This window comes from Yersinia intermedia (genome assembly GCF_900635455.1).
GTDB lineage: Bacteria > Pseudomonadota > Gammaproteobacteria > Enterobacterales > Enterobacteriaceae > Yersinia > Yersinia intermedia.
In genome coordinates, this window is record NZ_LR134116.1 from 57,672 (window position 1) to 980,417 (window position 922,746).

Here is a 922,746-nt window from a genome sequence, read left to right on the forward strand (position 1 = left end):
ACTGTATACTTTCGCGCCATATTGCTGGGCCAGCGCGATGGTTTCATCTTCACTGCCTGAATCCAATACCACTATTTCATCAGCCCAACTCACCGATGCCAGGCAATCCGCTAGCAATGAGGCTTCATTCTTGGCAATCATCACCACTGACAGGCGTTTTCTTGCACTCATTTAGTGGCTCCGTTGTGGCAGATAAGGCTCCAACAAGTGTAATAACCGTTGTAGTGCACCCTGGTTTTCATGCAACACGTCAACTGCATGGCGGCCATAATAAAGGCGGCAATCTTCATCCGTGAGTAGCACGGTGATTTCTTTTACCAGCGATAGGGTATCCGTCACGGTGATCAACCCTTCAGCCTGTTCCAGCTTGGCACAGATGTCTTTAAAGTTAAATGTATGTGGCCCCATCAGCACAGGGATGGCATGGGCTGCTGCTTCAAGCGGATTATGACCACCACGCTCAACCAAGCTTCCACCGACAAAAGCCAGATCGGCAATGCCATATAACAGCATCAGTTCACCCATGGTATCGCCAATCACAACCTGTGTACTGCCAGAAGGAATTTCCCCCTTGCTACGTAAGGTGTAACTCAGCCCAGCTTTCTCCGTCAGTTCAACCGCTTTCGGGAAGCGTTCGGGGTGGCGAGGAACCAAAATCAGCAATAATGTCGGGAAGTGTTGCAGTAATTGGTGATGAGCTTCCAACAAAATGGCTTCTTCCCCATCATGGGTACTGGTTGCAATCCACACTGGGCGATGCGGCGCCCATTGGCGGCGTAATGTTACAGCTCTGGCTGCTAATTCAGGGGTGACGGAAATATCAAACTTTAGGCTGCCCGTTACCGTCAACTGAGAGCGTTTGAGGCCCAGTTCAATGAACCGGTCACCATCTTCTTGATTTTGTGCGGCAATCAGCGTGATACGTTGCAGCATATTACGGATAAAGCTACCGATTTTCTTATAGCCAGCGGCAGAACGGGCAGAAAGGCGGGCATTGGCAATCACCAGCGGGATTTTGCGGTGATGCAGTGCATTAATAAGGTTCGGCCACAATTCTGTTTCCATGATAATGACCAGCTTAGGATTGACCTGATCAAGAAAGCGGTTCACAGAGCCGGGGAGGTCGTAAGGCAGATAAACGTGGTGAACATCTTTACCAAACGCAGATTGGACACGCTCAGAACCCGTCGGTGTCATCGTGGTCACGGTAATGGGCAATGATGGGTAGCGGTGACGCAATGCTCTGACTAAAGGGATCGCGGCCAGTGTTTCACCGACTGAAACTGAATGCAGCATGATACCGCCAGCGACAACTTTACCGGCACAAAAACCATAACGTTCACCCCAGCGCTTGCGATAAGCGGGGGCTTTACGGCTACGTAACAGCAACCGCAGCCAGATCAAAGGTTGAATAAGGTAGAGTAGTACCTGATATAAACGCAGCAACATTCTATCAATTTCATTTATATGGATTATTAAGAATAATACCATATTTGAGCAAGAAAGGCTCTTTTCAACTGGGTCAGCCCGATAGCCAGAGCAGGGCCAGTCTATTCATAAAAAAGAATATAATTTTTAACAATTTTCAGTAATTGAGCAGCGATAAAATTGATTTTACCTACTCTCAAGTGAGAGTAATTATCATTATTGTTTTTAGTCGTGAATGGTGTAGCCGTAGATATCATTAGGTTATATTTTAATGATATTTTTATCTAGGAATGCGCTTCTTTTTAGCGATATATCTCAGTTTCTTACCGGCTTTACTTTGATAGAAGAGAATTTAGCAATTAATGGCGTAAGCAGAGGAATTGGTGAGTGGCTATTAGGTGGATATCAGCGAGTGACTTACTTAATTATTTAAATAATCAATTAGGGATTCTTAACAATTAGATGCCGAAGTTAATTGAAGCGCTGTATTAGCCGCCATCCTTTGTTAGATAATATGCGAGAAAGATAATCAGATAACCCACAACAATCAACTCTGATAATTACCAGAGTCGATTGTTATTACATGATAAATATCGGCAGGTAGAATTCCTGGCACGAATAAATCACTGGAAACAAACAATAGGCGCTTATGAAATCAGTGCTTCCAATCGTGCCATAATAGTTTCAGCCGTAATTGTATCCATACTTTTTTGTTCGGAAATCACCGCAATCTGGTTTTTCCCATAACCGCCAATTAACCCAGGGTCGGTAGGGCCGAATAGAGTAATATTCGGGCGATCCAACGCTGCGGTTAGGTGGCTGAGGCCGGTATCAACGGAAACAACAGCTTTTGCGCCAGCCAGAACCTCTGCTACCTGCTGGAGACTGAGTTTAGGCAAGACCTCGACATGCGGGAAATGCTCCGCTAATCGTAAAGCACGTTGATACTCATGTTCCGCCCCCCACGGTAACTTGATTTTTAAACCGGTGGGGGCAACCAGCTCGATCAATTGCAGCCAATGGCTTTCAGGCCAGTGCTTGTTGTCTCTGGTCGTTGCGTGCAGAAAAACCAAATACTGACCAGCATCGCCAGGTAACTGGTTTAAAAAGCGCTGCGCGATAGCATAGTCGCCATAACTGTCTGGTTTATCATAACCCAGACTTTTGGCAAACAGTTGGCGTATGCGCTCAACCGCATGTTGTTTGGTGTCAATTTCATGGCGGCAGTTATAAAACCAACTGGCAAATGGCTCACGGGCACTTTTGCAATCCGGGCCATGCCTAACCCCTTTGGCAATACGGGTAATCAGCGCGGCACTTTTAATTAGCCCCTGAGCATCGATCACCAAATCATAATGGCGTTGCTGCACAACACGTTTAAAATCGCAGCGTTCCTGCCGGGTATCACTACCAAACCAATTTTTACGCCAACGGCGGATGGCCACCGGAATCACTTTATCCACTGCCGGATGCCAACTTGGGATCTGACTAAATCCTTCCTCTACTACCCAATCAAAGCGAATATCTGGAAGGGCATTCATCGCATCGGTCAGTGCGGGCAACGTGTGTAAAACGTCGCCCATCGAAGAGGTTTTAACGATTAATACATGCATTAATCGGCCTCACTGACAGAGTTTTGGCAAGCGGATAATTGTTTCTCAAGGGCCGCCATCACTTGTTCTGGCTGGATATCAATCAAACTCTGATGATAGCCCTGCACGCTATCGCCTTTGCGCACTTTGTGATAGCCGGTAATTAGGCGAATGACAGTGGCTTTATCAGACAGTGGTGGGGTGAAGTCCGGGCTACTTGGGCCATATAAGGCCACTAATGGTTTATTTAATGCGGCAGCAACATGCATTAAACCGGAGTCATTACTGACTACCGCGCTACAGGCCGCAATCAATACCACCGCTTGCTCCAGCGATGTTTGCCCTGCCAGATTGAGGCAATATTCGCGGGAGTTCTCGCCCAAAGTCTGGCGGATCTCTTCGCCGGCTTCACTATCTTTAGCTGAACCTAATAAAACGACTTGATAGCCAGCATCAATCAGTTTTTGTGCCAGAGTGGCATAGTGATAATGCGGCCAGCGTTTTGCCGGGCCAAACTCAGCTCCTGGGCAGAAACCTACGATTGGCCGGTTATCTGTCAAATTGAATGACGCGGTAATCTCGGCAATTTCTTCATCCCGAACCTGCAATCGCGGCCATAGCAAAGGTTGCGGTAAATCATCGGCTGAGTGGATTTTTTCTTTATCATAGGCCAGTGCAACATAGCGCTGAACCATCATAGGGAAGGCTTGTTTATCCAGAATACGCATATCATTGAGCAAGAAGTAGCGCATTTCGCCACGCCAGCCAATACGTTGCTTAATCCCTGAAAAATAAGGTATCAGGGCGGATTTAAACGAGTTTGGCAGCACATAGGCGCGATCATAGCCGGTTTCACGTAAGGCTAAACCCAAGCGACGACGTTCATCAAAAGCAAAAGCCCCGTGCCCTAAGGGCATTGGGATTGCATGACGCACTTCTGGCATTCTGGCCAAAAGCGGACGGCACCACGCGGGTGCCATCACATCAATATCTGCTGCCGGATATTCGGCCTTCAGGGTACGGTAAAGACTTTGCGACATCATCATATCGCCAACCCAAGAAGGGCCGATGACCAGTATTTTCATACCGTTTATCAATTCCTTGCAGCAAGTAATTTAGACTGAGCGATTGAGCCAGGCCAGATATTCTTTGACGCCTTCAGCGACTGTTTTGAACGGCTTGTCGTAACCAGCAGCACGCAGCTTGGTGAGGTCAGCTTGGGTGTATGCCTGATAACGGCCTTTCAACTTTTCAGGGAATTCAATGTATTCCACTGGCCCACTATGGTGGAAGTCTACTACGGCATCGGCAACAGCCTGGAAAGATTCTGCGCGCCCGGTACCACAGTTGAAAATGCCGGAAACATTGTTTTGCCAGAACCACAGGTTAACGTCAGCCACATCACCCACATAGATGAAATCGCGTTTGAAGTTTTCACTGCCGGAGAAGAGTTTAGGATTCTCACCTGCGTTGATCTGGTTATTCAAGTGGAAGGCAACGCTTGCCATGCTACCTTTGTGGCCTTCACGTGGACCATAAACGTTGAAATAACGGAAACCACAAATCTGCGAATCAGCTTGCGGCAGAATCTCGCGCACATACTGATCAAACAAGAATTTGGAATAACCATAAACGTTGAGTGGTTGTTCGTACTGGCGATCTTCGATGAAATTATCGGTACGCCCGCCATACGTGGCAGCAGAAGAGGCATATAAGAACGGAATGCCGCGATCCAGACAGAAGTGCAGGATATCTTTAGAGTATTGATAGTTGTTATCCATCATGTACTTGCCATCCCACTCGGTGGTGGAAGAACAGGCACCCTCGTGGAAAATGGCTTCGATCTCACCCATATCATCACCGGCAACAATGCTGGCAACAAAATCTTCTTTATCCATGTAATCAGCGATATCCAGATCAACCAAATTGACGAATTTAGTGCCGTCTTTCAGGTTATCAACAACCAGAATATCTTTATAACCGATATTATTCAGTGCCTTAACGATGTTGCTGCCAATGAAACCGGCGCCGCCAGTGACGATAATCATCAGGTTCACCCTTGCTAATCTTCTTGGTCGGGCACAATGCCCCACACTCTAGTTGGCGTTATCATAACATTTCATAGGATAGCGCACAGCCGCAAGGGGCTTAATCTCACGGTTTCTATGCGGCTTTAGGATTGTTCGCCGTGATATGTGCTGCATTTTTTATAATATAAGACAAGGTTCCTCGTCAGCTCGCTCACTAATCAGTAAAATGTACTGTGAAATTGCCCATCCTGGAGATAACTGAATGTCCCTGCCATTTAATCGACACCCTTTTTATCAGCAATTAGAAGAACAACTCATAACTACCCGTGCTGAAGGGTTGTATAAAAACGAGCGCATTATCACCTCCGCCCAGCAAGCAGATATTGCTGTAGCTGATGGAAGCCACGTAATTAATTTCTGCGCCAATAACTATTTGGGCTTGGCCAACCATCCAAGGCTTATCGCAGCCGCTAAGCAAGGCATGGATACTCATGGCTTTGGTATGGCGTCGGTTCGTTTTATTTGTGGTACGCAAGACACGCATAAAGAGCTGGAGCAGAAGCTGGCCAGTTTCCTCGGTATGGAAGATGCCATTCTTTACTCTTCTTGCTTTGATGCTAACGGCGGTCTGTTTGAAACCCTGCTCGGGCCAGAAGATGCCATTATTTCTGATGCGCTGAATCATGCCTCGATCATTGATGGTGTACGGTTATGTAAAGCCAAGCGCTACCGTTATGCCAATAACGATATGAGCGAACTGGAAGTCCAACTCAAACAAGCCAAAGCAGATGGCGCGCGTCATATTATGATTGCCACTGACGGCGTGTTCTCAATGGATGGTGTCATTGCCAACCTGAAAGGTGTTTGCGATCTGGCTGATGAGTATCAGGCATTAGTGATGGTCGATGACTCCCATGCCGTGGGCTTTGTGGGTGCTAATGGCCGTGGTACTCATGAATACTGCGAAGTAATGGATCGCGTTGATATTATCACCGGTACTTTGGGTAAAGCACTGGGTGGGGCGTCAGGCGGCTATACCGCGGGTCGTAAAGAAGTGGTTGAGTGGTTGCGCCAGCGTTCACGGCCTTATTTGTTCTCAAACTCGCTGGCTCCGGCAATCGTTGCCGCCTCAATTGAAGTGTTATCGCTCCTGGAAGACGGTGCTGAACTGCGTGACCATTTATGGGCGAACGCGCGTTTATTCCGCGAGAAAATGAGTGCCGCCGGATTCACATTGGCTGGCGCTGATCATGCAATTATTCCGGTCATGCTGGGTGAAGCCAAGCTGGCACAGGAGTTTGCCAATGCCTTGCTGAAAGAAGGTATTTACGTCACCGGCTTCTTCTATCCGGTGGTGCCAAAAGGTCAGGCTCGTATTCGTACCCAAATGTCGGCTGATCATACGACAGAGCAAGTCGAGCGGGCTATTGAAGCCTTTGTGCGTATTGGCAAACAACTTAACGTTATTGCGTAAGGAATGTTCATGAAAGCATTGTCTAAACTGAAGGCCGAAGAAGGTATCTGGATGACCGATGTGCCACCACCAGAGTTGGGGCACAACGATATCATGATCAAAATTCGCAAAACCGCTATCTGTGGTACCGATGTGCATATTTATAATTGGGATGAATGGTCGCAAAAAACGATCCCCGTCCCAATGGTGGTCGGCCACGAATATGTTGGTGAAGTTGTCGCCATTGGTCAGGAAGTGAAAGGCTTTAGTATTGGTGATCGGGTGTCTGGCGAGGGGCATATTACCTGCGGTCATTGCCGTAACTGCCGCGGTGGTCGCACTCATCTGTGCCGTAATACTGTGGGGGTTGGGGTCAACCGCCCTGGTTCTTTCGCCGAGTATTTGGTCATTCCTGCCTTCAATGCGTTCAAAATTCCAGACAATATTTCTGATGAGTTAGCCGCTATTTTTGACCCCTTCGGCAATGCGGTGCATACCGCGTTATCCTTTGATTTAGTGGGTGAAGATGTCCTGGTTTCCGGTGCTGGCCCGATTGGTATCATGGCTGCTGCCGTGTGTAAGCATGTAGGCGCTCGCCATGTTGTAATCACTGATGTGAATGAATATCGCCTGGATCTGGCGCGTAAAATGGGTGTAACCCGTGCCGTTAACGTTAGTAAAGAGAATCTGACGGATGTAATGGCTGAACTGGGCATGACTGAAGGGTTTGATGTGGGTCTGGAAATGTCAGGTGCGCCACCGGCGTTCCGTTCATTACTTAACTCCATGAATCATGGTGGGCGTATTGCAATGCTGGGGATACCTCCCTCTGATATGTCAATCGACTGGAATCAGGTGATCTTCAAAGGGCTGTTTATCAAAGGGATATATGGCCGTGAAATGTTTGAAACCTGGTACAAAATGGCAGCACTCATTCAATCTGGTCTGGATTTAACCCCGATCATCACTCATCGCTTCTCTATTGATGAGTTCCAGCAAGGGTTTGATGCGATGCGTTCGGGTAAGTCGGGTAAGGTGGTTTTAAGCTGGGACTAAAATATTCCCTTCGGCCTTGACGTTGCAGGGGTGTTGGCTGCGCGCACTAACCCGAATCACTTACTTATGTAAGCTCATCGGGATGAGTTTGCTGGCCGCCTACCTGCACCTCCAATGACTTTGGGAATTCCCTTCGGCCTTGACGTTGCAGGATTGAGAGCGGGGCAGTCAGATGATGATTGCCCCGTTTTATTAAGGTTTATCCGCTTTAGGCTTATCGCCGTCTTGGCTATTTGTTTTTGGTTTATCCACCGGAATAACTGGCGCTACTGGCGGGAAGTATTGCTGCCAATGCCGCTGAACAAAAATCACCGCAGGGCTTTGCATCAAGCTCTCACCTATGATGCTAAACATCCTGTCTGCGTAGATTTTCTCTGCTACATAGCTCTCTTTCGCTTTGCATTGCTTGATAGCTTTCAGGCGCTCGCCTTGGGTTGAACTAGGTAGTTTTGTTTTACCCGATAACATACCGCCACTGTTGTTTTGCGTATTGTTTTGTATTGGCTCATTGAGCAGTGCACTCGGCCGGACTAATACGATATCAGCAGGTAACTGAGGCAACATTTGTTGCAGTACTTTAATGGTGGCCGGATGGGGGTGCCCAATAGCAATAGCTGAACCATTACGGCGGGCCAATTCTACCGCACGGTTAAACTGTTGGCGGATCGCCGCTTCATTTTGTGAGTCATCCAAAAAGACTTTGCGCTTAATGACTTTAACATGAGTCCCCTCTGCGGCCCGGCCCGCCTGACTATTACCGATGGTCACGCTATCGAGGAAATAGAGCTGATAGTGGTCCAGCTCCTGCATCACTTTCTGCATGCCGGAGAAACTGGAGGTCATCGCGCTGCCCATATGGTTATTCATGCCCTTGGCATAGGGGACATTATTCACCGCCTGGCGCATGATGCGCTGGATCTCTTCGCTGCTCATTGATGGCTGTAATGTATCGCGCTCCAGCGGTTGTTTGCTTAGGGGAGCCATCGGCAAATGAATCAGAATTTCACGCCCTTGATTATGGGCTTTGATAGCCATCTCTCTGGCATAAGGCGCATTCGGCAGGATAGCCACTGAAATAGGCAATGGCATCTGTAAAATCTTGTTTTCGTTCTGGGGGCGATAACCAAAGTCATCAATCACAATAGAAAGTTTGCCCGCCTGTGCGGCGTTAGCGATGAGTAGGGCGCTTACAATGATAAATCGGCGTGTGTTGAAATAGTGCAATACAAGTTCCCTAACGTTGTTCGCTATCGTCCTAACCAAGGTTGTGGGTTAACTGCTTGTCCTTGACGGCGGATTTCGAAATAGAGTGATGGTTCACCCTGGCCGCCACTGGTACCCACAAGGGCGATCGGTTGGCCAGCTTTCACCTGAGCACCCACATTGACCAGTGCACTCTGGTTGTAGCCATACAAACTCATATCCCCTTTACCATGTTCGATAACCACGACCAAACCATAGCCTTGCAGCCAGTCAGCCAGTAAGACACGGCCATCGGCGATCGCTTTCACTTCACTGCCTTCTGGTGCGGAGATAACCATGCCTTTCCAGCGTAGTTCACCTTGTAAAGCTTCACCGAAACGGTGAGTGACATTACCACGGACCGGCCAGACAGCTTGCCCATCTGGGCGACCAAGGCCACCAGTGCGCGCCATTAATGAGCGCTCACTTTCACTTGGCTTATAGCTGGAACCGGTTTTCTTGGCTTGTTGTTCTTTAACTTTTATCTGTTCGCGTACCCGAGCGGCTTCTTTGGCCTCTCGTTCGGCGCGAGCTTTCGCTTCTCGTTCTGCTTTGGCAATTTGATCACGTAAGCGGGTTTCGTTCAGTTTTAACTCAGCCAGGCCTTGCTGATCTTTTTCCAGTGAGGCTTCCAGCGAGGTCAGGGTTTTCTTGCGGGCGGTACGCGCTTGTTCCAGTTTTTGCTGCTGAGTTTTCTGCTCATTCAATACAGTTTTTTGCTGGTTTTGCTTTTGCTCCAGCGTTTGTTTCTCGGCAGAGAGATGGGTACGAGTCTGTTTCAGCTCTTCAATGGATTGCTGCCGTGCTTCATTGAGGTAACTGAAATAAGCCAGAATACGCTCACTGCGCTGGCTCTCTTCGCCACTCAAAATAAGCTGTAAACCACTGTGCTGGCCTTGTTTAAAGGCGGCATCAAGTTGTTTAGACAGAATATTTTGTTGCTGGGATTGTTTGCTCTCGAGTTTCTCAATTGAGGAGGTGAGACGGGAAATTTCTTGGTCCAACTCAGTCAGGGTACCTTGGGTGTCACGCAGGCTGCGGCTGGCCTGAGCAATGGTATTTTCCTGTTGCTTCAACTGATCCAGCAATGAACTGCGTTGCTGCTTTTGTTGCTGAACACTTTTTTCTTTTTCGGCAATATCCTGCTGAATGGTCTTCAACTGGTCTTTGCTCTGTGCGGTTTTTGCTGTAGCGGGGGCATCTGCTGCCGTGCCGGATAATGGCAATAGCAATACGCCAGCGCAAAAAACGCTGGCGTACAGTGCTGACCACGGGCGACGCACCAACTGACCTGACAGCCGAGAAACTGTATCTCGGCTGGTGGTGATGGCCTCTTCCGTAACCATTAATTTTGCAAATGACGCTTTTTCCTTCATAACGAAGGATTATTCCACGATGAACAGCGGCTTACCAGTCATCTCTTGCGGGATTTCCATTTCCATCAGTGACAGCATGGTTGGCGCGATATCTGAAAGTTTGCCGCCTTCAACCGCTTTAACCCCTTTATTGCCGACATAAATCAATGGTACAGGCAGGCTGGTATGGGCTGTATGGGCCTGACCGGTTGCCGGGTCGCGCATCTGCTCAGCGTTGCCGTGGTCGGCGGTGATAAGCAATTGTCCATCGGCGGCTTTTACGGCAGCAACCACTTGTTCAATACAATTATCCAGTGTTTCTACTGCTTTCACGGCAGCATCGTAATCACCGGTATGACCAACCATATCGCCGTTCGGATAGTTACAAATTATCACATCATATTTGCCACTGCCGATAGCGCCGACCAATTTCTCAGTCAGTTCTGCTGAACTCATTTCCGGTTGCAGGTCATAAGTGGCCACTTTCGGTGAGTTGATCAGGATACGGTCTTCGCCTTTAAATGGTTCTTCAACGCCGCCGTTATAGAAGAAAGTGACGTGAGCATACTTTTCAGTTTCGGAAATGCGTAACTGTGTTTTGTCATGCTTCATCAGCCACTCACCGAAGGTATTCTGTAGTGATGCTGGTGGGTAAGCGCAGGCCACTTTAATATCCGCTGCATATTCAGTCAGCATGACGAAATCGCCGAAGTTAACCACTTTATCCCGTTTGAAACCGTCAAAATCGGCGTTAACAAAGGTACGGGTGATTTGACGTGCGCGGTCAGCACGGAAGTTCATGAAGATCAGCGCGTCGCCATCGTTCATAGCTGCATCGGCTTCACCCGCTGCTTGAATCACGGTTGGTCTGACAAATTCATCGTTTTCATCACGGGCATAGGCTGCTTGCAGACCTGCGACGGCGTTATCAACGGTAAACTCGCCTTTTGCCTGAGTCAGCAAATCGTAGGCCAGTTGTACGCGATCCCAGCGGTTATCGCGGTCCATCGCATAGTAACGACCAATAATAGAAGCGATGCGGCCTTTGCCCAGTGCGGCAAATTTATCAGTGAATCGTTTCAGTGAAGACTCAGCACTGCGCGGCGGGGTGTCACGTCCATCGAGGAATGCGTGCAGATAAATCGCTGTCGCACCGCGTTTGGCGGCCAGTTCAACCATGGCCAGAATGTGGTCTTCGTGGCTGTGCACGCCACCGGCAGATAACAGACCCATAATGTGGACCGCTTTACCTGCTTTAACCGCTTTATCAATCGCTGCTGTTAGGGTTGAGTTAGTGAAGAAGTCGCCGTCTTTGATCTCTTTGTCGAGGCGGGTCAAGTCCTGATAGACAATGCGACCGGCACCCAGGTTGACGTGGCCCACTTCAGAGTTACCCATTTGCCCGTCAGGCAGGCCAACATCCAGACCGGAAGCGGCGATTAAAGTATGAGGCTGTTGCTGCCATAAACGGTCCATAACCGGCGTTTTAGCATTCAGAATGGCATTATCCTGCTGTTCTTCGCGGTGACCGTAGCCATCAAGAATAGTCAGTACCAGTGGTTTTTTAGTGCTCGACATTGCATAACCTCTTTCTTATAAGTCCAAGTGTCAAATAGCGGTGAACATCAAACGATGTGCGCGGCTATGTACACTCGGCTATTTATATTAACGTATTTACACCGCCAGAACGAAGGCGGTAATTTACTACAAAACCGGTTAAAAATAGCCCAAAGAGATCAACATTGGCGTGGGGTTTTGCGTAATTGTCATCATTTAGACGACAAAACTTTCCGAAATGGCTCGCAGTTTCTGCAATAGCACTTGCATATTGGCTGTATTTGCCGCAACGCGCAGGTATACTCTGTGACCTTGAATATTATCCCCTAACTAACGGGAGTTTTTACCCCCATGTTGCAAGAAATTATGCAATTCATTAGCCAGCATCCGGTTTTGAGTCTGGCCTGGGTGGCGTTGTTCGTCGCCGTAATTTTCACCAGCTTTAAGACCTCTCTCTCTAAAGTGAAAGAGATCACCCGTGGTGAAGCGACGCGTCTGATTAACAAAGAAGATGCGGTTGTGGTTGATATCCGCACACGTGATGATTATCGCAAAGGCCATATCGCCAGTTCTATTAATTTGCTGCCAAGCGACATTAAAAACGGTAATTTGGCTGAATTGGAAAAACACAAAGCACAACCTATCATTGTGGTTTGTGCTACTGGTACAACCTCTCGTGCTTCGGCTGAACTGCTGAACAAAGCGGGCTTTGAACGCGTATTTACCTTGAAAGAAGGTATCTCCGGCTGGAGTGGCGAGAATCTACCACTGGCGCGCGGCAAGTAATCATATTGCCTGCGTTTTAGTGATATGAGTATTGAGCTGTACCCGTATTTGTTATAAAAATTCGCTATATCAATAAATTATAATGTTAACTGAGGTGTATCCATGGCGAAAATTGAGATTTATACCAAAGCAACCTGCCCGTTCTGCCATCGTGCCAAAGCACTGCTGAACAACAAAGGTGCTGCTTTCCATGAAATCGCAATTGACAGTGATCCGGCCAAACGCGAAGAGATGATTGCTCGCAGCGGGCGGACGACCGTGCCTCAGGTATTTATTGATGGGCAGCATATCGGTGGCTGTGATGATTTACACGCCCTGGATGCGCGCGGTGGGCTTGATCCGCTGCTTTAACTCGTCAGTGGGTCCCATCAATTTGATGGACAGAGCCCACGGCGGCAGTGCTATTTAATACAGACGTCTAACTTAGGGTATTTATACACATGTCCGAACAAAACAACACAGAGATGGCTTTCCAGATCCAGCGTATCTACACTAAAGATATCTCTTTCGAAGCGCCAAATGCCCCGCAGGTTTTCCAGCAGGATTGGCAACCAGAAGTTAAACTTGATCTTGATACTGCTTCTAGTCAACTGGCTGAAGATGTGTATGAAGTGGTACTGCGAGTGACGGTAACCGCCTCTTTGGGTGAAGAAACTGCATTCCTGTGCGAAGTTCAACAGGGTGGCATCTTCTCCATCGCGGGTATCGATGGTACCCAGTTGGCGCATTGCTTAGGTGCGTACTGCCCGAACATTTTGTTCCCGTATGCTCGCGAATGCATCACCAGCCTGGTTTCTCGCGGTACTTTCCCACAGCTTAATTTGGCACCGGTTAACTTTGATGCCCTGTTCATGAACTATCTGCAACAGCAGGCTGACGGCGAAGGTGCTGAACAACGTCAGGATGCCTGATGAACACCATCAATGCTTCAATGACTGTAATCGGTGCCGGATCTTACGGCACCGCATTAGCCATTACGCTGGCGCGTAATGGCCATCAAGTCGTGTTATGGGGCCATGACCCTAAGCATATTCAGGTTTTACAACGTGATCGTTGTAACCAAGCTTTCCTACCCGATGTTCCTTTCCCTGATACCTTATTACTGGAAACCGATCTGGCCCGTGCGCTGGCAGCCAGCCGCGATGTGTTAGTCGTGGTACCTAGCCATGTCTTTGGCGCGGTATTGCATCAGTTGAAACCGCATTTACGCAAGGATGCACGTATCGTCTGGGCCACCAAAGGGCTTGAGGCCGAAACTGGCCGCTTGCTGGCGGATGTGGCGCGCGAAGTGCTGGGTGAAACTATCCCGCTGGCGGTGGTGTCTGGCCCAACCTTTGCTAAAGAGTTGGCCGCAGGGTTACCGACGGCAATTGCGCTGGCATCGACCGATGTGCAATTTAGCGAAGACCTGCAACAGTTATTGCACTGTGGCAAAAGCTTCCGGGTTTACAGTAATGCTGATTTTATCGGGGTGCAGCTTGGCGGTGCGGTGAAAAACGTGATTGCGATTGGTGCCGGGATGTCCGATGGCATTGGCTTTGGCGCGAACGCCCGTACTGCACTGATAACCCGTGGTTTGGCCGAAATGACGCGGCTGGGTTCTGCATTAGGTGCCGACCCTTCCACCTTTATGGGCATGGCAGGCTTGGGCGATTTGGTGCTAACCTGCACAGATAATCAATCTCGTAACCGCCGGTTTGGTATTATGCTGGGCCAAGGGTTAGGCGTACAAGAAGCGCAGGACAAGATTGGTCAGGTGGTTGAAGGTTACCGCAATACCAAAGAAGTTCTGGCATTAGCACAGCGCCATGGTGTTGAAATGCCGATAACTGAACAGATCTATCAAGTGCTCTATTGTCACAAAAATGCCCGTGAAGCGGCATTGACCTTATTGGGTCGGACCAAAAAAGATGAGAAAAGCGGCATTTGATCGGTTAAGCGGGTTTGGCGGAATAAAATAATAACTACATACCTAACATCATTGGTGTTGCCGCTAACATTGCTGTGGCTCCAATGAATAAGGGTATCGTTGCCTTGGTCGTTCCCTCGGGCAATTTTTATGGGCAGGAGTAGGTAATGTCGTCAGAAGAGTTAGAACTGGTCTGGAGTAGCATTAAATCAGAAGCAAGAGCACTGGCTGAGTGTGAACCCATGCTGGCGAGCTTTTTTCACGCGACATTATTGAAGCATGAGAATTTAGGCAGTGCCCTGAGTTATATTCTCGCGAATAAACTGGCTAATCCGATCATGCCTGCTATTGCCATCCGTGAAGTGGTTGAAGATGCCTATCGTGCAGATGCTCAGATGATAGTCTCGGCAGCGCGGGATATTCTGGCGGTGCGGCTGCGTGACCCGGCTGTTGATAAATACTCTACGCCACTGCTGTATCTCAAAGGTTTTCACGCCTTACAGGCTTATCGTATCGGTCATTGGTTGTGGGCGCAGGATCGTAAAGCGCTCGCCATTTACCTTCAAAATCAAGTCTCTGTTGCTTTTGGTGTCGATATCCACCCTGCGGCGACCATTGGCTGCGGCATCATGTTGGACCACGCTACCGGTATTGTTATTGGCGAAACGGCAGTGGTTGAGAATGATGTATCGATCCTGCAATCGGTTACCCTGGGGGGGACCGGTAAAACCAGCGGCGATCGTCATCCGAAGATCCGTGAAGGTGTGATGATTGGGGCTGGGGCAAAAATTTTGGGGAATATCGAGGTTGGACGCGGTGCGAAAATTGGCGCCGGGTCAGTTGTGTTGCAGGCGGTTCCCGCTCATACCACTGCCGCAGGGGTACCTGCTCGCATCGTTGGTAAACCCGAAAGCGATAAGCCATCATTGGACATGGACCAGCATTTCAATGGGATTACCCATGGGTTTGAGTACGGCGACGGCATCTGATCATCTCCTTCGTACTTGAAGCTGTAGCGGTGTTAACTGCTCTTACTCACCCGAATCACTGACTTATGTCAGCTCATCGGGATGAGTTCGTTTGCTGCCTGGCTACAATTCCAATTACTTTGGATATACACCTTTCTATTGGGTTGCTAGCTGATCACCGGCACATTTTGGCTAAAACAACGGCTCTTTCAGTAACGCACCCGGATAACCTAATTGCCGCCAGGCTTCATACACCACCACTGACACCGCGTTTGACAGATTCATACTACGGCTATCAGCTTGCATCGGAATCCTGATTTTCTGTTGAGCAGGTAACGCATCCAAAACACTGGCGGGCAAACCACGGGTTTCAGGGCCAAACAACAGGTAATCATCAGCTTGATAGCTTACCGCACTGTGGGCTGGCGTCCCTTTGGTGGTTAGTGCAAATAATCGGGCAGGCTGCGCACTGTCGAGATTTTCACAATCTAAAAAGGCCTGATAATCATGGTGATGCTTAATACTGGCAAACTCATGATAATCAAGGCCTGCTCGGCGTAAGCGTTTGTCATCCCAGGTGAAACCTAAAGGTTTAATCAGATGGAGCTGGCAGCCGGTATTCGCACATAACCGGATGATATTACCGGTATTGGGCGGAATTTCGGGTTCAAATAAAACGATATTAAGCATATGTCCCCCAATAATGAGGGGCGCAGGATATCAGAAACCTCCCCTCTATGCAGCGGTTGCTAATGTCAGTAGCGCGTACAATAATTTAAAAGCAAGCAGCGGAGAGTGTAAGCAGTGGCTGTTTTATATGCTGATTAACACAGTCACTATCAACGGGGTATTTATCATGATCCGTGCGAAAGATACATTCTGGGATGCGATCGTTAATCGGGACAAAACAGCCGATGGTCAGTTCGTTTATGCGGTGAAAACGACTGGTGTTTATTGTCGCCCCTCTTGCCCGTCCCGTCAGGCTAAAGCAGAGAATATTGAATTTTTTGCCGATAATCATGCGGCTGAACAGGCCGGTTATCGGCCCTGTAAACGATGCCAGCCCACTGAATTACCCCTGTCACAGCAGCATGCAGCCAAAATCAGTCGGGCATGCCGCTTAATTGAGCAGGCCGAGACGCCACTTAAGCTTGATGAGTTGGCGGCGCAGGTGAATCTTAGTGCTTTTCATTTCCATCGTTTATTTAAAGCCATTACCGGGTTGACCCCTAAGGCATATGCCAGTGCAACGCGCAGTGCGCGTATTCGTACACAATTAGCGGGGCAAGGTTCGGTAACTGACGCTATCTTTGACGCCGGTTATAACTCTAATGGCCGATTTTATGAGCAATCGAATCAGTTGTTGGGGATGACTCCGACCCGCTATCGCAGTGGCGGGCGTGATACTACGCTGCATTTTGCCGTCGGAGAAAGCTCTCTCGGTGCGATTCTGATGGCGAAAAGTAAGCTGGGTATTTGTGCCATCTTGCTGGGCGACTCCCCAGCGCTGCTGGTGCAGCAGTTACAGGATAAGTTTCCACAGGCAGAGTTAATTGGCGGCGATACTGAGTTTGAGCAATGGTTCGCGCAGGTGGTGGGGTTGGTTGAGGCTCCTAAACTCGGGCTAGATTTGCCGCTGGATATTCAGGGTACCGCTTTTCAGCAGCGGGTGTGGCAGGCACTGCGGGAAATTCCAGTAGGTGAGACGACCAGTTATGCTGATATCGCCGCCAGAATAGGTTCACCCAAAGCGGTGCGTGCGGTAGCCGGTGCCTGTGCTGCCAATATGCTGGCGGTTGCTATTCCTTGTCACCGGGTTATTCGCCAGGATGGCACGTTGTCAGGCTATCGTTGGGGTGTTGAGCGCAAAAAGCAGTTGCTGGAAAAAGAGGGGCAGGGAGAAGAGGTCAGCAAACCGTGATAGCGGAGATCTGCCCGATCCCAGATGATCGGGCAGAGGTACGATAGATTAAGACTTAAGTGGATGCAGCGGCAACCACAGTATCAAGCGCAAGCCACCTAATGGGCTGTCTTCAGCCCGCACCCATCCGCGATGCTGATTGACGGCTGTTTCGACAATAGCCAATCCCAAACCCGTCCCGCCCGATTCCCGATCCCGTGCTTCATCAGTGCGGTAGAACGGCCGGAATATTTGTTCACGGTCTTCCGGGCTAACACCGGGGCCATCATCATCGACAGTGATAGTAATACCCTGATTATCAGAGCTGAATGCCACCGCAATGTGATGATGAGAGTAACGCAGTGCATTACGCACGATATTCTCTAGCGCGCTATCAAGTGCTGCTGGATTGCCAAATAAGGTCCATGGCCCAGGAGGTGCGGTGATTTCCAGCGTTTTGCCCATTTGGTCTGCTTCAAACTGGGCATTTTCCAGCACGTCAGACCATAAATCATTCGCTTTGATAGGTTCGCGATGTAGCTCGTTTTTATGTTGGCTACGGGATAACACCAGTAAATCATTGATCATGCTATCCAGTCGCTGTGCTTCCATTTCGATACGTTCCAGCTCTTTCCCCTCACCATGGCGGCGTCGCATCAACGCAGTCGCCAGTTGCAGGCGGGTAAGTGGCGTGCGCAACTCATGGGAGATATCAGAAATCAGCCGTTGTTGTGCCACAACCATTCTATCGAGTGCACTGATCATCTGATTAAAACTGGCACCGGTGGCCAAAAATTCTTGTGGCCCGGACTCCAGCTCAGGGTGCTGTTTCAGATTGCCCCGCGCCACATCATCGGCGGCATTCTTCAACTTACGTGCTGGTTTTGCCAGACTCCAAGCCAGCCATAGCAACAGTGGCGCACTGATAAGCATGGTGACAATCAATAGCAGCAGCGGGCGGTCAAACATCAAATTGATGAAATCAGATTGCGGGCTACTGGCCGGGCGTATTAGATAGAGCTGATAGTTATCTTCACCATCGCGGATAGAGAAGGGGCCGACCATCTCGACACGGCCATATTTCTTCTTTTTCGGCTGATCTGAGTTATCAGACTGGCCGATAAAATTACGGACAATTTGCATTTCGTGACGTTGAGCGCCAATGACACGGCCCTCAGTGGTGACTAACACGAGATGTTGGCCCGGTGGTGCCCATTTTTCGATGGCGCGATAAAGCCTGCGCCACCACATCAGGTCATTGGCGGGGTCGCTGGCCAGTTCAGCTTCGATATGTTGCTCCAGCATCGTTCCCTGGCGCTGTTCGCTGTCGAGCAAGGCAGTCATTTGACGCGAATCGAGCTTCGGCACCATCAATACCAGCATTAATACCAGTGCTAAAGTGAACCAAAAAATAGCAAAAATTCGCGTCGTTAAACTGTTAATCATGTTTCCGATACCATCAGATATCCGCGACCACGCAGAGTTTTAAACCAAGGTAACCCGTCTTTGCGATCCGGCAACTTACGGCGGAGGTTTGAAATATGCATATCAATAGCACGATCAAACGGTGTTAATCGTTTCCCCAGCACTTCCTGGCTGAGATGCTCCCGCGATACAACCTGACCGAGATGCTGAGCCAGCAGGTAGAGTAAGGTAAATTCAGTACCGGTCAATTCCAGCGATTGGCCTTCAAACGTGGCCTCTTGGCGGCCTGGGTTCAATTGCAGGCAATCAACGTCCAGTGTTGGTGCACCTTGATCGACATTTTGCTGTTGTTCGCTCCAGTTCGAGCGGCGCAAAATGGCCCGGATGCGCGCCACTAGCTCACGGTCATTAAACGGTTTTGCCAGATAATCATCAGCACCCAGCTCAAGGCCAAGCACCCGATCCAATTCACTGCCACGGGCAGTTAGCATAATGACAGGGGTTTGGTGATGTTGACGCAACTCTTTCAACGTTTCGATACCATTCTTACGTGGCATCATAATATCGAGCAATAACAAGTCTATAGAGTTATCCAACAGGTTTAACGCCTGCTCGCCATCATAGGCAACAACAACATTAAAACCTTCCATTTCCAGTAATTCTTTCAACAGCGACGTCAATTCACGATCATCATCAACTAATAGGATTTTATGCATGATTATTTCTCCTCTTGACGCAAAATACGTTAACAATTGCCGGTATTCCATGACTTTACTTAGCTTTACATGCACTGACCCCAGTTTTACATGCGCTGACGCTTGTTTGCAGCAGAAACGATAGACTGCTTCACATTGAATTGCATAGCAGCAAATCGCTTAGCAGATAGAACCCAGGAGTTAATGATGCGCAAAGTAACTAAAGTAACAACGTTAATCATGGCGTCAATGTTAGTTCTAGGCTCTCAAGCCGCCTTCGCCGCCGATAAGACCGGGGCCACTGATGATTGGTGCCACGGTGATGGTACGATGATGAACAAGAAAGACGGTCGTGGTCACCATAACATGTTTGACGGCGTCAATCTGACCGAACAGCAGCGTCAGCAAATGCGTGACCTGATGCGCCAGTCTCGCCAAGGGCAGCCACGCCTTGATATGGCGGACAGAGACGCAATGCACAAGCTGGTTACCGCCGATAAATTCGATGAAGCTGCGGTAAGAGCGCAAGCTGAGAAAATGTCCAAAGACCAAGTTGAGCGCCAGGTCGAAATGGCCAAAGTCCGTAACCAAATGTTTAACTTGCTCACACCAGAGCAAAAAGCTGTCTTGAACCAAAAGCACCAGCAGCGCATTGAGAAAATGCAGCAGGCGCCAGCAGCACAACCCTCTTCTGCCCAGAAGTAAGTAGTACCCTGTAATACCCTGTTTTCCTTGCCATAGACACCATCCCTGTCTTTCGCCCTCCATGATGGAGGGCTTTTTTTTGTCTCTAAAAATTTATCTAGTAAAAACAGCTTGTTGTAAAACGTACAACGTTCAGTAACGCTTTAAAGTTCTGCTAATGTGGACAGTTTGTGGGCGCTCTTATGCTACTAATTCACCCTTTAATGGATTGAGTATAATGGCGTTTTGCAGATAATCTGGTGATAGATGGGTGTAAATCATGGTTTGCTGGATGTTGGCGTGTCCAAGTATCTGCTGTAGCACCTTAGTATTTGATATATCCGCAGTGACCTGCCCCGTTGATTATACGGAGAGGATAAAATGATAATTCAGGCTTAATGATTTGGCTCCCCACGTCAATAGTATTAAAGACGAGAAAGAACCAACTATCAGCTTTACCGATTTGGTATATGGAAAATAAAGGTACCACCCAAAGCGGCTGCATAACGGCTTAAGGTCGCCAAATTAGGTACGCTCTTACCATTTTCCATACGGCTAATATTTTGTTTCTGTGTTCCAATTTTTTGGGCGACATCTTGTTGAGTAAGATGTAATGCTTTACGTGCATCTTTTAGCTGTGTCATCAGTGCCTTGCGGATCTGAATTTCGTTATAAGCTTCCAGAGTTGCCTTATCTTCTAAAAGCAGTGCCTTAGCTTCAGAAAATGGGATGATATCGAGGTCATTATCAGACATTTTTCAGTCTCCGTTTAATATCTTTCATTCGTTGATTAGCTAATTCAAGGGATAGTTTGGGTGTTTTTTGACTTTTCTTATGCAGAACATGAACAACGTAAAATTGCTTTCCGACTGTGAAAAAGAAAAACCCCCTAGCTATCCCCTCCTGAGCACTGACTCTTAATTCCTTTAGTCCGTTGCCTACATCTCGGACTTTCGGTTCTTTCAAATCTGTGCCTACTTGTTCTAGTTCCTCTATGGCTTCAACCATTTCGGCTTTGAGGCCCGCAGGAAGTTTAGATAACTCTTTTAGTGCCACTTTTATAATGTTTGCTGAAAACATACTACTCATCCATGAGAGCCATAGAAATAATTCTATCACGCAAATCAAAAGTCATCTACTTAGATGACTTTTCCGGTTTGTCGTTCCATCACCCACACATCTCTCCTAACATGCTATCCGTGCCCATTGGTGGCAAACTGGTTGAAACACTGGCGCGAATTTTGAGGGGGAAAATGACCACGGCCAAATATCTCGACATGAGCTGCAACGCCGGGCAGACCATTACCTATGCTGACTATATCGGGCAGTCCATTGCCGACATTTTGATTACACCAGTCGGTTCGCGGGTTATGTGCCCGTCTTATGGCGCTGGTGCTTGAGGTGATTAACATGTTTCATTGCCCACTCTGTTGAGAATCAGCCCATGCCCGTTCCAGTCGCTACCTGAGTGAGAACACTAAGGAGCGGTATCACCAGTGCCAAAATATAAATTGCGGCCATACATTCAAGACCATGGAGACATTCGAAAGCTCAATTATGCGGCCCGGCGAAGTGATTCCGGCGATACCCCACCCAGAGCGGAGCGGCCAACAAAACCTTTGGATGTAGCTGTAACGAGAAAACCCCAAAATTTGGGGCTTTTTTCGATGTGGTCAATGTGTGGACATTGAGTGAAATAAATTCTTTTATTTCATATTGATAAGGATGAGGGGATATCACCATCCCTCTCTTTCGCCCTCCATGATGGAGGGCTTTTTTTATTCCACTTCCGTATACTCATAATCCTAAAATATCATTTAGGATAAGTTATGGATCCGCAATATGCGCGGCTGGTTAAAGCTGCCGCGCTCTGTGCTACAGGGCTGGCATCAACCTTACTGATTATTAAAATTTTTGCCTGGTGGCATACCGGGTCGGTAAGTGTGTTGGCGGCATTAGTTGACTCTTTGATGGATCTGGCCGCTTCTCTGACAAATCTTTTTGTGGTGCGTTACTCTCTGCAACCCGCCGATGAAGAACACACCTTTGGTCATGGCAAGGCTGAGTCACTGGCCGCACTGGCGCAAAGTATGTTTATTTCCGGCTCGGCGCTATTCCTATTCCTGACCGGTTTCCAGCATTTGGTGTCGCCAGAGCCATTGCAAGATCCGGGTATAGGGATCTGGGTAACCTTAGTGGCGTTATGCAGTACACTGATATTAGTCACTTTTCAGCGTTGGGTGGTACGAAAAACCCATAGCCAGGCCATTCGCGCTGATATGTTGCACTATCAATCTGACGTCATGATGAATGGTGCTATTCTTATTGCATTGGCATTAAGTTGGTATGGTTTTCACTGGGCTGATGCGTTGTTTGCATTGGGTATCGGTGTTTATATTCTCTATAGTGCGTTACGTATGGGGTATGAAGCGGTTCAAGCCTTGCTGGATCGAGCATTGCCTGATAACGAGCGCCAGCAGATTATTGATATTGTGATGTCATGGCCGGGTGTGATTGGCGCTCATGACCTGCGTACCCGCCAATCGGGGCCGACACGCTTTATTCAACTTCACCTTGAAATGGAAGATATGATGCCCTTGATGGAAGCTCACATCTTAGCTGAGCAAGTTGAGCGAGCATTGTTGCACCGTTTCCCCGGTGCCGATGTGCTTATCCATCAAGATCCCTGCTCCGTGGTGCCAAAAGAGCGCCATGCGCATTGGGAGTTATAATTCCTTCATTAACGACAGGTAAACTGTGGTTACATTATGGTTCTGTGTTGAAGAAAATACCGCCAGATGGCATGACTTGAATCAATTCAGCTTGGTGTTTTTGCTATAATATCCGATATTAATCGTATAAAGCTGAATTTCTGTACGGCGTCTATGTGCAAGAAAAAATCAGCAAATAAAGAATTTTAAAAATCGCATCTACAAGTTTAGAGGTAGTCATGGTCAAAAAAATCGGTGTACTAACAAGCGGCGGTGACGCGCCAGGTATGAACGCAGCCATTCGTGGGGTCGTTCGTGCAGCTTTGTCAGCAGGGTTAGAAGTTTACGGTATTGAAGATGGCTACCTGGGCTTGTATGAAAACCGTATGAGAGAACTGGACCGCTATAGCGTGTCAGATATGATTAACCGTGGTGGCACCTTCCTGGGTTCAGCGCGTTTCCCTGAGTTCCGTGATCCAGAAAAACGTAAAGTCGCCCTGAAGAACATGAAAGACCGTGGTATCGATGGCCTGGTGGTTATCGGTGGTGACGGTTCTTATGCCGGTGCCGACTTGCTGACTAAAGAAGGTGGTATTCACTGTGTTGGTTTACCGGGCACCATCGATAACGATGTGGCAGGTACTGACTATACCATCGGTTTCTTCACTGCATTGGGGACTGTGGTTGAAGCGATTGACCGCCTGCGTGATACCTCTTCTTCGCACCAGCGTATTTCTATCGTTGAAGTGATGGGCCGTTATTGCGGTGACCTGACATTGGCGGCTGCCATTGCTGGTGGTTGTGAGTTTATTGCTATCCCTGAAGTCGAATTCAAACGTGATGATTTAGTTGCTGAAATCAAAGCGGGCATCGCGAAAGGTAAAAAACACGCTATCGTTGCCATCACGGAAAAACTGGATGATATCGACGAACTGGCTAAATATATTGAGAAAGAAACGGGCCGTGAAACCCGTGGTACCGTATTGGGCCACATTCAGCGCGGTGGTGCACCAGTAGCTTATGACCGTATTCTGGCTTCCCGTATGGGTGCTTATGCTGTCGACTTGCTGTTGGAAGACCGCGACTATACGCAAGGTGGCTTCTGCGTTGGCGTACAAAACGAGAAAATGGTGCATGAACTTATCTCTGTTTGTATTGCGCCAGAGAACAAGAAAAGTAAATTTAAAGAAGATTGGTACGACACAGCTAAAAAATTGTTCTAAAACAATCTATTGTCCGATAAGAAAGCCTCCGTTTACCGGGGGCTTTTTGCATTTAACTGCTTGTATATTTCATATTGGTATAATCAAAACTTTTTTATTCTTTAATTGCGCGGGAAGTTTCTGGCACGCTCAGTATCAGGTCAACCAATTTAGTTGATTACAATTTAGGTTAATAACTATTTAATTAATAATAATATTTATGGGAGCGGGTCAATGCGTAAATGGGGTGTAGGTCTATCATTACTGCTGCTGGCATCAGGTGCCATGGCAAAAGATATCCAACTGCTGAATGTGTCATATGATCCGACGCGTGAGTTCTATCAGGAATATAACCAGGCATTCAGTAAGCATTGGCAACAAAAAACCGGTGATAAAGTGACGGTGCGTCAATCACATGGCGGTTCCGGTAAGCAGGCGACCTCGGTTATTAATGGCATTGAAGCTGATGTTGTGACATTAGCACTGGCTTATGACGTCGATGCTATTGCTGAGCGTGGTCGTATTGATAAAAACTGGATTAAGCGCCTGCCGGATAACTCCGCACCCTATACCTCAACTATCGTGTTCCTGGTGCGTAAAGGGAACCCGAAACAGATTCATGACTGGTCAGATTTAGTGAAACCAGGAATTTCTGTCATTACACCTAATCCGAAAACCTCCGGTGGCGCGCGTTGGAACTATCTGGCGGCGTGGGGTTATGCGCTAGAGCACAATAATAACAGCCAGGCCAAAGCGCAGGAATTCGTTAAAACGCTGTATAAGAATGTGGAAGTATTGGACTCAGGCGCGCGTGGTGCCACGAATACCTTTGTTGAACGCGGTATTGGCGATGTGCTGATTGCGTGGGAAAACGAAGCTCTGTTGGCGGTTAATGAAGTAGGTAAAGACAAGTTTGATATCATCACGCCAAGCGTATCAATTTTGGCTGAACCGACGGTATCTGTAGTGGATAAAGTGGTCGATAAGCGTGGAACCCGTGAAGTGGCCGATGCTTACTTAACATACCTCTATTCGCCAGAAGGCCAGACGATTGCTGCCAAGAATTACTATCGCCCACGGGATCCGGCAGTGGCGGCTAAATTCGCCAGCGAGTTCCCGAAATTGAAGTTGTTTACTATCGATGAAGTGTTCGGTGGTTGGACAAAGGCACAACAAACACATTTCGCCACTGGCGGCGTCTTTGACGAAATAAGTAAGCGTTAATTTATATACCCTGTGTATTTGAAACTTCAGGGTTGTTAGCGGTGTTGGTTGCTCAGCTTATCCTTGGATCTGGCCGCTGCAAGCGAATGACTTTGGGTATGGTAGTACCGAAACAAAAAAACCGGGGCTGTTTACGTCACCCCGGTTTTTTATTACGTTCAAAAAAGCTTAAAAGCTAAATCAGGCTTTTTTAGCTTTTGCTGCTGCTTTCACGATAACCGCGAAAGCATCTGCTTTCAGTGATGCACCACCAACCAGTGCGCCATCGATATCAGGCTGGGTGAACAGCTCTGCTGCGTTTTTATCGTTAACAGAACCGCCGTACTGGATGATAACTTGTGCTGCAACTGCGGCATCTTGTTTGGCGATATGGTCACGGATGAATTTATGAACTGCCTGAGCCTGTGCCGGAGTGGCTGATTTGCCAGTACCGATTGCCCAAATTGGTTCATAAGCAATAACTGCGCCTTCGAACGCTTTTACGCCCAAAGTAGTCAGCACGGCATCCAGTTGCTTGGCACAGACAGATTCAGTTTGGCCCGCTTCGTTTTCTGCTTCGGATTCACCGATACATAACACAGGGATCAGACCGGCTTCTTTCAGAACGCCAAATTTCTTCGCGATGAATTCATCACTTTCTTTGTGATAAGTACGGCGCTCAGAGTGACCGATGATGATGTACTGTGCACCGACATCTTTCAGCATGTCAGCAGAGGTTTCACCGGTAAATGCGCCGGACAGGTTCACATCAACATTCTGTGCACCCAGAGCAATACGGCTACCTGCCAACTCATGCTTAGCTTGATTCAGATAGATAGTCGGTGGGGCAATAGCAACACCACAACCGTCAACGGTGCTCAGTTCTTTACGCAGGCCAGCGATAAGCTCTTTGACCATGTTAGTGCTACCGTTCAGCTTCCAGTTACCCATAACTAATGGATGACGCATGTTTCTTCCTCCAACAAGGGGACGCGAGGGTCAATAATAATGACTGCCCGACAGGCAGTTTACCTGTCCAACAGTATAGAGATGATTGGGGGCAATGGCTTTGCTTTTCGTCATTAATTGCGGCAAGACTATGCTTCAGATAGTGATAGCTTAATCGGTTCAACAGCGAAAGTTAGCCCTTTTTCACCGTTGTCCGCTACTACATAGCGAATTGCGCCAACCGGATGGGCATAGAAAGGCAAACCTTTACCTTGCGCCAACAGTTGCTGCACATTATCAAGGCTTTGTTGGCGCGTGAGTGTGGGCTCAAACTGGCGCATCAGGGCCGCCATATAATTGACCGCCACCAGCCGGGCCGCTTTCTCTTCACCGCCTTTTATCGGCAAATAGGTAATTTGTAAGGTTTTAATCTTACCGGTCCCTTTCTCCAGCGCGGTGGAAGCATAGAGGTTCTCATTAATCTTACTGGCCGCCCGAGTCAGCGGGGGCAGATCATCTTTGATGGTAATAGCATGAAACTCACTGAGAGGCAGCGTTGGATTCGCGCGGTTATAACTTTCACGGAATTTGACCAGTGTTAAATCAAAGGTTGGTGCACCTGAAAGTAGATAAGGCGCAGTCGGCTGAGTCTCTTCTGTGGGCTGACCACTGTCGTCTGCGGGGTCGGCATGAGCGCGGCTAACTGTTGCTATTAGCAGCAGCATTGCCAGTATTGCGACTCTCTCTTTTCTCATGACTTAGGCCGTCGTTAGAAGTGTGTGTAGGGGATTAAAGCGGTAATTGAGGGTGATTGTCAAAATTCACTGCAAAGATTATAGGTTAGTTGCAGCATTGGGTTACTCTATCGAGTCTAGATCAACTGTAAATTATATCAGGTAAATGGATCGGGTTATTGATGACAATACAGCAGTGGTGTTTCTCGTTTAAAGGCCGTATCGGGCGGCGGGACTTTTGGATCTGGATTGGTTTGTGGCTGTTGGCAATGCTGGTTATCTTTACGCTGGCAGGAAAGGATTGGTTGCCAATTCAGACTGCGGCTTTTGCGATTGTTTTCTTGCTGTGGCCAACGGCGGCAGTGGTGGTTAAGCGGTTGCATGACCGTAATAAAGCGGGTTGGTGGGCATTTTTGGTGGTACTGGCCTGGATGCTGATGGCCGGTAACTGGCAGATGTTGGCACCGCTCTGGCAGTGGGGCGTCGGGCGTTTCATCCCCACGCTTATTATTGTCATGATGTTTATCGATTGCGGTGCGTTCCTCGGTACCGAGGGGGATAATCGTTTTGGCCCCGAAGCGGTGCCCGTGAAATATTTAGCGGAGAAAGTGCGGTAACACCAGCACCTTGCTATCTAAAGTGAACCAAGGGAAATATGCCAACCCTTGGTTCACTGTTTATTACCAATATTGCTCGCTGGTCATATGCCCCGGTTTACGGCGCAGATGTTTGCGCATCTCGCGCTGCTCTTTCAGCAATTGTTGAGTATCTCGCACCATCTGCGGGTTACCGCAGAGCATCACATGGCTGTCTTGAGCATCAATTTTCAGGCCGACAGCTGCTTCCAGTGAGCCGTTCTCAATCAATGCTGGCACTCTGCCTGTTAGTGAACCGGGTGATTCCTCACGGCTCACAACGGTTTGGATTTGCAACTTGCCGTTGTAACGCTGCTCAAGTTGTTGCATTAGCGGCAGATAACTGAGATCACGGGCGAAACGTGCCGCATGAACCAACACCAAATTTTTGAAGCGCTCTAAATCACGCCCTTCCTGTAAAATTGACAGATAGGGGCCAATTGCGGTGCCAGTAGCCAGCATCCATAAGGTATCGCAATCGGGGATCTCTTCTAGCACAAAGAAGCCCGCCGCTTGCTTAGTCACCATCACTTCGCCACCCACCGCCAGTTGGTCAAGCCGTGGGCTGAGTTTCCCCTCTGGCACGGTGACCAGATAGAACTCCAGATTGTCGTCACTTGGCGCATTAACGTAGGAATAAGCCCGCTGTACCCGCTCGCCGTTGATATCTAATGCCAGCTTGGCAAATTGACCGGCGGTAAAGGGATCAATTGGCGCATGGACCCGAATACTAAACAAAGAGTCTGTCCAGTGTTCGATGTGAGTAATCTTGCCACTAACCCATTCAGCCATAATTCTTTTCCCGTCATATGCTTATCTGAAGTGATGCCTAAAGCGATGGCGATATTTTAGAGCATTTGGTTGAAAAACATTATCGATAAAATGTTATGCCGTTCGTCCTTGGACCTCTGTCATCATTCTGAAAATGGCACTGGGCTATGACTTCTACTGGTATTATCATCGCGTCCCCCCCTTGTCTTGCAGGAACTGCCGTTTCATCCAAATTGATAGGGGGTATCATATTACTATCTCAGGTCAAAAACTCATCCAATTACCACCTTTCATTCGATAACGGCTAATGAATTTTATCGGTACTGGCGTTATGAAAGTGGCCTCGACGGTACGTGCTGGTAACATGGCAACAAAATTAGACGTATCCACCGAATGACCGTCAAGCAGCAATCGCGGCGCACTGACTTTGGGGCCGGTTCTAACCGATTGAGTGCCGATCACCTCAGCGGTAATGTTTTGCTGACGCAGGCCTGGAATTTTAACTTCATAAAAATAGCTGCGGGTGTCAGCATAGCCGCCTGAATCGAGATCGGTACCAAAGGAAATATAATCAGGATTGCCTTGACGTACATGCGCCTGGGAATGCCCAGCGGCGTCTTCACCAAAGGCTTTTTTAAATCGCGTAAGCACGTCTTTCGAGGAATCACCGCTTCTGGGGTGGAATCCACCCGCTTTTCTGATGGCCTCCGGTGAACGATCGTCACCGCGATAAAACGTCATCAGATCCTCAGAAGCCCATGTTCTGGCCGCAGCTGGGCTACCACGGCCTGATAAGCCTTTTTCCAGAATATTAGCAGTTCGTGTTCTCAGCCCCGATGTGGCGCGGGAGATACCTTTATAAACGCCACGGCCCACGCCTCCTGCCAGCCCGGAAATCCCTGTTCCCAGTGATATCCATCCCAATACTGAGGATGCTTCGGGATTACTATCGGAAATAGCGTTGCTCGCAATAGATATTACATCTGAAACAACGCTCATCGAGCCAACCACCAGTGATATTGCTGAAGCTGAGCTGATTGCTGTCATCACGCTGCCAGCGGCAATTATTGATGCACCGGCGCTAAATATAGCTGCCAATAATCCCAGAGAGCCCAACACGATCCCAGCAATGGCGCTTCCGCTCAGATGACCGCTTGGATCTAGGCGATTAATAGGATCTCCTGCGCAGTAAGCATATGGATTAATGCCGCCAACGCCAAACGGGCTGAGGCTATCCGGGCAGTTGAATCGCATTAGTAAAGGGTTGTAGGCACGATAACCGTTACCTAAATGGTAGCTTCCACTAACCGGATCGAGGCGTTCGCCATTAAACCCCGGTAACGGGGAAGGCGTGTAGCCATAGCCGTAGGGTGACCAAGTGTTGAGAGTACCGCTGCTGTTAGCTACCTCTCGTGACCAGAGCAAATTATCATGGTTATCGGTGGCCGTCAGGGTAAGATGGCTGACCTCTTTTACCCCCAGACAGGCATGACCCAGTTTAATCAATCGATTATTACTTGCCTGATACGTTATGACTTCGTTGGCTAACTCATTTCCTTGGTAATACAACACTCGCTTATCACCATCACTGACGTTCTGGGCCACCAGTCGGTTCAGTGCATCGTAACTGTAGCTACCGCCTGCGATATTCTCTCCGTTTATGCCAATAAGACGACCGGTTACGTCGTAGGTGAGCGTGCGACCCGATTCATCTTTAATCATGCGCCCATTGGCATCATAGTCGAGGGCAATACTGGCGGGATAATTAGGATGCGTATGAGTTATTGAGGTTAATTGTGTGGGATCGTCATCATTGAGATATTGGTACACTACGCTGTCGGTAGTGCCATCGGAGAAAGTGGTTTCCAGGTAGGTCAGATTATTCAGAGCATCATAAGCGTAGCGTTGTGCAGATAGCATCATGCCATTAGGCGCGGGTGGCAGGTTGCTTCCGGTCGCGACATAGCTGATCAAACGATTACGTTTATCATAGCCGTAATTTTCAGCGCAAATGGTGATATTATTGTGTTTGGTGATACGAGTAGCCAACTGATCGTTTGCCAGCCATGTTTGTAATATGATGATTTCTATGCCTTTGCTATCAGTCACCTTACGGGATATTTCCCGGCCAAAATCATCGTGAGCTAGCTGAGTTTTCAGGCTGTTCTGCGTTGTTCCATCGGTAATCAGCAAGCTGGCAAGGTAGCCTAACGGGTTATAACTTAGCCGTGCGTTCAGATCATCATCCGCAACTTCAATTATTCTGCCGTCAGTATTTCGGTTATAGCGGGTTTGTGCGCCGGTGATATCGGTAAAAGTGGTGTTGCTACCACGCAGCGTCCAGTGATAATGACTGGCTCGGGGGGAATCTTGGCGATGGATCACTGTTTCGGTTTTCAAACTGCCGGAAGGGTGCCAGGAAAATTGAGTATCGACACTGTCAGTTTCTTTGGCGTCCAACTGCCGCCCACTAATAGGGTCATAGCTAAACTCTTGGGTGACACCGTTTGCGTTGAGAGATTGCACCGAATTATTCAGTTCGGGAATGTAAGATAGATTAATCACTTCCTTCTCAGGGGTGATGATACTGAACGGAACGGGTGATGCTTCCTGATAGCGATAGGACGTAGTTCGGCCACAGCTGGAGCTTTCGATCAGCCGCCCCAGGCTATCAAAATTCTGAGTGCCTAGTAGCCAATGCTGGGTTTTTCCTGCTGAATTCTTACCCGTAAGGGTGAGTGAGGCGACACAATTGCCCTTTAAATAGCCGGGGTAAGTGCGGGTTACTATGCTGCCGTCTGCTGTAGTTTGGCTGACTAGCCGGTCGTAAGCATCATAGGTATGCAAAGTGACATGCCCAAGTTCATCTTCTTCTCGGCATAAGCGGCCCAGTCCATCGTAAGCATAATGGCACACTCCCTGTGGCTTTCCGGCAGTGTCAATACGGGTCGTGCTCAGAGGGCGTAGATTGATATCGTATTGAATTTTGCTGCTACCACTGTCGATCTCACGGTTATTGTTGTTACCACTCTGGTGGAGAGTTTGGGTAAGCTGAATAGGGTCATTCACTTGCCAACGCGTAATGCCGTCGCTGCCTGCGGCTTTAGTTATTTCCCCCCAATTATCATAAGTATGAGCCGAGTTAATGGCATATTGTTCAGGCCGCTGATTTTTCGCTATCCACCAGTCACTGCTTTTCTCTGCGGTGATTTCATTTAACAGGTTATAGCTATAAGACTGAATTTCATACCAAGAAGGTGTCTCTCCCGCATTCGACTGCTGTTGGCGTAATGTGCGACCCAGACCATCAAAATAGGTGCGAAGCTTATTACCTGCGGCATCTGTTTCAGTAGTGGAAAGCTTCCCTTCGCCATCGCTCAGGTAGTCCCAACGGGTCGTATTTTCATAGCGGGTGCCAGGGCAGGTAACTCTGGAGGTAAGACGGCCCATTTCATCGTATTGATAATGCGTAGTAATACCTTGAGCATCGGTTTTTGCATACAACAGCCCAGTATAAGCGGAGTGAGTGTGAGTTACCGTACTGGTTACACCGTCAGAGCCGATAAATTTTGCTATTTGAGTTAATAAACCACTTTGTATTTGAGTCGTAAAATGCTGAGTGCTGGTGAATTGCTTGCCGCTATCTGACAGCTCATACATGTCCTCGTTAATGGCAATAATTCGGCCAAACTCGGCGTCATTAGCGTCACTTATTGACATTAGGTTCTGTTGCGACAACAACTGGTCGTCGCGATAAAAGAATTTCTTCTCTTGCACCACATACGGAGTATTGCCGAGTCTTTGGTAGGTAAAACGGCAGGTCCGGATTGGCGTGGTATAAGCAGATTCGGCAGGGATGAGTTTTTGTTGTTTCATAAATCGCACAAAACCGTTGGGTTCCGCTGGGCAGTTTTCCTCCCCCTGGCTGGCGTACCAACAGGTCACTACCACCGAACCATCAGGATTTTCTTCCTTCGTTGGGTTGCCCCAGAGATCAAATTCAGTTTTCGTTATTTCAACGCGGCGTTGTTCGGTTGCTGGTTTGCTGGTATCAAGAAACGTCGTTGTGGTTTGTTTGGGGAGCTGAAATTGTGCGGGCTGTTGGTCAAAAGAGATGCCTTTTTTGGCATAATACTCAGTTTCTACGGTACATGAACAGCCGCCCTGTTGGGTGCTTTCCCGCGTAATGAGATGGAAATTATTGTATCTACGGGTAATAACAATATTGTGCTTATCACCGAGTTGAGTTTCCGTTGATCCATATTGGTAATCCGTCAGGATCCGATAAGCATTATCGCTATTTGGTAAGAAATTCACGCCACTGGCAAAGCCTAAATAGTTCGTGTTGGTATATTCGTAGAGAGTGACCAACTTTTGCTGCCCAGTTCCGGGGGTGATAGTGTGTCTGACGGCGGCAGGCAACGCGGGCACGGCATTCTCAGGAAAGCGCATCAAGTGATTTTGGTAATCAACGTTTTCAATTAAGCCGGATGGATAAGTCACCTGTTCAATATAACCCTCGTCAGTATAGGCCATAACCCATTGATACTTATTATTAACTAAGGTTATCTTTTGCAATCGTTTGTTGAACAACTGAAATTGTAGCGTGCGCTGTTCCTGCGTCCCTGAAAAAATAGTAATTTCAGGGAATATCGCATCGTTGTAATTTATTTTAAGTAATTCTCTATTGGCATCTCGGATGCTGGCTAACCGCTTGAAACCTTTAAATATCCAGTGAAAATGAACTTCATGCCCTAACGGAGAAATTACTGAAATAACATTTTTAATATTTTGACCTGAATTCCTGCCTTCTAATATTTCGACCACACCTGATTTATAAGTAATAATATAGTTATCATTATTACGCTCGAATGTAAAAGAGCTTAGTTTTTTTTGCTCAATTTCTACGCCGTTAGCACTTTCATAAATATGGTATTTATCACCTGTTGATAAATACAAAACTTTATTTAGTGCATCATACTGTGAGAATGAAAATGAAAACCCCATGCCAAGACCAATGTTATTACTATCAAGCATATTATAATGTAGTGATACATCTATTTCCGGCCCTAAATTGTTATTAGCCACCACACTGGCAATAGGAAAAGAAAATGAATATAAACCGGTTCTCGGGTCAACGCCGCCTAAGGCTGCGCTGATGAAATTACCACTCTGAGTGAAATAGTTAGCCACTTGAGTCATATAAATGACCTCCGTTGAGTTTTTTTAATATTGAAATAAAAGTAGCCCAGTCGGTAAAACTGAAACTACTTTTAATAATAAATCACGGTTAAGCAATGGGATGAATGCAAGGTGAACTAAGCCAAGACATGGAAGGATATGTTCTGGTCGCCATTAGATTTTACGTCAATATCAGCTCTGTTACCGTATTGGTCATGTAAGAAGAAATGCAGAGATTTAGACCAATCGTTATAAGACCATAGCGCACCGTACCATAGGCGATAAGACCAGAAACAGATGCCGCGTTCCTCATGATTTTTCGAGGTAACGCTAATGGTCCAGGAGTTCGACACTGGAAATTTGGCAGTATAGTTAGCTGAGCTAATATCAATTGAGCTATCAGTTGAGGTAGAACAACCTTTATAGTTGCCTTGCTGTCTATAATAGAACCAGTATCTCTGATCACATAAAGCATCATGGGTAATGGTATTATCTGTCGATTTAAATCGGACGTAATACTTTCTCAATATACTGTTATAGCCGTCAACACGGTTTTCTTGTTTAGTCAAAATGTCCAAGTCATTATCAGTGAATATTCTCGCTGGGAGAATTCTCATTGATATATAGTCAGGTATTGCATTGTTATTATTGTTTATTTGTGCCGTTGTATACTCTATTTGGGTCCCAGTGTTGGGATCGTTAATGAAAACCTGAACATATACTCTGAGTGGGGACTCTGAAACTTTAGGAACAGATAAATAGAAGTGACAAGGGTTGCCGGGATTGTCTCGTGATATTTGTTTTAGAACAGGATAAACATATTTCCCCGCCACTTTTGACTTGGTTAATATACTGCTGGGAATAGGCGTATTTTTATAATCAACGAGATTAATATGGTCGTATATTTCATCGCTGGATAAAAATACTGGGTTATTATCTTTATCTCTGGCTTCAATAATTATATCTACGGGTATTTGATTATTACCATTGGCATAGATAGAAGTCGATTTCTCACCATTGGAAATATAAATACTTAATTTATATATACTTGCTATATTATTCCAGTTAGACATATATTACCTCTTTAGGTTGAGATTTCACCCGTCGGCTTTATTAGCCATTAGTGGTGCAAATAAATCTTATATTTATGGTTTGGCTTATTCAATAGATGATTTTAAATCCTATTACTCATAATATGATGTTATTGTATGAAAAATAATTTAATAAAAAAAGAGTATCAGTAAATATAAAACTCGCTGAATGATACCGTGGGGATGCTAATTGGTGTGGATTATTCTGTGAGATCTTTATAGTACTTTTTAGTCACATTTTTATTCAGAACTCTATTAATAAAATTGCTAATTTTGAGATCCTCTCAGGAAACGGAAATTATTGTGCGTTTAGATTATTATTTAACCACTACTGATACGCCACAGATTTATTTAGCGTCAATTATTACCGCTTTTAAATTATCTCTCTCTCCATGTATTGCCCATTACTCACGATTGCCGCATAAATGCCTTACCGCGCTGGAGCAGCTTAATATAACGATCTGTTTCTGTTCAAAAAACAGGCTTATCGTACAATTATTTTCCAATATTTAAACACATCTCTTCTCAATCAAGGTTCATCTGGACAGTTTACTTTACGGTAACGGTGTTTTTATCTGCCAGTTGGCTATTTGGCAATATGTCATGCTGGCTCGCTATAATTTCTAGATTTGTTAGCTTATGCGCCAATAGTGAGGTGTGTCACTTTTTCAATATCGGTGTGGCACGTAGTCCGGCTAATAGATTAGTTAAGACAATGAGAAAAATAGAGAATTTCCACCTGCTGGTTATGTTGATTCTACTGGTTGCTGTTGGTCAGATGGCGCAAACCATCTATGTGCCTGTTATCTCAGATATCGCCCGTGATTTATCGGTTCGCACCGGTATAGTACAGCGCGTGATGGCAGCGTATTTGTTGACCTATGGTTTTTCACAATTGATTTATGGCCCGCTATCAGACCGAGTTGGCCGTCGTCCGGTGATTCTGGCCGGTATGATGATATTCATGTTGGGGGCGCTTGGCGCCTGGCTGGCAGATAGCCTGACCATGTTGGTCGCTGCCAGCGCTTTGCAGGGGATGGGGACGGGTGTTGCGGGTGTGATGGCGCGTACCATGCCACGGGATTTGTATGCGGGTACGGCGCTACGCTACGCCAACAGTATGTTGAATATGGGTATTTTAGTTAGCCCATTGATGGCACCGGTTATCGGCGGAGTGCTGGCCAGTTTATTTGGCTGGCGCGCTTGTTATGCGTTCCTGCTATTTCTGTGCGGTGGGGTGGCGTTTTGTATGTTCCGCTGGTTACCAGAAACTCGGCCACAACAAACTGAAAAGCGGCGAATGTTAGCCAGCTTCCGCCTGTTACTCTCTGATCGCGCCTTTAGCTGTTATTTAATCATGTTGATTGGGGCTTTGGCCGGGATTGCCGTATTTGAAGCCAGTGCCGGTGTGTTGATGGGGGGAGTGCTAGGGCTGAGCGGTATGATGGTCAGTGTTCTGTTTATTCTGCCGATCCCCGCCGCATTTTTCGGTGCATGGTACGCCGGGCGAGAGAGTAAAACCTTTCACAGCCTGATGTGGCATTCGGTTATCAGTTGCCTGCTGGCTGGGTTGATGATGTGGATCCCTGGTTGGTTTGGCATCATGAATATCTGGACGTTGGTAATACCAGCAGCATTGTTCTTCTTTGGGGCTGGGATGCTGTTCCCGCTGGCTACCACGGGTGCTATGGAGCCGTTCCCTTATCTGGCTGGTGCAGCAGGTGCGTTAGTGGGGGGATTGCAGAATGTGGGGTCAGGATTGGCAACCTGGTTATCCGCTATGCTGCCACAAACGGGGCAATTTAGTTTGGGGCTGCTGATGTTTGCCATGGCAATTTTGATTTTGCTGTGCTGGTGGCCGTTATCTCATCGAATGCAACCACAAGAGCATCATGCTTAATGAGGTTGATAAAAACGGGTACCGGTTTAATGCGATACCCGTTTTATGCTCTGATAAAAGAGAGCTAGAAAAGGTTCATTGGGTGGCTTACAACAAGAACTCATGTAATGCTGGATCTTTGCGATCGAGGAAATGAGTCGAACGGATGCGGCGGATAGTGCGGGATTTGCCCCGGATCAGCAGTGTCTCGGTGGTCGCCATGTTCCCTTTACGATAAATCCCTTCCAGTAAGTCGCCTTTGGTAATACCGGTTGCAGAGAAAATCACATTGTCATTACGGGCCATATCGCCCAATAACAGCACGTTACCTGCTTCAATCCCCATGGCTTTGCAACGCATCAGTTCTTGTTCACCAATACGGCGGTTATCTTCGTTATCGCCCTTAACGTGATGGCGTGGCAACAAGCGGCCTTGCATATCGCCATCCAATGCACGGATCACCGCAGCAGAAATGACGCCCTCAGGCGCACCACCGATGCAGTACATCACATCGACTTCGCTTTCTGGCATGCAGGTCAAAATGGATGCTGCGACGTCGCCATCTGGAATGGCGAACACTTTCACCCCAAGTTGCTGCATTTCAGCGATGATACCGTCATGGCGCGGTTTGGCTAGTGTGATAACGGTTAGCTCGGTCAGTGGCTTATTGAGTTTGATGGCGATATTGCGCAGATTAACTTCCAGCGGTAGGTTAAGGTCGATAGCCCCTTTGGCTCCTGGCCCCACCACCAGCTTTTCCATGTACATATCCGGCGCATGTAAAAATGTACCTTTATCTCCCACCGCCAGCACTGCCAGCGCATTCGCTTGGCCCATGGCTGTCATCCGGGTGCCTTCAATCGGGTCCACTGCGATATCAACTGCATCACCCTGACCGGTCCCCACGTTTTCGCCGATATACAGCATCGGGGCTTCATCGATTTCACCCTCACCGATAACAATCTGCCCATCAATATCGACCTGATTGAGCATAATGCGCATGGCATGTACGGCAGCACCGTCAGCGGCATTCTTATCGCCCCGACCCAGCCACTTATAGCCTGCCAGCGCGGCGGCTTCAGTAACTCGGGAAAACTCGATGGCTAGTTCACGTTTCATGGTTAGACCTGTATCCCCGTCATACGTCAAGCTGCATGTGCGTTGGCTATGCTCGTTACTCGGCCCGTCCGAGGCCGCTGCAAGCAGATTTGTCACCCCAGTCACCTGCTTAATGTAAGCGCCTGTGGCTTTTCTCGCCTGCCGCTTTCCTGCAACTCGAATTATTTAGGGTAATAAAAGAAGAATGTAAGCAGGAATTCTACCACCTTTGCGAAGTAAAGCCGTAAGGGTGTCTTTTGGCTGGATGAGATTTTTCACAATAAAAAGGCACCATCAGGGATGATGGTGCCTATGGTTTACAAACAACAGTGTAAAACAAGCGGGCTGTTATTCTTCGTGCTCTTCCCATGCCTGAGCACGCGCCACAGCTTTCTTCCAGCCACGGTAACGGACATCACGTTCGGTGGTTTCAATCCCCGGACGGAATTCGCGCTCAATCGTTGCTTTGCTCTTCACTTCATCCAGATCAGTCCAGAAGCCAGTCGCAAGGCCTGCCAGGAACGCAGCGCCGAGAGCGGTACTTTCACGAACGGCAGGGCGCTCAACACGGGTGCCCAGAATATCGGCCTGGAACTGCATCAGGAAGTTATTCGCCACCGCACCACCGTCCACACGCAGTGATTTCAGGCGTTCCCCGGCATCTGCCTGCATCGCATCCAGTACATCACGCGTCTGGTAAGCGATCGATTCAAGTGTTGCACGGATAATATGGTTGCTATTAACACCACGTGTCAGACCAAAGATAGCACCACGGGCATACGGGTCCCAATAAGGGGCACCAAGGCCGGTGAAGGCTGGCACTACGTATACGCCGTTGCTGTCTTTCACTTTAGTTGCGAAATATTCGGAGTCGGTAGCATCGCTAATCAGTTTCAGCTCATCGCGTAACCACTGGATAGATGCACCGCCAATAAATACCGCGCCTTCCAGTGCATAGTTAACTTCACCTCGTGGGCCACAGGCAATCGTAGTGAGCAGGCCATGGGTAGACTGAACGGCTTCTGTACCGGTATTCATCAACAGGAAACAGCCGGTTCCGTAGGTGTTTTTCGCCATGCCCGGTTGTACACAAAGCTGGCCGAACAAGGCCGCTTGCTGATCACCGGCAATACCCGCGATAGGAATACGGGTTCCGCCTTTACCACCAATGTTAGTTTGGCCATAAATTTCTGAGGATGGACGGACTTCAGGCAGCATAGCGCGCGGAATATTCAGCGCTTTCAGCATGCGTTCATCCCACTCTTTAGTGCGGATATTAAACATCATGGTACGTGATGCGTTAGTGTAATCCGTAACGTGTACGCGGCCTTGGGTCATGTTCCACACCAGCCAAGTATCTACCGTACCAAACAGTAACTCACCGCGTTCAGCACGCTCACGGGCACCCTCGACGTTATCAAGGATCCATTTCACTTTGGTGCCGGAGAAGTAAGGGTCGACTACCAAGCCAGTGTTGTAACGGATGTACTCTTCCAGCCCTTCTTTTTTCAGTTTTTCGCAGATATCAGCAGTACGGCGGCATTGCCAAACAATGGCGTTATACACTGGTTTCCCAGTCGCTTTATCCCAAACAATGGTCGTTTCACGTTGGTTGGTAATACCGATACCGGCGATTTCATCAGAACTGATACCGGCTTTCGCTAACACTTCAACCAGTGTTGAGCTTTGCGTAGCCCAGATTTCCATTGGGTCATGCTCAACCCAACCGGCTTTCGGGTAAATTTGAGTGAATTCGCGCTGAGAAACACTCACGATATTGGCATCATGATCCAGCACCACGGCTCTGGAACTGGTAGTTCCCTGATCAAGCGCGACAATGTATTTTTTTTGAGTAGTATTTTCAGTTGTCATAGTTAGCCTACTTTTAAGTTGCCGTAAATCTATTGGGTAGTATCTATTATTTATGCTTTACGTTCTGTGGTCGTTACCGTGGTTTCTTCATCATCAACCACACACACATCGCACGGTAAATGGCGGCCAATCAGGGCGCGATAACCGAAAGCACCGAGTAATGCACCAACGATAGGCCCGAAGATAGGGACCAGGAAGTAAGGAATATCACGCCCGCCAGTGAAGGCAATTTCGCCCCAACCTGCCAGATAAGCAAATGCCTTTGGACCAAAGTCACGCGCCGGATTCAATGCAAACCCAGTCAATGGGCCCATGGATGCACCGATAACGGCAATCAAGATACCAATCAGTAGAGGTGCCAGTGGGCCGCGTGGAATACCGTTACCGTCATCGGTCAGGGCCAGAATCAAGCACATCAAAATGGCAGTAATCACGGTTTCAACCAGGAAGGCCTGGAACACAGAAATATGTGGATTCGGGTAAGTGGAGAAGATTCCGGCCAGATTCAGGCTCTCGGCGCTACCGCGAACAATATGTTGCGTTTGTTCTAAATCGACAAACAAGTTGTAATAGAGGCCGTACACTAAAGCGGCAGCGCAAAATGCTCCAGCAATCTGCGCCACAATGTAAGGGATAACTTTACGGCGATCGAAACAAGCGAATAACCACAATGCAATGGTTACGGCCGGATTAAGATGTGCACCTGAGATTGCGGCTGTTAAGTAGATTGCCATGGCAACACCCAGGCCCCAAATGATACTGATTTCCCACTGCCCAAAACTGGCCCCAGCCAACTTCAATGCAGCAACGCAGCCTACACCAAAAAAGATTAGCAGACCGGTACCGAGAAATTCAGCGATACACTGGCCTTTCAACGTCGAACTAGCGGTTTGGCTCATAATAGATGTCCTACAGACAGAGATTTATAGGGTTTTCTTATTTTTGCCCTTCGAACAGCGAAGGGAGTGATGTAAATTTATCGTTAACGAGCACAAACGAGAAATAGCGAAATCAAAATGTGTGTGGTGCGTCATAAAAATGAGCGATTTCGCGTTATTCACGGCTGTTAAGGGACTTTGAAAGTGTGACCAGACCAGCGGTTTCACAACCAGTTGTTAAAGGCATGTATAACATTACAGAATGGGTAATAGCGGTTTTTCGGTTTTTGCTGATAGTTACTGACACGAAATTGCTACAGAGTGTGGTTTGTACCGGTATGGCGCTAGACAGGGGGGGGCTGGCTACATACAATCGGTTTATCAAGAGCATCGTTTTTATTAAGCTGCGTTGCCTTTGCGAAGGAACGCGTTAGAACATAGCGCTTGTTACATTAGTTTAATGGATATATAGCGCGATAAGTATTCACAGCAGTTTCATCTGCCGAGTGTTAGCTCTGTAGATACGGTTACTTAGTTAATACGGCGACGTCGGCTAAGAATGATGACTGCGACCAAAAGATGTACGCCTTGCTACCATAAGGGGACCGAAGAATGTCATTTGAAGTATTTGAGAAATTGGAAGTTAAAGTTCAGCAGGCGATTGATACCATCACTTTGCTACAGATGGAAATTGAAGAGCTGAAAGAGAAAAATAACACCCTGTCCCAAGAAGTTCAGGATGCTGCTGGTGGCCGTGAAGCCTTAGTGCGCGAAAATGAGCAGCTAAAGCAAGAGCAGCATGTTTGGCAGGATCGCCTGCGGGCACTGTTGGGAAAGATGGAAGAAGTCTAAGTATTGACTGGCTTAACGCAACTGTAATCGGTTGTTGATGGCCCTGAGTCACGTAGCTACTTCAAATGCTAAGTAGTAAAAAGGGCGATATCAGTATCGCCCTTTTTTGCGAGGATCAGCGGAATGTCATTCAATATCCAGCGGCTCTTCTGACAAGATAATTCCAGTGTTATCTGCGTACAAATGGTCACCTGAGAAGAACGTTACACCGCCAAAATTCACACGGATGTCGCTCTCACCAATGCCTTCATCTGCCGCACCTACCGGAATGGCGGCCATAGCCTGAATACCGATATCTAACTCCGCGAGATCGTCAACCTGACGCACGGCACCGTAAACCACAATGCCTTCCCACTCGTTTTTCAATGCCAATTCGGCTAGCTCAGCATCGATTAATGCACGGCGCACTGAGCCACCGCCATCAACGACCAGAACACGGCCTAGACCATTTTCTTCAAGCTGGTCGAACAACAAGCCATTATCTTCGAAACATTTTACAGTAGTAATCTTGCCACCAAATGAAGTGCGCCCACCAAAATTGGAGAACAGTGGTTCTACCACATTTACCTCTTCATGATAGATGTCACAGAGTTCGGAAGTATCATATTTCATAGGATTAACGTCTGGTTGCGGCTGGGAGATTAAGTATATCTCTTTCTGGCTACTGTTGGCAAAATCATCAATTGTTAAATTTATCCGGGCTGACCTTTATGGCGCATGGCCCGGATAGGGTTTGAATAACAAACGGCGGGGATTAACTGAATACCAAACCGACAGCAAACAGAACGTTGGTCAGCAGTGCGGCTTTAACCATATGCTCAAGCATTGGGCGCATACCCGCAGCAGTAGGCTCACGCAGTACAAACAGTGCATGTTTGACCAGTAACGGAACGGCCAGAATAAAGATCCAACCGGCCCAGCTATGTAAATTCTGAAGTGTGAATAATGTCAGACACAAAATTGCTGCCGCGATTAATGCCGCATGATAATAACGTGCGACTACTGGCCCCAAACGCACTGCTAAAGTATTTTTGCCATTAGCTGCGTCGTTTTCAATATCGCGCAAATTATTAATATTCAAAACGGCCGTTGCCAGCAAACCGCAGGCCGTGGCGGGTAACATCACGATAGTGTCAAAGTGCCCAGCCTGAAGGTAGTAAGTCCCCGCGACACTCAGCCAACCGAAGAAGACCAATACTGAAATATCACCCAGCCCCATATAACCGTAGGGTTTGCTACCGACGGTATAGGTAATGGCTGCCATAATTGCCATTAACCCAAGTAATAAAAAGCCTAAAACATCGCTGGGTTTTTCACAGGCGACGGCGATGAGCGCAATACCGGAAACAATCGTCAGAATAACGGTGATAATCAGCGCCACTTTCATCTGCTGGCGGGTAATCATCCCTTTTTGCATCCCGCGTAATGGCCCGATACGCTCTTCAGTATCACTGCCCTTGATGGCATCACCGTAATCATTAGCCAGATTAGATAGAATTTGTAGCAGGCCGGCAGTTAATAAGGCGAGGAGTGCTACGGCAGGTTTAAAGCTATCGAGCCAGACAGCAAGGGCTGAACCGGTAACGATAGAGGCAAAGGCCAGCGGCAGGGTTCGTGGTCGCAGGCTTTCCAGCCAAGCCTGGGTCTGGCTGGTGTTGGTTGATAGGCTCATGTTTCGCTTCATTTTATTATATTAGGAGTCTGGTCCGCCCACATCGGCGTGTTAAACGCATTATGTCTGTCAAAAAATAAAACAACAGTGGGAGGCGATGCCTCCCACTCGATATTGTCCTGGCGGACCATTTTATCCAGCATAAGCCTATAAAGCGAATTATAGGATAAAACGACTCAGATCTTCGTCTGCGACCAGTTCATCAAGATGCTTACCAACATATTCAGCATCAATAGTGATGGATTGACCATTACTTTCGCTAGCGTCATAGGAGATATCTTCCATCAAACGCTCCAGTACGGTATGCAAACGGCGTGCACCGATATTTTCGGTACGCTCGTTAACCTGCCATGCTGCCTCAGCAATTTTGCGAATACCTTCAGGGGTAAACGCAACGGTAACACCTTCCGTTGCCATCAGCGCTTTGTACTGCTCGGTTAACGAGGCACTTGGCTCAGTCAGAATACGCTCGAAATCATCGGTGGTTAGCGCCTGCAGTTCAACGCGGATTGGCAAGCGACCTTGCAATTCCGGGATAAGATCTGACGGGCTGGACACCTGGAATGCGCCGGAAGCAATAAACAAGATATGGTCAGTTTTTACCATGCCGTGTTTAGTTGATACGGTGCAACCTTCTACCAATGGCAGCAAGTCACGCTGCACCCCTTCACGGGACACATCCGGGCCTGACGTCTGGCCGCGTTTACAGATTTTATCGATCTCATCGATAAACACGATCCCGTGTTGCTCAACAGCATCAATCGCCTGCTGTTTCAGCTCTTCTGGATTGACCAGTTTTGCGCCTTCTTCCTCAATCAGCAGTTTGAATGCGTCTTTGATTTTGACTTTACGCGGTTTTTGTTTTTGGCCGGCGATGTTCTGGAACATAGACTGTAACTGGTTAGTCATCTCTTCCATGCCAGGAGGTGCCATAATTTCAACCCCCATCGGCGAAGCGGCCAAATCGATTTCAATCTCTTTGTCGTCCAGTTGCCCTTCACGCAATTTCTTGCGGAAAGCCTGACGGGTGGCGGATGGTTCTTGTGTTTCATCCGGCTGGCCCCAGTTATTCTTGGCCGGTGGAATCAACACGTCCAAAATGCGTTCTTCGGCTAATTCTTCAGCCCGGTAACGCATTTTCTCAATTGATTGATGACGCACCATTTTCACAGCCGCATCGGTCAGATCGCGGATAATAGAATCCACTTCCTTACCAACATAGCCCACTTCGGTGAACTTAGTCGCTTCAACTTTGATAAATGGCGCATTGGCCAATTTTGCCAGGCGGCGGGCAATTTCAGTTTTACCCACACCCGTTGGGCCGATCATCAGAATGTTTTTAGGGGTAACTTCGTGGCGCAACTCTTCATTGAGCTGCATACGACGCCAGCGGTTACGCAGGGCAATTGCCACCGCACGTTTAGCTTTATCCTGGCCGATGATATAGCTATCAAGTTCGCTGACGATTTCGCGTGGGGTCATTTCAGACATGTCACTCTATCCTTACGCTTTATACGTTAATTCTTCGATGGTTTGGAAGCGGTTGGTATAGATACAGATATCCCCCGCAATGCTCAGAGATTTCTCAACGATATCTTTGGCACTTAATTCAGTATTGTCTAACAGCGCGCGCGCAGCAGATTGGGCATAAGGCCCACCGGAACCGATAGCAATCAGATCATCTTCTGGTTGAACCACATCGCCGTTGCCGGTAATGATGAGTGATGCTGTTTCATCCGCAACAGCCAGTAGTGCTTCAAGCTTGCGTAACATACGATCAGTACGCCAGTCTTTGGCTAACTCAACAGCCGCTTTAGTCAGGTGGCCTTGATGCATCTCCAGTTTACGCTCAAACAGCTCAAACAGCGTAAAGGCATCAGCAGTACCGCCCGCAAAGCCCGCAATAACTTTATTGTTATAAAGCCGGCGTACTTTTTTGGCATTACCCTTCATTACGGTATTACCCAGAGTGACCTGGCCATCACCACCAATAACGACATGACCATTACGACGTACACTTACAATTGTTGTCACGAGCGGACCCTCGTTGCAGACTGAATGAGTCCCCGTACTGCCTGTCAAAAAACAGCACGGGGTATATTGAGATTATAAATGGGGGAGGATTACGACTTTTCAACCCCCAACAGCGAGGGGAATGCATCCTGATTGACCAGCGCCTTTCAAACGTTGCAAGGTAGTATCAGCGGCTGCCTTGGTACTGTAAGGGCCAAGAACCACTCGATTCCAACCGCCACCGCTGGTAATGCGGCTTTCGATCCCGCCAAATGCCAATTGGGCGCGGATAGATTCGGCCTGATCGATGGCTTTGAATGAGCCACACTGCACCATCCAACGTTGTGCCTTCTCTTTTTCTTTTTCCGGTTTTGGCTGCGTAACTGCCGGTGTTACCTGAGCCGCCACTTGTGGTGCACGCTGTGGTGTTGCCACAGGTGATTGTACCTGCGTTTGTTGCTGTACCGGTGCGGTGGTCTGGCGCGGTGGCGTTAATGGCTGCTGTTGCAGGGGCGTGACCGGTGGTTTGATGGTCACAGCAGAGCGTGGCACCGGCATCCCTTGGTTATACGGTACCTCTGACAACTGTGTTGGTTGCTGGCGCATATCTGCCTGCATCTGCTCAAGCAGTTGGCGCTGCTCATTCGTCAGTTGTGTCTGGGAATTAACCTCACCACCGGCAGAAGGCTCTGTTGGTGTCGGTACGCCAATCTGGCGATTTTCCAGCTCTTTAATATAGCGCCAGCGCTCTTCCGGTTTGGGCGGTAACCCATTGCCGGTACGAGGATCATGGCTGGGTAATAACGGAAGCTCACCCGGCTTATTGTGGGTGATGAAATAGAGGCCACCAACAAATACCACTAACAGCGCGACGGCCAGCGCCACCACGGTTTTAGATATTGCTGGAGCACTGCGTTTTTTCCGGCTGGTGCTTTTGCGCCGCGCTCCTGCGCGCCCTCGGCTTACATAATCTCTTTGTGCCACTATCGTTTCGCTGCGTCTTGATGATGGAATAAGTCCGTCATGTTACTGAACCCCTGAATATTTGCCTAGCGTTTAGGCGCAGCAGTACTTTCCCTGACAATTAACTCGGTGTCTAACAAGCGGGAGCCACTTTGTACTGAATGCCCTTGTAGCTGTTCAAGTAATAGTAACATGGCTTGCTGGCCAATTTGATAACGCGGTTGAGCCACGGTGGTCAATGGGGGATCACAATACTGTGACAACTTCAGGTCGTCAAAGCCTACCAGCGAGACATCCTGCGGGATGTTTAGCCCCATTCTCTTTGCCTGCCACATCGCCCCTATCGCCATCACATCATTGTGACAAAATATTGCTGTTGGGGGATGAGGCAATGCCATCAGCACCGCAAAGGTTTCTGCGCCCGCTTCATAGCTAAAGTCCCCGCGCATAATATAGTCACTGTCGACGGCGATACCATTACGACGTAGTGCCTGAATATAACCCTGTAGCCGATAGTGGCTCAGCGGCAAACTCTCCGGCCCGGCAACACAGGCAATGCGCTGGTGCCCCAATTCATGCAGATAATTAACTGCTTCATAGGCGGCGGTCAGGTTATCGATATGTACCGTCGGCAGTTCCAGTTCAGGTGCAAACTCGTTTGCCATCACCATCGGTGGCAAATTACGCTGCTCTTCTTTGCTGGCATCAAAAGGCAGATTGGAACCTAACAACAACATGCCATCAATTTGCTTGGTAATTATCAGATTAACAAAGCTACGCTCTTGCTGGGTTTGTTGCGCGCAATCGCCAATCAATATCAGATAACCTTGCTGGGCTGCCGCGTACTCAATCCCTTGAATGATATCAGCAAAAAACGGGTCACTGATATCCGGTACAATAACCAGAATTGTGCGCGATTCATTCCGTTTAATATTACGAGATAAAGCATGAGGAGAATAACCCACCGCCAGAACAGCTTGTTCCACTTTTTGCCGGGTTACTGTTGAAACCTTTTCCGGGTTCATCAGTGCGCGTGACACCGTTGCAGTTGAAACACCCGCCATTTCGGCAACGTCTTTCATGGTAGCCATCGTGAATTCTTTCTTATGTTCCAACGCCTTTCTCCTTGCTCTGGCTCCGAGCCAGCACTGATGCTTAATGCAGGCTTTCCGTCATTCTATACAGATAGTGAGGGTAATTTGTTACCTAATTTGCATAAAAAGTGTGACATAAGTAGGTTTTTTCGCACTGGCTCGCAGAAAGCGGGGTAATCGATTGCCTTGTGGCACAGATCAAACAATAAATTACCTAAATAAAAGGATATTACCCAAAGTCATCGGCGTTACAGCCAGACAGCAAGCAAGTGGCAAATCAGTCGGGAACCGATTTGAATAGCATTTATGCCTGCCTGTAGCGAGCCTTAAGCATTAAGGGAAATTAACTGTCTATTGGATCGACATCTAGCGTCCACTTCACTTTACGGGCCTGCGGCAATGTATTGATTAGCGGCTGAGAGGTTTTAATCAGCCGTTGTAGCAATTGCCGTGACGGGTGCTGTAACAGCAATTGCCAACGGAAGCGCCCACTGCGTTTAGCCTGCAATGCGGGCACTGGCCCCATAATCCACAGCGCATCATCTTTGAGTGGGCTGGCTTCCAGCAAATTACGTAACTGTTGCAGGAACAGCGCGGATTGCTGGTTATCGTGATCTTCACTGCGCACGATGATATGGCTGGTATAAGGCGGTAAAAATACGCTTTTACGTTCCGCCAGCGCTTGTTTGGCAAACGCATCGTAGCCCTGTTGCAGCAAAATTTGCAGCAGTGGGTGTTCGGGGTGGTGCGTTTGTAAAATAACTTCCCCCTGCTTGCCCGCGCGCCCGGCCCGGCCTGAAACTTGTGTATAAAGCTGTGCGAACCGTTCTGCTGAGCGGAAATCCGCCGAGAATAGTGCGCCATCGACATCCAGTAAGGCCACCAGCGTAACATCAGGGAAGTGATGCCCTTTAGCCAGCATCTGGGTGCCAATCAAGATGCGCGCCCCCCCTTGATGGACATCAGCCAAATGTTGTTCCAACGAGCCTTTGCGGCTGGTGGTATCGCGGTCAATTCGAGTGATGGGGGTATCCGGGAACAGGGGAGCGAGTTCGTTCTCTAACTGCTCTGTGCCAACACCGACAGAAACCAGATGAGTTGAACCGCATTTGGGGCATTGCTGAGGCACCGGGCGCTGGCTGTCGCAGTGGTGGCAGCGCAACTGACGGTGATTTTGATGCAAGGTGTAATAGTGGTCACAGCGCTGGCATTCAGCAATCCAGCCACACTCATGGCACAGCAGGGCAGGGGCATAGCCACGGCGGTTCAGGAACAAAATCACCTGATTATCGGCCTGCAAATGGGTTTTCATCCGTTTTAGCAGTGGCTGAGAGAGGCCAACTTTAAGCGGCAAGCCTTTTAAATCGAGCAAATGCTGTACGGCGGGTTTGGCGTTGCCCGCCCGTTTAGACAGCGTTAACTGGCGATATTTACTCATTTGCACATTGTGCAGGGTCTCTAGCGCCGGGGTCGCGGTACCCATCACGATCGGAATGCCTTCTTCACGGGCGCGGAATACCGCTAAATCTCTGGCATGATAACGCCAGCCCTCTTGCTGCTTATAGGAACTGTCGTGTTCTTCATCGATAATAATAACCCCAAGGCGGGAAAACGGTGTAAACAGTGCCGAGCGGGTACCAATAACAATGGCGGCTTCGCCGTTACGTGCTCGCAGCCAAACGGACAACCGCTCGCTGTCATTTAAACCTGAATGGAGCACCTCAACGGGAGCGTTAAACCGTTCGCGAAAACGGGCGATAGTTTGCGGCGTCAGGCCTATCTCAGGGACTAAAACTAACGCCTGACGGCCTTGTGCCAGAATATTTTCCAGCACGCTCAGATAAACTTCCGTTTTACCTGAGCCGGTCACCCCAGCCAGCAGCCAGGCAGCAAACTGAGTGTCTTCACTGCGAATCGCCCCAACGGCGGTTGCCTGCTCGGTATTCAGCCGCAAGCGCTCACCCAGAACGGCGAAACCGTTGCGCCAATCGGTGGTCGCAACTTCCTGCGCCCGCAGATCAATTAACCCTTTACTGCGTAATGCCTGCAATGCGCTTTCGGTGAGTGCCATTTCATTAACTTGATGGCGGTAGACCGGTTTTTGTAATAATGCGGCCAGCGCCTGTTGCTGCTTCGGCGCGCGTTTTAAGCTTTCCGGCGGCGTGGCTCGCCCTTGTTCAGTTGCGAACCACTGCCACAATGGTGCTGATTGCGCGGGCTTCCCTTGGCGTAACAGAATCGGCAGGGCATGGAATAGCACTTCACCTATCGGGTAGTGATAATACTCGGTGGCCCAGCAGAGAATGCGCCACAGGCTAGGTGGAAATAAGCTGCGGTCATCCAGAACGTCATCAATGGCTTTAAGCTGTTCAAGGGGGAAGGCGCTGGTATCACTGATACCCACCACAATTCCGATGGCTTTGCGTTTACCAAATGGCACACTGACGCGAGCACCGACCACCGGGCAGGCCATGGCGCTGTCTAAACGGTAATCAAAGCTACGGGCCAGTGGTACGGGTAATGCCACTTGAACAACGGACATGTGTTTTCATCCTGATAACTAAAATTGGTCTAAATAAGTACAATTGGCCTATACCCTAAATAATTCGAGTTGCAGGAAGGCGGCAAGCGAGAAAAGTCCGATGAGCTTACATGAGTAAGTGATTCGGGTTATTGAGCACAACCAACGCACATGCAACTTGAAGTATGACGGGTATAAATAAAGATTGAACAGTTTACACTGAGTGCTTCACAATGTGCGGATTCGATTGCGCGGTTTGGTCAAATTCTGTATGATTCGCCGCCTTTGATATAATTCGATATCAAATCCTGTTAACAACCGTTGCTTAGTTTATCAGCGGCTGTTCGTTAACAATCAAATTGTTATTTATCAATCGTGTGGTGTCTGGCGGAACAGGGCTGGATAGCGACACGGCCTAAATATAGAGGTTTTCCATGAAACAAGGTATCCACCCTAAATACGATTTAGTTACTGCTTCTTGCTCTTGCGGTAACGTTATTAAGATCAACTCTACTGTTGGTCATGACCTGAATCTGGACGTGTGCGGCGAATGCCACCCGTTCTACACTGGCAAGCAGCGTGATGTTGCTACCGGTGGCCGTGTTGACCGCTTCAACAAGCGTTTCAGCGTGCCGGGTGCTAAGAAGTAATTATTGCCCGTCAGATGAAAAAGGCACCTTCGGGTGCCTTTTTCATTTCTACATTTCAGGTTCACTATGACTAATGAACCGAGTGGTAGTTGGGGATCAGTATTCCCAGGTATCGGGGTCAACACCCAATTCACGCATTAAAATTTTTGCGGCTTCCGGGATTTCATCGCTGCGTTCTTTCCGCAGGTCTTCGTCATTCGGCAGCGGCTGACCAGTAAATGCATGCAAAAAAGCCTCACACAACAATTCACTGTTGGTGGCGTGGCGCAGGTTATTCACCTGGCGACGGGTCCGTTCATCGGTGAGGATTTTCAATACCTTCAGCGGAATGGATACCGTAATTTTTTTGACCTGTTCGCTTTTCTTGCCGTGTTCAGCGTAAGGGCTGACATACTCGCCGTTCCACTCAGCCATGGGACACCTTAAATTTGTCGGAAAAATACAAAATTCTGAAAACCGGCTAATTATGCCCGATCTCCGCTGTTCTCACTAAATAAATGTCGATTTTACTAGAGCAACATCACCCATTTAATCATTTTGCTACTTATTGATAGCCGTTACCTTTCGATACGGTCTTTGCGGTTAAACAAAACACCACCGAAAACTCACTGACATCATTAAGATAGTTAAAGCCTCTACAATTTTAGCGGTTATTATTCCATTGCTCAATCTATACGCAAAGAAGTTTAGATGTCCAGATGTATTGACGTCCGTAATTTGTGCGTCTAATCTGGCGTAACATTTTCTCGATAACCGGCTGGTGGAAATCCATATGACGCGTAAACAGGCAACAATAGCAGTCCGTAGCGGGTTGAACGATGACGAGCAATACGGCTGCGTTGTCCCCCCGATTCATCTCTCCAGTACCTATAATTTTCTCGATTTTAATCAGCCACGGACTCACGACTATTCACGTCGCGGTAATCCGACACGCGATGTAGTACAGCGTGCACTGGCGGAACTGGAAGGTGGCGCGGGTGCAGTCATGACCAGCAGCGGGATGTCGGCGATTCATTTAGTTTGCACTACATTTCTAAAACCGGGTGACTTATTGGTTGCCCCACATGATTGTTACGGCGGCAGTTACCGTTTATTCGATAGCCTGAGCAAGCGTGGTGCCTATCGGGTGCTGTTTGTCGATCAGGGTGATGAAGCGGCACTGAGCCGAGCCTTGGCTGAAAAACCCAAGCTTATATTGATTGAAACCCCAAGTAATCCGCTGCTACGGGTGGTAGACATTGCGGCTATCTGCAAGGCGGCACACGCGGCAGGTGCTCTCACTGTTTGTGATAACACTTTCCTTAGTCCAGCCTTGCAGCAGCCACTCTCTTTAGGGGCGGATCTGGTGGTTCACTCCTGTACCAAATACCTGAATGGTCACTCTGATGTGGTCGCGGGTGCGGTAATTGCCAAAGATCCTGAACTGGCGGTTGAGCTGGCATGGTGGGCGAATAATATCGGTGTGACCGGTGCGGCATTTGATAGCTACCTGTTATTACGCGGTTTGCGCACATTATCGCCACGTATGGCTCAACAGCAACGTAACGCAGATGACATTGTCCGTTATTTACAGCAGCAGCCTTTAGTGAAAAAGCTGTATCATCCTTCTCTGCCACAACATCCCGGCCACGAAATTGCCTGCCGTCAGCAGTCTGGTTTTGGTGCGATGCTCAGTTTTGAGTTTGATGGCGATGAACAGCGACTGCGCCGCTTCCTCTCTGCTCTTGAGTTATTTACTCTGGCGGAGTCTTTGGGCGGTGTAGAAAGCCTGATTTCCCATGCCGCGACCATGACCCATGCCGGTATGGCACCTGAAGCACGCATTGCCGCAGGTATTACTGACAGCTTGTTGCGTATTTCCGTGGGTATTGAAGACAGCGAAGATTTGATTGCCGATTTGGAAAATGCTTTCCAGTTGGCGGGAACGAGGTAAGCATGAATGCAACAGCGGTAGCAGCGGCGGTGACCGGCCGTCAACTGCATAAGTTTGGTGGTAGTAGCCTTGCGGATGTGAAGTGTTACCTGCGGGTGGCCAATATTATGGCCAATTACAGTCACCCCGGTGATCTGATGGTGGTGTCTGCGGCAGGTAGTACCACTAACCAACTGATTAGCTGGTTGAAACTGAGCCAAAGTGATCGTCTCTCTGCTCATCAGGTGCAACAGAATTTACGTCGTTATCAACATGATCTGATCAGTGGCTTATTGCCGCCAGAAGTGGCCGAACCGCTGATCAGTGAGTTTATCCGTGATTTAGAGCGCCTGGCTGGTCTGCTGGATAGCAAAGTAGATGATGCAATTTATGCCGAAGTCGTGGGCCATGGCGAGATTTGGTCTGCCCGCTTGATGGCGGCGGTCTTGAACAAGCTGGATATGAACGCCACCTGGCTGGATGCCCGCAGTTTCCTGCGTGCAGAGCGTGCGGCGCAACCACAAATCGATGAAGGCCGCTCTTACCCGTTGTTGCAACAATTAATGGCCCAGCATCCGCATCAGCGTTTGGTGGTCACAGGGTTTATCTCGCGCAGTAATTCCGGTGAAACCGTGCTGCTGGGGCGTAACGGCAGTGACTACTCGGCGACACAAGTCGGGGCGCTGGCGGGTGTCGAGCGCGTGACCATCTGGAGTGACGTTGCTGGGGTATACAGTGCAGACCCGCGCAAAGTAAAAGATGCTTGCCTGTTACCGTTATTGCGGTTGGATGAAGCCAGTGAACTGGCACGTCTGGCGGCACCAGTACTGCATACCCGCACGCTACAGCCAGTTTCAGGCAGTGATATCGATTTACAACTGCGTTGTAGCTATCAGCCAGAGCAAGGTTCAACCCGTATCGAGCGTGTATTGGCGTCAGGGTCGGGGGCGAAAATTGTCACCAGCCATGATGACGTCTGCCTGATCGAATTGCAGATTGCCAGTCATCACGATTTTTCGCTGGCTCAAAAAGAGATTGATTTGCTGCTTAAACGTGCGCAAATCAAACCGCTAGCTACCGGTATTCACCCTGACCGCAATCTGTTGCAACTCTGCTATACCTCCGAAGTGGTTAACAGTGCACTAAGAGTGCTGGAAGATGCCACGCTGCCTGGGAAATTATCCCTGCGCGAAGGGCTGGCCTTGGTTGCACTGGTGGGCGCGGGGGTGTGCAAAAACCCACTGCACAGCCATCGTTTCTACCAACAGCTAAAAGATCAGCCGGTTGAGTTCATCTGGCAGGCAGAAGATGGGATCAGTATGGTGGCGGTTTTGCGCCTTGGGCCGACCGAACACTTGATTCAGGGCTTGCACCAGTCACTGTTCCGCGCAGAAAAACGTATTGGTCTGATGCTGTTTGGCAAAGGTAATATTGGCGCTCGCTGGCTGGAACTGTTCGCCCGCGAGCAGAAGAATATCTCGGCGCGCAGTGGTTTCGAGTTTGTGCTGGCAGGTGTGGTGGATAGCCGCCGCAGCCTGTTAAGTTACGATGGGCTGGATGCCAGTCGGACCTTGGCATTTTATGATGACGAAGCCAAAGAGCAGGATGAGGAATCGCTGTTCTTATGGATGCGAGCACACCCGTTTGATGATTTGGTGGTGCTGGATGTGACCGCCAGTGAATCGCTGGCAGAGCAATATCTGGATTTTGCCAGCTACGGTTTCCACGTGATCAGTGCGAACAAATTGGCTGGCGCATCCAGCAGCAATAACTATCGCCAAATTCGCGATGCTTTTGCCAAAACAGGCCGCCACTGGCTATATAACGCCACGGTGGGGGCGGGGTTACCGGTTAACCACACGGTGCGTGACCTGCGTGATAGTGGCGACAGTATTCTGGCGATCAGCGGTATCTTCTCTGGCACGTTGTCGTGGTTATTCCTGCAATTTGACGGCACGGTGCCCTTTACCGAGTTAGTCGATCAAGCCTGGCAACAAGGTCTGACCGAGCCAGACCCGCGGGTGGATCTTTCCGGCCAGGATGTGATGCGTAAACTGGTGATTTTGGCCCGTGAAGCAGGTTATGACATTGAACCCAATCAGGTACGGGTAGAATCACTGGTTCCGGCTGGTGCTGATGTGGGTTCCGTGGATCAGTTCTTTGAAAATGGCGAAGCATTGAATCAGCAAATGATCCAGCGCTTAGAAGCCGCAAATGAGATGGGGTTGGTGTTACGTTACGTGGCACGCTTTGATGCTAATGGTAAGGCTCGTGTGGGCGTTGAAGCGGTACGTGCTGACCATCCGCTGGCCTCGTTGCTGCCGTGCGATAACGTCTTTGCCATTGAGAGCCGTTGGTATCGCGATAATCCACTGGTTATTCGTGGCCCAGGTGCCGGGCGTGATGTTACTGCCGGTGCCATTCAGTCTGATTTAAACCGCCTGTCTCAATTGCTGTAATTTGCATTAATTCGCCTCTTCTGCTTAAGCGGAGGAGGCGAAATTACCTCTTTAACCCATTCCCTCTTTAACACCGCTCCCCAATAACGCCTATTGCTGGCAGAGAGTAAGCGAACGTGGCGAACCCTCGTAACTTCAGGGGTTAAAGGTCTACATGAATTTTCCGCGTATTGCGTGTGAAGATTAATCATCGTCCTAAACTTATTTAAAAGTTGACTCTTTAGCCAACTTCCGTCATTTTCTATTTAGCCGTCTAAACGTATAGACGCTCATGATGAGCGGTAACAAATAACATAAGTCGTTATAACGACAATGGAGTGACAGGGTATGAGTTTTTTCCACGCCAACCAGCGGGAAGCGCTGAATCAAAGTCTGGCAGAATTGCAGGGTCAGATTAATGTTTCTTTTGAGTTTTTCCCGCCGCGTACCAGCGAGATGGAAGAGACTTTGTGGAACTCAATCGACCGTCTGAGCACCCTGAAACCCAAGTTTGTTTCGGTCACTTATGGCGCGAACTCCGGCGAGCGCGATCGTACTCATAGCATCATTAAAGGGATAAAAGAGCGCACTGGCCTTGAAGCTGCACCGCATCTGACCTGCATTGATGCTTCACCGACTCAGTTACGTGATATTGCCACCGATTACTGGAACAGCGGTATCCGCCACATTGTTGCTCTGCGAGGGGATTTGCCACCGAATAGTGGTAAGCCAGAAATGTACGCATCTGATTTGGTGACCTTGCTGAAAGACGTAGGGGATTTTGATATCTCGGTTGCGGCTTATCCAGAAGTTCATCCTGAAGCCAAAAGCGCGCAGGCTGATCTGATCAACCTCAAGCGCAAGATTGATGCAGGCGCTAACCGGGCGATTACCCAGTTCTTCTTTGATGTTGAGAGTTATCTGCGTTTCCGCGATCGCTGTGTGGCCACCGGCATTGACGTTGAAATCGTACCGGGCATTTTACCGGTATCCAACTTTAAACAGCTTCAGCGCTTTGCCACTATGACCAACGTGCGGGTACCACACTGGATGAGCAGTATTTTCGAAGGGCTGGATGACGACCCTGAGACGCGCAAAATGGTGGGTGCTTCAGTGGCGATGGATATGGTGAAGATTTTAAGCCGTGAAGGGGTAAAGGATTTCCATTTCTATACCTTGAATCGGGCAGAGTTGAGTTATGCGATTTGCCATACCCTTGGGGTGAGACCGTAAGTTGTTAAAGGGGCGCAGGCCCCTTTTCATCATAATCATCAAGCAAACAAAAGATAATCAGGGGAATCGCTTCCCCCAAAATCAATGGCTAACCTGTATTGCGCATCCCCGCAGCAACACCGGCAATCGTCACCATCAACGCCTGCTCAACACGGGCATCTGGGTGCTCATGCTGGCGCGAACGGTGCAACAGCTCAGCTTGCAGCACGTTCAGTGGGTCGGTATACACATTACGCAATGCGATTGACTCTGCAATCCACGGCAAATCAGCCATTAAGTGATCATCGTTGGCGATAGCCAGCACCACTTTAATATCCGCTGCTAGCTGGTCGCGTAATTGCTGACCCAATGGCCACAGTGATTTATCCACCAAACGTTGGTCGTAATACTCTGCCAGCCACAAATCAGCTTTGGCGAACACCATTTCCAGCATCCCGATACGGGTAGAGAAGAATGGCCAGTCACGACACATCGTGGCTAATGCTTCTTTCTTCCCGGCATCGATCGCTTTTTGCAAACCGGCACCCGCACCCAGCCAGGCAGGTAGCATCAGGCGGTTTTGTGTCCAGGCGAAAATCCACGGAATGGCGCGCAGACTCTCCACTCCGCCGTCCGCGCGGCGTTTGGCTGGGCGTGAACCCAATGGCAATTTGCCTAATTCCAGCTCTGGCGTAGCCGCGCGGAAGTAAGGGACAAACTCAGGGTTTTCACGCACATAGCCGCGATACATATCACAGGATGCGTCCGACAGCAGATCCATCACCTCAATCCACTCTTCCTTCGGTTCCGGTGGTGGCAGTAAATTAGCTTCCAGAATCGCACCAGCATAGAGTGCCAGGCTGCTAATAGTGACTTCCGGCAGACCGAATTTAAAGCGGATCATCTCGCCTTGTTCCGTGACGCGCAAGCCACCTTTTAAGCTACCCGGAGGCTGAGAGAGCAGGGCTGCATGTGCAGGGGCACCGCCACGTCCGATAGAACCGCCACGACCGTGGAACAAGGTCAGGGAGATACCGGCTTTCTCGCAGGTTTTGATCAACGCATCTTGCGCCCGATATTGCGCCCAGGATGCAGCCATCACGCCAGCATCTTTTGCTGAGTCGGAATAGCCAATCATTACCATTTGCTTGCCTTGGATCAGGCCGCGATACCAGTCGATATTTAGCAACTGGGTCATTACTTCGTCGGCATTGTTCAGGTCATCAAGGGTTTCGAACAATGGCGCAACGGGCAGAGTGAATGGGCAACCCGCTTCTTTCAGCAGCAAATGCACTGCCAGCACGTCTGATGGCACTTTAGCCATGGAGATAACGTAAGCGGCGATGGAGCCTTGTGGTGCTTCAGCAATCACCCGGCACGTTTCCAGCACTTCTTGTGTATCAGCGCTCGGTTCCCATTTTAGCGGAACCAGTGGGCGCTTGGAGTTCAGTTCGCGCACCAGGAAGGCTTGTTTGTCCGCCTCAGACCAGCTTTCATAATCGCCAAGGCCCAGATAACGAGTCAGTTCAGCAATGGCATTGGTGTGGCGGGTGCTTTCCTGGCGCACATCGATACGCACCAATGGCACACCGAAGCAGCGCACACGGCGCAGGGTATCCAGCAGTTGGCCGTTAGCAATGATCTCCATACCACAGGCTTTCAGAGACTGATAACAGGCGTAAAGCGGATCCCACAGTTGGTCATTACTGACCAGCAAATCAGTCGGCGGCAAGACACGCTCACCTTTCAAACGGCCTTCCAGATAAGCCTGAGTATTGGTCAACTGGGTACGGACGCGTTTCATTAATTCGCGGTAAGGTTCGACCACCTCTTCGCCACCGGCCAGTTCACGCAGTTCCGGGGTGCATTCCGACATCGAAAGCTCTGACACCAGCACCTGAATATCGCGCAGGAACAGGTCGGTGGCTTTCCAACGGCTGAGTAACAGCACATGGCGGGTAATTTCGGCGGTCACGTTCGGGTTACCGTCACGGTCACCGCCCATCCAAGAGGTAAAGCGGATTGGCACGGCTTCTACTGGCAAGCGGTAATCGAGCGAGTTTTGTAACTGCTCGTTAAACTCACGCAGAAATGCGGGCACACCTTCCCACAGGCTGTTTTCAACCACGGCAAAGCCCCATTTGGCTTCATCGACTGGGGAAGGGCGTATTTTACGAATTTCGTCAGTATGCCATGATTGTGCGACTAACTGGCGCAAACGACGCATGATCTTGTTGCGTTCGTAATCGGCTAAGTCATTGTGATCCAACTGGCTCAGGCAGGTATTCACTTCCACCAGTTTATGGATCAGGGTGCGGCGGGTGATTTCGGTTGGATGAGCGGTTAACACCAACTCAATGGATAACTCATCAACCGCGCTGCGCATATCTTTCTCGCTCAGCTTTTTATCTTTTAAGCGCGTGAAAAGCTGAGCCAGCGCTTCTGGGTTACTTGCGGCTTCACCGTGTGGTGAAATACTGTGATATTGCTCTGCCGTATTCGTCAGATTGAGGAATTGGCTAAAAGCACGGGCTACTGGCAGCAGCTCGTCGTTGGACAGATTTTGCAGCGTGGTCAGCAGTTCCTGACGGCTTGCTTCATTACCAGCACGCGAAGATTTGGATAATTTACGGATGGTTTCTACTTTTTCAAGGATGTGTTCACCAAGCGCTTCTTTGATGGTGTCCCCGAGTAGCGTACCGAGCATACTGACGTTACTTCGCATTGCGGAATATTGTTCGTTCATATGACCCCTGACCCATATCCCCTTCGCCATTGACGCCGCAGGGTTGCTAGCTGCGCTCACTCACCCGAATCACTGACTGGTGTCAGCTCATCGGGATTAATGAGCCTCAAAGAGGCTCACCCTGCGGGCTAGCATAAATGCTGTTCAAATCGGTCATCAACCGATTTGTCTTTCACTTGCTGCCTACCTGCAACGCCAATGACTTTGGGTATAAACTTTTATGGTTTCTTTTTGTAAATTAATTTCACCCAAAAGGCCGAGATGGACAATTCCACTCGCCACGTTCAATTCCATACTCCAATTGACACTATTTTTAGCAAAAAAACATCAATTTTAGGGATATTGCTGAAATTTAATTACCAAGGTCAGGTTATCAGTCTTCCTAATAGGCAAAATTGATCGCCTACCCCATAAGAGGTAATTACTGCTGGCAGAAATGGTCAACCAACTGACCAATCAGCTCGCGGGTTGGCTCGATAAAGGCCACATCGATAAATTCATCTGGCTGATGGGCCTGATCGATCGAGCCGGGTCCCAGCACCAAGGTTGGGCACACTTGCTGGATAAACGGCGCTTCGGTGCAGTAGTTCACCACCGCAGTACGCTCACCCAATAATTTCTCGATAACCCCTACCATATGGTGATCGGTTGGGCATTCATAGCCTGGGATCGGCGGATGCAGTTCGTCAATGCTCAAACGGCCCGGCCAGCGTTGACTTACCGGAGCCAGCGCTTCGGTCATCAACCCGTTCAGATCACTTAATGTCAGGCCTGGCAACGGGCGGATATCCATATGCAATTCACAGCAAGCACAGATACGGTTTGCCGCATCACCGCCGTTAATATGACCAAAATTCATGGTGGGATACGGAATGGTAAACGCCGGATTGTGATAACGCTCTTGCAACCTGGTGCGCAGCTTCATCAATTCAGTGATAGATTCATGCATTAAATCAATGGCATTAACCCCACGAGCTGGATCGCTAGAGTGCCCGGACTGGCCGGTAATACGAATAGCATTGGAAATATGCCCTTTGTGCGCCCGCACCGGTTGCAGCGAGGTTGGCTCACCGATAATGGCAAAGTCTGGGCGCAACTGGCTGGAGGCGGCAAAATAGCGCGCGCCCGCCATGGTAGTTTCTTCATCGGCGGTCGCCAGAATATACAGTGGCTTGCTCAGTTTGCTGGCATCGATATCGCGCACCGCATCCAGAATAAAAGCAAAAAAGCCTTTCATGTCGGCGGTACCTAAACCATACAACTTATTGTCATGTTCGGTCAGGGTGAACGGGTCACGGGTCCAACGCCCTTCATCAAAAGGCACCGTATCGGTATGGCCCGCCAGCAATAATCCACCATTGCCTTTTCCGATGTTTTTTTCACCAATAGAGGCAAGCAGATTAAATTTGTGGCGTGTATCGGGCACGGGTTGGATCTCGACGCGAAAACCCAAGTCTACAAACCATCCGGCCAACAAGTTGATTAACGCCTCATTACTTTGATCGAGAGCGCTATCGGTTGCGCTGATCGATGGCGTCGCGATTAACGCCCGATACAGCTCAATAAATGGAGGTAATTTCATCTTCACTGTTGACAGCCTTTGGTTAGGATAGTATCAATATTCATGCAGTAATTATGAATAAAAATACATTAAGCTTGAGCGTAAGGGAACCGAAAAACACCCTTAAATTTACGAAAATGTCAACGCTCAATCACGAGGGGAACAGCAAAACCTTGCTGAAAACCCAAATACCGGTTTTGACTACTTATGTCTTTATACCGAATTACATTTTTGTACCCAAAGGACTTGGCGTTGCAGGTAGGCAGCAAGTGAGTAATGAGCACTGCTGCAACGTCAAGTACGAAGGGTAAGGTGAACTGAACCCATGTTGAATACGCTAATTGTTGGTGCCAGTGGTTATGCCGGAGCCGAGCTTACGGCTTACCTGAGTCGTCACCCACATATGAACATAACCGGTTTAACGGTTTCAGCGCAAAGTGCAGATGCAGGAAAATTACTTTCTGACCTGCATCCGCAGCTAAAAGGCATTATTGATCTCCCGCTGCAACCCTTGGTGGATGTGGCTCAGGCGGCAAAAGGGGTTGATGTTGTGTTCCTCGCTACCGCCCATGAGGTCAGTCATGATTTAGCGCCACAATTTTTAGCTGCCGGTTGTGTCGTATTCGATCTCTCCGGTGCGTTTCGGGTGAAAGATGCGGCGTTTTACCGCCAGTATTATGGTTTTGAACATAAACATCCCGACTGGCTGGATAAAGCCGTTTATGGGCTAGCTGAATGGCAGGCAGAAGAGATTAAGCAGGCACAGTTGATCGCCGTTCCTGGCTGCTATCCAACCGCATCACAATTAGCGCTTAAGCCGTTGGTTGATAATAAATTATTGAATGAAGCACAGTGGCCGGTGATTAATGCAGTCAGTGGCGTCAGCGGCGCAGGGCGTAAGGCCAGTATCGGCAACAGTTTCTGTGAAGTCAGTTTGCAGCCATACGGCTTGTTCAATCATCGTCATCACCCAGAAATTGTAGCTCACCTTGGCACACCCGTTATTTTTACCCCCCACTTGGGTAATTTCGCCCGCGGTATTCTGGCGACCATTACCTGCCGCCTGAACGCGGGTGTGACGGCGCAAGATATTGCTGACGCGTATCACCATGCTTATCAGGATAAACCGCTGGTGCGGTTGTATCAGCACGGTGTTCCCGCGTTGAAAGCGGTGGTTGGTTTGCCTTTCTGCGATATCGGTTTCTCAGTGCAAGGCGAACATTTAATTATTGTCGCCACTGAAGATAACCTACTAAAAGGTGCGGCAGCTCAGGCTGTGCAATGCATGAATATACGTTTTGGTTTTACAGAAACCGAGTCTCTGTTGTGGGGCAAGGTAAGTCACTAGCCGAAATAACTGGTTGCGGTCATACGAACCAATTGCGTTCATGCCCGCAGACCTATGAATTTTTACCCGATTAAATAAGGCGCAAAAAAATGAATCCGTTAGTCATTAAATTAGGTGGCGTATTGCTCGACAGCGAAGAAGCGCTGGAACGCCTGTTTACTGCATTGGTGACTTATCGCGAGAAGCATGAGCGCCCGCTAGTGATTATGCACGGTGGCGGTTGTCTGGTTGACGATCTGATGAAAAAACTCGCTTTGCCGGTAGTGAAGAAAAACGGCTTGCGTGTCACCCCTGCTGACCAGATTGATATTATTACCGGCGCACTGGCAGGCACCGCTAACAAAACCCTGCTGGCTTGGGCGGTAAAACATAACATTAATGCTGTTGGCTTGTGTTTGGGCGATGGCGGAACCGTATCGGTAACGCTACTGGATGCCGAATTGGGGCATGTGGGTAACGCTCAACCGGGTTCACCTGCGTTAGTGCAAACCTTGCTGGCTGCGGATTACATGCCCATTATCAGTTCCATTGGTATTACTGCCGACGGCCAACTGATGAATGTGAATGCCGATCAGGCGGCCACCGCGTTAGCCGCCACCCTTGGGGCTGATTTGATTTTACTGTCTGATGTTAGCGGTATTCTGGATGGCAAAGGCCAACGGATTGCTGAAATGACGGCGCAAAAGGCCGAGCAACTCATTGCTCAGGGCATCATTACCGATGGTATGGTAGTTAAAGTGAATGCAGCGCTGGATGCAGCACGCTCATTAGGCCGCCCGGTAGATATTGCCAGTTGGCGTCATGCGGATCAGTTACCGGCACTGTTTAATGGTGAGCCAATTGGCACGCGTATTCTGGCCTAAATACCCTTCTTATTTGAAGTTGCAGCGGTGTTAGCGGCTCTTACTCACCCGAATCACTGGCTTGAGTCAGCTCAACGGGATTTGTGCGTTTGCTGCCTTGCTGCCACTCCAACTACTTTGGGTATATTATGAGTTTTTATTCTGAAACTAGGGAAGAAAGATTATGGCATTGTGGGGCGGGCGGTTTAGTCAGGCGGCAGATCAGCGTTTCAAGCAATTCAACGATTCACTGCGGTTTGATTACCGGCTAGCGGAGCAGGATATTACCGGTTCTGTTGCCTGGTCAAAAGCACTGGTGACGGTTGGGGTATTAACGGCTACCGAACAGCAACAACTGGAGCAGGCACTTGATGCATTGCTGGCAGAAGTGCAGGCTGATCCACAGGCTATTTTGCACAGTGATGCCGAAGATATTCACAGTTGGGTTGAAACCAAACTGATTGATAAAGTGGGTGATTTAGGCAAAAAACTGCATACCGGCCGTAGCCGTAATGATCAGGTAGCGACCGATCTGAAATTGTGGTGCAAGTTCCAGATCACTGAATTACAAACTGCGGTGAAGCAGTTGCAGCAGGCGTTGGTTGCCACAGCCGAAGCGAATCAGGATGCGGTGATGCCGGGTTATACCCACTTGCAACGTGCGCAACCAGTGACTTTTGCTCACTGGTGCCTGGCATATGCAGAAATGCTGTCTCGTGACCAAAGCCGCCTGCAAGATACCCTGACGCGCTTGGATGTTAGCCCGTTAGGCAGTGGCGCATTGGCAGGTACTGCCTATGCCATCGATCGCGAACAACTGGCTGGCTGGTTAGGCTTTGCCTCTGCCACTCGCAACAGCCTCGACAGTGTTTCAGACCGCGACCACGTCTTAGAACTACTGTCTGATGCCAGCATCGGCATGGTGCATTTATCTCGTTTTGCTGAGGATCTGATCTTCTTCAATAGCGGCGAAGCGGCTTTCGTTGATTTATCCGATCGCGTGACCTCCGGTTCTTCGCTGATGCCACAGAAGAAAAACCCAGATGCGTTGGAATTAATTCGCGGTAAATGTGGCCGGGTACAGGGTGCATTGACCGGAATGATGATGACGCTGAAAGGCTTGCCTCTTGCCTATAACAAAGACATGCAGGAAGACAAAGAAGGGCTGTTTGATGCGCTGGATACCTGGCTCGACTGCCTGCATATGGCGGCACTGGTGTTAGACGGTATTCAGGTAAAACGCCCACGTTGTAAAGAGGCGGCAGAACAGGGTTACGCTAACGCCACTGAGCTGGCTGATTATCTGGTCGCCAAAGGCGTACCCTTCCGTGAAGCGCACCATATTGTTGGTGAAGCCGTCGTTGAAGCTATTCGTCAGGGCAAAGCGCTGGAAGCATTATCACTGCTTGATTTGCAGAAGTTCAGCGCGGTGATTGGCGATGATGTCTATCCTATTCTGGCATTGCAATCTTGCCTGGATAAACGTGTTGCTAAAGGTGGCGTTTCGCCACAGCAGGTGGCTTCTGCTATTGCAGAAGCGAAAGCACGCCTAATTTAATTAGTTAGCTATTAATATTGATAATGGGCCGCTTTATAGTGGCCCATTTTACATTTAAAAGTATTAGAAATAAATTTCATGTTGCTTTTCATACTGTTTTATTTTAATTAGCGTTACACCAATAATTATTTTTACTTATTTTACGCATACGATAAAGCCAATATTTTCAGCCTAATAAGATTTTAATTTTAATATTCAGTTGAGTTTATACCTCTTAATGATTATAATAATCATTATCAACCAGTGGCGTTGTAGTGAAACCTCTACTAAGATTAAAAATAGAGACATATAATTCAAAATAGCCGAAAACCTATTTTATTCCTGCATTACCTGATCCATTAATAAAGTGGCTGGGCTGCTATTAGATTTAATTCTTTATGATTTTTCTATTTTGAAAAAGGTAAGTCATATCGTTAATGGATAATGACTTTTCTTTGTTCAAGCCTCTCTGGTTGCCCGGCATTAGCTTTATTGCTGGTCATTATTACGTCTGCTATTCAATAACTAAATAGTTAACAGGTTAATTATATTCATATCGTAAGGATGAGATCTAATAAATGGACAATATAGTGAGAGATAAAAGAAAAATAATAACCTCAATGAATAAAATTGCCCTTGGTATATTTATAGCTCTGGCAACAGCGCAAGGCTATTCTGGCAAAGTTCGTGCGGAGGCAACGGTAACCCCTTCGGCTGAAAATGATATGGTATTGGATAAACTAAAAATAGAAGGTGTAAATAATTCCCAGGACGGTGACTGGGTATATGATGAGTTGCACTCCGTCAGTGAAATCTCCCGCGAACAACTGGATAATCGCCCTGCCCGCCATGCGGCAGATATATTGGAACAAACTCCCGGTGTCTATTCCAGCGTCAGCCAGCAAGACCCCGCGCTTTCCGTGAATATCCGTGGCATCCAAGACTACGGCCGCGTCAATATGAATATTGACGGCATGCGGCAAAACTTTATGAAAAGTGGCCATGGTCAGCGCCATGGTGTGATGTATATCGATCCAGAAATATTGAGTAGTGTTGTGATTGAAAAGGGGGCCACCAGCGGTATGGGTGGTGCTGGCGTCATTGGTGGGGTTGCCACCTTTAATACGGTCAATGCCAGTGATTTCCTCGAACCGGGCAAAGAACTGGGGGGGCAAATACGTGCCATGACCGGTGATAACGGCACTCAGTTTATTGGTGGTGGTATTCTGGCGCTGGGTAATGAATATGGTGATCTATTAATTGCTGCCAGTGAGCGCAATCTAAAAGATTATTGGCCCGGCAATAAAGGGGATATTGGTGCTCTTCGTTTTGGCAGAGAAGCCGCCCCACTTTTAGGCAGAGAAATTACAAATAACAAAGTTGAATTTGCCAACTATAAAATGAGCTCACAGCTCGCTAAACTGGGCTGGAATCTGCCCGCCGACCAACGGCTGGTACTCAGCTATTTGCAAACGCAAATAAATAGCCCCAATGCCAGTATGTTAACGCAGATTGTCGATAAGTCAGATCCCTACCGTAGAGATAGAATGGGCTGGAAAAAGAGCAGCGTAAGTGATGTGCTGAACCGTAATATAGGGTTGGATTATAGCCTCAAGCCTGAACATATTGCCTGGCTGGATGTGGCGACTAAAATCTATTACGTTGATACCAATGATGAAACCGATACCCTGTGTTCTGATGCCGTTTTTTGTAAAAAGTTTTGGACTCAAACCCGTTTGAACACCCGTGGTTTACAACTGCAAAATACCAATTACTTTACCTTCGCCGACCACCATCAATTACAAGTCAAATATGGCCTCGAGTGGTTTAGTGACCGCTCCACCGGCAACTCAACTCAAGAAACAATGCTGGGTGTCACCCCACCCGGCAAGCGCACCATGACCAGCACCTTTGCCCAGTTGAATTACGAACATGCAGACTGGCTGCGGCTGGAAGGTGGCCTGCGTTATGATCAATTTCGCTTAAAGGGTAATACCTGGATGCAGAGCAAATCTTTCCTTGGCAACTATTCCCGTGAAAACCCATGCAACACAAAGATACATGAGCAACATCTCGCTGAAAACAGGCGGTGCTCCTATAATCACACGGTCAAAATGACCTGGGATGTGGATCGCCGTGAACAACAGCTTTCACCCACCTTGGCTATCGGTATCAAACCTGGTGTGCAGTGGCTGGAGTTTTTTGGTAATTACGGCAAATCCTGGCGGCCACCGGCGATTACCGAAGTGCTGGCGACCGGCAGTGCACATGGTCACGGCTGGATTTTGCCCAATCCGTTCCTGGCCGCAGAGCATTCTAAAGCCTGGGAAGCGGGCATTAATATTCAACACAGTAATCTGTTTAGTGAACAAGACCGCCTGGTGGCCAAAATGGCCTACTTTGATACCCGCGTCAGCAATTATATTAATCTTGAATTATCCAAGACCAAACCACTACTAGGTTCCGGTTCCTTTGCAAATGCTACCTACATTAATAATTTATTGGCAGCCCGTTTTCGTGGTCTGGAATATCAATTAAGCTATGACATGGGTTTTTTTTATACCAGTTTAAATTATACCAGAATGATTGGTGTTAATAACTTTTGTTCTAAAAGGGCTTGGTTAGGTGGAGCGCAAACCTTTACATCTAATAAGGATGGTATTTATCCTCTCGAAAATGATAAAACAAACAATATGATTGATTGCTTGGCGGGGAATAACTTATTTGGTTCTTCTGCTTATTTGCCCGGTGATCGTGGCAGTTTAACTTTAGGTGGAAGATTATTTGATAAAAAGCTGGATCTCGGCACCATTATTCGCTATAACAAAGGACATCAAGACGCATCGGTTGTTAATAGCTACGGCCACGCTAATACCGCTTATGTTGCGGATTGGCCGAAATATACCTTATTTGATCTTTATGCTAGTTATAAGGTAACTAATAATTTAACTTTGCGTAGTACAATAGAAAATATAACTAATCGCGCTTATATAGTCAGTTATGGTGATTCACTTTCTTTTGCGCCAAATCGTGGTCGAACTATTCAGGGCGGTTTTGAATATAAATTTTAGTTATCAATGTTAAATATGAAACCTTAAATAAACATACTAAATATGAATTTAAAATCTTCAGATGGAATAATAACTTCGTCTGTAGTCACACTGACTCAGTGATGAGTCATATAATGGTTGTTAACAATAAGGAAATTTATCATGACAGTAACCATAAAATATCAAAGCCAATTCAGTAACGACACTCTAACCTCTTATACTCAGCAGTGGGCTACCACTCATGGTGATATAAAAGACACGCAGGCACCAGGCTATGCCAAGGACGTTGGCCAATTTTCTGGCGGGGGGTGGTTTAGTGGTACCCAATATTCAATTGGCAGCTCTCATAGTGGTGCTAGTACTGCAATGATCGTAGAGGGTGATTTGAACTATAATATTGCCCACCATACCTTCTACGGGAAAATGGCAAACTTGGAGTTGGGTGAATACTTGAAAGATAACTCAGATATCACTGCTAAAGAGCTTGACCAAGTGCAAGTGAAATTGAGTGGCATAGATCTGACCGGTGAATTTGACCCTACCAAAACAATAGTAGAAAACCATCAAGGGGATATGCATAAAGCCACTTACGGTTTGATGAGAGGCAATGCAGAACCATTGTTGGAAATCCTCTCCGCTAAGGGTATTGATGTGAATACCCCACTGAAGGATATGCCAATCGCCAGCCAATTTGACGTTATGGCGTCAGATGCACCAATGATTGATACCGTTGGTGTGATTGAAAGCAGCGATATGTTGTTAGCCGCTTAATAAATAGAATCACTGGGAAAGGATTTTCTGGTTGATTCTCGCTGCTGTGTAATATTGTCAGTCTATTTTTAACAAGTGTAATTGCGCCACCGCCGTACTCTGGTATATCTGGCTTTTTCTTGGCTGCGGCGGTGGTTCATATTGATATTTAAACTATTATATAACTATTATATTCAGATAAGTTTATTGGTCTGTTTGTAGAACAATATAATTTAATAATGAATATATTGTTAATTAAAAGGATTTTAATATGACAGTGATTATCAAGTATCATGAAGAATTTAAAAATGAAACTATTTCTTCTTATACCTACTGGTGGGCCAATGATTTTGGTGATATAGCCGATATAGCCCAGGAATCGAGAGACGCAGGATATGGTATTTACTCGGCTGGCCCAAATCCACCCACCGTTGGTTTAAAAATTGCGATTCAAAATAACTCTCCTCAAAGTAAAGCCGCAATAGTGATGGAGTCTAAGGGAGTGCATGCGGCGATGGTTATGGAGGCTAACGGAGTTAATTTATCCGAAATATCCCCCATCATTCCCGGTGACAAAGAAAGTCTGCAATTTGGTGCGCATTTAATCCCTATTCCTGATATTAACCTGGAGGATCCGCAGTTTCATCAACTTCAACTCCAGCAAGTACAATTGGAATTCAGCGGGTTAGATATTTCAGATGATATGGATATCTCTTTTTTAGAAGCTCATTATGCAATGCTCATAGATAATAACTATCCAAGTGATATGAATCTTGGTGTATATGGCCTACTGAGAGGGGATAATTCTGCCATACTGAAAATCCTCACATCAAAAGGCATTGATGTAAACACGCCGCTCAAAGACTTGGCGGTTGCCAGTCAGTTTGACGTTATTATTGAAGCGCCAGTTATTGACACTGTGGCTGATAGTAGTGAACTATTATTAGCCGTTTAACATTTAACAATGTTAGGTTTCGTATATTAACTTTAAAATCATTTGAGTGAATTAAATAATTTACTCGGTGGTAAAGGTGTCTCAATGATGAGATATGGTATAATTTAAAATTAATAGGTATCATTATGACAGTGACTATTAAGTACCAAGAACACTTTAAAAATGAAACTATTTCTTCCTATGCTCACCAGTGGGCTAAGGCGTATGATGACTTTGTTAATATATCCAACATTCATGAGAACTATACTTTTTCTGGCGCTACTGATATGAACAATAATAGAATCGCGCTAGCTGAGTTTCAAAACCCTGATGGGCCAGTCGCGCTAATTATTAGTGGCACTCTATGGGGGGATAATGGCCTCATTGAGAGGGGGAATTATATCCAATCTTTAGCGTTTGGTAACTCGTTTATTCCTAATACAGATAATACCTCTAATACAGGTAACACTCCAACCCCAAAGCAGCTTGATCAAGTACAGTTGAGCGTAGAGGGTTTAAACATTGACGGTGACTTTTATTATTCAGTATGTTCATTGTCTAGAGCGATGCATGCAGCGCCAGGAAAACCTTACCAAGGTGGCGAGGGTGAAGGCGTATACAATTTGTTGAGAGGTAATGCTGTCCCAATGTTGGAACTCCTCCAGGCGCAAGGTATCGATATAAACACACCACTCAAAGATATGGCACTTGCCAGTCAGTTTGACGTTATTACTGATTCGCCAATCATTGATACTGTGGGCGTAACAGAAGGCGGCGAAGCATTATTGGCCGTGTAATAAAGGCAGCTCACAAATGATTTTCTGGTTGGATAAATAATACTACCGCCATATCTTTTGGTTTGCTTTTTCATACTTATATCGGCGGTAGTTAATATTTTTGCTTTGCTGAAAATAACTTCCTCCCGAAAAATAATTTTTCCTGATGAATATATTACTTTAATCTAATATCAGCCGCAGAATTTTTTACGAAAAATATAAATTCTGTATGGAAATGGATGCCATGGAATCAAGCAAGAACGCCAGCTCTTCGTCGGTATCGCCAACAATTCTTTCAGTACTGGCCCATCATAAAAAAAGCCTCTGGGGCATAGGGTTATTTACCGCAGTAATTAATCTGCTGATGTTGGCACCCACAATCTACATGCTACAAGTTTATGATCGTGTTCTCGCTTCAGCAAATACCATGACGCTATTAATGCTGACAATTCTGGTGTTGGGCATATTTGCCTTTATTGGGCTATTAGAATGGATTCGCAGTGCGGTAGTTATCCGGCTGGGGACACGTATTGATATGCAGCTTAATCAGCGAGTATTTAATGCCGCTTTTGCCTCCCAACTTATGGGCCATAAAACGCCAGCGGCTCAGGCGTTAAATGATCTAACTTCTCTGCGTCAGTTTGCTACCGGTAATGCGCTGTTTGCCTTTTTTGATGCACCGTGGTTCCCATTCTATTTGCTGGTAATTTTTCTCCTTCATCCTTGGTTGGGGGCGCTGGCAGCAGCCGGTGCTTGCATGTTGATATTTCTAGCTTGGCTCAATCATTGGATATGTAAAAAACCACTAAAAGAAGCCTCAATAACCACAGTTCAAGCAACACAGCAAGCTAATGCGAATTTGCGCAATGCTGATGCCATTCAAGCCATGGGGATGTTAAAAGCCCTACGTGAACGCTGGCTGAGGCAGCACTCACAATTTCTCTATCAGCAGAATGTTGCCAGCGATAAAAGTAGCCGCGTGACAGCCTTATCCAAATCTAGCCGTCAGGCGTTGCAGTCAACGATGTTGGGGCTAGGTGCGTTGTTGGTTATAGAGGGTGCTATTACCGCCGGGGTGATGATTGCTGGCTCTATCTTGGTTGGCCGTGTGTTAGGGCCAATTGATCAAGTAATTGCAGTTTGGAAACAATGGAGTCACACGCGGCTTGCTTACCAACGTCTGTCTGATCTATTGGCACAATACCCTCAACCCACTACCGGTATGGTTTTGCCGCCTCCGCAGGGCAAATTAAGCGTGAAACAACTGACAGTTTGCAAACCGGGAACACATATACCGGTATTGCAATCCATCAACTTTGAACTGCAACCCGGTGATGTTCTTGGTGTTTTGGGGCCGTCAGGCAGTGGCAAATCTACTCTGGCGAAGCTGTTGGTCGCAAGTCAATCTGCATTCAGTGGTTCGGTTCGTCTGGATAGTGCAGACCTTTCTCAGTGGGATAAAAACCATTTAGGGACATTCATCGGTTATCTACCCCAGGATATTCAGCTATTTCGCGGTTCAATTGCTGAGAATATTGCGCGTTTTGGGCCGGTTGATAATGAAAAAGTTATCGCTGCCGCACAATTAGCCGACGTACACGACTTGATTCTGCATCTGCCGCAAGGTTATGACTCTCAACTAGGGGATGAAGGCGAGGGGTTATCTGGTGGCCAGCGGCAGCGAATTGCATTAGCGCGAGCCGTATACGGTGTACCACGGCTTATCGTATTAGATGAGCCAAATGCCAGTTTAGATAAAGAAGGTGAGAAAGCCTTATTGGCAGGCATCAGCCAGTTAAAACGGCAGGGCAGCACAATTGTGATGGTTACCCATAAACCAGAACTGCTATCGGGCAGCGATTACTTATTGTTTTTGAACAATGGGCAAATGGAATTGTTTGATCGCACCCAAAGCATATTGAAAATCAAGGATAACGCGGCAGTTGAATCTGAGAGCAAACCATTTAACACACGTAATGGTTGGGGTAGCGGTGTGTCATACGGTGTTGCGCCCATTCGTACTGCATCACAAAAATGAAGCCCATGGAGGGAGATAAAAAGATGCTACTTGAATCAAGCCGTTTGCCAGTTACTGATGAAAGCCATCAGCAGCAAAACCGATTACGGCCCCAGATAAACAGTGGCTACTATCTAAGCCTCGGTGGGTTACTTGTTATCGGTGGTTTTATTGGCTTTTTACTTTGGGCCGGGCTGGCGCCGCTGGATAAAGGAATTGCGGTTATGGGGCAGGTTGTAGTTGCTGAAAATCGCAAAGTTATTCAGCCCCTGCAAGGGGGGCGTATCCAACAGTTACATATTGCTGAAGGGGACGAAGTAACCGTAGGGCAATTATTAATCACCATGGATGACTCGGTGATTCGTAGCCAGCGGGATAGTCTACAAAATCAATATATAAGTGCTTTGGCGCAGGAAGCCCGTTTAACCGCCGAGCAGGACGGTGTGGACGAAATTACTTTCCCCCAAACATTATTCCTGAACCCAGCCCAACCTTTGGTTGAACGCAATATTATCTTGCAACAACAACTTTTCCATCACCGTCGCCAGGCTCAATTGAGTGAGATTGCTCGGCTATCTGCGCAAATTACTCGTCATCAAGACCGGTTGAATGGCTTGCAGGCGATGCGACGTAACAATCAGCGCCAATCTGACTTATTCCAGCGCCAGTTACAAAGTATTCAATTGCTGGCGAGAAATGGTCATGTTGCCAAAAATCAGTTACTGGATATGGAGCGTCAGGCGATTTCACTGCATGCGCGGGTGGAGCAGGATACCAGCGACATTGAAGAGGCTCATAAACTGATCGATGAAACCAAGCAGCATATTTCACAACGGCACGAACAGTATAAAAGTGAGAATCGCGAGCAATTAGCGAAAGCGCAGCAAAATACCCAAGAGCTGAAACAGCGTTTGAACATAGCGGAATATGAGTTGGATAATACTCGGATATATGCTCCGGTCAGTGGTGCAATTATTGCTCTGGCACAGCATACGGTGGGGGGAGTGGTAAGTAGTGGGCAAACATTAATGGAGTTGGTCCCTCGTGGGCAACCGTTATTAGTTGAAGCCCAGTTACCGGTAGAGCTAATTGATAAAGCCAAGGCTGGCTTACCCGTCGATCTCAATTTTTCTGCTTTTAATCAGAGTAATACCCCTAAGTTATACGGAACTGTATTACATGTCGGAGCTGACCGCATACAGCATCCGCAAACCTTACAGCCTTATTATCCTTTAACCGTCGCGATTGATATGTCTAATACGGAGTTAGCCATCCGGCCCGGTATGTCTGTTGATGTATTTATTCGAACGGGAGAAAGGTCATTGCTCAATTATCTGTTTAAACCGCTAGCGGACCGCCTGCATGTAGCATTTGCCGAAGAATAAAATTTTGGCAAGTTACTTGGAGTAACTTATTTGAAATAAAGGAATATAGTGATTTAATTCATGAAGATAAGACGGAATAACAACAGCATTCTTCTTTGGTGGGGGAGTGCTATGCTTGCCAGCAGTACCCATATGTATCTGCTCTGGTTGCTGAGTACGGAGTCTGTACTTGTTAAACATCCTGATGACGCCCCAGCGGCAGTGATGCTTACCTTGTCGGCAGAAACGCAGTTCACCCAAAACGTGGAGCAAAATCCGGTGGTGGGAATACAACAGACTTTTAACGAGCCGGAGGTTGAACAACAGGAAGCTCAACCAGAAGACGTGAGTAATTTGCTGACAGCACCTGAACAACCTAATGCTGTACTGCTAGTTGAGAAAGAGTTGGAAATCACTGAAGAAGAACCAGTGAAAATAAAACGTCCACAACAACAAGTAATGAAACCGCGTAAACCTGTCATTGAGGAAACACCAGAAAACCGCAATAAGCCCTCTCCGCCAGCAGCCGTAGCCAGCACAACACTCTCTGGCGAGAGCCATCAAATTGCTGCCGCAGCAAATAGTGATTCCTTGCATAAACAAAAGGTTAAAATGAATTGGCGAAGCCGCTTGCAAGGGCATCTGGTGGAGTTTAAACGCTATCCACCCAGAGCCAGAAAACAGCGACAACAAGGTATCGCCACTATCCGTTTTGTGGTCAATAAAGATGGGCATGTTCTATCTGCTCAGCTTATAAAAAGCAGCGGGGCTGCTATTTTAGATCATGAAGCACTGGCACTTATTAAACGTGCTCAGCCATTACCCAAGCCACCTACTGAGTTGTTATTGCATGGGCAGATAACATTAGCTCTGCCCATTAGTTTTGATTTAAAAAATAAAAGCCAGTGATAGTAGTTATGAGCCAGCAATCTATAGAGTGAGTTATTTGACCAAACAGAGGGGGTAAATTTTACCCCTGTCTAATCTTATTCAGACAGCCAACCGAGCGCACAGATAACGGTTTAGGCTAACCCCTTCTTCCGAGGCATTAATTGCCAGACGCCGGTGTTGCTCTGGCGGTAAGCGAAGAACCAATTTCCCGCTATAGTGCTTTTCTGCCAAAGGTTGTGGCGGTGTTTCACCATTAGCCTGTATATCGCGCAGAATATCGGCAACCAACGCAGTTATCCCTGCCAGGGCTTCGACACGTTCCTTTGCAAGCCATGACAAACTGGGGAATTCTGCACATAAACCAACAAACTCATCATCTTCTGCTGACCAGGTAATTCGGTACGTATAGTGTTCGATGTTAACCATTATCCATTTCCTTGAGTTTAGCCAACGCAGCAATAACTTGTTTTACCTGATAAAACTTGGCCATTCCGCTGCTGTCCTTTTGAATGTTGATCCGAGGATCCCCTTGCCAGGGAGTACCATAAACATGATGGCTACTGGAGTAATGCCTGGGAAAGCCAAAGTAAAAATTACAGATTTTGACGAGTTCGCGGAATTTAACCCCTGCGGGGTTAGCTGTAATCTGAGCAACCCGACTGTCCATGTCTTTCATTGTGTCTCCATTTTAGTATCATTATTGGTATCAAATCAATAGTGGTAGGCCACATAAGTGCCGTTTTAAAACGATTACAATTGAACAAACAGTGGGCATTACGGCTTCACATGCCAAGTAAGATGATTCAATTCATGGAAGCAGTGCGCAAAAATAAGGAATAAAAAAGCCGGGCATAAAGCCCGGCATGGGAAAACAGAGAGCATCGGCGAGTAAAATTAGTCGCCTGGGCAGCGTAGGCAGCGTTCAGCCTCATCGGTGCCCAATCTTAACTTGGACTGCAAATCACGCAGAGCGGTACGTAAGCCTTCTTCAATAACTGGGTGATAAAACGGCATATCCAGCATTTGATTGATGGTCATCTGCTGTTGATGTGCCCAAGCCAATAGATGTGCGATATGTTCAGCACTCGGCCCTATCATCTCAGCACCCAAGAACCGGCCAGTGCCCTGCTCGCCATAAACGCGCAAAATACCTTTATTTTTCAGCATCACTCGCGAGCGACCCTGATTTTCAAAAGAGACTTCACCGATGTCAAAACAACCGCATGCACTAAATTTTTGTGACAACTCACGGAAGGTCGAGCCTACCATCGCAATTTGTGGGTCAGAAAAAACGACCGAAATAGGGCTACGACGTAAGCCGGGGACCACTTCGGGGAAGCCCCCAGCGTTCACCCCAGCGATGCGGGCCTGATCGCTGGCCTCATGCAGTAACGGCAATTGGTTACTTGCATCACCAGCGATAAAAATATGTGGCACGCTAGTTTGCATCGTGAGTCGATCAGCTTGTGGTACACCGCGCGCATCAAGAGCGAGGGACGTATTTTCCAGCCCCAGTTTATCTACATTAGGGCGGCGACCAGTGGCTGCTAAAACATAATCAACCATGATCTCTTGCAGTTTGCCGGTGTTATCCAGATAGCGGATAAAGACTTTATCCCCCTCACGCTGCATGACTTCAACTTTCACGTCAGGATCAAGATAGAACTCTTCACTCAACGTTTTCGCTGCGTAATTACGTACAATGCTGTCAGTCAGTGGGCCGACACTACCACCGACACCGAACATTTTTACCTGAACACCCAGCCGATGCAGTGCCTGACCAAGTTCCAGACCAATAACGCCTGGCCCGAATACCGCGACAGATTCGGGTAGGTCATCCCAGCTAAACACATCATCATTAACTATCAGTCGGTCACCCAGCTCATTCCAGGCGGTGGGCCAGGTTGGGCGGGAGCCAGTCGCAATCACGATACGCTGCGCAACAATACGAGTATGATCATCAACTTGTAGCGTATTGTCATCAAGAAAACGGGCATAGCCTTGAATTTTATCGGCGGCTGGAATGTTATCTACGCCTTCCAGCACAAAACCAACAAACCGGTCGCGCTCACGTTTAACACGACTCATCACTTCACGGCCATTAATCAGAATGTCACCTTGCGGATGAATACCAAATCTAGGCGCTTTTTCAATATGGTGTACGGCTTCTGCCGCTGCAATCAACAGTTTGGATGGCATGCAACCGACGCGAGCACAGGTGGTACCGTATTCGCCACCTTCAATCATCACCACACTTGGCGTTGACAGTTTGGCTGCGCGATAAGCGCCAAGTCCGGCCGTGCCGCCGCCAATTACGGCGACATCAACGTTTAAGGTTTTCATGTCTGCTCCTAACAGAAAAAAGGGTAGGCCGAAGCCTACCAAGTATACCCTTCGTATTTGAAGCCGCAGGGTTGTTAGCTACATTTGTTACTCAGCCCATCCTGGGGCATCGCCTCTGCGTGCAGCGTTCAAACCTGCTCCCGGCAGATTTGTCCCCCGAATCACTTACTGGTCTTGACCTTAAAAATAAGTAAGCTCATTGGGGTGAGTTCACATGCCGCCTACCTGCAACTCCAATGACTTTGGGTATTCACATTATCTTCATTCTATTAATGTTATTAAGCTGATAAGTAATTTTCTAAATCATCACTGCCACCAATGTGGCGGCCACCGATAAATACTTGTGGTACGGTTCCACGGCCAGTGATTGCACGCAAACTAACGGTTGTCGCATCTTTACCTAGCACGATCTCTTCATACTGAATCCCGCGTTCTTGCAGCATTTGTTTCGCTTTGGCACAGAATGGGCAGCCCGGTTTGGTAAAGACAGACACCGATTCCTGTACTTTAAAGTCAGGTGCCAGATATTTCAGCATGGTATCTGCATCAGACACTTCAAACGGGTCGCCCGGCTTATTTGGCTCCACAAACATTTTCTCAACCACACCGTTACGCACCAGCATGGAGTAACGCCATGAACGTGGACCGAAGCCCAGATCGGCTTTCTCAACCAGCATGTTCATACCTTTGGTGAATTCGCCGTTACCGTCTGGAACGAAAGTAATGTTTTCAGCATGTTGATCAGCTTTCCAGGCATTCATCACGAAAGTGTCGTTGACTGATACGCACAGAATGCTATCAACACCGTGCTGTTTAAACACACCTGCCAGTTCGTTATAACGTGGCAGATGGCTGGAAGAACAAGTCGGGGTAAACGCACCCGGTAGTGAAAATACAATCACTGTTTTATTGCTGAATAAATCGTCGGTAGTTACGTCAACCCACTGATCACCCTGACGGGTATGGAAAGTCACTTGTGGGATTTTTTTACCTTCTTGGCTAGTAAACATCAGTAACTCCTTAATTAAAAAATGAAATATTAAAATTTGTCTGTGTGTCTCTTGGTTGGGGCACATTATTCATTTTATCGCTTGATAGATCTAATCACTGGTTGCTATCTTATCTATCGTCAATGGCTATCATAAAGCGGAGCACAGATGAATATTCGTGATTTAGAATACTTAGTGGCGCTGGCTGAGTTCAGGCATTTCCGGCGTGCCGCCGACTCTTGCCATGTCAGCCAACCCACATTAAGCGGCCAGATTCGTAAGCTGGAAGATGAGTTGGGTGTGATGTTGCTGGAGCGCACTAGCCGTAAGGTCTTGTTTACCCAGGCTGGGTTGTTGTTGGTGGAGCAAGCCAGAACGGTATTGCGAGAAGTGAAGGTACTGAAAGAGATGGCCAGCTTGCAGGGCGAAAGTATGTCCGGCCCGCTGCATATCGGCCTTATTCCTACCGTCGGGCCTTACTTGCTGCCGCAAATCATTCCTATGTTGCATAAGACATTCCCGAAACTGGAAATGTATCTGCATGAAGCACAAACCCAGAATCTTTTGGCTCAGTTGGACAGTGGTAAGCTGGACTGCGCCATTCTGGCGTTGGTCAAAGAGACCGAAGCTTTTATCGAAGTTCCGCTATTTGATGAGCCGATGAACCTGGCTATTTATGCCGATCATCCATGGGCAGATCGTGACAGAGTGCAAATGCATGAGCTGGCGGGTGAGAAATTATTAATGTTGGAAGATGGTCACTGCCTACGCGATCAGGCCATGGGCTTTTGTTTCCAGGCCGGTGCAGAAGAAGACACTCATTTCCGCGCTACCAGTTTGGAAACCCTGCGTAATATGGTGGCTGCGGGGAGTGGTATAACTTTGCTGCCGTCGCTGGCGGTGCCGAATGAGCGTAAGCGTGATGGTGTATGCTATCTGGAGTGCTACAAACCGGTGCCTAAACGCACCGTCGCGTTGGTGTACCGCCCCGGTTCCCCACTGCGTGGCCGCTATGAGCAACTGGCCGAGGCGATACGTGAACACATGCAACCGCGCATGAGCTCAGAAGTTACAAACGAAAAGCTAGAACAGGCGGTTTAAACCGTTGAGCGCTGCCACACGATAGGCTTCAGCCATAGTCGGATAGTTGAAGGTCGTATTAACGAAATATTCGATAGTATTACCTTCTCCTTTCTGTTCCATAATCGCCTGCCCGATGTGGATAATTTCCGCTGCGCGTTCGCCGAAGCAATGAATACCGAGGATCTGCTTGGTTTCCCGATGGAATAGGATTTTTAAGCTACCAGTATTCATCCCGACGATTTGCGCGCGCGCCAGATGTTTAAACTGCGCGCGGCCAACCTCGTAGGGCACCTTCATCGCGGTTAGGTCTTGCTCGGTTTTACCAACAGAACTGATTTCCGGGATTGTATAAATACCTGTCGGAATATCTTCAATCAAATGAACGTTGGCTTCACCTTTGATCATCGCTTGTGCCGCGATACGCCCCTGATCATAGGCCGCAGAGGCCAGGCTCGGATAACCAATCACATCACCCACCGCATATACATGGGGCAGCGCTGTCTGGTACATGCTATTGACCTTCAGCAGACCACGGCTATCAGCTTCCAGACCAATATTTTCCAACCCTAAACCGCTGGTATTACCGGTACGCCCATTGGCATACAACAAGCAGTCTGCCTTGACCTTTTTACCTGACTTCAGATGCACAATAACACCGTCAAGAGTCCCCTCAATTTGCTCAAACTCTTCGTTGTGACGGATAACGACACCGTTATTCCAGAAGTGGTAAGAGAGGGCATCTGACATTTCCTGATCAAGGAAGGCCAGTAGACGGTCGCGGGTATTGATTAAATCAACTTTGACGCTCAAACCACGGAAGATTGAAGCATATTCACAACCAATAACACCTGCGCCATAGATAATGACGTGTTGGGGTTCATGGCTGAGCTGTAAAATGGTATCGCTGTCGTAAATACGTTCATGACTAAAATCAACATTCGCCGGGCGGTAGGGGCGTGAACCTGTTGCAATCACAATATTATCAGCGCGGAGTGTATCGTTGGTGCCATCGGCATAGCGCACATTGATAGTGTTGGCATCAATAAAACTGGCATCGCCTGAGAACATATGGCAGTGGTTGCGATCGTAAAAGCCCTGGCGCATACGTGTCTGTTGATTAATAACACGGTCAGCATGGTTTAAAATATCAGCGAAAGAAGAACTGATGGTTCGGGCATTGTCGCTGTAGAGTGGATTTTGGTTGAATTCGATAATACGGCTAACGGCGTGGCGCAAAGCTTTGGAAGGGATAGTGCCCCAATGGGTACATCCACCGCCCACATTATTATACCGTTCAATTACGGCAACACGGGCACCTTGCTTGACCAACCCCATAGCGGCACCTTCACCGCCAGGACCCGAGCCAATAACAATGGCATCAAAATGGAAGTGCTGTTGCATGTAGGAGAGACCTATTCTTATACAAAATTACAACGATACATTAACATCAACCCAACCAGATACCCAATAAATTTCAAGGTACAGCCAACACATCTGTAAATTGAAAGATGGCAGGCATAAGCCAATCAACCATGGGTAAATCACCGTGATGTGTGTTGTAAAGCGGCAATTCTGTATTGGGATGATACGTTTGTATAACGGTTGTTACTATAAAGTTTGGTATATTGTTGACTATATATCTTAGATTGAGAATTTGGATATCCCTTGGGCACGATTATGGGCGTCAGAGCACAACAAAAAGAGCGGACTCGTCGTTCCCTTATCGAAGCGGCGTTCAGCCAATTGAGTGCTGAGCGGAGTTTTGCCAGCCTTAGCTTGCGGGAAGTCTCTCGCGAAGCTGGTATCGCACCGACTTCTTTTTACCGGCATTTCCGCGATGTCGACGAACTTGGCCTGACAATGGTCGATGAAAGCGGTCTGATGTTGCGTCAACTGATGCGTCAGGCACGCCAGCGGATTGCCAAGGGCGGCAGTGTTATCCGTACCTCAGTATCTACATTTATGGAATTTATCGGTAATAACCCGAATGCGTTTCGTCTATTGCTGCGGGAGCGCTCCGGCACGTCTGCCGCATTTCGTGCAGCAGTTGCACGTGAAATTCAGCATTTTATTGCCGAGCTGGCAGATTACCTCGAACTGGAAAATCACATGCCACGTAGCTTCACTGAAGCTCAGGCTGAGGCCATGGTCACAATTGTCTTCAGTGCCGGTGCTGAAGTGCTGGACGTAGATATTGAACAACGGCGACAGTTAGAGGAGCGCTTGGTCTTACAATTGCGGATGATCTCCAAGGGCGCTTATTATTGGTATCGTCGCGAGCAGGAAAAACTCGCTGTATCTCGCACTTAATAAGGTAAGGAAAAATGATGGAACAGTCTCGCCGTGAAATCGGCACCCTGCTGCTGGCGTTGATTACTGGCCTGGCAATAAATGGTTCATTTAATACATTATTCAGCGCGTTTGTGCCTTTTTCAGTTTTTCCGCTGCTAACATTGGTATTGGCTGTATATTGTTTACATCAGCGCTACCTCAATTTTGCCATGCCGCATGGCTTGCCAGTGCTGGCCTCTGCATGTTTCCTGCTCGGGATTTTGTTGTATAGCGCGATTGTGCGGGTTGAGCATCCGGCCATTGGTTCTAATTTCGTTCCTTCTATTCTCAGTGTCGTGTTGGTGTTCTGGATCTTGTTTAAACTAAAAGCACGTAAGTCGGTGCAATCAGAATCTGAGCCAGATAATTCGGATAACCAGCAGCCGCAATAACCTGAAAATGGCATGTTTTAAAACGACATATTTTAAAACGCAAAAGGGCAACATCACGTTGCCCTTTTGCTTATCTATTGCCTGTCAGCCGCGCTTTTCTAGTAATACCCCACACTCCATATGATGGGTGTAGGGGAACTGATCAAATAGAGCTAAGCGGCTGATTTTATGTGTCTGTTGTAACTGTTCCAGATTGGCGCACAGCGTTTCAGGGTTACAGGAGATATAAAGGATACGCGGATAACCTTGTACCAGCTTGACCGTCTCGTCATCCAGCCCGCTGCGCGGGGGATCGACAAAAATGGTCTCACAGTTATAACTGCTCAGGTCAATCCCCTTCAAACGGTTAAACTCGCGCACACCTAGCATTGCTTGGGTAAACTCTTCAGCCGACATGCGGATAATTTGCACGTTATCGATATTATTTGCCGCGATATTGTATTGCGCTGCCGCCACTGAGGGTTTAGCGATTTCTGTTGCCAACACGCGTGCAAAATTGCGTGCTAGCGCCAACGAGAAGTTACCATTACCGCAGTACAACTCCAATAAATCGCCACTGGCGTTCTTAGTGGTATCAATTGCCCATTCCAGCATATGGATATTCACCGCCGCATTCGGTTGGGTGAAACTATTCTCCACCTGACGATAAATCATTTCACGCCCGGCAACCGGCAATACTTCATCGATATAGTCATGATCCAACATAATTTTGGTTTTTGCCGCGCGCCCGATCAATTGCAAGTCGAAGCCTTGCGCTCGCAACTGATCACGTAATTCCAGCGCTTTCTGCTGCCACTCTTCATCTAATTGACGGTGATACAGCAAAGAAGCGATCAGTTTACCGCTTAGGGTAGATAAGTAATCAATCTGGAACAGTTTACGCCGCAAAATTGGTTCGGCTCTAATGGCTGTCATCAACGCGCTCATTAGACGATTGATCAACAAACTCGCCACCGGGAACTGTTCAACCCGGATACGCTGCTTAGTCTGCTGGTCAAACATGATGTGGTACAAGTCATCTTCATCGTGCCAAACGCGAAACTCTGCTCTCATGCGGTAATGTTCGGCAGGAGAACGGAATATTTCCGCAGCAGGTGCCTGAAACGGCGACATCATCGCCTGAAGACGGGCAGATTTTTCCGCCAGTTGTTGGTCGTAGCTGTCTGTCGGCAGGATGTCGGGAGTCATGATTCTTCTCGTCTGGCCATTATAAAAGAGGGTTACTGCTGCGGATTGTAGGGAAAGTGGGAGTGATGTCCAGTTTTGTTGTGTTTATTCACTATAACGAGGATGGAAGTCTAGACATCTATTTTACTTGATCGTAGCATTGCGATCCGGCCTCATGCTGTTACTTAAACACCTAAGAGTTAAAAGGGAATCCGGTGTAAATCCGGAGCTGACGCGCAGCGGTAAGGGGAAGTTACGGCGATAGGTTTCAACCAGACACTGTCCGCAAGGGCGGGAAGTCATCGCCAGCTCTATTTCACGGTATTAATTCATTTAAGTAATGAATAAGGCGTGACATCAGAGATCCCAAGCCCGAAGACCTGCCGGTATTACGTCGCAATATGCGTGGTCGTCGCGAACTATCGGCCATGGCACTGCGGCATCCGCCAATTGAGTTTGGATGCTTGTATTCATGACAATAAAAAAATATACGCTGCTCACAGCCCTTTCTGTGACAGCATTTTCTGGATGGGCCCAGGACAGCACCACAACAAGTAATGATGACATGGTGGTTACCGCCAATCGATTCCCCCAACCCATATCTTCTATCTTGGCTCCGGTTGATGTTGTTACTCGTAATGATATTGATCGCTGGCAATCAACTAACCTGAATGATGTTATGCGCCGCTTGCCTGGTGTGAACATTGCACAAACTGGTGGGCCTGGCCAACAGAGTTCCTTGTTTATCCGAGGTACAGATGCCAGGCATGTTTTAGTTCTGGTTGATGGTGTTCGTCTGAATCAGTCGGGTATCAGCGGTTCTTCTGATCTCAGCCAAATCCCTGTCTCTTTAGTACAGCGTATTGAATATATTCGTGGACCACGTTCTGCGGTATATGGTTCAGATGCTATCGGTGGGGTAGTAAACATCATTACTGTGCGTGAAGCCTTGGGTAGCACACTCACCGCAGGCGTGGGTTCGAATGGTTACCAGAACTACGGTGGTTCAACTCAGCAAAAACTGGGTGATAGCACCACGGTGACGTTGGCAGGAAATTACGATTACAGTAAAGGTTATGACATTGTTGCTGCTGGTAATACTGGCATGGCAAGCCAGCCGGATCGTGACGGATACATGGGGAAAATGCTGTGGGCAGGTGTTAATCATGATTTCAATAATCAATTCAGTGGCTTTGCGCGTGCTTACGGTTTCGATAACCGTAGTGACTATGATGGCAGTTATTATCCCGGTTCAGCATTATTAGATACCCGCCAGCTATCAAGCCGTACTTATGACACTGGGTTACGTTTTAAAAATGGAATTTATGCGTCTCAACTGATCGCAAGTTATAACCGCACTAAAGACTATAACTATGATCCATTGTTTGGTCGGCATGATGTATCCGCCTCTTTAGATGATGCAGAGCAATACAATTTACAATGGGGTAATACGCTGCAAGTCGGTAAAGGCGAGGTTAGTGCGGGGGCTGATTGGCAGGAGCAAACAACCAAACGCAAAGCGATGAATGCAACCAATTCTGATGAATACACATTGCGCAACACGGGTATTTATCTGACAGGGCAGCAACAGATCAATGATGTCACTTTAGAAGGCTCAGCGCGCAGTGACGATAATTCGCAATTTGGTTGGCACTCCACCTGGCAGACCAGCGCTGGCTGGGAGTTTATTGATGGCTATCGTTTGATCGGTTCTTACGGTACGGCCTATAAGGCTCCCAATTTAATGCAGCTTTATAGCGCCTATGGCGGTAACACGAACCTGAAACCAGAAGAAAGCAAACAATGGGAAGGCGGGCTTGAAGGCTTAACCGGGCCAGTAACTTGGCGCTTATCCACTTATCGTAATGATATTGAAGAACTTATAGACTATGACAGTAGTAGTAACCGTTACTACAATGTGAGTAAAGCGGTGATAAAAGGTGTGGAATGGACGGGAGCTTTCGACACCGGGCCGTTATCTCACCAAGTTACGTTAGAATATCTTGATCCTCGCGATGCTGAAACCAATCAAATTCTGGTGCGCCGCGCTAAGCAACAGGTTAAATACCAACTTGATTGGCAGGTGGCCGAGTTAGATTGGTCGGTAACATATCAATATCTTGGTCAGCGTTATGACAATACATTCGATCCAACCACTTTTGCACCAAGCTCAGTAAAATTGGGAGGGATTAGCCTTTGGGATCTAGCTGTTTCATATCCGGTCACCTCTCATCTCACAGTTCGTGGTAGAATTGCCAACCTGTTTGATAAAGATTATGAGACGGTTTATGGCTATAAAACCGCTGGACGAGAGTATTACCTCACCGGAAGCTATAACTTCTAAGGTTGATACTGCCCCTCGCCCGACAGCACTGATTTTTGACTCAGGTGTTGGCGGGCTATCTGTCTATCAAGAGATTCGGCAGTTGCTGCCGGATCTCCACTATATATATGCTTTCGATAATGTCGCTTTCCCTTATGGGGAGAAGTCCGGCGAGTTTATCATTGAACGCGTACTGGAAATTGTCACTGCGGTGCAGCAGCGTCATCCGCTGGCAATCGTCGTCATTGCCTGTAACACGGCCAGCACAGTTGTGCTTCCTGCTTTACGTGAGCGCTTCGCATTCCCTGTGGTTGGGGTTGTTCCCGCTATCAAACCGGCGGTGCGATTAACCCGCAATGGTGTTGTTGGCTTATTGGCTACCCGTGGCACCGTGCATGCTTCTTATACCCGGGATTTGATTGAGCGCTTTGCCACTGATTGCAAAATTGAATTGCTGGGTTCATCTGAGCTGGTGGAACTGGCAGAGTCCAAGTTGCATGGCGGTGCTGTACCTATCGAAACCTTAAAGAAAATCCTCCATCCATGGTTGGCGATGCGTGAGCCGCCGGACACCATTGTATTGGGGTGCACTCATTTCCCTCTATTAGTAGAAGAGTTGGCGCAAGTGTTGCCTGAAGGTACCCGTATGGTCGATTCCGGTGCAGCAATAGCTCGTCGCACTGCCTGGCTCATCTCTTCTCAAGAAAATGTAGTTTCTTCTCAGGAAGATAATATTGCTTACTGCATGGCGTTGAATGCAGATACTGACGTTTTATTGCCCGTTTTGCAGAGTTATGGCTTCCCGGTGCTGCAAAAACTGCCAATTTAAAGGTGTTTTGACTAAAGATTCAGCGGTTGAAAAGTTTTTTCAAATTAGGGGTTGCAGGCTGTCAGGAACTCCCTATAATGCGCCTCCACTGACCGGGAACAACGAAACACACTTCGCCGGGTCAGGAAGCGAAAAGAATGATTTTGACTTCGAAAGAAACGAAAGAAACTCTTGACTCTTCAGCGGGAAAGCGTATTATCTGCCTCCCGCGTTACCGTAAGATTCGCCGAAAGGCAAACGGGTAACGAACGCTCTTTAACAATTTATCAGACAATCTGTGTGGGCACTCGCAAGACGATATCGAAGCCTGTTTCGGCAGGCAGATGAAATATCAAAGTCTTGAAGAGTGACCAAAGCAGTACACATTTGAACTTCGGTTCGAATGCATATTTGCAGAAAGTAATCTTTGAGCATCGCTATGTTAACTCATAGCAAATCAAACAAATCTTAAATTGAAGAGTTTGATCATGGCTCAGATTGAACGCTGGCGGCAGGCCTAACACATGCAAGTCGAGCGGCAGCGGGAAGTAGTTTACTACTTTGCCGGCGAGCGGCGGACGGGTGAGTAATGTCTGGGAAACTGCCTGATGGAGGGGGATAACTACTGGAAACGGTAGCTAATACCGCATGACCTCGCAAGAGCAAAGTGGGGGACCTTCGGGCCTCACGCCATCGGATGTGCCCAGATGGGATTAGCTAGTAGGTGGGGTAATGGCTCACCTAGGCGACGATCCCTAGCTGGTCTGAGAGGATGACCAGCCACACTGGAACTGAGACACGGTCCAGACTCCTACGGGAGGCAGCAGTGGGGAATATTGCACAATGGGCGCAAGCCTGATGCAGCCATGCCGCGTGTGTGAAGAAGGCCTTCGGGTTGTAAAGCACTTTCAGCGAGGAGGAAGGCAGTCGTGTTAATAGCACGATTGATTGACGTTACTCGCAGAAGAAGCACCGGCTAACTCCGTGCCAGCAGCCGCGGTAATACGGAGGGTGCAAGCGTTAATCGGAATTACTGGGCGTAAAGCGCACGCAGGCGGTTTGTTAAGTCAGATGTGAAATCCCCGCGCTTAACGTGGGAACTGCATTTGAAACTGGCAAGCTAGAGTCTTGTAGAGGGGGGTAGAATTCCAGGTGTAGCGGTGAAATGCGTAGAGATCTGGAGGAATACCGGTGGCGAAGGCGGCCCCCTGGACAAAGACTGACGCTCAGGTGCGAAAGCGTGGGGAGCAAACAGGATTAGATACCCTGGTAGTCCACGCTGTAAACGATGTCGACTTGGAGGTTGTGCCCTTGAGGCGTGGCTTCCGGAGCTAACGCGTTAAGTCGACCGCCTGGGGAGTACGGCCGCAAGGTTAAAACTCAAATGAATTGACGGGGGCCCGCACAAGCGGTGGAGCATGTGGTTTAATTCGATGCAACGCGAAGAACCTTACCTACTCTTGACATCCACAGAACTTAGCAGAGATGCTTCGGTGCCTTCGGGAACTGTGAGACAGGTGCTGCATGGCTGTCGTCAGCTCGTGTTGTGAAATGTTGGGTTAAGTCCCGCAACGAGCGCAACCCTTATCCTTTGTTGCCAGCACGTAATGGTGGGAACTCAAGGGAGACTGCCGGTGACAAACCGGAGGAAGGTGGGGATGACGTCAAGTCATCATGGCCCTTACGAGTAGGGCTACACACGTGCTACAATGGCAGATACAAAGTGAAGCGAACTCGCGAGAGCAAGCGGACCACATAAAGTCTGTCGTAGTCCGGATTGGAGTCTGCAACTCGACTCCATGAAGTCGGAATCGCTAGTAATCGTAGATCAGAATGCTACGGTGAATACGTTCCCGGGCCTTGTACACACCGCCCGTCACACCATGGGAGTGGGTTGCAAAAGAAGTAGGTAGCTTAACCTTCGGGAGGGCGCTTACCACTTTGTGATTCATGACTGGGGTGAAGTCGTAACAAGGTAACCGTAGGGGAACCTGCGGTTGGATCACCTCCTTACCTAACGATACGCATTGCGCAGTGTCCACACAGATTGTCTGATAGAAAGTAACGAGCAAATAAGGCCGGGCTGAGAGATTAGTCGGGCTTTAGTACCTTGTTGGGTCTGTAGCTCAGGTGGTTAGAGCGCACCCCTGATAAGGGTGAGGTCGGTGGTTCAAGTCCACTCAGACCCACCAACTCATCCTCATACTGCGTTACAGACACATTCGTTTATCCCCATAAACGTCGCGTGACTGCGCCTTGTCTGAGAATGAGTTATGCCGATAAGGTATTTTGCTTTTTATATGGGGCTATAGCTCAGCTGGGAGAGCGCCTGCCTTGCACGCAGGAGGTCAGCGGTTCGATCCCGCTTAGCTCCACCATATAAAAAAACTATTTCAAAACGTACTGCGGTCGTAAGGCACAGTGTGTTGTGAAATATTGCTCTTTAACAATCTGGAACAAGCTGAAAATTGAAACAATACAGCTGAAACTTATCTCTCCGTAGAATGACTGAGATAAGGATTAACCTGTATTAGAGTCTCTCAAATAATCGCAATGCCAATGTGTTTATCATTGTTGCAGTGTGAGCGAGAAGACACTCAGCCAGGCGTACAGCGCACAGCAACCGGAGTGAACTCAACGTTCATGAAGATTGCGCGCACTGCACAACACAGCAGAGTGTGTTCACAGCCACACCAATAACGAAAAAACATCTTTGGGTTGTGAGGTTAAGCGACTAAGCGTACACGGTGGATGCCTAGGCAGTCAGAGGCGATGAAGGGCGTGCTAATCTGCGAAAAGCGTCGGTAAGCTGATATGAAGCGTTACAACCGACGATACCCGAATGGGGAAACCCAGTGCAATTCGTTGCACTATTGCATGGTGAATACATAGCCATGCAAGGCGAACCGGGGGAACTGAAACATCTAAGTACCCCGAGGAAAAGAAATCAACCGAGATTCCCCCAGTAGCGGCGAGCGAACGGGGAAGAGCCCAGAGTCTGAATCAGTTTGTGTGCTAGTGGAAGCGTCTGGAAAGTCGCACGGTACAGGGTGATAGTCCCGTACACAAAAGCACACTTGCTGTGAACTCGATGAGTAGGGCGGGACACGTGACATCCTGTCTGAATATGGGGGGACCATCCTCCAAGGCTAAATACTCCTGACTGACCGATAGTGAACCAGTACCGTGAGGGAAAGGCGAAAAGAACCCCGGCGAGGGGAGTGAAATAGAACCTGAAACCGTGTACGTACAAGCAGTGGGAGCACCTTCGTGGTGTGACTGCGTACCTTTTGTATAATGGGTCAGCGACTTATATTTTGTAGCAAGGTTAACCGAATAGGGGAGCCGTAGGGAAACCGAGTCTTAACTGGGCGTCTAGTTGCAAGGTATAGACCCGAAACCCGGTGATCTAGCCATGGGCAGGTTGAAGGTTGGGTAACACTAACTGGAGGACCGAACCGACTAATGTTGAAAAATTAGCGGATGACTTGTGGCTGGGGGTGAAAGGCCAATCAAACCGGGAGATAGCTGGTTCTCCCCGAAAGCTATTTAGGTAGCGCCTCGTGAACTCATCTTCGGGGGTAGAGCACTGTTTCGGCTAGGGGGCCACCCCGGCTTACCAAACCGATGCAAACTCCGAATACCGAAGAATGTTATCACGGGAGACACACGGCGGGTGCTAACGTCCGTCGTGAAGAGGGAAACAACCCAGACCGCCAGCTAAGGTCCCAAAGTCATGGTTAAGTGGGAAACGATGTGGGAAGGCATAGACAGCCAGGATGTTGGCTTAGAAGCAGCCATCATTTAAAGAAAGCGTAATAGCTCACTGGTCGAGTCGGCCTGCGCGGAAGATGTAACGGGGCTAAACCATGCACCGAAGCTGCGGCAGCGACGCTTAGGCGTTGTTGGGTAGGGGAGCGTTCTGTAAGCCGTTGAAGGTGACCTGTGAGGGTTGCTGGAGGTATCAGAAGTGCGAATGCTGACATAAGTAACGATAATGCGGGTGAAAAGCCCGCACGCCGGAAGACCAAGGGTTCCTGTCCAACGTTAATCGGGGCAGGGTGAGTCGACCCCTAAGGCGAGGCTGAAAAGCGTAGTCGATGGGAAACAGGTTAATATTCCTGTACTTGGTGTTACTGCGAAGGGGGGACGGAGAAGGCTAGGCTAGCCGGGCGACGGTTGTCCCGGTTTAAGCATGTAGGCGGAGTGACTTGGTAAATCCGGTTGCTTATCAACGCTGAGGTGTGATGACGAGCCACTACGGTGGTGAAGTAGTTGATGCCAAGCTTCCAGGAAAAGCCTCTAAGCATCAGGTAACATTAAATCGTACCCCAAACCGACACAGGTGGTCAGGTAGAGAATACTCAGGCGCTTGAGAGAACTCGGGTGAAGGAACTAGGCAAAATGGTGCCGTAACTTCGGGAGAAGGCACGCTGGCATTAGGTAAAGAGACTTGCTCTCGGCGCCGAAGCCAGTCGCAGATACCAGCTGGCTGCAACTGTTTAATAAAAACACAGCACTGTGCAAACACGAAAGTGGACGTATACGGTGTGACGCCTGCCCGGTGCTGGAAGGTTAATTGATGGGGTCAGCCGCAAGGCGAAGCTCTTGATCGAAGCCCCAGTAAACGGCGGCCGTAACTATAACGGTCCTAAGGTAGCGAAATTCCTTGTCGGGTAAGTTCCGACCTGCACGAATGGCGTAATGATGGCCAGGCTGTCTCCACCCGAGACTCAGTGAAATTGAACTCGCTGTGAAGATGCAGTGTACCCGCGGCAAGACGGAAAGACCCCGTGAACCTTTACTATAGCTTGACACTGAACATTGAGCCTTGATGTGTAGGATAGGTGGGAGGCATCGAAGTGTGGACGCCAGTCTGCATGGAGCCAACCTTGAAATACCACCCTTTAATGTTTGATGTTCTAACTCGGCCCCGTGATCCGGGGTGAGGACAGTGTCTGGTGGGTAGTTTGACTGGGGCGGTCTCCTCCCAAAGAGTAACGGAGGAGCACGAAGGTTAGCTAATCACGGTCGGACATCGTGAGGTTAGTGCAAAGGCATAAGCTAGCTTGACTGCGAGAGTGACGGCTCGAGCAGGTACGAAAGTAGGTCTTAGTGATCCGGTGGTTCTGAATGGAAGGGCCATCGCTCAACGGATAAAAGGTACTCCGGGGATAACAGGCTGATACCGCCCAAGAGTTCATATCGACGGCGGTGTTTGGCACCTCGATGTCGGCTCATCACATCCTGGGGCTGAAGTAGGTCCCAAGGGTATGGCTGTTCGCCATTTAAAGTGGTACGCGAGCTGGGTTTAGAACGTCGTGAGACAGTTCGGTCCCTATCTGCCGTGGGCGTTGGAAGATTGAGAGGGGCTGCTCCTAGTACGAGAGGACCGGAGTGGACGAATCACTGGTGTTCGGGTTGTCATGCCAATGGCATTGCCCGGTAGCTAAATTCGGAAGAGATAACCGCTGAAAGCATCTAAGCGGGAAACTTGCCTCGAGATGAGTCTTCCCTGGGGCTTTAAGCCCCCTGAAGGAACGTTAAAGACTATGACGTTGATAGGCTGGGTGTGTAAGTGCAGCGATGTATTGAGCTAACCAGTACTAATGATCCGTGAGGCTTAACCTTACAACACCAAAGGTGTTTTGTGTTTGAGAGAGAATGATATTTTCAGCGACGTTCCGAGATTGGGCTGGCTGGCTGTGTGAAGAATTGCATAGCGGGTTAGTTTAGACAGAATTTGCCTGGCGGCCTTAGCGCGGTGGTCCCACCTGATCCCATGCCGAACTCAGAAGTGAAACGCCGTAGCGCCGATGGTAGTGTGGGGTCTCCCCATGCGAGAGTAGGACACTGCCAGGCATCAAACACGAGTTATCAGAGTGACATCTGGTAACTGACAAAATCGCGTAGAGCGGTTTTGCACAGCGCGGAGCGCTGGCCCTGTAAGGGTAAGTATCGGGAAGATACACGTAAAAGAATCGGTGGAGCGGTAGTTCAGTTGGTTAGAATACCTGCCTGTCACGCAGGGGGTCGCGGGTTCGAGCCCCGTCCGTTCCGCCACTTATTTAAATTATGCCTGCTTATCTTAGCAGGCATAATGTTAAGCGTAATCTAGGGGCGTAGCTCAGTTGGTAGAGCACCGGTCTCCAAAACCGGGTGTCGCGAGTTCGAGTCTCTCCGCCCCTGCCATATAAATAACCCTTCGCGAAAGCGAGGGGTTTTTTTATGTCAAAAAACCGTGAATTGTATATTTATCATACTTCTTTGGTGTAGTTATTCTTATATCTTGACGCCTGTTCTGGTCACTATTCCTATATATTTCCCTCATACACTCAATCCATTCTACCAATTCCAAAAAGATCTTTTTGTTCGAGCGATACTTTGCCATTAACAATATTTACTTTTTATAACCGACAAAATTTCAAAAGGTAACGTTCCCAATGCATACCTATTTAGCTGAATTTATGTACAAAACGATTGTAATTCTGTGGTGTGACGTTGCTCATTATTACTTTCACAAAATGTACTAAAACTAATTAACATTTCAGCTATCAGGAAGCTCACCTTAAAAAACATCATATTCTTGTAGAACAACATAATTTGCATATTGGCCGAAGCTCAGGGCAGTAAATGACCTGAATGATTATCTTAACTGTTCTTTGGAATGGTAATGAGTCAGCGGCTCGACGATGACAAGTGAGGAGAGAAATATGTACAGACGTTTACTGTTAGCAGCAGCTATAACAGCGGCAATGTGTAGTGCAGCCCAAGCGGCTCCGTTAGTCGTGGGTTTTTCTCAAATTGGTTCAGAGTCCGGTTGGCGCTCTGCGGAAACTAAGGTTTCTAAACAAGAAGCGGAAAAGCGCGGTATCACATTAAAAATTGCAGATGCTCAACAAAAACAAGAGAACCAAATTAAAGCCGTGAGATCGTTTATTGCTCAAGGTGTTGATGCCATTTTTATCGCGCCAGTGGTCGCAACGGGTTGGACTCCAGTATTGCAGGAAGCTAAAGAAGCTAAAATCCCCGTATTCCTGCTTGACCGTATGATAGAGGTGAATGACCCCTCTTTGTACACAGCAGCAGTGGCTTCAGACAGCGTGTATGAAGGTAAGGTCGCAGGTGAATGGTTGCTGAAAGATGTTGCAGGCAAACCTTGTAACGTTGTTGAACTACAAGGCACCGTTGGTTCAAGTGTGGCTATTAACCGCAAAAAAGGTTTCGCTGACGGGATCGCATCGGCACCTAACGTAAAAATAATTCGCTCTCAGTCCGGGGATTTCACACGGAGTAAAGGCAAAGAAGTGATGGAGAGCTTCATTAAGGCGGAGCAAAACGGTAAGAACATTTGTGCTGTCTATGCACATAACGATGATATGGCGATAGGCGCCATTCAAGCCATTAAAGAAGCCGGTTTGAAGCCGGGTTCAGAGATTAAGATTGTATCCATCGATGGTGTTCCTGATATTTTCAAAGCGATGAGTAGCGGAGAGGCTAATGCTACTGTTGAATTAACACCGAATATGGCAGGCCCTGCTTTCGATGCATTAATTGCGTTGAAGAAAGATGGCACCCAACCCCCTAAATTTATCCAAACAGAATCCCGTCTGTTACAGCCTGATACGGCTAAACAGGAATATGAATCTAAGAAGAGTCTTGGCTATTGATTCAAATGGCGGGGGCTTGCCCCGCCTACTTTCGTCACCTGTATTTGGGCAATATCTGAGTCGTTTTTGAACGTGGGTACATCTGATGGAAACACTGCTAGAAGTTCGTGGTTTGTCAGTTGAATTTCCTGGTGTTAAGGCATTGGACTCTGTGGATTTTTCTCTGCTTCGCGGTGAAGTTGTCGCATTGTTAGGAGAGAACGGAGCCGGAAAATCGACGTTAATAAAAGCATTAACCGGGGTCTATAAGCGGGCTGCCGGTGAAGTTTATTTAGATGGCAAGGCCATTTGCCCCATTGATACTGCTGATGCCCAAAAATTGGGTATTGGTACTGTTTATCAAGAGGTCAACTTGCTGCCCAATATATCTGTCGCAGCAAATCTATTTATTGGTCGTGAGCCATTACGTTGGGGGCTGATTGACCATCGCACGATGAATCTACAAGCAGAAAAACTGCTAACGGGCTATGGCCTTACATTAGATGTGCAGCAACCGTTAGCTAACTTTTCTATTGCAATACAACAGATTGTCGCCATTGCTCGCGCGGTCGATCTATCAGCAAAAGTACTTATTCTGGATGAGCCAACGGCAAGTTTAGATGCTAAAGAAGTCAGTATGTTGCTGGATATTTTACGTCAGTTACGAGACCAAGGTATCGGTATGGTATTCGTGACGCATTTCCTCGATCAGGTTTATCGGATCAGCGATCGTATTACTGTTTTACGCAATGGCAAACTTGTTGGCACTAAAACAACCGCAGAACTTCCCCGTATTGAATTGGTTCAGATGATGTTAGGCCATAGTTTTGATGAGCAATTATTGAAGCGTGGTGAACACAATATTACCGCAAGCAGCCCACTGGTTGAGTTTAAAAACTATGGCCGGCGGGGGGTTGTAGAGAATTTTGATTTGGCTGTTTCTCCTGGTGAAATTGTCGGACTTGCTGGGTTATTGGGGTCTGGGCGCACCGAGACCGCGCAACTAATTTTCGGTGTCACGACGGCGGATACTGGTGAGGCCAAAATACAAGGCAAGCCGGTTAAGATCCGAACACCACGCGCGGCATCAAAATTCGGTTTTGGCTATTGCCCCGAAGATCGCAAAACTGACGGTATTGTCGGTGCGGCCACAGTTCGTGAGAACATTATTCTAGCCTTACAGGCTCAGCGTGGGTGGTTAAGGCCACTTTCAATGCGGGAACAAACGCAAATTGCTGAGCAATTCATTCAGCAGCTTGGTATTCGTACTCCCGGCCCCGAGCAACAAATTCAGTATCTCTCTGGTGGAAATCAGCAAAAAGTATTATTAGCTCGCTGGCTTGCCACAAAGCCCCGATTTTTGATTTTAGATGAGCCAACACGCGGTATCGACGTGGGTGCCCATGCTGAAATTATTCGGTTGATAGAGAAACTGTGCGATGAAGGGCTGGCACTGTTAATTATCTCTTCCGAATTAGAGGAATTGGCAGGTTATGCCGATCGCGTCATTGTTCTGCGTGACCGTCGACATATTGCACAACTCGGTCACGATGAGATTTCCGTTCCTGCCATCATGCAGGCGATCGCGGTGCAATAAGGAGTTACTTCATGGTTAATAGGAGCCTATCAATGCCGCAACGACCGCGCAAAGTTAAATGGGTTTTGCCGAAAGGTGCCACTCAATTTGGTGCTCTGGCGGTCATTTTATTGATTGATAGTTTAGTCGCCCCGCACTTTTTCTCGATCCATATTCAGGACGGGCGGTTGTTTGGCAGTGTAATCGATATTCTAAATCGGGGTGCTCCCGTCGCTTTACTGGCATTAGGTATGACACTGGTCATTGCTACTGGCGGCATTGATTTATCGGTCGGTGCGGTGATGGCAATAGCAGGTGCAACGGCGGCCACACTGACCAGTGCCGGATACCCTTTGCCAACGGTATTAGTCGCCGCCCTTACGGTTGGCGCGCTATGTGGTTTATGGAACGGCTTCTTAGTGGCGGTATTACAAATCCAGCCTATTGTGGCCACCTTAATGTTAATGGTGGCAGGGCGGGGGATAGCCCAGCTTATTACTGAGGGGCAGATTGTTACATTTGATACGGGTGGCTTGGCGAAGTTGGGTAGCAGTACGCTGATGTATTTGCCGATGTCAGTGGTCATCGCATTGAGTATGTTGATTATTGTGTGGCTACTGACGCGAAAAACAGCACTGGGATTATTCATTGAGTCAGTTGGTATCAACTTACGATCAGCACGTAATGCGGGAGTGAGTACTCGTTTGGTGCTGATTGCCGTGTATATGATTTGTGGTATCTGTGCGGCGGTGGCGGGCATTATTGTGACCGCAGATATTCGTGGTGCTGATGCTAACAATGCTGGTTTATGGTTGGAACTGGATGCAATTTTGGCGGTAGTCATTGGTGGCGCATCTTTAATGGGGGGGCGGTTTAATCTTTTGCTTTCGGTTATTGGTGCTTTGATTATTCAAGGAATGAATACAGGGATCTTGCTTTCAGGCTATCAGCCAGAGTTTAACCTGGTCCTTAAAGCCATTGTGGTATTAGCCGTCTTGGTTGTGCAGTCACCAATGATTTCATTTAGCCACATCTTCAAGAGGCGAAAATAATGTTAAAGCGCAATATTCCTTTGCTGATTACTATCGCCGTTTTTATTCTGGGATATGCTTTTTGTCTCAGTCAGTTCCCCAGTTTTTCTTCCACCCGAGTGTGGTGTGATTTACTGACGGATAATGCTTTTCTGGGCATTGTCGCCGTAGGGATGACTTTCGTTATTCTATCGGGCGGTATCGACTTATCTGTTGGATCGGTAATCGCGTTTACGGGGGTGTTATTAGCTAAGTTAATCGGAACTTATGGTATTCACCCAATGTATGCTTTTGCCATTGTATTGGTTATGGGAGCAATGTTTGGTGCATTGATGGGATGGATCATTGATTCCCTGAAACTCCCTGCGTTTATCATTACGCTGGCTGGGATGTTCTTCGTCCGTGGAATGAGTTTTATTGTCTCTGAAGAGTCGATACCCATTAATCACCCGCTTTATGCCACATTGGCGAATTATGCCTGGAAAGTCCCCGGTGGTGGGCGATTCACATTATTGGCCTTCATCATGCTAATGGTTGTGGCATTTGGCATTCTGTTGGCTCATCGGACCCGTTTTGGCCATAACGTTTATGCCATTGGCGGTAACAGCGTTTCTGCTGGGTTGATGGGTGTTCCCGTCAGGCAAACGACGATTAAAATTTATATGCTATCGAGCACATTAGCTGCGCTATCGGGAATTGTTTTCTCACTCTACACCTCTGCTGGCTATGCATTGGCAGCCAGTGGTGTTGAGCTAGATGCCATTGCCGCAGTCGTTATCGGTGGCACACTACTCACTGGCGGTATTGGAACTGTTTTCGGCACGTTGTTTGGCGTTTTGATTCAGGGCTTGATACAGAGCTACATTACCTTCGATGGTACACTCAGCTCATGGTGGACCAAGATTGTCATTGGTATTTTATTATTCAGCTTTATTGCGATTCAGAAGGCGATGGGTGCTTTTTATCTGAACCGGCGTGCACGTCCTCAGTCACCGCCACTTAATCCTGTATAGCGCTCTGAGCAGCGTTATTCATAGGTGTTTTTAATAGTTGCCGAATCAATACTTGCTGGTCACTGTTTTGCAACCAAACGGCATACAGTGGCCGCACAACAGCTGGCATGTCCGCATTCATGGCCAATTGAGGGTACTCCTTTTGCCAGTGTTCGGGCAGAAAGGCACAGCCGCCAGTGGTTTCCAATAATTGCCGGGTTAAATGTGCCGATGTGGTCGTTAGCACTGGCATTTGCATGCTCTCCAGCAATCTATTCTCTTGTTGATGAAAATCAGCGCCCCACTCAAGCTTGATGTAAGGAGCCTCATTTGCATTTTTATGCTCGGCGTCTGACTCAGTTTCTTTCGATAAATCAATCGGCTCAAACGAAAACAGTCGCAGCGAAAAGTGCCCCAGGAGCAGGCTGGACAGTTCATCCATTTTAGGCGGTTCAGTCGTTATCAATAAATCCAGTTGCCGTTCGTGCAACTGTTTCACCAGCGAGTGTCGCAGCGCAATCCGCGCCTCAAGGCGCAATGCCTCTCGTTGTTTATATAATTGTTGCAACCACGGAGTGAGGTATGCCTCCCACAGTGAAGCGGTTGCACCAATGGATAACTCGGTATGTTGTAGTGAGTGAGCGACCTCTTTTTTGGCGAGTTGCCAGGTACTCATCAGCGATTCTGCATAAGGCACCAAGCGTTCCCCTGCCGGTGTCAGACGAATATTATTGCGATGACGAGTGAATAAATTTGCACCTAATTGATTTTCCAACTGACGGATACGAAAACTTACCGCCGACTGTGTTAAGTACAAAGATTCAGCAGCGCGACCAAAGTGGCGAGTTCTACTGACCTCCAAAAAGGTTTTCAGTAATTCGGTATCCAAACCCATCTCCAATTTTTTTTGTCGTTAAGATTTAAATGTTTTGTTTTACACGCTGTCAAGCCTATCTAATACTCCGCGCCATAAACAGCACGACCATGAGAGAATTAGGAGCGTGTCAGATGGCGGATAGCTTCATCACGACCAATCGTTTTTTTGATAATAAACATTATCCTCGCGGGTTCTCGCGTCACGGCGATTTCACCATTAAAGAGGCGCAATTACTAGAGCGCCATGGTTACGCCTTTAACGAACTCGATCTCGGGAAACGCCAGCCTGTAACGGAAGAAGAACAGTTATTTGTTGCTGTTTGTCGCGGCGAACGTGAACCTGTCAGTGCCGAGGAGAAAGTCTGGTCCAAATATGTGACCCGAACTCGTCGCCCTAAACGCTTCCATACCCTGTCAGGCGGTAAGCCGCAGATGGATGCGGTGGAAGATTATACCGATAGCGACGATTAATCCCCTCTTATCCTTCGTCCTTGAAATTGCAGGGGTGTTAGCGGCGCGCTCTTACCCGAATCACTTACTTAAGTAAGTGATTCGGGATACGTTTGCTAGCGGCCTACCTGTGATCCCAATGACTTTGGATATCAGATAGGTGTTTGATAATAGGGTTTTTTACTCCCCTATTTACATCAAGCTTTTGTGTAACTGCAACAGCAGCCGGTCCATACAACGATAGCTCAGTGCTTCCGAAAGGTGATTTCTTTGGATGCTATTTTCCTGAGCGAGATCGGCAATGCTCCGCGCTACTTTTAGAATATGGTGCCAGGCGCGTACCGACAAACCCAGTGTCAGCAGGACTTGCTCTAGAAAGGCCGCATTCTCAGGGGTGAGGGAGCAATATTCTGCAACTTCCTGGCTATTAAGCTGAGAATTTATCTTCCCTGCTCGATCCAATTGCCTCTGTCTTGCCTGCAATACTCGTAACCTGACAGTTTCACTGCTTTCCCCTTGATGCCTCTGGGCCCCCAGCATACCTGATGGCAGTAATGGCACCTCTATCGACAAATCAAACCTGTCCAGAAACGGCCCCGACAATTTTGCCAGATAGCGCAGAATCTGTTGTGGCGGTGTACGGTTATGGACCCCCTGATAATGACCGCTGGGGCTGGGGTTCATTGCGGCGATAAGTTGCACTTTGGCAGGAAAGCACACTTTTGCCGCTGCACGAGAAATGATAATTTCGCCTGACTCCAGTGGTTCGCGCAAAGAATCCAGCACCCGACGTTCAAATTCAGGTAATTCATCGAGGAAGAGTACACCATTGTGCGCCAGCGAAATCTCACCGGGGCGAGGAATGGAACCTCCGCCAATCAGTGCTGCCATCGACGCGCTGTGGTGGGGCGCGCGAAAAGCCCGGCAGCGCCATTGGGCGGGGAGATCGTTACTGTGCAGTAGGCCATTAATGGCAGCGGCCTCTAATGCCTCTTGATCCGTCAACGGTGGCAGTAATCCGGTTAACCGATTTGCCAGCATCGTTTTGCCCGTTCCTGGTGGCCCGAGTAATAGCAGGTTATGCCCACCCGCCGCAGTAATCTCTAAAGCGCGTTTAGCCTGTGGCTGCCCGATGATATCTTGCAGGTCGAGGCTGTTATCCCATGATGGTGTAGATTCAAGGAGCTGGCCTTGAGCGAGGGTGTTTTCACCCTGCAAAAAACCACATACAGCTAATAAGTGGTCGGCAACCCGGCTGTTACCTTGTGGTATTAAACCTATCTCATGACGGTTGGCGGTTGGCAGGATTAATTGCCGCTGCACTTGGCTGCTGGCGAGTGCTGCCGGAATTGCGCCGCTAACACGCCTTAACGCCCCTGACAGGGCTAACTCACCCAAGAACTCATAGTGGGTTAATTTATCCGCAGGAATCTGTTCTGACGCAGCCAGTATCGCTAAGGCAATAGGGAGGTCATAGCGGCCGCCTTCTTTAGGCAGGTCTGCTGGTGCCAGACTAACGGTGATCCGCTTCGCTGGAAAAGTGAAGCCACTGTTGATTAATGCGCTCCGAACTCTATCTCGAGCCTCTTTTACGGTGGTTTCCGGTAATCCGACCAAAATTAATCCGGGGAGCCCATTGCTGATATGAACTTCTACTGTAACCGGTGGGGCCTGAATGCCTAATGTGGCGCGGGTATGAATGGTTGCCAGTGACATGCTGCTTTCCTTTGCCGTGATGTGTCCTTGGTGCCGCTGTGATGTTTATCTATCTGCCGGGCTGAGATGCGATATAGCCGCGGCAGTGTGCCCGAGGTCTTTTTTGAGTTCAGCGAAAAAGTATTGATTTGCGAACGCTCGCGAGAAATTTCGCTGCAAGGGAAGTATCAAAATTAAAAATTGCGATATGGCACGCAAAAAAAGGCCAAACCACTGATGTGGGTATTACTGATTGATAAATAATATATTTATGTCATATCGTGTAGCGGCTCACAGAATAATAATTTAAATAAATATTGTCAGATAACCAATAACTGTGATAACTCTGTAGGTATTCGTTCGACATTGACAGATGAACAACCTAATTATGAAAGCGATTTTCCAAGTGATTAACCTAGTCCTAATTAGCGTGGTGGTGATTATTATCCCACCGTGCGGGGCTGCACTTGGACGAATAAAGGCATAAAAATCAAGCCTTAATCTCAAGAGAACCCCCGCACCGAAAGGTCCGGGGGTTTTTTTATTGGTACGTTAAAGACGCGAGGAACATAAAATGCACAACAGAATAAAATCCTGTGCCTCCCGCAAAAGGTCGGGGAAATAACTATGAATGGTGCTCAGTGGGTGGTTCAAGCGTTGCGTGCGCAGGGTGTTGATACGGTATTCGGCTATCCGGGTGGGGCAATAATGCCTGTCTACGATGCTTTGTATGATGGTGGTGTTGAGCATTTGCTCTGCCGCCATGAGCAAGGCGCTGCGATTGCCGCCATTGGCTATGCTCGTGCAACCGGTAAAGTCGGGGTGTGTATTGCCACTTCCGGCCCTGGAGCCACTAATCTGATCACCGGTTTGGCTGATGCATTGCTGGATTCGGTGCCGGTCATTGCTATCACCGGTCAGGTGGGGTCCGCGTTAATCGGCACCGATGCTTTTCAGGAAATTGATGTACTGGGCTTGTCACTTGCCTGTACTAAACACAGCTTTTTGGTTGAATCATTAGAGGCGTTGCCCGGTATCATGGCGGAGGCGTTTGCCATTGCGACCAGTGGCCGCCCTGGGCCGGTTTTAATTGATATTCCGAAGGATATTCAATTAGCTGTGGGTGATTTAACCCCGCACCTGATGCCGGTTGAAGAGCATCCTGTTGATTCTGCCGCCGAGTTACAACAAGCCTGGGATATGCTGGCAACCGCGCAAAAACCGATGTTGTATGTCGGGGGTGGGGTTGGCATGGCACAGGCCGTTCCTGCTTTACGTGCTTTTATCGAGACAACGGATATTCCTGCGGTTGCCACTCTGAAGGGCTTAGGTGCACCGGATACTCATCACCCGTGCTATCTGGGTATGTTGGGGATGCATGGCACTAAAGCCGCAAACTTTGCGGTGCAGGATTGCGATTTACTGATAGCGGTTGGCGCGCGGTTTGATGATCGTGTCACCGGTAAGCTGAATACATTCGCCGCAAAAGCAAAAGTTATCCATATGGATATCGACCCGGCTGAATTGGGTAAATTGCGTCAGGCACATGTCGCGTTGCAGGGCGATTTGAAAGTATTGCTGCCCGCATTACAGCAACCGCTGAATATTCAGCCTTGGCGTGATGAGGTCATGGCATTGAAACAACTGCATAGCTGGCGCTATGACCATCCTGGTCAGGCCATTTATGCCCCGTTGTTACTGAAACAGATATCTGAGCGTAAAGCACCGCAAACGGTGGTGACTACCGACGTGGGCCAGCACCAGATGTGGACGGCGCAGCATATGAACTTTACCCGCCCCGAAAATTTCATCACATCCAGCGGCTTGGGCACGATGGGGTTTGGTGTGCCAGCCGCCGTCGGTGCTCAGATGGCCCGCCCTGATGACATGGTTATCTGTGTCTCCGGTGACGGTTCGTTTATGATGAATGTTCAGGAGTTGGGCACGATAAAACGAAAACAGTTACCGCTGAAAATCGTATTATTGGATAACCAGCGATTGGGTATGGTTCGACAGTGGCAGCAACTGTTTTTTGATGGACGTTATAGCGAAACTAATCTTTCTGATAACCCCGATTTTATCACGCTGGCCAGTGCGTTTAATATCCCCGGCCAACGTATCACCCGCAAAGACCAAGTCGACGCCGCTCTGGATGCGCTGTTTAACAGCGAAGGCCCTTATCTGCTCCAGGTTTCCATCGACGAACTCGAAAACGTTTGGCCGTTAGTGCCGCCAGGCGCAGGTAATGAAACCATGCTGGAGAAAATCTCATGATGCACCATCAATCCTCTATCCAACATCAAATCTCTATCCAAGCCCGCTTCCGCCCTGAGATGTTAGAGCGTGTATTGCGGGTTGTGCGGCACCGTGGCTTCCAGGTTTGTGCTATGAATATGTCGCCAATGATTAATGCCGAGAATGTTAATATTGAATTGACCGTTGCCAGCGGGCGACCTGTCGATTTACTGTCTTCTCAGTTAAGTAAGCTTATGGATGTCGCCTGCGTCGAGATCCTACAACCTAATACATTACAGATACGCGCCTGATGCGCCACAAGGAAAGAAAAGAATGACGAAGAAAGCTGATTTTATTTGGTTTAACGGTGAAATGGTTCCGTGGGCAGAGGCTAAAGTTCACGTGATGTCTCACGCGTTACACTACGGCACGTCAGTCTTCGAAGGTGTCCGTTGCTATGACTCCCACAAAGGGCCAGTAGTTTTCCGTCACCGCGAACATATGCAGCGTTTACATGACTCAGCCAAAATTTATCGTATGCCGGTTTCCCAAACCGTTGATGAGCTGATGGAAGCCTGCCGTGCGACATTGCGTAAAAACAATCTGACCAGCGCGTATATCCGCCCGTTAGTGTTTATTGGTGATGTCGGGATGGGTGTGAACCCGCCAGATGGCTATAAAACAGATGTGATCATCGCTGCGTTCCCATGGGGTGCTTATCTGGGTGCAGAAGCGTTGGAGCAAGGTATTGATGCCATGGTGTCCTCATGGAACCGTGTGGCACCTAATACCATCCCGACCGCCGCGAAAGCGGGCGGTAACTACCTCTCGTCCTTGCTGGTGGGCAGCGAAGCGCGCCGTCACGGCTATCAGGAAGGGATTGCGCTGGATGTTCATGGCTACTTGTCTGAAGGTGCTGGTGAAAACCTGTTTGAAGTAAAAGATGGCATTCTGTTCACACCGCCATTTACCTCGTCAGCCCTGCCGGGTATCACCCGTGATGCAATTATCAAACTGGCGAAAGACATGGGTCTGGAAGTCCGTGAGCAAGTGTTGTCACGTGAATCTCTCTATTTGGCTGACGAAGTGTTTATGTCCGGTACTGCGGCAGAAATTACGCCAGTGCGCAGCGTGGATGGTATTCAGGTCGGTATTGGTAAACGTGGGCCAATTACTGGCAAAATTCAACAAGCGTTCTTTGGCCTGTTCACCGGTGAAACCGAGGACAAGTGGGGCTGGCTGGATCCAATCAATCAATAAAAACTGGCAGACAGAATCAGCAGGTGGTTCGTTCGCCACCTGCTTTTGACACCACAAATGTGCACCATACTCAGTTTGCAACACATTACATTTACAACAACTAGCTGATTTGCAATATAAAATCTGGAGTAAAGAGACAATGCCTAAGTACCGTTCCCATACCACCACTCATGGCCGCAATATGGCTGGCGCTCGTGCACTGTGGCGCGCTACCGGTATGACCGATGATGACTTCGGCAAACCGATTATTGCAGTGGTTAACTCATTTACCCAGTTTGTACCGGGCCACGTTCATTTGCGCGACTTAGGCAAGCTGGTAGCGGAGCAAATTGAAGCGTCTGGCGGCGTGGCTAAAGAGTTCAACACTATTGCGGTGGATGATGGGATCGCGATGGGCCACGGCGGCATGCTCTATTCACTGCCTTCACGTGAATTGATTGCCGACTCCGTAGAGTACATGGTTAACGCCCATTGCGCGGATGCCATGGTGTGTATCTCTAACTGCGACAAAATTACCCCAGGGATGCTGATGGCGTCTCTGCGTTTGAATATTCCGGTGATCTTTGTGTCCGGTGGCCCGATGGAAGCGGGTAAGACCAAACTGTCCGATAAAATCATCAAACTGGATCTGGTGGATGCCATGATTCAGGGCGCAAATCCGAATGTCAGTGATGCCGACAGTGAGCAGATTGAACGCTCTGCCTGCCCAACCTGTGGTTCCTGCTCGGGGATGTTTACTGCCAACTCGATGAACTGCCTGAATGAGGCGCTGGGTCTGGCGCTGCCAGGTAACGGCTCACTGTTGGCGACCCATGCCGACCGTAAGCAACTGTTCCTCGATGCCGGTAAGCACATTGTTGCGCTGACTAAACGTTATTACGAACAGGATGATGTTAGTGCCTTGCCGCGCAGCATCGCGAACAAAGCTGCATTTGAAAATGCCATGACGCTGGATATCGCCATGGGCGGCTCGACCAACACCGTACTGCACTTACTGGCCGCAGCACAGGAAGGGGATGTTGATTTCGATATTAGCGATATTGACCGTTTATCTCGCCAGGTGCCTCATTTGTGTAAAGTTGCGCCGAGCACGCAGAAATACTATATGGAAGACGTGCACCGTGCGGGTGGGGTCATGGGTATTTTAGGCGAACTGGATCGTGCAGGCTTGCTTAACCGCGAGGTGCGTAATGTGTTGGGGCTGAATCTGACCGATACGCTGGAAACCTATGACGTGATGCTGACCCGCGACGAAGGTGTCAAACAGATGTACGCCGCAGGCCCGGCGGGTATTCGTACCACGAAAGCCTTCTCGCAGGATTGCCGCTTCCCATCACTGGATACTGACCGCGAAGAGGGCTGTATCCGTACTCGTGAACATGCTTACAGCCAAGACGGTGGTTTAGCTGTGCTGTACGGCAATATCGCTGCGAACGGTTGTATCGTTAAAACCGCCGGTGTGGATAAAGAGAGCCTGACCTTCCGTGGCCCGGCCAAAGTGTATGAGAGCCAGGATGACGCAGTAGAGGCTATTCTCGGCGGTAAAGTTGTGGCGGGTGACGTGGTGGTTATCCGTTATGAAGGGCCAAAAGGCGGGCCGGGAATGCAGGAAATGCTCTATCCAACCACCTATTTGAAATCCATGGGATTAGGCAAGAGTTGTGCTTTGTTGACTGATGGCCGTTTCTCCGGCGGGACGTCTGGTTTGTCGATTGGTCATGTTTCACCAGAAGCGGCCAGTGGCGGCCTGATTGGTCTGGTGCAGGATGGCGATTTCATTGATATCGATATCCCGAACCGTGGCATTGTGTTGGATGTGAGCGAATCTGAGCTGACAGCTCGTCGTGAAACTGAAGAGGCCCGTGGCGATGCAGCCTGGTCACCTAAAGCTCGCGAACGTCAGGTTTCTTATGCACTGCGCGCTTATGCTCTGCTGGCAACCAGCGCCGATAAAGGTGCTGTGCGCGATAAAAGTAAGCTGGGAGGCTAAAACCCATGGCGGTATCACAACCCTTATCTGCTGCCCCTTGTGGGGCAGAATATCTGCGGGCGATATTGCGCGCGCCGGTATATGAGGTGGCGCAAGTCACTCCGTTGCAAGTGATGGATAAAATCTCCTCCCGCTTGGGCAATACTATTTTGGTTAAACGTGAAGACCGCCAGCCAGTACACAGCTTTAAGCTGCGTGGTGCTTATGCGATGCTGGCGGGTCTGACAGAAGAACAGAAAGCCTGTGGTGTGATAACCGCCTCTGCCGGTAATCATGCGCAAGGTGTCGCGCTTTCAGCCAGTAAGTTGGGTATCAAAGCACTTATCGTGATGCCGGTAGCAACCGCTGACATCAAAGTAGACGCGGTGCGCGGTTTTGGTGGTGAGGTGCTGCTGTTCGGTGCCAATTTCGATGAAGCCAAAGGCAAAGCTATCGAGTTGTCCCAGCAACAGGGGTATACCTTTGTGCCGCCGTTTGACCATCCGGCTGTTATCGCCGGGCAGGGGACGCTGGCGATGGAGTTGCTCCAGCAAGACGCACACCTTGATCGGATTTTTGTCCCGGTCGGTGGCGGTGGGCTGGTGGCTGGTGTGGCGGTGCTTATCAAGCAACTGATGCCGCAGATTAAAGTGATCGGGGTTGAAGCAGAAGATTCAGCCTGCTTACGTGCCGCACTGGATGCGGGCAAGCCGGTTGATCTAGCCCGTGTTGGGTTGTTCGCTGAAGGTGTCGCCGTCAAGCGCATTGGTGATGAACCGTTCCGCCTGTGCCAGGAGTATTTGGACGAAGTGATCACCGTCGACAGTGATGCTATCTGTGCGGCAGTAAAAGATTTATTTGAGGATGTGCGTGCCATCGCCGAACCTTCTGGTGCTTTGGCGCTGGCGGGCCTGAAAAAGTATGTCCAGCAGCATAATATCAAAGGTGAACGTCTGGCCCATGTGCTGTCCGGTGCTAACGTGAACTTCCACGGCCTGCGCTATGTGTCAGAACGTTGTGAGCTGGGCGAGCAGCGCGAAGCTTTGCTGGCCGTCACTATCCCTGAGAAAAAAGGCAGTTTTCTGCGTTTCTGCGAGTTGCTGGGAGGGCGTTCAGTCACCGAGTTTAACTACCGTTATGCTGATGCCGACAATGCCTGCATTTTCGTAGGGGTACGTTTGACGCGCGGCTATGCCGAGCGGGCAGAGATATTGGCGGAGCTACAGGCAAAAGATTATCAGGTGGTGGATCTATCTGATGACGAGATGGCCAAGCTGCATGTGCGTTATATGGTGGGGGGCCGTCCTTCGAAGCCATTACGTGAGCGGCTGTACAGCTTTGAATTCCCTGAATCACCGGGCGCATTGCTGAAGTTCTTGCATACCCTGGGTACGCACTGGAACATTTCTTTGTTCCACTATCGTAGCCATGGCACTGATTTTGGCCGGGTATTGGCAGGGTTTGAGTTGTCAGATTCTGAGCCGCAATTTGAAGAGCACCTGGCCGCACTGGGCTATGATTGCCATGATGAAACTAACAACCCGGCGTTTAAGTTCTTTTTAGCGGGTTAAGTTTGGGCTGGATTAAGTGGCAGTGAATACCTATCAATAGTAATAAAACTCAGTGCTAATAAGTGCTGAGTTTTTTATTTCTACTTAGTTATATTTAATCTTCTTATATATTCTCAAAAATAAGCATTCCAAATGAAATTCAGTATTAGTGCAGCGTAATATCATCTGTGGATTTATTAATTGAGATGAATAATATCGCAGTTAATAACCATGTTGTTGAATGATTATTTTTCATGGTTTGAATAATATATGGAGTTTTTATATGAGTGAAACATTAGCATCAATTAAGGCATCAATTAAATCATCGGCACCTGACTACATTCCACCAACACAGCTAAGCCGTCGTTCAGACCCACTGCAATACTCAATAGAATCGTACTCAGGGGCGCGTGTGAGTAAGACGATTGAAACAACACATAATAGAGATAAGGTAGTTAGAGAGGTTGTAACAACAGAACGAATTGGCCCTGCGAATAATAAGATTATCAATATAAGAACCTATGATGCAACTACCAATACGATAAATAAGGCTATCGAGCACTTTGATTCTAACAATAATATGACTAAGAGGGTGGTTAAAAGCTTTAGCTATGATCCGGTTAAAAAAGCAGTTCAATTGGGGGAAACCGTGGTAGTAAAGCAAAGTTTCGATGCTAAAAATAATATAACGCACCGCGCTGAACAGAAATTTAATGCTGCTGGTAAAATCACTTATAACGTGATTGATACCTATCCCAACGTAAACATTACCAACAATTTGCGCAGCGATATCTGCCAACTGACAAATTCAATAAACAGTTTCCCTACCAAAGAGAGCACTCCTGTTCCTGTGGAGGCGACTATTGGTAATCATTTAAATCTGGGGCTGAGGAATCTTGTTCCCGCCATGAATTACGCTTCTCGATTGTAAACTACAGCAATCCCCAAAATGCTTCGATCAACGGCTCATTGAGCCGTTTTTTGGGTACACAAACCCCCAACTCAAATGGCTCGACCAACGAAATATCATCCAGCAAGGAAATACGGTTGCGCACCGGTTCCGGGCTGTTATCCACCACCACCGATGGGATCAGTGCCACACCGCAGCCCAATGCTACCATTGATACAATCGCTTCATGGCCGGAAACCGTAGCATAAATCAATGGGTTACTGATGCGTTGACGGCGGAACCACAAATCAATGCGTTTTCGTGATGGGCCATGCTCAGGCAAAATAAAGGGGACCGTGGCCCAATCGGGCTGTTCCACCGAGACCTGTGAACGTACTGCACAAGGCAGTGCTGGTGCAATCAGAACCAGTGGAATTTCGCCAATCTGGGTAAAGGCAATGCTGGTGGGGAGCACTTCAGGGCGACCCGCAATACCGAGATCAGCCTCATTCGATTGCACTTTATCCACCGCATCGGCGGCATCACCGGTAGTGAGTTTGATTTCAACCAACGGATGGCGTGCGCGAAAGCGATCCAGAATGGGGGGCAAATGGCTATAGGCGGCGGTGACCGAACAAAATAGTCGCAGTTCACCACTGAGCGATGGCCCGTGCTGACCTAATGCATGGCGCAGTTGCTGGTACTGTAGCAATGTCTGTTGAGCAAAAGCCTTGAGCTGTGTACCGGCATCGGTCAGTTGCACCGTGCGGTTGTCACGTAAAAACAGGGGCTGTCCGAGCGTTTCTTCCAGCCGCTGGATCTGGCGCGACAGGGTGGATGGACTGACGTGTGTCGCTTTAGCCGTGCGGCCAAAGTGGCGGCTTTCAGCCAAATGCAGAAACAATTTCAGGTCACGTAAATCCATAACAGACAGCCTCTGAGGTGAGAAGAGCTATTGTATTGCATAAGAAATAAACTGTATTGCAGAATCTGCAACGTCACATTGTTAATATATCAATTTCAGCAATGTGTTTCCTGTCATATAGTAAATCCAAGATAATCCCCGGCCCAGACAGGGGATGTGAAAAACAGCAACACACAACATTAGCTACACAAACACAATATTCGTTTGCAGTAACCAAAATAAATAGCTGCACCCACAAAACAGAACCCGAACGGAGTAATACCATGGCTAACTATTTCAACACATTGAACCTGCGTCAGCAGTTGGCGCAATTAGGTAAGTGTCGCTTTATGGCACGTGACGAATTTGCCGATGAAGCAAGCTACCTGAAAGGTAAAAAAGTGGTGATCGTCGGCTGTGGCGCACAAGGCTTGAACCAAGGCTTGAACATGCGTGATTCTGGCCTTGACGTGGCTTACGCTCTGCGTAAAGAAGCGATTGCTGAGAAGCGTGCTTCATGGCGCAAAGCGACCGAAAATGGCTTTAAAGTAGGTACTTACGAAGATTTGATCCCACAGGCTGATTTGGTGGTTAACCTGACACCAGACAAACAGCACTCCGCAGTGGTTCAAGCGGTTCAGCCACTGATGAAAGATGGCGCGGCACTGGGTTACTCTCATGGCTTCAACATCGTTGAAGTGGGTGAGCAAGTTCGTAAAGATATCACTGTGGTGATGGTAGCGCCGAAATGCCCTGGTACTGAAGTTCGTGAAGAATACAAACGTGGTTTTGGTGTGCCGACACTGATCGCGGTTCACCCGGAAAACGATCCAAAAGGCGAAGGCATGGCGATTGCCAAGGCTTGGGCGGCAGCAACCGGTGGTCATCGTGCTGGTGTGTTGGAGTCTTCTTTCGTTGCGGAAGTAAAATCTGACCTGATGGGTGAGCAGACTATCCTGTGTGGTATGTTGCAGGCCGGTTCGTTGCTGTGTTTCGATAAACTGGTTTCTGAAGGTACTGACGCGGCTTATGCCGAGAAATTGATTCAGTTCGGTTGGGAAACCATTACCGAAGCGCTGAAACAAGGCGGGATTACGCTGATGATGGACCGTCTGTCCAATCCGGCTAAACTGCGTGCTTATGCGCTGTCTGAACAGTTGAAAGAAATCATGGCTCCGCTGTTCCAAAAGCATATGGATGACATCATTTCTGGTGCTTTCTCTAGCGGCATGATGGCTGACTGGGCGCAAGACGATGTTAAATTGCTGAACTGGCGTGAAGAGACCGGCAGAACAGCATTCGAGAATGCGCCACAATTCGATGGCAAAATCTCAGAGCAAGAATACTTTGACCACGGTGTACTGATGATTGCTATGGTGAAAGCAGGCGTTGAGCTGGCATTCGAAACCATGGTTGATTCCGGTATCATTGAAGAATCTGCGTATTATGAATCTCTGCATGAGCTGCCATTGATCGCCAATACCATCGCTCGTAAGCGCTTATATGAAATGAACGTGGTTATTTCTGATACGGCTGAATATGGTAACTACCTGTTCGCTAACGCAGCGGTTCCATTGCTGAAAGGCAAATTCATGGATTCACTGCAAGCAGGGGATTTGGGTAAGAGCGTTGCCGGTACTGCGGTTGATAACGCGCAATTGCGTGATGTGAATGAAGCCATTCGTAACCACCCAATTGAAGCCGTAGGCCACAAACTGCGTGGCTATATGACCGATATGAAACGTATCGCAGTTGCGGGCTAAGTCCCTTTTGTCTTTGACGCCGCTGCGTTGTTAGCGGCGTTTAACTCTGCGTGAAACAGGCCGCTGCCATTAAATAATGGCAGCGGCTTTTTTTTATCTCAGATTTAGTACATTTCTCGAATACAAAAATTTATTAAATTAATACTATCACGGCCCGAAAAAAATCCAGTAAGGTGTTAATCGTGGTTTAACACATCGCAGATAAATGCAGTATTAAACGCTATCAATCACAATATTATTATGAAGGTAATCACGCACCTCGCTAATTAGCGAGGTGTTTTTATTTGAGGGTCTGGCAAAGCTGAATAATAAAAAATAATGGCATTTAAATAATGTTAAGGGGGTGAGAAAAGACAAATAGATTTAGCAGTAAATATTCTCGTTAATTATAAAAGTTTAAATAAGGAAATAAAGTATGGGAAAAGGACACAGTAATATAATGGGGCATGGTAGGCATGGCCCAACCGGGGGCAGAAACCCCAACAGTGGCAGGGGATGGGGAGTATCACAAACACCTTATGGCCCTCTTCGCCACTACAGCCCGAGTCTATTTGATGGCCGTGGCCCAACCAGTGGCGGAAACCCCAACAGTGGCATGGGATGGGGAGTATCACAAACACCCTACGGCCCTCTTCGCCACTACAGCCCGAGTCTATTTGATGGCAACGATAATCTGGCACAAAGGCCAGAGCTACAAGTAGCAATAGTCCCTGGTGTTGCCGTTCCCCTATCACTGGTTGCTGGTGAATGGGGGTTTACGCTGCTTAAACCAAAGGTAGTTGCTGCGGCACTTGATCTGGCTCTTACGCGGATGGCGATGTTTGCCGTGGATGCGGCACCTTATGCCGGGCGGTTCGCCGGGGTTGTTGGCATGTTGCTGGCACCCTCTGAAATCGCGAAAGATGATATGTCAGTGATCCGGCGTACCGTTGTCACGCTGCCTGCCGACAAGATCACGACCATGCCACTTGCACAGTTACCTACGCAGCCTGCGGTAGTGGCAGATGTCCGGTTGCATGATGTGGTACAGGATGGCGTGCAGAAAATCGCTATAGTGAAATCCAAACATGTGCCGATTGCGGTGCCAGTGGTGCAGGCGAAACCCACTGATCGGACAGGGGTATTTACCGCTCAGATCCTCAATGGCATGCCACCTATCCACATCCATGTTGATACGAGTTCCTCCCCTCCCACGGCAATGCAACCAAGCGGTATTAGTGAGGTGAGGGATAGCCCAGTAACACCGGTATTTTCTCCACTGGGGAGCCACAGCCATGACGCGATTGTCTACTTCCCCGTAGAAACGAATACCGACCCGGTCTATATCTCGGTCACGACTGTATTGACGCCAGAGCAGATTACGCAGGTGGAGGCGGAAAATCGGCAAAAACAAGCACAATGGGATGCCAATTATCCGGTTGAAGCGGCGGAATACCAGTTAAGCCAGGCGAATGACGCTTTGGCCCAGGAGCAGAATAATATTGTACCCTATCAGGCGGCACTGGATGAGCTTAAGGGGACCTGGGAAGGGCGTCTTTTAGACGATCCTGATCGATACCCTTTTAGAGATGAAATCGAAGAATTCATCTCTATATCGAGTAGCTCTAGATACCGTTTTATGTTCGACATTGAGATAAAGAACCGCCAGGAGCTGGAGAATCTATTAAATATTGGCGGTGAAGCCTTTGATCCCTTCCCTGATGGCATGAGTCCAGAAGAGATGGAATACTATGGATATCATGCTGGGTTGCTCATGCAGGCGTTAACGATTGGGCATTATGATCTGTTGCGTAAACACCTGTTGGCTTATCAGGCTAATATTAACACGGCTCAGTTGGCTTTAGATTCTATTCAACACCAATTAGATATGGCTATAAATGCCGTCAATAACGCTGAGCAGCATTTAACTCAGGTTAGAGCTAATGTTGAGAATGTATCTTTGACGGCAGAAACCGCAGAATGGTTGCGACCTGCTGAGTTTGAGCAATGGAATGCCGAAGTAACAGAACGGTGGCGACTTAAGGATGAGCAGCGGGCAATAGAGATAGCTGAATGGCAACAGCGCGTTGAGCGTGAGCGACTGGCGGCACAAGCGGCAGACGGCTTTGCTAAACAGCAAATAGCTATTCGTAACAATAGCTTTTCTTTACCCGCTCATCCGAAAGGAAGTACCCATACGCCTGGTTTTGCCGGGGTAGGAATGGGGACGATTGCCTTAAGTTCCCCGGTAGCCAGAGGATTTAGCGCCACGTTACGGACAGCATTGGCGAGATTCAGTACGATTGCTCCCACCTTGTTAGCTAGACCAATAGCAATGACTGTTGGTTCTGGTTTCTACCCAACCAAGGTAGGAGGGCCAGATAAACCTGCACTTGTGGGTAGTTTCCCGCTTAGCGAAATGGGGTTACCCCCTGCAACACCGCTACCGCAGCAAGGTGAAATTGATCTTCCTGTCAGAATGCTGATGACGGGTCAGGATGATTGGACGGATGTTTATGCAGTAAAAACCGGTGCCGCAAATATTGCCGCTAAGGTAAAGGTTACCACTGCCCAATTTGATCAATCAAAAGGTGTTTATACTTTTACCACCGACAGTCAGCCGCCACGCACCTTTATTTTTACGCCAGCACAACCGCCCGGCATGGATATCAGCTCGGTATTGCCACAACCGCCCAGTGCACCGGTTGTTCCGTCGCATACTGGGGCTGATATCACCTTCCTGGCTACCAAGCCGAGCTTAATATTTCTGGCTCTGGAAGAGGGTGATTTCCACGATTACATCATTTGGTTCCCGGCAGCGTCGGGGCTGGAACCGGTGTATATTTATCTTAAAACGCCACGGGATGAGCCGGGTGAAGTAACCGGTCGTGGGCAGCAAGTTGCAGGCGTTTGGTTGGCAGAGGCGGGTAAGGGGCTGGGAGCACCCATCCCAGTACAGATTGCCGATAAATTACGTGGCAGGAAGTTCAGTAGTTTTGGTGAGTTTCGTAGGGCTTTATGGTTGGAAATATCTAAAGATCCAACTTTATCGGAACAGTTTAAATCTGGTAATTTAGGGAATATTAAGAATGGCAAGGCTCCATCGCCTAGAGAAAGTGAGCAAGTCGGTGGTCGGGTAAAACATGAACTGCATCATGTGAAACCTATCAGTAAAGGTGGTGCCGTTTACGATATTGATAATATTAGAGTGTTAACGCCTAAGAGGCATATAAAAATTCATAAAGAGGTGAAGTAATATGGAAGGAAACACTATATCTGATTACACGGAATCTGAGTTTTTAGAGTTCGTAAAAAAACTGTTCAATGTGGAAAATACATCTGAAGAAGACGATATTCAAAACCTTCTTAAATTTAAAAGACTATGTGAGCATCCTGCCGGGTCTGATCTTATCTACTACCCAGAAGCTCATCAGGATGATAGTCCTGAAGGTGTCGTGAGTGAAATAAAAAAATGGCGAGCCGAAAATGGCAAGCCTGGATTCAAAGAGTAACTTATATCGTTAAGTAAAAATATAGGCCGCTTTTCTGGCGGGTTATATTTTATTAATTAGTTAATAAAATATAAACACTCATTTATTATATCATTTGGTCCTCAGATTATTAGTGGCTGGGAGCTCCCATCCCAGTACAGATTGCCGATAAATTACGTGGCAGGACGTTCAGTAGTTTTGATGAATTAGAGGATAATAAGCTGATGATCGAGCGGCTGGAGCGAATCTTGATGGGGGAACTCACGGCCACTGATATTGATAAACGCTTTTATACTCATGAAATCAGAGAGCTAGAACGATATCGTGCGCTAGGGGTGCCGGATGGTGTTAATGATAAATCTGTTTGGAATGACGCTCATACCGCAACTCTGGAGGACTATAAGGTTAATGAAAAAAAAGAGCCTTTATATACGCCAGAAGCTGAGGATGCATATATAAAAGCAGAGTTAAAAATATTTAGGAGATAAATAATGTCAAATATGGAAAAAATAATTAAAAATGAAACAGTCGAAGATGTTCTATTAGCCTTCACTCCTAATACAGCATATCAAGGTATTGATCGAATGTATGTGAAATATCATTTTGATGTGGTAGCTAACCGAGAGCTTTTATTTACATATCAGAGGTTAATAAAAGAAGGTAAGTTGGCTGAAGATGATAAAGGGCATACACTCAAAGGTCCCAACTGGAAAGAACCGAAATTCGTAACCGACAAAAAATACGATGCGGAATAATGTTCAACATTACTAAAAATTTATTGTAATTAATAATCAGTGAACAAGGATGTTACTGGTTGTTTTTTATGATTACTGATTATGATATTAATGTGAATATATTTATGATATGAATTGTGGGGCTAAAATTACGACTAATTTGGTTTGATAAAAACTGATGTGTTAGTTGGCATGAGATTTTATAAGGATTTTGGGGGTGATGATACTATCATCGAGATATTAGAGCTTCCTTTGGATGATACGATGAATTACGGGGGTGAAGTAGCATAGAACTGGATGATATCTATTCAACCACATTTTAAAAATATCATTACAATAGATAAGTATAAGTACTTTATTAATTAGTTGCTGAAATATAAATACTCTATTTATTACATCATTTGGTTCCCGGCAGCGTCGGGGCTGGAACCGGTGTATATTTATCTAAGTAAATCTAAAGAGTCGTATTCTCATGGTTTCAAACATTACCCACCCAAGAATATGAAGTGGGACGATATTGTTAACTCGACTAAATCAGGTCCGGCAAAATTCAAACAAGGTGTTAATATCCCTGAAGTTGATCAAGAAGTTTGGTTGACAGGGATTTCAGTAACTAATGGTCAATCTTGGAAAGTTAAGGAATTTAGAGATGTTCAAGGTGCATATAAAGGAAAGGAAACTTGCTGGGTAGTAACTAAAGAATCGGGGGGTGTTATTCACTCTCATCCAATTGGTGAAGCCGAATCCAGGAGATTAATAAAATGAACAAAGAATTAAAATTATTTGATGACGTATTATATATAAGTAATGCTGAATATATATATAACGATCTGCATTCTATTCAAAAAGATGATAGGTTGTCAGATGTTATTGACCTTCTTGATGAGGATCTACTACAGATAAAATATCTGAATGGCTCTATTGTTGATGTTGGTTGGTATCCCTCTTTTGACGAGAGTGGTTATTTTAAAGTTATGTCTATTAGACATGATGACTGGGAGAATCCCATTTACTCCAGCACTTTAGGATTTAGCCTTAACCAGTTGTTGGAAGAAATCAAAATGGCCATATCAAAAATTTAACTATTGGCCACTTGGTTTCCAAAATTATAATATAGGCCGCCTTTCTGGCGGTTTATATTTTATTAATTAGTTAATAAAAACATAAACACTCATTTATTATATCATTTGGTCCTCAGATTATTAGTAGCTGGGAGCACCCATCCCAGTACAGATTGCCGATAAATTACGTGGCAGGAAGTTCAGTAGTTTTGATAGATTTAGGGCAGCGTTTTGGCAGGAGGTTGCGAATGATCCTGAGCTATCTGGGCAGTTCTCACCTTTAAACCAGAATAGAATGAAACGTGGTTATGCTCCATATCCAATACCAACTGAGCAAGTAGGAGGAAGAGAGAAATTTGAGCTTCATCATATTAAATTTATTCGTGATGATGGTGCAGTTTATGACATTGAAAATATAAGGGTAATGACACCAAAACGACATGTAAATATTCACTCAAAGAATGGAGGCGAGTAATGGAATTAAAAAATAGTATAAGTGAATATACTGAGTTGGAATTTTTAGTTTTTTTAAAAAATTTTGGCCGTAGATGTTTCAGAGAAGGAACATGATGCTCTTATTCATCATTTTGTAATGCTCACTGAGCATCCTCACGGGAATGGATTGCTATTTTATCCCGATTCAGACGTTGATAATAGTCCCGAAGGTATTCTTGAATTCATTAAAAAATGGCGGGCCGAAAATGGCAAACCTGGATTCAAAGAGTAACTTATATAGCTAAATAATAATATAACCCACATTGTCGGCGGTTTATATTGGGTTGATTTATTATTATATAAATGATGTGTGAATTATGTGATGTAACTTTAAAATAATTAAGGTGAGGATGTGTTGACTTTTCTTTCAAAAATACCTATTCATCTCATGGGCGGGGAAATTAATTAAATTAATGCTATCTCGGCCCGAAAAAAATCTTGTAAGGTGTTGATCGTGGTTTAACACACCACAGATAAATCCTTCAAGTTGCAGGCGCGTTGGTTGGATGAGGGCATCCGTTATGTAAGTTTATTGGGGCGTTCTCATTTATCGCCTGCCTGAATATTGAAATCTATTAGAATAGCATCTGTTTTCAATCTTATTAATAGATATACCTCACTGGTTGGTTAAGTCTGTTTTCGCGAGTATTGTGAGGCGATATTAGTTAAATAAAAAGGTATTTAAATATAAAAGGAGATAGGTAATGAGTAACATTCAAACTGTGTTGGCGCGCTGGGGAGTATGGGCCAGAGAAAATATTCATCTGGATTATCCCCATATTGCCAATGGTTTTAAGGGCATGGTAATGAGAAATAAACCGGCTGAGTCATGTTGCGATAATGACGGATTGGTTATTGATAAAACAATAGGGAATTTACAGCGAGCCTCGCGAGAAAAAGAACTGGAACTGATCCTGCGACATTATGTGTATGGGCAATCTAAAGCCTCTATTGCCCGATTGAAAAAATGTAATGAGCGGGAAATTAGGCGTCAATTACAACTGGCTGAAAGTTTTATTGAAGGCGGTATCGTACAATCAGATGCCGCACTGGAAATGCATATGGAGTGATTTCTATAGTTTCTAAATATAATGAGGTTTAATAGAATAGAGGATTAAATAATGGATTATAGCATTGGTGTGTAGGACTCAATACGAAGTGAAGTAGAGTAAGAATAAGGTGTGCGGCTGTCCATGGTAACCCGAAACCAGAATATAAACTGTCTTTGCGGCAGTTTATATTCATTAAGGTTTTTATTTTAAATTGTTGCTAAATGCCTTTCGGTTACCTAAATCATCAATTAGGACAAAATTGACGGTCTTGCTGCCAGCGGGGGGAAAACGATTGAGTGGAAAATCAAGCTTGGAAAAAGGAGCAACCATATCTGGCAAGCTTTCAGTTGAGCCTAATGTTAATGAAGCTAATGATGCATAATAAGGCGTCGGGTTATCAACTCGAATCAGGGCGGTATCGCCTTTTGTCTCAAGGGTAAAGGTTAACGCTTTACCTAAGGTATCGCCTGGGGCTTGTAAGCTTTTAGGGCGGTAAAATACTTTGTATTGCATGCGTAGGGCCAGTGTGACGAGAGATTCGTCCTCCGTTTTAGGCGTTGCCTTTGGCGGGATTTCGTAAACATTGAGCCAAAATGCAGATTCCCTATCTACAGGTAATTTACTGGCGCCCGATAAGATTAATCGCAGGCTGCGTTGTGCCTGTGGTTGTAACCGAAATAGCGGGGGCAACACTAATACCGGTGAAATAGATTTCTCTGGAGTTGCCGCTAAATCACCGTCATCCACCCAAACCTGTACCGCCACCGGGTAGCTATTGCTGTTAACCAGTTGCAGCGATTCTTCCGTATTACCCTCGCTGAAGATAACGCGTGTCCTTTCTGCAACTACGCTTGCTGTGGCGGGCAGACTACAGGCCATTATGAGTAATAGAAGCCAGCCGCTCATCTTACTATTTACACGTTTCAACATCACATTATTGGACACGTATAACCACTTGCGCATGCGCATTTACTGCTCCTGCTGTCACAGTTTGCCCGCTGATTTTAGTTAACTCAGCCCGAAAACTCTCAGTGTAACTGTTGCCACCACTCACCGCGCCGGTTAATTCTTGTGCACCCTGGAAGATGCCATACCAACCGCCATTGTTACCCGATAGCGTTACATTCTTTGATAACAGATAAATTGGGGCATTGTTCCGGTAGATACGAATTCCAACGCCGCTCGCTGTGCCTGGAGAGCCATAACTATCTGATACCAAATGGCTAATCCCTCCACTGCCATTCATTAAACCCAAGGCTTGCGCTTTGGCGGCATTTGCTGCTGGCACCAGGAAACCCATGGCTACCGTGCCAGAAGTGACACCAGATGTCACGCCGGTCTGGCATTGAAAATCTACTCTAAATTCAGCCGAAGTGGTGCCACCACTGTTCAGTTCTGCCACAGAAATTCTCGGTAATACTACTGTTGGGGTAAAATTGGTTACCGCACAAATCGTGGTGCGCCGGAACGTGACATAATTGTACAACCCAATAGAGGCAGGCCACATTGCATACCAGCCGGGCCAGTTTGATACTGAGTCCGTTCCTTCAATAGGGCCACTAATCCCTGGCCCTTTAAACGCGATATAAGCATTTGGTTGGGTATAGGCATACAGGTAAGAGGCTGCGCTGTTAGTGCCAGCACGGGCATAATCAATGCGAAACAGTTCGGTATACAGATTACTGAAATTTTTGGCTTTGACTAAAATACGGCCACTGCTGTCTTTATCCAGCCCGGTTAAGCGCCGCCCTTTCCATAAGCGGGAGTAATACTCGCCTGTTGATAGGTTTGTAAGCCTGATGACAACATTACGTACATACGTAGCAAAGCCGGAGGGAACATTACCGGCAATGGTGCCGTCTTCATTTTTACCACCAAAGTCATTATCCCCGTTAGTGGCATACATCTCGAAGAGTTGATCAACGTCGGCTGCATCACAGCGAAATAGCACCCGATTAGGGTCATAACCGGTATTCAGGGCAAAGGTGGTGAAGTCAGAGGTACCTGCGGCCAATAACGTACCGTCAGGTTGAAAATTCGCCGCCGTGCTAAGGTCTATAATGCCCGGCAAACCGAGTGAGCCATTATTATAATCCAGAGAGCCCGCCCAGTCGCTTGCCGTACCATCGCCAGCGCCAAGCTGACTTTGTACCGTAATCCGGGTACAGGTTGACCATGCTGAGGTGCTGCATAACCCTATAAATAATATCATTCCAGCCACAATACGCTGGCGGCGGTGACAGGCAGTGGCTGTTGACCGTGATAGTTCGCAAGATATTAACTGCTCTGTTGTTCTTAACATTATTTTTCTCATAATTGTTAACGGTGGCAACTGCCTGTTATATGAATAATATCCTGCTCAGTATCCTGACCATCAAAAGTATAAGGTAATTCACACTGCTCACTGCTGCTCTCACCCCAGCGCACATAAAGTAAGCCTTTGTCGTCTTTTACACGCACGTAGATCTGATTCCCTTGACCTACCATCCCGACAATTTCATTTTTGCTGTTATAAACATCGGCACCCAGTGGTAACCCTCCGCCGTCATTGGTTTGGGTTTGAATTAACACTGCATAGCCTTTCAGAGTATCGAATTTGACTTTTACTGCGGCCCCGGCATAAGGAACGACGCGGCCTTGATTCTCTTTCAGTTCAGTATTGCGATTAATACCTTTAGTATCCAAACCAACGGTATTGTAATTATAGGGTGTTAACGCAGGCACCAAGGCAAATCCGTTATTATCAATCCTCGCCCCTTGTGCATTTCGTACTGTTGCCCCTTGAGCACCATCCGCTTCAATTAAACCGAAGGTCTCGCCCAAATAAGGCCCGAGTGTCACACCTTTACTATGAATTACTGCGGCCCCACGAGCACCAACACCATATTGGGTGTAATTACTACCACGGGAATAGCTGCCATTGACGGTCGCATTAGGGAATTGTTTTTGCACATTCGCCCCCCAGTTATTTGAACTACCACTGATATTGCTGTCGTCATAGCCGGCATTCACTGAATAGTTAAAGCTGTTTCGTTCACCAGCGGTACCTGATAATGACGTCTGATAGCTATTACCACTTTTTGGATTACGGCTAGCAGACATCGATAAATATTGATTTTTATTGCCAATATTGAGTGGGATAGACACAGTTAGCGTCGCAATATTTTCAGTATTCCCGTAGCGCGTTGTCGTCTGATTCGTCGTATCGTCATCCCAATTATATTGGGTTGAGGTATAAACAGTGCGCTGACGGCTAATGGCAAGGTTGTAACTGATATCTTGGTAGCTATTTGAGTAGCTTAGCTGTAACTGCGTATCTCGTTGCGTATCATTATAATAATCACTGGTCGACGCTGATGCAGAGAGTTGACCATAATTGCCCAACGTCTGGTTAATTGAGGTCGTAAACTGGCTGCGTTGTTTATAGGTTGTTGAATCCCATGTCCCGCCATTTTTTTGCGTTGAGCGCACACCAAAAACGTCATTTAAATCGCGATATCCTTTGGTTGAATAGCGATATCCGGCCAATGAAAATGTGGTCCCGGTTTGATTAAATGTCTGGCTATAGGTTGCTTGCATCCGCCAGCCATTCTGCGTGTCATCATTTTCAACTTTCGCATGAGAGTAGGTAGTATTGAGGCCAAAAGCCCCAATGGGGGTACCCAATACGCCACCGACAAGGAGTGCCGTATAGTCTTGCGCTAAACGAAGGCCACTGTTCGCTGTCAACTGATTGGTAAGGCCGCGCTCATAGGTGAAGTCAGTGAAATAGTTATCAATATTGGTGAAATCACGAGATTCCCCGACCACTGCATTATAGCGGCTAACACCTGGACGCATGGAGTCTGGTACGGCACTGAATGGCACGGTGAATGTTGAACGGCTACCATTTGCCTCAATAACCTCAACATTGAGGTCACCCTGACTGGTGGTGCTGTATAAATCGTTAATAACAAAGGGGCCGGGTGCAACGGTGGTTTCATAAATTTCGCGCCCATTCTGGCTCACAACCACCCGCGCATTAGTGTTGGCAACACCACGGACTTCAGGAGCAAAACCACGCATTGACTCAGGCCACATGCGCTGGTCAGTTGCCATTTTAATACCACGGAACGACATGGTGCCAAATAACGTACTGTCGGTGAAGGTTTCGCCCAGCGTTAATTGACTATCCAATTGAGGGATAGGGCGCTGGACATAAGTACGAATATTATTCCATTGGGTATCGCTGCCATTATTATTATTGGCATAGCGCACGTTTGATTGTTGGCGTAATTGCCATAACCCGAGATTGAGGCCACTTTTTAGGCCAACAAACCCGTAATCAGAGGTGCTGTTTTGCTGAGACTGCGTCTCGCTGCGATAAAAGTTGGAACTGTAGTTAATGAATGCGAGCTTTTCGCCTTCCTGCCATTCACTTTGCTCGATATAACCTCTGGGCCGGTTTTGCAACAAAGCTTGTGGAATCGACAATTCTAGACGAAGTTTGGCTTGGTCAAAGTTAAAAGAGGCACCTTTTACCCGCTCAGCCAGTGGCTTGCATTGTTCTGTAGACGAAGCAGCCGTATCCGAGGGGGCGGCTTCTGTTTTGAGCGTATTAGGTTCTTTGGTTGCAGTACTGTCTTTGCCAGTAAGAACAACGCCAGCCGCAGTTAAGAATTCATCACTCAGGCAGGGGTAAACCTCTGATGAGTCAGCGTTCTTTACAAATTCAATGGCAGTGCGTTTAAACGGTTTGTTATTAACCAAGACATCGACAGCATCGTAATTCCCGGCGGTGACCGAATTCTCTTTATTGAGTTGATTCAAACCGGAGGCAAAATTTGTCCCTAAGAAGAGAGACTCATCGAACTCGAGGTTTTTTGGTTCTTCCTGAGCCAAAGCCGTATCAACATGTAAGATTAAAGCAATACATAGTGTTAATGCTTTCTTACGTCCAGAGAATTTTTTTTTTCACAGAAGCGCGTGCAAGCCTCATAGATCTTCCTTTACCGGAAAGGCTGCGACTAAATACGATAACTACCGGTATCTTGCCCGCCGAAATCATTCACTATCAGAAAATTAACAATAGCATTAGAAGGTACAGATGAGTTTGGGATAACCCATTCTGCTTGAGACATCGGTGAGATCATCTCGGATTTCATTTTAAGTTTTTTACCCCCGCCAACAACTTCACCGCTGGCAATGGTGGCATAGAACCCAGTTGGATTTTTCCCAGTTACAACAACATCTTTACCCCGTTGACGCACACTAAAAGTCAGTGCACTGGAGACCTGGTCAACGCTACCCGTAATACTTTCAGGGCGATAAAATATTTTAATGCGGTTACGCATCAACACTAACATTTTATTGCTTTTTTCTGCTTTATTGACGGGTGGTACCTGTAAAAAATTAAGATAGAACACAGATTCTTTATTTGTTGGCAGGCCGCTACCGGTATATTTCAGACGCAATGTTTGTCCCGCATTGGCTTCCATGCGAAAGAACGGTGGCGTGACGATAAAGGGTGCTCTGCCTGTTTCCGGTGTTGATTGAGCATCACCACTGTCTAACCAGACCTGGACAGCATTGGGAAAGTTATCTTTATTTGTTAATTGTATGCTGTGCTCTTTTTCGCCCGCCGAATATATAATTCGACTACCTGTCATGATTACACTGGCTTTGGCAGAAGAGATACCCATAAAAATTAATAAAGCGATGACCAGATAACGATAACTGTAGCTATGCATGTTAACCATCATGGGAATATCCTCTGAATAAAACTGGCCGAGTAGTTATCTTTTTGGTTCTTGGCGCTGCTGAATACGCATGGGGTAACTTTATCCGAATCACTCACAGTGAAGATCATCGGGATTAATGAGCCTCATTGAGGCTCACCCTGCGGGCTGGCATAAATGCTATTCAAAAAGGTCTGCGACCGATTTGTCATTTACTTTGCCTGATTACAGCGCCAATTACTTAAAGTATATCCTATTCGGCAAAACAGGTATTACAGGTAAGAAACTGCATATTGTACCGATGCGATTACAGAACCAGCGCCTGCTTGTCCGGTTGCATAGTATTGAACTGCAAAATCATGCTCTGCTGCTGTATCACCAGCCTTTAACACTATGCCATCTTGCGCCACACCACTATTCAGATCGATACCCGAAGTTGTTGTTGCGTCTTTCAGTAATTGCAGCTCAACGTTTCCTGCTGTGCCGGTATTTTTTAAGTTGCCGGAAGCTGTAACTTGGTTAGCGACGAAAACAGTTTTAACATCAATATCAGTAGGGCCAGGTGCACAACCAGATACACCCAGTGTAAAGGTCGTTTTACCTGCTGTTTTCCCTGAAGCATCTAAATCGCTGCTGGATACAGTTGGCAGCAATACCATTGGGTTTGCATCAACGCCATTGACTGTAACAGAGCAGGTTTGTGCCGTGACTTCCCCTTGGAAAGTAATCGTATTATTACTTGCTGCCATTGCAACAGTTGTGGATGCAGAGAATAACGCCATAGCCAAAGTTAACTTGTTCATTTAAAACTCCAATACAATAATTAAATGTGGGTGAGTATTCATTCATATTTAAATCTGAATGAATACTTAACTTAATAAATATGAAGTGGGTTAACGACTATATGTACGAATGTTATTCGGGTATACTTGTCAGCTTCCACGTTCTTTCATTTAAGTAAGTTGGTGGTAATTATTCCGCCACGTCGTTACTTGATGAGGGAGATAATATAGAAAGCTGTCTTGACTTCACATAAGATAAACGAACCAATTTGTGTGGGAATGTTCCTACAAGAGTAGGATACCAATATTTTTTCTATTAACTAATTGTATTTTAAGTGATTTTTCATTTATTTAAAATGTGTTAATGAGATCTTTCTTGTTGTTTTTATTGGAATGGCTGGTTTTTGTTGTTTTTTGGTGTGTGAAAATGATTTTTAAATATAATTACACGTGGTCTTTTGTAAGGTTTAGTAGGGTATTTTTATAGAAAGAAGAGATAAAATCATGAGGGCATATTATATCCATGATGTTTTTATATTATATAACATGGGGATTATGTCTGATGATAACCGCTGGAATGAAAAGAAATTATTGCGCCGCCGTGCAGGTGGCGCATGACTAAATTAGTTACGATATAACACTTTAATGATGTGATATCCAAACTGAGTCTTAACGGGTCCATAAGGCTGTAGCAGCTCGCAGCTAAATACTGCTTTATCGAATGCAGGAACCATGTCCCCTTTATTGAACTCGCCCAGATCGCCGCCGTTACGTTTTGACGGGCAGTTAGAGAACTTTTTCGCTAACTCTTGGAAATTTGCGCCGTTATTCAACTGTGCCAGAATATCGTTTGCCTGCTTTTCATCATCAACCAAAATGTGCAGCGCAGAAGCTTTGTTTGCCATAGTAACAATCACCACTAAGTTATTTAGACTACATAGTTATTTGAACGAAGGTTATCTTCAATAGGTCTTGAAGCGCGCCAGTGTAGCGTATTTTGGCCATGATGGGGCGACTGCTGCGTGCGTTTTACCAATCAAAAACCACAGGTGGTTTTTTTTCGCTGGCCGCTTTCTGCTACAATCCTGTTCCCCCCGTTAACCCACAGAGCTTCCGAGTGCCATGCGATTAAATCCCAGCCAACAACAAGCCGTCGAATTCGTCACTGGACCCTGCCTGGTGTTAGCCGGTGCGGGATCGGGCAAAACCAGAGTTATTACTAACAAGATTGCCCATTTGATCCGCCAGTGTGGTTATCAACCGAAACATATTGCGGCGGTGACCTTTACCAATAAAGCGGCACGTGAAATGAAAGAACGTGTGGCTCAGACGCTGGGGCGAAAAGAAGCACGTGGTTTGATGATCGCTACTTTTCATACTCTGGGATTGGAAATCATCAAAAAAGAGTATGTCGCGCTGGGGATGAAATCCAACTTCTCGCTGTTTGATGCACAGGACCAACTGGGGCTATTGAAAGATCTGACCCACAAGTGGTTGGAAGACGATAAAACGTTACTGCAACAATTGATATCCCAGATCTCTAACTGGAAGAATGATCTGTTAGATCCAGCAGGCGCGGCAGCTCAGGCACGATCTGAACGTGATAAATTGTTTGTGCATTGCTACGGCTTATATGACGCTCATTTGAAAGCCTGCAATGTGTTGGATTTCGACGACCTTATCACCCTGCCGACACTACTGTTGCAAAACAATCTGGACGTGCGCGAACGCTGGCAAAATCGCCTGCGATACCTGCTGGTCGATGAATACCAAGATACTAATACCAGCCAATATCAAATGGTTAAATTATTGGTGGGCAACCGGGCGCGTTTTACCGTGGTCGGTGATGATGACCAATCTATCTATTCATGGCGCGGGGCGCGGCCACAGAATTTAGTCTTATTGAATGAAGACTTCCCGCAGCTACAGGTGATCAAGCTGGAGCAAAATTACCGCTCTTCAGGGCGTATTCTGAAAGCTGCGAATATTCTGATTGCCAATAACCCGCATGTTTTTGAAAAGAGACTCTTTTCTGAGTTGGGCTATGGCGATGAGCTGAAAGTGATCACTGCCAATAACGAAGATCATGAGGCGGAAAGAGTGATCGGTGAGCTTATCGCCCATCACTTTGTCAAAAAGACCCAATACAGCGACTATGCCATTTTATATCGCGGTAACCATCAGTCGCGATTGTTCGAAAAGCTGCTGATGCAAAACCGTATCCCTTATCGTATCTCTGGGGGGGATTCATTTTTCTCGCGGCCAGAGATCAAAGACCTACTGGCGTATTTGCGGGTATTGACCAATCAGGATGATGACAGCGCATTTTTACGTATTGTGAATACACCAAAGCGCGAGATAGGTTCAACGACCGTTCAAAAACTGGGGGAATGGGCCAACTTACGGAATAAAAGCCTGTTTCGTGCCAGTTTTGATTTGGGGTTAAGTGAGCATCTGAAAGGCCGTGGCCTGGAGTCATTGCAGCGTTTCACGCACTGGATGGATAGCATTATTCGGCTGGTCGAACGCGAGCCCGTGGCGGCAGTGCGGGATCTAATCCACGGCATCGATTATGAAAGTTGGTTGTTCGAAACCTCTCCCAGCCCAAAAGCCGCAGAAATGCGGATGAAGAACGTTAATCTTTTATTCAGTTGGATGACTGAAATGCTGGAAGGCTCAGAGCTGAATGAGCCGGTGACGCTGACTCAGGTTGTGACACGTTTTACTCTGCGTGACATGATGGATCGGGGGGAAAGTGATGAAGAAGTGGATCAAGTGCAATTAATGACCTTGCATGCTTCCAAAGGGCTGGAGTTTCCTTATGTGTTTTTGGTTGGCATGGAAGAGGGCTTGCTGCCGCACCAAAGCAGTATCGACGAAGATAATGTAGATGAAGAGCGGCGCTTGGCGTATGTGGGTATCACCCGCGCCCAGCGTGAGTTGTTCTTTACCTTATGCAAAGAGCGGCGGCAGTATGGTGAGCTGATTCGGCCGGAACCCAGTCGCTTTCTGATGGAGTTACCGCAAGACGACTTGAAATGGGAAGATGAGCGCAAAGCCGTTAGCCCAGAAGAGCGGATGCAGAAAGGCCAGAGTCATCTGGCCAATATTCGTGCACAATTAGCGAATGCGAAGAAACAATAGTGTAAGTAAAAAAGAGTCGCGCAAGCGAAAACAGTAACGGGCAGTGTATTGGTCTGCCCGTTTCTGACCCGCTAAGGCGTTACTGGTTTGCCATCGACAGTCACGTTTTTCACGTCGCTGAAGTGCCAAGGGGTATCACCCCGTAACTCAGTAAAGACCACGTTATTAAATTCGCTGTCACGTAAATCACTGATAGCGGTTGGGTTTACCCGTTTTAATTGCACATTGTTGACGTGTACCAAACGGTGCCAGGCTTGGTTTGCCGTGTCGCCTTTGATTTCAATCACGGCGTTTTTGCCGGTCGTATTATCTAATGTCACATTGTTTACTGTGAAATCATAGAATTGAGCCGGTATTTTGGCCGGTGGATAGTCGATATTGGCATTACTGTCGGCATAATCCAGCGTCATCACTACTGCCTGTTTGGCCAAATCGCGCATGGCATTATTACGGAATGTCACGTTGCGGGCACCGCCACCAATGGTGCTGGTGCTCTTGGCTCGCAGGCCAATATCAGTAAGATACATCACGTTATTTTCCGCCAGAATATCCTCAATCCAGGCACCGGTATGGCTACCGGTGACAATGGCACCATGCCCCATACGGAAATAGTTATTAAACAGCCATGCACCTTTCATCGGTTCTTGCTGTTGCGCTTTCTCCCCAGTACCGGCAGCAAAATTGATGCAGTCGTCGCCAGTATCAAAGAAGTTATTAAATACCATTACGTTCTGACTATTACCAAACTCGATACCATCACCGTTGTTCGCATCATAAGTTTGATGAATTAAACCGTTGGCGACCACGTTATGGTTTTCCAGGTTCATGATGCCGTGGAATGCGGGGTTACGTACGGTAAAGCCTGCCAGATAGACGTTTTCTACGCCACGTAATGTCATCAGGCTAGAGCGACGTTGACCATAGGCATTTTTCAAATCCATACCATCAGCAACGGCCTTCTCAACCTGATTCTTAGCCAGAATGCCATCTTCATGCACTTTGCTGTTTTTACTCGCCACATATTGCGGCAATGGATGGCCTAGCTCATCGGTAATTTCAGCCGTTTTTGCTCGCTGCCAGCCATTACCGTCAATCACCCCTGAACCGGTAATACGGATGTTGCGAAAAGTTCCCGGCGCACTTTTATGTGGGTCAATGGCATTGATCAGTGAGGCCGGGCGTTCAATTGTGGAATAAGGATATAAAAGGTAGCCCGCAGGATAATCATCAGGGTTTTCTGAGCCTAATAATGTTGCACCCGCCTGCAGGTTGAGGGTCATATCACTTTTTAACCACAACGCGCCACTTTTGAAGATACCCGCAGGGATTTCAACCCGACAGCCCGGTTTGCAACTATCAATCGCCTGTTGAATAGCCTTGGTATTCAGTGTATTGCCATCATTAACTGCGCCAAAATCGCGTACATTAACGATTTGTGGTTTGGCGCTGGTTTTTGCCGTAACAAGATTGCTGGCAGCAGATAACGAGCCATCAGCATATTGGGCTTTTACCGTGAATTGATAGCGAGTATTGGGTTTCAGACCCTCTACTGTGAAGTTTTGTAGCACAATCTTATGCTGGAAATTATCTTTATCATTAGCATAAAAGTGATCGATATAGGGCTTGGCGGGCGAGAATTTATTATTGTTATCACTGGCTTTGCCCAGCAACTTTCCAGCAGAATAAACTTGATAATCAACAATTTTACCGGTGTTTTCAGGTGCTTTCCATACCAATACAATACTGCTCTCATCATAAGCCAGCGTAGGAACTTGTAGCTGTTGAGGGGCATCGTGGTGGTTTGTTTTAGCGGCAATTGCTGTTGGGGCACTGGCTATCAGACTGGACATTATTACCAACATCGCCAGGCTATGTGGATGTTGAATCTGTGCTCGCATTGTTACCTCTTTCAAAAAAGAAACGTTGTTTTATAAAAATACACACAATGTTTCTTTTTTAAGCTGAGGATGATCACAATCTGATTGTTTTGTAGCGATTTCAGTGTGAAGGGCGGTGGGAGAGGGCGACCAGGGCCACCCAATAACAAAGAATTTAATTAAGTTCTTCTAATGACAGCGGCCATTGGACATAACTCTGCCAATGACTTTCCTGTTCCAGCGCTTCTGCTCGATAAGGGTGCTGTTGTAGCCAGCCATGGGGTAGCAGCACATAAAGAGCCTCGCCCTTGGCCCGTAGCCTGACGGCTGGCAAAGTATCATCCCGCCGGCGGCTGGAGAAGATAATCGCCAGACGCAGTATCCGGCACAGATGCTGTGCCATATCTACCGGCAACGCATTCTGCTGATTCAATAGGGATAAATCGAGAGTATCACTCTGATTTTGCAATAATGCGGACAGTAATAGCTTTTGCGCGGGGGTAAAACCGGGTAAGTCCAGATTGCGGATCAGATAAGCAGCATGTTGGGGAGCGCGTTTAAAATCGACACTTAGGCCAATTTCATGAATCAAACAGGCATTTTGCAATAACTCCCGACATCGGTTATCGAGATGCCACTCTTTTTCTACTTGTAGTAAAAAATTATCGGCCAACTTGCTCACGCGCTTAGCTTGTTCGATATCGAGTAAATAGCGGCGCTGCAAATTTCGTACTGTCCGGCTACGAATATCCAGTTCGACCGGTAAATGGAGCATGCCATAGACCAGCCCTTCGCGCAGCGCACCGCCAGCCAGTGTCATACTGTCAATTGCCAGCTCCTGGAATATCGCAATCAAGATAGACAAACCACTTGGGAAAACCAGTGCCCGTTCGAGCGTGAGACCGGGGATCTCCAGTTCTTCCAACTTGCCGCACTGAATCGCTCTTTGCTTGAGTTGCTGCAATTTGGTCAGCGTGATCAGTTCATCCATGCCCTGAGCAACCATAATTTCTTGTAGAGCCTGAACCGTGCCAGAGGCACCGACGCAGATTTGCCAACCATGGTCACGAAAACGTTTCGCGACCGGTTTGATCATCTCACGTGCTGCCAGTTCAGCCCGTTCAAAATTGTCTTTTGCCAGATTGCGATCGCTAAAATAACGTTCCAGCCAGGTGACACAACCCATTGATAAACTAACCAGAATGTTCGCTTGAGCACCATTGCCGGTGACCAGTTCGGTGCTACCACCGCCGATATCCACCACCAGGCGTTGCTCAGGCCCGCCGGTGGTATGTGCTACACCGTGATAAATCAGACGAGCTTCTTCTTCGCCACTGATAACCTGAATCGGACAACCAAGAATGTCGGTTGCAGTTTGCAGGAACTCTTCAGCATTCGAGGCCAAACGCAGGGTTGCAGTTGCAACCACCCGGATCTGGTCCAAAGGAATGTCCTGCAAACGTTCTGAAAAAAGTTTCAGACATTGCCAGCCGCGTTCCATCGCTTCTTGTGATAAATGGTTTTGGTTATCCAGACCAGCCGCCAGGCGGACTTTCCGCTTGATGCGGGCCAACGTCTGGATACTGCCTGCCACCTCACGTACTACCAACATATGGAAACTGTTGGAGCCAAGATCGATGGCAGCATAAAGTGAGGTGGAACTTAGCATCATTTATCAGCTCGGTCGCTTACGGTTATTCCGTGGTGCACCACTGCGACGTGGGGCAGAGTTACGGCGTGGGCCATTACCGGTACGGGTACGGGCCAGACGTTTTGGCGCCGGCAAATCAGTTAATAACGCATCGCTATTATATTTGCTTACCGGAATGCTATGACCGGTGTAGGTCTCAATAGCCGGTAAGTTTAACGCGTACTCTTCACATGCCAGGCTGATGGAATGACCGCTTTCGCCAGCACGACCGGTACGGCCAATGCGGTGAACATAGTCTTCACAGTCGTCAGGCAGGTCATAGTTGAACACATGGGTTACCAGTGGAATGTGCAGACCACGGGCGGCAACATCGGTAGCAACCAGAATATCCAAATCACCTTTAGTGAAATCTTCCAGAATACGCAGGCGTTTTTTCTGTGCCACATCACCGGTCAGTAAACCAACACGATGACCATCAGCAGCCAAATGGCCCCAGATCTCTTCACAACGATGTTTGGTATTGGCAAAAATAATGCAGCGATCTGGCCACTCTTCTTCAATCAACGTCTGAAGCAGACGCATTTTTTCTTCATTTGAAGGGTAGAACAGCTCTTCCTGAATGCGGTGGCCGGTTTTTTGTAACGGTTCCACTTCAACATATTCGGCGTTATTCATTTGCTCGAATGCCAATTCACGTACCCGGTACGATAGCGTGGCAGAGAACAGCATATTTAAACGCTTATCAACGGAAGGCATACGGCGGAACAGCCAGCGGATATCTTTAATAAAGCCCAGATCGTACATCCGATCTGCTTCATCAAGAACCACAACCTGAATCGCACCGAGGTTAATATAATTTTGTTTCGCGTAGTCGATTAAACGGCCAGTAGTACCGATCAGAATGTCGACGCCACTTTCCAGCACTTTAAGCTGTTTATCGTAGCCGTCACCACCATAAGCCAAGCCTAATTTCAGGCCAGTCATCTGAGAAAGTGACTCTGCATCGGAGTGAATTTGTACTGCTAATTCACGCGTTGGTGCCATAATCAATGCGCGTGGTTGATTAGTCTGGCGACCCTCTTCTGCGGGGTGAGAAAGCAAATAATGGAAAGTAGACGCTAAGAATGCCAGCGTCTTGCCGGTACCTGTTTGCGCCTGACCCGCTACATCACGCCCAGAGAGGGTGAGTGGCAATGCTAACGCCTGGATCGGCGTACAATTATGAAACCCTTTGTTTTCAAGGGCTTCAATAACTAGCGGGTGCAGGGCGAAGTCGGAAAACTTCAGTTCGGTCAAGTGTGTTTTGCTCATAGTGTGGTAGAATATCAGCTAACTATTGCTTTACGAAAGCGTATCCGGTGAAATAAAGTCATCCTATTGTTGGTTAATGCTACACCAACGAGGTAGACACAATCCTTTGGAGTAGAACATGAGCGATAAAATTATTCACCTGAGTGACGACAGCTTCGACACTGACGTGCTAAAAGCCAGCGGCCTGGTTCTGGTCGATTTCTGGGCTGAATGGTGTGGTCCGTGCAAGATGATTGCTCCGATTTTGGATGAAATTGCTGAAGAGTACGAAGGCAGACTGACCATCACTAAATTAAATATTGATGACAATCAGGGCACGGCACCAAAATACGGTATCCGTGGTATCCCTACATTGTTGTTATTCCGTGATGGTGAAGTAGTGGCCACCAAAGTGGGTGCCTTGTCTAAAGGTCAGCTCAAAGCATTCTTGGATGCAAATCTGTAAGTGGTCTTTGCCGTCAATGATGAAAGTCATTGGCGTTACAGCATTTATGCCTGCCCGCAGGCTGAACCTCAAGGATGAGGCTCATTCACCCAATGAGCTGGCGCAGGTCAGTTATTCGGGTCAGAAGAGCCACTAGCATAGCTGCGGCTCCAAGGCTGTAGGGTATGTTTAGCGGCAGTTGTGATTTCTCACACTGACCGCTAGACGCCTGCAAAGAAGCGTGTTAAGTTTACTCCACTGCATATAGAACATTCCTGTGTATCGTGTCCGGGTTTATAGCATCTAGCTTATTCTTTAGTATCTAATTTACTCTTTAGCATCTAATAAATAGTCTGTAGCACCTAAATAGTTTGAATCTAAAGCATTACTCTATGTCGAAACAATGTGTGTTGAGAATGATTATGAACTCAATCAGTTTTTTGACAGTCTAACGGTTTTACAAATCAGTCTAAGGCACCTTCAATCTTTTGACCGTTGTGTCGCGCAAATCTCGCGTAAGTCATTACTTGCGTAGTTTGTTCAAGACCGGTGATTGAATGTCCCATTAAACAGGCACGGATGACGCTGCCATACCATTCACGACCATAGTTCGAGACATACCCCGAGTTTAAGAACCCACCATTATGAATCTTACCGAATTAAAGAACACGCCGGTTTCTGATCTGATAACACTTGGCGAAAATATGGGGCTGGAAAACCTGGCCCGGATGCGTAAACAAGACATTATTTTCTCTATTCTTAAGCAGCACGCGAAAAGTGGAGAAGATATCTTCGGTGACGGTGTATTGGAGATATTGCAGGATGGATTTGGTTTCCTCCGCTCTGCAGACAGCTCCTACCTCGCCGGCCCCGACGACATCTATGTATCCCCAAGCCAAATTCGCCGTTTCAACCTTCGCACTGGTGATACCGTTGCCGGTAAGATTCGTCCGCCGAAAGAAGGTGAGCGTTATTTTGCATTGTTAAAAGTTAACGAAGTTAACTACGACAAACCGGAAAACGCCCGTAACAAAATCCTGTTCGAAAACTTAACCCCATTACATGCCAACTCTCGTCTGCGCATGGAACGTGGTAATGGTTCGACGGAAGATTTAACTGCTCGCGTACTTGATTTGGCCTCGCCAATCGGTCGCGGCCAACGTGGTCTGATTGTGGCACCGCCTAAAGCGGGTAAAACCATGCTGTTGCAGAACATCGCTACCAGCATTGCTTACAATCACCCTGACTGCGTGTTGATGGTATTACTGATTGACGAACGTCCTGAAGAAGTGACTGAGATGCAACGTCTGGTTAAGGGTGAAGTTATCGCTTCTACTTTTGATGAACCCGCATCCCGTCACGTTCAGGTAGCTGAAATGGTTATCGAGAAAGCGAAACGTCTGGTTGAGCATAAAAAAGACGTTATCATCTTGCTGGATTCCATTACTCGCTTGGCCCGCGCATACAACACCGTGGTACCTGCTTCAGGCAAAGTATTGACGGGGGGTGTGGATGCTAACGCCTTACATCGTCCTAAGCGTTTCTTTGGTGCTGCACGTAATGTTGAAGAGGGCGGTAGCCTGACTATCATTGCTACGGCGTTGGTTGATACCGGTTCTAAAATGGATGAAGTTATCTATGAAGAATTTAAAGGTACCGGCAACATGGAACTGCATTTATCGCGCAAAATTGCCGAAAAACGTGTGTTCCCAGCCATTGATTTCAACCGCTCTGGTACACGTAAAGAAGAGTTGCTGACCACCACTGAAGAGCTGCAAAAAATGTGGATATTGCGCCGTATTCTTCATCCAATGGGTGAAATCGATGCGATGGAGTTCCTCATCAGTAAACTGGCAACAGCGAAAACTAACGATCAGTTCTTCGATAACATGAGACGTTCGTAAGTCTAGTAAAATCAGTCAAAACGCCACGCACAGTCGTGGCGTTTTTTGCTTTTGGAATATACGATAGTTGAGTTTGTTAACCATTAAGTTGATAGGCACTCCATAACCTATGCCTATTTTGGTAGCTATTCTCATTACCAACGAGAAAATAGCAAAAAATAGAGTTGGGAATAACAAGCAAGGCTGTCATCATATTCAGAAATAGCTGAAAGCGTGGGGAAGGCATGGCATGCGCCGAGCCACATGCTAAGCTGTCGTATCATTTTGCAGAGAGCGGTTAAACGTGAACTTACTCACTATGAGTACTGAAATCTTTATTATCTTCCTGTTTTCTTTGGCATTTTTATTTGTTGCTCGCAAAGTTGCCAAGAAAATTGGACTCGTTGATAAACCTAATTATCGTAAACGCCATCAAGGGTTGATTCCACTGGTGGGCGGAATATCCGTGTTTGCGGGTATTTGTTTTACTTTTCTGATTACCAACCAGCAGATCCCTCATTTCCGACTTTATCTCGGTTGCGCCGGTTTATTGGTGTTCATTGGTGCTTTAGATGATCGCTTTGATATCAGCGTAAAAATCCGTGCCTTTGTTCAGGCATTGGTGGGTATCGCCATGATGGTTGTCGCGGGGCTGTATTTGCGTAGCCTGGGGCATGCTTTTGGTCCGTGGGAAATGTCATTAGGGCCATTTGGCTATGTCGTCACACTGTTCGCGGTGTGGGCGGCAATAAATGCCTTCAATATGGTGGATGGTATTGATGGTTTACTGGGGGGGCTATCTTGTGTCTCTTTCGGTGCCTTGGGGATCCTGCTTTATCAAAGTGGGCAGATGGCATTGGCCTTATGGTGCTTCGCCATGATAGCCGCTATCTTGCCTTATATTTTGCTAAACCTTGGGTTATTAGGGCGTCGCTATAAAGTCTTTATGGGCGATGCGGGCAGTACGCTGATTGGCTTCACCGCTATTTGGATGTTGCTGCAAACCACACAAGGGAATGCCCACCCGATAAACCCGGTTACTGCATTATGGATTATTGCCATTCCATTGATGGATATGATTGCCATCATGTACCGCCGTTTGCGTAAAGGAATGAGTCCTTTCTCACCAGACCGGCAACATATCCATCACTTGATTATGCGTGCTGGTTTTACCTCTCGGCAGGCTTTTGTCTTAATTACCCTGGCAGCAGCATTGTTAGCGGCGATTGGTGTTATCGGCGAAAGGCTAACATTTGTCCCAGAATGGGTAATGTTGGCATTATTCTTGCTTGCATTTCTGTTGTATGGCTACTGCATTAAACGAGCATGGCGCGTGGCGCGTTTTATCAAACGTATGAAGCGTCGGATGCGTCGTGCATCGCAAAATAAGCATGAATCTTAACCAGAGGCTTTTAGGCAGTGATGAAACCAGAATCTATGTCGACTGATAAAACAGGATCTACCAATAATGAGCCTACTGTGGATAACGAATTAGATATCCGCAGCCTGTTCCGTACTCTTTGGCGCGGTAAGCTGTGGATTATCGGTATGGCAATTCTTTTGGCCGCAATCGCGTTGGGTGTTTCCTATCTGGTGAAACAACAATGGAGTGCGGCAGCCATTACTGACCGGCCAACCGTCAATAATTTGGGTGGTTATTATTCTCAGCAGCAGTTTTTACGGAATCTGGATACTCGTATCAATAGTGGTGTTGCCAGTGAACAACCGGGGATCGCTGACGAAGCTTATGGTGAATTCATTACCCAGCTCGCGGCTTACGATACCCGTCGTGATTTTTGGCTGCAAAGTGATTACTACAAACAGCGCCTGGAAGGTGATGCCAAGGCTGATGCCGCATTACTGGATGAGCTGGTAAATAATATTGTTTTCACTCCACGTGATGACAAAAAAATGCTGAATGACAGCATCAAATTGACCGCAGAAACGGCCAGTGATGCCAATAAATTGCTCCGTGGCTATATTGATTTTGCCAGTCAACGTGCTGCCAGCCATTTGAACGATGAGATTCAAGGGGCATGGGCTGCTCGTACTCAATCGATGAAAGCACAAGTTAAACGCCAGGAAGCGGTCGCTCAAGCGGTGTTCGATCGTGAGGTGACTGCGGTTAAACAAGCATTAAAAGTTGCCGGTCAGCAAGGGATTAACCGTAATCAAACGGATACGCCGGCTGAGCAGTTACCGGATTCTAAGATGTTTATGTTGGGTAAACCGATGCTTGAAGCCCGTTTGGAAACATTACAGGCTACTGGACCAAGTTTTGATATTGATTATGATCAGAACCGCGCCATGCTGGCAACATTGAACGTCGGTCCAACGTTGGATAAAACGTTCCAGACATACCGCTACTTACGTACACCAGAAGATCCAGTTACCCGTGATAGTCCGCGCCGTGTTTTCCTGCTGATTATGTGGGGTGCGATTGGCGCACTGGTTGGGGCTGGCGTAGTGTTAGTTCGTCGCACCAGTATACAAGCGTAATTCATTGGCGTAGCCGTCAGGCAACACGGCCGATACAGCGGCGCCAGGTAAAAAGAGTATAAATTGTTAATGGGCGCATTGTGCGCCCAACTTGCAGGCGTTGTCTGCGGCTAACTGACCTTAAAGAGATTCACTGTGAAAGTGTTGACTGTTTTTGGCACCCGGCCTGAAGCCATTAAAATGGCTCCTCTGGTGCATGCTTTGGCTAAGGATGAGGCCTTTGAGTCAAGAGTTTGCGTGACGGCCCAACATCGCGAGATGTTGGATCAAGTGTTGCGCTTATTTGAGATTCAACCGGACTATGATTTGAATATCATGAAACCGGGACAGGGATTGACGGAAATAACTTGCCGTATTTTGGAAGGGTTAAAACCTGTTCTAGCGGAATTTAAGCCAGACGTTATTCTGGTTCATGGCGATACAACCACAACGCTATCAACCAGCCTTGCTGCGTTCTATCACCGCATTCCTGTCGGCCACGTCGAGGCGGGGTTGCGCACAGGGAATCTCTATTCGCCGTGGCCGGAAGAGGCCAACCGTCAACTGACGGGGCATCTTGCTATGTACCATTTCGCGCCGACTGAGAATTCTCGCCAAAACCTACTCCGTGAAATGGTGCCGGAAAATCGAATTTTTGTTACCGGTAATACGGTGATCGATGCACTGTTCTGGGTGCGGGATCGGGTGATGAATAACCCAGAGTTACGCTCCAGCCTGGCGCAACGCTACCCGTTCCTCGATACCAGTAAGAAGATGATTTTGGTCACGGGCCACCGTCGTGAGAGCTTTGGTGGTGGTTTTGAGCGGATTTGCAGCGCATTAGCTGAAATTGCCCTCAAGCACCCCGAGGTGCAGGTGGTTTATCCGGTGCATCTCAACCCTAATGTCAGTGAGCCGGTCAATCGTATCTTGAAGGGTATTGATAATATCATTCTGATTGACCCGCAAGATTACTTACCTTTCGTTTATCTGATGAACCACGCTTATCTGATCCTGACCGATTCAGGCGGTATTCAGGAAGAAGCGCCTTCATTAGGTAAGCCGGTACTGGTGATGCGCGATACCACCGAACGCCCGGAAGCAGTCGATTCCGGTACGGTTCTGCTGGTTGGCACTAATATTAATAAAATTGTCGATGCTGTGACCCGTTTGCTCACTGATGAGGCTGCCTATCATCAAATGACGCGGGCGCATAATCCTTACGGTGACGGGCATGCCTGTCAACGCATCCTTGAAGCTTTAAAGAATCATCAGGTGACGCTATGAGTTTTGAAACTATTTCTGTTATCGGTCTTGGGTACATTGGTTTGCCAACTGCTGCTGCTTTCGCGTCGCGCAAGAAGAAAGTGATTGGTGTTGATGTGAACGCCCATGCTGTTGAAACCATTAATCGCGGTGCTATCCATATTGTGGAACCGGATTTAGACAAAGTGGTGAAGATTGCCGTTGAAGGGGGTTACCTGCATGCGGTGACCAAACCGCTGGCAGCCGATGCGTTTCTTATTGCCGTACCGACACCGTTTAAAGGCGATCACGAGCCGGATATGGTTTATGTTGAATCAGCCGCCAAATCTATCGCCCCAGTATTGAAAAAAGGTGATCTGGTCATTCTGGAATCCACCTCTCCAGTCGGTGCGACGGAACAAATGGCCCAATGGCTGGCTGAAGAGCGCCCCGATCTGAGCTTCCCACAGCAAGCCGGTGAAGATGCTGATATCAACATCGCTTACTGCCCTGAACGTGTCTTACCTGGTCAGGTCATGGTCGAACTGATTCAGAATGACCGCGTTATCGGTGGCATGACGCCGAAATGCTCTGCCCGCGCCAGCGAGTTATATAAAATTTTCCTGGAAGGCGAATGTGTGGTGACTAACTCCCGCACCGCTGAGATGTGTAAGCTGACTGAAAACAGCTTCCGTGACGTTAACATTGCTTTTGCCAATGAGTTGTCACTGATTTGTGATGAGCAGGGCATCAATGTGTGGGAACTGATTCGCCTGGCGAACCGTCATCCACGCGTGAATATTTTGCAGCCAGGTCCAGGTGTGGGCGGTCATTGTATCGCGGTTGATCCGTGGTTTATCGTTTCACAGAATCCACAATTGGCACGCTTGATCCACACGGCACGTTTGGTGAATGACGGCAAACCATTGTGGGTGGTAGATCGAGTTAAAGCCGCCGTTGCTGATTGTTTGGCTGCTACCAATAAGCGCGCCTCTGAAGTGAAAATTGCCTGCTTTGGCTTGGCATTTAAACCCAATATTGATGACCTGCGTGAAAGCCCGGCGGTCGAGATTGCTCATTTGATCGCGGAATGGCATGCCGGTGAAACATTGGTAGTTGAACCTAATGTTGAGCAACTGCCAAAATCATTGGCAGGGCACGTGACGTTGAAAGATACCGCCACTGCCTTGCAGCAAGCGGATGTGCTGGTGATGTTGGTTGATCACCGCCAGTTCAAAGCGATTAAACCTGAAGATGTGAAGCAATCGTGGATTGTTGACACCAAAGGAGTATGGCGTTGAGACGTATTCTAGTCACAGGCGGGGCCGGTTTTATCGGCTCTGCGGTGGTAAGACATATTATCGATGGCACTTCAGACAGCGTAGTGGTGGTGGATAAGCTCACCTATGCCGGTAATCTGGAGTCACTGGCTGTTGTCGCCCACAGCGAACGTTATGCGTTTGAGCAGGTGGATATCTGTGATCGCGCTGAACTGGATCGGGTTTTTGCGCACTATCAGCCGGATATGGTGATGCATCTGGCGGCAGAAAGTCATGTGGATCGCTCTATTGATGGGCCAGCGGCTTTTATCGAAACTAACGTGGTGGGCACATACACCCTGTTAGAGGCGGCGCGTCATTACTGGCAGCAACTGAGTGCTGAGGCGAAGCAGGCGTTTCGCTTCCACCATATCTCGACCGATGAGGTATATGGCGATCTGCACGGTACTGATGATCTGTTTACCGAAACCACACCTTATGCGCCAAGCAGCCCCTATTCAGCGTCTAAGGCGTCCAGTGACCATTTAGTTCGTGCCTGGTTGCGGACTTATGGTTTACCAACGCTGGTAACTAATTGCTCAAATAACTATGGGCCATATCATTTCCCTGAGAAGTTGATACCGCTGGTTATTCTGAATGCGCTGGCGGGTAAACCGTTACCGGTGTATGGCAATGGCGCACAGGTACGCGACTGGTTGTATGTCGAAGACCACGCGCGGGCCTTGTATCAGGTGGTTACCGAAGGTGCCGTGGGTGAGACATACAATATTGGCGGCCATAATGAGCGCAAAAATATTGAAGTGGTTGAAACCCTTTGTACACTTTTGGATGAACTTGTCCCAGCCAAACCGGCCGGCATTGAGCATTACCGTGACCTGATCACCTATGTCAAAGACCGTCCAGGGCACGATATGCGCTATGCCATTGATGCTGGCAAGATTGAGCGTGAATTAGGCTGGCGGCCACAGGAAACCTTCGAAAGTGGCATCCGCAAAACCCTGTTGTGGTATTTGAATAATGAATCGTGGTGGCGTCGAGTTCAGGATGGTTCTTACGCCGGTGAGCGTTTGGGTTTAAGCGACTGACGATAGGTTCGTAGTCTATTAATCGCTGGGATGACGTCATCCAGTAGTTTGCATGATGTCTTTCCTGTGTCTAACGTCTGCCTGATGGTTTCAGGAGATGGTATGTTTCAGGAGATCGTATGAAAGGCATAATTCTGGCTGGTGGTTCCGGTACCCGTTTGCACCCCATCACCCGTGGCGTCTCTAAGCAACTGCTTCCCGTCTATGATAAACCGATGATTTACTATCCGCTGTCAGTGCTGATGCTGGCAGGGATCCGTGACATTCTGATTATTTCTACTCCAGAAGATTTGCCGTCATTTCAGCGCTTACTGGGCAATGGCGATGAGTTTGGTATTCATCTGAGTTATGCCGCACAACCGAGTCCAGACGGGTTGGCACAGGCATTTATTATCGGTGAGGAATTTATTGGCGATGAACCTTGCTGCCTGGTTCTCGGTGATAATATCTTCTTTGGTCAAAGCTTTAGCCCGAAACTGAAAGCGGTTACGGCACGTCAGCACGGTGCGACAGTCTTTGGTTATCAGGTGATGGATCCAGAGCGTTTTGGTGTGGTGGAGTTTGACGACAATTTCCGCGCGCTGTCTATCGAAGAGAAGCCAAGTCAGCCTAAATCCAATTGGGCAGTGACTGGGCTTTATTTCTACGATAATCAAGTGGTTGAATTTGCCAAGCAGGTTAAGCCTTCCTCCCGTGGTGAGCTGGAAATCACCAGTATCAACCAGATGTATATGGAGCGTGGTGAGTTAACCGTTGAGCTATTAGGCCGTGGTTTTGCCTGGTTAGACACCGGTACGCATGACAGCCTGATTGAAGCCAGTACCTTTGTACAAACCGTTGAAAAACGCCAAGGTTTCAAAATTGCCTGTCTGGAAGAGATCGCCTGGCGCAATGGTTGGCTAGACGACGACGGCGTCAGGCGTGCAGCGGCTGCGCTGGCCAAAACCGGTTACGGCAAATATTTATTGGATCTGTTACATGCCCGTCCACGCCAGTATTGAGCCTTTGGCCTGGGAAAGTGAATTTTTCCAGCGCCACAGTGCAAAACTGATTTTCTCCGACTCAGCCCCGCAGCTTAATCCGGCTGAGTTGGGCGCTTTTACACTAACCCAAGCTAAAGTACCTACCCATCGCCTTGATCTCATCGATTCTCTTGGTCAACTCGATTTTCATCTGGTTGAAGGAGAAGTTGATCTCTCGTTAGCCATTGATGTGAACAAGGTGATTGGCACGGAAAATGCTTCATCTGAGGCCGATGTCACTGCATCCAAGTTCCAGGTTGCAACGGCGGCGGATATCCCGCAATTGCGCAGTGTTGCCGCCAATGCTTTTGCATTAAGTCGTTTCCGTGCGCCGTGGTATGACCCGCAGGACAGCGGGCGATTTTATGCATTGTGGGCAGAAAAAGCCGTCTTGGGTACGTTCGACCATCAATGTTTATTGGTGACAGATACGTTGGGCCAGCCCGCAGGGTTCGTGACGCTACGAGACTTGCAAGATGGCAGTGCACGTATTGGTTTGTTGGCGGTATTCCCAGAGGCACAGGGTAAAGGCGTTGGTTCATCGTTAATGTCGGCGGCAAAGCAGTGGTGCCAGAGTCATGGGTTACAGCGGTTACGGGTGGCCACACAGATGAGCAATATTGCTGCTTTACGTCTTTATATTCGTAGTGGTGCTGTTATTGAGAGCACCGCGTATTGGTTATGCAGGGGATGAGATGATTCCATTTAACGCTCCACCAGTAGTAGGCACCGAACTCGGTTATATGCAGGCCGCGATGGCTAGCGGTAAATTATGCGGTGATGGTGGGTTTACCCGTCGCTGCCAGCAGTGGATGGAGCAGCGTTTCGGGTGCCCGAAAGTATTACTGACGCCTTCATGCACCGCCTCACTGGAAATGGCTGCGTTGTTGCTGGATATCAAACCCGGCGACGAAGTGATCATGCCGAGCTTTACCTTTGTTTCTACCGCGAATGCTTTCGTGCTGCGTGGGGCAAAAATGGTGTTTGTTGATATCCGCCCGGATACCATGAACATCGATGAAACCAAGATTGAAGCCGCGATTACCGATAAAACCAAAGTTATTGTGCCAGTCCATTATGCGGGTGTTGCCTGCGAGATGGATACCATTATGGCGTTGGCGAAAAAGCATAATTTGTTTGTGGTAGAAGATGCCGCTCAGGGTGTGATGTCCACTTACAAAGGTAAAGCATTGGGGACTATTGGTCATATTGGCTGCTTTAGTTTCCATGAAACCAAGAATTACACGGCTGGCGGTGAAGGTGGCGCAACGCTCATTAATGACCCGTTACTGATAGATCGCGCTGAAATCATTCGCGAAAAAGGTACCAACCGTAGCCAGTTTTTCCGTGGACAGGTCGATAAATATACCTGGCGAGATATCGGCTCCAGCTATCTGATGTCTGACTTACAGGCTGCTTATCTGTGGGGCCAGTTGGAAGCCGCAGAACAGATTAACGAACGCCGTTTGGCGCTGTGGCACACCTATTATAATGCCTTCAAACCGCTGGCTGATGCCGGGCGCATTGATTTGCCGGTGATCCCTGGTGATGTGGTGCAAAATGCGCATATGTTTTATATCAAACTGCGCGATATTGACGATCGTTCTAATTTTATCAGCTACTTAAAAGAAGCTGAGATCATGGCCGTATTCCATTACATTCCGTTGCATGGTTGCCCGGCAGGTGAGGCATTTGGCCGTATGGCGGGTGAAGACCGCTTTACCACCAAAGAGAGTGAGCGTCTGGTTCGCTTGCCCATCTTCTTTAACTTGACTGATGTGAATCAGAAAACGGTCATTAATACTATTCTGAGTTTCTTCGCCTGATATGTCTCTGGCAAAAGCATCGATTTGGACTGCTGGCTCTACGCTGATTAAAATCGGCGTAGGGTTGTTAGTGGTTAAGCTGCTGGCGGTGACCTTTGGTCCCAGCGGCGTTGGGCAGGCGGGTAACTTTCGCCAGCTAATTACGGTATTAGGCGTGCTCTCCGGCGCGGGTATCTTTAACGGTATTACCAAGTATGTTGCTGAATATCATCAGCAACCTGAGCGTTTACGTGCAGTGCTGGGCACCTCTTCGACGATCGTTTTGGGGTTCTCCACTCTGCTGGCATTAATTTTCCTGCTGGCAGCCAAACCCGTCAGTTTTGCGTTATTCGGTCATGGGGATTACCAGAATGTGGTGCGCGCAGTGGCGCTTATCCAGATGGGTATTGCCTACGCCAACCTGTTTCTGGCGATCCTCAAAGGCTATCGCGACGCCATGGGCAATGCGCTGGCGGTGATAGGTGGCAGCCTGATTGGTGTCGTGGCGTATTATATTTGCTTTCGTATTGGCGGCTACTCCGGCGCATTAGTGGGGTTGGCATTAGTCCCTGCGCTGGTGGTGATACCTGCGGCTGCTATGCTGATTCGCCGCAAGACTATTCCCCTAAGTTATCTTAAACTTAGCTGGGATAAGGCGTTAGCCAGCCATTTAGGTAAGTTTACCATCATGGCACTGATTACCTCAGTGACCTTGCCAGTAGCCTATGTGATGATGCGTAACTTGCTGGCAGACCATTATGGTTGGGATGCCGTTGGGATCTGGCAAGGGGTAAGCAGTATTTCAGATGCTTATCTACAATTTATTACGGCCTCATTTACGGTTTACCTGTTACCTACACTCTCAAGGCTCAAAGCGAAAGCGGATATCTCTCGTGAAATCCTGCGCTCACTGAAGTTTGTCTTACCGGCAGTGGCAACCGCCAGTTTGATGGTATGGTTGTTGCGTGATTTTGCTATCTGGCTGCTGTTCTCGCATCAATTTACCGCGATGCGTGACCTGTTTGCCTGGCAGTTGGTAGGCGATGTGTTGAAAGTCGGGTCGTATGTGTTTGGCTATCTGGTGATTGCCAAAGCCTCTTTGCGCTTTTACATTCTCACAGAAGTGAGCCAGTTCTTACTGTTGACCGGGTTTGCCCATTGGTTAATTCCAATGAATGGTTCTTTAGGCGCAGCACAGGCCTATATGGCAACTTATATCGTCTATTTTGCGCTCTGTAGCTGCGTATTCATTATGTATCGTAGACATTCATCACCGTAGACACTCTTTACAGTAGAAAAAAATGACAACCCTGATTCATGTACTGGGATCTGATATCCCGCACCATAATCTGACTGTGCTGCGCTTCTTTAATGACGTGTTGGCAACGCGCGTGCCGGCAGAACAGGTGCGGCATTTTATGGTCGCGGCAAAAGAGACAGCACCTTTTTCGTCATTCCCTCAGTTGGATATCGAAACGCACAGCAATAAGAAAGCGTTGGCAGAGGCGGTTATCGCCCGTGCACAAGCTGATCGCAGCACGCGCTTCTTCTGGCATGGTCAATTTAATGCCACCCTGTGGCTGGCCCTATTGAGTGGTAAAATCAAACCACGGCAGGTTTACTGGCATATCTGGGGCGCTGATTTATATGAAGATGCCAAAAGCTGGAAGTTTCGCTTGTTTTACCTGCTACGGCGTATTGCTCAAGGGCGGGTTGGTCATGTTTTTGCCACTCGTGGTGATTTAATCCATTTTCAGCAGCGTCATCCTCGGGTACCTGCATCGTTGCTTTATTTCCCAACCCGTATGGACCCAGCATTGACGGGGGTTAACATCGAAAAGCCCTTAGCTGGCCCGATGACCATTTTGGTGGGGAACTCTGGTGATTCCACTAACCGCCATATCGAGGCGTTGCAGGCCATTCATCAGCAATTTGGCCCTGATGCTCGGGTTATTTTGCCTATGGGGTATCCGGCTAATAATGAGCTGTATATCGAGCAGGTCAGGCAGGCTGGGCTGGCACTGTTTGCCGCAGAAAATCTGCGTATCCTGACAGAACAGATCCCCTTCGATGATTATCTGAATATTCTACGTGAATGCGATTTAGGCTATTTTATTTTTAATCGTCAGCAAGGCATCGGCACCTTATGTTTATTAACGCAATTTGGTGTGCCTTTTGTCTTGAGCCGCAAAAACCCTTTCTGGCAAGACTTGGCTGAACAGCATATTCCTGTGCTTTTCTATGGCGACTCATTGGATGAAGCGTTGATCCGTGAGGCGCAGCGCCAATTAGCCGGGTTGGATAAGCAATCAATCGCTTTCTTTAACCCGAATTATATCGAGGGTTGGCAACAAGCATTGGCGCTGGCCGCAGGAGAACATCCATGACGCTGGGGCAATTTGGCGGTCTTTTCTGCGTCTATCTGATGGCAGTCATTTTTATCCTGACATTAACCTATCAGGAGTTTCGGCGAGTTCGTTTTAACTTCAATGTACTGTTTTCAATGCTCTACCTGCTGACTTTCTATTTTGGCTTCCCACTGACGTGTATGCTGGTGTTTCAGTTTGGGGTAGAGGTGGTGCCGGTTGAGTACTTACTGTATGCCATGCTGTCGGCTACGGCTTTTTATGGCATTTATTATGTAAGTTACAAAACACGCCTGACTAAGCCACGCAGCCAGCCACGGGCGCCGATATTCACCATGAATCGGGTAGAAACCAATCTGACCTGGATACTGCTGGCACTGGTGGCTATTGGCACTGTTGGCATCTTCTTTATGCAAAATGGCTTCCTGCTGTTTAAGCTCGATTCCTACAGCAAAATATTCTCCAGTGATGTTTCGGGTGTGGCACTGAAGCGCTTTTTCTACTTCTTCATCCCGGCGATGTTGGTGGTCTATTTCCTCAAGCAGGATATGCGCGCCTGGTTTTTCTTCCTGGCAAGCACCGTGGCGTTTGGTATCCTGACTTATGTCATCGTTGGCGGCACCCGCGCTAATATCATTATCGCGTTCTCATTATTCCTGTTTATCGGTATCGTTCGCGGTTGGATAACCCTGTGGATGTTGGCTGCGGCAGGTGTCTTTGGGATTGTTGGTATGTTCTGGCTGGCCCTGAAACGGTATGGTTTGGATGTGAACGGTGCAGAGGCGTTTTATACTTTCCTCTACCTGACTCGGGATACCTTCTCGCCGTGGGAAAACCTAGGGCTGCTGCTACAAAACTACGACAAAATAGATTTCCAAGGACTGGCACCGATTATTCGTGATTTTTATGTCTTTATTCCCAGTTCGCTTTGGCCGGAGCGCCCAGACTTGGTACTTAATACCGCCAATTACTTTACTTGGGATGTGCTGGATAATCACTCCGGGCTGGCTATTTCCCCAACCTTGATCGGTTCTCTGGTGGTGATGGGCGGGGTGCTGTTTATCCCACTGGGTGCCATCGTGGTGGGACTAATCATTAAATGGTTCGATTGGCTCTACGAGCAAGGCAAAGCGGAAAGCAACCGCTACAAAGCCGCAATTCTGCAAAGTTTCTGTTTTGGTGCGGTATTTAACATCATTGTATTGGCTCGGGAAGGATTAGATTCCTTTGTGTCACGGGTGGTGTTTTTCTGCGTAATTTTTGGTGTTTGTCTGGTACTGGCAAAATTGTTGTATTGGTTGTTCGATACTGCGGGTTTGATAACGCAACAGTTACAGCGTCGGGTTAACAAGCCGAAGCGTTCATCCACTCCTGAAACGGGCAGCCAACTGTAAGGATTGTAATGGAACCGAATACTGTTATTCCAAAATATAATGTCCGTGGTTTCGAGATTTGGGGCTTTCGTGATATGGCCCAAACGCTGGATCATTTGCTAAGCAGTGGCCCGGTGAAGACCGGGACGTTGGTGGCAATGAACGCAGAGAAACTGCTCAAAGCCGAAGACGATGTGGCGCTGCGTGAGTTGATCACCGAGGCTGAATATCTGTATGCCGACGGTATCAGTATGGTGCGCGCGATCCGTCGTAAATACCCGCAAGCGAAGCTGTCACGGGTAGCAGGTGCGGATTTGTGGGAAGCACTAATGCAGCGCGCCGGGCAGCAAGGGACGCCGGTCTTTTTGGTGGGAGGCAAACCTGACGTGTTGGCTGAAACTGAAGCTAAATTACGTGCGCAGTGGAATGTGAATCTGGTGGGTAGTCAGGATGGTTATTTCACCACAGAGCAGCGCGAAGCCCTGTTTGCGAGAATAGCAGCCAGTGGTGCGGCGATAGTGACTGTCGCCATGGGATCGCCTAAACAGGAAATGTTTATGCGCGACTGCCGTAAGTTCTATCCCGACGCACTGTATATGGGCGTTGGTGGCACCTATGACGTCTTTACCGGCCACGTCAAACGTGCGCCTAAGATATGGCAGAACATGGGGCTGGAGTGGCTTTATCGCCTGCTGGCGCAGCCAAGTCGTATTCGGCGTCAGTTCAAGCTGCTGAAGTTCGTTGGCTATTATTACAGTGGCCGTTTGTAATATTGTCTTTTGAGCAGGGTTTAACCAACCCTGCTGTTATAAAACCCCTCCCATTTATTCCTCCCATCAATATCATTACGCCTTAATTCCATTATGAAATCGATTTTTTAATTTTTATTCCATAAAGTTTTAGTTTCGGGTTTGCTAATCTGGCCCAGATACGGAAGGATACGGGCCGGTTACGGTTATGTGTTCATAATCGCTTTTATAATGGGCGGTTTCCCTATTCGTTAACTTGCATAAATTAAAGTAGTCATCATTAGGCTGAACACATTGGTGCAGCCATTAGATTTTTTTTTGTGAAAAACGTCTATTTTTAATAAAAACAATAGATTAATTAATAAAAACAACCGGGAAAGCCGGAGCAGACACATCATCAGCTCACAGAGGATATATGGCAGACAACGAAGAGAAAAAAGGGTTACACCGAGGGCTGGAAGCCCGGCATATCGAACTGATAGCGTTAGGCGGGACGATTGGCGTCGGGTTGTTTATGGGGTCAGCCAGTACCCTGAAATGGGCCGGGCCTTCGGTATTGCTGGCATATATCATTGCTGGCTTATTTGTATTTTTTATTATGCGGGCAATGGGCGAAATGCTTTATCTGGAGCCGGTTGCCGGCTCTTTTGCCGTCTATGCCCATAAGTATCTTAGCCCCTATTTCGGCTATCTAACGGCTTGGGGCTATTGGTTTATGTGGATAGCGGTGGGGATATCAGAAATTACCGCGATTGGCGTATACGTTCAGTTTTGGTTCCCTGAAATCCCACAATGGTTACCTGCGATTGCCGGGGTGGCCATAGTGGCACTGGCTAATCTGGCGGCGGTCAGATTATATGGTGAGCTGGAGTTCTGGTTCGCGATGATCAAGGTTACCACCATCATTGTGATGATTCTGGTGGGCTTGGGGGTTATCTTCTTCGGTTTTGGTAATCACGGCCAGGCGATTGGTTTTGATAACCTGACGGCCCATGGCGGCTTTTTTGCCGGTGGTTGGAAAGGGTTCATGTTTGCTTTGTGTATTGTGGTGGCATCCTATCAGGGTGTTGAACTGGTGGGTATTACCGCTGGTGAAGCTAAAAACCCACAAGTGACGCTAAAGCGAGCGATTAATAACATTTTATGGCGCATTCTGATTTTCTATGTTGGCGCAATATTTGTCATTGTCACTATCTTCCCGTGGAACGGTATTGGCACGGAGGGCAGTCCGTTTGTCCTGACATTCGCCAAGATAGGGATAACGGCTGCGGCCGGTATTATTAACTTCGTGGTGCTGACTGCGGCACTGTCTGGTTGTAACAGCGGTATGTATAGCGGCGGGCGTATGTTGTATGCGCTGGCGAAGAATCGCCAGTTACCCGCCTGCCTGACGAAGTTGTCGGCCAGCGGCGTACCGGTTTACTGTATTGCGGTGACGATTCTGTGTTTGCTGGTGGGTTCAAGTCTTAATTATATTATTCCGAATCCACAACAGGTATTTGTCTATGTTTACAGCGCTAGTGTATTACCGGGTATGGTGCCGTGGTTTGTGGTCCTCGTTAGCCAATTGCGTTTCCGCCAGGTACATAAAGAAGCGATAAAGCAGCATCCGTTTAAATCCATCATGTTCCCGTATGTAAACTATCTCACGATCGCTTTCTTGATATGTGTGTTGGTTGGGATGGGGATTAACCCTGATACCCGCTTATCGTTGTTAGTGGGGGTAATTTTCCTGGGATTGGTGTCGGCATGTTATTTCGGGCTGAGAATGCATAAACACAACGTTGCTGAAACATCTCCAAAGTAATTGGCGTTGCAGGTCGGCTGCTTGTAGTGGCGACACCCATGGATGGGCCGAGTCACTCATGTAGCTAACCCGCTGCGGTTTTAAGAGCGAAGGAGATGAAACGCCTATAAAACCAGCGAACAAGGCGAGGTAAGGGCTATCAATGGCTAACTTTTGCGGCAGAGTGTGCAAAGCGTAAGCAAACACACCATTTCTTCTAAAAAAGCACTAGACAGCCAAGTATTAAAACCGTAGTATCCTCACCCGCAACGGCGCTAAGCGCCCGTAGCTCAGCTGGATAGAGCGCTGCCCTCCGGAGGCAGAGGTCTCAGGTTCGAATCCTGTCGGGCGCACCATTAATTTTGTGTGCAAGAGCTGCGGTGGTAAGATTGCCGCGTACGACGATGTAAGCTGTAAAGAAGTTATGGTGGCTATAGCTCAGTTGGTAGAGCCCTGGATTGTGATTCCAGTTGTCGTGGGTTCGAGCCCCATTAGCCACCCCAAATTTTGTGGAACATGCGATGGTGGCGGAATTGGTAGACGCGCTAGCTTCAGGTGTTAGTGTCCTTACGGACGTGAGGGTTCAAGTCCCTCCCTTCGCACCACACAAACATGTAGATATTTATTAATATTTACATGGACATAGGTCGAGAGACCATGTAGAGTAAACAGTAAGAAATCGGCGAGTAGCGCAGCTTGGTAGCGCAACTGGTTTGGGACCAGTGGGTCGGAGGTTCGAATCCTCTCTCGCCGACCAATTTCAGAAGAAACCCCGCAATGCGGGGTTTTTTTTCGTCGGTATAATATTGATTCCCCACTATACCCCTCTCTTCTCACCCCGTTGTATTGACAGTCGCCAATCCAGCCTCGCAGTCCGGCTTTCTGACATCAGAACCTTTGTTGGTACCCTTTGATCAAATTAGCCCGATAGAGTGACCAGACTGGTGATTTGTCAGGTAAAGATGAGGTGTTGGCTTTTTGCGACAAAAGGCAGCGGCTTTGTCTCCAAACAGAGACATATAACATCATGATAAACATAAAGAAAAACAATGATGAGTTATAGCGTCGTTTTGTAGCGACAGATCACTTAGGCGGTATTGGTATCGCTATGGCCGGTACGTCGTATCGCATCATCTATTTGGATGATAATAAAATTATTATTTATCAGTTAATTAAAAATTTATTCGCGGGTAATTAAATGAAATGGCTATCGGTTAGAGGAGTTGGCACGCTAAGTGCAATATCTACCCTGTAGATGCTCATCTCATTTATTATGATAGCGTGGTGTTATAGCCAACTTAGCTTCATAAACCCAGAGATGATGCAGAGCCGATTTTAGGGTGCCTATTGTCCATGTAAACGATGTCGAATATCTTCATCACATACCGGGCATAACGTTGAGTGAGGCGCCGACATTGTTGTCTGTAGACCTGAAAATTTTAGACGCTTGCCTTTCCGGCAAGCGTTTTTTTTTGCATACCCTTCGTACTTGAAGCCGCAGGGTTGTTAGCTGCACACACTTACCCGAATCACTTACCTGAGTAAGCTCATCGGGATGCGTTTGCTGGCTGCCTACCTGCAACTCCAATTACTTTGGGTATTCTTTGCTACTTGAAGCCGCAGGGTTGTTAGCTGCACTAGTTACTCGGCCCATCCGTGGGCCTCGCCTCGTTGAGGCCGCTGCAAGCAGCGTTCAACTCTGCTCCCGACAGATTTGTCCCCGAATCAGAAGCAAAAAAAAGGCCCCGTAGGAGCCTTTAGATGACTAATGAAGCTGAACCAAGGGGAAACGTGCCGTTGGGATCGTAGCGACGTAAGTCGCCGGAGTGCCCCTAGGTACGGTCGCCCCTTGGCTCACAGATTGACTTGCATACCATCAAAGTGATTCGCCATTCTGCCGCAAGGTCAACAGTAGCCCCTCACGACGCGCCTGCGCTGCATCTTCAGGGCGATGCAGTTTATCTAGCGCATCAGCTAACCATGCATAATCATAGCCGTCTGGGCGCTGCTCAAGCGCTGCTTTAAAGGCTTCATAGGCTTTCTCCCATTCGCCGTGTTTCAGCATGAGTTGCCCCAGGGTGCTATTAAGTAGCGGGGTCGCACCATGTTGCTTGATGTGCTGGCGCAATGCTTTCTCCAGCGGTTCTGGGTTACCTGATTTTAAGCGTGGGATCAGGAGGACTAAACGTTCATCATACTGACGCTTCAGACCGTCCAGAATGATTTGCTGGGCGACATCATGATCGTCACACTCAATTAGATGTTCTGCCAGTGCAACTTGCAGTGGGATCTCATTGCGGACTTTACGGCTTTGATCTTTCCACCAGCGTTTCAGACCGTCACTGCCTTCTTCCGCCATACATTGATTCATCATGCCGATATAAGCTTGCTGCTCCAATGCGGCGATTTCTTCTGGCGTATGGACCTGCACTTTGCCCATCGCAGGTAAAATTTCCAGCAATGAACTGTAAGCACCGGTACGCAGGAAAGCCTGTTCAGCCAGACGCAGCACTTCTGGGTGACGTGGTGCTTGATCCAATAAACGATCCACGCCATGACGTGCCGCATGAGCGTGACCCTGCGCCAATTGAATGCGCACTCGGGTAATATCTACCGGCAACTGATCTGTATCAGCAACTTCTGCTGCTCGTTCCAGATATTGATTGGTACGGAATTCATCGCCACGCTGTTGGGCAGCTTCCGCAGCCAGCAGGTAGTTCACCATGGGTTGTTCAGCATGATCGGCATTGCGGGTGAGCAACTTTTCAACCTGCTTGAAATCCCCTTCAGCCAGTTTGATCAACGCAGCCTTGGTTTGCTTACGAGCGCGGGTACGTTTGCGGCCCATAAACCAACCACGGGTACGGGCACCGGTGCGGAAAATACGGCGCAGTATCCATTCAATGATAAGGAATGCGACCAATACCAATACCAACATAATCACCAGACCGGTCACGCTGGTCTCAACATTATAATTGTCGGTTTGAATCAAAACATAGCCTTGGTGCCCTGCTAACATAGGGCCAAGGACGATCCCTACGGTTAGGATGAGGAATAACAGTAAAACGCGTAGCATACTTATTCCTCCTGAGCGGCAACTGGCGGTTGTGCCAGTAAGTTACGAACCCGGGTTTGCATCAATTTTTCCAGCATTGGCTGGCTCTTCAATTGATCAGGTACGTCCATTGAGATTGACTGCTGACTCAGGCTCTCTAACTCATCCAGAAAAGCCTTGGTGCTTGGATCATTCACATCAAAATAAGCGCGAACCCAAGTGGAGATAGTCTCCAGAGACTGTTTATACACTTCGTCTTGATGGCGGGGGACTGCCTGCGCGGCGACCAGCAAGCGGGAACGGATATTCTCGCGTAAATAAACATCCTGATTCGGTGCCAGCAGAGGCTCCGCACTACTATCACGGCGGCGGATAGTAATAAAATCAGACATAAAGCTGTGCCAGCTTTTGGTCAGATTCTGACGCCATTCAGCTAATGAACTAGACAGCTCATCGCTATCGGCATCCATCGGTGAGTCATCGGTATTGTTATCAGCCAAACGCAGATTATCTACCTGATTCGACAGTTGATTCAACTTGAGGATAATGCCGTCAAAATCCACCTGACTTACCGCCGACAGAGTACTGATATCTTCGGTGAGTGCGCGGCGTACGTCGATAAGACTTGGGTCATTCATGTCAGCCAGACTGGCATCGGCACTTTTCAGTAAAGTTGCTGCGGTGGCGACATCCTGATCACTCCACAGTTTGCGGCCGGCCATTTTCACCAGAAAATCTGCCTGTGCCAGTAACCATGTTTTGGCATCGCTACCCGAAATAGTGGCGACTTTTTCCTGTAACTCATTCAGTTGGCGGATCAGCGAGGTCTGCTGGCGGTCTGCTGCTTCCAGCGCCTTGCCTTGCTGTTGCAATAATGATTCGAGCTGCTGTTTTTCCTGCAATTGGCTCTGTTTTAATTCAGCTAACTGTTCTTGCAGCGCGATATTCGCCACATCTTGTAACTGAGCCTGCTGCTGTCCGTGATAATAAAGCCCGGCACCCAGCGCGATAGCCAATGCAATAGCAATGGCACCCAGAATTGGGCCGGTTCGTTTCTCCCGGCGGCCTTCAGGTTCTGGCTGTTGGTGCCTCTCAACCGCAGTGGTTGTCTCTTCCACTGGTGCGGATGGGGTATTTTGTTCCGTCATATTGGGCATCCCATAGTCAGGTTTCAGGTTTATTGAAAGTCTTGTAGCGCGCGGATCAGCGCGTCATTATCCGCATTTTCTGCCACCCGGATATTACTCCAGCCCATTTGGGCGGCCAGGGTAGCTAAACGCTCACTCACTACAACCAGGCGGCAGCGTAGCAGCCAGGAAGAACGATAGTAATCAGGAACTAAAGTATAGATCTGTTGTAACATTTCGCCGCTGGTCACTACCAAAATATCGACCCCTGCACGTTGCCAATGCGCACTTTGCTCACTGCCATCGTAAAAGATGGGGCTACGTTGATAACATTCGCAGTAGGTAACTATGGCTCCCCGCTGTGCAAGGCTTTCGCCTAACAGCTCCCGCCCGCCATTGCCGCGCAATAACAGTGCCTTTTTACCGGACAGTTTTTGCAGGTCTGGCAATGATAACAGCATCTCGCTGGTCTCCCCCATGGGAGGGAAAGTGACATGCAAACGGCTGGCAGTATGCAATGCCAATGCGGTAGTACGGCCAATAGCATAATAAGATAACTGTGCAGGCCATAACAGGTTATTTCTTTTTAACAGCGGGTTAGCATAGCGGATGGCGTTCTGCGATAACGCAAACACCAGGTCGCCAGCTTGCATATCCTGGAGCAATGCCGGCAGTTTAGGCAGGTCATATCCCGGAGAAAAATCAATTAATGGCGCATGATAGGCAACCCTGCCCAGCGCACGCAGGCGGCTGACTAGCTGTTCTCCAGCAGGAGATGGGCGGGTAACCAAAATGGTCATCGTGGTGGGTTATCCTGATAAACGGCGGCCAGAATTGCACGCGCACCGCGTGATAATAACTCATCGGCCAGCTCAATCCCCATTTGTTCTGCATTCTCCGCCGGCCCTCGGCGCTCACCGCGAATGATCTCACTGCCATCCGGCGCACCCACTAACCCACGCAACCACAAGGTGTTGCCTTCCAACTCAGCATAGCTGCCGATCGGCACCTGACACCCCCCCTCAAGACGCGTGTTCATAGCCCGCTCCGCACACACCCGCAGTTCGGTTACACGATGATTGAGTGGTGCCAGCAGTTGGCGGGTAAAATCGTCATCCAGACGGCATTCAATGCCGACAGCGCCCTGGCCGACTGCCGGTAACGACTCCTCAGCGGGCATGGCATAGCGGATCCGCGATGCCAACCCAAGGCGATTAAGGCCCGCAACCGCCAGTATGATCGCGTGGTAGTCACCGTTATCAAGCTTGGCAAGGCGAGTACCCACATTACCCCGCAGGTCGCGGATAATCAGGTCCGGGCGACGCTCGCGTAATTGGCACTGGCGGCGCAGGCTGGAGGTGCCGACAATGCTGCCCGCAGGCAAATCATCAATATGAGCAAAATGTGGGGATACAAAGGCATCACGCGGATCATCGCGTTCGCAAATAGTCACCAGGCCCAAGCCCTCAGGGAAGGCGACTGGCACATCTTTCATGGAGTGTACGGCGATATCCGCCCGTCCGTCCAGCAGTGCTAGCTCTAACTCTTTGACGAACAAGCCTTTACCACCGACTTTTGCCAGTGGGGTATCCAGAATAATGTCCCCACGGGTAACCATCGGGACCAATTCGACCTGTAAGCCGGGGTGATTGGCTTGCAGTAAATGTTGAACATAATGTGCTTGCCATAAGGCGAGCGGGCTTTGTCGCGTGGCAATTCGAATAATTTTGTCTAACATTGCTTGTTACCGTTTTATATTTTGCGGCCCATCCTATCATTGACCAGTGAATGCTGTCAGTGCGGTAGCCACATGAAAACGACGGATAAGAGCACAATAAAGCAGCTATTGTAACAAATACATGGCGGGATAACTTCTCCCTTAGCGCCTACTTTGATGTCATGGTGTCGCTACCCGTCAACCTAACTGTAAATGTCGCCTAAGAAAGGGATGTATAGACATTACAATTGTAGGGATAGCTTTACGGTCAATCGGCAAGGTGTTAGATTGATCACGTTTCCAGCAATAATTCGTCAACTGTTATTCAAACAAAATGTCTTCAAACAAAATGTTTTTTGGTCAGTTCAACAAAAAGTACATTTTTCGCTGAAAGTCAAAAAAAGCAATAAACGAATCTGGGACGCGGGTTTTTTTTCTAAGCACCGGAACAATTCTAAGCACCGGAACAATCAGGCGAGACGTCTTGTACCTCTACATCGAGACACTGAAACAGCGACTGGATGCGATCAACCAATTACGAGTCGATCGCGCCTTGGCGGCAATGGGGCCAACCTTCCAAAAGGTCTACAGTCTGCTACCGACCCTACTACATTGTCATCACCCACTGATGCCGGGGTACCTTGATGGTAACGTTCCCCATGGCGTCTGCCTTTTTACGCCCAATGAAACGCAACAGGATTACCTGTCTGAGGTTGAAGCCAAGTGGGGCGAACCTTTGCAACAGAGTGTCGGCGGCGAACTGCCGATTACCGGCGTCTATTCTATGGGTAGCACTTCCTCTATTGGGCAATGCCATACTTCAGATCTTGATGTTTGGGTATGCCATCAGGCCTGGCTTGATTCTGAAGAGCGTAACCGCTTGCAACAAAAATGCAGTCTGCTGGAAAAATGGGCTGCATCAATGGGTGTTGAAGTCAGCTTCTTCCTGATAGATGAAAACCGTTTCCGCCATAATGCCAGTGGCAGCTTGGGGGGCGAAGATTGCGGTTCCACCCAACACATATTATTGCTGGATGAGTTTTACCGCAGCGCGGTTCGTCTGGCAGGGAAACGTATTCTGTGGAATATGGTTCCGGTGGAAGAAGAAAATAATTATGACGATTACGTACTGTCGCTCTATGCACAGGGCGTATTAACACCGAATGAGTGGCTGGATTTGGGCGGTTTGAGCACCCTGTCAGCCGAAGAGTATTTCGGTGCCAGTTTGTGGCAACTGTATAAAAGTATCGATTCACCCTATAAGGCCGTGCTGAAAACCTTATTGCTGGAAGCGTATTCGTGGGAATACCCCAATTCTCAATTGCTGGCAATGGAGATCAAACAGCGCCTGCATGCCGGTGAGATTGTGGCCTTCGGTCTTGATGCTTATTGCATGATGCTTGATCGCGTCACTCGCTATCTAACCCAAATAAATGACACCACCCGCCTGAATTTGGTGCGGCGTTGTTTCTATCTGAAAGTGTGTGAAAAACTGTCCCGTAGCTCGGCAAGTGTCGGCTGGCGGCGTGAGATCCTCAGCCAACTGGTCAGTGAATGGGGCTGGAGCGACGAGAGTCTGGCGGTGCTGGATAACCGTGCTAACTGGAAGATTGAGCGGGTACGTGAAGCGCATAACGAGCTGCTGGATGCGATGATGCAGAGTTATCGCAATTTGATCCGCTTTGCACGGCGCAACAACCTGAGTGTCAGTGCCAGCCCGCAGGATATCGGGGTTCTGACCCGTAAACTGTACGCGGCATTTGAAGCTTTACCCGGCAAAGTAACACTGGTAAACCCACAAATTTCACCGGATTTATCGGAAGAACATCTGACTTTCATTCATGTTCCGGCAGGCCGTGCTAACCGCGCGGGTTGGTACTTATATAATCAAGCGCCCTCTATGGACGCGATTGTAAGTCACCAACCGCTGGAATATAACCGTTACCTGAACAAACTGGTGTCCTGGGCCTATTTCAACGGGCTATTGACCAGCAAAACCCGGCTACATATTAAAAGCGCCAATCTGTGCGATACGGTGAAATTGCAAGAATTGGTGACGGATATCTCTCACCACTTCCCGTTACGCCTGCCTGCGCCCACACCTAAGGCACTGTATAGCCCGTGTGAGATTCGCCATTTGGCGATTATTGTCAATTTAGAGCATGACCCGACCGCGGCTTTCCGCAATCAGGTGGTGCATTTTGATTTCCGTAAACTGGATGTATTCAGTTTTGGCGAGCAGCAACAGTGCCTGGTGGGCAGTATCGATTTGCTGTACCGCAACTCCTGGAATGAAGTGCGAACCTTGCATTTCAGCGGTGAGCAAGCGGTGTTGGAAGCATTGAAAACCATCTTAGGCAAAATGCATCAGGATGCGGCTCCACCGGAGTCAGTGGATGTCTTCTGTTACAGCCAACATTTACGTGGTTTGATTCGTACCCGCATTCAGCAGTTGGTTTCCGAGTGTATTGAGTTGCGTTTATCCAGTACCCGCCAGGAACCGGGCCGTTTTAAAGCGGTACGGGTTTCCGGTCAGACCTGGGGTTTGTTCTTTGAACGCCTGAGTGTTTCAGTACAAAAGTTGGAAAATGCTGTCGAATTTTACGGTGCGATTTCTAATAACAAACTGCATGGGTTATCGATTCAGGTGGAAACTGATCAAATTCATCTGCCGCCAGTGGTAGACGGTTTTGCCAGCGAGGGGATCATTCAGTTCTTCTTCGAAGGCACTGCAGATGAAAAAGGCTTTAACATTTATATTTTGGATGAGTCAAATCGCGTTGAGGTTTATCACCACTGCGAGGGCAGTAAAGAGGCGTTGGTGCGAGATGTCAGCCGTTTCTATTCATCGTCTCATGACCGTTTTACCTACGGCTCCAGCTTTATTAACTTCAACCTGCCGCAGTTCTACCAAATTGTGCAATTAGATGGCCGCACTCAAGTGATTCCTTTTCGCAGCAACACCTTATCTCATCTGTATATCGTCGATAGAGAGCCGAGCCAGCCTGCGCAGCAGTTCCAGTTACATTAATTTCCCAAGCTGATAAGTAAAAAAGACACGCTAAAATGTATCAGGCTGCTGACAAAGTCGATTGAAGGGGAAATGTTCCGTTGGGGGTGTAATCGCGTAAGCGACCGAAGCGCCCCTAGGGACCGTTGCCCCTTCAATCACTGAACGCTCAAATAAGGTCAGTTAACCGAAGCTCACCTCTTCACCTGCCTGCGTGGTGGCCGCTTGTGATAATTTGGCGAAAAATTCCTCTCCGCTACGTGAGCAAAACCACTGGCCTTCACGATAATTGAAATGGTAACCACCGGCTTTGGTTGCCAACCATACCTGATGCAGTGGTTCTTGGCGGTTGATAACAATCTTACTGCCATTTTCGAACGTCAGGGTCATCACCCCGCCATTGGTTTCATAATCGATATCACTATCGCCGCTAAAACCATCCAGTGTCTCTTCAATGTAAAGCATCAATTGATCGGCTAACTGGTGAAACTCGCTATCGTTCATATTCAATTCCTATTGCTTTTCATGATCCACCTGCGATTATAGAGAGCATGGACGCATGAATCACAAGTATTAATGCGATTATACCCTTCATACTTGAAGCCGTAGGGGCGTTAGCAGCGCGCACTCACCCGAATCACTTAGCAATGTATGCGCATTGAGATTCGGGTGCTGACTACCTGCAACGTCAGATCCTTTGGGTATAATAGGTGCGAAAACACAATACAGGCGTTAAAAATGAAAAAAGAATTATGTTGGCCGCTGGTTGCGATGATGGTACTCGCGCTGGCGGGTTGTGGCTTGAAAGGCCCGTTATATTTCCCACCCGCTGACAAACCAAAAGTAGAAACAGCGCAACCGGATAGTGGTCAGGTAGAGCGAAATCAGCAGGACCTGTCAGGTTCCAACCAGACAAAATCCATTGCCGGGCCGCAGTAATTATTTTTATCGCAGCCAGATTGAGTCAGTATTTAATTTGCCAGTACCGAGTTTAGCCGGTAAATGAAAGTCAGCGGAGTATGAAATGCAGTTCTCCAAAATGCACGGTCTTGGCAACGACTTTATGGTTGTCGATGCAGTTACCCAAAATGTTTACTTTTCGCCGGAGTTAATCCGTCGATTAGCAGACCGGCACACTGGCGTGGGCTTTGATCAGATGTTGGTGGTTGAACCGCCTTATGATCCCGAGCTGGATTTTCACTACCGTATTTTTAATGCCGATGGCAGCGAAGTCTCTCAGTGTGGCAATGGCGCACGTTGTTTTGCCCGCTTTGTCCGGCTGAAAGGATTGACCAATAAACGTGATATCAGCGTGAGTACCCAGACTGGCCGCATGATATTGAGCGTTACTGAAGATGAACTGGTTTGTGTCAATATGGGAGAACCCAATTTTGACCCGCAAACGGTGCCTTTTAGAGCGACCAAAGCCGAGAAAACCTACATTTTACGTGCGGCGGAACATACAGTGTTGTGCGGCGTGGTATCAATGGGCAATCCTCACTGTGTGATGCAGGTTGATGATGTTTCGGTTGCTAATGTTGCCTTGCTGGGTCCAGTATTGGAAAGTCATGAGCGCTTCCCAGAACGGGCCAATATTGGTTTTATGCAGGTGGTTAGCCGCGAGCAGATCCGTTTACGGGTGTATGAGCGCGGTGCTGGCGAAACGCAGGCCTGCGGTAGCGGTGCTTGTGCGGCAGTGGCGGTGGGTATCCAGCAAGAGTTGTTGGCTGAAGAGGTCCATGTTGAACTGCCAGGCGGCAGCTTGCACATCAGTTGGAAAGGACCGGGCCATCCATTGTATATGACCGGGCCGGCAACACATGTGTATGATGGCTTCATTCATCTATAGTATACCCGTCATACTTCAAGCTGCATGTGTGTTGGCCGCCTTCGTTCACCCCAGTCACTTACTTATGTAAGCTCCTGGGGACTCGCTCAGTTGCCGCCTTCATGCAACTCGAATTATTTAGGGTATAAATATTCATTATGACGGGTGTTAAATGAAAAGTTATGAGGAGCAGGCGTTAGCGGGCATTGAGTTAGACGACGATGCTGTCATGCAGTATTTATTGCAAAACCCTGACTTTTTTATCCGCAATGCCCGTCTGGTCGAACAGATGCATATCCCTCATCCAGTCCGTGGCAGTGTCTCGCTGGTGGAGTGGCAACTGGGGCGACAACGTAATCAGATTGGTCAGTTGGAAGAAGAGATCACCTTGCTGATGGAGCAGGCGGGCTTGAATGAAGTGTTGTTTAATCGCCTGCTGCAACTACAAAGCAATTTGGCTACGGCCAGCAGCTTGCAAGATATGCTTAACCGCTTGCAGCGCTGGGCACGAGACTTCGGTCTGTCAGGGGCGAATGTCCGCTTATTCAGCGACCGTTGGCATATTGGTGCACCGTCTGATTTCACCCATTTGGCACTTGCCCGTCACGCCTTCGAACCGTTACGCATTCAGCGCTTGGGGAGTGATAACCATTATCTGGGCGGCTTGAACGGATCGGAACTGCTACTGTTATTGCCTCAGGCCAAGCAGGTAGGGTCTGTCGCACTTTCGTTACTGGGCAAAAATGGCGATTTAGGTGTCATTATCTTCAGCAGTCGCGATACGCAGCATTACCAGCAGGGCATGGGTACCGTGATGCTGAATCAGTTATCGATGTTATTACCGAGCCTGCTGGAGCGTTGGATAGAACCGGTATGACCGAATTCAGTGCCTCACTTGCCCCGCAGGTAGAGGCTTTCCTGCGTTATCTCAAAGTTGAGCGTCAGCTCAGTCCATTGACTATCACCAGTTACCGGCGTCAGCTACAGGCACTCATGGAAATGGGTGAGCAAATGGGCCTGATGCACTGGCAAACGCTTGATGCGGCTCAGGTTAGGTCACTGGTTTCTCGCAGTAAACGTGCCGGGTTACACTCCTCAAGCCTTGCGTTGCGCCTCTCGGCGTTGCGCAGCTTTCTTGATTGGCTGGTGAGCCAGGGCGTATTGCAGGCCAACCCAGCAAAAGGCGTGAGTACGCCGCGTTCAGGCCGTCATCTGCCGAAAAACATTGATGTCGATGAGGTCGATAAACTGCTGGATATCGATCTGAATGATCCCTTGGCTGTCCGCGATCGGGCGATGCTGGAAGTGATGTATGGCGCGGGGTTGCGTCTATCCGAGCTGGTTGGTATGAACTGCAAACACGTAGATTTAGCCAGCGGTGAAGTCTGGGTGATGGGGAAAGGCAGTAAAGAGCGTAAAGTGCCGATTGGCAGGACTGCAGTGACCTGGTTAGCGCATTGGTTGGAACTGCGCGAGTTATTTGAACCTGTTGACGATGCTATCTTTTTAGCCAACACCGGTAAGCGAATTTCAGCGCGCAATGTGCAAAAACGCTTTGCCGAATGGGGCGTCAAGCAAGGTGTTAGCAGCCATATTCACCCACACAAATTGCGCCACTCTTTCGCCACTCACATGTTGGAATCCAGTGGTGATTTGCGCGCAGTGCAGGAGTTACTAGGCCACGCCAATCTGACGACCACACAAATTTATACTCATCTCGACTTTCAACATCTGGCGACAGTGTATGATGCTGCTCATCCACGCGCCAAACGAGGCAAATCCTGATGCATTTTTATCGCCCACTCGAGAGTATTTCCGCCATTAGCTTCGATTTGGATGACACCCTGTACGACAATCGGCCGGTGATTACCCGCACTGAACAAGAGTCGGTGGCATTTTTGCAGCAGTATCATCCCAATCTGGCGCAGTTACAGGCCACTGATTTTCAACGTTTTCGCACTGAGTTGCTGGCGCAGGACCCGGACATCTACCACGATGTTACCCAGTGGCGCTGGCATGCCATTGAACTGGGCTTGATACGTCATGGCTTAAGTAAGGCTGAGGCGCAATGTGGCGCTGATGCAGCCATGGAGAACTTCGCCCTATGGCGTAGCCGTATTTATGTGCCAGCAGCCACCCATGACACCTTGAGCGCGCTGGCTGAGCATTATCCACTGGTGGCAATCACCAATGGCAATGCCGATCCTAAAGCCTGTGGTCTGGATCGTTACTTCCAGTTTGTGCTGCGCTCTGGCCCTCATGGCCGTGCCAAGCCTTTCCGCGATATGTACCATAAAGCGGCAAACCATCTGGATATCCCGCTCAAACAGATTCTGCATGTGGGTGATGATTTGACCACCGATGTTGCTGGTGCACTGCGTTGCGGCATGCAGGCTTGCTGGATTAATGACCGCCAGCAGAACCTGATGACGGCCAGTGATAGCCGCTTATTACCACATATTGAGATTTCTCAGTTGGCTTCCCTGACAGCATTGCTATAATCCTGTTTAAATTTACAGTGGAATATGGGCGGTAGTGATCTGTCTATTTTCCCTTTTACCCGATAAACGGTGCCTATGGACGTTTCTGATCTGCTCGACAGCCTGAATGAAAAACAACGCGAAGCCGTGGCCGCGCCACGCTGCAACCTGTTGGTCCTGGCCGGCGCAGGCAGTGGCAAAACCCGGGTGCTGGTTCACCGTATCGCCTGGCTGCTATCAGTAGAAAACGCCTCTCCTTACTCGATTATTGCAGTGACGTTCACCAATAAAGCGGCGGCCGAAATGCGCCACCGTATTGAACACTTGATTGGCACCAGTCAGGGCGGAATGTGGATTGGGACTTTCCATGGGTTGGCGCACCGCTTGCTGCGCGCTCATCACATGGATGCTAACTTGCCGCAGGACTTTCAAATTCTTGATAGCGACGATCAGCTACGGTTATTAAAACGTTTGGTTAAAGCACTGAATTTAGATGATAAACAATGGCCACCGCGTCAGGCGATGTGGTACATCAACGGCAAAAAAGACGAAGGATTACGGCCACAGCATATTGAGAGCTATGGCAATCCGGTTGAAGCGACCTGGCTGCGTATCTATCAGGCGTATCAGGAAGCCTGTGACCGCGCCGGTCTGGTGGATTTTGCTGAGCTGTTGTTGCGTGCACACGAGTTGTGGCTAAACAAACCCCATATTCTTAATCATTATCGTGAACGCTTTACCAACATTTTGGTGGATGAGTTTCAGGATACCAACAATATCCAATACGCCTGGATCCGCCTGCTGGCAGGTGACCGTTCCAATGTGATGATCGTCGGTGACGATGACCAATCAATCTATGGTTGGCGCGGGGCGCAGGTGGAAAATATCCAGCGCTTCTTGAAAGATTTCCCTGGTGCTGAAACCATCCGGTTGGAGCAGAACTATCGTTCTACCAGCAATATTTTGACGGCAGCAAACACCCTAATTGCCAATAATGATGGGCGCATGGGGAAAAACCTGTGGACGGACGGCGCCGAAGGCGAACCGATCTCACTCTATTGCGCCTTTAACGAACTGGATGAAGCGCGCTTTGTGGTTAACCGCATCAAAGCCTGGCAGGACAATGGTGGTGCCCTGAATGATTGCGCCATCTTGTATCGTAGCAACGCCCAATCGCGCGTTTTGGAAGAAGCACTATTACAGACCGCGATGCCGTACCGTATTTATGGCGGTCAGCGCTTCTTCGAACGTCAGGAGATTAAAGACGCGCTGGCTTATTTGCGGCTAATTTCCAACTGCAATGATGATGCTGCTTTTGAGCGAGTGGTCAATACACCTACTCGCGGTATTGGCGATCGCACATTAGATGTGGTGCGCCAAACCGCCCGTGACCGCCAGCTAACGCTATGGCAATCAACCCGTGCCATGTTGCAGGAAAAAGTGCTGGCAGGCCGCGCAGCCTCTGCGCTGCAACGTTTTGTTGAGCTGGTGGACTCCCTGGCCCATGAAACAGCGGATATGCCGTTGCATGTCCAAAGCGATAGAGTGATTCGTGATTCCGGTTTGTGGTCGATGTACGAACAGGAAAAAGGTGAAAAAGGTCAGGCGCGCGTTGAGAACCTTGAAGAATTAGTCAATGCGACCCGTCAATACAGTTATCAGGATGAAGATCAGGATCTGATGCCACTACAGGCTTTCTTGTCTCATGCGGCGCTGGAAGCCGGAGAGGGGCAGGCCGATGCTTATCAGGATGCGGTGCAATTAATGACTCTGCATTCAGCGAAAGGCTTGGAGTTCCCGCAGGTATTCATTGTGGGTATGGAAGAGGGGATGTTCCCGAGCCAGATGTCACTGGATGAAGGTGGCCGTCTGGAAGAGGAACGCCGGCTGGCCTATGTTGGGGTCACTCGCGCCATGCAGAAACTGACACTTTGTTATGCAGAGAGCCGCCGTCTGTACGGCAAAGAAGTGAATCATCGACCATCCCGTTTTATCGGCGAGCTGCCGCAGGAATGTGTCGAAGAAGTGCGGCTACGCGCCACGGTCTCCCGCCCGGTGAATCACCGCAACATGGGTACGCCGATGAATGAGAATGACAGCGGCTTTTCACTGGGTCAGCGGGTGCGTCATCCTAAGTTTGGTGAAGGTACCGTGGTTAATCTGGAAGGCAGCGGCGAACACAGCCGGTTGCAAATTGCTTTTCCCGGTGAGGGGATTAAGTGGTTGGTCGCGGCTTATGCCCGATTAGAAGCCGTATAAATTTACCCTGCGGTCTTGACGCCGCAGCGGCGTTAGCGGCATTCACTTACCCGAATCACTTACTCATGTAAGCTCATCGGGATGCGTTCATTTGCTGCCTTGCTGCAACGTCAATAACTTTGGGTAAACCCTGCGGTCTTGACGCCGCAGCGGTGTTAGCGGTGCTCATCCTGAGGCGCTTGCCTGGCATCGGTTTCAGCCTGCAACAGAATCGCTTTCCCCATCCACTGCGTCACATCCTGAATACCCGCATCATCCAAATGCCAAATATCTTTCAGCACCATAAACACTTCTGAGCCATAAATTAATGAGAAAGAATAGATCACCCGTTGCAAGGCCTCCGGTGACAACTTCCCTTCCAGCGGCTCGACAGCCAGCTTCAATAACCGCTTACGGTTACCGCGCACTAACTTCTCTTCACTGTTAGGGTTGCTGCGGTCAGCCGCCCATTGTTGCAATGACAGATGCAGCGCGGCACGAAGTACACCTTCGTGTTGCAACATACGCGGATAAGCAAAAGAGAGCAGTTCCGCAATGCGTTGCCGAGCGTCTGGTTGGGTAGGCTGCCATGCCAATATCGGCCCAAGGCTTTCATCGACCATGGCAGAAACTAACGCACTTTGCGTCGGGAAATAGCGATAAGCCGTAGCGCGCGAGAGTTGCGCCGCATTTGCTACGTCTGTTATCGATGGAAATGTCCCTTGTTCATACATCGACATCGCCGTATCGATCAGTAACCGCCGGGTTCTGGCTTTGATGGTGGTCAGTGATGGAGAGGCGCGCTCCTGTTTATCCTGATTATGCACGGTCACTCCATGGTCAATAACGAGTATCTGCGCTCACTATAACAAACCGATCGCACAAATCGCCATGAATGCATTTCACATGCAAACTAATTTTGAGACTGTAGTCTCAAAACTCAGCAGTACTCTTTGCGAAAATGATACTCTAGTCTCAATATGATTCTATCTTAACCAACTCGCTTCGTTGTTCGGCTGTAAGCAGAAAGTAAACTTCCATTAAAAAGAAGTGAGCTACACGCGCATTCATAGAAGGATGTTCAGATGCCTCGTCATATTTTTATCGCGACTACCACAGATACCAAAGGCGAAGAACTGACGTATGTCAGTGAATTGATTAAAGCAACCGGGCTAACAACGGTCACGGTAGATTTATCGACTAAAGAAGGCCAACGCGCCAGTGGCGCAGATATCTCAGCCGAAACGGTGGCGGGCCATCACCCTGACGGGCGTCAGGCGGTGTTCTGTGGTGATAGAGGGCGGGCTATCAGTGCAATGGCCGTCGCTTTTGAGCGTTTTATTGCCAGCCGCGATGATGTGGCCGCGTTATTAGGTCTGGGTGGCTCTGGCGGCACCGCGTTGATTACACCGGCCATGCAAGGCTTACCGATTGGTATTCCTAAACTGATGGTATCTACCATGGCTTCTGGTGATGTTTCAGGTTACATCGGTGCCAGTGATATCGCCATGATGTACTCCGTTACTGATATTGCCGGGCTTAACCGTATTTCTCGCCGTGTGCTGAGTAATGCGGCTCATCAAATTGCCGGTGCAGTCTATTTCGCCAAAGAAGAGTTGCTGGTTGATGATAAACCGGCGCTGGGTTTGACCATGTTTGGTGTGACAACCCCCTGTATTCAGGCTGTCAGTGCCGCATTATCAGACGAATATGACTGTTTGGTGTTCCACGCCACCGGTAGCGGCGGCAAAGCCATGGAAAAGCTGGCCGAAAGCGGTTTGCTGGCGGGGGCACTTGATCTGACCACCACCGAGGTCTGCGACCTGTTATTTGACGGGGTACTGGCCTGTGGGCCGGAACGCTTCGATGCTATTGCCCATAGCAACATTCCGTATGTTGGCTCTTGTGGCGCATTGGATATGGTTAACTTCGGTAGCCCGGCAACTATTCCGGCTAAATATGCCGATCGCTTGTTCTATAAACATAACGCCCAAGTGACGCTGATGCGTACCACCGAGCAAGAAAATATTCAAATGGCACGCTGGATTGGCGAGAAGCTCAATCGCTGTCAGGGTGAAGTGCGCTTCTTAATTCCAGCCGGCGGATTCTCGGCACTGGATGCTCCGGGCCAGCCATTCTGGGATGAAAAAGCGTTAAAAGCCTTTATCGATACGTTGGAAGAGACCGTCATTCAAACCGATAAACGCCGCTTGGTGCACTATCCATTCAATATTAACGACCCACAGTTTGCGCAAGCTGCGGTAGAAAACTTTAAAGAAATAGCAAAGAGCCCATTCCACCCTAAATAATTCGAGCTGCAGGAAGGCAGCCAACGCATCTGCCGCTTGAAGTATGACGGGTATAGGGTCATTTAATATCTGGAGAAGTCACATGCCAAAATTTCAACGCCAGGCCATTTTAGCCAAATTTCGGGAAATGATTGCCCGCCGTGAGCCGATTATCGGTGGCGGTGCGGGCACAGGGCTGTCAGCTAAATGTGAAGAAGCTGGCGGAATTGATCTTATCGTTATCTATAACTCAGGCCGCTATCGTATGGCGGGTCGTGGGTCGCTGGCAGGTTTGCTGGCCTACGGGAATGCCAATGAAATCGTGGTCGATATGGCCAAAGAAGTGCTGCCGGTGGTCAAGAATACGCCAGTGCTGGCGGGGGTGAATGGTACTGACCCATTCTGTCAGTTCGATCACTTTTTGGATCAATTAAAAGCATTGGGTTTTTCTGGCGTGCAGAACTTCCCAACCGTTGGGTTAATTGACGGTAACTTCCGCGCCAATCTGGAAGAAACCGGCATGGGTTATGGCCTGGAAGTGGATATGATCCGCCTGGCTCACGAAAAAGATTTACTGACTACCCCTTATGTTTTCAGTGCCGCCGATGCGGTTGCCATGACACAAGCGGGGGCCGACATTATTGTGCCACATATGGGGCTGACGACTGGCGGTAACATTGGTGCGGACACGGCACTGAAGCTGGCGGACTGTGTGCCTCTGATTAATGACTGGGCTGCGGCCGCAAAAGCGGTACGTGACGATATTATTGTGCTGTGCCACGGTGGGCCAATCTCCTCACCAGAAGATGCCCAATACATTATGGATAACTGCCCGCAATGTGACGGTTTCTACGGTGCCAGTTCGATGGAACGTTTGCCGACTGAAATAGCACTGACGAACACCACCAAACAGTTTAAAAATATAAAGCGTTGATATTTTGCCAATACCAAAGGGAAAGCCTGTTTTGTGAATTTTGCCAGGTTTTGGCTAAATGAAGATGCAGGATACGCAAAACCGAAGTCGATGTTGGCTTCGGTTTTTTTTGCTTTTTATTACCGCATCAGCGCAAATAGTTCTCACCAATACTGGCAACGCCGTACCACGCCAGAATATTACTGACATCAGCCTCACCCTCGGCGGGTGACCAACTCGCTAAATCCTCAGCGTTAACCGGCTGGTATGGGCCGTGTTTTACCTCAAAGATGACCGCACCGACTTCCAGGGATAACACCGCATGCCAAACATTAGCCGGGATCTCCAAAATAGCGGTTTCTTTGCCCAGCAAGCTACGGTGAGTGACCTTACCCTGATCATCAAACAGCAACACAATAAAGCTGCCATGTAGGGCGGTAAGCAGTTCCCAGGTATGAGGATGGCGGTGAGGGCGGACATAGGTCTGCGGTTCCATCGCAATCGCCAGGCGCTGGATGGTGTCATCGAGTTGTGGATGAAAATTGAGATTAGCTCTCAGACGTGGTGATTGCTGGGCCTGTTGGCTCAGTTGTGCAAGGGATTGCGCGGTAATTTGCTTCATTCTGGCTGAATATCCTTAAGAGTGACTGCCTGTAATCTAACGTAAATAGAACCAGGTTATAAGGGGGGCGGCGGTGGATTCTGTACGCTTTATCACTGTGCGCGGTCAGATAAAAAATCCAGCGCAGAAGAATAGAAAACGACAGTGATGAATTAACATCTTTTAACCGGTTGACAGCCTTTTTCTTCTCGGCGTAACATGCGCGCACTATTCTTTATGAGGACATTCGCCTTGGACACACCCAGTAGATACTGGCTCAATAACCTGTTCATATGGTGCAACTTCTAAGGCTATCCTCTTATTTGCTGATAGCCTTCGTGGTTGTCAGCGGCCCCGCTAAGCCGTCGCTGTGAGTCAGATCTCCTTATGGTCTGAAACATAGAGTATTTATCAATACCTCGCTGTTTCTGTGCTTCAATGCGTTATCCCTATCCATCACCGCAAGGGAGTTTTGGCCTATGCTGAGCGCATTTAAATTAAGTAACAATCGCTTATCCCGTTTGGAGCTGGATGAATCAGATGAGTCAGATGATCTGACCTCATCAATTTGGGTCGATTTAGTCGAACCCGAAGAAGGGGAGCGCGAACGCGTCCAGTCTGAATTAGGGCAAAGCCTGGCGACTCGGCCAGAGTTGGACGACATCGAGGCATCCGCCCGCTTCTTTGAAGATGAAGATGGCCTGCATATCCACTCCTTCTTCTATTATGAAGATGCTGAAGACCACGCGGGTAACTCAACCGTGGCATTTACCATCCGTGATGGTCGCCTGTATACCCTGCGTGAGCGCGAGTTACCGGCTTTTCGTTTATATCGGATGCGGGCGCGTAACCAAACATTGGTTGATGGCAATGCTTATGAGCTGTTGCTGGATCTGTTCGAAACCAAAATTGAGCAGTTAGCCGATGAAATCGAAAACATTTACAGCGATTTGGAAGCCTTAAGTCGCGTGATTATGGAAGGGCAGCAAGGTGATGAATATGACGCCGCGTTGTCTACCTTGGCGGAACAGGAAGATATCGGTTGGAAAGTGCGCTTGTGTCTGATGGATACCCAGCGAGCACTGAATTTCCTGGTACGTAAAGCCCGCTTGCCGAGTGGTCAACTGGAGCAAGCCCGTGAGGTATTGCGCGATATCGAATCCCTGTTGCCACACAATGAATCCCTGTTCCAGAAGGTTAACTTCCTGATGCAGGCAGCGATGGGCTTCATCAATATCGAGCAGAACCGGATTATTAAGATCTTCTCGGTGGTGTCGGTGGTGTTCTTGCCGCCAACACTGGTGGCATCCAGCTACGGGATGAACTTTGAGTTTATGCCGGAATTGCGCTGGTCATTTGGCTATCCAGGTGCAATCAGTTTGATGATTATCGCGGGTTTGGCGCCATACTTGTATTTCAAGCGCAAGAACTGGCTCTAATCTAACCTTCGTCCTTGAAGCTGCAGGGGTGTTAGCTGCGTTCACGCATCCGATTGCCTACCTGCAACTTCAAGTTCTTTGGTTATCAATTCATAACTCATTGAGTAACTGGCGTTTTTGTAGCTTTGGTATCTAGGCGCGCAACTTACGTTGGGTGTAGAGCGCATCCAGCGTGAACAGCAATAGAGCGGCCCAGATAAAGGCGAAAGTCACCATTTTATCGTTACCAATGGTCTCGCCGTAGAAGGTTACCGCCAGAATAAACATCAGCGTTGGCCCGAGGTATTGGAAAAAGCCCAATGTCGATAGTTTTAAACGGGTGGCGGCGGCGGTGAAGAACAGTAGCGGGATCGTGGTAATCACCCCAGCGGCGGCCAATAACAGATTAAGTGACCAGGCATTGGCACTCATATGGCTGGTCGGGCTATCGGCAATAAAGAACAGATACACCGCGGCTATCGGCAATAACCACATGGTTTCCACCAACATACCGGTTTGGGCATCAATCCCCAGTTTTTTACGGATCAGACCGTATAAAGCAAAGCTGATTGCTAACCCCAGGGCGATTATTGGTAACGAGCCAAACTGCCACAACTGGATCAATACCCCACCGAATGCTAATGCTACCGCCACCCACTGCATGCGGCGAAAGCGCTCACCCAGAAACAACATACCGAATAACACATTCACCAGCGGGTTGATAAAATAGCCCAAACTGGCTTCGAGCATATGATTGTGGTTCACCGCCCAGATAAACAACAGCCAGTTACTGGCAATCAATACGGCGGTAACGGCCAGCAATAACAGGCGTTTGCCGTTTCTACAAGCACTGCGTACTTGCGGCCAATTGCGGCTAACCGTTAGCAGGATCAACATAAAGAAAAATGACCAGATAATCCGATGCGTCAAAATTTCATCAGCCGGCACCTGTTGGATGAGCTTGAAATAAGCAGGGGCAATACCCCAAATAAAATAAGCTGCCAGAGCAAATAAAATGCCCTGACGGGTTCGTTGTTTATCCATGGTGTGGCTCGGAACAAGAAAGGAGATGCGGTGAGTGTACTTAACTTTACGCTACGAATCATCACCGCTGACGGGCAAATCAGCCAACCAGGTAAGTCGCCGTTGCGCTAGCGATATGCATTTGGCTTTCATTATGCAGTTCGACGCGGGCGACAGACACTTTATTTCCACTGCGCAAAATACTGCTGCTGGCGATAAAATGCTCGCCTCGTCCGGGGCGCAGATAGTCAACACGCAGGTCGATAGTGCCCATCTTAGCCAGCTTCATTTGCAATTGTTCTTTAATGAGCGGTTCATGGCGCACTAAACTATTCCCGACACATACCAGCCCGGCGGCTACATCCAGCACTGCGGCAATAACGCCACCATGCAGAATTCGCTGTGCAATATTGCCGACTAACTTCTCATTATTATCGAAAGCAATTTCGGCGTAATCTTGCTCGAAACGGGTTAATCGCAGGCCAAGCTCACGGTTAAATGGCATGTGATACACAAATACTTCGCCAATCATGCGGCGAGCATCCTCTAACGTTAAAGTTGTTACTGGCATTTTGCCCTATTCTCTTCTTGGTTGCAGATAAGCAATCGTAGTGTAAGTTAACGAATTGTTTATTTTATGCTTCTGTTTTGTTGTTTTCCAGCCGTTAAATCATAAATATAAACAACACTAATCTCAGGTAACATTTGTGTGTAGAATGAGCTGTTTTCATTACAAATAGAAATAATCCGTAAGGCGATGGGGGAATAATGGGAAGATTTTGGCGGATATTGATAGCGCTGCTACTGGCACCAACCTTGGCGCAGGCAGACGTTGCGAAGGTTGAAAAAATTCATGACGCACCTGAGGTGCGAGGCAGCATTATTGCGGCAATGTTGCAGGATCACGATAACCCGTTTTTGCTTTATCCGTATGAAACGAACTATCTGTTATATACCTATACCAGCAATATTAATAAAGATGCTATCAGCTCTTATGATTGGGCGAACAATGCCAGAAAGGATGAAGTTAAATTCCAACTGAGTTTAGGTTTCCCTATCTGGCGTGGTATTGCCGGTGATAACTCCCTGTTGGGGGCATCTTATACCCAACGTTCATGGTGGCAGGCCTCCAACAGTGGCGAGTCTTCGCCATTCCGTGAAACTAACTACGAACCACAGGTGTTTCTGGCGTGGGCTACCGATTACGAGTTGGCGGGCTGGAATTTCCGTGAAGTGGAAGTCGGTCTTAACCATCAATCCAACGGTAAAGCTGACCCAACGTCACGTAGCTGGAACCGGGCTTATACCCGAGTCATGGCACAGCGCGGCAATTTGGAGATTGACCTGAAACCTTGGTATCGCCTGCCGGAAAGCGACGCAAAAGATGACAACCCGGATATCAATAAATACATGGGTTATTATCGCCTGAAAGTCGGTTATGCCTTGGGTGACAGTGTGTTCAGTGTGGATGGCCATTATAACTGGAATACCGGTTACGGCGGTGCTGAAATGGGCTGGAGCTACCCAATCAGTAAACATCTGCGCTTCTATACCCAAGTGTTCAGTGGCTATGGTGAGTCAATGATTGACTATAACTTTAGGCAAACACGGGTGGGTATGGGTATCATGTTAAACGATGTCCTTTAACGTCATCCGGCGTTAGAAAAGTTTCAGACACAGGCCGGTTAACCGGCCTGTGCAGATCTTATAGTTGGGGAAGAGTGTGTCGACCGCAGCAGTGATAAATAGGGAATTACTGGCAGTGCAGGTATTGCGAGATACCTTCGGCTATCAGCAATTCCGGCCCGGACAACAGGAAATTATCAACGCCACCCTATCAGGGCAAGACTGTCTGGTTGTGATGCCAACGGGCGGTGGTAAGTCCTTGTGTTATCAGATCCCGGCACTGGTAACGGATGGGTTGACGCTAGTTGTCTCTCCGTTGATCTCGCTGATGAAGGATCAGGTCGACCAACTGCTGGCCTACGGTGTTGGTGCTGGGTGCTTAAACTCATCACAAACGCGTGAGCAACAGTTAGCCGTGATGGACGGTTGCCGTAGCGGTCAGATTAAGCTGCTGTATATTGCACCGGAACGGCTGGTGATGGAGAGCTTCCTCGATCAACTGTATCAGTGGCGGCCGGCTTTACTGGCGGTGGATGAGGCGCATTGCATTTCTCAATGGGGTCATGATTTCCGCCCGGAATATCGTGCGCTAGGTCAGTTAAAGCAACGTTTCCCTGATTTACCGGTTATTGCGCTTACCGCCACGGCGGATGAGGCAACGCGAGGGGATATTGTTCGTCTGCTTAATCTGGATCAGCCACTGATTCAAATCAGTAGTTTTGACCGCCCTAATATCCGTTACACCTTGGTCGAGAAGTTCAAACCGCTCGATCAATTGTGGCGTTTTGTGCAAGACCAACGTGGTAAAAGTGGCATTATTTACTGTAACAGCCGGGCAAAAGTGGAAGACACCACCGCCCGCTTGCAGAGCCGTGGCTTAAGTGTGGCGGCCTATCATGCCGGGCTGGATAACGAGCGCCGGGGGCAGGTACAGGAAGCATTTCAGCGCGATGATCTGCAAGTGGTGGTCGCGACCGTGGCCTTTGGTATGGGGATTAACAAACCCAACGTCCGCTTTGTGGTGCATTTTGATATCCCGCGCACTATTGAGTCTTACTATCAGGAAACCGGCCGCGCCGGGCGTGATGGTCTGCCTGCTGAAGCTATGCTGCTGTACGATCCGGCAGATATGGCATGGTTACGCCGCTGTCTGGAAGAGAAACCGGCGGGGGCACAGCAAGATATTGAACGACATAAATTAAATGCGATGGGCGCTTTTGCCGAGGCGCAAACTTGTCGTCGTCTGGTGCTGCTCAACTATTTTGGTGAAGGTAAGCAGCAGTCGTGCGGCAACTGCGATATCTGCCTCGATCCACCGAAGCGTTACGATGGGCTGGCTGATGCGCAAAAAGCGCTCTCGTGTGTTTATCGTGTCGGGCAGCGGTTTGGCCTGGGGTATATTGTTGAGGTGATGCGCGGGGCAAATAACCAGCGTATCCGTGAAATGGGTCATGACAAGTTATCAGTGTATGGGATTGGCCGCGAACAAAGCCACGAACACTGGGTCAGTGTATTGCGCCAGCTTATCCATCTTGGGTTGCTGAGCCAAAATATCGCGATGTTTTCCGCGTTACAACTGACCGAGGCTGCCCGCCCGATCTTGCGCGCTGAATTACCGTTGCAACTGGCGGTGCCGCGTATTCAAAGCCTGAAGGTGCGCAGTAGCGCTAATCAGAAATCCTATGGCGGCAATTATGATCGTAAGTTGTTCGCCAAATTGCGCAAACTGCGTAAATCTATCGCCGATGAAGGCAATATTCCGCCTTATGTGGTGTTTAACGATGCGACCTTGCTGGAGATGGCGGAACAGATGCCAATTACCGCCAGCGAACTGTTGAGCGTCAATGGTGTTGGGCAACGCAAACTGGAGCGCTTTGGCGCGCCGTTTATGGCGATGATCCGCGACCATGTAGACAATAACGACGACTAACCGGTCGCCTTTCCTGCTAACGCCTCTGTGGCTTTCCATTCGCAGAGTTTATGAGGATCTATCATGCTGATGCTATTCCTTACCGTTGCGCTGGTTCATCTGGTGGCGTTAATGAGCCCAGGGCCGGATTTCTTTTTTGTCTCGCAAACTGCAGCCAGCCGTTCGCGCCGTGAGGCAATGATGGGCGTGGTCGGGATTTCGCTGGGAATTGTTATCTGGGCCGGTGTGGCGCTGATGGGGTTGAACCTAATTTTGCAGAAAATGGCTTGGTTACATCAGATTATTATGGTCGGTGGTGGGCTATATCTGTGCTGGATGGGCTGGCAACTGCTGAAATCTGCCCGCGCCAAATGTCATGATAACGAGGGTGAGGTGCAAGTTGCATTGCCCGCCCGTGGCCGAACTTTTCTGCGTGGGTTCCTGACTAATTTGTCGAACCCGAAAGCCGTTATCTATTTCGGCAGCGTATTCTCACTGTTTGTTGGCGATGACGTCAGTGCTGGTGCGCGCTGGGGCTTGTTCGTGCTGATTGTTGGTGAAACCTTCGTCTGGTTCAGTATTGTTGCCTGCGTATTTGCCTTGCCGGTGATGCGCCGTGGCTATCAGCGTTTATCAAAATGGATTGATGGGTTGGCGGGGGTACTGTTTGCCGGTTTTGGTATCCATTTAATCTTATCGCGCTAATTAATGCCCCAACCGGGAGATGATGCCGGTTGGGTAACCATTTGTTTAAATCAGCATTACACTTTTCTGGCGGTTGCCAATAACGCGCCTACCAGCATAAATAAGCCACCAAATATCCGGTTCAGTAATTTCATCTGTTGTGGTGATTTAATCCAGCCAGCTATTCGTGTTGCGAGGGTGGCATAACCAATCATCACAATAATATCAACCACCACGCTGGTGGTGCCGAGAATCAGATATTGCGCCACTTGCGGTTGATGTGGCAGCACAAATTGTGGGAATAATGCCGCCAGAAAAACGATGCTTTTCGGGTTGGTGAGATTAACAAACACCGCGCGTTTAAACAGTTTTCGCCGTGGCATACTGTTGGCCAGCGCATGCAGATCCAGCGCACCGGCAGCGCGCCATTGCTGAATCCCAAGCCAGATTAAGTAAGCCGCGCCGAGCCATTTTAGTATTTCAAATGCCAGCAAGGATTGTGAAATCAGTGCACCAAGCCCCACGCCAACTAATACAATGTGCACTGCTAATCCTAATTGTAGCCCGCAAATTGAGGCGACAACCCCGCGCGTACCATGGCTAATAGCTGTGCTCATGGTGTTAATCGCGCCAGAACCAGGGGACAGGCTGAGGATAAGTGTGGTCAGCAGATAGGTTAACCACCAATCTAAGGTCATCGGCAAAACTCCCTGAACGCGTAAATTTATGCCACAATACTCTATTGCTAATAGTTGTGCTATGGCTCACAGAACGACTCGGTTTACCAACGTATCAGGTGTATCGAACATTGAGCAATCCCGTTCAAAGGATGTAATCAGTCATGATTTACAAGGCCATGCTATGCCGTTAGATAATCGCTGGTTAACGCGTGAAGAGCAGTTTGCTGCCTTCGTTAACGGGCCGCTGTTGGATTTCTGGCAACAGCGAGAGGAGGATGAGTTTATCGGTGTCGATGATATTCCGATTCGCTATGTCCGCTTTCGTGCACCACAACACACGCGAGTGGTGGTGGTAGTGCCTGGCCGCATTGAAAGTTACGTCAAATACCCTGAAGTGGCTTATGACCTGTTCCAGCAAGGCTATGATGTGATCGTGCTGGATCACCGTGGGCAGGGGCGATCCGGTCGCTTGCTTGAGGATGCTAACCGTGGTCATGTGATTAAGTTTGATGATTATATTGAGGATTTCGCGCAGTTAGTGCAACGCGAAATAACCAATAGTCATTATCAGCAGCGTTTTGCTCTGGCCCATTCCATGGGGGGCGCAATTTTAACGCGTTTTTTGGCCAAAGAACCGGATGTGTTTAATGCCGTAGCACTGTGTGCCCCCATGTTTGGTATCCACTTACCGATGCCGGCCTGGCTGGTTCACCGCATTGTCGACTGGGCCGAAGGGCATCAAAAACTGCGCAATTACTATGCTATCGGTACCGGCCAGTGGCGGCCACTGCCGTATCTGGTCAATGTGTTAACCCATAGCCGCGAGCGGTATCGCCGCTACCTACGCCAATATGCGGATACACCGGAAATCCGCCTTGGTGGGCCAACCTACCATTGGATCCGAGAGAGTCTGCTGGTGGGGGAGCAAATTATCGCGCAAGCAGAAAAAATCACCACGCCGGTTTTATTATTACAAGCCAGTGAGGATCGGGTAGTACATAACCCGGCTCATGATGCTTTTTCTCAGGCAATGGCTCTGGCGGGGCACCCTTGTGAAGGGGGGCAACCTAAGAGAGTTCAAGGCGCACGCCATGAGATCCTGTTTGAGCGGGACCAACTTCGTGCCGAGGCGCTGAGCGCCATATTGCGCTTTTTCGCGCAACATCAATCATCAGTCGGCCATTATGGCTCCGACGCCACCAGAGGTTAGAACATACCACTATGTATCATGTTGTTGCTTCCGATTTAGATGGCACGCTGCTATCACCCGATCACCTTTTAACGCCTTACACCAAAGAAACACTCAAGTTGCTGACGCAGCGTGACGTGCACTTTGTATTTGCTACTGGCCGCCATCATATCGATGTGGCACAAATCCGCGATAGTTTAGAAATCAGTGCCTTTATGATCACCTCCAACGGCGCACGGGTGCATAACACGGCGGGAGAACTGATTTTTAGTCATAACCTTGATGCTGATATTGCGCGTGATTTGTACAATATTGAGCACCACAACCCAGATATCCTGACCAACGTCTATCTGAACGATGAATGGTTTATGAACCGTGAAAGCCCGGCACAGAGAGAATTTTTCCGTGAGTCGGTATTTAATTATCAGATATTTGAACCTGCATTGTTGCCAACTGATGGTGTGTGTAAGGTTTACTTCACTTGTGAAGATCATGACAAGTTGTTGATTTTAGAAGAAGCCATCAATGCACGTTGGGGCGATCGAGTTAATGTCAGTTTTTCTTTCCCAACCTGTCTGGAAGTGATGGGGGGCGGTGTCTCTAAGGGCCATGCGCTTGATCAAGTTGCCAGAATTATCGGCTATTCACTGAAAGAATGTATCGCTTTCGGTGATGGTATGAATGATTTGGAAATGTTGTCGATGTCCGGCAAAGGCTGCATCATGCGTGATGCGCATCAACGGCTGAAAGACATGTTACCGAATCTGGAAGTGATAGGTTCGAACGCAGATGATGCGGTACCACACTATTTACGCAAGATGTTTTTAGGCACAGATAAGTAACGATTGCCTTTAGTCAATACAACGTACAGCACATGAAAAAGTGGCGCATTAAACATCGTTGCGCCACGGGTTTATTCCGTTATCTCAGACCATCAACTTACTGGTGTTGTCCCTGTTTTTGCAGGAATTGCACACCTTTATCCGGGAAGTCAGTAAACACCCCGTCAACCTGTGCTTGATTGTAGATAATATCAAATAGCTGATTGACGTTAGTGGCGTATTTCGGCAGTTTATCCGCGCGAATGGTGTACGGATGAACCATCATATTGCTGGCATGTGCATCTTTAACCATATTGGTCAGCTTGATGTTATCCGGTGTAGAGGTTTCAACCACCAGCATATGGTAGTCAGGGCCGATGCCATCGGCATACTGTGCCACTTGCTTCATTGCACCTGGTTTGAACATCCAGTCGTAACTGTAATTGACCCATTTGCCATCAGGTTTCTGTTCGTAGGTTTCATTCCAGTCGGTATAAGCCACCAGTTGGACCAGTTTCAGGTCCATACCCATCTTCGGTTCTAGCTCATTTTTGATACGTTTCAATTCATTGGCATCAAAACATTGTAGATAAACTTTATCGCCCTTGGTGGTGTAACCGTACTGTTTCAGTACTTCCAACACCTTGGTTGAGATGTCTTTACCTTCTTGTTTATGGAACCACGGCGCTTTGATTTCCGGGTAAATCCCTACGTTTTTACCGGTCGAATGATTCAGACCTTGAACAAATTCAATCTCTTCCTGGAAGGTATGCACACGGAAGTCAGATTTGCCCATCGGGAAACGGCCCGGATAGCTCTGCACTTTTTTACCGTCTTTATCAATATCAAAGCCTTCGGTAAATTTCAGTGATTTAATTTCTGGTAGCGTAAAGTCAATGGCGTAATAACGGCCATCTTTGCGTGCGCGATCGGGGAAGCGATCAGCAACATCGGTGACGCGATCCAGATAATGGTCGTGGAGAACCACCAACTCATTATCTTTGGTCATCACCAAATCTTGTTCAAGATAATCTGCGCCTTGCGCGTAAGCCATGGCTTTAGCGGGCAGTGAATGCTCAGGCAGATAACCACTGGCACCGCGGTGGGCGATAACAACTTTGTTTGCTGAAAGTGGGGTGGATGACGGTTCTGCTGCTTGAACCTGACCAACTACTGAGGATGCCAGAATAATACTCGCCAACAGGGTTTTGATGTGGGTTTGCATTGATAGTGCTCCATTTATCAATCTCAGGGTATGAAAAAGGCTATGTCGCTATAAATCCATCAATAACGACACAGCCTGAAAAGCGTAACTAGATGAACGTTATAAGCCCTGTTTTCTAGCCAGCTCTGCGTGATGCTTTTTCTCACTAAACATCACAACGATCAGTAACAGAACAGCCAAGATGCTGCCGCCGATCATAACCATAAAGCCGCCGTCCCAACCGAAGTAGTCCACGGTATAACCCACAATGGCACTTGCTGCTACCGAGCCGCCCAGATAACCGAACAAGCCGGTGAAGCCCGCGGCGGTCCCTGCTGCTTTTTTCGGTGCTAATTCAAGCGCATGTAAGCCAATTAGCATTACCGGGCCATAGATCAGGAAGCCGATGGTGATCATACAGGCCATATCAATACCAGGGTTACCGACTGGGTTCAGCCAGTAAATGATGGTAGCGATAGTCACCAGGGTCATAAAGAACACACCGGTGGCCCCACGGTTACCTCTAAACACTTTGTCGGACATCCAACCGCACAACAGCGTCCCTGGAATACCAGCGTATTCATACAGGAAATAAGCCCATGAGGATTTATCCAGAGCGAAGTGTTTCACTTCTTTCAGGTAGGTTGGTGACCAGTCGAGGATGCCGTAACGCAGTAAATAAACAAAAACGTTAGCAATCGCGATATACCACAACAGTTTGTTGGGCAATATGTATTGCATGAAGATTTGTTTAGCGGTCAGTTCTTCTTCTGCTTCTTCGCTGTAGTCATCTGGATAGTCGTTTTTGTACTCTTCAATCGGTGGCAAGCCTACGGATTGAGGAGTATCGCGCATCAGACCAAAGACAATCAATGCCACCAGAATGGCACCAAAAGCAGGCATGTAGAGTGCAGCTTTCCAGTCGTTAAACCACGCCATCCCCAGCAGGAACAGCAATGGTGGTAAGCCACCGCCGACGTTATGGGCACAGTTCCAGACTGACACGATACTGCCGCGTTCCTTCTTCGACCACCAGTGCACCATGGTACGGCCACATGGCGGCCAACCCATTCCCTGGAACCAGCCGCACAAGAACAGCAGCACGAACATCACGGCGATACTGGATGTTGCCCAAGGCACAAAGCCCATAAACAGCATCACGGCAGCGGCGAGAATCAAACCGGCAGAGAGGAATACCCGTGGGTTAGACCGGTCAGAAACCGAACCCATGATGAATTTTGAGAAACCGTAAGCAATAGAGATACCCGATAACGCAAATCCCAGATCTCCGCGAGAGAACCCTTGTTCGATCAGATAAGGCATGGCGAGAGTAAAGTTTTTACGCACCAGATAATAGGCGGCGTAACCGAAGAAGATGCCCATAAAGATTTGCCAGCGTAAGCGGCGGTAGGTGGGATCAATCTGTTCTGCTGGAAGCCGTGCCTGATGCGGCGCGGGCTTAAAAATACTCAACATGAGTGCCTCCGATGGCTTTTTTGTAGTTTTTGACTCCGGTGTAGCCTGGTATCTACCCGTTTGTTAAGGGCTGCCGGTAGTTAAACGACTAACTTGCTGTCGTTTATGTTCCATAACGAGCGCCATGCTAGATAAATTCGTATGACTTATCTGTGAGTGATGGCTCATTTGTTACAGTTATATGAACGTGGCGGCAATTCTGAGCGATTGGTTAACACTTTGAAACCGACAATGGCAAAACACCTGTGACTTTGATCACAATCATGGTTTTTAAACGCCATATCACTTTCGTTTTTCGTTCGTTTTTGTTCCTTATCAAACAATAACCTTAAAGAGTGTGGCTCAATAGACGCATAATTAGCCGCCAGACGGCTGTCTGATAATGTGGGGTCTTTCATGACGAACAGTTCTCCTTACACAGAAACGGATGTCATCATCATTGGTGGTGGTGCGACCGGAGCCGGGATCGCCCGTGACTGCGCCCGCCGTGGTTTAGCTTGCACGCTCTTGGAGAGGCATGACATTGCTACCGGCGCGACTGGCCGTAACCATGGCTTGTTACACAGCGGGGCGCGCTATGCGGTGACTGACGGTGAATCTGCCCGCGAATGTATTGAAGAAAACCGGATTCTGAAACGTATTGCGCGCCATTGTATTGAGCAAACAGATGGCCTGTTTATCACGCTACCGGAAGACTCGCTGGAATATCAGCAGCAATTTATCGCGCGCTGCCAGGATGCGGGTATCGAGGCCGAAGCCATTGATCCAAAACTGGCCTTGCGGCTAGAACCTGCCGCTAATCCAGCGTTGATTGCTGCCGTCCGCGTGCCAGATGGTACGGTTGATCCCTTCCGCTTAACCGCCGCGAATATGCTGGATGCCCGTGAGCACGGCGCAAATGTACTGACTTATCAAGAAGTTATTGGTTTGCTACGCCACGGTGATCGGGTGAGTGGCGTGCGCGTTTTCGACCATAAAAATCAGCGTCAGTATGAGATTCATGCGCAGATAGTGGTCAATGCTGCGGGGATCTGGGGGCAACACATTGCCGAGTATGCTGATCTACGTATCCGCATGTTCCCGGCAAAAGGCGCACTGTTGATCTTGGGCCATAGGATCAACAACATGGTGATCAACCGCTGCCGTAAACCGGCTGATGCTGACATTTTGGTTCCGGGCGACACCATCTCATTGATCGGGACGACCTCAACCCATATTGAATACGATCAAATCGATAATATGGTAGTAACGGCACAAGAGGTGGATACCTTAATCCGCGAAGGATCAAAACTTTCACCCCAGTTGGCGCAAACGCGCATCTTACGTGCTTACGCCGGTGTCAGGCCGCTGGTTGCCAGTGATGACGACCCGTCGGGGCGCAATGTCAGCCGTGGCATCGTGTTATTGGATCATGCTAAACGCGATGGTTTGGAAGGTTTTATCACCATTACTGGTGGCAAGCTGATGACCTACCGTCTGATGGCGGAGTGGGCAACAGATAAAGTGTGTGAAAAATTAGGTATTACCGCCGCCTGTACTACCGCCCAAGCGCCACTACCGGGTTCGCAGCAATCGGCGGAGCAAACCCTCAGCAAAGTTATTTCTCTGCCTGCCAGTATTCGCGGCTCCGCGGTTTATCGGCATGGGGACCGCGCGACACAACTATTGGCCGGAAACCGTCTGGATAACAGCCTGGTATGTGAATGTGAGGCGGTGACTGCCGGTGAAGTACGCTATGCGATTGAATCGCTATCGGTCAATAACCTACTGGATTTACGCCGCCGTACCCGTGTTGGCATGGGAACCTGCCAGGGTGAACTCTGTGCCTGCCGGGCCGCTGGTTTACTCAGCCGCTTTAAAGTGACCACGCCGCAGCAATCCCGTGAACAGCTAGTGCAATTTCTTAATGAGCGCTGGAAAGGTGTGCGCCCGATAGCGTGGGGTGATGCTTTACGAGAGAGCGAATTTACGCATTGGGTGTATCAAGGGCTGTGTGGTCTGGATGATACCCCGTCTGCGGCCAACGTTCAGGAGAAACGCGATGAAATTTGATGTCATTATCATCGGTGGCGGCTTGGCTGGTCTGGCGTGCGGTATCCGCCTGGCTGAGCAAGGTAAATATTGTGCGATTGTCAGCGCCGGGCAAAATGCGCTGCACTTTTCCTCAGGTTCTTTGGATCTGTTGGCAAAATTACCGGATGGGCGGGCTGTCAGCCAGCCATTATCCGCACTCGCGACGTTGGCTGAATTAGCGCCTGAACATCCCTATAGCAAGATGGGGCAAGTGGCACAAGTGGGTGAGTTAGCGCAAGAAGCTGAATCCCTTTTACAACGCTGCGGTCTGACATTAGTGGGCAGCGCGGCTAAAAATCACCTACGACTCACGCCATTGGGCAGTTGCCGGCCAACCTGGCTCAGCCCCGCCGATATCCCAGTTGCGCCATTGGAAGGCCCGCTGCCGTGGCAAAAAGTCGCGGTGATTGGTATTGAGGGGTTCCTCGATTTTCAACCACAGATGGTTGCCAGCGCCTTACAAGAGCAAGGGGTTGATGCCACACCAGATTATCTGCATTTACCGGCACTTGATCGTCTGCGGGATAACCCTAGCGAATTTCGTGCGGTCAATATTGCTCGTGTACTGGATTTACCAGAAAACCTGCAACCGCTGGCGGATGAGTTATCTCGTCTGTCATCAGCAGCAGAAATGATTTTGCTGCCAGCCTGTATCGGGCTGGATGTCTCTGCGCCACTAGAAGCATTACGAGCCGCAGTCGGAAAACCCATTCAACTGCTGCCAACGCTGCCACCGTCGTTACTCGGCATGCGATTACATCAGGCTCTGCGCCATCGCTTCCAGCAACTCGGGGGCATTGTCATGCCCGGTGATGCGGTATTGCGGGCTGAGCTGGTGGGGAACCGGATTACTGGGCTGTATAGCCGTAATCATGGCGATATTCCGCTGCGTGCAGCCCAGATGGTACTGGCTAGCGGCAGCTTCTTCAGCAATGGGTTAGTGGCCACTTTTGAGCACGTTTATGAACCCATACTGGATCTGGATATTTTGTCGCTACCGAACCGCGCCGACTGGAGCCGCAGCAATATGTTTGCGCCCCAGCCTTATCTGCAATTCGGTGTTAATACCGATAATCAGTTACGGGCACTACGTGGGGGTATTGCACTGGATAATCTACATGTTATCGGTGCGGTACTGGGGGGATACGATCCGTTGCAACAAGGCTGTGGCGCAGGGGTTTCACTGACCAGCGCACTGTTCGTTGCAGAGCAGATTGTCAGCGCAATGGAGGTGACATTATGACGTGGTTACCGCAGAACGGAGACAGTAACACTTTTTCTCAGAATCAACATTTGCCGCAGGATAAACACTTGGCACGGGATAACAGTTTTGAAAGTTGTATTAAGTGCACGGTGTGCACCACTTATTGCCCGGTCGCCAAGGTTAACCCGCTTTATCCGGGGCCGAAGCAGGCTGGTCCCGATGGTGAGCGCTTACGTTTGAAAGACCCGGCACTGTATGACGATGCATTGAAATATTGCACGAACTGCAAACGTTGCGAAGTGGCATGCCCGTCCGATGTTAAAATCGGCGACATCATCCAACGTGCTAAAGCCAGTTACAGCAGCAATAAACCCAAACTGCGCGATGCGATCCTCAGCCATACCGATATCATGGGCACTCTCTCAACACCGTTTGCTCCGGTAGTGAATGCGGTCACTGGTTTGAAACCGGTGCGTGCCTTGTTGGACAAAGCGCTGAAAATTGATCATCGGCGCGAATTACCGAAATACTCATTTGGTACGTTTCGCCGCTGGTATCGTAAGCAGGCTGAAAAGCAGCAGCAATATAGCGAACAGGTGGCATTTTTCCATGGCTGCTTCGTAAATTATAATCATCCCCAGTTAGGTAAAGATTTAGTCAGTGTATTCAATGCGATGAACATTGGCGTTCAATTACTTAAACGGGAAAAATGCTGTGGCGTCCCCCTGATTGCTAATGGATTTATTGAGCAGGCGAAAAAACAGGCGCGGGTAAATCTGGAATCACTGACGGATGCGGTTATTGGGCGGGATATCCCGGTAGTGGCCACTTCATCAAGTTGTACCTTTACCTTGCGCGATGAATATCCACATTTGTTAGATGTTGATACTGCACCCGTGCGCGACAAAGTGGAGTTGGCGACACGCTATCTCTACCGCTTATTGGATCAGGGGCGCGACTTACCGTTGAAACCGCTGTTCTCGGCAAATAATACGCCGTTGCGTATTGCCTATCACACACCTTGCCATATGGAGAAAATGGGCTGGACGGCCTATACCCTGGCTTTGCTACAGCGTATCCCCGGTATTGAACTGGTGGTGCTCGACTCTCAGTGTTGCGGGATTGCCGGAACTTACGGCTTTAAATCAGAAAACTACGCAACATCGCAAGGGATTGGCGCCTCACTGTTCCAGCAAATCGAGGAGAGTGGGGTTGATTTGGTGATTACCGATTGTGAAACCTGCAAGTGGCAGATTGAAATGTCGACCAGCAAAAAATGCGAACATCCCATCACTTTATTGGCTCAGGCTTTAGCGTAATTTGGGAATAGGGTAATACAGGCAGAGCGCTGATGATCCGCGCTCTGTTGAGGAATACTATTTTAGCTTGAGCGTGCTAATAATCGATTCGGCTTCAGTTTGAGCTTGCTGTTGATTGTCGGCTGGCAGCGTAATTTGTATTGTCATCAAATGGTTATCGACTTTCCCCATCAATACGGATGAATAGGCTTTCTGGCCGCCACTGGTAATAATGCTATCCAACTGCTGGAACGGTTGTCCGTCAATTTTGACCGCTTTGTTGGTGACGACTTGCAGATTAGCATCGCGAGAGCGCTGCTGGTCGGCTAAACGGGTAGTCAGCACTTCCAGCGCTTCATTGGAGCTATCACCTAAAATCACGATAACTGCTTTATCGCCGGTTTTATTGGCATAAACGTGCATGTTATTCGCTTGATTGCCCATCTTCCCGCTTTGATCAGACAGATCCGCAGGCAAGCTGAAAGCCACTTTGCCTTCCAGCAGGCTGACCGGCTGACCCACGTTGCTATTGCTGTTGCCATCACAAGCACTTAATCCTGCAACCAGCAGACCGACAGCAAGAAATTTGGTTATTTTATGCATGGGAATCCCTTATTGATGATTAATATCCCCTTGTTACTTGAACTTACAGGGGGTTAGTTACCCTGCAAAGCCAACTAATCGGGGTATAGCCTTATCGCACCTTATTCAGACGCTAAAAGCAATCTATTGTTCCATGGGGCTTACTTTAGCAAGTGTTTGCTGCCCGGTTTTCTGGCTAAAGTATTTCAGCAATACATTGAGCATAACACCATAAGCTGGCAGGAAGAAAAACATGCAAATCAGTAGTTTAAAGCTGTAATCCACCAAGGCAATTTCCACCCAGTTTGCCGCCATAAAAGGGTCGCTACTGCGGTAGAAAGCAATAAAGAAGAACGCCATGGTGTCACTGATATTACCAAAGAACATGGCAGCCGTAGGGGCAACCCACCAGGCACTGCGCTGACGCAGGCGGTTAAAGACTTGAACATCCAGGATCTGGCCGAGTACATAGGCCATAAAGCTGGCAACCGCGATACGGGCCACCACCAGATTAAAGCTGGTTAATGCGGGTAACCCCTGCCAACTTCCCTGATAAAACAGGGCTGAAATTAGATATGAAATCAGTAGCGCTGGCACCATAACGGACAAGATGATCCGGCGCGCCAAAGGAGCACCAAAAATCCGCACCGTCAGGTCAGTGGCAAGGAAGATAAACGGAAAAGTAAAAGCGCCCCAGGTGGTATGAAAACCGAAGATAGCGATCGGTAGTTGCACCAGATAGTTGCTGGAGGTAATGATGACAATATGGAATAGCGACAGCCATACCAAAGCGGTCATCCGCTGTTGGGCAGTAAACGAAAACATACAATGTGACCTTTTTGGTTATTGGGGTGAGGGAACCCAAACAGAATGTGCCGCAATTTCTGCGACGCGGCGGCATAATACGCGTTTGCGCAACGAATGCAATGGCTAATTTTAACGCAAACGTTAGCGTCGCTTGCGCCTGAAAATCGACGGGGTAAACTATCCGCCTTCCCACGCGGGCTTATATTTTATCTTTATACTGCTAGCAAACTGTATAACGACCAACAAGAGACAAGAGACTCACCATGACCGATATTTTTGCCAATCCAGACAAAACACTTGATGCACTGGGCCTGCGCTGCCCTGAGCCGGTGATGATGGTGAGAAAAACGGTCCGGCACATGGAAGACGGTCAAACTCTACTGATAATTGCTGATGACCCTGCCACCACCCGCGATATTCCGGGTTTCTGCCGTTTTATGGACCATCAGTTATTGGCACAAGATACCGGGCAAACGCCATATCGGTATTTGGTCAAAAAAGGGGCAAAAGCGGAGTAACCCCCGCCTCTGCCACGATCCTCAGAACGGATGCTTGATTCAAATATCCCGTTTGCGCAGTAGCCGCAACGCATTGGCTGTGACTAAGGCGGTAGCGCCGGAATCTGCTAATACTGCCAGCCAGAGGCCAGTTAACCCCAGTAGTGTGGTAATCAGGAATATTCCCTTTAGGCCCAATGCGATAGTAATGTTCTGGCGGATATTGGCATTGGCCGCCCGTGATAACAGAATAATTTCTGCTAATCCGGTCAACCGGTTGTGGGTCAACGCGGCATCGGCTGTTTCCAGCGCGACATCGGTGCCACTGCCCATGGCAATACCAATACTGGCCGCTTTCATCGCCGGAGCATCATTGATGCCATCACCAACCATCACCGTAGGTTGTGTCGCATTCAATGCCATAACCGCCTGCACTTTATCGGCGGGCAGTAATCCGGCACGGTAATCAATTCCCAATTCACCAGCAATTGCCGCTGCGGCTCGTGGGTTATCCCCGGTGAGCATCACACCCTGAATACCTAACTTCTTCAGCGCATCAATGGCTTGTCTGGCATCAGTTCGTAACGTGTCACGTAATGCCAATAAACCAATTAGCTTGTCATCTTCCAGTACGGCGACGGCCGTTTTACCGCTGCTCTCTAACCGGTCGAGCTGGGTTTGCCACTCAGCAGTCAATAACTGTGGAGGCAGCTTACCGGGGGCACTGACACGCACCGTCAGACCATTAACCACACCTTCAACACCCACCCCTGCCAGGGCTCGGCGCTCACTCGCCAGTGGCAATATGGGGGTGTTTTGCTGTGCGCGTTGGATAATAGCGATCGCTAACGGATGGTGGGATCCAGCTTCAACAGCGGCGGCCAACGCTAACAGGCGGGTTTCACTCATATCGGCTATAGGCAGAATATCGGTAACTTTAGGTTTGCCTTCTGTCAGAGTACCGGTTTTATCGAAAGCAACCGTTTGAATTCGGCCCAACTGCTCCAGTGCTGCCCCCCCTTTGATCAGTGCACCACGACGTGTTGCAGCCGCTAATGCTGAGGTAATTGCCGCAGGTGTGGAGATAACCAACGCACATGGACAACCGATCAGTAATAACGTTAGGCCACGGTAAAGCCAGGTTTCCCAAGGCTCGGCGAAGGCCAACGGCGGAACTAACATGACCAGCGCGGAAAGCAGCATGATTGCAGGTGTATAAATACGACTGAAGCGGTCAATGAAACGCTCAATAGGTGCACGGCGTTCTTCTGCTAATTCAATCAGTTGCAGAATGCGGTCAATAGCATTATTGCCCGGTTCTGAGATAACTCGCATTTCGGTGGCGCGATCGACCGATAAGCTCCCAGCCGCGACTTTTTCGCCTTGCTGGCGCTCAACAGGGATCGATTCTCCGGTGAGGGCGCTTTCATCGAAACTGGCAAAAGGGGTCATTAATTCGGCATCTGCGGGTAAGCGACCACCGGGCGAGATTTCAATAATATCGCCGGGGCGCAAACTGGCGACAGGAACCTGCCGACGCTCACCGTCTTTTAACAACAAAGCCTCTTCTGGTACCAGTGCCATAAGGGCTGTTACCCCACGGCGTGCACGATTTGCGGCGTAGGATTCGAGCAGTTCGCCTATCATAAACAGCAGCAATACCATGGCCGCTTCCGCGGTTGCGCCAATAAACATCGCCCCGATAGCTGCCACGCTCATCAAGGTTTCAATAGCGAAGGGCGTACCGGAGCGGATAAGCTTCCAGGCTTTGGCGGTGATCGGGATCAGCCCGACAATGGTGGTCGCGGCAAAGGCAAATTCACTCAGCTCAAGGCTGAATAACGAGATGCCCCAACTGATAAGCATCAGTGTGGTTAATAATGCGATAGGTAAGTATTCGCGCAGGCGTGATTCTGGCGCGGCGGCTTTACTTCCTGCGTTTGATTGAGTATCGACTAGCGTGAATCCAGCCTGCGTGACCGCATTCACGACTTGAGGGCGAATATCTGTGCGAGCATCAACCACTAACTTTTCTGTGGCGAAGAGGACTTTTACATTTTCAATCCCAACCAGACTACTGACGGCATTTTCAATTTTTCGAGCACAGCTTGGGCAATCCATCCCTTTGACCTGCCAACTGAAGCGCTGGCTACCTGAAGGCATCGCTGCCGCGAGTCTGTCGCTTTCGTCATCGCCCTCATCGCTATGGCTCTGACTACAGCAACCTCCATCGTTATGTGAGTGTTCACTCACTGAATCCGCGCTGTCATTGCTGGCACAGGTTGTTTTCTGGCTGCTGCAACCGGTTTGCTGTTTGGCATGAGTATGGCCACAGCCACAGTTGTTGTGTGTATCCGTTGGATGCTGATGTTCAGAATGTGAATGCATGGTGCCTCCTGGAAAGGATGTAATAGGTATTGCAGCACTCTACACCTTAGAGTCAACTCCAGAGTCAAGAGGTAAATGAGAGTCATTGCTAAATGGGATTTTTGCTATATGGCAGGGTATGACTAAAGTGAGCGTATCCCACGCTTGTGATGCGTGCTCCTTCCCTGGAGCACGGACTGACTAACGTATTGTTGTACTGACTTAATTACAAATACAGTGATCGGACAATCAGGAAATGCCCAACAAAGTAGCAGCCAGCAACAATTGCATCTGAAGCTCGGAAAGAAAAACGATAGCGATTCAGCAGCCAAATGCTATGCGAAACCAGCAATAACAGGGTCCCCGCCAGCAGAGAGAAGCTTAAATCGGTGCTGCGGGCAAAGTATTGTTCACCTGCCATCCAGACCATTAATAACGTCATGCCGATGAAAGCAACTACCGGCCAGCGCATATCTTCCAGCCGTGTCCAGATAGTGGCTATCAGTAATGCGCCAATCACGATCAAAACCAACGGCAGTGGCCAGAACAACGTGAATGTCATCTGACTGGCAAAACTGATGGTATACAGTAAATGGGAGAGGAAGAATGCGCCCAAAGCATAAAGTAAGCGCTCACTGGGTAGCAGCAATAGTGCATCAGCAACCAGCGTTGCAAGTAAGCCCAAAACAATCAGATAACCGGCAGGGCCAAGAATCGGCGCTTGCCAGGCAAGTAGTAACAACAGTAACAGAGTAACAGGTTTGAATACCCAACGCTGCCAGCGCGGGCCCCGGTAAGTTGCATCAACGAACAACCAACCAGAAAAGAATACGGCAAGGAATGGCCAGCTCATTATTTATCCTTTTTTCTATGCAGGTTTCAGTGAAAGTACCTGTGTTGTAATGATAATCCGCAACGCCAATGACTCCGAGTATACATCTATTAAGTGTAAGGGATGGAAGGCAAGAACGATAGCGACGCTATCGTTATTTGCATGATTTGTGCCACTTAATGCGTAACGGTCCGCATAATCTGATTTAGCAGGGCAATCAGCCTGCTGAGATCTTGGTCTTGTCTGGCCCACATGCTATGTTAAGGCCGATTTCCTTTCGCTAAATCAAGGGATAGAGGCTGTAGCGCCATGACCAATGAACAATTGCTTTATCGTATTCAGTTTATAAATAACGGTAAGAATTATCAGCTCTACGTCCGTGAGGTCGGCCCAAGTAACTTGTTTGGGTTTATTGAAATTGCTGATTTTGTCTTTGATAGTCAATCAACATTGCTGGTGGACCCTTCAACTGAAAAACTGAAAACAGAATTTTCAGGTGTTAACCGTAGCTATATTCCTCTTCATTCGGTGATTCGTATCGATGCCGTGACGGAAAAGGGCAGCGCTCGGATCTCTGAGTTGGGCAGTAATGTGATGAGTTTCCCCTATCTGCCGGGCAATAAGTCCTGATGGATAACGTATGAATAAACCTCCGTTATTATTTATTGCTGTGGTGGTGTTAATCGCCGTATTAGCTGTCCGCCAGTATTGGCAAAAAAAACGGCAAGATGCCGAGAACGATCAGGCACCGGTGCGCAGTTTACAAGTTGAAGTCATTAATAAACGAGAAGTATTAGCGCCGAATCGTCGTTCACGTCAGCGCGAAGAAATTGTTGCAGAAGAAAAACGCTATGAAGTTACTTTTCAGCCACTGCTCAGTGGTCTTGAGATGAAAAACAATCGTGAAATCAAAATGATACTGCCACAGCAGGAGTATAATCGTATTACACAAGGCGCACAGGGAACGTTACGTTTACAAGGCACCCACTATATTGCTTTTACCTCGCCCCCCATTGCCAACTAAATCTGTCGCCGGATAAGCCAGCCCCCACCAGTAACCTGCCGCTATAGCAATGATATTATAGCCGAGAGGCCTGATGTCGTAGGCGGGCGGCAGATAAGCTTACTTTTTAGGCAGTGATGGTTGTTTCTTTTGCCAGGCAAGTAATTCAAAGACACCAAACACAAAGATTTTAAGTTGCTGTAAACCACTGATCGGTTGATCTTTGGGTTGTGTGGACTTGAGTAGTACCAGTTGTAAACCATGCATCAAAACCATAAATATCATGGCGACATTAATAAAGTATCTCAATGGTTTAGGGAAGGGCTGGAACAGGTTCAGCAGTAAGAAAAACCATACCCCTAACATCAATAACCGACCGAGATTAATCCACATGGTGTTGCTCCAGTTCTTCCGCTGATACAGCGTGTTGGTGAGTCTGTTCATGACGAATATAGAGACGATAGGCCACTTGACCGGCAATTTTCTCGCGATGTAACTGCCAACTGGCGGGAACATCCGCAGCGGCACTTTCAGCCTCTGCCTCAACGTAAATCCAGGCCTGATCTGCCAGCCAGTTATATTGCTCCAGCAGTGTGATAGTTTCAGCTAACAAGCCTTTACGGAAAGGGGGATCAAGGAATACCAGATCAAAAGGCTGCCCCGGTTGAGCCAGCCACTGCAAAGAATTGGTATTTACTACTTGGCCATTCTCGGCACTCAATAATGCCAGATTGCTGCCAAGTTGCTTGGCGACATGGCGATCAGCTTCTAACAATATGGCTTCAGCGGCATAACGGGATAGCGCTTCCAGCCCTAATGCGCCGCTGCCCGCAAAGCAATCCAGACACCGGGCACCCTGAATCATCGGTGCCAGCCAGTTAAAGAGTGTCTCTCTGACCCGGTCAGTGGTTGGGCGCAGCCCTGGGCTATCAGGCACAGGCAGTTTACGGCCTCGCCATTTACCACCAATGATGCGGATTTGCCCCGCTGACTGATGTGCCGCTGGTTTTGCGCTAGATCGTTGTGTCGTCGATCTTGTCGCAGTTGTAGAGCGTGTTGCTGTTGTCGATCGTGTCGTTGCCGATCGTATAGTCGTAGGTCGCTTTGCCATAGATTACTTTGCTTGAAAATTGGCCAATATTGCAGCACGAAATAAAAGAGTTAATTGCTATTCTACCTACGACTGCTGTGTGGGGGAAACGTTAAACCTTTGTTGACTGAATTCACAATAGAAACCAGCATCGTGCGCGTGTTGCTGTTCAGGGGAAAGTGATAGACTTGCAAACTATTATCTTATTTATGCAAACCCGAAGTCATAAGGGTAAAGCCATGATTAAACCGCGAGGAGTGTAGTCGCAAATGGCAAAAGAAAAAAAACGTGGGTTTTTTTCCTGGCTGGGCCTTGGCCGTCAGAATGAAGAACAACCAACAGAGCCATTGGCTACTGAAAAAGAAAGTGTTGCTGAGCATGCTGAAGAGCAAGCCATCAGTGAGAAACAGATTGAGATAGCATCTGAGCATCTGCCTGTTGAGGTAGAAGAGCATGTCACTGTTGCACCGGGTGAATGGGATAGTGCGGTTGTCAGTGAAGCCGCGTCTGAAATTCTCCCTGAGCTGGATGCAGAACCCACGGCGCGGGTTGCTGACGAACCGATAGATTTATCTTCAGATCCTCAGTATTTACAACATCATTTCTCACAACATGAGAATGAAGACGATAATGTTGCTCAATGGGATGAAGGCACCGTCAGTGCGCCAGAACTGCCGTTGACAGACGATAACCTTGTTCTCGATATCCCTGCACCACCAGCTATGGTGGAAGAGCGCAGGGGCGAGGTTAGCGACGAAACAGTAGCAATTGAAGAAGAAATCGAAGACGAATTTGAGTCACAAGAAGAGCTTGAAGCGGTAAACGAAATCGCGCCGGTAGCGGTTCAGGAACAAGAACGCCCGACCAAAGAAGGTTTCTTTGCACGTTTAAAACGCAGCTTACTTAAAACCAAGCAGAATCTTGGTTCAGGTTTTCTGGGGCTGTTCAGTGGTAAGAAAATCGACGACGATCTGTTTGAAGAGCTGGAAGAACAGCTCCTGATCGCCGACGTTGGTGTCGAAACTACCCGTAAAATCATTACTTCCCTGACTGAACATGCCAGCCGTAAGCAGCTAAAAGATGCCGAAGCGTTGTATGGCAAGCTTAAAGAGGAAATGTCTGAAATTCTGTCTAAAGTAGACAAGCCATTGGATGTCAGCGGTAAAAATCCCTTTGTTATCTTAATGGTTGGCGTCAATGGTGTGGGTAAAACTACCACCATCGGAAAACTGGCACGTCAATTCCAGGCTGAAGGTAAATCTGTCATGCTGGCTGCGGGTGATACTTTCCGTGCGGCTGCGGTAGAACAACTGCAAGTTTGGGGGGATCGTAACAAGATTGCTGTAGTGGCACAGCATACCGGTGCAGACTCTGCTTCGGTGATTTTCGATGCTATTCAGGCAGCTAAAGCCCGAGGCATTGATGTGCTGCTAGCGGACACTGCCGGGCGCTTGCAAAATAAAGCTCACCTGATGGAAGAGTTGAAGAAGATTGTCCGAGTGATGAAAAAGCTGGACGGCGACGCCCCTCATGAGGTTATGCTGACGTTAGATGCCAGTACCGGACAAAATGCGGTGAGTCAGGCGAAACTGTTTAATGAAGCCGTCGGTCTGACCGGAATTACTCTGACTAAACTGGATGGCACCGCCAAGGGCGGGGTGATTTTTGCCATCGCAGATCAGTTCGGAATCCCAATCCGTTATATCGGTGTTGGGGAAGGTATAGAAGATTTGCGGCCATTTAAGGCTGACGATTTTATTGAGGCTCTTTTTGCCCGAGAGGACTAATACGGATGATTCGCTTTGAACAGGTCAGTAAAGCTTATCTGGGCGGACGACAGGCGCTCCAAGGGGTCGATTTTCATCTGCGCCCAGCGGAAATGGCGTTTCTGACCGGCCATTCCGGTGCAGGGAAAAGTACCCTGCTGAAACTGATTTGTGGTATCGAGCGCCCCAGTGCCGGTCATATCTGGTTTGGCGGTCACGATATCAGTCGGTTGAAAAACCGTGAAGTGCCTTTCCTGCGCCGCCAGATCGGGATGATCTTCCAGGATCACCACCTGCTGTTGGACAGAACGGTATATGACAATGTTGCTATGCCATTGATTATCGCTGGTGCCAGCACTGAAGATATTCGCCGCAGGGTGTCCGCAGCACTGGATAAAGTGGGGTTGCTGGATAAGGCGAAAAATCTCCCAATTCAGCTTTCCGGCGGTGAACAACAGCGTGTGGGCATTGCACGGGCGGTAGTGAATAAACCGGCAGTATTACTGGCTGATGAACCGACGGGTAACCTGGATGATGCGTTATCCGAAGGTATTTTGCGTTTGTTTGAAGAATTTAACCGTGTGGGCGTTACCGTGTTGATGGCAACCCACGATACGTCGTTGATTGCCCGGCGGCATTACCCGATTCTGACGTTGAGTCAGGGGCGGATGTCAGGAGCGCATCATGGCAAGTAACGCACAGAAAGCAAAAACCAAGGCGCTAAAAGGCGGTTGGCGTGAACAGTGGCGCTATTCATGGGTTAATGCCATTGCCGATATGATGCGCCAGCCATTGGCGACGCTGCTAACGGTGATGGTGATTGCCATTTCGTTAACGCTACCAAGCGTATGCTATATCGTATGGAAGAACGTCAGTCAGGCAGCAGACCAATGGTACCCAACCCCACAACTGACGGTCTATTTAGATAAAGCACTGGATGATAACGCGGCTGAGAACGTGGTGACTGCGCTGAAAGCGGAAGCGGGTGTGGAGAAGGTTAATTATCTGTCGCGGGAAGAAGCGATGGGTGAGTTCCGCAACTGGTCCGGTTTTGGTGGGGCACTGGATATGCTGGAAGAAAATCCGCTGCCTGCTGTTGCCATCATCACACCGAAGTTAGATTTCCAAAGCTCAGGAACGCTGGATACTCTGCGTGATCGGGTCAGTAAAGTTGAAGGGGTGGCTGAAGTCCGTATGGATGATAGCTGGTTTGCCCGTTTGGCAGCGTTGACCGGTCTGGTCGGGCAGGTCGCGGCTATGATTGGCATTTTGATGGTGGTTGCCGTGTTCTTGGTAATTGGTAACAGTGTGCGTCTAAGTATCTTTAGTCGCCGCGATACCATCAATGTTATGAAGCTGATTGGTGCGACTGATGGGTTCATTCTCCGGCCCTTCCTGAACGGTGGGGCAATGCTTGGATTTGGTGGTGCAGTGTTATCGCTTGCCCTATCTGAAGGGCTGGTATGGAAGCTTGGCTCGGTGGTTACGCAGGTAGCGGCGGTGTTCGGTACCCAATTTACCTTACATGGTTTGAGCTGGGATGAGTGCCTGTTGTTGGTATTGATCTCCGCCATGATCGGCTGGATTGCAGCGTGGCTGGCAACGGTTCAACATTTACGTCGATTTACACCGCAGTAAAGAATGTTTGTTATACTCTTTCCCTGTGGTGTTGAGCTAAAGCAGGGAAAGAGGTATTTGCCGCAGTGTGTTCCATCTACTCTCCCTGATACGCTTGACCGGTTATCTGCGAAGATCCATAGTCAAAAAGTGTGATCCAGTATGAACTTTTACGGCAATAACCAGTCGAATAACACAGTGAAATGATAATGCGCCCAGCGCTTGAATCTGTTTAAGCAGATGCTAAAATATCTGCGCTGAGACAAAACTGCACTAAACATGCAATGAGAGGGTTTTGAATGACCAAAGAAATGCAAACTTTAGCCTTAGTACCCCAAGGTAGTCTGGAAGCCTATATTCGGGCCGCCAACGCCTATCCAATGCTGACCGCAGAGGAAGAACGGGAGCTGGCTGAACGGCTGCATTACCAGGGCGATCTGGGGGCGGCTAAACAGCTTATCCTGTCTCACCTGCGCTTTGTCGCTCATGTTGCCCGCAACTATTCTGGGTATGGTTTGCCACAGGCTGACCTTATTCAGGAAGGTAATATTGGCTTGATGAAAGCGGTTCGCCGTTTTAACCCTGAGGTCGGGGTGCGTCTGGTGTCCTTCGCGGTACACTGGATCAAAGCAGAAATTCACGAATATGTTCTGCGTAACTGGCGAATTGTCAAAGTCGCAACCACCAAAGCTCAACGTAAATTGTTCTTCAACCTGCGTAAAACCAAGCAGCGTCTGGGCTGGTTTAATCAGGATGAAGTCGAGCTGGTTGCCAAAGAACTGGGTGTAACCAGTAAAGATGTTCGCGAGATGGAATCACGCATGTCCGCACAGGATATGACATTCGATCCATCTCCCGATGACGAAGCACGTGATGGCCAATCCATGGCACCGGTCCTGTATTTACAGGATAAAACCTCTGATTTTGCTGATGGCATCGAAGAGGATAACTGGGATAACCATGCGGCAGATAAACTGTCTTATGCGTTGGAAGGATTGGACGAGCGGAGCCAGCATATTATTCGCGCCCGTTGGTTGGACGATGACAACAAGTCAACGTTGCAGGAGTTGGCCGATCAGTATGGTGTGTCTGCTGAACGTGTGCGTCAGCTTGAAAAGAACGCGATGAAAAAATTACGCATGGCGATTGAAGCCTAATACATAGACCCAAAACCATTAGCATTACAGTTAAACACTACTGCGATGTTAGCTATAAACGGGATATGGCGTAACATGAAGGGCGATATTATTTATTAATGTCGCCCTTTTGCTTGTTCGGTACCCACCATCAACAAAATTTATTTAGCAAAAGCCGCTTTATCTAGCAAAACCAAATGAGCTGAGATCGCTATTTTATTGATACTGGCTATTTGTGCCAGCCTTGTGTGCCACGGCTAAAACCGCAGGCGTGCATAAAACTATCCATCGCCTCATATTGTTCCGCTATAACCTGCTCATCCTTAAGTTGCCAGTGCTGTACTGTCGGTAATTGACGCTGCGTTTCTTCGATCAAATATAATCCCACGCCACGGCGACGAGTCACCTCTCTGACATACAAATCCTGAAACTCAGCTTGTTGGCCATTTACAGTGATTTTGACTGCGCCTAATAAACGTTCATTAAAACGCGCACCAAACAGCGGCTTACTATCGTTAATCCACTGCTGCCAGAGTGTTGGCTGCTGTTCAGGCCAGATTTTCGCTAAATCGATAAGATCCTGATGAGTAAGGGTTGTTAATCGTTCAATAGTCAGTTTCATCGTCGAGAGACCATAAAAAAGTAAGGTAATGGGGCTGTGGTTTATTGTACTAGATCACAGAGCAGAGCGTTGTGTAAGTTTTTCTGTACGTTCACGGCGGAAAATGTTTTTTCACTACTGCATTTTCCGAGTTTTACCGGAGTAAAAGATCACATAACCAGCACAACCCACTATCATTTGAGTAAAACCCATTCAATTTAATCCTAATTTTATGCTGTTTACACCGCTTGTTTCTGCTTGTCTGAGTTGATTTACAGCATAAAACTCCTGTTTAATGACATGAAAAATAAAGTCTTATTAGAAAAATCCATTACTTTTGAGACTAAATCATTATTACTTATGAATAAAACGTTAAATTCGATAAAACGTTAAGGCCGACACAACAAGCACGTTCACAATGACAGATGGGGAATTCGCGGATGAAATTAACAAAAGGTAAAGTGTTGCTGGCTGGGTGTATAGCAATGGCGATGAGCCACTCTGTACTGGCTAAAGACATTAAAGTCGCCATCGTTGGCGCGATGTCAGGCCCGGTTGCCCAATACGGTGACATGGAATTTACCGGCGCACGTCAGGCTATTGCTGATATCAATGCTAAAGGTGGAATCAAAGGCGATAAACTGGTTGGCGTGGAATACGATGACGCTTGCGACCCGAAACAAGCTGTCGCCGTCGCCAACAAAGTCATTAACGACGGTATTCGTTATGTTATTGGCCATCTGTGCTCTTCTTCAACTCAGCCTGCTTCAGATATTTATGAAGATGAAGGCGTGATTATGATCACGCCTGCTGCAACCAATGCCGATCTAACCACGCGTGGTTACAAAATGATCATGCGCACCACCGGTTTGGATTCTGATCAAGGTCCAACTGCGGCTAAATATATCCTTGAAACTATCAAGCCTAAACGTATTGCCGTGGTACACGATAAGCAGCAGTACGGTGAAGGTTTGGCGCGTTCTGTACGTGACAGCTTGAAAAAGCAAGGTACCGAAGCTGTGCTGTTTGAAGGTGTGACTGCGGGTGATAAAGATTTCTCCACGCTGGTTGCTCGGTTGAAGAAAGAGAATGTCGATTTCGTCTACTTTGGTGGTTACTACCCAGAGATGGGTCAGATCCTACGTCAGGCGAAGCAAGCAGGCCTGACAGCTCGTTTTATGGGGCCAGAGGGCGTTGGTAACTCCTCACTATCTAATATCGCTGGTGACGCTTCTGAAGGCATGCTGGTGACATTACCGAAACGTTATGATCAAGTGCCAACTAACCAACCTATTGTTGACGCGCTGAAAGCCAAGAAACTTGACCCAACCGGTCCGTTTGTTTGGACAACCTATGCTGCGTTGCAATCGCTAACCACCGCGATGGAACGTAGCGGTAGCCAAGAGCCGGCTGATTTAGTCAAAGATCTGAAAACCGGTAAACCGGTTGAAACAGTGATGGGGCCATTGAGTTGGGATGAGAAAGGCGATTTGAAAGGGTTTGAATTCGGTATTTTTGAATGGCACGCAGATGGCTCTTCAACTGCGGTCAAATAACAATAATATTAGAATCATCAAGTTGTAGGGTTGCTCCCGCAGCAACCCGGCCCCTTTTACCAACTGCATCCCCCCATGTTTCGGGGGGATTTTCCTCTCTGCACACAGTAGATTTGGCGCAGTTGGCTAGGGCAGCCAGGCAAGTGAATCAAAGGGTTAGGGTATGTCAGAGCAGTTTCTTTATTTTCTGCAACAGATGTTCAACGGCGTTACGTTGGGCAGCACGTATGCGCTGATCGCCATTGGTTATACCATGGTGTACGGCATTATCGGCATGATCAACTTTGCTCACGGCGAAGTGTATATGATCGGCAGCTATGTTTCGTTTATCGTGATCGCCGCGTTGATGATGATGGGGATCGACGCTAGCTGGTTATTGATCGGCGCTGCTTTTCTCGTCTCTATCGTGATCGCTAGTGCTTATGGCTGGAGTATTGAACGGGTGGCCTATAAGCCGGTTCGTAGCTCCAAGCGGTTGATCGCACTGATCTCAGCGATTGGGATGTCAATCTTCCTGCAAAACTACGTCAGCCTGACGCAAGGTTCACGGGATTTGGCACTGCCGAGTTTGGTAACCGGGCAATGGACATTGGCGGAAACCAATGGTTTTGCCGCGACCATCAGCACCATGCAGCTGACCATCTGGATAGTCACTTTCTTGGCGATGCTGGCATTAACCTTGTTTATCCGCTATTCCCGTATGGGCCGCGCCTGCCGTGCCTGTGCTGAAGACTTAAAAATGGCGAGCCTGCTGGGGATTAATACTGACCGTGTTATCTCGCTGACCTTTGTTATCGGGGCATTGATGGCCGCCGTGGCGGGTGTTTTGCTCGGTCAATTCTATGGGGTTATCAACCCATATATTGGTTTTATGGCCGGTATGAAAGCCTTCACCGCAGCCGTATTGGGTGGTATTGGTAGTATTCCTGGTGCGATGATCGGTGGTTTGATTCTGGGGGTGGCTGAAGCATTAACTTCTGCTTATCTAAGCACTGAATACAAAGATGCAGTTTCATTCGCATTGCTGATTGTGGTGCTGCTTGTTATGCCTACTGGGATCTTAGGCCGTCCAGAGGTTGAAAAAGTATGAAACAGCTCAACTTCGTTAACGCCATTATTTCCAGTTTTGTGCTATTCGTCCTCGCCTCGTTTGTGATGGGATTGCAGTTGCAGTTAGACGGTACCAAACTCATCGTACAAGGGGCGGCCGAAGTCCGCTGGTTGTGGATCGGTGCGGGTTGCATCGTGGTGTTTTTCTTCCAACTGGTGCGACCGTATATCCAGCAAGGGATTAAAAAAGTCTCTGGTCCAGCATGGGTATTGCCTAGTTTTGATGGCACCACCCCCCGCCAAAAGCTATTAGCCGCCGCAATTATTATCGCTGCAATCGCCTGGCCGTTTCTGGTATCCCGAGGTTCAGTAGATATTGCGACCCTGACGTTGATTTATGTCATGTTGGGGTTGGGATTGAACGTTGTCGTGGGGCTATCTGGTCTGTTGGTGCTGGGCTACGGCGGATTCTACGCCATTGGTGCTTATACCTATGCGCTGCTGAATCACTATTACGGTTTAGGCTTTTGGGAAAGTTTACCGTTGGCTGGCATAGTCGCGGCTCTGTCTGGTTTCTTATTGGGCTTCCCGGTGTTGCGCTTGCGTGGGGATTATCTGGCGATTGTCACTTTGGGTTTCGGTGAAATTGTGCGTATTTTGCTACTCAATAATACGGAAATCACCGGTGGTCCGAATGGGATTAGCCAAATTCCGAAACCAACATTGTTTGGTTTGGAGTTCAGTCGCACTGCGAAGGATGGCGGTTGGGATACCTTCCACAACTTCTTTGGCCTGACTTATGATCCAAGTGACCGTATCATTTTCTTGTATATGGTGGCGCTGTTATTGGTGATCCTGACCCTATTTGTGATCAACAGACTGCTGCGTATGCCGCTGGGCCGGGCATGGGAAGCATTGCGTGAAGATGAAATAGCCTGCCGCTCATTGGGCCTCAGCCCAACCAAAATCAAGCTGACTGCATTTACTATCAGCGCCGCTTTTGCTGGTTTTGCCGGTACGCTGTTTGCCGCTCGACAGGGTTTTGTTAGCCCCGAATCTTTCACCTTTGTTGAATCGGCTTTCGTGCTAGCGATTGTGGTGTTAGGTGGGATGGGGTCACAGTTCGCTGTCATCCTGGCGGCGGTATTGCTAGTGGTTTCGCGGGAATTAATGCGTGACCTCAATGCTTACAGTATGTTGCTGTTAGGTGCATTGATGGTGTTGATGATGATTTGGCGTCCACAAGGGTTGCTGCCAATGAAACGGCCACAGCTAAAGCTGAAAGTAGCAGAGATAAAAGCTAAAAAAGGGGAGCAGGTATGAATACGCAACCTTTGTTAGCGGTTGAAGGACTGTCAATGCGTTTTGGCGGGTTACTGGCGGTGAACAACGTGGGTCTGACTCTCAATCAGGGTGAAATTGTCTCGCTGATTGGCCCTAATGGGGCAGGTAAGACCACAATTTTTAACTGCCTAACCGGTTTTTACCGCCCGACTGGTGGCACGATTAAGTTACGTGATCGTCATCTTGAAGGGCTACCTGGCCAGATGATTGCCCGAATGGGGGTGATTCGTACTTTCCAGCATGTGCGTCTGTTCCGTGAAATGACGGTGGTAGAGAACCTGTTAGTGGCTCAGCATCAGCACCTTAAAAGTGGAGTTTTTGCCGGTTTGCTAAAAACTCCCGGTTTTCGGCGTGCTGAGGCCGATGCGTTGGAACGTGCAGCCACTTGGTTGGAGCGTGTCGGCCTATTAGAGCTGGCAAACCGACAGGCGGGGAATCTAGCCTATGGTCAGCAGCGCCGTCTGGAAATTGCCCGCTGCATGGTGACTCGCCCTGAGCTATTGATGCTAGATGAACCCGCTGCAGGATTGAATCCCAAAGAGACCGATGAACTGAATCAGTTGATTATGGAGTTACGTGACCAACACCAAGTCTCGGTATTGTTAATCGAGCATGATATGAAACTGGTGATGGGAATTTCGGATCGCATTTATGTGGTCAATCAGGGAACGCCGTTAGCTCAAGGCACACCTGCCGAAATTCGTAATAACCCGGACGTTATCCGGGCCTATTTAGGTGAATAACTTATTTTTAAGTAAAAGTATTTTTGGGTAAATAAAAAGCGGGCGAGGCATAAACATAACATGTTGTCATTTAATAACGTTTCAGCCCATTACGGCAAAATTCAGGCATTGCATCAGGTTAGCCTACATATTCAACAAGGCGAGATCGTCACACTGATTGGTGCCAACGGTGCGGGTAAAACCACACTGTTGGGCACATTGTGTGGTGAGCCTCGTGCGACCGAGGGCAGTATTGTTTTTGGCGAGCAGAATATTACTGACTGGCAGACCGCACGCATTATGCGTGAGGCAATTGCGATTGTACCTGAAGGCCGTCGGGTGTTTTCCCGTATGACGGTTGAAGAAAATTTGGCGATGGGGGGATTTTTCGCTGATCGTCAGCAATATCAGCAACGTATCGAACGGGTTTATGATTTATTTCCACGGTTGTTTGAACGGCGAGTGCAGCGAGCGGGCACGATGTCTGGTGGCGAACAACAGATGTTGGCAATTGGCCGCGCGCTGATGAGCCAACCGAAGTTGCTGTTGTTGGATGAGCCTTCATTAGGATTAGCACCGATAATTATTCTGCAAATATTTGATACTATTCAACAATTACGGGAAGAAGGGATGACCATTTTCCTCGTTGAGCAGAACGCGAATCAGGCTTTGAAATTAGCAGATCGTGGGTATGTACTGGAGAATGGTCGCATCGTTCTGGAAGATACGGGTGCTGCGTTGTTGGCTAATGAAGCGGTGCGTTCAGCCTATCTGGGCGGTTAAACCGCCATTTTTATTTATGAAGGCCCGTTGCAGGGCCTTAGTTATTAGCTAATCATAAAGCTATTTTCTGGTTTCTAGCTGTTCGGCATCATGCCTGTGGTGTAATAGTGAAATTAAGTGTATCGCTATAACTTCCTTTATCGGTTGTCCTGGTATTATAAAGCCGTATGCGAGGAGCCCAGCACATCTCACCGTCATTATCATTTCTCAATTGAATAAACTTTTTCTCCTTTGGTAGTACAAAGTTTGCCGTATTACCTTCCAGGTTTTGAAACTCTACGGTATAACCGATAGTTTTATCACTCACCGCTTCCTTTAACTGAAAATGCGCGGCGTTTGCAGCTAATCCATTTCGGTTCGTGGCACTAATCATATAACGCGTCTGTTGAATCCCAGTGGTGCGATAGCGGATACAAAAGCGATTACCTGCTGGATTAATCAATGGTGCGTGTACGCTTTTCCCTTTAGTGCTGCGCTCAATTTTCTCAAGTAATTCATCTAAATCGAAAGACTTTAATTGCCATGTTTTTGCGTCCATACGAAATTTAGGATCAATTTTTAGGGCTTCTGGTGCCACGTCTGCCTGAGGATTAAAGAGTGTGCATTGTTTGCCATTTTGACCAAAGGAAACGCCATTAGATGACATCAATGAGTGATATTGCCCTTTGTAATGGAGCACGCCGCCTACCGTTGCACCAATTCTGATATCCTTGAGAGCATGTGCGGGAACCTTGAATGAAACATAGTAATATCTTTTGTCAAAGGGTGATGACTTGTGATCACGATTGAACTCTATTTCCTGAGTATTATCATTCGAGCCTGAGGGAGTTACACCATTGAGCGAGAGATTAGCGATATCTTTAAATTGAATATTAAAATCTCGTGAACCATCAGCTTTATAGAAATAAAGTGACAGGAGCGCACGCCGGTTAGGTAACCCTATATTTTTCATCTCATCAGGTGGAATACCGAGTAGTCTTCCCCACGCCAACATATATTTCCCATTTATCGTTGTTCCTGATGGAGAATAGAGATCTTTCACTATAATCGCCTGAAAAGAAACCTCCACGCTGTTATCATCATTTAGTTTTATTTCACAGTTCGAATATTGTTGTGTGTAGGGATAAAAATAGAGATTTGCCATAGCTACAGGTTGTATTATTAGCAACATTATTCCCATAAGGAATAGTCTGTATTTAACATTCACTTGATTATCTCTCCATGACTATCAGTTAGTTATTTCAGCTATTCGTTTCAAATATTAATGTTAGCTGCCCGTGATATTTCCCAGCGGAATTTGGCCCACTGGGCGCTAATGCAGAAATATGTAATATATAGTCGGTGTTGGTTTGGCGGGTTTTACCTTGGGCCACGTTGAATGCCTCAGGGATGGTTGATAACACCCGCAGGTTGGCGTGATCCGTACCCCAGCGCACTTGCGCGGGAGAGAACGCCTGATCTGCTCCCGCCCGCGCAGTAGAATGTCGAGTAAGTATCAGTGGGTTTTTCACCGAAATTCGAAACCCTTCTTGCCTGCGTAGCTTGACGGTTACTGGGAGTTCCTTTTGATACAGCAAGTGATTTTCCGGGCTACTTTCCAGCTTTATACTGCTATACCAACCTCCTTGTGGTTTTTCAACCTCGATCCTGGGGTGTGCTGTTACTTCTAATCTTACATCGATATTCCCCAGTGGAATCGAATCGGCCCTGACCTGTAAGGGGAGTAATAGGAATAGGGCGATTATTTTGGTGATATTCATAATGTTCCTTATCTTTACCCTGCGATACATCGCAAGTTGAAGGGCTTATCCTCGATCATTCCTCGTACATCACTGACCGACAGTTGTCGGCGTTGGTCGGGATAGAGATTAAAGCCCTCTATATCCTGTTCCTGGGTTTTCAACTGGCGCCACTGTAGGCGGGTGTTACCGGTATTTTGCAACTCCACCCTCCCGTCAATACAGCGGTGGGCCCACTGGGGTTGCGGTGATGCAGCCAAATGCCTGACCAAGCCCATATAACTTAATTGCACCCCCAACACGGCAGTATGACCACCTGTAACTTGCAGATTATTAACCGGTACTACCGCGAGTCGATATACCTGCTCTTTATCTGGCGTGCTAAGAGCTTTAAGAAATATTCTCCCACTCTGTTTTGGTCCCAGGGTTAGTTTTGCCGGTGAGGCAAACAGCGCAGGTTGTGGCTGTTCACCTACCGAGGTTAGTGATTCTTGTTCTGGTGACTCACCTGGGTTATTAAGTTGGTACAGTTGCACGGCCACGTACTCAGGGTCTAAACCGTAATTAGTCACGGTCACCACCGTATTTTCCTGCTCTATTTCCAGCACATGTGGCTGAATATCTATGGCACTGAAAACAGAGAGCGGCAGGAGGCTAGTCGCAATGAACAGTAAACGTTTCATTATCTACCTTACCGCTAAGTTGTTTGGTTGACAGGGTGATGGGTGTTCCGGGATATAGATTAAGACTATCCGTCTTGTCGCTGGAGTTCAGTTGCTCAAATTTGCTATGAACCGTACCGGTAGAGGTAAGCATGAGATGACCGCTCGACAGACATTTATGTTGCCAGCGACGAACCTGTGCAGTTAAAGGGGGCACATGATGAATCAATACACCATAACCAATACTGATGGTCATAGGAGCATGGATTTTATTTTTGTCCTCATGGCTCCCGATAGCTTTGATATCGACTACAGGGTTGATATACAGCCGATACAGCGTTTCCTGAGTCGGAGATTTTAAGGGCAACAGCTTAATATTACGCTTCTGCTTCGGCCCTAAAGTGATCCGGTTGGGGTTAAAAATCATTTCAGGCCGCGAGATATCACTTATCAATGTTTTCTGTTCAGGATTTACTCCAGGGTTATCCACCCGTTGCAATGTGATCTCCAGATACAACGGCTTATCACCGTTGTTATAGACCTGAATTGCCTTGTGTTGATCCAGAGCCTCCACTGTGGTGCGGGTAGGGACTGCCACTAACTGCGCATAAGTGGTGCTAATCGGTGCCAACAAGAAGGCGAGAGTAAAGAATAAATAGGTATATTTCATAACAATTCCTGTCGGGTATTAATCCAAGTGACAAAGATAAACGTGATCGCGTTGCTGACTCATATTGCAGCGGTAATGGGCTAAATTGTTTTGAACCTGAATATTTTTCAGCATGGTACGAGAGTGAATAGAAAACAGACCATTGGGGTGGACAGTATCGCCGGTTTCCTGAATAACCCCGCTAACAGGTTGCCCGTGCTCATCTTTGAGAAAACCGCTATAAAGCAGATTCAATGTGATATCGGCCTTGCTGGAAAATACTTGCCCAGGATGGGCGCGAGCAATATTGACGGGTAACTGAATATTCATATCCAGGTCATTGCGTTCGGTATGTGTTTGTACAAAGAAACGGTCCTGATAGCGTGGGATCGGTATAGCATAAATACCACTGCCGGTTATTGGATGACCTTCCGCATTGAAACTATATGGAGTGCCAGCCAAGTCGGGTGTTTCTATCAGTAATGCGGTTCCGCTGTAGCTGCTGCGGCCTAATGCCATGCCTTGTGGGCTGACGGCGAGCATGCCGCTATAACTGATGCTGCCGGCTATCTTGTTATCAATCCCCATTCGTGCCGATACATCACCACGGCTGCCACTGCGATGAGCAAAGCTGCCGATGCTGGATATTTTCCCACTGACACTGCCATCAATACCCAAGGTACTGGTGCCATAGTTATCGTTAAATTCTTTTTGATAACTGGCACTGGTAACCAACTGCTGCTGATCATAGGCACTGTTGATGCTGGCGCTGCTTTTGAGAAAGGAGAGTGTGGTATTAAGAAATACACCGTAATTATTCTGGCTATTCCATTGCCCGCCTTTTTGTACACCAAGGGACAGCGCAAGGCTATATTGCGGCCGTCGCCAGTCCCAGCGGCTTTGGATACGATGTTGTTGGCTGGTGTTAAATTGATTGAATTGATAGCTCAGTTGGACCGGCCCCAATTGGCGGTTATAAGAAGCTGATGTGTTACCTGCATTTGGTGCGTATATAGACACATCTGGTGTTTGATAATGGGATACAGATGCATATCCTAGTACGGTGCTTCCGCCGGCTATGCGCAGATATCCTCCATCGCGTTTTTCGCCAGACATCACGCCCAGAGTAGGGGTAAGGTCGAGATCGGAAAAAATAAATGGGCGCGAAATATTCCCTTCTGCTGCCCAGTGGCTGGCGTTATCTTTGAGCAGCGTGATATTCGCTTGCACGCTTTGCAGGTTCATACTGCGACCAAACTGCATCAGGTGGGGAGAGCTATGGCTACGCACCATTCCTTTACCCATGGTTAGGAACCAGCCATTATTGGTTTGAGTGCTAATATTACTGATGGTTTGGTTTTCCTGGCTGACGACTTTCCCAGTACGATTGACTAACCGGATCTCCACGTTGTAGTAGCCGCCGGGAAGTTGGTTGTAATCAATTTCATTACGGCCTAGTTGAGCAGGGATTCGGCGGATAAGTTGGCTATCGCGATAGATTTCAAAATCGCCATCGCTGGTAGCATATAGTACTAAGCTGCCTGCGGAGGGCTTACTAATAACCAAATAACTTTGGCTACCCAGCGTCACGAATTGGTTTAAAGCAGGATTAATCAGGGTATGAATGCTGCCAGCGCTGTTATCCAGATTATTTTGTCTACCGGCCCGTAGGTAGAGCGCTTGGAAGTTCTTTTGCAAGTACCAACTATCGATACCCATTTGAGTTTGTTGCTGATATTGAGACTGGTGTGTGGAGTGATAGCTGTTCTTTGAACGGGTGGTGTTATAAAACCAATTGGCAAAGCCAAAAGATTGAAAAGGTAGACCGATATATCCTTGCCCACGGCCTGAAATAGCGCGGTAATTTTCTGCGGTCATCCGTAGGTCAATGGCCTGATTATGGACCAAGCCCCACGTGGTGACGGGCATCAAATAACGGTTGCTGTTATCGGTTATCGTTACAACATTATTGACCTTATCTACGGTGACTCGATGGTTAGATAAGAGATAATCGCAGCCATTCTTGCATTGCAAGTAAGGGATTTGGGATAAAATATTTTCTAATAGAATAATTGATTTTTCATCAATGTGGTTATTGCGATATTGTTGTTGATCAAAACTTAACTGCTGTTTTTTTTCCGAGAAAAAAAATGGGCGAGGTAATGTTTTACCGTCTAATATGCCCAGTAATTGCAGCGCTTCACCTTCTTTCACCGTAGAAAAACCAGCAGGTACTAAGTATTCGATCGTTATCTCTTCTGCCTGTGCTGAAATAATTGTAGTGAGTAATAAAACAAGTAAAGTGGCCTTATTAGTTATTAGATTATTCGTCATAGGATTCCATTCCACTGTTAACTACTATTGCGATATGCCGTCTCCATTTGAATAATATATTTCTATGTTAATGGTTCTGGTTACACCATTACGTTATATTTTTGGTTCAAAGGAGCATGCAGCCAGGAGTTTATCCCCTGACTGTATGTGTTAATAATAAGGAAATTATAATATTTTTACTGAGTTATGCTGCTGTTTCAATAACTAGATTAAGTGTGCCTGTGTATACTTCGGTAGACTTAAGTCCGTTGCCTTTTACGATAATATTTAGAGTGGTATCGAGTACTGAGTTAGTTAAGGGGAACACTGCGACACCACCAAGCCCAACATTAGCAGCGCCATTCAGCATCATATTACCTATAGTTACGACAGGGGTAGATGGTATTTTTGAACCATTGTTAGACACTAAATCAAATGGTTTTCCAAGGCCAATACGAACTTTACTGTCGCCATTAGATTCTACTCGGATGTTCTCTGTCGCCTTGTATGAGTTCATGGCGGAGTCTAGGCTAAGTTTAATTAAATTCAGTTCGTCACCATTTGATTTGGAAAATTTAACTATTTGAGGTACTTCTAATTCAACCATGATTTCTTTCGTTAATGCAGGTTTGAAATATACATTCTGATCAGACTGATTCATGCTCTGAATACCTTGAGTTTGAGCATTATTTATACCAGATTGTAAACTTGTCATTACATTCGCATTGGCGCTAACACTGGTGGTTAATATCGCCATGGTAACAATAGAAAGTAGCGTCTTTTTCATTATTAAATACCTGATAGTCCGTTATATATAAAATCCTTATCCAAATGGAAAGGAATTAATGATGCTTGTGGCTTTTATGGTGATGATAATGAGGGCGTTAAAATCATGTTAATACACTTCCACATAAGCCGAAAAGAACACTAACATTTAAAATGGTATTTTTTCAAGTAAGAGTTAGTCCTATTTTATAATTGTGGCCTTGTTGTATTTCATAATGTTATGAATGTCTTTGTTTATATTTCCAGCATTTATATTTAATGGTTTTTTTGTTTTAATTTATAGGTTGCATTATAGTTTTATTAATTTTTATTTAATGATTAGTTTTATTTTATTAGTTGATGGTGTTATTTCGGTTGTTAATTTATCTGATGTTTTGCGTTAATTTTTATGTCATTTTTCTGTCACGTTAAAGTTATATTTCTGTCATGAAACGGTGTCATGTTTGCTTGCGAACAAAAACTGATTTATTTCGCTCACTTGTCCACAGTAATTCATTGATGTGAGCCATACAGATTTATTCAGGGGCCAGATATGTTTAATAAAACCATTCGTAAAACATCGCTTTGCATTGCGCTGACATTGGCGTTTAGCGCCAATGCGATGGCAGTGACTGAAATCCCTTTCTGGCATTCGATGGAAGGGGAGTTAGGTGTAGAAGTTAATTCATTAGCTGACCGATTTAACCAGTCCCATAGCGACTATAAAATCGTGCCTGTTTATAAAGGGAACTACGAGCAGAGCTTGGCGGCTGGGATTGCAGCATTCCGCTCCGGTAAAGCCCCCGCGATTTTGCAGGTATATGAAGTGGGTACTGCCACCATGATGGCCAGCAAGGCGATTAAGCCAGTATTCCAAGTATTTAAAGATGCCAATATCAAATTTGATGAGTCCGTGTTTGTACCAACAGTAGCCGGTTATTACACCGATGCCAAAACCGGCCACTTATTATCTCAACCATTTAACAGTTCCACTCCTGTGTTGTACTACAACAAAGATGCCTTTAAGAAAGCGGGGCTGAACCCGGATCAGCCGCCAAAAACCTGGCAGGAACTGGCTGCGGATACTGCAAAACTGCGTGCTGCGGGTTCAAGCTGTGGGTACGCCAGCGGCTGGCAGGGTTGGATTCAAATTGAAAACTTCAGTGCCTGGCACGGTCAACCTATTGCCAGCCGTAACAATGGCTTTGATGGCACTGATGCGGTACTGGAATTCAATAAGCCAGTACAGGTTAAGCACATCCAGTTGCTGGCAGATATGAATAAAAAAGGCGATTTCACCTATTTTGGCCGCAAAGATGAGTCCACTGCCAAGTTCTATAACGGTGATTGTGCCATTACCACTGCTTCTTCAGGTTCCCTTGCGGATATTCGCCATTACGCCAAATTTAACTATGGCGTTGGCATGATGCCTTACGATGCGGACGAAAAAAATGCACCACAAAATGCCATTATCGGCGGTGCTAGTCTCTGGGTGATGGATGGCAAAGATAAAGATACTTACAAAGGTGTAGCTGAATTCCTGCAATACTTGGCTCAACCGGAAATTGCTGCTGAATGGCATCAGAAGACGGGTTACCTACCAATTACGACGGCAGCCTATGAGCTGACTAAACAGCAAGGTTTCTATGATAAGAACCCAGGTGCTGATGTAGCGACTCGCCAGATGTTGAACAAACCGCCATTGCCATACACCAAAGGTTTGCGTTTGGGCAACATGCCACAGATTCGCACCGTGGTAGATGAAGAGCTGGAAGGGGTGTGGACCGGTAAGAAAACGCCTCAAGCTGCGTTGGATGGTGCCGTTAAGCGCGGTGATGTGCTACTGCGCCGCTTTGAACAAGCGAATAAATAAGGTTACTTGGCTACCTGGCTTGCCCGTTTGGGAGCGCTGTCTGCACCCAAACGGCCTGCGCCAGTAACGGCAAATAGCGTTGTACAGTATTGAGTTAGGACGCCACATTTTTGATTAGCACTCTGGTGTTATCAATACGTCGTCGGATAAACGGTTAATTTTATGTCATCTTCCCGTCCCGGTTTTTCCTGTAGTTGGTTGCCTTACCTGCTGGTATTGCCCCAATTGGTCATTACCGCTGTTTTCTTCCTCTGGCCTGCGGGTGAGGCGCTGTGGTACTCAGTACAAATGTTAGATCCCTTCGGTCTCTCCAGTGAGTTTGTTGGGCTGAGTAACTTTATTCAGCTTTTTCAGGATGAATATTATTTGGCTTCGTTTTATACCACGCTGATTTTTAGCTCGCTGGTGGCCGGTATTGGTTTGATTGTTTCGCTGTTTCTGGCTGCCATGGTGGATTACGTTCTGCGTGGCAGCCGTATCTATCAAACCTTAATGATTCTGCCGTATGCGGTGGCCCCTGCTGTCGCTGCCGTATTGTGGATTTTCCTATTCAATCCGGGGCTGGGGTTGATAACACATTTCCTTGCCACATTGGGTTACAACTGGAACCACGCGCAAAACAGCGGGCAGGCCATGTTCTTGGTAGTGTTGGCTTCAGTATGGAAGCAAATCAGCTATAACTTCCTGTTTTTCCTCGCCGCGCTGCAATCTATTCCGCGTTCATTGGTTGAAGCCGCTGTTATCGACGGCGCCGGGCCAGTGCGCCGCTTCTTCAATCTGGTGCTGCCGCTGATTTCACCGGTCAGTTTCTTCCTGCTGGTGGTGAATCTGGTCTATGCCTTCTTCGATACTTTCCCCGTTATTGATGCGGCGACAGGCGGTGGGCCGATGCAGGCCACGACGACCTTGATTTATAAGATTTATCGCGAAGGCTTTGCTGGCCTGGATTTATCGAGCTCTGCCGCTCAGTCGGTGGTGCTGATGTTGCTGGTGATTGGCCTGACGGTTATCCAGTTCCGCTTTGTTGAACGTAAGGTGCGTTACCAATGATAGAGAATCGTCGCGGGCTGGATATCTTTTGTCACGTCATGCTGATTATCGGCGTGTTACTGATCTTATTCCCACTGTATGTGGCTTTTGTTGCCGCGTCGCTAGATGACACCCAAGTGTTTCAGGTACCGATGACTCTGATACCTGGGCCTTATTTGTGGCAGAACATTAGTCACATCTGGCATGCCGGGGTGGGGAATAACAGTGCACCGTTCGGGTTGATGTTGTTTAACAGTTTTGTGATGGCGTTTGCGATTACTGTTGGCAAAATCACCGTGTCGATGTTGTCGGCTTATGCCATCGTTTACTTTCGCTTCCCGCTACGTAACCTGTTTTTTTGGTTGATTTTCCTGACACTGATGCTGCCGGTGGAAGTGCGTATTTTCCCAACAATTCAGGTGATTGCGAACCTGAATATGCTCGACAGTTATACCGGTTTGACCCTGCCGCTGATGGCGTCAGCTACCGCAACGTTCTTATTCCGCCAGTTCTTTATGACCTTGCCCGATGAGCTATTGGAAGCGGCGCGTATTGATGGTGCCGGGGCGATGCGCTTTTTTTGGGATATCGTATTGCCACTATCTAAAACCAATTTGGCCGCACTGTTTGTTATCACTTTTATCTATGGTTGGAACCAATATCTTTGGCCAATTCTGATTACCAGCGATGCCTCTATGGGCACTGCGGTGGCTGGGATAAGGAGCATGATCTCTAGCTCAGGTGCGCCAACCCAATGGAATCAGGTGATGGCAGCGATGATCCTGACTTTAATTCCACCGGTCGCGGTGGTCCTTCTGATGCAGCGTTGGTTTGTACGCGGCCTGGTAGACAGTGAGAAGTGATCTGATATGGCATGTTTAAAACTTCAGGCAGTAACCAAATCTTATGACGGCATCACGCCGGTGATTAAACAAATTGATTTAGATGTTGCCGACGGTGAATTTATCGTGATGGTTGGCCCCTCCGGTTGTGGTAAATCAACGCTGCTGCGTATGGTTGCTGGATTGGAGCGCACCACCAGTGGTGATATCTATATTGATAATCAGCGGGTTACCCATCTTGAACCCAAAGATCGTGGCATCGCGATGGTGTTTCAGAACTACGCGCTGTATCCCCACATGAGTGTGTTTGACAACATGGCTTATGGCCTAAAAATTCGTGGTTTTGGCAAAGAGCAGATCCGCCAGCGAGTGGATGAAGCCGCACGTATTCTGGAGCTGCAACCGCTACTAAAACGCAAACCGCGTGAACTATCTGGCGGCCAGCGGCAGCGGGTGGCAATGGGGCGGGCCATTGTGCGTGAACCGGCGGTTTTCTTGTTTGATGAGCCTCTTTCTAATCTGGATGCCAAGCTGCGGGTGCAGATGCGCCTTGAGCTGCAACAGTTGCACCGCCGGCTAAAAACCACCAGTCTGTATGTGACTCATGATCAGGTTGAGGCGATGACATTGGCTCAGCGGGTGATTGTGATGAACAAAGGTGTGGCGGAGCAAATCGGTACGCCAAGCGAGGTTTACCAACGGCCTGCGACACTGTTTGTGGCCAGTTTTATCGGCTCGCCTGCGATGAATTTGTTAGCCGGAACCGTCAGCCCGGATGGCGGTGCGTTTATTTTATCTGATGGCCTAACTCTGCCGTTGGAATTGCCACGGCCACAATGGGCGGATCGGCGCTTGACCCTGGGTATCCGCCCGGAGCATATTCAGCAGGCAACTTCGGCGCAGGGCATTGCGATGCCACTATTAACGCTGGAGTTGTTGGGTGCAGACAATCTGGCCCATGGTCAGTGGGGGGGGCAGAGTGTTATTGCCCGCCTATCCCATGAGGAAATGCCTGCGGTGGGTAGTACATTACATTTATATTTACCGCCAACGGCGCTGCACTTTTTTGATTCAGATAGCGGACTACGGATGGAATCATGAGTAAAAACTGGCCTTACCCTTCGATCGTCGCTCACCGTGGTGGCGGTTCACTGGCACCGGAAAATACCTTGGCAGCCATTGATGTTGGCGCTCGTCATGGTCACAAGATGATTGAGTTTGACGTCAAATTATCGCAAGACGGCCAGATCTTTCTATTGCATGACGACACGTTGGAACGCACCAGTAACGGCTGGGGAGTTGCCGGCGATTTGCCGTGGGAAAAACTTTTTCAGTTAGATGCCGGAGACTGGTATAGCACGGCATTTCGTGGTGAGCGCCTGCCTCTTTTATCTGAAGTGGCTGCTCGTTGTGCACAGCATGGTATGGCCGCTAATATTGAGATTAAACCCACCACCGGCGCTGAAATACCCACTGGTCGAGCCATTGCGCTGGCTGCCCGCCTGTTGTGGCAAGGTCAGGCGATACCGCCGTTATTGTCCTCTTTTTCGTTTGATGCATTAGCGGCGGCGCAGCAGGCTGCACCTGAGCTACCACGTGGTTTATTGTTGGATAAATGGGATGACAACTGGCAGGCGATGACCCGTCAGTTGGATTGTGTCTCTTTGCACATTAACCACAAACAATTGACTGCGGAGCGAGTGGCGTTACTCAAAGCCGCCGGGTTGCATATTTTGGTCTATACCGTCAACCAACCGGCGCGTGCGCAGGAATTGTTAAAGTGGGGCGTTGACTGTATCTGTACTGACCGTATAGATTTGATATGCCCTCGTCCTTGAAGCTACAGGGGGGTTAGCTTGCTGCCTACCTACCTGTAACTCCAATGACTTTGATATAAATAAAACAGGAAACAGAGTAGGTCAGCCATTCTTACATTTACGGGCTGACCTGGCCCGGCTTGACAGGAAGTGAACCATGCCCGCCTTTGTTATTTCGCTCTGGCACCAGATTGTGTTGTCTTCACCGCTATTTGTATTGCTTGCTTTGGGTTACTGTTTGGTACGATTTGGTAAATGGCCCTCTGCCATAACTGATGGCTTGACCCGCTTTGTTTTCTCCCTCGCATTGCCCGCTATGCTGTTTCGTATGATGTGCGATTTCTCTGAGCGCCCAGCGGTGGATGCGCGCCTGCTGATTGCCTTTTTTGGTAGTTGTTTGGTGGTGTTTATTATCGGGCGGGTTGTTGCCAGCCGGATATTTCATCTGGATGGCGTGTCCGGTTCCGTTTTTGCCCTCGGCGGCATTTTCTCTAATAACGTGATGCTGGGCCTGCCTATTGCCACCATTATGTTGGGGGAGAAATCAATCCCAGCAGTGGCGTTGGTTTTGGTGTTTAACGGCCTGATCCTCTGGACATTAGTCACCATCTCCGTGGAGTGGGCGCGCAATGGCTCGCCAACACTGGCGGGCTTTGCGAAAACTGCCCGTAGTGTGCTGACTAACCCTCTGATTATCGGCATTATTTCTGGTACTTTATTCAGCCTGACGGGTCTGCAATTACCGCAGTTTATTGATCAACCCGTAACGATGTTAGGGCAAGTAGCGCCGCCGTTGTCACTGATTGTATTGGGTATGGGGTTGGCAGAATATCGCGTCACGGAAGGCTGGCAAATCAGCAGTGCTATCTGTTTTCTCAAATTGATTGTTCAGCCGATGGTGATTTGGGCATTGGCATGGGCGATGGGCTTGCCAGAGCTTGAAACGCAGGTGGTGGTATTACTGGGATCAATGGCTACCGGTGTGAATGTGTACTTGATGTCACGCCAGTTTAATGTATTGACTGGCCCCGCAGCCGCCAGTTTGGTGATGTCGACGGTCTTGGCCGCAGTCACCACACCATTGATCCTGACTATTATCGGCGTGGGGATGTAACTCTCGGATGATTATTGGAATAGTACCAGAGATGAAGAAAGCTCAATTGGGTTAAATTCGAGCAGATGTAAACCTAGTTTATGTAAAGTTGCATGGCTGCTTCCGCTACAATTGCACTTTATCATCTCAATGAGCCAATCTATCGTGTTGTTACTGGTCGTTACCACCATTTTATGGGCATTTTCATTTAGCCTGATTGGCGAATATCTGGCAGGGCAGGTGGATAGCTGGTTCTCTGTGCTGATGCGGGTTGGGCTAGCTGCACTGGTCTTTTTGCCGTTTTTGCGCTGGAAAAACATCCACTGGCGGGTGATTTTGTTGTACATGGCCGTGGGTTCAATTCAGTTAGGTATCATGTACTTGTTCAGCTTCCGTGCGTATCTCTACCTGACGGTCCCGGAATTTTTGCTTTTCACGGTGATGACCCCGCTGTATGTCACCTTGATCTATGATCTACTGCGCCGCCAGCGCCTGCGCTGGGGTTATGCCCTGAGTGCGTTACTGGCTGTAGTTGGGGCGGCTATCATTCGCTACGACCATTTGAGTGAGCATTTTTGGTGGGGATTGTTGCTGGTTCAGGCGGCAAACCTCTGTTTTGCTATCGGGCAAGTGGGCTACAAACGCTTGATGGAAGTCCACCCGATCCCACAGCATGTAGCATTCTCATGGTTCTATATTGGTGCTTTCGCCGTCGCGGTTGTTGCCTGGTTTGCCTTTGGTAACCCACAAAAACTGCCCACGACGCAATTGCAGTGGGGCGTATTGGTGTGGTTGGGGGTGGGGGCTTCTGCGTTAGGTTATTTCATGTGGAACTATGGTGCGACACAAGTCGATGCTGGCACCCTGGGTATCATGAATAACGTGCATGTTCCGGCTGGGCTGCTGGTGAACCTGGCTATTTGGCAAGAAAAGCCCCATTGGCCCAGTTTTATCATTGGGGCCATTGTGATAATGGCTTCGCTATGGGTACATCGGCGTTGGGTCGCTCCGCATTCTTTACAAACGGCAGACTCTCGCAAGCGTGTTGCCGGGCCGAACGAATAAAAGCTTCAGTAACCGGTTGGCGCTGCTCTCCATCACGGACGGCGGCGTACAACCGGCTCCATAAACCATTTCCCAGCGTTTTAGTGGTGACCAATCCCTGGCGTTCGAAACTCTCTACCACCCAATGTGGCAGGGCGGCGATCCCCATGCGCGCTGACACCATTTGAATCAGTAGCAAAGTATTATCCACATTCTTTAGAGGTGGATTAACTCCTGCGGGTTGCAGGAAATGCCGCCAGACATCTAACCGTTGCCGCTGCACCGGATAAATCATTAACACTTCTTGTGCTAAATCTTCCGGCTCGATGCGAGCCTTATTGGCTAATGGGTGGTCTGGAGCCAGTACCAGACGCACCTCAAAATCAAACATTGGCGAATAGTGCAAACCACTACGCGGCAAGATATCTGATGTCAGCACCAGATCCAGCTCCCCTTGCTGCAAGGCGGGTTGAGGATCGAAAGTCACGCCTGATTGGAAGTCCATCGCCACTTGCGGCCAGCTCTTGTGAAAATTGTCTAATGCAGGTGCCAGCCATTGAATACAGCTATGGCACTCGATGGCGATGCGCAGCGCAGTTTGGTGCGGCTCATTGCAGGTTTGCAGTGCCTGTTTAATTTGTGGCAGCACTTGTTCTGCGAGTTGTAACAAGATCTCTCCCTGCGTAGTGAAACGTAGCGGCTGGCTTTTACGCACAAACAGACGAAAGCCAAGGCGTTGTTCCAGATCACTGAACTGGTGAGACAAAGCCGATTGGGTCTGATGAAGTTGTGTTGCTGCCGCCGCCAGCGAGCCGGTATTACGCAAAGCTTGCAGGGTGCGTAAGTGTTTCAGTTCGATCATGAGAGTCCTTCACAGTGACAGTGAACAAAATGCGCTTGTGGATTATACAGTACCTGCTGATTATGGATGTGTAAACATCTGGATGGCTAAATGGGAAATATGACGATGACAATTTTAAATCACACACTGGGTTTTCCGCGTGTAGGTCTGAAACGTGAACTGAAAAAAGCGCAAGAAAGTTACTGGGCAGGCAACTCCACGCAAGAAGAACTGCTCAATGTGGGTCGTGAATTGCGCGCCCGCCATTGGCAACAACAACAGCAAGCAGGTATTGATTTGGTGCCGGTCGGTGATTTCGCGTGGTATGACCATGTATTGACCACCAGCCTGCTGTTGGGCAACGTCCCTGAGCGCCATCAAAATGCGGACGGTTCTATTGATTTGGATACGCTCTTCCGTATTGGCCGTGGCCGTGCACCAACCGGTAAGCCTGCGGCAGCGGCGGAAATGACTAAATGGTTTAACACCAATTATCACTACATGGTGCCAGAATTCCAACAAGGTCAGCAGTTCAAACTGGGCTGGACTCAACTGCTGGATGAGGTGGACGAAGCGCTGGCATTAGGCCACAAAATTAAACCAGTATTGCTGGGTCCAGTAACGTATCTGTGGCTGGGTAAAGTTAAAGGCGAGCAGTTTGACCGCCTCTCTCTGCTGCAAGATATCCTACCGGTGTACCAACAAGTGCTGGCCGAATTAGCGAAACGTGGCATTGAGTGGGTACAGATTGACGAGCCTGCACTGGTTCTGGAGTTACCACCAGAGTGGCTGGGCGCTTATCAACAGGCTTATCAGGCGCTGGAAGGCAAAGTTAAATTGTTGCTGACCACCTATTTCGACAGCATCGGCCATAACCTTGACGTTATTCGTGAGTTGCCAGTGCAAGGTCTGCATGTTGATGTGGTTGCGGGTAAAGATGATATTGCTGTTCTGGATGCAACATTGCCAAAAGAGTGGCTGCTATCACTGGGGATAATTAATGGCCGTAACGTGTGGCGTGCTGACCTTAGCAACTGGTTCGAGCGCCTGCAACCACAGGTTAATGGTCGCCCATTATGGTTGGGTAGCTCTTGCTCCTTATTACACAGCCCGATTGATTTAAGTGAAGAAACACGTCTTGATGCAGAAGTGAAAAGCTGGTTTGCCTTTGCTCTGCAAAAATGCGCTGAACTGGCATTATTAACACAAGCATTAAACGCGCCGAGCGAAGCCAAACTGGCCGAGTTAGCTGCGTATAGTGCGCCGATCCGTGCCCGTCAATCCTCCAGCCGTGTTCATAATACGCAGGTGGAGCAACGTCTGGCGGCCATTACTGCGCAGGATATTGAACGCCAACTGCCTTATGAAGGCCGCGCTGAAGCGCAGCGTAAGCGCTTTAACTTACCGGCCTGGCCAACCACCACTATCGGCTCATTCCCGCAAACTACTGAGATCCGTGGTCTGCGTCTGGACTTCAAGCAAGGCCGTTTGGATGGGAAAAACTACCGCACAGGTATCAGCGAACATATCAAGCAAGCCATTGCTGAACAGGAGCGTTTAGGTCTGGACGTATTGGTTCATGGTGAAGCAGAACGTAATGATATGGTTGAATATTTTGGCGAGCATCTGGATGGATTCGTATTTACCCAAAATGGTTGGGTGCAGAGTTACGGTTCCCGCTGTGTTAAACCGCCAGTGATTATTGGTGACATCAGTCGCCCGGAAGCGATCACGGTTGAATGGGCCAAATATGCTCAATCTCTGACGGACAAACCAGTAAAAGGTATGTTGACCGGCCCGGTCACTATCCTGTGTTGGTCATTCCCGCGCGAAGATGTTAGCCGTGAAACCATCGCCAAACAAATTGCACTGGCGCTACGTGATGAAGTGGAAGATCTGGAGAAAGCCGGTATTGGTATCATCCAGATCGATGAGCCTGCGCTGCGTGAAGGCTTACCCCTGCGCCGTGCCGATTGGCAAGCGTATCTACAATGGGCCGTTGATGCCTTTAAACTGAATGCGGCTGTCGCGCAGAATGACACCCAGATTCATACTCATATGTGTTATTGCGAGTTTAATGACATCATGGACTCCATTGCTGCGCTGGATGCTGATGTGATTACCATCGAAACCTCTCGTTCAGATATGGAATTGCTCGAATCATTCGAAGATTTTGCTTACCCGAATGAAATTGGGCCCGGCGTTTATGATATTCACTCGCCGAATGTGCCAAGTGTGGAGTGGATTGAAGCATTACTACGTAAAGCCGCTCAACGTATCCCGGCAGAACGTTTGTGGGTTAACCCGGATTGTGGTTTGAAAACGCGTGGCTGGCCAGAAACCCGCCAGGCATTGGCAAACATGGTACTGGCTGCGCAACGTTTGCGTGAAGAACAAGTCTGATGCTATCTCGGTCTAATCGTTAAATTCTGGGCGCATCTCGCGCCCTTTTTATTGCCGTTATTTCACTTCTTCAGATATGGGATTGGCGGCAACACCATGTTGATTAAACCAGTCGAGCATCCGCTGCCAGCCATCCAGTGCGGATTCGGCGTGATAACTTGGGCGGTAGTCAGCATTAAAAGCATGCCCGGCATCTGGATAAACAATGATTTCTGCATCGGCATTTGCTGCACGTAACGCCTGACGCATAGTATCGATATGTTCTTGCGTAATACTGCCATCTTTACCGCCATACAACCCCAGCACCGGAGCACTGAGATCGACTGCGATATCCACCGGAGATTTGGGTAACAGTAAGGTTTTTTCACCGACCAGTTTGCCATACCAAGCCACTGCCGCTTTTAACTGTGGGTTATGGGCTGCATACAACCACGCAATCCGCCCACCCCAGCAAAATCCGGTAATGGCCAGTTTACTGGTATCCCCGCCATGGCGTGATGCCCAATGTGCCGCATGATCAAGATCTACCATAACCTGACGGTCTGGTACTTTACCCACCAGGTTTTTCACTAATGCATTGATATCATCATATTCTTTGGCATCGCCTTGCCGAAAGAACAGCTCAGGGGCAATTGCCAGATACCCCTGTTTCGCTAGTCTGCGGCAGATATCCTGAATATGTTCATGCACGCCAAAGATTTCTTGCACGACAATAACCACCGGATATGGCCCATTTTGTTGGGCCGGTTTAGCAATATAGGCCGGTAACTCATCGCCTTGAGACGGAATGGTGGTTTCCCCGCAGTGAATGCCTTGTTGATCGGTATGGCGGATCGTCGAGGCCAGTGGGTCTACCGCAGGGGTGAAACCGCCTGCTGCCTGCCGGAGAGTCATAAGTTGATCAGTTTTCACTGTAGTCTCCTTGCGATATGAGGAAAAAACTTCTGGTTTAATTACCTATTGCGCCCTGCTTTTTGCTGTTGCCGAGTTTAACTATAGGTAATCTTTGAGATTAATGAGATCAGGTTTTTTGTAATTATAATTTCTGGTGATTCACATCTTGAATTTTATAGCTCAGGCTAATGGTTGGATAACGCTTAATAATCGATAGACGTTAACGATTTATAGAAGCTAGCAATTAACAGCAGGATATTGGTCTATCATTCCTGCTAATAGATAAAATATATTCTTCATACTTGGTATCGCAGTGGTGTGAGCTGCAACTGCAATCAGCTTGGATATAATTGCCATTTTTCGCTATGTTTGTCTGAAAAATAGCCTTAATTGCCTTTATATGTGATTCGCATCACACTTAAAATGTATTTGTATAACTCATTTCTTTTGGCTAAGTGACCATCATCACGAAATGAAGTGGCGATTTTGAGTAAAGTATTTCTTTGCACCTCCCTACAACATCTCTCATGAAAGAGGAGTCTCACACATGGCTAAATCCGACGTTTTTCACTTGGGCCTGACTAAAAATGATCTGCAAGGGGCGACTCTGGCTATCGTTCCGGGTGATCCGCAGCGTGTTGAGAAAATCGCTAAATTGATGGATAACCCAGTACATCTGGCCTCTCATCGTGAATTTACTTCGTGGCGCGCCGAATTGGATGGCAAAGCGGTGATCGTCTGCTCAACGGGTATCGGTGGTCCATCGACGTCTATTGCGGTTGAAGAACTGGCACAGCTTGGTGTACGGACTTTCCTACGTATTGGTACCACTGGTGCTATTCAGCCACATATTAATGTTGGTGATGTGTTGGTTACCACCGCCGCCGTGCGTTTAGACGGTGCCAGCCTGCACTTTGCGCCGATGGAGTTCCCGGCAGTGGCTGATTTTACCTGTACCACCGCATTAGTTAATGCAGCCAAATCAGTGGGTGCGACTACCCATATTGGCGTGACGGCCTCTTCCGATACCTTCTATCCGGGGCAGGAGCGTTATGACACCTTCTCTGGCCGTGTGGTCAGCCGTTTTAAAGGCTCCATGGAAGAATGGCAATCTATGGGCGTGATGAATTATGAAATGGAATCTGCAACCTTGCTCACCATGTGTGCCAGCCAAGGTTTGCGTGCCGGCATGGTCGCAGGGGTAATTGTAAACCGTACCCAGCAAGAGATCCCAAACGAAGAAACCATGAAAGCGACTGAAAGTGACGCAGTGAAAATTGTGGTAGAAGCGGCGCGTCATTTGATCTAAGACCGCCATCTGAGCTAACAGCGACGATTGGCGAGTCAACAAACTGTCTGTTATCGGGTCAGTCTTCTGGCCCGTTTTTTATTTTTCCGGTTTATCTGCTAAGGTCATCACTCTTATAAAGAACAATAATAAGAGGAAAGTATGACGACAACTGCTCTATCTCATCCCTCCCTAATCCCACTTGATGGCGGTATTAATTTTCGTGATCTTGGCGGTAATCAGGCTGCTGACGGGCGGCGTATCAAGCGCGGATTGCTGTTTCGCTCAGGCGCACTCGACCGCTTAAGTGTGAGAGATTGTGATTTCCTCAGTAGCGGCTCGGTCGCTCAAATTCTTGATTATCGCGATGCCGATGAAGTTCAGGCTAAACCAGATGTGGTGTGGACTGGCGCCAGTTATCACAATATTCCGGCCAACCCGCTGAGCAGTGAAGTCAATGCCAATTTGGAAAAGCTGACTAACGAGACATTAGCGACATTTGATGCCCGTGGTTTTATGTTAGAGCTTTATCGCCGACTGCCTTTTAATAATCAAGCCTATAAACAACTGGTTGGGTTGTTGCAAAATTGTGCATCCCCAGAGCATGCTGCTGCGGGGGTGGTACAACATTGCGCGGTCGGGAAAGACCGTACTGGTATTGGTTCTGCGCTGGTGTTATTTGCCTTGGGGGCCGATGAAGCGACGGTATTGGAAGACTACCTATTGACCGAAACTACTCTGGCCCCTTTCCGTGAGCATATGCTGGCAGAGTTGGCACTCAAACTGAATGACCAAGCGTTAGGGCAATTCGCTTTTGTCTTATCGGCCAAAGAAGAGTTTATTCAAACTGCTCTGCGTAGTATTCAACAGCGTTATGGTAGTCGTGAACAGTGGTTGCAACAGGAGTTCGGCCTGGGTAGCGCTGAGCGCGGAAAGTTACAGTCCTATTTTTTAGAGTAGTCGTTTATCTACCCGCACTCTTGCTGATCTTTATAATATTGAGTCACCACTGGGTGGCTCTTTTTAACCGCTTAATGATACAAACTACCGCTTAACCAGATCGCTGATATTTCTCTTAGGGGCCAGGCGTATGTTAACGCCTGACAAATTCCCTGGAGAGAATGCTCATGCAACATGCGATTACCTTTGTTATCGCTTCAGCGTGTATCCTTATGATCTGCTACCGTTTATACGGTATCTTTTTTGTTCGTAAGGTACTGCGCGTCGATGACAGTGAAGTAACACCTTCCCACACCTTCGAAGATGGTAAAGATTACGTTCCAACTAAAAAATGGGTGAACTTTGGTAGCCACTTTGCGGCAATCGCTGCGGCTGGTCCATTGGTCGGCCCTGTGCTGGCAGCCCAATATGGTTATTTACCTGGGTTTCTGTGGCTGTTGATCGGTTGTGTGATCGGCGGCGCGGTTCACGATACGGTTGTTCTGTTTGCCTCCATGAAGCATCAGGGGAAATCCCTGTCTGAGGTGGCAAAATCAGAGCTTGGCCCTGTTGCTGGCTGGTGTACCGGTCTGGCAATGTTGTTCATCATCACTATTACCATGGCCGGCTTGTCGATGGTTGTGGTACATGCACTGGAACGTAACCCTTGGGGTACTTTCGCTGTGTTCATGACGATCCCTATCGCTATCTGCGTTGGCTTGTGGGAGCGCATGACCGGCAGCATGAAAGGCGCTTCTTATGTCGGTATCGCCGCTATCATGGTGTGTGTATTTGTCGGCCCTTATATTGAAGGAACCTGGTTGGGCGATTGGTTAATGCTGAAAGCTGATACCGTCAGTATCATCCTGCCAATGTACGCTTTCTTTGCGACCGCACTCCCTGTGTGGATGCTATTAACCCCTCGTGGTTACCTTTCCAGCTTTATGAAAATCGGTGTATTCGGTGCGTTGATTGTTGGGGTTGTATTTATTAACCCTGAGATTCAATTCCCGGCATTGACCCAGTTTATTCATGGTGGTGGCCCGGTTCTGGCAGGCCCAGTCTGGCCGTTTATCTCCATTACCATTGCCTGTGGTGCTATTTCTGGTTTCCATGCCTTTATCGGCTCAGGGACAACACCAAAACAGATCGACAAATGGAGTGATATCTTGCCAGTCGGCTTTGGTGCGATGCTGGCGGAATGTATGGTTGGGGTTATGGCCCTGATCGCAGCAACCTCCTTGCATCCTGCTGACTACTTTGCGATTAACTCTTCCGCTGAAGCCTGGAGCATGCTCGGCATGGACGTGGTTAACCTGCCAAAACTGAGCCAGGAAATTGGTCTGGATCTGTATGGTCGTACCGGTGGTGCGGTAACCTTAGCTGTTGGTATGACGGATATCTTCATTCGTGTGCCATGGTTCAGCAGTCTGGCGGCTTACTTCTTCCAATTTGTTGTTATGTTTGAAGCGGTATTTATTCTGACCGCTGTTGACTCCGGCACGCGTGTTGCTCGTTACCTGCTGCAAGACTTCTTGGGTGATATTTGGGCACCACTGAAACGTACTGATTGGTTACCGGGTACATTGGCATGTAGTGTTATTGCCTGTGCTTTGTGGGGTTACCTTCTTAATTCAGGTGATATCAACTCCGTCTGGGCGTTGTTCGGCGTATCAAACCAGTTAATGGCTTCTGTTGGTTTAATCATCGGTGCCACGATTATTCTGCGGTTGGCAACCAAGCGTATTTACATGCTGACCTGTGTTATTCCACTGGCCTATCTGTTTGTGACCGTAAACTATGCCGGTTACTGGATGATCACTCACGTGTATTTCAACTCAGCAGCGAAGGGCTACAATCTGTTCAATGGCATCATCTCGATTATTATGATGACTCTGGGCGTTATTATCCTGATATCAGCACTGAAAAAATGGCGTGAACTGTGGATCCGCCGCTCTGCCGAAATGGCTGGCAATAAAGTGGTGACAGCTAACGCCTGATCTCTCTGATTGATTGCATTAACCTGCATTCCTTGTTACTTGAAGTTGCAGCACAGTGAGTGGCGCTCACTTACACGAATCACTGACTTGAGCCAGATTATCAGGATTCGTTCGTTGGCAGCCGGGCTGTAACGGCAATGACCTTGGGTCTATAAACGGTCGGAATCTTCCGGCCGTTTATTTTTTGTTAAACAAAGATCGCGACACATTGGGTATGCTAATAGCAACTATGTTGCTAACAGAAAAATGCATATGACCCTGAATGATGTCATTACTATCGTTATCGATTTTGTTCGTGAACACGAGGCATGGGCGATTCCTATCGTCTTTATTCTGGCTTTTGGTGAGTCGCTCGTCTTTCTTTCTTTACTGCTACCTGCAACGGTTATCTTGCTCGGATTGGGGGCGCTAATCGGTGAAAGTGGTATCTCTTTCTGGCCAATTTGGGCCGCTGCTGCGGCAGGTGCTTTCTTTGGCGACTGGCTCTCCTATTGGGTTGGTGTCCATTACAAAGACCGAGTCGGCACTCTGTGGCCACTTTCCCGCAATCCTCAGTTACTCGTTCGTGGCCATGCATTCTTTGAGCGTTGGGGATTCTTTGGCGCGTTTATTGGCCGTTTCTTTGGCCCACTCCGTGCAGTTGTCCCTTTGGTTGCCGGTATCTGTACTATGCCAAAGTTCTATTTTCAGTTAGCCAATATCACTTCCGCTATAATTTGGGCCTTCGGTATTCTGGCTCCAGGTGCGTTCGGCATTCAATGGCTATCTCACTGGATAGATTAAGTCAGTAAGTGGCACGTCGCTCGTCAATGGATAGCTGTTTTAACCTATTTTGGGTCGCAAGGTGAGCGTTTTTTGGACTGTGTGTTATTTGTGCGCACAGCTTCGCAAGATAGCATGTAACGGAAAAACACTCTGGACATCCATACAGTATCCCCTTACCTTGACTGACAATAGGTTAATGGGGAGATAACCGTGGATATCAGTTTATTTTATGGGCTGGCGGGTTGCCTTATCGGTGGTCTTATTGGTTGGCTAATTGCTAGCTTGTACCAGCAGCGGAATAAAGCGCAGCAGGATATAGAACGGCGATTACTAGAGCAGGCCTTACAGCAGACACAGCAGGGTTCTGTCGAGCTACAGGCTGTTTTACAGCGTAACGAACAGCAATTACGGCAAGGTGAATTGGAACAACGTAATTTGCACAGCCAATTGGCGGCAAATGCTGAAAAACTGCAACAGTTGGCCCATTGGCGTAATGAATGTGATCAACTCAATCAAGAACTCCGCGCTCAAAGAGAAGTGAATAGCGCCCAAGAGGCGGAACTGCGCGAAGTCACTATCCGCCTGGAAGAAACGCGTCTGACTAGCGAGGAAAAACAGCGACTCCTCATTAACAGTGAACAGCGGCTGACCACACAATTCGAAAATCTGGCGAACCGCATCTTTGAACAAACTGGCCGTCGTGCGGACGAACAAAATAAACAAAGTCTGGACAGCCTATTACTGCCTTTACGGGAACAGTTGGATGGTTTCCGCCGTCAGGTTCAGGATAGCTTTGGACAGGAAGCCAGGGAGCGCCACACGCTGACCCATGAAATACGCAGTCTGCAACAATTGAATGCTCAAATGGCGAGGGAAGCACTAAACCTGACTAAGGCACTGAAAGGTGATAATAAAACGCAGGGGAACTGGGGTGAAGTCGTTCTGGCTAAAGTGCTTGAAGCTTCGGGGCTGCGTGAAGGTTATGAGTATCAAACGCAGGTGAGTGTAAAGCTTGATAGCAACAGCCGTATGCAGCCAGATGTCATTGTGCGCCTACCTCAGGGTAAAGATGTGGTGATTGACGCTAAAATGTCGTTGGTTGCATATGAACGCTATTTTAATAGCGAAGATGACGCAGAGCGGGAAGTCGCGCTGAATGAGCATTTATCGTCGCTGCGCGCCCATATTAGAATGTTGGGCCGTAAGGATTACCAGCAACTTCCGGGATTGCGGTCGCTTGATTATGTACTGATGTTCATTCCGGTTGAACCTGCTTTTCTGGTGGCCATTGACCGCCAGCCAGAGTTGATAAGTGAAGCACTACAGCACAATATTATGTTGGTTAGCCCGACAACATTGCTGGTGGCTTTGCGGACTATTACCAATTTATGGCGCTACGAACATCAAAGTCAGAATGCACAGCGTATTGCCGATAAAGCCGCCAAACTCTATGACAAGTTGCGCTTATTTGTTGATGACATGGAATCATTGGGGCAAAGCCTCGATAAAGCGCACCTAAGTTATCGTCAGGCAATGAACAAACTGTCGCAAGGCCGTGGTAACCTGATTGGGCAAGTAGAAAGTTTTCGCACACTGGGGGTCGAGGTAAAACGGCCTATTAGCCCATTACTGGCGGAAAGAGCCAGTGCTGAGCATCAACCAGAAGGCGATTTAGCGCTATCCGATGATGTTGAGTCAGAGACATATCCAAAGCAATCAGGATTACAGTAAGGCAACATGAGTGGCACCGCTGAGTTGACTTAAAATCAGTGAGTTGAGTGAGAGCCGCCAATGCCGCTGTCTCCTTGTGAGAGAAGGGTTTCAATGATTTGGCACCGCTGAAGTATCAGGGTTAGTTGCATGTTCCTCTTATGTATGATGTTGAGAAGACTGCGAATAAGTAGTTACCTTAATACCAGGTGAGGTGGGGCTTTCATCGGAGTTCTGGTACAATTCCTCGAAAGATTGACTGAAAAGCAGGCACAGAAAATGGTAGATCAGGAGAAGGAAACCACTCATTTTGGTTTCCGCACCGTAGCCAAAGAACAGAAAGAAGGCATGGTGGCAGAAGTATTTCATTCCGTAGCGGCCAAATATGATCTGATGAATGACCTGATGTCATTCGGCGTTCACCGTATTTGGAAGCGTTTTACCATTGACTGTAGTGGCGTTCGGCGCGGTCAACGGGTATTGGATCTCGCAGGTGGTACCGGAGATTTAACGGCCAAATTCTCTCGCCTTGTGGGTGAGCAGGGTGAAGTAGTTTTGGCTGATATCAACGAATCTATGTTGCGTATGGGTCGAGAAAAGCTACGTGACAAAGGCATTGTTGGTAATGTCAGTTATGTGCAAGCTAACGCAGAGGCTTTACCTTTCCCTGATAATTACTTTGATTGCATTACCATTTCATTCGGCTTGAGAAATGTGACCGAAAAAGAAAAGGCTCTGCGCTCTATGTTTCGGGTATTGAAGCCCGGTGGTCGTTTGTTAGTTCTTGAATTCTCCAAACCACTGCTCGAGCCTTTGAGCAAAGCCTATGATGCTTATTCCTTCCATATTTTGCCCAAAATTGGCGAACTTGTGGCTCAGGACTCTGAAAGTTACCGTTATTTAGCGGAGTCTATTCGGATGCACCCGGATCAAGAAACACTGAAAGGCATGATGATAGATGCCGGGTTTGAAAACGTAACCTATTCCAATTTAACCGGTGGCATTGTTGCGTTACATCGGGGCTTTAAGTTTTAACAGGAATATGGCTATGCCGCTAAAATCACTGATATTTAAATCCTTCTCACTGAAACCGATGTTGCTGTCGCAACTCATTACTGCCGCGATAGAAACGTCATTAAACAGTGTGCTATTTCGCGATAAAAGCATGAAGACAGCACGTTTACGCTTGGTGGGGAAAGTCCTGCGTATCGAGTTACGTGAGATCAATTTTCCTTTGCTGCTGGTATTCAGTGAGCGGCAGGTTGACGTGTTAAGTCAATGGGATGGTGATACGGATTGCATAGTTAAAACCGAAGTTGCTGTGCTGGCAAAACTGCGGGATCGCCAGCAACTTTCACCTTTGATGCGTAGCGGTGAACTGATTGTCGAAGGCGATATACAGGTGGTTCAGCAACTTGTCGCGCTTTTGGATCTCGCTGAGTGGGATCCGGCAGAGTGGCTGGCACCTTATATCGGTGATATTGCAGCGGAAACTATCGGGCAGGCGGTGCATAAAAGTAGCCATTTTCTCAGTGGACAATTGCGGCAACAGCAGCACTATCTGGCTGAAGCCATAACCGAAGAATGGAAAATGGCTCCAGCACCGCTGGAAGTGGTGTGGTTTAACGAAGAGGTTGATGCCACTGTTCGTGCAACTGAGGCATTAAATGCCAGATTGGCAACCATGGAGAAAAAACAATGACGCCAGGAGAACTTCGGCGCCTGTATCTAATTATTCGGGTTTTCTTGAGCTATGGGTTAGATGAGTTAATCCCGAATATCCGCCTGACGCTGCCACTACGTCTTGGCCGTCATCTGTTTTTCTGGTTGCCGAATCGAAATAAAGATAAGCCATTGGGTGAGCGCTTACGCCTTGCCTTGCAGGAGTTAGGGCCCGTTTGGATCAAATTTGGTCAGATGATGTCCACTCGCCGTGATCTCTTCCCACCGGCAATTGCTGATCAACTCGCTCTGTTACAAGACCGGGTTGCTCCATTTGATGGTGCGCTTGCGCGCAAGCATATTGAAATAGCGATGGGTGGCCCACTAGAAACCTGGTTTGACGATTTTGATCAGCAAGCACTCGCCTCTGCCTCAATTGCTCAGGTACATACGGCGCGTTTAAAAGAGAATGGTCAGGAAGTGGTTCTTAAAGTGATTCGTCCTGATATCTTGCCGATTATCAAAGCAGACGTGCGCTTGATGTACCGGTTGGCGGGCTGGGTACCCAAATTATTGCCTGATGGCCGTAGATTGCGTCCACGCGAAGTGGTGCGTGAATACGAAAAAACGCTGTTGGATGAGCTGAACCTGCTGCGTGAGGCAGCTAATGCTATTCAATTACGTCGTAATTTTGAAGACAGCCCAATGCTCTATATTCCCGAAGTCTATTCTGATTATTGCCGGGAAAGTGTATTGGTGATGGAGCGTATTTACGGCATTCCGGTATCTGATATTGCGGCTTTAGAAGACCAAGGCACCAATATGAAGTTGCTGGCCGAACGTGGGGTCCAGGTCTTCTTCACCCAAGTTTTTCGTGACAGTTTCTTCCATGCAGATATGCATCCAGGGAATATTTTTGTCAGCTATGAGCATCCTCATGATCCACTTTATATCGGTATTGACTGCGGTATTGTTGGCTCACTGAATAAAGCGGATAAACGTTATTTGGCCGAAAACTTTATTGCTTTCTTTAATAGGGACTATCGGCGGGTTGCTGAATTGCACGTTGATTCAGGTTGGGTTCCCCGTGATACCAATGTTGAGGATTTTGAGTTCGCTATCCGTACTGTTTGTGAACCTATTTTTGAAAAACCACTGGCTGAAATATCATTCGGGCATGTGTTGTTGAATCTCTTTAACACTGCGCGCCGCTTTAACATGGAAGTGCAGCCACAGTTGGTTCTGTTACAAAAAACCTTATTGTATGTCGAAGGCTTAGGGCGTCAGTTATATCCTCAGCTTGATCTCTGGACAACAGCGAAACCGTTCCTGGAAAGCTGGCTGCGGGATCAAGTCGGTCTGCCTGCTGTGATCCGAGCATTGAAAGAAAAAGCGCCTTTTTGGGCAGAAAAATTCCCTGAGTTGCCTGAACTGGTTTACGACAGCTTGCAGCAACATAAATTTTTACAGCAAAGTGTTGATAAACTGACTACTCAGATGCAAGGTCAGCAACAACGTCAGGGGCAGTCACGGTATTTGTTCGGCGTTGGCGCTACACTGTTAGTCAGTGGTACCATTTTATTTTTGGCTGATGCGGTAGAAATCTCTGCGGGGTTCATGATCGCAGGTGTGTTGGCCTGGTTTGTCGGTTGGCGACGAACCAGCTAATTTATTTATGGCTAAGAGTACCAATTAATAAACTAGGGCCTAGCTTAGGCGTTATGTCTGAGTGTTATGTAAAAGTTGTTCAAGAAGTCATTCATTAGTTAAAAAACGTTATGCGTGAGTTCAAAATGCGGTAAGTTAGATTAGTATCCAAAGGGGTTGTATGGCGTATAATGCGGCCCTCTGTGGAATAACCCCTGTAATATAGAGGTGAATGTGATGGGCGGTATAAGTATTTGGCAGTTGTTAATCATTGCCGTGATTGTTGTTCTGTTGTTTGGTACTAATAAACTGCGGACTTTGGGGTCAGATCTGGGTGCATCCATCAAAGGTTTTAAAAAGGCAATTGGTGATGATCCACAGACTCCTCCAACTAACGTTGATAAAACCAGCAACGATGCTGATTTTGCAAAATCAATTACTGAAAAACAGCAGCCGGTAGTTAAAGCTGAAGAGTCTAAGAGTCACGACAAAGAGCAGGGATAAGCTGTGTTCGACATCGGGTTTAGTGAGCTGCTGCTGGTACTCGTGATCGGCTTGGTCGTACTTGGGCCGGAAAGATTACCGGTTGCTGTAAGAACGGTGGCCGGTTGGATTCGTACACTGCGTTCACTGGCGGCAACAGTGCAAAACGAGTTGGCACAAGAACTTAAGATACAAGAGTTGCAAGACAGTCTAAAAAAAGCAGAGCAGGTTGGCTTGCAGAATCTGACACCAGAGCTGAAAGCTTCGATGGATGAACTTAAAGAAGCTGCAGAAGCGCTGAAACGTTCTTATCATTCTGACGTTAGTTCACCAGCACCACATACTATCCATAATCCGCTGGTGACTGAACCGGAAGCGATTCATGATGGTGCCACACCTGCTGAGTCAGCAACTCAAGCTTCGGCATTACCGCAAGTTCCTGATGTCGATAATATGGGTACGTCGGTTAAAGCTAAAGCTAACGTTGAAATTGCACCTGCTAGCGTTGAGAAACCCGTAGTTCAGGTTGAGGAATCTGTTAAGCCTGTTTCTATTGTCGCCGTGGATCCTGTGACTGTTACGAATCCACCCGTAACTAAGGTCAAAACTACCGCAACTGACTCCCATAGCACTGATTCATTCAGTGCTGAACAACCTCGAACTCACCAACCTGGCGGCGATCGGTAAACATGGCTGTTGATGATACCCAACCCCTAATCACTCATTTGATAGAACTGCGTAAGCGGCTATTGAATTGCATAATCACTATTTTGGTAGTTTTTTTGGTATTGGTATTTTTTGCCAATGATATTTATCACTTGGTATCAGCACCGTTAATCAAACAGTTGCCTGCTGGTGCCAGTATGATCGCAACAGATGTTGCATCGCCTTTCTTTACCCCAATTAAATTGACCATGATGGTATCGGTGTTTGTTTCAGCACCGATGATTCTTTATCAGGTGTGGGCATTCATTGCTCCAGCGTTGTATAAGCATGAACGTCGCCTGATGGTGCCACTGTTGATATCCAGTAGTCTGTTGTTTTATCTGGGTATGGCATTCGCCTACTTTGTGGTTTTCCCGTTAGCTTTTGGATTTTTTGCCAAAACTGCACCAGAAAGCGTGCTAATTGCCACTGATATCACTAAGTACCTCGATTTTGTTATGGCGCTCTTTATGGCTTTTGGTATTTCTTTTGAAGTTCCGATTGCGATAATTCTACTGTGCTGGGCTGGGGTAACAACACCTGAAGCATTGAAGAAAAAGCGCCCTTATGTGTTTGTTGGCGCTTTTGTTGTCGGCATGCTCCTCACCCCGCCAGATGTGCTGTCTCAGACATTATTAGCGATCCCGATGTATCTGTTATTTGAAATTGGGCTGTTCTTTGCTCGTTTTTATACGGGTAAACAACGTCGTGCTGATATTGACGAAGAGGATGAAGGGGCTGATAACCATCCGAAAGTACCTTAAATCTATGGGTATATGCCTTGATATTTTAGCCGCCCTTTGAGGCGGCTTCTGTTTTGGAACGCTCATGTTTGATATTGGTGTGAATTTAACCAGCTCGCAATTTGCTAAAGATTACTCACAGGTGGTCAGCAGAGCTAAAACGGCCGCAGTTACTGGTATGCTTATTACGGGTACTGATATTGAAGAAAGTCAGGCGGCACTTGAGCTTGCCCTTGCCTATCCTGGCTACTGCTGGTCAACTGCGGGTGTTCATCCCCATCAGGCGAGTCGTTGGCAAATAGATGTTGAGCAGCAAATCAGATCATTAGCAGCACATGCGGCAGTGGTTGCTATTGGTGAATGTGGGCTAGATTTTAATCGCAATTTCTCAACTCCGGCAGAACAAGAAATAGCATTTACCGCGCAACTGGCGTTGGCTGCCGAACTCGAATTGCCGGTGTTTTTACATTGCCGCGATGCTCATGAACGTTTCATTACCCTACTTGCGCCTTGGCTAGATAAACTCCCCGCGGCGGTTGTGCATTGCTTTACTGGCACGGCTGATGAGTTGGACTCTTGTCTGGCATTGGGCTTATCTATTGGTATTACCGGTTGGGTGTGTGATGAGCGCCGTGGCCTTGAGTTGCGGGCGTTACTGCCACGTATTCCTGTTCAGCAATTATTGCTGGAAACAGATGCCCCCTATTTATTGCCAAGGGATTTACATCCTAAGCCAGCATCCCGCCGCAATGAACCCTGCTTTCTACCCCATATCGTCCAGCAAGTTGCTGTCTGGCGACAAGAAGACCCTAAATGGCTGGGGCAGAAAACTGATGAAAACGCCCGCCGGATTTTCCGGTTGGTTTGAGTTAGGAGAACAAGATGAGCTATGCATTTCCGGGCACCTTCCCTGGTCGCCGTATGCGCCGTGTGCGCCGTCATGATTTCAGTCGTCGTCTGGTCGCAGAGAATCAACTGACAGTCAATGATCTGATCTATCCGGTATTTGTGATGGAGGGGACCAACCAGCAGCAAACCGTCCCTTCAATGCCGGGTGTTTCGCGTATGACGATCGATCTGCTAGTGAAAGAAGCTGAGGCCATAGCGAAGCTAGGTGTGCCGGTCATATCGCTGTTTCCAGTTATTGAATCTGGCTTGAAATCATTACATGCCGAAGAAGCCTATAACCCGGATGGCTTGGTACAAAGAACCGTGCGTGCGTTAAAGGACGCAGTACCAGAGTTAGGTATCCTTACTGATGTCGCTCTCGATCCTTATACAACCCACGGGCAAGATGGGGTGATTGATGCCGATGGCTATGTCATCAATGACATTACTAAAGAGATTTTAGTCCGTCAGGCGTTATCACATGCCGAGGCCGGTGCCGAGATTGTCGCGCCAAGCGATATGATGGATGGCCGCATCGGTGCTGTGCGCGATCAGTTAGAGCTACAAGGGTTTGTGAACACGCAAATCATGGCCTATTCAGCGAAATATGCGTCTTGCTACTATGGCCCATTCCGAGATGCCATTGGCTCTAGCAGTAATCTGAAAGGTGGGAATAAGAAAACCTATCAGATGGATCCCGCTAACAGTGATGAGGCTCTACAAGAGATTGCTCAGGACTTGCAGGAAGGTGCTGACATGGTGATGGTTAAACCAGGAATGCCATATTTGGATGTGGTACGTAGGGTGAAAGATACCTTTGGCGTGCCAACCTTCGCCTATCAGGTGTCAGGTGAATATGCTATGCATATGGCGGCCTTCCAGAATGGCTGGTTGCAAGAGAAACCAACCGTTATGGAGTCTCTGTTGTGCTTTAAGCGAGCCGGTGCTGATGGGGTATTAACTTATTTCGCCAAGCAAGTCGCACAATGGCTACATGACGATCATATGCAACGTTAAGCTACAAGGATGGTTGTTGATAAGGTAGGTACCGAGCGTGCCTACCTTGGCAGATATATTATTGCTTTTCGAATTGGCGATTATCCAAACTTTGCATCACCTGGCTATTAAGCATATTCAGTAACAACATTGAACGCGCTTCACCGTCTGGTTCAGTATAAATCGCCTGTAACCCGGCAAAAACACCCTCAATGATCGTCACGATATCACCTGGAACCGGCACTTCTGGGGCAATGATTTTATCCATCGTATGGGATTGCATCTCGGCAATAACAATTGCTGGGATTACTGCGGGTTGTGCGCCAAAACGAACGAAATGGCTTACACCACGAGTTGCACTGATTGTTGTGGTGTGAATATATTCAGGATCGAACTCCACAAACAGATAGTTAGGGAATAGTGCCTCACTTGCCTCGATACGTTTCCCACGCACTATCTTTTCGATAGTCACTATCGGTGTCCAGCAATTCACTGTTTGCCGTTCTAAATGTTCCTTGGCGCGCAAAAGCTGACCACGTTTACAATATAATAAATGCCAGTGTTTCATAAATTCACATGCCCTTGGGTACTACTTGGCAGCATAGCAAAAGTATGGGGATATATATAGTGAGGAAGAATACATCAACTCGGTGTATATAGTTTGTGATACAAAGATTTAGTCTACTTTATATCGACAAAATCAGGGTTGTACTGGTGATAATTAGCTATAAATTGCAATGAGATACTTTTTTGAGTGAGCCTGTATTCATTTTTAACAAAAAGACAGCAACTGCTATAAAGACAGCCTATAATGGCGCATTACATAGCCGCCGAAATGATCAGCATGAAATACCGTGACTTACGTGACTTCCTCTCGTTGCTGGAACAGAGGGGTGAACTTAAACGTATTAGCCAGCCCATTGATCCCTATCTGGAAATGACAGAAATTGCCGATCGTACCTTACGAGCCGGTGGGCCTGCGTTACTGTTTGAAAACCCTAAGGGCTACACGATGCCCGTATTGTGTAACTTGTTTGGCACGGCCAAACGGGTCGCCATGGGCATGGGGCAAGAAGACGTCAGCGCACTGAGAGATGTCGGCAAGTTGTTGGCTTTCCTGAAAGAACCAGATCCACCGAAAGGTTTCCGTGATTTATTCGATAAACTGCCGAAATTTAAGCAAGTATTGAATATGCCAACGAAATGCCTAAGTTCGGCCCCTTGTCAGGAGCAAGTTTGGCAGGGTGATGATGTCGATCTTAGCCGCATTCCGGTTATGCATTGCTGGCCTGAGGATGCCGCTCCGTTGGTGTCATGGGGGCTGACTATTACGCGTGGCCCGCACAAAGAGCGCCAAAACCTGGGTATCTACCGCCAACAAGTGTTGGGTAAAAACAGATTAATTATGCGCTGGTTATCCCATCGTGGTGGGGCTTTGGACTATCAAGAGTGGTGTGAAGCACACCCTGGTGAACGTTTCCCTGTTGCCGTCGCCTTGGGCGCAGATCCTGCAACTATTCTGGCCGCAGTAACTCCGGTACCCGATACACTGTCTGAATATGCTTTTGCCGGTTTGTTGCGTGGGCACAAAACAGAGGTTGTAAAGTGTCTTTCCAACTCGCTTGAAGTTCCTGCGAGTGCAGAAATTGTATTGGAAGGATATATTGAGCAGGGTGATATGGCACCAGAAGGCCCTTATGGTGACCATACAGGTTATTATAATGAGATAGATAGCTTCCCTGTTTTTACTGTTACACATATTACCCAGCGCAAAGATGCCATTTACCATTCCACCTATACTGGCCGTCCACCGGATGAACCTGCGGTGATGGGGGTTGCGCTGAATGAAGTGTTTGTTCCTATTTTACAAAAGCAATTCCCGGAAATTGTTGATTTCTATCTACCACCCGAGGGGTGCTCATATCGGCTGGCAGTAGTAACCATCAAGAAACAATATGCGGGGCATGCCAAACGCGTGATGATGGGTGTTTGGTCGTTTTTACGTCAGTTTATGTATACAAAATTTGTTATTGTTTGTGATGATGATATTAATGCACGTGATTGGAATGATGTCATTTGGGCAATTACGACCCGGATGGATCCATCCCGCGATACGGTGTTGATTGAAAATACACCAATAGATTATTTGGATTTCGCTTCACCGGTTTCCGGTTTAGGATCGAAAATGGGGCTGGATGCCACCAACAAGTGGCCTGCTGAGACTCCGCGTGAATGGGGCCGTCCGATTAAAATGGATGAAGACGTTCGCGCCCGTGTTGATGCTATTTGGGATGAACTCGCCATTTTCAGTGGCAAAGAGACGAAACGCTAACCGGCGTCGATTTTGTCCTTGGTTTTGCATTTGATGACCCGACAGAGGGAAGGCATGACAACTTTAAGCTGTAAAGTAACCTCCGTAGAGGCCATTACCGATACGGTGTACCGGGTGCAATTGGTGCCTGCATCTGCGTTTTCTTTCCGTGCTGGGCAGTATTTGATGGTAGTAATGGACGAGCGTGATAAACGCCCATTCTCTATGGCATCCACGCCGTTGCAGCAAGATTTCATCGAACTGCATATCGGGGCGTCGGAACTGAATCTGTACGCCATGGCAGTGATGGACCGTATTCTGAAAGAGAAAACGCTGGATGTGGATATTCCTCACGGGGAAGCATGGTTCCGTGAGGGCAGTAAACGCCCACTGGTCCTGATTGCTGGCGGTACCGGTTTTTCCTATGCGCGCTCAATTTTATTGGCAGCATTAGCGGAGCAACCTGATCGCGAAGTGTCTATCTATTGGGGTGGGCGCGAAGCCGTACATCTGTATGACCTAAACGAGTTGGAAGCGCTGTCAATTAAGTATCCACAGTTGAAAGTTATCCCGGTGGTAGAACAACCGGAAGACGGGTGGCGTGGCCGTACCGGAACGGTATTGAGTGCGGTATTGCAAGATTATGGCTCACTCGCTGAACAAGATATCTATATCGCTGGTCGTTTTGAAATGGCTAAAATCGCTCGTGAGCGTTTTTGTGCTGAACGCGGCGCGCAGGAAGCTTATATCTTTGGTGATGCTTTCGCTTTTATCTAAGTAAAACACTAGATAAAAAAAACCCGCCCCTGACAGGCGGGAAAACGGCAACTAAACACCAGGTACAGCGGTTATAAGGGCCTGTATTCAGGCCCTTAATATCTTTCAGATTAATTCGTTTGGACGTTACACGCGTTCAAAAATGGTCGCAATGCCTTGGCCTAAACCGATACACATGGTTGCCAGACCGAACTGCACGTCACGGCGCTCCATCAGATTAAGTAAGGTGGTAGAGATACGGGCACCTGAACAACCCAGTGGATGGCCTAATGCAATAGCGCCGCCATTCAGGTTCACTTTGTCATCCATGCTTTCCAGCAGGCCCAACCCTTTCAAGCAAGCCAGCGACTGAGCTGCAAACGCTTCATTTAATTCAAATAACCCAATATCTTTCAAGGTTAGCCCAGCACGTTTTAATGCCAATTGGCTAGCGGGGACGGGGCCATAACCCATGATCGATGGATCGCAACCCACCACAGCCATTGAGCGAATACGGGCACGCGGTTTTAACCCTAATGATTTAGCTCGGGATTCGCTCATGATAAGCATGGCAGAAGCACCGTCGGATAATGCAGATGATGTTGCGGCAGTTACCGTGCCATTGACCGGATCAAAGGCTGGGCGCAGTGCTGCCAAACCTGCGAGGTTAGTTTCCGGGCGAATAACTTCATCGAAATCAAAACGTTTCAGAATACCATCAGCATCATGCCCATTGGTGGCGACAATCTCTTTGGCGAAGTGGCCCGCCTGAGTAGCGGCATAAGCACGTTGGTGAGAGCGAACAGCAAATTCATCTTGAGCTTGGCGGCTGATGTTGTGGATTTTTGCCAGCATTTCAGCGGTTAATCCCATCATCCCTGCGGCTTTAGCCACTGTGCGGCCCATACCCGGATGGAAGTCCACACCGTGACTCATTGGCACATGGCCCATATGCTCTACGCCACCAATCAAACTGATTTGTGCATCACCCACCATGATGGCTCTTGCACCATCATGTAAAGCTTGCATTGATGAACCACACAGGCGGTTAACAGTAACGGCCGGTACGCTATGGGGGATTTCTGCCAGTAAAGAAGCATTGCGGGCAATGTTAAAACCCTGCTCCAACGTCTGCTGCACACAACCCCAATAGATATCGTCAATTTCTGCCGCGTTTAGTCCAGGATTGCGGCTAAGAACTTCACGCATTAAGTGAGCAGAGAGATCTTCAGCCCGTACTTGACGGAATGCGCCCCCTTTGGAGCGGCCCATCGGTGTACGTACGGCATCAATAATGACTACATTTTCCATATTTTCAGACCTCATGCCGGTTGACTGGTAGAAACATCAAGCAGCGCTGCTGCCACAGGATAATAGCTTTCGTTGTGTTCAGCTTTGGCTCTCAGCCCTGCGGGGACTTGATACAGCGCGCCAAGGTGAGCATAGCGCTGGGCCATTTCGACATAGTTTGTACTGCCGATAGTATCAAGATAACGGAACACGCCCCCGTGGAAAGGAGGGAAGCCAAGACCATATACCAACGCCATATCACCTTCGGCTGGGCTGGCAATAATGCCTTCTTCCAGGCATCGCACCACTTCATTGATCATCGGTATCATGGTGCGGGCAATAATATCGTCGTCACTGTATTTCTGAATCGGTTGGCTAACTGTTGCCAGCAAGTTATCCACGATTTCGTCATTTTCTTTACGCGGCTTACCTTTTGCATCTTGGGTATAACGGTAGAAGCCTTGGCCATTTTTTTGGCCAAATCGTTGGTTATCGAACATCACGTCAACCGCATCGCGATAATCTTTGTTCATCCGCTCAGGGAAGCCAACTGCCATCACGGCTTGTGCATGGTGTGCGGTATCAATACCCACGACATCTAGCAGATACGCAGGTCCCATCGGCCAGCCAAACTGTTTTTCCATCACTTTATCAATTTGGCGGAAGTCAGCACCGTCTCTAACCAACATGCCAAACCCAGCCAGATAAGGGAACAACACGCGGTTAACGAAGAAGCCTGGGCAATCATTAACCACGATTGGTGTTTTACCCATTTGTGTGGCGTATGCCACCACCGCAGCAATGGTTTTATCTGAGGTTTTGCTGCCACGAATGATTTCAACCAATGGCATGCGGTGCACGGGGTTGAAGAAGTGCATACCGCAGAAATTCTCAGGGCGTTTAAGTGATTTTGCGAGTTGGTCGATAGGGATTGTAGAGGTATTAGAAGCAAGCACCGTATCTTCACCGATCAGTGCTTCTGCCTCTGCCAGCACCGCCGCTTTGATTTTGGGATTTTCCACTACCGCTTCCACAATGACCTGAGCACGCTCAATGCCGCTGTAATTCAGCGTGGGTTGGATAGTTGCTAAAATGTTTGCCATTTTTAGGCCATCCACTTTGCCGCGTTCCAACTGTTTATTCAGTAACTTGGCCGCTTCATTCATCCCCAGAGCCAGAGATTTGTCATTAATATCCTTCATAATGACTGGCACACCTTTCAGCGCTGACTGATAGGCAATCCCACCCCCCATAATCCCGGCACCCAGTACTGCGGCCTGTGTTGGTGCACTGACACCTTTGGACAGTTTTTTAGCCTGTCCTTTAACAAATTGGTCGTTGAGGAATATCCCAACTAACGCACGCGCTTCATTGGAACCTGCCAACGGGACAAAACTGTTGGTTTCCAGTTTCAATGCTTCAGCCCGACCAAGTTTAGCGGCGGCTTCGATCGTTTTTACTGCGACCAGTGGTGCTGGGTAGTGCTTTCCGGCCACTTGCATCACCATGCCTTTGGCGATGGTAAAGCACATAGCAGCTTCGGTTGAATTGAGTTTCAATGGGTCAAGTTTCGGCTGACGCGCGGCTTTCCAATCCAGCTTGCCGTCAATCGCCTGTTTCAGCATGATTAGGGCGGCATCTGCCAGCTTTTCAGGGGCGACAACAGCATCAACCAAACCAATTTTTAATGCTTCAGCAGCACTCACGTCTTTGCCCGCGGCAATGATTTCTAATGCACTGTCTGCACCTAACAAACGCGGTAAACGAACTGAACCGCCAAAGCCAGGCATGATGCCCAACTTGGTTTCCGGCAAGCCGATCCGTGTTTCTGGGGAGGCAACACGGAAATCTGTGGCCAGAATACATTCACATCCACCACCTAATGCATATCCATTGATTGCAGAAATGGTCGGGACTGGTAAGTCTTCCAGACGGTTGAAAATATCATTAGCAAAAACCAACCACTGGTGCAGCTTTTCTGGTGGGGCATTAAACAGGGATAAAAACTCGGTGATATCGGCACCGACAATAAAGGCCGCTTTGGCAGAACGCAACAGCAACCCTTTGAGTTCGCTTTGTTTCTCTAACACCGCCAGGGCTTCACCCAGATTGGCTACAGTTTTAGTATCCAGCTTATTTACTGAACCCGGTGCATCAAACACCAACTCGGCAATGCCGTTGTCCAACCAGTGAAGCTGTAGTGTTTCGCTTTGGTAGAGCATATCTATCTCCTGAATAAGCGCATGTGATCTGGTATGACCAGATATTCAGGAAGTGTGGATATTTTGTTAATAAAATGCAAACAAGAGATTGATTTTTTGCAGTGAAGATCACAGTCATTCAGATGGGTTAATTGATTTTTATCATGTTTATTCATAGCGGATTAGATGAAGAAATATTCAGTTTTGGGGGTGGGTAACGTATTTGATAGGCAGATAAGCGGTCGCTAAAACATGATTCTGGTGACTATGATAAGATGAAAAAATTAAGTTCTAATAGCAAAGGGTACTGTGATGGAAACGCTGGCTTCTTTATATAACGAACATTTATCCACTCTACAACAGCGCACCCGTGATGTGCTAGAGCGCCATCAGTTAGACGCTTTACTGATTCATTCCGGTGAGTTACAACGTATTTTTCTCGATGACCGTGACTATCCTTTTAAAGCCAATGCACAGTTCAAAGCTTGGGTACCTGTCACTCAAGTACCAAACTGTTGGTTATGGGTCGATGGGGTTAATACACCAAAGTTATGGTTCTATTCTCCAGTCGATTACTGGCACAGTGTTGAGCCATTACCGGATAGTTTCTGGACCAAGGCTATCGATATCCAGCCATTAGCCAATGCAGATGATATTGCCCAGCAGTTACCTGTGCAGCGGGAGCGCGTGGCGTATATCGGTTATGCCCAACAACGTGCGCAGGCTCTGGGTTTTAGTGCTGAAAACATTAACCCGCAACCGGTGTTGGATTACCTTCATTTCTATCGTTCTTATAAAACGGATTATGAACTGGCTTGTATGCGTGAAGCACAAAAGACGGCAGTTGTCGGCCATCGTGCAGCACATGAAGCGTTCCAGTCGGGTATGAGTGAGTTCGATATCAATCTGGCCTATCTGATGGCTACCGGCCATCGTGATACTGATGTCCCTTATGATAATATTGTTGCGCTGAATGAACATTCGGCGGTGCTTCATTACACCACGTTACAGCATCAGCCTCCGGCAGAAATGCGTAGCTTCTTGATGGATGCCGGTGCTGAATATAATGGTTATGCCGCAGATCTGACACGTACTTACGCTGCAAACCGTGATAGCGATTTTGCCGCGTTAGTTAATGACCTTAATACTGAGCAACTTGAACTGATCAAAACCATTAAAAGTGGCGAGCGCTATACCGATTACCATGTTCAGATGCACCAGCGTATTGCGAAGTTATTGCGCACTCATCATCTGGTTACCGGTATCAGTGAAGAGGCGATGGTCGAACAAGGCATTACTTGTCCATTCTTACCGCATGGGTTAGGCCATCCTCTCGGGTTACAAGTGCATGATACAGCTGGTTTTATGCAAGATGATAAAGGTACCCATCTTAGTGCCCCATCCAAATACCCTTACTTGCGTTGTACGCGTATTTTACAACCGCGTATGGTATTAACTATTGAGCCGGGTCTGTACTTCATCGAATCTCTGCTGGCACCTTGGCGTAACGGTGAGTTCAGCAAGTATTTCAATTGGGAACGTATTGATGCGCTGAAGCCTTACGGCGGTATTCGTATAGAAGATAATATCGTGATTCACGATAACCGGGTTGAGAACATGACACGTGACCTGAAGCTGGCCTGATGCAGCCTTATCTAATCCCTACAAATCCGGTGACTATCAGCGAAGAGATCAAAAAAAGTCGTTTTATCACCCTGCTGGCCCACACCAGCGGGGTGAATGAAGCGAAAGATTTTATTCAGCAGGTGAAGCTGCAGCACCTCACCGCCCGGCATCATTGCTGGTCTTTTGTTGCAGGCAGGCCGACAGATTCTCAGCAATTAGGTTTTTCTGATGATGGTGAGCCTTCTGGTACTGCGGGTAAACCTATCTTGGCTCAACTGATGGGGAGTGGTATTGGTGAGATAACCGCAGTAGTTGTGCGCTATTATGGTGGCATCAAACTCGGTACCGGTGGGTTAGTAAGGGCTTATGGTAGCGGTGTTCAACAAGCGTTAAAACAGATCGAAGTAAAATATAAAGTCCCACAGGTAGAATATACTTTGCAGTGTGACTATGGGCAGCTTGCCATAGTAGAAACCTTGTTACAGCAGGTTGAAGGCCAGATTATAGGGAGTGAGTACGCACAATTCGTAACGCTTCATCTCTCTTTGCCAGCAACTCAAGCCAGTCAGGTCGGGGACAAATTGCGTGATCTCAGTCGTGGTACGTTGCAATTGACGCCCATTTCGCAATAATCCCCATCCAAGTGAATTGCTAAGGAACGTGCCGGAATGCATTTTCGTGCCATAACCCGTATTGTTGGTCTGCTGGTCATCTTATTCTCTGGAACAATGTTTATTCCCGGACTGGTGGCATTGATCTATCGCGATGGCGCCGGCCGTGCCTTCAGCGAAACCTTTTTTGTTGCTCTGGCAATCGGCCTCTTTCTTTGGTTGCCGAACCGAAAACAGAAGCATGAGTTAAAGCCCCGTGAGGGCTTTCTCATCGTGGTTCTGTTCTGGACGGTGCTGGGCAGTGTAGGGGCATTACCTTTCTTATTCTCAGAGCGACCTAATCTTTCATTAACAGATGCATTCTTTGAATCATTCTCCGGGCTGACTACTACTGGCGCGACTACATTAGTAGGGTTAGATTCACTGCCTAAAGCCATTCTATTTTATCGCCAAATGCTGCAATGGCTCGGCGGTATGGGGATAATCGTGTTAGCGGTGGCTATCCTGCCTATCTTGGGGGTCGGGGGGATGCAGCTCTATCGGGCGGAAATGCCTGGCCCATTGAAAGATAATAAAATGCGGCCCCGCATTGCGGAAACGGCCAAAACGCTGTGGCTTATCTATGTCTTACTGACCATTGCTTGTGCGCTGTCTCTATGGGGGGCAGGGATGTCGGTATTTGATGCTATCTCCCACAGCTTCTCGACAATTGCGATTGGGGGCTTCTCGACCCATGACGCCAGTATCGGTTATTTCAACAGCCCAACGATTAACACCATTATCGCTATCTTCTTGCTGATTTCCGGTTGTAACTTTGGTTTGCACTTCGCGGTATTGAGTGGGCGCAGTTTAAAGGTTTATTGGCGTGACCCTGAATTCCGTATGTTCATCTTTGTTCAATTGACACTGGTCGCCGTGTGTACCTTGATACTTTGGTATCATAATGTCTATAAATCCGGTCTGGAGACGATAAATCAGGCATTTTTCCAAGTCGTATCAATGGCTACTACTGCGGGTTTCACCACTGACAGTATTTCAAAATGGCCGTTGTTCCTGCCGATACTCTTATTATGTTCTGCGTTTATTGGTGGTTGTGCTGGCTCAACTGGTGGCGGCCTGAAAGTTATCCGTATTCTGTTGCTCTACCTGCAAGGTTCGCGTGAGTTAAAGCGACTGGTTCACCCGAATGCGGTTTATACCATTAAGTTGGGGCGGCGGGCGTTGCCGGAACGAATTCTGGAGGCGGTATGGGGATTCTTCTCCGCGTATGCTCTGGTATTCATTATTAGCATGCTGGCGATTATCGCGACCGGTGTTGATGAGTTCTCTGCTTTCGCGGCGGTGACTGCGACGTTGAATAACCTTGGCCCTGGCCTGGGTGTAGTAGCGGATAACTTCACGTCAATGAATCCGGCCTCCAAGTGGATATTGGTGATCACCATGCTATTTGGTCGGTTAGAAGTCTTCACCCTGCTGGTTCTATTCACGCCAACATTCTGGCGTGAGTAATTCTGCATAAGGAACATTGCAATGAAAGTCCTGATTCTTTACTCCAGTCGAGATGGCCAAACACAGACTATTGCTTCTTATATAGCTAAACAGTTATCGGCAGAGGATAGCTGTGAAATAAAAGACTTATCGCAGGTAGGGCAAATCGATCTGAATCAATATCAACAAGTCATGATTGGTGCGTCGGTGCGTTATGGGCACTTCAGCCCAGTATTGAGTAAATTCGTCAACAAACACGTTGAACAGCTTAATCAAATGCCGAGTGCGTTCTTTGCAGTGAATCTGACAGCACGCAAACCGGAAAAGCGTTCCCCGCAAACTAATGCCTATGTACGTAAGTTCCTACTCAGTACCCCGTGGCAGCCAACACTGTGTACGGTATTTGCGGGTGCTTTGCGTTATCCCCGTTATCGCTGGATAGATAGGGTGATGATTCAACTTATTATGCGGATGACGGGGGGCGAAACGGATACTAGTAAAGAAGTTGAATATACGGATTGGCAACAGGTAAGCAGTTTTTCTCAGGATTTCTTAGCGCTACAGTACAAAAAATAACAATAATGGCGTTTATCACGGCAAATCGTTGAAATAAAACGCGGTTGAAAAGTTTTTTCAAATTAGGGGTTGCAGGCTGTCAGGAACTCCCTATAATGCGCCTCCACTGACCGGGAACAACGAAACACACTTCGCCGGGTCAGGAAGCGAAAAGAATGATTTTGACTTCGAAAGAAACGAAAGAAACTCTTGACTCTTCAGCGGGAAAGCGTATTATCTGCCTCCCGCGTTACCGTAAGATTCGCCGAAAGGCAAACGGGTAACGAACGCTCTTTAACAATTTATCAGACAATCTGTGTGGGCACTCGCAAGACGATATCGAAGCCTGTTTCGGCAGGCAGATGAAATATCAAAGTCTTGAAGAGTGACCAAAGCAGTACACATTTGAACTTCGGTTCGAATGCATATTTGCAGAAAGTAATCTTTGAGCATCGCTATGTTAACTCATAGCAAATCAAACAAATCTTAAATTGAAGAGTTTGATCATGGCTCAGATTGAACGCTGGCGGCAGGCCTAACACATGCAAGTCGAGCGGCAGCGGGAAGTAGTTTACTACTTTGCCGGCGAGCGGCGGACGGGTGAGTAATGTCTGGGAAACTGCCTGATGGAGGGGGATAACTACTGGAAACGGTAGCTAATACCGCATGACCTCGCAAGAGCAAAGTGGGGGACCTTCGGGCCTCACGCCATCGGATGTGCCCAGATGGGATTAGCTAGTAGGTGGGGTAATGGCTCACCTAGGCGACGATCCCTAGCTGGTCTGAGAGGATGACCAGCCACACTGGAACTGAGACACGGTCCAGACTCCTACGGGAGGCAGCAGTGGGGAATATTGCACAATGGGCGCAAGCCTGATGCAGCCATGCCGCGTGTGTGAAGAAGGCCTTCGGGTTGTAAAGCACTTTCAGCGAGGAGGAAGGCAGTCGTGTTAATAGCACGATTGATTGACGTTACTCGCAGAAGAAGCACCGGCTAACTCCGTGCCAGCAGCCGCGGTAATACGGAGGGTGCAAGCGTTAATCGGAATTACTGGGCGTAAAGCGCACGCAGGCGGTTTGTTAAGTCAGATGTGAAATCCCCGCGCTTAACGTGGGAACTGCATTTGAAACTGGCAAGCTAGAGTCTTGTAGAGGGGGGTAGAATTCCAGGTGTAGCGGTGAAATGCGTAGAGATCTGGAGGAATACCGGTGGCGAAGGCGGCCCCCTGGACAAAGACTGACGCTCAGGTGCGAAAGCGTGGGGAGCAAACAGGATTAGATACCCTGGTAGTCCACGCTGTAAACGATGTCGACTTGGAGGTTGTGCCCTTGAGGCGTGGCTTCCGGAGCTAACGCGTTAAGTCGACCGCCTGGGGAGTACGGCCGCAAGGTTAAAACTCAAATGAATTGACGGGGGCCCGCACAAGCGGTGGAGCATGTGGTTTAATTCGATGCAACGCGAAGAACCTTACCTACTCTTGACATCCACGGAATTTAGCAGAGATGCTTTAGTGCCTTCGGGAACCGTGAGACAGGTGCTGCATGGCTGTCGTCAGCTCGTGTTGTGAAATGTTGGGTTAAGTCCCGCAACGAGCGCAACCCTTATCCTTTGTTGCCAGCACGTAATGGTGGGAACTCAAGGGAGACTGCCGGTGACAAACCGGAGGAAGGTGGGGATGACGTCAAGTCATCATGGCCCTTACGAGTAGGGCTACACACGTGCTACAATGGCAGATACAAAGTGAAGCGAACTCGCGAGAGCAAGCGGACCACATAAAGTCTGTCGTAGTCCGGATTGGAGTCTGCAACTCGACTCCATGAAGTCGGAATCGCTAGTAATCGTAGATCAGAATGCTACGGTGAATACGTTCCCGGGCCTTGTACACACCGCCCGTCACACCATGGGAGTGGGTTGCAAAAGAAGTAGGTAGCTTAACCTTCGGGAGGGCGCTTACCACTTTGTGATTCATGACTGGGGTGAAGTCGTAACAAGGTAACCGTAGGGGAACCTGCGGTTGGATCACCTCCTTACCTAACGATACGCATTGCGTAGTGTCCACAACAGATTGTCTGATGAATGTAAATGAGCAAGAGCACCTGTTGATGAGGGTGATGATTGTGTAATAAGACCTCGGCATCGAGTTTTTACTGCATCAGTCGTTCGAATGTGTCACCACATTCTCACCTTTACACAAAAATACTGAATCCATGATTCAGTAGAAATTTTTGTGTCCCCATCGTCTAGAGGCCTAGGACACTGCCCTTTCACGGCTGTAACAGGGGTTCGAATCCCCTTGGGGACGCCACTCCGATAATGTGTGAAAGACATTATCAACTGAATATCTTAAAGATGACTTTAACGAGTCGTGTTTAAGATATTGCTCTTTAACAATCTGGAACAAGCTGAAAATTGAAACAATACAGCTGAAACTTATCTCTCCGTAGAATGACTGAGATAAGGATTAACCTGTATTAGAGTCTCTCAAATAATCGCAATGCCAATGTGTTTATCATTGTTGCAGTGTGAGCGAGAAGACACTCAGCCAGGCGTACAGCGCACAGCAACCGGAGTGAACTCAACGTTCATGAAGATTGCGCGCACTGCACAACACAGCAGAGTGTGTTCACAGCCACACCAATAACGAAAAAACATCTTTGGGTTGTGAGGTTAAGCGACTAAGCGTACACGGTGGATGCCTAGGCAGTCAGAGGCGATGAAGGGCGTGCTAATCTGCGAAAAGCGTCGGTAAGCTGATATGAAGCGTTACAACCGACGATACCCGAATGGGGAAACCCAGTGCAATTCGTTGCACTATTGCATGGTGAATACATAGCCATGCAAGGCGAACCGGGGGAACTGAAACATCTAAGTACCCCGAGGAAAAGAAATCAACCGAGATTCCCCCAGTAGCGGCGAGCGAACGGGGAAGAGCCCAGAGTCTGAATCAGTTTGTGTGCTAGTGGAAGCGTCTGGAAAGTCGCACGGTACAGGGTGATAGTCCCGTACACAAAAGCACACTTGCTGTGAACTCGATGAGTAGGGCGGGACACGTGACATCCTGTCTGAATATGGGGGGACCATCCTCCAAGGCTAAATACTCCTGACTGACCGATAGTGAACCAGTACCGTGAGGGAAAGGCGAAAAGAACCCCGGCGAGGGGAGTGAAATAGAACCTGAAACCGTGTACGTACAAGCAGTGGGAGCACCTTCGTGGTGTGACTGCGTACCTTTTGTATAATGGGTCAGCGACTTATATTTTGTAGCAAGGTTAACCGAATAGGGGAGCCGTAGGGAAACCGAGTCTTAACTGGGCGTCTAGTTGCAAGGTATAGACCCGAAACCCGGTGATCTAGCCATGGGCAGGTTGAAGGTTGGGTAACACTAACTGGAGGACCGAACCGACTAATGTTGAAAAATTAGCGGATGACTTGTGGCTGGGGGTGAAAGGCCAATCAAACCGGGAGATAGCTGGTTCTCCCCGAAAGCTATTTAGGTAGCGCCTCGTGAACTCATCTTCGGGGGTAGAGCACTGTTTCGGCTAGGGGGCCACCCCGGCTTACCAAACCGATGCAAACTCCGAATACCGAAGAATGTTATCACGGGAGACACACGGCGGGTGCTAACGTCCGTCGTGAAGAGGGAAACAACCCAGACCGCCAGCTAAGGTCCCAAAGTCATGGTTAAGTGGGAAACGATGTGGGAAGGCATAGACAGCCAGGATGTTGGCTTAGAAGCAGCCATCATTTAAAGAAAGCGTAATAGCTCACTGGTCGAGTCGGCCTGCGCGGAAGATGTAACGGGGCTAAACCATGCACCGAAGCTGCGGCAGCGACGCTTAGGCGTTGTTGGGTAGGGGAGCGTTCTGTAAGCCGTTGAAGGTGACCTGTGAGGGTTGCTGGAGGTATCAGAAGTGCGAATGCTGACATAAGTAACGATAATGCGGGTGAAAAGCCCGCACGCCGGAAGACCAAGGGTTCCTGTCCAACGTTAATCGGGGCAGGGTGAGTCGACCCCTAAGGCGAGGCTGAAAAGCGTAGTCGATGGGAAACAGGTTAATATTCCTGTACTTGGTGTTACTGCGAAGGGGGGACGGAGAAGGCTAGGCTAGCCGGGCGACGGTTGTCCCGGTTTAAGCATGTAGGCGGAGTGACTTGGTAAATCCGGTTGCTTATTAACGCTGAGGTGTGATGACGAGCCACTACGGTGGTGAAGTAGTTGATGCCAAGCTTCCAGGAAAAGCCTCTAAGCATCAGGTAACATTAAATCGTACCCCAAACCGACACAGGTGGTCAGGTAGAGAATACTCAGGCGCTTGAGAGAACTCGGGTGAAGGAACTAGGCAAAATGGTGCCGTAACTTCGGGAGAAGGCACGCTGGCATTAGGTAAAGAGACTTGCTCTCGGCGCCGAAGCCAGTCGCAGATACCAGCTGGCTGCAACTGTTTAATAAAAACACAGCACTGTGCAAACACGAAAGTGGACGTATACGGTGTGACGCCTGCCCGGTGCTGGAAGGTTAATTGATGGGGTCAGCCGCAAGGCGAAGCTCTTGATCGAAGCCCCAGTAAACGGCGGCCGTAACTATAACGGTCCTAAGGTAGCGAAATTCCTTGTCGGGTAAGTTCCGACCTGCACGAATGGCGTAATGATGGCCAGGCTGTCTCCACCCGAGACTCAGTGAAATTGAACTCGCTGTGAAGATGCAGTGTACCCGCGGCAAGACGGAAAGACCCCGTGAACCTTTACTATAGCTTGACACTGAACATTGAGCCTTGATGTGTAGGATAGGTGGGAGGCATCGAAGTGTGGACGCCAGTCTGCATGGAGCCAACCTTGAAATACCACCCTTTAATGTTTGATGTTCTAACTCGGCCCCGTGATCCGGGGTGAGGACAGTGTCTGGTGGGTAGTTTGACTGGGGCGGTCTCCTCCCAAAGAGTAACGGAGGAGCACGAAGGTTAGCTAATCACGGTCGGACATCGTGAGGTTAGTGCAAAGGCATAAGCTAGCTTGACTGCGAGAGTGACGGCTCGAGCAGGTACGAAAGTAGGTCTTAGTGATCCGGTGGTTCTGAATGGAAGGGCCATCGCTCAACGGATAAAAGGTACTCCGGGGATAACAGGCTGATACCGCCCAAGAGTTCATATCGACGGCGGTGTTTGGCACCTCGATGTCGGCTCATCACATCCTGGGGCTGAAGTAGGTCCCAAGGGTATGGCTGTTCGCCATTTAAAGTGGTACGCGAGCTGGGTTTAGAACGTCGTGAGACAGTTCGGTCCCTATCTGCCGTGGGCGTTGGAAGATTGAGAGGGGCTGCTCCTAGTACGAGAGGACCGGAGTGGACGAATCACTGGTGTTCGGGTTGTCATGCCAATGGCATTGCCCGGTAGCTAAATTCGGAAGAGATAACCGCTGAAAGCATCTAAGCGGGAAACTTGCCTCGAGATGAGTCTTCCCTGGGGCTTTAAGCCCCCTGAAGGAACGTTAAAGACTATGACGTTGATAGGCTGGGTGTGTAAGTGCAGCGATGTATTGAGCTAACCAGTACTAATGATCCGTGAGGCTTAACCTTACAACACCAAAGGTGTTTTGTGTTTGAGAGAGAATGATATTTTCAGCGAATGTTCCGAGATTGGGCTGGCTGGCTGTGTGAAGAATTGCATAGCGGGTTAGTTTAGACAGAATTTGCCTGGCGGCCTTAGCGCGGTGGTCCCACCTGATCCCATGCCGAACTCAGAAGTGAAACGCCGTAGCGCCGATGGTAGTGTGGGGTCTCCCCATGCGAGAGTAGGACACTGCCAGGCATCAAATAAAGCCGAGACCCCATGCCAAAAGCGTGGGGTTTTTGCTATGGGTTGAATATGGCAAGATGTGTAAATATTGAGCGTGAGTGGTCACGGCCAGGAAGTATACTCAGCAGCGTTAAATATTGCAGGGGCCGGTGAGAGAAACCCGGCAGTCAGAGAGATGAATAAAACAGAAGGCTACCCTGATGGGGACCTTTTTTTACCTTCAGTTAAAACAAAATACAATATGAGTATTATGATCGGTTAGACTAGCGCCAGAGCTAGTTAGAATGAGTATCCAATGTAATGTCGAATCAACATTCCCCGCTAAAGCATCTCAATACTTTCGCATTATCAGCATATGCGAGCAAAGTAATCAGCGTTTACTCTCCTGAAGAATTGATTAATGCATGGCATGAGTCTGTCTCTAAGCATCAGCCAGTGCTCTTACTTGGTGAAGGCAGCAACGTACTCTTTATTGAAAATTATTCAGGAATAGTATTACTCAATCGGATTAAGGGTATCACTCCTACTGAGGATGATATTGCCTGGCATCTGCATGTTGGGGCTGGAGAGAATTGGCATCAATTAGTCTGTTACTCATTGCGCAATAACATGCCAGGTCTAGAGAATCTGGCGTTAATCCCAGGTTGTGTCGGTTCCGCACCCATTCAGAATATCGGTGCCTATGGTGTTGAGCTGCAGAAGGTATGTGAATACGTTGATTTGCTTGATATGGATAAAGGTACAATTCTGCGTCTTTCCGCTCAAGATTGTCAATTCGGCTATCGTGACAGCATTTTTAAGCATCACTATGGTCATGGATTTGCCATCGTAGCCGTAGGCATTAAGTTGGTGAAATCATGGACCCCAATATTGGGCTATGGTGATTTAACGCGAATGGACCCATCGACAGTTACAGCAGAAGAGATATTCAACTCAGTTTGTACAATGCGGCGTAGTAAGCTACCCGATCCAGCAGTGACCGGCAATGCAGGCAGTTTTTTTAAGAACCCGGTTGTGGATGCCGCTATAGCTGAAGATATTGTAAAACGCTATCCCAATGCACCCCATTATCTGCAACCCGATGGCTCTGTTAAGCTGGCTGCTGGTTGGCTTATCGATCAATGTGCACTGAAGGGATATCAGATTGGCGGTGCAGCGGTGCATCAGCAGCAAGCGTTAGTGTTGATTAACCTGGCAGAAGCGACAGGTCAGGATGTGATCGACCTTGCTACTTATATCCGTCAGCAAGTCGCCAAGAGATTTGCAATCTGGTTGGAACCAGAAGTGCGATTTATTGCAAGTAATGGTGAGGTTAATGCTGTGGAGCGTTTGTCGTGAAAGATATTAAAGTCCCTTTACGGCTGATTAACATATTAGCTGATGGTGCTTTCCACTCAGGGGAGCAATTGGGTGAAGCCTTTGGGATGAGCCGTGCTGCAATTAATAAACATATTCAAACTATTAGAGAGTGGGGACTAGATGTCTTTACAGTTCCTGGCAAGGGCTATAGTTTGCCTGCACCTATTCAGTTGCTTAATGAACAAACAATATTAAGTTATCTCCCAGCAGGTCAAGTGACCGTCTTACCGGTAGTCGACTCGACGAATCAATACTTATTAGATCGTATTACTGAATTGAAGTCTGGCGATGCTTGTGTGGCTGAATACCAACATGCAGGGAGAGGAAGGAGGGGGCGTCAGTGGGTCTCTCCCTTTGGTACGAATCTCTATTTATCTATGTTCTGGCGGCTGGAGCAAGGCCCTGCTGCTGCAATGGGACTGAGTCTGGTGGTTGGGATTGTCATGGCCGAGGTTCTGCGTAAACTCGGTGCTGAGCAGGTTCGTGTAAAGTGGCCAAATGATCTGTATTTAAATGATAAAAAACTGGCAGGTATATTGGTAGAACTTACAGGGAAAACGGGGGATGCTGCTCAGTTGGTCATTGGCGCAGGTATTAATCTAACAATGCGTGAATCAATTACTAATGCCATCAACCAGGACTGGATCAACTTACAGGAAGCGGGTGTTAATATTGATCGTAATAAACTGACGGCTGAACTGTTATCTGAATTACGACTTGCAGTCGTTAAATTTGAAAATGAAGGCTTATCTGCTTTTATTTCTCGTTGGCGGGAAATGGATAATTACCTTGATCGCCCTGTGAAATTGATTATTGGTAATCAAGAAATATTTGGTATTGCTAGAGGTATTGACCAACAAGGAGCATTATTGTTGGAACAGAATGGTAATGTGAAACCTTATATTGGCGGTGAGATATCTCTTCGTGGCGTTTAATTTAATAATAGATGGGAGGCCAAAACCTCCCACTTTAGCTATTTTCTCAAACGTACACTCTCAACGGCATGGTTAGCACTTTTAGTCATTATCAGACTGGCGCGCTCACGCGTTGGTAGTATATTTTGCTTTAAATTCAATCCATTAATCTCTTTCCATAATTGAGTGGCAATTTTGACTGCCTCAGCTTCTGGCAATTTAGCATAATTATGGAAATAAGAGTCAGGATTGGAAAATGCGCCCTGCCTAAACTTAAGGAATCTGTTTATATACCAACTTTGAAGTAAATCTTCAGGGGCATCAACATATATAGAGAAGTCTACAAAATCAGAGACAAATACATGATGTGGATCATGAGGGTAATCCATCCCGCTTTGTAGAACATTTAAACCTTCTAATATAAGAATATCAGGCTGCTTGATTATCTTATTACCGTCAGGGACAACATCATATATTAAATGTGAATAAACCGGTGCGGTAACATGACCTGCCCCCGATTTTACTTCTGAGACAAATTTCACCAGATTATGCATATCATAGGATTGTGGAAATCCTTTTTTCTTCATCAACCCGCGCTCATTAAGCACTTTATTGGGATAAAGAAAACCATCTGTTGTAATCAGTTCTACACTGCGATGTTCCGGCCAACGGCTGAGTAACGCCTGTAGTAAGCGTGCAGTAGTGCTTTTACCGACAGCGACACTGCCTGCAATACCAATGACATAAGGAATACGCTGGCCATCGGTTCCAAGGAATTGTTCCAGAACCGCCTGCCGCCGCAAATTAGAACTAATATAAAAATTAAGCAGGCGCGAAAGTGGTAGATAAATCTGTGCCACTTCATCTAATGAAAGGTCTTCGTTAATCCCTTTAAGTTTAACGATTTCCTCTTCTGTTAGTGTCAATGGTACGGAGTCGCGCAGGGCTGCCCACTGGGTACGATCGAACTGTAGATAAGGCGTCGCTAAAGATTGATCTCTTTTTGTCATAAGCCAAATTCTGCCTGTTAACGCAGGTTGGGAAAGGCGCTGGACGCCAACTCCAGATAAGAAACAAGCTGCATATTATAGGCAGCTTGCTTTTTGGCGTAGACATTTTTGTGCTTAGTGAGTGATTTATTTGATGTACGTTGCTATTCCAATCAATTAAGAACAATTGTGGCAGGCACCGACCTTTTTATGGATGACAATCTCTATCATCAACTGGCTATGGCAGTATGTGATTGATTTACTGAAAATAAACGTTTGAAATAGATTGCTGTCGGATGATAGCTACCATCTGGAGTGCAGGCATAATCAGGAATTTCTCCCATGCAACGATAACCTTGTGCACGGTAAAAAGATTCAGCAGGAGAACCTGCTTGAGTATCGAGATATAGCAATCCACGGCGTAGTTGAACTGCGGTACTCTCCATCGCGAGAATCAATTTGTGCCCAATACCGTTACGACGACTACGGCTATGCACCAATAATTTTTGCACTTCTGCTCGATTTAAACCATTTGGTTTTTGGCAAAGATCTAATTGAATAGTCCCAGTAATCCCCATCTCATCGCGTGCTATCCACTATAGTAACGCTCCTTTGGCGATGGCAGGGCGCAGGTCATCGTAATAGCTCTCAGCTTCTTTCTGCGACAGAGCGCGGGAGTCATAGCCTACAGATGCCCCATGAGCTACTGCATCAATCAGTAAACTTGCCAGCTCACTGCGGTATATAGGCAATGTTGCCGCATTAAGTAAAACGATCTTCATGATAAAACTCCTCAACCGCTGCGGGTCTGTGCTTATGTCTATGTTTAAGCAATAAACAAGCCAAATATGAACAGTGTGATTCTCCTCATTGGAGTCATATTTTTGGCGACGAGATGCACTCTATTGGGGCGCTCTCCCCTTTTTGATGCGCAAAACTAAATCTATGATCAGCCAGTGATGCTAAAATTGGTGGCACAATGAGAAGTGAACTCATTTAAGAGGCTATTTTTCATTCATGGAGCTGATTACGAAAGCTGGTGCACTGGATGTGAAGTGAGCTAACTATGGTTAATAATACATCTGGCATTTAAAAATAGGCTGTTTTGTGAGCGAAAGGTCGACTTATGCAATTTTTTTGTTGCATCATAAGCTCGCTCTACCTAGAATGCGCTGCACTTGATGCCGGCATAGCTCAGTTGGTAGAGCAACTGACTTGTAATCAGTAGGTCCCGAGTTCGACTCTTGGTGCCGGCACCATTCAAGTACTAAAATTAGGTGGGGTTCCCGAGCGGCCAAAGGGAGCAGACTGTAAATCTGCCGTCATCGACTTCGAAGGTTCGAATCCTTCCCCCACCACCATATTTACCCTTGAGTCTCAAGCCGATTCAGCGTTAGGAATCTAAATGAGCCACTTGAGGGGAAGGTGAAAACCTTCGACGAAGGTTCGAGCCGAGCGTAGCGAGTCAACGACGCGCAGCGGCGGCCCGAAGGGTGAGGAATGAAGTGACGAATAATCCTTCCCCCACCACCATATTTAACCTTGAGTCTCAGGGTGATTCAGAAGATCGAACTCCTAATACACACTCAAGGCGAGAGCGTAGCTCTCGATGAAGAGTGAAGTGGCCAAGCCCTTCCTTTCAAGTTTCTGCAGATTAAGTCAGGTAGCCGAGTTCTAAGATGCGGGCATCGTATAATGGCTATTACCTCAGCCTTCCAAGCTGATGATGTGGGTTCGATTCCCACTGCCCGCTCCAAGATGTGCTGATATAGCTCAGTTGGTAGAGCGCACCCTTGGTAAGGGTGAGGTCGGCAGTTCGAATCTGCCTATCAGCACCATTTCTCATTCTCTCGTCCCCTGATTTTCTTTCTGTGTTATGGATTCAGCAAGCATGCGCTTGGTTGATGTGGTGAAACCACCGATTCCGTGTCTTAGAGGGACAATCGATGTCTAAAGAAAAGTTTGAACGTACAAAACCGCACGTTAATGTGGGTACTATTGGCCACGTTGACCATGGTAAAACTACCCTAACTGCTGCAATCACCACCGTACTGGCTAAAACCTACGGCGGTAGTGCTCGTGCATTCGACCAGATCGACAACGCTCCGGAAGAGAAAGCGCGTGGTATCACCATCAACACTTCACACGTTGAATATGACACCCCGTCTCGTCACTATGCACACGTTGACTGCCCAGGGCATGCCGACTACGTTAAAAACATGATAACCGGTGCTGCTCAGATGGACGGCGCGATCTTGGTTGTCGCTGCAACTGATGGTCCTATGCCACAGACTCGCGAGCACATCCTGCTAGGTCGTCAGGTGGGTGTTCCTTACATCCTGGTCTTCCTGAACAAGTGTGACATGGTTGACGATGAGGAGTTGCTGGAATTGGTAGAAATGGAAGTCCGCGAACTTCTGTCTCAATATGATTTCCCTGGCGATGATACTCCTGTTATCCGTGGTTCAGCGCTGAAGGCGTTGGAAGGCGAGCCTGAATGGGAAGCAAAAATTATCGAATTAGCTGAGGCGCTGGATAGTTATATTCCACAGCCAGAGCGCGCGATTGATAGACCATTCTTGCTGCCAATCGAAGACGTATTCTCTATCTCAGGTCGTGGTACAGTCGTCACTGGTCGTGTAGAGCGTGGGATCGTTAAAGTTGGCGAAGAAGTTGAAATCGTTGGTATTATCGATTCCATTAGAACAACATGTACTGGCGTTGAAATGTTCCGCAAATTGCTGGACGAAGGCCGCGCGGGTGAGAACGTTGGTGTTCTACTGCGTGGGACTAAACGTGATGACGTACAGCGTGGTCAGGTATTAGCTAAGCCAGGTTCTATCAAGCCACATACTAAATTCGAATCCGAAGTTTATATTCTGAGCAAAGATGAAGGCGGGCGTCACACGCCGTTCTTCAAAGGCTACCGTCCTCAGTTCTACTTCCGTACAACGGATGTAACCGGTACTATTGAATTGCCAGACGGCGTTGAGATGGTGATGCCAGGTGATAACATTCAAATGATTGTTAACCTGATTGCACCTATTGCGATGGATGATGGTCTGCGCTTCGCAATTCGTGAAGGCGGGCGTACTGTAGGTGCTGGCGTTGTTGCTAAAGTCATTGAATAAGATTTGACGCGACATGCGATAAAAGGGCATCATTTGATGCCCTTTTTCTACGTTGTCATGCTAGAACCTATCTCATCAGTGGTTTTTTCATCATAATTACTGGTGAGATGGGCTCTGGAAGTGCGGCGAATAGTGTCGAGTGGTGCCGATTAGAGAGTCTCTAGAGCATCCTTCGGCTTGGTTTGCTTTGCGATGCGAAGCAAAGTTGTTGTTCTGAATCATAGTGACAGGTTGGTTTATGAGTGCGAATACCGAGGCTCCAGGGAGCGGACGCGGCCTGGAAACGGCTAAATGGCTAATCGTTGCTGTATTATTAGTTACAGCTATTGTTGGTAACTATTATTTCCGTGATTACAGCCTGCCGCTGCGCGCGTTGGCAGTTGTAGTAATTATCGCTGTTGCCGGTGCTGTGGCATTGATGACGGCAAAAGGTAAAGCCACTGTCGCGTTTGCTCGTGAAGCACGCACGGAAGTGCGTAAAGTGATTTGGCCTACCCGTCAGGAAACTCTGCACACAACGTTAATCGTTGCTGCGGTAACTGCTGTAATGTCACTGATTCTATGGGGGCTGGATGGTATTCTGGTCCGCTTGGTATCGTTTATTACTGGCCTGAGGTTCTAAGATGTCTGAAGCACCAAAAAAGCGTTGGTACGTCGTTCAGGCGTTTTCCGGTTTTGAAGGCCGCGTAGCTCAATCGCTGCGCGAGCACATCAAGTTACATGACATGGAAGAGCTGTTTGGCGAAGTCATGGTTCCAACGGAAGAAGTCGTAGAAATTCGTGGCGGTCAACGTCGCAAAAGTGAACGCAAATTCTTCCCAGGTTATGTACTGGTCCAGATGGTGATGAACGATGCCAGTTGGCACTTAGTGCGCAGCGTGCCACGTGTTATGGGCTTTATCGGTGGTACATCCGATCGCCCTGCACCAATCAGTGATAAAGAAGTTGATGCGATTATGAATCGTCTTCAACAAGTGGGTGATAAACCACGTCCTAAAACACTGTTTGAACCAGGTGAACTGGTGCGTGTCAGTGATGGTCCATTTGCCGACTTTAACGGTGTTGTTGAAGAAGTGGACTACGAGAAAAGCCGCCTGAAAGTCTCTGTTTCTATCTTTGGCCGTGCAACACCGGTCGAGCTAGATTTCAGTCAGGTAGAAAAAGGCTGATTCATTTTTCATCATTGATTGAAATTTGATTCTTGTCTTAGGCGCGAAATTAAAATATAATTTCGCGCCTTTTGTTTTTAGATGTCTTGCTTTTGTCATCCGTGACAGCTTATTTCATCGTAAATAATAGCGAGACAAAACACGGGGAGCCTCGAACGCGAGGCGATACTACCCAAATCGAGGAAATCGTAAATGGCTAAGAAAGTACAAGCCTATGTCAAGCTGCAAGTAGCAGCTGGTATGGCGAACCCAAGTCCACCAGTTGGTCCAGCTTTGGGTCAGCAGGGTGTTAACATCATGGAATTCTGTAAAGCGTTCAATGCTAAGACTGAAAGCATTGAAAAAGGCCTGCCGATCCCTGTTGTTATTACTGTTTATTCTGATCGCTCTTTCACTTTCGTTACTAAAACCCCGCCAGCAGCAGTTCTGCTGAAAAAAGCGGCAGGTATTAAGTCTGGTTCTGGCAAGCCGAACAAAGACAAAGTAGGGACTGTGACCAGTGCTCAGGTCCGTGAAATCGCAGAAACCAAAGCTGCGGATATGACTGGTGCTGACGTTGACGCGATGATGCGTTCAATCGAAGGTACTGCTCGTTCCATGGGCCTGGTAGTGGAGGGTTAATAAATGGCTAAGCTGACCAAGCGCATGCGCGTGATCCGTGACAAAGTTGATGTTACTAAGCAATACGATATCAACGAAGCTGTTGCCCTGCTGAAAGAGCTGGCTACTGCTAAATTCGTAGAAAGTGTAGACGTTGCCGTTAACCTCGGTATCGATGCACGTAAATCTGACCAGAACGTTCGTGGTGCAACTGTGTTGCCACATGGTACTGGCCGTTCAGTACGCGTTGCTGTTTTCGCTCAGGGTGCAAACGCTGAAGCTGCGAAAGAAGCAGGCGCTGAATTGGTAGGTATGGAAGATCTGGCTGATATGATCAAGAAAGGCGAAATGAACTTCGACGTTGTTATTGCTTCCCCAGATGCAATGCGCGTTGTAGGTCAATTAGGCCAAATCTTGGGTCCACGTGGCCTGATGCCTAACCCTAAAGTGGGTACTGTTACTCCTAACGTTGCTGAAGCAGTTAAGAATGCTAAAGCAGGTCAGGTTCGTTATCGCAACGATAAAAACGGTATTATCCACACTACCATTGGTAAAGTTGACTTCGACTCAGATAAGTTGAAAGAAAACTTAGAATCTCTGGTTGTTGCGCTGAAGCGTGCTAAACCTGCTACAGCGAAGGGCGTTTATATCAAGAAAATCAGCCTCTCCACCACCATGGGTGCTGGCGTTGCAATCGATCAAAGCGGTCTGTCAGCAGTAGTGGTCTAATCACGAATTGATATTATCGCTTTACGTGGGCGTAAGGTTTGTCTAGAATCTTACGCCCATGCTTCTGTTGATGGGGCTAACTTATCATCAGAACACCAGAATTTTCGGTTGGAGCTTGGCCTTATCCAAGCCTCCGTCCAAGACCGCAGGTGTGTTGTAAGACACTTAATTTCCTGCGTAGACGGTGACAGAACCTAAAGCATTTTTTCTTTCTTATAAAGAATTGTCCTTGCTGAATTCTGCTCACCGTGTTTCAACGCCCGTTCATTGCGTTTTGTAGTGGATTGGGTGACGTGAGTTCCGGGGAATTATTCTCCGGTTAATCCAGGAGCAAGAACTAATGGCACTAAATCTTCAAGGCAAACAAGCGATTGTTGCTGAAGTTAAAGAAGTAGCCAAAGGTGCGCTGTCTGCGGTTGTTGCGGATTCCCGTGGCGTTACCGTTGACAAAATGACTGAACTGCGTAAAGCAGGTCGTGAAGCTGGCGTTCACATGCAAGTTGTTCGTAACACCTTGCTGTGCCGCATTGTTGAAGGCACTCAATTCGAATGCCTGAAAGACACGTTTGTTGGTCCAACCTTGATTGCATTCTCTTCTGAACACCCGGGCGCAGCTGCTCGTCTGTTCAAAGCTTTTGCTAAAGAAAATGCAAAATTTGAGGTTAAAGCAGCAGCCTTTGAAGGCGAGTTAATCCCTGCGGCTCAGATCGACCGCCTGGCAACTCTGCCAACCTACGAAGAAGCAATCGCACGTCTGATGGGAACCATGAAAGAAGCCGCTGCTGGCAAATTGGTTCGTACTCTGGCTGCGCTGCGTGATCAGAAAGAAGCTGAAGCGGCTTAATCGCCCTCACTTTTATCAGTCACTGCTTTTTAACGTATAAACTATTTCTGTATTTTAGGAACACTTGTTATGTCAACTATCACTAAAGACCAAATTCTGGAAGGCGTTGCAGCTCTGTCTGTAATGGAAATCGTTGAACTGATCTCTGCTATGGAAGAGAAATTCGGCGTTTCAGCTGCTGCTGTTGCTGCAGGTCCTGCTGCTGCTGCTGAAGCTGTAGAAGAACAAACTGAGTTCAACGTTGTTCTGGCTTCATTCGGCGACAACAAAGTTGCAGTAATCAAAGCTGTTCGCGGCGCAACTGGCCTGGGCTTGAAAGAAGCTAAAGACCTGGTTGAGTCTGCACCTGCAGTTCTGAAAGAAGGCGTGAACAAAGACGAAGCTGAGTCTCTGAAAAAATCTCTGGAAGAAGCTGGTGCTTCTGTTGAGATCAAGTAAGTTTAGCTTTGAGTTCGCAGCCTAACTTATAGGCTGATGGCTGGTGACTTTTTAGTCATCAGCCTTTTTGCGCTGTAGGGCGTTAGTCGCATTTCACACTGTTTAGCGGCTGACTAACCCCCAATATTCCTTTCTATTGACGACTTAATATACTGCGTTCTCAGCTACGACCCACTCGGGTAGCTCGGTAGTCAAAGTAACGCGATGAAATGGTTTAAGGGTGATAGAAAAGAGTATTTCGAGAAGTGTTTCAACTTCTCATTCTAAATAATAGTGTTGCATGAACTGTCCTATGTTTAGGGCAGACAGAGTGGGTCGACTTTTCAGCGAGCTGAGGAACCCTATGGTTTACTCCTATACCGAGAAAAAACGTATTCGTAAGGATTTTGGTAAACGTCCACAAGTTTTGGACATACCTTATCTCCTTTCTATCCAACTTGACTCGTTCCAGAAATTCATCGAGCAAGATCCCGAAGGGCAGCACGGCCTGGAAGCAGCGTTCCGTTCTGTTTTTCCAATTCAGAGCTACAGTGGCAATTCGGAGCTGCAATACGTTAGCTACCGTCTTGGTGAGCCTGTATTTGACGTCAAAGAGTGCCAGATCCGTGGTGTGACTTATTCCGCACCGCTGCGCGTTAAACTGCGTCTGGTAATCTATGAGCGCGAAGCTCCTGAAGGTACGGTCAAAGACATCAAAGAACAAGAAGTCTACATGGGTGAAATTCCACTCATGACCGAAAACGGTACCTTTGTCATTAACGGTACTGAGCGAGTTATCGTATCTCAGTTGCACCGTAGTCCTGGCGTATTCTTTGACAGTGATAAGGGTAAAACCCATTCATCGGGTAAAGTGCTGTACAACGCACGTATCATCCCTTACCGCGGTTCATGGTTAGATTTCGAGTTTGACCCGAAAGACAACCTGTTTGTCCGTATTGACCGTCGTCGTAAATTGCCTGCAACCATCATTCTGCGCGCATTGAGTTTCACCACTGCACAGATCTTGGATCTGTTCTTCGATAAAGTGGTCTTTGAGATTCGTGACAACAAGCTGCAGATGGAATTGGTTCCAGAGCGCCTGCGCGGTGAAACGGCATCCTTTGATATTGAAGCGAATGGCAAAGTTTACGTCGAGAAAGCGCGTCGTATTACTGCTCGTCATATTCGCCAGCTTGAAAAAGACGGCATTGATCGCATCGAAGTTCCGGTTGAATACATTGCCGGTAAAGTAGTTGCAAAAGACTATATCGATACGAACACCGGTGAGCTTATCTGTGCAGCCAACATGGAGTTGTCACTGGATTTGCTTGCTAAGCTGAGCCAGTCTGGCCACAAGCAAATCGAAACATTGTTCACCAACGATCTGGATCACGGTGCTTATATCTCCGAGACCTTGCGTGTTGACCCAACCAGCGATCGTTTGAGCGCCTTGGTTGAGATCTACCGCATGATGCGTCCTGGTGAGCCACCAACACGCGAAGCTGCTGAAAATCTGTTTGAGAACCTGTTCTTCTCCGAAGACCGCTATGATTTGTCAGCGGTTGGCCGGATGAAGTTCAACCGTTCTCTGCTGCGTGACGAAATCGAAGGTTCCGGTATTCTGAGCAAAGAAGACATCACCGAAGTGATGAAAAAGCTCATCGATATCCGTAATGGTCGCGGCGAAGTGGATGATATCGACCACTTGGGCAACCGTCGTATTCGTTCCGTTGGTGAAATGGCTGAAAACCAGTTCCGTGTAGGTCTGGTTCGTGTTGAGCGTGCAGTTAAAGAGCGTTTGTCTCTGGGCGACCTCGACACTCTGATGCCTCAGGACATGATCAACGCCAAGCCGATTTCGGCGGCGGTGAAAGAGTTCTTCGGTTCCAGCCAGTTGTCACAATTTATGGACCAGAACAACCCGTTGTCTGAGATTACGCATAAACGTCGTATCTCTGCATTGGGCCCGGGCGGTTTGACCCGTGAACGTGCTGGCTTTGAAGTTCGAGACGTACACCCGACTCACTACGGTCGCGTATGCCCAATCGAAACGCCAGAAGGTCCAAACATCGGTCTGATCAACTCCTTGTCCGTGTACGCACAGACCAACGAGTATGGTTTCCTGGAAACACCTTATCGTCGCGTGCGCGATGGTGTGGTGACCGATGAAATTAACTATTTGTCTGCTATTGAAGAAGGCAATTTCGTTATCGCTCAGGCGAACTCCAACCTGGACGAAGACGGCCGCTTCATTGAAGACTTGGTCACTTGTCGTAGCAAAGGCGAATCAAGCCTGTTTAGCCGCGATCAGGTTGACTATATGGACGTTTCCACTCAACAGGTCGTGTCTGTTGGTGCTTCTCTGATTCCATTCTTGGAACACGATGACGCCAACCGTGCATTGATGGGTGCGAACATGCAACGTCAGGCGGTTCCTACTCTGCGTGCTGATAAGCCGCTGGTGGGTACTGGTATGGAACGTGCAGTAGCGGTTGACTCAGGGGTAACCTCTGTAGCTAAACGTGGCGGTACTGTTCAATACGTAGATGCATCCCGTATCGTTATTAAAGTTAACGAAGACGAAATGTATCCGGGCGAAGCAGGCATTGATATTTATAACCTGACCAAATACACCCGTTCTAACCAGAACACCTGTATCAACCAGATGCCGTGTGTGAATCTGGGTGAGCCAATCGAGCGCGGCGACGTGCTGGCAGATGGCCCATCAACAGACCTGGGCGAACTGGCATTGGGTCAGAACATGCGTGTAGCGTTCATGCCTTGGAACGGTTACAACTTCGAAGACTCCATCTTGGTCTCCGAGCGCGTGGTGCAAGAAGATCGCTTCACAACTATCCACATTCAAGAACTGGCATGTGTGTCCCGTGACACCAAGCTGGGGCCGGAAGAGATCACTGCTGATATCCCGAACGTGGGTGAAGCTGCACTCTCCAAACTGGATGAATCCGGTATCGTATATATCGGTGCTGAAGTGACCGGCGGCGACATTCTGGTTGGTAAGGTAACACCTAAAGGTGAAACCCAACTGACGCCAGAAGAGAAGCTGTTACGTGCGATCTTTGGTGAGAAAGCGTCTGATGTTAAAGACTCTTCTCTGCGTGTACCAAACGGTGTTTCCGGTACGGTTATTGACGTACAAGTCTTTACTCGCGATGGCGTAGAAAAAGACAAACGTGCGTTAGAAATCGAAGAGATGCAACTGAAGCAGGCTAAGAAAGACCTGACTGAAGAATTGCAGATCCTGGAAGCGGGCCTGTTTGCACGTATCCATGCAGTACTGGTTTCTGGTGGCATCGAAGCTGACAAGCTGAGCAAGTTACCACGTGATCGTTGGCTCGAACTGGGCCTGACCGACGAAGACAAGCAAAACCAACTGGAACAGTTGGCAGAGCAGTACGACGAAATGAAATCCGAATTCGAGAAGAAGATGGATGCCAAGCGTCGTAAGATCACCCAAGGTGATGATTTGGCACCAGGCGTGCTGAAGATCGTCAAGGTGTATCTGGCCGTTAAACGTCAGATTCAACCAGGTGACAAGATGGCCGGTCGTCACGGTAACAAGGGTGTTATCTCCAAGATTAACCCGATCGAAGATATGCCTTACGATGAAAACGGTACGCCGGTAGACATCGTTCTGAACCCGCTGGGCGTACCATCGCGTATGAACATCGGTCAGATTTTGGAAACCCACTTAGGGATGGCAGCGAAAGGCATTGGCGAGAAAATCAACGCCATGCTGAAGAAGCAGGAAGAAGTTGCCAAACTGCGTGAGTTCATCCAAAAAGCCTACGATCTGGGTGACAACGTTTGTCAGAAAGTTGATCTGAGCACCTTCACCGATGACGAAGTATTGCGTCTGGCTGAGAACCTGAAAAAAGGTATGCCAATTGCAACACCAGTCTTCGATGGTGCGACAGAGAAAGAGATCAAGGAACTGTTACAGCTAGGTGGTCTGCCAACTTCTGGTCAGATTACGCTGTTTGACGGCCGTACCGGCGAGCAATTCGAACGTCAGGTTACTGTCGGCTACATGTACATGCTGAAACTGAACCACTTGGTTGATGACAAGATGCATGCGCGTTCTACCGGTTCTTACAGCTTGGTTACTCAGCAGCCGCTGGGTGGTAAGGCTCAGTTCGGTGGTCAGCGCTTCGGTGAGATGGAAGTGTGGGCGTTGGAAGCTTATGGCGCCGCGTACACATTGCAGGAAATGCTTACCGTCAAGTCCGACGATGTAAACGGCCGTACCAAGATGTACAAAAACATCGTGGATGGCGATCACCGTATGGAACCAGGCATGCCGGAGTCCTTCAACGTATTGTTGAAAGAAATCCGCTCGCTGGGCATCAATATCGAGCTGGAAGAAGAGTAACTCTTCGCCAGACGGCAGACTCTTACAGCCGGGAGTCTGCTGGTGGTTCGTACTGGTCACAGGGGCGCTCAAATTTCGTTTTGAGCGCCTATCAGGTCTAACTCCGACAGGAGCCAATCCGTGAAAGACTTATTAAAGTTTCTGAAAGCGCAAACTAAGACCGAAGAGTTTGATGCGATCAAAATTGCTCTGGCATCGCCAGACATGATCCGTTCCTGGTCGTTCGGTGAAGTTAAAAAGCCGGAAACCATTAACTACCGTACGTTCAAACCAGAACGTGACGGCCTTTTCTGCGCCCGTATCTTTGGCCCAGTAAAAGATTACGAATGCCTGTGCGGTAAGTACAAGCGTTTGAAACACCGCGGTGTTATTTGTGAGAAATGCGGCGTTGAAGTGACTCAAACCAAAGTACGCCGTGAGCGTATGGGTCACATCGAACTGGCTTCTCCAACTGCGCACATCTGGTTCCTGAAATCGCTGCCATCCCGCATCGGTTTACTGCTGGATATGCCATTACGTGACATCGAACGTGTACTGTACTTCGAATCCTATGTGGTTGTTGAAGGCGGTATGACCAACCTGGAACGTCGTCAGATCCTGACTGAAGAGCAGTATCTGGACGCGTTGGAAGAGTTTGGTGATGAGTTCGACGCGAAAATGGGCGCCGAGGCTATTCAGGCCCTGTTGAAAAACATGGATCTGGAAGCTGAGTGCGAGATCCTGCGTGAAGAATTGAACGAAACAAATTCTGAAACCAAGCGTAAGAAGCTGACTAAGCGTATCAAGCTGCTGGAAGCGTTCGTACAGTCTGGCAACAAGCCAGAGTGGATGATCCTGACCGTGCTGCCTGTGTTGCCGCCAGACTTGCGTCCATTGGTTCCGTTGGATGGTGGTCGTTTTGCGACTTCTGATCTGAACGATTTGTATCGTCGCGTGATCAACCGTAACAACCGTCTGAAGCGTCTGCTGGACTTGGCAGCTCCTGACATCATCGTACGTAACGAAAAGCGTATGCTGCAAGAAGCAGTAGATGCATTGCTGGATAACGGCCGTCGCGGTCGTGCGATTACCGGCTCTAACAAGCGTCCGTTGAAGTCACTGGCTGACATGATCAAAGGTAAGCAAGGTCGTTTCCGTCAGAACTTGCTGGGTAAACGTGTTGACTACTCAGGTCGTTCGGTTATCACCGTTGGTCCATACCTGCGTCTGCATCAGTGCGGTCTGCCTAAGAAAATGGCTCTTGAGCTGTTCAAACCGTTCATCTACGGCAAGCTGGAACTGCGTGGTCTTGCTACCACCATTAAAGCCGCCAAGAAGATGGTTGAGCGTGAAGAAGCCGTGGTTTGGGATATCCTGGATGAAGTTATCCGCGAACACCCAGTGCTGCTGAACCGTGCACCAACCCTTCACCGTTTGGGTATCCAGGCGTTTGAACCGGTTCTGATCGAAGGTAAGGCAATCCAGTTGCACCCATTGGTTTGTGCGGCATATAACGCCGACTTCGATGGTGACCAAATGGCTGTTCACGTACCGCTGACACTGGAAGCTCAGTTAGAAGCGCGTGCGTTGATGATGTCTACCAACAACATCCTGTCACCAGCGAACGGCGAGCCAATCATCGTTCCTTCTCAGGACGTTGTATTGGGTCTGTATTACATGACCCGCGACTGTGTTAACGCCAAAGGCGAAGGCATGGTTCTGACTGGCCCGAAAGAAGCTGAACGTATTTATCGTGGTGGCCTGGCATCGCTGCATGCTCGCGTAAAAGTTCGTATTACTGAAGAAATTCGTAATGTCGAAGGCGAAAGCATTACGCGCACCAGCATCATCGATACGACAGTTGGCCGTGCTATTTTGTGGATGATCGTCCCGAAAGGCCTGCCTTACTCTATCGTGAACCAGCCGCTGGGCAAAAAAGCTATCTCCAAGATGCTGAACACCTGTTACCGCATCCTGGGCTTGAAGCCAACGGTTATCTTTGCTGACCAGATCATGTACACCGGTTTTGCTTACGCAGCACGCTCAGGCGCCTCTGTAGGTATCGATGACATGGTTATCCCAGAAGCGAAAGCAGGGATCATCGAAGAAGCTGAAACTGAAGTTGCCGAGATCCAGGAGCAGTTCCAATCTGGTCTGGTAACCGCAGGCGAACGTTATAACAAAGTGATCGATATCTGGGCTGCGGCTAACGAACGTGTTGCCAAGGCGATGATGGATAACTTGTCTGTAGAAGATGTTGTCAACCGTGACGGCGTTGTCGAACAGCAAGTGTCATTCAACAGCATCTTTATGATGGCCGACTCCGGTGCGCGTGGTTCTGCTGCACAGATTCGTCAGCTAGCAGGGATGCGTGGTCTGATGGCCAAGCCAGATGGCTCGATCATTGAAACGCCAATCACCGCGAACTTCCGTGAAGGTTTGAACGTACTTCAGTACTTCATCTCAACCCACGGTGCGCGTAAAGGTTTGGCGGATACCGCATTGAAAACTGCGAACTCCGGTTACCTGACCCGTCGTTTGGTTGACGTGGCACAGGATCTGGTAGTAACCGAAGACGATTGTGGTACCCATAACGGTATCGTGATGACCCCGGTTATCGAAGGTGGTGATGTTAAAGAGCCACTGCGCGATCGCGTTCTGGGTCGTGTGACCGCAGAGGAAGTTATCAAGCCGGGTACGGCTGATATTCTGGTTCCGCGTAACACCCTGTTGGACGAAAAATGGTGTGATCTGTTAGAAGAAAACTCCGTCGACAGCGTTAAAGTTCGTTCAGTAGTAAGCTGTGAAACTGACTTTGGTGTGTGTGCAAACTGCTATGGTCGCGACCTGGCACGTGGTCACATCATCAACAAAGGTGAAGCAGTTGGTGTTATTGCAGCACAGTCAATCGGTGAGCCGGGTACCCAGCTTACGATGCGTACGTTCCACATCGGTGGTGCGGCATCTCGTGCGGCAGCAGAGTCCAGCATTCAGGTTAAGAACAAAGGCAGCTTGAAACTGAGCAACGTCAAGTTCGTTACCAATGCCGCGGGCAAGCTGGTTATTACTTCTCGTAATACCGAGCTGAAGCTGATCGACGAATTCGGCCGTACTAAAGAAAGCTACAAAGTGCCTTACGGTGCTGTAATGGCTAAAGGCGATGGCGCAGAAGTCCAGGGCGGCGAAACCGTTGCTAACTGGGATCCGCACATCATGCCAGTTGTGACCGAAGTGAGCGGTTTCATTCGCTTCGCGGACATGGTTGACGGCCAGACCATTACCCGCCAGACCGACGAACTGACTGGTTTGTCTTCTCTGGTAGTACTGGATAGTGCAGAGCGTACCGGTAGCGGTAAAGACCTGCGTCCGGCACTGAAAATCGTTGATGCCAAAGGCGACGATGTATTGATCCCAGGTACTGATATGCCTGCTCAATACTTCCTGCCAGGTAAAACGATTGTACAGTTGGAAGACGGCATTCAGATCGGTGCGGGTGATACCCTGGCGCGTATTCCTCAGGAATCAAGCGGTACCAAGGATATTACCGGTGGTCTGCCACGTGTTGCTGACTTGTTCGAAGCACGTCGTCCGAAAGAGCCTGCAATCCTGGCTGAAATCAGCGGGATCATCTCGTTCGGTAAAGAGACCAAAGGCAAACGTCGCCTGGTTATCTCGCCGTTAGATGGTAGCGATGCATACGAAGAGATGATTCCGAAATGGCGTCAGCTCAACGTGTTCGAAGGTGAAATTGTAGAACGCGGTGACGTGGTTTCCGACGGCCCAGAATCTCCACATGACATTCTGCGTCTGCGTGGCGTTCACGCGGTTACCCGCTACATCACCAACGAAGTGCAGGAAGTTTACCGTCTGCAAGGCGTTAAGATTAACGATAAACACATCGAAGTTATCGTTCGTCAGATGTTGCGTAAAGGCACTATCGTTGATTCAGGTAGCACTGACTTCCTGGAAGGCGAGCAGGCAGAAATGTCTCGCGTTAAAATCGCTAACCGTAAGCTGGCAGCCGAAGGCAAAATCGAGGCTACGTTCACGCGTGACCTGCTGGGTATTACCAAGGCATCCTTGGCGACTGAGTCCTTCATCTCTGCGGCTTCGTTCCAGGAAACCACGCGCGTTCTTACTGAAGCGGCAGTTGCCGGTAAACGTGATGAACTGCGTGGCCTGAAAGAAAACGTAATCGTGGGCCGTCTGATCCCAGCCGGTACCGGTTACGCTTATCATCAGGATCGTGCACGTCGTAAAGCTCTGGGTGAAGTTCCTGTTGTGCCGCAAGTTAGCGCGGATGAAGCAACGGCTAACCTGGCTGAATTGCTGAACGCCGGTTTTGGTAACAGCAAAGACTAATCTCTTTGTTGCTCACCAACGTAAAAACCGCTCCTTACGGGGCGGTTTTTTTTTGCTTTTTTTTAGGATTTAAACGGTCGATTTATTGCAGGGAACGCCCTAAATGGCGATCCCAATCCTTCCACACCGGCTGTAACCCCGCCCGCGTCAATGCCTGTGCTACCTGCTCAGGTGTACGATTATCGTGAGGAGCAAATTGTTCAAGCTCTGGATGATTATCCGCATACCCACCAGGCTGAGTTTTGGAACCAGCACTGACATTATTAATCGCGACTGGAATGACATTGTCGCGGAAGAAAGGTGATTCACGGGTAGATAGCGACAGTTCCACATCGGGGGCAAACAATCTAAAAGCACAGATTAATTGCAGCAGTTGCGGCTCACTCATCAGAGATGCAGGCTCGATACCGCCCGCACAAGGTCGTAGTCGTGGAAACGAAATAGAGTAGCGACTTTGCCAATAAGTCTGTTGCAGATAAAACAGATGCTCCGCCAGCATATAACAGTCCGTGCGCCAACTATTAGACAGCCCGATCAACGCACCTAGCCCGATCTTGTCGATCCCGGCCCGACCGAGACGATCTGGGGTTGCCAGCCGCCAGTGAAAATCTTGCTTATGCCCGCGCAAGTGATGTTGCTGGTAAGTCGCTGGGTGATAGGTTTCCTGATAAACCATCACTCCGTCTAATCCCAACGTTTTTAACTCCGCATACTCCTCTTGTGCCAATGGTTGAACTTCCATCATCAGTGAACTGAAGCGACTACGAATAGCTGGGAAGTGACGACGAAAGTAATCCATTCCTACTTTTGCCTGATGTTCGCCAGTGACCAGCAGCAGATGTTCAAAACCCAGCGTTTTGATCGCGTCACACTCACGGATGATTTCTGCTTCATCCAATGTTTTGCGCTTGATGCGATTGCTCATCGAGAAACCACAATAAGTACAATCATTGGCGCACAGATTAGAAAGGTAGAGCGGCACATAAAAACTCACCGTGTTACCAAAACGCTGGCGGGTCAGTTGCTGGGCTTTTTGCGCCATGGGTTCGAGATAAGCCAGTGCAGCGGGCGAAATCAACGCCATTAAATCGTCGCGATTCGGTTTGACAGCATTAATGGCCCGCTCAACATCAGCGGCGGTTTTACTGTTAATGCGCAGGGAAATATCATCCCAATCTAATTGTTGCCAGTGTTGACTGAAATCTTCAGACATGATGCTCCTCCCCTAACTGGCTGAGAAAGCCAGTCAGTGGGCTGGTGGCAATGGCCTTGCCAAATTGTTGGTTGCCAAGCCCAGCCTGACGCGCCAATTCACCAGATTCAACTGCTAAGCGGAAGGCATGCGCCATTTGCACGGGTGAGCGCGCCACAGCAATTGCGGTATTGACCAGCACGGCATCAGCGCCTAATTCTATTGCTTCAAGCGCATGGCTTGGCGCACCAATTCCGGCATCGACTACCACGGGCACTTTGGCCTGCTCGATAATAATTTGCAGAAAGTCACGGGTACGTAAGCCCAAATTTGAGCCAATCGGTGCACCCAATGGCATGACGGCAGCGCAACCTGCTTCTTCCAGCCGCTTGCACAATACCGGGTCCGCACCACAGTAAGGCAAAACAACAAATCCCTCTTTCACCAGTATTTCTGCGGCTTTTAGGGTTTCTATTGGGTCAGGCAATAAATACTTCACATCGGGATGAATTTCCAATTTTACCCAATGGGTACCCAGTGCTTCGCGCGCCAGACGGGCAGCAAACACAGCTTCTTGCGCCGTTTTAGCGCCTGAGGTATTCGGTAGCAAGCGCACACCTAATTGTTGCAAGGGCGCAAGAATTGCATCGTTCCCTGCCCGCAAATCAACCCGTTTCATCGCCATAGTAATCAGTTGTGACCCTGAGGCGCGCAATGCTTCCAGCATCAGTTCAGGGGTGGAAAATTTTCCCGTACCGGTAAATAAACGTGAGGTAAAAGTGGTATCGGCGATCTTCAGCATGTCAGCCCCCAGCAATCGCTTGGAATAGCAAAATGTTATCACCCGCGTGTAACTGACATTTTTCCCAGTCAGTGCGAGGGACGATGACCTGATTAACCGCCAGAGCCGTACCCGGCTGGTGGCGTTTGAGCTGATTGAGCAGCATTGCAGCGGTGATATTGCTCACCACTTCTAATGGCTGATCATTGAGCACAATCTGTATATGACCCGTTGTCACTGTGCACCTCCGCAGGCAGGGCAATGCTTCGCCCGAGTCAGTTGCAGGGTGCTCCAACTCTGCTGCTTGCCATCGAATAAGCGCAATTTCCCACTCAGTGCCGACGGCAGCCCTGCCAATATCTTGATGGCTTCCAGTGCTTGCAAGGTACCAATGACGCCGACCACCGGCCCCAATACGCCAGCAGTACGACAGTTACGCTGCGGCAATTCCTTATCGGGATAGAGGCAGGCGTAGCAGCCTTGAGAATAAGGCGGCTCAATGACCAGCAGTTGCCCGCTGAATCCCACGGCACTGCCGCTGATTAATGGCTTTTGTGCGGTGATACAGGCTGCATTTACCTGATGGCGCGTCTCCATGTTGTCGCTGCAATCCAGCACTAAATCAGCGTTAGCCACGGCATCGGCCAATGGCGTACCTAACAGCCGAGTATCAAATGGGATAACCTCAATCAATGGATTGAGGCTTTGCAAATGACGCTGGGCTAACCGTGCTTTACTTTGGCTAGCGGAGGATGTTTGGCTGATATCTGTGGTGCGATACAATATCTGGCGCTGTAAATTGCTCAGTTCCAGTTGGTCATCGTCGGCCAGTAATAACTTACCGACGCCGGCTGCTGCCAGATAGAGCGCAGCAGGTGAACCAAGGCCGCCAAGACCGATAATCAGCACACAGGCACTTTTCAGCTTCAACTGGCCCTCTGGGCCGATATCCTCCAGTAATAACTGGCGGCTGTAGCGCAAAAATTCACTGTCACTCAACTCATGCTTGTTTGTCATCAGCCAGCTCCTTGCCCTCGATCAGGTGCAATAATTGTGCTGTTGCTTGCTGCCAATCGTCGCTCAGGGTGATAGCACTGACGACCGCTACACTACCGACACCCGTTGCCAGAACCGCCGGCACGCGCTCAATGCTGATGCCGCCGATGGCGACGGTCGGGTAGTCTGGCGTGTTGTCGACCATTTGCTTGAGCACCGTCAACCCTTGTGGTGACGAAGGCATCTGCTTGGTTTGTGTAGGGAAGATGTGGCCCATGGCGATATAAGAGGGCCGGACAGCTTTAGCTATCGCCAGTTCCTGCTCATCATGGGTTGATACGCCCAGCCGTAATCCGGCTTGCTGAATCGCGGCCAAATCGGCTGTTTCCAGATCTTCCTGACCCAGATGAACGCCATAGGCACCATGCTTAATCGCCAGCCGCCAATAATCATTGATAAATAAGCGTGCCTGATAACGTTTGCCTAACGCTATGGCGGCGGCAATGTCTTGCTCCACCTGCGCATCATCTAACTCTTTGATACGTAGTTGTATTGTGGTTACACCTGCGGCAAGCAGGCGCTCTATCCAAAGTAGGCTATCGACGACGGGATAGAGACCAAGGCGTTGTACCGTCGCAGGGAAACCCTGTTTTGCAGAAAATAAGGCATGATTAGGCAGGTTCATTATCGGCCTCGGTCTTGAGATTAATGGGGCTGTGATACAGCTCGCTGCCGCGAGAGCGGAACTCCGCTGACATCTGTTCCATACCCGATTGTAAGATTTCGATCGGTTGGGCTGCTGTTCCTTGTGCCGCTGCCAGCTCTTGTGCCGCAGCCTGTTCTTGCGTAGCGGCCTGTTCTTGCATAGCGGCATAGTCGCGAACTTCCTGAGAGATTTTCATCGAGCAGAATTTCGGCCCGCACATTGAACAGAAGTGAGCTACTTTGCCGGACTCTTGCGGCAGGGTTTCGTCGTGATAGGCTCGTGCGGTTTCTGGATCAAGCGCCAGATTGAACTGATCTTCCCAGCGGAATTCAAAGCGTGCTTTCGACATGGCGTTATCGCGGATCTGCGCACCGGGGTGGCCTTTGGCCAAGTCTGCGGCATGGGCGGCTATTTTATAAGTAATAAGACCTTGTTTTACATCCTCTTTATTAGGCAGGCCAAGATGTTCTTTCGGTGTGACGTAACACAACATGGCGCAACCGAACCAACCAATCATGGCGGCCCCAATACCAGAAGTGAAATGGTCATAACCTGGCGCAATATCCGTGGTTAGCGGGCCTAAGGTATAGAATGGCGCTTCATGGCAGTGTTCCAACTCTTCCGTCATATTGCGGCGAATCATCTGCATCGGCACATGACCGGGGCCTTCAATCATCACCTGCACATCATATTCCCAGGCGATTTTGGTCAATTCACCCAAGGTATGCAGCTCAGCGAACTGGGCTTCATCATTGGCATCCTGAATGGAACCAGGGCGTAGGCCATCACCCAGTGATAGTGAGACATCATAGGCAGCACAGATCTGACAGATTTCGCGAAAATGCTGATACAGGAAGTTTTCCTGATGATGGGAAAGGCACCACTTCGCCATAATTGAACCACCACGGGAGACGATACCGGTCAAGCGTTTGGCCGTCATCGGTACATAGCGCAACAACACACCGGCATGGATAGTAAAGTAATCCACCCCTTGCTCGGCCTGCTCTAACAGCGTGTCACGGAACATTTCCCAGGTTAGGTTCTCGGCTACACCATTTACTTTTTCCAGCGCCTGATAGATAGGAACGGTACCAATAGGGACCGGGCTGTTACGCAGGATCCACTCACGGGTTTCATGGATATAGCGGCCAGTGGACAGGTCCATCACGGTATCGGCACCCCAGCGGGTTGACCACACCAGTTTTTCTACTTCTTCTTCGATGGAGGAGGTCACCGCAGAGTTACCGATATTGGCGTTCACTTTCACTAAAAAGTTACGACCAATAATCATCGGCTCAGATTCTGGGTGGTTAATATTGGCGGGGATGATAGCTCGGCCCGCCGCCACTTCCTGACGTACAAATTCAGCCGTGATATTTTCTGGCAGGTTAGCGCCAAAAGCCTGCCCTGGATGCTGCTGGCGTAGTACCTCACCGCGAATACGTTCACGGCCCATATTTTCTCGCAGCGCGATGAACTCCATCTCTGGCGTGATGATGCCCTGACGGGCGTAATGCAGTTGGGTGACGCATTTGCCGGCGATGGCTTTCTTCGGGCGTGGCAGATGCTCAAAACGCAAATGGTCTAAGCCTTCGTCAGCCAAACGTTGTTGGGTGAAACCAGAGCTGACAGAGGTCAGTGCGGCGGTATCCTGGCGATCAGCTATCCAGCTATCACGTAATTTGGGTAACCCGCGGTGAACATCCAGCGTGGCGTTTGAGTCACCATATGGGCCGGATGTGTCATACACCGGGATGGCTTCGTTATCTTCATAGCGTGGTGAGTCCTTACTACCGCCGATCAATGTCGGACTGAGCTGGATTTCACGCATCGGTACCAGAATATCTGGCCGTGAACCTTGTAGGTAAATACGTTGGGAGTTGGGGAAAGTGACACCTTGCAAGGTATCAATAAACTGTTGAGCTTCCTCACGTTGTGCTTTACGTGGGCGTGATGAATTTTTAGCTGTTGTATTATTAGACATAGCAATTCCTACCAGTGTGGTTTATAGGGAAAATTGCTTGTCTGGAGCTTGGCGGGAGTAACGATGTTGGCCAGTAACCGGCAGCTATCGGTGAGGATAAAGACCGGGCCTGTAGCGATAAATTACTCTTGTTCCCTTCGCGGGTATTAACCCGATCAGGTTCCGCGGATCCCGAATTAACGGTCTCAGCCTGCGTTTGCTTTCCTAAAAAGGCAATCGCTAGGCACTCCGACAAGAATCTTCAGTATATACCCTTCTTACTTGAAATTGCAGCGGTGTTAGCTACGCTCATTCACCCGAATCACTTACCTGTGTAAGCTCATCGGAATTAATGTCACCCTACGGGCTAGCATAAATGCTGTTCAAATCGGTTTTCACCGAGTTGTCATTCACTTGCTGCCTACCTGCAATCTCAATTACTTTGGGTAGTAAAGGTTGAATGAAAACTACAATAGTGTGATGTAAGCTATTTTACTTGCCACTTTGAACTTGGGCAGTGCTCAAAATCCTCACGTACTACGTGTACGCTCCGGTTTTTGCGCGCTGTCCGCATCCAAATTGTCTGCGACAATTACGCTTACTATTAATTTATTAGGTTAATTGGCCTGACTCTTTTTATTTTCTGGCTGGGCGGCTTGCCACGACTCGGCTGCCCATTGAATTAATTGATCTTCCAAGCGAAAACGGGCATCAAGAGCTTCGCCGATATCAGATAATGCTTGCTGAAACTCGATACAACTGTCCTGATCGATCTCAATGTTGGTATAACGATCATGGAATGCCATGATCGTTTGAGTATTATTTTTTAACGCAGGATACACTTTGGTCGTCAGCGCCATTTTTGGGCTGGACGCGCCGTCTACTTGTTTGATAATTCTGTCATAGATGTGAAAATGCCCGGATGAGAGATAATCCACCAAATTATGGCAAAAGTTCTCCAGCGCTTTTTCGTTAAGCGGGGTATGCTTTTCTTTTTGCGGCTTAATACCGATCACTGCGCAATATGCAACTAACAGTTCTTTACGCGCATGAAGCCATTGATCAATTAATTCATTACTGCCGCCAACGCGTTGAGTCAAGCTTTCCAGTCGGTTTAGCATGAACGACTCCGTGAAGTAATAATACGTTACAAAAATGTAACAAGCCGGATTCTAGATTGCCAGTGAAGTCGAGGTTGTGCAACAACGATATGGAACTACAACTTACAGGTAAAGAAAGTGGCTGGTGGATTGTCAGTCATGAAAACAAATTATGGTTGCCAAAAGGGGAGTTACCACAAGGTAATGCGGCTAATTGGTCATTGCAGGGAGCAACGGCAAGGCAAATCGGTGAATGGCAAGGGCAGGCGGTATGGCTGATCCGTCAGATGATGTCTACTGATATGGGTTCAGTGCGGCAATTACTGGATGTGGATCGCGGTTTGTTCCAACTGGCTGGGCGTGGTGTGCAACTGGCAGAATTTTATCGCTCTCACCGTTTTTGTGGTTATTGCGGTCACCAAATGCAGGCCAGCCGTTCCGAGTGGGCTTGTCTGTGTAACCACTGTCGTGAACGCTATTACCCACAAATCGCCCCTTGCGTGATTGTTGCCATTCGCCGTGATGATGAGATTTTATTGGCGCAGCATATACGGCATCGTGGCGGTATTAATACCGTGCTGGCAGGCTTTGTCGAAGTGGGTGAGACTCTGGAGCAGGCGGTTTCCCGTGAAGTTTTAGAAGAAAGTAATATCCATATTAAAAATCTGCGCTACGTAACGTCACAACCTTGGCCGTTCCCCCATTCGCTCATGATGGCATTTATGGCCGAGTATGACAGTGGCGAGCTGCAACATGATCCGAAAGAGCTGTTAAATGCCGGTTGGTATCGTTATGACCAATTGCCATTACTACCGCCGCCAGGCACCGTAGCGCGCCGATTAATTGAAGATACGGTGGTGTTATGTCGCGAACACCGTGAGTTAATCTAATCAGAAGAGAGTGCTGAAGCGCTAACTCTATAGCCTGACGTAATTTAAACCCCACGAGAGCGAATCATTACCGCGCCTTAATAGCAGCGGCAGTTAGCAGGAAAGTATTATCTGACATGTTACAATACGGTCCGCTAAAAGATGGCCGCCAGATAATTAAGGGAGCCCCACCATGAATGAGTTGAAAAACGATCGCTATCTGCGAGCCTTATTGCGCCAACCGGTCGATGTAACGCCGGTATGGATGATGCGTCAGGCGGGCCGTTATTTGCCAGAATATAAAGCTACCCGTGGGGTTGCCGGGGATTTTATGTCACTGTGCAAAAATGCGGAACTGGCTTGTGAAGTGACGATGCAACCATTGCGTCGCTATCCACTGGACGCCGCGATTCTGTTTTCAGACATTCTGACCATCCCCGATGCTATGGGACTGGGGCTCTATTTTGAAACCGGTGAAGGCCCACGCTTCCAATCCCCGATTACTTGTCGCGCCGACGTCGAAAAGTTACCCATCCCTGATCCAGAACAGGAATTGGGCTATGTGATGAACGCGGTAAGAACCATTCGCCGCGAGTTGGCCGGTGCGGTGCCATTAATTGGTTTCTCCGGTAGCCCATGGACGCTGGCGACCTATATGGTTGAAGGGGGGAGTAGTAAAGCGTTCACCAAACTGAAGAAAATGATGTATGCCGAGCCGCAAACGCTGCATTTGCTACTGGATAAACTGGCCGATAGCGTCATCTTGTATCTTAATGCGCAAATTAAAGCTGGTGCCCAATCTGTGATGGTGTTTGATACCTGGGGTGGGGTGCTGACCGGGCGTGATTATCTTGAGTTCTCCTTGAACTACATGCATAAAATCGTCGATGGCCTGATCCGTGAAAACGATGGGCGTCGGGTGCCGGTGACCTTGTTCACCAAGGGGGGGGGGCAATGGCTGGAAGCAATGGCTGCTACCGGTTGTGATGCATTGGGGCTGGATTGGACCACCGATATCGGCGATGCGCGCCGCCGGGTGGGTGATAAGGTCGCCCTGCAAGGCAATATGGACCCCTCAGTGCTATACGCACCACCTGCCCGTATTGAGCAGGAAGTGAGTACTATTCTTGCAAGCTTTGGCCAGGGGCAAGGGCATGTGTTTAATCTGGGGCACGGCATTCATCAGGATGTTCCGCCAGAACATGCAGGGGCTTTTGTTGACGCAGTACATACGTTATCAAAGCCTTATCATCAAAACTAATCAGTTTATACTCAAAGCCTTGGGGCGCAGGTAACCGTGTTGTAGCGTCAAGCTTGAAGGGGGGTTAGCCGATGATAGATACCAAAGCGTTACGGGCAGAACAGTTACAACGGGCATCTGCGGTTATTCTTCACGATGATTTTGACAGCGGATCAGTGCACTTTATTGCCGGTGCGGATGTTGGTTTTGAGCAGCAGGGGGAGATTACCCGTGCTGCTATCGCGATTTTGCGTTATCCCTCGCTAGAGCTGGTGGAATATCAAGTTGCCAGAGTGGCAACTTCACTGCCGTATATCCCCGGTTTACTCTCTTTTCGTGAATATCCTGCATTATTAGCCGCCTGGGGGCAGTTGCAGCAGCAGCCTCAACTGGTGTTTGTTGATGGGCAAGGTATCGCACACCCGCGTCGTTTAGGCGTTGCCAGCCATTTTGGGCTGTTGGTTGATGTCCCGACCATTGGTGTTGCCAAAAGCCGCCTGTGTGGGCACTCTCTGCCTTTAGAGAGCGATAACGGCGCATTACAACCCCTCATTGATGGTGATGAACAACTTGGCTGGGTGTGGCGCAGCAAAATCCGTTGCAATCCACTGTTTATTTCGCCCGGTCATCGGGTGAGTGTCAGCAGTGCTTTGGCGTGGGTGCAGGCTTGCATGGCGGGCTACCGTTTGCCTGAACCAACCCGCTGGGCTGATGCTATCGCCTCAAATCGCCCGCAATTTCAGCGCTGGGTGCGGAAAAATCCTGATTTACTTGGCAAGCATAGGGATATGATTTAATTTCGGGTACACTGCCGCGCAGATAATGAATAATGAGAACTCATAATGATACGTAATCCGATTCATCTACGTCTCGAAAAGCTGGAAAGTTGGCAACATCTGACTTTCATGGCTTGTTTGTGCGAGCGGATGTATCCCAACTATCAGCAATTTTGTCTGGAAACTGAATTTGGCGACCCGGCTGTTTACCGGCGCATTCTGGATCTGATCTGGGAAACTTTGGTCGTAAAAGACGCAAAAGTGAACTTTGATAGCCAGTTGGAGAAATTGGAAGAGGCAATTCCTTCAGCCGATGACTATGCTATCTACGGTGTTTATCCTGCCATCGATGCTTGTATTGCATTGGGCGAGGCCATCCATTCGCGTTTGAGTGGTGAAACACTGGAACATGCTGTCGCCATCAGCGAAGCATCAATCCGTACCGTTGCAATGTTGGAAATGACGTTGGCCGGTAAAGAAATGACCGATGAAGAACTGAAAATTTTGCCTGCGATTGAAGAAGAATGGGATATCCAATGGGAGATTTTCCGTCTGTTAGCTGACTGTGAAGAGCGCGACCTGGATCTGATCAAAGGGCTACGATCTGACCTGCGGGAAGCGGCTGTTAGCAACATTGGCATAAATTTAACGCAATAAGGCAAGAAAACGTGATTTAACGCCTGATTTGTCACGTCTTAAGGCTTCACATCTGCCCCCTGTCTGTTCTACATTTGGGGGGCGAAAAAAAGTGGCTATCGGTGCGTGTATGCAGGAGAGTGCTGTCCATCGGCATATCCGTCGCACTCGATGCTTTGCAAACGATAAACACACTGTAAGGATAACTTATGAATAAGACTCAACTGATTGACGTAATCGCGGACAAAGCGGACCTTTCTAAAGCACAAGCTAAAGCTGCTTTGGAATCCACACTGGCTGCAATTACCGAATCTCTGAAAGACGGTGATCCAGTACAATTGGTTGGTTTTGGTACTTTCAAGGTAAACCATCGTAATGAGCGCACTGGCCGCAACCCACAGACTGGTAAAGAAATCAAAATTGCTGCAGCTAATGTGCCAGCGTTTGTTTCTGGTAAAGCACTGAAAGATTCTGTTAAATCTTAATAGTGTGTCAGTGAAAATAATAAGCAGGGGGGTGGCAAAGCCCCTTTTGTTTATGCAGCGGGTGCTGATGACCCTCGGTTTAGCCTTTGGTCTCAGCGCCTGTAGCAGTCAGTCAGGTTCCCCTCTATTTAGTGCCAGCGGGTATATCGCCGATAGCGGTGTCGTTCGTTTATGGCGTCAGGATAATGCGCAGCAGCAGCCACAAGTGCTGATGAGCGTCTACAGCCCCTATTCCGGGGACAATACTCGTGTCACCTTCTACGAATATCAAAATGGCATTTTGCGGGAAATCCGGCGCAACGATTTAGGTCATAATCCGCAGAGCGTCGAGCTGCGGTTTGATGAACAAGGACAGGTGAGTTTTATGCAGCGCCAACTGGCCGAACGGCGTGAGCAGCTCTCTGCGGATAATATCGCGGTCTATCAGTTGGAAGCGAAACGAATTCTCGAACAGAGCAGTGCACTGCGAGCCGGGAATATCAGGTTAATTCAGGGGCAGTGGCTGAATGGCGTCGTTACCACCTGTGATAAGAAGACGTTGCGATTGAAACTTGACGATAACTCACAGGCATGGCTGAGCAAACGGGGGGAGGGCAGTGCGCAACCTCTGGGCGTCGCGTGGTTGGATTCGTCGGAAGGTCAACAATTGCTGTTGGTTGCCAATCAGGACTTTTGCCGCTGGGAGCCGACAGCAGGCAGTTTGTAAGGCCTAATAAGAAGCAGGGCACAGCAAGCTGCGCCCGCAGAATACAATGGTAGATTTATTTACCGCGAGCAATGGCCCGATAACCAATATCTTTACGGCAGAAAGCCCCTTCCCACTGAATATTTTCAGCTAACCGATACGCGTTTTGCTGCGCTTGGGCGACGGTGGCTCCCAGCGCAGTTACACACAATACGCGACCGCCGTTAGTGACGACTTCATTATTGCCATTCAGTTTAGTTCCGGCGTGGAACACCTTGCCGTCAGCCACTTCCTGCTGTGGTAACCCATGAATGACATCACCCTGGCGATAATCTGCCGGATAACCGCCAGCGGCCAACACCACACCCAGCGATGGGCGCTCATCCCAGTCAGAGGTCTTCTCATTCAATTTACCTTGTGCACCGGCTAAGCACAATTCAACCAAGTCTGAACGCATGCGTAGCATGATGGGTTGAGTTTCCGGGTCACCAAAGCGACAGTTGAACTCAATCACTTTTGGTTGCCCGTCAGCGGAAATCATCAGACCGGCATAGAGGAAGCCGGTATAGACATTACCTTCTGCCGCCATACCGCGCACTGTCGGCCAGATAACACTTTCCATCACTCGCTGATGAACTTCATCAGTGACTACCGGTGCCGGGGAATATGCCCCCATACCACCGGTATTTGGACCGGTATCACCATCGCCAACCCGCTTATGGTCCTGGCTGGTGGCCATCGGCAATACATTCTCACCATCAACCATCACGATAAAGCTGGCTTCTTCGCCATCGAGAAACTCTTCCACCACGATACGGTGGCCTGCATCGCCAAAGGCATTGCCTGCCAACATGTCATGAACGGCGGTTTCCGCCTCTTCCAGCGTCATTGCAACAATCACGCCTTTACCGGCGGCCAGCCCATCAGCCTTAATCACGATCGGTGCACCGATTTTACGGACATAGGCTAAAGCAGGCTCCACTTCGGTGAAGTTCTGGTAAAACGCTGTTGGGATATTGTGGCGCGCCAGGAAATCTTTAGTGAAAGCTTTAGAGCCCTCTAACTGAGCAGCGGCTTGCGTTGGCCCAAAAATGGTCAAGCCGGCCGTGCGGAAAGCATCAACCACACCAATAACTAATGGGGCTTCCGGGCCTACAATGGTCAGGCCAATATCATGGCTCAGAGCAAAGGCCAACAACCCCGCAATATCCGTTGCCGCGATATCGACATTTTCTAAACCAGATTCTAGCGCAGTGCCAGCATTGCCCGGTGCGACATAAATTTTGCCCGCTAAAGGTGACTGTGCTGCTTTCCAGCCCAGCGCGTGTTCACGCCCGCCATTACCAATAATCAAAATATTCATCAGATGACTCCGTTAAGCGGGTTAATTAATGGCGGAAATGGCGCATGTCGGTAAAGATCATAGCGATGCCATGCTCATCAGCCGCAGCAATGACTTCATCGTCACGGATTGAACCGCCCGGTTGGATAACACAACTGATCCCGACAGATGCAGCAGCATCGATACCGTCACGGAACGGGAAGAAAGCATCGGAGGCCATGGCAGAACCGGCCACTTCTAATCCTTCATCCGCTGCTTTGATACCAGCGATTTTGGCAGAATAGACGCGGCTCATTTGGCCTGCGCCTATACCGATAGTCATATTGTCGCGCGCATAGACAATGGCATTGGATTTTACGAACTTGGCTACTTTCCAGCAGAACAGTGCATCACGCAGTTCTTGCTCCGTCGGCTGGCGCTTGGACACCACGCGCAGATCGGCTGCAGTCACCATACCTAAATCGCGGTCTTGGACCAGCAAACCACCATTGACGCGTTTGAAGTCCAGACCGGTAGCACGCTCCCGCCACTGGCCACAGGTCAGAACACGGACATTTTGTTTGGCGGCGAGCAATGCCAGTGCTTCAGCGCTGACAGCGGGTGCAATAATGACTTCAACAAACTGGCGGCTGATAATGGCGCTGGCGGTTTCGGCATCCAATTCACGGTTAAAGGCAATAATGCCGCCGAAAGCAGAGGTCGGGTCAGTTTTATAGGCTTTTTCATAAGCAGCGAGCAGAGAATCCGCAATCGCCACGCCGCATGGGTTGGCGTGCTTGACGATCACACAGGCAGGCTCACTGAACTCTTTCACACATTCTAACGCCGCATCGGTATCTGCGATGTTGTTATAGGAGAGCGCTTTACCCTGTAATTGCTGTGCGGTAGCTACAGATGCCTCTTTAACCTCTTCTTCTATATAGAAAGCCGCTTGCTGGTGGCTGTTTTCACCGTAGCGCATATCTTGTTTCTTTATATAGTTAAGATTCAGTGTCCGCGGGAAGCGGCCCGATGGCTGCTCAGTGTCACCATGATAAGCTGGCACCAGCGCGCCGAAGTAGTTGGCAATCATACTGTCGTAGGCGGCGGTATGTTCAAACGCCTTGATAGCCAGATCAAAGCGGGTTGGATACGTCAACGAACCCTCATTATTATCTAGCTCAGTAATAATGGCGGGGTAGTCACTACTCTTGACCACGATAGCGACATCTTTATGGTTCTTGGCAGCGGAGCGCACCATGGTAGGGCCACCGATATCAATATTCTCAACTGCATCTTCCAGTGAGCAATCCGGGCGAGCAACTGTCTGAGCGAACGGATATAGATTCACGACAACAATATCAATCGGCTGAATGCCATGTTGAGCCATGATGCCATCATCCTGACCACGGCGGCCCAAGATGCCGCCATGCACTTTTGGATGCAACGTTTTAACGCGCCCGTCCATCATTTCGGGGAAACCGGTATAGTCAGAAACTTCAGTGACGGGCAGACCCGCATCGGCCAGTAGGCGGGCAGTTCCGCCGGTGGAAAGTAATTCGATGCCACGCTGAGAAAGTGCAGCGGCGAATTCGATGATACCGGCTTTGTCAGACACACTGAGTAGGGCACGGCGGATTGGGCGGCGTTGTTGCATGGTTTTATCCCTTGGCTTTGGAGTCGCAGTTATTCTTCGCAATCATTCAATAGAGCGTTATCTGAATCTTACCTTCTTATATAGACAACTATATAGAGAGGAACAGACTCAGATAACGTCCCAAATAGGGACCAATGCCAGTTTTTACTGCTGTCACCGGGGAGATTCATCCTCTACCGCAATAAAATACGCTTAATCCTGAGCCGTATTCCCCAGTTTTATAAAAAATCACATCATGTCATCGATATTTTGCCGACAAGGTCACTCTTTTTCGACGCGGGGAATTGTAGCGAAAACGATTGCGTGATGCTCGTCAATTTTGAGTACAGATTCAATCTGTGGATAAGTTTGTGCACAACTGGGTATAAAGTGGGGTTTTGCTGTGGAATGCAGCAAACAGTCATTTTTATTGAAATTAGCGGTTGCGGGCGGCGCGGAACTCCCTATAATGCGCATCCATCGAGACGGCACACAACGAATCAAGTAGTTAAGTGACCGGCAGAGAGAACAGAGAAATTCAACGAAATTAGTAGTTGACTCTGAATGAGGAAAGCGTAATATGCGCACCTCGCGTTACCAACCACCGGTTGCTAACGCACTGCTCTTTAACAATTTATCAGACAATCTGTGTGGGCACTCGCAAGACGATATCGAAGCCTGTTTCGGCAGGCAGAAGAAATATCAAAGTCTTGAAGAGTGACCAAAGCAGTACACATTTGAACTTCGGTTCGAATGCATATTTGCAGAAAGTAATCTTTGAGCATCGCTATGTTAACTCATAGCAAATCAAACAAATCTTAAATTGAAGAGTTTGATCATGGCTCAGATTGAACGCTGGCGGCAGGCCTAACACATGCAAGTCGAGCGGCAGCGGGAAGTAGTTTACTACTTTGCCGGCGAGCGGCGGACGGGTGAGTAATGTCTGGGAAACTGCCTGATGGAGGGGGATAACTACTGGAAACGGTAGCTAATACCGCATGACCTCGTAAGAGCAAAGTGGGGGACCTTCGGGCCTCACGCCATCGGATGTGCCCAGATGGGATTAGCTAGTAGGTGGGGTAATGGCTCACCTAGGCGACGATCCCTAGCTGGTCTGAGAGGATGACCAGCCACACTGGAACTGAGACACGGTCCAGACTCCTACGGGAGGCAGCAGTGGGGAATATTGCACAATGGGCGCAAGCCTGATGCAGCCATGCCGCGTGTGTGAAGAAGGCCTTCGGGTTGTAAAGCACTTTCAGCGAGGAGGAAGGCAGTCGTGTTAATAGCACGATTGATTGACGTTACTCGCAGAAGAAGCACCGGCTAACTCCGTGCCAGCAGCCGCGGTAATACGGAGGGTGCAAGCGTTAATCGGAATTACTGGGCGTAAAGCGCACGCAGGCGGTTTGTTAAGTCAGATGTGAAATCCCCGCGCTTAACGTGGGAACTGCATTTGAAACTGGCAAGCTAGAGTCTTGTAGAGGGGGGTAGAATTCCAGGTGTAGCGGTGAAATGCGTAGAGATCTGGAGGAATACCGGTGGCGAAGGCGGCCCCCTGGACAAAGACTGACGCTCAGGTGCGAAAGCGTGGGGAGCAAACAGGATTAGATACCCTGGTAGTCCACGCTGTAAACGATGTCGACTTGGAGGTTGTGCCCTTGAGGCGTGGCTTCCGGAGCTAACGCGTTAAGTCGACCGCCTGGGGAGTACGGCCGCAAGGTTAAAACTCAAATGAATTGACGGGGGCCCGCACAAGCGGTGGAGCATGTGGTTTAATTCGATGCAACGCGAAGAACCTTACCTACTCTTGACATCCACGGAATTTAGCAGAGATGCTTTAGTGCCTTCGGGAACCGTGAGACAGGTGCTGCATGGCTGTCGTCAGCTCGTGTTGTGAAATGTTGGGTTAAGTCCCGCAACGAGCGCAACCCTTATCCTTTGTTGCCAGCACGTAATGGTGGGAACTCAAGGGAGACTGCCGGTGACAAACCGGAGGAAGGTGGGGATGACGTCAAGTCATCATGGCCCTTACGAGTAGGGCTACACACGTGCTACAATGGCAGATACAAAGTGAAGCGAACTCGCGAGAGCAAGCGGACCACATAAAGTCTGTCGTAGTCCGGATTGGAGTCTGCAACTCGACTCCATGAAGTCGGAATCGCTAGTAATCGTAGATCAGAATGCTACGGTGAATACGTTCCCGGGCCTTGTACACACCGCCCGTCACACCATGGGAGTGGGTTGCAAAAGAAGTAGGTAGCTTAACCTTCGGGAGGGCGCTTACCACTTTGTGATTCATGACTGGGGTGAAGTCGTAACAAGGTAACCGTAGGGGAACCTGCGGTTGGATCACCTCCTTACCTAACGATACGCATTGCGTAGTGTCCACAACAGATTGTCTGATGAATGTAAATGAGCAAGAGCACCTGTTGATGAGGGTGATGATTGTGTAATAAGACCTCGGCATCGAGTTTTTACTGCATCAGTCGTTCGAATGTGTCACCACATTCTCACCTTTACACAAAAATACTGAATCCATGATTCAGTAGAAATTTTTGTGTCCCCATCGTCTAGAGGCCTAGGACACTGCCCTTTCACGGCTGTAACAGGGGTTCGAATCCCCTTGGGGACGCCACTCCGATAATGTGTGAAAGACATTATCAACTGAATATCTTAAAGATGACTTTAACGAGTCGTGTTTAAGATATTGCTCTTTAACAATCTGGAACAAGCTGAAAATTGAAACAATACAGCTGAAACTTATCTCTCCGTAGAATGACTGAGATAAGGATTAACCTGTATTAGAGTCTCTCAAATAATCGCAATGCCAATGTGTTTATCATTGTTGCAGTGTGAGCGAGAAGACACTCAGCCAGGCGTACAGCGCACAGCAACCGGAGTGAACTCAACGTTCATGAAGATTGCGCGCACTGCACAACACAGCAGAGTGTGTTCACAGCCACACCAATAACGAAAAAACATCTTTGGGTTGTGAGGTTAAGCGACTAAGCGTACACGGTGGATGCCTAGGCAGTCAGAGGCGATGAAGGGCGTGCTAATCTGCGAAAAGCGTCGGTAAGCTGATATGAAGCGTTACAACCGACGATACCCGAATGGGGAAACCCAGTGCAATTCGTTGCACTATTGCATGGTGAATACATAGCCATGCAAGGCGAACCGGGGGAACTGAAACATCTAAGTACCCCGAGGAAAAGAAATCAACCGAGATTCCCCCAGTAGCGGCGAGCGAACGGGGAAGAGCCCAGAGTCTGAATCAGTTTGTGTGCTAGTGGAAGCGTCTGGAAAGTCGCACGGTACAGGGTGATAGTCCCGTACACAAAAGCACACTTGCTGTGAACTCGATGAGTAGGGCGGGACACGTGACATCCTGTCTGAATATGGGGGGACCATCCTCCAAGGCTAAATACTCCTGACTGACCGATAGTGAACCAGTACCGTGAGGGAAAGGCGAAAAGAACCCCGGCGAGGGGAGTGAAATAGAACCTGAAACCGTGTACGTACAAGCAGTGGGAGCACCTTCGTGGTGTGACTGCGTACCTTTTGTATAATGGGTCAGCGACTTATATTTTGTAGCAAGGTTAACCGAATAGGGGAGCCGTAGGGAAACCGAGTCTTAACTGGGCGTCTAGTTGCAAGGTATAGACCCGAAACCCGGTGATCTAGCCATGGGCAGGTTGAAGGTTGGGTAACACTAACTGGAGGACCGAACCGACTAATGTTGAAAAATTAGCGGATGACTTGTGGCTGGGGGTGAAAGGCCAATCAAACCGGGAGATAGCTGGTTCTCCCCGAAAGCTATTTAGGTAGCGCCTCGTGAACTCATCTTCGGGGGTAGAGCACTGTTTCGGCTAGGGGGCCACCCCGGCTTACCAAACCGATGCAAACTCCGAATACCGAAGAATGTTATCACGGGAGACACACGGCGGGTGCTAACGTCCGTCGTGAAGAGGGAAACAACCCAGACCGCCAGCTAAGGTCCCAAAGTCATGGTTAAGTGGGAAACGATGTGGGAAGGCATAGACAGCCAGGATGTTGGCTTAGAAGCAGCCATCATTTAAAGAAAGCGTAATAGCTCACTGGTCGAGTCGGCCTGCGCGGAAGATGTAACGGGGCTAAACCATGCACCGAAGCTGCGGCAGCGACGCTTAGGCGTTGTTGGGTAGGGGAGCGTTCTGTAAGCCGTTGAAGGTGACCTGTGAGGGTTGCTGGAGGTATCAGAAGTGCGAATGCTGACATAAGTAACGATAATGCGGGTGAAAAGCCCGCACGCCGGAAGACCAAGGGTTCCTGTCCAACGTTAATCGGGGCAGGGTGAGTCGACCCCTAAGGCGAGGCTGAAAAGCGTAGTCGATGGGAAACAGGTTAATATTCCTGTACTTGGTGTTACTGCGAAGGGGGGACGGAGAAGGCTAGGCTAGCCGGGCGACGGTTGTCCCGGTTTAAGCATGTAGGCGGAGTGACTTGGTAAATCCGGTTGCTTATTAACGCTGAGGTGTGATGACGAGCCACTACGGTGGTGAAGTAGTTGATGCCAAGCTTCCAGGAAAAGCCTCTAAGCATCAGGTAACATTAAATCGTACCCCAAACCGACACAGGTGGTCAGGTAGAGAATACTCAGGCGCTTGAGAGAACTCGGGTGAAGGAACTAGGCAAAATGGTGCCGTAACTTCGGGAGAAGGCACGCTGGCATTAGGTAAAGAGACTTGCTCTCGGCGCCGAAGCCAGTCGCAGATACCAGCTGGCTGCAACTGTTTAATAAAAACACAGCACTGTGCAAACACGAAAGTGGACGTATACGGTGTGACGCCTGCCCGGTGCTGGAAGGTTAATTGATGGGGTCAGCCGCAAGGCGAAGCTCTTGATCGAAGCCCCAGTAAACGGCGGCCGTAACTATAACGGTCCTAAGGTAGCGAAATTCCTTGTCGGGTAAGTTCCGACCTGCACGAATGGCGTAATGATGGCCAGGCTGTCTCCACCCGAGACTCAGTGAAATTGAACTCGCTGTGAAGATGCAGTGTACCCGCGGCAAGACGGAAAGACCCCGTGAACCTTTACTATAGCTTGACACTGAACATTGAGCCTTGATGTGTAGGATAGGTGGGAGGCATCGAAGTGTGGACGCCAGTCTGCATGGAGCCAACCTTGAAATACCACCCTTTAATGTTTGATGTTCTAACTCGGCCCCGTGATCCGGGGTGAGGACAGTGTCTGGTGGGTAGTTTGACTGGGGCGGTCTCCTCCCAAAGAGTAACGGAGGAGCACGAAGGTTAGCTAATCACGGTCGGACATCGTGAGGTTAGTGCAAAGGCATAAGCTAGCTTGACTGCGAGAGTGACGGCTCGAGCAGGTACGAAAGTAGGTCTTAGTGATCCGGTGGTTCTGAATGGAAGGGCCATCGCTCAACGGATAAAAGGTACTCCGGGGATAACAGGCTGATACCGCCCAAGAGTTCATATCGACGGCGGTGTTTGGCACCTCGATGTCGGCTCATCACATCCTGGGGCTGAAGTAGGTCCCAAGGGTATGGCTGTTCGCCATTTAAAGTGGTACGCGAGCTGGGTTTAGAACGTCGTGAGACAGTTCGGTCCCTATCTGCCGTGGGCGTTGGAAGATTGAGAGGGGCTGCTCCTAGTACGAGAGGACCGGAGTGGACGAATCACTGGTGTTCGGGTTGTCATGCCAATGGCATTGCCCGGTAGCTAAATTCGGAAGAGATAACCGCTGAAAGCATCTAAGCGGGAAACTTGCCTCGAGATGAGTCTTCCCTGGGGCTTTAAGCCCCCTGAAGGAACGTTAAAGACTATGACGTTGATAGGCTGGGTGTGTAAGTGCAGCGATGTATTGAGCTAACCAGTACTAATGATCCGTGAGGCTTAACCTTACAACACCAAAGGTGTTTTGTGTTTGAGAGAGAATGATATTTTCAGCGAATGTTCCGAGATTGGGCTGGCTGGCTGTGTGAAGAATTGCATAGCGGGTTAGTTTAGACAGAATTTGCCTGGCGGCCTTAGCGCGGTGGTCCCACCTGATCCCATGCCGAACTCAGAAGTGAAACGCCGTAGCGCCGATGGTAGTGTGGGGTCTCCCCATGCGAGAGTAGGACACTGCCAGGCATCAAATTTAGTTGTGCTGATATGGCTCAGTTGGTAGAGCGCACCCTTGGTAAGGGTGAGGTCCCCAGTTCGACTCTGGGTATCAGCACCAGTAACATGGGTTAAAGTTCGGTAGTAGTAGAAAAGAATTTACCTGGCGGCAATAGCGCGGTGGTCCCACCTGACCCCATGCCGAACTCAGAAGTGAAACGCCGTAGCGCCGATGGTAGTGTGGGGTCTCCCCATGCGAGAGTAGGACACTGCCAGGTATCAAATCAAGTAAAGACCCCATGCCAAAAGCGTGGGGTTTTTGCTTTTGTGCTACCCGAGAACAGATTTTAGTGACGAGTATGGTTGCATACTGAAAATGTGGCTAAATCGCATATAGCCCTCAAGAATAACGTCATAGAAAATGATAACCCTCTACATTTGTAGAGGGTTTTTGCATTTTGGCAGTATCGAAAATATATGCCGACTGTTCACTGCACCAAGTGCTATTGAGATGGTGGTAATGAAACATTTTCAGGTTGTGGCAGATCACTCGACTTTTTACTGAAAACCCGCTATCTTCAGGCATCTAGAAGTCTAAACGTATAAATGGATATATTGAGGATATAGGCATGCCAATTAGGGTTCCTGATGAATTACCCGCAGTGAATTTCTTACGCAATGAGAATGTCTTTGTGATGACCTCATCGCGGGCGAAAACTCAGGAAATTCGTCCCCTGAAGGTGTTGGTTCTGAATCTAATGCCTAAGAAAATTGAGACGGAGAATCAATTCCTACGTTTACTCTCTAACTCACCCTTACAGATTGATATCCAATTGCTGCGAATTGATAGCCGTGAGTCAAAAAATACGCCAGCAGAGCATCTGAACAACTTCTATTGTGATTTTGAAGATATTCAAGACCAGAATTTTGATGGGTTGATCGTGACTGGCGCTCCCCTCGGTTTAGTTGATTTTTGTGATGTTGCATATTGGCCACAGATCGAGCGTATTATTGCTTGGGCAAAGAACCACGTAACCTCAACCTTGTTCGTATGCTGGGCGGTACAGGCGGCATTAAATATCCTGTATGGCATTCCTAAGATGACTCGTGAGGTCAAACTTTCTGGTATTTACCAGCATCAAACTCGAGAGCCACTGGCTCTGCTCACTCGAGGATTTGATGAGACATTCCTGGCACCTCATTCTCGCTATGCTGATTTCCCGCTTGAGGTGCTTAAGCAATATACAGATTTGGATATATTGGTCTCATCAGAAGAGGCTGGAGCCTATTTGTTTGCCAGTAAAGACAAGCGAGTGGCTTTTGTTACCGGCCATCCTGAATACGATGTCGATACGCTAGCAGGTGAATACCAGCGTGATGTGGCTGCTGGCCTTAACCCACAAGTTCCAATTAATTACTTCCCGGATGACAATGCCTCTTTACCACCCAAAGCATCGTGGCGCAGTCATGGTCATCTGCTGTTTGCTAACTGGCTGAACTACTATGTGTACCAAATTACACCATTTGATTTACGTCATATGAATCCGACGCTCGACTGAATTTTTATCACCTCAAATGTTAATAAAGGCGGCTGAATCGAAGCCGCCGGTCTGTTCCTACCCTCCTAAGTGCTGATTATCACCCCTCTAACTGGTTTGATCTCTTTGTTAAATAAGGAGTTATCTCTCTTGTCTATCAATAATGGAATCTTATTCCTATCTATCGATAACATGCATTTATGTTAACAATATGATAAATAAAGATTAAAAAATTATTTTAAATAAAAATGGAAATCGTTTTTGATTTTAGTAATTAATTGATTATTCTTAGTCCTGTCGGGGTGAAAAATAACCATGAAATTCAGCCTTAAATTTCCAGCCGGAAGGCATTACCCGATAAGAATCCAATAGTGACGCTGCGTTAGCGTTGATGTGAACGACGTGAGATTGGTAAGGGGAAGGGTAATGACACAACAGTTAGTTGGCACTGAGTTAGTTTTCACACAGCATTTTAATGCTGTTGAGCGACAGGTTTTGCCAGATGAGGCCATCGAATTTTTGACCGAATTGGTGGTGAAATTTGCTGAGCCGAGGAACAAACTCCTTGCTGCACGGGTTTCCTGGCAACATGCCATAGACCAGGGAGCTTTGCCTGATTTTATTTCGGAAACTAATTCCATTCGTAATGGTGATTGGAAAATTCAGGGTATCCCTACAGACTTACGTGATCGCAGAGTGGAAATCACTGGGCCGGTTGAGCGCAAAATGGTGATTAATGCCCTCAATGCCAATGTGAAAGTCTTTATGGCTGATTTTGAAGATTCATTAGCACCGAGCTGGGACAAGGTTATCGATGGCCAAATTAACCTGCACGATGCGGTAAAAGGCACGATTTCTTATGCGAATGAATCTGGCAAAATTTATCAGCTAGAATCCAATCCCGCCGTATTGATTGCCCGGGTTCGTGGCCTGCACTTGCCAGAGAAACATGTTAAATGGCAAGGGGAAGCAATCCCCGGAGGCTTATTCGATTTCGCATTGTATTTCTACCATAACTATAAGCAATTACTGGCCAAAGGTAGTGGCCCTTATTTCTATTTACCAAAAATGCAGTCATATCAGGAAGCTGCCTGGTGGAGTGATGTTTTCAACTTTACTGAGCAACGTTTCGATTTACCACAAGGCACCATCAAAGCCACGGTATTAATTGAAACATTGCCCGCAGTATTCCAGATGGACGAGATCCTCTACCACCTGCGCCACCATATTGTTGCTCTCAATTGTGGCCGTTGGGACTATATCTTTAGTTATATCAAAACGCTGAAGAATCACAGTGATCGTGTATTGCCGGATCGTCAGTCAGTCACGATGACGAAGCCTTTCCTCAGCGCCTACTCTCGCCTGTTAATCAAAACATGTCATAAGCGTGGCGCGTTGGCGATGGGCGGTATGGCGGCCTTTATCCCGAATAAAGATGCAGAAAAGAATGCTCTGGTACTGGATAAAGTTCGCGCTGATAAAGAGTTGGAAGCCAGCAATGGTCATGACGGTACTTGGGTTGCGCACCCAGGGTTGGCCGATACCGTGATGGACGTTTTCAATCGGGTATTAGGTTCACGGCCAAATCAGTTAGAGGTCACGCGTGAGCAGGATAAACCGATCACGGCTGCTGAGTTATTGGAGCCTTGTACTGGTGATCGTACTGACGAAGGGATGCGAGCCAATATCCGAGTGGCAGTGCAATACATTGAGGCATGGATCTCTGGCAATGGCTGCGTGCCGATTTATGGGCTGATGGAAGATGCTGCAACAGCAGAGATTTCGCGTACTTCTATTTGGCAATGGATCCATCATCAGAAAAGTCTAAGTAACGGGCAGACGGTGACCAAAGAGCTGTTCCGCAGCATGTTGAGTGAAGAAATGCAGGTAGTGAAGCTTGAGCTTGGCGCAGAGCGCTTTGATGGCGGGCGGTTTGAAGAAGCCGCGCGTCTGATGGAGCGAATTACAACACAAGACGAGCTTATCGACTTCCTGACGCTACCAGGCTATGCATTACTGGCCTAAAACACCCTTCGTCCTTGAAGCCGCAGCGGTGTTAGCTACGTTCGCTCACCCGAATCACTGACTTGTGTCAGCTCATCGGGATTCGTTCGCTTGCTGCCTACCTGCAACTCCAATGGCTTTGGGTATCACACCCTATTTAACCCTACAAAATTGAATAATAAGGAATATCGCCATGACTACCTCTCGTACTCAACAAATTCAGCAGTTAGAGCAGGAATGGAAATCGCCGCGCTGGAAAGGTATCACCCGACCATATAGCGCAGAGGAGGTGATTAAACTGCGCGGTTCTGTGAATCCTGAATGCACGCTGGCGCAGCACGGCGCGCAAAAACTGTGGGAATTACTGCATGGTGGTGCGCGCAAAGGGTATATCAACTGTCTCGGCGCGTTAACCGGTGGTCAGGCTTTGCAACAAGCTAAAGCCGGTGTTGAGGCGATTTATCTGTCGGGCTGGCAGGTTGCCGCTGATGCGAATACTGCCTCTAGCATGTATCCCGATCAGTCGTTATATCCAGTCGACTCCGTCCCTGCGGTGGTTAAAAGAATTAATAATAGCTTCCGCCGCGCGGATCAGATTCAGTGGTCGAATAATATTGAACCGGGTAGCAAAGGGTATACCGACTATTTCCTGCCGATTGTCGCTGATGCTGAAGCTGGTTTTGGTGGTGTGCTGAATGCTTTTGAATTGATGAAAGCCATGATTGAAGCAGGCGCGGCGGGGGTGCATTTCGAAGACCAACTGGCTGCGGTGAAGAAATGTGGTCATATGGGCGGTAAGGTGTTGGTGCCGACCCAAGAAGCGATTCAAAAATTGGTTGCTGCCCGTTTAGCCGCCGATGTACTGGGTGTACCAACCTTGTTGATTGCCCGTACTGATGCTGATGCTGCTGATTTACTGACTTCTGATTGCGACCCTTATGACAATGAATTCGTGACCGGCGAGCGCACAGCCGAGGGGTTCTTCCGCACACATGCTGGTATCGAGCAAGCGATCAGCCGTGGTCTGGCCTATGCCCCTTACGCCGATTTAGTCTGGTGTGAAACGTCTACGCCGGATCTGGAACTGGCTAAACGCTTCGCGCAGGCGATTCATGCGAAATTCCCTGGCAAGTTATTGGCTTATAACTGCTCGCCATCATTTAACTGGAAAAAGAATCTGACCGACCAGCAGATTGCCAGCTTCCAGGATGATCTGTCGGCGATGGGTTACAAATACCAGTTTATTACCCTGGCAGGCATCCACAGCATGTGGTTCAACATGTTTGATCTGGCCCATGCTTATGCACAGGGCGAGGGTATGAAGCACTATGTTGAGAAAGTGCAGCAGCCAGAATTTGCATCCGTTGAGCGCGGCTATACTTTTGCATCCCATCAGCAAGAAGTGGGTACTGGCTACTTCGATAAAGTCACCAATATCATTCAGGGTGGTGAGTCATCAGTCACTGCACTGACTGGTTCGACGGAAGAACAGCAATTCTAAATGCGGTTTGACTGAACGCGTGTCTTATCAGGAGCCTGCATATGCAGGCTCTGTTCCGTATGGCGGGGGTGAGTATGGCGGTAAAACTGGAACGATTAATCGCTCAGACGATCTTGCAGGGGTTCGATGCACAATATGGCCGCTTTCTAGAGGTCACTGCCAGCGCTCAGCACCGTTTTGAGCAGGCGGACTGGCATGCCGTTCAGCAAGCGATGAAGAAGCGTATTCACCTCTATGACCACCATGTCGGTCTGGTGGTTGAGCAACTGAAGCACATCACCGATCAGCGCTGTTTTGATGCAGAATTTCTGGCGCGGGTAAAAGAGATCTACACCGAGTTGTTGCCGGATTACCCACGTTTTGAAATTGCGGAGAGCTTTTTTAATTCTGTTTACTGCCGCTTGTTTAAGCACCGTGATTTAACGCCGGATAAGTTGTTTGTTTTTAGCTCACAACCCGAACAGCGTTTTCGTGAGATCCCACGCCCGTTAGCGCGCGATTTTTCCCCAAAAGGGGATCTGAGTGGCATGTTACAGACCGTTCTCAGTGATTTGCCGCTGCGTTTGCCGTGGGAAGATCTGCCGCGTGATATCGGCTATATCACTGCTGCACTTCAGCAAGCATTCCCTGATGAGCAACTGAGAGGTGCTCGCTTTCAAATCGCCAATGAGCTGTTTTACCGCAATAAAGCGGCTTGGTTAGTGGGTAAACTGCGGTTGGCTGAGGGAGTTTATCCCTTCCTACTCCCCATCCATCACAATGAATCTGGTGCCCTATTTATTGATACTTGCCTTACCAGTAAAGCGGAGGCCAGCATTGTATTCGGCTTTGCTCGCTCTTACTTTATGGTCTATGCCCCGTTGCCTGCGGCAATGGTGGAATGGCTGCGGGAAATATTACCGGGTAAATCGACGGCTGAACTGTATATGGCAATTGGTTGCCAGAAGCACGGCAAAACTGAAAGTTATCGTGAATATCTCACCTTCGTTCATCAATCCAGTGAACAGTTTATTATCGCCCCAGGGGTGAAGGGCATGGTGATGCTGGTGTTTACTCTGCCGTCATTTGATCGGGTATTTAAGGTGATTAAAGATCAATTTGCGCCGCAAAAAGAGGTCAGCCAGGCGCGAGTTTTAGAGTGCTATCAACTGGTTAAAGAGCACGACCGCGTCGGGCGCATGGCGGATACTCAAGAGTATGAGAATTTTGTCATTGATAAACACCGTATCAGCCCGGAATTACTGGCCGAGCTGCAACAGGAAGTACCGGAAAAACTGGAAGATTTAGGCGATCAAATCATTATTAAGCATCTCTATATGGAGCGGCGGATGACGCCATTGAACCTTTATATGGAGCAGGCTAATGATCAACAACTAAAGGATGCTATTGAGGAGTACGGTAATGCCATTAAGCAGTTGGCTGCGGCAAATATCTTCCCCGGTGATATGTTATTTAAGAACTTTGGTGTGACCCGCCATGGTCGCGTGGTGTTCTACGATTATGATGAAATTTGCTACATGACAGAGGTGAATTTCCGCGATATTCCGCCACCGCGCTACCCAGAGGATGAGATGGCCAGCGAGCCGTGGTATAGCGTATCGCCCAATGATGTATTCCCCGAAGAGTTTCGTCATTTCTTATGCACAGATTTGAAAGTACGGCATTTTTTTGAAGAGATGCACAGCGACCTGTTTCACGCCAGCTATTGGCGTGGGTTGCAGCAACGCATTAAGGACGGGCATGTGGAGGATGTTTTTGCCTATCGTCGGAAGCAGCGCTTCTCCCAGCGGGTGATCTCTTGACGGCTACTACGCGTGCGGATTTTGGGTTTGCGCTGTGCTCGAACTCCTCACGTATTACATATACGCTCCGGGTTCTGCGCGCAGTGCGCACCCAAACTCCTTTCGCTCGCTACGCCTTGATTGGGGTAGATTAGCGGCTACTGTGCGTGCGGATTTTGGGTTTGCGCTGTGCTCGGCCTCCTCGTGTACTGCGTGTGCACGAGGAGGCCCTCTGCGCAGGGCGTACTCAGATTGACTTAGCTCGCTATGCCTTGATTGGGTGTGAAATAATTAATTCAGCCGCTCAATAATCATTGCTGTACCTTGCCCTCCGCCGATACACAGTGTTGCCAGCCCCAAGGTTTTATTGCGGGCTTGCAAGGCGTGCAGCAGCGTAACCAGAATTCGTGCACCGCTGGCACCGATTGGGTGCCCTAGTGCGATGGCACCGCCGTAGACGTTAACCTTTTCTGCATCGAACCCCAATGTTTTACCTACCGCCAAGAACTGCGCGGCGAAAGCTTCGTTGGCTTCAATCAAATCAATATCGGATAGCGCCAACCCGGTTTTTTTCAGCACATTAAGGGTTGCCGGTACTGGCCCCATGCCCATCAAGGCTGGGGCTACGCCGCCACTGGCATAACCTCGGATACGGGCTAGTGGAGTCAAGCCTAACTGCCTGGCGCGGCTTTCTGACATCACCACCAATGCAGCCGCACCATCATTAATACCCGACGCGTTGCCTGCGGTAACGGTGCCATCTTTACTAAACGCCGGGCGCAATTTTGCCAAACCTTCCGCCGTGGTACCGGCCTTAGGGAACTCATCGGTATCTACAGTGATGTCGCCTTTCCTGTTTTTCACTGTCACTGGCACAATCTCTTGTGCGAAAGCACCGCTTGAGATAGCGGCTACAGCTTTCTGCTGTGATGCTAACGCCAGCGCATCTTGTGCTTCACGACTAATGCCATATTCTTTTGCGACATTTTCTGCCGTAATACCCATATGGTAATCATGGGTGGCACACATCAAACCGTCTTTTAAGATCACGTCAAATAGCTGGCCATCACCCAGTCGATAGCCCCAGCGTGCTTTGCTATCCATCAGGTAAGGTGCCTGGCTCATGTTCTCCATACCACCGGCGATAATGGTCTGAGCATCGCCGGCTAAAATTGCCTGAGCCGCTAATGCCACGCTTTTCAAACCAGAGCCACACACTTTATTGACGGTGTAGGCACTGACGGTATCAGGTATTCCGCTTTTCAATAGAGCCTGCCGCGCAGGGTTTTGGCCCAATCCAGCTTGAAGTACATTACCCAAAATGACCTCATCAACATTATCACCGCTGATACCGGCTCTGGCCATGGCTTCACGGAGTACGATTGAACCTAAATCGACCGCGCTAACCGGTGCCAATGCGCCATTAAAACTCCCAATCGCCGTGCGTACGGCACTGACAATAACGATGTTATCCATATCAATTCCTTATATGACGATGCTAGATGAGGGTGAGGCCGATAATAAATATGACGCCAGAGAACAGCAGGGCGGTGACGCAGTAGCCCATAATGTCCCGGACCCCCAAACCGGCAATGGCCAATGCGGGTAGCGCCCAGAACGGTTGCGCCATGTTCATCCACTGCTCGCCATAGGCGATAGCCATCACGGATTTACCTAAATCGGCCCCCAGCGCTTGAGCCGCAGGAATAACGAATGGTCCTTGGATAACCCAGTGACCGCCACCCGATGGCACGGCAAAGTTAATCAGTGCAGAGCTGAAGAAGGTCATGATCGGGAAGGTGTCTTTAGTGGCGACATTGATAAAGAATTCGGTAATCAAACCACCGAGACCGGAGTGCTCCATCATTAGCTGGATACCGGCATAGAACGGGAATTGAACCAAAATACCGGCAGTGCTCTTGGCTGCGGCAGAGATAGCGCGCATATAGGCCATTGGGGTTTTGTGCAGCAAAATACCCGCAATCATAAACATCATGTTTACGGTGTTAATGGTGATATTGAAGCCTTTTTCCCAGAAGTTCATGCCCAGATAGGCAATGCCGAGAGCACCAATGATAAAGGCGATAATACGGCTTTCTTCCATCTTCTCTGCGATTGGCGCATCAGCAGACAAGGTTTTTTGGAAGCTAGGTTCTTCTGCCAGCAACGCCGGGTCAACACTCACCACTTCATGGGGTTTCGGCATCATCATGCGGGTAACGAAGGGCATGATGAGGATTAGGCCCAAAGTGATAAACAGGTTGTAACCGGTGAACAGTGTCTCTGAAACCGGAATCAAACCGGCAATATGCTCCACCGGATTACCCGGTGTGGCGGCTAGCAACGGCATAGAACCGGAGAAACCACCGCCCCAGGTCAGAAAGCCGATGTAAGCACAGGCAATTAGCAGTGGATAATCAGAACCGGGCACACGGCGGGCTACCTCGCGGGCAAACATCGCGCCGACCACCAAACCGAATCCCCAGTTGATGACGCAGGCCACCGAACCGAGGAAGGTTACCAACATCACGCCCTGAACCGGTGTTTTGGCAACGGAAGCGGTGAGTGTCAGGATGCGTTTAACGGGGGCCGACGTTGCCAGAGCATGGCCAGTGACGATAATCAGCGCCATCTGCATGCCGAATCCCAGCAGATTCCAGAAACCATCCCCCCACATATGTACCATTTCAACCGGTGTATGTGGGGTGAGTGCCAGTGCGATACCAAAGGTCAGCATCGTCAGTAGCATGGCGAAAATCAGGGGGTCAGGCAGATAACGGCTAACGAAACCAGTTAAAAAACGGGAGATGCGGCCAATCATATGACACCTTCCTCTAGTGCAACTGGCATGACTTTTAAGTCAGGTGACACTGAGAACTCAGCATCAGTTTTGGCCGTGATCGTTTCAAGGAGCACTCCCGGTGCATGTTCTTTAAGTACCAATTTGCCTTGTTCGAAGCTGAAGACAGCCAGCTCGGTCACCACCATGCTGACTTTATTCTTAGCTGTCAGCGGTAATGAACAGTGCTTGAGGATCTTGGAAGAGCCATCTTTTGCGCAATGCTCCATCGCAATGATCACCCGCCGTGCCCCCGTAACCAGATCCATCGCCCCCCCCATCCCAGGGACCATTTTCCCTGGAACCATCCAGTTGGCGAGATTTGCCTTCTGATCGACTTGTAGACCGCCGAGTACACTGACATCGACATGCCCGCCACGAATTAGCGCAAAAGAGAATGCGCTGTCAAAGGCGGCCCCACCCGGCAAAATGCCGCAGGGCAAGCCGCCCGCGTTGACCAGATTAGGGTGCGCTTCGGTCACTGGCGCTAAACCAAGAAAGCCATTTTCAGATTGCAGGGTGATATGAATATCGGTTGGTAAATAATTGACCACTTGAGTCGGTAACCCAATGCCCAGATTCACAATGTCACCATCGTGTAGTTCAAGGGCGACGCGGCGAGCGATAAGTTCTTTAGCGTTCATTATTGGTTCTCCTGCGGGCAGACAATGTGGTCAATCAATGCGGCGGGGGTAATAACGCAGTCAGGAGTAATACTGCCGATATCCACTACAGATTCTGGCTCTGCGATAACAATGTCGGCAGCCAGTGCCATCAGTGGGTTGAAGTTACGGGCACTTAATTGGTAGGTCAGGTTGCCCTGATAGTCGCTAAGGTGGGCGCGAACCAGTGCCAGATCAGCGCGCAGAGGCAGTTCCAGCAGGTACTCGATATCATTCAGCGTGATTTTTTGTTTTCCATCTTCGACCACGGTGCCTACTCCTGTTGGGGTCAGGAAACCACCAAGACCAGCACCGCCACAGCGAATACGTTCTGCCAGCGTGCCCTGTGGAACTAATTCAACCTCCATTTCGCCCGAGATCATCCGCCGACCTGTTTCTGGGTTAGTTCCAATATGTGAAGCAATGACTTTCTTCACTCTACCGCTGGCGACCAGCGGCCCGACGCCGGTATCAACGAAAGCCGTATCGGTACTAATTAAGGTCAGATCTTTTACGTTAGAGTTAAGTAATGCGGAAATAAGACGGGGTGGTGCACCGACCCCCATAAAGCCACCGATCATAATGGTCATGCCATCACGGAAATACTCAGTAGCCTGCTCAATATCAATGAGTTTTCTTTTCATAGTTATTCCTTATATTTGATACCCAACAACAGTTTCAATTAAGGAATTGCAACGACTGTGCCAATTAAAATGTTATTTTTTAATTTGGCTGGAATGGAATTAACTCGCTGATATTGGTTGGGTTAATTTAAATATGAATAATATAGTTAATAAGATGTGATGTTAATTAACAAGGAAGTGTGCAATTTCTTGCACAGGGGTGCACATTTTGTTTCTCTTATTGATTAAAAATAAATCCAAAATAAAATAGCGCTTGATTATCAAATAAATTTGATTCCAAGCGTTTTATTTTTAACAAGTATAAATAATACAGTTAATATTTTTTTATACATTGTATTGGGTTGTTTGTGTCTGAGAATCGATGCGATATTCTTGTAATTTATACATCAGTGCTCGCCGGCTGATACCTAACGCACGTGCGGTTTGAACCCGGTTATCCTGATTATTCGCCAGCGCAGCACAGATAAGTTCACGTTCATAAGCTTTGATATTTTCTTTTAAACTTAATCCCTGTTCCGTCAATATGCCCCGGTTAACATTGGGCTGAACATGCGTTTTGTGCTGTAAATGTTCAGGCAAGTCATCAGGGAAGATGATAAATCCGGTACTCATAATGACCGCACGCTCAATCGCATTGGATAACTCCCGGATATTACCCGGCCAAGAGTAAGTATCTAGGATCTCCTGAGCACTGGCATCTATTTCAATGATTTCTTTACCATTTTCGGCATTGAATTTTTGCAGGAAGTGTCTGGCTAATAATGGGATATCTTCAGGCCTTTCCCGCAGCGGTAGCGGGGAAAGATGAATGACATTCAGGCGGAAAAGAGGTCTTGCCGGAACTCGCCTTGTTCTACCATCGCAGCCAGATTCCGGTTGGTGGCGGCAATAAGACGGATATCTGTTTTAATGGTTTGGCTGCCGCCTAAGCGTTCAAACTCTTTTTCTTGCAGTACTCTCAACAGTTTAACTTGAAGGTTGAGTGGCATTTCGCCCACTTCATCGAGCAGTAGTGTGCCAAGATTAGCTCGTTCAAACAGACCCTGGCGTTGCATATGTGCGCCGGTAAACGCCCCTTTTTCATGACCGAACAGCTCACTTTCTAATAAAGATTCGGGCAGAGCACCACAGTTTATCTTGATGAATGGCCCTTTGGCGCGTGGACTATTGTAGTGAATCGCTTTAGCAATCAGTTCCTTACCGGTGCCACTTTCACCGGTTATCAATACGCTAGCATGGCTCATCGCAATTTTTGCGGTATCGCGGCAAAGTTCCATCATTTTGGCGCTGTTAGTGAGTAATCGACCCCATTGGTAGCTATCAGACAGTGCGCGATGCAGGCGATTGATTTCCTGCTTCATCTCTTGTAACTGCATCGCGCGGCTGATAATAATTTTCAGCTCATCCAAATCAAATGGCTTAATTACATAATCAAATGCGCCCAAACGCAGCGCCTCTACGGCTGTTTCTACTGCGGCATAGGCGGTCATCAGTATTACCGGTGTCTCCTGCCGGGTTTGCCGCATAACTTGCAGAGCTTCAAGCCCACTGACTTTTGGCATACGGATATCCATTAGCACAATATCCGGGGCTTGTTGTTTGAATAGTTCCAGTGCTTGCTGCCCGTCAGCAGCACCGATAGGTTGATGCCCATCAAGGCTAAAGACGGTGGTTAACATGCGGCGAACGTTTTCTTCATCATCAACAATCAGAATACGATAGGATTTTTTCATAATAAGTTTCCTGCGCCATGCTTCACTGGCAGTATAATAATAAATGTTGTTCCTTTATTTGGCTGACTTTCTAACCTAATCTCGCCGTCGTGGGAAGTGATAATTCGTTGACTGATGGATAATCCTAATCCGGTTCCTGAAGGTTTGGTGGTATAAAACGGATCAAAAACTTTCGATTTAATGTCATCGGTAATACCACAACCATTATCTTTAATGGTTATTTGTTGATGATGTTCATCCCGTTTTTTGGTTGAAATAGTAATTTCACCTCTGGCAGCAATGGACTGGACAGCATTAATCAGAATATTAAGTAGCACTTGTTTTAATAATTCACCATCGGCTTCAATATCACATAAACTTTCATCCAATTGAACATGAAAATCAACTCTTGCTTCGACACCTTTGGTTTTTACCAGAATCAGGCTTTCTCTTAGAATTTGATTTAGATTAACCTGATGATAGCGGCCAATGCGCGGGCGGGAGAAGTCGAGTAGTTGTTGAATTACCCGGTTAATCGACTGCACCTCTTTTAGAATAATATGGGTATATTCCAGCCGTTGTGGGTCTTTTTCACTGTCTTTGAGAATTTGAACAAAGCCGCTGATGGCGGTTAACGGGTTGCGAACTTCATGCGCGACCCCTGCCATTAATTCCCCTAGCGTTGCCAGCCGTTCGGCTTGCTCGATGCGGCGTTGCACTTCTTTTCTGGCGGTTAAATCGGTGAATATTGCCAGCGCACCCAAGGTATCTCCTTGCGCATTATGCAACTGGCTGGTGCTGATACTGAGCTGTATGGTGCGTTTTTTGCCGGGATAATCAATTTCCAACGCCACATGTTTTATGCCACGGAATAAGGTATCCAGTACTGGGCTGTTAAAGTCAATTTTTTCAAATACTTCCGCATAGGGCTTACCCATCAGTTCTTTGCGGCTGTAACCGGTGATAAGCTCCCCTGCCGGGTTGATCATGGTAACGCGGCCATTAGTATCCACCGAGATAACACCATCGGCGGCACTTTCAAGGATTAATTCATTAAGTGTTTTGGTTTCCCGCAAGGCGCGGGATAAGGCATTAACACTGTCGGATATTTCACCCATTTCTCCCTTCATTGCGGGGAGTTCAGTGTTGAGATTTAGCGATAAATTGGCCAGGCTGGACTTGATAATATCGATGTCAGAGGCAAAACGGCGTGAGAAAGCAATAATTAGCCATAAGCTCAATAACAAGCCGATGCTGATCACCACGATAATTTTGATATCCATCGACAGCGCCTGCCGATCGATATCATTCGACAGTTCGTTGGCCCAGATATAACCGAGGATCTGGTTATCGCGCTTGATGGGTATCATGGCATTCATAATGTTGCCACGGACCTGAGTACCGCTACTCACCAGTGGTTTGCCGTTTGCCATCACGTCATGGCCGGGGTGATCGGGATTAATCGAAATACCGACCGCATTGCCATATTGCGCCTGTGGGGCGTAGGTAATAATGGCGTCCAGCGCCTTGTTATAGTAACCCGCACCGACCCCAGAAAAGGCACGGGTAATTTCATCGGTAACGGGTGCCAGATGTTGGTTCAGCGCCTTAATACGCTGTTCTCTGGGCAGATCACGATAAAGAGTAAAGCTATCTGCTAGTGCGTTATCCAGTAGCGAAGTGACGGCAAACAGCTTGGCTTTCTTCTCTTGCAATAGGGCATCACGCCCTTCAGTTTCAACCAGATAGCCGATAATCAGCGTAGGCAGAGAAACGATAATGATTGCCAGAAAAATCATTTTGCTCCGCAACGTGTGCGGGCATAACTTATGGGTAAACAGTTTTTTGGTGAATACGTTTATACCTGACAATAATGAATACATACCGGCCAAATCCTGGCGTTTCCGTTTGTCGGTCAACATACGGCGGTTTGCACATTAGCTACGATTACCCCCGCCGTAAGATTGAGTGATTTCTTTCGCAGCATGAATGACCAGCGCGCCAAGTTCTGTGACGCGGTCGTCGGTAATGCGTGATATCGGGCCAGAGATAGAGATCGCTGCAAAGGCTTCATGGTGTTCATCGAACAAACAGGCGGCGATACAACGCAAGCCGAGGGCATGTTCTTCATCATCAAATGAGTAACCTTGCTTGCGGGTCAGCGCCAGATTTTCTTTCAGGCTGGCTGGGTTGGTACGGGTATGTTGGGTGTACGCATGCAGCCCTTTCTTATGTAATAGCTGCACTAATTGGTCATCTGTCAGGGTGGAGAGAAAGGCTTTACCCGCACCGGAAGCATGCATCGGTAGTTTGCCACCAATGGGTGCTGACATGCGCATCAGTGCAGTACATTGCACCTGATCAATAATAATGGCCTGATAGTCACTGTGGTCGAGTACCGCCAGATTGACGGTTTCGCCCGATTCGTCCATCAAACGGCGTAGCATCGGGTGCACCATCGCCAACAAATTGCGGCTTTGCAGGAAGCTGCTACCAACAATAAAGGCGTGAGCACCCATAGTCCAAAGCCCTAAATCCCCCACCTGACGGACAAAACCTTGCTGTTGCATGGTTGTCAGCAGACGATGAGTGGTAGAATTCGGCAAACCCGCCTGTTGTGCTAAATCCGTCAGGGCGACACTGCCTTGTGATTCGGAAATATATTCCAGTAATTTAAGCCCACGCGTTAATGACTGAACCTGGCCCGTTGCCGCAGGGGTGGTTTGTGCGGCTGCCTTGGGTTTTTTCCCTCGTTTAATCGGAACCGGTAACGCCATAAATCAGCCTCTCATTTATTTTTATGGAATTCATTTTCGTTTTTCAAGTATGCATGCAAACGATAGAAAACGCTCATCCGATGAGTCGGTTTTTCTACCTGAAAAAGTCTCAATTGCTAGCGGGCTCATTACATTGATAACTTGTGCTAGGATGACAGACGAGTTTATACCCGTCATCTTTCAAGATGCAGGGTTGTTGGCTGCCATCACTCACCCAACTCATTGAGTTATCTCAACTCCTTGGGTTCATTTCGTTGCCGTCTACCTGCAACTCGAAATCTATTGGGTATATAGGGATGAATTTTTCAGCATGTCTGATACAAATAAACAACCAAGATGCGTCGGGTAATGGCAAAGCAACAGGGTAAAGAGGCGACAGACAGTGGTGGATACAATATTAAACAACAAGGTTAAGCAATTACATCAGCAACTGGCGCAACGGATCCTGGTGCTGGACGGTGGTATGGGCACGATGATCCAGAGCTATCGGCTGGAAGAGGCTGATTATCGTGGGGCACGTTTTGCCGATTGGCCAAGTGACCTGAAAGGTAACAATGACTTATTGGTGCTATCTAAACCGGAAGTCATTACCGCTATTCACAATGCCTACCTTGAAGCGGGCGCTGATATTCTCGAAACCAATACTTTTAACTCCACCACCATTGCGATGGCGGATTATCAGATGGAGTCGTTGTCCGCCGAAATTAACTATGAAGCTGCCCGGTTGGCTCGAATTTGCGCTGATGAATGGACCGCCCGTACCCCTGAGAAGCCGCGCTATGTCGCCGGGGTTCTTGGCCCGACCAACCGTACCGCGTCGATCTCGCCTAAAGTTAACGATCCGGCGTTCCGTAATGTCAGTTTTGATCAGTTGGTTGCGGCTTATCGGGAATCTACCCGCGCCCTGATTGAAGGCGGTGTTGATCTGATTATGATCGAGACAGTCTTCGATACCCTGAATGCGAAAGCGGCTACCTTTGCTGTTGAGTCTGAATTTGAAGCCATGGGCGTGCTGTTACCGGTGATGATTTCTGGCACCATTACTGATGCCTCAGGCCGGACATTATCAGGCCAAACCACGGAAGCTTTTTATAACTCACTGCGCCACGTTAAACCGCTCTCTTTTGGCCTGAACTGCGCGTTGGGGCCGGATGAATTACGTCAATATGTGGCGGAGTTATCCCGTATCTCTGAATATTATGTCAGTGCGCACCCGAATGCCGGTTTGCCTAATGCTTTTGGTGAATACGATCTGGAAGCCAAAGAGATGGCCGAACAGATTGGCGAGTGGGCGCGGGCTGGATTTTTGAATATTGTCGGTGGTTGTTGTGGCACCACACCACGGCATATTGCGGCGATGGTTAAAGCCGTCGCAGGCGTCCCTCCGCGCCCGTTGCCGGATATTGCAGTGGCTTGCCGCCTGGCGGGTCTGGAACCGCTGACTATCGATGCTAACTCGCTATTTGTTAACGTTGGCGAGCGCACCAACGTCACTGGTTCAGCTCGTTTTAAGCGGCTGATAAAAGAAGATAAATATGATGAAGCGCTGGATGTAGCCCGCCAACAGGTTGAAAGTGGCGCGCAGATCATCGATATCAATATGGATGAGGGCATGTTGGACGCCGAAGCCGCGATGGTGCGCTTCCTCAATCTGATTGCCGGTGAGCCAGATATCGCCAGAGTGCCAATCATGATCGACTCCTCTAAGTGGGATGTGATCGAAAAAGGCCTGAAATGTATTCAAGGCAAAGGGATTGTTAACTCTATTTCGATGAAAGAGGGCGAAGCAGCCTTTATCCATCACGCTAAGCTGGTGCGCCGTTATGGTGCGGCCATGGTTGTGATGGCGTTTGATGAAACCGGGCAGGCGGATACCCGTGCGCGTAAAATAGAAATCTGCCGCCGCGCTTATAAGATATTGACCGAAATAGTCGGCTTCCCGCCGGAAGACATCATCTTCGATCCGAATATTTTTGCCGTGGCGACGGGGATTGAAGAGCATAACAACTATGCGGTCGACTTTATTGAAGCATGCGCCGATATCAAAGCTGAACTCCCTCATGCCATGATTTCAGGTGGTGTCTCCAACGTCTCCTTCTCATTCCGCGGCAATGATCCGGTGCGTGAGGCGATCCATGCTGTTTTCCTCTATTACGCTATTCGTAATGGTATGGATATGGGGATCGTCAATGCCGGTCAACTGGCGATCTATGATGATCTGTCGGATGAACTGCGTGATGCGGTGGAAGATGTGATCCTCAATCGCCGCAGCGACAGCACTGAACGCTTATTGGATCTAGCGGAAAAGTACCGTAGCAGTAAAAGTGGTGAAGTGGCGATTCAGCAAGCAGAGTGGCGCGGCTGGGCGGTTGGAAAACGGCTGGAATATTCACTGGTTAAAGGCATCACTGAGTTTATCGAGCTGGATACCGAAGAAGCCCGTCAACAGGCTGAGCGGCCAATCGAGGTTATCGAAGGGCCATTGATGGCCGGGATGAATGTGGTTGGCGACCTGTTCGGTGAAGGGAAAATGTTCCTGCCGCAAGTGGTCAAATCTGCTCGAGTGATGAAACAGGCTGTGGCCTATCTCGAACCTTATATTGAAGCCAGCAAGCAAAAAGGTACTACCGCAGGCAAGATCCTGCTGGCAACGGTTAAAGGGGATGTGCACGATATCGGCAAAAACATTGTGGGTGTGGTTTTACAGTGTAATAACTACGAAATTATCGATCTGGGTGTGATGGTGCCGACCGAAAAAATCCTGCGCACGGCGCGGGAGGAGAAGGTCGATATTATCGGCTTGTCCGGCCTGATAACGCCGTCGTTGGATGAAATGGTTAACGTTGCCAAAGAGATGGAGCGACAAGGCTTCACCTTGCCGTTATTGATCGGTGGCGCGACCACCTCGAAAGCCCATACTGCGGTTAAAATCGAACAAAACTACAGTGGTTCCACCACTTACGTCTCCAATGCCTCACGTAGCGTTGGTGTGGTCTCAGCGTTGTTATCTGATACGCAGCGCGATGATTTCGTAGCAAAAACGCGCAAAGAATATGAAACTGTCCGTATTCAGCATGCGCGTAAAAAACCGCGTACCCCGCCGGTCAGCTTACAAGTTGCACGGGATAACCAAACCATAATCGATTGGGAAAATTATACGCCGCCAGTAGCCCATAAATTAGGTGTGCAGCCTGTCGAGGCCAGTATCGAAACTCTGCGTAATTACATCGACTGGACGCCATTCTTTATGACCTGGTCGCTGGCGGGTAAATACCCCCGTATTTTGGAAGATGAAGTGGTAGGCGAAGAGGCCAAACGCCTATTTGCCGATGCCAATGAGCTGCTGGATAAGTTGTCGGCAGAAAACTTGCTGCATCCGAAAGGCGTGGTGGGGATATTCCCGGCTAACAGCGTCGGCGATGATATCGAAATTTATCGCGATGAGCGGCGTGAAGATGTGCTGGTGGTCAGCCATCATCTGCGCCAACAAACCGAGAAGACCGACTTTCCGAACTATTGCCTGGCAGATTATGTTGCACCTAAATCTAGTGGTAAAGCAGATTACTACGGCGCTTTTGCTGTCACCGGTGGTTTGGAAGAAGATGCCTTGGCCGATGCTTATGATGCTCAGCATGATGACTACAATAAAATCATGATTAAGGCCTTGTCAGACCGTCTGGCTGAAGCTTTTGCAGAATATCTGCATGAGCGGGTACGTAAGGTGTATTGGGGCTTTGCACCGAATGAAAACCTGAGCAACGAGGAATTGGTGCGCGAGAACTACCAAGGGATTCGCCCGGCACCGGGGTATCCGGCTTGCCCGGAACATACTGAAAAAGGCCAAATCTGGCAGTTGCTGGATGTAGAAACTCACACTGGCATGAAGTTGACCGAATCCTACGCCATGTGGCCGGGTGCCTCGGTATCAGGCTGGTATTTCAGCCATCCAGACAGTAAATACTTTGCTGTGGCACAGATTCAGCGTGATCAGGTGGAAGATTATGCTGCCCGTAAGGGGATGCCGGTAGCTGAGGTTGAGCGCTGGCTAGCCCCGAACTTGGGTTATGATGCCGACTGATCGTCACGTTAGTTGTTAAGTAAAATGAAAGGAGATAGCCGTGATGACTATCTCCTTTTTTAATGCTCTTTAACCAAGTGTTTTGCGCGCTTTAGCCTCGCGTCACACCGGCTACGGCATTTTTCTGTTCGGAGCCACCATGAGCGCCGAGCAGCGGTGTTTTGCCTTCCATCATTTCACTTAGGCCACCACCAATTATCTCGGTAACTTTAGACGATGCATTTACTCTCGCTCCGCCTTGAGTGTGTTTACCGTTGATATCCTGCAATTCCAGGCCATTGGTCTGTAAGTTTACATCGCTGTCTCTATTGGCTATTTTGCCGCCATTGAGTTCAGTTTTACCGGCTACTTTCAAATTAACTGACTGTGTGCCGCTAATGGCTGATTGCTCTTCGACCGCTTTATTTTCAACGACTTCTACTTCAATTTTAGCTTTGCCGCTGCCACCTTTGACTTGTTCATCCTGAACGTTGGTTTTGACTTTTTTGCCAACCGCTTTCGCGCCTTTTTGCCACCATTTATCTTGGGTTTTTTCTTCTTCCTTGGATTCGGTTAACGTTTCATTGCTTCCCTTTTTGGTGTAACTAAGGGGTTGGACGTTATCCTCTTCTTTAGTGGTAAATCGGCTGGAGATTTGGTCATACTGTTTTTTGACTTTGTCGAATAACTTATTGGATTTAGTGGTCAGGTTTTTTTTCACTTTATCCGAGCCGATCGGGGTCGCCTCGGCTACCTGATTAATCATACTGTCTTGTTTCTCGTTACTGTGATTGAAACTCAAGCCGGTATTGACACTAACTTCCTGTCGGACATCTTCACGGCTTTGCACTTTCAAGTTACCGCCAATCGCGCCATTAATATTGTTGGCTTTGAGTATAGCGCCAGCCAGTGCTGTGTCTTTGGCGCTGTTCAGGGCGATATTGTTGCTATTGATATGGGTGTTTTGTTGCATTACAGCATTCAGTTTTTCAACACCGACATCCAATTCAGCGCTGATATTATGAAGTTTTTCGCTGCTTTGCTTATCGACCACCCCTTTATCATCTTTATTGAAAGAGCTATTTTGGTTGCCATTGGCGCCAACTGTGAAGTTCCAGTTATTTTTGTGCTGTTGGTCTTGTGCTGATTCCAACAAGATACCGCCATTATCTGCCGTTAGTGTAGTTTGCTGGCTGGTGATATTGGCATTTTGCATATGGATAGCTTGGTTATCGTGACCGCCAGCTTTAATGTTGACTGCACCATTGCTGTTAATCACACTGCCCTGATGCTTAATCGCCGACTCATCTTTGTGAGTAACTTTGGCTTCTGCGCCAGCACTGAACCCTTTGCCGTTTTTATCGGTACCGGTACTTTTACTGATACCCGCGTTGGCGTTTGCAGACCAGGTTATATCCTGTTTTGAGCCGTGTGATTGTGCGGCCAGCATATCGACTTTGCCACCAGCGGCCAGCAGAATATCACCAGTCGCTTTATCTTTACTGCCGAACGAGGTGCCTGTTAGTGTCAGATCTTTTCCGGCATTCAGTTCAACCCCTTGCTGACCTTGTAATTGGCTGACTTGGGCAACCGAAGTGCTACTTTGCCCCTTACTGTTGCTACCACCTAAACCTGCACCAAAGTTTTTACTGCCAACGTTAGTACCAAGGTTCGCTTTGGCATTAGCCTCAACATTATTGTGGCTTTCGCTGGTGTGGTTAGTGACTTGATCAAAACGAATATCACCGCCGGCATTAACCTTAGTTTTGCCACTGCCAGCATTGATGTTGGTGCCCTGATAAATAGCATCTTCTTTTACATTGATATTGACGCCATTTGCAGCATTCATACTGCCCACTTGCGCGATATCACCTTTCACATGCTGGTCTGTGGAACCTCCTTTACCTTTGCCATCGACAGTAATGTCTTTGCCGGTGGTAGTGTAAATCCGAACATCAGCCCCACCTTGGGTCTCAGTGATATGTTGGTCAACCCGGTTAACTGCCGCCTCAAAGGTATGTCTCGATGCATCCAGCGCAATAGTTCCTTTATCTGCCTGATACTTTGTACCCTGATCTTTGACTTCGCCGTTGGCATTGAGCGCGATATTCCCGCCTTTAATTGACGTCACCACTGCTTGGCTGCTATTGAGGTTGGTTTCTTTAGTTCCGCCTTTAGCATAGAGATCTAACCCGGCATTAGGGCCACCCACTTCGCTTAACGCTTCAATCATGCCGCCCAAATCAAGCTTTTGTGTTTTATTGATTACATCTTCAAGTGGTCGAGTGACCTCGCCATAAGCAATATTAGCTTCATAGCCGACATCCACTTTGGTGGTCTTGGTATTCGTTATTTCACTGTTCTCAGCGGCCAGATTATGGATACTATTCCCTTGAGCTTGATAATCACCACCAACGCGATGGTCAGTTCCCTGATTGGTTATATCTTTGCTGGCGGAGATATTAAGATTACCTGCAACTTTAGAATTAGAAACCACCGCAGTTGATTTGTTGCTGGTGGTTTGGGTGTCTTCATAATTGACGTTTACCCCACTACCTGCCTTATCCATTCCACCGGTGTAGTGGAAATCAACCCCAACGGTTTCTTTGGTTTTATTGCTCGAGAGAGTATCTTGCGTAGCGACAAATGAAACATTTTCGCCTTTGATATCGGCATCGCCTTTGGTGGCAGTGATGTTAGAGCCGATAAATGTAACGTCTTTTTGGGCATCCACTTTAATGCTGCTGCCTTCAAGTGATGCACTGTGATTTTTAGTGCTGTCAGTTTTCTCACTTTCGCTAGTGTGACTCAGCTTCAGGCCAGCCTGATACTGATGTTTACCATCATCACTGGTGAAACCTGAAATAGTCAGCTTAGTCTTTTGTTCATCGATTTTCTGTTGGGCTTGAGCGGCTTTAACATTGACTTCACCTAGCGTTTCAATACCCAGTTCACCGGCACTTGCTATCATACTGCCAATGACATCAATATTATCTTTACTGATTATTTTGAGATTGGCATCGGAAGCTAATTCACTACCGATAACTTTTTCATCTCTATTATTCGCTTTATGGGAGCTGCCAGTAATATTAAAGGCAACGCCCGTTCGCTCATCAATTTTTGTTGTGGTGGTACTGATAGCATTGTCAATTTTGATGCCACCTTCGCTGGCCTGAACATAACCATCTTTGCTTCCTTTGACTTGACTGCCGGTAATAGAGACACCTTTATTACCAATAACAAGTACATTTCCATCAGCAGTTACTTCAGAGCGATGGCTGGTTTCCTTGTTCTCAGCATTATTAGTATGATCAATTCCGCCAAGCCCCATATTTTGTTCATTTCTAGCTACTGCGTTTTTTTGATTTTTTGTTTTTTGGATATCAATATTGACTTCATTAGCATTGATTAATAAATTGCCGCCAGCAGAGGCCTTAGTCCCATTGGCACTCATTTTACCCTCCGCAGTAAGCCCCATATCTCCACCTGCTTGTAGCGTGGTTTTATTCAGTGTTTGGGTGTCTGTTTGATTATTCCAGGCGATATCTTTGATAGTGTGCGCATAATCATGCCCTTCATCACGAATTGAATTATTATCAATTATACCATCCAATTTTAAGTCTTTCTTGGCTTTGATAGAGAGATTATTGCCTGCCTCGATAGAGGTTCCAGAGAGTTTTATATCTCCACTAGTTGATTGAAGAGAAAGGTTGTTCTCTGCAATAATACTGGTACCAACGTTATTTTTCTGCTCTGCTTTTTTATTAGAAGATTTATTCCACTTGCCAAGACCTAAAAATCCATTAGCACCATCCTTCGAACTACTCGATTGAGTATTAGTGATCTCTTCTGTACCAAATTTGATATCTGAACCTTGCATAATAATATTTTTACCATCAATGATGGCGGCATCAAGGTGGTTTTTTTTCTTGGCAATAATCGAGATATTAGAACCTTTAATTTTGGTACGTTCTAATTTCTGCTCAGTTGAGTTTTTGCCCTTGGTTTCAATAATATCACCGGAAGCAAAGATATCATCAGCATTTAATTTTATCTCAGGGCTATCTAAATTGGCAGGCGCTGGGTTGTAGTTCAAATCAGGGGCTGAGTCAAGATCAAGATTCAGTTTTCCTGGTGTCGACACAGTAAGGCTCTTACGGGCAGAGTGTGGCCCAGATATATTAACGCCGTTACCTTCCGCAGTATTAATAATACGAATTCTATTGGCTTGCATACTACCAAATATTTTACTGTCGTATGCCGGCCCCACATATTTTTGTGATTCTAGTATTTCACCATCAGTACTTATTTTATTTTGTCCGAGGATGATGTTAATGCTCTCTCTGGAGTCTACCATTCCGTTGATATTAATTCGTGGCGCAATCAAGTCTATTGTTCCAATAGTCGATGTATAACCACTCCCCATTTCTAATAGATTAGTGTTATTTCTGGTATCAAATCCTTGTAGATTCCCTTGGTCTACTAATGGATTACCAACCACTAATGAATTACGATTGGTATTAATAAAACCACAGCCTGTACAGGTAATGCCATTCGGGTTGGCCAGAATATAGTCTGCTGTCATACCAAATACTTCTTGTTTCCCTAGTAATAATGAAGGATTACGGCTGATGACCTCATTTAAAATAATGCTGGCGGCCTGACCGTTTAAGTTTTGGTTGGCAGCTAATTGCCCGGCAAGTTGTGATTGCCCGGCGTTGAGGGAGTTATTAAGTACCGCACCTGCTTTGTTAACGTTAAATTCATTATATTGGTTATGTGATAACCCCGATGCTGAGGGCTTTACGATATCAATTACTGGGACGCCATTTACCGAGTTAATTCCTGGATTGTGGGTAGGATCGCCAGCGCCGACAATACCAGCGGCATAACAGGTGGCTACTGATACTGAAATAATAGCGACGGCTGCCGCCAGCTTTCCTGCCGGGGAGAGCTTGAACTTATTTTGTTTCATTTTTACTTCTCCATTTTTGTCATCTAGTTTGGTGTTGATAAAAATTGGCTTTTACTGGCGGCGGTTAATTAAAAGGAATAAGAGAAGCGCGCCAGAATCTGAGTAGGGTCTTTATTCTCTGTTTTACCGGACAATAAGTGGCCGCGGCTGGCCTCAATATCCAGTTTGATATCGCGATAGCTGACGTTGATACCGGCACTCAATCCCATGGCACTACGCCAGCCCTGCGGATTTTGCTGAATACGGCCGATATCTGCCCCTAATCGTGGCGTTATCGTGGTATTGCCAATAGAGAAATTGCGTGAGAGCGTATTTTGTAAATACCAACCTCTATCCGCCGATAAGGTATTACGACTAAAGCCGCGAGCAGCATTGCTGTCGGTGACGCTCAACCATTCAACGCCTGGCAGACGATCACGGGTGTATTGACCATAGAACTGATTGCTAAACAGGTAGAAATTATCAAACAGTTTGAAATATTGATTGGAGGTTACGGCGGCTTTGGCTTTAGTGAACTGGCTATCCTGATAGCTGGCTGATATGTTCTGATCTGCACCTAATAAGGATAATCCCTGTTCAATGCTGACATTCACATTGAATAGGCCTGTGGGCAGGACGTGCAGATGATTAAGACCTAATTCAAATACCGTCAGCGTTGGGCTGCTGACTGCGATTTTCTGCTCGTTAAAGTAATTTTCGGCTTGTTTATAAGTTAGTTGTGCACTTAAGCCATTAATTTGGTCTTGGTCGCGATAGAAAACATAATCGGTACGCAAACCATGCTGCTGGGTTTTACCCTGTAACTCGATGGTATTAAATTGTAATTTCACCGGATAAAGGTATTCGGAATAACTGCCAAAACCACTGAAGGTCAATGCGCCATAAGGCACGGAATAAAACAGTGAATAGGCGCGGCTATGGTTTTTCTGTGGGTTATCGGTGGTGGTGCTGATATTTAAGCTGAGAGAATCTGATAATCCCAGGGGGTTATCGAAAGAAAATGCATTGCGGCTTAACCATTTACCGGTACTTTTATTACCATAATTATCCAGGGATGTTGTCAGATGCCAGGGTTTTGACCGGATATTACTCAATCTGAGAATTGAACCGCCCGGCTCTTTTCCTGGTAAAATATCAACAGTTATTTTATTGGAGGGTAACCGGTTAGCTTGATCGAGCCCTTGGTCGAGTTGTTTAATATTTAATGGTTCCCCGATCATATTGGGGAAAACAGTTTCGCCGTTTAATTCTGGGTCAACACTTTCGATGCTCTCAATAAAACCTTCAGTTACATCGAAACCCAATTCGTCCTCTTCGTCGGGCGGAATAAACTGAACGCGGGTGGTAATATAACCTTTGTTAAGATAAAGCTGAGTGAGTTCACGAGCCAACAGATTGACATTCGCGCTGCCAATACATTGTTCCGGCATGGGGCTTAAACTTTCTAAGTCTGCTTGAGTCAATAAGGTAATACCCTGAATATAGACGCCGCTAATGGGGAGGCATTGCGCGTTATCATCTAATTCAGGTGCATTATTTTCGGGTGTTTCTATCTCTGCCTCAGGGTGTTTCGCATGAGGCTGACGGCGCTCTTCTATTAAGTGATTAATTTCAGTGCTGCTGTTCTGTAAGTTCTGGCGTGATTCATTGATCGGGGAGGGAATATCTATTCCCGGAGTCATGTTAGCGTGAGCGCCCGTGCTCAATAAAAAACATAATGCGGTACGTTTTTTTATCATGATGTTTGTGGGGGAATTTTCTGGGTATAACGCGATGAGTGGACCCAGTCCTTTCCGTCCTTGAGTCAAATTTACGGGCAGCACTATTACCGTCCCTAAAGAGTAGAGACGGCGGATGGATGATAATAATTAAGGAATATTCAGGGCGAAGGGAAAGATAATAAATTTTTAATATTAAAAGGTTATTGAGTAACTGTTTTCAAAATTATTTTAAATATTATCAGGGTAATACCGGATGTTATTGAACTTATTTGTCTGTCTAAAGCGGGGCATAGAATGAAACAGAAACATTGAAAATGCCCGAGAGGTTCGGGCATTTATACTCTTTGGTATTACTTTTTATCTTTATTTACCGGTTTACCTGACCAGTACCCCGCCAGTAATGAACCGGAGAGGTTATGCCAGACCGAGAACAATGCGCCAGGTAGGGCAGCCAGTGGCGAGAAGTAAATTTTACCCAATGTAGCCGCTAGCCCTGAGTTTTGCATACCGACTTCAATGGCCAGTGTACGGCAGGTAGATTCATCAAAGCCGAACAGTTTCCCCCCCCAGTAACCGCTTAGCAGGCCAATACCGTTATGCAGGATAACCGCAATAATCACCACGAAACCCACTGAAGCGATATGGCTCTGGCTACCGGCGACCACGCCACTAATGATAGCGACAATACAGACCATCGACATCGCCGGTAAATAAGGCTCAATGCGTTTCACCGTTTTAGTAAAGGTGTGATGGACAATCAGCCCTGCGCTAATAGGGATTACCACGATTTGCAGAATACTTTTCAGCATTCCGACTACATCAACACTGATGGCGGCATCGACATATAAACGGGTCAGTAACGGTGTGGCAAAAACCCCCACCAGGGTAGAAACCGCAGAGATGGTGACTGATAACGCAACATCCCCTTTAGCCAGATAAATCATCACATTAGATGCTGTCCCACTGGCAACACTGCCTACCAGTACCATACCAGCAGACAAGTCCGGTGGCATACGGAACAGCATCGCCAGAATCCAGGCAGTGAGCGGCATAATTAGATAATGCAGGAAAGTCGCTGCTGCTACCGGTGCCGGGCGCGATAGTACACGTTTGAAATCCCCCAGCCGTAGAGTGACCCCCATAGCAAACATGATCAACATCAGTAGCGGGGCGACATAAGGCCCAATGCCGATAAAGGTGGCTGGGCGGAAATAGGCCGCGACTGACAGCAGTAACGCCCACAGCGGGAATAGCCGGGTGATTTTTACTAACATGAGGCGAAAGTCCTTAGTCGTCAGTGTCAGATATAAGAAAACCGGACGAGATCGCCCGGTTGGTGTTATCAGCTTATCGTTAGTTTTTGCGCTGACTTAAGCAGTGTTATTCAAACAAATTGTTATTCAAACAGATTGTTATTCAAACAGATTGTTATTCAAACCGCGTGTTATCCAAACAGATTGTGATGCAGGGTTTGCACCACTTTTTCAGCATCATTCCCTGGCACCAAGAAGCACAGGTTATGGCTGCTGGCACCGTAGCAAATCATGCGGATATTGAACGGGTCAAGGACACCGAATACTTCCTTACCGACACCACAAGCCTGTGACAGGTTATTGCCGATAATTGCCACCAACGCCAGATTCTCTTCCACTTCCACTCGACATAGCGAGGAAAGTTCAGTCAGCAGGGAGGTGGTCAGCAGACTGCCCGCCGTTGATGTTGAACCTGTCGTATCGAGAGTCAGGGCGACACTCACCTCTGAGGTGGTTATCAAATCAACTGAAATATTGTGGCGAGCCAGAATATTAAACACTTCCGCCAGAAAGCCGCGTGCATGCAACATATTCAGACTATGTAAGGTCAGCAGTGTCTGTTTGCGGCGCAATGCCAAGGCACGGAACAGGGGGGGATTCTCGGTTTCATTACAGACTAACGTACCGCCAGCCGCCGGATCTTTGCTTGAGCCGACAAACACTGGAATATCACTGCGCACGGCTGGCAACAAGGTGGCCGGATGCAGTACTTTGGCACCAAATGTCGCCATTTCAGCCGCTTCTTCGAAAGCAATTTTATCGATACGTTTTGCTGCCGGAACCACCCGTGGATCGGTGGTATAAATCCCCGGAACGTCTGTCCAGATATCAATGCGGCCAACATTCAATGCTTCACCCAGTAATGCGGCGGTATAATCGCTGCCGCCACGGCCAAGGGTGGTGGTGCGCCCTTTGCTTTCACTGCCGATAAAGCCTTGAGTGACGACAATGGCTTGTGCGATACGCGGGGCCAATTGCGTTTGGGCTAATTCAGACAGCACATGAGTATCCGGTTCAGCACGGCCAAAGCGGTCATTGGTTCGCATGATTTTACGTACATCAAACCATTCCACCGCAACCTGACGCTGGCGTATTAGCTCGACAAACAGCAGTGTAGACATCAATTCGCCGTGACTCACTAGTTCATCGGTTAGCGCCGCAGACGTTGCCAGACTGGCTGCTTCAGACAGCATGGCGATGTTTTCCAGCATGCGGTCAATTTCATCGCGGATAACCACCGGATTGCCGAGTTTGGTCAGAATATCGTATTGAATTCGGCTAATTTCTGCCAAATGAAGCTCGCGCTTTTCAGGCTCACAGCCATCGGCAAGGGCGACCAACAGATTGGTAATGCCAGCCGAAGCTGACAAGATTACCAAACGAACATCCGGGTTCGATAAAACCACATCGGCACTGCGACTCATGGCAGCAAAATCTGCCACGCTGGTGCCACCAAATTTAGCAACCACGGTCGCAGAAGGGGCGTTGCGGCTCTGTTGGGGTGCTGCTTGAATCATCTAAAAAACCTCGTGTCAGGGATGCCATCTTGGGTGGTCATCAATATTTATCTCTGTACAAGGAAATAACGGGTTATCCACTTTCTGTCAATGAAATGGCTATGAGGTATTTTCATCTTTAATAATATGCTCTGTGATATCACTAAATTGACTATTCCCTTCGTACTTGAAGCCGTAGGGTTGTTAGCTACGTTCACTTACCTGCCTACCTGCCTACCTGCCTACCTGCCTACCTGCAACTACAATTACTTTTTTGGGTATAGATACCTTTTGATAATGGCTGCCGGGAAAAAACAGGAAGCAGATCAATAGTTGTTTCGAGAGATAATACCTATCGCAAGAAAAGAGATCTCAATCACAGGGTAACAGGATACAATCAAGGTATTCGTTTCATTAATCCTTAAGCCTAGAAGAGCGCCGCTATGAAAAATATTAATCCTAGTCAAACCGCTGCCTGGAAAGCGTTACAGCAACACTTTGAGCAGATGAAAGATGTCACCATCAGCAGTCTGTTTGCCGAGGACGACCAGCGTTTTAGCAAGTTTTCAGCCACTTTTGATGATCAAATGCTGGTGGATTTCTCCAAAAACCGCATTACCAGCGAAACCATGGAAAAGCTGCAAGCTCTGGCGAAGGAAACTGATCTGGCCGGTGCAATTAAATCCATGTTTTCCGGTGAAAAGATCAACCGCACTGAAGATCGCGCGGTACTGCATATTGCGTTGCGTAACCGCAGTAACACCCCGATTGTGGTGGATGGCAAGGATGTGATGCCAGAAGTGAATGCGGTACTGGCTAAAATGAAACAGTTCTGTGACCGCGTGATTGGCGGTGACTGGAAAGGTTATACCGGCAAGGCGATTACTGATGTGGTGAACATCGGTATCGGCGGCTCAGATCTCGGCCCTTATATGGTGACTGAAGCACTGCGCCCGTACAAAAATCATCTGAATATGCATTTCGTTTCTAACGTTGACGGCACCCATATTGCTGAAACGTTGAAACCGTTGAACCCAGAAACCACGCTGTTCCTGGTGGCATCAAAAACCTTTACCACCCAAGAAACCATGACCAACGCCCACAGTGCGCGTGACTGGTTCTTGTCTACTGCGGTTTCTGTGGAACATGTCGCCAAACACTTTGCTGCATTGTCGACCAATGCCAAAGCAGTCGGTGAGTTTGGTATTGATACCAACAATATGTTCGAATTCTGGGATTGGGTTGGTGGCCGTTACTCGCTGTGGTCCGCCATTGGTTTGTCTATCGCGCTGTCGGTTGGTTTCGAACACTTCGAACAACTGCTGAGTGGCGCGCATGCCATGGATAAACACTTCGCTGAAACACCAGCGGAGCAGAACCTGCCTATCCTGCTGGCATTGATCGGCATCTGGTATAATAATTTCTTCGGTGCAGAAACCGAAGCTATCCTGCCTTACGATCAATACATGCACCGTTTCCCCGCTTACTTCCAGCAGGGCAATATGGAATCTAATGGTAAGTATGTGGATCGTAACGGTACCCCAGTGGATTACCAGACTGGCCCTATTATCTGGGGTGAACCGGGTACTAACGGCCAACATGCGTTCTATCAGTTGATCCATCAGGGCACCAAATTGGTTCCTTGTGACTTTATTGCACCGGCTATCAGCCATAACCCGCTGAGTGATCACCACGCGAAGCTGCTGTCTAACTTCTTTGCACAGACCGAAGCACTGGCGTTTGGCAAATCACTGGCTGAAGTTGAAGCTGAATTTGCTGCGGCAGGCAAAACCCCTGAACAAGTGGCTCATGTCGCACCGTTTAAAGTGTTTGAAGGCAATCGCCCAACTAACTCCATCCTGCTGCGTGAAATCACGCCGTTCAGCTTGGGGGCATTGATTGCGCTGTATGAACACAAAATCTTCACCCAAGGGATTATCCTGAATATCTATACCTTCGACCAATGGGGTGTTGAGCTGGGTAAACAACTGGCTAATCGCATCTTGCCAGAACTGGCAGATGATAAAAACGTAACCAGTCATGACAGTTCTACCAATGCGTTGATTAACCGTTTCAAGAACTGGCGTTAAGCTGGCGGGCTTAAGCTCTTTGATCCGTGCTTATTAGCCCCTTACCTAGTAAGGGGCTTTTTTTGGCTCGGATTATTTCACCTACTTTCAATGAGGTATTTATGGCCAAAAATTCGCGTTCTCAGTGGATAGCCAAAAATTTACAGCGTTTACTGAATGTGGGGTTGATTGCATTGGCCGCTATTTTGGTGGTCTTTTTGATAAAAGAAACCTTCCATCTTGGTAAGGTCTTATTCGTCAATAATCAGGATGCGTCTTCTTACATGCTGATTGAAGGGATTGTAATTTATTTCCTGTACTTTGAGTTTATTGCTTTGATTGTTAAGTATTTTGAGTCGGGTTATCACTTCCCGTTACGCTATTTTATCTATATCGGCATCACCGCGATTATCCGCTTGATCATCGTTGATCATGAAAACCCGATCGATACGTTAATTTATTCCGGTTCGATATTGTTGCTGGTGGTGACGTTGTATTTGGCGAATACCGAGCGCCTCAAGCGCGAATGACCTATAAAAATGGCGGCCATTAAGGCCGCCCTAAAGACACAGTACCAGAGGGAAAAAATACCCTTCTTACTTGAAATTGTAGCTTTGTTTACTGCACTCTCTCACCCGAATCACTGACCTAAGTCAGCTCATCGAGCTTCACTCGTTTGTTGCCTTGCTACAATTCCAATTACTTTGGGTATTGGGTGATGAAATTTTGAATGATGATATCGTTAACCCTTCACCCCACCTGCCGTTAAGCCACCTACCAGCCAGCGTTGTGCCAGCAGGAAGACTGCGGTGATGGGAATGGCAGACAGTACCGCAGCAGCGGCGAAATCTCCCCACAGATAGTTTTGCGGATTCAAATATTGCTGCATACCCACCGCCAGCGTGTAGCTGTTCACATCACGCAATAGCAGTGATGCCACCGGGACTTCGGTGATAGCAGCGATAAACGACAGAATAAACACTACGGCTAAAATCGGCACCGACAGGGGTAACAGCACCAGCCGGAAAGCTTGCCATGGGGTTGCGCCATCCAGTGCCGCGGCTTCTTCCAGTGAGTTATCAATGGTTTCGAAATAGCCTTTGATGGTCCAGACGTGCAGGGCGATGCCGCCCATATAAGCAAAAATCACCCCGCCGTGGGTATTCAGCCCGATAAATGGCAGATACTGCCCGATACGATCGAATAAAGCATATAACGCCACCAGTGACAGCACTGCTGGGAACATCTGGAAGATCAACATGCCTTTCAGCAGGGTGCTTTTACCGCGAAAACGCATGCGGGCAAAGGCGTAAGCACAGGTAGTGGAGAGCGTGACAATCCCAATGGCGGTAATGACCGCAATCTTGATGGAGTTCCATAACCACAACATCACCGGGAACGGCGGTGGGGTTACGCTACCATCAGCGTGAGTCACACTCATACCCAGCGCCAGTTTCCAGTGTTCCCATGAAATCTGATCTGGGATCAGGCTACCGGTCGCAAAGTTGCCGGGCCGCAGCGAGATAGTAATTACCATCAGTAACGGGAACATAATCAGCGCGATAAAGCACAACATTAGAAAATGCGTGCCCCATAGACGCAAACGCTGGGATTTAGGTTGAACCATTGCCATTTGCATCTCCTCCTTAGTCAAAGTTCATTTTGCTGGCTTTCAGATTCAGTATCGCGAGCGCGCCGACCAGAATGAAAATCAGAGTGGCAATTGCCGCCGCCAAGCCAAAGTCCTGGCCGCCGCCCCCTTCAAAGGCAATACGGTAGGTGTAGCTGACCAGCAAGTCGGTATAGCCTGCTGGCGTGGTGGTGCCAATCATATCCGGGCCGCCGTTGGTCAATAACTGAATCAACACAAAGTTGTTAAAGTTAAAGGCGAAACTGGCAATCATCAGCGGTGTCAGCGGCTTAATCAGCAGTGGCAACGTGATACGGAAGAAGTTCTGGAACGGGCCTGCGCCATCCATTGCCGAGGCTTCATATAAGTCGTCGGGAATCGCTTTGAGTAGCCCCATGCACAGAATCATCATGTAGGGATAGCCGAGCCAGGTGTTGACGATCAAAATCATGCTTTTCGCGGTAATGGGGTCACTGAACCAGGCGGGCTTGATGCCAAACAGGCTACTTAGCATCAGGTTGATTTCACCAAAGCTTTGGTTAAATAACCCTTTGAAAATCAAGATTGAAATAAACGACGGTACCGCATAGGGCAGTATTAACAGCACGCGATAAACCGCTTTACCTTTTAATGAATCCCATTGCACCACACAAGCTAAAACCATACCGACAGCAACGGTCAGTACCACGGTCATTAGCGAGAAAATAATGGTCCAGATAAAGATGGAGATAAAAGGCTTCTGTATCCCTTCATCATGCAGCACCCGCAGGAAGTTTTTCCAGCCGATAGTGACAGTAAAGCCGGGACTAAGTTTTTCGTTTTGCCACTGGCCGTCGGCGTTAATGGCTTGGTAAAAACCGACATCAGGGTTTGGCCGATAGATAACACCGGTTTGCTGATTGAGCAGCTCTTTACCGTCAGCGCCCAGTTTATAGAGTGGGCTGGTAGCTGAGAACTGGCGCAGTGAACTCATGCGCAGTTCGCCACCACCGGGCAGCAGTGCGACCAACTCACCGAGTGCCTGGCGATTCTGAGTAATGATGCGCAGTGACGCGCGCTCGCCGGTCTGTTCAGTGCTGGCGGGGGCGACGGTTACTTTTTTCTCACCCGTTGCATCGAGGCTGAAAGGCGCGGAAATCAAAACAGAGCTGTCATCAGGGTTGGTAAGCTGTAAGCGCCATTGGTTATCACTGGGATAAAGACCAAAGGTAAAGGTTTTACCGGTCTGAAATTGCCGATCCATTAATACCGATTGGGCGCGCTCAAAGGTTAATTGGTTGGTACTGCTGTAGTTGGTAAAAGCGATGGCGATAGTGCAAATCAGGGGGAATAGCACAAACAGCCCCATACCTGCCACGCCGGGATAAACATAGCGCCAGGCATAGGCGCGACGATTGGCAAAGACATACAGCCCCAAACTCACCAAAATTAGCGTCACGATGGCAAAAAGATATTCACCCTGAGCATACATCAAGACGATCAAGTAGCAGGTGAATAGGCTTAATGTACCGATAATCAGCCATTTAAGCGCATCACTCTGCCACCAGGCGGTTTTCTTTTTACGACTTTCGAACTCGGTGTGGGATAACTGCATAATATTCCCTTCGTACTTTGAGTATTGTTATAGTGTTACAGCAAGTGGTGTTGGGCACGACGAATCGTGCCCCTTTTGCAGGTGAAACTGTTATTTGGTAATACGCGTTGCTGCGTCGTTCAGTGCAGCCTCTACCGTTTGACGCCCGCTGATGGCGTTCAGTACCGCACTGCGGGTGGCATACCAGAAGGCCGCCATTTGTGGAATATTTGGCATAATTTCACCCTTGGTGGCGTTATCCATAGTTGCGGCAATGCGTGGGTCTTTTGCCAATTGTTCTTGGAATGATTTCAATGCCACTGCGCCCAGAGGCTTGTCTTTATTCACTTCAGCCAAACCTTGATCGGTCAGCAGGTAGTTTTCCAGGAATTCAGTTGCCAGTTCTTTATTCGGGCTGGCAGCGTTAATACCGGCAGTCAACACGCCGACGAACGGTTTGGATGGCTGACCATGGAAGGTTGGCAGCAAGGTCACACCGTAATTGATTTTGCTCTTATCAATGTTGGACCATGCCCATGGGCCATTGATGGTCATTGCTGTTTCACCCTTGTTGAAGGCCGCTTCTGCAATGGAGTAATCTGTATCGGCATTGATGTGCTTGTTCTTCACCAGATCGACAATAAATTGCAGACCGGCTTTCGCGCCAGCGTTGTTCACGCCAACGTTTTTCACATCATATACACCGTTTGCAAATTTAAAGGCATAACCGCCGTCAGCGGCGATAACTGGCCAAGTGAAGTAGGGTTCTTGCAGGTTCCACATGATGGCGCTCTTGCCATTAGCACGCAGTGTTTTATCCAGCGCTGGGATTTCTTCCCACGTTTTCGGTGCTTCTTTCACTAAGTCTTTATTGTAAATCAGAGACAGTGCCTCAACCGCGACCGGGTAACCAATCAGTTTGCCGTTAAAGCGAACGGCGTCCCAAGTGAACGGGAACAATTTGTCTTGGAAGGCTTTAGAAGGGTGCAGTTCAGCCAACAAACCGGATTGTGCGTAACCGCCAAAGCGGTCATGAGCCCAGAAAATAATGTCCGGGCCATCACCGGTGGCAGCCACTTGCGGGAATTTCTCTTCCAGTTTGTCTGGGTGCTCGATAGTGACTTTGATGCCGGTATCTTTCTCGAACTTCTTACCGACTTCCGCCAACCCGTTATAGCCTTTATCGCCATTGATCCAGATAACCAGTTTACCTTCTTCAATCTTGGCAAAAGCAGAGGAAGAGAGCACCAGCGTGGCTAACGCTGAAAGAGCCAAAACACGTGCGGTCTTACCAATGCCGGATTTTGTGAAGCTGCGAGTCATAATCCAATCCTTTTATCCAATTTTATGGGTATCGACTTTCTTGTGAATCATTAGCTGCGAATTCTTTAGCCCATTTTCAGGCTGGTGTAGCCGTGAATCACTAAGTGAGGAGGGTGTGGCAGCGTTGCAAAAAATGTTGAGCTGCAAATTATTTAATACACTGACCAAAACACTACGCCGACATATTGAGTCACAACCGGATACACCATCATCCTCCCCCCCTCTACGCCCCCCTGCGGGTTATTGTGACCCAGTTAACACTGCTGCCTATTCTGTGGTGTCAGACACAATAATGTAGGTCGAAATTTGCAAGCCAGATCACGTATTTGTCTTTCCAGTGGAACTTCTGCCTACCGTGGTCGTTCCCTCATCCTCCCATCTCCTCCCCCATGAAAAACTTTGTTACGGATGATTACCAAATAGTGCCACTCGCGCACTATCGGCAGCATTGAAAAACGGCATCGACATTGAAACAGCGTCAGCAGCATTGAAACACCGTCACCAACAAAATGATGTTGTTCGGTTAATTATCACCCAGACAGATCAGGACGTTGAAGCGTTAAGCAATGTGCAGCCCTATACTCAGGCCGCGACGTCGTCCGAGGCAACCTGCCTCTGGCATGGCGGTACGACGCGTAGCGAGAGAGTCATCAGGGGCTGGGAGTAATCGATGGGTCATGCCGGGGTTTGCTTCCGCCATTTTTCTTCATTCAGGTTCATATGAAAAGTTGTTTGCGTAAGCAAAGGAGTAACAGATGGCTAATGTAACGCTGAGCGGCGTTTATAAGGCCTTTGGTGAGGCTGTGATCTCCAGAGATATCAATCTGGAGATCGATGACGGTGAGTTTGTGGTGTTTGTTGGCCCATCAGGGTGTGGAAAGTCAACGCTGCTGCGGATGATTGCCGGTCTTGAGGACATTACCTCGGGTGAGTTGCTGATTGGTGGTAAACGGATGAACGAAGTGCCGCCATCTGAACGCGGCATTGGCATGGTGTTTCAGTCATATGCGCTTTATCCCCATCTGTCTGTCGCAGAGAACATGTCGTTCGGTCTGAAATTGGCAGGCGCGAAGAAAGCCGAGATTAACCAACGGGTGAATCAGGTAGCCGAAGTGCTGCAATTGGCTCACCTGCTGGACCGGCGGCCAAAAGCGCTATCCGGTGGTCAACGCCAGCGTGTGGCAATTGGCCGGACACTGGTCGCTGAGCCGGATGTTTTTCTGCTCGATGAACCCCTGTCCAACCTGGATGCGGCACTGCGGGTGCAGATGCGCATTGAGATCTCGCGCCTCCACAAGCGCCTGCAACGCACCATGATTTATGTCACCCATGACCAAGTGGAAGCGATGACGCTGGCGGACAAAATTGTGGTGCTGGATGCCGGCAATGTTGCACAGGTAGGCAAGCCGCTGGAGCTGTATCACTACCCAGCCAATCGCTTTGTTGCGGGCTTTATCGGCTCGCCAAAAATGAATTTTTTACCGGTTAAAGTGACCGCCGTTGAACCTCGTCAGGTACAGATTGAACTGCCAAATCCAAATGGCCAGTTAGTGTGGCTGCCGGTGGAAGGTACTCAGGTTCAGGTCGGTGCAAATATGTCTTTGGGTATTCGCCCGGAACATCTGCTACCAAGCAGTGCCTCTGAAGTCACGCTGGAAGGTGAGATTCAGGTGGTAGAGCAACTGGGTAATGAAACTCAAATTCACATCCAAATCCCGGCAATACGTCAGAACCTGGTCTACCGCCAGAACGACGTGGTGCTGGTAGAAGAAGGTGCAACATTCGCTATTGGCCTGCCGCCGCAACGCTGTCATCTGTTCCGTGAGGACGGCACTGCGTGTAAGCGGTTGTATCAGGAACTGGGCGTCTAGCCAAAGCCGAATGTAAAGCACGCATGCCGACAGGCAAATATAACAGGAGATTACTGATGACTACTCTGCGCAAGTTACCGATAGCACTGGCTGTTGCCGCTGGTGTTCTTTCCACTCAAGCTATGGCTGTTGATTTCCACGGATATGCACGTTCCGGTATCGGTTGGACAGGAAGCGGTGGCGAACAGCAATGTTTCAAAGCTACCGGCGCCCAAAGTAAATACCGTCTGGGTAACGAGTGCGAAACTTATGCGGAAATTAAATTAGGCCAGGAATTGTGGAAAGAAGGCGACAAGAGCTTCTACTTCGATACCAACGTGGCGTATTCCGTTTCACAGCGTGATGACTGGGAGTCAACATCTCCCGCATTCCGTGAAGCTAACGTGCAGGGTAAAAATTTGATCGAATGGTTACCGGGTTCCACCATGTGGGCAGGTAAACGCTTCTATCAACGTCATGACGTCCATATGATTGACTTCTACTACTGGGATATCTCAGGTCCAGGTGCAGGTGTAGAAGCTATTGATCTGGGCTTCGGTAAGTTATCTCTGGCAGCAACCCGTAACTCAGAAGCGGGTGGTTCAAGTGCCTGGATCGATAACCAACGCAAAGATGCTGACCACACGGTCAACGATGTCTTTGACGTGCGTTTGGCTGGGCTGGAAACCAACCCAGGCGGGACACTGGAGTTCGGTGTAGATTACGGTCGTGCTAATACTCAGGACGACTACTCTCTGGCACCGGGTGCTTCTAAAGATGGCGTGATGCTGACGGCTGAGCATACGCAAAGCATGATGGGTGGCTTCAACAAATTTGTACTGCAATATGCCACCGACTCTATGACTTCTTACAATAGCGGTCACTCACAAGGTACTTCAGTCAACAATAACGGCAGTATGTTACGTGTCATTGACCACGGTGCCATCAACCTGGCTGAGAAGTGGGACATGATGTACGTCGCGTTGTATCAGGACACTGACTGGGACAACAAAAACGGCACCACGTGGTACAGCGTGGGTGTCCGTCCGATGTACAAATGGACCCCAATCATGAGTACCTTACTGGAAGCGGGCTATGACAATGTTAAGTCACAACGCACCGGTGACCGTAACGGCCAGTACAAACTGACGCTGGCGCAACAATGGCAGGCAGGCGATAGCATCTGGTCACGCCCGGCAATTCGTGTCTTCGCAACTTATGCTAACTGGGATGAGAAGTGGGGCTATAACGATGTCAAAGGCAGTGTTGACAATGGGTTAGCAGAAAACGGAACTATCGGTACTAACAGCCGCGGTAAAAGTAACGAAGTCACCTTTGGTGCACAATTCGAAGCTTGGTGGTAACAGTCGTGATGCAGCCGCCCTTTGGGGCGGCTGTTCTATTTTGATGTGGTGGGTTACGGCCCGTTTCCAACAAGATATAGCGATATACCCTAAATAATCCGAGTTGCAGCCAACGCCCATGCAGCTTGAAGTATGACGGGAATAATTGGTTAACTCTGCCGACCTTGCCTGTGCACAGTTAGCGCTGACGCTCAATGTATGAGGTATAACAATGAAAAAGAATCTACTGTCACTTTGTCTGGCATTGGCTCTAGGGGTCACTGCACCTCTGGCGGTGCAAGCAGAGTCAACTATTTCTCCGGCGAATGTTTCTATCGCGCCGACGATCAGTTCCGCCACTTTACAGCAGTTGCCATGGCAGCCATTAGTGCCACCGGCTACGCAGGACATCAAACTGACTGCCGCCAGCCCGCAAATCTCTCAAGGGAATGTTGAAGGGGCTGTTGCCGCTTTTGCTTTACCCGCCGATCGTGGATCGATGGAGATCACGCTGAGCAGTTTAGTGACTGATAATCAGCTATTTTCCCCTAGTGTATTAGTGTTAGACGAGCAAATGCGCCCAGCCGCTTACTATCCGTCCAGTTATTTCACTTATGAAAAAGCAGGCATCATGACCAATGATCGTCTGCAAGGGATAATGAAACTGACTCCGGCACTGGGCCAGAAACAAATTTATCTGCTGGTTTATACCACCCGTGACGATTTAGCAAAAACCACCAAGTTACTTGATCCGGCCAAAGCTTATGCCATGGGCGTAGGCAATGCGGTACCGGATATCCCAGATCCTATCGCGAAACACACCCCAACAGGCAACCTGAAAATCAAGGCCACGGCTGAACAGGGGATGGGTAACGTTATGATTGGCTTAATACAGTCGGCACCGACGACAGCTCCGGTTGTCGTAGGCAACAGCGCTCAACCTGCTGCGGTGGCAGCCCCGGCGGCAAAACCTGCGGAGCCAATGCTGAGTGAGACTGAAAACTACTTCAACCAAGCGATTAAAGATGCGGTGAAAGCCGGTGATGTCGATAAGGCGCTGAAATTGTTGAACGAAGCGGAACATTTGGGCTCAACTTCAGCCCGAAAAACCTTTATTGGTAGTGTAAAAGGCAAGGGTTAAATCCCGGCACTGCCGAATATGGCTAGATGGTTGGTGCGCTTAGGCGCACCTTTTTTCTTTGTGTCTTATATACGGCTACTGCCACTCGCAACGCCTTGTTTTGCTATTGGTTATCCTCGCGACACCCTGTTTGGGTTAATTCTGCTTTAAACCTCAAACTCATTTATTTAGTTTTTTGCCAGAAAGAAAAAGATTAAATGAGAATGTAAAAGACATGCGATTGCGCTTGTGCCGATATCATAAATTGAATGATTGTCTATCCATTCAATTAAAGGAGCTGATTGATGTTGAAGGAAACCCAACTTTGTTCATGGGCTGTAGCACAGGCGTGGTCGGCTCCATTTATGGCGCAGCCGTGGGCTCCGCAAATCGCAGAAGATAATATTGCGATGCTAACCCTAAGTTCTATCATGGCTGAACTGACCTATCTTATGGAAGAGAAGACAATACCCTTAAAAGTGACAGCAAAAGACCATGTGCTATTGGAAAAAATGGCAAAGGAATTGCTCAACGTCAGTTCGACTTCGGATCTGGCATTCAGTCAGGCGATGCAGTTAATTGATGGCGCCAGAGATCTGGATCAGAAAACGTGGATACAACAATTTCCAGCAATCAGTGACGCTCGAGTAGGACGAATTGTGGATTTTTATCTGCAACTCCATGATGTAGAGGGCGTCGAGTATGCCGGTAACTTAGATGATTTAACGCATTTAAGATCTGGGCTAACAGCGGCTCAAGGGTATGAAAAAGCCCGTGTTATCAGTTTGGAGCGGGAAGCCTTTTTTCGGTTATCGCAAAAAGGCCTGACACTGTCCACAGAAGAAAAACTGACCCCACTGGCGGCCCTAAGCCTTGCCTGGTGGCTGCATCAAAAGCATCAGCCCACACTGGCAGAATTATCTTCTGCTATTCATCGGCCTGAAAATAAAGAGGTTAAGCTTCAGGCGGCAATACTCTATAACCATTCCCATTATGGTAATCGCTATGGTGACGTAGCGGGGATTTCCACTGCGGATTTAAACGATTGGGGGCTGAAGCAGCTAGGTGCGCCGGAACTACCTGTTTCCCGAGCGGTTAGGGCATTGAGGGTTATCCATGAAGGGATGGATGCCCGGCCTGCGATATTGCAAGCACCGGAGGCTTATCTTGCTAATGGTTTTGCGCCGAAAAATGCTCGGGGCAGCTACCTGAAAAGGGAATCTTTAACACTAGGAGATATGATTTTAATCGGCTGCGACCAGATTGGGTTTGATGCCTGTAGCCAACAGGATTTCACTCAATTTCTCGATTTCGAACACGCAGTAGGCAGTCTGGCATTTTCGCTCAAAACTACCCTTAAGTTACATTATCAATTGCAAGGCAAAGCCCTTGATGGATTAGAAGGTAAAAGTCCTGAGCAACTGTATACGTTATTACTTCGGGAAGAAGAGCAGTTGCATCAAACTGGTGGCACGCGCTACAGCCCGACGGCAACTTTTTTATCCCATTTCAGCCAATCTAATGAAATCGAGCCTCTCACCTTAGGGGAAGCGGCAAGTGTCATCAAACGCACTGCTGGGTCAATGGATGTGTCCCATTTGTCTAAAGATGCTCAGCAGGTCTTTGATAGCATAAAACAATTGGCAGACAATATTGTTGTTGGTACGGCTATTGATGTGGAATATGACAGATTTGAAGTGGAGCTTAAAGTGCTGGCTCAGCTTCTTAAGCCAGGCCATCCCTTACATACACTGGTGCATTATCGACTTTATAAAACAGCGCAAGAAAAAATAGAGCGACAACTCGCTTATCTCGATATGCGTCTAGCCTATCGCCATCTTCCCGCCGCTTTTGATGACGATCAGGCGATAAGAGAGATCCTGACAGAGGCTGGGGTGGAAAAAGTCGATGATTCCAGAGCTTATTATTACCGTTATAGCGACCCGCATAAGCAAAATGATTCACCTGTTAATGAATTTAAACGGCGTCGGGATGCAAGCAATCGCTTTGTCGCCAATATGTCGATGCCTGGTAAGAACGGTAGGTCGATTGATGTTTATAAGACGCTAGATGCGAAAAAAACTGAATATCATGAGTGGATAAAATCGCATCCGGCAGTTCGCTCTCAGGCAATCAAAACATTAATTGAGAAAGGTCAGCGGCCAGAGAGTGGTGCGCTACAAGATAAAATCAATGCCCTTGCCAAGGATTATCGGCCAGAAACTGAAAATTCGCGTTTTTGGCGCACGGCCTGGACATCGTTAGAAGAGAGTTGGGTGTGTAAACTCCCACTACCTAACCCGATGTGTACTATCGCCAGAGTCGAAGGTCCGCGCGCTCGTAACGAAAATGAAAATATGGCGGCGGGGATGGTGGCAATGTTGATGGAGGCGGGTCAGCTTCGGGGCATGGAGCGCGGGGTCAAGTTGATAGAGAATCCGCCGCTGGGCGTAAAACCATCGGGTTCTTTGGCTCCTCCGCCACGGCCTGTTATACCTTCCCGTTTGCCGGTGGCGGAAGGCGAAGTGATACCAACGCGTCAGACGATACCAAGCCCGCATGGAAAGCCAGTTGAAGTACAATGGGTTGAGCTAAAAGATCCACTCGTCTCTGGTGGAATGCGTGAAGCTTGGGTCAGACAGGGGGGCGGCGCGACCTACTGGGAAGTCGACATAACCACCGGTAAGGACGTGGGTGTTGTCTTAAAACAAGGCCCTGCATTTAGCAAGCCGGGTAGATTACCGGGGGGCGGGCCACTGCTATCAAAAACTGCTCATCCTGAATTTAATCCTGCGATAAAATTAGGCAAGAAAATTGGCAGCGGATTGACAGCTGAAATCTATCTTGATGCCAATAACCCCGGTTTTGTTCTCAAAAAAATAAGCACGAGAGATACGTTTCTTATAGATAAGGTATTCAAGAAAGAAGTTGAGTTCTTTAATCGGTACTATGGCGAAGGCTCTGCGGAGTTAATTAATCAGGATAATCAACATTATATCAGAATGTACCGAGTGCCAGGGAAAGTCTTGACAGAGATTAATACTAAAATTTTCCCGCCAGGTGCGAAGAACAGTTTTTTACGCATGATGGACGATTTAGCTTATTACAATATTATCCATAATGACTTGAATTTTAATAATGTCTTATATGATAAAAAAACTAACACCTTTTACCCTATTGATTTCGGTGATGCTGTTGATGGGTATTACTCACTAAGTGAACCCAACAGCGGCAAGCAACATTGGGGAATAAAGATGCGGGTTGGATTTATCCTTGAACATATTGAAGAGTATGCCCGAACTTAGTTTAGTTTGTTGGTCATAATAAAAAGTAACCTGATGTCGCGGGATCCTCAATCTGCGCTACAATGTCCCCTTCTTTACGAATTAGCGGGGAGAGCCTTTTCTCCCCGGCAGGGAGCAAGCTAGATGTCTACCGGCGATGCATCAATTATAAAACCTATCCAATGGTGTGCCATTGATCAGCCAAATTTTCCTGCTGATATCGCTGATTGGTTGATGGAATTGGGGTCGATGACCCGGCGTTTTGAGCAACATTGCCAACGAGTCCATGTCGAACCCCAGCGAGAATGCTTTATTACGCGTAATGAGTTAGGGGAAGATGCAGAGCACTTACCTGTAAGCGAACGCTATTGGCTGCGGGAAATCATTTTGTGTGGTGATAATGAGCCTTGGTTGCTTGGGCGCACGGTTATCCCAGAGCAGACACTGTCTGGCCCAGATAGGGCGCTGGTGGATTTGGGCACCCTCCCACTCGGGCGCTATTTATTTGGTGGGGACAATTTAAGCCGTGATTATATTCAAGTGGGGCGGCAGAATGAACTTTGGGCGCGCCGCTCGTTGCTGCGTCTGTCAGGCAAACCCCTGTTACTGACGGAAGTTTTTTTACCGGCCTCGCCACTGTATTCGGTTTAAGCCGTAGTAAGATTTTGGAGATGGATAAATTGAAGGGAAGTACTGTTCAGACCAAATGGCAGGCTTATTGCCGTTTAATGCGGATTGATAAGCCTATTGGCTCGTTGTTGCTATTGTGGCCGACGTTGTGGGCATTATGGCTGGCGGGGCAGGGTATCCCAGAAACCAAAATACTGATTGTGTTTGTCTTGGGTGTGTTTTTTATGCGTGCGGCCGGTTGTGTCGTCAATGATTATGCTGATCGAAATATTGATGGTTTTGTAAAGCGCACCGCATCCCGCCCGTTACCCAGTGGCATTATCAGTGAACGAGAGAGCAAAATCCTGTTTGTGGTATTGGTACTGCTCTCGTTTGGTCTGGTATTAACCCTTAATAGCATGACCATTTGGTTATCATTGGCAGCACTGGCTTTAGCCTGGACTTATCCGTTTATGAAGCGGGTCACTCATCTACCCCAAGTGGTATTAGGTGCAGCTTTTGGCTGGTCGATACCTATGGGTTTTGCTGCGCTGAGTGAGAGTTTACCCCTGGTTTGTTGGCTGTTATTACTGGCGAACATTTGCTGGACCGTCGCTTATGACACGCAATACGCAATGGTTGATCGCGACGATGACCTGAAGATTGGGGTTAAATCCACGGCGATTTTATTTGGTCAACACGACAAGCTGATTATAGGGTTGTTGCAACTGGCAACCCTGGTGTTGATGGTTGCTATCGGCTGGCTGATGGGGTTGGGTGGCGCATTCTATTGGTCAATCCTGCTGGCGGGTGCCTTGTTTATCCACCAACAAAAGATGATTACTCAGCGTGACCGTGACGCCTGCTTCCGTGCGTTTTTGAATAATAATTACGTTGGGCTGGTGTTGTTTTTAGGCATTCTGATTAGTTATTGGCAGTAAATACGTTTCTGGAAAACAGTCAAAAAAATGGCCAGATGATGAATCCGGCCATTTTTGTTTAGCGCATCGAGGAATTAGTCTTCCGATTTATCCTCTGCCTCGGATTCAGGCAGTTGATTGCTGGTTTCGGCTGGCATACTGACACTCTCGATAGTCAGCTTCACTTCCGGCGTCATCAACGCACTCAGCATATTGTAAACTTCCAGCGTATGTTCCTGAACTGCGTCACCACTGTCACTGATATAACCTTCTTCGCGCAAAGTACCAACCAATGTTGAAAATACCGCTTTATCAAAGAATTCTGGTGCGTTAATCCCGTGCAGGACAGACAATCGCTGCGCCATGATACGGCTTTCTTTCTCCAGTGCCCCACGGTTAATGCTCGGATTGGCACTGAGCAGTGACAAGGTAATCGCGTATCGTTGCAGGGTTTCCCGCACACCGGCGGCCAATAATTGCAGTGGGCGAATCCGGGCCGGATTCAGCACTAACTCGGTCCCTTTGTCACAAATCAACTGTTGGCGGGCCAGCTCATCTATCAGTGTGTCCAGCGTCTGTGGCAACTCTTCTTTGCTGTAATGCAGGAACAGCTCAGCTTTCAACATCGGATAAATCATACTGATTTGGCGCAACAACTCATCACGGGTAATGCGGCGGTGGTACATCACCATACTGGCGATCAGGGACGGCAGCATCAGCAAGTGCTGGATATTATTGCGATAATAGGTCATCAGCACGGCTTGTTCCCGTGGCAGGATGATAATGTCACCAATGTTGTCTTTCTCCACCTCAAACTTATTCATATTCAAGGCGTGATTAAGTAACTCTTCCGGCGTTTTATCCGGTACGGTGACATCTTTCGCATAAGGAACATTGCGCAGCAGTTGCAGATAGCAATCAAGTTGCTCAAGCAACTGTTCACGGGTGAGTGAACGCTGACGTGAGGCTAACAATGCGGTAGAACACAAGTTCATGGCATTTGCTGCTGCCGCATTATTTATTCTCACCATAATCTTACCGGCCAAATCATTTACCGCCGGTGTCAGCCAGCTTGGGCGCTGAGCTTCGATCGGGTCAATGGCATCACGCCATTGCGGTACATTGGTGTTCAGATAGGTGGTCAACGGGATCGGTTCACCAAAGTTGACATAGCCCTGACCGAGGTTACGTAACTTGCGCAAGCCCCGCAGCATCTGCAACAGGTTCTCTTTCTCTTTGGTCGCGCCGCGCAGCTCTTTGGCATAGGTACCCACTTCCATCACATGTTCGTAACCGATATAAATCGGCACCAAGGTGATTGGACGTGAGCCACCACGCAACATTGCCTGAATGGTCATCGACAATGTGCCGGTTTTTGGCTCCAGCAGGCGGCCGGTACGTGAACGCCCCCCTTCAACAAAGTATTCAACCGAATAACCACGGGTGAACAGTTCACCTAAATACTCGCGGAAAACCGTTGAATAGAGTTTATTGCCTTTAAAGGTGCGACGAATAAAGAACGCGCCCAAACGACGGAAGATAGGCCCGGCAGGCCAGAAGTTAAGGTTAATCCCGGCGGCAATATGCGGCGGCACCAGCCCTTGATGATAAAGCACGTAGGAGAGCAGCAGATAATCCATATGGCTGCGATGACAAGGCACATAGACGATTTCATGGCCATCTTGCGCCAACTGCCGCACCCGTTCTGCATTATGGACATTAATGCCCTGATACAAACGGTTCCACGTCCAGCTTAATACCCTGTCAGACAGGCGCACGGCTTCATAAGAGAAGTCGGCAGCGATCTCTTCCATCAGCGTAATGGCATTTTGCTGTGCTTTCTCATGGGAGATTTTCTTGGTCCGCGCTTCATCGGCAACGGCCTTTTCAATCGCCTTTGAGGTCAGCAACTTTTTGAACAGATCCTGACGGGCAGGCAGACTAGGGCCAACCGCGGCTAAGCGTTGACGGGAGAAGTGCATGCGCGCGACACGAGCCAGTTTGTGGGCGATAGTTTTATCGGTACCGTGTTCGCTGGCCATTCTGCGCAGTGAAACTGTGGTAGAGAAACGCACAAAGCTATCGCGACCCAGCCATAAGACAGCGAAGAACTTCTGCACCCCGTTAAGCACGCGCAGATGTGGTGTTCCGTGGCCTTCACGCCCCGGCGAACGACCAAACATCACGGAAACCGGTAGCATCTGGATATCCAACTCGGGATTATTGCGGTGCAAATCCAGATAGTCGTGGAACAGCTTTACCGATTCCTGTTTAGGTGCGTAATAACGAAAGACCCTCGGGCCATTATCGATAAACACATGACTAGGCAGTTGCACGCCATCGATTTCCAATGGAATCAAGGGGTCGGGCAGGTCTTGTGCTTGACACTGCGCTCGCAAAGTCAGCAAATCAGCCTTAGAATTGTAAGGCAAAACGTACAGAATAGGACGAGAGGGGTCTAGCCCTAACTCAGTCACAGGGTCTGCCGGAATAACCTTGCTTTTTACCAACAGTTTAAGTGGTAAATTCAGTAACTTATAATATATTTTACGCCAACCTGACATAACTACATGAAGCCTCTTGTTAGCAATTCGTCGCAAGGATACCAGAAACTGGTTTTGAGATCTGTGGTGATAAGACAACAGAAAGCGGCAAAAATCATCATTAACTTAAGATAAAGGCAATAAAACATGGCGAATCAATCAACAGGGCTGGCCCGAGTCTATAAAGCGGCCGGTTATTCTGTGAAAGGCTTAACGGCTGCCTGGAAAAACGAAGCAGCTTTTCGCCAGGAAGCTGTCGCCGCCATCATCGCTATCATACTGGCCTTCTGGTTAGATGTAGATGCTATCGCACGCCTTTTATTAATTGGTAGCGTCATTTTAGTGATCATCATCGAAGTCATTAATAGTGCGATTGAGGCGGTGGTGGACAGGATTGGCAGTGAGCTCCATGAGCTATCGGGGCGTGCCAAAGATATGGGGTCTGCGGCGGTATTTCTCGCCATCTTATTAGCGCTATTTGTCTGGATAACGGTACTTTGGCAGCATGCTGGTTAATGTTATGACGAACAATGCCGCAGAAATAAGCTGTGATTAATCCCTGTTTTTATTCACTCTTTGGTTCCCAACACCCGCTTACCTGTATATACTCACAGCAAGACTGTATAAACAAACAGGGGGCGGAATGAAAGCACTTACTACCAGACAGCAAGAGGTTTATGACCTGGTTCGCGATCACCTAGCGCAAACCGGCATGCCACCGACCCGTGCCGAAATTGCGCAGCGTCTGGGGTTTCGCTCTCCTAACGCCGCTGAAGAGCATTTAAAAGCACTGGCCCGTAAAGGTGTCATTGAGATTGTTTCTGGCGCTTCCCGTGGCATTCGCTTGCTGATGGAAGAAGAAGATGGCCTGCCACTGATTGGCCGGGTTGCCGCAGGTGAGCCTTTGCTGGCACAGCAGCATATCGAAGGGCACTACAAAGTAGACCCATCGATGTTTAAGCCGAGTGCAGATTTTCTGTTGCGGGTTAATGGGATGTCGATGAGAGATATCGGCATTCTGGATGGTGACCTATTAGCGGTACATAAAACGCAAGATGTGCGTAACGGGCAAGTGGTTGTGGCACGAATTGACGATGAAGTAACGGTAAAACGCTTGAAAAAACAAGGTAATATCGTACAGCTTCTGCCAGAGAATAGTGAGTTCCAACCCATTATTGTCGATCTGCGCGAGCAGAGCTTTACTATTGAAGGACTGGCCGTCGGTGTTATCCGTAATGGCGACTGGATCTAACATTAGCGTTTTATATTGAACTGATAAGCCGTTCCTGCTCAGGAGCGGCTTTTTATTATCGTTAATTGCCTCAATAGGCTATTCAGATGCCCAAAATAATTGGTGTTGCAAGTAGGCAGCCAGCAAGCGACAAATCTGCCGGGAGCTGATTTAAAGGTTACTTGCAGCAGTCTCACAGAAGTGAGGTTTATAGATGGGCCAAGTAACAAGTGTAGCTAACACCTGATAGCTTCAGTATAAAGGATATAATTAGATTGAGACGATTCTGACAATAAGTTATTACCTACTGTTTTAACTGAATAATATGAATGTATATTTTTACTTTATAGTTCGATTTCTTGTGATTAATATTATCAAGGCTTTAATTATCAGTATCCTCTGCTATAGTTATTCCTACGGTAAGCGAAACAACGAAGTTTAATTTTAAATTATGACTGTGAGCGACTAATTTAAATATTGTTGTTTTCTCAATAGACGATGTTTATCGTGCTAATTTAAATAAACTGACTAATTCCCAAGGTAACGGAGATATTATGAATAAAGATCAAGCCGACGGTAACTGGAAGCAGTTTAAAGGTAAAGTGAAAGAAAAATGGGGCAAGTTGACCGACGATGACCTAACGGTAATTGAAGGTAAGCGTGACCAGTTAGTGGGTAAAATCCAGGAGAAATACGGCTATCAGAAAGAGCAAGCTGAGAAAGAAGTCAAAGCTTGGGAAGACCATAGCAAGTTTCGCTGGTAACAGCATGAAATGGAATTAAACTGCTATTGATATAAATTAATCGGGTCTCTCGTTTCATAGAATATGAATTATTAATCAATTCCGTATAATTATTGATAAATCAAATCCAATTATACTGATGTGATGATATTGTTTTAATAAAAGATATTCTGGTTGTACCTGTATTTATATCTGCCTTGGCACAAGGACGTGCCTTATAATTATTATCCTGTCGCATTGCTCGCGGCAGTCTGCTTTTTGCTCACCGATATATACCCACCAGGGATCTCTATCTATACCCTAAATAATTCGAGTTGCAGGAAGGCGGTAAGCGAGATACAAATCGGTCGGGAACCGATTTGAACAGCATTTATGCTAGCCCGCAGGATGAGGCTCATTAATCCCGATGAGCTTACATAAGTAAGTGATTCGGGTTATTGAGAGCAGCCAACACACATGCAGCTTGAAGTATGACGGGTATAAGGCAAAAGTAATTGGAGAGCAGCTAACATTGCTGCGGCTTCAATATCTTCAATTAGATATGCAACTATTTCTTTTTAGTGACAATAGAGTGGTCATGGTCACAATGATCATGGCTTTCACAGGCTTCAACTTCCCCGCATTCAGCACATAACCCGTGCGCTTCAACCACACTGTGACGCAGTGCAAAACCTGATTGTTTAGCTAGCTGCGCCAATGCTTCTTCAATACCCACAGTGGTACGTTCAGTGACTATTTTGCAGCGATCACAGATAAATAGTGCCGAGGTATGGGTTGGCTCTTCAAAATGATGGCATAGCACATAACTATTCGCTGACTCGACACGGTGGATAAAACCCTGCTCGAGCAAAAAATCCAATGCGCGATAAACCGTTGGAGGCTTGGCTTGCGGCTCAGAAACACGCAGCAAATCCAACAAATCATAAGCACTGATTGCGCCAGGTTGTTGTGCCATTAAGCGTAATACTTCAAGACGTTGCGGTGTCAGCCGGACGTTACGTTGTTGGCACAGCTCTTCAGCCTGAGCCAGCAGCTTTTCCTCATTGATAGGTTTCATGATATCCATCCCGCAGCATTCAAATTGAATTGATTTTATCATATTTAGCGTTAATCGCCGATAGATGAAAAGGCAAGGGGAAGGTGGGTATCACATTTTTGTTAAGTCATAGAATTCGATGACAGAACGATCAGCCGTAAGGTTCAATTATCACACCGGCAGCTATGGTGAGGTTCTATGGTATAATTACTCATTCCATCCCTTTGTAGGGTTCGCTCGGCGGGCAACTTCAATGGGTATTCGATGAAATAATAACCGATGAAATCACCGTAAATGCACGCAGCCCAGACTTTTTCCAGCACCCCGGCCACTAAGCCACACTACCCCCTGCAACGTTTTTCCGTCGCGCCGATGCTCGACTGGACTGATCGTCATTGTCGCTATTTTCATCGTTTGTTAACCAAGCAGACCTTGTTATATACCGAGATGGTCACCACCGGTGCCATTATTCATGGCAAAGCTGACTATCTGGCTTATAGCGAACAGGATCATCCGGTGGCACTGCAGCTTGGGGGCAGTGACCCGCAAGCACTGGCACATTGTGCCAAATTGGCTGAACAACGCGGCTACAATGAAATAAACCTGAATGTGGGTTGCCCATCTGATCGGGTGCAAAATGGTCGTTTCGGCGCTTGCCTGATGGGTGAGGCTGAACTGGTCGCTGACTGCATTAAAGCTATGCGTGATGTGGTTTCTATTCCTGTCACCGTTAAAACTCGTATCGGCATTGACCAACTGGATAGCTATGAGTTCTTGTGCGAGTTTGTGCAAACGGTGGCAGACCGTGGTGAATGCGATATCTTTACCATTCATGCTCGTAAAGCCTGGCTCTCAGGGCTTAGTCCGAAAGAGAACCGTGAAGTGCCACCGCTGGATTATGAGCGGGTTTATCAGCTCAAGCGTGATTTCCCAACACTGACTATTGCCATTAACGGTGGTGTGAAAACGCTGGCTGAAGCCAAAGAGCATCTTAAACATCTTGATGGGGTGATGATGGGCCGCGAAGCCTACCAAAATCCAAGCATTTTGACCCAAGTCGATCGAGAACTGTTTGATGCGAATGCCCCTGTAGTCGATAGCGTTAAGGCGATTGAAGCACTTTATCCTTATATCGAACAGGAGTTGTCTCGCGGCGCTTATCTGGGCCACATCACCCGGCATATTCTTGGTATCTTTCAGGGGATCCCTGGTGCGCGTCAATGGCGTCGCCATCTAAGTGAAAATGCCCATAAGCCCGGTGCCGGTGTCGCCGTAGTAGAGCAAGCCTTAGCGCTGGTCACTCGGCCTTATACCCTTCGTCCTTGAAGTCGCAGGGTTGTTAGCTACGTTTACTTACCCGAATCACTTACTTGAGTAAATGATTCGGGATGCGTTCACTTGCTGCCTACCTGCGATGCTAATTACTTTGGGTATAATAAAATAGCTATAAGTTAGTCAAATCGACCATGCCTATCTGTTTTTCTGGTAGGCATTTATATTACTTAATAAGTAAATTCAATGTATTAGCTGATGCATTAAAGTTGGCATGCTTCTTGTAATACTTCTTATAAAATCCCCGATTTGTTCGTTATATTTAATGATGTGGTTGTGGGACACACACAATTATTAAGGAGTCAGCCATGTTTGAAATTCTCTTTGTTATCGGCTTTTTTATCATGCTGATGGTAACCGGTATATCCCTGCTAGGGATCTTCGCTGCATTACTGGTGGCTGCCGCTTTTATGATGTTGGGCGGCTTATTCGTCATGATGATTAAGCTGTTACCTTGGTTGATTCTGGCGGTGGTGGCGGTCTGGATATGGCGTTCGATGCAGAAACCGATAGTCAGGCGTTACTAAAATTTTACTTTCTTGCGGCAGCGATCACAGCCTGAAAGATTAGTGGGGCGAATCCGAGGGAAAACGTATTTTTTCTCGAGCGTGCTTGCTAGGATGCTAACCGATACGATTTGGTATCACATTTTTCATCCCTGCCAGAGGTAAAAATAGCCGTATAAACGGCAGTTAGCTCTGACAGAATACGCTGCTGTGCCCCTACATGTGCATCAAAGAAAGCGTTGTAAAGAAGGGCTCCCTAATCGGAGCCCTTTGTTTTTTCAACAATATTACTGAGGAATGGCCAGACAACTTACGGTATCAGTAAGCTGGATCCTGTGGTCTGGCGGCTTTCTAAAATTTGATGGGCACGGTGAGCATCACGCAACGGGAATTGCTGTGCCTTTGCCACATCGACATTAATTGCTCCGCTAGCAATCAGTGAAAACAGTTCGTGGCTGGCACTTTCTAACTCTTGCCGATTGGTGACATAAGTGTTGAGAGAGGGGCGAGTAACATATAGCCCGCCTTTTTGGTTCAGGATGGCAAGATCTACTCCTGTTACTGGGCCGGAGGCATTACCGAAACTCACCATCAAGCCTCTACGCTTAAGGCTATTAAGCGAGTCCAGCCAGGTACTTTTCCCGACGGAGTCATACACCACACCCACTTTTTCGCCATTAGTCAGCTCTGCCACCCGCTCGGCAATATTTTCTGTACGATAGTTAATCGTGGCCCAGGCACCAGCAGCTTTTGCTAATTTGGCCTTTTCATCAGAACCAACACTGCCGATAAGCTTAGCACCAAGCGCTTGCGCCCACTGGCATGCAATTAGCCCTACTCCCCCTGCCGCTGCATGGAACAGGAATACCTCACCCGGTTTTATCTCGTGGGTTTGGCGCAACAGATAGTGCACGGTCAGTCCTTTGAGGAATGATGCTGCGGCCTGCTCGAAAGAGATATTGTCAGGAAGTATGGCAATCTTCTCTGCCGCAACATTATGCACTTCGCTGTAAGCCCCGAGAGCTGATTGGGCATACACCACCCGGTCACCGACGTTTATTGTGTTAACCGATGAACCCACTTTGGTGACAATTCCCGCAGCCTCTGTTCCCAATCCACTGGGAAACTGTGATGGTGAATAAAGCCCACTGCGAATATAAGTATCGATATAGTTAATACCGATTGCCTTGTTTTCTACCTGAACCTCATTTGCCGCAGGGTCAGAAGGGGTGAAATCAAGGTACTGCAACACTTCCGGCCCGCCAGTGGTACTGAATTGGATATGCTTTGCCATGGTAGCTCCTATAGATAGGTATATTTTCACCCTACAGGGTTCTGCACGGAGTGCCAAGATCTGGCTAATACCGATATGTAATAGGGAATATTATTACCTCTTAGAATCAGGCGATGCAGCAGTGTGAGCGGCATTTTTTTTCCTCATCACCGAACTTTCTGAACTCATCAGCTCCATTCATTTGCGGTCTACCTGCAACTCCAATTACTTTGTGTATATACTAGGCCGTTATATTTTCTATTCGATATTTTCCTATCGCAACAAAGGTAAAGAACACTCTTCATGGCCGCAAAAAAACCAACCAACAATATGACAGAGCCACGAGACCGCCAGATGGAAGGGCTGAAACTCCCGCCTCATTCGCTGGAGGCAGAGCAGTCCGTGTTGGGCGGTTTGATGCTGGATAATGAACGCTGGGATAACGTGTCAGAACGCGTTGCCAGCAATGACTTCTTCAGCCGCCCGCATCGCCGAATCTTTACTGAAATGCAGCGTTTGCTGGAAAACAGCAAACCGATCGACTTGATCACCTTGTCTGAGTCGCTAGAGCAAAAAGGCGATCTGGATTCGGTGGGGGGATTTGCCTATCTGGCAGAGTTATCGAAAAATACGCCAAGTGCGGCGAATATTGGTGCCTATGCTGATATCGTGCGCGAACGTGCGGTAGTACGTGAAATGATCTCGGTAGCCAACGAGATAGCTGACGCCGGTTATGATCCCCAAGGGCGTAGCAGTGAAGATCTGCTGGATCTGGCTGAATCAAAAGTGTTTCAGATAGCTGAAAGCCGCGCCAGTAAAGATGAAGGGCCGAAAAGTGTCGATCAGATCCTCGAAGCCACGGTCGCGCGAATTGAGCAGCTCTATCAGCGGCCCCATGATGGGGTGACCGGTGTTTCAACCGGCTTTACCGACCTCGATAAAAAAACCGCCGGATTGCAGAAATCAGATTTGATCATTGTCGCTGCGCGTCCATCAATGGGTAAAACCACTTTTGCGATGAACTTGTGTGAAAACGCAGCGATGATGCAGGAAAAACCGGTATTGATCTTCAGTTTGGAGATGCCCGGCGATCAGATCATGATGCGTATGCTGGCATCCCTGTCACATGTTGACCAGACCCGTATTCGTACCGGTCAACTCGATGATGAAGATTGGGCGCGTATTTCCAGCACCATGGGCATATTGATGGAAAAACGCAATATGTACATTGATGACTCATCTGGTCTGACGCCGACAGAAGTGCGCTCCCGCGCGCGGCGTATTTTCCGCGAACATGGTGGTTTGAGCCTGATTATGATCGACTACCTGCAATTGATGCGGGTGCCATCTCTTTCAGATAACCGAACGTTGGAAATCGCCGAGATTTCGCGCTCACTCAAAGCACTGGCGAAAGAGTTGCAAGTCCCGGTCGTGGCGTTATCACAGCTTAACCGTAGTTTGGAGCAACGCGCCGATAAACGGCCAGTTAACTCCGACTTACGTGAATCAGGCTCTATCGAACAAGATGCGGACTTAATCATGTTTATCTATCGTGACGAGGTTTATCACGAGAACAGTGATGAGAAAGGGATCGCGCAGATCATTTTGGGTAAACAACGTAATGGCCCGATCGGATCTGTCCGGCTGAAATTTAACGGCCAATGGTCGCGCTTTGATAACTATGCCGGTCCGCAGTACGACGACGAATAGTTTCCCCTTCGTCCTTGAAGCTACAGGGTTGTTAGCGGCGGTGACCCATGCGGCACCTCTCGCTTGCTGCTTTGCTGCAACTCCAATGACTCTGGGCATAACATCTATTAATTATTAAGGATAAGAAATGAAAGCGGCAACAGCAGTAATCGACCGCCGCGCTCTGCGACATAACTTGCAACAGGTACGGCGCATGGCGCCACAAAGCCGCCTGATTGCTGTTGTGAAAGCAAACGCTTATGGCCACGGGTTATTAGAAACAGCGCATACTTTGCAGGATGCCGATTGCTACGGCGTCGCGCGCATCGGTGAAGCTCTGATGCTACGTTCCGGCGGGATCGTAAAACCTATTCTGCTGCTGGAAGGGTTTTTTGCCGCAGAGGATTTGCCTATTCTGGTGGCTAACCGGATTGAAACCGCAGTACACAGTATTGAGCAATTAGAAGCGCTGGAAGCGGCGGATCTCCCGGCACCGATCAATGTTTGGATGAAACTCGATACCGGTATGCACCGTTTAGGTGTGCGCCCTGAGCAGGCCGACGCTTTCTACCAGCGCCTATGTGCTTGCCGCAACGTTATTCAGCCCGTCAATATTATGAGCCACTTCAGCCGTGCCGACGAGCCTGAAGTGGAGACCACCCATCAGCAACTTGCTTGCTTTGACGCCTTTGCTATTGGCAAACCGGGTAAACAGTCTATTGCTGCCTCTGGCGGTATTTTGCTGTGGCCGCAAGCGCATCGTGATTGGGTTCGCCCCGGTATCATACTGTATGGCGTTTCGCCGATGGATGAACCTTATGCCAGTCATTTTGATCTACTGCCAGCGATGGCATTAAAATCCAGCCTGATTGCTGTGCGTGAACATAAAGCCGGTGAGCCAGTGGGCTATGGCGGTACTTGGGTTAGTGAGCATGATACGCGCTTGGGTGTCGTGGCGATTGGTTACGGTGACGGTTATCCGCGCAGCGCACCATCGGGTACGCCGATGTGGGTCAATGGTCGCGAAGTATGCATTGTCGGGCGGGTATCAATGGACATGATTTCAGTTGATCTTGGGCCAAATAGCAGCGACAAAGTCGGTGATGAAGTGCTGTTGTGGGGGGCCGATTTACCGGTTGAGAAAATCGCGGCTTACACCGGTATCAGTGCCTATGAATTGATCACTAAGCTGACCTCCCGTGTAGCGATGGAATATCTGGGAGAATAAGGTAAGCTGCAAAGGGTATAAACAGTGATTATTTAATCCAGGAGAGCAGCACCGTGTTCCAGAATGTTGACGCCTATGCAGGTGACCCCATCCTTTCACTGATGGAAAGTTTTAAAGCCGACGACCGAGCACATAAAGTGAATTTGAGTATTGGGCTTTATTACAATGAGCAGGGTGAAATCCCGCAAATGCAGGCAGTGGATACCGCTGAAACCCAAATGAATGCTCAGCCACATGGGACACCGGTTTATTTGCCAATGGAAGGTTTGCAATCTTATCGTACTGCTATTCAGCAGCTACTATTTGGCAGCGATCACCCTATGCTGGCTCAGCAACGGGTGGCGACTATCCAAACTGTCGGTGGTTCCGGTGCATTGAAAGTGGGTGCTGATTTCCTTCATTCCTATTTCCCTGACTCTCAGGTGTGGGTCAGTGACCCTACGTGGGAAAACCATGTTGCTATCTTCAGTGGCGCAGGTTTTAAGGTGAATACCTACCCGTACTTTGATAATGACAAGCTGGGCGTAAAATTCGATCAAATGCTGGCAACGTTGCAGCAGTTACCGGCCAGAAGCATTGTGTTGCTCCATCCTTGCTGCCATAACCCAACCGGATCTGATCTGACGAATGCGCAGTGGGATCAGGTTATTGGCGTGGCTAAAGACAGGGATCTGATCCCGTTCCTGGATATTGCCTATCAGGGCTTTGGTGCTGGGTTGAATGAAGATGCTTATGCGATTCGAGCCATGGCGGCAGCGGAGTTGCCTTGTCTGGTCAGTAACTCCTTCTCTAAAATCTTCTCTCTGTATAACGAACGGGTCGGTGGCCTTTCTGTGGTATGTGAAAGTGAAGAAGCCGCTGGTCGCGTATTGGGGCAACTGAAAGCCACGGTGCGCCGTAACTATTCCAGCCCGCCAAACTTTGGCGCACAGGTTGTGTCAAAAGTACTGCATGACGGCGAGTTACGGGCGCAGTGGCAGGCTGAAGTGGAACAGATGCGTCTGCGTATTATTGAAATGCGCAGCACGTTGGTGAAAGCCTTAAAGGCAGCGCTACCTAATCGTAATTTTGACTACTTACTGCACCAGCGTGGCATGTTCAGCTATACCGGTTTTAGTGCTGCCCAAGTGGATCGTCTGCGTGACGAGTTTGGCGTATATCTGATTGCCAGTGGCAGGATGTGTATGGCAGGTGTCAACCACAGCAATGTTCAGTGGGTAGCTGCTGCGTTTGCGGCAGTACAGTAATTAGAGATCCGCGTTATCTGAGACGACGAACTTTTAAAGGTGCCGAACTGTTTAAGGCGGCAAATTGTTTAAGGCGATAGAAATATCGCCTTTTTGCTTTATTTTTTCCACCATCTTTCCGTTACTTATCCACATAACCTGTCTGGTTAGCCCTCCGCCAATGGCTGTAAATCGATTAAAGAATATACTAAGTAAGGTGGCAGACCCATGCCAAATGATCATTCATCGCTCACAGTAAATCTTCTGTCATAGGCGCAAGCTAATACTTCAGCATGCTGCTGTATCCGATGGAATGAATACCTATGAGGCCTTTCGCCAGATGGTGCAGGCCCATTACAGGAGATAACCCAATGAATAATTCAGCATTATTGGAATACTGCATGTCTAAACCGGGAGCTGAACAGAGTGATCATGAGGAATGGCAGGCCAATCAGATTAAAGTAGCTGATGTGATGTTTGCGATGGTGGGGGAAATTGGTGGGCGGCCCTCCATTTCGGTAAAAACCAGCCCTGAGCTGGCGGAGAGTCTGCGCGAGCAACATCCGGAGATCGTGCCGAGTGAACACTTGAATAAAGCGCACTGGAACACGGTGTTTCTGGATGGGCAATTACCGAATTCACAGTTTTACTCGTTAATTGACCGCTCTTATCAATTGGTATTGCAGGGGTTACCAGAGCATCGACGGCAGGAACTGGCTGTTTGATTCCCCTTTACTACTTGAAATCGCAGGACTATTAGCTACGTTCATTACCTGGCCCATCCTTGGGCCTCGCAATGTGAGGTTGCTGTTTGCCAACCTGCAACTCCAATGACTTTGGAGCTTGATAGATTATTTGATGCTTTACTTACGTTGCAGCATTGGCTTGAGGAAGCGAGCCGTATGTGACGCGGCACATTCTGCAACTGTCTCTGGCGTGCCGGAGACCAGAATCTCGCCACCGCCACTGCCGCCTTCCGGCCCCAGATCGACAATCCAATCAGCCGTCTTAATCACATCCAGATTGTGCTCAATGACTACAATGGTATTGCCCTGATCGCGCAATTGATGCAACACCGCCAGCAGTTGCTGAATATCAGCAAAATGCAGACCGGTAGTGGGTTCGTCTAGAATATAGAGCGTCTGACCGGTGCCGCGTTTTGATAATTCACGCGACAGTTTCACCCGTTGCGCTTCACCACCGGACAACGTAGTCGCAGATTGCCCCAGACAGATATAGGACAGGCCCACATCCATCAGTGTTTGCAGCTTACGCGCCAGTGCCGGAACCGCATCAAAGAACTCGCGAGCCTCTTCGATAGTCATCGCCAGCACTTCGTGGATACTTTTACCTTTGTATTTTACTTCCAGCGTTTCACGGTTATAACGCTTACCTTTACACTGGTCGCATGGCACATAGATATCGGGCAGGAAGTGCATTTCGACTTTAATTACCCCGTCGCCCTGACAGGCCTCACAACGGCCCCCTTTGACGTTAAAGCTGAAGCGGCCTGGCGTATAACCACGGGTGCGTGATTCTGGTACACCGGCAAATAGCTCGCGGATGGGGGTAAAGATACCGGTATAAGTCGCCGGGTTAGAGCGCGGCGTCCGCCCAATCGGGCTTTGGTCAATATCGATGACTTTATCGAAATGCTCCAAGCCTTGAATTTCACGGAATGGCGCAGGCTCGTTGCTGGTCGCGCCGTTCAACTGGCGCTGGGCGATGCAATATAAGGTATCGTTGATCAGCGTCGATTTACCTGAACCAGAAACCCCGGTAATACAACTAAACAACCCGACCGGCAGTGTCAGTGTGACATCTTTCAAGTTATTGCCGCTGGCACCAATCAGTTTTAACACTTTGGTTGGGTCACCCGGTACGCGTTGCGCTGGTATGGTGATTTCTCGTTTGCCGCTAAGGAACTGACCAGTCAGTGACTTCGGTTCAGCCATGATGTCTTCAACAGTCCCTTCGGCCACCACCTCACCACCATGCACACCCGCTCCGGGGCCAATATCAATCACATGATCGGCAGCGCGGATAGCGTCTTCATCATGTTCCACCACAATCACCGTGTTACCCAGATTGCGCAGATGAATCAGTGTTTCCAGCAGCCGTTCATTATCACGTTGGTGCAAGCCGATGGACGGTTCATCCAGTACATACATGACACCCACTAAACCGGCACCAATCTGGCTTGCTAAACGGATACGCTGCGCTTCACCACCAGACAGCGTTTCCGCTGAGCGGGATAGCGACAGATAATTCAGCCCGACGTTAACCAGGAACTTCAGCCGATCGCCAATCTCTTTCAGCACTTTCTCGGCAATTTGCGCCCGCTGACCACTCAGTTTCATGTTTTGGAAGAAGGTCAGCGCATGGCCGATGCTCAGTTCAGAAATCTCAGGCAGAGTGGTGTTTTCGACAAACACATAACGCGCTTCGCGGCGCAAGCGAGTGCCGTGGCATGAAGCACAGGAGCGATTGCTGATAAATTTGGCCAGTTCCTCACGTACCGCACTGGATTCCGTCTCTTTATAGCGACGTTCCATATTGTGCAGCACCCCTTCAAATGGGTGGCGGCGAACGGTGGTATCACCCCGATCGTTAATGTATTTGAATTCAATGGTATCTTTGCCAGAACCGTATAAAACGGCTTGCTGTATCGCGCTATCGAGTGAGTTAAATGGTGCTTCGATATCAAACTTATAATGATCTGCCAGTGAGCGCAGCATCTGGAAGTAATAGAAGTTGCGGCGATCCCAACCACGGATGGCACCACCCGCCAGCGATAGCTCTGGATTCTGTAATACACGGTCTGGATCAAAGAACTGTTGTACCCCTAAGCCGTCACAAGTTGGGCAGGCCCCCGCTGGGTTGTTAAAGGAGAACAGGCGTGGTTCCAACTCACTCATACTGTAGCCGCAAATCGGGCAGGCAAAGTTGGCGGAGAACAACAGCTCTTCAGCGTGTGGGTCATCCATATCGGCAACGACGGCAGTACCACCAGAAAGCTCCAGTGCTGTTTCAAATGACTCAGCCAGACGCTGAGCCAGATCTTCACGCACTTTGAAGCGATCGACCACCACTTCAATGGTATGTTTTTTTTGCAGTTCTAATTTTGGCGGATCAGACAGATCGCACACCTCGCCATCGATCCGCGCCCGGATATAGCCCTGCATAGCCAGACCTTCCAGTGTTTTGGTATGCTCGCCTTTGCGATCTTTTACCACCGGGGCCAGTAACATCAAGCGGCGGCCTTCCGGCTGGCTGATGACGTTATCCACCATCTGACTGACGGTTTGTGCTGCTAGCGTAACATCGTGATCTGGACAGCGTGGTTCACCAACACGGGCGAACAGCAAACGCAGATAGTCATGGATTTCAGTGATGGTACCCACAGTCGAACGCGGGTTATGCGAGGTTGATTTTTGCTCAATAGAGATTGCCGGCGACAGACCTTCAATATGGTCAACATCCGGTTTTTCCATCAGTGATAGAAATTGACGCGCATAGGCGGAGAGAGACTCAACATAACGGCGTTGCCCCTCGGCATACAAGGTATCAAAAGCCAGTGAGGATTTGCCTGAACCCGATAGACCGGTGACCACGATCAGTTTGTCACGCGGGATAATCAGGTTGATATTCTTAAGATTATGGGTGCGAGCGCCCCGAACTTCTATATTATCCATTCAAACACTTCCCGGATGTAAACTGAGCCTCTCCCGTGCCCTTTTTTACTCTTCGTACTTGAAGCCGCAGGGTTGTTGGCTGCGTTCACTCACCCTAATCACTTACTGGCTGTAAGCTCATAGGGACTCGCTCGCTTGCCGCCTACCTGCAACTCCAATTACTTTGAGTAATGTATAGACGCATTTTGCAACGTCAAAAAAGGACACAGCCAGTACGAAACGAATAATTATGACACAAAAAAGCCTGAATGGATATCCAGTATCCGAGTGCAATTAAGGCAGATGTCATGATAAAACTGCAACACATTTCGCAGTTATGATCTACTGTGCCGTTTAGCGGTTAGCGTGTTAAACTTACTCGTTTATACTGTACAAAATTTACTTCATCAGGAGAGTTCACATGGCCAGCAGAGGCGTAAACAAAGTGATTTTGGTCGGGAATTTGGGCCAAGACCCGGAAGTCCGCTACATGCCAAACGGCGGAGCTGTTGCCAATATCACCCTGGCCACTTCCGAAAGCTGGCGTGATAAAGCCACCGGCGAGCAGAAAGAAAAAACGGAATGGCACCGTGTAGTGTTATTCGGCAAATTGGCCGAAGTGGCGGGTGAATACCTGCGTAAAGGCTCTCAGGTCTATATTGAAGGCGCTCTACAGACCCGTAAGTGGACAGATCAGGCCGGTGTTGAGAAATACACCACTGAAGTTGTGGTTAATGTGGGCGGCACCATGCAAATGCTGGGTGGCCGTCAGGGCGGCGGTGCTCCGGCAGGTGGTGGTGCGCAACAAGACGGCGGTGCGCAAGGCGGTTGGGGTCAACCTCAGCAACCACAAGGTGGTAGCCAGTTCAGCGGCGGTCAGACTTCGCGTCCGGCCCAGTCTGCACCAGCAGCACAACCACAAGGCGGCAATGAGCCACCAATGGATTTCGATGACGATATCCCGTTCTGATTACGCTGTTTTTTTAAGCACAACAGTGCTGATTAGGAAAATAAAGCCCTGCCTTGGCGGGGCTTTTTGTTGCTGATACCCGCCATACTTGACGCTGTATGTGCGTTGGCTGTGTTCAATTACCCGAATCACTTACTGGTCTTGACCTTAAAAAAAATAAGTAAGCTCATCGGGATTATGATCCTCATCAGAGGCTCACCCTACGTACCAGCGCAAGCACTGTTCAACTGGTTTACAACTAATTGTCTCTCGCTTGCCGCTTTTCTGCCACTCGAATTATTTAGGGTAAATATAATTTAAGCATTCAAGGCATTGCCGCTATTTTATCACACTGTCGATGAAGACCTGTGAGGATACTTTCTGCTAAATCAGTTGGAAAATTAGCGGGAAGCTGGGCTTGTATTTGTGCTATTACCCTCGGGGTTGCGGTAATAACTTCATCAATAATACTATCAGCAAGATACGCTCCTAGCCCAACAAGCTCGGCCTGTTTTCGCCAATGGCGCCGCTGTATCTGGTTAATTAAATAGTGATTTTCACTCCCTCGAACGGCCATCGCTAACTTGGCTTTTTGTATCGCAATTTGATTATGACTTGAGCCGATAATCGGATGGGTCGATAGCACATCATAAAGTGGCGTGAGGTGGTAACTATTTCTGGGGAGATGAGCAATGCTGAAATTTTTTGCATGCCCATCGGTTGCTGCCAGTAACCAGAAAATAATCTGTGTTTTAAAGAAGAGGTTTCTGTCTTCACTGGCATTATCCGAACCACTTAAAATCCCCATGATAGTTGTAATACCAGGGCCGCCATCCATTTGGTATTTTTTCAAGGGTGAAGTCCCGGAGGCCTGACACATATCTTCCTGCGGTAATCTGACAATCCAACGATTGTCACGGGATAACCGCCGGTCAAAACGTTCAACAATCAGGGCTTTTTGATCTTCAAACTGGCCAATTTCACTACGGGCAACTGGCAAGTTATAACTTGCCAGAATTTTTGCACACAGCCATTCGTTTTCAACAGAAGTCCTCATATCAGCTTGCATATTGCCGACCAAGCCCAAAGGAAGTTTGAAAATATGGGTTGTGGGAGTGCTGCCTAACGGGAGACACCACCGGTCATCGTGAAACAACAGCGCTGTTTTTTCTTGTGCCCCCGCGATAGATAATCTGAGATCTTCATTGTGTTCAGGGCGCACAAATGTATTGTCAGACCATGAGTTTCGTAGGATACGAGCCACATCGTGCTCAGTTAGTGGCTGTTGTTGAATTGAGAATAGATCGGCAGGGGGGGTATCATTTGCCAGCAATTGTATTGCGCCGACACAATCTCTCCCTAATTCAAAGAGTAGATCGAAAGGGTTGATGCTGTCAGCGTGATATCTGGTTGCCAGACGCCGCCGGATATCATCGCTATCGGGTAATAAGTTATCAAAATAGTCCCGGACAATATTGCCTCTATAAACCTGATTATTTGCAGTAAAAGGTAATGACAATGACAGTGGGCGGCCTTGCGCGTTCTCTATCCATTCTTGAGCATAAACCAGTGATTCTTCGCCTCGGGTTTTTTCCCAATAGCCAACATACTGACCGTTCATCCAGATATTGAGCCGTTGAATGCGGCGAGTCATATTACCAATCCTCTTGTTTTGACGGCAAATTTAGCGTCTGACTTTCTTCTGGCTGGTGGGTTTTACTTGAATACAGCCTGACGTTTTTTTTCTCACTGAGGATGAGTTCTACGTCTAAAAGTTGTAATACTTTAAAAAGCCGTTCAATACTGGCCGATGCAGGATCTGCCTCCAATTTTGCATAGGATTGCTGGGTGATACCTAACAGTTGTGCCAGGCTGGCCTGAGTTAGCCCTTTCTGCTTACGAAAGCCAATCAAGGTAGGGCGTAATTGACTCAAAATTTTAATGGGATAGTCCATCAAGACCCCTTAGCAGCGAATTGTGCGTTATAGCATAATACAGCATATAAGCTGTAATTCCGCAATACAACTTATGGGTTGTAAAATACAAATACACACTGTAGGTTAGTAAACACTAAATACAGCCTTCAAGGTGTTATTTGTCATTACAGCCTAAAGGCTGTTTTTTACGATAATATTAGAATAATGAAGCGCTATTGGACACTCGACTATAATAATTTATTGTGCAGTTGTAACTTTCCCGGTCACCTATACATATGGAGCTTGGTCATGGTCACGGTTCACCATCTGAATAATTCACGTTCACAGCGTATTTTGTGGATGTTGGAGGAACTGCAAGTTCCCTATGAATTGAAGCGCTATCAGCGCGATCCGGGCAGCCTTCTGGCACCGCCAGAGTTAAAAAAGATCCATCCATTAGGAAAATCACCGGTGATTACTGACGGTGATCTCACTTTGGCAGAATCGGGTGCCATTATTGAGTATTTACAGGAAACCTATGATGCCCAAGGGTTATTTAAACCCACCGGTCACTATGATCGTCAGCAGTTCCGTTACTGGATGCATTATGCAGAAGGTTCATTGATGCCATTGCTGGTGATGAAACTTATCTTTAGCCGATTGGGTGGGCCGCCTGTACCGTGGATTATTCGCCCAGTTGCCAAAGCACTGGGTGATGGCGTGCAAAAAAGTTATCTGAATAAGCAAATAGCGACTCACCGCGATTATCTGGAACAGCATTTGACGAATAATCAGTGGTTTGCTGGCAGTGATTTCAGCGCGGCAGATATTCAGATGAGTTTTCCTATCGAGGCAATCAACACCCGTGGTGGTCTTGAGGGGTTCCCGAAACTGCAAGATTTCTTAGTGCGCATTCATCAGCGCCCAGCTTACCAACAAGCGATTGAGAAGGGGGGTGCCTACAAACTGGAAAGCTGATAACCGGCTGTTCGGTGTCGTTGCCACGCGAAGCAAACGAGTGTGAGGCTACTCACACTTTTGTTTTACGCCAGATTAATGCTCCCCGACAAATTAATGTAAAAAAATGCAATAAATGTCGCTATCTGGTGTTGATTAGTCGCTGCCAATAGCTAGATAATCGTTTGCCTTCCAATACGCTTATTGCGGGGGGATTCTTTCCTTCGATTTTTTTTCAGTCATGCGTGCTTCCAGCTAATCGTTTGCTATTTTCTCCACCATGAAGATGTTGGAGGCGTTGCCGAGTTAATCGGCAAAAACGGAAACGATTACGTAGGGAAGAGCGCCTGACTTGCTGACTACTTTAAAATGACACACAGGGGACATAACCATGTCTAGCACCAATCCTCAAACGAACCGGGCAGTAAAGCCAAAAGGTTCGCTTGATGCATTTTTCAAGCTTAGTGAACGTGGCAGTAATGTACGCCAGGAAGTGTTGGCCGGTCTGACAACCTTTCTTGCCATGGTCTACTCGGTAATTGTTGTGCCAAGCATGCTCGGCAAAGCAGGTTTCCCACCAACGGCGGTGTTTGTCGCAACCTGTCTGGTTGCAGGCCTTGGTTCTTTGTTGATGGGGTTGTGGGCAAACTTACCGATGGCGATTGGTTGCGCCATATCACTGACAGCGTTTACGGCATTCAGCTTGGTGCTGGGGCAACACATCAGTATTCCTGTGGCATTGGGCGCGGTATTCCTGATGGGGGTACTGTTTACTATTATCTCTGTGACTGGGATTCGCTCGTGGATATTGCGTAATCTGCCGATGGGCGTGGCACATGGTACCGGTATCGGTATCGGCTTGTTCCTGTTACTGATTGCAGCAAACGGTGTCGGCCTGGTTATCAAAAACCCGATTGAAGGTTTACCGGTTGCACTGGGTGCATTTACCTCTTTCCCGGTCATGATGACCTTACTCGGGCTGGCGGTGATTTTCGGTCTGGAAAAACTGCGGGTGCCAGGTGGTATTCTGCTGGTGATTATCGCCATCTCGGTTATCGGCCTGATTTTTGATCCGGGTGTGACCTATCAAGGGCTGTTTGCGATGCCAAGTCTGGCGGATGCTAACGGTAACTCATTGATTTTCAGTCTTGATATTATGGGCGCATTGAAACCTGTGGTGCTGCCAAGTGTGTTGGCATTGGTGATGACCGCCGTATTTGATGCCACCGGGACTATCCGCGCGGTAGCGGGTCAGGCTAATTTGCTGGATAAAGACGGCCAGATCATCAGCGGTGGTAAAGCCCTGACATCTGACTCCGTCAGCAGCATCTTTGCTGGTTTGGTGGGCGCTGCGCCTGCTGCGGTTTATATCGAATCTGCTGCTGGTACTGCCGCAGGCGGTAAAACTGGTTTGACCGCCACCGTAGTGGGTATTTTGTTCCTGCTGATTCTGTTCCTCTCACCACTGTCCTATTTGGTTCCGGCTTATGCGACGGCTCCGGCTCTGATGTATGTAGGTTTGCTGATGTTGAGCAACGTATCCAAACTGGATTTCGAAGACTTTGTTGATGCGATGTCTGGCCTGCTTTGTGCCGTGTTTATCGTGCTGACCTGTAATATCGTCACCGGTATTATGTTGGGCTTCAGCTCGCTGGTCATTGGCCGTATCTGTTCCGGCGAATGGCGTAAACTGAATGTGGGTACCGTGATTATCGCCATCGCGTTGGTGGCATTCTATGCGGGTGGCTGGGCAATCTAAGCGATGAGTTTTTGCTGGCATCGGGGTGGTGTTGTCCTCGATGCCGCTGCGGTTTTTAATAACCCTATTTTCTTTGTTTTTTCCTGCCATCCTTTACAGGTTTTTTCCCCGTTTTACAAAAAAGTGATCTACTATCAAAAGCTAAACTCCGGCCCTGTTTACGGGCGGGTGAGGTTAAATCTTATATTGAGTTGTGTTGAGTTGAGTCTAAGGAAAGCATGGAAATCTTTTTTACAATCCTCATCCTGATTCTGGTGGTATCGCTTTCCGGCGTTGTCACCCGGATGTTGCCGTTTCAAATCCCCCTTCCTCTGATGCAGATTGTCTGTGGTGCCTTGTTGGCCTTTCCCCACTTTGGTTTGCATGTCGATTTTGACCCGGAATTATTCCTGGTGCTGTTTATTCCGCCGCTGCTCTTTGCCGATGGTTGGAAAACACCGACAAGGGAGTTTATTCACCATGGGCGGGAGATATTTGGTCTGGCACTGGCATTGGTGCTGGTCACCGTTGTGGGTATCGGCTATCTGATTTACTGGATGGTGCCGGGTATTCCGCTGGTGGCCGCTTTTGCACTGGCTGCGGTATTGTCGCCAACCGATGCCGTGGCGTTATCCGGTATTGTGGGGAAAGGGCGCATACCTAAATCGATTATGGGCGTATTGGAAGGGGAGGCGTTGATGAATGATGCCTCTGGTCTGGTAGCGCTAAAATTTGCCATTGCGGTTGCGATGGGGACGATGGTCTTTACCGTGTCCGGTGCCACGCTTGAGTTCCTGAAAGTGGCGATTGGGGGGCTGCTGGCCGGTGTGGCGGTGACCTGGCTATACAGTAAGTCACTGCGCCTAATGAGCCGCTGGAGTGGAGATGATCCGGCAACACAAATCGTCTTACTGCTGCTGTTGCCGTTCGCCTCTTATCTGATTGCCGAGCATATTGGTGTCTCCGGCATTTTGGCTGCCGTGGCGGCAGGGATGACCATCAGTCAGTCCGGTGTTATCCGTAATGCGCCATTGACGATGCGGTTACGTGCTGACAGCGTGTGGTCGATGCTGGAATTTGTGTTTAACGGCATGGTGTTTATCCTCTTGGGGCTGCAATTACCGGGGATTCTGGAAACATCAATCGTACAGGCTGAACTGGACCCAACCATTCAAACCTGGAATCTATTCGCAGATGTTGCCATCATTTATGGCGCATTGCTGGTACTGCGCTTTAGCTGGCTGTGGTCGATGAGAAAAATCAGTAAACGCATCCTGACCAAACGGCCACTGGAGTTTGGCAATTACACCACCCGCGAGCTGTGGGTGGCGTCGTTCGCGGGTGTACGGGGAGCGATTACTCTTGCGGGTGTTCTCTCTATTCCGTTATTCCTTAGCGACGGTTCGGCCTTCCCATCCCGTTACCAATTGGTGTTTATCGCCACTGGCGTGATTCTGCTATCGGTTATTGTTGGGGTAATTGCCTTGCCGCCATTACTACGCGGTGTGGTGATGGCAGATAAAAGTGCCAGCCGTGAAGAAGTGCGCTTCGCCCGGGCGGCGACAGCCGAGGTGGCAATTGTTAGCCTGAATAAGATGGAAGAGCGGTTGGCTGCCAGCAGCGAGGAGAATATTGACCCGGAGTTGCTGAAAGAGATCAGTTCGCGGGTTATCGGGACATTGCGGCGGCGTACCGGCAGTAAGGATGAAATTGAGAATACCTTGCTGGTTGAAAATCTGGAGCGGCGTTTTCGTTTAACCGCACTACGGGCCGAGCGCGGGGAGCTGTATCACCTGCGTGCGACGCAGAAAATCAGCAATGAAACCCTACAAAAACTGCTACACGATTTGGATTTGCTGGAAGCGTTACTGATCGAAAAAGAGGGTTAATACTTTTTAATCCGGCTGCCGTTCGGTGGCCGGTTTATCTAGCGTAATCAACTTTGCGGCCAAAATTCACGGCAGCGGGCTATCCATGCTTGCGCGCTATGAGAAAGGTAGCTACCTTGCCGCCAAATCAAACCAAGTTGCCACGGCATCAGTGGCTCCAACGGTAACCATAAGAGTGCTTTTTTATCCAGCCGCTGACAGATCGGTTCCGGCAAGATGGCAATACCGATATTGGCCTGCACCATTGCCGCCAGAAAATCCCATTGGCCGCTGCGAACGGCAATTTTGGGAATAAACCCGCCAGCAGTGAAAGCATCCATTAATTGACGGTAGAGTGCGAAATCCTCGTTATAAATCAGGATCGATTGGTCCGCCAGTTCAGGAATACTGACCGTGGTACGATTAAGCCAGAATGCAGTCCGGGGTACCACTACACAGAGAGGGTGGCTGAACAATGGCAGTGTAGTCAGCGGTAAATCTTCATCGGCTGGCAGGGCGGTCAGAGCCAGATCCAGTTCGCCCGACAACACAGCCTGTTGAACCGTTAAACCGCCAAATTCTGCAATTTGTAGCTCAACGCCGGGGTAATTTTGGCGAAATTCGCTGATAAGCACTGCCATTTGCGTGCCAACCATGGGCGGAATACCTAAACGCAACTTGCCCTTTTTTAACGAACCGATGTCTTCCAGCTCTGCTTCCAGTTGTTGGAACTGGTCTAGAATTGCCAGACCGCGCTGATAAACAGCCTGACCGCTATCCGTCAAATGCAAGCGGCGGCCCTCACGAATCAACAACGTGCATTCAAGCTCGTTCTCCAGATTACGCAGCATCTTACTCATAGTGGGCTGAGTGACAAAAAGCTTCTCTGCCGCACGGGTAAAGCTCTGTTGGCGCACCACTTCGATAAAATACCGCAGTGTCCGAATATCCATCAGTTGTCCTGTCTGTAAACAAGGCTTAGGTGAGATAACACAGTATGCCATTTAGGCATGATTATGATGATTTTAATTCATTTTTTGCAAGATGAGCGGCGGCCTATACTGAGCACTGTCAAAATTTGCTGCCGGAGTTCTCCATGTTGTTGGCGTTACGTAGTTTCGCGCCGTCTGTTTTGATGCGTTTGCAGGTGCCGGTTCAAGTGGCGCTGTACGCCGGATTGTTTTTAATCTCCGATCAGTTGGTTAGCCTATTCCATCTGCCATTACCGGCTAACATCGTCGGCATGCTACTGCTGTTGGCAATGATAATGTTACGTATTTTGCCAGTGCGTTGGGTTCAGGCTGGTTCACGTTGGTTACTGGCTGAAATGCTGCTGTTTTTTGTTCCGGCGGTGGTGGCAGTCGTCAATTATGCACAGTTGATTATGGTGGATGGTTGGAAGATTTTTGCCGTTATTGCAGTTAGTACCACGTTGACACTCGCTGCCACCGGATTGGTTGTTGATCGCGTGTACCGTTTTGAGGTGTGGCTACAACGCCGCAAATCTAACCACCATGAATGATTTTATCATCAGCATCGCCTGTTTTCTGGCGACACTGGCACTCTATTTTGCTAACAAAAAACTTTATCGCCGTCGTCGCTCATTATTGCTGATGCCCCTGCTGTTGACCCCGTTGGTGCTGGTGTTACTGTTGGTGGTCACCCATATCTCTTATGAGGATTATATTGGTGAAACCCATTGGCTACTGTGGCTACTCGGGCCTGCGACCATCGCTTTTGCCGTACCGGTCTATGAGAATTTGTCGATCATCTGCCGCCACTGGTTATCGCTCACCGCCGGGGTGATTACTGCTGTTAGTGTGGCGGTCGTCAGTTCGGTGTGGTTGGCAAAGTTATTAACCCTGTCAGAAGAAGTACAACGTAGTTTGGCGGTGCGTTCGATTACAACGCCTTTTGCACTGGAAGCCGCTAAACAATTGGGTGGACAGCCGGATTTAGTGGCACTGTTTGTGGTGATTACTGGCGTATTCGGTATGGCGGTAGGGGATTTACTGTTCCTGCGCCTTTCGGTACGCAGTGGGCTGGCAAAAGGTGCAGGTCTTGGAGCGTCGTCCCATGGGGCTGGTACCGCTAAAGCTTACGAAATAGGGCAACAAGAGGGCGTAGTATCCAGTTTGGTAATGATGTTGGCCGGTATTATTACGGTTATTGGTGCACCGCTGATTGGTCATTTATTGTGGTAGTTATTTGCGATAAGGCAAAAAAAGGGTGAGGACACCCTCACCCACAAGTACACAATGTAAAACCCAACGTAATGAATTAGTTAGTGAATAACCTGCGCCAGGAACGCCTGAGTGCGTTCTGATTTCGGGTTAGAGAAGAATTCGGCAGGTGGCGCTTGTTCCACGATCTCCCCACGGTCCATAAAAATAACGCGATCGGCAACGGTACGGGCAAAACCCATCTCGTGGGTTACACACAACATGGTCATACCTTCATTTGCCAGGCTAATCATGGTATCCAGCACTTCTTTTACCATCTCAGGGTCCAGCGCCGAGGTGGGTTCATCAAATAGCATGATTTTGGGTTTCATACACAGCGAACGGGCGATTGCTACCCGCTGCTGCTGGCCGCCGGAAAGTTGGCCGGGGAGCTTATGGGCGTGCTCTGCAATCCGCACCCGTTCCAGATAATGCATTGCCAATTCATCAGCCTCTTTCTTTGGCATTTTACGCACCCAACTTGGTGCCAGCGTGCAGTTTTGCATTACCGTTAGGTGTGGGAACAGATTGAAGTGTTGGAACACCATGCCGACCTCGGTACGCACCCGTTCAATGTTGCGCAAGTCATCGTTAAGTTCGATGCCATCCACCATGATTTTCCCCTGCTGATGCTCTTCCAGATGGTTGATGCAGCGGATAGTGGTGGATTTACCTGAGCCGGAAGGGCCGCAAAGTACGATGCGTTCGCCGGGGCGCACATGTAAATTGATATCTTTCAATACGTGGAACTGCCCGTACCACTTATTGACGTTTTCCAGCGTAATCATCATCTTATCGCCTGGGGTTGGCTGATTGTCGCTCATGTTAGGCCTCAATGTGTGGAACGTCCGGTGTGAAAGCGCTTTTCCAGATGCTGGCTGTAGCGCGACATGCTGAAACAGAAAATCCAATAGACAGCGGCGGCGAAAACATAGCCTTCGGTCGACATCCCCAACCAGGCAGGGTCGACGGTGGCTTGCTGCACGCTGCTGAACAAATCAAACAGACCAATGATGATCACCAGACTGGTATCTTTAAACAGGGCGATAATGGTGTTTACCAATCCGGGGATCACCATTTTCAGAGCTTGTGGCAAAATAACCAGCCCTTGGGTTTTCCAATAGCCCAGCCCCAATGACTCGGCGGCTTCAGTCTGGCCTCTGGGCAAGGCTTGTAACCCGCCGCGCACCACTTCTGCCACATAGGCCGATTGGAACAACACCACCCCGACCAAGGCACGGATCAGTTTGTCGATGCTGGTGCCTTCGGTCATAAACAGAGGCAGCATCACCGAGGACATAAACAGCACGGTGATTAGCGGCACCCCGCGCCAGAACTCGATAAATACCACTGACAGAATGCGCACCACTGGCATACTCGAACGGCGGGCCAGCGCTAATAAAATCCCCAGCGGTAGCGCACCGGCAATACCTACCGCGGCAATGATCAGCGTTAGTGTCAGGCCGCCCCACTGGCGGGTTTCAACCCGGGTTAACCCGAGGAAACCGCCATATAACATCAACCACACCAGCAGTGGGTACGCCACCATCCACACCGCCAGATAGCGACCACGGCGTGGCATCGCGCGCCAGAATAATGGAATAAGTGTCAACAATCCGATGAGCAAGGTGGTGTTGATGCGCCAGCGCTGCTCGATGGGATAAAGGCCATACATAAATTGGCCAAAGCGCGCATGAATAAACACCCAGCAGGCACCTTCACGGGTACAATCAGTGCGCGATGTACCTAGCCAGTTGGCGTTAAAAATCGTCCAATTCAGTAATGGTGGGATCAATTGCCACATCAACCATAGGCACAGCAGCGTCAGCAGGCTGTTAGTCCAACTGGAAAACAAATTCTTTTTCGCCCAAAACACCATCCGGCTTAACGGGTTGCCCGGCTGTACTGTGCTGGGTGGTTCACGGGTTAATGTCATCGTCATTCGCTTCCCTTAGCGCTCTACCAGCGCGATCCGCCGGTTGTAGAGATTCATTAAAAATGAAATGGATAGGCTGATAACCAAATAGACTGACATGGTAATGGCGATGGTTTCTATCGCCTGACCGGTCTGGTTCAGCACTGTGCCGGCAAACAGCGACACCATATCTGGATAGCCGATAGCGGCCGCCAGTGAGGAGTTTTTGACGATGTTCAAGTATTGGCTGGTGAGCGGCGGAATGATGACCCGTAGCGCCTGTGGCAGAATAACCTGGCGCAAGGTGACGGTGTTGGGCAGCGCCAGTGAACGGGCTGCTTCATGCTGACCATAGGGCACGGACTGAATGCCTGAACGAATGACCTCGGCAATAAAAGTTGAGGTATAAACCGACAGTGCCAAGGTCAAGGCCGCCAATTCAGGGATAAGAACCAGGCCACCTTTAAAGTTAAAGCCGCGTAACTGTGGTAGATCCCAGTGCAGCGCCGAGCCATACAGTAAATGGGCCACTGCGGGTAAGGCTATCAAGAGTAGTAAGCCAATAGGCCAGGTGCGATGAAATTGACCGGTATGTAACTGACGGAAATGGTTATAGCGATACAGCGCCAAAGTGATAATAACGGCCAGTAGCACAGCGAGTAGGGCGGGTATAAAACCGGCAGCAAACTCCGGTGATGGCAGATACAAGCCACGGTTGCTGAGAAAAGCCACACCGAAGGCATCCAGACTCTGTCGTGGCCCCGGTAGATTGCGTAATACCGCGAAATACCAGAAGAAGATTTGCAGCAAGGGTGGGATATTACGAAATGTCTCGATATAGATAGTGGACAGTTTGCGTAACAGCCAGTTATCAGATAAACGCGCCAGCCCAAGGCAGAACCCAAGGATCGACGCAAAGAAAATACACAATACTGATACCAGCAAGGTATTGAGTAATCCGACCAAAAATACCCGGCCGTAGGTATCACCTTGCTCATAGTCGATAAGATGCTGAACAATACCAAAACCGGCGCTGTTATTCAGGAAAGCAAAGCCGGAGGTGATGCCCCTGGTCGATAGGTTGGTAATGGTGTTATGGAAAAGGTAGGCACCGCATCCGATCAGTATCAATAGCGCAATAATTTGATACAACCAGGCGCGTACCGCTGGATTGGTCAGCGAAAAGGCACCTTTGACGGTTGGGCGTTGTGACATAGTGTGGGCCTCGGTCTGGATAATACATCCGGCAGGGCAGGCCTGCCGGAGAGGTAATCAGTAATCAGCGAACCGGAGGCGCGTACTGGAGACCGCCATTGTTCCACAGCGCATTCTGGCCGCGTTTTATTTTCAGTTCACTGCCCAAACCGACGTTACGGTCGAAGCTTTCGCCGTAGTTACCCACTTGTTTCACGATTTTCACTACCCAATCGTTAGGTACTTTTAGATCTTTACCGTAGTTGCCTTCCTGACCTAACAGGTGTGCCATATCTGGTGTGGTGGGTTTTGCTGCCAGTGCTTCGACGTTTTTCGACGTCACACCCATCTCTTCAGCATTTAACATGGCAAACAGTGTCCAGCGGACAATGGCAAACCAGTCTTCATCGCCACGGCGCACTACCGGCCCCAGCGGCTCTTTAGAGATAACTTCCGGTAATACGATAAACTCGTCTGGTTTACCTAACTTGATACGCAGTGCGTACAGTTGTGATTGGTCAGAGGCCAATGTGTCGCAACGGCCGGAATCCAGCGCCTTGGCACTTTCATCAGAGCGGTCGAAGGTAACTGGGGTGTATTGCATTTTATTGGCTTTAAAGTAGTCAGCGACGTTCAACTCAGTGTCAGTACCGGCCTGAATACACACTGTTGCCCCGTCCAGCTCTTTGGCACTTTTTAGCCCCGCTTTATTGTGGGTCAGGAAGCCGATACCGTCATAGTAGTTCACACCGGTAAATAACATCCCCATGCCAGCATCACGGGATGAAGTCCAGGTAGTGTTACGCGACAAAATATCTACTTCACCCGATTGCAGGGCAGTAAAACGCTCTTTTGCAGTCAGCGGGGTGTATTTTACTTTCTCTGCATCACCAAACACGGCAGCAGCAACGCCACGGCAGACATCGACATCAAGGCCGGAGAACTTGCCGCTGGCATCTGCATAGGAGAAGCCGGGCAGCCCATCACTGATACCACATTGCACAAACCCTTTTTTCTTCACCGCATCCAAAGTAGTGCCCGCGTGGGCCTGACCCGCTAATGCCACTAACGAGGCGGCAGCAACCAGCGTTGAAATCATTATTTTCTTCATGAAAGCGTCCTGTGAGGCAAAGTCGAGCCTATTTTAATTTTGTAGCGCACCAGTGATGCACCGTCGCTGTCTGTTGGCGTGTAGCCAGTTTGGTATTAGCAAATGGGATGCCAGAATTGCATTTCATTGATGATATGAGTAATTACTTAGCGTTAACTCTTTGTAGGTAATTTCTGGCCGGGTAAGGTGCACTTAAATGGCGCATTTAATGGCTGATTGGCACTTTTTAGTGCAGAAAATTCTTATATACAGCGATGAACGAGAGATAGGGGTAATTGAACCAGGCTGAGGTATACATTTCGTCAATGTAATAACATAAAAAGCGGCATAAACAGGTGAAATTCGGATTTTTTAAATCGCTGATCCGTTATCTAATCCTCTTGGGAGTGTTTTAACGTAAACACATTAGAGAGAAGGATAGGGATTATGCCTCGTTATTTAACCGCCCTGATGTGCGGGTTACCATTGCTGTTTACCGCCAGTTGTCTGGCACAAGTGGATGTTGAAACTGCAAAATGCAGTGATACTGATTTTACTCAGGTTCTGTCTTGTTACAGAGAAAAGCTGGCCGCAGAACCCCTTATCTATAATTTGCTCAGTCAGGAAAATCTGCCGGGGTTGGAGTGGCGTCGTTACCAACTGACCTCGCAGAATTGGTCACCGGAGAGCTTAGTCTCCCCTGCTGCATGGCAGCATGAAGTGGAGATCTTTATCCCCGAAAATAGCACGTCCACCAAGGCGCTGGTGGTCATCAATAATGGTATCAACTATGGTACTGAAACCATTCCCCCCTCTGGCCCTGGCGACTTTGCTATCGAGACATTGCAAAATATTGCCCGGTCGACAGACACGGTGGTAATTGCCATTAGCACCATTCCCAATCAGTACCTTGAATATCAACAAGATGGGAATCCACGTAAGGAGGATTATAGTGTTGCGCGTAGTTGGACGTTATTTATCGATGCCCCTGAAGCCCGTTCAACCTTACCGCTACATGTCCCGATGGTGGCGGCGATTTCTCAGGCGATGACCATGGCGCAACAAGCCTTGCCGGAAAAAGCCATAGACAGTTTTATTGTCACCGGTTTATCCAAACGTGGCTGGACCAGTTGGCTGACGGCAATTGCGGATTCTCGTGTGGAGGCTATTGTGCCTTTTGTGATTGATCTGCTGGATACCCGCGCCGCATTGGAACATATGTATCAATCTTATGGCGGCAACTGGCCTATTGCCTTCACCCCCTACTATCAGGAAGAGATTGATAAAAAACTGAATACCCCCGGCTTTGCCAAATTGATGCAGATTATGGATCCCCTACAGTATCTGGCGAGCGAGTATCAACCCCGGCTCAGTATTGCGAAATACATTATTAATGCCAGTGGTGACGATTTCTACGTGCCCGATAATACCGATTTTTATTATGACAAATTACCCGGTGATAAAACGTTGCGGGTTGCACCTAATTCCAGTCATTCAGGTATTAAAGCATTTAGTGAACAGTCGTTGATCACCGTTGTTAACCGCTTACGGCAAGCCACACCGATACCGCAGTTGAATACCACCATAGCAATGAAAGATAAGGTCCAGACCATCACGGTTAGTCTGTCAGAGACGCCAGAAAAAGTGCTGCTATGGACTGCAGCTAACCCCGATGCTCGCGATTTCCGCTATGCGTGCGACGTGAGATACACCGCATTTCCGTTGGCGGTGACCCCTAATAATACCCTTGAAGTTGCACTTAACACGCCGGCCATCGGTTGGCAGGCGACCTTTATCGAGGCCACATTCAGTGATGGTTTCGTGGCAACTACGCCGGTTTATATCTCACCGCAAGAGAGTTATCCCACTACAGCCCCTCCTGACGGCGGGCCTGCATGCAAAACGTTGCCAGGGCGCGCGCTTATCACACCAGATGATGCGAGGGCGATAGATGATCCCGATGAAGCTGAAGCGCAGTTATAGCTACGCGATATTGCGTGGATTTTAGCTAATAAAAAACCCGGCATAGGCCGGGTTGTTATGACAGAAGCTGCTATTACAGATCCTGTTATATTGATGCTTAATACAGCGACGGCGCGCCATCGGGGCGGGTTTTAAAGCGGCGGTGTAGCCACAGATATTGCTCAGGTGCGCGCATGATCTCTTTTTCGATCACTTTGTTCATATAGCTGGCGGCCGCTATCTCATCATCAAGCGGATAGTCTTCTAATGCTGGCTGGATCAGCAAGTCATAGCCGCTACCATCTGTTTTACGCAGTAAAACCAACGGTAGCAGTGCTGGTTTGGCTAGCCGGGCCAACATAAAGGTGCCGCTGGTGGTAGCCGCCTGATTGACGGCGAACAGTGGTGCAAACACACTGCCGCGTGGGCCGTAATCCTGATCCGGTGCAAACCACACTGCTTCACCTTTTTTCAATGCTTGCACCATGCCACGCAGATCTTTACGGTCCAGCATGGCCTTATTCGAACGCATACGGCCCCAAGTCTGCACCAGTTCCATCACTTTATTATTGTGTGGGCGATACATCGCCATCATTGGCTGACATTGCCCCATTACGCGGCCGCCGAGTTCCAGCGACATAAAATGGACACCAATCACCAGTACGCCGCGCTGCCCTTGCTGCGCTTTTTTCAGGTTATCCAGACCGGTGACGGTAAACCAGCGCTTAATGCGAGCATCGGGCCAAAACCAGGCCATACCGGTTTCCATCAACCCCATGCCTAAGGATTCAAAATTACCGACGATAGTCTGTTCGAGAGCCTGCTTATCCATATCAGGGAAACAAAGTTCCAGATTGCGCCGGGCGATAGATACTCGCCGTTTCAGGAAGCGCATTGAGGTACGCCCCAACCAAATTCCTAACTTGTTTAACAGCGGGTAGGGCAGTTGGACTAACAGAAACAAGACGCCCAGGCCAAACCAGGTCAGCCAGTAGCGTGGGTGAAGCAATGAAATATGGAATTTTTGCGGCTTTATCATAATAACTCTATCGTTATGCGTAAGTGCGGGCTTGTAACGCATATGGATGTAACTCGATAGCGATACATTTCTTCAGACACCGATGGTCCACTATCGTTTTGGTGTATACGATAATTGACATAATTTTTACATTAAAAGCGGGTTCGCGTAGGGAATGGTCATGAAGGCAGGCTATCTATAAGCGATGTGTGCTTTCAGAGGATTATACCATATTCACGATAAATGAAAGAAAAAGATCAACGTCAGATGTGCTGGCGGAATTATCACGATATAAACTGCGTTACAGTTCGACATATCGCAGAAAATGGTGCCTTAGAATCGAGGGGCAATGAGTCAACTGACTGGAAAATGGGAGGCTGATCCCAATTTCGATTAATTATTGTTAACGCTGCTCTATTTGTGGGTTATCGACGTGCCACAGAAGGGAGTATAAATTCAATTTGTGTTTTTAATGTTATTAATTTGATTTTTATTTGTATTTATTACCTTTGTATTTGATCGCATTTATTCTTTCTTATATTTAATTAACCAATTATTAACATAATAAATCATTGAATTTTACCTTTTTGGGCTTTCATCACAATTCACTCTGGCTCGTCGCGCAGCCTATTGTGTTCCTTTGTTAATCTCATGTGTGTGAAAAGCAGTCACATGAAAATAAAACAGTCACGGTGTCACACTACGGGCTTCTCACCTCGCAACCAACCCGTTATCTGAAAGAAAACAAGAAGGTATTGCTATGAAACTTAATCTCGCATTACTGAATGCATGTGTCGTTTCTGCATGCATGCTGTTCACCACGCAAACGATGGCAGAGAAAAAATATGAAATTGCTGTTGTCGCGAAAGTTACCGGTATTCCTTGGTTTACCCGCATGGAAGTTGGCGTAAATGAAGCAGCAAAAAAACTGGATGTTAATGCTTACCAGGTTGGGCCTGCCACGCCTGATCCAGCGCAACAAGTTAAAGTCATTGAAGACCTTATTGCCAAAAATGTGGATGCCATCATTGTGGTGCCGAACGATGCCAAAGTGCTGGAACCCGTACTGAAAAAAGCGCAAGAGAAAGGCATTGTGGTGTTAACCCATGAATCTCCTGATCAACGTATCGGGCAGTGGGATGTTGAGACCATCGATAGCGAAAAATACGCTCAGGCCAACATGGACGAACTGGCAAAAGCCATGGGTGGCAAAGGGGGTTATGCGATTTATGTGGGTTCCCTGACTGTGCCATTGCATAACGCTTGGGCAGATTACGCTATCAAATACCAGAAAGAAAAATACCCCGATATGTTCGAAGTCACTCCACGCCTGCCAGTGGCTGAGAACATTGATAAGTCTTACTCCACCACTCTGGATCTGATGAAAACCTATCCGAAAATGAAAGGGATCATTGGTTTTGGTTCACTGGGACCAATTGGTGCCGGTCAGGCTGTGGCGAAGAAACGCGCGAAAGATCAAATCGCGGTAGTGGGCATCGCTATGCCTGCACAGGCAGCGCCATACCTGATGCGTGGTGATATCAAAAAAGCCCTGTTGTGGGATCCAAAAGACGCCGGTTTTGCTGTAGTACAGATTGCAGATCAATTACTGAAAGGCCAAAAAATCACGCCAGACTTGACCATCGAAGGCTTGGGTAAAGCCGATGTGGATAGCGAGAAAGGAGTGATCCGTTTTAACAAGATCCTTGAAGTCACTAAAGATAATGCGAAAACATTAGGTTTCTGATTTTCAGACGCCACACCAGGGAATTACCGGCTAACTAGCCGTGCTTGGCAGTAAATCAGGCAGCGGGAGAGCACCCCCGTTGCCCTCACCATCATCACCGAATTGCTGTAAAAATAGCGCCATGCTTATGGCGTTAGGGAAGGTATTGTCATGACTCAGGCCAACGCATTTATCACTCTTGAAAATATCAGTAAGCGATTCCCCGGCGTGCTGGCGCTGGATCAGGTGAATCTCACACTGAATAAAGGAGAAGTGCACTGTCTGGCAGGCCAGAACGGCTGCGGCAAGAGCACCATTATCAAAGTGATTTCAGGAGTTTATCAGCCAGAGAAAGGCGCAAGTATCCTGATAGACGGCAAGCTGTTCCATCAGTTTACGCCGCAACTCTCATTCTTCTATGGCGTGCAGGTGATATATCAAGACTTGTCGCTATTTCCTAATCTTACCGTTTCGGAAAATATTGCCGTCCACCGTTATCTGCCCGGTGGTGATTTTTGGGTGAAGCGCAAAAGCATGCGTGAGCGAGCGTTAGCCGCCATGCAGCGAGTGGGTGTCACCCTTGATCCCGATAAAAAAGTTGAACAACTCTCTATTGCTGACCGCCAGTTAGTGGCGATTTGCCGCGCTATCGCTGCCGATGCCCGCTTGGTGATTATGGATGAACCGACAGCCTCGCTAACCAGTCAGGAAGTGAAAGGCTTGCTGGACGTGGTACGTGATCTCAAATCGCAAGGTATCTGCGTGGTGTTTGTTAGCCACCGGCTGGATGAAGTGATGGAAGTCGCTGACAGAATCAGTGTCATGCGCGATGGTCAACTCATTGGTACCTGGCCTGCCAGCGAACTGGACAGCCATGAGCTGGCGTTCCTAATGACCGGCCAGCGCTTTACCTATAGCCAGTTACCGCCACTGGCGGCAGAAGCCACACCGTTGCTGGAAATCAAAAAACTGAGTCGTGGCGAGCAGTTTCGTAACATCGATTTGACCTTACATCAGGGCGAAATTGTGTCGATCACCGGGTTACTGGGGGCGGGGCGTACTGAGCTGTGTCTGAGCCTGTTTGGCATGACCCAACCCGATAGTGGCGAGGTGTGGGTCGCCGGTGAACAAGTACATTTCCGTAATAACCGAGATGCGATCCACCATGGGATCGGTTATGTCTCTGAAGATCGTCTGACCCAGGGATTGATCATGGAGCAATCGATCTATGACAACACCATCGTGTCCGTTTTTGACAAATTACATACCCGCAGTGGGTTGTTGGATCATGCCAAAGCCGCAGCGTTGGTGAAAAAACTGGTGCAGGATCTGAACATCAAAGTGTCCGATACCGCCCTGCCGGTCAAGACGTTGTCGGGCGGTAATGCACAGCGTATTGCTATTGCTAAATGGGTGGCGACACAACCGCGTATTTTGATCCTCGATTCTCCGACCGTCGGCGTAGATATCGCCAACAAAGAAGGGATTTACCATATTGCCAAAGCCTTGGCTGAGCAGGGGATGGCGGTATTGATGATTTGTGACGAGATCCCGGAGGCTTACTACAACAGTCACCGGATATTAGTGATGCGCAAAGGTGAACTGGTGGCTGAGTTTTACCCTCATCAGTGCACCGAACAACAGGTAGCCGAGGTGGTCAATGGATAAGCTAAAACTGCGGCAACTGACGGGGCGACATGAGTTTTATCTCGGGTTATTGGTATTACTGTTAGTCATCGGACTGAGCGTAAAAAGCCCGGAGTTCCTGACCTTAGGAAATCTGACCGATGTCGCCACCAGTTATGCCATTTTGGGTATTCTGGCCTGTGGCTTATTTGTGGTGCTGATTGCCGGTGGTATTGATATCTCCTTCCCGGCGGTAACCGCCATTGCGCAATATGTCATGGCGTCGTGGGTGATTACCCATGGCGGCAGCTTCGCGCTAGCGTTTGTTCTGGCAATGTCAGTTGGTTTAGTGCTGGGGCTGATCAATGGGTTGCTGGTGTATTGGTTGAAAGTCCCAGCAATAATTATCACCATTGCCACACTGAATCTGTTCTACGGCCTGCTGGTTTATTTCACCAACGGTACCTGGTTGTACGGCTTCCCTGACTGGTTTATGACCGGGATTAACTGGTTCTCGTTTACCGGCAGTGACGGCTATGACTATGGCCTGACACTCCCGTTGTTCTGCCTGGCGGCAACCATCATTTTCACCGGTGTATTGATGAATTACACCCGCCTTGGGCGGCAGATCTTTGCCATGGGCAGCAATAAGGATGCGGCTTCCCGCCTGGGCATTAATATTCTGCGTTTGCATCTCTACGTCTATGGCTACATGGGCATGCTGGCAGGGGTGGCGGCGGTGGTACAGGCGCAGATTTCCCAGTCAGTGGCACCTAACTCATTGATGGGGTTTGAGCTGACCGTGCTGGCCGCCGTGGTCTTGGGTGGCACCAGTATGACGGGGGGCCGTGGATCCCTCAGTGGCACCGTGCTCGGCGTGATGTTACTGGCATTTTTGCAAAACGGCCTGACGCTGCTGAGCGTCTCCTCTTACTGGCATACGGTTTTCAGCGGCGCAATCATTTTGGTGAGTATCAGTACCACCGCATGGAATGAAAAACGCAAATTGCTGAGGGAGCACTGATATGACCTGGCTAAACCGAATTATTCCTAACGACCGCATTATCCGCCTGCAATTATTGATTCTGGTGGCAGTGATGTTGGCCTTCTCATTGACCTTGGGACAACGCTTCTTCAGCTTGGGTAACTTCCAGTCTATTTCCTCACAGTTGCCGATTTTAGGCATGCTGGCGCTGGGGATGGGGCTGACCATGCTAACCGGCGGTATTAACTTATCCATTATTGCCGGAGCGAATGCTTGCTCATTAGTCATGGCTGCCATCATTGTCAGCCACCCTGATCAGCCGCTGTTCCTGCTACTGGCATTAGTTGCTGGTTTGCTGGTGGCGGTGATGATTGGAGCGTTGAATGGCTTACTGATTTCAGTGGTCGGGGTGTCGCCAATTCTGGCGACGTTGGGCACCATGACATTGATTACCGGGCTGAATATTTTATTGTCCAACGGTGATGTGATTTCTGATTTCCCACCGGTGATTCAATACATTGGCAGTGGTGATATTGCCGGTATTCCGGTCGCGATGATCTTGTTTTTACTGGTCTCCGCTGGGCTGTGGGTGCTTTTGGAACACACGACCTTGGGGCGCAGTATCTATTTGGTCGGCTCCAATGAGCAGGCCACCCGTTTTAGCGGCGTGAATACCCATCGAGTACAGGTCGCGGTCTATATCCTGTCAGCCGTATTAGGATGGGGGGCGGCTATCTTGATGATGGCGAAATTTAACTCGGCCAAAGCCGGTTACGGCGAATCCTATCTATTAGTCACCATTCTGGCATCGGTATTGGGTGGCATTAACCCGGATGGCGGCTTTGGTCGCATCATCGGTTTGATCCTGGCGCTGGTGGTACTGCAACTATTGGAAAGTGGCCTGAATTTGCTGGGGGTGAGTAGCTACCTGACCATGGCGTTATGGGGTGGGGTGCTGATCCTCTTTATCGCATTACAGAATCGTAAGGCTTAAGAATTGAGGGATACAACAATGGCAAGTTACTTTATCGGCGTAGATGTAGGGACCGGCAGCGCAAGGGCCGGAGTATTCGATTTGCAGGGCCGCATGGTCGGGCAGGCTAGCCGTGAAATTACCATGTTTAAGCCCAAGGCGGATTTTGTTGAGCAGTCTTCCGATAATATCTGGCAGGCGGTGTGTAATGCGGTACGGGATGCGGTGAATCAGGCTGATATCAACCCGATCCAAGTGAAAGGGCTGGGGTTCGATGCCACCTGTTCGCTGGTGGTGCTGGATAAAGAAGGCAACCCGTTGACCGTTAGCCCGTCAGGGCGCAGCGAACAGAATGTGATTGTCTGGATGGACCATCGTGCCATTACCCAGGCAGAAAGAATTAATGCCACCAAACACCCGGTATTGGAGTTTGTTGGCGGTGTTATTTCGCCTGAAATGCAAACCCCAAAACTGCTGTGGTTGAAACAGCATATGCCAACCACGTGGAGTAATGTCGGTCATCTGTTTGATCTACCAGATTTTCTGACCTGGCGGGCGACCAAAGACGAAACCCGTTCGCTTTGTTCTACGGTGTGTAAATGGACTTATCTGGGCCATGAGGATCGCTGGGATCCGTCCTATTTTAAATTGGTCGGGCTGGCTGATTTGCTGGATAACAATGCGGCGAAAATCGGCGCTACCGTTAAACCGATGGGCGAGCCGTTGGGCCGTGGACTTAGCCAACGGGCGGCATCAGAAATGGGGTTGATCCCTGGCACTGCGGTCAGTGTCTCTATTATTGATGCCCATGCTGGCACCATTGGTATCCTCGGTGCCAGTGGTGTGACTGGCGAAAATGCCAATTTTGATCGGCGAATTGCGCTGATTGGTGGCACTTCAACGGCACATATGGCGATGTCCCGTTCCGCGCATTTTATTGGCGGCATCTGGGGACCCTATTATTCGGCTATCTTACCGGAGTACTGGCTGAATGAGGGTGGGCAGTCGGCGACGGGAGCATTAATTGACCATATTATTCAAACACATCCGTGTTACCCAGAGCTGTTGGCACAGGCAAAAAGCAAAGGTGAGACTATTTACGAGGCGCTAAATCACATTCTGCGTCAGCTCGCTGGTGAACCGGAGAATATCGCCTTCCTCACCAAAGATATTCACATTTTGCCGTACTTCCACGGTAACCGTTCACCGCGTGCGAATCCGAATCTGACGGGTATTATTACCGGCTTGAAGCTGTCCACCACCTTTGAAGATATGGCGTTGCGCTATTTGGCGACCATTCAGGCGCTGGCGCTGGGAACGCGGCATATCATCGAAACCATGAATAAGAATGGCTATTGCATTGACACTATGATGGCCAGTGGCGGCGGGACTAAAAACCCGATCTTTGTACAAGAACACGCTAATGCGACGGGTTGTGCCATGTTACTGCCGGAAGAGAGTGAAGCCATGTTGCTCGGCAGTGCCATGATGGGCACAGTCGCAGCAGGTGTGTTTGAGTCGCTGCCGGAGGCGATGGCGGCCATGAGCCGAATTGGTAAAACGGTCACACCGCAAACTAACAAAATCAAAGCCTATTACGACCGTAAATACCGCGTGTTCCACCAGATGTATCACGACCATATGCGCTATCAGGAACTGATGCAGGAGGAAGGATGAGCCAGAGTGATGAATGGCAGATAGCCAGTGACGCATGGATGACTTATAGCCGCGAGTTGGCGGCGTTAAAGGATAATGTCGATCCGCAGGTGTGGTTGCAGGTGCTGGAGATGTTGGCTGGGTGCCGTGGCAAAATCGCGGTAACTGGGGTGGGCACATCAGGTATTGCCGCACGAAAGGTTGCTCATATGCTGGCTTGCGTAGAGCAACCGGCGATTTACCTGAATGCCACTGATGCTGCACACGGCGATTTGGGTTTCCTCGGGCCACAGGACATCATCATTTTGATCTCTCGTGGCGGGAACTCCGATGAGCTGACCCGGTTGCTGCCAACGCTGCAACGCAAGCAAGTGCAGATTATCAGCGTAACGGAAAACGAGCAGTCGGCTATCGCGCAGGTATCTGCCTTGGTGCTGAAAACGCATGTGAAGCAAGAGATAGACCCGCTGAATATGTTAGCAACCACCTCTATTGTTCTGGTGTTAGCCCTGTTTGATGCTATTTGCGCCTGCCTGATGGCTCGCAGAGGTTTTACTAAACAGGCCCTGCTGGCGGTGCACCCCGGCGGAGATGTGGGTATCGAATTACGTAAACAGCAGTAAGTAGCCGATAAAAAAACACCGCGTCAGTGTCATCGCGCGGTGTTTTTTATTCTTAATCTTTCAACGTATTACCAGAAACCCAGTACTTTCCACCAGGCGCTACCGATAATCAGCCAGATAGGGATAACCACCAGACTGATCAGGAAACCTATTTTCCACCAGGTCGCCAGTGGGATAAAGTTACAACCAAACAGGATAGGGGCCGGGCCGCCAGAGTAGTGGGTAGTCGCCATATACAGGTTACTGAACATACCGAATACCAATACGGTCAGCATTGGCGGAGCACCTGCTGCGATAGCGATGGAGACAAAAATGGCATACATGGCACTGATATGGGCGATGGCACTGGCCATCATATAGTGGCTGTAATAGTACGCCAGCAACAGGATACCCATCATTGGCACCCAGTTCATCCCCTGTACTGAACCGGCAATTGATGACCCAAACCAGGTAATAAAGCCCAGTTTATTCAGTTGGCTGGCGAGTGTTAACAGTACCGCAAACCAAATCACCGTATGCCAGGCTTCTTTCTCGGCAATCACATCATCCCAGGTCAGTGCGCCACTCAGTAATAAAATTGCCAGTCCAATAAAGGCGGTCATGGTGGCATCAATATTCAGTGCCGCGCCACATACCCACAGCGTCACCAGCCCGACGAAGACCGATAATACAATCCATTCGTTGCGGCTCATTGGCCCCATTTCTTTCAATTTCACCATTGCCAGGGCGCGCATTTCCGGGGTTTTCTTTATTTCCGGCGGATAGAAGCGATACAGCAACAATGGGATTACCGCCAAAGAGATTAAACCGGGGACAATGGCGGCCAATGCCCAACTGGTCCAGGTAATGGTAATCCCCATTTCACCTGCCAGTTTGCCAATCATTGGGTTACCGGCCATCGAGGTCAGGAACATCGCACAGGTAATGGCATTACACTGGAAGATACATTGCACCAGAAATGCCCCGATTTTGCGTTCGGTACCGCGCTCTGGTGTCGATTCATAGGCTTCGGAAATTGAGCGGAACAGTGGGGTAATGATGCCACCACATCGGGCGGAGGTAGACGGCATCGCCGGTGCGAATAGCAAATCGGTCAGCACTAAACCATAAGCCAGACCTAGCGAGCTGTGGCCCAATTTACTGATAAACAGATAACCGACCCGGCGGCCAAAACCTGTTTTAATAAAGCCGCGTGAGATAAAGAAGGCACAAGCGATCATCCAGATTGTCGGGTCAGCAAAACCGGCTAATATTTCTTTGATGCTCAGCAAACCTGTTGCCGCGACTACCGTCAGGCTAAATATCGCCATTGCTCCTAACGGATATGGCGACAAGATCAGGCCGATAACCGTCGCTGCAAAAACCGCCATGAGGTGCCAGGCGCGCGGGTCTACCGATTCCGGGACGGGGCTAAACCAGATACCTATCCCAATAAATAGGATAAGTAACATCCTTCCTATACGTGTTTTGAATATCGACATGATTATTTACCCTGATGCTATTTTATGTGCAGTGTTAATCATCGCCAGTGAAAAAAGCGGTAATAATGAGATGATTAAGGCGGTGATTATATGAAATAACTGTATAGACAAAATAACGTGGCCATTTTGATCAAAGTCATTCTTATATTGTTCGTGGTGGGGATGCACAGTTGGAGAAATATATTATTCTGGCGAGAACAATTGAGACGAAATCTAGCGGTTACTCTACTTTATTAATTATCCTGTGCGGGATTTTATCTGTTAAAACAACGTAATTTTGCATTAATAGACGAGGTGGTAAAGTCAGGGGCAGCCTGAGTACAGGCAAATCGGACAGACTAAATCTATTAGTAAAGAATAATGTATAACGCATAAACGTTGCTTATTGGATTTATTACTTTTAGCCTACTGGAAATTGAATATTATTCTAAGTGTAGCTCTATTTTTGGCAACAAAAAAACCCGCACAAAGGCGGGTTCTTTTTATTCAGAATAACGTAACTTATCAGAGCTATCACCTTCATCTATCGTACGTTATTCCAATAGTTTTGGTATCTATTATTGGCTGTTACAGCGCAATAACATTAGCCGCTGCTGGGCCTTTAGCGCCGTTCTCAATAGAGAACTCAACTTTTTGACCTTCATCTAAGGTTTTAAAATCATTACTCTGGATGGCAGAGAAGTGAACGAACACATCTTTGCTACCATCAGCAGGAGAGATAAAACCAAAACCTTTATCGGCATTAAACCATTTTACTAAACCAGTCATTTTATTAGACATAGAGATACTTCCTTCAATTATTTTTGATTGCCGCCATAGGCGAGCGGATAGGCTTGGGTACAACTTATGGGGCACTTAGAAGGAATTTCGCGGAGAAGAGGTATCTGTCTGATAACGCTAATACGGAGAACTGCTTTACTAAAACTGCTTGCATAAATGTTACTGTCAACCGGGTACTGCTTATTACTTTATTTGGGGAGCTGGCTACACTGCTCGGGTCTGGCCGTCATCGCTATCGGCAGCCTACTCCCCTAATCACGCTGTATTACAGAGCGACTACGTTTACCGCTGATGGGCCTTTAGCGCCGTTCTCAATAGAGAACTCAACTTTTTGACCTTCATCTAAGGTTTTGAAATCATTGCTCTGGATGGCAGAGAAGTGAACGAACACATCTTTGCTACCATCAGCAGGAGTGATGAAACCAAAACCTTTACCAGCGTCAAACCATTTTACTAAACCAGTCATTTTATTAGACATAGGGATACTTCCTTCAATTATTTTTTGCCACAATAGTGAGGCGAACGTGGTCTGTTTTTCAGAGGGTAACTTACTTAGGCACTTAGGAGGAGACTCACGGAGAAGGGATATCTTTGGATATGCTTTAACTGAGGACTGCTTTACTAAAACTGCTTTCATAAGGTCTGTGTTCCAAACCGATGAGGCTATTTAACCACAACACATTCCCTGTGGCAACCTAATATTTGACTACCATAGCCAGTGTCAATGGTTTTTTCATCTGCTCTGATGTGCGAGTATAATTTTTTATTTTACTAAACAACTGGTTATACCGACAATAGTTGTTGCTAAATTGTAGGATATTTTTGTGTTAGCAAGCTAAAAGCCGGAGGCAAAAACCCCCGGCGGGTGAATTTAGCGAGGAGAAACTGTTACTGTGCCGCTACGATCACTGGCAATCATGACGCGTTGACCCGCGCTGAAACGCGTTGGCCCTTGTGCCTGTACGACGACGATGTTGCTGCCATCATCTCGGCGAATTTCCAGTTGTACGCCTTCACTACGGTTCATGGCGCTTTGCACGCCCTGACCTGCCATACCACCAGCTACCGCACCACCTGCCGTTGCCAGACTATTACCACGGCCACCACCAATAGTGTTACCCAAGAAGCCCCCGACCACCGCACCACCAATGGCCCCGGCCACATTATTTTCACTGCCACCTTGAATGGTGACTGGTCGTGCGGAGACTACCGTACCGTAGGTTACCGTCTGTACTTGTCGTGCCTGAGAGGCAGTAAAAGTATCACCAGACGCCGTTCTGTTGTTAGCACATCCACTTAATACAGTCGCTGTAAGCGCTACGGCAATGACCAGTTTATTCATAATCAAACCCCTATTATCGGTACAAATCAGACTTCGTCAGCAATACCCTTCCTACTTGACGTTACAGCGGTGCCGTTTTGCTGTAACGCCCAATATGTTGAGTATAGATAGTTGTTAATAATGACTATAGCGTGAGAACGATTAATCTGAGGAAATAAATATGATCGCAGTGTATATAGGCGGAGTTACCGCATGCCGAGCATGGGGCATTTATGGCGTGAACCCGCAGGGGGCAAACAGGGGGCGTAATAAAAAAGGCGCGCTCCGTGTGGAGTACGCCTTTTTAAACAACAAGTTAACCGACTAGTATCAGTTCATGCCGTATTTTTTCAATTTCTTACGCAGCGTGCCACGGTTGATGCCCATCATCAGGGCAGCGCGGGTTTGGTTGCCACGGGTGTATTGCATCACCATGTCCAACAATGGCTGTTCAACTTCAGCCAGTACCAACTCATACAGGTCACTCACATCCTGACCATTCAGTTGAGCAAAATAGTTCTTCAGTGCTTGTTTAACCGAGTCACGCAAAGGCTTTTGAGTCACCTGATCTTGTGAATTTACGGTTGCAACGGTCAGTACGTCAGAATTTACGCGTTGTTCGAACATAGTTCTGTCAGCTCTTTTTTCTGTTTACGCAAGATTTTCGAAATATGCCTCCAACGCCTCCAGCTGTTCGCTGGCATCCTCAATGGCGTTGAATGTGCGCCGAAACTGGTCGTTAGGGGCATGCTCCTGGAGATACCAAGAGACGTGCTTACGTGCAATACGAAATCCCTTGCCTGGACCATAAAAGTCGTGCAATTCCCGTATATGCCCGTTTAACAAGCGCTGCACTTCGCCAAGTGGCATCGGTGGCAGCAACTCCCCAGTGTCCAGATAATGCTGGATTTCCCGGAAGATCCAAGGTCTTCCCTGAGCGGCACGTCCTATCATCAGAGCATCAGCTCCAGTGTAGTCGAGCACCGCTCTGGCTTTATGCGGGTCAGTGATGTCGCCATTCGCGATAACGGGAATGGAAACAATCTGCTTAACTGCCCGAATGCTGTCGTATTCCGCTTCACCATTAAACAGGCAAGAACGGGTTCGGCCATGAATCGTCAGGGCTTGTATACCACAATTTTCGGCCAGTTGGGCAATTTCTATACAGTTACGGTGTTCGGTCGACCAACCAGTTCTGATCTTCAGCGTTACTGGCACATCTACCGCATTGACCACTGCGGAGAGGATTTGTTTAACCAAATCAGGATGTTGCAATAATGCAGATCCTGCCAGTTTGCGGTTCACTTTCTTGGCTGGACATCCCATATTGATGTCGATGATTTGTGCACCATTAGCCACATTGATTCTGGCTGCTGCTGCCATCTCATCTGGATCGTTACCGGCAATTTGCACGGTACGAATACCAGGCTCATCGCTATGAACCATACGCAAACGCGACTTATCCGTCCGCCAGACCTCAGGATTCGAGGAGAGCATTTCAGATACCGTCATCCCAGCCCCCATGCCATGACATAGCGCTCTGAAGGGGCGGTCTGTTATACCAGCCATCGGGGCGGCAATCAGGCAATTTGTAAGCTGGAAGTGTCCAATACGCATAGACAAAGAATGACCACACTGTGTCCGTAAGGGCGCGTATATTACGCATTTTTGCGCTCAGATGAAAGGCCAAACTTTGACCAATTGATGAAAAAAGAGCGATAAAATACCCATTAAACTTGGCTAATTAATTATTTATTCATATATAACATGATGTTAACTTGAATTGATTAATTTGTGCGCTTAAGGATTTTCTACTAAACATCACAATTATCGACAGGTTATGCCTCATCAGCCTGGTCGAAAGTGCTGATTTATTCATCAAATCAATGATAAAGCACAGATAGAAATGAGTCAGACCTCTCATTTCAGTTAAAAAAAGAGTGTAGTGAATTGCCGGGAATGCTAACTCAGCAGGGGGGATAGTCCCTGCTATGGCGTAGCAGCCTTAGCAGGGGAGTCAGTTTTGCGTGCTTACTGCTTGATACCGGTAATACGGCACCATTCTTCTTTCTCTGCCACGGGATCGAGGGTGAATTTATCCTCATAAGCCTGCGCGACGCCCAGTGCCTGGGTTGCCAGTACGCCAGATAACCCCAAATGACCGCCCGCGACCGGGAGTACGCTAATCAGTGGAGCCAGCTCGCGCAAGGGGCCAGCCAGAATATTGGCGACCACCACATCGGCAGATAAGTCTGCTGGCTGGTCTTTGGCAAGATACAGCTCCAGACGCTCTGAAACGCCGTTACGCTGTGCGTTATCACGACTGGCCTGAATGGCCTGCGGATCGATGTCGATGCCAATAGCGCGCGTTGCACCGAGTTTTAGCGCGGCAATTGCCAGGATGCCAGAGCCACAACCGAAGTCGATAACGGTTTTACCGTCCAGGCTGAGGCTATCGAGCCATTGCAGACACAATGCGGTGGTTGGGTGGGTACCCGTACCAAATGCCAAACCAGGGTCCAGCATCACGTTGACCGCTGTTGGGTCCGGCACATCACGCCAGCTCGGGCAGATCCACAAGCGTTCACCGAAACGCATCGGATGGAAATTATCCATCCATTCACGTTCCCAATCTTTATCTTCCAACTGCTCAATCTTATGGATAAAGCCTTTACCGAGTTGCGGGTTGTATTCCAGCATGGCGATCACTGCGGCCATATCCGTTTCAGCATCGTACAGGCCAATCACATCAGTATCGCCCCACAGACGCGTTTCCCCTGGTAGCGGCTCAAACACCGGATTATCGTGGGTATCCTGAAACGTGACTGACACCGCGCCACTTTCAATCAATGCGTCCCCAAGGGATTCGGCCTGATTGCCAGTGGTGTTTAATTTTAGTTGAATCCAAGGCATAACTTTTCTCTCAAAAGCTCAATCCCCTTCATCTTTCAAATCGCAGGGGTGTTGGCTGTGCTCACGCACCCGAATCACTTGACTGTGTAAGCTCATCGGGATGCCCTCGCTTGCCGCCTTCCTGCATTTTGAAATCTATTGGGTATATAATTGAGCTGATATAAATTAATCGTTTCTAATCAGCGCTAACTACCACGGGCTGTCGTGCCCGCGCTCTGTCGCCAAACTGATTACCGATATAAAACGCCAGCAGATTAAGCACCAGTGACGGCACTATCGGGTGCAGACCGGCTATCTTAATATTGAAACTGGCCAGTACCGTATAGCATACCGCACCGACAATCATAGAGCTAAGGGCACCATGAGCATTGGCTCGCTCCCAGTACAGCCCTAGCACCAATGGCCAGAGGAATACGGCTTCCAGGCCACCAAAGGCCAACAGATTCAGCCAGATAATCATTTCTGGCGGCCGCCAGGCTGCAAGTAACAGTAACAGCCCAAGAATAAGCGTTGATAAGCTGGAAATACGCGCCAACTTGCGTTCATTCTTCAACTCTTCCGGCCGCAGATTGAGATATAAATCTTTCACGATGGTTGCAGACGATTGCAGCAACTGGGCATTGATGGTCGACATAATCGCCGCCATGGGTGCCGCCAGAAAGATCCCGGCGGCAAAGGGCGGTAACACTGTGATCATCAGTGTCGGGATCACCTGATCGGGGATCTTCAAGTCCGGCAGGATCGCCCGGCCCAATGCGCCAGCCAAATGCATGCCGAACATCAGGATTGCGACCACAATGGTGCCGATGATAATGCCACGGTGTACCGCTTTGCTATCACGATACGAAATACAGCGCACGGCAGTATGTGGCAGGCCAATCACGCCAAAACACACCAGGATCCAGAACGAGGCCATAAACGGCAGATCAAGGATCTTCTCACCACCTTGCGGTGAAACTAGCGCTGGATCAATATGTTGTAGTGTATCGATGGCTTTATGCAGCCCACCTGCGGCATGGATCACCGCCACAAGCAGTAAAATAGTGCCGATCAACATCACCAGCCCTTGCAAGGCATCGTTCAATACACTGGCGCGGAAACCACCAAAAGAGGTATATAGCGCGATACTGATACCAAATATTAATAAGCCGGTATCGTAAGGAATGCCCGCTGCGGTTTCCAGCAAACGTGCACCACCAATAAACTGCACGGTCATGGCACCGACAAATGCCACCAACAAGCTGATACTGGCCAACCACACCAGTAACCGGCTTTGATAGCGGGCATACAGCATATCGTTGAGGGTCACGGCATTATAGCGGCGTGCCAGAATAGCGAACTTCTTGCCCAGAACACCCAGTGACAGCCAGACCGCAGGTAACTGGATCATCGCCAATAACACCCAACCAAGGCCATATTTATAGGCAGCACCCGGCCCGCCAATAAATGAACTGGCACTGATATAAGTGGCGGTCAGGGTCATTGCCAGTACGAATCCTCCCATCGAGCGGTTGCCGATAAAGTATTCGTTTAGAAAACTTCCGGTTTTTTGGCGGGTATAGGCATAAATTGATAAGCCAAATACCATTGCCAGATAGCCCACCAATGGCAGGACAACATCAGTTTGCATTATCATCCTCCAGCGAGATATCGCGGAAGACGAAACGCACCATCAGAGCGCACAGCACAATAAACACCAGTGGCAGCGCAATACAGGCGGCTTCAAACCAAGCCGGGAGGCCAGTCATGCCGGGGATATTACCGGGTAAATACGCAGTCAATATCCAGCCAGCCAGATAAGCCAATGTTAAACCAAAGGCCCAGCGCGCTTCTTTGTGAGCTTGTATGAATCTTGTTTCCATTGTTCTCCCCATACCCTTTGTACTTGGCGCGACAGCGTTGTTAGCCGCTCTCACCCACCCGAATCACTGACGTGAGTCAGCTCATCGGGATGTGTTCGTTTGCTGCCTAGCTGTCACACCAATTACTGTGGGTAATAATATCTTTGTACTTGGCGCGACAGCGTTGTTAGCCGCGCGCGCTCACCCGAATCACTGACGTGAGTCAGCTCATCGGGATGTGTTCGTTTGCTGCCTGGCTGTCACACCCATTACTGTGGGTAATAATATCTTTGTACTTGGCGCGACAGCGTTGTTAGCCGCGCTCACTCACCCGAATTAACTTATCGGATTTCATTAGATTGCCGCTTGACTACAACACCAATAACTTCAGATAGATAAGTCGAAATAAAATTTCAAAAGAAAAAAGACCGGTGATTAACCGGCCTTGATATAAAAGACTAACAGCATGAAGAACAAAATATCAGGTTTCTTGTAACCCGAGTTTTTTCTCCAGATAGTGGATATTGGTGCCACCGTGCTGGAAGTTTTCGTCGTTCATGATGCGCTGCTGTAACTCAACATTGGTTTTGATACCGTCGATAATGAGTTCTGCTAGCGCATTTTTCATGCGAGCAATTGCCACGTCACGGTTTTCACCGTAAGTGATCAGCTTGCCGATCATGGAGTCATAATATGGCGGCACAGTATAACCGGCATAAATATGAGACTCCCAACGCACACCAAAACCGCCCGGCGCATGGAAACGGGTAATTTTACCCGGACTTGGCAGGAAGGTATTCGGGTCTTCGGCGTTGATACGGCATTCCACGGCGTGGCCGTGTACCTTCACTTCATCTTGTTTGATGGAGAGAGGTTGGCCCGCAGCGATACGCAGTTGTTCTTTGATCAAATCCACACCGGTGATCATTTCGGTAACCGGGTGTTCAACCTGAATACGGGTGTTCATTTCAATGAAATAGAACTCGCCGTTTTCATACAGGAACTCGAAAGTCCCCGCACCACGATAGCCGATCTCTACACAGGCTTTCGCGCAGCGTTCACCGATATAACGGCGCAATTCGCTGGTGATACCTGGTGCTGGTGCCTCTTCAACCACTTTCTGGTGGCGGCGCTGCATAGAACAGTCACGTTCAGCCAGATAAATAGCATTACCCTGACCGTCAGCCAAAATCTGAACTTCGATATGGCGTGGGTTCTCAAGGTACTTTTCCATATAAACCATGTCGTTATTGAAAGCTGCTTTGGCTTCCGCACGCGTCATGTTGATGGACTGCTCGAGATCTTTATCATGACGAACCACACGCATGCCACGACCACCACCACCGCCTGATGCCTTGATAATGACCGGGTAACCGATACGTTTGGCAAAGGCTTTATTCTTGGTAGTGTCGTCAGTCAATGGGCCGTCAGAGCCAGGTACGCAAGGTACACCAGCTTTCTTCATCGCGCTTATTGCTGAAACTTTATCACCCATCAGGCGAATAGTTTCGGCACGCGGGCCGATAAAGATGAAACCTGAACGTTCTACCTGTTCGGCAAAATCAGCATTTTCAGACAGGAAACCATAGCCGGGGTGAATAGCCACCGCGCCGGTGATCTCAGCAGCAGAAATGATTGCCGGGATGTTCAGATAGCTTTTAACAGAAGGCGCGGGACCAATACAAACAGTCTCGTCAGCCAATAACACATGTTTAAGATCACGATCCGCGACAGAGTGAACTGCCACAGTTTTGATCCCCAGCTCTTTACAAGCTCGCAGGATACGCAGCGCAATCTCACCACGGTTAGCGATTACGATTTTATCAAGCATGGAACGCCTCGTTACTCGATGACGACAAGAGGCTCGTCGAATTCAACCGGCTGACCGTTTTCAACCAGAATGGCTTTTACAGTACCGGATTTATCTGCTTCGATTTGGTTCATCATTTTCATCGCTTCAACGATGCAAAGAGTGTCACCAGCAGAAACTTTCTGACCTACTTCAATGAAGGCTTTAGCATCCGGGCTCGGGGTGCGGTAGAAGGTACCGACCATTGGGGAGCGCACGATATGGCCACTGATTGCTGCTGGTGCAGCCGCTTCAGCAGGTGCTGGTGCAACGGCGGCAGCCAGTGCGGGCTGTTGCTGTGGTGCAGCAAAAGCATATGGCTGTTGCATCATTGGGTAGTTTGGTGCGGCGGGAGCACGACTGATACGTACTGACTCTTCGCCTTCTGAGATTTCCAGTTCTGAAATGCCGGACTCTTCAACCAGTTCGATCAGTTTCTTAATCTTACGAATATCCATGAGTGTGATTCCGTACTCTTTGTGTGTTGCAATTATACCCATCATATTTCACGTTGCATGTGTGTTGACTGCCTTCGTTCACCCCGTCACTTTTTAGTCAGTTCATGGGATTCGCTCAGTTGCCGCCTTACTGCAACTCGAATTATTTCGGGTCTAGTTGGATTTTGACAAGCGATTTACCGCTGCCTGTAAAGCAAAGTTGTAGCCATCTGCGCCAAGTCCACAGATTACGCCAACTGCAATATCAGAGAGATATGAATGATGACGGAAAGGCTCCCGGGCATGCACATTAGACAAGTGGATCTCGATAAACGGGATCTGTACACCTAACAATGCATCACGCAGTGCCACGCTGGTATGCGTAAACGCTGCTGGGTTTATCAGGATAAAATCGGTATTACCCCGTGCCTGATGAATTCTATCGATCAGCGCATGCTCTGCATTTGACTGCAAATGGGACAGCGCCACATCCATTCCCTGGGCTTGAATCTCTAACTGGCTGACAATCTCAGCCAATGTGGTGTAACCGTACTTTTCCGGTTCACGCGTTCCAAGCAGATTCAGGTTAGGGCCATTCAGAAGCAAAATGTGAAACTTATCCGACATTGTGCTGGTATCTCCGGCAATTAGTCCATCATCGTAAAAAATAACCTGATGTCACCGATTTGTCACCTTTTTACGACGAATTTGATACTGCGATCGGCACTAAGGTCGGGCATTATAATGATATCGTAGCAATTAGCAGCTAAATACTGGTCTTATCAGCGAAGATATTCAATAAAAAAGAGTGCGAACTGTGCGTTCAGCATTATTTATGACGGGGAGAATCATGATAAGTTCCGGCCACTAACGGCACCATTGCCGAAATTTTTTATAGCGTAGTGCCAGCAATATAACCGCCACCACGGCGTAGATAATCGGCAGTGGCGAAAGCGTTTTAACCGACCAAAGATAATGAATTGGCGCAAGGATGGCGACAACATACACCAGATTATGCAGTTTTTGCCAGTTGGGTCCCATTTTCCGTTGCGCCCACAAGGTAGAGGTGACGGCCAGCGACAGTAACAATAGCCAACTGATAATCCCCAATGTGAGATAGGGGCGGGTAACCAACTCGCGCCCCAGCAGGCCAATATTGCTCAGCCCCAGTTCCAGCAAAGAGTAGCTGACTAAATGCAAGGTTCCCCAGGCAAAGCACCATAAACCTAATAACCGGCGGCAGCGGATCAAGAGGGGTTGTTTACCATAACGCGCCAGCGGTGTGACGACTAAAGTGGCTAACAACAGTTTCAATGTCATGCGGCCGGTAAAATGCTGAATATCTTTGGCGGGGTCGGCACTGAACCAACCCTGATTAACCGATAAAATCAGCCACAGAAAAGGTAGCGCTGCCGCCAGCCAGATAGCCACTTTTAACCATTTAATCTGCTGTAGACTCAGGCGCATCAGAAATTCACTCGTAGATCCAAACCGCGGTAGAGGGATGCAACTTGGTCCGCATAACCGTTAAACAGCAACGTAGGTTGGCGCTGCACATCAAGGATACCGCCGGAGCCGATAAAGCGTTCTGTGGCTTGCGACCAACGCGGATGGTCGACATGGGGGTTCACATTGGCATAAAAACCGTATTCGTTAGGCGCACTGAGGTTCCAGGTAGTGGGCGGCTCATCATGAGTCAGGCGAATATGAACGATAGATTTTATCCCTTTAAAGCCATATTTCCACGGCGTGATAAGCCGCAGCGGAGCACCATTTTGCGGTGGCAGGGCTTTGCCATACACACCCAGGGTCATGAAGGCGAGTGGATGCATAGCTTCATCCAGTCGTAAGCCTTCGACATACGGGTATTTTAGCCCGCCGCCAATAAAACGGTCCTCTTGTCCCGGCATCTGATCCGGGGCGTAAAGTGTTTGAAATGCGACATAGCGGGCATTACTGGTTGGTTCAACCAGCTTGAGCAGTTTCCCTAACTCAAAACCAATCCACGGCACCACCATGGACCAGGCTTCGACGCAGCGCATGCGATAAATGCGTTCTTCCAGCGGGAAGCGTTTTATCAGGTCATCGATATCCAGTGTCATTGGTTTAGCCACATCACCGTCGATACGTATCTGCCAGCCTTCGGTTTTCAGCGTGCCAGCATTGGCGGCGGGATCAGCTTTATCCAGACCAAATTCGTAGAAGTTATTGTAACCAGTCACTTTTTCTTCTGGCGTCATCGCCAGATCGGGGTGGTACACCGTTGATTTGGTAAACGTCAATGGCTTGCCTGACGGGGCTTTAGGGCGATCATTGCCTTTAAACCAGGCCAGTAGATCTGCCTGTGCCGATGTGGGTAACGCCAGTGTGGCAGCCGTGATCCCCAGTGCCTGTAATACTTTGCGGCGCTGGTAAAAAATACTTTCCGGCGTGACGTCAGCTTCGGTCAGTTTGCGTGGTTTGGTACTGCTGCCACTGAGACTGTTTTTTGAATGAGATAAAAAGTTGCGCATAGACCTACTCCATCGGGCAGGGGAGTCATACTGACCGTTATGGTATTAATCATGGCGGCTTATGGGCACAAGTGCGAGGGGGCTGAGAAAAATATGAAATTTCTGAGTGAGAATGGAGTGATAGGACCGGGTGGCCGCAATATCCACCCGGTGACTTTTGCAAAATAAATAATTAGCGAACTTTAACCAACGTCCGGCCAGTGACTTCATTCGCCAGCAGGCGTGCGGCGATAGTTGGCGCATCTGCCAGCGTGATGGATTGCGATGCTTGCTGATAGAAACTGTCGGGTAAGATTTTCAGCAACCGCTGCCAGGCTTGCTGGCGGCGCGGTTGAGGTGTCATCACCGAATCCACGCCTTGTAAACGCACGTTGCGCAGAATAAATGGCATCACAGTGGTGGGCAGCGTGTAGCCACCCGCCAATCCACAAGCGGCAACGGTGCCGTTGTAATTCATCTGTGCCAGCACTTTAGCCAGCAATTTGTCGCCGACAGTATCAATTGCACCGGCCCACAACTGTTTTTCCAGTGGGCGTGGCGCATCAAGATAATCATTGCGCGAGAGCACCCGCTGCGCACCGAGACTTTTCAAATAGTCACTGTTACTGTCACGACCTGAGATTGCCGCAATCTGGTAACCGAGCGCCGACAGTAAGGCAATTGCGGTGCTACCTACGCCACCGCTGGCTCCGGTGACCACCACTTCGCCACTTTCGGGGGTAACGCCGCCGTCTTCCAATGCCATGACGCACAACATGGCGGTGAACCCTGCGGTACCGATAATCATGGCTTTTCTTGGCTCCAACCCTTCAGGCATGGGAACCAGCCAATCGCCATTCACACGCGCTTGCTCGGCTAAACCGCCCCAATGATTTTCGCCCACCCCCCAGCCAGTCAGTAACACTGACTGACCGATATGAAAACGTGGGTCCTCACTGCTGTGAACCGTGCCAGCAAAATCAATACCCGGCACCATAGGGAATTCGCGGATAATCTTCCCTTTGCCGGTGATGGCTAGCGCGTCTTTATAATTCAGGCTGGACCAATTGACATCAACCGTGACATTACCGGCTGGCAATTGCGAGGGCGATATTTCACGCACTTCGGCGACAGTACGGCCTTCAATTTGATCAAGTACCAGTGCTCGCATGTATCACTCTCCCGATATATCTTTCTGCAACGCCAATGACGTTGGGTATATACCCGCCATACTTCAAGTTGCATGTGTGTTGGCTGCCTTCATGCAACTCGAGCTATTTAGTGTATAAATTGTGAATAATTCAAAAAAGGGATGGGTTAAGAGTGAGCTAATATAGCGGTAACAGCAACCTTCTGGCCTGATCAAGAACAAAAATCAATTCATTGATTTTTATCATGGCTATCCTTTGAAGAGGGATTGATTGAAAAGCAGGGAAAAAGGCGAAAATATTGTGTTATTGTCGCATTATGAAGTAAAAAGTCAGTTTTATAGCCTATTTTTGTCATATAGTGTGCTCCTCAAGGGACATGAGGATTTTTCTTCACTTAATTGCGCTTCGCAAGGCTAAGGGATGCAATTTACAACCAAACTTTCTGCGTTTATGACGCTACTAGTGGTCTCGGCTATGTGCTTGGTGCTACTGGGTAGCACGGTAAGTTTCTTCTATTTATGCCAGAAAAAAATGGAGCACCGTCTCCAAAGTATCGTGACAGCTTATGATCAGTCGCTTCTGCTGCAACCGGCGGATAAAGCGCGCGAGTGGTTGCCTATCATGATGCGAACTATCGGTGTGGTGGAGCTCAGCGTCCAAGATCAAGACCGCACGCTGTATCATCTCAAATTCCCTGCAATTTATACGCCTTGGAATAGCGGAAGTAGATACCGCAACATGGTGGTACCGATGCTGCATCAACCTGGGGCATCGATGCATTTCACCTATATTGACCCCTTGAACAGCTATACCCGCTCTCTTTATGCTGCGGCCGTTTTATCGCTGGTGGTTATAGTGATTGCCATGGCGCTATTGCTGAGTTTCCGCTGGTTGCGTGATCAAACCGCAGGGCAGGAAAAACTTGAACGGCGAGCAAGGCGTATTCTTAACGGCGAACGTGAATATGCTATCAGTAGCGACGGGCATGAATGGCCGCCTTGTGCCAGTCGTGCCATTGACCGGCTATTGGCCGAGTTGATGGAAGTGAGGGAGGAGCGTAACCGTGTTGATACGCTTATTCGCACTTTTGCGGCACAAGATGCCAAAACCGGTCTCAGCAATCGCCAGTTTTTTGATAATCAACTGACTACCCAACTGGAGGAAGAGGGTGCCCATGGGATAGTCATGATGGTGCAGTTACCTGATTTTGAAAGTTTAAATGAAACTGATGATCATCAGCAGGTACAAGAACTGATGCGGTCGTTGATTAACCTGCTTTCTTCTTTTGTTGCCCGCCATCCCTCGGCGTTACTGGCGCGCTACCATCGTAGTGATATCGCGATTTTGTTGCCCCATAAAACGCTAAAAGATGCGGATGTTATGGCTGCTCAATTGGTTCATGCGGTTGGGGCGTTACCTGACCCTCATGTTATTGACCGCGAATCATTGCTGCATATGGGGATTGTGGCGTATCGCAGTGGGGAGTCAGTTGAACAGATTATGGATAATGCTGGACAAGCGACCAAAAATGCGGCGATGTATGGGGGGAATGGCTGGTATGTATTCGATACTCAAGTGTCAGAAAAAGGGCGTGGTAGTGTCAAATGGCGCACTTTACTGGAGCAGACGCTGGCTAACGGCGGGCCAAGGCTTTATCAGAAGCCGGTGATTACTGTTGACGGTAAAATTCATCACCGTGAAATAATCAGCCGTATCTATGATGGTGAGCAAGAGTTGTTAGCCGCTGAATATACACCATTAGTGCAATTGCTTGGCCTAGCGGAGCGTTACGACCGTCAAAAAATTGATCGGATAATTCCTTTATTAGCTTTATGGCCGGACGAAACTCTGGCATTTTCTATCTGCGTTGATTCATTATTGCAGCGTTCTTTTCAGCGTTGGCTGCGTGATACGCTATTACAATGCAGAAAGTCTGATAGAAAGCGAATTATCTTTGAACTTGCAGAGGCAGATGTGTGTCAACATATCGACCGAATCCGTCCGATGATGCGTTTATTGCTCGGTGTGGGCTGCAAGGTGATGGTGTCGCAGGCCGGATTAACGGTTGTTAGCACCTCTTACATCAAATCGCTACGGGTTGAAATGATTAAACTTCATCCTGGGTTAGTAAGAAGCATTAATTTACGTTATGAAAATCAGTTGTTTGTGGAAAGCCTGACGGGTGCCTGTGCGGGGACGGATACAAAAGTTTTTGCCGCAGGAGTGCTTACCCGTGAAGAATGGCAAACGCTGAAGGATAAGGGGATTTACGGTGGACAGGGCAATTTTTTTGCTCTGCCAACGCTTTTGAACCCCGGAAAGAAAAAATATTCGTATTAGGGCTATGTTTAGCCTGATCGTTGAGCAAAAATTAACGTAGAATGTGCCAGTCATTTCCGTAAATCGTTGGTGGGCGCTTACTTCCGACGAGAATCAGGTTAAATGTTAGATTTTATGTGCTGTGTTACGCCGGTCGTTACGCAGAATCTGTGTTGTGTGGAGGGTTTATTCAACCTTTTCAAGCGACATAAGTTCTGAGTGGAGCGAGATGTCAACAACGCAGCTACTTTTTCACCGAATCAGGACGTTTTTGCGCCTTGTCGCTGCTTCGTGTGGTTGGTAAAGTAGGCGGATTTTATTTTCCGCCCCCAGCTTGCAGGATTATCCTTTCGTTATGTTTAAGAAATTTCGTGGCATGTTTTCCAACGACTTGTCCATCGACTTGGGTACCGCCAATACCCTTATTTATGTTAAAGGACAAGGCATTGTACTGAATGAACCTTCAGTGGTTGCTATTCGCCAGGATCGTGCCGGTTCACCAAAGAGCGTTGCGGCTGTGGGCCATGATGCTAAACAGATGCTTGGGCGCACCCCAGGCAATATCGCTGCTATTCGCCCAATGAAAGACGGCGTTATTGCCGATTTCTTTGTCACCGAAAAAATGCTGCAACACTTTATTAAGCAGGTTCACAGCAACAGCTTTATGCGCCCAAGTCCGCGTGTATTGGTGTGCGTACCGGTCGGGGCTACTCAGGTTGAGCGCCGTGCGATCCGTGAATCCGCTCAGGGCGCTGGCGCTCGTGAAGTGTTTTTGATTGAAGAGCCTATGGCTGCTGCTATTGGTGCCGGTCTGCCGGTTTCTGAAGCAACAGGTTCAATGGTCGTGGATATTGGTGGCGGTACCACAGAAGTGGCCGTTATCTCTCTGAACGGGGTTGTTTACTCTTCTTCTGTTCGTATCGGTGGCGACCGCTTTGATGAAGCGATCATTAATTATGTGCGCCGTAACTACGGTTCATTGATTGGTGAAGCGACTGCTGAACGTATCAAACACAGCATCGGTTCTGCTTATCCGGGTGATGAAGTTCTGGAAATTGAAGTGCGTGGTCGTAACCTTGCTGAAGGTGTGCCTCGTGGCTTTACACTGAACTCCAATGAGATCCTTGAAGCGCTGCAAGAGCCGCTGACTGGTATCGTTAGCGCGGTAATGGTTGCACTGGAACAATGCCCGCCAGAATTGGCTTCTGACATCTCTGAACGCGGTATGGTGCTAACCGGTGGTGGCGCATTGCTGCGTAATCTGGATCGCCTGCTGATGGAAGAGACCGGTATCCCAGTCGTAGTGGCAGAAGACCCATTGACCTGCGTCGCTCGCGGCGGTGGCAAAGCGTTGGAAATGATCGACATGCATGGCGGCGATTTGTTCAGCGAAGAATAATAGTCAGCCAAAAAGGAGGAGAACTAAGTCAGATGAATCGCTATCCATCTTACATAAGGTAAGAAGGGTTAGTTCGTCCGATTTAGCGCCTCCTTTTGTCGTCGAGGAATACGCATAATTTATGAAGCCGATTTTTAGCCGGGGTCCATCCCTGCAACTGCGACTGTTCTTTGCCATTCTTGCCGCTATTGTTTTGGTTATCGCTGATAGCCGGTTGGGCACGTTTGTCAAAATACGTACCTATATGGACACCGCCGTTAGCCCTTTCTATTTTCTGGCCAATGGGCCACGCAAAGTTCTCGACAACGTTTCTGAAACTCTGGCTACCCGTGAACAGCTAGAGCTGGAAAACCGTGCGTTACGCCAAGAGCTGTTGCTTAAAAATACTGACCTACAGTTGCTTGGGCAATTTAAGCAGGAAAATAACCGCTTACGTGAGTTACTCGGTTCTCCTTTGCGTCAGGATGAACAAAAAATGGTCACGCAGGTGATGTCCAGCGGGACAGACCCTTATAGTGATCAGGTGGTTATCGATAAAGGTTCTAACAACGGGGTATACGAAGGCCAGCCGGTTATCAGTGACCGTGGTGTCGTAGGCCAGGTTGTCGCGGTGAGTAAACTAACCAGCCGCGTATTATTAATTTGTGATGCCTCCCATGCGCTACCGATTCAGGTGCTACGTAATGATATTCGCGTAATTGCCGCAGGGAGCGGTTGTACCGATGATTTATTACTGGAGCACTTACCCAGCAATACAGATATTCGTGTTGGTGATGTATTAGTGACATCCGGGCTGGGTGGGCGTTTCCCCGAGGGTTATCCGGTCGCAGTGGTCTCTTCTGTCAAAGTTGATAACCAGCGGGCTTATACTGTGATTCAGGCTCGCCCAACCGCTGATTTACAGCGCCTGCGCTACTTGTTGCTATTGTGGGGGGCTGACCGTAATGGTGAGATGCCATTGCCGCCAACTGAAGTTCGCCGCGTAGCCAATGAACGACTGGCTCCGATGATGTCACAAGTGCTGCCTGCCGCAGATGCGATGGGGCCACCGGCACCACCGGCCGCTACGCCTACCACACCAACAGCAGTGACTGCGCCGGGAGTATCGCCATGAACCGTTACAGCAGCAATGGTCGTTGGGTTATCTGGTTATCCTTCCTGATTGCCATGGTGCTGCAAATTATGCCGTGGCCGGAACAGATTTATATGTTCCGGCCGTCATGGTTAGCATTGGTTTTAATCTACTGGGTGATGGCATTACCCCATCGAGTGAATGTTGGCACCGGCTTTGTCCTTGGGCTGATTATGGATCTTATTTTGGGTTCAACACTTGGGGTAAGGGCGCTGGCACTCAGTATTATCGCTTATCTGGTCGCTTTTAAGTTTCAACTATTCCGCAATATGGCACTGTGGCAGCAGGCGCTCATCGTGATGCTGCTTTCACTCACCATGGATGTCGTGGTGTTTTGGTCTGAGTTTTTAGTGATTAATGTCTCATTCCGCCCAGAAGTATTCTGGAGTAGTGTAATTAACGGTATTTTGTGGCCTTGGCTATTCTTGTTAATGCGTAAAATTCGCCGCCAATTTGCGGTGCAATAAGGACTTTAGACTCATGACCGCCCTGTATCTTGCCTCTGGCTCTCCGCGTCGCCGTGAATTACTGGCCCTGCTTAATGTCCCTTTTGAGGTACTGAAAACTGAGGTTGAAGAGCAACGCCATCCAGAGGAGAGTGCGCAAGAGTATGTCCGGCGCTTAGCGTTGGAGAAAGCTCAGGCAGGGGTAAAGGTCGCACCACAGGATCTGCCGGTATTAGGGGCCGATACCATTGTGGTGTTAAATGGGCAAGTTTTAGAAAAACCACGGGATAAAGCCGATGCGCAGCGAATATTGAGTGCGCTGTCCGGTCAGCAACATCAGGTGATCACTGCGGTGTCTCTGGCTGATCGGCAAGATGTGTTATCTGCCATGGTGGTGACAGATGTGACATTTCGTGTGTTATCCCAGTTGGAAATCAGTGACTATATTGCTACCGGTGAACCCATGGACAAAGCGGGCGCTTACGGTATTCAGGGGAAAGGTGGTTGTTTCGTCAGAACCATTACCGGCAGTTACCACGCCGTAGTGGGGCTGCCGTTGGTAGAAACCCATGAATTACTAAGTAATTTCATTGCGCTACGTAATGTGAGAGGAATACATGACAGCTGAATTACTGGTCAATATCACACCGTCTGAAACGCGAGTTGCCTACATTGATGGTGGCATCTTGCAAGAAATACACATTGAACGAGAAGCGAAAAGAGGGATCGTCGGTAATATCTACAAAGGTCGTGTCAGCCGGGTTTTACCGGGCATGCAAGCGGCGTTTGTCGATATTGGTCTGGATAAGGCCGCCTTCCTCCATGCCTCCGATATCATGCCCCACACCGAATGCGTGGCTGGGGATGAACAGAAAAATTTCAATGTGCGCGATATCGCTGAACTGGTGCGCCAAGGGCAGGATTTAATGGTGCAGGTGGTGAAAGACCCTCTTGGCACCAAAGGTGCACGTTTGACCACGGATATCACGTTACCTTCCCGCTATTTGGTACTTATGCCGGGAGCTGCCCATGTTGGGGTGTCGCAGCGAATTGAAAGCGAAGCAGAACGCGAACGCCTGAAAAAAACTGTGGCGGCCTACTGTGATGAACAGGGCGGTTTTATTATCCGTACTGCCGCCGAAGGAATTGGTGAAGAAGAGCTATCGGCAGATGCTGCCTTCCTCAAACGGCTGTGGACTAAAGTCCAGGAGCGGAAGAAGCGCAATATCACCAAATATAAGTTGTATGGCGAGATGGCACTGGCGCAACGCGTACTGCGTGATTTTGCCGGTGCGGCACTGGATAAAATCCGAGTCGACTCCAAGCTGACTTATGACCTGCTGGTGGAATTTACCAGTGAATACATTCCTGAGATGACCGCAAAGCTGGAGCTGTATGCAGGCAAACAGCCGATTTTCGATCTCTACGATGTCGAAAATGAAATTCAGCGCTCATTGGAACGTAAAGTTGAGCTAAAATCAGGTGGTTACTTGATTATTGATCAAACAGAAGCCATGACTACCGTGGATATCAACACCGGTGCTTTTGTGGGTCATCGTAATCTCGACGAGACGATTTTCAATACCAATATTGAAGCCACTCAGGCCATCGCCCGCCAGCTACGCATGCGTAACTTGGGGGGGATTATCATTATTGATTTCATTGATATGAGTAATGAAGAGCATCGTCGGCGTGTATTGCATTCATTAGAACAGGCATTGAGTAAAGATCGGGTAAAAACCAGTATTAATGGTTTCTCTCAGCTAGGCTTAGTCGAAATGACGCGTAAGCGCACACGAGAGAGCATCGAGCATGTTTTATGCAACGAATGCCCAACCTGCCGTGGCCGTGGCACCGTTAAATCGGTGGAAACCGTGTGCTATGAGATATTGCGTGAAATTGTCCGAGTGCACCACGCTTACGATTCTGATCGCTTCCTGGTTTATGCGTCTCCAGCGGTAGGAGAAGCACTGAAAGGTGAAGAGTCACATGCTCTGGCTGAAGTGGAGATCTTCGTCGGTAAGCAGGTCAAAGTGCAGATTGAACCACTGTATAACCAAGAACAGTTTGATGTGGTGATGATGTAAGATTTTCCGCTGCCATTCGTGCAGCGGATGGCAAGGAGAGATGTGTGAGGCGACTGCCCAGGATAATATTTGCGACAGGCGCCACAATGATTGTTGTGGTGGCACTGTTGGTCAGTGGGCTACGCATGATGCTGCCTCTCATCAACGACTATCGTCTGCAAATCGTGGCCAAGGTTCAGTCCATCAGCGGTATTCCACTGGAAGTGGGGTTCATGCAGGGATCGTGGGAACCGTTTGGCCCAACGTTGGAATTGCGCGATATTCACGCTAAATTGCCGAAAGCCGACTGGCAGGTGCAGCGGGTGACCCTTGCGCTTGATGTGTGGCAGTCACTGTTGCACTGGCGCTGGCAGTTCCGTGATATGACCTTCTATCAATTGCAGTTAGATTTGCACACTACGTTGGATATGCAGCAAAACAGCAGCCGCAATCTTGAAACGGGTAATCTTAGTGATATCTTCCTGCGCCAATTAGATCACTTTGATCTGCGTAATAGCCGTGTCTCATTTCTCACGCCTTCTGGTCCCCGCGCGGAATTAGAGATCCCGCAACTCACCTGGCTTAACTCCCTGAACCGGCATCGCGCCGAAGGGCAAATCAGCTTGTCGACCATTAATGGTCAGCACGGTGCGGTGCAGGTGCGGATGGACCTACACGATAATCAAGGCATCCTCAATAACGGCACGGTCTATATGCAGGCCGACAATATCGACCTGAAACCGTGGATCAGTCGCTGGCTGCGTACCAATACTGGGCTGGATAATGCAGAATTTAGCCTGGCGGCCTGGCTGAGTATCAAAAGTGGCGCGATTTACAGTGGTAATGTGCTACTCAGTGAGGGGCAGGCCAATTGGACTGTCGCGGGCAAATCACATCAGTTGGCAGTAGATAATTTTGTGTTGGAAGGCCGCCGTCAGGGTAATGGCTGGCAGATTGATGCCCCGCAGCTAAGTCTGAAAACCGATGGTCAGGCATGGCCTAAAGGGCATTTATCGGCACTGTGGTTACCGGAAAATACGCAGTTTATTGGCCCAGACCAATCTCAGGAATTACGCATTCGCGCCACTAATATTCAGTTGGAGCGGGTGGGGCCACTGTTACCGACCTTGTCACTTTTTACCCCAGAGCTAATGAACCGTTGGGCGGATTTACGGCCACAAGGGAATATCGATGCATTGGCATTGGACATTCCTATCAGCCAACCAGAAAAAACCCGTTTTCAGGCCAAATGGCACAATATCAGTTGGCAACACTGGGATTTGTTGCCGGGGGTTAATAATTTTGCCGGTGCGCTGAGTGGTTCCGCAGCGCTTGGGCGGTTGGATATCAATCTCAAAGACAGCACATTACCCTATGGTGATATGTTCCGCGCGCCGCTGGAGGTTAGTCAGGCCAGTGGTGCAGTCAACTGGCAGATTGATGATAAAGGCTGGGAACTGTGGAGTGACCAGTTAGATGTCAGAGCTAAATCGCTGTGGGGCAACGGCAGCTTCCGCTATCAGCAACCCGATAAAGGGCAACCGTGGCTGAAAATTCTGACCGGTATTCGCTTGTATGATGCGACCAATGCATGGCGCTATTTCCCTGAACCGCTGATGGGCAAGAAGCTGGTGGACTATCTGACCGAGGCGTTACAGGGTGGGCAGGTAGACAACGCAACACTTATCTATAATGGCAATCCTCATGATTTCCCTTATAAAAAGAAAGAAGGCCAGTTCCAGGTTTATGTGCCACTGCGTAACGCCACCTTCCAATTCCAACCAGATTGGCCTGCGTTAGAGAATTTAGCCATTGATCTTGATTTCCTCAACGAAGGTTTGTGGATGGATGCCCCTCACGCGATGTTGGGAAAGGTCACCGGCAGTAATATCAGCGCTATTATCCCCGACTATCTGAAAGAAAAGCTGTATGTCGACGCCGAAGTGGTTGGCGAAGGGCGCGATGTCCATGACTACTTTACGGAGACACCGCTGAATGATTCCGTGGCGCAAACGCTGGAAGAGCTGCAAGTCGGTGGTAAAGTTAGTGGGCGCTTACATCTGGATATCCCCTTGGAAGAGGGCCTTATTACCCATGCCAGCGGTGAAGTGACGCTCAACAACAACAGCCTGTTGGTGAAGCCATTGCAAAGCCAACTGGAAAACATCAGTGGCAAGTTCCGCTTTAACGATGGCAATCTCGCTAGCGATACCTTATCCGCGAACTGGTTTGGGCAGCCATTGGCGGTTGATTTCACTACACAAGAGCAACCAAAAAACTTTTTGGTGAATGTTGGGTTGGGTGGTGACTGGTTACCGGCCAAATTACCCGGTGTTCCCGCTGATGTAGCAAAATTGCTCAGTGGTAGCGCCAATTGGCAGGGTAAAGTCGCGGTGCAACTACCGAAAAATGGCAAGCCAGACTATAAAGTTGATGTGACGGCTGACTTGAAAAAAGTGAGCAGTCACTTACCTGCTCCGCTAGATAAAACAAGCGGTCAGGCATTACCCATGCATGTACAGGTGGTGGGTGGGCTGGAGGCGTTTACCCTCTCAGGCAGTGCTGGCAGCAACAATACGTTCAACAGCCAGTGGTTGTTGCAAAAAGAACAAGTAGAGCTGGCGCGGGCTATCTGGCAATCCGACAGTAAAAAAGTCCCGCCACTGCCGGAGGATAAAGGTTTGGTCCTCAAACTGCCGGCACTGGATGGCGAGAGTTGGTTGGCGTTGCTGGCACCGGAGTTTACCCGTGTCAGTGCACCTTTTAGCTCATCAGCGCCACCAAAAATAAAAGGCAGTGCATCCAATGTCACGCTTCCTCCCCGGCTGACCTTACAGACGCCACAGCTTTTGGTCGGTGGGCAGGCCTGGCACCAACTGACACTGCTGATTGAACCATTATTAACCGGTACTCAGGTCACGGCAAAAGGTCAGGAAGTGGATGGTAGCCTGCTGATGGCCGAACATGGGCCATGGCGTGCCGATATTAATTATCTTTATTACAACCCGCAATGGACCACGCACGAAGCACAAGATCCTCTGGCGCAAGCTGCGTTGCAGGAGCCACAAGCTCCCAGTAAGATTTCGTTCCGTGATTGGCCTGCGCTGCAATTACGCTGCAAATCCTGTTGGATTTTGGGGCAGAATGTCGGGCGTATTAACGCTGATCTGACACCGCAAGGCTCGGTGCTGGTGTTAACTAACGGCTTGATTGAGGCTGGCAATGGGCGGGCTAAAGTTTCCGGCGAATGGCAGCAAGACCGCAATGGTGATAAAACCGCGCTTAACATCGCGCTGAGCGGGCCGAAGATCGATGAAACCATTTCATTCTTCGGCCTGACAACACCGATAAAAGATGCCTCTTTTGATATCAATGCCGATGTTAACTGGCGCGGTGTTCCGTGGCAGCCACAGATTAATACCCTGAATGGGACATTAAAGAGTAGATTGGGCAGAGGCCAACTGAGTGATCTCGGTGGCGGGCGCGCCGGTCAGCTACTGCGATTGGTCAGCTTTGACGCACTATTACGTAAGCTCCAGCTTGATTTTAGTGATACGTTTAGTCGTGACTTTGCGTTTGATTCAATTCGGGGCACGGCCAATATTAAAGATGGTGTAATGCATACCAATGATTTAGTGGTGGATGGCTTGGCGGCCGATATTGCCATGAGTGGTAATGTTGACTTGGCTAAACGCCAGATAGCCATGGAAGCGGTTATTACACCGGATATTTCGGCCACCGTCGGTGTTGCGACTGCTTTTGCGATCAACCCGGTGATCGGGGCTGCGGTGTTTGCTGCCTCGAAGATTTTAGGACCATTATGGAGCAAGGTTTCGCTGATTCGTTACCAGATTACCGGTAGTTTGGATCAACCAACCATCCATGAAGTATTACGCCAGCTAAAGGAGAGTAAGGCGCCATGAAAAATGCCAATGTTGCATTATTGCAGTTATGCAGCGGTGAAAATACCCGTGACAATCTGGCTCAAATTGAGCAGCAGATCAAACAGTTAAACTCTGGTATTAAACTGGTTATGACGCCGGAAAATGCATTGTTATTTGCCAATGCCGCCTCTTATCGTCACCATGCCGAGCAACATAATGACGGGCCGTTGCAACAGCAAATTCGTGAGATGGCACGCCATTACGGGGTGTGGATTCAAGTGGGCTCGATGCCGATGATAAGCCGCGAATCACCGGATCTTATCACCACCAGTAGCTTGCTGTTTGATGATCAGGGCGAACTGAAAGCCCGTTACGACAAAATTCACATGTTTGACGTGGATATTAACGATACTCATGGCCGTTATCGTGAGTCTGATACCTATCAGCCGGGTGAACAACTAACGGTGGTTGATACGCCGGTAGGTCGCTTAGGCATGACGGTTTGTTATGATTTACGTTTCCCTGGCTTATTCCAGGCTTTGCGGGCGCAGGGGGCTGAGATTATTTCAGTGCCATCGGCCTTTACCAAAATGACCGGTGAAGCTCACTGGGAGATTTTATTGCGCGCACGGGCGATTGAAAACCAGTGCGTGATACTGGCTGCGGCACAGGTAGGGCGTCATGGCGCCACTCGCCGCACCTGGGGCCACACTATGGCGGTTGATGCCTGGGGTAAAATATTGGGGCAGAACCCAGATGCGGTTGCTGCCTTAAAAGTAAAAATTGAAACCACAGGTTTGAACATTATCCGTAATCAGATGCCGGTATTGCAGCACAATCGCTTCCTGCCGTCTCCGTTGCCGTCATCGCATAAACCATCATCTAATTAAAGAGTGAAAACTATGAGCCTCTCGTTTGTCAGTGAGCAGTTACTCGCTGCTAACAAGCTGAACCATCAGGACTTGTTCTCAGTATTGGGGCAGTTGGCTGAGCGCCGCCTCGATTACGCTGACCTGTATTTCCAGTCCAGCTATCACGAGGCCTGGGTGTTGGAAGACAGCATCATCAAAGATGGCTCTTACAATATTGATCAGGGTGTAGGCGTGCGAGCGGTCAGCGGTGAAAAGACCGGTTTTGCTTATGCCGACCAAATCACCCTGAATGCTTTGCAGCAAAGTGCTCATGCGGCACGCAGTATTGTGCGTGATAACGGTAACGGTAAAGTGCATACCTTGGGTGAAGTCGCCTATCAGGCGCTTTATCCACTGCTAGACCCGTTACAAAGCTTGTCTCGCGAAGATAAAATTGCGCTGCTCCATCGGGTAGATAAAGTGGCCCGTGCCGCCGATAAACGGGTGCAGGAAGTCAGTGCCAGCTTGACCGGTGTCTATGAGCAGGTTCTGGTGGCAGCCACTGATGGCACGCTGGCGGCAGATGTGCGCCCACTGGTGCGGCTGTCGGTCAGCGTATTGGTGGAAGACAACGGCAAACGCGAACGCGGTGCCAGCGGTGGTGGTGGCCGTTTTGGCTATGACTACTTCCTCGAAACTGTGGATGGCGAAGTGCGAGCTGATAACTTTGCCAATGAAGCGGTCAGAATGGCACTGGTAAATCTGTCGGCTGTTGCCGCCCCTGCTGGCGCTATGCCGGTAGTCCTAGGTGCAGGTTGGCCGGGTGTATTGTTGCACGAAGCGGTCGGTCATGGTTTGGAAGGTGATTTCAACCGCCGTGGCAGTTCAGTCTTCAGCGGCCAAATGGGTAAATTGGTCGCGTCAGAACTGTGTACCGTGGTGGACGATGGCACTATGCAAGGCCGCCGTGGCTCGCTGGCTATCGACGATGAAGGGGTGCCGGGCCAGTACAACGTGCTGATTGAAAACGGTATTCTGAAAGGCTACATGCAGGATAAGTTGAACGCGCGCCTGATGGGCGTTGCACCGACCGGTAATGGCCGCCGTGAATCCTACGCGCACTTGCCAATGCCACGCATGACCAACACCTATATGCTGGCCGGTAAATCGACACCGGAAGAGATCATCGCCAGTGTGGAATATGGCCTGTACGCGCCTAACTTTGGCGGCGGTCAGGTGGATATTACATCCGGTAAGTTTGTGTTCTCAACCTCCGAAGCGTACTTAATCGAGAAAGGTAAAATCACCCGTGCGGTGAAAGGTGCCACCCTGATTGGTTCAGGTATTGAAGCCATGCAGCAGATTTCGATGGTCGGCAACGATCTGGCGCTGGATAAAGGCGTCGGTGTCTGCGGTAAAGAGGGGCAAAGCCTGCCAGTTGGCGTCGGCCAACCTACTCTGAAGTTAGATAATCTGACGGTAGGTGGTACGGCGTAGGGGTTGTTAGTAGGATGCCCCGTTTAGTTCCCAACGGGGCATCCTATAGCTATGGTATATTCAACGATATCCCTGATATACCTCGGCCACCCGTTTAAAGTACTCAGTCAAATAGTCGATACAGACCTGAACTTTAAGCGGCATTTTATCTTTCTCGGTATAGAGTGCATATACTGGTCGCGGATCAGAATGGTATTTTTTAAACAGTATTTCTACCTCCCCGCGTTTAATTTCCTCTATTACCCACATTAACGGGGCGTAAGCGATACCCGCACCCGCGTTAAGCCAACGGATCATGGTTTGTGAGTCATTGGTGACAAAACGGCCCTGTGGCGATATTTGCGTGGTAATGCCTTCTGGTGCGATTAGCTCAAAGTTACTGTCTGGTCGCACGCTATATTCCAGCCAGGAGAAATTGGTCATATCACTGGGTTTTTCTGGCGTGCCATGTTGTGCTAAATAACTTTTTGCGGCGCAGACCACCATCGGCATAGAACCAAGGCGGCGTGAAAATAGCCCCGAATCCTGTAATGCACCAACGCGAATCACCACATCTAAACCATCGGCAATTAAATCCGGTGCCGGAATACCTGTGACCAGATTAACGGATAGGCCGGGATACTCTTTCAACATTTCTGCTGTCATCGTTGCCAGTACATTTTGTGCCATTGTTGATGAGCAGCCGATGCGTAAGGTTCCGGTCGGCGTGTTGTTAAAGGCATACAGTTGTTCATGGACCTCTTGTACTTCCTGCAACATGCGCCGACAACCCTGATAGTAAATTCGGCCTGCTTCAGTTAAACCAATACGGCGAGTACTGCGGTTTAGCAACTTAACATTTAGCTCGGTTTCCAGTTTTGACACTGTTTGGCTAATCGACGACACACTCATTTCTAACTGCCGTGCAGCGCCAGTGAAAGACCCACACTCAACCACCTTGGCAAATACTGACATCCGTTTTAGTCTTTCCATGATTCACCCTGGGTTGATTGTTTACGCAGTTTTGATTGCTAACACTTGATTGTTAACTGTAGCTTAAAAGTGATTTAGATCACACATCGTAGATAAGGTGATAATAAGCAGGCTAATATACTGCTGTCGGGAGAATCGTTTTAGGTTTGAAAGCCACGCAGTTGAAGTGTTATCTCGCCTCGCTAAAGTTACAGTCATGTTTCTTAGTTAAGTTTAACCTATAAGTTAGTCTTATGGCTGGTTCACCGGCACCCTATAATAGAAAGGATCTACAGAATGACGTTGCTCCCGGTGATGGTGATATTTGGCCTCTCTTTTCCGCCAATATTTTTTGAGTTGCTCGTTTCGCTGGCGCTGTTTTTTGTTTTGCGCCGTGTGCTGCAACCTACCGGTATTTATGAGTTTGTCTGGCATCCGGCACTCTTTAATACCGCGCTGTATTGTTGCCTTTTCTATTTAATATCCCGTCTTTTTTCCTGAGGTCGCCGTGAGTACTTTTTCATTAAAAATAATCCGTATCGGCATCACCTTATTGGTGGTTTTACTGGCGGTTATCGCTATTTTCAAAGTTTGGGCTTTTTATACTGAATCACCCTGGACCCGTGATGCCAAATTTACTGCCGATGTGGTGGCTATCGCACCGGACGTCAGTGGTTTGATCACCGACGTGCCGGTAAAAGACAATCAACTGGTGCAGAAAGGGCAAATTCTGTTTGTTATTGACCAACCACGCTACCAGCAGGCGTTGGCTGAAGCCGAGGCCGATGTGGCCTATTACCAAACACTGGCGGCGGAGAAACAACGTGAGTCCGGCCGGCGGCAACGTTTGGGGATTCAGGCGATGTCACAAGAAGAAATTGACCAGTCCAACAATGGATTACAAACCGCCAGGCATCAGTTGGCAAAAGCTATCGCAGTACGGGATTTAGCCACACTTGATCTGGAACGCACCACCGTGCGTGCGCCTGCACAAGGCTGGGTGACGAATCTGAATGTTCATGTCGGGGAGTTTATTAACCGTGGTGCTACCGCTGTTGCACTGGTGAAAAAAGATACTTTCTATATTTTGGCCTATTTGGAAGAGACCAAACTGGAAGGCGTTAAAGCGGGGTATCGGGCGGAAATTACCCCACTGGGCAGCAACCGTATTTTGCACGGTACTGTCGACAGTGTCTCCGCCGGTGTCACCAACAGCAGCAGCAGTGTCGATAGCAAAGGGTTGGCGACGATTGACAATAATCTGGAATGGGTACGGCTGGCGCAACGAGTACCGGTGAAGATCCGTTTGGACAGTGAAGATCAACAGCATCCCTACCCCGCAGGGACGACGGCGACTGTGGTGATAACTGGGGCGACTGATCGCAACCCTAATCAGGCTTCACCGATTGTTAAGTTGATGCATCGCCTGCGCGAGTTTGGCTAAGATGACCAGCCCGACCTTTATTCGCCTGCGCTTTGCGTTCAAACTCAGCTTTGCCATTGTGGCCGCGCTGTTTCTGGGCTTTCATCTGCAATTAGAAACACCACGCTGGTCGGTGCTGACGGCCGCTATTGTTGCTGCTGGCCCGGCATTTGCTGCGGGCGGTGAGCCATTCTCTGGTGCGATTCGTCACCGAGGTTGGCTACGTATTATCGGGACATTCATCGGTTGTATCGGTGGTTTGGTTATCATCGTTCTGACTATCAGAGCACCGGTATTAACCCTGATGCTTTGCTGTTTGTGGGCTGGCGTTTGTACTTGGATCTCCTCACTGGTTCGGGTTGAGAACTCTTACGCATTTGGGCTGGCGGGTTACACCGCGCTGATTATCATTGTCACCACCGGTGAAACACCCTTACTGACACCACAGTTTGCGGTTGAGCGCTGTAGCGAGATTGTGCTGGGGATCGTCTGCGCGGTGATGGCGGATCTGCTGTTTTCACCACGGTCGATCAAGCAGGATATTGATCGTCTGGTCGATAAAGTGTTGGTAGATCAATATAAATTATTGCAGTTATGTATTCGTCCGGCAGAAAAAAACGATATCGATCGCGCCTGGAATGATCTGGTTAAAAATACCACGGCACTGAATGGGATGCGCAGCTACCTGATGATGGAATCTTCCCGCTGGCAGCGCTGCAACCGCCGCTTACGGGTGCTGCACACGGCATCATTAGCACTGATCACTCAAGCCTGCGAAACCTATCTGATATTGATCAATCACCCTGACTTACTCAGTGCTGAGCTGAAAGCGATGCTGAGTGAACCGGCAGAGACGCCGGCTGAAATTCATCAGCAGATGAAAAAAATGCGTCAATATATTGGCGGTAGCCACAGTGAGGCGATCCCTGCAACTATCAGCAGTTGGGTGGGGGCGGCGACGCGCTATTTATTGCTATCAAAAGGGATTCATACCAACAGCAGTATCAGCCGGGTGGAAGAGGGTATTCTGGACGGTGACGAGCCAATCAAACATGTTTCAGCTGAAGGTCATCATGCGATGATCAATGGCTTGCGTACCGGTATTGCTACGGCGATCGGCGGCCTATTCTGGCTGTGGACTGGCTGGACCTCCGGGGCGGGTTGTATGGTCATGATTGCGGTGGTGACCTCACTGGCAATGCGTACCCCCAATCCACGGATGGTGGCGATCGACTTCCTGCTGGGGGTGATTATGGCGCTGCCCATTGGGGCGCTCTATTTCATGTTTATTATCCCTGCGACCCAGCAAAGTATGCTGTTGCTGTGCATCAGTCTGGGGTTACTGGCATTTATTATTGGTATTGAAGTGCAAAAGCGCCGTCTTGGCTCGCTGGGAACATTGGCCAGTACCATCAATATTATGGTGCTGAGCAACCCGATGCAGTTTAATGTCAGTATGTTCCTCGACAGTGCGTTGGGGCAGATTGTCGGCTGTTTTGTTTCCCTGATTGTGCTGATGTTGATCCGCGATAATGCCAAGGACAGAACCGGCAGAACCTTGCTAAACCGCTTTGTTTACAGTGCGGTATCGGCTCTGACGACCAATAAAGCCCGCCGCAGCGAAAATCATCTACCGGCGTTGTATCAACAACTGAATCAATTATTGATGATGTTCCCCGGTGATATTGATAAGTATCGGCTGGCATTGACGCTGATCATCGCCCATCAGCGGCTCAATAACACCGAGATCCCAGTTAACGCCGAGTTGAGTGCCTTTCACAAACAGATCCGCTATACCGCCGATCGAGTTATTAATGCCAAAAATGACCAGAAGCGGCGCTATTACTTTGCTCGCTTACTACAAGAGTTGGATCAATATCAGCAGAAATTAGTTGATTTTCAATCACCTGACTCCGCGACCCGTCCAGTCAAACGGCTAGCGGATGTGTTGCATCGTTATCAGAGCGCGCTTACTCTTCGTCCTTGAAACCACAGGGTTGTTAGCGGCGCTCACTGGCTGCCTACCTGCAACTCCAAGTTCTTTGGGTATATACTTCATAGTGAAGCAACCTTCCTCGCCCTCCATTGATGGGGGGCATCCTTCCCTCAGGAGGTCGACAAGATGTCAGCACAAAACCCATTACATGATCCATTACGCAACCCCTTACAAAAGCAACGACACAGCGACGGTGTGTACCACATCGGCTATTTTGTTGGTGGTAAATGGCATCAGGCGCAGGACACTTTCGACGTACATAACCCTGCTACCGGCGAGTTAGTGGCGAAAGTGGCTAAATCCGGCACCCAAGAAACTGAAGCAGCGATTAAGGCCGCCAGCGCCGCGTTTCCCGCCTGGCGAAAAACACCCGCCAAGCAGCGGGCGGAAATTCTTCAGCGTTGGTATTTGTTGATTATGGAACATCAGCAATCATTGGCTGAGATAATGGTTTCTGAGCAAGGTAAACCATTGAAAGAAGCCTTAGGCGAGGTCGCCTATGCCGCCAGCTTTATTCAATGGTTTAGTGAGCAGGCCAAACGTGCCAACGGTGAAATTATTCCGCCAGCCAAAGAGGGGGCGCGCATTCTGGCCACTCGTGAACCGGTTGGTGTGGTGGCGGCCATCACGCCGTGGAATTTCCCGCTGGCAATGTTAACCCGCAAACTGGGGCCAGCATTGGCTGCCGGTTGTACCGGATTGATTAAACCGGCCAATAACACACCGTTATCCGCTTTTGCTTTACTGGCATTGGCAGAGCAAGCCGGTGTGCCTGCTGGCGTGCTCAATGGTGTTGCGGGCGATACGCATGCCATTAGTGATGCCATCATGGCCAGCCCGGAAGTGCGTAAAATCTCCTTTACCGGCTCAACCGAAGTTGGCAAAACCTTAATGCGCAATGCCGCAGCCACCATGAAGAAAATTTCCATGGAACTGGGCGGTAATGCGCCGTATATCGTGTTTGATGATGCTGATTTGGATGCCGCAGTTGCGGGTGCGATGGCATGTAAATTCCGCAATGCCGGGCAGGTGTGCGTGTGCGTCAATCGCTTCTATATTCAGGATGGCGTGTATGACGAGTTTGTCAGCCGTTTAGCCACTGAAGTTAAAAAACTAAACGTCGGTAATGGCATGGATAAAGACGTCAATATGGGGCCATTGATTAATCTCGCCGGGCTGGAGAAAGTAGAAGATCACGTCAAAGATGCGCTGGAGAAGGGCGGCCGCCTGTTGGCGGGGGGCAGCCGTCATCAACTGGGGGGCAATTTCTTCCAGCCCACGGTTATTGCCGATGCTAATGAGCAGATGAAAGTCGCCTCTGAAGAGACATTTGGCCCACTGGCTGCCTGCTTCCGCTTCAAAACCGAAGAGGAAGTTATCAAGCGGGCTAATGACACGCCGTTCGGGCTGGCAGCTTACTTCTATACTCAGAATCTGCAACGCGTATTCCGGGTTTCAGATGCGCTGGAAAGCGGTATGATTGGTGTCAATGAAAGCTCAGTTTCTACTGAGTTGGCACCTTTCGGTGGAGTTAAAGAGTCTGGCCTTGGCCGTGAAGGGTCAGTGCTGGGGTTAGATGAGTTTATGGAAGTGAAAACTTTGCATTTGGGCAATTTATAAATTGGATTGGTGAATAAAACGTGGGCGTGGGTTATCGCAATGAGTAGCACAACTGTTATTGGCAGCTTGAGGGTTAAGGATAACCATGAATAAACGACTTATGGCCATTCTGGGCGCGATACTGTTGCTGGCAGTGGCGGCGTTGCAAGGGGTTGGCGGTGTCACAGCGCGTGATATCGGCCAATCGGTGGATCTGGAACGCCCACCTTTAGCGGCATCTGCATCGATTGAACAATTGACCCAGCACCATCAGGTGGTTAAATACCTACAAGTGCATCATCGCCTGCCAGATTTTTACCTGACCAAGCAGCAGGCGCGTGCGCAGGGCTGGGATCCCAAAGACGGCAATTTGTGTAAAGTGTTGCCAGGCAAAGCGATTGGCGGTGATCGTTTTTCTAACCGTGAGCGCCAACTACCTGAGGCGAAAGGCCGCAACTGGCGTGAAGCCGATGTTAATTATCGTTGTGGGCATCGCGGTAGCGATCGTTTGCTGTACTCCAATGATGGCCTGATTTATTTAACTCAGGATCACTACAAGCGTTTCATTCGGATGGAGTGATAAGATGGTAAAAGTGGTATTTGATTTTGACCATATATCTGATCTTCCTGCATTTTACCGCGTATTTTGCCAAAAATTTGCGCTGAGCGAAGATTTTGGTGCCAATCTGGATGCTTTGTGGGATGTGGTCACGGGCGAGATAGCCTTACCGGTAGAGATTGAATTTATTCATTTCAATCACCGCCGTAAACGCCGCTTTGGTGCGATTGTGCTGCTGCTTGAGGAAGCAGAAGAGGAGTTAGCAGGCAGCCTGCGTTTCAATATAGCGTGAATTAACCTTCTTGAGTCGGGAGCCGAGTCAGACCCGGCCCCGCCCGATTATTGCTGCTTTTCAGACAGTTCACGCAGATATTGGAAGATCTGACGGAATGATTTCGGCGGCTTGTTAGTGGCTTTCTCTTTCTGGGCATTACGTATCAGGCTACGCAGTTGTTGGCGATCCGCATCTGGATATAGCTCCAACACCGTAGGGATCGCGACATCACCTTCTTCAACCAAACGGTCACGCAGCATTTCCAGCTTGTGGAACAGCGAGATTTGTTGGTTATGGCGATTTTTCAGCTTATCCAATGCGGTTTGGATAGGTTCTACATCACGGGCACGTAGCATTTTACCAATTAACTGGATCTGGCGGCGGCGGCCTTCTTTCTTGATCTTCTGTGCCAGTTCAACGGCTGCCAGCAGATCTTCATCCAGTTGGATTTTCTCCAGCGCATTTTTACCCAGCTCAACCAGCTCGGTACCGAGGTCTTTCAGCGCTTCGGCATCACGTTTAATTTCACTTTTACTGACCCAGATAATTTCATCGTCATCTTCGTTTTTATCTTCTGGGACTTCATCTAGCCAATCTTCGGGCTGTTTGTTCATGGTCAAATTCCTTAAAAAGAGGCTAATCGTAGCAGGTTGTTGGCTTTCTGCGAAATAGTACCAAGATCTCTGATAGACTCGGAACTATGGCGTTCTATATTGTATCCGTGTAAGTCGTCGTGTTACGACTCTTTCCTGAACGATTATCTCATTAATTATGGCAGACTGATGAAAGTAGTCACTCAAGTTGCAGAACAGCGTAAAACGCTGGAACAAGCGGTTGCACAGGCTTTGGAATTGGCCCGTGTGGGTTCTGATGCGGCCGAAGTCGCCGTCAGTAAAACCACCGGGATTAGCGTCAGCACTCGCTTTGGTGAAGTGGAGAACGTGGAATTCAACAGCGATGGTGCGCTGGGAATTACTGTGTATCACCAGCAGCGTAAAGGCAGCGCATCCACCACTGATTTAAATCCAGATGCCGTCGCCCGTACGGTGCAGGCTGCGCTGGATATTGCTCGTTATACCTCACCTGATCCCTATGCCGGGGCGGCAGAAAAATCGCTGCTGGCTTTTGAGGCGCCAGATCTGGATCTGTTCCATCCGAGCGATTTGGATGCAGAACAAGGTATCTTGTTGGCTGCCCGTGCGGAACAGGCTGCATTGCAGGCTGATAAGCGGATTACCAATACTGAAGGTGGCAGTTTTAATAGCCATTATGGTATCAAGGTGTTTGGCAACAGCCACGGCATGTTGCAGAGCTATTGTTCAAGTCGCCATTCGCTTTCCAGCAGCGTTATCGCTGAGCATAATGGCGATATGGAGCGAGATTACGCTTATACCATTGGCCGGCGGATGGAAGATTTAGCCAGCCCGGAATGGGTTGGTGAGGAGTGCGCTCGTCGTACTTTATCCCGTTTGTCACCACGTAAATTGCCGACCATGCAGTCACCCGTGTTGTTTGCCGCTGAAGTGGCGACCGGCTTGTTTGGTCACTTGGTTTCGGCGATTAGCGGCGGCAATATCTACCGTAAATCTACCTTCCTGCTTGATCATCTGGGTAAGCAGATTTTGCCTGAATGGCTGACGATTGAAGAGCACCCTCATCTATTACGCGGTTTGGCCTCTACACCGTTCGACAGTGAAGGTGTGCGTACCCTGCAACGGAAAATCGTGAAAGACGGGGTGCTGCAAACTTATCTACTGACCAGCTATTCAGCCCGCAAACTGGGGCTGCAAAGCACCGGTCATGCTGGTGGTATCCATAACTGGCGCATTGCCGGTCAGGGGCAGGATTTCGCCGGTATGCTGAAGCAATTGGACAAAGGTTTGGTGGTAACTGAACTGATGGGCCAAGGTGTCAGTACCGTGACTGGCGACTATTCCCGTGGCGCGGCGGGTTTCTGGGTTGAAAATGGTGAGATTCAGTATCCGGTCAGTGAGATAACCATTGCCGGTAATCTGAAAGATATGCTGCGTAATATTGTCAGTGTAGGCAGTGATATCGAAACCCGCAGTAACATTCAATGTGGCTCTGTTTTATTGCCTGCGATGAAGATTGCGGGCGAATAACATTGTATTGCTTCACATCTAAAGCTGGCATCGGTTGCCAGCTTTTTTTTGATTTTTATTCTGCCTTCCTCCCATTTCTTAACTGATTACAAAAAAATCATTGCCAGTTTCAGTGTCTATTGCCTATGTTAAGTGTGAGCAATGTACTAATGATCAGTGTTTCAATAACAATAACCCTACCCAAAGCGTGACATTGCTGCGAACAATGTGGTGATGTCATGTCAGAAGGGTATAGAAGGAATGTGAGCATGGGTAAGAAAATGATGGCGTTAATGGCGGCAGTGTTACTCAGCGCCAGTACTTTAGCGATGGCGGCCAGTGTGTCGGATAATATGGAGACCATTGCCGAGAACTACGGCAAAGTGTTGAAGGCTGACTCTACTGATGTGATGAAGGAAGGCTTGCAGGCGATGCGTGCAGCGGCGCAGGATGCACAAAAGGGCATACCTACCAAGTTGATAAGTAAAGGCGAGGGCAGCGCGGAGGTGAAGGATTTCCGCCATGGTTTGGACTTATTTATCGGGCAGATTGATGGTGCGCTGGCATTGGCGAATCAAGGTAAGCTCGATGAGGCTAAGAAAGCAGCCCAAGACTTTAAACCGACCCGTGATACCTACCATAAAAAGTATCGTTAATAATTCCTTTCACCCGAATCACTGGCTTGAGTCAGTGATTCGGGACTTGTCCGTTTGCTGCCTGGCGGTAACGCCAATGGCTTTAGGAATATGTTAGCGGTGATATTCACCGGCTGCTTCTGGCTGGTACAGCAGTTCTACCACGGTAATGCGGGTTTCATCCCCACCTGGCAGCTTCCAGCTAATTTCATCATTAATGTGCATCCCCAGCAATGCCGCACCTAGCGGAGCCATCACGGAAAGTTGTTCGTTACTGTCTTTTAGCGATGCCGGATACACCAGTGTGCGGATATGCTCTTCCTGACTGTTCAGATCGCGAAAACGCACACGGCTATTCATAGTCACCACATCTGCCGGAATGGCGTTAGGTGGCAGAATTTCTGCACGATCCAGTTCTTCATTGAGCGCTTGTGCGACCACTGTACCGGCAAAGGCCGGTTGCGCCAGTAACGCATCCAAACGTTCAGCATCCAGCTCGTTAATCGTGATGGTTGGCTTGGTCATACCACTCTCCAATTCAATTTCAGCAAAACATAAAAACAACACCCCCACGCCATAGGAGAGGGGGTGCTAGAAAATAGCTTAATATTAATCTGATATTAGGCGCTTCTGGCTAGAAAAGAAAGAGATCAGGATCACGAACTTTTTTCCACTACAAACGAACCCAGTGCATTTATATAAAAGTTATTTTGTTGTTAATGATTAAGTTAGCTATTTAATAGCTGTGTTTTGCGAAAGTGATCCCCCCAGTACATTACATTTCCACTTTGAACTGGAAAAAAAGCCGCTACACAGCTATTCCGCTTGCAGGTAGGGTGAGGTTATAGCGCAGAGAGAAGCTAACTGAACTTATCTTTGTAGTCAGAAAGTTGTTACATACCTTAAATAATTCGAGTTGCAGGCGGGTGGCAAGGGAGTGAGTCCTTGGGCGCTTACCGAAGTAGGCGATTGGAGCGAGAGAACACAGCCAACACTCCGCAGCGTGAAGTATGGCGGGTATAGCAAAAAATAGGGGATTACCAGCGTGAATGATGTAGCCGCATTGAGTGCAGCCGAGGAACCTGGAAGAGAAGAGGAAATTATCATTACTGAGCGGGTATTAGCTGAAATTACCGCGATGTTGGATGCTGAAAATATTTTTACCAATAAAGTTCAGCAACAAATGTTGACATCACATATTCGTGCCATGGTGTTGCGTTCAATAACCGGTGAGCCATTACCTGAAGTGGATAAATCATTATTCGATGAGATTTCAGCACATTCGATGCAAATGGCCCAGCAGGTGGTCGATAAATTTGCCAATTTACCTATTGAAGAAGCCTATTTATTGTCGGTTCATTTTGAAGTAGCGAAAGACAATAACCCATAAAATAGTGAGCTGGAGAAGAGATTATGAGTCAAATTACCGTTGTGATTGGCGACCGTCTAGGTAAAGGCCAAAAAGTGGGTCAGGGTGTTGAATTGGCTGGTGGCCGCGTGGTGGTTATTCCCGGTGTCGCCGCAGATATGAAATTGGGTGATGTGATGAACAGTGAAAAAGCTGACTTCGGCATTTCATTCTGTGGCAGTGGTGGTGCGGGTGCTATTACGGCACAAAACAAATATGGTTATAAAGCAAAATATGGCATGCGTTCCGTTGACGAAGGCGTGACGGCAATAAATGAAGGTTGCAAAGTGTTGGGCTTCGGATTTATGGATAAAGAAGAATTAGGTCAGCGATTAGTGGAAGCCTATATCAAGAAATACGGTCAACCGTAATGAAAGAACAATATACCACTCAGGTGCAAGTTAAAGGTAAAGGTGATAGCAAGGAAAAAGCTTTCGCTAATGCACTCGGTAATGTCCAGAATACGGTGTTGAAATCGACACAAAATATTCTGTTACGGATTGAACCACAAGACGTAAAAGTATTAAACGCAGAATTATCAGTTAAAAATGAAAAGTTTTTATTCTTTTTCCTGCCGCGTGAAAGAAAGACATATAGCGTTGAATTAGATATCACCGTGAACGTGACAATTATTAATACAGATAAGGTCGTCTTCATATCTAAATGAAAAGGATATACTGATGTTTCTAATCATTCTTTTTAAGTCGATTATTATCGGCGGACTGGTCGGTGTGGGGGTGGGTGTTGGGGCTGCCCGTATGTTTCATGCACCGACAATACAGGGTATGGGAGCATTTCGTACCTTGGGTGAACTGAACTCATGTGAGGGAGATCCGGCATCGCACTTCTCCTTTGGATTAGGCTTCTTCTTCAACGCCTGGGCCTCTTCGGTGGCAGCCGGTGCCTTTACTCAGGACGTCGACCACCGCATCATTCCTAACTGGGGTGCTGCTGCATTGATGATTAAAAATCGTAATGTAGCGGAAACCATGCATAACCCGAAAAAGATGGCAATTGCCTGCGGGATTATCGGGGTTATTGTTGTCAGTTTCCTAAACACCACTGCTTCTGCGGTACCAGCAGCATTACAGGTCACTGCAATTAAAGTGTTGGTACCGGCAGCGAATATTCTGGTTAACACCGTGATGCCGGTTATTTTCTGGCTGGCGGCTATTGATGCCGGGCGTCGCTCTGGTTTCTGGGCCACTATTTTTGGTGGGTTGGCTCAGCTAATCATGGGTAATGCCGTACCTGGTCTGGTGTTGGGTATTTTAATTGGTAAAGGTGTTGAGGAAAGCGGCTGGAATAAAGTGACTAAGATCATGATGACAGTCATTGTGCTGTTATTTGTGCTCAGTGGTTTCTTCCGCGGGTTCGATCTGAAATTCCTGGAGTCATTTAGCCTGAGCGCGCCGGTTTGGCTCGATACCATTCATAACGCATTGAGCGGAAAATAACATAACGAGGGGAGCTTGATGATGGATGAACAAACCAAGAATAATTTCTGGTATGCCGACTGGTCATTTCCGATCTTTGTAGGGTTATTATCCTCCGGCGTATTTGCGGGTACTCATATGTATTATTTATATGGTATCGGCGCATTTAACGAAGTGGCATTTGTTTCAATGCTACGTGCCGGTATGGATACCGGTGTTTATGGTGCGGTGGCGGCATTTGGTGCCAGTTTCTTATTCGCCCGTATTATTGAAGGTTCGCTTGTCGGTATTTTGGATATCGGTGGTGCGATTCAAACCGGTGTCGGTCTGGGTGTGCCAGCATTATTACTGGGAGCCGGATTTGTCTTCCCGGTGGCTAATTTTGCAGCCTCACTGGTAACCGGCCTGATTATTGGTTTAGCTATCGGCTATCTGATTATTTTGGCGCGTAAATTCACGATTAACCAAAGTAATTCAACTTATGGTGCTGACGTTATGATGGGGGCGGGTAACTCCTCTGGTCGCTTCCTCGGGCCATTGATTATTCTGTCAGCCATAACAGCATCAATTCCCATTGGGATCGGTTCTTTAGGCGGCGCTTTACTGTTTTATCTGTGGAATAAACCGATTACCGGTGGCGCAATTTTGGGTGCCATGATTTTAGGGTCTATTTTCCCGGTCGCTATTTCATGATGTCTGGGGTAAATATCCAGATTACTGGATATTTACCCTACTAACCCTGCTGCAACGTCAAGTAAGAAGGACATAATGGAGAATAAAGATAATGTATGACTTTATTATCACACGCGCACTATTAGTTGACGGCCGTCAGGTTAATATCGTAATTAATGATGGAAAAATAGTGGCCGTTGATGCGGCTATTGCCACTGACGACAATAATCAAGCCGAGCCTTCAGTTTATTCTGCTAAACAAGTGTTGGATTTGGCTGGGAAATATTACATCAGTGCTGGTTGGATTGATTCCCATGTGCATTGTTACCCCGCATCCCCTATTTATCATGACGAAGCCGATTTGGTCGGAGTTGCCAGTGGCGTGACGACGGTGGTGGATGCCGGCAGCACTGGTGCCAATGATGTGGATGATTTTTACCGCCTGACCCGTGCCGCCAAAACCCATGTTTATGCTTTTCTGAATATTGCGAAAACCGGCATCGTGACGCAAAACGAATTAGCGGATATGGCGCAGATTGATAAGCAAAGTGTCAGTCAGGCTATTGCCCGTAATCCTGGTTTTATTATCGGTATTAAAGCCCGCATGAGTAGCAGCGTGGTCGGTAAAAACGGCATTAAACCGTTGGTGCGAGCCAAAGAGATTCAACAAGAAAACAATCAGCTACCCTTGATGGTACATATTGGCAATAACCCGCCTGATTTGGATGAGATCGCCGACTTGTTAACGCAAGGCGACATTATTACTCACTGCTATAACGGCAAACCTAATCGTATTCTGACACCTGCCGGGACCTTGCGTGAGTCTATTCAACGCGCATTGAAACGCGGTGTGCTACTGGATGTTGGGCATGGCAGTGCCAGTTTCAGCTTTGATGTCGCCGAACTGGCCATCAAGCAAGGTATTTATCCGCACACCATCAGCTCCGATATTTATTGTCGCAACCGTATTAACGGGCCAGTGCACAGTCTGGCGACGGTGATGTCCAAATTTTTCACCCTCGGTTTGAGCCTTAAACAGGTCATTGCTTGTGTGACAGAAAATGCCGCGCAAGCCCTGCATTTGACTCATAAAGGGATACTGGCAACGGGCTATGACGCTGACCTGACGATTTTTGAGCTGAAACAGCAACCTCAGCTATTTAGCGATTCAGAAGGTAAATCGGTTACCGGTGAGACGTATCTGGTGCCACTAGCGGCGGTCGTTGCTGGTGACATAGTATTAACTGACGAAGGGAAGTCAAAAGATGTCTTCAGTCTATGAAAAATACCAGTTAAAACATGTGATTAATGCTTCTGGTCGCATGACGATGTTGGGCGTTTCAACGCCACGACAGGATGTGGTTGAGGCGGTAGAGCTGGGCCTAAACCATTACTTCGAAATGAAAGATTTGGTCAATAAGACCGGTGCTTACATTGCTGACTTGCTGAATGTTGAGAGCGCGGTGGTTGTCTCCTGCGCTTCTGCCGGCATTGCTCAGTCGGTCGCTGCGGTGATCGTGAAAGATGATGCCAATTTACTGGTTAATCTACATGCTGCCCCGCGCGCAGTGCCACATGAAATTGTTCTGCCGAAGGGCCATAACGTTAACTTCGGTGCGCCGGTCGATACCATGGTGACGCTGGGAGGGGGCAAAGTGGTGGAAGCCGGTTATGCCAACGAATGTTTACCGGAGCAATTGGAAGCGGCGATCACGCCAAATACTGCGGCGATCTTGTATATAAAATCCCACCATTGTGTACAAAAAAGCATTTTATCTGTTGAGCAAGCGGTTGTGATTGCCCGTAAACATCAATTGCCATTAATCGTTGATGCGGCAGCGGAAGAAGACTTGCAGTGTTATTACCAGATGGGGGCAGATTTGGTGATTTACAGTGGTGCCAAAGCCATTGAAGGGCCAACCAGCGGGCTGGTCTTAGGCAAAAAAACCTATGTTGATTGGGTGAAGTTGCAGTCAAGCGGTATTGGCCGGGCGATGAAAGTGGGTAAAGAGGGCATTCTCGGCCTGACCCGTGCCATTGAAAGCTATATGACGCTGGAAAAAGAGACTGGTCAGCAAATGGTAGAAAAAATGACACCATTTATCAGTCAGCTAAATACCATTGACGGTGTGTCGGCGAAAGTGGTTTGGGATGCTGCCGGGCGTGATATTGCCCGTACTGAAATCAGTTTTGATGAAGCCAAAATAGGGCACTCGACACCGGATTTGGTGGATGCGCTGAAACATGGTGATATCGCCATTTACTTCCGTGCCTATAAAGCCAATGAAGGCAAAATTGAAGTGGATGTGCGCAGTGTCACGCCATCACAACTTGAGATAATTTATACCTGCATTAACCGCCTGGCTAAGGGAGCCTGACTAATGAAACTGACCCCGAATTATTACCGTGACCGGGTGTGCCTGAATGTGTTGGCCGGTTCAAAAGAGAATGCACGCGAGATTTATCAAGCCGCTGAAGGCCATGTCCTGGTGGGGGTGTTATCGAAGAACTATTCTGATGTCGATAGCGCAGTCAAAGATATGCGCGAATACGCAGCTCTTATCGATAATGCCCTGTCGGTAGGGTTGGGCGCGGGGGATCCGAAGCAATCAACAATGGTCAGCCAGATTTCACAGCAGGTGCAACCGCAACATGTAAATCAGGTATTTACAGGTGTTGGCCCAAGTCGTGCTTTATTGGGGCAGCATGATACTGTGGTGAATGGCTTGATTTCACCGACTGGCAAAGTGGGTTACGTAAATATCTCCACCGGCCCGCTCAGTTCACAGCAAAAGGAAGCGATTGTTCCAGTGACCACCGCCATTGCTATGTTAAAAGATATGGGGGGCAGTTCGCTAAAGTTTTTCCCAATGAACGGGTTGGATTCTATCGATGAGTACCGTTTTGTGGCTGAGGCTTGTGCTGCTACTGGCTTCTGGTTGGAACCTACCGGCGGCATCAGTCTGGATAATTTTGAACAAATCGTACAAATCGCATTAGATGCCGGGGTAACGAAAATTATCCCGCATATCTACAGTTCGATAATTGACAGTAAAACAGGCAATACCCGCCCAGAAGATGTGCAAACATTATTGGCTATCGTGAAAAAAATAGTGCCGTAATTCTTTGATTTACCTGATGTAAACTCACTAGCGGTGAAGGCCGATGTTGCCGTGTGAGATAACGCACCCCCTGCGGCCATGGTGGCGGGGGGTGCCCATACACCCTAAATAACGGAGTGGAGCAGTGAGATTTCCCTATCAACGTCTGGCCTACATGTTCGATGCATTGCAATCGGAAACGCTGCCTCAGGATGAGCTGGCGAAACGTTTTGCGGTTTCGACACGTACAGTGCGGGCAGATATTACGGCGTTGAATGAGATCCTTGAACATTATGGCGCGCACTTTATCCATAACCGTGGCTTTGGCTACCGATTGATGATCGATGATGCTGAGCGCTTTCGCGCTCTACAGCAGCAAAACCGTAAAACGCACCTAACCCCGCGAACCGCCAATGAGCGAGTGCATTACCTGTTAATCCGTTTTCTGACCTCTGCCTTTTCATTGAAGCTGGAAGATTTAGCCGATGAATGGTTTGTTAGCCGTGGCACATTGCAAAATGATATGGCTGAGGTGAGAGAAAGGCTGAACCGATACCATCTGACAATTGAAACCAAGCCACGCTACGGCATGAAATTGTTTGGTACTGAGTTGGCAATTCGTACGTGTTTGACCGACCTTTTGTTTCAGCTACACCTGCAAGATGCTGATAATCCACTATTAAAAAATGAGTTTCTTAACATTCAGACTATCCCCGAATTAACGGGATTGCTGCATGAACTATTGGCGCAATATGCGGTACGGTTAACTGATGAGGGCGAGCACTACCTGATTTTCTACTGCGCGGTGGCAATCAAACGTATCACCGATGGTTATCCGTTATCAGATTTTGATGCTGAAGATGTGGATGAGGCGGTCAAACTCGCCTCCGGCCGTTTGGCAAATGAGTTGAAACTACTATCGGGTAAAGATATTTCCGCAGCAGAAGAAGCGTATTTGCGGGTCAATATTGCCGCCCGCCGGGTGCAAGCCAGCCCGCCTGGTGCCAGTCGCCCCAGTGAAATCAATGCCGATGATGAAGAGACATTGGTGGATTACATCCTCTCTTATATCAACGCACACTATAACTACAATTTGCAGGGTGATAAGCAGCTACGAATTGATTTACTCACCCATATCAAGACCATGATTACACGGGTGAAGTATCAGATAACTATCCCTAACCCATTGTTATCCAATATTAAACAGCACTATCCGATGGCTTATGACGTAACACTGGCGGCGGTATCCAGTTGGGGTAAATATACGCCTTATAGCTTGAGTGAAAATGAGATAGGTTATCTGGTACTGCACATCGGTGTGGGGTTGGAACGCCATTACAATATTGGTTATCAACGTCACCCACAGGTGATGTTGGTGTGTGATACCGGTAACTCTACTACCCGAATGATTCAGGCACAGATTGCTCGTAAGTATCCGCAGATCGTGATGACACAGACCATTTCCCTGCGAGATTACGAAAATCTCGACCATATCGACGAAGATTTTATTATTTCTAACTCACGCCTGGCGGAAAAGAATAAGCCGGTGGTGGTAATGTCACCGTTTCCGACAGAATATCAGTTAGAACAACTGGGTAAGTTGGTGCTGGTGGATCGCACTCGCCCTTATATGTTGGAAAAGTTTTTCGACAGTAATCATTTTATGATTATCGACCAGCCGATGACACAAGAACAATTATTTAAAAAAGTGTGCAGTCAGTTAGAAGAGGAAGGGTTCGTTGATGCAGACTTTTACCCGTCAGTGGTGGAGCGTGAGGCGATTGTCTCCACCATGCTGGGGGAGGGGATTGCACTGCCACACTCACTCGGTCTGTTAGCCAAAAAGACTGTGGTGGTTACCCTGCTAGCGCCCAATGGCATTGCCTGGGGGGATGGTGAGGTAGCCCATGTCATTTTCCTGTTAGCGATCAGTAAAACTGACTATGAAGAAGCGATGGCGATTTATGACTTGTTCGTTACTTTTGTGCGAGAGCGTTCAATGAGCCGTTTATTGAGCAGTCAGCATTTTGATAGCTTCAAGGCGATAGCGATTGATTGTTTGAGTCGAATTTGAGTTATGCCAAAGCACATTTCTAGCGATGGATCAGAAAAGGCCATCCATGAGTGGGCAGCCTTTAGAAAAATAGGGGGTATTTGAGCGTATCAGTTATGCAATGATACGGGGTCCGGCTTGTACAATTTAGTTAGATTTGAAATATCGATATTCTCTTCTGCTTTCCCCAGATCGTAAGCCGCCTGGAGGCGGAGCCACATTGCCGGAGTGCTTCCCAGAACCGCCGCCAGTTTCACCGCCATTTCCGGTGACACCGCAGAGTGACAAGAGACAAGCCGCTGCACCGTGGATGGCGCAACGTTTAACGCTCTTGCTAACTCCCTAATCCCAAGATCCAAATCTTCGAGGATGCCTTCAATCATTTCTCCCGGATGCGGGGGATTATGCATTTTCATTAGTGATAGTCCTCGTAGTTAAGAATAAACGCATCTCCGTCTTTAAACTCGAAGGTGATGCGCCAGTTTCCGCTTACCGTGACTGACCAGAGCCCTTCTCTGTCACCCTGTAACGAGTGGAGTTTGCACCCAGCAACATTGACATCTTCAATCGTTTCCGCCAAGTCGATAAATCGCAAACGGCCACGGAGTCGCTTAACATGCTGGGGGTTAATACCTGCGGCAGAACCCGTTTCAAAGAAGCGTTGCAGTCCCTTGTGTTTCCAACTTTTTATCATTTATCGTTCCCTGTTGCGCCACAAGAAACATTATAACGAGTGTTTCGCGTGGCGCAACACTCACGCCGTTAATAATCAAATCACTGCCAGCCATATCTCCTCACAAACCACCCTTTAACCAACTGCGTTGTCACCATATAGCCGGTTAGGATCACTATCAGCCATGGGAAGTAAGAAAGTGGCAGCGCTTGTAATTGCAGGAACCCAGCCAGTGGAGAGAAGGTTAGCCCGATACCAATAACCACCACCGCCAGTGTCATTAGACACAGCGGCCAAGAGGCACGGCTCTGGATGAAGGGAATTTTACGAGTACGGATCATATGCACAATTAAGGTCTGGGACAGCAGTCCTTCAACAAACCAACCGGATTGGAATAATGTCTGCATTTCTGGCGTATTGGCTTTAAATACCCACCACATCAGGCAAAAAGTCAGTACGTCAAAAATAGAACTTATCGGACCAAAGAACACCATAAATCGCCCCAAATCGCCGGCGTTCCAACGTTGTGGCTTTGCCAATTGCTCTTCATCAACGTTATCGAATGGAATGGCAATCTGCGAAATATCGTACATCAAATTCTGGATTAACAGATGGAGCGGCAACATAGGCAGGAAGGGCAAAAATGCGCTGGCAATCAGCACGCTGAAGACGTTACCAAAGTTAGAGCTGGCGGTCATCTTGATGTATTTCAGCATATTGGCAAATGTGCGGCGGCCTTCAATTACCCCTTGCTCTAACACCATCAGGCTCTTTTCCAACAAGATGATATCGGCGGCTTCTTTGGCAATATCTACTGCTGAATCTACCGAGATCCCAATATCAGCAGCACGCAGTGCCGGGGCATCATTGATGCCATCTCCCATAAAACCGACCACATGACCGGCATTACGCAGGTTCTGTACGATGCGCTCTTTGTGCATTGGTGTCAGCTTGGCGAACACGGTGGTAGTGCGGGTGGCTTCAGTCAGTTGTGTCTCTGTCATCTGTTCGATATCACTGCCACGCAAGACATGCTCGACAGATAATCCAACATCTTTACATACCTTACGCGCTACTAACTCGTTGTCACCGGTAAGAATTTTGACGTTAACGCCATTGCGTTTTAGCGCCAGTAGCGCCGGCGCTGTGCTCTCTTTCGGCGGATCGAGAAAGGCGATATAACCTTCCAGGATCAGGTCATATTCATCGATAACAGCATAGTTTTGCTGATAAGCCGGCATGATACGGGTAGCAACTGCCACCACCCGCAGTCCTTGCTGGTTCTGCTCATCGGTAATGCGACGGATGCGTGCCAACAGCGCGTCGGTCAATGGGATAATTTCACTCCCTTGGCGGACATGGCGGCAAATGGACAGCATCTCTTCCAGCGCGCCTTTGCAGATAAGTTCGTGATAATCCGCTTTATCGCTGACCACTACTGACATGCGACGGCGTTCAAAATCGAATGGGATCTCATCAATTTTGCGGTAACCCGCCAACGTGTCGGCCGCCTGAGATTTTGAATCTTTTGACTCAGCCATGGAAGATAACACCGCGACATCCAGCAGATTTTTCAATCCTGTTTGGTAATAACTGTTGAGCCAGGCGTAGCGCAGCACCCGCTCACAGTTGGCCCCGAACACATCGGTGTGGCTTTCCAACACAATTTTATCTTGCGTCAGGGTGCCGGTCTTATCGGTACACAGAATATCCATCGCGCCAAAGTTCTGAATGGCATCTAAGCGCTTGACGATCACTTTCTGCTTGGAGAGTTTTACCGCCCCTTTTGCCAAGGTCGATGTGACGATCATCGGCAGCATTTCCGGGGTTAAACCCACGGCAACAGAGAGCGCAAACAGCGCGGCTTCCCACCAGTCACCTTTGGTAAAACCGTTTATCAACAACACGATAGGTGTCATGACTAGCATAAAGCGAATCAGCAACCAACTGACTTTACTGATGCCACTCTGGAAGGCATTAGGTTGCTCATCCTGATGCGTCACACGCTCTGCCAGCAGGCCAAAATAGGTTTGGTTACCAGTGCCCACCACGATAGCCAGTGCCGAACCGCTAACGACATTGGTGCCCATAAAGCACAGCGTGTCTCGTTCGAGTGGGTTTTGTTCCTCACACTCACGGGATTGCGCCACTTTCTCAACCGGCAGTGACTCACCGGTTAAGGCGGCCTGACTGATAAACAGATCTTTGGCCACCAGAATACGTAAATCCGCCGGGATCATATCGCCCGCAGACAGTTTGATGATATCGCCAGGCACTAACTGAGAGATGGGTAGCTCGTGGTGCTCACTCTTTCCCGTCTGGGCATCGCTGCGCACTACGGTTGCGGTATTGCTGACCATGGCTTTCAAGGCATCCGCAGCGCGGTTAGAACGCGCTTCCTGAATAAAATGCATCAGGGTGGAAATCAGCACCATGGCACCAATCACCAGTGCGGCGGTGAGGTCTTCGGTGGCGTAGGAAATCAGGGCCAGAATGGTGAGCAGTAAGTTAAACGGGTTGCGATAGCAGTGCCATAGGTGAACCCACCAACGGATAGCTTGCTGATTTTCAATTAGGTTGCTGCCACTTTGCAGACGAATGGCTTCTGCTTCTTGTTCTGTTAACCCTTCCGGGTGGCTTTGGAAACGCAGATAAAGTTGTTGCGGCGTTTCATTCGCGCACTGCAATCGTTGTTCAGTCAGCGCTGCGGGCAAATCTTTCGTTGCACTTCCCTGCGGCAAACCATCTAACATGGTTTCCCGACGAATTAGGCGGCGAGGCAGGTTACGGCTCAGTACATTGAGCAACTGCCGGGTGAAATTTTTAAATTGCATGGTTCAGGCCTTACTGTCATGTCATGAACGTTCTTCATGTTGCGCCCACGGCAAACCTGCCGTAGAGATGGCAAAAAACGTAATCAGCAGAAACCAACGCGGGGAAGATGCGCAGTAACTGCCTACCAGATCTGTTTCTGGTAAGGCAGCCACGCTAAACGGGGAACTACCTTACCGAATACACCAAAGGGTGCGGCTCGAGGGAACAGGGTCCACTGGGTAATTAACCTCCGGTAAATTAAAAGACAAGGTAGGCGCTACGCGACATCTACCCATACACTTCGTTCTTGGTGCTCTATCTCACAACAAACTTAGCAACTAAACAGGCATTAAACCGCATCACTGTGCTTGCCACGCCAAAAACTACCCTGACGGTAAGATATACCGTTAGGGCAGTAATATGCTGCGAGCCATTGGGATATCATGCGCTGAGTCTGATTCTGCGCATACTAGACTTCCCGCAACTTCGATAATATAAATAATCAGTTTATTATATGTTTCCAAACCTAAACATTAGGTAAACCATGCAAAACCGTTTGACCATAAAGGACATTGCCCGCATGAGTGGAGTTGGAAAATCCACGGTTTCACGGGTATTAAATAACGAAGGCAGTGTCAGTCCACAAACTCGTGAACGAGTTGAAGCTGTCATCCGTCAGCAGAGCTTTACCCCATCAAAATCGGCCCGGGCCATGCGGGGGCAGAGTGATAAAGTTGTGGGTATTATTGTTTCGCGCCTGGATTCGCCATCCGAAAATCAGGCCGTGCGCACGATGCTGCCACTGTTCTATCAGCAAGGTTATGACCCTATTCTGATGGAGAGCCAGTTTGATCCTGAATTGGTCAGTGAACATTTACATGTGCTGCAACAGCGCCATGTGGATGGCGTCATTTTGTTTGGTTTCACTGGGTTAACCGCAGAAATGCTCTCGCCGTGGCAGGAAAAAATGGTCGTACTGGCGCGCGAGTATGCGGGCTTTTCTTCCGTATGCTACGACGACGACGGGGCTGTGCGCCTGTTGATGGATAAGTTACGTCACGCCGGGCATCGGCATATTAGTTATATTGGCGTGCAACCGTCGGATGCCACTACCGGTATGCGCCGTCATCAATCTTATCTTGATTACAGCCAACAACACGGCCTGCTACCGACGGTTGCACTGGGTGAACTGAGTTATCAGAGTGGCTTCCAGCTTGCACCTCAGGTGATAAAACCCGATACCTCGGCGTTGGTGTGTGCCTCTGACACTATCGCTATGGGGGTGAGTAAATATTTGCAGCAGCAGAGCCTGCAACACATTCAGGTATGCGGCATTGGTAATACACCGCTGTTGCACTTTTTGTTCCCAAATACCCTGTCAGTCGAGTTGGGTTATGGCACCGCAGGGGTGAAAGCCGCGCAACAATTACTTGATCAACTTAATCATAGTCAATCAATTCAACAAATTATCATTCCAGGCCAATTGGCCTGACTCTTCTTTTCTCGACGTGATGCTATCTGAAATCCCATCCAGAGTGGTGGGAGAGCATGATGGGCGAACCTGTTGTTTACGGCTAAAAACGTCACAAAAAGTTGTCAAATTGTGATCTTCAACGCAAGTTGGGAGCGTTCCCATTTCATAAAAATCAATACATAGCTAATCTTTAATGGGTTGTATATTTAACAGGCTATCGGTGTGTTTTTTCTTTAAGACTGACCCTAACTGCTTTTATTAAGAAAAACGAATAAGCCGCACGCTATCCCACCTTTATGAAAGGTACGTTGAAATGAGCAAAGTAAAACAACAAGATATCGATCAATTGATCGTACTGGTGGGAGGCAGAGATAATATTGCCACCGTCAGCCACTGTATTACCCGGCTACGTTTTGTGTTGAATGACCCCTCTAAAGCCTCACCTAAAGAAATTGAAAATCTGTCGATGGTTAAAGGCTGTTTTACTAATGCCGGGCAATTTCAAGTGGTTATCGGGCCTGAGGTTGACGATTATTATCAAGCGCTGATTGCTAAAATTGGCCTGAATGAAGTGGATAAAGAGCAAACCAAACTGGCTGCACGGCAGAACATGACTTGGTTTGAGCGTGGTATTTCTCACTTTGCCGAGATTTTCTTCCCGTTGTTGCCAGCGTTAATTAGTGGAGGCTTGATCCTCGGCTTCCGTAATGTGATTGGCGATATTCCGATGTCTGATGGCAAAACGCTGGCGCAGATGTACCCAGCCTGGAAAACCATTTACGACTTTCTTTGGCTGCTGGGCGAAGCCATCTTCTTCTACCTGCCGGTGGCTATCTGCTGGTCGACAGTGAAGAAAATGGGAGGGACCCCAGTATTGGGGATTGTGTTGGGTATCACCTTGGTATCACCACAACTGATGAATTCCTACCTTCTGGGGCAACAGATCCCCGAAGTTTGGAACTTTGGCTGGTTTACCATTGAGAAAGTAGGTTATCAGGCACAGGTCATTCCATCGATTTTGGCGGGGCTGGCGCTGGGGTGGATTGAAACTAATCTGAAGAAAATCATTCCAGCCTATCTTTATCTGGTTGTGGTGCCGGTAGTTTCTTTGTTGCTGGCGGTATTCCTCGCCCATACGCTTATCGGGCCATTTGGTCGCATGATTGGCGATGGTGTGGCCTGGGGAGTGAAAGCGGTCATGACAGGCAGCTTCGCGCCGGTTGGTGCCGCACTATTTGGCTTCTTGTATGCACCGCTGGTCATTACCGGTGTGCATCAGACCACGTTAGCCATTGATATGCAGATGATTCAGAGCATGGGCGGTACACCGGTATGGCCGCTGATTGCGTTGTCTAACATCGCACAGGCATCTGCGGTACTGGGCATTATTATCATTAGCCGCAAGATCAATGAGCGCGAAATATCGGTACCTGCGGCAATTTCAGCCTATCTTGGCGTCACAGAACCGGCCATGTACGGTATCAACCTCAAATATCGCTTCCCGATGCTGTGCGCCATGATTGGTTCTGCGCTAGCGGGCCTCATTTGTGGGCTGACTGGGGTGATGGCGAACGGTATTGGTGTCGGTGGCCTGCCTGGTATTTTATCCATCAAACCACAGTTCTGGGCGATCTATGCTTTGGCAATGTTAGTGGCGATCGTGGTGCCTTTGGTGCTGACTATACTGGTTTATAAACGTAAAGAGAGTCGTGGCGAATTACCGGTCTAAATCGTATTCCTCCGCCAAAGGTTATCCTGTGGCGGAGCTGTTTCTTTAATTTTCTCTGTTTTTACTACGAATAAGAGTCTGCTATGAATAATCCTATCCCTTGGTGGCAAAACGGCGTCATTTATCAGATTTACCCGAAGAGTTTTCAGGATAGCACCGGTAATGGCTATGGTGACCTGGCTGGCGTGACGCAACGGTTGGATTATCTGCACAAACTCGGCGTTGATGCCCTCTGGCTGACACCGGTTTATGTCTCGCCACAAGTGGATAACGGCTATGACGTTGCCGACTACTGCGCCATTGACCCTGCTTACGGCAGCCTGGATGATTTCAAAACCTTGGTTGCGGCAGCTCATCAGTGGGGTATGCGTATCGTGATGGATATGGTGTTCAATCACACCTCCACCGAACATGCCTGGTTTAAAGCATCAGCGGAGCGCAACAGCCCGTACCGCCAGTTCTATATTTGGCGTGATGGTGAGGGTGATAATTTACCGAATAATTGGCGCTCGAAATTTGGCGGTAATGCCTGGCAATGGCACGCTGAAAGCGGCCAATATTATCTGCATCTGTTCGCTACCGAGCAGGCGGATCTTAATTGGGAGCACCAGCCGGTACGTGATGAACTGAAGAAAGTGTGCGAGTTTTGGGCTGATATTGGTGTGGATGGTTTGCGCCTGGATGTAATTAATCTGGTATCCAAACAGCAAGACTTCCCGGATGATTTTACGGGTGATGGCCGCCGTTTTTATACCGATGGCCCCCGTATCCACGAATTTTTACAGGAAATGAGCCGTGATGTGTTTCAGCCGCGCGGCCTGATGACGGTTGGTGAGATGTCGTCCACCCGCCTTGAGCATTGTCAGCGTTATGCCGCATTGGGTGGGGATGAGCTGTCGATGACCTTTAATTTCCATCATCTAAAAGTGGATTATCTCAATGGGGCCAAATGGTCACTAATGTCGCCGGATCGGGTGGAACTCAAACAGATATTTAATCAGTGGCAGCAGGGGATGCATAACCGTGCGTGGAATGCGTTGTTCTGGTGTAACCACGACCAGCCGCGCATTGTATCGCGCTTTGGTGACGAAGGTGCACTGCGCGTGCCAGCGGCCAAGATGCTGGCAATGGTACTGCATGGTATGCAAGGTACGCCATATATCTACCAAGGCGAAGAGATTGGCATGACCAATCCTAATTTTACTTCGATTGATCAATACCGTGATGTCGAAAGCCTGAATATGTTTGCTGAGCTGAGTGCGCAAGGTCGCGATCCTGACGAGTTATTAGCGATTCTGGCGGCTAAATCCCGTGATAATAGCCGTACCCCGATGCAATGGGATCGCAGCCGTAATGCCGGTTTCAGTCAGGGAACGCCATGGATCGAACCCTGCAGTAACTATGCTGAAATTAATGTTGATAGCGCGCTGGCTGATGCTGATTCGGTGTTTTATGCCTATCAATATCTGATAGCCCTGCGTAAACAACATGATGTGTTCACTTTTGGTGACTATCGTGATCTCTGCCCGCAGCATCCAGAGTTGTGGTGTTACTTACGCCACTGGCAGGGTAAGCAGTTGTTGGTAGTGGCTAACCTGAGCGGTGAACCGCAACAGTGGCAGCCAGAGGAGATTGCGCTGGACGGTAACTGGCAATTGTTGATGAGCAGCTACGGCGAAAGTGCTTTCCAGCCGCAGGAGATGGTATTGCGAGCATATGAGGGGATTTATTGGGTGAGGGATTGATTTAGTTCAGATCAGTGGCTTCTCTCTTTGCTCGGCAGCTCAAATGTGTTTTTAACTTCAAAGGCCAATTCAAAACAAAAGGCTATGGTTTTGATTCTGACTCTCTTTATGACGTTGAGCGCAATCAGGAATATTGCCGATGAGGATGGAGGCCGCAATGGTTAGGTGAACACTGAACGCATATCAACCGAAACCGGAGCCTAAAAGTTACCTTGTGGATAAATATGAAACAACCGCAGTCCTTCACGCTTACGCGCGATTGTTAGCTGATCGGCCGGTTGTAACCATTGCCTGTAGGCGTCGTAATGGCCTCGGTGTTGCCCCTCAGCCAGTAACATTTCATCGAAAAATCGCGATACGGAAAGGTCGATGTTCAGCATTATTAGGTGCAATTAGTGAGTGGGATGCATTATTGCTGAGCAGAAAGTTGCCATATCATGATCATGATGATCTGCGAGAGCGCATTGGGAAAGGCCGACAGACAATATTAGCGGGATAAGCATAAAAAAACGGCTGGTAATAACCAGCCGTAGACGCAATAACATCAGAATTAACGACGTACCGCGATAGCTTCGATTTCGATTTTCACATCTTTTGGCAGACGCGCAACTTCAACACATGAACGTGCTGGGAATGGCGCATGGTGTTCAGTAAAGAAAGCTTCGTAAGTGGCATTAACTGTACTGAAGTCATTCAGATCTTTCACGAATACCGTCGTTTTCACGATGTCAGCAACTTTCAAACCTGCCGCTTCAACGATAGCTTTTACATTCTCCAGTGACTGACGCGCCTGCGCGGATACATCATCGGCGACCAAACCTGTTTTTGGATCAACAGGGATCTGGCCTGAAGTGAGGATCATACTGCCCAGATCGACACCTTGAACATAAGGGCCGATGGCGGCAGGGGCGAGTTCAGTGCTGATAATGCGTGACATGTTGACTCCTGGTTACGTAAGGAAAGAAATATTTTAATTATCGCGACCATTATAAAGATGGGGTGGATTACAGCAACCCACGTGAATCAAGTTTGCGATGTCGCGTTGCAGCGAATATTGCCACTTTTGTAAATATTTTGGGGCGGCAATATTCGTCTGAACAGGGTGTTAACCCGCTTGAGTAATCAATCTGCCTGTAAAACCACCCGATGATCGAACTCTTTCTCGCAATATTTACATTTAAGGTAGATTTCGCCTTTTAGGGCTTTCACTTTAAAGCTGGAGTCGACCGGCTCGTTGTGGCTGATGCAGTTACTGTTTGGGCAAGTAAGGACGCCATCTATCTGCTCTGGCAGACTTAGGGTCAGTTTCTTCACCACTTCGTAGTTATCGATGCGGTTAACAGTAGCATCCGGTGCATACATCGCCAGTTGGTTGGCCTGTTGCTCTGTTAGGAAGGTATTTTCTATTTTAATCAAATCCTTACGACCTGATCGTTTAGACGGTAGATTCAATCCAATAGTAATACGTTGATCAGTGGCGGTCAGTTTGAACAGCGACAACAATTTAAAGCCGATTTGTGCCGGAATATGGTCAATCACAGTGCCACATTTAATCGCTTCAACCTGTAGTTTATAATCCTGAGTCATGTTCAATCCCCCTTAAATAGCCAATTCTGCGTTTAAAACCAGAGCCAGTAGTGCCTGACGTGCGAAAATCCCGTTACCCGCTTGTTGGAAATAGTAGGCATAAGGGGTCTTATCGACATCGGCGGTTATCTCATCAATTCTTGGCAGTGGGTGTAGCACTTTGAGATTTTCCTGTGCGCCATTTAAATCAGCAGCGCGCAAGATAAACTGCGCTTTGACATTGGCATACTCTGATGGGTCAAGGCGCTCTTTTTGTACCCGGGTCATGTAGAGAATATCCAGCTCTGGCACCACTTCTTCAATGCTTTCATGCAGGCTGTATTCGATACCTTTCTCTTCCAGCATTTCCAGAATATAAGCCGGCATTGCCAGAGCATCCGGGGCGATAAAGAAGAAACGGTTACCGGTGAATTTGGCTAGCGCTTGCGTGAGTGAGTGCACGGTGCGGCCATACTTCAGGTCGCCGACCATGGCGATATTGATGTTATCCAGCCGGCCCTGAGTTTCCTGAATGGTGAAGAGATCGAGCAGCGTTTGCGTCGGGTGCTGGTTTGCACCGTCACCGGCATTAACTACCGGTACATTCCCCGAGAACTGGGCAGCCAGGCGAGCGGCCCCTTCTTGCGGGTGACGTATGACAATGGCATCCACATAAGTACTGATGACTGACATCGTATCCGCCAGCGTCTCACCTTTTTTGCCAAGGGAAGTATTGCTGCTGTCAGAAAAACCGACCACCGAGGCACCTAAGCGGTGTATGGAGGTTTCAAATGATAAACGAGTGCGGGTCGAGGCTTCGAAAAAGCAACTGGCGATCACTTGGTGTTTTAACAACTCAGGTTGCGGCTGACTTTTCAGGCTAGCAGCGGTACGCAGCACCAGCTCCAGTTCGTCGCGACATAAATCATTAATTGAGATGATATGCTTGTGATACAATGGGTTGGCCATTTCGCTCTCCTCTGTGACCCGTCATATTTCAAGCTGCATGTGTGTTGGCTGTTTTCGTTCACCCCGGCCACTTACTTGTCGTTGACCTTAAAATAAGTAAGCTCCTGGGGATTTACTCAATTGCCGCCTTTCTGCAACTCTAATTATTTAGGGTATATATTTTAATTGGTGATAATGCTTAATCCGGCGCCGATCAGTAGACAAAAAAAAGCCCCTCAATGAGGGGCCTTACGAGATCGGTTTAGCAACGGGAGAAAGAACGGCAGGTGACTGCCTGCTGGCAGGCCATTTTGTCGACCATCAAGAGGGTCATTTTCAACAAAACGCACTTGGCTTTCCATCATATCTCCCGGCAAATTGTGGCGAATTATACTCGCGTGTGGTTTCTCTGCAAGGGGTAAAAGCTGCATTTTTTGCAATTAGCAAACGATTACTCATCAGGATTGGCTTCAATTATCTGATGAGTAACACCAATGACCGCCCTCTGGATGGTGTTATCTCCAGAGGGAATACAACTTGATTTTGTCACCCGCTATTCAAGTAATTTGACTAGCTTGCCAGGTAAATTACCGAGGATAAAATCATTGATGATACTGTCAAAATCCTTATCACTCTTAAAGCCTAATGCTTTGGCATAATGCGCTGTGAAATCTCCAGGCCAGGAGCTTACGATTTTCTCAATTAAGGGATCTTGCTGAATCTTAATGTGATCAGCGACAGCATCACCCGCAATACGCCGCAATGCATCAATCATTTGCTGTACGGTAATTGATAGTCCAGGCAGATTAATCACCCGCCCGCCCTTAAGTTGACTGGCATCCAATTGGTGCCCATGGATAAGATTATTAATCGCCATCTTCGGCGATAGCAGCCACAACGGTGTTTGCAGACTAACAGGGCAAATCACGTCAATACCTTGCAACGGCTCACGGATAATGCCGCTGGCAAAACTGGAGGCCGCACGGTTTGGTTTCCCTGGGCGTACCACGATAGTTGGCATACGCAGGCTACGGCCATCAACAAATCCCCGGCGGCTATAATCTGCCAGCAATAAATCGTTTAATGCTTTTTGTGTACCATAGGAGCTTTGAGGCGACCATACCTGTTCATCGGGTACAACCGCCGGCAATTCACCGCCAAATACCGCCACTGAACTGGTGATAATGACTTTAGGGCAGTGTCCAAGCTGGCGAGCGCGTTCGAGTAAACTGCGGGTGGCATCAAAATTGATCCGCATACCCAAATCAAAATCTTCTTCTGCCTGGCTAGAGACAATCGCCGCCAGGTGAAAAACAGTGTCAATTTGTTGATTGAAAACGCTGGCAAGCCAGTGCGAATCAGCGATATCACCGCAAAAAACCTGCACCCGCTCATCGGCAACCGCCTCCAGAGGCACCACATCACAGGCTATAATCTTACTGATATGGCGCTGTTGACCCTGTTGGTCGGTCAGATATTCCTGCGCCAGTAAATGTTCAATCAATCGACGACCAAGAAAGCCCGCCGCTCCTGTTACCATTATGTTCATCGTCTTATCCTTTATCTGTATTGTTAGCGGTTTACTGTCTTGGCCGGGACTAAAAATACGAGCGCCGCACCAATAAATAGCATGGTGGAAATAATCAGCATTCCGGTGGTGGTGCTTTGGGTCAGATCTTTCAGGTAGCCCATCATATAAGGTGCGACAAAGCCTGCCAGGTTGCCCCAGGAGTTAATCAGAGCGATGCCGGCTGCGGCTGCGGTTCCGCCGAGGAAAGCTGTTGGCAGGCTCCAGAATAGTGGCAAGGTACTCAATGCTCCCATTGCACCCAGAGTTAAGCCCATCATGGCAATAACGATGTTGTCACTGAAACTGGCCGAAATAATCATCCCGACCCCGCCCAACGTAGCCGTTAAAGCCAGATGCCAGCGCCGTTCGCGCCAACGGTCAGCACTGCGTGATACCACGATCATGGTCAGGGCGGCGGCACCGTAAGGAATGGCACTTAACAAACCAATACTCAGCACGTCTTTTACCCCACTGTCTTTGATCAGTGTCGGTAACCAGAAGCCGATAGTGTAGAAACCTGCAATCAGACAGAAATAAATGAGCGTGAGCAACCAGACGCGGGGTTGTAGGAAAATCTCTTTCAGGCTGCTGTGGACATGATGTTGTGTGTCGTTATCAATGTTGGCCTGCAAGATTTTTTTCTCTTCGTCGGTTAGCCATTTGGCATGACTGATACGGTCAGTCAGTTTAAAAATCACCAAAATACCGATTAAAACGGACGGAATACCTTCCAGAACAAACATCCATTGCCAACCTGCAAAGCCATGGAGTCCATTAAAGGCACCCATGATCCAACCCGATAACGGTGCACCGAACACGCCGGATAATGGAACGGCGGTGGCGAATAAAGCGTACATACGGCCACGGCGATTAGTTGGGAACCAATAAGAAAGATAAAGGATGACGCCGGGATAGAACCCAGCCTCTGCAATTCCCAGCAAGCAACGCATTACGTAAAAAGACATTGGTGTGGTGACAAAAGCCATCCCAGCCGAGATGATGCCCCAGGTGATCATAATGCGCGCAATCCACAACCGTGCCCCTACGCGATGCAGCATCAGGTTACTGGGGATTTCCAGAAAGAAGTAGGCAATAAAAAAGATACCGGCGCCGAACCCATACACCGCCTCCGAAAACTGTAAGTCATCCGCCATCTGCAATTTGGCGAAGCCAACGTTAACCCGATCTAAATAAGCGACGATATAGCACAGCATCAGTAAGGGTAAAATATGCCACGCGGCCTTGCGATAGGCATGATTCTCCGCAGAGACCAGGTTAGGCATCACTAATTGTTCAGTGGGTGATTCAGACATGATGGAGCCTCTTATTTTAGTGATTTGTAGGGAACAAGGCTCAGCGAAAATCCATTTAGTTATCGCGCTGGCGTTGTACAGAAATAGAGGATGTTAATTTTAGTTATTTAATGTTTGATAAAGTTAAAAGTAAGGTTTTTTTCAGCAAGTAAATGCGATTAAACTCACAATTATTAACAGTTGGTAACGGAGGTAATGTAATTCTTTGATTTAAATTGAATTTAAAATTCAAATTTTCACAAAAATAAACATCAATCTAGATATAACGAGTTGTAAACGAGGGGAACGGGGAACAACAGGTGTAACTGGTACTGATATAACAGGAAACCCCGTTGTATCGGCCAGCAGAGAAGAAAACCACAATTTATCGATGCGGCTGAAAGGGAGGCGTATCTGTACGGATACGGGGGGGTATTTCGCCGGACAGACACTGTTGGCGGTGAAAAGGGTGGGCGCTGTGTTTAATTGGCGGGGCCGGGATAGCACCCCGAAGCGATAATCACGCTAATTGGTCAGCGGGAACGATGATTCAGGGGGAGTGGTGTGAAAGCGTTGAATGGCAAAAGTGGTGTGCTTCACCCATTAGTGATTGATTTTCACCATTCACACGAACGGTGAAAATTAATCCTCATCAAACCCTGAATTAAATAACTCAATAACAGCCGCCAGCGCTTGAATCTCATCAGGGCCGGTCGCTTCAACTTCAATCTGACGGCCTTTGGCTGAATCCAGCATCAGCAGTGCAATGACACTGCTGGCCTCGGCTTCGGTACCGCTGTCGTTGCGTAACATGACTTCAGCATCAAAACTCTGAACCAGCTCGAACAATTTCATTGCGGGTCTGGCGTGCATCCCCAACTTGTTTTTGATCTCAACGGTTTGTTTGATAGTCATTATTTACGCTTTTCCAGAGTACGATGGCGTGATTGAACATTCTTGCCGCGAGCGCGGAAATAATCAGCCAACTGTTCAGCAACATAAACTGAGCGATGTTTACCACCGGTACAACCAATGGCGACCGTCAAATAACTGCGGTTATTGGTTTCCAGCATCGGTAGCCACAGTTCCAGATAGCTACGGGTCTGATAAATAAAATTGTGTACTTCGGTATGGCGATCCAAGAAAGAGATTACCGGCTTATCCAAACCTGTCATTGGGCGTAGTTTTGGGTCCCAGTGTGGGTTTGGCAAGAAACGCACATCGAAAACATAATCGGCATCGATGGGAATGCCATGTTTAAAGCCAAATGACTCAAACACCATGGTTAATTCGCGCTCACGTTTACCCAACAGACGGGTACGCAGCATCTCAGCCAATTCATGCACTGACATTTCGGACGTATCAATAATCAGATCAGCCCGTGAGCGCAGAGGCTCCAACAGGTCGCTCTCTTCATCGATAGCACTTTCTAATGACAGGTTTTTGGTCGACAACGGATGCAGGCGACGGGTATCGCTATAGCGACGAATCAGGGTATTGCGGTCAGCATCTAAAAACAGCAACTGCGGTGAAAAGCTATCCGGCAGTTGAGTCATGGCATGTTCAAATACCTCAGGAGATTCAGGCATATTGCGTACGTCTATGCTTACTGCGGCAGAGATATTCCTATCGGCAAGTGTACTTGCCAATTGCGGCAGCAGAACCACAGGCAAGTTATCGACACAATAAAAGCCCATATCTTCCAATGCGCGTAAAGCAACAGACTTCCCTGAACCGGAACGGCCGCTGACAATCATCAGCACCATGTGAGTAACTCCCCTTGGTATTTATCCCCGCGATCTTTCAAGTTGTAGGCGCGTTGACCGCCTGCCTACACCTTAAAATCTATTGGGCATACATTAGAACCCTATATTCCGGCTACACGATCCGGGCATAACAGATAAAACAGTTGCTACTTTCCTGATTACGCTGTTTCTGGCGGTAATTCAGTAATAATTTGATAAAGTTCATCATCACTTTGTGCCGCTCGTAGGCGGCGACACACTGTTTTATCAGCTAATCGCTTGGCCACTAAAGACAAAGTGTGTAAATGAGTTTTACATTGATCTGCCGGAACCAACAAGGCAAATAATAGATCAACGGGTTGGTTATCAATGGCATCGAAGGCAATAGGTTGTTCCAGACGGATAAATACCCCCACTGCGCGCAGTGTGTCTTCTTCCAACTTGCCATGAGGTATCGCGATACCGCTACCAATACCGGTGCTGCCCATACGTTCACGGGTCAATACAGCATCAAAAACCACCTGTGAAGGCAGGTTAAGTTGCTTGGCAGCCAACTCGCTGATAATTTCCAAAGCTCGTTTTTTACTTGAGCAATGTACGGAGCTTTTGGTGCACTCGATATTTAATACCGAGCTTAATTGCAATGCTGGATCGTTGATCATCTCATCTTTCACTTAAGCGCTTTTTAAACCGTTTCCTGCGAGGATTCACTCCTGGCGCAGGAAACTGTTATGTAGCGAGTGTAGAACCTTTATTGGTGAATATACCCTTTGTACATAAAGCTACCGGGCTGTTCGCTACGTTTACTCACCCTGCGGGCTGGCATAAATGCTATTCAAATCGGTGTCTAACCGGTTTGTCATCCGCTTGCTGCCTACCTGCAACGCCATGCTCTCTGGGTATAACAGCCGCAAGGATTCTTAGTGTTGTTTCAATTTGTCTTTGTGTTTGTTCAACTGGCGTGCCAGCTTATCAACCAAAATATCAATTGCAGCGTACATATCCTCCTGCTCTGAGCTTGCGTGCAACTCGCCTCCATTCACATGTACCGTTGCTTCTGCAATTTGTTTTACTTTTTCAACACTTAAAACCACATATACCTGGTTAATGCGATCAAAATATTGCTCAAGTTTGGCAAATTTAGTGGTAACAAACTCGCGTAATGCTTCGGTTATTTCGACATGATGTCCGGTAATATTGAGCTGCATAGTGTCTTCCTTCTCAGTTCAGGTCAAACCAACTGTTTACGCTGATTTGACGGCGGGATGGATAACGACTCTCGGTACTTCGCAACGGTACGCCGCGCCACCATGATGCCTTGTTCACATAATAGTGTGGTCAGCTTACTGTCACTCAGTGGTTTAGCAGGGTTTTCTGCCGCAACCAATTTTTTCACCAGTGCACGAATTGCGGTGGAAGAAGCTTCACCTCCGCTATCTGTATTGACGTGGCTGGAGAAGAAATATTTTAGCTCGAAAATACCCCGTGGACTGTGCAGGAACTTCTGCGTGGTCACGCGAGAGATTGTCGACTCATGCATATCCACGGCCTGGGCGATATCGGCCAGTACCATGGGTTTCATAAATTCAGGCCCATTCTCAAAAAACGCTACCTGCTGCTCTACTATACAACGCGCCACCTTCAGCAACGTTTCATTACGGCTTTCAAGGCTTTTTATCAACCATTTCGCTTCTTGCAGATTGCTACGGATAAACTGCCCGTCACTGTCATTACGCGTGTTGTTCCCCATCGCCGCATACTGCTGGTTGATTTTTAGGCGTGGAATGCTATCGGCATTAAGCTCTACCGTCCATTGATCTTTGTCTTTACGCACCAAAACATCGGGAATGACATATTCTGACTCCCCGGTATTGATGGATTGGCCCGGACGCGGGTCCAGAGACTGAATCAGGGTTATCGCTTCTTTAAGTGTATCTTCTTTTAGCCGACTCAAGCGGATCATCGTACGGAAATCATGGTTACCCAGCAAATCCAGATAATCGCTAACGACGAGGCGTGCTTCGGCAAGATAGGGGGTATCTTTGTCATACTGTGACAACTGTACTAGCAGACATTCACGCAGGTTACGCGCTGCGACACCAATAGGATCAAAGTGTTGTATCCGCTTAAGTACCGCTTCCACCTCGTCCAGTGCAACGTTTTCGTCCCCCATGCTTTCCAGAATATCTTCCAGTGGCACAGTAAGGTAGCCGGTTTCATCCACCGCATCCACGATAGAGGTCGCAATAGCAACATCGGTATCAGAGAAGGGGGTCAAATCCACTTGCCACATTAGGTAATCTTGTAATGTTTGAGTCGTTTCCCCCTGATAGACCGGCAGCTCATCATCGCTGTAGTCATTGCCCATGCCTGATGGCGTGCCTGCGGTGTAGATCTCATCCCAGGTGGCATCAAGGGGTAACTCTTCTGGCATATCTTTTTGTTCCAGGGCCTCGCGGGTATCAAGCGATTCACTGTCTACAGTCTCTTTTGTCTCTATCTCTTCATGAAGATCAGTTTGCTCAAGCAGCGGGTTACTTTCCAGCGCTAGCTGAATCTCCTGCTGGAGTTCAAGCGTAGAAAGCTGCAACAAGCGAATAGCCTGTTGAAGCTGCGGTGTCATTGCCAGTTGTTGGCTAAACTTGAGTTGCAAACCTTGCTTCATAATGCGGTATCAATTTTCCTTAATGGATGACGAAATCCCCGTCATCTTTCAAATTGCAGGTGTGTTTGCTGCCTTCCTACATCTTGAAATCTGTGGGGTGTTGGGCAAAGGTCAGAGACGGAACTCTTCACCCAGATAAACACGTTTAACTTGTTCGTCAGCCAAAATTTCCTGTGGTGTACCGTGAGCGATTAAATGGCCTTGGCTTACGATATAAGCCCGCTCACAAACGTCTAATGTCTCACGCACGTTATGGTCGGTAATCAGAACGCCGAGGCCACTGTCGCGCAGATGTTCAATGATCTTCTTGATATCGATAACGGAGATCGGGTCAACCCCGGCAAAAGGCTCATCCAACAGAATAAACTTAGGATTTGCCGCCAGCGCACGAGCTATCTCAACACGGCGGCGTTCACCACCAGAAAGAGATTGCCCCAGATTGTCACGTAAATGAGTGATATGGAATTCTTCCATTAGCTCATCAGCCCGTTCTTCACGCTGCTCAGCAGAGAGATCGTTACGGATCTCCAGCACCGCCATTAAGTTGTTAAATACACTCAGGCGGCGGAAAATAGAGGCTTCTTGCGGTAAATAACCAATACCGCGACGGGCGCGTTCATGGAGAGGCAAGAGGCTGATATCTTCGTCATCAATCACAATACGCCCGGCGTCACGCTGGACAATGCCGACGACCATATAAAAAGTAGTGGTTTTTCCTGCGCCGTTCGGCCCAAGTAGGCCCACAATCTCACCGGACTTCACATTGAGGCTTACGTCTTCGACTACTTTACGGCCTTTGTACGCCTTAGCTAGCTTTTCTGCGATTAATGTTGCCATAAATGATTACTTACTCTTCTTTTGGCCTGAAGCTGCTGGCCCTTTGTCTTGTAATTGGGACGGTAATAACACGGTGGTGACGCGATTGCCTTTATCACTGAAGGCTTCCATCTGCTGTTTTTTCACCAGATAAGTGATGCGATCACCCTTGATATTACTATCAAGTTGCTCCAAATAGGCATTGCCAGTCAACACCACGAAATCATTTGCGACTTCATAACGCAGTTTCTGCCCATGGCCTTTAACGGGTTTGCCGCTGTCTTGCATCTGATAGAACGTCACCGGATTACCATAACCCTCAATGACCATTTTGCTTTGATCACCACCGGGGCGTGTAACCACGACTTTATCAGCTTTGATCTCAATGGTACCTTGCTTGATAACCACATTGTCGGTAAATGTGACGGTATTTGCTTCCATATCTAACGCTTGCTTAACGGAGTCAACCGTGACGGGCTGATCAGTATCACCCGTTAACGCCAGAGCAGGCAGGCTTGCGGTCAAAAGTGAACTGGCAAGCAAAAAATGACGAAGTTTATTTTTGGATTTCATAAGAGGTTTTAACCTTTTCAATCAGCTCAGCGGTTTTATCCCGCAAGTTCCCACGCATTTTCATGCCGTTAGATGTAAATCCAACACCAAAGAGGGTAACTTCATCGTCTGAGGATACATCCTGAGTGATCAAATTAACCTGGGCGTTATCGGTTTTAATTTTTTGTAACTGTGCATCTGGTGTCAGGCTATCAACTTCAACATGACCATACAAATACAGCATCTTATCATTGGTCAGTTTGGCGCGGTCTGCGCGTACCGTCCAAGTGGCAACTGCATTTTCAGCAAATAGAGTCATTACCGGCTTGGTAAACCAAGTTAATTCTTGAGTGCTGAAGTTCTGTACGTCCTCAGCCACCAATTTATAATTCAATTGCCCGACCGGATTGAAAACGACGGTCACAGTATGCTGACTTTGCGAAGAGGGCTCATTATCATCAGCCACAGTTTGCGTATCTGGCTGATTGAAGCCTGACATATTCCAGCCAATCAATACCAAAGCAATCAGTGCCAAGGATATCGTTATCCATAGTCTTGTTTTACTCATATCGACAATCCTTTGGCACCTTCAAGTTTATCCTGAGCTAATAATATCAAATCACATATCTCACGTACTGCGCCGCGCCCGCCATTGATTCGCGTCACATAATGCGCCTTGGGGATAAGTAACGGATGAGCATCCGCCACGGCGACAGAGAACCCTACTTGTGCCATGACTGGCCAATCAATCAGATCATCCCCAATATAAGCAACCTGCTCAGGCTGGCATGCTAATGCTACCAACAATTCGTTATAGGCCACCAGCTTATCAGATTGCCCTTGATAAAGGTGGCGAATACCTAAGGTGTTGGCGCGGTCTTCCAGTAATTTTGCGCAGCGGCCAGTAATAATAGCCACTTCAATACCTGAGGTTATCAGGCAGCGGATACCATAACCATCACGCACGTTGAAAGCTTTTAGCTCTTCGCCTTGATTGCCCATATAAATCAGGCCATCGGACATCACACCATCGACATCACAAATCAGTAGGCGAATTTTCGCCGCACGTGACATCACGGTGTTGGCAACGGGTCCATAGCATGTGTCCTGATATACGGTGTCGCTCATTTTTCCCTTCTTACTTGACGTTGCAGCGTTGTTAGCTGCTCTCTTTCACCCGAATCACTTACTGGTGTAAGCTCATCGGGATGCACTCGTTTGCTGCCTAGCTGCAACCCCAATTAATTTGGGAAACCCTTCTTACTTGACGTTGCAGCGTTGTTAGCTGCTCTCTTTCACCCGAATCACTTACTGGTGTAAGCTCATCGGGATGCACTCGTTTGCTGCCTAGCTGCAACCCCAATTAATTTGGGAAACCCTTCTTACTTGACGTTGCAGCGTTGTTAGCTGCTCTCTTTCACCCGAATCACTTACTGGTGTAAGCTCATCGGGATGCACTCGTTTGCTGCCTAGCTGCAACCCCAATTAATTTGGGAAACCCTTCTTACTTGACGTTGTAGCGTTGTTAGCTGTTTTGTTTACCAGGCAGCCGATGGTTAGACTACACCAGCTCTAAGCATGTCATGCATATGCACTACACCCAGCAACTGATCACCATCTGCGACCAACACTGCGGTAATATGGCGTGACTCCATCAGATTAAGTGCATCTACGGCTAACATGGTTGGGCGCACCCGGATACCGCCACTGGTCATCACATCTGCAATTTTCGCGTGATTCAAATCGACCCCTAGATCAAATATCCGGCGCAAATCACCATCGGTGAAGATACCTTTAATCATCATCAAATCGTCACAGATAACAGTTAAACCCAGATTCTTCCGAGTAATCTCCAGTAACGCATCGCGTAATGATGCATCGGGACTGATGTGCGGGATCTCTGCACCCGTGTGCATGATATCGCTGATTCGCAATAGCAACTTGCGCCCCAGAGCTCCGCCCGGATGGGAGAGGGCAAAATCTTCTTGAGTGAAGCCACGAGCCTGTAACAATGCCACCGCGAGCGCATCCCCCATGACCAAAGTGGCGGTGGTACTGGTGGTTGGTGCCAATCCTAATGGGCAAGCCTCTTGTGGCACTTTAATACACAAGTGAATATCGGCCGCTTTACCCATGCTACTGTCAGGATTATTGCTCATGCAGATAAGTGGGATCTTCTGGCGCTTGAGGACCGGGATCAACGCGAGTATCTCGTTGGACTCCCCTGAATTAGAGATGGCGAGCACAATATCTTGTGGTGTAACCATGCCGAGATCGCCGTGACTGGCTTCACCGGGGTGGACGAAAAAGGCGGGGGTCCCCGTGCTGGCTAAGGTGGCAGCAATTTTGCAACCAATATGACCCGATTTGCCCATCCCCATCACCACAACTTTGCCATGGCAATTAAATATTGCATTGCAGGCGTTAGCAAAATCGTCATTAATGTATTGATCGAGTTGTGCCAGTCCTTCGCGCTCAATGCGAAGCACCTGTTTACCTGCCTGCTGAAAATCTACTCTTGGCAATGGGTTAATACCCGATGGTGAATCAGTTTCTGGCTGTAAATCATAAGAAGACATACATGGTTCCCGCTGAATGAACATGGTTATGCCACATTAAAGGGCGCAAAAAACAGCACGGCTAGATAAGCGATAAACCCACATAATAACAGAGCGCCCGCCATATGGCCGATGCGATGTTTGCGCCCCAGGCAAAGAAGGGTAAATATCACGCTGACACCCAGCATCACCCAATAGTCACGTTGGAAAGCTTCTGGATTAATATCACCAGGGGAGAGCAGTGCAGGCACACCTAACACAATCACAATATTAAAAATGTTCGAACCAATAATATTGCCAACCGCCATATCATCTTCCCCTTTCAGCGCGCCGGCGATGAAAGTAGCCAATTCAGGCAAACTGGTGCCGATAGCAATAACTGTCAACCCAATAACCAGTTCACTGACACCGGCAACCCGGGCAATGACAGTGGCATTATCGATAATCATTTTGGCCGACAGGGGCAAGATAATGAAGGCCAGCACCAACCACAATAGAGCAACAGTATTGCTACTGTCTTGAGGTAATTCAGCCAGTTGCTCGCGCGTTAGAATGTCATTGCCTTCCGCATGGGCCAGACGGGCCATTTTCAGCATCAGGGTAATAAACGCCACCGCCGCGGTCAGTAAAATAATACCATCCCAACGGCTGAGATGATTATCAGCCAGCAGGAAACCACACAGCACCGTGACGACTAACATCAACGGCAATTCACGGCGCAAAATCTCTGACCTTACTGTCAATGGGCGTATCAGGGCTGCACCACCCACAATCAGCAATAAATTGGTAATATTAGAGCCAAGCACGTTCCCAACCGCCATATCGGTCTGGTTATTCATGGCCGCAGTGACCGAAACCATCAACTCAGGCAGCGATGTGCCGATACCGACGATAGTCATCCCAATAATGAGTGGTGGGATGCCGAAAGAACGGGATAACACGGCAGCGCCATAAACTAATCGATCAGCGCCATACACTAATAAAACCAAGCCGATGATTAATAGTGTTATCGCAAGAAACATGCAGAGTCCTTTATTAGGTATAATCCCGATCCGTTGGTAGAAGCTAACTGTTGGTAACCCAAGATCCGTTGAGAATAGGTCGCCTGTGCAAACAGTTAGCCCATGGGTAAAAATCACTACAAGCGTTTTACGCTCTTTTTTGAGTTAACCCTAATTTTGACTCTGAGTACTAGAAAAGTAAAACTTATGGCAACTTTGGCTACGAAAAAGTGGCAATAAGTTGCCAAAATACTTCCCATTGTGCTCGTTGTCGCCATTTGATGTAGCATTGGCGCTCGGATGAGTAACCAAAGGCCTAAAGGGACGAATGATAATGAACCAACCGTCGTCGAATTTGATAGAGATCCGTGGGATGAGTTTTACCCGTGGTCAGCGTCCGATATTCGCCGATATCAACATGACGGTCCCTCGCGGCAAAGTAACTGCGATTATGGGGCCATCAGGGATTGGTAAAACCACGTTGTTGCGCCTGATCGGTGGGCAACTGGTACCGGATGCAGGTGAAATCTGGTTCGATGGTGATAATATTCCGGCGCTTTCACGTCAGCGTTTGTATGATGTGCGTAAGAAGATGAGCATGCTGTTTCAATCTGGCGCGTTATTTACCGATTTGACCGTGTTTGAGAATGTGGCTTTCCCATTACGCGAGCATAGTCGTTTGCCTGAGGAACTGCTGCACAGTACGGTGATGATGAAGCTGGAAGCGGTGGGGCTACGTGGTGCGGCTAATCTGATGCCTGCCGAATTGTCTGGCGGTATGGCGCGGCGCGCCGCGTTGGCTCGGGCCATTGCCCTTGATCCTGAATTGATTATGTTTGATGAGCCATTTGTGGGTCAGGACCCTATAACCATGGGGGTGCTGGTAAAACTGATTGATGAGCTGAATCATGCATTAGGCGTGACTTGCGTCGTGGTTTCCCACGATGTGCCTGAAGTCCTTAGTATTGCTGATTATGCTTATATTGTTGCCGATCAGCATGTTATTGCCGAAGGAACACCGGAACAGTTGCAAGCTAATGGCGATATGCGGGTGCGCCAGTTCCTCGATGGTATTGCCGACGGGCCGGTGCCTTTCCGTTTTCCGGCTGGTGATTATAAAACTGAGCTGTTATACCCCAAGTGATTGGATTTACAGGTCGGTAGAAAATTAACCCCCTGTAGCTTCAAGTACGAAGGAGATAGGCTGATGGAGTATTCATGTTAGTACAGGCGTTAGCGTCTTTGGGTCGCCGGGGCATTAATGTCTGCGCATCCTTTGGTCGCGCAGGTTTAATGTTATTCAATGCCCTTGTCGGGCGGCCTGAGCCGCGAAAGCAATGGCCATTATTGGTTAAACAGCTCTATAGCGTCGGTGTGCAATCGCTACTGATTATCGTGGTTTCCGGTCTGTTTATCGGCATGGTTCTGGGGTTACAGGGTTTTTTGATCCTCACAACATACAGTGCTGAAGCCAGCCTTGGGATGATGGTGTCGTTATCACTGTTACGTGAATTGGGGCCCGTGGTGACCGCTCTGTTGTTCGCTGGTCGCGCCGGTTCAGCTCTGACTGCTGAGATTGGCTTAATGAAAGCGACTGAGCAGATCTCCAGTTTGGAAATGATGGCAATCGACCCTCTACGTCGAGTGGTGGCCCCCCGGTTCTGGGCAGGTCTTATCAGTATGCCATTATTAACCGCTATTTTTGTCGCCGTGGGTATCTGGGGTGGCTCTGTGGTTGGTGTTGATTGGAAAGGGATCGATGGTGGTTTCTTCTGGTCCGCGATGCAAAATGCTGTTGAGTGGCGTACCGATTTACTGAATTGCCTAATTAAGAGTCTGGTATTTGCTATTACTGTGACCTGGATTGCGCTGTTCAATGGTTATGATGCGGTCCCAACGTCTGAAGGGATTAGCCGGGCAACGACCCGTACCGTAGTGCATTCATCGCTGGCGGTATTGGGATTGGATTTTGTGCTGACAGCACTGATGTTTGGGAATTGAGTCGATGCAAACGAAGAAAAGTGAAGTCTGGGTAGGTTTGTTTATACTGATTGCTATTCTGGCAGTCGTATTCCTCTGCCTGAAGGTTGCGGATATCAAATCAGTAGGCAACCAGCCGACTTATCGAATTTACGCAACGTTTGACAATGTTGGCGGTCTGAAAACCAATTCGCCAGTCAAAATTGGCGGTGTTGTGGTCGGCAGGGTAGCTGATATCACACTGGATACCAAAAACTACAGCCCGCGTGTGGCGATAGACATTCAACAACGTTATAACCATATCCCGGATACCAGCTCTTTGGCGGTACGTACTTCTGGTTTGTTGGGTGAACAGTTCCTGGCGCTAAATGTCGGTTTTGAAGACCCAGATATGGGCACCAGTATTTTGAAAGATGGCGGTATAATTCAAGACACCAAATCTGCACTGGTTTTGGAAGATCTTATCGGCCAGTTCTTGTACAAGAGTGGCGGTGATGGTAATGCTGATGCACCAGCAACTGGGCCAGCAGCGCCAACGGCTGCGGCACCCACTCCGGTAGAAAATGGCAGCTTACCTGCAACTCAACATCCTTAAGAGGGGTTCTGAATGTTTAAACGTTTACTTATGGTTGCGTTGCTGGTGGTAGCCCCACTGGCGAATGCTGTCGATCAAACAAACCCATATCGGATGATGGATGAAGCTGCGCAAAGAACATTTACACGCTTAAAAAACGAACAGCCTAAGATCAAACAGAACCCGGACTACCTGCGCACCATCGTACGCGAAGAATTGTTGCCATTTGTCCAAATCAAATATGCCGGTGCGTTGGTTCTGGGCAGCTATTATAAAGCGGCAACCCCTGCGCAACGCGAAGCGTACTTCAATGCTTTCAGTCAATATCTGGAACAAGCATACGGTCAGGCATTGGCACTGTACCACGGCCAAACTTACGATGTAGCACCAGACCAACCGCTGGGTGATGCCAATATTATTGCTATCCGCGTGACCATCCTTGATCCAAACGGCCGCCCACCGGTGCGTTTAGACTTCCAATGGCGTAAAAATAGCCAAACCGGTAACTGGCAGGCGTATGACATGATAGCCGAAGGGGTGAGCATGATTAGCACCAAGCAAAATGAGTGGGCTTCTATCCTGCGTCAGCAAGGGGTTGATGGCCTGACTAAGCAGTTGTTGATCGCCGCGAAACAGCCTATTACGTTAGATAAAAAATAATTATGGCAGATAAACTAAGCTGGCACTCTGAGCACGAAACGCTGGTACTGCAAGGTGAACTGGATCGTGAAACGCTGCTACCACTTTGGCAGCAGCGTGAGGCGTTGTTGGCGGGTAAGACGCGTATTGATGTCAGCCAATTACAGCGTGTTGATTCATCAGGCTTGGCATTGCTGGTGCACTTTCGTGAATTGCATTTTCTTCATGAACCTCAAAGCAAGCCAGGTGTCTCACTAATGATTACCGGTGTCAGTGACCGGCTATCTACACTGATTGAGCTGTACAACCTTCAGCAGATAATTCCAGTGGAAATGGCTCGTTAGTTAAGCTGGCGGCTTTCTGTGTCGCCTATACCAAAAGCTAAAAGCCAAAGATATTCAAAGGCCCCTGTGCGTAACAACGAAACAGGGGCTTTTCTTTAGTTTCGGAGCACGCCGTATTCCACTAATATGTTTGGCTGGCTATGCTTACCTTAAAAATAACGATCCTCTTAAAATAGAATGAATCTTATGGATACTAACGAAATTAAAGACGTGCTGATGCAAGCATTAGCATTACAAGAAGCGCATGTTACCGGTGATGGTAGCCACTTTCAGGTGATTGCTGTCGGTGAGTTATTTGCCGATATGAGCCGGGTGAAAAAACAGCAGGCTGTGTATGCGCCGTTGATGGAATATATCGCTGATAACCGTATTCATGCTTTATCGATTAAGGCTTATACGCCACAAGAGTGGCAACGGGATCGCAAACTAAACGGCTTTTAATGCTGTTGGCCCGTGAGCTGTTTAACGAAGCATCAACAGTTCTAAGGCGGGCAGTAAATTCGAATTGATAACAGAGAGTGGTCACAATGGATAAATTTCGAGTGCAGGGGCGGACTCGCCTAAGCGGTGAAGTCACTATTTCCGGTGCGAAAAACGCCGCATTGCCAATAATGTTTGCCGCGTTGCTGGCTGAAGACCCGGTAGAGTTGCAAAATGTCCCAAAGCTAAAAGACATTGATACCACTATTAAGCTGCTCAGCCAATTAGGCACAAAAATTGAACGTGATAACTCTGGTTCAGTTTTTGTTGATGCCAGCGGTGTGAATGAGTTTTGTGCCCCTTATGATTTAGTCAAAACCATGCGTGCCTCTATTTGGGCGCTGGGGCCGCTGGTTGCCCGTTTTGGCAAAGGCCAGGTCTCTTTACCCGGCGGTTGCGCTATCGGCGCGCGGCCGGTTGATTTGCATATTTCCGGTTTGGAACAACTGGGTGCTGAAATCAAGCTGGAAGAGGGCTATGTTAAAGCCTCCGTCGATGGTCGTCTGAAAGGCGCGCATATCGTAATGGATAAAGTTAGCGTTGGCGCGACTGTTACCATTATGAGTGCTGCCACATTGGCTGAAGGCACCACCGTGATTGAAAATGCGGCCCGTGAGCCGGAAATTGTCGATACGGCTAATTTCCTCAATACGCTGGGTGCGAAAATCAGTGGCGCAGGTACTGACAGGATTACCATTGAGGGCGTTGCTCGCCTGGGTGGTGGTGTTTATCGTGTGCTGCCTGACCGCATTGAAACCGGTACCTTCCTGGTTGCAGCGGCTATCTCTGGCGGTAAGGTTGTCTGCCGTCAAACTCGCCCTGATACGCTGGATGCGGTATTGGCTAAGCTGCGTGAAGCGGGTGCTGATATTGAAATAGGTGACGACTGGATAAGCCTTGATATGCACGGGAAGCGCCCAAAGGCGGTTACGTTGCGCACCGCACCGCACCCTGGTTTCCCAACAGATATGCAAGCTCAATTCAGCTTATTGAATTTGGTGGCTGAAGGGACAGGTGTTATCACCGAGACTATTTTTGAGAACCGCTTCATGCATGTGCCTGAGCTTATCCGTATGGGCGCACATGCAGAAATCGAGAGCAATACCGTGATTTGTTATGGTGTTGAGCAACTGTCAGGTGCTCAGGTGATGGCCACTGATTTGCGTGCTTCAGCCAGTTTGGTATTAGCGGGCTGTATTGCTGACGGGGTAACTATTGTTGATCGTATTTATCATATCGACCGTGGCTACGAACGTATTGAAGATAAACTGCGTGCACTGGGTGCCAAGATTGAGCGTATAAAAGGCGAGTAAACCCGCTAAAACGCCAGAAAAACAGATGCCAGCCGATGATATCGTGCTGGCATTTTTTATGGCTAAACGCTTCTTCCCTGTCGGCTCAAGAGCTGTTCGCTGCCTTTCTTGCCCGAATCTCAATATGACTATTACGGTTGCGATGTTGCCTGATGGCCTAACACGGCATTTTGATCTAGCTCGCTGATGGTGATTTGTGCCGTCATTTGCTGACCGTTACGTAAAAATAAGATGGGGATGGTGGTCCCAGGGCGGATTTCTGCTACCTGATCCATAGTTTCGATGACGGATGCCGCAGGTTTATTATTAACACTAAGAATGATATCGCCAATTTGCAGACCGGCATCTACCGCCGGGCCACGGGCTGATATGTCATTAACCTTAATCCCATGTACTCGATCCGTACTATTACCGCTGGCATTGAAGGGGGGATATTCTTCACCGGTAACTCCGATATAGCCGCGTATCACTCGCCCATCACGGATAAGTTTTTCCATCACTTTGGTCGCGAGCGCTGTCGGAATTGCAAAACCAATTCCTTCCGGTGTCTCGCCATTACTGCTCTTATCGAAGGACAGGGTGTTAATCCCCATCAGCTCGCCCAAGGTATTTACCAGCGCACCGCCAGAATTGCCCTGATTGATTGAGGCATCGGTTTGAAGGAAGTTTTGCCGCCCAGAATCACTTAAACCAATACGCCCAGTGGCGCTGATAATCCCTTGGGTGACGGTCTGACCAAGGTTATAAGGATTACCAATTGCCAGCACTACATCACCGATATGGGGTGCACGATTAATATTAATTGGGATCACGGGTAGGTTTACGGCATCAATTTTGAGTACTGCTAAATCAGTTAAGCCATCGGAGCCAACCAGCAACGCCTCAGATATACGGCCATTTTGTAGCGCCACAATGATCTGTTCAGCATTATTGATAACGTGCTTGTTGGTCAGGATATATCCCTTATCACTCATGATAACGCCAGAACCCAATGTGCGAATAGCTAGCCCATCTTGGGTAGAGCTTAGGCTACGGTTATACACATTAACCACCGCAGGAGCGGCTCTGCGCACTGCCTGGTTATAACTGGCGGGAACTTCTTCACTTATGCTATCGCTCTTGCCGGAAAAGAAATGGCCTGGGCTACGGAGCATAGGCATTGCGACCAGCAATAGACCGGCAACAATTAGCCCCAAAATAATAGAACGCAATAGCTTAAGAAACATGAGGTGTAAGGCGTAAATGAATAGATGACAGGAGGATAGCATGAGTTTGGCGGACACAGCATTGTGCTGTGTCCGATTTTTCTGCAAATTAGCGTATTAACAGGTAAATATTCTCTTCACCACGCACAATATTCAGTGCAATTACCGCCGGTTTTGCGTCAAGAGCTTTACGCAACTGAGTAATATCCTGAACCCGGACACGGTTTACCGCAATAATTACATCATCTTTCTGTAAACCAGATTGCGCAGCAGGTGAGCCTTTGGTCACGCTCTCAACTTTGATCCCCTTGCTGCCACCTTTAATTTCGCCATTGCTCAGGGATGCGCCCTGCAATGAGGCTGATAAGGTTTCTGCACTGGTTGATGTCGGGCTGCTGTTTTCCAGTGTTACGGTAACTTCAAGCGGCTTCCCATCGCGCAGCAAGCCAACTTTAATGGCTTTACCTGGCCCTGTGGTACCCACTTTGGCGCGCAACTCAGCAAAACTACTGATTGGTTTACCTTCCACGGAAACCAGCACATCACCGGCTTTGATACCCGCTTTAGCAGCGGCTGATTTTGGCAACACTTCGCTGACAAAAGCACCACGCTGAGCATCAATATTAAAGGCTTTTGCCATGTCAGCGGTCATTTCGCTGCCACGAATCCCCAACAGCCCGCGTTTTACTTCGCCAAACTCAATCAACTGCTGACTGAGGCTCTGTGCCATGTTACTTGGAATAGCAAAACCTATACCAATATTGCCGCCGCCTGGGGCCAAGATTGCGGTGTTAATCCCAATCAATTCGCCATTGAGGTTAACCAGTGCACCACCAGAGTTACCCCGGTTGATGGAGGCATCTGTCTGGATAAAGTTTTCCAATCCTTCCAGATTTAAGCCACTCCGCCCCAAGGCTGAAATAATCCCGGAGGTGGCTGTTTGCCCCAAGCCAAATGGATTACCAACAGCAACGGCAAAATCCCCCACCCGCAGGTTATCGGAGTCGGCCATTTTAATCGCAGTCAGATTTTTGGCATCGGTTAACTGCAATAACGCGATATCGGTTTGTTCATCTCGTCCAAGCAGTTTCGCATCATATTCACGGCCATCATTGAGCTGAACACGAATTTTATCCGCATTATTGATAACGTGATTATTCGTTAGTACGTAGCCTTTTTCGGCATTAATGATAACGCCAGAACCTAACCCCTCGAATGGGCGGTTGCTTTCTTTACCGGTTGGCGCATTCGGGCCAAAGAAAAATTTGAACTCTTCTGGTAAACGTTGCTGCTGTACCTGTGTTCCTGAAACATGAACACTGACGACGGCGGGCAAAACTTTTTCCAGCATCGGTGCCAGGCTAGGGACTGCCTGCCCGGCTACTGCCGCTGGGAGAGCTGCTGCGTTCACCATTGGAACAGACGCGAGACCTAAGCCGACACTCAATGCCAGCGCACTAAGAAGTAATGACTTTTTCTTCATTGATTTAAACTCTCTCAATACCTAACGGTGAATGAATAGGATGGATGGCTGTTACAGGCCCGTTGCAAATTAAGACTCTGGCTAAGCTAAAAAATTCACTTATTTCAAAAGGCTACTGCTGTCCTAAATATAAGCATCCTAAGATATGCTTGATATAAGGTTCGCTATGAAGCAATTCAAGGAGAGGTAAGTATAGAAGTGTAAATGTGCTGACTACGGCAGTATGAGGAACACCCCACCGTAGTCAGTATGATAGCTAAGCGCGTGCTTAATCGCGGGTCTGATGCTCCGGGCGTAATAACCCCGATGCGCCTTCAGAGTAATCCCGAGGTGGCATTTTAACCGGTGCCTGATCGTTATCGGCTTCAGATTCAGTCAGACGGTAGCGGAACGGGTTATCTTGCAGTGGCAAGTCCGGTAATAAATTATTGGAGCTTTTCGCCATATGCTGATAAAGCTGGCGATAGTCGCGAGCCATATTATCCAACAACTCAGCACTGCGGGCGAAATGCCCAACCAGTTCCTGACGGTACTCTTCCAAGTCTGTTTTGCTCTTCTCCAGCTCATTTTGCAGCACTTGCTGCTGACGCAATTTGCGGTTGCCAAAGCGCATAGCTACCGCGCCAATCACGATACCAACAACCAACCCAATAAGCGCATACTCCCAGGTCATGGTGACTCCTTTTTTGACTTCATTGTTCAGCAGGACTTTTTCACTTAATAATACCCACTATAACCGTTAACCTTGTCTGAGTGGAATCCTGATACAACTTTGCTTATGGTTATCAGGCTTTCTTCGCAGTGACAGTGTCGGTAAATGCGGCGATTGCCCGATAAATCAGCAATAAAGTACCGCAAAAAGTAGATAACTATTTTATCAGGGATTGTTGATAAACATGCAACCAACTACACCTACAGCACTTTACCAGCAGGCACTCGCTGCTGGCGACTATCAACCGGATGAGGTACAACGGCGTGCAGTAGCACGGCTGGACACACTTTATCAGGAACTAAACCAACGTCAGAGCGCACGGCCTGTGAACACCAGTCTGCGTGGGCGATTGAACCGTTTGATTGGCCGTGCAGCACCACGGGCCTCGATTCGCCCAGCCCAGGGGCTATATATGTGGGGCGGTGTTGGGCGGGGTAAAACCTGGCTGATGGATCTGTTTTTCCACAGTTTGCCGGGCGAGCGCAAGCTTCGGCTGCACTTTCATCGTTTTATGTTGCGGGTACACCAAGAACTGACCGAGTTGCAAGGCCATGAAAATCCATTGGAAATTATTGCCGACGGTTTCAAAACACAGACTGATGTGCTGTGTTTTGATGAGTTCTTTGTCTCGGATATTACTGATGCCATGTTACTGGCGACATTGCTGGAGGCACTCTTTGCCAGAGGTATCACGCTGGTTGCCACCTCCAATATTCCGCCGGATAATTTGTATCATAATGGGTTACAGCGTGCCCGTTTCTTGCCAGCCATTGAATTGATTAAACAGTATTGCGATGTGATGAACGTCGATGCCGGCATTGACTATCGCTTGCGTACCCTGACTCAGGCAAATCTTTACCTGACGCCATTGAATCCACAAACTGAACAGGCGATGGACGATATTTTTATCAAACTGGCCGGTAAAGAGGGGGAGCGGGCGCCAATACTGGAAGTCAACCATCGGCCATTGCCTGCTATTTGCTCAGCCCAAGGCGTTTTGGCGGTGGATTTCCATACATTATGTGAAGAAGCCCGCAGCCAGTTGGATTACATTGCTCTGTCCAAGCTCTATCACACGGTGTTACTGCACAACGTCCACCGTATGGAGACGCGCGATGAGAATACTGCCAGGCGTTTTCTGGCACTGGTGGATGAATTTTATGAACGGCGGGTAAAATTGATTATTGCGGCAGAAGTATCAATGTTTGATATTTATTGCGGCGAGCGCCTTAAATTTGAGTATCAACGCTGTTTATCGCGGTTACAAGAGATGCAAAGTGAAGAGTATCTCTCTTTACCGCATCTGCCATAGGGATAATCTGCACAACCGTTATTCACTTCTGACCCGCTAAAATGCTATTCTGTGGTGGGCGATTTTCCTTCGCCCTAACTTAACATGTTTAATTTATACCTTTCTCGTCAAAAACAGTTCGATCTTTAACGTCGACTTCTCTATAATCTTGCGACCCCACGTTACAACAAAGTTTTTTTCCCAAAAACTTTGATAGTGCCGGCATTGGCTATTCGAAGGGGTAGGTTTGCTGGACTGATGGTCGTGTGAGCCTCAACTGTTTTTGAACGTTTGGGTGTTCACCAACGTGTAACTTATTAATTGGGTAAGCTTTTATAATGAAAACTTTCACAGCTAAACCAGAAACTGTAAAACGCGACTGGTATGTTGTTGACGCGAGCGGTAAGACCTTAGGTCGCCTCGCTACTGAACTGGCTAGTCGCTTACGCGGCAAGCATAAAGCGGAATACACCCCGCACGTTGATACTGGTGATTACATCATCGTTCTGAACGCAGAAAAAGTTGCCGTAACCGGTAACAAGCGTACAGACAAGATTTATTACCGTCACACCGGTCATATCGGTGGTATCAAGCAAGCGACCTTTGAAGAGATGATTGCCCGCAGTCCTGAGCGTGTGATTGAAATCGCGGTTAAAGGCATGCTGCCGAAGGGTCCGCTGGGTCGTGCAATGTATCGTAAACTGAAAGTTTACGCGGGTACTGAGCACAATCATGCGGCGCAGCAACCGCAAGTTCTGGACATTTAATCGGGATTATGGCAATGGCTGAAAATCAATACTACGGCACTGGTCGCCGCAAAAGTTCTGCTGCACGCGTTTTTCTTAAGCCGGGTAGCGGTAAAATCGTTATTAACCAACGTAGCCTTGAAGTTTACTTCGGTCGTGAAACTGCCCGCATGGTAGTTAATCAACCGTTGGAACTGGTAGACATGGTTACCAAGTTTGACATGTACATCACTGTTAAAGGTGGTGGTATTTCAGGTCAGGCTGGCGCTATCCGTCACGGTATCACCCGTGCACTGATGGAATATGACGAGTCTCTTCGTGGTGAACTGCGTAAAGCTGGCTTCGTAACGCGTGATGCGCGTGAAGTTGAGCGTAAGAAAGTGGGTCTGCGTAAAGCACGTCGTCGTCCACAGTTCTCCAAACGTTAATTTTTTGCCTTTACGGCATCAGATTGATGGTAAAAACCCGGTGTCTCACCGGGTTTTTTTATGCCTGAAAAACGCCTTTCCACCACAGCACATATTATATTTTCGTTGCTAAACCGTTGTCTGATAAACAATTAATCACGAAATCGTAGCAGCATCCCCACAAAACATGCAAAATCTGGTAAACTATCACCCACTTTTGTGCCTGTTCGGCGAACTGTTGGTGTCTGTATATCTCCCTGGCTGAATGACTATCTCGACCAAGGCTTATTACGGCAACAGATGTCGAGATGACGAACCGGCGGTAAAACGACTCAGGATAGCAACCTAACCGTGGGCTATTCGCACTGTTTTCTAGATAATCTTGGAGGTTTTCATGGCTGTCGCTGCCAACAAACGTTCGGTAATGACGCTGTTTTCCGGCCCGACCGACATTTTTAGCCATCAAGTACGTATCGTACTGGCGGAGAAAGGTGTCAGTGTTGAGATTGAGCAGGTTGAAGCTGGCAATCTGCCGCAGGACCTGATTGACCTCAATCCCTACCAGACCGTCCCTACTTTGGTTGATCGCGAGCTAACACTGTATGAATCCCGCATTATCATGGAGTATTTGGATGAGCGTTTCCCTCACCCTCCGTTGATGCCGGTATACCCTGTTGCTCGTGGTAGCAGTCGTTTGATGATGAATCGCATCGAGAAAGACTGGTATTCCCTGATGCATAAGATCGAACAAGGCAATGCACAGGAAGCTGAAGCAGCCCGCAGACAGCTACGTGAAGCTCTGTTGTCTATCGCGCCGGTATTTAATGAAATGCCTTTCTTTATGAGCGAAGAATTCAGTTTGGTCGATTGCTATTTAGCTCCGCTATTGTGGCGTTTGCCAGTATTAGGCATTGAGTTAATCGGTGCTGGCTCTAAAGAGTTGAAAGGTTATATGACTCGTGTGTTTGAGCGTGATGCATTCCTGGCTTCTCTGACTGAAGCTGAACGTGAAATGCACCTGAAAACCCGAGGTTAATTGTTATGGAGATGTCGGATATGTCTCCGCGCCGTCCCTATCTGTTGCGCGCATTTTACGAGTGGTTGATTGATAATCAACTGACTCCGCATCTGGTTGTGGATGTCACCCGGCCGGGTGTTTCAGTGCCGATGGAATTTGCTCGTGATGGGCAAATTGTATTGAATGTAGCACCACGTGCCGTGGGTAATTTGGAATTGGGTAACGACGAGGTAAGTTTCAATGCCCGTTTTGGTGGCGTTCCTCGTCAAGTTACCGTGCCGATGGCTGCAGTAATGGCTATCTATGCGCGTGAAAACGGTTCTGGCACTATGTTTGAGCCTGAAGAGGCTTACGATTCTGATGTCGATGGTAATTTTGAGGCTTTCGAAGAGGAAGGCAGCGAGACGGCATCGGCTGAGAACCTGACATTAGTCACGGGTGATACTCTGGTGTCACAAGACGACAGTCATTCACCAGATGATGAGCCACCAAAACCGCCACGTAGCGGTGGTCGCCCAGCATTGCGGGTTGTTAAGTAACAAACCACTCTGTTGTCTTGCGCAAAGCGTTACCATACCCATTAAGGGCGGCATTAGCCGCCCTTATTATTTCTGCCAAATAACCAATCATTAAGACAGTTTTTTCAACTCGGCCAGACAGCTATCTCGCTGGCTCATCATATCGCTATTTCTGATAGTCGATAAGGTATGAGTGGCGCGTTGTTGGAAGCTGGCTTTGGCAGCACTGTCTTTGACATCTGCCGGTGCGGTACAAATCTCTGATAATGTCAGTGATTTACTGTCGCTCACCGCTTTTAATACTGCTGCCGGGTTATAAATCAGCGCAGAAGAGAGTGCTGATTTCACCCCAGCAGTGAAATTTGCATTACCGGCATCGGCCAGTTTAGGGGCCATGGCAATCCAGTTGTCATCACCCAGCTTAATATTATTCTCTACCGCAGGCAGTTGCCCAGCCTTTGCCAGTTCGGCTACCACAGCGCGCGCACCACGCGCCTCAATATTGTAACCAACTTCTTGATAATTCAAAGACATAGCCAATGCACTGCTGCTGATTGCCAGCAATCCGCCAGCAATAAAAAGTAAGTGAGATTTCATAACAGATAATCCTTTATTTAAAACAAGGCGTAATAATAAGGCTGGCCATGAGGTCAGGCCAAAAAGCATAGATACAGAAAGTATAAGTACAGAAAGCATAAAACCTATTTGGACTCGGCCTTTACTATAGCGCCTCAGCTATAAAATGCTGCAAATAAGGTGGTTGAGATTGTTACAAAATCTTGAACTGAAGTGGATGTGCGTGGAAAAAAAACAGTAAAAAGGGCTGGATAACCAGCCCTTTAGCGTTACGTTTATGGCAGGATACTTTTACTGTTAGACTTCCAGATAATTCATGATGCCATCGGCGGCTTTGCGGCCTTCAGCAATGGCAGTCACCACCAGATCAGAGCCACGGACGATATCGCCGCCGGCAAAGATTTTTGGGTTACTGGTCTGGAAGGCATTATCAGTGCTCTCAGGCGCGACTACACGGCCCTGTTTATCCAATGCCACGTCATGTGCTGCCAACCACTCCATGCTGTGTGGGCGGAAGCCAAATGCCATTATGACTGCATCTGCGGGCAGCACATGTTCAGACCCTGGGATCTGCTCAGCCACACTACGACCTTGTGCATCAGGTGCGCCCAGTTGGGTACGAACCATCTTCACACCACAGACTTTGCCGTTGCTGTTAACTTCAATGCTCAATGGTTGCAGATTGAATTTAAACTCAACGCCTTCCTCACGGGCGTTTTTCACTTCCCGCTTGGAACCTGGCATGTTGACCTCATCACGACGATAGGCGCACACCACATCGGTAGCCCCTTGGCGAATTGACGAACGCACACAGTCCATTGCGGTATCACCACCGCCTAGCACCACGACACGCTTACCTTCCATATTGATATACGGCTCATGGGCGGTTGCATCAAAGCCCATCAACTGCTTGGTATTGGCAATCAGGTATGGCAGCGCATCATAGACACCCGATGCATCTTCATTTTCCAGACCACCGCGCATCGATTGGTATGTCCCGACACCGAGGAACACCGCGTCATACTCCTGCAACAGAGCATCCATGGTGATATCTTTACCGATTTCAGTATTGAGTTGGAATTCGATACCCATCTCGGAGAAGATTTTACGGCGCTTAATCATCACTTCTTTTTCCAGCTTAAAGGCTGGAATACCGAAGGTCAGCAAGCCGCCAATTTCTGGATGGCGGTCAAATACCACGGCTTGTACGCCGTTGCGTGCTAATACGTCGGCACAGGCCAGCCCGGCAGGGCCAGCACCGATCACCGCGACACGTTTACCGGTCGGGTGAACATGCGACATATCAGGTTTCCAGCCCATCTCTATGGCTTTATCGCTGATGTAGCGCTCGATGTTACCGATAGTCACCGCGCCGAATTCGTCGTTCAGGGTACAAGAGCCTTCGCACAGACGGTCCTGCGGGCACACACGGCCACACACTTCCGGCAAGCTGTTGGTTTGGTGGGCCAGATCAGCAGCTTCCATAATGCGCCCCTCGTTGGCCAGTTTCAGCCAATTAGGAATGTAGTTATGAACCGGGCACTTCCATTCGCAATAAGGGTTACCACAAGACAGGCAGCGGTCTGCCTGTGCTTTGGCCTGGGTTTCTGAAAACGGCTCGTAAATCTCAACAAATTCAATTTTACGGATCTTCAGCGGCTTTTTCGGCGGATCTACGCGCTGTAGGTCGATAAACTGATAAACATTCTGACTCATTTCAACCCCTTACTGCGCTTGAACCCGCAGCTCGGCTGCGGAACGGCTACGGTGGCCCAACAGTGCTTTCACGTCGCTGGATTTCGGTTTAACCAAAGCAAATTTGGTCACCCACTCTGGCCAGTTAGCCAGAATTTCTTCGCCACGGCTAGAACCGGTCAACTGAACATGCTCAGTGATCAGCCCACGCAGATGCTCTTCATGGATTGCCAGTTGATCGACATCCAGGACTTCCACCAGCTCAGGGTTAACACGTTTACGGAATTCACCATCTTCATCAAGAACATAAGCAAAACCGCCGGTCATACCTGCACCGAAGTTAATCCCGGTGCGGCCCAGCACGCAGACAATACCACCGGTCATGTATTCACAACCGTTATCGCCGATACCTTCAACAACGGTAATAGCCCCGGAGTTACGCACGGCGAAACGCTCACCCGCACGTCCTGCGGCGAACAATTTACCGCCAGTCGCGCCATACAGACAGGTGTTGCCGACAATGCTGGCCTCATGGCTGCGGAAGTTGGAGCCGACAGGCGGGCGCACTGCAATACGGCCACCGGCCATCCCTTTACCGACATAGTCGTTGGCATCACCGGTTAGGGTTAGCTCAACACCACCGGCATTCCAGACACCAAAGCTCTGACCGGCAGTACCGGAGAAATATGCTTTGATTGGGTCGGTTGCCAGACCTTGATCACCATGTTTAGTGGCAATCGCCCCCGACAGTGCAGCACCCACGGAACGGTCAGTGTTGCGGATATCGAAGTAGAACGTCTTGCTGTGTTTCGCTTCAATATGTGGTTCAGCTTGTGACAGTAACTCTTTGTTCAGTACGCCTTTATCGAACGGAGGATTACTTTCGGTACAATACAGTGCCTTACCCGGATGTGGCGTAGCGGTTTTCAGCAACGGCGACAGATCCAGCTTGTTCTGTTTGGCTGAGATACCATCCAGTTCCAGCAACATGTCAGTACGACCAATTAAATCAACCAGTTGGCTTACACCCAACTCAGCCATGATTTCACGGGTTTCCCGCGCGATAAACTGGAAGTAGTTAACCACACGTTCAGGCAAGCCGTGATAATGGTCACGACGCAGTTTTTCATCCTGAGTTGCTACACCGGTGGCGCAGTTATTCAGGTGGCAAATACGTAAGTATTTACAACCCAGTGCCACCATAGGCCCAGTACCGAAGCCGAAGCTTTCCGCACCCAGAATCGCGGCTTTAACAATATCAACGCCGGTTTTCAAGCCACCGTCTACTTGTAGGCGGATTTTATGGCGCAGGCCGTTGGCAACCAGCGCTTGTTGCGTTTCAACTAATCCCAACTCCCACGGGCAGCCAGCATATTTCACTGAAGAGAGCGGGCTGGCACCGGTACCACCGTCGTACCCGGCAATGGTAATCAGGTCGGCATAAGCTTTCGCTACACCGGTAGCAATGGTACCCACGCCCGGCTCAGATACCAGTTTCACTGAAATCAAAGCCTTCGGATTGACCTGTTTCAAGTCGAAAATGAGCTGTGCCAAGTCTTCGATTGAGTAAATATCATGGTGCGGTGGTGGGGAGATCAATGTCACTCCCGGTACGGAATAGCGCAGTTTGGCGATATAAGGTGTGACTTTATCCCCCGGTAACTGGCCGCCTTCACCTGGTTTTGCACCTTGTGCCACTTTGATCTGGATAACATCGGCGTTTACCAAATATGCCGGTGTCACACCGAAGCGACCAGACGCCACCTGCTTGATACGAGAAACTTTATTCGTACCGTAACGGGCCGGATCTTCGCCACCTTCGCCGGAGTTAGAGAAGCCACCCAGACTGTTCATGGCGATAGCTAATGACTCATGGGCTTCCGGGCTAAGTGCGCCGATAGACATTGCCGCCGTATCAAAGCGCGTGAACAGTGATTCAGCCGGTTCCACTTGATCCACCGGGATCGGGGTACCTTGCGGTTTAATGGCTAACAGGTCACGCAGCGTGGCAACCGGGCGCTCATTAACCAGCTTGGCATAAGCCTGATAATCGCTGTATTCACCACTGTGAACCGCTTTTTGTAAGGTACTGACCACATCCGGGTTATACGCATGGTATTCACCGTTGTGAACAAACTTCAATAAACCGCCCTGATCCAACGGCTTGCGTTTCAGCCAGGCACGTTTAGACAGATTTTGCAGATCCTGTTGGAAATCACTGAAGCTGGCTCCACCGATACGACTGACCACGCCCTGGAAACAGAGATTAGACAAATCACGATGCAGGCCAACCGCTTCAAACAGCTTGGCACAGCGGTAAGAGGCCACAGTTGAAATGCCCATTTTGGACATGATTTTGTATAGGCCCTTGTTGATCCCATTACGATAGTTAAGCATCACATCGCGATACTTCTTATCAATCGCTTGGCTATCAACCAATTTAGCCAATGATTCATAAGCTAAATAAGGGTAAATCGCAGTCGCACCAAAACCGAGCAGCACGGCGAAGTGATGCGGGTCGCGGGCGCTGGCGGTTTCAACAATAATGTTGGCGTCGCAGCGCAGATTTTTCTCAACCAGGCGAGTCTGGATAGCGCCGACAGCCATTGGCGCGGGTATCGGCAGGCGGTTAGGGGCGATGGCGCGATCAGACAGTACCAGCATTACGGCACCGTCACGGACTTTGCGCTCCGCTTCTTCACATAATCTCAGAACCGCTTGTTCCAGGTCAGTTTCGGCAGGATCAAAGGTCAGATCCACACGATCAGCCCGGTAGTGTTCCCCTTCCAACGTGGTTAGCTGTTGGAAATCAGAGAACAACAGGATCGGCGATTTAAAGCTCAGCCGGTGCGCCTGACCTTCTGCTTCGCAGAACACGTTCATTTCACGACCGATACTGGTCGCCAGTGACATAACGTGTGCTTCACGCAGCGGATCGATTGGCGGGTTGGTGACCTGCGCAAATTGCTGGCGGAAGTAATCGTAAATAATACGTGGGCCGCTGGATAGCACCGCAAATGGGGTGTCATCACCCATTGAGCCGGTGGCTTCCTGACCAATTTCACCCAGCACACGGATGACTTGGTCCAGCTCTTCGCTGCTGTAACCAAATTGCTTCTGATAGGTTTCCAGCGTCGAATCATCTAACTGACGGCTACCCACCTGATCTTCTGGCAGATCTTCGAACGGCACCAGACGCTTAACGTTCTTCTCCATCCACTCTTTATACGGGTGGCGGCTTTTCAGATCGTTATCCGTTTCGGCTGAATGGAGGATCTTACCGCTGCGGGTATCGATCACCATCAGTTCACCAGGGCCGACGCGACCTTTTTCAATCACTTCATCGGGCTGATAATCCCAGATGCCCACTTCAGAGGCACAGGTGATCAGCTTATCTTTGGTGATAACGTAGCGCGCAGGGCGCAAGCCATTACGATCAAGGTTACAGGCGGCATAACGGCCATCTGACATCACAATCCCGGCAGGGCCATCCCACGGCTCCATATGCATGGAGTTGAAGTCAAAGAAGGCGCGCAGGTCGGTATCCATATCCGGGTTGTTCTGCCAGGCCGGTGGCACTAACAGACGCATGGCACGGATCAAGTCCATACCGCCACTGAGGAACAGTTCCAACATGTTATCCAGTGAACTGGAGTCAGAGCCGGTCTCATTGACGAAAGGAGCCGCATCCTGCAAATCAGGGATTAATGGCGTTTTGAATTTATAAGCACGCGCGCGCGCCCATTGGCGGTTACCGGCGATGGTATTGATTTCACCGTTGTGGGCCAGATAACGGAACGGCTGAGCCAGTGGCCAGCGTGGCACGGTATTGGTTGAGAAGCGCTGGTGGAACAGGCAGATTGCCGACTCCATACGCAGATCAGCCAAATCAAGATAGAAGCGTGGCAGATCCGCAGGCATACATAAGCCTTTATAGATCGTCACCAGATTAGAGAAACTACACACGTAGAAATCTTTATCTTCTGAAATACGCTTTTCGATACGGCGACGCGCCACAAACAGGCGGCGTTCCATATCACGTGGACGCCAGCCAGCAGGGGCGTTCACAAAAATCTGTTCAATCCGAGGCAGGGAGGAGAGGGCAATTTCACCGAGAACATCCGGGTTGGTCGGCACTTCACGCCAGCCGATAATCGACAGCGTTTCGTTTTGCAATTCTTCTTCTACAATGCGGCGGCTTGCCTTGGCGAGTTCTTCGTCCTGACTGAGAAACATCATGCCGACGGCATAGTTTTTGGCCAAACGCCATCCGCGTTCTTCAGCGACCATCCGGAAAAAACGATCCGGTTTTTGTAACAACAAGCCACAACCGTCGCCGGTCTTGCCATCAGCAAGTATCGCACCACGGTGTTGCATGCGGGCCAGTGCGTGTATAGCGGTACGCACTACCTTATGGCTAGGTTCGCCTTCTATGTGGGCGATTAGGCCGAAACCACAGTTGTCCCTCTCAAGGGATTTATCGTACAACATATCAGTGAACCTCCCCAGGCTCTGCGAGACTCTCACAAACCGACTCCAGAAGGACATGGTTACATCAGACGGGGTGGGCTGAGAGCCGCGTATTTCGCGACAAATCTGCTTTTCCGCCCTCCGCCAATGGCCTCTTGTGACGGTTCTCACAAGTGGTATAAGACTTGTTTTAAGAGGGAGTCTTAAATTACTGCATAATTATGACTAGACGTTTGCCCGTCTAGAAAGCTTCCAGCGGACCTCCAACTTAGCGAGAAAGAATACTCAGGTCAAATATAGGCTTAAGATATATCTTTAAGGTAATAAATGGGTTTATCACAATGAAAAATATATATTTATTAGCACTTTTAACCCATCGGATACTCGATAAGATAGGCGCGAAATTGTGAGCTGTCTCACTATAGTGCAATCGACAAATCTCTGCACCATGCTAGTGCTGACGGGGATGTTGGAATTAAGTTCTGCATTATTAATATTTATTGGATTATAAAACTATTTTTCACTGAATTGTAATAGAAGCGCTAACAGGTTGGTGGAAATAAGAAAATTTAATCATCGGTCAAGTGATTTTATTTGCATTTATAATGAATGGTTATGCGAAGTTGCACCCAAGGGCATGGGAGTTGATCTCTGTCATCGCGAATTGCATCGCTAGCGGGTAGCCTTAAGCTCTTTTTTGACAGGCAGTGCCAAGATTATGCAGTTGCAGAAATTAGTCAATATGTTTGGTGCGGATTTACAGCACCGCTACGGTGAAAAAGTGCATAAACTCACGCTGCACGGCGGGTTTAGCTGCCCTAATCGTGATGGAACACTCGGCCGGGGAGGCTGTACCTTTTGTCAGGTCGCTTCATTTGCCGATGAGAACATGCAGCAACAAAGTATTGCGCAGCAGCTAGCGGCACAGGCAAAAAAAACTAATCGGGCAAAACGTTACCTGGCTTACTTCCAGGCTTATACCAGTACTTATGCAGAAGTTAATGCGTTAGCCGTGATGTATGAACAGGCTTTAGCCGAAGCTGATATTGTTGGTTTGTGTGTGGGAACCCGGCCCGATTGTGTCCCGGATGCGGTCTTGGATTTATTGAGTGGTTATCACCAGCAAGGTTATGAAGTCTGGCTTGAGTTGGGGCTACAGACCGCTAATGATAAAACGCTCAAACGTATTAACCGTGGGCATGATTTCGCCTGTTATCAGCAAACAGCCCGCCGCGCCCGTGCCCGTGGGCTGAAAGTATGTTGTCATTTGATTGTCGGCTTACCCGGCGAAGATAAGTCACAGAACATGGCAACGCTAGAACAAGTGGTGGCAACCGGTGTTGATGGGTTAAAACTGCATCCACTCCATATCGTGGAAGGTAGCACGATGGGAAAAGCATGGCGGGCAGGGCGGTTGCCGGAACTGGCGTTGGAACAATATGTTGTGACTGCGGGTGAAATGATCCGCCACACTCCAGCGCAGATTGTCTATCATCGGATCTCTGCCAGTGCGCGCAGGCCCACGCTGTTGGCCCCGTTGTGGTGCGAGAATCGCTGGACCGGTATGAATGAGCTGAATAGTTATATGCTTGTCCATGGCGGGCAGGGGACAGCCATTGGGGATGGGTATAGTCATGCTTGAAAAAAGGTTGCCTAAAAGATCGAGTTGCTCGGGGCTAGTATGTCCAGGGGCGCTCCGGCGGCGCACGCCGCTACGACCCCAACGACACACTTCCCCTTGGTTTGGCTTGATGACGTTATCTGCCGTTCGCTTATGATTAGCCCGTATAAAATATTGTTCCCCCAATCTCTCATTGTGATTTGCAATCTTTTGCACACTTCTAATCAAGCCATCTTATCTCTTGCCAGTTTTGCGGTATGATCTATCAGATAAACACTGACAGGGGTTGCTATGAAGCAAATCAGGGTATTAGCCCAGTACTACGTTGATTTAATGGTTAAGTTAGGACTGGTTCGCTTCTCACTGCTACTGGCCTCTGTGCTGGTGTTGCTGGCCATGGTGGTGCAGATGGCGGTGACGTTGGTGCTGAGTGGCTCTGTTGAAACTCTCGATCTGGTACGTTCCATTTTCTTTGGTTTGTTGATTACGCCTTGGGCAGTCTATTTCTTGTCAGTGGTGGTTGAGCAATTGGAAGAGTCGCGCCAGCGCCTGTCACGTCTGGTTGAAAAACTTGAAGTGATGCGTTATCGCGATTTAGAACTCAATAAACAACTGACCGAAAATATTGCTCAACTCAATCAGGAAATTGTTGAGCGTGAAAAAGCAGAAAAAGCACACCTGCAAGTGGTTGATAAACTAAAAGAAGAGATGGGCCACCGTGAGCAGGCGCAGGTTGAGCTGGGGCAGCAGTCAGCGTTATTGCGATCCTTTTTGGATGCGTCGCCAGATCTGGTTTACTACCGCAATGAGGATAATGAATTCTCTGGCTGCAACCGGGCGATGGAGCTGTTGACGGGCAAGAGTGAGAAACAGCTGGTTGGGTTGACGCCCAAAGATGTCTATGCGCCAGATATCGCCGAAAAAGTGATGGAAACCGACGAGAAAGTCTTCCGCCATAACGTTTCTCTTACCTATGAGCAGTGGCTGGTTTATCCCGATGGCCGTAAAGCCTGCTTTGAACTGCGTAAAGTGCCCTTTTATGATCGTGTTGGTAAACGGCACGGATTGATGGGGTTTGGGCGCGATATAACTGAGCGTAAGCGCTATCAGGACGCGCTGGAGAACGCCAGCAGGGATAAGACTACCTTTATCTCAACAATCAGCCACGAGCTGCGTACGCCGCTTAATGGCATTGTTGGCCTGAGCCGCATCCTGCTCGATACCGAATTAGACAGCGAACAGCTAAAGTATCTGAAAACCATTCATGTCAGTGCTATCACTCTTGGGAATATCTTCAACGATATTATTGAGATGGATAAATTGGAACGGCGTAAAGTCCAGCTTGATAATCAGCCAATTGATTTTACAGGTTTTATGGCAGATCTTGAGAACCTTTCGGGTCTGTTAGTGCAGCCAAAAGGGCTGAAGTTCATTATGGAACCGCAATTGCCGTTGCCGGAGAAAGTGATTACCGATGGCACCCGCTTGCGCCAGATTCTGTGGAACTTAATCGGTAATGCCGTGAAATTTAGTCAGCAAGGTAAAATTGTGGTGCGGGTACGGCGTGAGGGGAGTGACCGCCTGATTTTTGAAGTAGAAGATTCAGGCATGGGTATCCCAGAAGATGAGCAGGATAAGATTTTCGCCATGTATTATCAGGTGAAAGATCGCAATGGTGGCCGCCCGGCCACCGGTACCGGCATTGGTCTGGCGGTGTCTAAACGCTTAGCGCAAAGCATGGGTGGCGATATTACGGTGAAAAGTACCCAAGGGGAAGGTTCATGCTTTATCTTGACCATTAAAGCACCTGCGGTGCAGCAAGCCTCTAGCCTGCCATCAGGTGATGACATACCTCTGCCTGCGCTGCATGTATTGCTGGTGGAAGATATTGAGCTGAACGTTATTGTCGCGCGCTCGGTATTGGAGAAATTAGGCAACAGCGTTGAGGTGGCAATGAATGGCCATGATGCACTGGCTATGTTCAAACCTGATGATTTTGATTTAGTGCTGCTGGATATCCAGTTGCCGGATATGAGCGGGTTGGATATTGCTCGCCAAATTCGGGCGGAATATGGGGCAGAGTCATTACCGCCACTGGTAGCATTGACCGCCAACGTACTTAAAGACAAAAAAGAATATTTAGATGCTGGGATGGATGACGTGCTGAGCAAGCCGTTGTCAGTTCCAGCGCTCACGGCCATGATTAAGCAATTTTGGGATCATAAGCCCTCAACCTCGGCGAAAAAACAGGAACATAAAGTGATGCAAACCCATGAATCGTTACTTGATACTGCAATGCTGGAGCAATACATCGATTTGGTTGGCCCACAATTGATTCATCAAAGCCTGGAAATGTTTGAACAGATGATGCCCGGCTATTTGGCGGTGTTGGACTCAAACATGACGGCACGGGACCAAAAGGGTATTACCGAAGAGGCGCATAAGATTAAAGGCGCTGCCGGTTCTGTTGGTTTGCGCCATATCCAGCAGCTTGCACAGCAGATCCAAACACCGACACTGCCAGCATGGTGGGACAACGTGCAAGATTGGGTCGATGAATTAAAATTAGAATGGCGCAATGATGTACAGGTGTTACGTGAGTGGGCAGCGGAAGCTGAAAAAAAATAACCCCGACCGAGGCCGGGGTGCGCGAATACTGCGCCAACACCAGGGAAATCGTCAACCTGCGATACTCGACATACTTCAAGTTACATGTGCGTTGGCTGTTTTCACTCACCCCAGTCACTTACTTATGTAAGCCTCTGGGGATTCGCTCAGTTGCCGCCTTCCAGTAACTCGAAATACTTAGGGTATATTATTTCGATTTCGAGTGAATTCGCAGGTTGTAGGAATTCTCCATACATCATACAAGCAACAACATAGCAAATGTAAGCGCTCTTGTTACAAGATTCATTAAAATTTGTGATAGAGATTCGTCTTTGTCACTAGAACGGGTTAAGCGATTGACAGAGTAAGAAAAGGAGAGGTGTGATGAAAACGGTCGGTGTAGTGCTTAGTGGATGTGGGGTGTTTGACGGTGCTGAGATACATGAGTCTGTCTTAACAATACTGGCATTGGATCGTGCGGGCGCAAGTGTTGTCTTCTTCGCGCCCGATAAACCACAACTGCATGTTATTAATCATGTTACCGGCGAAGAAATGGCCGAGAAACGAAATGTGTTAGTGGAGTCGGCGCGTATTGCTCGCGGCCAGATCAAGCCTCTTTCTTTAGCTAATTCAGAGCAATTAGATGCCCTGATTGTTCCCGGTGGTTTTGGTGCCGCGAAGAACCTCTGCGATTTTGCAACGCAAGGCTCTGAATGTGTTATTGACCCGGATTTATATAAACTTATTCAATCAATGCATAAGTCAGGTAAACCAATCGGTTTTATGTGTATTGCGCCAGTGATGCTGCCAAAACTGTTGGGTAAACCGATACGTCTGACAATTGGTAACGATCCCGATACTATTGATGCAATTGAAGTTATGGGTGGAGAGCATGTTATTTGCCCTACCGATGACGTGGTGGTCGATGCCGAGAATAAAGTGGTCACCACACCAGCCTATATGTTGGCAGCATCAATTTCTGAGGCGGCCAAAGGAATTGATAAGTTGGTAGCCAAGGTGCTGGATTTAACCGAATGACGCTAGTTAGGCACGGATTAAACCAGCTATGGTATTGGGGAAAACGGGGCGTCATTGGTATCGTCGCGCTATGGTTGGCGGGCATTTTGATTTTTGCTTTTTTGCCAGTCCCTTTTTCTATGGTGATGATCGAAAGGCAACTGGGCGCCTGGTTGACCGGTGATTTTTCCTATGTAGCGCACTCTGACTGGGTGCCGATGGATGAGATCTCGCCTTACATGGCGCTGGCAGTGATGGCGGCTGAGGATCAAAAGTTCCCCGAACATTGGGGATTTGATGTGGGTGCTATCGAATCGGCACTTTCTCATAATCAGCGCAATCAAAATCGTATCCGAGGTGCGTCGACTTTGTCACAGCAGACAGCGAAAAATCTGTTTCTTTGGGACGGGCGTAGCTGGGTGCGAAAAGGGTTGGAAGTGGGGTTGACCGCCGGTATCGAACTGATATGGACCAAGCGCCGTATTCTGACGGTTTATCTCAATATTGCCGAATTTGGTGAGGGTATTTTTGGTGTGGAAGCGGCTGCACGCCATTTCTTCAATAAACCCGCCAGTAAATTGAGTGCCTCAGAAGCGGCTCTACTGGCAGCGGTATTGCCAAATCCGCTACGTTTCAAGGTGAATGCGCCATCAGGTTATGTTATTTCCCGCCAGCAGTGGATTTTGCGCCAGATGCGGCAATTGGGTGGGAAAGACTTCATACAGGCGAATGATTTAGATTAATGGCTTGATGTTTTTGATAGCTAAAAATGGGCCTGGATTTCTCCCGGCCCATAATAGGATTGCTCTTTCTAACTAATTGATTATTTTACAATAGTAAACGCAGTGGTCACATGCTTAACGCCACTAACCTGGCTGGCAATCTGTGCTGCTGATTGCCCTTCCTGCTGAGTCACCAGACCCAAGAGGAACACTTCGCCATTCTCAGTGGTAACTTTCACATTCGATGATTTAACCGAGTCTGCGGTCAGTAACTGTGAGCGGACTTTAGTGGTGATCCAGGTATCCATTGAGGCGGTAGTCAGATCAACTGGCTTGCCTATGCGCATCTCGTTATACACTTCCGTTGCGCCATCGACACCTGCGGCAATTTGTTTGGCGCGGTTAGACAGCTCTGCGGTTGGCGACTGCCCGGTCAGCAAAACTTTCCCTTGATAAGCGGTCACCACAAAGCGTGTCTGGCTTTTTATCTGCTGATCTTTGCTCAGCGCATTGACGACTCTGGCCTCAAGAGTGCCATCGTCTACCTGAGTGCCAACAGAGCGTGGGTCTGTGGCAGATTTAGTTGCAACGGCTGCGCTGCCTACAACTACGGCACCTACACAGCCTTGCAATAGCAGGGCGCTGAGTAGCATGGCAAAAATATAACCAACCTTCATTCGTGCTCCTTTAATCGTCCTGATGAGGAAATAGAGTGTTATCAATTAAGTCACACAAGCAATTCACTGTGAGCATGTGTAATTCTTGAACGCGTGCACTGCGGTGCGAAGGTATACGGATTTCAACATCCTGCTGACCCAACAGGCCAGCCAGCTCACCGCCATCGTAACCGGTAAGGGCAACGATGGTCATATCACGGGTTACCGCTGCTTCGACCGCTTTCACAATATCACGGCTATTGCCACGAGTGGAAATCGCGAGCAAAACATCACCAGCATGACCGAGTGCCCGCACCTGTTTGGCATAGACTTCATCATGTAAACGGTCGTTGGCAATAGCGGTCAGAACAACATTATCAGCATTTAACGCAATTGCAGGCAGACTTGGTCGTTCTGTTTCAAAACGGTTTATCATGCTGGCGGCAAAGTGCTGCGCGTTAGCCGCAGAAGTCCCATTACCGCAGCAGAGAATTTTATTGCCGTTGAGCAGTGACTGAACCAACGTCATTGCTGCACGGGATATGGCATCAGGCAAAGCCTCTGCCGCGGCAATCTGGGTTTGAATACTTTCTGTAAAGCAGCCTTTGATTCTATCCAGCACGTTGATTTAATCCACTCAGTAAAATTAATATGCCCTTGGTACTTGAGGCCGCAGGGGGTGGCTATGTTTGTTACTCGGCTCAGCCAGTGGGCCAGTGCGAGCGCCGTTCAAAATGGTTTACAACCAATTTGTCGTTCTCTTACCGCCTACCTGCAACTCCAACGTCTTAGGTCATAGCCCGGTAGTAAACCGGAGAAATTGTTAATCCGCATTGAAAGCGTTAGGCAGCCACTCTATCTGGCTACCCGTGATGGCAAAAACATCAAAACGGCACGATGTTGTGGCAAAGCTGCCGCCTCGCTGTGCCAGCCAAATGGCGGCCGCCCGGAGTAACCGTTGTTGCTTGCTGTAAGTGATACTGGCGGTGGCTCCGCCGAATAGGGCATTACGCCTAAAGCGCACCTCAACAAACACCCAGGTTTCCCCATCGCGCATGATAAGGTCAATCTCACCACTTTGATAGGTGACATTGGCCGCCTGAAAAATTAAACCAACCCGCTCCAGATAGCAGCGGGCTTGATTTTCGTAATGTGTGCCAGTATCCCGTTGGCTCATATTCCCTTCGTCCTTGAAGTTGCAGGGGTGTTAGCTACATTCGTTACTCAGCCCGTCCATGGGCCTCGCCTCTGCGAGGCCGCTGCAAGCAGCGTTCAAATCTGTTCCAGACAGATTTGTCACCCGAATCACGTTACGCCGCCGGTACTACCATGCCTTGACGGTATTGCAGCCAAGGCAGCTTACGAGTGATAACACAATCGGCTGATGCCGTTAAATCACCGGTTGTACCGCTGACCTGGAAACCAGGGATTTGGCGCATTTGTGCAAAATGATTCGATAATGTCCACGCATCGATCCCCATGGCGTACAGGCGCACCAGCGAATAGTCGTTGGCATATTTAGCCGACGCCTGTTGCATCAGTGCCGGATTAGCACCGGCCATCAATGGAATATCACTAAACTGAATGCCTTCCATCTCCAAACGGTAATCCGGGCCAGCACCGGCTTGATAGCTACGCGAACTGGCAAACAGTGCCGGTTTGCTACGCGAGCTGGTGGCCATATCAATCATCGGTTTAATCAGTGTCAGTTCAGCCGGAGTTGCAATGATATAAACTGCATCAATGTTACCACCAGCGGAAGTGGAAACGACGGGCGCATCTACTGGTGGTGCCGGGATTGTCAGACCTGCAATGGTGACAGATGCCGGTGCCGCAGCAGGCGTGCCTGAAACGGCCACTGGCTGGCCAGTTAGCCGGATACCCGCACCACTGTTGATAGCTTGTTTCAGCTCAGCCGTTGAACCGAAGTTTTGCTGCAATACTGTTTGCCCACCCTGTTTCTGCCACTCTTCAGCGAAGGCTTTGGCGATACGATCGCCAAAGGTACCGCGCGGGGTCAGCAACAATGGCATTCTTTTTTCCTGATTCCACAAATGATGCGCCGCATCGCGGGCTTCATCTTCTGGCGATAAGGCAAAGTAACAGATGTTGGGACTGTTAGTGCTGGCCTCCGGCTGATTTAACGCCAAGATATTTAAGGTGCTTGTTGTGGCTTTCAGTTGTTCAACTTCAGGTTTAAGCAGTGGGCCGACAACCAAAGTCGCGCCATCCTGCTGTGCCTGTGCCAGTAATGCCGCGATAGGCTGCGTTGTTGTGTCGTAGACCTTCACCTGTGCATTGTTGGCAGCGACAGGGGCCACCGGTGCTACCTCAGCAGGCGTTGCGGCGGTATCGGTTGGCGTGGTTGCTGCTGTATCGGGTGTTGCAGCCGCAGGCGCTGCTACCGGTAACCCATTCTGAGCGGCAGTGAAACCTTGCTGGATAGCATCGGCAAATACCTGTGCCGAGCCACTAAGTGGCAGCAAAAGTGCAATTTTCGCCGTGGATGCCTGGCTGAAGTTACTGATCTGCGTTAATGCCGTTGGCAGAGTTTTCGCTGCCGGGTTTTGAGGATAACGGTTCTGCCAGTCTTTAATACCGGCTTTCAGTAGCTCGGGATCTTGCTTGTTATCCTGATACACACGCAGTAAATCCAGCCAACCTTGCAGCACGTTTTCATCTGCATTAATCACAATATTGTTCAATTCTTGTGGTGTCAGTTGTGCCAGTGATTGCCAGGTGCCATCGATATTATCTTGATGGGCTTTATCTTTCAGTAACGGTTCCTGAGCGATAAACGCACGAATCAGTGGCAGGGTGGCTTTGCCTTGATTGGCTGCAATTTGCGCCTGATAGAAACGAACTTGTTGGTTAGCTGAGAGCTGGGTTGCATCCAACTTGCCAAGAATATCAGCCGCCGCAGGGTTATTTTTCTGTGCGATCAGCAGTTCTGCGCTCAGTAATTGTTGTTCCTGACGTTGCGCATCGCTCAGATTAGCCGGTAGTGTACCGAGCTGTTCTGCCGCCTGAGGCGTTTTCCCTTCACGTAACAGGGCACGAATGGCGAGTAATTGCCAGTCAGCCTTGTTATCATCACCACTCTGTTGCAACTGTTGCAGATAATAATCAGAGTTCGCGCTTGCTTCGTCCTGTATATTTGCGGGTGGCGGCGTCTGTGGCGCTCTGCCTGAACAGGCTGCCAGAATCAGTGCGGCCAGAACTACAGGGACAAGCCCTGCTTTGGAACGAACGAATGTTGAGGAAAGCATACTGTATCCAGTGATGTTTTTTTCAAGATGCTCAATATTAAATCGGTAATTCGGATGAAACAATGAATCAACACGATCGAGCAGTGATTTCTGCATCTACGCTTTATGTGGTACCCACCCCAATCGGTAATTTAGGGGATATTACCCACCGGGCGTTAGAGGTACTGAAAGGCGTTGATTTGATTGCGGCAGAAGATACACGCCATACAGGGTTGTTATTACAGCATTTTGCGATCAACGCCCGCCTGTTTGCACTTCATGACCATAACGAACAACAAAAAGCCGATCATTTGCTGGCGAAACTGCAAGCAGGCCAGAGTATTGCCCTGGTTTCAGATGCAGGTACGCCACTTATCAACGATCCGGGCTACCACTTAGTACGCCGTTGCCGTGAAGCGGGCATCAGAGTGGTGCCACTCCCAGGCGCTTGTGCGGCGATTACTGCACTTTCTGCCGCCGGTATTGCCTCGGATCGTTTTTGCTACGAAGGCTTCCTGCCTGCGAAAACCAAAGGACGTAAGGATACTCTGCAAGCGCTGATTGAGGAACCTCGAACACTGATCTTCTACGAATCAACGCATCGCTTGTTGGAAAGTTTACAGGACATGGTAACCGTACTTGGCCCACAACGCTATGTGGTACTCGCCAGAGAATTAACCAAAACTTGGGAGTCTATCCACGGTGCACCGGTTGGCGAGTTGTTGACTTGGGTTCAGGAAGAAGAAACCCGCCGCAGAGGTGAAATGGTCTTGATTGTCGAAGGACATAAAGTACAAGCCGATGATGCTTTACCGGCCGTAGCATTACGCACTCTGGCATTATTGCAAAAAGAGTTACCGCTGAAAAAAGCCGCAGCGTTAGCGGCAGAGATCCACGGCGTGAAAAAGAATGCGCTCTATAAGTACGCACTTGAGCTGCAAGATGGCGCTCAAGTGCAAGCGGAAGATGACATTCACCCGTAATGTGATTATAATCCGCCGCGGAGTTGACCAGACAGTCGCCGCTTCGCTGCCGTCCCTTTCGGGGGAGACAGGTGAAGGGGAGGAAAGTCCGGGCTCCATAGGGCAGGGTGCCAGGTAACGCCTGGGAGGCGCAAGCCTACGACAAGTGCAACAGAGAGCAAACCGCCGATGGCCCACGTAAGTGGGATCAGGTAAGGGTGAAAGGGTGCGGTAAGAGCGCACCGCGCGGCTGGCAACAGTTCGTGGCAAGGTAAACTCCACCCGGAGCAAGGCCAAATAGGGGTTCACATGGTACGGCCCGTACTGAACCCGGGTAGGCTGCTTGAGCCAGTGAGCGATTGCTGGCCTAGAGGAATGACTGTCCACGACAGAACCCGGCTTACCGGTCAACTCCACTCATTCCACAAAATCCCGCTTCGGCGGGTTTTTTGTTTTGTGCGATATGGTTTGCGAGGAATGACTGTCCACGACGCTTTTCATAAAAGAAAGCGGCTTACCGGTCAACTCCACTCATTCCACAAAATCCCGCTTCGGCGGGGTTTTTGTTTTGTGCGATATGGTTTGCGAGGAATGACTGTCCACGACGCTTTTCATAAAAGAAAGCGGCTTACCAGTCAATTCAACTCATTCCACAAAACCCCGCTTCGGCGGGGTTTTTGTTTTGTGTGATATGGTTTGCGGGATGTCTGTTTTATCTTAACGCTGATAGCGTAAGGCATCCACGAACAACGAAAATGCGGTGGTATGTTGCCGGCGGCTCGGGTAGTAAAGGTAATAACCGGGAAAAGGCTCGCACCACTCTTTCAGTACCCTGACTAAGCTGCCACTGGCAATCTCAGCTTTTACCGCATCCTCTGGTACGAATGCCAGGCCAAAACCCATGATGGCGGCATCAATGCGTTGCCGCAAACTGTTAAAGGTCAGTTGCCCATCAACGCGAACTCTTAACTCATACCCCTCTTTTTCAAATTCCCATGCATAAAGACCCCCCATTGTCGGCAGGCGCATATTGATGCAACGATGATTTTGCAGATCTGCCGGAGTGACGGGTATGCCATATTTAGCTAAATATGAAGGCGAGCCAACGACAGCCATACTCATGTCCTGCCCAATGCGCACCGCAATCATATCTTTTGCTACCTGCTCTCCAAGGCGGATGCCAGCATCAAAACGCCCGCTAACAATGTCGGTTAAGGTGTTATCGACCGTAATTTCCACATTGATGTCAGGGTAATCGGCGAGAAATGATTTCAGTACCGGCAAGAGGGTCGAGTCCACGGCATGTTCGCCTGCAGTAATGCGAATATTCCCCGCAGGCCGCTCGCGCATTTCGCTTAAGGCATCCAGCTCACTCTCAATTTCTGCAAAACGTGGCCCCAGACTATTTGCCAGTCTTTCGCCCGCTGCTGTCGGGGCAACGCTGCGAGTCGTGCGGGTCAATAAGCGAAGCTCAAGTCGTTCTTCCAACCCACGAATGGAATGACTTAAGGCCGATTGTGAAACCCCCAGTTTTGCCGCCGCTTTGGTGAAACTTCGTTCTCTGGCAACCATAAGAAATGAAATTAAATCGTTAAAATTCTCTTTTAACATCAATCTTACTTACCTGTTCAGCGGTCTGTGCGTTCCAGTATAGTTAAATTTATGAGTTAGATTCATATAGCCATGCGCATTTATCCATCTAATCCTCTGCTCGGACATTTGCTACTTTTGTGCAATCACCTTGATTCAGCAGGCCGCTCACCAAAAGGGTCGTTCGCCCGCGCAAATCGCTCTTGCCTGGTTGCTGGTGCAGAAGCCTTGGAGAAGCTCACTGGATTGTAATTCTCTCGCTAAATATCAGCGCAAAAATAGAGGCAGGATTGCTACTTTACAGGCCTATACTCTCTAGGTAGCAATTTCCTTGAAACCAACTTTCCCTATACTCAAACTGTCTACTCTCGACGTTCTTTACGGTTTATCGAGCTTCACATCACAGTGTTTATGATACCGGAGATACATCATGACGATAAAAGTTCTCGGTTATGCAGCCAAATCCGCACAAGTTCCCCTCGCCCCACTTGAGTTTACCCGTCGCGATCCGCGTCCTGATGATGTGGTGATGGATGTGCTCTATTGCGGTGTTTGTCACTCAGATCTGCATCAGGCGCGTAACGACTGGGGGTTCAGCAGTTATCCGCTGGTACCTGGGCATGAAGTGGTTGGGCGTGTCACGGCTGTGGGGAAAAGTGTCACGAAATTCAAGGTGGGTGATTTTGCCGGAATTGGCTGCATGGTGGACTCCTGCCGAGTGTGCCAACCCTGTCAACAGGGTCTGGAGCAGTATTGTGCAGAGGGCAATGTGCAAACTTACAATGGTGTTGATCGCCACGACCATACACCAACCTACGGTGGCTACTCACAATCCATTGTAGCTTCTGAAGATTTTGTGCTGAAAATGCCTGCTGGTCTGGATTTGCAGGCTGCCGCGCCACTACTGTGCGCCGGTATTACTACCTGGTCGCCGCTGCGCCATTGGAAAGTGGGCAAAGGCAGCAAAGTCGCAGTCGTTGGCCTGGGTGGTTTGGGTCATATGGCATTAAAGCTGGCGAATGCATTAGGGGCTGAAGTGACGCTCTTTACCCGTTCACCGAGTAAAGAAGCCGATGCCCGCCGTTTAGGCGCACACCATATTGTGTTATCCACCGATAATGCACAAATGGACGCGACCAAAGGGCAATTCGATCTGATTATCGATACCGTGCCTTATGTCCATGATATCAACCCCTACATGCCGACACTGAATGTGGATGGCACACTGGTATTTGTTGGTTTCCTTGGTGATCTTAGCCCGATGTTAAACACCATGCCATTGATTCTGGCACGGCGTTCGGTGGCGGGTTCATGTATTGGCGGCATTGCTGAAACGCAGGAAATGCTCGATTTCTGTGCTGAACACGGCATTGCATCAGATATAGAGATGATCAATATTCAGGATATCAACGATGCCTATGAGCGGATGCTGAAAAGCGATGTGAAATACCGCTTCGTGATCGATATGGCGTCGTTAAAACCGTAATTATGCTGGCGCAACGTGGGGGAGCTGCCCGTTCTATCCATTAAATGTTGACTGGCATGCTCGCCCTTATTCACACAGGCAAATCAATGAGCAGCGCACGCAGCGGTGTTTCGGCTTTAATCACCAGGTGCTGTTCTTCTTGTACAAAAGCACCATCACCGCAGGTCAGGCGCTGAGTTTCACTGGCCTGCGGCCCAACCACAGCCACCGTTCCGTGAATGGATTGCAGATAAGCCCTCGGGCCGTGTAGGTCAATGGTGTACTGTTCACCTGCGGCTAGATCCAGATGATGAATCCATACTTGCTGACGCAGTTTCAGGCTGCCCTGCTCACCGTCAGGGGATGCCAGTAGCCGTAATGGTTGCGTGCATAATGATAACTGCTGGGCGGGATTACTTTCCTGTTCAGGGCAGGCGTTGAGCCATAACTGAATGCGCGTTAATGGCTTATCTGCACTTAGATTATGCTCGCTATAGCTGACACCCGATTGAGCAGAAAAGAGCAACACATCACCAGTTTTACCGCGCACATAGTTACCCAGACTATTTCGATACTCAGCCTCACCTTGTAAAATCAGGTTTAAAATATCAACCTGAGGATAAGTTCGTGGTTGGAATGAGGCTCCCGGTGCCAGCACCTCTTGATTCAAGACGCGCAGCGAGGCATAACCCAATAGTTTCGGATCAAAATAGTGGCCGAATGAGAAAGTATAACGGGCTTGGAGCCAACCATAGTCAGCTTGCCCGCACTGTTTTGCTGTTCTGCATGTGATCATGACAATGATTGCCCTATCCTGATATTAATTGATAAAGAGATGGTAAGCGTCTGGACGACGGATTGTTAGCCAGTTAATCTGGTCGCTATATTCAAATTTCCTGATTGAGAAAATGATGGCCAAAGATCGGGCGCTAACGTTAGAAGCATTGAGAGTAATGGATGCTATTGACCGCCGTGGTAGTTTTGCCGCGGCGGCTGATGAATTGGGGCGGGTACCTTCTGCACTGAGCTATACCATGCAGAAACTTGAGGAAGAGCTTGATGTGGTGTTGTTCGACCGCTCCGGGCATCGCACCAAATTTACCAATGTTGGGCGGATGCTACTGGATCGCGGGCGGGTGCTACTAGAAGCCGCAGACAAACTGACTACTGATGCTGAAGCATTGGCGCGCGGCTGGGAAACACATATCACGATTGTCAGCGAGGCATTGTCTCCGGCATGGAAACTGTTCCCGTTGATCGACAAACTGGCGCTTAAAGCCAACACTCAAGTCTCTATTTTTACCGAAGTATTGGCCGGAGCATGGGAACGGTTGGAGCAGGGGCGGGCTGATATCGTCATTGCGCCCGATATGCATTTCCGTGCATCTTCAGAGATTAACAGCCGTAAACTGTACAAAGTGACCAGTGTCTATGTTGCCAGTCCAGACCACCCCATTCATTTGGAACCAGAGCCTTTGTCAGAACTGACGCGAGTGAAATATCGTGGTGTCGCCGTCGCGGATACCGCTCGTGAGCGGCCAGTTATTACGGTTCAGTTGCTGGATAAACAGCAACGTTTGACTGTTAGCACTATCGAAGATAAGCGGCGGGCATTATTAGCCGGTTTAGGTGTGGCGACCATGCCTTATGAAATGGTAGAAAAAGACATTGAAGCGGGCCGTTTACGGGTCGTCGGGCCAGAGTTCAGCCGTGAGGCCGATATTATTATGGCATGGCGGCGCGACAGTATGGGGGAGGCTAAGTCGTGGTGTCTGCGAGAGATTCCTAAATTGTTCGCTAATAAGTAAACGGCTACTGCGCGTCGTCATACTGAGATTGTGCAGTGTTCACAATCCTCACGTACTACGTGTACGCTCCGGTTTTTCCGCGCTGTACGCACTCAGTCTGACTTAGCTCACTACGCCTTAAGCTGTTATGGCTACTGCGCGTTAATCTGTTAATAAAGTGAAACGTGTATCTCGCCCATGTGGCTCCAGCAGGTCTTGCTGTGGGCCGATGGAGATAATCCCGTAAGGGTTTATGGTGCCGTGGCTGCGATAGTAGTGATTGCGGATATGGGCAAAATCGACTGTTTCAGCGACACCTTGAATTTGATAAATATCGCGTAAAAAGCCATATAAGTTGAGATAATCGCTGATACGGCGCTTATCACACTTGAAATGAGTGACATAGACTGGGTCAAACCGCACCAATGTGGTCCATAAACGTAAATCTGCTTCCGTCAGTTGGCCACCAGTCAGGTATCGTTGTTTCGCCAGAATCTGTTCCAGCTTGGTCAATGCGTCAAATAAGGTATTAACTGCCTCGTCATAGGCTTCCTGTGTAGTGGCAAATCCCGCCTTATACACCCCATTATTGACCTGATCGTAAACCCACCCGTTGATATCATCAATATTACTGCGTAACGCTGTAGGGTAATAATCCCCCGTTTTAGCCCCGACGCCATCAAACGCAGTATTGAACATACGAATGATATCGGCAGATTCATTGCTAACGACAGTCTGTTGCTGCTTATCCCATAACACCGGAACGGTCACCCGCCCGCTATAATTTGCATCGGCGCGCAGATAAAGCTGATAGAGATAGTCAAGATGATAGAGTTCGTCGCCGGTGGCGGCAGGGAAATCATTAGCGAAGGTCCAGCCATTCTCCAGCATCAATGGATGTACCACAGAAACTGAAATCAGTGACTCTAAGCCTTTCAATGTGCGCATGAGTAAAGTGCGGTGTGCCCATGGGCAGGCAAGAGAAACATACAGATGGTAACGGTGTGCTTCGGCTTTAAAGCCGGCTTTACCTTGTGGGCCAGCCTGCCCGTCAGCAGTCACCCAATTGCGGAACTGTGAGGTACTACGCTTGAAATGACCACCGGTAGATTTTGTGTCATACCAGATGTCTTTCCACATGCCGTCTACGAGCTGCCCCATCCAATCCCCCGTGTTCTTGAAATTGCAGCGTTGTTAGCTGCTCTTATTCACCCGAATCACTTACCTGAGTAAGTTAATCGGGATTAATGAGCCTCATCCTTGAGGCTCACCCTACGGGCTAGCATAAATGCTGTTCAAATTAGTTCCCGACCCATTTGTCATTCGCTTGCTGCCTGGCTGCAACTCCAATTACTTTTGGGATTGCATTTTATAGTATAGCCTTACCACTTCTTACCCAGCAGACGGTCAATACTGAAACCACCAGGGCCGGCAACCGCCAACACGATGAAACCACCAGCGATGGTTAGGTTTTTCATGAACATCAACTGGTTAACGCCTTCCGCAAAGTTAGTGTGGAAGATAAGTGCCGTCAGAATAGTGAAACCCGCAGTGAACAGTGCAGTGGTACGGGTCAGGAAACCAAACAGAATTGCCAAACCGCCGCCAAATTCCAGCAAAATAGTCAATGGCAGGAAGAAGCCAGGGACACCCATTGCTTGCATATACTGTTGCGTGCCAGCATAGGCATCACCCATTTTGCCGTAACCGGCCACAATAAACAGAATCGGCATCAGAATGCGTGCTACCAACAGGCCAGTATCTTGTAATTTGTTCATCGACGACTTCTCCAAAAAGTTGTTCTATTAATGCCTGGCATCTGCGGGCGTTAATGGTTAATTAAAGGTGCTTGTATGTGGTTGCTTGTCGGTGTTATCCCACAAGCTCCCTGAGTTGATGAGAGAATGTTAGTGGAGAAGTTGAGAAGTTGTTAGCAAGTAAAACTGTCTATTTTTATCAAAAAAACTGAAGTGGTAGCAGATTAATGCCGAAAAACAGTCTGTTTAGGCAACAGAAGGGGGGAGGGCAGCCAGTAACTCACTAGAGGATACCGAGGTGCCACAAAGGGAGCTAACGGCAGGTTAACGTAAGAAAAAAGTGCTACGAAACAATCGGATGGTTCCCCATATGCTGACCGCCCGGCGCGACCAACGGATTAATTTACTGGGGTGGCGAATACCGTATAGTGCGACCAGACTGGAGCCAACCATCAAATATTTTCGCATACCGACGATTTGTGCCCAACCCCGATCATAAGGTGCAGTGACTTCAATCCAGTGTGCAGCGCTGTGGGCGAGATCCAGACGTTGTTGCTGGATCTCGCGTAACAATGCGGCTTTTTCTTGTGCTAATTTACGGCGGCTCAACGCTCTTTCTCCAATAACTCGCGATCCGTTTCCAATTGCTTACGGGTAGAACCCAGCAGTGTGGAGCTGCGTGCCTTGGTGATAGTCCAGATAACACCGATTATCGCCAGTGCCAATAGCACCGCAGTGGTAGTACCCAGCGCCATTAAACGATAGGCAGGATCAATAGCCCATATGACTAAGACCAGCAGACTCATCAACCCGAAAGCGGTAAGTAACAAGGTAATCCCTGCCATCATCAGCAACTGAACCAGTGTTGCTTTTTCCTCTTCCAGCTCAATGGCGGCCAGACGTACACGGGTTTCAACCATGCCCACCACAATAGTGGCGATGCGGTGAACAGTATCAAGGACCCCTTTACCGGGGCCCTGTGTGTGAGGAAGCTCAGCCATAATTAGCGGCGAGACAACAGAACGCCTAACACCACGCCAACAGCGGCACCGATGCCTACACCAGTCCAAGGATTGTCGTGAACGTAGGTATCTGCTTTGTCAGCAATTTCTTTAGTTTGCGCTGCGATTTTATCGCCGGTTTCGCTCAAACGCTCGCGAGTATCTTTCAACGCGCTTTCCGCTTTGGCTCGCAGCTTATCTAACTCAGCTTTCGGCTTATCGGTCGAAGTTTGCAGCACTTCTTCCAAAGTATCTGCCAGTGACTTAAGTTCAGCGCGTAAATGTTCAGAGGTTTTATCTTGTGGCATGTAATAGCTCCTTAACATAACTGAGGTGGATACCTAACGTAGCGAATATTTAACAAAGTTAAAAGGTGAATAAATCTTAAATAACTCTGATGATTCGCCGTTATTGTATTTAAAACCGGAGTTGCTACTTCTGCGCCTTAGCTTGTTTTAACTCGGCTTGCGCTTCCACTAACTTCTTCTGTTGCTTGGTAATTTTACTCGCATCACCTTTCTGCTGAGCCTCTTTTAACTCTTGCTGGCGCTCAGTGACCTTGTGTTGCTTTTGTCTGATTTTTTTCTGTTGTTCGGCCTTCAGGTTTTCCGCCGTGCAGTTGCTTTTTACTTCTTTTAAGGCTGTTGCCAGACCGGCCGCGCGGCGGGTATTGCCATGTTGTTTGGCATAATCTATCTGTTGTTGGATTTCTTTAGCTTTTATGTCGCATTCATTGTCTAACGCTGCTTGAGCAACATTACAAAATACGACAATAGGTAAAACCAACAGGAGAGAGCGACGTAACAACATAGTATTACTTCCTTTTACAGCAAGAGTCAGGGACGAAAACAGGTTGCCGTGAATGTCTAAGCATAGCGCTGAATGATGTGATACCCAAGTTTACCACAGGAATTTTTATAGATTAATCAGATATCAGCGGAATAAATAGGCAAAAAATAGCAGATGACTACGGGGAGATAGCCCCCGTAGCGAAAATTAGCCTACATTTTGTAGGGTATTTCTGAATGCGGGTAACAGACGCTGACGTTTCTTAGACTCGCTTAAGACAATGACATAACCGCTCGGCAAGATATCCTGCAACACTTCAATGGCTTCTTCCTGCTGTTCAGGGGATTCCAGGCTTACCACCAAGCTATCATTCTCTGGAGTAATGCTTTTTATCCGAATCCCACGTTGATCAAGATGTTGGTACAGATAAAACCCATCAGGCAATGACAGCCCCTGTTGGTTAGGCCGAATTTTCAACGCACTTTCTGTGCGCAAAATAATAGGCGTAAACAACAAGGCCGCCAGCAACAGCGCCATGACTGGCAAAATAAGATAGTGCCAAACCGGGCGACTAAAACGGCCCTTGAGGTTGATCACTCTGGCTTACCTTTATTTTTGTCATTGCTATCCGCAACCTGTGGGGTGCTTTTTTTGCGCCAAAGCACATATAAAGAACCAAACAAGCCAATCACCAACAGTGCCAGCGGCAATAACATCAGGAAGAACATCACTTCGTCTTCATATTTTAGGAATACCGGTGTTTTACCAAAGGCAAAGCCCATCGTTGTCAGGATCAATACCCACAGGAAGCCACTCATCCAGTTGAAGAACTGAAAACGGGTGTTGTCCAGGCCTGAAAGCCCGGCAATTGTTGGCAACAAGGTACGCACGAATGCCAGAAAACGGCCCACCAGCAGGGCAGATAACCCATGGCGATGGAACAAATTATGGGCACGCTGGTGGTAATGAGCAGGGAGATGAGACAGCCAGCCTTGTACCACTTTGGTATTCCCCAGCCATCGCCCCTGAATATAACTGACCCAGCACCCAAGACTAGCGGCAGTGGTCAATACCACGAGGGTCACAGGGAAGCTCATCGCACCTTTTGCAATCAGTACACCAACCAGAATCAGCAGACTATCACCCGGTAAGAAGGCCGCTGGCAGCAAACCATTTTCCAGGAAAAGTATTACAAATAGCAGGATATAAATGGCCCATACCAGAGACGGGTTCGCCAGTGTCTCATAGTCCTGTGCCCATAGAGCATGTAAGAGTTCTTTAATGATATCCATCTGGTATTCCTAAAACGTCATTGTTGTATACCCTTACTTACCTGACGTTGCAGTAGCGCTTTCTTACCCGAATCACTGAGATGTTCATCAATGGGCCAGGATTCGCTTGTTTTGCCTTACTGCAATACCAATTACTTTGGGTATGTTCGTTAGTTTATAAACACGACTCGCAAAAATAGCTGATGGCTTTTCGTGTTTAAGCGATGGTTTTGATAAATGTGTTCAAACAAACCAATTCGCTGATATCAATAGGTAAATATACTTCGCGCTGTAACTGTCAGGGAAGCTACGACGACTGAGAATCATGGTGGTAGGTAAGCATCCCGCTATATTGAATATTACTCTCTTTCCAGCCACCCACACGATTTTGCTGTGCCGATGTATGGAACATCCAGTTGGAGTAGTTAAGCAGTGGCAGTGATTGCCTCGGCTGTTTGTAGATTTCATCTGCCCGACTGCTGCGAGATATTGCCAGATATGCCCCAGACCAGGTGTTATTAACCAATGACGGGTTGGCTGAGCCGGTAAACTTGCTGGCCCCCAGCCGATTCTTTATGGCGGTTTTTTTGACCGGCAAACCCATCAGACGCAATTGGGTGGGGATGACTTTATTTTGCAGGTGCGGGTAAGGTGATAATGCCCTTACGGATGACGACATGTCGCGGATATAGGGGCTGCTATGATAGACAGCACTTAGCGTTGATAACGCCATGCCTGATGGAGCAGAATATGTGGGCGATAGCAGGTTGCCGGAGACCGAACCGGCCCAGCCAGACACTGCAATAAATAGAGCAAACAACCAGCGCATGTATTTGCGTTTCGCTCCCAAAGCACCCAAGTAAAAAAGTGCTGACACTTTAGCAAAATAGCGGGATATGAAACAGGGAAATATAAATGCCTATTGAGTATTTATTAAGCAATGGTTTAAAAACAGGCTTGATACTGACATTTGCTGACAGAAGTCGACATTTACTGACCTTAAATCGCCATGATCAGACCGGGAAGAGAAAGAATAGAATCAGTTTCTCTTCCCGTTGCCTGCCACTACCTGAGCAAGGTTCAGCCTTTGCTGTTCGCGACCATATTGTTATTCATCATGAGATTATCGAGATGAACAACGGGGTTTTCTGTGAATAAATAGCGATCCACATTAAATTCAAAATCATCGGTAGTGGCACGGAACAGCATCTGCTTGGTATTTTCCAGATGTTGCCACATAGCAAGTTTACTGGCGTAAGGATCTTTACGCATCAGAGCTTCAAGGATCCTGTCGTGATCTTCGCACCAGCTCTCGATCGATTTATCATCGATATGCTCATGCAGTTTTATCCAGTAAGGGTTATGTACCCGTTGGCTCCACATTTTTTCGACAATCGTTGCCATGGCGGTATTTTGGGTGGCCAGAGCAACCTGTACGTGGAATTTCAGATCCCATTGTGAATCACGGAAGCGATCTTCCTGACGCGCATGTTTTTGGATCTCAATTAATTGCACGATATCTTGCGGCGTAACCTGAGTGGCGGCAAATTCAGCAATATTACTTTCGATTAACTGGCGTGCCTGTAGCAACTCAAAGGGACCTGCTGTGGCGAATTCAATGCTGTGGTTGGGCATGACGAGGTGCTTTTGCTGATTCGACATCACGTGGATGCCGGAGCCTTTACGCACTTCAACGTAACCCTCTACTTCCAGCATGATGATCGCTTCACGGACCACGGTTCGGCTGACATTCATCTCTTCTGAAATGCAGCGTTCCGCCGGCAATTTATCCCCTACAGGATAAACACCCGCTTCGATGCGCTGCTTTAACTCTGCGGCTAACTGCTGGTACAACCGTCTGGTTTCTGTTAATTCCATGATTAAGGCTCTTGGGAGCAATTGAGGCTGCAGATTCTGCGGCTCATATTGTCTGGAAGGCATGATATCCCGAAGGAGATATAATTGGATTTGTTATACCACTTATCCCTATTCGGTTCTAGTCATTGCTATCACAGTTGTGATGGAAAATACGCACTAAACCAGGGGGCTGGCAAGAAGTAAAAAGCCCGGTAAATGATTACCGGGCTTGAGTCGAACCTATGGCTCAATAATGACTACTCAGATTAGTTTTGTCCGGCAGGAGCCTGTTGTATCGGATCGATAGTCGGTTCAACCGCTGGGCGGTTTTGCAGCACCGTCCAGATAACCACCACGGCTAACACATCAAATACCGCCAATGCGGCAAACAGAGGGCTGAAGCCCATGGTGTCTGCCAACGCACCCACCACCAGAGCGAACATGGTACTGGCAGTCCAGGCCGCCATACCGGTTAACCCGTTGGCTGTGGCCACTTCGTTACGACCAAATACGTCGGAAGATAGTGTAATCAGTGCGCCAGACAATGATTGGTGAGCGAAGCCCCCAACACACAGCAGTGCGATAGCGGCATAAGGGCTAGTGAACAGGCCGATAGTCCCCGGTGCAATCATTAACAGGCCACCCATTGTTACCACCAACTTACGGGAAACAATCAGGTTAACTTTGAAGTGTTTCTGGAATAACGGCGGCAGGTAGCCACCCAAAATGCAGCCCAAGTCGGCAAACAGCATTGGCATCCAGGCGAACATGGCGATTTCTTTCAGGTTAAAGCCATAGGCTTTAAACATAAACAGTGGGATCCAAGCGTTAAATGTCCCCCAGGCTGGTTCTGCCAAGAAACGCGGGATAGCAATGCCCCAGAACTGACGGTTACGGATAATCTGCAATGCAGACATCTTTTTAGCGTTAGCGGTGGAGTGCTGAGCTTCCTGACCACTGAGGATGTATTCACGTTCTTCATCGGTCAGTTTTTTCTGGTCTTTCGGGTGTTTGTAAAGGATTAACCAGGCAATAGCCCAAATCAGGCTGAGCACACCGGTGATGATAAATGCCATCTGCCAACTGTGCATCACGATAGCCCACACCACCAATGGTGGTGCAATCATGCCGCCGATAGAAGAGCCGACGTTAAAGTAACCTACAGCAATGGAGCGTTCTTTTGCAGGGAACCATTCGCTACTGGCCTTCAGGCCCGCAGGGATCATAGCAGCCTCTGCCATACCTACCGCACCACGAGCGATAGCTAAACCGCCCCAACTGCTGGCCAACGCGGTGCTCATACAGAAGATGGCCCACATAATGGCAAACATGGCATAGCCCACTTTGGTGCCCATAACATCCAGAACATAACCGGCTACCGGTTGCATCAAGGTGTAAGCAGCAGAATAAGCAGCGATGATGTAAGAATATTGCTGTGTCGTGATATGTAACTGCTCTTGCAACGTCGGTGCGGCCACCGCAATAGCGTTACGTGTTAGGTAACCCAATATGGTGCCGACGGTGACCAGAGCGATCATGTACCAGCGTAAGCCTTTAATTTTACGCATCATTTATAACTTTCTCCCAGTCTAAGATTACTGCTATGAAGCGCGACCTGTAGCGGCGTTTCATGGCGCAATTTGGCCCAACCTACATCGTTGTACATGCGGTGGTACCCGACCCTGTTTAATTGGGTCATACCTTCTTATTTGAGTTGAGGCTGAAGTGTTATCGGTAGCTTCAACTGCTTTGGGTATCCCTTCCTGTTGAGAGCAACGGTGCTGTCGCTGCTTTCATTCTTGCCTGTGTCTTCCCGTGTGGGTCAAATCAGCGCGTTTGAGTGAACAATGCGGATGAGATGATTGAGGGCGACGCAACAATAACTTGTCATACAGATTTAAAAGTTGAGTGACATCACAAAAACCACTTTTCAATTAGGGAATAATAGAACCCGACAGACTTAGTGCCGCAAGGGGCTAAATAGACTATAAATGTTGAGTATTTGTTCTTTTTGTTAGGTTTTTGCGATCGCTATCGATAAAAAAATGCTGGACGATAGATGGAATTGGTGTGATAACTTCGCGATAACAGAGAGCAGTGCTCTAAGATGTACTCAAGTGAGGAACCTAATATGTCGCAGTTTTTGACCGAAGACTTTTTGCTGGACACCGAATTCGCCCGTCGTCTATATCATGACTACGCAAAAGATCAGCCGATCTTTGATTATCACTGCCATTTACCCCCTGAACAGATCGCAGAAAACTACCGCTTTAAGAATCTGTATGACATCTGGTTGAAAGGTGATCACTATAAATGGCGTGCTATGCGGACTAACGGTGTAGCAGAACGTCTGTGTACCGGCGATGCCAGTGATCGTGAGAAATTCGACGCATGGGCTGCAACGGTTCCTCATACTATCGGTAACCCGCTGTATCACTGGACTCATCTTGAATTGCGCCGTCCATTTGGTATTACAGGTAAGTTATTATCCCCTGCAACGTCAGAAGAGATCTGGCAACGCGGTAACGAATTACTGGCTCAGGACAGTTTCTCTGCGCGCGGCATTATGCAGCAGATGAATGTAAAAATGGTCGGTACCACTGATGACCCGATTGATGACCTGCGCCACCATAAAGCTATTGCCGCTGATGGTAGCTTCAACATCAAAGTGTTACCAAGCTGGCGTCCAGATAAAGCCTTCAACATTGAAGCCGCGGGCTTTAACGACTACATGCAGCGTTTGGAAGCTGCCGCTGATACCTCTATCAGCCGCTTTGCCGATCTGTGTACTGCCTTGAACAAACGGATGGACCACTTTGCCGCCCACGGTTGTAAAGTTTCGGATCATGCTTTGGATGTTGTGGTTTACGGTGAGGCAGATGAAGCCACGCTGGATGCGATTCTGGCGCGTCGTCTGGCCGGTAATCAGCCAAGTACCGAAGAAGTTGCACAGTTCAAAACGGCAGTATTGCTATTCCTGTCTGGCGAATATCACCGCCGTGAATGGGTGCAGCAGTACCACATCGGCGCTCTGCGTAACAATAACAGCCGCATGTTTAATCTGGTGGGGCCGGATAGCGGTTTTGACTCCATCAATGACCAACCACTGGCACAGCCACTGTCCCGTCTGTTGGATGCTCAGGGCCTGCGTAATGCATTACCAAAAACCATCCTTTACTGCCTAAACCCGCGTGATAACGAAGTTATCGGCACGATGGTTGGCAACTTCCAGGGTGAAGGCGCTGCCGGGAAAATGCAGTTCGGTTCTGGCTGGTGGTTTAACGACCAGAAAGATGGAATGCAACGCCAAATGACCCAACTGGCACAACTTGGTTTGCTAAGCCGCTTCGTTGGCATGCTGACGGATAGCCGCAGCTTCTTGTCTTATACGCGCCATGAATACTTCCGCCGCATCTTGTGCCAGATGATTGGCCGTTGGGTGGCTGATGGCGAAGCTCCGGCAGATATTGAACTGCTGGGTTCAATGGTGAAAAACATCTGCTTCGATAACGCGAAGCAATATTTTGCCATCGAGCTGTAATCGCCCCGTTGATTTGAATAACCAATAACAGGGCCGGTTAGCGGCTCTGTATAACTCTAACTCATTATTTATTTAACGCCCGGCTGCACTGCGGTAAAGACCTTCTCTGCAAAGAAAGGATTGCCTGCAAAGCACGGACTGTCAGTAATGCCGGTCCATAGCTGTATGCGTTATGAGGTGAACCCTGATGCAAACTCTAAACCGTCGTGACTTTCCCGGCCGTAGCCACCCTGACAAGATCATTCAATTTGGTGAAGGTAACTTCCTGCGTGCATTTGTCGACTGGCAGATTGATTTACTGAATGAACATACTGATCTGAATGCCGGGATCGTGGTGATCCGCCCGATCGATACTGATTTCCCACCGTCACTCAGTACCCAGGATGGTCTGTACACTGCGGTGATCCGTGGTTTGAATGAGCAGGGCGAAGCGGTGCGTGAATCCCGCCTGATCCGCTCGGTTAACCGTGAGATCAATATTTACCGTCAGTTTGATGAATATTTGGCACTGGCCCGCGATGCCAATATTCGCTTTATGTTCTCAAACACCACTGAAGCGGGTATTGCCTGGAATGAAGCGGACCAATTCAGCGACGCACCACCAAGCTCTTTCCCGGCTAAATTGACCCGCTTGCTGTTTGAACGTTTTGAACATTTTGCCGGTGCCGCAGATAAAGGTTGGGTATTACTGCCTTGTGAACTGATTGATTACAATGGTGAAGCGCTGCGCGAACTGGTGTTGCGTTATGCCAGTCATTGGCAATTACCTACCGCTTTCACCCAGTGGTTAACTGAGCACAATACCTTCTGTTCAACGCTGGTTGACCGCATCGTTACAGGCTATCCGCGTGATGAAGTGGCTGCCTTACAAACCGAACTGGGTTATCAGGATAGCTTCCTGGATACCGCAGAATACTTCTATCTATTTGTTATTCAAGGGCCAAAAGAACTGGCTCAAGAACTGCGCCTGGATCAACTCGATCTGAACGTGCGCATCGTTGATGACATCAAACCCTATAAAGAACGCAAAGTTGCCATTCTGAACGGCGCACACACCGCGCTGGTACCTGTGGCATACCTCTCTGGACTGGACACCGTCGGCCAGACGATGGATGACGCACAAATCAGCAGCTTTGTAGAGAAAACCATTACCGAAGAGATTGTACCGGTATTGGATTTACCAGAAGACGAATTATTGTCGTTCTCACAAGCGGTATTGAGCCGGTTCCGCAACCCGTTCATTCAGCATCAACTGCTGTCTATTGCCTTGAATGGTATGACTAAATTCCGTACTCGTATTTTGCCGCAGTTGCTGACCTACCAGCAACAGCAAGGCAAGTTACCACCGCGCCTGACTTTTGCTCTGGCAGCACTTATCGCTTTTTACCGTGGTGAGCGTGATGGTCAAACTTACCCGTTGCAGGATGATGCTCACTGGCTGGAACGCTTTTCCACCTTGTGGAGTGGTGTAAAACACAGTGATATCACGCTGGCTGAGTTAGTTAACAGCGTACTGTCTGATGCGACCCATTGGGGACAGGATTTGACCGCCGTTCCACAACTGGCCAATCAGGTAACAGAACAACTGCAAACTATCATTGATCGCGGCATGAGAGCTGCGGTAGCGACCTATAGCTAAAGGTTTAACTATGCAAAGTATTATAAAAATTCACCCGCTAGATAATGTTGCTGTCGCACTGCAAGACCTGGCCGCAGATGAAGTCATTGAAACCGGTGAGTTCAGCGTCAAGCTGGCTCAGCCGGTGGCCCGTGGCCATAAGTTTGCTTTAACGGCGATCGAACCGGGCCAGATGATCGTTAAGTATGGTTTGCCTATCGGCCATGCATTAATTCTCATCCAGCCGGGCGAACATATTCACTCGCAAAATGCCAAGACTAACCTCAGTGATCTCGATGAGTATCAATATCAGCCTGAGTTCAGTGACCTGCCACCACAAATGGCCGATCGTGAGGTACAAATCTACCGTCGCGCCAACGGCAATGTGGGGATCCGCAATGAACTGTGGATAGTACCGACGGTCGGTTGCGTGAATGGCATTGCCCGTCAAATCCAGCAGCGTTTTCTGAAAGAGACTCAGGATGCTGAAGGGATTGACGGTGTTTATCTGTTCAGCCATCCATTCGGTTGTTCGCAACTGGGTCAGGATCATGAAAATACCCGTACCATGCTGCAAAACATGGTGCGTCACCCTAACGCGGGTGCGGTGCTGGTGATTGGTTTAGGTTGTGAAAACAATCAGGTAGATGTTTTCCAAACTACGCTGGGCAAGGTTGATGAAGACCGTGTGCACTTTATGGTCTGCCAGCAGCAAGATGATGAAGTTGAAGCCGGTTTGGCGCATTTACATGCGCTCTATCAGGTGATGCGTAATGACCAACGGGTGCCGGGCAAACTGAGTGAACTGAAGTTTGGTCTGGAATGTGGCGGCTCTGATGGTTTGTCCGGTATTACGGCCAACCCTCTGCTGGGGCGCTTCTCTGACTATGTCATTGCGAATGGCGGAACCTCCGTACTGACCGAAGTCCCAGAGATGTTCGGCGCAGAACGTATTCTGATGAGCCGTTGCCGCGATGAAGCGACTTTTGAAAAGACGGTCAGTATGGTCAATGACTTCAAACAGTACTTTATCGCTCACAACCAACCGATTTATGAAAACCCATCACCGGGTAATAAAGCGGGCGGTATTACCACACTGGAAGAGAAATCCCTTGGCTGCACCCAGAAAGCGGGTCAGAGCAAAGTGGTCGATGTACTGAAATATGGCGAGCGTTTGCAGCGCCCAGGTTTGAACCTACTCAGCGCTCCGGGCAATGATGCGGTGGCAACCAGTGCGTTGGCGGGTGCTGGCTGCCATATGGTGCTGTTCAGTACTGGTCGTGGCACACCTTACGGTGGTTTTGTACCGACGGTGAAACTGGCAACCAACAGTGAATTGGCCGCGAAGAAGCCACATTGGATTGATTTTGATGCTGGTAAGTTGATTCACGGCACCTCCATGGACACCCTGTTGACTGAGTTTGTCGAGTTGATTGTTGACATTGCCAACGGTAAACCGGCGCGCAATGAAGTGAATGATTTCCGCGAACTGGCAATCTTTAAAAGTGGCGTAACCTTGTAAACAGTATGTCTTTCTAATAATATGAAACGGTGTTTTATTTTTTATGAATAAGACCCGATACCCAAAGTAATTGGAGTCACAGGTAGGCAGCAAGCGAATAAACCCCGATGAGCTTACTCCGGTAAATGAGTCGGGCGACAAATCTGCCGAGTTGATTTGAACGCTGTTTGCCGCGGCCTCAACGAGGTGAGGCCCATGGATGGGCCGAATAAAGGGCGCAGCTAACAATCCTGTGGCTTCAAGAACGAAGGGGGTTCATTATTAACAGTCAGACTCAGTGCAGGTAACTGCACACCAGGACTCCCCACCATGACCTTCTATTGGTTTGCTCAAGCCATTGGCGTACTGGCATTTTTTGTCGGTATTACCATGTTTTTCAACCGCGATGAACGGCGTTTCAAACTTCAACTTTCTGCATACAGTGCCATTATCGGCTGCCACTTCTTCCTGATGGGAGCCAGTGCTGCTGGTAGTAGTGCCATGCTTAACGCGTTACGTAATCTGGTGGCCGCTAAAACCCGCAGTAATATCGCGATGATGGTATTTATCATCCTGACGCTGACTTTTGGTATTTGGCGCATGCAACACGCGGTGGAGATATTGCCCATTTTTGGCACGGTAATCAGCACTTGGGCACTGTTCCGTACCCGTGGATTGACCACCCGTTGTGTGATGTGGATATCCACTGTTTGCTGGGTTATCCATAATGTCTGGTTGGGTTCTATTGGTGGCTCATTAATTGAAGGCAGTTTCTTACTGCTAAATGGCTTTAATATTATCCGCTTCCGCCGCCTGCAACTTAAAGGAATTGACCCTTTCCGGGATGAGAAGAAAGCGGTAAAAGAAGAAGTGACCCAATAAAAATGGGGGCTGTAATCGCCCCCACAGGTTATGACACTATCCTGATTCAGATACTCTTACGGTTCGCCAGTGGATCAGGGTTAGCCAATCTGGCATCGTCTGCCTGGCAGGCCGCCGCAGTGAACAGCACATCGGTGGAAGAGTTCAGTGCGGTTTCGGCTGAATCCTGTAACACACCGATAATGAAACCAACTGCGACCACTTGCATTGCTATCTCGTTCGGAATGCCAAACATGCCGCAAGCCAATGGGATCAGCAACAGCGAGCCACCGGCAACACCGGATGCACCACAGGCACAGACCGCAGCCACGACACTCAGCAACAGCGCTGTGGGTAAATCAACCGGAATACCCAGAGTATGGACTGCCGCCAGTGTCAGCACGGTGATAGTAATTGCCGCGCCGGCCATGTTAATGGTGGCACCCAATGGAATGGAGACCGAGTAAGTGTCTTCATTCAGGTTCATCTTCTTACACATTTCCATATTTACGGGAATGTTGGCAGCGGAACTGCGGGTAAAGAAGGCGGTTACACCACTTTCACGTAAGCAGGCAAAGACCAGTGGGTATGGGTTACGGCGAATTTTCCAATACACAATCAGCGGATTTATTACTAATGCCACCAGTAACATACAGCCAATCAATACGATTAATAGCTGTGCATAACCCAGTAACACGCCAAAACCCGTTTCTGCCATGGTGGATGAAACTAAGCCAAAAATACCCAGCGGAGCAAAACGGATAACCACTCGCACCACTTTGGTCACCGCATCAGACATATCATTAATTAAGGCTTTAGTGGTATCCGCTGCATGCCGCAAGGCAATACCCAAGCCCACGGCCCAGGCCAGAATACCGATATAGTTGGCATTGAGCAGCGCATGAATCGGGTTAGCGATTATGCTGCTCAGTAAACCTTTCAGTACTTCGACAATCCCACCGGGAGGGGTGATTTCAGCAGTATTGGTCGCCAGAATAAGGGTGGATGGGAACATAAAGCTAACGACTACGGCAACCAGTGCGGCTGAAAAGGTGCCCAATAGATACAAAAACAGAATAGGGCGGATACTGGTTTTTTGCCCTTGCTTATGGTTGGCAATGGAGGCCATGACCAGCATCAATACCAATACCGGGGCGACAGCTTTCAATGCGCCAACGAATAATGTACCAAGTAGACCCACTGCTGCAGCGGCAGGGGTAGAGACCACTGCCAAAATGATACCCGCCACCAAACCGACCAGTATTTGTTTAACTAAACTACCACGGGCGATAAACCCGATAAATCCAGATGGTGTCTTTTCCATAGTTTTCCAGTGATGCCTCTTCCCAAGTTAAACTTGTTTTATTTTTTTACCCATTTAGCACTCAAACCGGAACGGGACTGAGCACTTATGTTCACACCTGTAACTTAGTATTATTTGTAACTGGGTGTGTTTGCTTTAACAGTATAAGGGAATCTATTGGCGAGGAAAAAGACAATCAGCAAAATCCAATGCGGATCAATATTGCATAACATTTTGTTTACATTTATGTGATCGTAATAACATTTGGCTAGTGATGGAATATACGGGATAAATGCGGGGTTATTGCCACCCCGCATAATAGATTGTAGCGTTAGAGGACTTACTTGTGAGCAGTCTTATCTGCTGCTGAACGGCGGTCTGCGCGATGATTTACCCAGACATTAATTAACAATGTCAGTGCCAAAATACCGGCTACCACACCTAATGAAATGCCTATAGGGATATGGAACAGATCGATAATCATCATTTTGGTACCGATAAACACCAAAATGACCGATAGACCATACTTCAACATTGAGAAGCGCTCGGCCACATTTGCGAGTAAGAAATACATGGCACGCAGGCCTAAAATAGCAAACAGGTTAGAGGTCAACACAATAAAGGGATCGGTGGTCACAGCGAAGATAGCTGGAATACTGTCAACGGCAAAAATCACATCGCTTAACTCAACCAGAATCAGCACCAACACCAGTGGGGTAGCGTAGAGCAGGCCGTTTTTACGCACAGTAAATCGGTCGCCATGTAACTCATCCGTCATGCGTAAGTGGTTACGAATCCAGCGCACCAGCGGTTTTTCACCAATGGGTGTATCGTCCTCTTTTGCCAATGCCATTTTGATACCGGTAAACAACAGGAAGGCGCCAAACAGATACAGAATCCAACTGAATTGTGAGACCAGCCAACTACCGGCGAAGATCATAATAGTACGCAGTACAATTGCGCCCAGCACACCGTAAATCAGTACCCGACGCTGCAAGTTGGCAGGAACAGCAAAATAGCTAAACAGCATTAGCCAAACGAAGACGTTATCTACGGCGAGTGCTTTCTCGATCAGATAGCCGGTCAGGAAGGCAAGTGCTTGCTTGTCGGCAACTTCGCGCCCAACCGTTTCGGCCAGATACCACCAGAAACCAGCATTAAACAGCAAGGATAAGCTAACCCACACCAGCGACCAGCAGGCTGCCTGACGCAGTGTCATGGTTTGCGCGCCACGACGCCCCTGTAAGAGTAAATCGATGGCAAGCATGATCGTCACGACAACAGCAAAACTACCCCACAATAAGGGAGTACCCACGGTATTCATCATTCATAAACCTCTTAAAAACAAAAACGGCCAACGTCGGAAGACGCTAGCCGCTATGTCTGAGCTGCAAGCAAACCTCGCCTTCCGGCAAGGTCTCACTTACAACACTGATAATGTAACAACACCCATAGGTGCTAGTACAGAATGAGGTTGCCCGGTAACCGGGTGCTTTCGCACCGTAATGACGGCAGACCGGCAATGAAGTTACTCCCCTTTGCCGCGCAAAAATAATCGAAAACGGGTTGTTGGTCAATCATTGAAACAAAAAATTAACTTACAGCCGGTGGCTGGGTATCTGCCGGGAAAATAACCCCAGTCTGGCGGCGAATATCCGTTTGAATACGCGAGGTGAGCAATGACAACGGCAAACCAGCGTGCTCCACCTGTGTATTCTCTACCAAATCAGCAAAAACCTCAGCTTCATACAGCATAGTATTAATATGCTGTGGCAGCGTCAGATCAACTGAGTGACCCCCTCTCGGGGTAAAGGCGATGGACAAACATTCAGAGATGCTTTCGATAATCAGCGAACCATCTTCACCCTGAATCTCACTGGGGATATCCGATTGGCTGACTTTCGAATGAATAAGGACTACATCAAAATCGCCATAGTTCATACAGACAGTGCCGTGGGCATCGACCCCACTGGGGAGCAAACTGGCGCTCGCCAGTACTGATTTCGGCTCGCCCCATAATGCCAGTGCGCTAGCCAAACAGTAGTAACCAATATCCATGATCGAGCCATTAGAAAAGGCCGGGTTAAAGGTGTTGGGGTTTTCGCCGTTCAGGTAGCGCTGGTAACGTGATGAATATTGGCAGAAGTTAATGGTGACTTTACGTAATTTCCCCACCTTGGGCAGAGCCTGCTTTAATTGAATAAAATTAGGTAGATAGGCAGTTTTAAAGGCTTCAAATAGCACGACCTGATGTTCGCGAGCACAGGCAATCAGTGCTTCGACCTCAGCCAAATTTGATGCCAGTGATTTTTCGCAAATAACGTGTTTTTTATGGCTGAGAAACAATTTTGCCTGGGGGTAATGTAAGGAATTCGGGCTGGCGATATACACTGCATCAATTTGATCGCTCGCTGCCAGCGCTTCCAGATTATCAAAGCAGTCCGTAACGTTATAATCATCGCCAAATTCTTGGGCCTGTTCCAGCTTACGGGAATAAACTGCAACCAGTTTCATTTTACCACTTTCGTGGGCGGCATCAACAAAGCGTGCGGTGATCCAATTAGTGCCAATAACAGCGAAGCGAATCATAGTGAACTCCATTACTACAGAAGAAAAACACGTTGAACCGCCAGATGGTTACACCCACAGGGGGATTTTCTCGGCGAATTCCCTTCGTACTTGAAGTGATATTGTAGTTACATTGTAATTACAGGGTGTTAGCTATGCTCACTCACCTACAACTTGAAATCTATTAGCTATGGCTTTGTAAATCAAATACTAATAAATTGCACCAAACAGATCCAAATGAGTCAGGTAGAGGCGAGTGTCAAACTCTAACTGATGATATTGCGGCTCCATATGGCAGCACAAACTATAGAATGCTTTGTTGTGATCTTTCTCTTTCAAATGCGCCAATTCATGAACCACGATCATTTTTAGGAAGGCTTCTGGCGCGTTTTTAAACACAGTGGCGACCCGAATCTCTGCTTTGGCTTTCAATTTGCCACCCTGCACCCTGGAAATCGCGGTATGCAGACCGAGCGCATGCTTCATCACCTGAATTTTACTGTCGTAAGCCACTTTACTTAACGGCTGCGCGTTGCGTAGATACTGGTTTTTTAAATCAACCGTGTATTGATACAGCATCTTATCCGTATTGTAATCATGAGATTGCGGATAACGCTGACGTAATACATTCCCCAGCCGCTGCTCTGTAATGAGTTGGCGTACCTGAGACTGTAAGTTTTCGGGATAACCTTGCAGATAGGTCAGTTCCTGCATATGCTGTTGTTCTGCCTAATTTGATGAAGCTATTGACGGTAGTAATTGAGTGATAATAACGGTTTCCTGCTGTTTAGACAAAATCCTATTGTTCAGTTGAGTCAAATCTAATGACTCGAATAAAAAGTACCAATACCAGCATCACGTTACACTTTGCTGGTACTGGTTTTTAGTTAGTAAATTAGTATCTAACTAATTTAAAATTGGTAATTGATACCCAAAGCCGCTTGAGTATCTGAGTAATTGTGCTTACCTAACTGCTGACCAAGATGGCTCCATAGCTTAAGGTTGTTATTGAACTTGCCCTCAACACCCAGTTTCAATTCAGCAATGTTGTTAATTCCTTGCGGTGCAATATGGGCATTATCTAGTAATAACCCTTTATCCCCGTTGCTATTTATCCAATTAGCTTCAATGAACGGTTTGATTTTTAAGGTGTTAGTAGTAGATAAAGTATCAATGCCGAGTTCTAGCGCTGTAAGTAATCCTAATTTGGTCGTAACCGTATTGTGCTCTTCTATCTTTATCTGTGGCCCGGTGAGTTCTTTATGTTGCAGCCCACTGCTACGTTGCAACAATACTTTCGCCTGCGGTTGTACAAATAACTTAGCCTTATCTTTTTCGATCAATTGAATTTTGTAACCTGTTTCTAATGCCGAGGTGAATATATAAGACTTATAATTAGCACCGGTGACGACTTCTGATGCCTTAATCTGATTATTAAACATTCCGTATTGTGCAAGTAAACCAATATAAGGCCCAAGTTGACTGATGTTGTTGGCATGCCAGATGCTATATAACCCTAAGTTATAGCCAACTACAGAACCATTAGCGTGATGCTGAGATGTGGTGGAATTGCTACGACTGTTGGCTTTACCGATACCGGCAGTTATTCCCAGAATTCCCAGGTCATGTTCGCCGATATGCCATTGACTTATTTCTCCCCCTAACTGGGTCGCATAACGAGTGCCTTTGGTATGTAGTTGGTCCTGAGCGGAATTAAAACGGGTTATCGCCCCATTGGTGTTTAACCACATGCTGGTAACTTTTTGCTCGCCCGTCATTGGGTCAGTGTAGGGAACTTCTCCTTGGTGATGCTGTACGTCGCCAATGATAAACATCTGTTGTGCGGCCATTCGATTGGCAAGATAACTACCGGCTTGCAGATTGTGGCCAATGACAAGTGTTGATTTAGCTATATTGTCTACGATATCCGCTCGTGGGATATTGATGCCTGCTTTCGGTTTTTTTTTCTCTTGTAGCTGCTGTTGTTTTTGAGCAATAGGCTCTGGGGAGAGCACTTTAGCAGCAACGGGTTTTATCGCCTGGAAGAGATCGCTGGCTTCAGTAAATACAGCACCTACTTCATCGAATAAACTATCTTTACTATCAGCCCAAGCAGGTGTGCTACCCAATACTAATAACAAAGCACTAATAGCTTTAGCATAAGGCGTTATACGATAAGGTGATAAATGGTCATCAGTAGGTTGCAGAGTTTCTTTGCCACTATCAGGCTGAAAAATATTTGATATATACATTTTTTATTTACCTTCCTGGTAATTAATATTAAAATTTTATCTATGGCGAACTATATTGTTCTCCAGTGGCAACTATCTGTTTTCTCTCAATGTGTTGTATTTGAATCTGGTTAAAATAAATATAACTTTTGATGTTATTTAATTAAGTGGTAATATATTCATTATTTAATTTGTTATGTAAATGAGTAAAGATCTATAATTAATAGATCGTTTAAATTCGTCTGGTAGGGTATTTTATATTGAGCCAAAAGAATTTAAGTCATTTGATAATGAGTTAACATGAAAGTAAGCTTTAGTAATGATTGGTATCGGGGTAAAATACGCCATTCATTAAGCTATGTTGAGCTATTGGTCAGATTGCTTATCAGGTCATGTCGCTGGAATTTCTCACTTTTAGCTAGCTTTGGCCTTGCTAAAACGTCATTTAAGCAAAAAAACATTTTACTGATCGCCCGTTTTAGGGGATAAACAGCCCAAATTTATTATTCAGGAGCGGTGATGAGCCAACTCTTACTGGGAACGCAAAGCCTTGAGCTTGAGCGTTTTCCACCACAAGAAAATTCCAATACCCTACAGGCGTGGGAAGCGGCAGATGAATATCTGCTACAAAACATTGACTTAAGTCAGATTGATGGCCGCCCGGTGCTGGTGTTTAATGATCAGTTTGGAACGCTGGCCTGTGCTTTACATGCTCATCGTCCATTTAGTGTCAGTGACTCTTATATGAGCCAGTTGGCAACGACGCATAACGTGCAGTTAAACCAGTTAGATGAAAATGCCGTTACCCTGTTGAGCAGTATGGATGCGTTACCCGCAGCCCCTAAGCTGGTGGTGATTAAGATCCCTAAAGCTTTGGCGCTGCTGGAACAGCAATTACGCGCATTGCGCCTGGTCGTTGCCCCAGACACGGTGATTATTGCTGGGGCAAAATCCCGCGATGTGCATAATTCAACTTTGCAATTGTTCGAAAAAATTCTTGGCCCAACCAAAACTACGCTGGCGTGGAAGAAATCCCGCCTGATTCACTGCGAAGTGGCGGATATTCCACTGGCAGATGCGCTGGAAACCACTGATTGGCCGTTGGCGAATACCGAATATGTTATCCATAACCATGCTAACGTTTTCTCTCGTAATAATTTGGATATCGGTGCGCGCTTCTTTATGGAGATTCTGCCCTATGATGTGACGGGCAAAATCGCGGATTTGGGTTGTGGTAATGGTGTTGTTGGCTTAATCGCGCTGGAACAAAACCCATTGGCAGAAATGTTGTTTGTCGATGAGTCCTATATGGCCGTTGCATCCAGTGAACTGAATATCACCTATAACCGCCCACAAGACTTACCACGCTGTGAATTCATGGTAAGCCATGGGTTGGCCGGTGTTGAGCGTGAGAGCCTGCAATTGGTGCTATGTAACCCTCCGTTCCACCAACAGCATGCAGTCAGTGACCATGTGGCCTGGCAGATGTTCTGTGATGCTAAACGCTGTTTGAAGGTGGGCGGTGAACTGATGATTGTGGGTAATCGCCATCTGGATTATTTCCACAAACTTAAACGTTTGTTCGGTAACTGCGAAACATTGGATTCAAACCAGAAGTTTATGGTGCTGAAAGCAGTGAAAACGGCATCATCCCGTTCCGAGGGGGGTGGTAGCGGTAGTCTTGATATGTCGTATAGCGATTTCTAAATACCCTTCGTACTTGAAGCCGCAGGGGTGTTAGCTACGTTCACTCACCCGAATCACTTACTTATGTAAGCTCATCGGGATTTGTTCACTTGCTGCCTACCTGCGACTCCAATTACTTTGGGTATTCCCTGCTTGTAGCCGCAGGGGTGTTAGCTACGTTCACTCACCCGAATCACTTACTTATGTAAGCTCATCGGGATTAATGAGCCTCATCCTTGAGGCTCACCCTGCGGGCTAGCATAACTGCTGTTCAAATCGGTTCCCGACCAATTTGTTGTTCACTTGCTGCCTACCTGCGACTCCAATTACTTTGGGTATTCCCTACTTGAAGCCGCAGGGTGTGGTTCATGCCACCCCCTGTTTTGCTTATTCCTGCTTATATAGCCAGCGCCAAACGCGTCCCTTGATCAATTGCCCGGCGTGCATCCAGCTCTGCGGCGATATCCGCGCCACCAATCAAATGCACGGTTTTTCCCATATCTAGCAAGGGCTGATGTAATTCCCTACGCGGTTCCTGGCCCGCACAGATAATGATGGTATCGACGGGTAAACAGCTCGCCTGTTCTGCACGGGTGATATGCAAACCTTCATCATCAATGCTGTCGTAACTCACACTGTTAAGCATTTTCACCCCACGCATTGCCAAACTGGTGCGGTGGATCCAACCGGTAGTTTTACCCAAACCTTCACCGACCTTGCTGGTTTTCCGCTGCAACAGGAAAATCTGCCGTGGTGATGGGTGCACTTTGGCCCCCGTTGGGGATAATCCACCACGATGTACTAAATGTTGATCGATACCCCATTCACGACTGAATGCAGCGCTGTCCAGACTGCTGGAATCACCGGATTGGCTGAGATACTCGGCGGTATCAAAACCAATTCCTCCCGCACCAATAATGGCTACGCGCTCACCGACCGGTTTTTTATCGCGCAATACATCCAGATAAGTAAGGACTTTCGGATGCTCGATCCCCTTGATAGCCGGCAGACGTGGCTGGATACCACAGGCGAGGATAATTTCATCATAATCAGCCAACTGCTGTGGTTGTACCGAGGTATTTAGCTGTTGAATAACACCATGGAGCACTAACTGGCGGCGAAAATAGCGCAGCGTTTCATAAAATTCTTCTTTGCCTGGGATCTGCTTGGCAATATTGAATTGGCCGCCGACATCAGTTGCTGCATCAAATAGCGTCACTTGATGACCACGGCTGGCGGCGGTAACGGCGAAAGCCAATCCGGCTGGGCCGGAACCGACTACTGCTAACCGTTTCGGTGTTTCTGTGGGAACTATGGGCATTTCGCTTTCACGGCACGCGCGAGGGTTGACCAGGCATGAGGTGAGTTTGCCTTCGAAAATTTGGTCCAGACAGGCCTGATTGCAGCCGATACAGGTGTTAATTTCGTCGGCCCGATGCTGTGCGGCTTTTTGGACAAAATCAGCATCAGCCAGGAACGGGCGCGCCATTGACACCATATCGGCGCAACCATCAACCAGTACCTGCTCAGCGACGGCAGGGTCATTAATGCGGTTAGTGGTGATCAGCGGAATAGCCACTGCCCCCATCAATTTGCGCGTTACCCAACTGAATCCAGCCCGTGGCACCATGGTAGCGATAGTGGGAATGCGTGCTTCATGCCAACCAATGCCAGTATTAATCAGGGTGGCTCCGGCCTGTTCAACCGCTTGCGCCAATTGTTCAATCTCTTGCCAGCTGGAACCTTCTTCTACCAGGTCAAGCATCGAAAGGCGGTAAATCAGTATAAAATCAGTTCCGGTTGCTTCACGGACTGCTCGCACAATTTCTACGGCAAAACGCATCCTGCGGGTAAAGTCCCCGCCCCAATCATCATCGCGCTGATTAGTTCTGGCGGTGAGGAACTGGTTAATCAAATAGCCCTCAGAACCCATCACCTCGACACCATCGTAACCCGCTTGTTTGGCAAGCTGTGCGCAGTTGGCAAAGTCGGCAATAGTTTGCCGCACTTCATCACTACTCAATGCTTGTGGGGTAAAGGGGTTAATCGGCGCTTGCAATGCGGAGGGGGCCACGGGGTGTTTTTGATAGCTATAACGGCCGGCATGCAGGATTTGCAACGCGATTTTACCGCCTGCCTGATGCACTGCATCGGTCACGATTTGGTGATGGGGAACTTGCGCCGCATCATTTAATACTGAGGCACCCTGATACACCACGCCTTGCTTATTGGGGGCGATACCGCCAGTAACGATCAGGCCGACGCCACCGGCGGCCCGCTCGGCATAGAATGCGGCCAAACGTTGTGGTCCATCGGGTAATTCCTCTAGCCCGGTATGCATCGAACCCATTAATACGCGATTCTTCAGGGTGGTAAAGCCAAGATCAAGGGGTGCGAGCAGGTGAGGGTAAGCTAACATTGCAGTCTCCATCGGGTGCATTCTGGTTATATTGCAGCAACGTAAATCGGCGCAATATCACCAAACCGTTATTGTTATGTCTCTGCCGCTCTGGCCGAATTCAGCAAGTGGTCGGATGAGATTTTTTATTCAAATTTAGACGGTGCTGTGCAGCTTGGGAAATCGCAGTGTGCTGATTGTGATAGCCGTCATGAATATGACATCAGGGAAGGGGCAGTAACGTGAAGTATTAAACGAAGGAATTATACCTATAAAGTATATTTCCTTCGTCTCTAGCGATGGCTATTTATAACTATAACTATGACTATTAATCAGTCACCAAACACTCGCAAACGATGACCATCAGGGTCTAAAGCCACAAAGGTATAGCCGAAATCCATCTGTAATGGTTGTTGCAAAATAGGTAAGCCGCGTTGTTGCCAGTCATTATATAACGATTGCACCGCCGCTTTATCGGCCAGGGCAAAAGCCACTTCACCGCCGCCGCCCGTGGCTGTCGCCGCCGGTTCAACCGTATGTTTTGACCATAAGCCCAGCATCACCCCTGAATCCAGTGCAAACATGGCAAAAGTTGGGTGAAGCTCTACCGGTGCCTTTGCCAGCAAGTCACCGTAAAACGTCGCGCTGTTGGCCGGGCTATCAACATAAAGAATAATGAAATTCGGATCTGCCATGGTTTTTCCCCTTATCCCTTTAGTACTTGAAATTACAGCGCTCAAATCGGTGCTCGACCGGCCTTGCCTGAAATTCCAAATACTTTAGGTATGTCATCAAATGGATAGTTATTTGTTAACCGAATATCGCTTAACTGGGGGCTATCCTAGCGGGGTCTACTGACAGTTTCTGTCAGTAGTGATTATTGATTTGCAGTGACAATAAAAAGCTACAGTTTTGGTGGTGTAGATAGCAGCGACTGATCATCGATGCCTTCCGCTTCCCGCCACTGTTTTAGCAACAGATGTCGGCGCTGAGGATAACGTTGATCCGTAAGCGAAATAGCACTTATTCGATCCGCGCGAAAGTTACGAATGGTTTGGCGCAGCTCACACCAGGCAACCACTACACGCACCTGTTCAAAAAAACCGATAGCAAAAGGCCAGATACGGCGACATGAATCAGCCCCTTTTAAGTCTTGGTAGGTAATATCCACTTTGCGTTCGGCACGGATTGCGCGGCGCAACACTGGCAGCGCCAGTTCACAGTCAGGCATATGGCCAACAGGGCCGATTAGCAGTGTTGAGGCATCTAACTCGTCGCGTAAATCCGCAGGTAAAACCGCCGCGATTTTCGCCAGCGCATTACGGGCAGCGGCACTCAGGTGGGTATCTCCACGATGGCTGACCCAGCGCGATCCTAATACCAGTGCTTCTATCTCCTCTTCGGAGAACATCAAAGGCGGCAGCATAAACCCCGGGCGTAGCACATAGCCCAGACCGGGTTCGCCCGCAATATCAGCGCCTTGCTGTTGCAGGGTGGCAATATCGCGATAAAGTGTTCGCACACTGATAGCCAGTTCCTCCGCCAGCGCAGCCCCTGTTACCGGATAGCGATGGCGGCGTAATATCTGAATCAAATCAAGCAGACGCTGGCTGCGGGACATAATAGCTCTCGTCGGAGTATAAAAGCTGACTATAGCACCTTCAGTCAGGCCATTTTACTGGGCGGCAGCAAAACTAGGGAGCCACTGAGGATTTCCTCTGTAGCAAGCCGATAAGCCGTTTACCGTAGAGGCCGATAACCAACCCACTGATAATCAGTATCATCGCGACAATTTTCGCGGTGGGAATGCTTTCACTAAAAATCATCACGGAACCTAGCAGGCCAAAAATCGGGACTAGCAGCGATAATGGTGCGACAACGGAAACCGGGTATTTGGTCAGTAATGAATTCCAAATCCAATAGGCAAACAGCGTATTGGGATAGACCTGAAATAGAATAGAGAACAGCGTGGTTACATCGAACTGGGCGGCTAATTCAGTAAAGCCGCGGGAGCCATTAAATAGATAGCTCAGTAGAAATAGCGGGATAGGGGAAAATAAGCTCGACCAAACTAGAAAGGCAAAAACCTGTTTGGTATTGGATTTTTTAATTATAATGCTCACCAGCCCCCATACCACTGCACCGCACAATACCAATATCAGGCCAGTAGGCGTGACAGAACCATCACTGATGAAAATAATACTGGTTAGCCCTGAGAGCGCGATGGCGATACCAATACATTGATATCTTGAGAGCTTTTCGCCAAACAGCAATGTGCCAAGGATCATGGTAAAGAACGCGCCGAATTGCAGCACTAACGAAGCAATTCCTGCTGAGACACCGGCTTTAATACCCAGATTGACGATACCCCATAAACCGATACCAAATAGTAGGCCATAACCTATTATGTATCGCCATGAAGTGTCAGGTTTTTTGATAAAAAGGACTGCGGGCAGGGCGCAGAGTGCGAAGCGAATCCCGGCTAAAATAAGCGGGTCTGCGGTAATAAGGCCAAGTTTTATTACCGAAAAATTAACCCCCCAAATAGCGGTAATACATAGAGCAATTAAAAAATCAGTTAGTTTCACGCAGCCTACCTAGGGTGAGAGAATTAATCGGTTACCGTTATTTCACTGTGGCAGTTCACAAACTGAGTAGCAATATCAGTAGCGAACATGAGAATATTCCCAAGGCAGCGGTATCGCAATTCAGGATACCGCTGCGAATAATGGGTTATTAATTCTGTTTATATAAACCAGCGACCATAAAGCAGCTAAATGAACTAAATAGCATCTCAATCCCAACCAGAGTCGTAACCATGGTGATCGACATCAGTGGGCCGGCACTCACCAATAGATAGGTAATAATCAGATCCAAGACGCCGAGCAAGATTTGTAGCCATGCCCCCGGCATTCCCCATGTTCTAAAACCGGTTATCAACCGCATCACCCCACCAAAGGCAAACAGCACCGCCAGCACCACGGCCAGACTTATCATCCCTATTGCTGGATTGGTAATAAATACATAACCCATCACAATATATGCAATGCCAAGTAAAATACCGGTCACCATTGGCCAAAGATTATGGGAACGGTTGGTTACCATACCCACTATCATTGCAATCCCACTGAGTAACAGTAGGACACCAATAATTTTGCTGAGAACAACACTGGAGGCCAGTGGGTTAATAAGACAAAAGATCCCACCCAGTAATAGCAGGATTGCGATGACCCGCATGATAATCCGCTGTTTTTTTAAGGTACTTTCATCAAGGCTCATAAGGTATTTCCGATCTATATTTAGCATGACGATGACTCCTGTATAGTCTGAACTGGGTTATCGATAACTACCATGAGTATAGGTCGAACAATAAATGTATAAATAAAATCAATGATATTCAACTAATTATACTGTGGAATATTTCCTGTACGCCAGATGTGCAAATAGCATTGCAATGGCACTTATCATCCCCCCAAGAATACAAACACCTGACCATCCCGCATTCGCATATACAATTGTTGCACTGATAGCTCCGATGGCGCTACCGATGGAGTAGAACAACATATAGCCAGCAACCAAGCGGCTTTGGGCATCAGGACGTAACGCCAATATGATGCTCTGATTGGTCACATGCACCGCCTGAACGGCAAAATCTAATATCACGACACCGATAACCAGCCACCAGAGTGAATAAGGCAAAAATGCAATCGGCAACCAGGAAAGCAGTAGCAATGCCAAGGCGATTTGCGTTGTTTTCACTCCGAGCCCTCGGTCCGCCCACTGCCCTGCGCGGGCTGCGGCGAATGCGCCAGCGATACCTGCCAGCCCAAATAAACCTACCTGACTAGGTGATAATAGGTATGGCGGGCCACTGAGTGGTAACACCATCGCGGTCCATAGCACGCTAAAAGCCATAAATATCAGTAAGGCCAGAGTGGATCGTATGCGTAACTCCCGCTCACGGGTAAATAACCCCCATAGCGACAGTAGTAGCTGCCGATATGACGATACAGTCGGTTTGGCAACGGGTGGGATGACGCGATAAAGCACAATCACCATTAATAACATCACTGCTGCGGAGCAAAAATAGACGGAACGCCAACCGGCAAAGTCGGTCATCGTACCTGAGATAAAGCGCGCGAGTAGAATTCCCAATACGATACCGCTGGTGATCTTACCCACTATTTTGCCTCTTTGTTGCTCTGGAGCCAGTGCTGCAGCAAAAGCCACAATCACCTGCACCACGACAGCCATCAGGCCGATAATCAGCATCGCCATCAAAAGCAGCGAAAAAGTGGGGGCAAGGCTAACCGAAATCAATGCCACAGCAGATAACAATAACTGCCCGATAATTAATTTTCGGCGATCCCACAGATCACCCAAAGGCACAATGAATATCAGCCCCAAGGCATACCCTGCCTGCGTCAGAGTAACCACCAGACCGATCGCCGACGGACTAACGTTAAGATCCGTTGCCATAGTATCGAGTAGGGGCTGAGCAAAATAAACATTGGCAACCGCCATGGCGGATACCATCGCTAAGAGTGGCACCATTATTGATGTGAGGTGCGGTGCCAGAGCCGTTTGTGGTAATCGACGAGTGCGACTCTTTGCTGATTCTTTTCTGATGGACATAAAAATACCTGATGCCTTTCTGGTTTTCATTTGAAACCACTTAATTGATTTTTAACAGAGGTGGTTTTAATATGCAACCAGTTTCTCCAGCAATTAATCGGAGTAAAAGAATGACTAAAACGAGTGAAGGCCGGATAGAGGCAGAAGAATGCCCAGTTGCCAGAACGCTTGAGGTCTTGGGGGATCGCTGGTCACTCATGATAATTCGTGATGCTTTTGATGGGATCAGCCGTTTTGGCGAATTTCGCAATAACCTTGGATTGGCGAAAAATATCTTGGCGAGTCGCCTGCGTGATTTGGTTGAACACGGCATTCTGATGATAGTCCCAGCCTCTGATGGCAGTGCTTACCATGAATATGTGTTGACGGATAAAGGCCGCCAATTATTCCCGATTGTGGTCAGCTTGCGCCAATGGGGCGAAGATCACTTGTTTGCTGCTGGCGAAAAGCATTCTATTTTAGTTGAGAATCAGAGTGGGCATCCCATCAGTAAGCTGACAGTATCTTCACAGCAAGGTAAGGTATTGGATGCCAGCGAATGCCATCGGGAAAAAGTGATTAAGCAGTAAGGAAGGTATCAGCGGTGGGAAACATAATCTCAATGGATATTAATGACAGGAAAGGCAAATGGATTCTCGGATACTGGAAATACTGCAATACACATTGAAGCCAGGTAGTGGTGCGGAATTCCACCAAATTATGCAAGAGATCAGCATTCCCTTGCACGCCAGATAGGGGATGGACGTCGTCGCTTATGGTCAATCGTTGCACGACCCAGATGCTTATTACCTGATGCGTGCCTTTGACAGTCAAGAGGCATTAGCGGGCGCTGAGGCACGTTTTTACAGCAGTGACGGCTGGCTTTCTGGCCCACGAATGGCCATTATTGAACGTATTGAAAATAGTCTCAAATCCGTAATATCGGTGCCAACTGCCGCCATTGATGCTCTCAGAACGCAATCGGTCAATTCATAGCATTCTTATACTGAATACGTTATCAACTGATAACGTATTTAATCGCCTCTGGGATTGATTATTGCTCTGCCTGATAAGTATCGCGTAAGAAAAGGGTTAGCACATCTTTTGGCGGTGTCACCTCACATTCAGACAACAGCCACCCGACAGCGCCTCGGTGATAAGCACCATGATGCTCAACATGGGAAAACATCTCTTTTCTACTCATTGCCCCTTTTCCCCCATCGACAAATTTGAAGTTAATCATTTCATCCAATTGCTGTTCAACCAGAGAGTGAAGGTACTCGAGATAGTGATTATCACTGATAGCAAAGGCGTCACTCAGCACCTCTAGAGGCGGTGTCTCAACTGTATTCAGCGCAGTATAACGGTGGGGAATCCCCTGAATATTGGCGATAAAGATCTGATCAACCACATAAATATGATTCATCAGGCGAATCATAAGATGACGTTTATCTTTATAAGCAGCGGTATCAACATTGGCGATAGCGGAGAGGATCTCTTTATCAGCCCAGGCCTTGTATTGAAAAAGCATATCAAAGTGAGTAAGCACAGACATTTTCAGGTCTCATCGGAGAGTTAGATGGCTATTTTATAGTACGAGAATTATTGTAGGTCGTTAAGCAGCTTTGAATTTTAGCGGGCTAAAACATCTCACCAACGAAGGGGCTGGCTATTGAATGTTCGGCAAGCAAATAGCAATGGCCTATATATCTTGAGAAAACTAGGCAAAGCGCAGCGTCACTTTACTGTCTGTATAACCAAAGATTTTCTAATCACATTGATGGTTTATCAATCTAAATCAATAAGAATTTCTACTGATAGCCGAATACTCTCCTTTTCACAAGGAGGTGCGAAATAATGATTTTAGCTAAGAAATATTCAATATCAATTCTGGCATTCGCGTTAGTCTTATTCTCTGTCCCTACTTTCGCCAAAGTGGCTAATTCATCTGATGACCATGTAAAACAGATGATTATCAACGAGTCTATAGAGTCGTACCCTGGTAACTGCCCATGTCCTTTTAACTCTGCCAGCAATGGAAGTAGTTGTGGAAAACGCAGCGCGTGGAGTCGAGCTGGTGGTTATTCACCCATTTGCTATAAAAAAGAAGTTACAAAGGAAATGGTTGCAGAATGGCGTGAATCTAACAAAGCTTAAGATATAAAATTTTTAGTACATGAATGGCAATCCGCTCTAGAAAATGCAGCGACACTGACCTCAGATACAAAAAAGCCAACTCGAAAGTTGGCTTAATGTACTGATTTAACAGCTTAAATTTGGTGGCCCCTACTGGACTTGAACCAGTGACCAAGCGATTATGAGTCATAAAATTGGCATGTTTTTAATTGTTCGCCATTGTCTCTGTTTGTATTTTTAATTGTCTATAATCAATCGGTTATGAAGTTATTTTTGTTTCTGATTGGTTCTCTTATTTCCCCATTGTACTATCCTTACCTGACCCATTACCTGACCCGAAATGGGCATCGGGTCAGGTAACGCTTATCCTTAGAAAGGTAAACTCATGGCCGCTAATCTTACTGAGACTGCTATACGTGGATTGAAGACAAAAAGCACGGCGTACTACGTGTGGAGCAACAGTGCTCAACGTGGTACTGGCAGGCTTGGAGTTAAGGTTCAGCCTTCTGGCAGCAAAGTTTTTTATTTCCGTTACTACGTTGAGAAAGGGAAGAAAGAGAAGTTCATCCAGTTGGGCATCTGGCCTGAGATGAAACTGGTGACGGCCAATGAGCTGGCGAAAAAGTATGGTGCCTGGCTTGTTGAAGGAAAAGAGCCCCAGCAAGAGCTTGAGCAACAGCGCCTGGCCGAACAGCACATTATGCAGTTGCATCGTTCTCAGGGATCGTTTGAAGAACTGGTGCATGGTTACGTCAATAAGATGAAGCTCGACAACAAGCGGACGTGGGCTGATGTATTGAAGCGCATGGAAAGAGAGTGCTATACGGTTATTCCTCGCGAAACCAAAGCGAAGGATGTAACACCTCTGCAGATCAAGACCATTCTCTCAGGTATTATCCAGCGTGATGCTGTAGTCCATGCGAACCGAATTCGTTCCTACCTAATGGCGGCATTTAACTACGGTCTGAAGGCCGATAATGATCCGATGAATACCAGCGTGGGCATTACGTTCGGACTTGAAGTTAATCCGGTATCGGCCATACCGAAACAGTCCTCGGCAGAAAAAGTGGGTGATACATGGTTAACGCTGGAAGAGCTTCGTCTTGTCATGGAGCAGTTCGCTCAGGCCACCAACGTTGGGCCGCTGATGCAGCACCTAATCCGCTTCTGTGTTTATGCTGGCGGGCAGCGCCCGTTTGAAATGATTGCCAGCCAGTGGAGCGCGATTGACTGGCAGCAAAAGACGTTACTGGTCATTGCCGATGTATCGAAAAACAAGCGTGAGCACCTGATCCCGATGACTGAGTCGGCATTACAGGAATTAGCCTCGGTTAAAGAGCTGACTAAGGAAAGTAACAGTCCCTATATTTTCCCGCTATCAACAAACGGTGAGCGCCCGGTGCGTACCGACAGTCTGGCGCGTTCTATCATGTATTTCCGGGCCTTTAATCCTGAGTTTAAAGTTTTCACGGCGCGAGATTTACGCCGGACCTGTAAAACGCTGATGGGAGAGGCGGGGATTAGCAAAGAGATCCGCGACCGTATTCAGAATCACGCTTTGAACGACGTCAGCTCGAAACACTATGATCGTTATGATTACCTGACTGAAAAGCGCAGGGCGCTTGAGATCTGGGAAGATCGGGTTAACAACTATCAGCGACAGCAGGAAAACAACGTTGTGAACTTGTTTGGGCGGAGGTAAGAGCTTGGCAAAATATGAGCTTAATTCAGCAGAAGAGCGGTATCAGCCGGGTTCTGGGGATTTGGTGCTGGCTAATAAGTTAGGGATCACTGATGAAGAGGAAATGGAGGCGCTGGAATCAGGCCTGTTGCTGATGCTTTATGAACAGCTATTTATCGAGGGCCAGCCGCCAGCGGTGCTGGCTTTTGAGCACATCAGTGGGTGGCATCGCCAATGGCTGGGGAATGTGTATGACTGGGCAGGGAGGTTACGCAATGCCAACCTGACTAAAGACGGTTTTCAGTTTGCCGCTGCCGACAGGATTCCGCTGCTGCTTGATGGTTTCGAGAAGCAGTTTCTCTCCCGTTCTGGTGAACTGAAATCCTTGGCTCGTCCGGAGCTGGTTAGCTATCTGGCTGAATGCCATGTGGAGTTTATTTTGATCCATCCATTCAGAGAAGGTAATGGGCGTCTGTCGAGATTGCTTTGCGATGTGTTGTCGGTTCTGGCGGGGAGGGGCTTACTGGACTACAGCCTGTGGGATGAGCACAAGGCGTTTTACTTCAAGGCAATACAGGCAGGCGTATCAGGGAACTATAGCCCTATGATGCAACTGGTGAGCGACATTTTGCCAGATTAACGAGCGAGGCCAACGGCTTTCGCCTGTGCCTGATTTTGTTTCAGTTGCTGCTCAATTTTTTGCACAGAAGCACCGGTTTCGATCGCGGTTGAGCTGGCGACGGCGCGGTAGATTTGAGTCCTAGTGATCTGAGTATGTGCTGCTTTTTTTGTCATGGTGATAACCTTGTTTTGTTGCACTGATTCTAGTTCGGATGGGAACTGCCTGCAAGGCTGCTAACAACAGGGATACAACAGTGAATACCTGCATCGTTCATAGAGTAGCGCTGTGCATCTCTCGATTTGAGATGATGAAAAAACTTACATTGTCATTAAATAGTTTTTAAATTCATCGCTTTGCCTTGATACAATCCATTGTAATTGATAAGGTCAATTCATTGGTGGCGATAAATGACAAGTAACTCTGATTTTTTTGATGCTTCTGATCTGTTTAATATATCTGAACAATTCGATATCCCTGATATTGTTTGTCGTGCTGACGAGTTCTCGAAAAAATTTAATGTGAGCCTAGAGGATATCATATCAACATGGCTGGATAATAAAATAAGACTCTATGTTAATCTTCGTTCAGAATACTGCCGAATAATTCGTTATGCGAATAAAAATGAGCATCGGTATGATACTTATTATATCAGGACTGCAGAGGACCTCTATCAAAGTGAAAAAGAACCTCAGTCTGCCGTTAGGAAATTTATACCTTGTGATCGATCAGAAATAAATGAGTATCCAAACTTTAGTGGGGATAGATTTTATAAATATATTTACAACGGATATGCAAGTGGTTTTTGGCGACTACAACCTACGAGTACAACTCACTTAGCAAAGGATAATTATAATCTTAAAAATGCTAATGAATTGTGGAATGAAACTCCTGGAGAAGTTAGAGTTTTTGGTCGGGATGATAAGGATTATTTGATTTTTGATAAAAATATCTTTGTATCGCATGAATACTTGTACATTGATAACTCTGGATATCAAGATTTATTTCAAATTTTCAATAATGAAGAAAATGAAATCCATGAAGTAGAGAACTATCATATACAGACGTTCATTGCATTAATTTTACTCAAAATAAATTTCTCAAAAGAAAATGGCGAAATAAATTGTTTAAAAACAACAAATATATTGAATGCAGTCCGGGATAATCATAATTTATCTATAAAAGATGTTAGTAACAAAACTGTATCAAAATGGGTTAAAGATTCTTTAATAGAAGAAGGTAAGTTATCTTTAGAAATTGAGGATGGTCGTCATTCTAAAATAAAAGATAATGTAATATATTTAATAATTAAACACGGGCATGCGAACCTTACACTGGGAGAGTTGGTAAATATATTGACCAAAGAAGGCAGTAATTATCTGCTACAACAGGATATTACTTCCTCGATGTTAGAGACCTACCTTGATGCTCTTCTTATTAAATATTCTTAATTTCAAATAAATATCTCAATAAGGTTCTCATTAGACATTAGTGTAATGGGAACCTCTCTTCTTTAAATCTTTATTTAAATTGTACAAACTGCCTCTATCGAAACAAAGGAGGCAATATGAGTACAACATCTATTATTCCAACCCCTGAACAACGGTTGCAAATTCTGCATGTATACGGTGAGAAAGGTGACCGTCTGGTGCGGGAAAAAGAGCGTCAGTATATCACTTCGATTTCTCGCTCTACAGCCTGGAAGCTCGAAAAGGCTGGGAGGTTTCCTCAACGCAAATCACTTGGAGCTAAGTCGTGCGGGTGGTTGCTTAGCGATCTACTCTACTGGATTAATGAACGCTAAGAACCATGGTTTTTTAGTATTTTTCATCTAATGGTTGGGAATGCATCTTGCTATTTCCACTATTAATAGCGGAATAGCAACTCAACCGGAGGTACTTTTTACATTAAATGATGATGAGGTTTTATGTCGGGAGATCGAGAGTTCCCCATACATGTGTTCCCCGCGAGGGTGGGAAATGCAATTTATGAGATAGTGCAACATACTCAGGCACCGCTTCCCATGGTTGCAGCAGAGATGCTTGGCGTCATATCTCTTGTTTGTCAGAACAGAATTGATGTTTGTAGGTTGAATAATCTGCGTGGCCCTACATCGCTTTTTATTGTGACAATTGCGGAATCTGGGGAACGGAAAAGCACAGTAAGTAAGTTGTTAATGAAGCCCATTTACCAACTAGAGGAACGGCTATTTGACCTATATAAACAAGAAATAATTAAGTGGCGGTATAACGTAAAGATTTTCAAGGCGGAAGAGAAAGCTTTGATGTCAAAACTGAAGTCAGAGATCCGTGGTGGCAAAGATCCAATCATAACACGTGAAAGTCTGAGTATGCTGCAAGATAGTTATCCTGTAGAGCCTGTCAGATATAAGTTGACGTTTAATGATACCACACCAGCGGCGATAAAAGAGTACCTCTGTGGTGACTGGCCATCAGTTGGCATTTTATCAGATGAGGCTGGGACCATATTTAATGGTTATGCATTAAATGAATTGCCGTTTATCAACAAAATGTGGGATGGCGCAACGTATTCAGTCGAAAGGAAAAATGCACCTGAGAGGTTAATAAAAAATGCCAGATTGACATTATCCCTGCAGGTTCAGTCTGTAGTTATCAATAGATATATTGAAAGAAAAGGGGATGTAGCAAAAGGGATAGGATTTTTTGCTCGTACACTTATTTGTCGTCCCTTTTCCACACAAGGATATAGACAAATAACTAATCCTGTTGTCTCAAGTGAACATTTGCCTGTGTTCCATGAGCGATTAATGGAGATCGTCAATGAGAGTATCGAAAACAAAGATGAGCGTATTTGCCTGCATTTCTCGCCAGAAGCAGGACAGAGATGGATTGCATTTTATAATCAAGTTGAAACAGAAATGCGGTTACTCGGATTTCTTTCAGACTTTAAAGATTATGCATCTAAAATCGCTGAAAATATGGCAAGGATTGCTGCATTATTACACTATTTTAATGGTGATGAGGGAGACATATCTCTTACCGCTGCAGAAGCTGCTATAGAGATAAGTGCATGGTACGCAGATGAGTATATAAAGTTATTTTCCAAACAGCAGGAGCTAGATGTGGTCAATACAGATGCAAATGAGCTTTATTGGTGGATAAAAGAATACTGTAATAAAAATTTTGTACCTTACATTAGGAAAAACACAATACTGCAATATGGACCCAATCGGTTCAGAGAGCGTAATAGAACGAATGAATTACTAAACACACTTTACTCACAAGGTAAAATAAGTACCTATAAAAAAGGTAAAACTCTTTTTATCCAACCAGATAATATTTGGGATGCTATTTAAAGTGGCGCTTTGGTAGCGAAGTTTAATAGGTTATTAATTCACTCTTACTAATTACAGAGTTGTTTTTATCAGTCATTAAAGACTATGGCTGCCTTTTGCCTAAATTTAAATGTAGGAAAGGTAATATATGGTTACTTAGGGCTATTAGATAGACGACCTTCAATGAATAATTACTAATACATCCCTGTGGTATCACAGGGATGATTAAATCAGAGATATATTATGGAACTATACCAAGGCTCTCATGGTGAGCATATCCTCGCCTACCGAGACAGAATTGCTCAGACAGCTAGTAATGCTATCAATCAGTTTCATCGTACAATGGCATTAAGAGTGGATCTTCATTACCCACCTATTTTGGATAATGGTGATACGGTATGCTGTTTTCCTAACCTTGAACCGGGTGCAATATCACGTTTTCTGGATTCGTTTAAAGCGATTCTGGAAGCTCATGAACATCGCAGAAAGTTTGCTGGAATCAGAGTTAACAAAAATGTTGTACGAAATGTCTGGGTAAGAGAATACTCAAAGAATGGCAAATGCCATTTCCACATTTGCTTATTCTTTAACAAGGATGCTTATTACCATCTGGGGCATCTTAAGCATAGTGGTACACTTAGCAACCAGATAGTCAGAGCCTGGTACAGTGCTCTCGGACTAGAACTTGAAGATTGTCGTGAGCTTGTTCATTTTCCTGATAATTGTCGGTATGTACTTAACGTAAATGATCCTGATTTTGACATCATATACAATGATCTGCTTAACCGTCTGGATTATCTGACTAAACTTGATACTAAAGTATTTAGTGAGGGCGATCGTAATTTCGGCTGTAGTCGAGGGTGATTTATTTTTTTGAGTCAATGGCCTTTCTTATGGAAAGGCCATATTTTCCAGCATTCGAGATAAAATTATTAGGCAGAAGATACTGTTAATGATCGCCAGCTATAACAATTGTTAGTTTTATCTAAATAGCTGCACCTAATACCGCTACACTTTTGCCTGACCATGTTTTCTTTCAGGAAAGGGACTGACTGTTTCCATAAAGTGGCGAACTCTATTTAGCAGTTGCCACATCGAGCGGCATTGATGAATACGAGTTATCATATCGTGCAATGCCTGCCATATCCTTTCCATCATCCTCGGGCTCCTGCTGGCGGAGCCAGATACGTAATGTATCGGGAGTGCAGCCAATCTTTGGGGCAATGGCGCAGATAGTAGCCCATTTTGAGTTGTAGATATTCTGCTTCACCAGAACTATTCCAACGGCGCGTTGACGAACTTCAGGGGGAAATCGGTTATGTTTTGCCATCCTGGTTACCCCTCTAAAAGATTGTAGTTTCAAGGGGTACCGGTGCGGTTCAGTAAATGTCTTTTGCATTTGTCGTGATAGAATGGGGTCCCAATTTTGCCCTATAAAAATCCGCTAGCTAGGTGCCGATCATGAGCCAGAACAAGCGATACATCCCCCTCAATGCCGGCGAATCCGCCGTCTTGCCCGACGCTAACACACTGCTGCCACGCGGCGAAGTGTACGAACCGCTGGCTCGGATGATTATTGAAGCAGTGGACAATGCAAAAGCCGCCGCAGGCAGGTCGCTGAATGAGCTGCGCGAACATAATGCCATCTCTATAGATGGCGCGCGCGGAACTGGTAAAACTGCTGTATTGGTCAATCTGAAAAGCTATCTGAAAGATCGGGACGTCTTGAAATATGTCCACATCCTTGACCCGGTAGACCCGACTCTGCTAGAAAATGGCGAATCGTTATTCCTGCACATCATCGTCGCTGCCGTGCTTCACGATAAAGATGTCAAAGAACAGCAGCGGAATACACCGAATAAGGCCCGCAGCCTGAACCAGACGCTGGAGAAGCTCGCCCAGTCACTGGAATCGGTCGAGACACAACAAGACCGTCACGGCATGGACAAGGTACGTGCCATGTACAGTAACAAGCAGCTAGCCGACTGCGTACAGGATTTTTTCCGCGAAGTGTTGGGCTTGCTGGGCAAACAGCTGTTGATCCTGCCTATTGACGATGTCGATACCTCGTTGAATCGTGCCTTTGAAAACCTCGAAATCGTACGCCGTTATCTAGCCACACCTCATGTCTTGACTATCGTCTGTGGCGATCGATCGCTTTACGATGAGGTGACCTGGCGCGATTTTCATGGCCGTTTGACCAAGGATTCCAGCTACCGTCGCAAAGAGGCCTATGAAAGGGCCGTAGAGTTGGCCGCAGAGTATCAACGCAAGATCCTGCCGTTCCCTCGCCGTTTGACCATGCCGGAAGTCAGCAGCTATTGGCAGTGGGGGACAGTTGGAGAAGATGTGGCTGAGACGAGAGTTACACTCGGCAATGCAAACGATGCAATGCCTTTGGCTAACTTCATTTCTTGGCTGGATATCTTTTTGACTGGCCCGGTGAATGGATTTGAAAGTAGTCGTCCCTCGTTGCCAATACCTTCTATCCGTGCCTTGTCGCAGCTAATCAGGCATTGTCATGATCTTATTCTGGGATTGCCTGCTGAAATTCGTACAGCCAAGGATGATTTGAATGTGCGGATTAGTTGGCAAATGCCTCCTAAGCTTCAGGATGAAGCTCTGAAGGTAGCAAAACTTCGAGATGAAGCTGATAAAGCAACGAAACTTCAGGATGAAGCTGATAAAGCAGCGAAACTTCAGGATGAGGCTGATAAAGCAGCGAAACTTCAGGATGAAGCTGATAAAGCAGCGAAGCAGAAAAGAAATGAGTTTGCACAGAAGCTGGTGAATTACTTCTGTTTTGAACCCAAAGCCGGAGCAGCCTATCTGATATTGCTTGCCAAACTGCATTGGCAAGAGTGGCTCGACTCCTCATCCTCACAGCATCGCAGCCTTCTTGACACGCCCTTGTTCCAGCCCCTTACACATGCTACGGCCAACTTTGAGCTTTTTGACAAGGCGGATGACCTTTCTGCTTGGCCGATTTTATTGGATGGGCGTTTGCCTGGAGAGTGGCTGGCCGGTATCAAATCGCAAAAAACCATTCTGCCGTATCCAGTGGCAGAAGTTGGGATAAATTCAAGCAAAGGGTGGGATTACATCAAGGAGATTCAGAGCCTTTCAATCCAAGGTTTGCAAGATGATCAAAAGAAAAAGGCAAGCTTTTTGATTGCTTTGCTGGCACAGAATAATTTTTACACCAACGCCAAGAAAACTATGCTGCTGAATATAGGCCGGGTGTTTGAGTTATTAATTTCCAGCATTGTCGGGCCGCTATCTATTGAAGAAATTCAGGCAATCATGGGGCGGGCTCCTTTCTTTTCTACGGCAGCTCTGGCACCCACTAAAACAATCACTTTTAACGAAAAAGAAAATAAATCCAATGGTGGTGCTGATGAAGGCTCGGAAGAGCCTCAAAACGCAGAGTACGATATAAATTTGATAGTAGAGAAACTACATCAAGAAATAAATATGTGGCGACAGGCCTGTCATGTTAACCAAATCGAGCTTGCGCCGTGGTTGGTTTACAAGGTGTTTAATAAGGTTTATAGCCAGGTGGCGAGTGATGAGTATGTGCCAAATGGCATGAAACGTATCAGAACGGCACTAAATATGGTGGCTCACAGTTTCTACGCAACCTGGTTTGCCTTTGGTAGTTTTGAAAAAGGGGAGTTGTTTGGCTTGCCTAATGTGATAGCAACGACCAACATCAATCCTGAAAATCTAAAAAATTACACAAGCAATGACCAGTTTAATGTCAACGTCAAACCAATATTGGAGGCTTTTGATAAAAATAATTCTTTGAGGGCTGTCAGCATTGTGCTTGCAAAGCACCCGTTGAAGAAGTGGATTGATGAGGTAATGAATTTGGATTGGCCTAAGTCTGAGGACGATCTTGAGGCTAAAGCTGAAAAATATTTGAGAGAAGAGCTTGGCATCATCGCCAAGAATATAAATAAAACTACAATAAAAACACAAGCCAGAAAACAAATAGCAAAATTAGGTTCGATAAATGATTATATGGCAGCTAATTTCGGAGGTGATAACAAGTACACAAAACTCCAAAAAGAGGTTTTTGATGAATTGCGTAAAGATCCAGCGCTAAACTCGTCAAATCAGCCGCAACCTAATATACAGCCGACAGGACAAGGTCAGGATAAGGACCCAGAGTAATGCTCCAGCGCACCCTGACGGAACACGCCGCCGAGTGTTTTTTCGGCGATAAAAGGTTGGCTGCATGGCTGTGGGACACATTACTCACGCCCTCGGGTGGTCTGGAGTCTGACCGCTGGCATCGACTGCAGGGCGATTTCTACCATTTGCTGGTAGAGGGAGTGGAGGCGCGTTATCCGCGCGAGCACCGGCTGACCGATGTGCGCCAACTAATGGGGCGGATGCTCGATGGGCATTTGCTGCTGACCCCTGCCCTGCCTTGGCTGGACGAGCTACAACAGCGGCTATTGCAGCGCAATGGCGACTTGCTCTGCTACCGTGAGGGGGAGGTGCAGGCATATGTACGCCTGGCTGCGGGACTTGATCCTACGCTACTGGCCGGTTGGCACTTAGCGAAGTGGCTGGATGAGATGCCGCAGCCACGAGCTCACGACATCCGCCGCGTCGTGTCTGCTCAGACCTCCTTTTTCGCGCCACTGGGTAACCCCTCACAGCCATTTGCCGAGGGGCATGTGCATTTCTGGGGTGTCACAGCAGATAGCGCGATTCTCGATGACTATCTGCTGGCGGGGAGCGAGTTGACACCTAACGACGAGGCGAATCAGTGGCAGCGCGAGCAGTACAACAGTCTGCAGTCACTGTTGCATCGTGCGCGGCAACTGCTGGTGTTGTTGCTGAAACCCGATGAGCAGGCCAAAAATAATACGGATAAGCAGCCATGTCGTCACGAAGGTTGGTCGCAACATCTGGCACAGCTCAATCTTGCTATGCACACGCCCATCAGCAAGCCTGACTGGGATTTGCTTGCCGCCAGACTGCATGCGGCAAGCCTTGGTAGTGCGGATTGGCTGCTGGGCGAGTTCGCATTGTCGATGGGCAGTGGAGAGGCTAATCGCTGGCTTTGGCTACATGTCTATCTTTGTGGTCGCTATACCGAGTCGGACACGCACCCGCTGCAACGCTTAGCCATCTTGTGTTTCTGGCAAACTGTCAATCAGCTGCGCCGCAGCCTGATCATGGACGGACAAGGGTTAACGCGTTTTGCCGGGCGCTATTTCCAGTCGGCAATGCAGCGCAAGCCCATAGGACATGACAATATCCGCCGACTGTGGCCTGCTACTGCGGATGTGGCTGAGATCAAGTCAGGGCCATTGGCATTCAAGCCTAAGTTCGTCAGTGAAATTGCTCGCGGTCTGATCAAAAATGCCAGCTTGTCCCTACCAAAACCCCCTTACATTTTTGGCGAATCTGATATTAAGCTGGATATGCAAGCTTTGGCCATCATGCAGGCCATGGAACGCTGGCAATTCTGTGGTCATTTCTCACGTTCGCAGGCGCACAAACAAAACCTACGCCCCAAGTCAAAAAGCAAAGGACTATGGAAAGAGGCTGAGAAGCTGATGCGCAATCTGCACAGTGCTTCTAGCTGGAATGCGCCCTATTTTCTGGGAGGCAGGCTGAATCCTAATTTCCATTTTCAGCCCGCCAGATGGTTTCGTGGGCTGGATGTGGCGGGGGATGAAAACGCGCTGAAGATAGAGTGGTTTGCGCCGGTGCTGCGTTGGCTGCGTAGCGGCTTCAAGCCACTGCCGGATGGCGAACGTGCCAGCACCGGCTTTCACCTGAGTATTCATGCCGGAGAGGATTATGCCCATCCGGCATCGGGCATGCGCCATATCGACGAGACGGTACGTTTTTGTGAAATGCGCGAGGGCGACCGGCTCGGGCATGCACTTGCGCTGGGTATAGTGCCGAAACAGTGGGCTGCACGGCAGGGCGAGATGATGCTGCCGCTGGACGAACATCTGGATAATCTGGTGTGGCTTTGGCATCACGCTAGTATGTTGAGCGGTTTACTGCCACTGGCACAACAGGTATTGCCGCTGTTCGAGCGGCGAATTGCCCGTTTCTGGCGTCTGTCACGCTGGTGGCAGGTGCCGGATTTTATGGCTGGTGATGACTGCGGCTACGATGGCAAAGTCTATGTAGATCCGGTTGCTGATTACAAGGATGGGCATTTGCGTCATGCGACACCGGACGATCTGTATCAGGCATGGTGGCTGCGGCGTAATTGTCATTATCGGCTTGGAATGGTTGGCGATGGCTGGCAAGTTACTTCGCAAGAGCAATGCGCTTTGCCTGACCATCAAGAATTGAGCAAGCAACATACGTTGGCGAGCCAGCTGTATCAGGCTCGGCATGATTGGCTGGCTTCGCTGACAGAAGCGCCGCTGGTGATTGTGCGCATGGGGGACGAAGCGGGGGCGCATGGAGAGTTTTACCCCAAGCTTGGCCGCAAGGCTGATGAAAACATTCTGGAAGATGTCGATACCCCGGCCGAACTGGATTTCATGCACGCGCTGCAAGACTGGCTGCTGACCGAATATGACAAGTTGGGGTTGATCATCGAAGCTAACCCGACATCCAATGTCTATATCGCGCGCCTGAAATCACATGCCGAACATCCAATTTTCCGTTGGTATCCGCCTGACGAATCGGTGCTGGAGAGCGGAGCTTCGGCCAACCTTTACGGATTGCGCCGAGGACCGGTGCGTGTGCTAGTGAACACCGACGACCCTGGCATCATGCCGACTACATTACGCACCGAGTTCTTGCTGCTGCGCGAGGCTGCGCTTGAGCTTAAGGTAGGCCGCACAGTGGCCGAACGCTGGTTGGAGACCTTGCGCCAGTACGGCATCGAGCAATTTCATCGCAATCATTTTCCGGTATTCGAGCCGGTTTAAAGGAGAATAATTGTCGGAAAAAATGCACATCTTGTGAAACAGTGAGTCACCCCCGCTTCTCTATATGATTTAACGGTGGTATTTGATACAAAAACTGACTGTGCCCTGAACAGAACGGCTGATGGAAGAGCATGCCAAGGCCGATGACTTTATTCATCACCTTTACTCAACACAATTAGCGGTGTGGCAGGTTTAGCAGTTGGACCGCCCTGCGCTGGGACTAAAGCCAATGCATCCCTAACGATAGGTTGTCATAAAAACGCTCAAGGTCAACATCGACTGTCACGTCAGTTATTAGCAACATTATTACTAAGGTAGTATCAAACTTGTTTGGGTCGTTGAACCGGCTTTGTTTGAATGCAAATCAGATTTAGGGTACGCCTCTCCGTGATCAGTTACCTTCCTAAGGAGTTGAAGTATTTAAGTCTTTGAATCGATGTCGATCAAATATTTTTGAGCTAAATGTGCAAGAATCAAAAAGTCATGGCCTCATTCGTGGCAAGAAAACTATTAGCTAATTAATTCAATGGGTAAGGTGAGTTGGGAGCGTAATCAACATGGAGCTTGAAGTAATTCGGATATCTGGTTTCCAATCTTTTGGCCCAGAACTGACAGAGGTAAGTCTTGAAAATATCACTTACTTAATCGGTCCTAATGGCTCGGGTAAGACCGCGACACTTCAGGCTTTATGCAAGCTATTTGCATTTAATCCTGCATTGCGTCGGATCCATCGTTCAGATTTCCATGTCCCTTATGATGAAGAAGAAGTTCCAGAAGAGCGCCAATTGTGGATAGAAGCTGACTTTTTATTTCCTGAACTTGATGAGGAGGATGATAACAGTACCGTAGCACCTCATTTTAGTCATATGCGACTTGATGATCCGAGGGGGCTCCCACGTGTGCGTTTTCGCCTCACTGCTACTATGGGACTGGATGGTGATATCGACGAAAACTTAGTATATGTACTGGATGTCAATGCTGATGGTTCACCTCAAAACACAGCTCAAGTACCACGAGCAGAGCGTAATCATATCCAAGTTCATTATTTACCTGCCAGACGTGACCCTGCTGATCACATTACTTATGGCGCGAATGCGTTACTAGGCCGTTTGCTCCGTGCCGTACACTGGGATGCTGAGCGCGATACGATCAAGGGTCTGACAGATCAAATAAGCGACAGCCTTGCAGCAAACCCTTCAGTAAATGCATTTAGTGAGAGTTTGAAAACAACCTGGGCCACTCTACATAAAGGCAAATTTTTTGCTGATCCAAAAATTACATTTGTGGCTTCGGAAATTGAAGCGCTGCTGCGACATTTGTCGGTTTCTTTTACCCCTGGGCACGACGGTCCACTTGTCGATTTCTCGCGGTTGAGTGATGGCCAAAAGTCAATGCTTTATCTTTCCCTAGTATTATCATCCCAAGCGATTGGGAGAGCTGTGCTCGCCGAGGAAGATGTATCTTTTGATCCCGATAAATTACGTCCACCGGTCTTTACGTTAGTCGCCTTGGAGGAACCAGAAAATAGCCTTTCTCCACATTACTTGGGACGTATCGTCAATGCCTTGAATACCATGACGAAAAATGTGGATGCACAAGCTCTCATTGCTACACATGCTCCCACCATGTTGCGTCGCGTAGCCCCTGAGTTAATACGTTATCTCCGGTTAACTGAAGCTCGAAAGACAAGGGTCAACTGTATTAAATTGCCTGAGAAATCTGATGATGCACACAAGTTTGTTCGGGAAGCAGTCCAGGCATTTCCTGAGATCTATTTCTCGCGTCTGGTAGTGCTTGGCGAAGGTGATAGTGAAGAAATTGTATTGCCACGTTTGCTTCAGGCGAAAGGTGCGCAGGTTGATGAGTCAGCAGTCACGATAGCACCACTGGGGGGGAGGCATGTTAATCATTTTTGGCGTTTGCTTTCAGTATTGCAGATTCCATATTTGACACTTCTTGATCTCGATGTAGCTCGTTATGCAGCGGGGTGGGGCCGAATTAAATACGTCAATGATCAACTTATTGTTCATGAACCGGAAAAGAAACTCCCCGAGGATCATGGTATCCCCATTTGGAATAGTGACACTTATAAGGTTCGAAACTACCCTCACTACTTTAATCTTCTCGAAAAACGCGGTGTCTTCTTTTCGTATCCAATGGATTTGGACTTCGCCATGCTTCTTGCATACTCCAAGGCCTATAAAGTCGTTGAGGAAGAACCTGATGCCTCTACGCTCAAAGCAGTACTTGGGAAAAGTCATTACGATTCATCTCAATACAGTGAAAATGAGTTAAAGTTGTTCAGTACTTATCATCAGAGTTTCAAACTTGGCAGTAAACCAGCATCCCATATTGATGCGCTGGCCATGCTAAATGACGAGGAATTACTTGAAAATATGCCTGAGTCACTAAGCAGGCTGGCAGATGGAGTTATTGCCAAACTCAAGGAGCTGCCAGAATGATTGCTGCTGAAGCATGGCAACCCGCCGATGGGCTGACGTTGGAACCAAATGCAAAACGAGCAGCAAAAGCACGTAAGCGCTGCTTGGCACTCACAGCCGGACCTGGTGCAGGTAAAACGGAAATGCTTGCGCAACGAGCAGACTTTCTTTTGCGTACAGGAACATGCCGGTACCCTAAGCGGATTCTAGCGATATCCTTCAAGGTTGATGCCAGCCGAAACCTAAAAGAGCGTGTCGAACGGCGGTGCGGGCCCGATCTTGCCTCGCGTTTTGATAGCTATACCTTCCATGCGTTTGCCAAACGTATCATCGATCGTTTCAGGCCGGTGCTCACGGGGAAAAATGCTCTGGATGCAGGTTATACAATTGTAGACAAGAAAAATGGCCCTTCGCGTACTCAAATTGAATTCGGCGATCTAGTCCCGTTGGCAATCCAGATATTGCAAACCTCAAAAATTGCCCGAAATGCAATTCGGAAAACTTACAGCGATATTTTCTTGGATGAGTTCCAGGATTGCACGAATTTACAATATGACTTAGTTAAGCTTGCTTTCCAGGGGACTAGTCTTCGCCTTACGGCAGTAGGTGATACTAAACAAAAAATTATGGCTTGGGCTGGGGCGCTGGATGGTATTTTCCAAACCTTTGCCAATGATTTTAATGCTGTACCACTTAACATGTATCGCAATTTCCGTTCTAAACCAAAATTGCTTCGGGTTCAGAATGAAATTATTCGTACGCTTGATCCTGACTCTGTCATGCCAGATGAACAATTGGATGGCGATGAAGGTGAGGTTTATGCCTACCGTTTTGAAGACAGCTGTAAAGAAGCCATCTATTTAGCTGATCTAATAAATAGTTGGATAAATTCAGAACAATTACCACCTGCAGAAATTGCAGTCTTGGTTTCCAAACAGTTGGAACTTTATGCTGACCACCTTATGATTGAGTTGGAAGTACGCGGTATTCCATATCGTAACGAGCAACAATTGCAGGATATCACTATAGAACCTGCCGCACGTTTGATCGTAGATTATTTATCATGTCTCTATGGTAAGCGTGAACCTAAGGCTTGGATTAGATTGATGAATCAAATGATTCCTTTTGCCGATGAAGAAATACAGTCAAGTGCGAAAAAGGATCTTGATCAACTAATTAAAAAACAACGTAAAAAAGTATCTGATGCTAGGCATACAGACTCACCTTTTTCAGATTGGGTACAATTGGCAATAGAGTTTCTGAAGTATATCGGCTCCAAAATGCTGGTTGCTTTATCACCTGACTATGAAACTCGTTCGCGTTTAAATGATGTTATCCATGAAACTTTTGCGCGGGTTAAAGAATTGCTGAAGTCAGAACCAGATTTTCCAAAAGCGTTGGGACGTTTTGCGGATGATCAGGCTGTGCGCATTCTGACCATTCATAAAAGTAAAGGGTTGGAATTCGACTCTGTCATTATCATGGCGGTTGAAAACGAGATTTTCTTTGGCAATCAAGATGAGAATCGTTGCGCTTTTTTCGTTGGTGTTTCGCGAGCGAAACGACGATTGATTCTCACACATGCCGATCATCGAGAACGTCCTGCTAACGCTGGCCGTTGGAATATTAGTCGAACTGCTCAATCTGAGTATTTTAGTTACGTCACTCCATTTGTAGCGGGTAAAAATCTTAAGTAATTCTTCATTTTTTATTAAAAAGCTACGACTCATTACTTAAAATAGAAATATGTTATAAATGCTTCGCTAGGAGAGGTCACTTGCTCCTCGTTGATTATTACAGCAGTGTTGCATAATAAAATTTACATGGTGAAAGATTAGTGATTGGGTCAGCATCGTAAAAAACTTCAGATATATATCATTCAACTGAGTATATCCCATTAACGGCAGAACCTAACGGTCCTGCCGTTTTTTTATTATTTTTTCAGAGGCGTAGTGATGAAAAAATCTGAAGATTCATTATTGCTGCAACAATCGCTTTCTGGTCTACCGCAGTGGGCATCAGAGCGGATTCTGCAGCAAGTAAACCAGCTTACTAACTATGAGCCAGTAATTGGTATCATGGGCAAAACTGGCTCTGGCAAGAGCAGTCTTTGCAATACCCTGTTTGCCGGTGAGGTATCGCCAGTCAGTGACGTGGCCGCCTGCACTCGTGAGCCACTACGCTTTCGCCTGCAAGTGGGGGAGCGCCATATGACGCTGGTGGACCTCCCCGGTGTGGGGGAAAGTAGTTCACGCGATGCGGAATATGCAGCGCTTTACCGTCAGCAATTTCCCCGACTCGACCTGATACTGTGGTTGATCAAGGCTGATGATCGGGCGCTGGCGGTGGATGAGCACTTTTATCATCAGGTGATTGGAGAGGCTTACCGGCATAAGGTGCTGCTTGTTATCAGCCAGTCGGATAAGGTTGAGCCCACCAGCGGAGGAGAGCGATTATCCACAGAGCAGAAGCAGAATATCAGCCGTAAAATTGCCCTGCTGCATGAGCTATTCCAGCCGGTAAATCCGGTCTGTGCAGTGTCAGTACGTCTGCAGTGGGGACTACGGGTGATGGCAGAGCGGATGATTCGCTGCCTTCCCCGTGAGGCCAGTAGCCCCGTGGCGGTACAACTCAGTGTGCCGCTTCGTACTGATGCCATTAATAAAAAAGCCCGCGACGATTTTGGTGAGACGGTAGGTACGTTACTGGATACGCTAAGCTCCGTGCCGCTGATACCGACCCCGGTTCGGACCATCATCCAGGCTGTACGCGACACAGTGGTATCGGTCGCCCGTGCCGTCTGGAGTTTCTTCTTCTGAATATCTCCCCCTTAATTCTTTGTACCTGAGCCCTGCCGCGATTGCGTGGCAGGGCTTTTTTGTCTTTATTCTTCCATTATGAGGAGTCTGCTTATGACCCGTCTGGCTTCGCGCTTTGGCGCAGCTAATGTTATCCGTCGTGATCGCCCGTTAACCCGTGAAGAGCTGTTCCGCGTGGTGCCCAGCGTATTCAGTGAGGACAAACACGAATCCCGTAGTGAACGCTACACGTACATACCTACTATTTCCCTGCTCGACAGCTTGCAGCGCGAGGGCTTTCAGCCGTTCTTTGCCTGCCAGACCCGTGTGCGAGATCCTGAGCGTCGGGAGCACACCAAACATATGTTGCGTCTGCGCCGTGAGGGGCAAATTACGGGTAAACAGGTGCCGGAAATCATTCTGCTGAATTCCCACGATGGCTCCAGTTCATACCAGATGCTGCCAGGGTTATTTCGTGAGGTTTGCCAGAATGGGCTCATTTGTGGGGAGACCTTTGGCGAGGTGCGGGTGCCGCATAAAGGCGATGTGGTGAGTCAGGTGATTGAAGGGGCGTATGAGGTACTGGGGATTTTTGACCGGGTGGAGGAAAAGCGCGATGCGATGCAGTCGCTGATGCTGCCACCTCCGGTCCGTCAGGCACTCGCCAAAGCCGCAATAAATTACCGCTTTGGCGAGGACCACCAGCCAGTAACCGAGGCGCAGGTTCTGACTCCCCGTCGTTACGAGGATTACAGTGATGACCTGTGGACCACCTATCAGCGTATCCAGGAAAACCTGATTAAGGGCGGGTTAAGTGGTCGTAGTGCAAAAGGTGGACGGACCCATACCCGCGCGGTACGTGGCATCGATGGCGATGTGAAGCTTAACCGGGCATTGTGGGTGATGGCAGAAACTCTGCTTGAGCAGCTGTAACAGAGCGAATTGAACTCTCCGCAATTCCGGCATTGTTATCGCCATGTTAACAATGGACACCACCTGTCCATTAATTCTCTCAGGGATTGTTTATAAAACAGTCTGATGCTGCTGTGGACCGCGCCCGTCCTCGTATGGGCAAATGCAAAAAATAGTTCCCGCAGTGTCCATTCCCTGTCCGGCCCCCTCTGTAAAGTAATCACATTAATTTCAGTCAGTTAATCTTCACGGAGAATATTCCATGACACAGGCAGAGCGTCGCCATGACCGGCTGGCGGTCAGACTGTCACTCATCATCGGTCGACTGGTGGCGGGCGAAACCCTGAGCCTGGCGAAGCTTGCCGTCGAATTCGGGGTGTCAGTTCGCACCCTGCGGCGGGATTTTCGTGAGCGGCTGATGTATCTGGACCTGGAGTACCGTCAGGGGCTCTGTCGCCTGCGTACCGGAGGTAACGGTGCACAGGGTGAGCTGGATGTGCTGACCTTTGCCCACCGCACCGGGCTTGCTGATGCCTTCCCGGGCTTTGACCGCAGACTGGTCAGTGCCCTGCTGGCGTCGGATGATGCACCCTGTCTGGTGTGGCAACTACCACACGGGGTGAGTCCCTCCGGCTCACTGGTGTTTTACCGGCTCGTCAGTGCCATTACTTCCCGACAGCGGGTGACGCTGCTGGGCGAGGGGCAACGCAGTGAGAGCCTGGCTCCATACCGTCTGATTTCCCTGGCTGGCTGCTGGTATCTCGCCGGTGAGTTACGGGGACATGTCACGGTCCATCCGCTGACGGACATTCACGCCGTCACGGTGCTGGATATGACTTTTACACCCAGAAAAACCATCAGCCAGCTAACCAGTCAGGCTGCTTTTATTCGCGCACTTCCTCACTTCAGTGTCATTCGCGAAGCCCTGTTCCTGACCTCCCCTGGCAGGGGCTCAGCGGACAGCGCTGCTTAATCAACATCCGGCCTGCACCGGTCTTTCAGAGATAAGGAGAATCATGAACTGGCATTACGAGAAAAATGGTATCCGTCACGACGGTATCAGCGAAGAAGAAATGGCGGCCCGCATTAAACGCGGCGAACTTACCGCCTCCACACTGGTGTGGCAACCAGGTATGGCCGACTGGCAACCCTTATCCGCCACCCCGCTGGTGTCTGCGCTGGCACAGTGCATCACACCGCCTGCTCTTCCGGGGCACCGCATTCCGGGCGGTGTCGTCTTGACACTGGCCTTTGCCCCGTTCATAGGCTATGCGCTTGAGCTGTGGACGGCCGGACTGAATGGGATGGCGTTTGAGGAAGCCTATGACGTCGTATCGGGTGGGCAGTACTGGTTTATCACACTGCTGCTCAATATCGCCCTGGGTTACCTGGATGAAAGACGCCTGCGTAAGGCCGGGGTGGATACCGCAGCCTTCGGCAAGCTGGCGTGGCTGGTGCCGTTCTATCTCTGGCGACGGGCGAAATCACTGGGACAGAAACCCACTTACTTCTGGGTCTGGCTGGTGATGCTGTTCCTGACGCTGGTGGCCTGATGTATTCCCACCAGCCTTCAACCGGTGGCTTCTCTTTTAAGGAAATCATTATGAAAAAACTGTTCAGAACGCTGCTGATAGCAGGCAGTTTGTTGACCTGCGCCACAGTGCAGGCTGCGCCCTATAACCGGGTGCTGCCCGCTGCGGTGAATAACAACAGTGGCAATATTTTCTGGTGTGATGCTCACCGGCAGGTCACCGGGAAATGTGAAGCTATGTTTGCTGACCGCAACGGTGGAATGGTGACCGTCCGTTCCGCCCCGCTTAAAGACTGCGAGGGTGGATTGTGGGGCTGGATAAGCATCCGGCGCGATGAAGCGTCAAAAGGTTTCACCATCACGCCTGACCAGAAATTCGGCGTCACTGTAAAAGACCTGTGTCGTCCCGGGACGATTGCCACCTTTATGCCCAACCACAAAAAGCCGGATTACGACGACCTGGTGGTGCTGTACCAGGGCAAAGAGCTGTTCCGCTATAAGCGTTTTTAATTAAGCCATGACTGGTGCAGAACAAATCTGCGCAGCCATACACCACTGATGATTCAGGGAGTCAACCATGTTCAGAATGATGATTACAGCATCCGCCATTGTGCTGTCTCTTACCGCTTTCACTGCCAGTGCAGCACAGTTACCCGAACACCTGATGGATAAAGACAATCCGGGCGAGTCGTACTGGTGCCAGGGTGACGATATCAACAGCTCCGTCTGCTCGCTGAGCGGTGTCAGTGACGACCATAAATTTGCACTGATTCAGGACTGGCCGGGCACTGCCTGTGCTGATAATAATTTTGGTGTTATCGACCTGGTACATGAGACCGGCATTAATGTGCCCTACGATGGCGGTGACTGTCAGGGTGATGTCAAGGCCAGTTTCGTGCGTGGTGCGAAGGATAACGGCCTGTATGTGAAGGTTATCCGGGGCAGCAAAATATTGCTGATGTATAAAGTTAAAACCGGATACTGATACTGCTATCGACACAAAATATACAAAGCCCCTGTTGCTCACGCAACAGGGGCTTTTTGCATTTAAGAATCGCGTGATGTCTGAGCCAGCAGAAGAAAACACGCTAACTTTCATTAAGGAAAGAATATGAAATTCAATCCATACATTCACATTTTACTGGTAGCGAGTTCCCCCACTGACGGCATTAATAATCCTGATTGCTTCCGGCAGTCGGGGTTTTTTTTTTTGTCGCTTAATATCGACCAATAGCCCAAGCACTTACGAACGACGAGTGCAGTGGTCAGTTTCTTTCTTCAGGTATCATGCAGGTATGATTGGTCGCATTACTGAAATGCATGGCGGCTATTACGCCAGAGAGTATGACTTCGGCAATTTTTTTGAAGCGAAGGTTGCCGCGGGTCTTGCTGATTTTTCGGCGCGATTAGATAAGCCATGTAATCAGATTTTGTTGGCAATGGTGAACGAACGCATATTCGGCTCTGTTGCTATTGACGGTGAGGACTTGGGAAATAATGAGGCGCATCTGCGCTGGTTCATCCTTGACGATGGCTGTCGTGGCAGCGGACTGGGTAGAAAACTCATTGCAGAAGCAATGCGTTTTTGTGATGAGCAAAAGTTCACTTCGGTACAATTATGGACTTTTAATAAACTTATCGCGGCAAGACGATTGTACGAATCATTCGGATTTGAGTTGTCGAAAGAATGGGAAGGCGATCAGTGGGGCAGTACCATTACTGAGCAACAATTTACTCGAAAAATTATCTAAACATCGCTAACCAATTACTCTTTTGGACATGATGTTTTTGCAGAATTGTTTCGACTAGTCACTCATTCCAAACTGGTCATGTCCGTTCTTAGCACTAACGTGCCTCTCGAAAATCTTGGGCTGCTTTGAGCTAGAAACAGACGTGAGCCTAACAGCTACGTGGCTGCAAGAGTAGATTATATTGCAGCCACTGCTTTATGAAGGGGCAAGCCATCAGCCGCGACTCCCGCGCAATCATGGGCTAATTCCAGTAATTGTCTTTTAATTGTTTTGGCATCTACCGCCATATCTACCGTAGCAAAATGGATCTTATGTCCCTGAGTGACAACATATTCATTGAGCATATAGCCAACGGCGGGATGAAGCAGAAGGCCAGCAGCATTGAGCGAAAGTGGGTCCGCCTGGCTCTCTTGAGTTCTAAGGTAGGTATATAACTGATAAATATAGCTATTACGCAGAGATTTCTCCCGATGCCAGCCCTTTGTCAGGATCGCATTAAACTTGGTATCGATAATAATGCGCTGCTGGGCCATCTTGTGTTCAAGAATAATGTCAGACTTCATCGTCGGAAAAATCTCTGCGCTGCCCGCACTTTGCTCGCTTAACGCCCATTTCAGCTCTTTCCCGGCAGAGATCCGCCAGGTTGTTTTGGCGAGGTGTACACGATAAAAGCCCGCAATACCTTTTTCAAATAGCTTTCTCATCCAGTAAAGATTATCTGAGGGCGCGGGCAAAAGATGTTGCCCTTGATCTTCGGTCGGCATCAGCAGTTCAAAAGCTAATTGTGCAGCATCGACCATCGGTTTATCAGCGGCATCATGGCGTCCAAAACGCCGCACCGAGGGCAGTTCGCGGTTGTCAGGATACCCTCCGTTTATTCCCTCACGGCGAAGTGATAATGCCATAGCGTGGCAATCTGCTGCCAGCGACGGCTTCGCTATGATCGGAGTTAGACGTTCTAACGCGCAGCGAACATAGCGGTTTCGCGGGGTGTCGAGGGTCATGTCCTGAAAATGGCAGGCGACCCGACCCCGCTCCAGCAACTGATGACTGGTCGTATACAGTACATCAATGCGTCCTCTCACCCGGTTCAGGGCCGCATGACGGGTTTGGTATCCCATGCTTAAATTGCGATGACGGCGCAGCGCAATCTCATGTAGCAATATTGTCGCCACCAGGTCGGGTATTTCTGCCGGGTTATCTTCAACCGCAATATGCCTGCGTCCCAACTGGCGAAACAGATCTGAAGCGTACAGCATCAGCAGCCAAAGATTTCGCACGGGAATGTGTGACGCTTTATGTTGCTCACTCCCAGTGATTGTCGTCATTCTGCTAATAACACTTTTCTGGCTTCGTCGACTTTGTTCGGTGCATCAAACCAGTATTCGGCTAGCAAAGGGCAGATCTCTGTATCGACGACCTGTTCATACCAGGTCTGAGCTTCGTTGATTTGCTGACCGGTGGCTGGGGTGACGTAGCTGTGACCGATACAAAACTGCGGCCCTAAGGTGACATCTTTTGCCAGAATCTCGTTTAGCGCCGTCAGTCGAGATTCGATGATGGCTAACAGGTCTAAATCAATTGCGAATTTATGATTTACCCAGTTTTTCCACGCGTCATTAAACGCTGGCTTTAAATCGATAAATGCAAAACGGCGACGCAGTGCCAGGTCGAGTAGTGCCAAGGAACGGTCTGCAATATTCATCGTGCCGATGATATACAGATTCTCAGGTATGTAGATTTTTTCATCAGTATTTTCACTGTAGGAGAGCGCCAGCGCCTCGGTCGGTGTGCGTTTATCGGCTTCCATCAACGTGAGTGTTTCACCGAATATTTGCGCCGGATTGCCACGGTTAATCTCTTCAATAATCACCACATATTTCGCGACAGGATTATTGATCGCAGTTTTGATTACATTCACAAAAGGTCCATCGATTAGCGTTAATCGCCCCTCTTTTCCTGGACGCCAGCCACGAATAAAGTCTTCGTAAGAGAGGTTCGGGTGAAATTGCACCGCGCTAATACGCTCAGGCGCTTGTTCTCCCATTAAGCAGTACGCCAAGCGGCGTGCCAGCCAGGTTTTCCCTGTTCCTGGTGGCCCTTGTAGGATCAGGTTTTTCTTGTCGATCAGGCGCTGAAGTGTGAGTTGGATCTTCGCCTTTTCCAGGAAACAGCCCTCCTGAATCAGATGACTGATGGCGTAAGGCGTGTGAGTGAGTTTTGGTGGTGGTGCACTCTCTTCAACTGTTTCCTCTGTTATCGTCTGGGATTCGTTTTTCTCAAAATTCAGGTATTCATAATTTCCGCGCTCAAGAAATTTTAACTCATCATCATCGCGTAATTTCTGCAGATAAAAGGAGATTGAGCTTATAACCGTTTTGCTCTCAGGACGTTCTGCCTTGAATACGTCCAGGTAGTTTTCTTTCAACTCCGAAGCAGTGAAATAAGGGCTCTCTTTTTTCAGGCATAACGCCTTAATTTTATTCAGTAGAGAGGCTTTCCACGTTCGATTTTCTACTTCATCTTTAGACTGGCTAAGGTCGGTATGCCACGCTGACAGAGAGAGTTCCGGGAAGGAATGAACCGGATAGTTGGGTTGGGTAAAGGCCTTGTTAAGCGCCTGCATAATGCTTAGGTAGCTTTGCCCACTGCAGCGACCTTTTACTCCGTTTTTAAGGATCTTAATGTTTAACACTTTCTGGATGTAATACTGCGACTGGCTATCTAAAGTGGGGTAGAACCAGGGACGGGTCCAGTACAGCCCCATGGTCAGATTCCAGCCGACATTCCTCACTGCAGAAGCGATGTCATATGCGGAAGTGAAGTCTGCGGAGTTGGTATTCTCGTTATCCGAAAACGTCATTGCCTGTGAGAACATCTCCCACAAGCGTTCAATGTCATCAGGATCGCGCGATTTTTCATAACCAAAGAACCAAGATTTTTGGTTATTCAGCAGCGGGATGCCAGCAAATGAGTCAGGAACCGGTTCGTTCACGCCCAACAAATTCGCCAGCCTGGCGGCAATAATTTTGCGATTGGTGTCGGTCAGGTTGCGATTGAACAAGCCCATGGTAGTAAACGGACAAATGTCTTTTAAAGGAAAGGCCTCACCCTTGGCGGGTTTGTCCTGCAGATGGGACATCCCGTCGACATCTGCGGCAATCAGGTGAATGCCTTTGACTAATTCGTCTCTCCGGTTCCGCCAGGTCAGTAACGCGCTGGCAAAAGCCTCATAAAAACGAGCCCAAGCAAATTTGACGTCATGTTCTGCTGTGTCCACGCTTCCTCCCTTATGCTTGTTGAGCATTGATAACTTATCTGTGTGAATTTTAATATATTATTATCAGGCTCGGGAAACTTAAACTACCGATACAAGGATCGGCATGCGTTTTTCAAAAGATCACACCCCACCAGCTCAACCCGGTTCCCGTCCGGATCTGCAATCACCGCTTCATAAAACCCATCCCCGGTCATACGCGGTGGGCTTAGAGCGGTCGGAGAGAAGCAAAACATGAATGGTATGCTGTCTACCACCAATCCCGAAAAAGGTCGTGCATGACCGTTTTTGGCACGCAGCAGATAGGCTGGGTGGTCATCAGGTCTGATATGAGCGAGGAACAGACGTTGGCGGTTCTTCTAACAACTGTAACTGCATGACTAACATTGAGGAAACATGATCAATGGGGAGGATTACCCTATCGGAGCGGCGAAGCCGTGACGCTAGCCTTACAGTAGCACTACGTTTTCAGCCGAAACAGTGAAATAAGGAGCTAGAATGCCCGTAAGACCAGCGCCACAACGATTTGAATGCCCTGAATGCCGATGGCATAAAGTCACTGCGCCTCGCAGTGATGCACTCATTCGTGGCGTCGATTTTTTTGATGTATGTCCACACTGTAAAAATGAGAACCTGGTAGCGGAGTCTTTAAGCTTTACTCAAGACTGGCTTCACCGCCTGCTGCCTGGGCGCTGATGGCCGTTGCCCATGTTATTACCTTGATTATTTGACAAGATAAACCCGTTTTCCAGATGAATTAACTGTAAGGGACAAGACAGTAATGCTAAAGAATCAGCAGCAATTTGCAGAATATTTGCAAAAGCTCGGCACACTTCTGCAAGAGTCACAGATTTCTTGGGATCGCAATTTACTTGCTCAGGTTGAAAATACCCAACTTCTTCTCCCGGTTATTGGCGCGTTTAGTGCAGGGAAAAGCTCACTGCTCAATATGTTTATGGGTGCGCCGGTGTTACCTGTGGGTATTGCCCCGGAGACAGAACTGGCAACAGAGCTACATTTTTCCAAAGAGCCGTGGTTGCAGGCTATCCGTCACGACGGCAGCGAAGATCGTCTGGCACCCGAAGAGCTCCCGCAGGTGAATAAAAAGTCCGCTGAGTATTCCCATTTACGCCTTTATATCAATAGCCCGGCGCTGGAGGCCATTGCGCCCCTAATCCTGGTGGATATGCCCGGCTATGGCTCCTCATTAGAAAACCATAACAAAGCGCTGTCTTATTATCTGCCGCGCGGGGTGCATTTTATTGTGGTGACAAGTGTGGAAGATGGAACCGTCACCCAGTCTATGCTGCGTAATCTCGATAATATTAAGACCTACGAAAGTGATTTCTCATTTATTCTCAGCAAGACCAATTTGCGTGCGCCGGAACAGGTACAGGAAATATCAACGTATATCGATGAACAGCTCCAGCTTTACTTCGGGGCAGAAAAACAGATTATTGCATTGGGTAACCAGTCTGCGAACGCACTGAGCGACTTCCTGAGAGTGGTTGATCCTGAGCGTCTCTTTCATAATCTGTTTATTAACCGTCTGAAGGATCAAAATTTCGATTTGATCAATCAGATTAATTTCGCCAGCAATATCGTTAAAAACAGCGAAACCAGTAATGCCGATGCCCTGCTCGCCCTTGAAGGTGCATTAGCGGAGTTGGTTGCACAGCGCGATAAAACAGAGCGCGAAATGAATTATCGCTTCTCCGCCCCGCTCGTCACACGTTGTATTAACGCCATCGAACATGATCTCACTAATCAGGTTGATCGACTTGCACATCTCTCTACGACGCAAAATGCCGCTCCGGCACTAGAGCGTGAGATATCCGATATTATTCGTGGCAATTTAACCGAAAAAATAAAACGTGAAATGGATCAAATCTCGTCTGAGTTGATCGATGAACTGTCGCTGAGCCTAACGAAAAATAACGCCATGATGGTCACACTGGATCCAAACTGGGTGACTAATATTGCTGAAAAAACAGAAGGAAAACTGAAAGCAGTCAGCAGTTTCCTGGAAAACATGAGCAGCAATTTTGCCGCGAAAGAAAATGCAGGAAAATATTACCGCCTGCTTTCCACCGTTCTGGCCGTAACGACAAATGTACTTAACCCGGTACTGGAGCTGGTTATTGTCTTTTTACCCGATATTCTTCGCCTGTTCTCTGCGTCCAGTGCCCAGGAGCGCGCACGCGCTAATCTGTTAAACACAGTCTTCCCTGGCATAAAAAGTGAGATGAGAAAGGCGCTACCCACCATTGTAGACGAGCAGTTAACCATTCTGTTGAACAACGTCAGCAACGAATTTGAAGGCCAGATTAACCAGCAAAAAACACTGATTGCAGGCTATCAACACGAACAGGCCCAGCAGCAGGAGGTGATTAACCAGCAACTGGAAACTCTCCAGGCGCTGTTAGTCGAAATAAAAGCGTTAGCAACAACCTATTTATACCGTTAAACAGGGCAAGAATATGGACTATCACTCTCTGATCGCTAAGACACGCAGGCTCGAAGCCCTGTTTCCTGATATACATGACCTTTTCGAGCAGGAAATTCAGCAGCTAAAGAATAAGCACCTTCTTGATAACGCCACGTCACTGGAAGCCGCTTATACGAATCTGAATAAAGAAGGTCGCCAGCTGAACATTGGTGTCGTTGGACGCGTTAAGGCTGGAAAATCATCGCTATTGAACGCCCTGTTTTTCGACGGGGAAAATATTCTGCCGAAAGCAGCAACCCCCATGACAGCAGCACTGACAACACTATCCTGGGGCGAAACATTTCACGCAACCATTGAGTTCTTTACCCCCGAAGATATTAAGCAGATCGAACTAAATGCGAACACCTACCGCTATGAGCTGAAAAGAATAAAGGATCGGAAATACGAAGACTTTGCTGCAAGGGCGACGACATCGCAACCACTTGATGAAGAGAAAATAGCCAGTCTCATTCACAAACAGGCTCTTGCTGAGATCCAGAATACCCTGCCAGACTTGTGCGCTGCCTTTGATCAAACTGAACGCATGCAGCAGTCAGGACTGAGCCATAGTGATCTACAACATGTCGGGGCTATTGAGCCAGAAAGCCGGGAAGCCCTCTCCGCAGAATTGCTCAATTATGTCGGCGCAAGCGGAAAATATATGCCTTTTACCAAAGTAGTGCATATTGCCATGCCGCTTGATTCGCTTAAGGATATTTGCGTTATCGATACACCGGGGATGAACGATCCCGTCCAATCCCGCGAAGCGCGTACGGTTGACCTGCTAAAAACCTGTGACGTGGTCTTTATTGTCAGCCCCACCGGCCAGTTTTTAAATGAAAACGATCTGGAACTGATGGGGAGAATTACGGCTAAGGAGGGCGTTCAGGAGCTGGTGTTGCTGGCAAGCCAGGTCGACACGCAACTTTACGGCAGTGAAAAACGCCCCCGAATCAGCGACGCACTCGATAATATTAAAAAATTACTCGCTCAGCGGGCATCCACCACTCTTAGCAGCCTCAAGCGCAGCTACCCTGAAATCGGCACCGTCTTTAATGCTATTATTCGCTCGCCCGAGCAGCATTTGATGCATTGCTCAGGGGTCGCGCATGGGCTTTCACAACGGCTTGAGTATCCCACCCGCTGGGATGCTAATGAAAAAATCACCTGGGATAATCTTACGCATGATTACGCTGATTTTTTCAGCGCCGATAATAATGAATTAACACATAACAGCCTGGCAGCGCTGGCGAACACCGACAATATCCTTAAAAGACTTGATGCGGTACGGCGGAAAAAAGATGAAATTATCGCGCAGAAAATGCAGGCATTATTGACACGTAAAGAACAGACGTTTAACGCGTTTATGGCAGAATTGCAAAACCAAATTGAACAGCGTATTACGCTCATCAACAGCACTGACCTTGACGCGCTGACGAAACAGCGTAAACAATTACAGTTAAAACGTGACGTGCTGGATAAAAAACTCAATGTCACTTACGGAAATTGTTTAGAACAGTATTATCACGTGGTCACTACCGGATTAAATAACGAGGCAGATAAACTCTTTACGCAGGCCAATAATTCAATCGACGAGCAAACATCCAGCGAAACCACGGAGGAGACCCGTGATAAATCTGGCGCAGGAAACTGGCTGGCTCGTAAGCTGTGGGGCGGCGGTACGGAAACGATCACCCGCACCAGTAAAGTGGTATTTACCGCTCAGATTTATGCTGCGCTGCAAGGCGTGACGAATGATTTTTCCAAAAAATTAAAGCATGCATACCAAAAACAAACCAGTGATTTAGATAAAAAAATCAGTTCGGAAATCACGCCGCTTGTTGATAAAACACTGGAAGGTGAATGTGATCCTAATATGATCGCAGACACGGTACTTACTGTTCTCTCAAAACTCGAACCGGCCTCTTTCTCCCCTGAAATTGCGTTACCCCCAGAATTACAACCGCGTGGGAAATTAAAAGGCGCACCTGCCGAAGAGTATATTGATTTTGCCAATAATTTTTCGGCCAGATTTCGTGTCGAGGTTTACGGAAGTATTGAGCGCTTTTTTGAGAAGGCGAAAAAGTCGATGTCGATACCGATATCTGATGTTTTCGTCAATGAACTGGATTTAAAAATTCTGCAAATCACCAACCAGGTCGAAAACGGTACCCAGACCATTGAGCGCCTCAGGCGTTTCTCCGCACAATTGCAGGAGAAAGCATGATGACAGAATCTCTGCAGATCAATCAGACGATCTATACCGACCTTCAGACCCTCAGCCATTTTTGGTGCTTTAAGCGCAAACCGCTGGCGTCGGCCATTTCGCAGATGATGAGTGATTTTGAAGCTCAGGTGAATGAGCAGATATTAGACCTGACACTGGGCCACCAGGAAAGACTGGCATTACTGGAAACGGAGCACAGCGAGCAGATTTCCGACCTGACGCAACGTCATCAGCTGGCACAGGACGCACAAAAGCACTTTTTAACCACCAAAATAGATGACCTTGAGGCGCAGCGCATTGAGCAGGTCAGCCGCAATATGCAGTTAACAGAGCAGGTTGCTTCGCTGAATGAAAGCGTTATTGAAGTGGAAGCATTGCTTTCAAAAAACCGCGCCAATATGCAGGTTTTGCAAGAGTTAAAACACGAACTGGACACCACCCATCAGCAGCTACAGCAGGATTATACCCAGCTCTATCAGGATAGCCTGACGCTGAACGAACGCTTCACGTTGGTGCAATCCATTTTGGCGGCAAGCCCCGCCAAAAATCTTGGCCTTGATACGTTCCGCAACTTGCTCAACAACAATTACGCCGAATTCGCCGCAGAAGAGTCGTCGCTTGCAAATGAAGCGGGAGCCTTGCTGGCGCTGCAAAAAATCGCCAGCGAGCTCGAACAGGCCAATGCCTTCCCACCGGCGTCGGGCAAAACCCTCATCGGGGTAGCTGGGGGGTTCAGCAGCGGGAAATCGGAGTTTATAAACAGCTTTATTAAAGACAGCAGCATTAGGCTGGCGACCGGAATGAACCCCGTGACAGTGATTCCAAGCTTTGTGGTTTGCGCCCCGTACTCACGCATTTGCGGCTATGCCCACAATGGTGGCTGCGTGACCCTGAGTAATAAGATTTACAAAGCACTCTCACACGATTACGTCGCTGCTTTTGGCTTTGATCTTCGCAGCATTATGCCAACTATCAGCCTGCAAGCGCCGATGGACGAAGCTCTGTTCGAGAATATCTGCCTTATCGATACTCCTGGATATAACCCCGGCACTGGTAGCCAGGTCGAAGCTTCCGACAAGGACACCAGCGTAAAATTTCTTGAACCCTGCTCTGCAATGATCTGGGTGATTGGTCTGGATCCTGCGGGAACAATCTCACAGACAGACATCGAGTTTATTCGCCAGTTACCTTTCCGGGGCGAAGATCTGTATCTCATTCTGAACAAAGCAGACGTGAAATCCCAGGAAGATACTGAAGCCATTATGGAAACAGTAGCCGATGAACTGACTCTGGCTGATATCAGTTGCGCCGGAATAACAGCATACTCATCAACGCGAAAACGGCGTTATGCGACGTCTGGTCTGACTTTTGATGACTTCTTACTGTCAAAAAATAAGCGGCATAACATTACATCGGGCTATACAGATAAGATAACCAGCGTCTTTAAACTGTATGACAAGGCGCTGAAAGATGATCTTGATCGTGTTCAGCAACTGCGCGTGAAGATTAAAGACCTACAGTTGAGAACCCTGAAAGAATCCGGGGCTAGTGGATTAAAAGAAATAAACCATGTCACCGACTTCTTAAGCCAGCAACTCGGTAATGAAAAGCTATTGGAAAAACTTATCGCACAGTCGAAACAGCTAAATGCGGCATTCTCTGCGGCTGCAAGACAGGTTATTTCTGTTATTCAGCAAGGTGAAGCTGTGCAATAAACGGTGTGAAACCAGACATCCACGCGGTAGCGTGGATGTGAAAAGGGTTTCGGGAAAGGACTAGGGACGCTGGCAATATTATCGGCTTTAAGTTGTTGGTAGAACGATGTGATCATTCACACCATCAAACACCTTTGAGCTTATCGCCAATGAGTAGTTGCAGATGAAAAACAAGGCAGAAATCATCCCCGCACCAGATTCTTAAAATTCTTCAGGAAACTGCAAAACGAGGAGCACCGACAGCTGTCGCAGAAGCCCGTCGCACCGTTTCATTAGTTTACGAGTTGGCTTAGAGCTGGTAACGATCCAGTATGGCCTGTGCGCAAGGCCCTTCCAGCTGAAAAGACACAGCACAAACAGGCACTGAATCCTCAGCAAATCGGGAAGTTATTAAGCTGTGACTAATCAATTTGCTGCGCACGTTGGTCTGGACTGGGCTGATAAAAACACGATGTCTGCGTTCAATTTAAAAACGGCGAGCGCATATTCCATGTGGTTGAACACACTCCGGAAGCGCTTGGTATCTGGCTCAACGAATTGCACCAAAAGATGAAAGGCGGGATCACTATCGCCCTTGAACTAAAGAAAGGCCCGGTGGTGTATGCTCTCCAGAAGTACCCATTTGTCACTGTTTTTCCTGTGCACGCGTTGTCACTGGCCCGCTATTGGCAGACCTTCTGGCCAAGCGGTGCTAAGGATGATCCACAGGATGCTGAGTTAGCATTAGAGTTAATGCTGCGTTACCCCCAGAAGATAAAAGCCATTGAACCCGACAATGCGGATATGGTTAAGTGATATCCCGGCTATCAACCAGGAATTGATTTATGCTTTCGTACCTACATTATCAACGTTCGTAAATTGTCCCGTTCGGGCGCATGTACATACCATCACTCAGACAAATGTCTTCGCCATCCTCAACACATAGGTCAGAATAAATATTGACCATGCCAGGTTCGACAATATTCGTCGAACTCCCATGAGCATCGAAGAGCTCAAAGAAGCGAGTGACCCATTCCTCGTTGACCTCATCTTGTATAGTTTTGCCGTGATCTATAGTAATGGAAAACATGGAGATGCATTTATTCTGAAAGCGGTCTACTTTATTCTCAGGTTGAAGATGATTTTCTTGGGCTAACGTCTCAGCGACCGAAAAAAGGAGCTTCTGGTCTACTGGCAGCTTGTATCCAATAGTCACCCCACCCCCTATGCGAATTCTCTCTTCGGGCCTCGTTGGTGTCTGCACTTCAAAAGAGTTACCATCATCATTTTGAGCTAAAAAGCGGACGAAAACCGTGTCTCCACGGACTAACATCCAATCCTTTCCATGTTTTGGTTTCATTGCTTTAACTATCTGCGGTTGTAATGCTGACATGCTCATGATGTTGGATACCGAAAAGAAAAACAGGAAAGAGATTATACCGACTAAAGTGTTTTTTTATAGCTCCGCCACTCTTGGCGAACATCATAGAAAATGACGCTTCAAGCCAACGCCCCCCTTGATTAAGGATAGCGTTGCATCGACCCGTTGAACTCACAGCGACAAGCAGACATCGATTACTCTGTGGAATCTGCCAACCAATCTTCAATATAATGGAAAGGAACTGGGTATCGGTAACAGCGACAGGCGGTTAGAACCAATGGCGCTTTCCCTTTAATCACGGCTGACATTCTCTTAAACGAATCAGCATTATCACATTCTTGTGCAATGTGTTTTATTGCTAATTGTCCATTCATCGGGAAATCTGTTGACGCCGAGCCATGTGTGTCTGAGTTTGAGTACATGCTCTGTTCACTGTGTTGATTTGGATACCAGTACTGTAGCGTGCTATGTGTGAGTTTTTCAGAGGCAAATTCTTCCAAATCCTTGCTTAAAAAGTCTAATTTATACAGAGAGCAAAAGACCGCTAATAGAGGATATAAAATACTAGCCTCCGTAACTTTATTCTTATAAATATTGTCAGACTTATCTTTGTTTCTATGGTCAAGCAATTTTTCGTAAGAGTCATGTGTAACTGGATACATGCCATTGCTATCAAAAGAGAATATGCATCTATTAACCATTTCCGATAGCCAACTTCCCACGAATTCATCGAGCTCTGAATTATTTGAAAGCAACGATAGAGCCAACCCAATATCTATTGCCTGCGAATCTTTTTGTGGTGAGAGCAGCGTCGGATTATTAATAACCAATAGATTAATTAATTTTGTTATCTCCCTGAGCCGTATAGATAGCTTTTCTTGTTCTTTGCTTTCTCCATCAATAGGCGGGTTTTCTGCATAATTCTTAGTCAGTAAGTCTAAAATCCAGTGTCCCTTGATAGATAAACGTCCTAGCACATCAAAAAGTTTAAAGTTCACATCAATAGAACATGGGGAGTGAACCGCATGAGATAGAGCATATTTAAATTCCACATACGGACTTAAGCAGCGTTCGATATAGCAATCAGAGATTTGTTGGTAGGTATCTAAAATGCTATCAAATGATTTTGAAGACCGGTTCCTTCCAGTGTAATGATCTTTAACTTTATCCCAAGCCAACAGCAATGCTCGCTCTGATGAAAGGTAGGCAGATTCTAAATTCCCACCATCACGGCACCACGAAAATAAAACCCATAAACAGACGTTTATCCTTGTTATCGACGATGCAACAGAATCTTGATCAATAGCGCTTACCAGAACATCATTAATTAATAATGAGAAGTAATTGCTCGCACTCTCGGGTTCTTCAAGAAGAGCCAAAGATTTTCTTAATAAGGCCTGACTGGAACTAGGCAATAACTCTTCTTTCAACAAATGCTGTTGAATTAACTCAGATAATTTATCGCCATTCCACTCTTCAAAAGAAATATTACCTTGGGTGTTTCGTGCTTCATATCCAGACACCTCTTGCCTGATTCCTGAACTAACATCTCCACCAAAGCATAAGCAAATAACTATTTTCTTATCTCTATGTTCGGGTGGTAAACGACTTGGAATAAATGAATCCTGAATTTCATCTAAAGAAGGTCTGAGGGCTTGATCTGCGTTACCATTCCAAGTTTCACGCGTAAGGTTTCCAGATTTTACAGAGAATAAATAAACTTTTTTTTCTTCACCACTCACTCGGCCTACAGCAGCTATATCAACTCCATATTCTTTAACTCCACGAGTTGGTGAAATAAACACATTCATTTCCATACTGCTCAATAAATCTGGCAATATAGCATCTAATTCTGCTCTTTCTTTTAACGAAGCTAGGTACTGCTTAAGAATTAATTTCATCTTTCATTCTCTCAGCACGGCATTTTATCAAAAAATAATCTAACGATACGGGATCTACAACATTCAATCTTGGTATTTCAGTAGATTGAGAAAAGGTCTGCATTTGCATTTCCTGCCGCACGGAATCCCCATCGACTTGATGCAGGTAATAAATCGAACTGTTTCCATACAATAAAATTTTAGGTTTAGAAAACATTCTAAAAAATGAAGATTCCGATGCTTCTTCGTGAGCCTTTTGCATGCTTTTGTCAAAATCTTTCCAATAAGCTCTCAAATTTTCGGTGGGAGTTTTTAGTTCATTTATTTCAGATGCCTTTTCAATACCGATCTGATGGAATTTATGCTTTTCAAGTAAGCGTCCACATAGATGTTCCTGAATGCCGTTATCAATACATGACTGAAAGAATCTCGTGAGCTCTCTTGGATAACTTAAAAGCAAAGGGTAATACAAAATATCTTCAAGTTTCTTAATTGTGTTTGCCGAGGCAATCTCTGAAATGGACAGAATGAATCTTGCGGTTTCAATGGGTCTTGTAAATAACCACCCCATGACCTTGCGACTAATGAAAACTTGCTTCACATCATTATCTAGCAATGTCGTTTCTGCCTTTAGCTCAATTTCCTTTTCCGTGGCATCATGAATCAATTCCAAAATCCTTTGGCAAAAAAGTGCTTCTCCATTTAGAAGCCACTTTGTAATGAGGTGATTGAGTAATTCTTTATACTTATTAATTAACTCGTTAGAGAAATAGTCCAATGATTTAAATGTAACACCTACAGCTAAGATTGACTCCAATAATTCTACAGCAAGGGAGCGCTCCCCTTTCTTAACTAGTCTAACCAATATATGATCGATATTATCTATAATGCCTTTGTGCTCACAGGATACATTATTGAACTGTTTAAGCATGAGATGAAGAATGCTCTCTGGAAGAGCAACCCAATGAAAGGCTACAATGTTTGATATTATATAAAGAACCTCTGTAGATTCCCTCTTAACAAAAATAAGTAAAAACTCTTCTATTTGTGGCCAGTAAGATGGGAATTTCCCCCCGAATTGAAGTGTTGCCCTCAATATCGAAGCACAACAATCACTGTCACTCTCGCTAAAAGCATTGCTTCTGATTAGCTCCCAAATGGTGTCGGCCTTTTTTCCATCTACATCTAACATTCCCAAAGTAAAATAGGCTTGGTTTCTGACCACTTCATTTCTATTAGCAATCAGGCATTCTGTCGTGTGGATAGCTTCTATTACACTATCTGATCCGTATGCGAGGAGCGAACTGGACAGAAAGGGGGCGTAGGCATTCAACTCACTTTGTGCAAGGATAAATCCAATGCTATTTCTAGAGCGTTGCACTTCCACGCTACAGTAATGTTCATAGGCTTTATAAATCCCTCCTACAGCTGCATCTCTACCGGCCTGTTGCGCCAGGTGAACCAGACAATGAAGAACATCCTCAATCCTTGCATCTAGCGAAGGTAGCACGTTTTCAAAGGCATTTAGAATGGTGAAAAAATCTCTTCCGCAGGAGTTTTTATCAACACTTCTTACTATATTGATGATATCAATCACACCAGAGTTATGGAGTTCAGAAAGCGCCAATACCAAACTTGTTTCTTTGGTATGTAATTCTTGGACATATAAATCACTAACTAAAGCAAGCAGATCTTCTGCCATTTCACTTGCATTTAGCAACTTGCCCTTTGTTTCTTCTAACGACATTTCCCTTAACCTCACAAAACTGACGTTAAATCAGTACGTACTTTGTAAGATTAGAATAAATAGGTCAAATGGTAATCTCCCCGTTTCGTACATCATGATGCTCGTAACTTCCGCTTCTGGCACTCAGCAGACGATCGTATCCGAGAAGTATCTGAACGAAAAAATTTCATAATAGGTCTCGGAACAAATCCATTTTTCTAAACTTTTTCAGATAGATATTATCCCCATGCATCCTCCCGCATCCTCATTGGATTGCGGGATTTAACACTGTGATTGGGTATAAGTCACTGGGTCATTATTGACTTCGTTTTCTCATGCATTTTGCACTCGTATTGCCATCTGCCTGCTCGAATATAGCCACGACGTCTACCGTACCGAATCCAATGCCATCCTTACTACCTTTGATTAAGGAGTTTTGCCATGGAGAAACAACTGACTCTCTCTACACCGGAACTGCCGTTGACCTCACTGCGCACGATTAAGCGAGCCCTGAGTCTGCTTGACCAGCATCTGCGCGAGCCAGGTGTTGCATTCACCTCCACACAGGCTGCCCGCGACTGGCTTAGGCTAAAGATGGGCACCCTTGAGCGGGAGGAGTTTGTCGTGCTGTATCTCAACAACCAGAACCAGCTGCTTGCCCACGAAACGCTGTTCACCGGCACACTCAGTCACACCGAAGTCCATCCCCGTGAGGTGGTAAAACGTGCGCTGTACTTTAATGCAGCGGCAGTGATATTTGCCCACAATCACCCGTCCGGGGAGGTCGCCCCGAGCCAGGCAGACAAGGCCATTACCCAGCGACTGGTACAGGCGCTGATGCTGGTCGAAATCCGGGTGCCAGACCATCTGATTGTCGGCGGCAGGCAAATATTCTCATTCGCCGAACATGGCCTTATTTAACAGGAATAGAATAATGAATAAAGACGCTACCCAGACATGGGGTCTTAAACGAGACATCACTCCGTGCTTCGGAGCCCGACTGGTGCAGGAAGGTCATCGTCTGCATTTTCTGGCGGACCGGGCAGGATTCAACGTTTCGTTCAGCGAGATGCAGGCCCGAGATCTGGAGGAAGCCTTTCCGCATTTTGTCGCGCATATGGAATTGATGCTGCTCTCCGGTGAGTTGAATCCTTGGTGCGCGCACTGCGTCACACTGTACCGTAACGGGTTAACCTGTGAAGCCGACACGCTGGGTAGTTATGGGTATGTATATATCGCAATTTATCCCTCAAATCTGGTTAAAGCCTGATTTTTAACATCATCCCTGCATCGTAACCCTTCAAACATTTTCTACCTTTATTGAGAGACTCAACTCATGCAAATCTCAACTGTACCGGCCACGGTGCTGGTTTCGTCACGTCTGTCGCCCGTGCAGGTCTGGCAGCAACTGTTAACGTATCTGCTGGAACACCATTACGGCCTGACGCTTAACGATACGCCATTTCATGATGACGCATCCATACAGGAACATATCGAAGCGGGAATAACGCTTGCGGATGCAGTGAATTTCCTGGTGGAACGTTATGAGTTGGTGCGTACTGACCGCAAAGGATTCACCTGGCAGCAGCAGACACCGTTCCTGACCGCTACCGATATTCTCAGAGCAAAGCGAGCTACCGGATTAATGAATACGTAAATTCTTCGAGCTTCGTTCCTGATTTTTACCTCTGAACTTCCCACCCTTTTTATTCATCGCATAATGCGCCTGCCACTCCCGGCAGGCGTGTTTGCTTTTATGGACGATTGACGATGCAAACAGAACCCGATGTATTAACGGAACACAACGAACTCATCTGTTCGACCAGTATCGAACGTGTAGTCACTGGACGCGATTCCGCACTAAAACAGATCGAACAACTCATTCAACAGCTTGATGACATTTCACGGCTGACCTCAGAAATTGGCGGTGGCACAGCGCAAGATTGGGCGATGAAGTCCGGGCACCGCTACGATAGCTGGCTGACTGAGAAGGTTGATAAAGCGATGCCTGCCATCACCCGCAATATTGACCGCAGTATCTGGCGCGATTTGATGCTGAAGTCCGGCATGATGGCCTTGATGGATGCTCAGGCCCGTGACCAGTGGCATAAGAACCTGGAGGAGGGCGACCTTCCTGCAATCAGCGAGGCGAATATTCTCAGCACCTTTGAGCAGTTACATCTGAACAAAATGGATGTCTTCGAACGTGGCATCATCAACGTGTTCAAAGGTCTGTCGTGGGATTATAAAACCAATAGTCCCTGTAGCTTTGGTAAAAAGATCATCATCATCGTCAACAATCTGGTTACGCATAACCGCTGGGGATTTAGTCTGAACTGGGGCTGGCGGCGGGATCAACTAGCGGACCTGGAGAGAATGTTGTTTCTGCTCGATGGCAAACCGATACCCGACAACCGTGGCGATGTCACTACACGGTTGATGGATCATATTCGGGACAACCCTTCAAAGGATGTTTACGAAGATGATTTTTTCAGTATCCGTTACTTTCAGAAGGGAACAGCGCACATCACTTTTAAACGGTGCGATCTGACAGAAAAGATGAATGATATCGTGGCGAAGCACTATCCGGGGATGCTGGCAGCGAGATGAAGAGGGCAGGGAGGTAATTCCTTACCTGACCCATTACCTGACCAGATCCGTATAAAACGAAAAAGGAGTCAGATGATTTTTCATCTAACTCCTTGTTTTATTTGGTGGCCCCTGCTGGACTTGAACCAGCGACCAAGCGATTATGAGTCGCGTGCTCTAACCAACTGAGCTAAGGGGCCAGACTTGGGCGCTGATTATACGGTAGTTTTTATCCTGCGGTCTAGAGCTGATAAATTAGATGGCTGTTTTATGCACAAATTTAAGGTTTTTTACGTACATAGCAGGTGATTGTATGCAGATTTTAGCTTGGGGATAGGTTTTTTTCGGCTAAAAAGAAAAACCCCGGCATGCCGGGGTTTTTGTGTGTTTGCTGCTGTCGCTAACGATTAATCGTCCAGGAAGCTGCGCAACACTTCAGAGCGGCTTGGATGGCGCAGTTTACGCAATGCCTTGGCTTCGATCTGACGAATACGCTCACGGGTTACGTCGAACTGTTTGCCCACTTCTTCCAGAGTGTGGTCAGTGTTCATATCGATACCGAAACGCATACGCAGAACTTTCGCTTCACGAGCGGTCAGGCCAGCTAACACATCGTGAGTGGCAGAGCGCAGGCTCTCTGACGTTGCAGAGTCCAGCGGTAGTTCCAGAGTGGTATCTTCAATGAAATCGCCCAGATGTGAATCTTCATCATCACCGATCGGGGTTTCCATTGAGATTGGCTCTTTGGCAATCTTCAGCACTTTACGGATCTTGTCTTCCGGCATTAGCATGCGTTCAGCCAGTTCTTCCGGCGTTGGCTCACGGCCCATCTCTTGCAGCATCTGGCGTGAGATACGGTTGAGTTTGTTAATCGTCTCAATCATATGTACCGGAATACGAATGGTACGCGCCTGGTCCGCGATAGAGCGGGTAATAGCCTGACGAATCCACCACGTTGCGTAAGTTGAGAACTTATAACCACGGCGGTATTCGAACTTATCTACTGCTTTCATCAGACCGATATTGCCTTCCTGAATTAAATCGAGGAATTGCAGACCACGGTTGGTGTATTTTTTCGCAATAGAGATAACCAAACGCAGGTTAGCTTCAACCATTTCTTTCTTGGCACGGCGCGCTTTCGCTTCACCGATAGACATACGGCGGTTGATATCTTTCACTTGCTCAATTGTCAGACCGGTTTCTTCTTCGATCTGGCGCAGTTTCTGCAAGCTACGTTGAACATCATCCGAGACATCTTTCAGTTTTTCAGACCATGGTTTACCCATCGCAATGGCTGCTGCAAACCAAGTGTCGCTGGTTTCATTGCTGGCAAACAGAGTAACGAAGTTTTTCTTCGGCATTTTGCACTGCTCAACACACAGCTTCATGATGATACGTTCTTGAGTACGAACGCGATCCATCATGGTACGCATGTTGTTGACCAGATAGTCGAATTGCTTCGGTACCAGGCGGAACTGTTTGAACACTTCAGACAACTTCAGAATTTCAGCAGCAGCATTGGCGTGGCTACGACCATTTTTCTTGATTTCCATGCGTGCGTTTTCGTACTGCTCACGCAAATCGCTGAATTTCTGGCGTGCCAGCTCTGGATCGATGCTGTTGTCGTCTTCTTCTTCGTCTTCGTCTTCATCTTCGTCGTCGTCATCATCCATCTCTGCGGTGGATAATTCAGAACCAACGTGAGTCGCCGTCGGCGCAATATCTTCTTCGGCGTTTGGATCAACAAAGCCGTTGATCAGGTCAGATAAACGGGCTTCACCCGCTTCAACGCGATCATATTGTTCTAACAGATAAGTAATCGCTTCAGGGTATTCAGCAACTGAACACTGAACCTGATTGATACCGTCTTCAATACGTTTGGCGATATCAATCTCGCCTTCACGTGTTAACAGCTCAACGGTACCCATTTCACGCATGTACATACGCACCGGGTCGGTAGTACGCCCGATTTCGGATTCAACACTGGATAACACCTGCGCAGCAGCTTCTGCCGCGTCATCGTCGGTATCAGTGGTGTTCTCGGCCAGCATCAAATCATCGGCATCAGGTGCTTCTTCCAGCACTTGGATGCCCATGTCATTAATCATCTGGATGATGTCTTCGATCTGATCGGAATCGACGATATCTTCCGGCAGATGGTCATTGACCTCAGCATAGGTCAGATAGCCTTGCTCCTTACCACGGGTGACAAGTAGCTTTAGCTGTGACTGCGGGTTTTGCTCCATAAGACGGTATCCACACTTCAGAGTATTTGGGTTGGTGTCGGTCGGCGAAACCGCCAACAATAGCATTTGGGGCCTTTTTTTGTCGCCGCTGCCCGCTATGGCGGCATATTGCGGGGAGTCGCCCCCACATTTATCGGCAATTAAGCCGTTGGGTGTTTCATTTTTTTCTGGCTAATGCCAGATTCAAAGACCAAAGCTCTTTACGTTCTTCGGCGTTTAATCCATGTGTCCGTTCACGCGCTATCAGGGTTTCCTGGCGTTGCTCCAAGATGGAGTCATACAGGCTCGCTAGCGTGTCGACAAAAGTCGGTTCGACCATATCCTCAACAATCATGTGGTTCCATGTTGCGAGAGTTTCAAGCTGTTGGCTGAATTTATTATCCCGATACAGTTCCAGTAACTGCCCGGTTGTCAGTCCCGGCTGGGCCAGACAAGTATCAACCAACTCAATAAATAACGGTAAACCTGCTAACTTGGCTTGTTCGACGCCCTGTAGTGAGGGAATAAGTGTAGCCAGTTGTGGGTTTTGTACCAGTAGCCCTATAAGTATACGCATGGTTGTGCGTTTTAGCTGGGGCGGTTGGTAGGTATTCGTGTTTTCAGCCTGTTTTGGCATCAGTTTATCGAGCTGGCTATCATCAAGCAGGCCTAACTTATTACCCAGTTGCTGACGCAGATAAAGACGCAAGGTCTCACCAGGTACCTGACTGATTAAAGGTAGTGCCAGAGTGCTTAACTTGGCGCGCCCGTCGGGGCTGCTCAAATCCACCTGTGGCATCAACGTTTCGAACAAGAAGGTTGAGAGTGGTTGCGCCACTTCCATCCGCTGTTCAAATGCATCTTTCCCTTCTTTACGTACCAGAGTGTCTGGGTCTTCGCCGTCGGGCAAAAACATAAAGCGTAGCTGACGCCCGTCATTTAGATAGGGCAGCGCCGTTTCTAATGCTCGCCAGGCGGCATCTCTACCTGCCCGATCACCGTCGTAACAACAAATTACGTTATCGGTAGCGCGGAATAATAATTGAATATGCTCCGCAGTGGTCGCGGTCCCCAGTGAGGCAACAGCATAATCAATGCCAAATTGCGCGAGTGCTACCACATCCATATAACCTTCCACCACGAGTAAACGCGTGGGGTTGGGATGATTCACTTGCGCTTCATACAAGCCGTATAACTGCCGACCCTTATGAAAAATTTCTGTTTCTGGGGAGTTTAGATACTTTGGTACTCCATCACCCAGAATTCGCCCACCAAAAGCGATAACCCGCCCGCGCTTATCGCGGATAGGGAACATGACGCGCTCACGAAAACGATCGTAAGTCCGCCCTGTATCATTAGTCACCAGCATTCCAGCATCGTTCAGCGCGGTGCGGCTCTCACCATCACGACCAAAACGTTTTAAGGCATTGTCCCAACCTGGGGGGGCAAAACCAATAGCAAAATGTTGGATGATTTCTTCACTCAAACCGCGGTTCTTAAGATATTCGCGTGCTTGATTGGCGCTCGAGCCTTTGAGTGACTGTTGATAGAATGCACTAAGGCTTTCCATCAGTTGATAAAGACTTTGTCGTTGATGACGTTCGATCTGGGTGGTGCCGGTTCCTGCCTCGTAAGGCACTTCCAGCCCATGCATGGTGGCCAATTCCTCAATACTTTCGACAAACTCGAGTCTGTCGTAATTCATCAGGAAATCAACAGCATTACCATGTGCGCCACAGCCGAAACAGTGATAAAACTGCTTTTCGCCGTTAACAGTGAATGAGGGTGTTTTCTCATGATGGAACGGACAGCACGCATGGTAATTTTTGCCTTGTTTCTTCAACTTTACCCGTGCATCGATAAGATCGACGATGTCGGTGCGAGCCAGCAAGTCATTGATAAATACGCGTGGAATTCGTCCAGCCATAAGCCCCTATTCGATCAGTCCATAAACGAGAACAAGCCGCGCATTCCTTTCGGAAAGCACGGCCTTCGTATGCAACTACTCGATCTGCGCGTTCTTAGAACATAAAAAACTACGCGGTGGGGTTACCCCCGAAGAATTAATACAGACGAGTGCGGCGTGCGTTTTCGCGAGCCAATTTCTTCGCGTGACGTTTTACAGCAGAAGCTTTAGCGCGTTTACGTTCGGTAGTCGGTTTTTCATAGAACTCACGACGACGGACTTCAGCTAAAACACCTGCTTTTTCGCAAGAGCGTTTAAAACGACGAAGAGCTACGTCGAATGGCTCGTTTTCACGTACTTTAATTACCGGCATGTGCCTCTCACCTCAATAGAAATCGGTTTGCTGCTGGCCAATCGCCAGCCTTCTCAAAATGGTGCGGAATTTTACTTCAATGGATGCTGCTTTGTAAAGCACCACAGCAAATTGAAACAGGCACGCCCCTGTGATGTCGCCCCCGTTCTTTACAAGAAAGTTGGTGCCGAGGGTGCGACGGTCGCTGATTATATACTAAACAGGCCTTGTGATCGAATTTATCAACATTTTTTTCAAATGTGAAAACGATCAACAACATTCATGCAGTCGGATTGTTCAAATTGCCTGTTTGTCGGCCAATTTAGGATCAGAAGTCATGACGGGCTGTACTGTTATGCTAAACTATCGGCCGCACGTGAATGATGGGAAATGTAATGCGAGTTTTGGGTATAGAGACGTCCTGCGATGAAACCGGGATTGCAGTGTATGACGATGAAACCGGTCTGTTAGCTAACCAATTGTACAGTCAGGTTAAATTGCATGCTGATTATGGCGGTGTAGTGCCTGAACTGGCTTCCCGTGATCATGTGCGCAAGACTGTGCCACTGATTCAGGCTGCGTTGAAAGAAGCCAATCTGAGCGCTAAAGACATTGATGGCGTGGCGTATACCGCAGGCCCTGGTTTGGTTGGCGCATTGTTGGTCGGGGCGACAGTCGGCCGCGCATTGGCATTTGCGTGGGGGGTTCCGGCAGTGCCGGTCCACCATATGGAAGGCCACCTATTGGCACCAATGTTGGAAGATAACGCACCAGAGTTCCCGTTTGTCGCGCTGCTGGTATCCGGCGGTCACACTCAGTTGATTAGCGTGACGGGGATTGGTGAGTATCTGCTATTAGGGGAATCTGTCGATGATGCGGCAGGTGAAGCCTTTGATAAAACAGCAAAATTATTAGGTTTGGACTATCCCGGAGGGCCGATGTTGTCGCGTATGGCACAACAGGGTACGGCGGGGCGTTTTACCTTCCCGCGCCCAATGACCGATCGCCCTGGGCTGGATTTCAGTTTTTCTGGTTTGAAAACGTTTGCTGCAAATACTATCCGAGCTAACGGTACCGATGATCAGACCCGCGCTGATATCGCTCGTGCATTTGAAGATGCGGTGGTTGATACGCTGGCGATTAAATCCAAACGCGCGCTGGATAAGACCGGTTTCAAACGTTTGGTCATTGCCGGCGGCGTCAGTGCAAACCGCACTTTACGTTCAAAACTGGCGGAGATGATGCAAAAACGGGGCGGTGAAGTGTTTTACGCCCGGCCAGAGTTTTGTACCGATAATGGCGCGATGATCGCCTATGCTGGGTTGATCAGGCTGAAAAGTGGTGTGAACAGCGAGTTGAGTGTTTCGGTTAGGCCGCGGTGGCCGTTAGCCGAGTTGCCGAAAGTCTGAGCGGGGCTGTGGCGGTGTTGCTGCGTCATCTCGTGATGCTCACATACTGATGTATGCTCCGCTCTCTCAATTCCTTGCGCCTTGCCTCGCTCCCGCTCAGCCATTCTAAGATTGGTGCTGGCAGTCTGAGCGGGGCTGTGGCGGTGTTGCTGCGTCATCTCGTGATGCTCACATACTGATGTATGCTCCGCTCTCTCAATTCCTTTGCGCCTTGCCTCGCTCAGCCATTCTCGTTTTGAGGAAAATCAATCTTCTTTCTGTTCCAACTCTGCGGCTTCTTCGGCCGGGGTTTTCTGCTTTTTCTTTCTGAGCTTATCCCAGATTTTACTTTCTTTGCCGCGCCATAAACGTTGAATATTATCGTGGTGACGCATCAGAATCAGACAAGAGAGCATGGCAACCGGGAAGGTGAATTGTGGTTTAAACCACCAAACGTAGAAGGGAGCGATCAGAGCACTGATAATTGCGCCTAAAGAAGAATACCCACTCAATAACACCGTTAGTAGCCAAGTACCGGTCATCAGGCCGGTCAGATCCCAGCCAATGGGTGCGATGGCACCGAAAGCGGTTGCAACACCCTTGCCACCTTTAAAATGGAAAAAGACCGGATAGATGTGACCAAGGCAGGCAGCGATAGCGGTCAAGCCCAGATACAGGGGGGAAACGTGCAGTAGGTAAGCAATCCAAACGGGCAACATGCCTTTCAGCACATCGAAAATCAGCACTGTTGCTGCGGCTGCGCGACCACCGATGCGCAGTACGTTGGTTGCACCGGGATTACCGGAGCCATGTTCACGCGGATCTGGCAGCTTAGCAACCCGACACACCAGGATTGCACTGGAAATAGAGCCACACATATACGCGAAGATAATCATGCCAAGCGCGATAGCACTCATAACACCGCCCTGTTGAATAATGATCGTTTTAATCGCAACATCAGTGGATAATACGCATATTCCGCTGGAAGTGGTATCCGGCAGGCGCAAAAACAGAGAATGACGTGATGGACATCGTATTTATTGAAGAACTTAGTGTCATAACCACCATCGGTGTTTATGACTGGGAGCAGACCATCCAGCAGAAGCTGGTGTTCGATATCGAAATGGGCTGGGATAATCGTAAAGCTGCTGCCAGTGATGATGTGAATGATTGCTTGAGCTATGCAGATATCAGTGATGCGGTGATACACCATGTAGAGTCACAGCGCTTTGCCCTGGTTGAACGGGTGGCAGAAGAGATAGCCGAGCTACTATTAGTGCGTTTCCAATCACCGTGGGTGCGGATTAAGGTCAGTAAACCGGGGGCGGTGGCACAAGCCCGTAATGTCGGTGTGCTCATTGAGCGTGGTCAGCGGCCTAACTGATTTTTTTTGTGTCGTGATGACATAAAAGTGCAATCCTGAATAGATAATGTAGTCTGATTGTATGGTGTGATAATTATCGAATTTGAACGGCATTGTTTTTTTAGCATATGGTTTTGTTAATCGTCTGCTGTGTAACATTGCCGTTTTTTGTGTTTTCTATTACATGGCATTGGGTATCGTAGATGACGGATATGTATTCGCTGTTTGTGGCTGTTGTTTTAGGTGTGGTTGAGGGATTGACGGAGTTTTTACCCGTATCATCCACTGGGCATATGATTATCGTTGGTGAGCTATTGGGCTTTACCGGCGACAAGGCAAAAACCTTTGAAGTCATCATTCAGTTAGGGTCGATTCTGGCGGTTGTCGTGGTGTTCTGGCGGCGGTTATTTGGCCTGATTGGTATCCATTTTGGTGCAGTACCTCATGAGGGAAAAACCAGCGGCCATCTGACATTGGGCCATATTTTACTGGCAATGATCCCTGCCGTGGTGCTGGGGTTGGTATTCCATGATGTCATCAAATCGCTGTTTGATCCGAGAAATGTCATGTATGCCTTGGTGGCGGGTGGGGTACTTTTACTGGTCGCCGAAGGGTTCAAACCTAAAAACCCGAAGTCGGTTGGTTTGGATGATATTACTTACCGCCAGGCTTTCGCGATTGGCTGCTTCCAGTGTCTGGCCTTGTGGCCGGGGTTCTCCCGTTCTGGTGCCACCATTTCTGGCGGTATGTTGGTCGGCGTTAACCGTTATGCCGCGTCTGAGTTCTCCTTCATCCTGGCGGTGCCGATGATGATCGGGGCCAGTGGGCTGGATCTTTATAAGAGCCTGCATTTCCTGACGTTAGGTGATTTGCCGATGTTTGCCGTCGGGTTTATCACGGCATTTATCGTCGCTCTGATTGCTATCAAAACCTTCCTTTCACTGATTAAACGCATCTCTTTTGTACCTTTCGCCATCTATCGCTTTGTGGTCGCGGCAGCCGTGTATTGGGTGTTTATGTAACATACCCGTTATACTTCAAGCTGCATGTGCGTTGGCTACGTTCATCACCCGAATCACTTACTCATGTAAGCTCATCGGGTTCTCTCGCTTGCCGCCTTCCTGCAACTCGAATTATTTAGGGTATAAAAAGTGCCGCTAAATATAAAAAAAGCCCTGATTAATCAGGGCTTTTTTTTATCAGTGATTTTATTCTGATGTGATTACTTGTGCTTGTTTCCATTGTGCTAATGCTTGTTGGCGGCGGCGTTTTAGTTCGTCGCGAATAGCCAACCCTTGTAACCCGCTGGCTACCACTTCCTGCACTGACACGCTGTTGGCAACATGGTATGCGGCTCGTAGATAGTCCCCCTGTGGATAGGGGTTTTCTTCAAATCCGGTACGGCCACGGGCATCTGCCTCACTGGTCATAATCATTTGCTCAAGGCGTTCTGGTTTGCGCCACACATCAATTGCATCGAACAGTTTGAGCAGGGTTTCGGGGCGGAGCTTATTCACCGTATGGATAAGATCATGGTATTCCGCCACCAGTTTCGCCAAGTCACGTATCGGATTCGGTACCCGTAAGCGTTGACATAGCTGTTCAACCAATTTAACCCCAGCCGGACCGTGGCCGTGGTGGTGCGGCCAAAATTCTTTCGGTGTCAGACCCTTACCTAAATCATGGCAGAGAGCGGCAAAACGGATATCAACCTCAGGGCTGAGTTGAGCCGCAATTGCCAATGTCATCAGCGTATGGATCCCAGTATCAATTTCTGGATGCCACTTTTCGGGGGCGGGTACGCCAAATAAACGCTCAATTTCTGGGAATAGCACCACCAGCGCACCGCAATCACGTAACACCTGAAAATAGATCTGTGGGCTTTGCGTTTTCAGCGCTTTCTCGGTTTCTTTCCATACTCGCTCTGGCGTCAGTGCCGATAGCTCGCCACTTTGTGCCATGGCCGCCATTAAAGATTGAGTCTCGGTGGCGATGCTAAAACCTAAATGAGCAAAACGAGCGGCGAAACGGGCAACTCGTAAAACACGTAATGGATCTTCACCAAAGGCGTCGGAGACATGACGCAGCACTCTGTTTTCTAAATCTTGTTGGCCGTGGTAGGGATCAATCAATTCCCCATCAGCGCTACGGGCAATGGCATTGATAGTCAAATCGCGGCGCAATAAATCCTCTTCCAGTGTGACATCTGGCGCGGCGTAGCAGGTAAAACCGGTGTAACCTGCGCCGGATTTGCGCTCGGTACGAGCCAGTGCGTACTCTTCATGGCTGACTGGGTGCAGAAAAACGGGGAAGTCTTTACCGACCTGCTGATAACCCTGTGTGAGTAACTGTTCCGGGGTGCACCCCACCACGACCCAATCCTGTTCGGTGACCGGCAGATTTAATAGGCTATCGCGTACCGCGCCGCCGACCAGATAGATTTTCATGTTAACCCTTCGTTCTTGACGTTATAGCGTTGTTAGCTGCTCACTTGAATCACATTTTGCCGCCTGGCGATACCGCCAATGACTGTGGGCTTGGCGCTGGAGACAAAGGTTTATTTCAGTATAGTTGGGGATGAGGGCAGATTAAACAAGCAGGCCACCCTGACGGGCAGCCGAACGCGTCGATTTTACCGTTTGATTAAACTGCTATCAGTTCATCCAGCGGTTGTTCTTTTTGCGGCTTGGGATCAGATGTGGCAATACCAGGCCGAGAAGCAAGCCGATACCGGCAACACCGCCACCGTACATAAACCATTGCAGGATAATGGTACGCTGTTTGTCATCTAATTGCAGATTCACGGCGCTGACTTTCTTCTGAGCAACCACTAACTGATTTTTAAGTGACTCATTTTCTTTTTGCAGTTCAGAAATCACGCTATCGCTGGCAGCCACTTTCTGCTGCATTTCAGCGGTGCGCTGATTCCAGCTATTATCAATATTAGCCAGCTTATCTGTCAGGGTTTTGACTTGTTGTTCAAGGTCAGGTACCCGAATGCGTAAACTGGGTGTTTCACTCAATTGACTAAGCGGGATCCAAGTTGTTTTCCCTTTACTGTCACGAATTTGCCCATAACTTGTGCTGTCATCAACGCTTATCAGGGTAACTTCATCCCCGCCTTTTAGCGTGCCAACAATACGATATTGGTTACCGGGACCGCTATGAACGTAGGTATCCAGCTCATCAGAGATGTAGCGTTTTTCTTCAGCGTGCGCGCCCCAGGAGATACTGAGACTGAGTATCGCGAGGCAAATTAGGCGTATTTTCAGCATTAGAGAGTCATTTATGAGTGAATTTATGGAACGATAGTAGTGTGTTCAGTTTGCCGACGCAACGCATAAACCGGAATGAGAACTATCTTACTCTCATAGCCAGCGCGGCTTTAGCCACTTTGTTGTTCATTTTAACCGCACTAAAAATTTGTCTTATGAAGCCTTATGGCAGACCTGTTAAAATAGGGGTTGACTCAGGGCTGCCGCGCGGCTTTTTTGTGTAAAATAGCGAAGTCTGTGTAAAACAGGCAAATCGCCGCGAAAGAGGCATAATGCCCGTAATCTCGCAACATACCGGTGTGAATGAAATTATGACCGTTGAAATAGAATTAAAGTTTATTGCTACTCCTGCGGCCATTGCCGCGTTGCCCGAGCGGCTTACATCCTGGCAAAACCAGCATTCTGCGCCGCAGACGTTGACCAATATCTATTTTGAAACTGCCGATAAGCGGCTGCGCCAGCATGATATTGGCTTACGCATTCGTGGTTATGATGGCCGTTACGAAATGACGGTTAAGACCGGCGGTAAAGTGGTCGGTGGTTTGCATCAACGCCCTGAATACAACGTCGATATTGATAGTGACCAATTAGATTTGGCGCGTTTCCCTGCCGATATCTGGCCGGAAGGTTGGGCGATTGAGACATTACAAGCAGAACTGCAGCCGCTATTCCGCACGGATTTCACTCGAGAGAAGTGGGTAATTACTTACGGTGAGAGCGAGATAGAGCTTGCTGTTGATCAAGGCACTATCAGTGCAGGTGAGCTGTCGGAACCCTTGCACGAAATTGAGCTGGAACTGAAAAAAGGCAATCAGGCAGATTTACTGGCATTGGCGGCAGAACTGGCACAAATTGGCGGTTTACGGCAGGGCAATCTGAGTAAAGCAGCCCGTGGCTATCATTTAGCGCAAGGTAATCCACCGCGTGAGTTGCGCCCGTTACTGGTCTTGCAGCCAGCGGCGAAATCCACCGTTGAGCAAGGCATGGTGGCAGGGCTTGAGATGGCGTTGGATCATTGGCAATACCACGAAGAGCTGTGGTTAGGTGGCGAACCGGCCGCCAAAGCAATGGTTATTGAGGCATTGGCGATGGTGCGGCAGTCATTAGCTATTTTCGGTGGCTTGGTACCGCGCAAGGCCAGTACTGAATTGCGTGCTGGGCTACTGGCACTTGAACCGCAGTTAGAACCGAAGAATGTCGATGCTGAGCAGCTTTGCTATAGCACTGATTACCTAAAATGTAAGTTAGCGCTCACATCTTGGCTAGTGACCTCCGGCTGGCGGCCATTTATGGATGCCAAAGCACAAGCCAAGTTTGAGGGTTCATTTAAACGTTTCTGCGACATCATGTTGAGCCGCAGTGCCGCTGATCTGAAAGACGCTTTTGGTCACCATCTGGATGACGATGGTTATTTGGCGCAACTTCCGCGTTTAAACCGGCAGATCATGTCTTTCCAATTGCTTTCCGGCTTCTATCCGCAGAGTGAATGGTTGCCGTATATCGATGGCTGGTTTGGTTTGCAGCAAGAGATTATGTACCGTCAGGGCCACTGGCGTGATACCGCCCGTAAGGAAGCACTCGCGCAGGCAGCCTTTTGGCTGAACGGTGCTGCAAGTTAATAGATAGCTGCTTGAGGAATGAATGCTTTATGTTGCCACTCTCTTCGGAATTACAGCTTCAGGCGCAGAATATACAACAGCGCTTTTATGAGTTACCGGCTCCGCCAGATTTACACGAAGAAGATATCCCTGTACTGGCGTTGAGTGATTTTGTCAGTGATATGTTACTGATTCACCCTGAGTGGCTGGAAGAGTTGCATCAGCAACCCCCGCAACCGCAGGAGTGGCAATTTTATCCACAATGGTTAAATCTGGCGTTGGCCGAGGTACAGGACGAAGCAGCATTATTAGCCGCATTGCGGCTGTTTCGCCGCCGGATAATGGTGCGCATTGCCTGGTCACAAACACGGCAAACCAGTGCGACTACCGATACCTTGCAACAACTGAGTGGGTTGGCTGAAAGCCTGATTCTGGCGGCGCGCGATTGGTTGTATCAGGCTTGTTGTCGTGAGTTCGGTACACCATCTAATGCCGAGGGTGTCCCGCAGCCGTTGCTGATTTTGGGCATGGGCAAATTAGGCGGCGGTGAACTGAATTTTTCCTCTGATATCGATCTGATTTTTGCCTACCCAGAAAACGGCCAGACCCAGGGTGGGCGTCGCCAGTTGGATAATGCCCAGTTCTTCACCCGCTTGGGCCAACGGCTGATTAAAGCGTTGGATCAGCAAACCATTGATGGCTTTGTCTATCGGGTGGATATGCGTCTACGCCCGTTTGGTGACAGTGGCCCGCTGGTACTGAGTTTTGCCGCACTGGAAGATTATTACCAAGAGCAGGGCCGTGACTGGGAACGCTATGCAATGGTTAAGGCACGTCTGATGGGCGGAGCTGAAGACCATTACAGTAAGGAGCTGCGCCAGATGCTGCGGCCCTTCGTCTTCCGCCGCTATATTGATTTCAGCGTGATCCAATCGCTACGTAACATGAAAGGGATGATTGCCCGTGAGGTCCGGCGGCGTGGCCTGAAAGACAACATTAAGCTGGGTGCCGGTGGTATTCGTGAAATCGAATTTATCACGCAAGTATTTCAGCTTATTCGTGGTGGCCGTGAACCGCGCTTGCAAGAGCGGGCTTTACTACCGACGTTGCAGGCAGTCGCCGAGCTGGGTTTATTACCACCACAACAAGTGAGTGATCTCAGTAGCAGTTATCTGTTTTTGCGCCGTTTGGAAAATCTGCTGCAAGCTATTGCTGATGAACAAACCCAAACGTTACCCAGTGATGCGCTGAATCAGGCCCGATTAGCTTGGGGCATGGGGTATACCGACTGGGCGGCAATGAGTGTGGCACTGGAATACCATATGCAGGCTGTGCGTTTGGTATTTAATGATCTGATCGGCGATGATACCCCCGATATCGGTGAAGATCCCCGCCATGGTTTATATAAAAGCTTATGGCAGGATGCGCTGGAAGAGCGTGATTTAGCCCCTCTCACACCGCATTTAGACGAATCAGCCTGCCGGCAGTTGTTGACGACGATTAATCATTTCCGCCATGACGTTGATAAACGGACCATTGGGCCTCGGGGCCGTGAGGTGCTGGATCAACTGATGCCGCGCTTGTTCTCCGAGGTTTGCTCGCGCCCCGACGCCAATGTCGCCCTCAGCCGCTTGATTCAGTTGCTGCTGAGCATCGTTACTCGCACCACTTACCTCGAATTACTGGTGGAATACCATGCGGCATTGAAACATGTTATTCGCTTGTGTTCAGCCTCGCCGATGGTGGCCAGCCAATTGGCCCGCTACCCGCTGTTATTGGATGAGTTGCTCGATCCGCAATCGTTCTATCAGCCCTTGGAACCCGGTGCTTATCGTGATGAATTGCGCCAATACTTATTGCGGGTGCCAGAAGATGACGAGGAGCAGCAACTTGAGGCGTTGCGCCAATTTAAACAAGCCCAGCAATTGCGCATTGCCGCTGGTGATATCACCGAGGCGCTGCCAGTAATGAAAGTGAGCGATCACTTAACTTATCTGGCAGAAGCCATGATTGATGCGGTTATTCAGCAAGCCTGGGGGCAGATGGTGGCTCGCTATGGCCAGCCAAGCCATCTACAGCAGCGGGAAGGCCGTGGGTTCGCCGTGATTGGTTATGGCAAGTTAGGGGGCTGGGAGTTAGGTTATAGCTCAGATTTGGATCTGGTTTTCTTGCTCGATTGCCCGCTGGATGTGATGACTGATGGCGAGCGCAGCATAGACGGCCGTCAGTTCTACCTGCGTTTGGCCCAGCGCGTAATGCATTTGTTCAGCACTCGCACCTCGTCAGGCATTCTATATGAAGTGGATGCTCGCCTGCGGCCATCGGGTGAGGCGGGCATGCTGGTCAGCACCGTTGAAGCTTTTGCCGATTACCAACAGCATGAGGCTTGGACCTGGGAGCATCAGGCACTGGTTCGCGCGCGGATCGTTTACGGTGATCCTCAATTACATCAACAGTTTGATACTATCCGCCAGCAAATCCTGTGCCGTCATCGTGAAGATCCGCAATTGCAGCAGGAAGTGCGCGAAATGCGAGAGAAAATGCGCAACCATCTGGGCAGCAAACAGCGTGGCGTCTTCGATATTAAGGCAGATGAGGGGGGGATTACCGATATTGAGTTTATCGCGCAATATCTGGTGTTGCGCTATGCGGCCAACGAACCACGCTTGACCCGTTGGTCAGATAACGTGCGTATTTTTGAGTTGATGGCCAATTACGACATCATGGCACCGCAAGAGGCAGCGGCACTGACCCGTGCTTATGTCACCATGCGAGATGAGATTCATCATCTGGCATTGCAGGAGCTATCCAGTAAGGTTTCTGCTGACAGTTTTATCACCGAAAGAGAGCAGGTTGCTGCCAGTTGGCGGAAATGGCTGGTGACGTCAGATATTGTTGCCAGCGAATAAGATAAAATACAGCAGTGCCCGTGATTACTGGGTACGGCGGTTATTCATAGTATGCCAGGTGCCTGTGATATTATCCGGCACCACATATATTCGTCATACTTCAAGCTGCATGTGTGTTGGCCGCGCTCAATCACCCGAATCACTTACTGGTCTTGACCTTAAGAAATAAGTAAGCTCGTCGGGATTATGAGCCTCTATGAAGCTCACCCTATGGGCCAGCGCTTGCCGCCGTCCTGCAACTCGAATTATTTAGAGTATAACAAACACAAAATTGGAGCGAAGAGATGTGTGTTTTCGGGGTTAATAACAGCTCACTTTGGGGGGCTAACGTATGAAAGTCACGCTGCCTGATTTTCGCCGCGCCGGTGTATTAGTCGTTGGTGATGTCATGTTAGACCGTTATTGGTATGGACCAACCAGCCGGATCTCACCAGAAGCACCGGTGCCAGTTGTTAAAGTTGATACCATCGAAGAGCGCCCCGGTGGTGCTGCAAACGTGGCGATGAACATCGCATCCCTTGGCGCTATCTCTCGTTTAGTTGGGTTGACCGGCATCGACGATGCTGCGCGGGCGCTGACCAATAAGCTGAATGAAGTACAGGTGCGCTGCGACTTTGTTTCGGTGCCTACCCATCCAACGATTACCAAATTGCGGGTACTTTCCCGTAATCAACAGTTGATCCGTCTGGATTTTGAAGAAGGTTTTGACGGTGTTGATCCGCAACCTATCTTTGATCGCATCCAGCAGGCGCTGCCACAGATTGGCGCACTGGTGCTATCCGATTATGCCAAAGGTGCATTGAACAGTGTGCAGCTGATGATCCAACTGGCACGTAATGCGAAAGTTCCAGTACTTATCGATCCTAAAGGCAGCGATTTTGAGCGTTATCGCGGCGCAACACTGTTGACCCCTAACTTATCCGAATTTGAAGCCGTCGTCGGTCACTGTAAAAATGAAGAAGAGCTGGTCAGCCGTGGCATGAAGCTGGTGGCTGACTTTGAGCTTTCAGCTCTGTTGGTGACTCGCTCCGAACAAGGGATGACACTGTTGCAACCGGGGAAACCCCCATTACATCTACCCACTCAGGCGCAGGAAGTGTTCGATGTGACCGGTGCGGGTGATACGGTGATTGGGGTATTGGCTGCGGCACTGGCTGCGGGTAATACGCTTGAAGAGTCATGCTTCCTGGCTAATGCTGCCGCCGGTGTCGTTGTTGGTAAGTTAGGTACCTCAACGGTTTCACCGATTGAGCTGGAAAATGCCATTCGTGGTCGTGCGGAAACCGGTTTTGGGGTGATGGATGAGCAACAACTGAAAAAAGCCGTTGCGCAGGCCCGTCAGCGTGGTGAAAAAGTGGTCATGACCAATGGCATTTTTGACATTCTCCATGCGGGTCATGTCTCTTATTTGGCTAACGCCCGTAAGCTGGGTGACCGCCTGATTGTGGCAGTGAACAGCGATGCCTCTACCAAACGCTTGAAAGGCGAAAAACGGCCAGTTAACCCACTTGATCAGCGCATGATTGTATTAGGTGCGTTGGAAGCTGTGGATTGGGTGGTGCCGTTTGAAGAAGATACGCCGCAGCGCTTAATTGCCGATATTCTGCCGGATCTGCTGGTGAAAGGCGGTGATTATAAGCCGGATGAGATCGCAGGCAGTGCCGAGGTTTGGGCCGCAGGCGGCGAGGTTAAAGTACTGAATTTTGAGGATGGAGTTTCCACCACCAATATTATTCAGTCAATCAAGAATGGCCGAGGCTAAATGCCCTTCGGCCTTGAAGTTGCAGCCAGGCAGCAAACGAGATAATTCCGATGAGCTGACTTGAGTCAGTGATTCGGGTGAAAGAGAGCAGCTAACACCGCTGCAACTTCAATTAAGAAGGGGATATGGGTGGGTGGACTAAAACAGGAGTTGAGTCTGGCACAGGGAGTCGGGTTGCTGTCCACCTCACTGCTGGGAACGGGCGTTTTTGCGGTTCCAGCACTGGCGGCGATGCTGGCCGGAGACGACAGTCTATGGGCCTGGCCGGTATTAATTGTACTGGTTTTTCCGATTGCTATCGCGTTTGCTGCTCTAGGCCGCGATTTCCCTAGTGCCGCAGGGGCTGCCCACTTCGTGACGATGGCCTTTGGCCCGAAACTGGGTAATGTCACTGGCTGGCTATTCTTGTCTGTTATTCCCGTTGGTTTACCCGCCGCCTTGCAAATTGCTGCCGGTTTTTGGCAGGCGACATTCGGCTGGAGCGATACTGGGTTGCTGATGGTGCAACTGGTCACTTTGCTGGTTATTTGGTTGCTTGGCACGCGCAGTGCCGGTTCCAGCGCCAATGTGCAAACATTGATAGCATTACTGGTCATTGCGCTGGTGGTGGCTATTTGGTGGCAGGGTGAGATTCATCCATCACAGATACCTTGGCCAAAACTACAAGATATTTCTCCACCGAATATGTTCAACGCGTTGGCCGTAATGTTCTGGTGTTTTGTCGGCTTAGAAGCCTTTGCACACTTGGCGACAGAATTCCGCCATCCCGAACGTGATTTCCCACGCGCACTGATCGTTGGCTTACTCGTTGCTGGTGCAGTGTATTGGGGCTGTACCGTGGCGGTGTTGCATTTCCATGCTTATGGCGAACAACAGGCGGCTGCGGCGTCGTTGCCGGGCATTGTAGTGCAACTTTTTGGTCAGCATGCGCTGTGGATAGCGTGCATTATTGGCTATCTGGCCTGTTTTGCCAGTGTCAATATCTATACCCAGAGTTTTGCCCGCATGGTGTGGTCGCAGGCGCAGGTTCGGCCTGAAAGCAAACTTGCGCAGCTTTCTGCCGGGCAAACGCCGGTTAATGCACTTACTGCCGTGGTGGGGAGTTGCCTGGTATTTGCGTTACTGATTTATTGGCTATCGCTGCCACTGGACCTGCTGATTGTTTATGCCAATGGCATTTTTGTGCTGATTTATTTGTTATGTATGCTGGCGGGGATTCGCTTATTGAGCGGGCGCTCGCGGGTGATGTCGGTGATTGGCGGTATTCTGTGCTGTGTATTGCTGGTAATGATAGGTTGGAAAAGTTTATATGCTTTGCTGATGTTTTTCCTCTTGTGGATGCTTCTTTCCAGAATGCGGCCAGCGGCAATATCCTCGTAAACTCAGGGCGCGATATCGAACTGCGCCCTGATCATCACGAATGACATGCTACCAAGCGCTATTCGCCGGTTTTGTCATTACCGTTGTTATCATCAATAACGGCTGGAACAGTACTGAATTTGGCTTCCAGCTCTGTCACGCGTTGTTCCAATAGCGCCAGTTTCTCTCTGGTGCGCAGCAACACTTGAGTCTGCACGTCGAACTCTTCACGATTAACCAAATCCAGTCGTGTTAATTGCGATTGCAGCACCAGACGGATTTTCTTTTCGACGTCGTCCCCGAATTCGCGAATTCCTTTCGGCATAGACTCATGCACCTGGCGGGCGATTTGTTCAATTTTTTTCGGGTCAATCATGATATTTCCCTAATGAGATGTGGATTACTGCTTATTAGTGTAATGCCTCACGTTGATTGTATAAACCTCCAAACATCTACATTTTGGTAATTGCCCAGACGAATCAATAGCGCTATAGTTGTAGGGCTTATTCTCAGGGCGGGGTGCAAGTCCCCACCGGCGGTAAATTGTGTTGCGGCATATCTGTGTCGTGGTGCAAAAGCCCGCGAGCGCTCACGTTGTTTCTCTTGTTAAAAAGGGAGCAAGGTAGAGGTCAGCAGACCCGGTGTGATTCCGGGGCCGACGGTTATAGTCCGGATGGGAGAGAGTAACGGTATCTGCCGAGCTTATAGCTCGCTTGCGTTATTTCGGCTATTTCTATTTATATATGAAGCAGTGCTATATATGAAAGAGAGGCCTTTTACTCCTCAAGACCGCCCTGATTCTGGTAATCCATAATTTTAATGAGGTTTCTTACCATGAATCAGACCCTTCTATCAGATTTTGGCACGCCTGTTGAGCGTGTAGAACGTGCTGTCGACGCATTGCGTAATGGCCGTGGTGTTATGGTGTTGGACGACGAAAGTCGGGAAAACGAAGGTGATATCGTCTTTGCGGCCGAAGCAATGACTGTTGAGCAAATGGCACTGACCATCCGCCACGGTAGTGGCATTGTGTGTCTGTGTATCACTGAAGAACGCCGCCAGCAGCTTGATTTGCCGATGATGGTGGCCAATAACTCCAGCCAGTTCCAGACGGCATTTACCGTGACAATTGAAGCCGCTAAAGGTGTGACGACCGGCGTTTCTGCGGCGGACCGTTTGACGACTATTCGCGCGGCTATTACTGACAACGCTAAACCTGCGGATCTTAACCGTCCAGGCCATGTATTCCCACTGCGTGGTCAAGTAGGCGGCGTATTATCGCGTCGTGGTCATACCGAAGCCTCTATCGATCTGGCAACATTGGCAGGCTACAAGCCAGCAGGTGTGTTGTGTGAACTGACTAATGACGATGGCAGCATGGCCCATGCACCAGAGGTTATTGAGTTCGCTAAATTGCATGATATGCCGGTAGTGACAATTGATGACTTGTCTGATTACCTCCAGTCTCAGGCAAGAAAAGCCAGCTAATAGGATGGCGATATCAACGGATATTGTCTGTTGATAACGTGATTTGAACACCGGGCTGCCTTTATTTTCCTGAATAAAGTGTGGCCCGGTTATTGCCGATAACGCCATGATCCCTGCGCGACGCCTTCTCTGATTTCCCCATTCAAATTTATTGAATATCTTCATCACTGTTATCTGGCTGTGTAATGAAAAAAAAGCGCGTAATGTATTTCTTATAGTTTTAAACGCCATTTTTTCTTTTAACAGTAAGGATTTCTTATGAACACCTCTCGTATGCCTGCACTGTTTCTCGGCCACGGTAGCCCGATGAACGTGCTGGAAGAAAATAGTCACACTCAAGCATGGCGTACGTTGGGTGAGATTTTACCGCGTCCTAAGGCGATTCTGGCCGTCTCCGCCCACTGGTATACCCGTGGTACCGCGGTCACCGCAATGGAGCAACCCCGGACTATCCACGATTTTGGTGGCTTCCCTCAGGCGTTATTTGATACCGAATATCCAGCGCCGGGTTCACCGGAACTGGCGGCACAAGTTCAGCAATTACTGGCGCCTATTGCTGTGCGGGCTGATACCAGTGAATGGGGGCTGGACCACGGTAGCTGGGGGGTATTGATTAAAATGTACCCTGAAGCTGATATTCCGGTGGTGCAATTGAGTATTGATGGTACCCAACCCGCGGCTTATCACTATGAGTTAGGTTGCAAGCTGGCGGTGCTGCGTGAGCAGGGTGTGATGATTGTCGCCAGTGGTAACGTCGTGCATAACTTGCGTATGGTCAGATGGCAGGGTGATAGCAGTCCGTATCCTTGGGCTGAATCTTTCAATCAATTTGTACGAGATAACCTTAACTATCAGGGCGATAACCATCCTTTAGTGAACTTTATGCAACATGAAGGGGCCGCGCTATCTAATCCGTCGCCAGAGCATTATCTGCCACTTTTGTATGTGCTGGGGAGCTGGGATGGCGTTGAGCCGATTTCGATTCCTACTGATGGGATAGAGATGGGGTCGCTCAGTATGTTGTCGGTAAGAATTGGATAGTTCGACGTTATAAAAGAAAGGTTTGAACTGATAAAGTCAGCGAGCCAGCGGGTGACCACTCCTACGGGCGTTCAGGCGGTTTACACACTTGTATTTGAAACTAAAAGTAGCCCCAACGGAGTGTTTCCCCTTCATTTGATCTTGTCAGCAGTCTGAGGGAAAGCCAGTGCTTTCCCTTAAATTATGCGCAGCCTTAGCCCAAAATAATATGCGGGTAAAAACGCGACAGATCTTGGGTAATCAGTTCTCTGTCTTCACGCAAACCAATGCCACAGGGTTGATCATTCACCAGCCAGCTACCTATCAGGGTATAGCTGTCGCCGAACTTAGGCAGCGGATGGAATTGCTGCACAATCATGCCTTCTTCCCCGTATGGCCCGTCAACTCGGGCAACTTCTTTACCGTTTTCCACTATCTGGATATTGGCACCTTCCCGTGAGAACAGCGGCTTGGTGACATAATGGTCCATCTTCGGATGGTCATCTTCGGCAAAGTAAGCAGGCAACAGGTTAGGGTGATTTGGGAACATCTCCCACAGCAGCGGCAATAAGGCTTTATTAGAGATTATGCTCTTCCACGCAGGTTCCAGCCAGCGCACGCCAGCATCTTCCAACTTGGTTGAGAACATTTCACGGAACATAAACTCCCACGGATAGAGTTTGAATAAATTACTGATAACCTGATTATCCAGATCAGTAAATTGCCCTTTCTCCCCTAAGCCGATCTCTTCCATAAACATGAATTCAGTCGGTAGACCCGCTTCCAGCGCACAATCTTGCAAATATTGCACTGTGCCACGATCTTCTTCGCTGTCCTGACAACAGGCCAGATGCAGTAAGCTAAAACCATGGTTATCACGCAGATCGACAAAGCGCTCAATCAACTTCTCTTGCATGCTGTTGTATTGATCAGAATCCTGACTCAAATTGCCTGCGTTGATCTGATCTTCCAACCATAACCATTGGAAAAAGGCGGCTTCATACAATGACGTTGGGGTATCCGCATTATTTTCCAGCAGTTTTGCTGGATTTATGCCGTCATACGCCAGATCAAGGCGGGAATAGAGCGATGGCTGTTGAATTCGCCATGAGCTACGAACAAAATCCCAGCAGTGTTTTGGAATGCGGAATTTTGCCATCAGTTGATCGCTATTTACTACTTTCTCAACCACTTGCAGACACATCTGATGCAATTCTGCGGTAGTTTCTTCCAGCTCTTCAATCTGTGCCAGTGTGAATTCGTAATACGCATCCTCACACCAGTACGGCTCGCCATACATGGTGTGGAAGCGGAAACCGAATTCGGTGGCTTTCTCACGCCAGTCTGGGCGTTCGCTAATCGCTAAACGTTTCATTAATCAGACCTTAACCACCCATGCTGCGTGTACTGGTTTTAGATGATGTCGCGGCACTACGTTGCATAGAAGACTGCTTAGCCACGGACTCACCAAAGCCACCACGAGTGATGGTGTTGGTTACCGCAGGTTTAGGTGCCATGGCGGTTCTTGGTACGTTCATGGTGCGGCCAGTGGTGGCTGAACCAAAGTTTTTGCCTGTCGCATCAACAAACTTGCCATTCGCAGGGCTATTGGGTGCTTTCGACGTAAATAACGGCTGACTTGCGCCACCGCCCATCATTCGGCCCATCATATAACCAGCCATTAATGGCATCCACATACTGCCGCTTTGCTGTGGTGCGGCTGCTGTGGTTTCGCCAGAAGATGATGAAGATGTTGGTACCATGCCAGCTTGGGCTGGAGCCTGAGTACACTGAGATTCACCAAATTCTGCCACACAGTCTTCACGGGTCGCATATTTTGGTGCAGTTTTAGCCGCTTCTTGTAATGCCGTGTTGTAAGCGGTGGTGCATTCTGCGCTCTTGGACGGATTCGCCTGAGAGCAATCATCAGCATTTTGATACAAAGAGACGGTTTCATCGGTTTTTTCACAGCCAGCTAGCATAAATACAGCACTGACAGCTAACGCTACTGGCGCAAGACGGTAACTGCGCCAGGATTTACGGAAAGTCTCTTGATTGATGTTTTGAGTCCGTTTCATCATTATTTGTCTCATTTCCGGGCTTTTGTGCCCTTTCCCAGTATGTACCCTCTAGAATAGGGGAAACATGTATGAAATTAAAGCGTGGGGGCTTGCCAACGGCAGACTTTACAAAGTTATACGAAATGCTGCGGGTAGCTTCGCTTTTTTCATTGGCAAAAAGTGCTTGGTAGCGAAGACGTAGGGGGAATAAGAACCGGGCACAGCCTGATGCTGCGCCCGGAGAGTCCGAACCTGTAAAATCAGTTACGGAATGGATTGCCGCTACGTGCCGCTGCGGGTGCTGTGGTAGCCGGTTGGCTTACAGAAGTAGCACGCGGTGCTGATTGAGCACTTTCACCATTAGCATAAGCATTCTGGTTGGCATTATCCGGTGCAAGGCTGGCGGCTGACGTTGGCACAGGCTTGTCCAATACGCCATTCAGTTGCATCAGATCGTCCATATTCAATGTACCCAACGCGGATTGGATGTTTAACTGATTAATCAGATAGTTATAACGCGCGTCGGCTAATTGCTGTTTGGATTGATACAAGTTAGTCGTTGCAGTCAATACATCCAGAATGGTACGGGTACCTACTTGGTATCCGGCTTCCATGGCATCCAATGAACTTTGGTTGGAGATGACCACCTGCTCATAGGCCTTGATACTGCTGATGGAGGCTGAAATATTATTGAATGAGGAGCGGACAGTTTGCACCACACTACGGTGCGCACTTTCTAACTGCTCACTGGCACCGACAAAATTGTACTGTGCTTGTTTCACCGCAGAATTGGTGGCTCCGCCGCTATACAGTGGCAAACTCAGTTGCACACCAATTTGGTTCTGCCCCGCATCATTATTCACTTGCTGGCTAGTTGGTGACCCACCGCTGTAACGCGTATTGGTTACAGAAGATGAGGCGGTCAAATCGATCGTCGGCATATAACCGGTTTCTGCTGACTTAATTTGTTCACGAGCCAAATCTTGACTCAAACGGGCAGAAAGCAAAGAAAGGTTACGTTTTTCAGCTTCTTTCAATAGGTTAGCAACTGCTTGTGGGCGATCAGTCTTCAAACGGCTCACATTCAGTGATGCCAATTCTGGGTAATAAACGCCGGTGATCTGGCGCAGGTTTTCCAACGCATTATCCAGATTGTTACGGGCAGTCACTTCTGATGCTAACACCGTATCGTAGCTGGCACGGGCGTTCTGCACATCGGTAATGGCGACTAAACCTACATTAAACCGCTGGGTCGTTTGGTCCAACTGGCGATAGACCGATTGTTTCTGTGCTTCGGTGTAAGACAGGCTATCAATCGCTCTGAGTACGTTGAAATAGGCTGTTGCCGTGTTCAGAATCAGTGCCTGTTCATTGGTCTGGAATGTGACATCCTGAATACCCGCAGCCTTTTCCTGTAAGGTCAGGGCGCGCCATTTAGACATATCAAAAATGGTTTGAGTCAGTTGCAGGGACCCTGATGTCGCGTTGCTGTCCGGGTTGTCTGATGCATCACGGAAACCATTGGTATGGGTGTAACCCGCCCCCAAACCGAGCTGTGGTAACAGCGGGCTGCGAGCTTGATTAATCTTTTCATATGCAGCATCGCGGTCAGCCGCCGATTTGCGTAAATCCGGGTTACTATCCCTGGCTTGCTTATAAACTTGCAGCAAGTTCTCTGCCTGGCTCATGGTACTGAAACCAGCCAGACTCAGCCCGATAAGAAGGGGGAGCAGTTTCTTCATTTGCAGTCCTTGTTGTGCAGCAGTTGTGCGGCAATTTTACTATGGTAGCTGTCGATAGACGATATTGTTGCCGATTCTATCAGAGTCTGCCAATGGGATAAGGTGGCTGATTGTGCCATCTCGCCTTAATTTACTTAAATCTATCACAAAGCTAAATGAGTATTCAGACAACTACTCTGTATCGGGCTATCTTTGTCAAATAATCTTTATCAAAATCATTTCTATCAGCTAACACTATGCCTGCTATTTTAAAATCCTGTATACCCGTCATACTGCAAGCTGCATGTGCGTTGGCTGCTTTCGTTAACCCCAGTCACTTACTTATGTAAGCTCATGGGGTTATGGGCCGCATAAGTGGCTCACCCTGCGGGCCAGCGCAGGCGCTGTGCAAAATGGTTTACAACCAATTTGTCGCTCAATTGCCGCCTTCCTGCAACTCGAATTATTTAGGGTATAGCCTGTGTAGTTTGGCTGTCATCAAAAATCACAATTCAGCTTGGATACTTAAGTAAGGAGAGCAGTTAATGACGTTAGTACAATCCTCACCGGTGACCTTTGACAAGAATGATGTGGAAATTATTGCACGGGAAACACTGTACAGTGGTTTTTTTTCACTGAATTTATACCGATTTCGCCACCGTCTGTTTAACGGCGAAATGAGTGGTGAAGTTACACGTGAAATTTTCGAACGTGGTCATGCCGCGGTGTTATTGCCCTATGACCCGGTGCGCGATGAAGTGGTATTGGTTGAGCAATTACGGATTGCTGCCATTGACAGTAGCCCATCACCTTGGTTATTAGAGATGGTAGCCGGAATGATTGAAGAGGGGGAAACCGTTGAAGGGGTCGCCCGCCGCGAGGCGCAGGAAGAAGCCGGAATTGACATTGGCCGCTGCAAGCCAGTGCTGAGCTATTTAGCCAGTCCAGGGGGCACCAGCGAACGTCTATCTATTATGGTGGGCGAAGTTGATGCAACGACGGCGAGGGGAATTCATGGCTTGGCTGATGAAAATGAAGATATTCGAGTGCATGTTGTCAGCCGTGAACAAGCTTATCGTTGGGTTGAAGAAGGTGCTATTGATAACGCAGCCTCAATCATTGCATTACAATGGTTGGCGTTGCACCATCAATCGTTGAGAGCAGAATGGCAGTCATAAAGAGAAAAAATAATGAGTAAGCGCTATACACCTGATTTCCCTGAAATGATGCGGATATGTGAAACTAACTTCGCGCAATTGCGTCGTTTGATACCTCGCGTCGATGAAGTGGGTGAAAACGTGGCTTATCAGGTTAATGGCGGCAGTTATCGGCTGACAATTATTGAGTCAACCCGCTACACTTCAGTAGTCGAGATTATGCAAACCGAACCGGCGGTGAGCCACTGGAGTCTACCCTCGATGGTGGTGCGGCTTTATCATGATGCGCAGGTCGCGGAAGTGTGTGCCAGTCAGCAGATCTACCGCTTCAAAGCAAGTTATGATTATCCGAATAAAAAGTTGCATCAGCGGGACGAAAAGCATCAAATTAACCAGTTTCTTGCTGACTGGTTGCGCTATTGTTTGGCGCATGGAGCGGTGGCAGTTCCGGTTTGTTAGACAGACTTATAGCCCTGCCTACAGAAAGTGAATATACGTGATAAATCTGGTTGGGAAGGGTGCAAAAACAAGGACACCATTTGGAAAGCCTGTTTAAACTGCCTATGGCGAGTGGGGCCAGGGTCAGAATTTTACAAATAACAGATACCCACCTCTTCGCAGGTGAACATGAGACCTTGCTGGGTGTGAATACGTCCCACAGTTATCGCGCTGTGTTGGATGCGATTATTGCTGAGCAACACCCGTTCGATCTGATTGTTGCAACCGGTGATTTGGCGCAGGACCATTCTGTTGCTGCTTACCAGAATTTTGCGAAGGGTATTTCCCGTTTGCCGGCGCCTTGTGTCTGGCTACCCGGTAATCACGATTTTCAACCAGCGATGGTGGATGCACTGGCGGATTCGGGCATTGCGCCTTCGAAGCAGGTTCTGGTGGGTGATAACTGGCAAATTCTGTTATTGGACAGTCAGGTGTTCGGCGTTCCTTATGGTGAACTGAGCGATTATCAGTTGGAGTGGATGGAGCGTTGTCTGGTGGCTTACCCAGAACGCTATACGCTGATTTTACTGCATCATCACCCAATGCCGTCTGGCTGCACTTGGCTTGATCAACACAGCCTGCGTAATGCGCATATGTTGGCGGCGGTGCTTGTCCGTTATCCGCGGGTTACCACCTTACTGTGTGGCCATATCCATCAAGACTTGGATCTCGATTGGTATGGTAAACGGCTGCTGGCCAGCCCTTCTACTTGTTGTGTGCAGTTCAAACCACACTGTACTAATTTTACGCTTGATACTGTGGCTCCGGGATGGCGCTACCTCGACTTACTGCCTGATGGAATACTTGAAACTGAGATTCGTCGGTTAGCCAGTGATGAGTTCCGCCCGGACATGGACTCGGATGGTTATTGATGAGTACGCTTCTTTATATTCACGGCTTTAATAGCTCCCCCAGCTCGCTCAAAGCAACCACTTTTAAAAGTTGGTTGCAGCAGCACCATCCTCATATTGAGATGCTGACACCGCAATTGCCACCGTATCCCGCACAAGCAGCAGAAATGCTGGAAAACATTGTGATGGATAAAGCGGGGCAATCTATTGGTATTGTTGGTTCTTCCTTGGGTGGCTATTTTGCTACCTGGCTTTCCCAGCGTTTCAGTATTCCTGCGGTGGTTGTTAACCCAGCAGTGCGGCCATTTGAGCTGCTCAGTGATTATTTGGGCGAGAATGAGAACCCCTACACCGGGCAACAATATGTGTTAGAGTCTCGGCATATTTACGACCTGAAGGTCATGCAAATTGAAAAGTTGGAATCCCCAGATTTACTCTGGTTATTGCAACAAACCGGGGATGAGATCCTCGATTACCGTCAAGCGGTTGCTTATTACACCCCTTGCCGGCAAACAGTAGAATCAGGTGGGAATCATGCCTTTGTCGGTTTTGATCACTTTTTCTCCCCGATTATAACTTTTTTAGGGCTAGCGACGGCCTGAAAACAGGCCGTATATGTGCCATCGATACAGTAGGTTTGGTATTACTACAATTGTGTATCGTCTATAGTGGGTATTGCTCCGGGGCCGAGATGGCCTGTCGGGCATGTCACCGCCAGCCTTCCAACCATTAGCCGAATATTAATCAACCATGACTGAATCCAGCTATAACGCTGATGCCATTGAAGTACTCAGCGGTTTAGAACCAGTGCGTCGTCGTCCGGGAATGTATACGGATACCACGCGGCCAAACCACCTTGGTCAAGAGGTGATTGATAACAGCGTCGATGAAGCGCTGGCGGGTCATGCCCGGCGTATCGACGTTATTCTGCACGCCGATCAATCACTGGAAGTGACTGATGATGGCCGTGGCATGCCTGTTGATATCCATCCAGAAGAAGGTGTTCCTGCCGTTGAACTGATTATGTGTCGGTTACATGCAGGCGGTAAATTCTCGAATAAAAACTATCAGTTTTCTGGTGGTTTGCACGGTGTAGGCATTTCAGTAGTGAATGCTTTATCCAAGCGGGTAGAGGTCACGGTTCGCCGTGATAGCCAAATCTACAGTATCGCCTTTGAAAATGGCGATAAAGTGCAGGAACTACAAGTTATCGGGACATGCGGTAAGCGCAATACCGGTACCAGTGTGCATTTCTGGCCGGATGTCTCATTCTTCGATAGCCCGCGTTTCTCGGTTTCGCGTTTATCCCATTTGTTGAAAGCGAAAGCTGTATTATGCCCTGGCGTAGAAATTGTCTTTAAAGATCAGGTGAATAATACCGAGCAGCGTTGGTGCTATGCCGACGGCCTGACCGATTATCTGATGGAAGCGGTTAATGGCTTAATTACCCTGCCAGAAGTACCGTTTGTTGGTTCTTTTGCCGGTGATACCGAAGCGATTGACTGGGCGCTGTTGTGGTTGCCAGAAGGCGGTGAACTGTTGACCGAAAGCTACGTCAACCTGATCCCCACCATGCAGGGCGGCACTCACGTCAACGGTTTGCGCCAGGGCTTGCTGGATGCCATGCGCGATTTCTGCGAATACCGCAATATTCTGCCACGTGGCGTCAAACTTTCGGCCGATGATATCTGGGAACGCTGTGCTTATGTGTTGTCAGTAAAAATGCAGGATCCACAATTTGCTGGCCAGACGAAAGAGCGGCTCTCCTCACGTCAGTGCGCTGCTTTTGTCTCCGGTGTGGTAAAAGATGCCTTCAGCCTATGGTTGAACCAGAACATACAAGCGGCAGAACAACTGGCTGAATTGGCCATTTCCAGTGCTCAACGGCGTATGCGTGCGGCGAAGAAGGTGGTGCGTAAGAAGCTGACCAGCGGCCCGGCATTGCCCGGTAAACTGGCGGATTGTACTTCGCAAGATCTGAGCATGACCGAATTATTCTTGGTGGAAGGGGATTCCGCAGGCGGTTCGGCTAAACAGGCGCGTGATCGTGAATATCAAGCGATCATGCCGCTGAAAGGCAAGATCCTAAATACCTGGGAGGTTTCGTCAGATGAAGTGCTGGCCTCGCAGGAAGTACACGACATCTCAGTAGCTATTGGTATCGATCCAGATAGCGAAGATTTGAGCCAACTGCGTTACGGCAAAATTTGTATCCTGGCGGATGCGGACTCCGATGGCTTGCATATTGCCACTCTGCTGTGCGCCCTGTTTGTGCGCCACTTCCGGGCATTGGTGCGCAATGGTCACGTTTATGTGGCGATGCCGCCACTGTATCGCATCGATTTAGGCAAAGAAGTATTTTATGCATTGGATGAAGAAGAGAAAGCCGGTGTTCTGGAACAACTGAAACGTAAACGCGGTAAACCCAACGTTCAGCGCTTTAAAGGGCTGGGTGAAATGAACCCGTTGCAGTTACGTGAAACGACCCTCGATCCGAATACTCGCCGTCTGGTGCAATTGACCATTGGTGATGATGATATTGATAAAACGTTGGCAATGATGGATATGTTGTTAGCGAAAAAGCGTTCCGAAGATCGGCGCAATTGGCTGCAAGAGAAAGGGGATACCGCTGAAATCGAGGTTTGATCGATGGCAGGGTTTAATAGATGAAAGTGACGTTAGAAGAGTTGCAGGCATTTACCTCGGTAGTTGACTGCGGCTCGATTACAGCGGCGGCAGAGCAACGTAGCCAGACCACATCGGGTATTAGCCGGGCATTGAGCCGATTGGAGCAAAGCTGGCGACTACTTTGCTGCGCCGTACCACTCGCCGGCTAGAGTTGACTGAAGAGGGTGAACTGTTTCTCAGCCATGCGCGCCAGATCCTTGGTGCGGTAGATGATGCGGAAGAACAGATTGCTCTGCGGCGGTTGAAGCCGCAGGGGTGTTAGCTGCGCTAGTTACTCGGCCCATCCGTGGGCCTCGCCTCTGCGAGGCCGCTGCAAACAGCGTTCAAATCTGTTCCCCGAATCACTTACTTGAGTAAGCTCATCGGGATGCGTTTGCTTGCTGCCTACCTGCAACTCCAATTACTTTGGGGATAGGCTGATTAGGCGTTATTTAAAATGTGAATGTTCACATCCAACACATCATCCTTAATCACTTCACGGTGTTGATGCATATGTTCCATCTGCAAATGTAACTCCAGATGATGCACACTTTGCCACTTCTCCAGCATGAAAATAGAGTCCGGCGAGTTCTTTTGCCAGTCAAGCTGGGTGGGAACGTCAACCATCGGCACATAACCGCCACAACCTTCCTCGGCCAGCACCGCCGGAATAAGCTTTTCAATTGCCTGTAATACTGCCTGACGGCGTCCTGGTTTGACTTTGATTTCTGCAAAAACGGTAATCATTACGGCCTCTATTTATCTCGGATATCAAATCAAACGGCCTGATGGTTAAAGCTTTCGGCTAAATGCTGACGGTAACGGCTAATGTCACCCTCAATATCAGGTTGCTTAATCACATCATTACACATAAATGTTGGCAGAGGTTCCATACCAAGGAATTGGTTCGCTTTATGGAAATGCAGATAAACACCATCAACGCCGACACCATGGAAGAACTGTTTCGGGTCATTGAACGCTTCAAGTGGTGCGTTCCAGGTGACTGACAGCATGTAGGTTTTACCCTGAATCAACCCGCCAGAACCATAGCCTTTAGTGGCATCAGAACGGGTACGGCCATCACTGGCATACAGTTTGCCGTGACCTGCGGTAAAGACGTCATCAATATATTTTTTCAGAATCCACGGTTCACCCATCCACCAGCCGGGCATTTGATAAATAACGGTATCGGCCCACAGATATTTTTCAATTTCATTTTCAATATCATAGCCTTCATCAACCGTGGTGATTTTCACCTGATGGCCGTTTTCACGTAGAAAGTCGGCAGCGACATTCGTGAGCGTGAGGTTAAGCGCCCCTTTGGAGTGCGCAAACGCTTTCATGGCGTTAATAATTAATACATTACTCATTGATATAATCCTTGTGAAACGGAGGGCTAATAACCCAAAACAGCGGCCTACCCAGAATGCTGAGTATGCTAATGGTTTTTACACGAGAGAAAAATGAACAATAATGCATAACACTATTGCTAAATAAGCAACAAAGCCCCTCTATTTAAACCTTTTAAGCTGTAAACGTGCGAAGCTCCCCGCATTGGATTTCATATGACAGAAACAGCAGAACAACAGTTTTGAGGCAGCTCTCAGAACGAAGTTAATACCTGGTAGCATATAGCTGCGTACCGAGTTATAGCGGTACACTGCTTGTCTTTTAGCGACACTCGTTTACTCAGGTTAGCGCCATTATGTCCCCTCATACTTTGCTCGTGATTGATGATGATGAAGAGATCCGCAGCTTACTGACGGAATACTTCACTAAAGCGAATTTTCGTGTGCTTTCGCTGCCTGATGGTGAACATTTGCTGGCAACATTGAAGCAGGAGTCCGTGGATTTAGTCATTTTGGATGTCATGTTGCCTGGTGATGACGGCTTTACTCTTTGCCGCAAAGCACGGCAAGTATCGGCAGTGCCGATCATCATGCTGACGGCGGCATCTGATGAAAGTGACAAAGTGATTGGGTTAGAGCTAGGCGCAGATGATTATCTGGCTAAACCGTTCAGTGCCCGCGAGTTGCTGGCGCGAGTTAAGGCGTTATTACGCCGTAATCAAATTGTGCAAAGCCCCGGCAATGAGGCACGATTTTTGTGTTTTAACGGCTGGAAACTGGATTTAGTCAGGCGGGAGCTTATTGATCCGCAAAAGCAGAGTGAACCGTTGTCGGGGATTGAATTTACGTTGCTTTCGCTATTTTTACGTCATCCCAATCAGATCCTCGACCGGGATCAAATCTCTGAAATAACTCGCCGACGGGAAAATAACCCTTTGGAGCGGGGGATTGATGTGCAAATCAGCCGCTTACGTCAGCGGCTGCAAGATAGCCAGCGCTTACTACTGCGAACCCTACGTAATCAGGGCTACATGTTATGTTGTGATGTTACCCGTGAATATTGATTCGGGCCGTTATGTCCGCTGGTTACAGAATATGTTCCGGCCGCTCTGGCCGCGTTCACTTCTGAGCCGCATGCTGTGCATGCTGGTGATTGCCCTGCTGCTGGCAGAAAGTATCTCTGGTTCAATTTGGTATCGTCAGTTTAGTTTGCGCAATCAGGCCAGTCTGGAGAGTACTATCAAAGGGCTGGTACAAGGGATGCTGACCAGTTACAACTTTATGTCTTCTCTGCCGTACAACTATCGTCATTTAGTGTTGCAACAACAATTGGCGCTAGGTGGCTCGCAGTTTTTTATTTCAATCAATAACCATGTATTGGACGAAGTACAATTACTGAACAGTCAGGCCGCCAGAACCGTAATCTCGCAGGCAAAACAAGAGCTGCGAACACAATTAGGGGAACGGCAGGCGGCGATCATATCCCTGACACCAGCAGATCAACTGAAGGTTTTTAACGCCGGAGTTCTGGTCGATAATCTGCCCCCTGCTTGGGTGCGTTTTGGTATCACTACATCACATAAAGATGCGCCGGTATTAGTCATTCAGTTACAACTGAATTCCAATGAATGGTTGTTTCTGGCAGCACCATTGCCACCGCCTTACGATCAGTTGGAAAGCCCGCTGTTTAGCTTGCGTCAGGTTGGTTTTACCCTGTGTAGCTTGCTTCTGGTTTTACTTTTCACCTGGTGGCTGATTCGCCGTGAACTGAAACCATTAGCACGGCTAGCCCATGGTGCACTTGAACTCAACAGTTCACTGGACAGCGAACCATTGCCAGAAGAAGGCAGTGCAGAGTTGGTTACCGCGACCCGTTCTTTCAATCAAATGCAAAGTCGCCTGCGCGCTTACTTACATAACCGTGAGATGCTATTTACCGCTATCAGTCATGACTTGAAAACCCCGCTAACCCGCCTACGGCTACGGGTAGAAATGCTAGAAGATGAGACTTTGGGGAAAAAATTTGAACGGGATGTCGCTGACCTGGAAATGATGGTCAAAGGCGCACTGCAAAGTATGAAGGACACTGATTTGCATGAAAATATGGAATCCATAGATATCATGAACTTGCTAAGACAAACGATGGATGCCTATCTCAATGTCAGTGTTTCCGGTAAAGCTAGCCCGATCTTTGGCCGCCCGCTGGCGATTAAGCGCTTGCTTAATAACATCGTGGAGAATGGACTGAACTATGGGCAGCGAGTAGAAATAACCCTGTCAGATCATCGGGATTACATCATGCTGTTTATCCGTGATTTTGGCCCCGGAATTCTTGAAGAACAGTGGGAGAAAGTCTTTAAGCCTTACTATCGTTTGCAACAGGATAACCGTGGCAGTGGGTTGGGGCTTGCTATCTCACGTAGCATTGCCAGAGCACACGGTGGTGAAGTGACATTACGCAATCATCCTGCCAGTGGGCTGATAGTTGAAGTCCGTTTACAACGCTATAACTGAGTCAATACGTATGTTAAAGACGCTATCTCTTATTCTTCTGCTGCTGGTCGCGACCAATGCCACCGCCGTTAACGTTGAAGTCCTGCATTATTGGACCTCATCCAGTGAGCAGGCGGCACTATTATCGGTAAAACAGGCGCTGGCCAAAAAAGGGGATAATTGGCAAGATTTTGCCGTTGCTGGTGGTGCAGGAGAGAGTGCATACAGTGTATTGCAAACGCGTGCTATTGCCGGTAACCCGCCTGGGGCGGCTTTACTGGAAGGTAAGGCCATTGAGGAGTGGGCCAGACTGGGGTTTCTCTCCAGCCCTTATACGCCGGAGCAAACCGTTGAATGGGATCAGGTTTTGCCTCTCGCCATCAAAACCAACATTAAATATCGTGGTGAGTATGTTGCCGTGCCGGTAAACATACATCGTATCAATTGGATGTGGATTAACCCGAAACCTTTCGCCAAATTGAAATTAGCCGTACCTACCACATGGGATGAATTTTTTGCTGTAGCCGATAAGCTACAAGCTGCCGGGTACATTCCATTGGCACATGGCGGGCAGGCATGGCAGGACGCCACGGTATTTGAGAATCTGCTGTTAGGCATGGAAGGCGGAGAATTCTATCGCCAGGTGTTTATGGAACAGCGCAGTAGTGCCATCACCAGTGAGAAGATGGTGCGAGTGCTGGAAGAGTTTCGCAAGCTGAAAGGTTATATCGATCCCGATGCAGCCAACCGTCCGTGGCATGAGTCAGTAGAAATGCTGCGCAGTGGTAAAGCTGCCATGATGATTATGGGCGACTGGGCCAAAGGCGAGATGATGCAGGATGGTGATCATCCTGGCCAAGCGTTTTTGTGTGTGGTGGCTCCCGGTACTCAGGGCTATTTTATTTATAACACGGACAGTTTTGCTATTTTGCAGCAAAACGGTAATCCAGTCGTAGTATCGGGCCAGCGCCATTTGGCTGATGTACTGATGGACAAGCAATTTCAGGTTACTTTTAATAAACTAAAAGGTTCGATCCCCGCCCGAATGGATGTTTCTTTGCAGGATTTTGACTCCTGCGCGCAGCAGTCAGGCAAGGCGTTCCGTGAGGCGGAGGCCTCGGGTAAATTGCTACCAAGTATGGCGCATTCGATGGCGACAGATGCACAAACCAAAGAGATCTTCTTCCACGTACTGAACTCCTTTTTTATCCATCCAGAGCAGACTCCACAACAGGCTGTGCAGCAGCTCAATACTGCCTTAATCGCGGTGAAATCTTAAGTTCAAAGCGTCAAGGCAGTTCGCGCAAAATTAGAGAGTGCGAAAATAATCAAAGCGTTAGCAATGTTAGCCAATGCTATTTAGCTTTTCCACCACCTCAGCTGAGAGTATCAATTCAGCACTGGCCAGGTTCTCCTGTAAATGTTGCGGTGATGACGTGCCAGTGATGAGCATGATATTTGGAGAACGTTGCAGCAACCAGGCAAGTGCAACCTGCATTGGTGTGGCCCCGAGTGACTGTGCGACTTCGCTGAGTTGTGTCGACTGTAATGGTGTGAAGCCACCAAGCGGGAAAAAAGGAACCCAAGCGATATTCTGTGCAGCGAGCTTGTCGACAAGTGCGTCATCATCGCGATTTGCCAGATTATACAAGTTCTGTACGCAGGCAATGGGGGTGATTTTTTGGGCATCGGCGACCTGTTTTGCTGTCACGTTACTCAATCCAATATGGCGAATCAGCCCCCGCGCTTGCAGTTTGACCAGTGTCTCAAGGGGCGCTGCCAAGGAACCTTCTGCCGGTTGGTGGATGGCAAACATGCTACGCAAATTCACGACTTCCAACACGTCAAGCCCAAGGTGACGCAGATTATCTTCGACCGCGCGGGTGAGTTCATCGGCGCTGAATGCCGGTAGCCAGTTCCCCGTCTTATCGCGTAGTGCGCCCACTTTGGTGACAATACACAGATCATGAGGATAAGGATGGAGGGCACGTTTAATTAATTTGTTAGTAATATGCGGCCCATAAAAATCACTGGTATCAATATGTTGAACCCCTGATTCGATGGCGTCGCGCAACACCTGAATTGCCTGAGATTCATTCGCGGGTGGGCCAAATACGCCTGGGCCAGCCAGTTGCATTGCACCATAGCCGAGGCGATTAATCTGCCGATCGCCAAGTCGATAAGTAAGAATACGTTGTGACATGGGATATCTCCTGAGTAAGTAACGCAATGATTGTAGTTGGCTTATAGCTGTGCAACTATCTGGCTAAATGAAGACAAGTTGTACGAGCTGGCGGACAATGAAAATTGATATTGCACTGCTTCATGCGGTGGTCGCGGTGGCAAAAGCGGGCGGATTTCGTGAAGCTGCGCGCATGATAGGCAGCAATCCTTCGTATCTCAGCGATGCGGTGCGGCGGGTAGAACAGCAACTGGGTGTCCGGCTATTTCATCGAACCACTCGAACAGTGGCACTGACTGAGGTAGGTAGAGCACTGATGGAACGGCTAATGCCTGCGATGAGCGAAGTCGATGCAGCACTGGATATCGTCAATCGCTTTCGTGATACCCCGTCGGGCACATTGCGTCTAAATGTCCCTGTTAGTGCCGCGCGGCTGGTGTTACCTACCATTGTTCCTGCTTTTTTGAAACGTTATCCAGATATTCAGTTAGACGTGGTGGCAGAAAGCAACGTGCAGGATGTATTCCGTGATGGCTGCGATGCGGGTATCCGCTATGATGAATGCCTCGAACAGGATGTCATTGCGCTTCCGATAGGAAAACGTCAGCAGCGCTTTGCTGTTGCTGCGGCTCCTGAGTATCTTGACCTTCATGGCCGGCCGGAACATCCGAGTGAGCTACTTCAGCACCGCTGTATTCGTGGCCGTTATGCCAGCGGCATCGTGCCTGAATGGGAGTTTGAGCGAGACGGTGAGGTGGTGCGAGTGAAGCCAAATGGCCCGCTAATGGTTAGCATTGGTGCTGCCGTTGACCTTGCGGTAGCAACGGCGATTGCTGGTGGTGGGATAATCTATTTATTTGAAGAGTGGCTGCGACCCGCGATTGAACGTGGCGAACTTGAAGCAATTCTTACCCCTTGGTGGCAGCAGTTTTCAGGCCCGTATCTGTACTATCCCGATCGTCGTCTTATCCCTTCACCGCTCAAAGCGTTTATTGATTTTATCCGCGAACTAAATGGTTAACCATTTGGCTCCGCCATTATCTGGCGTCTGAAGCCAACCGGGCGATTATGCGGGGGTTAACATAGTCCGCCGATTGAGTTTCAGGCTCCTGATCTGTTTCGAATTATGAGATTATTAAATCCCCTCCGGCTCGTCATTTTCCTTGTTATTGGGTGCTTCACTTTCAACGACAAAATGAACAATCCCCCGGCTTCCCGCCGCCAGTGCCTGTTGAACTAACTCGCGGGCAGTAGGGATTTCATCTCGGTCTAGCACTGTCTCCGCCAGCATCTGCATATTGGTACCGGTAATAACTTCAAATTGAGGTTGATGCACGCTCAATTGAACTGCACTGCGAAATGGTGAGCCACCGAGCAAGTCAGTGAAGAACACCACGCCGTGCTCAACAGGTAATGTATCCAGTGCCTGCTGTAACGCATGGTCTAACTGTTGAGTACTCATACCGACCGGAAAGTCGACCGCAATGATTTGTGGTTGTGAGCCAATGACTTGCTCCATCGCGTTATACAGCCCACTGGCAAAACGCCCATGGCCGGTGATGATAATGCTTACCATAAAAGGTCCTTGGGCGCTGGCCGTTAGCCAGCGCATTAAAGATTGAAACTGATTGAGGTGTTACAACACACCGAGCCATGACAATGCGATAGACAATACAAAAGTCACCAGAATGAGCGTAACCGGGCTGACTTTCTTGGCGCGCAACAGGTAATACATTAGCAAGGTGTAGACCATGGGCAGCAGATTTGGGAAGACTTTGTCAAAGAAGGCTTCCTGAATAGAAACCTCGTGGCCCGCCGTTACTGCGACTTTTGCCGCCACGGTAATATGGACATACGAAGCAATCAGCCCACCAACGACTGTCACACCAAGGATGGTCGCTGCTCTGGAAATTGCCCCCGAACTGGCGCGCAGTTTATCGATAGCTTTTACCCCCAAGGTGTAGCCCAGATGTGTCCACACCACGCGCAGTAAAAATAGCGCCAGATAAACAACGAAGAAGATGATTGGCCCCAAAATACTGCCCTGACTGGCAAAAGAGGCACAAACCCCCGCGACAATCGGCAATAAAGTGAACCAGAAAATAGCATCACCAATCCCCGCCAGTGGCCCGAACAATGCCACTTTCAACCCTTTGATCAGATCACGACTTTCGTGGCGTTCCTCCAGAGAAATCAATAACCCCATCAGGAAGCCAACCGCATTGGTGTTGGTATTAATAAACTCCAGATTATCTTTCATGGCGGCAGACAGCGCGGCTTTGTCATTGCCATAAATCTTCTTCAGTAAGGGGGCTTGCGCACTGGCAAAACCGGTAGCTTGCATACGTTCGTAGTTAAAACCAGACTGTAACAGCGCTGACCGGAAACCCAACTTGGTGATATCCCGGCGCGTCAACTTGGTGGTTGGCTCAGCGCTGGCATCTGTTGTTGTTGGCAAGGTATTAGATTCCATCATTCATCTCCTCAGGAGCGGCTGCAGCGTGGGCGGCTTTTTTCTGTTGGTTGTAATATTCGTAGATAGCGAAAGCCGTCCCCATTAGCGCAACAGGCAACAGATTCTGTACTGGTATAAAGGTGACAAACAGGAAACCAATAATAAAGAAGGGGGTGAATGGGGTTTTCATCATAACTTTCAACAGTAAGCCGAAGCCAACCGCAGGCAAGATACCACCGGCAACCTCAAAGCCATGAGTCAACCAGACGGGCATTGATCGTACCAGGCTTTGCATCGCGCCCTGTGAAACATAAGCGCACAAGAACGTCACGGCGGCGTAAGTCACAGCAACAATGGCGGTTAACAACAAGTTCAATCGACCGAGAGCTGCGCCATCAGCTTCTTCTGCGTAACGGTCAGCCTTCTGCATAAAGAAGGAGAAGGCCGAGTAATAGAACAAAATGATGTATTGCATTAAGAAGCTAAAGGGCAGACCCAATCCGATGGCCGTTTTCGCGTCGACACCGGTGCTGTGGGCAATTACGGTCGTCATAATACCCGCCAGCACTGGGTTTGGTGGTTGGGTACCGCCAATCGGAGTCAGGCCAGTAAAGGCCAGTTCGGTTAATGCACCGGTAATCAAACCTGTTTGGATATCACCGAGAATGGCACCCGTTAAGGTACAAACGATTAGCGGGCGGAAGATATACAGCGCTTCCAACCAAAAATCGATCCCGACAATCAGTGCCATGATTGCCAGCCCAATACCTTGCATCATTGTTATTTCATGCATAAATAATTCCGTCACCAAAGGCGTTGTAGGGCAGGGTATTATCGGATTAAGTCCGAGACTTTCAGATTGCTATACCCTGATGCGGCGGCTATTTACTGGACTTTATCTTTGCCGTCACTCGGTGTGTCCTGAATAAAGACATTTACGTTATGCTGTTGAATTGCATGCAGGTTGGCCAGATCGTTATCATCGACATACACTTTTTTGGTTAGCGGATGTTTGCCTTCCGAAAAATGCATATTCCCGACGTTCACATCGCGGATAGGTACCCCGCCCTCAACCAAGCGGCGAGCTTCATCCGGTGTGCGACAGACGATGAAAATTTTCTGTTCAGCAGAGGCTTTACCAATAACATCAATGGTTTTCTGAATGGAGAAGAAACGGATCCCTAACCCCATGGACTCGGCGGTCATCGACATAATTTGCTGTTGGAGTTTGTCCTGCGCGACACCGTCGTCGGCAACTAATAACAGGTTTGCCCCAAGAGATGAGGACCACGCCACGCCGACCTGGCCGTGAACTAACCGGTTATCGATGCGTAACAGCAGAATGTTGGGTGATGCCATGGGTATTCTCCTACTTCTATTGCAAGCGAAACGACATTGACTGCAAGCAAAAACGACATTGTCGCTGTGTGTTGATTTGCACGCTGTCGTCCCGACCACCGTTATCGGGGGAGCAAATAAAAGTGGAAGGAAGTCCAGCGCATAGCCAGTATATGAAGGGAAGAGAAGCGGTAGGCTACATGATGATATCGTTTTGTTACCCCGTTGATAGAAAGGGCGGCCGATGTTGCAAGCCTGAAAGATAATGCTGTAAAGCTGAAAGATTGAGATTATCTGTGGGTTGTGACAGTAGCCCCGCAGATGAGGTACTATCGCGGGCAGAAATCGACAATGAACTTGCGGTGCCGATCCGCTGAAGCCAGTGATCGCCATTCCAGAGTCTGAGGATAATTGAGTAATGAGTGATTTGACTCATGACGGTGCAGAACGCTTACCGCTGCACACCTTTACTGAAAACGCCTATCTGAACTATTCCATGTACGTCATCATGGATCGGGCGTTGCCGTTTATCGGCGATGGTTTGAAACCGGTACAACGGCGTATTGTCTATGCGATGTCCGAACTGGGGCTAAACAATAGCGCCAAATTCAAAAAATCAGCACGTACCGTGGGTGACGTGCTGGGTAAATACCATCCACATGGTGACAGTGCTTGCTATGAAGCGATGGTATTGATGGCGCAGCCTTTCTCCTATCGCTATCCGTTGGTGGATGGGCAAGGGAACTGGGGGGCACCGGATGACCCTAAATCCTTTGCTGCCATGCGTTACACTGAATCTCGTTTATCCAAATACGCTGAAGTTTTACTGGGCGAACTGGGGCAGGGGACGGTTGACTGGGTGCCAAACTTCGACGGCACCATGCAGGAGCCGAAAATGCTGCCTGCGCGCCTGCCTAATATTCTGCTAAATGGTACTACGGGTATCGCCGTCGGTATGGCAACCGATATTCCGCCACATAACGTGCGTGAGATTGCACAGGCGGTGCTGGCACTGATTGATAAACCCACGGCTTCACTGGAAGAGTTACTGGAGTTTGTACAAGGGCCGGATTTCCCAACTGAAGCCGAAATTATCACGCCGCGTGATGAAATTCGTAAAATTTACCAGAATGGCCGTGGTTCAGTCCGTATGCGGGCATTGTGGAAGAAAGAAGACGGCAGCGCGGTAATTACTGCGTTACCGCATCAGGTTTCTGGTGCCAAAGTGCTGGAACAGATCGCCAGCCAGATGCGCGCCAAGAAATTGCCAATGGTTGAGGATTTACGCGATGAATCTGACCATGAAAACCCTACACGTCTGGTAATAGTTCCACGTACTAACCGGGTCGATCTGGATCAAGTGATGAACCACCTGTTCGCTACCACTGATCTGGAAAGAAGTTATCGTATCAATATGAATATGATCGGTCTGGATCATCGCCCATCAGTGAAAGGGTTATTAGAGATCCTGACTGAGTGGCTGGTATTCCGCCGCCAAACGGTACGTAACCGCCTGAATTACCGCTTGGAAAAGGTACTGAAACGGCTGCATATTTTAGAAGGTTTATTGATTGCCTTCCTTAATATTGATGAAGTTATTCATATCATCCGCACTGAAGATGAGCCAAAGCCACTGCTGATGCAACACTTCGCCATTTCAGAAACACAGGCGGAAGCTATCCTCGAATTGAAACTCCGCCATTTAGCCAAACTGGAAGAGGTGAAGATTCGTGGTGAGCAGGATGAATTAGCCAAAGAACGTGATCAATTACAGGCATTATTGGCATCAGAACGTAAACTTAATACGCTGATTAAGAAAGAGATTCAAGCTGATGCGGCGGCTTACGGTGATGATCGCCGTTCACCATTGACTGAACGTGGTGAAGCCAAAGCGATGAGCGAACATGACATTGTCCCTTCAGAGCCGGTCACTATTGTGCTGTCTGAAATGGGTTGGGTGCGCAGTGCCAAAGGCCATGATATTGATCCGAGTGGATTGAGTTATAAAGCGGGTGATAGTTTCCGTGCTGCGGCTCGCGGTATGAGTAACCAACCAGTGGTGTTCATTGACTCAACTGGTCGTAGTTATGCATTGGATCCGCTGACCTTGCCTTCTGCGCGTGGGCAAGGGGAACCACTGACCGGTAAACTGACCCCGCCACCGGGAGCAACCATTGAACAGGTATTGATGGCACCGGATGACCAGAAATTGTTAATGGCCTCGGATGCCGGTTATGGCTTTGTCTGTACCTTTAATGATTTGGTTGCTAAAAACCGTGCAGGTAAGACCATGATCACCTTGCCGGAAAATGCCAAAGCGTTGACGCCGTTAGAAATTCATGGGCCGGATGATATGTTGTTATCTATTACTGCTGCCGGGCGTATGTTGATGTTCCCGGTCGCGGATCTGCCTGAGTTATCAAAAGGTAAGGGTAATAAGATAGTCTCCATCCCATCGGCACAAGCGGCTGCGGGCGAAGATCGTCTGGCATGGCTGTTTGTTCTGCCACCTCAGACCTCCATCACTCTTCACTTTGGTAAACGTAAGCTCACCTTGCGCCCAGAAGATTTACAGAAATTCCGGGCAGAGCGGGGCCGGAAAGGCTCGCCATTACCACGTGGGTTGCAACGTATTGATCGGGTTGATGTTGATGCGCCGCCAGTACCAACCAATACCGAAGAGTAATCGTCGCTAGAAATGAATGACCACCCTGGCTTGAGTTGCCGTGGTGGTCATTATTATATTATTGGTCAGGCATCATCCGGTGAATGTAACAGATGGCAGGCGCAATTTGCGGGCGCTATCGCGTAACATAATTATGGCAGATGAATCTGCGCGGTATTTTGTGGGTAAGCCGTTATACTAGCGTCGATTGCATGTCTAAGAGTGAGTGTTTAAGAGGTTGTTATGCTATTAATTTTGCGCACGGTGCTGGCAGTTTTATATTGTATTCTGGTGTGTGTTTTTGGTTCAATTTATTGCCTGTTTAGGCCGCGAAACCCACGTAATCTTGCGACGTTCGCGCACTTGTTTGGTCGGATGTCGGCGCTGTTCGGGATTACAGTTGAACAACGTATCCCCAAGGAAGCGGCGGACTACGGTACCTGTATTTATATCGCCAACCATCAAAATAATTACGATATGGTCACCATGTCAAATGTGGTTCAGTCCGGTACGGTCACTGTGGGTAAAAAGAGCCTGCTATGGGTGCCCCTGTTTGGCCCGCTATATTGGCTGACCGGTAACCTGCTGATTGATCGTGATAACCGTGCCAAGGCGCATGGCACTATTGCTCAGGTGGTTGAGCAGGTTAAAAAAAGAAATATCTCTATCTGGATGTTCCCGGAAGGTACACGTAGCCGTGGCCGTGGGTTATTGCCATTTAAGACTGGTGCTTTCCATGCCGCTATAGCTGCTGGTGTGCCTATTGTGCCTATCTGTGTGTCCAGCACGAATAATATCAATCTAAACCGCTGGTCAAATGGCAAAGTCATTGTAGAAATCATGCCGCCCGTTGATACCAGTGGTTATGGCAAAGAGCGTGTGCGTGAATTATCGGAACATTGCCGCAATCTGATGCTGGCTAAAATTGAGCAGCTCGATGCCGAAATTGCCCAGCAGGTAGAGCAGCAAGCGGCGGGGAAATAATGCTATTAGCTTTTTATTGATAGGTTATTGCGCGCGGATTGTTTTGATTAAAGTAAATTTTGGATTTCCATTTAAACGACTCTGGTCGTGAGCGTTTTGCCGTCCTTCAGCGTTATTCGCAGTCAGGCAAAATTTTGCAGTAGGTTTGATTGTGGTTTTCACGGAGAAGATATGTCACTCAGTCGTCGCCAGTTCATTCAGGCTACGAGCTTAGCGCTAGGCGCAGGTTCGCTGCCATTGAGGGCACAGGCTAATAGTACTCAGCAACCCCCGTTACCGGTTCCACCCTTATTGGAGTCTCGCCGTGGGCAACCGCTGTTTTTGACGCTACAGCGTGCACATTGGGCATTCAGTGGCGGTCAGAAAGCCGCAGTCTGGGGAATTAACGGCATGTATCTGGGGCCGACAGTCCGGGTTTTCAGCGGTGATGACGTTAAACTGATTTACAGTAACCGTTTGGCTGAACCGGTATCCATGACGATCAGTGGGTTACAGGTTCCAGGTACTCTGATGGGGGGCGCGGCACGTATGATCTCCCCTGGTGTCGATTGGTCGCCGGTATTGCCGGTACGGCAAGCGGCTGCAACCTGTTGGTACCACGCCAATACCCCTAACCGTATGGCACCGCATGTGTATAACGGGCTGGCAGGGATGTGGCTGGTGGAAGATGAAATCAGCAAAGCGATGCCACTACCGAGTCATTACGGCGTTGATGATTTCCCGATTATTATTCAGGACAAGCGGCTGGATAATTTTGGCGTGCCAGAATATGACCCGCCAGCCAAAGGTGGTTTTGTTGGCGATACATTGCTGGTCAATGGGGTGCAAAGCCCGTTTGTTGAAGTCTCCCGTGGTTGGGTCCGATTACGACTGTTAAATGCCTCTAACGCCCGCCGCTACATCTTGCAGCTCAGTGATGGCCGCCCTTTGCATGTTGTCGCCAGTGATCAGGGCTTCTTACCTGCGCCAGTGGCAGTACAGCAGCTTTCGCTGGCTCCCGGTGAGCGGCGCGAAGTGGTGATTGATATGTCGCAGGGCAATGAAGTCTCCATCACGGCGGGTGAATCTGCCGGTATCATGGATAGGTTACGTGGGCTGTTTGAACCTTCAAGTATTTTGATTTCTACGCTAGTACTGACATTAAAACCAACCGGTTTATTGCCACTGGTGACCGATAATCTGCCGATGCGTTTATTGGCCGACCAGATTCTGGATGGCAATGTGGTTCGTTCCCGTGAGTTCCGATTGGGTGATGATCTACCGGGCATTAACGGCGCTATTTGGGATATGAACCGTGTGGATACTCAGGCCCAGCAAGGGACTTGGGAGCGCTGGACTCTGCATGCAGACATGCCTCAGGCATTCCATATTCAAGGGGTTTCCTTCCTGGTGAAGAATGTCAACGGCGCACCCGCGATGGCTGAGGATCGTGGCTGGAAGGATACTGTCTGGGTAGACGGTGATGTAGAGCTACTGGTGTATTTCAATCAGGTTTCCTCTGAGCACTTCCCGTTCTTGTACCACAGCCAGACACTAGAAATGGCGGATCGTGGCTCTGCAGGGCAGTTAGTGACACAAGCTGCGCCAACGCTTGGGTAAGGCGTTAGGTTAAGGGTTCGCGGGTGTGGTTGTTGGAACTTGGAAGCTCACTTTATCTGAGTGGCTTTAAATGATCAGGAAGGCAAATCGGTCTTCCTGCTCTTCGGCTTGCAATAATCTTTTTAGCCATACTTTGGCAGGCCGGACTACGGGTATTCCTGTCGAGAGTGAACAACGTTTAACACGCTGATTTGGTCAGCCATCACCTGATAAATAATAACGTAATTGGGATGCGCCACAATTTCTCGAGTTCCAGGAACTCTACCTGAGCGAAACATATAGGGATGCTCAGTTGCAGGAAGAACGGAGTCTTCCAGTTGGTGAAGTAGTGATTCTGCTGCGTAAGGGTTTTCTTCTGTGATGAACGCGATTAGTGCATAAAGATCCGTCTTTGCTTCGTCAGTCCATTTTATAGGGAGCATTAAGCCAGCTTCCTCCGTGCTTTGGCTTGTTCAATAATTTTGCGCGCACCCGCCATGACTTCATCGTGAGGAGTTTGGGGTTTGGGGCTATTCATTGATGCCTCGACCTTAGCCCGGAACCAAAGATCGTAGCTTTCCGCCTGTTCTTCGGTTTCAAATTCAGAGACGATTGGTGATAATTTAGTGCTCATAATCATATTCCCTTGTTGCTGGGTTTCTGAGCAGTATAGCTCTTTCAGTCTTTCAAACCAACAATGATCAAAACCTTCCTCTTTACGTGGAGAAATGCGTATAATCGCCGCCCGGTGATGATTTATTAACCCTAACCACCTCCACTTACCCCAATTCAAAGAGTGTTGCCATGAGTACCAGCCTGATCCAACCAGAGCGTGACCTGTTTTCCTATCAGCCTTATTGGGCTGAATGCTATGGCACCGCGCCATTCTTACCCATGTCACGGGAGGAAATGGATATATTGGGCTGGGACAGTTGCGACATTATTGTCATCACCGGTGATGCCTATGTGGATCACCCTAGCTTTGGCATGGCGATTATTGGTCGTATGCTAGAGGCGCAAGGTTTCCGGGTGGGAATTATTGCTCAGCCGGATTGGACCAATAAAAACGATTTCATGCGGTTGGGTGAACCCAACCTGTTCTTCGGCGTTACGGCTGGCAACATGGACTCGATGATCAACCGTTATACTGCTGATCGTAAGTTGCGCCACGATGATGCTTATACGCCGGATAATCAAAGCGGCAAGCGACCTGATCGGGCCACGTTAGTGTATAGCCAGCGCTGCAAAGAAGCGTATAGCCATGTGCCGGTATTGCTTGGAGGTATTGAGGCTAGCTTGCGCCGTATTGCTCATTATGACTATTGGTCTGATACTGTGCGCCGTTCGGTTATCGTGGATGCTAAAGCTGACATGTTGGTCTACGGTAATGGCGAACGGCCTTTGGTTGAAGTGGCTCATCGTTTGGCAGCAGGTGAGAAAATTGCCGATATTCAGGATGTCCGTAATACCGTTGTGATGCGCAAGACGGCATTGCCAGGCTGGAGTGGGGTTGATTCTACTCGTCTGGACAAACCGGGGCGTATTGAAGCCATCCCCAATCCATACGGTGAAGATCTGCCGTGTGCCACTGATAGCATTCCTGAATCCGAGGCCAAACCGGTTACGGTGCGTGCCGCCAAACCCAAGCCATGGGAAAAGACCTACGTCTTGCTGCCCTCTTATGAAAAAGTGAAGGCAGACAAAGTATTATATGCCCACACCTCGCGGATCCTGCACCATGAAACCAACCCCGGCTGTGCTCGGGCTTTGATGCAAAAACATGGTGATCGCTATATTTGGATTAACCCACCGGCTATTCCATTGAGTACGGAAGAGATGGATAGCGTCTTTGCGCTACCCTACCAGCGGGTGCCGCACCCAGCCTATGGCAAATCGCCGATCCCTGCCTATGACATGATTCGCTTCTCGATCAACATCATGCGTGGCTGCTATGGTGGCTGTTCATTCTGCTCTATTACTGAGCATGAAGGGCGTATTATTCAAAGCCGCTCTGAAGATTCTATTATTCGTGAAATCGAAGAGATTCGCGATAAAGTCCCTGGTTTTACCGGTATTATCTCTGATCTTGGTGGCCCAACAGCTAACATGTATATGCTACGCTGCCAGTCGCCAAGGGCCGAACAGACCTGTCGCCGCGCATCTTGTGTTTATCCTGAGATTTGCCAGCATATGGATACTAACCATCAGCCGACCATCTCTTTGTACCGCCGGGCGCGTGATCTCAAGGGGATTAAAAAGATCCTGATCGCCTCCGGGGTCCGCTATGACCTGGCAGTAGAAGATCCGCGCTATATCAAAGAATTAGCCAGCCATCATGTGGGTGGGTATTTGAAGATTGCACCGGAACACACTGAGGAAGGGCCACTTTCCAAAATGATGAAACCGGGGATGGGCAGCTATCAGCGCTTTAAAGAATTGTTTGATACCTATTCCAAGCAGGCAGGTAAAGAGCAGTATTTGATCCCTTATTTCATCTCTGCCCATCCGGGGACTGAAGATAAAGATATGGTCAATTTGGCGCTATGGCTGAAGAAAAACCGTTTCCGTCTTGATCAGGTACAGAACTTCTACCCGTCGCCATTGGCTAACTCTACGACCATGTATTACACCGGTAAGAACCCGCTGGCAAAAGTGGATTATAAAAGTGAAGACGTCGTTGTGCCGAAAGGGGATCGCCAGCGGCGGTTACATAAGGCCTTGCTGCGTTATCATGATCCGGCTAACTGGCCAATGATCCGTACTGCATTAGAGGAGATGGGGTTGCAACATCTGATTGGCAGCCGCCGGGAATGTCTGGTTCCGGCAGCGACAATCGAGGAACAACGTGAAGCTCGTCGGGCGCTGCGCCACCATACTCCGGCCCTGACAAAGCACACTGCTATCACTCACCAGCGTCAGCCGGGTAGCCGAAGCACTACATCTGTTATCAGCAAAAAACCGCAGGTTGCCAGTAGCACACCGGTGGCTAAACCGTCAGTAAGCAAAACCGGGGCGAGAAAATCCCCGGCAAATCAGACAGCTACTGGTGCGAAGAGAAAGGCCAGGCATCATTAAGCTGAAGATATCGGCTTGAAATCAGTTGTCAGACCCGAAAACATCCGGGTCTGGCCCGAGGCGTTTATTGCTGTCTAACTTCGAAATTGCCGTTAGCTCGTCTTTATGCAATTTAAAATCAAACACTTCAAAGTTTTCCTTGATACGCGCAGGTGTGACTGATTTAGGGATAACGATCAACCCACAATCCAGATGCCAACGGATCACCACTTGTGCTGGCGTTTTATTGTATTTTTGCGCTAACTGACGAATAACGCTTTGATCGAAAACGCCCTCGCCACCTTGAGCCAGCGGGCTCCAGGATTCGGTTGCAATATTATGGGTGGCATTCCACGAATGGAGCTGGCGCTGCTGTAGCAGTGGGTGTAGCTCGATTTGATTGACGGTTGGCGCCACGCCCGTTTCATCAATCAGCCGTTGCAGATGAGGAATATGGAAGTTACAGACACCAATGCTGCGAATTAAGCCTTGTTCTTTCAATTTGATCAGTCCACGCCAGGCACTAACGTAGTGATCTTGTGTTGGGTTGGGCCAATGGATCAGATAAAGGTCCACATAATCGAGTTGAAGTTTGTTCAGACTCTCTTCCAGTGCTTTTTTCGGATCCTGCTGGCTGTCATTCCACAGTTTTGTGGTAATAAATAGCTCATCACGAGCGACACCCGCCGCCTTCAGGGCTGCGCCAACACCCTGTTCATTTTTATAAATCGCCGCAGTATCGACAGAGCGATAGCCCACTTCTAGCGCTTTGCTGACAGCAAGCTGTGTTTCTTCAATACTTGCCCGCCAAACGCCAAGGCCGAGTTGTGGCATCAGGTTGCCATCGTGCAATTTGATAATGGGTTGTGTTGCCATGTCTATCTCCTTCGCTGACTGATTGGGCTGTGTTTGCCCTGTTTACCAGTAATGTAAGTTTAGTCGTGATCATTCTATTTATGATCTTGCTAGCGATTAATCATGTGTGAGAAGTATCAAAATGTGCACAGATCTAAAGCCGACCTGCCACTGAGAGATGAACAGCAAAATGCGTGGTGATAAGCTAAAGCCTAGCAGCTAATAACGATAGCACCCCTTTTACCATAGGTGAAAAGAGTAAGTAGATATTGAATAGAAGGCATTCTGTTCGAGAATGCCTTCTGTGTGAAGCCCGTAAACGAGGCGGATGCTATTTTTAGACCGCAGCTTCGTAGATACGTTTGCTATCAGCTAAAGTGATATCACTGTGTTCGCCAAGCTGAGTCATACCGTGCTCTTCCAGCTTTTTAATCAAATCAGGAATAGAACTGCCATCCAGTTTGTAGGCCGACAGGCGAGTAGCAACGCCCATGCTTTCAAAGAAATGACGGGTAGCTTCAATTGCGGCATCGATACGTTGATCTTCGCTACCGTCATGCAGGCCCCAGACACGCTCCGCGTATTGCAGCAGTTTGGCGCGCTTTTGTTGCTTCTTGGCCACTAATAGAGCGGGCAGTACTACCGCCAGTGTCTGAGCATGGTCCAGACCATGGCGGGCTGTCAGTTCGTGGCCTAACATGTGTGTCGCCCAGTCTTGTGGCACACCAGCACCAATCAGGCCGTTTAATGCCATGGTGGCACTCCACATAATATTGGCACGCACATTGTAGTTTTCTGGCTCCGCCAATGCTTTCGGGCCTTCTTCAATCAGGGTTAACAACAGCCCTTCAGCAAAGCGATCTTGAACTTTTGCATCAACCGGGTAAGTCAGATATTGCTCAATGGTATGAATAAAGGCATCGACTACCCCGTTAGCGACCTGACGTGGTGGCAACGTATAGGTGACTACGGGGTCCAGCACGGCAAACAGTGGCTGGACAAAGGGTGAGAAGAAGTGCTGTTTATCACCGGTTTCACGGCGGCTGATAACCGCGCCATTATTGGCTTCAGAACCGGTAGCAGGCAACGTCAACACTGAACCCATTGGCAGCGCTTCTTTAATATCGCTGCCGGTAGTTTGCAGAATATGCCATGGCTCTTGTGGGTAATTGACGGCTGCGGCAATGAACTTGGTGCCATCTAATACCGATCCCCCTCCCACCGCTAGCAGGAAGTCGATTTTCTCTGCCCGGCAAAGCGCAACGGCTTTCATCAGGGTCTCATAGGTTGGATTCGGCTCAATACCGCCAAACTCCAGGAAATTAAAGCCTTTCAGTGCCTGATGGACTTGATCCAGCACACCATTTTGTTTGATGCTGCCGCCGCCATAGGTAATCAAGATGCGAGCATCAGCAGGAATTTCTTTACTCAATTGTGCTATCTGACCTGTACCGAACAGTACTTTGGTAGGGGTATGAAGGGTAAAGTTTTGCATTATTTGTCTTCCAGCTTATGGGTGATGAATAATTATGGTAAATAAATAATAAGAACGAAGAGTCTTAGCTTGTGGTGCCATGAATGTTTGTCTTCGTATCATTAGCAGCCATTGTCGGCAACTTGGCGCGATACCTCAATGCACATTTCTGCCTTGCTCTTGCCTATTTCTCCAAAGCGCTGTAGAAAATGCGGTAAATATTGCACAATTTATGTCTGATCGTTTTAGATGATAGATTGTCTCAGATAACACCAATAGGTGAGAGTATATGGTTGAGGTTAATGATATTCAGGCACAAATGGCGGAAAAAATTACGCATTTGGCTCAAGGTAATGGTTTAACGCCCTCTGCCGTACCACGAGTGAAAATTTTGTACTCCACCGTCCATCAGCCGCGCACACCAGTAATGTACACCCCCAGTGTCGTTATCATATTTCAGGGGCATAAAGTGGGCTATCTGGGCACTAAAGTGTTTCAGTATGATCCGAAAAACTACCTGATCCTGACGGTGCCACTGCCGTTTGAATGTGAAACTTTTGCCAGCCCTGAAACACCGTTGGCTGGGATTTCGATTAACATAGATAGCCAGATGCTACAGGATTTGCTGATAGATATCGGTGATGACGAGCTGGATAAACCATTCGGCAATACCTCTGGTGTTAATTCATCAGTGCTCACCGAAGAAATGCTGTGTGCTACTGAGCGCTTGTTAGATGTGATGTCTAATCCCCGTGACGCCAGAGTGCTTGGCCCGCAAATTGTGCGAGAAATTCTCTACTATGTGTTGTGCGGTCAGTGTGGGGGAGCCTTGCAGGCACTGGTTAACCGCCATGGGCACTTTAATCAAATTACTAAAACCCTGCGGCGTATTGAAAATCAATTTGCAGATAATCTGAATGTTGAACAATTAGCGGCAGATGTAAACATGAGTGTTTCGGCGTTTCATCACAACTTCAAAGCAGTCACTAACACCTCGCCACTGCAATATCTAAAATCTTACCGACTGCATCGCGCCCGCATGATGATGTTGCACGATGGGCTAAAAGCCAGTACTGCAGCCAATAAAGTAGGGTATGAGAGTGCTTCACAGTTCAGTCGCGAGTTTAAACGCTATTTTGGCCTCACTCCCAGTGAAGAGGTTGCCAAGCTACGGACGAATTGATTTTATGGTACTGGTGCCACGAGTAATAAAAAACGGCGCTGTAAGCGCCGGTTAACTGCATGAGTAACACTGAAAACACACGGCTATTCAGCCACACTTTTACGTTTACACCACACTAACACCAGCGTGCCGGCCAAACCAATCAGTAACAATACTATCGGTAAAATCATCAGTGCTGTCATTACCTGGTTTTCATAGTGCTTAACGAAGGGAATATGGCTCAGCGCATAACCTAACCCAACAACGCTCCCTACCCATAACAGACCGCTTAGCCAGTTAAAGAACTGAAAACGTGTGCTGTTCAGGCCAGAAATGCCCGCTAACGTTGGCAGTAAAGTCCGTACAAAAGCGAGAAAACGGCCAATAATCAGAGCCGCCAAACCGTGGCGTACAAATAGGGTATGGGCGCGCTGCCGATAGTGAATTGGTAGCTGTAACAGCCACCTTTTAACCATGTTAGTATCACCTAACCACAGCCCTTGCAGGTAACTGAGCCAACAACCGAGGCTGGCCGCCGCAGTGAGAATTATTATGGTCGGTAAGAACGCCATAACTCCCTTAGCAATTAATGCACCCGCCAATAGCAACAAGCTATCACCGGGGAGAAAAGAAGCCGGTAGCAAACCGTTTTCTAAAAATAGGGTGGTAAAGAGAATGCCATAAATGACCCAAATCACATTCGGATCGGCAAGTTTACTAAAATCCTGCTGCCATAAGGCATGAAGGATTTCGCGTAATACATCCATTTCTGTTCCTGTTTGCCTATCGTGTGAGGATATTGTTGTAAGGACTGCTCTAGTGTATCCGTAATGGCGCGGATCCACATTGATCTTATCCTCAATAATCGAATTTTTGAGGGATATATACGCGCCGTTGATACTATTTGTGTAAGAGGGGATTAATGCGCAGATATTGTTACCGCGCATTAACAGATCACATCGTTCAAAACCATTACTGAACTGCTTTAATGCGCTCAAATCCTGCGGCTAAATCATCCTGTAAATCTTGCACATTTTCTAAACCAATATGCAGGCGGAACAGTGTCCCTTTTATCTCGTTCCTTTCATACTGGCGAATTGCATGGATATCCTTGGGTTGATAACCGAGAATCAAGGACTCAAAACCGCCCCATGAGAAGGCCATACTGAAATGGGTGAAATGGTCGAGATAAGCCTCTAACTGTTGCTGGCTTAACTCTTTTTTTAACTCAAAAGAGAACAAACCATTACAGCCAGTGAAGTCTCGTTTATAGAATTCATGGCCTTTGCAGCCTGGCAGGGCAGGGTGATAGACGGTGGCAACTTCCGGGCGCTGAGCCAGCCAGTTAGCAATCTCAATACTGCTTTTCTCATGCTGCTTTAAACGCACGCCTAGTGTGCGTAATCCTCGGCTAGCAAGATAAGCCGTGTCGGCATCAACCATTTGCCCCATCAGATAAGAGTCTTCCCGCAGTTGCTCCCAACAACGTTTGTTAGCAACAGCAATCCCCAACATCGCATCAGAATGACCAATGATGTATTTAGTTCCTGATTGGATAGAGATATCAATATCAAAGTCCAGCGCTTTAAACAGCACACCCGCAGCCCATGTGTTGTCCATCATAATGATAATGTCGGGTGACACAGCCCGGATGGCTTGCACCATTGCCGGAATATCTTGTACTTCCATGGTGATAGAGCCAGGTGACTCAAGAAAAACAATTTTGGTTTTTGGGGTAATTAATGAGGCGATCCCCGCACCTATCATCGGATCAAAATAGGTCGTGGTGATATTCATGCGTGATAAAATATTATCGCAAAAACTTTGGGCTGGCTCATAAGCAGAACCGGTCATCAGCACATGGTCACCCGTTGCGACAAATGACAAAATAGCATTGCTGATAGCCGCCGCACCGCATGGATAAAGGACGCAACCGGCACCACCTTCCAGCTCTGTCATCGCCTCTTGCAGCGAGAAGTGAGTCAGGGTGCCACGGCGACCATAGAATAATTCACCGTTTCCCCGATTGATAGTGGCATGCTTCTTCGCTTTTACCGAGTCGAACACTAATGATGAGGCACGTTGGATCACCGTATTCACCGAGCCTTGGGTAAATCGCTTACTTCTGCCCGCACTGACTAAGGCTGTTTCCAGTTTTTCTGTCGTTTCTTTGTTTGCAGACATGATCGTGTCGCCACCTTTATATAAGATATGCTGTAGCTCCAGAGCCAGCATTCATTTTAGATATATATTCCTTACGTTAGCATGATGATTGTTATGTTGGGGCAGCTTTCACCATGAAAAAAACTAAAGAGAGTGACACGCTGTTTTCTGGGGGTTTGTAATGGAGAAATTCTGTTTAAGTGGCAAAACAAGGGATTTATTAAGGAGACTTGGTGAGAGTTCTTTAGTTCAATCAATCACTTCTTATCTTTATCGCCAACGTTATCCGCATAATATCGGTAAGGTCATTATCGTTTCCGTTTGGTTACATAATAGTTTCAATAAAAATAATTCTCTTTTATTCTTAAAAAATCGTCCTAAATACTAATGATAATTACTATCAATCCCCAATTTGTTTGATATGATCGGCAACTGATTTCGTCCTTAAATTGATATGCATATTGGGTGGAGGCACAGCGTGAAAATAGCTGGCAAAGGAATTAAAGATAAATCATTCGCGCAAGGCCGAATGATAACAAGCGTGATGGCATTATTGCTGGTGGCCGGTTTAACTGGGCAAGTACAGGCCGCGCCTGGCAACGGCAGTGCAGTTGCTGCATCTGTTGTCACACCAACAACGGCAATATCAACTCCGCTACCTACGCCGGAGATTACACCGGTCGCTACAACCGCAGAGAATGCAGAAATTGTTGCTCCTGTAAGCTCAGCACCGGCGATTCAGCCGCTGGCGGCACCAGTGCCACAAGGGCTGGCAATGGATTTATCTGTCTGGGGTATGTATCAGCATGCCGATGTTGTCGTTAAAGGGGTGATGATTGGTCTGGTGTTAGCATCAATCGTAACCTGGACCATTTTGTTCTCTAAAGGCACTGAATTATTCCGTGCACGTCGCCGTTTGCAGCAAGAATATGAAGTTATCGGGGCTGTGACTGAGCTGGATACCGCATCTGAACGAGCAGAGGCTTTTAGCACCGACAGCATTAGTGCCTTGCTGCTTCGAGAGGCGCAAAACGAGCGTCTATTGTCGACAGAATCCAATGACAACAATGGTATTAAAGAGCGTGCGGCCTTTCGGCTGGAACGCCGCGTAGCAGCTATTGGTCGCCAAATGGGTAAAGGCAATGGGTTTCTGGCCACTATCGGCGCAATCTCACCGTTTGTTGGGTTGTTTGGCACCGTATGGGGCATTATGAACAGCTTTATTGGTATTGCTCATTCGCAAACCACCAATCTGGCTGTTGTTGCACCGGGTATCGCAGAAGCCTTGCTGGCAACAGCATTAGGCCTGGTTGCAGCAATTCCTGCGGTAGTTATCTACAATATATTTGCTCGCTTGATTGGTAGTTACCGTGCACAGGTGGGTGATGTGGCAGCCCAAGTGTTACTGCTATTAAGCCGTGACCTTGATCTGGCGAGCAGCGCTGAGGCAAAGTCATCTAAGCACCCTCACCAATTGCGTGCGGGGTGATTTATGGCCATGCGCATGAATGACAACCTTGATGAAAGCGGTGAATTACACGAAATCAACGTGACACCCTTTATCGATGTAATGCTGGTATTGTTGATAATCTTTATGGTGGCAGCACCACTAGCAACTGTAGATATTAAAGTGGATTTACCGGCATCTTCAGCGGTACCACAGCCACGGCCGGAAAAACCGGTATTTCTGACGGTTAAAGCTGATAACCAGCTTTATGTCGGTGACCAGCCCGTTGACCGCGACACACTGGCTGCGGCGCTGGATAAAATGACGCAATCCAATAAAGAAACTACTATCTTCTTCCAGGCAGACAAAGTGGTGGATTATGAAACCCTGATGAGCGTGATGGATGCACTACGCAAATCAGGTTATCTCAAAGTTGGCTTAGTCGGTATGGAAACGGGCATGGCAAAATAGTCTGCAATACAGGCGCGGTTGTTGTTGCCGCCGCGCCTGATATTAACTTTTAGGCATATTGCGGCCCACTTCACTGGTATCTACCATTCCCAACGCTTGCAGAAGCTCGGCTTCCAGTTCAGAAGTGTTTTGTGCTTCGTAGTAATTTTTTTCACCTACACACTCTTTCCAATCGATATATCTTGGTGACGTGGTGTCGTGTAAAGGTATATATCCAATAGCGATGAAAGCCATGGTGATTCCATTCTCTTTAATTTTTTCGCACATACCTTTTTTGATGAGGTTTTGCGTGACATAAAACCCTTTATTTTTTTATTTTCCTTTTCAAAACTATCATTACCATCAGAAAGAATTATCATTAGCTTTTTATTATCATTAGATCTGTTTTCATTAAATAGATTATTAGCAGATAATATCCCAGAGCTTATCAGTGTACCTCCTGCTGGGACCATTTCAATCATATCATTGATAATATCATTGCTATGATTCTCATTTAATGAATATGAATTTCTTTGATATAAACAATTGTAGGTATTAAGTATGTCATTTATTGGGATGTTAATTGTTTTCGGTGGCGTCCCTGCACTGTTGTGTAGTATTGAGTTTATTGTTGCATCGTAATCAATATTCTCTTCTATTATGTCGAACTGGGTTAATGGTTGGATAATATGTCTTGAACGGAAAAGGAATGTATAAGCAGACTCTGCGTCTTCGATGTTTAATTCATCGATTTGATTTTTAGTATTACTATATATTTCATCATTTATTTTCGCATATTCTATATGGTCGATATGTTCTAACCTCTCCAGTCCAGGGAATTGTTTTAGCCCAGATAATATATATTTCCGAAGGTAATCACCATTTGGGCTATGTTTCTTTGGCACAAAAGGTAAGTGGCAATATTCTATTATGCGTGTACCATTTTCAACACGGTTTTTAGTCCCCCATGAAAATGGTATAAATCCTATGGTATGTATATTTTTATTTTTTAAGACATTATCATTGAGACGGTTAAATATTTCCCTCAATGCAACTATTTTTTTGGGCTCATTTTCATCATGATAAAAATACTCATCCATTGAATTAGAGTAATCTGCGACAAATACCACATCTGTTTTCTCTATCGGTGCACTGATTATATTTTTCCGTGCTGCTCCTCTATCTGTTGCATTTATTATCGTACTGAGATTGGTTACTTGAATATTAGATAAAAATTTAGCGGAGTAGCTCATATTGATCTCAGCCCCATATTCAATTCTGCCATTATTATAGATTATATTGATAGTCGGTGTTGAAAATGTTTCTGCTGGCAGGTAAGCTTGAGCATAAGAACTCACTATTTCTGCATTCTTCGTTATTTGAGCAGCACTCGGTGTGCTATTATTATTTTCTACTGTTAGTGCTAATGTTGCTTGCTCCATTGCATCTGAGAGTTTGGTTTTTTTCTGTAAAAAATGAGCCAACTCAAAAGAAAAGAATATTAGCCCAATAATCAGAGGTAAAAATATAATAAAGGGAAATAAGATAGCCCCTTGCTCATTTTTTATCAATGAAACCAATAGTCGTACTTTAACGTGAAGTAATCTATTTTTTATCATAAATAACCTTTTTTATTAATATGCTCATACACGTCTAAATTAACGCTCGATAGTTATCGCTGATGACTTTAATATGGGGATTGACCCTACCGGGTTAAACAATGTTTGATACCCTGTGGGTACAGGCAGGCATAAGGTGACCTGGTACAGTGGTACCCATCGGCCACGATTACTGTAAGGTGATAAATCGGCCATTTCACGCAATGACGTAATGGGGTGACAAGTACCGACGCTGAACTCTTCACTCTTAGTATCATCAATAATCTTATTATTAGGTTCTGCTGATTCAGTGGGATTAAAATGTAATGTTTCAACGGTTATTGCGAAATTATTACTGGATATACCAGAGGTTGATAGCATATTATGCGCCAAGTTTGTTAAATCATTAACATTATTTTGAGTTAACATTTTATCATCAGAATATAGCCTGTTTCTTTCCCGTACTATTCCGGCAAGCGAATATGATATCCGATCCAGTTTACCTATGGTTGATTGATGTTCAGTCACTGAAATCAATAGTTTTATTAATAGCATTATGATGAAAATAACAAATGAAAACTCAATAATAGCTGAGCCATTGTTGTTTTTAATAAAGTCTATATTATTGATTTTCTTGTACAAAAATCACCTCGCGTGATAACTGAATATTAGCCCAGTGTGAGGAAATAGGGAAGAAAAGAGGTTGATAGGTATAGGTTACTGAGTATTTTGCCAGTGGTGATCTTTGAGAGCCAGAGTATGTCTGATTAATAAGGTTAGATATACTATTGCTAAATTCTACAGTGGTGTTAATCGCATTATCATTCGTTATAAAAGTACCTAAAATACCATTCTGAGAATTTAAGTTTTGTCTTAATACGGCACTATTATTGTTCTCTCTATTCTTAGTTGATTTTACTGCTTCTGAAACCGCCAGATCTAAGCTGGCAGAGATATAGAGTAAACGGCCTATCTCTGCACAGGAGAGTAGCGTCAATAAGAATAGAACAAAGACTATCGTAAACTCAATAGTAACCATCCCCTCATTAGAACGGAAGAATTGCTCTCTCATCTTGCTCATTTATGCACCTTTATCACTTAATCTCTCTTGTTGAAGGCTCTGAACTTGACTTAAGGCGAGTATTAGCTCATCCGGGTCTTTAGCCATTTTTTCAGCAATAATGATCTTTTTTGCATAGGTTGTATCACCAAGTTGAATGAGTGAAAATACCAGGTTATGTAGCATTAGAGAGTTTTTCTTACCCGCCAAATAATCAGGTAATAATATTCTCGCTGCATCGCTATAACGATTATCAAGCATTGCAACTACAGCAAGGTTATTCATTGCCGTCTCCTCAGGAATAAATAAGGAGCGTGACTTTTCAATAGCTACTTCAGATTTACGAACTTTACCACTATTGGCCAATACAATGCCGTGTAAGTTATGTGCTTCTGCATTATTAGGTGAAATGGCTAACAATTTGTTTATAACTGTTATGGCATTGTCTGAATCATTGTTATTAATAAGGTTTTTTGCTTGTAATATATATATAGATTCGCTAGGTTTGTTAATCATCGGTTGTAAATAATATAAAGATGACTTGGTATCACCGGTAAGATAATAGGTGTTGGCCAGTTTTAGCCTTATCGCATCATCTTCTTTTTGCTTTAATTTTTCTCGATATAAAGTGACCAACCCAGCATGATTATTTGCTTTTAGCAAAATACTCTCACGATATAGAAACTCTTTATTGCTCATGCCACTATTCGAGGAGCAACCGCTTATCATTAAAATGAAAAGTGAGATGGTAATGTTTTTTTTACATTGTTCGTACATATTTTAGTAGCTCCAAAACACTAGGTGATATAACTAACACAACAAAAGGAATAAGAATAAACATAAACATAGGGAAAGTTAGTTTTGTTGATAACTTACTGTTTTTCTCCTCTGTAACTAACAATTGCATTTCTCTCATATCTTGAGCGAGTTTTATTAGTTGATCATAAACGGTTGAGCCGAAACTGATACTGTATTGTAGTGCACTGCAAAACATTTTTATTTCTGTTTCAGTTGAGAGTTGTTGAAATTCTTTAATTGCACTCTCTAATCCATTAATTTCTGCTCGCTTAGTTATCTTTGTTACGATTAAACTTAAATCAGGATTGATTAATATGAACTTTTTGGCTGTATAACTTAATGCACTGTCTATGGTCATTCCTGATTGGACACAGGCAGCAGTAATATCGATAAAAAATGGTAGGGAATTTAATAGACATTTTATTTTTTTATTCAAAATATTTCTGATGATAAATTTTGGTAGATATATAGTTGTTATCAGCATAAAAAGACCAATCATAAGTAAGTTCATGCTATTAGCCGCTATGATACTGAACTTTACTAATATAATCATCATTATCAGAAATAGTAAAATAATCAATATCTTTAAATACGTCACATTACGAAGGATGTAAGGTAATTGTATAAAAGATGATAGAGCTATTTCTCGTTGGTTTTCTGATTTGTTTTTTTCTATTTTAGTTGGTGAATCCTTGTTGTTGTTTATTTTATTATATATTTCTTTTTTATTTGTTTTTTCTTACTAATGAGTAGCGAGATAAATCCGAATAGTAGCATGCCAATAAAAATCATATTCATAGTGTATTCCTAAGCATTGACCTTATCAGTGCTATCCCAATTATCTCGCTGGAGATAATATAATAATAAATAATCCTACCAGTAGGATGGTTCCACATTGACTCAATAGCTGTTGGATCCATAAAGTAAAGAAAAAGAGAGAATACAAAAGGTATGATAGAGAGAATATTTACTGACATCCGTGTTTGTGCCGTCATAACAGCTTTCTTCTGTTCGGATGTTTTGTTTTTTGTTATCACTTGGGACAATCGACTGGTAAGTTCTCTTAATTGCCCACCTTGTTGTAGGTTAAGTAAAATGATGGTAATAAGAAAGTAGAATTCGGGGTAATGAAAACGTTGATATGCATCATAAAAAACAGTTTCAGGGGACTCTCCCACATTCAATCGGCGGCAAATAAGGCTTAACTCATCCCCTAATGGCCCTCCTACCTCTTTCCCACAACGTTCTAATACCTGGTTAATACTGGTGCCGCTACTGGCAGCCATATTAATCATTAACAAGACCTCAGGAAAATCTCTTTTAAAAATAGTGTGATTATTTTTACGCGGAAAGCGTATTTGGAAAAATATGATACTGAATAAAATAAATGGTAATATCACCAGGATATTTATTCCAAACCATGTTTTATTTATAATGTAAATGCATATTGCATAACCTATAGGTACTGCTATATGCATTTTATTTTCTTTTTTATTAATGCTTAATAAATACTTAATCCATTCATTGACTATCTTTTTTAGTGATGACGTAAGGAAAAAATCATTGATAGTGGTTTTTTTTTGGTTTTTACTTATGGTCTTCTTTATTTTTATCCATTTTAAGTTGATGAGTAAAAATAATAGAATCCCGGATAAAAGTATTATGTTGTAAATCATTATTTCACCGTGGAGAAGATACTATTCAGTTCATTTGATAAGCTGTATATATCAGCATTCACCCTCACTGCGGATCGGCTAAATAAACCATGATTAATAAAGTTTCCTTGGATTTTACCCTGTTCGTCACGTTCTTTGGATGGTTCAAATGAGAATATATTTTGTAATACGACATTGTCCCCCTCCATTCCCATAATTTCACTTATATAGCGTACTTTTCGTGAACCATCATTCATACGTGAAACTTGTACAATAAGATTGATGGCCGAGGCAATATTCCGGCGAATAGTAAATATAGGCATATTAACTGGACCCATCATGATCATACTTTCGAGTCGGGCAATAGCATCACGGGGAGAATTAGCATGCAACGTGGACATAGAGCCATTATGGCCGGTGTTCATTGCCTGAAGCATTTCAAATGTTTCCTCACCACGGCACTCCCCAATAATGATCCTGTCGGGGCGCATACGCAGTGAGTTTATCACTAAGTCTCGCATCGTGATTTGCCCGGTATTCTCTAGCCCGGCAAGCCGTGTCTCCATCCGAACCACATGGGGCTGTTCAAGATTTAACTCGGCGGCATCTTCTAAGGTGATGACTCTTTCGTTTTCAGAAATATATTTTGATAATGCGTTAAGTAATGTTGTTTTTCCTGAACCTGTGCCACCAGAGATAATAATATTGACCCGGCAACTGGCAGCAATGATCAAGAAATTAGCCATATCACTGCTCATAGCACCCATATTAACCAGATCTTCTAGTTTTCGTTTGTTGGTACTGAATTTTCGAATCGAGAGTGCTGTGCCATCTAATGTGATTGGTCCGATTGCCACATTGATTCGGCTACCATCAATTAGGCGTGCATCAGCTAACGGTCTACCTTCATCAATACGGCGATTGACTCTTTGCATTAGGCGTTTGGCAATATCAGTCAGTTGACTGTTATTAATAAAACGGCGATTGGTTAAGGTTAGCAGCCCATAGCGTTCAACAAATATCTTTTCAGGGCCATTGACCATAATATCGCTGATAGAGTCATCCTCCATGAGTTCTCTTAATGGGCCAAAACCGGTAATTTCATCAGCAATCATTGCAATGATATCTTTTTGGTCCTGAGTATTTAATCTATATTCATTGTCATTAAATAAGCCATCGTATGTTTGTGAAAGTAAATCAGAAAGTTTGTCATAATCATCAACCAGACTTTCTACTTTATCGATATCAATGTTAGCCAGAAATTTATCTCGTATTTTTTCTTGTATTATTAATGATATGTTCATTTTTCACCTTTGCCTTTTAGAATCTTTCTTAACCATGATCTTCTCTTGTTTGATAAATCAATAGTTATACCTAATGTGTATTTTGCTAATTCTGTTATTAATATTTTCTTTCGGCCAAAGTAATTTTTATCACTTAACGATTCCGTTGTTTTATGTATGAAAGGGATTCGTATATCTATTTTTCGTCCAAGTAATGATGGGACATCGGAAGTATCCAGCATATCTCTTGTTATTGGTCTGCTTTCATTTAAACAGACTAATAATCGGGTTGCTTGCCTATTGTCTCGTTTAATTCTTTCATAAATATCAATAAACCCTTTGGCGACACGGACTGACATCATACTATTATCGAGCAATATAATAATACAATTAGAGCATTCTATATAATCAGTGAATTTTTCTTTTGGTGCGTTATGAATAGGTTGGTCAAATACAATAAAGTTATGCTTTATTTCTATTTTCCCATCAATGTCAGCTATTTTTTGCTCTTTACAGAACATAAGGGATAAATTGTTTTGGTATTCAGTTATTTCTGTAGACATCTTTTTTTCTGTGACAAGATCAAGATCCTGAGATCCATTATTGCCCTGCAATAATAGGGTTGGCGATTGCTTTATCTGCGTGATGGCATTTGCTAAATGATAACTGAGTAGGGTGTTTCCGATGCCTCCCTTGCAGCCTAATATACTGATAAAAAAAGCTTTCCTTTCAGACTCGACGGGGATGCCTTTGAGTAAATTTTGTGTCAACTCAGACAACTGTGATTTTATATTTAAGTATAGTATTCCTCGTTGAATGAATTGTTGGGCGATACTAATTGAATCAATATCGCCAACTAAAACACACCAGCAGTCGCGCGGGATATGACTTTTTATTAAATCTAATGTTTTTGCAACGTCACCATTATTCACAATATCAATGATTACGCCAATAGTTTTATCGGATACATTTATTTTTGATACGATGAAAATATCTTCGTCAAATGATTTAATATCACTGATATCGGCAAGTCTGACTTTCTCAGATATTTCTTCGCGCAGCCATTCCCTGTTGGAAATAATCGCAACCGTATTTTTTATTTTATTGTTTTTTTTGTTTATTGCATCTTTACTAAGAATTAATTGCATATGTCACCATTAAAGACAATTGCTTTGATTGCGTGTTTTTGAAATAATTCTATTTTTATTTACTGCACATCCTACTTCGCTATCCCGGTATGTCCGATAATCATTGAGTTGATATTTACACCGTCGTTCATTATTTCGCTGTGACGCAGATTTAGTGAGTGGGTTCTTTTTATCTACTGTCAATGAGTCTCTTTTAGCTAATGAACAGACATAGTCATTTTCATTTGGCTCGATAATAAATGAGGCATGCGCAACGCTGGAGAGAAAGATGGCACTACTAACTATCCATAGTTTCATTTTATAAAACCTCCTTTTCGTAGGAATTCCTTGGCTACTTTTTTTCTTTTTACTTCAATTATATGAGTGAAGTTAAATAAGCGCTCCAGTGTTGATGTGTGCATAAAATCAGGTAATTCTACATCCTTTCCGGCAACTGGGTTCACCAGACTGACGGTGGCGACTACCACCAGTTCGGTTTGCTGCTTTTGCGTTTGTGCATTACGGAAAAATGCCCCTAAAATAGGAATATCACCAATAAATGGGATCTTCTTAAGGGATTCCCGTTCTGACTTACTGATCAGCCCACCTAGAATAAAGCTTTCGCCATCACCAAGTTCTAATGTAGTCGCTGCCTTACGTGTACGTAATGAAGGATAAGCATTCCCCCCTTCGACGTTAAATACTTTATCTACACTACTTACCTCTTCTTCCATGCTAATGCGGATACGATTTTTTTCATTTACCTTGGCCGCAATATTTAGTTTGATACCATAAGTTTTGTATTTAATGATGGTACTGTTCTGATTAGTATTAAACATCGGTATTTCGCCGCCGACTAAGAATGAGGCACTTTCACCGGATAATACTGATAGATTAGGTTCGGCCAGAACACGAGCAATAGAGTCATCATTAATAGCATGAACTAATGTGCTAATTCCTGTGGCATTGAACTTTAAGAACTTAAAAGAGCCAACAGATGCTTCACTGATGCTGCTCCAATCTACCCCGATATTTTCGCTGAAGTCTTTGGTCACTTCAGCAATGGTTAACTTCACATTTACTTGGTTAGACTCAGGGAGTTTAATTTTATTAATTACGCCTAAGTAGTTAGGGTTATTAAAATGTTGGTCTTCACGGTTCTGCTCTCTTTTTTTATTTATTGCTTCGCCAATAATAGCTGCAATAGTATCTTTCGCCTCTTCTGACTCTGCTTTACCTGTCAGCAGATAGCTATTACCTATTTTATTGATTTCTACGTTGCTATCAGGATATTCAATTTTTATTCTTTGATATGCTGAAGTAATAATGTCATTTACCATGATAGTGGTTTTTATCATCGGATGGTTATCTTTATTAAATAAGATGAACTCTGCTGTTCCTTCTTTTTTTGCATAAACAATAATGCTATTTTTACCAACCAGCTCATAATCAGCAATAGCAGCGGTGGAGACAAAAACAGTATCAATCTCCTCCTCTGTTTTAATGATATATGACTCACCTGACGATAAGTAAACAGGTTTGGCATATGCTTGATTGACAACTGTTTGGCAAATTGCAATGGCGAAGAGCAAAAACAGTTTATTCCAACTGATATATTCTGGCCTGGGTATTCTCATCCTCTTAGCTCTCTTGTTATACGTAGTTTAGGTATGATGTCATATATATTTGTTGATTGATTATTGTCAGAGACTATACTCGGTGCCAGAATGATATCTCCCGATTTTTCTGCTATATGAATGATGTCTAGTTCCTCTCTTTTAATCATGACGGATATATAACCAGTTACGACTTCTTCAGTCTTTTGATTTTTGTTGTTTTTTTCTGATAATTCATCTGCCGAATACTTTTTAACTCTTATTATTCTCATTGCGGGAATGATTTCATTTAACGAAAAAGTTTGACTTTTTTTATCGCTCAATTCTTTCGTATTAATCACTGTGCCGCTACTCATGCCTTTATTTTTGTCTGTCTCAAGCACTCTTAATTGAAATGATAGTGAATCACCTACCTGCAATGTATCCAATAAATATCCATTTTTATTATTAATATTAAATTTATAAATAACCTCACCTTTTTTTAAATTAAGGTAACTGAATTCATTACTGTCGGGTGAAGCCAAAACTGCTGGTGTTATATAAGAACCAGACAGAAGATTCGTTTTCAATAAATGACTATTAATATCTGTTTTTCCTGATATATTGCTTTTTATTAACTCACTTGATTCAGGTACCATGATGACCTTTAGCGCATAATCGTTTTGAGTAAGTAGGGTTCCTGAAGAGAGATCATGTGTTGATTGTGCCAGAACAATCTCGACTTCTTTTTCTTTTTTTGAATCGACGAAATTATAAGGTGTATGCTCATCATGCTTGGTATTGATCATAATACCAGCAGCCCCTATGGCGACAATTAAAATTGAAAATAATAAAAGAAACTTACGATTCATTAAAATAACCTTGTATTATTATTAAGTTAATGTGGCTTGATATTTTAGGTGAATAGCGACAATGCAAAACCCATGGTAATTGCAACAGCATAGGGAACCCCTCGCTGTTGAATATCATGTTTGTTAATCAATAAACCTATTATCATTACCACGCCACCCATAATGGCGGTATAGATAATGAAATCTAGTGATTGTTCTGCGGTGAGTGCCAGCAGCAGGGCAGTAATGAGTTTTACATCGCCACCGCCGATAAGTTTAAAATGAAATATTATATAACCCATTAGTAAGGAAAAAAGTGGAATGGTGATGTTAACCGTGCTGTTTGTTGTATACCCCCATGCTATTGAGCTGAATATAATAGAAATAATAAATTTATTACTAATAATTCGATTACATATATCGCTATAACAAACGAGCAGTAGCTGTAATGCTAGCAGTATTATTAAGGATAATTTTATTATATCCATCATTTTTCCTAAAACAAAAACATGGCAACGATAAGTTGCCATGTGAAAATCCTGATAAATATTAAAATGACGGTGCGACGCTGTTACGCTTTCTTGTCCGCGTCTGCGGCCGCGCCCTCTGCTGCTGATACTGCTGATTTGGTACTAGCAACGGTATCTTTCACTAACTCGGTTAGGGTTGGCTTTGCCAAACCAATAAATACGCCCGCTAATGCAATCACCATAACGTACTCAATAATAGAACCACGGGTATCTTTTAGAAATCCGCGGGTTTTAAGTAGAGTAGCAACGCAACCTTTAGTGATTAAATCCATCATGTTAATTTTCCTTTTAAATGATAAGGGAGTATTCCCGATTTTTAAATATAAAGAATGACTTCTCTTTATTTAGCTACTATCCGACTTGATATAATCAGCCTTGCTGGTAGTGACAACTATTTAACTGTTTTTTTGGCTGGCTGGCCTTTTTTCACCATCATTTAATCTTTTTAAATTACCCTCATCTTATTATCACTATCAGAAGTGCGGTCTATCCCCATTAAATAAGATAATAATAATTAGCGTTGAGAGAAATGAGAGCCAGCAGAAAGAGAAAAAGGCCAACAGGGAAATCAGTTTTTTCCAACGGTAACTGTGTAAAAAACTTTGTTGTGCCACGACAGGCGATATTTTGCTAGCCTCCCGCTTGAATGGTTGAGTTACTGGCGCAAGCTGCTCCTTATTAGGCACTGCGATAATATGGGGATCAGCCTGCATTTGCTTTTCAGCTTCATCATTGATGACAATCTGACTAACGGAACCTGTATAACGGACACCTTTACGTGGAATGGTATGAATCAGAGATTCTTTCAGCCCAACCTGAAGAAATGCTTTTCGCAGCATATAGAGCTGCCCATAGTAGCTACTTTCACTTACAGCTCCGCGCTGTTCTTTCCAGACCTGATTAATAATCTGCTCTTTTTCTGTCACACCATTAAGTAGCAGTTGTAAAAACCTAAGATTATTTTCAGTTAATATTACCACCGTGCCGTCAGGGCCATTTAAGCAACGTTGTGTAGGGGAAAATAACACCGTTCCTTCTAATTTAAACATAATCTCATTTTTCTCCATACTAATGCTTACCTATCCTATATAAGACGTTATGTGTTTTTTCATTAATCTGATGATTATTAATAATCCTATGTTTGTCTCTATTTTAATTCTTAATCTTCTTTGACGACTATTTGTGCGTATTTTTGCATCTGATAATTATTCTTAACAAGCAGTTAATTAATTTGGTTTTGGTGTTGTTTATTATGTTTCATTATATATTCTTACCTTAATTTCATTTTCTATTTTATTTAAATGACTAAATAAATTTAGTTGCCTAGTATTCTTCTGTTTTTTCTTTTAGTCTTTCATTTTTATAATTTTACTCTATTAAATATAATATTTGTTTTTATTGGTTACGAAAGTAAATAGACGATAATTTAACAGTATAAATCTCTCTGTCGGCGCGATAACCACTGGGCTAGTCGATATGATTTGATCGCAAGTGATGGCGTGTGGGGTGAAGAGTAAACTGTTAAAGTCTTAATCGCTAAGCAGTGATAACTACAATAGGTACCTTTATGACCATGGATTTATTTGATCAGTTGCCTCATGATCCCTGGATTGAAACGTTAGCGCCCGGCGCGGTTGTTTTACATCATTATGCACGGCAGCAGGCCGCATTATTATTTGCTGATGTTATTGCTATCACCACTGCCGCGCCTTTTCGCCATCTGATTACCCCTGGGGGCTACCGAATGTCGGTCGCCATGAGTAATTGTGGTCAGGTTGGTTGGGTGAGTGATAAGCAAGGTTATCGCTATAGCTCGATTGATCCTTTGACTGAGAAAAGTTGGCCCGCCATTCCGGCAAGGTTGATGACATTAGCTGTCGATGCTGCGCAACAAGCGGGCTTCTCTCAATTTGAGCCAGATGCCTGCTTGATAAATCGCTACGAGGCAGGGGCTAAATTATCATTACATCAGGATAAAGATGAGCTGGATCTGCGTCAGCCAATAGTCTCGGTATCGCTGGGGCTAGCTGCGGTATTTCAATTTGGTGGGCTGGCACGCGAGGCTAAATGCCTGAGAGTCTTATTAACAGAAGGGGATGTTGTGGTCTGGGGTGGGCCTTCCCGTTTGAACTACCACGGCGTACTGCCACTGAAAGCCGGTTTTTCCGCTACGACCGGCGCTTATCGAATTAACTTAACCTTCCGTCGCACCCGCTGATTTGAGAAGTTATAAGAAAGCGTGAGAATGCCCTCAATCTTATCTGGCAAGAGTGAGGGCGATGAGAATTTTATTGCTGTTGACGATCTTTTTTATGTAGCAACATATACACCGCAGGAATAACCAGCATCGAAAGCAGTGGTGCACTCACCATCCCGCCAATCATCGGTGCAGCAATACGTTGCATGACCTCTGCCCCTGTCCCGCCCCCCCACATAATGGGAAGCAAGCCGGCCATAATAGTAGCGACAGTCATGGCTTTTGGCCGCACCCGTAGCACCGCGCCTTCATGAATAGCTGCACTCATCTGGCTGGCCGTCATGGCAATGCCGGGTTGCTGATGTTTTTTCACCGCTTGATTGAGATACAGCACCATTATTACGCCAAATTCTGCGGCCACACCGGCCAGGGCGATAAAGCCCACCGCGGCGGCAACGGAAAAGTTATATCCCAACCCATACAGCAGCCACACCCCGCCAATTAGTGCGAAGGGAAGTGTCGCCATGATTAAAGCGGCGTCGCGGATACTGCTGAACGTGACATACAACAAGACAAAAATGATCATCAGGGTCACCGGTAGCACAATTTTCAGTTTTGCCGTTGCCCGTTCCAGATATTCAAACTGCCCAGACCAGCTAAGAGAGACGCCTTCCGGCAGTTTCACTTGTTGTGCCACCGCTTGCTGCATTTCAGTCACGGCTGATTTCAAATCTCGGCCACGTAGATCAACATAGACCCAGTCAGATAAGCGCGCATTTTCACTTTTCAGCATCGGTGGGCCTTCTGTTACCTTGATATCGGCCAGTTCCGACAGTGCAACTTGCCCACCACCGGCAGTCACTACCGGCAAATCACGCAATTTTTGCAGTGAATCACGTATTTCCCGTGGGTAGCGCAGGTTGATTGGATAACGTTCACGCCCTTCAATGGTTTCACCGATGTTTTGCCCGCCAATCACGGTTGCCACCAGTGATTGCAGCTCTTTTACTGAAACGCCATAGCGAGCGGCCCGTTGACGGTCAATGTTGATATCCACATAGCGGCCCCCTGCCAGTCGTTCCGAGAGGGCCGAGGTCACACCTGGCACGTTGCGCACCACTTGTTCGATTTGCTGTGCCACCTGCTCAATTTGGTGCACATTTTTGCCATTCACTTTGATCCCAACCGGGCTTTTGATGCCGGTAGAGAGCATATCCAGCCGATTGCGGATCGGTGGCACCCACAGATTGGCAATACCGGGAACCTTAACGGTAGCGTCCAGTTCCTCGATCAATTTGTCCATGGTCATACCGGGCCGCCATTGATCCTTTGGTTTAAAACGAATGGTGGTTTCGATCATGGTAAGAGGGGCTGGATCTGTTGCCGTCTCTGCTCTCCCGGCTTTACCAAATACTGTCGCCACTTCCGGTATGGTTTTGATCAAGCGATCGGTTTGTTGCAGTAAATGGCTGGCTTCGCGTACCGAAATCCCCGGCAGTGTAGAAGGCATATACAGTAAATCACCTTCATCCAACGCGGGCATAAACTCGCTCCCCAAACGGCTTAATGGATACAGGGTTGCCAGCAGTAATATACCTGCGATAGCCAATGTGGTTTTTGGTCGCGCCAGTACGGCGGTTAACACCGGATGATAAAGGGCGATTAACCCACGGTTAATGGGGTTGGCATTCTCATCAGGGATTTTACCGCGAATAAAATAGCCCATTAATACCGGTACTAACGTAATGGCTAACCCCGCCGAAACGGCCATGGCATAGGTTTTGGTAAAAGCCAGCGGAGAGAACATCCGCCCCTCTTGCGCTTGTAACGTAAAGACCGGAATAAACGATAAGGTGATGATCAGTAAACTGCAAAACAGTGCCGGACCGACTTCAATGGCCGCCTGTTCTGAAATGCGCCAGTAATCCTGACTGACAGGTGTTTTCCCCGGATTATCTCGCCGCCATTGCTCCAACACTTTGTGCATATTTTCGATCATCACGATCGCCGCATCCACCATAGCGCCGATGGCGATGGCGATCCCGCCCAGCGACATAATATTGGCATTGACCCCCTGATAGTGCATGACGATAAACGCGCCAAGAATCCCCAAGGGCAGGGTGATGATCGCCACCAGTGCTGAGCGGAAGTGGAACAAAAACAGTGAGCAGATCACCGCCACCACTAAAAACTCTTCCAGCAATTTGAATGACAAGCTGTCGATGGCTTGAGTAATCAGGTGTGAACGATCATATACCGGTACGATTTCCACCCCAGCCGGTAAGCTGCGCTGAATCTGTTGCAGCTTCTCTTTCACGCCGTTAATGGTTTCCAGTGCATTTTTGCCATAGCGCATCACAATGATGCCACCGGCAACTTCCCCTTCACCATTAAGCTCTGCCACGCCACGGCGCATTTCTGGCCCCATCCGCACGGTAGCGACATCGGACAGTAAAATGGGGATACCTTCACGAGCAGTTATCACGATATTCCTGAAATCATCCAGTGTTTTCAGGTAACCGCTGGCGCGCACCATATATTCTGCCGCCCCCATTTCCAGCACCGAACCACCGCCTTCCTGATTGCTATCAGTAATGGCGCTGGCAATTTGTTGATGGGATAGATTCAGCGCTCGCATCCGTTCCGGGTCGAGAACAACTTGATATTGGCGCACCATGCCCCCGACACTGGCTACTTCAGAGACATTGGGCACTGTTTTCAACTCAAATTTTAGTGTCCAATCCTGCAAGGCACGCAGATCAGCCAGGCTGTGTTTGCCGGTTCTGTCGATTAAGGCATATTCATAGACCCAACCTACCCCTGTGGCATCTGGCCCCAACGAGGCTTTGGCTTCAGCCGGTAAGGTAGCTTGCACCTGACTGAGATACTCCAACACCCGTGAACGTGCCCAATAAGGATCAGTGCCATCATCAAATAGCACATAGACATAGGCGTCGCCGAACATCGAGAAACCGCGTACGGTTTTAGCACCAGGGACTGATAACATGGTGGTTGTCAGCGGGTAAGTCACCTGATCCTCGACCACTTGCGGAGCTTTACCAGGATAACTGACACGGATGATCACTTGCGTGTCTGACAAGTCTGGCAGCGCATCCAGCGGGGTTTGTTGCAGTGACCAAATGCCCCATGCGGCCATCATCACCGCGCCAAGCAGTACCAACAGCCGATTACGCAGTGACCAGCGGATAATGGCGGCAATCATAGGTGGCTCCTGTGGGTATCGGTGCTGCTATTGCTTGTTACCGGCTGGATGTGGCGGATCTGTGCCCCTTGTTCATTGAGGGTGAAAGTGAAATTAACCTGGCTACCGACGACGATTTCCGGCGATAACGGCTCTGCGGGCAGCAGGAAGTCCATCGTCATCGCCCCCCATTTCAACGCCGCGATCGGGCCATGGGATAAGGTGATTGTTGAGCCGTTGATAGCGGTGACTGTTCCCTGCACCGAGTAGATATCAACAGGTGCTGCGGCAGTGTTATTCGCTGTTGGCGTGGTATTCTCAGTTAAGGCGGGAGTATCTTCCATTTGTGGCAGAGCGCTTTGCAGACTGGCTTCTGAATCAATCAGGAATTGACCTGAGGTCACCACCAACTGACCGGCGTTAAGCCCGGATTTTATCTCTGTCCAACCGTCCTGAGTTTGCCCCGTACTGACGTCCACCGGTTTAAAGTGACCATTGCCTTCAGCCAGCAGCACTCGGTTACTATTGCCTGACATCAGCAAGGCTTCTTGTGGGATAGCCAATACCGGTTTTAGATTGTCTGCTGGCGCGGATTGTACATTCAGGTACATGCCCGGTTTCAGCTTTTGTTGCGGGTTTTCCAGGACGATACGCGCTTTTAAGGTGCGGGTAGCGAGATCCATATTGGGTAATAGCTCGCTGACGGTGCCGTGGAAGGTTTCACCCGGCCAACTGGCGGTTGTGGCGGCAATCGTACTGCCGATAGTGACTAAACTGGCTTGTGATTGCGGATAGTCCACCACTATCCATACCGGATCAAGGCTGGCTAATTCAAACAGTGATTGTGTCGCAGTCACTTGTGAACCGGCCCGAATATCCAACTTATTCACATACCCCTCAGACGGGGATCGTAAGGTGACCCGTGTTTGCGGCTGGCCGCTTTTTTCGACACTGCGAATTACCTCTTCTGGCATAAATTGCAGTTGTAGCCGTTGGCGAGCGGCGGCCGTCAGTTGGCTATCACCCAAGGTGCGGATTGCCAGATACTCTTGTTGCGCGGCACTCCAATCGGGAACCCATAGTTGCGCCAATGGCTGATTTTTACTGACCGGTTGCTGATTGGCGCGTACATACAATTGTTCAATAATGCCGTTAGCCCGCGCCGCGATAACCTGCACGCTGCGCTCATCGGTTGCCACTGTGCCATAACCGGCAAGACGATAGTTGAGTGATCGCATTTCCGCCGGGGCAGTGCGCACGCCTAAATTCTGCTGTTGGCGGGGGCTGATGCTAACGCCGCCCTGCGCTACGGCTTCATCGGCATAGCGCGGCACTAACTCCATATCCATAAATGGCGATTTGCCAGGTTTGTCGAAACGCTGACCGGGGGACATAGGATCATACCAATACAGCACCTTCCGGCTATTTTCTGCTGGGGTATTTTCAGCCACAGCGCTAGCCGTAGTGGGGTGTTCTGAGGCGGGTTTAGCCAACAGATAACCGGCAACGCCACTGATTACGGCGACGGCCACCAGCGTCAAACTAGATAGCTTTTTCATCGCATGCTCTCCTGCGGGGTCAGATAACGGATGGCAGCCCAGGTACGGGCTAATTCTCTGGCGGCATTACTGGTATTGAGCTGGCTATCGAGCAGGGCACGCCGTGCTTCCAGCACACTGCTTAAATCGCTTTTATTGGCCTGATACTGCGCCATAACCAATTTAACCCGCTGTTTTTGCAGTGGTATAACCTCATCGGTCTGGCGCTGCCATAATTGCTGTGTGGCCTGATATTGCGCCAGCAGAGTATCGAGTTGCGCCCGGTGGTCGCGGGTGAGTAACGTAAGCTGGTCGTTGGCTTCCATTGAACGCGATACATCGGCGGCATAGTCTTTATCCTGACGTTGTGAGCGGAATAGTGGCAAATCAACGGTGATCATAACGCCTGCCATATCGTCATACTCGTCTGCCCGTTTAGCGTAATAGACCTCGATCCCAACGTCCGGTGTGGCGGCAATGGCCGATTGTGCGGAGCGGGCTTTGGCAACGTCAGCTTCACGGCTGGCAAGCAACACTTCAGGGTGCTGTTGGATAGCATCATGCAATACAGTGATATCCGCCGGTAGGCGGGCGAACAGTGGTAACGGGCCGCTGATATGCTTGACCTCAATACCGGTCAACTGAGTCAACTGGGTTTGTGCCAAGGCAACGTCACGTTGTGCGGTGGTCAATCTGTCTTGCATGGCAGATAACGTCAGGCGCGCATCTAAAACACTGCTGGGTAATGCGCCACCACTGGCAACGCCGGCCCGTTGCAGTGCGAGCTGTTTTTCGCTTTCTTGTACCAGCACTTGCGCCGCACTCACCGCCTGTTCAGTTAGCGCGAGATCAAGCCACGCCTGCGCCGTCTCTTTTTGCAGCCGGGTTCGGATAGTTTCACTGCCTGCTGCCGTTTTTCGCGCTTCGGCACTCAGGGTATCGGCCTTTCTTTGTCGCTTATCACTACTGATATAGTCCTGCATGATACCGACCCGCTGCATAGTCATGCCCTCGCGGGTGAAGCGGCGGGCATTACTGCCGCCGACAGGAAGGTTTTCAATACCAAATTTCAATTTTGGATCAGGCAGTTGCGTGGCTGAACTGGCCATATTTTCCAGTGCATTGACCTGATGCTGATTGGCTGACAGCTCGGCTGAGTAGCGTTCAGCGGAGACCAGCGCCTGTTCCAGTGTGATATCTGCCGCGTAGCCCACTGCTGGCAGAGTGAAAAGTGCCGCCATCAACAGCGCGGCAAGTCTTAATGGCAGCGCAGCCGTGGGGCGCACCTGCTGTGGGTGATTCAATAAAGGGTTCATCATTATCCTGCCTTATGGCTGCTGTGCTGAGATAGCCGTTAGCTGATAGCCTTGTTCGGTCTGGCGGAAACTGAATGTCACAGATGTACCTGCGGGTAATGGCTGTGCGGCCAGGCTCTCCGGCAGGTCAAATGTCATGGTCATCGGTGGCCAACTCAGCGCCGGAATGGCGGAATGAGCGATAGATACGCGGGTGGCATGCCAGGTTTTTATCTGGCCTTGGGAGTGATAGCTTTCTGCTGGTGCAGAATCCGCCATTATTGTATGACTACCATGAGACATCGGGCTACTTTCACTCATGGCCGGGCTGGCGGCGAACAGCGGGGAAGAGAGCAGTAATACAGCAGATACAGCGCTAAATAAGATACGCATAGTAATAACTCCAAAACATAGAATAAGCACAACACACCACGGTTAAGTGGCCTGAAGAAAACGGTTATTTATGTCTGGATCTATTCTCTAAAACGGCAGAAAGCGATTTCGGTGGGGGGGCCGACAATGGGGGGCGTATGCCAGTCAACGCGTTGGACGCGCGGTGTTTGCTGCCTATCAGCCAATACTAACTCCGTATTGGTAGGTAAGGCGGCCAGCACCAACATACCGCTGTCCGACTGGACGGAGTCAGGGATGCAGTGTTTTTCACATAAGGAGTTTTGCGCCTGACCATGAGACATATCCATCATTGATGGCATGTCGTGCATTTGGTTTTCTGTTGCTAAAGGGTCAGGCTGTATATGCCCTTGATGCTGGGTAAATACCGGCGAGGCAGAAGGGGCAATATCACACTGATGGCCGGCGATGGCCAACTGCGCGTTGAGAATCAGCCAGCAGGCAACCAGCAGCATACCGCACATGCGCATTTTACTGGCGCGCATCCGGTGCATAAGCTGTGGTACTCCCATAAATGCTGGCATGTTTAACCTGAATGAGTGGTGATATTAAATAATGCTGCCAGCGAGTATAGGGCTATCTCTCTGTTTTTAGAATGGTTTCATCGGGTTGCACTGAATGAAATAAAAGGTTGCTAAAACGTTAGCCTGCTGAATTTATTCTATTTATTTCGATATCTGAAGCCGCAATGGGGTTGATTAGCGGAAATATTTACTTTTCTTTAAGCTATTATCCAACGCCCGCGGAGTTATTAGCCCACACCGCTATGCATCAATCGGCGTGGGCTGAATAAGCCTAAGTCTTACCAGGCATAACTGACAGTAGCGGTGGCAACACGGCCACTGCCATAGAAGCAAGCTGCCATCTGTGCACAACTGGCAACATATTCTTTGTTGAACACATTGTTGACGCTAACCTGCAAACTGGTGCCTTTCATCGCTGGCAGAGCTTGTCCCAGTTCATAACGCATCATCCAGTCATACAATGTCACCGCCGGGACTTTAAAGCTGTTCTTGGCATCACCCCAACTGGGGCCGATATAGCGGACACCAACACCGGTGGATAAGCCATCGACTACTCCTTTATCAAAGGTATACATTCCCCACAGTGAGGCGGAATGGCTTGGTGTGCGGGCTGGCATTTTACCTAATTCAGCCAGTGTTTTGGTTTCACGCACTTTCCCTTTGGTGTAGGTATAGGCAGCAATCAGGTTGATATTGTCGTTAATCTCACTGTTTAACTGCGTTTCGATCCCTTGAGATTGTACTTCACCAATTGGGACGTTGTAGGCCAGTGCCTGGTCGTATTGGCTGATATTTTTCTGGCGTAAATCGTACAATGCGGTCGTCAACAAGGTGCTGCTGCCCGGTATCTGATATTTGAGGCCAAGCTCAACTTGACGCGCGGTAACCGGGTCCAATGCCCCAGTCCCCGGCGCGCCTTTGGCGGTGCTAGGTTCAAATGAAGTACTGTAACTGATATATGGCGAGATACCGGAATCAAAGGCATACAACACACCAGCACGGCCGGTAAAGGCATGGTCGTCTTGTTGATCCTGAGTGGCGGTTTTGCGGCTTAGCGTTTTTAACTGTGACCAGTCATAGCGCCCGGATAAGAGGAAATTCCACTTATCCAGTTCAATTTGATCTTGTAAATAGACCCCCACCTGATCGAGTTTGGTCAGATCACTGCTATTGAGTGACAAGTCACTCTCTTTAATATTCAGACCATAGACAGGTGATACCCAATCCAGATTGTATTTTGTCTGCACGGTGCCCATAAAGAACTGACTATCAATACGGCTACGTTTGTAATCCAGCCCAGTCAGCACCGTATGGTTTAACTGCCCGGTCCAGAAATCAGCTTGCAGTTGGTTATCAACGGCAAACTCAGCCATGGTCTGGCGCTCGATTTGCGGGCGGCGAGTCATGGTGCGGTTATCTGGCAGCAAATTCATAAAGACCAGATACTTGTAGTCTTGCTTGTTATAGCTGTAGCGCAGGTTCTGGCGGAATTTAAAGGTGTCATTGATATAATGCTCAAGGGCATAACCGACAGAGGTCTGCTCGCGTTCAGACTGATCAAATGACGGGTCGCTAACGTTAAAATCGTAAGGTATATGGCCGTATGCAGTACCAAACACGGTTCCAGTGGCTGGCAAGAAGTTACGTGAACCGGCTTTGGGTTCTTTCTGATAACTGGTCAGTAAGGTAAAGGTGGTGTCTTCGTTCGGGATAAAGGTTAATGCCGGGGCGATAGCAAAACGCTCCTGTTTAAAGGTATTTACGGCATCATCTTGTGTTCTGCCAAGCCCGTTCAAACGATAGAGTACTTTACCTTCATCATCCAACACGCCACCGAAGTCGAATGCTGCTTCAGCCAGGCTATTATTGCCTGCACCCACCTGCACTTTATGAATACTTTCCGCTGTTGGGCGTTTACTGACCATATTGATCAGGCCGCCGGGGTTCACCTGGCCGTAAAGCACTGATGCTGGGCCGCGGATTACTTCAATTCGTTCCAGCAGCCAGGGGTCTATCTGGCCTCCACGGCGTGCACCACCTAATGAGTTGTAGCTTAAGCCATCGAGAAAACGCGGGGCATAGCCAAAACCACGAATGATCACTTCGTCATTCATATTCGAGCCGCCACGGTATTCCGGCACGACACCGGCGGTATAGCGCAGGGCCTGTGCCACAGAAGCCGCTCCTTGATCTTGCATTTGCTGGCGGGTAATAACTGAAACTGATTGTGGGGTGCGGATCAGTGGTGTGTCAGTTTTAGTCGCGGTGGCGCTGTTTTTAGCGACGAAACCATCATCTTGTTGGCCGCTGCCCGGTTTGGCGACAACCACTAATTTATCTTCTTTAGCCGCAGTGGCCGCTAATGCGTTGAGTGACGGTATCAGTATCAAGGTGGTGGTGAATAATAAGGTCTTTGCTGTGCAGCCTGCGCGAAATGGCAATGTTGTTGGTATCTTCTTGCCAGAAATATCAAACATGATTTATCCCTACCTGGAAGTACAATAATGGAAAGTATTTGAACCTCATACGTCAGGTTCTTGATGCCAACCGGGCTTTATTTGCCTCTATTTAGCTGGGTTGTTACAAAAAAACGTTATATTCCAATCCAATAACCGTCGCATAGCACATCGCCCATATCTAAATTACGATGATAGGCTGGCACACTGGAGAGAATGCTTACTATGTTATTGCAAATAATAATACTTCTCAATATTATTTGTATTTAGGTGATAACCTTATATATATTAAGTCTTATATCCATTTGTAATCGCGCGCAGTAGTCGCGCTAGCAATGAATAAAAACGTAATCATAAATAGACCGTGACCGGTGTGATGACATAACGAGGGCAGCGTGTGAGAGTGGCGAGCGAATATCCAGAGAGTCAGCAGTTATTACAGGATCCTTCGGCGGGCAGTGAATCATGGTGGCAGCGCATCGCACAATGGGGAACGCCCCTGACTGAACCGGCAGCAGCCGGCAAAGTAAAGCTAACTTTCCTGTGGCGCGACCAACAAGGAAAGGCGCGCGACTCGGTATATAGTTGCGTGTATATCGATGTTAACGGCGTGACAGATCACCACAGCGTCAATCCTGAGTCGCTCACTCGGCTGGGCCAAACGGATGTTTGGTATTGGCAGGCAGAGGTAGAGTCTGATTTTCGTGGCAGTTACAGCTTTATTCCTGCCTCAGCAGAGAAATGTTTGAATTTGCCAGCCGGTAGCCCGCAACAACAGCGCCTGGCACAGCGCAATTGGTGGATCTCGTTGATGGATCTCGCTGAGAACGATCCGTTAAACCCGATCGCTGCGCATTGCAGTTATCGCGGAATGCCACTTTCTGCGGTTCATTTAGCCGATGCCTTGCCGCAAACGGCCTGGCAACCAATTGATGCGGGTAAAACGCTGCCCGCCGACCCGCAACGTTTGCAACTGATTCGCTGGCACAGCCAGTTATTGGGCAATAGCCGCAATGTGTGGATTTATTCAACGACAACGGGGGCTGAAGATAAAGCCGAACGCCCATTGGCTATCTTGCTGGATGGCCAATATTGGGCACTCAGGCAGCCGGTGTTTGGCATTTTGGATAGTGAAACCGCCGCAGGGCGTTTACCTGCCAGCGTCTATGTGTTGATCGACATCATTGACCAGACTCATCGTTCGCAAGAGCTGCCTTGTAATCAGGATTTCTGGCAGGCATTGCAAACGGAATTACTCCCGCAGATTGCACTGCAACACGCTTTTACTGAACAAGCGTCTCGTACTGTGGTCGCCGGGCAGAGTTTTGGTGGGTTGGCATCGTTATACGCGGGGTTACATTGGCCACAGCGTTTTGGTTGTGTATTGAGCCAGTCTGGTTCGTTCTGGTGGCCTGATGTTGATAATTTCAAGGCACTGACGGCGGGGAGTGCTGAGCGTCAGGGCTGGTTGACCAAGCAGGTATCTCTGGGATTGGGGGCGAGCCAGCCATTGAATATCTTTATGGAAGCAGGCCGCCGTGAAGATGTGATTTATCAGGTCAATCAAGCCATGAGCGCAGCACTGCGCCAGGCAGGGCATCGATTACAGTATCGGGTTTATGCGGGCGGGCATGATGCTCTATGCTGGCGAGGTGGCTTGATTGATGGATTACGCTGTCTGTTAGCGTCTTAACCGCTGCAAGCGAGCAAAAGGGCAGACTCACCCTCCGCTCGCTTGCTGACTAAATCTTAAATCGCCCCTTCGGTATCACCAACGGTGTATGTGAAACTGGATCATCAATGATCAAACACGGCATACCAAACACTTGCTCGACCAAATCTGCCGTGATCACCTCGCGCGGGTGGCCTTGTGTAACTATCTGCCCGTCGCGCATGGCGATAATATGGGTGGCATAACGGCAGGCATGATTAAGATCATGCAGAACAGCAACCAAGGTATGGTTATGTTGCTGATTAAGGTTGCTGAATAACTCCAGTAAATCAATCTGATGGGCGATATCTAAATAGGTGGTGGGTTCATCCAACAGCAACAGCGGCGTCTGCTGTGCCAATACCATGGCTATCCATACTCGCTGGCGTTGCCCACCAGATAATGCGTCCACTGATCGGTCAGCCAGTTCACTGACACCGGTGGCTTGCATGGCATTACTGACCGCCAGTTTATCGGCCTGTGTCCATTGCTGTAATAACTTCTGATGGGGATAACGGCCACGCGCTACCAAATCCAACACGCTGATACCGTCCGGTGCTTGCGAGCTTTGTGGCAACAAACCCAAATGACGTGCCACCTGCCGGGTATCAATGCTGGCGATATTCTTACCGTCTAAAATTACCTGACCTGCTTGCGGTTTCAGCAAACGGCTCAGTGCGCGTAGCAGCGTTGATTTGCCACAGGCATTGGGGCCGACAATCACCGTAAATTCACCATCAGGAATGGAGACGCTCAGGTTCTGGCTGATTATCTTACCGTCGTAGCCCAGTGTTAGGGCGTCGGCCCGTAAGCGGGAGGGAAAAGCGCTGTGGTGTAGGGTGGTTGCAGGGGTAACAATACTCATGATCGCCCGGACTCCCGAATTAAAAGCCAAATAAGATACAGGCCGCCGATGCTGGTGGTAACCACGCCGACCGGCAATTGATTAGGTGGAAATAGGTGTTGAGCGCAGAGATCGGCGGCAACCAGTAATAAGGCTCCCATCAGTGCCGACGTGGTTAACGTCACTGAGGATGTGCCCGCCAGACGCCGCGCTATTTGTGGTGCGGCTAACGCAATAAAGGCGATAGGGCCAGCGGCGGCGGTGACGGCAGCCATTAGAATGACGCCAATCGCCATCAGGCTCAGGCGAGTTTTCTCAACGGGAACCCCTAAGGCACCAGCGGCATCATCGCCCATTTCCAGCAGCGGCATGCGGCGGCTTAGCAGCATTGCGGCTATCGTCGCGGCAAAGATAAATATCAGTGATGGCAGGCCCTTAGCCCAGCTCAGACCATTCAATGACCCCGCCCCCCAAGCCGCGGCAGTCATCGCCGACTCCAGTGATGCGGTGATTGTCAGCCAGGTATTGAATGCCGTTAGCATCGCGCCAATGGCAATGCCGACAATAATTAGCCGAAAGCCCTGAATCCCTTGCCGATATGCCAGCAGATACACCGCAATAGCTGCCAGTAACCCACCAACCAAGGCACTGCTGGCAATCTCGAAATAGTTACCATTAAACAGCGTAATCGCCACTAACGCACCGGTATAGGCACCCATATTAAAGCCGATGATGTCAGGGCTACCGAGTGGGTTACGTACTAATGACTGAAATATTGCGCCACTGATACCCAGTGCGGCACCAAAAATAAGCGCCATCACTGCGCGGGGTAAGCGCCACTGATTGACGATAATATCCACCGCTCCACGGGTTTGCCCGAACAAGGCACTAAGTACCTGTTGAGGTGTCAACGCCAGAGTCCCGGCCATTAATGCCAGCAGTGCGCCCAACAAGCAGGCCAGCAGCAGCAGGCTGCAAACAACTAAACTGCGTGGTCGGATGCGCAAATTTATTGCGCCATCAGGGCGGCCAAATAGCCACGGTGAGGTGACAGACTTCATAGCGCAGTCATCCTTTTGTTACGTCGAACGAGCCAGATCAGTAAAGGCGCACCAATAAATGCCGTTACGACGGAAACCCGTAATTCGCCCGGCACCAAGAAGCGACCAATAATGTCAGATACCAGCAACAGGATAGGTGTCATCACTAATGTGAATGGGAGAATCCAGCATTGATTTGGCCCGACAATCCAACGGGCGATATGGGGAACCATCAGGCCAACAAAGGCGATAGGGCCAACGGCTGCGGTAGCAGCACCGCACAACAAGGTAACGGCGATGACCGCCCAAAATTGGGTTTGGACAATTCTAGCCCCAATCGCGGCAGCCAAATCCTCTCCCATATGCATGGCATTGAGTGGCCGCGCCAGCAACAGGGCGATTACGCAGCCGAGCAGGATTGCCGGAGTGACGGCCAATACCACTGACATACTGCGGATATCCAATGAGCCTGCCTGCCAGAAGCGGATACGATCAAAGACCAGTGGATGTGTCAGTGATATGCCAGATGAAATCCCCATTAATACTGCGCCAATCGCGACACCGGAAAGTGTCAGGCGCAGAGGATTAACGCGCCCACCCCCCTGAGCTCCGACCCAATACACCACCAGTGTGGTTAACATCGCGCCGATAAAAGCGGAAATAAGATAACCCTGGATGGCACTAACGCCGAAAAAGATGATACCGATGGCGACGGCAAAACTGGCTCCGGCATTGACGCCAAGAATACCGGGATCAGCCAGCGGGTTACGGGTTAGGGCTTGGATAACAGCACCCGATAACCCCAGAGCCGCACCGGCAAGCACGCCAATCAAGGTTCGCGGCAGACGTGATTCAACGATTAAAATGCTATCAGCGCTGTGCTCTGTGCCAAGCAAACTCTGCCAGACCACGGAGAAAGGAATAGCTTTGGCACCCAGCATCAGGCTGGCAGCCATGACCAATAGCAGGACAACAATGCTGAACAGCAGCAGCGACCCGCGTCGGCGCGCTGGTGTCGTTGAATATTGGTCTGGGGAATAATCAAGTGGCATTGTAACTCTTTTTAATAAATAACTATTATTATCGATTTTATTACTATTATATTTCAGTAGGTTAGCATGAATTTCCGGCAACATTCCTGAACAGCCTCAACGTCAAAACCCGCACTCGTCCAATCAATGGGGCGGTGTAAACATCCCTTCAATTCGAGCTAACAGATTACTCGCACTGTAATAATCCAACCGGAAAGTGTCATAACCCACGGCATAAACCCGGTTGTGTTCAATCGCTGGAATATGTGCTAAAAATTTATTACTTTTCAATGCATCAACTGACGGTTGATCACCGGAGAAGAGTAAAATAGTTTCACCGCTCAGACCTTCAGCCAGCTTCTCGCCACCTAACTGAACAATATCCTTACGATGTCCCATACTGGTGTTACCTTTCACGGTTTCAGGTATTTCAGCGAGCCTAAAACCCAACGCTTGCAACAATTTTCCTTGTGCTGAGTCTTCGGTCCACACGTTCGCGGTGCTGCCTGCGGCCTGATAGACAAAAGCCGAGGTCGGCTGTGGTGGTAAGGTAATATTCTGTTTCACCTCATTGAGCCGGTTGGCAAATTTATCAATCACCTCTTTTGCATCGGTTTCATGACCGGTTGCCTGCCCCAATATCATTGCCAACTCTTGCCAGCTTTTATCATCGTAATTAATCACTAAGGTTGGCGCGATAGCGGATAACTGCTCATACAATTTCACCGCTGAATCCCCTCCGGTGGCAGAAATAATAATTAAGTCCGGGTTCATGCCAGCCACAGCTTCGGCGTTTGGTTCAGTCTGATATATAGGTACTAAATTTTTTGTCTGCGCGACGTCAGACCATTGAGTAAAGAACCCTTGGTTATCTGCGACAGTGGAGTTGGGGGCTGTCGCTCCACTGGCAATCACCGGCGCATTGATCGCCAGTAAGGTGCCAGTGATGGTGATACTGGTGGAGACAATCCGTGTAGGTTGCTGGATTAATGTAACCGGGCCTTTAGCCGTTTCCACCGTCCGGGACCATGTGGGTGCGCTATCACCTGCCGCTGATGTGTTGCTCTCTTCGGCAGGTTTACAGCCGGATAGCCAAAGTGTCAGGCACAGCAAGCCCAACAAAGCAGGCAAAGAACGGGATGTTTTACAGGTAGACATATAGCGGGACATAACGGCGTTTTCTCTTTCTATTTAACGATGCCAGGCCGTAATTTATCATGCCATAAGGTGAATGGTAGTAATTATTATTCCTATTACCATTTGTGGTGTGATTAGTGAAAGAGATGATTGGCGTGGTCATCTCCAAGACAGGAATTCTGGCGAAATATTGCACCAACCAAACCATTTACAGGACGATCAGTTGCGTGCTGGCCATGACTCATTAGCATAATTTAAGCTAATTCAGGCTGCCTCTGGGGGCTATGAGTAGCGCAAGTTGAGGTGTAATACCGGCCTGCGATCGTTGGCCGTTCTTCTTCTCATATCACTTACCGTTGTGTTAAGCACAATGCCCATATCGCAATGAATAAAATTGTCATTTCCCCAGTCTTGTTCCCTTACTAAAAAAACGCAAAACCCGCTATGGCAGATAAATAGTTAAATTTTGCTGTATAGCGTGCCTGATGGTTTGATATGAATTTTTGTTATTATTTTATTTATCTCGTCCAATCGCCTTTAATAAGATATTTAATTCTGCGGTTGCAAAAACAGGTAATTATCTATCTGTAAGCAAATTAATTGATTGGCTAACTATTCCAATAGTTAATAGGCAATGAGTCGCTGTATTTATATTCAAAATAAATACATATTTTTTGGAGAAGACTGAGCATTATTAATCAGTTTTCGATCAAAGTTATCGAACGTTATTTACATTTTAATAGGTGAAATCAATCAGTTATTTAATATTGATCGGTTATCTTGATCTTTTGTATTGGTTTTATGCTATTTTGGTGATTAATCCTGATAATTAACCTTTTTCCCTGCGGGGATTATCAGCGATAAACACCTTGAAATCTCAAGGAAATAAACTAAAAAAATAAGACACAGGGGTATTCCCGTGAATTTTCTAAAACATATCACCATCAGGATGGCGCTATTATCTATTCTTGTTATTTTTTTGTTGCTCTGGGGAGGTGTCTCGACCTTTACATTATTTTCACTTAACCAATTGACGAGTTCATTACATCTGAGTTCTAACCAACAAAAAAACATTAATATTATTAATAGAGGTAATGACCAATATTTTCGTGTGGTTACTCGTTTAAGTCGTGCTGCGGCTTATCGTCAAAGTGGGGCAACTGCCAATGCTGATCGTGAATTGGCCTCAGCAGGTGTAGCACTGAAAAATACCCAGGATAATTTGGCAAAATTCAAGCTGCAATCTCATGAGTCGATGGATCCAATCTTGACCGATAAAACCATTCAAAGCTGGTCAACACTCTTGAGCAAAGGGATCGAACCGATGGTTAAAGCGGTTACCGAGAATCGCTTTGAAGATTATAACAAGTTATTTAACAATGATTATCCGCCATTGAGCCGGGAGTTCGGTGCCACAGTCGAGAAGTACAATTCTGCGGTTGATATTGCAACAGAGGCTGCCAGTTTGCGGGTTGAGACATTAGTCGACTGGTGTCAACGGGCGCTTTTTGCTGCATTAATTGCCGGTGTTATTATTCTGTTCTTAACAGATCGCTACATCGTCAGTTATTTAGTGCGCCCGTTGGAGTCGATCAAGGTGCACTTTAAGCGCTTAGCTGAAGGGCAATTAGGCCGGCCAATGCCTGAGTTTGGGCGTAATTGCGTCGGGCAATTGATCCCTTACTTACGTGAAATGCAAAGTAGTCTGGTGAATACGGTATCAACCATTCGCAACAGTACCGATGCGATTTATACCGGAGCCGGTGAAATCGCTGCGGGAAATGCGGACCTCTCTTCCCGTACCGAGCAACAAGCGGCGGCACTGGAAGAAACCGCGGCCAGTATGGAACAATTGAATGCAACGGTGAAACAGAACGCCGAAAATGCTCATCAAGCCAGTAAGTTGGCTGAGAATGCCTCTGCAACAGCGAAAAATGGCGGGCGGATTGTCAACGATGTCGTTGCTACCATGAGCAGTATTACGGAAAGCTCACGCCGTATTGCGGATATTATCGGTGTGATAAACAGTATCGCCTTCCAAACCAATATTCTGGCACTGAACGCGGCGGTTGAAGCAGCCCGGGCCGGTGAGCAGGGGCGGGGTTTTGCGGTTGTAGCAAGTGAAGTTCGTAATTTGGCCCAACGCAGTGCACAAGCGGCGAAAGAAATCGAAGGGTTGATCAGTGAATCGGTATCCCGCGTGAATATTGGCTCACAGCAAGTTTCTGAAGCAGGGGAGACGATGAACAGCATTGTGCAGGCAGTGACCAATGTAACCGATATTATGGGCGAGATTGCCTCCGCTTCTGACGAACAAAGCCGCGGGATTGGTCAAATTGGGCAAGCTGTCGCCGAGATGGACGGCGTCACACAACAGAATGCCTCCCTGGTACAAGAGTCCGCCGCCGCCGCCGCCTCGTTAGAAGAACAGGCACGGCAACTCACAGAAGCGGTCTCTGTTTTTAATTTATCAGATAATATGCAAGCCACTCATTCTTAGTTAAACTTTGATTCAATTTAAGAAATAACAATTGTTGTCGTAATAATAGTAGAGAACAACCACCGGATTGCGCTAATAGCCAGCGCCGTCTGGTGGTTTTCTATTACCAGTTTTAGATATTTAGTCACAAAAACGATATAGTGAGCTAGGTTGTTATTAGCTTTCAATAATAAAAAATTCATGTTTTTATCGGGTTAAACAATGAGAATTGCTTACTTTCGCGGCATTTTGTTTTTACTGGCGATGATTATTTCATCGTCATCTTTTGCCATTAACTGCCAGCGTGCAGCGACACCGGTTGAATACACCGTATGCGGTGACGAAGATTTACACTGGCTGGATCAGACATTTAGCGATATCTATCAGTCTATGCTGGTTAAATATGATACAGAAACAGTGTATCAGCAACGACAAATATGGGAGAAATCCCTTAACAGTTGTACCAGTGATAGCTGTATTCAGCGCGCCTATTTTCAGGGCATTGCCTCAATGTCTGATATTGACAAAAATTTTGATTGGAACGGGCAGTGGTGGAATATCACCAAAGGGAATGACCGGGGCGGTGTTATCAAAATAACCCGGGTTGCTGAGTGGGGATTTAGTATCGATAGCCGCGCTTGGTCCGGTGAGAATACCGGTAATTTTAGAGCTGAAGCGCGTAAAATTGAAGGGTTGGCGGTTGTTGATCTTATTGAAAATACAGCAAGCTGCCGGTTATTACTGATCCCGATAAAAGATGGTTCAATTCAGGTGCACAGCAATGGCAGTTGGGGTTGCCGAATTTCGATGCCTAAAGATGTCTTTATTGACGGGCAGTATATTCGGGCTGAAAAAGATCCGCGTGAGACTCCGAGCTTACTCTCGGTCGGTATTTTTACTGATACCAAGAACGATAAACTTTTCCGTGAGTTAGTCGGCGACCATTACGCCCAGTTTGTCGCCTCAGCCAACGTCTATATCTATAGCAATGACCGGGATAACCGCGGGGCAAAAGTATTATCCACCTGGGTGCGAGGTGCAGCCAATAAGCGTGCATCAATCATTATGTATAACCGTGCTGGTTTGATGTGGGCCGCGTATGTTGCGCCTGAAAAAAATGGCACGCTGCGGGTTCACTATTTTACGAATGTGCCTGAAGATAAAGATAAAAGACCCAAAACGATTGTTGAATGGCAGCAAACCTTTATGGATAACTAATCATTTGAAATGGTAAGAATTAATGAGCCTCATCCTTGAGGCTCACCCTACTGTTACTCTAAGGTACCAATCACATTCAGCGCCATATCATCAGGCACTTCGTTATAAGACAACACATTCAACCCATTGCAGAAGAGCCGTGCATAACGTGCAATTAATGGCCGCAATTGCGGCGTTACCAATAAAATAGGTTTGTGATTCTCTGCTTTCATCTGTTCCTTAATGATTGGCATATTCTGCTGCAACTGGGTCAGGATATTTGGGTCGACTGGGAAGTTATCCAATACTACTTTCCCCGCTTGCTGCGCCTGATTCAACGAGCCAAGCAGCATGTTCTCTAATTCGTTATTAATGGTATAAACCGCCAGGTTTTTGTCATCGCCATTGATACCATTGACGATCCCGGTACGTAATGCGTAACGCACATCAGAGGTGAGGAGCAGCGAGTCTTTGGTGATAGTGGCACTTTCTACTAAGGTGGTGGCGATGGTGACAATATCTTTCAGCGACACATTTTCAGTTAATAGCTGGCGATACACTTTCAGCAATTGGCTAAAATTCAATCCAGCAGCCAAATCCTCAGCCAAACGTGGTGACAATGACTCAAGCCGTTGGTGTAATTGGGTTATATCATCATAATTAAACAGTTCAGATAAATGGTCTCGTACCACTTTATTCACATGGGTTGCGACCACACTGGCACAATCCACCACCTGATAGCCGAAGTTTAGTGCCGTGGGTTTATCTTCTGGCGCTACCCATACCACGGCCAGGCCGTAAGTCGGATCGATTGCCAGTACCCCATCAACCTCGCCGTATTGTTCCGATGTTGGAATCGCCATCAGTCTATCAATATAAACATCACCACCGGCGACTTTGACACCATTAATATTGATGGTGTATTGGGACGGTTTTAAGCGGAAGTTTTCCCGTACTTTGACTTCCGGTAATAGAATTCCGCAGGTTTCAGAGATGATTTGCCGCACCCCACGCAGCCGCTGAATCAGCGGTCGGCCTTTTGATTCATCGACCAGTGTGACCAGCTTATAGCCCAAATTCAGGCCGATAGGCTCCACTATTGGAATATTTTCCCAGTTGAGGTTCAGGGCATTATCTTCAGAAATGGCGTGGTCGAGGATTGTAAGATCGGGCTCAGCATCCGCTTGCTGAATTTTTTTACTTTGCTGCCAAGCGGCGAACAGGAGTAATCCGGTGAAGCTGAGAAAGGCAAGATGGGGCATCCCCGGCACAATGGCGAGTATGAACATCACGAATGCCGCAGCATACAAGATGGTCGGTTTTGCCAACAACTGATCTTTAATTTCATCAGTCATGTCACCGCCATCACTTACCCGAGTGACAATAATTGCCGCCGCGGTTGCTAATAACAGGGACGGAATTTGTGCGACCAGACCGTCACCAATGGTTAACAATACATATTGTTGAAACGACTGGCTGGCACTGAGATCGTATTTAAAGATGCCGATACAGATACCGCCGATCACGTTGATCACCAGAATCATAATACCGGCGATGGCGTCACCGCGAACAAACTTGGATGCTCCATCCATCGCACCGTAGAAGTCAGCTTCACTGGCTACTTCTTTACGGCGCAAGCGCGCTTGCTCCTGATTGATTAACCCGGCATTAAGGTCGGCATCAATCGCCATCTGTTTACCCGGCAGTGCGTCCAACGTAAAGCGGGCCGATACTTCAGAAATTCGCTCGGCACCCTTGGTCACTACCACAAAGTTGATTGTTGGGGTGGTATCAGAAGAGGAGCGGCAAGAAATTGTGGCGCAACTGAATGGGCAAACCATCTTTTCGCAGCAATCTTTTATTTCAATTCCCTCTAAAAGTAAAAGTGGCGGCGGCAAGTTCTCTGACAGCATTGATGGCAAGGAGCAAGCAAAAGAGACTAAAAGTAATCTGGCAGTCGAAGTGCCGGAACCGGAGCAATCTCTGGAGGAGGTGGTGGATAAATCACGTAAAGAAATGGAAGAGTTATCACGCATCATTATGCAAATTACTTCCGCTTACGATGCGCAATCCAACTTGCAAATGGAAGTGGTGCCACAAGGGCTGCGTATTTTGATTCAGGATGATAAGCAGCGCGATATGTTCCAGCGCAGCAGCGCAGTACTAACGCCGTTCTTCAACCGTTTACTGGCTGAGTTGGCACCGGCATTTAATGAGATGGACAATAAAATCATTATTACCGGCCATACCGATGCTTCCCGCTACCGTGATCAGGTGTTGTACAACAACTGGAATCTGTCGGGTGAGCGAGCGTTGATGGCCCATAAAGCGTTGGTAAAAGGTGGGTTAAGTGAGGGGCGGGTATTGCAAATCAATGCGATGGCGGACCAGATGTTACTGGACCCTGCTGAACCCCTTGCGGCGAAAAACCGTCGTATTGAAATTATGGTCTTAACCAAAACCGCTTCAGACACCTTGTATCAATTCTTTGGCAACCACGGAGAGAATGTAGTGAAACCGGCAGCGAAGAAAGCCGGATAGTTATGTTCATCTTTTCACCGCCCAGTCTACCCTCGAACCTTCAGGACTGGGCGGTGCTTTTTAACACGATGGCTTAACTTAAGTTGCCATACCAGCACGCTGAGTTCGGGCGGCAAAACCTAGCGTGGTGTGATAGTGACGGTATTCCCATGGGTTGCAATGGTAACCCGCTGCCCCGGCTGGAATTGGGTAACCCCCTGAGCCTGAACCACCAGGAAGGTGGTGCCATTATCACGGCGCACTTCCAGTTCCACACCACTACTGCGATTCATCATACTCTGGACTTGTTGCCCCACAACGCCACCGGCAACCGCGCCTGCGGCGGTACCGAGACGGCGACCAGTACCACCGCCAATGGTATTACCCAAAAAACCACCTACAACAGCCCCACCTATAGCACCTGCAACGTTATTCCCATCTCCCCCCTGAATAGTGACCGGACGAACAGACACCAAGGTTCCATAAGTCACGGTTTGGGCCTGGCCGGCCTGAGAACTGCTAAAAGTATCGCCCGAAAGGGTATTGTTATTGGCGCAACCACTGAGAGTGGCAATGGCGAAGGTTACTGCAATGAGTGGTTTTATCATAATGCCCCTTCCTACTTGAAGTTGCAGCAGTGCTAGCTGCCTGGCTGCAACTCCAATGAGTTTGGGTCATCCCTTCCTGCTTGAAGTTGCTAGCTGATAACCGATTAAATATCGACCGGTAAAATAATCATAGCACGACTTATTTGCTGACTAATTGATTCATAGATAAAAAGTAGAGTTAACTCAAATTTTACAGGGTGGCGGATCCCCGATCAGAGAGCATGTTATCTCCTCTCTGACTGATGATTTGCCGACGAAAGTGAAATCATGGCAATTGAAACATACTTAACTCGGTATAAAGTGCAATTTATCACTCAATACACTGCTGGCGGGTTATATCTCTGGCAAGTATTTGCTATCACCGCCATCGCCGCGATCCATTTTTTAACATTAAGGTTTATCGTTAAAAATGGCAAAATTGGCCTTTAGCATTCTTGATCTGAATGTAATTGATAAGAATCCTATTCTCTGACGGATTTAACAATTCGAATTAGGAATAACGTTAAATTAATAACTGTTCACCTGGTATGATTTATATCCGTAGAACTGACGGGTTTCATTTTTTATAAAATGCTCAGAAAGAGGTTAACGGTTAACACTTTTTAGGTAGAAGAACGATCTGATGAAATGTTAAAAAAAGCAGTTTTAGTTAATAATTGATAGCAACATGGCGACCTAAAGATTGTTTTTCGTACAGATTTTTACCGTTGGTGGCGAACATCCTCAAGAGTCACGGCCTGCAAGGGTTTTGTGCTTTTTAACAGTATTTCTAAATGTGTTAATTCAACGTTTTCAATGACAAAATACAATCTGATTACCCATTAAATTCACTTAAAATCGGTAATTGCTGCGTTTCATCTTTAAGTTAGATAGAATTTTCATTTCCCTTTAAATAACTAAAGTAAGTAATATATAATTAAAGTTATTGCATTAATCCACTCTTTTGGGTTAATGATATTGAATGCCATCTGCATCTACCGCATATCTTCCTGACAGACTTTTTATTTTCTGGCAAATGAAATATTTTGCTGAAACGGTTTTAGTTCACAGATATTAATCCCTTCCTGACTCATTCAATTTCCATTGATAAAGATCAACTTTATTAAATTCTTAGAGTTACAAACTATTAACACTAGGCCGTACTTTTTATAGGGATATACCCATCATTAGTGTCGGGTATGTGAACAATATAATAATAATGACAGGGGAAAAAACATGCTTTCCCAGCATGGCGTTAACCGTCGTGATTTTATGAAGCTTTGTGCAGCGCTGGCTGCCACCATGGGTCTCAGCAGTAAGGCTGCCGCAGAAATTGCTAATACAGTCGGTTCACCACAACGGCCACCGGTCATCTGGATTGGTGCTCAGGAGTGCACTGGCTGTACTGAATCACTGTTGCGTTCAACTCATCCCACCCTTGAGAATTTGCTGCTCAGTGTTATCTCAATGGAGTATCACGAAGTGCTGTCGGCAGCATTTGGTGAGCAGGCGGAAGAGAATAAGCATCGCGCTATTGAACAGTACAAAGGGAAGTACGTACTGGTAGTGGATGGTTCTATCCCACTGAAAGATGGTGGGATTTACTGCATGGTGGCAGGCAAACCTATTGTCGAGCATATCCGCGAAGCGGCGGAGCATGCGGCAGCCATTATTGCTATCGGCTCCTGTTCTGCCTGGGGTGGCGTGCCAGCCACTGGCGGCAATCCGACCGGTGCGGTCAGCTTGCAAGCGGCGCTACCGGGGAAAACCGTCATTAATATTCCTGGCTGCCCGCCGAATCCGCATAACTTCCTGGCAACCGTCGCTCATATCATTACCTTTGGCCGCCCTCCCGCGTTGGATGCCAAGAACCGCCCAACCTTTGCCTATGGCCGCCTGATCCACGAAAACTGTGAGCGCCGCCCGCACTTTGATGCCGGTCGCTTTGCCCGCCAGTTTGGCGATGAAGGGCATCGTCAGGGCTGGTGCCTTTATCACCTTGGTTGCAAGGGGCCGGAAACCTACGGTAACTGCCCGACCCTGGAATTCTGCGATGTCGGCGGTGGCATCTGGCCGGTAGGAATTGGTCACCCGTGCTACGGCTGTAACGAAGAGGGGATTGGTTTTACCAAAAGCATTGCTCAATTAGCCAATGTCGAAAACCCAACACCACGCGCAGAAAAACCGCTGATACACAATGCAGAAGGCGGCAAAGTTTCCACCACTGCCACGGCGTTGCTGGGGGGAGTGGTGGGATTGGTCGCCGGTGTCAGCCTGATGACGGTGCGTGAACTGGGGCGGCAACAGAAACAGCGCCGTAAAGATGACGATCACTCATCGCGGGAGGAATAGCCGTGAACCGACGTCACTTTTTCAAATTAGCCTCAGGCGGTGTCTTGCTGGCGGGGCTGTCCCCCAGCAGTAAAGCTGAGGTACAAAATCGGCCACCGATCCCCGGCGCGCTTGGCATGTTGTACGACTCGACGCTATGCGTCGGTTGTCAGGCATGTGTCAGCAAGTGCCAACAGATTAATCACAGCGAGTTTGCCGCGCACGGTGAAACCTACGCCGGTGGTGATGCTATCTGGTCCAATAACGACAAACTCAGCCCCTATACCAACAACATTATTCAGGTGTGGACCAGTGGTGCGGGTATCCATAAAGATCAGTTGGAAGATGGCTACGCCTATATCAAAAAACAGTGCATGCACTGTGTTGATCCCAACTGTGTTTCCGTCTGCCCGGTCAGTGCACTGCGCAAAGATGCCAAAACTGGCATTGTCCACTATGACCCGAATATCTGTACCGGCTGTCGCTACTGCATGGTCGGCTGCCCGTTCAATGTGCCGAAATACGATTACGATAACCCCTTTGGCAAGATCCATAAATGTGAGTTGTGTAATCAGAAAGGGGTGGAGCGGCTCGATAAAGGCGGCTTACCCGGTTGTGTTGAGGTGTGTCCGACTGGTGCGGTGATATTTGGTACCCGTGAAGCGTTGCTGTCAGAAGCCAAACGGCGGCTGACGTTAACACCGGGTGAGAACTACCGTTTCCCGCGGCAGACACTCAGTGCCAACGACACCTACGAGCATCCGGTTGCTCATTATGATCCGCATGTCTACGGCGAAAAAGAGGGCGGTGGTACGCAAGTGTTGGTGCTGGCGGGCATTCCGACCGAGAAACTTGATTTGCCACCGTTGGCAGAATTGGCAACCGGTGCGCGTTCGGAGCATGTTCAGCACACCCTGTACAAAGGCATGATCCTGCCGCTGGCGGTACTGGCCGGTGTGACGGCGCTGGTGCATCGCAATACCCGCGATGAGCGCAAAGACAGTGATGCCGACACGCACGATAAAAAGGACGGTCCAGATGACGATGCATAAATCCAGTCCACTGGGTGGGCGGCTGGTCAGTTGGCCGGTCATGCTGTTAGCGCCTTTTGTGGTGTTATGCGCGCTGCTGATAGTTAAACGTTTGGTGCTTGGGCTGGGTTCAGTCAGTGATTTGAACGGCGGCTTCCCATGGGGGATCTGGATCGCCTTCGACTTACTGGTGGGTACCGGCCTGGCCTGCGGCGGCTGGGCGTTGGCCTGGGCGGTTTATGTCTTTAACCGGGGTGAATATCACCCGCTGGTGCGCCCGGCGCTGTTAGCCAGTTTATTTGGTTATGCGCTGGGGGGATTGTCGATCACCATTGATGTTGGTCGTTACTGGAACCTGCCTTATTTCTTTATTCCCGGCTACTTTAACGTCAATTCGGTGTTATTCGAAACCGCCGTCTGTATGACCATTTATATCGGTGTGATGGCGCTGGAATTTGCCCCCGCACTGTTTGAACGCCTCGGTTGGAAAGTTTCGCTCAAGCGGCTGAACAAAGTGATGTTTTTCGTCATCGCACTGGGTGCGCTGCTGCCGACTATGCATCAGTCCTCAATGGGTTCATTGATGATTGCCGCAGGTGCGAAGATCCATCCGTTGTGGCAAAGCTATGAAATGTTACCGCTATTTTCATTGCTCACCGCCGCCATTCTGGGCTTCTCTATCGTCATCTTTGAAGGCTCTTTGGTGCAGGCCGGATTGCGTGGGCGAGGTGCCAATGAAGCACCGCTGTTTACCCGGCTGACCACCATTATCGACCTATTCCTGCTGCTATTTGTCTTGCTGCGCTTGGGTGAAGTGGTAGTGCGGCACAAAATAGATTATCTACTGCATTTCGACCGCTACGCTATCGCCTTTTGGGCTGAAATCGTACTGATGACTTTGCCGCTCATCATCTTCCGTATCCGGCGGGCCAGAGAAGACAGCCGCTTACTGTTTATCGGCGCGCTGTGCATGATTGCGGGCGCGGCGCTATGGCGGCTCAACTACTCGCTACTGGCCTTTAACCCCGGCGGTGGCTACAACTACTTCCCAACCACCAGTGAAATCCTGATCTCAATTGGCTTCGTCGCCATTGAGGTCTGCGCCTACATTTTATTGATTCGGCTATTGCCGGTGCTGCCTGCTCACGGGCAATTACATAAGAATAATCAGACAGAGGTAAAGCATGAGCCAACGCATCACCATTGATCCCGTTACCCGCATTGAGGGACACCTGCGGATCGACTGCGAAATTGAGGACGGCAAGGTCATTAAAGCCTGGTCCTCCGGCACCATGTGGCGTGGCATGGAAGAGATTTTACAAGGCAATGATCCCCGCGATGCCTGGATGATTGTGCAGCGTATTTGCGGCGTATGTACCACCATCCACGCTATCGCCTCGGTACGCGCCGTGGAAAATGCGCTGGGGATGGAAGTCCCGGTCAATGCGCAACATATCCGCAATTTGATTCTGGCCGCGCACAGCATCCATGACCATATCGTGCACTTCTACCAACTGTCCGCCCTGGATTGGGTGGATGTCACCTCCGCGCTGCAAGCCTCGCCACAGAAGGCGGCCGCCATGTTGAGTGGCTTATCGAGCTGGCCACTGAACAGCGCGGAAGAGTTCAGCCGCGTACAACAGAAAATCAAAGATCTGGTGGCCAGCGGGCAGTTAGGCATTTTTGCCAACGGCTATTGGGGCCATCCGGCAATGGCGTTGCCACCAGAAGTGAACCTGATTGCGGTAGCGCACTATTTGCAAGCATTGGAATGCCAACGTGATGCCAACCGCATTGTGGCGGTATTGGGGGGCAAAACACCGCACATTCAGAATCTGGCGGTGGGGGGTGTTGCCAATCCAATCAATCTGGATATGCCAAGTGTGCTTAATCTGGAGCGCTTGATGTTGGTGAAATCCTTCATCGACCGACTGGGCAGTTTTATCGAGCAAGTTTATAAGGTGGACACGGCGGTGATCGCTGCCCACTATCCAGGCTGGCTCAATCTGGGCAAAGGGGCCGATTACTATCTCAGCGTGCCGGAGCTACCGACCGATCGCAAAGGGGAGACTTTCCTGCTGCCGGGTGGCTATCTGGATAAGGGCACCTTCCGGCCGATTGCCAATCATAACGATCCTTATCTGATCAAAGGTATTGCCGAGAGCGGCAAACATGCCTGGTATCAGGATGACGAACCGCTGGCACCGTGGGAGGGCAAAACCAACCCGAACTACACCGGCTGGCAGGAAGATGGCAAATACTCGTGGGTAAAAGCGCCGACTTTCTATGGCAAAACGGTAGAAGTTGGGCCGCTGGCATGGTTGATGTGCGGTCTGGCGGCTGACCACGCGCCGACTAAACAGCATTTCAGCGATATTGGCGCGGCCTATCAGAAATTGAGCGGGCAGGCTATCACGCAAGATCAATTGCCATCGACGCTGGGCCGCATCATTGGCCGCGCGGTGCATTGTTGCGTGCTGCATGAAACGCTGGCTCAGCAATGGACGGCGCTGGTGACCAATATCGGTACCGGCGACGTAGAAACCTTTATCAAACCGAATATTCCGTTAACTGGCGAAATTCGCGGTGTTGGCTTTGAAGAAGCGCCACGCGGCATGTTGTCGCACTGGGTGGTCATCAAAGACGGCAAAATCGCCAACTATCAGGCGGTGGTGCCCTCCACCTGGAACGCCGGCCCGCGTAACTACAATGACGAGCCTGGGCCATATGAACAAGCGCTGGTGGGCACGCCGGTTGCTGATCCGGCCAAACCGCTCGAAGTGGTGCGGACCATTCACTCATTCGACCCGTGTATGTCTTGTGCCGTACATATTGTTGATACAACGGGCAACGAAGTGACCAAAGTCAAGGTGCTGTGATGGGGATTTTGGTATTAGGTATAGGTAACTTATTACTCAGCGATGAAGCGGTGGGGGTACGTCTGGTTGAAGCATTGGAACAACGCTTTGAGATACCCCCAGGTGTTGAGGTGTTGGACGGCGGTACCGCAGGTTTAGAACTGATGGAAGCGATGGCAAACCGCGAACATTTGATTGTTGCTGATGCGGTATTCACCGGCCAGCCTCCGGGTAGCGTCGCGGTGCTGCATGATAAAGAGATACCGGCTATGTTCAGCCGTAAAGTCTCGCCCCACCAGTTGGGGCTATGCGATGTGTTGATGGCACTGCAACTGACCGGTGAATCCCCGCGCCAACTGACATTGGTGGGCGTGGTGCCAGAATCTCTGGCGCCGGGAATTGGCCTGACACCGACGGTGACACAGGCGATGGAGCCAGCATTGGAGCAGATTCTGGCCGCATTGCGTTTAAGCGGAATTACGCTCAACGCGCGGGAGCAAGACCATGTCTGACTTCCTTGATGACGCTGGCATTATCGGGCTGACGCAAAACCCGGCACCTTTGCTGGAGCAGGTTTTTAGCCAGATTGCCGCGGATGAGATGCGCGGCTTGCCATTCTACCGTGACCACATACCGCTACGCGCCTGTGGCTTTCAGTTATTTGAGCAGCAATGGGTGGGGGCGTTATTGACCCCGTGGATGCTGAGTTTAGTGGTATTACCGGGGCCGCAGCAAAGCTGGCCGCGCCGGGTGGTGGGTGAGCGCCTGATGCTGGCACTGCCATGTGGCACCATCAGTTTTACGCTCGGCGAAATAGCCGGCTGCGGCCAGTACCTGAGCCGCTCGTTGATGTCGCCATTGGACACCACGCTGCAAGCGGAACAGGCGCTGCTTCTGGCAGAACAGAGCGCTCGCATGGTGCTTTCACTGCCCATTAGCGATGCTGATGCACCGGTTAATCCACGGCGGCGGGCGTTGTTTAGTCAAATGACGAATCAGCATGCATGAAATCAGTTTATGCCTCAGTACGCTGGACCTGATTGAAACACAGGCCAGGCTTAACGGGGCCAAACGAATAACGGCGGTATGGCTGGAGATTGGTGCGCTCTCTTGTATTGAGGAGAGCGCATTGCGTTTTAGTTTTGACGCCGCCAGCCGTGAGACATTGGCCGCTAATTGCCAATTGCATATCAATTATTTACCCGCACAAGCCTGGTGTTGGGAGTGTAGCGCCAGTGTTCAGATTGAACGGCACGATGCCGGGTGCCCGCATTGTGGCAGCCATGCTCTGCAAGTGGAGAGTGGTGACAGTTTGCAGGTAAAACAGATAGAAGTGGAATAATCCTGAAGGAGTGAATTCCTATGTGCACGACTTGTGGTTGCGCCAGCGGCGAAACAAAGATCGAAGGCGACGACAGTCACCATCATGGTCACGACCATCATGATCATGGTCACGGCCACCATCACCACGATGATCACCACCACGATGATCACCATCATGACCACCCCAACGATGCCCAGCCGCAACAGACTCAGCATAAACATAAATATGTCGCCAAAGGCGCGCAGCCGGTTATTGTCCATCATCACTATTATTACCATCAGGGCGATGTTCATCATCACTACCACGGTAAAACGCCTGAACCGGTAGCGATACCACAGCCAGCGCAGCCGGAAGCTGAAGCCTTTGCGCCACAAGTGCATGCCGATCAACAAGGGCTGCATTACGGACAGGGCGAGGCAGGCAGCCACGCACCGGGCATGGGCCAGCGCCGCTTGCTGCAAATCGAGCAAGACGTGCTGAGCAAAAATAACCATTTAGCCCACCATAATCGTGAGCATTTTGTCGAACAACATATTCTGGCGCTGAATTTGGTTTCCAGCCCCGGTTCTGGCAAAACCACGTTGTTGACCTCAACCTTGCAACTGCTGGCTGGGCAAGTGCCTTGCGCGGTAATTGAAGGTGATCAGCAAACCACCCATGATGCCGAACGTATTCGCGCTACTGGCGTGCCAGCGATTCAGGTCAATACCGGTAAAGGCTGCCATCTGGATGCGCAAATGGTGCACGATGCAGCACACCGTTTAGCACTGGCTGATGATAGCCTGCTGTTTATTGAAAACGTCGGCAACTTGGTGTGTCCGGCCAGCTTTGATCTGGGCGAACGCCATAAAGTAGCGGTATTGTCAGTCACTGAAGGTGAAGATAAACCGCTGAAATACCCCCATATGTTTGCAGCTTCCACCCTGATGATTATCAATAAAATCGATCTGCTGCCCTATCTGGATTTTGATATTGAACAGTGCATTGCCTATGCCCGCCAGGTGAATCCTGATATTCAGGTGATTGCACTGTCTGCCAGTAGCGGCGAGGGGATGGATTTGTGGCTGGAATGGCTGGAGACACAGCGATGTGCATAGGCGTTCCCGGCAAAATTGTGGCGGTGGGTGAAGACATTCACCAACTGGCATGGGTGGAAGTGAGCGGAGTGAAGCGTGAAATCAATATCGCACTGATATGCGACGATACCCCGGCGGCATTGCTCGGTCAGTGGGTATTGGTGCATGTCGGGTTTGCCATGAGCTTGCTTGACGAAGAAGAGGCGCAACAGACACTGGCCGCGCTGGAACATATGCAGGCAGTTGGACTGGATTGGGATGCCACCGCGGTGAGCGAGGCACGCGATGCGTTACGTTGATGAGTTTCGTGATCCCGCATTAGTGAGCGCATTATTGCAGCGGATCGAACAGTTATTGCCGCAGATCGCGGATCAACAGCGCTTGCCACTGCAAATTATGGAAGTCTGCGGTGGGCACACTCATGCGATCTTCAAGTTCGGTCTGGATCAACTGCTGCCTGATGGGTTGGAGTTTGTCCATGGACCGGGCTGCCCAGTGTGTGTATTGCCGATGGGCCGCATTGATAGCTGTTTGGAAATTGCCGCGCACCCTGAGGTGATTTTTTGCACTTACGGTGATGCGATGCGTGTGCCGGGGCGCAATGGCTCGATGCTGGATGCTAAACGGCGCGGCGCGGATATTCGCGTGGTCTATTCACCGTTGGATGCACTGACGCTGGCACAGCATAATCCTGATCGCCAGGTGGTGTTTTTTGGCCTCGGTTTTGAAACCACCATGCCTGCCAGTGCCTTAACCCTGCAACAAGCCAAACGGCTTGGGTTGACCAATTTCACTGTGTTCTGCCAGCACATCACCATCATTCCTACCCTGCGTAGCTTGCTGCAACAACCGGATGTGCGCATCGACGCTTTTCTGGCTCCAGGTCATGTCAGTATGGTGATTGGCACCACGCCGTATGGCTTTATTTGCGACCAATTCCACAAGCCATTGGTGGTTACCGGTTTTGAGCCGCTGGATATCTTGCAGGGGCTGGTAATGCTGCTTGAACAGATGGTCAGCGGGCGTTGTGTGGTAGAGAACCAGTATCGGCGCATTGTGCCGGACAGCGGTAACTTACTGGCACAACAGGCACTGACAGAGGTTTTTGTTGCTAAAGCCAGCAGCGAATGGCGTGGCTTGGGTGAAATAGCGGATTCCGGCGTACAACTCAGCCCTGACTATATCGCTTTCGATGCCGAGTTACGTTTCAAACCGCAACAGCAGCAGGTGGCAGATTCTCCACGATCTCGCTGTGGGGATGTGCTGACTGGGCGTTGCAAGCCTGATCAATGCCCACTGTTTGGTGGTGAATGTACGCCAGACAATGCCTTTGGCGCACTGATGGTGTCATCCGAAGGGGCCTGCGCCGCTTATTATCAGTATCGATAACCCTTGGTACTTGAAGCTGCTGGGGGGAGCTGCATTCGCTTGCCGCACCTACCTGCAACTCCAATGACTTTGGGTTATTAATAAGGTCACAACTAAATGAATAAGAAAGAGATTACTCTGGCCCACGGCAGCGGTGGTCGGGCAATGCAGAGCTTGATCGAATCACTGTTTCTGGCGGAATTTTCCAATCCGGCGCTGAATGAACGGGAAGATCAAGCGCGTATCGCGCTGGCGGATCTAACTGTACAGGGCGATCGGCTGGCGGTATCCACCGACAGCTATGTTATTGATCCGATCTTTTTCCCCGGCGGCGATATTGGCAAGTTGGCCGTGTGCGGCACAGCAAATGATGTGGCAGTCAGTGGCGCAACACCACGCTACCTTTCCTGCGGTTTTATTCTGGAAGAAGGTTTGCCGATGGACGTTCTCACGCGCATTGTGCAATCAATGGCGGCTACCGCGCGGCAAGCAGGGATTCAGATAGTTACAGGTGATACCAAAGTCGTGCAGCGCGGCGCGGCGGATAAGATCTTTATCAATACCACTGGCATAGGAGTGATCCCCGCAGATATCCACTGGGGAACCGCGATGATCCGTGCTGGTGATCGGATCGTTGTCAGTGGCACTTTAGGTGATCATGGCGCGACCATTCTGAACCTGCGAGAAGGGTTGGGGCTGGAAGCAGAGCTGGTGAGCGATTGTGCACTATTGGCACCGTTGATCGCTCCGCTGCGATCTATTCCCGGAGTGCGGGCGTTACGTGATGCTACCCGTGGTGGCGTGACGGCGATCTTACATGAATTTGCGGCCGCCAGCGGTTGCGGCATGGAGATCAACGCGTCAGATCTCCCCCTGAAACAGGCAGTGCGGGGTATTTGCGAATTGCTGGGGTTGGATGCACTCAACTTTGCCAACGAAGGTAAGCTGGTGCTGGTGGTGTCACCAGAGGCACAAGAATCGGTATTAACCGCGCTCCATAACCATCCACTCGGCCAGGATGCCGCCGTTATCGGGCAGGTGACTGAGAATAAGCAAGTGCGCTTATGCGGTGCGTATGGTGTTTCGCGTAGATTGGATTTGCCTCTGGATGAGCCATTGCCGAGAATCTGCTGAGCCCATTCGTCCTTGAAGCCGCAGGGGTGTTAGCTGCGTTCGCTCACCCGAATCACTGACTGATGTCAGCTCATCGGGATTTGCTTACTTGCTGCCTACCTGCAACTCCAATGATTTTTGGGAACCCATTCGCACTTGAAGCCGCAGGGGTGTTAGCTGCGTTCGCTCACCCGAATCACTGACTGATGTCAGCTCATCGGGATTTGCTTACTTGCTGCCTACCTGCAACTCCAATGACTTTTGGGAACCCATTCGCACTTGAAGTGACAGGCGATTAACCAGTTGATAAGTGGGGAAATGTGCCGAATGGGTCGTAACGGCGTGAGCCGTCGAAGCGCCCATCGGTGCAGTCGCCCCGCAATCTCCGAGCTATAAAACAGGTTGCTGGCAGCCTTGTGAAGGAGTTTCTGTGGATAAAAATGGCCTCTGCCTGCGGGTAAAAGGCAAGGTGCAAGGCGTGGGGTTCCGCCCTTATATCTGGCAGCTTGCCCACCGCTTTGCGCTAAGGGGCGATGTCAGTAACGACAGCGCGGGCGTGACGGTTCACCTATGGCAAACCCCGGCGGTGGCGGATTTTTTACAAGCATTGCCACAAGATTGCCCGCCATTAGCGCAAATTGATAGTGTCACCACTTCACCCTACCATTGGGCGCAGCCGCCGCTGGATTTTGTGATTCATCACAGCGGTGCCGGGCAGATGGATACGCAAATTGTACCGGATGCTGCAACCTGCGACGCCTGTTTGGCTGAAATGAACCATCCTGCCAATCGCCGCTACCGCTACCCGTTTATCAACTGCACCCATTGTGGCCCGCGTTTTACTATTATCCACCGCATGCCCTATGACCGGCCATATACCGCCATGCGCGAATTCCCGCTATGTGCCGCCTGTCAGGCAGAATACGACCATCCGGCCGATCGCCGTTTTCACGCCCAACCCAATGCTTGTGCCGATTGTGGCCCGCAATTGTGGCTAACGGGGCGAGAGGGACAGCCGATTGCGCACAACTTCGCGGCGCTAGAGCAAGCCGCAGCCGCCCTGTTGGCAGGGGATATCGTTGCCGTCAAAGGATTGGGAGGATTCCATCTGGCGGTAGATGCCACTAATGCTGCCGCTGTGGCCCGTCTGCGGCAACGCAAACAGCGACCTTCCAAGCCGCTGGCGGTGATGTTACCGCACGCCGACTGGTTATCACGCTGTGTGCAAAGTAACGATAGCGCCGCGTTATTACGCGTGTTACGTAGCCCTGCGGCCCCGATTGTGTTGGTTTCGTCGCGGGCTGATAGCCCGCTGTGTGCGGCGCTGGCACCGGGCTTACCTGAAATTGGTGTGATGCTACCCGCCAATCCGTTACAACATTTGCTGCTGCAACAGGTCGGGCGGCCTCTGGTGATGACTTCCGGTAATGGCCGTGGTAAACCCCCAGCGTTGAGTAATGAGCAGGCGCTTGGTGCCCTGAGAGATATTGCTGACCACTGGTTATTGCATGATCGGCAAATTGTGCAGCGAGCCGATGACTCATTAGTGCGACTCACCGGCAGCGGTGCTGAAATGCTACGCCGGGCCAGAGGGTATGTGCCAGATGCTTTCGAGTTACCTCCGGGATTTAGCCAGCAGCCAGCAGTTCTGGCGCTGGGTGCGGATATGAAAAACACGTTTTGCCTGCTACGTGATGGTAATGCGGTGTTAAGTCAACATCTGGGGGATCTGGAAGACCGCGATATCGCACAGCAACAGCAGCAGTTAGTGGCGCTGTTTTGCGATATTTACCATTTCACACCACAGACAGTCGTGGTGGATGCTCATCCTGGCTACGTCAGCCACCAATTAGGGAAAACTCTGGCTGCACAGTGGAATATCCCTTGTGTTGACGTGCTACACCATCATGCACATCTGGTGGCTTGTCTGGCAGAGCATGGCTGGCCTCGCGAGGGTGGGGCAGTGATTGGTGTGGCACTGGATGGGCTGGGTTATGGCGCTGATGGTCAATTGTGGGGCGGTGAATGCCTGCGAGTGGATTATACGAGCTGTGAATACATTGGTGGCTTACCCGCGGTGGCACTACCCGGTGGCGATCTGGCCTCGCGTCAACCGTGGCGCAACCTGCTGGCTCAGTTACAGCGCTATGTCCCCAATTGGCAACATCTGCCTGAGAGTGCGGCGATTCCTCAGCCGGAGGGAAGGGTATTGGCGCGGGCGATTGAGCGGGGGATTAATGCGCCGTTGGCCTCCTCCACTGGGCGCTTATTTGATGCAGTAGCGGCGGCACTCAATCTTGCCCCGCTATCAATAAGCTGGGAGGGCGAAGCCGCCTGCCAGTTGGAAGCACTGGCGCGACAAAGTGCGGTTTCAGTTCCGCCGGTGACGATGCCACTGTGCGATAACCAACTGGACTTAGCCACTTTCTGGCAGCAATGGTTGGCTTATGATGCCACTCCGGCGGAGCGGGCCTACGCGTTCCACTTTGCTCTGGCACAGGGATTTGCTACTTTGGCGCGGCAGGCGGCCCAGTATTATCGTATTGATACTATTGTCTTTTCAGGTGGGGTGCTACATAACCGGTTACTGCGTGAGTTACTTAGCGCACAATTGCATGATTTCCAACTGTTGCTGCCCCAGCGCCTGCCTGCCGGTGATGGTGGCCTGGCTCTAGGGCAAGCACTGATTGCCGCTGCGTCAAAATGCCATAAGTGATGATTATGGCTAATGGTGTTTGATTACCGCTAATTGTGTTAATAATAAAGCTCGTTGACTCGGGGTGCCTGCCGCTAAATGCGTAATGGCTGAGATTTTACCCGTATTACCTGATCTGGATTATACCAGCGGAGGGAAGTCGCGGTATCGTTGTTGAGTCCATAAACAACGGTCCCCCTTCTTGTTCGCCGGTGGGGGATATCATGAATACTATTCGCTCTGACTTTTCAATCGCTCCTCTCCCGTTCCCTGATGCACTGGCGGCGGCCTGCTTGCAGCAATTCCAAACTACGCCACCATTAGTCCATTGCCTGACTAACGAGGTAGTACAGTCCTTCACTGCCAATGTGTTACTGGCATTGGGGGCTTTTCCTGCCATGGTGGTTGAAGCTGAAGAGGCCGCACAATTTAGTACCATAGCGAACAGTTTACTTATCAATATCGGCACGTTACACCACTCGCGGGCCGAATCCATGTTGGCGGCAATCCAGGCGGCAAATCAATCTGCCACTCCTTGGGTGCTGGACCCCGTCGCGGTCGGTGGGCTTACCTATCGCACTGATTTTGCTCATCAATTATTATCACTAAAACCGGCAGCGATACGGGGTAATGCCTCGGAGATCATGGCATTAAGTGGTCTGGCGACCATGGGGCGTGGCGTGGATAGTGTCGATTCCTCGGTAAGTGCACTGCCTGCTGCTCGCCAATTGGCGCTACAGGTGCAGACGGTGGTTGCGGTTACCGGTGAGGTGGATTATATCACCGACGGCCTGCGTGATTTTGCCGTGACCGGTGGCGATAAACTGATGACTCGGGTGGTGGGGACGGGGTGTGCACTTTCTGCCGTGGTTGCGGCATTTTGCGCACTGGAAGGTGACCGTTTACATCATGTGGCAACGGCTTGTCGAGTGATGTCACAGGTCGGCGGGCAGGTATCTCAGCAGGTAGCAGGCCCAGGTAGCTTTATCCCCGCCTTTCTGGATGGCCTTTATCAACTAAAAATAAGCGATCTGCTTTAGCCTCCCCACGGTCAATCGGTTAAAAAAGAGTGCTACCGTTCAGCCTCGTCGCCAGCGACTGAACGTGTTGCTAGTCGTAATGTGTATTACGGATAAGAACTGATAAATCATTCAGTTTCATTGGTTTACCCAGGAAATAACCCTGAACTTCATCACACTTCAGGGTTTGTAACTGCCTGAGCTGTTCAGTGGTTTCTACCCCCTCAGCGGTCACCGTCATGGACAGCGCATGGCCGAGGTTAATGATCCCTTCCACGATTGATTGGCCTTCATGTGACTCGGCCAATTCATCGATAAAGCTCTTATCAATTTTCAATCCATCGAACGGGAAGCGGCGCAGATAATTAAGTGAAGAATAGCCGGTACCAAAGTCATCCATCGATAAGCGTACACCCAGAGTTTTTAATGCTGTCATCGTTTTATATGCACCATCAGCATCTTCAATCATTATCCGCTCGGTGATTTCCAACTCCAGTCGATGGCTCGGTAGCCCGGTGAGTCGCAGGACTTGTCGCACTCGTTCGATCAGGCGCTGGTTCCTGAATTCAACCGCAGAAATATTGACGGAAACGATCAGTGATGAGGGCCATGTCGATGCATCCTGACATGCTTGTAACATGGTCCAGTCGCTAATGGCGGTGATAAGCCCCGTCTCTTCGGCTAGCGCAATAAATTGATCCGGCATCAGCAGCCCCAGAATCGGGTGGTTCCAGCGCACCAAGGCTTCAGCACCTGTCAGTTGGGTTCCCTCAATACGGTAGCGTGGCTGGTAATAAAGGTTAAATTCGTTGTGCTTAACGGCCTGACGTAAAAAACGCTCTAGTTCACTGCGTTGCATCAGGCGCTCATTCATTTCACTGGAGTAGAAGCTCCAACGGTTACGGCCACTGTTTTTAGCTTCATACATGGCAATATCTGCAAATCGTAATAGTTCTTCGGCTTGCATTGAGTCTTGAGGTGCCAGTGCAATACCAATGCTGGCACCGATATAAATATCCTGATCATTTATCACGTAGGGACTTTCGATTCGGGCGATAACGCGTGCACAAAGCTGTTCAATTTCTTTGCGTGACGAAAGGCCGGTGATGATCAAAATGAACTCATCTCCTCCCTGGCGCGCCACCAGATCATTATCACGTAAACAGCTTCTCAGGCGCTCAGATACCTGGTGCAGCACCAGATCCCCGGTAACGTGACCAAATGTGTCATTAACCGGCTTAAATTTATCCAGATCAACATTGATGATCACCAGTGGGTGCTGTGCGGCAGCTAAATGGCGTAACTTATTTTCCAGAAACTCTTTCATCCGCAGACGGTTGGGTAAACCGGTTAAAGCATCATGCAGAGAGAGGTGTTGGATCCGTTCTTGCGCTTCTATTTCACGGGTGATATCCGATGCGGTGCCACGGAACCCAATGGTTTCGTTGTTTTTGATAATAGGTTTGGCATAAATACGGCAAATGCGTTTATCGCCTTTGGCGGATAAATAGGTGCATTGCAGTTCATTACGCGATTCTGTCAGGTGAGTGTGTTGTAACCAAGGGCGCAGCGGAATAATGTCACAATTTAACAGTGAATCAAGATTGTGCCCCAGCCAGTGTTCCACACTTAACCCAGTAATAGTCAAAAACCGTTGCGACAGATAGGTGATGCGTAAATCGGCATCGGTTTCCCATAACCAGTCGGTAGCCGCTTCTGCTACATGGCGAAAACGCTCTTCGCTGGCGATTAATGCAGATTTGTTTTCATCCGCGATCCGCGCCTCTGACATCGCCCGCCGCAATACTAACCAACCGGCCAGTCCAAGGATCAACGCCACCAGCGTCAGGAGTGGGAGTAATATGTTGAGCAGTTGTGCGCCTGGCATATTCTGATCCCAGTGCAGCGTCAATGCGCTGTTATCACTGGCAGATAATAGGACTGATGGGCCGGATGCCGCATCTTTTTTATCTTGCGGCGTTCGGAGTTGATGAATACCGTAATCTTCGCCCAAGGTATTCAGCTCTGTTTGTGTCAGTAAATCGATAAACACCAGAACGGAAGGTACTCCAGCCACTGATTTAACGCGCGGATCACCACCAGTAGTTAATGCCGCCGCCGCAACAATGCCCGGTTGCCCGGCAATGTCGATGGTTTCAGTTGCAATATATTGTTTGTCTGCTCGCGCTCGGGCTGCGTCAATCAACGGGATTATATCTTTGTTGAGCCAATCGGGTAGGCTAATATTCTTTAGTTGCCCATTGATAACCGAATACCGGGTCTTTCCTTGCCCATCAACGACAAACACTCCCTCATAATTAAAGTCGTTATACAGTGATGGCCCCAGATTTTGGCTGACAAAAGCCCAGTCAGGATCGACTGTTACATGCAAATGTTCATAAGCATCACCCCAGAAAGCATTGTCTTTTATTCTGGTTTTTATTGAGTCTTGGCGCATTTTCCACGCTTTTTCCACCAGAAAACGGCTTTGAGATATCGCTTGTTCATTTAATTGCGAAGCGATGTAGAAAATGCCAACAGCAGCAATAATGATAGTTGCCCCAACCAGCAAGGCCATAGCCTGTAAAGTCTGTTTTGCAAAGAAAACATTATCTCCTTTTGCCCGTGATACTGATTCTGACTGGCTGGAGTCTGTCATAGTGAGTTCCCTTGGCACTTACAACGTTTGGGCTGATCCCGAGTAGGATAAAAGATCCATTTAATTAGCAGAAAGCGAAAACTCAGAGGCAATATAAACTAACATAAATATAATCTTAGTCTCTTATCATTATATAGTCTGTTCGCCCTCATTCTGGCGTCAGCAACCCAGCAGGCGATGAGTCAAAGTGAAAACCCGCCGCTGGCGGTTTTTTTGTATTATGGCTCAGGTTTTGCGGTAACTCAGGTGCTTTTGCCGTTATTGCGGGGCGGTATTATTAACTTAATCCCCGTAACGTGGGTTCTCCGCAGCGCAATGAAACACGGCGCTCTAACGATGCTGCATCTTCGTGCATTTGCCTCTAAAAAGTGCGAGAAAAGCGCATATACAGTGCTATCTCCCGTTATATCTCCTTTTCCCATTACTCAAAGTGCGTGTATTTCCGTGGTTCAGCGGCTATCTATCATTTGGTACAAACATTGCTTTACCCCTAGACCGCACTATTACCATTACATTTCTTTGATAGGGATAAGGTATGTCACAGGCGAAACAAGCACCGGAATTAAAACGTACATTGGGTAGTTTTCAATTATGGGGTATTGCCGTCGGGTTGGTGATTTCCGGCGAATATTTTGGTTGGAGCTATGGGTGGGCACAAGCAGGGACTTTAGGGTTTTTGTTTACCGCTCTGGGTGTGGCTGCGATGTATACGGCATTTATTTTTAGTTTTACCGAATTAACCACCTCTATTCCTCATGCCGGAGGGCCATTTGCTTACGCTCACCGCGCTTTTGGCCCAACGGGGGGTTTTATTGCCGGCCTTGCGACCTTGATTGAGTTTGTGTTTGCCCCGCCCGCTATTGCTATGGCGATTGGTGCTTATATTAATGTTCAATTCCCCGCGGTTGACCCTAAGTGGGTAGCGGTTGGTGCCTATCTGATATTTATGTCATTGAATATTCTGGGTGTCAGTATTGCTGCAACCTTTGAACTGTTGGTCACGATATTGGCCATTTTTGAGTTGCTGGTATTTATGGGCGTGGTTGCGCCGGGCTTTGAAATCAGTAACTTTGTCAGAGGCGGTTGGGCTGGTACGGATACCTTCAGTATCGGGTCTTTATCGGGGATTTTTGCCGCTATTCCCTTTGCTATCTGGTTCTTTTTGGCGATTGAGGGGGCTTCTATGGCCGCAGAAGAAGCCAAAGAGCCGCAACGCACCATTCCGCGCGCCTTCATTGGTGGTATTTTGACCTTAGTGGCGCTGGCATTAGGTGTGATGGTATTTGCTGGTGGGGTGGGTGACTGGACTCAGTTATCTAATATTAATGATCCGCTACCACAGGCAATGAAAATTATCGTTGGCAGCGATAGCGGTTGGTTACACATGTTGGTATGGCTTGGGCTATTTGGTCTGATAGCCTCGTTCCATGGCATCATTATGGGCTATTCCCGTCAGATTTTTGCCTTGGCCCGTGCTGGTTATTTACCTAAGCCACTGGCTAAAGTAAACCGCCGTTTCCGTACTCCACACCTGGCTATTCTGGCCGGTGGTGTTGTCGGGATTGGTGCTATTTTCTCTGACTCGTTGATTATTATTGGCGGCATGCCACTGACGGCAAATATTGTCACTATGTCAGTGTTTGGTGCCATCGTGATGTATATCATCTCAATGTTGTCATTATTCAAACTGCGACAGACAGAGCCACGCCTGACTCGGCCATTCTCCGCGCCGTTCTATCCCTTTGCGCCAGCACTGGCATTAGTTTTGGCGGTTGTTTGTCTGGTGGCGATGATTTATTACAATCCGCTGCTGGCTTTGATATTCGCTGGCATGATGTTGGTTGGTTATATTTATTTTCGTTTGACCCACCGTTCACGTGCTGCTGCTGCATTTGATCCACAACTCAGTGCTGCTGAGTGATCCATTCTTACTCTCTATGTCATCATTGTTCAGGCTGCTTTTGCAGCCTGTGCGGCTAAAGGACGCGGTATGTACCAGACAACACTGAGCCATCGCAGTTACCACTTTGGCGATTTACGGGATTTAATGGCTAAAGCTTCACCGGCACGTTCGGGCGATTATCTGGCGGGCGTTGCGGCAGAAAGTGCTGAAGAACGTATGGCTGCCCGTATGACGCTGGCAGATTTACCGCTAAAAACATTTTTACAGCAAATGCTGATTCCTTATGAGCAGGATGAAGTCACACGGTTGATTATTGACAGCCATGACCCGCAGGCTTTTGCGCCAATAGCGCATCTGACCGTCGGTGATTTTCGTGATTGGTTACTCAGTGAACAAGCCGACAGCGCGACGTTAGCGCAAGTCAGTGCTGGTATCACCCCAGAAATGGCTGCCGCCGTCAGTAAAATAATGCGTAATCAGGATTTGATTCTGGTGGCGAAGAAATGCCGTGTGATTACCCGATTCCGTAACACAATTGGCCTTGCTGGCCACTTAAGTGTGCGGCTACAACCCAATCATCCCACGGACAGTTTGCAGGGGATCGCCGCCAGCATGCTTGATGGCCTGCTGTATGGCAGCGGTGATGCTGTGATTGGCATCAATCCCGCCAGTGACAGTTTACCCTTGTTAGAAAAACTTAATTATATGTTGGATGATGTGATAAGCCGCTTTGAGATCCCCACACAATCCTGCGTATTAACGCATGTTACTAACACGATTAAGTTGATTGAACGCGGAGCGCCGGTTGATTTGGTGTTCCAGTCTATTGCGGGCAGTGAAGCGGCAAATGCCGGTTTTGGTATCAATCTGGCATTGTTGGAAGAAGCACATTGTGCGGCATTGAGCCTCAAGCGAGGCACTGTCGGTGACAATGTGATGTATTTCGAAACCGGGCAGGGCAGTTGTCTCTCCGGTAATGCCCATTTCGGGGTTGATCAACAAACTTGCGAGGCGCGCGCTTATGCAATTGCTCGCCGCTTCTCACCGTTACTGACTAATACTGTCGTCGGGTTTATCGGGCCAGAATATCTTTATGATGGTAAACAGATTATCCGTGCCGGTTTGGAAGACCATTTCTGTGGCAAGTTACTGGGTGTCCCACTCGGTTGTGATGTCTGCTACACCAACCATGCTGAGGCGGATCAGGATGATATGGATACCTTGCTGACCTTACTGGGGACGGCTGGGCTGACCTTTATGATGGGGATACCGGGAGCTGATGACATCATGCTTAATTATCAAAGCACGTCGTTTCATGATGCGTTGTATATCCGGCAATTGCTCGGTCTGAAACATGCACCAGAGTTTGGTCTGTGGCTAGAAAAAATGAATATTATGGATGCTCAGGGGCGCTTGCGTGATACCGCGGCCAATCATCCGTTATTAGCGCAGTTGCCACATATGGGAGCATTCTGATGAGCGGAAATGAGATAATAACCGGAGTGTTACATCGCAATTCGTGGGCGGTTTTGCGCCAGTTCACGGCGGCGCGTATTGCTCTTGGCCGTACAGGAGCAAGTTTGCCTACTGAAGAGCTGTTGAAATTTGGTTTGGCACATGCGCAGGCACGGGATGCCGTGCATCAACCTTTTATCAGCGAGGATCTTGCTAATCAACTGGCAGATTCAGGATTACAGACACTTATCGTCAACAGTGCTGCGCCGGATCGTGCAACTTATCTGCGCCGCCCGGATCTTGGCCGAAAATTATCGTCGCAAAGCCGTGAACAGTTGTGTGCATGGCCTGATAAGCAAGCCGATATCCTGTTAGTTATTGGTGACGGTCTGTCATCGAAAGCGGTACACCGGCAGGCAATTCCTTTGGTGATGGCCTTACGACCTTATTTGCAAACGCTTGGCTTATCATTGGCACCGATAGTATTGGCTCATCAATCACGGGTAGCATTAGGGGATGATGCAGGTGAATGTTTACAAGCCAAAGCCGTTGTTATGCTGATTGGTGAAAGGCCGGGGCTTTCTTCCCCTGATAGTTTGGGTATTTATATGACTTGGGGGCCGAACACGCGGCGGTTGGAGTCTGAGCGCAATTGTATTTCTAATATCCGGCCAGAAGGGTTGGATTATCCACAGGCTGCTTTTAAGCTGGCTTGGTTGTTGGAGCAATCTTTCCAACGGCGCTTATCAGGGGTGCAGCTTAAGGATGAGAGCGATAATCCGGCATTGCACGTGCGTGTAACACCCACTGATCTTACTGGTAATCATGTAAGGATTTTAAGCTAGTTATTTTTGTTAGTATGGCATAAATATCTATTTATGCCACTTATAACCAGTAATTCAGCATGCATTTACGATAATGTTAAGTTATTCTGTCTAAAGATGGCAGGCTGTTCTACCCTACATATCTCCTCGTTTTACAACAATTCTTATAAATACCTCACTAAATTTGAATTTTTTAACAGGTATTACTGCGCGTCATCATTTTCATGCTTTATGCAGTGGAGCTATTGGGAACATAAGGAAGAAAAAATGGGACTACGAAGAAAGAGTATTAAACCTATGCAAATCAATGATATTACCATCATTGATGATGCCAAACTGAAGAAGGCAATCACCGCAGCGGCGTTGGGCAATGCCATGGAGTGGTTCGATTTCGGGGTGTATGGTTTTGTCGCATTTGCACTTGGTCAGGTATTTTTCCCCGGTGCTGATCCTGGTCTTCAGATGATTGCTGCGCTGGCGACCTTTTCCGTTCCTTTCCTGGTTCGCCCCCTCGGTGGCTTATTCTTTGGTGCGTTAGGGGATAAATATGGGCGGCAAAAAGTCCTGTCTGTCACCATCATTATTATGTCGATCAGTACGTTCTGCATTGGTCTGATTCCCTCTTATGCCTCGATAGGTATTTGGGCACCCATATTGTTGTTATTGGCAAAACTGGCGCAGGGGTTTTCGGTTGGCGGCGAATATACCGGAGCCGCTATTTTTGTGGCGGAATACTCACCCGATAGAAAACGGGGTTTTCTTAGTAGTTGGCTAGATTTTGGTTCCATTGCTGGCTTCGTTTTAGGGGCTGGGGTCGTTCTACTGATTTCCAGTATTGTGGGTGAAGCCAGTTTCCTTGAGTGGGGGTGGCGTATTCCGTTCTTCGTTGCTGCACCATTAGGATTAATCGGTATCTATTTGCGTCATGCACTTGAAGAGACACCGACCTTTCAACAGTACGTGGATAAAATTGATAATGATTCGCGCCATAATATTGCCGAGCCACCTAAAGTTTCTTTCCGTGAGATCTTAACCAAACAATGGAAGAGCCTGATTATCTGTGTCGGGATGGTTATTGCTACCAACGTCACCTATTACATGCTACTGACCTACATGCCAAGCTATCTATCCCATAGTTTGCATTACTCTGAAGATCACGGTGTATTGATCATCATTGCAATCATGCTGGGTATGTTATTCGTTCAGCCTGTTATGGGGTTAATGAGCGATAAGTTTGGCCGTAAACCTTTTGTTATTTGCGGCAGTATTGGGCTGTTTATTCTCGCTATTCCCAGCTTTATTCTAATTAATAGTGGCATCATCGGGTTGATATTTTGTGGTTTGTTGATCCTGGCTATTTTGCTTAACTGTTTTACTGGCGTGATGGCCTCAATATTACCCGCGATGTTCCCAACCCATATCCGATACAGCGCATTAGCTATCGCGTTTAATGTGTCGGTGTTGGTTGCAGGGCTGACACCAACAGTGGCTGCGTGGTTGGTTGAAACAACGCAAAATCTGTTTATGCCAGCTTATTACTTAATGGTGGTGGCGGTTATTGGTTTGGTTACCGGGATATTTATGAAAGAGACTGCCAATATGCCGCTGAAAGGTGCAACGCCAGCAGCGTCTGATCGGGCGGAGGCTAAAGAGATATTGCAGGAACACCATGACCATATCGAACATAATATTGATGATATTGATCAGCAAATAGTCGAGCTTGAGAAAAAGAGAAAGAATCTGATCGCTCAACATCCTGATATTAATTAATCAGTTTTGGGCTGTGCGTCAGGGTGTTAATTTGATTCACATCAATAAAATTCATTTCTATACAATAGCTTACCTTTCTATTCAAATCTGCCTTTGACCCTCCCCTAAGGGGAGGGTTTAGATTATCAGTCATTATTCCAACTTATCTGGAACATTTCCTCTTACCAGAAGGATACCATGACAGTGAAAAAGACATTTGCTTCAACTGCCCGGCTGACTATTGTTGCTTTAGCTGCAGTCACTTTTAGCCATTTTGCCTCGGCGGCGACACAGACTGAATTTTTGGCTCAACATGGCTTAGCGGGAAAAACCACTGAGCAGATGGTTGATGCTATTGATCAGTCAAAACAAGAACGGCCTCTGGCATATTCAGCCTCGGTAACGGGTACTGAACTCACTTTATCCGACGGGCAGCAGCAGTATTCCTTCCCCTTGGGTGATAAGTTTTATCTCTCATTTGCCCCCTATGTAAACCAAACTCATCCATGCTTCAATCACAGTTTGTCTGGTTGCCGTGGTGAACGAGCAAATACCCCATTCGATGTAAAAATCACCGATAAAAACGGGAAAGTCATCGTGCAGGATAAGCTAACCAGCTATCAAAATGGATTTATCGGGGTTTGGTTACCACGCAATATTGAGGGCGTTATTGAAGTGAGTTATCAAGGTCTTAAGGCTGTATCACCTTTTGCTACCCATGCCGAGAGCCAAACTTGTATGACCACGCTACAACTAAAAAAATAAACGATTTAAGGGCGTAAGTCGTAAGATTTGCCAGAATAATAACAACCAGCTTAACGGCTGGTTTTTTATTTCCCGCAGGAAGAATGGATGCTTTCTTACCACTTATCAGCATTTTTTTAATTATTAAATCCTGCTTATATTCCTTATGGCGAGGGATAATACTATGGTTAGGTGGTATTAAGTTTAAGTTGTGCTAAATGAAATGGCTGAGAAAAATATAATTATTTATAAATTATTAATTTTACGATATAGTTCACTCCTTTATGATTGAACGCGTAAAGTTAAAGAAAACCTACAATATTACGTTATAACTTTCCTTTTTCTGTGTACTTGGCTACCACTCTCTATAGCCGAGTTCATTAAGTGTAGAAGATTATATTATGTTTCAATTGATGCAGAGTGTTTTGACAAGTTCCTTTAATGCGGTCTGCATTATCTATCTTTGCATATCATTACCTTATCTTTATATTATTACCAGACAAAAACCGAATCAGTTACATTATAAAATTCTAATGGGAGTGATTGCTGGACTGACCGCAACCTATCTTGCTGATTTTCATAACCAAACTAGCGCTACGCTCTTTGGGTTAATTATTAGCCCTATTGTACTGACAGCATTGATTTTTGGTCCCATTCCGTTATTGATAAGCTACGCTATCCATGCTGTGTTTGTATTTGGTTTGTCGCCATTTTATGATATTTTTATTATGTCATTTATGTTCTTATCTATAGCGTTAAAGATTTGGGATAATAAAAAATATTATACTTTCTTCCTTTCTGTTTTTATTCCACAATGTATCAATATTGCTTTGAATTTTGATCGGTTAGTTTCTTTAGGCTACCTTTATCGCTCAATATTTAAATCATTAATGAGTATTATTCTACTCTCGATACTCTATTTTATTTTTAGCCGTTTTCAAAAGACATTTAGTAAATTCTCTATGTTGCAATTTCAATCCTCGACAGATCAACTGACGAAATTACCCAATAGATTCAGTATTAATCGGCATCTGGATAATTTTAAACAAACGCGGAAGGACCGTTTTATTGCTTTGATTGATATAGATTTCTTTAAAAAGGTGAATGATAGTCATGGGCATTCTGCCGGTGATAAAATTTTATATGATATCGCGCAGGAACTAAAATCGGTGATTAGAGGGAATGATTTTCTGGCGCGGTATGGCGGTGAAGAGTTTTTGCTGTTAATTCATACCGCAGATAACAGAATTGCCCGCGAGATCTTGGCGCGGATTATCACACATATCCGCGATACGCTGTTTATTACACCTGACAACCATTCCCTTAATATTACGATATCTATCGGTGCGGCTTTATATGTTAAAGATACCTCATTTGATGATGCGATTAAATCAGCCGATAAAGCACTCTATCAAGCGAAAAATGGCGGTCGGGATGAGGTTGTTTTTCATTAGATTTTGTATCAGTGGGCGACTGCGGAAGCCAAGTTTTTTAACTTAGCATAGGGTTTTACCCTAAAATCTGTTTTAACTTAACGGTGGGTTCACATACATCATAGAGGCTGGCGGTGATCAGAGAAAATGTTGTTATTGTTATTGATATGCAAAACGGAGTTTTTGCTAATCCGCGTTTTGACCGTGAAGGTCGCGTTGTTCGCATTAATCAACTGATCGACCATGCCGACCAGGTTATTTTCATCCAGCATGCAGAAGATGAAATGACGCAAGGGAGTGAACTGTGGCAAATCCTACCGGAATTACATTATCCACAGAAGGCTATTTCTGTTACCAAAACAGCGTGCGACTCGTTTTATCAGACACCGCTCGACACGGTTATTGCTCAGCTAGGGGCAACTCATCTGACTATTTGCGGTTGTGCCACGGATTACTGTGTTGATACCACTATCAAAATTGCTGCCAGTAAAGGATATGCGCTGACCATCGCATCTGATGCCCATACCACTGCTGACCGGCAATATGTCACGGCTCAGCAGCTTATCGCGCAACATAATGAGGTGTGGGCTGAGTTGTCCATTCCGGGGAACCGCATCACAGTAAAAACGACGCAGCAGATCCTTGCGGACTGGCTGGATTAAAATTAGCCGTTATAAGCCATGCACGGTACATATCATCAGGTATGTGCCGTTTTTTATGGTTAAAATTTGCTAACAAAGATAAGTAACACCTGTAAACGTCGTTTATTCCTTTGGTTTTATATTTTGAATTTATTCTGTTGGCAGCTTATTAACCTGACGTGCCTTTTTTTACGATGCTAAATTAATATCATTATCTAAATTATGGTACTTAGTATTGTATTAAATTAAATGTGTAATGAAATTAAATTGACGATTTACAGTTTTTGTTATAAAAAATAGAACATAAAAATATTATATTATTCATTAAGTTAGATGGGTTTTATTGACCGGGTTTATTGGCTTCTTACCCCGTTCGATATTGGTTTTGTTTTCCCCACACCCCGCAATTACTCTCTCGCGACAGGAAGTCACACGTATTTCTTGTCCGTTTTGGCCTCGGCCGCTTTACAGGGAAAGGACAGGATATGTCAGCTATAGAACCGCAGGAAAACCGGCAGACCGGAATACTGAATACCATTGAACGTATCGGTAATGCGATGCCGGATATCACTATGTTGTTTATTTATGCATTGGGTGTGTGCTGGGCTCTCTCCTTTGCATTGTCATTTATCAATTTCGACTATTACCACCCTCTGACGGGCGATCAGATAAAAGTGACCAATATGTTGGCACCGGTTGAGTTGGTGACCTTTATTACCACTATGGTCAAAAACTTTATCAACTTCCCACCACTGGCTATCACTATTGTGGCCACGTTAGGGATTGGGGTTGCTGAGGGCAGCGGCTTTATTCAGGTGATGCTGAAAAAGATGCTTAACGTCACGCCACAACGAATTTTGACACCCGCAGTAATATTTATCGGGGTGGTGAGCCACGTTGCATCTGACTCGGCGTATGTCATTTTGATGCCGGTGTCTGCCATGATGTTCTATGCCAGTGGTCGCCATCCGCTGGCAGGCATCGCCGCCGCTTTCGCGGGTTTGGCTGGCGGTTTTTCTGCCAGTTACACGCCATCGATTATCGATCCGATCATGCAGGGTTTCACCCAAGGGGCGGCACATATAATTGACCCAAGTTATAACGTCAACGTGTTGTGTAACTATTTCCTGAGCTTTGGCAGCACCTTTGCGGTGATTCTGGTGTGTTGGTTTATTACCGAGAAAATTGTTGAGCCACGGCTGGTTAAGTCGATGCCCTTAAATGATGACCTCAGTGTGCTTCACAACAGTGATGAACTGCAAAAAGTGACACCTCAAGAGAGTAAAGCCTTTAAAAAAGCCGGTTTGACCATGTTGTTTATGTTGATTGGTCTGGCGGCAGCGCTTTACCCAGAAAATTCCTTACTGCGTTCGCCGGAAGGGAGCCTGACCCGCCCTGATGCCCCGATTATGCAGGCGATAGTGCCCTTGCTGTTCTTTATGTTTGCCATCCCAGGGCTGATTTATGGCTTTAGTGCCGGTACCTTCAAAAGCACGAAAGACATTACCAGTAGCATGGAAAATATTACCCGTTCATTGGTTTCGTTTTTAGTGTTCAGCTTCTTCTGCGCCCAGTTTCTTTATTCATTCAGCCATTCCAATATCGGCACGTTGTTGGCAATTTCTGGGGCGGATTTCCTGCGTACCCTCGCAATGCCAGCCGGTTTCACTATTCTTGGGGTGATTCTGCTGTCTTGTACATTAGATATTATTATCACATCGGCTTCATCTAAATGGTCTATTTTGGCACCGGTATTAGTCCCGATGCTGATGGCAGTTGGTATTTCCCCGGAACTGACGCAGGCCAGTTTCCGAGTTAGCTCCACGGTGAATATCTCGACTCCGATGTTTGCTTTCTATCCATTGATCATTATGTATTGCCGTCAGTATTGTTCTAAAACTGGGGTTGGGACGCTTTGCGCCATGATGTTGCCTTATACTCTTGGACTGACCATTGTATTAACCCTGATGCTGTATCTGTTCTGGGGGTTGGGTATCCCGCTAGGGTTCCAGAGTGGGTATACCTATCCGGCTGGCAGTTAATTCCCTGTTTACCTGTAATGCTGATGATATGAATTAAGTCTATAAGGAATAAGAAATGACAATGGCACTCTCAGAACAACTGACCCAACGCTTCTTCCGTTATCTGGCGGTGAGCAGCCAGAGCGATGGCGCTTCAGTGACGCTCCCCAGCACTGTAGGGCAGCATAAGATGGCGCAAATGTTAGCAGAAGAACTGCGCCAGTTAGGATTGGAAGATATCGTCATTGATGCCCATGCGACGGTAACTGCCCGTAAACCAGGAAACCAACCCGCCGCACCACGAATTGGTTTCATTACGCACATTGATACCGTCGATGTTGGTTTATCGCCTGATATCCACCCGCAGCGGTTGCGGTTTTCCGGCAGTGATCTCTGCCTGAATCCTGAACAGGGTATCTATCTGCGCACATCAGAGCACCCGGAAATCCTTCGTTACCAAGATGAAGACATTATTTTTGGCGATGGCACCAGCGTATTGGGGGCGGATAATAAAGCAGCGGTAACGGTAGTGATGACGCTGTTGGAGAACCTGAGTGCTGATGATTGCCATGGGGATATCGTGGTGGCGTTTGTGCCGGATGAAGAGATTGGCTTGCGTGGTGCCAAAGCGTTGGATCTGGCACGGTTTGATGTTGATTTCGCCTATACGATTGATTGTTGCGAACTGGGGGAGGTGGTATTTGAGAACTTTAACGCCGCCTCAGCCGAGATTGATATTGTCGGGGTAACCGCTCATCCTATGTCTGCCAAGAATGTGCTGATCAACCCTATCCGCGTAGCTTATGACATTATCAGTGAGTTCGACCCACAGGAAACACCGGAACATACTGAAGGGCGGGAAGGGTATGTCTGGTTTACTGATATGGTTGCCAACCCGAATCACGCCAAACTGAAAATTGCGATTCGCGATTTTGATAATGCGTTATTCGAAGCGCGCAAAGCACGAATTGGTGAGGTGGTTACACAGGTTGCAGCGAAATATCCACGTGCAAAAATCAGCTATTCCGTCACCGACGTTTACAGCAATATCAGCAACTCGATAGGTGAAGATACTCAGGCGATTGATTTGATTTTCTCTGCCATGACCGCGTTGAATATTGAACCTAAGGTGATCCCAATGCGTGGCGGCACAGATGGTGCAGCGTTATCGACTCAGGGATTATTGACACCCAACTATTTCACCGGAGCTCATAACTTCCATTCACCGTTTGAATTCTTGCCAATTAGCTCCTTTGTAAAATCGTATGAGTTAACCCGAACTATCTGCTTGTTAGCGGCTAAATAGGCGGTGGTAAAATAGCGTATCAGGGGAGGACCGGTATATATAGCCGCCCTCCTCAATGTAAACCCCACTATTACCTTAATCTAATGACTCTTCCTGCACTTCTAACACATGGTATGCGGTTGAGCAGAACAGTGAATTCAAACGTTTCATATCACCTAATAGCCCCATGTGCAGACTGCTGGTTTCAATACTCTGCACATTTTGTTGATGCAGGCGTTCAACGTGCGAGTGAGAATAGCGGCGGTTTAACAAACGGAAACGATGCTTGGCACGGCGTAGGCGTTTGGCGTTATTGATATCGCGGGATAAAAACACCGACATTCCTAAATCCAGATTGGCTACCAGGCGGGTGTGCAGAGTATTTAACTCTTCAAATCCCTCGGCCGAAAATGGCTTCCGCGCATTGAGTGACTTAGCTGCCACATCAGCAGTCATGCGGCCAATAATATCGCCGGCTTGTTGCAGATTAACCGCTGTATCAATAATTTCAGCCCAACGGCGGGAATCAATCTCACCCAATTCATCCTGCTGAATTTGCGCTAAATAGAGTTTAATGGCGCTATACAGCATGTCGACTTCATCTTCCAACAAACTGACTTCATGCTTTTGCTGTTTATTCCCCTCCAGTACTTCTTTAAACCGCACTAGCATCTGCTCCAGCACATCACCCATTCGCAGGGTTTCCCGCACGGCGTTTGCTAAGGCTAACGAAGGGGTATCGATGGCGCTAATATCAAGATAGCGCGGGGCTGAGGGTTGTAGGGCGGTTTGGTCATCGCTGACTAATCGGCTACAGATACGAGTCATCACTCCAACAAATGGCAGCATCAACAAGCAGCGCAGCAGGTTATAGAATACGTGGAAGTAAATGACCACTTCGGCTGCGGGCAAGTTACGGCTAATGAGCCACTGCCCTAACATATTGACCCAAGGGACGACTAAAATACAGCCGATCACTTTAAACAGTAAGCTCCCCAGCACCACTTGTCGGGAGATGGCGTTCTGCCCACGGCTGCTGATCAGCGCCAGCAAACCACTGCCCAGATTAGAGCCAATCACAATACAGAGGGCGATATTCAGCGGAACCAAACCCGTGGCAGCCAGTGTGGCTGTCAGTAATACTGCCGCCAGACTGGAATAACTGATCATGGCGAACAATGCGCCAATCAATAATGCCAGAATGGTATCACCAGTCAGGGATGAAAAAATGGCTTGCACGGCGGTCGCTTGTGTAATCGGCCCGGCGGCAGTGACAATCAGTTGCAGTGCCAGAATAATCAGCCCAAGACCGATGCCTACCCGCCCCATCTGACCAACCCGACTTTTGCGCTGGCCGAGGAAAACAATAACCCCACCCAAGATTAGCAATGGTGATAGCCAGGAGAGATCAAATGTTAGCACCCGCGCCATCAGCGCCGTCCCGACATCTGCCCCTAACATAATCACTAAGGCCGGCGACAAGGAGATAAGCCCTTGCGATACAAATGAGATAACCAGTAACGCGGTAGCATTACTGCTCTGTACCAGTGCCGTGACACCAATGCCTGCGATAAAAGCAGTGGGTTTTTTCTGGATACTGGCGCTCAGAACCCGGCGCAGATCGGCACCGTAAACACGCATGATACCGGTGCGAACGATGTGTGTTCCCCACACCAGCAGGGCGACAGAAGAAAGCAGATGAAGCAGAGTCAGCATAGTTAATCTCAGTTGTGGCAAGACCCATTATCGTTGAACTGCCTCAACGATGGTTGAACACACCTGAAAAGGCGGTTGGGCCTGGCTCTGTGTAAATTCGATCCTATTTAAGTCTGTACAGTTTGAGGTTACGGCCATTTGGCGATAAAACGGCCCGTTGATGGATGTTGCAGTGTTTTAACAGGGTTACCTTGTTGTGCAGGGCGACCGGCATCTAAACGTGGGTTATTTAGGGTTAGATGTAAGGTCATTCCCCAGATCAGGGGGAGCTTGTAAGACGATATCGACACTAAACATGCCCTATTATAGCAATTTTTGCCGCCGGTGACGCATTTAATCTATCCAGAATGGTTTTATATTAAATAAATACAATGAGTTACCGTTAGCTTGCACCATGGTTTACCCCACTCAATGCATCTTAATAGACTGTTAATCCTATTAATTTATCAAAAGATTGATCACGTAACCTGTTCATCGGATATATAGATCGGTATCATCCCAGAATTGGTAATGCAAATCATTAGTGTTAGCACTCAAGGATATTTAAATCCCCACTTTTCAGGAGAGAAAATGCGATTACGTCTGGCTTTATTTTCGTCATTATTGGCGGCAACTGTTGCGATTACTGGGTGTGATGATTCATCCGCAACCCCGGAAGAATCAGCAAAAATCAGTATTGAGCATGCGCAAGGAACCACTCAGGTTCCGCTAAACCCGCAAAAAGTCATCATATTGAACCCCTCCGTGCTCGATACTGCCGATGCCTTGCACATTAAAGTCGCCGGTGTCCCGCAAACCAGCGCCCATCTGCCTGCATTTTTATCCCAATATAGCGGTACTGAATACCTGAATGCTGGCACATTATTCGAACCTGATTACGAGGCATTAAGTCAGGCTAAACCTGATCTGATCATCGCGGGCGGTCGTGCTCATGATGCCTACGACAAACTTAGCGCTATCGCACCGACCATCGCACTCGATGTGGATACTCAGCACTTTACCCAGAGTTTGGCTCAGCGTACTGAGCAACTGGCCTCTATTTTTGGTAAAGAAGAAGAGGCGAAAGCACTGCTGAGCAAATTCTCATCCCAGATAAATGAGATAAAGCAAAAATCAGCTAATGCCGGTTCAGCCATGGTCGTGATGGTCAGTGGCGGAAAAATGTCGGCCTACACGCCGGGCTCCCGTTTTGGTTTTGTGTTTGATGAGTTAGGTTTCACCCCAGCGGCCACTTTTACACAAACCGGTAGTCATGGGAATGTAGTGACCTCTGAATTCATTCTTAATGCTAACCCTGAGTGGCTGTTTGTACTGGATAGGGATAATGCCATTGGGCGCGCTGAAGGCCAGTCGGCACAGCAAGTCCTTGATAATCCGCTGATCCATAAAACTAAAGCATGGCAAAATGATCACGTTATCTATCTCGATTCTGCCTCGCTCTATATTGCCGGTGGCATACAGAGCTATACAAAATTGATGGATAAGGTCAGTACCGTGTTGGATAAATCCGCACCAGCGCAGTAATTTTACCGATGAAAAATCTTAGTTTTATAGCAGGCCTGGTTATTTTACTGGGCCTGATGGCGTGTAGCCTGTTTATCGGTGCTGGTCATGTCACTTTCGCGGATGTCTGGTCTGATCCTGATATGCGCGACATCTTTATACTCAGCCGAGTGCCGCGCACGCTGGCATTAGTCCTTGCTGGTAGCGCCATGAGTGTTGCTGGCCTCATCATGCAGATGCTGACGCAGAACCGTTTTGTCGAACCCTCTATTGCGGGTACAACTCAGTCCGCTAGCCTGGGTCTATTACTGGTCATGGTGTTCAGCCCATCGGCTCCGGTGATGGTGAAGATGTTGGTGGCTACGGCCTTCGCGATGGGGGGGACTGCACTCTTTATGATGCTACTGGCGCGGATGCGGATGAAATCAGCGCTGATGGTACCGTTGACCGGCATTATGTTGGGCGCGGTATTTAGTGCGGTAACAACCTTTCTGGCAATGGAGTTCGATCTTCTGCAATCGTTGGGCAGTTGGGAGTCAGGCGATTTCTCTGGTGTGTTGCAGGGCCGCTATGAACTGCTGTGGATCGTGGGCGCTTTAACATTGATTGCTTGCCTGATAGCGGATCGTTTTACCGTGGCAGGCATGGGGCGGGATTTTTCGGTCAATGTTGGACTCAATTATCAACGGGTTATGCTGATAGGAATGTCCATTATTGCCATCATCAGTGGCGTGGTGGTGGTCGTGATTGGCGTGCTTCCTTTTCTCGGTTTGATTGTACCCAATATTGTCAGTATGGCGATGGGGGATAACCTGCGCCGAACCATACCTTGGGTAAGTCTCTGTGGCGGTGGTTTGGTTGTGTTATGCGATATTATCGGTCGGTTAATTAGCTACCCATTTGAAATCCCTGCCAGCGTTATTTTAGGCGCAATTGGCGCACTCGTTTTCCTATTATTAATTGTTAGGACAAAACGCCATGCAGGTTAATGAGCTTTTATCAAAAGGGAATTGGCTTTCGAGTGCCAATCGGGCGTTAAGCTTACCGGCAAAGCGGTTGTTACTATTGAGCATCATTGCACTTACTGCGATTGTCATCTTTATGACGATTAATTTAAGGGGCAATATCCAGTATATTCTGGTGCATCGTGGTCTTATTTTAGCCACCATGTTATTGGTTGCCTTTGCTGCGGGAGTCGCCACTGTCTTATTCCAAACAGTAACCAATAACCGTATTTTGACGCCATCAGTGATGGGATTAGAAGCACTGTTTATTCTCATCCAGACCATGTTGGTGTTTTTTGTTGATGCCGATGGTTTCAGAGTGTTAGGTATTACGGGGAAATTTCTCTGTGAGTCGGCACTGCTGTTATTGTTCTCGGTGTTTCTTTACCGTTGGTTACTGACCGGTGTGGGGATCAATCTGCATAAGGTGCTGCTGGTTGGCTTGGTTTGTGGCACGTTGTTCCGCAGTCTATCGAGCCTGATGCAACGTCTTCTTTCGCCGGGGGAGTTTGCCATATTGCAGGGGAGGGTGTTTGCCACCTTTACCCGAGCACCAGCAGAGATTATTGCCGTATCTACGGGGATAATTGTGATTGTGGCTCTCATCGTTTGGCGCATGCGCCATTGCCTCGATATTATCGCCCTTGGCCGAAATACCGCGATTAATCTCGGTGTTGCCTATCAGAAAAAAATAACCACTATTTTGCTGCTGGTCTCGCTGTTGGTTGCCATCTCTACAGCACTGGTGGGGCCGCTGACATTCTTAGGTTTGCTTATCGCTAATTTGGCTTATCCAATTGTTGGTTCATTCCGCCATCAATATTTACTGCCCGGTGTATTTCTGCTGGGAACCATTACATTGGTTGGCGGGCAATTGATTTTGGAGCGCTTACTGAATATGTCTGGGACATTATCGGTGGTTATTGAGTTTATTGGTGGTGCGCTGTTTATATATCTTTTAATAAAGAAGGCTCCGGTATGATTGAAATTAATGACATTAATAAAAAATACCAGGATACGGCGGTTCTCAATAATATAAATGAGAGCATTCCTTCTGGTGGTGTTACTTCAATCATTGGACCAAACGGTGCGGGCAAATCGACTTTATTATCGATTATGAGCCGGTTGTTAGCACCTGATATCGGTAGCGTGCGGTTTAATGGGTTGGATGTGGCGAAAACCTCCGGTGATAAACTGGCGACAATTCTGTCAGTTTTACGTCAGGAAAATCACTTCACCAGCCGCTTGACCGTGGCAGATTTGGTTAGTTTCGGGCGCTATCCCTATTCCAAAGGGCGGCTCAACGAAAATGACCGTCAGTATATTGATGCTGCGATGGAGTTTCTTAATCTGGTGCCGCTGAAGGATCGCTATCTTGATGAGCTATCAGGCGGGCAACGGCAACGCGCCTATGTAGCAATGGTGCTTTGTCAGGACACGAAATATATCCTGCTGGATGAGCCATTAAATAATTTAGATATGAAACATTGCGTTGCGATGATGAAACAATTACGGCGTGCCGCAGATGAATTGCACAAAACCATTATCCTCGTTATCCACGATATCAATTTTGCTTCTGCGTATTCTGACCACATTATTGCGATGAAGAATGGTGAGGTTATTTATCGAGGGGCACCCGCTGAGATTATGCAACCCGATATTCTTGAAGAGATTTTCGATATAAAAATCCGTATCGAAAAAGTGCAAGATCAGCATATCGCGGTTTATTACCGTTAAGGTGAAAAAAAACGGGCGTAACTACATGTTTACTCCCGTTTTTATCCCGTTATTAGAACAACACAGAGTAGTTCACACCAAAGGTACGGCCACGTCCTTTGTAGGTATAGAGATCAGGTGCTCCGTAGGTGGGGCTATACAGAATCGGTGCGCGCTGGCCCCAAACGGTGGTGTACTCTTTATCCAACAGGTTTTCGATGCTGAAGCTGATTTTACCCACTGGCAAGGCGTAGCTGCTCAGGAAATCGATAGTGTTATAACCATCAAGTTTGCGGCCTTTACTGTCTGACACATCAAAGGTTTGCTGGGATTGTACCCGCAGATTCCAGTCACCCGGTGCCCAACCAACATAGGCGGTGGCTTTCGACGGGCTGGCGCTATCAACCGTGAGTTTCTGCCACTTACCGTCAGTTTTGGTCTCAGATTTAATCAGGTTAAATGTTGCTCCGGTGCTCCATTCGCTGTCCTCGAAGAAATAATCCGCCGCGCCTTCAACCCCGTAGATCCGGCGTTTATCCGGCAACACACTGATGGTCATGTCTGTTTTGTTGATAGCAATAGTTTGGTCAGATAATGAGTAGTAACCGGCGATTTGAGTGCGCAGGTTATCACCGGTATAGCGCCAGCCTAATTCATAAGCATTAACCTTAATACCCTCCAGCTTGGAGTCATTTACGTTGACGCTTTTTTGCAATTTGTAATGGCCGTTGACCAACTGATAGGTCCCTGAGCCGTAATATTTCGCCAGATCGGGGATCTCAAATCCTTGAGAGAAGTTGAACCACGTCTGTTGGCTTTGTGCCAGATGCGCCAGCAAACCGGCATTAAACAGGACGTTGTTGTAATCCGTTTTCCCTCCCGGCACCGTATCTGCTGAGGTCGCACTGCCGTTGGCAATCGCTTGTTGCTGGGCATAACCGACGAAATCATCTACCTTGTTCTCGGTGTACTGATAGCGAACGCCACCACTCAGGGTAAAGATGGGGTTGATGTCATAGCTGGTTTGCAGGAACGGCGCGAGATTGGTGGTGGTGTAACTTGGGTAACGGCCAACATTGTAGGCATTTTGTAATGTCATCCCGCCAGACTGCTGTGCCCGTGCCAGATTGAAGAACTGCTGGTTGGCGTTGAAACTTTCATGCTCTGCGTCGACACCATAAGTCAGCGTGAGGCTGTCGATGGGTTTACTGTTTAGCGTCAGTTTACCGCCGTAAAAGTCAGTTTTCTGCTGTGATGCACCGATACTGGTTACCGCAGTACCCGCTTTGTTCAGGGTTGGGAACGGATAAAAGGTCAATGATTCATCACGGTAAAATACCTGTGCCACCAAGTCCTGGCCCCAGACGTCGGTATTGGAGTATTGCAGGTTGATGAGGTGGCGCTCAGTGCCCGGAATACGATCTGAGTTCAGGTTACCGCTATTAGATGCCTGGCCGGTACCCGTTACCGCCGAGAAGTTCTCTCCCAGATACAAGCCGTGTTTGCCATCGGATTCGCTGTTGAAATACTGGGTGGTTAACTGCAATTGCTGGTGGTCATCAATGTTGAAGGTACCTGTGCCCATCACGTCAAGGCGGCCAGAATATTGCAGACCGGTCTGGGTATTATCGATCAATACCTCATTGCCTTTACCGTCATACCAGCCGCCATAACGTTGATAGGAAACAGAAAACCGACCGAATGCTTGCTCATTCCCGCCGCTCACCGCAGCCCCGATATTCTCATCGTGGTCGTTATGGCTGTTAAACCCGGTTTTGCCACCAACTTGTAGTTCGACCTGTTTTTCTTCCTGACCTTTTTTGGTCACAATATTGATCAAACCGCCGGTGCTACCTCCACCATAAAGCGAAGTGGCACCGGAGATCACTTCTATATGCCCAATATTAAACGGGTCGATAGAATCAAGCTGGCGGCTGTCGCTGCGTGAAGAGTTCAGGCGCACGCCGTCGATCATCACCATCATTGATCGGCCACGCATATTCATGCCGTAGTTGGTTCGCCCCTGACTGCTGACATCCATGCCAGGAATCAATTGTGCCAGTATATCTTTGATTTCCTTGCCAGCTTGAACCTGCTGCTCAAGTTCCTGACCTTCAATCACCCAAGTGGTTTGTGCCATTTCAGCCACACTGCGGTGTGAGCGGCTGGCAGAAACCACCATTTGATCTTCTGCCCATGCTGCGGGCGCGAGCATAGCTAACAGGCACGGATTTAATACCCAGAGGTGTCTGCGTTTCATTGTTGTTCTCTTTTTCCCATATTGGAGGTTGCGTTAAAAAATTAAAGTTGGTTTAACGATTGTTCTAAACCCAAAGTCATCGGCGTTGCCGCCAGGCCGCCAGCAAACACATCCCGATGAGATTACTCAAGTAAGTGATTCGGGTGCGCGCGCGCAGCTAACACCCCGGCAGTTTCAAGGACGCGGGGGTCTGCGTGGGGGATAACGCCCGGTTGCTGACTACGCCATTGGATCACCGCCGGAGTGGGCGTTAAATCGAACTGTTCACGACCTAAAACCCGGTTGAGAATACGCGCCGATCGCCAAGCCATCAGACTGAGTTGCGGTTCTGCGATACCGTGGCTATGCATCCCTGCGTTCACTGCAAATAAGCAGTTATCGTGTGGGCCACGCCAGTCGAGGGTGAAGTCGGGAGCCACGCGGTATTGATAATCGGCAGTGGTCATCAGGCGGCTGGCCAGTGGTTTAAGGAATGCCGGACGTTCCTGTTGATAGCCGGTCGCGAAGATAGTCACGTCGCTGTCAAAGGTTTCTTTGCCTTGATCGAGATGGTGATGGGTGACTAATTGGTAACTGTTACCTTGCGGATGGATCGCTGCCAGTGAGCGGCTAGGGAGCAGGCGCGCCCAGGGCTTTTCACGTAACACCTCAAACTGATGGTACATAGCACGGTAAATAGCCAGTAGCGACTCACTGGTAATACCGTCAGACGTCATTTTCTGTTCAGCCAGCATATGTTGCTTGGCGCTGTCGTTCAGGGTATAGAAGCCGTCAACGTATTCCGGGGTGAAGTACTCATTGGCAAAAGCGGCTTCATCCAGTGCGTTGTAATTATTTCGGCGTGAAATCCAATCTAACTGTTTCGGTTGGCCCCATTCAGCGCGGAAGATGTTGAGGAACAGGTCCGCTCCACTCTGTCCACCACCGACAATGGTGACACGTTTACCAGACAGATCGGGATTGCGCAGCGCCATTTCACTGGCGTGGAAACAGCGATCGTTTTGCTCGCCGACACATTCCGGCAACTTGATACGCTTGCCGATCCCCAGACAAACGTGGCGTGCATGGTAGACATTACGCGTTGTGGTCACGACAAAATGGCGCTGCTGGTCGTCAAAATCCACACTCTGAATATCTTGGCTGAACTCTAGCGAGCTTAACCCATGGGCCGCCCAACTGAGATAATCTGCAAACTCTTCCCGTGAAACCGTTCGGTGTTCAGTCGTCAGGAATCGATAGAATTTCTTCCTTTGGACTAAGTAGTTAAGGAAGCTATAGGGATTGGTTGGCGACACCGCACTGACCAAATCTTTCAAAAAGCTGGTCTGCATGTGGCAATCTGGCACCATCATGCCGGGGTGCCAGGAAAAGTGCGATTTACGCTCAAAGAATTTGCTGTTAAAGCCAGAAACTTCGCTGCCGAGGGCGGCAATACTGAGGTTAAATGGGCCTATGCCAATGCCGATGAAATCTAAAGTTTGATTCATTGGGCTAGCTCCTTGGTGACCAAATAAAGAGGGTTATCCAGATCTTGCAAGTAATTTGGCAACATTCGACTGCCGCCATCCTGCTCTGAATAGGTGAGTTTCACCGGGTTGAGGACTACACGAATAATTTGTGGTTTAAACAAATCAAATAGGGAGAAACGCTCTGCCATGTCTGGATGCTGTGCCATGTAGCGCCGCAATACCTGTGCCAGCAGTTGATAGAATTGGTGTTCACTGACGCCACACACATGCATCAGTGGTGAGATAAATCGCAGCACGGTGACGAAATGCCCGGTCTGTAGATCGTGTATCAGGTAGTCGGCAGATAAGCGTGCGGTGACGGCTTTTACGACGCTGGGCAGTGAGGCCGCTTGCGGGAACTCTTTATCAACCAGGCGCATATCGCCCTGGAAGTCTTTCAATAGTACACGTTGCGGTACATGGTCTTTCATCACCAAAGTGATGTTTTGGCCGTGGGCAATCAGTGCCACACCGTAACAACACATCAGGTGGTACATTGGCACCACGACCACCCGAAACATCTGTGCTAACCAGGCTTCGGCACTCAGCCCCGAACGTGCAATATAGGCGGCAATCAACGGATGACCCTGATTATCGGTTTCCATCAGTGTGGCCATCAAAATTGCCTGTTCGCCCGGTTGTAAATAGCAGGACGGGTTTTCTCGCCAAATCACGCCGAGCATTTCCTGATAGCGATAGGGTGCGTTATTCAAAGAGGCATAGGTCTGGTGCATCATATAACCGGCAGCTGGTTCTCCGAGGATCTCAGCACCGCTTGCACGTAGCGTAGGGTCTTGTGCAAAGACTTGCTGTAACCAATGCGAAGCCGCAGGACCCGCGCTGATATATTTACCGGGGATGCCACGATAACAAGAGGTGTTGTAGATGGTCAGTGGCAATTTGATATCAAATGGCACGCGGCGACTGACATTCGTTAAGGTACGTAATGATTGTTGCGCCAGATAGTGGTCACCAAACTCACCCAGTTCGATCAATTCACCTTCGGCTAATTGTGGCAGGAAGTGCAGGGCGATTTTTTGCTGCCACTGCCATGGGTGTAAGGGCACCGGTACCCAGTCGTCATTCAGCGCAAGCTGCTGCCAGTGGCGCTCAAATCGCTGGCGTTCCGTGCTATCCATCGCACTGTCGAGCAGCCTGTCCAACGGGAATTCGGTATCTGCACACCAAACAAAACTGCCACGTTTGGCAGCGATCCAATGCAAGCGGAACTGCCCCTGATATTCTGGCGCATAGTGATGCAGGGCAGTCAGACCCCAGCCACGGCGGCCTTTGTTGAAGATAAATTTCGGGTGGCCAGCCAGCAGACACTGTAGTGCATCAGCGTCGAGAGCAATCAGATCTTCGGCACTCATGCCCTGACGGGCCGAGAGTAACTGCATGTCTGCGCGCAGCGTGGCATAGAGGTCTTCCAGGTGTTCAGCAACTTGCGCATCGTCCATCTGCAACACTTGAGCCAGTTGGCGTAGCATATGGTCAGCGGTCAGCGGTACCCCTTCGCAGTGCAATGAGGCGGGATCAATATGCAGCCAGCCCCAGATACCCCGCTTGGCGCTAAAGCGATAGATCGCGCCCGGCAAGATGATGCTCCATGCCTGGGCTTGTGGCGCGGCACACAAGGTGCGCTCATATTCCAGTTCAGCCAGGATCTTGGCGATCATCTGACGATTAACACGTTGCCAATTGGCGTAATTATCAGTGGTCATACCGTACCCTCGCGGAAGAAGTCTGCGCGCTGATTCACTATCAGCCGTGAGCGTTTATGCGGAAAATCAAACTCTTTCAAGGTGTGGTAGCCCGCCGCGGGCAGGTGGCGGAACAGACGTTGGTTATCGGCACGCGGTTCAGCCACCACCCTGGCGGTGCGCGGTTCATCCAGATACAGATAGTGTGTCAGGCCACGTAACCAACTGCGGATGTACTGCGCTCCTCGCCAGCGCTCTTCACCTACCAGCATGTGTAGTCCACGATCAAAAGGCTGCCAACGGTAATGGCGGCCAATCCGGTCTTCTGCTGCCCAGTAAACTTCGAAATAACCAAATGGTTGATCGTCAAAACAGCCCAATAACGGATAGCAATAGTGCGAATCCAACTGCCGTTGTAGATAAGCTGCCTGAACCTCAAGCGGGCCACTCATTTCCCAGAACGCATCCACGCGCGGTGAGTTCATCCAGCGGGTAAACTGCTCTGTGTCGCGATCAATTTCCGGTAAGCGGAAGCTCAAAGTATGTTTAATGTGCGGATCGAAACGGCGATAAACTTCGCCGTCAGGGCGTGCAGCACGTTGTGGAAACCAGATATCCCGCTCGGCGTCATACTGCATCTGATCCGAAGCCCGATGGCGTTGCGCACCCAGCCACAGTGGTAGTTGATAAAATAGATCCCGTGCCAGATAGTCACCATAGCTCAAGGTAAACACGGCCTGTGCTTGCGGCTCTTCCCGCCACTCGGCATAGGGCAACGCAATACCGGTTAATTGCGGTGCGGCAACGAACAACTGATCCAATGCCTGTACCAGCCAGCCTGGTGGTAATGGCCCCGGTAAGTGCAACACTGCGCTGCCGTCCAACCCTAAGCTGAGGGGCAGATTTTTTGCCAACTGTTCACAGCGAAAACTGCCCGCAGAGTGCATCAACTTAGCTTGTGGCATCATTGGGTAACTCCCAGGCGTTCTAGGTGAGGGAAATGAAATGGGTTTGCGAAATCAAAGTAGATAACTGCCGGATCAACGATGGTATTTTCATTGTGGTCATGCAGATAACAGAAGAAATTGCCCTTGCAGTTCCAGTGCGTGTTGTCGAGTACGTAATCCAAACACAGAGTATTTTTAGCCGTAGTCCGCAGGTTATGGAGTGCGTCGCGCACCCGTATCATCAGATTCTCTTCGCTGTCGAAACCGGCGGCCGCTAATGCGGCGGTCACGGCCAGGCTGGAGTTGACTAACAAGTAATAGGGGAAGTAGCGCAGCAGTTGTTGTTCAGTGAAGCGGTTTTCCGCTCCGGCTTCGCCAATTTCTTCCAGCCACGGTGTAGCGCCATGGGTAAAGCCGCTGCCCTGACAGTCGCGATACAACATACCGATCGGCAAGTCTTGCTGCATTTCCACCAGAATGTTTTGCTGATGGGCTAATAGCACTAAACCGTAATCAGCCTCAGTACTGAACAGCGGCAATAAGACCTGTTGGCAATAAGCATCCAGCCAGCAGTGGGTGGCTTGGCGTAACGGAAGATTTAGACGTGCCGCTAAACGGCGCACGGCGGCAACCAGCAAGCTGTCGCCTCCATCTGGAGCTGCCTGTGTCAAGGTGACCAGCACATTGGTTTGAGCATCTGGCTGGTCGAACAACAGGTTATCCCGTAGCACCATCAGGCTTTCCTCTTGCACTGAGCCATCAGCGGAACATAAACCGGCCCAACCGTCCTCCTGCATAACCCGGAAGGTTGGATAGCGTGCTTGTAATGTTTGCCAGCGCGAGGTTTGAGCCAGGCGGGCCAAGCGAATTCCACGTTTAGCTTCTTTTACCGATAGCGTACGTACCGAGTTAGTCAGGCGGACACTGAGGGAAAACTTGATCATGTCGCGATTTGATGGGCTGTACAGCGAACGGGAGGAACTGGTCGGTAGCCAGCGTTCACCTGCTTCACCCAAGTCTTGCAGTGCATTCAGTTGTACCAACTGCTGGCACCATTCCTGAGACAACAGGTGATCAGCCTGCCAGGGGTGCATCGGCAGCAGCCAAACATCATCGGTAAAGTGTGCCAGTAGCTGCGGCGCACTCTCGCTGGCGAAACGTTGCAGACGCTGTTGCAGTGTCAGCGTAAGACTCTCACCGCACAAAAAACGCTTATCCACGGCAAACCAGCGCAGTGGAAAGCGAGCGGCAAAGTCTGGCAGATAGCGATGTGCCTCTTTTTCATTGAAGGGTTCATGGGATTTTGGTGCTGGGTGGAAGGCATGCCCCACCAGTAACCCTTGCTCAGCCTGAGCAAAATTGAGTGGCTTATCACGTAGAGACGACCAATCCAGACGAATATTAATAGCCTGTTGGGTGTTGTCATGACTTTCCAGAACCCGCTGGCGAAAACGTGTAACCACTTCATCTGACAGGCCACCTTTCACTGCGGGTTTATCCAACAACAAGGTCACCAACTGTTCCATGCTCAGTGCCGCCCCCGCACCATCGTCCTGCTGATATAGATAAGCTGGGAACAGATAGTGATGATGTTGTGTTGGGGAGATATGGCGTAAAGCAATACGGATAGCTTGTGACGACGAAAGAGGGATATGGAGCTGTGGATAGGGTTGATTGTTCGCTGTCGGAAGGATTTGCCAGTCCTGGGTTTCACGCATCAATGCATTGAGGAAACATTGCGCAGCCACATCGGTTGTCGCGGTTTCTAACTGGATAGTCATGATTCCATGTCACTCTTAATTCAATTGAGAATCATTCTTATATCAATAATATTTATCATTATCAATCAACTTATGATACAGTTTTTCTATTAAACATGCATAAATCACCCACGTTATTAACGGTTAATTCACTTTTTATGCAAATTTCATCACAATCTGAAATACGCTCAAGCGGGCATATACCCTCTTCTAATTGGCCGTTAGCTTTTTGTGCCGGTTTGCTGGGGATTGGTCAGAACGGTTTATTGGTTATGTTGCCGGTATTGGTTAGCAGAACAGATCTGTCACTGTCGGTGTGGGCTGGTTTGCTTACCCTCGGTTCAATGCTGTTTTTGGTCGGGTCACCGTGGTGGGGACGGCAATCGGAGATTCGCGGGTGTAAATTTGTGGTCATCATGGCGCTGGCTGGCTACTTGCTGAGTTTTGTGTTGTTGGCGCTGGCGGTATGGGGTTTAGCGGCGGGGTGGTTACCGGAAATGGTGGGGCTGGGTGGGCTGATTGTGGCACGTATTATCTATGGCCTGACAGTCTCAGGCATGGTGCCCGCCTGCCAGACCTGGGCCTTGCAGCGCGCGGTGTATGAGCAGCGTATGGCTGCATTGGCTACCATCAGTTCAGGTTTGAGTTGCGGTCGTCTTCTTGGCCCACTTTGTGCCGCTCTTGCCCTCTTGATACACCCAATGGCACCGCTGTGGCTGATGGCAATAGCACCATTAATCGCTCTACTGGTGGTCTGTTTCCAATATAATGATCCGCCATTGCCACCGGTTGCACATCAACAAAATCGTTTACGTTTCAGTATGCTGCCCTATTTGCTCTGTGCATTGCTGCTGGCAGCAATCGTCAGCCTGATGCAACTCGGCCTGGCTCCGCATTTGAACCTATTATTCAGGCATTCTGCCACGATGGTAAGCCACCATGTGGCAATTTTACTTAGCGTGGCTGCGGGTTGTACTTTGTTAGCCCAGTTTTTGGTGGTACGCCCCCAACGCTTCAGCCCCTCTCAACTCTTGTTGGTGGCGGCGTTATTCATGGTGTTTGGCTTAGGATTAATGTGTACCCAGCCATTGGTCTTATTCTATGCAGGGTGTGCACTGGCGTCATTCGGTGCAGCGATGGCAACGCCGGGTTATCAATTGATGTTGAACGATAAATTATCCACAGGTAAAGGTTCCGGTGTGATAGCGACTAGCCATACATTGGGTTATGGCATGAGTGCGCTGATGGTGCCGCTAGTGGCAAAATTTTATGGTGAGTCGCAGTTGATTGCTGTGGCTCTGATGATGGCCGTTCTGTTGGGCGGTATAAGTGGCTGGCTGTGGTGCCAGCATCGGGTCACAGCCTATTCTGCGGGAGAGTAACTGCCATGTCCGGCGCATCAAACTACCGAATTTTCGATATCGTATTGAAAGAAAAAGAAAATATATCACCTTCACTGTTGCGTTGCGTATTTGAAGGGCCAGAAGTCAATCGTATGAAACTTGAAGCGCCGGATCAGCGCATCAAACTACTGTTCCCGGCTGGTGACGGTTTAATTACGCCAGTGCTCAACGGCGACGATTGGTATGGCAATTACCTGGCTATCGCGAAAGAACAGCGCCCGGTGATGCGCACTTATACTTTGCGTGCTTTACGTACGCAGCAGAACGAGATGGATGTGGAGTTTGTTTTGCACGGCGTGACTGGCCCAGCATCAGCCTGGGCAACCCACGCCCAGCCGGGTGATGCTATTCAGGTTGTTGCGCCGAATGCAGAGTGTCAATCCGACAGTGGCGGTTACGAGTGGGTTCCTCCCGCGCAGATGATGCAGGCGTTACTGATTGCCGATGAAACGGCATTACCGGCAGCGGTGGCCATTTTGGAACAACTGTCATTACAAGCTAACCCACCACGCGTTCAGGCTTTTTTTGAGGTACCGCTGGCGGGTGATTGCATCAACCTTGATCAATTTCCGTTTGCACAAGTGCACTGGTCATCACGGGATGTTGAGCATCAACCGGCTCATGGCCGTTTGTTAGTTGATGCTGTGCGTCAGTGGGTACAAATTCCGGCAGCGGCACGAGTAGCCGCACAATCATTAGCAGAGAATAGTCTGGGAGGGGATGTGTTGTGGGAGCGAGCCGAAGGTGCCAGCACATTCTATGCATGGGTGGCGGCTGAATCTTCAACGGTGAAAGCTTTGCGCCGCTATCTGATTGGTGAGTGCTGTCTGGATCGTACCAGCGTTAACTTTATGGCGTACTGGTGTTAATCAGTTCGTTATATCAAATTATCCTGATGGGCGGCACCGCAAAAATGAACCCAAACCAAGTGCAACAAGACCGATTAAAATCAGATCGGAAATAGCCGCACCAGCCATCCCCATACTGATTATTCGCGCATTTTTTGTCACTCCATTGGTCAGCGCTAACAGCATCGTCGGACCAGGAATAATCGTAACTGCCAATGGCGCAATAGTATACATAATCAAGGTACCGGACACTTTCATTCCCCCACAAACGCTCCATCGTAGTAGTACGAGAATACAGCAATATGCTTCATTAATGATCGATTGATAACAGTCGATTAATTAACAATTTATCGGTTAATAATCTATTTATTAATGACCACAAAAATTGGCTCTGCGGGGTTTAGCCCATATTCCGGCTAGCTGGTGATAGCCGCCGTTATTCCCGTCGGTTCACCACTGAAATATCGACCTTATCATGTCAGGATTAGAGAATTGTCACTATTTCCAGGTAGTTTTTGCTATTAAAATAAGTCGTTACGTAATAAATTTGTTCTATGATTGAGAACAGACTCTCTGGCTATTGATGGAGGGAAAGTTCATATAAGGAGAACACAATGCCTCATATGCCATTAATTCAGCTTCCCCACACGCATGGCGAAGGTTGCCTCTGTAATAGCCCGGCGTTCGTCCGTATTAACACAGTGTTTGCTCAGAAAGCAGCCCAATCTGCCCCTATCACAGCGGCGACCGTGACGGCGGCGATACCCGGGGCAAAACCCCAAAAAAGAGATGTCGCAGCCAATGCAGTGCGCGTGATGGCTTTTATTAATGTTCGTGTCTTTGATGGTGTTTCAGACCACCTGCGGGACGGGCTACGAGTATTAGTAGAAGGCAATAAGATCAAGTCGGTAGAGCCTGCGGATACCCCGCTCTCACCGGATGTGGAGCTGATTGACGGCGGTGGCGGCGTATTGATGCCGGGGCTGATTGATGCACACTGGCACGCCATTATGGCTCGCCCGTCGATGATGACAGCAATGACAGCCGATTTTAACTATATCCAGGCACTGGCTATTGCTGAAGCCGATGCCACATTGATGCGGGGTTTCACCACCGTGCGTGATATGGGCGGGCCGGTTTTTGGCCTGAAACGCGCCATAGATGAGCAAATTGCCATTGGCCCGCGTATCTTCCCTTCAGGCGCATTTATTACTCAAACCGGTGGGCACGGCGATTTTCGCCTGATTGGGGAGTTGCCCCATACGCCATCTGATCCCCTGAGTTATGCCGAACGAGTGGGCATGACGGCAATTGCCGATGGGGCTGACAAGGTGCTTTTACGTGCCAGAGAACAACTGATGCGGGGCGCATCACAACTCAAATACATGGCCGGTGGCGGTGTGGCCTCCATGTATGACTCCATCAGCGTGACTGAAGGCTCAATTCCCGAAATTCAGGCGGCGGTCACTGCGGCTGAGAACTGGGGCACTTATGTCACCGTCCACGCTTACACTGCCCGAGCCGTCACTATGGCTATCAACGGGGGGGTTAAGTGCATTGAACATGGCCAAATGGTGGATGAAGCAACCGTCCAGTTAATGGCAGAAAAAGGCATCTGGTGGAGCCTGCAACCTTTCCTTGATGATGAGGATGCGGTGCCAATGGCAAGCCCAGCGTCACGAGCCAAGCAGCTTGAGATGGTCGCCGGTACCGATACGGCCTATATGTTGGCGAAAAAATATAACATCAAGACGGCGTGGGGTACTGATACGCTGTTTGATGCGCGGCTGGCGACCCGGCAGGGGGCGCAGTTAGCCAAGTTGGTTCGTTGGTATTCACCGCTTGAAATTCTCAAGATGGCCACCAGCGTTAATGCTGAACTCTGTGCCTTCTCCGGCCCAAGAAACCCGTATCCCGGTAAGTTAGGGGTGGTGGAGAATGACGCCCTGGCTGATTTGATCCTGGTCGATGGTGATCCACTGAGTGATATTCAACTTATTGCTCAGCCAGAGAAAGCATTCCGGATCATCATGAAAGATGGGCAAATATTCAAAAATACCTTGGGCAGCGGTCAATAGTGACTTTTTATGAGCGGAAACCTGTTTTTCTGGTGGGATGTCAGGTGTTAATTGAGGCTATTCAATGAATAATATGACTTCCCTCAGGAAGCCGCAGGTTTTTTTCTTCACGTATTTAAGCGCGGCAAAACAGAATCTGTGGCGTGGGCCATGGGTTCTGTTATCGGCTATCGTCTTGAGCGGCTGCTCGGGGGTTGAGGCACCCTCATTTTCTCTGGTGGGTTCCTACTTTCCTGCCTGGATGGCGTGCGCTTTTATCGGGATAATTGTGGCGGTGATCGCTCGCGTTCTGTTTATTCGCGTGGGTATTGATGAGGTGCTGCCATTGCGGCTGTTGGTCTATGTCTGCCTGGCGCTGACTGTGGCATTTATCAGTTCCCTATTACTGTTTACACGATGAATGATAAATATGAATAAACTACCAGGGAGTGGGCGCAAGCGGCAACTGGCGCTTATTGTCGCCGGCATTATCATCGTCGCGGCCGTGGTATCCGGCTGGCTTTCCGTGCGGCAGACCACACTGAATCCATTATCTGAAGATGCAGAATTGGGGGCCAGTGTGGTGCATGTTGCCAGCTCGGTGCCTGGCCGTATTATCTCAATTAATGTCGCGGAAAACAGCAAAGTCCGGCGGGGTGACCTGCTGTTCACCATCGAGCCGGATCTCTATCGGTTGCAAGTCGCACAGGCGCAGGCTGAATTGAAAATGGCGGAGGCCGCCCGCGATACCCAGCAACGGACGGTGGTCGCGGAACAATCCAATGCCGCGATTACCAATGAACAGATTGTACGGGCGCAAGCCAATCTCAAGTTAGCGACTCAGACATTGGCACGGCTACAACCTCTACTCCCTAAGGGCTATGTCACCGCCCAGCAGGTCGATGATGCGGCGACGGCGAAACACGATGCCGAGGTCAGCCTGAAACAGGCATTGAAACAGTCATATGCTGCCGAGGCGTTGGTCAGCACTACCGCAGCGTCTGAAGCACTGGTGGTCGCACGTCGGGCGGCGCTGGCTATTGCCGAACGGGAACTGGCCAATACCCAAATACGGGCACCTCATGATGGTCGGGTGGTGGGGCTGACGGTCTCTGCTGGGGAGTTTGTTGTCCCGGATCAGGCCATTTTTACCCTTATCAATACTGAACATTGGCATGCCTCGGCATTTTTCCGTGAAACGGAGTTGAAGCATATCAAAGTAGGTGATTGCGCTACCGTGTATGTCATGGCAGACAGACAGCGCGCGATTCAGGGGCGGGTCGAGGGGATTGGCTGGGGGGTTAGCTCTGAGGATATGCTAAATATCCCACGTGGTCTGCCTTATGTACCGAAGTCATTAAATTGGGTACGTGTTGTCCAGCGTTTCCCCGTGAGAATAAGTCTGGAAAAACCACCGGAGGACCTGATGCGGATCGGGGCGACTGCTGTGGTTATCGTGCGCAATGACGACGGTTGCTGACGGTACGCTCGGTGGCATAATCCGCCAGGCAAAAGCAGATTTGGCCTATTTCCCTGGGCGAGTGGCAATGGCCTGGCGGGTGGCTGCGCTCTGTGCATTGATGGCGATGATCGCCATGATATACGGCATCCCGGAATCTGCGATCAGTTGCTATCTGATTATTTTCGTGATGAAACCGGATGGTGTCGAAAGCATGGTGATGGCCATTGCGATCACCGTTCTGGTATCGCTGGTGGTTGGACTGGTATTTCTGCTTATCCATTTCACGCTGGAAGCCGCGCCGCTGCGCATGGCAGCCTTGATTATCAGCTCGTTTCTATTTCTCTATATTGGTTCAGCCAGTAAGCTCGGCCCGGTGGGGAGCATTATTGCGCTGGTTATTGCGTTTGTGATGACGTTGCTCAGCGATATTCCCATGGGTGAGGTAGCAACGCGGGGGTTGTTGTATGCCTGGTTAATGGCGGTTTCCCCGATGTTGTTGATTATTGGCTTTAACCTTTTCCTTGGTCGGGCACCCCAGACGTTATTGCGGGCCAGTTTAGCCGAACGGCTCTTCACCGTGGCCGAGGCATTGCGCCAACCCGATGCCACCAATATGGTTAAGATCCGCGGGCTACTACAGGAAGGGCAAAATGAGCATCAACAGCGGGCGCTTTTTGTGCGTATTTTTCATCTACGCCCCCGAACCGAAGCGGTCTGGCTGGAAAGTGCAGTAAAAAGCAGTTATCGCCTGCTATTGGCAACGTCAGCGTTATCCCCTGACGCGCCAGAGAACGTGCGTATCGAGCTTGCGGCCTATTGTCGCGAGGCGGCGCAGGCGATTGCGGCGGGCAATCTTGCTGTTACCCCTCACTTTACTATTGAGAATGCGGCTGATGAAATTAATGAAATCAGAAACGCGCTGGTAGCACTGGCGAATGCGGATAATGGGCAAGATTTGACTGCCCCGAAATCCTCATTCTTTGCTGCGGATGCGCTGACCAACCCGGTTCATCAGCGTTTTGCGCTAAAGACCACTGCTGCTGCCCTGATTTGCTATCTGGTTTATACCGCATTGGACTGGCAGGATATTCATACCGCCATGATAACCTGCTATGTTGCGGCGCTGGGGACCACCGGTGAGACGGTGCATAAGTTGGTACTTCGAATTATTGGTTGCCTGATCGGCGCGCTAATGGGGGTGTTGGCGATCATTTTCATTATTCCTCACCTGAGTGATATTGGGCAGTTGATGGCGCTGGTGTTTGGCTGCATTTTGTTAGCTGCCTGGGTGTCGTGTGGTAACGAGCGTATCGCCTATGCCGGTGTGCAAATAGGGCTGGCTTTCCTGCTGACGGTGTTGCAAGGCTTCGGGCCGAGTACTGATATGGGGGTGGCACTCGATAGGGTGCTCGGTATCTTGCTGGGTAATTTGGTGGTGTATCTGATCTTTACCCGACTGTGGCCGGTGGCGATTGCAGACGCGGTGCGTATACACATTCGTGATGCGTTGAAGGGGCTGACAAATTTAGCCGCCCTGTCGCCCGATGCACGGCCTGCGGCGCTAAGAGAAGCCACAGCCATTGAGGCGGAGATTACCCAAGCGCAAGAAGAGCTGGCACTGGTTCCCTTTGAGCCAGCCCAATTACGCCCTTCACGGGAAGAGTGCGCCCGCTTACAAGCGATACTGGCAGAAATGGGTAAATTGTGCCCAGTGCTGTTTCTACCCACAGAAAAATCGGCGTCTGATGTGGGGCAACTGCGTCGGCTCTCGGCAGGCGGCGATGTGATGGCATTAACCGATGCACAAGGACAGAATAGTGAATCATTACGGCAAGGATTATCGCCGATTGATCTGACTATTCAACAACGTATAAAGCGGCTTGAGGAACTTCTGGGAATTTGATGACATGATGACGCACGCTGTACTGATGGCCCGGATAGCCAAAATTAACCTGACTTGCACGGTATTGGGGTTGAGCATGTTGATCGCCGGTTGTGCCACAGATCGCCTGGATCTTGCCCCTGCCTCCTATTCCGAACCTTGGGTAGCGGATGCCAATACCGGCAGCGCGGCGGGCACGGGTAACTTCGCTGTACCCGCTAATCCGGTGGTGGCAGAACTTCCTCAGCCCCCAACAATAAAGAGCGGATATCGCTACTCATTACCTGAGCTGATTGATATTGCCCAGAATCAGAATCCAGATACCCGCATTGCCTGGCAGCAGGCGCGGCAGGCTGCATTGGTCGTCGGAATGGGGGAGGCGGTATTTTTACCGATCATTTCAGCCAGTGTTATTGGTGGTTATCAAAGTACCAGTACACCGTTACCTTACGCTATTGGCAGCCATAAGGACGTTAATACCTCTGGGAGTGCGGTTGTTCCGGCACTGGCATTACAGTGGCTTATCTTTGATTTCGGGCAGCGTAGTGCATTACTTGACGCGGCGAAACACACCTCTTATGCCGCCAATGTCAGCTTTAATGGTATGCATCAGAAGCTAATCTATGATGTCACACGGACTTACTTCCAATACGGTGCCGCGCAGACCCAGAGGCAGATAGCAGAACAAACGTTGAAAAATAGCTTAAAAATTCAGGATGCTGCCGAGGAACGCCAGAAAAAGGGGATTGCCACTACAGTAGAAGTGGCGCTGGCGCGGCAACAGGTTGCACAGTCTGAACTGCGCCGCGTGGTGGCAAAAGGTACGGAACGTGATGCTTATCAGGCATTACTGGGTGCGATGGGCGTGTCTCCTTCATTGGATATCAACGTCGCTTATACCGAAGATCGCGCTTTACCGGATGTGACCAACGCACCAACCGAAAAGATGATCCGGCTGGCCCTTTCCCAGCGGCCTGATGTGTTAGCCAGCTATGCGGCAGTCGAAGCGGCCAAGGCGGGTATTAAAGCTACTGAGGCTGATTTCTTGCCGAAAGTCTATCTTGCCGGAGCGGTCGCAGGCGGTGATGGGCGCTTTGATATTCAAGGGCTACCGGGTATCAGCCAGCAGACTTCCTCTTCCAGCATTTTGGTCGGTGTTAGTGTGCCTCTTTATGATGGCGGGATACGGGCGGCGCGGGTCAAAGAAGCGGAGTCGCGTGCGGCCGTTGCTGCTGAAGGGTTTAAGAAAACACAGGAGCTGGCGGTTCGTGAAATTGTGGTAGCGGCGGATACCTTGCGCTCGGCACTTGAATCCAATCAGGCGGCACTTAATCTCGTGAAAACGTCATTTATTACCTATGATGCTGCACTGGAATCTTATCGTAATGGTGTCGGCACCATTACTGTCGCCAACGAAGCGGCCAATGGGTTGTTGAACGCGCAACAAATGAGTAGCGATGCGCATGCAGCTTCGCTGGTCGCTGCGGCTAATCTGGCTTTTGTGATGGGTAAAATGACGAATGTCTCACAACCTCTCGAACTGCTTCATTAGCCGTAGAAAAAGGGTTTTCCTTCGGCTATATGAATGGCAATTCAGTGCGTTGCACAAATAAATACTGGTGATGATAAGCCATTAATAACATACAGGTTTTTATCTATGTTTTTTATACTGAAAAAATACTGCACATCATCATGTGTGGTCTGAATGAATTTCGACCAGACATTTTCGGGGACATCATCAATAGCTCTTATCACCTGAGTGGTGAATTTGACTGTATAAACACCGTGATTATCAAGAGGCGTGTAGTTAAATGGCAGAGCACGATTCAGTATATATGATGATGTTTTATCCTGTGCCGTGCCGGTGAATTTTATGAACCCCTTGCCATTGTGAGACAAAAAGACACTCACGTCCGCCAGTAATGAAACGGAATCATTGAGGTTAACGTTTCTTTTCAGATAGAGCTCGGAATCACACTGTAAAACAACTTTAGGCAATAGCTGATAGGCCCAGAAAATAGCGGCGGCGGCTAATATTGCCAGGTATACCACAGTAAGGTAACCCTTTTTCATTGCGCCTCTCCCGAGTTAATCCTTATCGTTTGGCACTCGTTATATCTGCCCTGTTCATCTACAGCGCATATACCGATAAAGGTGAGCTGATTAATCTTGTAGCCATCACTGCCTTTGGTATAAAAGATGCTGTGCTTTTCCACTGAGCAGTCTACTTTTCTCTGCCTGAGGTCGTGCCGCGCCATATCAAGCGTTTCTGTTCCTGAAGGGAATGCCACATTTTTCTGGATAAAAATCTGGCATTGGTCAATTTCGCCGGCGAGTAAATAATTCGCTTTGCCAATAGTAACATCGGCCCAGTTGGCGTAAATTTTAAGCGCTGTGGCTAACACTGACAGTATCACCAGAATGAGTAATATTTTGGATCTCAGCATTGTCAGGTATTTTCGACCCGGCGCCATCACTTCTTGGGGTAACGGGGCAATAGGCGGGTGAGGGGGGGCGGTATCTGGTTGGATAGTGGTTGATATTTCTTTGGTGTCTGCGGCTATATCATCATCTTGTTCTTTTCCGTTATCTGGCGCGGGCAGTGTTGGGCTCAGTACTGACTCAATCCGCGCTGTAAACTGAAAACCGTATTTAGGTATCGTCGTGATGATTTGCGGATCTTCACCGAAGGCCGCCAGCGCTTTTCTCAGTTCGCTAACATACGCATTCAGGTTACTGTTCGACGCAGTAAAACCATAGTCTTCCCACACATTCTTCAGCAGTACGTCTCTTTCTATTGGTTCATTCTGATGTTTGATAAATTCAAGCAATAGCCGACTTGCCGGGTTGGACAATGTCACTGCCCGCTCTTCATCATTCAACTCCATCAAGATCTTTTCTGATGGATTAAACACAATCGTAAGATTAAGTATATATTTCATCTATGACTCTAATGGACTAAACAACCTTTAATCGGCGCTAAACCAAAAACAGTAATGCTGTCTTAGGTTAAGCTACACTCATAACTTTGTTTTTTGAAATGTTTTTTATGATTGGTAGCTCTTTTTTTGTGGCAAAGAAAACAGGGGCAACCAACACTGACATAAAGAGCAATATCACTCAATGGGCATTAAGGGTCACTACTGCCAGTTTGAACATTTAATCAATGCTGACCTTATCAGGCTATCAAAGCGCCTTCTTACTGTATTTCACCATTACCACCAGATAGTTTATTATTCTTTTTCATTTGTTTTAAATGGTTTTTTTTGGAGAAAAAAAATGTAAAACGGCAAGTGTCGATATAAAAATCTATGTTTAAAGTAAATAAATGCTCAAATATACTTTATTTAGAATCTTGTTATGATTGTGTCATCCTGATTTAGGCAAGGTGTTGCAATCAACACCGGTTTATATCACCTTTTTTGTTCAGGGGCGCAACAGCATTAGCGCCGTATACCGATATTCAGTAAAAATAGAGTTTTCTATGACCGAGGTGACCGGCAGTGATTTTATCCTCTGCTGATAAACAACCGCGTTTTTTAGGGGGGGGATTATATATTTAATCACTCTACTTAAGTCAGTATGCACATATCAATAATAAATTAATTAACATTATTTATGCTTATTTTTCGTATTAAAGCCCCCTTTATTTAATAGAGGGTGGCATTTATCTGTGGTTAAAACAACCACGTTATATATCGGGTAACCGAAAATCAATATCACCATGAAGGAATTGTTCCATGCGTAAAACTATTTTCTCTCTGACTCCCGCCGCGTTGGTCTTACTGGCGGTAGCCGGGAATGCACAAGCAACCTCTAACGCCCAATTAACGGTTACTGCTAACGTTGTTGCGTCAACCTGTGATGTTTCTTTGTCGACCAATAATCTGGACCTGGGTAACTATGCAGCATCTGCATTTAGCGGTGTTGCCACCCCAATCCCTGCCAGCAAAAAGTCATTCACTGTGGGCTTGAACAACTGTGATGCGCCGGGTGCTGCGGGTGATAAAGCCTATTTGGTGGTGAGCGGGCCAGTTCTGGGGGGTAACCCGAACATGTTTAACTCTACCGGTACTAACACCGGCATCATGTTGAACCAGGTTGCGACACCAACCACCTATATCAACAACAATGAGAAGCTGTTGGTAGCGACTGCAGGCTCAACGCCAGCCGCAGGTGACTTTAATACCAAGACACTGAATCTGCAGGCCGGTCTGGCATCAACCACCGCAACGGGTATCAGCATCGGTGCGGTTAGCGCGCCTATCCTGTTTGCCTTTGCCTATAACTGATTTTCCTGATGGCAGGTGGCTTCAGCCGCCTGCCATTGTGACCTTTTTCCTTTTTACTCTGGAGCGAAAGAATGACGCGCGTAACACTGCTTATTCCGATGATGATGGCGCTGCTGTCGTGCCCACCGGCCGCATTGGCTGACGGATTTGGTATCAATGCCACCCGCCTGATTTACCCACAGGGCGCCGGTAGCATTGCTGTCACCGTACGTAACACGCAACCGACATTGCCTTACCTGGTGCAGACCTCGATAAGCCGGGCAGCAGATAGCTATAAAACGACCCCGTTTACGGTCACGCCACCGATATTCCGTCTGGAACCCAAGAGTGTAAACCAAATCCGTATTGCGGGTAATGACTCCGATTTACCTAAAGACCGTGAATCTGTCTTTTATTTCCATGCGACCGCGATCCCAGCAACAACCGCACCCACTGAGAATCAATCGAGTACGGGCGTACAAGCCTCGGTGCAATTTGGTGTTGGTAGCATTATCAAGCTGTTTTACCGCCCGGCAGGCTTGTCGTCATCCTCTACGGATGCACAAAAGAACCTCAAATTCAGCGCTGGAAAGAGCGGGCTAGAGGTCAGTAATCCATCACCTTACTTTGTTAGTTTTGCGAGTATTAAGTTTGGTGGTCAGGCGCTCAAGTTAGATACGCCTGCGGCGTTGATGATCGCCCCTTTTAGTACACATACCTACCCCACAACGGTGAAAAGCGGCAGCGTGGAGTGGCAAACCATTAATGACCAGGGTGGCGTAGATGCATTTAAACAGCTTCTGCCTTAAGAAAGCGCTTTGGGTGGGTTTGAGTGTGTTGTTAGGCGTAACCAGTATCAATACTCATGCCGTGACGTTGAACTTTTCTGCAACCATAGTGCAAGGGACTTGCTCGCTAAGCCTGGATAAAAGTGTATTGCCATTGGGGAGTGTGAATCAAGCTAGCTTGATCAGCGGAACACTGGTCAATTTGCAACCTTTTACGCTTACTGCCGATAATTGTAATGGTGCAACGGGTGGAAGCTTGCAGCCCGTCATTACTGTTGTTGGTGCCGGTAGCCTTCAGGATGGGAAATGGCTGTTTCGCAGTAGTGACTCTGATGTGGGCGGCGCTGGCGTGATATTAGTGCAAAGTGCCACCCAGCCGATTTATGCCAGCACGGAGGTTAAATCTGGTGACTATTTCCCGTTAGCCGCTGTGGGCCAGGCTCCGGTCAATAAAGTGTTGCCATTTTTCGCCGGTGTGAGCTGTGGGGGAAGTACCGGTTGCGCCACACTTAAGCCTGGGCAACTCACGGCCAATGTTAATTTCGTTTTTGCCTATCGTTGAGGTCGCTATGCCATTTGCACACTTTTCCCTTATTACGCTGCTGTCGATGATATTGGTCGGGGTGCCAGCAATGGCGGCAAGTTCAGGCGGCGTCAGTTTAAGTCAGACCCGGGTGATATTTTCCGCAGAGGATAAGGCGCAAACCCTCACGGTAAAGAATACCAGTAAGCAAAATTACCTAATTCAAAGCCGTATCCAAAACGAAATGAAAAATGATGCGGCAGTGCCTTTTGTTGTCACGCCACCGTTGTTTCCATTGGCGGGGGAAGGTAACCAATTAGTGCGAATCCTTAAGCAGAGCGAGTCGCTACCTGGCGATAGAGAGTCCCTGTTTTACCTCTCGGTATTAGCCATTCCGGGCCAGACAGAACCTGCACCAGAAGAAGCGCGTTTATCCATGGGTTTTCAGTTTGTTATCAAGCTGTTTTATCGCCCTACGGGTCTGAAGGATGTGCCATCCGATGCTGGTTGCCAACTTAAATTGATCCGGGTAGGGAATGGCATCCGTATTGAGAATCCAACCCCCTATTTTATGACGTTTGGGACGTTGAAGCTCGACCATAGCGTTATCGATTTAGACTCATCCCCGTCGATGATTGCACCTATGGGGGCTCAGACCTATCCCGCTGCTCATACAATTAAGCATGTGGAGTGGCAAACCATAACCGATGCGGGTGGTTTGTCTGCATTGTGCCAACGCACAGTATCATCATAGGAATAACCAAAATGAAATACCTTACCCCCTTAGTCACGCTGCTGTTATGCAGCGTGTTGGTATTTGCAGGCGTTCATGCGGCCCCTTCTGAATCTCAGGGGATTTCTTTTCATGTGCTGCGAGTGATTTACCCTGCAAGTGAGCAAAAGGGCGTCACGTTAACGGTAAATAATAAAAGTGCGGCACCCTATTTGTTGCAGTCATGGATCCGCCCTGTTGATGCGAAAACCGGTGATGTGGATTTGAATTACACCGGGCAACCGAAGATGCCTTTTATTGTCACCCCTCCGCTGGAGCGCTTAGAGGCGAATAGTGATCTGATATTGCGTATCCGCCATAACGGTGAACCGCTGCCGACGGATCGGGAATCCGTCTTTTTTATCTCGATGAAAGCGATCCCTGCCAACAAAGAATCTGACAACGCGGGGGCGTCGGGCCAGATGGCCGTGACAGTGGTCAGCAATATGAAGCTGTTCTATCGCCCTGAGGGGCTGGCTAAACGGGCGGTGGCAGAGGTGGCCTCCCAGTTGCATTTTAGCCGTGAAGGGAACGTGCTGATTGCTGAGAACCCGACGCCGTATTGGCTCACCTTTTCGCAACTGAAAGTCGGCAATATTGCGCTGGATAAACCCGCCCTGCGGTTGATGGTGCCACCAAAAGGGCAGCAGCGCTATACCTTGCCAGCGGCAGCAAAAGGCGCAGTTGAGTGGCAACTGATTGATGAGGATGGTTGGAATACACCGGCTAACCAGCAAGCCTTATAATTTTTTCTGATTTTGATGGACAGGTTCACGTCATGCACAACATAACAATAAAAAACAGGCGTAACAGGCCCATCGTGTCGTTCGTTATGGCCGGAGTCTGGCTGCTGGCCGGGGCATTCCCTGTCTGGGCGCGTGACTATTTTGACCCCCGTCTGTTGTCATTGGGCGGCGCGCAGTCGACCAGCACCGACTTGAGTGCATTTGAATCCGCCGGCCAGGTCGCAGAGGGCCATTATCTGGTCACATTGTGGATGAATCAGTCGGATCAGGGGCAGCACACCCTTAACTTTAAAAAGAATGCACAAGGTCAGGTGCAACCGGAACTGACGCCCGCGCTCCTCCATGAATTGGGGGTCAATACTGCGGCGTTGCCGGGGTTCAGCGCATTGCCACCGGACCAGCCGGTCAATGATTTGGCCGCCCTTATTCCTGATGCACAGGTGCACTTTGACTTATCCCAATTGCGGCTGGACATCAGTGTGCCGCAGATTGCCATGCAGCAAAACGCCGCCGGTTATGTCGACCCCGCATTGTGGGACGACGGCGTGCCCGCGTTGCTGATGAACTATAGCCTGAATGGCAGCCGAAACTGGCAACGTGCGCGGGCTGGAATGGACAGCAGCGAACAGACCAATCTGTTTGCCAGTTTGCGTAACGGGCTGAACTGGCAGGCCTGGCGTTTGCGCAGTGACATGACCTATACCCGCAGCCAGAACAGTGGCACTGCGTCGTCGAGCCAGCAAAACACCCGCTTTTCCAATACCTATTTACAGCGCGATATTCATGCCTTGCGCGCTGAGGTGCTGGCGGGGGAAAGCAGTACCGGCAATGAGGTGTTCGACAGTATTCCGTTTCGCGGTATTAAGCTGAATTCCAGCGAAGAAATGCTGCCTAACAGCCTGCGGGGGTTTGCCCCGGAGATTTCCGGTATTGCGCAAAGTAATGCGCGGGTGACGGTCAGCCAGAACGGCAATGTGGTGTATCAAACCTATGTTGCACCGGGGCCGTTTCGCATTAATGACCTCTATCAGACCAGTCAGGGCGGGGATTTGACGGTCACTATCACTGAGGCTGACGGCACGGTGCGCAGCCAGACAATGGCGTTCTCTTCTTTACCGGTGATGCAACGCCCCGGCGCCCTCAAATATGAGTTTACCACCGGGCGTTACGACGGCGGGATAACGCAAGGCTCGCGTGAGGCCACGTTTGCACTGGGCACCTTTATTTATGGTTTGCCCTATGACATCACCCTGTACGGCGGTGGGCTGATGGCTGACGACTATCTCTCTTTTGTGGCGGGGTCGGGCCTGTCACTGGGGACTTTTGGCGCGCTTTCAGCCGATGTCACCACCTCCACAGCCCGATTGCAGGGGCAGGATGAACAGCAACAAGGCCGCTCTTATCGGCTGCGTTATGCCAAAAGCCTGTTGAGCACCGGCACCGCTGTGGATTTGGCGGCCTACCGGTATTCGACCCGCCACTATTACAGTTTCTCGGATTTCAACAATCTGGGGTATGAACTCAATGACAGTCAGGTGCCCTGGGCCTTAGAGCGTCAGCGTTCCAATTTTCAGATGCGCGTCAGCCAGCAACTGGGGGACTGGGGGGCTTTGTATCTGTCGGCCTCCCGCAATGATTTTTGGGGCAATAACCAGGTGAATAACACGGTCTCAGCCGGTTACAACACCAGTTACCGGGGTGTCAGTCTCGGTGTGGCTTACAGCATTGACCGGATAAAAGGTGACGAGGGGTGGCCTGAAAATCGGCAGTTATCCATGAACATGCAGGTGCCGTTTAGCCTGTTTAGTTCATCCCCGGCGGTGAGCCGCCACTATGTTAACTATCAAATGACGCATAATAATCAGGGGCAGGTACAGCAGCAGGTTGGGGTCAGCGGCAATGCGCTGGATGACCGTCTTTCTTACAGCGCGATGCAGAGCCAGTCAAATGGCAGCAGTGGTGACAATTCCACCCTGAATGCGGGCTATCAGGGCAGTAAAGGGATGGCAAACATGGGGTACAGCTACAGCAATCAGTTCCGTTCGCTGAACCTCAGCGGTAACGGCAATCTGGTTGTCCACCCGGAAGGGGTGACGTTGGGGCAAATGCTGGGCAGTTCGGTGGCGATAGTGAGTGCGCCAGGCGCGGAGGGTGTCGAGGTGATGAACGGGAATGTGCGCACCGACAGCCGGGGTTATGCGGTGGTGCCGTATTTATCGAACTACCAGAACAACAATATCAGCCTGAACCCGGCCACGTTGCCGGATGATGTCGACATGGCGAAATCGAGCCTGAAGGTCTACCCGACCAAAGGGGCGGTGGTGATGGCGAAGTTTGATACGCGGGTGGGGTATCAGGCGCTGGTGACGTTGCGCCGAGGGGAAAGCAACATTCCGTTTGGGGCACTGGTGACGGTGGAAGGCGGTTCCGGGAGTGAAAACAACACCGGTATTGTTGGCGACGCCGGTCAGGTGTACCTGAGTGGGCTGCCGGAAAAGGGCCGACTGATGACGAAATGGGGCCAGGGTGCGGACCAGCAGTGCCGCGCAGTGTTTGATTTGGCGGGCAGTGCAGCAAGCTCGGGGAGTAACCCTGTTCGCCAATTAACAGCGCGTTGTGACGCGAGTTAATCGCCTGGGTATCCGGTAAGCATGAATTTGTTGGGGAGAAAACACCATGAAAAATAACCGTCAATGTGTGCGACACAGAATATCTCGCTACTCCCTTGGCCTGTGCCTGCTGGCGCTGATGGGGCAGTCTGCGGTGGCGGACACCATTACCATTGGTAAAGGCAGTGGTATTGTGTGGGAGGGGATGCCATTTAGTGCCACCAATAAAACCATCACATCAACAGCCAGTTACCCAAGCCCAGATTTATATGTCTACAATAGTGTGGCCTATATTACCCCCACAACCCTGTCGGCAGGCTCGTGTGTACCGGACAGTTCGCTGACGACCATTGCCGGGTATAAAGTGTTCAAGATAGCCCCAGGTCTTGGGATAATCCCCCGAGCAACCGTGACGGCCAATTATGTGCTGGCGAATAACACGACAGAGACGCTCAGTGGGACCATTGGGTTGCCGAGCACGCAAGCCACGACGTCAAGTGGTGCGGTGATAACGAATCCGCTTGCGAGCAGCGCCTGGTGTTTAGCCCCCAGAATGTCCGGCAGCACTAATTTCTATAAGGCCAGCACGTATATCAATGCGACAGCGACAGGTACGTGGGTGATGGTGGCTGACGGCACGCAAACCAGTCAGAGTAATATTTCATTATCTAATGTGAATTTTGTCACGGGAGCATTTGGGGCTAGCAATTTTATTGCTATCTTTTCAAAAAACACAACAATACGAGTTTCGACACTAGAGTGTACGGTCAGCACCCCCACTCAGATTGATTTTGGCACGATTGCCATTAATCTCCAGAGCGGTGCTGAACTCAGTGCCCGGACCAATTCATTGATAACCCAGTGTACGCAAGACAGCTCGGTGGGTATTGCTGCCAATATCAACGTGCAGTTCCGGGCGCTCACCGGCCTGTATGGAAGTACGCCAAGCCGCTTGGCACTTAGTCAGGGTGGTGGCTATATTACCGGTGAGATTAATAATGGTGTCACCGGCAGTGGTAGTTGTACGGCAACCACCGGGCTGCCCTTTGATAACACCCCGTTAAAAGTGGGTAACATCACCAGTACACAAGCAAGTCAAAGCACCAGCAACCAGGTGACGTGGCGCTTATGTTCGGGGGGCAGTTCGCTGCCGACGGGGACTGTAAGCGCGGCAGCCGAAATGCTGGTGACGTTTAACTGATTTAAGTATTAACGTGGCAGTAACTCTGGACTACCACGTTAATTTTGTTCGCCAGAATGCACAATTATCAGTTTAATTTTGTTCGCTAGAGCACACCATTATCGGTGAAGCTAATCCATTAATCATATAGATATTTTTACTGATATTTTCCAGATTGATATAGTACGGCATATTATCGTTACCTGTTTCAATAAACTTTGACCACAAATCTTCAGGGACATCATCGATAGCTCTGATTTTTTGCGCTATGAAGTTGATGGTGTAGATACCATCATTGTCGAGATCTGAATATTTGAACGGCAACATGCGATTAAGTACGTATTGTGAGCTACTGTCATCTACAGTTCCCGTAAACTTGATAAATCCACTACCATTTCGATAGAAGAAAAACGAAGTACTTGCTTGCAACTCAATAGAGTGGAGCGGTGTGGTTTCTTTCTTTAGATTGAGTTCGGAATAGCATTTGAATGCGACTTGAGACAGTGATAGATAAACCCATACCAAAGCAACCATCATTAATATTACCAAAAACATAATAGTTAGGTTTTTCTTCTTCACGCCTAAACTCCTGAGTTTATACTTATTGTTCTGCAAGATGTGGAATCACTGCCTTCTTTTTTTGCACAAATACCAATAAAGGTAAGCTGATTAAATTTATGGTCATTGTTCCCTTTTAGATAAAAAATTTCGTTATTATCATTTTTGCAATCTATTTCATCTTGCTGTAAATCATTTTTAACCAAGTTAATAAGTTGATCAGCGGGCGGATAGGTAGAGTTTTTCTTAACATACAGCATACATTTCCCAATCTTACCGGCAAGCACGTGGCTTTTCTTATTAATTATTATCTCAGCGCAGCTATAATAAATCTTAAATGCAGTTATAGTAACTGTAAATATAACTAAGATCAGTAATATCTTTGCGCTAAACTCCATTTTTTCAGCATTACTATCTATATTTTCCTTGCCAGTGATGGGAGTTACATCTATATCAGGCTGTTTTTCATCTCGGTTGAATTCTCTTTTAAAATTTAAGTTTTTTACCTTTTCATCGCTTATATCTTGAGTGTCAATAAGGCAGTCATTTTCCTGACGTTCATCCTTCATCTGTGATTCAACATGAGCAACAAACTGGAACCCATGTTTTGGTATCGTCAAAATGACTTGTGGGCTTTCACCTAACGCTTTGAACGCCTTTCTCAGTTCGCTAACATAGGTGTTTAAATTACTATTGGATGCAGTGAATCCATAGTCCTCCCATATGTCCTTCAATAACGTGATTCTATCTATAGCTTTGTTTCTGTGTTTAATGAACTCAAGCAGTAAACGGGTTGCTGGATTGGACAAAATCACAAAAATATCTTCATCATTAAGAATCATTAATTTCTTTTCTGATGGTTTAAAGAAAATAGTGTAGTTAATTAGGTATTTCATGATTAAGTTGATTTATGAACGAGCTATTGATTGATGTGCGCATATTTAAACTTTAAATAATTTATTGTCAATTTGTATTTTTAGGTGGTGGTGGTGTGCAGTTTAAGTTCTATTTAAAATACAATATTAAAAAATACATAGCCTGTTATTGGCTATATTTTAAGATGTATAACATCTTCATTTACTTAAGTTTTAGAGTAAAAAACTATATATTTAACAATTATCGACACATGTTGCCGCATTGTTGATTTTTGAATAAAGTAACTACTGTTTTGGGGGTTTGGTTGCTTGGTATGGTTGTCATTAGGTGTGGTTAGGTACCACCTGTACGATTTTAAATTTTCATGTTGAGAATTACCGAGATACCATCAGTATCTCACGAGAGGCTTTATGAACAAAAGTGTCATGGTGGTTATTCATGAGAAAGATATATTTTTCTCTTTGGCGTTACAATCTGAACTATCCAAGCATTTAGAAGAGATAACTGAATTAATACTTAATGATTCATTAATTATTCCAGCTAAAAAGACACAAGCTTTAAAACGAGTTTCAAAACAGGATGCACAACTCTATTGTGAACGCCATATTCGGAATACTCATGGTAACAAAAAACACACATTATTCGTTGTGTTCCTGAATGACCGCCAACGTTTAACTTCCGACGGAAAATTACCTGATAATAACCCAGGTATTATATATGGCAATTATAGTAATGATAAGATTGACGGTGTAATCCAGAATATTATTAGTTTGTTGGAAAAGAAAGAGCTTGAGATCGAAAGTAATGCAATTACCTACCCTGCCAATGAGAAAGCATTTACGTGTAAGGAACGCACCGTTATGTGTTACTTAAAATTAGGTATTAATTTAGTGACTATAGCTCAGATGATGAAGCTCAGCATCAAAACGGTTAATGCACATAAGAACTCAATAATGAAAAAAATAAATATGGAAAAAAGAATGCAATCGTATCGTTTTCATATTAATGAGGCATGTCTAGCGTAATATTAGCTGTATCAAAATCCAGATAATTTTTGTCGATGGTTTGGGGTTCTCCCAGCGCTGGTTTTACTCTCTTTTTAACCTCCTTTCTGAATTCATATTGGCCGGACAGCGTCAAGTTAGTAAGTAAATTGGCGGATGTAACAATATGGTCGTTATAGTCGCTGGGGGGCCTTGCAAACGCCAGGTTGTGATGTATGAACAATGATCACACGCTGGCGATTTTTGTAGGATTACCCTTATTAGATTGAGTCGATTAAGTGATTAATACCGATTTATTGGGGTATCCAATTGATTTTATAAACTTATCATTTAAATGTATACTTACCACCGTTAACTCTGGGCACAGTGAGTGAATACGAACGCTATGGTCTCATCTTCCCGACATGTATTTCACTATGCACCGTTTCGAAACTTGTTTTTTGCCCGCCTCCTCACGGTATTAGGCAATGGCATCGCACCGATTGCACTGGCTTTTGCCGTGCTGGATATCGGCGGTTCCGCAGCAGATTTAGGTCTGGTGGTGGCTGCTCGCTCTATTTTCAACGTTGCCTTCTTATTAATTGGTGGGGTACTTGCGGATCGTTACTCTCGAAGTAAGGTTCTGCTGTCTTCATCCGTCATTGCCGCCTTATCTCAAGGGATCGTTGCCTGGTTAGTGCTGGACGGAACAGCAACAATCATGTGGTTGGCGGTCCTCGGGACGATTAACGGCGCGGCTGCGGGTATTGCACTTCCTGCTTCTTCAGCAATGGTTCCACAAACAGTACCAGCACGTAACCTCAGGGAAGCGAACGCTTTTATCCAGTTGGGCATCTATGGCGGGACGGTAATTGGTGCCTCATTGGGTGGGGTTCTGACGGCTGCCATTGGGCCTGGCTGGGGATTGGCCGTCGATGCTTTGGGTTTTGCTGCTTCAGCACCGCTTTATCTCTTGATTCGAACCGCCTCGGCACAGCTCCTCACATCGCAAACCAATATCTTGCAGGATCTACGAGATGGTTGGCAGGAGTTTATTGCTCGCGCGTGGGTTTGGACTATTGTTGCCCAGTTCACCGTTGTTAATGCGGCTTTTAGCGGCGTAGTGATGATCCTTGGCCCGATAGTGGCTGATGCTTCATTTGGGCGTGCCAGTTGGGGGATTATTGTTGCTGCACAAAGTATTGGCCTGATTGCCGGTTCTTTCATTGCGCTCCGCTGGCGGCCACGACGTGATCTGTTTATTGGTGTCATTCTGGTCGCACTTTGCGCAATACCCATTACTCTCCTCAGTATGGTGTCTTCGACTGCTATCCTTATGGTGGCATTTTTTATTGCCGGGGTCGGGTTTGGGCAATTTGGTGTTGTGTGGGCGCATTCTCTACAAACCCATATTCCACCTGAGAAACTCGCGCGTGTTTATGCCTATGATGCGATGGGGTCATTTGTGGCAATTCCTATCGGGGAACTTGCTGCGGGGCCTCTCGCTATGCATTATGGCAGCCGGGCCGTTTTGCTGGCTTCAGCCGTTGCTGTCGTGATAGCGACTATCGCCGCCAGCCTGACGCCGGCAATTAGGCGACTAGATAATGCCGCTCAGGTGAAGCAGCATATTTAGAGGCGTTGTCGCAGGCCAGCAAAGCGGCAAAACTTGCCAGTGATACTGTTGGCGCTTGGCTACAGTATCACTGGGGGATTACGGCTTACAGTGCTCAGCGATGATGCGAATATCCTTTGGTGTGGTACGGCAGCAACCGCCAATCAATCGTGCTCCCAGACGCTGCCATTCCCCGACCAGATCAATCAGGTGGTTGTGTTCACCACCACAGGCGTGCCAGGTTTTGCTTACAGCATCGTAATGTTCCCCTGAGTTTGGATACACCAACAGTGGCTTGTCAGCCAATGCGGTAAACTGCTGTAGCGCAGGGGTGACGTTTTCCAGCGCAATGCAGTTTATGCCGATGGCCAGTACTTGCTGATTGCCGCGCAATAGCGCCAGAACATCCTTCAGTGGAGTACCGTCACTAAGGTGTTGGTTATCGCGTAGTGTGAATGCGAACCAGCCACCCAAGGTAGGGAATTCTTGCAGTAGTGTTAGCAACGCTTGCAACTCATGAAACGATGGCAGTGTTTCACAGGCCAGCAGATCAACCCCGGCCTCAGCCAGTGCTGCGATACGTGGCCGGTGGAAGGCGATCATCTCATCCTGTGGCAGCCGGTAATTGCCTCGGTATTCAGATCCATCTGCGAGATAAGCACCGTATGGGCCAACGGAACCGGCAATCAGCAGCGGCTCAGCTTGCGGATGCTGATTCAAAAAGTCTTTACGTGCCTGCTGTGCCAACTGAACACTTTTGGTAATGAGTTCCAGCGATTGTTGCTGGTCCAGACCACGTTGGAGGAAGCCCTGTGGGGTGGCCTGATAACTGGCAGTGATAGCACATTGTGCCCCCGCGTTAAAATAATCCAGATGAACCTGATAAATCAGTTCAGGATCCTCAATTAGCACCTTAGCTGACCACAGCGGATCACTAAGATCGCAACCTCGCGCCTCCAGTTCAGTAGCCAATGCGCCATCCAAAATCACTGTACGGTCAGCGGTTAAGAGCGCGGAGATAGGGTTATTAACCGGCATGATTCTCTCCCAATGGTTGGTTTTCCCTGGCACGGTGGGTCAGGTAATAGGTGATGTAGCACAGGGCAACAAAGGGTAGCCCGCAGTATAGGGCGATACGTTGCTCAGGATCGAAGGCCAGACCGATACAGGCTAAGAGACACAGGCTGAAGCCTGCGATCGGCGTCAGCGGGTAACCCGGTGCACGGTACTTCAGTCCCTCTATTGGCTGCCCATTGCGTAGGTAGTTGCGGCGAAAAACGTAATGGGCTGCGCAGATACTCAGCCAGACCGCAACGACGGCAAAGCCAGAAATCGCTGATAGTGCGACAAACACCGTATCTGGCGCGATAACGCTGGTCAACAGCGCCAACAAGCCGCCGAGCATGCTAAAGATCAGCGCATTAATGGGAATGCCGCGTTTATTGATGTGGGAAAAATAAGCAGGTAAGGTTCGCTGATTGGCCAATGACCACAGCATGCGGCCAGAGGCGTAAAGACCAGAGTTAGCGGCGGACAGGATGGCCGTCAGGATCACGAAATTGAATATATCGGCGGCATAAGGCACACCAATACGTTCAAATACCAGTACAAACGGGCTTTTGACAACCTCAGCCTGATCCATCGGGATCAGCGCAGCCAGAATAAATACCGTACCGATAAAGAAAACACTCAGGCGGATCACGGTGGTGCGAATTGCCCAAGGAATCGCTTTTTCCGGGTTTTCGGTTTCGCCAGCGGCAATACCGATTAACTCGGTGCCGGAGAACGCGAAATTGACCGCCACCATGGTCATCAGGATCGGTAAGGTGCCGTTTGGCAGCCAGTCAGATTGGGTCAGATTGTGCAGGAAGGGGGCGGGTGTGCCGTCCTTCATCGGCAATAGGCCGAACATCGCCGCACCACCCAAAATGATAAACGCCAGAATGGTGACGACCTTGATCAGTGAGAACCAGAACTCGCTTTCGGCAAAGAAGCGGGTAGTAACCACATTGAGCAGAAAAATAGCCAGACAAAAGATAAGGCACCATAACCACACTGGCGATTGAGGGAACCAATACTGCATACAGAAACCAGCAGCGGTCAGGCTGGAACCGAGGGCTACAGTCCAGGTCAGCCAGTATAACCAGGCAACGGTATAGCCGGTAGCTGGGCCAAGATAGCGCGAAGCATAAACGTGGAAAGCCCCCGTTTCTGGCATCGCCACCGACAGTTCCCCCAGGCAGAGCATCACCAGATAGACCACCAGAGCGCCGATCATATAGGCCAACAGTGTGCCAAGGGCACCTGTGGTGGAAATTATATAGCCAGTATTGAAGAATAGGCCGGTACCAATCACTCCCCCCAGGGACAGCATCACCAGATGCCGGGCTTTCATTGTACGTTTGAACTGCCCTTCGACGGGAACAGGTGAGTGCATGATATTTTATCCGTTTAGACGTCTATATCTCTAAATGGCTGTTAGTTATACCTGCAATACCTTATGAAATCAATGCTAGATCAACCGTGCCTCGATTCTATTACCCACAGTTTGGAAAAAAACCGTTCATCGTCATCTATTCAATGGGTCTACATGTGTCATTACATTTAAAACATGATGGTTATTTAATACTGCATTTCTGGCCGCAACGGCAATGTCATGCCCTTCCTTTACTGATAAATGACCATCAATTTCCAAATGAACATCAACAATAACTAAGTCACCCATCTTTCTTGTCTTCAGGTCATGAATACCTTCAACACCGTCTGTAGCCAATAATGTTGTTTTTATTTTCTCTTCAGTTTCAATGTCTACAGCCCGGTCCATTAAGTCGTGTAGTGAGTCTGCCATAAATGAATAACCCATCTTGGTCACAATAAGACCTACGACAAGGGCAGCAACCGGGTCAAGGAATTTAAAACCTAATAAATTACCGATAATCCCGAGAGCAACAACCAAAGATGAAGCGGCATCAGAGCGGGCATGCCAGGCATTAGCGACTAGCATGCTGGATTTAACACGGGTAGCAACGGCTAACATATAGCGAAAAAGTAGCTCTTTGAAAACCAAAGCAGCTAAGGCCACCCAAAGTGCAATGATGTGCACTTGAGGGATCGCCTCGGGGTGCTGAATTTTATTTGCTGCTGACCACAGCATCCCGATACCCACAATAAATAATATTGATCCCAGAATTAATGATGCTCCATTTTCATAACGGTGGTGGCCGTAATGGTGGTCATCATCGGGATCTTTTTTACTTTTATGGTTCGCAATAAGTACAACAAAGTCTGCAACTAAATCAGATAGTGAATGAATACCATCCGCTATAAGCCCTTGAGACCCGGAGAATATTCCGGTAACTATCTGCCATAATGTCAGGAGGCAATTAACAAATACACTTATCCATGTACTTTTACGGGCAGCACGGAATCGTTCATGAGAATTATTATTAATATCATCGACAACTTTATTTTCTTGCATTTGATTCTCCAGACAACAACTGACAGTAAATACTAACCAGATGATTAATATTATGAATTACTGAAAATAATCCAGTTTTAGGACTGGGATTGCTGTCCAACGGAATCGCTAAGTTTCTTAAACTCTATTTATTCTGTTGTTTTAATCGTGAAATGTAAATACTGAATCAGCTTAAGTTTTTCTTAAGCATCAATCATTAGACTCCTTATTATCAGTAAAAGGAGCGATTATGAGCATGAATATTCAGGCACCTTACCAATTGTTATTTGCTTCGAATGAGCAAGAAGCAAACAAACTGCAACAATATATTCAGCGGGAGTATAGCCGTGAGTTTAATGCCACTATCCCCCATTTTTTACCTCATTTATTAGGGTTGTATCGTGCTGATGGTGTCCTCGTTGGGGCCTGTGGCCTGAATCGTGGTGATGCCGGGGAACTCTATCTTGAGCGCTATTTGGATGCACCTATCGAGGCGGTTATTGCAACGCAAACAGGACATTCAGTTTTACGTGATCGTTTAGTTGAAATAGGTAACTTTGCTTGTTCGGAATCGGGAAATGCGCGAATTATGTTTGCGGCTATTTGCCGGTTGTTATGTGAGAACCAGCTTGATTATGTGGTGTTTACCGGCACCCAAAAATTACGCAATATTTTTCACCGATTGAATTTAAAACCACGGGAACTTGCTCCTGCGCTGGCAAATCGTCTCGGCGAAGATGCTTTGGCGTGGGGTGAATACTACCAGAGCCAACCCTGTGTAATGGTAGGGGACTTAAATCAGGGTCGCCAGGTCCTGAGTAAAACCAGTTTATTACTTTCCTTGTTTGCGCCAATGCCCAGCATTTTTACCTTTCAAATGAGGACACAAAGATGATCCTTTTTGAACAGTTGGCGAAAATGGCGGCGCAACAACCTTTACGTCCTGCGCTATGTGATAGCCATCAGGTGATTAACTACGGTGATTTATTGCCCAAAATAACGGCGTTGGCAGAGAGACTTCGCCACCAGAAAATAGCACGACTGGCACTTTTACTGGATAACGGCATTGACTGGGCGATGATCGATTTGGCTTGCGCATTAGCCAATATTGTTATTATACCGGTACCGGTCTTTTTCAGTAATGAACAGCAGAATTGGCTGCTTGATAGCAGCGGTGCGGATGCTTTGATTGGCCCTGCACGCGCAGGTTGGATAACGACCACATCATTTGAATACGCTCTGCATCGCCGCCAACCGGTATCGGTGCCCGAGTTACCACGGCATACTGCAAAAATCACTTATACATCGGGAACCACGGGACATCCCAAAGGGGTGTGTCTGAGTTGGGATCATCTGATGAAAGTCAGCCTATCGCTTATCGACAGGGTGGCTCCTGCTAATATTCAACAGCATCTGACGTTGCTGCCTCTTTCAACATTACTTGAAAATATTACCGGGCTGTATGTCCCGCTGCTAAGCGGCGCATGTAGCCGTATACCGCCGCTTGCTGAAGTGGGTTTTACCGGTTCCAGCCAATTTTCCTACCAGATTCTTGCCCAAGCAATTCAACAATGGCGTCCGCACAGCTTAGTACTGGTACCAGAGCTATTGCGCTTGTTGGTGATGTTGTGTGCCATAAATCCTGATCTGGCGCAGAGTTTACGTTTTGTTGCTGTTGGCGGCGGAAAGATTGCCACGGATTTAGTGGCTAAATCGCATCAATTAGGATTACCCGTTTATGAAGGATATGGGTTATCAGAATGTGGTTCGGTGGTTGCCCTGAATACGCAGGGGAATATGTTGCCCGGCTCAGTGGGTAAACCATTACCGCATTGTCAGATAAGTATTGCGCAAGATGGAGAAATTCTGATTTCAGGCTCGACAATGCTTGGTTACTTGGGCGAGCCAGCACCCGCCCAGGCTGTGGCGACTGGCGATCTGGGTCATTTTGATAACCAGGGTTTCCTGCATATTACTGGCCGTAAAAAGAATGTTCAGATTACGGCATTTGGTCGGAATTTTTCACCGGAATGGGTTGAAGCCGAAGCCCAAGTTTTTCCGGCGATATCCCGTATTGTCATCTTTGGTGATGGGTTAAGCGCCAATGTTGCTTTGATTCAACCGACACCCGGTTATGAAAATAGCCTTGCAGATCAAATATCTCAACTTAATAGCCGGCTGCCTGATTACGCACAGGTTCACCATTATCTTCTGGCCCAGCTAAGTGTAGAAAACGGGTTATTAACCAATAACGGGCGTCCGAAAAGGCAGCAAATTCTGTCCGAGTATCACCTCCGTATCCGCCAATTAATTGCAGGAGATAGAGTATGAATTTTTATCAACAATTACAGCATGATACAGCGGCGGACAGAGAAAAACTCCTTTCTGCTCCGGTTATAGAGGCTTGTCGTACTGGGAATATTAATGCCGAAATGTATATCGCCTTTTTGACCCAGGCCTTCTATCACGTTAGCCACACCGTCCCTTTACTGATGACGGCGGGTGGCCGGATGAGCTCAGAGTATGAGTGGGTTCGTGGGGCTATCGCTGAATATATTGATGAAGAATATGGGCACCAGGAATGGATATTAAATGATATTCGCACTTGTGGTGGTGATGCGCAGGCTGTTCGTTACGGTCAGCCGGTATTGGCGATAGAGTTAATGATCGCGTTTCTCTATGATCATGTCTCGCGCCTTAATCCGATGGGTATTTTTGGTATGGTGCACGTCCTGGAAGGGACCAGTGTTGCTATTGCGACAACGGTGGCTCAACAGCTCAAACAAGGGTTGGGGTTACCGGAGAAAGCCATGAGCTACCTCAGTTCACACGGCGAACTGGATAAAGAACACTTGGCTTTTTTTGAATCATTAATGAACCAAGTCGAAAAAGCCGAAGATCGCGCGGCTATCATCCACTCCGCCAAAGTGGTTTACCAGCTTTATGGCGACATGCTGCGCGGCCTGATGGGGCAATCGCAATGAAACTCAATAATAGCCGTATTCTGCTGACTGGTGCCAGTGGCGGCATTGGTCGAGCACTGGCCTATACCTTGGCGAAGCAGGGCGCGTGTTTGATATTGCACGGGCGCAATGAAATTGCCCTTACACAGCTTTTGAATACACTACCTAATCCCGATGATCATCAAATATGGGTAGCTGACCTTTGTGACTCAGAGGCATTGGCAAAACAGGTTGAAGTGCTTAGGGATCAACCTAGTATTGATATTTTAATTAATAATGCTGGCACCAATCATTTTGCATGGCTTGAGGAGCAAAGTGAGCAACAAATAATACAGCAGTTATCATTGAATATTCAGGCACCCATATTACTGACACGAGCTTTGCTACCCTATATCAGTAAACCCGGCATTATTATGAATATTGGTTCCAGCTTTGGTAGCATCGGTTATGCCGGATATAGTGTGTATTGCGCCAGTAAATTTGCCCTACGTGGTTTTAGTGAGGCACTGGCACGGGAATTAAACGGTTCGGCCATCAATGTTCTTTATTTTGCGCCTCGAGCCACACAAACCGCGCTTAATTCAACGGCTGTTTATGCCATGAATGCAGAGTTGGGGACAAAAAGTGACAGTGCCGAGTTTGTAGCGAAACAGGCCGTTATTGCACTGAATAAAGAAGTAACACGGCGATGGCTTGGCTGGCCGGAGCGGTTCTTTGTCAAATTAAACGCAATTTTCCCCAGCGTTGTTGATAAAGCGCTCGCGAAGCAACACGCTATTATTGCCCGCCATGCACATGCTTCCCGTGATAAGAAGGATTCACAATGAAGACGTTAGTGTTGTTACTCACCTTTTTTGGCAGTACCGCTGTTTATGCCCAGAGTGAATTGGCAGATATCCAGAATCAATGGGCTGTTTGCCAATATCAGGTGGCGGCAAAACTGAAAGAGTCCTGTCTGGAAAAACTCAGCGCTGTTGCAGATAAAGCCAGTTCGGCCAACGGATCACGCGCTGATCTATTAATTTGGTCTGCTATCGTTAAAAGCAGTTGGGCAGGAGAGAAGGGGGGACTGGGTGCATTGGATTTGGTTAAAGACGCGAAAGTTAAGCTGGAGCTGGCAATAAAACTCGATGCTAATGCGTTGGATGGATCTGCGTATACCAGCCTCGGAACCCTCTATTATCAGGTTCCCGGTTGGCCCATTGGTTTTGGTGATAAAAAACAAGCCGAACTGTTGTTAAAAAAAGCGTTGCAGGTGAATCCAACCGGTATAGATCCCAACTATTTCTATGGCGATTTCTTGCTGGAACAAGGGCGCAAAGCTGATGCGAAAGTATATTTACAAAAAGCGCTAGCGGCCCCGGCACGTTCAGGCAGAGAATCAGCAGATAAAGGCCGTCGTCAGGATATTCAACAGCGACTTGATAAACTCTAAAAGGTAGCGCCACGATGCACAGAGAACGGCATAGTATAGAAAAGATAGGCTGGCTCCGGGCCGCAGTTCTTGGTGCTAATGACGGGATAGTTTCTACCGCGAGTTTGTTACTGGGGGTCGCGTCAGCTAATGCGACCCATCAGAGTATTCTTTTGACCGGTATTGCCGGTCTGGTAGCAGGTGCGATGTCGATGGCAACAGGGGAATATGTCTCGGTATCCTCTCAGTCAGATACAGAAAAGGCCGCTTTGGCGGAAGAGCAGGCGGAGCTGCACGCTGATTTTCAAGGTGAATTCCGTGAGTTAACTTCGATTTATGTCCATCGTGGCCTTGATGTCGCACTGGCCAAGCAAGTGGCTGAAAAACTGATGAGCCATGATGCATTAGGGGCGCACGCCCGTGATGAATTGGGGATATCTGAAATTACTACTGCTCGCCCATTACAAGCGGCATGGGCTTCTGCGATGAGCTTCTCTGCGGGAGCAATACTGCCCTTGTTGGTGGCGTTCATCGTCTCGGCCGATTGGGCAATTCCAGCGATTAGCCTGTCAGCATTGGCTTCTTTGGCTATTTTGGGGGGAATTGCCGCGAAAGCAGGCGGAGCGCCAATATGGCCAGGTATTATTCGAATTACCTTCTGGAGTGCGCTTGCGATGGGGGTATCATCGGGGGTTGGCATGCTATTTGGTTCGGTAACAAGCTGAAACCAGAATAGGGCGGATCGCACAAATAGCCCTGATAATAGAATTTTTTATTTCAGACGCTTAATGTTTACTTAATGTAATAAGCATAAATTGAAGTATCAAAATTCAGAGGATATGTCATGAACAAAAAATTTGCACCTAGCCAAATTTTATTCCATTGGGTCATTTTTATTTTGGTTGTACTCACTTATGCCGCAATGGAATTAAAAGGATTTGCTGCCAAAGGCAGTGATATCCGTGAATTGATGAAGACTCTTCATTATACGTTCGGGGTCAGCGTAATGATTTTAATGTTGATTCGCATTATTCTAAAAGTAACCCATAAAGATCCTGACATCATTCCTGCACCTCCACGTTGGCAGCTCGTTCTTTCAAAAGCTGTTCATGGAGTTTTATACCTTTTATTTATCAGCTTGCCATTACTTGGCGTTTTGTCTCTGTATTATGGTCACGTCGAATGGTCATTTTTCTCGTATGTCATGCCAGTAGCAAGTGTTGAAGATAGTGTTATGCAGCATGATTTAAAAGAAATCCATGAGCTGATTGCCAATGCGGGTTATTTCATTGTCGGTTTGCACGCTGCGGCAGCAATATTCCATCACTATATTATGCGCGACAATACATTGGTCAGAATGCTGCCAGGAAAACACTAAGTTATATAAAAGAGATTGTTGGATAATCGATACATCTGCCTTTGCTGCGGACATTCTTAAGCAGGCTATCTGACAATTTTTTTTTGACAACAGCCCGCTATCAATCTGATTCGCGGGCAGCCTGCTCCTCAGCGTTGTTTTTGCTGGTACTGCTAATACGGTATCAGCTATCCCATCCCCCAGATAACACCGCAAAGCCTGCCTAATTTCACCATAGTAATCTCTCTCATCATGCCTCGCTCAAACTTGTACAATATTATTTTTTTTGTACAACTTTGTATTAACCCGCTATGGTTAATCTATAGGTGTTTTAGGCAAGGTAAATGGCATGGCGACATACAGTATCAGCGAGGTAGCTCAACTTTGTGGTATTAATCCGGTAACGCTACGTGCCTGGCAACGGCGTTATGGCCTGTTAAAGCCACAACGCACTGAAGGCGGGCATCGACAGTTCAATGACGATGATATTGTCCGTATCCGCAGCATTCTCCGTTGGATAGAGCGCGGTGTGCCGGTTAGCCAGATCAAACCTTTACTCGACGGCGGCACGGTGCCTGACGAGAGTACTAACTGGGTCACACTGCAACAACAGTTGCTGGCGCTGATCCAGACTCCTGCCCCCCATAAACTACGCAGCCGTATTTTTGAGCTAGGACGGGAATATCCGCCTCAGGCTTTTATTGACTATGTTCTACGGCCACTACGATCACAGCTCAAGCATGACCATCAATTGCTGCATATGTTGAGTAGTCTGTTGGATGGCGTGATCATTGAATACGCTACTTTTTGTATGCTTGGTGCGCGTAAAAAGCCAGGTGAAAATGTATTGCTACTTGGGTGGGGAAATACTGATCCTACCGAATTGTGGATGGCCGCTATCGTGTTGGCCAAAAACAATATGCATATCGATATCTTGCCGGGTTCACTGGCATCCCCGCAATTAGCGATGTTCAAGGCCGAACGCTACTTTATCTGCACCGATGGTGTGCTCAATACCGCTAAACGGCGACAATTAGCTGCCTGGGACGACGCTGGGTTAAATATTACGTTTATCGATAACCACTCTCTGCTAACCCATACTGCGGAGCATCGCCATGAGTAACGCTGAAGCATTGCTGGCACGTTTTTCGCAGTTCTATACCACGCTGGATACAGCACGGCTGGTTGACCTATCGGGTGTTTATCATCGCGATATCCACTTTATCGATCCCGTCGGAGAACATCAGGGGTTACGTTCACTTGAAGCCTATTTTAAGTTACTGCTCAGTAACTTAAGCACTTGTAGCTTTACTCTCACTGACATTCAGCATCATGACCAACAAGCCTCGGTATGCTGGCATATGACTTATGCCCATCCCCGTCTGCGCCGTGGCGCTGTGCTCAGCTTAGAGGGTATCAGTCTGTTGCGCTTTGCCGAACAGCGGATTATTTATCAGCGCGACTATTACGATATGGGTGCCATGCTTTATGAACACATACCGCTGCTTGGTGGCGTTGTTCTCAAGTTAAAGAAGAGGCTGCAAGCATGAAACACGTGGTGATCACCGGAGCCAGTTCCGGTATTGGACAGCAACTGGCTCTCGACTATGCCGCCGAGGGTTGGCAGGTGACCGCCTGTGGGCGTGATGAAACCCGGTTGGTGGCACTTAGCGCGCATGATCCAGCGATTATGACGCGCCATTTCGACATAACCGATTTGTCTGCTACGCGTAAGGCGTTGGCGCAATGTCCGGCTGATTTGGTGATTTTATGTGCTGGAACCTGTGAATATCTTGATAACGGTGTCGTAGAGGCTGAACGGGTTGCACGGGTGCTTAATACTAATTTTTTAGGGCCGATCAATTGCTTAGATGTTCTGTTGCCACAATTGTTGCCAGGGAGCAGGATCGCCCTTGTGGGGTCAACAGCCAGCCTGATCCCCATGTCGCGCGCCGAAGCCTATGGTGCCTCCAAAGCAGCACTTGCCTATTTTGCCCGCAGCCTGACCGTGGATTTGGCAAAATACGATATTAACGTTTCGCTGATATTACCCGGTTTTGTTGCCACACCGCTGACTGACCGCAACGATTTTGCCATGCCGATGATAATCACCCCTAAACAGGCTTCGCACTATATTCGCCGTGGCCTGGCAAAAGGGGCCGCTGAAATTGCTTTTCCCCCACTGTTCGCCGCGCTGTTACGGCTGGCAGGCCTACTTCCACAAGCTCTACAGCGCTGGCTTGCCAAGCGTTTGGTGAGGTAATCCAATGAGAATCGCCATTATCGGCAGTGGGATTTCCGGTTTGACCTGCGCATGGAAATTAGCTAAAAAACATCAGGTTACACTATTTGAAGCTAATGATTATCCCGGTGGGCATACCGCGACCGTGGACGTCACGCTAGAAGGGCGCAGTTACGCTATCGACACCGGATTTATCGTCTATAACGAGCGGACCTATCCGCAATTTATTGCTCTGCTGGCTGAGTTGGGTATCAATGGCCAACCCACGGAGATGAGCTTCTCGGTAACACATCCACGTAGTGGCTTGGAATACAACGGCCATACCCTCAATACGCTGTTTGCCCAACGCCGTAACCTGCTGAATCCACGTTTTTATCGCCTACTGGCAGAGATTATGCGCTTCAATCGCCAATGTAAGAAAAACCTGGCGAATGGCGGTATTGCGGCTCAAACGGTGGACGATTTTCTGCAACAGGAAGGGTTTTCCCCCTATTTTGCCCAGCATTACTTGTTACCGATGGGGGCTGCTATCTGGTCTTCTTCTATGACCGACATGCGCCAGTTTCCGTTGGCATTATTTTTGCGTTTTTTCGATCACCACGGCCTGTTGGACATCACCAACCGCCCACAATGGTTTGTGGTGCCAGGCGGCTCGCGTGAGTATGTGCGCCGCATGTTGGCTGTGCTGGCAGACAGCCTGACGCTGCACCTAAATATGCCTGTCCTGCGGGTTGAACGCCAACCACAAGGGGTGATACTTCATAGCTCTTTGGGGCAACAACATTTTGATCAGGTGATTTTTGCCTGCCATGCCGATCAGGCTCTGCGCCTTCTGGCTGATGCCAGCCCGCAGGAGCAAAGTGTTTTAGCTCAATTAGGCTATCAGGCAAATGAAGTCATTCTGCATACCGATACTCGCCTGCTGCCACGCCAGCGCCGTGCCTGGGCCAGTTGGAATTATCGCTTGCCTGCCAGCGACGAGCATGCAGAGAGCCAGCGCGCCAGCGTGACTTACAATATGAATATTCTGCAAGGCTTGGATGCGCCACAGACCTTTTGCATCACACTCAACCCGCAGCAACCGATTGAACCGGCACTTATTCTGCGCCAGTTTCGTTACCATCACCCGGTGTTCAACCAGACCACGGTATTGGCGCAACAGCAGCGTTCGCTGATAAACGGGCAGCACAATACCTGGTTCTGCGGCGCTTACTGGTATAACGGATTCCACGAAGATGGGGTACGCAGTGCGTTGGATGTCACGCAGGTTTTGTTGCAGGAGAATGCCACATGAATAGCGCCCTGTATGTTGGACACGTGCGCCATCGTCGCTTCAGCCCGGTCCAACACAGCTTTGATTACCAAATCTTCATGCCGCTAATTGATCTTGATGAACTGACGCAATTGCCTGCGCTGGGTATTGCGTTGGAACGCTTTGCCCCGGCGGCGTTTTATCGTAGCGATTATCTGGGTGGGGGCGATATTAAACACAAAGCGCAGGAGCGTATTGCGCAACTGACCGGCGAAAGGTTGAATGGCCGCGTTATGCTGCTGTGCCAGTTGCGCTATCTGGGGTGTTACTTCAATCCCGTCAATTTTTACTACTTGTATAACGAAGATGACAAACTGTGTTGGTTGTTGGCAGAAGTCCGTAATACCCCGTGGAATGAACGCCATACCTATGCGGTTAACCCAGAGGGTACCTCAACCATAGACAAGGTTTTCCATGTGTCGCCGTTTAACCCGATGGACATGACCTACCACTGGCGGCTTTCAGCCCCTGCACAGCGGTTGCGCATCCATATTGAGAATCACCGTGCCAGCCGCGAATTTGATGCCACACTACTGCTTTATCGACACCCGCTGACGCGGGCAACGTTGCGCCGACAGTTATGGCTCCTGCCCCTGATGACGCTGAAAACTGCTGCGGCTATTTATTGGCAAGCACTGAAATTATGGCTGAAACGCACGCCCATTTACCCTCACCCCGCCAGCGGCGGTAAGGATGAACAATGAGTTCCTCAGAATACACCCTCGCCGATAGCGCGTCTTTTTCGAGTCACAACAAAGGCGCTCGCCGTATCATTTTTACCTTGCTACAAAAGTTGCAAGGGGGAGGCTTATTGCTGCGTGAAGCCGGTATCGGTGAAATCCAGTTTGGTGATACTCAGGCACCACTACAGGCTGAAATCGAGGTTTATGATCCACGAGTTTATCGCCGAATACTGTTGGGCGGCAGTATTGCTGGTGGAGAAAGTTACATTGACGGTTATTGGAGCAGTCCTGATCTAACCCGCCTGCTTCAATTGCTGGCCAGTAACATGCAGTTGGTCGATAAAATGGAGGCCCGTCTAAGTTGGCTGACTGCCCCTTGGCATCGGCTAGTACACCTGCTACGCGATAATAGTCGGCGGCAGGCACGGCGCAATATTGCCGCACATTACGATCTGGGTAACAGCTTCTATCAGCAGTTTCTCGACAGTGAAATGCTTTACTCCAGCGCGTTGTACAGCGAAACGGAGATGACATTGGAACAGGCGCAACAGGCTAAAATGCGTCGCTTGTGCCAACAGTTAGATCTGCAACCGCAAGATCATCTGCTGGAGATCGGTACTGGGTGGGGAGCGCTGGCAGAATTTGCCGCGCGCGAGTATGGCTGCCGCGTCACCACCACGACTATCTCGCAGGAACAATACGTTTATGCCCAACAGCGTATTAAGCAAGCCGGGTTAGAGGAGCGCGTTACTCTGTTGTTTGAGGATTACCGTGAGCTGACGGGGCAATATGACAAACTGGTCTCGGTCGAAATGATCGAGGCCGTAGGTAAACGTTTTTTGCCTCTATTTATCAAACGTTGCCAGCAGTTACTGAAACCTAAAGGCAAAATGGTGTTACAGGCGATCACCATTACCGACCAGCGTTATCAGCAATACAGTAGCAATGTGGATTTTATCCAGCGTTACGTCTTCCCCGGAGGCTTCTTGCCGTCGATAACCGCGCTGTGCGATACCCTCACACGCCACAGCGATCTGGTGATATGTGATCTGTTCGATATTGGCCGTGACTATGCCCGCACGCTGCAACAATGGCGTGAGCGTTTTGAGCAGAACTGGCCTTTATTACACAAGCAGGGATTTGACGAACGTTTTCAGCGCCAGTGGCGATTTTACTTGTGCTATTGCGAAGCTGGTTTTCTGGCGCGATCCATCAGTACCGTGCAACTGAGTGCTGAGCGCCGATAAAACTAGGCAACAATTGATTGGAGGTATCTGATGAATATCAAAAACCTACTACTGGCTTTCCTGTTTGTACTGGCTGGATGCAGTGCCGATATCAATGACTATCAAAACAATAAACCTACTTTCGATTTGTTCGGCTACTTCAGCGGCGAAACCCGCGCTTGGGGAATGTTGCAGAATTATCAGAATAAGCAGACCCGCCGTTTTGAGGTGGTAATCCAGGGGGATGTTGTTGGCAATACCCTGACGCTCAACGAGAAGTTTGTTTTTGATGATGGCGAGCGCCAGACGCGTATTTGGCGCATCATCAGAAACGCTGATGGCAGCTATCAGGGAACCGCAGGGGATATCATCGGCGTGGCCCACGGTTATACCGCAGGTAATGCTTTCAACTGGCGTTATGACATGGACGTGAAAACAGATAACAGCAGCATAAAACTGCACTTTGATGACTGGCTATACCGCCAGGATGATACTCATTTATTTAACCAGACATCACTGCGCAAATTTGGCGTTGAAGTCGCCAAAGTGACACTGTTCTTTGAAAAGAAAAGCTAACGCTCTGTTGGGGGCGCCATAATTCATCAAATAAAGTATGCAAAGATGCAGTTTGAGGATGAAAAGAACGATTTACTTCAAGTAAATAAACCCGTTACTTGCATTAGGGTATGCTTAAATTATTCTCTGTAATGATACGTATAATCAAACAATTAATTTGAAGGAGACTCAATGTTGAAGCTACTCCATTATTTCACGTATTTATGGCTGGCCTTCTGGATTTTCCCATCCTATTCAGAGCAAATAAATAACCAACCTATCCAGGTATCTAATGGTATTACCTATGAGCTTATTGGCCGTTGGGATGTTGAACGTCTGAATAAAATCCTCAATACTGATACCCCAAAATTTTCAGGTATTGACGTTAAATACACCCAAGCACGTAATGCGGTTAATCTTTATCGGGTTACTTACCATTCAGTTATTCCCGAAAAAGGCAACAAACCTACTGTTACATCGGGTTTGCTTGCCGTCCCAGTGACAGCCGATAAATCATTTCCCCTGGTTTCTTATCAACATGGCACTGTTTACGGTAAACATCAGGTGCCCTCATTTCCTGAAGAGTCACCAGAAACGCAACTGATGATTGCACAGTTTGCCGGACAAGGTTATTTGGTTATCGGCGCTGATTATTTTGGTTTGGGGATCTCGTCAGAACCCGAAGGATATATGGTTAAAGGGAGCCATCAACAAGCTACGTATGATCTGCTTATTGCTGCCCAGAGTGTGTTACAGCAGATGGGGCTTTCAAACAAAAACTTGTTTCTTGCCGGATGGTCGCAAGGCGGTTTTGTGACTATGGCGTTACTTGAAAAGCTAGAAAATATCGGGGTTCCAGTGCAGGGCACCGCCACGGCCAGTGCGCCACTTGATGTCTTTGCTTTGATGGAAGGTTTTCTGGTTTTTCCACGAAAGTCTGATGCTAATTGGCTGAATAGTATAATGATTTTGTCGGCATTCGCTTATGAAAACTACTACGGTGTCCCTGGGTTAGCGCATTCATTGATTAATGATGAGTATTATGACGTAGCTAAAAAGGCTTACGAACGTCAACCTTTCAATGCTGACGATATTCCCGTCGATTTGCATAAGCTTATTCGCGCGGAATATTTCGATCCTCAATTTTTTGCAGCTTCAACCTTTGGCCGGCTTATTAGTTCTGCTCAATCTTATCGGTGGGTTATCAAATCCCCAGTCCATAACTACTATGGGGAGAGTGATGAGGCGATAACGGTCGGCGTTGGGCGGATGGCGATGACTTATGCTCAGTCAATGGGGTCAGGCAATTCCTTGGTAGAAGCGATATCAACAGGCCCGACGACCCATAGAGGAACCTTTGCTAGCGCAGTGCCACAATGGAAGACTTGGTTCGATACAAAGAATTGAGCTATGGGCTATTTGAGTTGATGGTTTAAGTGCAAAAGAGTGGCCTGTGATCTGGCCACTCTTCGTCTACTGAATAACATGGGGTGCCACGTTATCTTCAAGACTCAGGTCATCCTCTTTATCTTTTAAATTCAATTTTTAGAAGTATTGTGACTGATATTGACTTCTTCCATCATTGATAGTGTTAGTTATGAGCATATGAATCTGTAACATATTATCGTATAAGCAAAAAATCTAATGGAGGACACTGTTGAATCTTTGATCATGTCCGAGTCAAATCAATGACTGGAGTGTTGACGATGATTAAACCAGATATTCCTACTAATGAAATTCTGCGACAGTTAACTCTGGATTCGCTGTCTGTGTTGGACGCCACTGGCGTGACAAATCTTGACCAAGTGACTCGACTTGCCGCTAAGTTTTTTGGTGTGGAAATTGCGTTAGTCTCTCTGGTTGACCGCGATCGTCAGTGGTTTCTGTCGCGTGTTGGATTAGAGGTACAAGAGACAGCAAGAGATATCTCTTTTTGTGGGCATGCTATTTTGCAGTCGGGGACTTTTATTGTCCCCGATACACTGACGGATCTGCGTTTCAGTGATAATCCTCTCGTTACGGGTTATCCCCATATTCGATTTTATGCCGGACAGCCGTTGCTATCCCTCAAAGGCTTGCCAATGGGGACGTTATGTCTGATTGCTCACCAGCCGAGAGCTTTTTCGCCGCAAGATGTTACCGACTTATGCGATTTTTCTGCAATTGTTGAAGAGTACTTACACTGCGTTGAGCGAAAAATTTACACTGAGAGTTTAGAGTCTAATCTGAAGTGTACTGAATCCTTATTTGAGCAAACTTTTTCTCAGGCGGCAGTTGGGATGGCTCTGGTCTCCCTTAATGGTTACTGGTTAAGAGGCAACTCGCGACTTCATGAAATATTACGTTATTCTGAAAATGAATTACTCGCACTGACCTTCCAGGATATTACGCATCCAGATGATCTGGATGCTGATTTGAAACTGCTACATCAATTATTGGCAGGCAGTATCCCATCCTATTCAATGCAAAAACGTTTTTTCCGCTCAGACAGAAAAATTGTCTGGGTGCAAATGTCTGTGGCATTAAGTCGCCAATCTGATGGTTCTCCCCGTCATTTCATTACAGTAATCGTCGATATTACTGAACGTAAAGAAGTTGAGGCGGATCTGTATGCTTTGCAAGGTGAACTTGAAGACCGGATAGAGCTAAGAACCAAAGAGCTAAATACCGTAGTTGATAAACTCAATCTTGAAATTGAGAGTAGGACTATGGCTCAAAGCCTACTCAATGCAGAAAAAGAACGTTTACGCGCAATTACAGATAACATGCCAGCATTTATTAGCCAGGTTGATGCTAACGAAGTCTATCTGTTCGCCAATAACACTTTTATGAAGTGGTTTGGTTTTGATGAGGCAACGCTCAAGAATATGTGCCTTAGAGACTTTATGGGAGATAAAGCGTATTGCAACGCCAAGCCAATGATTGAGAAGGTCTTAGATGGGCATACCGTCAGTTTTGAAAATGAACTTCGCCCGCGTTCGGGGCTGATGCTGGTTCGCACCACGTTGGTACCTTGTGATAATGGCGGGTTCTATATTCTGTCGATGGATATCAGCGAACTTAAAGCATTGCAACAACGTTCTGACTATGAAGCTAATCACGATATACTCACCGGATTACCTAATCGTCGGGCTTTTTTACGCCAGTTGGCATCAAGTATTGAGAGCAGTGCAATAGCGGGTCAATACATGGCGTTATTGTTCCTCGACCTCGATGACTTCAAAAAGATCAATGATACTCAAGGCCATGATTTTGGCGATTTGGTATTAATGGCAGTTGCCGATCTTTTGTCTGAAACGCTAATGTCCAAGGGATATCTGGCTCGGCTGGGGGGTGATGAGTTTACCGTTATACTCTCAAATCTGTCTGATCCTGAGGCGCAAGTAAAGCAAGTCTGCGAAAACGTATTATCGCAATTGTCCGCATTGGTTTGCCTTGGGGAGATCGAGATACATCTGTCCATTAGCATTGGTGCAACGATTTGTTCGGGTAGAGAGGCCGCCGGAAATGAATTGTTAGCACATGCAGATATAGCTATGTATCGTGCAAAATCCGCAGGAAAAGGTTCGTATTCAATTTATTAATATTTTCGGGCGGTGGCGGGTAACTGCTGTAGAGTAAACTACAACGATGACAACTCTCTCAGGCCTCGTCGTGACTTTCGATAGCACATAACCTGATTTCAGTTTCACTGATGTTAACATCACGACTAATCACATTTCTTATCCGTGATTATCAGATAAAATGATAAATAAAGCCTATTATTCAATTGTATCTTAATACCATGACGCCCTGAATTATGTGCTTTATTTAGAATAGTCACTGTATTTACTGAGGTTACGGTAAATCATTTATCGAGCTTTCTGGTTGCTAATGTGGTCGTTCTAAGTCCGTAACCAATACACAATTTCCATTTTTACTCGCTGAATCTGCGAAGTAAAAGCCGAAAAGGAAGGTTGTATTATGACTCAGATTTTCACTTTAACATTATCCCCTTCGCTAGACAGTGCAACGACGACGCCTAAAATCTATCCTGAAGGCAAACTACGCTGTACGGCACCTATTTTTGAACCGGGTGGTGGTGGCATTAATGTCGCCCGTGCCGTTGTTTACCTTGGTGGTCAAGCTCATGCAATTTTTCCTATTGGTGGCCCAACAGGGGAGCACTTGAAAGAATTGCTTGATCAGGAGGGTATTGATACGAGAACGCTGAAAACCCAGGATTGGACACGGCAGAATATGCATGTCCACGTAGACAACAGCGGTGAACAGTATCGTTTTGTTATGCCAGGGGCACGACTAAGCGATGCTGAGTTTGATCTACTGGTACTACAAGTGCAAAACATCCCTTCAGGATCGATTCTGGTTATTAGCGGTAGTTTACCGCCAGGTACCGGCATTGAAAAATTAGTTCACTTGATTCAGCAGGCTAAAGCGATGGGATTGCAGTGCATCATTGATAGCTCTGGCGATGCGTTAAAAGCGAGCTTAGATTTGGGTGGGCTGGCCTTGGTAAAACCTAATCAGAATGAGCTATCGGCCCTTATTGGGCGGGAGTTGGAGCATCCTGATGATGTACGCCATGCGGCTAAGGAATTGATTAATCGTGGCGCTGCCGAGCGAGTAGTAGTGTCGCTTGGGCCACAGGGAGCATTGGCAGTTGATCGTGATAACTGGGTACAAATCGTGCCCCCTCCGGTGAAGAAGATGAGTACCGTTGGGGCAGGGGACAGTATGGTTGGCGCGATGACACTGCAACTGGCAAAGGGTGCCGACCTGTTTGAGATTGTACGTTTTGGTGTTGCCGCTGGTAGCGCGGCAACACTTAATCTTGGCACTCGCCTTTGTTCATTGGAAGATACCCAACGCCTGTATGACTATATTTGTAAGAGCTCGCATCATCCTATTAGTTGGTAATGAACCGGATAATTGCGACCTGGGTGCGTGGGTAATGCGTTTAGCTAAGCCCACGCAGCACTTTTCAATGCCAAGGTTATTCGTTTGCGCATGAGATCAGGGGGCGAGTCTTTTAAGGTCGTAAATTAACGTTGATTTAGGTGGAATCAACGGTGGTGAACCTGCATCCCCATAGACTAATTGCGCAGGAACGACGATCTTCACAAACCCCCCTTCACCGATCATATTGATGCCTTCTTGCAGAAGTGGAGGCAACTGTTCGTAGTAAATGGTGATTGATTTGTCTTCTAGCTTATCAGTGTCACTAACAATTACGCCTGTTGATAATGACTCTCTAAGTTGTATACGTAACGGTCCGTTCCCCGTATTTTTCTTGTTGTTTCCTGCGCTAACAACCTGATAACTGAAACCAGAAGGGCTCTTCTTCACGCCTTTTTTCTTATTGAACTCCTGTAGATAGCTATTACTGCTTTTCTCTGATTTGGTTGCCAGCTCATTCATTTTTTTATCGACGGTACTATTAAATGTAGTAAGCGCGGCAGAGAGATCTTTGCTGCTCATACTCGATTGTTTATTCATCTCGTCGTTGAATCCACTGACCAGGAATCTGTTATCAAGAACCAGCCCCATTTGCTGTTGCTGATTGTTGATTTCCCTTAATTGCCGGGCATACATAATGCCGTTGGCATAGGCTTGTTTTTCTGCATTGGTTACTGGTTTTGCTGACGGGCCTTTATTCGCTGCAACAGTTTGCACAGCAGATTGTTCTTGCGACTTTTTATTATCAGCTAACTGTTGTTGCAGAGCTTCGATTTGTGAAACCCGTTTTTTACTTTCTACTTCTTGCACCGCCATTAGCGATTTTTGTTCTTCACTCGTTTTTTCTGCGGCAGCCAACTGTTGTTGTAATGTGTCAATTTTAATGTTGAGCTGCAGATTATTGCTGTCCAAACTCTGACTTAGTGCATCTATACGTTCTTGCTTTCCAGCATCACGTTTTTGAACTGCATTAAGTTTGTTCTGTAGCATGGCAATTTGGGTTGCTGCCTCTTTGCGGTTGTTCTCCGCCTGCGTTTGTAACTCAGATGAACTCTTTTCGGTGTCCTTGAGCTTTTGTTGCAAGTCGGCGATCTGGGCAGTCAGTTTCTGGCTTTGATCGTCTTTGGTCTTGGCGGCGCTGTCTGCCTTGGCAAGCTTATCAGCGCTGGCTTTCTCGCTAGCGGCCAGTTGCAGCTTTAGGGCGTCGAGCTGTTTTGCCATCTCTTTGCTGCCGCTGTCGGCATCTTTCATCAGCGCGGTAGTTTGCGCCTGCATCTCTTTGGCACTTTTTTCAGAATCGGTAAGCTTTTGTTGCAAGTCGGCGATCTGGGTAGTCAGTTTCTGGCTTTGATCGTCTTTGGCCTTGGCGGCGCTGTCTGCCTTGGCAAGCTTATCAGCGCTGGCTTTCTCGGCAGCGGCCAGTTGCAGCTTCAGGGTATCGAGGTCTGCTTGTCGTTGAGCATTGAGATTTTTAGCCGCGGTCAATTGCTGCGTTAATTCATTAATCTGAGCCGTGAGTTGGGTCTGATTATTACCTGAAGATCTGTTCGTATTATCAGGTTTCTGAATATTCGCCCAAACAGAACGAATCCTTTCACTTACTTGCTCACCAACTTGGCGCAAACTACTTTCTGCCGGACGTTTTTGTGCTTCGGAAAGTTGCTGCTTTAATTGTGCAATTTGCGCGGATAATCGCTGCTGAGATTTTTTATAGGATTTTTCTTGAGCCTCAGCATTAACCTTTTGCTGTTGCGCAGCGCTTTGTACTTTCGCAAGTTGCTTTTTAAGTTGAGTCGTACTGTTTGAGGATCGTGTATTACTCTGTAATCTTGGTTGAGCCGATCGAGAATATTCTGAATCACGAACGGCCTCATGATCATAATTAGCGGGCGGAATGTCTAACTGCTCAATAGTTCCAAAAAGGGCATCGTGCCGTTGCTGTAAAATATCGGAGAGTCTGGAAAGGGGCTCTGACTCATTATTTGAATTTGTCTCTGCTGTTAAAGCGCTGTTACTGAATAGCAATATAGCGATAGCTAAGGCCAATGTCCCTCGATTCATACCTGATCTCCTAATGGCTCAACGTCTCTATTTAACAATCAATTTTTCTCAATACGTTCCAAGAGAGAGTGAGTCAGGTCTACTCTGATATCATTACAGGTTCTGGCAATGCGATATTGGAAAGCAGAATCGAGGATGGTTGTCATCTCGCCATTCATGCTGCTTCGTACTTTTATATAGGTTTTGGCTTCGCCCAATAAATGGTTCAGCTCTGCACTGCGAGCCATAAATTTGGTTTGTTTAACCTGCTGCAATGCTCTCAACTCTTTCAGACAGGGCTCCAAAATGGCGTCATACTCTTCGCGAGCAACACCCGTCGTCGAGTTAATTGATGATGGCGACGGGGAAACTTGGCTGCTTACCGTCTGGTATTGATGCCCAATAGGTGAAGATGGTGGGGTTATTGGGGCCTGTTGTGTAACAGAAGTCGATCCCGGTGCCGGTTTTTGCGATGCAGACTGTTGAGTCGCGTTTTGACACCCCATTAAAGACAGGGAAAGAGTAACAAGTGCTATACTTTTTTTCATTATTGCAACACTCCAGAAATACTCGTCTTGAATATTTTTTGAATTTTATAAAAGAAAAAATACATTAATAGAGAGGTCACCGGTTGACGCAACTATAATGGTTTACACCATAGTGTGATCGATATCATGGCCATTACGGAGTCAACAATCCCTGTAATTAGATAAATAACTTTAAAGATGGTTTCATCTCTGTGGAAATCATCATTGTTGGCTATTAATCTAAAATAAAGCCCACCCACAAATGCTTAAAGTTATTTACTTTTCAGAAGATAAAATTTTTAACGTATCTGGGGAGATGCCAATATTGTGCTTATGCTACTGTTTTTTTAGCTAAAAAGTAAGAGTAAGATGGATTTTTATTAATTAAAATCAATATGGATGAAATTAATCAAATAGATACGCTCACGAAGTGGCTGACCGTTTTATGGAATTTAATAGAAAGCTGAGTGTTCGCGATGAATTGCTATATGAGATATATCTTGTATGGTGTAGGACGTTAATTGGGAATTATCTTGGATTAATAGGCTAGGTATATATCGTGTTTCAGAATAGAGTTATATATCCGTCATACTTGAGGCGGTATCTTTATTGGCTGGGTTTATTTATGAAAGTCTGTACTTCAATTTGAAGCCGAGGATATTGATATAGTAACAGACACCTTGAGTTAGAACGGTTATCGGCTGTTAATCGCTAAACGTGAAGAACGCCGGGGTCAGATGGTTACCCGACTGCTTAGCCCTGAGGGGGTACTGACAGGAGTTCACTCCATAGTTACGCCATGACATCCAATAACAATCATGAGCCTGCATTTCAATCAGGCTCATGATTGTTAAGTAAACATTTACGGCATGGAGCGCGAGACTCACTTTGTAATACGCAGCCTGACTTAAAATGTTGCGTCACCAGTGGTGAAATGCGGATCAGACTATTGTCAGTACACCCCACCGTGCCTTCACTCAGACCGTGATTGCAGCCACAAAGCGACGGGTAATTTGCTGAGGGCGAGTGATCGCGCCTCCTACTACTACCGCGTGCGCCCCCAGAGCCAGACAGCGAGCAGCCATTTCCGGTGTTTCCACATTGCCTTCTGCAATCACTGGCAGGTCAACTGCGGCTAACACTTCACGTAGAAAACGGAAATCCTCCTGAGCCAGCTTTTGCCCTGCGGTTTCTTTGGTATAACCGTGTAACGTAGTCCCCACACAATCAAATCCCAGATAGTTGGCATGTGTTGCCTCTTCCAGGGTAGCGATATCTGCCATCAGCAGTAACGAGGGATATTTGGCTCGAATCGCTGCGATTAGTTCCGGTAACTGCAGCTCGCCTGGTCGCTGATGGAATGTGGCGTCCAAGGCAATCATCTGTGGTGCTACGATCATCAACTCATCTATTTCTGTCATCGTCGCGGTGATATAAACCTCACTGCCTGGATAATCCCGTTTGATGATACCAATCACTGGCAACTCGACCGAACGGAGGATGGCTTTCACATCCTCCAGGCTGTTCGCGCGGATCGCCGCGGCCCCTCCCTGTTCGGCAGCGACTGCCATGCGCGACATAATAAAATCACTGTGCAAGGGTTCATGCTCCAGAGCCTGACAAGACACCACCAACTTTCCTTTAATTTGCTGCAAAATCGACACACTCATAAATCCATTAACTCCTCTACTTCATTTTTAATGATGGTCACATGTGGGCCGTAAATCACTTGAACGCCATTGCCGCGAATGATAACTGCACGTGCGCCAGTGGCTTTTAATCCTGTTTCATCAACACACTTGCTCTGTTTCAGCGTGATGCGTAAACGCGTGGCACAGCAATCCAGTTCCACGATATTGTCTTTACCACCCAATGCTGTCAGAACATGCTGCGCACGTGCTGTTCCAGGTGGTGCCGTTTCTGTCGCTGCATCATCACCGCGCCCCGGTGTTTTGAAATTGAAGCGAAGGATCAGGAAACGGAATGTGAAGTAGTACAAGAAGAACCAGGGGATACCGACCAATGGCACGTACATCCAATGGGTTTTGGCTTCCCCCTGCAAAACACCAAATAGAATAAAATCGATAAAACCGCCGGAAAACGTTTGGCCTATGGTGATGTGCAGAATATGGGCCAGCATAAAGGCCAGACCGTCAAATACCGCATGGACCACATACAGCGCCGGGGCAATAAACAAGAATGAGAATTCGATAGGTTCAGTGATCCCGGTGAGGAAAGAGGTCAGCGCCGCAGAAAGCAGCAGCCCACCAACAAGTTTGCGGTTTTCAGGCCGTGCGGTTTGATACATCGCCAGGCAAGCGCCAACCAGGCCGAACATCATGGTAATAAAGCGGCCAGACATAAAGCGTGCGGTGCCGATGTAGAATTGCTGCGTGTTGGGGTCGGCCAGTTGTGCGAAGAAGATACGCTGTGTTCCCTCCACGAGTTGCCCGTTGATTACTTCACTGCCACCGAGAGCTGTCGTCCAGAAAGGCAGATAGAAAATATGATGCAGGCCAAAGGGGCCAAGCATGCGCAGTACAAAACCGTAGATGAAGGTTCCCACATAACCGGTAGCATCCACCAGACCGCCCAAACCAAAGATTACCTGCTGGAAGTGCGGCCAAACCAGGGTCATCAATCCCCCCACGCCAATCGCCGCCAATGAACTAATGATGGGAACAAAGCGGGAGCCACCAAAGAAACCCAGAAACTGCGGGAGAGCAATCTTGTTGTAGCGATTATGCAAATACCACGTCACTAACCCGATAATCACCCCACCGAATACGCCAGTTTCCAGTGTCTGAACCCCCAAGATCATCCCTTGTCCCACCGCGCCGAGATTATCCGTTGCCAACGAACCGTTAATCTTCAACAAGGCGTTGATGGTGGCATTCATCACCAGATAAGCAATTAATGATGCTAACCCAGCAGTGCCCTTATCACTTTTTGCCAACCCCACAGCCACGCCCACGGCAAACAGCACCGCCAGATTGGCGAACACGGTAGAACCCGCGCTGGCCATAACGATGAAGATACCTTGGAGCCAACCGACATTCAGGAAAGGGTAAGCTTCGACGGTATTCGGATTGGAAAGCGCCCCACCAATCCCTAGCAGCAGCCCGGCTGCTGGCAGAACGGCGATAGGCAACATAAATGATTTACCAAAAAGCTGAGCTTTTTCAAACCAGCCTCCTGACTGTGTCCCCTCTAACTTTGACATAAATCCCCCGCTTAAATTATTTTTGTGGTAAAAATTATTACCACAAATTAAATATAATTTAGGTAATTTTTTTCAAAAGGATGATGGATTTCACAATTAGCGAATTTAGCTGGCGGGAGATGAAGGCTTTCCGTCACAATAGAAACAGGAATAATCAGAAGGGTAACTTGATGAATACTGGAAATTTGTTATTACGCCTCAGACAAGATTTGGCCGGTTACAGCCCTACGCTGCAAAAACTTGGGAATTTTGTCATCGAAGAATCATCCAGAGTTATCTACTTTACCATCACTGAATTAGCCCGCGAGAGTGGCACCAGTGAGGCCAGCGTGACCCGTCTGTGCCGGCATTTGGGCTGCAAAGGTTACACCGAATTTAAAATGATATTGGCGCTGTGCGTACAGCAAAGCCAACCAGAGATCGCCTCCAATCTGAGCACTACGGAAAACTTGGTAGAAGAAAGTGTACAAGCGCTGCGTGATACCGGAGCCTTACTTGATCATCAAGCACTACAACAGGCTGCGCAGGCGTTGCATCAGGCAGAAACAGTGCAGATTTATGGCGTAGCGGCCAGCGCGATTATCGGTGACTTCTTGCAATACAAACTGTTGCGTGTGGGTAAACCAGCCCTGCTATTCAGCGACATGCACCGTGCGGCGATGAATGCTTCTTCACTGGGCCTGAATGATATGCTGATTGCCATTTCCAGCTCTGGTTCCACCAAAGACATTTTGCACGCAGTAACGCTCGCTAAACAGCGCCAAGCGCGGGTAATAGTTATCAGTAACACCCAACGCAGTCCTTTGGCCAAACTGGCCGATACGCTATTGGTAGCGGCAAAGCCCGAAGGCCCACTCAACGCTGGTACGCTTCCGGCTAAAGTTGGCGCAATGTTGTTGGTGGAGTTTATCGTTGCAGAGCTGACAAAACGCGATCCTGCCTACAGCCAATCCATTCAGGACACTGCAAGTGCAACATTCCCTCTGTTGCTTTGACGCCAAACTACCACCCTGATAATAGAATCGGTTTTGAAGGGGGGGGGCGTTTTGGGGGGCCGGTTGAGTAGACATAGAGGGAGGGTAATCGTACAAAAACCGGCACTGTTGCAAATAGTCGTTAAGGGTAAGTTTTCTCTCCGGTTAAAACGTACAGGCAGCTTAGAAAGCGGGCTTTTCTAAATAACAGTGTCACGGTTTTAACTCATAGTGAACAACTGAGTGGCAGCTAAAAATTATTGAATATAATGATCTGGTCAAAGAATAATTGCCATTATTTAACCAACAGGTATTACATCCTCGGGATAAATAAAATCCAACTCAAGTTCTGATCTTCCCGTCTTCCCCTCTCCTCGGACTGTATATGTACAAGGATTAGGGAAGAGGGAAGTTGTTCTCGTTGGCTAACGTTACCCTTACTGCAGCTCAGGCCAGTAGTCCTTGTTAGCTTCAATCAAGTCATCAAGTATCGCTTTAGCAACCGATGCGCTCGGCACAGTCTTGGACAGTGTAATGGCTTGCCACAGCTTCTGATAAGAACGGTGTTCCCAAGCATCGACCACCAGCTTTTCTACCGCCACCTGCTGGCTCATCAGCCCTTTCTGGAATTGCGGGATATTGCCAACCACCAGCGGTTCAGGGCCGTTCTTGCCAACCAGACATGGGATCTCGACCATGGCTTCTGGGTCGAAGTTATTAATGGCACCGTTATTTGGCACAATCAGTAACATGCGTTCTTGCGTGTTGAAGGCGATGGCTGTTGCCAGATCGACGATGTAAGAGGCATGCTCATCGATTTCCAACTCGCCTGCCGAGGATTTACCCGCCTGGATAATGGCATTGCAGGAGCCGAAAACGTGCTTCTCGCGGTGATCCATGACCTCGTTAGCGCGGGTACGCTCTGGGTTGGAATGCGCTACTACGTAGTCCGGGAACAGATAGTATTTCAGGTAAGTATTCGGGAAGGTCTCTGGATCCAACGCCCAGACATCTTTCGCTTTGGCAAAGGTGTCATTCCAACTCGCCTCGGTACTCTGTTCATCTGATGGCGGAACGTAGCCAAATTTAGCCACATATTCGCGGATTTTAGGCATCAAATCGTTGCCCTGTAGATCCTCAATCGATGTCCACCAGCCGAAGTGGTTCAGCCCGTAGTAACGCACGCGCATCTCTTTGCGGTCTTTCAGACCAGCAATTTGCGCCATGCGGCTTTCAATGCCAATTGGCATATCGCAGATGTTGAGGATTTTCGCCGTTGGGCGCAGACGACGGGTTGCTTCTGCCACAATCGCCGCTGGGTTGGAATAGTTTAGCATCCAGGCGTTTGGCGAGTATTGCTCCATATAGTCGACAATTTCCAGCACGCCGCCGATGGAGCGCATGCCGTAAGCAATACCACCTGGTCCGCAGGTTTCCTGGCCAAGTACGCCGTGGCGCAGAGGGATTTTTTCATCTTTTTCACGCATCGGGTATTTGCCCACGCGGATGTGTGCCATCACGAAATCTACATCGGTAAATGCTACTTTGGGATCCGTGGTGTAGCTGAATTCGATGTCTGGTGCCTGTTCTTTCAGGATGATTTTGCACGCTTCGGCAATGGTTTCCTGGCGCGCACCATCGTTATCATAGAATTTCAGCGCGCGCAGCGGGAAACGGTGCTGGTTTGCCAGTAACATCAGTACGATACCAGGAGTGAAGGTGCTGCCACCGCCAGCTACAACTACTGAGAATTTATTCATGATACTGCCTCCGTCATGGATTTAAGTTCGCTCGAAGAAGAGTCTTTCATCAGGTTTTCGATCTGGTCGCGGACCTGCGGGACATTCAGCCCCACAATCACCTGTATACCGTTGCCGCGTCGCACCACACCGTGGGCACCCAGCGCTTTAAAAATGTCATCGCTTTGCGTCAGCGACATATCCACCAGGGTAATACGCAGGCGGGTCGCACAGTTGTTAACGCTCAGGATGTTGTTTGCTCCGCCAAGTGCTTCGAGAAAGCCGACAGCCTGGCTTTGTTTGGTTTCTTTAGTTACCGATGCCGTAGTTTGCTTGCGGGATGCTTGATAATCCGCTTTGCTATAGAGCTTGATTTCGGCCTCTTCCCGGCCCGGTGTTTTCAGGTTGAAGCGCAGGATCAGCAAGCGGAACACCACGAAGTAGAGACCGGTGAAGATGAGGCCGATGCCAATCTGGGTGAACATCATTGACGCATGGTTGTGGAACATCGGGATCCAGTTTTGTGGCAGGAACTGGTCAAGCAGGCCGCCGCCCATATTGCCCACCACGCCGCACATATACATTACCGTCGCCATGGTTGCGGCCAGAAATGCGTGGACGACAAACAGCACCGGCGAGATAAACAGGAAGGTAAATTCCAGTGGTTCGGTAATGCCGACCAGCATCGCCGTCAACGTGGCAGGGATCAGCAAACCTGCCACCTTCACTCGATTTTCAGGTGCAGCGGTGGCGTAGAGGGCCAGCGCAATCCCCAGGCAGCCAAATATCTTCGAGTTACCGTGCAGCGCAAAGCCACCTTCTGGGAATAGCGTTTTTAGCGGCAGCGTGCTTTGACTGAACTCCTGCAAATGCTGCGCCCAGTAAACCTGAATGCCGCTTTCCACTACTGCCGGGCCAAAGATAAATGGGCCATAGATGAAGTGATGTAGCCCCGTCGGGATCAGGATGCGCTCAAGGAAGGTGTAAACCCACACGCCGAGTGAACCCGCGCTGCGTAGGAACTCCTGCAGTGATTCAATCCCCATCTGTACTTTTGGCCAGCCGAACAGGGTAAGCCACGCACAAGGGATCATGGCGAAGAAGGCTACAATGACGACGAATGAGCTACCCTGGAAAATACCGAGGAAAACGGGAAGTGGCTTATCAAAATAGCGGTTGTGGATAGCGGTGACCAATCCCGAAATCACAATCGCACCGATAATACTGGTATCGAGAGTTTTGATGCCGGCAATCATAGTGAGCCCAGTTCCCGCCACTGGGTCGACGCTAAAATCAACGCCAAAGTAGTGACCCCAGGTCATTCCCATTGCGTTAATGAAGTAGTTCCAGGTCATGAAACTGACTAGCACGGCCAGACAGGCGCGGCCCTGAGCCTGTTTTGCCAGACCAATAGGTAAACCCACAGCGAAAATCAGTGGCATATTACGAAATACCGTCCAGCCACCTTCTTCAATAATATGGACGATTTGCGCAAATAAGTTATCGGGTGCAGTGAGCGCTTCGCCGACAAACATCGGGTTACTTAGCATAATGGCGATACCGACCACAATCCCGGCAAACGGGAATAGCAGGACTGGGGTAAACATTGCACCACCAAAACGTTGTATTTGACTGAGCATTTTAAATCCTCATGTAACAACCTGTAGGGGACGTGACCTTATTCTTTAACGCGGGTCTGAGAAGCAGAGTAGGGAGTTCATGAAGTGTTATCTTTGTCCGTCGCACCGATTCGTGATCACATTCATGGTTTTTGTTTGTACCAAGTTGTCTACTTTTTGTCGTAAAGCTGTACATGACGATTTCCCATAGAACCTTCACGGGATGATGTTGATTACAACTTAAATAAAAACAGCATATTAGTTTATAGTATGTAGATTATTTAAGCGCAGTGCGAAACTCCAGAGAGGTCTACCAGTGATCTACAAATCCATAGCCGACAGACTACGTATCCGACTCAATTCTGCCGATTACAATATCGGCAGCCCATTGCCTGCGGAGGTTCGCTTGGCGGAAGAGTTTGGCGTCTCCCGCATGACCATTCGCAAGGCGATAGATTTGCTGGTGGGATGGGGATTGGTGGAGCGCCGCCACGGTAGCGGTACTTATATCGCGAAGAAAGATGTACATCATGAAACCACCAACCTGACCGGATTTATCGAGGTGATGCGCAATCAGGGTAAGGAAGTGGTAAGTGATGTGTTGGAGTTTACTATTATGCCCGCACCACCCGCTATCGCCAGCCAGTTGCGCATTAAGATTGATGAACGGATCTACTACTCGCGCCGAGTTCGTTCGGTCGATGGCAAACCTCTGATGGTAGAAGACAGCTACATGCCAGCGAAGCTCTATCGCAATTTGTCCGTTGCCCACCTTGAGGGGTCAAAATTCAGCTATATCGAAGATGAATGCCACATCATCGTGTGTGGTAATTATGAGAGCCTCACACCTGTACTTGCCGATAAAAAGATGGCGAAGCTGCTGAATGTCGATGAGTTGACACCTATTTTGCGCATCACCTCGCTGTCATACAGCGACAGTGGCGATTTCGTGAATTACTCCGTAATGTTCAGAAATGCCAGCGAGTACCAGGTGGATTACCATTTACGGCGGGAGCATGTGAAAGTAGGCGTTGTTGAATAAATTGGGCAGTTAGCTTTTGTGGGTGAATGAGAATCGAAACACGGATAACGATGAAACAAGCGGAGTTGCTTATTTTAAGGGCGTTAAAATGTTACAAAAGTTACACTTGCAGAAAAAATGCACTCCTGTAACATTTTAATATATTGCTTCTGGTTTTTCCCTGGTGTTGACTAGACTGATGTAGTCACCTGACTCTTGTGGTCAGGTTTTTTTATCAACTTGTCTAATCATTATACGGGTGTGAGTACGGGACGGTAGTTGTACTAAAGTGCAATAATTCATTGCACTTTATGTCAGTCAATGGAGAAGGTGAATGCATTCTTGTTTCAAGAAGAGTGAAGAAATAATCGAGACACTACGTGATTATATTGATAGAAAACTCATCGACTATGATCGTCCAAGGTATACTTATATGGTGATCAATAAAAAGGACCCCGTCGATATTTTTATTGTCACTAGCTATCCGAACGAATGGGCTGATATTTACACCACCCATAACTACCAGCTTATAGACCCCGTAGTGCTGACCGCTTTCAGGCGATTCTCACCGTTTTCTTGGGATGAAAATATCACTGTCCTTTCCGAACTGAAATTATCCAAGATTTTTGCTCTCTCCAAAAAATATAATATCGTTAATGGTTTTACCTTTGTCCTTCACGATACGATGAATAATCTGGCGATGCTGTCACTTATCATGGACGATGATGTCCAGAAAGAGGTGGAAGGCAGAGTAGTGAATGACAGAGATCGGTTACAGATGGTTTTGATTGAAACCCATGAAAAGATGCTCACGCTAAGTCAAAATAAGATTAATGTTCTGGGCCTCAAGGGGACAGGTATATCCAGTAAAACCCTTTTATCTCCACGAGAAAATGAAGTACTTCATTGGGCCAGTATGGGTAAAACGTATCAGGAAATTGCGCTGATCACAGGCATTACATCCCGAACGGTGAAATATCATATAGGAAATGTGGTGAAAAAGCTGGGTGTGATCAACGCCAAACAGGCCATCAGGCTTGGCGTTGAACTGGAACTGATTAAGCCGGTTCTGGCATGACGGGCAGCGCCATAGGCCATGCACTCAATATTGAGTCTGAATCTTGTAACCTTTGGTTAACCTGTCGAAGCAGTTGTGTCTGGTTATATTGATCTGTCGGAAGACAGAGCAGATAGATAGGTTCATTTTCGGTGACATACGCTTCTTTAATCACCTCAACCTGCCAGCCTGAACGTTTAAGTATGGTCAACATAGCCCGGCTGACGATAGTATAAATACCCGTGTATCCATGATGTCTGGAGTAATTTATAATCGACAGAAAGAACACATAACTGATGGGAAAAGTCCCCCCAAAAAGCAGTTTTGCGCGGGTTTTATCAACGAAGAAACGGCTCGACTCAATATAACCCTTTCCGGGTAACGCGATATCCTCGAAGAGGGTGGTGAAAGTATGCGTGATCATATTGGGTAAATGGAGATCGATAAAACGAACACTACAAATTAATTGACCTTGATAAATACCCAGGAGATAACGCGTATCTGGATTATCATATTCATCAAACTCCATTCCATTGCTGCAATTTACCGCCCAGTTAAGGCGATCCTTAAATGTTTTTTTCCTCAGTTTATACAGGTCCTCAGACCGTATATCAGTCAACTCATCATATTTGACATCAAAAATTTCTAACATGTAATTTCCTGATATTTAATACTGCCAGAGTGTTATATGTAAGATCGCCTTTCATCATCATAAAGTAAGTTGTTGTATTCGGAAACTACCGTAAGTGTCATATGTAATCTCTCTTGTTTAGAAAAATTGGTTGTTTGGGGCACAATGCGGTGACCGTCAAAAAAAATAGTAAGACTACTCGCCGTTTTCTACATTCCTGTTCACTGCCCAATTCTGGGCTCACCAGTCCAGTCGGAAAAATAACCCAGCAAGTGATGTTGGCAATGCCCGCTTAACCGCAGCCCCTCAGAACACCGATCCGCATTAGCTCTGGGGACGCCAATTCGGAACCCACCAAAAGGAGCTGGTCGGCGATTAGCGTTCCTTATCCTCTTTTTAGCATTTTTGCAGCCTGCATTTTGATTGTGACCAACTTCAACCTTTCTATTTGTGTGCCGATATTTGTTATTCCCTTTTTATTAACGCTGCCAGTATGGGCTCAGGATCGTGGGCGCTGTAGTCAGGCGGTATCTGAGTGAATCCCATGAAATGGCATTAATCATTTCATGGGGGGAATGAAAGTGGCCACCGTAGCAGCAGCGGGGATCGGGTTTAGAAAACAAGGGACACAATGGAAAAGGAACGGATTATTCAAGAGTTTGTTCCCGGTAAACAGGTGACTCTGGCTCATATCATCGCGCATCCTGGCGAGGATTTAGCGAAGAAGATCGGAGTTCCCGGTGCAGAAGCTATTGGCATCATGACGCTAACGCCAGGCGAAACTGCCATGATTGCTGGCGATTTGGCAACAAAAGCGGCGAATGTGCAAATTGGTTTTCTCGACCGTTTTACCGGTGCGTTAGTGGTGTATGGCTCAGTAGGCGCTGTTGAAGAGTCATTACAACAAACGGTCACAGGATTGGGAAATTTGCTCAACTATGCCGTGTGTTCGTTAACCCGGAGCTAATGATGATGCGCACTATTTTTGTTGGTGCCGTTGGTGCCGGAAAAACAACGTTATTTAATGCGTTACGGGGAGATTACTCTCTGGCGAGAAAAACGCAGGCCATTGAGTTTAACGACGAGGGCGATATTGATACCCCCGGAGAATATTTTAGTCACCCACGCTTATATCACGCGTTAATTAATACGTTGGTCGAGTGCGAATTGTTGATTTATGTTCACGCTGCCAACGATCCTGAATGCCGCATTCCAACAGGCTTGCTGGATATCTATTCCCACTTGAAGCGCGTTGCCGTAATCAGCAAAGCCGATTTACCCGACGCAGATGTGGCAGGTGTAAAACAAATGCTGGCAGAGGTCGGATTCAAGCCTCCGATGTTCGTGGTGAACAGTAACTCGAGCACCAGCCTGGAAGCGTTTAAGGCGTTTTTGACTGAACAATACGGTCAGGACAAAAGGGTTAAATGATGAAAAAACTGATCACGGCGAATGACATTCGCACCGCACAAGCTCAAGGCCAAAAGAGTATTGATATCGTGTTGGCCGATTACATCGTGACGCCAGAGGCGCGAGTGGTTGCAGAGCAACTGGACGTCAAAATTATCGAGCAACTAACCGCCGAACCTTCAGCACCAACTGCTGCCGATGTTCAGGTAACCGCAGCGGAAAATGACAACACAATCGCTGAACGTCAGCGTATTCGTGAGCATATCTTGGCGCAGTTACCTGAAGGCAGCGTGACTGAAACGTTGTTATCCCAACTTATCGAAAGAGTGCAGCAGGAGCAGCGCGCGCAGAACCAGTCTGTTGCGCCGCCAAATACTACTCAGCCAAGTTTTCGCTCGGTTACGGGCAAAGGTGGCATCAAAGTGGTTGATGGATCTTCCGTAATGTTTGGTCGTTTTGACGGTGCGAAAGAGCATCAGGTGGGGCTTACTGATCTGATCACCGCTCAAGACGGCAGCAGCATGGCGGCAGGGTTTATGCAGTGGGAAAACGGTTTTTTCCCTTGGACGCTGAACTACGACGAAATTGACATGATTTTGGAAGGCGAACTGCACATCCGCCATCAAGGTGAAACGCTGGTGGGCAAAGCGGGCGATGTGATGTTTATCCCGCGCGGTTCCAGCATTGAATTCGGTACGACCAGCCATGTGCGCTTTTTATACGTGGCATGGCCCGCTAACTGGCAGGAATGCTAAGCAGGGGCACCTATGACAACCTTTATCACCGAAGATTGGTTACGCGCTAATCATACCTTGAGCGAAGGGAGTGAAATTCGTTTGCCGTCAGATAGCCGCATGACGCCATCGGCTCGCGAACTGATAGAAGGACATCGGCTGTTGGTGAAATTTCAGGATGAGCAAGGGCGATTATTTGTTGCCCCATCACTTGATACATCGCCCACAGCATTAATGGAAAGCGACGATACGGCCAAGATCCCCAAGTTGCAGGCGGTACATGGGCTTACCAGCCAAGATAGCGTTTCGGTTGCAAGCTGTGAGCTTTGTCATCAGACGGTGATGCATAAGCCCGATACGCTGACTCATCTCAATGCGCAGGTTATGGTCGCAAAAAACGATCCGCGTTTAGCTTTTCGCGCTCGTTTAGATGCCACCATCGCTATTGCCGTATGGTTGCAAAATGAGTTGAAAACGCTTGATTCTGCTCAGTATTGGCTGGCAGATATTCGCTCGTTACTCGGTAATATCATGCGGGCTGATGCCTTGGATATTCCCTTGGCTGCGCAAAAAATTGTGGGGCTGAGCACAGATGAACTTCACCGTTTATCGCATCAACCGCTCAAATACCTCGGGCACGATCACATTGTTCCAGATGTGACCCAGGGGCGCGAAGTCGCGCTACTAAATTTACTGCGTGTCTCGGTGCGAGAAACTGAAATTACGGCGGCTCAGGTTTTTATCGGTGCCGATTACCATGTGCAAAAAGCTGATTTGCTTCAAGCTCTTAATCGCTTATCCAGTGCGGTGTATGTGTTGATGATCCTGTGCGTGCGTCAAAATATGCACCCAGGTGCATTGCCTACCACTGAACAGCTTAAGCAAAGGATCGCAAGTGGGGGCAGCTCATGTTAATTGATCGCTGTCGGCGGATGGCGCAAAGCCATCCTCGGCGGGTGGTTTTCCCTGATGCTCTTGATAAGCGGGTGCTGGAAGCCGCTCATTATTTATTACACCACAGTTTGGCTCAGCCAATTTTGCTGGCGAATCCCTTTGCTCTACGCCATTTCGCACTGAGTCAGCGCTTAACATTGGACGGCATGACGGTTATTGATCCGCAAAATGCCGATGATTGGCACCATGAGTTTTGCCAGCGTCTAACGCAGCGTTTGGGTGAGAAAACGCCCGCAGACTGTGACGAGAAAATGCGTCAGCCGCTGTGGTTTGCTGCTGCGATGGTGACTGGCGGTAAAGCTGATTTATGCATTGCCGGAAATCTCTCGTCAACCGCTGCCGTATTGCGCGCAGGGTTACGGGTCATGGGGCTTCAGGCAGGAACCAAAACTCTGTCATCCCTATTTTTAATGCTGCCTCCGCAAGGTGACGAGGTGCTGGGTTTTGCCGATTGCAGCGTGGTTCCTCAACCAACCTCAGCGCAATTGGCGGATATCGCCATAAGCAGCGCTGCAACGTATCAAATGATTACGGGGGCTGAATCTCGCGTGGCGATGCTTTCGTTTTCAACCCGTGGAAGTGCCAAGCATTCGGCAGTGGCATCTGTTCAACAGGCCACAGAGATAGTTCGCCAGCGTTTACCGACGCTGATTGTTGATGGCGAATTACAGTTTGACGCGGCTTTTGTACCCGCGGTCGCGCGGCAAAAAGCGCCAGATAGCTTACTGGAAGGGCGCGCTAATGTGATGGTATTCCCTTCACTTGAGGCAGGAAATATCGGCTATAAGATTGCTCAGCGCTTGGCCGGATATCGTGCTTTAGGGCCGTTGATTCAAGGACTTAATGCACCTATGCATGACTTATCACGCGGGTGTAGCTCACGTGAAATTATCGAACTGGTGCTGGTGGCACAAACGCAATGCTCATTGTCCGTAACACCAGCAAAAGCAAATGGAGTCGCATCTGCTGTTGCGTAACTCCAGCCAGAAATGGCGGTATGCCCAAATTAGTTGGTGTGTAGCTCACGTTGCGGCACCAAGTAAAAGGGTGGTTTTAACCGGTCCCTACGGGATCTCATTGAGAGGTATATATCATGGAAGCATTAGGATTGATTGAAACCAAGGGCCTGGTCGCACTGATCGAAGCATCGGATGCCATGGTTAAGGCTGCTCGCGTTAAATTGGTAGGAGTGAAGCAGATTGGTGGCGGTTTGGTGACCGCAATGGTTCGTGGTGATGTGGCCGCATGTAAGGCCGCAACAGATGCGGGCGCTGCTGCGGCACAACGTATCGGTGAACTGGTTTCTGTGCACGTTATTCCACGTCCGCATGGTGATCTGGAAGAAATTTTCCCTATCAAAATGTCTGGCGACAACCCACTGGATTAATCGTTGCTCGCGTGACGCCGTAATCTGACGTCACGCCATTTTATCTACCCAGATTTTTTGCTGCCTGCGGGCGGTGCGGGACGTCTTTGCTCTGCGTTTATGCAAAACGTTTTAAAAATAGTAAGGAGATAAACGTGAAACTGGCCGTCGTGATAGGACAGATCGTATGTACCGTGCGGCATCCCGGACTTGAGCACGACAAGCTGCTACTGGTTGAGACGATCAACCGTCAGGGTGAACCGAGCGGAGAGTGCAGCGTCGCAACCGACAGTATTGGCGCAGGTAACGGTGAATGGGTGCTGGTGGTGGGGGGAAGCTCCGCACGCCGTGCGCAACACAGTGAGGCATCACCCGTCGATTTAAGCATCATTGGCATCGTAGACGAAGTCGTGATGGAGAGTCAGGTGATTTTCCATAAGTAATTTCCCACAGTTGGTGGCTAACGCATTAGCCGTCATAAATAACGGGGCGGACAGTGAACATGGATCAGAAAGAAATAGAACAAGTGGTGAAGGCGGTACTGGCAGGGATAGCGTCAGCACCTGTGGCAACAGCATCCGTACCTAAGAAGCCAGATACTCAAGTATATAGCGCAGGCGTTTTTGCCTCGCTTGATGACGCCGTTTCTGCCGCCAGGACGGCACAGTGCGGCCTCAAAACCGTGAGTATGCGCAAGATAGCGGTTGAAGCTATCCGCCATGCGGCTGAAAAGCACGCACAGTCACTGGCGGAAATGGCCGTACAAGAAACAGGCATGGGGCGCGTTGAAGATAAATTTGCCAAAAACGTGGCTCAGGCTCGTGGAACACCTGGTGTGGAATGCTTAGCACCACAGGTACTCACCGGAGATAACGGCCTAACGTTAATTGAAAACGCGCCGTGGGGCGTGGTGGCATCGGTAACACCGTCCACAAATCCGGCGGCAACGGTGATTAACAACGCGATCAGCATGATTTCTGCTGGTAACAGTGTAGTTTTCGCGCCGCATCCTGCGGCAAAAAAAGTCTCACAACACGCGATCACGCTGCTTAACGAGGCCGTGATTGCCGCAGGTGGCCCCGCCAACTTGATGGTAACAGTGGCAAATCCAGATATTGATACTGCTCAACGCCTTTTCAAATATCCCGGTATTGGCCTGCTAGTGGTTACCGGCGGTGAAGCCGTGGTGGAGTCTGCACGCAAACACACGAACAAACGTCTGATTGCTGCGGGGGCGGGTAATCCGCCGGTGGTGGTGGATGAAACTGCCGATATCCCACGCGCGGCACGCGCTATCGTGCACGGTGCCTCTTTTGATAACAACATCATTTGCGCCGATGAAAAAGTGTTAATTGTTGTCGACAGCGTGGCCGATCGGCTTCTTGCTGAAATGCAACTTCAGCATGCGTTTTTACTCAGCTCTGCGCAGGTAGAACAGCTAGTGCCTCTGCTGCTGAAAAACATTGATGAGCATGGCAAAGGTACGGTTTGCCGTGATTGGGTTGGGCGTGACGCGGCCAAAATCGCAGCGGCGATTGGATTGGATGTTGATGTGAACATCCGTTTGCTGCTGGCTGAAACCTCGTCTTCGCATCCTTTTGCCGTAACGGAAATGATGATGCCGGTATTGCCTGTGATTCGTGTGGGTAATGTCGAGCAGGCCATTGCTTTGGCGGTGAAATTGGAAGGCGGTTGTCATCACACGGCGGCCATGCATTCGCGCCATATTGAAAACCTCAATCAGATGGCGAATGCCATTGATACCAGTATTTTCGTCAAAAACGGTCCTTGCATTGCAGGATTAGGGCTTGGCGGAGAAGGCTGGACCTCAATGACCATTACCACGCCAACGGGTGAGGGTGTGACTTCCGCGAGAACCTTTGTCCGTCTGCGCCGTTGTGTGCTGGTGGATACATTCCGCATCGTATAACGGAGGCGTAAATGACTCGAACCGCACAGGAGTGGCTTCATCCGCGTTTGTTACGTGCAGCAGAACTGCATCAGGGAATTGCCGGAACAATAGAAGCCAGCCAGCCACTTTGGCTGGGCATTGATTTAGGCACCTGCGACGTGGTGTCGATGGTGGTGGATGCGGACGCTATTCCGGTGGCGGTTTGTCTGGACTGGGCGGATGTGGTTAGAGATGGAGTAGTGTGGGACTTTTTTGGTGCCGTCACGATTGTGCGTCAGCACTTAGATACTTTAGAGGCTCAATTTGGTTGGCGTTTTGACCGTGCCACGACGTCATTTCCGCCGGGTACAGATCCCCGTATTTCAATCAACGTATTGGAAGCGGCGGGGCTAACCGTCACTAAAGTGTTGGATGAACCTACCGCAGTGGCCGATATGATGGGGTTAACGCATGCAGCAGTGGTGGATATTGGCGGTGGAACCACCGGTATTGCCATCGTTCAGCAAGGCGTAGTGGTTTACTCCGGCGATGAAGCCACCGGTGGCCATCATATTTCCCTCACGCTGGCAGGAAATCAGCGCATTCAGTTGGACGACGCCGAGCAAATGAAGCGCCAGCGGGGTGCAGATATCTGGCCTGTGGTGCGCGCGGTTTATGAAAAAATGGCTGATATCGTTGCGCAGCATATGCAAGGGCACCACGTCGATGAACTGTGGCTCGCAGGCGGTTCTTGTATGCAACCTGGGGTTAAGGCGTTATTTACCCAGCGTTTCCCACTCCTCGATATCCATCTCCCACCTCAGTCGATCTTCATGACACCGCTGGCGATTGCCGCTTGCGGCATTCGCGAAGGGGAGGGGTGTCATGCATAACTCATCGTTGCACGATATTCCGGCCAGCGAGTTAGTACAGACCGCGCTTTATCAGGCGTTGGATATGTTGAATTCGCGTCAGGTTCGGGAGTTCGCCGTGCCGCCTTCCACGCTGATGGGCCCAGGAGCGGTAAGCCGTTGTGGGCAGGCATTAGTCGATCGCGGCATTGAGCGCGTATTTCTCATGGTCGACGGTGGGTTACATCAGGCGGGAATGACGCAAGTTTTACTGCGCAGTCTTGAGCAGAGCGGGGTGGCGTATGAGATTTGGGCATGCCCACCGGGGGAACCCATCGATACTGATGTTCATACGGCTGCCACGCAGCTTTTACAGGTACGGTGTGACGGTGTGATAGCGCTGGGCGGTGGCTCGGTGTTGGATGCGGCGAAAGCCACTGCGCTACAGGCAGCAAACCCAACGCTCAATTTTGCTGAGCTCACGCCGTCATCACGTCTCAAACGCCGCCTGCCGCTAATTGCGATCCCTACCACTGCAGGAACAGGTTCGGAGGCTACCAATGTTTCAGTCATTATTGCCATGCCCCAGCACCGTAAGCAGGTTTTGGTTCACGCCATGCTCATTCCAGACATGGCCATTATTGATGCTTGCTTGACGCTCGGTGTGCCGCCACACATTACGGCAGCAACCGGCATTGATGCGCTGACTCACGCCATTGAAGCCTACGTAGCGATTAACGTCACGGCGTTGACGCGCGCGTTGGCGTATCGAGCGATTACTCTCATTGGTCAGGCGTTACCGCAAGCGGTAGGGATGGGACAGGATCTGGCCGCGCGTGAGTCGCTGATGTTGGCCTCCTACATGGCAGGTATGGCGTTTTCCAATGCTGGGTTAGGGCTATGTCATGCCTGTGCACATCAGATTGGGGCGGCATATGGCATTCCACATGGCGTGGCGAACGCCATTATGTTGCCTCAGGTAATGGATTTTAACCGATTGGTTTGCAAAAGAACTTTTGCCGAAATTGGTCATGCTCTCACGCGTGAAACGCTGGATGCGGCAGACACCATTCGCGCAATAGCGCAGTTGATTGAAGATGTGGGGTTAGGCGGAAACCTGGCGAGCTATGGCGGGCAGGAGTCTGACTACGCTGAATTCGCTCGTGCAGCATTACAAGACGTGTGCATTCAAAGTAATCCACGCATCGTCACTGAAGCTCAAATCGTGGCGCTGTATCGGGGCTCGTGAGTTGACTAAAACAGGCGTTGAAGGAGAACAGGCTATGGGCATTAACGAAATTATCATGTACATCATGATGATCTTCATGCTGATTGCGGCAGTGGATCGCATATTTACCCAGTTTGGCGGCTCGGAACAGATTTTAGGCAAAGTTGGCCTCGGCTCGCTGGGAAAGAGTATTTCCGGCTCTGGGGGGCAATTCGAAGAAGGCTTTATGGCAATGGGCGCATTGGGCTTGGCGATGGTCGGTATGACCGCGCTGGCACCCGTTTTAGCTTACTTGCTTGGGCCAATCATTATTCCTATTTATGAAATGCTGGGTGCCAACCCATCAATGTTTGCAGGTACGCTGCTGGCATGTGATATGGGCGGCTTCTTCCTCGCTAAAGAGTTGGCGGGCGGAGATATTGCAGCGTGGCTTTATTCTGGTTTGATCCTAGGTTCCATGATGGGGCCGACCATCGTGTTCTCGATCCCCGTGGCGTTGGGAATTATCGAAAAATCAGATCGCCGCTATTTGGCTCTAGGTGTGTTGGCGGGGATTGTCACCATTCCGATTGGCTGTATCGCTGGTGGGCTGGTGGCGATGTATTCCGGCGTGGAAGTTAACGGTCAGCCGGTGGTATTCACGATGAGTCTGATCCTGATGAACATGATCCCGGTACTGATCGTGGCGGCGCTGGTTGCGCTGGGGTTGAAGCTGATTCCAGAGAAAATGATCAACGGCTTTCAAATCTTTGCCAAGATTTTGGTGGCGATCATCACCGTTGGTTTAGCGGCGGCGGTGGCTAAATTTGCCGTCGGTTGGACGATAATCCCAGGTCTAGATCCGATCTTCATGACTGAAGGTGATAAGCCCGGCCAGGTTATGCGTGCGATCGAAGTCATCGGCTCTATCTCCTGCGTACTGTTGGGGGCATACCCGATGGTATTGCTGCTAACCCGTTGGTTTGAAAAACCGTTGATGCGCGTTGGTGGATTGCTGCGGGTTAACAATATGGCGGCGGGCGGTATGGTAGCGACGCTGGCAAACAACATCCCAATGTTTGGCATGATGAAACAAATGGATGCGCGCGGCAAAGTAATCAACTGTGCGTTCGCCGTCTCAGCGGCCTTTGCTTTGGGCGATCACCTTGGCTTTGCCGCTGCGAATATGCCTAGCATGATTTTCCCCATGATCGTTGGCAAGTTGGTCGGTGGGGTAACTGCCATCGGTGTGGCAATGATGTTGGTCCCGAAAGGGGAAGACGTTGCAGTCGACGCTGTGCAACCAGTGTCAGAGGAGTCCTAGCGTGAAAACTCTCGAACTGCTTAGCGTCGGCATTGATATTGGCACAACCACAACGCAGGTAATTTTTTCTCGCCTGTCGTTGGTGAACCGTGCGTCTATTTCTCAGGTTCCCCGCTATGAGTTCGTGAAGCGCGAGATTATTTGGCAGAGCCCAGTGTTGTTTACACCGGTTGATTTCGCTGGCTTCCTGCGGGAAGAAGAGCTGCTAGCATTGGTATTGGCTCAGTATCAGGCTGCTGGGATTGCGCCAGAAACTATCGACTCTGGTGCCATTATCATCACCGGTGAAACAGCAAAAACCCGCAATGCGCGTCCGGCAATCGTGGCGCTATCTCAACGGTTAGGTGACTTTGTTGTCGCCACCGCCGGCCCACATTTGGAGTCGATAATTGCCGGTTTCGGTTCTGGTGCGCAGACCTTATCTGAGCAAAAAATGGCGCGGGTATTGAATATTGATATCGGTGGTGGCACCGCCAACTACGTGCTGTTTGAAGCAGGGCGCGTTATCAGCTCCGCCTGTTTAAACGTGGGGGGACGACTGCTTGAAACTCGCTCTGATGGTCACGTGTTACGTGCACATCCTGCCGGACAATGGATTGCCGACTCTCTGTTTGGCACTGGGGTGAATGTTGAAAACCTGACGTTAATACAGCTTAATCAAATAGCTGCACGCATGGCGCAACTGCTATTAGAAGTGTTCAATGGCGCACCTTCTTCACTGGCTCAGCGACTGCTGATGACTGATGCCTTACCCGTATGTGATTCGCTGTATGCCTTAACGTTATCTGGCGGCGTAGGCGAGTGTTTTCGTGCAGGTGAAAACGATAACCCATTCCGGTTTGGCGATATTGGCCCGCTGCTGGCGCAAGCCATTCACAACGATCCCGGTTTTGCCGCACTGCCGGTGCAGGTTCCGAATCAAACCGTGCGTGCCACCGTGATTGGTGCGGGTGCACATACGCTTTCTCTTTCTGGCAGCACTATCTGGCTCGATGGTCTCTCGCTCCCCATTCGCAATATTCCGGTGGTTCATCCTGCTGGAGGTAACGCTGCACTGCTGGTAGACGAGTGGCTGCAAGCGCTGACTCAAATGGATTTACAGCCACAGCAAGATCTCTATGCATTGGCATTACCCACTGAACTGCCCGTGAGCTATGCCTCGGTGCAGCAGTGTATAGAAGCTTTGCAGACGTTTTGCGCTCATTTTCCTAATCCACATCCGCTGCTGGTCGTCGCCTGCCAAGACTTTGGCAAAGCGTTGGGCATGTTGCTGCGGCCGATGATGGCACAACGTCAGCTGGCGGTGATCGATGAAGTGATCACCCGAACCGGCGATTACATTGATATCGGCACACCGCTATTTGGCGGTGCAGTAGTGCCGGTCACCGTCAAATCACTGGCTTTTCCTTCTTAAGGGAACCTCATTATGAAACTAAAAACACAACTATTTGGTAAGTCGTATCAGTTCAAGGATGTGAAGCAGGTACTGGCGAAAGCCAACGAACTGCGTTCGGGGGATGTGTTGGCTGGCGTGGTGGCTGGAAGTTCGCAAGAGCGCGTAGCGGCCAAGCAGGTGCTATCAGAGATGACGATTGCGGATATTCGTATGAATCCGGTTATCCCGTATGAAGAAGACTGTGTGACCCGCATTATTCAAGATGACATCAACGAAACTGCCTATGCCCGAGTGAAAAACTGGAATATCAGCGAACTTCGGGAATACATCCTTGATGATGAAACCAGCGTGGACGATATTGCCTTTTTACGCAAAGGGATAAGCTCCGAGGTGGTTGCTGCGGTGGCCAAGATTTGTTCCAACGCTGACTTGATTTACGGTGCCAAAAAGATGCCGGTGATTAAGAAAGCCAATACCACGATTGGCCTTCCTGGCACTTTCAGCGCCCGTTTACAACCTAACGATACCCGTGACGATGTACAGAGTATCGTGGCGCAAATTTATGAAGGGCTTTCGTTTGGGTTGGGCGATGCTGTTATCGGGGTTAACCCAGTGACCGATGATGTCGATAACCTGAGCCGTGTGTTAGATACCATTTACGGTGTAATAGACAAGTTTTCAATTCCGACCCAAGGCTGCGTGCTGGCGCATGTGACGACCCAAATTGAAGCGATTAAACGCGGTGCACCGGGTGGCCTGATTTTCCAAAGTATTTGTGGCAGTGAAAAAGGGCTGAAAGAGTTCGGTGTTGAGCTGGCAATGCTGGATGAAGCGCGTGCAGTGGGCGCGGAATACAACCGCATCGCAGGTAGCAACTGTCTCTACTTTGAAACTGGACAAGGTTCTGCGCTATCTGCTGGCGCTAACTTCGGTGCCGATCAGGTCACGATGGAGGCGCGCAACTACGGTTTAGCGCATCACTACGATCCTTTCATCGTTAATACCGTGGTGGGCTTTATCGGGCCAGAGTATTTGTATAACGATCGCCAGATCATTCGCGCCGGTTTGGAAGACCATTTCATGGGCAAACTGAGCGGGATCTCAATGGGTTGCGATTGCTGCTACACCAATCATGCTGATGCCGACCAAAACCTTAACGAAAACCTGATGATCCTACTAGCGACCGCCGGATGTAACTACATCATGGGGATGCCGCTGGGTGACGACATCATGCTCAACTATCAAACTACTGCATTTCACGATACAGCCACGGTGCGTCAGTTATTGAATCTGCGCCCATCGCCGGAGTTTGAGCGCTGGCTTGAAACAATGGGGCTGATGGCAAATGGTCGCTTGACCGCACGCGCCGGTGATCCGTCGCTATTTTTCTGATTTCTGAGGTGAATCATCATGGATCAAAAACAAATAGAAGAGATTGTGCGCAGCGTGATGTTACGCATGGGGCAGGTCGAAGTTGCTACGCAACCGGCATCGGCAGCAGCCAGTGCAGATACCGTTGAGTGTTGTTCTATGGATCTCGGTTCTGAAGAAGCTAAGCAGTGGATTGGCGTGACCAATCCGCAACGCCTTGATGTGCTGCAAGAGTTGCGCAGCAGCACGGCAGCGCGAGTATGTACTGGCCGCGCAGGTCCTCGTCCACGTACTCAGGCACTGCTGCGTTTTCTGGCTGACCATTCGCGCTCCAAAGATACGGTACTAAAAGAGGTGCCGCTGGAGTGGGTACAAAAGCATGGCCTACTGGAAGTGCAGTCTGAAATCAGTGACAAAAACCTGTATCTCACTCGTCCAGATATGGGGCGATGCCTTAGCGCCAGTGCAATAGAAACATTGAAAACCCAGTGCAAAGCCAATCCTGATGTGCAGGTGGTTATTTCTGATGGGCTATCGACTGATGCCATCACAGCTAACTATGACGAGATCCTACCGCCGCTGCTGAAAGGTTTGGAACTTGCAGGGATGAACGTTGGCACGCCGTTCTTTGTGCGCTATGGCCGCGTGAAAATTGAAGATCAGATTGGCGAATTACTGGGCGCGAAAGTGGTGATTTTGCTGGTTGGCGAGCGCCCTGGATTGGGGCAATCGGAAAGCCTTTCCTGCTATGCAGTCTATTCGCCACGAGTGGCAACCACCGTAGAAGCTGATCGCACCTGCATTTCAAATATCCATCGAGGCGGAACGCCTCCGGTTGAAGCGGCTGCGGTAATTGTGGATTTGGCAAAAAGAATGCTGGAGCAAAAAGCTTCTGGTATTTCGATGACTCGTTAAGGAGAAAACACTATGCCAGCATTAGATTTTATTAAACCAAGCGTCAAAGCGATGAGAGTTATTGCTGCGCTGCAAGACAATTTCCGTTGCGAGTTGAAATTGCCATCCCATATTAGCAGTCTTGGCCTGATTACCGTTGATTCTGACGATGTGGCTTACATCGCCGCCGATGAAGCCACCAAACAAGCTCAGGTAGAAGTGGTGTATGGCCGCTCACTGTATGCCGGTGCCGCACATTCACCATCACCGTCTTCGGGTGAAGTGATTATTATGCTCGGCGGGCCGAACCCTGCCGAAGTGCGTGCCGGTTTAGATGCGATGTTTGCCATGATCGAGCAAGGGCCAGCATTCCAATGGGCCAGTGATGCCGAGGATACGGCGTTTCTAGCCCATGTGGTTTCACGTACTGGCTCCTACCTTTCTGCCTCTACCGGCATTCGTTTAGGTGACCCGTTAGCGTATTTGGTTGCTCCACCGCTGGAGGCCACATTTGGCATTGATGCCGCGCTGAAATCGGCCAATGTGCAGTTAGTGACCTATGTTCCACCACCGTCAGAAACCAACTACTCCGCTGCGTTTTTAAGCGGTAGTCAGGCGGCCTGCAAAGCTGCGTGTAATGCGTTTAGCGAAGCGGTATTGGAAATAGCACGCTGCCCTATTCAGCGCGCTTAACGGAGGACGGCCATGATCAACGCGCTGGGATTACTGGAAGTTTCGGGTCTGGTCGCGGGAATTGATGCAGCTGATGCCATGCTCAAAGCCGCCGATGTAAGAGTTCTCAACCATCAGGTGATTTCGCCGGGGTGGGTTACGTTAGTCATCGAAGGCGATCTGGCTGCCTGCCGTGCGGCGCTGGATGCCGGTGTTGCCGCTGCTAGCCGTACCGGTACGGTCATCAGCCGTAAAGAGATTGGCCGTCCGGATCCCGACATTGAAGAGTTCGTTTTAGAACTGCGCGGTGTCAGGCCGAAAGCGCATGCGGTGTCTGATCATGTGGAGGATCCAGAACAGGTGCCGGCCACAGAGGAGAACGATGCAGCATGGCCGCTGGAAGCATTGTTGGCGGAAATTGCCAGCCATGCTCAAGGCATGACGGTCGGTGAAGTTGCTGCGCGTTATCAGCTTAGCTTGAAGCAGAGCAAGTATGCGTTAGAAGGGCTGCTGCGAGAGGGCAAACTGCGTAAGCGCGGCAGCCGTTATCGCGTGAAGGCGGTGAACAGGGAGGTGGGCCATGAGTGACCCGAGCCAAATGCGCATTGCGCTAACACCCGAGGAGATCCGCGCTCGAGTTGCGGCGGCGGGCGGTGCGGGGCTTCCTACTTACGTAAAACTTCAGGCGAAGGCGGAGATTTATCTGGTCAATGCTGCCGAGTGTGAGCCGCTGTTGCAGGTCGATCAACAACTGGTGGTGCGGTCGGCCGATAGCTTGCTGCGTAGCCTGCAATACGTCATGTGTACCACGCAAGCTGCAAGTCAATCCGCAGGAGAAAAAGGCGCACTGGTATACAGCATGGTGGTGCCTAATCCACACCCGGAATGCTGGCAGCAACTGGTTGGATAACACTTGTGGGTTTCTACCGAGGAGCGCATATGAAAAAAAAACCAGAGCTCGATCTGCACCATCTTTTTTCTGGGGAAATCGATCCAGAGAATTGCAAACCGTTAGTTGAGCAAGAAAATGTTCATCAACGAAAGTCGCAAGATGTGTATGAACACGCCTGCACTATCACCGCATGGCAGCAACTTTATGATCAGCTCCACCCAGGAAAGTTTAAAGGTGAACTAACCGAAATTCTTTTTGATGGTGTGCAGATTTTCCGTGAATACACCAGCTTAGCTCTGCGCCAATCTTGCATGGTGTGGCCGGATGCCTTCTGGTTTGGGATCCCTGAGTTGAAAGGTGAACACGGTTTTATCGGTGCGCAACCACTGGACTTACAAGAAATCGCGGTTCGCCCTGGAGGAAAAGAGTTTGAACTCAGCACTCCAGATGATTACACCATTCTCGGCGTGGTGGTTTCTCATGATATGTTGTTTAACCACGCAGCATCGTTACTCGACCCTGATCGTCTGTTGCAACTGCTCAACAGTAACCCGGCTCTGGAAGTGAATGCTTATCAAAAAGAATTCCTATGGTATTTCATTAATCAGGTGCTATTGCACGGCAGCGTGGATCCTGAATGTATGCAACTGGCAAATGTGCGCAAAGTGTTGTGCCACAACCTGCTAACGGCGATGACCAATTTACTGGAAGGCGCACAGCCAGTCTCGACCCGACAAGTGCACAGCCGAATTAACTATCGACATCTGGTCTCACAGGCGAGGGAATATCTGTTGAGCCAATCTTCTGAGCCGGTAACTGTGTTGGATTTATGCCGTGAGTTATACGTTAGCCGTAGAACGCTGCAAAACGGTTTTCATCAGGTGCTAGGCATTGGGCCGAACGCGTGGCTAAAAGCATTGCGCCTGAATGCGGTACGCCGCGAACTGGTCAGCCCATATTCTGAGTGCCGCACCGTGAAGGACGCCGCGATGCAGTGGGGATTTTGGCATTTAAGCCAGTTTGCTATTGATTATCAGCGTCTGTTTAATGAAAAACCATCGGCTTCGCTGGCCGCGCGTGGTACTCGCTTTATCTAGTCATCATGGCGGGGTATACAAACAAAAACGGACCTCCATGGAGATCCGTTGATATGAATTTGGTGCCCGGACTCGGAATCGAACCAAGGACACGGGGATTTTCAATCCCTGCGTAATTGTAATACCAACAGTAATTTCGTCACTTGGATAACTAATCCAGGTAACGTGTATGCATGTGATCTCAGTAATTTCTACAAAAGGTGGGGAGGGGAAATCGACCCATGCCGCCAATATTAGTGGCTTTTGTGCTGATGCAGGTCTAAAAACACTGCTTATTGATGGCGATTATGCTCAGCCAACGGCTTCCAGCTACTACTCACTTCGCTATGAAGCCTCCTGTGGTCTATACGAATTACTTATGCGCACGGTTGATCTCAATCAGCCAGAACAACTCATTTCTCATACCAATATTAATAATCTTGATCTGATTATTTCCAATGATCCTCATGAGCAATTAAAAACATCCATGATGCATATACCAGATGGGCGTATTCGCTTGCGTAATCTGTTAATGCACCCCTTGTTTCAATCCTACGATGTCATCGTCATTGATTCCCAAGGTGCCCGCTCCATCATGCTGGAGTTAGTCATTCTGGCAACCAACCACACTGCAGTTGCGCTAATAAAACCGATCGTCCCTGATGTACGAGAATTTTTACGCGGCACTATCACCTTGATGGAAGGGCTATTGCCCTACGACAATTTTGGCATTGTGCTGCCACCGGTGAAGGTGCTGGTTAACTGTATGGATTATACCGTCTTAGCCAGAAATGCATTGGATGCTCTAACTGATATTGTGGAGCAGGGAGTCTATGGCTCTACAGATATTTCAGTCTCTATGTTACAGACTCAAGTTTATGATTTAGATATATATAAGTCTGGCCACAGCTTATCCAGATGTCGGTCGCGGGGGATATCAAAGTTGCAAGAGCTGGTGGAGTGCTACGGGAGTTGGACTGAAAGCACGGTTGTTTGCGGCCTACAATACTCGGACGGTGAATATGATGAAATCCCGAGATCCGACCAACTGGGAAGAAAACCTACTGCGCTGGTTGGTCAGCCCCCAGAATACCTTGATGTCTTCAGGGGGAGATACCTATCTGAGTGGGAGTCAGCGTGGTGTTGGGGGAGATATTGATACCGGCTTCAAGCAGTTGGTGAGTGGCCTGGGAGCATTCTCGGTGCAATCTATCCAGTTACCGGCGTTTGATGCGTTGCGGCAGGCATTGCCGATGGTTCATGGCATTCTGATGATGGCTATGGTTATCTGTATTCCCTTGGTGATGCTGTTGGGTGCATACGATCCGAGAGTGGTGATAACGCTGACGTTTGCCATGTTTGCACTGACATTTGTGACGTTCTGGTGGGAACTGGGCAGTTGGCTGGATGATCGGCTGATCGAGATTGTCTACACCGGCGCTCGCGGTTATTACAACTGGTTTAGCAATGTCGGCGCAGAAGGCTGGATCATGAATCTGGTGCTCGGCTCCATGTTTGTTGTGTTGCCTATGTTTTGGTTTGGCGCTGTAGGCTGGAGTGGTGTGCAGATAGGTCATGCGCTATCTCAGTCAATGAGTAGTGGTACTCAAATATCGCAGCAAGCGGGTGCTGCTGGTGGGCAAACAGTAACAAATACAGCGAAGAGTGCACTCAGCAAAGCAAAACGAAAATGACATTTGTAGGGATTGTTATTGTTAGCTATATCAATACATTACTCATCATCACTTCTAATGTCCCCAACGTAAAAGCCATAGCCACTATGCCCATCACGCCACCCATCATCTGCGTTTTCTGATTTAACGACATCTCTTTTACTTACGGTTATTACGAAAGTTAGAATAGATAGCAGCGTATTAATTGCTGCAATTAGACCATTGAGAATAGCTAACCAAGATTCATTTTTTTGAGCGTTAACATTCCTGTTTTTCATTATATTTCCTTATAAAAATATTAATCAATTACAATTATATTTTTTGCATTTATAATGATGCTAGTGAGTTTTTCATGAATAACTTATATTCTCTTATAAAGATAATTCTTTCCGCTCGAAATGTCGACAATGAATATATTGAATTGTATCGTGATACTCGAAGTAATTAGCTCTTAGCATACAAGGACTTTAATTTACGATGTTTGGAATCATCGATATACAAGAACAGGGAAGTAATGCAATTGAAACAACAAATAGTGTTTTTAGTCAAGCTGGATTGCCTTTAATCATTTCGCGAATGACTCATCAGGACTTGATATGTTGCATTAATCGTTCCCGAAATAGCATTAATCCTCTTGAATGGCGAAACATTCAAACTGATCTTAATAGAAGTGATGGATATAATTTTTGTTTTAAACTTGCTGTTGAAGATGAGGAGCTCAATCCTGTACCTGAGCGACCGGAGGGGGGATGTGCATGTTGGTATAATGAGTTATCCCAAAAAGTCACCATAGAAATGATCCAGAGTTTTGATGACTATGATGGCCCCCTTGACGGCAAAATGATGATTTATTCCTTGGTAACATTGATCTTTTTCCTACAAGAGGTTGGTGGTGTTGGCGTATATATTGATCAGCCTGTGAATGATCGAGTATGTGATTACTATATGAATGTTTTAAAATTTGAAGATGTATCAGGGACTCGAACTTTACTATACCGTTCTATTGAGGAGCTAGTGGCCTGGTATCAGGATCTCGATCTTGCAATGTTCTGACCTGAGTGTGAATGAAGCACCATTGATATCGTATGTAAAATAAGCAATAATCAAAGCAGGCATCATTGATGCGGAGGATAAAAATGAAATCAAGATCACAGCACAATGAAACGGTTCACCCGGAGAGGAACGTTTCGGTGACAGCGAAAGAGACAGATAAGCCCCTTTCCATGTCGAAAGAGCAACTGATTCAAGTCATGGTTGCTGCTGTACCGCGAGTGCGCAAAATGCCGAAGGCCCCTAAGGGCGAAGCTGCAGGCAAAAAAGCGATCATCTACGGATAAAAAGGCGACTCTTATGGTTGCTTCAGGTAATTTCCGCCCATTGGTGATTCTTCTGTAATAATCGAAAACTGTAAATATATCTTGTTTACGACGGGATATATTTACGAACTTCTTTTGAGGATTTCTGGTCGATTAAGTTCAGCACGTTATCCATCAAATCCATCATGAGGTGGAGCCAGTGAGTTAGCCCCCATCAAAGGGGCAGACGAGCGGGAGCGATTCCAGGACGGAACAAGTCCTGGAACACCGATTGTGGAGTTGTGGATAACATTTAGTGATAGCAGCTATTTATTATCTTTCTTTAAACTTAATGCTAACTCGGTGAGTGTTATCATACGCTCGTAGCGAGCTAATGTATGATGCAATGTTATAGATACAAGCATCAATCCAATATAGCTATAAGCGATGATAGAGGGCCATTGACTTTGGCTATCTATTTTAAATGTCATACCTAGTATGGCCAGTATCCCTGGAAATATCCCCAGTTTCTCAATAGGGCCAACTATGATTTGCATTCTTTTTTCAAGAAAACTTTTCTCATGTTTTATCTCCATTAGTCCAAATTCTAACTCTCTAATACTCAATTCTAATAATTTGGGAAGTTTCTGGTAATCAACAATACTCTGTTTTTTTACGTTTGTATTTATTGCATGATTGAACGGAAGAGCAAACGATTTATATGTGCCATTTCTGTTTTTATATAAATCAATGAAAGGTATTAGAAATATGGTGAAATATGATAAAACTAATAATAATATAGATACTGATAGTATAAATTCGCTTTTAATTAATTTTGAGATAAAAAGAGTAAGCAATGCTAAGGTTATAGATATGGCTATTATTAATAAAGAGTTTCGTTGTAATCTATCAGATAATTTTTTTTGCTTTCTATTTTTCTTTTTTTCCAAAATCTCTATTGATTTTATAATGTTCATATATCTTAATGCCATGTCATAGTCCTTTTTATTTGGTGAAGGCTATCAGAATACATTTCCATTACCTTCCAGTGCTTGCCGAATATAACAATGGTGATTATCATATTCAACGTTGGACCGTTGTCATCGACAACACCCTATGCATTCATGCTCTGTAAGGATGCGCCGAAAGGTGAGCAAGCCCGAGTTGCCCAGACCTGAAATGCAACACTTTAGAGCGGTAACCCCCCTGAACCTTTGAGAGCGGGGATCGCAGGATCACTGCGGTGAAGGTATCCTTATCCCTCAATAAATAGCTTCTACTGATTAGTAGAGCAACTATATCAATGGGCCTATGCCCAACAATCTCGGCAACATTTGCGGCTCTCTGCTATGCCAATTGGAACATTTGGCATCTGCCAGAGCAGCATTTGGTGCGAGATATGAGCAGCGCGTCACTTGTGTGATTGCGAAGCATATACCAAGTGACGCGCGCAGCGCATAACGGACAAACCCGCTTAATTCGGGCATCAACGACGTCTGCTACGCTCTGACTGACATGTAGTGCCTTGGCCGAACCTTGGGCTACGGAACATTCAGAACAGTAAGTAGGCATTTTTAAACAACTGCGTCATAAATGCGGGATAACCCGAGAAAGACGCCTATTTAATAGAGAAAGGAGAAAATCGACTCGGTAACGATGGCAGCGTCAGTGAAAGCTGACGGATGGAGGTGACCTGGCAATTGTCAGGAACCGGTGCAAACCGCAAGCAGCTCAGCGAGCTGTGGATACCTCATAAGAACTTAACATTTTGCCACCCCGATGTGCAGTTATCAGTCGAGCCGCAGGAAGCGTAAATCAAACCGTGACATCGGGGCCGAGGTGTACACCCTGTACTGAACATTTTTATGGATGAAAAGGGGAGGGGGATGTCGAGAGCTAATAAGCAGTTAAGTAAACAATTAATCACATTGGCACGCAAATCGGGGGGGAGTTTTAAAACTGTTGCTGATCGCGCCAGAATAGCATCTCGATTAGCAGTAACTATGTTGAAGTTGAATATTCAGATCCGCGATGTGAATAATATAAAAACAAGCCATATAGAAATATATATAAAGAATCGCCAGTTAAACAATATATCAAAACGAACAATGCAAAATGAAATGGCCGCGATTAGGGCGATATTTAACACTGCGGGGAGAACTAAACTCGCCGATCCGGATCATGAACGATTAAGTAATTCAGCCCTTGGGCTGTCAGGTGCTAGCCGTGAGGGTGCAAAAGTCGCTATTTCGAACGAACGCTATCACGCAGTACTCCTACATATACATTATAAAGACGAAGGGGTTGCCGCCGCAATGCAATTAGCTCGACATTTAGGGCTAAGAACAGAAGAAACGGTTCAATCAGCCAAATCACTAAAAACCTGGCAGCGGGCATTACAGCGAGGTGATGAACGCATACGGGTTGTATTTGGAACGAAAGGTGGACGCCCGAGGGACACCACGGTTGTGGATCGCGATACAGTTATTCGTGTAGTTAATGAAGCGATTAAATATGCTGATAGAAATAATGGGCGTTTAATAGATAAGCCTAATTTGCACTCTGCGATTGATCGGTATCGAAATATTCTCAAAGGGGCAGGGTTAACGGGAAAGGAATCCCCACATAGTTTGCGCTATGCCTATTCCAGAGACGCTACGGAATATCATATGAATAAAGGATTGAGCCGCAAAGAAGCTGAAGCAATGGTCTCAATGGATTTAGGGCATGGGGATGGACGCGGGCATTATGTTGCCAGGGTTTATAATAGAGTGGGTGATGATAAAGTTGAGTCTTGACAGTGTGAATGGCGAAGCATTTTTCAGAAAGGTGTTGAACGTGAGTATTACGTTTGATTGGCTGCCAACTCATTGGATGTATAACTTTTTTAGTGGTAACAGCGTGACCTGTGATGATATGAGGCAGGCACTAGATCCCCGGCAGATCTAAGATTTTGATGGCGTCGGAATGGCGGTTATCTCATTACTTTTGCTCTGCGTTTTCATCTGCCCCAGATCAACTGCTGGCGGAAGGACTGAGCATATGAATGGTGCTGAAACGATCATTTGGGGTGTAGGTGCCTCGTAAAGTTTTACCACCGATGGCTACGATTTCACCTTCGGTCAGGCGGGTACAGCACGTATCCAGGCCAAAAACGCTCACGGAATACTCGCGGCTTAATAGCTGCGATCAAACTGGCAAAGGTACAATCTAACCGGATACCATTATCGGACAGCTTTTGCTTGAGAAACTAGTCATTGTGTCCCATGACATACATTACGAATGTCAATCCAACTGTGGGCTCTGGAGATAACCTCACAAAGAGTACCAAACAAAATATCAAACGAAGGATAATCGATTTTCGCATTCTGTTGGTTGTCCTGGATGAGACAGAAATACTGCTTGATGGTTCTATATCCATGGCTATGCCCTCAAAAAGCGAGCATAAGATCACCGACGGATCCGCAGGTCAATTGCGCCCTAGTTTTGGGTGTAAAAACGTCCATGATCTTGCTTTGAGTTTGCTTCAGATCATATACCACTATCATTTACTGTGTTTACATACAGCGTTATGTTTCTCTTAGGTATTAGTTATATGGATAACCATCAACTTGCACAGTTCATTGTCGCCGCAAAAAAAGCCACCTATGCATCACAAGATGATAATTTTTCTCTGCGCCCTCTATTGCCGGGATCAAAGTATTTGGCTTTTGGACGACCACCATTCTTCTATTGTGACACATACTTTGGGATGAATGACTTTGCCGGACAAGAAGTTGTTTACTATCAAAATGTCCCTGTTTGGTCTATGTATTATAGAGGGGGGGTGATTTCTGCTGAAAATATGTCTAGTATCTATGCTTTTTTGAGAAAAGCGCTGATGACAGTACCTTTATCTGCTCCTTTTCGAGGAACAACCTCTCTATGTGAAGGGGAACTTCAGTATGTTAATAATTACGTTGGGGAAATTCGAAACTTTAGTGGTGAGGAATACATATATCAGAGTACAGATTTGGTCTACCGTCTGACCTATATAGGTGGCCTGCTTTCCTGAAATTATTTTATACAGGAATTGCATCATCCCTCGTACTATTTTTGATGAAAATATATGTTCATCCCCTTAAGAATCCTAAGGGAATTTATATAGAGGGATTGATGATCTTATTTTTTAAATAACTAATTCAATAAAACACTCTTATGCTTGCTCGTTCATTACTCCAAGATTTCTTTGAAAGTATACTGCACTTCTGCACTGTTATCGGCAGAAGGCACTTACCTATACCACTAGTGCGGTTATCTGCGGAACTCTGCTGACTCTTTCATATATTGGCCGCTATTTACCGGGATGGGCCAGCGTAAAACATAAAATCAAGTGTGTTGATCGCCTTTTGGGTAATCTTCATTTGCATAATTGAGTTACCTTTCTTTTTTTAAAGAACCATACGACATATAGCCTGTAATATGCTGTGTGATTCTAAATGCCATTACAGTTGACGATTTGGTTTTTTTTTAACTAGACTGGAATCGTGCACTCGCAACTTTCGCCTGTGTTCAACCTTGAGGTTCGTAGCTGGTAACCCTTATAGCTTAAGGCTAAGTGGGACACTATTGAGCTGCATTATCCCATCGTACAGCTAGGTAATGCTGCTATTCACGAATTTTTTCTTTACTTGCTTTCCAAATTTTTAAATCTCGAAACAGAAATACTCATTATTGCTAATGTTGGTTTTGGCATGTAAGTCACCTAAGATGGAGAGCTTACTCACTTACTACTGTATCAACTATTGCTGTGTAAGAGCAGTCCAGTTTATCGGTAATACGTTTCAGTTCCTTCCAGAGTTGGCGGATCTTTGATTAGATTTTAGTGATTGATAAATAGGGCCGGATTTTTTACCCAAGTCTAGAGACTGTGTGGTTGTATCAAGACGGGTTGCGACGCTTACAATGGAATGACGATGATCAGCAACCGGCCTAACCGCTTCAGTTTTTAATTCTTCGGGATAACCTTTACCGCTCATTGGTACCCTCATTTAAGCTATCTAAAATGACTCTGAGGAGTCTACCAAACCCGTTGCAACTTATGAATAATTAAAATATTTTATCCTTTGTAAGGCCTGCCAGATTTAGGTATTTTACCTATATTCAGCTTAACTCTAATTTTACAAGATTTAATTCTTAATTTTTATGTTATGTCGGTTAAATATTCTCTTGTTGTTTTGTGTCAATGTTTACTGTTTCTTAAGTATATGTTGATCCAAATCAATAATAAGTATTGCTTAAGTGATCTAAAAATATCCATGACACTACTGTCAGATGATAGGCAGCAAAAACACATTGTAAATTAATCAGTATTTAAAATGACAAAATATTATGACAAGGATTGTGTACATGGATATCAAAAAAAGAAAAGTAGATGTTATCTTCAATACTACTTTGGTTTGCCCGTGGGATTGTGAAATTTGTTGTGTGGATGCGGTTCATGTAGGTAAGGTTGGGAATGATATATTTATAAAACACAATAACTTGGAAGTTATTGAAACTTTTCCAGATGATATGTCTGACATGAGTATTTATGAGCAGGCAGCGATGAGAAGAGTAGAACGTGGTGAGGAGTTGTCTCTGGAGGATAAAAAGAAAATCATAGATAATTTATCAGGATATGATGCAAAGATTGATATTTCTGGAGGCGATGCACTAGTTTTAAAAGATAACTTTGATTTACTTGGTTATGCATCTGAGAAATTGGGGAAAAATAATGTTACTTTGACTGCTACTGGGTTAGGTACATCTAAGGTGGATATAAAACAAGTTGCAGAACTCATATCTGAATATAATTTCACATTTGATGCCGCATCATTAAAGGATATTGCAAATAGACCAAATGGTTATTCAATGGGTAATCTAAAACGAGCAGGAAGATTCGTAGAATTAGGATGCAAAACACGTGCTGAATTACCCTTAACGACAGATATTATATCCAGAGAACACCTCGAGCGTCTTTATTTAAAACTTAATGAATATAATATTGACAAATTGCTTATCATGCGACTTTTCCCTGTTGGTAGGGGAACGACAAAAATTGATAAAATTCCAAGTCGTGAAGAGTACTTATTAGCAATAGATATTTTGAAAGAAATGGAGAATAAATATCACACTCCAGTTGTTAAACTACAATGTGCGCTTAGAAATATTGTGCCATCTGATGTGGATAAAAATCCATGTGATATGTTGAGTGAGTCATTTGGTATAACTCCTGATGGAAAATTGCTAGCTTCGCCGTGGGCGTATAGTTGTGGTGGTAAGGTTCTTCACGATTGTTGGGAATTAGGTGATATTGTTCAAAATAGGCTGGAAGTATTACTTTCTGGTGATAAAGCACAACGATATTATCGCCGATTAGAAGAAAATAAAGGACATTGCAAATTATTTAGTTTCATCAATTCAAATAAAATAAATCCTGAAGATAGATTATTTGATTCTGCTGATAAACTCCATTGCAATTAATCAGGATGAATAATATGAGTCAGAGGCTATTTGTTGATTTTATGGGCAAAAAACTGTGCAGCCCTATAATTGTTGGTGCGGGGCCAAGCACTAAAAGTTGTAGTGATATTATAGAAGCTGCGAAGTTTGGTGCAGGCGCTGCCATTATTAAATCCATAGGATGGCATGCAGATGTAGAAAAGACATTAAAAGATAGGAAAAGATATAGATGGATAAAAGGGTATGGTACTTATCTAAAATCTACTTATTTATGTGAAATTTTGTCAAAACCTTATGGATGTAATCTAATTAAGGAGGTGAAGAGTTCATCAGATATTCCAATATACGCCTCTGTCTTTTATCCCGCACTTTCAAATGAACATGATATAGATAGATGGATTGACCTAGTAAGTGAGGTTTCAAATGCTGGATGTGATGGCGTTCAATTAGATTTTTTTTATCTAGATTTAAGAAAACTTAATGATGACGAGGTGTGTTTTTTTGTTGATGCGATAAATAGGATTTGTAGATCCACTCATTTACCTGTCATGCCTAAACTTAACATCGCGATGGATGATGACTTAATCGAAAATTTGTTGAAAAATAGTTTGTCAGATGCTTATGTATTTATTGACTCTATAAATACAGAGCCATATATAGACATTTGGAACAAAGGAGCACCTCTTTTTGATGGACAACTATATAACTCTCAAACTAATAGGTCTGGCAGTGTGGTAGCTGGTGAAGCATTATTACCTTTTACATTTAATATGACACAGCGATTGTATAGATCGACAGATAAAAACCTATCTGCCGGAGGAGGGCTCGAGCATTGGGAAGATATTATCCGCTGTATAATGCTTGGTGCTTCAACAGTTCACCTTACATCTATATTAATGCGACGTGGGTTTAAATATATTCGAGATTTGAATTCATCAATTAATAATTATTTAGATAAACAACACGTTGAAAAAATAAGCGATATTAGAGGGGTTAGTTATTCGACAAACGCTGGTAATACAATAATACAACAAAAGCCGATTCTCGATATGAGAGCGATAATAGATTCATCAAAATGCAATGACTGCGGTGTATGTGAAAGATTTAAAGTTTGTGATTCTTTTTCTGTTAAACCATATGACTTCATAAATAATTGTGATGGTTGCACTTACTGTCTTGCTCTTTGCCCACGCAATGCAATTAGCCTGATTGGAGTCTAAAATGAATGAACTCAATAAAAGTAAAAAGCTAAATTTTGCATATTCAATCTTTACATTGATATTTTTTTCCGTGCAACTCCGAATTGTCATTGATACATTTTATTTTGAAAAAAACTCTTTTATAGTTTTGTTCTATTGCCTTTTATTTCTAAAGCTTGGAGAGTTAGTTAATGAGTTAATTGTGATTAATGCAACAAAGTTATTTGCTGTTTTGGGTACAATCTCACTATTTATGATTATATATATGAATGGTTTTTTTGTCTTTGTTGGATGTTTTATTTTTGGGTTTTGTCTAATGAAAGTTAGAGATAAAACTATACAACATAGTACTAAAAAAATAAAATTCACAGCAAGAGCTATTGGCTTTGTTTTATCACCAATATTGCCGTATATATTATTGGTTATACTTTGTATCATGGCAATGATCGCGATAGTTACTACTAGATTTGATGAGGATATAAGCGATAATTTTTCGTTGCAGTGGTATGATGGTAGCGTTGGAATTGTTGGTAATTTATGTATGGGAATACATCATTTCCATTATTTCTCATACGCATATTCTATACCACTTGCATTCTTTATTTTTACATCGATAAACTCAGCATGGCTAGGACTGATTTTCTATATCGGTTGGGCAGCATATAATGCATATGAGCGAATAATAAAACCTAGCTGGAATTATCTTTTTATTGGACATATAGTTGCAGCTGTTTCACTTATAATGCTTGCGAATAATCATACTATAGCATCTATGACTTTCTGGTGGTTTATGACAGGGTTGGGAGGTGGAACAGTATATATGATCCAGTCTCTATCAAACGTCAAGTGTAATAGCTCAACTGAACTAAAAATATCTGAAGGATTTGGTCATGTTTTCGGTATATTAGCATGGGGGGGCTCGATTAATTACCTTGGAGTGGATGCATCATTTATATTTGGAGCCATAGGTGGTATTTTAGTGGCAATTATTTCTTTATGTAAGATTTTTATTGCTCGCCAAACTTTTATAAGGAGATTTACTAAATGAAAAAAATTTGTTATGTCGTTGGAATTGCAGGTGCTTCTTTAGACTATTCATTACCACGAATAATAAAAAAAGGAAGAGTTTATGCCTTAGTGGCTGCTCCTATTTCACAAGAAAAAATAGATGTTTTGACTGAGTTTTGTGTTGATGTAAATATAATCCCTAACCTTACGAGTGAGCTTTTTGATGAGGCATCACTTGAACTGGAAATTATAGAATATGCTAATAAAATTAATGCGGATGCAATAGTAACCCTTGATGAGTTTAGTGTGGTCGCTGTATCAATGGCTGCGGAAAAATTAAATTTAAGAGGGGCTGGAGTAAATGTAAAACGCTCGCGTAATAAATTTTTAATGAGGGAGTCATTCTCCGAGGCTGGTGTTCCTAATCCTAAATATTTGAAACTAACAGCAGCTACTGATACATCTAATTTACTTAAAACATTGAATACACCTTTCATAATTAAAGTAACCGAAGGTGCAGGTTCCTATTGCCACACGCTTATAAATAGAAAATCAGACTTTGAAATTGAATTCCAGTTATTGCTAGATAAAGTTTCAACGGTTGGTTATGACAAAAGCCTTGGGGTTGTTGACTCATTCCGTAAACCAGAGTTTATAGCTGAAGAGATTATCGATGCTACTACAGATAGTTGGTATGAAGAACCCGGTTACGGTAATTATGTAAGTGTCGAAGGGTTTGTAATTAATGGTGTTTATTATCCGGTTTCGATTACTAGTCGGTTGCCTACCATACCTCCTTTCACAGAGACTGGATTACAGACACCTTGCGAATTATCACCATTTAAAAGAAAACTTATTGAAAATATGGCAAGAAAGGCAGTAGATGCAATGAAGTTGAGTTGTTGCGGCACGCATACAGAAATAAAATTACTCAAAGACAACAAGATGTGTTTAATTGAAACGGCCGCTAGATTACCCGGAGCTTCGATAACAATGATGGTTGAAGACGCCTTTGGTGTTGATTTAATAGGCTCTCTTGTTGAGTTACTTTTATATGGTAAGTCAGATTCTATTCCCTCTACTATGATAGATAGTAATTATATACAATCTACAGGTTCCGTTGCTTTAGTACCTACTGATGCTTCAGGACGTCCGTGGAAAACCAAACCTAAACTTAATAAAAATATTGATATAAGCAAGATAATTCCAAAGGGAGTCAAGTATGAAGTTATTTGGAATAAAGGATTATTTGATGGGCAAGAAGTGCAATCTTATGATTTAAAGAAAGGGTATTTTAATTTTCTTGGAGGAGTATATCTTAAAGCTGAGAAAACTCATGATATTATGCTTGCTCAACTTTCAATTTTAAATAATCTAGAAGATCTTCTGAATAATAGTAAGGATAATTAAATTGGGAAATTTGAAAGCTTTATTAAAACAGACTTGGCCGGTGCTATTAAGTCAGTTAGCCGTCACTCTTTATGGAGTGATAGATACTATTTTTGCAAGTCAACTATCACCTGACTCACTTGTGATAGTAAGCGTTAGTTCTAACATATATTCAACGGTGTATATTACTTTTTCAAGTGTTTTATATATATTAATGCCATACGTATCACAATTATTTGGGGCAAATAAAAAAAATGAAATGGTGGGTGTTTTAGGGCAAGGTTTTTGGCTGTCTATTTTTTTATGCATCCCTATACTTTTTTTTCTTATTTTCCCAGAACCATTTCTATATATAACTTCCCTTCCTAATGATTATGTATATATAGTGAAAAGATATTTGATAATAGTATTATTCAGTGTTCCAGCATTGATGATGTTTAGAGTTTACTTTGCCTATTGCGCAGGGATTTTGAAACCTGCGAATGTTATGTATCTGAATATTATAGGTCTTATTCTTAAAATTATAACTTCTTATGTGCTTATTCATGGTTTTATTGGATTCCCAGCGTTAGGGGTTTATGGTTGTGCTATTTCAACTGTGATTGTTAGTTGGATTGTTCTTGCATTGGCGTTTGTTATTATGAAAAGAGATAAAATTAATGGAGGAGAGCTTTTTTTTGTTTTGTTTTCTCGGCCAAATTTTAAATTTCAAGCCGAGCTTTTTAAAAAAGGCTTTCCTATTGGACTTACTTTTTTTATCGATTTCACCTCATTAACATTTATTGGTCTTTTAGTTGCTAGAATGGGAGTAATAGTGACTGGGAGTTATCAGATTGCGTCTAATATATCGTTGTTGTGTTATCTTGTTCCACTTTCTATAGGGAGTGCAGCTAGCGTTTTATTAGCTAAGTCTATAGGAGAAAAAAATGTGCAAGATTCTAGAAGTGTTAGAAGGACTGCGCTATTTATGACATCAGGCATTAGTTTAGGCATTTGTTTCACACTTGTTTTTATTCCTGAATATCTAGCATCATTGTATACTGATAATTCAGAGTTGGTAAAAACGGCATCTATTTTCATTCGGCTGGTTGCTGGCTATCATTTTTTTGATTCATTATTAACTGTAACAAGTGGTTTGCTCAGAGGGTACAAAAAAACGTCCGTTCCTACAGTAATTTATGGATTGAGTTTGTGGGTTTTTGGGCTTGGGGGGGGGTATTATTTAGCATTCATTCGTGGCATAGGTGCTGAAGGCTTCTGGTATGGGTTAAGTTTTGCAGCATTTGTCGCTGCGGTATCTATGGGTATATACTTATCACATGTTGCAAAAAATGAACTAGCGCAATCATTGTAGCAATGTAGGTTCTAAGGATAATTTATGAAAATAACTGAAATCGTAGCAAAAAGTATTATTACAAAATCAAAGCTACCTGACACGGATTATGTTGTTAATCCTTATACAGGCTGTGCATTTGCTTGCATGTACTGTTATGCTTGCTTTATGGGACGGTTTATTGGGGAGGAAAATACCCCCTGGGGTGAATATGTATATGTTAAAAAAAATGCAGTGGATTTGTTTAATAAGGATCTTCAAAAACTTTTAAGAAATAAAACTCGAGGAAGTATTTTTTTGAGTTCTGTTACTGATCCCTATCAAAATTGTGAGCACAAGTATCGTTTAACTAGAGGGATATTGCAAGCTATTGCAGCGGCTAATTATGATGGAGTAATAAGTATCCTTACTAAGTCCCCTCTAATTTTAAGGGATATTGATGTTATTAAAAAAATAAAAAATATTGAAGTTGGCTTAACTATTACATCGCTTAATGACAAATTAAGTAGACATCTTGAAGTCAATGCTCCATCTACAGTTCGTAGACTTAGGACTCTTAGTGAATTACACGAAAATGGAATAAATACATATTGTTTCATTGGTCCTTTGCTACCACATTTTAAAAATAGTCCAGAAGAGTTGGAAAATCTCATTTCTAGCATTGCTGATACTGGGGTCAAATCTGTTTATGTTGAGCATATTAATTTAAAAAAATATATTTCAGACAGTTTATTATCTTTCACAAATAGTGATAGTGAAATTCGTAGCCTCTATAAAAATGCTAAGTCAGAGCAACATCGTGCTGAACTAGGGGTAATGGTATCCAATCTTCTAAGTAAGTACGGGTTGACGTTGAAAATGAATCAAGTTATCGATCATATGAAGACATAGTTAAGACTTTTAATTTAATGCAGTGCTACGATAATCTCTTGATGCTTCAAACTTTTGTCAAAAATTTTTGATTAAGCACTGCATTAAATTTTTTATTTTAAAAGATTGCTTTAGATGTGTATTTATTGAAATCACTAGAATCTATCATGATTATGATTTGTTGTGCTCGTTCAAAAAGAGTAGCCAATCCTTTAGGCAGTGAATTTGTTGGTGATATGAGGTAAGAAATATAGTGACTCAATAATAAGTCAAGTAAGCAATTGATCACACTGGCGCGAAAGTCAGGGGGAAGTTTTAAAACTGTTGCTGATCGCGCCAGAATAGCGTCGCGTTTCGCCGAAAGTATGTTGAAATTAAACATCCAAATCCGTGATGTCAGTAATATAAAAATCAATCATGTTGAGCTGTATATAAAAAGCCGTCAGTCTGTGAATATTTCCAAGCGCACTATGCAAAATGAAATGGCCGCGATTAGGGCGATATTTAACACTGCGGGGAGAACTAAACTCGCCGATCCGGATCATGAACGATTAAGTAATTCAGCCCTTGGGCTGTCAGGTGCTAGCCGTGAGGGTGCAAAAGTCGCTATTTCGAACGAACGCTATCACGCAGTACTCCTACATATACATTATAAAGACGAAGGGGTTGCCGCCGCAATGCAATTAGCTCGACATTTAGGGCTAAGAACAGAAGAAACGGTTCAATCAGCCAAATCACTAAAAACCTGGCAGCGGGCATTACAGCGAGGTGATGAACGCATACGGGTTGTATTTGGAACGAAAGGTGGACGCCCGAGGGACACCACGGTTGTGGATCGCGATACAGTTATTCGTGTAGTTAATGAAGCGATTAAATATGCTGATAGAAATAATGGGCGTTTAATAGATAAGCCTAATTTGCACTCTGCGATTGATCGGTATCGAAATATTCTCAAAGGGGCAGGGTTAACGGGAAAGGAATCCCCACATAGTTTGCGCTATGCCTATTCCAGAGACGCTACGGAATATCATATGAATAAAGGATTGAGCCGCAAAGAAGCTGAAGCAATGGTCTCAATGGATTTAGGGCATGGAGATGGACGCGGGCATTATGTTGCCAGGGTGTATAATAGAGTAAGTGAATAGTCTTAATTATCTTAATTTATACTAATTTTGTAAAGTAGGGGGTTGTTGAATTCGTTTAATTTATGTACGATTTTATGTGTTCAATCGTTGTCTTCGACAACACCCGATGCTGCCATGACCTGTAAGGTAGCACTGTACAGTGGTCAAACCCCAGTTGCCTGGACCTGAAATGCAACACTTTTAGAGTGGTAACCCCCCTGAACCTTTGAAAGCGGGGATCGCAGTTCACTGCGATAAAGGTACACTTTTCTAACATGTCTTAATTGGCATCCTATCTGATTGACCCACCCTCAAGGGAGCATGCTTTCCTGCCGAGGGATAGGTGTTCCCTTATTTTTTGCATAAGGAGACATCAATGACCACTTTTGTACTTGCCGCAGAATACCGGAATGCAGCAGACCGTATGTTTACCCTGGCGAATGTACATTTCTGCGCAAGTGTTGGGCATGATGAGCGGTATTCATGGTGTGGTAGTGCGCAGCGTCATCTTGCAGAACTGGAAAATCTGAGTTGCAAGAGGGCTAGTGAACGTGACCGGCGTTGTTTTGCTCGCGCCAACCGTTTATTGCGTAAACGTATTGCGATGGTCAACGAACAAGGTGAAGTGTTATTTCCGAGCGATGTTGTGAGGTTTGCACGCCATTCGCTGTGTGATTAACGGCGGATAACACTTTTTCATGCTGATGCTAAAGATGCCAGTCTCAAGACGAGACGGCGACCCATGACGAAGCCATAGTAGTACTTGAACAGGCTGTTCATGACTTTGATGCCAACACGGGGATCTGCTGGTTAACGCTGGAGGCTGCATTAGAGGTTGTTCGAACTCAGGGCAGCTAAACCAATGTTTTGATTTCACTCACCCATAGGGACTGACTTCCCTATCGGGGGTAAGTCCCTTTTTTAATTTTAAAGGAACTTACCATGATGACGACAAACCAGGCCAACAACCCCTTTTCTCTCGATGACTTGTGTGAACTGGCGAACCTTGAAGGTGATTTGCTGGTGATTGCAGCACACGAGAAATTGGGCATTGGCATACAGCCGGATGAAGATGGTTTTACCGATAACGTTTGGGCGATTGGTCATATGGCTCAAACGTTTGCTAAAAAATGTGGGTTGGATTCACTCCGTTATACCCATCCGTCCTGCAAAGTTTTGTTCGATGATGTCATTGCTCTAGGCAGAACGGTTTGCTCTGGAGCCTGGGACCACTTCTTTGAAGTGGGGCTAGAGGAATCAAGAGCAATTCTGGAGGGATGGTAATGCGTCGATGTTACTTCTTCACCCATATCAAGACGGTTTCCCATGAGGCCTGGAGTGAGCTGTGCCGTGCAATATCCCGAGTGCATAATCGGGTTCGCAACGAGTCGGGTTTTTGCTGGCTGGGTAAACCCTTGACTGTCTATGACCACAGTGGAACAAAACCACTGAGGTATGACGACAGTATGGTCGGTCTGGGCGTTATCTCCTTTAACGGTGATTTTGGCACAGGCCTGTCAGGTGATCCTCTTTGCCTGGTTCGGTTGTTTTCCTCCGAACGACAGCAAAGTCAGTGTGATACCGGCCATCATCCTTACGATTTTATGGTGATGGCGGTACTGCTACTGGTTAACCACTATTGCCCTACGTGTTACGCACTTCATTCGACGGTCGAACGTACCGAGTGGCAGCAGATTTCTGACTGGTTAAACACCCACCTCCATTTGGCGGTGATGTTACCACCAGGGCTTCAACAAACTGACGCTATTATCGGTTAATGCGATTCTAGCACTGACAACCCTTGCGGGGATTTATTCCCGCAAGGGGGTAAGTCCCCGTTTTTTATGGCGAGGACTTACCATGACAACGAAACAAACCAAGAAAAAGGCAGTATCACGTCACCAGGATAAAGTGGACCTGTTCCAAGTCGTGACGGATAAAATCGTCGCGGCACTGGAAAAGGGCACGTCCCCGTGGCGCAAACCGTGGCGTACTGTTGCCGGTGGCCGTTCTGTCAGCATGAGCGGATTACCGGCCAACGCCATTACTGGACGAGCCTACAGCGGTATCAATGTGTTGCTGCTGTGGATTGATGCAGCGGAGAAGGGGTTTACTTCACACCGCTGGCTGACGTTCAAACAAGCACAGGATGTAGGCGGTAACGTACGCAAAGGCGAAAAATCGACGCTAGTGACTCTGTTCAAGCCGTTCGAGAAAAAAGAGACTGACGAACAGGGCAGGCCTCTTTTTGACGAACAGGGTAACGCCGTGGTCTCCAGGCGGAATTTCATGACCAGTTTTCACCTGTTCAACGTTGAGCAGTGTGAGAATTTACCCGAGAAACTGTTGACGCCAGTGAGTGTGGCAGGTGATGCAGTAGAATCGCCAGAGCAACACGATATTGAGCGTATTCAGCGGGCAGAGCAGGTGATCGCCTGCAGTGGCGTACCAGTGGTACATAGGTATCAAGACCGGGCATTCTACAGCGCTGGAGCAGATCGCATCACGATGCCGGAAGCGGTGCAGTTCCATCGCCCGGCAGATTACTACAGTACGCTGTTGCATGAGCTGGTGCATTCTACCGGTCATGTCTCCCGATTGGCGCGAGAAGGCATAACGTCTTCTTCACGTCGGTTTGGGGACCCGGTGTATGCGTTCGAAGAGCTTGTGGCGGAAATCGGTTCGGCATTCCTGTGCGCCGAAGTGGGTATCCAGGGTGATGTTCAGCATGAGAGTTATATTGCATCATGGCTGAAGGCACTGAAAGAAGACAAAAAGGCCATCTTCCAGGCAAGCCGTTTTGCCCGTGAAGCCTTTGAGTACCTTATTTTACGTGAACAGGCACTGGCTGTAGCCTGAGCCAATATCGGAGGAATTAGCGATGGATACCCATGAAGTTCGTGAATACCAGACGATAGCGGCGTATTTGCTGGAGAAACACTTCGGGTTGACGCTGAACGATACTAACCTGCATGACGATACTGTTGTACAGGAGCTGGTTGAACTCAACGTGCCGGTGTTTGAAGCAATTAACCAACTGGTGGAGAAATACCACTTGGACAGGATTGACCAGAACGACTGGTCTCCCCGGAGTCCTTTATTGACCCCGAGCAACTTTTGGGTTGCCGTATTGGAAATTGTGCCGGAGAAGGTTCAGCTTGTTCGTCTCGATGAAACGAATGATAGTTCGGTGGTTATCTGACACTGCGGGATTACGATGCCCGGATTGGGGGGACAATGGCCCTGATCCGGGTATTAAACAAAAGGACGCATGCAGGTATGCTGGAAAGTGTACGGATTGTCTGAGGACGTGACTGACAGGGAGACTTTTTATAATGCAGCGCTAATGGCGGCTAAAAATATTGATGGGTTTAGGGGGAACCTAGATTTTTGTATAAAGAATGGGCACGATAAACGTGCCCAAACGGTTGAAAGGTATATACCACTATTTATCTGAATCAAACATAGAACGTCGTTTTATTATTTTATAATAAGAAGGGGTTTCCTCATCCTCTTCGAAATCAGAGAAAAAGTGCTTATCTCTTAATGCTGTTAATAAATTTTGATTAGTTGCATTAATCTCAATTTTTGGCTTGCCTCGCCACAATATTTTACTAAACTCCAGTAAACCAATCATATCAAGATACTCTTTGCAGACTGCCTTACTCAAATTCTTACTCGGCAACAAGGCGATTAATAACGCTATTTTATCCTGCTTATCCAGACCCTCTGCGGTAAACAAATCTTTTAGTAACGGTTCAGAAACATCATCGGGGCTTGCTATCAATGCTGATATGTTCTGTATTGCTCGGCTCAGAATAATTGACTGAGTGGAGACTTCCCAGGTTTTATAAGATAACGTCAATTTTAAGAGTTCTTTTGATTCAAAATTATTTTCTAAAATATAATCATTAACGGCAGGAGGGTACTCCTTACCATCAATAGCAAGCGGCGTTTTAACAAACCCGAACAACTTAATTTTTATATCATCATCAACCTTCCAAGAAAGTATCGATATAGCTTCATTTAAAATAAAACTCTCTTCTGTCATCATGTTAACGTAGGTTTCGATATTCTTTTTGATATAATAAAAAGCTTGTTCAGGATAATTATCACGTATAAAACTAAGTGACTCTAAATCCATGCAAATAATATTTTTATCTATTAATATCTTGAATTTATCGCTTGCAATATCGCTAATTCTAAAGGCGGAGTTATAATGAAGATTTAGAGAACAGACTAATTTATCATATTTATAATTTGATAAATTATTACAAATAATAATTGATCTAAACAGTTTTCTTTTTTGCTCGTCTGTAATGTCGATAATTGAAAAATTAAGCTCTACATCAGTTCTATTGATAAATCCGATAAGTGAATTATCTAACCCATCAACACTTGTAAAGTAAGATACTATATTCTCCTCAGAACAAATCGCTATATCTTTATCCAACAGCGATAACCATAAGGATTCGTTCTCAACCTTATTTAGAGAGGCTACTGGTGTTTTCAATGAGTTTATATATCTGTCTTTTTGTTCATCCGATATTTCCTCATTATTAAGGACAGATAACACAATAGTTTCATCATCTATAATTGAGCCATTACAGCCAGATAACACTGTATCGATATAATCACCAATATGGTTATTAACATAGTTCGCCAGAGGTGAATCAGGCTGTGACATCACTAACGTATAGTTTTTATGGCGAATATCGTCTTTATTGCTAAGCTGATAAACCTCACTCAGCATTAGGGACAGGTTGGCAACGTTAATGTTATAAAGCGAATGCTGATAAACCGCATCAAAGAGTACTTTATTTGCGCTTTCAAAATTAATACTGGCAAAAGAGACATTAAGCAGCTTAAAACCACTAATTAACTTGTCAACATTAGGCTCTGTTATTGCCAAATAATCTGTCGAATCAGAGAGGTAATTGGTCAAACAATCATCAATGTTAATTGCCTCAATGGCGTTATTATCAGAATAATAAAATGTGCCTACTGAGTAACGTTTAACCCAATCAGCAGAAAACTCGCTCTCTTTAAAGGCATAAGAAAAAAACTCAGGCCACAGCGTATTTAATCTATTAATAAAGCCAGGCTGAGCCCTCTCCGTTTCAAAGTAGTCACGAATAAATTCAAAGCTTCTATCTTCTCTAAACTGTTTAAATAATCTTTTTATTAAATTCACGTGGACTGGTGTTTGAAGCAGGTAAGTTAATAAATCAAAATTAAGCGCCTCTTCCTGTTCAAAATCCACCTCTCTAAGACGGGCAACAACCAGCTTGGGATTCTTGAGTTGATAAGTGAACTCTTTACCTTTTTGATCAGTAATGCTGCGTAAAAACATCTTATCAATCCGACTCAGGCTATTCTCATAAAAATAGGTCATATAGTCGGTGTAGGTTTCATCAATATAGCCATCGCGGATAAGGTATTTGAGTAAGTCAAAATACTCACTTCTTTTTATTTCATTAAAATCTCGCTCCTCACCGATTTCATTGGTATAGGTGAGTTTAAATACTTTATCAATATTTTCTCTTGTTATGATTTCTTTGAGTTTTCTATTTCTAGAGTCAACTAAATTATCTTTTAATTTCAATAATACATCATTTATTTTTTCTGCTTTACCATTAATTTTGTTTTCAATATTTTCTTTTCTATATTTCCTTTCATTCTCTATATTGGTTATTTCAGTCTGATAGTAATGACGGTTGTTGTTATATTGAGATAACTTCCTATCATATATAGCATCAACCTCATCAATAGAGTTGAGTATTTCATTATTTATTATCTCAATCTCTTTGTTTTTATCGTCAATGTCCATTTCTAGTTTTTTTATTTCTTGATTAATAATATTTTCCTTTTCACTAAATATGGTAAAAACCATCCCCTGATTGATCTGTAATTCACTGAAATCTCTAGGGAAAATGTTTTTATAGGTAATGACGGCCAGCATTTTATTACAATCAAGTTCGGTTATATTTAATCTATTGTAGTACATTAGGAATTCATTATAGATATTTTTCAATATCCTCATATCATCAATATATAATGAAAGTCCTTGCAAGAATCTTTGATTGAACAATGATAAAATATCACCTTTTTCAAAGATGGAGATAAACTTATCGTAAGAGTTAGAGCTATCAACCACAGGGATAACAGGGATAATATAATCAAAGAACTTGGTTCTATCTTTAGAAATAAAGATATCGTCGCGAAGCAGGTAAATGAAACGTAACGTCGGTTTTTTGTGTCCTGCCAGACTACGTTGAATATTAACCAGTCTATTTACTTCATGAAGACGCTCAAAGATATGATTGCTATTAAAACGGTCCATATCTTCAAAAATAATAGCATCAGCATCAACGTTCTCGAAAAGATATAATACCTCATTTAAATACCTGTCAAAATAAGAATCTTCACTCTCTTCAAAAATATCTATTTCATTGCCCTGCAAGCTTATTTTTCTCAGCATGTTCCTGTTTTTTTGTGTTCTAACTAAGACATGGATAAACACATAGGATAAAATAGCGCATATTGTGCCGCTAATTAACAGAGAGTCATGTTCGGTGGAGAATATTAAAAGCGTTTTTAACCAACCATCGGATAACAACAGGACAAAATTATTCCATTTATCAAACAGTGTGATATGCAATATCATTGCAATAAACAACACTATAAAAAAAGTATTTTTAGCAACACTTTTAGATGTTACTTTCTTCTTTACTTTAAATTTCGTTTGAGGAATATTATCGGCATTAATTTGGTGAATTAACTGGTTAAGAATTTTACCTTCTAACGCAGTTTCATTAATGGGTTTCTCGAGTTCACTGGTTTCAGCCTGATCCGCCGCTCTAAAATGAGCAAGCGAAATATGAACAAACTTTATTTTCGGATGGCTTTTCTTATAGGATTCGACAAGACTGCTTTTTCCTGCGCTATATTGCCCTGATATTGCGATATTTTTTAGATCATCATTGTCAAAAACAAAATCTATAGCATTTTTATATACACCCAACTCAACATCGTTGACAGGCGTTAATTTTTGGAATTTATAGCTGTTATCACCCATTGATATCCCTTCCTATCTTCACCAGCAAGTTACTTACTAGCATGAATTCAATAAAATCATATAGATAAAAGACAATACTCGTATCTTATAATAAAGATAACGCTAAAGATTCGGAAAGCTTGGCGGTTTTATTTTGCCTATCCCGCTGATTTTACACTACTGTTAGAGCTGAGTATGCCATGACGGCTTTGTTAGATAAATAGAACTTTTAGCCGCAATCAGGATCACATTCATGACGAGTTTGCGGTATCCCGAGGCAAAAAAAGTTCAAAATCAACAATTGGCTAGCCTACACCAAGGCGCTTATCAATCAAGACTCGCTGACATTCTGGCTTGATGAATCGGCCATTCGGACCTAGTTCGAAGGACCAAAACGGTCGTCCGCAATGTTATTATGAGCTGGCTATTTCTACCGTACTGATGCTCAAACGCGTATTTCGCCTGACACTACGGGCCGCTCAGGGATTCATTGATTCCTTTTTTGTCTTAATGAAACTTTCGCTCCGTTGCCCAAATTATTCCTGTGTCAGCAAGTGGCTAAATCCGTCAGCATCTCGTGTAAAAACTTTATGAGAGGCGAGATTGCTCATTTGGTTATCGATTCCACCGGTTTGAAAGTCTTCGATGAGGGTGAGTTGAAAGTGAAAAAACACGATCAGGAAAAGCGCTGAATCTGGCGAAAACTCCGCCTTGCCGTGGACGCCAATATGCGAATCCCAATCTACTACCAGTATGGTTGGTCAGCACGTTTGGAGAGCAAAGAAAAATCAGTGGCATAATACTGAGTTCAGCGCCCCGGTAGTATTGGGGCGTGTTTCATTGAGAATCTTGTATATATCATTGGTCTGCAAACCCCGAATAAAGCTTTAAACTCTCATATAGAGTTGTTTGTTACCGTAATACTTCGCATTTATAGAGTGGGGCTCCCATTTCCCAGGGAAACAGGAGCACGCTATGCAACTCCCTTTCGAACTCGACCCGCAGATTATTCACCGCATCATTCACCGTCAGGCTGGATGGCGTAAGCAGGGAGATGACGGCTTATGCTGAAGTCTCTCCTGAAGTATCTACCTGTCTCGTCAGTAAAAGTCAGTAGCGGTGAGAAATCTACTGCAACGCAATTGCTATCAGTCCAGTTACCGAACGGCTATCACGCGCCGGTGTCGGCCCGTGAACAGTTGGCAACACCACGACGTCGTCAATGTTTGCAAATGCTGTGGGATTATTCGTCACTGCCTAACGACATGTATCAGCAGTATTACCTGCAGCCACTTGAACACTGCGTCACTCTGATGCAGCAGTTCCCTGCAACGGAGAGCGATCATCATGCTTACCTGGGGGGGATGGTGGATCATCTGCTCGAAACGGTAGCCTATGCTGCCCGGCTATCAAAAAACTACCTGTTGCCTGTCGGGGCGCAACCGGAAGAGCAGGCCTCGCAGAGTGCCGCCTGGAACTCGGTGATTGTCTATGCAGCTATGCTCCAGTCACTCGACAGGTTGTGCCAGATTGAGGTTGAGCTGCAAAGTGGGCAGCGTTGGATACCGCTTAATTTTCTACCTGGCGAACCTTACCGTTTTCGTTTTACCCCTATGGCTGATACCGTGCAGGTTCAAAGTCTGAGCGCGATGTTGGCTTGGAAAATAATTCCTTATGAAGCACTGATCTGGTTGAGTACTTGGCCGAATGTGCTGAAAATCTTATCGTTGTATTTAACGGGGTTTCGACATGAGTCAGGGATAGTGAATACCATTGTGCTGGATGCTATTCGGGTTTCAGCGGGCTCATCATTTGAATCACCGGCAGAGCTTCCTGTGGATACAGCTAATGAACAGTTAATAATTACAGGATATGACGGCTCTGATATAAAACAAAATACTGTCCCAATAGCCCAGAATGAGAACTTTAATCTGGGATCTATTTTTCATCAATGGGTGAAAAAGAGTATTTTAGAACAATTAATTGCAGTTAATACAATTGACTCATCAGTATTTATCATTTCAGGTTATGTATTTATGAGATCGCCAACTATTTTTTATCAATTCATGGCGGAAAATAAGCAAACTTTAGGCGAACCTCCATGTGATTGGCGCATGGTGCAAAAACAATTTGAGAAGCTAAAACTCCATAAACGCCAAACCAATGGGGTGAATGTGTATTGTTGCGAAGAGAAAGAAGGGAGTAAATCCTTTAATGGCTACCTGATCCCTGTTGCCAAAATTTATGGTACCGTTTCACCTCCGGCGGATAGTCTATTAATGATTTTAAGACAATAGGTTTAGATGTTTCAGACAAAAGGATTTTTATAACTGCTATTTATATAAAGAGAGAGTAGGGGGGCATTCAGGAAGTGAATGGTTATCTTATTGCAATAACTAAATATTTCAATCCCGCAAGATAACCATTTTTAGGGAGCAACTAGCCGTACTAATATAATTATCCATTACTTTTTATCCTTTAGTCTGCGTTCAATTTCTGTTTGCATCGATGTAACTATAAATTGAGCTGTACTCTCATCAGCTTTCTTAACTGACTCCATTGCTTCTACTACATTGTGAGGAACTCGAGCTTTTAAGGCTTTTGATTTTGCATTTATGTTTCCGGTAGCCATAGCTTAGTTCCTAAAAATTTTAATCTAACTGACATAGGTTATAAAGTCATTGACGTGTGGCCCACCTTGATTTTATAGTGGACCACACCTTGACTCAGTCCAAGGTTTACTATTAGCGAAGCCCAGTAGTGCTACAACACTAGCCGGGCCTCTAACCATCACGTTAAAAGGACTAACGCTATGGCTGCACCAAAGTGTACTTATATCTTTGTAGCGATCAACCGTATTCAGACGAAAACAGCCCCTATTATGTTACGTGTAACGGCGACGGATGAGAAATCAGCGCGTCAACGCTTTGTTTCTGATTATGTTTTGTGTTTTGCTGGCCGCCTACCCGCATATAGGGGGTATCATGGAACAATATGAGCTTATCACGCCACTCATCCCTACATGTATCGATGTTGAATGCCAATGTAGGGCTTTGGCTTACGCAGCCTATCACATTGACCATATAGAAGTTCAAGAGCTTCTTTTATTTACTCTCATTGAGAAACAGCATCAATTAACAGCAATGTTAGAGGCAGAATATAAAGAGGCCAAGGGGAATGATATTGTTAATATGAATATATTGGGTCTGTAACTTTCAATTTATTAATGGTTACCCTATGTCTATCTATATAGAGTTATTTAACGTTATGATAGTCATGGGTAACCCATTAATATTGGTTGAACAAGGAAGTCAAAAATGAGCCATATAACATTTTAATTGCTCTTGGAAAAATATTTTTTCAGTAAATCTCTACGCCCTGCGACAGAATGGAGTTATCAGAAAGTTGTAAACTCGTTTGAACAATATACAACCAAACTTCCGCATGAAATTAGTGATCAAATTGTATTAGAATGGCGTCGGTATGTATTGAACGATTTGAGACTGGAACCGCGAACCTGGAATAATAAGGTAGCTCATCTTCGTGCATTATTTAATTTTGGTATGAAGAAAAAACTATTAAAACATGAGGAAAATCCATTTAATGGATCTGTGGTAAGAGCGGGTATTAAGAAAAAGAAAATTCTGACGTTAGGGCAAATGAATAGTCTCTATCTATTGATGAAACAATACTTTCAAAGAGAAAGGGATTTACCCGCGTCACATTGTTTTAATACCCGTAATCACGCGTTTTATCCTTCATGGTTTTGGCTTACGGTATTAGATGTTTTACGTTATACCGGTATGCGGCAAAATCAACTGCTGCATCTACGATTATGTGACATCAATTTAGATGAGCGGAGTATTGAGCTGAGGATCGCGGGTTCTAAGAATCACAAAGAGCACCGTGTACCAATAGTATCCGCGCTGTTCCCACAGTTGAAGCTACTGGTTAACAGAGCGCTAGATGCCGGTGCAGAACCACAAGATCAATTATTTAATGTTGGGCGATTTGATTTACGTCGTCGCGATAAATATCCGTTAGAAATGGATCAATATCCATTACGGGCATTTTTCCGACGTCTGTCCAAAGAATGCCGTTTTACTGTGAGCCCACACCGTTTCAGACACACTATTGCCACGCATATGATGAAATCCCCGGATAGGAACCTTCAGGCCGTCAAAAAGCTATTGGGGCATGTCAGCATCCAATCAACTCTTGAGTATATCGATGAAAACGTTGATAGCTTGCGGGATATTTTGGAAAAAGAGTTGATGTAACAGCTTGAGGCAAGGGCTCAGTGAGCCTTGCTGATTTGACACTAGAGGAAACTCTGTGTAACCATAACACGTAACAAAGCCCACTTAATTTAACAAGTGAGCTAATTGATTGCTAACTATTTTTACAATCCATATGACGAAATTATGAGGTATCGTATTCCTGTCTAATCACCTGCTTGTTAAGACTGATGTTCAGCCGTAGTAACAAACAAGCTTAAATAGTGGTGCCCGGACTCGGAATCGAACCAAGGACACGGGGATTTTCAATCCCCTGCTCTACCGACTGAGCTATCCGGGCAACGGGGCGCATTAAACCGTATTGGCGGCAAGCAGTCAATGAGTTTCTCTTATAAAGGCGATCGGTTGCTCTCTTTTCATGCAAAAATAGTGAGAAAACTGTTGAGCAGTTAATTTTTATAGCGCATGTGAATATTTCATCTGCTTGATTTATAGCTTTTTTATTTTTCAGTCTGTTAAATAACAATAGCTTAGATATTCACTAAAAGTGCATTTTTATTGACATGCAAGGTTGAACCGGCCAGCAAAACATGCAATTATTGCGAAAATTTAGCGTTACTATTCATCTCTCTAACCCATATCATTTGGATTACGTAAGCAGGAGGCGGTTATGACAGTAGTAGACTATTCAATGCATAATGAGCGCTTCTCATGCTATTTCTCCTGTTGTTCTGCTGTTAAGTTCCTTGTTACTTTCATGCGGTAAGGCTATCTGTCGCTCACTGTTAGATATTATTAAAAATAGAGTTAACTCTCTGATTTTACTGATGTCTATTGGTCGGAGCGAAGACCAGTTAACTCGTTATTATAGCTTCTATTTGAGCTGATTATCGTGTGCGTAATAGATATCAATTTGCCGGCATCACATAAAATCTGCACCTTATGCGATGCCATATACATGCCAAAATGGCAGCCTCATACCTGACCGTTTGAGAGTAAGTGACATGACACTATTAAAAATAGCAACAAGCGCTCGTTTGGCTTCTTATATAGAAAGCCAGCGGGGAATGGTATACCTCAATCAAACCGATTTTACTGATGTTGCCGCTGTCGTGATGTCGGTTGAAGATGCGAATGCCGGTATATTGTCAAAATTGCATGATCTGGGTTTTGCTATTCCTACTTTTGTTGCTGTCACGGCACAACAGACGGTTTCTGCTGATTATTTGCCCCTGATTAAGGGGATTATTACGCTCGGCGAGGCAAACAAAGCTTTTTACAATGCTCAGGTAGAAGCTGCTGCCAGTGAGTATCAAAAAAATCTATTACCGCCATTTTTCTCAACATTGAAAAAATATGTCGAGATGAATAATTCAACTTTTGCTTGCCCAGGGCATCAGGGCGGCGAGTTTTTCCGTAAGCATCCTGCCGGTCGCCAGTTTTTTGAATTTTATGGCGAGACCATTTTCCGTTCAGATATGTGCAATGCGGACGTTAAACTGGGTGATTTATTGATCCATGAAGGTGCTGCCAAGGATGCACAAAAATATGCGGCTAAGGTCTTCAATGCGGATAAAACTTATTTTGTTTTGAATGGTACGTCGGCTGCTAATAAGGTGGTAACTAACGCCTTATTGACTCGCGGTGATTTGGTTCTGTTCGATCGTAATAACCATAAATCTAACCATCATGGTGCGCTGATTCAGGCTGGGGCGACACCAATCTATTTGGAAACTGCCCGCAATCCGTTCGGTTTTATTGGTGGTATTGATGCTCATTGTTTTGACGAGCGTTATTTACGCCAGCAATTGCGTGAAGTTGCCCCCGAACGGGCAGAAGAGGAGCGGCCATTCAGATTGGCAATCATTCAGTTGGGTACCTACGATGGTACGGTGTATAACGCACGTCAGGTGGTTGATAGTATTGGCCATTTGTGTGATTACATTCTATTTGATTCTGCGTGGGTAGGTTACGAACAGTTTATTCCGATGATGAAGGATTTCTCACCGCTACTGCTGGATTTAAATGAAAATGATCCTGGGATTATCGTGACTCAGTCAGTGCACAAGCAGCAGGCTGGTTTCTCCCAAACCTCGCAGGTACATAAAAAAGATAATCATATCAAAGGGCAAAAACGGCACTGTAATCATAAACGTTTTAATAATGCATTTATGTTGCATGCTTCAACCAGCCCGTTCTACCCATTATTTGCCGCACTGGATATTAATGCCAAAATTCATTCTGGTGACAGTGGCCGCCGTATGTGGATGGATTGTGTCAAGTTGGGCATCGATACCCGTAAACTATTATTAGAACGCTGCTCTATGTTGCGGCCATTTATTCCTCCCACTGTCGGCGGTAAAAATTGGCAAGATTACGATACGGATATCATTGCTAATGACGCACGTTTCTTTAATTTTGTGCCTAATGAACGTTGGCATGGATTTGAAGGGTATAACCAAGACCAATATCTGGTTGATCCTTGTAAGTTATTACTGACGACACCGGGTATCGATGCCAACAGCGGCCAATATACTGAGTTTGGTGTTCCGGCAGCAATATTGGCTACCTTCCTGCGTGAGAATGGTATTGTGCCGGAAAAATGCGATCTGAATTCGATTCTGTTCTTGCTAACTCCGGCAGAAAATCCAGCAAAAATGGCGCATCTGGTTGATATGCTGGCTCAGTTTGAGCGCTACGTGGAGCAAGATGCTTTACTGTGTGATGTATTACCGACGATATATCGTAAGAATGAAGAGCGCTATCGCGGCTATACTTTACGCCAACTATGCCAAGAAATGCATGACCTCTATGTCAGCTATGATGTTAAACAACTGCAAAAGGATATGTTCCGCAAAGCCAGCTTCCCACCGGTGTTAATGAACCCGCAAGATGCCAATATCCAGTTTATCCGCGATAATATCGAGCTTGTCCCTATTGCCGAGGCTGAAGGGCGCATTGCTGCTGAAGGTGCACTACCTTATCCGCCGGGCGTATTGTGCGTGGTTCCGGGTGAAATGTGGGGTGGGGCGGTACAGCGTTATTTCCTGGCGTTGGAAGAGGGAATTAATTTATTGCCGGGCTTCTCGCCAGAATTACAGGGCGTTTATATCGAAAAAGGTGATGTAGAGTGGCGGCGTATCTTTGGTTATGTCATTACGCCGTAAACTGAGGTATTGATAGACAGCCGATGAAAGTATCGGCTGTCTAACAAAAAATCATTACAAATTAGGAATATCAGTAACCTAAATAGCGCGCGACTAAAACTGTACCGGAAATCAGCAATAGGATATTTATTAATCGAATAAGCTGGTCGCGGCTTATCCCTAAACTGATTTTATTGGCGATAGCCAAACCAACTAGCATCCCCGGCACCAGCAGTAGCACCATCCATAAAATAGATATATCCATATAGACCCCTGCCAGCGTAAATAAAATAACTCGCGTGAGGGTACTTAGGCCGATAAGCGTGGTCTGGGTGATCCGTAAATTATCTTTGCTAGCTATCCTGCCAGATAAATAAATAGCATAGATAAATCCGCCACTGCCAAACAACGCACTGAAGACACCGCCAATCAAGCCAAAAGGAATGGCTGCAACAGGTTTGAATTGCCCTTGTGGTTTACGCCGGCTGAGGGCATAAATGGCATAGAAAATAACAAATATGCCGAGCGCCAGTAGCAAAATATCGGGGCGAGTACGTAGCAGTAACGTCGCGCCGATCAGACTACCAATAATCATTAGTGGGACTAATCGCTTAAGTTCAGCAAGGTCGGCATGACGGCTATGGCGGGCCACATTGGTAATGGCTGCGAACATATCGACAATTGCCAATAATGGGACAATCTTAGCGACAGGAATAAATAGCGCCAATATCGGGCTGGCAATTAATGCAGAACCAAAACCTGTAATACCAAAGATTATATAAGCGATGACCATAGTGGAGAAGATTACCACCATTTCAAACAGGGTAAGTCCAAAGTCCATTTGCTCAATCTGCCGATAGTAGAGATAGAATGATTATCCATACTATAAACATTTTATTGCGAATGGTTGTTATTCAAATGTGCACTTTTGTCAGGCGATCACACTTTAGATATAAAAATGGCACAGGGGTTAGCTGTGCTATTCCAATTGTCCTTAAGAATTGACGTTGCAGATGATTTGCCAGCTACCTGCAACGCCAATTTCTTTGGCTATAAAATCCACTATCAACAAAATTAGTGGCGGCGATAGCTCTTCTGCGCGCTGTTCACTTTCACCAGATAACGGCGAGATTCACCAGAAGGGTGTTTAGTGGTCAGCGTTTGGAATACATCTCCAGGCGCCATATTGTTAATAATATTCACTGCCTGGATCTTATCGCTGGAGAATACCCGCAATACGCTACCTGCACCGCCGTTATAAGAGGTAATAACAGCATAACGCCGTGAGGTGGCATTCTGAATTCCGCCTAAATAGGTATTTTGCAGAATTGACAGATATGCAGTACCTGCATCAATATTATTTTCTGGATCAAACAGATAGCTACGGCTTGGTTGGCCACTTTTACCTTTCATTTTGAACACATCTCGCCCGGCAGTATGCTGCACAACTTGCATCAGGCCCAACGCATCAGAGCCGCTGACCGCATATGGGTTGAAGCTAGATTCTGTTTGCATAATTGCCAGGATCAATGACTCTTCGACGCCATAACGCTCCGCTGATTGGCGCACCAGTGGTAGGTATTTATGGGCGCGTTGATCCAGATGGTTAGGAACCAATTGCAAGGTGACCGACCAGATAACATGCAGGCCGGAAGTGCGTTTTTGCATTCTGGTTTGTAGCAGGTAATCAGCAAAATGGGCCGCACGCCATTCCCAGCGGATCGGCTGACCATTGTTATCTAGCACCTGCCCATAGAGGAACGGTTCTTTACTGATCTGAATATCGTTAACATCCGAATAGAGGTCGATAGAGCCGGGATCATCACCCATTAAAAGTGTGGTGATAATGGCCTGACGCAAGTGAGCCGCCGGATCTGTCGTGGCAATGGTTTCAACCGTAATCGTACCGGCATCGAAGTTGATATGGCTGCGGGTTTGATATTGATCCGTATACTTAACGTAATCTTTTGGCCCCGCGATTAAGACTTCTTTTAATCCCCAAATATTTTCAATGTTATGAGCAAATTGGCCCATTAAAATCTCAAAACCGTTGGTGTCTTTGACATAGGCTTCGTTTTCTGTTTGATTCTTATTGCCTGAGCAAGACACTAACAATGGTGCAATTACCAACAAAGCTAAAATTTTCTTCATCTTACAAGCCATATCTTGATGAGGCATAACAGCGGGGCCAGCGCAGACCCCGTGTGGTTACTTACTCGGTGGAGTATAACCTTCAATATGAACATCCTGCCCTTCGAACAGGAAGTTAACCATCTCCTGCTCTAGCAGTTTTCGGTCTTCCACATTCATCATGCTCAGTTTTTTCTCGTTAATCAGCATGGTTTGCTTGGTTATCCATTGTGACCAAGCCTCTTTTGATATTTCGTTATAGATACGTTTGCCGATTTCACCTGGATAGAGCTGAAAATCCTGCCCCTCAGCATCTGTTTTTAAAAAAGTGCAAAAAATCGTTCTGCTCATGCTAAATCCTCTTCTATGTTGCTATACCCTTCATACTTGAAGTTGCAGGGGGGTTAGCTATGTTGGTTACTCGGCTGTTTTGCCAACTGATGTAATAAACGTTCAACTGGGGCAGCCAATCCTACTGCGGGTGGTTGTGCTAAGTTATACCAGAGACCTGCACCATCATCCATGCATCCGCGGGATGATGCCGCATTCAACCACATCGGGACAATATCCAGATGGAAGTGACTGAAGGTATGACGAAAAGCAGTTAACTGCTGCAAGCCGCTGCTGGCAATACTCTGTTGCTGCAACCAACGCTCCAGTTCGGCTTGTTCAGCAAATTGTGGGAAGCAGAACAGCCCACCCCATAGACCTACTGGGGGCCGCTGTTCGAGCCATACCTGCGAGCCGTTTTGCATCAACAAAAAGTAAGCTGTTTTCTCTGGCAATGTCTGCTTGGGTTTTTTGCCAGGGTAGCGTGCCCAACTGTGATTAGCATAAGCCATACAACCGGTATTTAGTGGGCAAAGCTCACACTTGGGTTTAGAACGAGTGCAAACGGTGGCACCTAAATCCATCATCGCCTGATTAAACTGACCTACACCTTGGGCTGGCGTAACATCTTCACTGATTTGCCACAGGTGACCTTCGACTTCTTTTTTACCGGGCCATCCCTTAACCGCGTAACAACGGGCCAGCACTCGTTTGACGTTACCATCTAAAATAGGAAAATGTTTGCCTAACGAGAGCGACAAAATAGCCCCTGCGGTGGAGCGCCCAATCCCCGGCAATGCGAGAATCTCGTCAAAGGTAGTAGGGAACTCGCCTTGATGGCGTTCAACAACCGTTTGGGCGGCTTTATGCAGATTTCTGGCACGGGCGTAGTAACCCAGCCCGGTCCATAAATGCAGAACTTCATCCAACGGTGCCGCTGCCAGCGCGCGGATATCAGGGAAGCGCAACATAAAGCGTTGAAAATAGGGAATGACGGTCGCAACCTGAGTCTGTTGCAACATCACTTCTGATAACCATACCTGATAGGGTGTTTTATCCAATTGCCACGGCAAGGTTTTACGGCCAAAGCGTTGGTACCACTCAAGTACCTCGTGCGCGAATTGTTGCGCTTGCATCATAAGTTGGTACCAATATCCGGCAGGTAATGAATTAGGGCTGGATTGCAGCATAGAGTTCTCACCCTGTAAACCCCCTTCGTACTTGAATCTACAACTGTGTTAGCGGCACTCACCCACTCGAATCCGCACCCGAATCACTGACTTGAATCGGCCACTTTGGTTATATCTACGTTATTTACTGCTTAATTTTGTACTTATGACGCCCAGAGTTGATAAACTACCGTATCTTTGCATAATGCGCGTTCACATACGCAATCAACAGACAGAAAGCACCATGATAAATGACGTCATATCCCCGGAATTTGATGAAAACGGCCGAGTCATGCGCCGTATTCGTAGTTTTGTCCGTCGTCAGGGGCGGCTGACCAAAGGTCAACAACTGGCGCTAGATAGCTACTGGCCGGTGATGGGCGTGGAATATCAGGCAACGCCGGTTGACATAAACACCTTGTTTGGCCGCGAAGCTCCGGTGGTACTGGAAATTGGTTTCGGGATGGGGACTTCACTGGTGACTATGGCTGCCAGTAATCCACAGCAGAATTTTCTGGGAATAGAAGTACATTCTCCGGGAGTTGGTGCTTGTTTGGGGTCTGCTCACGAGGCTGGGCTAAGCAACTTGCGGATCATGTGCCATGATGCAGTTGAAGTGCTGGAAAATATGATTCCAGATGCTTCACTGGATATGGTACAGCTATTCTTCCCTGACCCATGGCACAAAGCACGCCATAATAAGCGTCGTATCGTCCAGACGCCTTTTGTTGAATTGGTGAGAAGTAAATTAAAAGTGGGGGGCGTGTTCCATATGGCGACCGACTGGCAACATTATGCGGAACATATGCTGGAAGTGATGTCAGGTGTAAACGGATACCGCAACCTTTCAGAACAGAATGATTATGTTCCTCGTCCGGATTCGCGTCCGCTGACAAAGTTTGAATTACGTGGCCAGCGTCTGGGACATGGCGTTTGGGATCTAATGTTTGAGAGGAAAGAATAATGGCTAACAATCGCAGTCGTCGTTTACGCAAGAAGATGCATATCGGCGAGTTTCAGGAATTGGGTTTTTCCGTACAATGGTCCTTCCCTGAAGGGACTGGTGTTGATGTAATTGATGAAACTGTCGATGCTTTTATCGATGAAGTCATTGAAGCAAATGGCCTGGCATTTGATGGTAGTGGCTACTTGCAGTGGGAAGGTCTGATTTGCCTGCAAGAGATCGGTCATTGCACTGATGAGCACCGTGCGTTGGTTACTAAATGGCTGGAAGCTCGTAAGTTGAAAAATGTAGAAACCAGTGAGCTGTTTGATATCTGGTGGGATTGATCTTCCAGTTTAACGGCAGATAATTAATAAGGGCGCCTAAGCAGGCGCCTTTGTTTTTATCGGGCACGGCTAGTGGAAACTGTTACTGGGTTCTATTGGGAGCATCTTTTTGGCAAAAATTTTAGAGGTAGCAACAATCTTAAATAATGCCTTGCTGGCAGACATCTTGCAGCAGGTTCGCCCGCTGATTGGTCAGGGGAAGGTTGCTGATTATATTCCAGCGTTGGCAGAGGTCTCGGCAGATAAGCTGGGTATTGCTGTGTGTACGTTGGATGGCGAGATTTTTCAAGCTGGGGATGCTGATGAGCGCTTCTCTATCCAATCGATTTCGAAAGTGTTAAGTCTGACTCTGGCATTATCCCGTTACGGTGAGCAAGAGGTGTGGCAGCGGGTGGGCAAAGAACCCTCCGGCCAACCCTTTAACTCATTGGTTCAGCTAGAGTTAGAAAAAGGTAAACCACGCAATCCTTTTATTAATCCAGGGGCGCTGGTGGTATGCGATATGTTACAAAGTCGCTTGAGTGCGCCGAAGCAGCGGATGTTGGAAGTGGTGCGCCAACTCGTGAGCGATGATAGCATCAGCTATGATCCTCGAGTGGCCCGCTCTGAGTTCGAACATTCAGATCGCAACGCGGCTATCGCTTATCTGATGAAGTCTTTTGATAATTTTGATAACGATGTACTGACGGTGCTTCAGACCTATTTTCACTACTGCGCTCTGCGTATGAGCTGTGTCGAACTGGCTCGCTGTTTTGTCTATCTGGCAAACCAGGGGCGCAGTATTGGTGGGCATAGCCCGCTGATTACGCCGATACAGGCACGGCAAATTAATGCCTTGATGATTACCAGTGGCATGTACGATGGGGCGGGCGAATTTGCCTTCCGCGTTGGTATGCCGGGCAAATCAGGGGTAGGTGGCGGCATTATCGCTATAGTGCCGGATGAGTTGTGTATTGCGGTGTGGTCACCAGAATTGGATCATGCGGGGAACTCTCTTGCCGGAACTGCTGCCTTAGAGCTATTGGCACAGCGGATTGGCCGCTCCATTTTTTAAAACAGCGCTTCAGGAGTCTTATGTTACATAAAATGAACGCATTACGAACGGCAGCTCTGGCGGTATTGATGCTGACTGCTGGACAGGTGCAAGCTGAATATCAGTGCAGTGTAAAACCGCAGGATGATGTGATCATCAGCCCGCAATCTGTGCGGATAGTGGGGGCCAGCGGTAATTTGCAGATTTCGCCGGATGGCGATGTTACCCGTAATGGTAAAACACTGACGCTGACTGATGCGCAGCGCCAACAGGCGTTCCGTTACCAGACTGCATTGCGCAAAGATTTGCCGTGGATAGATCAGGGCGCGCAGCAGCATCTTGAAAAAGCACGAGTTTCTTTGGATAAAGTGATTGTTCAGCAATTGGGGAGCAGCAGTAATGTGCGTAACCGGCTCACCACATTGAATGATCAACTCAAGCAACAGATGAACCGTATCATTGAGAAACGTAGCGATGGTTTAACCTTCCATCATCAGGCCATCGATCAGGTAGAAAAAGATGGTCGCCAGTTAGTGCAGCAAAGTATGGGCGGTGTGTTGCAAGATAGCTTGAACGAGATGGGGGTTAAGCAGGCGACCAGTGGTAGTAGCGGTAATAATCCGTTGCAAGCGATTATGGGCAATCTGGGTGGGTTACAACAGGCTATTCAGAACGAATGGAACAATCAGGAACAGGAGTTCCAGCAGTTTGGCCATGAAGTCTGTGGGCGGGTGACGACACTGGAACAGCAGCGTAAGGATTTATTTAAGGCGCTGAACTAAATCCTCCTTGAACTTGAAGCCGCAGGGGGGAGCTAAAGCAGGTTCAGGTTGTGGGCTTCACCTGAACCTGCTTTTTTACGCATCAAGTTTACAAAAACAGTTCTAGCAGTGAGTTAAGGAATAATTTTCCTTTCTCGGTAATCTGCCAGTACTCCTCTGTTTCGATTAAATATCCTTTGGCCAATGCCTCGTCTAACTGTGGGCGAATGGTGCTTTCAGCCAGACCAGTGAAGTGGTAGAAATCTGCACGCGGTGCGGCTTCTAATAACCGGAAACGGTTCATAAAGAACTCAAAAGGCCGGTCAGCCGTTTCCACTTCATACTGTTTATCCAGATATTTACCCTGCATAAAGCCACGAGGATGTTTGGTTTTTATCGTCCGTAAGATACGGCCATCGCTAAAAGTGACTTTACCGTGCGCCCCGCAACCAATGCCCAGATAATCACCAAAACGCCAGTAATTGAGGTTATGTTGACACTGGTAGCCTAGTTTGGCATAAGCCGAGGTTTCATATTGCTGATATCCGGCAGCAGTAAGTAATTGATGCCCCTGCTGGAAAATATCCCATAGTGCATCGTCATCTGGCAGAACCGGCGGGCGTGAACTGAAACCAGTATTAGGCTCAATCGTCAGTTGATACCAAGATAAATGCGGCGGATTCAGTGCGATAGCTTGGCGCAAATCGTCCAGCGCCTCTTCCAATGTTTGATCAGGCAAGCCGTGCATTAAATCCAGATTAAAACTACGTAAATTCAGTGAGGTTGCCAGCTCCGCGGCTCGTTTAGCTTCATCTGGCCCATGAATCCGCCCAAGACGCGTTAATTTCTGTGCGCTAAAGCTTTGTACGCCGATGGAGATACGGTTAATACCGGCGCGTTGATAGCCGCTGAAGCGGTCAGCCTCGACCGCGCCTGGGTTTGCTTCCATGGTGATTTCAGCATCGGCTGCAAGGGGGAGTCTGGCACGCACACCATCAAGCAGTTGTTGCATCGCTGCGGCGCTGAGTAAACTCGGGGTGCCCCCACCAATAAAAATAGTGCTGATTTCACGACCACTGGTCAGTGGTACGTCGGCATCAAGATCCGCTAATAAGTGTTCTACATATTCCTGATGAGGAACATCACCTTTCAGTGCATGAGAGTTAAAGTCACAGTAAGGGCACTTCTGCACACACCAGGGAATATGAATATAGAGACTGAGCGGCGGTAACTTAAGCATTACGTAGTGCATCCAACATCAGTTTCAGCGCCTGACCACGGTGTGATACTGCGTGCTTCTCTTCACGAGTTAATTCTGCGGCGGTTTTACTCAACGCCGGGATGTAGAAAATAGGATCATAACCAAATCCAGCCGCACCAGCAGGTTGATGGGCAATCACACCCGGCCATTGGCCGTGAAATACTAAAGGTGTTGGGTCTTCTGCATGGCGCATGTAAACCAGCACGCAGTGGAATTGGGCGCTGCGTTTTGCATCGGGGACATCTTTCAACGCCACTAGCAGTTTTTCGAGGTTATCTTGATCACTGGCATCAGTACCCGCGAAGCGTGCGGAGTAAATTCCTGGCGCGCCACCTAGCGCATCAACAGCAAGGCCTGAGTCATCTGCGATAGCCGGTAAACCGGTAATTTGTGCGGCATGGCGCGCTTTTAATATGGCATTTTCGATAAAAGTTAAGCCAGTTTCATCGGCGGATTCTACGCCTAGTTCGGTTTGTGCGACGACATCCAAACCAAAATCGGCCAGCAAATTTGCCAACTCACGCACTTTGCCGGGGTTACCGGTGGCTAATACTATTTTTTGCATGGAGGGGATCCTGAATTTTATTAGAGCTGACAGTTATTCTTGCGGGAAGTCCCATCACTCGAGCAGTGCCGCAACTTCTGGTGGGATCTGTTGCGGGTTAACAATTTTGATCTGTTTGTGCCGCCCCAGTTCACCTTTTTCGATAACTACCTGACTTTTGGCTACCCGAAATTGTTTAGCGATAAACTTGATCAAATGGGTATTAGCTTGACCATCTACGGGCGGGGCGGTAATGGCGACTTTTAGTTCATCGCCATGTAACCCGACTATCTGATCACGGCTGGCTTTGGGCTGAATATATAGCCTCAAAACCAGCCCGTCCAGCAAGGGTGTTACTGCACTCACAACATAACCCAAAGCTCGCCTAGCATATCCATACCTAAGAAGTTGATCAGATACAGGATAAGAATAACGATCATCGCCGAAAAATCGATACCACCCATGGCCGGTAAGATGCGGCGAATCGGAGCCATTAAAGGCTCAGTCAACTGATACAGCAGATAGTCCATCGGACTGCGGCCCTGACTCACCCAACTCATCAATGCACGGATAATCATCACCCAGAAAATCAGGTAACCCGCAGCTTTAAACAGTGCGATAACACCAAACAGCAGATTATAAGGGTTGAGTGAGATTGCACCGCTACCAATCAGCAGCAACAGTGGGAACTTGATGGTCATCAGCAAGTATGCCAGCAGCAGTGATGCGCTGTCGATTGGCCCCATTGAAGGAATAATCCGACGCAGTGGGCCAACAATCGGCTGGGTGATTTTCACCACAAATTGTGAGAATGGGTTATAGAAATCGCTGTGAACCCACTGCATCCAGATACGCAACAGCAGTACCATCACATACAGGTCAATGACCGTTTTGGCCAAAAAAGTCAGCGTTAGCATGAGTTGCTTTAGTCCTTATCCTTAATTTTGGATATACGCAAATAGAGATTCTATCACGTACTTTATACACCCCTATCTTAACGAGAAAGCAATAAGGGTAGTGTCGGATTTTGTAAATTTTGTCGTGGTTAGAACAGCTTTTCCATTTCTTTCGCTCGTTTGATAGTGGCTTGCATGGCGCTAGCAACAGTTGCGGATAAATGCTGCTCGTTAAATACCCTAATTGCCTCGGCTGTAGTCCCTCCTTTCGAGGTTACCTGCTCCCGCAGCGCCGAGAGTGGCAATTGCGGGTTCGCTTCCACGAGTGCAGTCGCTCCAGAGGCGGCTTGTTGTACCAGCAGGCGTGCGGTTTCACTATCAAAACCTAACCGTTCGGCTTCCTGTTGCATTGCTTCCATAAACAGGAAGAAATAGGCTGGTGCACTGCCTGCTGCAGCAATAACGTTGTTAATGTCGTCCTCGTCATTCACCCAACAGACTTTACCCACTGCCTTCATCAGCGAAGCGGTAAAGTTGCGATCGTTTTGCGAAACCTGCTCCGGTGCATATAGGCCACTCATCCCTTTACCCACCAGCGATGGGGTATTAGGCATAATACGCACCAAATTGAGTTTATCCCCCAAGAGCGCATAGAAACGTGAGACCTGAACACCCGCAGCAATGGAAAGTACCAGTTTGTCAGTGAAATCGACATTGTTTCGCAATGCCTGGCATACATCGGCCATTAATTGCGGTTTAACCGCTAAAACGACCACCCCGGCTTTTTGTGCCTGAGCGTTATTATCATCACTACTGATGACACCAAATTCAGCGGCCAGAGCATCACGATTTTTAGCGGAAGGCGCGCAAACGCTGATCATTTTAGCGGGATAACCACCGGCAACCAAACCCGCGATAATTGCGCGTGCCATATTGCCAGCGCCAATGAATGTTATGTTGCGATGTTGCATCAATTTCTCCTATGCCCTTGGTACTTAAAGCCGCAGCCCGAAGGTGTTAATTAACATTAGCGGCTCTGACGCCAATGACTTTGGGGGTTAAGCGCGGGTACCAAAAATGGCAGTACCAATACGCACTAATGTACTTCCGGCACTAATAGCGGCCGCCATATCATCTGTCATGCCCATAGAAAGCGTATCTATCTGAGGGTAGCTGGCTTTTAAAGTCAAGAAAGCCTGATTCATTTGTTCAAATACAACCAGTTGCCGCTGGTAATCGCTTTCCGGTGCAGGAATAGCCATCAACCCCCTTAAGCTCAGGTTAGGCAGTTCGCTAATACTGGCTGCTAATGCGGGTAGCTCTGTTAAGGCAATCCCTGACTTACTTTGCTCATCACTGATATTGACCTGAATCAGTATATTCAGCGCGGCCATCGCTGCCGGGCGCTGAGTGCTTAGGCGCTGGGCTATCTTTAGCCGATCGACGGTATGGCACCAGGCAAAATTTTCTGCCACTAACCGGCTTTTATTGGATTGCAGCGGGCCAATAAAGTGCCATTCAAGATCGGTACTATGGGCGTTATTGGCAAAATAGTGGATTTTATCGACCCCTTCCTGCACATAGTTTTCGCCAAAAGCATATTGCCCAGCCGCGATGGCTTCTTCGATAGCGCTCACAGGTTTGGTTTTACTGACTGCAAGCAATGTCACTTCTTGTGGAGAGCGTGCGCAATTGTGTGCAACTGTTGCGATCCGCGCTCTGACATCCTGTAGATTCTGCTCAATTGTGCTCATATGGACCCAGGAGTTTGATATGGATTTCACCGGTCTGGATGATAAAGACACCGACCTGGATAACCCTGTATTTAGCGGTGGCACAGCTAAATGCATTGATTTAGAAAGTCCTGAACATACCGATGATGTCTTTGACGAACAGGACTTCGCAAATAAGGTGGCGGCTAGTGTAAATCATAACGCATCGGATCTGCACCTTTGTACCGATTATCATCCGGTATTACGTATCGATGGTGCACTGAAAACCTTCACGCATTGGCCACGGGTGAGTGCCAACTGGCTCAATAAGTTCTGTCGGCATTTATTAAGTGAGGAGCAATATCGTCGATTGTGGCAAATGGGGCAGGTGGACTGCGCTTACACAACAGTTACCGGGCAAAGGCTACGGGCTAATATTTTTCAGCAGCAGCAGGGGCAATCGGTAGCTTTTCGTATTATCTCTGCGGCTTGCCCATCACTGGAGGAATTGGATGTCCCACCGATTATTCACCAACTCATTGAGCAAGAGAATGGGTTGATTTTGGTTACCGGTGCAACGGGCAGTGGCAAGTCCACGACATTAAGCGCGATGATTAGTGCCATCAATCAGCATCAGGCGCGTCATATCATTACGCTTGAAGATCCGATTGAGTTTGTCCATAGCAGCCTTTCATGTTTGATCCAGCAGCGGGAACTGGGGAGCCATACCCCATCTTTTAGTCATGCCTTAACTGGGGCGCTGCGTCAGGATCCCGATATTATTTTGTTGGGTGAGTTACGTGATCTGGATACGATTCGTTTAGCCCTAACCGCCGCTGAAACGGGGCATTTGGTGCTAGCTACGTTACATACTCGCACTGCAACACAGGCAATTGATCGGTTGGTAGATGTTTTCCCTGCGGCAGAGAAAGCCACTATTCAGGCACAATTGGCAGCCAGTTTGCGTGCCGTTATCGCACAAAAATTGTGTCATAAGGTGGGCGGTGGGCGCATAGCTGTATTCGAGATCCTGACACAAACCACGGCAGTCAGTCATTTGATTCGCGAAGGTAAAACCTATCAGCTAGCGAATGTGATACAAGCTGGTGCGCAATGGGGGATGCAAACTTTTGAGCAAGGGATGGCACAGCGGGAGGAACAGGGCGTATTGGCTGAGCACCATATTAGTCAATTAAGATAGAGCCGCTAACACCGCCACGGCTCCAAGTACGAAGGGTAATTATGCTGAAGGGATCTGCTGAGTAATACAGTGAATATTCCCCCCACCGAGCAGGATCTCTCGGGCGGGAACACCGGTAATGGCAAAGTCTGGGAACATCTGTTGCAACAGATCTTGCGCCAGCCCATCGGTGCGCTCATCCAACAACGGGTAAATAATTTGTTGGTTACTGATCAAAAAGTTGACGTAAGAGCCAGCCAGTCGTTCACCTGCAGTACGCGGAACTGCATCACTGGATAGCACGTCGAAAGTCTCTTCTTCGGTGTTATACAACGGGCCGGGAGCGGGTAGTTTCCAGATTTTTAGCTTGCGGCCTTTGGCATCAACCGCGTTGGATAACACATCAAAAGCAGCAACTGATCGTGCGTACTGTGGATCCTGTTGATCGTCGGTCCAATGTAGAGCAACTTCACCTGGGCGAACAAAGCAGCACATATTGTCGATATGACCATCAGTTTCATCGTTATAAACGCCATCTTGCAACCAGATGAAGTGTGTAACACCCAGGTATTCACGCAATAACTGTTCAATCTGCGCTTGATTCAGATGCGGATTGCGGTTTGGATTCAGTAAACATTCAGCGGTGGTTAGCAGAGTACCTTCACCATCGGTGTGAATCGACCCACCTTCTAATACCAGAGGGGCGCTGTAATGGGCATTATGCAGGAAGTCACTTACCTGAACGGCAACTTTCTCATCTTGTTGCCAGTTGGCATACAGGCCACCGTTAAGGCCGCCCCATGCGTTGAATTGCCAATCCACCGCACGGCGTTCACCGCTACCGTTAATCACCATTGTCGGGCCGGTGTCACGCATCCAGGCATCATCACTGGCCATTTCGACCAGTGTTACGTTAGCTGGCAGGGTTGCTTTAGCCTGAGCCATAAATTCGGCGGGCACGCCCATAAATACGGGGGTTGTGCCGCTGATGGCCGCAGCGACTTTGGCAAACGTCTGCTGAGCGGGAGCCCCCTTGCCACGCCAGTTATCTTGACGATATGGCCACAGCATCCAGACCGCATCCTGCTTTGCCCATTCGGCAGGCATAAAGAAGCCATCCTGTTGCGGTGTGCCGGGTAGGGCTTGTGAAGCTGAAACTTGTAACATCGCGTCTTGTGCAGACATAAATTATCTCCGGGTCTTGCCGTCAGAAGTCGCTAAAGCCTGATACATTTCCGGGCGGCGATCGCGGAACAAGCCCCATGAAGCGCGCTGTGCCGCAATCTCTTGCAAATCAAACTCATGCACCAAAACAGCTTCGTCTGTTTTGTTAGCCTGAGCCAGCAGAGCGCCAGTTTGGTCAGCGATGAACGAAGACCCGTAGAAGGTCATTTCCAGGCCCGCTATAAATTTACTTTTCTCGGTACCGATACGGTTAGACGCAATTACGGGTACCAGATTTGCAGCGGCGTGGCCCTGCTGCACTCGGGTCCAGTGTGGTTGGCTATCGATTTCAGGATAGGCCGGTTCGGAGCCAATTGCGGTCGGGTAGAAGATAATTTCCGCACCAAGCAGTGCCAGACTACGGGCCGTTTCTGGGAACCATTGATCCCAACAGATGCCGACGCCAACTTTGGCATAACGAGTTTGCCAGACTTTAAAACCGGTATCGCCCGGAATAAAGAATTGTTTTTCCTGATAAGCCGGGCCGTTAGGGATATGGGTTTTACGATACACATCCAGCACTGAGCCATCAGCATCAATCATAACCAGCGAGTTATAATAAGCGTTGTTGGCTTTCTCAAAGAAGCTCAGCGGTAACACCACTTCCAGCTCGGCGGCCAGTTTGGCGAAGTGCTTAATTAACGGGCTATTATCCAGCTCTTGGGCCAGTGCATAGTGTTCCGGGCTTTGATCAATACAGAAATAAGGTGCGGCAAACAGCTCCTGAATCAGGATGATCTGTGCGCCTTTGGCGTGCGCTTGACGCACCAGTTTCTCAGCATTTTCAATGTTCTTAGGCAGGTCCCAAGAGCAAGCCATTTGAGTCGCAGCAACAGTCACTTTTGTCATGAGAAAACCTCAATAAATGTAAAAAACACCCGCATGGGGTGTGCAATATTTTGAGCCGCTGATTGGCATAGGTTCAGTATACAATCCTGTGGGCGCAGGTGTCACGATATGCGGGGGATTGTCAAACCAGACGGTGGAAACACAATATGCAGAACAGTAACCGAAGCTGGATAAAATCCGATTCAACCCGCCTGTTCATCAAACCAACTTTCCAGAATAATGACCGCAGAGGCGGCATCGACACTGCCTTTATCCAACGCACGGTAACCACCACTGTCGAACAAGTTGGCGCGAGCTTCTACTGTGCTGAGGCGTTCATCCTGTAAGGCTATTTGTACACCAAAGCGGCCATGTAAGCGGTTGGCAAATCTACGCGCGCGCGCGGTTAGGGGTTGCTCGGTGCCATCCATATTCAGCGGCAGCCCGACGACAACTAAATCAGGTTGCCACTCTTTCAGCAGTTTTTCGACTTTCTGCCAGTCTGGTGTGCCATCTTGCGCTTTAAATGACGTTAGCGCGCGGGCAGTGCCGGTCACTTCTTGTCCAATGGCTACGCCGATACTTTTAGTCCCAAAATCAAAGGCAACAATTGTACGATTAGCCATTAAGCGTGTCCTGCTTGCGGAGCAATATTAAAGATATTGATACCCAACTTGTTGGCTGCAGCCTGCCAGCGTTCAGCAATTGGCGTGTGGAACAGAATGTTAGTGTCAGCCTCAATCGTCAACCAGGCGTTGTCCAGCAATTCCTGTTCTAGCTGCCCCTGTTGCCAGCCTGCATAACCCAATGCCACCAGTAAATTTTTAGGTTGTTCTGGTGTCCCTAGCGTCTCCAGTACATCTTTGGAGGTGGTTATCATCGTATCGGGTGAGATAGGAATACTGGAGCCGAAACCTTCACGGGGTGAATGCAGGATAAAACCCCGATCCTCTGCCAATGGCCCACCGGCTAATACCGGTTTATCCAGGCGTATCGCCGGGTCTCGTGGTGAAGGATTGATTTTTAGTTTTTTCAGCACGGTTTCTACTGTGAACTGCTCCATAGGCTTGTTTATCACCAAACCCATTGCGCCCTCTTGGTTATGCTCGCAGATGTAAATAACCGAGCGCATAAATTGAGGGTCCTGAAGTGAAGGCATAGCGATAAGAAAATGATGCTGTAAATTCATTATGTTATATAGGGGATTCGCTGAGTTAAGGGGTGAACTTTTGTCAGTATGCGGATAAATGCCAATAAAGTCACGGATCCCCTTCGTCCTTGAAGCTGCAGGGGTGTTGGCTGCGTTCACGCACCCGAATCACTTGACTGCGTAAGCTCATCGGGATTAATGAGCCTCATCCTTGAGGCTCACCCTGCGGGCTAGCATAACTGCTGTTCAAATCGGTTCCCGACCAATTTGTTACTCTCTTGCCGCCTACCTGCAACTCCAATCACTTTGGGCGGGGTATCCGGTTTATTTATTAGCTAACCGCACTTCAATTGCATCCATCAGCATTTTGGTGATGGACACATCCGGGAAGGCAGCTTCAATTTCGCGGATGCAGGTCGGACTGGTGACGTTAATTTCAGTCAGACGATCGCCGATAATATCCAATCCGACAAAAATTAAGCCTTTTTGCTTCAGTACCGGTGCGACAGCGCGGGCAATGGCCCAGTCGCTCTCACTAAGTGGACGAGCTTCGCCTCGGCCGCCGGCCGCCAGATTACCACGGGTTTCACCTTGAGCCGGGATACGTGCCAGGCAGTAAGGTACCGGCTCGCCGTCAACCACCAAGACCCGTTTATCGCCTTCTTTAATGGCGGGCAGGAAGTTCTGCGCCATGCAGAATCGGCTGCCCAATTCGGTCAGCGTTTCAATAATCACCGACAGGTTAGGATCATCTTGTTTCACACGGAAGATTGAGGTCCCTCCCATTCCATCCAGTGGTTTCAGAATGATATCACCGTGTTTTTGATGGAATTTACGAATGCGGTCTTTATCGCGGCTGACCAGGGTATCCGGGGTTAATTCAGGGAACCAGGCGGTAAACAACTTCTCATTACAGTCACGCAGGCTCTGCGGCTTGTTCACGACCAGTGTGCCCTTATCTTCTGCGCGTTCGAGAATATAGGTGGCATAGATGAATTCAGTATCAAACGGCGGATCTTTGCGCATCAGGATGACATCAAGGTCGTGCAGGGGGATATCCTGTTCAGCGCCGAAATTGAACCAACTCTCTTTATCCTGTTTTACGCTGAGTAGACGGGTACTGGCTCTGCCTTCACCGCCCTGTAAGTACAGGTCGCCCATCTCCATGTAATGCAGTTCCCAACCACGGCGCTGTGCTTCCAACAGCATGGCGAAGCTGGAGTCTTTCTTGATATTAATGGACGAGATTGGGTCCATTACGATGCCGAGCTTGATCATTCTTCTCTCCTAGTGGGAACGAATTTTATCCCAGATCACCAAACCGCACCTGTAAAGCAGTGATTGCGGTAAGCGCTGTAGTTTCGGTACGTAGAACTCGCGGACCTAGCAGGATATCAGTAAATCCAAGGCGCGAGGTCATGGCAATTTCATCGGCAGAGAGGCCGCCCTCCGGGCCAATCAACAAACGCACGTTGTTGAGTGTAGGGGGAAGGGTATTGATGCTGTTGCTGGCGCGCGGATGCAGGTTCAGTTTCAGGCTATCATCCTGCTCAGCACACCAGTCTGATAGTTGCATGGCGCTACGGATTTCCGGGATCCTATTGCGGCCACACTGTTCGCAGGCAGCGATAGCAATTTTCTGCCATTGCTGGAGTTTCTTCGCTAAACGTTCGCCATCAAGCTTAACCCCACAACGTTCAGAAAACAGCGGAGTAATCACATTGACACCCAATTCAATGGATTTTTGCACCGTAAATTCCATTTTCTCGCCACGGGAAATCACCTGACCCAAATGTAAGTTCAGTGGTGATTCACGGTCTTCCAATTGCCCTTCACCAAGCCGAACCAGCAGGCTTTTTTTATCTGAGCGGACAATTTCGGCGGCAAAAACCTGGTTGCTGCCATCAAATAATTGCAGGCTTTGGCCTTCAGTCATCCGCAGTACACGGCCTACATGATTGGCAGCTTCATCACTGAGCGCCAATTCGGTATTTGCCTGTAAAGGCTGCGGATGATAAATGCGGGGGATGCGCATGAGTTGCTCTGAGTCCTGAAACGAAAACGTTGACCAGTATACTAGATTAGCCTTTTCGCTGCTGGCAAGCCCGTTGTACATAAGGGTTATGATTACCCTGAGCTTTAGCCACCCGCTCATCACGCTGGCATTCCCAGTCCGTGACGGGATACTGGCGGTTCCAGACCTCAAATAGCTTGCTTTGTTGGCTGGAAAGTCGCAGTTGATACTGGTCACGCATATAAAAATAGGTGCGTGCAATTGCTCCGCGAGCACGTACTGGCGGCTCTGCCAGTTTATTTTTAAAATCGATTTTCATATCACACTGGCCGTATTGGCCCTGGCCGCCATTCCATTGGGAATACATGAAGTTACTGCGGTCACCATTCACTTCGCCAATAGCCGGTTGCAGATTGTGTAAATCGGTCTCTATCTGGCGATAGATGGGATCTTTAGTGCAGTTTTTGCGGCCACCTTGTTGCCAGCATTGGCGCTGGTGGCCAAATTGCCACGCTGGAACCACATGCTCCCACTCAATCCTTGCCGCTCGCTGGGCGTTTTTTCTTGGTTGATAGCCGCAGCTTTTTAGGTCAGGAATACCTTTTTTGCCTTGCCAATCAATTTTGCATCCGCAGTAAAAACTGCCGGGTGCATCCTGATTAATTTTTGCAGCGACCGCTTTAGCCTGAGAAAAGTTATTAATGCTTTGACTGTGACTGACCAGAGGAAGCAACGAGGGGGATAAAACCAGCAGGAATAGAATATTGCGTAACATATCTCAAAACAGCCCGATGATGAAAAGCAGGCAGGTTATAGATAATACTGATGGATAGCAAATTAACATGCTGTTTTATAACAAGTAACGCTAATTCCTAATAACTTTTTAGTGCGTTAAATTGCAGCTTTTCGCCACAGTTGCGGCAGCGATATTCACTCTCGCCACGTTGCACTTTATTGTGGCGGCGAATGGTTAAAGCGTGTTGCTGGCATTTGCACTGATAATTGAAGGTCTTACTGCGCACTGAGGCCACTTCAAACTGATGGGTGCGGCTGGCAGGGACTTGCAATACCTGCTCCATCATCCAGCGCCATTCTTTACCATGGGGGGCAACCCGGCCAAATTGTCGATACACCAGTAAGTGAGCCAGTTCGTGCGGGACGACCTCCTCGATAAAATCCTGCTGATTTTCCAGTAACAATACGGGGTTAAGGCGAATTTCGAAGGATTGCAGGTAAGCACTACCCGCGCTAGTACCGCGTTGATGGTAGTTGATTTTCGGCTCCGAATAGGCGGTACCAAGATGCTGATTCGCTAACTGCAATTTGTGGCGCAGGCAGCGCATAACGGCTTGCTGTAACGCGATTGGGATTCTTTGTGTACTCATATCGCCGAAGAATAAAACGGCCGATAAGCAGATGCAAGCCAGTAGGCAGGACTATTTTTAGTAGATTATTATATAAAAACATATAATATAAAAATATATAATGAAATATGATCATCCGAAGGGCTTATGAATAACCATCAAACGATCAGCATGGATCTTATGAGGCAAGCGGCAGCAGCGGCTTGTGATGTATTACGCATACTGTCGAATGAGGATCGCTTGCTCTTACTGTGTCAATTGAGTCAGGGAGAAAAAGCAGTCGGTGAATTAGAAGCCGCATTGGGGATTCATCAACCGACGTTATCACAACAGCTTGGTGTGCTGCGTAGTGATGGGCTAGTGAACACTCGCCGTGAGGGTAAACGTATTTTTTACTCAATTGCCGATAGCAAAGTTTTAGCGCTGCTTGAGGTGCTTTATCAGCTTTATTGCCCACAAGAGAAGGAGGCAATATGACCATCGATTGGATTAACTTTACCCCTTACAGTGCACTGGCCGGAGGGGCAATATTGGGTGTTGCAGTAACGTTTCTATTGTTAGCTACTGGCCGGATTGCTGGTATTAGTGGCATTTTGGGGGGCTTACTTCCGCCAAAAGCAGGAGATAGCGGCTGGCGGCTGGCATTCATCATCGGTTTGGTTACTTCACCTTTGGTTTATTCGCTGTTTACTGCGTTACCGGCTATCCAAATTGATGCAGGTTTGCCCACTCTGATTTTAGCCGGATTGCTGGTAGGAATTGGGACGCGCTATGGTGCCGGATGTACCAGTGGGCATGGCGTCTGTGGGCTAGCACGTTTTTCGCCACGTTCACTGGTGGCGACATTGAGCTTTATGTTTACCGGCTTTATCACCGTGGGGCTGGTTCGCCATCTCTTTGCTTAGGAACAGAATATGAATCTATTTTTCTCGCTGTTGGCCGGGCTGATATTTGGTTTGGGCCTGATAGTGGCAGGTATGGCGAACCCTGCCAAGGTACTCGGTTTTCTCGACATCGGCGGTTTATGGGATCCGTCACTGGCATTGGTGATGGCAGCCGCAGTGGCTATCGCGACACTCGGTTTTACCTGGGCCAAAAAACGTAAAGCCAGTTTGCTGGGGCAGCCCTTGCAATTGCCAACCTCTAATCGTATTGATCGGCGGTTAATTGGCGGTAGCCTGTTGTTTGGCGCCGGTTGGGGATTGGCGGGGATATGCCCTGGGCCGGCGCTGGTATTGCTGGGCGCTGGGATGTTCAAAGGGGTTATCTTTGTCGCCGCAATGGTGGCGGGGATGGCAATATTTAGCCTATTAGAACGTGCTCGTTAGTGATAAAAAAACCCCGCCAGGCGGGGTTTTTGCTGTTCAACGCTTAACGGTTGAAACTTATTTCAAGCCAGCAGCCTCACGCAGCAAGGCGGCTTTGTCGGTTTTTTCCCAAGGGAATTCTTCACGACCAAAGTGACCATAAGCGGCGGTTGCTTGATAGATCGGATGCAACAGATCCAGCATCTGAATCAAGCCATAAGGGCGCAGTTCGAAGAATTCACGCACCAAGGTAATCAATTGATCCTCAGAGACCTTACCCGTGCCGAATGTTTCCACCATGATGGAGGTGGGTTCTGCCACACCAATGGCGTATGAAACCTGAATCTCGCAACGGTCAGCCAGGCCAGCCGCAACGATATTTTTCGCCACATAACGGGCAGCATATGCCGCTGAGCGGTCAACTTTGGATGGATCTTTACCGGAGAATGCCCCACCACCATGACGAGCCATGCCGCCGTAGGTATCAACAATGATTTTACGCCCAGTCAGACCACAGTCGCCCATTGGGCCACCGATAACGAAACGGCCTGTCGGGTTGATATGATATTTGGTGGCTGCGGTGAGCCACTCAACAGGTAGAACCGGTTTGATAATCTCTTCCATCACCGCTTCTTGTAAATCTTTCAGGCTGATATCTTCTGAATGCTGTGTTGACAGAACAACCGCATCAATACCGACAATCTTGCCGTCATCATATTGGAAGGTAATCTGGCTTTTTGCATCCGGGCGCAGCCACGGCAAGGTGCCATTTTTACGCACTTCAGCCTGACGCTTTACCAAACGGTGAGCATAGGTAATAGGTGCAGGCATTAAAACGTCGGTTTCGTTAGTGGCATAGCCGAACATCAGGCCCTGATCACCCGCGCCTTGTTCTAAGGGGTCTGAACGGTCAACACCCTGATTAATATCAGGTGATTGCTTCCCAATCGCACTTAAAACGGCGCAAGAGTTAGCATCAAAACCCATCTCAGAATTAACATAACCGATTTCGCGCACGGTTTTACGGGTGATCTCTTCGATATCTACCCATGCGTTAGTGGTAACTTCACCGCCAACTAATACCATACCCGTTTTGACATAGGTCTCGCAGGCAACACGCGCTTTCGGATCTTGTGCAAGAATCGCGTCAAGAACCGCATCTGAAATCTGATCAGCAATTTTGTCTGGATGCCCTTCAGAAACAGATTCCGACGTAAATAAGTGTTTAGCCATTATTTTCTTTACCTTGAATACAAGTGAAAAGTCACTGCATAGCGTTGGGTGCCAGACAACAGAAGCCTACGTTTGGTTAGGTCTTCTGGTACGTTGACGTTTTACAACGCCTCTTTAGGCAAAGCCTTTAGCAGTCGATCCCATTCGTACTTGAAGCTGCCTGGTTGTTAGCTGCGAGCAGTCTCCCGAGCCACTTACCTGGGTAAGCTCATCGGGCTGGTTCGTTTGCTGTCTACAGGCAACGCCAAGTTTTTTGGGCGTATAAATTTAGAAGCCTTGCATGATTTGTCGCACACGTAGCATTCTAGCAATTAAAATGTTTGGATGTATTAACATCTGGACGTCTATTTTAGGTCAGCTTTTACTCTTAATGCCAGCCCTTTTTGCATCAAGATATTTCTTACTTTGGTTGTCATGGTGTTTATTTACCGCTTGATACAGTTATACCCGTCATCTTTCAAGCTGCATGTGCGTTGGCTACACTCAATAGCCCGAATCACTTACGACAGTAAGCTCATCGGGATTATCTTGCTTGCCACCTTCCTGCAACTCGAATTATTTAGGGTCTGCGCGCTATTTTCATTTTGCATTTTGCTCGCGTTATAGGTATAAACTGCGCGCGCAGCTTATTTGATATGCAATGATGAAGATGGCAGAAGATGACATTAGCTCATTGTTAGATTTGCAGAGTTTTGCACTCAGGTGCTTAACCGTGAATGGGCACGAAAATAGCGGCGTCATCGAACTGTTACTTAATCTGTCTATACCCAATAGATTTCAATATGCAGCCAATACCCCTGCAACTTGAAAGATGACGGGTCTATTTAAAGTCTTGTCCGTTCAATCTGAGCGGCATGCGTGGAGGTGGTTGGATTAATGATCCGTTGTCAACTGGTTGCTGCACATCAACAGCTACGTCGTTCTGACGTTCAATCCCCCTTTGCAACCTTCCTTTCTTGTACTCCATCAAGGCGATGTTACACCCACATGGGTGCGTCTCAGGATTCGCGGGCGGGTTAATAACCGTCTGAAGCACTGAATCCGACTAGCTTGATCACTTTGCGGCTAATCCGATTCACAAAATCTCAATACGTATTTACAGTCGAACGTATTTTCCATTTAAACGTGTTTTACCCTTTTGGGTAATGAATAGCTGAGTGATAAACCGCTCGTGGATAGCGCTTTGCAGCGTAATATTCTGCCGATTCGGCGTCCACGTGGGTTGTCCTTGCTGGTTGTAGCTGCGATAGTGGCTGACTTTATCGTCAGTATCGCAATAGAGGCGAATTATGTCTGATGATAACTTGATTGGCCGTCCGTCAACTGCGGGCGCACATGTTTCTTTACGCTCCATGCAGGAGGTTGCCATGAATGACCGTAATGCCAGCAAGATGCTGAGCACGTATAACGTCGCCTACTGGGGTGGCAACTATTATGACGTCAACGAGTTGGGTCATATCAGCGTTTGCCCTGATCCAGATGTTCGTGAGGCGCGTGTCGATCTGGCGCAACTGGTCAAAGGAATGCAGCTCGAGCAGGGGCAACGTCTGCCTGCATTATTCTGTTTCCCACAAATTTTACAACATCGCCTGCGCTCAATTAACGGTGCATTTAAACGTGCGCGTGAGTCATTTGGCTATGAAGGCGATTACTTCCTGGTTTACCCGATTAAAGTAAACCAACATCGCCGGGTTATTGAGTCTTTAGTTAATTCTGGTGAGCCGTTGGGGCTGGAAGCTGGCTCTAAAGCTGAAATGATGGCGGTTTTGGCCCATGCAGGCATGACCCGTTCGGTCATCGTTTGTAACGGCTATAAAGATCGTGAATATATTCGTCTGGCATTAATCGGCGAAAAACTGGGCCATAAGGTTTATCTGGTCATCGAAAAGATGTCAGAAATCAAAATGGTACTGGAAGAAGCCGAGCGCTTGAATGTGGTACCGCGCTTAGGTGTTCGTGCGCGACTGGCATCCCAAGGCTCTGGTAAATGGCAGGCCAGCGGTGGTGAGAAATCCAAATTTGGTTTGTCTGCCACTCAAGTGCTGCAATTGGTTGATATGCTGCGTGACGCCAATAGCCTTGAGAGCCTGCAATTACTGCATTTCCATTTGGGATCTCAGCTATCCAACATCCGTGATATCTCCACCGGGGTTCGTGAGTCAGCACGTTTCTACGTGGAATTACATAAACTGGGTGTCAATATCCAGTGCTTCGATGTGGGTGGTGGTTTGGGTGTGGATTACGAAGGAACACGTTCCCAATCCGATTGCTCGGTTAACTATGGCCTGAATGAATATGCCAATAACGTTATCTGGGGGATCGGGGATGCCTGTAATGAACATGGCCTGCCGCATCCAACAGTGATTACCGAATCTGGCCGCGCAGTAACCGCACATCACACTGTGCTGGTATCCAATGTTATTGGTGTGGAACGTAACGAGTTCAACGAGCCGCAGCCACCGGCTACCGATGCGCCACGCGCACTGGAAAGCCTATGGGATACCTGGTTGGAAATGCAGGAGCCGGAAAACCGCCGCTCTCTGCGCGAATGGCTGCACGACAGTCAAATGGATTTACATGATGTGCATAGTCAATATGCCCATGGGATACTGGACCTGACACAACGTGCCTGGGCGGAACAGATGTACCTGAGTATCTGCAATGATATCCAGAAGCAACTGGACCCAAGCAACCGTGCACACCGGCCAATCATTGATGAGCTGCAAGAGCGTATGGCCGACAAGCTGTACGTGAATTTCTCGCTGTTCCAATCTATGCCGGATGCCTGGGGTATCGATCAGTTATTCCCAGTGTTGCCACTGGAAGGGTTAGATAAACCACCAGAACGCCGTGCGGTATTGTTGGATATTACTTGTGACTCAGACGGTACCATCGACCATTATATTGACGGTGATGGGGTAGCAACCACCATGCCGATGCCGCCATATGATGCTGAAAACCCGCCATTGTTGGGCTTCTTTATGGTTGGTGCCTATCAAGAGATTCTGGGCAATATGCACAACTTGTTTGGTGATACCGCCGCGGTTGATGTGTATGTATTCCCTGACGGCACGGTTGAAGTTAACCAGACTGACGAAGGTGATACCGTCGCAGATATGCTGGAATATGTTCAGTTGAACCCAGAGAAATTGCTAAATCAATTCCGTGATCAGGTGAAAGACACGGATCTGGATACCGAGTTGCAGGCGCAGTTTATGGAAGAGTTCGAAGCAGGTCTGTACGGTTATACTTATCTCGAAGATGAGTAACAGCTAACGGCTGCTTTTTCAACGCAAGAAGTCTCTCTATATTAAGGGCAAACTCAGGTTTGCCCTTTTTGTTTGCCCCTGTCACTGGTGATTGCCCAAATATCAACCACACTAAGATTAGTTATTTATGATGCTTATCTGAGAGGTGCCTGAATGGGATGGGTCAGTGTTTGTAAGGTAAATTACGTCAAGCCCGATTTTCCTTTCTCAGCTCAGATTGATGATAAAAGGATTGGCATCTATATCATCGATGGTGAGTATTTTGCGATGCAGGATATCTGTCCTCATGCCAATGCATTGCTAAGTCAGGGCTTTATGGATGGCGAAACCGTTGAGTGCCCATTACACGGTGCATTGTTTGATGTGCGGACCGGCCAGTGTTTGCGTGAGCCGGGCGATAGGGATTTAGAAACCTATCCAGTGCGCATTAAAGGTGATCAGATTGAGGTAGATCTGGGTGTAGATAGTGGCGGGTGATATTCAGTAATAAGAGAGTAACGCCCGCAAAAATCACGGGCGTTATACAGTGATAATTGACGGGGTTTACTTCTCAGCAGCAATACGTTGGCGAATATGATCGGCCCGCGCTTGTGATGACGGATGATCGTCAAACATGCTGCTGGTACGGCCTGCTTCCATGGTTGCTAATTTTTCAAAGCTAGTGACTAAACCATTTGGATCGATACCGCGTTTTTTCAACAAATCGAATGAGTAATCATCCGCTTCGCTTTCTTGTTTTTGTGAAAATTGAGCGTTAACCAGTTTCTCGCCAATATCTGCTAACTGAGACTGAGATAACTGCCCGGCAATCCCACCAGCGGAACTGGCCGCAGTGCGCAGGGCCGTTGTGCCATAAGCCACTTGCATCGCTTTACGGGTATGCCCCAATGCCACATGGCCCATCTCATGACCGAGTACACCTTCCACTTCATTATCGGTCATCATATCCATCAGGCCGCTATAAACACGAATACAACCATTTGCCATGGCCCAGGCATTCACATCCTTTGTGACATACACCTTATAGTTAGCTGGCGTACCATTAATGTTATCGCCTAATGCGGCTGAAATTTTCGCCAACCGTTTGGCATAGGTACTGTCTGCGGGCGCTATCTGCGCTTTCTGATCCATTTCGGCGCAAGATTTCTCGCTGAGCATTTTTACATCAGCATCATTCAAGGTTGCCGCTTGAAATGCCTGTGCGCCTGACTGCATTAAGCCATCAGTATTCATATTTTGGCAGCCGCTAAGCAGCGCGGTAAGGCTCAGTGCAATCATTGAAGTACGAATTTTCATAACACTTTGTTCCTGTGGTTATGCCATTTTTATCATTGGAGAGGACCGTTCTCTTCGTGATGATAACGCATCAGTTGCAGTTATCTATCCACCATTACTTGCCAACAGTCACTGTCACATTCTTATTAACTATTGCATTAATCGCTGTTGAATCGACGACGGTTGTTCTACTCTGTCGGCAATAGGTCTTGCCCGAAATAGTCGTGGCAACGTATGGTTTATATCGGTTTGTTTGCAAAAACGAACACTGCCAGCCGACAGAGTGGTTAATACACTCATTGTGTGGCTAAAAACGCAGCGAGGGTAACGCGACTCAATCGTTACAGCTATAGCTTTATTCTGAAAATATGGAAGTTTTAGCTCATTTAGTTTTAGTGATTGCCGTTTCAATGCTGAGTCTGAGAAAATGGTAAACTTGAACGCTTTTTTTTAATCCGACCTGGAGTAAAACATGTCCTCTCGTAAAGAGCTTGCCAACGCGATCCGCGCACTAAGCATGGACGCAGTGCAGAAAGCGAATTCCGGCCATCCCGGTGCCCCAATGGGTATGGCAGATATCGCCGAAGTTTTGTGGCGTGACTATTTGAACCATAACCCAACCAACCCACACTGGGCTGATCGCGACCGTTTCGTGTTATCGAATGGTCACGGCTCCATGTTGATCTATAGCTTGCTGCATCTCACTGGCTATGATTTGCCGATGGAAGAGCTGAAAAACTTCCGTCAGTTACACTCTAAAACGCCTGGTCACCCTGAATATGGTTATACCGCTGGCGTAGAAACTACCACTGGCCCGCTGGGTCAGGGCATTGCGAATGCTGTTGGTTTCGCCATTGCAGAACGCACGCTGGCCGCACAGTTTAACCGCCCAAGCCATGACGTTGTTGATCATCACACCTACGCATTTATGGGTGATGGCTGCATGATGGAAGGTATCTCCCACGAGGTTTGCTCTCTGGCGGGTACCATGAAGCTGGGCAAACTGACCGCTTTCTATGACGACAACGGTATCTCTATCGATGGTCACGTTGAAGGCTGGTTCACTGACGACACGGCGGCCCGTTTCGAAGCTTACGGTTGGCATGTGGTTCGTGGTGTTGATGGTCATAATGCTGATTCAATCAAAGCGGCTATCGAAGAAGCTCACAAAGTTACCGACAAGCCTTCATTGCTGATGTGCAAAACCATTATCGGTTTTGGCTCACCGAAAAAAGCCGGTACGCATGACTCACACGGTGCGCCATTAGGTGCCGATGAAGTTGCTGCTACCCGTGAAGCATTGGGCTGGAAATACCCTGCGTTTGAAATCCCACAAGATATCTATGCTGCGTGGGATGCTAAAGAAGCGGGTCAGGCAAAAGAAGCCGCCTGGAACGAGAAGTTCGCAGCTTATGCCAAAGCATATCCAGAGCTGGCTGCTGAATTCAAACGTCGCATGAGTGGCGAATTACCGGCAAATTGGGCAACTGAATCCAAGAAATTCATCGAACAATTGCAAGCTAATCCTGCCAAGATTGCCAGCCGCAAAGCATCACAAAATGCGCTGGAAGCCTTCGGTAAAGTATTACCTGAATTCATGGGCGGCTCTGCTGACCTGGCACCAAGTAACCTGACTATCTGGTCTGGCTCTAAATCACTGAGCGACGATCTGGCGGGTAACTACATTCACTACGGTGTCCGTGAATTTGGTATGTCTGCCATCATGAACGGTATTGCTTTGCACGGTGGTTTCATTCCTTACGGCGCAACCTTCCTGATGTTTGTGGAATATGCCCGTAACGCAGTGCGTATGGCTGCTCTGATGAAAATCCGCAGCGTATTCGTTTACACCCATGACTCTATCGGTCTGGGCGAAGATGGTCCAACCCATCAGCCGGTTGAGCAGATGGCCAGCCTGCGTGTAACACCTAACATGAGCACCTGGCGTCCTTGTGACCAGGTTGAGTCTGCGGTGGCATGGCAGTATGCGCTGGAACGTAAAGATGGTCCGAGCGCACTGATCTTCTCCCGTCAGAACCTGGCACAACAGCCACGTACTGCTGAGCAATTAGCCAATATCGCTAAAGGCGCATATGTGCTGAAAGATTGTGCAGGCCAGCCTGAGCTGATCTTCATTGCTACCGGTTCTGAAGTTGAACTGGCAGTGGCAGCGGCAGATCAACTGACCGCCGCAGGTCGCAAAGTGCGTGTTGTTTCTATGCCATCAACGGATGCATTCGACAAACAAGACGCCGCTTACCGCGAATCTGTATTGCCAGCAGCAGTTAGTGCGCGCGTTGCCGTTGAGGCCGGTATTGCCGATTACTGGTACAAATACGTTGGCCTAAATGGCGCAGTGGTTGGTATGACCACCTTCGGTGAATCTGCACCAGCCGAATTGCTGTTCAAAGAGTTTGGTTTCACTGTTGAAAATGTAGTAGCAAAAGCTCAGGCGCTGTTGAAATAAGAGAGCACGTTACTCGTTAGTATGCCCAAAGAACTTGGCGGTGCAGCTAGCCGTCCAAGTACAAAGGGTATATCGGGTGTGAACGGTGATGATACTCCCGGTAATACACCTGTTAAAAGACCGCTTCGGCGGTCTTTTTTTTCGCCAATTGATGGATGAATTGTGCCCTTTATCAGGCAGATATTCCTTTTATGATTAGTTTGGTTTATTCTGGCTGAAGCGTTTCAGTCATGATTAATTTTCAGCTTCAGTAAAATTCACTGAGGAAAAAGCCGGGAGTATTCTGGCTGAATTGTGATAAGACGATTAACATCTTAGGGTGCGGTGCAGTACGCTATGGGGTTGCATGATAATAACCAGAAACAGGGAGTAACATGACAATCCGTATAGCGATAAATGGCTTTGGTCGTATTGGCCGTAGCGTTTTACGCGCACTGTATGAATCGGGTCGCCGGGCAGAAATTTCAGTAGTTGCTATTAATGAGTTGGCTAATGCACAAGGGATGGCCCATTTATTGAAGTATGACTCCAGCCATGGCCGGTTTGCCTGGGATGTTCGTCAGGAATGTGACAATTTGTACGTCGGTGACGATATCATCCGGCTGATACATCAGCCAGAAATAGAGCAGTTACCTTGGGGTGAGTTAGGTGTTGATGTTGTTCTGGATTGTAGCGGCGTGTATGGCAGCCGTGCCGATGGCGAGGCTCATATTGCCTCCGGTGCCAAAAAGGTACTGTTTGCCCATCCCGGTGGCAATGATTTAGACGCCACGGTAGTCTATGGTGTAAACCATCAAGATTTACTGGCAGAGCATCGGATTGTTTCCAACGCTTCCTGTACCACGAACTGCATTATTCCTATTATTCAGTTGTTGGATATCGCTTATGGCATCGAATCTGGCACTGTTACCACCATTCATTCATCAATGAATGACCAGCCAGTTATCGACGCTTATCATCAGGATTTACGCCGTACCCGGGCAGCAAGTCAGTCGATTATCCCGGTTGATACTAAACTGGCGGCAGGGATTACCCGTATTTTTCCGAAGTTTTGTGACAGGTTTGAAGCTATCTCGGTACGGGTACCAACCATCAACGTGACCGCTATCGATTTAAGCGTTAGCGTGACCAACCCGGTTGGTGTAGCTGAGGTTAACCAGCTTTTTCAAAAGGCAGCAAGAGGTTCATTTCGTGGTATAGTTGACTATACGGAATTACCCTTGGTGTCGACCGATTTTAACCATGATCCGCACAGTGCAATTGTCGATTGCACGCAGACTCGGGTCAGTGGGCAGCACCTGATTAAGACGTTGGTATGGTGCGATAACGAATGGGGTTTCGCCAATAGAATGTTGGATACGACATTGGCGATGGCCCGAAGTGGTTTCTAGTATGGCATGCTAACGTCTTGTTTTTCCGTGGTTTTACTGCGGTTATATCAGCGTTGATGTGCAGCTTATGCAACTTTAAAGAGAATCAACAAGAGGATTCACCATGTCTGTAATTAAGATGACCGATCTGGATCTGGCTGGCAAACGCGTGCTGATCCGTGCGGACCTCAATGTTCCGATAAAAGATGGCAAAGTGACTTCTGATGCGCGTATCCGTGCATCTCTGCCGACGATTGAAGCGGCACTGAAGCAAGGCGCTAAAGTAATGGTTACCTCTCACTTGGGTCGCCCGACCGAAGGCGAGTACAACGAAGAGTTCTCCTTGCTGCCAGTAGTTAACTACCTGAAAGACAAACTGTCTTCTCCGGTACGTCTGGCGAAAGACTATCTGGACGGCGTTGAAATTGCAGCAGGCGAGTTGGTTGTGCTGGAAAACGTTCGCTTTAACAAAGGCGAGAAGAAAGACGACGAAACGCTGTCTAAGAAATATGCGGCACTGTGTGACGTCTATGTGATGGATGCGTTTGGTACTGCTCACCGTGCACAAGCTTCTACTCACGGTGTGGGTAAATTTGCCCCTATCGCCTGTGCCGGCCCGCTGTTGTCAGCAGAGCTGGAAGCACTGGGTAAAGCTTTGGGTAACCCAGCGCGCCCAATGGTTGCCATTGTGGGTGGTTCTAAAGTATCAACCAAACTGACCGTGCTTGGTGCATTGTCTAAAATCGCAGACCAACTGATTGTTGGTGGCGGTATCGCCAATACCTTCGTTGCAGCTCAAGGCAACAATGTGGGTAAATCTCTGTATGAAGCAGATCTGATTCCAGAAGCTAAACGTCTGCTGGAAACCTGTGATATCCCAGTACCTACCGATGTGCGTGTTGCAACTGAATTCTCTGAAACTGCCGTTGCGACACTGAAACCGGCTAACCAAATCAAAGATGACGAACAAATTCTTGATCTGGGCGACGAGTCTGCACAACGTCTGGCTGAGATCCTGAAAAATGCCAAAACCATTCTGTGGAATGGCCCAGTTGGTGTGTTCGAGTTCCCTAACTTCCGTAAAGGGACCGAGATAGTCGCTCGTGCCATTGCAGAGAGCGAAGCATTCTCTATCGCGGGCGGTGGTGACACTCTGGCAGCAATCGATCTGTTCGGTATTGCTGACCAAATCTCTTACATCTCTACCGGCGGCGGTGCATTCCTTGAGTTCGTAGAAGGGAAAAAACTGCCAGCGGTGGTGATGCTGGAAGAGCGCGCTAAGCAGTAATTTAGATAACGGGGGGCGAAAGCCGCCCGTTTCGCTTTTAGCTAATGAAGCTCGCGGGCTTTATACCCTAAATAATTCGAGTTGCAGGAAGGCGGCAACGAAATGAACTCAAAGAGTTGAGATAACTCAATGACTTGAGTGAATGATGGCAGCCAACGCACATGCAGTTTGAAGTATGACGGGTATAGGCGATTTACATTTAGGGCCTATCCTCACCGGATAGCTGCTATCTTCAGTCGACGAAACAGGACAACGTACATGTCTAAAATTTTTGATTTCGTAAAACCAGGTGTCATCACAGGTGATGACGTTCAGAAAGTGTTCGCAGTAGCCAAAGAGAACAACTTTGCTCTGCCAGCAGTTAACTGTGTCGGCACCGACTCTATTAACGCAGTGCTGGAAACAGCAGCCAAAGTGCGTGCGCCAGTTATCGTTCAGTTCTCTAACGGTGGTGCAGCATTTATCGCAGGTAAAGGCGTTAAAGCAGAAGGTCAGGGTGCTGCAATTCTGGGCGCTATCTCTGGTGCACACCATGTTCATCAAATGGCTGAACACTATGGTGTTCCTGTTATTCTGCACACCGACCATTGCGCCAAGAAATTGCTGCCATGGTTAGACGGCTTGTTGGACGCAGGTGAGAAACACTTTGCGGCTACCGGCAAACCTCTGTTCTCTTCTCACATGATCGACCTGTCTGAAGAGTCCCTGGAAGAAAACATCGAAATTTGTAGCAAATACCTGACTCGCATGGCGAAACTGGGTATGACGCTGGAAATTGAACTGGGTTGCACCGGTGGTGAAGAAGATGGCGTGGACAACAGCCATATGGACGCATCTTCCCTGTATACTCAACCACAAGATGTTGATTACGCTTACGAAAAACTGAACGCTATCAGCCCACGTTTCACCATCGCTGCCTCTTTCGGTAACGTACACGGTGTTTACAAACCAGGTAACGTGAAACTGACCCCAACTATTCTGCGTGATTCTCAGGATTATGTTTCCAAGAAACACAATCTGCCGCACAACAGCTTGAACTTCGTATTCCACGGTGGTTCAGGTTCTACTGCTGCTGAAATCAAAGAAGCGGTTAGCTATGGCGTAGTTAAAATGAATATCGACACCGATACCCAATGGGCAACGTGGGAAGGTATTCTGGGCTACTACAAAAAGAACGAAGCTTATCTGCAAGGCCAACTGGGTAACCCAGAAGGTGCTGACAAGCCGAACAAGAAATTCTATGACCCACGTGCGTGGCTGCGTGCTGCACAGGTGACTATGGTTGCTCGTCTGGAAAAAGCTTTTGAAGAACTGAACGCCAAAGACGTTCTGTAATTCAATACTGCTTTAACCGACTTTAAAAGGCCTTTCGGGGCCTTTTTTCTTTGTAAAAATCCGCATCTAACCTCATTCCCGCCGCCATGATTTACTGAGTTGTCTGATATTTCAGCGTAAATTTCGCTGCCAAAATTGGCAACAGGCTCCATTGTTGGTTACCCTGAACAGGCTGTCTGCTATAGCCGTCAGCATTTTGCGGTGATTTTTTGCGTAATCTCTCCCGCAGGGAGCTTTTTGTAGGATGATTCAAATGGAAGAATTAAATGTAGTTGATGGTATCAATGAAGCGAGTACCTGGTTGGTGGATAACCAAGATTTGCTGATTCAATACGCGGTTAATCTGGTCGCAGCATTATTGATCTTAACCGTCGGTTCAATCATCGCTAAAGTCGCGTCACGTATGCTCGGTCGGGTCATGAAGTTACGTGGCATTGATGTCACCGTAGCGGATTTCCTGGCAGCAATGGCGCGTTACAGCATTCTGGCTTTCACTATCGTTGCGGTGCTGGGGCGTTTAGGTGTGCAGACTGCATCGGTGATTGCCGTTATCGGTGCCGCTGGTTTAGCTGTTGGTTTGGCGCTACAAGGCTCGCTGTCGAACTTTGCCGCAGGTGTGCTGCTGGTAGCCTTTCGGCCATTTAAGGCGGGTGAATATGTCGATCTGGGCGGTGTCGCGGGCACAGTAGTTCAGGTGCAAATATTCTCAACGACCCTTCGCACGGTTGATGACAAAATCATCGTGGTACCCAACGGCAAAATTATTGCTAATAACATCATCAACACCAGCCGTGAACCGAATCGCCGTACCGATATGGTCATCGGCGTTGCCTATGATGCTGATATTGATGTAGTGAAGAAAGTGCTGGGTGACATCATTGCCGCAGATAAACGTATCATGCACGACAAAGGGGTTACCGTCCGTCTGAATGAAATGGCTGCTTCTTCTCTCAACTTCACGGTGCGCGTTTGGACTACCAATGGCGATGCGATGGAAGTGTATTGGGATTTGATGGAGAACTTCAAACGCGCGTTGGATGCTAACAAAATTGGTATTCCTTACCCGCAAATGGACGTGCATTTACATCAGGTAGCAAAAGCTGAGGCGGATCAGCCAGAGAGCCTGCGTACTTGACACTGTCGTGTTGCTTACAATTACTTGGCTCTAGCCATGTCAAATCGGGTCGTTAGCGGCCCGTTTTTCCCCCTTGTTTAGCTATTATTAGTTTTACTTATTCTTGATAAGAAATATCAATTTCCTCTGATGCTCATCTCTCCATAATATGCTGCTAATTCCTCTCCAATTCTCTCGGTCATTTTGAGTATTATTTAAAGGTAACAGTATGTTAGCTGTCTATTTACAGGGCTTCGCCCTCAGTGCTGCGATGATTTTACCCCTCGGGCCACAAAATGCCTTTGTGATGAACCAGGGGATTAAGCGTCAGCATCATTTGATGAGTGCCTCACTTTGTGCGCTAAGTGACATTATCTTGATTTGTGCAGGGATCTTTGGCGGCAGTGCCTTACTGAGCCGTTCGCCATTGCTACTGGCACTGGTCACTTGGGGCGGAGTGGCTTTTCTGTTGTGGTACGGTTGGGGCGCACTGATGGCCGCATGGCGTGGGGGTGGCTCCTCATCTGCCGCAGCAGCAGGTACGCAAGGGCGTTGGCCAATCGTCATAACCCTACTGGCGGTAACCTGGCTTAATCCGCATGTTTATCTCGATACCTTTGTGGTGCTCGGTAGCCTTGGCAGCCAGTTATTACCCGACTCCCGGCCTTGGTTTGCTTTGGGTGCTGTGAGTGCCTCTGTTGCCTGGTTTTTTGCCCTCGCGCTACTGGCGGCGTGGTTATCGCCGTGGCTTAACCGCCCAACGTCGCAGCGGGTGATTAATCTGTTGGTCGGAGGGGTAATGTGGTTTATTGCTTTTCAGTTAGCGCAACAAGCACTAAATCTGTGAGTTTTTATCATTAATCCGAATCCCATGATTCATAAGATATGCTACGGTTGTCTTATACCCGTCATACTTCAAGCTGCATGTATGTTGGCTGCCTTCGTTCACCCCAGTCACTGACTTGTGTAAGCTCCAGGGGCTCGCTCAGTTGCCGCCTTCATGCAACTCGAATTATTTAGTGTATAGTTTTATCATGATTATCTTAGGAGGCACCGTGAAGTTGAAGACATTGGCTTTGGCCGCAATGATGGGATTAGGGACGTTACCTTTGGCGCTACACGTTCAGGCAGCCGAACTGCCAGAAGGGCCGCATGTTGTCACCTCCGGGACCGCCAGTGTTGATGCGACACCGGATATCGCGACTATCGCTATTGAAGTTAGTGTATCAGCCAAAGATGCTGCTGATGCAAAAAAACAGGTTGATACGCGGGTCGCACAATATTTTGATTTCTTACGTAAAAGTGGCATTGAAAAGAAAGATATCAATGCTGCCAATATTCGTACCCAACCTGAATACGATTACCAGAAAAGCGGTGAAGCGGTATTGAAGGGATATCGTGCCGTGCGCCAGGTTCAGGTAACATTGCGCCAACTGGATAAGCTGAATGAGTTACTCGATGGTGCGCTGAAGTCTGGTCTAAACGAAATCCGCGCGGTGGAACTCGGGGTGGCAAACCCGGATACTTATCGTGAACAGGCGCGTAAAAAAGCTATTGAGAATGCCATTAGCCAGGCAGGATCACTGGCTGATGGATTTAAAGTTAAACTGGGGCCGGTCTACAGCATCCGTTATCACGTTGCTAACTACCAGCCAATGCCGGTAGCCCGCATGTTTAAAAGCGCTGAAGCGGCACCTGCCAATGATGCAGCGCAAACTTATGAGCAGCAGACCATCCATTTTGATGATCAGGTTGATGTCGTGTTTGAACTCCAAACTGCGACCAGTACCGCCAAATAAATTAGTCCTGCCGTAATACCTGACGCCCATAAGACAGCAGGGCGTCAGTCACCTTTCTCATGGTCCTGCTTTCCGGTGCAAACCGGTGCCAGAACAGCATCCGCCGTTGCAGCAATCCTGGGGTCAGATTGATCAATTCGCCTGACGCCAGTTCTTTCTCGATTTGCAGATGCGGGATCATACAACAGGTAGTTCCCTGCCGTGCTAACTGCACAAAAGCTTCGGAAGAGTTAACAATATGGCAGGGCACACTGCCCGGTGATAAATCAAAATTCTGCTGTAAAAACGCCTGATGCATATCATCCAGATGGTCAAATGCTACCGCTGGCGCTTTCAATAATGCTGAGCGGGTTACACCATTGGGGAAATAACGCTCAGCGAAAGGTTTGGAGGCGACAAACAAGTAATCCAGCGCACCGAGTTGATCAACCAGACAACTGGGTAGCGGTTGAGGTTGGATACTGACAGCACCCACGACCTCGCCGCGACGCAACCGTTCCTGAGTTCGAGTTTCATCCTCGACTTGTAAGTTCAGCCGGATAGGGGAATCAGCCAGCACCGGTTTCAATGCCGGTAGCAACCAGGTCGCCAAACTGTCGGCGTTGACTGCCAGCGACAATAACAATGGCGTATCTCCGCCATTATCATTGCCCAGCCACTCTTCTTCCAGTAACTCAACCTGATGCAGTAACGCGAGCAGTTTTTGCCCTTGCTCGGTAGGCCGTGGTGGCACAGTGCGCACCAGCAGCGGTTGACCGAACAGATTCTCCAACTGCTTGATGCGTTGAGATACTGCCGATTGGGTGATACAAAGTTTTTGTGCAGCGCGTTCAAAACCGCGTTCACGGATCACCGCGTCCAGCGCTTGTAGCGTACGGTAGTCTGGGCGTTTCATCGGAGTCATCTCTCCAAATATTAAGTCGATACAGCACTATGCCACATTTTTGCCATTTTGTTACGACAGGATGCCAAGGTGCCAGCCACAAATAAACCGACATAACTGTGATCCGGCTAGAATTAACTACCACGCGAGTTGGCTTTATTCACACAATCACCACTGCGAATGCTCTATAATGACCTCAGGTTTTCTTTCACATCAAGGCGTGAACTTACCATGACTCAGGATGAACTTAAAAAAGCAGTAGGCTGGGCAGCATTAGATTATGTCAAACCTGGTACCATCGTTGGGGTCGGCACCGGCTCGACTGCGGCACATTTTATTGATGCACTTGGCTCCATCAAGGGCCAGATAGAAGGGGCGGTTTCCAGCTCTGATGCGTCTACTGCCAAACTGAAAAGTTACGGCATCCACGTATTTGATTGTAATGAAGTGGACGTATTGGATATCTATGTTGACGGTGCTGATGAAATTAACGGCCAGATGCAGATGATCAAAGGCGGTGGTGCTGCGCTGACCCGCGAGAAAATCATTGCTGCTATTGCTCGTCAGTTTATCTGCATCGCGGATGCATCCAAGCAGGTTGATATACTGGGCAAATTCCCGCTGCCAGTTGAAGTTATCCCAATGGCCCGTTCTTATGTGGCTCGTGAACTGGTTAAGCTGGGTGGCTTACCGGAGTACCGTCAGAACGTCCTGACTGATAACGGCAACGTTATTTTGGATGTCCACAATTTGAGTATTTTGGATGCCATTGCGTTAGAAAATAAAATTAATGGTATTGCCGGTGTCGTTACGGTTGGCTTATTTGCTAATCGGGGGGCTGATGTGGCACTGATTGGCACCGCCGACGGCGTTAAGACCATAAAATTAAAGTGATCAGTTAATTCTCTCTCAGGATGAGGTCTGGCCGCTTCATCCTGAAAGTTTTTTTGCGTTTAAATATCTTTTCTTAAAATCGTTAAATTTGGTGATATATATCACATTTCTTCATTTCGTTTTATTAACCTGCCATTAACCCTCTTCGTGCCAGTTTTTTATTCCATAAATTAACATTGGCACTGATTGTTATGCTGACCGGCAGGCAATCGTTTGTATTGCTGCCCGCGTAATATTTGTTATGTTGACAGGGTGCTGACCGGATTCATTCGATAGCGGCAGCCACATCTGAAGTCTGAAAATAGGGTCGGGGACATGGCAAAAGTATCACTGGAGAAAGACAGAATTAAGTTTCTGTTAGTGGAAGGGGTGCACCAGAGCACAGTTGATAATCTGCGTGCAGCCGGTTATAGCAATATTGAATATCATAAAGGTGCCTTAGACACCGAAGCACTGAAAGCATCGATCAAAGATGCTCACTTCATCGGCATTCGATCGCGTACGCATCTGTCTGAAGAAGTTTTTGCGGCAGCAGAAAAATTAGTCGCAGTAGGTTGTTTCTGTATCGGTACCAATCAGGTTGATTTAAACGCGGCCACCAAACGCGGCGTGCCGGTATTCAATGCACCTTTCTCCAATACCCGTTCGGTAGCTGAAATGGTACTGGGCGAGTTACTGCTGATGTTCCGGGGCATTCCATCGGCTAACGCCAAAGCTCACCGTGGTGAGTGGAACAAGCTGGCGGTGGGTTCCTATGAAGCCCGTGGCAAGAAGCTGGGTATTATCGGTTATGGTCATATCGGCACCCAACTAGGGATTCTGGCAGAAAGTGTCGGGATGAAAGTATTTTTCTACGATATCGAAAATAAACTGTCGTTAGGGAATGCCCAGCAGGTGCGTCACCTGTCTGATTTGCTGAATATGAGTGATGTGATTAGCCTGCATGTGCCGGAAAACCACTCCACTAAAAATATGATTGGCCCTGAGCAGTTGGCTCTGATGAAGCCGGGTGCGATGCTGATTAACGCCTCACGCGGTACTGTGGTCGATATCCCGGCCTTGTGTGATGCATTGGCCAGCAATCATTTGGCAGGAGCCGCAATCGACGTCTTCCCTGAAGAGCCAGCAACCAATAAGGACCCGTTCAATTCACCTTTGTGCGAGTTTGATAATGTGTTGCTAACACCACATATTGGGGGCTCCACTCAGGAAGCGCAGGAAAATATCGGTGATGAAGTGGCGGGTAAGCTGGCGAAGTATTCCGACAACGGTTCTACGCTGTCTGCGGTCAACTTCCCTGAGGTTTCTCTGCCTGCTCACGGCGATAATACCCGCCGTCTGTTGCATATCCATGAGAACCGCCCAGGTATTCTGACCAGCATTAACAAAATCTTTGCTGAACAAGACGTTAACATTGCAGCACAGTATCTGCAAACCAGCGCTGAAATCGGTTATGTCGTTATTGATGTTGAAACTGATGATGCGGAAAATGCAGAAAAAGCATTGCAGGCGATGAAGGCGATCCCAGGAACTATCCGTGCTCGTTTGCTTTACTAATAAATATTTGTATTGAATGACTAAACACCCGCTATCTATAAAATATCGGGTGTTTTTTTATTTTGCAGGATTATCGCTCACCACTGCCACACTTTTGTTGGTGTTACTATTTCTGGCAATGGCACGTCCCAAAGCTCACAGGGCAAGTGCTCGACCCATTGGCAATCATGGGCCAGGCCAATAGGATAAGGGCCACCTTGCTGCCAGTGTTGCAGCGTACGGTCATAAAAGCCACCGCCCATACCTAAACGTTGCCCGTGGCTATCAAATGCCACCAACGGGGTTATCACCATATCCAATTGGTTTAGTGGCAGAACTTCTCGCACATCTAATTGTGGTTCAAGGATTTTCAGGCGATTACGGACCAGCGTGCTATCGGGGCGATAACGCAGAAACAATAAATTCCCGGTGCTAAAAGGGTGCAGAACTGGCAGGTAAACCTGTTTTTGCTGCTGCCATAGCTGCTCAATAATGGGGCGGGTATTGAGTTCGCCATCGAAGGAGAGGAATACGGCAATGGTGTTAGCCTGACGAATTTTGTCATGCTCAGCGATATGCTGTGCCGCCAGATGCGCTGATTGATGCTGTTGCTCCGCAGTCAAAAGACGCCGACGTTCACGAATTTCACTACGAATCTTTTGTCGTTCAAGGGTATATTGCGCAGTCAAAGGCATATTATTGATTCAAAAATATGTTGTTGATTTGAAAGATATATTATTGATACAAATAGAAAGAAAACGACCAATATAAAACGAACGTGATAACCCAAAATGTGGGTTACCCGATAAAGAGGGGATCTCCGAGATGCCGCCGCAGGCTGTAACCCTTGAACCCATGGTTCAAGGTGAACGCAGCGTCGCAACCTTAAGGCTTCTCGGCGGACCGAGCATGCGCACCAGTTACGGAGGCACTACATTCTGTTGGTATTAAATATCGGCTCAGGGGACTGGCCCGCTGGCAAACACCTCAGAGAAATTTTTTACTCACTGCTGAATCTATCATTCAACAGAGATTTATTCAAACTGTGCATCCTGACGTTCAGAGATGCGACCTTGTTCAAGCAACGCCTGTTCAATGGTCTGTTGTAACATCCTAATACGTTGCTCCATATTGGATGCATAGTCACGCGTTTTCAACCTTTCCTGAGCTAATTCGTGACAGACGTTCAATGCCGCGATAAAAACTAACTGCTCAGTATTTGTGACTCTAGTGCGAACTTTGAGATCTTGCAACCGTTGGTTAAGATCTTCTGCTGCCATGTTCAACGCGTCTTGTTGTTCTGGCGGGCAATTTACTCTTAACGAGCGACCAAAAATTTGAATATCTACCGGTTGTGCAGACATGCCACCTTCCTGACTAATTTTCGCGCCAGCCTTGTAAACCAGAGGCGAAATGCTCGTAGTTGCAAAGCGGGCGTCACTATATATATCTCGATACCAAGATTCAACCCCTTTATACCCGTCATACTTCACGCTGCATATGCGTTGGCTGCTCTCGCTCGCCCAAATCATTAACTGGCGTTAACTCATCAGGATTCACTCAATTGCCGCCTTCCTGCAACTCGAATTATTTAGGGTATATATCCATTATTTTTCAAGTGCCAAGAGGCTTTGCCGCTTTCTGTATCTTGAAATCTATAGGATATAGAGTATTGCGTTTTCTGGTATAGCGACCTTTCTTGGTGGTAGCATAACACGAACTTATCCTGCCAACGATGACCAATACGCATGTCTATAGAGAATACATTACCAACTTACCAATCACTTGCCTTGGCGTTGAGCCAGCAAGCGGTAGCATTAACCCCCGCAGAAATGCATGGCCTGATCAGCGGCATGCTCTGTGGGGGCAGTAAAGACAATGGCTGGCGCACGCTGGTACATGATTTGACTAATGAAGGTGTTGCCTTCTCACAGTCCTTGGGGTTGCCGTTACAACAGTTACATGAAGCAACACAAGAGGCACTGGAGAATGAAGGTTTTATGTTCCAGTTACTTATCCCTGAAGGTGATGATATTTCGGTTTTCGACCGTGCTGACGCATTATCAGGCTGGGTTAACCATTTCCTGTTAGGTTTGGGTATGTTGCAACCAAAACTGGCGCAGGTGAAAGATGAAGTGGGCGAGGCCATCGATGATTTACGTAATATTGCCCAATTAGGCTACGACGAAGATGAAGATCAGGAAGAACTGGCCCAATCATTAGAAGAAGTTATCGAGTATGTGCGTGTGGCTGCTATTTTGTGCCATATCGAATTTACTCAACAGAAGCCGACAGCGCCGGAGATGCGCAAGCCAACACTACATTAAGTGATATGGTGTAATATGTTGAATTAAGTCGATTAAATCGGACGTTCCAGGAGGGTGTGATGACTCAGCAAGAATACCAGAACCGCCGTCAGGCGCTGTTGGCGAAGATGGCCCCAGGCAGTGCAGCACTGTTTTTCGCCGCACCGGAGGCCACACGCAGTGCAGATTCTGAATACCCTTATCGTCAGAATAGCGATTTTAGCTACCTGACGGGATTCAATGAGCCGGAAGCGGTGTTGATTCTGGTAAAAAGCGATGAGAACCATAACCACAGCGTGTTGTTTAACCGGGTGCGGGACTTAACTGCCGAGATCTGGTTTGGCCGCCGTTTAGGGCAAGATGCAGCCCCCCTCAAGTTGGGCGTTGACCGCGCATTACCTTTCGATGAAATCGACGAACACCTCTATTTGCTGCTCAATCGCCTTGATGTGATTTATCACGCGCAGGGGCAATATGCTTATGCAGATAAAATTGTTTTCACCGCGCTGGAAAGATTACGCAACGGTTTTCGTAAAAATCTGCGTGCGCCTGCCACGCTAACTGACTGGCGTCCATGGTTGCATGAAATGCGCCTGTTTAAGTCAGAAGAAGAAATTGCCGTGATGCGCCGTGCTGGTGAAATCAGTGCACTGGCCCATACTCGCGCGATGGAAAAATGCCGTCCAGGCATGTTTGAGTATCAGTTGGAAGGGGAAATTCTGCATGAGTTCACCCGCCATGGCGCGCGTTACCCGGCATATAACACTATCGTTGGCGGGGGTGAAAATGGCTGTATTCTGCATTACACCGAAAATGAGAGTGAATTGCGGGATGGTGAGTTAGTGCTGATTGATGCAGGTTGTGAATACCGTGGCTATGCCGGTGATATCACCCGCACTTTCCCGGTTAACGGCAAATTCACGCCAGCGCAACGCGAGATTTATGACATCGTTCTGGCCTCGATTAATAAATCATTAGAATTGTTCCGCCCTGGTACCAGCATTCGCGACGTCACCGAGCAGGTGGCGCGGATCATGATTACGGGTCTGGTTGATTTGGGCATTCTGAACGGTGATATCGAGCAATTGATCGCAGAAAAAGCGCATCGCCCCTTCTTTATGCACGGTCTAAGCCACTGGTTAGGGTTGGATGTGCATGATGTCGGTGATTACACCAACAGTGACCGTGGCCGCATTTTGGAACCGGGTATGGTGTTGACCATTGAACCGGGTCTCTATATCGCACCAGATGCTGATGTGCCACCAAAATACCGTGGTATTGGTATTCGTATCGAAGATGACATTGTGATTACCGCTGACGGCAATGAGAATCTGACCGCCAGTGTGGTGAAAGATCCTGATGCCATTGAAGCCCTGATGGCGGCAGCGAGATAACTGATGAGCGTAATCATTGTTGGTGGTGGTATGGCCGGAGCAACTCTGGCGCTGGCTATTTCATCCCTCACCAAAGGGCGGGTGCCGGTTGCTTTGGTTGAGGCACAACGTCCTGATAGCAAACAGCATCCGGGGTTTGATGCCAGAGCAATTGCCTTGGCACAAGGCACCTGCCAGCAACTGGAGCGTATTGGTATCTGGGCGCATCTGGCTGATTGCGCCACCGCCATTGAACATGTTCATGTTAGTGATAGCGGTCATTCGGGCTTTGTTAACTTATGCGCCGCCGATTATGGTGTCCCGGCACTGGGCAATGTTATTGAGTTACATGACGCCGGTAAAAGGTTGTTTACCTTATTGCAGAACGCGCCGGGAGTGACGTTGCACTGCCCGGCTACAGTGGTTGATGTGGTTCGTACTGCTGCATCAGCCAGTGTGACGTTGGATAACGGCCAGCAATTGAGTGCAAAGCTGCTAGTTGCTGCGGATGGATCTCATTCGGCACTGGCGCGAGCTTGTAATATTCAGTGGCAGCAACAGGATTATCAACAGATCGCAGTGATTGCTAATGTGACCACCTCCGAGTTACCGGCAGGCCGAGCCTTTGAGCGTTTTACCCGTAACGGGCCGCTGGCATTATTACCGATGTCCGAAGGGCGTAGCTCGCTGGTCTGGTGCCATGCTAAACACGAAAAGCAGCAGGTCGATAGTTGGGATGACGCCCGCTTTGTGGCGCAATTGCAGCAAGCTTTTGGTTGGCGGTTGGGTAAAATTCTTCATGCGGGTAAGCGCCACAGCTACCCGCTGCAATTATTGACGGCTTCGCGCCATATCAGCCACCGTCTGGCATTAGTGGGTAATGCGGCGCAAACACTGCATCCCATTGCCGGGCAGGGTTTCAATCTAGGGCTGCGCGATGTGATGTCGCTGGCTGAAACCATTGCTCAGGCGGGGGGAGATCCCGGTGATTATGCGGTGCTCAGTCAATATCAGCAGCGGCGGCAAGGGGACCAACAGGCGACTATTGGTGTAACTGATGGTTTAATTCGTCTGTTTGCCAATCGCTATGGGCCACTGGTGGTTGGGCGTAACCTTGCACTGATGGCGATGGAGCAGATGCCTGCAATACGTGATACTTTCGCCCGGCAGACATTGGGATGGGTAGAACGTTAGTATTTAATGGGAATATATTGGCATGCAATCATATGACGTGGTTATCGCCGGTGGCGGAATGGTCGGTCTGGCGCTGGCCTGTGGCTTACAGGGCAGTGGTTTGCGCATTGCTATTCTGGAGCATCAGCCTGCACCGGAGCCTCTCACCGCACCGTTGACTGATGAGTTGGCGCTACGCGTCTCGGCGATCAATGCCGCCAGTGAGCGCTTACTACAAAAAATAGGGGTGTGGGGCAGCATTTTGGCGCTACGGGCCAGTCCTTATGGCGGCATGGAAGTGTGGGACCAAGACAGTTTTGGCAAAATAGCGTTTCATGCTGATGAATATGGCTTTAGCCATCTCGGTCATATCATTGAGAACCGGGTGATTCAGCAGGCGTTATGGCAGCGTGCCAGCCAATTAGCTGAAGTTACGCTGTTGGCACCGGCCAGCCTCAAACAGGTGGCATGGGGTGAAAGCGAAGCTTTTATCACGCTGACTGATGGCCGTATGCTCAGTGCGCGGCTGGTGGTTGGAGCTGATGGCGCTAACTCATGGTTGCGCCAGCATGCGGATATCCCGCTGACCTTTTGGGATTACGCGCATCATGCATTGGTAGCGACCATCCGCACGGAAGAAGCACATCAGGCAACGGCGCGTCAGGTATTTCATGGTGACGGTATTCTGGCTTTCCTGCCGTTTAGCTCTCCACACTTGAGTTCGATAGTCTGGTCACTTCCTCCTGAGCGTGCTGCCGAGTTAGCTGCACTACCCGCTGAGCAATTCAACCGCGAACTGGGTATGGCGTTTGATATGCGTTTGGGGCAATGCCAACTTGAGAGTGAGCGGCAGACCTTCCCGCTGACAGGGCGCTATGCGCGTAGCTTCGCGGCACACCGGTTGGCGCTGGTGGGGGATGCTGCTCATACTGTGCATCCGTTGGCCGGGCAGGGCGTCAATCTGGGCTTTATGGATGCCGCGGAGTTGGTTTCTGAGCTGCGCCGTTTACAGCGCCAAGGCAAAGATATCGGTCAGCATCTCTATCTGCGGCGCTATGAACGTCGCCGCAAGCACAGTGCTGCGGTGATGCTTGCCAGTATGCAGGGTTTCCGTTCCCTGTTTGCGGGCAGTAATCCGGCCAAAAAGCTCCTGCGTGATATCGGATTAACGCTGGCTGATAACTTGCCGGGAGCAAAACCACCGTTAGTGCGGCAGGCGATGGGATTACATGATTTACCTGATTGGCTAGATGAGTAGCCTTGTGAGTCACCAGCCCCTCTCAGTTGAAATAATCTAATTTCAGCCCTATTTTCGCATTAGTTTTTCTCACTAATAACCAAAGCCTGAAAAGTTGAAACTGACAGGGTTTTGGTTATTTAGTTATATAACATCGCAATTTTTACTGATTAATTGTTAATAATGTGCCTCTGTGCGCATTTTTTCAGTGGAAAACTCTGCACAATACCCCTGCATTTTGTCCTCTTAGGGCGTGCTATTGCCTATTTTAGCTTATGGTTACCTGATGAGTTCGGTGATAACGTTGGGCAAAAGGTATCGTTTGCGTAACGGTATTCATGCCTGTTTATTAGGGGGGATGAAGCCGGTATAAAACACTCATGACATGTTATAGCCAAAGCAATTGGAGTTGTAGGTAGGCGGCAAGCGAATGAATTCCCGATGAGCTTACACCAGTAGGTGATTCGGGTGAATGAACGTAGCCAACGCCCCTACGGCTTCAAGTGCGAAGGGTATATTGAGGGAGAGTAGATGGCTAAGCAGACCCCGCTGTATGATCAGCACGTAGCGTGCGGTGCGCGCATGGTAGATTTTCATGGCTGGATGATGCCATTGCATTATGGTTCCCAAATCGACGAGCACCATATCGTGCGTCAAGATGCCGGTATGTTCGATGTCTCTCATATGACTATCGTTGATCTGCACGGTGCCCGTACCCGTGAGTTCCTGCGTTACCTGTTAGCCAACGATGTTGCCAAACTAACCCAACCGGGCAAAGCCCTTTACACCGGGATGCTGAATGCGTCCGGCGGTGTTATCGATGACTTGATTGTCTATTTCCTGCAAGAAGACTATTTCCGCTTAGTGGTTAATTCCGCTACCCGTGACAAAGATCTGGCCTGGATAATCCAGCATGCCGAACCTTATCAAGTTGAAGTGACGGTGCGTGACGATCTTGCTCTGGTGGCGGTACAAGGCCCAACGGCTCAACAGAAAGTGGCTACTTTACTGACCCCTGAACAGCAGCAAGCGGTTGCGGGTATGAAGCCATTCTTTGGTATTCAAACGGGTGATTTCTTTATCGCGACTACCGGCTATACCGGTGAATCAGGGTATGAAATCGCACTGCCAAAAGAGCAAGTTGTTGAATTTTGGCAGCAACTGCTCGCCGCTGGGGTGAAACCAGCGGGCCTTGGTGCGCGTGATACTTTGCGTCTGGAAGCGGGTATGAACCTTTACGGCCAGGAAATGGATGAAGGTGTTTCTCCGTTAGCCGCCAATATGGGCTGGACAGTCGCCTGGTTGCCGGAAGACCGTCAGTTTATCGGCCGTGAAGCGCTGGAAAAACAACGTGCGAGCGGAACTGAGCAACTGGTCGGTTTGATCATGACGGAAAAAGGCGTATTACGTAATGAGTTACCTGTGCATTTTTCTGATGCGTTGGGTCACTCACATGTCGGTGTAATAACCAGTGGTTCATTCTCGCCAACATTGGGTTTCAGCATTGCGCTGGCTCGTGTGCCTGCGGGGATTGGTGAGAGTGCGGTGGTACAAATCCGCAATCGTGAAATGCCGGTGCGGGTCACAAAACCTGGTTTTGTGCGGGCGGGTAAACCGGTTGCGCTGTAAGTATTCCGAATTATAAGAGCCTAAACTTTTGGTTCTATCTCTTTTAAGGAGCAGCAATGAGCAATGTACCAGCAGAGTTAAAATATGCGTCATCTCATGAGTGGGTTCGTGCCGATGGTGATGGCATCTATAGCATCGGTATCACTGAGCATGCGCAAGAGTTACTGGGCGATATGGTGTTTGTTGATTTGCCTGAAGTGGGCAGTGAAGTTTCAGCAGGCAGTGATTGTGCTGTTGCCGAATCAGTTAAAGCGGCTTCCGACATTTATGCACCGATCAGCGGCGAAATTGTTGCGGTTAATACAGAGCTGGAAAGCTCACCAGAGCTGGTCAACAGCGCACCTTATACCGATGGTTGGCTGTTCAGCATCAAAGCCTCTGATGAAGGTGAGCTGGCCGGTTTGCTAGATGCCGAGGCGTATCTGGCGACCATTGAAGAATAAATGAGAAAAAGCCTGAGGTGAGTGAAGTGCAATGAGCTAAGGGTTGACCACGTCTACGGGCGCTCCGGTGGCTTACGCCACTACGACCCGAACGACGTGTTTCCCCTTAGTTCGGCTTTGTGCGTATTTCTAAAACCTCTCCAAGGCGCGGTTAATCTCAAATATCTCCCGTCCCATGCCCTATTCAGGAATGTGTAGCAAATGACTCAGAATCTCAGCCAGCTTGAACATAACGATGCTTTTATTCAGCGCCACATTGGCTCCTCTGCTGAACAACAGCAACAGATGTTGGCCGCCATTGGTGCCAACTCGTTAAGTACATTGATCCAGCAGATTGTTCCGGCAGATATCCAATTGCCAAGCCCGCCACAAGTGGGTGATGCTGCCACTGAACACCAGGCGCTGGCGGAACTTAAAGGGATTGCCAGCCAGAATCAGTGCTATAAATCCTACATTGGCATGGGCTACAGCCCGGTACTGACCCCGCCGGTTATCTTGCGTAATATGCTGGAGAACCCAGGCTGGTACACCGCCTACACGCCTTATCAGCCAGAAGTTTCTCAGGGCCGTCTTGAGGCGCTGTTGAATTTCCAGCAATTGACACAAGACCTGACGGGGTTGGATCTGGCTTCTGCCTCTTTGCTGGATGAGGCTACTGCCGCAGCAGAATCGATGGCATTGGCTAAGCGAGCCAGTAAGCTGAAGGACGCTAATCGCTTCTTTGTGGCTGATGATGTTCATCCGCAAACGCTGGATGTGGTGCGAACTCGCGCTGAAACTTTTGGTTTTGAAGTGATTGTCGACCGCGCTGAAAAAGTGCTGGAGCTGGATGGTGTTTTTGGTGTGTTGCTGCAACAAGTAGGCACCACCGGTGAACTGCATGACTACAGCGCGCTGCTGTCTGAACTGAAAAAACGTAAAATCATTACCAGCGTGGCTGCCGATATTATGGCGCTGGTGCTGTTGACTGCGCCGGGTAAACAAGGTGCCGATGTGGTATTTGGCTCCGCCCAGCGCTTTGGTGTGCCGATGGGTTATGGCGGCCCACATGCTGCATTCTTTGCCTGCCGTGACGAATTTAAACGCTCGATGCCGGGCCGCATTATCGGGGTATCACGCGACGCTGCCGGTAATACTGCATTGCGTATGGCGATGCAGACCCGTGAGCAACATATTCGCCGCGAGAAAGCTAACTCCAACATCTGTACTTCACAGGTACTACTGGCCAATATTGCCAGCCTGTATGCGGTTTATCATGGCCCACAGGGCTTGCAGCGTATCGCTGGCCGCATTCACCGTATGGCCGATATTCTGGCTGCGGGTTTGCAACAAGCAGGTCTGAACCTTCGTTTCCAGCACTGGTTCGATACCCTGACAGTTGAAGTCAAAGACAAAGCTACGGTATTGGCTCGTGCATTAAGTTTTGGTATTAACCTGCGCACTGATATTCATGGCGCTGTGGGTATCACGCTGGATGAAACCACCTCCCGCGACGATATTCAGACCCTGTTTGCCCTGTTAGTCGGTGATAGCCATGGCCTGGATATTGACCAGCTTGATGCTAAAGTCAGCCAGAGCAGCCAGTCGATACAAGCTACGATGCTGCGCCAAGAGCCGATTCTGACCCATCCGGTATTCAATCGTTACCACAGCGAAACCGAAATGATGCGTTATATGCATCGTTTAGAGCGCAAAGATTTAGCGCTGAATCAGGCGATGATCCCGTTGGGTTCTTGTACCATGAAGTTGAACGCTGCCGCCGAGATGATCCCGATTACCTGGCCGGAATTCGCTGAGTTACACCCATTCTGCCCGCCAGAGCAAGCGGCTGGTTATCAGCAGATGATTGGTCAACTGTCACAATGGTTGGTGCAACTGACTGGCTATGACGCGGTGTGTATGCAACCAAACTCAGGTGCGCAGGGAGAGTATGCCGGTTTGCTGGCTATCCGCCGTTACCACGAAAGCCGTAATCAGGCGAATCGTCATATCTGCCTGATCCCAAGCTCAGCCCACGGCACTAACCCAGCTTCGGCACAAATGGCCGGTATGTCGGTGGTGGTGGTAGCCTGTGATAAGCAAGGCAATATCGACTTACATGACTTGCGCCAGAAGGCAGAAGAAGCGGGTGATGAGTTGTCTTGCATTATGGTGACTTACCCATCAACCCACGGCGTGTATGAAGAAACCATCCGTGAAGTTTGCCAAATCGTTCATCAGTTTGGTGGGCAAGTTTATCTGGATGGCGCGAACATGAATGCGCAGGTTGGCATCACTACGCCGGGTTATATCGGTGCCGATGTATCGCATCTTAACTTGCACAAAACCTTCTGTATCCCACATGGCGGTGGCGGTCCAGGCATGGGGCCAATTGGCGTCAAAGCCCATTTGGCACCTTTTGTACCCGGACACAGTGTGGTGCAAATTGACGGCATGACCACTCAGCAAGGTGCAGTTTCAGCCGCGCCATTTGGTAGTGCATCGATCTTACCTATCAGTTGGATGTATATCCGCATGATGGGCGCTGATGGCTTGAAGCAAGCCAGTCAGGTGGCCATTTTGAATGCCAACTATATCGCTACCCGTCTGAAAGCCGCCTATCCGGTGTTGTATACCGGCCACGATGGCCGTGTGGCACATGAGTGTATTCTGGATATTCGTCCGCTGAAAGAGGCGACCGGTATCAGTGAAATGGATATCGCTAAACGACTGATTGATTTCGGTTTTCATGCGCCAACCATGTCATTCCCGGTTGCCGGAACACTGATGGTGGAGCCGACAGAATCAGAAAGCAAAGTGGAGCTGGACCGCTTTATCGATGCGATGTTAGCTATTCGTAGCGAGATTGACAAAGTAGCCCAAGGCGAATGGCCGCTGGAAGATAACCCGCTGGTGAATGCGCCTCATACTCAGGCGGAGCTGGTGGGGGACTGGCAGCACCCTTACAGCCGTGAGCTGGCTGTGTTCCCGGTTGCAGGTGTGATGGAAAACAAATATTGGCCTGCGGTAAAACGTTTGGATGATGTGTATGGCGACCGTAATCTGTTCTGCTCATGTGTTCCAATTGCTGATTATGAGTAATTTAAAATAGAGATAAGTTGTGCATGAATCTGAGGGTCGCGTATGCGGCCCTTTTGCTATGTTGATTATCTCGCCAGTATTGGCATGCTAGTTTGGGAACTCTTCATCGCAGCACAGGGAGCAGGGATATGAATAAGAAAGTTGCATTAGTGACAGGCGGCAGCCGGGGAATTGGTCGTGCGACCGCATTGCTGTTGGCAAAACATGGCTATCGGGTGGCGGTCAATTATATCAATGACCAGCAAGCCGCACGGCAGGTAGTGGCGGAGATAGCGGCTGCGGGAGGGTTGGCGATTGCGTTACAGGCGGATATTGCTGATGAATCACAGGTTGTGGCGCTGTTTGAACAAGTTGAAGCGCAACTGGGGCCAATCAGTGCATTAGTGAATAATGCCGGTATTCTGTTCCCACAAACCAGTATTGAAGGCTTGACCGCCGAACGTATTAACCGAGTGCTAGCGACCAATGTGACCGGGTATTTCTTGTGCAGCCGCGAAGCTGTTAAACGCATGGCTCTGCGCCATGGTGGTCATGGTGGGGCAATTGTTAATGTTTCTTCTGCCGCGGCCCGCCTTGGTGCGCCGGGGGAGTATTTAGATTATGCGGCCTCCAAAGGGGCTATTGATACGCTGACCATCGGATTATCGCTGGAGGTGGCGGCTGAGGGGATTAGGGTTAACGGGGTACGGCCAGGTGTTATCTATACCGATATCCATGCCAGTGGTGGTGAACCGGGGCGGGTTGATCGGATCCAAAGTTTGTTACCCATGAAGCGTGGTGGTCACCCACATGAAGTTGCTGAGGCGATTGTTTGGTTGCTATCAGACTGTGCCTCTTATGTCACGGGCAGTGTATTGGACCTGGCTGGCGGAAAATAAAACAGATGCGGTTTGCCAGTCGATTGAGATAGCTGGCCTAACCGCATGGACTTCAACATGATTATTTCAACCAGCCCTTTTGCTGCGCGGCCTGTAACTGGGGCAGTAAATATTGCCAGATCTGAGGATAGCGCTCAGCGACCCGTTGGTTGCGATCCAGCACTTGTTGCAGACGAATACCATTTTCTATCCAGCTTTGCCCCTCGGTATGCAGGTTAATCAGCATTGGCAAAATGCGGTCCAGCATGGTCGCAAAGCACGCATCAGCGGTTTCTTCTGCTTCATACTCGTCCCACAGTGCGGTAAATTGCGCGTTTAAAGCGGGGGGAAGCATACCGAATAACCGTTTAGCCGCAGCCACTTCTTGTTCATGAATGGCGGCTCTGGCGGCCAAATCATAAACGATGACATCACCGGCATCTATTTCAACAATATCGTGTAGCAGTGCCATTTGAATTACACGGTTGATATCAACATCCGGGCCTGCATAGGGGGCCAGACTCATCGCCGCCACCGCAAAATGCCAACTGTGCTCAGCGGAGTTTTCCTGCCGTAAGCTGGTAATCACTTTGGTGCGGCGCTGTATATCTTTTAGCTTATCAACTTCCATCAGAAACTGGACAGTCTCTGTCAGGGGGCCAAAATCCAGAACCGGCAGTGCTAGTGACATAACAAACAACCCTCACATCAGATAAAAATAAACCGGTAATACGTTACCTGATTATCCGCCTTTACTCTGTTCTTTTTGCTTCATCTGGCGATAGACATGGCGAGTTACATGTATTGACAGAATATTTAAGCTTACACGTGTACACTGGAATCATTCTCAGTTAACCTGAGTACAGTATATTTGCGCAATTGGCTACCCACCGTACCGCTCATCGGGATTGATTACCTTGCAGCCTGACTGCAACGCCAATGTCTTTGGCCATACAACAGCTAATATTCAGGATAATAAGTATTGAATAATAAATCAGTTACACCCTCTGCTACAGTTACTCCACCTACCTCTGCGGCTCCCTCGATGTTGTCACCAGCCGCAACGCCGCCGGCCTATCCATGGGCAGAAGAGATAGCTAACAGCATTAGCCATGGTATTGGTGTTGTTTTTGGGATCATCGGGCTGGTGTTGCTTTTGGTGCAGGCAGTAGACAGTGGTGCTGATACCAAAGCGCTAACCAGCTATAGCTTGTATGGCGGCAGTATCATTTTGCTTTTTCTGGCATCAACACTGTATCACGCCGTGCCACACCGTAAAGCGAAGCTCTGGCTACAGAAGTTTGACCACTGTGCCATTTATATTTTGATTGCTGGCACTTACACCCCCTTTCTGCTGGTGGGATTGGATTCGCCTCTGGCCAGAGGGTTAATGGCGGTCATTTGGGGGTTGGCGCTATTCGGGGTGATATTTAAGCTGGCTTTCGCACATCGGTTTGAAGTGCTATCGCTTGTGACTTACCTGACGATGGGCTGGTTATCACTGATTGTGATTTATCAGTTGGCGGTGAAACTTGAAATTGGCGGGTTGGCATTACTGACTATTGGCGGCTTGCTTTACACTTTGGGGGTGGTTTTCTATGCCTCTAAACGTATCCGCTTCGGTCATGCTATTTGGCATGGTTTTGTGTTGGGTGGCAGTGTCTGCCACTTTATGGCGATCTATTTGTACGTTTGATGCTTTAGCCGCATGCATAAATTGAGGCCGGATAACCGGCCTCTGGTTCGAATAATGCTACTTTTCTTCAGTCAATGAGTAGGGCAACGGTTGAATAGTCAGCACACTACCAACATCATCGCGCACCCGTAGCACACTGTCTGCTGCCAGATCGTTGTTCAACACCGCCTGCACCCACACAGTGCCATCACTGAGTTGAATCGCGGCTAATACGGAACCGGTACGACGCCAATTTTCACCTAATTGCCACTCTAAATCTTCACCGGCTGCCGGTACACGGCTGGCAGCACCCGCTAACCAGTACAGCGCGCGCTTATTGGCTCCTCGGTATTTGGCTCTGGCTACCATCTCCTGCCCGGTGTAACAACCTTTACTGAAGCTAATGCCATTCAGCGCCTGAATATTAGTGGCTTGTGGAATAAACTGCGCGCTGCTGTCAGTATCAATAATTGGTAAACCTGCTTCGATATCCAGCGCCAGCCACTGTTTGCTGTTGTTAAACTGCGCGCGGTCAGCCAGTGTTGCCACCAGTTGCTGGGCTTGCTCGGCATCAGTTACCAGTAGAAAACGCTCGGCGGGGAGTGAGAAATGCAACAGTGTGCTATTACCTTGCTGGGTAACCGGATGCTCAGCACTCGGTAATTCGGCAAAAACCTCAGCCAACGCAGCTTTAGCCTGTGCCCCTGCAATGCCTAACAGAACGGCGTCAGGCTGTGCAGCAATCGTCACTTTAGAGAACACGGCATATTTCTTGAGTTCGCTTAACTGGTTATCCAGCAGGCTGCGGCGCTCAATAAATGCCAGCCCCTCGCCACGATAAAATAGCCGCAGGTTGCTCCACATCTTCCCTTTAGCATCACAATGGGCGCAAAGGACATGCTGGTCAGCGGGCAGAGCATCGATATCTGCAGTAACTTGCCCTTGCAGATATTTCACCCGATCAGCGCCAGTTAAGGTAACGAGTGCCCAGTCATCGAGCGAAATGAGTGTTAATGGCAGCCCGGAAGAGGCGACCGGTGGTTGTGCAGAGAACGGAGTGTTATGTGCCATGCTTACCTGCAAATGAAAAGTATCTGCCAATGAATAGCACCAGCCAAGGCGGTGCTGTGAGCTTATGCTCCAATGGTAAAATAGCGGGGTAGCTTTGCAAGCAGTTATTCCATGGATTGGTCATTATTATCCAATATCTAAATTAACTGCCATCTGAGGTACAATAGCCACAGATTCTGCGGCAGAATACTGAAGGTGTTTGAAAAAACAGCACTTGCTGAGCATTTAGCATCTTAAGCTTACAATTCAACGGTGATAATCTTCCCGTTGGGTGTATCAAATTGTTACTCTAGTCACTCACCGAGTCAGGCACTTATTGGTTGCCGGATTTGGATAATATCCTTCACTGAGGAGTCAATCAGGACATGGAAATCGATAATAAAGCCCGTATTCACTGGGCGTGCCGTCGTGGTATGCGTGAACTTGATATCTCTATCATGCCGTTTTTTGAACATGAGTATGATGGCTTGAGTGATAACGAGAAGCAGGCATTTATTCGCTTACTTGAGTGTGATGACCCAGACTTATTCAATTGGCTGATGAATCACGGGGAGCCGCAGGACAGCGAACTGCGCCAGATGGTCAAACTGATTCAAACACGAAATAAAGCCCGTGGCCCAGTGGCGATGTGACTTGCGGGTATCCTGGCACACTCAACTCTTCTCTTTATTGTCTCATGGTGTTTTGGTCATACTCACCTTGGTTGCACCCTGGCCCCAGGGGTATACCGCACTGTGGTTGGTATTGCTGACGCTGGTAGTGTTTGAGTGTATCCGCAGCCAGAAAAATATTACGTCCTGTCAAGGCGAGATCCGGCTGAAACCCGGTAACCTGGTTCTATGGAAAAGGCTCGAATGGATCGTGGTCAAACAGCCATGGATTACCCGTTATGGCGTGTTATTAAATCTACAGCAGTCGAGCAGCCGTTCAGCCCGTAAGCGGTTGTGGCTGGCCGCCGACAGTATGTCAGAAGATGAGTGGCGGCAATTATGTCTGCTATTGCGGCATTCATTTGGCTCAGATAAAGGTATGAATCAATGAAACCTTTAATCTGGCTGGTAGAGGATGAGCCGAGTATCGCTGATACGCTGATTTATACCTTGGAAAGCGAAGGTTTTACCCTCCGGTGGTTTGACCGGGGGGAACCGGCGCTGGCAGCATTGGCTGATGGCCCGCCCGCCTTAGCGATAGTGGATGTTGGCTTGCCTGATATCAATGGTTTTGACCTGTGCCGCCGCCTATTGGCGCGGGAACCCGCGCTGCCGGTGGTATTTCTTACCGCCCGTAGTGAAGAGCTGGATCGCATTGTCGGGCTGGAAATTGGTGCCGATGATTATATTGCTAAACCTTTCTCGCCCCGTGAAGTGAGTGCCCGCGTGCGCACGGTATTGCGGCGCTTACAAAAATCACACATTCTGGCTGCCTCTGCTGCTGTGCATCAATTCGGTGATTTCACTCTGGATGAGGCCGGCGCACGGGTGACCTATCATCAGCAGCCTCTCTGGCTCACCCGCTATGAATATCTGTTACTGAAAACCTTATTACTGGCCCCAGAGCGCATATTTTCACGTCAGCAACTGATGGATATTGTTTGGGCACAGGCAGAAGAGAGCCAAGACCGCACTGTCGATACCCACATTAAAACCCTGCGTTCAAAATTGCGCATGGCTTACGATGAGGAGTCACCCATTCGCACTCATCGTGGGTTGGGCTATAGCTTGAGTTACCGATGATGAGCTGCGAGCTATGAAGGATCAGCGATGAAAATCGGCGTGCGCTTACTGCTAGGTTACTTTCTGATCGTGGCCATTGCCGGTTATTTTGTCATTCGTATTTTCGTACAAGAAGTGAAACCTGGCGTCCGGCGTGCCACCGAGGGCACATTAGTGGATACCGCCACACTACTGGCTCAGTTTGCCCGGCAAGATATGCTGCTGGATAACGTTGCCAGTGGTCAATTGGCACAAGCGTTTGCTTCGCTAAATTTGCGGCCAATAGGTGCCAATATTGAAGGTATTCGCAAGGATCGTAACGAATATCGCGTTTATTTGACGGATGCCGACGGACGGGTGGTTTTTGATTCATCCGGTAAAGCGGTAGGGCAAGATTATTCGCGCTGGAATGATGTCTGGCTGACGCTACGCGGTGAATATGGTGCTCGCAGCACCCGTACCAACCCCGCAGATGAACAAAGTTCGGTCATGTATGTAGCAGCACCGGTCATGGCTGAAAACAAAATCATCGGGGTGCTCAGTGTGGGTAAACCCAATATTTCCATGGCACCCGTTATCAAACGCAGTGAGCGTAAGATCTTGTTGGCTGGTGGGGTCTTGCTCGGTATTGCCCTGTTGATTGGCTTGGGCTTCGTATGGTGGATAAACCGCTCTATCGGCAAATTGGTAGATTACGCTGAGCGGGTTGCCGAGGGGCAGGTTGTGGCGCTGCCAGCGATGGGCAGTAGCGAGTTGCATGATTTGGCCCGCGCACTGGAGAGTATGCGTCTTAAATTGGATGGCAAAGCCTACATTGAACAATATGTTCACACCATGACTCATGAGCTGAAAAGCCCATTGGCGGCCATTACCGGTGCGGCTGAACTGTTACGTGAGTCGCCCCCGCCAGCCACGGCACAGCGGTTTATTGTTAATATTGAGCAGCAAAGTGCACGCATCCGGCAACTGGTAGATAAAATGTTGGTGCAGGCGCGGCTCGAAAGTCGGGTCGATTTACAGTTTTCTCCATTGGATATCAGTCACATACTTAAACAAACCTTCAGTGCGAAAGAGGCACAGGCTGTCCGCCGCGGTATTTGCCTGCAACTGAAACGCGCCGATAGCGCAATATTAACCGGGGATGGGTTATTACTCAGCCAGGCGCTGACCAATCTGATTGATAATGCACTGGATTTCACGCCTTTGGGCGGGGCCGTGATACTTAGTGGCGAGCGGCATGAGGGGGAGTATCTGATAACGGTTGAAGATAATGGCAGCGGTATTCCCGATTACGCTCAAGAGAAGATTTTCGATCGTTTTTATTCGCTGCCAAGGGCCGATAGCCCGAAAAGTACCGGGTTGGGGCTGAATTTTGTGCGCGAGGTTGCCGCTATTCATCGTGGGCGGATTTCGCTGGAAAACCGCTTGCCACAAGGGGTTAGTGCCTATTTAGCGCTACCGCTGGAGGCAGCATGATTGGCTGACTTCACGTTCACTTCACATAGCCTCATTCTGCTTTCACTTCACTGACTTAAGCTGCTCCCCTGACCTTAAAAGGAGCGCAAGTCATGTTCAAGTCCGTACTATTTTGGAAAATAGCCACATTGCTGGGCTTAATTCTATTGATGATGATCCCGAAAGAGATGTTACTGAACGTTATCTCTGAACGCAGTGGTTATCGGCAAAGTGTTATCGATAAAGTCAGTGACAGCACCAGCCGATCGCAGAAGATCCTTGGTCCGCTAATTGTGGTGCCTTACAGCGAATGGGTAGAAAGCGAAGTTGATGGCAAGAAAAAGAGAGAGCGGATTAATCGTAGCCGCTACATACTGCCAGAGGTCATGACTGTTAGCGGTGCGCCAGATGTTGATGTGCGGCGATTGGGTATTTATAAAGCGCAAGTCTATCAAGGGGCGCTTAATTTCAACGCGCAATTTGACGCTACTGCATTGGACGACTTGATACATGACGGCGTCACTATCGGCAGACCGTCACTGGTGGTGGCGCTGAGCGATTCGCGGGGTATACAGCAAATTTCGCCACTCACGATGGGCAGCCAAAAAATCAACTTCGAACCCGGTGCTTTCCTGGGGCGGACTGCGAACGGTGTGCATGCCGAGCTATCATTGGCGCAGCTTCAACAGAAAAAATTTGATATTAGTTTTACACTGACGCTGACTGGCACCAATAGCCTGTCGGTAGTTCCTATCGGGCGTAGCAGTGAGTTAACCTTGCAAAGCAATTGGCCGCATCCTAATTTTGTCGGCGAGTTTTTACCGTTGCAGCGCAAGGTGGACGAAAAAGGCTTTCGTGCCCACTGGAGCACTAACTGGCTGGCTAACAACATAAATATCAACTTTGCGAGTGATGACCCACATGTCGATTTCAATGCTTTACCCGCTTTTAGCACCAGCTTGATTGAACCGGTCGATCACTACCAATTAACCGAACGAGCCATTAAGTATGCCATTCTGTTTATTGGTCTCACTTTCTTCAGCTTCTTCCTGTTCGAAAGCCTGACCTCACTGCGTGTGCATCCGATTCAATATCTATTGGTGGGGGCGGCTCTGGTGCTGTTCTACCTAATGTTACTGGCGTTCTCTGAACACCTTGGTTTCACGCTGGCTTACACTATCGCCAGCTTGAGTTGTAGCTTGTTGATCGCTATCTACCTGAGTGCGGTGCTGGGCGGGTGGCTGCGCGGTGGGTTGTTTGCTGGTGGTTTATTGCTGTTGTATGGGGTTTTGTTTGGCTTACTGCAATCGGAAGACAATGCATTGTTACTTGGCGCAGGGTTGCTGTTTATTATTCTGGCCGCGGTGATGGTACTAACACGGCGTTTAGACTGGTATCAAGTGGCTAACCCGCAGCTATTAACTGGGCAGAAATCGAGCGAGACCAATACCGATAAGACAGTGGATAAACCGGTAGCAGTAGGGGGGAGCAATACCGACGCGTTCCGCTTATGGGATTGATATAACGCAAGGGATACAGAAGCGGGCACATCAAGTGCCCGTTTGGCTGACTACAGCAGTGCGTCCATCTCTAAGAGAATTTGATCACACCACTGTTCGATGCGCTCTTCGCTCAAGTCGTATTGATTCACTTCGTCCAATGCTAAACCAACAAAGTGTTTACCATCGGCGCTGAGTGGTTTTGGGCTAGTAAATTCAAACCCTTCTGTCGGCCAAAAACCGATAAACTTCACGCCCAGTGGGGCGATATGATCGTGCAACATACCAAGAGCATCCAGGAACCATTCGCTATATCCGAATTGATCGCCCATACCATACATGGCGACAATCTTCCCCTTCAGATTAAGCTGCGTTAACTGTGGCCAGATGGCTTCCCAATCTTCCTGTAACTCGCCGAAATCCCAGGTAGGGATGCCTAAAATCAGGATGGAGTAGGCTTCCATCAGTTGGGGGCTGGCATCCTTCAGGTTGTGCAAATCAACCAAATCTTCGCCAAGAATATCGCGGATTTTTTCTGCTACCATTTCGGTATAGCAGGTGCTGGAGCCGTAAAAGAGACCAATCTTCATGATGTATAGCCATAGCATTACTAATAAGGAATAGCATCGAGTGTACCAGATTTGTCTCGTCATCAGGCATAATGGCGCTTGAGTTCAATCAAAGAGAGAAACAGTAATGCAGCAGCAAAATAACCCGCTGATTGAACAGTTTCTTGATGCCTTATGGCTGGAAAGAAACCTGGCCGAGAATACACTGGCGTCATACCGTCTGGATTTACATGCTTTAACCGGATGGTTAGAACATCACGGCAGTGATTTATTGCGTGCAGGTTCGCAGGACTTACAATCCTTCCTTGCTGAGCGCATTGAAGGCGGCTATAAAGCCACCAGTTCGGCACGCTTACTCAGTGCGATGCGTCGCCTGTTCCAATATTTATACCGCGAAAAGCTGCGTGAAGATGACCCAACAGCACTGCTCTCATCACCTAAACTGCCGCAGCGCTTGCCTAAAGATTTAAGTGAAGCGCAGGTTGATAGGTTGCTCAACTCACCCAATGTTGATATCCCGCTAGAATTGCGCGATAAAGCCATGCTGGAAGTGCTCTATGCCACCGGCTTGCGAGTCTCTGAACTGGTCGGGTTGACCATCAGTGATGTTAGCTTGCGTCAGGGGGTGGTGCGGGTCATTGGTAAAGGAAATAAAGAGCGGCTGGTGCCATTGGGCGAAGAAGCGGTGTACTGGATTGAAAACTACATGGAGCACGGGCGTCCATGGTTGATTAATGGTCAATCGCTAGATGTGCTGTTCCCTAGCAATCGTAGCCAACAAATGACCCGACAGACTTTCTGGCATCGCATCAAACACTATGCGATCCTTGCAGGTATCGATAGTGAACGGCTTTCACCCCATGTTTTGCGGCACGCTTTTGCCACGCACCTACTGAATCACGGTGCAGACCTGCGTGTGGTACAAATGTTACTGGGCCACAGTGATTTGTCGACAACCCAGATTTATACCCATGTAGCTACGGAACGTTTGAAACAGCTACATCAACAGCATCATCCACGCGCATGATTGTTTTGAAGAAAAACGATGTTGCGTGGAAAGAGATAGGATTCATAAATGAGAAAAAGTTTATTGTTACTGCCGGTGTTAATCGCCGCATTCGCCGGCCCGGTTAACGCAGATGATGCCGCTATCCAGCAGACGCTAAAAAAATTAGATATTCAGCAAGCTGATGTCCAACCTTCGCCGATCCCAGGTTTGAGCACGGTGATGACCGAAAGCGGGGTGCTTTATATCTCGGCCGACGGTAAACATCTGTTGCAAGGCCCGCTGTATGATGTGAGCGGTAGCCAGCCCGTTAATATAACCAATCAGATGCTGGTGAAAAAGCTTGAAGCATTGAGCAGTGAAATGATTGTGTATAAAGCACCACAGGAAAAACATGTTGTTACGGTGTTTACCGATATCACCTGTGGGTACTGCCATAAGTTGCATGAGCAGATGAAAGACTATAACGCGCTGGGCATTACCGTGCGTTATCTGGCGTTCCCACGTCAGGGCTTAAGCTCTCAGGCAGAAAAAGATATGCGATCCATCTGGTGTATGGCTGATCGTAATAAAGCTTTCGATGATGCAATGAAAGGCACTGAGGTATCACCAGCTACTTGTAAAACAGACATTAGCAAGCATTACCAGCTCGGCGTACAGTTTGGTATTCAGGGCACGCCTGCAATTGTGCTGCAAAATGGCACTATCGTTCCGGGGTATCTGGAGCCGAAAGAGATGTTGGCAATGCTGAATAAGCATCAGGCTTCCTTAAAAGCGGCGGGTTAATCACCCGTGACACTCAAAACTCAACTTCGTCGTCGTGAGGCGGCGGATGACAGCCATTTACCCGCGCAATTGCACCCGTTACTGCGCCGTCTCTATGCCAGTCGTGGGGTTAAAACTGCGACAGAACTGGAACGGGGCGTGAAAGGTCTATTGCCCTGGCAGCAACTCGATGGCATTGACGCAGGGGTTACCCTGTTACAGCAAGCGCTGGCTGACAAACGGCGTATCGTGATTGTCGGCGATTTTGATGCCGACGGTGCCACCAGCACTGCATTGGCAGTACTGGCTTTGCGCAGCATGGGTGGCAGTAATGTTGATTACCTGGTGCCCAATCGCTTTGACGATGGCTACGGGCTTAGCCCGGAAGTGGTTGAACAGGTCGCTGCCCGTGGTGCGGAATTGATTGTCACGGTCGATAACGGCATTTCTTCTCATGCCGGGGTGGATTTGGCCCATACCTTGGGCATTCAGGTACTGGTTACCGATCACCATCTGCCGGGTGAAACCTTGCCAGCGGCTGAAGCTATCATTAATCCGAACCTGGTTGGTTGTGATTTTCTCTCCAAATCACTGGCTGGGGTGGGTGTTACCTTCTATCTGATGTTGGCATTGCGCGCCCGTTTGCGTGTGAGCGGGTGGTTTGAGCAACGTGCTTTAGCGGAGCCAAATCTGGCAGAACTGCTGGATTTAGTGGCGCTGGGGACGGTGGCTGATGTGGTGCCACTGGATGCCAATAACCGGATTCTGGTCCATCAAGGATTAAGCCGAATTCGTGCGGGGAAATGCCGTCCAGGGGTCCGCGCACTATTGGAAGTCGCCAACCGCGATGCCCGTCAATTGGCTGCCAACGATCTGGGCTTCTCCCTTGGCCCACGGCTTAACGCTGCCGGTCGCCTTGATGACATGTCTATTGGGGTCGCACTTCTTCTCACTGACGATATCGCTCAGGCCAGAGCTTTAGCAATCGATCTGGATGCCCTTAATCAAGCGCGCCGAGAGATAGAGCAGGGGATGCAGGTTGAGGCGTTGCAACTGTGCGACCAACTGGAACGTACCAGCACTGAATTGCCCTATGGCATTGCGATGTATCATCCAGAATGGCATCAGGGTGTGGTAGGGATTTTGGCCTCGCGCATCAAAGAACGTTTTCATCGGCCAGTCATTGCTTTCGCCCCTGCGGGTGAGGGGTTACTGAAGGGATCGGGCCGCAGCGTAGCTGGGTTACATATGCGCGATGCGCTTGAGCGCCTGGATACATTGAACCCAGGGTTGATGCTGAAGTTTGGCGGCCATGCGATGGCGGCGGGATTATCATTGGAACAAGATAAATTCGATGAGTTCCGTCAGCGTTTTGCCGATTTAGTCGGTGAATGGATGGATGCCTCACAATTGGAAGGCGTTATTTGGTCCGATGGTGAACTGAAAGGCAACGAACTATCGCTGGAAACAGCGGAGTTGTTGCGCGATGGCGGCCCATGGGGGCAGTCCTTCCCTGAGCCAACATTTGATGGCAAATTCCGTATTTTGCAGCAACGGTTGGTGGGGGAACGCCATCTAAAACTGATGATTGAGCCGCTGAATGGCGGGCCGCTACTCGATGGTATTGCGTTTAATATCGATACCACCTTATGGCCGGACAGCAGCGTGCGTGAAGTTAAGCTGGCTTACAAACTCGATATTAATGAATATCGCGGTAATCGTAGTGTCCAGTTGTTGGTCCAGCATTTGTGGCCTTATTAGGCAACATTCAAATAAAACCCGATGAGCTGGCTTAGGCCAGTGATTCGGGTGAATAAGTCGGGTTAACGCCACTGTAATTTCAAGTAAGCAGGAAATATAGTCAACGAGCTATAAACCGCCGAACAGATCCGTTAGAATTACCAATTCTGTGCCCTAAATAATTCGAGTTGTAGGAACGCGGCAACTGAGTAAATTTCGAAGGATTGACGTCAGTCAATGATTCGGGTGAACGAAGACAGCCAACACTCATGCAGCTTGAAGTATGACGGGTATAATGACATTCCGTCATCTACGACTCAACGTAAGACTCAAAACCATGTTTGAAATAAACCCGGTAAAAAATCGAATTCAGGACCTGTCTGATCGGACAGACATTCTCAGGGGGTATCTTTGACTATGATGCCAAGAAAGAGCGACTGGAAGAAGTAAACGCCGAGCTGGAACAGCCCGACGTCTGGAATGAACCTGAGCGTGCGCAAGCGCTGGGTAAAGAGCGTTCTGCGCTAGAAGAGATTGTCTCGACCATTGATCAATTGGATCAAGGTATGGAAGACGTTTCCGGCTTGCTGGAATTGGCTATTGAAGCTGACGATGAAGAGACCTTTAACGAAGCCATTGCTGAGTTAGATATCCTTGACGGCAAGCTGGGCCAGCTCGAATTCCGCCGCATGTTTTCTGGTGAATATGATAGCGCCAACTGCTACCTGGATTTACAAGCGGGTTCTGGCGGCACAGAAGCCCAGGACTGGGCCAGCATGCTGCTGCGTATGTACCTACGCTGGGCTGAATCAAAAGGCTTCAAAACTGAAATCATCGAAGAATCTGATGGTGATGTTGCTGGCCTAAAGTCAGCCACCATTAAGATCATCGGCGATTACGCCTTTGGCTGGTTACGTACTGAAACTGGCGTTCATCGCCTGGTTCGTAAAAGCCCATTTGACTCCGGTGGCCGTCGTCATACCTCTTTCAGTTCTGCTTTTGTCTATCCAGAAGTTGATGATGATATTGATATCGAAATCAACCCGGCAGATCTGCGTATTGACGTTTACCGCGCATCCGGTGCGGGTGGTCAGCACGTCAACAAAACGGAATCTGCGGTACGTATTACCCACCTTCCAACCAATATCGTGACTCAATGCCAGAATGACCGTTCTCAGCATAAGAACAAAGATCAAGCGATGAAGCAGTTGAAGGCGAAGCTGTATGAGTTTGAGATGCAAAAGAAAAATGCTGATAAGCAGGTTTTGGAAGACAATAAGTCTGATATCGGTTGGGGTAGCCAGATCCGTTCTTATGTACTGGATGATTCCCGTATCAAAGATTTGCGTACCGGCGTGGAAACACGTAACACGCAAGCGGTACTGGATGGTGATCTGGACAAATTCATTGAAGCAAGTTTGAAAGCCGGGCTATGAGGAACTGAGATGTCAGAGCAAAAACCACAAGTCGCTGAGCAAGCGCAAGAACCAGAACTCAATAGTGAGTTACAAGCTCGTCGGGAAAAGCTGGCCTTGCTGCGGGAAAAGGGAATTGCGTTCCCTAATGATTTCCGTCGTGAGCACCTCTCTGACCAGCTACATGCTGAGTACGGGAGTAAAGAGAATGAAGAGTTAGAAGCACTGAATATCGAAGTCACCGTTGCTGGTCGTATGATGACCCGCCGTATTATGGGTAAAGCATCATTCGTCACACTGCAAGATGTCGGTGGCCGCATTCAGTTGTACGTTTCCCGCGATGATCTGCCGGAAGGCATTTATAACGAAGAATTCAAAAAGTGGGATCTGGGCGATATTCTGGGTGCTCGTGGCAAGCTGTTTAAAACTAAAACCGGTGAGTTGTCTATCCACTGTAGCGAACTGCGCCTGTTGACTAAAGCGCTGCGTCCGCTGCCGGATAAATTCCACGGCTTGGCTGATCAGGAAACCCGTTACCGCCAGCGTTATTTGGATCTGATCGCTAACGATGAATCTCGCCATACGTTCAAAGTTCGTTCGCAGGTGATGTCTGGTATTCGTAGTTTCATGGTGGAAAAAGGCTTCATGGAAGTCGAAACCCCTATGATGCAAGTGATCCCAGGTGGTGCCTCAGCGCGTCCGTTTGTGACTCATCACAATGCGCTGGATATCGATATGTACTTGCGCATCGCGCCAGAACTGTATCTGAAACGCCTGGTCGTTGGTGGTTTTGAACGTGTATTCGAAATCAACCGCAACTTCCGTAATGAGGGTGTTTCCCCGCGTCATAACCCAGAGTTCACCATGATGGAACTCTATATGGCGTATGCGGATTACAAAGATCTGATCGTGCTGACGGAAGAACTGTTCCGCACTCTGACTGAAACCGTATTGGGTAGCAGTGTGGTGCAGTATGGCGAGCAGACATTCGATTTCGGTAAGCCTTTTGCCAAATTGACCATGAAAGAAGCCATTTGCAAATATCGCCCTGAAACCAATGTGGCAGATTTGGACGATATGGACAAAGCTTTGGCCATTGCTGAGTCATTAGGCATTAAAGTTGAGAAGAGCTGGGGGCTGGGCCGCGTTCAATGTGAGATCTTCGAGGAGACCGCAGAGAGCCATCTGATTCAGCCAACTTTCATTACTGAATATCCAGCAGAAGTTTCTCCGCTGGCACGTCGTAATGATGATAATCCGTTTATCACTGACCGCTTTGAGTTCTTTATCGGTGGCCGTGAGATTGGTAACGGTTTCTCAGAGTTGAATGATGCTGAAGATCAGGCTCAGCGTTTTGCTGATCAGGTTAGCGCTAAAGAAGCTGGCGATGATGAAGCGATGTTCTACGATGAAGACTACGTCACCGCGCTGGAACATGGTTTGCCGCCAACTGCTGGTTTGGGCATCGGTATCGACCGTATGGTGATGTTGTTTACCAACAGCCACACCATCCGTGACGTTATCTTGTTCCCGGCTATGCGCCCGGTTAAATAAGTTATTGTGGTCACGGTAATCTATAAGGGTGCTGTAGCACCCTTTTTACTAAGCAAAATAGCCATAGTGATACTTGGTTTAATCTAATCGCTTAAAATACCGGCGCTTAGACCATATCTTCGCTTGCCCACGAGGAAGAACCGGTTATAATGCAAACCGCACACCGAAGCGGGTGTAGTTCAATGGTAGAACGAGAGCTTCCCAAGCTCTATACGAGGGTTCGATTCCCTTCACCCGCTCCAAAACTTCCTTAACGTATTAATTCCACTGTCTTTTTAAAAATCATACGTGATGGCACTCGTGATCCTCCTACAAAGGAGTGATACAGCCGATGGCTCAGCGTTATAATCTCTATCGACGTTCCAGCGGGATATACGTTCTGCGGATCACCGTTCCGGTTCGTTATCGTGCCCTGATAGGGCAGCGTGAAATACATTCATCTACCCGCACAACTTACCTTGCAAATGCCAGAGTGATCGCCGCGCGTTTGCTGGAGAAGTGGTATGCGTCTCTGGAAGAGTTCAGACAATTGGATAAAGAGAAGATTCGGGGTAATGCCCCACTGTTAGCTGGCGCTGGTAAAATCAGCCTGTCATTGTTTTGTGAGTCATTTGGGGTTGAGCTTGAGACGGTCATTCAGCATCTACTGGCGAACAACGTTCCGGTCTATTGCTTTGCTGAAGGGCGGACAGCTTTCCAAATCGAAGATTACACTGAAGTGGAGCGAGAAGATAACGGTGGTTTTGTGCTCAACAACCTTGAGCAGAAAGGCATAGAGGGCGTAATCCGGGGCTACGTCCGGCTGTTTCATTCCAGTTATGCGTTTAAGCAGTTATTAGAGCATGGGTATACTGATGAGGGTGCGTTCAGAACGAATGGTGATAACCGTCTTTCTATCTGGCTGATGGATTTCCCTGGAGTCAGATTGGATGCAAGTTCTTTGTTTATCAATAATGTGCAGGCTGAGAATCTGCGTAGCATCTGGGATAAAGCGTTGGCTAAATCTGAACCGGAATTGCCTGTTCTATCATGTGTTCCTGCTCTTGTATCAGCGCCAGTTTCTCCAATTGTTGTAGTCACTAACCCGTTTTGTAACCCGATATACGCCGCTAAAACTATTTCTGAAGTTCTGGAGAAGTTTATTGGATACAAGAAGACAGGGGATTTTAAACTTGCCAGTGAGAATAAAATTCGTTCGCGGATAGCTCACTTTATCGAAGTCATGGGCGACTTAACGCTTGCAGATTTAGATCGCGATGTAGTGAAAGATTACGTTGTCAAAATGCAGAATATGCCCGGTAATTTGTATTTGATGCGGCGTAGGTATGATGCTGAAGATTTTAACCAGCTTATCGAAAAAGCACTTGCTGCTGATGAGCCAAAAATGACTAAAGATGCTATAGAGCGCCATATAGCATCAATGGGGGCGATGTTGGAATGGGCACGCAAGGAAACCTACCTGATCGCTAACCCTACGGAAAACGTCTTAGCGAAACGTAAGAGAACAAGTAAAGATCAAGATAAGCGTAATCAATTCACTGATGATGAGTTAGAACTAATATTTTCCGCTGATTGGTTTAAAAAAGGCGCAGGTATACCAAATAAATTTGGGCGTTATATCAACTTTCGCCCTTATCACTATTGGCTACCATTGCTGGCTTTGTATTCCGGTGGTCGAATCAATGAACTGTGCCAGCTTTACATTTCTGATATTCGGATGAGCGAAAATAGTGTTGCGTATTTAGATTTTAACCTAGATACCCCGGATAAAGTTGTGGATGACGAAATGGAAGCTGACAAGTCATTGAAAAATATCAATTCTCAGCGACAGATGCCAATACATCCAGAACTCATTAAACTTGGTTTTCTCAAATATGTAGAAGCGTTGAAAGCGAACGGACAAGAACGCCTTTTTCCTGAATTAAAACATAATGAAATTAAAGGTTATCGCGGTTATGCATCGAAATGGTTTAACGAGAATTACCTCGGGAAACAACTTGAACTGCCACGCAACGGGAAGAGGGTTTTCCACTCACTTCGTCATAACTATGTTAACCACCTCGACAGGCTGGAATTAAGCGAGCGTATGATCGCGCAGTTGGTCGGTCATGCTCGTGGTAGCACAACTGCAATGACGACTTACCGCAAAGACCGGGCAGTTGAAGAACAATTCGATGCTATCTCTAAGTTAACCTACGACCTTCCTGATATTAAACCATTTGATGTCAAAGCGGGGCTTAAAGCTTTGAAGGATGCTTTACGCAAGCAGAGGCCGTGATATGTATTCGCTCACGTGCCATGGGAAGCTCTCTGGCACGTTTTCTATAAAGGGGCGTAGATTTGCAGGTTTCAGATTTGTAGCGCTCTCTGGGGTGTTTGGTCTAGTTGGTTTAACAGAACATATGCAGTCCACTGTTTGAGAATATTTTAGTTTTAGTTCTCAATCTTTGTGCTCCAGAGTTGTTCCATCCTTTTCAGGCTCTGGTATTGTTGTTTTAAAGCACTATCAGGTGCATCAGTAGCTACCCTGTCAAACAATTCCCTGTTTGTGTCTTTGAATGCTTCATTCAGTAGCAGAGTGGTCATTTCATGCTTGGCTTGCATCTGCCTAAACTTCGCAAAATTCCTGTCCGCTCTCCGCTCACTACTGTAAATCCAATACCCCAAATACAGTGAGAAAATGGACATGGATACAACAACGGAAATGACAGGCTTAAAATCGTAGTGAAAGCCCACAAAAAGGCCTGTTGCAGCACCAACACACATTAAGACAACGGAAAATATCATGGTTTTTAGAAAAAGCTCCGTTTTTCCCATAGAACACCTACCATTAAAAGAATTCATGATTTGAGCCATTATGCCACTATAAGGATGATTCTGCCGCCTCCGAAGTTTTTAAACGCTATGCCTGAGAGGGGGACTGGCAAACCTAGGGCTTCCACTTTTCGGCGCGACAATTTTTCCGGTAGCTTTTGTCGTATTGGTTGGGGGCTGGTGGGGGCTAAGCTGAAACTTCAAAACAACTGAGTTGTATTTTCTTCTTAACTTATTGTTTTGTTTTATATGTTTTATTTAAACCTCTTCTCTGGGGAGCAAAACTAGCCCAAGGGATCAATGCGATAATTTGCAGTGAGATCCTTGGCTAATCAGGCTTCCGGAGTTGTAACCTCTTCTCTGGGTCCCTGCTTGGATCGGCGATGTGAGCTACTCTGCTTTAAAAAAGACTCACCAGAGTAAGCCCTTTGCAAAACATGATAACTCACTATTGGATATTGGCTATGCAAGTCCAAGACTCAGCACCTCACATAACCTCACGCACTCTGGCATACGCCGCCTTTCGGAACTAGACCAGTGGGTAATAGTGCGACCCTCTTTTCACCCCGGCTCCGCTACGCTAGCGGCTGAGCCTTGTTGATACGCCATTCCGGGTAAGCGTCTGTATACCAAAACCCCGAAAATGTATTCTAATAGTAACATTTCGAATCTCAAGTTCAACATGATTTTGATTCTACTTGGTTCCCAGCAGCACAAGAGTGAGGTCTTCACCACTAGGCATTGATGCCAGTCCCGTGTCTTTACGCATTTCAACGGTCATCGAAATGAATGCGTCTCTTTGAGGTTTCGTCGCCATTGAGGCCCCCAGTCTCTCGAATTCTGCGAACGCTTCGATCACTCGTCTAGAACCGTAGAGACAGATCCTGGCTTTTGCATCAGCGACTTTGATGAATGCGTCCGAGCGCTTTTCATCTGCTATTTTTTTGTCCGGTATATGTCTGGTTTGGGCTTGCTCGCAAACGCCCTTCAAATAATCCATGTATGACTTTGTTTTCATGTCACGCAACGCTCGTTTGTATTCGATTTGACGAGTAAAAACGTATTGGAGAAAAGCACCGATAATAACTCCAGCGAAGGGTAAATATGGGAGGAGAGAATCCAGCATCTTCAGTTCCGTTATTTCTGGGAGGATATCTTTATCATGCCTCGTTTTTGGGATGAGTAGCTATAGCAGTTCAACTGCTGCCAACAAACGACCGTTTTCCGGCACCCCTTCGCAGGTATCTTCCGGGATGTTGAAAAATTAGCCTTGGCAATTGTTGGCAGGCGTCCTATTGTTGACACCGTTTTCTGACAGGTATTGAGAGGTGTTGAGAATGGCGATTTTCGGCTACGGGCGTGTCTCTACCGCTCAGCAAGATACGGAGAACCAGAGGTTGGAGCTTGAGCAAGCTGGTTGGATGTTTGACTTTTGGTTTGCCGATATTGTTAGCGGGAAAGTTCAGGCAATTCAGCGTAAGGCGTTTGCTGAAATGCTTGGCAAAATTCGAACCGGTGAAACGCTGGTAGTGGCAAAACTCGACCGTTTGGGGCGTGATGCTATTGACGTGCTCCAGACAGTCCGATTGTTATCTGATCGCGGCATCAAGGTGATCGTCCACCAGCTTGGAACAACTGACCTCACTTCTGCTGCCGGTAAGCTTCTATTGTCGATGTTGGCAGCGGTTGCGGAGATGGAGCGTGATCTACTGATTGAACGCACTCAGGCGGGTTTGTCGCGAGCAAAAGCCGAAGGCAAGAAATTGGGTAGACCTTCTAAAATCGCACCAGAAGCCCGTAGAGCGATTATAGAGAAAAAGAGTAGCGGAATCAGTGTCAGTGCGTTAGCGCGTGAATACGGCGTTTCCAGAGCAACTATAGCCGCGTTGCTTTAAACGTTTATTGCTTCTCGAAGCTCTTGGGCGACAACTCGTTGTATAGCGGTTCTAACTTTCAGACCGCAGGGCTTATCTCAGAGAAAGATTGCCAATACACTTAATCATTTGGGCATAACTACGCCTCATGGTGGAACTTGGCGATTGTCTCAGGTTCATGGAATAATCAGTAGGTTAGAAGAAAATGTGAAAGAAGAGACTCAGTTTAAAATGCTTTCGGTTGCGTTAAATGAATTCTTCACTTAAAACATAACGGTGTCGCATATGTCGATGTTTATGAGAGAGTTAAGTTAAATTGAAGAGCGTGTTCTTCTTTGTTCCAATGTCTTCGGTGGATGCGATACAGTCTAACCTTATGAATTGCTTATGAAATCTTCTTTCAGCGCATTGTATGAAAGATAGGAGGCAATTCTTATCTATAAAAATAACTGTTAGAGGCTATCATGGATGTCTTACAGGAAATATTGAAATGGTCTAGTTCCGAGCTACCCCTCTGGGCAAGAGACTGCTTAAGGAGACAATTGGCTTCTCCCTCATTGGAGGATAGTGATTATGAAGAATTATTGGAATTGATAAAGATTGAAAATAAAATATTGCCCTCCGATAAATTAGAATCTCTCCCCTTAAATAAGGATCATATTCCGGTTTCAGCGGTTAATGATCAAGTCATTAAGATTAAAGAACTAAGTAGTCTTGTTCACGTGAACAGGATTGCGCCTGACCAAAAAATTGCATTCTGTGATAATGGGATTACCATCATTTATGGTATGAATGGTGCGGGAAAATCAGGATACGGGCGAGTTCTCAAGCATGCATGTAGAGCACGAGATAAAGGTGGTGCGATACTCCCTAATGTAAACCTGCCTGGCTATTCATCCAATATACCTAACGGGAAATTTAAAATTTCTCTGAATGGGAAAGAACACGATTTACAATGGTCTTATAATTCACCATCCCCAGAATTGTTGTCCTCAATTAGTGTTTTTGATACTCTTTGTGCATCATCATATCTGAAAGAAGGCGAGGCTGCTTATTTACCTCGCGGTCTCGATATTCTTGAAGAATTTGCAAATATAATAATTCCTAAATTAGCAGAAAAAGTTTTAGCCGAGGCTAAGGCTATAGATGTGAATAAAGAGATAACTCAAATTTTTACAGATGGCACTAGTGTATCTGATATATGTAAAGTATTGGACCATAAAACAGATGTCGTAAAATTAAGAGATTTAGCCACTTTAAGTGATTCCGAGCTAAGTAGAGATAAAGAGCTAGATAGAGTTCTGGCAGAAAAAAATCCTGAGGAAAAGTATAAAGAATTACTAAGAAGTGTATCGCACATAAAAGAGCTTTGCGTTAGGATCAATAATCAAAGTAAGTTTATAAATAACGCGGCCATGACAAAGCTTAAGTCGTTGATCGAAGGCGTTACTAATGCAGAAAAGGCATTAAATGAGTCAGCGCAAAAACTTGCGGCCGGAGATGATTTATTGCCTAACACTGGTGAAGGTATCTGGAGAGATTTGTTTCTGTCTGCCAAAAAATACTCGCTCAGTTGTGCTTACCCAGGCCATGATTTTCCCTCCGTTGGTCGTGATGCAAAATGCGTTTTATGCCAGCAACCTATATCTGAAGCAACTGACAGAATGTTACGCTTCAATGAGTTTATTAATGATGATATATCTAAATTATTAGATGAAAGAAAATCTTCTCTAAAAACAGCTAGAGAAAAAATATATACTGCTACCCTTGATTTTAGTTTTAATGCTGCAATACATATTGAAATTGGCAATGAGCATAGCGAATTAATTGAAAGAGTTAATAAGTATCAAGAAGATATTATCAATACAAAGACTGCAATGCTTTCAATGATTGATAGTAAGAACTTCGCGAATATCGAATTTGATTATAATCCAATTTCAGAGCTAAGACTTCTGGCTGCTAGCAAGTTACGTGAAGCAAGGTTATATAAGCAAGCATCCAAAAAAAGAAAGATTGACGCTCTAATAAAGGAAAGTAAAGAACTCAAAGCACGAATTATGCTTGCGGAAAAATTAGAAGGCTTAATTTCTTTAGTTGGTAGGTTGAAGTTATATAACACTCTTAACTCAATTAGCTTTTCAGCATTATCAAAAAAAGTATCAGATAAATCCAAGTTGTTTGCAAATTCAATAATAAGTAATGCGTTAAAAAAAGATTTGGATGAAGAATTTTCTAAATTGGGTGTTTCTCATATAAAAACAGTTCTCAAACCAAGAGTTTCTAAGGGGAAGGTTTTTTATAGTTTGCTTTTGGATATACCTGTCTCAAATAAGGTGGATTTAATTTTGAGTGAAGGGGAACAGAGGGCTGTATCGTTAGCATCTTTTTTAGCTGAATTAAAACTTGCCAACCATTCATGTGGGATCATTTTTGATGATCCAGTATCTTCTCTTGATCATCATAGAAGAAGACGGGTAGCAACAAGATTGGTTGAAGAAGCAAAAAATCGGCAGGTAATAATCCTCACGCATGATATCGCTTTTTTGAGCGAGTTAATATTTGCTACCGAGAAAAATAATGTCGATAGCTTAATACATCACCTGCAATGGACTGGAGATTTTTCAGGCTGCGTTTATGATGGTTTACCTTGGGACAAGGTCAGCTATAAAACCAGAGTTGAAAAGTTAAAACAAGAATCTCGGCAATTAGATCCTTGGCCTGTATATCCCAGTGCTGAGCAAGATAACTCGATGCGAAGATTATATAGCCGTATGAGATCAACGGTTGAGAAAATGGTTGAAGATGTGATATTCGCTGGGATTGTGGTTAGATTCAGTGAAATTATAGGAGTTGGCAATTTACATAAATTAAGTGGGCTTGAGCGAGAATGTTGTATTGCGATTTCTGAACTCTGGTCAAAATGCCATCGTATTACTGATGCTCATGATCAACCTGCATACAAACAGACAGCGTTACCAAGCCCTGATGAATTTCGAGCAGATTTAGAGCTTATTTTAGATTTAGCAAAAAAAGCAGCAGCGACTCAGATTAAAAAATAGTTAATCTTTAAGCATTCAGGGAAGAATTCCCTGAATGCTTTCATTCAAATGAAGCCGCGATGACTTCCCCAGTGTTGGCGTTAAAAACACAAAAGTATTGCAATGGTATCAGCATATTCATGCTGTTAATGGCCTTAGCCTGTTGTCCAAATGCTTGAATCGTTTTCTTTTGCTCGTTGTGCCAAAGGTAAGTGTCGAAAACTGGCCGCGCTTCACTTTCCTGCCACACATGGCGAAACGCTGCTTTCTTGTCCATTACCTGCTTGCACTCTTTGACGGGGTTGTGGTGCGCTTTTGCATAGCATTCCGGGGCGCTACCTAAGCACAAGGTCTTGTGTTTCGCTGCCGGGTGTTCTGCGCTTACAGCGGAAAATGCACATACGCCCAGCACCAATGAGAGGGTTCCAAGAATTCCACATGAAACTGCGCGTAGCGTGCTGATCTGACGTTTTGAAAAAATGCGAGCAACAAATCCATAGCTGACGCAACTAAGCGCGACACCCGCCACCATTGGTAATAAAAAACCTGATCCCGCCATGATTCCCTCCTTTTCAAAAACACATTACGCCTACTAGCGAATGTTGGGGACGACCAACCGATGACGATCATAATACTTTGTGGATTTTAAATGTCACTATTGGTTTTCATTCTGAATCATTGAGGGTTGTCATGAGGCAGGCGGCTAATAATGCGAGTGACTCAGCCCGCTGAAGTTAGGGTTGATTCAAAATGTCTCATATGGAGCGTGGCCTTACAGTAGTCAAAATTGCACATTCAGTGCATGAAAAAGAACTTGAGAATACAGTTTGGCGAGCGGGTAAAAGAACTGCGTATAGCCACCGGAATGAGCCAAGAAGCGTTTGCTGATCGGTGTGGGTTCGCACGCAGCTATATGAGCCGAATCGAACGTGGTGGCTCTAACGCTTCTCTTGATGCGATTGAAGTGCTGGCTGGCGCTTTAAATGTCGAGCCGTGGCGATTGTTGGTGTCTGACTTGTCCGAAGATACCGACCCGGAATTACTGGTTCCATACGCAGCCGATGGTTCCTGTTTTCACCCCGGTTTGGCGAGCACCCGTGATGGTTCGTTTGGAGTAGGTGATAAAGCTGCTCAGAAGCGTTTTGGCACGTTTTCCGAAGCTCTCGACTATCTACGTAGTATGGAGACGGCAAAATGGCGTAGGCCCAATGCCAGTGGCAACTGGGGCATTGTGTCAGCGGTGCGTTGGGACAAACTGAGAAAGTAGCTTAACTGTAAGTTTATGAATCTTAACGCTGTATGGATGAACAGTGTCCATTAGGCGCTGATAGTCCCACGTTTCATCAACTTATCGTTTCTATAAGAGCGAATGAAACGCCAAAATTCAGGTGCATTACGTAGGCGTTACGGTGGCGTTTGACTTTGGGGTTGAATAGGAGAATTCATATAAATAACATTGAGTTAAATGGCATTTCTGAACAAGTTCTGTCGGGTTTAAATTCGTTTCAAAATCCGAAAGCAGTGGCGTTTACTTAACGTCCATGCAGTTGCGCAGGAATGTTGTAGTTCCTCCTACAAAACCCTCCTACAATGCGTCAAGTTTTTGTTAATAAATCCATGGGATTACGAGATCTTTGGAGCGGGGGTGATTTCCCTTCACCCGCTCCAATCTAACGTCTCGCAGTATCTCCCGAAGTACATCAAACCCAGTAAATCCGCACTTCTCAGGCTAATCTAGTTATTCCTATATACATGTTCGTCTATTGAAATCTACTTATAGCGGGGGGTATATATGGGGATATTAAATTGTACCCACCTAAAAGGTACCCTCAGATAATCTAACTTTATGCCTACATTTAATCACTATGGCTTAGCACTGTTAAACCCCAGTTTCGCTTATCACTGGTTCGCCCAGTTGTTTCATACCAGCTATCGTCAATGCACTTCGCAGACATAAACCATGAAGTGCACCAAACACCGCTGGGAGCTACCCTGGTGCGTTTTTAATTCCAGGCAATGAAAAGTCATAGTGTGGCGTTAAGGTGAGCTCTGAGTGCGCCAGGTGAAACCTTGCACCTATGCTTTCAGCTAAAATAGATATAAGCCATCACAGCCAAGATAACTATTGCGGCATAACGCAAAATTCGCTCGCGGTTCCTGATGAACCATGTTCGTTCGTAACGTAGTGGTGTGCAAAAAGGTGTTACCCATTTGAGATATTCTGCGTTGATGCTACTCAATACCTCTTTGGATTCATTCAGGTTACTACCGAAAACATACTGACGTTGTAGTAAATCAGCCGACAATGACTAATCGTCTCTTTGTCACTCACTAATTTATCTTCATTAATAAAATCAAAGTGATCGATAACGATTTGGTATGAGGCTTGTATATTTTTACTGGTTACAAAAGCATCACAGGTGATCAGATCATTTTTAGCCAGGTATTTCAGGAGATCAATCTTCTGAGTTACCTGCAAATTATCAACCAGTTGCTGCCTGAGCGCTTTATCAAATGGCCGGATATATCCAAGTTTCGGATCAATTTCAGCGCCAAACGACTCATATCGGTAAAACTCCCCTTCCATAGGTTTGCCGCGCCAGTCAAAGCGCACATAACCATCTGGTTGAGTCTGGTAACAATTGGATATTGGCATAAACATCCTTGATAAAAGGCGATGATGACATTCGTAAGCAGTTCATTGAACTAGGTAGGTGCGGATTTTGCAACACAGTTTATCGTGCAGATATAAGGATTGATTTTCCGTCGCCGCCGTTTTTGAACGCTATACCTGAGAGGGAGCTACCGAACCCAGGAGATCCACTTTCCGCGCCCAATTCTCCCGGCAGCTTCCCTCATAGCTTGAGGTTGTTTTCCTTTGCCCACTTTCTTAACCTGCCGCAGGCATTGGAGTAGGGGGAAGATGTATTGAAAGAAATCATCCTTCCCATTGTCCATTTGCCATACCACGCTTTTCCATACAGGTCATTGCCAGATCGCTGATTGATCAATTCAACGATTTCGCTTTTAGCGTTCTGTAGTTGGCTGCTTAGCGAGCGTAAATCCAAATCGCTATAGTCGCGATAAAACTTTTGGGCGAGAAGACCCAGTTGGTTCCATTTATAACCTGTTTCCGGGAAATCAACAGGCTTTCCCTCTTCATCAAGCGTTATCCATTTGATAACTAAATTGTTCCAGCCAAGTAAGTAGGAGACAAGATTGCAAACACTCATTACAGTGTCTTTTGCATGCCCTTCCATTGATTCATCTAATGCTAATTCGGGTGGAATTGATGCGAGGTAACCTGACAATTTATTGAAGTTTTTGTCTATTGCCAACAGGAGTTCTGATTTGGTTTGTGGCACACCCATGAGAATTCCCTCCCTAGTTGTTGGGATATTCAGCGAGTTTGGCAACAGAGGGGGGCTTACGCGAGCACTTTCTGGAAAAGATGTGAGAGAAAACGCATTATTAATCTGATTAGATTGTATTTTTCCTTTTTAACTTATTGTTTTATTTTGTAAACCTCTTCTCTGAACATGAAATTATGCTCGATACCCTGAGCACGTTAACGCATATATCGGCATACTGAAAGGAGCGATCTTCATGTTCCTCACTTCAAAACCAGCCAAAACACCAGGAACGATAAAACACCCGATACGTTAGGTTCTGTTGGCAATAGCTGGCGACGAATCAGGTGCTTAAAGATCATATTCACTCGCTATTTACGGCTAGAAGGTGATTGTTTTTACGCTGAATAACCTGCAAAAGAAGGAAGAGTGATTCTCTCTGATCTGTTTGTTTATTCGCAGTTAAAAAGTAATGAAACCAAAGTAATTAACTGTATTCTGTTCTTATGCCAAATATCTATCGGTATTCCCTATGTTGATAGCCTACTTAGATGCGTTAAATATTTTGAGCACGCCTGTTTGGCTCGTTTTACCCAAAAATCAGGAAATACTTTTTGCTAATAAGGAAGCCCGAGCAATTGCAGGTGATAGCCCACTCCAGTTACTGCGCAATGGCCGGTTTTCAGCACATGCGCAGCAGCATCTGGATGCATACCTGCCCGCTTTGGCAGATGAAGATCAAATCGTTGAAATTTGGACTATTCAAACAGAAGGCAATAGCTTTCCCCTAAGTTGTCGGCTCTCTTTGACACAACTGGAAGCCTACGGAGACGTTATTGTTTTCGAAGGGCTTTATATTGCCGGTGCGGAGGTCACTCGCCCCAATGTTGGTCGGCTGTGCTCGAAGCCCTACTGCCGCGACGAACGGGGTTTCTATGAGCAATTTTTCGACACCAATACGGCCCCGATGTTATTGATTGATCCATCGGACGATGGACAAATTGTGGATGCTAATCAAGCGGCAACCCGTTTCTATGGTTATTCCCGGGATGAGATGTGTATGAAACATACTTGGGAAATTAATACCATGGGTAAGGATGTATTGCCCGTAATGCGTGAGGTAGCCAAGCTGCCCGGTGGGCACAAGCCTCTTAATTTCATCCATAAATTAGCCGATGGAAATACCCGCCATGTGCAAACTTATGCCGGCCCCGTTGAGTTGGATGGTATGCGGCTAATGCTTTGTATTATTCATGATATTACTGAACAAAAGCGCCTGGAACAGGCATTAGAAGATGCGGCCTTACGGGATCCACTGACCGGCTTGGGGAATCGGCGGCAATTCTTTAATCTTGTCGAGCATGCTAATGCACAAAGCCAACGTTATGCACAAGGCTTCAGCTTGATGTTGGTTGATGCAGACCATTTCAAGCAAGTTAATGATCAGTTCGGGCATCATAAGGGTGACGAAGTCCTGATATTGCTGGCAAGAACCCTGGAATCCCGAATTCGTGAAAGTGACATGATTTTCCGTTGGGGAGGCGAAGAGTTTGCCATTTTACTCCCTTCAACCAATTTAGCTGGCGCATTACAAGTGGCGGAATCTATTCGTGAGGCCGTTCAGTTAGTGTGTCAACCCAATCTACCGCAACTCACTGTCAGTATCGGTGTGGCACAGCATCAGGTTGGTGAGGATTCCGATAGCTTATTCAAACGTATGGATGAAGCCCTTTACCGCGCTAAGGCGGCAGGGCGCAATAGAGTGCTGGTGGCATAGGCCGATGAGGGGGGATTAGCTGACCTCCCTTTACCAATAACTCACCGCTCTATGAACAGAGTAGTTTTGCCGTTGTATTTATCTATTCCAGCGGCAAATGATCGAGTGGTTTTACCTCGCGCAGGACGAAGGTGGTTTGCATCTCTTTAATGCCCGATAATCGGCGGATGACGGACATGGCGAAAGTGGAGAAGCTATCGAGGTCTTCCGCGACCACTTGCAGCAGGAAGTCAGCATCTCCGGCGACAGCATAGCAAGCGATAACCGGCTTTAACTCCCCCACCTGCATTTCAAATAGCTTGGCTTCTTCCTCACTGTGGCTGTCAATTTTAACCCGAATAAATGCCAAAATACCCAAACCAATTTTTCGTCGATCGATATTGGCCTGATAGCCGGTAATAACGCCGCTTTCTTCTAATTGTTTCACCCGCCGCCAACAGGGGGAGGTTGCCATTCCCACTTTATCGGCTAGTTCTTGGTTAGTCATACGGCCAGCATGCTGTAACTGTTTCAGTATTTTAATATCTGCCGGTGTTATGAGTGATGATGGCATTTTCTACCTAATTATTATTTTATTTGGGAATGTATTACCAATATTAGCTGAATCCAGGTGATAAAAGAAAGCACTTACCTGCCAGCGAGGGATATGATTATTGATATACATTATCGGTAAAAGGACAGTGGCTGTGGCAGAGCAAATGCGGATCGCGATTATGGTTAACCCTGAACTCCCTATTGGTTTAATTGCCAATACCACCAGCGCGGTAGGTATTGGGTTAGCGGCAAAATTTCCGCAACTGGCAGGGGCAATGTTGTCCGATTCAGGGGGGAAAGAAATTGATGTTAGCTCAAAATTACCGGTACCTATTTTACAGGCAAATGCTTTGCAGATGAGAGAGGTGCTGTTGAAAGCATTGACGGCTAGCCATGAACGGGCAATTGTGCCTTTTCCGGCATTTGCGCGCGCAATGCACAGTTTTCAGGATTATGCCGATACGTTCCCGCTACGTTCTCTTTGTGATGAGCCGCTAGACGGTTTGGGATTGGTCGGGCCGGAGAAATGGGTTCGTTCATTGACTGGCGCGTTAAAACTGCTGCGCTAGTCAGGCAGGTTATTGATGGAAAAGAAACGGGTTCTGACATGGAACCCGTTTCTATGTTGACTATCAGTGGGTTAAGTTAACTGACTTAATTGTAAGACGTTACCGGCGATGCCGTTGATATACAATTTGCGATGTTCATTCGCGGGCAGATTAACGGATAATTCACGCCAAGCCGGTTGATAGCTGCCAGTGCGCGCAAAGGTGATATCAATGCGGTGGTTATCGGTAGTCACCTGCCAACTCAGCCATAATGCATAGCCTTGCTGCCAGCGGTGGCTTTCGCCATCATCTTCAAACAGCATTCCACTCGATCGCCCCGCGCCTTTAGTGGGGTAGAGTGCCAACTCGCGTTGCGAGTCCAACTTGGCATTAACAAAGGCGATGCGCCGTGACAGCGGCAGCGCTGCACCGGCTCGGACCAATAGTGGCAAACGTTCCAGTGGTGCATCAAGGGTGATTATCTGCCCACCGCCATACCATTGGCCACTGTGGAAGCAATACCAGCCACCATTATTATCAGGCTGGCTATTATCAGGTAAGTACACTTCTCGCTGGCGTTGTCCGGCCTCTACCACACTGGCAACCAGCAAATCGCGGCCCAGCATAAAGTCGTCATTTTCTGTAAACGTGCCGCTATCGTGTTCATGATCGAGGAAAGTAGGGCGTAACATAGGCTCATCATCATGGGTGGCCTGCCACTGTAAGGTGTAAAAATAGGGCAGTAACCGATAACGTAGCGCCATAGCATCACGGATCATCGGCGTGGCGGCAGGGTACATCCAGGGCTCATTTACAGTGTGATCGTCATTCCATGAGTGAATAGTAAATCGTGGATGCATCACGCCGTTTTGTACCCAGCGGATAAATAGCTCTGCTTCTGGTTTATCACCCGAAAAACCGCCGACATCATGACCGAGATTGTATAACCCTGACAGGCTCATCCCCAGCCCCATGCGGATGTTATAGCGCAGCGTTTGCCAACTGGTCCGGTTGTCACCACTCCAGGTCTGGGCGTAGCGTTGCATACCGGCACAACCAGAACGTGATATCAAATACGGGCGTATATCTGGTGCAAATGCTTGTTGAGCCTCCATTGAGGCCCGCATCATCAGCAAAGGCATTACCGGTCTGATATGTTTGATAGCGATAGATTCACCGAATCCATTGCAGCGCGCTTCACCATCCCACACTTCATATTCATTATTATCATTCCAGGTTGAGCCGATCCCCATCTCCAGCAGTTGTTTGGTTACATTCTCCTGCCACCAGTCCACGGTTGCAGGATTGGTGAAATCAAGGTGAGAGCCTTCATCATCCCAGAATGAAGAGCGCTCTGGTAACCCGGTTTCACCATCACGAATAAATAATCCGCGTTCGGCAACATGCTGATATTGTGGGTGATCTTGCAATAGGCACGGTTTGATATTGGCAGCTAACTTAATGCCTGCTTGCAGAAAAGCCTGACTCATTACCTTAGGCTGCGGTACTTTGTCGTAATTCCAGTTAAAAACATAACGCTTATTGTTGATTGAGGTATAGCCAGATGAGAGCTGGAAAGAGTCGCAGGGAATATCATGCTGCTGACATAGCGTAATGAATTTTTGCAACTGCACCTGTGCATCGGGAGCATCGGTGTAATGCATGGTCGAACCACTGTAACCAAGGCTCCATTTGGGGCCAAACTTGGTTTTGCCGGTCAGGCGGACAAAGGCCTTGGTTACATCAAGCACTTTCGGGCCGAGGAACATATAGTAATCAAGATCGCCAGCTTCAGCCTGATAGCGGCGATAGGCCAGATGGTAGTTATCAATCTCATTCCCTAAATCTAACCAGCAACTGCTTAAATTGTCATAAAAAAGACCAAAGCTGACATCATCACGGCGAGTGATGGTAAACGGGATATGTTTGTAGAGTGGGTCAGTACTGGCGGCGTTGTAACCCATGGCGTCTAGATTGCGCATTTCAAAGCGGCGACCTGCACGGTTAAGATCACCCGCTTTTTCACCTAATCCGTAATATTGCTCATTGGGATATCGCCGCTGATAGTGAGCAATAGCTTCTCCTTTGGGGCTGAGCAAATAAGCGCTGGTGGGCCGATCCGCCGCCAGTGGCTGCCACTCGCCGTGCTGATTTTTATATTCCCATGCCAGATACAGTGGTTGATAAATGGTGACCCGCAAACATTCAGTGGTGACTATCAACTGTTGTTCATGGTGTTCTAATTGATAACCTGGAATGGAGAAACCTTCCAGGCTAAGTCGATCGCGGCCAGACCATGGCACATCGCCTTGTGGGGCAATGCTCCAGGTGCGGTTTAAGGCCAGTTCACCATTCTTTTTAATCAGCACACGGCAGAGGTTTGGCTCTAATATATACAGACAAAATATATGATGGTCATCGACCAGTAATTCCACATGGTCAGGGTATTGATTTATTAACTGCCAGTTTTTTAATGTTTTCATCACAGCTCATCTTGTTTCTGGCAACAGCGCCGTTGCGCCGTTACCGGGTTAATAGCATCAGGCAGCCGGTTGTGTTTTATTGCGGCGCTCAGCAAACAGAGCAACCAGGAACACAGCACCAATCAAATCGAAGAAGCCCATGGCAATAAACAGCGGGTTAAAACCGATCGTGTCGGATACGGCCCCAATCAATAAAGTAAACAGGAAACTGGCAATCCAAGCGGAAGAGCCGCGCAGGCCATTAACGGTGGCCACTTGGTTTTTATCAAATGAATCAACGACTAATGCACTGAGCATGCAAGAGATAACCTGGTGACCGAAGCCACCAATAGAGATTAAAGCAATAGCCAGATAAGGGTCTTTGGTGATGGCAACAAAGGCCAGTGAAACCATCATAAAGGCACCGGTTACGGAGCTGGCAACTACTGAGTTGATACGACTGCAACCGAACCATTTTTGGTAGAGTTTGGTTAAATAGCCACTGGCAACACTGCCTATATCTGCCGCCAGGAAGGGTAGCCAGGCGAACATGGCAATCTGTTTTAGGTCCATGCCCCGCTCGGTAGCCAAATAAAGTGGAACCCAGAAGCTAAATACCGCCCATGCGGGTTCCGCTAAAAATGCCGGGATAGCGATACCGTAAAATTTCTTATTTTTGCTCAGAATGGCTAATGACTTAAGAAAAGGCAGCCGAGGGAGTACCGGTTCATTGTCTTGGTGAATCAGTTCAAACTCTTCTTTACTCAAATTTGGATGGGTGTCGGGTGAATGATAAAAACGCCACCACAGCAGAACCCAAACCATGGCTAAAGCACCGGAGAATAAGAATGCACCTTGCCAACCGAGAGCGACATGAGCCAGTACGATAATCGGTGGTGCTAACATCGCACCGATAGAGAACCCCACCCCTGCCCAACCCGCGGCAATGGGGCGTTCCTTTTTCGGAAACCAGTCAGAAATCGCTTTGGCATTTGCCGGTGTTGCCGCAGCTTCGGCACTGCCCATAAAGAAGCGCAGCACCGCCAATTGAAACCAGGTTCCTGCCCCTGCGTGCATCATGCATACCACCGCCCAGACACTAGCGCAAATCAGGAACCCCATTTTTAAACCGATGACGTCAATCAGCCAACCACAGAGTGGCTGGAAAACGGTGTAAGCCAACTGAAAAGACGCCACAATCCATGAATATTGTTCAGTGGTCATATTCAGGCTGGTTTTTAACTCAGGGGCGAGGATACCCAGAGAGTTACGGGTAATATAGTTAACGGTGACCCCGAGTAGAAATAGCGCCAGCATCCACCAGCGTAATGATTTTATTTTTCGCCGCCCGACAACCTTAGCGGATTGATTAATCTCAACACTCATCCCAGCCTCCTGATGTTAGTCGGTAGTAAATTAACCGGACCAACTTATTGTTTTGGTATGATCTATATTCGGTTATTAAGATTATACTGAGTTTTAATGTGACTCCGTTCACATTAAGCTCGTCTGGTAAAATTTAATCGATTGATAATATTAGTTTTTTGTATAATTAATCATAATTAACCGGACTGATAAGTTTTTAAAATTGGTTTACCAAAACAAGGTAACTAGCTTAAATTGGCTTTAATACGCATTTTTTTGAAAGAATTTTCATAAGCTGGATAATATTTCAGCATTTATATCGAATAGTGGCCTGAATAAGCCATTCACCGGCTATGAAAATTTTTTCATTTGCTAATTTGAGAGAGATCACAAAATGAATGGAAAGCTAAAAATACAAGAAATTGCTAATCAGACTGGCCTTTCAATTAGCACGGTATCGAGAGTATTAGCCGGTAAAGCCAATACCAGTGCGAAAGCAAAACAGCAGGTAATGGCGTATGCGCAGTCGCAGGGGATATTGCAGAATTTGTCCAGCGGGCGGTTGATGCTAAATAACATTATGGTATTTGCCCCTCATCGTGCCTTTGATGTGCGTACCGATATTTTTTACTACAAAGTTATTCAGGGGATTACTGAGGCGGTTAGTCAACATGAAGTCATGATTCGCTACTGTGGGCTATCTGAAACTCACAGTGATATTGCGCTATTTTTGGAGAAAATGACCAATCCTCAAACCGAAGCGGCAATCATTATTGGTATCGACGATCCGCGGATTCATACATTAGCGGCTGGGGTGCATAAGCCGTCGGTGTTAATTAATTGCCGTGACAAAGAAATGTCATTGGATAGTGTGTCGCCAGACCACCAACTGATTGGTGAGTTTTCTGCCAATTACCTGATACAGCAAGGGCATCGGCGCATTCTGACTCTGCAATGTTTACGTCGCAACACGATGGAACTGCGCTTAGTGGGGATAAAAGAGGCTTTCGCTAATAATAATATGCGCTTTGATGATGGTCAACATCTGATTACCACGCATGGCTTTGGCGCGGAAGAGGCTGAGCAGGCGCTAACCGCTTTTATCACTGGTTGTGAAGATAAGAGCCAGCTGCCGACGGCCATTTTAGCCGGGGGGGACTATATGGCATTTGGTGCCGTTAATGCGTTGAATAAACTGAACATGAGCGTGCCTGATAACGTATCTGTTATGAGTATGGATGGTTTTAACCTGGCAGACATTCATGATGTCACACTGACCGCGGTGCACGTCCCCCGAGATGAGTTGGGGGCCGAAGCCATCCAGTTACTGCAACGGCGCTTATTACGCCCAGATGCGCCCTTCAGTAATACCTTACTGCAAGGGAAATTAGTGGCCTGTTCTTCGGTCAAACAGATCAATCAGAAAAGGGCGATGCCTGCGGCCAATAAACCATCGGATCAGTTATATGATTTGTAAGGCTTAGTATGGAAAATAATGAACCTATGCCTCATAAAAAAGTAATTACCGCTATAGTTTACAGTTAGTTTTGTACTGTTTACGGTGGGTAACGAGAGAAATATGTATAAATGAGTTTTATATAAGTCAGATGGGGATATCTTATATCTTACCCGTCATCTTTCAGAATGCAGGTGTGTTGGCTGGTCCCGTTACTTGGCCTATTTATGGGTCTTGCCTCAGTGAGGCCGCTACAAGCAGCATTCAACTCACTGACTTGCCGTTAATTTGTCTTATCGGGGTTCATTAGCATGATTGAGGCACACCCTGCGGGCTAGCATAAATGCTGTTCAAATCGGGTTACATTCGATTTGTCTCTTTTTTGCCACCTTCCTGCACCTTGAAATCTATTGGGTATAGCACATTGAATTTAAGGATATTGCCGCATGGAATTTAAAGACTATTATGCCGTGATGGGAGTAGAACCAACTGCTTCCCAGAAAGATATTAAAACAGCCTATCGCAAGCTGGCGCGCAAATATCACCCAGATGTCAGCGCGGAAGCCGATGCTGAAAGTAAGTTCAAAGAAGTTGCCGAGGCCTATGAAGTATTAAAAGATACTGAACGGCGTGCTGAATATGACGAGTTAAGATTGCATCGGAATGACCCTCGTTTTGCCCAACAACAAGCCGCCTATAATTCAGGTCATCAACAAAGGTACAGCAGTGCGGGGGCCGGTTCCCAAGACTTCTCTGATTTTTTTGAATCTTTCTTTGCTAACCGTGGGGCTTCAGCTCATCACACCTCTCAGCGACCACCTCGCGGTGTTCGCGGCCAAGATCTTGAGATGGAATTGCCCATCTTCTTAGAAGAAACCTTGGCAGAACAGACGCGTTCTATTTCTTACAAAATACCGACTGTTGATGCTTCGGGGTATCCGGGGGCGGAGACATCCAAAACGCTAAAAGTGAAAATTCCGGCTGGGGTGGGGGATGGCGAGCGTATCCGTCTTAAAGGGCAGGGGGCACCGGGTTTTGCCGGTGGAGCTAATGGCGATTTATTCCTGATTATTCGCATTGCACCGCATCCAATGTTTGATGTTGATGGTCAAAATTTACAAATAGTGGTGCCGTTAGCCCCATGGGAAGCGGCATTAGGTGCCAATGTAGAGATGCCGACACTGACGGGCAAAATCACTTTAACGGTCCCGGCAGGTAGCCAAAGTGGTCAGAGATTGCGTATCAAAGGCAAAGGGCTAGTTAGCAAAAAGGGAACTGGCGATCTGTACGCGATCCTCAAGGTAGTGATGCCGCCAAAACCGGACGAGAAAATGCGCGCGCTGTGGCAACAACTGTCAGATCAGGCGTCATTTAATCCTCGCACTGGCTGGGAGTAACAGATTATGGCTGAAATAGAAATCACCTATACCGTGACTGAATTATGCCAGTCAACGGGAATAATGCAGGATGAATTGGTCGAGGTAGTCGGATTGGGTATGATTGTGCCACTTGAGCCTGCCGACACCGTCTGGATTTTTGACGCTGATGCACTGAGTTGCCTTCAACGCGCCCAGCGGCTACAAAATGAGTTGGATCTGGACTGGTCTGGTGTGGCAATGACCCTAACCCTGCTGGAAAGGGTTGAGCAGTTAAAGAAAGAAAATGACCAACTGCGCAGGCAGCTCGATCGTTTTTTGCAGATATCTTAATGCGATAGAACGGGTTGCGCCCATTTCGGCTAACCCGTATTTTGCTCTCTATCTCAGATGCTATCCAATGGATAACACGGAGCGGATATCACTATTTTTATTGATATCCCAGATTGCCGTGACATCATCCAGTAGATGAAGTTGAGCCTAAATGGCTAGCTTTTGTTGTGTCACCAGACCGAAAATATCTGAAAAAATTCGTTTTAATTCAGGGATCGGTGGGAAATTACCTGTACCACTCACTACCCAGTAAGTGACTAATTTTCTTGTTAGATAAGGTAGTTAAAGGCTGCTGACACCCCCGTCTACCCGTAATTCTGTTCCAACGACAAAACTGGATTCATCTGAGGCGAGAAAGACCGCAGCATGGGCAATCTCACTAGATGTTCCCATTCTTTTAATTGGTACCAGTTGGCGGATTTGTTCCGCCAGATGCTCTTGTTCGCTGCCGGATAATCCCAGTTTTTGCAGGGCTGGTGTTTGTGTCGGCCCTGGACTCAAGCCATTGACTCGGATTCCTCTGCTTGCCCATTCACCAGACAAGGTGCGCGCAAGAGAAAGTAACCCTGCCTTGCTGGCGGCATAAACGCTGCTTTGCGGTAAACCAATATGAACACTGGCGGAGCCACAAAGGATCACTGAGGCAGGATTAGCCAGCAGCGGCAACAGTGCTTGCAACAAAAAGAAAGGGCCTTTCAGGTTAGTTGATAATACTTGCTCAAAACTTTCTTCATCCCACTCTCCTATTGAACGATGAGTAACATCGCCTGCGTTGATATAGACGATATCAAGGCGTGGCCAAACTTGGGTGAGTTTTGCCGCTAGCTGATATTGATCGGCAATATCGCTGGCATCACTGTTTAACAGCAAAACTTGGCCTCCAAGTTCCTTATGTGCAGCTTGCAGGGCAGCAGCGCTCCTACCGGTGATCGCCACCGTTGCACCCTCAGCAATAAATTGACGAGCAGTTTCCAGCCCGATACCACTGGTTCCACCTGTAATTAGTGCATATTTGTCATTTAAACGATTCATGGTAAGTCTTCTCATTGATAGCAGTGGAAGACCATTTTTAATACAAAAGTATCTAAAGTATAGTAGGTACCAATTAGATACTAATGATGCAACAGGAAAGCAATGACAGCCTATCAGCCGCTAACAGCAAAAAATAAATTAGAACCAGACCACTCAATTGTGGAAGAGAAGTGTCCGATGGTGCAATTTGTCGAACTTATTGCAGGGAAATGGGCTATTCCAATTCTCTATCGTTTAATCGTAACAGCTGTACCAATTCGATTTGGCGAGTTGCAACGGGCCATTGCACCCATTACCCAAAAAGAGCTTACCCGGCAATTACGTGCTTTCGAACAGCGCGGTTTGGTCTACCGCAAGGTCTATGCCGAAGTCCCTCCACGCGTTGAATATCAAATTACGGCATTGGGCAAAACATTGCAGCCAACATTGGATTCGTTAGCCCAATGGATGAGAGATCACCATAAGGCTCTCGCGGGCAATGCGTAACCTGAATGACTACCGCCCTGAGAATAGCCAGATATACCGCAATTTCGCTATTGGCAGTCGCGTAATGCGAACACTATGTACTACATTTAATTGACTGCTCACTAATCCAGCAGTAACAACAATGGCAACAATAGTTTCAAGGAGAGAGTATGAGTAAGATACCAGGTTGTTGTTCAGAAGATAGCCCTCCTAATAGCCGACGGAATATGCTAAAAGCCGCATTAGGCATCACTGCTGCGGGTGTCATCGGTGGGATTGGATTGGGGTTACCTCAAATATCGTATGCTGCGGCTTTGACCAAAGAAGAACGTGATAAGTTAACCCCAGATCAAATAGTTGAAAGTTTAAAGCAGGGCAATAAGCGGTTTGTTTCCGGTAAAATGCAACAACATGATTATCTTGCACAAAAACGCAGTAGTGCAGAAGGGCAGTTCCCTGCGGTGGTCATTTTGAGCTGTATTGATTCTCGAGCGCCAGCGGAAATTATTCTGGATACGGGTATCGGTGAAACCTTCAATGCCAGAATTGCCGGTAACATCTCTAATGATGATTTATTAGGTAGTCTGGAGTTTGCTTGTGCCGCTGCGGGAGCTAAAGTCATTTTAGTTATGGGGCACACAGCTTGTGGTGCAATCAAAGGGGCTATTGATAACGTTGAACTTGGCAATCTTACTGGCCTGCTCAATAAGATCAAGCCAGCCATTGCGGCCACCCAATTTGATGGTGAGAAAAGCAGTAAAAATGAGAAATACGTCGATGCTGTAGCGACGAATAATGTGAAACACACCATGGATGAAATACGCAAAAACAGCGAAATAATTAGAAACCTAGAACAAGAAGGGAAAGTAAAAATTGTCGGCAGTATGTACAACTTAAATGGTGGTGTTGTCGAATTCCTTAAGTAATACATTTGGTCTAACTCCCCCCTATTCCCCTTGCGAAAATTCAAGGGGAATAATAATGATACTCATGAGTTATTGCTAAATTAGATACCCTCTTCTTTTTTTTATTATCCATTCCTGCTTGGCGATAAATAGTATTTATGCTTATATGAATGAGGCGGTATCATCATCAAAGTCTGGTCGCGAACTGTATAGTGATGATGGGGTGTTTTAAATAAAATACATATGAATGTTATAATTTTGTTTTTTAGTAAACAAATTGAATATATATTGTTAAATGGTATTTATTTCTTGAACTTTTCCATCTTTATTGTATTTTAACCTCTGTGATTACCTGTTACTTTATTGGGTGAATAAAACGAGTTGTAAACATTCTTAATAATAATGATATCATCATGAATCTGTATTATTTCATTGTCATTAAATAATGAATTCACATGATTGATATATTTTATTTGATTATTATCCTGATCAATTATTATCAGGTGAGTTTGTTTTATACATATATATATATGTATAAATTTATCACTTAACATGAAATATAATGATAATATATAATTTAATTTGTTTTATTCATTAAGCGAAAGTAATAATTATCACTTGTTTTCTTATCACACCAAAGTTGTATGTGATTGGCCTTTATTAACTGAGTGAATGTATTCAAGGGGTTATTTATGTATGTTGATACAGTCTCTGTTGTCTCTGGCAGTAAATTTATTGATGTCAATGGTAAAGGAGTGATTGATTATGAGAAAGAGATATCACTGGATTGCTGTATGAATAAGATCCATTTTCATACTAAAAAATTAACAATTGATATTAATGAAAAACAAAAGAGATTGGTCATGTGTTTGTTTAATGATGTTAACCGCAAGCAAGATATCATAAAAGTAGTATGGTATGAAAATCATAAAAGCATCTCTGATAATAATTATCATCAATTAATTCATAAGTTTAGAGCACATTTAAAAAATGCGGGAATACCTGACGGAATTATTAAGACTATAAATAGATATGGTCTTAGGTTAGATTCTGGGATATTAAAAAATATGGTATCGAACAAAATGAATGACAGGTTTGTTGGTTACTAAAATAGACTTGTTCTCTGTATATTCTCCATTATAAAGGATAGGTTAGGGTGTTATCATTTTTAAATAGGATAGTAATAACACCCTGCCAAATGCTTTTTAGTTATAAACAACATATCCTTGAAGTGTTGTTAACATTACTTATATTATATTATCTCAGTATATTTTTTAACGCTATATCAAGTAAAGAAGAACAGCCAATCCCTATATTATATAAAGGTCACGGCGTAGAGAGTAGTAAAATAAACAATAGAGAGGGAATGATAAAGGAAATTATAAAGCTAAAGCTATTTAGTAAGAGTGAAAAAAACAGTAAAAAGAATGAAAAAATCAATAGTATTGGAGAAATTGATAATGCTCCTTTGTACCATGGTGACTTGAAACTGGTTGGCGTGCTCAAACATACAGATGAGTCAAAGTCTATTGCAATAATAGATACTGGTATGGAGCAAAAAACTTATTTTATTGGTGATGTAATAGAAAATATAAATATTTTTCTTGTAAAGATATTTATCGATAAGATCACTATTAGCGATGGCACCACTTATTATTCATTAATTCTACTGGAGTAGGTACATTCCTGGGTTTCATGTAAGGGAAATATAAATGCATATCAAACATGTCCATCTGATATATGGCGATACATTTAATGATTTTATTAACTTTATGTTAGTGAAACTATCAAAAATAATAATAGTACTAATTTTATTACCGTTATCCGCGAATAGTGAAGGTTTTTCGGTGCATTTCAAAGATGCAGATATAAAAGAGTTTATTAATACAGTAAGTAAAAATATCAATAAAACTATAATAATAGATCCTAAAGTTAAAGGATTGATTAGTGTCCGTAGTTATGAGCTATTAGATCAAGAAAAATATTATCAATTTTTTCTTAATGTACTCGATGTCTATGGATATACCGTGGTGGAAATGCCTAATAATATATTAAAGGTAATCCCCTCAAAACGCGCTAAAGGTTCCGTCGTACCTATACTAAGGGAATCAGAGGAAACTCATGGCGATGAACTTATTAATAGAGTATTTCCCCTTAAGCATATATCAGCCAAGAGTATTGCACCTTTATTACGTCAGTTAAATGATAACTCCGAATCTGGTAGTATTATGCACTATGAACCATCCAATACTATATTAATTACGGGGCGAGCTGCGGTAGTAAACCGTTTGTACGCTATAATCAACACATTCGATCATGCAGGAGATACAGATATTGAACATTATAAACTAAACCATGCTAATGCCGCTGAAGTGACTAAACTGGTAAATGAAGTAATAAATCAAACAAATTCCAACAAGAAAGAATCATTCAGTGTAGGCAGAATGATTGCGGATGATAGGACTAACTCTGTATTAGTCAGCGGTGATAGCCATATCAGAAAAAGAGCCATTAAAATGATAAAAGAGCTTGACCATCAACAGGAGAGTTATGGAAATACAAAAGTTATATATATGAAATATGCTCAAGCATCAAAACTTTTAGAGGTGCTCACCGGTATCAGCCAAGATTTTCACAGTAACAAAAAAACAAACTCGGTAAGTAAAAATCACAATAAAAATATTGCCATTAAAGCCTATGATCAGACAAATGCTTTGGTTATTACAGCCGACGCTAAAATGATGAAAGAATTAGATTTGGTTATCGAAAAACTGGATGTAAGACGAGCGCAAGTATTGGTTGAGGCCATCATAGTTGAGACGCAAAATGGAGAAGGGCTAAATCTTGGTATTCAATGGGAAAATAAATTTTCTGGCGGAGTCAATTTTATTCCTAACTCAGCTAATACAAGAAACAATAGTGAACGTATGCCGCCGATGGCGATCGCAGGACTAACCGCGGGGTTTTATAAAGGTAACTGGAGTGGTTTATTTACTGCTCTGGCAACTAATTCAAATAATAATATTCTGGCAACACCAAGCATTGTTACATTAGATAATATGGAAGCTGAGTTCAATGTAGGCCAAGAGGTTCCTGTACTGACATCGACGCAAACAACATCAACAGATAGAGTATATAACTCAATTTCAAGGAAGAATGTAGGTGTCATGCTGAAAGTGAAACCACAGATAAACAAAGGTGATTCGGTTCTGCTTGAAATACGGCAGGAGGTATCAAGTATTGCTGATAGCTCTGACGCGAATGCTAATAATTTAGGCTCTATTTTTAACAAAAGAGTCGTTAATAATGCAGTTTTGGTAAAAAGTGGTGAGACGGTTGTTGTTGGCGGGTTATTAGATAAGAAGATATATAAAATAGTAAATAAAATCCCTATATTGGGTGATATTCCTTTTATTGGCGGGTTGTTTAGACAGAAAAAAGAAAAGGTAGAGAAGAGTAACCTTATCTTATTCATTAAACCTACCATACTCAGAGAAACAAGTGACTATAACCTGGTAACAGCAGAAAAGTACACTGAATATAATAATGGAAATATAAATGAAAAATTTATCAATGCGCCACTAAAACTATCCAAGAAGATGTCAGAATACACAAAAAAACATGATGACTTGAATATACTTAAAAGAGATATAAGGCGCTTTTACAGTGCGGTAGGAATAGAGCCATGAGCGACGATGAAAAGGAATTAGTACCATTAACATTTAATTGGTCTAAAGATAATGGTGTCATTTCAACTCCGGTAGATAAGGGCTGTCAACTTATTTGTCGCCATTCAGCTTCGCTTGAGTCAATACTTGAAGGTAATAGAATCGCTAATCAACCAGTGGGGATTGATTTTGTTACTGACGATGAATTTAACAACATGTTAGCGACTGTGTATCAGCATGATTCAATGCAATCACATAAAACAATGAATGCGATAAGTGATGAGTTAGATACCTATTCGTTCGCCAGCGAGTTATCAGATAATGAAGAATTACTAGGCTCAGATAATGAAGCTCCAATAATAAGATTAATTAATACAATTTTAACCGAGGCAATTAAAAATTCAGCTTCAGATATTCATGTGGAATCTTTCGAAAAAAAATTGATAATAAGATTTCGTATTGATGGAGTGTTAAGAAATATATTGGAACTGAAACGGGGCGTGGCGCTATTACTGGTTTCTCGGATTAAAGTCATGGCGAAGCTGGATATTGCTGAGAAACGTATTCCTCAAGATGGGCGTATTGCATTGAACTTGGCCGGGCGAGTTTTAGATGTGCGCGTATCAGTTTTACCATCAAATCATGGTGAGCGTGTCGTCCTACGATTACTGGATAAAAGCAGTATTAAACTGGACTTACAATCTTTAGATATGTCAGCAGCCAACTATAGTTTAATGAAAAAGCTCGTACTCAAACCTCATGGCATTGTATTGATTGTTGGTCCCACCGGTGCGGGTAAAAGTACCACCCTCTACGCGGCGCTAATGGGAATAGACTCAGGTGAAAGAAATATTATGACTGTAGAAGATCCTATAGAGTTTGATATTGAAGGTATTTCCCAGACACAGGTCCATTCAAAAATTGGTATGACTTTTTCTCGCAGCCTAAGAGCAATACTGCGGCAAGACCCCGATGTCATCCTTATTGGTGAAATACGAGATGTGGAAACTGCACAAATAGCGGTACAAGCCTCTTTAACCGGTCATTTGGTTTTATCAACACTACATGCTAACAGCGCTGTTGGTGCGGTAACCAGGCTGAAAGACATGGGGATAGAGCCATTTATGCTATCAAGCTCATTATTGGCTGTTTTATCTCAACGACTGGTCCGTAGATTATGCATTGAGTGCCGGCAGGAATACGCATTTATATCGGATAAGCTAAAAGGTTTGGGTATCAATTATCAGATAAGTATTGAGGGAAATGCATATCGCGCGATAGGTTGCCAAAAATGCAATGCAGCAGGTTATCGCGGGCGAATAGCGCTACATGAACTCTTGGTGGTAGATAATCATCTACGGGAAGGCATTTATAAAGGCTATAGTGAACATGAGCTTATTCAGTTGGCGCAGCAGAGCATACGCAGCATCGAACAAGATGGGGTGGATAAAGTTATGGCTGGTCTAACAACAATTGAAGAAGTTATCAGGATAAGCTTAGAGGACAAGCATGCCTGTATTTAAATATATCGCTATCAATAATAATGGAGTGAGAATAAAAGGTAATATTGAGGCCGACAATATTCTTATTGCCAGGGGAATTATCTACCAGAGAGAGTGGTGTTTATTAAAAATTAAAATAAGGAAAGTAGGTCATTTCCCCAATGTGATAAGATATTTCAAAAGTATTAATAACGATGACCTGGTATTGATTACTCGGCAAATGTCGACATTAGTAAATGCAGCAATACCTTTAGATGAAGTGTTGGAGGTTATTGAGAAGCAAAATAAAAAGAATATAATGAATGGTATAATACGTGATATAAGAAAGAAAGTTGTTGAAGGTTATTCACTTTCTGACTCACTCTCCCATCATTCAAATGTGTTCAATCCATTATATAGGTCAATGATCACTGCAGGTGAAATATCAGGGCATTTGGGAATGATTCTATCTAGACTTGCTGACCATATTGAGCAAACGCAGAAAGTAAAAAGAAAACTTGGGCAAACACTCATATATCCTGCGATTTTAATTATTGTATCACTAGGTGTGGTAATCATCCTATTATCTGTAGTAGTACCCAGTATAATAGAACAGTTCTCTTTCGAGAATAATGAATTACCTTTTTCGACTCAGACTCTCATGGCAGTGAGTAATGGGGTTAAAAATAACATTTCATCTATATTAGCGTTGACTATCATTGTTGTAATCTCAATTAATAGAGCCTTAAAGGTAAGGAGGTTAAGCGAACTCTTTGAATATTATTGTTTAAAAATTCCTTTGGTGGGTGGATATATTATTAGATTGAATATATCACGCTATTTAAGAACGTTGACTATATTAAACTCCAATAGTGTTAATTTAATGCAGGCAATCAAAATAAGTAATTCTGTATTAACTAATGGATATATTAAAAAACAGCTGCTTAACTCAGCTAAATTAGTTAGTGAAGGGGCCAGCCTATCTTCTTCATTAGCCGTTAGTCGAGTATTTTCTCCTATGATTATACATATGATTGCATCAGGTGAACGTACGGGGGAGTTAGATCTCATGTTGGAGAAAGTGACTGATGTTCAAGAAAATGAATTGATGGATAAAATAAATATATTTGTCACATTACTAGAGCCAGCAATAATGATTTTTATGGCGGCATTTATTCTTTTTATCGTTTTGTCCATATTTCAACCGATATTACAAATTAACAATTTGATTGCATAATATTTATCTAAGAGGGATTATGAAGGATACTAAATCGTATGGGTTTACATTACTCGAAATTATGGTTGTCATCATGATTTTGGGGATTTTAGCGAGTTTAACAATACCCAGTCTGATGTCCAATAAAAACCGTGCTGATCGGCAAAAGACATTAAGTGACATTGTTGCTTTAGAAAATGCCTTGGATATGTATAAGCTAGATAATGGCCGCTATCCAACAGAGCTACAGGGTATTAACTCATTGGTTGTCAAACCAACTGAGTTACCAATCCCTAGAGTCTATCCTCATAATGGTTATATTCGGCGGTTACCACAGGATCCGTGGGGAAGTGCTTACCAAATGAATAATCCAGGTAAGAATGGTGATATAGATATATTCTCTGCGGGGCCAGATAGAGAAATAGGCAATGACGATGATATTGGTAACTGGACTATATCTTCATAGTTATAAAATTGATAATACATTGTTATTTGAGTAAACATCAAAATAAATAGGTGATGACCTGCGACATTATACGGGGTTTACTTTATTAGAAGTTATGGTGTCACTGGCTATTTTTGCTATTGCTGGCGTCAGCATTATGAAAAATATTAGTTCACAACTAATCTGGACCAGATCCCTGCAAGATAAAATGGCATCTGCTTGGGTTGCAGAGAACGTTTTAGCAGAACTCAAAATAACTGGAGCTATGCAAACTGAGAATTGGTTGAAGGGAAGTGATTTTATGTTTGATCAGTTTTGGTATTGGCAAGTGAAAGAAATATATCATCAAAGTAAAGGCATTCGGGAGGTTATCGTTGAAATTCGTAGTCAGGAAAATAACGAGCATCCTGATTATGTACTGGAAAGATACCGGACTATCAATGAGTAAAAATTTATCTCATGGTTTTACTCTGTTAGAGATATTACTTGCCGTCACTATTTTTACTATGATGAGTTTAACGATTTATCATGCTGCTATCGTTGTCGTGAAAGGAAGTGCTACAGTGACTACTAGAGTAAAGAAAATAAATGAAATTCAGCAAGTAATAAAAATTCTTGAGTTCGATATATCTCATGCAACAATATACCCACGAATATTTTTAAATAATAATAAAAGTATTTTTTTCCAAGTGGGAAGCGGTGTATTAGAAAGTGATGACTTCGGTATTTATTTCTTACTAAGTAACATACCAAAGTTAAACAATGGTTTTGATTACCATTCAGCATGTATTGGCTATAGGTTAAAAAATAAGATACTAGAAAAATTATCTTATACTAAATTGGGTTGCATTGCCGATCAGGAATACCAGGTTTTACACGTCATTGAGGGGGTCATTGCATTTCGCATACGGTTATATCATGAAAAAAAATGGTTAACTGAATGGCAGCACAACCTTGCCTTACCACATGCCGTTGAAGTAACTATCGAATTGGAAGATATAGGTATAGTAAGGCGAACTATTATTTTATTGAATAGTGGGGTTTTATCATTGTGAATTATTTAGAGGCGCAGTATGGTATTGCACTGCTGCTCGTATTATCAATTATACTTTTAATGAGCGGAATGGCCTTCACATCCAATTATTATTGGTCAGATATGTATGCCTTGTTTGATATAAATGAAAGGAGAAGATCACAGCAATGGATATTGCTGGAGAATGAAAATGAAATGTCAAAAAAAATAATAAGTGAGATTTTTAATTCTAAGGAGCGAAGTAATGATCTAGCGTGGATTTTTTCGTATCCTCGATCTATTAAAATAAATGAGAGTCATGTCTATTATAGAATGGTTGATAAAACTAACTGCTTCAATATTTACTCTTTTAATATTAATTTCTGTAAGAATAAAACTCAACCATATTCCTGGCGAGTGTTTAAAAACCTGTTGATAGGCGCTGGGGGGACCATGTCAGATGTAAATAATATCCTGAACGATATCACTTCCTTTCTTAAGAAAAATTGTTGTGAAGAGCTAAATGCTAATATAAAAGCCACATCAGTATCCTCTATAAAATTTGATGGTTTTAAAAATAATTTGGCTAATTATCTATCCAGTCATGATTATGAGTTGCTTTTAAAAATAGTCCCATTGATCTGCACTAGAAATGATAACGCATTATTAATTAATGTAAATGCACTTGAAGTACAACAAAGTAAACTTATCCAGGCAATGTTCATGAATATTATTAGCGAGGAAGATATCATCAATACTATATTAGCTAAACCAGTCAATGGCTGGGGTAGCAAAGAGTCTTTCTTTGCATCGATATTAAGTAACTCAATGATAGCTATAGATGATATACAGAAGGTAAAAGAAGTTGTCATGTCAAGTTTTTCAACAGATGAATATTTTATTACACTAGACTTTTGGTTGGATGACAAAAATGAGTATTACAATTTGACTAATTACCTCCATGTTAAAGATGAAGAGATTACAGTATTGCAGCGTAGATATGGTATTGGTGAACCATATGATGAATAGAGTTGGTTCCTCACCTATACTTATTATTAGGCTAGGGGTCTATGCAAGCGATCCGGTCTACTGGTATATGAAAATGCATGACGGACAAAAAAATAAGTATGGTAAGTTAAATAGTTATGCTGAGATTAAAAATATTAAATTACAGTCTGGTTGCCGCGTTAAAGTATTGGTTTCAGCCAGTTGCATAATATTCAGACGAATTAATTTAAAAAATTTAATGATAAATAAAAACATGAAAGCGATTAGCTTCTTGCTTGAAAGAACAATTGTCGGTGATATAGATAAATTTCACACTATTAATTTAAAATGGGATAATGATTTCTGTTATGTAGCAGCCGTTGAGCATAAGTTAATGAATCAATGGTTGGGGTGGTTAAAAGAGGCAAATATATCGGCAAAAATTATAATGCCTGATGTATTGGCATTGCCATTTAGTCTTGGGAAGTTTTCCGCCGTCAAGCTGAGTAATGAATGGTTGATAAGAAATAGCCAATTATCGGGTTTTTCAATTAGTAGTGAAATATTAGCAAAGATACTAGATTCAAAATTTTCATCAGCTCATATAAATACATTTTCATCTTCGGGGAATAAAGCTATAAATTGGCAATCCACACAATATTGCGATGTGCTTAGAATTATGGCTGAAAATATTGATTATTGTAATGCTAATTTCCTTTGCGGCAAGTATAATCATTTTCCTGGCATTGAAATGAACGGGTTAACTATTTTTAGAACTGTTTTATTATGTTTAATTCTATCTGCGGTTGTATGTTTGAATTACTGGTTTGATAGATATAAGATTGCGAGAGATATTGATGTCTTGAATACGGTATCACAAGAGTTTTATGCTAATATTTTTCCAGTTGATAATGAAAATAGAAATAATACAGGGCACTTTAACGATTACATTGAACATTATAGGGACATAGAATCAAATGCTAATTTCATTGATCTTTTTTATATGACCAGCCCAGTTATAGATAGTATTGATTCGAATGTAAATAGTGTTAGTTTTAATAAGGATGCGGGAGTAATGTCTTACAATATTTCAGCGGACGAATCAAATACTGTTGAACTTAAATTAAAGGAAATAAATAATAAACTTAGTGGCGTTGTTTTAAATCAAGTGTCTAATGATAGTGATAGCCACGATATTATTTTTAAATATGCACCGTGAAAATAAGCATGCATTATATCCTTTATTATTTTGGTAAGCTAAAAACTATCCTGATGCTTTTGTTGCTAGTTATTGTTTCATCTTATGCTATTAAATTAGCATCGGAGTGTAATATTCTACGGAAGAAGTACTCTTTATTAAATGAGGAACTGCTCTATTATTCTTTTGAAGCTGAACGTCTAAATATTAGTTGGCAGAGTAATTCATGGCATAGTTACTCTTCAGGGGAGCTTTTTGATAAGAAAATTGCGAGTTTTATTAATGATTCAAATAGTGATTTATATATATCCAGATCAGCAGATGGCATTATCTCTATAAGTTTTGACCATATTGAATTTTCCCTGGCGTTAGATATTATTCACTTTATTTATCATTATCATAATATTTATGTAAATAGTGTTGAAATATTTAGTAATGCCGACGGTGGGTATGTTATGGGAAATATTACTATTGTAAAAAGAGACTTTAAAGGAACGTGAACTAATCATGATTGATATTTATAGTTTAGGCGGTTTTTTATTTTATACTGTTGCTGGGCTATGCGTCGGGAGTTTTTTAAATGTTATTATCTACCGGTTGCCAATTATGCTTTTCGCCACTGCAAACAAAAATAAAGTAACTAATATCTGGGATAAAGATAGCCGGTGTAAAGGTAACATTAATTTATGTTTACCAAAATCATTTTGCCCAAGTTGCAATAGTTCTCTACGGATAATGGACAATATTCCCGTTGTGAGTTGGCTATTATTACGCGGCAGGTCACGATGTTGTCATCAGAGAATTAGCTTCCGTTATTTAATTGTAGAACTACTAACTGCTATTTTAACCTTACTTATAGCTTTTTGGGCGAAAAGTGATTATTTAACCATGATTGGGTTACTGTTAATATGGGTGCTGATTACGTTGTCTTTTATCGATCTGGATTGTTACCTTCTCCCCGACTGTATTACATTACCATTATTATGGATGGGGCTTATTTTGAATATAGATAATGTTTTTTGCTCTTTATCATCTGCTGTTCTAGGTGCTGTGGTCGGTTATATTTTTTTGTGGTTACCCTATTGGCTATTCAAACTATTCAAGGGTATTGACGGGATGGGGTACGGTGATTTTAAGTTAATGGCAGCCATGGGCGCTTGGTTTGGTGTATCGACGATACCGATGTTGGTATTGTTATCATCTAGTTTAGGTATTATTGTTTCCATTGTAATTTCTTACCTTTCCAAAAAGAAAGGAGGGTACATTGCCTTTGGCCCCTATATTTGCCTGGCTGGAGGGATTAATCTATTTCTAGGGGATGCTATTGGTCTATTTTAATAATGAAGTTATTTAAAATTTCGCTCAACTCTTTACATTTGTAATTGTTATCTACACCATCATTTTTTAGTTTTTCATATCTTATGTCTGTTAGTTCTGACAGTGAACGACTACTCTGCTGCGAACTGAGGGGGTTATCAGATTTCATCATAGTTGTAGCACTATTTACTACCTTATCTTCACTTGGTAACCTTTCCATACCACAAACTTCTTTTAGATAACGCATTCCAGAAACTAATGCAGTTAATTGTTCTATCTTTTCCTTTTGAATTAAACTTTCATTTTTATGTGTCTGACATCCAAAAAAAATTGGTGTGAAAAATAAGACCACCTTGAGTTTCATTATTACTATATTCCTTATTTGTTTTTTATTGTCACTAAATAATATCTCAAAAAAGGAATTGTAGTGGCGAACGTTTTTTGTTAGTTGTCAATATTTATTGATAGATTCCACTTCGACACAGCAATCCCTGCTTACTATCGTTTTTCTTTCAAAACTAACGAATTTAATTTTATTAAGGTTTGATGGTGACTGCCAAGTTGCACTATCTCTGATATTTTATACAGTAATAACTATCAGGTGGAAAAGAAAATGGATGAAATAATTATTGGAGATATTATCTTTACTCCACAAAAGAGAATAATCAACAAAGGAGGTTCTACTATTAAGATAAGGAATAAGGAATCTGAAGTGTTAGCTTTATTATGCCACAATTATCCCATTTCTCTTTCACGCGAAGATATTGAGAAGGAAATATGGGGAGGAAGCTATGTAACAGATAACACATTAACACAAACAATTAGTAACTTGCGTAATGCACTGGACGATAAAGAACATGAATTAGTAACCACAATTCCCAAAAAAGGATACTGCATTGGTATCAAACCGACTTTTATTTCGGGTAAGGATATTGGTGGGGGAAAATTTTCTGAAACAGATTGTTTTAATGTTGTTAGAAATAGGTATGATATCTTATCTGGTATCGGTATTCGTTGCAAAATAGTTATTTTGTCGGTTTTTGTGTTTTTTTTTCTTGCTTCATTTTATATCACATCGAGCTACTATAAAATTAAAATTGTGCATCCTACCACCATGCCTATATTAGTAGGTTTAGATAATACGCGGGATGAAACCTTCTTGTCTACTTATGGTAAAACGCCTTATGTTTATTTAAAGAAAACTAAACATGGTGAATATATTGCTTGTAAATATCATAATGGTGAATTGACATGCGAAAAAAAATAATACTTCTTATGGGATTTGGCATTTTTATATCAATAGGACTAGGGTATGGTTCGGGGCGTATACACTCTTATATTCACCCAATGAAAGAAATTGAAGGCTATTGGGAGGTTAATTATTGTTTTAATTATTATCCTAACACTTATCATGTTTATTCCAGAGTTAATATTATGGGGAGAGAGATAAATTCATCTGCCGATGTGTATGGTGAAAACCATGTTCTTAAAGCGCGGCGTAATATTGTCTTTCGTATGATTGATGTGAGTAAAGGCATTTTTAGCGGTGAGGTGTCATCTCTCTCAATAACTAATAATAACGACTACTGTTTACATGATTTCCTTTATACTCCCTATTCAATAAGTTATCCTGTTTTCTATAAAATAGATAACAATACTATTTTGATGGAACAATCTCAGGGGCATCCTATTCATAATTTTAGGTTATTAACGCGCAGTGATACATGATGTGATTTCCTGAAATATATTTGTAATATTTGGCGAGTAATGTTGGTATATTACTTATTGAGAAGTGTAAAAATAATGTTATCTAATATTGGATTTCTTGTTGTGAAACTCACCTCTTATGTCAGAAGGTTAGGTTCAATATCTGATGGTAAATTCGGTATACTGTTTGGCCTGATATTAGTTATTAGCCTTTTCTCCTTATTACAGTTATTTTCCATAGGATATTTATCTCATATATTGGATAGTACCAAAGTTAATGTTGAGAAAACACACTATAGTCATCAGCAAGAAGTGTTGATGGATCGTGCCAGAATGGAATTATTAATTGCCAGTGATAAACTCAATCGTGCTGGCATCTATTATATGGAAGATAAAGAAACGGGCTCTGAGGGGAGTTGGCATAGCCTTTTGAATGAAGCATTGCAATCTATGCAGCAGTCGCAGCAAAATTATCGCGAGCTTTTGCTCCTTTCTGCCCACGATAACCGCCCAGAGTTTGTCGCATTAAAGGAAAGTTACCAGCAGTTATACCAAGGTTTAACTGAATTGGGGCAAGGGCTGTCAAAAAACAACAATATCGATCTGTTTTTTGAAGTTCCGATACAAGGCTTTCAAAGTGACTTTACCGAAAAGTATTACCACTATTTACAGCAAAGTGAGGATAATCGGGCTGTAATGGATACGCAGCTATTATCGTCTTTATCATCAGCAAAACAGGGCGTTATTACGGCATTGGTGATATTACTGTGCCTCGCTTTTTCGGTTTGGCTCGGCGTTACACGTTTAATTATCCGGCCACTTAATGACCTTATTTCCCATATTAACGTTATTGCCGCCGGTGATTTATCACGCCAGATGGCATATTCATCGTTTACCAGCCGGGAGGCTCGTCAATTGGCTGATAGCATATGCCGAATGCAACAAGGCTTAATTGCATTGGTGGGTCAGGTTCGCGTGGGCGCGGAAGTCATCCTGACGGGTGTTAATCAAATCGCCGCAGATAGTCATCGCCTTGCTGAGCAAACACAGTCGCAAGCTGAGTCGCTGGCTGCGACAACACAAAGCATGCATCAACTCACTAGCCGGGTAAAACAGAACTCGATGAGTGCAGATCAGGCCAATCTTTTGGCTAACGAAACCAGCGCTATCGCCAGTGAAGGGGGAGAGATGATGTCTAGCGTCGTGGTATCGATGGCGGATATCTCTGCTGGCTCGCAGGAAATAACGGCAATTATCACGTTGATCGAGTCGGTAGCTTTTCAAACCAATATTTTAGCGTTAAATGCTGCTATTGAAGCCGCGCATGTCGGTGAACACGGGCGCGGTTTCTCCGTTGTGGCACGAGAGGTTGGCTTATTGGCACATCAAAGTGGCAACTCTGCACTGAATATTAAGCGGCTTATTCATAATTCATCCAGCTCTATCTCCACGGGGCGCGGTTTGGTGGCACGGTCAGGTGATAATTTACGGGCTATTATTGATGCAGTTAAAAAAGTGACTGATTTGATGGCGGAAATATCTGCGGCATCACACGATCAGAGCCAAGGTATCGAGGGGATAACCACACAAGTTGGAATGATTAATGACGTGACAAAATTGAATGCTGAGTTAGCCCAGCAGTCCACATGTGCATCGGAAGTATTACAAAAACAAGCATCCCAGCTCAACGAATCTGTTGCTCGCTTTTGTTTGCCTACTACTGGGCGGCCGGCTCAGGGTTGTTATGAGGCGGCCTCTGCCAATTTCTAGTGAGCCAGCATGCTTTTTAGCATCTCAGCCCAACCAATTGGGTCACCGTAGTACTGACTTGTAGGTAGTGTGGTTGTTTTACCCTGTCTATCTTGTAGCACAAAGGTGGGGAAGCCGTGCCCATGTACTCTTGCCAGTAAGGCGCGGCTATCAGCAATATGTTGAGCCGATGCTACCTGGGCTAAGTTTAATGCGTTGATAAATGCTGTACGGCTTAATCCCATATCAGTGGCAAGTTCAGTTAACACCGAGGTGTCGGCGATACGGCGGCCCTCTACATAGTGAGCTTGCTGGATATGATGGAGCATATCCGCGCCTTGTCCGGCCAATTGTTCAGCCGCTAAAATGGCGGCAATAGGTGGAGTGGAATCCATAATTGCTGAAGTATCATTCAGCAAGTGATTAAAATAAGCCTCACCAAACGTTTGTCCGGTGAGTTCGGCAATACGTTTGTCATGAGGCATCACATAACCACGCCATTGGCTATCTATCTGGCGACGATTAGGCCCAGACATCATCCCACCACCGTGTAGTACCAGTGCCAGATCAGGAATGCTTTGTGCGGCGTGCAGCAGTGGCGCTGCGCCGTAGCACCAACCGCATAAGGGATCGAAAATGTAATGCAATGTTAGCGTGGTCATTATGTTTTCCTCTTGGTCCCGTCACCATCCAAGTTACCGCCTTCTGGTACTTTGGTTGATGACAGGGTAATGCTGTATTCATTAATTTTAGCGGCGCTTATTGCGGCCATTTCATTTCGTTTTTCAGTACCTTGGCGCTTAGCTCCAGGCTGGATTCATCTTTCAACTCTGGGTAGTGTTTTTTCATCGCCGCAATCAGTTCTGCTGAATCTTTTGCTTTAGGAATCTCTGTGTTCAGGGTCGTTAGATAGTTTTGAGTAAAGGTCACTGATGCTAATGTCTGTGGCGCGTTATCGAGATAATGCCCAGGAACCACGGTTACTGGTTTGAGTGCTTTAATCTTTTCCAATGTTGTTAACCAGTGCTGGCGTGATTCTGCGGTTTGAGTATCCGCGACCCATAAATGGATATTACCGGAGACGGCGACACCGCCAACAACCGCTTTCAAGGATGGGATCCAGACAAATGTCTTTTCTGGTGATGGGCCATCTAGCCCTTCAACATCAATTTGTTGCCCATCAATGGTGAAACTTTTGCCTTGTAGTGCTTGTGGAACAATAACTTTGCCAGGGGCATTTTCTTTTAGAATCGGTCCCCAATAGGCCATTTTGCCGTCTTTGGTTGCTTCGATTTCTTCAATGGTCTGCGGTGTGGCGAGTACCTTGGCTTGTGGGAATGCTTTAGTGATGACATCCAGACCGAAATAGAAATCAGGATCGGCCTGACTGATATATATGGTGGTCAGTTTTTTGCCGCTTTGCTTTATTTTCTTTACCAGTGCTTCGGCGTCATTGCGCTGAAATTGCGCATCAATTAGAGCAACTTCAGTTTTACCGCTGATAATCTCAGAAGAGACTGGGAAGATGCTCTTTTCGCCTGGATTATAGACTTCCATTTTAAGTTGTTCGGCAGCACTGGCGTTTGCTACGGCTGCGAAAGTTGCCAGACCGGCAAAGGTCATTTGTAATAGCGTTTTGTTAAACATATCGGTTTTCCTGAGGATGACTGGGGTATGGGTTAGATAATAGATTGCATCTTTCGATAGAAAAACCTGATAATGAGCAATTGTTTGTTGCTTAAATCGAGCTAATCATGGATAGGGTCACTGCTGCTGAGGTTTTTGTCGCGATTGTAGAGCGCGGCAGTATGATTGCCGCCGCTGAAGCATTAGAGATGTCACGGGCTATGGTGACACGCTATCTGGCTGAGATGGAGCAGTGGGCTGGTGCGCGATTGTTGCATCGGACAACACGAAAACTAAGCCTGACGCATGCTGGCGAAACCACCCTTGAACGTTGTCGACGTATGCTTGAGTTTGCTCAGGATATGGATGTGATTGAAGGGCAAGGTAGTGATGAACTGCGCGGTTTATTGCGTATTAGTTGCTCTCAGTCTCTTGGGCAGAGCGCTTTGGTGATTGCTGTTACTGATTATTTGCGCCGTTATCCCCAGGTAGCGGTTGATTTACAGATCAATAATCGGGCAGTTAATCTGGTAGAAGAACGCATTGATTTGGCATTGCGTATTACCAATGAGCTAGACCCGAATCTGATTGCACGCCCACTTTCCACGTGCCATTCCGTCGTTTGCGCCTCACCGGCCTACTTGTCAGCCAAAGGAATACCTAAAACACCCTATGATCTGGCGGTACATAACTGTCTGACATACTCTTATTTTGGCAAAAGTTTGTGGCATTTTGATTTGCAGGGAGAGAAATCGGCAGTTGCGGTAAGTGGCAATCTAAGTGCCAATGAGTCGGTGGTTTTGCTAAGTGGCGCGCTGGAAGGGGCTGGTATTACTCTGCAACCCAGCTATTCTGCCGCCCCTTATATCGCCCGAGGTGATCTGGTCAGCTTATTACCGGGTTATCAACCACAGGCGATGGGCATTTATGGCATCTATACTTCGCGGCGGCAAATGCCAGCAACCTTAAGGACAATGTTAGATTTTCTTGTGGAGTGGTTTGCAACCAATCCCCATTGGCTTAATCCTGCTTTCTTGGCGCTGTAGCGGCAGCTACTGTGCCTGTTTACCTTTTTCCGTGCGCGTGCCGGTAAGGTGAAGGATGCTTAGTCCGGTTGCGAAAACTTAATATTGTTGGGTGATCACCTGGGTTAGGCGCTGCTGGAAAGTGATGGCCTGCTGCTTTAAATGCTCGATAAACGTATCTACCAAGGTGGATGATGGGCGGTGTTTCGGTTGTATCAGGCTGATCGTAAAAGGGATGTCGACGCTGAATGGCCGCACACAAACACCTTCAGCACTTCCTTTGCTAATATAGTCTAGTGCCGTGAGCGGATTGACAATCGATACGCCCACCCCTTCCCGTACCATGGCACAGACCGATGCTGCACTGTGGGTTTCCAGCACTAACCTTCTGCTAATACCTTGTTCAATAAATAGTTTATCCAATAATTGGCGATAACTGTCGGTAACGGACAAGCTGATAAAGTTTTCACCTTGGAAGTCTTGTGGTGTCAGTACCGATTTATCCCGCAACGGATGATCGCTGGGCAATACGCAAATCTCATTAACAGTCATGAGGGGATGGCGCAACGTACCGGCAGGAGTCTGGGTGTTTTCTGTCAGGCCAAGGTCATGGCGCTGAGCTGAAAGCCACTCTTCCAGTAGGGGCGATTCCTGCGGGATAATATTCAGGCTGACTTCCGGGTAGCGGTCAATAAAGGGTTTGCACACGGCGGGTAGCAGCGATTGAGAAAAGACTGGTAAGCAGGCAATTGAAAGCTGTGCCTGTTGGAATTGACGAATTCCCTCAGCAGCTTGTCGGATGCGATCAAGACCGTAATAAGAGCGTTGCACCTCTTCAAATAGCCGCAAGCCTTGTACTGTGGGGTAAAGGCGGCCACGCACGCGATCAAAGAGCGTTAATTGGACTAATTGCTCAAAGCGGGCCAGTTCACGGCTGACGGTGGGTTGGGATGTCTGAAGTAATAAGGCGGCTTCAGTCAGATTACCGGTAGTCATGACACCATGAAAAATCTCGATTTGTCGTAGGGAAATGGTGGGCATCACAACACTCCTGAAGTGGCGATTGTTTAATCTAAGCCATATCATAAATGAATAGACTCACGGTAAATAGATATTTTCCTAACAGGTATTCAGTTGCTAATAATGAGGTATCAGCAAAATCATTTTTTTCGCCCAACATATTGATGATCAATTATTAGGAAAGACCTATGCCGCGCACACTTTATGACACCACTTCGGCGCTGACTGCCCAAAACCTGATGGCTTTACCTGAGCGATTTGGCTGCCCGGTGTGGGCATATGATGGTGAGATCATTGCTCAACGAATCAACCAATTACGGAACTTTGATGTTATTCGTTTTGCCCAGAAAGCCTGTTCGAATATTCATATTCTCCGCTTGATGCGTGAGCAGGGGGTCAAAGTCGATTCAGTATCGTTGGGTGAGATAGAACGCGCGATACATGCTGGCTTCCAGCCAGGGCAGGAACCGGCAGAGATCGTATTTACCGCAGATCTGCTGGATCAGGCCACGTTATTACGGGTGACGGAATTAAATATACCGGTCAATGCCGGTTCAATCGACATGCTGGATCAATTGGGGCAACACGCCCCAGGGCACCCCGTTTGGTTGCGGATAAATCCAGGCTTTGGTCATGGTCATAGCCAAAAAACCAATACTGGCGGTGAGAACAGCAAACACGGCATCTGGCATCAAGATTTACCACAAGCTATTGAGAAAGTTAAAAAATATGGTTTAACGCTGGTGGGTGTTCATATGCACATTGGCTCTGGTGTTGACTATCAGCATCTGGAACAAGTTTGTGATGCTATGGTTCAGCAGGTGATTGCACTGGGGCAGGATATCAGCGCTATTTCTGCCGGTGGTGGGCTATCGATCCCATACCAATTTGGTGATGATGAGATTGATACCGAACATTATTATGGCTTATGGAATAAAGCCAGAGAGCAAATTGCCGCCCATCTCGGCCATCCGGTCAGTCTGGAAATTGAACCGGGCCGTTTCTTGGTGGCCGAGTCTGGTGTTCTGGTGGCGCAGGTGCGGGCTGTTAAAGATATGGGCCGTCGCCACTATGTATTGGTGGATGCCGGTTTTAACGATTTGATGCGGCCAGCAATGTACGGCAGTTATCACCATATTTCGTTACTGCCTGCTGATGGGCGCGACCTCACATCGGCACCGTTGATTGATACGGTGGTTGGTGGCCCGCTGTGCGAGTCAGGTGATGTATTCACCCAGGAAGCGGGTGGCGGATTGGAAACCCGCGCATTGCCTGCCGCTAAAATTGGTGATTATTTGGTATTTCACGATACCGGGGCTTATGGTGCGTCGATGTCTTCGAACTACAACAGCCGCCCATTATTGCCGGAAGTGCTGTTTGAGCAGGGGCAGCCACGCTTAATTCGCCGTCGGCAAACCATTGAAGAACTTATTGCACTAGAGCAGATTTAACGATTTTGTTATCAAAAGGATAAGCTGAATTAGCTTATCCAAAAAGTCCTCAGCCGATAGCCAGAGACATAACTCAAGGCTATCGGTTACTTGCATTTGATACTGCCCGCAATCAGCTTCAGCGCCTGACATCCTTGATAGCCATCAGGTACGCCACTGTCACCATGGATAATCAGATCTTCATTCAGCGCGATTCTGTGCGTTACCAGCGCTTGCTGATAACCCGCAAGGCGGGATTGTGCCGTGGAGGTAGTGGGGCAGTTTTTGTGGCATAACTGCCGGATATCGCGGCAGTTATGCATAGCGCAGGCGGGTCGCAGCTCTTGGTTAGCGACAGTTCTCAGTCATCTGCGGGCGTTTGCGGGCTGGCAACAGAATGGCGGCGGACCAGCGTTGGGCTGAACATATTGGTGATTTCTGGCAACGGGGTATGATTGGCCAGCGCCAGCGCCAATTCTGCGGCCTGTGTCGCCATCGCAACAACCGGATAGCGGATGGTGGTTAGGCGGGGGCGCAGATAACGAGAAATTAATACATCATCAAAACCAATCAGTGAGATCTCTTGCGGCACTTCGATGCTGTTGTCGCTAAGAACAGACAGTGCGCCAGCGGCCATAGAGTCGTTATAACAGGTGACTGCCGTGAAGTGTCTACCACGCCCGAGTAGGTCGGTCATGGCCTGTTCGCCACCAATCTCATCTGGTGTACCGTAGGATATTAAGCGGTCATCAACTGCAATATCAAACTCTTTTAGTGCGTCCAGATAGCCTTGTAGGCGATCAATGGCATCGGAAATTTGGTGATTGGAGCAAATAATGGCGATACGTTTATGCCCTTGCTGAATCAGATGGCGGGTTGCCAACCAGGCACCATAACGGTCATCTAATGCGACACAGCGGGTTTCGAAACCCGGTAGTGTGCGGTTAATCAACACCATGCCGGGGATCTGCTCCATTAATGATGTCAATTCTTCATCGGACAGTTTTTTGGCATGGACTACCAGAGCGGCACAACGGTGGCGAATTAGTTGTTCGATGGCCTGACGCTCTTTCTCTTCGTCATGGTAACCGTTACCAATCAGCAAGAAATTTCCGGTGGCATAGGCCACTTGTTCGACAGCTTTGACCATCGAACCAAAAAACGGATCTGACACATCGGAAACAATCATGCCGACTGTTTCAGTGGATTGCTGGGCCAGCGCCCGCGCATTGGCGTTCGGGTGATATTGCAGTTGCTCCATGGCGTTACAGACCGCCATGCGTGATGTCTCACTGGCCTTGGGAGAATTATTGATAACACGAGATACCGTTGCGACGGAAACACCCGCCAGCTTGGCAACATCCTTAATAGTGGCCATTTTTCTTCCAGAGATTTTCAGGGTAATCGCTTACATCCCTCAGTTTTGCGGAAAACAGTGTTGCCCGCAAGGGGGGAAGATCGCAACTTGGTGAGAAAAAATTAGAGAAACAACAATTAGCACGATTACCTGTGGTTTTCGCAAGCCACAGGTTCCGATTAGGCCTGCCTTGGTTAGCCCAGCGGCATTAGATGAAACGGTTAGCACGAATCGATTATATTTAGTCTAAATTGTGCTTTGGTTTTACTGCCTGCTGAATGTTATTTTTATGATCTATTTAATTGTCTGAGATAGCCATGTCCATCATCCGTTACCCCCAGCTTGCCCACTGGGGCGCTTTTACCGCTGTTGTTGAAGATGGCAAACTGATCCGTTGTGAACCATTTGCCAATGACCCCAACCCTTCTCCGTTGTTGGAATCCATCACCCCCATGGTTTATTCCGATAAACGTATTCGCAAACCGGCGATACGCCGCTCGTGGTTACAACAGCGAGAGAAAAGTGATCGAACTTTGCGTGGTCGGGAAGACTTTGTTGAAGTGGAATGGGATGTCGCGCTGGATTTAGTGGCGCAAGAGAACCGCCGAGTCAGGGATCGTTACGGCCCTTCCGGGTTATTCACCGGTTCCTATGGTTGGTCTTCTGCCGGGCGTTTACATCACGCGCGTTCATTAGTCCGGCGTTTCTATTTCAGCGGGGGCGGGGGGGTTGATCAACTGGGCAATTACAGTTGGGGCTCGGCACAGTTTTTTCTGCCTTATGTGATTGGTACTTTTAGCCCGCTGACCGGCAGGGTGACATCATGGCCGAGTGTGGTTGAGCATTGTGAATTGTTTATTGCGTTCGGTGGGTTGGCGCTGAAAAACGCCCAGGTCTCTTCCGGTGGATCGGCGGAGCATTCATTAAAACCCTGGTTGGAGAAACTGGCACAAAAAGGCACGCCAGTGATTAACATCAGCCCGATGCGGGATGATTGCCCGGCATTTGTTAATGCTGAATGGATACCGATTCGGCCCAATACTGATGTTGCGCTGATGCTGGCGCTGGCTTATGAAATCCAACGTGTTGACGGGCAGGACCAGGCTTTCCTGGCTACCCATTGTGTGGGCTATGAGCAATTAGCTGATTACATTCGTGGGGTGAATGACGGTATTGCTAAAACCCCGGAGTGGGCCAGCGAGATTACCGGTATTCCTGCGCCAAGAATTAGCCAGTTAGCACAGCAACTTATCGGTGTTCGCAGCTTTATGACCTGCTCCTATTCAGTACAGCGCGCACACCGTGGTGAGCAACCTTACTGGATGGTGATTGCCTTATCAGCCATGTTGGGGCAAGTGGGGCTGCCCGGTGGCGGCTTCTCATTTGGTCATGGCTCCATGAACGGTGTGGGTAACCCACGGATAGACACGCCGGGGCCAAGTATGCCGGTGGGTAAAAATCCTGCTGGGTTGGCTATTCCAGTGGCACGCATTTGTGACATGCTGCTGCAACCGGGGCAGCCGTATCAGTTCCAAGGGGAAACCCATACCTATCCCGATATTCATTTAGTGCATTGGGCTGGCGGCAATCCATTCCACCATCACCAGCAATTGAATCGGCTGGTGGAGGGGTGGCAAAAACCGGACACCGTGATTGTGCAGGATATCTGGTGGACACCTGCGGCTAAAATGGCCGATATCGTGCTGCCAGTGACCAGTTCGCTAGAACGTAATGATATCGGTGGCTCGTCACGGGATCGCTATGTATTGGCGATGCATCAGGCGATTGCGCCGCAACATCAGGCTCGTAACGATTTTGATATTTTCGCTGATCTGGCCGAACGGCTGGGTTATCGCAGCCAATTTACCGAAAATAGAGATGAAATGGCCTGGATCAGGCATATCTATCAGGAGTGCGGTGTGGCACAACAGCCGCATGGAGTGGCGTGGCCTGATTTTGAATCTTTCTGGCAACGGGGCCATGTTGATTTACCTGCTCCGCCAAAGGAGTTCGTATTTTTTGATGCTTTCCGCGAAAATCCACAGGCGAATCCGCTGCAAACGCCAAGTGGCAAAATTGAGCTGTTCAGTGAGAAAATTGCCAGCTATCACTATGAGGATTTTGCGCCTCACGCTGAGTGGCAACCACCGATTGAGTGGCTAGGGGCACCACAAGCTGAGCAGTGGCCGCTGCATCTGATCTCTATTCAACCTGAGGATCGTCTGCATAGCCAACTTGATCCGGCGCCATTGGCTCAGGGGAATAAAACCGCCGGTCGTGAAACACTGTATATGCACCCACAGGACGCAGCCAAACGTGACATTACTGAGGGCAGTCAGGTTCAGGTTAGCAACTTACGGGGTCATTGTCTGGCGGGTGTGCGTATCACTGATGGCGTTACTCGTGGGGTGGTGTTGATGGCTACGGGGGCCTGGTTTGATCCCGGTTTCGGTGGCAAACAGCATAAGGTTGAGCAATCAGGTAACCCCAATGTTCTGACGCTGGATATTGGTACCTCACGTTTAACTCAAGGCCCGAATGCAATGAGTTGTCTGGTTGAGGTGGCGCTGTATTAATTTTATCTTAGCGGGATTTATGGTGTTGCCGGTGGGCTAGCGGCAACACCCATGATTTTTGCAATACACCTCAATGAATTACAAACCTATTTCGCCTTTCTGACAATGTTCACTACTGGTTACACTTTGCACGTAAATGTTGCGATTGCTTGCTGGCTGTGGCTTCACTGAAACGGATACAGTGTTCATCCCAGAGGTATTAATTGGTGAGTAATCAACATACGCTGTGTGTTAAAGCCAGTTTTTTATTTGCACCGACCTACGCAGATGCGTAGGTTTTTTTTTATTTCTTCTTGCCCCTGCAATATCAGCCTCCTGTTAGCGATATCTTAGCCACTATTATAGTATTCTCTTTCTTTCATATTCACCGTCTTATAGGGAAATAAACATGGGTTATCGCTTATTGCGTGCTCTTTTTCGTCGATTATTTCGTGTCACCATTGATGGTGTGGATGACCAGTTTACTCATCAAAAACTGATAATTACGCCGAATCATGTCTCTTTCCTTGATGGGGCTTTGCTCGCATTATTTCTGCCGATCAAGCCGGTTTTTGCGGTTTATACCAGTGTTTCTGAGAGCTGGTATATGCGCTGGCTAAAACCTTATATCGATTTTGTCGCACTTGATCCTACCAAGCCAATGGCTATCAAACATTTGGTCAGGATGGTGGAACAAGGCAGGCCAGTCGTGGTGTTCCCTGAAGGGCGTATTACCGTGACCGGCTCATTGATGAAAATCTATGATGGTGCTGCATTTATTGCCGCCAAATCCGGCGCTACGGTAGTCCCGATCCGTTTGGAAGGGCCAGAATTTACCCATTTTGGGCGTTTGGGTGATGTGCTCAAACTCCGCTGGTTCCCGAAAATTAGCATTCATGTTTTGCCTGCGACCACGTTATCCATGCCGCAAGCGCCGCGTGCCCGTGACCGCCGAGTGCTGGCGGGTGAACACTTACATACTATTATGATGGCCGCGCGTATGGCTATCATGCCACGGGAAACGTTGTTTGAAGCGCTGTTATCGGCACAAACTCGTTATGGGCGTTTTAAACCCTGTATTGAGGATGTTTCATTTAAAGAAGACAGTTATCAAACGCTACTGAAGAAAATCCTCGGTGTCAGCCGTATTCTGCAACGCTTCACCGCGCAGGGCGAGCATGTTGGGATGTTATTACCGAATGCGACGATTACCGCAGCGGCGATCTTTGGTGCTTCTCTGCGTGGCCGTATTCCGGCAATGCTTAATTACACTTCGGGTGCCAAAGGGCTGAAAAGTGCAATTATTGCGGCATCGTTGAAAACCATCGTCACCTCGCGCCAGTTTTTGGAAAAGGGCAAACTGACGCATCTGCCTGAACAGGTTACTGAGGCAAATTGGGTCTATCTGGAAGATTTAAAAGACACGGTTACGCTGGCAGACAAATTGTGGATTCTATTCCATTTATGTTGTCCGCGCCGAGCGATGTTGCCACAGCAGGCGGGCGATAGCGCACTGATTTTGTTCACTTCTGGCTCGGAGGGGAACCCGAAAGGCGTGGTACATTCTCACGCAAGTATATTGGCTAACGTTGAGCAGATCCGCACCATTGCCGATTTCACCCCGCGTGATCGTTTTATGTCTTCGCTGCCGCTGTTTCATGCTTTCGGCCTGACGGTGGGGTTATTCACTCCGCTGATGACAGGTAGCCGAGTATTTCTTTATCCCAGCCCGCTGCATTATCGGGTGGTGCCAGAATTGGTGTATGACCGTAACTGCACGGTGCTGTTTGGCACGTCAACTTTCTTGGGCAATTATGCCCGCTTTGCTCATCCTTATGACTTTGCGCGGTTGCGTTATGTGGTGGCAGGGGCGGAAAAACTGGCTGATAGTACCAAACAGATTTGGCAGGACAAATTCGGCATTCGTATTCTGGAAGGGTATGGCGTCACCGAATGTGCGCCGGTAGTAGCGATTAACGTACCGATGGCAGCGAAAGTGAATACCGTTGGGCGCATTCTTCCGGGTATGGAGGCGCGCTTGATAACCGTGCCGGGAATCGAGCAAGGTGGGCGTTTGCAATTGCGCGGCCCCAATATTATGCGCGGTTACCTGCGCGTAGAGCATCCGGGGGTATTGGAACAACCGGCGGCGGAGAATGCTCAGGGTGAGCGTGAGGAGGGTTGGTACGATACCGGTGATATCGTCACCCTCGATGAGCGGGGGTTCTGCGCCATTCGTGGGCGAGTGAAGCGTTTTGCCAAATTAGCCGGTGAAATGGTGTCACTGGAGAGTGTCGAACAACTGGCATTGCGTATCTCACCTGAGGGGCAACATGCCGCAGCAGCTAAAACCGACAGCGCCAAAGGGGAAGCACTGGTGCTCTTCACCACTGACAGTGAAATGACTCGCGAACGGCTGATTAAAGCTGCTCGTGAGGGTGGTGTGCCAGAACTGACCGTTCCCCGTGATATCAGAGTAGTGAAAGCATTGCCCCTATTGGGGAGTGGTAAACCTGACTTTGTTACGTTAACTAAAATGGCACAAGATGCGGAGATGAGCGAATGAGTCAGCAAGCATTGTCAGATAAGCCTTTGCTCTCCAGAGGAATGATCGCCGTACTTTGTGCTCAGTTTTTCTCCGCTTTCGGTGATAACGCACTGCTTTTTGCCACATTGGCATTAATTAAGCAGCAGTTATATCCCGACTGGAGCCAGCCTATCTTGCAAATGGCCTTTGTGGCCACTTATATCATCCTGGCTCCGTTTGTCGGGCAAGTGGCTGATAGCTTTGCCAAAGGGCGTGTGATGATGGTTGCGAACGGCTTGAAGTTGGCTGGCGCATTAGTTATCTGTTTTGGTCTGAATCCATTTCTTGGCTACAGCCTGGTTGGCGTCGGCGCGGCGGCTTATTCACCGGCTAAATACGGCATTCTGGGGGAAATCACCTCCGGTGAGCAGTTGGTTAAGGCCAACGGCATGATGGAGGCATCAACCATTGCGGCTATTTTACTCGGTTCAGTCGCCGGTGGGGTGCTGGCTGATTGGCATCTGATTGCGGCATTAAGTGTCTGTGCGCTGGTATATGCCATTGCGGTGGTGGCTAACCTCTTTATTCCACATCTGGCTGCTGCCCGTTCCGGTAGCTCATGGCGGCCACGGGCCATGACTGGTAGTTTTTTTGCTGCATGCCGCATTCTGTGGCGGGATGGCGAAACGCGCTTCTCACTGGCGGGGACCAGCTTGTTCTGGGGGGCGGGGGTCACGTTGCGCTTCCTGCTGGTGCTATGGGTGCCGGTAGCATTAGGCATTGCCGATAACGCCACGCCGACGCTGTTAAACGCCATGGTGGCGATTGGTATTGTGATTGGTGCGGGTGCTGCGGCACGCTTCGTGACACTTAAAACAGTAAAACGCTGTTTACCGGCGGGGGTATTAATTGGTGTGGTGGTGGCGACATTCTCACTGCAACACAGCATGCCAATGGCCTATTTACTGTTGATTATTATCGGGATTTTAGGTGGTTTCTTTGTCGTGCCGCTTAATGCCTTATTGCAAGAGCGCGGCAGACAAAGTGTGGGCGCTGGGAATGCGATTGCAGTGCAAAATTTGGGTGAGAATACCGCAATGTTGTTGATGCTGGGGCTCTACTCGGTGGTTGTCAAACTGGGTGTGCCAGTCGTCGTGGTTGGTGTTGGTTTCGGTGTGATCTTCGCGCTGGCGATTGCATTGCTATGGTGCTGGCAGTGGCAACAACTGCGCCGTAAAGCGGCTAAATGATGTGGTAATAGTCATACCAATGCCGCCGAGTGCGGCATTATTCATTGTCAGTATTCTAAGGCCGCATTAGCGGCCTTTTTGCTTTTTTGAACTCAATTGAATTTAAGGTGCAGGGAAGGTAAAGCGGGTGTGGATCTCTTCCAATGCATTAAGCACTTCCTGGTCCAGAACTAGATTCTGGCTATCAATATTACTTTTCAGTTGTTCCAGTGTGGTTGCACCTAACAGTGTACTGGCAACAAACGGTTGCTGGCGTACAAAAGCCAGCGCCATCTGTGCTGGATCCAACCCATGACGTTTTGCCAGTGCCACATATTCCGCTACCGCTAACTGGGATTGTGGCCCGGTATAACGGGTGAAACGGCTGAATAATGTATTACGTGCGGCGGCAGGTTTTGCGCCATTGAGGTATTTACCGCTCAGGGTGCCGAAGGCCAGGCTGGAATAAGCTAATAGCTCAACGCCTTCGTGTTGGCTTATCTCGGCCAAACCAACTTCGAAGCTGCGGTTAAGCAGGCTGTAGGGGTTCTGTATTGAGACAATGCGCGGTAAATCATGTTTTTCTGCCAATTGCAGATAGCGCATCACGCCCCATGGGGTCTCATTTGATACACCGATATAACGGATTTTCCCTGCTCGTACCTGCTCGTTCAGCGCTTCCAGCGTTTCAAGCAAGGTGACCACAGCAGTATGTTCGCTATAGCGATAATTCAATTTACCAAAACAGTTAGTTTCACGTTGTGGCCAATGTAATTGATAAATATCGATATAATCAGTATTGAGCCGTCTAAGGCTATCTTCCAACGCGATGCGGATATTTTTCCGGTCTAGCGCCATATTGGGGCGAATCGGTTGATCGCTGCCGCGTGATGGCCCAGAGACTTTACTGGCTAAAATGATTTTGTCACGCTCACCGCGCGCTTTTATCCAGTTACCAATGTATTGCTCAGTTAACCCTTGGGTTTCTGGCCTTGGGGGCACTGGGTACATTTCTGCGGTATCGATCAAGTTAATACCGGCAGCAACGGCGTAATCCAGTTGCGCATGGGCATCGGCTTCACTATTTTGTTCACCAAATGTCATGGTGCCCAGACCCAGCAGGCTGACTTCTAATGAACTGTGGGGGATACGATGATATTGCATTGCCGACCTTCCTTAATGTCTGAAATTATCAGGCCATACCCTTGGTAGTTGGTATTGCAGCGTCGTTAGCTACGCCCACTCACCTGAATTTTCTATTTGAATAACTGCTTCAGGATGTGTTTGTTTGGCCTTACTGAAACACCAATTATTTGGGTACAAGTAAAACTCGCCTTATTCGACTATAACGAAGCACCGCAGTTGGGGGAAGTGTACAAGGGAAAAGTACATAAAAAAGTGGTAAACGGGGCCAGTGAACTGCGCCCAGAGGGTGATATGCTCGCTAACGTGCAAATTGCAGGGGGTTGCTTACGGCTTAATACTCGGCCCATCCTTGGGCCTCTTGATTGCAGCCGCCTTCCGGCATCTTTAAATCTATTGGGTTGATGTTTTTTTATCAGCCGGTTTACTCTTTTTCCCACGCATCAAATTCAGGGTTTCAACACCCATGGAGAAGAACATGGCGAAGTAAATGTAGCCTTTTGGAATGTGGATCTGGAAACTTTCCAACATCAGGGTGAAGCCGACCAGTATCAGGAAAGAGAGTGCCAGCATTTTGACTGATGGATGGCGATTAACAAACTCCCCAATCGGTCTGGCAGCAAACATCATCACGCCGACAGAAATAACCACGGCGGCCATCATAATAAACAGATGATCTGACAGCCCAACGGCTGTTATCACTGAGTCCAGACTAAAGATGATATCCAACAGCATAATTTGCACGATAGCCGCAAAGAAAGAGCTGACATTACTGGTGTGCTCAGTATCGCTCCCCTCAATGGTTTCATGAATTTCCTTACTGGCTTTCCAGATAAGGAATAGTCCCCCTAGCAGCAGGATCAAGTCCCGCATAGAAACACCGTGGCCTGCCACTGTAAACAGCGGCTCAGTCAGGCGGATAACCCAGGCAATAGAAGCAAGTAACGCCAGACGCATTAACATTGCTCCGGCCAAGCCAATACGGCGGGCTTTGTTTTGCTGAGCTTTAGGTAATTTTGCAACCACTAAAGAAAGGAAAATAATATTGTCTATCCCGAGAACAATCTCAAGGATAGTCAGCGTGCCTAGCGCCAACCAGGCATTTGGATCGGCAATCCATTCAAACATTGCGCCTATACACCTTACGGAAACACAAAATACAATTATATACCCTTCTTACTTGAAGTTGCAGGGGTGTTAGCTACGTTTACTCACCCGAATCACTTACTTGAGTAAGCTCATCGGGATTCATGCACTTGCTGCCTACCTGCAACTCCACGTTTTTTGGGTATTCTCATTTATTTATTAATCGGAATAATCAGATTCGTCCGTTAAAGCAAGAAGTGACGGGCCAGCATCGGGCCAGTAAAGGTCTTTTTCAGATAAAAACCACGGGGTAGTGTCATGATCGGTTGCCCTTTTTCACCAATGGCTTCAGTTAACGCACGGCTATTGGCGGCCTTCGGGCGCAATTGGAGTACCTCACCGTGGCGAGCGGTGATGGTTTCTACTTTGCCAAGAACGATAAGGTCCATTAACTCTTCCCAGTCACGCCGCAGCAGTTCTTCTTCTTGCGCATTCGGGCTCCATAATAGAGGCGCGCCGACTCTGCGTTCCGCGAGCGGGATCTGCCGCTCACCCTCAACAGGTACCCACAATACGCGGGCCAGTTTATGCCGCACATGGCTGCTTTCCCAAGTGATACCACTGTTGCCGCTCAGGGGGGCGACACAAACAAAAGTGGTTTCGAGAGGCTTGCCCTGAGCGCTGATCGGGATTGTTTTTAGCTCAATGCCGATGTCGGCAAAGTCCTGTTCTGGTTTACTGCCAGCACTGGCCCCCAAATAAAACTCCAGCAACATACCAACCCAGCCTTTTACTCGCTTTAAGTCTGCCGGAATAACCCATTGAGCACGAGCAGCCAGTTCGCCAAGAGTAAAACCTGACAAAGCTTGAGCACGTTGAAAAAGTTGATGTTCATCAGTCGGTGGTGCCGGTGGCAGTGAATAAACAGACATGGGTAGAAACCTGCTAAAGTCGGTTAAAAAACAAGCTGAATTAAAAGTGGCGGTAGATGTATTGTTATGCACTGTGGATGAAATGAATAATAGCATGATTTAACGGAAGTTTTCTTTCCTTCCAAGGATGAAATATTTTTATTCTGGTTATCTTGTGCACCTACTGACAGCGATAATGAACAGGATCTTACACCTATTTATCCACAGATTTATTGGATAACCCCAGTAAATCACGATCACTGGTTCAATTTACAGCCTTGACGACGGCTTTTTTTGCGAGTTTTACTCTTTTTTGCATAACTTTGACGCATTATCTGTGGATAAAAACCACATTGATGGATCTTTAGCCAGCGACAGATCCAAAACGGATATAGATCACATTTCACTACCGTTTAAACCTGTGGGAAACCTGTTATTTTGTTGAAATTAATCATTTATTTTTTTAGATATTTTTGTCGTATTATTCCGTTAAAATGAGTTGTACCTACTTTTCCCTAGAGTTCTACACACCTATATCCACAGAAAAAGTGAATAAAATGTCGTGTGTAGCCCTTGGGGTGTTCATAACTTTGCTTATATCTGTGAGTTATCCCAGAGTTATCAGGTTTAGCTGGCAGATAAGCAGTGGTTTACCGCCTGTTGCTAGTGTGAAACAATCAGAGCATCTTTGAGTTTTAAGCTTATCGAGGTAGTCCGGTGATCGATGATGATGGCTACCGCCCGAACGTGGGTATCGTAATTTGTAATCGGCAAGGCGAAGTGTTGTGGGCCAGGCGTTACGGTCAGCACTCTTGGCAGTTTCCTCAAGGGGGGATAAACCCCGGTGAAACACCAGAGCAGGCAATGTATCGCGAACTTTTTGAAGAGGTAGGACTTAACAAAAAGGATGTCCGTATTCTGGCTTCAACCCGTAACTGGTTACGTTACAAATTACCAAAACGTTTGGTGCGTTGGGATACAAAGCCGGTGTGCATCGGCCAAAAACAACGATGGTTTCTACTACAGTTAATGTGTAATGAAGCCGATATCAACATGCAACGCAGCAGTACCCCGGAGTTTGATGGCTGGCGCTGGGTCAGTTATTGGTACCCGGTGCGTCAGGTGGTCTCTTTTAAACGTGATGTTTATCGTCGTGTGATGAAAGAATTTGCTGCAACCGTCATGCCCGTGCAGGAGGTTGTTCCACCACGGGTTCCGCCCGCTTATCGCCGTAAAAGAGGTTAAGTTAAGCCGATCATGCTCATGCGTTTGCGAGAAATAGTTGAGAAAGTGGCGATGGCAACCAGCCTGGCGGATGCGTTAGAGCTGTTGGTCAATGAAACCTGTCTGGCGATGGACACGGAAGTCTGCTCGATATATCTGGCAGACAATGACCGCCGTTGTTACTACCTGATGGCGACTCGGGGTTTGAAAAAGCCCCGTGGTCGCACCATTACGCTGGCTTTTGACGAAGGTATCGTCGGGCTGGTGGGGCGGTTGGCCGAACCCATTAACTTGGCCGATGCTCAGAGTCATCCCAGTTTTAAATATGTACCACAAGTTAAAGAGGATCGCTTCCGGGCGTTTCTCGGGGTACCTATTATTTATCGTCGGCAGTTGCTTGGCGTGTTGGTGGTGCAGCAGCGCGAGCATCGCCAGTTTGATGAGAGCGAAGAGTCGTTCATGGTCACGCTGGCCACGCAACTGGCGGGGATCCTATCTCAATCGCAACTGAATGCGATTTTTGGCCAATATCGTCAAACACGAATTCGCGCGCTGGCGGCGGCTCCAGGCGTGGCAGTAGCAGAAGGTTGGCAGGATACCTCGCAACCATCCCTTGATTTGGTTTATGAAGCCTCAACGCTCGATACTGTTCAGGAGCGTGAACGCCTGACTCAGGCGTTGGAAGAGGCTGCGGCAGAATTCCGCCGCTTTAGTAAGCGTTTTGCTGCCAGCTCACAAAAAGAGAGTGCGGCAATTTTCGATCTCTATTCGCACTTGTTAAATGATGCCCGCCTAAAGCGTGAGCTTTTCGCGCAAATTGACGCCGGTTCAGTGGCTGAATGGGCCGTGAAACAAGTGGTTGAACAATTCGCAGCCCAATTTGCCAGCCTGCAAGACACCTATATGCGTGAGCGAGCCAGTGACCTGCGGGCATTAGGTCAGCGCTTGTTGTTCCATCTTGACGATAGCACCTCTGGGGCCAGCCAATGGCCTGAGCGTTTCATCCTGGTTGCCGATGAGTTAACCGCCACTCTATTAGCCGAGGTGCCACAAGATCGTCTGGCGGGGGTAGTGGTGCGTGATGGTGCTGCTAACTCGCATGCTGCGATTTTAGTGCGCGCCATGGGTATTCCAACGGTGATGGGTGCAGATATCCAGCCTGCGTTGCTGAATCAGCGGCTATTAATTGTTGATGGCTACCGCGGCGAGGTGCTGGTTGATCCCGAACCGGTACTGGTCAAAGAGTATCAGCGGCTGGTCACTGAAGAGATTGAGCTCAGCAAACTGGCTGAAGACGATGTCGAACAGCCTGCGGCCCTGAAAAGTGGTGAGCGGATTCAGGTGATGCTGAATGCGGGTCTTAGCCCAGAACATGAACAATTGCTGGGGGGGCGGGTTGATGGTGTTGGTCTATATCGCACTGAAATCCCTTTTATGTTGCAAAGCGGCTTTCCGTCGGAAGAGGAACAAGTTGCGCAATATCAAGGCATGTTACAGCTTTATCCTAACAAACCCGTCACATTACGCACCTTGGATATCGGTGCTGATAAACAGTTGCCCTACATGCCCATCAGCGAAGAAAACCCGTGTCTGGGTTGGCGTGGGATCCGTGTAACGCTCGATCAGCCAGAGATCTTCTTGATCCAGGTTAGAGCGATGCTGCGTGCCAACGCTGGAACCGGTAATCTGGGTATTCTATTGCCAATGATCACCAGCCTGGAAGAGGTCGATGAAGCTAAACGCCTGATTGATCGTGCTGGGCGTGAGGTTCAGGAAGTTTTGGGCTATGAATTGCCACAGCCTAAATTGGGGGTAATGATTGAAGTCCCTGCTATGATCTTTATGCTGCCCTACCTCAAATCGCGGGTAGATTTTATCTCAGTTGGCACCAACGATCTGACCCAATATTTGCTGGCAGTAGATCGCAATAATACTCGCGTTGCATCGCTGTATGACAGCCTGCATCCGGCGATGCTACAGGTACTCAGCCATATTTTGACGCAGGCGACACTATCGGGTTTGCAGGTGAGCCTTTGTGGTGAAATGGCAGGTGACCCGATGGGCGCGTTGTTGCTGGTCGGGTTGGGTTATCGCAATCTCAGTATGAACGGTCGTAGTGTGGCGCGAATTAAATACCTGCTGCGCAATATCGATTTAGCGGATGCGACAGCATTGGCCGAACGAGTATTGAGCGCCCAAATGACCACGGATGTGCGTCATTTAACAGCAGCATTTATGGAACGCAGGGGCTTAGGTGGATTGATCCGCGGCGGGAAGTAAGCTTATCCCGTTGGTCCTGGGTGCTATAGCGTTGTTAGTGCCAGTCACTGGCGACTATTCCAATGTGTTTTGGTTTTTTGTGAGTAATATTCACTGTCTGGGGTTGCGCTGTTTACAGAACTTTTCTGTTTGGCGCTGCCCAGACAGGCCTAACCCTATGCTATTATGCGCAACCTGTAGCCCTAACCGGGCAAGAACATTAATTTTCTCAAAATATGAGACATTTCGTGGTGATAGATGAGCAATAGCTATCTGGCGTTTCCTAAATTTGATCCGGTCATTTTTTCCATTGGCCCAGTTTCCCTTCATTGGTACGGCCTGATGTATCTGGTGGGCTTTGTCTTCGCCATGTGGCTGGCGGTTCGTCGGGCAAATAAACCGGGTAGTGGCTGGACCAAAGAAGAAGTCGAAAACCTGCTGTATGCGGGTTTCCTCGGGGTGTTTGTCGGTGGCCGTGTCGGTTATGTGCTGTTTTATAACCTGCCGATGTTCCTCGATAACCCACTGTATCTGTTTAAAGTATGGGATGGCGGTATGTCATTCCATGGCGGTTTGATTGGTGTCATCTGCGTCATGTTGTGGTTTGCCCGCCGTACTAAACGCCATTTCTTCCAGGTCGCTGACTTTATTGCTCCTCTTATTCCATTTGGTTTAGGTGCTGGCCGGCTTGGTAATTTTATCAATGGTGAGCTGTGGGGCCGTGTGACTACCGATACCCCGTGGGCGATGTTATTCCCAACCTCCCGTGGTGAAGATATCGCCATTGTTGCTGCCGACCCGGCGAAATGGCAGGCGATATTCAATCAATACGGTGTACTGCCGCGTCATCCTTCGCAACTGTATGAAATGATTCTTGAAGGGGTGGTGTTATTTATCATCCTGAACCTGTTTATCCGTAAGCCGCGTCCGATGGGCAGTGTATCTGGTCTGTTCCTGATTGGTTATGGTGCGTTCCGTATTATTGTGGAGTGTTTCCGCCAGCCAGATGCCCAACTTGGCTTGTTCGATGGCGTGATCAGCATGGGGCAGATACTCTCTGTACCTATGATTCTGGCCGGTATCATTATGATGATTTGGGCGTATCGTCGTCCTGCGCAACAACTTTCGTGAGGTAACATGAAACAGTATCTGGATTTGATGAAAAAAGTGCTGGAAGAAGGCACTCCTAAAGCTGACCGTACCGGTACCGGGACTGTGTCGATTTTCGGGCATCAGATGCGTTTCAATTTACAAGACGGTTTTCCACTGGTAACCACTAAGCGTTGCCATTTGCGCTCCATCATCCATGAGCTGTTATGGTTCCTCAATGGCGATACTAATATTGGCTATCTGAAGGAAAATAATGTCTCCATCTGGGATGAGTGGGCTGACGAAAACGGCGACCTTGGCCCGGTTTACGGCAAGCAATGGCGGGCTTGGGGGGCTGCGGATGGTCGTAAGATTGACCAACTTAGCAACGTGGTAAAACAGCTTAAGCAGGATCCAGATTCGCGCCGTATCATCGTTTCAGCATGGAATGTGGGTGAACTGGAACAAATGGCACTGGCACCGTGCCATGCTTTCTTCCAGTTCTACGTGGCAGATGGCAAGCTTTCTTGTCAACTGTATCAGCGTTCTTGTGATGTATTCCTCGGCTTGCCATTTAACATTGCCAGCTATGCTCTACTGGTGCATATGATGGCGCAGCAATGTGAGTTAGACGTCGGTGATTTTGTCTGGACAGGGGGCGATACACACTTGTATAGCAACCATATTGAGCAGACAAATCTGCAATTAAGCCGTGAGCCACGGGCATTGCCGAAACTGATTATCAAGCGGAAACCGGCATCTTTGTTTGATTACCGTTTTGAGGATTTTGATATTGAGGGGTACGATCCTCACCCAGGGATTAAAGCACCGATTGCTATCTAATCTTTAGGCCGGAGCCGCAATGGCTCCGGTTTTATACCCGTCACCTTTCAAGTTTTAGGGGCGCTGCTCTTGTCATCTGTTCCATCCCTGAAACTCGCTTCTACGAGCCGATTTATCATCTTAATCAACTAATTGTGTTGTCTCTTCGGGGTTAATGAACCTTATCCTGAGGCCCTTTTACGGCTAGCATCACTGCTGATCAAATCGGTTCCCAACTAACTTGTCTCTCCTTTGCCACCTTCCTGCATCTGGAAATCTATTGAGGATATTTTGCCAAATCCTTTTCTTTGCTACATGCAGCTTCCCTGCAATAAAAATGCGAGCAGTGCCGCATCGAATTTTGCATTTATGTATCCGCAAATAAAGTTTTGCGTACTTCTTCCAGCTCTTGTCACTAACCTATCGACCCCAATCTACAGATACGTAAACTTGCTGCATGGACACCAATATAAGATTAAAGAGAACTGCCTTTATACGCGAGTATTCTCTTAAAAAACAAAAAGGTATCAGCCTTATCGAGTTGCTACTGGTGATTGTGTTAGTCGGTATAACATCACTTTGGGGGGCGCAAAATTGGCACCATTACCGGCAACGGGAAAGGCTCGCAGACAGTGCCCGTCAGTTACTTGCTTTCTTAACACACTTACAGGCACAGGCTAATCGCCGCAACAACACAGAATTGTTGTGGATACAGCAGAACGGGCAGGGCTGTCTGGGAAGTGGTGATAAACCTGCTACCCCCTGTTCAGCACTCACCGACAGCGTGTTTATTCCACCTTACCCTGATGTCGCTATCGCGACTTCATTGCAAAAAGAAATGGGGTTTTTTGGTGTGAGGAATACGGCACAAGCAGGAAATATCATGCTCAGTAACCCGGCAGGGTCTATCCGGTTAGTTATTTCCAGTAGAGGGCGCTTAAGGCTATGCAGTGAGGGCCAGCCAATATCAGGCATTCATATATGCCAATAATGCTCAGAAATACACCAGTGTCAGCTCGCTGGGGGCTGAAATGTATAACAGGTTTTACGTTACCGGAAATGATGCTGGCATTGAGTATTGGTAGTTTGATTATGCTTGGTGCCACAGAGGTTTTCCCCAAGCTACGCAAACAAATATCAATTTTGCAACAGCACTATTATCTGGAGCTAGCGCTTAGTCAGGTTATGGCTGTGCTGGAAAAAGATCTGCGGCGTGCGGGATTTTGCCATGGCGAGTGCCAGGGAACAGCGGTTACAACCCATCATTATCCCGCAGAAGCGACAAATTCGTGTCTGATAGTTGCTTACGATCTTAATCGAAATGGCCGATGGGAAGGGGAGAAACATCAGGAATCCGAATACTTTGGTTACCGCCTGCGTAATAAAGCATTAGAGGGCCAACGTGGTGAACTGAATTGCTCTGGCAGAGGGTGGGAAAAGCTGCTTGACCCACGAGAGATCACGATAACCCATTTCTCTATTAGCCAATTACCTCAGCAAACATCAAATCAGGTTTATCGGGTGCAACTAGCGGGGCAAAAAACAGGTAACCCGGTCATTCATCATCAGCTTACTTATACGATACGCAGGAACAATCTATGAAGCTGAATCATTTAACGCTGAATCATCAACGGGGGGCCAGCACATTGGCAGCCGTTGCTACACTTTTCGCTCTTGGTTTATTTCTGCTGTCAGCACTACATCGTCAATTGGATAATATTCAACAAATTACATCTGAAGAACAGCACTATTTACGTGCTTTTAATCAGGCAACGTCATCACTGAACTGGGGGATAAGTCAGAATTGGTCATTCAGTTTGCCATGGCGGGCTGGTTCGACATGGTATTGCATTCAGCAGCAATATGGCTTAAAAGCCTGTGTTAAACCGGCATCACTAAGTGGTTTTTTTATTCTCAGAGGAGAGAGCGATCCCCTCGGTGCTCGACCACCCTTGATACTTTATCAACGCGTCATGCTGAATACTGGCAAAGGGTATTTGGGTCACTATCAACTGGTTAAGGCCGCTCGTGGCTGGTTGGATTTCTGCCCTGATAAGGATGTACAGTTTTGCAATTACTAAAATACGGCAATAGGCACCTGTTGATGAAACGGGGCGACCAATGCCATCCTCGTAACCAACAAGGGTTTAGCCTGCCTGAAGCCTTAATTGCGGCACTGTTTTTCTCCGTTTCGTTATTGGGTGTGTTGCAATACCATCAGGCTCTTTTACAGGGTTTCTCTTCTTTATGGCAACAGCGTCAGGCTTGGTCTGTGCTTCATCAACACATCGACAGCGCAGGGGAAGATAGACCTGATAGGCCATTTATATCAGGAATGAAACCGAACTGGTTATATCGTCAGTCCATTGGCCGAACTGAAGGGGAGTGTGCCGAGCTTCGTTTCACCCTCGCGGTACGGGAAAACCAACCTGCAAAGTTAGCCCGTTGGTTTTGCTCTACGAATGGAAGCGGGTAACAGTATAGTTATCCCCATAAATTCGACACTGCTGAGGCTGTAAACAAGAGGATCTTGATTGATGTACAGCCGAGGGATACGGATGAGCAGCTATATCGGTCTTATAATAGAGATAACCTATTGCGCTCACTCATTATCAAGTTAGAGTATTAAGCCTCAGGATTTACCCACAAGTGATAATAAGTTGGTTTAATCATTTATGGCTATTTTCCATAGTGCCTTAAGGGAGTCATCATGTTCACGGTTTATCATTCTAATCAATTAGATTTACTCAAAGCGCTAACGACTGCGCTGATAGAACGAGAGCCGTTGGATAACCCTTTCCAGCAAGAAGTTGTGTTAGTTCAAAGCCCTGGGATGGCACAATGGTTACAAATGCAATTGGCACAACAATTTAGCATTGCAGCAAATATTGAGTTTCCGCTGCCCGCAACCTTTATCTGGGACATGTTTACCCGTGTTTTACCCGGGATCCCAAAAGAAAGCGCATTCAGCAAAGATGCCATGACATGGAAACTTATGTGGTTGCTGCCAGATTTACTGGAAAGCCCGGTATTTTCTCCCATGAAACGCTATTTAAGTGACGATAATGATAAGCGCAAAATCCATCAGCTTGCAGCTCGGGTTGCTGACCTTTTCGACCAGTATTTAGTGTATCGACCTGAATGGCTTGCCAGTTGGGAGCGAGGCCAACTCATTGACAATCTGGACGATGCTCAGCAGTGGCAAGCCACGTTGTGGGTGGAACTGACGAACTATACCCGCCAATTGGAACAACCCGAATGGCACCGTGCCAATCTCTATCAGCGGTTTATCCGCACACTACTTGAATCGGATTCCTGTCCCGCAGGCTTGCCCAAGCGGGTATTTATTTGCGGCATATCGGCATTACCCCCTATCTATTTACAAGCCCTGCAAGCGCTGGGTAAACATATTGATATTCATCTGATGTTTACGAATCCTTGCCGCTATTTTTGGGGCGACATTCAGGATTATGCTTTTTTGGCTAAATTACAAAGCCGCAAACGTAGACATTATCGCGAATCAATAGAAGTAAATTTGTTCCGCCACCCAGAGCAGGCTAAACAGCTCTTTAATGCGAATGGTGAACAAGAACTCAGTAACCCGCTATTAGCCTCGTGGGGGCGGCTCGGGCGGGATCATATGTATTTATTATCTCAGGTTGATGATATTCAAGAGGTCCATGCTTTTGTCGATATTGACCCTGATAATCTATTACATGGTATTCAGCACGATATGTTGGAGCTGGAGGACCACGCAATTATTGGTACCACTGCGGAATCCTTAGCTCATAGCGACCAAAAGCGTCGATTAGATATCAGGGATAGATCTCTCAGCCTGCATGTTTGCCATAGTCCTCAACGGGAAGTTGAGGTTTTGCAAGATAACCTATTGAATTTATTCTCAACCAACCCTGAACTTACTCCACGCGATGTCATTGTGATGGTTGCCGATATTGACAGTTACACCCCTTATATTCAGGCCACATTTGGTAATGCGACTGGAGAGCGCTATCTGCCATTTGCGATTTCTGACCGTAAAGCCAGTCAAGCCCATCCGGCGCTACAGGCTTTTATCACTTTACTTGATTTACCCCAGAGCCGTTTCACCTCTGAACAAGTATTGGCCTTGTTGGAGGTCCCTGCTTTAGCCAGCAAGTTTGGTATTACTGAAGATGGATTGCGCCGCTTACGGCAATGGGTGGGGGAATCAGGTATTCGCTGGGGGTTGGATGATGACAATGTGCGGGAGCTATCTTTACCCGCAACGGGTCAGCATACCTGGCACTTTGGCATAACCCGCATGTTGCTGGGTTATGCCATGGATAGCACCGCCGGCGATTGGCGGGGGGTGCTACCGTATGATGAGTCGAGTGGTTTAGCAGCGGAACTCGCTGGGCAATTGGCCGATATGTTGATGCAACTAAGCCAATGGCGGCAGCAATTAAGTGAACCAAGAGCACTCAGCGAATGGTTACCCTTGTGCCGCCAATTATTGGATACCTTCTTCGAACCCGATAATGACACTGAAGCGGTGTTGGTGCTGATTGAACAACAGTGGCAGAAGGTTATCAGCTACGGTATTGCAGCCCAATACCCCGATGTGGTGCCACTTAATCTGTTACGGGATGAACTGGCTTCGCGCTTGGATAATGAGCGCATCAGTCAGCGTTTCCTTGCCGGGCCAATCAACTTTTGTACTCTAATGCCTATGCGCTCTATCCCATTTAAAGTTGTTTGCTTATTGGGGATGAACGATGGTGTTTACCCACGAACACTGCCGCCGTTGGGATTTGATTTGATGGCAAAACAGGTTCGCCGTGGCGACCGCAGCCGCCGTGACGATGACCGCTATCTGTTCCTCGAAGCGCTACTTTCGGCTCAGCAACAGCTCTATATCAGCTATATCGGGCGCTCTATCCAGGATAACAGTAAGCGTTATCCATCAGTGCTGGTCAGTGAACTGATTGAATATATCTCACAAAGCTATCACTTACCGGGGGATGAAATGCTCAATGCTGATGAGAGCGCCCAGCGGGTGATTCAGCACTTACTCTGCTGGCATGCGCGGATGCCATTTGCGGCTGAAAATTTTATTCAACATAGCGAGTTACAAAGTTACGCTGCTGAATGGCTACCCTCTGCTGAGTCCAAAGGGCGACCGCATCCAGAGTTTAATCAGCCATTATCGCCTGAACCCTTATCTGAAATTACACTGGATGAGTTAATTCGTTTCTACCGTCATCCAGTGAGAGCATTCTTCCAGCTCCGGCTAGGAGTGAATTTTGTTATTGAAGAAACAGAATTACCTGATGAAGAGCCATTTACTTTAGATAACCTCAATCGCTATCAGTTTAATACTCAGTTACTAAATGCATTGATAGATGAGGGTGATATCAATAGCGTGTTCGCCCGAGCCCGAGCGGCCGGCACCCTGCCTTATGGATCCTTCGGTGAGCTGTATTGGGAAAGCCAGCAAGAGGAAATGGTGCCATTAGCTGAACAGATTCGTAGCGAGCGCCTTGAGTATCATAGCATTGAGCTAAATATCGAATTGGGTGACATCACCCTTACGGGGTGGATTCATCAGGTTCAGGAAGATGGATTAATTCGTTGGCGTCCTGCGGCATTGACGGCGGTAGACGGGCTTTTATTATGGATTGAACATTTGGTCTATTGTGCTGGCGGAGGTAAGGGGCAAAGCCGGATGTATGGCCGCAAAGGAACAGCATGGCGCTATGATTCTTTGGGCCGTGATGAAGCTCATCACTATTTACAACAGTTAGTCAGTGGGTATCAGCAAGGAATGTGTGAACCGCTGCTACTGCTAAGTAAAAGCGGTTGGGCATGGCTGAGTAACTGCTTTGAACGCGAGTCAGGTCAGATTTTGTGGGATGAAGAAACACAAACTAAAGCCCGAATGAAACTTTTACAAGTTTGGCAAGGTGATCAGCGAGTTGCTGGTGAAGGTGAGGATAGCTATGTGCAAAGGGTGTTCTGCCTGATGGATAATCCACATCTCGACAAGATAATACATGAAACGGAATGTTATTTATTACCGATTGCCCGCCATAATAAGGCGTGAGAACTGCTAATGGCTCGCCAGGCTTGTCAATACCAGAAAGTTGGCTGCGGCTTTGAGCGGTAATTTTGAAGGGGTTAGGGGAGAAAAGGAATGCATAAACAGTTTGCCCGCATCATGGGTATATTTTTCTTATTAGGTTTGCTGGCACCTCTGAGTTGGGCCGCAGCGCCTGCATGGCAACCACTGGCAGAAGCTATTCACAAAAGTGAACATGATCTGCGTAAATATCAGGCAATAAAGCTGCCTAATGGTATGACCGTGTTGCTAGTTTCTGATGCGCAAGCACCTAAATCCTTGGCGGCATTGGCGTTGCCTGTCGGGTCATTGGAAGATCCTAATAACCAGTTGGGTTTAGCTCATTATCTGGAACACATGTTATTGATGGGTTCTAAACGTTTCCCAGAACCAGGCAGTTTTTCTGAGTTTCTGAAAAAGCATGGCGGTAGTCATAATGCTAGCACTGCTTCTTATCGAACCGCCTTTTATCTTGAAATTGAAAATGATGCATTGGTACCGGCCGTTGAGCGTTTAGCCGATGCTATTGCAGAACCTTTATTAGACCCTATCAATGCTGATCGTGAACGTAATGCGGTCAATGCTGAATTGACGATGGCCCGCTCGCGTGATGGGATGCGCATGGCGCAAGTTAATGCCGAAACGCTTAATCCTGCTCACCCTAGTGCGCGGTTCTCGGGCGGTAATCTTGATACGCTCAAAGACAAGCCTGATGGCAAATTACATGATGAGCTACTGAGCTTTTATCATCGTTACTACTCAGCCAATTTGATGGTGGGGGTGCTGTATAGTAATCAGCCTCTGGATCAATTAGCACAGTTAGCGGCTGATACCTTTGGCCGGATTCCGAATCGGGAGGCAAAAGTTCCTCCAATTACGGTACCTGCTGTAACACCGGACCAAACCGGTATTATTATTCATTATGTTCCAGCCCAACCTCGTAAACAGTTAAAAATAGACTTCCGTATTGAGAATAATAGTGCGGAATTTCGCAGCAAAACAGATACCTATGTTAGCTATTTGATGGGTAATCGCAGTAAAGATACGTTGTCCGACTGGCTACAAAAACAGGGGCTGGCAGATGCTATTAATGCCGGTGCCGATCCAATGGTAGATCGCAATGGAGGGGTATTCTCTATTTCGGTATCACTCACGGATAAAGGTCTGGCCAAACGTGATGTGGTGGTAGCCGCTATCTTTGATTACATCAAAATGTTGCAAAAAGATGGCATTAAACAGAGTTATTTCGACGAGATAGCCCATGTTTTGAATCTGGATTTCCGTTATCCCTCAATCACGCGGGATATGGATTACATCGAGTGGCTGGTGGATATGATGTTGCGAGTACCTGTCGCACATGTACTTGATGCGCCCTATCTGGCGGATCATTATGATCCCAAGGCTATTGCTGCCCGGTTGGCTGAAATGACGCCAGAGAATGCGCGGATCTGGTTTGTCAGCCCTGAAGAACCTCACAATAAAGTAGCCTATTTTGTTGATGCTCCTTATCAGGTCAATAAAATTAGCCCACAAGAGATGAAAGACTGGCAACAACTTGGGGAGAATATCACCCTGAATCTACCGGCACTTAACCCCTACATCCCAGATAACTTTACTCTGATCAAAGCTGATAAAAATATCATCCGGCCACAGAATGTCGCGGAACAACCGGGGTTACGGGTGTTTTACATGCCAAGTCAGTATTTTGCTGATGAACCGAAAGCCGATATCACGCTTGCTTTTCGCAATCCACATGCGTTGGATACCGCCCGCCATCAGGTGCTCTTTGCCCTGACTGATTATCTGGCAGGTCTTTCACTTGATGAGCTGAGTTACCAAGCCTCGATCGGCGGGATCAGTTTCTCAACCGCGCCTAACAACGGTTTGTATGTCAGTGCTAATGGTTTCACACAGCGGATGCCGCAATTGCTAACCACGCTGGTTGAAGGTTACTCCAGCTTCACACCAACAGAAGATCAATTAGTGCAGGCTAAATCTTGGTATCGCGAGCAGTTGGACGTGGCCGAGAAAGGCAAAGCTTATGAACTGGCAATTCAGCCAGCTAAACTGTTGTCTCAGGTTCCTTATTCCGAACGCAATGAACGGCGCAAATTGCTTGATACTATCAACGTGCAAGATGTGCTGACTTATCGTGATAGCTTGCTGAAACAATCCGCGCTGAAAGTATTGGCGGTGGGTAATATGACGGCTCAGCAGGTTACCGAACTGGCAGAATCGTTGAAAAAACAGTTGGCTTCAACGGGTACCACTTGGTGGACCGGCGAAGATGTTGTTGTTGAGAAGGCTCAACTGGCCAATATGGAACGGCTTGGCAGCAGTTCTGATGCTGCACTGGCAGCAGTCTATGTTCCCACCGGCTATACAGAAATTGACGGTATGGCGCACAGTGCTTTGCTGGGGCAAATTGTTCAACCGTGGTTCTATGATCAGCTACGAACCGAAGAACAACTCGGTTATGCGGTATTTGCCTTCCCGATGTCGGTTGGTCGCCAGTGGGGGCTGGGGTTCTTGTTGCAAAGTAACAGCAAACAACCTGATTACCTGTATCAACGCTATCTTGCTTTCTATCCGCAGGCTGAAAAACGCCTGCGTGAAATGAAACCTGCTGATTTTGAACAATATAAACAAGGGTTAATTAACCAGTTACTGCAACGACCACAGACCTTGGAGGAAGAGACTAGCCGTTACAGTAATGATTTCAATCGTAATAATTTTGCGTTTGATAGCCGCGAGAAAATGATTGCTCATGTGAAGCAACTTAACAGCACTGCATTAGCTGATTTCTTCCAGCAAGCAGTGATTAAACCGCAAGGTCTGGCTCTGCTTTCTCAAGTTAAAGGTCAGGGGCAAACGGCGGGTGGGTATGCGGTGCCTAAAGGATGGACGACCTATCCGACAACATCTGCCTTGCAGGCGACCCTGCCGCAGAAGGTACTGGTTCCATGACATCAATGACTCCCCAGCGGCTAGAGCCGCTGACGCTCCCTTTATACGGTGAGAGGCTGATCGAAGCCTCTGCCGGTACTGGTAAGACATTTACCATTGGGGTTCTTTATCTGCGATTGCTGCTTGGTTTAGGCGCGCGCGCCGCGTTTAGTCGCCCGCTAATGGTAGACGAAATCCTGGTGGTGACCTTTACTGAGGCCGCAACTGAAGAGTTGAGAGGGCGAATTCGCGACAATATCCATGGGTTGCGTATTGCTTGCGTGCGGGGAGTCAGCGATGACCTAATGCATAAGGCTTTATTAGCCGAAATTGGTGATCTGAACGAGGCCGCAGCACAGCTACTTGCTGCTGAGCGTCAGATGGATGAAGCTGCAATTTATACCATTCACGGCTTTTGTCAGAGAATGCTGTCTAATAATGCTTTTGAATCTGGCATTTTGTTTGAACAAACATTGCTTCAGGATGAACAGCCCTTACGCAGACAGGCCTGTGCCGATTTTTGGCGGCGTCACTGCTATCCGCTCCCGTTGGCTGTGGCACGCGCAGTCAGCCAGGAATGGAGTGGGCCTGAGGCATTGCTCAAAGACCTTTCCACTTATTTGCAGGGGGAAACACCAAAATTTCGGCAAGCGCCTGGTGATGATGAAACGATACTCAGTCGGCATCAGCAAATAGTTGTGCAAATTGATGCTGTCAAAGCGCAGTGGCGTGCGGTGGCTCATGAGTTGGAAGCGTTGATTAGCGCATCAGGCGTTGATAAGCGTAGCTACAGCAGCCGATATTTACCTAACTGGCTAGAAAAGGTTGGGATATGGGCAGTGCAGGAGACCGGCGATTATCAGTTGCCTAAAGAGTTGGAAAAGTTTCGCCAATCGATACTATTTGAGAAAACCAAAAAAGGTGCGGCCCCACAACACTCGGTGTTCAGTGCAATAGACAGTATCTTCGAACAACCTTTGACGCTAAGAGATCTGATTTTAGCTCGCGCAATTAGCGAAATACGAACATCTGTCCAGCAGGAGAAACGGCAGCGGGCGGAATTGGGCTTTGATGACTTGCTCAGTAAATTGGATGCAGCATTACAGCAGCCAGGTGGCGAGTTGTTAGCTCAATCTATTCGCACCCGTTATCCAGTAGCAATGATTGATGAGTTTCAGGATACCGATCCCCAGCAATACCGTATTTTCCACACGCTTTATGGTAACCAAAGTGAGTGTGGTTTATTACTGATTGGTGACCCTAAACAGGCTATTTATGCCTTCCGTGGTGCAGATATTTTTACCTATATTCGCGCTCGCTCAGAAGTAAGTGCCCACTATACGCTAGAGACTAATTGGCGCTCCTCTTTCCCGATGGTTCAATCAGTAAACAGGCTTTTTAGTTCGGTTGAAGTTCCTTTTCTGTTTGAACAAATCCCCTTTATCAAGGTGGCGGCTGCTGAAAAAAATAGCCGTCTATCTTTTGAAATTAAAGGGAAAAAGCAGCCAGCTATCTCTTTTTGGCTGCAACCGGGGGAGGGGGTTGGGGTTAGTGAATACCAACAATTGATGGCCCGGCAGTGCGCCAGTCAAATCCGTGACTGGCTGGTGGATGGGCAGAAGGGGTTGGCGCAGTTAGTGACAACGGCAGGCTCCAGACCGGTTCAGGCATCTGATATTACTATTTTGGTTCGTAGCCGGGCAGAGGCTGCTTTGGTCCGCGATGCACTGAGTGCTCTGGCTATCCCATCGGTTTACTTGTCCAATCGCGACAGTGTGTTTGATACGGCGGAAGCCAAAGATCTATTGTGGTTATTGCAGGCTGTGCTGGCCCCAGAGCAGGAGAGAGCCTTACGCAGTGCGATGGCAACTGGGATGCTGGGATTGGATGCACAGATGTTGGATGCATTGAATCACGATGAGCGCGCCTGGGATACGCTGGTCGATGAATTCGATGGTTATCGTCAACATTGGCAGCGCCGTGGTGTGCTTCCTATGCTGCGGGAAATTATGGCACAGCGCCATTTAGCTGAAAACTTGCTGGCGACCCCTGGTGGAGAACGCCGGTTGACAGATTTGCTGCATTTGGGGGAGCTACTACAAGAGGCTGCATCACAACTTGATAGTGAGCACGCACTAATCCGTTGGCTGGCACAACAAATAGCGCAACCAAATCATCAGTCGGATAACCAGCAATTGCGTTTGGAAAGTGATCGCCATTTGGTTCAGGTGATTACAATTCATAAATCAAAAGGGTTGGAATATCCGTTGGTTTGGCTCCCTTTTGTCGGTAATTTCCGTCAGCAGCAGGACGTGCTATATCACGATCGTCATAGCTTTGAGGCTCTGCTTGATCTGAATGCTGATGAAGAGAGCCAGTCTTTGGCGGAAGAAGAGCGGTTGGCAGAAGACTTACGGTTACTCTACGTTGCTCTAACCCGTGCGGTTTATCATTGCAGTATCGGTATTGCACCACTGATTAAAGGCGGGCGGAAAAAACAGGGCGAAAGCGACATGCACCTTAGCGCTTTAGGTTATTTGGTTCAACATGGACAAGCTGGCGACGCGCAATATTTGGCTGATAAGTTGGCCGAGCTAACCGCTTCTTCTGGCGGTGACATTGCGGTCTTACTGGCGGAACGTCCTGATGCTACAGCTTGGCAGCCTCGGCCTGAAATTTTGCCAGAACTCGCCGCACGTCAGTTTAACCGACAAATGCATGACTTTTGGCGGGTTACCAGTTATTCCGGCCTACAGCAGCATGGTTCTAAATCGCAGGCTCTGAATATCCCTTTACAGGAGCTATTACCACGGTTAGATAGTGATGCCGTCGGTGAACAAGC

785 protein-coding genes, 18 tRNA genes, 10 rRNA genes, 3 other RNA genes, 21 pseudogenes and 4 riboswitches (2 of these 841 running past the window's edge) are annotated in these 922,746 nt (G+C 47.8%); of the genes and pseudogenes, 514 read left to right on the forward strand and 323 right to left on the reverse strand.

Features of this window, described 5'->3' with window-relative positions:
• From EL015_RS00280 to rfaD, 5 genes are all read right to left on the reverse strand, one after another.
• Positions 1 to 171 carry the 5' end (the start) of a glycosyltransferase family 2 protein gene (locus EL015_RS00280; RefSeq protein WP_005190634.1) on the reverse strand. Its footprint begins 612 nt before the window's first position, so the window shows 171 of its 783 coding nt (coding positions 1-171); its start codon is at positions 169 to 171; its stop codon lies beyond the left edge, outside the window.
• A complete protein-coding gene (gene waaA / locus EL015_RS00285; RefSeq protein ID WP_032907537.1) occupies positions 172 to 1,449 on the reverse strand; it encodes a lipid IV(A) 3-deoxy-D-manno-octulosonic acid transferase in 1,278 nt (425 codons plus the stop codon). It lies immediately after the preceding gene.
• Between the two features lie 626 nt (positions 1,450 to 2,075).
• Positions 2,076 to 3,041, reverse strand: a complete 966-nt coding sequence (rfaC, locus tag EL015_RS00290) for a lipopolysaccharide heptosyltransferase RfaC (RefSeq protein ID WP_032907535.1) — start codon at positions 3,039 to 3,041, stop codon at positions 2,076 to 2,078.
• Complete coding sequence (gene rfaF / locus EL015_RS00295) at positions 3,041 to 4,105, reverse strand: ADP-heptose--LPS heptosyltransferase RfaF (RefSeq protein WP_005190621.1); 1,065 nt, start codon at positions 4,103 to 4,105, stop codon at positions 3,041 to 3,043. Before rfaF ends, rfaC begins: the two co-directional genes overlap by 1 nt.
• A 30-nt stretch (positions 4,106 to 4,135) precedes the next feature.
• Positions 4,136 to 5,068, reverse strand: a complete 933-nt coding sequence (gene rfaD, locus EL015_RS00300) for an ADP-glyceromanno-heptose 6-epimerase (protein ID WP_032907533.1) — start codon at positions 5,066 to 5,068, stop codon at positions 4,136 to 4,138.
• Positions 5,069 to 5,312: 244 nt separating this feature from the next.
• Here rfaD and kbl point away from each other — a divergent pair, with 244 nt between their 5' ends.
• Both kbl and tdh read left to right on the forward strand, forming a co-directional pair.
• The gene (gene kbl / locus EL015_RS00305; RefSeq protein WP_005190614.1) at positions 5,313 to 6,524 is read left to right on the forward strand and encodes a glycine C-acetyltransferase; all 1,212 of its coding nucleotides are present in this window, start codon (positions 5,313 to 5,315) and stop codon (positions 6,522 to 6,524) included.
• A 9-nt stretch (positions 6,525 to 6,533) separates the two neighbouring features.
• A complete protein-coding gene (tdh, locus tag EL015_RS00310) occupies positions 6,534 to 7,559 on the forward strand; it encodes an L-threonine 3-dehydrogenase (RefSeq protein WP_005190611.1) in 1,026 nt (341 codons plus the stop codon).
• Positions 7,560 to 7,751: 192 nt separating this feature from the next.
• On the opposite strand, the gene EL015_RS00315 is transcribed toward tdh, so the two are convergent.
• From EL015_RS00315 to gpmM, 3 genes are read right to left on the reverse strand one after another with little or no spacing between them, the layout of a single operon-like run.
• A complete protein-coding gene (locus EL015_RS00315; protein ID WP_005190608.1) occupies positions 7,752 to 8,783 on the reverse strand; it encodes a divergent polysaccharide deacetylase family protein in 1,032 nt (343 codons plus the stop codon).
• Positions 8,784 to 8,806: 23 nt separating this feature from the next.
• A complete protein-coding gene (gene envC / locus EL015_RS00320; protein ID WP_005190605.1) occupies positions 8,807 to 10,177 on the reverse strand; it encodes a murein hydrolase activator EnvC in 1,371 nt (456 codons plus the stop codon).
• Between the two features lie 9 nt (positions 10,178 to 10,186).
• Positions 10,187 to 11,734: a 2,3-bisphosphoglycerate-independent phosphoglycerate mutase gene (gene gpmM / locus EL015_RS00325; protein ID WP_005190601.1), complete on the reverse strand. Its 1,548-nt coding sequence runs from the start codon at positions 11,732 to 11,734 to the stop codon at positions 10,187 to 10,189.
• Between the two features lie 330 nt (positions 11,735 to 12,064).
• On the opposite strand from gpmM, the gene EL015_RS00330 reads away from it, so the two are divergent.
• The 5 genes from EL015_RS00330 to cysE all read left to right on the forward strand — a co-directional run bounded on the left by EL015_RS00330 (position 12,065) and on the right by cysE (position 15,397).
• The gene (locus tag EL015_RS00330; RefSeq protein WP_005190598.1) at positions 12,065 to 12,499 is read left to right on the forward strand and encodes a rhodanese-like domain-containing protein; all 435 of its coding nucleotides are present in this window, start codon (positions 12,065 to 12,067) and stop codon (positions 12,497 to 12,499) included.
• Positions 12,500 to 12,601: 102 nt separating this feature from the next.
• Positions 12,602 to 12,850, forward strand: coding sequence for a glutaredoxin 3 (gene grxC / locus EL015_RS00335; protein WP_005190594.1), 249 nt, complete (start codon positions 12,602 to 12,604; stop codon positions 12,848 to 12,850).
• Positions 12,851 to 12,939: 89 nt separating this feature from the next.
• Positions 12,940 to 13,410, forward strand: a complete 471-nt coding sequence (secB, locus tag EL015_RS00340) for a protein-export chaperone SecB (RefSeq protein ID WP_032907531.1) — start codon at positions 12,940 to 12,942, stop codon at positions 13,408 to 13,410.
• A complete protein-coding gene (gene gpsA / locus EL015_RS00345; RefSeq protein ID WP_005190591.1) occupies positions 13,410 to 14,429 on the forward strand; it encodes an NAD(P)H-dependent glycerol-3-phosphate dehydrogenase in 1,020 nt (339 codons plus the stop codon). Before secB ends, gpsA begins: the two co-directional genes overlap by 1 nt.
• 146 nt (positions 14,430 to 14,575) lie before the next feature.
• Positions 14,576 to 15,397, forward strand: a complete 822-nt coding sequence (gene cysE / locus EL015_RS00350) for a serine O-acetyltransferase (protein WP_005190588.1) — start codon at positions 14,576 to 14,578, stop codon at positions 15,395 to 15,397.
• Between the two features lie 171 nt (positions 15,398 to 15,568).
• Here cysE and trmL read toward each other — a convergent pair whose 3' ends face one another.
• On the reverse strand, positions 15,569 to 16,066 hold the full coding sequence (gene trmL, locus EL015_RS00355) for a tRNA (uridine(34)/cytosine(34)/5-carboxymethylaminomethyluridine(34)-2'-O)-methyltransferase TrmL (RefSeq protein WP_005190585.1): 498 nt from the start codon (positions 16,064 to 16,066) through the stop codon (positions 15,569 to 15,571).
• Positions 16,067 to 16,193: 127 nt separating this feature from the next.
• Between trmL and ada the strand changes: the two genes are divergently transcribed.
• Positions 16,194 to 17,297: a bifunctional DNA-binding transcriptional regulator/O6-methylguanine-DNA methyltransferase Ada gene (gene ada, locus EL015_RS00360; protein WP_005190582.1), complete on the forward strand. Its 1,104-nt coding sequence runs from the start codon at positions 16,194 to 16,196 to the stop codon at positions 17,295 to 17,297.
• A 48-nt stretch (positions 17,298 to 17,345) separates the two neighbouring features.
• Here ada and cpxA read toward each other — a convergent pair whose 3' ends face one another.
• Both cpxA and cpxR read right to left on the reverse strand, forming a co-directional pair.
• Positions 17,346 to 18,722, reverse strand: a complete 1,377-nt coding sequence (cpxA, locus tag EL015_RS00365; protein ID WP_032907528.1) for an envelope stress sensor histidine kinase CpxA — start codon at positions 18,720 to 18,722, stop codon at positions 17,346 to 17,348.
• Positions 18,719 to 19,417 carry an envelope stress response regulator transcription factor CpxR gene (gene cpxR / locus EL015_RS00370; RefSeq protein WP_005190576.1) on the reverse strand — a complete coding sequence of 233 codons (699 nt, stop codon included), beginning with the start codon at positions 19,415 to 19,417 and terminating at the stop codon, positions 18,719 to 18,721. The genes cpxA and cpxR overlap by 4 nt, the downstream gene beginning before the upstream one ends.
• 186 nt (positions 19,418 to 19,603) lie before the next feature.
• Between cpxR and cpxP the strand changes: the two genes are divergently transcribed.
• Entirely contained in the window at positions 19,604 to 20,101 is a 498-nt protein-coding gene (gene cpxP / locus EL015_RS00375; protein WP_032907525.1) for a cell-envelope stress modulator CpxP, read from the forward strand.
• Positions 20,102 to 20,281: 180 nt separating this feature from the next.
• On the opposite strand, the pseudogene EL015_RS21830 reads toward cpxP, so the two are convergent.
• The 3 genes and pseudogenes from EL015_RS21830 to EL015_RS00390 all read right to left on the reverse strand — a co-directional run.
• Positions 20,282 to 20,413, reverse strand: a pseudogene (locus EL015_RS21830) (site-specific integrase); the annotation flags it as partial.
• Positions 20,414 to 20,535: 122 nt separating this feature from the next.
• Positions 20,536 to 20,835: a helix-turn-helix domain-containing protein gene (locus EL015_RS00385; RefSeq protein WP_005190565.1), complete on the reverse strand. Its 300-nt coding sequence runs from the start codon at positions 20,833 to 20,835 to the stop codon at positions 20,536 to 20,538.
• Complete coding sequence (locus tag EL015_RS00390) at positions 20,828 to 21,160, reverse strand: type II toxin-antitoxin system RelE/ParE family toxin (RefSeq protein ID WP_032907522.1); 333 nt, start codon at positions 21,158 to 21,160, stop codon at positions 20,828 to 20,830. The genes EL015_RS00385 and EL015_RS00390 overlap by 8 nt, the downstream gene beginning before the upstream one ends.
• A 173-nt stretch (positions 21,161 to 21,333) precedes the next feature.
• Between EL015_RS00390 and EL015_RS00395 the strand changes: the two genes are divergently transcribed.
• The 5 genes from EL015_RS00395 to EL015_RS00415 all read left to right on the forward strand — a co-directional run bounded on the left by EL015_RS00395 (position 21,334) and on the right by EL015_RS00415 (position 25,217).
• Positions 21,334 to 21,480 carry a GPW/gp25 family protein gene (locus EL015_RS00395; protein ID WP_226967881.1) on the forward strand — a complete coding sequence of 49 codons (147 nt, stop codon included), beginning with the start codon at positions 21,334 to 21,336 and terminating at the stop codon, positions 21,478 to 21,480.
• 64 nt (positions 21,481 to 21,544) lie between these two features.
• The gene (locus EL015_RS00400) at positions 21,545 to 21,709 is read left to right on the forward strand and encodes an ogr/Delta-like zinc finger family protein (protein ID WP_230830784.1); all 165 of its coding nucleotides are present in this window, start codon (positions 21,545 to 21,547) and stop codon (positions 21,707 to 21,709) included.
• Positions 21,710 to 21,909: 200 nt separating this feature from the next.
• Positions 21,910 to 22,812 carry a CDF family cation-efflux transporter FieF gene (gene fieF / locus EL015_RS00405; RefSeq protein ID WP_005190559.1) on the forward strand — a complete coding sequence of 301 codons (903 nt, stop codon included), beginning with the start codon at positions 21,910 to 21,912 and terminating at the stop codon, positions 22,810 to 22,812.
• Between the two features lie 218 nt (positions 22,813 to 23,030).
• Positions 23,031 to 24,014: a 6-phosphofructokinase gene (gene pfkA / locus EL015_RS00410; protein WP_005190557.1), complete on the forward strand. Its 984-nt coding sequence runs from the start codon at positions 23,031 to 23,033 to the stop codon at positions 24,012 to 24,014.
• A gap of 213 nt (positions 24,015 to 24,227) precedes the next feature.
• On the forward strand, positions 24,228 to 25,217 hold the full coding sequence (locus EL015_RS00415) for a sulfate ABC transporter substrate-binding protein (protein ID WP_005190555.1): 990 nt from the start codon (positions 24,228 to 24,230) through the stop codon (positions 25,215 to 25,217).
• 180 nt (positions 25,218 to 25,397) lie between these two features.
• Here EL015_RS00415 and tpiA read toward each other — a convergent pair whose 3' ends face one another.
• Positions 25,398 to 26,165, reverse strand: coding sequence for a triose-phosphate isomerase (gene tpiA / locus EL015_RS00420; RefSeq protein ID WP_032907519.1), 768 nt, complete (start codon positions 26,163 to 26,165; stop codon positions 25,398 to 25,400).
• Between the two features lie 128 nt (positions 26,166 to 26,293).
• A complete protein-coding gene (locus tag EL015_RS00425) occupies positions 26,294 to 26,899 on the reverse strand; it encodes a DUF1454 family protein (protein WP_005190551.1) in 606 nt (201 codons plus the stop codon).
• A gap of 161 nt (positions 26,900 to 27,060) precedes the next feature.
• On the opposite strand from EL015_RS00425, the gene EL015_RS00430 reads away from it, so the two are divergent.
• Positions 27,061 to 27,495, forward strand: coding sequence for a DUF805 domain-containing protein (locus EL015_RS00430; protein WP_005190549.1), 435 nt, complete (start codon positions 27,061 to 27,063; stop codon positions 27,493 to 27,495).
• A 63-nt stretch (positions 27,496 to 27,558) separates the two neighbouring features.
• On the opposite strand, the gene fpr is transcribed toward EL015_RS00430, so the two are convergent.
• From fpr to EL015_RS00445, 3 genes are all read right to left on the reverse strand, one after another.
• Positions 27,559 to 28,305 carry a ferredoxin--NADP(+) reductase gene (gene fpr / locus EL015_RS00435; RefSeq protein ID WP_005190546.1) on the reverse strand — a complete coding sequence of 249 codons (747 nt, stop codon included), beginning with the start codon at positions 28,303 to 28,305 and terminating at the stop codon, positions 27,559 to 27,561.
• 243 nt (positions 28,306 to 28,548) lie between these two features.
• Complete coding sequence (locus tag EL015_RS00440; RefSeq protein ID WP_005190544.1) at positions 28,549 to 33,486, reverse strand: RHS repeat domain-containing protein; 4,938 nt, start codon at positions 33,484 to 33,486, stop codon at positions 28,549 to 28,551.
• 116 nt (positions 33,487 to 33,602) lie between these two features.
• Positions 33,603 to 34,538 carry a hypothetical protein gene (locus EL015_RS00445; protein ID WP_005190541.1) on the reverse strand — a complete coding sequence of 312 codons (936 nt, stop codon included), beginning with the start codon at positions 34,536 to 34,538 and terminating at the stop codon, positions 33,603 to 33,605.
• Between the two features lie 733 nt (positions 34,539 to 35,271).
• On the opposite strand from EL015_RS00445, the gene emrD reads away from it, so the two are divergent.
• The gene (gene emrD, locus EL015_RS00450; protein ID WP_032907516.1) at positions 35,272 to 36,456 is read left to right on the forward strand and encodes a multidrug efflux MFS transporter EmrD; all 1,185 of its coding nucleotides are present in this window, start codon (positions 35,272 to 35,274) and stop codon (positions 36,454 to 36,456) included.
• Positions 36,457 to 36,543: 87 nt separating this feature from the next.
• Here the strand turns inward: emrD and glpX are convergent, their stop codons facing one another.
• The 3 genes from glpX to EL015_RS00465 form a co-directional block, all read right to left on the reverse strand.
• Positions 36,544 to 37,554, reverse strand: a complete 1,011-nt coding sequence (gene glpX, locus EL015_RS00455) for a class II fructose-bisphosphatase (RefSeq protein ID WP_005190535.1) — start codon at positions 37,552 to 37,554, stop codon at positions 36,544 to 36,546.
• Between the two features lie 327 nt (positions 37,555 to 37,881).
• Positions 37,882 to 39,405 (reverse strand): glycerol kinase GlpK, encoded by a 1,524-nt coding sequence (gene glpK, locus EL015_RS00460; RefSeq protein ID WP_005190533.1) that lies wholly within the window; start codon positions 39,403 to 39,405, stop codon positions 37,882 to 37,884.
• Positions 39,406 to 39,455: 50 nt separating this feature from the next.
• Positions 39,456 to 40,304 carry an MIP/aquaporin family protein gene (locus EL015_RS00465; protein ID WP_005190531.1) on the reverse strand — a complete coding sequence of 283 codons (849 nt, stop codon included), beginning with the start codon at positions 40,302 to 40,304 and terminating at the stop codon, positions 39,456 to 39,458.
• 591 nt (positions 40,305 to 40,895) lie between these two features.
• Here EL015_RS00465 and zapB point away from each other — a divergent pair.
• The gene (zapB, locus tag EL015_RS00480) at positions 40,896 to 41,135 is read left to right on the forward strand and encodes a septal ring assembly protein ZapB (RefSeq protein WP_004704796.1); all 240 of its coding nucleotides are present in this window, start codon (positions 40,896 to 40,898) and stop codon (positions 41,133 to 41,135) included.
• A gap of 126 nt (positions 41,136 to 41,261) precedes the next feature.
• Here the strand turns inward: zapB and rraA are convergent, their stop codons facing one another.
• The 7 genes from rraA to priA all read right to left on the reverse strand — a co-directional run bounded on the left by rraA (position 41,262) and on the right by priA (position 49,419).
• Positions 41,262 to 41,747 carry a ribonuclease E activity regulator RraA gene (rraA, locus tag EL015_RS00485; RefSeq protein ID WP_005190527.1) on the reverse strand — a complete coding sequence of 162 codons (486 nt, stop codon included), beginning with the start codon at positions 41,745 to 41,747 and terminating at the stop codon, positions 41,262 to 41,264.
• Positions 41,748 to 41,889: 142 nt separating this feature from the next.
• Positions 41,890 to 42,807: a 1,4-dihydroxy-2-naphthoate polyprenyltransferase gene (locus tag EL015_RS00490; RefSeq protein WP_005190524.1), complete on the reverse strand. Its 918-nt coding sequence runs from the start codon at positions 42,805 to 42,807 to the stop codon at positions 41,890 to 41,892.
• Between the two features lie 159 nt (positions 42,808 to 42,966).
• Positions 42,967 to 44,298 (reverse strand): HslU--HslV peptidase ATPase subunit, encoded by a 1,332-nt coding sequence (gene hslU, locus EL015_RS00495; RefSeq protein ID WP_005190520.1) that lies wholly within the window; start codon positions 44,296 to 44,298, stop codon positions 42,967 to 42,969.
• A 12-nt stretch (positions 44,299 to 44,310) separates the two neighbouring features.
• Positions 44,311 to 44,841, reverse strand: a complete 531-nt coding sequence (gene hslV, locus EL015_RS00500) for an ATP-dependent protease subunit HslV (protein WP_005190517.1) — start codon at positions 44,839 to 44,841, stop codon at positions 44,311 to 44,313.
• Between the two features lie 99 nt (positions 44,842 to 44,940).
• Positions 44,941 to 45,804, reverse strand: coding sequence for a cell division protein FtsN (gene ftsN / locus EL015_RS00505; protein WP_005190514.1), 864 nt, complete (start codon positions 45,802 to 45,804; stop codon positions 44,941 to 44,943).
• 65 nt (positions 45,805 to 45,869) lie between these two features.
• Entirely contained in the window at positions 45,870 to 46,898 is a 1,029-nt protein-coding gene (gene cytR / locus EL015_RS00510; RefSeq protein ID WP_032907512.1) for a DNA-binding transcriptional regulator CytR, read from the reverse strand.
• 322 nt (positions 46,899 to 47,220) lie between these two features.
• The gene (gene priA, locus EL015_RS00515; RefSeq protein ID WP_005190509.1) at positions 47,221 to 49,419 is read right to left on the reverse strand and encodes a primosomal protein N'; all 2,199 of its coding nucleotides are present in this window, start codon (positions 49,417 to 49,419) and stop codon (positions 47,221 to 47,223) included.
• A 413-nt stretch (positions 49,420 to 49,832) separates the two neighbouring features.
• On the opposite strand from priA, the gene rpmE reads away from it, so the two are divergent.
• Positions 49,833 to 50,048 (forward strand): 50S ribosomal protein L31, encoded by a 216-nt coding sequence (rpmE, locus tag EL015_RS00520; RefSeq protein WP_005163858.1) that lies wholly within the window; start codon positions 49,833 to 49,835, stop codon positions 50,046 to 50,048.
• 96 nt (positions 50,049 to 50,144) lie between these two features.
• Here the strand turns inward: rpmE and metJ are convergent, their stop codons facing one another.
• Positions 50,145 to 50,462: a met regulon transcriptional regulator MetJ gene (metJ, locus tag EL015_RS00525; RefSeq protein WP_004392248.1), complete on the reverse strand. Its 318-nt coding sequence runs from the start codon at positions 50,460 to 50,462 to the stop codon at positions 50,145 to 50,147.
• Positions 50,463 to 50,820: 358 nt separating this feature from the next.
• On the opposite strand from metJ, the gene metB reads away from it, so the two are divergent.
• From metB to metF, 3 genes are all read left to right on the forward strand, one after another.
• A complete protein-coding gene (gene metB / locus EL015_RS00530; RefSeq protein ID WP_032907877.1) occupies positions 50,821 to 51,981 on the forward strand; it encodes a cystathionine gamma-synthase in 1,161 nt (386 codons plus the stop codon).
• A 2-nt stretch (positions 51,982 to 51,983) separates the two neighbouring features.
• Positions 51,984 to 54,419, forward strand: a complete 2,436-nt coding sequence (locus EL015_RS00535; protein WP_005192192.1) for a bifunctional aspartate kinase/homoserine dehydrogenase II — start codon at positions 51,984 to 51,986, stop codon at positions 54,417 to 54,419.
• Positions 54,420 to 54,746: 327 nt separating this feature from the next.
• A complete protein-coding gene (gene metF, locus EL015_RS00540) occupies positions 54,747 to 55,631 on the forward strand; it encodes a methylenetetrahydrofolate reductase (protein WP_005192191.1) in 885 nt (294 codons plus the stop codon).
• 88 nt (positions 55,632 to 55,719) lie between these two features.
• On the opposite strand, the gene ppc is transcribed toward metF, so the two are convergent.
• Together ppc and argE are read right to left on the reverse strand one after the other, a co-directional pair.
• Positions 55,720 to 58,356, reverse strand: a complete 2,637-nt coding sequence (ppc, locus tag EL015_RS00545) for a phosphoenolpyruvate carboxylase (protein WP_032907876.1) — start codon at positions 58,354 to 58,356, stop codon at positions 55,720 to 55,722.
• Positions 58,357 to 58,777: 421 nt separating this feature from the next.
• On the reverse strand, positions 58,778 to 59,938 hold the full coding sequence (argE, locus tag EL015_RS00550) for an acetylornithine deacetylase (RefSeq protein ID WP_005192168.1): 1,161 nt from the start codon (positions 59,936 to 59,938) through the stop codon (positions 58,778 to 58,780).
• A 304-nt stretch (positions 59,939 to 60,242) separates the two neighbouring features.
• On the opposite strand from argE, the gene argC reads away from it, so the two are divergent.
• The 10 genes from argC to EL015_RS00600 all read left to right on the forward strand — a co-directional run bounded on the left by argC (position 60,243) and on the right by EL015_RS00600 (position 73,444).
• On the forward strand, positions 60,243 to 61,265 hold the full coding sequence (gene argC, locus EL015_RS00555; protein ID WP_005192164.1) for an N-acetyl-gamma-glutamyl-phosphate reductase: 1,023 nt from the start codon (positions 60,243 to 60,245) through the stop codon (positions 61,263 to 61,265).
• An 89-nt stretch (positions 61,266 to 61,354) separates the two neighbouring features.
• Positions 61,355 to 62,128, forward strand: coding sequence for an acetylglutamate kinase (gene argB / locus EL015_RS00560; RefSeq protein ID WP_005192161.1), 774 nt, complete (start codon positions 61,355 to 61,357; stop codon positions 62,126 to 62,128).
• Positions 62,129 to 62,291: 163 nt separating this feature from the next.
• Positions 62,292 to 63,665, forward strand: coding sequence for an argininosuccinate lyase (gene argH / locus EL015_RS00565; RefSeq protein WP_005192156.1), 1,374 nt, complete (start codon positions 62,292 to 62,294; stop codon positions 63,663 to 63,665).
• 557 nt (positions 63,666 to 64,222) lie between these two features.
• Entirely contained in the window at positions 64,223 to 66,715 is a 2,493-nt protein-coding gene (locus EL015_RS00570) for a TonB-dependent hemoglobin/transferrin/lactoferrin family receptor (protein WP_032907874.1), read from the forward strand.
• Between the two features lie 141 nt (positions 66,716 to 66,856).
• Positions 66,857 to 67,465 carry a heme acquisition protein HasA gene (locus EL015_RS00575; protein ID WP_005192150.1) on the forward strand — a complete coding sequence of 203 codons (609 nt, stop codon included), beginning with the start codon at positions 66,857 to 66,859 and terminating at the stop codon, positions 67,463 to 67,465.
• Positions 67,466 to 67,715: 250 nt separating this feature from the next.
• Entirely contained in the window at positions 67,716 to 68,399 is a 684-nt protein-coding gene (locus EL015_RS00580) for a heme acquisition protein HasA (protein ID WP_005192147.1), read from the forward strand.
• Positions 68,400 to 68,524: 125 nt separating this feature from the next.
• Positions 68,525 to 69,175 (forward strand): heme acquisition protein HasA, encoded by a 651-nt coding sequence (locus EL015_RS00585; RefSeq protein WP_005192144.1) that lies wholly within the window; start codon positions 68,525 to 68,527, stop codon positions 69,173 to 69,175.
• Positions 69,176 to 69,398: 223 nt separating this feature from the next.
• Positions 69,399 to 71,192 carry a type I secretion system permease/ATPase gene (locus tag EL015_RS00590; RefSeq protein WP_032907872.1) on the forward strand — a complete coding sequence of 598 codons (1,794 nt, stop codon included), beginning with the start codon at positions 69,399 to 69,401 and terminating at the stop codon, positions 71,190 to 71,192.
• Between the two features lie 23 nt (positions 71,193 to 71,215).
• Positions 71,216 to 72,556, forward strand: a complete 1,341-nt coding sequence (locus EL015_RS00595; protein ID WP_032907871.1) for an HlyD family type I secretion periplasmic adaptor subunit — start codon at positions 71,216 to 71,218, stop codon at positions 72,554 to 72,556.
• A 60-nt stretch (positions 72,557 to 72,616) separates the two neighbouring features.
• Complete coding sequence (locus EL015_RS00600; RefSeq protein WP_032907869.1) at positions 72,617 to 73,444, forward strand: energy transducer TonB family protein; 828 nt, start codon at positions 72,617 to 72,619, stop codon at positions 73,442 to 73,444.
• Positions 73,445 to 73,525: 81 nt separating this feature from the next.
• Here EL015_RS00600 and EL015_RS00605 read toward each other — a convergent pair whose 3' ends face one another.
• The 4 genes from EL015_RS00605 to EL015_RS00620 form a co-directional block, all read right to left on the reverse strand.
• Positions 73,526 to 73,852 carry a type II toxin-antitoxin system HicB family antitoxin gene (locus tag EL015_RS00605; RefSeq protein ID WP_032907868.1) on the reverse strand — a complete coding sequence of 109 codons (327 nt, stop codon included), beginning with the start codon at positions 73,850 to 73,852 and terminating at the stop codon, positions 73,526 to 73,528.
• Entirely contained in the window at positions 73,845 to 74,102 is a 258-nt protein-coding gene (locus EL015_RS00610) for a hypothetical protein (RefSeq protein ID WP_005192126.1), read from the reverse strand. Before EL015_RS00610 ends, EL015_RS00605 begins: the two co-directional genes overlap by 8 nt.
• 218 nt (positions 74,103 to 74,320) lie before the next feature.
• Positions 74,321 to 75,769 carry a dihydrolipoyl dehydrogenase gene (locus tag EL015_RS00615; RefSeq protein ID WP_005192122.1) on the reverse strand — a complete coding sequence of 483 codons (1,449 nt, stop codon included), beginning with the start codon at positions 75,767 to 75,769 and terminating at the stop codon, positions 74,321 to 74,323.
• Positions 75,770 to 76,047: 278 nt separating this feature from the next.
• Positions 76,048 to 76,779 (reverse strand): glutathione peroxidase, encoded by a 732-nt coding sequence (locus EL015_RS00620; RefSeq protein ID WP_005192103.1) that lies wholly within the window; start codon positions 76,777 to 76,779, stop codon positions 76,048 to 76,050.
• A gap of 147 nt (positions 76,780 to 76,926) precedes the next feature.
• Between EL015_RS00620 and oxyR the strand changes: the two genes are divergently transcribed.
• Positions 76,927 to 77,859: a DNA-binding transcriptional regulator OxyR gene (gene oxyR / locus EL015_RS00625; RefSeq protein WP_032907867.1), complete on the forward strand. Its 933-nt coding sequence runs from the start codon at positions 76,927 to 76,929 to the stop codon at positions 77,857 to 77,859.
• Here the strand turns inward: oxyR and sthA are convergent.
• Entirely contained in the window at positions 77,842 to 79,242 is a 1,401-nt protein-coding gene (sthA, locus tag EL015_RS00630; protein ID WP_005192101.1) for a Si-specific NAD(P)(+) transhydrogenase, read from the reverse strand. The genes oxyR and sthA overlap by 18 nt on opposite strands.
• Positions 79,243 to 79,518: 276 nt before the next feature.
• Between sthA and fabR the strand changes: the two genes are divergently transcribed.
• Both fabR and EL015_RS00640 read left to right on the forward strand, forming a co-directional pair.
• On the forward strand, positions 79,519 to 80,151 hold the full coding sequence (gene fabR, locus EL015_RS00635) for an HTH-type transcriptional repressor FabR (RefSeq protein ID WP_005192099.1): 633 nt from the start codon (positions 79,519 to 79,521) through the stop codon (positions 80,149 to 80,151).
• Between the two features lie 14 nt (positions 80,152 to 80,165).
• On the forward strand, positions 80,166 to 80,564 hold the full coding sequence (locus tag EL015_RS00640) for a YijD family membrane protein (protein ID WP_005192097.1): 399 nt from the start codon (positions 80,166 to 80,168) through the stop codon (positions 80,562 to 80,564).
• A gap of 84 nt (positions 80,565 to 80,648) precedes the next feature.
• Here EL015_RS00640 and trmA read toward each other — a convergent pair whose 3' ends face one another.
• On the reverse strand, positions 80,649 to 81,752 hold the full coding sequence (gene trmA, locus EL015_RS00645; RefSeq protein WP_005192095.1) for a tRNA (uridine(54)-C5)-methyltransferase TrmA: 1,104 nt from the start codon (positions 81,750 to 81,752) through the stop codon (positions 80,649 to 80,651).
• A 130-nt stretch (positions 81,753 to 81,882) separates the two neighbouring features.
• Positions 81,883 to 82,133, forward strand: a riboswitch (cobalamin riboswitch).
• A 70-nt stretch (positions 82,134 to 82,203) separates the two neighbouring features.
• Here trmA and btuB point away from each other — a divergent pair.
• The 13 genes from btuB to yjfF all read left to right on the forward strand — a co-directional run bounded on the left by btuB (position 82,204) and on the right by yjfF (position 96,131).
• Positions 82,204 to 84,075, forward strand: a complete 1,872-nt coding sequence (gene btuB, locus EL015_RS00650; RefSeq protein WP_032907878.1) for a TonB-dependent vitamin B12 receptor BtuB — start codon at positions 82,204 to 82,206, stop codon at positions 84,073 to 84,075.
• Complete coding sequence (gene murI, locus EL015_RS00655; RefSeq protein ID WP_032907866.1) at positions 84,020 to 84,883, forward strand: glutamate racemase; 864 nt, start codon at positions 84,020 to 84,022, stop codon at positions 84,881 to 84,883. The genes btuB and murI overlap by 56 nt, the downstream gene beginning before the upstream one ends.
• A 449-nt stretch (positions 84,884 to 85,332) precedes the next feature.
• Positions 85,333 to 86,875, forward strand: a 16S ribosomal RNA gene (locus tag EL015_RS00665).
• A 102-nt stretch (positions 86,876 to 86,977) separates the two neighbouring features.
• Positions 86,978 to 87,054: transfer RNA gene (locus EL015_RS00670), tRNA-Ile, on the forward strand.
• Between the two features lie 110 nt (positions 87,055 to 87,164).
• A tRNA-Ala gene (locus EL015_RS00675) sits at positions 87,165 to 87,240 on the forward strand.
• Positions 87,241 to 87,586: 346 nt separating this feature from the next.
• A 23S ribosomal RNA gene (locus EL015_RS00680) occupies positions 87,587 to 90,493 on the forward strand.
• A 115-nt stretch (positions 90,494 to 90,608) separates the two neighbouring features.
• Positions 90,609 to 90,724: ribosomal RNA gene (gene rrf, locus EL015_RS00685) — 5S ribosomal RNA — on the forward strand.
• The 16S, 23S and 5S rRNA genes sit together here with 4 tRNA genes alongside, the layout of an rRNA operon.
• Positions 90,725 to 90,848: 124 nt before the next feature.
• Positions 90,849 to 90,925 (forward strand) — tRNA-Asp (locus EL015_RS00690).
• A 53-nt stretch (positions 90,926 to 90,978) separates the two neighbouring features.
• A tRNA-Trp gene (locus EL015_RS00695) sits at positions 90,979 to 91,054 on the forward strand.
• Positions 91,055 to 91,575: 521 nt separating this feature from the next.
• The gene (gene ytfQ, locus EL015_RS00700) at positions 91,576 to 92,532 is read left to right on the forward strand and encodes a galactofuranose ABC transporter, galactofuranose-binding protein YtfQ (protein WP_032907425.1); all 957 of its coding nucleotides are present in this window, start codon (positions 91,576 to 91,578) and stop codon (positions 92,530 to 92,532) included.
• A gap of 85 nt (positions 92,533 to 92,617) precedes the next feature.
• Positions 92,618 to 94,108, forward strand: a complete 1,491-nt coding sequence (ytfR, locus tag EL015_RS00705) for a galactofuranose ABC transporter, ATP-binding protein YtfR (protein ID WP_005190331.1) — start codon at positions 92,618 to 92,620, stop codon at positions 94,106 to 94,108.
• Between the two features lie 11 nt (positions 94,109 to 94,119).
• The gene (gene ytfT, locus EL015_RS00710) at positions 94,120 to 95,139 is read left to right on the forward strand and encodes a galactofuranose ABC transporter, ATP-binding protein YtfT (protein WP_072088845.1); all 1,020 of its coding nucleotides are present in this window, start codon (positions 94,120 to 94,122) and stop codon (positions 95,137 to 95,139) included.
• Positions 95,139 to 96,131 carry a galactofuranose ABC transporter, permease protein YjfF gene (gene yjfF, locus EL015_RS00715; protein WP_032907423.1) on the forward strand — a complete coding sequence of 331 codons (993 nt, stop codon included), beginning with the start codon at positions 95,139 to 95,141 and terminating at the stop codon, positions 96,129 to 96,131. Before ytfT ends, yjfF begins: the two co-directional genes overlap by 1 nt.
• Here the strand turns inward: yjfF and hdfR are convergent.
• Positions 96,118 to 96,999 carry an HTH-type transcriptional regulator HdfR gene (gene hdfR / locus EL015_RS00720; protein WP_032907440.1) on the reverse strand — a complete coding sequence of 294 codons (882 nt, stop codon included), beginning with the start codon at positions 96,997 to 96,999 and terminating at the stop codon, positions 96,118 to 96,120. The genes yjfF and hdfR overlap by 14 nt on opposite strands.
• A 119-nt stretch (positions 97,000 to 97,118) precedes the next feature.
• Between hdfR and EL015_RS00725 the strand changes: the two genes are divergently transcribed.
• The gene (locus tag EL015_RS00725; protein WP_005190326.1) at positions 97,119 to 97,457 is read left to right on the forward strand and encodes a MaoP family protein; all 339 of its coding nucleotides are present in this window, start codon (positions 97,119 to 97,121) and stop codon (positions 97,455 to 97,457) included.
• Positions 97,458 to 97,628: 171 nt separating this feature from the next.
• Here EL015_RS00725 and EL015_RS00730 read toward each other — a convergent pair whose 3' ends face one another.
• Entirely contained in the window at positions 97,629 to 99,152 is a 1,524-nt protein-coding gene (locus tag EL015_RS00730; RefSeq protein ID WP_005190324.1) for a YifB family Mg chelatase-like AAA ATPase, read from the reverse strand.
• Positions 99,153 to 99,519: 367 nt separating this feature from the next.
• On the opposite strand from EL015_RS00730, the gene ilvL reads away from it, so the two are divergent.
• The 7 genes from ilvL (at position 99,520) to EL015_RS00770 (ending at position 107,076) form a co-directional block, all read left to right on the forward strand.
• The gene (ilvL, locus tag EL015_RS00740) at positions 99,520 to 99,618 is read left to right on the forward strand and encodes an ilv operon leader peptide (protein ID WP_071777720.1); all 99 of its coding nucleotides are present in this window, start codon (positions 99,520 to 99,522) and stop codon (positions 99,616 to 99,618) included.
• Between the two features lie 140 nt (positions 99,619 to 99,758).
• Positions 99,759 to 101,405, forward strand: coding sequence for an acetolactate synthase 2 catalytic subunit (ilvG, locus tag EL015_RS00745; RefSeq protein ID WP_005190320.1), 1,647 nt, complete (start codon positions 99,759 to 99,761; stop codon positions 101,403 to 101,405).
• Entirely contained in the window at positions 101,405 to 101,677 is a 273-nt protein-coding gene (gene ilvM, locus EL015_RS00750) for an acetolactate synthase 2 small subunit (protein WP_032907438.1), read from the forward strand. Before ilvG ends, ilvM begins: the two co-directional genes overlap by 1 nt.
• A gap of 22 nt (positions 101,678 to 101,699) precedes the next feature.
• Entirely contained in the window at positions 101,700 to 102,626 is a 927-nt protein-coding gene (locus tag EL015_RS00755) for a branched-chain amino acid transaminase (protein ID WP_005190314.1), read from the forward strand.
• 139 nt (positions 102,627 to 102,765) lie between these two features.
• Positions 102,766 to 104,616, forward strand: a complete 1,851-nt coding sequence (gene ilvD, locus EL015_RS00760) for a dihydroxy-acid dehydratase (protein WP_005190311.1) — start codon at positions 102,766 to 102,768, stop codon at positions 104,614 to 104,616.
• A 5-nt stretch (positions 104,617 to 104,621) separates the two neighbouring features.
• Positions 104,622 to 106,166, forward strand: coding sequence for a threonine ammonia-lyase, biosynthetic (gene ilvA / locus EL015_RS00765; protein ID WP_005190309.1), 1,545 nt, complete (start codon positions 104,622 to 104,624; stop codon positions 106,164 to 106,166).
• Positions 106,167 to 106,428: 262 nt separating this feature from the next.
• Positions 106,429 to 107,076, forward strand: coding sequence for a hypothetical protein (locus EL015_RS00770; protein ID WP_032907421.1), 648 nt, complete (start codon positions 106,429 to 106,431; stop codon positions 107,074 to 107,076).
• A 1-nt stretch (position 107,077) separates the two neighbouring features.
• On the opposite strand, the gene ilvY is transcribed toward EL015_RS00770, so the two are convergent.
• Positions 107,078 to 107,959, reverse strand: a complete 882-nt coding sequence (ilvY, locus tag EL015_RS00775; RefSeq protein ID WP_005190304.1) for an HTH-type transcriptional activator IlvY — start codon at positions 107,957 to 107,959, stop codon at positions 107,078 to 107,080.
• A gap of 263 nt (positions 107,960 to 108,222) precedes the next feature.
• Here ilvY and ilvC point away from each other — a divergent pair, with 263 nt between their 5' ends.
• From ilvC to EL015_RS00830, 11 genes and pseudogenes are all read left to right on the forward strand, one after another.
• Positions 108,223 to 109,701 (forward strand): ketol-acid reductoisomerase, encoded by a 1,479-nt coding sequence (gene ilvC, locus EL015_RS00780; RefSeq protein WP_005190298.1) that lies wholly within the window; start codon positions 108,223 to 108,225, stop codon positions 109,699 to 109,701.
• A 415-nt stretch (positions 109,702 to 110,116) separates the two neighbouring features.
• Positions 110,117 to 112,936 carry a colicin-like bacteriocin tRNase domain-containing protein gene (locus tag EL015_RS00785; protein WP_032907420.1) on the forward strand — a complete coding sequence of 940 codons (2,820 nt, stop codon included), beginning with the start codon at positions 110,117 to 110,119 and terminating at the stop codon, positions 112,934 to 112,936.
• Between the two features lies 1 nt (position 112,937).
• A complete protein-coding gene (locus EL015_RS00790; protein ID WP_005190289.1) occupies positions 112,938 to 113,192 on the forward strand; it encodes a bacteriocin immunity protein in 255 nt (84 codons plus the stop codon).
• A 116-nt stretch (positions 113,193 to 113,308) separates the two neighbouring features.
• Positions 113,309 to 113,659: a pyocin gene (locus EL015_RS00795; protein ID WP_330154876.1), complete on the forward strand. Its 351-nt coding sequence runs from the start codon at positions 113,309 to 113,311 to the stop codon at positions 113,657 to 113,659.
• 3 nt (positions 113,660 to 113,662) lie between these two features.
• Positions 113,663 to 113,926 carry a hypothetical protein gene (locus tag EL015_RS00800; RefSeq protein ID WP_032907418.1) on the forward strand — a complete coding sequence of 88 codons (264 nt, stop codon included), beginning with the start codon at positions 113,663 to 113,665 and terminating at the stop codon, positions 113,924 to 113,926.
• 159 nt (positions 113,927 to 114,085) lie between these two features.
• Complete coding sequence (locus EL015_RS21835; protein ID WP_371112999.1) at positions 114,086 to 114,196, forward strand: colicin E3-like toxin immunity protein; 111 nt, start codon at positions 114,086 to 114,088, stop codon at positions 114,194 to 114,196.
• A gap of 141 nt (positions 114,197 to 114,337) precedes the next feature.
• The gene (locus EL015_RS00810; protein ID WP_032907416.1) at positions 114,338 to 114,670 is read left to right on the forward strand and encodes a hypothetical protein; all 333 of its coding nucleotides are present in this window, start codon (positions 114,338 to 114,340) and stop codon (positions 114,668 to 114,670) included.
• The gene (locus EL015_RS00815) at positions 114,667 to 114,987 is read left to right on the forward strand and encodes a hypothetical protein (protein WP_005190279.1); all 321 of its coding nucleotides are present in this window, start codon (positions 114,667 to 114,669) and stop codon (positions 114,985 to 114,987) included. The genes EL015_RS00810 and EL015_RS00815 overlap by 4 nt, the downstream gene beginning before the upstream one ends.
• Positions 114,988 to 115,126: 139 nt before the next feature.
• The gene (locus EL015_RS22060; protein ID WP_330154877.1) at positions 115,127 to 115,441 is read left to right on the forward strand and encodes an HNH endonuclease signature motif containing protein; all 315 of its coding nucleotides are present in this window, start codon (positions 115,127 to 115,129) and stop codon (positions 115,439 to 115,441) included.
• A pseudogene (locus EL015_RS00825) lies at positions 115,441 to 115,693 on the forward strand (bacteriocin immunity protein). Before EL015_RS22060 ends, EL015_RS00825 begins: the two are co-directional and overlap by 1 nt.
• A 472-nt stretch (positions 115,694 to 116,165) precedes the next feature.
• A complete protein-coding gene (locus EL015_RS00830; protein WP_005190274.1) occupies positions 116,166 to 116,531 on the forward strand; it encodes an antiterminator Q family protein in 366 nt (121 codons plus the stop codon).
• 183 nt (positions 116,532 to 116,714) lie between these two features.
• On the opposite strand, the gene EL015_RS00835 is transcribed toward EL015_RS00830, so the two are convergent.
• From EL015_RS00835 to ppiC, 6 genes are all read right to left on the reverse strand, one after another.
• Positions 116,715 to 117,482: a fimbrial biogenesis chaperone gene (locus tag EL015_RS00835; protein WP_032907414.1), complete on the reverse strand. Its 768-nt coding sequence runs from the start codon at positions 117,480 to 117,482 to the stop codon at positions 116,715 to 116,717.
• A complete protein-coding gene (gene stbD / locus EL015_RS00840) occupies positions 117,448 to 118,725 on the reverse strand; it encodes a fimbrial usher protein StbD (protein ID WP_005190267.1) in 1,278 nt (425 codons plus the stop codon). Before stbD ends, EL015_RS00835 begins: the two co-directional genes overlap by 35 nt.
• A 107-nt stretch (positions 118,726 to 118,832) precedes the next feature.
• A complete protein-coding gene (locus EL015_RS00845; RefSeq protein WP_080547923.1) occupies positions 118,833 to 121,424 on the reverse strand; it encodes a fimbria/pilus outer membrane usher protein in 2,592 nt (863 codons plus the stop codon).
• 95 nt (positions 121,425 to 121,519) lie between these two features.
• Complete coding sequence (locus EL015_RS00850; RefSeq protein ID WP_032907432.1) at positions 121,520 to 122,251, reverse strand: fimbrial biogenesis chaperone; 732 nt, start codon at positions 122,249 to 122,251, stop codon at positions 121,520 to 121,522.
• Between the two features lie 251 nt (positions 122,252 to 122,502).
• Positions 122,503 to 123,033, reverse strand: a complete 531-nt coding sequence (locus EL015_RS00855; RefSeq protein WP_005190260.1) for a fimbrial protein — start codon at positions 123,031 to 123,033, stop codon at positions 122,503 to 122,505.
• 602 nt (positions 123,034 to 123,635) lie between these two features.
• Positions 123,636 to 123,917: a peptidylprolyl isomerase PpiC gene (gene ppiC / locus EL015_RS00860; protein ID WP_004704164.1), complete on the reverse strand. Its 282-nt coding sequence runs from the start codon at positions 123,915 to 123,917 to the stop codon at positions 123,636 to 123,638.
• A gap of 217 nt (positions 123,918 to 124,134) precedes the next feature.
• On the opposite strand from ppiC, the gene rep reads away from it, so the two are divergent.
• Positions 124,135 to 126,156: a DNA helicase Rep gene (gene rep / locus EL015_RS00865; protein WP_005190258.1), complete on the forward strand. Its 2,022-nt coding sequence runs from the start codon at positions 124,135 to 124,137 to the stop codon at positions 126,154 to 126,156.
• A gap of 71 nt (positions 126,157 to 126,227) precedes the next feature.
• On the opposite strand, the gene EL015_RS00870 is transcribed toward rep, so the two are convergent.
• From EL015_RS00870 to rhlB, 3 genes are all read right to left on the reverse strand, one after another.
• Positions 126,228 to 128,054, reverse strand: coding sequence for a glycosyl hydrolase family 28 protein (locus EL015_RS00870; protein WP_005190257.1), 1,827 nt, complete (start codon positions 128,052 to 128,054; stop codon positions 126,228 to 126,230).
• 154 nt (positions 128,055 to 128,208) lie between these two features.
• Positions 128,209 to 129,702: an exopolyphosphatase gene (ppx, locus tag EL015_RS00875; RefSeq protein WP_032907429.1), complete on the reverse strand. Its 1,494-nt coding sequence runs from the start codon at positions 129,700 to 129,702 to the stop codon at positions 128,209 to 128,211.
• Between the two features lie 6 nt (positions 129,703 to 129,708).
• Entirely contained in the window at positions 129,709 to 130,995 is a 1,287-nt protein-coding gene (gene rhlB / locus EL015_RS00880; protein ID WP_005190253.1) for an ATP-dependent RNA helicase RhlB, read from the reverse strand.
• Positions 130,996 to 131,113: 118 nt separating this feature from the next.
• On the opposite strand from rhlB, the gene trxA reads away from it, so the two are divergent.
• The 19 genes from trxA (at position 131,114) to EL015_RS00975 (ending at position 149,248) form a co-directional block, all read left to right on the forward strand.
• Complete coding sequence (gene trxA / locus EL015_RS00885) at positions 131,114 to 131,440, forward strand: thioredoxin TrxA (protein ID WP_004714235.1); 327 nt, start codon at positions 131,114 to 131,116, stop codon at positions 131,438 to 131,440.
• Positions 131,441 to 132,063: 623 nt separating this feature from the next.
• Complete coding sequence (gene rho, locus EL015_RS00890; protein ID WP_004704159.1) at positions 132,064 to 133,323, forward strand: transcription termination factor Rho; 1,260 nt, start codon at positions 132,064 to 132,066, stop codon at positions 133,321 to 133,323.
• Positions 133,324 to 133,606: 283 nt separating this feature from the next.
• A complete protein-coding gene (wecA, locus tag EL015_RS00895) occupies positions 133,607 to 134,704 on the forward strand; it encodes a UDP-N-acetylglucosamine--undecaprenyl-phosphate N-acetylglucosaminephosphotransferase (RefSeq protein WP_005190245.1) in 1,098 nt (365 codons plus the stop codon).
• A gap of 20 nt (positions 134,705 to 134,724) precedes the next feature.
• Complete coding sequence (gene wzzE / locus EL015_RS00900; protein ID WP_005190242.1) at positions 134,725 to 135,801, forward strand: ECA polysaccharide chain length modulation protein; 1,077 nt, start codon at positions 134,725 to 134,727, stop codon at positions 135,799 to 135,801.
• A 135-nt stretch (positions 135,802 to 135,936) separates the two neighbouring features.
• Positions 135,937 to 137,067 (forward strand): non-hydrolyzing UDP-N-acetylglucosamine 2-epimerase, encoded by a 1,131-nt coding sequence (wecB, locus tag EL015_RS00905; protein ID WP_005190240.1) that lies wholly within the window; start codon positions 135,937 to 135,939, stop codon positions 137,065 to 137,067.
• A complete protein-coding gene (gene wecC / locus EL015_RS00910; RefSeq protein WP_032907410.1) occupies positions 137,064 to 138,326 on the forward strand; it encodes a UDP-N-acetyl-D-mannosamine dehydrogenase in 1,263 nt (420 codons plus the stop codon). The genes wecB and wecC overlap by 4 nt, the downstream gene beginning before the upstream one ends.
• On the forward strand, positions 138,317 to 139,390 hold the full coding sequence (gene rffG, locus EL015_RS00915; protein WP_179204113.1) for a dTDP-glucose 4,6-dehydratase: 1,074 nt from the start codon (positions 138,317 to 138,319) through the stop codon (positions 139,388 to 139,390). Before wecC ends, rffG begins: the two co-directional genes overlap by 10 nt.
• 119 nt (positions 139,391 to 139,509) lie before the next feature.
• Positions 139,510 to 140,391 (forward strand): glucose-1-phosphate thymidylyltransferase RfbA, encoded by an 882-nt coding sequence (rfbA, locus tag EL015_RS00920; protein WP_005190233.1) that lies wholly within the window; start codon positions 139,510 to 139,512, stop codon positions 140,389 to 140,391.
• The gene (rffC, locus tag EL015_RS00925) at positions 140,369 to 141,106 is read left to right on the forward strand and encodes a dTDP-4-amino-4,6-dideoxy-D-galactose acyltransferase (RefSeq protein WP_032907409.1); all 738 of its coding nucleotides are present in this window, start codon (positions 140,369 to 140,371) and stop codon (positions 141,104 to 141,106) included. The genes rfbA and rffC overlap by 23 nt, the downstream gene beginning before the upstream one ends.
• Before the next feature lies 1 nt (position 141,107).
• Positions 141,108 to 142,238, forward strand: a complete 1,131-nt coding sequence (gene rffA / locus EL015_RS00930) for a dTDP-4-amino-4,6-dideoxygalactose transaminase (protein ID WP_032907406.1) — start codon at positions 141,108 to 141,110, stop codon at positions 142,236 to 142,238.
• Between the two features lies 1 nt (position 142,239).
• Positions 142,240 to 143,496 carry a lipid III flippase WzxE gene (gene wzxE / locus EL015_RS00935; protein ID WP_005190223.1) on the forward strand — a complete coding sequence of 419 codons (1,257 nt, stop codon included), beginning with the start codon at positions 142,240 to 142,242 and terminating at the stop codon, positions 143,494 to 143,496.
• A gap of 22 nt (positions 143,497 to 143,518) precedes the next feature.
• Complete coding sequence (locus EL015_RS00940) at positions 143,519 to 144,604, forward strand: TDP-N-acetylfucosamine:lipid II N-acetylfucosaminyltransferase (protein ID WP_005190220.1); 1,086 nt, start codon at positions 143,519 to 143,521, stop codon at positions 144,602 to 144,604.
• Positions 144,601 to 145,977: an ECA oligosaccharide polymerase gene (wzyE, locus tag EL015_RS00945; protein WP_032907403.1), complete on the forward strand. Its 1,377-nt coding sequence runs from the start codon at positions 144,601 to 144,603 to the stop codon at positions 145,975 to 145,977. Before EL015_RS00940 ends, wzyE begins: the two co-directional genes overlap by 4 nt.
• 8 nt (positions 145,978 to 145,985) lie before the next feature.
• Positions 145,986 to 146,726, forward strand: coding sequence for a lipopolysaccharide N-acetylmannosaminouronosyltransferase (gene wecG, locus EL015_RS00950; protein ID WP_005190212.1), 741 nt, complete (start codon positions 145,986 to 145,988; stop codon positions 146,724 to 146,726).
• 394 nt (positions 146,727 to 147,120) lie between these two features.
• Positions 147,121 to 148,512, forward strand: coding sequence for a bifunctional threonine/serine APC transporter ThrP (gene thrP / locus EL015_RS00955; RefSeq protein ID WP_005190209.1), 1,392 nt, complete (start codon positions 147,121 to 147,123; stop codon positions 148,510 to 148,512).
• 258 nt (positions 148,513 to 148,770) lie between these two features.
• A tRNA-Arg gene (locus EL015_RS00960) sits at positions 148,771 to 148,847 on the forward strand.
• Positions 148,848 to 148,918: 71 nt separating this feature from the next.
• Positions 148,919 to 148,994 (forward strand) — tRNA-His (locus tag EL015_RS00965).
• A 15-nt stretch (positions 148,995 to 149,009) separates the two neighbouring features.
• A tRNA-Leu gene (locus tag EL015_RS00970) sits at positions 149,010 to 149,096 on the forward strand.
• Positions 149,097 to 149,171: 75 nt separating this feature from the next.
• Positions 149,172 to 149,248: transfer RNA gene (locus tag EL015_RS00975), tRNA-Pro, on the forward strand.
• Positions 149,249 to 150,367: 1,119 nt separating this feature from the next.
• Here EL015_RS00975 and hemY read toward each other — a convergent pair.
• Genes hemY through hemC form a run of 4 tightly spaced genes read right to left on the reverse strand, consistent with a single transcriptional unit; the run spans position 150,368 to position 154,411 of the window.
• Positions 150,368 to 151,567 carry a protoheme IX biogenesis protein HemY gene (gene hemY / locus EL015_RS00980; RefSeq protein ID WP_032906900.1) on the reverse strand — a complete coding sequence of 400 codons (1,200 nt, stop codon included), beginning with the start codon at positions 151,565 to 151,567 and terminating at the stop codon, positions 150,368 to 150,370.
• A 2-nt stretch (positions 151,568 to 151,569) separates the two neighbouring features.
• The gene (gene hemX / locus EL015_RS00985) at positions 151,570 to 152,694 is read right to left on the reverse strand and encodes a uroporphyrinogen-III C-methyltransferase (RefSeq protein ID WP_032906898.1); all 1,125 of its coding nucleotides are present in this window, start codon (positions 152,692 to 152,694) and stop codon (positions 151,570 to 151,572) included.
• Positions 152,695 to 152,723: 29 nt separating this feature from the next.
• The gene (gene hemD / locus EL015_RS00990; protein WP_032906896.1) at positions 152,724 to 153,473 is read right to left on the reverse strand and encodes a uroporphyrinogen-III synthase; all 750 of its coding nucleotides are present in this window, start codon (positions 153,471 to 153,473) and stop codon (positions 152,724 to 152,726) included.
• A complete protein-coding gene (gene hemC, locus EL015_RS00995; protein WP_005188066.1) occupies positions 153,470 to 154,411 on the reverse strand; it encodes a hydroxymethylbilane synthase in 942 nt (313 codons plus the stop codon). The genes hemD and hemC overlap by 4 nt, the downstream gene beginning before the upstream one ends.
• A gap of 463 nt (positions 154,412 to 154,874) precedes the next feature.
• Here hemC and EL015_RS01000 point away from each other — a divergent pair, with 463 nt between their 5' ends.
• Positions 154,875 to 157,421: a class I adenylate cyclase gene (locus EL015_RS01000; protein ID WP_005188064.1), complete on the forward strand. Its 2,547-nt coding sequence runs from the start codon at positions 154,875 to 154,877 to the stop codon at positions 157,419 to 157,421.
• 162 nt (positions 157,422 to 157,583) lie between these two features.
• Here EL015_RS01000 and cyaY read toward each other — a convergent pair whose 3' ends face one another.
• Entirely contained in the window at positions 157,584 to 157,904 is a 321-nt protein-coding gene (gene cyaY / locus EL015_RS01005) for an iron donor protein CyaY (RefSeq protein WP_005188062.1), read from the reverse strand.
• A gap of 234 nt (positions 157,905 to 158,138) precedes the next feature.
• Here cyaY and lptM point away from each other — a divergent pair, with 234 nt between their 5' ends.
• From lptM to uvrD, 6 genes are all read left to right on the forward strand, one after another.
• Complete coding sequence (gene lptM, locus EL015_RS01010) at positions 158,139 to 158,339, forward strand: LPS translocon maturation chaperone LptM (protein WP_005188059.1); 201 nt, start codon at positions 158,139 to 158,141, stop codon at positions 158,337 to 158,339.
• Between the two features lie 85 nt (positions 158,340 to 158,424).
• Complete coding sequence (gene dapF / locus EL015_RS01015) at positions 158,425 to 159,249, forward strand: diaminopimelate epimerase (protein ID WP_005188055.1); 825 nt, start codon at positions 158,425 to 158,427, stop codon at positions 159,247 to 159,249.
• Positions 159,250 to 159,400: 151 nt separating this feature from the next.
• The gene (locus tag EL015_RS01020) at positions 159,401 to 160,105 is read left to right on the forward strand and encodes a DUF484 domain-containing protein (protein ID WP_005188052.1); all 705 of its coding nucleotides are present in this window, start codon (positions 159,401 to 159,403) and stop codon (positions 160,103 to 160,105) included.
• Positions 160,102 to 161,013, forward strand: a complete 912-nt coding sequence (gene xerC, locus EL015_RS01025) for a tyrosine recombinase XerC (RefSeq protein WP_071843488.1) — start codon at positions 160,102 to 160,104, stop codon at positions 161,011 to 161,013. Before EL015_RS01020 ends, xerC begins: the two co-directional genes overlap by 4 nt.
• Positions 161,013 to 161,729, forward strand: coding sequence for a 5-amino-6-(5-phospho-D-ribitylamino)uracil phosphatase YigB (gene yigB, locus EL015_RS01030; RefSeq protein ID WP_032906895.1), 717 nt, complete (start codon positions 161,013 to 161,015; stop codon positions 161,727 to 161,729). Before xerC ends, yigB begins: the two co-directional genes overlap by 1 nt.
• Positions 161,730 to 161,804: 75 nt before the next feature.
• Positions 161,805 to 163,967 (forward strand): DNA helicase II, encoded by a 2,163-nt coding sequence (gene uvrD, locus EL015_RS01035; RefSeq protein WP_005188045.1) that lies wholly within the window; start codon positions 161,805 to 161,807, stop codon positions 163,965 to 163,967.
• A gap of 155 nt (positions 163,968 to 164,122) precedes the next feature.
• On the opposite strand, the gene EL015_RS01040 is transcribed toward uvrD, so the two are convergent.
• Positions 164,123 to 164,773, reverse strand: coding sequence for a TetR/AcrR family transcriptional regulator (locus tag EL015_RS01040; RefSeq protein ID WP_042568937.1), 651 nt, complete (start codon positions 164,771 to 164,773; stop codon positions 164,123 to 164,125).
• A gap of 258 nt (positions 164,774 to 165,031) precedes the next feature.
• Here EL015_RS01040 and EL015_RS01045 point away from each other — a divergent pair, with 258 nt between their 5' ends.
• Entirely contained in the window at positions 165,032 to 166,255 is a 1,224-nt protein-coding gene (locus EL015_RS01045) for a Tm-1-like ATP-binding domain-containing protein (protein WP_005188037.1), read from the forward strand.
• A gap of 82 nt (positions 166,256 to 166,337) precedes the next feature.
• The gene (locus EL015_RS01050) at positions 166,338 to 167,168 is read left to right on the forward strand and encodes a phosphoenolpyruvate hydrolase family protein (RefSeq protein ID WP_005188034.1); all 831 of its coding nucleotides are present in this window, start codon (positions 166,338 to 166,340) and stop codon (positions 167,166 to 167,168) included.
• A 127-nt stretch (positions 167,169 to 167,295) separates the two neighbouring features.
• Here the strand turns inward: EL015_RS01050 and EL015_RS01055 are convergent, their stop codons facing one another.
• Positions 167,296 to 167,769, reverse strand: a complete 474-nt coding sequence (locus tag EL015_RS01055) for a WbuC family cupin fold metalloprotein (RefSeq protein WP_005188031.1) — start codon at positions 167,767 to 167,769, stop codon at positions 167,296 to 167,298.
• A gap of 458 nt (positions 167,770 to 168,227) precedes the next feature.
• Here EL015_RS01055 and corA point away from each other — a divergent pair, with 458 nt between their 5' ends.
• The gene (gene corA, locus EL015_RS01060) at positions 168,228 to 169,187 is read left to right on the forward strand and encodes a magnesium/cobalt transporter CorA (protein WP_005188027.1); all 960 of its coding nucleotides are present in this window, start codon (positions 168,228 to 168,230) and stop codon (positions 169,185 to 169,187) included.
• 132 nt (positions 169,188 to 169,319) lie between these two features.
• Here corA and rarD read toward each other — a convergent pair whose 3' ends face one another.
• Together rarD and EL015_RS01070 are read right to left on the reverse strand one after the other, a co-directional pair.
• Complete coding sequence (rarD, locus tag EL015_RS01065) at positions 169,320 to 170,210, reverse strand: EamA family transporter RarD (RefSeq protein ID WP_005188023.1); 891 nt, start codon at positions 170,208 to 170,210, stop codon at positions 169,320 to 169,322.
• A gap of 79 nt (positions 170,211 to 170,289) precedes the next feature.
• Complete coding sequence (locus tag EL015_RS01070) at positions 170,290 to 170,760, reverse strand: thioesterase family protein (protein ID WP_005188019.1); 471 nt, start codon at positions 170,758 to 170,760, stop codon at positions 170,290 to 170,292.
• 197 nt (positions 170,761 to 170,957) lie between these two features.
• On the opposite strand from EL015_RS01070, the gene pldA reads away from it, so the two are divergent.
• The 3 genes from pldA to rhtC all read left to right on the forward strand — a co-directional run bounded on the left by pldA (position 170,958) and on the right by rhtC (position 174,429).
• Positions 170,958 to 171,836, forward strand: a complete 879-nt coding sequence (pldA, locus tag EL015_RS01075) for a phospholipase A (protein ID WP_005188016.1) — start codon at positions 170,958 to 170,960, stop codon at positions 171,834 to 171,836.
• Positions 171,837 to 171,912: 76 nt separating this feature from the next.
• Positions 171,913 to 173,745: an ATP-dependent DNA helicase RecQ gene (gene recQ / locus EL015_RS01080; RefSeq protein ID WP_005188011.1), complete on the forward strand. Its 1,833-nt coding sequence runs from the start codon at positions 171,913 to 171,915 to the stop codon at positions 173,743 to 173,745.
• A 63-nt stretch (positions 173,746 to 173,808) separates the two neighbouring features.
• On the forward strand, positions 173,809 to 174,429 hold the full coding sequence (rhtC, locus tag EL015_RS01085) for a threonine export protein RhtC (protein WP_005188006.1): 621 nt from the start codon (positions 173,809 to 173,811) through the stop codon (positions 174,427 to 174,429).
• 56 nt (positions 174,430 to 174,485) lie between these two features.
• Here the strand turns inward: rhtC and rhtB are convergent, their stop codons facing one another.
• Positions 174,486 to 175,106, reverse strand: coding sequence for a homoserine/homoserine lactone efflux protein (gene rhtB / locus EL015_RS01090; RefSeq protein WP_005188003.1), 621 nt, complete (start codon positions 175,104 to 175,106; stop codon positions 174,486 to 174,488).
• A gap of 163 nt (positions 175,107 to 175,269) precedes the next feature.
• On the opposite strand from rhtB, the gene pldB reads away from it, so the two are divergent.
• Both pldB and yigL read left to right on the forward strand, forming a co-directional pair.
• Positions 175,270 to 176,298 (forward strand): lysophospholipase L2, encoded by a 1,029-nt coding sequence (gene pldB / locus EL015_RS01095; RefSeq protein ID WP_005188000.1) that lies wholly within the window; start codon positions 175,270 to 175,272, stop codon positions 176,296 to 176,298.
• An 11-nt stretch (positions 176,299 to 176,309) separates the two neighbouring features.
• Complete coding sequence (gene yigL / locus EL015_RS01100) at positions 176,310 to 177,119, forward strand: sugar/pyridoxal phosphate phosphatase YigL (RefSeq protein ID WP_005187997.1); 810 nt, start codon at positions 176,310 to 176,312, stop codon at positions 177,117 to 177,119.
• A 97-nt stretch (positions 177,120 to 177,216) separates the two neighbouring features.
• On the opposite strand, the gene glpQ is transcribed toward yigL, so the two are convergent.
• From glpQ to EL015_RS01115, 3 genes are all read right to left on the reverse strand, one after another.
• A complete protein-coding gene (gene glpQ / locus EL015_RS01105) occupies positions 177,217 to 178,323 on the reverse strand; it encodes a glycerophosphodiester phosphodiesterase (protein WP_005187995.1) in 1,107 nt (368 codons plus the stop codon).
• A gap of 99 nt (positions 178,324 to 178,422) precedes the next feature.
• Positions 178,423 to 179,778 (reverse strand): glycerol-3-phosphate transporter, encoded by a 1,356-nt coding sequence (glpT, locus tag EL015_RS01110; protein ID WP_005187993.1) that lies wholly within the window; start codon positions 179,776 to 179,778, stop codon positions 178,423 to 178,425.
• A 164-nt stretch (positions 179,779 to 179,942) separates the two neighbouring features.
• On the reverse strand, positions 179,943 to 180,176 hold the full coding sequence (locus tag EL015_RS01115; protein WP_005187991.1) for a hypothetical protein: 234 nt from the start codon (positions 180,174 to 180,176) through the stop codon (positions 179,943 to 179,945).
• Here EL015_RS01115 and glpA point away from each other — a divergent pair.
• Genes glpA through glpC form a run of 3 tightly spaced genes read left to right on the forward strand, consistent with a single transcriptional unit; the run spans position 180,175 to position 184,374 of the window.
• Positions 180,175 to 181,830 carry an anaerobic glycerol-3-phosphate dehydrogenase subunit A gene (gene glpA, locus EL015_RS01120; protein ID WP_005187992.1) on the forward strand — a complete coding sequence of 552 codons (1,656 nt, stop codon included), beginning with the start codon at positions 180,175 to 180,177 and terminating at the stop codon, positions 181,828 to 181,830. The two genes, EL015_RS01115 and glpA, sit on opposite strands and share 2 nt — an antisense overlap.
• Positions 181,820 to 183,094, forward strand: coding sequence for a glycerol-3-phosphate dehydrogenase subunit GlpB (gene glpB / locus EL015_RS01125; RefSeq protein ID WP_032906893.1), 1,275 nt, complete (start codon positions 181,820 to 181,822; stop codon positions 183,092 to 183,094). The genes glpA and glpB overlap by 11 nt, the downstream gene beginning before the upstream one ends.
• The gene (gene glpC / locus EL015_RS01130; RefSeq protein ID WP_032906891.1) at positions 183,091 to 184,374 is read left to right on the forward strand and encodes an anaerobic glycerol-3-phosphate dehydrogenase subunit GlpC; all 1,284 of its coding nucleotides are present in this window, start codon (positions 183,091 to 183,093) and stop codon (positions 184,372 to 184,374) included. Before glpB ends, glpC begins: the two co-directional genes overlap by 4 nt.
• 57 nt (positions 184,375 to 184,431) lie before the next feature.
• Here glpC and EL015_RS01135 read toward each other — a convergent pair whose 3' ends face one another.
• Positions 184,432 to 184,956, reverse strand: a complete 525-nt coding sequence (locus tag EL015_RS01135) for a DcrB family lipoprotein (protein ID WP_005187988.1) — start codon at positions 184,954 to 184,956, stop codon at positions 184,432 to 184,434.
• A gap of 123 nt (positions 184,957 to 185,079) precedes the next feature.
• Entirely contained in the window at positions 185,080 to 185,760 is a 681-nt protein-coding gene (locus EL015_RS01140) for a 7-cyano-7-deazaguanine/7-aminomethyl-7-deazaguanine transporter (protein WP_005187987.1), read from the reverse strand.
• A 245-nt stretch (positions 185,761 to 186,005) separates the two neighbouring features.
• Here EL015_RS01140 and tusA point away from each other — a divergent pair, with 245 nt between their 5' ends.
• Positions 186,006 to 186,260: a sulfurtransferase TusA gene (gene tusA / locus EL015_RS01145; protein WP_005176396.1), complete on the forward strand. Its 255-nt coding sequence runs from the start codon at positions 186,006 to 186,008 to the stop codon at positions 186,258 to 186,260.
• A gap of 39 nt (positions 186,261 to 186,299) precedes the next feature.
• Here the strand turns inward: tusA and EL015_RS01150 are convergent, their stop codons facing one another.
• The gene (locus EL015_RS01150; protein ID WP_005187984.1) at positions 186,300 to 188,627 is read right to left on the reverse strand and encodes a zinc/cadmium/mercury/lead-transporting ATPase; all 2,328 of its coding nucleotides are present in this window, start codon (positions 188,625 to 188,627) and stop codon (positions 186,300 to 186,302) included.
• A 205-nt stretch (positions 188,628 to 188,832) separates the two neighbouring features.
• Positions 188,833 to 189,459: a lysoplasmalogenase gene (locus EL015_RS01155; protein ID WP_005187979.1), complete on the reverse strand. Its 627-nt coding sequence runs from the start codon at positions 189,457 to 189,459 to the stop codon at positions 188,833 to 188,835.
• Between the two features lie 288 nt (positions 189,460 to 189,747).
• Between EL015_RS01155 and EL015_RS01160 the strand changes: the two genes are divergently transcribed.
• Together EL015_RS01160 and EL015_RS01165 are read left to right on the forward strand one after the other, a co-directional pair.
• Complete coding sequence (locus tag EL015_RS01160; RefSeq protein ID WP_005187976.1) at positions 189,748 to 190,068, forward strand: DUF1820 family protein; 321 nt, start codon at positions 189,748 to 189,750, stop codon at positions 190,066 to 190,068.
• 10 nt (positions 190,069 to 190,078) lie between these two features.
• Positions 190,079 to 190,462: a DUF2500 domain-containing protein gene (locus tag EL015_RS01165; RefSeq protein ID WP_005187974.1), complete on the forward strand. Its 384-nt coding sequence runs from the start codon at positions 190,079 to 190,081 to the stop codon at positions 190,460 to 190,462.
• A gap of 99 nt (positions 190,463 to 190,561) precedes the next feature.
• On the opposite strand, the gene EL015_RS01170 is transcribed toward EL015_RS01165, so the two are convergent.
• Together EL015_RS01170 and rsmD are read right to left on the reverse strand one after the other, a co-directional pair.
• On the reverse strand, positions 190,562 to 190,834 hold the full coding sequence (locus EL015_RS01170; protein WP_032906890.1) for a DUF1145 family protein: 273 nt from the start codon (positions 190,832 to 190,834) through the stop codon (positions 190,562 to 190,564).
• A complete protein-coding gene (gene rsmD, locus EL015_RS01175; protein WP_032906889.1) occupies positions 190,824 to 191,552 on the reverse strand; it encodes a 16S rRNA (guanine(966)-N(2))-methyltransferase in 729 nt (242 codons plus the stop codon). Before rsmD ends, EL015_RS01170 begins: the two co-directional genes overlap by 11 nt.
• 248 nt (positions 191,553 to 191,800) lie before the next feature.
• Between rsmD and ftsY the strand changes: the two genes are divergently transcribed.
• The 4 genes from ftsY to rpoH all read left to right on the forward strand — a co-directional run bounded on the left by ftsY (position 191,801) and on the right by rpoH (position 196,071).
• On the forward strand, positions 191,801 to 193,318 hold the full coding sequence (ftsY, locus tag EL015_RS01180) for a signal recognition particle-docking protein FtsY (RefSeq protein WP_005187967.1): 1,518 nt from the start codon (positions 191,801 to 191,803) through the stop codon (positions 193,316 to 193,318).
• Positions 193,319 to 193,323: 5 nt separating this feature from the next.
• The gene (gene ftsE / locus EL015_RS01185) at positions 193,324 to 193,992 is read left to right on the forward strand and encodes a cell division ATP-binding protein FtsE (protein WP_005187957.1); all 669 of its coding nucleotides are present in this window, start codon (positions 193,324 to 193,326) and stop codon (positions 193,990 to 193,992) included.
• A complete protein-coding gene (gene ftsX, locus EL015_RS01190; RefSeq protein WP_032906888.1) occupies positions 193,982 to 194,935 on the forward strand; it encodes a permease-like cell division protein FtsX in 954 nt (317 codons plus the stop codon). Before ftsE ends, ftsX begins: the two co-directional genes overlap by 11 nt.
• Positions 194,936 to 195,213: 278 nt before the next feature.
• The gene (rpoH, locus tag EL015_RS01195; protein ID WP_004391342.1) at positions 195,214 to 196,071 is read left to right on the forward strand and encodes an RNA polymerase sigma factor RpoH; all 858 of its coding nucleotides are present in this window, start codon (positions 195,214 to 195,216) and stop codon (positions 196,069 to 196,071) included.
• A 208-nt stretch (positions 196,072 to 196,279) separates the two neighbouring features.
• Here rpoH and panM read toward each other — a convergent pair whose 3' ends face one another.
• Complete coding sequence (panM, locus tag EL015_RS01200) at positions 196,280 to 196,672, reverse strand: aspartate 1-decarboxylase autocleavage activator PanM (protein WP_005187951.1); 393 nt, start codon at positions 196,670 to 196,672, stop codon at positions 196,280 to 196,282.
• 419 nt (positions 196,673 to 197,091) lie between these two features.
• Between panM and EL015_RS01205 the strand changes: the two genes are divergently transcribed.
• The 5 genes from EL015_RS01205 to livF all read left to right on the forward strand — a co-directional run bounded on the left by EL015_RS01205 (position 197,092) and on the right by livF (position 202,106).
• Complete coding sequence (locus tag EL015_RS01205; RefSeq protein ID WP_005187945.1) at positions 197,092 to 198,207, forward strand: branched-chain amino acid ABC transporter substrate-binding protein; 1,116 nt, start codon at positions 197,092 to 197,094, stop codon at positions 198,205 to 198,207.
• Positions 198,208 to 198,370: 163 nt separating this feature from the next.
• Positions 198,371 to 199,297, forward strand: a complete 927-nt coding sequence (livH, locus tag EL015_RS01210; protein WP_005187943.1) for a high-affinity branched-chain amino acid ABC transporter permease LivH — start codon at positions 198,371 to 198,373, stop codon at positions 199,295 to 199,297.
• Entirely contained in the window at positions 199,294 to 200,580 is a 1,287-nt protein-coding gene (locus EL015_RS01215) for a high-affinity branched-chain amino acid ABC transporter permease LivM (RefSeq protein WP_032906887.1), read from the forward strand. Before livH ends, EL015_RS01215 begins: the two co-directional genes overlap by 4 nt.
• The gene (gene livG, locus EL015_RS01220; RefSeq protein WP_042568945.1) at positions 200,577 to 201,344 is read left to right on the forward strand and encodes a high-affinity branched-chain amino acid ABC transporter ATP-binding protein LivG; all 768 of its coding nucleotides are present in this window, start codon (positions 200,577 to 200,579) and stop codon (positions 201,342 to 201,344) included. The genes EL015_RS01215 and livG overlap by 4 nt, the downstream gene beginning before the upstream one ends.
• 60 nt (positions 201,345 to 201,404) lie before the next feature.
• Positions 201,405 to 202,106 carry a high-affinity branched-chain amino acid ABC transporter ATP-binding protein LivF gene (gene livF, locus EL015_RS01225; RefSeq protein WP_005187933.1) on the forward strand — a complete coding sequence of 234 codons (702 nt, stop codon included), beginning with the start codon at positions 201,405 to 201,407 and terminating at the stop codon, positions 202,104 to 202,106.
• An 88-nt stretch (positions 202,107 to 202,194) separates the two neighbouring features.
• Here livF and EL015_RS01230 read toward each other — a convergent pair whose 3' ends face one another.
• The 6 genes from EL015_RS01230 to EL015_RS01255 form a co-directional block, all read right to left on the reverse strand.
• Complete coding sequence (locus EL015_RS01230) at positions 202,195 to 203,313, reverse strand: hypothetical protein (RefSeq protein WP_032906886.1); 1,119 nt, start codon at positions 203,311 to 203,313, stop codon at positions 202,195 to 202,197.
• A 34-nt stretch (positions 203,314 to 203,347) separates the two neighbouring features.
• Positions 203,348 to 203,866, reverse strand: a complete 519-nt coding sequence (locus tag EL015_RS01235) for a hypothetical protein (protein ID WP_005187927.1) — start codon at positions 203,864 to 203,866, stop codon at positions 203,348 to 203,350.
• A gap of 14 nt (positions 203,867 to 203,880) precedes the next feature.
• Positions 203,881 to 204,528, reverse strand: coding sequence for a hypothetical protein (locus tag EL015_RS01240; protein WP_032906884.1), 648 nt, complete (start codon positions 204,526 to 204,528; stop codon positions 203,881 to 203,883).
• A complete protein-coding gene (locus EL015_RS01245) occupies positions 204,500 to 205,177 on the reverse strand; it encodes a fimbrial biogenesis chaperone (RefSeq protein ID WP_005187921.1) in 678 nt (225 codons plus the stop codon). Before EL015_RS01245 ends, EL015_RS01240 begins: the two co-directional genes overlap by 29 nt.
• Before the next feature lie 18 nt (positions 205,178 to 205,195).
• Complete coding sequence (locus EL015_RS01250) at positions 205,196 to 207,490, reverse strand: TcfC E-set like domain-containing protein (protein ID WP_197716183.1); 2,295 nt, start codon at positions 207,488 to 207,490, stop codon at positions 205,196 to 205,198.
• Between the two features lie 184 nt (positions 207,491 to 207,674).
• On the reverse strand, positions 207,675 to 208,256 hold the full coding sequence (locus tag EL015_RS01255) for a CS1 type fimbrial major subunit (RefSeq protein ID WP_032906883.1): 582 nt from the start codon (positions 208,254 to 208,256) through the stop codon (positions 207,675 to 207,677).
• Between the two features lie 531 nt (positions 208,257 to 208,787).
• On the opposite strand from EL015_RS01255, the gene ugpB reads away from it, so the two are divergent.
• The 7 genes from ugpB (at position 208,788) to EL015_RS01290 (ending at position 215,953) form a co-directional block, all read left to right on the forward strand.
• Positions 208,788 to 210,107 carry a sn-glycerol-3-phosphate ABC transporter substrate-binding protein UgpB gene (gene ugpB / locus EL015_RS01260; protein ID WP_005187907.1) on the forward strand — a complete coding sequence of 440 codons (1,320 nt, stop codon included), beginning with the start codon at positions 208,788 to 208,790 and terminating at the stop codon, positions 210,105 to 210,107.
• 162 nt (positions 210,108 to 210,269) lie between these two features.
• The gene (gene ugpA, locus EL015_RS01265) at positions 210,270 to 211,157 is read left to right on the forward strand and encodes a sn-glycerol-3-phosphate ABC transporter permease UgpA (RefSeq protein ID WP_032906882.1); all 888 of its coding nucleotides are present in this window, start codon (positions 210,270 to 210,272) and stop codon (positions 211,155 to 211,157) included.
• On the forward strand, positions 211,154 to 211,999 hold the full coding sequence (gene ugpE / locus EL015_RS01270) for a sn-glycerol-3-phosphate ABC transporter permease UgpE (protein WP_032906881.1): 846 nt from the start codon (positions 211,154 to 211,156) through the stop codon (positions 211,997 to 211,999). The genes ugpA and ugpE overlap by 4 nt, the downstream gene beginning before the upstream one ends.
• 6 nt (positions 212,000 to 212,005) lie before the next feature.
• A complete protein-coding gene (locus tag EL015_RS01275) occupies positions 212,006 to 213,079 on the forward strand; it encodes a sn-glycerol-3-phosphate import ATP-binding protein UgpC (RefSeq protein WP_005187901.1) in 1,074 nt (357 codons plus the stop codon).
• Positions 213,076 to 213,816 carry a glycerophosphodiester phosphodiesterase gene (gene ugpQ, locus EL015_RS01280; protein ID WP_032906880.1) on the forward strand — a complete coding sequence of 247 codons (741 nt, stop codon included), beginning with the start codon at positions 213,076 to 213,078 and terminating at the stop codon, positions 213,814 to 213,816. The genes EL015_RS01275 and ugpQ overlap by 4 nt, the downstream gene beginning before the upstream one ends.
• A gap of 136 nt (positions 213,817 to 213,952) precedes the next feature.
• Positions 213,953 to 214,909, forward strand: coding sequence for an AEC family transporter (locus tag EL015_RS01285; protein WP_005187896.1), 957 nt, complete (start codon positions 213,953 to 213,955; stop codon positions 214,907 to 214,909).
• 144 nt (positions 214,910 to 215,053) lie between these two features.
• A complete protein-coding gene (locus EL015_RS01290) occupies positions 215,054 to 215,953 on the forward strand; it encodes a carboxylate/amino acid/amine transporter (protein WP_032906902.1) in 900 nt (299 codons plus the stop codon).
• On the opposite strand, the gene metR is transcribed toward EL015_RS01290, so the two are convergent.
• Positions 215,841 to 216,794 (reverse strand): HTH-type transcriptional regulator MetR, encoded by a 954-nt coding sequence (gene metR, locus EL015_RS01295; RefSeq protein WP_032906879.1) that lies wholly within the window; start codon positions 216,792 to 216,794, stop codon positions 215,841 to 215,843. The two genes, EL015_RS01290 and metR, sit on opposite strands and share 113 nt — an antisense overlap.
• Before the next feature lie 105 nt (positions 216,795 to 216,899).
• Between metR and metE the strand changes: the two genes are divergently transcribed.
• Positions 216,900 to 219,176, forward strand: coding sequence for a 5-methyltetrahydropteroyltriglutamate--homocysteine S-methyltransferase (gene metE / locus EL015_RS01300; RefSeq protein WP_072088856.1), 2,277 nt, complete (start codon positions 216,900 to 216,902; stop codon positions 219,174 to 219,176).
• Between the two features lie 57 nt (positions 219,177 to 219,233).
• Here the strand turns inward: metE and EL015_RS01305 are convergent, their stop codons facing one another.
• Positions 219,234 to 220,088 (reverse strand): dienelactone hydrolase family protein, encoded by an 855-nt coding sequence (locus EL015_RS01305; protein ID WP_005187888.1) that lies wholly within the window; start codon positions 220,086 to 220,088, stop codon positions 219,234 to 219,236.
• 529 nt (positions 220,089 to 220,617) lie between these two features.
• On the opposite strand from EL015_RS01305, the gene udp reads away from it, so the two are divergent.
• The 13 genes from udp (at position 220,618) to hemB (ending at position 233,917) form a co-directional block, all read left to right on the forward strand.
• A complete protein-coding gene (gene udp / locus EL015_RS01310; RefSeq protein ID WP_005187884.1) occupies positions 220,618 to 221,379 on the forward strand; it encodes a uridine phosphorylase in 762 nt (253 codons plus the stop codon).
• Between the two features lie 141 nt (positions 221,380 to 221,520).
• The gene (locus EL015_RS01315) at positions 221,521 to 222,318 is read left to right on the forward strand and encodes a tyrosine-protein phosphatase (protein WP_005187881.1); all 798 of its coding nucleotides are present in this window, start codon (positions 221,521 to 221,523) and stop codon (positions 222,316 to 222,318) included.
• Between the two features lie 167 nt (positions 222,319 to 222,485).
• On the forward strand, positions 222,486 to 224,297 hold the full coding sequence (locus EL015_RS01320; protein WP_032906877.1) for a carbon starvation CstA family protein: 1,812 nt from the start codon (positions 222,486 to 222,488) through the stop codon (positions 224,295 to 224,297).
• 252 nt (positions 224,298 to 224,549) lie between these two features.
• A complete protein-coding gene (locus EL015_RS01325) occupies positions 224,550 to 225,080 on the forward strand; it encodes a DedA family protein (RefSeq protein ID WP_005187875.1) in 531 nt (176 codons plus the stop codon).
• Between the two features lie 192 nt (positions 225,081 to 225,272).
• Positions 225,273 to 226,793: a DNA recombination protein RmuC gene (gene rmuC, locus EL015_RS01330; protein ID WP_005187872.1), complete on the forward strand. Its 1,521-nt coding sequence runs from the start codon at positions 225,273 to 225,275 to the stop codon at positions 226,791 to 226,793.
• Positions 226,794 to 227,051: 258 nt separating this feature from the next.
• A complete protein-coding gene (gene ubiE, locus EL015_RS01335) occupies positions 227,052 to 227,807 on the forward strand; it encodes a bifunctional demethylmenaquinone methyltransferase/2-methoxy-6-polyprenyl-1,4-benzoquinol methylase UbiE (protein ID WP_025379853.1) in 756 nt (251 codons plus the stop codon).
• 13 nt (positions 227,808 to 227,820) lie between these two features.
• Positions 227,821 to 228,474: a ubiquinone biosynthesis protein UbiJ gene (ubiJ, locus tag EL015_RS01340; RefSeq protein ID WP_032906876.1), complete on the forward strand. Its 654-nt coding sequence runs from the start codon at positions 227,821 to 227,823 to the stop codon at positions 228,472 to 228,474.
• The gene (ubiB, locus tag EL015_RS01345) at positions 228,471 to 230,102 is read left to right on the forward strand and encodes a ubiquinone biosynthesis regulatory protein kinase UbiB (protein WP_032906874.1); all 1,632 of its coding nucleotides are present in this window, start codon (positions 228,471 to 228,473) and stop codon (positions 230,100 to 230,102) included. The genes ubiJ and ubiB overlap by 4 nt, the downstream gene beginning before the upstream one ends.
• Before the next feature lie 216 nt (positions 230,103 to 230,318).
• Positions 230,319 to 230,585 carry a Sec-independent protein translocase subunit TatA gene (gene tatA / locus EL015_RS01350; protein ID WP_032906873.1) on the forward strand — a complete coding sequence of 89 codons (267 nt, stop codon included), beginning with the start codon at positions 230,319 to 230,321 and terminating at the stop codon, positions 230,583 to 230,585.
• 3 nt (positions 230,586 to 230,588) lie between these two features.
• Positions 230,589 to 231,251 carry a Sec-independent protein translocase protein TatB gene (tatB, locus tag EL015_RS01355; protein ID WP_032906871.1) on the forward strand — a complete coding sequence of 221 codons (663 nt, stop codon included), beginning with the start codon at positions 230,589 to 230,591 and terminating at the stop codon, positions 231,249 to 231,251.
• Positions 231,252 to 231,253: 2 nt separating this feature from the next.
• Positions 231,254 to 232,033 carry a Sec-independent protein translocase subunit TatC gene (tatC, locus tag EL015_RS01360; protein WP_005187846.1) on the forward strand — a complete coding sequence of 260 codons (780 nt, stop codon included), beginning with the start codon at positions 231,254 to 231,256 and terminating at the stop codon, positions 232,031 to 232,033.
• 64 nt (positions 232,034 to 232,097) lie between these two features.
• Positions 232,098 to 232,880, forward strand: a complete 783-nt coding sequence (tatD, locus tag EL015_RS01365) for a 3'-5' ssDNA/RNA exonuclease TatD (protein ID WP_005187843.1) — start codon at positions 232,098 to 232,100, stop codon at positions 232,878 to 232,880.
• Between the two features lie 14 nt (positions 232,881 to 232,894).
• On the forward strand, positions 232,895 to 233,917 hold the full coding sequence (gene hemB, locus EL015_RS01370; RefSeq protein WP_005187839.1) for a porphobilinogen synthase: 1,023 nt from the start codon (positions 232,895 to 232,897) through the stop codon (positions 233,915 to 233,917).
• Positions 233,918 to 233,975: 58 nt separating this feature from the next.
• Here hemB and rfaH read toward each other — a convergent pair whose 3' ends face one another.
• Positions 233,976 to 234,464, reverse strand: a complete 489-nt coding sequence (gene rfaH, locus EL015_RS01375) for a transcription/translation regulatory transformer protein RfaH (protein ID WP_005187835.1) — start codon at positions 234,462 to 234,464, stop codon at positions 233,976 to 233,978.
• Positions 234,465 to 234,731: 267 nt separating this feature from the next.
• Here rfaH and ubiD point away from each other — a divergent pair, with 267 nt between their 5' ends.
• Positions 234,732 to 236,228 carry a 4-hydroxy-3-polyprenylbenzoate decarboxylase gene (gene ubiD, locus EL015_RS01380; RefSeq protein WP_005187824.1) on the forward strand — a complete coding sequence of 499 codons (1,497 nt, stop codon included), beginning with the start codon at positions 234,732 to 234,734 and terminating at the stop codon, positions 236,226 to 236,228.
• Positions 236,229 to 236,282: 54 nt separating this feature from the next.
• Positions 236,283 to 236,984 carry an NAD(P)H-flavin reductase gene (fre, locus tag EL015_RS01385; RefSeq protein WP_032906870.1) on the forward strand — a complete coding sequence of 234 codons (702 nt, stop codon included), beginning with the start codon at positions 236,283 to 236,285 and terminating at the stop codon, positions 236,982 to 236,984.
• 126 nt (positions 236,985 to 237,110) lie between these two features.
• On the opposite strand, the gene fadA is transcribed toward fre, so the two are convergent.
• Both fadA and fadB read right to left on the reverse strand, forming a co-directional pair.
• Positions 237,111 to 238,274: an acetyl-CoA C-acyltransferase FadA gene (fadA, locus tag EL015_RS01390; protein ID WP_005187819.1), complete on the reverse strand. Its 1,164-nt coding sequence runs from the start codon at positions 238,272 to 238,274 to the stop codon at positions 237,111 to 237,113.
• Positions 238,275 to 238,285: 11 nt separating this feature from the next.
• On the reverse strand, positions 238,286 to 240,475 hold the full coding sequence (gene fadB / locus EL015_RS01395) for a fatty acid oxidation complex subunit alpha FadB (RefSeq protein WP_005187816.1): 2,190 nt from the start codon (positions 240,473 to 240,475) through the stop codon (positions 238,286 to 238,288).
• A gap of 291 nt (positions 240,476 to 240,766) precedes the next feature.
• Between fadB and pepQ the strand changes: the two genes are divergently transcribed.
• The 10 genes from pepQ (at position 240,767) to birA (ending at position 252,821) form a co-directional block, all read left to right on the forward strand.
• The gene (pepQ, locus tag EL015_RS01400) at positions 240,767 to 242,098 is read left to right on the forward strand and encodes a Xaa-Pro dipeptidase (protein ID WP_005187813.1); all 1,332 of its coding nucleotides are present in this window, start codon (positions 240,767 to 240,769) and stop codon (positions 242,096 to 242,098) included.
• Positions 242,098 to 242,712 (forward strand): IMPACT family protein, encoded by a 615-nt coding sequence (locus tag EL015_RS01405; protein WP_032906868.1) that lies wholly within the window; start codon positions 242,098 to 242,100, stop codon positions 242,710 to 242,712. The genes pepQ and EL015_RS01405 overlap by 1 nt, the downstream gene beginning before the upstream one ends.
• A 36-nt stretch (positions 242,713 to 242,748) precedes the next feature.
• A complete protein-coding gene (gene trkH, locus EL015_RS01410; protein WP_005187809.1) occupies positions 242,749 to 244,200 on the forward strand; it encodes a Trk system potassium transporter TrkH in 1,452 nt (483 codons plus the stop codon).
• 21 nt (positions 244,201 to 244,221) lie between these two features.
• Complete coding sequence (gene hemG, locus EL015_RS01415; protein WP_005187807.1) at positions 244,222 to 244,755, forward strand: menaquinone-dependent protoporphyrinogen IX dehydrogenase; 534 nt, start codon at positions 244,222 to 244,224, stop codon at positions 244,753 to 244,755.
• A 467-nt stretch (positions 244,756 to 245,222) separates the two neighbouring features.
• Positions 245,223 to 246,765, forward strand: a 16S ribosomal RNA gene (locus tag EL015_RS01425).
• Between the two features lie 199 nt (positions 246,766 to 246,964).
• A tRNA-Glu gene (locus EL015_RS01430) sits at positions 246,965 to 247,040 on the forward strand.
• 360 nt (positions 247,041 to 247,400) lie between these two features.
• A 23S ribosomal RNA gene (locus EL015_RS01435) occupies positions 247,401 to 250,307 on the forward strand.
• A gap of 116 nt (positions 250,308 to 250,423) precedes the next feature.
• A 5S ribosomal RNA gene (gene rrf / locus EL015_RS01440) occupies positions 250,424 to 250,539 on the forward strand.
• 288 nt (positions 250,540 to 250,827) lie between these two features.
• Positions 250,828 to 251,865, forward strand: a complete 1,038-nt coding sequence (murB, locus tag EL015_RS01445) for a UDP-N-acetylmuramate dehydrogenase (RefSeq protein ID WP_005192349.1) — start codon at positions 250,828 to 250,830, stop codon at positions 251,863 to 251,865.
• On the forward strand, positions 251,862 to 252,821 hold the full coding sequence (birA, locus tag EL015_RS01450) for a bifunctional biotin--[acetyl-CoA-carboxylase] ligase/biotin operon repressor BirA (protein ID WP_032907894.1): 960 nt from the start codon (positions 251,862 to 251,864) through the stop codon (positions 252,819 to 252,821). The genes murB and birA overlap by 4 nt, the downstream gene beginning before the upstream one ends.
• Before the next feature lie 38 nt (positions 252,822 to 252,859).
• On the opposite strand, the gene coaA is transcribed toward birA, so the two are convergent.
• Together coaA and EL015_RS01460 are read right to left on the reverse strand one after the other, a co-directional pair.
• Positions 252,860 to 253,810, reverse strand: coding sequence for a type I pantothenate kinase (coaA, locus tag EL015_RS01455; RefSeq protein WP_005192347.1), 951 nt, complete (start codon positions 253,808 to 253,810; stop codon positions 252,860 to 252,862).
• A gap of 209 nt (positions 253,811 to 254,019) precedes the next feature.
• Positions 254,020 to 254,571 (reverse strand): annotated as a pseudogene (locus tag EL015_RS01460) (GNAT family N-acetyltransferase).
• Positions 254,572 to 254,972: 401 nt separating this feature from the next.
• Here EL015_RS01460 and EL015_RS01465 point away from each other — a divergent pair.
• The 14 genes from EL015_RS01465 to rpoC all read left to right on the forward strand — a co-directional run bounded on the left by EL015_RS01465 (position 254,973) and on the right by rpoC (position 269,413).
• Positions 254,973 to 255,048: transfer RNA gene (locus tag EL015_RS01465), tRNA-Thr, on the forward strand.
• Positions 255,049 to 255,065: 17 nt separating this feature from the next.
• Positions 255,066 to 255,150: transfer RNA gene (locus EL015_RS01470), tRNA-Tyr, on the forward strand.
• Between the two features lie 44 nt (positions 255,151 to 255,194).
• Positions 255,195 to 255,322, forward strand: a non-coding RNA gene (locus tag EL015_RS01475) — RtT sRNA.
• 148 nt (positions 255,323 to 255,470) lie between these two features.
• Positions 255,471 to 255,545: transfer RNA gene (locus tag EL015_RS01480), tRNA-Gly, on the forward strand.
• 6 nt (positions 255,546 to 255,551) lie between these two features.
• Positions 255,552 to 255,627 (forward strand) — tRNA-Thr (locus EL015_RS01485).
• Between the two features lie 108 nt (positions 255,628 to 255,735).
• Positions 255,736 to 256,920 (forward strand): elongation factor Tu, encoded by a 1,185-nt coding sequence (gene tuf, locus EL015_RS01490; protein WP_005192344.1) that lies wholly within the window; start codon positions 255,736 to 255,738, stop codon positions 256,918 to 256,920.
• Between the two features lie 238 nt (positions 256,921 to 257,158).
• Entirely contained in the window at positions 257,159 to 257,542 is a 384-nt protein-coding gene (secE, locus tag EL015_RS01495) for a preprotein translocase subunit SecE (RefSeq protein ID WP_005192343.1), read from the forward strand.
• A 1-nt stretch (position 257,543) separates the two neighbouring features.
• Positions 257,544 to 258,089: a transcription termination/antitermination protein NusG gene (nusG, locus tag EL015_RS01500; RefSeq protein WP_002210671.1), complete on the forward strand. Its 546-nt coding sequence runs from the start codon at positions 257,544 to 257,546 to the stop codon at positions 258,087 to 258,089.
• A 192-nt stretch (positions 258,090 to 258,281) separates the two neighbouring features.
• A complete protein-coding gene (rplK, locus tag EL015_RS01505) occupies positions 258,282 to 258,710 on the forward strand; it encodes a 50S ribosomal protein L11 (RefSeq protein ID WP_004704678.1) in 429 nt (142 codons plus the stop codon).
• A 3-nt stretch (positions 258,711 to 258,713) separates the two neighbouring features.
• Complete coding sequence (gene rplA / locus EL015_RS01510) at positions 258,714 to 259,418, forward strand: 50S ribosomal protein L1 (RefSeq protein ID WP_005192339.1); 705 nt, start codon at positions 258,714 to 258,716, stop codon at positions 259,416 to 259,418.
• A gap of 340 nt (positions 259,419 to 259,758) precedes the next feature.
• Positions 259,759 to 260,262, forward strand: coding sequence for a 50S ribosomal protein L10 (rplJ, locus tag EL015_RS01515; RefSeq protein WP_005192337.1), 504 nt, complete (start codon positions 259,759 to 259,761; stop codon positions 260,260 to 260,262).
• Positions 260,263 to 260,331: 69 nt separating this feature from the next.
• Positions 260,332 to 260,700, forward strand: coding sequence for a 50S ribosomal protein L7/L12 (rplL, locus tag EL015_RS01520; protein ID WP_004876762.1), 369 nt, complete (start codon positions 260,332 to 260,334; stop codon positions 260,698 to 260,700).
• A 343-nt stretch (positions 260,701 to 261,043) separates the two neighbouring features.
• Complete coding sequence (gene rpoB / locus EL015_RS01525; protein ID WP_005192333.1) at positions 261,044 to 265,072, forward strand: DNA-directed RNA polymerase subunit beta; 4,029 nt, start codon at positions 261,044 to 261,046, stop codon at positions 265,070 to 265,072.
• Between the two features lie 120 nt (positions 265,073 to 265,192).
• Positions 265,193 to 269,413 carry a DNA-directed RNA polymerase subunit beta' gene (gene rpoC, locus EL015_RS01530; RefSeq protein WP_005192331.1) on the forward strand — a complete coding sequence of 1,407 codons (4,221 nt, stop codon included), beginning with the start codon at positions 265,193 to 265,195 and terminating at the stop codon, positions 269,411 to 269,413.
• 82 nt (positions 269,414 to 269,495) lie between these two features.
• Here the strand turns inward: rpoC and thiH are convergent, their stop codons facing one another.
• The 7 genes from thiH to EL015_RS01565 all read right to left on the reverse strand — a co-directional run bounded on the left by thiH (position 269,496) and on the right by EL015_RS01565 (position 276,172).
• On the reverse strand, positions 269,496 to 270,626 hold the full coding sequence (gene thiH / locus EL015_RS01535; protein ID WP_032907892.1) for a 2-iminoacetate synthase ThiH: 1,131 nt from the start codon (positions 270,624 to 270,626) through the stop codon (positions 269,496 to 269,498).
• Positions 270,619 to 271,407, reverse strand: coding sequence for a thiazole synthase (locus EL015_RS01540; RefSeq protein WP_005192326.1), 789 nt, complete (start codon positions 271,405 to 271,407; stop codon positions 270,619 to 270,621). Before EL015_RS01540 ends, thiH begins: the two co-directional genes overlap by 8 nt.
• A gap of 1 nt (position 271,408) precedes the next feature.
• Positions 271,409 to 271,624: a sulfur carrier protein ThiS gene (gene thiS, locus EL015_RS01545; RefSeq protein WP_032907891.1), complete on the reverse strand. Its 216-nt coding sequence runs from the start codon at positions 271,622 to 271,624 to the stop codon at positions 271,409 to 271,411.
• The gene (locus EL015_RS01550) at positions 271,621 to 272,403 is read right to left on the reverse strand and encodes a HesA/MoeB/ThiF family protein (RefSeq protein ID WP_032907890.1); all 783 of its coding nucleotides are present in this window, start codon (positions 272,401 to 272,403) and stop codon (positions 271,621 to 271,623) included. The genes thiS and EL015_RS01550 overlap by 4 nt, the downstream gene beginning before the upstream one ends.
• Positions 272,387 to 273,067 (reverse strand): thiamine phosphate synthase, encoded by a 681-nt coding sequence (gene thiE, locus EL015_RS01555; RefSeq protein ID WP_032907889.1) that lies wholly within the window; start codon positions 273,065 to 273,067, stop codon positions 272,387 to 272,389. The genes EL015_RS01550 and thiE overlap by 17 nt, the downstream gene beginning before the upstream one ends.
• The gene (thiC, locus tag EL015_RS01560) at positions 273,054 to 275,072 is read right to left on the reverse strand and encodes a phosphomethylpyrimidine synthase ThiC (RefSeq protein WP_005192317.1); all 2,019 of its coding nucleotides are present in this window, start codon (positions 275,070 to 275,072) and stop codon (positions 273,054 to 273,056) included. The genes thiE and thiC overlap by 14 nt, the downstream gene beginning before the upstream one ends.
• 115 nt (positions 275,073 to 275,187) lie before the next feature.
• Positions 275,188 to 275,313, reverse strand: a riboswitch (TPP riboswitch).
• Positions 275,314 to 275,668: 355 nt separating this feature from the next.
• The gene (locus EL015_RS01565; protein ID WP_005192315.1) at positions 275,669 to 276,172 is read right to left on the reverse strand and encodes an Rsd/AlgQ family anti-sigma factor; all 504 of its coding nucleotides are present in this window, start codon (positions 276,170 to 276,172) and stop codon (positions 275,669 to 275,671) included.
• A gap of 89 nt (positions 276,173 to 276,261) precedes the next feature.
• On the opposite strand from EL015_RS01565, the gene nudC reads away from it, so the two are divergent.
• The 6 genes from nudC to EL015_RS01595 all read left to right on the forward strand — a co-directional run bounded on the left by nudC (position 276,262) and on the right by EL015_RS01595 (position 280,863).
• Positions 276,262 to 277,041, forward strand: coding sequence for an NAD(+) diphosphatase (nudC, locus tag EL015_RS01570; protein ID WP_005192313.1), 780 nt, complete (start codon positions 276,262 to 276,264; stop codon positions 277,039 to 277,041).
• Between the two features lie 172 nt (positions 277,042 to 277,213).
• Positions 277,214 to 278,281, forward strand: coding sequence for a uroporphyrinogen decarboxylase (gene hemE / locus EL015_RS01575; protein WP_005192310.1), 1,068 nt, complete (start codon positions 277,214 to 277,216; stop codon positions 278,279 to 278,281).
• A 71-nt stretch (positions 278,282 to 278,352) separates the two neighbouring features.
• Entirely contained in the window at positions 278,353 to 279,057 is a 705-nt protein-coding gene (nfi, locus tag EL015_RS01580) for a deoxyribonuclease V (protein WP_005192308.1), read from the forward strand.
• A 45-nt stretch (positions 279,058 to 279,102) separates the two neighbouring features.
• Positions 279,103 to 279,693, forward strand: coding sequence for a YjaG family protein (locus tag EL015_RS01585; RefSeq protein ID WP_005192306.1), 591 nt, complete (start codon positions 279,103 to 279,105; stop codon positions 279,691 to 279,693).
• Positions 279,694 to 279,881: 188 nt separating this feature from the next.
• On the forward strand, positions 279,882 to 280,157 hold the full coding sequence (hupA, locus tag EL015_RS01590) for a nucleoid-associated protein HU-alpha (RefSeq protein WP_004876782.1): 276 nt from the start codon (positions 279,882 to 279,884) through the stop codon (positions 280,155 to 280,157).
• Positions 280,158 to 280,209: 52 nt separating this feature from the next.
• Positions 280,210 to 280,863: a DUF1481 domain-containing protein gene (locus EL015_RS01595; RefSeq protein ID WP_005192303.1), complete on the forward strand. Its 654-nt coding sequence runs from the start codon at positions 280,210 to 280,212 to the stop codon at positions 280,861 to 280,863.
• A 55-nt stretch (positions 280,864 to 280,918) separates the two neighbouring features.
• Here the strand turns inward: EL015_RS01595 and purD are convergent, their stop codons facing one another.
• Together purD and purH are read right to left on the reverse strand one after the other, a co-directional pair.
• Entirely contained in the window at positions 280,919 to 282,205 is a 1,287-nt protein-coding gene (purD, locus tag EL015_RS01600) for a phosphoribosylamine--glycine ligase (protein ID WP_005192300.1), read from the reverse strand.
• 25 nt (positions 282,206 to 282,230) lie between these two features.
• Positions 282,231 to 283,820: a bifunctional phosphoribosylaminoimidazolecarboxamide formyltransferase/IMP cyclohydrolase gene (purH, locus tag EL015_RS01605; protein ID WP_005192298.1), complete on the reverse strand. Its 1,590-nt coding sequence runs from the start codon at positions 283,818 to 283,820 to the stop codon at positions 282,231 to 282,233.
• A 559-nt stretch (positions 283,821 to 284,379) separates the two neighbouring features.
• Between purH and EL015_RS21670 the strand changes: the two genes are divergently transcribed.
• The 11 genes from EL015_RS21670 to aceK all read left to right on the forward strand — a co-directional run bounded on the left by EL015_RS21670 (position 284,380) and on the right by aceK (position 296,751).
• Positions 284,380 to 284,520, forward strand: a complete 141-nt coding sequence (locus EL015_RS21670; protein WP_162484277.1) for a hypothetical protein — start codon at positions 284,380 to 284,382, stop codon at positions 284,518 to 284,520.
• 99 nt (positions 284,521 to 284,619) lie between these two features.
• A 16S ribosomal RNA gene (locus tag EL015_RS01620) occupies positions 284,620 to 286,162 on the forward strand.
• Between the two features lie 199 nt (positions 286,163 to 286,361).
• Positions 286,362 to 286,437: transfer RNA gene (locus EL015_RS01625), tRNA-Glu, on the forward strand.
• A gap of 360 nt (positions 286,438 to 286,797) precedes the next feature.
• Positions 286,798 to 289,704: ribosomal RNA gene (locus EL015_RS01630) — 23S ribosomal RNA — on the forward strand.
• 116 nt (positions 289,705 to 289,820) lie between these two features.
• Positions 289,821 to 289,936: ribosomal RNA gene (rrf, locus tag EL015_RS01635) — 5S ribosomal RNA — on the forward strand.
• Between the two features lie 15 nt (positions 289,937 to 289,951).
• Positions 289,952 to 290,027, forward strand: a tRNA-Thr gene (locus tag EL015_RS01640).
• A 41-nt stretch (positions 290,028 to 290,068) separates the two neighbouring features.
• Positions 290,069 to 290,184: ribosomal RNA gene (rrf, locus tag EL015_RS01645) — 5S ribosomal RNA — on the forward strand.
• Between the two features lie 351 nt (positions 290,185 to 290,535).
• A complete protein-coding gene (gene metA, locus EL015_RS01650) occupies positions 290,536 to 291,465 on the forward strand; it encodes a homoserine O-acetyltransferase MetA (RefSeq protein ID WP_005191534.1) in 930 nt (309 codons plus the stop codon).
• Between the two features lie 405 nt (positions 291,466 to 291,870).
• Positions 291,871 to 293,469, forward strand: a complete 1,599-nt coding sequence (gene aceB, locus EL015_RS01655; protein WP_005191532.1) for a malate synthase A — start codon at positions 291,871 to 291,873, stop codon at positions 293,467 to 293,469.
• Between the two features lie 172 nt (positions 293,470 to 293,641).
• On the forward strand, positions 293,642 to 294,949 hold the full coding sequence (aceA, locus tag EL015_RS01660) for an isocitrate lyase (RefSeq protein ID WP_005191530.1): 1,308 nt from the start codon (positions 293,642 to 293,644) through the stop codon (positions 294,947 to 294,949).
• A 74-nt stretch (positions 294,950 to 295,023) separates the two neighbouring features.
• Positions 295,024 to 296,751 carry a bifunctional isocitrate dehydrogenase kinase/phosphatase gene (aceK, locus tag EL015_RS01665; RefSeq protein ID WP_032907695.1) on the forward strand — a complete coding sequence of 576 codons (1,728 nt, stop codon included), beginning with the start codon at positions 295,024 to 295,026 and terminating at the stop codon, positions 296,749 to 296,751.
• A 270-nt stretch (positions 296,752 to 297,021) separates the two neighbouring features.
• Here aceK and EL015_RS01670 read toward each other — a convergent pair whose 3' ends face one another.
• The 7 genes and pseudogenes from EL015_RS01670 to iclR all read right to left on the reverse strand — a co-directional run bounded on the left by EL015_RS01670 (position 297,022) and on the right by iclR (position 305,364).
• Positions 297,022 to 298,206 carry an acetyl-CoA C-acetyltransferase gene (locus EL015_RS01670; protein ID WP_005191525.1) on the reverse strand — a complete coding sequence of 395 codons (1,185 nt, stop codon included), beginning with the start codon at positions 298,204 to 298,206 and terminating at the stop codon, positions 297,022 to 297,024.
• A gap of 22 nt (positions 298,207 to 298,228) precedes the next feature.
• Positions 298,229 to 299,551, reverse strand: coding sequence for a TIGR00366 family protein (locus EL015_RS01675; RefSeq protein WP_032907688.1), 1,323 nt, complete (start codon positions 299,549 to 299,551; stop codon positions 298,229 to 298,231).
• Positions 299,548 to 300,213 carry a 3-oxoacid CoA-transferase subunit B gene (locus EL015_RS01680; protein WP_005191522.1) on the reverse strand — a complete coding sequence of 222 codons (666 nt, stop codon included), beginning with the start codon at positions 300,211 to 300,213 and terminating at the stop codon, positions 299,548 to 299,550. Before EL015_RS01680 ends, EL015_RS01675 begins: the two co-directional genes overlap by 4 nt.
• A complete protein-coding gene (gene atoD / locus EL015_RS01685) occupies positions 300,213 to 300,875 on the reverse strand; it encodes an acetate CoA-transferase subunit alpha (RefSeq protein ID WP_032820473.1) in 663 nt (220 codons plus the stop codon). Before atoD ends, EL015_RS01680 begins: the two co-directional genes overlap by 1 nt.
• A 324-nt stretch (positions 300,876 to 301,199) precedes the next feature.
• A pseudogene (gene atoC / locus EL015_RS01690) lies at positions 301,200 to 302,608 on the reverse strand (acetoacetate metabolism transcriptional regulator AtoC).
• Positions 302,605 to 304,470 carry a two-component system sensor histidine kinase AtoS gene (atoS, locus tag EL015_RS01695; RefSeq protein WP_050413779.1) on the reverse strand — a complete coding sequence of 622 codons (1,866 nt, stop codon included), beginning with the start codon at positions 304,468 to 304,470 and terminating at the stop codon, positions 302,605 to 302,607. The pseudogene atoC and the gene atoS overlap by 4 nt, the downstream one beginning before the upstream one ends.
• Positions 304,471 to 304,524: 54 nt before the next feature.
• Positions 304,525 to 305,364 carry a glyoxylate bypass operon transcriptional repressor IclR gene (iclR, locus tag EL015_RS01700; protein WP_005191513.1) on the reverse strand — a complete coding sequence of 280 codons (840 nt, stop codon included), beginning with the start codon at positions 305,362 to 305,364 and terminating at the stop codon, positions 304,525 to 304,527.
• A 382-nt stretch (positions 305,365 to 305,746) separates the two neighbouring features.
• Between iclR and metH the strand changes: the two genes are divergently transcribed.
• Positions 305,747 to 309,442, forward strand: coding sequence for a methionine synthase (gene metH, locus EL015_RS01705; protein WP_005191511.1), 3,696 nt, complete (start codon positions 305,747 to 305,749; stop codon positions 309,440 to 309,442).
• A gap of 91 nt (positions 309,443 to 309,533) precedes the next feature.
• Here metH and EL015_RS01710 read toward each other — a convergent pair whose 3' ends face one another.
• From EL015_RS01710 to lysC, 4 genes are all read right to left on the reverse strand, one after another.
• On the reverse strand, positions 309,534 to 314,396 hold the full coding sequence (locus EL015_RS01710; RefSeq protein WP_005191508.1) for a hemagglutinin repeat-containing protein: 4,863 nt from the start codon (positions 314,394 to 314,396) through the stop codon (positions 309,534 to 309,536).
• A gap of 68 nt (positions 314,397 to 314,464) precedes the next feature.
• Entirely contained in the window at positions 314,465 to 316,135 is a 1,671-nt protein-coding gene (locus EL015_RS01715; protein WP_005191507.1) for a ShlB/FhaC/HecB family hemolysin secretion/activation protein, read from the reverse strand.
• Between the two features lie 332 nt (positions 316,136 to 316,467).
• Complete coding sequence (gene panS / locus EL015_RS01720) at positions 316,468 to 317,391, reverse strand: ketopantoate/pantoate/pantothenate transporter PanS (RefSeq protein ID WP_005191506.1); 924 nt, start codon at positions 317,389 to 317,391, stop codon at positions 316,468 to 316,470.
• 170 nt (positions 317,392 to 317,561) lie between these two features.
• Positions 317,562 to 318,947 (reverse strand): lysine-sensitive aspartokinase 3, encoded by a 1,386-nt coding sequence (gene lysC / locus EL015_RS01725; protein ID WP_005191505.1) that lies wholly within the window; start codon positions 318,945 to 318,947, stop codon positions 317,562 to 317,564.
• Positions 318,948 to 319,369: 422 nt separating this feature from the next.
• Here lysC and pgi point away from each other — a divergent pair, with 422 nt between their 5' ends.
• Together pgi and psiE are read left to right on the forward strand one after the other, a co-directional pair.
• Complete coding sequence (pgi, locus tag EL015_RS01730) at positions 319,370 to 321,016, forward strand: glucose-6-phosphate isomerase (protein WP_005191503.1); 1,647 nt, start codon at positions 319,370 to 319,372, stop codon at positions 321,014 to 321,016.
• Positions 321,017 to 321,117: 101 nt separating this feature from the next.
• The gene (gene psiE, locus EL015_RS01735) at positions 321,118 to 321,525 is read left to right on the forward strand and encodes a phosphate-starvation-inducible protein PsiE (RefSeq protein WP_004705335.1); all 408 of its coding nucleotides are present in this window, start codon (positions 321,118 to 321,120) and stop codon (positions 321,523 to 321,525) included.
• A gap of 212 nt (positions 321,526 to 321,737) precedes the next feature.
• Here psiE and malG read toward each other — a convergent pair whose 3' ends face one another.
• From malG to malE, 3 genes are all read right to left on the reverse strand, one after another.
• A complete protein-coding gene (malG, locus tag EL015_RS01740; RefSeq protein WP_032907691.1) occupies positions 321,738 to 322,628 on the reverse strand; it encodes a maltose ABC transporter permease MalG in 891 nt (296 codons plus the stop codon).
• A 13-nt stretch (positions 322,629 to 322,641) separates the two neighbouring features.
• Positions 322,642 to 324,219, reverse strand: coding sequence for a maltose ABC transporter permease MalF (gene malF / locus EL015_RS01745; protein ID WP_005191497.1), 1,578 nt, complete (start codon positions 324,217 to 324,219; stop codon positions 322,642 to 322,644).
• Positions 324,220 to 324,309: 90 nt separating this feature from the next.
• Positions 324,310 to 325,521: a maltose/maltodextrin ABC transporter substrate-binding protein MalE gene (malE, locus tag EL015_RS01750; protein ID WP_005191495.1), complete on the reverse strand. Its 1,212-nt coding sequence runs from the start codon at positions 325,519 to 325,521 to the stop codon at positions 324,310 to 324,312.
• Positions 325,522 to 326,008: 487 nt separating this feature from the next.
• Between malE and EL015_RS01755 the strand changes: the two are divergent.
• The 7 genes and pseudogenes from EL015_RS01755 to ubiA all read left to right on the forward strand — a co-directional run bounded on the left by EL015_RS01755 (position 326,009) and on the right by ubiA (position 334,668).
• Positions 326,009 to 326,261 (forward strand): annotated as a pseudogene (locus EL015_RS01755) (hypothetical protein).
• Between the two features lie 15 nt (positions 326,262 to 326,276).
• Entirely contained in the window at positions 326,277 to 327,392 is a 1,116-nt protein-coding gene (malK, locus tag EL015_RS01760) for a maltose/maltodextrin ABC transporter ATP-binding protein MalK (RefSeq protein WP_005191494.1), read from the forward strand.
• A gap of 53 nt (positions 327,393 to 327,445) precedes the next feature.
• Positions 327,446 to 328,735, forward strand: a complete 1,290-nt coding sequence (locus EL015_RS01765) for a maltoporin (protein ID WP_196333748.1) — start codon at positions 327,446 to 327,448, stop codon at positions 328,733 to 328,735.
• A 211-nt stretch (positions 328,736 to 328,946) separates the two neighbouring features.
• Positions 328,947 to 329,855, forward strand: coding sequence for a maltose operon protein MalM (malM, locus tag EL015_RS01770; RefSeq protein WP_005191492.1), 909 nt, complete (start codon positions 328,947 to 328,949; stop codon positions 329,853 to 329,855).
• 284 nt (positions 329,856 to 330,139) lie between these two features.
• Complete coding sequence (locus EL015_RS01775) at positions 330,140 to 333,139, forward strand: OspG family effector kinase (protein ID WP_005191490.1); 3,000 nt, start codon at positions 330,140 to 330,142, stop codon at positions 333,137 to 333,139.
• A gap of 123 nt (positions 333,140 to 333,262) precedes the next feature.
• Positions 333,263 to 333,769, forward strand: a complete 507-nt coding sequence (gene ubiC, locus EL015_RS01780) for a chorismate lyase (RefSeq protein WP_005191489.1) — start codon at positions 333,263 to 333,265, stop codon at positions 333,767 to 333,769.
• Positions 333,770 to 333,798: 29 nt separating this feature from the next.
• A complete protein-coding gene (gene ubiA / locus EL015_RS01785) occupies positions 333,799 to 334,668 on the forward strand; it encodes a 4-hydroxybenzoate octaprenyltransferase (protein ID WP_032907689.1) in 870 nt (289 codons plus the stop codon).
• 74 nt (positions 334,669 to 334,742) lie between these two features.
• Here the strand turns inward: ubiA and plsB are convergent, their stop codons facing one another.
• Positions 334,743 to 337,211 carry a glycerol-3-phosphate 1-O-acyltransferase PlsB gene (gene plsB, locus EL015_RS01790; RefSeq protein ID WP_005191487.1) on the reverse strand — a complete coding sequence of 823 codons (2,469 nt, stop codon included), beginning with the start codon at positions 337,209 to 337,211 and terminating at the stop codon, positions 334,743 to 334,745.
• Between the two features lie 126 nt (positions 337,212 to 337,337).
• On the opposite strand from plsB, the gene EL015_RS01795 reads away from it, so the two are divergent.
• From EL015_RS01795 to EL015_RS01805, 3 genes are all read left to right on the forward strand, one after another.
• On the forward strand, positions 337,338 to 337,706 hold the full coding sequence (locus EL015_RS01795; RefSeq protein ID WP_005191486.1) for a diacylglycerol kinase: 369 nt from the start codon (positions 337,338 to 337,340) through the stop codon (positions 337,704 to 337,706).
• A gap of 127 nt (positions 337,707 to 337,833) precedes the next feature.
• Entirely contained in the window at positions 337,834 to 338,442 is a 609-nt protein-coding gene (gene lexA, locus EL015_RS01800; RefSeq protein ID WP_005191485.1) for a transcriptional repressor LexA, read from the forward strand.
• Between the two features lie 533 nt (positions 338,443 to 338,975).
• A complete protein-coding gene (locus tag EL015_RS01805) occupies positions 338,976 to 339,185 on the forward strand; it encodes a CsbD family protein (RefSeq protein ID WP_005191484.1) in 210 nt (69 codons plus the stop codon).
• Positions 339,186 to 339,711: 526 nt separating this feature from the next.
• Here the strand turns inward: EL015_RS01805 and zur are convergent.
• Positions 339,712 to 340,221, reverse strand: a complete 510-nt coding sequence (gene zur, locus EL015_RS01810; protein ID WP_032907679.1) for a zinc uptake transcriptional repressor Zur — start codon at positions 340,219 to 340,221, stop codon at positions 339,712 to 339,714.
• 273 nt (positions 340,222 to 340,494) lie between these two features.
• Here zur and dusA point away from each other — a divergent pair, with 273 nt between their 5' ends.
• Both dusA and pspG read left to right on the forward strand, forming a co-directional pair.
• Positions 340,495 to 341,526: a tRNA dihydrouridine(20/20a) synthase DusA gene (dusA, locus tag EL015_RS01815; protein WP_005191466.1), complete on the forward strand. Its 1,032-nt coding sequence runs from the start codon at positions 340,495 to 340,497 to the stop codon at positions 341,524 to 341,526.
• A gap of 314 nt (positions 341,527 to 341,840) precedes the next feature.
• Entirely contained in the window at positions 341,841 to 342,059 is a 219-nt protein-coding gene (pspG, locus tag EL015_RS01820) for an envelope stress response protein PspG (protein WP_005191465.1), read from the forward strand.
• Between the two features lie 289 nt (positions 342,060 to 342,348).
• Here pspG and EL015_RS01825 read toward each other — a convergent pair whose 3' ends face one another.
• Positions 342,349 to 343,332: a quinone oxidoreductase gene (locus EL015_RS01825; RefSeq protein WP_005191463.1), complete on the reverse strand. Its 984-nt coding sequence runs from the start codon at positions 343,330 to 343,332 to the stop codon at positions 342,349 to 342,351.
• Between the two features lie 282 nt (positions 343,333 to 343,614).
• On the opposite strand from EL015_RS01825, the gene dnaB reads away from it, so the two are divergent.
• From dnaB to EL015_RS01845, 4 genes are all read left to right on the forward strand, one after another.
• Positions 343,615 to 345,021 (forward strand): replicative DNA helicase, encoded by a 1,407-nt coding sequence (dnaB, locus tag EL015_RS01830; protein ID WP_005191462.1) that lies wholly within the window; start codon positions 343,615 to 343,617, stop codon positions 345,019 to 345,021.
• 127 nt (positions 345,022 to 345,148) lie between these two features.
• Complete coding sequence (alr, locus tag EL015_RS01835; protein ID WP_005191461.1) at positions 345,149 to 346,228, forward strand: alanine racemase; 1,080 nt, start codon at positions 345,149 to 345,151, stop codon at positions 346,226 to 346,228.
• A gap of 53 nt (positions 346,229 to 346,281) precedes the next feature.
• Positions 346,282 to 347,475 (forward strand): amino acid aminotransferase, encoded by a 1,194-nt coding sequence (locus EL015_RS01840; RefSeq protein ID WP_005191460.1) that lies wholly within the window; start codon positions 346,282 to 346,284, stop codon positions 347,473 to 347,475.
• 350 nt (positions 347,476 to 347,825) lie between these two features.
• A complete protein-coding gene (locus tag EL015_RS01845) occupies positions 347,826 to 348,179 on the forward strand; it encodes an MmcQ/YjbR family DNA-binding protein (RefSeq protein WP_032907677.1) in 354 nt (117 codons plus the stop codon).
• 138 nt (positions 348,180 to 348,317) lie between these two features.
• On the opposite strand, the gene uvrA is transcribed toward EL015_RS01845, so the two are convergent.
• Positions 348,318 to 351,149 (reverse strand): excinuclease ABC subunit UvrA, encoded by a 2,832-nt coding sequence (uvrA, locus tag EL015_RS01850; RefSeq protein WP_005191457.1) that lies wholly within the window; start codon positions 351,147 to 351,149, stop codon positions 348,318 to 348,320.
• A gap of 400 nt (positions 351,150 to 351,549) precedes the next feature.
• On the opposite strand from uvrA, the gene ssb1 reads away from it, so the two are divergent.
• Complete coding sequence (gene ssb1 / locus EL015_RS01855; protein ID WP_005191456.1) at positions 351,550 to 352,098, forward strand: single-stranded DNA-binding protein SSB1; 549 nt, start codon at positions 351,550 to 351,552, stop codon at positions 352,096 to 352,098.
• Positions 352,099 to 352,402: 304 nt separating this feature from the next.
• Here ssb1 and EL015_RS01860 read toward each other — a convergent pair whose 3' ends face one another.
• On the reverse strand, positions 352,403 to 353,731 hold the full coding sequence (locus tag EL015_RS01860; protein WP_005191450.1) for a type II toxin-antitoxin system HipA family toxin: 1,329 nt from the start codon (positions 353,729 to 353,731) through the stop codon (positions 352,403 to 352,405).
• 1 nt (position 353,732) lies between these two features.
• A complete protein-coding gene (locus tag EL015_RS01865; RefSeq protein ID WP_005191449.1) occupies positions 353,733 to 354,032 on the reverse strand; it encodes a helix-turn-helix transcriptional regulator in 300 nt (99 codons plus the stop codon).
• Positions 354,033 to 354,302: 270 nt separating this feature from the next.
• Here EL015_RS01865 and EL015_RS01870 point away from each other — a divergent pair, with 270 nt between their 5' ends.
• The 3 genes from EL015_RS01870 to EL015_RS01880 all read left to right on the forward strand — a co-directional run bounded on the left by EL015_RS01870 (position 354,303) and on the right by EL015_RS01880 (position 358,577).
• A complete protein-coding gene (locus EL015_RS01870; RefSeq protein ID WP_005191448.1) occupies positions 354,303 to 354,971 on the forward strand; it encodes a glutathione S-transferase family protein in 669 nt (222 codons plus the stop codon).
• A 370-nt stretch (positions 354,972 to 355,341) separates the two neighbouring features.
• A complete protein-coding gene (locus EL015_RS01875; RefSeq protein WP_005191447.1) occupies positions 355,342 to 356,709 on the forward strand; it encodes an NCS2 family permease in 1,368 nt (455 codons plus the stop codon).
• Between the two features lie 218 nt (positions 356,710 to 356,927).
• Complete coding sequence (locus tag EL015_RS01880) at positions 356,928 to 358,577, forward strand: Na+/H+ antiporter (RefSeq protein WP_005191446.1); 1,650 nt, start codon at positions 356,928 to 356,930, stop codon at positions 358,575 to 358,577.
• A 47-nt stretch (positions 358,578 to 358,624) separates the two neighbouring features.
• Here EL015_RS01880 and EL015_RS01885 read toward each other — a convergent pair whose 3' ends face one another.
• A complete protein-coding gene (locus EL015_RS01885; RefSeq protein WP_032907674.1) occupies positions 358,625 to 359,509 on the reverse strand; it encodes a LysR family transcriptional regulator in 885 nt (294 codons plus the stop codon).
• 143 nt (positions 359,510 to 359,652) lie between these two features.
• Between EL015_RS01885 and EL015_RS01890 the strand changes: the two genes are divergently transcribed.
• Both EL015_RS01890 and EL015_RS01895 read left to right on the forward strand, forming a co-directional pair.
• Positions 359,653 to 360,078 carry a CidA/LrgA family protein gene (locus tag EL015_RS01890; protein ID WP_032907671.1) on the forward strand — a complete coding sequence of 142 codons (426 nt, stop codon included), beginning with the start codon at positions 359,653 to 359,655 and terminating at the stop codon, positions 360,076 to 360,078.
• Positions 360,071 to 360,760 (forward strand): LrgB family protein, encoded by a 690-nt coding sequence (locus EL015_RS01895; protein WP_032907668.1) that lies wholly within the window; start codon positions 360,071 to 360,073, stop codon positions 360,758 to 360,760. The genes EL015_RS01890 and EL015_RS01895 overlap by 8 nt, the downstream gene beginning before the upstream one ends.
• Positions 360,761 to 360,840: 80 nt before the next feature.
• Here the strand turns inward: EL015_RS01895 and EL015_RS01900 are convergent, their stop codons facing one another.
• The 4 genes from EL015_RS01900 to EL015_RS01915 form a co-directional block, all read right to left on the reverse strand.
• Positions 360,841 to 361,602 (reverse strand): amino acid ABC transporter ATP-binding protein, encoded by a 762-nt coding sequence (locus EL015_RS01900; protein WP_005191437.1) that lies wholly within the window; start codon positions 361,600 to 361,602, stop codon positions 360,841 to 360,843.
• Between the two features lie 8 nt (positions 361,603 to 361,610).
• Complete coding sequence (locus EL015_RS01905; RefSeq protein ID WP_032907682.1) at positions 361,611 to 362,714, reverse strand: amino acid ABC transporter permease; 1,104 nt, start codon at positions 362,712 to 362,714, stop codon at positions 361,611 to 361,613.
• Between the two features lie 15 nt (positions 362,715 to 362,729).
• A complete protein-coding gene (locus EL015_RS01910; protein WP_005191434.1) occupies positions 362,730 to 363,908 on the reverse strand; it encodes an amino acid ABC transporter permease in 1,179 nt (392 codons plus the stop codon).
• A gap of 64 nt (positions 363,909 to 363,972) precedes the next feature.
• Positions 363,973 to 364,998, reverse strand: coding sequence for an amino acid ABC transporter substrate-binding protein (locus EL015_RS01915; RefSeq protein WP_005191430.1), 1,026 nt, complete (start codon positions 364,996 to 364,998; stop codon positions 363,973 to 363,975).
• Between the two features lie 426 nt (positions 364,999 to 365,424).
• Here EL015_RS01915 and EL015_RS01920 point away from each other — a divergent pair, with 426 nt between their 5' ends.
• The gene (locus tag EL015_RS01920) at positions 365,425 to 366,960 is read left to right on the forward strand and encodes a PhoPQ-activated pathogenicity-related family protein (protein WP_005191425.1); all 1,536 of its coding nucleotides are present in this window, start codon (positions 365,425 to 365,427) and stop codon (positions 366,958 to 366,960) included.
• A gap of 97 nt (positions 366,961 to 367,057) precedes the next feature.
• On the opposite strand, the gene lpxP is transcribed toward EL015_RS01920, so the two are convergent.
• Entirely contained in the window at positions 367,058 to 367,978 is a 921-nt protein-coding gene (gene lpxP / locus EL015_RS01925; protein ID WP_005191423.1) for a kdo(2)-lipid IV(A) palmitoleoyltransferase, read from the reverse strand.
• 739 nt (positions 367,979 to 368,717) lie between these two features.
• Here lpxP and EL015_RS01930 point away from each other — a divergent pair.
• The 6 genes from EL015_RS01930 (at position 368,718) to EL015_RS01955 (ending at position 375,546) form a co-directional block, all read left to right on the forward strand.
• Positions 368,718 to 369,704: an autoinducer 2 ABC transporter substrate-binding protein gene (locus EL015_RS01930; RefSeq protein WP_005191421.1), complete on the forward strand. Its 987-nt coding sequence runs from the start codon at positions 368,718 to 368,720 to the stop codon at positions 369,702 to 369,704.
• A 150-nt stretch (positions 369,705 to 369,854) separates the two neighbouring features.
• Positions 369,855 to 371,351, forward strand: a complete 1,497-nt coding sequence (locus tag EL015_RS01935) for a sugar ABC transporter ATP-binding protein (RefSeq protein ID WP_005191419.1) — start codon at positions 369,855 to 369,857, stop codon at positions 371,349 to 371,351.
• Positions 371,344 to 372,333 (forward strand): ABC transporter permease, encoded by a 990-nt coding sequence (locus tag EL015_RS01940; RefSeq protein ID WP_032907665.1) that lies wholly within the window; start codon positions 371,344 to 371,346, stop codon positions 372,331 to 372,333. Before EL015_RS01935 ends, EL015_RS01940 begins: the two co-directional genes overlap by 8 nt.
• 1 nt (position 372,334) lies before the next feature.
• Positions 372,335 to 373,288 carry an ABC transporter permease gene (locus tag EL015_RS01945; protein ID WP_005191414.1) on the forward strand — a complete coding sequence of 318 codons (954 nt, stop codon included), beginning with the start codon at positions 372,335 to 372,337 and terminating at the stop codon, positions 373,286 to 373,288.
• Positions 373,289 to 373,306: 18 nt separating this feature from the next.
• Positions 373,307 to 374,944 carry an FGGY-family carbohydrate kinase gene (locus tag EL015_RS01950; protein WP_005191411.1) on the forward strand — a complete coding sequence of 546 codons (1,638 nt, stop codon included), beginning with the start codon at positions 373,307 to 373,309 and terminating at the stop codon, positions 374,942 to 374,944.
• Positions 374,941 to 375,546, forward strand: a complete 606-nt coding sequence (locus EL015_RS01955) for a KpsF/GutQ family sugar-phosphate isomerase (RefSeq protein ID WP_032907663.1) — start codon at positions 374,941 to 374,943, stop codon at positions 375,544 to 375,546. Before EL015_RS01950 ends, EL015_RS01955 begins: the two co-directional genes overlap by 4 nt.
• Before the next feature lie 68 nt (positions 375,547 to 375,614).
• On the opposite strand, the gene EL015_RS01960 is transcribed toward EL015_RS01955, so the two are convergent.
• The 15 genes from EL015_RS01960 to acuI all read right to left on the reverse strand — a co-directional run bounded on the left by EL015_RS01960 (position 375,615) and on the right by acuI (position 389,831).
• Positions 375,615 to 377,027, reverse strand: coding sequence for an anion permease (locus EL015_RS01960; protein WP_032907661.1), 1,413 nt, complete (start codon positions 377,025 to 377,027; stop codon positions 375,615 to 375,617).
• Positions 377,028 to 377,594: 567 nt separating this feature from the next.
• The gene (cspG, locus tag EL015_RS01965; RefSeq protein ID WP_032907660.1) at positions 377,595 to 377,807 is read right to left on the reverse strand and encodes a cold shock protein CspG; all 213 of its coding nucleotides are present in this window, start codon (positions 377,805 to 377,807) and stop codon (positions 377,595 to 377,597) included.
• A gap of 265 nt (positions 377,808 to 378,072) precedes the next feature.
• Positions 378,073 to 378,285, reverse strand: a complete 213-nt coding sequence (gene cspE, locus EL015_RS01970; RefSeq protein ID WP_005163090.1) for a transcription antiterminator/RNA stability regulator CspE — start codon at positions 378,283 to 378,285, stop codon at positions 378,073 to 378,075.
• Positions 378,286 to 378,678: 393 nt separating this feature from the next.
• Complete coding sequence (locus tag EL015_RS01975) at positions 378,679 to 379,149, reverse strand: outer membrane lipoprotein (protein ID WP_005191397.1); 471 nt, start codon at positions 379,147 to 379,149, stop codon at positions 378,679 to 378,681.
• Between the two features lie 309 nt (positions 379,150 to 379,458).
• On the reverse strand, positions 379,459 to 379,755 hold the full coding sequence (gene fis, locus EL015_RS01980; RefSeq protein WP_002210061.1) for a DNA-binding transcriptional regulator Fis: 297 nt from the start codon (positions 379,753 to 379,755) through the stop codon (positions 379,459 to 379,461).
• Between the two features lie 24 nt (positions 379,756 to 379,779).
• Positions 379,780 to 380,745: a tRNA dihydrouridine synthase DusB gene (dusB, locus tag EL015_RS01985; protein ID WP_032907659.1), complete on the reverse strand. Its 966-nt coding sequence runs from the start codon at positions 380,743 to 380,745 to the stop codon at positions 379,780 to 379,782.
• Positions 380,746 to 381,159: 414 nt separating this feature from the next.
• The gene (prmA, locus tag EL015_RS01990; RefSeq protein ID WP_005191390.1) at positions 381,160 to 382,041 is read right to left on the reverse strand and encodes a 50S ribosomal protein L11 methyltransferase; all 882 of its coding nucleotides are present in this window, start codon (positions 382,039 to 382,041) and stop codon (positions 381,160 to 381,162) included.
• A 175-nt stretch (positions 382,042 to 382,216) separates the two neighbouring features.
• On the reverse strand, positions 382,217 to 383,671 hold the full coding sequence (gene panF, locus EL015_RS01995; RefSeq protein WP_032907658.1) for a sodium/pantothenate symporter: 1,455 nt from the start codon (positions 383,669 to 383,671) through the stop codon (positions 382,217 to 382,219).
• A complete protein-coding gene (locus EL015_RS02000) occupies positions 383,661 to 383,903 on the reverse strand; it encodes a YhdT family protein (RefSeq protein WP_005191385.1) in 243 nt (80 codons plus the stop codon). Before EL015_RS02000 ends, panF begins: the two co-directional genes overlap by 11 nt.
• 460 nt (positions 383,904 to 384,363) lie before the next feature.
• A complete protein-coding gene (gene accC, locus EL015_RS02005) occupies positions 384,364 to 385,713 on the reverse strand; it encodes an acetyl-CoA carboxylase biotin carboxylase subunit (RefSeq protein ID WP_005191381.1) in 1,350 nt (449 codons plus the stop codon).
• 11 nt (positions 385,714 to 385,724) lie between these two features.
• Positions 385,725 to 386,189, reverse strand: a complete 465-nt coding sequence (accB, locus tag EL015_RS02010; protein ID WP_004701474.1) for an acetyl-CoA carboxylase biotin carboxyl carrier protein — start codon at positions 386,187 to 386,189, stop codon at positions 385,725 to 385,727.
• A gap of 153 nt (positions 386,190 to 386,342) precedes the next feature.
• Positions 386,343 to 386,795 carry a type II 3-dehydroquinate dehydratase gene (gene aroQ / locus EL015_RS02015; RefSeq protein ID WP_005191376.1) on the reverse strand — a complete coding sequence of 151 codons (453 nt, stop codon included), beginning with the start codon at positions 386,793 to 386,795 and terminating at the stop codon, positions 386,343 to 386,345.
• Positions 386,796 to 387,035: 240 nt separating this feature from the next.
• On the reverse strand, positions 387,036 to 387,635 hold the full coding sequence (msrQ, locus tag EL015_RS02020) for a protein-methionine-sulfoxide reductase heme-binding subunit MsrQ (RefSeq protein ID WP_032907656.1): 600 nt from the start codon (positions 387,633 to 387,635) through the stop codon (positions 387,036 to 387,038).
• Complete coding sequence (gene msrP / locus EL015_RS02025) at positions 387,635 to 388,681, reverse strand: protein-methionine-sulfoxide reductase catalytic subunit MsrP (RefSeq protein ID WP_005191374.1); 1,047 nt, start codon at positions 388,679 to 388,681, stop codon at positions 387,635 to 387,637. The genes msrQ and msrP overlap by 1 nt, the downstream gene beginning before the upstream one ends.
• Positions 388,682 to 388,853: 172 nt before the next feature.
• Positions 388,854 to 389,831, reverse strand: a complete 978-nt coding sequence (gene acuI / locus EL015_RS02030) for an acrylyl-CoA reductase (NADPH) (RefSeq protein ID WP_005191368.1) — start codon at positions 389,829 to 389,831, stop codon at positions 388,854 to 388,856.
• Positions 389,832 to 390,231: 400 nt separating this feature from the next.
• Between acuI and csrD the strand changes: the two genes are divergently transcribed.
• From csrD to tldD, 9 genes are all read left to right on the forward strand, one after another.
• Complete coding sequence (gene csrD, locus EL015_RS02035) at positions 390,232 to 392,151, forward strand: RNase E specificity factor CsrD (RefSeq protein ID WP_032906982.1); 1,920 nt, start codon at positions 390,232 to 390,234, stop codon at positions 392,149 to 392,151.
• Between the two features lie 334 nt (positions 392,152 to 392,485).
• On the forward strand, positions 392,486 to 393,529 hold the full coding sequence (mreB, locus tag EL015_RS02040; protein WP_002228205.1) for a rod shape-determining protein MreB: 1,044 nt from the start codon (positions 392,486 to 392,488) through the stop codon (positions 393,527 to 393,529).
• Positions 393,530 to 393,650: 121 nt separating this feature from the next.
• A complete protein-coding gene (mreC, locus tag EL015_RS02045; RefSeq protein ID WP_005188564.1) occupies positions 393,651 to 394,643 on the forward strand; it encodes a rod shape-determining protein MreC in 993 nt (330 codons plus the stop codon).
• Complete coding sequence (mreD, locus tag EL015_RS02050; RefSeq protein ID WP_032906981.1) at positions 394,640 to 395,128, forward strand: rod shape-determining protein MreD; 489 nt, start codon at positions 394,640 to 394,642, stop codon at positions 395,126 to 395,128. Before mreC ends, mreD begins: the two co-directional genes overlap by 4 nt.
• A 13-nt stretch (positions 395,129 to 395,141) precedes the next feature.
• Entirely contained in the window at positions 395,142 to 395,735 is a 594-nt protein-coding gene (locus EL015_RS02055) for a Maf family protein (RefSeq protein WP_005188561.1), read from the forward strand.
• Entirely contained in the window at positions 395,725 to 397,194 is a 1,470-nt protein-coding gene (gene rng / locus EL015_RS02060; protein ID WP_032906980.1) for a ribonuclease G, read from the forward strand. The genes EL015_RS02055 and rng overlap by 11 nt, the downstream gene beginning before the upstream one ends.
• 44 nt (positions 397,195 to 397,238) lie before the next feature.
• Positions 397,239 to 401,096, forward strand: a complete 3,858-nt coding sequence (gene yhdP, locus EL015_RS02065) for an AsmA2 domain-containing protein YhdP (RefSeq protein ID WP_032906979.1) — start codon at positions 397,239 to 397,241, stop codon at positions 401,094 to 401,096.
• Positions 401,093 to 401,947, forward strand: a complete 855-nt coding sequence (gene nit1 / locus EL015_RS02070) for a deaminated glutathione amidase (RefSeq protein ID WP_032906978.1) — start codon at positions 401,093 to 401,095, stop codon at positions 401,945 to 401,947. Before yhdP ends, nit1 begins: the two co-directional genes overlap by 4 nt.
• A 12-nt stretch (positions 401,948 to 401,959) precedes the next feature.
• Positions 401,960 to 403,405 carry a metalloprotease TldD gene (gene tldD / locus EL015_RS02075; RefSeq protein WP_005188553.1) on the forward strand — a complete coding sequence of 482 codons (1,446 nt, stop codon included), beginning with the start codon at positions 401,960 to 401,962 and terminating at the stop codon, positions 403,403 to 403,405.
• A gap of 60 nt (positions 403,406 to 403,465) precedes the next feature.
• Here tldD and aaeR read toward each other — a convergent pair whose 3' ends face one another.
• A complete protein-coding gene (gene aaeR, locus EL015_RS02080; protein WP_005188550.1) occupies positions 403,466 to 404,377 on the reverse strand; it encodes an HTH-type transcriptional activator AaeR in 912 nt (303 codons plus the stop codon).
• A gap of 276 nt (positions 404,378 to 404,653) precedes the next feature.
• Between aaeR and aaeX the strand changes: the two genes are divergently transcribed.
• From aaeX to EL015_RS02110, 6 genes are all read left to right on the forward strand, one after another.
• The gene (gene aaeX / locus EL015_RS02085) at positions 404,654 to 404,857 is read left to right on the forward strand and encodes a p-hydroxybenzoic acid efflux pump operon protein AaeX (RefSeq protein ID WP_005188547.1); all 204 of its coding nucleotides are present in this window, start codon (positions 404,654 to 404,656) and stop codon (positions 404,855 to 404,857) included.
• 7 nt (positions 404,858 to 404,864) lie between these two features.
• Positions 404,865 to 405,800 (forward strand): p-hydroxybenzoic acid efflux pump subunit AaeA, encoded by a 936-nt coding sequence (gene aaeA, locus EL015_RS02090; RefSeq protein WP_005188545.1) that lies wholly within the window; start codon positions 404,865 to 404,867, stop codon positions 405,798 to 405,800.
• Between the two features lies 1 nt (position 405,801).
• The gene (gene aaeB / locus EL015_RS02095; RefSeq protein ID WP_005188542.1) at positions 405,802 to 407,766 is read left to right on the forward strand and encodes a p-hydroxybenzoic acid efflux pump subunit AaeB; all 1,965 of its coding nucleotides are present in this window, start codon (positions 405,802 to 405,804) and stop codon (positions 407,764 to 407,766) included.
• Between the two features lie 135 nt (positions 407,767 to 407,901).
• Positions 407,902 to 409,395, forward strand: a complete 1,494-nt coding sequence (locus tag EL015_RS02100; protein WP_005188540.1) for an NAD-dependent succinate-semialdehyde dehydrogenase — start codon at positions 407,902 to 407,904, stop codon at positions 409,393 to 409,395.
• An 85-nt stretch (positions 409,396 to 409,480) separates the two neighbouring features.
• Complete coding sequence (locus EL015_RS02105) at positions 409,481 to 409,954, forward strand: ribonuclease (RefSeq protein ID WP_032906977.1); 474 nt, start codon at positions 409,481 to 409,483, stop codon at positions 409,952 to 409,954.
• 4 nt (positions 409,955 to 409,958) lie between these two features.
• Positions 409,959 to 410,225: a barstar family protein gene (locus tag EL015_RS02110; RefSeq protein ID WP_005188533.1), complete on the forward strand. Its 267-nt coding sequence runs from the start codon at positions 409,959 to 409,961 to the stop codon at positions 410,223 to 410,225.
• Between the two features lie 47 nt (positions 410,226 to 410,272).
• Here the strand turns inward: EL015_RS02110 and yjgA are convergent, their stop codons facing one another.
• On the reverse strand, positions 410,273 to 410,821 hold the full coding sequence (gene yjgA, locus EL015_RS02115) for a ribosome biogenesis factor YjgA (RefSeq protein WP_005188531.1): 549 nt from the start codon (positions 410,819 to 410,821) through the stop codon (positions 410,273 to 410,275).
• Positions 410,822 to 410,989: 168 nt separating this feature from the next.
• Here yjgA and pmbA point away from each other — a divergent pair, with 168 nt between their 5' ends.
• Together pmbA and cybC are read left to right on the forward strand one after the other, a co-directional pair.
• Positions 410,990 to 412,330 carry a metalloprotease PmbA gene (pmbA, locus tag EL015_RS02120; RefSeq protein WP_005188529.1) on the forward strand — a complete coding sequence of 447 codons (1,341 nt, stop codon included), beginning with the start codon at positions 410,990 to 410,992 and terminating at the stop codon, positions 412,328 to 412,330.
• A gap of 248 nt (positions 412,331 to 412,578) precedes the next feature.
• Positions 412,579 to 412,965 (forward strand): cytochrome b562, encoded by a 387-nt coding sequence (gene cybC / locus EL015_RS02125; protein WP_005188526.1) that lies wholly within the window; start codon positions 412,579 to 412,581, stop codon positions 412,963 to 412,965.
• A gap of 93 nt (positions 412,966 to 413,058) precedes the next feature.
• Here the strand turns inward: cybC and rnk are convergent, their stop codons facing one another.
• Positions 413,059 to 413,469, reverse strand: coding sequence for a nucleoside diphosphate kinase regulator (gene rnk / locus EL015_RS02130; RefSeq protein WP_032906984.1), 411 nt, complete (start codon positions 413,467 to 413,469; stop codon positions 413,059 to 413,061).
• 577 nt (positions 413,470 to 414,046) lie between these two features.
• Between rnk and EL015_RS02135 the strand changes: the two genes are divergently transcribed.
• The 9 genes from EL015_RS02135 to EL015_RS02175 all read left to right on the forward strand — a co-directional run bounded on the left by EL015_RS02135 (position 414,047) and on the right by EL015_RS02175 (position 421,635).
• On the forward strand, positions 414,047 to 414,334 hold the full coding sequence (locus EL015_RS02135) for a glycine dehydrogenase (protein ID WP_371112945.1): 288 nt from the start codon (positions 414,047 to 414,049) through the stop codon (positions 414,332 to 414,334).
• A gap of 23 nt (positions 414,335 to 414,357) precedes the next feature.
• Positions 414,358 to 414,723, forward strand: coding sequence for a glycine-rich SFCGS family protein (locus EL015_RS02140; RefSeq protein ID WP_005188517.1), 366 nt, complete (start codon positions 414,358 to 414,360; stop codon positions 414,721 to 414,723).
• Positions 414,723 to 415,019 carry a DUF4312 family protein gene (locus tag EL015_RS02145; RefSeq protein ID WP_032906976.1) on the forward strand — a complete coding sequence of 99 codons (297 nt, stop codon included), beginning with the start codon at positions 414,723 to 414,725 and terminating at the stop codon, positions 415,017 to 415,019. Before EL015_RS02140 ends, EL015_RS02145 begins: the two co-directional genes overlap by 1 nt.
• A 13-nt stretch (positions 415,020 to 415,032) precedes the next feature.
• On the forward strand, positions 415,033 to 415,809 hold the full coding sequence (locus EL015_RS02150; protein WP_004392358.1) for a DUF4311 domain-containing protein: 777 nt from the start codon (positions 415,033 to 415,035) through the stop codon (positions 415,807 to 415,809).
• Positions 415,810 to 415,830: 21 nt separating this feature from the next.
• Entirely contained in the window at positions 415,831 to 416,481 is a 651-nt protein-coding gene (locus EL015_RS02155; RefSeq protein WP_032896643.1) for a DUF4310 family protein, read from the forward strand.
• Between the two features lie 91 nt (positions 416,482 to 416,572).
• Complete coding sequence (locus EL015_RS02160; protein ID WP_005188510.1) at positions 416,573 to 417,742, forward strand: amidohydrolase/deacetylase family metallohydrolase; 1,170 nt, start codon at positions 416,573 to 416,575, stop codon at positions 417,740 to 417,742.
• On the forward strand, positions 417,726 to 418,838 hold the full coding sequence (locus EL015_RS02165; protein WP_032906975.1) for a DgaE family pyridoxal phosphate-dependent ammonia lyase: 1,113 nt from the start codon (positions 417,726 to 417,728) through the stop codon (positions 418,836 to 418,838). The genes EL015_RS02160 and EL015_RS02165 overlap by 17 nt, the downstream gene beginning before the upstream one ends.
• 3 nt (positions 418,839 to 418,841) lie before the next feature.
• Positions 418,842 to 419,582 carry a 2-dehydro-3-deoxy-phosphogluconate aldolase gene (gene dagF / locus EL015_RS02170; RefSeq protein WP_005188504.1) on the forward strand — a complete coding sequence of 247 codons (741 nt, stop codon included), beginning with the start codon at positions 418,842 to 418,844 and terminating at the stop codon, positions 419,580 to 419,582.
• A 124-nt stretch (positions 419,583 to 419,706) separates the two neighbouring features.
• Positions 419,707 to 421,635, forward strand: coding sequence for a BglG family transcription antiterminator (locus tag EL015_RS02175; protein WP_072103864.1), 1,929 nt, complete (start codon positions 419,707 to 419,709; stop codon positions 421,633 to 421,635).
• 89 nt (positions 421,636 to 421,724) lie between these two features.
• Here the strand turns inward: EL015_RS02175 and EL015_RS02180 are convergent, their stop codons facing one another.
• From EL015_RS02180 to mgtA, 3 genes are all read right to left on the reverse strand, one after another.
• Complete coding sequence (locus EL015_RS02180) at positions 421,725 to 422,030, reverse strand: HigA family addiction module antitoxin (RefSeq protein ID WP_032906974.1); 306 nt, start codon at positions 422,028 to 422,030, stop codon at positions 421,725 to 421,727.
• Complete coding sequence (locus EL015_RS02185; RefSeq protein WP_005188495.1) at positions 422,030 to 422,308, reverse strand: type II toxin-antitoxin system RelE/ParE family toxin; 279 nt, start codon at positions 422,306 to 422,308, stop codon at positions 422,030 to 422,032. The genes EL015_RS02180 and EL015_RS02185 overlap by 1 nt, the downstream gene beginning before the upstream one ends.
• A gap of 80 nt (positions 422,309 to 422,388) precedes the next feature.
• On the reverse strand, positions 422,389 to 425,121 hold the full coding sequence (gene mgtA / locus EL015_RS02190; RefSeq protein ID WP_005188491.1) for a magnesium-translocating P-type ATPase: 2,733 nt from the start codon (positions 425,119 to 425,121) through the stop codon (positions 422,389 to 422,391).
• 524 nt (positions 425,122 to 425,645) lie between these two features.
• Between mgtA and treR the strand changes: the two genes are divergently transcribed.
• The 3 genes from treR to treC all read left to right on the forward strand — a co-directional run bounded on the left by treR (position 425,646) and on the right by treC (position 430,049).
• Positions 425,646 to 426,593 (forward strand): trehalose operon repressor TreR, encoded by a 948-nt coding sequence (gene treR, locus EL015_RS02195; RefSeq protein ID WP_005188487.1) that lies wholly within the window; start codon positions 425,646 to 425,648, stop codon positions 426,591 to 426,593.
• A 295-nt stretch (positions 426,594 to 426,888) separates the two neighbouring features.
• Positions 426,889 to 428,304 (forward strand): PTS trehalose transporter subunit IIBC, encoded by a 1,416-nt coding sequence (gene treB, locus EL015_RS02200; RefSeq protein WP_005188485.1) that lies wholly within the window; start codon positions 426,889 to 426,891, stop codon positions 428,302 to 428,304.
• Between the two features lie 83 nt (positions 428,305 to 428,387).
• Positions 428,388 to 430,049 (forward strand): alpha,alpha-phosphotrehalase, encoded by a 1,662-nt coding sequence (gene treC / locus EL015_RS02205; protein WP_005188483.1) that lies wholly within the window; start codon positions 428,388 to 428,390, stop codon positions 430,047 to 430,049.
• Positions 430,050 to 430,273: 224 nt separating this feature from the next.
• Here treC and EL015_RS22135 read toward each other — a convergent pair.
• The 18 genes and pseudogenes from EL015_RS22135 to EL015_RS02290 all read right to left on the reverse strand — a co-directional run.
• Positions 430,274 to 430,429, reverse strand: a pseudogene (locus EL015_RS22135) (circularly permuted type 2 ATP-grasp protein); the annotation flags it as partial.
• 170 nt (positions 430,430 to 430,599) lie between these two features.
• On the reverse strand, positions 430,600 to 430,986 hold the full coding sequence (gene ridA, locus EL015_RS02215; protein ID WP_005188477.1) for a 2-iminobutanoate/2-iminopropanoate deaminase: 387 nt from the start codon (positions 430,984 to 430,986) through the stop codon (positions 430,600 to 430,602).
• 185 nt (positions 430,987 to 431,171) lie between these two features.
• Positions 431,172 to 431,636 (reverse strand): aspartate carbamoyltransferase regulatory subunit, encoded by a 465-nt coding sequence (pyrI, locus tag EL015_RS02220; protein ID WP_005188467.1) that lies wholly within the window; start codon positions 431,634 to 431,636, stop codon positions 431,172 to 431,174.
• 12 nt (positions 431,637 to 431,648) lie between these two features.
• The gene (gene pyrB / locus EL015_RS02225; protein ID WP_005188464.1) at positions 431,649 to 432,584 is read right to left on the reverse strand and encodes an aspartate carbamoyltransferase; all 936 of its coding nucleotides are present in this window, start codon (positions 432,582 to 432,584) and stop codon (positions 431,649 to 431,651) included.
• 215 nt (positions 432,585 to 432,799) lie between these two features.
• On the reverse strand, positions 432,800 to 432,928 hold the full coding sequence (locus EL015_RS22025; protein ID WP_005188461.1) for a hypothetical protein: 129 nt from the start codon (positions 432,926 to 432,928) through the stop codon (positions 432,800 to 432,802).
• Positions 432,929 to 433,116: 188 nt separating this feature from the next.
• Positions 433,117 to 434,112 (reverse strand): D-erythronate dehydrogenase, encoded by a 996-nt coding sequence (gene denD / locus EL015_RS02230; protein WP_032906972.1) that lies wholly within the window; start codon positions 434,110 to 434,112, stop codon positions 433,117 to 433,119.
• A gap of 23 nt (positions 434,113 to 434,135) precedes the next feature.
• Positions 434,136 to 435,446, reverse strand: a complete 1,311-nt coding sequence (locus EL015_RS02235; RefSeq protein WP_005188453.1) for an MFS transporter — start codon at positions 435,444 to 435,446, stop codon at positions 434,136 to 434,138.
• Positions 435,447 to 436,067: 621 nt separating this feature from the next.
• On the reverse strand, positions 436,068 to 436,340 hold the full coding sequence (gene npr / locus EL015_RS02240) for a PTS phosphocarrier protein NPr (RefSeq protein WP_019212424.1): 273 nt from the start codon (positions 436,338 to 436,340) through the stop codon (positions 436,068 to 436,070).
• Positions 436,340 to 437,191 (reverse strand): RNase adapter RapZ, encoded by an 852-nt coding sequence (rapZ, locus tag EL015_RS02245; protein WP_005162486.1) that lies wholly within the window; start codon positions 437,189 to 437,191, stop codon positions 436,340 to 436,342. The genes npr and rapZ overlap by 1 nt, the downstream gene beginning before the upstream one ends.
• Before the next feature lie 158 nt (positions 437,192 to 437,349).
• Positions 437,350 to 437,832 carry a PTS IIA-like nitrogen regulatory protein PtsN gene (gene ptsN / locus EL015_RS02250; RefSeq protein WP_032906970.1) on the reverse strand — a complete coding sequence of 161 codons (483 nt, stop codon included), beginning with the start codon at positions 437,830 to 437,832 and terminating at the stop codon, positions 437,350 to 437,352.
• A gap of 258 nt (positions 437,833 to 438,090) precedes the next feature.
• Positions 438,091 to 438,378: a ribosome hibernation promoting factor gene (hpf, locus tag EL015_RS02255; protein ID WP_004392031.1), complete on the reverse strand. Its 288-nt coding sequence runs from the start codon at positions 438,376 to 438,378 to the stop codon at positions 438,091 to 438,093.
• A gap of 23 nt (positions 438,379 to 438,401) precedes the next feature.
• Positions 438,402 to 439,835, reverse strand: coding sequence for an RNA polymerase factor sigma-54 (rpoN, locus tag EL015_RS02260; protein ID WP_005188449.1), 1,434 nt, complete (start codon positions 439,833 to 439,835; stop codon positions 438,402 to 438,404).
• A 111-nt stretch (positions 439,836 to 439,946) separates the two neighbouring features.
• Entirely contained in the window at positions 439,947 to 440,672 is a 726-nt protein-coding gene (gene lptB, locus EL015_RS02265; protein WP_005188448.1) for an LPS export ABC transporter ATP-binding protein, read from the reverse strand.
• Between the two features lie 6 nt (positions 440,673 to 440,678).
• Entirely contained in the window at positions 440,679 to 441,224 is a 546-nt protein-coding gene (lptA, locus tag EL015_RS02270; protein ID WP_032906968.1) for a lipopolysaccharide ABC transporter substrate-binding protein LptA, read from the reverse strand.
• Positions 441,208 to 441,771, reverse strand: a complete 564-nt coding sequence (gene lptC / locus EL015_RS02275) for an LPS export ABC transporter periplasmic protein LptC (protein ID WP_032906967.1) — start codon at positions 441,769 to 441,771, stop codon at positions 441,208 to 441,210. The genes lptA and lptC overlap by 17 nt, the downstream gene beginning before the upstream one ends.
• Positions 441,768 to 442,331 carry a 3-deoxy-manno-octulosonate-8-phosphatase KdsC gene (gene kdsC / locus EL015_RS02280; RefSeq protein WP_032906963.1) on the reverse strand — a complete coding sequence of 188 codons (564 nt, stop codon included), beginning with the start codon at positions 442,329 to 442,331 and terminating at the stop codon, positions 441,768 to 441,770. The genes lptC and kdsC overlap by 4 nt, the downstream gene beginning before the upstream one ends.
• A 428-nt stretch (positions 442,332 to 442,759) precedes the next feature.
• Positions 442,760 to 443,782 (reverse strand): arabinose-5-phosphate isomerase KdsD, encoded by a 1,023-nt coding sequence (gene kdsD / locus EL015_RS02285; RefSeq protein WP_005188442.1) that lies wholly within the window; start codon positions 443,780 to 443,782, stop codon positions 442,760 to 442,762.
• 26 nt (positions 443,783 to 443,808) lie between these two features.
• Complete coding sequence (locus tag EL015_RS02290; protein ID WP_005188440.1) at positions 443,809 to 444,783, reverse strand: calcium/sodium antiporter; 975 nt, start codon at positions 444,781 to 444,783, stop codon at positions 443,809 to 443,811.
• 313 nt (positions 444,784 to 445,096) lie between these two features.
• Between EL015_RS02290 and mlaF the strand changes: the two genes are divergently transcribed.
• From mlaF to murA, 7 genes are all read left to right on the forward strand, one after another.
• Complete coding sequence (gene mlaF, locus EL015_RS02295) at positions 445,097 to 445,906, forward strand: phospholipid ABC transporter ATP-binding protein MlaF (RefSeq protein ID WP_005188439.1); 810 nt, start codon at positions 445,097 to 445,099, stop codon at positions 445,904 to 445,906.
• A 74-nt stretch (positions 445,907 to 445,980) separates the two neighbouring features.
• Positions 445,981 to 446,763: a lipid asymmetry maintenance ABC transporter permease subunit MlaE gene (mlaE, locus tag EL015_RS02300; RefSeq protein ID WP_005188437.1), complete on the forward strand. Its 783-nt coding sequence runs from the start codon at positions 445,981 to 445,983 to the stop codon at positions 446,761 to 446,763.
• Between the two features lie 4 nt (positions 446,764 to 446,767).
• Positions 446,768 to 447,337, forward strand: a complete 570-nt coding sequence (gene mlaD, locus EL015_RS02305) for an outer membrane lipid asymmetry maintenance protein MlaD (protein WP_005188430.1) — start codon at positions 446,768 to 446,770, stop codon at positions 447,335 to 447,337.
• A gap of 12 nt (positions 447,338 to 447,349) precedes the next feature.
• The gene (mlaC, locus tag EL015_RS02310; protein WP_005188427.1) at positions 447,350 to 447,976 is read left to right on the forward strand and encodes a phospholipid-binding protein MlaC; all 627 of its coding nucleotides are present in this window, start codon (positions 447,350 to 447,352) and stop codon (positions 447,974 to 447,976) included.
• A gap of 2 nt (positions 447,977 to 447,978) precedes the next feature.
• The gene (gene mlaB, locus EL015_RS02315; RefSeq protein WP_005188424.1) at positions 447,979 to 448,299 is read left to right on the forward strand and encodes a lipid asymmetry maintenance protein MlaB; all 321 of its coding nucleotides are present in this window, start codon (positions 447,979 to 447,981) and stop codon (positions 448,297 to 448,299) included.
• Positions 448,300 to 448,485: 186 nt separating this feature from the next.
• Positions 448,486 to 448,740: a BolA family iron metabolism protein IbaG gene (gene ibaG, locus EL015_RS02320; protein ID WP_004710915.1), complete on the forward strand. Its 255-nt coding sequence runs from the start codon at positions 448,486 to 448,488 to the stop codon at positions 448,738 to 448,740.
• Positions 448,741 to 448,826: 86 nt separating this feature from the next.
• The gene (murA, locus tag EL015_RS02325; RefSeq protein ID WP_005188420.1) at positions 448,827 to 450,092 is read left to right on the forward strand and encodes a UDP-N-acetylglucosamine 1-carboxyvinyltransferase; all 1,266 of its coding nucleotides are present in this window, start codon (positions 448,827 to 448,829) and stop codon (positions 450,090 to 450,092) included.
• A gap of 131 nt (positions 450,093 to 450,223) precedes the next feature.
• On the opposite strand, the gene degS is transcribed toward murA, so the two are convergent.
• From degS to zapG, 3 genes are all read right to left on the reverse strand, one after another.
• On the reverse strand, positions 450,224 to 451,318 hold the full coding sequence (degS, locus tag EL015_RS02330; RefSeq protein WP_005188417.1) for an outer membrane-stress sensor serine endopeptidase DegS: 1,095 nt from the start codon (positions 451,316 to 451,318) through the stop codon (positions 450,224 to 450,226).
• 88 nt (positions 451,319 to 451,406) lie between these two features.
• On the reverse strand, positions 451,407 to 452,780 hold the full coding sequence (degQ, locus tag EL015_RS02335; protein WP_005188415.1) for a serine endoprotease DegQ: 1,374 nt from the start codon (positions 452,778 to 452,780) through the stop codon (positions 451,407 to 451,409).
• A 268-nt stretch (positions 452,781 to 453,048) separates the two neighbouring features.
• Positions 453,049 to 453,453, reverse strand: coding sequence for a Z-ring associated protein ZapG (gene zapG, locus EL015_RS02340; protein ID WP_004714934.1), 405 nt, complete (start codon positions 453,451 to 453,453; stop codon positions 453,049 to 453,051).
• Positions 453,454 to 453,676: 223 nt separating this feature from the next.
• On the opposite strand from zapG, the gene zapE reads away from it, so the two are divergent.
• The 5 genes from zapE (at position 453,677) to sspB (ending at position 457,493) form a co-directional block, all read left to right on the forward strand.
• Entirely contained in the window at positions 453,677 to 454,804 is a 1,128-nt protein-coding gene (gene zapE / locus EL015_RS02345; RefSeq protein ID WP_005188413.1) for a cell division protein ZapE, read from the forward strand.
• 317 nt (positions 454,805 to 455,121) lie between these two features.
• The gene (gene rplM / locus EL015_RS02350; protein WP_005188409.1) at positions 455,122 to 455,550 is read left to right on the forward strand and encodes a 50S ribosomal protein L13; all 429 of its coding nucleotides are present in this window, start codon (positions 455,122 to 455,124) and stop codon (positions 455,548 to 455,550) included.
• 14 nt (positions 455,551 to 455,564) lie between these two features.
• Positions 455,565 to 455,957 carry a 30S ribosomal protein S9 gene (gene rpsI / locus EL015_RS02355; protein WP_005162424.1) on the forward strand — a complete coding sequence of 131 codons (393 nt, stop codon included), beginning with the start codon at positions 455,565 to 455,567 and terminating at the stop codon, positions 455,955 to 455,957.
• 373 nt (positions 455,958 to 456,330) lie between these two features.
• Positions 456,331 to 456,972, forward strand: a complete 642-nt coding sequence (sspA, locus tag EL015_RS02365) for a stringent starvation protein SspA (protein WP_005188407.1) — start codon at positions 456,331 to 456,333, stop codon at positions 456,970 to 456,972.
• Positions 456,973 to 456,977: 5 nt separating this feature from the next.
• The gene (sspB, locus tag EL015_RS02370; protein WP_005188405.1) at positions 456,978 to 457,493 is read left to right on the forward strand and encodes a ClpXP protease specificity-enhancing factor; all 516 of its coding nucleotides are present in this window, start codon (positions 456,978 to 456,980) and stop codon (positions 457,491 to 457,493) included.
• Between the two features lie 90 nt (positions 457,494 to 457,583).
• Here the strand turns inward: sspB and EL015_RS02375 are convergent, their stop codons facing one another.
• From EL015_RS02375 to gltB, 3 genes are all read right to left on the reverse strand, one after another.
• Positions 457,584 to 458,069, reverse strand: coding sequence for a hypothetical protein (locus tag EL015_RS02375; RefSeq protein WP_032906961.1), 486 nt, complete (start codon positions 458,067 to 458,069; stop codon positions 457,584 to 457,586).
• Between the two features lie 276 nt (positions 458,070 to 458,345).
• A complete protein-coding gene (locus EL015_RS02380) occupies positions 458,346 to 459,764 on the reverse strand; it encodes a glutamate synthase small subunit (RefSeq protein WP_005188401.1) in 1,419 nt (472 codons plus the stop codon).
• A gap of 9 nt (positions 459,765 to 459,773) precedes the next feature.
• On the reverse strand, positions 459,774 to 464,234 hold the full coding sequence (gene gltB / locus EL015_RS02385; RefSeq protein ID WP_032906960.1) for a glutamate synthase large subunit: 4,461 nt from the start codon (positions 464,232 to 464,234) through the stop codon (positions 459,774 to 459,776).
• A 697-nt stretch (positions 464,235 to 464,931) separates the two neighbouring features.
• Between gltB and mnmL the strand changes: the two genes are divergently transcribed.
• From mnmL to mtgA, 4 genes are all read left to right on the forward strand, one after another.
• Positions 464,932 to 465,855, forward strand: a complete 924-nt coding sequence (mnmL, locus tag EL015_RS02390) for a tRNA modification radical SAM protein MnmL/YtqA (protein WP_005188398.1) — start codon at positions 464,932 to 464,934, stop codon at positions 465,853 to 465,855.
• Between the two features lie 270 nt (positions 465,856 to 466,125).
• On the forward strand, positions 466,126 to 468,462 hold the full coding sequence (arcB, locus tag EL015_RS02395) for an aerobic respiration two-component sensor histidine kinase ArcB (protein ID WP_005188395.1): 2,337 nt from the start codon (positions 466,126 to 466,128) through the stop codon (positions 468,460 to 468,462).
• 363 nt (positions 468,463 to 468,825) lie between these two features.
• Complete coding sequence (gene elbB, locus EL015_RS02405; RefSeq protein ID WP_005188393.1) at positions 468,826 to 469,479, forward strand: isoprenoid biosynthesis glyoxalase ElbB; 654 nt, start codon at positions 468,826 to 468,828, stop codon at positions 469,477 to 469,479.
• Positions 469,476 to 470,201, forward strand: a complete 726-nt coding sequence (gene mtgA / locus EL015_RS02410) for a monofunctional biosynthetic peptidoglycan transglycosylase (RefSeq protein WP_032906959.1) — start codon at positions 469,476 to 469,478, stop codon at positions 470,199 to 470,201. The genes elbB and mtgA overlap by 4 nt, the downstream gene beginning before the upstream one ends.
• Positions 470,202 to 470,281: 80 nt before the next feature.
• Here the strand turns inward: mtgA and dolP are convergent, their stop codons facing one another.
• From dolP to EL015_RS02430, 4 genes are all read right to left on the reverse strand, one after another.
• Positions 470,282 to 470,857, reverse strand: coding sequence for a division/outer membrane stress-associated lipid-binding lipoprotein (gene dolP, locus EL015_RS02415; RefSeq protein ID WP_005188390.1), 576 nt, complete (start codon positions 470,855 to 470,857; stop codon positions 470,282 to 470,284).
• Positions 470,858 to 470,867: 10 nt separating this feature from the next.
• A complete protein-coding gene (gene diaA, locus EL015_RS02420; RefSeq protein ID WP_004710884.1) occupies positions 470,868 to 471,458 on the reverse strand; it encodes a DnaA initiator-associating protein DiaA in 591 nt (196 codons plus the stop codon).
• 201 nt (positions 471,459 to 471,659) lie between these two features.
• Positions 471,660 to 472,013: a YraN family protein gene (locus tag EL015_RS02425; RefSeq protein WP_005188387.1), complete on the reverse strand. Its 354-nt coding sequence runs from the start codon at positions 472,011 to 472,013 to the stop codon at positions 471,660 to 471,662.
• 133 nt (positions 472,014 to 472,146) lie between these two features.
• Positions 472,147 to 474,105: a penicillin-binding protein activator gene (locus EL015_RS02430; protein ID WP_032906983.1), complete on the reverse strand. Its 1,959-nt coding sequence runs from the start codon at positions 474,103 to 474,105 to the stop codon at positions 472,147 to 472,149.
• A 62-nt stretch (positions 474,106 to 474,167) separates the two neighbouring features.
• Between EL015_RS02430 and rsmI the strand changes: the two genes are divergently transcribed.
• Both rsmI and rnpB read left to right on the forward strand, forming a co-directional pair.
• Complete coding sequence (rsmI, locus tag EL015_RS02435; protein ID WP_032906958.1) at positions 474,168 to 475,067, forward strand: 16S rRNA (cytidine(1402)-2'-O)-methyltransferase; 900 nt, start codon at positions 474,168 to 474,170, stop codon at positions 475,065 to 475,067.
• A 19-nt stretch (positions 475,068 to 475,086) separates the two neighbouring features.
• An RNA gene (rnpB, locus tag EL015_RS02440) (RNase P RNA component class A) lies at positions 475,087 to 475,465 on the forward strand.
• Between the two features lie 298 nt (positions 475,466 to 475,763).
• Here rnpB and EL015_RS02445 read toward each other — a convergent pair.
• Positions 475,764 to 476,657 (reverse strand): LysR family transcriptional regulator, encoded by an 894-nt coding sequence (locus EL015_RS02445; RefSeq protein ID WP_005188377.1) that lies wholly within the window; start codon positions 476,655 to 476,657, stop codon positions 475,764 to 475,766.
• 409 nt (positions 476,658 to 477,066) lie between these two features.
• On the opposite strand from EL015_RS02445, the gene EL015_RS02450 reads away from it, so the two are divergent.
• A complete protein-coding gene (locus EL015_RS02450; protein ID WP_005188374.1) occupies positions 477,067 to 478,122 on the forward strand; it encodes an NAD(P)-dependent alcohol dehydrogenase in 1,056 nt (351 codons plus the stop codon).
• 70 nt (positions 478,123 to 478,192) lie between these two features.
• Here the strand turns inward: EL015_RS02450 and EL015_RS02455 are convergent, their stop codons facing one another.
• A complete protein-coding gene (locus EL015_RS02455; RefSeq protein WP_005188370.1) occupies positions 478,193 to 478,897 on the reverse strand; it encodes a pirin family protein in 705 nt (234 codons plus the stop codon).
• A 115-nt stretch (positions 478,898 to 479,012) separates the two neighbouring features.
• Between EL015_RS02455 and EL015_RS02460 the strand changes: the two genes are divergently transcribed.
• Positions 479,013 to 479,909: a LysR family transcriptional regulator gene (locus EL015_RS02460; RefSeq protein WP_005188368.1), complete on the forward strand. Its 897-nt coding sequence runs from the start codon at positions 479,013 to 479,015 to the stop codon at positions 479,907 to 479,909.
• A 141-nt stretch (positions 479,910 to 480,050) separates the two neighbouring features.
• Here EL015_RS02460 and EL015_RS02465 read toward each other — a convergent pair whose 3' ends face one another.
• The 11 genes from EL015_RS02465 to EL015_RS02515 form a co-directional block, all read right to left on the reverse strand.
• Complete coding sequence (locus EL015_RS02465) at positions 480,051 to 481,049, reverse strand: glutathione S-transferase family protein (RefSeq protein ID WP_032906957.1); 999 nt, start codon at positions 481,047 to 481,049, stop codon at positions 480,051 to 480,053.
• Positions 481,050 to 481,270: 221 nt separating this feature from the next.
• Positions 481,271 to 481,666 carry a DoxX family protein gene (locus tag EL015_RS02470; protein WP_004714887.1) on the reverse strand — a complete coding sequence of 132 codons (396 nt, stop codon included), beginning with the start codon at positions 481,664 to 481,666 and terminating at the stop codon, positions 481,271 to 481,273.
• 303 nt (positions 481,667 to 481,969) lie between these two features.
• A complete protein-coding gene (locus EL015_RS02475) occupies positions 481,970 to 482,254 on the reverse strand; it encodes a YqjK-like family protein (RefSeq protein WP_032907985.1) in 285 nt (94 codons plus the stop codon).
• Positions 482,251 to 482,646, reverse strand: coding sequence for a phage holin family protein (locus tag EL015_RS02480; protein ID WP_005192942.1), 396 nt, complete (start codon positions 482,644 to 482,646; stop codon positions 482,251 to 482,253). Before EL015_RS02480 ends, EL015_RS02475 begins: the two co-directional genes overlap by 4 nt.
• A gap of 2 nt (positions 482,647 to 482,648) precedes the next feature.
• The gene (locus EL015_RS02485; protein WP_005192939.1) at positions 482,649 to 482,954 is read right to left on the reverse strand and encodes an ElaB/YgaM/YqjD family protein; all 306 of its coding nucleotides are present in this window, start codon (positions 482,952 to 482,954) and stop codon (positions 482,649 to 482,651) included.
• Positions 482,955 to 483,078: 124 nt separating this feature from the next.
• Positions 483,079 to 483,456, reverse strand: coding sequence for a DUF1090 domain-containing protein (locus EL015_RS02490; protein WP_005192936.1), 378 nt, complete (start codon positions 483,454 to 483,456; stop codon positions 483,079 to 483,081).
• Between the two features lie 186 nt (positions 483,457 to 483,642).
• Positions 483,643 to 484,032 carry an EnvZ/OmpR regulon moderator MzrA gene (gene mzrA, locus EL015_RS02495; protein ID WP_032907983.1) on the reverse strand — a complete coding sequence of 130 codons (390 nt, stop codon included), beginning with the start codon at positions 484,030 to 484,032 and terminating at the stop codon, positions 483,643 to 483,645.
• Positions 484,029 to 484,727, reverse strand: coding sequence for a DedA family protein (locus EL015_RS02500; RefSeq protein WP_005192932.1), 699 nt, complete (start codon positions 484,725 to 484,727; stop codon positions 484,029 to 484,031). The genes mzrA and EL015_RS02500 overlap by 4 nt, the downstream gene beginning before the upstream one ends.
• A 286-nt stretch (positions 484,728 to 485,013) precedes the next feature.
• Positions 485,014 to 485,535, reverse strand: a complete 522-nt coding sequence (locus EL015_RS02505) for a hypothetical protein (protein WP_005192927.1) — start codon at positions 485,533 to 485,535, stop codon at positions 485,014 to 485,016.
• A 251-nt stretch (positions 485,536 to 485,786) separates the two neighbouring features.
• A complete protein-coding gene (exuR, locus tag EL015_RS02510; protein WP_005192922.1) occupies positions 485,787 to 486,584 on the reverse strand; it encodes a transcriptional regulator ExuR in 798 nt (265 codons plus the stop codon).
• Positions 486,585 to 486,829: 245 nt separating this feature from the next.
• Positions 486,830 to 488,134, reverse strand: coding sequence for an MFS transporter (locus EL015_RS02515; protein ID WP_005192916.1), 1,305 nt, complete (start codon positions 488,132 to 488,134; stop codon positions 486,830 to 486,832).
• Between the two features lie 560 nt (positions 488,135 to 488,694).
• Between EL015_RS02515 and uxaC the strand changes: the two genes are divergently transcribed.
• The 4 genes from uxaC to EL015_RS02535 all read left to right on the forward strand — a co-directional run bounded on the left by uxaC (position 488,695) and on the right by EL015_RS02535 (position 494,105).
• Positions 488,695 to 490,104 carry a glucuronate isomerase gene (gene uxaC / locus EL015_RS02520; protein WP_005192913.1) on the forward strand — a complete coding sequence of 470 codons (1,410 nt, stop codon included), beginning with the start codon at positions 488,695 to 488,697 and terminating at the stop codon, positions 490,102 to 490,104.
• A gap of 187 nt (positions 490,105 to 490,291) precedes the next feature.
• Positions 490,292 to 491,743, forward strand: a complete 1,452-nt coding sequence (locus EL015_RS02525; protein WP_005192910.1) for a tagaturonate reductase — start codon at positions 490,292 to 490,294, stop codon at positions 491,741 to 491,743.
• 10 nt (positions 491,744 to 491,753) lie between these two features.
• On the forward strand, positions 491,754 to 493,244 hold the full coding sequence (locus EL015_RS02530) for a UxaA family hydrolase (RefSeq protein ID WP_005192907.1): 1,491 nt from the start codon (positions 491,754 to 491,756) through the stop codon (positions 493,242 to 493,244).
• Between the two features lie 309 nt (positions 493,245 to 493,553).
• Positions 493,554 to 494,105: a YgjV family protein gene (locus EL015_RS02535; protein WP_005192905.1), complete on the forward strand. Its 552-nt coding sequence runs from the start codon at positions 493,554 to 493,556 to the stop codon at positions 494,103 to 494,105.
• A 46-nt stretch (positions 494,106 to 494,151) separates the two neighbouring features.
• On the opposite strand, the gene sstT is transcribed toward EL015_RS02535, so the two are convergent.
• From sstT to EL015_RS02560, 5 genes are all read right to left on the reverse strand, one after another.
• A complete protein-coding gene (gene sstT / locus EL015_RS02540; protein ID WP_005192902.1) occupies positions 494,152 to 495,408 on the reverse strand; it encodes a serine/threonine transporter SstT in 1,257 nt (418 codons plus the stop codon).
• A 319-nt stretch (positions 495,409 to 495,727) separates the two neighbouring features.
• Positions 495,728 to 496,714, reverse strand: a complete 987-nt coding sequence (locus tag EL015_RS02545) for a TerC family protein (protein WP_005192898.1) — start codon at positions 496,712 to 496,714, stop codon at positions 495,728 to 495,730.
• Between the two features lie 266 nt (positions 496,715 to 496,980).
• On the reverse strand, positions 496,981 to 497,976 hold the full coding sequence (locus tag EL015_RS02550; protein ID WP_005192897.1) for a Gfo/Idh/MocA family protein: 996 nt from the start codon (positions 497,974 to 497,976) through the stop codon (positions 496,981 to 496,983).
• A 189-nt stretch (positions 497,977 to 498,165) separates the two neighbouring features.
• Positions 498,166 to 498,669: a M48 metallopeptidase family protein gene (locus EL015_RS02555; RefSeq protein ID WP_005192896.1), complete on the reverse strand. Its 504-nt coding sequence runs from the start codon at positions 498,667 to 498,669 to the stop codon at positions 498,166 to 498,168.
• A 197-nt stretch (positions 498,670 to 498,866) separates the two neighbouring features.
• The gene (locus EL015_RS02560) at positions 498,867 to 500,207 is read right to left on the reverse strand and encodes an autotransporter outer membrane beta-barrel domain-containing protein (protein ID WP_005192895.1); all 1,341 of its coding nucleotides are present in this window, start codon (positions 500,205 to 500,207) and stop codon (positions 498,867 to 498,869) included.
• A 498-nt stretch (positions 500,208 to 500,705) separates the two neighbouring features.
• Here EL015_RS02560 and rlmG point away from each other — a divergent pair, with 498 nt between their 5' ends.
• A complete protein-coding gene (gene rlmG, locus EL015_RS02565; protein ID WP_032907981.1) occupies positions 500,706 to 501,893 on the forward strand; it encodes a 23S rRNA (guanine(1835)-N(2))-methyltransferase RlmG in 1,188 nt (395 codons plus the stop codon).
• A gap of 376 nt (positions 501,894 to 502,269) precedes the next feature.
• Here rlmG and EL015_RS02570 read toward each other — a convergent pair whose 3' ends face one another.
• The 6 genes from EL015_RS02570 to EL015_RS02595 form a co-directional block, all read right to left on the reverse strand.
• Positions 502,270 to 504,291, reverse strand: coding sequence for an oxidoreductase (locus tag EL015_RS02570; RefSeq protein WP_032907487.1), 2,022 nt, complete (start codon positions 504,289 to 504,291; stop codon positions 502,270 to 502,272).
• A gap of 311 nt (positions 504,292 to 504,602) precedes the next feature.
• The gene (locus EL015_RS02575; RefSeq protein ID WP_005190478.1) at positions 504,603 to 504,965 is read right to left on the reverse strand and encodes a VOC family protein; all 363 of its coding nucleotides are present in this window, start codon (positions 504,963 to 504,965) and stop codon (positions 504,603 to 504,605) included.
• A 209-nt stretch (positions 504,966 to 505,174) separates the two neighbouring features.
• Positions 505,175 to 505,891, reverse strand: a complete 717-nt coding sequence (locus tag EL015_RS02580; protein WP_005190475.1) for a helix-turn-helix transcriptional regulator — start codon at positions 505,889 to 505,891, stop codon at positions 505,175 to 505,177.
• Positions 505,892 to 505,964: 73 nt separating this feature from the next.
• A complete protein-coding gene (locus EL015_RS02585) occupies positions 505,965 to 506,858 on the reverse strand; it encodes an EamA family transporter (protein ID WP_005190472.1) in 894 nt (297 codons plus the stop codon).
• 148 nt (positions 506,859 to 507,006) lie between these two features.
• Positions 507,007 to 507,576, reverse strand: a complete 570-nt coding sequence (locus tag EL015_RS02590; RefSeq protein WP_032907485.1) for an HdeD family acid-resistance protein — start codon at positions 507,574 to 507,576, stop codon at positions 507,007 to 507,009.
• Between the two features lie 99 nt (positions 507,577 to 507,675).
• On the reverse strand, positions 507,676 to 508,905 hold the full coding sequence (locus EL015_RS02595) for an MFS transporter (RefSeq protein ID WP_032907482.1): 1,230 nt from the start codon (positions 508,903 to 508,905) through the stop codon (positions 507,676 to 507,678).
• Positions 508,906 to 509,015: 110 nt separating this feature from the next.
• On the opposite strand from EL015_RS02595, the gene EL015_RS02600 reads away from it, so the two are divergent.
• Together EL015_RS02600 and EL015_RS02605 are read left to right on the forward strand one after the other, a co-directional pair.
• Positions 509,016 to 509,474 (forward strand): winged helix-turn-helix transcriptional regulator, encoded by a 459-nt coding sequence (locus EL015_RS02600; RefSeq protein WP_005190463.1) that lies wholly within the window; start codon positions 509,016 to 509,018, stop codon positions 509,472 to 509,474.
• 58 nt (positions 509,475 to 509,532) lie between these two features.
• Positions 509,533 to 509,880 (forward strand): annotated as a pseudogene (locus EL015_RS02605) (putative quinol monooxygenase).
• Positions 509,881 to 509,938: 58 nt separating this feature from the next.
• Here the strand turns inward: EL015_RS02605 and EL015_RS02610 are convergent.
• Complete coding sequence (locus EL015_RS02610; protein ID WP_032907479.1) at positions 509,939 to 510,439, reverse strand: DinB family protein; 501 nt, start codon at positions 510,437 to 510,439, stop codon at positions 509,939 to 509,941.
• Positions 510,440 to 510,744: 305 nt separating this feature from the next.
• On the opposite strand from EL015_RS02610, the gene EL015_RS02615 reads away from it, so the two are divergent.
• The 3 genes from EL015_RS02615 to EL015_RS02625 all read left to right on the forward strand — a co-directional run bounded on the left by EL015_RS02615 (position 510,745) and on the right by EL015_RS02625 (position 513,341).
• Positions 510,745 to 511,041: a hypothetical protein gene (locus tag EL015_RS02615; protein WP_371112944.1), complete on the forward strand. Its 297-nt coding sequence runs from the start codon at positions 510,745 to 510,747 to the stop codon at positions 511,039 to 511,041.
• Between the two features lie 364 nt (positions 511,042 to 511,405).
• A complete protein-coding gene (locus EL015_RS02620; RefSeq protein WP_032907474.1) occupies positions 511,406 to 512,722 on the forward strand; it encodes a tyrosine-type recombinase/integrase in 1,317 nt (438 codons plus the stop codon).
• 4 nt (positions 512,723 to 512,726) lie between these two features.
• Complete coding sequence (locus tag EL015_RS02625) at positions 512,727 to 513,341, forward strand: Fic/DOC family protein (RefSeq protein ID WP_005190454.1); 615 nt, start codon at positions 512,727 to 512,729, stop codon at positions 513,339 to 513,341.
• Here EL015_RS02625 and EL015_RS02630 read toward each other — a convergent pair.
• Positions 513,338 to 513,496, reverse strand: coding sequence for a hypothetical protein (locus EL015_RS02630; RefSeq protein WP_086018961.1), 159 nt, complete (start codon positions 513,494 to 513,496; stop codon positions 513,338 to 513,340). The genes EL015_RS02625 and EL015_RS02630 overlap by 4 nt on opposite strands.
• Before the next feature lie 234 nt (positions 513,497 to 513,730).
• Between EL015_RS02630 and EL015_RS21780 the strand changes: the two genes are divergently transcribed.
• The 4 genes from EL015_RS21780 (at position 513,731) to EL015_RS02650 (ending at position 517,500) form a co-directional block, all read left to right on the forward strand.
• Positions 513,731 to 514,771 carry a hypothetical protein gene (locus tag EL015_RS21780; RefSeq protein ID WP_005190448.1) on the forward strand — a complete coding sequence of 347 codons (1,041 nt, stop codon included), beginning with the start codon at positions 513,731 to 513,733 and terminating at the stop codon, positions 514,769 to 514,771.
• Positions 514,772 to 514,887: 116 nt separating this feature from the next.
• Positions 514,888 to 515,124, forward strand: coding sequence for a helix-turn-helix transcriptional regulator (locus EL015_RS02640; RefSeq protein WP_022631407.1), 237 nt, complete (start codon positions 514,888 to 514,890; stop codon positions 515,122 to 515,124).
• 123 nt (positions 515,125 to 515,247) lie between these two features.
• Positions 515,248 to 516,657, forward strand: a complete 1,410-nt coding sequence (locus EL015_RS02645) for a YfjI family protein (RefSeq protein WP_005190447.1) — start codon at positions 515,248 to 515,250, stop codon at positions 516,655 to 516,657.
• Between the two features lie 222 nt (positions 516,658 to 516,879).
• Positions 516,880 to 517,500: an inovirus Gp2 family protein gene (locus EL015_RS02650; protein WP_032907469.1), complete on the forward strand. Its 621-nt coding sequence runs from the start codon at positions 516,880 to 516,882 to the stop codon at positions 517,498 to 517,500.
• Positions 517,501 to 517,644: 144 nt separating this feature from the next.
• On the opposite strand, the pseudogene EL015_RS02655 reads toward EL015_RS02650, so the two are convergent.
• Positions 517,645 to 517,791 (reverse strand): annotated as a pseudogene (locus tag EL015_RS02655) (IS630 family transposase); the annotation flags it as partial.
• A pseudogene (locus EL015_RS21845) lies at positions 517,766 to 517,966 on the reverse strand (transposase); the annotation flags it as partial. The pseudogenes EL015_RS21845 and EL015_RS02655, both read right to left, overlap by 26 nt.
• Positions 517,967 to 518,097: 131 nt before the next feature.
• On the opposite strand from EL015_RS21845, the gene rdrA reads away from it, so the two are divergent.
• The 11 genes and pseudogenes from rdrA to EL015_RS02710 all read left to right on the forward strand — a co-directional run.
• Positions 518,098 to 520,812: an antiviral RADAR system adenosine triphosphatase RdrA gene (gene rdrA, locus EL015_RS02660; RefSeq protein ID WP_032907467.1), complete on the forward strand. Its 2,715-nt coding sequence runs from the start codon at positions 518,098 to 518,100 to the stop codon at positions 520,810 to 520,812.
• Positions 520,812 to 523,556, forward strand: coding sequence for an antiviral RADAR system adenosine deaminase RdrB (gene rdrB, locus EL015_RS02665; protein WP_005190441.1), 2,745 nt, complete (start codon positions 520,812 to 520,814; stop codon positions 523,554 to 523,556). Before rdrA ends, rdrB begins: the two co-directional genes overlap by 1 nt.
• Before the next feature lie 557 nt (positions 523,557 to 524,113).
• Complete coding sequence (locus tag EL015_RS02670; RefSeq protein WP_005190438.1) at positions 524,114 to 526,018, forward strand: ATP-dependent nuclease; 1,905 nt, start codon at positions 524,114 to 524,116, stop codon at positions 526,016 to 526,018.
• Positions 526,015 to 527,694 carry a UvrD-helicase domain-containing protein gene (locus EL015_RS02675; RefSeq protein WP_032907465.1) on the forward strand — a complete coding sequence of 560 codons (1,680 nt, stop codon included), beginning with the start codon at positions 526,015 to 526,017 and terminating at the stop codon, positions 527,692 to 527,694. The genes EL015_RS02670 and EL015_RS02675 overlap by 4 nt, the downstream gene beginning before the upstream one ends.
• 258 nt (positions 527,695 to 527,952) lie before the next feature.
• The gene (locus EL015_RS02680) at positions 527,953 to 528,816 is read left to right on the forward strand and encodes a GTPase family protein (protein WP_032907462.1); all 864 of its coding nucleotides are present in this window, start codon (positions 527,953 to 527,955) and stop codon (positions 528,814 to 528,816) included.
• 93 nt (positions 528,817 to 528,909) lie between these two features.
• Positions 528,910 to 529,728 carry a DUF932 domain-containing protein gene (locus EL015_RS02685; protein WP_005190429.1) on the forward strand — a complete coding sequence of 273 codons (819 nt, stop codon included), beginning with the start codon at positions 528,910 to 528,912 and terminating at the stop codon, positions 529,726 to 529,728.
• Positions 529,729 to 529,969: 241 nt separating this feature from the next.
• Positions 529,970 to 530,680 carry a transcriptional regulator gene (locus EL015_RS02690; protein ID WP_005190424.1) on the forward strand — a complete coding sequence of 237 codons (711 nt, stop codon included), beginning with the start codon at positions 529,970 to 529,972 and terminating at the stop codon, positions 530,678 to 530,680.
• Between the two features lie 43 nt (positions 530,681 to 530,723).
• Positions 530,724 to 531,260 carry a GYF domain-containing protein gene (locus EL015_RS02695; RefSeq protein WP_005190421.1) on the forward strand — a complete coding sequence of 179 codons (537 nt, stop codon included), beginning with the start codon at positions 530,724 to 530,726 and terminating at the stop codon, positions 531,258 to 531,260.
• A gap of 50 nt (positions 531,261 to 531,310) precedes the next feature.
• Positions 531,311 to 531,748: a hypothetical protein gene (locus EL015_RS02700; protein ID WP_032907496.1), complete on the forward strand. Its 438-nt coding sequence runs from the start codon at positions 531,311 to 531,313 to the stop codon at positions 531,746 to 531,748.
• 76 nt (positions 531,749 to 531,824) lie between these two features.
• Entirely contained in the window at positions 531,825 to 532,223 is a 399-nt protein-coding gene (locus EL015_RS02705) for a hypothetical protein (RefSeq protein WP_005190417.1), read from the forward strand.
• A gap of 298 nt (positions 532,224 to 532,521) precedes the next feature.
• Positions 532,522 to 532,989 (forward strand): annotated as a pseudogene (locus EL015_RS02710) (GNAT family N-acetyltransferase); the annotation flags it as partial.
• A gap of 176 nt (positions 532,990 to 533,165) precedes the next feature.
• Here EL015_RS02710 and mcrC read toward each other — a convergent pair.
• The 3 genes and pseudogenes from mcrC to EL015_RS21850 form a co-directional block, all read right to left on the reverse strand.
• Positions 533,166 to 534,317: a 5-methylcytosine-specific restriction endonuclease system specificity protein McrC gene (gene mcrC, locus EL015_RS02715; protein WP_032907458.1), complete on the reverse strand. Its 1,152-nt coding sequence runs from the start codon at positions 534,315 to 534,317 to the stop codon at positions 533,166 to 533,168.
• Complete coding sequence (locus tag EL015_RS02720; protein WP_005190407.1) at positions 534,314 to 536,269, reverse strand: AAA family ATPase; 1,956 nt, start codon at positions 536,267 to 536,269, stop codon at positions 534,314 to 534,316. Before EL015_RS02720 ends, mcrC begins: the two co-directional genes overlap by 4 nt.
• A gap of 83 nt (positions 536,270 to 536,352) precedes the next feature.
• A pseudogene (locus EL015_RS21850) lies at positions 536,353 to 536,478 on the reverse strand (hypothetical protein); the annotation flags it as partial.
• A gap of 569 nt (positions 536,479 to 537,047) precedes the next feature.
• Between EL015_RS21850 and EL015_RS02730 the strand changes: the two are divergent.
• The 5 genes and pseudogenes from EL015_RS02730 to EL015_RS02750 all read left to right on the forward strand — a co-directional run.
• On the forward strand, positions 537,048 to 538,733 hold the full coding sequence (locus EL015_RS02730) for a dynamin family protein (RefSeq protein ID WP_005190404.1): 1,686 nt from the start codon (positions 537,048 to 537,050) through the stop codon (positions 538,731 to 538,733).
• Positions 538,734 to 538,746: 13 nt separating this feature from the next.
• Positions 538,747 to 540,981 carry a dynamin family protein gene (locus EL015_RS02735; RefSeq protein ID WP_005190401.1) on the forward strand — a complete coding sequence of 745 codons (2,235 nt, stop codon included), beginning with the start codon at positions 538,747 to 538,749 and terminating at the stop codon, positions 540,979 to 540,981.
• Positions 540,978 to 542,696: a hypothetical protein gene (locus EL015_RS02740; RefSeq protein WP_050413774.1), complete on the forward strand. Its 1,719-nt coding sequence runs from the start codon at positions 540,978 to 540,980 to the stop codon at positions 542,694 to 542,696. The genes EL015_RS02735 and EL015_RS02740 overlap by 4 nt, the downstream gene beginning before the upstream one ends.
• A gap of 185 nt (positions 542,697 to 542,881) precedes the next feature.
• Positions 542,882 to 543,095, forward strand: a pseudogene (locus EL015_RS21855) (tyrosine-type recombinase/integrase); the annotation flags it as partial.
• A pseudogene (locus EL015_RS02750) lies at positions 543,094 to 543,482 on the forward strand (IS110 family transposase); the annotation flags it as partial. The pseudogenes EL015_RS21855 and EL015_RS02750, both read left to right, overlap by 2 nt.
• A 58-nt stretch (positions 543,483 to 543,540) precedes the next feature.
• Here the strand turns inward: EL015_RS02750 and EL015_RS02755 are convergent.
• From EL015_RS02755 to EL015_RS02765, 3 genes are all read right to left on the reverse strand, one after another.
• Positions 543,541 to 544,074 (reverse strand): hypothetical protein, encoded by a 534-nt coding sequence (locus tag EL015_RS02755; RefSeq protein ID WP_241971669.1) that lies wholly within the window; start codon positions 544,072 to 544,074, stop codon positions 543,541 to 543,543.
• 176 nt (positions 544,075 to 544,250) lie between these two features.
• Complete coding sequence (locus tag EL015_RS02760; RefSeq protein WP_032907453.1) at positions 544,251 to 545,957, reverse strand: hypothetical protein; 1,707 nt, start codon at positions 545,955 to 545,957, stop codon at positions 544,251 to 544,253.
• Positions 545,941 to 547,683: a hypothetical protein gene (locus tag EL015_RS02765; protein WP_005190390.1), complete on the reverse strand. Its 1,743-nt coding sequence runs from the start codon at positions 547,681 to 547,683 to the stop codon at positions 545,941 to 545,943. Before EL015_RS02765 ends, EL015_RS02760 begins: the two co-directional genes overlap by 17 nt.
• 420 nt (positions 547,684 to 548,103) lie before the next feature.
• Here EL015_RS02765 and radC point away from each other — a divergent pair, with 420 nt between their 5' ends.
• The 4 genes from radC (at position 548,104) to EL015_RS02785 (ending at position 550,272) form a co-directional block, all read left to right on the forward strand.
• Complete coding sequence (radC, locus tag EL015_RS02770) at positions 548,104 to 548,583, forward strand: RadC family protein (protein ID WP_005190387.1); 480 nt, start codon at positions 548,104 to 548,106, stop codon at positions 548,581 to 548,583.
• A 13-nt stretch (positions 548,584 to 548,596) separates the two neighbouring features.
• On the forward strand, positions 548,597 to 548,932 hold the full coding sequence (locus tag EL015_RS02775; RefSeq protein WP_032907452.1) for a type IV toxin-antitoxin system YeeU family antitoxin: 336 nt from the start codon (positions 548,597 to 548,599) through the stop codon (positions 548,930 to 548,932).
• A gap of 66 nt (positions 548,933 to 548,998) precedes the next feature.
• Positions 548,999 to 549,319, forward strand: a complete 321-nt coding sequence (locus EL015_RS02780; protein ID WP_005190380.1) for a TA system toxin CbtA family protein — start codon at positions 548,999 to 549,001, stop codon at positions 549,317 to 549,319.
• A 113-nt stretch (positions 549,320 to 549,432) separates the two neighbouring features.
• Complete coding sequence (locus EL015_RS02785; protein ID WP_005190376.1) at positions 549,433 to 550,272, forward strand: DUF4942 domain-containing protein; 840 nt, start codon at positions 549,433 to 549,435, stop codon at positions 550,270 to 550,272.
• A gap of 102 nt (positions 550,273 to 550,374) precedes the next feature.
• Here the strand turns inward: EL015_RS02785 and EL015_RS02790 are convergent.
• The 4 genes from EL015_RS02790 to rpsU all read right to left on the reverse strand — a co-directional run bounded on the left by EL015_RS02790 (position 550,375) and on the right by rpsU (position 554,755).
• A tRNA-Ile gene (locus EL015_RS02790) sits at positions 550,375 to 550,451 on the reverse strand.
• Positions 550,452 to 550,658: 207 nt separating this feature from the next.
• Complete coding sequence (rpoD, locus tag EL015_RS02795) at positions 550,659 to 552,497, reverse strand: RNA polymerase sigma factor RpoD (RefSeq protein ID WP_005190373.1); 1,839 nt, start codon at positions 552,495 to 552,497, stop codon at positions 550,659 to 550,661.
• Between the two features lie 157 nt (positions 552,498 to 552,654).
• Positions 552,655 to 554,403, reverse strand: coding sequence for a DNA primase (gene dnaG, locus EL015_RS02800; RefSeq protein ID WP_005190369.1), 1,749 nt, complete (start codon positions 554,401 to 554,403; stop codon positions 552,655 to 552,657).
• Between the two features lie 136 nt (positions 554,404 to 554,539).
• Complete coding sequence (gene rpsU / locus EL015_RS02805) at positions 554,540 to 554,755, reverse strand: 30S ribosomal protein S21 (RefSeq protein WP_001144069.1); 216 nt, start codon at positions 554,753 to 554,755, stop codon at positions 554,540 to 554,542.
• Positions 554,756 to 555,129: 374 nt separating this feature from the next.
• Here rpsU and tsaD point away from each other — a divergent pair, with 374 nt between their 5' ends.
• Positions 555,130 to 556,143: a tRNA (adenosine(37)-N6)-threonylcarbamoyltransferase complex transferase subunit TsaD gene (tsaD, locus tag EL015_RS02810; protein ID WP_032907451.1), complete on the forward strand. Its 1,014-nt coding sequence runs from the start codon at positions 555,130 to 555,132 to the stop codon at positions 556,141 to 556,143.
• A 245-nt stretch (positions 556,144 to 556,388) separates the two neighbouring features.
• On the opposite strand, the gene plsY is transcribed toward tsaD, so the two are convergent.
• A complete protein-coding gene (plsY, locus tag EL015_RS02815) occupies positions 556,389 to 557,039 on the reverse strand; it encodes a glycerol-3-phosphate 1-O-acyltransferase PlsY (RefSeq protein WP_032907450.1) in 651 nt (216 codons plus the stop codon).
• Between the two features lie 107 nt (positions 557,040 to 557,146).
• On the opposite strand from plsY, the gene folB reads away from it, so the two are divergent.
• Both folB and bacA read left to right on the forward strand, forming a co-directional pair.
• Positions 557,147 to 557,506, forward strand: a complete 360-nt coding sequence (folB, locus tag EL015_RS02820; RefSeq protein ID WP_005190360.1) for a bifunctional dihydroneopterin aldolase/7,8-dihydroneopterin epimerase — start codon at positions 557,147 to 557,149, stop codon at positions 557,504 to 557,506.
• Positions 557,507 to 557,688: 182 nt separating this feature from the next.
• Entirely contained in the window at positions 557,689 to 558,507 is an 819-nt protein-coding gene (gene bacA / locus EL015_RS02825; protein WP_032907448.1) for an undecaprenyl-diphosphate phosphatase, read from the forward strand.
• 186 nt (positions 558,508 to 558,693) lie between these two features.
• Here the strand turns inward: bacA and EL015_RS02830 are convergent, their stop codons facing one another.
• A complete protein-coding gene (locus tag EL015_RS02830; RefSeq protein ID WP_005188332.1) occupies positions 558,694 to 559,932 on the reverse strand; it encodes a multifunctional CCA addition/repair protein in 1,239 nt (412 codons plus the stop codon).
• A gap of 207 nt (positions 559,933 to 560,139) precedes the next feature.
• Positions 560,140 to 560,760 (reverse strand): TIGR04211 family SH3 domain-containing protein, encoded by a 621-nt coding sequence (locus EL015_RS02835; protein ID WP_005188330.1) that lies wholly within the window; start codon positions 560,758 to 560,760, stop codon positions 560,140 to 560,142.
• A gap of 311 nt (positions 560,761 to 561,071) precedes the next feature.
• On the opposite strand from EL015_RS02835, the gene EL015_RS02840 reads away from it, so the two are divergent.
• The 4 genes from EL015_RS02840 (at position 561,072) to yjeH (ending at position 568,409) form a co-directional block, all read left to right on the forward strand.
• Entirely contained in the window at positions 561,072 to 562,379 is a 1,308-nt protein-coding gene (locus EL015_RS02840; RefSeq protein ID WP_032906953.1) for a CYTH domain-containing protein, read from the forward strand.
• A 29-nt stretch (positions 562,380 to 562,408) separates the two neighbouring features.
• Positions 562,409 to 565,267, forward strand: coding sequence for a bifunctional [glutamate--ammonia ligase]-adenylyl-L-tyrosine phosphorylase/[glutamate--ammonia-ligase] adenylyltransferase (gene glnE / locus EL015_RS02845; protein WP_005188325.1), 2,859 nt, complete (start codon positions 562,409 to 562,411; stop codon positions 565,265 to 565,267).
• 331 nt (positions 565,268 to 565,598) lie between these two features.
• On the forward strand, positions 565,599 to 567,029 hold the full coding sequence (gene hldE / locus EL015_RS02850; protein ID WP_005188323.1) for a bifunctional D-glycero-beta-D-manno-heptose-7-phosphate kinase/D-glycero-beta-D-manno-heptose 1-phosphate adenylyltransferase HldE: 1,431 nt from the start codon (positions 565,599 to 565,601) through the stop codon (positions 567,027 to 567,029).
• 129 nt (positions 567,030 to 567,158) lie between these two features.
• A complete protein-coding gene (gene yjeH / locus EL015_RS02855) occupies positions 567,159 to 568,409 on the forward strand; it encodes an L-methionine/branched-chain amino acid transporter (RefSeq protein ID WP_005188320.1) in 1,251 nt (416 codons plus the stop codon).
• Between the two features lie 58 nt (positions 568,410 to 568,467).
• Here the strand turns inward: yjeH and ubiK are convergent, their stop codons facing one another.
• Entirely contained in the window at positions 568,468 to 568,764 is a 297-nt protein-coding gene (ubiK, locus tag EL015_RS02860; RefSeq protein ID WP_005188316.1) for a ubiquinone biosynthesis accessory factor UbiK, read from the reverse strand.
• A gap of 125 nt (positions 568,765 to 568,889) precedes the next feature.
• A riboswitch (FMN riboswitch) is annotated at positions 568,890 to 569,077 on the forward strand.
• A 145-nt stretch (positions 569,078 to 569,222) separates the two neighbouring features.
• Here ubiK and ribB point away from each other — a divergent pair.
• Both ribB and ygiD read left to right on the forward strand, forming a co-directional pair.
• The gene (gene ribB, locus EL015_RS02865) at positions 569,223 to 569,876 is read left to right on the forward strand and encodes a 3,4-dihydroxy-2-butanone-4-phosphate synthase (RefSeq protein ID WP_005188313.1); all 654 of its coding nucleotides are present in this window, start codon (positions 569,223 to 569,225) and stop codon (positions 569,874 to 569,876) included.
• 258 nt (positions 569,877 to 570,134) lie between these two features.
• Positions 570,135 to 570,917, forward strand: coding sequence for a 4,5-DOPA-extradiol-dioxygenase (gene ygiD / locus EL015_RS02870; protein ID WP_032906940.1), 783 nt, complete (start codon positions 570,135 to 570,137; stop codon positions 570,915 to 570,917).
• 193 nt (positions 570,918 to 571,110) lie between these two features.
• Here ygiD and EL015_RS02875 read toward each other — a convergent pair whose 3' ends face one another.
• From EL015_RS02875 to tolC, 3 genes are all read right to left on the reverse strand, one after another.
• Complete coding sequence (locus EL015_RS02875) at positions 571,111 to 572,271, reverse strand: glutathionylspermidine synthase family protein (RefSeq protein ID WP_005188311.1); 1,161 nt, start codon at positions 572,269 to 572,271, stop codon at positions 571,111 to 571,113.
• Positions 572,272 to 572,281: 10 nt separating this feature from the next.
• Positions 572,282 to 572,974, reverse strand: a complete 693-nt coding sequence (locus EL015_RS02880) for a DUF1190 family protein (protein WP_032906952.1) — start codon at positions 572,972 to 572,974, stop codon at positions 572,282 to 572,284.
• A gap of 242 nt (positions 572,975 to 573,216) precedes the next feature.
• The gene (gene tolC, locus EL015_RS02885) at positions 573,217 to 574,698 is read right to left on the reverse strand and encodes an outer membrane channel protein TolC (protein WP_005188309.1); all 1,482 of its coding nucleotides are present in this window, start codon (positions 574,696 to 574,698) and stop codon (positions 573,217 to 573,219) included.
• Positions 574,699 to 575,222: 524 nt separating this feature from the next.
• On the opposite strand from tolC, the gene nudF reads away from it, so the two are divergent.
• The 6 genes and pseudogenes from nudF to EL015_RS02915 form a co-directional block, all read left to right on the forward strand.
• Entirely contained in the window at positions 575,223 to 575,855 is a 633-nt protein-coding gene (nudF, locus tag EL015_RS02890; protein ID WP_005188308.1) for an ADP-ribose diphosphatase, read from the forward strand.
• A 12-nt stretch (positions 575,856 to 575,867) separates the two neighbouring features.
• Positions 575,868 to 576,293 carry a DUF1249 family protein gene (locus EL015_RS02895; protein ID WP_005188305.1) on the forward strand — a complete coding sequence of 142 codons (426 nt, stop codon included), beginning with the start codon at positions 575,868 to 575,870 and terminating at the stop codon, positions 576,291 to 576,293.
• Positions 576,294 to 576,373: 80 nt separating this feature from the next.
• Positions 576,374 to 577,204 carry a 3',5'-cyclic-AMP phosphodiesterase gene (gene cpdA, locus EL015_RS02900; protein ID WP_126286812.1) on the forward strand — a complete coding sequence of 277 codons (831 nt, stop codon included), beginning with the start codon at positions 576,374 to 576,376 and terminating at the stop codon, positions 577,202 to 577,204.
• Entirely contained in the window at positions 577,204 to 577,785 is a 582-nt protein-coding gene (gene yqiA, locus EL015_RS02905) for an esterase YqiA (RefSeq protein ID WP_032906938.1), read from the forward strand. Before cpdA ends, yqiA begins: the two co-directional genes overlap by 1 nt.
• Before the next feature lie 148 nt (positions 577,786 to 577,933).
• Entirely contained in the window at positions 577,934 to 579,829 is a 1,896-nt protein-coding gene (gene parE, locus EL015_RS02910) for a DNA topoisomerase IV subunit B (RefSeq protein WP_005188298.1), read from the forward strand.
• A gap of 20 nt (positions 579,830 to 579,849) precedes the next feature.
• A pseudogene (locus EL015_RS02915) lies at positions 579,850 to 580,127 on the forward strand (LysR family transcriptional regulator); the annotation flags it as partial.
• Positions 580,128 to 580,291: 164 nt separating this feature from the next.
• On the opposite strand, the gene EL015_RS02920 reads toward EL015_RS02915, so the two are convergent.
• The gene (locus EL015_RS02920) at positions 580,292 to 580,597 is read right to left on the reverse strand and encodes a putative quinol monooxygenase (RefSeq protein WP_005188293.1); all 306 of its coding nucleotides are present in this window, start codon (positions 580,595 to 580,597) and stop codon (positions 580,292 to 580,294) included.
• Between the two features lie 29 nt (positions 580,598 to 580,626).
• On the reverse strand, positions 580,627 to 581,220 hold the full coding sequence (locus EL015_RS02925; protein WP_005188290.1) for an NAD(P)H-dependent oxidoreductase: 594 nt from the start codon (positions 581,218 to 581,220) through the stop codon (positions 580,627 to 580,629).
• Positions 581,221 to 581,555: 335 nt separating this feature from the next.
• Here EL015_RS02925 and EL015_RS02930 point away from each other — a divergent pair, with 335 nt between their 5' ends.
• Genes EL015_RS02930 through EL015_RS02940 form a run of 3 tightly spaced genes read left to right on the forward strand, consistent with a single transcriptional unit; the run spans position 581,556 to position 584,971 of the window.
• Positions 581,556 to 582,263 (forward strand): response regulator, encoded by a 708-nt coding sequence (locus EL015_RS02930; RefSeq protein ID WP_032906937.1) that lies wholly within the window; start codon positions 581,556 to 581,558, stop codon positions 582,261 to 582,263.
• Complete coding sequence (locus EL015_RS02935) at positions 582,244 to 583,713, forward strand: ATP-binding protein (RefSeq protein WP_226967873.1); 1,470 nt, start codon at positions 582,244 to 582,246, stop codon at positions 583,711 to 583,713. The genes EL015_RS02930 and EL015_RS02935 overlap by 20 nt, the downstream gene beginning before the upstream one ends.
• A gap of 10 nt (positions 583,714 to 583,723) precedes the next feature.
• On the forward strand, positions 583,724 to 584,971 hold the full coding sequence (locus EL015_RS02940) for an ABC transporter substrate-binding protein (RefSeq protein ID WP_005188281.1): 1,248 nt from the start codon (positions 583,724 to 583,726) through the stop codon (positions 584,969 to 584,971).
• Between the two features lie 66 nt (positions 584,972 to 585,037).
• Here EL015_RS02940 and EL015_RS02945 read toward each other — a convergent pair whose 3' ends face one another.
• Positions 585,038 to 585,895, reverse strand: coding sequence for an aldo/keto reductase family oxidoreductase (locus EL015_RS02945; RefSeq protein ID WP_005188267.1), 858 nt, complete (start codon positions 585,893 to 585,895; stop codon positions 585,038 to 585,040).
• Positions 585,896 to 585,992: 97 nt separating this feature from the next.
• Between EL015_RS02945 and EL015_RS02950 the strand changes: the two genes are divergently transcribed.
• On the forward strand, positions 585,993 to 586,895 hold the full coding sequence (locus EL015_RS02950) for a LysR family transcriptional regulator (RefSeq protein WP_005188266.1): 903 nt from the start codon (positions 585,993 to 585,995) through the stop codon (positions 586,893 to 586,895).
• Positions 586,896 to 587,009: 114 nt separating this feature from the next.
• Here EL015_RS02950 and agaF read toward each other — a convergent pair whose 3' ends face one another.
• The 4 genes from agaF to agaB form a co-directional block, all read right to left on the reverse strand.
• Positions 587,010 to 587,450, reverse strand: a complete 441-nt coding sequence (gene agaF / locus EL015_RS02955) for a PTS galactosamine/N-acetylgalactosamine transporter subunit IIA (protein WP_032906936.1) — start codon at positions 587,448 to 587,450, stop codon at positions 587,010 to 587,012.
• Positions 587,451 to 587,510: 60 nt separating this feature from the next.
• Complete coding sequence (agaD, locus tag EL015_RS02960) at positions 587,511 to 588,347, reverse strand: PTS galactosamine transporter subunit IID (protein WP_042569052.1); 837 nt, start codon at positions 588,345 to 588,347, stop codon at positions 587,511 to 587,513.
• Positions 588,337 to 589,122, reverse strand: a complete 786-nt coding sequence (gene agaC, locus EL015_RS02965) for a PTS galactosamine transporter subunit IIC (protein ID WP_032906935.1) — start codon at positions 589,120 to 589,122, stop codon at positions 588,337 to 588,339. Before agaC ends, agaD begins: the two co-directional genes overlap by 11 nt.
• Positions 589,123 to 589,214: 92 nt before the next feature.
• Positions 589,215 to 589,688 (reverse strand): PTS galactosamine transporter subunit IIB, encoded by a 474-nt coding sequence (agaB, locus tag EL015_RS02970; protein WP_005188262.1) that lies wholly within the window; start codon positions 589,686 to 589,688, stop codon positions 589,215 to 589,217.
• Positions 589,689 to 590,085: 397 nt separating this feature from the next.
• Between agaB and parC the strand changes: the two genes are divergently transcribed.
• From parC to ftsP, 3 genes are all read left to right on the forward strand, one after another.
• Positions 590,086 to 592,353 (forward strand): DNA topoisomerase IV subunit A, encoded by a 2,268-nt coding sequence (gene parC / locus EL015_RS02980; RefSeq protein ID WP_005188260.1) that lies wholly within the window; start codon positions 590,086 to 590,088, stop codon positions 592,351 to 592,353.
• A 222-nt stretch (positions 592,354 to 592,575) separates the two neighbouring features.
• Positions 592,576 to 593,316: a 1-acylglycerol-3-phosphate O-acyltransferase gene (locus EL015_RS02985; protein WP_005188255.1), complete on the forward strand. Its 741-nt coding sequence runs from the start codon at positions 592,576 to 592,578 to the stop codon at positions 593,314 to 593,316.
• Between the two features lie 171 nt (positions 593,317 to 593,487).
• On the forward strand, positions 593,488 to 594,915 hold the full coding sequence (gene ftsP / locus EL015_RS02990) for a cell division protein FtsP (RefSeq protein ID WP_005188253.1): 1,428 nt from the start codon (positions 593,488 to 593,490) through the stop codon (positions 594,913 to 594,915).
• 146 nt (positions 594,916 to 595,061) lie between these two features.
• Here the strand turns inward: ftsP and EL015_RS02995 are convergent, their stop codons facing one another.
• Together EL015_RS02995 and relB are read right to left on the reverse strand one after the other, a co-directional pair.
• Positions 595,062 to 595,337, reverse strand: coding sequence for a type II toxin-antitoxin system RelE/ParE family toxin (locus EL015_RS02995; protein ID WP_032906934.1), 276 nt, complete (start codon positions 595,335 to 595,337; stop codon positions 595,062 to 595,064).
• Entirely contained in the window at positions 595,337 to 595,528 is a 192-nt protein-coding gene (gene relB / locus EL015_RS03000) for a type II toxin-antitoxin system RelB family antitoxin (protein WP_032906933.1), read from the reverse strand. The genes EL015_RS02995 and relB overlap by 1 nt, the downstream gene beginning before the upstream one ends.
• A gap of 170 nt (positions 595,529 to 595,698) precedes the next feature.
• Between relB and EL015_RS03005 the strand changes: the two genes are divergently transcribed.
• Positions 595,699 to 597,969, forward strand: coding sequence for a YgiQ family radical SAM protein (locus EL015_RS03005; RefSeq protein ID WP_005188248.1), 2,271 nt, complete (start codon positions 595,699 to 595,701; stop codon positions 597,967 to 597,969).
• A 21-nt stretch (positions 597,970 to 597,990) separates the two neighbouring features.
• On the opposite strand, the gene dkgA is transcribed toward EL015_RS03005, so the two are convergent.
• Both dkgA and yqhD read right to left on the reverse strand, forming a co-directional pair.
• Positions 597,991 to 598,824, reverse strand: coding sequence for a 2,5-didehydrogluconate reductase DkgA (dkgA, locus tag EL015_RS03010; RefSeq protein WP_005188245.1), 834 nt, complete (start codon positions 598,822 to 598,824; stop codon positions 597,991 to 597,993).
• Between the two features lie 316 nt (positions 598,825 to 599,140).
• On the reverse strand, positions 599,141 to 600,298 hold the full coding sequence (yqhD, locus tag EL015_RS03015) for an alcohol dehydrogenase (RefSeq protein WP_005188243.1): 1,158 nt from the start codon (positions 600,296 to 600,298) through the stop codon (positions 599,141 to 599,143).
• 268 nt (positions 600,299 to 600,566) lie between these two features.
• Here yqhD and EL015_RS03020 point away from each other — a divergent pair, with 268 nt between their 5' ends.
• Entirely contained in the window at positions 600,567 to 601,460 is an 894-nt protein-coding gene (locus EL015_RS03020) for an AraC family transcriptional regulator (RefSeq protein WP_005188241.1), read from the forward strand.
• A gap of 83 nt (positions 601,461 to 601,543) precedes the next feature.
• On the opposite strand, the gene EL015_RS03025 is transcribed toward EL015_RS03020, so the two are convergent.
• Both EL015_RS03025 and metC read right to left on the reverse strand, forming a co-directional pair.
• Complete coding sequence (locus EL015_RS03025; RefSeq protein ID WP_005188238.1) at positions 601,544 to 602,206, reverse strand: DedA family protein; 663 nt, start codon at positions 602,204 to 602,206, stop codon at positions 601,544 to 601,546.
• 205 nt (positions 602,207 to 602,411) lie between these two features.
• Complete coding sequence (metC, locus tag EL015_RS03030; RefSeq protein ID WP_032906947.1) at positions 602,412 to 603,623, reverse strand: cystathionine beta-lyase; 1,212 nt, start codon at positions 603,621 to 603,623, stop codon at positions 602,412 to 602,414.
• A gap of 457 nt (positions 603,624 to 604,080) precedes the next feature.
• Between metC and exbB the strand changes: the two genes are divergently transcribed.
• Positions 604,081 to 605,091 (forward strand): tol-pal system-associated acyl-CoA thioesterase, encoded by a 1,011-nt coding sequence (gene exbB / locus EL015_RS03035; RefSeq protein ID WP_005188228.1) that lies wholly within the window; start codon positions 604,081 to 604,083, stop codon positions 605,089 to 605,091.
• A 3-nt stretch (positions 605,092 to 605,094) separates the two neighbouring features.
• A complete protein-coding gene (gene exbD / locus EL015_RS03040) occupies positions 605,095 to 605,520 on the forward strand; it encodes a TonB system transport protein ExbD (protein ID WP_005188225.1) in 426 nt (141 codons plus the stop codon).
• Between the two features lie 155 nt (positions 605,521 to 605,675).
• Here exbD and EL015_RS03045 read toward each other — a convergent pair whose 3' ends face one another.
• The 13 genes and pseudogenes from EL015_RS03045 to EL015_RS03105 all read right to left on the reverse strand — a co-directional run bounded on the left by EL015_RS03045 (position 605,676) and on the right by EL015_RS03105 (position 617,063).
• Positions 605,676 to 607,118 (reverse strand): TadE/TadG family type IV pilus assembly protein, encoded by a 1,443-nt coding sequence (locus EL015_RS03045; protein WP_005188222.1) that lies wholly within the window; start codon positions 607,116 to 607,118, stop codon positions 605,676 to 605,678.
• A gap of 39 nt (positions 607,119 to 607,157) precedes the next feature.
• A complete protein-coding gene (tadF, locus tag EL015_RS03050; protein WP_032906932.1) occupies positions 607,158 to 607,739 on the reverse strand; it encodes a tight adherence pilus pseudopilin TadF in 582 nt (193 codons plus the stop codon).
• Positions 607,720 to 608,178, reverse strand: coding sequence for a TadE/TadG family type IV pilus assembly protein (locus EL015_RS03055; RefSeq protein ID WP_032906931.1), 459 nt, complete (start codon positions 608,176 to 608,178; stop codon positions 607,720 to 607,722). Before EL015_RS03055 ends, tadF begins: the two co-directional genes overlap by 20 nt.
• Positions 608,179 to 608,934 carry a tetratricopeptide repeat protein gene (locus EL015_RS03060; protein ID WP_053011718.1) on the reverse strand — a complete coding sequence of 252 codons (756 nt, stop codon included), beginning with the start codon at positions 608,932 to 608,934 and terminating at the stop codon, positions 608,179 to 608,181.
• Positions 608,918 to 609,753, reverse strand: a pseudogene (locus tag EL015_RS03065) (type II secretion system F family protein). The gene EL015_RS03060 and the pseudogene EL015_RS03065 overlap by 17 nt, the downstream one beginning before the upstream one ends.
• Positions 609,750 to 610,631, reverse strand: a complete 882-nt coding sequence (locus tag EL015_RS03070; protein WP_005188191.1) for a type II secretion system F family protein — start codon at positions 610,629 to 610,631, stop codon at positions 609,750 to 609,752. Before EL015_RS03070 ends, EL015_RS03065 begins: the two are co-directional and overlap by 4 nt.
• Positions 610,631 to 611,914, reverse strand: coding sequence for a TadA family conjugal transfer-associated ATPase (locus EL015_RS03075; protein WP_042569060.1), 1,284 nt, complete (start codon positions 611,912 to 611,914; stop codon positions 610,631 to 610,633). Before EL015_RS03075 ends, EL015_RS03070 begins: the two co-directional genes overlap by 1 nt.
• The gene (locus tag EL015_RS03080; protein ID WP_005188185.1) at positions 611,911 to 613,041 is read right to left on the reverse strand and encodes a CpaE/TadZ family protein; all 1,131 of its coding nucleotides are present in this window, start codon (positions 613,039 to 613,041) and stop codon (positions 611,911 to 611,913) included. Before EL015_RS03080 ends, EL015_RS03075 begins: the two co-directional genes overlap by 4 nt.
• Before the next feature lie 293 nt (positions 613,042 to 613,334).
• The gene (locus EL015_RS03085) at positions 613,335 to 614,657 is read right to left on the reverse strand and encodes a type II and III secretion system protein family protein (protein WP_032906930.1); all 1,323 of its coding nucleotides are present in this window, start codon (positions 614,655 to 614,657) and stop codon (positions 613,335 to 613,337) included.
• Positions 614,654 to 615,487: a hypothetical protein gene (locus tag EL015_RS03090; protein WP_005188181.1), complete on the reverse strand. Its 834-nt coding sequence runs from the start codon at positions 615,485 to 615,487 to the stop codon at positions 614,654 to 614,656. The genes EL015_RS03085 and EL015_RS03090 overlap by 4 nt, the downstream gene beginning before the upstream one ends.
• A gap of 44 nt (positions 615,488 to 615,531) precedes the next feature.
• A complete protein-coding gene (locus tag EL015_RS03095) occupies positions 615,532 to 615,954 on the reverse strand; it encodes a prepilin peptidase (RefSeq protein WP_032906945.1) in 423 nt (140 codons plus the stop codon).
• Between the two features lie 83 nt (positions 615,955 to 616,037).
• Positions 616,038 to 616,271 carry a hypothetical protein gene (locus EL015_RS03100; RefSeq protein ID WP_005188175.1) on the reverse strand — a complete coding sequence of 78 codons (234 nt, stop codon included), beginning with the start codon at positions 616,269 to 616,271 and terminating at the stop codon, positions 616,038 to 616,040.
• A gap of 198 nt (positions 616,272 to 616,469) precedes the next feature.
• Positions 616,470 to 617,063, reverse strand: a complete 594-nt coding sequence (locus EL015_RS03105) for a winged helix-turn-helix domain-containing protein (protein WP_005188172.1) — start codon at positions 617,061 to 617,063, stop codon at positions 616,470 to 616,472.
• Positions 617,064 to 617,563: 500 nt separating this feature from the next.
• Between EL015_RS03105 and alkB the strand changes: the two genes are divergently transcribed.
• On the forward strand, positions 617,564 to 618,214 hold the full coding sequence (alkB, locus tag EL015_RS03110; RefSeq protein ID WP_005188171.1) for a DNA oxidative demethylase AlkB: 651 nt from the start codon (positions 617,564 to 617,566) through the stop codon (positions 618,212 to 618,214).
• 70 nt (positions 618,215 to 618,284) lie between these two features.
• Here alkB and EL015_RS03115 read toward each other — a convergent pair whose 3' ends face one another.
• The 6 genes from EL015_RS03115 to EL015_RS03140 form a co-directional block, all read right to left on the reverse strand.
• A complete protein-coding gene (locus EL015_RS03115; RefSeq protein ID WP_032906929.1) occupies positions 618,285 to 621,416 on the reverse strand; it encodes an efflux RND transporter permease subunit in 3,132 nt (1,043 codons plus the stop codon).
• The gene (locus tag EL015_RS03120; protein WP_032906928.1) at positions 621,413 to 622,954 is read right to left on the reverse strand and encodes an efflux RND transporter periplasmic adaptor subunit; all 1,542 of its coding nucleotides are present in this window, start codon (positions 622,952 to 622,954) and stop codon (positions 621,413 to 621,415) included. The genes EL015_RS03115 and EL015_RS03120 overlap by 4 nt, the downstream gene beginning before the upstream one ends.
• The gene (locus EL015_RS03125) at positions 622,951 to 624,249 is read right to left on the reverse strand and encodes a TolC family protein (protein WP_032906943.1); all 1,299 of its coding nucleotides are present in this window, start codon (positions 624,247 to 624,249) and stop codon (positions 622,951 to 622,953) included. The genes EL015_RS03120 and EL015_RS03125 overlap by 4 nt, the downstream gene beginning before the upstream one ends.
• A 12-nt stretch (positions 624,250 to 624,261) precedes the next feature.
• Positions 624,262 to 624,621 (reverse strand): copper-binding protein, encoded by a 360-nt coding sequence (locus tag EL015_RS03130; protein WP_005188167.1) that lies wholly within the window; start codon positions 624,619 to 624,621, stop codon positions 624,262 to 624,264.
• Positions 624,622 to 624,701: 80 nt separating this feature from the next.
• Complete coding sequence (locus EL015_RS03135; RefSeq protein WP_005188166.1) at positions 624,702 to 625,133, reverse strand: hypothetical protein; 432 nt, start codon at positions 625,131 to 625,133, stop codon at positions 624,702 to 624,704.
• A 308-nt stretch (positions 625,134 to 625,441) separates the two neighbouring features.
• Positions 625,442 to 627,640 carry a TonB-dependent siderophore receptor gene (locus EL015_RS03140; protein WP_005188164.1) on the reverse strand — a complete coding sequence of 733 codons (2,199 nt, stop codon included), beginning with the start codon at positions 627,638 to 627,640 and terminating at the stop codon, positions 625,442 to 625,444.
• A gap of 376 nt (positions 627,641 to 628,016) precedes the next feature.
• Between EL015_RS03140 and fes the strand changes: the two genes are divergently transcribed.
• Positions 628,017 to 629,312, forward strand: coding sequence for an enterochelin esterase (gene fes / locus EL015_RS03145; RefSeq protein ID WP_032906927.1), 1,296 nt, complete (start codon positions 628,017 to 628,019; stop codon positions 629,310 to 629,312).
• A gap of 49 nt (positions 629,313 to 629,361) precedes the next feature.
• On the opposite strand, the gene EL015_RS03150 is transcribed toward fes, so the two are convergent.
• The 4 genes from EL015_RS03150 to fepB all read right to left on the reverse strand — a co-directional run bounded on the left by EL015_RS03150 (position 629,362) and on the right by fepB (position 633,415).
• Complete coding sequence (locus tag EL015_RS03150) at positions 629,362 to 630,195, reverse strand: ABC transporter ATP-binding protein (RefSeq protein WP_050073884.1); 834 nt, start codon at positions 630,193 to 630,195, stop codon at positions 629,362 to 629,364.
• Entirely contained in the window at positions 630,192 to 631,235 is a 1,044-nt protein-coding gene (gene fepG, locus EL015_RS03155) for an iron-enterobactin ABC transporter permease (RefSeq protein ID WP_032906926.1), read from the reverse strand. The genes EL015_RS03150 and fepG overlap by 4 nt, the downstream gene beginning before the upstream one ends.
• Positions 631,232 to 632,266, reverse strand: a complete 1,035-nt coding sequence (gene fepD, locus EL015_RS03160) for a Fe(3+)-siderophore ABC transporter permease (RefSeq protein ID WP_032906941.1) — start codon at positions 632,264 to 632,266, stop codon at positions 631,232 to 631,234. The genes fepG and fepD overlap by 4 nt, the downstream gene beginning before the upstream one ends.
• 123 nt (positions 632,267 to 632,389) lie before the next feature.
• Positions 632,390 to 633,415 carry a Fe2+-enterobactin ABC transporter substrate-binding protein gene (gene fepB / locus EL015_RS03165; RefSeq protein ID WP_032906925.1) on the reverse strand — a complete coding sequence of 342 codons (1,026 nt, stop codon included), beginning with the start codon at positions 633,413 to 633,415 and terminating at the stop codon, positions 632,390 to 632,392.
• Between the two features lie 886 nt (positions 633,416 to 634,301).
• Here fepB and EL015_RS03170 point away from each other — a divergent pair.
• Together EL015_RS03170 and EL015_RS03175 are read left to right on the forward strand one after the other, a co-directional pair.
• On the forward strand, positions 634,302 to 635,882 hold the full coding sequence (locus EL015_RS03170) for a methyl-accepting chemotaxis protein (protein ID WP_005188133.1): 1,581 nt from the start codon (positions 634,302 to 634,304) through the stop codon (positions 635,880 to 635,882).
• 201 nt (positions 635,883 to 636,083) lie between these two features.
• Positions 636,084 to 637,079 carry a lysozyme inhibitor LprI family protein gene (locus tag EL015_RS03175; protein ID WP_005188128.1) on the forward strand — a complete coding sequence of 332 codons (996 nt, stop codon included), beginning with the start codon at positions 636,084 to 636,086 and terminating at the stop codon, positions 637,077 to 637,079.
• 53 nt (positions 637,080 to 637,132) lie between these two features.
• Here the strand turns inward: EL015_RS03175 and EL015_RS03180 are convergent.
• Positions 637,133 to 638,836, reverse strand: a pseudogene (locus EL015_RS03180) (flagellar biosynthesis protein FlhA); the annotation flags it as partial.
• On the opposite strand from EL015_RS03180, the gene lafU reads away from it, so the two are divergent.
• A complete protein-coding gene (gene lafU / locus EL015_RS03185; RefSeq protein WP_032906924.1) occupies positions 638,814 to 639,599 on the forward strand; it encodes a putative lateral flagellar export/assembly protein LafU in 786 nt (261 codons plus the stop codon). The pseudogene EL015_RS03180 and the gene lafU overlap by 23 nt on opposite strands.
• 119 nt (positions 639,600 to 639,718) lie before the next feature.
• Here the strand turns inward: lafU and EL015_RS03190 are convergent, their stop codons facing one another.
• Complete coding sequence (locus EL015_RS03190; protein WP_005188115.1) at positions 639,719 to 640,186, reverse strand: outer membrane lipoprotein; 468 nt, start codon at positions 640,184 to 640,186, stop codon at positions 639,719 to 639,721.
• A gap of 1,198 nt (positions 640,187 to 641,384) precedes the next feature.
• Between EL015_RS03190 and hybO the strand changes: the two are divergent.
• The 13 genes and pseudogenes from hybO (at position 641,385) to thiM (ending at position 655,001) form a co-directional block, all read left to right on the forward strand.
• Positions 641,385 to 642,517 (forward strand): annotated as a pseudogene (hybO, locus tag EL015_RS03195) (hydrogenase 2 small subunit).
• A gap of 2 nt (positions 642,518 to 642,519) precedes the next feature.
• Entirely contained in the window at positions 642,520 to 643,548 is a 1,029-nt protein-coding gene (hybA, locus tag EL015_RS03200) for a hydrogenase 2 operon protein HybA (protein WP_005188110.1), read from the forward strand.
• Entirely contained in the window at positions 643,535 to 644,734 is a 1,200-nt protein-coding gene (gene hybB / locus EL015_RS03205) for a Ni/Fe-hydrogenase cytochrome b subunit (protein WP_032906923.1), read from the forward strand. The genes hybA and hybB overlap by 14 nt, the downstream gene beginning before the upstream one ends.
• The gene (gene hybC, locus EL015_RS03210; RefSeq protein WP_032906922.1) at positions 644,712 to 646,406 is read left to right on the forward strand and encodes a hydrogenase 2 large subunit; all 1,695 of its coding nucleotides are present in this window, start codon (positions 644,712 to 644,714) and stop codon (positions 646,404 to 646,406) included. Before hybB ends, hybC begins: the two co-directional genes overlap by 23 nt.
• Positions 646,406 to 646,897, forward strand: coding sequence for a HyaD/HybD family hydrogenase maturation endopeptidase (locus EL015_RS03215; protein WP_032906919.1), 492 nt, complete (start codon positions 646,406 to 646,408; stop codon positions 646,895 to 646,897). The genes hybC and EL015_RS03215 overlap by 1 nt, the downstream gene beginning before the upstream one ends.
• Positions 646,890 to 647,393, forward strand: a complete 504-nt coding sequence (gene hybE / locus EL015_RS03220; RefSeq protein WP_032906918.1) for a hydrogenase-2 assembly chaperone — start codon at positions 646,890 to 646,892, stop codon at positions 647,391 to 647,393. Before EL015_RS03215 ends, hybE begins: the two co-directional genes overlap by 8 nt.
• Positions 647,386 to 647,727 carry a hydrogenase maturation nickel metallochaperone HypA gene (hypA, locus tag EL015_RS03225; protein ID WP_032906916.1) on the forward strand — a complete coding sequence of 114 codons (342 nt, stop codon included), beginning with the start codon at positions 647,386 to 647,388 and terminating at the stop codon, positions 647,725 to 647,727. Before hybE ends, hypA begins: the two co-directional genes overlap by 8 nt.
• A gap of 20 nt (positions 647,728 to 647,747) precedes the next feature.
• A complete protein-coding gene (gene hypB / locus EL015_RS03230; RefSeq protein WP_005188085.1) occupies positions 647,748 to 648,806 on the forward strand; it encodes a hydrogenase nickel incorporation protein HypB in 1,059 nt (352 codons plus the stop codon).
• Positions 648,797 to 649,084, forward strand: coding sequence for a hydrogenase maturation factor HybG (gene hybG / locus EL015_RS03235; protein ID WP_032906914.1), 288 nt, complete (start codon positions 648,797 to 648,799; stop codon positions 649,082 to 649,084). The genes hypB and hybG overlap by 10 nt, the downstream gene beginning before the upstream one ends.
• Positions 649,071 to 650,174 carry a hydrogenase formation protein HypD gene (gene hypD, locus EL015_RS03240; protein ID WP_032906912.1) on the forward strand — a complete coding sequence of 368 codons (1,104 nt, stop codon included), beginning with the start codon at positions 649,071 to 649,073 and terminating at the stop codon, positions 650,172 to 650,174. Before hybG ends, hypD begins: the two co-directional genes overlap by 14 nt.
• Positions 650,175 to 650,270: 96 nt before the next feature.
• Positions 650,271 to 651,287: a hydrogenase expression/formation protein HypE gene (gene hypE / locus EL015_RS03245; protein ID WP_005188077.1), complete on the forward strand. Its 1,017-nt coding sequence runs from the start codon at positions 650,271 to 650,273 to the stop codon at positions 651,285 to 651,287.
• Positions 651,288 to 651,696: 409 nt separating this feature from the next.
• Positions 651,697 to 653,982 carry a carbamoyltransferase HypF gene (hypF, locus tag EL015_RS03255; protein ID WP_005191751.1) on the forward strand — a complete coding sequence of 762 codons (2,286 nt, stop codon included), beginning with the start codon at positions 651,697 to 651,699 and terminating at the stop codon, positions 653,980 to 653,982.
• Between the two features lie 50 nt (positions 653,983 to 654,032).
• Positions 654,033 to 654,136: riboswitch (TPP riboswitch) on the forward strand.
• 49 nt (positions 654,137 to 654,185) lie between these two features.
• A complete protein-coding gene (gene thiM / locus EL015_RS03260; RefSeq protein WP_050088476.1) occupies positions 654,186 to 655,001 on the forward strand; it encodes a hydroxyethylthiazole kinase in 816 nt (271 codons plus the stop codon).
• Positions 655,002 to 655,071: 70 nt separating this feature from the next.
• Here thiM and EL015_RS03265 read toward each other — a convergent pair whose 3' ends face one another.
• Positions 655,072 to 657,639, reverse strand: coding sequence for a bifunctional diguanylate cyclase/phosphodiesterase (locus tag EL015_RS03265; protein WP_005191744.1), 2,568 nt, complete (start codon positions 657,637 to 657,639; stop codon positions 655,072 to 655,074).
• A 535-nt stretch (positions 657,640 to 658,174) separates the two neighbouring features.
• Here EL015_RS03265 and eat point away from each other — a divergent pair.
• The 9 genes from eat (at position 658,175) to pepT (ending at position 669,715) form a co-directional block, all read left to right on the forward strand.
• Positions 658,175 to 659,560, forward strand: coding sequence for an ethanolamine permease (gene eat / locus EL015_RS03270; RefSeq protein ID WP_005191740.1), 1,386 nt, complete (start codon positions 658,175 to 658,177; stop codon positions 659,558 to 659,560).
• 69 nt (positions 659,561 to 659,629) lie between these two features.
• On the forward strand, positions 659,630 to 661,018 hold the full coding sequence (locus EL015_RS03275; RefSeq protein WP_005191737.1) for an ethanolamine ammonia-lyase subunit EutB: 1,389 nt from the start codon (positions 659,630 to 659,632) through the stop codon (positions 661,016 to 661,018).
• Positions 661,018 to 661,842, forward strand: a complete 825-nt coding sequence (gene eutC / locus EL015_RS03280; RefSeq protein ID WP_032907757.1) for an ethanolamine ammonia-lyase subunit EutC — start codon at positions 661,018 to 661,020, stop codon at positions 661,840 to 661,842. The genes EL015_RS03275 and eutC (EL015_RS03280) overlap by 1 nt, the downstream gene beginning before the upstream one ends.
• Positions 661,843 to 662,088: 246 nt before the next feature.
• Positions 662,089 to 663,591 carry a glycine betaine/L-proline transporter ProP gene (proP, locus tag EL015_RS03285; protein ID WP_032907756.1) on the forward strand — a complete coding sequence of 501 codons (1,503 nt, stop codon included), beginning with the start codon at positions 662,089 to 662,091 and terminating at the stop codon, positions 663,589 to 663,591.
• Positions 663,592 to 663,774: 183 nt separating this feature from the next.
• The gene (cueP, locus tag EL015_RS03290) at positions 663,775 to 664,335 is read left to right on the forward strand and encodes a copper-binding periplasmic metallochaperone CueP (RefSeq protein ID WP_032907774.1); all 561 of its coding nucleotides are present in this window, start codon (positions 663,775 to 663,777) and stop codon (positions 664,333 to 664,335) included.
• Between the two features lie 380 nt (positions 664,336 to 664,715).
• Positions 664,716 to 665,768 carry a GGDEF domain-containing protein gene (locus EL015_RS21860; protein WP_005191729.1) on the forward strand — a complete coding sequence of 351 codons (1,053 nt, stop codon included), beginning with the start codon at positions 664,716 to 664,718 and terminating at the stop codon, positions 665,766 to 665,768.
• A gap of 113 nt (positions 665,769 to 665,881) precedes the next feature.
• Positions 665,882 to 666,409, forward strand: a complete 528-nt coding sequence (locus tag EL015_RS03305) for an isochorismatase family protein (RefSeq protein ID WP_005191726.1) — start codon at positions 665,882 to 665,884, stop codon at positions 666,407 to 666,409.
• 464 nt (positions 666,410 to 666,873) lie between these two features.
• Positions 666,874 to 668,430 (forward strand): AbgT family transporter, encoded by a 1,557-nt coding sequence (locus tag EL015_RS03310; RefSeq protein WP_005191724.1) that lies wholly within the window; start codon positions 666,874 to 666,876, stop codon positions 668,428 to 668,430.
• A 55-nt stretch (positions 668,431 to 668,485) separates the two neighbouring features.
• Positions 668,486 to 669,715 (forward strand): peptidase T, encoded by a 1,230-nt coding sequence (gene pepT, locus EL015_RS03315; RefSeq protein WP_032907753.1) that lies wholly within the window; start codon positions 668,486 to 668,488, stop codon positions 669,713 to 669,715.
• A 75-nt stretch (positions 669,716 to 669,790) separates the two neighbouring features.
• Here the strand turns inward: pepT and EL015_RS03320 are convergent, their stop codons facing one another.
• Together EL015_RS03320 and EL015_RS22030 are read right to left on the reverse strand one after the other, a co-directional pair.
• Positions 669,791 to 671,410 carry a Na/Pi cotransporter family protein gene (locus EL015_RS03320; RefSeq protein WP_005191719.1) on the reverse strand — a complete coding sequence of 540 codons (1,620 nt, stop codon included), beginning with the start codon at positions 671,408 to 671,410 and terminating at the stop codon, positions 669,791 to 669,793.
• Positions 671,411 to 671,538: 128 nt separating this feature from the next.
• Positions 671,539 to 671,661 carry a hypothetical protein gene (locus tag EL015_RS22030; protein WP_005191716.1) on the reverse strand — a complete coding sequence of 41 codons (123 nt, stop codon included), beginning with the start codon at positions 671,659 to 671,661 and terminating at the stop codon, positions 671,539 to 671,541.
• Positions 671,662 to 671,980: 319 nt separating this feature from the next.
• Between EL015_RS22030 and EL015_RS03325 the strand changes: the two genes are divergently transcribed.
• The 4 genes from EL015_RS03325 to EL015_RS03340 are packed head-to-tail and all read left to right on the forward strand — an operon-like array spanning position 671,981 to position 675,654.
• A complete protein-coding gene (locus EL015_RS03325; RefSeq protein WP_005191714.1) occupies positions 671,981 to 672,934 on the forward strand; it encodes a siderophore ABC transporter substrate-binding protein in 954 nt (317 codons plus the stop codon).
• Positions 672,935 to 672,942: 8 nt separating this feature from the next.
• The gene (locus tag EL015_RS03330; protein WP_005191712.1) at positions 672,943 to 673,902 is read left to right on the forward strand and encodes an ABC transporter permease; all 960 of its coding nucleotides are present in this window, start codon (positions 672,943 to 672,945) and stop codon (positions 673,900 to 673,902) included.
• Positions 673,892 to 674,899, forward strand: a complete 1,008-nt coding sequence (locus EL015_RS03335; RefSeq protein WP_032907752.1) for an iron chelate uptake ABC transporter family permease subunit — start codon at positions 673,892 to 673,894, stop codon at positions 674,897 to 674,899. Before EL015_RS03330 ends, EL015_RS03335 begins: the two co-directional genes overlap by 11 nt.
• Positions 674,896 to 675,654 carry an iron ABC transporter ATP-binding protein gene (locus tag EL015_RS03340; RefSeq protein WP_032907750.1) on the forward strand — a complete coding sequence of 253 codons (759 nt, stop codon included), beginning with the start codon at positions 674,896 to 674,898 and terminating at the stop codon, positions 675,652 to 675,654. The genes EL015_RS03335 and EL015_RS03340 overlap by 4 nt, the downstream gene beginning before the upstream one ends.
• Before the next feature lie 52 nt (positions 675,655 to 675,706).
• On the opposite strand, the gene EL015_RS03345 is transcribed toward EL015_RS03340, so the two are convergent.
• From EL015_RS03345 to EL015_RS03365, 5 genes are all read right to left on the reverse strand, one after another.
• Positions 675,707 to 677,893 (reverse strand): TonB-dependent siderophore receptor, encoded by a 2,187-nt coding sequence (locus EL015_RS03345; RefSeq protein ID WP_032907747.1) that lies wholly within the window; start codon positions 677,891 to 677,893, stop codon positions 675,707 to 675,709.
• Between the two features lie 122 nt (positions 677,894 to 678,015).
• On the reverse strand, positions 678,016 to 679,380 hold the full coding sequence (locus EL015_RS03350) for a lysine N(6)-hydroxylase/L-ornithine N(5)-oxygenase family protein (protein WP_050088467.1): 1,365 nt from the start codon (positions 679,378 to 679,380) through the stop codon (positions 678,016 to 678,018).
• Positions 679,377 to 681,125, reverse strand: coding sequence for an IucA/IucC family protein (gene iucC, locus EL015_RS03355; protein ID WP_032907745.1), 1,749 nt, complete (start codon positions 681,123 to 681,125; stop codon positions 679,377 to 679,379). The genes EL015_RS03350 and iucC overlap by 4 nt, the downstream gene beginning before the upstream one ends.
• Positions 681,122 to 682,072 carry a GNAT family N-acetyltransferase gene (locus EL015_RS03360; RefSeq protein WP_032907743.1) on the reverse strand — a complete coding sequence of 317 codons (951 nt, stop codon included), beginning with the start codon at positions 682,070 to 682,072 and terminating at the stop codon, positions 681,122 to 681,124. Before EL015_RS03360 ends, iucC begins: the two co-directional genes overlap by 4 nt.
• A complete protein-coding gene (locus tag EL015_RS03365) occupies positions 682,069 to 683,832 on the reverse strand; it encodes an IucA/IucC family protein (protein ID WP_005191683.1) in 1,764 nt (587 codons plus the stop codon). The genes EL015_RS03360 and EL015_RS03365 overlap by 4 nt, the downstream gene beginning before the upstream one ends.
• A gap of 137 nt (positions 683,833 to 683,969) precedes the next feature.
• On the opposite strand from EL015_RS03365, the gene EL015_RS03370 reads away from it, so the two are divergent.
• Together EL015_RS03370 and EL015_RS03375 are read left to right on the forward strand one after the other, a co-directional pair.
• A complete protein-coding gene (locus tag EL015_RS03370) occupies positions 683,970 to 685,193 on the forward strand; it encodes an MFS transporter (protein WP_032907741.1) in 1,224 nt (407 codons plus the stop codon).
• A 5-nt stretch (positions 685,194 to 685,198) separates the two neighbouring features.
• Positions 685,199 to 686,083 (forward strand): siderophore-interacting protein, encoded by an 885-nt coding sequence (locus EL015_RS03375; RefSeq protein WP_005191676.1) that lies wholly within the window; start codon positions 685,199 to 685,201, stop codon positions 686,081 to 686,083.
• Positions 686,084 to 686,101: 18 nt separating this feature from the next.
• Here the strand turns inward: EL015_RS03375 and EL015_RS03380 are convergent, their stop codons facing one another.
• Complete coding sequence (locus EL015_RS03380) at positions 686,102 to 686,320, reverse strand: LysE family transporter (RefSeq protein ID WP_005191673.1); 219 nt, start codon at positions 686,318 to 686,320, stop codon at positions 686,102 to 686,104.
• 356 nt (positions 686,321 to 686,676) lie between these two features.
• Between EL015_RS03380 and EL015_RS03385 the strand changes: the two genes are divergently transcribed.
• The 5 genes from EL015_RS03385 to EL015_RS03405 all read left to right on the forward strand — a co-directional run bounded on the left by EL015_RS03385 (position 686,677) and on the right by EL015_RS03405 (position 693,015).
• Positions 686,677 to 688,140 carry a metal-dependent hydrolase family protein gene (locus EL015_RS03385; protein ID WP_032907740.1) on the forward strand — a complete coding sequence of 488 codons (1,464 nt, stop codon included), beginning with the start codon at positions 686,677 to 686,679 and terminating at the stop codon, positions 688,138 to 688,140.
• Positions 688,141 to 688,204: 64 nt separating this feature from the next.
• Positions 688,205 to 688,540: a YtcA family lipoprotein gene (locus EL015_RS03390; protein WP_050088461.1), complete on the forward strand. Its 336-nt coding sequence runs from the start codon at positions 688,205 to 688,207 to the stop codon at positions 688,538 to 688,540.
• A 9-nt stretch (positions 688,541 to 688,549) separates the two neighbouring features.
• Complete coding sequence (gene mdtN, locus EL015_RS03395) at positions 688,550 to 689,599, forward strand: multidrug transporter subunit MdtN (RefSeq protein ID WP_032907738.1); 1,050 nt, start codon at positions 688,550 to 688,552, stop codon at positions 689,597 to 689,599.
• On the forward strand, positions 689,583 to 691,484 hold the full coding sequence (locus tag EL015_RS03400; RefSeq protein WP_032907737.1) for an FUSC family protein: 1,902 nt from the start codon (positions 689,583 to 689,585) through the stop codon (positions 691,482 to 691,484). Before mdtN ends, EL015_RS03400 begins: the two co-directional genes overlap by 17 nt.
• 4 nt (positions 691,485 to 691,488) lie before the next feature.
• The gene (locus EL015_RS03405; RefSeq protein WP_032907735.1) at positions 691,489 to 693,015 is read left to right on the forward strand and encodes a TolC family protein; all 1,527 of its coding nucleotides are present in this window, start codon (positions 691,489 to 691,491) and stop codon (positions 693,013 to 693,015) included.
• Positions 693,016 to 693,056: 41 nt separating this feature from the next.
• Here the strand turns inward: EL015_RS03405 and EL015_RS03410 are convergent, their stop codons facing one another.
• Positions 693,057 to 693,536: a FidL-like protein gene (locus tag EL015_RS03410; protein ID WP_032907734.1), complete on the reverse strand. Its 480-nt coding sequence runs from the start codon at positions 693,534 to 693,536 to the stop codon at positions 693,057 to 693,059.
• Positions 693,533 to 694,405 (reverse strand): winged helix-turn-helix domain-containing protein, encoded by an 873-nt coding sequence (locus EL015_RS03415; RefSeq protein WP_005191659.1) that lies wholly within the window; start codon positions 694,403 to 694,405, stop codon positions 693,533 to 693,535. The genes EL015_RS03410 and EL015_RS03415 overlap by 4 nt, the downstream gene beginning before the upstream one ends.
• Before the next feature lie 798 nt (positions 694,406 to 695,203).
• On the opposite strand from EL015_RS03415, the gene EL015_RS03420 reads away from it, so the two are divergent.
• From EL015_RS03420 to EL015_RS03450, 7 genes are all read left to right on the forward strand, one after another.
• Positions 695,204 to 695,755: a fimbrial protein gene (locus tag EL015_RS03420; protein WP_042568297.1), complete on the forward strand. Its 552-nt coding sequence runs from the start codon at positions 695,204 to 695,206 to the stop codon at positions 695,753 to 695,755.
• A 71-nt stretch (positions 695,756 to 695,826) separates the two neighbouring features.
• Positions 695,827 to 696,543 carry a fimbrial biogenesis chaperone gene (locus tag EL015_RS03425; RefSeq protein ID WP_005193325.1) on the forward strand — a complete coding sequence of 239 codons (717 nt, stop codon included), beginning with the start codon at positions 695,827 to 695,829 and terminating at the stop codon, positions 696,541 to 696,543.
• Complete coding sequence (locus EL015_RS03430; RefSeq protein WP_050088456.1) at positions 696,518 to 697,084, forward strand: fimbrial protein; 567 nt, start codon at positions 696,518 to 696,520, stop codon at positions 697,082 to 697,084. The genes EL015_RS03425 and EL015_RS03430 overlap by 26 nt, the downstream gene beginning before the upstream one ends.
• A 7-nt stretch (positions 697,085 to 697,091) precedes the next feature.
• The gene (locus EL015_RS03435; protein ID WP_005193323.1) at positions 697,092 to 697,799 is read left to right on the forward strand and encodes a fimbrial biogenesis chaperone; all 708 of its coding nucleotides are present in this window, start codon (positions 697,092 to 697,094) and stop codon (positions 697,797 to 697,799) included.
• A gap of 11 nt (positions 697,800 to 697,810) precedes the next feature.
• Positions 697,811 to 698,563, forward strand: coding sequence for a fimbrial biogenesis chaperone (locus EL015_RS03440; protein ID WP_005193320.1), 753 nt, complete (start codon positions 697,811 to 697,813; stop codon positions 698,561 to 698,563).
• Positions 698,564 to 698,637: 74 nt separating this feature from the next.
• Entirely contained in the window at positions 698,638 to 701,193 is a 2,556-nt protein-coding gene (locus tag EL015_RS03445; protein WP_241971670.1) for a fimbria/pilus outer membrane usher protein, read from the forward strand.
• 46 nt (positions 701,194 to 701,239) lie between these two features.
• Complete coding sequence (locus EL015_RS03450; RefSeq protein ID WP_231118603.1) at positions 701,240 to 702,373, forward strand: adhesin; 1,134 nt, start codon at positions 701,240 to 701,242, stop codon at positions 702,371 to 702,373.
• 72 nt (positions 702,374 to 702,445) lie between these two features.
• Here EL015_RS03450 and EL015_RS03455 read toward each other — a convergent pair whose 3' ends face one another.
• Positions 702,446 to 702,931, reverse strand: a complete 486-nt coding sequence (locus EL015_RS03455) for a FidL-like protein (protein ID WP_032907321.1) — start codon at positions 702,929 to 702,931, stop codon at positions 702,446 to 702,448.
• Between the two features lie 2 nt (positions 702,932 to 702,933).
• The gene (locus EL015_RS03460) at positions 702,934 to 703,752 is read right to left on the reverse strand and encodes a winged helix-turn-helix domain-containing protein (RefSeq protein WP_050074603.1); all 819 of its coding nucleotides are present in this window, start codon (positions 703,750 to 703,752) and stop codon (positions 702,934 to 702,936) included.
• A gap of 444 nt (positions 703,753 to 704,196) precedes the next feature.
• Here EL015_RS03460 and EL015_RS03465 point away from each other — a divergent pair, with 444 nt between their 5' ends.
• Together EL015_RS03465 and EL015_RS03470 are read left to right on the forward strand one after the other, a co-directional pair.
• Positions 704,197 to 704,811: a helix-turn-helix transcriptional regulator gene (locus tag EL015_RS03465; RefSeq protein WP_005189998.1), complete on the forward strand. Its 615-nt coding sequence runs from the start codon at positions 704,197 to 704,199 to the stop codon at positions 704,809 to 704,811.
• Between the two features lie 364 nt (positions 704,812 to 705,175).
• Positions 705,176 to 706,405, forward strand: coding sequence for an MFS transporter (locus EL015_RS03470; RefSeq protein WP_032907335.1), 1,230 nt, complete (start codon positions 705,176 to 705,178; stop codon positions 706,403 to 706,405).
• Positions 706,406 to 706,483: 78 nt separating this feature from the next.
• Here the strand turns inward: EL015_RS03470 and mmuM are convergent, their stop codons facing one another.
• From mmuM to EL015_RS03485, 3 genes are all read right to left on the reverse strand, one after another.
• Positions 706,484 to 707,422 (reverse strand): homocysteine S-methyltransferase, encoded by a 939-nt coding sequence (gene mmuM / locus EL015_RS03475; RefSeq protein ID WP_032907318.1) that lies wholly within the window; start codon positions 707,420 to 707,422, stop codon positions 706,484 to 706,486.
• Entirely contained in the window at positions 707,412 to 708,821 is a 1,410-nt protein-coding gene (gene mmuP / locus EL015_RS03480; protein WP_032907317.1) for an S-methylmethionine permease, read from the reverse strand. Before mmuP ends, mmuM begins: the two co-directional genes overlap by 11 nt.
• Positions 708,822 to 708,953: 132 nt before the next feature.
• Complete coding sequence (locus EL015_RS03485) at positions 708,954 to 709,862, reverse strand: cation diffusion facilitator family transporter (RefSeq protein WP_005189985.1); 909 nt, start codon at positions 709,860 to 709,862, stop codon at positions 708,954 to 708,956.
• A gap of 229 nt (positions 709,863 to 710,091) precedes the next feature.
• Here EL015_RS03485 and EL015_RS03490 point away from each other — a divergent pair, with 229 nt between their 5' ends.
• The 17 genes from EL015_RS03490 (at position 710,092) to pfkB (ending at position 726,510) form a co-directional block, all read left to right on the forward strand.
• A complete protein-coding gene (locus EL015_RS03490; RefSeq protein ID WP_005189983.1) occupies positions 710,092 to 710,736 on the forward strand; it encodes a thermostable hemolysin in 645 nt (214 codons plus the stop codon).
• The gene (locus tag EL015_RS03495) at positions 710,733 to 712,172 is read left to right on the forward strand and encodes an AMP-dependent synthetase/ligase (protein WP_032907315.1); all 1,440 of its coding nucleotides are present in this window, start codon (positions 710,733 to 710,735) and stop codon (positions 712,170 to 712,172) included. Before EL015_RS03490 ends, EL015_RS03495 begins: the two co-directional genes overlap by 4 nt.
• Positions 712,169 to 712,825 carry an iron-containing redox enzyme family protein gene (locus EL015_RS03500; RefSeq protein WP_032907313.1) on the forward strand — a complete coding sequence of 219 codons (657 nt, stop codon included), beginning with the start codon at positions 712,169 to 712,171 and terminating at the stop codon, positions 712,823 to 712,825. Before EL015_RS03495 ends, EL015_RS03500 begins: the two co-directional genes overlap by 4 nt.
• The gene (locus EL015_RS03505; RefSeq protein WP_032907312.1) at positions 712,822 to 713,631 is read left to right on the forward strand and encodes an SDR family oxidoreductase; all 810 of its coding nucleotides are present in this window, start codon (positions 712,822 to 712,824) and stop codon (positions 713,629 to 713,631) included. Before EL015_RS03500 ends, EL015_RS03505 begins: the two co-directional genes overlap by 4 nt.
• The gene (locus tag EL015_RS03510) at positions 713,628 to 714,239 is read left to right on the forward strand and encodes a tetratricopeptide repeat protein (protein WP_179204131.1); all 612 of its coding nucleotides are present in this window, start codon (positions 713,628 to 713,630) and stop codon (positions 714,237 to 714,239) included. Before EL015_RS03505 ends, EL015_RS03510 begins: the two co-directional genes overlap by 4 nt.
• A 14-nt stretch (positions 714,240 to 714,253) precedes the next feature.
• Positions 714,254 to 714,943: a VIT1/CCC1 transporter family protein gene (locus EL015_RS03515; RefSeq protein WP_032907311.1), complete on the forward strand. Its 690-nt coding sequence runs from the start codon at positions 714,254 to 714,256 to the stop codon at positions 714,941 to 714,943.
• A gap of 119 nt (positions 714,944 to 715,062) precedes the next feature.
• Positions 715,063 to 715,596 carry a cytochrome b gene (locus EL015_RS03520; protein ID WP_005189966.1) on the forward strand — a complete coding sequence of 178 codons (534 nt, stop codon included), beginning with the start codon at positions 715,063 to 715,065 and terminating at the stop codon, positions 715,594 to 715,596.
• 328 nt (positions 715,597 to 715,924) lie between these two features.
• Positions 715,925 to 716,698 carry a MerR family transcriptional regulator gene (locus tag EL015_RS03525; protein ID WP_005189962.1) on the forward strand — a complete coding sequence of 258 codons (774 nt, stop codon included), beginning with the start codon at positions 715,925 to 715,927 and terminating at the stop codon, positions 716,696 to 716,698.
• On the forward strand, positions 716,691 to 717,125 hold the full coding sequence (locus EL015_RS03530; RefSeq protein WP_050413770.1) for a nuclear transport factor 2 family protein: 435 nt from the start codon (positions 716,691 to 716,693) through the stop codon (positions 717,123 to 717,125). The genes EL015_RS03525 and EL015_RS03530 overlap by 8 nt, the downstream gene beginning before the upstream one ends.
• Positions 717,122 to 717,838 carry an SDR family NAD(P)-dependent oxidoreductase gene (locus EL015_RS03535; protein ID WP_032907308.1) on the forward strand — a complete coding sequence of 239 codons (717 nt, stop codon included), beginning with the start codon at positions 717,122 to 717,124 and terminating at the stop codon, positions 717,836 to 717,838. The genes EL015_RS03530 and EL015_RS03535 overlap by 4 nt, the downstream gene beginning before the upstream one ends.
• Positions 717,839 to 717,842: 4 nt before the next feature.
• Entirely contained in the window at positions 717,843 to 719,111 is a 1,269-nt protein-coding gene (locus EL015_RS03540; RefSeq protein ID WP_005189951.1) for an NAD(P)/FAD-dependent oxidoreductase, read from the forward strand.
• The gene (locus EL015_RS03545) at positions 719,108 to 719,833 is read left to right on the forward strand and encodes a DUF1365 domain-containing protein (protein WP_032907307.1); all 726 of its coding nucleotides are present in this window, start codon (positions 719,108 to 719,110) and stop codon (positions 719,831 to 719,833) included. The genes EL015_RS03540 and EL015_RS03545 overlap by 4 nt, the downstream gene beginning before the upstream one ends.
• Positions 719,830 to 721,059, forward strand: coding sequence for an SAM-dependent methyltransferase (locus tag EL015_RS03550; protein ID WP_032907306.1), 1,230 nt, complete (start codon positions 719,830 to 719,832; stop codon positions 721,057 to 721,059). The genes EL015_RS03545 and EL015_RS03550 overlap by 4 nt, the downstream gene beginning before the upstream one ends.
• A gap of 30 nt (positions 721,060 to 721,089) precedes the next feature.
• Entirely contained in the window at positions 721,090 to 721,614 is a 525-nt protein-coding gene (locus EL015_RS03555; protein WP_005189942.1) for a DUF3833 domain-containing protein, read from the forward strand.
• Between the two features lie 171 nt (positions 721,615 to 721,785).
• A complete protein-coding gene (locus EL015_RS03560; RefSeq protein ID WP_005189939.1) occupies positions 721,786 to 723,000 on the forward strand; it encodes an alpha/beta hydrolase family protein in 1,215 nt (404 codons plus the stop codon).
• Positions 723,001 to 723,299: 299 nt separating this feature from the next.
• Positions 723,300 to 725,177 carry a diguanylate cyclase domain-containing protein gene (locus tag EL015_RS03565; protein WP_032907304.1) on the forward strand — a complete coding sequence of 626 codons (1,878 nt, stop codon included), beginning with the start codon at positions 723,300 to 723,302 and terminating at the stop codon, positions 725,175 to 725,177.
• A 379-nt stretch (positions 725,178 to 725,556) separates the two neighbouring features.
• Complete coding sequence (pfkB, locus tag EL015_RS03570; RefSeq protein WP_005189932.1) at positions 725,557 to 726,510, forward strand: 6-phosphofructokinase II; 954 nt, start codon at positions 725,557 to 725,559, stop codon at positions 726,508 to 726,510.
• A gap of 96 nt (positions 726,511 to 726,606) precedes the next feature.
• Here the strand turns inward: pfkB and EL015_RS03575 are convergent, their stop codons facing one another.
• Both EL015_RS03575 and EL015_RS03580 read right to left on the reverse strand, forming a co-directional pair.
• The gene (locus EL015_RS03575; protein ID WP_005189929.1) at positions 726,607 to 728,610 is read right to left on the reverse strand and encodes an FKBP-type peptidyl-prolyl cis-trans isomerase N-terminal domain-containing protein; all 2,004 of its coding nucleotides are present in this window, start codon (positions 728,608 to 728,610) and stop codon (positions 726,607 to 726,609) included.
• 38 nt (positions 728,611 to 728,648) lie between these two features.
• Positions 728,649 to 729,137, reverse strand: coding sequence for a hypothetical protein (locus EL015_RS03580; RefSeq protein WP_032907303.1), 489 nt, complete (start codon positions 729,135 to 729,137; stop codon positions 728,649 to 728,651).
• 671 nt (positions 729,138 to 729,808) lie between these two features.
• Here EL015_RS03580 and EL015_RS22065 point away from each other — a divergent pair.
• Positions 729,809 to 729,919 (forward strand): annotated as a pseudogene (locus EL015_RS22065) (glyoxalase); the annotation flags it as partial.
• Positions 729,920 to 730,093: 174 nt separating this feature from the next.
• Here EL015_RS22065 and EL015_RS03590 read toward each other — a convergent pair.
• Both EL015_RS03590 and EL015_RS03595 read right to left on the reverse strand, forming a co-directional pair.
• Positions 730,094 to 730,786 carry an N-acetylmannosamine-6-phosphate 2-epimerase gene (locus tag EL015_RS03590; RefSeq protein WP_032907301.1) on the reverse strand — a complete coding sequence of 231 codons (693 nt, stop codon included), beginning with the start codon at positions 730,784 to 730,786 and terminating at the stop codon, positions 730,094 to 730,096.
• Positions 730,783 to 732,339, reverse strand: a complete 1,557-nt coding sequence (locus tag EL015_RS03595) for a maltose/glucose-specific PTS transporter subunit IIC (protein WP_032907300.1) — start codon at positions 732,337 to 732,339, stop codon at positions 730,783 to 730,785. Before EL015_RS03595 ends, EL015_RS03590 begins: the two co-directional genes overlap by 4 nt.
• Before the next feature lie 167 nt (positions 732,340 to 732,506).
• On the opposite strand from EL015_RS03595, the gene EL015_RS03600 reads away from it, so the two are divergent.
• On the forward strand, positions 732,507 to 733,334 hold the full coding sequence (locus tag EL015_RS03600; RefSeq protein ID WP_032907332.1) for a MurR/RpiR family transcriptional regulator: 828 nt from the start codon (positions 732,507 to 732,509) through the stop codon (positions 733,332 to 733,334).
• 416 nt (positions 733,335 to 733,750) lie between these two features.
• Here EL015_RS03600 and EL015_RS03605 read toward each other — a convergent pair whose 3' ends face one another.
• A complete protein-coding gene (locus EL015_RS03605; RefSeq protein WP_032907299.1) occupies positions 733,751 to 735,073 on the reverse strand; it encodes a 6-phospho-alpha-glucosidase in 1,323 nt (440 codons plus the stop codon).
• Entirely contained in the window at positions 735,070 to 736,692 is a 1,623-nt protein-coding gene (locus tag EL015_RS03610; protein WP_005189909.1) for an alpha-glucoside-specific PTS transporter subunit IIBC, read from the reverse strand. Before EL015_RS03610 ends, EL015_RS03605 begins: the two co-directional genes overlap by 4 nt.
• A 295-nt stretch (positions 736,693 to 736,987) precedes the next feature.
• Between EL015_RS03610 and EL015_RS03615 the strand changes: the two genes are divergently transcribed.
• Positions 736,988 to 737,713, forward strand: coding sequence for a GntR family transcriptional regulator (locus tag EL015_RS03615; RefSeq protein WP_005189905.1), 726 nt, complete (start codon positions 736,988 to 736,990; stop codon positions 737,711 to 737,713).
• A gap of 313 nt (positions 737,714 to 738,026) precedes the next feature.
• Positions 738,027 to 738,770 carry a helix-turn-helix transcriptional regulator gene (locus EL015_RS03620; RefSeq protein ID WP_032907298.1) on the forward strand — a complete coding sequence of 248 codons (744 nt, stop codon included), beginning with the start codon at positions 738,027 to 738,029 and terminating at the stop codon, positions 738,768 to 738,770.
• Here EL015_RS03620 and EL015_RS03625 read toward each other — a convergent pair.
• A complete protein-coding gene (locus tag EL015_RS03625) occupies positions 738,751 to 739,401 on the reverse strand; it encodes an acyl-homoserine-lactone synthase (protein ID WP_032907296.1) in 651 nt (216 codons plus the stop codon). The two genes, EL015_RS03620 and EL015_RS03625, sit on opposite strands and share 20 nt — an antisense overlap.
• A gap of 610 nt (positions 739,402 to 740,011) precedes the next feature.
• On the opposite strand from EL015_RS03625, the gene eutS reads away from it, so the two are divergent.
• The 20 genes and pseudogenes from eutS (at position 740,012) to EL015_RS03725 (ending at position 757,112) form a co-directional block, all read left to right on the forward strand.
• Positions 740,012 to 740,347: an ethanolamine utilization microcompartment protein EutS gene (gene eutS, locus EL015_RS03630; protein ID WP_025801761.1), complete on the forward strand. Its 336-nt coding sequence runs from the start codon at positions 740,012 to 740,014 to the stop codon at positions 740,345 to 740,347.
• A 2-nt stretch (positions 740,348 to 740,349) separates the two neighbouring features.
• The gene (gene eutP, locus EL015_RS03635) at positions 740,350 to 740,811 is read left to right on the forward strand and encodes a EutP/PduV family microcompartment system protein (protein WP_032907294.1); all 462 of its coding nucleotides are present in this window, start codon (positions 740,350 to 740,352) and stop codon (positions 740,809 to 740,811) included.
• Positions 740,811 to 741,545: an ethanolamine utilization acetate kinase EutQ gene (gene eutQ / locus EL015_RS03640; RefSeq protein WP_005189890.1), complete on the forward strand. Its 735-nt coding sequence runs from the start codon at positions 740,811 to 740,813 to the stop codon at positions 741,543 to 741,545. The genes eutP and eutQ overlap by 1 nt, the downstream gene beginning before the upstream one ends.
• Positions 741,546 to 741,557: 12 nt before the next feature.
• On the forward strand, positions 741,558 to 742,439 hold the full coding sequence (gene eutT, locus EL015_RS03645; RefSeq protein ID WP_005189886.1) for an ethanolamine utilization cob(I)yrinic acid a,c-diamide adenosyltransferase EutT: 882 nt from the start codon (positions 741,558 to 741,560) through the stop codon (positions 742,437 to 742,439).
• Complete coding sequence (gene pta / locus EL015_RS03650; protein ID WP_032907292.1) at positions 742,433 to 743,455, forward strand: phosphate acetyltransferase; 1,023 nt, start codon at positions 742,433 to 742,435, stop codon at positions 743,453 to 743,455. The genes eutT and pta overlap by 7 nt, the downstream gene beginning before the upstream one ends.
• Positions 743,456 to 743,571: 116 nt before the next feature.
• Positions 743,572 to 743,865, forward strand: a complete 294-nt coding sequence (gene eutM / locus EL015_RS03655) for an ethanolamine utilization microcompartment protein EutM (RefSeq protein WP_005189879.1) — start codon at positions 743,572 to 743,574, stop codon at positions 743,863 to 743,865.
• A 134-nt stretch (positions 743,866 to 743,999) separates the two neighbouring features.
• Positions 744,000 to 744,287, forward strand: coding sequence for an ethanolamine utilization microcompartment protein EutN (gene eutN / locus EL015_RS03660; protein WP_032907291.1), 288 nt, complete (start codon positions 744,000 to 744,002; stop codon positions 744,285 to 744,287).
• 59 nt (positions 744,288 to 744,346) lie between these two features.
• Positions 744,347 to 745,774, forward strand: coding sequence for an aldehyde dehydrogenase family protein (locus EL015_RS03665; RefSeq protein WP_005189873.1), 1,428 nt, complete (start codon positions 744,347 to 744,349; stop codon positions 745,772 to 745,774).
• Positions 745,775 to 745,785: 11 nt separating this feature from the next.
• Positions 745,786 to 746,628 (forward strand): ethanolamine utilization protein EutJ, encoded by an 843-nt coding sequence (gene eutJ / locus EL015_RS03670; protein WP_005189870.1) that lies wholly within the window; start codon positions 745,786 to 745,788, stop codon positions 746,626 to 746,628.
• Positions 746,621 to 747,835: an iron-containing alcohol dehydrogenase gene (locus EL015_RS03675; RefSeq protein ID WP_032907289.1), complete on the forward strand. Its 1,215-nt coding sequence runs from the start codon at positions 746,621 to 746,623 to the stop codon at positions 747,833 to 747,835. Before eutJ ends, EL015_RS03675 begins: the two co-directional genes overlap by 8 nt.
• A gap of 34 nt (positions 747,836 to 747,869) precedes the next feature.
• Complete coding sequence (eutH, locus tag EL015_RS03680; RefSeq protein WP_005189864.1) at positions 747,870 to 749,117, forward strand: ethanolamine utilization protein EutH; 1,248 nt, start codon at positions 747,870 to 747,872, stop codon at positions 749,115 to 749,117.
• 1 nt (position 749,118) lies between these two features.
• Entirely contained in the window at positions 749,119 to 750,531 is a 1,413-nt protein-coding gene (eutA, locus tag EL015_RS03685; protein ID WP_005189860.1) for an ethanolamine ammonia-lyase reactivating factor EutA, read from the forward strand.
• Positions 750,532 to 750,543: 12 nt separating this feature from the next.
• Positions 750,544 to 751,905: an ethanolamine ammonia-lyase subunit EutB gene (locus EL015_RS03690; protein WP_005189856.1), complete on the forward strand. Its 1,362-nt coding sequence runs from the start codon at positions 750,544 to 750,546 to the stop codon at positions 751,903 to 751,905.
• Positions 751,906 to 751,923: 18 nt separating this feature from the next.
• A complete protein-coding gene (eutC, locus tag EL015_RS03695; protein ID WP_005189854.1) occupies positions 751,924 to 752,799 on the forward strand; it encodes an ethanolamine ammonia-lyase subunit EutC in 876 nt (291 codons plus the stop codon).
• Positions 752,800 to 752,811: 12 nt separating this feature from the next.
• A complete protein-coding gene (gene eutL, locus EL015_RS03700; protein WP_005189853.1) occupies positions 752,812 to 753,471 on the forward strand; it encodes an ethanolamine utilization microcompartment protein EutL in 660 nt (219 codons plus the stop codon).
• A gap of 12 nt (positions 753,472 to 753,483) precedes the next feature.
• Positions 753,484 to 754,038, forward strand: coding sequence for a BMC domain-containing protein (locus EL015_RS03705; protein WP_005189851.1), 555 nt, complete (start codon positions 753,484 to 753,486; stop codon positions 754,036 to 754,038).
• A complete protein-coding gene (locus EL015_RS22140; RefSeq protein ID WP_032907287.1) occupies positions 754,031 to 754,360 on the forward strand; it encodes a hypothetical protein in 330 nt (109 codons plus the stop codon). Before EL015_RS03705 ends, EL015_RS22140 begins: the two co-directional genes overlap by 8 nt.
• 29 nt (positions 754,361 to 754,389) lie before the next feature.
• The gene (gene eutR, locus EL015_RS03715) at positions 754,390 to 755,439 is read left to right on the forward strand and encodes an HTH-type transcriptional regulator EutR (protein WP_005189847.1); all 1,050 of its coding nucleotides are present in this window, start codon (positions 754,390 to 754,392) and stop codon (positions 755,437 to 755,439) included.
• Between the two features lie 169 nt (positions 755,440 to 755,608).
• A pseudogene (locus tag EL015_RS03720) lies at positions 755,609 to 756,337 on the forward strand (ParA family protein); the annotation flags it as partial.
• A gap of 178 nt (positions 756,338 to 756,515) precedes the next feature.
• Positions 756,516 to 757,112, forward strand: coding sequence for a conjugal transfer protein TraG N-terminal domain-containing protein (locus EL015_RS03725; RefSeq protein WP_050413769.1), 597 nt, complete (start codon positions 756,516 to 756,518; stop codon positions 757,110 to 757,112).
• A 38-nt stretch (positions 757,113 to 757,150) separates the two neighbouring features.
• Here EL015_RS03725 and EL015_RS03730 read toward each other — a convergent pair whose 3' ends face one another.
• The gene (locus EL015_RS03730) at positions 757,151 to 757,369 is read right to left on the reverse strand and encodes a hypothetical protein (RefSeq protein WP_032907286.1); all 219 of its coding nucleotides are present in this window, start codon (positions 757,367 to 757,369) and stop codon (positions 757,151 to 757,153) included.
• A gap of 199 nt (positions 757,370 to 757,568) precedes the next feature.
• On the opposite strand from EL015_RS03730, the gene EL015_RS03735 reads away from it, so the two are divergent.
• Together EL015_RS03735 and EL015_RS03740 are read left to right on the forward strand one after the other, a co-directional pair.
• The gene (locus EL015_RS03735) at positions 757,569 to 758,144 is read left to right on the forward strand and encodes a hypothetical protein (protein WP_032907284.1); all 576 of its coding nucleotides are present in this window, start codon (positions 757,569 to 757,571) and stop codon (positions 758,142 to 758,144) included.
• An 83-nt stretch (positions 758,145 to 758,227) separates the two neighbouring features.
• Positions 758,228 to 758,428, forward strand: coding sequence for a hypothetical protein (locus EL015_RS03740; protein ID WP_126286771.1), 201 nt, complete (start codon positions 758,228 to 758,230; stop codon positions 758,426 to 758,428).
• A 284-nt stretch (positions 758,429 to 758,712) separates the two neighbouring features.
• Here EL015_RS03740 and EL015_RS03745 read toward each other — a convergent pair whose 3' ends face one another.
• The gene (locus EL015_RS03745; protein WP_005189835.1) at positions 758,713 to 759,378 is read right to left on the reverse strand and encodes a hypothetical protein; all 666 of its coding nucleotides are present in this window, start codon (positions 759,376 to 759,378) and stop codon (positions 758,713 to 758,715) included.
• A gap of 894 nt (positions 759,379 to 760,272) precedes the next feature.
• Between EL015_RS03745 and EL015_RS03750 the strand changes: the two genes are divergently transcribed.
• The 14 genes and pseudogenes from EL015_RS03750 (at position 760,273) to EL015_RS03820 (ending at position 774,994) form a co-directional block, all read left to right on the forward strand.
• Positions 760,273 to 761,184, forward strand: a complete 912-nt coding sequence (locus tag EL015_RS03750) for an integrase domain-containing protein (RefSeq protein WP_126286772.1) — start codon at positions 760,273 to 760,275, stop codon at positions 761,182 to 761,184.
• Positions 761,185 to 761,981: 797 nt separating this feature from the next.
• Positions 761,982 to 762,440 (forward strand): DUF5680 domain-containing protein, encoded by a 459-nt coding sequence (locus EL015_RS03760; RefSeq protein ID WP_005193274.1) that lies wholly within the window; start codon positions 761,982 to 761,984, stop codon positions 762,438 to 762,440.
• A gap of 1,334 nt (positions 762,441 to 763,774) precedes the next feature.
• The gene (locus EL015_RS03765; RefSeq protein ID WP_032908022.1) at positions 763,775 to 764,890 is read left to right on the forward strand and encodes a radical SAM protein; all 1,116 of its coding nucleotides are present in this window, start codon (positions 763,775 to 763,777) and stop codon (positions 764,888 to 764,890) included.
• 14 nt (positions 764,891 to 764,904) lie between these two features.
• Entirely contained in the window at positions 764,905 to 766,089 is a 1,185-nt protein-coding gene (locus EL015_RS03770) for a hypothetical protein (protein WP_032908021.1), read from the forward strand.
• Between the two features lies 1 nt (position 766,090).
• Entirely contained in the window at positions 766,091 to 767,116 is a 1,026-nt protein-coding gene (locus EL015_RS03775; protein ID WP_005193269.1) for a hypothetical protein, read from the forward strand.
• Positions 767,113 to 768,486 (forward strand): ATP-grasp domain-containing protein, encoded by a 1,374-nt coding sequence (locus tag EL015_RS03780; RefSeq protein ID WP_032908020.1) that lies wholly within the window; start codon positions 767,113 to 767,115, stop codon positions 768,484 to 768,486. The genes EL015_RS03775 and EL015_RS03780 overlap by 4 nt, the downstream gene beginning before the upstream one ends.
• Position 768,487: 1 nt before the next feature.
• Positions 768,488 to 769,819 (forward strand): MATE family efflux transporter, encoded by a 1,332-nt coding sequence (locus tag EL015_RS03785; protein ID WP_005193266.1) that lies wholly within the window; start codon positions 768,488 to 768,490, stop codon positions 769,817 to 769,819.
• Between the two features lie 24 nt (positions 769,820 to 769,843).
• Positions 769,844 to 770,689 (forward strand): SPL family radical SAM protein, encoded by an 846-nt coding sequence (locus EL015_RS03790; protein ID WP_005193263.1) that lies wholly within the window; start codon positions 769,844 to 769,846, stop codon positions 770,687 to 770,689.
• A 242-nt stretch (positions 770,690 to 770,931) separates the two neighbouring features.
• Positions 770,932 to 771,813: pseudogene (locus tag EL015_RS03795) on the forward strand (integrase domain-containing protein); the annotation flags it as partial.
• A gap of 355 nt (positions 771,814 to 772,168) precedes the next feature.
• Positions 772,169 to 772,471 (forward strand): hypothetical protein, encoded by a 303-nt coding sequence (locus EL015_RS03800; RefSeq protein ID WP_005192608.1) that lies wholly within the window; start codon positions 772,169 to 772,171, stop codon positions 772,469 to 772,471.
• 263 nt (positions 772,472 to 772,734) lie between these two features.
• Positions 772,735 to 773,076: a hypothetical protein gene (locus EL015_RS03805; RefSeq protein ID WP_005192606.1), complete on the forward strand. Its 342-nt coding sequence runs from the start codon at positions 772,735 to 772,737 to the stop codon at positions 773,074 to 773,076.
• Positions 773,076 to 773,570, forward strand: a complete 495-nt coding sequence (locus EL015_RS03810) for a hypothetical protein (protein ID WP_032907945.1) — start codon at positions 773,076 to 773,078, stop codon at positions 773,568 to 773,570. Before EL015_RS03805 ends, EL015_RS03810 begins: the two co-directional genes overlap by 1 nt.
• A gap of 82 nt (positions 773,571 to 773,652) precedes the next feature.
• A complete protein-coding gene (locus tag EL015_RS03815; RefSeq protein ID WP_032907943.1) occupies positions 773,653 to 774,651 on the forward strand; it encodes an ArdC family protein in 999 nt (332 codons plus the stop codon).
• A 22-nt stretch (positions 774,652 to 774,673) separates the two neighbouring features.
• On the forward strand, positions 774,674 to 774,994 hold the full coding sequence (locus EL015_RS03820; RefSeq protein WP_005192595.1) for a TA system toxin CbtA family protein: 321 nt from the start codon (positions 774,674 to 774,676) through the stop codon (positions 774,992 to 774,994).
• A 243-nt stretch (positions 774,995 to 775,237) separates the two neighbouring features.
• On the opposite strand, the gene EL015_RS03830 is transcribed toward EL015_RS03820, so the two are convergent.
• On the reverse strand, positions 775,238 to 778,870 hold the full coding sequence (locus EL015_RS03830; RefSeq protein ID WP_005192587.1) for a YobI family P-loop NTPase: 3,633 nt from the start codon (positions 778,868 to 778,870) through the stop codon (positions 775,238 to 775,240).
• A gap of 248 nt (positions 778,871 to 779,118) precedes the next feature.
• Here EL015_RS03830 and EL015_RS03835 point away from each other — a divergent pair.
• Positions 779,119 to 779,538: pseudogene (locus tag EL015_RS03835) on the forward strand (transposase); the annotation flags it as partial.
• Between the two features lie 375 nt (positions 779,539 to 779,913).
• A complete protein-coding gene (locus EL015_RS03840; RefSeq protein WP_005192582.1) occupies positions 779,914 to 781,146 on the forward strand; it encodes a TraI domain-containing protein in 1,233 nt (410 codons plus the stop codon).
• Positions 781,147 to 781,313: 167 nt separating this feature from the next.
• Here EL015_RS03840 and EL015_RS03845 read toward each other — a convergent pair whose 3' ends face one another.
• Positions 781,314 to 781,481: a YlcI/YnfO family protein gene (locus EL015_RS03845; RefSeq protein ID WP_005157167.1), complete on the reverse strand. Its 168-nt coding sequence runs from the start codon at positions 781,479 to 781,481 to the stop codon at positions 781,314 to 781,316.
• Positions 781,482 to 781,730: 249 nt separating this feature from the next.
• Here EL015_RS03845 and EL015_RS22145 point away from each other — a divergent pair, with 249 nt between their 5' ends.
• The 3 genes from EL015_RS22145 (at position 781,731) to EL015_RS03860 (ending at position 783,129) form a co-directional block, all read left to right on the forward strand.
• Positions 781,731 to 781,847 carry a host cell division inhibitor Icd-like protein gene (locus EL015_RS22145; RefSeq protein ID WP_390899773.1) on the forward strand — a complete coding sequence of 39 codons (117 nt, stop codon included), beginning with the start codon at positions 781,731 to 781,733 and terminating at the stop codon, positions 781,845 to 781,847.
• On the forward strand, positions 781,834 to 782,061 hold the full coding sequence (locus EL015_RS03855; protein ID WP_005173658.1) for a hypothetical protein: 228 nt from the start codon (positions 781,834 to 781,836) through the stop codon (positions 782,059 to 782,061). The genes EL015_RS22145 and EL015_RS03855 overlap by 14 nt, the downstream gene beginning before the upstream one ends.
• Positions 782,062 to 782,187: 126 nt before the next feature.
• Positions 782,188 to 783,129, forward strand: coding sequence for a tyrosine-type recombinase/integrase (locus tag EL015_RS03860; RefSeq protein WP_032907940.1), 942 nt, complete (start codon positions 782,188 to 782,190; stop codon positions 783,127 to 783,129).
• A 222-nt stretch (positions 783,130 to 783,351) separates the two neighbouring features.
• Here EL015_RS03860 and EL015_RS03865 read toward each other — a convergent pair.
• Positions 783,352 to 783,427 (reverse strand) — tRNA-Phe (locus EL015_RS03865).
• Positions 783,428 to 784,091: 664 nt separating this feature from the next.
• Here EL015_RS03865 and speF point away from each other — a divergent pair.
• Complete coding sequence (gene speF / locus EL015_RS03870) at positions 784,092 to 786,254, forward strand: ornithine decarboxylase SpeF (protein WP_005192575.1); 2,163 nt, start codon at positions 784,092 to 784,094, stop codon at positions 786,252 to 786,254.
• Between the two features lie 70 nt (positions 786,255 to 786,324).
• Here speF and EL015_RS03875 read toward each other — a convergent pair whose 3' ends face one another.
• The 4 genes from EL015_RS03875 to mutY form a co-directional block, all read right to left on the reverse strand.
• The gene (locus EL015_RS03875; RefSeq protein WP_032907939.1) at positions 786,325 to 787,074 is read right to left on the reverse strand and encodes a sulfite exporter TauE/SafE family protein; all 750 of its coding nucleotides are present in this window, start codon (positions 787,072 to 787,074) and stop codon (positions 786,325 to 786,327) included.
• A gap of 233 nt (positions 787,075 to 787,307) precedes the next feature.
• Positions 787,308 to 788,384: a membrane-bound lytic murein transglycosylase MltC gene (gene mltC, locus EL015_RS03880; RefSeq protein ID WP_032907938.1), complete on the reverse strand. Its 1,077-nt coding sequence runs from the start codon at positions 788,382 to 788,384 to the stop codon at positions 787,308 to 787,310.
• A gap of 57 nt (positions 788,385 to 788,441) precedes the next feature.
• Positions 788,442 to 788,714 carry an oxidative damage protection protein gene (locus EL015_RS03885; protein ID WP_005192570.1) on the reverse strand — a complete coding sequence of 91 codons (273 nt, stop codon included), beginning with the start codon at positions 788,712 to 788,714 and terminating at the stop codon, positions 788,442 to 788,444.
• A gap of 53 nt (positions 788,715 to 788,767) precedes the next feature.
• The gene (gene mutY / locus EL015_RS03890; protein ID WP_005192568.1) at positions 788,768 to 789,883 is read right to left on the reverse strand and encodes an A/G-specific adenine glycosylase; all 1,116 of its coding nucleotides are present in this window, start codon (positions 789,881 to 789,883) and stop codon (positions 788,768 to 788,770) included.
• A 223-nt stretch (positions 789,884 to 790,106) separates the two neighbouring features.
• On the opposite strand from mutY, the gene trmB reads away from it, so the two are divergent.
• The 4 genes from trmB to EL015_RS03910 all read left to right on the forward strand — a co-directional run bounded on the left by trmB (position 790,107) and on the right by EL015_RS03910 (position 792,967).
• Positions 790,107 to 790,826, forward strand: coding sequence for a tRNA (guanosine(46)-N7)-methyltransferase TrmB (gene trmB / locus EL015_RS03895; protein ID WP_005192556.1), 720 nt, complete (start codon positions 790,107 to 790,109; stop codon positions 790,824 to 790,826).
• Positions 790,826 to 791,152 (forward strand): YggL family protein, encoded by a 327-nt coding sequence (locus tag EL015_RS03900; protein WP_032907936.1) that lies wholly within the window; start codon positions 790,826 to 790,828, stop codon positions 791,150 to 791,152. The genes trmB and EL015_RS03900 overlap by 1 nt, the downstream gene beginning before the upstream one ends.
• Positions 791,153 to 791,261: 109 nt before the next feature.
• Entirely contained in the window at positions 791,262 to 792,206 is a 945-nt protein-coding gene (gene glsB / locus EL015_RS03905; protein WP_005192553.1) for a glutaminase B, read from the forward strand.
• Positions 792,207 to 792,226: 20 nt separating this feature from the next.
• On the forward strand, positions 792,227 to 792,967 hold the full coding sequence (locus EL015_RS03910) for a YggN family protein (protein WP_005192550.1): 741 nt from the start codon (positions 792,227 to 792,229) through the stop codon (positions 792,965 to 792,967).
• Positions 792,968 to 793,055: 88 nt separating this feature from the next.
• Here the strand turns inward: EL015_RS03910 and hemW are convergent, their stop codons facing one another.
• The 6 genes from hemW to EL015_RS03940 form a co-directional block, all read right to left on the reverse strand.
• Positions 793,056 to 794,186 carry a radical SAM family heme chaperone HemW gene (gene hemW, locus EL015_RS03915; RefSeq protein ID WP_032907934.1) on the reverse strand — a complete coding sequence of 377 codons (1,131 nt, stop codon included), beginning with the start codon at positions 794,184 to 794,186 and terminating at the stop codon, positions 793,056 to 793,058.
• Positions 794,179 to 794,772, reverse strand: coding sequence for an XTP/dITP diphosphatase (locus tag EL015_RS03920; protein ID WP_005192535.1), 594 nt, complete (start codon positions 794,770 to 794,772; stop codon positions 794,179 to 794,181). Before EL015_RS03920 ends, hemW begins: the two co-directional genes overlap by 8 nt.
• 54 nt (positions 794,773 to 794,826) lie before the next feature.
• Positions 794,827 to 795,117 (reverse strand): DUF167 family protein YggU, encoded by a 291-nt coding sequence (yggU, locus tag EL015_RS03925; RefSeq protein WP_032907933.1) that lies wholly within the window; start codon positions 795,115 to 795,117, stop codon positions 794,827 to 794,829.
• Complete coding sequence (locus EL015_RS03930; protein ID WP_005192533.1) at positions 795,114 to 795,668, reverse strand: YggT family protein; 555 nt, start codon at positions 795,666 to 795,668, stop codon at positions 795,114 to 795,116. The genes yggU and EL015_RS03930 overlap by 4 nt, the downstream gene beginning before the upstream one ends.
• A gap of 128 nt (positions 795,669 to 795,796) precedes the next feature.
• On the reverse strand, positions 795,797 to 796,618 hold the full coding sequence (gene proC, locus EL015_RS03935; protein ID WP_005192532.1) for a pyrroline-5-carboxylate reductase: 822 nt from the start codon (positions 796,616 to 796,618) through the stop codon (positions 795,797 to 795,799).
• An 87-nt stretch (positions 796,619 to 796,705) separates the two neighbouring features.
• On the reverse strand, positions 796,706 to 797,401 hold the full coding sequence (locus tag EL015_RS03940; protein ID WP_032907931.1) for a YggS family pyridoxal phosphate-dependent enzyme: 696 nt from the start codon (positions 797,399 to 797,401) through the stop codon (positions 796,706 to 796,708).
• Positions 797,402 to 797,420: 19 nt separating this feature from the next.
• Between EL015_RS03940 and EL015_RS03945 the strand changes: the two genes are divergently transcribed.
• Positions 797,421 to 798,560 carry a type IV pilus twitching motility protein PilT gene (locus EL015_RS03945; RefSeq protein WP_005192530.1) on the forward strand — a complete coding sequence of 380 codons (1,140 nt, stop codon included), beginning with the start codon at positions 797,421 to 797,423 and terminating at the stop codon, positions 798,558 to 798,560.
• 39 nt (positions 798,561 to 798,599) lie between these two features.
• Here the strand turns inward: EL015_RS03945 and aguA are convergent, their stop codons facing one another.
• The 8 genes from aguA to EL015_RS03985 all read right to left on the reverse strand — a co-directional run bounded on the left by aguA (position 798,600) and on the right by EL015_RS03985 (position 805,140).
• Complete coding sequence (gene aguA / locus EL015_RS03950; RefSeq protein WP_005192515.1) at positions 798,600 to 799,724, reverse strand: agmatine deiminase; 1,125 nt, start codon at positions 799,722 to 799,724, stop codon at positions 798,600 to 798,602.
• Between the two features lie 3 nt (positions 799,725 to 799,727).
• The gene (aguB, locus tag EL015_RS03955; RefSeq protein ID WP_005192514.1) at positions 799,728 to 800,612 is read right to left on the reverse strand and encodes an N-carbamoylputrescine amidase; all 885 of its coding nucleotides are present in this window, start codon (positions 800,610 to 800,612) and stop codon (positions 799,728 to 799,730) included.
• A 182-nt stretch (positions 800,613 to 800,794) separates the two neighbouring features.
• Complete coding sequence (gene ruvX / locus EL015_RS03960) at positions 800,795 to 801,217, reverse strand: Holliday junction resolvase RuvX (protein ID WP_005157116.1); 423 nt, start codon at positions 801,215 to 801,217, stop codon at positions 800,795 to 800,797.
• Positions 801,217 to 801,780 (reverse strand): YqgE/AlgH family protein, encoded by a 564-nt coding sequence (locus tag EL015_RS03965; protein WP_005192513.1) that lies wholly within the window; start codon positions 801,778 to 801,780, stop codon positions 801,217 to 801,219. Before EL015_RS03965 ends, ruvX begins: the two co-directional genes overlap by 1 nt.
• Before the next feature lie 285 nt (positions 801,781 to 802,065).
• Positions 802,066 to 803,019, reverse strand: coding sequence for a glutathione synthase (gene gshB, locus EL015_RS03970; RefSeq protein WP_005192828.1), 954 nt, complete (start codon positions 803,017 to 803,019; stop codon positions 802,066 to 802,068).
• A gap of 25 nt (positions 803,020 to 803,044) precedes the next feature.
• Entirely contained in the window at positions 803,045 to 803,776 is a 732-nt protein-coding gene (gene rsmE, locus EL015_RS03975; RefSeq protein WP_005192827.1) for a 16S rRNA (uracil(1498)-N(3))-methyltransferase, read from the reverse strand.
• Between the two features lie 46 nt (positions 803,777 to 803,822).
• Entirely contained in the window at positions 803,823 to 804,530 is a 708-nt protein-coding gene (gene endA, locus EL015_RS03980; RefSeq protein WP_005192825.1) for a deoxyribonuclease I, read from the reverse strand.
• Between the two features lie 97 nt (positions 804,531 to 804,627).
• On the reverse strand, positions 804,628 to 805,140 hold the full coding sequence (locus EL015_RS03985) for a SprT family zinc-dependent metalloprotease (protein ID WP_005192824.1): 513 nt from the start codon (positions 805,138 to 805,140) through the stop codon (positions 804,628 to 804,630).
• 126 nt (positions 805,141 to 805,266) lie between these two features.
• On the opposite strand from EL015_RS03985, the gene EL015_RS03990 reads away from it, so the two are divergent.
• From EL015_RS03990 to EL015_RS04000, 3 genes are read left to right on the forward strand one after another with little or no spacing between them, the layout of a single operon-like run.
• Positions 805,267 to 805,596: an ArsR/SmtB family transcription factor gene (locus tag EL015_RS03990; RefSeq protein ID WP_032907974.1), complete on the forward strand. Its 330-nt coding sequence runs from the start codon at positions 805,267 to 805,269 to the stop codon at positions 805,594 to 805,596.
• Entirely contained in the window at positions 805,593 to 806,024 is a 432-nt protein-coding gene (locus EL015_RS03995; protein WP_032907973.1) for a YeeE/YedE family protein, read from the forward strand. Before EL015_RS03990 ends, EL015_RS03995 begins: the two co-directional genes overlap by 4 nt.
• 9 nt (positions 806,025 to 806,033) lie before the next feature.
• Positions 806,034 to 806,447, forward strand: coding sequence for a DUF6691 family protein (locus EL015_RS04000; protein ID WP_005192819.1), 414 nt, complete (start codon positions 806,034 to 806,036; stop codon positions 806,445 to 806,447).
• A gap of 57 nt (positions 806,448 to 806,504) precedes the next feature.
• On the opposite strand, the gene metK is transcribed toward EL015_RS04000, so the two are convergent.
• Positions 806,505 to 807,659, reverse strand: a complete 1,155-nt coding sequence (metK, locus tag EL015_RS04005; protein WP_005192816.1) for a methionine adenosyltransferase — start codon at positions 807,657 to 807,659, stop codon at positions 806,505 to 806,507.
• Positions 807,660 to 808,535: 876 nt separating this feature from the next.
• Here metK and EL015_RS22150 point away from each other — a divergent pair.
• From EL015_RS22150 to EL015_RS04015, 3 genes are all read left to right on the forward strand, one after another.
• Positions 808,536 to 808,679, forward strand: coding sequence for a hypothetical protein (locus tag EL015_RS22150; protein WP_420070940.1), 144 nt, complete (start codon positions 808,536 to 808,538; stop codon positions 808,677 to 808,679).
• A gap of 269 nt (positions 808,680 to 808,948) precedes the next feature.
• A complete protein-coding gene (gene speA / locus EL015_RS04010; protein ID WP_032907971.1) occupies positions 808,949 to 810,928 on the forward strand; it encodes a biosynthetic arginine decarboxylase in 1,980 nt (659 codons plus the stop codon).
• A 153-nt stretch (positions 810,929 to 811,081) separates the two neighbouring features.
• Positions 811,082 to 811,405, forward strand: coding sequence for a non-heme iron oxygenase ferredoxin subunit (locus EL015_RS04015; RefSeq protein WP_005192809.1), 324 nt, complete (start codon positions 811,082 to 811,084; stop codon positions 811,403 to 811,405).
• A 66-nt stretch (positions 811,406 to 811,471) separates the two neighbouring features.
• Here EL015_RS04015 and loiP read toward each other — a convergent pair whose 3' ends face one another.
• Positions 811,472 to 812,224: a metalloprotease LoiP gene (loiP, locus tag EL015_RS04020; protein WP_005192806.1), complete on the reverse strand. Its 753-nt coding sequence runs from the start codon at positions 812,222 to 812,224 to the stop codon at positions 811,472 to 811,474.
• A 451-nt stretch (positions 812,225 to 812,675) separates the two neighbouring features.
• Between loiP and tkt the strand changes: the two genes are divergently transcribed.
• From tkt to EL015_RS04055, 7 genes are all read left to right on the forward strand, one after another.
• Positions 812,676 to 814,670, forward strand: a complete 1,995-nt coding sequence (tkt, locus tag EL015_RS04025) for a transketolase (protein WP_005192805.1) — start codon at positions 812,676 to 812,678, stop codon at positions 814,668 to 814,670.
• Between the two features lie 374 nt (positions 814,671 to 815,044).
• Positions 815,045 to 816,061: an erythrose-4-phosphate dehydrogenase gene (gene epd / locus EL015_RS04030; protein ID WP_005192804.1), complete on the forward strand. Its 1,017-nt coding sequence runs from the start codon at positions 815,045 to 815,047 to the stop codon at positions 816,059 to 816,061.
• A 103-nt stretch (positions 816,062 to 816,164) separates the two neighbouring features.
• Positions 816,165 to 817,328, forward strand: coding sequence for a phosphoglycerate kinase (gene pgk, locus EL015_RS04035; protein WP_032907970.1), 1,164 nt, complete (start codon positions 816,165 to 816,167; stop codon positions 817,326 to 817,328).
• 258 nt (positions 817,329 to 817,586) lie between these two features.
• Positions 817,587 to 818,663 carry a class II fructose-bisphosphate aldolase gene (gene fbaA, locus EL015_RS04040; RefSeq protein ID WP_005192802.1) on the forward strand — a complete coding sequence of 359 codons (1,077 nt, stop codon included), beginning with the start codon at positions 817,587 to 817,589 and terminating at the stop codon, positions 818,661 to 818,663.
• Positions 818,664 to 818,916: 253 nt separating this feature from the next.
• Positions 818,917 to 819,798, forward strand: coding sequence for a small-conductance mechanosensitive channel MscS (gene mscS / locus EL015_RS04045; RefSeq protein WP_032907969.1), 882 nt, complete (start codon positions 818,917 to 818,919; stop codon positions 819,796 to 819,798).
• 208 nt (positions 819,799 to 820,006) lie between these two features.
• Complete coding sequence (gene argO / locus EL015_RS04050) at positions 820,007 to 820,624, forward strand: arginine exporter ArgO (protein ID WP_005192800.1); 618 nt, start codon at positions 820,007 to 820,009, stop codon at positions 820,622 to 820,624.
• 208 nt (positions 820,625 to 820,832) lie between these two features.
• Positions 820,833 to 821,576 carry an oxidative stress defense protein gene (locus EL015_RS04055; protein ID WP_005192798.1) on the forward strand — a complete coding sequence of 248 codons (744 nt, stop codon included), beginning with the start codon at positions 820,833 to 820,835 and terminating at the stop codon, positions 821,574 to 821,576.
• Position 821,577: 1 nt separating this feature from the next.
• On the opposite strand, the gene EL015_RS04060 is transcribed toward EL015_RS04055, so the two are convergent.
• Positions 821,578 to 822,471, reverse strand: a complete 894-nt coding sequence (locus tag EL015_RS04060) for a LysR family transcriptional regulator ArgP (protein ID WP_005163344.1) — start codon at positions 822,469 to 822,471, stop codon at positions 821,578 to 821,580.
• 219 nt (positions 822,472 to 822,690) lie between these two features.
• Between EL015_RS04060 and rpiA the strand changes: the two genes are divergently transcribed.
• Both rpiA and serA read left to right on the forward strand, forming a co-directional pair.
• Entirely contained in the window at positions 822,691 to 823,353 is a 663-nt protein-coding gene (rpiA, locus tag EL015_RS04065; RefSeq protein WP_005192795.1) for a ribose-5-phosphate isomerase RpiA, read from the forward strand.
• Positions 823,354 to 823,668: 315 nt separating this feature from the next.
• Positions 823,669 to 824,910 (forward strand): phosphoglycerate dehydrogenase, encoded by a 1,242-nt coding sequence (gene serA / locus EL015_RS04070; RefSeq protein ID WP_005192792.1) that lies wholly within the window; start codon positions 823,669 to 823,671, stop codon positions 824,908 to 824,910.
• 77 nt (positions 824,911 to 824,987) lie between these two features.
• On the opposite strand, the gene EL015_RS04075 is transcribed toward serA, so the two are convergent.
• The 3 genes from EL015_RS04075 to zapA all read right to left on the reverse strand — a co-directional run bounded on the left by EL015_RS04075 (position 824,988) and on the right by zapA (position 826,253).
• Positions 824,988 to 825,584: a 5-formyltetrahydrofolate cyclo-ligase gene (locus EL015_RS04075; protein ID WP_005192789.1), complete on the reverse strand. Its 597-nt coding sequence runs from the start codon at positions 825,582 to 825,584 to the stop codon at positions 824,988 to 824,990.
• A 118-nt stretch (positions 825,585 to 825,702) separates the two neighbouring features.
• Positions 825,703 to 825,886, reverse strand: a non-coding RNA gene (gene ssrS / locus EL015_RS04080) — 6S RNA.
• 37 nt (positions 825,887 to 825,923) lie between these two features.
• Positions 825,924 to 826,253, reverse strand: coding sequence for a cell division protein ZapA (zapA, locus tag EL015_RS04085; protein ID WP_004706812.1), 330 nt, complete (start codon positions 826,251 to 826,253; stop codon positions 825,924 to 825,926).
• A 384-nt stretch (positions 826,254 to 826,637) separates the two neighbouring features.
• Between zapA and EL015_RS04090 the strand changes: the two genes are divergently transcribed.
• From EL015_RS04090 to EL015_RS04125, 8 genes are all read left to right on the forward strand, one after another.
• Positions 826,638 to 827,216 (forward strand): YecA/YgfB family protein, encoded by a 579-nt coding sequence (locus EL015_RS04090; RefSeq protein ID WP_005193128.1) that lies wholly within the window; start codon positions 826,638 to 826,640, stop codon positions 827,214 to 827,216.
• A 59-nt stretch (positions 827,217 to 827,275) separates the two neighbouring features.
• On the forward strand, positions 827,276 to 828,589 hold the full coding sequence (gene pepP / locus EL015_RS04095; protein WP_005193125.1) for a Xaa-Pro aminopeptidase: 1,314 nt from the start codon (positions 827,276 to 827,278) through the stop codon (positions 828,587 to 828,589).
• 3 nt (positions 828,590 to 828,592) lie between these two features.
• Positions 828,593 to 829,762, forward strand: a complete 1,170-nt coding sequence (gene ubiH / locus EL015_RS04100; RefSeq protein WP_005193122.1) for a 2-octaprenyl-6-methoxyphenyl hydroxylase — start codon at positions 828,593 to 828,595, stop codon at positions 829,760 to 829,762.
• Between the two features lie 22 nt (positions 829,763 to 829,784).
• Entirely contained in the window at positions 829,785 to 830,999 is a 1,215-nt protein-coding gene (ubiI, locus tag EL015_RS04105; protein ID WP_005193120.1) for an FAD-dependent 2-octaprenylphenol hydroxylase, read from the forward strand.
• 510 nt (positions 831,000 to 831,509) lie between these two features.
• Positions 831,510 to 832,607, forward strand: a complete 1,098-nt coding sequence (gene gcvT, locus EL015_RS04110; RefSeq protein ID WP_032908007.1) for a glycine cleavage system aminomethyltransferase GcvT — start codon at positions 831,510 to 831,512, stop codon at positions 832,605 to 832,607.
• 56 nt (positions 832,608 to 832,663) lie between these two features.
• Positions 832,664 to 833,050 carry a glycine cleavage system protein GcvH gene (gcvH, locus tag EL015_RS04115; RefSeq protein WP_005193111.1) on the forward strand — a complete coding sequence of 129 codons (387 nt, stop codon included), beginning with the start codon at positions 832,664 to 832,666 and terminating at the stop codon, positions 833,048 to 833,050.
• Positions 833,051 to 833,251: 201 nt separating this feature from the next.
• Positions 833,252 to 836,131 (forward strand): aminomethyl-transferring glycine dehydrogenase, encoded by a 2,880-nt coding sequence (gene gcvP, locus EL015_RS04120; RefSeq protein ID WP_005193108.1) that lies wholly within the window; start codon positions 833,252 to 833,254, stop codon positions 836,129 to 836,131.
• Between the two features lie 128 nt (positions 836,132 to 836,259).
• A complete protein-coding gene (locus EL015_RS04125) occupies positions 836,260 to 837,009 on the forward strand; it encodes an SDR family oxidoreductase (RefSeq protein WP_005193105.1) in 750 nt (249 codons plus the stop codon).
• A 61-nt stretch (positions 837,010 to 837,070) separates the two neighbouring features.
• Here the strand turns inward: EL015_RS04125 and EL015_RS04130 are convergent, their stop codons facing one another.
• Positions 837,071 to 837,679 carry an HD domain-containing protein gene (locus tag EL015_RS04130; RefSeq protein ID WP_005193102.1) on the reverse strand — a complete coding sequence of 203 codons (609 nt, stop codon included), beginning with the start codon at positions 837,677 to 837,679 and terminating at the stop codon, positions 837,071 to 837,073.
• Between the two features lie 291 nt (positions 837,680 to 837,970).
• Between EL015_RS04130 and trhA the strand changes: the two genes are divergently transcribed.
• The gene (gene trhA / locus EL015_RS04135; RefSeq protein ID WP_371112947.1) at positions 837,971 to 838,684 is read left to right on the forward strand and encodes a PAQR family membrane homeostasis protein TrhA; all 714 of its coding nucleotides are present in this window, start codon (positions 837,971 to 837,973) and stop codon (positions 838,682 to 838,684) included.
• 57 nt (positions 838,685 to 838,741) lie between these two features.
• Here the strand turns inward: trhA and ygfZ are convergent, their stop codons facing one another.
• Positions 838,742 to 839,734, reverse strand: coding sequence for a tRNA-modifying protein YgfZ (ygfZ, locus tag EL015_RS04140; RefSeq protein ID WP_005193095.1), 993 nt, complete (start codon positions 839,732 to 839,734; stop codon positions 838,742 to 838,744).
• Positions 839,735 to 840,099: 365 nt separating this feature from the next.
• Between ygfZ and sdhE the strand changes: the two genes are divergently transcribed.
• The 5 genes from sdhE (at position 840,100) to creD (ending at position 844,421) form a co-directional block, all read left to right on the forward strand.
• Positions 840,100 to 840,366 carry an FAD assembly factor SdhE gene (gene sdhE, locus EL015_RS04145; protein WP_005193092.1) on the forward strand — a complete coding sequence of 89 codons (267 nt, stop codon included), beginning with the start codon at positions 840,100 to 840,102 and terminating at the stop codon, positions 840,364 to 840,366.
• Positions 840,347 to 840,775: a protein YgfX gene (locus tag EL015_RS04150; RefSeq protein WP_032908006.1), complete on the forward strand. Its 429-nt coding sequence runs from the start codon at positions 840,347 to 840,349 to the stop codon at positions 840,773 to 840,775. Before sdhE ends, EL015_RS04150 begins: the two co-directional genes overlap by 20 nt.
• On the forward strand, positions 840,772 to 841,467 hold the full coding sequence (gene creB, locus EL015_RS04155) for a two-component system response regulator CreB (protein WP_032908003.1): 696 nt from the start codon (positions 840,772 to 840,774) through the stop codon (positions 841,465 to 841,467). The genes EL015_RS04150 and creB overlap by 4 nt, the downstream gene beginning before the upstream one ends.
• Positions 841,468 to 841,494: 27 nt before the next feature.
• A complete protein-coding gene (gene creC, locus EL015_RS04160; protein ID WP_032906548.1) occupies positions 841,495 to 842,922 on the forward strand; it encodes a two-component system sensor histidine kinase CreC in 1,428 nt (475 codons plus the stop codon).
• A 92-nt stretch (positions 842,923 to 843,014) separates the two neighbouring features.
• Complete coding sequence (gene creD, locus EL015_RS04165) at positions 843,015 to 844,421, forward strand: cell envelope integrity protein CreD (protein ID WP_005185995.1); 1,407 nt, start codon at positions 843,015 to 843,017, stop codon at positions 844,419 to 844,421.
• A 50-nt stretch (positions 844,422 to 844,471) separates the two neighbouring features.
• On the opposite strand, the gene fldB is transcribed toward creD, so the two are convergent.
• Positions 844,472 to 844,990: a flavodoxin FldB gene (gene fldB, locus EL015_RS04170; RefSeq protein ID WP_005185992.1), complete on the reverse strand. Its 519-nt coding sequence runs from the start codon at positions 844,988 to 844,990 to the stop codon at positions 844,472 to 844,474.
• A gap of 106 nt (positions 844,991 to 845,096) precedes the next feature.
• Here fldB and xerD point away from each other — a divergent pair, with 106 nt between their 5' ends.
• The 7 genes from xerD (at position 845,097) to EL015_RS04205 (ending at position 853,727) form a co-directional block, all read left to right on the forward strand.
• Positions 845,097 to 845,996 (forward strand): site-specific tyrosine recombinase XerD, encoded by a 900-nt coding sequence (xerD, locus tag EL015_RS04175; protein ID WP_005185989.1) that lies wholly within the window; start codon positions 845,097 to 845,099, stop codon positions 845,994 to 845,996.
• Positions 845,997 to 846,044: 48 nt separating this feature from the next.
• Entirely contained in the window at positions 846,045 to 846,761 is a 717-nt protein-coding gene (gene dsbC, locus EL015_RS04180; RefSeq protein WP_005185988.1) for a bifunctional protein-disulfide isomerase/oxidoreductase DsbC, read from the forward strand.
• A 6-nt stretch (positions 846,762 to 846,767) separates the two neighbouring features.
• Complete coding sequence (gene recJ / locus EL015_RS04185; RefSeq protein ID WP_005185987.1) at positions 846,768 to 848,501, forward strand: single-stranded-DNA-specific exonuclease RecJ; 1,734 nt, start codon at positions 846,768 to 846,770, stop codon at positions 848,499 to 848,501.
• Positions 848,502 to 848,817: 316 nt separating this feature from the next.
• Positions 848,818 to 849,916 (forward strand): peptide chain release factor 2 gene (gene prfB / locus EL015_RS04190; RefSeq protein WP_105165864.1). Its coding sequence is split into 2 segments (ribosomal slippage): positions 848,818 to 848,892 and positions 848,894 to 849,916, totalling 1,098 coding nucleotides; the frame shifts between segments, so codons are not numbered across the junction.
• Positions 849,917 to 849,925: 9 nt separating this feature from the next.
• Positions 849,926 to 851,449 carry a lysine--tRNA ligase gene (gene lysS / locus EL015_RS04195; RefSeq protein WP_005185985.1) on the forward strand — a complete coding sequence of 508 codons (1,524 nt, stop codon included), beginning with the start codon at positions 849,926 to 849,928 and terminating at the stop codon, positions 851,447 to 851,449.
• 168 nt (positions 851,450 to 851,617) lie between these two features.
• Positions 851,618 to 851,691 (forward strand) — tRNA-Gly (locus EL015_RS04200).
• Positions 851,692 to 851,780: 89 nt separating this feature from the next.
• The gene (locus EL015_RS04205; RefSeq protein ID WP_005185984.1) at positions 851,781 to 853,727 is read left to right on the forward strand and encodes a site-specific integrase; all 1,947 of its coding nucleotides are present in this window, start codon (positions 851,781 to 851,783) and stop codon (positions 853,725 to 853,727) included.
• 155 nt (positions 853,728 to 853,882) lie between these two features.
• Here EL015_RS04205 and EL015_RS04210 read toward each other — a convergent pair whose 3' ends face one another.
• The gene (locus EL015_RS04210; protein WP_040154925.1) at positions 853,883 to 854,305 is read right to left on the reverse strand and encodes a hypothetical protein; all 423 of its coding nucleotides are present in this window, start codon (positions 854,303 to 854,305) and stop codon (positions 853,883 to 853,885) included.
• A 652-nt stretch (positions 854,306 to 854,957) separates the two neighbouring features.
• On the reverse strand, positions 854,958 to 855,389 hold the full coding sequence (locus tag EL015_RS04215; RefSeq protein ID WP_032906545.1) for a hypothetical protein: 432 nt from the start codon (positions 855,387 to 855,389) through the stop codon (positions 854,958 to 854,960).
• A 211-nt stretch (positions 855,390 to 855,600) separates the two neighbouring features.
• Here EL015_RS04215 and EL015_RS04220 point away from each other — a divergent pair, with 211 nt between their 5' ends.
• The 3 genes from EL015_RS04220 (at position 855,601) to EL015_RS04230 (ending at position 859,196) form a co-directional block, all read left to right on the forward strand.
• Positions 855,601 to 856,158, forward strand: coding sequence for a recombinase family protein (locus tag EL015_RS04220; RefSeq protein WP_001575459.1), 558 nt, complete (start codon positions 855,601 to 855,603; stop codon positions 856,156 to 856,158).
• A 42-nt stretch (positions 856,159 to 856,200) separates the two neighbouring features.
• Positions 856,201 to 856,404, forward strand: coding sequence for a recombinase family protein (locus tag EL015_RS22155; protein WP_405197966.1), 204 nt, complete (start codon positions 856,201 to 856,203; stop codon positions 856,402 to 856,404).
• 275 nt (positions 856,405 to 856,679) lie between these two features.
• A complete protein-coding gene (locus EL015_RS04230) occupies positions 856,680 to 859,196 on the forward strand; it encodes an AAA family ATPase (RefSeq protein WP_225627633.1) in 2,517 nt (838 codons plus the stop codon).
• Between the two features lie 40 nt (positions 859,197 to 859,236).
• Here the strand turns inward: EL015_RS04230 and EL015_RS04235 are convergent, their stop codons facing one another.
• Entirely contained in the window at positions 859,237 to 859,734 is a 498-nt protein-coding gene (locus tag EL015_RS04235; RefSeq protein WP_005185972.1) for a hypothetical protein, read from the reverse strand.
• 243 nt (positions 859,735 to 859,977) lie between these two features.
• On the opposite strand from EL015_RS04235, the gene EL015_RS04240 reads away from it, so the two are divergent.
• Complete coding sequence (locus tag EL015_RS04240; RefSeq protein WP_005185969.1) at positions 859,978 to 860,442, forward strand: helix-turn-helix domain-containing protein; 465 nt, start codon at positions 859,978 to 859,980, stop codon at positions 860,440 to 860,442.
• A gap of 990 nt (positions 860,443 to 861,432) precedes the next feature.
• Here EL015_RS04240 and EL015_RS04245 read toward each other — a convergent pair.
• Both EL015_RS04245 and EL015_RS04250 read right to left on the reverse strand, forming a co-directional pair.
• Positions 861,433 to 861,831 (reverse strand): hypothetical protein, encoded by a 399-nt coding sequence (locus EL015_RS04245; protein ID WP_241971671.1) that lies wholly within the window; start codon positions 861,829 to 861,831, stop codon positions 861,433 to 861,435.
• A 199-nt stretch (positions 861,832 to 862,030) separates the two neighbouring features.
• A complete protein-coding gene (locus EL015_RS04250) occupies positions 862,031 to 862,546 on the reverse strand; it encodes a ClbS/DfsB family four-helix bundle protein (RefSeq protein WP_005185963.1) in 516 nt (171 codons plus the stop codon).
• A gap of 511 nt (positions 862,547 to 863,057) precedes the next feature.
• Between EL015_RS04250 and EL015_RS04255 the strand changes: the two genes are divergently transcribed.
• Positions 863,058 to 864,302, forward strand: a complete 1,245-nt coding sequence (locus EL015_RS04255) for a sensor domain-containing diguanylate cyclase (RefSeq protein WP_005185947.1) — start codon at positions 863,058 to 863,060, stop codon at positions 864,300 to 864,302.
• Positions 864,303 to 864,384: 82 nt separating this feature from the next.
• Here EL015_RS04255 and EL015_RS04260 read toward each other — a convergent pair whose 3' ends face one another.
• The gene (locus EL015_RS04260) at positions 864,385 to 864,855 is read right to left on the reverse strand and encodes an Lrp/AsnC family transcriptional regulator (protein WP_005185944.1); all 471 of its coding nucleotides are present in this window, start codon (positions 864,853 to 864,855) and stop codon (positions 864,385 to 864,387) included.
• Between the two features lie 127 nt (positions 864,856 to 864,982).
• Between EL015_RS04260 and EL015_RS04265 the strand changes: the two genes are divergently transcribed.
• Positions 864,983 to 865,405 (forward strand): DUF2000 domain-containing protein, encoded by a 423-nt coding sequence (locus tag EL015_RS04265; RefSeq protein ID WP_005185938.1) that lies wholly within the window; start codon positions 864,983 to 864,985, stop codon positions 865,403 to 865,405.
• Between the two features lie 71 nt (positions 865,406 to 865,476).
• On the opposite strand, the gene EL015_RS04270 is transcribed toward EL015_RS04265, so the two are convergent.
• Together EL015_RS04270 and EL015_RS04275 are read right to left on the reverse strand one after the other, a co-directional pair.
• Positions 865,477 to 867,867, reverse strand: a complete 2,391-nt coding sequence (locus EL015_RS04270) for a glycoside hydrolase family 31 protein (RefSeq protein WP_005185937.1) — start codon at positions 867,865 to 867,867, stop codon at positions 865,477 to 865,479.
• Between the two features lie 57 nt (positions 867,868 to 867,924).
• The gene (locus EL015_RS04275) at positions 867,925 to 869,232 is read right to left on the reverse strand and encodes an MFS transporter (protein ID WP_005185936.1); all 1,308 of its coding nucleotides are present in this window, start codon (positions 869,230 to 869,232) and stop codon (positions 867,925 to 867,927) included.
• Between the two features lie 373 nt (positions 869,233 to 869,605).
• Between EL015_RS04275 and EL015_RS04280 the strand changes: the two genes are divergently transcribed.
• From EL015_RS04280 to cbpM, 3 genes are all read left to right on the forward strand, one after another.
• A complete protein-coding gene (locus tag EL015_RS04280) occupies positions 869,606 to 870,688 on the forward strand; it encodes a LacI family DNA-binding transcriptional regulator (protein WP_005185935.1) in 1,083 nt (360 codons plus the stop codon).
• Positions 870,689 to 871,113: 425 nt separating this feature from the next.
• A complete protein-coding gene (cbpA, locus tag EL015_RS04285; protein ID WP_005185934.1) occupies positions 871,114 to 872,064 on the forward strand; it encodes a curved DNA-binding protein in 951 nt (316 codons plus the stop codon).
• Between the two features lie 6 nt (positions 872,065 to 872,070).
• Positions 872,071 to 872,376: a chaperone modulator CbpM gene (cbpM, locus tag EL015_RS04290; RefSeq protein ID WP_005185931.1), complete on the forward strand. Its 306-nt coding sequence runs from the start codon at positions 872,071 to 872,073 to the stop codon at positions 872,374 to 872,376.
• 282 nt (positions 872,377 to 872,658) lie between these two features.
• Here cbpM and EL015_RS04295 read toward each other — a convergent pair whose 3' ends face one another.
• Entirely contained in the window at positions 872,659 to 873,408 is a 750-nt protein-coding gene (locus EL015_RS04295; protein ID WP_005185929.1) for an SDR family oxidoreductase, read from the reverse strand.
• Between the two features lie 102 nt (positions 873,409 to 873,510).
• Between EL015_RS04295 and EL015_RS04300 the strand changes: the two genes are divergently transcribed.
• The 14 genes from EL015_RS04300 to EL015_RS04365 all read left to right on the forward strand — a co-directional run bounded on the left by EL015_RS04300 (position 873,511) and on the right by EL015_RS04365 (position 886,123).
• Positions 873,511 to 873,894, forward strand: a complete 384-nt coding sequence (locus tag EL015_RS04300) for a winged helix-turn-helix transcriptional regulator (RefSeq protein ID WP_005185926.1) — start codon at positions 873,511 to 873,513, stop codon at positions 873,892 to 873,894.
• Between the two features lie 149 nt (positions 873,895 to 874,043).
• Complete coding sequence (locus tag EL015_RS04305; RefSeq protein WP_032906544.1) at positions 874,044 to 874,799, forward strand: carbonic anhydrase; 756 nt, start codon at positions 874,044 to 874,046, stop codon at positions 874,797 to 874,799.
• Between the two features lie 671 nt (positions 874,800 to 875,470).
• The gene (locus EL015_RS04310) at positions 875,471 to 875,887 is read left to right on the forward strand and encodes a winged helix-turn-helix domain-containing protein (protein WP_032906543.1); all 417 of its coding nucleotides are present in this window, start codon (positions 875,471 to 875,473) and stop codon (positions 875,885 to 875,887) included.
• 47 nt (positions 875,888 to 875,934) lie between these two features.
• Positions 875,935 to 876,456, forward strand: coding sequence for a type II secretion system protein N (locus tag EL015_RS04315; protein WP_050288559.1), 522 nt, complete (start codon positions 875,935 to 875,937; stop codon positions 876,454 to 876,456).
• A gap of 34 nt (positions 876,457 to 876,490) precedes the next feature.
• Positions 876,491 to 878,467, forward strand: coding sequence for a type II secretion system secretin GspD (gene gspD, locus EL015_RS04320; RefSeq protein WP_005185908.1), 1,977 nt, complete (start codon positions 876,491 to 876,493; stop codon positions 878,465 to 878,467).
• Positions 878,464 to 879,969, forward strand: a complete 1,506-nt coding sequence (locus tag EL015_RS04325; RefSeq protein ID WP_032906542.1) for a GspE/PulE family protein — start codon at positions 878,464 to 878,466, stop codon at positions 879,967 to 879,969. Before gspD ends, EL015_RS04325 begins: the two co-directional genes overlap by 4 nt.
• Positions 879,956 to 881,164, forward strand: a complete 1,209-nt coding sequence (locus EL015_RS04330) for a type II secretion system F family protein (RefSeq protein ID WP_032906541.1) — start codon at positions 879,956 to 879,958, stop codon at positions 881,162 to 881,164. The genes EL015_RS04325 and EL015_RS04330 overlap by 14 nt, the downstream gene beginning before the upstream one ends.
• 19 nt (positions 881,165 to 881,183) lie before the next feature.
• Positions 881,184 to 881,609 (forward strand): type II secretion system major pseudopilin GspG, encoded by a 426-nt coding sequence (gene gspG, locus EL015_RS04335; RefSeq protein ID WP_032906540.1) that lies wholly within the window; start codon positions 881,184 to 881,186, stop codon positions 881,607 to 881,609.
• Positions 881,610 to 881,667: 58 nt separating this feature from the next.
• Entirely contained in the window at positions 881,668 to 882,036 is a 369-nt protein-coding gene (gspI, locus tag EL015_RS04340) for a type II secretion system minor pseudopilin GspI (RefSeq protein ID WP_086018948.1), read from the forward strand.
• On the forward strand, positions 882,029 to 882,643 hold the full coding sequence (gene gspJ, locus EL015_RS04345) for a type II secretion system minor pseudopilin GspJ (protein WP_164711357.1): 615 nt from the start codon (positions 882,029 to 882,031) through the stop codon (positions 882,641 to 882,643). Before gspI ends, gspJ begins: the two co-directional genes overlap by 8 nt.
• The gene (locus tag EL015_RS04350; RefSeq protein ID WP_005185894.1) at positions 882,640 to 883,629 is read left to right on the forward strand and encodes a type II secretion system protein GspK; all 990 of its coding nucleotides are present in this window, start codon (positions 882,640 to 882,642) and stop codon (positions 883,627 to 883,629) included. The genes gspJ and EL015_RS04350 overlap by 4 nt, the downstream gene beginning before the upstream one ends.
• Positions 883,622 to 884,806 (forward strand): type II secretion system protein GspL, encoded by a 1,185-nt coding sequence (gene gspL, locus EL015_RS04355; protein WP_279625045.1) that lies wholly within the window; start codon positions 883,622 to 883,624, stop codon positions 884,804 to 884,806. Before EL015_RS04350 ends, gspL begins: the two co-directional genes overlap by 8 nt.
• 8 nt (positions 884,807 to 884,814) lie before the next feature.
• Positions 884,815 to 885,285, forward strand: coding sequence for a hypothetical protein (locus EL015_RS04360; protein ID WP_005185890.1), 471 nt, complete (start codon positions 884,815 to 884,817; stop codon positions 885,283 to 885,285).
• Between the two features lie 7 nt (positions 885,286 to 885,292).
• A complete protein-coding gene (locus EL015_RS04365) occupies positions 885,293 to 886,123 on the forward strand; it encodes a prepilin peptidase (RefSeq protein WP_005185888.1) in 831 nt (276 codons plus the stop codon).
• Here EL015_RS04365 and gspS read toward each other — a convergent pair.
• Complete coding sequence (gene gspS / locus EL015_RS04370; RefSeq protein WP_032906539.1) at positions 886,107 to 886,466, reverse strand: type II secretion system pilot lipoprotein GspS; 360 nt, start codon at positions 886,464 to 886,466, stop codon at positions 886,107 to 886,109. The two genes, EL015_RS04365 and gspS, sit on opposite strands and share 17 nt — an antisense overlap.
• A 249-nt stretch (positions 886,467 to 886,715) precedes the next feature.
• Here gspS and EL015_RS04375 point away from each other — a divergent pair, with 249 nt between their 5' ends.
• The 3 genes from EL015_RS04375 (at position 886,716) to EL015_RS04385 (ending at position 889,579) form a co-directional block, all read left to right on the forward strand.
• The gene (locus EL015_RS04375; RefSeq protein ID WP_005185880.1) at positions 886,716 to 887,369 is read left to right on the forward strand and encodes a winged helix-turn-helix domain-containing protein; all 654 of its coding nucleotides are present in this window, start codon (positions 886,716 to 886,718) and stop codon (positions 887,367 to 887,369) included.
• Positions 887,354 to 887,830 (forward strand): hypothetical protein, encoded by a 477-nt coding sequence (locus EL015_RS04380; RefSeq protein ID WP_032906538.1) that lies wholly within the window; start codon positions 887,354 to 887,356, stop codon positions 887,828 to 887,830. The genes EL015_RS04375 and EL015_RS04380 overlap by 16 nt, the downstream gene beginning before the upstream one ends.
• Before the next feature lie 75 nt (positions 887,831 to 887,905).
• On the forward strand, positions 887,906 to 889,579 hold the full coding sequence (locus EL015_RS04385; RefSeq protein ID WP_032906537.1) for a methyl-accepting chemotaxis protein: 1,674 nt from the start codon (positions 887,906 to 887,908) through the stop codon (positions 889,577 to 889,579).
• Here EL015_RS04385 and EL015_RS04390 read toward each other — a convergent pair.
• On the reverse strand, positions 889,576 to 890,220 hold the full coding sequence (locus EL015_RS04390; protein WP_032906535.1) for a DsbA family protein: 645 nt from the start codon (positions 890,218 to 890,220) through the stop codon (positions 889,576 to 889,578). The two genes, EL015_RS04385 and EL015_RS04390, sit on opposite strands and share 4 nt — an antisense overlap.
• A 97-nt stretch (positions 890,221 to 890,317) precedes the next feature.
• Complete coding sequence (locus EL015_RS04395) at positions 890,318 to 891,205, reverse strand: MBL fold metallo-hydrolase (protein ID WP_005185875.1); 888 nt, start codon at positions 891,203 to 891,205, stop codon at positions 890,318 to 890,320.
• Between the two features lie 107 nt (positions 891,206 to 891,312).
• Between EL015_RS04395 and EL015_RS04400 the strand changes: the two genes are divergently transcribed.
• Entirely contained in the window at positions 891,313 to 892,230 is a 918-nt protein-coding gene (locus EL015_RS04400) for a LysR family transcriptional regulator (RefSeq protein WP_005185874.1), read from the forward strand.
• Positions 892,231 to 892,308: 78 nt separating this feature from the next.
• On the opposite strand, the gene EL015_RS04405 is transcribed toward EL015_RS04400, so the two are convergent.
• Positions 892,309 to 893,250, reverse strand: a complete 942-nt coding sequence (locus EL015_RS04405) for a LysR family transcriptional regulator (protein WP_032906534.1) — start codon at positions 893,248 to 893,250, stop codon at positions 892,309 to 892,311.
• A gap of 167 nt (positions 893,251 to 893,417) precedes the next feature.
• On the opposite strand from EL015_RS04405, the gene lysA reads away from it, so the two are divergent.
• A complete protein-coding gene (gene lysA, locus EL015_RS04410) occupies positions 893,418 to 894,680 on the forward strand; it encodes a diaminopimelate decarboxylase (RefSeq protein ID WP_005185871.1) in 1,263 nt (420 codons plus the stop codon).
• 86 nt (positions 894,681 to 894,766) lie between these two features.
• Here the strand turns inward: lysA and EL015_RS04415 are convergent, their stop codons facing one another.
• Positions 894,767 to 894,982 carry a hypothetical protein gene (locus EL015_RS04415; protein ID WP_005185868.1) on the reverse strand — a complete coding sequence of 72 codons (216 nt, stop codon included), beginning with the start codon at positions 894,980 to 894,982 and terminating at the stop codon, positions 894,767 to 894,769.
• Between the two features lie 38 nt (positions 894,983 to 895,020).
• Complete coding sequence (gene galR, locus EL015_RS04420) at positions 895,021 to 896,037, reverse strand: HTH-type transcriptional regulator GalR (protein ID WP_005185848.1); 1,017 nt, start codon at positions 896,035 to 896,037, stop codon at positions 895,021 to 895,023.
• A gap of 296 nt (positions 896,038 to 896,333) precedes the next feature.
• Here galR and EL015_RS04425 point away from each other — a divergent pair, with 296 nt between their 5' ends.
• The 3 genes from EL015_RS04425 to lplT all read left to right on the forward strand — a co-directional run bounded on the left by EL015_RS04425 (position 896,334) and on the right by lplT (position 902,348).
• A complete protein-coding gene (locus EL015_RS04425; RefSeq protein WP_005185846.1) occupies positions 896,334 to 898,592 on the forward strand; it encodes a molybdopterin guanine dinucleotide-containing S/N-oxide reductase in 2,259 nt (752 codons plus the stop codon).
• Positions 898,593 to 898,980: 388 nt separating this feature from the next.
• Complete coding sequence (gene aas, locus EL015_RS04430; RefSeq protein WP_005185843.1) at positions 898,981 to 901,137, forward strand: bifunctional acyl-ACP--phospholipid O-acyltransferase/long-chain-fatty-acid--ACP ligase; 2,157 nt, start codon at positions 898,981 to 898,983, stop codon at positions 901,135 to 901,137.
• On the forward strand, positions 901,134 to 902,348 hold the full coding sequence (gene lplT, locus EL015_RS04435) for a lysophospholipid transporter LplT (protein ID WP_032906533.1): 1,215 nt from the start codon (positions 901,134 to 901,136) through the stop codon (positions 902,346 to 902,348). Before aas ends, lplT begins: the two co-directional genes overlap by 4 nt.
• 102 nt (positions 902,349 to 902,450) lie before the next feature.
• Here the strand turns inward: lplT and EL015_RS04440 are convergent, their stop codons facing one another.
• The 3 genes from EL015_RS04440 to mutH all read right to left on the reverse strand — a co-directional run bounded on the left by EL015_RS04440 (position 902,451) and on the right by mutH (position 905,488).
• Positions 902,451 to 903,491, reverse strand: coding sequence for an NADP(H)-dependent aldo-keto reductase (locus EL015_RS04440; RefSeq protein WP_005185838.1), 1,041 nt, complete (start codon positions 903,489 to 903,491; stop codon positions 902,451 to 902,453).
• Positions 903,492 to 903,863: 372 nt separating this feature from the next.
• Complete coding sequence (locus EL015_RS04445) at positions 903,864 to 904,598, reverse strand: TerC family protein (protein WP_005185835.1); 735 nt, start codon at positions 904,596 to 904,598, stop codon at positions 903,864 to 903,866.
• 203 nt (positions 904,599 to 904,801) lie between these two features.
• Entirely contained in the window at positions 904,802 to 905,488 is a 687-nt protein-coding gene (mutH, locus tag EL015_RS04450) for a DNA mismatch repair endonuclease MutH (RefSeq protein ID WP_005185833.1), read from the reverse strand.
• Positions 905,489 to 906,184: 696 nt separating this feature from the next.
• On the opposite strand from mutH, the gene rppH reads away from it, so the two are divergent.
• The 11 genes from rppH to recB all read left to right on the forward strand — a co-directional run.
• Positions 906,185 to 906,712, forward strand: coding sequence for an RNA pyrophosphohydrolase (gene rppH, locus EL015_RS04460; RefSeq protein ID WP_005185831.1), 528 nt, complete (start codon positions 906,185 to 906,187; stop codon positions 906,710 to 906,712).
• Between the two features lie 12 nt (positions 906,713 to 906,724).
• Positions 906,725 to 908,971, forward strand: a complete 2,247-nt coding sequence (gene ptsP, locus EL015_RS04465) for a phosphoenolpyruvate--protein phosphotransferase (RefSeq protein WP_032906528.1) — start codon at positions 906,725 to 906,727, stop codon at positions 908,969 to 908,971.
• A 237-nt stretch (positions 908,972 to 909,208) separates the two neighbouring features.
• Positions 909,209 to 910,081 (forward strand): prolipoprotein diacylglyceryl transferase, encoded by an 873-nt coding sequence (gene lgt / locus EL015_RS04470; protein ID WP_005185825.1) that lies wholly within the window; start codon positions 909,209 to 909,211, stop codon positions 910,079 to 910,081.
• A gap of 6 nt (positions 910,082 to 910,087) precedes the next feature.
• Complete coding sequence (gene thyA / locus EL015_RS04475; protein ID WP_005185822.1) at positions 910,088 to 910,882, forward strand: thymidylate synthase; 795 nt, start codon at positions 910,088 to 910,090, stop codon at positions 910,880 to 910,882.
• 436 nt (positions 910,883 to 911,318) lie between these two features.
• Positions 911,319 to 911,852 carry a prepilin peptidase-dependent protein gene (locus EL015_RS04480; protein WP_005185819.1) on the forward strand — a complete coding sequence of 178 codons (534 nt, stop codon included), beginning with the start codon at positions 911,319 to 911,321 and terminating at the stop codon, positions 911,850 to 911,852.
• Positions 911,843 to 912,463, forward strand: a complete 621-nt coding sequence (locus EL015_RS04485) for a prepilin peptidase-dependent protein (RefSeq protein ID WP_032906527.1) — start codon at positions 911,843 to 911,845, stop codon at positions 912,461 to 912,463. The genes EL015_RS04480 and EL015_RS04485 overlap by 10 nt, the downstream gene beginning before the upstream one ends.
• Positions 912,460 to 912,942 (forward strand): YgdB family protein, encoded by a 483-nt coding sequence (locus tag EL015_RS04490; RefSeq protein ID WP_032906526.1) that lies wholly within the window; start codon positions 912,460 to 912,462, stop codon positions 912,940 to 912,942. The genes EL015_RS04485 and EL015_RS04490 overlap by 4 nt, the downstream gene beginning before the upstream one ends.
• Before the next feature lie 23 nt (positions 912,943 to 912,965).
• Positions 912,966 to 913,337 carry a prepilin-type N-terminal cleavage/methylation domain-containing protein gene (locus tag EL015_RS04495; RefSeq protein WP_005185811.1) on the forward strand — a complete coding sequence of 124 codons (372 nt, stop codon included), beginning with the start codon at positions 912,966 to 912,968 and terminating at the stop codon, positions 913,335 to 913,337.
• Between the two features lie 234 nt (positions 913,338 to 913,571).
• Complete coding sequence (recC, locus tag EL015_RS04500) at positions 913,572 to 916,943, forward strand: exodeoxyribonuclease V subunit gamma (RefSeq protein WP_005185808.1); 3,372 nt, start codon at positions 913,572 to 913,574, stop codon at positions 916,941 to 916,943.
• 90 nt (positions 916,944 to 917,033) lie between these two features.
• The gene (gene ptrA / locus EL015_RS04505) at positions 917,034 to 919,925 is read left to right on the forward strand and encodes a pitrilysin (protein ID WP_005185806.1); all 2,892 of its coding nucleotides are present in this window, start codon (positions 917,034 to 917,036) and stop codon (positions 919,923 to 919,925) included.
• Positions 919,922 to 922,746 carry the 5' portion of an exodeoxyribonuclease V subunit beta gene (gene recB / locus EL015_RS04510; protein ID WP_050413749.1) on the forward strand. It continues 793 nt past the right edge of the window, so the window shows 2,825 of its 3,618 coding nt (coding positions 1-2,825); it begins with the start codon at positions 919,922 to 919,924; its stop codon lies beyond the right edge, outside the window. The genes ptrA and recB overlap by 4 nt, the downstream gene beginning before the upstream one ends.

Coding starts and splice junctions, on each gene's coding strand:
- EL015_RS03360 (WP_032907743.1), bottom strand. CDS start 682,072: ATGATGCCACAAGCTAAGTTGATGCACTCTGCGGGCAGTTTTCGCTGT.
- acuI (WP_005191368.1), bottom strand. CDS start 389,831: ATGCGAGCACTGGTACTTGATCAAATTGAAGGCCGTACTGTCGCCGAA.
- rplK (WP_004704678.1), top strand. CDS start 258,282: ATGGCTAAGAAAGTACAAGCCTATGTCAAGCTGCAAGTAGCAGCTGGT.
- priA (WP_005190509.1), bottom strand. CDS start 49,419: ATGTCCGTTGTTCAAGTGGCATTACCCGTACCACTGGCCCGTAGCTTT.
- EL015_RS00605 (WP_032907868.1), bottom strand. CDS start 73,852: ATGGTTAACATCGAACACTATACGTACCGAATTACCTGGTCAGCAGAA.
- oxyR (WP_032907867.1), top strand. CDS start 76,927: ATGAATATTCGTGATTTAGAATACTTAGTGGCGCTGGCTGAGTTCAGG.
- EL015_RS03090 (WP_005188181.1), bottom strand. CDS start 615,487: ATGAATCGTAAGTTTCTTTTATTATTTTCAATTTTAATTGTCGCCATA.
- mscS (WP_032907969.1), top strand. CDS start 818,917: ATGGAAGAATTAAATGTAGTTGATGGTATCAATGAAGCGAGTACCTGG.
- mtgA (WP_032906959.1), top strand. CDS start 469,476: ATGACGCTAGTTAGGCACGGATTAAACCAGCTATGGTATTGGGGAAAA.
- arcB (WP_005188395.1), top strand. CDS start 466,126: ATGAAGCAAATCAGGGTATTAGCCCAGTACTACGTTGATTTAATGGTT.
- ubiK (WP_005188316.1), bottom strand. CDS start 568,764: ATGATTGACCCGAAAAAAATTGAACAAATCGCCCGCCAGGTGCATGAG.
- fabR (WP_005192099.1), top strand. CDS start 79,519: ATGGGCGTCAGAGCACAACAAAAAGAGCGGACTCGTCGTTCCCTTATC.
- hemC (WP_005188066.1), bottom strand. CDS start 154,411: ATGTTAGACAAAATTATTCGAATTGCCACGCGACAAAGCCCGCTCGCC.
- sthA (WP_005192101.1), bottom strand. CDS start 79,242: ATGCAACAGCACTTCCATTTTGATGCCATTGTTATTGGCTCGGGTCCT.
- EL015_RS04295 (WP_005185929.1), bottom strand. CDS start 873,408: ATGAATCGTTTAAATGACAAATATGCACTAATTACAGGTGGAACCAGT.
- EL015_RS01235 (WP_005187927.1), bottom strand. CDS start 203,866: ATGAATATCACCAAAATAATCGCCCTATTCCTATTACTCCCCTTACAG.
- EL015_RS03625 (WP_032907296.1), bottom strand. CDS start 739,401: ATGTTAGAAATTTTTGATGTCAAATATGATGAGTTGACTGATATACGG.
- EL015_RS03505 (WP_032907312.1), top strand. CDS start 712,822: ATGAAACTCAATAATAGCCGTATTCTGCTGACTGGTGCCAGTGGCGGC.
- EL015_RS03830 (WP_005192587.1), bottom strand. CDS start 778,870: ATGGGTGATAACAGCTATAAATTCCAAAAATTAACGCCTGTCAACGAT.
- EL015_RS01670 (WP_005191525.1), bottom strand. CDS start 298,206: ATGGATAACATCGTTATTGTCAGTGCCGTACGCACGGCGATTGGGAGT.
- EL015_RS04275 (WP_005185936.1), bottom strand. CDS start 869,232: ATGAGTGTTGAGATTAATCAATCCGCTAAGGTTGTCGGGCGGCGAAAA.
- EL015_RS03565 (WP_032907304.1), top strand. CDS start 723,300: ATGATTAAACCAGATATTCCTACTAATGAAATTCTGCGACAGTTAACT.
- EL015_RS02180 (WP_032906974.1), bottom strand. CDS start 422,030: ATGAAAATGCATAATCCCCCGCATCCGGGAGAAATGATTGAAGGCATC.
- EL015_RS03175 (WP_005188128.1), top strand. CDS start 636,084: ATGAGAATTGCTTACTTTCGCGGCATTTTGTTTTTACTGGCGATGATT.
- EL015_RS03100 (WP_005188175.1), bottom strand. CDS start 616,271: ATGATGGATTTAATCACTAAAGGTTGCGTTGCTACTCTACTTAAAACC.
- lexA (WP_005191485.1), top strand. CDS start 337,834: ATGAAAGCACTTACTACCAGACAGCAAGAGGTTTATGACCTGGTTCGC.
- EL015_RS00785 (WP_032907420.1), top strand. CDS start 110,117: ATGGGAAAAGGACACAGTAATATAATGGGGCATGGTAGGCATGGCCCA.
- pyrI (WP_005188467.1), bottom strand. CDS start 431,636: ATGACTCAGGATTATAAACTACAGGTTGAAGCGATTAAATGTGGCACT.
- pldB (WP_005188000.1), top strand. CDS start 175,270: ATGCCGTTAGATAATCGCTGGTTAACGCGTGAAGAGCAGTTTGCTGCC.
- EL015_RS04000 (WP_005192819.1), top strand. CDS start 806,034: ATGAATCTATTTTTCTCGCTGTTGGCCGGGCTGATATTTGGTTTGGGC.
- EL015_RS04310 (WP_032906543.1), top strand. CDS start 875,471: ATGTATGTTGATACAGTCTCTGTTGTCTCTGGCAGTAAATTTATTGAT.
- EL015_RS01315 (WP_005187881.1), top strand. CDS start 221,521: ATGACGACAACTGCTCTATCTCATCCCTCCCTAATCCCACTTGATGGC.
- EL015_RS03495 (WP_032907315.1), top strand. CDS start 710,733: ATGATCCTTTTTGAACAGTTGGCGAAAATGGCGGCGCAACAACCTTTA.
- mlaD (WP_005188430.1), top strand. CDS start 446,768: ATGCAAACGAAGAAAAGTGAAGTCTGGGTAGGTTTGTTTATACTGATT.
- EL015_RS02445 (WP_005188377.1), bottom strand. CDS start 476,657: ATGTTAAAAGAGAATTTTAACGATTTAATTTCATTTCTTATGGTTGCC.
- mutH (WP_005185833.1), bottom strand. CDS start 905,488: ATGTCTGTTTATTCACTGCCACCGGCACCACCGACTGATGAACATCAA.
- EL015_RS03590 (WP_032907301.1), bottom strand. CDS start 730,786: ATGAGTGTGTCGATTTTGCAGCAAATTAAAGGAAAGTTGGTGGTGTCT.
- pepP (WP_005193125.1), top strand. CDS start 827,276: ATGACTCAGCAAGAATACCAGAACCGCCGTCAGGCGCTGTTGGCGAAG.
- EL015_RS00330 (WP_005190598.1), top strand. CDS start 12,065: ATGTTGCAAGAAATTATGCAATTCATTAGCCAGCATCCGGTTTTGAGT.
- nusG (WP_002210671.1), top strand. CDS start 257,544: ATGTCTGAAGCACCAAAAAAGCGTTGGTACGTCGTTCAGGCGTTTTCC.
- cpxA (WP_032907528.1), bottom strand. CDS start 18,722: ATGATTAACAGTTTAACGACGCGAATTTTTGCTATTTTTTGGTTCACT.
- speF (WP_005192575.1), top strand. CDS start 784,092: ATGACACTATTAAAAATAGCAACAAGCGCTCGTTTGGCTTCTTATATA.
- atoS (WP_050413779.1), bottom strand. CDS start 304,470: ATGTATTCATTATTGTCAGGTATAAACGTATTCACCAAAAAACTGTTT.
- rfaC (WP_032907535.1), bottom strand. CDS start 3,041: ATGCATGTATTAATCGTTAAAACCTCTTCGATGGGCGACGTTTTACAC.
- EL015_RS03190 (WP_005188115.1), bottom strand. CDS start 640,186: ATGATAAAACCACTCATTGCAGTAACCTTCGCCATTGCCACTCTCAGT.
- agaD (WP_042569052.1), bottom strand. CDS start 588,347: ATGGAATCTAATACCTTGCCAACAACAACAGATGCCAGCGCTGAGCCA.
- EL015_RS04390 (WP_032906535.1), bottom strand. CDS start 890,220: ATGACCACGCTAACATTGCATTACATTTTCGATCCCTTATGCGGTTGG.
- malK (WP_005191494.1), top strand. CDS start 326,277: ATGGCTAATGTAACGCTGAGCGGCGTTTATAAGGCCTTTGGTGAGGCT.
- rfbA (WP_005190233.1), top strand. CDS start 139,510: ATGAAAGGCATAATTCTGGCTGGTGGTTCCGGTACCCGTTTGCACCCC.
- EL015_RS00790 (WP_005190289.1), top strand. CDS start 112,938: ATGGAAGGAAACACTATATCTGATTACACGGAATCTGAGTTTTTAGAG.
- EL015_RS03560 (WP_005189939.1), top strand. CDS start 721,786: ATGTTGAAGCTACTCCATTATTTCACGTATTTATGGCTGGCCTTCTGG.
- EL015_RS02880 (WP_032906952.1), bottom strand. CDS start 572,974: ATGAAACGGACTCAAAACATCAATCAAGAGACTTTCCGTAAATCCTGG.
- EL015_RS00430 (WP_005190549.1), top strand. CDS start 27,061: ATGACAATACAGCAGTGGTGTTTCTCGTTTAAAGGCCGTATCGGGCGG.
- secE (WP_005192343.1), top strand. CDS start 257,159: ATGAGTGCGAATACCGAGGCTCCAGGGAGCGGACGCGGCCTGGAAACG.
- EL015_RS00425 (WP_005190551.1), bottom strand. CDS start 26,899: ATGAGAAAAGAGAGAGTCGCAATACTGGCAATGCTGCTGCTAATAGCA.
- agaC (WP_032906935.1), bottom strand. CDS start 589,122: ATGCATGAAATAACAATGATGCAAGGTATTGGGCTGGCAATCATGGCA.
- EL015_RS00570 (WP_032907874.1), top strand. CDS start 64,223: ATGGACAATATAGTGAGAGATAAAAGAAAAATAATAACCTCAATGAAT.
- EL015_RS03620 (WP_032907298.1), top strand. CDS start 738,027: ATGCATTCTTGTTTCAAGAAGAGTGAAGAAATAATCGAGACACTACGT.
- fepG (WP_032906926.1), bottom strand. CDS start 631,235: ATGAAGTCTGTCACCTCACCGTGGCTATTTGGCCGCCCTGATGGCGCA.
- EL015_RS03605 (WP_032907299.1), bottom strand. CDS start 735,073: ATGAATAAATTCTCAGTAGTTGTAGCTGGCGGTGGCAGCACCTTCACT.
- mreB (WP_002228205.1), top strand. CDS start 392,486: ATGTTTAAGAAATTTCGTGGCATGTTTTCCAACGACTTGTCCATCGAC.
- EL015_RS02925 (WP_005188290.1), bottom strand. CDS start 581,220: ATGAGTAATGTATTAATTATTAACGCCATGAAAGCGTTTGCGCACTCC.
- nit1 (WP_032906978.1), top strand. CDS start 401,093: ATGAAAAATGCCAATGTTGCATTATTGCAGTTATGCAGCGGTGAAAAT.
- EL015_RS03140 (WP_005188164.1), bottom strand. CDS start 627,640: ATGTTTGATATTTCTGGCAAGAAGATACCAACAACATTGCCATTTCGC.
- malE (WP_005191495.1), bottom strand. CDS start 325,521: ATGACTCGCAGCTTCACAAAATCCGGCATTGGTAAGACCGCACGTGTT.
- EL015_RS01050 (WP_005188034.1), top strand. CDS start 166,338: ATGCCAAAATTTCAACGCCAGGCCATTTTAGCCAAATTTCGGGAAATG.
- EL015_RS01325 (WP_005187875.1), top strand. CDS start 224,550: ATGACCCTGAATGATGTCATTACTATCGTTATCGATTTTGTTCGTGAA.
- EL015_RS02430 (WP_032906983.1), bottom strand. CDS start 474,105: ATGCTTTCCTCAACATTCGTTCGTTCCAAAGCAGGGCTTGTCCCTGTA.
- EL015_RS01895 (WP_032907668.1), top strand. CDS start 360,071: ATGAATGATTTTATCATCAGCATCGCCTGTTTTCTGGCGACACTGGCA.
- hemY (WP_032906900.1), bottom strand. CDS start 151,567: ATGCTACGCGTTTTACTGTTATTCCTCATCCTAACCGTAGGGATCGTC.
- EL015_RS04260 (WP_005185944.1), bottom strand. CDS start 864,855: ATGCCATCATCACTCATAACACCGGCAGATATTAAAATACTGAAACAG.
- EL015_RS00640 (WP_005192097.1), top strand. CDS start 80,166: ATGATGGAACAGTCTCGCCGTGAAATCGGCACCCTGCTGCTGGCGTTG.
- tusA (WP_005176396.1), top strand. CDS start 186,006: ATGACCGATATTTTTGCCAATCCAGACAAAACACTTGATGCACTGGGC.
- cysE (WP_005190588.1), top strand. CDS start 14,576: ATGTCGTCAGAAGAGTTAGAACTGGTCTGGAGTAGCATTAAATCAGAA.
- dsbC (WP_005185988.1), top strand. CDS start 846,045: ATGAGAAAAAGTTTATTGTTACTGCCGGTGTTAATCGCCGCATTCGCC.
- EL015_RS00575 (WP_005192150.1), top strand. CDS start 66,857: ATGACAGTAACCATAAAATATCAAAGCCAATTCAGTAACGACACTCTA.
- eat (WP_005191740.1), top strand. CDS start 658,175: ATGTCACAGGCGAAACAAGCACCGGAATTAAAACGTACATTGGGTAGT.
- EL015_RS21670 (WP_162484277.1), top strand. CDS start 284,380: ATGCGCACCTCGCGTTACCAACCACCGGTTGCTAACGCACTGCTCTTT.
- rnk (WP_032906984.1), bottom strand. CDS start 413,469: ATGACCAAGCCAACCATCACGATTAACGAGCTGGATGCTGAACGTTTG.
- ibaG (WP_004710915.1), top strand. CDS start 448,486: ATGGATACTAACGAAATTAAAGACGTGCTGATGCAAGCATTAGCATTA.
- EL015_RS03385 (WP_032907740.1), top strand. CDS start 686,677: ATGCCTCATATGCCATTAATTCAGCTTCCCCACACGCATGGCGAAGGT.
- ugpB (WP_005187907.1), top strand. CDS start 208,788: ATGTTTAATAAAACCATTCGTAAAACATCGCTTTGCATTGCGCTGACA.
- livF (WP_005187933.1), top strand. CDS start 201,405: ATGTTGTCATTTAATAACGTTTCAGCCCATTACGGCAAAATTCAGGCA.
- EL015_RS02680 (WP_032907462.1), top strand. CDS start 527,953: ATGAAAAAATCTGAAGATTCATTATTGCTGCAACAATCGCTTTCTGGT.
- metJ (WP_004392248.1), bottom strand. CDS start 50,462: ATGGCTGAGTGGAACGGCGAGTATGTCAGCCCTTACGCTGAACACGGC.
- eutS (WP_025801761.1), top strand. CDS start 740,012: ATGGAAAAGGAACGGATTATTCAAGAGTTTGTTCCCGGTAAACAGGTG.
- EL015_RS04480 (WP_005185819.1), top strand. CDS start 911,319: ATGGACACCAATATAAGATTAAAGAGAACTGCCTTTATACGCGAGTAT.
- rpsU (WP_001144069.1), bottom strand. CDS start 554,755: ATGCCGGTAATTAAAGTACGTGAAAACGAGCCATTCGACGTAGCTCTT.
- ppx (WP_032907429.1), bottom strand. CDS start 129,702: ATGCTAAGTTCCACCTCACTTTATGCTGCCATCGATCTTGGCTCCAAC.
- lptM (WP_005188059.1), top strand. CDS start 158,139: ATGAAAAAAGAATTATGTTGGCCGCTGGTTGCGATGATGGTACTCGCG.
- ruvX (WP_005157116.1), bottom strand. CDS start 801,217: ATGGCTAATCGTACAATTGTTGCCTTTGATTTTGGGACTAAAAGTATC.
- hypE (WP_005188077.1), top strand. CDS start 650,271: ATGAATAAGAAAGAGATTACTCTGGCCCACGGCAGCGGTGGTCGGGCA.
- eutP (WP_032907294.1), top strand. CDS start 740,350: ATGATGCGCACTATTTTTGTTGGTGCCGTTGGTGCCGGAAAAACAACG.
- metE (WP_072088856.1), top strand. CDS start 216,900: ATGACAATTTTAAATCACACACTGGGTTTTCCGCGTGTAGGTCTGAAA.
- ftsX (WP_032906888.1), top strand. CDS start 193,982: ATGGCAAGTAACGCACAGAAAGCAAAAACCAAGGCGCTAAAAGGCGGT.
- EL015_RS00580 (WP_005192147.1), top strand. CDS start 67,716: ATGACAGTGATTATCAAGTATCATGAAGAATTTAAAAATGAAACTATT.
- nudF (WP_005188308.1), top strand. CDS start 575,223: ATGACGTTAGTACAATCCTCACCGGTGACCTTTGACAAGAATGATGTG.
- EL015_RS00395 (WP_226967881.1), top strand. CDS start 21,334: ATGACCACGGCCAAATATCTCGACATGAGCTGCAACGCCGGGCAGACC.
- EL015_RS01540 (WP_005192326.1), bottom strand. CDS start 271,407: ATGCTGAAGATCGCCGATACCACTTTTACCTCACGTTTATTTACCGGT.
- EL015_RS03765 (WP_032908022.1), top strand. CDS start 763,775: ATGGATATCAAAAAAAGAAAAGTAGATGTTATCTTCAATACTACTTTG.
- EL015_RS02580 (WP_005190475.1), bottom strand. CDS start 505,891: ATGTCCCGCAGCCAGCGTCTGCTTGATTTGATTCAGATATTACGCCGC.
- lptC (WP_032906967.1), bottom strand. CDS start 441,771: ATGAGTAAAACAAGACTATGGATAACGATATCCTTGGCACTGATTGCT.
- EL015_RS01845 (WP_032907677.1), top strand. CDS start 347,826: ATGAATAATTCAGCATTATTGGAATACTGCATGTCTAAACCGGGAGCT.
- lpxP (WP_005191423.1), bottom strand. CDS start 367,978: ATGATAAAGCCGCAAAAATTCCATATTTCATTGCTTCACCCACGCTAC.
- aguB (WP_005192514.1), bottom strand. CDS start 800,612: ATGACAAAAGTGACTGTTGCTGCGACTCAAATGGCTTGCTCTTGGGAC.
- aaeB (WP_005188542.1), top strand. CDS start 405,802: ATGACCAGCCCGACCTTTATTCGCCTGCGCTTTGCGTTCAAACTCAGC.
- EL015_RS00940 (WP_005190220.1), top strand. CDS start 143,519: ATGACAACCCTGATTCATGTACTGGGATCTGATATCCCGCACCATAAT.
- EL015_RS03085 (WP_032906930.1), bottom strand. CDS start 614,657: ATGAGAATACCCAGGCCAGAATATATCAGTTGGAATAAACTGTTTTTG.
- EL015_RS00390 (WP_032907522.1), bottom strand. CDS start 21,160: ATGTTTTCAGCAAACATTATAAAAGTGGCACTAAAAGAGTTATCTAAA.
- exbD (WP_005188225.1), top strand. CDS start 605,095: ATGGCCATGCGCATGAATGACAACCTTGATGAAAGCGGTGAATTACAC.
- EL015_RS03910 (WP_005192550.1), top strand. CDS start 792,227: ATGTTACATAAAATGAACGCATTACGAACGGCAGCTCTGGCGGTATTG.
- EL015_RS03525 (WP_005189962.1), top strand. CDS start 715,925: ATGGCGACATACAGTATCAGCGAGGTAGCTCAACTTTGTGGTATTAAT.
- accC (WP_005191381.1), bottom strand. CDS start 385,713: ATGCTTGATAAAATCGTAATCGCTAACCGTGGTGAGATTGCGCTGCGT.
- panF (WP_032907658.1), bottom strand. CDS start 383,671: ATGCAAACTGATGTTGTCCTGCCATTGGTGGGCTATCTGGCAATGGTA.
- fieF (WP_005190559.1), top strand. CDS start 21,910: ATGGATCCGCAATATGCGCGGCTGGTTAAAGCTGCCGCGCTCTGTGCT.
- zapE (WP_005188413.1), top strand. CDS start 453,677: ATGCAACCAACTACACCTACAGCACTTTACCAGCAGGCACTCGCTGCT.
- creC (WP_032906548.1), top strand. CDS start 841,495: ATGAAAATCGGCGTGCGCTTACTGCTAGGTTACTTTCTGATCGTGGCC.
- ptrA (WP_005185806.1), top strand. CDS start 917,034: ATGCATAAACAGTTTGCCCGCATCATGGGTATATTTTTCTTATTAGGT.
- EL015_RS01860 (WP_005191450.1), bottom strand. CDS start 353,731: ATGACTCGCCGCATTCAACGGCTCAATATCTGGATGAACGGTCAGTAT.
- EL015_RS03885 (WP_005192570.1), bottom strand. CDS start 788,714: ATGAGCAGAACGATTTTTTGCACTTTTTTAAAAACAGATGCTGAGGGG.
- EL015_RS03555 (WP_005189942.1), top strand. CDS start 721,090: ATGAATATCAAAAACCTACTACTGGCTTTCCTGTTTGTACTGGCTGGA.
- EL015_RS03750 (WP_126286772.1), top strand. CDS start 760,273: ATGTCGAGAGCTAATAAGCAGTTAAGTAAACAATTAATCACATTGGCA.
- dusA (WP_005191466.1), top strand. CDS start 340,495: ATGCACGCAGCCCAGACTTTTTCCAGCACCCCGGCCACTAAGCCACAC.
- ptsP (WP_032906528.1), top strand. CDS start 906,725: ATGCTCATGCGTTTGCGAGAAATAGTTGAGAAAGTGGCGATGGCAACC.
- mnmL (WP_005188398.1), top strand. CDS start 464,932: ATGCAGTTGCAGAAATTAGTCAATATGTTTGGTGCGGATTTACAGCAC.
- EL015_RS01945 (WP_005191414.1), top strand. CDS start 372,335: ATGACCTGGCTAAACCGAATTATTCCTAACGACCGCATTATCCGCCTG.
- EL015_RS02610 (WP_032907479.1), bottom strand. CDS start 510,439: ATGTCTGTGCTTACTCACTTTGATATGCTTTTTCAATACAAGGCCTGG.
- wecC (WP_032907410.1), top strand. CDS start 137,064: ATGAGTTTTGAAACTATTTCTGTTATCGGTCTTGGGTACATTGGTTTG.
- EL015_RS02450 (WP_005188374.1), top strand. CDS start 477,067: ATGACGATAAAAGTTCTCGGTTATGCAGCCAAATCCGCACAAGTTCCC.
- mutY (WP_005192568.1), bottom strand. CDS start 789,883: ATGCTGCAATCCAGCCCTAATTCATTACCTGCCGGATATTGGTACCAA.
- fadB (WP_005187816.1), bottom strand. CDS start 240,475: ATGCTCTACCAAAGCGAAACACTACAGCTTCACTGGTTGGACAACGGC.
- eutQ (WP_005189890.1), top strand. CDS start 740,811: ATGAAAAAACTGATCACGGCGAATGACATTCGCACCGCACAAGCTCAA.
- lptB (WP_005188448.1), bottom strand. CDS start 440,672: ATGGCAACATTAATCGCAGAAAAGCTAGCTAAGGCGTACAAAGGCCGT.
- thrP (WP_005190209.1), top strand. CDS start 147,121: ATGGCAGACAACGAAGAGAAAAAAGGGTTACACCGAGGGCTGGAAGCC.
- cbpA (WP_005185934.1), top strand. CDS start 871,114: ATGGAATTTAAAGACTATTATGCCGTGATGGGAGTAGAACCAACTGCT.
- degS (WP_005188417.1), bottom strand. CDS start 451,318: ATGTTTCTTAAGCTATTGCGTTCTATTATTTTGGGGCTAATTGTTGCC.
- trxA (WP_004714235.1), top strand. CDS start 131,114: ATGAGCGATAAAATTATTCACCTGAGTGACGACAGCTTCGACACTGAC.
- EL015_RS03705 (WP_005189851.1), top strand. CDS start 753,484: ATGATCAACGCGCTGGGATTACTGGAAGTTTCGGGTCTGGTCGCGGGA.
- EL015_RS01935 (WP_005191419.1), top strand. CDS start 369,855: ATGACTCAGGCCAACGCATTTATCACTCTTGAAAATATCAGTAAGCGA.
- EL015_RS03335 (WP_032907752.1), top strand. CDS start 673,892: ATGCAGGTTAATGAGCTTTTATCAAAAGGGAATTGGCTTTCGAGTGCC.
- EL015_RS02690 (WP_005190424.1), top strand. CDS start 529,970: ATGACACAGGCAGAGCGTCGCCATGACCGGCTGGCGGTCAGACTGTCA.
- rng (WP_032906980.1), top strand. CDS start 395,725: ATGACAGCTGAATTACTGGTCAATATCACACCGTCTGAAACGCGAGTT.
- eutT (WP_005189886.1), top strand. CDS start 741,558: ATGACAACCTTTATCACCGAAGATTGGTTACGCGCTAATCATACCTTG.
- EL015_RS04240 (WP_005185969.1), top strand. CDS start 859,978: ATGAAAAAGAACTTGAGAATACAGTTTGGCGAGCGGGTAAAAGAACTG.
- EL015_RS03340 (WP_032907750.1), top strand. CDS start 674,896: ATGATTGAAATTAATGACATTAATAAAAAATACCAGGATACGGCGGTT.
- cpxR (WP_005190576.1), bottom strand. CDS start 19,417: ATGCATAAAATCCTATTAGTTGATGATGATCGTGAATTGACGTCGCTG.
- btuB (WP_032907878.1), top strand. CDS start 82,204: ATGACAATAAAAAAATATACGCTGCTCACAGCCCTTTCTGTGACAGCA.
- EL015_RS03125 (WP_032906943.1), bottom strand. CDS start 624,249: ATGAACCCTTTATTGAATCACCCACAGCAGGTGCGCCCCACGGCTGCG.
- EL015_RS03405 (WP_032907735.1), top strand. CDS start 691,489: ATGATGACGCACGCTGTACTGATGGCCCGGATAGCCAAAATTAACCTG.
- ubiD (WP_005187824.1), top strand. CDS start 234,732: ATGATCAGCATGAAATACCGTGACTTACGTGACTTCCTCTCGTTGCTG.
- tldD (WP_005188553.1), top strand. CDS start 401,960: ATGAGCCTCTCGTTTGTCAGTGAGCAGTTACTCGCTGCTAACAAGCTG.
- EL015_RS04235 (WP_005185972.1), bottom strand. CDS start 859,734: ATGGCGGGATCAGGTTTTTTATTACCAATGGTGGCGGGTGTCGCGCTT.
- argC (WP_005192164.1), top strand. CDS start 60,243: ATGTTGAATACGCTAATTGTTGGTGCCAGTGGTTATGCCGGAGCCGAG.
- EL015_RS04380 (WP_032906538.1), top strand. CDS start 887,354: ATGCGAAAAAAAATAATACTTCTTATGGGATTTGGCATTTTTATATCA.
- EL015_RS02840 (WP_032906953.1), top strand. CDS start 561,072: ATGACCGTTGAAATAGAATTAAAGTTTATTGCTACTCCTGCGGCCATT.
- EL015_RS22150 (WP_420070940.1), top strand. CDS start 808,536: ATGATCCGTTGTCAACTGGTTGCTGCACATCAACAGCTACGTCGTTCT.
- rplJ (WP_005192337.1), top strand. CDS start 259,759: ATGGCACTAAATCTTCAAGGCAAACAAGCGATTGTTGCTGAAGTTAAA.
- ppc (WP_032907876.1), bottom strand. CDS start 58,356: ATGAACGAACAATATTCCGCAATGCGAAGTAACGTCAGTATGCTCGGT.
- EL015_RS01275 (WP_005187901.1), top strand. CDS start 212,006: ATGGCATGTTTAAAACTTCAGGCAGTAACCAAATCTTATGACGGCATC.
- argE (WP_005192168.1), bottom strand. CDS start 59,938: ATGAAATTACCTCCATTTATTGAGCTGTATCGGGCGTTAATCGCGACG.
- EL015_RS01905 (WP_032907682.1), bottom strand. CDS start 362,714: ATGACATTAACCCGTGAACCACCCAGCACAGTACAGCCGGGCAACCCG.
- rhtC (WP_005188006.1), top strand. CDS start 173,809: ATGCTGATGCTATTCCTTACCGTTGCGCTGGTTCATCTGGTGGCGTTA.
- EL015_RS02155 (WP_032896643.1), top strand. CDS start 415,831: ATGGATGAACAAACCAAGAATAATTTCTGGTATGCCGACTGGTCATTT.
- ubiI (WP_005193120.1), top strand. CDS start 829,785: ATGCAATCATATGACGTGGTTATCGCCGGTGGCGGAATGGTCGGTCTG.
- grxC (WP_005190594.1), top strand. CDS start 12,602: ATGGCGAAAATTGAGATTTATACCAAAGCAACCTGCCCGTTCTGCCAT.
- rplA (WP_005192339.1), top strand. CDS start 258,714: ATGGCTAAGCTGACCAAGCGCATGCGCGTGATCCGTGACAAAGTTGAT.
- EL015_RS01955 (WP_032907663.1), top strand. CDS start 374,941: ATGAGCCAGAGTGATGAATGGCAGATAGCCAGTGACGCATGGATGACT.
- EL015_RS03435 (WP_005193323.1), top strand. CDS start 697,092: ATGCCATTTGCACACTTTTCCCTTATTACGCTGCTGTCGATGATATTG.
- EL015_RS00535 (WP_005192192.1), top strand. CDS start 51,984: ATGAATGCAACAGCGGTAGCAGCGGCGGTGACCGGCCGTCAACTGCAT.
- EL015_RS02000 (WP_005191385.1), bottom strand. CDS start 383,903: ATGGAAACAAGATTCATACAAGCTCACAAAGAAGCGCGCTGGGCCTTT.
- eutM (WP_005189879.1), top strand. CDS start 743,572: ATGGAAGCATTAGGATTGATTGAAACCAAGGGCCTGGTCGCACTGATC.
- rlmG (WP_032907981.1), top strand. CDS start 500,706: ATGAGCCAACTCTTACTGGGAACGCAAAGCCTTGAGCTTGAGCGTTTT.
- psiE (WP_004705335.1), top strand. CDS start 321,118: ATGGCCAAAAATTCGCGTTCTCAGTGGATAGCCAAAAATTTACAGCGT.
- hemE (WP_005192310.1), top strand. CDS start 277,214: ATGAATGAGTTGAAAAACGATCGCTATCTGCGAGCCTTATTGCGCCAA.
- EL015_RS01870 (WP_005191448.1), top strand. CDS start 354,303: ATGGTCACGGTTCACCATCTGAATAATTCACGTTCACAGCGTATTTTG.
- emrD (WP_032907516.1), top strand. CDS start 35,272: ATGAGAAAAATAGAGAATTTCCACCTGCTGGTTATGTTGATTCTACTG.
- wecG (WP_005190212.1), top strand. CDS start 145,986: ATGGAACCGAATACTGTTATTCCAAAATATAATGTCCGTGGTTTCGAG.
- thiC (WP_005192317.1), bottom strand. CDS start 275,072: ATGTCTAATAATACAACAGCTAAAAATTCATCACGCCCACGTAAAGCA.
- EL015_RS00770 (WP_032907421.1), top strand. CDS start 106,429: ATGAGTGAAACATTAGCATCAATTAAGGCATCAATTAAATCATCGGCA.
- exuR (WP_005192922.1), bottom strand. CDS start 486,584: ATGGAATTAACAGAAACCAGACGGTTGTACCAGCAGTTAGCCGCAGAG.
- EL015_RS04495 (WP_005185811.1), top strand. CDS start 912,966: ATGAAACGGGGCGACCAATGCCATCCTCGTAACCAACAAGGGTTTAGC.
- EL015_RS00385 (WP_005190565.1), bottom strand. CDS start 20,835: ATGTCTGATAATGACCTCGATATCATCCCATTTTCTGAAGCTAAGGCA.
- EL015_RS03440 (WP_005193320.1), top strand. CDS start 697,811: ATGAAATACCTTACCCCCTTAGTCACGCTGCTGTTATGCAGCGTGTTG.
- gspS (WP_032906539.1), bottom strand. CDS start 886,466: ATGAAACTCAAGGTGGTCTTATTTTTCACACCAATTTTTTTTGGATGT.
- pgi (WP_005191503.1), top strand. CDS start 319,370: ATGAAAAATATTAATCCTAGTCAAACCGCTGCCTGGAAAGCGTTACAG.
- bacA (WP_032907448.1), top strand. CDS start 557,689: ATGACGGATATGTATTCGCTGTTTGTGGCTGTTGTTTTAGGTGTGGTT.
- rraA (WP_005190527.1), bottom strand. CDS start 41,747: ATGAAATATGATACTTCCGAACTCTGTGACATCTATCATGAAGAGGTA.
- EL015_RS03390 (WP_050088461.1), top strand. CDS start 688,205: ATGAATAATATGACTTCCCTCAGGAAGCCGCAGGTTTTTTTCTTCACG.
- tdh (WP_005190611.1), top strand. CDS start 6,534: ATGAAAGCATTGTCTAAACTGAAGGCCGAAGAAGGTATCTGGATGACC.
- EL015_RS02185 (WP_005188495.1), bottom strand. CDS start 422,308: ATGATAAAAAGTTGGAAACACAAGGGACTGCAACGCTTCTTTGAAACG.
- rhlB (WP_005190253.1), bottom strand. CDS start 130,995: ATGAGCAAAACACACTTGACCGAACTGAAGTTTTCCGACTTCGCCCTG.
- EL015_RS01960 (WP_032907661.1), bottom strand. CDS start 377,027: ATGTCGATATTCAAAACACGTATAGGAAGGATGTTACTTATCCTATTT.
- EL015_RS04300 (WP_005185926.1), top strand. CDS start 873,511: ATGACAGCCTATCAGCCGCTAACAGCAAAAAATAAATTAGAACCAGAC.
- EL015_RS03580 (WP_032907303.1), bottom strand. CDS start 729,137: ATGAAAAAAAGTATAGCACTTGTTACTCTTTCCCTGTCTTTAATGGGG.
- EL015_RS01215 (WP_032906887.1), top strand. CDS start 199,294: ATGAAACAGCTCAACTTCGTTAACGCCATTATTTCCAGTTTTGTGCTA.
- EL015_RS02160 (WP_005188510.1), top strand. CDS start 416,573: ATGTATGACTTTATTATCACACGCGCACTATTAGTTGACGGCCGTCAG.
- gspG (WP_032906540.1), top strand. CDS start 881,184: ATGAAGGATACTAAATCGTATGGGTTTACATTACTCGAAATTATGGTT.
- EL015_RS02490 (WP_005192936.1), bottom strand. CDS start 483,456: ATGTTGTTACGTCGCTCTCTCCTGTTGGTTTTACCTATTGTCGTATTT.
- npr (WP_019212424.1), bottom strand. CDS start 436,340: ATGACTATCAAACAAACCGTTGAGATCAAAAACAAGTTGGGGATGCAC.
- EL015_RS03365 (WP_005191683.1), bottom strand. CDS start 683,832: ATGACTATCCAGTTAGAAACCGCGACAACCGATGTGGCTGCGCAATGT.
- hldE (WP_005188323.1), top strand. CDS start 565,599: ATGAAAGTCACGCTGCCTGATTTTCGCCGCGCCGGTGTATTAGTCGTT.
- EL015_RS04060 (WP_005163344.1), bottom strand. CDS start 822,471: ATGAAACGCCCAGACTACCGTACGCTACAAGCGCTGGACGCGGTGATC.
- trkH (WP_005187809.1), top strand. CDS start 242,749: ATGCATTTTCGTGCCATAACCCGTATTGTTGGTCTGCTGGTCATCTTA.
- treB (WP_005188485.1), top strand. CDS start 426,889: ATGAGCAAAGTAAAACAACAAGATATCGATCAATTGATCGTACTGGTG.
- EL015_RS03425 (WP_005193325.1), top strand. CDS start 695,827: ATGACGCGCGTAACACTGCTTATTCCGATGATGATGGCGCTGCTGTCG.
- udp (WP_005187884.1), top strand. CDS start 220,618: ATGGCTAAATCCGACGTTTTTCACTTGGGCCTGACTAAAAATGATCTG.
- EL015_RS01940 (WP_032907665.1), top strand. CDS start 371,344: ATGGATAAGCTAAAACTGCGGCAACTGACGGGGCGACATGAGTTTTAT.
- EL015_RS04130 (WP_005193102.1), bottom strand. CDS start 837,679: ATGTCACTAGCACTGCCGGTTCTGGATTTTGGCCCCCTGACAGAGACT.
- fepB (WP_032906925.1), bottom strand. CDS start 633,415: ATGTCCCGCTATATGTCTACCTGTAAAACATCCCGTTCTTTGCCTGCT.
- gcvP (WP_005193108.1), top strand. CDS start 833,252: ATGACTCAGAATCTCAGCCAGCTTGAACATAACGATGCTTTTATTCAG.
- fbaA (WP_005192802.1), top strand. CDS start 817,587: ATGTCTAAAATTTTTGATTTCGTAAAACCAGGTGTCATCACAGGTGAT.
- EL015_RS02645 (WP_005190447.1), top strand. CDS start 515,248: ATGTCGGGAGATCGAGAGTTCCCCATACATGTGTTCCCCGCGAGGGTG.
- EL015_RS02470 (WP_004714887.1), bottom strand. CDS start 481,666: ATGAACAAATTACAAGATACTGGCCTGTTGGTAGCACGCATTCTGATG.
- eutL (WP_005189853.1), top strand. CDS start 752,812: ATGCCAGCATTAGATTTTATTAAACCAAGCGTCAAAGCGATGAGAGTT.
- malF (WP_005191497.1), bottom strand. CDS start 324,219: ATGCAGTTATCCCACACCGAGTTCGAAAGTCGTAAAAAGAAAACCGCC.
- hemW (WP_032907934.1), bottom strand. CDS start 794,186: ATGCTTAAGTTACCGCCGCTCAGTCTCTATATTCATATTCCCTGGTGT.
- EL015_RS04360 (WP_005185890.1), top strand. CDS start 884,815: ATGCATTATATCCTTTATTATTTTGGTAAGCTAAAAACTATCCTGATG.
- EL015_RS03470 (WP_032907335.1), top strand. CDS start 705,176: ATGGTCTCATCTTCCCGACATGTATTTCACTATGCACCGTTTCGAAAC.
- EL015_RS04365 (WP_005185888.1), top strand. CDS start 885,293: ATGATTGATATTTATAGTTTAGGCGGTTTTTTATTTTATACTGTTGCT.
- nudC (WP_005192313.1), top strand. CDS start 276,262: ATGGAACTACAACTTACAGGTAAAGAAAGTGGCTGGTGGATTGTCAGT.
- rffG (WP_179204113.1), top strand. CDS start 138,317: ATGGCGTTGAGACGTATTCTAGTCACAGGCGGGGCCGGTTTTATCGGC.
- EL015_RS00610 (WP_005192126.1), bottom strand. CDS start 74,102: ATGAAAGACATGGACAGTCGGGTTGCTCAGATTACAGCTAACCCCGCA.
- rfaH (WP_005187835.1), bottom strand. CDS start 234,464: ATGAAACACTGGCATTTATTATATTGTAAACGTGGTCAGCTTTTGCGC.
- EL015_RS03930 (WP_005192533.1), bottom strand. CDS start 795,668: ATGCTAACGCTGACTTTTTTGGCCAAAACGGTCATTGACCTGTATGTG.
- EL015_RS01805 (WP_005191484.1), top strand. CDS start 338,976: ATGAATAAAGATCAAGCCGACGGTAACTGGAAGCAGTTTAAAGGTAAA.
- pepQ (WP_005187813.1), top strand. CDS start 240,767: ATGGAAACGCTGGCTTCTTTATATAACGAACATTTATCCACTCTACAA.
- EL015_RS03725 (WP_050413769.1), top strand. CDS start 756,516: ATGTCTTCAGGGGGAGATACCTATCTGAGTGGGAGTCAGCGTGGTGTT.
- pldA (WP_005188016.1), top strand. CDS start 170,958: ATGGGAAGATTTTGGCGGATATTGATAGCGCTGCTACTGGCACCAACC.
- EL015_RS00730 (WP_005190324.1), bottom strand. CDS start 99,152: ATGTCACTGGCAACCATTCATACCCGCGCCACATTAGGCATTCAGGCC.
- endA (WP_005192825.1), bottom strand. CDS start 804,530: ATGTTACGCAATATTCTATTCCTGCTGGTTTTATCCCCCTCGTTGCTT.
- EL015_RS02100 (WP_005188540.1), top strand. CDS start 407,902: ATGTCAGCACAAAACCCATTACATGATCCATTACGCAACCCCTTACAA.
- EL015_RS03730 (WP_032907286.1), bottom strand. CDS start 757,369: ATGAAAAACAGGAATGTTAACGCTCAAAAAAATGAATCTTGGTTAGCT.
- rpoB (WP_005192333.1), top strand. CDS start 261,044: ATGGTTTACTCCTATACCGAGAAAAAACGTATTCGTAAGGATTTTGGT.
- EL015_RS03515 (WP_032907311.1), top strand. CDS start 714,254: ATGCACAGAGAACGGCATAGTATAGAAAAGATAGGCTGGCTCCGGGCC.
- EL015_RS01405 (WP_032906868.1), top strand. CDS start 242,098: ATGCAGCCTTATCTAATCCCTACAAATCCGGTGACTATCAGCGAAGAG.
- cbpM (WP_005185931.1), top strand. CDS start 872,071: ATGGCTGAAATAGAAATCACCTATACCGTGACTGAATTATGCCAGTCA.
- hemB (WP_005187839.1), top strand. CDS start 232,895: ATGAGCTATGCATTTCCGGGCACCTTCCCTGGTCGCCGTATGCGCCGT.
- prmA (WP_005191390.1), bottom strand. CDS start 382,041: ATGCCTTGGATTCAACTAAAATTAAACACCACTGGCAATCAGGCCGAA.
- EL015_RS03575 (WP_005189929.1), bottom strand. CDS start 728,610: ATGAATCGAGGGACATTGGCCTTAGCTATCGCTATATTGCTATTCAGT.
- EL015_RS00620 (WP_005192103.1), bottom strand. CDS start 76,779: ATGTTTACTAGCCAAGAAGGTAAAAAAATCCCACAAGTGACTTTCCAT.
- EL015_RS03875 (WP_032907939.1), bottom strand. CDS start 787,074: ATGGACTTTGGACTTACCCTGTTTGAAATGGTGGTAATCTTCTCCACT.
- EL015_RS01250 (WP_197716183.1), bottom strand. CDS start 207,490: ATGACGAATAATCTAATAACTAATAAGGCCACTTTACTTGTTTTATTA.
- aceB (WP_005191532.1), top strand. CDS start 291,871: ATGACACAACAGTTAGTTGGCACTGAGTTAGTTTTCACACAGCATTTT.
- envC (WP_005190605.1), bottom strand. CDS start 10,177: ATGAAGGAAAAAGCGTCATTTGCAAAATTAATGGTTACGGAAGAGGCC.
- EL015_RS00445 (WP_005190541.1), bottom strand. CDS start 34,538: ATGTCTAACTGGAATAATATAGCAAGTATATATAAATTAAGTATTTAT.
- ubiB (WP_032906874.1), top strand. CDS start 228,471: ATGACGCCAGGAGAACTTCGGCGCCTGTATCTAATTATTCGGGTTTTC.
- rpsI (WP_005162424.1), top strand. CDS start 455,565: ATGGCTGAAAATCAATACTACGGCACTGGTCGCCGCAAAAGTTCTGCT.
- EL015_RS02110 (WP_005188533.1), top strand. CDS start 409,959: ATGGTAAAAGTGGTATTTGATTTTGACCATATATCTGATCTTCCTGCA.
- gpmM (WP_005190601.1), bottom strand. CDS start 11,734: ATGTCGAGCACTAAAAAACCACTGGTACTGACTATTCTTGATGGCTAC.
- stbD (WP_005190267.1), bottom strand. CDS start 118,725: ATGATATTATTTATAGGGTTATGCAGCACCTCAGCATGGTCAACCTGT.
- mmuM (WP_032907318.1), bottom strand. CDS start 707,422: ATGCCGGTTAATAACCCTATCTCCGCGCTCTTAACCGCTGACCGTACA.
- ugpE (WP_032906881.1), top strand. CDS start 211,154: ATGATAGAGAATCGTCGCGGGCTGGATATCTTTTGTCACGTCATGCTG.
- rplL (WP_004876762.1), top strand. CDS start 260,332: ATGTCAACTATCACTAAAGACCAAATTCTGGAAGGCGTTGCAGCTCTG.
- EL015_RS01910 (WP_005191434.1), bottom strand. CDS start 363,908: ATGTCACAACGCCCAACCGTCAAAGGTGCCTTTTCGCTGACCAATCCA.
- EL015_RS03540 (WP_005189951.1), top strand. CDS start 717,843: ATGAGAATCGCCATTATCGGCAGTGGGATTTCCGGTTTGACCTGCGCA.
- EL015_RS03095 (WP_032906945.1), bottom strand. CDS start 615,954: ATGGATATAATAAAATTATCCTTAATAATACTGCTAGCATTACAGCTA.
- trmA (WP_005192095.1), bottom strand. CDS start 81,752: ATGACTCCCGACATCCTGCCGACAGACAGCTACGACCAACAACTGGCG.
- EL015_RS00815 (WP_005190279.1), top strand. CDS start 114,667: ATGAACAAAGAATTAAAATTATTTGATGACGTATTATATATAAGTAAT.
- EL015_RS02595 (WP_032907482.1), bottom strand. CDS start 508,905: ATGTCCATCAGAAAAGAATCAGCAAAGAGTCGCACTCGTCGATTACCA.
- EL015_RS02985 (WP_005188255.1), top strand. CDS start 592,576: ATGCTATTAATTTTGCGCACGGTGCTGGCAGTTTTATATTGTATTCTG.
- rplM (WP_005188409.1), top strand. CDS start 455,122: ATGAAAACTTTCACAGCTAAACCAGAAACTGTAAAACGCGACTGGTAT.
- fldB (WP_005185992.1), bottom strand. CDS start 844,990: ATGAAGATTGGTCTCTTTTACGGCTCCAGCACCTGCTATACCGAAATG.
- uvrD (WP_005188045.1), top strand. CDS start 161,805: ATGGACGTTTCTGATCTGCTCGACAGCCTGAATGAAAAACAACGCGAA.
- hypA (WP_032906916.1), top strand. CDS start 647,386: ATGCATGAAATCAGTTTATGCCTCAGTACGCTGGACCTGATTGAAACA.
- ilvA (WP_005190309.1), top strand. CDS start 104,622: ATGGCGGTATCACAACCCTTATCTGCTGCCCCTTGTGGGGCAGAATAT.
- aroQ (WP_005191376.1), bottom strand. CDS start 386,795: ATGTCGGATAAGTTTCACATTTTGCTTCTGAATGGCCCTAACCTGAAT.
- EL015_RS01550 (WP_032907890.1), bottom strand. CDS start 272,403: ATGACAAACAAGCATGAGTTGAGTGACAGTGAATTTTTGCGCTACAGC.
- EL015_RS03760 (WP_005193274.1), top strand. CDS start 761,982: ATGGATAACCATCAACTTGCACAGTTCATTGTCGCCGCAAAAAAAGCC.
- EL015_RS03450 (WP_231118603.1), top strand. CDS start 701,240: ATGAAAAATAACCGTCAATGTGTGCGACACAGAATATCTCGCTACTCC.
- purH (WP_005192298.1), bottom strand. CDS start 283,820: ATGCAACAACGCCGCCCAATCCGCCGTGCCCTACTCAGTGTGTCTGAC.
- EL015_RS22025 (WP_005188461.1), bottom strand. CDS start 432,928: ATGATGGAAAGCCAAGTGCGTTTTGTTGAAAATGACCCTCTTGATGGT.
- EL015_RS04325 (WP_032906542.1), top strand. CDS start 878,464: ATGAGCGACGATGAAAAGGAATTAGTACCATTAACATTTAATTGGTCT.
- EL015_RS04400 (WP_005185874.1), top strand. CDS start 891,313: ATGGATAGGGTCACTGCTGCTGAGGTTTTTGTCGCGATTGTAGAGCGC.
- EL015_RS04395 (WP_005185875.1), bottom strand. CDS start 891,205: ATGTTTAACAAAACGCTATTACAAATGACCTTTGCCGGTCTGGCAACT.
- EL015_RS01150 (WP_005187984.1), bottom strand. CDS start 188,627: ATGCATTCACATTCTGAACATCAGCATCCAACGGATACACACAACAAC.
- EL015_RS00590 (WP_032907872.1), top strand. CDS start 69,399: ATGGAATCAAGCAAGAACGCCAGCTCTTCGTCGGTATCGCCAACAATT.
- mlaB (WP_005188424.1), top strand. CDS start 447,979: ATGGCAGATAAACTAAGCTGGCACTCTGAGCACGAAACGCTGGTACTG.
- ridA (WP_005188477.1), bottom strand. CDS start 430,986: ATGTCACGCATTATCAGCACTGAACTCGCCCCTGCCGCCATCGGCCCT.
- EL015_RS03275 (WP_005191737.1), top strand. CDS start 659,630: ATGTACCAGACAACACTGAGCCATCGCAGTTACCACTTTGGCGATTTA.
- cspE (WP_005163090.1), bottom strand. CDS start 378,285: ATGTCTAATAAAATGACTGGTTTAGTAAAATGGTTTGACGCTGGTAAA.
- rarD (WP_005188023.1), bottom strand. CDS start 170,210: ATGGATAAACAACGAACCCGTCAGGGCATTTTATTTGCTCTGGCAGCT.
- rep (WP_005190258.1), top strand. CDS start 124,135: ATGCGATTAAATCCCAGCCAACAACAAGCCGTCGAATTCGTCACTGGA.
- tsaD (WP_032907451.1), top strand. CDS start 555,130: ATGCGAGTTTTGGGTATAGAGACGTCCTGCGATGAAACCGGGATTGCA.
- radC (WP_005190387.1), top strand. CDS start 548,104: ATGGAGAAACAACTGACTCTCTCTACACCGGAACTGCCGTTGACCTCA.
- EL015_RS03775 (WP_005193269.1), top strand. CDS start 766,091: ATGAATGAACTCAATAAAAGTAAAAAGCTAAATTTTGCATATTCAATC.
- mlaC (WP_005188427.1), top strand. CDS start 447,350: ATGTTTAAACGTTTACTTATGGTTGCGTTGCTGGTGGTAGCCCCACTG.
- ytfR (WP_005190331.1), top strand. CDS start 92,618: ATGGAAACACTGCTAGAAGTTCGTGGTTTGTCAGTTGAATTTCCTGGT.
- EL015_RS03375 (WP_005191676.1), top strand. CDS start 685,199: ATGTCCGGCGCATCAAACTACCGAATTTTCGATATCGTATTGAAAGAA.
- hemD (WP_032906896.1), bottom strand. CDS start 153,473: ATGACCATTTTGGTTACCCGCCCATCTCCTGCTGGAGAACAGCTAGTC.
- EL015_RS03380 (WP_005191673.1), bottom strand. CDS start 686,320: ATGAAAGTGTCCGGTACCTTGATTATGTATACTATTGCGCCATTGGCA.
- EL015_RS02895 (WP_005188305.1), top strand. CDS start 575,868: ATGAGTAAGCGCTATACACCTGATTTCCCTGAAATGATGCGGATATGT.
- EL015_RS03985 (WP_005192824.1), bottom strand. CDS start 805,140: ATGAGTACACAAAGAATCCCAATCGCGTTACAGCAAGCCGTTATGCGC.
- EL015_RS02695 (WP_005190421.1), top strand. CDS start 530,724: ATGAACTGGCATTACGAGAAAAATGGTATCCGTCACGACGGTATCAGC.
- EL015_RS01115 (WP_005187991.1), bottom strand. CDS start 180,176: ATGAAAGACCCCACATTATCAGACAGCCGTCTGGCGGCTAATTATGCG.
- EL015_RS03920 (WP_005192535.1), bottom strand. CDS start 794,772: ATGCAAAAAATAGTATTAGCCACCGGTAACCCCGGCAAAGTGCGTGAG.
- coaA (WP_005192347.1), bottom strand. CDS start 253,810: ATGACAAAAAGAGATCAATCTTTAGCGACGCCTTATCTACAGTTCGAT.
- fepD (WP_032906941.1), bottom strand. CDS start 632,266: ATGCCACTTGATTATTCCCCAGACCAATATTCAACGACACCAGCGCGC.
- EL015_RS01865 (WP_005191449.1), bottom strand. CDS start 354,032: ATGGACTATCCCATTAAAATTTTGAGTCAATTACGCCCTACCTTGATT.
- gshB (WP_005192828.1), bottom strand. CDS start 803,019: ATGATCAAGCTCGGCATCGTAATGGACCCAATCTCGTCCATTAATATC.
- metR (WP_032906879.1), bottom strand. CDS start 216,794: ATGATCGAACTGAAACACTTACGCACCCTGCAAGCTTTGCGTAATACC.
- kbl (WP_005190614.1), top strand. CDS start 5,313: ATGTCCCTGCCATTTAATCGACACCCTTTTTATCAGCAATTAGAAGAA.
- serA (WP_005192792.1), top strand. CDS start 823,669: ATGGCAAAAGTATCACTGGAGAAAGACAGAATTAAGTTTCTGTTAGTG.
- EL015_RS02150 (WP_004392358.1), top strand. CDS start 415,033: ATGTTTCTAATCATTCTTTTTAAGTCGATTATTATCGGCGGACTGGTC.
- gspD (WP_005185908.1), top strand. CDS start 876,491: ATGCATATCAAACATGTCCATCTGATATATGGCGATACATTTAATGAT.
- EL015_RS04425 (WP_005185846.1), top strand. CDS start 896,334: ATGTCCATCATCCGTTACCCCCAGCTTGCCCACTGGGGCGCTTTTACC.
- hslU (WP_005190520.1), bottom strand. CDS start 44,298: ATGTCTGAAATGACCCCACGCGAAATCGTCAGCGAACTTGATAGCTAT.
- pta (WP_032907292.1), top strand. CDS start 742,433: ATGTTAATTGATCGCTGTCGGCGGATGGCGCAAAGCCATCCTCGGCGG.
- EL015_RS01135 (WP_005187988.1), bottom strand. CDS start 184,956: ATGCATAAAATAACCAAATTTCTTGCTGTCGGTCTGCTGGTTGCAGGA.
- EL015_RS03130 (WP_005188167.1), bottom strand. CDS start 624,621: ATGCGTATCTTATTTAGCGCTGTATCTGCTGTATTACTGCTCTCTTCC.
- lptA (WP_032906968.1), bottom strand. CDS start 441,224: ATGAAATCCAAAAATAAACTTCGTCATTTTTTGCTTGCCAGTTCACTT.
- secB (WP_032907531.1), top strand. CDS start 12,940: ATGTCCGAACAAAACAACACAGAGATGGCTTTCCAGATCCAGCGTATC.
- sspB (WP_005188405.1), top strand. CDS start 456,978: ATGGAGATGTCGGATATGTCTCCGCGCCGTCCCTATCTGTTGCGCGCA.
- EL015_RS03675 (WP_032907289.1), top strand. CDS start 746,621: ATGCATAACTCATCGTTGCACGATATTCCGGCCAGCGAGTTAGTACAG.
- rdrB (WP_005190441.1), top strand. CDS start 520,812: ATGCTCCAGCGCACCCTGACGGAACACGCCGCCGAGTGTTTTTTCGGC.
- rffC (WP_032907409.1), top strand. CDS start 140,369: ATGCCCGTCCACGCCAGTATTGAGCCTTTGGCCTGGGAAAGTGAATTT.
- EL015_RS21860 (WP_005191729.1), top strand. CDS start 664,716: ATGTTTCAATTGATGCAGAGTGTTTTGACAAGTTCCTTTAATGCGGTC.
- EL015_RS01320 (WP_032906877.1), top strand. CDS start 222,486: ATGCAACATGCGATTACCTTTGTTATCGCTTCAGCGTGTATCCTTATG.
- zapA (WP_004706812.1), bottom strand. CDS start 826,253: ATGTCTGCACAACCGGTAGATATTCAAATTTTTGGTCGCTCGTTAAGA.
- EL015_RS04255 (WP_005185947.1), top strand. CDS start 863,058: ATGTTGATAGCCTACTTAGATGCGTTAAATATTTTGAGCACGCCTGTT.
- EL015_RS00850 (WP_032907432.1), bottom strand. CDS start 122,251: ATGGTTAACATGCATAGCTACAGTTATCGTTATCTGGTCATCGCTTTA.
- hybG (WP_032906914.1), top strand. CDS start 648,797: ATGTGCATAGGCGTTCCCGGCAAAATTGTGGCGGTGGGTGAAGACATT.
- EL015_RS03215 (WP_032906919.1), top strand. CDS start 646,406: ATGGGGATTTTGGTATTAGGTATAGGTAACTTATTACTCAGCGATGAA.
- EL015_RS03800 (WP_005192608.1), top strand. CDS start 772,169: ATGACCACTTTTGTACTTGCCGCAGAATACCGGAATGCAGCAGACCGT.
- trmB (WP_005192556.1), top strand. CDS start 790,107: ATGATAAATGACGTCATATCCCCGGAATTTGATGAAAACGGCCGAGTC.
- mreD (WP_032906981.1), top strand. CDS start 394,640: ATGAACCGTTACAGCAGCAATGGTCGTTGGGTTATCTGGTTATCCTTC.
- rpoD (WP_005190373.1), bottom strand. CDS start 552,497: ATGGAGCAAAACCCGCAGTCACAGCTAAAGCTACTTGTCACCCGTGGT.
- EL015_RS03810 (WP_032907945.1), top strand. CDS start 773,076: ATGCGTCGATGTTACTTCTTCACCCATATCAAGACGGTTTCCCATGAG.
- cybC (WP_005188526.1), top strand. CDS start 412,579: ATGGGTAAGAAAATGATGGCGTTAATGGCGGCAGTGTTACTCAGCGCC.
- ubiJ (WP_032906876.1), top strand. CDS start 227,821: ATGCCGCTAAAATCACTGATATTTAAATCCTTCTCACTGAAACCGATG.
- aaeX (WP_005188547.1), top strand. CDS start 404,654: ATGACGTTGCTCCCGGTGATGGTGATATTTGGCCTCTCTTTTCCGCCA.
- EL015_RS01775 (WP_005191490.1), top strand. CDS start 330,140: ATGTTGAAGGAAACCCAACTTTGTTCATGGGCTGTAGCACAGGCGTGG.
- ptsN (WP_032906970.1), bottom strand. CDS start 437,832: ATGATCAACGATCCAGCATTGCAATTAAGCTCGGTATTAAATATCGAG.
- iclR (WP_005191513.1), bottom strand. CDS start 305,364: ATGGCGTTACCGGTTCCGATTAAACGAGGGAAAAAACCCAAGGCAGCC.
- gcvH (WP_005193111.1), top strand. CDS start 832,664: ATGAGCAATGTACCAGCAGAGTTAAAATATGCGTCATCTCATGAGTGG.
- EL015_RS03740 (WP_126286771.1), top strand. CDS start 758,228: ATGAAATCAAGATCACAGCACAATGAAACGGTTCACCCGGAGAGGAAC.
- EL015_RS02930 (WP_032906937.1), top strand. CDS start 581,556: ATGTCCCCTCATACTTTGCTCGTGATTGATGATGATGAAGAGATCCGC.
- EL015_RS03320 (WP_005191719.1), bottom strand. CDS start 671,410: ATGCTGACTCTGCTTCATCTGCTTTCTTCTGTCGCCCTGCTGGTGTGG.
- EL015_RS03770 (WP_032908021.1), top strand. CDS start 764,905: ATGAGTCAGAGGCTATTTGTTGATTTTATGGGCAAAAAACTGTGCAGC.
- ilvL (WP_071777720.1), top strand. CDS start 99,520: ATGAAAGCGATTTTCCAAGTGATTAACCTAGTCCTAATTAGCGTGGTG.
- ugpA (WP_032906882.1), top strand. CDS start 210,270: ATGTCATCTTCCCGTCCCGGTTTTTCCTGTAGTTGGTTGCCTTACCTG.
- EL015_RS03025 (WP_005188238.1), bottom strand. CDS start 602,206: ATGGATGTATTACGCGAAATCCTTCATGCCTTATGGCAGCAGGATTTT.
- EL015_RS01930 (WP_005191421.1), top strand. CDS start 368,718: ATGAAACTTAATCTCGCATTACTGAATGCATGTGTCGTTTCTGCATGC.
- EL015_RS01595 (WP_005192303.1), top strand. CDS start 280,210: ATGCAGCGGGTGCTGATGACCCTCGGTTTAGCCTTTGGTCTCAGCGCC.
- ssb1 (WP_005191456.1), top strand. CDS start 351,550: ATGGCCAGCAGAGGCGTAAACAAAGTGATTTTGGTCGGGAATTTGGGC.
- EL015_RS03535 (WP_032907308.1), top strand. CDS start 717,122: ATGAAACACGTGGTGATCACCGGAGCCAGTTCCGGTATTGGACAGCAA.
- ugpQ (WP_032906880.1), top strand. CDS start 213,076: ATGAGTAAAAACTGGCCTTACCCTTCGATCGTCGCTCACCGTGGTGGC.
- parC (WP_005188260.1), top strand. CDS start 590,086: ATGAGTGATTTGACTCATGACGGTGCAGAACGCTTACCGCTGCACACC.
- EL015_RS03310 (WP_005191724.1), top strand. CDS start 666,874: ATGTCAGCTATAGAACCGCAGGAAAACCGGCAGACCGGAATACTGAAT.
- zapB (WP_004704796.1), top strand. CDS start 40,896: ATGTCATTTGAAGTATTTGAGAAATTGGAAGTTAAAGTTCAGCAGGCG.
- EL015_RS02780 (WP_005190380.1), top strand. CDS start 548,999: ATGCAAATCTCAACTGTACCGGCCACGGTGCTGGTTTCGTCACGTCTG.
- fadA (WP_005187819.1), bottom strand. CDS start 238,274: ATGGAAAATGTAGTCATTATTGATGCCGTACGTACACCGATGGGCCGC.
- EL015_RS00465 (WP_005190531.1), bottom strand. CDS start 40,304: ATGAGCCAAACCGCTAGTTCGACGTTGAAAGGCCAGTGTATCGCTGAA.
- glpX (WP_005190535.1), bottom strand. CDS start 37,554: ATGAAACGTGAACTAGCCATCGAGTTTTCCCGAGTTACTGAAGCCGCC.
- EL015_RS02525 (WP_005192910.1), top strand. CDS start 490,292: ATGCAAACTCTAAACCGTCGTGACTTTCCCGGCCGTAGCCACCCTGAC.
- mlaF (WP_005188439.1), top strand. CDS start 445,097: ATGAACCAACCGTCGTCGAATTTGATAGAGATCCGTGGGATGAGTTTT.
- EL015_RS04090 (WP_005193128.1), top strand. CDS start 826,638: ATGTCTATAGAGAATACATTACCAACTTACCAATCACTTGCCTTGGCG.
- EL015_RS03855 (WP_005173658.1), top strand. CDS start 781,834: ATGGAACAATATGAGCTTATCACGCCACTCATCCCTACATGTATCGAT.
- EL015_RS02675 (WP_032907465.1), top strand. CDS start 526,015: ATGATTGCTGCTGAAGCATGGCAACCCGCCGATGGGCTGACGTTGGAA.
- dkgA (WP_005188245.1), bottom strand. CDS start 598,824: ATGGCAACACAACCCATTATCAAATTGCACGATGGCAACCTGATGCCA.
- accB (WP_004701474.1), bottom strand. CDS start 386,189: ATGGATATTCGTAAGATTAAGAAACTGATCGAACTGGTTGAAGAGTCC.
- wzzE (WP_005190242.1), top strand. CDS start 134,725: ATGAAACCAGAATCTATGTCGACTGATAAAACAGGATCTACCAATAAT.
- msrP (WP_005191374.1), bottom strand. CDS start 388,681: ATGCGCAACTTTTTATCTCATTCAAAAAACAGTCTCAGTGGCAGCAGT.
- EL015_RS04330 (WP_032906541.1), top strand. CDS start 879,956: ATGCCTGTATTTAAATATATCGCTATCAATAATAATGGAGTGAGAATA.
- gspL (WP_279625045.1), top strand. CDS start 883,622: ATGAATAGAGTTGGTTCCTCACCTATACTTATTATTAGGCTAGGGGTC.
- EL015_RS02105 (WP_032906977.1), top strand. CDS start 409,481: ATGAATAAACGACTTATGGCCATTCTGGGCGCGATACTGTTGCTGGCA.
- EL015_RS03520 (WP_005189966.1), top strand. CDS start 715,063: ATGAACAAAAAATTTGCACCTAGCCAAATTTTATTCCATTGGGTCATT.
- EL015_RS04305 (WP_032906544.1), top strand. CDS start 874,044: ATGAGTAAGATACCAGGTTGTTGTTCAGAAGATAGCCCTCCTAATAGC.
- EL015_RS02940 (WP_005188281.1), top strand. CDS start 583,724: ATGTTAAAGACGCTATCTCTTATTCTTCTGCTGCTGGTCGCGACCAAT.
- glpQ (WP_005187995.1), bottom strand. CDS start 178,323: ATGCAAACCCACATCAAAACCCTGTTGGCGAGTATTATTCTGGCATCC.
- hybB (WP_032906923.1), top strand. CDS start 643,535: ATGACGATGCATAAATCCAGTCCACTGGGTGGGCGGCTGGTCAGTTGG.
- fre (WP_032906870.1), top strand. CDS start 236,283: ATGACAACTTTAAGCTGTAAAGTAACCTCCGTAGAGGCCATTACCGAT.
- EL015_RS01165 (WP_005187974.1), top strand. CDS start 190,079: ATGAATAAACCTCCGTTATTATTTATTGCTGTGGTGGTGTTAATCGCC.
- EL015_RS02465 (WP_032906957.1), bottom strand. CDS start 481,049: ATGGGGCAGCTCGTAGACGGCATGTGGAAAGACATCTGGTATGACACA.
- uvrA (WP_005191457.1), bottom strand. CDS start 351,149: ATGGATAATATAGAAGTTCGGGGCGCTCGCACCCATAATCTTAAGAAT.
- EL015_RS03350 (WP_050088467.1), bottom strand. CDS start 679,380: ATGAATCAAACTTTAGATTTCATCGGCATTGGCATAGGCCCATTTAAC.
- EL015_RS01975 (WP_005191397.1), bottom strand. CDS start 379,149: ATGAATAAACTGGTCATTGCCGTAGCGCTTACAGCGACTGTATTAAGT.
- EL015_RS02290 (WP_005188440.1), bottom strand. CDS start 444,783: ATGTTTCTTGCGATAACACTATTAATCATCGGCTTGGTTTTATTAGTG.
- EL015_RS01205 (WP_005187945.1), top strand. CDS start 197,092: ATGAAATTAACAAAAGGTAAAGTGTTGCTGGCTGGGTGTATAGCAATG.
- EL015_RS04440 (WP_005185838.1), bottom strand. CDS start 903,491: ATGCAATATCATCGTATCCCCCACAGTTCATTAGAAGTCAGCCTGCTG.
- msrQ (WP_032907656.1), bottom strand. CDS start 387,635: ATGCGCCTGAGTCTACAGCAGATTAAATGGTTAAAAGTGGCTATCTGG.
- speA (WP_032907971.1), top strand. CDS start 808,949: ATGTCTGATGATAACTTGATTGGCCGTCCGTCAACTGCGGGCGCACAT.
- agaB (WP_005188262.1), bottom strand. CDS start 589,688: ATGGCATCACCCAACATTCTGCTGTTACGCATCGATAACCGGTTAGTT.
- trmL (WP_005190585.1), bottom strand. CDS start 16,066: ATGCTTAATATCGTTTTATTTGAACCCGAAATTCCGCCCAATACCGGT.
- EL015_RS02700 (WP_032907496.1), top strand. CDS start 531,311: ATGAAAAAACTGTTCAGAACGCTGCTGATAGCAGGCAGTTTGTTGACC.
- pfkA (WP_005190557.1), top strand. CDS start 23,031: ATGGTCAAAAAAATCGGTGTACTAACAAGCGGCGGTGACGCGCCAGGT.
- EL015_RS03070 (WP_005188191.1), bottom strand. CDS start 610,631: ATGATTTACAACATAATACTTTTATCCGGGATTCTATTATTTTTACTC.
- relB (WP_032906933.1), bottom strand. CDS start 595,528: ATGAGCACTAAATTATCACCAATCGTCTCTGAATTTGAAACCGAAGAA.
- hupA (WP_004876782.1), top strand. CDS start 279,882: ATGAATAAGACTCAACTGATTGACGTAATCGCGGACAAAGCGGACCTT.
- hypB (WP_005188085.1), top strand. CDS start 647,748: ATGTGCACGACTTGTGGTTGCGCCAGCGGCGAAACAAAGATCGAAGGC.
- csrD (WP_032906982.1), top strand. CDS start 390,232: ATGCAATTTACAACCAAACTTTCTGCGTTTATGACGCTACTAGTGGTC.
- aguA (WP_005192515.1), bottom strand. CDS start 799,724: ATGTCTGCACAAGACGCGATGTTACAAGTTTCAGCTTCACAAGCCCTA.
- EL015_RS04485 (WP_032906527.1), top strand. CDS start 911,843: ATGCCAATAATGCTCAGAAATACACCAGTGTCAGCTCGCTGGGGGCTG.
- EL015_RS02670 (WP_005190438.1), top strand. CDS start 524,114: ATGGAGCTTGAAGTAATTCGGATATCTGGTTTCCAATCTTTTGGCCCA.
- EL015_RS04445 (WP_005185835.1), bottom strand. CDS start 904,598: ATGTTTGAATGGATTGCCGATCCAAATGCCTGGTTGGCGCTAGGCACG.
- EL015_RS03465 (WP_005189998.1), top strand. CDS start 704,197: ATGAACAAAAGTGTCATGGTGGTTATTCATGAGAAAGATATATTTTTC.
- EL015_RS03690 (WP_005189856.1), top strand. CDS start 750,544: ATGAAACTAAAAACACAACTATTTGGTAAGTCGTATCAGTTCAAGGAT.
- ytfQ (WP_032907425.1), top strand. CDS start 91,576: ATGTACAGACGTTTACTGTTAGCAGCAGCTATAACAGCGGCAATGTGT.
- EL015_RS02425 (WP_005188387.1), bottom strand. CDS start 472,013: ATGAGCCAACGGGATACTGGCACACATTACGAAAATCAAGCCCGCTGC.
- EL015_RS00615 (WP_005192122.1), bottom strand. CDS start 75,769: ATGAAAACCTTAAACGTTGATGTCGCCGTAATTGGCGGCGGCACGGCC.
- rho (WP_004704159.1), top strand. CDS start 132,064: ATGAATCTTACCGAATTAAAGAACACGCCGGTTTCTGATCTGATAACA.
- EL015_RS01795 (WP_005191486.1), top strand. CDS start 337,338: ATGGCGAATCAATCAACAGGGCTGGCCCGAGTCTATAAAGCGGCCGGT.
- EL015_RS04245 (WP_241971671.1), bottom strand. CDS start 861,831: ATGCCAATATCCAATTGTTACCAGACTCAACCAGATGGTTATGTGCGC.
- hybE (WP_032906918.1), top strand. CDS start 646,890: ATGTCTGACTTCCTTGATGACGCTGGCATTATCGGGCTGACGCAAAAC.
- EL015_RS00415 (WP_005190555.1), top strand. CDS start 24,228: ATGCGTAAATGGGGTGTAGGTCTATCATTACTGCTGCTGGCATCAGGT.
- EL015_RS01710 (WP_005191508.1), bottom strand. CDS start 314,396: ATGAAACAAAATAAGTTCAAGCTCTCCCCGGCAGGAAAGCTGGCGGCA.
- EL015_RS01140 (WP_005187987.1), bottom strand. CDS start 185,760: ATGTTTTCGTTTACTGCCCAACAGCGGATGACCGCTTTGGTATGGCTG.
- aceA (WP_005191530.1), top strand. CDS start 293,642: ATGACTACCTCTCGTACTCAACAAATTCAGCAGTTAGAGCAGGAATGG.
- EL015_RS02600 (WP_005190463.1), top strand. CDS start 509,016: ATGACTAAAACGAGTGAAGGCCGGATAGAGGCAGAAGAATGCCCAGTT.
- EL015_RS02685 (WP_005190429.1), top strand. CDS start 528,910: ATGACCCGTCTGGCTTCGCGCTTTGGCGCAGCTAATGTTATCCGTCGT.
- hemG (WP_005187807.1), top strand. CDS start 244,222: ATGAAAGTCCTGATTCTTTACTCCAGTCGAGATGGCCAAACACAGACT.
- rhtB (WP_005188003.1), bottom strand. CDS start 175,106: ATGACCTTAGATTGGTGGTTAACCTATCTGCTGACCACACTTATCCTC.
- EL015_RS03940 (WP_032907931.1), bottom strand. CDS start 797,401: ATGAGCACAATTGAGCAGAATCTACAGGATGTCAGAGCGCGGATCGCA.
- ada (WP_005190582.1), top strand. CDS start 16,194: ATGCTGATTAACACAGTCACTATCAACGGGGTATTTATCATGATCCGT.
- EL015_RS04250 (WP_005185963.1), bottom strand. CDS start 862,546: ATGGGTGTGCCACAAACCAAATCAGAACTCCTGTTGGCAATAGACAAA.
- mdtN (WP_032907738.1), top strand. CDS start 688,550: ATGAATAAACTACCAGGGAGTGGGCGCAAGCGGCAACTGGCGCTTATT.
- EL015_RS02145 (WP_032906976.1), top strand. CDS start 414,723: ATGAAAGAACAATATACCACTCAGGTGCAAGTTAAAGGTAAAGGTGAT.
- ilvC (WP_005190298.1), top strand. CDS start 108,223: ATGGCTAACTATTTCAACACATTGAACCTGCGTCAGCAGTTGGCGCAA.
- pmbA (WP_005188529.1), top strand. CDS start 410,990: ATGAAAGTAGTCACTCAAGTTGCAGAACAGCGTAAAACGCTGGAACAA.
- agaF (WP_032906936.1), bottom strand. CDS start 587,450: ATGGTAAGCATTATCATCACCGGCCATGGGCGTTTTGCCAGTGGGCTG.
- EL015_RS03965 (WP_005192513.1), bottom strand. CDS start 801,780: ATGAATTTACAGCATCATTTTCTTATCGCTATGCCTTCACTTCAGGAC.
- yjgA (WP_005188531.1), bottom strand. CDS start 410,821: ATGAACAAACAGCCCGAAGATTGGCTAGATGAAGTCCCAGAAGATAAA.
- metC (WP_032906947.1), bottom strand. CDS start 603,623: ATGTCTGCAAACAAAGAAACGACAGAAAAACTGGAAACAGCCTTAGTC.
- EL015_RS03020 (WP_005188241.1), top strand. CDS start 600,567: ATGGTTGAGGTTAATGATATTCAGGCACAAATGGCGGAAAAAATTACG.
- murB (WP_005192349.1), top strand. CDS start 250,828: ATGTCGAATCAACATTCCCCGCTAAAGCATCTCAATACTTTCGCATTA.
- EL015_RS04375 (WP_005185880.1), top strand. CDS start 886,716: ATGGATGAAATAATTATTGGAGATATTATCTTTACTCCACAAAAGAGA.
- dusB (WP_032907659.1), bottom strand. CDS start 380,745: ATGCGTATTGGACACTTCCAGCTTACAAATTGCCTGATTGCCGCCCCG.
- EL015_RS03415 (WP_005191659.1), bottom strand. CDS start 694,405: ATGAAATATATACTTAATCTTACGATTGTGTTTAATCCATCAGAAAAG.
- metK (WP_005192816.1), bottom strand. CDS start 807,659: ATGGCTAAACACTTATTTACGTCGGAATCTGTTTCTGAAGGGCATCCA.
- mgtA (WP_005188491.1), bottom strand. CDS start 425,121: ATGCAATTTAAAAATTTCACCCGGCAGTTGCTCAATGTACTGAGCCGT.
- EL015_RS03820 (WP_005192595.1), top strand. CDS start 774,674: ATGGATACCCATGAAGTTCGTGAATACCAGACGATAGCGGCGTATTTG.
- EL015_RS04210 (WP_040154925.1), bottom strand. CDS start 854,305: ATGGCTCAAATCATGAATTCTTTTAATGGTAGGTGTTCTATGGGAAAA.
- EL015_RS02550 (WP_005192897.1), bottom strand. CDS start 497,976: ATGATTCGCTTCGCTGTTATTGGCACTAATTGGATCACCGCACGCTTT.
- tkt (WP_005192805.1), top strand. CDS start 812,676: ATGTCCTCTCGTAAAGAGCTTGCCAACGCGATCCGCGCACTAAGCATG.
- sspA (WP_005188407.1), top strand. CDS start 456,331: ATGGCTGTCGCTGCCAACAAACGTTCGGTAATGACGCTGTTTTCCGGC.
- lysA (WP_005185871.1), top strand. CDS start 893,418: ATGCCGCGCACACTTTATGACACCACTTCGGCGCTGACTGCCCAAAAC.
- metB (WP_032907877.1), top strand. CDS start 50,821: ATGACGCGTAAACAGGCAACAATAGCAGTCCGTAGCGGGTTGAACGAT.
- EL015_RS00585 (WP_005192144.1), top strand. CDS start 68,525: ATGACAGTGACTATTAAGTACCAAGAACACTTTAAAAATGAAACTATT.
- gltB (WP_032906960.1), bottom strand. CDS start 464,234: ATGTTGTACGATAAATCCCTTGAGAGGGACAACTGTGGTTTCGGCCTA.
- ilvY (WP_005190304.1), bottom strand. CDS start 107,959: ATGGATTTACGTGACCTGAAATTGTTTCTGCATTTGGCTGAAAGCCGC.
- EL015_RS01950 (WP_005191411.1), top strand. CDS start 373,307: ATGGCAAGTTACTTTATCGGCGTAGATGTAGGGACCGGCAGCGCAAGG.
- iucC (WP_032907745.1), bottom strand. CDS start 681,125: ATGACCACTGATAATTACGCCAATTGGCAACGTGTTAATCGTCAGATG.
- EL015_RS02760 (WP_032907453.1), bottom strand. CDS start 545,957: ATGAAATTAATTCTTAAGCAGTACCTAGCTTCGTTAAAAGAAAGAGCA.
- hypD (WP_032906912.1), top strand. CDS start 649,071: ATGCGTTACGTTGATGAGTTTCGTGATCCCGCATTAGTGAGCGCATTA.
- plsY (WP_032907450.1), bottom strand. CDS start 557,039: ATGAGTGCTATCGCGCTTGGCATGATTATCTTCGCGTATATGTGTGGC.
- EL015_RS00600 (WP_032907869.1), top strand. CDS start 72,617: ATGAAGATAAGACGGAATAACAACAGCATTCTTCTTTGGTGGGGGAGT.
- lplT (WP_032906533.1), top strand. CDS start 901,134: ATGAGTCAGCAAGCATTGTCAGATAAGCCTTTGCTCTCCAGAGGAATG.
- EL015_RS04385 (WP_032906537.1), top strand. CDS start 887,906: ATGTTATCTAATATTGGATTTCTTGTTGTGAAACTCACCTCTTATGTC.
- EL015_RS03815 (WP_032907943.1), top strand. CDS start 773,653: ATGACAACGAAACAAACCAAGAAAAAGGCAGTATCACGTCACCAGGAT.
- EL015_RS03490 (WP_005189983.1), top strand. CDS start 710,092: ATGAGCATGAATATTCAGGCACCTTACCAATTGTTATTTGCTTCGAAT.
- epd (WP_005192804.1), top strand. CDS start 815,045: ATGACAATCCGTATAGCGATAAATGGCTTTGGTCGTATTGGCCGTAGC.
- EL015_RS01285 (WP_005187896.1), top strand. CDS start 213,953: ATGCCCGCCTTTGTTATTTCGCTCTGGCACCAGATTGTGTTGTCTTCA.
- EL015_RS02950 (WP_005188266.1), top strand. CDS start 585,993: ATGAAAATTGATATTGCACTGCTTCATGCGGTGGTCGCGGTGGCAAAA.
- EL015_RS01680 (WP_005191522.1), bottom strand. CDS start 300,213: ATGAACGCTAAAGAACTTATCGCTCGCCGCGTCGCCCTTGAACTACAC.
- tuf (WP_005192344.1), top strand. CDS start 255,736: ATGTCTAAAGAAAAGTTTGAACGTACAAAACCGCACGTTAATGTGGGT.
- EL015_RS00595 (WP_032907871.1), top strand. CDS start 71,216: ATGCTACTTGAATCAAGCCGTTTGCCAGTTACTGATGAAAGCCATCAG.
- EL015_RS02830 (WP_005188332.1), bottom strand. CDS start 559,932: ATGAAAATCTATCTGGTCGGCGGCGCGGTACGCGATAGCCTATTAAAT.
- EL015_RS22140 (WP_032907287.1), top strand. CDS start 754,031: ATGAGTGACCCGAGCCAAATGCGCATTGCGCTAACACCCGAGGAGATC.
- tatA (WP_032906873.1), top strand. CDS start 230,319: ATGGGCGGTATAAGTATTTGGCAGTTGTTAATCATTGCCGTGATTGTT.
- metF (WP_005192191.1), top strand. CDS start 54,747: ATGAGTTTTTTCCACGCCAACCAGCGGGAAGCGCTGAATCAAAGTCTG.
- EL015_RS04205 (WP_005185984.1), top strand. CDS start 851,781: ATGGCTCAGCGTTATAATCTCTATCGACGTTCCAGCGGGATATACGTT.
- EL015_RS00440 (WP_005190544.1), bottom strand. CDS start 33,486: ATGACTCAAGTGGCTAACTATTTCACTCAGAGTGGTAATTTCATCAGC.
- EL015_RS01885 (WP_032907674.1), bottom strand. CDS start 359,509: ATGGATATTCGGACACTGCGGTATTTTATCGAAGTGGTGCGCCAACAG.
- tolC (WP_005188309.1), bottom strand. CDS start 574,698: ATGAAGAAACTGCTCCCCCTTCTTATCGGGCTGAGTCTGGCTGGTTTC.
- treC (WP_005188483.1), top strand. CDS start 428,388: ATGAATAATCCTATCCCTTGGTGGCAAAACGGCGTCATTTATCAGATT.
- EL015_RS02775 (WP_032907452.1), top strand. CDS start 548,597: ATGAATAAAGACGCTACCCAGACATGGGGTCTTAAACGAGACATCACT.
- rdrA (WP_032907467.1), top strand. CDS start 518,098: ATGAGCCAGAACAAGCGATACATCCCCCTCAATGCCGGCGAATCCGCC.
- EL015_RS03745 (WP_005189835.1), bottom strand. CDS start 759,378: ATGGCATTAAGATATATGAACATTATAAAATCAATAGAGATTTTGGAA.
- EL015_RS02630 (WP_086018961.1), bottom strand. CDS start 513,496: ATGACAAAAAAAGCAGCACATACTCAGATCACTAGGACTCAAATCTAC.
- EL015_RS03510 (WP_179204131.1), top strand. CDS start 713,628: ATGAAGACGTTAGTGTTGTTACTCACCTTTTTTGGCAGTACCGCTGTT.
- wzxE (WP_005190223.1), top strand. CDS start 142,240: ATGTCTCTGGCAAAAGCATCGATTTGGACTGCTGGCTCTACGCTGATT.
- EL015_RS01255 (WP_032906883.1), bottom strand. CDS start 208,256: ATGAAAAAGACGCTACTTTCTATTGTTACCATGGCGATATTAACCACC.
- EL015_RS02485 (WP_005192939.1), bottom strand. CDS start 482,954: ATGCCACAAGATAAAACCTCTGAACATTTACGCGCTGAACTTAAGTCA.
- EL015_RS02140 (WP_005188517.1), top strand. CDS start 414,358: ATGAGTCAAATTACCGTTGTGATTGGCGACCGTCTAGGTAAAGGCCAA.
- EL015_RS03665 (WP_005189873.1), top strand. CDS start 744,347: ATGGATCAGAAAGAAATAGAACAAGTGGTGAAGGCGGTACTGGCAGGG.
- hybC (WP_032906922.1), top strand. CDS start 644,712: ATGAGCCAACGCATCACCATTGATCCCGTTACCCGCATTGAGGGACAC.
- EL015_RS00725 (WP_005190326.1), top strand. CDS start 97,119: ATGGCGGATAGCTTCATCACGACCAATCGTTTTTTTGATAATAAACAT.
- purD (WP_005192300.1), bottom strand. CDS start 282,205: ATGAATATTTTGATTATTGGTAATGGCGGGCGTGAACACGCGCTGGGC.
- EL015_RS03550 (WP_032907306.1), top strand. CDS start 719,830: ATGAGTTCCTCAGAATACACCCTCGCCGATAGCGCGTCTTTTTCGAGT.
- EL015_RS03410 (WP_032907734.1), bottom strand. CDS start 693,536: ATGAAAAAGGGTTACCTTACTGTGGTATACCTGGCAATATTAGCCGCC.
- thiE (WP_032907889.1), bottom strand. CDS start 273,067: ATGAACCTGCCTAATCATGCCTTATTTTCTGCAAAACAGGGTTTCCCT.
- EL015_RS03330 (WP_005191712.1), top strand. CDS start 672,943: ATGAAAAATCTTAGTTTTATAGCAGGCCTGGTTATTTTACTGGGCCTG.
- EL015_RS02785 (WP_005190376.1), top strand. CDS start 549,433: ATGCAAACAGAACCCGATGTATTAACGGAACACAACGAACTCATCTGT.
- EL015_RS03945 (WP_005192530.1), top strand. CDS start 797,421: ATGGATTTCACCGGTCTGGATGATAAAGACACCGACCTGGATAACCCT.
- EL015_RS02765 (WP_005190390.1), bottom strand. CDS start 547,683: ATGTCGTTAGAAGAAACAAAGGGCAAGTTGCTAAATGCAAGTGAAATG.
- loiP (WP_005192806.1), bottom strand. CDS start 812,224: ATGAAAATTCGTACTTCAATGATTGCACTGAGCCTTACCGCGCTGCTT.
- dagF (WP_005188504.1), top strand. CDS start 418,842: ATGAAACTGACCCCGAATTATTACCGTGACCGGGTGTGCCTGAATGTG.
- thiH (WP_032907892.1), bottom strand. CDS start 270,626: ATGTCTGAAGATTTCAGTCAACACTGGCAACAATTAGATTGGGATGAT.
- creD (WP_005185995.1), top strand. CDS start 843,015: ATGTTCAAGTCCGTACTATTTTGGAAAATAGCCACATTGCTGGGCTTA.
- argO (WP_005192800.1), top strand. CDS start 820,007: ATGTTAGCTGTCTATTTACAGGGCTTCGCCCTCAGTGCTGCGATGATT.
- EL015_RS02875 (WP_005188311.1), bottom strand. CDS start 572,271: ATGAAACGTTTAGCGATTAGCGAACGCCCAGACTGGCGTGAGAAAGCC.
- EL015_RS03005 (WP_005188248.1), top strand. CDS start 595,699: ATGAGTACCAGCCTGATCCAACCAGAGCGTGACCTGTTTTCCTATCAG.
- glpT (WP_005187993.1), bottom strand. CDS start 179,778: ATGTTGAGTATTTTTAAGCCCGCGCCGCATCAGGCACGGCTTCCAGCA.
- EL015_RS01070 (WP_005188019.1), bottom strand. CDS start 170,760: ATGCCAGTAACAACTTTAACGTTAGAGGATGCTCGCCGCATGATTGGC.
- ribB (WP_005188313.1), top strand. CDS start 569,223: ATGAATCAGACCCTTCTATCAGATTTTGGCACGCCTGTTGAGCGTGTA.
- EL015_RS01915 (WP_005191430.1), bottom strand. CDS start 364,998: ATGAAGAAAATAATGATTTCAACGCTGGTTGCTGCCGCCTCGTTAGTG.
- EL015_RS01675 (WP_032907688.1), bottom strand. CDS start 299,551: ATGATTGGCCGCATCTCCCGTTTTTTAACTGGTTTCGTTAGCCGTTAT.
- EL015_RS02500 (WP_005192932.1), bottom strand. CDS start 484,727: ATGGATATCATTAAAGAACTCTTACATGCTCTATGGGCACAGGACTAT.
- glpK (WP_005190533.1), bottom strand. CDS start 39,405: ATGACAACTGAAAATACTACTCAAAAAAAATACATTGTCGCGCTTGAT.
- EL015_RS03545 (WP_032907307.1), top strand. CDS start 719,108: ATGAATAGCGCCCTGTATGTTGGACACGTGCGCCATCGTCGCTTCAGC.
- rffA (WP_032907406.1), top strand. CDS start 141,108: ATGATTCCATTTAACGCTCCACCAGTAGTAGGCACCGAACTCGGTTAT.
- EL015_RS03485 (WP_005189985.1), bottom strand. CDS start 709,862: ATGCAAGAAAATAAAGTTGTCGATGATATTAATAATAATTCTCATGAA.
- dolP (WP_005188390.1), bottom strand. CDS start 470,857: ATGAAGGTTGGTTATATTTTTGCCATGCTACTCAGCGCCCTGCTATTG.
- EL015_RS03325 (WP_005191714.1), top strand. CDS start 671,981: ATGCGATTACGTCTGGCTTTATTTTCGTCATTATTGGCGGCAACTGTT.
- pfkB (WP_005189932.1), top strand. CDS start 725,557: ATGACTCAGATTTTCACTTTAACATTATCCCCTTCGCTAGACAGTGCA.
- EL015_RS01160 (WP_005187976.1), top strand. CDS start 189,748: ATGACCAATGAACAATTGCTTTATCGTATTCAGTTTATAAATAACGGT.
- EL015_RS03075 (WP_042569060.1), bottom strand. CDS start 611,914: ATGAACATATCATTAATAATACAAGAAAAAATACGAGATAAATTTCTG.
- waaA (WP_032907537.1), bottom strand. CDS start 1,449: ATGTTGCTGCGTTTATATCAGGTACTACTCTACCTTATTCAACCTTTG.
- lysC (WP_005191505.1), bottom strand. CDS start 318,947: ATGATTCAAGCAGCACCCCAACAGAGCCGCAACGCCCCTTCTGCGACC.
- EL015_RS03345 (WP_032907747.1), bottom strand. CDS start 677,893: ATGAAACGCAGACACCTCTGGGTATTAAATCCGTGCCTGTTAGCTATG.
- EL015_RS01245 (WP_005187921.1), bottom strand. CDS start 205,177: ATGAAATATACCTATTTATTCTTTACTCTCGCCTTCTTGTTGGCACCG.
- sdhE (WP_005193092.1), top strand. CDS start 840,100: ATGGAAATCGATAATAAAGCCCGTATTCACTGGGCGTGCCGTCGTGGT.
- rpoN (WP_005188449.1), bottom strand. CDS start 439,835: ATGAAGCAAGGTTTGCAACTCAAGTTTAGCCAACAACTGGCAATGACA.
- EL015_RS03060 (WP_053011718.1), bottom strand. CDS start 608,934: ATGTACGAACAATGTAAAAAAAACATTACCATCTCACTTTTCATTTTA.
- EL015_RS02945 (WP_005188267.1), bottom strand. CDS start 585,895: ATGTCACAACGTATTCTTACTTATCGACTTGGCGATCGGCAGATTAAT.
- EL015_RS02455 (WP_005188370.1), bottom strand. CDS start 478,897: ATGATCACATGCAGAACAGCAAAACAGTGCGGGCAAGCTGACTATGGT.
- folB (WP_005190360.1), top strand. CDS start 557,147: ATGGACATCGTATTTATTGAAGAACTTAGTGTCATAACCACCATCGGT.
- EL015_RS01825 (WP_005191463.1), bottom strand. CDS start 343,332: ATGGCAAAGCATATCCAATTCAGTACCACTGGCGGGCCGGAAGTGTTG.
- lysS (WP_005185985.1), top strand. CDS start 849,926: ATGTCAGAGCAAAAACCACAAGTCGCTGAGCAAGCGCAAGAACCAGAA.
- EL015_RS01880 (WP_005191446.1), top strand. CDS start 356,928: ATGGAAATCTTTTTTACAATCCTCATCCTGATTCTGGTGGTATCGCTT.
- rfaF (WP_005190621.1), bottom strand. CDS start 4,105: ATGAAAATACTGGTCATCGGCCCTTCTTGGGTTGGCGATATGATGATG.
- rsmI (WP_032906958.1), top strand. CDS start 474,168: ATGAATCAACACGATCGAGCAGTGATTTCTGCATCTACGCTTTATGTG.
- EL015_RS03840 (WP_005192582.1), top strand. CDS start 779,914: ATGCTGAAGTCTCTCCTGAAGTATCTACCTGTCTCGTCAGTAAAAGTC.
- argH (WP_005192156.1), top strand. CDS start 62,292: ATGGCATTGTGGGGCGGGCGGTTTAGTCAGGCGGCAGATCAGCGTTTC.
- EL015_RS00835 (WP_032907414.1), bottom strand. CDS start 117,482: ATGCGCATGCGCAAGTGGTTATACGTGTCCAATAATGTGATGTTGAAA.
- pgk (WP_032907970.1), top strand. CDS start 816,165: ATGTCTGTAATTAAGATGACCGATCTGGATCTGGCTGGCAAACGCGTG.
- EL015_RS01565 (WP_005192315.1), bottom strand. CDS start 276,172: ATGCTAAACCGACTGGAAAGCTTGACTCAACGCGTTGGCGGCAGTAAT.
- ppiC (WP_004704164.1), bottom strand. CDS start 123,917: ATGGCAAACAAAGCTTCTGCGCTGCACATTTTGGTTGATGATGAAAAG.
- EL015_RS01240 (WP_032906884.1), bottom strand. CDS start 204,528: ATGAAACGTTTACTGTTCATTGCGACTAGCCTCCTGCCGCTCTCTGTT.
- glpA (WP_005187992.1), top strand. CDS start 180,175: ATGACGAACAGTTCTCCTTACACAGAAACGGATGTCATCATCATTGGT.
- EL015_RS02235 (WP_005188453.1), bottom strand. CDS start 435,446: ATGTCTGAATCACCCACTGAACAATTAGTGATGCCTAACCTGGTCTCT.
- kdsD (WP_005188442.1), bottom strand. CDS start 443,782: ATGTCTTCTTATGATTTACAGCCAGAAACTGATTCACCATCGGGTATT.
- yjfF (WP_032907423.1), top strand. CDS start 95,139: ATGTTAAAGCGCAATATTCCTTTGCTGATTACTATCGCCGTTTTTATT.
- EL015_RS03115 (WP_032906929.1), bottom strand. CDS start 621,416: ATGATTGCCGCCATTATCCGCTGGTCACTGCGTAATCGGCTGTTGGTA.
- EL015_RS02650 (WP_032907469.1), top strand. CDS start 516,880: ATGGAACTATACCAAGGCTCTCATGGTGAGCATATCCTCGCCTACCGA.
- thiM (WP_050088476.1), top strand. CDS start 654,186: ATGAATACTATTCGCTCTGACTTTTCAATCGCTCCTCTCCCGTTCCCT.
- EL015_RS03080 (WP_005188185.1), bottom strand. CDS start 613,041: ATGCAATTAATTCTTAGTAAAGATGCAATAAACAAAAAAAACAATAAA.
- aceK (WP_032907695.1), top strand. CDS start 295,024: ATGGCGGTAAAACTGGAACGATTAATCGCTCAGACGATCTTGCAGGGG.
- EL015_RS03105 (WP_005188172.1), bottom strand. CDS start 617,063: ATGGAGAAAAATGAGATTATGTTTAAATTAGAAGGAACGGTGTTATTT.
- EL015_RS03530 (WP_050413770.1), top strand. CDS start 716,691: ATGAGTAACGCTGAAGCATTGCTGGCACGTTTTTCGCAGTTCTATACC.
- eutC (WP_005189854.1), top strand. CDS start 751,924: ATGGATCAAAAACAAATAGAAGAGATTGTGCGCAGCGTGATGTTACGC.
- pspG (WP_005191465.1), top strand. CDS start 341,841: ATGTTTGAAATTCTCTTTGTTATCGGCTTTTTTATCATGCTGATGGTA.
- EL015_RS02740 (WP_050413774.1), top strand. CDS start 540,978: ATGATGACAGAATCTCTGCAGATCAATCAGACGATCTATACCGACCTT.
- EL015_RS21780 (WP_005190448.1), top strand. CDS start 513,731: ATGACAAGTAACTCTGATTTTTTTGATGCTTCTGATCTGTTTAATATA.
- aas (WP_005185843.1), top strand. CDS start 898,981: ATGGGTTATCGCTTATTGCGTGCTCTTTTTCGTCGATTATTTCGTGTC.
- atoD (WP_032820473.1), bottom strand. CDS start 300,875: ATGAAAAGAAAACTCATTGATATTGAGCAGGCTACTGAGTATTTCCGT.
- EL015_RS04280 (WP_005185935.1), top strand. CDS start 869,606: ATGAATGGAAAGCTAAAAATACAAGAAATTGCTAATCAGACTGGCCTT.
- corA (WP_005188027.1), top strand. CDS start 168,228: ATGCTGAGCGCATTTAAATTAAGTAACAATCGCTTATCCCGTTTGGAG.
- eutJ (WP_005189870.1), top strand. CDS start 745,786: ATGACTCGAACCGCACAGGAGTGGCTTCATCCGCGTTTGTTACGTGCA.
- ilvG (WP_005190320.1), top strand. CDS start 99,759: ATGAATGGTGCTCAGTGGGTGGTTCAAGCGTTGCGTGCGCAGGGTGTT.
- EL015_RS03595 (WP_032907300.1), bottom strand. CDS start 732,339: ATGTCAAAGTTAGAGGGGACACAGTCAGGAGGCTGGTTTGAAAAAGCT.
- EL015_RS02730 (WP_005190404.1), top strand. CDS start 537,048: ATGCTAAAGAATCAGCAGCAATTTGCAGAATATTTGCAAAAGCTCGGC.
- parE (WP_005188298.1), top strand. CDS start 577,934: ATGACTGAATCCAGCTATAACGCTGATGCCATTGAAGTACTCAGCGGT.
- dnaB (WP_005191462.1), top strand. CDS start 343,615: ATGGCCGCAAAAAAACCAACCAACAATATGACAGAGCCACGAGACCGC.
- rsmE (WP_005192827.1), bottom strand. CDS start 803,776: ATGCGCATCCCCCGCATTTATCATCCGCAGCCTTTACAGGCAAATACC.
- tpiA (WP_032907519.1), bottom strand. CDS start 26,165: ATGCGTCATCCATTAGTTATGGGTAACTGGAAGCTGAACGGTAGCACT.
- ubiE (WP_025379853.1), top strand. CDS start 227,052: ATGGTAGATCAGGAGAAGGAAACCACTCATTTTGGTTTCCGCACCGTA.
- EL015_RS02560 (WP_005192895.1), bottom strand. CDS start 500,207: ATGTATATATCAAATATTTTTCAGCCTGATAGTGGCAAAGAAACTCTG.
- yigL (WP_005187997.1), top strand. CDS start 176,310: ATGTATCATGTTGTTGCTTCCGATTTAGATGGCACGCTGCTATCACCC.
- EL015_RS03120 (WP_032906928.1), bottom strand. CDS start 622,954: ATGAAAAAGCTATCTAGTTTGACGCTGGTGGCCGTCGCCGTAATCAGT.
- EL015_RS03045 (WP_005188222.1), bottom strand. CDS start 607,118: ATGATAAAAAATAGATTACTTCACGTTAAAGTACGACTATTGGTTTCA.
- glpC (WP_032906891.1), top strand. CDS start 183,091: ATGACGTGGTTACCGCAGAACGGAGACAGTAACACTTTTTCTCAGAAT.
- livG (WP_042568945.1), top strand. CDS start 200,577: ATGAATACGCAACCTTTGTTAGCGGTTGAAGGACTGTCAATGCGTTTT.
- EL015_RS02835 (WP_005188330.1), bottom strand. CDS start 560,760: ATGCTGAAAATACGCCTAATTTGCCTCGCGATACTCAGTCTCAGTATC.
- hemX (WP_032906898.1), bottom strand. CDS start 152,694: ATGACGGAACAAAATACCCCATCCGCACCAGTGGAAGAGACAACCACT.
- EL015_RS03735 (WP_032907284.1), top strand. CDS start 757,569: ATGTTTGGAATCATCGATATACAAGAACAGGGAAGTAATGCAATTGAA.
- rapZ (WP_005162486.1), bottom strand. CDS start 437,191: ATGGTGCTGATGATTGTCAGCGGCCGTTCCGGTTCAGGGAAGTCTGTT.
- EL015_RS02920 (WP_005188293.1), bottom strand. CDS start 580,597: ATGATTACCGTTTTTGCAGAAATCAAAGTCAAACCAGGACGCCGTCAG.
- EL015_RS00830 (WP_005190274.1), top strand. CDS start 116,166: ATGAGTAACATTCAAACTGTGTTGGCGCGCTGGGGAGTATGGGCCAGA.
- zur (WP_032907679.1), bottom strand. CDS start 340,221: ATGAAACCTATCAATGAGGAAAAGCTGCTGGCTCAGGCTGAAGAGCTG.
- ygfZ (WP_005193095.1), bottom strand. CDS start 839,734: ATGGCACATAACACTCCGTTCTCTGCACAACCACCGGTCGCCTCTTCC.
- EL015_RS04405 (WP_032906534.1), bottom strand. CDS start 893,250: ATGCCCACCATTTCCCTACGACAAATCGAGATTTTTCATGGTGTCATG.
- fpr (WP_005190546.1), bottom strand. CDS start 28,305: ATGGCTGAATGGGTTAGTGGCAAGATTACTCACATCGAACACTGGACA.
- EL015_RS01055 (WP_005188031.1), bottom strand. CDS start 167,769: ATGAAGCAAATTACCGCGCAATCCCTTGCACAACTGAGCCAACAGGCC.
- plsB (WP_005191487.1), bottom strand. CDS start 337,211: ATGTCAGGTTGGCGTAAAATATATTATAAGTTACTGAATTTACCACTT.
- EL015_RS02705 (WP_005190417.1), top strand. CDS start 531,825: ATGATGATTACAGCATCCGCCATTGTGCTGTCTCTTACCGCTTTCACT.
- lgt (WP_005185825.1), top strand. CDS start 909,209: ATGAGCAATAGCTATCTGGCGTTTCCTAAATTTGATCCGGTCATTTTT.
- glnE (WP_005188325.1), top strand. CDS start 562,409: ATGTTGCCACTCTCTTCGGAATTACAGCTTCAGGCGCAGAATATACAA.
- rfaD (WP_032907533.1), bottom strand. CDS start 5,068: ATGATTATCGTCACTGGCGGCGCCGGTTTCATTGGCAGCAACATCGTT.
- EL015_RS02640 (WP_022631407.1), top strand. CDS start 514,888: ATGAGTACAACATCTATTATTCCAACCCCTGAACAACGGTTGCAAATT.
- EL015_RS02505 (WP_005192927.1), bottom strand. CDS start 485,535: ATGCGCTGGTTGTTTGCTCTATTTATTGCAGTGTCTGGCTGGGCCGGT.
- uxaC (WP_005192913.1), top strand. CDS start 488,695: ATGTCGCAGTTTTTGACCGAAGACTTTTTGCTGGACACCGAATTCGCC.
- mlaE (WP_005188437.1), top strand. CDS start 445,981: ATGTTAGTACAGGCGTTAGCGTCTTTGGGTCGCCGGGGCATTAATGTC.
- EL015_RS22145 (WP_390899773.1), top strand. CDS start 781,731: ATGTTACGTGTAACGGCGACGGATGAGAAATCAGCGCGTCAACGCTTT.
- ilvM (WP_032907438.1), top strand. CDS start 101,405: ATGCACCATCAATCCTCTATCCAACATCAAATCTCTATCCAAGCCCGC.
- cyaY (WP_005188062.1), bottom strand. CDS start 157,904: ATGAACGATAGCGAGTTTCACCAGTTAGCCGATCAATTGATGCTTTAC.
- rpmE (WP_005163858.1), top strand. CDS start 49,833: ATGAAACAAGGTATCCACCCTAAATACGATTTAGTTACTGCTTCTTGC.
- rsmD (WP_032906889.1), bottom strand. CDS start 191,552: ATGGCAAAGCGACCTACGACTATACGATCGGCAACGACACGATCGACA.
- livH (WP_005187943.1), top strand. CDS start 198,371: ATGTCAGAGCAGTTTCTTTATTTTCTGCAACAGATGTTCAACGGCGTT.
- ytfT (WP_072088845.1), top strand. CDS start 94,120: ATGGTTAATAGGAGCCTATCAATGCCGCAACGACCGCGCAAAGTTAAA.
- ilvD (WP_005190311.1), top strand. CDS start 102,766: ATGCCTAAGTACCGTTCCCATACCACCACTCATGGCCGCAATATGGCT.
- EL015_RS03370 (WP_032907741.1), top strand. CDS start 683,970: ATGCAAATTTCATCACAATCTGAAATACGCTCAAGCGGGCATATACCC.
- EL015_RS03995 (WP_032907973.1), top strand. CDS start 805,593: ATGACCATCGATTGGATTAACTTTACCCCTTACAGTGCACTGGCCGGA.
- yqhD (WP_005188243.1), bottom strand. CDS start 600,298: ATGCAAAACTTTACCCTTCATACCCCTACCAAAGTACTGTTCGGTACA.
- creB (WP_032908003.1), top strand. CDS start 840,772: ATGAAACCTTTAATCTGGCTGGTAGAGGATGAGCCGAGTATCGCTGAT.
- EL015_RS02545 (WP_005192898.1), bottom strand. CDS start 496,714: ATGATGAATACCGTGGGTACTCCCTTATTGTGGGGTAGTTTTGCTGTT.
- gcvT (WP_032908007.1), top strand. CDS start 831,510: ATGGCTAAGCAGACCCCGCTGTATGATCAGCACGTAGCGTGCGGTGCG.
- EL015_RS04270 (WP_005185937.1), bottom strand. CDS start 867,867: ATGAAAACATTAAAAAACTGGCAGTTAATAAATCAATACCCTGACCAT.
- EL015_RS01875 (WP_005191447.1), top strand. CDS start 355,342: ATGTCTAGCACCAATCCTCAAACGAACCGGGCAGTAAAGCCAAAAGGT.
- EL015_RS02460 (WP_005188368.1), top strand. CDS start 479,013: ATGGCCAAAGATCGGGCGCTAACGTTAGAAGCATTGAGAGTAATGGAT.
- EL015_RS02935 (WP_226967873.1), top strand. CDS start 582,244: ATGTTACCCGTGAATATTGATTCGGGCCGTTATGTCCGCTGGTTACAG.
- EL015_RS00490 (WP_005190524.1), bottom strand. CDS start 42,807: ATGAGCCTATCAACCAACACCAGCCAGACCCAGGCTTGGCTGGAAAGC.
- tatC (WP_005187846.1), top strand. CDS start 231,254: ATGGCTGTTGATGATACCCAACCCCTAATCACTCATTTGATAGAACTG.
- EL015_RS03055 (WP_032906931.1), bottom strand. CDS start 608,178: ATGAGCAAGATGAGAGAGCAATTCTTCCGTTCTAATGAGGGGATGGTT.
- EL015_RS02055 (WP_005188561.1), top strand. CDS start 395,142: ATGACCGCCCTGTATCTTGCCTCTGGCTCTCCGCGTCGCCGTGAATTA.
- mcrC (WP_032907458.1), bottom strand. CDS start 534,317: ATGACGACAATCACTGGGAGTGAGCAACATAAAGCGTCACACATTCCC.
- proP (WP_032907756.1), top strand. CDS start 662,089: ATGGGACTACGAAGAAAGAGTATTAAACCTATGCAAATCAATGATATT.
- EL015_RS04015 (WP_005192809.1), top strand. CDS start 811,082: ATGGGATGGGTCAGTGTTTGTAAGGTAAATTACGTCAAGCCCGATTTT.
- EL015_RS03500 (WP_032907313.1), top strand. CDS start 712,169: ATGAATTTTTATCAACAATTACAGCATGATACAGCGGCGGACAGAGAA.
- gpsA (WP_005190591.1), top strand. CDS start 13,410: ATGAACACCATCAATGCTTCAATGACTGTAATCGGTGCCGGATCTTAC.
- ftsE (WP_005187957.1), top strand. CDS start 193,324: ATGATTCGCTTTGAACAGGTCAGTAAAGCTTATCTGGGCGGACGACAG.
- metA (WP_005191534.1), top strand. CDS start 290,536: ATGCCAATTAGGGTTCCTGATGAATTACCCGCAGTGAATTTCTTACGC.
- denD (WP_032906972.1), bottom strand. CDS start 434,112: ATGAACATAATGGTAACAGGAGCGGCGGGCTTTCTTGGTCGTCGATTG.
- EL015_RS02590 (WP_032907485.1), bottom strand. CDS start 507,576: ATGCTAAATATAGATCGGAAATACCTTATGAGCCTTGATGAAAGTACC.
- EL015_RS01585 (WP_005192306.1), top strand. CDS start 279,103: ATGATACGTAATCCGATTCATCTACGTCTCGAAAAGCTGGAAAGTTGG.
- xerC (WP_071843488.1), top strand. CDS start 160,102: ATGACCGAATTCAGTGCCTCACTTGCCCCGCAGGTAGAGGCTTTCCTG.
- zapG (WP_004714934.1), bottom strand. CDS start 453,453: ATGACCTGGGAGTATGCGCTTATTGGGTTGGTTGTTGGTATCGTGATT.
- EL015_RS02375 (WP_032906961.1), bottom strand. CDS start 458,069: ATGAAATCTCACTTACTTTTTATTGCTGGCGGATTGCTGGCAATCAGC.
- EL015_RS00755 (WP_005190314.1), top strand. CDS start 101,700: ATGACGAAGAAAGCTGATTTTATTTGGTTTAACGGTGAAATGGTTCCG.
- recC (WP_005185808.1), top strand. CDS start 913,572: ATGTTCACGGTTTATCATTCTAATCAATTAGATTTACTCAAAGCGCTA.
- kdsC (WP_032906963.1), bottom strand. CDS start 442,331: ATGAGCGACACCGTATATCAGGACACATGCTATGGACCCGTTGCCAAC.
- EL015_RS03610 (WP_005189909.1), bottom strand. CDS start 736,692: ATGCTCAGTCAAATACAACGTTTTGGTGGTGCAATGTTTACCCCAGTC.
- murI (WP_032907866.1), top strand. CDS start 84,020: ATGGCTATAAAACCGCTGGACGAGAGTATTACCTCACCGGAAGCTATA.
- EL015_RS02535 (WP_005192905.1), top strand. CDS start 493,554: ATGACCTTCTATTGGTTTGCTCAAGCCATTGGCGTACTGGCATTTTTT.
- EL015_RS02620 (WP_032907474.1), top strand. CDS start 511,406: ATGGCCGCTAATCTTACTGAGACTGCTATACGTGGATTGAAGACAAAA.
- alkB (WP_005188171.1), top strand. CDS start 617,564: ATGACCATGGATTTATTTGATCAGTTGCCTCATGATCCCTGGATTGAA.
- mreC (WP_005188564.1), top strand. CDS start 393,651: ATGAAGCCGATTTTTAGCCGGGGTCCATCCCTGCAACTGCGACTGTTC.
- EL015_RS04415 (WP_005185868.1), bottom strand. CDS start 894,982: ATGCATAACTGCCGCGATATCCGGCAGTTATGCCACAAAAACTGCCCC.
- cpxP (WP_032907525.1), top strand. CDS start 19,604: ATGCGCAAAGTAACTAAAGTAACAACGTTAATCATGGCGTCAATGTTA.
- tatD (WP_005187843.1), top strand. CDS start 232,098: ATGTTTGATATTGGTGTGAATTTAACCAGCTCGCAATTTGCTAAAGAT.
- EL015_RS01045 (WP_005188037.1), top strand. CDS start 165,032: ATGCCTCGTCATATTTTTATCGCGACTACCACAGATACCAAAGGCGAA.
- yigB (WP_032906895.1), top strand. CDS start 161,013: ATGCATTTTTATCGCCCACTCGAGAGTATTTCCGCCATTAGCTTCGAT.
- EL015_RS02555 (WP_005192896.1), bottom strand. CDS start 498,669: ATGCAGGAACTGACCTATCTGCAAGGTTATCCCGAAAACTTACAGTCT.
- eutH (WP_005189864.1), top strand. CDS start 747,870: ATGGGCATTAACGAAATTATCATGTACATCATGATGATCTTCATGCTG.
- EL015_RS04125 (WP_005193105.1), top strand. CDS start 836,260: ATGAATAAGAAAGTTGCATTAGTGACAGGCGGCAGCCGGGGAATTGGT.
- mltC (WP_032907938.1), bottom strand. CDS start 788,384: ATGAAGAAAATTTTAGCTTTGTTGGTAATTGCACCATTGTTAGTGTCT.
- EL015_RS03420 (WP_042568297.1), top strand. CDS start 695,204: ATGCGTAAAACTATTTTCTCTCTGACTCCCGCCGCGTTGGTCTTACTG.
- EL015_RS03150 (WP_050073884.1), bottom strand. CDS start 630,195: ATGAGTATTGTTACCCCTGCAACCACCCTACACCACAGCGCTTTTCCC.
- EL015_RS03805 (WP_005192606.1), top strand. CDS start 772,735: ATGATGACGACAAACCAGGCCAACAACCCCTTTTCTCTCGATGACTTG.
- pepT (WP_032907753.1), top strand. CDS start 668,486: ATGACAATGGCACTCTCAGAACAACTGACCCAACGCTTCTTCCGTTAT.
- malM (WP_005191492.1), top strand. CDS start 328,947: ATGAAAAAGAATCTACTGTCACTTTGTCTGGCATTGGCTCTAGGGGTC.
- EL015_RS02735 (WP_005190401.1), top strand. CDS start 538,747: ATGGACTATCACTCTCTGATCGCTAAGACACGCAGGCTCGAAGCCCTG.
- mmuP (WP_032907317.1), bottom strand. CDS start 708,821: ATGCACTCACCTGTTCCCGTCGAAGGGCAGTTCAAACGTACAATGAAA.
- EL015_RS03135 (WP_005188166.1), bottom strand. CDS start 625,133: ATGCACCGGATGCGCGCCAGTAAAATGCGCATGTGCGGTATGCTGCTG.
- EL015_RS03460 (WP_050074603.1), bottom strand. CDS start 703,752: ATGATTCTTAATGATGAAGATATTTTTGTGATTTTGTCCAATCCAGCA.
- EL015_RS00870 (WP_005190257.1), bottom strand. CDS start 128,054: ATGCGAGCACAGATTCAACATCCACATAGCCTGGCGATGTTGGTAATA.
- hpf (WP_004392031.1), bottom strand. CDS start 438,378: ATGCAGCTCAATATTACCGGACATCATGTCGAAATAACCGAAGCATTA.
- wzyE (WP_032907403.1), top strand. CDS start 144,601: ATGACGCTGGGGCAATTTGGCGGTCTTTTCTGCGTCTATCTGATGGCA.
- rpiA (WP_005192795.1), top strand. CDS start 822,691: ATGACTCAGGATGAACTTAAAAAAGCAGTAGGCTGGGCAGCATTAGAT.
- EL015_RS02515 (WP_005192916.1), bottom strand. CDS start 488,134: ATGATGCGTAAAATTAAAGGCTTACGCTGGTACATGATCGCTCTGGTC.
- argB (WP_005192161.1), top strand. CDS start 61,355: ATGAATCCGTTAGTCATTAAATTAGGTGGCGTATTGCTCGACAGCGAA.
- EL015_RS02575 (WP_005190478.1), bottom strand. CDS start 504,965: ATGGCAGATCCGAATTTCATTATTCTTTATGTTGATAGCCCGGCCAAC.
- panS (WP_005191506.1), bottom strand. CDS start 317,391: ATGTTAGTAAAAATCACCCGGCTATTCCCGCTGTGGGCGTTACTGCTG.
- EL015_RS00855 (WP_005190260.1), bottom strand. CDS start 123,033: ATGAACAAGTTAACTTTGGCTATGGCGTTATTCTCTGCATCCACAACT.
- alr (WP_005191461.1), top strand. CDS start 345,149: ATGAAAGCGGCAACAGCAGTAATCGACCGCCGCGCTCTGCGACATAAC.
- ftsY (WP_005187967.1), top strand. CDS start 191,801: ATGGCAAAAGAAAAAAAACGTGGGTTTTTTTCCTGGCTGGGCCTTGGC.
- EL015_RS02165 (WP_032906975.1), top strand. CDS start 417,726: ATGTCTTCAGTCTATGAAAAATACCAGTTAAAACATGTGATTAATGCT.
- EL015_RS03990 (WP_032907974.1), top strand. CDS start 805,267: ATGAATAACCATCAAACGATCAGCATGGATCTTATGAGGCAAGCGGCA.
- ubiH (WP_005193122.1), top strand. CDS start 828,593: ATGAGCGTAATCATTGTTGGTGGTGGTATGGCCGGAGCAACTCTGGCG.
- EL015_RS04215 (WP_032906545.1), bottom strand. CDS start 855,389: ATGCTGGATTCTCTCCTCCCATATTTACCCTTCGCTGGAGTTATTATC.
- EL015_RS22030 (WP_005191716.1), bottom strand. CDS start 671,661: ATGACCTTACATCTAACCCTAAATAACCCACGTTTAGATGCCGGTCGC.
- EL015_RS01020 (WP_005188052.1), top strand. CDS start 159,401: ATGAAAAGTTATGAGGAGCAGGCGTTAGCGGGCATTGAGTTAGACGAC.
- fis (WP_002210061.1), bottom strand. CDS start 379,755: ATGTTCGAACAACGCGTAAATTCTGACGTACTGACCGTTGCAACCGTA.
- pyrB (WP_005188464.1), bottom strand. CDS start 432,584: ATGGCCAACCCATTGTATCACAAGCATATCATCTCAATTAATGATTTA.
- degQ (WP_005188415.1), bottom strand. CDS start 452,780: ATGAAGAAAAAGTCATTACTTCTTAGTGCGCTGGCATTGAGTGTCGGC.
- elbB (WP_005188393.1), top strand. CDS start 468,826: ATGAAAACGGTCGGTGTAGTGCTTAGTGGATGTGGGGTGTTTGACGGT.
- dnaG (WP_005190369.1), bottom strand. CDS start 554,403: ATGGCTGGACGAATTCCACGCGTATTTATCAATGACTTGCTGGCTCGC.
- galR (WP_005185848.1), bottom strand. CDS start 896,037: ATGGCCACTATTAAGGATGTTGCCAAGCTGGCGGGTGTTTCCGTCGCA.
- aaeR (WP_005188550.1), bottom strand. CDS start 404,377: ATGGAAAGACTAAAACGGATGTCAGTATTTGCCAAGGTGGTTGAGTGT.
- EL015_RS02530 (WP_005192907.1), top strand. CDS start 491,754: ATGCAAAGTATTATAAAAATTCACCCGCTAGATAATGTTGCTGTCGCA.
- EL015_RS03780 (WP_032908020.1), top strand. CDS start 767,113: ATGAAAAAAATTTGTTATGTCGTTGGAATTGCAGGTGCTTCTTTAGAC.
- ubiC (WP_005191489.1), top strand. CDS start 333,263: ATGTCTACCGGCGATGCATCAATTATAAAACCTATCCAATGGTGTGCC.
- panM (WP_005187951.1), bottom strand. CDS start 196,672: ATGAAACTGACTATTGAACGATTAACAACCCTTACTCATCAGGATCTT.
- EL015_RS01155 (WP_005187979.1), bottom strand. CDS start 189,459: ATGAGCTGGCCATTCCTTGCCGTATTCTTTTCTGGTTGGTTGTTCGTT.
- ftsP (WP_005188253.1), top strand. CDS start 593,488: ATGTCACTCAGTCGTCGCCAGTTCATTCAGGCTACGAGCTTAGCGCTA.
- EL015_RS01715 (WP_005191507.1), bottom strand. CDS start 316,135: ATGATAAAAAAACGTACCGCATTATGTTTTTTATTGAGCACGGGCGCT.
- EL015_RS01170 (WP_032906890.1), bottom strand. CDS start 190,834: ATGTGGATTAATCTCGGTCGGTTATTGATGTTAGGGGTATGGTTTTTC.
- EL015_RS02480 (WP_005192942.1), bottom strand. CDS start 482,646: ATGGCTGAGCTTCCTCACACACAGGGCCCCGGTAAAGGGGTCCTTGAT.
- eutC (WP_032907757.1), top strand. CDS start 661,018: ATGAGCGGAAATGAGATAATAACCGGAGTGTTACATCGCAATTCGTGG.
- EL015_RS03900 (WP_032907936.1), top strand. CDS start 790,826: ATGGCTAACAATCGCAGTCGTCGTTTACGCAAGAAGATGCATATCGGC.
- EL015_RS01890 (WP_032907671.1), top strand. CDS start 359,653: ATGTTGTTGGCGTTACGTAGTTTCGCGCCGTCTGTTTTGATGCGTTTG.
- EL015_RS04490 (WP_032906526.1), top strand. CDS start 912,460: ATGAAGCTGAATCATTTAACGCTGAATCATCAACGGGGGGCCAGCACA.
- EL015_RS02570 (WP_032907487.1), bottom strand. CDS start 504,291: ATGTTAGCTTACCCTCACCTGCTCGCACCCCTTGATCTTGGCTTTACC.
- EL015_RS03790 (WP_005193263.1), top strand. CDS start 769,844: ATGAAAATAACTGAAATCGTAGCAAAAAGTATTATTACAAAATCAAAG.
- rpoH (WP_004391342.1), top strand. CDS start 195,214: ATGACCAAAGAAATGCAAACTTTAGCCTTAGTACCCCAAGGTAGTCTG.
- EL015_RS02755 (WP_241971669.1), bottom strand. CDS start 544,074: ATGAGCATGTCAGCATTACAACCGCAGATAGTTAAAGCAATGAAACCA.
- EL015_RS01920 (WP_005191425.1), top strand. CDS start 365,425: ATGCCTCGTTATTTAACCGCCCTGATGTGCGGGTTACCATTGCTGTTT.
- EL015_RS00800 (WP_032907418.1), top strand. CDS start 113,663: ATGTCAAATATGGAAAAAATAATTAAAAATGAAACAGTCGAAGATGTT.
- yqiA (WP_032906938.1), top strand. CDS start 577,204: ATGAGTACGCTTCTTTATATTCACGGCTTTAATAGCTCCCCCAGCTCG.
- EL015_RS02995 (WP_032906934.1), bottom strand. CDS start 595,337: ATGCTCCCTATAAAATGGACTGACGAAGCAAAGACGGATCTTTATGCA.
- murA (WP_005188420.1), top strand. CDS start 448,827: ATGGATAAATTTCGAGTGCAGGGGCGGACTCGCCTAAGCGGTGAAGTC.
- cspG (WP_032907660.1), bottom strand. CDS start 377,807: ATGTCTAATAAAATGACTGGTTTAGTAAAATGGTTTAATGCCGATAAA.
- EL015_RS04075 (WP_005192789.1), bottom strand. CDS start 825,584: ATGCCTTTGACTGCGCAATATACCCTTGAACGACAAAAGATTCGTAGT.
- ygiD (WP_032906940.1), top strand. CDS start 570,135: ATGAACACCTCTCGTATGCCTGCACTGTTTCTCGGCCACGGTAGCCCG.
- proC (WP_005192532.1), bottom strand. CDS start 796,618: ATGCAACATCGCAACATAACATTCATTGGCGCTGGCAATATGGCACGC.
- malG (WP_032907691.1), bottom strand. CDS start 322,628: ATGGCAATGGTTCAACCTAAATCCCAGCGTTTGCGTCTATGGGGCACG.
- nfi (WP_005192308.1), top strand. CDS start 278,353: ATGATAGATACCAAAGCGTTACGGGCAGAACAGTTACAACGGGCATCT.
- EL015_RS03400 (WP_032907737.1), top strand. CDS start 689,583: ATGACGACGGTTGCTGACGGTACGCTCGGTGGCATAATCCGCCAGGCA.
- EL015_RS02380 (WP_005188401.1), bottom strand. CDS start 459,764: ATGAGTCAGAATGTTTATCAGTTTATCGACCTACAGCGCGTAGATCCG.
- thyA (WP_005185822.1), top strand. CDS start 910,088: ATGAAACAGTATCTGGATTTGATGAAAAAAGTGCTGGAAGAAGGCACT.
- eutR (WP_005189847.1), top strand. CDS start 754,390: ATGAAAAAAAAACCAGAGCTCGATCTGCACCATCTTTTTTCTGGGGAA.
- glpB (WP_032906893.1), top strand. CDS start 181,820: ATGAAATTTGATGTCATTATCATCGGTGGCGGCTTGGCTGGTCTGGCG.
- EL015_RS03430 (WP_050088456.1), top strand. CDS start 696,518: ATGCATTTAAACAGCTTCTGCCTTAAGAAAGCGCTTTGGGTGGGTTTG.
- EL015_RS01900 (WP_005191437.1), bottom strand. CDS start 361,602: ATGAGCGACAATCAGCCAACCCCAGGCGATAAGATGATGATTACGCTG.
- sstT (WP_005192902.1), bottom strand. CDS start 495,408: ATGGAAAAGACACCATCTGGATTTATCGGGTTTATCGCCCGTGGTAGT.
- EL015_RS03845 (WP_005157167.1), bottom strand. CDS start 781,481: ATGGCTACCGGAAACATAAATGCAAAATCAAAAGCCTTAAAAGCTCGA.
- EL015_RS04220 (WP_001575459.1), top strand. CDS start 855,601: ATGGCGATTTTCGGCTACGGGCGTGTCTCTACCGCTCAGCAAGATACG.
- dapF (WP_005188055.1), top strand. CDS start 158,425: ATGCAGTTCTCCAAAATGCACGGTCTTGGCAACGACTTTATGGTTGTC.
- xerD (WP_005185989.1), top strand. CDS start 845,097: ATGCAGCAGCAAAATAACCCGCTGATTGAACAGTTTCTTGATGCCTTA.
- EL015_RS03265 (WP_005191744.1), bottom strand. CDS start 657,639: ATGACAGACTCCAGCCAGTCAGAATCAGTATCACGGGCAAAAGGAGAT.
- treR (WP_005188487.1), top strand. CDS start 425,646: ATGCAAAACCGTTTGACCATAAAGGACATTGCCCGCATGAGTGGAGTT.
- gspJ (WP_164711357.1), top strand. CDS start 882,029: ATGAGTAAAAATTTATCTCATGGTTTTACTCTGTTAGAGATATTACTT.